The sequence below is a fragment of the Klebsiella sp. CTHL.F3a genome, from assembly GCF_019890895.1.
Classification (GTDB): domain Bacteria; phylum Pseudomonadota; class Gammaproteobacteria; order Enterobacterales; family Enterobacteriaceae; genus Klebsiella; species Klebsiella grimontii.
Window position 1 is genome coordinate 4,701,011 of record NZ_CP082360.1, and the last position, 922,746, is coordinate 5,623,756.

A 922,746-nucleotide genomic window follows, 5' to 3' on the forward strand; every position below is an offset into this window, starting at 1 on the left:
GCCAGCAGAATTCGCGAGGTGCCGATTCTGTCGCCCAGTTTCCCCAGACGGGGCGCCGAAATCAGCGCCGACACGCCCGGCACGGCGGCGATCATCCCCGCGAGAAAGGCGATATTATTGCTATCCGGCGCCATCGACTTGATAAACAGGGCCAGAATCGGGCCGATTGATCCGTTGCAAAGCTGAATCACCAGGGTGGTGAAAAACAGGCTGATCACCAGCCCCGGATAGGGCAGCGAGGCAAACACCGCCTTACCGCTCAGCCGCTCCGCCTTGCTGACCTGCGGACGGGCGCCCTCTTTAATCAGAAATAGCGTCACCAGGAAGCTTACGGTCAGCAAAATCGCGGTGATGATAAATACGGCGCGCAAACCGACGTGATCGGCCAGGAAACCGCCGAGCAGCGGCCCGCCAATCACGCCGCTGATCTGCGCCGTCGATAGCGTGCTCAGCGCCCAGCCGCTACGCTCGCGCGGAACCTGAGACGCCACCAGCGCCATGGCGTTGGGAATATAGCCGGAAGTCAGTCCCATCACCGCGCGCAGGATAAACAGCTGCCAGACGTTGGTGGCGAACGCCTGGAGTAAAATGGCGATGGCCATGCCCAGCGAGGCGCGCAGCAGCATCAGCTTGCGCCCTTTGCGGTCGGCGAGGCTCCCCCACATCGGCGAGACAATCGCCGACACCAGAAAAGTGACGCTAAAGGTCAGCCCCGACCACATGGATAACGCTTCATGCGAGGTCACGCCCAGTTGGGAAACGTACAGCGGCAAAAAGGGGAGAATTTGGCTGATAGCCAGTCCGGTAAAAAAACAGCCAAACCAGACGGAGATAAGATTAACCTTCCAGGATTCCATAACTACGCGTATTCATTAGTTTTTCGACAATTATTATCTAGCTTAGCAATTTCCCTCATCCGACGTACTACCAGAGGTGCGCTGGCAGAGAGTTTGGTGTTTTATGACATGTGATTTTGTTATGACGAACAATTTCGTGGTGAAAAGCGCGTAAGACAGCGAGATATGCTCAGAAACAGAATCCCTGGCCGCGCATGCCGAGGTGAAAATGGTTGGCGTGAGCCGCGTTGTAGTCCGGCCCTAAAGCGTTACCGTAATAGCCGCAGCCGCCGGTCAGTAACGCCTGCAGCCAGGGGTGATACTGCGCATCGGGCCACCCTTTCAGCACGCTGATGCGGCGGCCATCGGCCAAACGAAAGCCGCTAATATCCAGCGCCTCCGCGGTAGCGTGTTCGCTGCGCCGCGCGTTCTGGCGATGGTAAATATTGCGGCAGGCATAGCTGCCAAAATGGTCAACCTGGCGGAGTTCCTGCCCCAGCATCCGGTGGGTCAGCGGTTTCGCCTGCTGTTGTAGATACAGCGCGCTGCTCAACGCCAGCGGGCAGCTGGCGAGGAAGCTGCTGCTGAGCTTTACCGCGCCAAAATCGCGTACCCGAACCACGTTTTGCAGCGGGCACTCTCCCCCGCTATCGGCCACCGGCTGGCTGGTGATGAGATTTCGCTGATTCGCTTCTTTCAGCAGGCCGGCGCACTGCGCGGGGGTCAGTCGCCGCAGCTTATAGTGGGTGATGAACCCCGGCGGATCCTCCAGGCGCAGCGGCGCCAGCGGGTTATAGTGCGCCGGAAGAAAACGATAGCCGTAATATCCGGCCGCCAGCAGCGCCAACAGAACGATAAGCCCTTTTCCTTTCACGCGCTGCCTCCCAATGCTTTACCCGGTGAATATTATGGCAGCCAGGCGGCTGTTTCACATGCTATGTTATGCCCTTTGATGTAATCATGATGGAAGTTGAAATGGCTAAGATGAGGGTTGGGATCGTTTTCGGCGGTAAGTCGGCAGAACATGAAGTATCGCTACAGTCAGCGAAAAATATCGTGGAAGCGATCGATAAAACGCGCTTCGACGTCGTTTTACTGGGGATTGATAAGCAGGGGCAATGGCATATCAACGACGCCAGCAACTATCTGCTCAATCCGCAGGACCCCGCCCATATTGCCCTGCGCCCGTCCGATATTACGCTGGCGCAAATTCCCGGACGCGAAGCGCAGCAGCTGATTAACGCCGATAGCGGCCAGCCGCTGGCGGCCATTGACGTGATCTTCCCAATTGTTCACGGCACCCTTGGGGAAGATGGTTCTCTGCAGGGCATGCTGCGGATGGCCAACCTGCCCTTCGTCGGTTCCGACGTCCTCGGCTCAGCCGCCTGCATGGACAAAGACGTCACCAAACGTCTGCTGCGCGATGCCGGGCTGTCGATTGCGCCTTTTATTACCCTGACCCGCGCCAACCGTCATCAGGTGAGTTTTGCCGACGTGCAGGCGAAGCTAGGCCTGCCGCTATTTGTTAAACCGGCGAACCAGGGTTCCTCGGTAGGCGTCAGCAAGGTCAACAACGAAGAGCAGTATCAGCAGGCGGTCGCACTGGCCTTCGAATTTGACCATAAAGTGGTGGTTGAGCAGGGGATTAAAGGGCGCGAGATCGAGTGTGCGGTGCTGGGCAATGATAATCCGCAGGCCAGCACCTGTGGCGAAATCGTCCTCAACAGCGAATTTTACGCCTACGATACCAAGTACATTGACGATCAGGGGGCGAAGGTGGTGGTTCCAGCGGCCATTGACAGCGAAGTCAACGATAAAATTCGCCAGATCGCCGTTCGCGCCTATCAGACCCTCGGCTGCAGCGGCATGGCGCGCGTCGATGTCTTCCTGACCGCCGATAACGACGTGGTGATTAATGAAATCAACACCCTGCCGGGCTTCACCAATATTAGTATGTATCCGAAGCTGTGGCAGGCCAGCGGTCTGGACTACACCAGCCTGATTAGCCGCTTGATTGAACTGGCGCTGGAGCGTCACGCCGCCGATCGCGCGCTGAAAACATCGATGAATTAATCCCGGTAACGGGTTCACCGTCGTCTGCCGGCGGTAGCCCGGGTAAGGCGTTTACGCCGCGATCCGGGGAGTGTGCGGGGTTGATGTATCAGCTCGCCACACTCCCCGGCTCGCGCTGCGCTTAGCCGGGCTACGGGTTCACCAGGGCCTGCGGTCGGGTAGCCCGGACAGGCGCGCCAGCGCCGCCGCCGGGAAAGCACATCTCACGCGGCCTCTCTCACTTTACACTTCCTCTGCCGGGCGGCGGCGAATAATAAACCCGGCGATCCAGAAGCTAATCACCCACGTCACCAGCCCAACCGCGTAAGAACGCCAGCCTTCGGTTTCATAGCCGAGCAGCCCGACCACGCCATTCATAATAAAAATTAACCCCAGCGCAACCGCGTAGTAGTGCCAATCGCGGCGAATTTTTTCAGTGAGCTTCATAACCACTCCGACAACAAAAAAAGCATCTTCGCATAGCCGCCACCACGGGTCTGTAGCTGCGTTGAGAATTGTCGCACATTGCGATATCGGTCTAAATTTCACAAATTTGTAGCAAACTCACAACCCGATGAAATCAGGAATATTCCTGGACGGAAATTACCAGCAATCTGATACTGAGATATCTCCTTCGTTGCCAGAATAAACCTCTATGTAGCCGTGGAAAAAACGGCAGGCAGGTGAAGTATGGAGGTCAATATGGCAGAGTTCACCTTTGCAAAGACCGTCAACGGCGGCAAAAAGAGGGGCTCTATCACCAGCAGCAACATCGCTTACGCTCTGTTTGTGCTGTTTTGCTTCTGGGCCGGTGCGCAAATGCTGAGTATGCTGATCCACGCGCCGGGAGTGTTTGAGCATCTGATTCAAATGCAGGACAGCAGCCGCCCGCGGGTCGAGATTAGCCTGACGGTCGGTACCCTGTTCGGGCTAATTCCCTTTCTGGCAGGCTGCGTATTAATTGGTATACCAGGGCTGATTTTCCGCTGGCGCAGCCGCCGCTAACGGCGCGCCATACAGCTGGCCCGCCGGTCATCAACGCGTTTAGCAAACCAGGCGGTCGTCAGATTACGGGTGATTTTCGGGCTCTCAAGCTGAATGCCCGGCAGCACTTCCCGCGGTAGCGTTTTACCGGCTTTTTTATCGGCAATACGAAACACCTGCTTATAAAGATCGCTCTCTTCAAACGCCAGGGTATCGCCCTTCTTTAACTGACGATGGATATCGTCATCGCTCATCGCCAGCTGCGAGGATAACCGGCGCACCGCCAGTTCGGTGGTTCCGGCCTCGTCGCTATCGTAGCGAATCAAATCGCCATCCAGCGCCAGCTTCACGCCCGTCGCTTTAGCGACGGCGTTCTGGAACGCGGCGTTGCGGCTGGCGTACCATCCGGCGTTGAAATCAGCAAAACGGTACAGCGGCACGCTGTAGTTCGCCGGATAGTTCAACAGATGGTAAGTGCCAAACCACAGGCCGCCGCGCAGGCTGAACACCTCCTGGCGCACGGTACCGTCGATTTTCCACGGATAGCCGTCGGTATGCTGCTCGGCGAAGGCGATGCTGACCTGCATCGGGCCGCCGGTATGCACCGGGTTCAGAGAGCCGAATAGCTTCTGCCCCATCGGCACCATACCGATAAAATCATCGAAAATCGCGCTCAGCTGCTTTTCGGTTTTCACGCTATCGAGGCGTTCGCTATAGCTTTTGCCGTTGGGCGATTTGATTTTCAGCGCGGTATGCACCAGAAAAACCGGGATGTGCATTTTCTCCGCCCGGCGGTCTATCTCCTGCCAGGCGATTTTATTCAGCCCCGGCACCGCCGGGTCGGCCTGATAGTTGGACTCCTGCTGCGCCACCGCCAGCACCGAACAGACGTTCTCTTCCGTCGGCGCCAGCTTCTGGCTGGCAAACGTTTTGGCGATGGCCTGCGCCCAGGCCTCGCGATCTTTCACGCTGGCGGGCATTTTCTGCCGCACCACCGCGGCAACATCAATCGCCTTTTCCCCCTTTTTCAACTCCGGCTCCGGCTTGCTGGAACAGGCGCTGAGAACCATCCCGGCCACTAGCGTCAGGGTGAGCGAAACGAAACGAGATGATGCTACGGCCATATTTCTTCCTTGCGATGGTTAACTTAATGTTTGGGTCACTTCCAGCAGCTCTTTGCCATCCAGTTCGCGTTCAAAGCTGCGCAGACGTTTATAGATGGACATCAGCTCAACCAGCGTAGTCCAGGAGCTAATCAGATACTGGAACGAACCGCGTACCTGGCCAAAGACGTTGGTTATCTGGGTCATCAGGCCCAGCGTAATCGTACCGGCAACAATCGACGGAAACAGCAGGAACAAACCGAAAACGTTATCCACCTGCAGATAAAGAATACGGGCGATATTGAAATACATGTAGTGGAAATAGAGGCGGAAATAGTTGCGGCGCACGGCGCCAAAGAGCTCACGCACCGTCGGCGGCGTCGCGCGGTTGGCGTCATCCTCGCCGTACACCAGCTCTTTACGATAGGCGGCCTCGACGCGCTGGTTTTTAAACTCCAGCCCGGGCAGCTTGATCCCCACCACCGCCAGCAGGCCGGTGCCCATTAACGACCAGACGATAGCGGCAATCACCAGACCGTAAGGCAGGTGGCCGACAATCGGTAAATCCGGGACGTGCGCGGAGAGCGTCACCAGCACCGGCAGGAAGGCGATAAGCGTCATCACCGCGTTAAGGAAGCTGACGCCCATGCTCTCCAGGGTGGAAGCAAAGCGCATAGTATCTTCCTGCACACGCTGCGCGGCGCCTTCGATATGGCGCAGATGCTGCCAGTGCGCCATATAGTGTTCGTTCATGGCGGTACGCCAGCGGAAAACGTAGTGACTGACGAAGAAGTTGTTCATCACCCCGATAATCACCGCGATAAGCGCGATACCGAGAAAGATGCCAATCTCCTGATAAAACTGGTTAATGCTGACCTTATGTGGCGTCGCCAGCGCGGCCTGAATAAGATCGTAGAACGGGGCGTACCAGGCGTTGATCGCCACCCCGACCTCCACCAGAAACCAGGTGACAAAAATAATCAGCGAGGTACCGAGGATCGACCAGTATTGCCAACGGTGGGGGCTGTAGATAAACCAAAAAAGGGCGAAAACGCCCACGCAGAATATGTAGAACGCGTAGAACACCAGGTAATTGAGCGACCAAAAGCGCGCCGCGCTAATCGCCACATCCTGGGATGCGCCGGTGACCCGCAGCAGCCAGTCGCCGCCGCCCGCCTGCCAAAAGATCACCGCCAGCAGCGACCAGATAAAGGCAGAAATAAAAAACGGCCCCGGTTTGGGGAAAAAGGATTTAAACATCATGCTCTCCTGCTAACTTCTTTCTCGTTTTGCTGTGCTGTGTACCACAAAAACGCCCGCCGCAAAGTCGTCGCAGCGAAGCAAAGTGGGCGGATGATGAGACCGGATATCAGCGGCTTAGTTCGCCGACCATCCGTTCAGAATTGTTTCTGTCGATTTCACCTGTAAAGGATTGCCCGGAACGGTCAGCGTACGCCACACCTCGTTGTAGTGAGCGATCAGGGTGACGGCCTGCGCCGCCGGGCGGTTGGCGGTAGTATGGGCATCTTCAGCGACGGTAATCGCATAGCCCCGGCTGGCGCCGTTTTTGATGGTGGTATCTACGCAGTAGTCGGTGGCGCAGCCGCAAATGACAAATTGCGTGATGTGATGCTCGCGCAGCACCGCTTCCAGGCGGGTGCGGTAAAAGGCATCGCAGGCGGTCTTGGTCACAAACAGTGCGCCAGCGGGTTGATGCAGTTCGGGCAGCAACGCAAAACCTTCGCTCCCCTCCTCCAGACCACCCTCTTCGCAGTGCTGGATGAAGATAACGGTATCCGCGGCATCTATCAGGCGGTTAATTTGCGCCGCGCAGCGCTCGCGCTCAATACGCGGCGTCGCGAAAACGCCGTTTTGCATATCCACTACCATCACTACCCGTTTCGCCGCCATCGTCTCTTGCCACCCATCTTAAGCCAAAACGATCATCATACGCGCCCGCAGGCGAAAGCCGCTATCCGAAAGCTTAAAAAAGGTTTTTTTACGCCAGGTTACGTTTTTCCGCACAGAATGCCGTTATTAGCGCTTTGCTCGGCGGCGCTTCGTAGTATAAATACGCTCTATATTTTTCTTCACCATGATGGATGCCCCCGTTGAAACGTAGTCTGCTCATTTTTGCTGCGCTGTGCGCGGCGTCGTTGACATCGGCCCAGGCCGCGCAGCCGAGCGTCGACCCGGAATTCGCTGCGGATGTTGTCGACCGTTACGCTAACCATATCTACTACGGCAGCGGCGCGATCGGTATGGCGCTGGTGGTTATCGATGGTAACCAGCGCGTATTCCGCAGCTTCGGCGAAACGCGCCCGGGCAATAATGAGCACCCGCAGCTCGATTCAGTGATTCGCATCGCCTCCCTGAGCAAGCTGATGACCAGCGAAATGTTGGTCAAACTTCTCGACCAGGGCGTGGTGAAGCTCAACGATCCGCTGAGCAAATACGCCCCGCCGGGCGCGCGAGTGCCGACATACCAGGGAGCACCCATCACGCTGGTGAATCTGGCGACGCACACCAGCGCCCTGCCGCGCGAACAGCCCGGCGGCGCGGCGCATCGTCCGGTGTTCGTCTGGCCGACGCGCCAGCAGCGCTGGAACTGGCTCTCCACGGCAACGTTAAAAACCGCGCCGGGTTCGCAGGCCGCCTATTCCAATCTGGCGTTCGATTTACTGGCCGATGCGCTCTCTACCGCCGCAGGCAAGCCCTGGCCGCAGCTGTTTGAAGAGCAGATCACCCGCCCGCTGGGGATGAAAGACACCACCTTTACGCCTTCTCCCGATCAGTGCCGGCGCCTGATGATCCCGGAGAAAGGGGCCAGCCCGTGCAACAATACCCTGGCGGCCATCGGCAGCGGCGGCGTTTACTCCACGCCTGGCGATATGATGCGCTGGATGCAGCAGTTCCTCTCTTCCGATTTCTTCACCCGCGGGCAGCAGGCGGACCGGATGCAGACGCTGATTTATCAACGCAGCCAGCTAACGAAGGTTATCGGGATGGACGTGCCGGGCAAAGCCGATGCGCTGGGCCTCGGCTGGGTCTACATGAAGCCGAAGAACGGCCAGCCGGGCATTATTCAGAAAACCGGCGGCGGCGGCGGTTTTATCACCTACATGGCGATGAACCCGCAGGCTAACGTCGGCGCCTTCGTGGTGGTGACCCGCTCTTCATTGACGCGTTTCAACAACATGAGCGATGGGATCAACGAGCTGGTCAGCGAATTAAGCGGCGACCGTCCCGGGATTGAAACCGCCAGCCAGTAGCCTTGTGGGATGTTTTGCCGACGATAGATAAGGATCGTTTTGGCGAAACATCCCGCCGCCAATTGAGGTAAACTCGCTTTTCTCATTTCACAAAATCAGGCAAACCATGACAGATTTAATTACTCGCCCACGCCGCCTGCGCAAGTCCGCTTCGCTACGCGCCATGTTTGAAGAGACAACACTGAGTTTGAACGACCTGGTGTTGCCGATCTTTGTTGAAGAAGAAATCGACGATTACAAAGCCATCGAAGCCATGCCCGGCGTGATGCGTATTCCGGAAAGACACCTGGCGCGCGAAATCGAGCGCATTGCCAACGCCGGTATCCGTTCGGTGATGACCTTCGGGATTTCCCATCATACCGATGCCGTTGGCAGCGATACCTGGAATGAAAACGGCCTGGTGGCGCGCATGTCCCGTATCTGTAAAGAGACGGTGCCGGAGATGATCGTGATGTCCGACACCTGCTTCTGCGAATACACCTCCCACGGCCACTGCGGCGTGCTGTGCGACCACGGCGTCGATAACGATTTAACCCTTGCCAACCTCGGTAAGCAGGCGGTGGTCGCCGCTGCCGCTGGCGCGGATTTTATCGCCCCTTCCGCGGCGATGGACGGCCAGGTGCAGGCCATTCGCCAGGCGCTGGACGCCGCCGGATTTACCGATACGGCGATTATGTCTTACTCCACCAAGTTCGCTTCATCGTTCTACGGCCCTTTCCGCGAAGCCGCGGGTACCGCGCTGAAAGGCGATCGTAAAACCTATCAGATGAGCCCGATGAACCGCCGCGAAGCGATTCGCGAATCGCTGCTGGACGAAGCACAGGGCGCCGATTGCCTGATGGTCAAACCGGCCGGTCCGTATCTCGATATCCTGCGCGATCTGCGCGAGCGCACCGACCTGCCGCTCGGCGCGTACCAGGTGAGCGGTGAATACGCGATGATTAAATTCGCCGCCCAGGCCGGCGCTATTGATGAAGAGAAAGTGGTGCTGGAAAGCCTCGGCGCGATCAAACGCGCCGGCGCGGATCTGATCTTCAGCTACTTCGCTCTCGATCTGGCCGAAAAGAAAATCCTGCGTTAATTCGGCTCTTACCGTTCCCCGGTCGCGGCTGACGCCTTACCGGGGCTACAAACCTGCTCCGGTAGCCCGGGTAAGGCGCTAGCCGCAACCCGGGGAATTCCTCTGCTGCAAAAAGTTGCGAGACTCTTTCCACCATTATCTTTGGATTCTTGCCAGACTGTTACCCCGACTCTACCCTGCCGCTTAAGAAGCTATCTTTTGCAAAGGAGCGCGCCGTGGTCGCCTACCGTCGTTATTACCTGAAGGGTGGAACCTGGTTTTTTACCGTTAATTTGCGAAACCGAAAAAGCGGACTTCTGACCGAGCACATCGGAGCTTTACGTCACGCCATCCTCACCATCAAACGGCGAAAACCCTTTTACATTGATGCATGGGTTATCCTTCCTGAACATCTTCATTGCATCTGGACATTACCCGGAGACGATAGCGATTTCTCCGCCAGATGGCGGGACATAAAAGGTTGCTTTAGCAAAGCATTAAAACAAGAAAATGTCTGGCAACCGCGTTTCTGGGAACATGCAATCCGCGATGAAGAAGACTACTGCCGGCATATCGATTACACCTACATTAATCCTGTAAAACACGGTTGGGTACGACAGGTTTGTGATTGGCCTTTTTCAACCTTTCACCGGGATGTACGGCGCGGGTTATATCCCGATAATTGGGGTGGCGAAGTTCACGATTTTTTGTGCGGCGAACGCCAGTGACCCCCGGTCGCGCTACGCTTACCGGGGCTACGGGTTCACCACCGTATGTGGGCCGGTAGCCCGGGTAAGGCGCTAGCCGCAACCCGGGGAAATAAGCTCCCGCCAATCCCAAATCTTCACTCAACTGTAATCTGAGCGACATCTGCGCCTTCTACTGTCTGGGCAGGACGGAGGAGGTGCCGCTATGTTTAGTCTCGACAATGTTATCGATGACCTGTGGCCTCAGGCAAAGCCAGCCCCCTGGCAGAAAAAGGTGCTGAAAAAGCTCCTGCATGAGGAAGAGTTTCAGCAGTTTGCCGCGCGTCATCATCACCTGAAAGGACTGGATACGGTCGAACAGGTGCTCGAACATCTTAATATCCGCTGTGCTATCCCGGCGCACGATCTCGAACAAATCCCCGAATATGGCCCGCTGGTCATTATCGCCAACCACCCCACCGGTACGCTTGACGGCCTGGCCCTGCTCTACGCGGTGTCCCGCGTGCGCCGCGACGTTAAAGTGGTCACCAACCGCATGCTGACCCACCTTGAACCGCTGAGCTCGCTGTTTATTCCGGTCGATAATATCAATGGCCGAACCGCCAAAGCGGCGCTGCAGCAGATGGACCAGCAGTTGCAAAACGGCGGCGTGCTGATTTTCTTCCCGGCGGGTGAAGTTTCACGCCTCACCCGGCGCGGCATTCGCGATAAAAAATGGCACTCTGGGTTTATTAAGCTGGCGGCGAAATATCGCGCCCCGCTGCTGCCGGCGTGGATCCGCGCGCGCAACAGCGCGCTGTTTTACGCCAGCACGCTGATTTCCGATAGCCTGCCGCTGCTGCTGCTGATGCAACAAATGTTTCGTCGCCGCAACGGCAGCCTGCCGGTTAATTTCGGCCAACAAATTGCCTGGTCAAGCTGGTTCGATCCCCAGCGCTCTACGCGCGAGCTGACCGAGCGCTGCTATCACCATCTGGAACTGCTTGGAAAAGGCATGCCGGGCGTATTTACAAGCGAAAGCGCTATCGCCCGTCCCGAAGACCGCGCCCTGCTCAAGCGCGAACTGGGTCGGGCGGAAACCCTGGGGCGCACGGCGGATGGCAAAGTGATTTATCTCTGGCAGCGCCGCGACCAGGAAGATGCGCCGATACTGCGCGAACTGGGTCGCCTGCGGGAAATCGCCTTTCGCGCGGTGGGGGAAGGCAGCGGCAAACGACGCGACGTTGACGGCTATGACGACGACTATCTGCATCTGATTCTGTGGGATGAGGAAGATCTTGAGATCGTCGGCGCTTACCGTTTTATGCCAACCGCAATGCAGCTGGCAAAGCGCGGACTGACAGGTATCTACAGCTATAGCCTGTTTCATTACGACGCGCGGATGGACGATATTCTGCAACACGGCATTGAGCTGGGGCGCAGCTTTATCCAGCCGCGCTACTGGGGCCGCCGCGGGCTGGACTACCTGTGGTCCGGCATCGGCGCGTATCTGGCGCGCTATCCGCACTATCGCTATCTGTTCGGCCCGGTGTCGATTTCCGGCGGGCTGCCGCCGTCGGCGCGCGATCTGCTGGTCGCGTTCTATCGACTGTGGTTCCCGGCGACGCATCCGCTGGCGGAGTCGCGCCGCCCTTATCCGGCCTCGCTGCCCGATGTGCTGGCGCAGTTTGGCGGAGAAGATTACAACGACGACCTGGCGCGGCTGAAGTCTCTGCTCGGCAACCTCGGCTGCGCGATCCCGCCGCTGTATAAGCAGTATTCGGAAGTCTGCGAGCCGGGCGGCGTACAGTTTATCGATTTTGGCAGCGACCCGGATTTCAACAACTGCGTGGATGGGCTAGTGTTGGTGGACTTGACCTATCTGAAGGCCAACCGCTATCAGCGCTATATTGGGGTACATCTGGACGCGCAAAAATCGGCATAAAAGCCTTTTCCCGGCTTGCGGCGCATTGCGTCTTAGCCGGGCTACGGGTTTACAGCTTTCTGCGGACCGGTAGCCCGGACAAGGCGCGTTAAGCGCCGCCTCCGGGAAGCCACGTGCAATACCGCTTCCTATGTTCTCCACGGCGCGCGGCCGGGCTACAAGCATTACCCCGCCCGGTAATAGGGTTTATCCCCGAGAATCGTCGCCCGGTGCATAATGCGCCGCTGCGGCAGGTAATCGGCGTTGGCGTAGTGCTGGGTGACGCGGTTATCCCAAATCGCCACATCGTTCGGCTGCCAGCGCCAGCGTACCTGGAAGTCCGGTTTGGTGACGTGGGCAAACAGGAAGCTCAGCAGCGCCTCGCTCTCTTTCTCCGTCACGTCGACGATGCGGGTCGTAAAGCCCTCATTGACAAACAGCGCCTGCTTCCCGGTCACCGGATGGGTGCGCACCACCGGATGCAGCAGCGGTGGATTTTTCGCCACCGCCTCTAGCCAGCGCTGATGCTCCTCTTCGTTTTTGCGATACTTATACTCCTGAAACGATTTGCGAAAATCATGCTCCGCGCGCAGGCCGCTTAACAGCTGGCGCAAGGGCGCGGAGAGCGCCTCATACGCGGCAATGCCGCTGGTCCACAGGGTATCGCCGCCGGTTGAAGGCAGCTCTTTTGCCGCGAGTATCGCCCCGGCGGGCGGCGTTTCAATAAAGGTAACATCGGTGTGCCAGTTATCGTTATCCGGCGGGTTATCGTCGTGGGTATCGAGCACGATAATCTCATCCACGCCGGGCGCGTGCGGATAGACCGGATGAATATGCAGGTCGCCAAAGCGCAGGGCGAGATCGCGCTGCTGCTCGGGAGTGATGTTCTGCTCGCGCAGGAACACCACCTGATGGCGCAGCACCGCGTGATACAGCTGTTCAAACTGGTTGTCGCTCAGCGGGCGGGTGATGTCGACGCCGGATACCTGCGCGCCAATATACGGCCCCAGCGGGGTGATACTTAAACGTTCGCTCATTGTACTTCTCCATGCCAGGGGGTCAGGCGACGCTGCAGCGCGCGCAGCCCCAGTTCCAGTAAAAAGGCGATGATGGCAATCACCGCGATGCCGGCCAGCACCACGTCGGTGGCGAGGAATTCACCGGCGGACTGCACCATAAAACCTAACCCGCGGGTAGCGGCAATCAGCTCCGCGGCCACCAGCGTCGACCAGCCCACGCCAAGCCCGATGCGCAGTCCGGTGAGGATCTCCGGCAGCGCGCCGGGCAGGATCACCAGCCACAGTACCTGCGCTTTACTGGCGCCTAAAGCTTGCGCGGCGCGAATACGCACCTGCTGGGCGCTCTTCACGCCCGCCAGCGCCGACATCGCCACCGGCGCGAATATCGCCAGGTAGATCAGCAGGATCTTGGAGGTCTCGCCGATACCGAACCAGATCACCATCAGCGGTAAATAGGCCAGCGGCGGCACCGGGCGATAAAGCTCGATCAGCGGGTCGAGGATCCCGCGTACCGTGGGGCTCAGCCCCATGGCGATCCCTACCGGTACGCCGAGCAGCACCGCTGCCAGCAGCGCGATAACGATACGCGTCAGGCTCGCCGCCAGATGCTGCCAGAGGGTGGCGTCCATAAAGCCCTGCGGACCGGCAATAGCGATCAGTTTCTGCAATACCTGTCCCGGCGGCGGCAGAAACAGCGGGCTAATCAGCTGCAGGGCGGCAACGGCCCACCAGATAGCCAGCAGTACCGCCAGGGTCGCCACGCTCAGACTGAGCTGACGCGAGAGCGGCCAGCGCCACTTCAGTCCCCGCTGACGCGGTTTGTCATTAATGACCACGCTCATGAGAAAGCCTCCCGTTGTTCAAACACCCGGCTGAGGACGTATTCACGCTGTTCGATAAACCGCGGGTCCGATTTAATGCTGCGGCAGGATTCCCCGGCGACGAAGCGGCGGCCAAAATCGAGCGGCAGCCGTTCGAGCACGCGCCCCGGCCCCGGCGAGAGCAGTACCAGTTCGGTGGCCATAAACACCGCCTCTTCGATATCGTGGGTGATCAGCAGTACCTTCTTACCGGTCTCATGCCACAGGCTAAGCAACAGGGTTTGCATCTGCTCGCGGGTAAAGGCATCCAGCGCGCCAAAGGGCTCGTCGAGCAGCAGCACCTGCGGATTTGCCGCCAGCGCGCGGGCAATGCCTACCCGCTGACGCTGGCCGCCGGAGAGCTGCCAGATAAAGCGTTTCTCCGCCCCTTCAAGGCCCACTTTTTTCAGCATCCGCGCGGCGGTGGCCCGGCGCTGCGTTTTGTCGACCCCGGCCAGCTGCAGCCCGAGCGCGACGTTATCCTGCACGTTGCGCCACGGCAGCAGCCCTTCATGCTGAAACACCACGCCGCGATCGGCGCCCGGCCCTTCAACCCGCCGGCCTTCGAGGGTGATGCTGCCGTGCTGATAAGGCACGAATCCGGCAATCAGGTTCAGCAGCGTGGTTTTACCGCAGCCGGAGGGCCCCAGGACCACCAGCAGTTCGCCGCTGTCCAGCGTCAGGTTGATATCCGCCAGCGCCGGTTTACCGCCGTAATCGGCGGAAAGATGCGAGATTTGCAGCATCATGACCTCCTTTTACTTCACAAAACGGTCGGTGACATACTGGCTGTAGTCGCTGCCGGCGGCGGGCACTTTGCCCTGCTCTTTAAGGAACTTCGCGGTATCGATGATGGCTTTATTCACCGGCCCGTTCAGCTCCTGCGCCTGCTGGGCGGCGGTCAGGTAGGTATTGCCTTTCACCAGCCCCGGCACGTCGGCTTCCGGTACGCCGCTTAAGCGCGCCAGCTTGCTGATGTTTTCCGGCTGCTTCAGCCATTCGTCCGGGTTAGCGATATAGGGCTGCTGCGCGTCAATGGCGCTTTTAGCGAAGGCTTTGACGATGTCAGGATGCTTTTCGGCAAAGTCTTTGCGTACTACCCACACATCCAGCGTCGGCGCGCCCCACTCGCCCACCTGCGACGAGTCGGTGAGAACCGTGCCATCTTTTTCCAGCGCGTTAACCGCTGGCGCCCAGACGTAGGCGCCGTCAATGTCACCGCGCTGCCAGGCGGCGATAATCGCCGGCGGCTGCAGGTTAAGGATCTGCACCTGGCCCGGTTTAATCCCCCAGTGCTTCAGCGCCGACAGCAGGCTGTAGTGGGTGGTGGAGATAAAAGGAACGGCGATGCGTTTGCCGATCAGGTCCTGCGGTTTGGTGATGCTCTTCTTCACCACCAGCGCTTCGGAGTTACCGAGCTTTGAGGCCAGCAAGAACACTTCAATCGGCACCTGCTGGGTGGCGGCGACCGCCAGCGGGCTGGAACCGAGGTTGCCGATCTGGACGTCGCCGGAAGCCAGCGCCCGCACGATGCTCGCGCCGCTGTCAAACTTGCGCCAGTCGACGGTCGCCCCGCTGGCTTTAGCGAAGGTGTTGTCCGCCTGGGCGACTTTCGCCGGCTCAGCGGAGGTCTGATACGCCACGGTAACGTTGACCGCCTGGGCCTGAAATGCCGCCAGCGCCAGCGCGGCAATGAGTGTGATACGCGATGATAGTGCCATAGTGTCTGCTTCCCATAGTTGTTATGGGTGCAGTATTTCCGGCGCGATGCGTTTGATGAAGTAATTAAAAATTCTTGCTAAGAACAAAGCGTTTTTAGAAAAAAATCGGCAATGCTTATACACAAAATCATTCATGCTGCATCGAGGCGGCAAGGTTGTTCGTCCCCGGGAGCTGACATAAGTCAGTGACCGGGGCGGGCAAACGAAGCCAACAAAGAGGCAGCTTGAAGGATGAAGTGTATTGCGATTTTGTTACATTCATTGCATAACTGCGCCTGATTGATTGCCAGCGCAGCGGCGGCAGGCATCATAGAACCATGATGCGCTAAGAGAGAAGAAACATGATTCGAGTGGTGCTGGTCGATGACCATGTGGTGGTGCGTTCAGGCTTCGCGCAGTTACTCAGCCTCGAAGAAGATCTCGAGGTGGCTGGCCAGTTCAGCAGCGCGGCGCAAGCCTGGCCGGCATTATTGCGCGACGACGTCGACGTGGCGGTCATGGATATCGCCATGCCGGATGAGAACGGCCTGAGCCTGCTGAAGCGCCTGCGCGCGCAAAAGCCGCAATTCCGCGCCATTATTCTCAGTATTTACGACACCCCCACCTTCGTACAGAGCGCGCTTGATGCCGGCGCCAGCGGCTATCTGACCAAACGCTGCGGCCCGGAAGAGTTGGTCCAGGCGGTGCGTTCCGTCGGTATGGGCGGACACTACCTGTGCGCCGATGCGCTGCGGGCGCTGCGTGGCGGAGAACAACCGGCGCAGGTGCTGGAAGTGCTGACCCCGCGTGAACGCGAAGTGTTTGATTTGCTGGTTAAAGGCGACAGCGTCAAGGAGATCGCCTTTAAGCTCGAGCTCAGCCACAAGACGGTACACGTCCATCGTGCCAACGTGCTGGGAAAACTGCAGTGTCACAGCACCATTGATCTGGTCCATTTCGCCCTCGACCACCAGCTGCTGGCGGGTCATTAATGTCGCGCAGCCTTCGTCACGGGGTGATTTCGCTGTTCATCGTGCTGGCCTGGGGAAGCGGCTGGCTAATGCTGTGGACGCTCGGGTTTTACCTGACCCAGAACGGCCAGCAGGCGGCGCTGTTCCTGCCGCACGGCGTCTATCTGGCGCTGCTGATCCTGCTTTCTCGCCGCTACTGGCCCGCGCTGGCGCTGCCTCCGGTGCTGATGCTGCTCTGGCTGCACGGCGAACAGCTGCTGAACGGCTATCTTCTGCTGGCCGCGCCGTTGATCGGCCTGCTTCCCGCCGGCATCGCCCAACAGTTCTGGCACCGCTTTCCCCTTTACTGGCAGCGGCTGACGCTGCTGCTGGCGACGGTTACCGCCAGCGCATTGCTCAACACCGCCCTGCTGTCGCCGTTTGTGAAAAGCCCGGCGATGATGCTCGGCCTGGCCTCGTTTACCGGCGGGGTGCTGCTGACGCCGTTTGTCTATCTGATCTTTGAATTCCTGCGCCAGCAGCACCGCTACCATCTGCTGGGGCTGGATACCAACAATCCGCCGCTGCGCACCTCGCTGATCATCTGGTGCAGCCTGTTCTTTATCATCGGTATCGGCACACAAATGGTGCTGTCGCCGGAAATCGAGCGCCTGCTGCTGATTGTGGTATTTCTGCCTAACGTGGTGATGGCGTGGAAGTTCGGCTGGCAGGGCGGCGTCCTCTCCGGCCTGCTGGGCAGCATGATGATTACTATCGCCCGCCAGGTTGGCGTTGGATTCAGCAATCTGGTGGAGCTGGAGATTTTTCTGGCCACCCAGGCGCTGCTCGGCATCGGGCTGGGCATTGCCATCAGCCGCCAGCAGCACCTGGCGCAAAACCTGCACCACTACCGCCAGCGGCTGGAAGCGGAGCTGGCGGCGCGGCGGGCGCTGGCCGAAAAGCTGATCCATACCGAAGAGGATACGCGCAAAAACCTGGCGCGCGAGCTACACGACGAAATCGGCCAGAACATCACCGCCATTCAGATCCAGTCGCAGCTGGTGAAGCGGGCGCGCGATCCGGCGCAAACCCAGGCCGCCGCCAGTCAGATTAACGATCTCGCCCGACGCATCCACCACTCCACCCGCCAGCTGCTGCGCCAGCTACGCCCTCCGGCCCTCGATGAGCTGTCGTTTAAAGAGGCGCTGCACCATCTGCTCAATGAGTTTGCCTTTGCCGAGCGCGGTATCCGCTGCCGCTTTGACTACCGGCTCACCGCCACGCCGGAGAGCGAAACGGTGCGCTTCACCCTCTATCGGCTGCTTCAGGAGCTGCTTAACAACGTCTGTAAGCACGCCGACGCCAGCGAGGTCGCCATTGCCCTGTTTCAGCAGGGCGCGCTGCTGCGCCTGGAGGTAAAAGACAACGGCATCGGCCTTCGCGCCGACCAAATGGCCGGCTTCGGCATTCAGGGCATGCGCGAACGGGTCAGCGCCCTCGGCGGAGAACTGACGCTGGAGTCGCAGCGCGGCACACGCGTAATTGTTAACTTGCCCACAAATTTGCAACAAACAGCCGGCTAACCAGGAAAAAGTCTTAGTCACTCCGGACTTTCTCTCATCCTCTTTCGATTTCACTTTCATATAGTCAGCAAAACGGAGACGGCTATGCACGCACGCTCAGCAACCGACATTAATCACCATTACCGAACGCTGCGTCCGCAGCTGCTGATGTACATGGTCATCGGGTATGCGGCGTTTTACCTGACGCGCAAAAGCGTCAACTACGTTCTGCCGGCGCTGCAAACGGATCTGGGGCTGGATAAAGGCGATATCGGCCTTCTGGGGTCGCTGTTTTATCTGACCTACGGCCTGTCAAAGTTTGCCGCCGGACTGTGGCACGACAGCCACGGACAGCGCTGGTTTATGGGCGCGGGCCTGTTCGCCACCGGTCTGCTGAACGTGGTGTTCGCCTTCGGCGAGTCGCTGACGCTGCTGCTGGCGGTCTGGACGCTGAACGGATTTTTTCAGGGCTGGGGCTGGCCTCCCTGCGCCCGCCTGCTAACCCACTGGTACTCGCGCAACGAACGCGGTTTCTGGTGGGGCTGCTGGAATATGTCGATCAATATCGGCGGAGCGATTATCCCGCTGATTAGCGCCTTTGCCGCCCACTGGTGGGGCTGGCAGGCGGCGATGCTGGCACCGGGGATGATCAGCATGGCATCAGGCATCTGGTTAACGCTACAGCTGAAAGGAACGCCCCGCGAAGAGGGATTGCCGTCGGTGGGCGCCTGGCGTAACGACCCGCTGGAGCTACGCCAGGAGCGGCAAAGCCCGCCGATGGGGCTGTGGCAAATGCTGCGCACCACGATGCTGAAGAATCCGATGATCTGGCTGCTGGGCGTCTCTTATGTGCTGGTCTACCTGATCCGCATCGCGCTCAACGACTGGGGCAACATCTGGCTGACGGAGAGCCACGGCGTCAATCTGCTCAGCGCCAACGCCACGGTGATGCTGTTTGAAGCGGGCGGTCTGCTCGGGGCGCTGTTCGCCGGATGGGGCTCGGATCTGCTGTTCAGCGGCCAGCGGGCGCCGATGATTTTACTGTTCACGCTGGGGCTGATGGTCTCCGTCGCCGCGCTCTGGCTGGCGCCGGTGCACCACTACGCGCTGCTGGCGGTTTGTTTCTTTACGGTGGGCTTCTTCGTTTTCGGCCCGCAAATGCTGATTGGCCTCGCGGCAGTGGAGTGCGGACACAAAGCGGCGGCGGGCTCCATCAGCGGATTTCTCGGCCTGTTCGCCTATCTGGGGGCAGCGCTGGCGGGCTGGCCTCTGTCGCTGGTCATTGAACGCTACGGCTGGTCGGGGATGTTCAGTTTACTCTCCGTCGCCGCGGTACTGATGGGTTTATTACTGATGCCGCTGCTGATGGCGAGCATTACTACCTCTGCTGCTCAAAGGATAAAATAATGAAAAAAACGCTGGTCACAACCCTGATTGCTTCCGGCATTGCGCTGGCGACGTTAAGCGGCGCGGCGCACGCCAAAGGTCGTCTGGTGGTCTATTGCAGCGCCACCAACGAAATGTGTGAGGCGGAAACCAAAGCCTTCGGCGAAAAATACGACGTAAAAACCTCGTTTATTCGCAATGGCTCCGGCAGCACGCTGGCGAAGGTTGACGCCGAGAAGAAAAACCCGCAGGCGGATGTCTGGTACGGCGGCACGCTCGATCCGCAGTCCCAGGCCGGCGAAATGGGCCTGCTGCAGCCCTATAAATCGCCGAATCTTACGCAGGTCATGGAGCAGTTCCGCGATCCGGCGAAGCTGAAAGGCAACTACTCCTCGGCGGTATACGTCGGCATTCTCGGCTTCGGCGTTAACACCCAGCGCCTGAAAGAGAAAAACCTGCCGGTGCCGAAATGCTGGAAGGATCTAACCAAACCGGAATACAAAGGCGAAATCCAGATCGCCGACCCGCAGAGCTCCGGTACCGCCTACACCGCGCTGGCGACCTTCGCCCAGCTGTGGGGGGACGATCAGGCTTTCGATTATCTTAAACAGCTCAACGCTAACGTCTCCCAGTACACGAAATCCGGGATCGCCCCGGCGCGCAACGCCGCCCGCGGCGAAACGGCCATCGGCATCGGCTTCCTGCACGACTATTCGCTGGAAAAAGAACAGGGCGCGCCGCTGGAGCTGATCTCGCCGTGCGAAGGCACCGGCTACGAAATTGGCGGCGTGAGCATTCTGAAGGGCGCGCGCAACCTCGACAACGCCAAGCTGTTCGTCGACTGGGTGCTGTCGAAAGAGGCCCAGGAGCTGGCGTGGAAGAAAGGTAAGTCTTATCAGATCCTGACCAACACCACCGCCGAAACCTCGCCGAACTCGCTGAAGCTCGACGACCTGAAGCTTATCAACTACGACATGGATAAATACGGCTCAACGGACGTGCGTAAAGCGCTCATCAATAAATGGGTTAGCGAAGTGAAGATGGGTAAATAAGCCCACATTTTGCGGTTAATGCCCGGTGGCGCTCACGCTTACCGGGCCTACATACAATACCGGAAAACTTATGTCACACACACTTGCACTCCATCCCGTGAAAAAGCGGGATGCGATATTCCTTTGGGTTTTATTCGGCTGGCTGGCGTTCGCCCTGCTGCCGAGCTGGAGCCTGGATTACGGTCTGCTGGAGTCCACGCGCGATGAAATTCTCGCGGCCTACGGCTGGTCACAGTTCAATATCAGCTGGCTGTGGTATCTGCTGCCGAGCCTGCTACTGATTCGTCCATGGCAGGAAGCCAGACGAGAACAGCGCAGCCGCCACTATCTTGATGCCGGCTGGGCATTTTTATGTATGGCGTTTATTGTCGTCAGCGCCACCGTGGAAGGCCGCGGGTTAGGCTACGCCACCATCGTGCTGTTTGTCGCGCTGGGGGCCATCATGACCCTGGCGCTCACCCGCCTGGAATGGCTGGGCGGCGACCGCTTTGTGATTGGTTCGCTGGTCACCATCGTGGCGTTAATCGGCGTCTTTATCGTCTGGCCGAGCATCGCCATTTTTATCCCGATGTTCACCAACGACGCCGGCGAGTTTGCCCCGCTGGCGTTTATGGCCGTGCTGTCGCAGGCGCATATTGTCCAGGTGATCCTCAACTCCATCGCCCTGTCGATTGCGGTAGGCATCGGCTGCACTTTCTTTGGTCTGGTGCTGGCGATTTACACCACCCGCATCGCGAAGCGCAGCGCGATTATCGGCCGCATTTTCTCGATTCTGCCAATCGTCACCCCGCCCTTTGTCGTCGGCCTCGGCGTTACCCTGATGATGGGCCGTTCCGGCTACGTCACCGAACTGATGGTCGACTGGTTCGGCTTAACCAACACCAACTGGCTGTACGGATTTACCGGCATCTGGCTGGCGCAGGTGCTGGCGTTCACCCCGATGGCGTTTATGATCCTCGACGGCGCGATTAAGACCATTCATCCGTCGCTGGAGGAGGCGTCGTACACCCTGCGCGCCAGCCGCTGGCAGACCTTCAATGGCGTCTTCGTCCCGCTGCTGAAACCAGCGCTGGCGAACGCGTTTTTAATCGTCATCGTTCAGTCGCTGGCCGACTTCAGCAACCCGCTGGTGCTTGGCGGCAACTTCGACGTGCTGGCGACGCAAATCTACTTCTATATCACCGGTTCGCAGCTCGATTATCAGGCCGCCAGTACCCTCGGCGCATTCCTGCTGCTGTTCTCGCTGCTGGTGTTCTGCATTCAGTATATGTGGATCGGCAAGCGCTCTTACGTCACGGTTTCCGGCAAGTCCTATCGCGGCGACGTGCAGCCGCTGCCGGTGACCCTGGTGTGGAGCGTGATCGCCATTCTGGCGGTGTGGATCGCCTTTAACGCCCTGCTCTACGGCAGCATTTTCTACGGCAGCTTTACCGTTAACTGGGGCGTGGACTACACCCTGACGCTGGATAACTTCATCAAGCTGTTCGGCCAGGGGATGAGCGACGGTGCGTGGCCTTCGCTGCTTGATACCCTGCTGTATGCCGGGATCGCCGCGCCGATCACCGCCGCCTTCGGCCTGCTGATCGCCTGGATCGTGGTGCGTCAGCAGTTTAAAGGCAAAAAGACCATCGAGTTCACCACCATGCTGTGCTTCGCGGTGCCGGGCACCGTGGCGGGCGTCTCCTATATTCTCGCCTTTAACAGCGCGCCGGTGTACCTCACCGGAACGGCGGCGATAGTGATTATCTCGATGGTGATGCGTAACGTGCCGGTGGGCATTCGGGCAGGCATTGCCGGTTTAGGCCAGATCGACAAATCGCTCGACGAAGCCTCGCTCAGCCTGCGCGCGGGTTCTCTGCGCACCATCACGCACATTCTGCTACCGCTGCTGCGCCCGGCGATCCTCTCGGCGCTGATCTACAGCTTTGTGCGCGCCATTACCACCGTCAGCGCCATTGTGTTCCTCGTGACGCCGGACACCCGCGTCGCTACCGCCTATATCCTCAACCGGGTGGAAGACGGCGAATACGGCGTGGCGATCGCCTACGGATCGATTCTGATCGTAGTGATGCTGGCGATTATTTTCCTCTTTGACTGGCTGATCGGGGAAGCGCGTATCTCCCGTTCAAAAGCCAAAAACCAGGCGTAATGGAGCGCTCTATGAGTCAGAAAAATTTTGTTGAGCTGCGCAACGTCACCAAGCGATTCGGCAGCAACATGGTTATCGACAATATCAATCTCACCATCCCACAGGGGCAAATGGTGACGCTGCTCGGCCCTTCCGGCTGCGGCAAGACCACCATCCTGCGCCTGGTCGCCGGGCTGGAAAAACCGAGCGAAGGGCAGATTTACATCGACGGTGAAGACGTCACCCATCGCTCCATTCAGCAGCGCGATATCTGTATGGTGTTTCAGTCATATGCCCTGTTCCCGCATATGTCGCTGGGAGACAACGTCGGCTACGGTCTGAAAATGCTCGGCGTGCCGCGCGGCGACGTCAAAGCACGGGTGAAAGAGGCGCTGGCGATGGTCGATCTGGAAGGATTCGAAGACCGCTATGTCGATCAGATCTCCGGCGGCCAGCAGCAGCGCGTAGCGCTGGCGCGCGCCCTGATCCTCAAGCCGAAGGTGCTGCTGTTTGATGAGCCGTTAAGTAACCTCGACGCCAACCTGCGGCGCAGCATGCGCGACAAGATCCGCGAACTGCAAAAGCAGTTTGATATTACCTCGCTGTACGTGACCCACGATCAAAGCGAAGCCTTTGCGGTTTCCGATACCGTGCTGGTGATGAATAAGGGGCATATCATGCAGATCGGCTCGCCGCAGGATCTTTATCGCCAACCCGCGTCGCGCTTTATGGCGAGCTTTATGGGCGACGCCAACCTGTTCCCGGCCGCCTTCAGCGAGGGTTTCGTCGATATTTATGGCTATCGGCTGCCGAGGCCGCCGCATTTTGCCGCCCACGGCGAGGGCAGCGTCGGCGTCCGCCCGGAGGCGATCACCCTGAGCGATCGCGGCGAGGAGAGCCAGCGCTGCACGATCCGCCACGTGGCCTATATGGGGCCGCAGTATGAGGTGACGGTAGAGTGGCACGGGCAGGAGATCTTATTGCAGGTTAACGCCACCCGTCTGCAGCCGGACGTCGGCGAGCACTATTATCTCGAAATCCATCCGTACGGGATGTTTGTGTTAGCGGATGCTGGGTGATTGATGCCGGGTAGCGCTTACGCTTACGCTTACCCGGCCTACGGTTCGTGCACGTTGTAGGCCGGGTAAGGCATCAGCCGCTACCCGGCGCAAACTCAACGCCGTGCGTTCAGTTCGGCAATATCCTTCGGCGTCGTGCGGCAGCAGCCGCCAATCAGTTTCGCCCCCGCCGCCAGCCACTGGGGTAAATATCCCGCCAGCGTTTCACAGGCTTCGCCGTGGTGATGCCAGGTCTTGGACTCCGGATCATAGTGCTCCCCGGAATTAGGATAAACCACCAGCGGCAGCGTCGTCAGGCTATGCAGATGCGCCAGCGCGGCGGTGGTGCTCTCCAGCGCGATACAGTTAATCCCCAGCGCCACCACCTGCGGATAGTTTGCCAGCACCCCAATCACTTCCCGCAGCGGCGTGCCGTCGCTGAGATGCTGCGCATCGCGCAGGGTAAACGAGAACCATGCCCGCGCGCGCGGATAGGCGGTCAGCAGCTCTGCCAGCGCCTTAATCTCGGCGAAGTTGGGCAAGGTTTCACAGGCCAGCAGATCGGCCCCGGCGTCGAGCAGCGCTTCAACGCGCGGACGATGAAATGCCTGAAATTCTTCATGGCTGCGGAGATAATCGCCGCGATACTCCGAGCCGTCCGCCAGGTAGGCGCCGTACGGCCCGACCGAACCGGCAACCAGCAGCGCGCCCGCCTGCGGGTTTTCCGCCAGATACGCCTCCCGCGCCTTACGGGCAAGCTCGACGCTTTTGCCGATCAGCGCTTTCGACTGCGCTTCATCCAGCCCGCGGGCGGCAAAGCCCGCCGGCGTCGCCTGATAGCTGGCGGTGATCGCCACCTGCGCGCCGGCGCGGAAATAGTCGAGATGAACTTCGCGGATAAGCTCCGGATTGTCGACCAGTACTTTCGCCGACCACAGGCTGTCGGCAAGATTACAGCCGCGCCCTTCCAGCTCTGTCGCCATCGCGCCGTCCAGCAGGATAAAGGGCCTTGCGTCAAGGAGGGCGGTTAACGGATTATTCTGCGACATGTTGAGGCTCCTGGGTGAGTTTCCGTGAACGAGTCAGATAATACGCACCATAACACAGGGCCACGAACGGGATCCCGCACCACAGCGCAATCCTCTGACTCGGGTCAAACGCCAGACCCACGCAGGCCACCAGACAAAGCACAAATCCCAGCGCCGGCACTAGCGGATACCACGGCGCGCGGTAGTGCAGTTCGCTTAGCGCCTTCCCCTGCTGCAGATGGCGGCGGCGGAACATAAAGTGCGAGGCGCAGATGCTCAGCCATACCGCCACGACCGCAAAGCCGGAAATCGCCGACAGCGCGACAAATACCGTATCCGGGGCCACGACGCTGGAGAACAGCGCCAGCACGCCGCCGAGCATGCTCACCGAAATCGCCGTCAGCGGCACGCCGTTTTTGGTCAATTTGGTAAAACAGGCCGGCAGCGTGTTTTCATTGGAGAGCGACCACAGCATCCGCCCGGAGGCGTAGAGGCCGGAGTTGGCCGCTGACAGAATCGCCGTCAGGATCACAAAGTTAAAGATATCCGCCGCGTAGGGGATCCCCACCTTTTCGAACACCAGCACAAACGGGCTTTTCTCTACCCCCGCCTGCTGCATCGGGATCAGCGCCGCCAGCACGAAGACGGTGCCGATAAAAAAGATAATCAGCCGGGCGATGGTGGTGCGAATGGCCACCGGAATCACTTTATGCGGATTTTCCGTTTCCCCGGCCGCAATGCCGATAAGCTCGGTGCCGGAGAAGGCGAAGTTGACCGCCACCATGGTCATCAGGATCGGCAGACCGCCGTGCGGGAACCAGCCTTCGGCGGTGATATTGCGCAGCCCCGGCGCCGGCGAGCCATCCTGCATCGGAATAATGCCGAAGATCGCCGCCCCGCCGAGAATAATAAAAGCAATAATGGTGATCACTTTCACCAGCGAGAACCAGAATTCACCTTCGGCAAAGAAGCGGGTAGAGATAACGTTGAGGGCGAAAATAACCGCGCAGAACACCACGCACCAGACCCATACCGGCACCTGCGGAAACCAGTACTGCATGCAGAACCCGGCAGCGGTGAAGCTGGAGCCAAGCGCCACGGTCCAGGTCAGCCAGTAAAGCCAGGCGACGGTATATCCCGTCGCCGGGCCAAGATAGCGCGCGGCGTAGACGTGAAACGCCCCGGTTTCCGGCATCGCCACCGAGAGTTCGCCCAGACACTGCATCACCAGCCAGACCACCAGCGCGCCAATCAGATAGGCCAGCAGCGTACCCGCCGCTCCGGTGGTGGAGATGATATAGCCGGTATTAAAGAATAACCCTGTGCCAATAACGCCACCCAGCGACAGCATGATCAGGTGGCGGGTCTTCATGGTGCGCTTAAGCTGCCCACCTTGTTGTTGTGTTGTTTGCATTTGACCTCATGGGCGTATAGACATCTAAACATCCAGATAAGAGATTCCTTATACCCCGCCTATCGCCAAATTGCAAAGCCGCCGGGCCTGTCATCTATGCATTCGCCCAAATCATCATCGCCACTTATGGGCAGAATAACGACAAAAGAGAAACCGTGATCGCTGCACTCATTAAATCAAAACATTGGTGCTAATTTTACAAAACAATAAACCAAAAAAAAGGATAATGCCATGATACCCCGCGCTTTGCCTCTGTGGGCCGCCGCTGCCGCCGTCGGCCTTCTACCGCTGCACGCCGCTCAGGCCGCGAGTTCCGTGAAGTTTCCCGATAAAGTCTGTGATATCACCCACTACGGCGCAGAGGGCCACCGGCTGCAAATCGCGCTCAACACCGATGCCATTCAAAAAGCGATTGACGACTGCGCCGCCGCCGGAGGGGGAACGGTGCGGGTGCCGAAAGGTAATTTCCTGACCAACCCGCTGTTTCTGAAAAATAATATTCAGCTTAAGCTGGAGAAAGACGCCACCCTGGTGGCCTCAACCGAAGAGGGCGCCTATCGCGGCGATGATAAAACCCGATACGCCGAAGCGGAGAACGGCTGGCTGCCGTTTATCAGCATCGCCGACGCGCAAAACGTGGCTATCGTCGGTGAAGGCACTATCGACGGCCAGGGCGCGGTGTGGTGGGAGCGCTGGCGGGAAAATATCCGCGCTACCGGCAAGAAAGGCGGAACCGACCGGCCGCGGCTGATTTATATCACCCGCGCCAGCAACGTGCTTATCGACGGCGTGACCCTCACCCATTCACCCAGCTTCCACGTCGTCACCCGCTACGCGCACGATGTCGATATCAACGGCACGCGTATTCTTTCGCCGTGGCATGCGCCAAACACCGACGCCATCGACCCTATCGATAGCCAGAATATCCGTATTACCAACAACTATATCGACTGTAACGACGACCATATTGCCATCAAGGCGGAAAAAGCCGACCCGCGCTTCCCGGACGGCGTGGTGGATAACATCTATATCGCCAACAACACTCTGAAGCAGGGGCGCGGGATCTCCATCGGCAGCGAGAGCGCAGGCGGCGTGAATAACGTGCTGGTGGAAAACAATACCTTCGAAGGTTCGATGTACGGCATTCGGATTAAAAGCCCGCGCGGCAAAGGCGGCGAGGTAAAAAATATCGTCTACCGCAACACCAGAATGCATAACGTTGAGGTGCCGCTGGTGTTCTCCGCCTATTACAAAGCCGCGCCGATTGTGCAGGCCGAGGTCGATAAGCTGCTGCAGGCGGGCGGCTTTACCCTCGGCGAGCAGATCTATCCGCCGGACAGCGACCCGAAACAGCCGTTCGATAAATACAAGACTCCGCACTTCAACAATATCACCGTTGAGAATTTAACCTCTACCGGCGACAGCAAAGCGGCGGCCTATATTATTGGTACCCCGGAAGCGCCGCTCAGCGGTTTCCATTTTAGCAACGTCAATATTGAAGCCGACCGCGGCCTGCGCATTCGCAACGCCGAGCTGGAGAGTAAAGGACTTAACCTGCAGGTGAAAGCAGGCCCGGTAATTCAAAAAGACGCTGGCGCCATCGTGCACCAGTAACGCCACATTTGCGGGCAGCTGCACCACGGTGACTCTCCCGCCGGGCGCGGTCTGCCCCTTTTTGATCCTCATTGGCTTAGAGCCTATCCCAACAGGCGTAATCGTTGCAGACAGTTTGGACACGGGCAGCGCGCAAGAACCAAAGCGTACACGTAGTACGTGAGGATGATTCGCTACGCTCCCCCTTCGGGCCGCCCTGAAGGGCGTTCAACACTCTGTGAGTATTGTCTGAGCACTGCCCATGGCCAAACTGGCAAATAAGATAGCCCTAATGGGATAGGTTCTTAAACCGCCGCGTTTATCGGTGGTATGCCCTGGCATTCTCTTTGCAACCCTCCCGATATCTTTATCTGGCGAGGCAACGAACATGACAGAGCAAACCACAACGCTAAAAAGAACGCTCGGCAGTTTCCGCTTATGGGGGATCGCCGTTGGGCTGGTTATTTCCGGAGAGTATTTTGGCTGGAGCTACGGCTGGTCCCAGGCCGGGACGCTGGGCTTTATGATCGTCGCGCTGGCCATCGCTGCGATGTACTGCGCCTTTATTTTTAGCTTTACCGAGCTGACCACCGCCATTCCGCATGCGGGCGGTCCATTTGCCTACGCCTACCGCGCCTTTGGCCCGACCGGCGGGTTTATCGCCGGCTTCGCGACCCTGATTGAATTCGTCTTCGCCCCGCCCGCCATCGCCATGGCCATCGGCGCCTACCTTAACGTGCAGTTTCCGGCGCTCGACCCCAAATGGGTGGCCTGCGGCGCCTACATCATCTTTATGACGCTGAATATTCTCGGCGTGGGCATTGCCGCCACCTTTGAGCTGGTGGTGACGTTATTAGCGATTTTCGAACTGCTGGTGTTTATGGGCGTTGTCGCGCCGGGTTTCTCCTGGAGCCACTTTACCGCTAACGGCTGGGCGGGCGCGGAGAGCTTCAGCGGCCTGGCGCTGCCGGGCATGTTTGCCGCCATCCCGTTTGCTATCTGGTTTTTTCTGGCGATTGAAGGCGCATCGATGGCCGCCGAAGAGGCTAAAGATCCGCAGCGCACCATTCCCCGGGCGCTGGGCGGCGGCATCCTGACTCTGACCGTGCTGGCGATCGGCGTGATGATCTTTGCTGGCGGCGTGGGCGACTGGCGAACCCTGGCCAATATTAACGATCCGCTGCCGCAGGCGATGAAAATGGTGGTCGGCAACAGCAGCGGCTGGCTGCATATGCTGGTGTGGCTGGGGCTCTTCGGCCTGGTGGCCTCGTTCCACGGGATTATCATGGGCTACTCGCGGCAGATTTACTCGCTGGCGCGCGCGGGCTATCTCCCCGCCAGCCTGGCGACGCTGAACCGCCGCACCCGCACGCCGCATCTGGCGATCCTCGCCGGGGGCGTGGTGGGCATCGCCGCCATTTTCTCCGATTCGCTGATCACCATTAGCGGGATGCCGCTGACCGCCTGTATCGTCACGATGTCGGTATTTGGCGCTATTGTTATGTATATCACCTCGATGGCGGCGCTGTTTAAACTGCGCCGCAGCGAGCCGAAGCTGATTCGACCGTTCCGCGCGCCGCTCTATCCGTGGGCGCCGGCCTTCGCCCTGGCCATGGCGGTACTCTGCCTGGTGGCGATGGTCTGGTACAACACGCTGCTGGCGCTGATTTTCGCCGCCATGATGCTCGGCGGCTACCTGTGGTTTCGCAAGACCGCAGCGGCCCGCCAGCGCGCGGCGGTGGATCCGCAGCTGCGTACGGTCTCCTGAGGAGGCGACACATGTATAAAACCACGCTATCGGGCCAGGTATGGCGCTTTGATAGTCTGAAAACCTTGATGGCGAAGGCCTCCCCAGCGCGTTCCGGCGACGCGCTGGCGGGCGTTATCGCCGGCTCCGCCGAAGAGCGGATGGCGGCCAAAATGGCGCTGGCGGAGGTTCCGCTCACCGAGATTCTCGATAATCCGCTGATTCCCTACGAGCAGGATGAGGTGACTCGCCTGATCCTCGATACCCACGACAGTCGGGGCTTCGCGGCGATTCGCCATCTGACGGTCGGCGATTTTCGCGACTGGCTGCTCGATGACGCCACCGATGAGGCAGCGCTGCGCGAGGTCGCAAGGGCTATCACCCCGGAGATGGCAGCTGCGGTCAGCAAGCTGATGCGTAACCAGGATCTGATCCTCGCCGCCAGCAAATGCCGGGTGGTGACCCGTTTTCGCAACACTATCGGCCTGCCGGGGCGCCTGAGCGTGCGCCTGCAGCCCAATCACCCGACCGATGATATGAAAGGCATCGCCGCCAGCATGCTCGACGGCCTGCTGTACGGCGCCGGGGACGCGGTGATCGGCATTAACCCGGCCAGCGACAGCCTGCCGGTGCTGGCGCAGCTAAACCATATGCTTGACGATATTATTCAGCGCTTCGCCATCCCCACTCAGTCGTGCATTTTGACCCACGTCACCAACACCCTGCAGCTGATTGAGCGCGGCGCGCCGGTGGATCTGGTGTTCCAGTCGGTGGCTGGTACCGAAGCCGCCAACAGCGGTTTCGGCATTAATCTGGCGCTGCTGCAGGAAGCGCGGGAAGCGGCGCTTAGCCTGAACCGCGGCACGCTGGGCAACAACGTAATGTATTTTGAAACCGGCCAGGGCAGCTGCCTTTCCGCCAACGCCCATCACGGCGTTGATCAGCAGACCTGCGAAGCCCGGGCCTACGCCGTCGCCCGCCATTTTGAGCCGCTGCTGGTCAATACGGTGGTGGGCTTTATCGGCCCGGAGTATCTGTACGATGGTAAGCAGATTATCCGCGCCGGGCTGGAAGATCACTTCTGCGGCAAGCTGATGGGGCTGCCCATCGGCTGCGACGTTTGCTACACCAATCACGCCGAAGCGGATCAGGACGATATGGATACCCTGCTGACGCTGCTCTGCGCGGCCGGGCTGACCTTTTTGATCGGCGTTCCGGGGGCTGACGATATTATGCTCAACTACCAAAGCACCTCGTTCCACGATGCCCTTTACGCCCGCCGACTGCTGGGCTTGCAGCATGCGCCTGAGTTCGCCGACTGGCTGACGAAGATGCAGATTATTGACCGCCACGGCGCGCTGCGTCTGACCGATGCCCGCCATCCGCTGCTTTCCGTCCTGCCGCAAGGAGAACCGGTATGAATCCTCCCGACGCCTGGAACCCGCTGCGTGAATTTACCGATGCGCGGATTGCGCTGGGGCGCAGCGGCGCCAGCCTGCCGACCCGCGAAGTGCTGAATTTCGGCCTCGCCCACGCCCGGGCGCGCGATGCGATTCACCAGCCTTTCGCCAGCGACCAGTTAGTCCAGCCGCTGGCGGAACTGGGGCTGTCGACGCTGACCGTGCGCAGCGCCGCCAGCGATCGCCATGTCTATCTGAATCGCCCGGATCTTGGGCGACAGCTGAACGAAGAGAGCCGCGCCGACCTCGCCACCAGCGGCGCGCGCCCCGCCGACCTGCTGCTGGTGATTGGCGACGGGCTGTCGTCGTACGCCGTGCAGCGCCAGGCGGTACCGCTGATTCGCGCCCTGCTGCCCTATCTGAAAACCCTCGGCCTGAGCCTGGCCCCGGTGGTGCTGGCGCACCAGTCGCGGGTCGCGCTGGGCGATGATATAGGCGAAACGCTGAAGGCCAGAGCGGTGGCGATATTGATTGGCGAACGGCCCGGGCTCTCCTCGCCGGACAGCCTCGGGGTGTATTTAACCTGGCAGCCGCATCGCCAGCGGCTGGAGTCGGAGCGCAACTGTATTTCTAATATCCGTCCGGAAGGGCTGAGCTTTGATGCCGCCGCTTTTAAGCTGGCCTGGCTACTGGAGCAGGCCTTTTTGCGGCGGCTTACCGGAGTGCGCCTGAAAGATGAAAGCGATAATCCGGCGCTGCATGGAAAAATAAAACCGTTGAGCCAGTTAAAATAATAAGTCACGCGAACAGCAGAATAGATTTTTAATATTATCGAGCGCACCTGGATATTATATTCGGGCGCGCGCTGAAATTGCGGATTTTCCAGGCCGGGTAAGGCGTCAGCCGCCACCTGGCAAAATGCGCTCACCGTACTAAAAACAGTATTTTCATCAGCCTTATGCCCTTTCCTGCAGGTAATAAGAATATTGCATGAGTAAAAACGAAACGGACGTTGTAAGGTAATTCTGCGCATTAAATATATCTCGTTATCTATTCAACATAACAGCCAATAATTCGCCGGATATCCTGGTGAATTATGTCTCAATGTTATGCAGTCATTGATGGTTAAAGATAAATAATCGACCGACGGTGAGGTAGCAATGAACAAGTTTTCCGGGAAAGCGTCTTTAATGGCCACGCTGGTTGCCGCGTGGGTCGGTGCCAGCAGCGCGCAGGCGGCTGAAATTAAAATCGGCGTGGTATTGCCACTGAGCGGCGCGCTGAGCGGCTACGGTCAGCCGTCGCAAAAAGGACTGGATATTATCCAGAGCATTACGCCGACGTTAAAAAACGGCGACACCGTGAAGCTTATCGTGATTGACGATAAGAGCGACAAGGTCGAAGCCGCTAACGCCATGCAGCGCCTGGTCTCCAGCGATAAAGTCGACGCGGTGATCGGCGAAGTCACCTCCTCCAATACCCTGGCGATGACCAAAATCGCCGACGACAGCAAAACGCCGCTGGTCTCCTCAACCGCCACCAACGACCGCGTCACCCGCAACCATCCTTACGTCAGCCGGGTCTGCTTCTCCGACAGCTTCCAGGGCGTGGTCGGCGCTAACCTCGCGTCGCGCGATCTGAAGGCCAAAACCGCCGCCATCGTCTTCGACAGCAGCAACGACTACTCCGTCGGTCTGGCGAAGGCCTTCCGCACGCAGTTCCTGAAAAATGGCGGCACCATACCTATCGAAGTTCAGGCCCCCGGCGGCAGCAAAGACTTTAAGGCCCAGCTGGCCAGCGTGAAGGCGAAGAACGTCGACATGATTTATATGCCGATTTACTACACCGAAGGGGCGCTCATCGCCGTACAGGCTAAACAGCTGGGGCTGAGCAAACCGGTGGTCGGCGGCGACGGACTGGCGGCGGATCAGGTCTTTTTTGACGTCGGTAAAGACGCGGTCAACGGCTATATGACCACCGACTACTACTCACCTAACGCCAAAGAGCAAACGCCAGCGGGCGAGGTGTTTATTAAAGCCTGGGAAGCCAAATACCAGCAGCCGACCCACACCTGGGGCGCGATGGCGGCGGACGCCTATAACGTCATTATCAACGCCATGAACCAGTGCAGCGACCCGCACGACCGGGTTTGCGTTAACGAAAAAATTCGCGCCACTAAGGACTTCCAGGGCGTAACCGGCACGCTGACGTTACAAAACGGCGACGCTATCCGCAGCGCGGTCATCAACGAAGTGAAGGATGGCAAGCTGGCGTTTCGTACCGTGGTTAATCCTTAACCCCGTCATACTTCAAGTTGCATGTGCGCTGGCTGTGTTACTCGGCTCATCCATGAGCCTCGCCCCTACGGGGCCAGCGCAAGCACTGTTCAAAACGGTTAACCGTTTTGTCCTGCAACTCGAATTATTTAGGGAAAATAAGAGAGATATCAGATGGATGGTGCCATTTTTCTCCAGCAAGTGGTCAATGGAATGAGCCTTGGGGGCATGTACGCCCTGATTGCCATCGGTTATACGATGGTTTATGGGGTGCTGCGCCTGATCAACTTCGCCCATGCGGACGTGATGATGGTCGGGGCGTTTACCACCCTGTTTTTGTTTTCTTCCATTGGGCTACCCTTCGGGGTAGCCGTTTTCCTGACCCTCGCGCTGTGCGGCCTGTTCGGGATGCTGATCGACCGGGTGGCCTATCGCCCGCTGCGCCAGGCCTCCAAAATCTCAATGCTGATCACCGCCATCGGCGTCAGCTTTTTCCTCGAAAACCTGTTCAACGTGCTGTTTGGCGGCAGCTCGCGTTTCTTTTCCGCACCGGACTTTTTCAACAACACCCGCGCCTTTGGCGACGTGATTATCACCAACGTGGCGTGGATCGTGCCGCTGATCACCGTCCTGCTGCTGCTGGCGATCCTCTGGCTGCTGTACCGTACCCGCTACGGGATGGCGATACGCGCGGTGGCCTTCGACGTCAATACCGTGCGCCTGATGGGCATCGACGCCAACCGCATTATCTCGTTGGTGTTCGCCCTCGGCAGCAGCCTCGCGGCGCTGGGCGGGGTTTTCTACTCCATCAGCTACCCCACCATCGATCCGCTGATGGGGGTGCTGATTGGCCTTAAGGCGTTCGCCGCCGCAGTACTCGGCGGGATCGGCAGCGTCACCGGCGCGGTGCTCGGCGGCTTTATTCTCGGCTTTACCGAAGTGGTGGCGGTCGCCCTCTTTCCCGAGCTGGGCGGCTACAAAGACGCCTTTGCCTTTATGTTCTTGATTCTGGTCCTCTTGTTCCGCCCGGTTGGCATTATGGGCGATGAACGTCTGGAAAGGAGCCGTTTCTGATGCTCAACGCTACGACTACCGCCGGGGCGCAGCTGCGCAACCTGGTCATTATTGTTCTCTGCATCGCGCTGCTGGCCGGGATCAACGTCGTCTTCAACGACTACATTATTCGCGTCATCAGCACCATTTTTGTCTTTATGATCCTCGCGGTCAGCTACAACCTGATCAACGGCGTGACCGGGCAGCTGTCGCTGGAGCCCAACGGCTTTGTGGCGGTCGGCGCTTACGTCACCGCCCTGCTGATCCTCTCCAGCGACAGTAAGCTGGATATGTTTGAGATGGCCGCGCCCAGCCCGTGGATCCTCGTGCTGCACGCCGGTTTCCTGCCCGCCTTGCTGATCAGCGGCCTGTGCGCGGCAGCGCTGGCGGTGTGCCTGGCCCTGCCGGTCTTCCGCGTGCGCGGCGACTACCTGGCGATTGTGACCCTCGGCTTCGGCTTTATCATTAAAATCCTCGCTATCAACAACCCGCAGATCACCAACGGCGCGATTGGCCTCAACGACATCCCGCAACAGCCGCATCTGCTGTTCTGGTGCGGGCTGTTCGCCCTGCTGGCGACCGGGATGATTCTGCAGCTGGTGTGGTCGAAGTACGGGCGAATGATGAAAGCGGTGCGCGACGACGAAGACGCAGCCATCGCCATGGGGGTGAACACGTTTCGCATTAAAACCTGCGCCTTCGCCACCAGCGCCTTCTTCGAAGGGATCGGCGGCGGCCTGCTGGCCTCGCTGTTGACCACCATTTCGCCGGGCCTGTTCGACTTTATGCTCACCTTCCAGCTGCTGATTATTATCGTGCTCGGCGGCCTGGGCAGCACCACCGGCGCGTTGCTCGGTACCGTGCTGGTGGTCGGCAGCGGCGAGTGGCTGCGCTTTCTCGACCAGCCGCTCCAGTTCTTCGGTCACGATCTCGGCGCGTATCCGGGCCTGCGGATGGTGGTGTTCTCGCTGCTGCTGCTGATCATCATGCTGTTCGCTCGCGAAGGTCTGCTGGGCAAAAAAGAGATTTGGCAAGTGGGAAAAAGAGGTCGCGGCTATGGCGCAAAATAAGGTCATTTTAGAGGTACAGGACGTGACCATGCAGTTCGGCGGCCTGCGGGCCATCGACAGCGTCAGTTTCCACGTCGACGAGGCGGAAATTTTTGGTCTGATTGGCCCGAACGGCGCGGGTAAAACCACCATGTTTAACGTGATTACCGCCAACTATAAACCGACCAGCGGCAGCGTGACCCTGGCGGGAAAATCGCTAAAAGGGCTGAAGCCGAACCGGGTGGTCAACGCCGGGATCGCCCGCACCTTTCAGAACATCCGCCTGTTTAACTCAATGACGGTATTAGAAAACGTGATGGTCGGCCTCGACAGCGCCAGCCGCTACTCGTTGCTGGAAGCAGCGCTGCATATTGGCCGCTATTTTCCCGCCGAGCGGGCGGCAAAGGCCAAAGCGATGGCGATTCTGGACGACATCGGTATCGCCCATTTCGCCGACGTGCAGGCCACCAACCTCAGCTACGGCAACCAACGTAAGGTGGAGATCGCCCGCGCGCTGGCGACGTCGCCAAAATTACTGCTGCTCGACGAACCCGCCGCCGGAATGAACCCGAAAGAAACGGAAGATCTGGCGGATCTGATCTTCCGTATGCGTGACGACTACCAGCTCAGCGTGCTGTTGATTGAGCACGACATGCCGTTCGTCAACAAGCTGTGCGAGCGGGTGATGGTGCTGGAGTACGGCAAACCGCTGTTTAGCGGCCTGATGTCCGAAGCCATTCAGGATCCGGACGTCATTTCCGCCTACCTGGGGGACGTTCGTTATGCTTAGCGCGCGCGAGTTAAAAGTATTTTACGGCGTGATTCAGGGGCTGAAAGGGGTGGATATTGATATTCACGACCGGGAGATCGTGACCTTAATCGGCAGCAACGGCGCGGGAAAAACCTCCACTCTCAACGGGATCGTCAACCTGGTGCGCTCTACCGGGCGGGTCAATTTTCTCAACGAGGATATTTCCCGCAGCCAGACGCACCAGATTGTGCGTAAGGGGTTGGCGCTGGTGCCCGAGGGGCGACGCATCTTCACCAATCTGACCATCGAAGAAAACCTGCGCATGGGGGCCTACAACAATCTCGTCGGCTTTCCCCGCCTGCGCGATCGCATGTACAGTCTGTTTCCCCGGCTGAAAGAACGGCGTACCCAGATGGCGGGGACCATGAGCGGCGGCGAGCAGCAGATGCTGGCCATCGCCAGAGCGTTGATGAGCGAGCCGGTACTGCTGATGCTCGATGAACCAAGCCTCGGGCTGGCGCCGAAAATTGTCGGTGAGCTGTTCGCGACGATTAAGCAGCTGCGGGAGGAGAATATTACCGTGCTGCTGGTGGAGCAAAACGCCACAGCGGCGTTGACCATCGCCGATCGCGCCTATGTGCTGGAAAATGGGAAGATTATGCTCTCTGGTCCGGCGGCGGAGGTGCTGGCGAATCCGGAGATTAAGCGGATGTATCTTGGAGGATAAAGCTGTTCAGGGCTGCGGCATCGCTTCCTGCGTCGCCGCAACCGCAAACAGCCTCGCGCTACACAAAGCACACCTCGTTCCAGTAGGCTTCACGCGTCCTGCGCCGCTCAGTATGTTTTATCATGGCGAAAAGCTGTTATTATAAGCAAAAATTGATGACAATTTATTGTTTATGAGGGATTAAAATGAGTGTCAAATATTATATTCGACATGCTTTTTAGGGGTATTTGATATTATGTGCGTTTGCTTTTAATGGTTGGCTGGATTACACATGGAATAAGCTGACGGTACGACAACTTACTATCGTGAGCTTAAAGGTGATTAGTGCAGTGTTTTATCCTTTTTCATATTATGTTGTGGTAAATTTTTGTGTAAGAGTCATCCCCAACTTCTGGAAAAAATAGTATTGTGATGAGGGTGCTCTGAAATTCTTTCAGGTAATAATACCTATGATGTGTTTTCTATTTGCTATCCTATTAGCTCCTTTCGCACTATTAATGAAAGAAAAACAAAAGACCAAGTAATAATGAACGCTGCTGTTCGTATTGCTGGTAACTGTCATAGATTCTTCAGCCATAAGTCTCTCCATAGTTCGTAAAAGAGATGAATCAGCTCGATGAGCTGACTCAAGTCTACGGAGTATGTGATTTGCCAAAGGGAAAGTTGTGGAGAAGGAAATATTATCACAGTGAATGTATGCCCATTGGTTATTTAAAAATCGAGATAATCACTTATTAATCAATAAAATGCTAATACGTACACAATAATTATTGACTTTGTAAAATGATCATCATAACATCAAAAAAACTGTATATACATACAGTTGTTTTGATGTTATTTCTGTTTCACAAATTTAAAAGGATATAAATTATGGCTTGGACGGGATTTGGTGGTAGTTGGTCGAATGGTGTACACAATGGTGGTGACGACGGTGGTGGAAGTGGTGGCGGTCTTAGAGCACCGTCAGCCGCAGATATTGCATCTCAATTCAATAGTTATGGTGGTACACAGATTTCAGCTTCGCAGGTATCAAACATTCAAAGCGACGGTGATGGGGGATATACAGCAAATATCCAAGGACAGACTAGTACCGTATCATCCGGGAACGGTAACCACACCTCAAATAAAGTTGGAGGGTTTTCAGGCGTCCCCAATAACTCGTCAAGTGCAGGTGGTGGCAACGGTAACGGTGGTGGAAACCCTGGTTCCTCAAATTCATCAAACGGTGCAAATATGGCTTGGGGTGGGGCTGTTGAAATTGATCTCGGTAATGGGATGATTGCCACTATTATCGGAACTCATCCCCTCAATCCAGGAATTTGTGGCGTGCCATGGGCAGATGAGAAGGATGCTAAGTCTGTCAAAGAAGGTAATAAATATAAATCAGCTAAGTTTAAGGCTGATGTGAAAAAGTGGAAGGTGGGGAATTACAAAAACGGTTCATTAGCTAGTCCTTCAATCTATGTAGGGAATTCATTTAAAGATGAAACTCACTATATGGTTAACTTTGGTACAGAGAAATATCTCGTAATACACAAGCATAAAAACGATATCCTATCTTACATATATAGTGATGGCACAGTTGGAAGCCGAATTGGTGAAATGGGTGACCAAGCGCTAGCTGTTGCTAAACTTTATCTTGTAAATGAGAAACAAAAGGACTTGCTTACTCAGGCATCAGAAATAATTTCAGATGCTGGTGAGAAGTTGAGTAAGAAATTAAATGCGCAATATAATAAAATTGCTAAAGAAATTGCCACTAATATTAAAAACTTTGACGGCAAAAAAGTCCGTAGTTATAAGGATGCCGTTGCTTCCTTAACTAAGATTCAGGCCAACCCTAATATGAAGCTTAGTCAGGCTGATAAAAAAGCTCTTTCTAACGCGCTGAAGAGTATGGATAAAGCAGTCCTTGCCTCTCAGTTTAAAGGTTTGGGTGTGGCTTTTAGTGTTGCAGATAAAGCGCTGAAAGCAGCTAAAGTCATAAAGTATACTGACGAAGGTTTAACTACAGGGAACTGGAAACCTCTTGCGCTTGAGCTTGAGGCTATGATTCTTAGCGGTGTAGCGGCTTCTGTAGCTCTTGGTATTGTCACTTCAATACTTGCTAGTGCAGCGGTCCAAATGATTGCCATTCCTGCTGTTGCAATTACGGCATTGACCTTCATTGCTATTATTGCTATAGCATTTGCGGCATCCTTCATTGATGCAAAAAAAGTTGATGAGATTAATACATCAATAGCAGGATTTTTTAAAAAATAATTTGTTAAGTATATAAAGTTAAAGCGGGGTTACTCCCGCTTTTTAAATACAGGCAAGGCTTTAAGTGGGTAGCAATAGAAAATAAATAGCCATATGAAAAAATAGTTAGCCAGATATATACCCATATAATAAGTCATTAGTAGGTATTCATTCTGGGCAATCAATCGAAGAGATTTGCGACTGCTGGTAGATAAGTCAGTGGTTCCTATGTACAGCAATGCATAAATGCTAATTGTAAAAATAATTAATACAGGGAAAAGTTTTAACCATCTTTTTATGTCAAGGTTAATGGACTTAATATTGAACTTGTTCCAGCAAAATAAATACATGAGAACTACAAAACATGGAGCAATCTTTGTGTACGCTGATGCAATAGTACTTATCTGAAGGTGCTGGTCTGAAAAAGTTCTGGCGTGCCCATCCGCATACGCGAAAAGATTCAATATCATTGGTGAATCTGGCGCACTGAAATATATTGAAAACATTATAAGTATAGGTGCTAATCCTACACAAAACGATATGAGACTATATTTAAATAATCCTTTCCCTTCCATTCCCTATCCTCTAAACGCTAATGTTTAATTAAATATCTTAACGTAATTTCTACGATATTTCAGTCGAAAGTTAATTGTTATCAAACAAATCACAAACTTCATAGACTCCCCTCAGGTCTCATTCTATTCCCAAGGGGGATTCATGGCTGATTGATCTTGTTTCTACGTTGCCAAGTTCAATTCCATAGAGACTGGCGACCGGTAATATTGCCTCCATAATGCGTTGGGTATCCTGCTGCCCGGCTTCTCCGCCAGATCCAGATAAAGAAGCCAGCCAGCCCGTTATGCGTTGCCACAGCGCCACTTTCATTTTTCTCCTCCGTCGGGAAGCATTTTTGCCTGGGTCTATTTCAACCACAGTTGACGACGGACGGGAAATATCAATTCCGGATTTGTAATTCTGTGGGATGCATATTGCGGCCTTTCCCGGATTGCGACGCAAACGTCTTATCCGGGCTACACGACCCCAGACGACTGAGGCCCCGTAGCCCAACCAAGCGCAGCGCAGGCTGGGAAGGACCCGCAGCGTTTGCCGGAGCCTGATTTGTAATTCTGTGCGCAAGGTTTCCGTTCACTCTCAATCCGCAGAAAATGCCTCACCGTTACCCGTGAACGGGTAAACAATATCCACAATTTTGTTAAGTTCTTTTTCGTTATAGATAAGAACTTTTTCTTCTTTGCCGCCGACGGGCGATTTGTGGGAGCGTGATAAACACAAAACAAAACAGGGATTCAGGGGAATAACCATGCGCATTGCAAAAACAAAAATCGCGCTGGCGCTGGGCATGCTGGTGCTCGCCGCGCAGGCTCAGGCCGATCAATTAGCCGATATCAAAGCCGCCGGCGTGGTCAAAGTCGCCACCTTCGACGCTAACCCGCCGTTCGGCTCGGTAGACCCGAAAACGCATAAAATCGTCGGCTACGACGTGGACTTCGCCGAAGCGCTGGCGAAATCTCTCGGCGTTAAGCTGGAGCTGGTCGCCACCAACCCGGCCAACCGTATTCCGCTGCTGCAGTCCGGTAAGGCCGACCTGATCGTCGCCGATATCACCATCACCCCGGAGCGCGCCCAGGTGATTGATTTCTCAACGCCTTACTTCGTGACCGGCCAGCAGTTCCTCGTCCCGGCGAAGTCCCCGGATAAGCTTGATGATTACAGCAAAGCGCGCATCGGCGCGGTAAAAGGCACCACCGGCGAACAGGCGCTGCATCAGCGTTTCCCGCAATCGCGCGTACTCTCCTATGACGACATTCCGCTGGCGCTGACCGCCCTGCGCAACGGCAACGTGCAGGCCATTACTCAGGACAGCACCATCCTCGCTGGACTGCTGGCGGAAGCGCCGGACAAGGCCAACTTCAAAATCATCCCCGATCTGCTGAGCAAAGAAGAGATTGGCGTCGGCGTGAAGAAAGGCGAACCGGCCCTGCTGAAAGCGGTAAATGACGAGCTGGTTAAGCTGGAAAAATCCGGTGAAGCGGCAAAAATTTACGACGTCTGGTTTGGCCCGAGCACCAAAACCCCGCAGCCGCGCGCCTTTACTATCGAAGCTAAATAAGCAGAAAAAAGATTATGTTATCGGCTCTATTTTCACGCTCCGCGGCATCGTCCGCGGATTTTTCGCATCTGCAGCGCGCCAGCATTGAGTTCCGCGATGTCGCCAAAAGCTACGGCGATCATCGGGTGCTGAACGGCGTAAATTTACAGGTTGAACCCGGCGAAGTGGTGGCGATCCTCGGTCCTTCGGGATCGGGCAAATCAACCCTGATCCGCCTGATCAACCAGCTGGAGTCCCTCAGCGGCGGCGAGATTTTGATCGACGGCAAACCGACGCGCCAGCTTACCGGCAGCGCCCTGCGCCAACTGCGCAGCCGGGTCGGCTTCGTCTTTCAGCAGTTTAATCTCTACGCCCACCTGACGGCGCAGGAGAATATCACCCTCGCGCTGGAACGCGTCCACGGCTGGGGCAAAAGCGCCGCCCGCGAGCGCTCGCTGGCGCTGCTCAGCCAGGTTGGCCTCGCGGATAAAGCCGGGCAGATGCCGGCCCAGCTCTCCGGCGGCCAGCAGCAGCGGGTGGCAATCGCCCGCGCCCTCGCCTCCTCGCCGCAGATTATTCTATTTGATGAACCTACGTCGGCGCTGGACCCGGAGATGATCGGCGAAGTGCTGCAGGTGATGAAAACCCTGGCCCACAGCGGGATCACCATGGTGGTAGTGACCCACGAAATGCAGTTCGCCCGCGAAATTGCCGATCGGGTGGTGTTTATCGACGGCGGCGATATTCTCGAAGTCGCGCCGCCGGCCGAGTTTTTCGCCCGACCGCAGCACGCCCGCACCCGCCGTTTCCTGCAGAAGGTGCTCGACCCGCTGCACCAGGAGAGTGAGGCGTGATCCCGCATCTTGACTGGCATGGCGTGCTGAGCGGACAGCCGCTGCAATGGATAATCTCCGGCTTTCTCACCACCGTCTGGGTCAGCGTCGCCGGGATGATTCTGGCGACCGTGCTGGCTATCCTGCTGCTGGCGCTGCGTCTCGGGGGCGGCCGGCCCGGACGCTGGCTGGTGGCGGCCTGGGTATCGCTGTTCCGCAATACGCCGCTGCTGGTGCAACTGCTGTTCTGGTATTTTGCCGCCTGGAATCTGCTGCCGCTGGGGGCGCGCGATTTTATTAACGACGACCACAGCTGGTCGATTCTGCCGGGCAACGTCTGGTGGCTAACGCCGGAGTTTCTCTGCTCCATGTGGGGGCTTGGGGTCTTTACTTCGGCGTTTCTGATCGAAGAGATCGCTTCCGGGCTGCGCGCCGTTAGCCACGGTCAGCGGGAAGCGGCGCTGTCGCAGGGGTTTACCCCCTGGCAGGAGTTGCGCCACATTCTGCTGCCGCAGGGGCTGGCAAACGCCTGGCAGCCGATTATCGGCCAGTATTTGAATCTGATGAAGCTCTCTTCGCTGGCGAGCGGCATCGGCTTTGCCGAACTCACCTATCAGGTGCGGCAAATTGAGAGTTACAACGCGCATGCGCTGGAGGCCTTTGCCATCGGCACCGCGCTGTATCTGGCGCTTGGCGTGGTGATGGGCGTGGCGCTGACGCGTCTCGGCCCGGGAAAAAATCAGCAAAGGAGAGCCGGGTATGAACGCTAATCTGGCGGTGATTGTCGATAACCTCGACTATCTGCTGTGGGGACGACTGGCGGACGGTATTCCCGGCGGCGTGGTGTTAACGCTGCTGATGGCTATCGGCGCCGCCGCGCTGGCGCTGCCCGGCGGGGTGCTGTTGGCGGGTATCGCCTGGCGCTACGGCGGCATCGTGCGGCGATTATTATTTCTGTGGGCGGAGATTATTCGCGGCATCCCGCTGATTTTCGTGATTTTCTGGCTGTGGTATCTGCTGCCCATGCTCACCGGCAGCGATCTACCGGGCGCTGTCACCGTCACGGTGGCGCTGGCGTGGTTTACCGCCGCGTCGGTGATGCACTCGGTGCTGGCGGGCCTGCAATCGCTGCCCCGCGGGCAGTACGAAGCGGCGCTGACCCAGGGTTTTGCCCCCGGACAGACGCTGCGCCTGATTTTGCTGCCGCAGGCTCTGCGCAACGTTCAGCCGTCGCTGGTTGGGATATTTATCGGCCTGCTCAAAGACACCTCGCTGGCGTTTATCGTCAACGTGCCTGAACTGACCACCGTCGCCGGACAGGTGAATAACCGGGTGCAGATTTACCCGCTGGCGATATTTGTCTTTACCGGCGCGGTTTATTATTTGCTGTGCTGCGGCCTGAGCCTGCTGGCGAATCGCCGGTATGCCGGGCGCGCGGCTTAGCGACGAAGTGCGAAAAAAGCTGCCCGGTTACTTCACCGGGCAGTCTTTGGTCATTTTAATAAATTTATCGTTATAGATGATGTAGTGGTTCCCCGGTTGGCGCAGCGTGGCCTGGCGGACAACGTCCCCCGGCCGTAAATACCATGCGTCTCCTTCCTCTTCCGTCGTATCACAGCCGGGCTTAATCAGCAGCTTAAACCAGGTATTCCCGGTATTGCTGACGGTACCCGCCGCACGATCGTAGGCCCATTTAAACTGTACCTGGCGCGGGCGTACTACCAGGATTGTGTCCACTACCACCACTGGATCCATACTCACTTCCGTCCCGCTTTGATTACGCATCACGTAATTGCGGGTGGGTATTTCACGAAAGGAGACCCGGTAATAGCGCTCACGGTTATCTTTCGGGCCGTGGTAGTAAAACTTAAAATATTCGCTCTCCCCCGCCTGAAGGGTCAGCTGGCGCGGGGCAAACAGCAGCTCGCCGTCCGCCGGACGGGAGCGCACCTCTTTGCCGCCGGGACGGTCAATAGCGACAATAGAGACCCGATACAAGCGGGCGCTTTTATTGTTATTAATGACCCGTTTAGACGCGAAATTATCTTCCGCCGCCAGCGAGAAAGTTAAATTACCGACCGAGATGGCCTGTGCCGCGGTCGCCAATCCGAGCGACAGCAGACAGATAAGCATCCGCAGCAAATTAGTTAATGTTACGCCACGTCGCCTGAACATGAATTTCTCCTGAAGCACTCACTTCACCAAACCAGCCGTTATCTTCCACCGTGCGCAACGATATCGGGTTATCCATCGGAATGGAAAACTTCACCGTCGTTTTGTCCATCTGTCCCACGTCGCCGGAAATATCCGTCCACGGCGTGGTTAACCACAGGGCATCGGTCATATCGCGCCAGGTATCATCACATCCGGCGTCATACGTTTTGATAGCCCCTGTCTGGGTGGTAAACGCCAGCGTCGCCGGGAACGGCACTCTCGACGTACCGTCCGGTGAAGTGAAAATACAGTATGAACGTCCGCCGATCGCCTGCGTTGGCCCGGTCACTTTAATGAGCACTTCATCGGCGGCGGTTTTGCCGCTGGTGGTGACAATATAGCCAAAGTCCAGCGACGGCTCGCCGGTGCCCACGTAGCCCTCGCGCGTCGGCGTTGCGATATACTCATCGGAAATAATGCTGATGCTGAAGTCGCGCGGTTTAATAATCAGCGTGTTGGACGTGGAAAACTCATACCAGCCTGACTCCGGCGAGGTGGTGTTATAGAAACGGAAATTAAACAGGTCTTTGGTATTCACATCGCTAATGCCCAGCGTGACCATCTGCTTAAAGAAGTTACTGGAGAAAAATACATAAACCGAGTCAGATGATTTCATCTCATTAAACGTGTAGTACTGAGAGATGCCGCTCACCGGTTTCCATGAATTCCCATTCAGGCTGAACTGCATATCGTAGCTTCCGACCGCGGAGGCCAGCGCCGAGTTGCTGATCGCCGGAAAAATATGAATTGAGGTATTACTCAGGCCATTATGCTGCAAATTGTAGTTCACCATTTTGCAGCTCAGACCGGAACGGGGGCCAATCGTCTGCGTACGGCAGTCGGCGTTGCCTTCGCCCAGCGTCGGAACCCCGTCGCTGTTGATAAACACTTCCGCCAGCGCATGGGTGTTAATCAGCTTCAGGTTTGCCGCTTTGGTATGGGTGACTTTACGTACATACCAGCTACCTGAAGCCTGATCTTTGCAACGCGCGCCGCTGGTAGCGTCATAGTTAACAGAAGTTTGACAGGAGTTAATGGTCATTGAGAAGCTGCTGCCCACCGACATCTGCTGCAGATACTGGTAGAAAGCATCGGACATCATGCCATGCATCCACTTTTGCCCGCCGCTGGTCACCGTAGCGCCATAGAAACCGCTGGCGTCGGTAGTTTGCGGCTGAATCAGGCTGGTGGCCATATCGCAGCCCGCATACCAGTTGATACAGCGCAGCCCCTGTAACGGATGAGATGTGGGGGAGTTATCAAACCACATATCAAACTTCCAGTTGGCAATCAGACCGGTATTATAGCCGTTATCGATGTATCCCAGACTCTGCTGATAAATAGTGCCCGAGCCGTTATATTTCAGCCCCGTCCAGCGGTTGGCCCCGGTCATTCGCGGGTCCAGCGCCCCACCGGGGGTGACGAAGAAGTTATCATCCGAGTTGTTTTCGACAAACACAAACTGCATGGCCGCCGCATCCGGCCAGGTGGTTTTGGTGACCGCTGCGTTGACCCGCGTCACGCTCAGCGCTGCCGTTAACATCACTAAACATGCCAGCCATTTAGCTTTCATTACCTTCTCCTGTCTGCTGCGTGCGGGCATAAGTGGAGAGGCCGCTACAGACCACATCGCCCACCCACACCGCGCCGCGCGCCTGGCTCAGCTCCAGCGCCACTTCGCAGCTCTGGTTTTTACCGTAACTGAAATCGATGGTGGGATATTTTTTATCCACGTCCATCACAAACTCACCGTTCTCATCGGTGCGGGTACGACCGATATGGTTATTAATGCGCGCGTTGGCCAGCAGCGTGCCGTCTTCCGCGCGGATACGCCCGGAGACCGTCACCATCTGCTTCACTTCCGGCTCAATCACCGCCACGTTGCCCGGATAAAGGGTCAGCTGGCTCTTACGCCCGGTCACGATGTCGTAGCTGTCGAGCGAGTTTTTACTGTTCTGCAGCTCCACTTCATATCGGCTGTACGGCGACAGCGGCAGGTAATTACGGTTGCCGGAGAGCTGAACAATACGGCCGTTCACCTTAGCGCTCAGCTTGCCGTCATCCTCAAGGCCGGTTTTGAAAATCACCCCGGCGTTGCCGTCGGTGCGGCCGCTGGCGGCGATATTTTTCCCCTGCCAGCCCACGCTGCCGTTGGCGGTCAGGTTGGTGTTCACATAGCCATCCACGCCGCTGTTCACATTCAGCGTGCCGGTGGAGTAGCGGGTATCAAATTGAGCATACGCGCCGCCGCTGAGGGTTTTATCATCACCTGTGTCGCCGGAAATCGCCCGCGAAACGTTGGCGCCGATGGTACGGATGGTGCCTTCATCAAACTGTTTACGCGCCGACAGGTTGGCCATGGTGTAGCCATTCTGGTGCGTCATCCCGGCGCTGAACCAGTTGCCGAGCGGCAACGAGAAATCGAGCGCAATATATTTCCCGGTGCTGGCGCTGCTGTCGCCGTTATTAAAGCGCTGTAGGCCCGCGCGCAGGCCCAGCGATCCCCATGAGCCGGTGTAAAGCGTCTGGTAGTAATCCGCCGTGTAGTAGTGGCTGTCATAGCGGCGGTCGTCGTTATAGCTGATGCTGAAGGTACCCAGCTTTGACCAGAGTGAATTGAGGTTCAGCGTGCCGCCGATAGCCCGGTTGTCGGCATTACTGCGCCGTATCCGGTCGCCAATCTGCGTTTTTTCCTGGTTGACCCACACCGAACTAAAGCCGCCGGGCAGCGTGGCGCTGATACTGCCGATGCTGCTCCAGGAGCTGTCGCTGGCCAGCATATTCTGCAGGTTCACGTTAATGGACTCGGTGATCGGCAGGGTCAGGCGCGTCTCGGCGACGGCGTTGTTATCGTAACCGTAGCCGGTCGCCGCCCAGCTTAAGGTGCTGAGCGACCCGGAGGCCGATGCGCCCGCCAGCCAGCTGTCTTTTGCCGGCAGCGTCTTTTTACCGCTTTCGGACCAGCGGTCCATATGGAAGCTACCGCCCCAGAACTGCCAGGCCAGCGGCGCGCCGGCGCCGCGTCCGCGGCTGAACAATTTATTGACCCGCTGGGTACGCTTGCTGACCACCCGGCCGTTCACAATCACTTCAACATCGACATCATAAATCCCATAAGGCAGGCCGCGGGTGTCCACTTCGTGGTTACCCATGGCAAAGTTCTGCACGCTCATCAGGCGCCCGTCGCGGGTCAGATGGACCTCCCCGGCGGCGGGTAAAAAGGCGACCACCGGCGTGGCCGACTGGCTGTTATCAAATACCGTCGAACTGGCCTGGTTGCCCCAGGAAGCGCCGTAAATTTTCCCTGCCGAAACGGCGGTCATTGGGCCAAGGGACTGTAGATTCCAGGTATCCAGCATCCCGCCCGCAAAACGGTGACCGGCAAAGTCGCGCTCATACATCGCTTTATAGACTTCGCTGTCCTGATTACCGGAGCCAATACCGTACAGCGAGCCGTCGAGCACCACGTGGTGCTCGCGCAGCGCGGTGACGTTGTTCAACGACAGATAGCTGGAGGTATTATTGCCGCCGTTACGCATCTGGTTGTTATAGACCCCGAGGTTATAGTTCATCGTGCTGCTGAGGGTATTGACGCTGGACTGACCGATATCTTCGCTGCGCGAGCGGAGTACCGTACCCAGCGCTTCTTTTTTCACCACCAGCTGCAGCAGTAGCTGGCGCAGGCTGAGCTGTAGCTGCGCATCATCTGTGAGGCTAATGTTGAGTTCTTTGCTGAAAGCTTCATTGGCCAGCGCGGTGAGCTGTTTGCGGGTCTGATCGCTGACGGTGGCGTTATTATCGTTTTCTTCCAGCTGAATTTGCCGTACGCGCAACACGCCGTTATCCAGCCAGATAAAGGCATTGCCGATCCGCTGATCGTCCTGGGTGCCGGTGCTGCCTTCAAGGTGAATAAACAGAGGAATGCTCATTCCGTCCTGCAGCGCCTGGCTGAAGGCCTGGGGGATAATCACGCCGCCGATTTGCTGTACTTTGTCGGAGGCGGCAGTGACGCTAAATGGAACCAGCAAAATGACCATGCCGGAGGCAAAGAGTGTTTTTAATCCTGGAGCGATCCCTGGTTGAGCCATGATGTTGATCCGTCATAAGAAATGTCTATTTCACGGGAACAAACTGCTCGCCCTGCCAGAGCGCAACCCGTCCTTTTTTGTCCGCAACGTTCACGCGCGTGAAGCGACGCTCTTTACCCGGCATCAGGAAGTAATTTTCCTTGCACTCTTTACCGTCAGCCGGCTTCAGACACGGGCCGTAGGCAAGAATGCGCAACGTCGCATTACCGGTATTGACCAGCGTGCCGTTGGCGTACTGATAGCGAAAGTTTGCTTTCCTTGGCGCCACCACCAGGATAGTGCCGATGCGTGCCGAGGCGGTGGCGACCGCGCTGCGGGTCGAGCCATTGCGCTGGGCATCGCTGAGCGCCTGATCGAACCAGACGATGCGGTAATAGCGCTCTTTATCATCCGCCGGGCCTTTGTAGAAAAAGCGGATCACGTCGCTGGCCTTCGCGGGCAGCAGCAGACTAGCCGGGGTCAGTAAAATCTCGTCCTGCTTATCCATCGGGATCACCTTACCGCCATCCAGCGGCGAAGAGAGGCGTTCCATATGGATGTTGATTAAGCGACCGCTGTCGGTCGTGTTCTTGATCTCTTTACTCAGCGTGCTGCTTTCGCTGTTCATAAATGAAGAGATATCGCCCACATCCAGCGCCAGGGCTGGCGTCATTGTGCTGAGCAACAGGCTGATGGCCAGAATGTGTTTTTTCATATGAATTCAGTCCGTGAAATAAGGCAGGGGGACGTTCCCCCTGCCTTGTGCTACGAGAGGATCAGCTGGTCCAGGTCGCGTCGAACTGTACGCTGACGTCACCGCTCCAGATACCTTCCGGCAGGGCGCTGTAGTCAGTGACAGCCGTAGAACCATTGGTGGTGCCGCTGATGATGGAGAACGTGAAACCGTCCTGCGCGGTGGTGCGGCCAGCGGTGTTATAGCCGTTAGACAGCGCGCTGAGGTTGCCGCCCAGGGTGCCCGCAGCGGTGTCGATCATGGTGGTGTCAGCCGTTTTTTCGACCGCAACGCCGTTGTAGTCAACGCCCACGCTCAGGGTTGAACCAGAGGTATCCAACTGAGTCAGAGTGTTCGTGATCAGACGAGAAGTCAGTTTGAATGAGGTCGCGGTGGTGTCACCTTCGATAGCCACATCAAACAGGCCTTTCTGTGAGTTAAAGCCTTTAATCCCTTCGGCATACTGGAAAGCCAGGCTGCCCAGCGGAGTCACCACCAGCTTGCTGGTAGTGTCTTTTTTGGCGGTTGCGGACCAGGTAGCGACTGCCTGAGCAGTAACGTCAGCTGCCTGAGCGACACCCATACCGGCAAACGCGGTTACCAGAGCAATTGCAAGAACCTTTTTTTTCATAGCTTTTTCATCCTGAGTTTATTAAGGGACCTGATGTCCCACGTCTGTGTGCATTTCCCGCCATAATTCAGGCCGCATAATATTTATTGCGGCACAAATTATTTTGGGGTTACGACCTGGTGCACAATTTTAAAAATTACGTCCATTACTAATTACAGCGCGAGCTTATATATCTTTGAATACAGTTTTGCCTCGGCATTTCGCCGATGGGTATAAACCGTTTTCACACTACAATTTTCAATTTTGGCGATAGATTTTGGATGCATTCCCTGCGCCGTCATACGAATTATCTGCATTTCCCTGTTGGTAATTTTGTCTTTCTTTATATCTTTGCGTAGAAAACGACCATTAATAACGTATGCCAGCTCCTGACGAATATCTTTCGCTAAGTCGACATAAACCACGCCACGAATAGAGCCATTGTAATACCAATAATTGGCCAACGCTTCCGAGCGCCTTGCGGCAATTAATACGATCTGTTTTCCTTTCATTTCAGCCAGCCACTCATTATCGCGGCGGATAAAATAGTTCAGCGAACTGGCGCTAAGATTAATAAATACAAATTCCCGGCGTACCTTTTCAAGTGACAGGTAAATTAAGTTATCGATATCAATAATTAGCTCAGCGAGTCCTTTAAGAAAATAACTGTCATGCGCTGGCCAGATGCACTGATCCAAAGAATATTTATAATCCATATAAAGTTAAACCCCATAGTCCTGGAAATCTTGAACGTATCACAACACTGCTGATAGCCCAGGCCTGCAAAGTCTAAGTCAGCAAATTCCCTCTTTAATATATCTAACCTAAAACTCAAAATAGTATTGCTTGAGACAAAGAACGCTAAATGACTTGCTTGTTTCTTGTGTTATCAAATTTAGGATTTTTCTCCATGTGTGTCAATAAGTGCTCAGAGTGCTAATTACCGAACAGGTCAATTTAAGCCAAAACAATAAAAATAAGAATATTGAGTTAAACACAAAAAGCATTTATTTTCATATGGTTATTAGCATTGCGTACGGGGATTCTTAAGTGAATATTATATGTTCCAGGATCTTAGCCATTACTGGTTAAGACTATTCTTAACGAGGGTTTCATTCGGAAATGCAAAAAAGTCGAACAAATTCAAAAAATAAGAACATAATGCCAATAATCAACACAAGATCAGTGGTTAATTCCATTAACTAGCGTAAATAATGAAATTACACTCCGCACAAAAGGCCTGGTCGCCGACTAAAAATTTATCGAGGCCAATCGTAATCAAGCACGAAAAGATTAACTATTCGGTTAAACCGACTCAGCAAGAAGCCTGGCACGAACATCCTGAATGATGCCTTTGCGCCCGAGGCGGTAAATTTCCCCTGCAAATATCGCATACACCGCATTATATTTATCAGAGGAAATACGTATCATTATTAATCTCATTGCCAAAGCGTATTAAAGGTAGCAGACCCTGACCGGATTCCCGCTTGTGGATACAAAAGTGTGACCGCTGTCGGGCTTTTTCGCCACCCGCTACCTCAATTCTTGCGTCCGTTCACTATTTGTTCGTCTTACTGTCATCCGACAGTCATATAAAACACCATTAATAGTGCCCAGTTGACTGACGAACCTGGACGCATTTATGAACAGTTCTCTGGCTGCGGTTGCAGAAACCGATTTTCAACCGTTTACGCCCCCCTATACCGACCGGCAGCGCAAGGTCCTGAGCGTACGTAACCTGAGCAAATCCTGGAACGCGCAGCAAACCGTTCTGGATAGCATCAGTTTCGATCTTCATGCGGGCGAACTGGTTGGCGTGATTGGCCGTTCCGGCGCCGGTAAATCGACGCTTCTGCACCTGCTGAACGGCACCCATAGCGCCAGCGGCGGCGAGATCCTGAGCTTCCCGGAAGTGGGGACGCCGCAGGACGTATCAAAGCTGTCAGGCCGCGCGTTAAACGCCTGGCGCAGCCAGTGCGGCATGATCTTTCAGGATTTCTGCCTGGTCCCGCGCCTCGACGTTTTGACCAACGTGCTGCTGGGGCGCCTGAGCCAGACCTCAACCCTGAAATCCTTATTCAAAGTCTTCCCCGACGCCGACCGCGCCCGCGCGATCTCTCTGCTGGAGTGGATGAATATGCTGCCGCAAGCGCTACAGCGGGCGGAAAACCTCTCCGGCGGCCAGATGCAGCGCGTGGCCATTTGCCGGGCATTAATGCAAAACCCCGGTATTTTACTGGCCGATGAACCAGTCGCGTCTCTTGACCCGAAAAATACGCAGCGAATTATGAATGTCCTGCGCGAAATTAGCGAACAGGGCATCAGCGTGATGGTAAACCTGCATTCGGTGGAGCTGGTGCGTGAATATTGCACGCGGGTTATCGGCGTGGCCAAGGGCAAGATTATTTTTGACGACCATCCCGCGCAGCTGAATCAGGAAATTCTGCACCAGCTGTACGGCGATGAAATTAGCCAATTGCATTAAATTTCACTCACACGGGCAAAATAATGAAAAAGTACATCACTGGCGCAGTTCGTTTATCCGCAGCGGTTGCAGGCATTATGATGGCGTGGCAGGCAGGCGCTGCTGAACAGCCGAAGGAATTAAATCTGGGCATCCTTGGCGGCCAAAACGCAACGCAGCAAATTGGTGATAACCAGTGCGTTAAACAGTTCCTCGATAAAGAACTGAACGTCGATACGAAGTTGCGTAACTCTTCCGACTACTCCGGTGTAATTCAGGGATTGCTGGGCGGAAAAGTTGACGTCGTATTAAGCATGTCGCCGTCATCATACGCTTCGGTTTATATTAACAATCCTAAGGCCGTCGATATTGTCGGGATTGCCGTAGATGATAAAGACCAGTCCCGCGGCTATCACTCGGTGGTGATTGTCAAAGCCGACAGTCCGTATAAAAAGTTAGAAGATCTGAAGGGCAAAGCCTTTGGCTTCGCCGACCCGGACTCCACTTCCGGCTTTTTAATTCCGAACCACGCTTTTAAACAGCAGTTCGGCGGCACCTCGGATAACAAATACAATAACTTCTTCTCCAGCGTGACCTTCTCCGGCGGCCACGAGCAGGATATTCTGGGGGTGCTGAACGGCCAGTTTGCCGGCGCGGTGACCTGGACCTCCATGGTCGGCGACTATAACAGCGGCTACAGCGTCGGCGCCTTTAACCGCCTGATTCGCATGGATCACCCGGATTTGATGAAGCAAATTCGCATTATCTGGCAATCGCCGCTGATCCCGAACGGTCCGATCCTCGTCAGCAATGCCCTGCCGGCGGACTTTAAGGCCAAAGTCGTTACCGCGATTAAAAAGCTCGATACTGACGATCACGCCTGCTTTATCAAGGCGATGGGCGGTACTCAGCACATCGGCCCGGGAAGCGTGGCTGATTTTCAGCAGATCATCGATATGAAACGCGAACTGGTTAGCGCGCGTTAATCCCGCCCCTGACGCCGTCGCCCGCTGGCTATCGCGGGCAGCGGCGACTCGTTGAAGACACCACGACGCATGAATAACACCCATACCGAATTCGAACGCTATTACCAGCAGGTCCGCTCGCGGCAAAAGCGCGATACCTTGAGCGGATCCCTGCTGCTGTTGGCGCTCTATTTTGCCGCCGGCAGCATGGCCGAGTTTAATCTCTTTACTATCTGGCACTCGCTGCCCAACTTTTTCGATTACATGTTTGAGACGCTGCCGACGCTGCGCATCGCCGACCTGTTTGCCGATTCGCATACCAAAGGTTCGCTGGCTTACTGGGGCTATCGTCTGCCGATACAGCTGCCGCTGATCTGGGAGACGCTGCAGCTGGCGCTGGCGTCCACGCTGGTGGCGGTGGCGATAGCCACCCTGCTGGGGTTCGTTGCCGCCAGCAACGCCTGGTCCCCTGCCCCGCTGCGGGTTGCCGTCCGCGTGCTGGTGGCTTTTCTGCGCACCATGCCGGAGCTGGCGTGGGCGGTCATTTTCGTGATGGCTTTTGGTATCGGGGCGATACCGGGCTTTCTGGCATTGATGCTGCACACTATCGGCAGCCTGACCAAGCTGTTCTATGAAGCGGTGGAGAGCGCCCAGGATAAACCGGTGCGCGGTCTGGCCGCCTGCGGCACGTCGCATCTGCAGCGTATTCGCTTCGCCCTGTGGCCGCAGGTGAAACCCATTTTTCTCTCCTACGGCTTTATGCGGCTCGAAATTAACTTCCGCTCTTCGACGATCCTCGGGCTGGTAGGCGCGGGCGGCATCGGCCAGGAGCTGATGACCAACATCAAACTGGATCGTTACGATCAGGTCAGCATCACGCTGCTGCTGATTATTATCGTGGTATCGCTGCTGGATATGCTGTCCGGCCGCCTGCGGCAGTGGGTTCTGGAGGGGAAAAAATGAGTCAGTGGCAAAAACAACCGGATATCGCCGCCAGCCGCCGCCAGCATCGGCATTTATATCAGGCCCAGGGGCGCTATCTGCGCTATGTCGGCCTGCTGGCGCTGGCCAGCGTGCTCTATTATGTCTGGTTCTTTATGCAGTTCGGCATCAGCGGCGGGCAGCTCGCCGCCGGGCTGCAGCAGATGGGTCGCTACCTACTGCGGATGTTCGTCTGGCACGACTTTTTCAACTGGCCGTTTCGCTATTACTTCACGCAAATCGCCATTACCCTGGCGATTGTTTTCGCCGGGACGCTTACCGCGACGGTTATCGCCCTACTGCTCTCTTTTCTCGCGGCGCGCAACATTATGCGCGGCGTTGTTCCGGGGATCATCGCCCTGCTGATGCGCCGGTTGTTCGACGTGCTGCGCGGCATCGATATGGCTATCTGGGGGCTGATTTTCGTCCGCGCCGTAGGGCTCGGGCCGCTGGCCGGGGTGCTGGCGATTATCATGCAGGATACCGGGCTGCTGGGCCGTCTGTATGCCGAGGGGCATGAGGCGGTTGACCGTTCACCGGGACGCGGCCTGACGGCGGTGGGGGCGAACGGTTTGCAGAAGCATCGCTTCAGCATTTTTACCCAGTCTTTTCCGACATTTCTGGCGCTCAGCCTGTATCAGATTGAATCGAATACCCGTTCCGCGGCCGTACTCGGTTTTGTCGGCGCGGGGGGCATCGGCCTGATTTATGCGGAAAATATGCGCTTGTGGAACTGGGACGTGGTGATGTTTATTACCCTGCTGCTGGTGGCGGTGGTGATGGCGATGGATACGCTGTCCGCCTGGCTGCGCCGCCGCTATATCGGCGGCAGCGCGGTGCCGCTGTTTAAAGCTGATTAGTTTTTTCCCGGAAACGGTACTGCGCACTTGTCCGGGCTACCCAACCGGCACGAAAAAGTAGCCCGGGTAAGGCGTTTACGCCGCCGCCCGGGGGAAAATCACAGCCGCCACGTCAGCACCGGCCACCGGTGCTGCGCGTTCGCCGCCGCCAGCTGCGGGCACGGATTGACCAGCCGTACGCGATCGGCATGCAGGCACAGCGGCAGGTCGTTGATTGAATCGGTGTAGAAGGTTATCTCGCCCGAATAGTCGGGATGGGCTGCCAGCCACTGCTGAAGGCGCACGACTTTCCCCTGCTGATAGCTCGGCGTACCGGCAATCACGCCGCTATAGCCACCGTCGGACATTACGACGTCAATTCCCAGCGCCTGCTCGATGCCCAGCTCCGCCGCAACCGCCTGTACCAGCAGGCTGACCGACGCCGAGATCACCAGCATCTGCTCGCCCTTCGCCTGTAAAGTCCGAATCAAATCCCACGCCTGCGGATATACGCGCGGCATAACCTCTTCGCGTACGCAGCGCGCCAGCAGCGCGTCTACGTCCTGCTTTGGTACGCCAATCAGCGGTGCCTGAATCAGGGCGACATAATCGGCGATATTCATTTCGCCGCGGTCGTAGTCCTCCATCAGTCGCGCTTCCCGCGCCAGGTAATCAAGATCGTTTACCCAGCCCTCACGCACCATAAAGCGGCTCCACAGCGTACTGCTGTCTCCCTTAATTAGCGTATTATCCAGATCGAAAATGGTCAGCGTTTTACCCATCGTTTATTTTCCCTTATCGGCCACGGCGTCTCGCGAGAGCATGCGCAAGAAAAATGACAGCAGAATGACCCGGGCGAAATACCTGGGTCATTGGCTATGCGGCGCTAACTTTCGGCGCGCGAAACACCAGCATAATTCCGCCAAGGATCGCCGCCATACCGACGACCGCCGCCCAGGGGAGTCGGTTCCCCAGCATCAGATAGTCCAGCAGCGCGGTAATCACCGGCACCAGATAAAACAGACTGGTGACGTTAACGATATTCCCGGCGCTCAGCAAACGATAGAGCAGCAGCTGAGCCACGACCGAAATCAGCAGGCCAAGGAACAGCACCGGGATGATAAAGCCTGCGCTAAAGTGAACATAAAAACCGCTCACCGGCGCCATAAATAAGCACAAAAGCAGGCTAACCAGATACTGTAGCGGCAGAACGTCAACCGGCGCCTGGCGGCTACGCTTTTGCAAAATGGCGCCAAAGGTCATCAGCAGCAGCGCGGCAAGGGCAAAAATAATGCCGCTGACCGCCATCTGCGAAGCCGCCAGGCTCCGCCATACCAGCAGAACCAGCCCCGCCAGCGCCAGCAGCAGGCCCAGCAGCCGAATGCCCTGCAGCCGCCGCTCAACGACGCAGAGGGTGAGAATCGGCTGAATGCCCATGATGGTGGCAATCAGCCCCGGCGTCACGCCGTGGGCCATCGCTTCAAAGTAGCAGACGGAATAGCCGCCAATCAGCATCAGTCCGCTGATGATGACCTGCAATCGCGTCCCGCGCGCCGGTAGCCAGCGTTTGCGCAAAATAGCGAGCGGCAGCAGCGCCAGCAGGGCTATCAGAAAACGGAAAACCAGCAGCGCCATCGGCGATGCGTTGTCCAGCCCCCAGCGGGTAAAAATCGCGGCGCTGCCCCACAGCAGGACAAAGGTTGCCGTTGTCGCCTGCGAGGCGAGCAAAGCGTATCGAGAATGCATAAATGTGTTCCAGATCCTGAATGTGTTGCGGTCGGTACGCGTTATCAACGAGTACCATAAAGTTCGGAGGTCAGACCCCGGTTACCACGGATTCAGGAGGCGGAGGGCAGGCGCAGGAATACAGGCGACGACGCGATGATACCATCCGGCCCGCCGATAAATCAGCGCAGGAGAGGAAATGTCCAGAGATGGCGCTATGCGTCACGGGGGTCACCTGTTAGTTAACGTGCATAAACATTAGCATGGTTAACGAAAAATTTACAAGACAGCGCGTGACTCGGGGAATGCGCCGGGATTCACGCATCAGTGCGGGTTTTCCCGGGTCGCGCTACGCTTACCCGGGCTACGCCTCCACGGCATTGTGCTGAGCGGTCGCCCGGGCAGATACGCGGCGAGGTAGCTTCCCTCCTCATCCCCACAAGCTCATGACCAGCAGCACCGCTATCAGCAATAGCGGATAAATTCGCACATGCCAGCGATCCGGTAAACGCGCCAGCCAGCGGGAGGCGATTTTTAATCCCAGCCAGCTTCCCGCCACCAGCTGCGCCGCCGCCGACAGCCAGATATTGCCGACAAACCCAGCCGGCAGCGCCACCGGCGACAGCCACGCCATCAACAGCCAGGTGGGCGTCGCCGTTGCCGCCAGCGGCAGGGTCAGGACGTTGGCCATCGCTGCGGCTTCAGACATCAGCACGCCGCGACGGCGCATTAAAGGAACCGTCATCACGCTTCCTCCGACGCCGAGAAAAGAGGCGATCAGGCCAATGACGCCCCCTACCGTCAGCTCATGGGGCGCCGTCGGCACCACCCGGCTGGACGGCGGAGTCATAAATCCGGCGCGAAAGTAGCAATCGATAATGGTCGCCAGTAGGTAGATAACGAACAGCCAGCGGATCCACTCCCCGTTCACCTGAAGCGCCAGCATCGCGCCCGCCGTTCCGCCCACGGCAATGCCGGTAAGCATCGCCCATAAGCGGCGCCAGCGGAGGATACCGGTACGCGCGTGCCGCCAGGTCGCCAGCAGCGCGGAACAGAGCATAACCAGCGCCGAGGTGGCGACGGCGATCTGCATCGCCTGTTGCCCGACGGCGCTTTGCGCTCCCCACCCGTTGGTCGCCAGTAAATAGAGCAGCGGGACAGTAACGAAACCGCCGCCGAAGCCAAAGAGCCAGGTCGTGATGCCGGAAAGTATGCCGCACAGAAAAAGCCAGTCGCTCATTGGAAAGCCTCCACAAAAGGAGGTAACGATATAGAATAAGGCGATGGCCGGCTTACGCTTTAAAGCCAATCTATTACGAATTTCAGCCAGGGCTACACTTATGCGCAACGTTGCGATTGATGACGTCGACCATCTTCCTCGCCCGGTACTGGCGCTGGGCAGCGACTATCCGCCCAACACCCTTCTGGAGCGGCATAGCCACCGCCGGGCGCAGTTTCTGTACGCCATGAACGGATTAATGAAGGTCGAAACGGACGACGGCCAGTGGCTGGTACCGCCGTTCAGCGGGGTCTGGATCCCGGCGACGAAACCGCATCGCGTCTGGATGCCCGGCGTCAGCACCCACAGCCTGTATATTGACGCGCGGGACGCCCCGCGGGAAAACGAGCGCTGCGAAGTCTTACAGGTTTCTCCGCTGGCCCATCAGCTGCTGCTGGCCGCCTGTCGGCTACCGCTGCTGTATGAAGAGAGCGGGCGCGATGCCGCTCTGATTACGCTGCTGCTCCATGAACTGCGCGCCGCCGCGCCGCTGCCGATGTTTACGCCGCTTCCGCAGAACAGCCGCCTCGCGGCGTTATGCGGCGATTTTCAGCGCCAGCCGAGTATCCGCAGTACGCCGCAGCAGTGGGCGCAAAAGCTGAGTAAGAGCGTACGCACGTTTAATCGTCTGTTTCGTCGCGAGACCGGGATGGCGTTTTGCGACTGGCGCCAGCTGGCCTGCCTGATGTACGCCATGACGGCGCTGCGTGAGGGGAATTCGGTTACCGAAGTTGCGCTAAGTCTGGGCTATGAGTATCCGGCTGCCTTTACCGCGATGTTCCGCAAAGCGATGGGCTATTCGCCGCTGGCGTTTATCCGTCAGATAAACGGCGGACCGGCACACGCCAGTCCGCCGTAGTCGCGGATTACCCGGCTGCGCGATTCAGCCAGTCAAACAGCGTGTCCACCGAGAGCTGCGCAGGCGCACGCGATGCCGGCTGTCCCGGTTTAATCAGCAGCAGCGTCGGCAGACCGCGCACGCCGAGGTCGCTCGCCAGCGCCTGATGCCGATCGGCATCCAGATAACGCGTATCCAGTTGAGCAATTCGCGAGCTGAGTTTCTCATGCGCCAGCAGCTGCCAGAGCTTGCGGCAGTGCACGCAGCGTTCCGCGCCAACGAACAGCAGCACCGGCCGTTCACTCTCCAGCTCGCTCGCCGCGCTTATCGGCGTGAACGCGCTTTCCGCGACGCGGAACAGCTTCGGACTGCGGCGCAGGGTATCGTTATCAGTTGCCACGCACAGCGCATCGGCACTTTTACTGTACGGCTTCACGCCTGCCACCCGCACCACGCTCTGCGCCGGACCGGCCCCCGCCGCCCCAGGCTGGCGCAGGGTACGCACATCCACCGCCGCAATCGGCGTCTCCTGCGGCTGCGCCAGCTGCGGGATCCAGCCATAGGGAATGCGGTAGGCGCGATAGACCATATTGTTGTTCAGGGTCTTGCCCCAGAACGGCGAAATATATTCCCAGACAATTTCGTGGTCGCGGGTCACTTCGAAAATGCGCCCGTTCGATCCTTCGTTAATCAGGGTATTGCCGTTTTCCAGGCGCTGCATATTGCTGATATAGGGGCTGTAAAAGCGGTACGAATCGGTCGGCTGCGGCAGATCTGCTTCATAGGGCGAGTAGCGCCATTCGATATCGAGGGTCAGCGGATTGATCTCCAGGATCCGGGAGTAATCGCGCCAGGCGTTTTTCACGCCGTCCGCCGATGCCGGATTCGGCGCGCCGTATCCGGCCCAGCCGCCGTTATCGAAAATCAGGATATTACCCGCGCCCGGTAGCCCCTGCGGGATCATATGCGCATGGTGCTGGCCGATGATCCAGCCGATGTGCTTCAGCTCCGGCTTGCTGTAGTCCGGGCCCAGCTGCCAGACGATCTTGCCGCTCTGTTTGTCGATAATGGCGATAATGTTGGATTCGCGGGCGTCCCAGATAATATTGTCGGGGTGAAAACGCGCATCGCCGGCGTCATACCACTTATTCGGCCCCAGCGCCGACATCGAATTGATATGCATCCAGTCGCCCATACCGCCGCCGCTGGCGCGCATATTCGGGTTGTTGTACAGCGCGGTACGCGCCGCGTCGTCGAAACCCAGCTCGTGGAAATGGTCGCTGCAGCGCCACTCCCACACCACGTTGCCCTGCCAGTCAACTTCAATAATGGTGTCGTCCAGCAGCAGCTTGTCGGAAATCGCTTCATTAACCAGATTGGTGTGGGCGAGGATCAGGGTATTGCCGCCATCCACCTGCGGCTCCAGCCCCGGCGCGTAGTAGCCCACCGGGTTACCCGCGCGCTGATAGTCGTGATGCGCGCGCGCCATCCAGCGCGTTTCATTACCCGGATCGCTCACCTGCTCGTAGCGATCGAATTTCCAGGTGACGTTGCCTTCCCAGTCCACCTGGATCAGGTCGAGCATATCTTGCATACCGTAGCGCGGGTCGCGCTCGCCGCTGTGGCCGAGGATCGCGCCGCCGGGCAGGATTTTATTGGGAAACCCGTGCAGTTCAGGCCATTCGCGCACCACGCGGCCGTTCATATCCACCAGCACCGCGCCGTGTTCGGTGGCCTGGAAAAGGGTGTAGCCGCTCCAGGCGCGCGACGGATCGTAGAGGGTGGCGCCGGTCGGGTAGACGGAAGGATATCCCATATATTGCTCCTTAAATAAAAGAATCAGGCAGAGGTAATCAGGTTGCGAATCTGGCGGCAGGCGGCGCTAAACGAAGCATCATCGCGCTGGCGCGGATGGGGCAGCGCCAGGCTCACCACTTCCCGTATCCGCCCCGGACGCGGCGAGAGCACAACGACCCGGTCGGCCAGAGCGACGGCCTCTTCCACATCGTGCGTCACCAGCAGCGTGGTGGTTCCCGCGCGCTGGTGGATCTGTAAAAGTTCCTGCTGCAGAGTGTGACGCGTCAGGGCATCCAGCGCGCCGAAAGGCTCATCGAGCATCAGGATCTGCGGACGGGCCACCAGGCCGCGGGCAATGGCCACCCGCTGGGCCATCCCGCCGGAGAGCTGCGCGGGCAACGCGTTGGCGAATTCGCTGAGCTGCACGCGTTCCAGCATTTCCAGCGCCCGCTGGCGCTTCGCCGCCCGGCTGAGCTTTTCATCCGCCAGGCCGAGCATCACGTTGTCGAGCACGTTAAGCCACGGAAACAGGCGCGGCTCCTGAAATACGATGCCGCGCTCTTTGCCCACGCCGGTGACCCGCTCGCCGTTAATGCGAATTTCGCCCTGGGTCGCTGACTCAAGGCCTACCAGCATCCGCAGCAGCGTCGATTTGCCGCAGCCGCTGCTGCCCACCAGCGCCACCAGTTCACCGGCGGCGATATCCAGGCTGAAATTCTGTAGCGCCGTCACCTGTTGCCAGGATTTACGCACGTGACGAAAAGAGACCAGAGTCGAAGAGGTCATAGCTGCTCCTGTTGACGCCAGCGGGTGGCGCGCATTTCCAGTAAACGTCCGGCTTTATCCAGCGCCGCGCCGGTAATACCGACCAGCACCATGCCGCAAAGAATGGTGGGCATATCCAGCAGCTGCTGGGCATTGATCATCAGACTGCCGATGCCGACGCCGGAGGACATGAAATATTCCGCGCCGATATTGCCAAGCCAGGCGTAAATCAGCGCCAGCCGCAGACCGGCGAAGATCCCCGGCGCCGCGCCGGGAAGAATGACCCTGCGCAGGCGCGCTACTTCACCTAACCGCAGCACTCTGGCAACCTCATCGAGCTGCGGGTTGCGCTGCAGCACGGCCTGCAGGGTGCTGAAGAACATCGGAAAGAACGACGCCAGCGCGATAAAAACGATTTTGCCGCCGTTATCGTTGCCCACCCACGCGGTCAGCAGCGGCAGCCAGGCAAACAGGGCGATATGACGCAGCACGTTGAGCGTAGGCGTGAAAATTTGCCCGGCGCGCGGGCGCAGCGCCAGCAGCAGTCCGCAGAGCAGGCCCCCCGCAATCCCCAGCGCGCCGCCGACAAAGGCTCGCCCGAGGCTTGCCAGCATCGCCGCGGTCAGCTCCCCGCTCAGGGCGCCCTGCATAAAACGCGCCGCCACCGCCAGCGGCGAAGAGAACAGCGCGCCATCGATCCAGCCCCACGAGCTTGCCAGCTGCCACAGCGCCAGCAGGACCAACGGCAGCTGCAGCGCCCGCCAGCTGGCCTGCGGTTTCCACGCCAGGCGTCCGGCGGCTGGCTGCGGCCAGAACACCAGCCGGGCACAGGCGCGGTTCGCCGCCCACTCCATCAGCATGCCGCTCAGGCCAACCACCGCAATGGTGACGAAGACGATATCCAGCTGAAACAGCTGGCGGCCCCAGACCATCAGGTAGCCAATGCCTTCCGAAGAAGCCAGCAGTTCAACGACGATAAGCGATACCCAAGCCTGGGACAGCGCCAGACGCAGGCCGGTAAACCAGCCCGGCAGGCTTGCCGGGATCACCAGCCAGCGCAGCCGCTGCCAGCGGGAAAAGTTCATCACCCTTGCGGCTTCGCTCAGGGTCAGCGGCACGCCGGCCACCGCCTGCTGCGTATTAATGGTCATCGGCACCACGGTGGTTTTGACGATAACCGCCAGCTTGAGGCCGTTATCAATGCCGAACAGCACCATAAACAGCGGGATCCAGCCGAGCGTCGGGATTTGCGCCAGGGCGTAGAACAGCGGCTCCACGCGCTGCGCGGCGGCCGGGACCAGGCCGAACAGCGCGCCAAGCAGCGTGCCGGCAGTGGCCCCCAACAGCAGGCCAAGCGCCAGATGCTGAAGGCTGAATCCCCACTGCGCCAGCAGGTCGCCGCTCAGCAGCGATAGCGCGGTATCGGCAACCACCGACGGCGCGGGCAAAATTTGCTCCGGCATCCATCCTTCGCGAGCGGCGACGTACCACAGCAGCAGCAGCAACGCTGGCAGCAGCCACGGCCAGCCGTTAAGCCTGAAGCCTGGCCTGGCTGGGGCATCGGTTCTTAAGATCATCTGCGACATATCGGTCCACTTTTCGGCAAGTTATGTCGCTATCAAAACGTGACTTCCCCTTCGACGCCATTGCGTAAGGCGAATAATCCCGATGCATCGAATGCATTTCAGCCTGCCGGCCGCGCGGCGTCTGATTTAGCTTTTTTTCACCCATGCTTGGCGAATAAAAGCATTTAACACGCGACCCGTGGGCTCTTTAGGGTGAGAAAAAACTCAAGGGAGCAATACGTTATGATGAAAGCATTTTTTAGCCGCACCTTGCTGGCGCTGGCGGCGGTTATCGGCCTGGCGGCAAGCGTCCAGGCCGAAGCGCTACGCACCATTCGCATCGGCGTGCCGGACCAGAGCGCAGGCAGTAAACCCTTTATTGAGGGTCCGGTCGGCATGGCGTTTATCCGCCATCAGCTGGAAGAAACGTTTAAACCGCAGGGCGTAGAAGTGCAGTGGCAGTTTTTCAAAGGCGCTGGCCCGGCGGTAAATGAAGCGTTAGCCAACCGCCAGCTGGATTTTGTCTACCTCGGCGATCTGGCGGCGATTATCGGTAAAGCCAACGGACTGCCGACGCGCCTGCTGCTGGGCAGCCGCGGCTCGGAATCTTACCTTGCGGTGACCAAAGCCTCGGGGATTAAAACGCTGGCCGATCTGCAAGGCAAACGGGTGGCGGTATATCGCGGCACGGCGGACCAGCTGGCCTTTGACCGCGCGCTGCAAACCGTCGGCCTCAATGAGCGTAGCCTGCAGGTAATCAACCTCGACTGGAACGCCGGCAAAGCGGCGCTGGCGGCCGGTCGCGTCGATGCGGTGTGGGGCGGCGTTTCGCTGCTGGCGCTGCGCGGCGATAAGATTGATGTGGTCGTCAAAAGCGGCGATTCCGGCCGTCAGAACACGACTCAGGCGGGATTCCTCGGCACGCAGACGTTTATTGACGCCTGGCCGCAGGCGACCCAGCAGATGATTAACGTACTGGTGAAGAACGCCGCGGAAATCAGCGACCCGGCTAATCGCGACGCCTGGTCCGCCGAGATGGCGCAGCAAAGCCAGATCCCGCAGGCGCTGTTTCTCGAAGAGCTGCAGCCGCAGGATCTGAACTTTACCACCTCGCCGCGTATCGACCCGTTCCTGACCGACAGCTTTAGCCGTAGCGTCGAACAGGCGAAATCGGGACGCCTGATCCGCAGCGCTTTTGACGTCAGCCAGTGGGTGGACGGCCAGTTTGTCGAGCAGGCGCTGAAATCCCTGCGGCTGGAAAATCGCTGGCCGCAGTATGATGCCAAAGGCCTGGCGAAAAACGCCGGTTAACCGCTCTCCTCCTGCGCCAGCAGCTGCAGCTGATGCTGACGATCGGTATGAAGAATAATCTCAATTAGCTTCTCCACCAGCGGCGGCTGCGCCGCGTGAACCGGAGAGATAATGGCAAACCGGGTCTGCATCAGCCGCCACTCCTCAGGCAGATCGCTGAGCTCCAGCTTAACCAGCCGATGGCTGTGCTGGCACAGCGCGAAGCCGTCCTCGCTGGCGAAGCTAATCGCGTTGGTCTGCGCGAGGGTGGCAAGCAGCGCGTAGATATGGTCACACTGAATCGCCGGGGTAAAATCCTGCTGCTGGCTAAGGGTCGCCAGCACCTTGCGCACGCCCGGCGGCAAATAGGGCGCCGCAAAGGGGTAGCGCAGCATCGCCTGAATAGAGACCGGCCCCTGTTTGGCCAGCGGATGGTCGGCATGGCAGACGAAAAAGCAGCGCTGCGGGCTGAGCGGCTGCACGCGCAGCTGCGGGTCGAGCTCGGCCTGCCAGCTGTCGGCGACCACAAAAGGGTAAAGCTGGGAGTTCAGCGCCTGATGCAGCGCCAGCCAGTTATCGATTTGAAAGCGCACCCTCGCCTGCGGTAAAAGGCGATGAAACCCGCCGACGGCGGCCGGAATCAGCCTCGCGGCAGGGGCCGGGCCGCAGCCAAAAGCGACCTCGCCGTTTTGCGCATCGTCCGCTTCGCGCAGCTGGCTGCTGAGCTCCACGTTCAGCTCCTGAAAGCGGCGGGCGTAGGGCAGCAGCTTTTGCCCGTGCAGGGTGAGCGTCGGTAGCTTACTCTGACGATCGAATAACGGATGGCCGACGCTCTGCTCCAGCGCCTGAATGCTGCGGCTGAAGGCCGACTGCGACAGGCACACCGCCTCCGCCGCGCGATTAAAACTGCCGTATTCAACTAGCGCCACAAAGTTGCGCAGTTGGCGAAAATCCAGATGCATTGGCCGCCCCACTCTCTCTTTTTGGCTACAAAAGTACTGGAGCGCAGCCAGGCGGCGCAATGGCGGAATGATGAGGATTTTTCACCCAGCACGGAAGCAGAAGGAACGTCCAGCATCCGTATATTTGTGAAATATTGTTTCAAGGAGAAAAAAATTATTAATATGGCGGATTCGGTTTTGCCATAAATAATCAGCGTTAATTCTCACGCAGCGAACCGGCCTATATTATTTACGTAAGGTTTCGTAAATTTTGCGTTTGGTCATTCTGAGGCCGTAGCGAATCGGCTATAAAATATCACGGCCCGTTTTCAGTGACGAAAAACAATGATATGAAGCCCAGACTCTCTCACGCGCTATTATTTGTTCCTTTTTTGCTTTTGGCAGGATGTTCATCCTCATCGAAACCGCATAAAACCGCCGCCCAGAGTAGCCACTCGACCATTGACGGAGGTTCTGACGATCTGATCCCGGTGATCGCCGCGCTGCACGATCAGATGCATACCTGGGAGGGAACGCCCTACGAATGGGGCGGGACGGAGCAAAGCGGCGTCGACTGCTCCGGGTTTGTCTGGCGTACGCTCAAAGATCGCTTTAACCTGCCGATGGAGCGCATCACCACTCGCGAACTGCTGCACATGGGTGAGCGCGTGAGTCCGCGCCAGCTACGGCCGGGGGATTTGGTTTTCTTCCGAATTAAAGGCGGCATGCACGTCGGCTTCTATGATACCGACCGTAATTTCCTTCACGCTTCCACCAGCCAGGGCGTGATGCGCTCTTCGCTGGATAATCCGTACTGGCAATCGGTATTCTACCAGGCGCGCCGTCTGCCGAAGGAATATAACGCGCAGATCACGATGAATAACGATAATCTGCACCTGGCGAAAAACCGTTAATCACAAATAGTAAAGCCGCCCTGTTACCACGGCGGCTTTATTGTCGATCAGTCTTAGAACTGGTAGGTCATACCGACAGCGACGATATCGTCATCGTTGATCCCGAGCTTATTATCGCTCTTCAGCTGGTTGATTTTATAATCAACAAAGGCGTTCATGTTTTTGTTGAAGTAATAGGTCACGCCAACATCAATGTAGTTGACCAGGTCTTCGCTTCCCACGCCCTCAATATCCTTGCCTTTTGACAACACGTAGCCCAGGGACGGACGCAGGCCGAAGTCGAACTGGTACTGCGCCACGGCTTCAAAGTTCTGCGCTTTATTGGCAAAACCGCCGCTGATTGGCGTCATTTTGCGGGTTTCGGAGTACATGGTCGCCAGGTAGATATTATTGGCGTCATATTTCAGGCCGGTCGCCCAGGCTTCCGCTTTTTTACCCGTACCGCGGGCCAGCAGGTTCTGATCGTTCGTACGATCGGAGCTGGTGTAGGCCGCGCTGACGGCAAAATCGCTGCCGCCGAAGTCATAGCTTAACGCGGTGCCAAAGCCGTCGCCGTTCTGTTTTTTGGCTTCACGGCCTTCGTTTTTGCCCTGGTACTGCAGGGTCAGATCCAGGCCATCCACCACGCCGAAGAAGTCGGTATTGCGGTAGGTTGCCAGGCCGCTGGCGCGTTTGGTCATAAAGTTATCGGTCTGCGCGGAAGAGTCGCCGCCGAATTCCGGGAACATATCGGTCCAGGCTTCGACGTCGTACAGCGCGCCGAGGTTACGGCCGTAGTCAAATGAACCGTAGTTTTTAACTTTCACCCCGGCGAACGCCAGGCGCGTTTTCTGCGAAGAGTCGCTTTCGGTTTTGTTGCCGGAGAACTCTGATTCCCAGCGGCCGTAGCCGGTCAGATCGTCGTTAATCTGCGTTTCGCCTTTGATGCCGAAACGAACGTAGGTCTGGTCGCCATCTTTGCTGTCATAGTCGCTCATATAGTGCATCGCTTTGACTTTGCCGTAGATGTCCAGTTTATTGCCGTTTTTATTATAAACTTCTGCCGCCTGGGTAGCCGAAGAAGCAATAAGACCCATCATCATTAATGCCAGTGAGCTCTTTTTCATTATCTAGTCCTGGTGATTTATTTATACGCGCTAATCAATTCCGGGCGGAAGCCCTGTCAAAAACTGCAGGTTTTTTAACGCTCTAATATTAAAAATTTATGACAATATGGAACTTTTGATAAAAAAGCGTATTTAATTATTTCCGTCATGAATGTGTCACGTTTCCCCGCCAGAATGCCCGATCCGCGCAATGAAGTGGTTCGTCCACCACGCCAGGTGTTGGCAAGCGGGCTGACTCCTGTTACAACATCAATTCGATATCGAAACTCCTTTTTGAACGGCAGAGAATCATGAGTGATAGCCAGACGCTGGTGGTAAAACTGGGCACCAGTGTTTTAACGGGCGGATCCCGCCGCCTGAACCGCGCCCATATCGTTGAATTAGTGCGCCAGTGCGCACAGCTGCACGCGATGGGCCACCGAATTGTGATAGTGACCTCCGGGGCGATCGCCGCCGGACGTGAACACCTCGGCTACCCGGAATTGCCCGCGACCATCGCGTCCAAACAGCTGCTGGCGGCGGTTGGCCAGAGCCGTCTTATCCAGCTGTGGGAACAGCTGTTTTCTATTTATGGCATTCACGTCGGCCAGATGCTGCTGACCCGCGCCGATATGGAAGACCGCGAGCGTTTCCTTAATGCCCGCGATACCCTGCGCGCGCTGCTGGATAACAACATCGTGCCGGTAATTAATGAAAATGACGCCGTGGCCACCGCCGAGATTAAAGTCGGCGATAACGATAATCTTTCGGCGCTGGCGGCGATTCTCGCGGGCGCCGATAAACTGCTGCTGCTGACCGATCAGCAGGGCCTGTTCACCGCCGACCCGCGCAACAACCCGCAGGCCGAGCTGATTAAAGACGTGTACGGTATCGATGACGCCCTGCGCGCGATCGCGGGCGACAGCGTATCGGGTTTAGGTACCGGCGGTATGGGCACCAAGCTGCAGGCCGCCGATGTCGCCTGCCGCGCGGGCATCGACACGATCATCGCCGCCGGTAGCCGTCCGGGCGTGATTGGCGACGTGATGGAGGGGGTTTCCGTTGGCACCCGCTTCCACGCCCAGGAGTCGCCGTTGGAAAACCGCAAGCGCTGGATTTTCGGCGCGCCGCCGGCGGGAGAAATTACCGTGGACGCCGGTGCGACCCAGGCCATTCTCGAACGCGGCAGCTCCCTGCTGCCGAAAGGGATTAAAACCATCACCGGCAACTTCTCGCGCGGCGAAGTGATCCGCATTCGCAGCCTTGAAGGCCGCGATATCGCCCACGGCGTCAGCCGTTATAACAGCGATGCGCTGCGCCGCATCGCCGGGCAGCACTCGCAGCAGATCGATGCCATTCTGGGCTATGAATACGGCCCGGTCGCCGTCCACCGTGACGACATGATTATCCGTTAAGGAGCTGAAAATGCTGGAAAAAATGGGCATTGCTGCCAAAGCGGCCTCGTATAAACTCGCGCAGCTTTCCAGCCGCGAAAAGAACCAGGTGCTGGAAAAGATTGCCGACTATCTTGAAGCGCAGACCGACGCGATTCTGCGGGCTAACGCTGAGGATCTGGCGGAAGCGCGCGCCAACGGTTTGAGCGAAGCGCTGCTCGATCGCCTGGCGCTCAATCCGGCTCGCCTGACCGGGATTGCTAACGATGTTCGTCAGGTCTGCAGCCTGGCTGATCCGGTCGGTCAGGTGATCGACGGCGGCCTGCTGGACAGCGGCCTGCGTATCGAGCGTCGCCGCGTGCCGCTGGGCGTAGTGGGCGTGATTTACGAAGCCCGTCCAAACGTGACCGTCGACGTCGCCTCTTTGTGCCTGAAAACCGGCAACGCGGCGATTCTGCGCGGCGGCAAAGAGACCTGGCGCACCAACGCCGCCACGGTGAAAGTGATTCAGCAGGCGCTGCAAGAGTTCGGCTTACCGGCGGCCACCGTGCAGGCGATTGAGAGTCCGGATCGCGCGCTGGTCGGCGAGATGCTGAAGATGGATAAGTATATCGATATGCTAATCCCGCGCGGCGGCGCAGGTTTGCACAAGCTATGCCGCGAGCAGTCGACGATCCCGGTGATCACCGGCGGTATCGGCGTTTGCCATATTTATATCGACCACTCCGCTGACGTTGCCGAAGCGCTGAAAGTGATCGTTAACGCCAAAGTGCAGCGCCCGAGCGCCTGTAATTCGGTCGAAACGCTGCTGGTACATCAGGATATCGCCGAACGCTTCCTGCCCGCGCTGAGCAAGCAGATGGCGGAAAGCGGCGTCAGCCTGCACGCCGATGCGGCCTCCCTGCCCGCGCTGCAAAACGGCCCGGCCAGCGTAGAGCCGGTGAAAGCGGAGCAGTATGACAACGAGTACCTGTCGCTGGATCTGAACGTGAAGGTGGTGGCCGATCAGGATGAAGCGGTAGCGCATATTCGCGAGCACGGCACCCAGCATTCCGACGCCATCCTGACGCGTACCCTGGGCAACGCGAACCGCTTTATCAACGAGGTGGACTCCTCGGCGGTGTACGTCAACGCTTCTACCCGCTTTACCGACGGCGGTCAGTTCGGCCTCGGCGCGGAAGTGGCGGTCAGCACCCAGAAGCTGCACGCGCGCGGCCCGATGGGGCTGGAAGCCCTGACGACCTATAAGTGGATTGGTTTCGGCGACGATACCATTCGTGCTTAATGCTCATTGGGTGATGCAAAAGTAGCCGTTTGATTCGCAAGGGCATTGACGCATCACCCACTTAGTTTTAACCTTCTATCCCGTGCTTACGCTCGTCAGCACGTCTTGCAGGGCCGATATAGCTCAGTTGGTAGAGCAGCGCATTCGTAATGCGAAGGTCGTAGGTTCGACTCCTATTATCGGCACTCTCTAATAAATCAATAACTTAGGTTAAAATACCCAAGAAATTGTATCTTCTAAAATCACATCCAAACGCCTGTGTGTTGTACTGGCTTTGGTATCGTACAACATATGGGCAGGTAGTTACCAGGCTCAACCCTGTACAGATTTTCCTTTGAAGCCAGAAGACGCCGCCAGCGTCTCTAATCCTCATACCAAAACCCTTAGCAAAGTTCCGCGTGACCCTGGCCTGCCAGCACATCGCCGGCGGCGTATGCCTGACGCAGACCGCGGAACGAGTCGGCTATCAATCCCAAGCCGCGTTTAATCGCGCATTTCAACGCATCACAGGAGTCCCCCCGGCCGTTACAGCCAACAGTGCCGGGACAACGCCACCGTTCAGCAATTTCACGGCCAGAATTATCAGCAGATGAACGAAATCGTTTAGCTCACCCCTGCCGCAGCATGGCTGATTGCGATCGGCCATGCTTCATGCCGTGCCCTGCTGTGCGAGCGGAGATGACGCCGACAAACCGCCTGCGCTGAAATATCGATTATCACGGCACTCATAATACTGTTATCCATAAAAACCACTATATTGTATATTTCGTTCCGTTTTAAATCGTCTACGATAAAAAAGATATAGTCAAAAAAGAAGTAGTATCTATGCATCACCAGGTTCAACTCTCCGACAGCATAATATCCAATAGCCAGGCATTGGTGAATTTCGCCATACAGTACATTTATCAAAATATAAATAATAACATTTCAGTTTATGATATCTCTGAATATCTGCAGGTTTCCCGGCAATATGTGCATCGCATTTTTAAAAAACAAACCGGAGTGACTGTCAACAAATTCATCAGCAATAAAAAAATTGAATATGCAATAATGGATATCATCCTCGGGATTGAGGATACCGACTCGGCCTACCTTAAATATAATTTCAAAAGTAAACATGCGTTTGTCGACCAGATCCAGCACTATATCCACACCACGCCTGCCTTGTATAGCCTACCAGCGCTCGCAGCGTATAAAAAATAAATCACTGCGCGCGCTGGTAGCCTCAATATCACTGCCTCCCTGATGCCCCCCCGTGGGGCGCTCAGCAATTAGCAAAACAATCACTAACGTATAACGGTAAAATGACTCAGGACGAATAATTATTAATTAGAACCAGCGGTTATAACAACTGTTATATCGATTAACAAACTAACTGTTCATGTTGGTTAAGGATCTGCTGTGATGTAATCCACTGGTATTTTTGGGTGAATTAACCTGCACATATTTGAGAACACTATAATGAGCAATGATAAATTTTCAGATAATGAACGATTAAAACAGCAGAGCCAACTTCTGCGCGGCACGATTAAAGAAGATCTGCATAACGAATTAACCGGCGGATTTCTCGGCGATAACTTTCAGCTGATCCGCTTTCACGGCATGTACCAGCAGGACGATCGCGATATTCGCCAGGAAAGAACGGCGCAAATGCTAGAACCCCTGCATACGGTGATGCTGCGGGTGCGTTTACCTGGCGGGATCATCAGCCCGCAGCAGTGGCTGGGGATCGACGAGTTTGCGTCGCAGCATACGCTTTACGGCAGCATCCGCATCACCAACCGCCAGGCGCTGCAGCTGCACGGCGTGCTAAAGCGTAATATCAAGCCGGTTCATCGGCTATTGCATCAGTTGGGTCTCGATTCGCGGGCGACGGCGGGCGACGTCAACCGTAACGTACTGTGTACTTCAAATCCGGTGGAGTCCGGGCTTCATCATCAGGCTTACGAGTGGGCTAAAAAGATATCGGAGCATCTGTTGCCGAAAACAAACGCCTATGCCGAAGTTTGGCTGGACGGTGAAAAGATCGCGCAGCCGGAAGAAGAGACCATTCTGGGCAACAGCTATCTGCCGCGCAAATTCAAAACCGCGGTGGTCATTCCACCGCAAAACGACGTCGATTTGCACGCCAACGATCTTAACTTTATCGCTATCGGCGAGAATGGACAGCTGACGGGCTTCAATGTGCTTGTAGGCGGCGGCCTGGCGATGACCCACGGCGACCAGAGCACCTATCCGCGCCTGGCGACAGAGCTGGGGTATATTCCTTTGAACGCTACGCTGGCGGTTGCCACCGCCGTTGTCGCCACCCAAAGAGACCGTGGAAACCGCGCAAATCGACGCAACGCTAAAACTAAATATACTATCGATCGACTCGGCATTGAGGTATTTAAAGCGGAAGTCGAGCTGCGAGCAGGCATGGCATTCCAACCGCTGCGGCCTTACGCTTTCAGCAGTCGCGGCGATCGTATCGGCTGGGTAGAAGGGATCGACGGTAAGCACCATCTCACCCTGTTTATCCCCAGCGGCAGGTTGATTGATAAGCCCGGCAAGCCTCTCAAGTCGGGCCTGGCCGCCATCGCCGCCGTCCACGACGGTGACTTTCGCTTAACCCCCAATCAAAATATCATTATCGCCGGCGTCAGCGAGCGCAACCGAGCTCAGATTGACGCACTGGCACAGCGCTATTCCCTGATTGATGACACGGTATCGCCGCAGCGAAAAAGCGCGATGGCCTGCGTCTCCTATCCCACCTGTCCGCTGGCAATGGCCGAGGCCGAACGCGTGCTGCCGGACATAGTCGATCGCCTTGACGCTATCTTAATGCGTAACGGGATTGCCGATCGGGACGTGATATTTCGCGTCACCGGCTGCCCGAACGGCTGCGGCCGGGCGATGCTGGCCGAAATCGGCCTCGTCGGCCGCGCCGTGGGCCGCTATGACGTATACCTCGGCGGCAACCGCGAGGGAACGCGTATTCCTCGCCTCTATAAAGAGAACCAGCCACTTGAAGAGATTATCCGCGACCTTGACGCGTTGCTGAGCGCCTGGGCGCAGGCGGCTAACCATGATGTGGCGTTCGGCGACTTTGCGGTACAGACGGGGATTATTCGCCCGGTACTGAACTCCAGCATCGACTTTTATCTGCAGGACTAAGATGGCCAGGCCGTTGGCGATTATTCAAATGGGCGATCCGCCGGCGATAATCCGCGAGGAGGCTGGCGAGCAAAGCCAATGGTTCGTTCAGGCGCTCGCCTTATCCCGCGGGGAGTACCGGGTTATTCACCCGGATCGCCAGGAGCCCCTGCCCGCTATCGACACAATCTGCGGCGCCATCATCAGCGGCTCCTGGGCGATGGTCACCGACCGGTTAGCGTGGAGCGAGGAGACTGCGCAATGGATACGACGCGCCCACGCCCTGAACCTGCCACTACTGGGCGTGTGCTATGGCCACCTGCTAATTTCCCACGCGCTGGGAGGCCTGGTTGCGGATAACCCGCTGGGGAGCGAACACGGGCTTCAGCTGATCCAGATCGCCGAAAACAGTACGGCCCCGCTGCTAACGACATTTCCCGGTCGCTTCGCGGCCTGGCTTTCTCACCGGCAAACCGTGCTACGGCCGCCGGATGGTGCCAGCGTGATGGCTTTTTCCGCCCGTGACGCCTGCCAGATTCTGCGCTATAGCGACACGGCGTATTCGGTGCAGTTCCACCCGGAATTTACCTGGGATATTATGGCCGCTTGCCTCAAACAGCGCGGAGAAGAGTTGGAAATGGCCGAGATGCCCGGCGAACCAGTCTGGCCACAAGAGCTGCTCAGGCGCTTCTATTATCTCTGGTGCAAGGATAATGCCCCCCGCTTATGCCAGTCATAATCGTGAGAAAGCTGTTTAATCGCTACATCAGGCGCAGGGTCGCCTTCCTCCCCTACCAGTATTCGCTGATAGCCCGGCAACCAGGAAAAAATATTGAATAGCAGGTCTCTGCCTGGTTGTCTTCAGTCAGACCTGTCATTCGCATGGCCGTTTTCCGGTCCATACAATTTTGCAATATATTTCGAAAAATCAGCATAATATATTACCTAATCATCCACCTAATGCGAAACAATACATTCATCCAGAACGTCAGATTTATCGTTTTATTCGCAGCACAGGCGGCCAGTAATTTATACAGCGAGCGTCACTAGACTGGATGGAAGTGCAACTCAGCAGCCTCTTCTATTATTCATCCGCGTTCGATGGGATATCACACAAAAAATTCAGCTGGACCAGCATGGGCTGATTAACTATGAAAGTAAAAATTGCAACGCCAACGGGCAGAGTGTCCTGGAGCATGTCTGCCGTTGAATAAGTAATGGCGCATTCAGGCATCAATGCACCGGTGCAACCGTCAAGCTTCTGGCAAATAGCTTTGGTGACGGAATTCCCGGACCATTCCGTGTGATACTATTCACAGTACCTAATTAGTTGAGTTTTTATGCAGACTTGATGAGGTGAATTGCATGTATGATTTTGATTCAACTAGCTTGCTGGTTGGACATGGAATGAGCGTGGATCTTCGCGTCGTAAGTCATAAAGTCGAATGTGCAGCAAGGCATTACTAATATCGCGGTATGTTAATCAATGTGTAGCAGACCAGTTCTACAGTGAAGAGCATAACAATTTTAACACCGCGATATCAATGACTTACCACACTCACCTTCCCAATAGATAAATTCAGCCATCAATACTAAATTGAATATTTACTTAGCTTACTGATATGTATCCCTAACCAGGTAAGCTCGTCGTTTGGAATAAATATAGCGTAATTATTTTTTATATAATCACGAATTGCTTCTGCAACAACCATAGCTCTTGGATGGAAGCGAATTAATTCATTATAGAAATCATCAGTTTCTTCTAATTCAATGTTATTACTTAAGACTCTTTCAGCGAAGTACCTTAAATGTGTAATAAATCTGGCGTAGTGAATTGAATTGATATCAATGTTTTTATTAAGTTTATAGCGAACAATTTCGGCAACTCTATTCACTAATTCAACTTGCTTATGCGCATTAGTCTCATCACATTGGGAACTTGCATTAATAATGTGAAAAGCAATATGTACAGCCTCATCTTCAGGAAGATTTACAGAAAATTTAGCAGATACCATATCTCTTGCTAACTCACCTATATTATATTCTTTCTGATAATACCTTTTTATCTCCCAAGTGAGTTTATTCGCAATGTTAACATTTGCCTTACAGCGTTCAACCGCGAAATGCAAGTGCTCTGCCAATGTAAATAGCAACACTGTATTAAGCTTTTCATTGTAATGCGCTTGAGCTAACTTGACTATTTCATGCGTAATTTCAAAAAAAACTGCGGGAATTGTGTCAGTCAAGGACAAGTAATGCTGCGCTTTAAGCGTATTTAAAGGGATAAATACCTGTTCAACATTTTTCAAGTCGACCATTGTGCCCGGCTTGGAATTAAAACCAATGCCTTTGCCAAAAAGTATAATCTCTTTTCCATCATTAACAGCAAGCAGCATACTGTTATTTAAGGACTTTTTAATTTTCATCACAATTCCCGCGATAACAAATGATTAACCTAAATCAGTTCCGTTGGTCGCAATGACCTTACGATACCAGTAGAAGGAATCTTTGCGTAATCTATTCAATGAACCATGCCCCTCGTCATCTTGATCTACATATATAAAACCATAGCGTTTGGTCATTTGCGATGTTCCAGCACTGATGATATCAATCGTGCCCCAACTTGTATATCCTATCAAATCAACACCTTCTTTAACAGCTTCAATCATCTGTTCGAAATGCGCACGAAAATAATTAATGCGGTAATCGTCATGAATTTTCCCATCAACTACTGTATCTTTCGCACCGAATCCATTTTCAACAATAAATAACGGAATTTGGTATCGATCATAGAGTTCCAGCAACGATATTTTGAGCCCAACGGGATCTATTTGCCAACCCCATTCAGATGCAGGCAAATGTGGGTTTTTTACACCCATGATAGTATTTCCTGCAGTGCGTTCTGCATCGGGCTGGACTGATTCAGTAATGGACATATAATAGCTGAATGAAAGGAAGTCTACAGTATAGCGTCGTAGCGTATCCAAATCATCCGGCTGCATTTTTATCTTTATGTTACGTAATTCGAGATCCCGCTTAATTAGCGGTGGATATTCTCCCTTAATTTGAACATCCGAATAAAAATAATTTTCTAAATTCTTTTTGAGAGTAGCCTCTACGTCATCAGGATGACAAGTCAGAGGATAGGTAGTTAACTTGGTAAGCATGCATCCCACCTGGCTACCAGGTATTTTTTCGTGGCAGTCCTTTGTTGCTAACGCCGAAGCAACAAACTGATGATGCAATGCCTGATAAATATCCTGTGTACTTTCTCCTGGTAAGCTTTTTTCTTCACGAACACCTGCAGTCGTAAAGGGGTGCCGATGAATGCTATCAATTTCATTGAATGTTAACCAGTAACGGACCAGATTCTTGTAACGGTCAAAGCACACATTTGAATAGCGCAGAAACGCATCAACAACATTTCGGTGGACCCAGCCATTATATTTCTCACTCAATACTAATGGCATTTCATAGTGTGATAGCGTAACGAGTGGTTCGATGCCAAGTCTGCGCATCTCAGTGAACATATTTTCATAAAACTGTAAACCACTTTCATTTGGTTGATCATCTTCACCTGTAGGGAAGATTCTTGACCAGGCTATTGATACCCTGAGTACTTTTATCCCCATTTCGGCAAAAAGAGATAAATCCTCTTTATAGCGATGATAAAAATCGATACCTCTGCGTTTAGGATAATTTTTATCGTTCTCACCTTTAAGCGCATCGCTAACGTTTTCATCAGATACGGACATATGGCCGGCATAATCGCTTGTGCTCAAATGAGCCTTATAGGCGACTGCATCTGCAACAGAAGGGCCTTTTCCGTCAACGTTCCATGCTCCCTCTGCCTGATTCGCTGCAATGGCCGCACCCCATAAAAAATTCTCGGGAAGAATAGATTTTGACATAATGATTAAGCCTCTTTTAATGAAAGAATATTTAACTGATGTGTTGCTTCGGTTTGCTCGGTTGACGATTTCATCTTAAAACGTTCGCTATTTGTAACAACCATTACTACGACTGGGTCGTAACCCGATTTAATGATTTTATCAATATCAAATTCGATTAATAGCTCACCAGCCTTAACCCGTTGGCCATCGGTAATTTGCGGGTGAAAGCCTGCTCCGTTCATTTGTATTGTATCAATTCCGATATGAAAGATGACCTCAACTCCATGGTCAGTTATCATGCTTGCTGCATGGCCACTTTCGAACACATGCTCTATAACGCCATCGGCAGGTGCATATAGAGCTCCGACAGATGGAATGATAGCGATACCATCGCCCATGATTTTTGCAGAAAATACATCGTCGTTTACATCCGTTAACGGGATGATTTTCCCTTCAACCGGACTGGTGAAGAAAAATTCATTCACTGATTTTGAAGTAGCGATGGCCGCTGGATCCTCAAAACTAGATTTTTCCTCATCAGAGGGCAGAGTCGCCGTCTTTTCTTTCCAAAAGAATAATGTTGATAAAAACGCCATGCTGAAAGAAATCAGAGCACCTATGATTGCATACATCAAGCTAGTTGGATTATCCGGGGAAGCAAATATTGAGATGCTGGCAAGGCTCGGAGCTACTATTGCGTAAGCTGAGACCATCGTAAATCCCATGAAAGCCCCACCGATCATTGCACCTATCATCACCGAAATAAGCACAGGCCTATGGAGTAAAGTAATACCATACAGTGCAGGTTCAGTAATACCAAAGAGGGCTGAGATTCCGGAGGAAAGTGCAGTACCTTTAAACATTTTATTTTTACTTTTAAGAGAAACCGCAAAGCAGGCTCCTGCTTCAGCTATATTGTGTGCCAGGGAAGCTGGATTATATAAAGATTCTTTACCGGTTTGGCCCATCGACATTATGGCATAAGGAAGAAAAGGTTTATGCATTCCTGCAGCCACAATAAATGGTAACCCGCCAGCCAGTAATCCTGTGGCGATGAACCCAAATTTTCCATGCATCCAAAGAATCAGTTGGGTTAATAAAGAGCCCATTTCAAAACCTAAAGGCCCAAGGATAAGTAGTGTTACAGGAACTGTTGTGACCAGCGATAACATTGGTGATAAAAAACCGCGTAACGCATTAGGTGTGTAACGATTAAAAAGAGATTCAGTTTGTGCATAGAAAATCACACAAAGTATTGCCGGAAATACCTGTGCCGCATAGGAGACATTCGTAATATCAAACGTCATTAACGTTGCCCCTTGTTTTGCCAATGTAGTAAACGTGGGCAACAACAAGACTGACACAGCTGTTAATGCGACTAACGAATTCACTTTAAGCTTATTCGCAGTAGTGATTGCTATAAGCAAGGGTAAAAAATAGATCGGTGCGGTTCCAATGCAATCCAAGATTTTATAAGTAGAACTGTCCTTCGTAAGCCATCCGGCCATGTCCATGATGATCAGAAGAGATTTCAGCACACCACCACCTGCAATAGCAGGAATGAGCGGCTGGAAAATACTGATAACAAAATCAATCAGCCAGGCACTCCACTTTTTTTTGATAACAGGTTTCTGTTTCTCGGCAGAGTTATTACCCATCAATGATTTAATAGCATCAAACACTTTTACAACGTCTTTGCCAATGACAATCTGACACTGCACATTTGTCACGACCCCCATTATCCCAGGCATTTTTTTGAGTTCAGATACCTCCACTTTAGAGTTATCATACAAGCTTAGTCGTAATCTGGTTGAGCAATGTTCGAGGTGTTCGATGTTTCCTACTCCACCGACTAATTCAAGAATTGTACGCCCAGTATTTAGATGATCCATAAGTTGCCCCATGAGCAAAAAAAAAGACCCGAAACTCTTGCCCCGAAAAAGGGGGGAGAGTTTCAGGTCTTGCCTGCATTACCAGTGACACGCCTGTACTACATATCTATTGACAGTATACTCTATACATAGTTACAGACAACAAATTTAAACCATGTTTTATGAAAATGTGACAGCTATAACATAATGCCCCTTGTAGATACTTACTGCATAAAAATGCCGGCAGTTGCACTCCCTTCGTTTAATAACATTTAGTAAGAACAACTTGATTATCTATACCCTAAAAAAACGACAACTCATTACTTAATTGATTTTATGATGATAATTTAGTTTTCAACATAGTTACCACCACACCTCAGCCTGAGCGCCAATCGAAAATTGGTCTTTCTTATTATCATTGAATTTAAAATTGGAGAGTTCAGTCTGATTTGCTCTGATGTAAGTTGTATAGAAACGAATTTCCGGCCTTGAGGTTAAGATTGACGTATCAATTTTGAGTGCATGATATAACGTTGTTTTGTAACCGGACTCACTAAATGTTTGTCCTTGTGATTTGTTGTCTTGTCTAAACCATCCAAGCTCAACACCGCTTTGATTGAATTTATCCCAGATATAAGCAGGTCGTATGACACTTCGGTAGCTTTGAAAATCAGTATGGGCGCCGGTATCATAGCTGAATATATCATGGCCATTTGAATAAACCAGAGCGTGTGCCATTATAGTGTCCTCGGAGGGATAAAACTCTCCTTGGGAAATAATTCTGAATGCCTTTCCATTCGTGTGATTCCCATAATAATAGTCACCATTTCCATATGTTGGATTTGCTCCTGAAATTTTTGCAAATGAACTGGCAATAGAATTATCGGCAACCTGTAGTGTTAATTCTCCATACCCACCAGTTTTAAATTTCTGCCTTAAAATCGCAGCCGCCAGCCATGCATCTTTTACTTGATAATACTGACCATCAGACTCTCCTGACTTAACAACGTCTGATTTATTCGCCATATTATAGCGACCATTGAGTTCCAGTGTTGCCTTATCCCATAATGGAATTTCGCGATAACGAATATCCAGAGCGTTAGTATTGAGTTGTAGTGAATTTCCTGATGTTTTGTAATCAAGCGCGCGTGCGTTCAGATCCTGGCGCACAACAGCAACGTTGAATTTTCCTGGGCCAATTTTCCAGTTTTCTATACCGAGCCCTGCGCCACTTTCAGTTCTGATACTTTTCCAGTCAAGCATCTGTATCTCATATTTAGGCAGATAGTGCTTACCTACCCAGAAATCGGCTTCTGGAGCAAAACTCAGGAAACCCTTAGTTGTGAGATAGATATCAGAAAACTGTAAGTTACTCTCTGAATTTTTATCAAACACAGCATTGCTGTATTGCTCACCGACATTACCATCCAGCATAACAACTGCGTGTGCGGTTTTTCCATCCAAATCATAGACTTTTTGTTTTAGTTGTAAATCAAACCAGGATGTATATTCATTGCCAAACCTGCCAAGTGAACCAATCGCATACTCCTTTGGAGAACCATGGTTTGCAGTTCCCCAACCGGACCGGAAGTAACCATTATAAGAAAAACCAATATCATTTTTTACAAAGTTACTTATATCTTTCAACGTCAAATCATTACTCACCGCATCTTTTTGTATGGTCTTTTTTTCGGAGGTAGTAATGTCTACATTTTTGACTAATACCTGATTCTCTGCATACATTGGTTTAGTAAACCCAGTATCATTGAGCTTGTATTTTTTTAACTCAGCCCTGGTATCATATAGTTCTTTGGTATTTTCTTGCAATTTTTTTTCAAGTATAGCAATGCGTTCTTCCATTGTTAGGCTTTGAGCATGTGAGTTGCTGCATATTACGGATATAAAAATAAACAAAACTCTTTTTTTCATTATAAAACCCTCTTTAGTTACACTCGCGCATAAACTAAATACTTTGTTTAGAGATGTTTTAAGTGCTCATAGATATTAGTGGCACCAGGTACCTATTTATATCGCTTTGGTTTAAAAAGCAAAATGTCTTCATCAGAATTTTGATATAGTGTATAGCTATAAAAGATTAAGTCCTTTTTCACCGGCGCACTGAAATTTATTTTATGAACACATAATTTTCTCCTCTCAAAATAAAACATATTCCCCCCACCCCGACATATCTCAGCAATTTTTAAAACTAACGAGCAGACGTTCCCTGCTCAATAATTAATTGAGAGACCAATGAAATGTATAATGAAGATTAAACTTTTATTTTCGTTTCATGAATAAAGCCCAAAAAAACCAAAAAAAAAGACCCGAGGACATTTTCGAATCTAAATGAATTCGAAAGTGCACTCAGGTCTTGCCTGCTCTTGCAGTTACACGCCTGTACATCAATTCACACATTAATACATATTTAATATGAATTTGACAACGGGAAATTTTGAGTCGTTTGAAAATTGTGATCTACTTAACAATTGCTCGCTTTCCCTCTAGCATTCATCCATCACAGATAGCTTATTTTCACCTTCTATTTTAAGGGGAGGCCGGTCCTATTGACCTCCCAGGGATAGATGACTACCTCAGAGAAACCTTCTAGATTATGTTCTTAAATCATAATACAACCAATATTTTCCTGGATTCAGTCCCAACAAATAATAAAAAGCCCCATCATTCTGTTTATAGGTTGAATCAGCTTGCCTTACATATAAACAACTGTTTCTTTTATTTGTGTAGTGCATTAACATCACTCCAATTAAACTCTATTTCCCCAACATCTATCACTCCATACTGAAACGACGCCCTTAAAATTCAAAAAATAAGAATACCTTGTTTTATCATAATTTTCGCAAGTAAATATTGTCTGGTATAATGGACCGCTATTAGAACCAGTATGGATTTATATTTAGACAGAATCGTCTGCCGGGGTGGGGTCAGTCCAATCCTCATCATTCGGGTCGATATTTTCAGGGCCGCCGGAACGTCGTCTGGCGACCTCTTCTGTAGTGCGTCACGGTCAAACTGCAGCCTGCGGTTCCGCAGGTTTCTGCGTATCAGGACGTATTTTGAACCAGATGGCATACATGGCGGGCAGGAACACCAGCGTGATAATGGTGCCGCCAAAGGTCCCGCCAATCAGCGTGTAGGCCAGCGTCCCCCAGAACACCGAGTGCGTCAGCGGGATAAACGCCAGTATGGCCGCCATCGCCGTCAACAATACCGGCCGGGCACGCTGCACCGTCGCCTCTACCACCGCATGGAAGGGCGCCAGCCCCTCCTGCTCGTTGTGATGGATCTGGCCTATCAGGATCAGGGTGTTGCGCATCAGAATGCCGGACAGCGCAATCAGCCCGACGAGGGTATTGATGCCAAAAGGCTGATTGAAGAGCAGCAGCGTTGGCACCACCCCAATCAGCCCCAGCGGCGCGGTCAGGAAGACCATCACCATCGCCGCCATCGACCGCACCTGGAGGATGATAATCAACAGCGTCATGGCAATCATGATAGGGAACAGCGGCACCATCGCTTTGGTGGCTTTCCCGGACTCTTCAATCGAACCCGCCTGCTCGATGCGGTATCCGGCCGGCAGCGTATCGATGACCGGCTGCAGCGCCTTCGTGATGGCGGCAGAAACATCCGGCGGCTGCAGATTTTCGGCTATATCTCCCCTGACAGTTATGGTCGGAATACGATCGCGACGGCGCATAACCGGCTCTTCCATTTGCACCTCAACCTCCCCAATCTGAGACAGCGGAATGCGCTGCCCGGCAGCCCCCACCAGGGTAAAGCCGGCTATTTTTGCCGGGTCAAGCCGGATATCCCCCGCCGCGCGTCCCATGACCTGTACCGAACGGATATCTTCCCGTACTGAGGTGATTGGAATGCCTGAAAGCAGAAACTGAAGCTGCTGCGCGGCCGCATTCGAGGTCAGCCCCACCGCCTGCAGGCGATCCTGATTGAGCGTGAAGTGCAGCGCCGGTACCCGCGGCCCCCAGTCGGTGTTGACGGTTCTCATCATCGGACTGGCCTGCATCACTTTTTCCACCTTATCTGCGATTTCGCGCAGCGTGGTAGGATCAGGCCCCATGACGCGATAAGCCACCGGATAGGGTGAATACGGGCCAAACACCAACTGGGTCACGCGCACGCGCGCCTCGGGCGTCAGTCCACCGGCCACCGCTTCACGCAATCTGAACTTAAGCGCCTCGCGGGCTTCCGGGTTGTCCGTCAGCACGACTATTTTCGCAAATGACGGGTCAGGCAGCTCGGGGGCCATGGCCAGAAAGAAACGCGGCGCCCCCTGCCCGATGTAGGAGGTGACGATTTTTGCCTCTTTCTGTTTTCTCAGCCAGGCTTCGATTTTCGCCGCGATGGCATTGGTCTGCTCAATAGCGGTGCCATAGGGCATCTGCACTTCAACCAGTACCTCAGGACGGTCGGAGGTGGGGAAAAATTGTTTTTTCACCAGCCCTAAGCCGAGTATCGCAACCGTAAAGACGGCTATCACAGTACCCGCCACGATCCACTTGCGCGCGATAACCCAGCCCAGCAATCGGCGAAAACGATTGTAATGACGGGTGTTGTAAATCGCTGCGTGTCCCCCCTCTACCTTTTTGATATCGGGCAGCATCTTCACGCCCAGATAAGGCGTGAACACCACCGCGACAATCCAGGAGGCAATAAGGGCGATACCGACGATCCAGAACATATTGCTGGTATATTCGCCGGCGGTGGACTGGGCAAAACCGTTAGGCATGAAACCAACGGCGGTGACCAGCGTACCGGCGAGCATCGGGGCGGCGGTGTGGCTCCAGGCATAGGCGGAGGCTTTTATGCGGTCGTAGCCCTCTTCCATTTTCACCACCATCATTTCGATGGCGATGATGGCATCATCGACCAGCAGCCCGAGCGCCAGGATCAGCGAGCCCAGGGTGATACGGTCAAAGTTTTTGCCGGAAGCCTCCATCACAACGAAGACAACCGCCAGCGTTAACGGTACGGCAGCGGCGACCACGACGCCCACGCGCCACCCCATGCTGACGAAACAGACCACCATCACCACCAGCAGCGCGACAAAGAACTTGATCATAAACTCGTCAACGGCGGAGCTGATGTTGACCGATTGGTCGGTGACCTTGGTCAGAGTCATGCCGAGCGGCATACCCGCATTAATTTTGGCGGTTTCCGCATCCAGCGCCTTCCCCAGATCCAGTCCGTTCCAGCCGTCCCGCATCACGATGCCCAACAGCAGCGCCGTTTCCCCCTGATTGCGGATCAGGAAGGTCGCCGGATCTTCGTAGCCCCGCTCAACGGTCGCCACGTCCGATAGCTGCAGTGTCCGGCCCTGAACAACAATGGGGGTTTCGCGGATTTTCTCCAGTTTGTCAAAAGCGCCATCCAGGCGGATAAAGACCTGCGGTCCTTTGGTGTCAATCGAGCCAGCGGGCGTCAGTACGTTCTGGCTGTTGAGGGCGGAGAAAATATCCTGAGGGGAAACGCCCAGCGTGGCCAGCCGGTCATGCGAGAACGAAACAAAGATGCGTTCGGCCTGTTCACCGATAATATTGACCTTCTTCACCCCCGGCACGTGCAGAAGACGCTGACGCAGCGATTCCGCATCGCGAACCAGTAGCCGCTGCGGCTCTCCTTTCGCCTTCAGCGCAAAGAGCGCGAAGGTGACGTCGGAGAATTCGTCATTGAACATCGGTCCGATAACGCCTGCCGGCAGGTTTTTGGCCTCATCGCCGAGCTTCTTGCGCGCCTGATAGAACTCTTCCTGCACCTGTGAAGGCGGCGTGCTGTCTTGCAGTGAAAGCATGGTATAAGCCAGACCGGGTCGGGTGTAGGTTTCACTACGGTCATACCACTTGAGCTCCTGCATTCGCTTTTCAAGCGGTTCAGCAACCTGATCCTGCATCTCCTGCGCGGTAGCGCCCGGCCAGGCAGAAATAATCGTCATCTGCTTGACGGTAAACGGCGGGTCTTCCGCGCGCCCCAGTTCGAAAAATGACAGAACCCCGGCCACGGTAATCAGAATAATGAGGAACAGGGTGATGGAACGCTCGCGAACAGCCAGCGCTGAAAGATTGAATTTGCCGTCGCTCATGGCCGACTCCCGGCGACGCGGGCATCGTTCTGTACAGCCATGCGAACAGCCTCGCCGTCATGCAGCAGATGCGCCCCGAGGGCGACCACCTTCTCGCCAGGCTGGAGGTTACCGGATACCTGCGCCACATCATCACTCAATCCCAGCACCTGAACGGACCGCCACGACACTTTGGCTGGCTGACCTGAAATCTGCCAGACGCCCGGCCCTTTACCCGGATCGTAGAGCGAGGCTAATGGTACCTGCATCACCTGGTTCGGTAATTTACCGTCTGCAATGTGCAGCGTTACGGTGGATCCCAGCGGCGCATTCGCCAGCGCCCCTTCAAGCACATATCTCGCCTCGAAGGTGCGGGTTACCGGATCGGCCGCATCGGAAAGGAGACGCAGTTTCGCCGGGACCGTCTGTTTACCGGTGCCGTACAACATGGCCTCGGCCTCGCTTGCAGGAGCCGGACGTAACGTCTCGGGTAACTGCACGCTGGCCTCACGCTGGCCCGCTCTGGCCAGACGAACCACCGGCTGACCAGCGCTAACCACCTGACCGGGTTCAGCCAGAGTCTCCATGACCACGCCGTCTGCGTCGGCCAGCAGCACCGCGTAGCCCGTCGCGTTTTGCGCCACATTCGCCTGGGCCTGAGCCGCATTGAGTTCAGCTTTGGCCGTATCGGCGGCCGCTTTTATCTGGTCGTAGGCCGATACCGACACCGCCCCTGTCGAGACCAGACCGCGGTAACGCACCTCATCCGCCGCAGCTTGTTTTGCTCGGGCCCGTGCGGCCGCGACCGCCTGTTGCTGAGCCTGTGCCTGCAGGCCGAGGTCCGCGGGATCCAGACGCATCATCGGCTGGCCGCGCTTGACGTTCTGGCCGGTATCGACCAGACGTTCAAGAATTTTGCCCTGCACTCTGAAACCGAGATCGCTTTGAACCCGGGCGACAACAACGCCGGTAAATGCGCGGGAGGCATCCATCGCACTCACTACGGTCGCAGACCTGACCAGAGGAGGCTGAGTGCGGGGATCGTCTGTGCCGGAAACGTCACCGCAGGCCGCGAGGGCAAACGGAAGCAGGCAAACGGCAAAAGAGGCGGATTTGAGCCTGAGCATGGAGTTCCTTAATCATTTTGACAGGACAGTTGAATCATACTCTTTCATGTGACCAATTAAGTCAATGGTCACATTCAGGTTGCAAAACTTTTGAGTATTAATGAGGACAGCAGTATGGCCGCAGTGGGTGCGGTATCGAGGTTAAATTGCAGCTGTAAAGGGCAAATATAAGACTGCATGACCAGACAGATGGCATCCGCAGTCTCATCCAGCGGGGTTTTGCGTTCAAACTCCCCTGCCTGCCAGCCTTCCTGAATGACGTGCTGTATCAGCTGACGCAGCTGCTGCTGATAGACGGCGGCGGAAGGTCAGCGCTCCCGGGAGGCAACGGCAGCAATGTCATAAAGCTTGCAATCGTGAAAGAACAGATCGTTTCCGGCTTCGATCAGCGCGTTTAATAAACGCCTCAGCTTCTCGGAGGCGGTAGGCGCATCGGCAATCGCGTCATAGACGACCACAGAGATTTTCGCCAGCCTGTTAGCACAAATGGCTTCTCCAATCGCCTGTTTTGAATCGAAGAATTTTTATATAGGTTTTTGAAAAACCAATCGCTTTCGCCAGATCTGACACGGTGGTCTTCTCGTAGCCGAAATACCCGAAGTGCTCCGTAGCGGCTTCCACAATCCGATCGCGGACGCAATGATCCGACGGCCCCCGCGAGGAGTATGCATTTGTGAATTTTGTCATTTTTCCAGCTTAGCCCAGAAGGCCTCGATTGAAAACTTGTGACCTACTTGTAATATAGTCACAAAGAAATGTTGACTCAAGGCACATCATGTTTCTCCTGGGTAGGCTTGTCCTGGCCGTAACGGCCGGCTTACTGGCGGGCTGTGCCGTCGGGCCGGATTATCATCGTCCCGATGTACCGCTTTTAAAGCAATATCATTCTCAGCCTGCCGTCCAGCAAAGAAGTGCCTCGTGGATGGCCCAGGCCCACGCCGGACTTGGGGCGGCCGACCTGCTTCGCCGGAGACCGGATATTATCGTGGCGGAGCGTCATCTCGCCGCCTTTCATGCGCGTACCGGGAGTAGGGATGAAAAGAATAGGCGTTCTGGGCGTTGATGCGTTAAGCGAAAAACTGATCGCAGGATTCTTTCAGGCGGAAACGGGCGCCCAGGTGTTTCTGTCCCCGGCAAACAGCGAACGAGCTCAAAGGCTGGCAAGAGAATTTCCCTGCTGGACTCTGGACAATCACCAGGCCGTCCTTGATGAAGCGGATGAAAAAATTCAGCGCCTGTTTGCCTCGCCAGGCCCGCTCTTAGTGGCGGCCGACGAATCGAATTTTGATTCACCAACCGGAGGCCCTGCCTGAGCGGTGATTTCTATTTGGTTTTTCAATCACTCTGACCAGCACGGAAATAATCACTCCCTGAAAACGGCTCATCTGCCCCCTCGAATAAACGTGACAATTTTCGCCATGTTTTAGAGATAATTACCGGCCTGCTCCCCAACCTATCGCAGGCCGGATTGGCGTGATTCACCGAATCAAAAAAGCCAGCCCCGCGGCGAAGAGAATAGAAAGCAGCACCGATGCCAGGCCAGGCAGTAGAAAAGGATGATCGATAATATGTCGGCCCAGTTTGGTGGAGCCGGTATCGTCCAGCTCTACCGCTGCCAGTAACGTCGGGTAATTTGGCAAAATAAAAAGAGAAGCCGTAGCCGGAAAGCAGGCGACCAGGATACCGGGAGCAACGCCCATACTCAGCGCGGCAGGGAATAAAATTTTTGTTGAAGCCGCCTGCGAATACAAGAAACATGACGCGGCCATAATCATGAGCGCCAACATAATGGGCGAATCCAATAAGTGTGACGAGACCGCGCTTTGCAGCCACTGTTGATTGCTGTCCATAAAGGTGGAACCCAGCCAGGCGACGCCAAGGATACAGATGCAGGAGGTCATCCCGGTTTTAAACACCGAGCCGGACGGGACTTTGTGTACGTTAACCCGGCAGCACACCACAATCAGCAGCGCAACGCCCATCATTACCCCAACCCGCGCCTGCCCGCTGCTCATGACCGGATGGGCAATCAGCCCTAACTTTGGACTGGTGACAATCGCATAGGCCAGAACCGCAACCAGCCCAACGATAAAGATCAGCACCGAACGGCCGGCGTAGGGCGGGATAGCCCGCTCAGTCCGTGCCTTAACCTGCACCGGATTGTCATTGAGCCGATCCTGCTGGCGGATTCTGTCCCAGAACAGGTAAAAAACGGAGGTAACCAGCAGCGCAAGAAAGGTGGACGGTATTGATACCGCGATGAGCTCAATATAGCCCCAGCCGTCATGCCCTTTTTCCAGTATCCCCGAGAAAAAAATCACCGCAGCGGAAATGGGCGACGCCACAATTCCCAGCAAAGACGCGCTGACGGAGAGAGCAAGCGCGCGGGTGGGTTTTATATTGTTCTCTTTCGCCACGCCGACAATAACCGGCATACAGGCAAAGGAGACCTGCCCGGTGCTGGCCATCATAGTTAATAGCCAGGTGGAAAGCGGCGCGGTGATGACTAACAGTCGCGGATAGCGGCGCAGCAGCCGCTCGGTGAGGTCAACAAGATATTCTATACCGCCGGCCTCCTGCATGGCGGCAATCGCCACGATCACCACCATGATAAACACGATAACCAGCATCGGCATATCGCCCGGCGTCGCGCCGAGCGCGCTGAGCACAATCACGCCAGCGCCGCCGGCAAACCCTACGCCGATCCCCCCAACCCGCATGCCGATGTACAGAAACAGCAGCACCACCAGAAACTGGACCAATATCATATATTGCCTCCACGGCTCCCTGTCCGGCATTAACCCTTCGCAAGATGACATGGCCGCCGGGCAAACGCGCGCTCACCATATCTTTGGATGTCACCTGCCGGTGAACGACAATTTATCGCGATACAGCGGCGTCGCTGCACACGGTGTGAATCAGACATCCGATCTGCTCAATCTCAACTTCCACCCTGTCCCCGGGCTGCATAAAGAGCGGCGGCGTACGTTTTTTTCCGATACCGCCGGGGGTGCCGGTCAGGATCACGTCTCCCGGAGAGAGCGCGCTGAAGGTGCTGATATAGGCAATAAGCCCGGCGATTGAATGCAACATGCTGCCCGTATTATCCTGCTGCACCGTCTGACCATTGAGACGGGTGGTAATATTCAGATTTTGCGGGTCGGGGATATCATCCGCCGTCACCAGCCAGGGGCCGAAGCCGCCCGTTGCAGGCCAGTTTTTCCCGCCGGTAAAGCAGGCATGCTGCCAGTCGCGCACGGAGCCATCCATATAGCAGCTGTAGCCGGCAACATACTGCAGCGCCTCCTGCTCTGGGATATTGCGCCCTCCACGGCCGATCACCAGCGCCATTTCGCCTTCATAGTCAAACTCATTGCTGCATTCCGGCTTGAGGAGCGGCGCCAGATGCCCGGTCTGCGAATCCGCAAAGCGGATGAATAGCACAGGATTCGCGAGCTTCTCGTTCCCCGCAACGTTTTTATCGCGATAATTCACCCCAGCGCAGATGATTTTTTTCGGTTCAGTAATGACCGGCAGGAAAGCAATCTCGTTGAAGGAATAATGCGTTTTTTTCGCGGACGGCGGCAGAGCATCAAGCAGATGAAGGTGGGGCAAAAATTCAAGCAGGCTGCCATATTGAGGGAACAGCGCCTGCAGATCGATGACGCCATCGGCGGTCGCCAGACCATATTTATTTTTATCATTAACGCGAAAGCTTAATAGTTTCATAAATCACCTTGGGAATAGACAGAGGTGAAAGCCCCGACGTGATGATGAAGAGAAGGAAATGATACCGGGGCGAAGTAACCGATTATCCGCAATACAGTAAGGCCTATTTCTGCATTGCGGATTCACAACTGACTCAGAATGAATTAACGAACGCGGCCCAACTCAGCGGCGCGCATGGCGTCGTGGATCTCTTTTTCAGCCCCATTTTCGAGCGGCAGCAGCGGAGAGCGAACGGTGGCATGTTCAAGGATCCCTCGCGCAACCAACGCATGCTTAAGGGCCACGGTGCCTTCCATGTGAGAACCGCGGTGGTAGACGCTTTTGGTCACCGGCAGCAGACGATCGTGCAGCTGACGCGCTTTAACGTAATCGCCCGCTTTACCCGCCTTAATCATTTCAATTAACGGCTCAGGCGCGATATTACCGTAGCCGACCAGGAAGCCATCCACATCAAACGCGGTATGCAGCAGGTATTCATCGTGGCAGCTTAAGATTTGCAGATCAGGACGTTCGCGACGGATCACCGGAATCTCAGTATCCCAGCGGCGCATATTACGTACGCCATTTTTCATGGCAAATACGCCCGGCTGCGCGGAGATATCCAGCAGGGTCTTCAGGTTGTAGGTGGCTTTAGTGACATCCGGATACTGGAAAAGAATCAGCGGCAGGCCGCTTTCTTCATACACCACGCGGTAGCGATCCTGGGGGGCGCCATCCTGATAGCCAAAACGCAGCCAACCGTGAGAAGGATAGAGCAAACCTGCGGATGCCCCGGCGGCAACGGCGCGCTTCGCCTCCAGCGCAGCCACTTCGGTCCCTTCCCCGGTGATACCGGCAATGATAGGAAGCTTATCATCTACCGACTTCACAAATGCGCGGATCACATTCGCCTGCTCTTCCTGGGTCAGAAAAGTCCCTTCCCCCGCGTGTCCCAGAACCACCAGACCTTTCACGCCGTCGATGCTGCCGAGCCAGTTACCAAGGCGCTGAATGGCATCATAGTCTACGCGTCCATCGCGAGTGAATGGTGTAACCGGAGCCGGAGTCAAACCTCTCAGATCGATGTTAATCATAAATATCCCCTTGATGAGTAAGCATTTGTTTACGGTTAAGCGATTATTTGAAACAGAAGTGAAATCGTTTCTGCAATCGTTTTCACGTGATTGACATTGAACCTCAAAAATAAAACCGTCAACGCCACGTTGGTTAAAAATGCAACGCAGATCACAAACTAAACAGCAATCTGCATCCGGGATGAGATCCGTTATACAAAATTCAACCCTCCCCGCTTTCTCCAGGAAAGCCGGGAAGGATCGCTGGCGGATTATTTACGTGGAGACGAGGTAGACTTACGGGGAATAAGGGAAGGCGTGGTAATCCGCATATTATTATTTATCTCTGGATTCAATAACATATCAACCGCATTGCTGGCGATATGCTCCAGCGGCGTTCTGACCGAAGTCAGCGCCACGGGCAGTCTGCTCACCAGCGGAATATCGTTGTATCCCACCAGCGAGAGATCTTCGCCAATCACCAGGCCCTGCTGGTGCGCGGCCGCGAGGACGCCAATCGCCAGTTCGTCATTGACGGCAAACAGCGCGCTTGGGCGGTGAGGCTGGCTGAGAATTTTCATTCCCTGCTGCTCTCCCGAGGCGATGTTAAAATCTGAATGACAGCACCAGTCCGCTTCGATCCGGAGCCCGGCTTCCTGCATTGCCCGCTCAAAGCCCTTACGCCGGTTGCGCGCGTTGGAGGCAAAATCAGGGCCGCCAATCAGGCCAATATCGCGGTGACCTAAATCAATCAGGTGCCGGGTTGCCAGATAGCCGCCAAGCTCATCGTCGCCCACCGATGAGGGGCTAAAACCGTCGGTACGCAGCGCCAGTACGTGGGGAACGTCTCGTTCACGCAAGGCTTGCGGCAACGGATCGTCCAGCCGGCAGGTGGACATGATCAGCCCATCCACGCGGCGATCCAGCAGCGACTCAACGGCGTTTTTCTCCTGCTCCTTGCTATCACCGCAGGTCGCTACAATCGCGAAATAACCCCGTCTGGCTGCGGCCCTGGCTATCTCTTCGAAAAGCATGGCGGTGACGGCATCGGTTAGCCTGGGAACCAGGACGCCAAGCGTCCCGGTATCGCCGCGCCGCAGGCTGGAAGCAACATAGTCCCGACGGTAGCCCAGCTCTCGGGCAACCTGGCGAATTTTATCTGCCGAGGCGCTGCGCGAGGTGGGTAATCTTTCATCGAGTACCCGTGAAACGGTCGAGACGCTAACGCCCGCGGCGCGAGCAACATCCCGCATTGTCGCCAGCTTTTTTTCCGGCAAATCGTTCAGTTCACTTTCTTGATCCATCTGCTGCTCCAACTCATCAATGCGGGTAAAAATCCGTGTTGCCCGTTCAACGGATACCATCGTGCAAACCGTGGGGTTAAAGGATCTTACGTCAAACCTCGCCCGGACAAAAGGAATGGTGCTTCACTTTGCCGGGTTCATTCGGCTGGTCGTTAATTCACATTTCTTATCCATTTTGCTTTGCATTCGCCGCTTCGCCTTTTTGCGCGTGAGTTTTTTCAGATTGTGAACTGCTCGACATTTATACAACAGGCGTAATTGACTTAGCGACGAATCCAGCAAAGGATTAGCTGCAAGTGAAATCGATTGCAGTAACGTTATCATAAACACATCAGGACAGCATTATATGCAGCACGTCGATGAATAAGGGTTCGTTGCCCTGTTGTTATTCAGAATTTTACGTGTATGCCCCAGACAACGTTTAACAGGGTAATACTATGTCAACTCAGGCCATTGCTTCAGATTACGCCGTTGCCAGCGGAACGGCGTCAACCCCGGACGCGCTGCTGGCAAGACTGGAACGTCTGCCCATCACCCGGCGGCTGAAGGCGATCCGCGTTATCGTCGGCTTATCGACGTTTTTCGATGCCTATACCATTATTGCAATCGCATTTGCTCTCCCCCAGCTTACTCAGGAGTGGGGTCTCACGCCGACGTTTGTCGGTCTTATTATTGCGGCCAGCTACGTGGGTCAGCTGTGCGGCGCCCTATTTTTCGGCTCGCTGGCGGAAAAAATAGGCCGTATCGGCGTATTGCGTATCACCATCATCATGTTCGTCCTGATGGATGCGGCGTGCCTTTTTGCCTGGAACGGCTGGTCAATTCTTGTTATTCGCTTTTTACAGGGGGTGGGTATCGGTGCGGAAGTTCCCGTTGCCAGCGCCTATATCAATGAATTTGTCGGAGCAAAGAAGCGCGGGCGTTTCTTTTTGTTGTATGAGGTGATTTTCCCTATCGGCATGATGTTTGCCGGTCTGGTCGGGTATTTTCTTGTGCCTATCTATGGATGGAAGGTCATGTTTTTAATTGGCTTAGTTCCCTCAGCGCTGACCGTTCCACTGCGCTGGCTGATGCCTGAATCACCGCGCTGGCTGGCTTCAAAAGGTCGGCTGAAGGAAGCGGACAACGTCGTATCGACGCTGGAATCTGAAGTCATCAGGCGTGGAATGACGTTGCCCGAACCTGAAATAAAAGCCCCCGCGGTGCAAAAAGCGGCTCCGGAAGGGGTTAAGGCCCTCTTCGGCGGTATTTATAAATCCCGCACCTTTATGCTGTGGGGGCTGTGGCTGACGGTTTACAGCGTCAACAATGGAATGATCACCTGGTTCCCGACTCTGTACAAAACCTGGTTTAATCTCTCCCTCGATACCAGTCTGGCCTACGGCTGGATCACCTCCTCCTGCGGCGTCGTCGCTTCGGTGATCTGCGCCTTGCTGATCGACCGCGTCGGGCGCAAGCGCTGGTACACATGGGCCTTTTTACTGGCCGTCGTTCCGCTGATTACGCTCTCCGTTCTGGGCGCGAAATCCGCCGTTGAAATTCTGATTCTGGGCAGCCTGACCTACGCCATTCTGCAGACCATCGCTTTCTCGCTTTATCTGTACGCGGCTGAGCTTTATCCCACCCGGCTGCGCGCTATTGGCACCGCGTACTCCAGCGCATGGCTCCGCGCGGGGTCATCCATTGGCCCATTAATGGTCGGGTTTATCGTCAGCGGCTTCGGGATCCGTTTTGTGTTTGTCACGTTCGCGGTCATCGCACTGATTGGCGGCTTGATTACGTGGATTTTTGCCATTGAAACCAAAGGGAAATCATTAGAAGAGCTGTCGCCATAGACGGCCTGTGGCTCCGGCAATCGCGGAGCCACCTCTGACAGGAGGCCAGCTAGTCGGCTGAATCAGCTGCGCCTTATCGGGAACACTTCATAGACCTGGCTCATCAACGGGCGGTGAAAAACATGAACACACTCATTAAAAGCGGCACGATGCTGCTGGCATTTCTCTACCCTTTACTGGCTCTGGCCAACGATACACTTTTTTCTCCCACCGCAAAAAACATGACTGGAGAATGGGGAGGCGTGCGGACGGATCTGCGCCGTCATGGTTATGATTTTACGCTGGAATATAGCGCAATGACGGCCACGAATGTTTCCGGCGGTTACGATCGCGATAAAACCCTGCGCTACAGCGACCAGTATATTCTCGGCATAGATATGGATCTGGAAAAGATTTTAGGTATTCGCGACGGTGAATTTAAAGCGTCGGTGAATAATCGTAACGGGCGAGATCTGACTCAGGATCGCCTTCAGGATCCGCGCGCGCCGGTAATAGGTTCCGGTGTTCAGAGTAACTATGGCCGGGGTCAAACATGGCACGCAACGCAGTTTTGGTTCAAAAAAACCGGGTGGGAGAAGAAGCTGGATATCAAGGTGGGCCTGATGCCACCAGGAGAGGATTTTGATAACAACGGCTGCTTTTTTCAAAACCTGTCGCTGTGCGGTTCTTTAGCCGGACACGGCAGCGGCGTCTGGTATAACACCCCTATAGGCCAGTGGGGTGGCCGCATCAAATACAGCCCTACCCCAGCCCTTTACGTCCAGGCCGGGGCGTTTCAGTACAATCCTAACTACGCCACCCGCCACGGAAGTTTCGAGCTCGATGGAACCGGGCATCTGGGGTACATGTACCTTTTTGAACTGGGATACTCACCCACCCTCGGCGCGGCAAAACTCCCCGGCATCTGGAAACTCGGGGGATGGTACAACACGGCGGAGGCCAACGATGTGCTGGATGATGACAATGGCGACCCCTATGTTATCACGCACCAGGCCGCCCGGCGACACGACGGCCGCTACGGAGGTTATCTCTATATCGTCCAGCAGCTGACCTACTCGAGCAGCCAGCGCCAACGTGGCCTTAGCCTTTTCGGGCATCTGGCAATGAATGATAAAGATACGGCGACAATGGACTATCAGATGCAGGCAGGCGCCATTTATAAAGGCCCTTTCGCCAGTCGTCCGCAGGACTTTATCAGCTTCGGCGTCAGTAAAATGCACGCCAATGACAGAGTCGCCCGTCGGGCTCAGCTCCTGAACCAGATGCGGGGGATCGATGATTATGATAACCCACTGTATGTTCCGGTTCGCAAAGCCGAGTACGCCGCAGAGCTGCATTATAGCTTTCGCGCGACGCCCTGGCTGACCGTGCGCCCTAACCTGCAGCTGCTGGCCCACCCGGGAGGAAGCGAGGAGATTAATAACGCGTGGGTGATCGGCAATCAGGTGACCGTTAAATTCTGATAAAACAGGCGGCCGCCGTCAGGACTAATCAGAATAAGCAACAATGGCGAACAATCAAAATATGGGCTTACTTTATCAATTTTAAGCGCCGGGTATTGGGTCCAGACCCGACGGGATGGCCAAATAAATGCGGAGTGTGGTGAGAAATCATCGCACTCCTTTTTCTCTGGATGCAAATTGAGTCAGACATCAGATTTCTGCTGAGTATCGAAAGACGAAGTTAAACGTATTCCTGACTTTTTAAATCACATGGGATAGTAGCGAAAAATTAGGCTGTTTTAAGCTTCATGATGATTTTCCCGAATAACCAAGCTGATATCTTGCAAATCATGGCAGGATAAATCAAGCAAAGGCATCTCGCGCGGCGCTGCGCATCGACTGCTTATCAGGAGCTACCGCCTACCCGTATATATCAATAGCGGGCCAGCTCAACTAAACAGTGACTAAACAGTGGAATCCTCATTTCCATTTTGTAACACACCTCGGCAAATTAGCGATACCCGCCACAAAATTCACATATCACTCCCAATGATATAGCAAGCATCTTGCATTTGCAGAATGAGTCCGTTAGCGTCTGTAACGTTACACTAAAACGTTACAGAAGAAAGAAACACCCCTTTTTCGTTAAACCTACTGGCTGATTTAGCCATGCCAGAGAGCCTTATCGCGACCCCTACACTGTGAGAAAGGATAATCATGATGAAAACAAAACTGCTTCGTTCCGCCAGACTTTTTCTGGCATTCGCTTGCCTCGGTACCGCACTCATAGCTGGTAGTGCGCTGACCGCTTCAGCACAGGCCGCCATCAATTTTCGTGTGTACTCTTCTTTGCCGGCTGATGATTCTTCCGCACACTATATTTGGTTCAACCGTTTTCAGGAAAATATCAATAAAAACGAGAGGTTAAAAGGCCAGATTAAGCTCAATTACTTCGCAAACGCGATGCTGGGCAAAGAGGCTGATGCCACTCAGCAGGTGCGAATCGGCGCCATTAACATGATGATTTCAGGCACTTCAATCTGGGCGACGCTGGTACCCGAAATTGGCGTTCTTGATTTAGGGTACCTGTTTAAAGATTACGCTCAGGTCGGAAAAGCGCTGGATGGCAAAGTCGGCGAAAAGCTTTCCAGCCTGATGATGGATAAAGCAAACGTTATGGTACTGGGCTATGGCTATAACCTCGGCGCACGTAACGTGTATACCAAAAAGGTGATTGAAAAACCGGCGGATTTAAAAAACCTGAAAATCCGCGTGCTGCCGGTTCCCAACTTTATCGCCACGCTAAATCACATGGGTGCCGTTGCCATTCCCATGCCGGGCGGGGAAGTCTATTCCAGCCTCCAAATGGGCGTTATCGACGGAGTGGAACACGATGCCCCAACCATCTACGCCAGCAAATACTATGAAATTATCAAAAACGGTACACTGACTCGCCACAGCTATAACCCGCTGATGATTGCCATGAACAAGAAAAGCTTCGAGCAAATTCCGCAACTCTTACGCGCAGACGTGCTGGCCGCGGCAAAAGAAGCCACCGAGTACGAACGTCAGCAGGCCAGTCAAAAAGAGCTTGAGGCGATTAAAAACCTCGAAGCCAAAGGAGTGACCTTCCGGGAAACCGATCGCGCTTACTTCGCTCAGGCCGTACAACCTGTCTGGAAGGCATTCCTTGATAAATATCCTGATTTAAAACCGATGATGGAAGAGTTCAGCGCTACGGCGTCGAGCGCTAAACCTTGAACCGGGAATCGTCGGTCCGCTCGGTTCAGTCGGGCCGTCGGCGTAGCCATAAACCATGTGAGGAGTTCATCATGGCTGAGATCTCTCTGAAAACAAAGGATGAAAATACTTTGTTGACGCTATTGGGGCAGCTAAGCAAAGGCCTAACCAGCTTAACCTCGTGGGCCGGAGCGCTGGTGTTATTTATCAACGTTCTGGTGGTATTTGCTTCCGTTATCTGGCGTTATGCGCTGCATTCGCCCATTCATTGGGCGGAAGAGGTGGCGCGCGCGCTGATGATAGCGCTGGTCTTTTTTGGTGTCGCCACCTCAACCGGCAGAGGAGGACATATTGGCGTCGATCTTTTCCTGCGCTTTCTACCTGATGCCATTCGACCGTATGTCGTGCATGCCAGTCGCTGGATCCTGTTCCTGGTCTCCGTCGGCCTGGTCATCTCCAGCTACGATCTCGTCCAGGCTGCACGGCTACAAACCACCGAAACGGGCTTACCGCAAACCATCTATGTGATCCCGGTCCTGATCGGCTCCGTGGTGATGATGGTGGCTGCGCTGGAACATGCCCTACGCGAACGTGCGAAGATCGTTCTGCTCAGCGGTGCGGGGATCCTGGCGCTGGCGGCACTGGGTTATCTGAAACTCTCGCTGATGGCCGATCCAGCCAGCGCGGCTGCCGGACTCATGCTGATTTGCTTTGTCATGGGCATCCTGGCCGGTGTGCCCATTGCCTTCACGCTCGGCATGTCGGCAATGGTATTTTTTATCTGCGACCCTTCCCTGCCGTTTGTTTTCTTTTCTCAACAGGTCGCGGCTGGGGTTGATCACTTTGTCCTGCTGGCAATTCCCTTCTTCTTACTTGCCGGTGCGGCGATGGAAATCAACGGCATGTCAACGCGTCTGGTGGAACTTATTGTGCGTGGCATGGGACGATTTCGTGGCGGCCTGAATATGACAACCGTACTGTCGATGGCCTTCTTTTCCGGCATCTCGGGTTCAAAGCTGGCGGATGTGGCGGCAGTGGGCGGCGTGTTAATGCCCGCGGTGCGCCGGGCGAAACAAGATGGTGAAGAGGCCGCCGGGGTCTTTGCTGCATCTGCGGTAATGGCAGAAACCATTCCACCCTGTGTGAACCTGATTGTAATGGGGTTCGTCGCCAATATCTCTATCGGCGCGCTGTTTATCGCCGGTCTGGTGCCGGCAGCCTGCCTGTTGGTGCTGTTAATGGTGGCCGCCAACCGCTTTGGCGGGAAAATCAACGTCAGCGAAGCGTACCCGGTATTGCGCCCGCGCACCCAGCTTTATCTCGGCGCCGCCGTCGGTCTGGTTATGATCTTCATGATTGGCCGTGGAGTGATGATGGGGATTGCCACATCAACTGAAATCTCAGCTTTTGCCGTCATCTACGCCATTGTAGTGGGCCGACTGGCGTTTCGTGAGCTGACGCTGAAAGCGACGATAAAAATGTTTGTTGATATTGCAGCGATGTCGGGTGTCTTACTGTTCATCGTAGCCTGCGCTACCAGCTTGTCCTATGCCCTGACGATACAAATGATCCCCCAGCAGATCGCTGAACTGCTGGTCGGAATTGGTATGGAGCAAGGTGCCTGGCTGTTCCTGATATTAACCATTGTGATTCTGATTATCTTTGGCGCAGTTCTCGAAGGCGCCCCAGCGCTGATTATCTTCGCTCCCATCCTGGTGCCTATTGCCATTCAGCTTGGTTTTAATCCCTTGCACTTTGGCATCGTGATGATCATGGCGATGGGTTTTGGCTTGTTTTCCCCGCCTATCGGCCTGGGGTTATATACCACCTGCGCTATTTGCGGCGTGGAGATGAAACACGTGATTAAACCCATGGCGAAATATCTGGCGGTGGTTTTTGTCGGCATCATTATTGTCGCCATGGCCCCTCCTTTAACCACCTGGTTGCCAGGGCTCGCCGGCTATTAATTATTAGATCCTGCTATTTGCCACGCTCAGATGGCAGGGATATCCATGCAAATAAAACGCTAACACCATGCCAGATAATAAATCTGGCACCGTCTAACGCTGTATAACGGGAGTATACAATGGGAATATTAACGGGTAAGAAAGCCTTTATTACCGGTGCCGAACAAGGTATTGGCAAAGAGAGTGCGAGAAAACTGATCGAGGCCGGATGTGATATTTATATACATTATTTCAGTGGTGAAGAGGGCCCACAGGAATTAATCGCTTTAGCCAAACAAAAGGGTTCTCTCGCGGCCTACGGTTTCGCTGATTTAACCAATGAGGAAGATGCCGCACGCTGCGTGGCGAATGCGGCGGAATTTTTGGGAGGCATTGATATTCTGGTCAATAACGTCGGCGGTATTATTGCCCGCAAATGGCTGGGAGAGATTGAACCGCATTTCTGGCGTACAGTTATCGATGTGAATATGACAACGATGATGAACGTCACTCAACAGGCGCTGCCCTGGCTGAAAGCGGCCCCTGAGGGCGCAAGTATCGTTAACCTGGCTTCCCTGGCCGGACGTTCTGGCGGACATGCCGGCTCTCTGGTTTATTCTACTACCAAGGGTGCCGTACTGACATGGACACGCTCGCTGGCCGCGGAATTAGGTGAATATGGCATACGCGTTAATGCCGTTGCGCCAGGGTTAATTCTGGGAACGCGTTTTCATAACCAACATACGACCCAGGCCTCAGCCGATCGGACAATTCAGGAGATCCCTCTGGGACGGGCGGGCACGCCGGAAGACGTGGCAAGAGTCATTTGCTTCCTCGCGTCCGAATATGGTGGTTTTGTTTCCGGCGCGACCATCGATATCAATGGCGGGGTTTATCGGGCTTAAAAATATGGCGGGTATGCATACCCGCCAGCGTTTAAAAGGTAGGGTATATGATCAAGGCAGATATTATTCATCCTGATTTATTACAGGCACTGGCACAATGCGGGCATAAGGCGAACATTTTAATCGCTGACGCTAACTACTCTTTTTTAACCAATACCTCCGCGCAGGCACGTATTATATGGCTTAATTTTTCACCGGGACTGATTGGTAGCGTGATTATTCTCGAGAAAATCCTCCAGTATATAAATGTTGAAAAAGCTACGTTGATGAATAGCCCGGCGGATTTCGATAATACTATCGAGCGTGAGTATCGGAGCCTGCTAGCAGCAACTATCGAATTTGAACATGTTGAGCGCAACGCATTTTATTTACAGGCGAAAACGTCGGACACGATCCTGGTCATCGCTTCCGGTGAAACGCGCCGCTTCGCCAATATTCTGCTGACTGTCGCCCCAACGCTGGTATGAAATAAAGAGAAGAACAGGCTGTTCTTCTCTTGTCGTACTAACCTCAGGTATCTGCACTACGCACAGATTGTCGGGAAACCAGCGATGGAGGGAATAAAAACTCGGCAGGCGGGATAGATGCGTTATCTATCCGCATAATCAATCGGTCTACCATCACCTCTGCCATCGTTTTCAGCGGCGGCATGATAGAAGTGAGCCCTGGGAAAATCAGCCCGGAAAGTGAGATGTTATCGATGCCTACAATAGATATTTGCTGGGGTATATTGATTCCCGCCTGGTGCAGGCCGGTCATCAGTCCGATACCGAGCGCATCGTTAATCGCCACGATACCATCCGGGAGGTTGGACTGCTGGCTGATTTTTAACGCCAGCGCGCGCCCCAGTTCTGTCATTTCTGTGTCGCCATAGGCCGCCATCGCCTGTCCTTCCACGATCATCCCATCGCGGTATAACCCCTGCTCTTTTACCGCGCAAAGAAACCCTTCTATTTTGTGTGCGCGGCTCGGCGTCATTCCGGCCACGGTGGCAAACGCCAGACGACGACACCCCTGCGCGATAAGATGTTCTGCGGCCATTCGCCCTGCAGCAATATTGTCCATTGAGATGCTATCGAGGGAAAAATTACCCGTCTGTGCCCGCGCAGGCATACGGCCATCATAGTTCACCATCACCATGCCCTGCTCTACCGCGCGAGCAAAATGCGGTTTTTCGATATCGCATGCGGCGACGATAATCCCCCGAACGCCATGGGAGAACATATCATCCAGAAAGGCTTCTTCTTCTTCGATTTGCCGATAGGTATTACCAATCAGTACTCGATAGTGCCGCTCTTTCGCTGCCAGGTCCACTTCACGCGCCAGCGCCGCGAAACTCGGATTGACTATCGATGGCACCAGTAAACCAATCATTTTGGCCTGGCCGGTCTTTAACTGTTGCGCCACGCGATTCGGAAAGTAGTTCAGCGTCTGCATGCTCTGCTGGATGCGAGTCAGCGTTTCAGCCCGCATTTGATCGGTACGACCGTTCAGCACATTGGATACGGTGCTCACGGATACGCCTGCGTGTTTTGCGACATCACGAATATTCGCCATACCTCTCCTTTACGGCAATGAATGAATGGCATCAGGCATAACGGTCAACGCTGCCATCTTATTATAAATTATGCACTACAACGGTTTAGTGTAACGTTACAGACGATGCTGTCAATGCTATTGCCTGGACGGGAGAAAAATTCTGTTATACCAGGCCATATGCTCTTCAAACTTGCTTACAGGCGGATCGTCGATGGGCGAGTCCGCCATCATTCCGCACGAAGTTCATTCGCTTTTTGCAGAGCTTACGGATGACTCATCCCTTCACGCCATGAGTCGCTTTGATTATCACTTTTGGGGCAATTTTCTTCGTACAGACATTGTTTATTAAAGAACATCCGCAACATTAAGCGCGATACCCCGGCATAGCCTTCCTGCTATGCCGGGTATTTCAACTACCGCTTGATTAACGCAAACACGCCCCAGCCAAAGTATTCACGCGTATAAGTCGCATGGCGTTTTGGCGCCATCGTCAGCTCCGCCCTGACTTCTGACGCAAAGTCATCATCGGGGTTTTCCTCTAACCAACGGCGCATGGTGAGCCATTTCGCCGCTTCGTAGCGGTCCCAACCTTCCTGGTCCGCCAGTACCATTTCGACGAGGTCATAGCCAAGCGCATCGTAAGAGGAGACCAGATCGGCAAGCGTCAGAAAGTCGGCGAGCGAAGAGGCGCCACAGGCCTGTGCTATCTCTTCCGTTGCCGGTACCTGCCGCCAGTACGGTTCGCCGATCAGCAGCATACCGCCGGGCTTGAGGCTTTTGCTCAGCAGCGCGATAGTCCCGGCGACGCCGCCGCCGATCCAGGTCGCGCCCACGCAGGCGGCGATGTCGCATTTTTCCTCAGCCACATAACCGGCGGCGTCCTGGTGAATAAACATCACGCGGTCAGCAACGCCGAGCTCTTCTGCCCGCAGCTTAGCCTGCTGGCTGAACAGCGCGCTCATGTCGACGCCGATGCCGCGAATGCCGTGATCGCGCGCCCAGGTACAGAGCATCTCCCCCGATCCGCTGCCGAGGTCGAGTATGCGGGTTCCGGCCTTCATCCGCAGCACGCGGCCAAGGGCGGCATATTTTTCCGGCGTAAACGGGTTATGGATGCGGTGAGCGCTTTCACTAATGGTGAAAATACGTGGGATATCCAATGGTTGAATTCCTTTTATGGGTGTTGCGGAAAGAGAACCGGGAACGTTTTTTTCGGCCAGCAGCGCGTACAGCTTACCGGCAAAGGTTTCGCTGACCGGCCATTCCGCCTCATCCGGACGGGTAATGGTGGTCAAACCCGCCGTACGCAGCAGATCGAGATAAGCATCATCACGCCATGCGGTCATCTGACTACCGAAACGCGTCACCTTGCCGCTCTCTTCAATCGCCATGAACAGCGTGGAGCTGGTTTGCTCCGCCGGATCCCAGGCGTGCTCGGTCAGAAGCAGGTGCGGAATATCCAGAAACAGCCCCTGCGGACAGCGCTGCCAGCCGGGCTCGGCCATTCCCTGACGTTTAACTTCCGCATAGGTATGAACCTCGATGAGCAGCTTTCCCCACGGAACCAGCCACTGCGCGCAGCGGTTGACCAGCGAGCGAGCCTCAGCTGCGCTGAACACGTTCAGTTCACCGAAGGTCATCATGATGAAATCAAACTGTGTTTCCGGCGCGTAGTCGCGAACGTCCTGCTGGTGATAGACAATATCAAGCCCGGCCGCCTGCGCCTGCTGCCGGGCCCAGGCGATCGACGCCGGTGAAAAATCCACGCCCGTACAGCAGAAGCCGCGCTCGGCCAGCAGGCGCGTGTAAAGACCCGGCCCGCAGCCGAGGTCGAGAATGCGGGCGCCGGCGGGCAGCTGTCCGGCAATCCACGCCACCTGTTGTTCGATAATCGCCTGCCTGCGGCTGGCCCAGTCGTGCTCCTGCGACAGATGGTTCTCCAGCATACGCTGGCTAAACGCCGGTTCATCCCAGGGGATTTTGCGCTCCTGGGATGACAACGTGATATGCCTGGAACCTGTAATAATCGTGCCAATAGTCATCATCATCTCCTTATTGATTACTCGCGCCAGTGCTCGGGTTTCATTAACGCCCGGGCGCACTGTATCTGGCCCGTTCGCCCCAGCGGCTGAGACGAAAGCCGCTGTAGCATCCAGCAGGCTTTATGCGCCTCGGGAATCGAATAAGGCGCCGGATAGCCTTTATCTCCCGCGCATGGCTCAAACCCGTGCCTGGGGTAGTAAGTGGCGTGGCCCAGAACAAATACCGTCTGGCTTCCCATGGCTTTCAACTGCTCAATGCCGTGCCGGATAAGCGCTCCGCCAACGCCCGCGCCCTGGTATTCCGGCACCACCGCCAGGGGAGCAAGGATGTGCATCATCGGCGAGTCCGGCTCCCCTTTGAACATCGCCCGGGTGAATAAAATATGCCCAACCGCCTTTCCGTTATGCCTGGCCAGCAGCGATAACGTCGGGCTGGCACTCTCATCGTTGAGCAAAGAGGCCACCAGCCTGGCCTCTTTGCTGTAGCCGAAAGCCCGGGTTTCGACATTGAGAATGTCATCGGTATCGCCTTCAGAGGCGACATGAAAAGTGAAGCTGTGGTTTGTCATCAGAGGCTCCTTAGCGATTGTCCAGCTGTGCGCGGACGTTGTTCAGCCCGGTGGTATTGATGCGGTAGGGCTGTCCGTTGACGGACTTAATCAGCTTTTTGGTTTTGAGTTTTTTGAAAACGGCGAGCGTGCAGTCGCTGAGCAAGAGCCCTTCGCGGCTGTAGCATTCAACGGAGGTGACGCGGCCTGATGTATCGCGAACGTGCGCGATCCGGCCACCTTTAGCGAGAACGTGTAAGGTACGTTGTTCCTGACGGGATAGATTCATACTGAAGAAACCTGTTAATCATCATGCGTAAAAACGAGCCAACACCCGCAGGTGTTCGCGTAAGGTTTAAGCGCAGCGATAACCAGTCCGGCCTGAAAAGGTCGGGAAGCTGATTATCTGATGATGACATTCTCCAGCATCAAAGCCTCGGTGAGAGTTGAAAAGGTATTTACCAGCGAAATAATAACACGCAGTTTTTATATGGAAATCGTTATAGTCAAAAAGTGTGATCTGCAGCGAGCCCATACGCTTCCTGGCACTTATGGTCGACATGTTGACGCCATTGGTTAACCATTTATACCGGCATGACGCGCGGGACCCTATACCTTTCTGAGCTTCAGCAGGATCTATAGGCGCTACTCAACGGGTCTGAAATGACGTCGGGCCCTTCACCTATGCCATTAGCGAATCTCCATCACACTTTGGTTTACCAATTTACCTTACATGGTTGACTTGTTCGACCAATTGGAGGAACTTATACGCCATATCGTCTGGTTTCTCCTCCGTTACGATGGTTGACCGGAACCGACGCTCCCATCAAAGCAGCGGCCTGAAGCAGGTCAACAACGTGAAGAGGTTAAGCATGGAACAGACATGGCGCTGGTATGGCCCTAACGATCCGGTCACTTTAGCTGACGTCCGTCAGGCAGGCGCGACCGGGGTGGTTACCGCCCTGCACCATATTCCGAACGGCGAAGTGTGGACGGTTGACGAGATCCTCAAGCGTAAAGCCATCGTGGAAGAAGCCGGCCTGGTATGGTCGGTGGTCGAAAGCGTACCGATTCACGAAGAGATCAAAACCCATACCGGCAACTACGCGCAGTGGATCGCTAACTATCAGCAGAGCCTGCGCAATCTGGCCCAGTGTGGTATTCGCACCGTGTGCTACAACTTTATGCCGGTCCTCGACTGGACCCGTACCGACCTTGAGTACGTCCTGCCGGATGGCTCCAAAGCCCTGCGCTTCGATCAGATTGAATTCGCCGCCTTTGAGCTGCATATCCTCAAGCGTCCGGGCGCGGAAGCGGACTACACCGCCGAAGAAGTCGCCCAGGCGAATCAGCGTTTCGCCGCCATGAGCGATGAAGATAAAGCGCGCCTGACCCGCAACATCATCGCCGGTCTGCCGGGTGCGGAAGAGGGTTATACCCTCGACCAGTTCCGCCAGCACCTTGCGACCTATAAAGATATCGATAAAGCCGCGTTGCGCGAGAATTTCGCCGTCTTCCTGAAGGCGATTATCCCCGTTGCCGAAGAGGTTGGCGTACGTATGGCGGTACACCCGGACGATCCGCCGCGCCCGATTCTCGGCCTGCCGCGCATCGTCTCGACCATTGAAGATATGCAGTGGATGGTTGATACGGTGAACAGCATGGCGAACGGCTTTACCATGTGCACCGGCTCCTACGGGGTCCGCGCCGACAACGATCTGGTTGATATGATTAAGCAGTTTGGCCCGCGCATTTACTTCACCCACCTGCGATCTACGCTGCGCGAAGAGAACCCGAAAACCTTCCACGAAGCCGCGCATCTGCATGGCGACGTGGACATGTATGAAGTGGTGAAGGCGATTGTTGAAGAAGAGCACCGCCGTAAAGCGGAAGGCAAAGCGGATCTTATCCCGATGCGTCCTGACCACGGCCACCAGATGCTCGACGACCTGAAAAAGAAAACCAACCCCGGCTATTCCGCGATTGGGCGCCTGAAAGGGCTGGCTGAGGTCCGCGGCGTTGAGCTGGCGATTCAGCGCGCTTTTTTTAGCCGCTAATTCCTGACTGGTGGGGCCGACAGCGCCCCGCCTTTATCCCTTCGGTCGCCTGTTGCGGCCCATCCTGGAGTTTGCTATGACTGCCACCCTTGCCGACAGCAACCTGCCGGTTACACGCCCTGCGTGGGATCGTTCTCGCCTGGAATCCCGCATCGTACACCTGGGCTGCGGCGCGTTTCACCGCGCGCATCAAGCGCTTTACACCCATCATCTGCTGGAAACCAGCGACAGCGACTGGGGCATCTGCGAAGTCAACTTGATGCCGGGCAACGACCGTGTCCTGATTGAGAATCTGAAAAATCAGCATCTGCTTTATACCGTGGCGGAGAAAGGCGCTGACAGCACCGCGCTGAAAATTATCGGCTCGATGAAAGAGGCGCTGCATCCGGAAATCGACGGCTGCGAGGGCATACTGCGTGCCATGACGCGCCCGCACACGGCTATCGTCTCCCTGACGGTAACGGAAAAAGGTTACTGCACCGATGCGGCCAGCGGCCAGCTCGATCTCAACAACCCGCTGATTCAACACGACCTCGCCCATCCGGCGACGCCGAAATCCGCCATAGGCTATATCGTCGAAGCGCTGCGCCTGCGCCGCGAGCAGGGGCTTGCGGCCTTTACGGTGATGTCCTGCGATAACGTCCGCGAGAATGGCCACGTGGCGAAAGTGGCGGTGCTTGGCCTGGCCCAGGCGCGCGACCCGCAGCTGGCGGCGTGGATTGAAGCCCATGCCACCTTTCCGTGCACCATGGTTGACCGCATCGTGCCCGCAGCGACGCCCGAAACCCTACAGGAGATTGCCGACCAGCTTGGCGTCTACGATCCGTGCGCTATCGCCTGCGAACCGTTCCGCCAGTGGGTGATTGAAGATAGTTTCGTCAACGGCCGCCCGGAGTGGGACAAAGTCGGCGCCCAGTTCGTTGAAGACGTGGTGCCGTTTGAAATGATGAAGCTACGGATGCTCAACGGCAGCCACTCTTTCCTTGCCTATCTTGGCTACCTCGGCGGCTATGAAACCATTGCCGAGACCATGACCAACCCGGCATACCGCGAAGCGGCTTTCGCCCTGATGATGCAGGAGCAGGCTCCGACGCTGTCGATGCCGGAAGGCACCGATCTTCAGGCCTACGCCACGCTGCTGATTGCCCGTTTCAGCAACCCGTCTCTGCGCCATCGTACCTGGCAGATCGCCATGGACGGTAGCCAGAAGCTGCCGCAGCGCCTGCTTGACCCAATCCGTCTGCATCTGCAAAACGGCAGCAGCTGGCGTCACCTGGCGCTCGGCGTGGCGGGCTGGATGCGCTACACCCAAGCGATCGACGAACAGGGGCAGCCGATTGATGTCGTCGACCCGCTGCTGGCGGATATCCAATCGATCAACCAGCGTTATCAGGGCGCGGAACGCGTCGCGGCGCTGCTGGCGCTAAGCGGAATTTTTGCCCACGATCTGCCGGACAACAGCGATTTCGTGGCGGCGGTGGCGCAGGCGTACCAGCAGCTGTGCGAACGCGGCGCCCGCGCGTGCGTGGCGACGCTCGGCGCCGGCCTGTAATCACCTCTCCCTGTCACGGGTCAACTGAACAACAGCGTGGTTGACCCGTTTTCCCTCTCTCAGCGCAGAGAGATGCCAACCCGGCGGCCAGATGCTATAGTCAGCCACCGGGCTATCGCATCTCACAACATAACATCATGAAATCACAAACTTCTCAGCACAGACCCTACCAGGAAGTCGGCGCGTTGATCCGCGATCTGATCGTCAAGACGCCCTATCGCCCCGGCGATCGCTTACCGCCGGAGCGCGAGATCGCCGAGATGCTGGACGTCACCCGTACCGTAGTTCGTGAAGCGCTGATCATGCTGGAAATTAAAGGGCTGATCGAAGTACGCCGCGGCGCCGGGATCTACGTGCTCGATAACGCCGCCGGAGAAGGCGCGGCGGAGAGCGCGGACATGAACCACTGCAATGACGCCGGTCCGTTTGAACTGCTGCAGGCCCGCCAGCTGCTGGAAAGCAATATCGCCGAGTTTGCCGCCCTGCAGGCGACCCGGGAAGATATCATCAAAATGCGCCAGGCCTTACAGCTGGAAGAGCGCGAACTGGCCAGCAGCGCGCCGGGCGGCTCCGAAAGCGGCGATATGCAGTTTCACCTCGCCATCGCCGAAGCGACTCATAACAGTATGCTGGTAGAGCTGTTCCGCCAGTCATGGCAGTGGCGGGAGAATAATCCCATGTGGATCCAGCTGCACCGCCATCTCGGCGATACTCACTACCGCCAGGAGTGGCTGGTGGATCATAAACGGATCCTCGCCGCCTTAATCAAAAAAGACGCCCGGGCGGCCAAGCTCGCCATGTGGCAACATCTGGAAAACGTTAAACGGCGCCTGCTGGAGTTCTCCAACGTCGACGATATTTACTTCGACGGCTATCTGTTTGACTCCTGGCCGCTGGACAACGCGGACGCCTGACCTCTTCTACAAGCGCGCGGACATCGCCCATCCACGCGCCCCTTGCCGCGACGCCGCAATCATTGATAATGATTCTCATTTTATTGTCGCTCTGCCCGCGTAATGGTAAAGTTACCCTATCTGATGACGCCCCCTCTCCGGTGCCGACAACCGCATGAACAAGACAACGACGCACAACGAACCCGCCCGCCGGGCGCCGAGAAAAACGTTCTCCGTCAGCGAGTTTATGGCGTTTGGTGAACGATACGGTATCGACTACCGCTTCCCGCTGCTGCGGCAAACGCCGGAGCCCTCGTACGCCAGCCCTGTGCTGCGGGGAGAAGTGGAAGAGATGACGCTGCCCTGCGGAATGTGCGTCACCCATTCTGATGTTCACGTGTTGCAGCCCTATGAGACCACCTCCCGCCACAGCAGCCCGCTCTATATGCTGGTGGTGCTGGAAGGCTGTGTCGCCCTGACCCTCAACGGGGAGCAGCACCTCGTCCGTTCCGGGATGGCGTTCACTTCGCGTCTTAGCGAACAGCAGACGATGCGCGCCCGCCACGATGCCGACAGTCGACTACGTACGCTCTCCCTCGGACTCTACCCGGACGGCGCGTGGCGCGACGGCCTGCTCGATTCATTGATGCGCGAATGGGAAAGATGCCAGACGCCAACGCTGATCTGGCAGATACCGGGTTTTCTGCTGAGCGGGCTAGAGTACGCGCAGCAGAGTTCGCCTGGCCGCGTTTCCCGCCAGCTGATGCTGGAGGGGCTGATTCTTCAGCTGTTTGGTCACGGGCTGAGCGTATGCCAGGACGAAAGCACGAAGCATATCGCCCCGGCGGGCGGCGAACGGCAGCGGCTGGAAAGGGTTCGCCGCCTGCTGGAGCAGGCGCCGGAAAACGACTACACCCTGAACGAGCTGGCCCAGCGGGCGGCGATGAGCTCCAGCAGCTTACGCAGTAAGTTTCGCCAGGCATACGGCTGCTCGGTCTTCGACTACCTGCGCGACTGCCGCCTGGCACGGGCAAGAGGCTATCTGCTTGAGGGCTATAGCGTACAGCAGGCGGCCTGGATGTCGGGCTATCAGCACGCCACCAACTTCTCGACCGCTTTTCGTCGGCGCTACGGCATCTCGCCCTGCGATGTGCAAAAGGCGGGCTAATCCATTTTTCCTCTTTTTGCGAAAAATAGTCAGCGGCTTTGGCAGCGCGCATACGTATCCTGGCATTGCGCATAGTTATAGAGAGCATCAAAAAGGTAATAATTCTTATTAACAATTAGAAATGCCTTTGGAGATGTTCATGTTTGCGAAAACTCGCCTGGCGCTACTGGTAGGATGGGTGACCGGCGGCGTCGCTTTCCCGCTGCTGGCCCAGGAAACAACTAAGAATGAAACCATCGTGGTCACTTCGCAGATGCAGAGCGGCGCGACCAAAATTGCCACACCGGATATTGAGACGCCGCAGTCGGTGTCGATTATCACGCGCGAGCAGTTTGAAGAACAGGGCGCAATCAGCGTCCGCCAGGCCGTGAGCTATACCCCCGGGGTTTACAGCAACCAGATTGGCGCCTCCAACCGCTTTGACTATATCGTCCTGCGCGGCTTCTCCGACGGCAGCCTGGATAACGTCTATCTTGACGGCCTGAAAATGATGGGCGATACCAACTCCCATAGCTCGCTGGTGGTCGATCCGTGGTTCCTCGAAAATATCGAAGTGGTGCGCGGCCCGGCCTCAGTGCTGTACGGCCGCTCTTCGCCCGGCGGCATCGTCGCCCTCACCTCGCGTAAACCTTCATTCGATCCCGGCGGTGAAATCAAGCTGTTTGCCGGGAATAACAACCAGCGCGGGGCGGCGTTTGACGTCACCGGGGCGCTGGACGATAACGATCGCGTGGCGGCGCGCTTAAGCGGCATGACCCGCTATGCGGACTCACAGTTTGATACCTTAAAAGAGCAGCGCTATGCGATTATGCCCAGCCTGACCTGGCGCATCACCGACCAGACGCGGCTTGATTTAATGGCCTATTTGCATCGCGACCCGGAAGGCGGCAGCCACTCTGGCCTCCCTTATGAAGGCACCGTGGTACCGCACTACGGTAAAAAAATCGCTAACACCTTCTTTGAGGGCGAAGATGATTACGATAAGTATGACCGCCGCGAAAACATGGTCGGCTACAACTTCGAGCATATGTTTGATAACGGCTGGTCGGTGCGGCAGAAGCTGCGCTACCTGCACACCAAAGTCGAGCTGAATCAGGTCTATGCCGCGGGCTGGCTGAACGAAAGCGAGCTGAACCGCGGCTATTCTGGCTCGGACGAAAAGATGAACGCCATCACCCTTGATAACCAGCTCGACGGCAGCGTCGATACCTGGGCCGTCAACCATCGCCTGTTACTGGGGATCGACTATCAGGACCGCAGTAACAACACCACAGGCTACTATGGCGCATTCCCGGCCATCGACGCCTTTAATCCGGTCTATGGCGCGAAGCCGGATTACATCACCATGTACAGCCGCGAGAAGCACAAGCTACGCCAGACCGGCTACTATCTGCAGGATCAGATGTCCTGGGAGCGCTGGCGCTTCACCCTCGGCGGGCGCTACGACCAGGTCAGCGTGTCGAATATCGATAAGCTCAATCAAACGCGCAGCGATCTGGATAAGAACAACTTCAGCACCCGCGCCGCGCTGCTGTATTTGTTCGATAACGGGTTTGCCCCGTACATCAGCTACTCCACCGCCTTTACGCCCACCAGCTTCGCCGACGAAAACGGCAACGTGCTGGATCCGATGAAAGGCAAGCAGTGGGAAGCCGGGCTGAAGTATGAGCCGGAAGGAATGAATAGCCAGTTCAGCGCCTCGGTATTCCGCATCAATCAGACCAATATCGCCACCAAAGAAGAGCCGACCGATCCGTATCGTTCGATTGGTGAAATTGAGTCGAAAGGGGTGGAGCTGGAAGCGATTAGCCAGCTAACAGACAGCTTCCGCCTGCAGGCCGCCTATACCTACACCGACATTCGCTATAAGAAAAGCAGCCCTGAAGAGCAAGGCAAGCGTGCCGTTTACGCGCCGCGCAATCAGGCCAGCGCCTGGCTGAGCTATGATGTGAAAAGCGGCCCGCTGGATGGTCTGACGCTGGGTTCCGGTATGCGCTACGTCAATGGCATTACCAGCGACCGCCTGAATACGCACACTCTACCGTCCTATACGCTGGTGGATATGGCGATTGGCTATGACCTGTCGAAGGTGGGAATTAAAGGCCTCAGCGCCCAGCTGAACGTCAATAACCTGACCGACAAGAGCTACATTGCCGCCTGTAACTCGCTCTCCTACTGCTACTTTGGCGCGGAGCGCAGCATCGTCGGCAGCGTCTCCTGGAAGTTCTGATAACGTTAAAAGCCCGGAGTTTTTGGCTCCGGGCAGCCGGTTAATCTTCCGCTTTATGGGCCCACGCGGGCATGGCGGTTAAATAACGCATCGCCCGCTTGCGTGATTCCACGGGCCCGACCTTCTGCCAGGAATCGAGGAACTCAGCCAGGCCGGAGACGGCATCTTCCCATGACTTAAGCTTCCCCTCGCTATCGCAGCACCAGGCGCAATAATCGTCGCTTGCGCTTTTCGCACCTTCGGCGGACATCGGCATTCCACAGGCCTGACAAAACCTTTCTTGCTGTGACATAGAGCGCTCCTTTCTTGCCAGTTGAGCATAAAAAATACCGCATTTTTTGCACAATAACGTACCGCCAGTTCAAATAACCGTAAATTAATGATGGTTATTGCAGCCGTAGAACCCCCGGCTTCCTGAACGCGTTCGACTACACTAAGCAGGGACAGATGTTTGACGCCGCTGGGTCTGCCGGGAGTATCAATCGATGGCAGCCCCCGCCGAGCCGGACGCATTCACTGCTAAAACAGATTAAGACAGGACGCAACCATGCAACTTAACGACCCTACCCTTTTTCGCCAGCAGGCAATGATTAATGGACGTTGGCGCGACGCCAGCAGCAAAGAGACCCTTGTGGTCACGAACCCCGCCAACGGCCAGCAGCTGGGCAGCGTGCCCAAAATGGGCGCCGGGGAAACCCATGAGGCTATCGATGCCGCCGCCCGCGCGCTGCCCGCATGGCGCGCCCTTACCGCCAAAGAACGCTCCAGCATCCTGCGCCGCTGGTTTGAGCTGATGATGGAACATCAGGACGATTTGGCGCGCCTGATGACGCTGGAACAGGGAAAACCGCTGGCGGAAGCAAAAGGTGAAATCAGCTACGCCGCCTCCTTTATCGAGTGGTTCGCGGAAGAGGGCAAACGCATCTACGGCGACACCATTCCCGGCCATCAGGCTGATAAGCGGCTGCTGGTGATTAAGCAGCCGATCGGCGTGACCGCCGCTATCACCCCGTGGAATTTCCCCTCGGCGATGATCACCCGCAAGGCGGGCCCGGCGCTGGCCGCTGGCTGCACGATGGTGCTCAAGCCCGCCAGCCAGACCCCGTTCTCCGCGCTGGCGCTGGCGGAGCTCGCCAACCGCGCCGGGATCCCCGAAGGGGTATTTAACGTCGTTACCGGTTCGGCCAGCGAGGTCGGCGGTGAGCTCACCGGCAACCCGTTAGTGCGCAAACTCTCCTTTACCGGCTCGACGGAAATTGGCCGCCAGCTGATGGAACAGTGCGCGAAAGATATCAAGAAGGTCTCGCTGGAGCTCGGCGGCAACGCGCCGTTTATCGTTTTTGACGACGCCGATCTGGATAAGGCCGTCGAAGGCGCGTTGGCCTCCAAGTTTCGTAATGCCGGACAGACCTGCGTCTGCGCCAATCGCCTGTACGTCCAGGATGGCGTTTACGATCGCTTCGCCGAAAAGCTTCAGCAGGCGGTCAGTAAGCTGCAAATTGGCGATGGTCTACAGCCGAATGTCACTATCGGGCCGCTGATTGACGAGAAAGCGATCGCTAAAGTGCAGGAGCATATCGCCGATGCGCTGGGCAAAGGCGCGCGGGTAGTAACCGGCGGGAAAGTCCATGAGCTGGGCGGTAATTTCTTTCAGCCAACGATTCTGGTGGATGTCCCCGGCGACGCCAAAGTGGCGAAAGAAGAGACCTTTGGCCCCCTCGCCCCGCTATTCCGCTTTAAAGATGAAGCGGATGTTATTGCTCAGGCCAACGACACCGAATTCGGCCTCGCGGCCTATTTCTACGCCCGCGATCTGAGCCGCGTTTTTCGCGTCGGCGAGGCGCTGGAGTACGGCATTATCGGGATTAACACCGGCCTTATCTCTACCGAGGTCGCCCCGTTCGGCGGCGTGAAATCTTCCGGTCTCGGCCGCGAAGGTTCGAAGTATGGCATTGAGGATTACTTAGAAATCAAATATATGTGTATTGGTCTTTAGCCGATAAACGCGCCAGTCTCCGCTGGCGCGGATTTTTTAACGCTCGAGTACGGATCGGCAAGGAAATGTTGCCATGACGGCCGTTAGTTTGCCACCCGGGTCTCCCCCTATTTAACCGTAACCGCCCTTCTTTATGCTTAAGATCATGATAAAAGTATTATTGCCCGGAAGGAAAAGTTATCTCCCCTCTGTCCGGGGCATGTTCGACATAAGATTAATCGTAGGCTACAATAATCAACGCCAAGCTAAAGCTTAATTTTTGAATAGATTCATAGACATAAATTCAGCTCTAGAGAAGGACAGGACATCATTTTATTGACTATAAAACGAGCAAAAAGATGACGGATAGCACCATTAAAATTTACAACGCCCGCTATAGTAAGCTGATGAAGCTACTGGATTTTTTTGCCGTCAACCTGTTCATTTTCGCTTATTTAAAATACTTTTTCGTCGAACCCTCAACGGCCTCTCTGTTCCTGGGAATCATATATTCGCTGATTTTTATCCGGGCTAATGAACACTTTCAGTTATATTCCGGTCAGTTCAAGGGACAATATTTAAAAAAATTAACTAAATTGTTTTTCAGCGTCAGTATAAGCGGCTTGTTATCATTTTTATTATTCGTAAGCGCCGAACTATTGTTGAACAATCACGCCAGCACAAACGCGGTGCGATTAGCCGAAATTATTGTGCTGTGTTCGATGGCCATATTTATTAGTATGTTTCTTATTCGCGTTATCACCAGCCGCTATTTTTTCAAATCCAGACTCAAAGTAGCTATTTTAGGCATAACGCCAGCCGGGCTGGCCATCGAGCAGGCGCTGTTTAAGGAGTATACCCACGACGGGATTGATATTACCTTCTTTGAGGATCGCGCCGTTCAGCGCGACAGTCGCCTGCTAAGCATTGAGAAAAAAGGCAACTCACTAGACCTGCTGGCGCTGGCGAAAGCCGGAGAAATCGATGAAGTCTATATTGCCCTGCCGATGGTCGCCCAGCAGCGTATTCGCCAGTTCTTGAATGAATTTTCCGACACCACCGTGGACGTATTCCTGGTGCCGGACCTCTTTTCCTACAGCTCACATATTTCTCAGTTGCGGATGTTCGGCAATATTCAGACAATCAGCATTTTTACATCGCCTTTCGAAGGTGAAGGCGCGGTACTCAAGCGTATCGAAGATATCGTGCTTGGCGCTTTTTTTACCCTGGTCAGCCTGCCGGTCATGCTGGCGGTGGCGATCGGCATTAAGCTAACTTCGCCGGGCCCGGTGCTGTTTAAACAAAACCGTTACGGCCTGAACGGTAAACAGATCCCCGTCTGGAAGTTCAGAACCATGCGCGTGATGGAAAACAGCGCGGTAGTGACCCAGGCGACGCGTAACGATCCGCGCATTACCCGCTTCGGCGCCTTTTTACGAAAAACCTCGCTTGATGAACTGCCGCAGTTTTTTAACGTGCTGCAGGGAACCATGTCGATTGTGGGTCCACGCCCTCACGCGGTCGCGCATAATGAGCAGTATCGCGTGCTGGTGGAAAATTACATGATCCGCCATAAAGTGAAGCCCGGCATTACCGGGCTGGCGCAAATACACGGTTTTCGCGGCGAAACCGACACGATTGATAAAATGGAAAAACGCATTCAGTACGATCTGGAATATATTCAGTCGTGGTCGCTGCTGCTGGACATCAAGATTGTGTTTTTAACGTTTTTCCGCGGATTTGTGGGGAAGAATGCGTTCTGAACTCACTTTTCTCGCAGGTTTGCTGGCGATGCCTTACGCATGGGCTGGCCTGCAGGCAAAACCCCATACCGGTGTGGCTGGCATCGATTTCGAGAGCCAGGTGGGTTATGACGTCGGTTACAATGACAACGTGACCTGGCAACGCTACGGCGGGAATGAAATCGGCTCAGCTTATCAAGGTGTTAAGCCGATTTTTAAAGCCATCGGCGAGCGCTACGAGGACCGCTATTTACTGATGTACTCCGGCGATTACCGCCGCTACGCCAGCGATAGCGCAGATAACCGCGACAACCATTTTTTTATGTTTAACGGCAAGTGGCGCTTCGGCAGCATGCACGGGCTGTCGTTGGATCTTGATGAAACGTTCGGCCATGAAGAGCGCGGCCGCGATACCACCGAGGGTTTTCTCCCCGAGCAGTTTAAAGAATTTGGCATTAATCAGCCTATCGCCACGCGCTTCTTTAACAGCGAATTGCGCTATAGCTACGGCGCCCCGGAAGGGCGCGGCAAAGCAGAAGTTGCGCTAATGCATAAGCAGCTGCGCTTTCGCAATCTCGACAGCATTGAGGACGCCAGCGCCGACTTTCATTACTACATGCACGATCAGGAGTGGCATGAAAACAGCCTGGTCGCCGAACTTTTTGATCAAAAAGCCAAAACGCTGCGCTATCGCTACAGTTTTATTACCAACCAGCGTCGCTATGAGCTCAACCCGTTAAAAGACAGTAATGAATATTATCTGCTGGTCGGCATGAAAAATCGCCTTTCCGGCAAGACCGAGATCAACGGCAACGTCGCCTGGCTATATAAAGATTTCATCCATAACCCCGACTCACAGGGGTTCAACGGCCTGAACTGGGATATTAACGCCGACTGGAAACCGCTTGAACAGATAAAGCTCAACTTACACAGTTCACAACGAATAAAAGATCCCACCGACTCCGGCGGCTATATTCTGGTATCAAATTTCGGTGTGGGATATGAGCACCATTGGCTGGTCGACAGATTCTCCACTCTGGTTGATTACTCTTATATTACAGAGGATTACAAACACCAGACCAACGGACGCAAAGATCAATCAAATCTCGTGTCGCTCACCCTCAACTACGACTACCGTCCATCCGTTAATTTTCAGCTGAAGCTGCAATGGAACACGATGCATTCTAATAAAGAAAAAGATGCCTTTTATATTGGCCCGGATTATGACCATGAGGTCGAGCGCACGCTGGGCTACAACGACTCGGCCGTTATTTTTATGACGCAGGTACAAATATGATCCTTAACTATGGAAAACGGGTGATAGTTTCTCTTCTGGCGCTATGGCTGGCGGGCTGTTCAGCGCCGCCGCAGACGATCCGAACGCCGCCGGATGCCGTTTATCATCTGGACCAGGGGGATGAGATCAATATCGCGGTTTCCGGCGAGCAGGATCTCACTATGCGCGTAAAAATCGATAATAGCGGCAGCGTTGATTATCCTTATATAGGCTCCCTGATGCTGAAAGGAAAAACGCCGGAACAGGTCGGCAACGAAATTGCCGATAAGCTGCGCGGTAACTATCTACAGGCGCCCATGGTGACCGTGAGCATTGCCGAATACCGTAAAATTTATCTGTTAGGCGAAGTCAAAAAACCGGACGGTTACGCCTGGGAACCGGGCTTAACCGCTGAAAAAGCCATTGCGCTGGCCGGTGGATTTACCGATCGCGCCGATCGCCATGACATCCGCATTCGTCAGTTTCGCAGCGGTAAACTGCTGGAAAACGTCGCCGCCGACTCCTCCGTACAGGCTGGAGATACCATCATCATTGGCATGAGTTTCTTCTGATATGGCTATTTCATTAGTTGAAAATGGAAAAAAGAAAGAAGGCTTTATCGACTTCACGCCTTACTTCAACAAAATTAAGCACAAGCTGATCTGGTGCCTGGTGGTGGTCGTGGTGGCGGCAGCGGCGTCGTGGATCCTGACGCGCTTTATGTCATCCAGCTATACCGCAACCGCGACGGTGCTGTTTAAAGCGCAGTCGCAGGACGTCACTCCCCTGCCGCGGCTGGAAAACTACGATTCCACCCGCAGCGATTACTATGAAACCAAATACGCGCTGATGGGCTCCCGCGTGGTACTGGAAGCCGCGGTAAAAGCGCTAAAGCTGGATCAGGACCCGGAATTTAACGGCGGGGATAAGCTTGATGAGGCCGCGCGCGTCAATAATGCCGTGCGCGCCCTGCAAAAAAACCTGACCATCTCCGGCGTGCGCACCACGCAGCTGGTTTCCGTTTCGATGGAGGCAAAATCGCCGCAAAAAGCCGCCGATATCGCCAACGGCGTGGCGCAGGCGTTTATCGATTACAGCCTGGCGCAGAAGCAGAAAATCCTGCTCCAGGCCCAGGGCTGGAACGAAAAAATGATGGACGATCTGCGCAATAAGCTCGATCGCCAGAAAGCCGACATCGATGATTTTCTTAAAAAGAATGGCCTGCTGACCTTCCGCAGCATGGATGGCTACGAGACCGAGCAGTTGGGCATCGTGATTAACCATCTTGCCGACGCCACCCAGCGCCGTCTGAAAGCGCAAACGGTATGGGACAAAGTGCGCCGTCAGCAGGGGAAACCGCCGGAAGCGATCATCTCACTGCCGGAAATTTCCGGCCATCCGCAGATTCAGGATTTGCGCATCGCGCTAATCCAGACCCGGCGTAACCTATCGGAAGCGGCGAAACACTATGGCCCTAAGCATCCGAAATATCTTCAGGCTCAGGCCCAACTGCAGGCCGTGAACGGGCAGATAGGCCAGGTGTTGGGGGAACTGCTTAACGGCTTACGCCAGCAGTATCAGATTGCGCTGGACGATGAGCAGCACTATCAGAAGATGCTCGACGACCAGAAAGCCGGCTTTCAGGCGCTGGGCGCCAAGCGCGACAAATACAACACCATGATGACCGCGCTGAACAAAACTGAAGAGCTGTATAAATCGCTGTATCAGCGGGCGAATGAGCAGAAGCTCTCCGAGAGCTTTTCGGTTCCTGATGAAGTGATCTACGATGCCGCCGTGCCGCCAAATCTTCCCTCTAAACCGCAGCGCGGTCTGCTTATCGTGATGGCTACCCTGATGGCGCTCGCACTGTACATCATGTACTTGATAGTCAGCACCGCGCTCGATAAAACGGTGAACAGCATCAGCGAACTCAAAGCCAAAACGGGCCTTGATGGCAGCGGTGAGTTTCCGCTATTACCTCAGGTGAACAGCGCGCAGCTGACGTTCCAGAACCTGCTGTATGCCGATATGCTCCACAGCCTGCGCCTGGCGCTGCTCGGCCAGAATAATCATAGCGGGACGATACTGGTGACCTCGGCACAGGCCCATGCCGGCAGCAGCCTGATTGCCGAAATGCTGGCGTGGTCCGCCGCTAAGTCAGGCAAAACCTTACTCATCGATATAGATTATCTCGCAAGCGCAGGGCTCTCCGCGCGCTATCCTCAGCATAAAACAGGGTTCAGCGCGTGTCTTGATGACCGCTGCGCCACGTCGCAGGCGGTCGTCTCTCTGGCCGACAATCTTGATTTTATGCCGCGCGGCGAACTGAACGACTCGACGCTGCTGCTGTTCACCTCGCAACGGCTCCCGGCGCTGCTGACCACGCTGCGGCAGACCTACGATTATCTGATCATTGATGCGCCATCGCTCGGGCTGGCCCAGGACGCCCTGCTGCTGGCGCCGCACGTCGATATCAGCCTGCTGGTGGTCAACGCTGGCGAGCAGGCGTCGCGCATCCGCGATGCGCAAAATCGTCTGCAAGCCGCCGCGCCAACCCCTGTCGCCACCATGCTTAACCGGGTGCAAGAAGAGAACCTGGAGACGCAGGAGGGCAAACGCCTGCCCGAGCGCGGCATGGGCGAACTGATTTCACCGAAGTAGCGATTATGAACTTAATTAAGAGTATTTCTTCAATCGCCAGCTCCTCGGTCCTCTCGCAGGCGATCGGCGCCTTCTCTGTATGGCTGATTTCCCATCGCTACGGCATGGCGGAAGTCGGGCACTACGCGATGATCTACAGCAACGTGCTGATTGGCGCTCAGGTTTGCACTTTTGCGTCGCAGCTGCTGATCCCGCGCCAGGAAGAGCATGAACTGGGGCAGAACGTGGTATTTTGCCTGCTGCAAAGCCTGCTCCTGGCGCTCCCCTGGGCAGTGGTCACGGGACTGATGTTCCATCTCAATATTGTGTTTCTCTATCTACTCACCTTCGGCTATGCACTGGTTTTGATCGCCGAGAACCTCTCGCTGCGCGGCGGTAACTATCCGTTCCTCACCTTTCAGCGCATCGCCGTATCGCTGGTGGTGGCAATAGCCCTGCTGGCGATGCCGAATACCACGCTGTTCTATATTGCCTGGATGGTGGGCATTTTGCTGCTGCTCAGCCTCTGCCTGCTGCGCTTGTTTCGCTTCAGCACCCTGACACCGGCACACTTTTCACCGCGGGCAAACGGTCTTTTCGCGCGCCAGCACTGGCAGCATCTCAGCCGCGTCGGTAGTGCGGAAGTGCTGGCGATGGCCAGCAACAATCTGCCGACAATGTTGATTAACGTCTGGTTTTCACCGCTGGTCGCGGGTTATTTCTCGGTGGTGAGCCGCTTCTGCTTATCACCGGTGATGATTGTCGGTAACGCGGTGCGCAATTCCATCTTTTCAAAATGGTCGATGGATTTTCGTAACAACACCTTTAACTATGCGGAATACAAAAAAATTCGCCTGCTGCTGATGGCCGCGGCGCTGATCTGTATCCTTGGGATCTGGATTTTCTATCCACTGGTCATGCGCCTGGGTTTCAGCCAGGAGTGGCTCAATTCGATCCCGACCTCACGCTATATGCTGCCTTATCTGTTCGCCGCCCTGGCCGTCAGTCCGCTGACCGTTATCGAGCTTATCTTTGGTTCTAAACGCTATTTTTTACGCATTCAGATAGAGCAGTTGCTGATCATTATCGTCGCTTTTATCGCTCTACCTGAATTGGGCCAAAGCTATGAAATTGCCCTGCTGACTTTCTCTGTTCTTACCAGCATTCGCTATCTGTTCATTCTGTTGAAAATGAATAAGCGGGCGCTGCAGCTCTCCCGGCAGGAGCAGAAAATATGCAGCTAAACACCGGTCGCTATCTGGAAATATTCGCGCTGACGACCATCGTCTTCTGTGGCACGGTGCAGTATTTCACCGGCGTTGTCGCCGTATTATGGCTTCCGTTTTTCATGGTGCTGGTCATGGTGGTTTTGTTGATGATGCAAAGCCGGCAGCAGCCTTTGGCGCTCAGCGCGCGCGAGAAGGTGGTGCTAGCGCTGTATCTGACCTTTATTATCCTCAGCCTCTGCGCCACCGTTTTACAATCCGGTATCGTCACCGCCATCGTCGGTTTTAAAAACGAACTGGCCTTGTCGCTGGTGATGTTTTGCATGCTGCTTGGTATGTTTCGCGAGTCGCAGCTGCATCGCCTGACTCAGCTTTTTTACTGGCTGTTCTACGTCCAGTTTCCGCTGGCTATCTATCAGGTGCTGGTGGTGGTGCCAAAACGCGTCGCCCTGCGCGGTGAGGATGAAAAATGGGATTCGGTGGTCGGCACGTTTGGCGGCGACCCGATGGGCGGCGGCAATACCGCGGCCATGGGGATGTTCTGCCTGCTGATTATGCTGTTGAAGGTGTCCGAATTTAAGCACGGTATTTGCTCGTTCAAGTCGATGGCGGCGCATATCGTGCTGGCCTTTTTCCTCTGCGTGGTCGGCGAGGTAAAATTCGTGATTCTGCTGTCGCCGTTCTTACTGGCGCTGCTGTGGATCATGCCCGCTTACGTCAGCGGCATCAGCAAAGTCACCCTGCGCTCGTTGATGATAATCGCCGCCGGAATGGTGGTGTTAATTTTTGCCGCTATCACCATTCTCGCCTCCAACTACTCGTCGGCCTTCGGCGGGGATCCGACCAAAAGCGCGCTCTCGGTATTTATCGATTCCCTCGGTTATATTTTTGATACTAACTACATTATGGAAAGCGGCGAGCTCGGCCGGTTTACTACTATTTTCTTCTGGCTTAAGCATAACGAACTTTTTGGCCCCGGCGGAATGCTATTTGGCTACGGCCTGAACGCGACCAACAGCGGCAGTACGGTCTCTCCAGGCTATATCGGCGCCTGGTATCATCTGATACTCGACTCCACCGCGCTAAGCATGATGCTGTGGGAAGTGGGTATTATCGGCGTGATCTTATTTATCGCCATGATTGCTTCTATTCTTATCGGCATGCGGCCCAAAGAGACCTTTTCCCGCTACGATCTTAAACATGAAGATTTACAGCTGCTCAGCTCCGCGCCTGCGTTTTACGTCTTTGCCATCGGCTGTTTACTCAGCCTTCCCTACAGTCAGATCCTGATGATCATTCCCATGCTACAGTTTTTATTATGGCTGGCCCTCGGGGCGCTCATTGTCATTCATCGTTCCGTTCGTCTGAACTCCGGTACCCAATATGAATAAAACGCCATCAATTACCGTCAGCATTAAAACCCTCAACGAAGCGCAGGGGATTGAAAAAACGATCGACAGCGTCCGCAAGCAATTGCAGCCTTATCCGCATCAAATTATCGTCGCCGATAGCCTCTCCACCGACAATACACGGGAGCTGGCCATCGCCAAAGATGCGATGGTGGTCTGCCTTGATAATGCGAAAGATCGCTGCTGCGGCGTAGGCCACCAGCTGGGCTGGTTATTCAGCGAAGGGGACTATCTGCTGCTGCTGGACGGCGATATGGAGCTGGAGCCAGGTTTTCTCGACACCGCCGTCGCCTTTCTCGAAGAACATCCCGAATACGCTGGCGTGGCGGGCAGCGTCGAGATGGATGATGCCGCTAACTATGAGTTTAAATCGCGCAAGCAGCGCCTGCATCTTATTTACCCGCAGGGGGATACCGACCACCTTGGCGGCGGCGGACTCTATCGCCGCTCGGCAATCGAGAAAATTGGCTATCTGACTAACCTTAATCTCCATGGCTATGAAGAAGCCGAATTGGGGATCCGCTTGCAGGCCGCGGGCTATAAACTCCACCGCCTCGCTGCGCCCTATTTTAGCCATGCTTCCTATACCATGCCGACATTTAAAATGTTGACCTATCGCTGGAAGAACGGTTTTTTATGGGCGCCCGGTGAGCTATTACGCAACTGCTGGGGGAAAAAGCATTTCCCTGCCGCGCTTAAGATTGTTCGCAACGAATTGATATTCACGCTGTATATCCTGGTATTGATTATTTGCCTGCTGTCGTTAAATCCCGGTTTGATTATTATCGCCCTGCTTCCACTGCTGGCGTTTATCGCCCTGAAGGCGATTAAAAATAAGTCGCTGCGGGACGGTGTACAGAGCGTTATCAACTTATCGTTATTTTCCGCAGGTATGGTGCGAGGCCTCATGAACTCCGTTCGCGATCCGATGAAACAACCCGCCGTGACCGTCTCCAACCCAAAACATATCCAGACAGAACATGAAAATATTATTCGTTAACAAATTCTTTTTTATTAAGGGCGGAGCGGAAACCGTATTTTTCCAGGAGCGAGACGCCATGCTGCAAGCGGGCTATCAGGTTGTCGACTTCAGCATGCAGCATGCAGAAAATAAACCCTCGCCCTGGGAAAGCTTCTTCGTACACAATGTGGACTACCATCAAAACCACGGGCTGACAGGCAAGCTAAAAGCGGGTATCGACTTTATCTACAATGCGGAGGCCTGCAACAAGCTCAATACGTTGCTGCTGGCGCAACGCCCGGATATTGTGCACTTTCATAATATTTACCACCAGCTGACGCCGGCGCTAATCGGCGTCGCCAAACGCTTTGGCTGTAAAACGGTGTTGACTGCGCACGATTATAAAATCGTTTGTCCATCGTACACCATGCTGCGCGATGGCCACGTCTGCGATGACTGTCTTACCGGTTCGGTGAGCAACGCCTTCCGCCATCGTTGCCAGCAGGGCGACACCTTTAAAAGCCTGCTGCTGTCGCTTGAGGCCTACTGGCAAAAGTTCGCGCAAAATTATGCCATGCTCGATTGCATCATCGCTCCCAGCGAATTTATGCGTCAGACGCTGCTGCGTAAATTACCCCGGTCGCGGATCGAGACGATCGTCAACGGTATTGATGCCAGCGCCACGATCCCGGGCGATACGGCGGGGGATTATTTCCTCTATATCGGCCGCTTGAGCCGTGAGAAAGGCGTCGCTACCCTGGCGCTGGCGCAGCAAAAAATGCAGCAGCCCATGCCGCTGAAAATCGTCGGCGATGGCCCTCTCGGCAACGACCTGCGCGCCCGCTTTAGCGGTCCGGAATTTCTCGGCTATATGCGCCACGGAGAAGCGCTCAACGCGTTGATTCGCGGCGCGCGGGCGGTGATCGTCCCTTCCGAATATTATGAAAACTGCTCGATGTCGGTACTGGAGGCGATGGCGTTCGGTCGCCCCGTCGTCGGCGGCAATATCGGCGGCATTCCTGAGCAAATCCGCGATGGCATTGATGGTTATCTGGTGGAACCCGGGGATGCCGACGCGCTGGCGCGCATCATGGATAACCTGGCAGCCAATCCGCAGCAGGCGCGGGAAATGGGCATCAACGCGCGCCAGCGTTTAGAGGATAAATACGATCTCGCCCGGCATATGCAGGTTCTGCAGGAACTCTATCAGCAGCTCGTGGGGGAAGCGAAATGAAGCTCAAAGTGACGGTGCTTGGCACCCGCGGTATTCCGAATGTACAGGGCGGCGTTGAGACCCATTGCCAGAATCTCTATCCGGAAATCTATCAACAGAATCATGCCGATATCTGCGTCATTGCCCGCTCACCGTACGTTGACTACCGCCGTAGCGAATATAAAGGCGTGCGGTTAAAAAGCCTGTGGGCGCCTAAAAGCCGCAAGTTCGAAGCCATTATTCACTCAACGCTGGCCGCCTTCAGCACCCTGTTTGACGGCTCAAATGTGGTTCACGTTCATGCGGTCGGCCCTGGACTGGTGGTCCCGCTGCTGCGCCTGCTCGGCAAGCGCGTCGTTTTTACCCACCACGGCCCGGACTACGATCGCCAGAAGTGGGGCAAAATGGCGAAAGAGATGCTGCGTCTTGGTGAGAAATGGGCGGTGAAATATGCCAATGAGGTTATTGTTATCTCGGAAGTGATTAATACGCTCATTAAGACCAAACACGGCCGTACCAACGCTAACGTGATCTATAACGGCGTGCGCCAACCGCCGCTTCCCGCCGAAGAGACGCGACAGGCCACGCTGAATCAGTATTCGCTGAAAGCCGGGCAATACATTGTCGCCGTCGCCCGTTTTGTCGAAGAAAAAGGGCTGCACGATCTGCTTGCCGCCTACAAAGCCTCGAACTGTTCGCTGCCGCTGGTGCTGATTGGCGATGCCGACCATCCTGATGAGTACAGCGAGCGGCTGAAGAAGCAGGCTGCCGCTACCCCGGGAACGATCATGACCGGTTTTATTAGCGGCGATCCGCTGCATACCCTGTTCTCACAGGCCGGGCTTTTTGTTCTACCGTCTTACCATGAAGGGCTGCCTATTGCCCTGCTGGAGGCCATGTCCTGGTCCTTACCGGTTATCGTCAGCGATATCCCCGCCAACCTGGAGATCGACCTGCCTGCGGAAGTTTATTTTCCGACGGGCAATGTCGCCGCGCTGGCGCAAAAGCTCCAGTCCTGGCGCGGTGATGAAGCCGCGGATTACAGCCAGTTAATGGCCAAATACCGCTGGCCGGACATTGCAGCGAAAACGTCTCAGGTCTATCAGCGATTAACGAATAAGAGTCAACCGTGACAAAATCAACATCCGACCTGGTCATCGAGCGTTTTTATTCCGCGCTTGATCCGGAAACAGAAGCCTCGTTAACGCCGGAGCAAAAGCGCGGTATTGAACAGGCGCTGGTGAGAGCGAGCCTGGCTTCCCGCCATCGCATCGATTTTCGCCACAGTTTTCCTTTTCTGCATCGCCGCTATTTCGTGGTCTTTTTATGCGGTCGCGATCTGCGCAAAATCCCGCGGGAAAGTACGCTGCTCGGGCGTCTATTTTCCACTCTGGCGATTACGTTTGCCGTGCTGTTCGCGATTCTTGCGGTGCTACTGGCGCTCTATATGCTGAAATCCGCGCTGGGAATCGATGTGTTTAAGAACTTCCACGTCGGTATCTGGACATGGTTTGTGAACCTCCACGACAAAGTGAATTAACGATGAGCTCTTTTTCACCGCGCCGCGCCGCGCTCTTTTTGGCGCTACTGCTGGCCGGAATCATTCCGTCTGCAGCGGTACTGGCTGAACGCACGATTATCACCCCACCGGCCTTTACCGGTCTGTTAACAAACCCAGGGATCGGCGTGGCCAGTTTCCACGATGGTTATGGCCAGAAACCCTCTCTGCAAGAGTATCCGGACACCGGGTTTGAATACGATCGCTTTTACTGGAGCGATCTGGAGCCCGAGGAAGGCGTCTATAATTTTGCGCCGATCGATCATGCCTTCAGCGTTGCCGCCCAGCATCAGCCGGCGATGAACGTCGGATTGCGTTTTATGGCGCTCGATGAACCGCAATCGGGCTCGAAAATCCCCGCCTGGCTTATTGAAAAAGGCATTCAGGGACAATGGGTCGAAAACGGTAAAACCTTTGTGCCGGACCTCAGCGATCCAACCTTTATCGCCTATGCGCAAAAACTGCTGAATGCCCTCGGCGCGCATTATGACGGTAATCCGGAGCTCGCATTTGTCGATATCGGTATGGTGGGTTCGTGGGGAGAATGGCACAACTCCAATTTCCCTGACGTGGCGCCATTGCGCGAGAAATACACCTCTGAGCAGCTCAATCGCTACGTTGATATGCACTTCAGCAGTTTCCCTAAAACGCCCAAAATCATGTTGATCAGCGGCGGCGACTCGCTGGCCTGGGCCAGCCAAAAAGGCGCCGGATGGCGCGCGGATTGCTGGGGAGACTGGCATAACTTTTCCACATCCTGGAGCCACATGCGCGATGACTATCCTCAACGTCTGGCCGCCGCGCAGGCGGCGTGGGGCGGATTTAATGACGGCTGGCAGCACGCCCCCGTGAGCCTCGAGATTTGCGGCTATATGGCAGAGTGGGAAAGCGTGCAGCATTACACTCGTCAAGAGGTCCAGGCAAGCTTCGACTGGGCATTAGCGCAACACGCCAGTACCCTGAATCTGAAATCGCGGCCGGTGCCGGCGGCGTATCGCGATATCGTTGATAATGCGTTACTACGCATCGGCTATCGCTACCGGGTGAGCCAGCTGGAATTTGATACGCCCGTACGTAGCGGCATGCCGCTTACGCTGAATGTCACCTGGCGTAACGACGGCGTCGCCCCGGCCTATCTCCCCTGGCTTGTGCAATGGCGGATAGTCAATGCGGCGGGCGATACCATTACGCAAATCAAAACGGCGGATGACGTTCGCCAGTGGTTGCCTGGAGCTCATCAAAGCCGCGCTACGCTAGCGCTGCCTACTGGGCTCCCTGACGGTCAATATCGCCTGCAAACGGCCCTGACCAATCAGCAGGGGCAACCGCGTATTCAACTCGCTAACGAAGGTCAAACCGGTGATGGATGGTATTCACTGGCTTCGTTTAACCTTAAGGAATAACCATGTTTGAGGCTATCAGACAGGTCGGCCGGGAGATCAAATCCTGCGGCGGCATCAAAGCGAAAATCGCGGTTCTGCTTTATCGTCTGGCGACGCTCTATCGCAGCCGTAATCCTCTGTGGAAGATCTGCGGGATCCCCTTCGTTATTCTCAATATCGTGATTAACGAGTGTTTATTTTGCATTGAGCTGCCGTGGCGAGCGCGCATTGGCTATGGGCTGAAGCTGTATCATCCGCACTGCATCGTGATAAACCGGGGAACGGTCATTGGCCAGAACTGCACCCTGCGCCAGGGCGTCACCATTGGCAGCGTGACCGATAGTCAGGGCCGGGAAGGCGCTAGCCCGCGAATTGGCGATAACGTGGAATTTGGCGCCCACGCCGTGGTGATTGGCGCGGTCACGCTAGGGGACAATGTCAAAGTCGGCGCGGGCACGGTGGTGACCAAAGATCTGGCCGCAGGCATGATTGCCGTCGGTCAGCCATACCGGGTACTAAACGGCGATTAGCGTAGGTTTGTCTGGGGACAAAACCCACGCTGATAGAAAAGCGGGTTTTAAAGCGGGATGGCAAAAATGGCCAGAACTTAGGCCCTCAGCTTAACCGGCTCGCTAAAATCATCGGCGGGCTCCAGCTTAAGGTTAAACGTTGCCAATAGTGCTTCGGCTCGTTGGTGAAAATCGCGTAGCGTCTTTTCGAGCTTTTCAGTGACTTCAGGATCGTCAATCGCGACCGGACGCCAGTCGCCTTCTTTATCGAACAATCCAAACTGATAGCTATAGGTGAAGCGCGAAGCCTGCGCTTCCATCTCCATCCACCATCCCCAGAACTCGCGTTTTTCAGGCGCTGGTTTTACGTTGACGCAAACTGCCAGGCAATCGAAAAAGAAGCGGTTGTCTTCACATTGCTCCTCACGGATGTAAGGGCCAAGCGCCGTGAATTTCTTAATCAGCTTACTCTTCAGGTGTCCACTCGGTAACGTCATTGCGATCTCCTTTAGTGATGCTATGACGTTACCAAATCAATAGAATTTAGCAATATATTAACTAAATCTATGGCTAATCCAGCGGGCGATCTGCCGCAGAGCGTGATCGAAATTACGGTAGACCGGATTGAACGGGATCTCCAACAGCTTGCCGTCGGAGGAGGATGAAGTGATTAAACGCGACTCCTCTTCCGGACTGAACGGATCGTCCTTCCAGAAACCGGAGAGCATCGGCGTAGGGCAGCGACGCCCCAGCAGGCCCTGAACCTTGAGGGAATAGCGGTTAAGCTCAACCCGCAGCGCGTCGTCGGAAGCGTCATGCATCCCCAGCCGCGAAGCCAGAACATCAAGATACATCTCCGGCACCCGCCCCTGATGCAGCGGGTCTACCAACAGGCCGTGTACCACCGGCCCCAGGCAGGCCACCGCCTTCAGGCGCTGGGACTCAAGATAGCCCAGCCGGACGGCGATGTTCGCGCCGAAGCGGAAGCCAAAGGCGGCCACGCGGGTATGATCGACCCAGGGCACATTAGCCAGATGCTGCAGCACATACTGGTGCAGCAGACTGGTATCCTGGGTCAGCTTGCATTTTGAGGAAAAACCGATGGAAGGCATATCCACGGTCAGCATAGCGATACCCAACGGCGCAAAATAGTTTTCATACAGGTTGTAATAATCGGTCTGTAGCGCGTCAAGCCCGCCGCACATCAGCACCGTCGGGAACGGCCCATCGCCTGGCGGCATATGCAGGAAACCGGTGATCGGCGCAGCGCCAGGGATGGAGAACTCCAGCTCTCGCAGCTTGCCGGGCAAGCGCTGGGCGGCTTCTTCATAAGCCCGGTAAGCCAGCACCTGCGCCTGTTCCGCCAGCTCATCGCCCTTGATGTGCGGATAGGCAGCAATGCTGTAAAGGTTTGCCGCATGGAGCCAGTGACGACCGCTTACCAGAAGATTCTCTTCCTGACCGGCCTTCTGCTGCCAGTCCATCGCCTGTTTGGCCCATTCAAAGATCCAGTTGCCGCCGCGATAGCCGACGACCGTATCGTAAAGCTCTGGATCGGTTCGCTCGGCATCGCTCATGACGATGCGCGCCTGCACGTCGAGGATTTCCTGCGGCGTCACGCCACGCCAGATCCACATCAGACGGTTAATCAATCGATACCAGTGATCAACGTGATTACCGCTGAGCGCAGACTGGATCGGTTGCTGCGCTCCGGTATTAAACCGACGCACCAGCGTGGAGGTTTCCGGATGTTTGAATCGGGGTTTAAACAGCGTTTCGCTAAGGTTAGCCTGGGACATGTGCAGCCTCCATCATGTTGCCACTGAAGCTATTGTAACCTGCGCAAGGGTAAAAAAAACCACGCCCGGCAAAACCGGGCGTGGTAATTAGCATTTATGCGGGAAATTAACGGCCTGCGATAGGCGGTACGAACACCACGCCCATATCCCACGGCTGTTCAATCCAGGTATCCTGGGGAATATCAACGACATAATCATCAACCAGTGGGCGACCTGCCGGTTTTGCGAAGATAGTGACAAAATGTGCTTTCGGATACATTTCGCGGATGGCTACGGCGGTACCGCCGGTGTCGACGAGGTCATCGATCACGATAAAGCCTTCGCCATCGCCTTCCGCACGTTTCAGCACGGTCAGTTCACGCTGATTATCGTGGTCATAGCTTGAGATGCAAACGGTATCAACATGACGAATACCCAGTTCACGCGCCAGTAGTGCTCCCGGTACCAGACCGCCGCGGCTAACGGCAATAATGCCTTTCCACTGTTCAACCGGCAGCAGGCGAGTTGCCAGCTTGCGGGCGTGAATCTGCAACATGTCCCAGGTGACGACGTATTTTTCGCTCATGTGAAGTGTCCCAGCCTGTGTAATACGGCTTAAATAATGTTCGAGGGGGAAAATGGTTGCGCGAGATTATAGAGATCTGACGCGCTAAAAACCAGCGTTAAGCGGCCACCGCGACTCTTTTTACGTGGTTTACACTACCAGAGTACACGGAAAGTGGTATTCTCAACCCCATCGCGCAAGCCCGGGCTTGTAGTGTATTTGATTGCTAACCCCTCGATCTGCAAACGACTTTTGCAGGTGATTGTAAGGAGACTTATCGTGTCTGAACTGTCTCAATTATCCCCTCAGCCGCTGTGGGATATTTTTGCCAAAATCTGCTCTATTCCTCACCCCTCCTATCACGAAGAACAGCTCGCTGAGCACATTATGGGCTGGGCAAAAGAAAAAGGCTTACACGCGGAACGCGACCAGGTTGGCAACATTCTGATTCGTAAAGGCGCGACTGCCGGTATGGAAAACCGTAAACCGGTGGTGCTGCAGGCGCACCTTGATATGGTGCCGCAGAAAAACAACGATACCGTTCACGACTTCGCTAAGGACCCGATTCAGCCGTACATCGACGGCGAGTGGGTCAAAGCGCGCGGCACCACCCTGGGCGCCGACAACGGTATCGGCATGGCTTCCGCGCTGGCGGTGCTGGCTGACGATAACGTCGTTCACGGCCCGCTGGAAGTGCTACTGACCATGACGGAAGAAGCCGGTATGGACGGCGCGTTTGGCCTGCAGGCCAACTGGCTGCAGGCGGACATCCTGATCAACACCGACTCCGAAGAAGAAGGTGAGATTTACATGGGCTGCGCCGGTGGGATCGACTTCACCTCTGACCTCGCGCTGACCCGTGAAACCGTTCCGGCCGGTTTCCAGAGCTTTAAGTTGACCCTTAAAGGACTCAAAGGCGGCCACTCCGGCGGCGAGATCCACGTCGGTTTAGGTAATGCCAACAAGCTGCTGGCACGCTTCCTCGCAGGCCATGCTGAAGAGCTGGATCTGCGCCTGGTCGATTTCAACGGCGGCACCCTGCGCAACGCTATCCCCCGTGAGGCGTTCGCCACAGTCGCCGTGGCCGCGAACAAAGCGGATACGTTGAAAGCGCTGGCTAATGAGTACCAGGCGATCCTGAAAAACGAGCTGGCGGCCAAAGAGAAAAATCTAACAGTACTGCTGGAATCGGCTGCGAACGACCAGCCTGCGCTAACGTCCCAATCTCGTGATACCTTTGTACGCCTGCTTAACGCCACGCCGAACGGCGTCATCCGCAACTCTGATGTGGCAAAAGGCGTGGTAGAAACCTCGCTGAACGTCGGTGTGGTGACCATGACCAGCGATAACGTGCAGATTCACTGCCTGATTCGCTCCCTGATCGACAGCGGTAAAGATTATGTCGTCAGCATGCTGGATTCTCTGGGCAAGCTGGCCGGCGCGAAAACCGAAGCGAAAGGCGCCTATCCAGGCTGGCAGCCGGACGCCAGCTCGCCGGTGATGCATCTGGTGCGTGAAACCTATCAGCGTCTGTTCAACAAGACGCCGAACATCCAGATTATCCACGCGGGCCTGGAGTGCGGTCTGTTCAAAAAACCGTATCCGGACCTGGACATGGTTTCTATCGGGCCAACCATTACCGGCCCCCACTCCCCGGACGAGCAGGTTCACATTGAAAGCGTTGGCCAGTACTGGACGCTGCTGACCGAGCTGCTGAAATCCATTCCGGCGAAGTAAGACAGCACAGGCCCACTCCCCAGAGAGTGGGCCTTTTCTTTATAACGACTCGCTCATTAACGCCCGCTAAACGTCCGCAGCGGATTACCGCGTTCAATTTGATGATGGAACATTCGCCGTTCAGACTTCAACACCGCGCCGTCACTCTGCCGCTGCTGTTCCAGATTCCACGCAATCAGCAGGCGCGCCAGCCTTTTATTGGCATGCTGACTCCGTTCCGACTGCACCTTGACGCTAATCCCGCTTGCCAGGTGCGTGGCGCGTACCGCTGAGTCGGTCTTATTGACGTGCTGCCCGCCGGGTCCGGAAGCGCGCAGCGTTTCAAAGCGGATCTCTTCGGACTGCTTTTGTTCATCGCAAGAAAAACGCCCTACGCCGACATACCAGTTTTTACGTCCGTGATGCGGCCTGAATGGGCTGGGAAAAATCCATTGCAGCGTGCCGCACCAGCGTTCACTTAAGGCAAACGCATTGTCGCCATCAAGAGAAAGCAGAGCGGAGCGGAGCGTGCCAGAATACCGACCTGGCTCGCTTTCCAGCAGAGTAATGGAAACCCTCTGCTCTGCAGCTTCTTTTATGAGTCGATCCAACGAGAGTTTCACCGCCAGGCAGCACTCATCCGGCCCCTGAGCGGAAGAGAGTTGTAATAACATCATGCCCCTTTCCCTCCGCTGGTTTTGAGCGTCAGCAGCGGACGCAGGCGGGCGATCGGTTCAACCAGTCCGGCCTGCACCAGACAGTTAAATACGCTTTCCACAGATTTGTACGCCTGCGGCGCCTCCTCGTAGATCAGCTGACGATCGCGACAGATCACCCGGCTTCCCAGTTCAGTACGGGCCAGCTGTGCCGCACTGTATTTACCAGATAAGCGCCCTTTGCAATCAGTACGCATCCATTTACGCCCGGCGCCGTGAGCGAGCGAATTCAGCGTTTCTTCGCTGACCACGGGGTGAACCAGCCAGCTGTGGTCGCCGCGAGAGCCCGGAATAATCACCAGGCCGCGGTCGTCCGGCGTCGCCCCTTTGCGATGCAGCCAACCCTGCCGTCCGTTAACAGAACGGGCCTCGACAAAGTTATGCGCGACGTCCAGCACATTCTGTCCGTCAGCTCGTACCTGTTGCAGAATGCGGGTAGCGATCAGCTGCCGATTCACGCGGGCAAAAGCCAGCGCATCTTGATGTTCCGCCAGGTAATCCTGAGCCGCAGCACTGTCTTCCGCCAGACCATCGTGAGAAAAAGCCGTGATATGGCGTTGCAGGATAGACTGTCCCAGGCCGCGCGACCCGCTGTGCACCAGCAGCAGCAGATGCTGAGCATCCAGACCGGCCTGCTGAAGACGCTGGCGATCGATGACCCGATCCACCTGCTGCAGTTCAGCGAAGTGGTTACCGCCGCCAATAGAGCCCAGCGCGCTGCGCCAGGGATGGGTTAGCAGATTCTCCGCCAGATGTTCATCCAGCCAGCGTTCTTCCGCTGCGTCATCCATGGCTGACAGCTTCTTCTCAAACCTATCCGCATTATATTTTCGCGCGAGGATATCCGTTTGCCATAGCGCCATGCCGCAGCCGATATCGTTACCCACCAGTGCCGGGTAGAGATGACCGAGCGAAAAGAAGGCCGCGCCGATTGGGTAGCCGCGCCCGGGATGTAAATCAGGCATCCCTACCACGCGCTGCATGTGAGGTAACTTTGCCGTCGTGTGTAATTGCTGGATCGCTAAATCTTCGATCCACAGATCGTCTGAACTAATATAAGAAATACCTTCAGACGTATAATGAACATTATTGCCCATATACCAATCCATATAAAAAATAAATAAAGGATGTGGCAGACGTTACCAGGGCAAAAAGAGAGTTATTCCTGGGAAGGCCTGCAAAGTATGTTCTGGAAATCTGTATTCATGGTGAACCTCCTTTGCAGTCAATAAATAAGTGAAAGTGCGCGTATAGTAATCAGGCGTTATATCTATTGCAAGCCGATTTGCCGCCGCATCAAATAATTAAGAAATCGTTCACCGCGCGCCGTCACTTCCTGTGGCTGAATAACCGTGAAGCCGTGACGCGCAAAAAAGGGCTTTGCCGTAATACTGGCCTCTACCGTGTAAACGCGCTCAGGAAGCTGCCTCAATAGCGTATTGAGCAGCGCGCTGGCGACGCCCTGGCGGCTATGGTCGGGAGAGACAAACAGTAAATCGATATAGTCATCCACGGCGGTAATAAACCCGACCGGCGAGGCATCATTTATTGCCACCAGTACGCATGATGCCGCTAGTTTTTGCCGCCAGTGGGCTTCATCAACCTGAGCCCAGGCGGCAATCTGCCGGGGAGAATAATCGGCGCTGGCCGTCTCTTTAATCGCCCGTAAAAAAATCACGCATAGCGCGGCAAAATCATGCTCTTCATACGGTCTTATTTTCAGCATTGTTATAACCCCAGAACCAATTGTCGCTCCAGTTGCGGATCGAGCAGCGTCACGTGCAGCCCCACCAGCCTGACTCCCCGACCTCCGCGCCGCTCGTTCCAGGCTTTATGGGCAGTGGTGATCAAATCATCTTTATTCAATCGGGGCCAGACATGCTCCTGGGTGGTGAGCTGGAAATCATTAAACTTGAGCTTGACCCCCTGCCGGGCGATCAGCAAATCCGGTTTAACCTTCGCCAGGCGCCGTTCCAGCTCCGGATAGAGGTTCTCAATAATCGACTCACACTCCGCCCATTCATGGATATCCTCTATCAGGGTTCGCTCAACGCCCACCGATTTGCGCTGGCGCTCGCTGCTGATTTCTCGTTCATCAATCCCCTGGCTGCGCTCCCATAGTATCCGCCCGAATTTACCAAAGCGTTTGAGCAACATTGCCAGATCGCTGTTTTGTACATCTTCACAGGTCCTCAGCCCCATGCTTTCCAGCTTCGCGGCGGAAACCTTGCCGACGCCCGGGATCTTCGCTAGCGGCAACGTTTTGACAAACTCCGCGACCTGATGCGGCGCAATCACAAACTGGCCGTTGGGTTTATTCAGGTCCGAGGCGATTTTTGCGAGAAATTTTACCGGCGCAATGCCTGCGGAGGCGGTCAAATTTAGCTCACGATGGATGGTCTCGCGGATCTCCTGCGCCATCAGCGTCGCTGACCCCTGACAATGAACGCTGTCGCTAACGTCGAGATATGCTTCGTCCAGCGATAAAGGCTCGATTAGCGAGGTATAGCGGGAAAAAATCTCCCGGATATGGTTCGACGCCTCTTTATATGCATCAAAGCGGCCGGGAAGCAGCGTCAGGTGAGGACAAAGCTTGAGCGCTGTGGCGGTGGGCATGGCGCTACGCACGCCGAATTTACGCGCCGGATAGTTGGCCGTACTGATCACACCGCGCTGCACCCGGCTACCGCCAATGGCGATAGGGATGTCGCGCAGTGCCGGGTTGTCCCGCATCTCCACCGCCGCGAAGAAGCAGTCCATATCAACGTGGATGATCTTACGCATAGCCAAACCTTAGACTGTACATGCGTACAGTATAGCAAAAGTCGGCGAAATTTAATCTTTTTAAAACCCTCGCCATAAAAAACATGCTACAACATAAAAATGCAACAAATATGATTTATTTTTCATATAGTTACATTAATGAATAAGGTGAATGCAATCATGAAATCAATACTTACTGCGCTTGGTTTGCTTATTGCCAGCAGCGCCTGCGCTGCGCCGCAGCTCATTGCTCATCGGGGAGGCACCGGCGATGCGCCGGAAAACACCCTTCCTGCGATAAAACTGGCGCTGGAGAATAAGGCCGAGGCGATTTGGATAACGGTACAATTAAGCCAGGATGGCGTTCCGGTCTTATATCGCCCAAGCGATTTATCCGCCCTGACTGACCATACCGGGAAGATCTCAAGCTTTAGCGCTGCCGAACTGGCCCGCATGGACGCGGGATGGAAATGGGGCGGTGAAACTCACCCCTGGCGCGGTAAAAATGCAACCATTCCAACGCTGCAATCAGTGCTGGAGCAATGGCCACAGACCTTCTTTTACATCGATATTAAATCGCCTGATGCCGACCCGGCAATTATGGCTTCGCGTCTTAGTGAAGTATTGCAAACGACCCATAGCCTCTCGCGCGTGCGGGTTTATTCCACCGAAGACCGCTATATCGCGGCGCTACCAGAATCTATTCCCCATTTCGTCAGCCGGGGCGAAACGCGAACGAAACTGGCTAATATTTCCCTTAGCCACCAGTGCCAGCCAACCACACAGCCGGGCGATGACTACTGGTACGGTCTGGAGCTGAAACGCAAGGTAGAAATCGTGGAGAAGTTCACCCTCGGCGAAGGCGTGTCGCCTGCAACCCTCACCTGGGATAAAGAAGCAATGGACTGTTTCCGCTCTCAGGGCAAAGCCCATGTTGTCTTCTTCGGCATTAATAGTGCCGATGATTTTCGTAAGGCAAGCGAACTGGGCGCCGATGGCGTGATGGTAGACTCGCCGGCGAAAGCGAAAACCTGGTAAATCGTAAATGGCCGCGATAAGGCGGCCTGCTGTTTAAATGATGCGATCCCGTTTGCGCTGCGCTTCGCGAGCCATGCGTTTTTTACGCGCATCGCAGGGCTCAGGACAGTCGCAGACCTTTTCCATACCCAGCGATGAGATCCCGCCGCAGCTGCCCTGAAGCGTTTTGCGCTTGACCAGATAACCAAGCGACATTCCCAGGATAACCAGCGCGAAAATCACGAAGGTCGCGACAAATACTGTCAGCATCATCAGCCTCCAAAGTCGTCCAGCATGATGTTTTCATCCTCAACGCCGAGATCTTTAAGCATTTTGATGACCGCGGCGTTCATCACCGGCGGACCGCACATGTAAAACTCACAATCTTCCGGCGCCGGGTGATCGCGCAGATAGTTTTCATACAGGACGTTATGAATAAAGCCAGTATGGCCGGTCCAGTTATCTTCCGGCTGCGGATCGGAGAGCGCCACGTGGAAGGTGAAGTTCGGGTTTTCCCGCGCAAGCTGTTCAAACTCATCATCATAGAACATTTCTCGCAGAGACCGCGCACCGTACCAGAAGCTGATTTTACGTGTACTGTGTAGCCGCTTAAGCTGGTCGAAAATATGCGAGCGCATCGGTGCCATCCCTGCCCCGCCGCCGATAAACACCATCTCCGCCTGCGTTTCTTTGGCAAAGAACTCCCCAAACGGCCCGGAGATCGTCACTTTATCACCAGGCTTCAGCGACCAGATATACGAGGACATAATCCCCGGCGGCGCATCAGGCACCTGCGGCGGCGGCGTGGCAATACGCACGTTGAGCATGATGATGCCCTTCTCTTCCGGATAGTTAGCCATGGAGTAGGCGCGCAACGTTGGTTCTTTCACGTCGGAGACATAGCGGAAAAGGTTAAATTTATCCCAGTCGCCGCGATACTCGTCCGGAACGTCAAAGTCGGCATAGGCAACCTTGTGTGAGGGGCATTCGATCTGAATATATCCACCGGCGCGGAACGGAACCGCGTCACCGTCCGGCACGCGCAGCTTCAGCTCCTTGATAAAAGTGGCTTTGTTATCATTCGAGATAACTTCACACTCCCACTTCTTAACGCCAAAAATCTCCTCCGGCAGCTCAATTTTCATGTTCTGCTTCACCGCGACCTGGCAGGCCAGACGGCAGCCCTCTCTCGCCTCACGCTTGGTGATATGAGAGAGTTCGGTAGGCAGAATATCACCGCCGCCCTCTTTCACCGTCACCCGGCACTGGCCACAGGAGCCGCCGCCGCCGCAGGCCGACGAAACGAAGATTCCGTTGCTGGAGAGCGTATTCAGCAGCTTGTCACCGGCCGGAGTACGAATTTGTTTATCCGCTTCGTTATTGATTTCAATGACCACGTCGCCCGCATTCACTAATTTCGAACGCGCGACAAGTATCAGCCCCGATAGCACCAGGACGATCAGCGTGAACATCACTACGCCAAGAATTATTTCCATACTTTCCGCCCTTATAGCTGCACACCGGAGAATGACATAAAGCCCAGCGCCATCAGACCCGTGGTAATAAAGGTGATCCCTAACCCGCGCAGACCCGCGGGCACGTTTGCGTATTTCATTTTTTCACGGATACCCGCCAACGCCACAATTGCCAGCAGCCAGCCGATGCCGGAACCTAAGCCGTAAACGATCGACTCGCTTAAGTTATAGTCACGCTGCACCATGAAGGAGACACCGCCAAAAATCGCACAGTTGACGGCAATGAGCGGCAGGAAGATCCCCAGCGCGTTATAGAGCGTCGGGAAGTACTTATCGAGGATCATCTCCAGGATCTGAACCAGCGCGGCAATAACGCCAATGAAGGTAATAAAGTTCAGAAAGCTCAGATCAACGCCTTCCACCAGCGCGCCGTCGCGCAGCACCAGGTTATACACCAGGTTATTGATCGGCACCGCCAGCCCAAGTACGACCGTTACCGCAACGCCGAGTCCGAAAGCGGTCGAGACCTTTTTCGATACCGCGAGGAAAGTACACATCCCAAGAAAGAAGGCCAGCGCCATATTTTCAACAAATACGGCGCGGACAAAAAGGCTAATATAATGAGCCATAATCGGTTACTCCTTTTCCTGTTGTTCAGGCTTCCAGCTGCGCACCGCCCAAATCAACAAACCGATAATGAAGAACGCACTGGGCGCCAGAAGAAACAGACCATTTGGCTGGTACCAGCCGCCGTTCTGCACCGTTTCCAGCACGGTAATACCGAATAGCTTACCACTGCCGATCAGCTCTCTCAGGAAACCGACAATGATTAGGATCGCCCCGTATCCCAGACCGTTGCCAATACCGTCCATAAAGCTCGCCAACGGCGGCGACTTCATGGCATAGGCTTCGGCGCGCCCCATCACGATACAGTTAGTGATGATCAAACCGACAAAAACCGAAAGCTGTTTCGAAATCTCATAGGCAAACGCGCGTAGCACCTGATCGACGACGATAACCAACGAAGCGATAATCGCCATCTGTACAATGATGCGCACGCTATTCGGAATGTGGTGGCGAATCATGGAGATAAACATGCTGGAGAATGCCGTAACCAGCGTCACCGCGATGGTCATTACAAAAGCGGTCTCCAGCTTGGTGGTCACCGCCAGCGCGGAGCAGACGCCCAGAACCTGCAGAGTGATAGGGTTATTAGCGATAAGCGGCCCCACCAGCACGCGCTTCATTTCTTTCATGTCGCCCAAATCAGCCATTATTCAGCTCCCCTTCTCGCACCTTTTGCAGGAATGGGCCAAAGCCGAGTTTGCCCATCCAGAAATCAAAGCTATGTTGCACGCCGTTTGACGTCAGCGTTGCACCCGACAGGCCATCAACGGCGTGCAGGTCGCCAGGACGCGCGCCGCCTTTGACGATTCTCAGCGCAGGCATCCCTTTATCATCAAGCACTTGTTTACCAACGAACTGCTGGCGCCAGTTGGGGTTTTCAATTTCCCCGCCCAGCCCCGGCGTCTCACCATGTTCGTAATAGGTGATCCCTTTGACCGTGCGGCCATCGGTTTCCAGCGCAACAAAAGCGTACATCACCGACCACAGGCCGTTACCGTAAATCGGCAGTACGACTTCCTGAATCTGCTGCTTTTCATCGCGCACCAGGTAAATTTCGGCAATATTACTGCGGCGTTTGATACCGGCAGGATCCTGACTCGCCTCCAGCTGTAAGCTCTGCTGAGGGTCTTTCAGGGCCTGGGCTTGATTAAACTTGCCCGGATCTTTATCCAGCAGCTCACCGCTGGCTAAATCGACTAAACGCGGAGAGATATGGGCCTTAAAAATGTCAGCCACTTCATCTGCGCTCATTCCCTGCTTCATCAGACCGGCAACCGCCAGGATATTGCGCTGTTTATCGAGAGCGCGCTGCTCCTGCTGGCGCGATTTTAGCCCCACGGCAGAACCGGCGACCACAATTGAGCAGACCAGACAAAGCACCAGCACCACCAGCAGCGTTTTGCCGATGCTATCGTTACTTTTATTCTCAGCCACGCGATTTCCTCCGCTTAATATTGGCCCGCACCACCAGGTAATCAAACAGCGGCGCGAAGAGGTTGGCGAAGAGGATCGCCAGCATCATCCCTTCCGGATAGGCCGGGTTGACCACGCGAATCAGGACGCACATCACACCGATCAGCAGGCCGTAGCTCCATTTACCTTTATCCGTAAACGACGCGGACACCGGGTCCGTCGCCATAAACATCATGCCGAAGGCAAAACCGCCGAGCACCAGATGCCAGTACCACGGCATGGCAAACATCGGGTTGGTATCAGAGCCTATAAAGTTAAACAGCGTCGCGGTGGCCACCATACCGATGAAAACCCCTGCGACAATGCGCCACGAGGCCACGCGACCAAAAATGATGATGGCGCCGCCGATGAGAATCATTAGCGTCGAGACTTCGCCAATCGACCCCGGTATATTGCCGAGGAAGGCGTCCATCCAGCTTACCGGCTGACCGGTAGAGACGTTAACCAGCGATTCACCGCCGCCGCTTGCCCACTGAGATAACGGCGTCGCGCCGGAGAAACCATCCGCCGCAGTCCACACCAGGTCGCCGGAAATTTGCGCCGGCCAGGCAAAGAATAAAAACGCGCGCCCCGCCAGCGCCGGGTTGAGAAAGTTACGCCCGGTTCCGCCAAAAATCTCCTTGGCCATGACGACGCCAAAGGTGATCCCGAACGCGGCCTGCCATAGTGGCAGCGATGGAGGCACAATCAGCGCGAACAGAATTGACGTCACGAAGAAGCCTTCGTTTATTTCGTGCTTGCGCACGATAGCAAACAAGACTTCCCAGAACCCGCCGACAAGAAACACGGTGATGTAGATAGGCAGGAAAAATACCGCCCCCAGGGTCATCATACTGAGCCAACCGGCGTCAGCGGTGAAGTTCACCCCCAACCACTGCGCGATGCTGTAGTGCCAGTTCCCGGCGATAACCTGCTGCAGTTGCTCGGCACCGTATAATTTATGCAGTGCCGGAATAGTCTGTAGGCCAACGTTATACATACCCCAAAACATCGCTGGGAAAACGGCAAACCACACCAGAATCATCATCCGCTTGAGATCGATGGCGTCTCTGACGTGCGCCGCGCCGCGCGTGACCTGCCCGGGGGTGTAGAACAGCGTCGCCGTCGCTTCAAACAGCGGATAGTATTTTTCCAGCTTGCCGCCGTGCGTAAAGTGCGGCTCAATTTTGTCAAACAGTTTCTTTAAGCCCATCACTTATCCTTCCTGCTCTATCTGGGTTAACACGCTGCGCAATGCCGGGCCATATTCGTACTTGCCAGGACATACGTAGGTGCAAAGCGCCAGGTCTTCTTCATCCAGTTCCAGGCAGCCCAGTGCCTGCGCGCTGTCAGTATCCCCCGCCAGCAAATCACGCAGCAGCATGGTGGGCAGAATATCCAGCGGCATCACTCGCTCATAGTTGCCAATCGGCACCATCGCCCGCTCACCGCCGTTGGTATTCGTCGAGAAATTAAATAGCTTACGCTTCATGAAATGGCCGAGCGTGGTGCGGGTAATGGAAAATTTATCTTTCCCGGGCATTACCCAGCCGAACAGCTCTTTCTCACGCCCCTCTTTTACGACGCTTATCTGTAAATGAAAGCGGCCAAGAAAAGCATGGGGCCCTTGAGCATGCGTTCCGCTGAGGACTGAACCAGAAATAACGCGGTTTTCATCATCCAGAAGTTCATCTGCCAGCAGTTCATCAAGGCTGGCGCCAGAGCAGGTCTTTAATAAACGAGGCTCTTTCACCTGCGGGCCGCCGAGCGCAACGATGCGTTCGCTAGACAACTCCCCTTCAAGGAACAATTTGCCAACGGCGATAACGTCCTGATAGTTAAGATGCCAGACCTGTTTTTTCAGGCTAACCGGCTCGAGAAAATGGATGTGGGTCCCGACCAGCCCGGCCGGATGCGGCCCGGCAAACTGGTTGAAGGTCACCTGGCCTACGGGATGCCCGCCAAGCTTGCCACCGCTGGCCTGGCAGACGTGGACCTTACCGTCGGTCAACCGCGTCAACAGGGTTAAGCCCGCGTCAAAAGCCTCGCGCTGGGCCAGAATGATTGGCTGAGGGTCTGCCGCCAGTGGATTTGTATCTATGGCGGTGACAAATATGGCCGCTGGAACGCTGGCTGGCGCGGGTATTTTGCTGAAAGGGCGGGTGCGAAACGCCGTCCACATCCCTGACTCCATCAGTTGCTGCTGCACGGCCTCGCGCGTCAACGCGGCAAGATCGGCTAATTCATAGCGGGGAAAATGAACGGCATCATCGCCATCTACGTCAATAACGACCGATTGCAGTACCCGCCGTTCGCCGCGATGAATGGCGCTGATGGTTCCACTCGCAGGGGCAGTAAATCGCACGCCAGAATTTCTTTTATCTTCAAACAGAAGTTGACCTTTTTGTACCCGGTCTCCTTCACGCACCGCCATCGAAGGGCGCATACCGATGTACTCTTCACCCAACAGCGCAACGCGCTTGACCGCAGTCTTCGAAGAAATCTGCTGTGATGGCATGCCAGCTATGGGCAAATTCAGCCCTTTCGTGATTTTAATCATATCGTTAGCAGGTATCCGTTACGTAAACCCCGGCATCAGACCGAGGCCAGCATAATTAATGGAAAATAAGAGGAAGAAAGGAACATCGTAGTCCTGATAATTCACAAGACGGGAGAGAAGCATCCTTTCTTACCCTGAGTATTTAGCGGAGCAAGTGTAACATTTCGTGAGCAGCGCCTGTAGACAAACTGCCATTAAGTCGTTCTAAAATGCGAGCTATTACGCAAAGTTCTGACTGCGCTTTACCTGAATATTCGCTATAACGGAAAACTAAAACGTAAACGTGGCACATCGTGCTTGCGAAAAAATGCCGTGATGCTAATGTGAGCGCTCTAAAACCAGAAAACTCTGATTTCGGGTCTCTCTTGCCGTCCTGGCAATGTGGTTATTTGTTTTATCAAGGAACAAGTAGTATGCGCAAAATCGCATTATTTATTGCGATGCTTCTGTTGCCGTGCGTTTCATTCGCAGGGCTACTTAGCAGTAACAGCTCGACAACACCGATGAGCAAAGAGTACAAACAGCAGCTCATGGGTTCGCCGGTCTACATTGAGATCTTCAAAGAAGAGCGCATGCTCGATCTTTACGTCAAGATGGGCGAAACATACCAGCTTCTCGACAGCTATCGGATCTGTAACTACTCCGGCGGGCTCGGTCCAAAGCAGCGCCAGGGCGATTTCAAGAGCCCCGAAGGTTTCTATAACGTTTCCCGCAATCAGCTAAAACCCGACAGCCGTTTCTACAAAGCGATCAATATCGGTTTCCCGAACGCTTACGATCGCGCGCATGGATATGAAGGGAAGTATCTGATGATTCACGGTGCCTGCGTATCCGTTGGCTGTTACGCCATGACCGATACCGGTATTGATGAAATCTTCCAGTTCGTCACCGGCGCGTTAGTCTTCGGCCAACCCAACGTTCAGGTGAGTATTTATCCTTTCCGCATGACCGATGCCAACATGGCGCGTCACAAATATTCCTACTTCGCGGATTTCTGGCAGCAGCTTAAACCCGGGTACGACTACTTCCGGCAGACGCATAAGCCGCCGGTGGTTTCGGTAGCCGATGGCCGCTACGTGGTGAGCAAACCGCTCAGCCACGAAGTTGTGCAGCCGCAGCTCGCGTCAAACTACTCGGTCCCCGAGGCAAAATAACGCCCACTCGCCTGGCATAATTTTATTCCAGGTTTCGTTGCCGGTCAGCGGCTGAGTGGCGATAACGGAGACCACATCATTCGGTGTGGTCTCGCGTTGAAAATCAATTTCTACATCCTGATCCAGCAGCGTCGCTACGCCAAACGGCGCCCGTCGCGTAATCCAGTATAAATTCGTCGAGCAGAACGCCATCACGTAGCGTCCATCGGAGAGCAGCATGTTAAATACGCCTTTTTCACGCAGCTCTCCGGCAAGCGTGGCGATAAAGCTGAATACCTCCACCATATCGCCCGGCATTTCCGGATAGCGCTCGGTGATGCTGTGCAGCAGCCAGCAAAACGCTTTTTCGCTATCGGTTTCCCCAATGGGATGCAGGTTGCCCGTCACGAGATTCTCATACCCTTCCAGTTGACCATTATGGGCATAAGTCCAGTTGCGTCCCCATAGCTCCCGGGTAAAGGGGTGAGTATTTTCCAGCGCAACGATACCCCGGTTGGCCTGGCGAATATGGGCAATGACCGAGCAGGACTTGATAGGATATTCTTGCACCAGCTTGGCTATGGGCGACTGAAAGCTAGGCTGCGGATCTTTAAATGTGCGACAGCCCTTACCTTCATAAAAAGTAATGCCCCAGCCGTCTTTATGCGGCCCGGTTCCGCCACCGCGCTGCACCAGCCCGGTAAAGCTGAAACAAATATCAGTTGGCACATTCGCGCTCATCCCGAGCAGTTCGCACATAGATCACCTCATACAACTTACTGAAACATAAAAGGCGTTATTGGTGCAGTCAGTTTGGACACGGCCAGCGCGCAGAAACCGGAGCGTACTTCATGTACGTGAGGATGATTCGCTACGCTCCCCCTTCGGCCCGCCCTGAAGGGCGTTCAAAACTCGGTGAGTTTTGTCTGAGCACTGCCCGGGTTCAAAATGGCTAACAAACTAGCCTTTTAAGCTTTAACCATCTCTTTTTCGATCAACATAATCAGAATATGAATCACTTTAATATGAATTTCCTGAATGCGGTCGGCGTAGCCAAAATGCGGTACGCGAATTTCGACATCCGCCGATCCCGCCATTTTACCGCCATCTTTTCCGGTCAGAGTAATCACTTTCATCCCCTGAGCGCGAGCGGCTTCGATCGCTTTGATTACGTTACCGGAGTTACCCGAAGTGGAGATCCCCAGTAATACGTCGCCTGCACGACCCACTGATTCTACGTAGCGAGAGAAAACATATTCATATCCGAAATCATTGCTGACGCAAGAGAGATGGCTCACGTCTGAAATCGCAATTGCCGGATAGCCTGGGCGGTTTTCACGATAGCGCCCGGTCAGTTCTTCCGCAAAATGCATCGCATCGCAGTGCGAACCGCCGTTACCGCAGGAAAGGACTTTGCCGCCAGCTTTAAAGCTATCCGCCAGCAGCACCGCAGCACGCTGAATCGCGTGAATGTTGGCTTCGTCCTGCAGAAAGTTAGCCAGCGTTTCAGCGGCTTCATTCAGTTCGTTACGAATAAGATCCTGGTACATGAGGATAATCCTTCAGTATTTGTGGGATAACCCAGGCAGTTTACCGGATAGCCGACGCAGCGAGAAGCAGCACGCGATGCAATCCCCTGTGCTTTTGATTTTATGTGCCGCATTTCCGTACAACAATGTGAGCAAGGTTGTAATTATTTTGTAAACACATTGCTAAAACAAATTACATCCACTACAACCATATCATCACAAGTGGTCAGACCTCCTACAAGACAGGGAGCATTTCTCTATGATGATTTTGAGTATTGTTGCAACCGTTGCTTTACTCGGTGCGCTCTTCTATCACCGAATCAATCTGCTGCTCAGCAGCGCAATTTTACTTGTCTGGACCGCCGCGCTCGGCGCTGCGGGGCTGTGGAATATCTGGCTGCTCATTCCGCTGGCGATCGTTTTACTGCCGTTCAACCTTGCGCCGATGCGTAAATCCATGATTTCAGTCCCGGCCTTCCGCGCTTTCCGTAAGGTCATGCCGCCGATGTCGCGCACCGAGAAAGAAGCGATTGACGCTGGCACAACCTGGTGGGAAGGCGATCTGTTTCGTGGCAACCCCGACTGGCAGAAACTGCACAACTATCCGCAGCCGCGCCTCACCGCTGAAGAACAAGCCTTTATTGACGGTCCGGTCGAAGAAGCCTGCCGTATGGCGAACGACTTCGAAATTACCCACGAGATGGCCGATCTGCCGCCGGAGCTGTGGGCCTATCTGAAAGAGCATCGCTTCTTCGCGATGATCATTAAGAAAGAGTACGGCGGACTGGAATTCTCCGCTTACGCGCAGGCTCGCGTCCTGCAAAAGCTGTCGGGCGTCTCCGGGATCCTGGCGATTACCGTCGGCGTACCGAACTCATTAGGCCCGGGCGAGCTGCTGCAGCATTACGGCACAGAAGAACAGAAAAACCACTATTTGCCGCGCCTGGCTCGCGGTCAGGAGATTCCTTGCTTCGCACTGACCAGCCCGGAAGCGGGTTCAGATGCCGGCGCCATTCCGGATACCGGCGTCGTCTGCATGGGCGAATGGCAGGGCCAGCAGGTGCTGGGAATGCGCCTGACCTGGAACAAACGCTACATCACCCTTGCGCCTATCGCCACCGTGCTGGGACTGGCGTTTAAACTCTCCGATCCAGATCGCCTGCTGGGTGGAGAAGAGGAACTGGGCATCACCTGCGCGCTCATCCCCACCAGTACCCCCGGTGTTGAAATTGGGCGTCGGCATTTCCCGCTGAACGTTCCGTTCCAGAACGGCCCGACCCAGGGGAAAGATATTTTCGTTCCTATCGATTACATTATTGGCGGCCCGTCGATGGCCGGCCAGGGCTGGCGGATGCTGGTTGAGTGTTTATCCGTGGGACGCGGCATCACCCTGCCATCAAACGCCACCGGCGGCCTGAAATCCGTCGCCATGGCTACCGGCGCCTATGCACACATTCGCCGTCAGTTCAAAATCTCTATCGGTAAAATGGAAGGGATCGAAGAACCGCTGGCGCGTATCGCAGGCAACGCCTACGTAATGGATGCCGCCGCCTCGCTGATTACCTACGGCATCATGCTTGGCGAAAAACCAGCGGTACTGTCGGCAATTGTGAAGTACCACTGTACTCACCGTGGTCAGCGCTCCATTATTGACGCAATGGATATTACCGGTGGTAAGGGCATTATGCTCGGCACCGGAAACTTCCTGGCGCGGGCCTATCAGGGCGCGCCGATCGCCATCACCGTTGAAGGGGCGAATATCCTGACCCGCAGCATGATGATCTTCGGTCAGGGAGCGATTCGCTGTCATCCGTACGTGCTGGATGAAATGGCGGCCGCGCAGAATAACGACGTTAATGCTTTCGATAAGCTGCTGTTTAAACACATCGGGCATGTGGGCAGCAATAAGGTACGCAGTTTCTGGCTGGGCCTGACCCGCGGTCTCACCAGCAGCACGCCGACTCGCGATGCCACTCGTCGTTACTATCAGCACATGAATCGCCTGAGCGCCAACCTGGCTCTGTTGTCCGATGTCTCAATGGCGGTACTGGGTGGTAGCCTGAAGCGTCGTGAAAGAATTTCTGCACGTCTGGGCGATGTACTGAGCCAGCTCTACCTGGCGTCGGCGGTCCTGAAACGCTATGACGATGAGGGGCGTAACGAAGCGGACTTACCACTGGTTCACTGGGGCGTGCAGGATGCGCTGTATCAGGCCGAACAGGCGATTGACGATCTGCTGGTCAACTTCCCGAATCGTCTGGTCGCCGGGGCGCTCCGCGTGGCTATCTTCCCGACCGGGCGTCACTACCTGGCGCCTTCAGACAAGCTGGATCATAAGGTAGCGAAAATCCTGCAGGTTCCGAGCGCGACGCGTTCCCGTATCGGCCGCGGTCAGTATCTGACGCCGAGCGAGCATAACCCGGTCGGCCTGCTGGAAGAGGCGCTGCTTGATGTTATGGCAGCAGACCCTATCCACCAGCGACTGTGCAAAGAACTGGGCAAGAATTTGTCGTTTACGCGTCTTGATGAACTGGCCGGTAATGCGCTGGCAAAAGGGTTAATCAATCAGGAAGAGGCGGACATCCTGGTCCGTGCGGAAACCAGCCGACTGCGCAGCATAAACGTCGACGATTTTGCCCCGGATGAACTGGCGACCCGCCCGGTAAAGCTGCCGGAGAAAGTGCGCAAGATCGAAGCGGCTTAAAAACGAAAAAATAAACACATCACGATCGAGGCGGGGATTTCCCCGCCTCTCTTTTTTCTGACAATTCAGCGGAAGGTATTTCCAGGGCTGTCATTCTTTTACAAAATATTCCCTGAGCCGTCCGTCGGCTGATATGGTGTTAAAGTCATTATAATTCCTCTCATCATACTGGAGTTCACCACCGTGCCCGGACTGAAAATTACCCTTTTACAACAACCGCTGGTGTGGATGGATGGTCCCGCCAACCTGCGCCATTTCGATCGTCAACTGGAAGGGATAACCGGGCGTGACCTCATTGTTTTACCCGAAATGTTTACCACCGGCTTCGCGATGGAGGCAGCAAAACAGTCGCTATCGCAAGAGGAAGTGGTTACCTGGATGGAAGCTAAAGCCGCGCAAACCAACGCGCTGATTGCCGGTAGCGCCGCGCTACAAACGGACCGCGGTCCGGTTAACCGTTTTTTGCTAGTTGAGCCCAACGGTCAAATCCATTTCTATGATAAACGACACCTGTTTCGCATGGCGGATGAACATCATCATTACGAGGCGGGTAACGAACGGGTTATTTTTGAATGGCGCGGCTGGAGAATTCTGCCGCTGGTGTGCTACGACCTGCGTTTCCCGGTGTGGTCACGCAACCATAACGACTACGATTTAGCGCTGTACGTTGCCAACTGGCCCGCCCCACGCTCAATGCACTGGCAGTCGCTGCTTGTCGCCAGGGCTATCGAAAATCAGGCTTATGTAGCCGGGTGCAATCGCGTCGGCACCGATGGCAACGGGCACCATTATCGGGGCGATAGCCGGATAATTACCCCGCAGGGCGAGATTATCGCCACGGCTGAGCCGCATCAGGCGACTCGCCTGGATGCTGAGCTTTCGCTGACGTCGCTAAAAGAGTATCGCGAGAAGTTTCCGGCCTGGCAGGACGCGGACCCCTTCACGCTCAACTAAGGCAAGCAAACCCGGGGAGCCAGGGCTCCCTTTCTTATGCCGCAAACGCGCGTTGGGCCCCGGCAGTAAAGCCAAATAAAGTTTACCTGTCACCCATCAATGCGGTTTGCGCAAGGCATGCAGGCTGCGCCGTGAGTCCGGCATATTGTCGAGGGGATGGAAGCGTGTCTGAAGGCCTGGCTCAGGAAACGGCACGGGCCAGAACGACGAAAGCCTGAATCATTGCTGATTCAGGCTTCCTGAATAGTGGCGGAACGGACGGGACTCGAACCCGCGACCCCCTGCGTGACAGGCAGGTATTCTAACCGACTGAACTACCGCTCCACTTACTGTTCCCTTGGGAACGAGGCGAATATTACGGATTCCCCTCTACCCCGTCAACGCTTTTTCTTCATTTTTGAATCGCTTGCTGCAAAAATCGCCCATCAGGCTATTTTTAGCGCGTTTACGGGCAAATCAGGCACGCCACAGGCAGCTTCCGCCTTTCTTTTGCACCAGATCGAGCCGCGATTCATGGTTCATCAGCTCTTCATCGGAGGCATAAACCACCCGTAATTTGCTGGCGGCGCGAACAACGCGTTGAATGCCCATTTCTCCGGCCTGCTGCTGACCTTCCCCTTCCATTGAGAAAGCCATCGTCGTCTGGCCGCCGGTCATCATCAAATAGACGTCGGCAAGAATCTGGGCATCGAGCAACGCGCCATGCAGCGTTCGCTTGCTGTTGTCTATTTCATAACGTGAACAGAGGGCATCAAGGCTGTTACGCTTGCCCGGGAACATTTTACGCGCCAGGGCCAGGCTGTCGGTCACCTTACAGAAGGTATCCGTCTTCGGAATTCCGCGATTCAGCTTCGCAAATTCATAATCCATAAAGCCGATATCAAACGATGCGTTATGGATGACCAGCTCCGCCCCGCGGATATAGTCGATGAACTCATCGACCACATCGCCAAACGCGGGCTTATCCATCAGGAATTCGTCCGCAATACCATGAACGCCAAACGCTTCAGGATCCACCAGCCGGTCCGGCTTTAAATAAACGTGGAAGTTGTTTCCGGTCAGGCGGCGGTTGATCACCTCCACCGCACCGATTTCAATTATCTTGTGCCCTTCATAGTGCGCACCAATCTGATTCATACCGGTGGTTTCGGTATCGAGAACGATCTGTCGCGTAATTGCAGTGCTCATAGCGGTCATTTATGTCAGACTTACCGTTTTACGTATCGATTTCAATTACAGGAAGTCTACCAGAGATGCTCAAACAGGTAGAAATTTTCACCGATGGTTCTTGCCTGGGAAATCCAGGCCCCGGCGGCTACGGTGCGATTTTACGCTATCGCGGGAAAGAAAAAACTTTTAGCGAAGGCTTTAACCTTACGACGAACAACCGCATGGAGATGATGGCCGCCATCGTCGCCCTGGAAGCGCTGAAAGAACATTGTGAAGTCATCCTCAGTACCGACAGCCAGTACGTGCGTCAGGGGATTACGCAGTGGATCCACAACTGGAAAAAACGCGGCTGGAAGACGGCGGACAAGAAACCGGTAAAAAATGTCGATCTCTGGCAGCGCCTGGACGCCGCGCTGGGTCAACACAAGATCAAATGGGAATGGGTTAAAGGCCACGCCGGGCATCCGGAAAACGAACGCTGCGACGAACTGGCGCGCGCGGCGGCATCTAACCCAACCCGGGACGACATCGGTTATCAGGCGGAAAGCTAATTCTGCCCCTTGCGCCACTGACGCGTGGCGCCTACCGCCTGCGGTATCCGTTTTTTTGCTTTGCCCGATTTCATCGGGTTTAGCGTCAACGGGATAGTGCGTTTACGGGCAATAATCAGCTGCAGACATCCCAACGCCGGGAGATGCGTACTGAGCATTTTCCCCCCGTGGCGCGACCAGGGAAGGACCTGATAGCCGCCATAGTGCATAACTTCAAAATTAAGCACCCCCAGCCAGTCCATCTGACGCGTTAAGGTGAACATGCGGCTGTTATAGGGGGGCTTATTGCGTAACACTGGCATCAGCTTACGTAACCCCATCAGGCTCATGGGATTAAAACTGGTTAAAATTATCCAGCCATCGTCGATCAGCACTCTATCCGCTTCCCGTAGCAGTCGATGCGGATCGCTGCACCACGGTAAGGTATGCGCCAGCAGGCAGGCATCAACCGACTTCTCGGCAAAAGGCAAATGCAGCGGATCGGCCTTTACCTGCACAGGATTTCCTTGTAAAGAGACATTCACCTGATGGGAAATCGCGCAGGATTCGGTATTGATTTCCGCGCTCAGATTGCCAATCTTAAGTAAATGAAAGCCATATAATTTAGCGAGCCAGGGCTTCATCTGCCGTTCCAGCGATTCGCGGTAGTATTCGCCCCACGGCATGCTGGACCAGTGCTCTGGCGCTGTAACTGTTTGAGGTATCCTTGCCGGCTTCATCGCAACCTTCCGCTACGCATTAGAGGTAATTTATGAATCTTATCAGTATTCCCGCATTTCAGGACAACTACATCTGGGTTCTTAGTGAAGATAGCGGGCGTTGCCTGATAGTCGACCCGGGCGAAGCCGCTCCAGTGCTCGCCGCCATTGAACAAAACCGCTGGCAGCCGGAAGCTATCCTGTTGACGCATCATCACCACGACCACGTTGGCGGCGTAAAACAACTGCGGGAAAAATTTCCGGCTATAGCGGTTTACGGACCGGCAGAAACCCAGGATAAAGGTACAACCCGCATCGTCAAGGACGGAGAAAGCATCTCTGTTTTGGGCCGTGAATTTTCTATTTTTGCCACGCCAGGTCACACTTTAGGACACATCTGTTTCTTCAGCGCACCTTATCTATTTTGTGGCGATACAATGTTTTCCGGCGGCTGCGGTAGACTGTTCGAAGGGACTGCAGAGCAGATGTATCAATCATTTAAGAAGATTAACGCCCTCCCTGATGAAACATTAATATGTTGCGCGCATGAGTACACTTTAGCAAATATGAAGTTTGCAATGAGCATCCTTCCCCATGATAGGGATATAAATGATTACTATCACAAAGTTAATGAGTTACGTGCAAAAAACCAAAAAACACTCCCCGTAATTCTGAAAAATGAGCGGCGTATAAATTTATTTCTGCGCACAGATGATGCTGATTTAATTAAAGAAATTAGCAAAGAAACAAATTTGCAACACTCTGCTCAGCGATTTGCATGGTTAAGGTCAAAGAAAGACGACTTCTGATATTTAATTCTTGTCTTCAGCCGACTTCACCGTTATCCTTGCTCGTCTTTTAAGCAACTATTGACACACACATGAAGGCACGAGCGATTTTACTCGCCTCTGTCCTGCTGGTGGGGTGCCAGGCGTCTAAGAACGATGGCACCGTACAACAGCACGCACAGAGCCTTTCTGCAGCGAGTCAAGGGGAAGCAAGCAAGTTCACAAGTCGAGCGCGCTGGTTAGATGATGGAACCTTCTACGCGCAAGACCAGGATCTGTGGACTTCGATAGGCGACGAGCTAAAGATGGGAATTCCGGAAAACGTCCGGATTCGCGAACAAAAACAGAAGTACTTAAGAAATAAGAGCTATCTCCACGATGTAACTTTACGTGCAGAGCCGTATATGTACTGGATAGCCGGGCAAGTTAAGAAACGTAACATGCCAATGGAGCTGGTATTACTACCCATAGTGGAGAGCGCTTTTGACCCGCACGCAACGTCTGGCGCCAATGCCGCAGGCATTTGGCAGATCATTCCGAGCACCGGGCGCAATTATGGTTTGAAACAGACCCGCAGTTACGATGCGCGTCGTGATATCGTTGCCTCAACCACGGCAGCGTTAAACATGATGCAACGTCTGAACAAAATGTTCGACGGCGACTGGTTGTTAACTGTCGCAGCATATAACAGTGGCGAAGGCCGGGTAATGAAGGCTATCAAAGCGAACAAATCACGGGGTAAACCCACCGATTTCTGGTCGCTGTCATTACCGCAGGAAACCAAAATATACGTACCAAAAATGCTGGCCCTGAGCGATATACTCAAGAACAGCAAGCGGTATGGCGTAAGGCTGCCGACGGCAGACGAAAGCCGTGCCCTGGCGCGTGTACGCCTCGACAGTCCGGTTGAGATTTCACAGTTGGCGGATATGGCAGGAATGCCCGTCAGCAAGTTGAAAACGTTCAATGCCGGCGTGAAGGGGTCGACTCTGGGTGCAAACGGCCCCAATTACGTACTGGTACCGCAGAAGCATGCAGCGCAGCTGCGTGAATCTTTGGCCTCAGGTGATATTGCCGCCGTGCAGCCGACGCTGCTGGCTGACAACAAGCCGTTGACCAGCCGCAGCTACCAGGTGCGCTCCGGTGACACCATCTCCGGCATTGCATCGCGTCTCGGCGTATCAACGAAAGATCTGCAGCAGTGGAACGGTATTCGCGGTTCTAACCTGAAGGTCGGTCAGAATCTGGTGATTGGCGCAGGCAGCAGCGCGGAACGTCTGGCGAACAATAGCGATAGCATTACCTATCGCGTACGTAAAGGCGACTCTCTGTCGAGCATTGCGAAACGTCATGGCGTGAACATCCGCGATGTGATGCGCTGGAACAGCGATACCGGCAACCTGAAACCTGGCGATCAGCTGACGCTGTTTGTGAAAAACAGCGACAGACCAGAATCCTGATGATTCAGCAGGCATTAAAAAAGGCACCCATGCGGTGCCTTTTGTTTTATCTCTGCGTTAGATGGCCTTATGGGCCTCAAACATAATCGTATCGCTGGTGAAAGAACCATCCTGCTGCAAGGCAAAATAGGCTTTGACCTCCGCCGATGCGCTCTCCTGGTATAAACGAATCGCTTCCGTCAGCGCCGCTGGCGTCCGCATCCGCGCGACCCAGGAGCTGAACTCCAGAGGCAGGCGATCGGTCAGCAGATGATTTATCACCAAACCGGCCTCACTCGCCATTGTCAGCCATTCGCCGCTGGAGTAGTTGCGAACATGGGAGGTATCGCGCAGCGCCTCAACCGTCTGCAGCCAGACGTCGCGAACAGGGTGACCGGGAGACATCACATCCATAATAATCATCACTCCGCCCGGTTTCAGCACCCGCTTCACTTCACGCAATGCCTGGCCAACATCATGCCAATGATGCGCAGAATAACGGCTGATCGCGACATCAAAGCTGGCATCAGCGAAAGGCAAAGATTCGGCATAGCCCTGCTGCGTGGCAATATTAGTAAAACCTTTATCCCTTGCGGCCTGAGCCACCACCTCCAGCATCTGGCTGGATAAATCATATGCCGTTACCTGGGCAACCTGCCCTGCCGCCGCAAAGCTGGCGTGTCCGGCACCGCATCCCATATCCAGCACGTGGGCCTGAGGGAAGTCCGCCAGCCGTTCGGCCAGTCGCTGCAGATCGCGCCCTGAAGCGTGTACGGCACTGCTCAGGTAGGCGCTGGCCTGTGAGCCAAACTGTTTTTCAACGTTGTCATGATGAGAGCGTGTTGTCATTGCATTGTCCTTCGGTTTTTTTTGAGTAATAAAGGCAGCACCATGCATACGCAGGCCTGCCCCATGGCAGGCCTGATGTACCTTAATTAATCAGGCTTGCCGGGACTGAATTCGACTAGTAGAGGGTTGTGATCGGAGGCGCGGGTCACCAGCACGGAAGCATCGTGCACGCTTAACCCCCGATAAAACACAAAATCAAGCGGACGACCAAAAGTGCGGCGGCGCTGATCGTCAGAGAAGCGGACTTCGCGCAGCGACATTTCACGCGCAAAGCGATACAAAGCGTTCATTCGCGGACGGCTCCAGGCGTTAAAGTCACCCGCCATTATCACCGGCCCGCTGTGATGGGCGATCTGGTCGCCAATCGGCAGCAACTGTTTGCTGTAGACATCAACGCCAAGACTAAAATTGACCGCGTGGATATTCACCACCATCAGCAGACGGGAATCCGGTAACGGGTAAACGGTGACCAACGCTGACTTTGCCAGCCGCAGGATAGGCTCTCGTTCGCGCAGAGGGCAGCAGTAAATGGGATGCGCGGAAGCTAACGTCATGACCCCGGAAGGATGTTGCGGGAGCACCAGAGCAGGAACCTGGTCCGCGGCCAGATAGTTGGACGTGGCGAATTTCACTAACTCAGGCGTGGTTTGCGCTTCCTGCAATAACACCAGGTGAGCATCTTTACCGAAATTATTAAGCACGGATTTCCACTCGGCGCGCTGTTGTTTGAAGATGTTCCACACCAGAACGCGGATTTTCTCATCCGAGCTTAACGGTACCCCGGCCGGAAATGCCGGAGTCATACCAGCAAACGACCCCGGAGGTAAGATTCTCTCCGCGGGTTGTCCGGCGACATAGCGCATGGCATAGGTATTCTTTCGCAATTTAGGCATCAAACCTCGATAACAGGAAACCAGCCCGACTGCAGCTGGTTCTTCTGTTATAGGGATTTTTGTATACACTTTCAATGCAATTTGCCAGAAACCTTTATCCTTCTACGGAAAGAGCCTTAGCACGGCGCCGAGGCCTATCGAGCCGCCCGCTGAGAACCACCAGTAACAGCGCGACCAGAACAATCAGCGCGCCAATCCACGGCGTCTGAGTCAGACCATAATGCTCTACCGTCTGACCGCCAATCACCGATCCTAAGGCAATCCCAATATTGAAGGCGGCAATATTCAGGCCAGAAGCAACGTCAACCGCGCCAGGGGTATACTGCTCCGCTTTCTGCACCACGTACACCTGCAGGCCCGGAACGTTACCAAAAGCAAAGATGCCCATCACCAATACCGTCGCCAGCGCCGCATACTGCAAACTGGCCGTAAATTGAAAGATCAGAAGTAAAGCAACTAACGCGGCAAAAATCAGCTTCAGCGCAGGCACGGCGCCGTGTTTATCCGCCAGCTTTCCGCCCCATACGTTGCCCACCGCCACAGAAACACCGTAACCCAGGAGGATCCAGCTAACGGCCGCCGGGCTAAATCCGGCAAGATCCTGCATCATCGGCGCCAGGAAGGTAAAAGCGGTAAATACGCCGCCATATCCCAAAGCAGTAATGGCGTAGATAATCAGTAAACGAGGATGGGTCAGAACCTGCAGCTGGGCGCGCAATCCCGCGCTGATGCGTCCAGGAATGTTATTCGGCACCAGAATAAGGCTGCTCATTAACGCGATGACGCCAAGGATCGACACGGCGAGGAACGTCTCACGCCAGCCAAAGTGTTGGCCGATAAAGGTACCTAAAGGCACGCCGGTCACTAGCGCAACGGTCAGACCGCCAAACATAATCGCAATCGCCGAAGCCGCTTTCTCTTTCGGTACCAGGCTGGTCGCAATTGTCGAGCCGATCGAAAAGAATACCCCATGCGCCAGCCCCGTCAGCAGGCGCGCCAGAACCAAAGTTTCATAACCTGGCGCCTGCCAGGCCAGCAGGTTACCGGCGGTAAACAGCGCCATTAACGCCAGCAGCAGTTGCTTACGCGGCATCCGCCCGGTCAGCGCGGTGAGCACCGGGGCGCCGATCGCCACGCCAAGTGCATAGATAGAAACCAGCAGCCCCGCAGAGGGAAGCGAAATAGCAAGTTGTTCTGCAATGGTGGGCACCAGGCCCACGATGACAAATTCGGTCGTGCCAATAGCAAAGGCACCGATAGTTAAGGCAAGTAGCGCCAGCGGCATAATGTACTCCGTATCAACATGATTAAGATGACACGTAGTATGAAGAGGTGTTTTAATAACAAAAATAGCCAAAGTATCAATAGAATTTTGCCACAGGTGCAATAATGAGAGCTACCTCAGAAGAAATCGCCATTTTTGTCGCCGTGGTTGAGAGCGGCAGCTTTAGTCGCGCAGCCGAACAACTAGGTCAGGCTAATTCCGCCGTCAGCCGGGCGGTGAAAAAGCTCGAATCAAAGCTCGGCGTGAGCCTGCTTAATCGTACGACCCGTCAGCTAAGCCTGACCGAAGAGGGGGAGCGTTATTTCCGTCGCATGCAGGTTGTGCTTCAGGAAATGGCCGCAGCCGAGAATGAGCTTCTGGAGAGCCGCACGACGCCAAGAGGCCTGTTACGTGTTGATGCCGCAACGCCGGTGATCCTGCATTTCCTGATGCCTTTGATAAGACCTTTTCGCGAGCGCTACCCGGAGATGAACCTTACGCTGGTCTCGTCAGAAACCTTTATCAATCTGATCGAGCGGAAAGTCGATGTCGCGATCCGCGCCGGCACGCTGACCGACTCCAGCCTGCGCGCCAGGCCATTGTTTAATAGCTACCGCAAAATTATTGCTTCACCGGACTATCTTGCTCGCCATGGAACGCCGCAAAGCGTCGCTGAGCTAAAACATCATCAGTGTCTGGGCTTTAGCGAACCCGTTTCATTGAATACATGGCCAATCTCCTGCTGCGATGGTCAGCTGCTTGAAATCGAAAGCGAGATATCTTCCAATAGCGGAGAAACGCTTAAGCAGCTATGCCTGGCCGGTAACGGAATCGCCTGTCTGTCGGACTATATGGTGGATAAGGAGCTTGCTGAAGGGGCGTTTGTCGAGCTGCTGGCTGACAAACGGTTGCCGATTGAAATGCCGTTTAGTGCGGTTTACTACAGCGACAGGGCCGTAAGCACGCGGATCAGAGCCTTTATCGACTTTCTTAGCGAACATGTAAAACAGCTCCCGAAGGAGCTGTAACAGGGTTGTAGAGTAACGATGGGGATTAAATTAGTCCCATTCAGGCGCCAGACCGTCCGGACTAACCAGACGATCGTTGCAGTCCAGCGCGGCGATCGTCTGGCGATCGTCTTCATCCAGCTGCAGATCCTGAGCTTTAAGATTGCTTGCCAGGTTTTCGCGCTTAGTCGAAGATGGGATTACCGCATAACCTTCGCCCATTGCCCAGGCCAGGATAACCTGTGCCGACGTAGCATCGTATTTTGCCGCGATACGTGCGATCGCTTCATCTTTCAGCGCCTTACCGTAGGCCAGCGTCATATAAGAGGTGATGTGGATGCCGTGTTCACGTGCCCAATCAACCACTTTACGGTTCTGCAGATACGGGGAAAGTTCAATCTGGTTGGTCGCGATGTTCTCCGCGCCAACGGCAGCAATTGCGCGCTCCATCAGCGGAATTGTGAAGTTAGAGATACCAATCTGCCGGGTTAGCCCCTGTTTTTTCGCTTCCAGCACCGCGGCCATAAACTCTTCAACCGCAACGGCATCGTTTGGCGACGGCCAGTGGATTAACGTCAGGTCGACATAGTCAGTACGCAGCTTCTGCAGACTCTCTTTCAGGCTGGCGATCAGCTTCTCTTTGTTGAGATTCTCAATCCAGATCTTGGTGGTGATGAACAGTTCATCGCGCGCAACGCCGCTTTCTGCAATCGCCTGGCCCACAGCAGCTTCATTATCATAGATTTGCGCGGTATCAATGGTGCGATAGCCCAGTTCAAGCGCCGTTTTTACAGATGCAATAACCACGTCATCTTTCAGACGGAAGGTCCCAAGACCAAATGCAGGGATTGTCATGACTTTCCTCTTTATTCATTCATATCAGTTAACGAGAACAATTATGACCAACGAGAAGATTGAGAAAAAGAGTGCTAAATGCAGAGGATATTTGCTAAAAAAGCAATAATTAAACGACAGATAAAGAAAAAGCCCTGAGCAAATGCTCAGGGCTTTTAATAAGTGGCGGAACGGACGGGACTCGAACCCGCGACCCCCTGCGTGACAGGCAGGTATTCTAACCGACTGAACTACCGCTCCACCGAATACTTCTGTAACCACCGGATTAATGCACCGGCTTACTACTTAATTTGATGCCTGGCAGTTCCCTACTCTCACATGGGGAGACCCCACACTACCATCGGCGCTACGGCGTTTCACTTCTGAGTTCGGCATGGGGTCAGGTGGGACCACCGCGCTATCGCCGCCAGGCAAATTCTTTGTGCTCAGTACGCAATTCTTTATCGCATCTGCCGCGTTGCCCGCGCTCGCAAACTCAGTCACATACTTCTGTATGCTCCTTCCTTTCCTTCGCTTGTCGCCTTGCTGCTGCGCAAATTATTGCGTACTCAACTCTGAATCAATGCTGAAATTGTTGTCTTCTCAAATCCGCCAAAACATCTTCGGCGTTGTAAGGTTAAGCCTCACGGTTCATTAGTACCGGTTAGCTCAACGCATCGCTGCGCTTACACACCCGGCCTATCAACGTCGTCGTCTTCAACGTTCCTTCAGGACCCTTAAAGGGTCAGGGAGAACTCATCTCGGGGCAAGTTTCGTACTTAGATGCTTTCAGCACTTATCTCTTCCGCATTTAGCTACCGGGCAATGCCATTGGCATGACAACCCGAACACCAGTGATGCGTCCACTCCGGTCCTCTCGTACTAGGAGCAGCCCCCCTCAATTCTCCAGCGCCCACGGCAGATAGGGACCGAACTGTCTCACGACGTTCTAAACCCAGCTCGCGTACCACTTTAAATGGCGAACAGCCATACCCTTGGGACCTACTTCAGCCCCAGGATGTGATGAGCCGACATCGAGGTGCCAAACACCGCCGTCGATATGAACTCTTGGGCGGTATCAGCCTGTTATCCCCGGAGTACCTTTTATCCGTTGAGCGATGGCCCTTCCATTCAGAACCACCGGATCACTATGACCTGCTTTCGCACCTGCTCGCGCCGTCACGCTCGCAGTCAAGCCAGCTTATGCCATTGCACTAACCTCCTGATGTCCGACCAGGATTAGCTGACCTTCGTGCTCCTCCGTTACTCTTTAGGAGGAGACCGCCCCAGTCAAACTACCCACCAGACACTGTCCGCAACCCCGATTAGGGGCCCACGTTAGAACACCAGCCATTAAAGGGTGGTATTTCAAGGATGGCTCCACGCAGACTGGCGTCCACGCTTCAAAGCCTCCCACCTATCCTACACATCAAGGACCAGTGTTCAGTGTCAAGCTATAGTAAAGGTTCACGGGGTCTTTCCGTCTTGCCGCGGGTACACTGCATCTTCACAGCGAGTTCAATTTCACTGAGTCTCGGGTGGAGACAGCCTGGCCATCATTACGCCATTCGTGCAGGTCGGAACTTACCCGACAAGGAATTTCGCTACCTTAGGACCGTTATAGTTACGGCCGCCGTTTACCGGGGCTTCGATCAAGAGCTTCTCCTTACGGATAACCCCATCAATTAACCTTCCGGCACCGGGCAGGCGTCACACCGTATACGTCCACTTTCGTGTTTGCACAGTGCTGTGTTTTTAATAAACAGTTGCAGCCAGCTGGTATCTTCGACTGATTTCAGCTCCATGGGTAAACCACTTCACCTACATATCAGCGTGCCTTCTCCCGAAGTTACGGCACCATTTTGCCTAGTTCCTTCACCCGAGTTCTCTCAAGCGCCTTGGTATTCTCTACCTGACCACCTGTGTCGGTTTGGGGTACGATTTGATGTTACCTGATGCTTAGAGGCTTTTCCTGGAAGCAGGGCATTTGTCACTTCAGCACCGTAGTGCCTCGTCATCACGCCTCAGTGTTAAAGTGAACCGGATTTACCTGGAACACACACCTACACGCTTAAACCGGGACAACCGTCGCCCGGCCAACATAGCCTTCTCCGTCCCCCCTTCGCAGTAACACCAAGTACAGGAATATTAACCTGTTTCCCATCGACTACGCCTTTCGGCCTCGCCTTAGGGGTCGACTCACCCTGCCCCGATTAACGTTGGACAGGAACCCTTGGTCTTCCGGCGTGCGGGTTTTTCACCCGCATTATCGTTACTTATGTCAGCATTCGCACTTCTGATACCTCCAGCAACCTTCACAGGCCACCTTCAACGGCTTACAGAACGCTCCCCTACCCAACAACACATAGTGTCGCTGCCGCAGCTTCGGTGCATGGTTTAGCCCCGTTACATCTTCCGCGCAGGCCGACTCGACCAGTGAGCTATTACGCTTTCTTTAAATGATGGCTGCTTCTAAGCCAACATCCTGGCTGTCTGGGCCTTCCCACATCGTTTCCCACTTAACCATGACTTTGGGACCTTAGCTGGCGGTCTGGGTTGTTTCCCTCTTCACGACGGACGTTAGCACCCGCCGTGTGTCTCCCGTGATAACATTCTTCGGTATTCGTAGTTTGCATCGGGTTGGTAAGTCGGGATGACCCCCTAGCCGAAACAGTGCTCTACCCCCGAAGATGAATTCACGAGGCGCTACCTAAATAGCTTTCGGGGAGAACCAGCTATCTCCCGGTTTGATTGGCCTTTCACCCCCAGCCACAAGTCATCCGCTAATTTTTCAACATTAGTCGGTTCGGTCCTCCAGTTAGTGTTACCCAACCTTCAACCTGCCCATGGCTAGATCACCGGGTTTCGGGTCTATACCCTGCAACTTAACGCCCAGTTAAGACTCGGTTTCCCTGCGGCTCCCCTATACGGTTAACCTTGCTACAGAATATAAGTCGCTGACCCATTATACAAAAGGTACGCAGTCACCCAACAAGTGGGCTCCTACTGCTTGTACGTACACGGTTTCAGGTTCTTTTTCACTCCCCTCGCCGGGGTTCTTTTCGCCTTTCCCTCACGGTACTGGTTCACTATCGGTCAGTCAGGAGTATTTAGCCTTGGAGGATGGTCCCCCCATATTCAGACAGGATACCACGTGTCCCGCCCTACTCTTCGAGTTCACAGCCTGTGTGTTTTAGTGTACGGGAGTATCACCCTGTACCCTGCGACTTTCCAGACGCTTCCACTAACACACAAGCTGATTCAGACTCCGGGCTGCTCCCCGTTCGCTCGCCGCTACTGGGGGAATCTCGGTTGATTTCTTTTCCTCGGGGTACTTAGATGTTTCAGTTCCCCCGGTTCGCCTCGTTTGACTATGTATTCATCAAACGATAGTGCAACGAATTGCACTGGGTTTCCCCATTCGGACATCGCCGGCTGTAACGGTTCATATCACCTTACCGACGCTTTTCGCAGATTAGCACGTCCTTCATCGCCTCTGACTGCCAGGGCATCCACCGTGTACGCTTAGTCGCTTAACCTCACAACCCGAAGATGTTTCGTAAAACATCATCGTGTCGCGAAAATTTGAGAGACTCGAACACACATAACATGTGTGTCGTTTCAATTTTCAGCTTGATCCAGATTTTTAAAGAGCAAAACTTCGCAGTGAACCTTTTCAGGTACACTCTGAAGTTTTCTTGTGGTGTGCAGTAAAGATGGTGGAGCTATGCGGGATCGAACCGCAGACCTCCTGCGTGCAAAGCAGGCGCTCTCCCAGCTGAGCTATAGCCCCATCGTAGTTAAATCTCATCAACCTTAATTCCTGTTGAGGCAAGGCGGGGTGACACGAAGCATACTTAAAGTATGTGAGTGTCGCCGCAACGCAGCATCAGCAGAAATTTGGTAGGCCTGAGTGGACTTGAACCACCGACCTCACCCTTATCAGGGGTGCGCTCTAACCACCTGAGCTACAAGCCTGCAGAGATTTTCTTACTGCTTATTTTTCATCAGACAATCTGTGTGGACACTACAAAGGCAGGTTCTTTAAGGTAAGGAGGTGATCCAACCGCAGGTTCCCCTACGGTTACCTTGTTACGACTTCACCCCAGTCATGAATCACAAAGTGGTAAGCGCCCTCCCGAAGGTTAAGCTACCTACTTCTTTTGCAACCCACTCCCATGGTGTGACGGGCGGTGTGTACAAGGCCCGGGAACGTATTCACCGTGGCATTCTGATCCACGATTACTAGCGATTCCGACTTCATGGAGTCGAGTTGCAGACTCCAATCCGGACTACGACATACTTTATGAGGTCCGCTTGCTCTCGCGAGGTCGCTTCTCTTTGTATATGCCATTGTAGCACGTGTGTAGCCCTACTCGTAAGGGCCATGATGACTTGACGTCATCCCCACCTTCCTCCAGTTTATCACTGGCAGTCTCCTTTGAGTTCCCGACCGAATCGCTGGCAACAAAGGATAAGGGTTGCGCTCGTTGCGGGACTTAACCCAACATTTCACAACACGAGCTGACGACAGCCATGCAGCACCTGTCTCAGAGTTCCCGAAGGCACCAAAGCATCTCTGCTAAGTTCTCTGGATGTCAAGAGTAGGTAAGGTTCTTCGCGTTGCATCGAATTAAACCACATGCTCCACCGCTTGTGCGGGCCCCCGTCAATTCATTTGAGTTTTAACCTTGCGGCCGTACTCCCCAGGCGGTCGACTTAACGCGTTAGCTCCGGAAGCCACTCCTCAAGGGAACAACCTCCAAGTCGACATCGTTTACAGCGTGGACTACCAGGGTATCTAATCCTGTTTGCTCCCCACGCTTTCGCACCTGAGCGTCAGTCTTTGTCCAGGGGGCCGCCTTCGCCACCGGTATTCCTCCAGATCTCTACGCATTTCACCGCTACACCTGGAATTCTACCCCCCTCTACAAGACTCCAGCCTGCCAGTTTCGAATGCAGTTCCCAGGTTGAGCCCGGGGATTTCACATCCGACTTGACAGACCGCCTGCGTGCGCTTTACGCCCAGTAATTCCGATTAACGCTTGCACCCTCCGTATTACCGCGGCTGCTGGCACGGAGTTAGCCGGTGCTTCTTCTGCGGGTAACGTCAATCGACAAGGTTATTAACCTTATCGCCTTCCTCCCCGCTGAAAGTACTTTACAACCCGAAGGCCTTCTTCATACACGCGGCATGGCTGCATCAGGCTTGCGCCCATTGTGCAATATTCCCCACTGCTGCCTCCCGTAGGAGTCTGGACCGTGTCTCAGTTCCAGTGTGGCTGGTCATCCTCTCAGACCAGCTAGGGATCGTCGCCTAGGTGAGCCGTTACCCCACCTACTAGCTAATCCCATCTGGGCACATCTGATGGCAAGAGGCCCGAAGGTCCCCCTCTTTGGTCTTGCGACGTTATGCGGTATTAGCTACCGTTTCCAGTAGTTATCCCCCTCCATCAGGCAGTTTCCCAGACATTACTCACCCGTCCGCCACTCGTCACCCGAGAGCAAGCTCTCTGTGCTACCGTTCGACTTGCATGTGTTAGGCCTGCCGCCAGCGTTCAATCTGAGCCATGATCAAACTCTTCAATTTAAGTTTGATGCTCGTAGAATTAAACTTCGTAATGAATTACGTGTTCACTCTTTGAGACTTGGTATTCATTTTTCGTCCGAGGACGTTAAGAATCCATGTCACTTTGAGTGCCCACACAGATTGTCTGATAAATTGTTAAAGAGCAGTGCAACGCGGCTTTCGCTCACCGTTGCGAGGTGGCGTATATTACGCTTTCCTCTTTCAGAGTCAACCCGTTATTTCAGGATTTTTTCTCTTCAACCGACCGGGCTGTTTGTGTGAAGTGATTCACATCTGCCGTGTCAGTGGGAGCGCATTATAGGGAGTTATTCGGCGCTGACAAGCGGTAAAATACAATTTTATTTCAACCGCTCATCTTTTATACATAACGCTTATTTTCGCTGCTTTTTGATAGCATCCGGCAGGTCCGCCAGGCTATTAAGCACCCAATCCGCGGCGCTTTCCGCTTCAGGAGTGACTGGCTTGCCGGTACGCACTAATACTTTCATGCCGACATTGGCAGCCAAAGCTGCCTGCATATCTTCGACTTTATCGCCGACCATATAGGAAGCAGCCATATCAATATGCAGATAGTCACGCGCCGAGATCAGCATACCCGGGTGGGGCTTACGGCAGTCGCAGGTCTGGCGAAACTCTTCGACGGTTCCCTGCGGGTGGTGCGGACAATAATAGATGCCATCCAGGTCAACGCCGCGATCGGCCAGCGACCAGTCCATCCACTCGGTCAGCGTTTCAAACTGCTCTTCAGTAAACTTACCGCGGGCGATGCCGGACTGGTTGGTCACCACCACCAGCGCGTAGCCCATCTCCTTTAATTGACGCATTGCGTCAATAACGCCATCGATAAATTCAAAGTTGTCGATTTCATGGACGTAGCCGTGATCGACATTAATCGTGCCATCACGGTCAAGAAAAATTGCGGGTACTGATATTGCCACCGGTCTGCTCCTGATAAAGGCTAATGCGCGTAGTATCGCATGTTTCCCGACGCAAGAAAGTGCTCATTATACAGAGTCAGATTGATTTAGACGTCTGGATGCCTTAACATCCATTTCATTGACAGGCATCGCCTGGACACGGCAGAAGAAAATGCCACGGCAAACGGCTAAACGATAATAAATAACTGATGATTAAACTTTCGAAGATTACCAAAGTGTTCCAGCAGGGAAATCGCAGCATACAGGCGCTGAACGATGTCAGCCTGCATGTTCCCGCCGGGCAAATTTATGGCGTCATCGGCGCTTCGGGCGCGGGTAAAAGTACGTTAATCCGCTGCGTTAACCTGCTTGAACGTCCAACTCAGGGCAGCGTACAGGTGGGCGGTCAGGAGCTAACGGCGCTGTCCGAAAAAGAGTTGACGCGCGCGCGTCGACAGATCGGCATGATATTCCAGCACTTTAACCTGCTAGCCTCCCGTACCGTATTCGGTAATGTGGCATTGCCGCTTGAGCTCGACAATACTCCGAAGGAAGAAATTAAACGCCGGGTTACCGAGCTTCTCGATCTCGTCGGCCTGGGGGATAAGCACGATAGCTATCCGGCAAACCTCTCCGGCGGTCAAAAACAGCGCGTCGCCATCGCCCGTGCGCTGGCAAGCAATCCAAAAGTCCTGCTCTGCGACGAAGCCACCAGCGCTCTGGATCCGGCTACCACGCGTTCGATTCTGGAACTGCTGAAAGATATCAACCGTCGTCTGGGCCTGACGATTTTGCTGATTACCCACGAAATGGATGTTGTCAAACGGATCTGTGATTGCGTTGCCGTGATCAGCAACGGTCAATTGATTGAACAGGATACGGTGAGCGAGGTCTTTTCTCATCCCAAAACTCCATTGGCGCAACAGTTTATACAGTCAACGCTGCACCTGGATATCCCGGATGATTATCAGGCGCGTCTGAAGTCTGAGGCTCTTCCCGATAGCGTACCCATGCTGCGCATGGAGTTCACGGGCCACTCCGTTGATGCCCCGCTGCTTTCTGAAACTGCCCGTCGCTTTAATGTAAACAACAACATTATTAGCGCGCAGATGGATTACGCGGGTGGCGTGAAGTTCGGCATTATGCTGACCGAGATGCACGGCACGCAGGAAGATACCCAGGCCGCGATCGCCTGGCTACAGGAACACCATGTAAAAGTAGAGGTACTGGGGTATGTCTGAACCAATGATTTGGCTGCTGGTTCGCGGCGTATGGGAAACGCTGGCCATGACTTTCGTCTCCGGCTTCTTCGGTTTTGTTCTCGGCCTGCCGGTCGGGGTTCTGCTCTACGTCACCCGACCGGGGCAAATTGCCGCTAATGCAAAACTCTACCGCACGCTTTCGGCGGTGGTGAATATTTTCCGCTCGATTCCTTTTATTATCTTGCTGGTCTGGATGATCCCCTTTACCCGCGTCATCGTAGGGACATCCATCGGCCTGCAGGCGGCAATTGTTCCGCTAACGGTCGGCGCAGCGCCTTTTATCGCCCGAATGGTTGAAAACGCCCTGCTGGAGATCCCCACCGGCCTTATCGAAGCATCCCGCGCCATGGGCGCAACGCCGATGCAGATTGTGCGTAAGGTCCTGCTGCCGGAAGCGCTGCCGGGTCTGGTGAACGCGGCGACCATTACCCTCATTACGCTGGTCGGCTATTCCGCGATGGGCGGCGCGGTGGGTGCCGGTGGTCTCGGGCAGATTGGCTATCAGTACGGTTATATCGGCTACAATGCAACGGTAATGAATACCGTACTGGTGCTGCTGGTTATTCTGGTGTACTTAATTCAATTCTCTGGCGATCGTATCGTCCGGGCTGTGACTCACAAATAACATTACACACAATACAGAATCTTACAGGAAGGAAATAACATGGCCTTTAATTTCAAAACCTTTGCGGCAGTCGGCGCGTTAATCGGTTCTCTGGCTCTGGTGGGTTGCGGTCAGGACGAAAAAGATCCTAACCATATTAAAGTCGGCGTTATCGTCGGTGCGGAGCAGCAGGTTGCGGAAGTCGCGCAGAAAGTAGCAAAAGAAAAATACGGCCTTGATGTCGAACTGGTAACCTTCAACGACTACGTTCTGCCGAACGAAGCGCTGAGCAAAGGCGATATCGACGTTAACGCCTTCCAGCATAAACCGTATCTTGACCAGCAAATCAAAGACCGCGGCTACAAGCTGGTTTCCGTAGGTAACTCTTTTGTTTACCCGATTGCGGGTTATTCGAAAAAAATCAAATCGCTGGACGAACTGCAGCCGGGCTCCCAGGTCGCGATTCCTAACGATCCCACCAACCTTGGCCGCTCTCTGCTGCTGCTGCAGCAGGTTGGCCTGATCAAACTGAAAGAAGGCGTTGGTCTGCTGCCAACCTCTCTGGATATTATTGAAAACCCGAAAAACCTGAAAATTGTTGAGCTGGAAGCCCCGCAGCTGCCGCGCTCTCTGGATGATGCGCAAATCGCTCTGGCGGTTATCAATACCACCTATGCCAGCCAGATTGGCTTAACGCCGGCAAAAGACGGTATTTTCGTGGAAGGTAAAGAGTCTCCGTACGTGAACCTGATTGTCGCTCGCGAAGACAATAAAGATGCGGAAAATGTTAAGAAATTTGTTCAAGCTTACCAGAGTGACGAAGTTTACGAAGCGGCTAACAAAATCTTTAACGGCGGTGCAGTGAAAGGCTGGTAATCTTTTCTCAGCGTAATATCATTCAGGACGGGCTTTATGCCCGTCTTGTCATTTATGCAAGCACCTGATTCAATAGCGCCCTGTTTTATTATTTATTGAGGAAATACTATGCGTGCTTTACCGGTCTGTTTGTTAGCACTCATGTTAAGCGGTTGTTCTATGCTAAGCAGATCTCCCGTCGAGCCTGTACAAAGCACCGTAACCCCGCCTGCCAAATCGGAACCGGCAAAACCGAAAGCGACGCGTCCGGCCCCGGTAAGAATCTATACCGATGCAACAGAATTGGTGGGTAAACCTTTCCGCGAACTCGGCGAAGTCACCGGTGAATCCTGCCAGGCCTCGAATCAAGACTCTCCACCCAATATCCCGACGGCCCGCAAGCGTATGCAGATTAACGCTGCAAAAATGAAAGCCAATGCCGTGCTGCTGCACCGCTGCGAAGTCACCAGCGGAACTCCGGGCTGCTACCGCCAGGCCGTCTGCCTTGGTTCAGCGCTTAACGTTACGGCGCAATGAGTGATTTTCAGTTTGCGCAGATAGGCGTTATTCGCTCGCCCTATAAAGAAAAATTTGCCGTTCCCCGCCAGCCTGGGCTGGTTAAAAACGGCGGCGGCGAATTACATCTTCTGCCTCCTTATAACCAGGCCGAGGCCGTACGCGGCCTGGAAAACTTCAGCCATCTGTGGGTCCTGTTTGTGTTTCATCAGACCATGGAAGGCGGCTGGCGCCCGACCGTACGCCCTCCCCGCCTCGGCGGCAACGCGCGGATGGGTGTTTTCGCCACCCGCTCTACCTTTCGTCCTAATCCAATCGGTATGTCGCTGGTCGAGCTAAAGGGTATTCACTGCCAGAAAGAGCGCGTCGTTCTTGAGTTAGGCAGTCTTGACCTGGTGGACGGTACGCCGGTAGTCGACATCAAACCTTACCTGCCCTTTGCCGAAGCGCTGCCGGAAGCCAGCGCGAGCTACGCTCAGCAGGCGCCGCAGGCAGAAGTGGCGGTAAGCTTCACGCCGGAAACCGAAGCCCAGCTTTTCGCTCTGGAAAACCGCTATCCCCGCCTTAAGGCGTTTATTAGCGAAGTTCTGGCACAAGATCCGCGGCCGGCATATCGTAAAGAAGAAAACCCGGGAAAGACCTATGCCGTCTGGCTGCTGGATTTTAACGTGCGCTGGCGGGTGATTTCGTCCGGTTTTGAAGTCTTTTCTCTCGAACCACGCTAATTTTATTTTCCTCTCTTTTGGCATCTTTGCCACACTGGTAAACTAAACCACTTTTTTGTGTCAGGCTGGCTTCCAGCCTGTATCGATCGTCCAAATGGAACCGTAACAACATGCGTACTAGCCAATACCTGCTCTCCACTCTGAAGGAGACACCTGCCGACGCCGAGGTTATCAGCCATCAGCTGATGCTGCGCGCCGGGATGATCCGCAAGCTGGCCTCCGGGTTATATACCTGGCTGCCGACCGGCGTGCGCGTCCTGAAAAAAGTCGAGAACATCGTGCGTGAAGAGATGAACAACGCCGGTGCAATCGAGGTGTTAATGCCGGTAGTTCAGCCCTCTGAGCTGTGGCAAGAGAGTGGTCGTTGGGAACAGTACGGCCCGGAACTGCTGCGTATTGCTGACCGTGGCGAACGTCCATTCGTGCTCGGCCCGACTCATGAAGAAGTGATCACCGACCTGATTCGTAACGAGCTGAGCTCCTACAAACAGCTGCCGCTGAACTTCTATCAGATTCAGACCAAATTCCGTGACGAAGTGCGCCCGCGTTTCGGCGTGATGCGTTCCCGTGAATTCCTGATGAAAGATGCTTACTCTTTCCATACCTCTCAGGAATCTCTGCAGGAAACCTACGATGCGATGTACGCCGCGTACAGCAAAATTTTCAGCCGTATGGGCCTGGATTTCCGCGCGGTACAGGCTGACACTGGTTCTATCGGCGGTAGTGCATCCCACGAATTCCAGGTGCTGGCGCAGAGCGGCGAAGATGACGTGATCTTCTCTGACTCTTCCGACTACGCAGCCAACATCGAGTTCGCCGAAGCCGTTGCGCCGAAAGAGCCGCGCGCTGCCGCTACTCAGGAAATGACCCTGGTCGATACGCCGAACGCCAAAACCATCGCCGAGCTGGTTGAGCAGTTCAATCTGCCGATTGAGAAAACGGTGAAAACCCTGCTGGTAAAAGCGGTAGAAGACAGCAAGTCTCCGCTGATTGCCCTGCTGGTTCGCGGTGATCATGAGTTGAATGAAGTGAAAGCGGAAAAACTGCCGCAGGTCGCCAGCCCGCTGACCTTCGCCACCGAAGAAGAGATCCGCGCGCTGGTGCAGGCGGGTCCCGGTTCTCTGGGCCCGGTTAACATGCCGATTCCGGTGATTATTGACCGTACCGTTGCCGCAATGAGCGATTTTGCCGCAGGCGCGAACATCGATGGTAAACACTACTTCGGCATCAACTGGGATCGCGATGTCGCGACCCCTGAAGTGGCTGATATCCGTAACGTGGTAGCGGGCGACCCGAGCCCGGACGGCAAAGGCACGCTGCTGATTAAACGCGGTATCGAAGTGGGCCACATCTTCCAGCTGGGTACCAAATACTCTGAAGCGATGAAAGCCTCCGTCCAGGGTGAAGATGGCCGTAACCAGATCCTGACGATGGGTTGCTACGGTATCGGGGTGACTCGCGTGGTGGCGGCAGCCATTGAGCAGAACTTTGACGATCGCGGGATCCTGTGGCCGGAAGCTATCGCCCCGTTCCAGGTTGCGATTCTGCCGATGAACATGCATAAATCCTACCGCGTACAAGAGCTGGCCGAGAAGCTGTATGCTGAGCTAACCGCGTTGGGTATCGACGTGCTGATGGACGACCGTAAAGAGCGTCCGGGCGTAATGTTCGCCGATATGGAGCTTATCGGTATTCCGCACACCATCGTGCTGGGCGACCGTAACCTCGACAACGACGATATCGAATATAAATATCGTCGCAGCGGCGAGAAGCAGTTGATTAAAACCGGTGATATCGTGAATTACCTGGTACAACAAATTAAAGCTTAACGCCAAAAGAGGCTCTGGTTTCAGAGCCTCTTTTTTACAAGGATTGTAATCATGGCTAAACGACGGGCAAATCATGTCCTGCTTTTTCCCGCATTGTTCTTACTTTCGGCCTGCACGCTAGACGTCAGCCGATCCACGCCTTCCGCTTCCGCTATTAAGCCACCATCGCAGCAATGGGCGGTTAAATTTCAGCGCCAGAGCTCAGTGGCTAATACCACGCTGGCTGAAATTAACGCACAAGACCTGCTCCCCGGCGATCTCCTTTTCTCTTCCAGCATTGGCGTGACGTCCCTGGGGATTCGTGCATTTAGCACATCCTCCGTTAGCCATGTCGCTATCTATATCGGTGATAACCAGGTTGCGGAGGCAACTGGCGCCGGGGTGCAGATTGTTTCTCTTCAGCAAGCGATGCAGCACAGCGATAAGCTGTTTGCCCTAAGAGCGCCTGACCTCACGCCGCAACAGGCCGCAGGCATTAAACATTTCGCCTATAAAAACAGAAACAGCGGCTATAACTATCGCGGCATCATTGAATTTGTACCCTTTATGGTAACCAAACAGCTCTGCTCCCTGAATCCCTTCTCGAAAGACTTCCGCCAGCAGTGCGTGAATGGTCTGGCCAAAGCTCAGCTTAGCGATGCCGTTTCCGGGGACAAAAAAATGTGGTTTTGTTCTGAGTTTGTCAGCGATGCCTTCGCGAAGGCCGGACACCCGCTGACCCTGGCTCAACCGGGCTGGATTAGCCCATCAGACCTGCTTCATATGCGTGAGGGGGACGTGGCAAACTTTACGCCCGAAACACAATTGCAGTATATCGGGCATCTTAAATTGGGAATTTATATCAAGACAAGCCGTCTCGTAGGACTCAATTAACTAACGAGAATTGCAGTCTTCTTTTTGATAAAACTTGCCCGGTGAATCCACCGCCAGAACTTTAATCGGTGCTCCCGAATCCGGGTTCGCTTCCAGCGTAAAGTGCCCCTCGACCACCAGCAGCACCGGGCGAGTATCCGTTCCGCGCGCTGCGGCATAATCACGCTCGAGCTGCGCGTTATTCGTAACTGCCACTCGCTTGCCGGTTGCGCAATCGGTAAAGGTCGCGGCATCAGCCATATAGAAGTACATGCCGCGCATCGCCATCGGCGTGATGGGCAGGCTGGCTTTGACGGACTCCAGCGTATAGTTCAGCGTTGACTCGATGGGATTACCGTCGCGATCGAGCATTTCCAGCTTGTCGCCTTTCGCCCGATAGTAAGATTTCTCGCCTTTGCTGTCGGTCAGCACCAGCTTATCGGCCGTGCGCGCCCAGGTACCGTATGAAGCAAAAGAGGAGGGCTCGCGCCTGACGCCCTGATATCGCTCATTCATCACCCAGGTGCCGTCTTTCTCAAGAAAGAGTGAGGTTTCGATACCTTCGCAGTCGGCGCACGGCAGCACGCCGCGCCAGCTCTGCTGCATCGGCTTTAGCTCTTCCATCGGTGTCGGTTGTAGCGTGTCCATCTCCGCACGATGGTTGCAGCCGAATAAGGCAAAAAGCGAACAGGCCGCCACCACTGAAAACACGATTTTCTTCACTGTAAATTCCTTATCATCCATTCCACCGGTTCGCCATACCCTTAATGGCGAACTTTTCCACGCAGCGCTTTAACTGAAGATTTTTGCGCCTTTGAGGCAAGCCGGCGCTCTTTCGACGCTCTGGTCGGTCGCGTCTCCCGACGACTTTTCTGTACTGCGGTTAATTCTTGTATTAAGGCAACCAGGCGCGCAATCGCCGCTTCACGATTCATCTCCTGGCTGCGATATTCTTGAGCCTTAATGATAACCACACCATCGGCAGAAATTAAGTGATGGCTGGAAGTCAGCAGGCGTTCCTTATAAAACTCAGGCAGGCTCGATGCTTTAATATCAAAACGTAAATGAATAGCCGTCGATGCTTTATTAACGTGCTGGCCGCCCGCCCCCTGCGCGCGTATCCCGGAAAGTGAAACCTCATCATCCGCAATCGTCACGCTGCGGCTAATCGTAATCATGAGGATGTTTGCCAGGCCGTTAAATGAATTTCCAGATTATTCTTAGCGTCAGATAACCAAATTCCGCCGTCCTGAATAGTCGCCTGTAGCGACATCGTCCGATCGGCAAAAGCACTGAGCTGCGCCAGCTGAGTATCATCTAAATACCATACGGTCAACTTTGAAAACTGTGCCATTTTACTTTTATTCTGCTGCCACCAGATTTCTGCCGCCCGACTATTATAGGCAAACAGCGCGACCTCTTGCGCTCGCGAGCAGGCTTTTTTAATCCGCCGCTCGTCCGGCAGCCCCAGTTCTATCCATAGATCAACGCCCAGATGATCGTTTAGCAGCCAGAGTTCAGCTTCATCATCAGAAGACAAGCCGCGGGTAAACTGCAGACGTTCGTCGGCGTATTTAATCCACGCCAGCAGGCGCAGCATCATACGCTCCTGGGTTTCTGACGGATGCTGCGCAAGGGTCAAACTGACATCCAGAAACTGGTTGCGGTCCAGGTCGGCCACGTTCACCGTCGCTTTATAAATCGTCGCTTTCAGCGCCATGAGGAAACTCCTGATAAAAATGGCGTACATTGTAGCGAAACTGGCGGCAAAAGGCTGTCAGCAATCGCAGGATCCCATTTCATCCTGCTGATATTGCTTAAATGACTATGGTATAGTCACCTTGCTAAACAGAGTTTATCTTCGTAGGCTTAAACTTACATCCCACGGTTAAGTCAGAACGCTGACAGGAGGGCATGTGGACAAATATTGTGAGTTAATACGCAAGCGGTATGCGGAAATAGCCAGCGGGGACCTTGGGTATATACCGGATGCGCTAGGTTGCGTGTTGAAAGTATTGAATGAGGTTGCGGCGGATCAGGCCCTTGCTGAGTCAGTCAGGGAAAAGGCCGCATATGCGGCGGCAAACTTACTGGTGAGCGATTATGTCAATGAATGATACTTATCAACCCATCAATTGCGATGATTATGACAACCTCGAACTTGCCTGTCAGCACCATCTGGTCCTGGCGCTGGAGCTCAAAGATGGCGAACAGCTGCAAGCGAAGGCCAACGATCTTATCTCGCGCAAAAATATCGAGTATCTGGTCGTGGAGCTCGCCGGCGACGTTCGCGAGGTACGCCTGGATAAAATCGCCAGCTTCAGCCATCCGGAAATCGGTACGGTAGTGGTCAGCGAGTCCTGAAGCAAAACGGGTGGCTTAGCCGCCCGTTTTCATCCATAACAACTGCACGCCTTCACCTTCCTGAACTTTCCCATCGACGGTAATAAACAGACCATCGGCTGCGGCGATTAGCGTTTCGCCGTAAAACAGCAGCGGCGTGGTATCGCGCCGCCAGGGAGCCACGTTCAGCTCCTGCCAGATTTTCTTCAGCTTGCGGCCACCGTGGCGACCGACGATATGAAGATGACCGCTGGCGCGAAAGCGAATAGTTACCGCTTCATCCTGGCGCGGGCTGCGTAACGGGCCGCAGGGCAGGAGCCTCAGTTCACCGAGGCCGTCGGGTAACGGCAGCGGCTTAGCGATATCGGGCCACGCCAGTACCGTCTCGCTCTGGCCGGGGAGATATTTCACCCAGTACAGCCGCTGCTGGAAGCGACGGACGGTAAATTGACCAAGACGCAGACAGGGAAACGCGTCCTCGCGCGCCATCGCCACTTCACGCCAGATACGCTCAGGCACCTCGCGCGAAGGCATTGGCGCATTGAGTCCAGCCAGCCAACGGCGCAGCAGCGCGGCCCGACGCGGCGCGCTCATGGCCGTCAACGGTTCGATAGCCAACGCGCCATCCTCAGTCACCAGCGTTGCCAGCTCCGCTGCCAGCATTTCATCCAGCAGCCGTTCCTGTTCGCCACACAGGCTGGCGCTGCGCGCCACGGCCTCGGCAAAGTGCGGCCAGCGGGCGTTAAGCAGCGGAACAATCCGCAGGCGGAGAAAATTGCGATCGTAGGCATCGTCCTGGTTACTTTCGTCTTCAATCCAACTGAGCTGATGGGCTATCGCCCACCGGTGCAGAGAGTCGCGACTTTCGTTAAGCAACGGACGCAGCAGTTTCGTTCCGGCAAAATCGGACTCGCCGGCCATTGCCGAGAGCCCGGTGGGACCGCTCCCCCGCTTAAGCGCCAGCAGGAAGGTTTCACACTGGTCGTCAAGATGCTGCGCGGTCACCAGCGCTTCGCCGGGCAGCAGCGCCGAACGGAAAGCCTGATAGCGCGCCTGACGCGCATGGGCCTCAATCCCCAGCCCCTCATCGGCGAGGACTACCCGTTCAACCAAAAGCGGCACCTGCCACTGCTGACATATTTTCCGGCAGTGCGCCACCCAATCGTCAGCGTTCGCGCTGAGTCCGTGGTGAATATGCATCGCCCGCAGCTGAACGGTGGGATCCTGTTCGCGCCAGCGAACCAGGCGATATAAGAGCACGCTCGAATCCAGGCCGCCGCTAAAGGCCACCAAAAACTGGCGATGCGGACGGAGCGTTTGCGCGATATTTGGGATCATCATCATGAGAGCACTAACTGAGGAAAGCGTGTCCGGCACGTTACCCGGCAGAACACGCTCTGACAAGAATTACTGCTGATAAATCTCCAGCGGTAGACCGTCCGGATCGTTAAAAAAGGTGAACCGCTTACCGGTGAAGGGGTCGATACGAACGCCTTCACAAGTTACGCCGTGCGCCTCAAGATGGATAACGGCGGCATCAACATCGTCGACGCTAAATGCCAGATGGCGTAACCCGCAGGCTTCGGGGCGGCTCGGGCGCGCAGGGGGAAACGGGAAAGAAAACAGTTCAATAACATATTCGCCATTCAGCGCCAGATCGCCCTTCCATGAATCACGCTCTGCGCGGTAAAACTCGCCCTGCAGGGTGAACCCCAGAATGTCGCAGTAGAACGCTTTACTCTTTGCATAATCCGTCGCAATGATGGCGATATGATGAACCCGTTTTAAACCCAGCATGCTCAAACTCCTCCCGTTGAAGCCAACAACGTTACTCGTTCAGTTCGTTATTGCGCAAGCGCTTAGTCATTTTTTAAGACTCGAACCCAGTACACGCCATCTTCATCGCGTTTCGCGCCGTGGATATCGGTTTCGAAGCCCGGATAGTGGCGGCCGATAGAGCACAGCATTAACAGAAAATCGAGCACCGCCCGGCTCTCCTCGACGATCATCTCGCCGGGCATCAGCAGCGGCACGCCCGGCGGGTACGGTAAGATCATATTCGCTGAAATACGCCCGACCAGATTCTCCAGTTCGATGGTTTCCACTTCGCCTTTAATCTGCCGCTGCCAGGCCTGATGTGGCGTCATTTTCATCTCCGGCAGAACGTCAAAGGCGCTCAGCATCAGCTGCGAGAGCTGGTGCTGGCGAATCAGGCGATGGATACCCTGCGCCAGATCCTGAATGCGCATGTTGCGGTAAAAATCCGGATCTTCGGCATACAGATCCGGCAGCATATTTTTCACCCGTAAATTGAGATCGTAAGCGCGTTTGAATTCGGTTAACCCGCGCAGCAGACCCATCGCTCGGGTTTTATCAATGCCGATACTGAAAAGGAACAGCAGATTGTAGGGCCCGGTTTTCTCAACCACCACACCGCGCTCATCCAGAAACTTCGCCACCAGCGCGGCCGGAATGCCTTCGCTATCCATGTTGCCCTGTTCGTCCATACCGGGGGTCAGAATGGTCACTTTCACCGGATCGAGGAACATATGGTCGTCATCGGCATCCTGAAAGCCATGCCACGGTTCACCCGGCGATACCGGCCAGCACTGCGCTTCCCCCACCTCTTCCGGCTGCCAGATATCAAAGAACCAGCCGTCAGACTCTTCGCGTAACCGCTGCACCTCTTTACGAAAATCCAGCGCCCGTTCAATCGAACGCTGAATCAGCCGCCTGCCGGAATTGCCGCGCAGCATCGCGGCAGCCGTTTCGATGGAGGCAACGATCGGGTAGCTGGGGGACGTCGAGGTGTGCATCATAAAGGCTTCATTGAAGGTATCTTCATCATAGCTGCCTTTAATATGAATCAGCGAAGCCTGGGATAGCGCGGCCAGCATTTTATGCGTCGACTGCGTTTCAAAGATCACTTTCCCCGGAACGCGATCGCCGCTCATCCCGCTTTTGCCCTGATAGATCGGATGAAAATGGGTATAGGGCACCCATGCGGAATCAAAGTGGATTGACGGCACGTCGAGAGTCTCTTTTATCCAGGTGGTGTTATACAGCAGCCCGTCATAGGTAGAGTTAGTGATCACCGCATGCACAGGCCACCCGGCGCCGCCTGTCGCATTCACCTTTTGCTGAATACTGTCGCGGGTAAATTCGCGCTTGGGTATACCGCCGAGGATCCCCAGCGCATTGCGCGTCGGTTTTAGCCACAGCGGCACCACATCGCTCATCATCAGTAAATGGGCCAGCGATTTATGGCAGTTGCGATCGATAAGCAGGGTGCTGCCCGCCGGGGCGGAATACATCCCGACAATCTTATTCGACGTCGAGGTCCCGTTGGTTACCATATAGCTCTGTTCGGCGCCGAATGCGCGGGCAATATACTCTTCAGCTTCCAGATGCGGGCCGCTATGATCGAGCAACGACCCCAGTTCCGTCACGGATATAGAGACGTCGGCCTTTAAGGTATTCCCGCCAAAGAAATCGTAAAACAGACAGCCCACCGGGCTTTTTTGATAAGCCGAGCCGCCCATATGCCCGGGGGTACAGAAGGTATATTTTCCCTCCTGCACATAGTTGAACAAGGCTTTGGTAAACGGCGGGGTAATATTATCGAGGTATTCGCGGGTGTATTGACCGATGCGGGTAGCGATCTCTTCCGCCAGCCCCAGCGCGTATTCAAAGAACCATAGCGTCATGCGCAGGTCCTGACTGCTGACGTCCATCGTCGAATGGGCGTTGATAAATGCGTAAAGCGGCAGGTATTCGTTTAAGCGATTAATATCACTGCACAGGTCAACGCTGTATTCATCCCAGTCGAAAATAACTCCACAGATCCGCGGATTATGCTCGATAAATTGCAAAAGATCGGCGCTATTTTGCGGCCAGATGGTCTGGAAGCCTTGCCGTTGCAGGGCGGCTTCCAGTTCTTTGATCGGTTCGTCTTTATAATAGACGCCGTGGGGCCCCATGATCGCAATGATATTCACGCTTTCCTCCTGGAATTTACCTAAGGAAAGCATAATAGCACCCCGCCAGCGCTAAGCACTGGCGGATTTATCTCTATTAAAGCGCTTTCCAGGCATCGCCCCAGGTAATACCTACTCCAGGCTCGTAGTACGTCGGCGCTACGTTGCACCATGCGCCTTCAGGCAGCGGTTTACACTGATAAAGCGCACCGTGGTTGTTGACGATATCGCCCGCATTCCAGGTTTGGGTGCTGCTCCAGGAAGGATAGCTGATGGTGTCGCTGTCTTTGCCATCCGTCGTTTCATCCGCAGAAGCGGCTTTGGCCTTCACGTTCAGGGTATAGGTGGTCGTACTGGACAACGTACCGTCGCTGACCGTCAGGCTAACAACATATTGCGCGTCCCGATCGGTTGTCGGCGCGGTAAAGGTAATCACGGCTTTATCCTGCCCGCCGAGAGTCTGGCCGTCCTGCGACATCCAGGTGTAGATAAGCTTGTCGCCGTTCGCATCGGTAGAACTCTCCGCACTCAGGGAAACCGTGGCCCCCGCTTCGATAGCGCCGATCGGACCCGTGATACGGGCAACCGGCGCCACGTTTGTTTCCTGCGCAGGAGTATTATCCTCGGGCGCAGGCGGAGTGGTGTCGCCCTGGCCGCTGTCATCGATGATGTTGACATTGAAGTGGCTTTGGACGCATTTGGCATAATCGCCTTCTTTAAAGGCGGTATACGGCGTCTGGTAACCCACCAGCTGACAGGCGTTGGTCTTACCGTCGGCGGTGTCGGCGCTCCATCCCCAGTCCTCTTCCCAGTAAATCGGCAATGCGCCCGCGCCGCCTTCATCGAACTGCTTCATATTTTTGCAGCCGAGAACTTCATCACCGGCAATCGGCACTTTCAGGTAGTTTGCGAACTCTTTGTAGTAGGCGATACGGTTCAGAGACTGCGCGTTCTCTTCCGCCCCGCCGCACTCAACGCCACCGTTGATGATCTGAATGGTGACCCCAAAGCCTTCCACCAGGCCATTCGCTTTATCATGATCGTTTGGCACCCAGGTTCCATCGATGACGTGCAGCATAGAGGGCTTCGGCGGCTGCGGGTAAACGAAAAAGAAGACCGCGCTCGCCAGGTTCATCCAGGTATCCGCCACCCGCTCTGGTTTATCCAGCAGAGGACGAACGTCGCCATCGTACATCGCATCGGAGAACGGACCATAATTGTAGTTATAGGAGAGCTGTTTCGCGCCGCGACCAAAATAGCTCAGGTAGTCGCCGTCTTTATCTTTGCCGCAAGGCCAGGTCTGGCCCTGCCAGATATCCGGGTTACATTCCCCGTTGTAGCCGCCTTTCTGACCTTCAACCCAACCCACTTCACGCAGATACACCAGCGCCTGACGCCACTCGGGAATATCGCGCCAGCTTTCATGGCCGCCGGTTTCCTGAGCAAAGTGGGCAAACATGGTTGCCAGAGATTTACGGCAGATGGCATCGCTGTCGCGTCCGTCGGTATAGGTCCCGCAAACCGCGGGAAATTTACCAATAGCTTTCAGAAAGTTAGAGTAGGTATATTCTGCAGCGCGCATCGGAAACAGATATTCCCAGTCCTGTTCGGACAGGATGCTTTCCACACGCTTAACGTTGGTCGGGTTGGTCGCCAGACCCGGCTCGATTTTTTCAACCGCGCTGTTAGACAGCGTTTGAATCGATGATTTTACCGACGCCATGAGCGGAAAGTCGGTTAAGGCTTTTTCTTTCGCGGTCAGATCGCTCGCCTTAAGAGTTATCGCTTCCGTTGCGCCAAGCAGCGGCGCGGATTGTGCGGCCCCCAGGCTTAACATGATCCCTGCGGCCACGGCGCTTAACGCGACGGTTTTATGCAATGCCATAGTATTTCTCCTTTATCCTTGTTAACTGACTGCCGGTTCGCAATACCTGGCAGTTGCTGCAGTTTCAGGGGAGACCGGCATCATCCGCTAATCACATTAGCTCTTGTCCATCTCATCTAATCTCAGTCAACAACACATAAAAAAAGGGCCGGAAAATCCGGCCCTTAGAGAAAAAATGAGATCGATAATCAGGCGTAGCCGTAGCTCATCAAACGCTGGTAGCGACGGTTCAGCAGCTCTTCCTCACTCAGAATGTCGAGGTCAGCCAGATCAGCCAGCAGTTGCGCTTTCAGAGAGGCGGCCATCACTTCCGGATTACGATGCGCGCCGCCCAGCGGCTCAGGAATGATGGAGTCAATCAGCTTCAGCTCTTTCAAACGCGGGGCAACAATGCCCATCGCCTCGGCGGCCAGCGGCGCTTTGTCGGCGCTTTTCCATAGAATGGACGCGCAGCCTTCCGGGGAGATAACGGAATAAGTGCTGTACTGCAGCATATTCACTTTATCGCCCACACCGATTGCCAGCGCGCCGCCGGAGCCGCCTTCACCGATAACGGTACAGATAACCGGTACGCTCAGGCGCGACATTTCACGCAGGTTGCGCGCAATCGCTTCAGACTGACCGCGCTCTTCCGCGCCAACGCCCGGATAAGCGCCCGGGGTGTCGATGAAGGTGATAATCGGCATTTTAAAGCGCTCGGCCATCTCCATCAGGCGCAGCGCCTTACGATAGCCTTCCGGCGCCGGCATACCGAAGTTGCGGCGAATTTTCTCTTTGGTTTCGCGCCCTTTCTGGTGGCCGATAATCATCACCGGACGTCCGTCCAGACGCGCAATCCCGCCAACGATCGCTTTATCGTCAGCGTAGGCGCGGTCACCGGCCAGTTCGTCGAATTCGTCGAAAGCCAGGCGGACATAATCCAGGGTGTATGGGCGACGTGGATGGCGAGCCAGTTGCGCAACCTGCCATGCACCAAGATCGGCGAAGATCTTGCGCGTCAGCTCTACGCTTTTTTCACGCAGGCGATGCACTTCTTCATCGATGTTAATATCCAGTTTCTCATCCTGGCGGCTTACCGCTGTCAGAGAATCGATTTTCGCTTCCAGCTCTGCAATCGGCTGTTCAAAATCAAGGAAATTCAGACTCATAGTATTCCTGTATTAGTCAAACTCCAGTTCCACCTGCTCCGAGCCGATAAGGCCACGCAGATCGTTAAGTAAACGATCGCTCGGAGAGACGCGCCATGTTGCGCCAAAACGCAACCGCGCGCGTGCATCCGCCCTCTGATAATAGAGGTGTACTGGAATAGTTCCCGAACGGTGGGGTTCCAGAGACTGACGGAGTCGGTTTAAAAGCTGGTCATCAATTTGCCTGTCCGTCAGCGAGATAGCAAGCCCGCGAGCATATTTTTCCCGGGCTTCGTCAATATCCATGACTTCACGAGCGGTCATTTTAAGCCCCCCGCTGAAGTCATCAAAGCTGACCTGTCCGCTGACGATAAGTATGCGGTCTTTTTCCAGCAATTGCTGGTATTTATCCAGGGCGTCGGTGAACAACATCACCTCCAGACGCCCGGAACGGTCATCCAGCGTACAGATGCCGATACGATTGCCGCGCTTGGTGACCATGACCCGCGCGGCAATAACGAGCCCGGCCGCCGTGGTCACTTTACCACGATCGGTCGGATGCATGTCTTTGAGTCGCACGCCGCCAACGTAGCGCTCGATCTCTTTCAAATACTGGTTAATCGGGTGCCCGGTCAGATACAGCCCCAGGGTCTCCCTTTCTCCATCTAGCACCACCTGTTCCGGCCACGGCTGGCAGCTGGCGTATGACTGTTCGATTTGCTCCGGCTCTTCCGCCAGTACGCCGAACATGTCCGCCTGACCGATAGCTTCGGCTTTGGCGTGCTGATCGGCGGCTTTTAGCGCATCGCCCAGTGAATTCATTAACGCCGCGCGATGCGGCCCGAGGCGGTCGAAAGCCCCGGACATAATCAGTTTTTCCAGCACCCGGCGGTTGAGCTTTTTAATATCCGTACGCGCGCAGAGATCAAACAGTTCGCGGAAATAGCCGCCCTGATTACGGGCTTCAATAATCGCTTCAATAGGGCCTTCGCCGACGCCTTTAATCGCACCGATACCATAAACGATTTCGCCATCGTCGTTAACGTGGAAATGATACAGGCCGGAGTTAATATCCGGCGGCAGGATTTTCAGCCCCATCCGCCAGCACTCATCCACCAGGCCGACGACTTTCTCGGTGTTATCCATATCCGCGGTCATCACCGCCGCCATAAATTCAGCCGGATAGTGCGCCTTTAGCCACAGCGTCTGATAGGACACTAAAGCATAAGCGGCGGAGTGCGATTTGTTAAATCCATATCCGGCGAATTTCTCCACCAGGTCAAAGATCTTGATCGCCAGTTCACCGTCTACACCGCGCTTCCTCGCCCCTTCTTCAAAGGTGCCGCGCTGCTTAGCCATCTCCTCCGGCTTTTTCTTACCCATCGCACGACGCAGCATATCCGCGCCGCCAAGGGTATAGCCGGAAAGCTCCTGGGCAATCTGCATGACCTGTTCCTGGTACAGGATGATGCCATAAGTTGGCTCGAGTACCGGTTTCAGGCATTCGTGCTGCCACTGCACGTCCGGGTACGATATTTCTTCGCGACCGTGCTTACGGTCGATAAAGTTATCCACCATCCCCGACTGCAGCGGCCCCGGACGGAACAGAGCCACCAGAGCGATCATATCTTCGAAGCAGTCGGGCTGCAGACGCTTGATCAGATCCTTCATACCGCGCGATTCAAGCTGGAAAACGGCGGTGGTTTCCGAACGCTGCAGCATGTCGAAGCTTTTTTTATCGTCGAGCGGGATCGCGGCGATATCCAGCGGCCCCTCGCCGTTCTTCTCGCGGCGGGCGTTGATCATCTCCAGCGCCCAGTTAATGATGGTGAGCGTACGCAGGCCGAGGAAGTCAAACTTCACCAGCCCGGCATATTCAACGTCGTTTTTATCAAACTGGGTAACCGGATGCTGGCCCGCTTCATCACAATAAAGCGGGGCAAAATCGGTAATTTTGGTTGGCGCGATCACCACCCCACCCGCATGTTTACCGGCGTTACGGGTGACCCCTTCGAGCTTACGCGCCATGTCGATCAGCGCTTTAACCTCTTCATCCGCCTCGTAAATTTCCGGCAGCTGCGGCTCGGCTTCAAACGCTTTCGCCAGCGTCATACCCGGGTCAGGCGGCACCAGCTTGGAAATGCGGTCCACAAAACCGTACGGATGGCCCAGCACGCGGCCAACGTCGCGGATAACCGCTTTCGCCGCCATGGTACCGAAGGTAATAATCTGCGATACCGCATCGCGACCGTACATGTCCGCGACGTGTTCAATCACCTGGTCGCGCTTCTCCATACAGAAGTCAACGTCGAAGTCGGGCATGGAGACACGTTCCGGGTTAAGGAAACGTTCGAACAGCAGGTCGAACTCCAGCGGATCGAGGTCGGTAATTTTCAACGCATAGGCGACCAGCGAACCGGCGCCGGAACCACGTCCCGGCCCTACCGGCACGCCGTTATCCTTCGACCACTGGATAAACTCCATAACGATCAGGAAGTAGCCAGGGAACCCCATCTGGTTAATCACCTGCAGCTCAATGTCCAGGCGTTCATCATATTCAGGACGGCGTTTAGCCCGCTCATCCGGATCGGGAAACAGGAATTCCAGGCGCTCTTCCAGGCCTTCTTTGGATTTCTTGACCAGATAATCTTCGGTGGTCATATCCCCGGTCGGGAACTGCGGCAGGAAGTACTCGCCAAGGCGCACGGTCACGTTACAGCGTTTGGCGATCTCCACGGTGTTTTGCAGCGCTTCGGGAATATCGGAAAAGAGCTCGCACATCTCCTCTTCGCTGCGCATATACTGCTGCGACGAGTAGTTACGCGGACGCTTAGGATCGTCGAGGGTGAAGCCATCATGGATAGCCACGCGGATTTCATGGGCGTCGAAGTCGCCCGGCTCAAGGAAGCGAACATCGTTGGTCGCCACCACCGGTAAGCCCCGGGTTTCCGCTAGTTCTACCGCAGCATGCAGATAGGGCTCTTCATCCTGACGGCCGGTGCGAATCAGCTCAAGAAAATAGCAGTCAGGGAAATGTTGTTCGTAAAAATCAACGCACTGATCCACCAGCGCCATGTTGCCGCGCAGCAGGCTACGGCCCACGTCGCCCATGCGCCCACCGGAGAGCAAAATCAGCCCTTCTTTTAATTCGATCAGCCAGTCGCGATCGATAATCGGGCCCGCCGCACCGTAGCCGCGCTGATAAGCTTTGGAGATCAGCAGCGTCAGATTCTGATAGCCAACGTTGTTCGTCGCCAGTACCGTCAGCTGGCTCAGTTCATCGCCAAGCAGCTCGCTCTGGACGTGAAAATCTGCCCCGACAATGGGTTTAATTCCGGCGCCGTGCCCCGCTCCGTAGAACTTCACCAGCCCGCAGAGGTTGGTAAAATCAGTGATCGCCAGCGCAGGCATGCCGAGCGCGGCCGCCTTTTTTACCAACGGTCCGGTTTTCGCCAGGCCATCGATCATGGAATAGTCGCTGTGCACCCGCAGGTGTACGAAACGTGGTTCAGCCATCTTCAGATTCCGCGTTACTTAATTGCTTGCGTGTCGGTTCAGGACGCCAGGCCCAGCGCGCGCTTCACCGGGCCAAAGCTGCGCCGGTATTGCTCGATTAAGCCATGTTCCAGCAGCTTTTGCAGATGAAAAGCGGTGGGATAACCTTTATGTTGCGCAAAACCGTACTGCGGGAACTCCCGGTCCAGTACGGCCATTTCAGCATCCCGCGTCACTTTAGCCAGAATAGACGCGGCGCTGATTTCCGCCACTCGGCTGTCGCCTTTAACGACCGCCAGTGAAGGCACTGGTAGCGGCGGACAGCGGTTACCATCAATAAGAACAAACTCAGGGGAAATGCTCAAGCCCGCAACGGCGCGCTGCATGGCCAGCATGGTCGCATGTAGAATATTCAGCTCATCGATTTCATGCGGCTCCGCACGACCGAGGCTCCAGCACAGCGCTTTTTCTTTGATCTCATCAAATAGCGCAAGGCGCCGCTTCTCGCTGAGCTTTTTCGAGTCGGCAAGACCCAAAATCGGTTTTGCCGGATCGAGAATAACTGCGGCAGTCACCACCGCGCCGACCAGCGGACCGCGCCCGACTTCATCGACTCCCGCAACCAGATGGGTATGCGGGTAAACGAACTCCATCATTTTGCTAACTCCAGTACTGCATCCGCCGCCTGCTCATCAGCGTTGCAGCGGATCTGCTGATGCAGCGCGCGAAAGGTTTCATGCATATCGTGGCTGGTTTTACCGTCGGCCAGCAGCGGCTTCAGCGCCTCGGCCAGCGCCTGCGGCCGGCATTCATCCTGCAGCAGTTCTTTAACCAGTTCACGCCCGGCCAGTAAATTCGGCAGCGATACGTAGTCGGTTTTAACCAGCCGTTTCGCCAGCCAGAAGGTAAACGGCTTCATCCGATAGCCGACGACCATCGGACACTTAGCCAGCATACATTCCAGCGCAGCCGTTCCGGAGGCCAGCAGCGCAGCATCGCTGGCGATCATCGCATCGCGCGCCCGCCCATCCAGCAGATGTACGGCAAGATCCGGCGCAGTTTCCGCTTTGATACGCTCGAACTGTTCCCGCCGCTTCGCGTTGACCAGAGGGACAACCACTTCGAGATCGGGGTAAGAGTCTCGCAGGATCTGCGCCGTTTTCAGGAAATCGGCGCTGAGCATCTCAACTTCCGCCCCGCGGCTTCCCGGCAGTAGCGCCAGGCAGTGCACGTTACGATCGATTCCCAGACGGTCGCGCGCCGCGCCTTTGTCCGGATCCAGCGGCATCGCATCCGCCATCGTGTGGCCGATAAACCGGCAGGGAACGTTAAATTTGTCATAAAACGCTTTTTCGAAAGGCAGGAATGCCAGTACCAGATCGGTGGATCTGCCAATTTTGAAAACGCGTTTTTGCCGCCATGCCCATACCGACGGGCTGACGTAATGAATAGTTTTGATACCCTGCTTCTTCAGATTACCTTCGAGGGTAATGTTGAAGTCAGGCGCATCAATGCCGACGAACACGTCCGGCTTGAGCTCGGTCAATCGACGGGTGAGATCGGCGCGAATATGCAGCAGCCGACGCAGGCGACCAAGCACTTCCACAATGCCCATCACCGCCAGCTCTTCCATCTCATACCAGGCCTCGCAGCCTTCCGCCTGCATCAACGGCCCGGCAACGCCGACAAAGCGGGCATCAGGGATGCGAGCTTTGAGCGCGCGGATAAGACCGGCGCCAAGAATATCGCCGGAAGTTTCTCCGGCGACCAGGGCAATAGTCAGGGGACGCGATTCAGCCATTAACGAATCAGGCCGCGGGTGGAGCGGGCAAAAAAGTCGGTAAATGTCTGCACTTCAGGGTACTGCGCCGCCAGCTCGGCGATCTCAGCTTTCGCTTCGTCCAGCGTTTTACCGCTGCGGTACAGCAGCTTGTACGCGTTACGAATTGCTGTGATCGCCTCACGGCTGAAGCCGCGGCGTTTCAGCCCTTCTATGTTGACGCCAAACGGCGTTGCGTGGTTGCCCTGAGCAATCACGAACGGCGGAACGTCCTGCGCAACGCCGGAGCAGCCGCCAACCATCACGTGCGCGCCAATAATGCAGAACTGATGCACTGCGGTCATGCCGCCGATGATAACAAAATCATCCAGCGAAACGTGGCCCGCGAGGGTCGCGTTATTCGCCAGAATACAACGGTCGCCCAGCGTACAATCGTGCGCCACGTGGGCGTTGATCATCAGCAGGTTATCGCTGCCCACCTTCGTTAATCCACCGCCCTGTACTGTGCCACGATGAATGGTGACGCTTTCGCGGATGCGGTTGCGATCGCCAATTTCCACGCGGGTCGGTTCGCCAGCATATTTCAGATCCTGGTTAACTTCACCAATGGAAGCAAACTGATATATCTCGTTATCGCGGCCAATTTTGGTATGCCCGTTAATAACAACGTGAGACTTCAGTACGGTACCTTCGCCGATTTCGACGTTAGCGCCAACAATACAAAACGGGCCAATGTGGACGTTAGCGCCAATAACGGCGCCTTCTTCTACAATGGCGGAAGGATGAATAAAGGCGGTTTTATCAATCACGTATCAGGCCTCCCGGCTACGGGCACACATCATCGTTGCTTCGCAAACCACTTTTCCGTCAACCGTCGCAACGCCTTTGAAACGAGTCAGGCCACGGCGGGTTTTCTCAAAAGTGACTTCCATAATCATCTGGTCGCCTGGCACGACCGGACGTTTGAAACGCGCTTCGTCAATCCCGGCAAAATAATACAGCTCGCCCGGTTCCAGTTTTCCAACGCTTTTGAATGCCAGAATACCGGTGGCCTGAGCCATGGCTTCGAGAATCAGTACGCCCGGTAAAATCGGCTTACCAGGGAAGTGTCCCTGGAAAAACGGCTCATTTACAGAAACATTTTTAACTGCGCGTAGAAAACGACCTTCTTCAAAATCCAGCACGCGATCGACCAGCAGGAACGGGTAACGGTGAGGCAGAAGTTCCAGAATCTCTTCAATGTGCAGAGTATGAGTGTCAGTAGTCAAAATACTCTTCCTGTCAAATATCCTAAAAGGCAATAATAACACGGCCTGCGGCAATCTCATGAATGCAACAGGCCGAAAATTTAATGTGGCTGGATGAAGCACTAATCTTGCTGATTAACCTTGCGCTCAATGGCTTTGAGACGCTTGCTCATATCATCAATATTCAGTACCAGCGCAGCGGTCTTACGCCAGACCTTATTCGGCTGCAGCGGGATACCTGAAGAGTAAACCCCTGGCTCGGTGATAGGACGCATAACCATCCCCATCCCCGTGACGGTGACTTTATCGCAGATTTCCATGTGACCGTTGATCACGCTTGCTCCGCCAATCATGCAATAGCGCCCAATTTTCAGGCTGCCCGCCATGATCACGCCGCCAGCAACCGCGGTGTTGTCTCCAATCACTACGTTGTGCGCGATTTGACACTGGTTATCAATAATGACGCCATTACCGATGACGGTGTCGTCCAGCGCCCCGCGGTCAATGGTCGTACAAGCGCCAATCTCTACACGATCGCCGATGATCACGCGACCCAACTGCGGGATCTTCACCCAGTTGCCGCGATCGTTCGCATAGCCGAAGCCATCCGCGCCAATCACCGTGCTGGACTGGATCAGGCAATTCTCGCCGATCTCAATGTTGTGGTAAACGGTGACATTGGCCCATAAACGCGAGCCAGCACCTATTTTCGTATTTTTCCCAACGAAGCAACCTGCGCCGATGACCACGTTATCACCAAGGATCGCGCCGGATTCGATAACGGCATTCGGGCCAATGGCGACGTGATTACCCAGCTTAGCCGTGGCATCGATGACCGCGCTGGGCGCGATATCCTGGGCCGGCTGCGGCGTGGTATCAAGAATCTGGGCCATGCGCGCGTAGGTCAGGTAGGGATTACGCACTACCAGCGCGGCGCGATGAGCAAAAGGCAAATCATCCTGCGTCATCACGACGGCAGATGCCTGGCAAGCGGCCAGGTGTTCACGGTACTTAGGATTTACCATGAAAGTAATATCGCCCGCTTGCGCGGACTGCATGGACGCAACGCCGGTGATGACGATATCGCCATCACCGTGTAATTCTGCATCCAACTGCTGGGCTAAATCAGCCAGTCGAATTGAAGGCATTACTTATTTAACCTGTTTCAGCACATCAGCGGTGATGTCTTTTACATCGCTGCTGTTGTATGCGACGGCATTAGAGTCAACAACCAGATCGATGCTCTGATCTTTAGCCACGCTCTGCACGGCGCTCTGAATACGAGTCACCAGCTTGCCGCGCTCTTCATTAGAACGACGTGCGCGATCCTGTTCGAAAGACTGTGCTTTCTGGGAGAAAGTCTGGCGCTGAGCCATTACATCTTTTTCCAGTTTGGTACGGTCAGAGCCCGCTTTCATGGACTGCAGACGCTGCATTTTAGACTGCAGGTCGCCTTCCATACGCTGCAGCTCGCTCGCGCGGCCTTTAAACTCGTTTTCCAGCGTGTTAGAAACGCCTGTTTTCTGGGCAACCTGTTGGAACAGGCTGTTCATGTTAACCATTGCAATTTTATCTGCCGCCTGAGCGGTAGTAACCATTGCTAAACCCAGACCTGCAGCTAATAACCACTTTTTCACAATTAACTCCTTACCATCCCATGAGTACCCAGGGGTACCGTTATTTGCGTGGCCAGGCGATAACCTCAGTTATCGCCAATAGTCAGCGCTATACTGCAACTGCACTTACATTCCATTGTAGCCAACATCATTACCAGGTTTTACCGATGTTAAACTGGAACTGTTCGGCTTTGTCTCCATCGTACTTTTTAAACGGCTGAGCGTAGGAGAATACCAACGGCCCTAACGGCGACATCCACTGTACTGCGATACCCGCAGACATACGGATATTGCTTGGATCGCTGTAGTCCGGGTAACCGCCATATGCGGCTGAATCCCAGTGAGTATCCCACACGGTACCCATATCCCAGAAGACGGAGGTACGTACCGAGTTCGCATATTTATCGCTAATAAACGGCGTTGGGGTGATCAGCTCAAGGCTGGCAACCGCCATGGCGTTACCGCCCACCGCATCATCAGACTTACACGGCGCGGACTCGCTGCTCTTACATTCGTTATCGTAGCTGCTGTCGTCGTCATGACGACTGCTGGCTGGGAAATAAACCGCTTTCGGACCGATAGTATTGGACTGGAAGCCACGCACGGTGCTTGAACCACCGGCATAGAAGTTCTCATAGAACGGCATCTCTTTACCGCCCAGACCATCGCCATATCCAAAGCGGGTACGACCCAACATGACCCATTTGTGATCGTCATCGATCGGTACATAGGTCGCGGTATCGAGCGTCGCTTTGTAGTATTCGTTATCCGATCCCGGAATCGTCACTTTACCATTCAGGTTGACGCGTGAACCTTCGGTCGGGAAGAAGCCACGGTCGAGCTTGTTATACGTCCAGCCGTAGTTGAAGGTGAAGTCGTCAGCGCTGAACGAGTTTCTGTCGTTCGTGTTGTCCGGATACTGACCCATCGAATTCAGATAACGCCACATGGATACCTGAGGCTGCATATTGGACAGCTTGTTATGCACATAGCCCAGACCTGCGCGCAGCGTATTGTATTCGTTAACCGGGAAGCCCAGCGTGATGTCTGTACCATAGCTTTTGTTGGTATAGTCAGACAGGTCCGCATCGTTAGCATCGAAGTCGTTATAGAACACACGACCGCCGAGGCTGACGCCATCCACGGTAAAGTACGGGTTCGTCACCGACAGTTCAGTATAGGTCTGATAATCGTTTTTGGTGCCGTTAATCCCAACGGAATAGCCGGTACCGAGCCAGTTATCCTGCTGAACGCCGGCCTGGAAGCTGACGCCGCTTTCCGTACCGTAACCGACGCCGAAGTTAAAGCTACCGGTATTACGTTCTTTAACCTTATAGACCACGTCAACCTGATCCGGGCTGCCCGGCACGCGCTGCGTATCGGTATCAACCGTTTCAAAGTAGCCTAAACGGTTCAGACGATCTTTACCCTGGTCGACCAGGTCGCTACCCAGCCAGGCGCCTTCCATCTGACGCATTTCGCGACGCAGAACGGCATCTTTCGAGGTATCGTTGCCTTCGAAGCGAATTTTACGCACGTAGTAACGGTTGCCCGCATCGACGTTCACGTGCAGCTTCACGGTCTTATCGGTATCGCTGATTTCCGGCTGGGACTGAACGCGCGGATAGGCATAGCCGTAGCGACCGAGGAGTTTTTTAATGTCATTCTCCATTTTGGTCACTTTGGTGCCGTTATACAGCTCGCCCGGCTCGACTTTGGTCAGCGCTTCGATTTCTGCCGAATGCCCCGCCAGGTCGCCCGTCACCTGCACACCGGAAAGCTTGTACTGATCGCCTTCGGTAATGTTGATGGTGATGTAGATGCCTTTCTTGTCCGGCGTCAGACTCACCTGCGTGGAGTCAATGTTGAAACGAGCATAGCCGCGATCCAGATAGTAGCTGCGCAGCGTTTCAAGGTCCCCTGCAAGCTTCTGTTTCTGATACTTACGATCGCCCACCACGTTCCACCATGGAACTTCATCGCGCAGCTGGAAGGTCGAAATCAGTTCATCGGTGCTAAATGCATGGTTGCCGACGATATTGATCTGCTGGATTTTCGCCGAGACGCCTTCCTGGAAGACCAGCTTCAGGTCGACACGGTTACGCGGCAGCGGCGTCACGACAGCTTTAACGCTGGCGCTGTACTTACCGACACTGTAATAGAAATCCTCCAGCCCCTTTTCGATATCAGCAAGCGTGGTGCGATCGAGGGATTCCCCTACGCGTACGCCGGATGCCTCAAGGTTTTGCTTGAGCATGTCATCTTTCACCGACTTGTTACCGGAGAAAGTGATGCTGGCAATCGTTGGACGCTCTTTCACCTGCACCAGCAGGGTATCACCATCGCGCAGGACGCGAACGTCCTCAAAGTTGCCGGTGGCAAACAGAGCACGGATGGTGTTACTGATATCATCATCGGTTACGGTATCGCCAGGACGCACTGGCATACTGAGGAGGGCCGCACCAACAGCGACACGCTGAAGGCCTTCGAAATGAATGTCCTTCACCACGAACCCGTCAGCACCGTATACGGTTGCGCTGCTAAACAGCAGCGACGCTATGAGCAACTTTTTCATCGCCATCGTTATTATGCGTTCTTCCTAACAAACTCTCTTACAACCGAGAGAAATCATTGAAAAGTGCAAGCCCCATTAACAGCACCAGCAATATTGAGCCAATGCGATAACTAAAGTCTTGAACTCGCTCGGATACCGGTCCGCCTTTCAGCTTTTCAATCGCCAAAAACAGCAGATGTCCCCCGTCAAGAACGGGAAGCGGGAACAGGTTGATTATTCCAAGGTTCACGCTGATCAGCGCAAGAAACATCAGATAATAAATCAGCCCAAATTCCGCTGACATCCCAGCCCCCTGGGCGATAGAAATCGGCCCGCTGAGGTTGTTCAGTTTGACATCACCGGTTATCAATTTGCCCAGCATCCTGACCGTTAACGACATCAGCTGCCAGGTTTTATCCGTGGCTTCAGCGATGGCGGCAAACGGCCCGTACTGACGCACTGTCTTATATTCATCAGGCAGCGGGATGACCTTAGGTACGACCCCTGCAAACCCCTCAGCTTTGCCTTTGGTAGACTTCGTGTCCGGCGTCAAGTTCACCGACAAGGGGCTACCCTGCCGCTCGATGTCCAGAACTAATGCCCTACCCGGATTATCGCGCACCAGATTAACAAACGTCATCCACTGCGTTAACGGTTGACCATCGACTTTAACGATCCTGTCGCCCGCTTGCAAACCCGCCTTCTGCGCCGCCGAGCCAGATTGTACTTCAGCCAGGACGGTATCAATCTGCGCGCTGCGAGGCTGAATGCCCAACGAGGTAACCGGATCTTGTTTATCCGGCTCGAACGCCCAGTGCTGCAGATCGAGGATTTTATCCTGGCGTTGATTGGTCCCGAAAGGGGCGACGGTAACTATTGTTTGCCGATCGCCTATCTTCGCCACCAGCGCCATCCGTACTGCATCCCAATCAGGCGTTTCGATGCCATCTATCGCTTTAAGTTCCGTTCCTTTTGCAATTTGTGCTTGCGCGGCGATCGAGTTGGGCGTTATGTCGCCAACGACCGGACGAATGCCTGGGACACCTATAATGAAGACCAGCCAGTAGGCAAAAATGGCAAAAAGGAAGTTCGCGATGGGCCCTGCGGCGATAACGGCGGCGCGCTGACCAACAGTTTTGTTGTTAAACGCGGCGTGGCGCATCTCTGGCGCCACGGGCTCAACGCGTTCGTCGAGCATTTTGACATAACCGCCCAACGGGATAAGGGCGATAATAAACTCCGTTCCCTGCTTATCAAAACGGCGCCAAAGCGCTTTACCAAAGCCGATAGAGAAACGCTCAACGCGGATACCACAGCGGCGAGCAACCCAGAAATGGCCAAATTCATGGACGGTGATCAGCACGCCCAGCGCAATAATAAAAGCAGCCAAATTCCAGAGAACGCTCAGCATAAAACCTTCCGTCAAATCGTCCTGAAAACCAACAAGAGTAGGCAAGCAAATACGGGCACCGCAGCGGTCAGGCTATCGATACGATCGAGAATACCGCCGTGTCCGGGGATCAGATTTCCGCTATCTTTAATGCCAGCTTCGCGTTTAAACATGCTCTCGGTCAGGTCGCCAAGTACCGAGGCCAGGGCCGCGACAATGGAACATACCAGCAGCACCATCGGCGTGACATCCAGATGAGCCCACCAGCCGTAAGCCCATGAGATAACCGCTGCCGTTAACAGACCGCCAAAAAAACCCTGCCAGGTTTTGCCCGGAGAAACCTTCGGCGCCAGCTTATGCTTACCGAACATTTTACCGAACATGTAAGCGCCGGAATCCGCGCCCCAGACCAGAATCATCACGTACAGCAACCACAGCGCGCCACTATAATGATCATCGGCGTAATGCCAGGCCCGAAGCGCCAGCATGCCCCAAAAAAACGGCACAATGGTCAGGACACCAAAAATCAGACGTAGCGTTTTTGAATTGCGCCAGAAAGCCGCTGAAGTGGGGTAAGTCAGCACCAAAAGCAGCGCGACGACCCACCAGCCAAATGATGCCCATAGCGCCCCCTCAACCAGCGGTTGATGAACGTCATAATGATATTCCGGCATCAGGAATAGCATCAGCGCCAGCAGCAGACCGCAAAGCACTGACAGCCAGACTCTCTGCGCCGTTGAAGTGAAGCCGCTAAATTGCCCCCACTCCCACGCGGCGAGCATGCAGACGACTAGCGTAACGATGGCAAAACCCGCGGGCGGCAGCAAAAAAAGCGCCGCTATCACCACGGGGATTAAGACGAAAGCAGAAATCAGGCGATACTTCAGCAAAAGTGACCCCCATCAGGCATTGTTGCCGCCCGGTTCAGTGCCGCCGAAGCGACGCTCACGATTAACAAAGGCATGGAGTGCACCTTCAAAGTCCTGTTCAGCGAAATCGGGCCAAAGAACATCCGTAAAGTAAAGTTCGGCATAGGCAATTTGCCAAATCAAAAAATTACTAATGCGATGCTCTCCCCCGGTCCTAATAACTAAATCTACGGGAGCAAGTTCATGCATACAGACCTGCTGGCTCAGCATCTCTTCTGTAATTTGCTCGGGCTGTAGCAACCCGTCTTGTACCTGTTTGGCCAGATGACGTACGCCCTGAACGATGTCCCAGCGGCCGCCGTAGTTCGCAGCAATGTTCAGGGTCAAACCGGTGTTGTTCTCCGTCAGCGCCTCGGCTTTGCGAATACGCTCCTGGAGACGCGCGTTGAAGCGCGTGGTCTCGCCGATGATACGCAGGCGCACATTATGTCGGTGCAGACTTTTCACTTCGCTATCCAGCGCCCAGACAAATAGCTCCATCAGCGCACTGACTTCCTGCGCCGGGCGATTCCAGTTTTCACTGCTGAACGCGTATAACGTCAACGCTTCAATACCATTATTCGCCGCGAAAGAAACGGCGCGACGAACAGATTTTGCGCCGGCTTTATGGCCAAAGGCGCGGATCTTTCCTTGCCGTTTTGCCCAACGCCCGTTGCCATCCATAATAATGGCCACATGACGGCACCCATGCGCAGGCAACATTTCGCTGACAGTTTGATTAGCAGACAACATAACGCGTTTTAAGTCCATAATAAGGATTAGCTAAGCTACTAAACACGGGCCACCGGTCAGCGCTGGATACGCATTTTTATCCGGTACCGGAGCTACGGCCAATCGCAGAGAACAACCAAAAGCTTTACGCAAAAAAGCCGTGTCTTGCCACGGCCACCGTAATCTTTCACAACAAAATGCAACGATCGGATGGCGCAGACTATATCACTGAAGCACAGCGCCCACAAATATCACAACGAGTATCAGAATTTGCGCCGCGCGGCCAGGAGCTGACCTGCGCTTACCCGGGCCATAGCATCAATAGCCAGCACTTCATCAATACTTTGCGGCTCATTTAACGCCTGTTGATCCAGCACCGCCTGATTTATCGCCGCAATATCGGTAAAGCGAATATCACCGTTCAGAAACGCTGCGACCGACACTTCATTTGCCGCATTCAGCGTCGTGGTCGCCGCCTGACCGACATCAAAAGCCTCCATGGCCAGCTTCAGGCACGGGTAACGGCCGTAATCCGGCGCCGAGAAGCTCAGATTGCTCAACTGACAGAAATCCAGCGGTTTCACGCCAGAATTAAGGCGTTTTGGCCAGCCCATCGTGTGGGCAATCGGCGTACGCATATCCGGCTCGCCGAGCTGCGCCAGGACGCTACCATCCTGATAACGCACCATCGAATGAATCACCGATTGCGGATGGATCAGAACTTCCATTTGCTCCGCCGAGGCGTTAAACAGCCACCGGGCTTCGATATACTCCAGCCCCTTATTCATCATGGTGGCCGAATCGACAGATATTTTGCGCCCCATCGACCAGTTTGGATGCTTACAGGCCCGGTCGGGAGTCATCGCCGCCAGCTCAGAAATCGCCGTTTCCCGGAAGGGGCCGCCAGAGCCGGTGAGGAGGATCGACGCCACGCCGTTTTGGGTTAAATCAGCGTATCCCAGATTATGTTGAATTGTTTCCGGCATACTCTGAAAAATCGCATTATGCTCGCTATCAACCGGTAACAATCGTGCGCCGGACTGCTGCACGGCCTCCATAAACAGACGACCGCAGGTCACCAGCGACTCTTTGTTCGCCAGCAGCACCGTTTTACCCGCGCGGATGGCTGCAAGCGTCGGCACCAGGCCCGCTGCGCCGACAATCGCCGCCATCACCTGCTCAACCTCGTCCAGCGCCGCCACCTCAGCCGCCGCCTGCTGGCCGCTCATGACTTCCGTACGGCTACCCTGCTCGCGCAGTTTTGCCCGCAGCAGCTCCGCGCTGTGCGCATCGTCCATTACCGCGTAACGAGGGGAAAATTCCAGACATTGTTCAACCATACGGTCGACATTTTTCCCGGCGACCAGCGCGGTGATAGAAAAGCTATCAGGATTATGGCGCACCACATCCAGCGTGCTGCAGCCAATAGAACCGGTCGAACCAAGAATGGTTAATTGCTTCATGAGGCGTCCAGAAAAATGAAGACAGGATAAAAAGCAAAACGCCGCCAGCAAACCCTTATGCATCAATCATCGGATAATAGAGCGGAGGCGCCGAGCCTTTGACTTGGCGCCAAAGGCTACAAGGCCAGCCGTCTAAACGCAATCCCGAAAATTGAGCGTACGGTCTCCTGTACGGCGTTTCAGATTTTACGCAGGGCAATGCTCAGACCTGCGTGTCGGCAGAGAATCAGAACTGCATCAGTTCCGCTTCTTTATCCGCCAGCGCCGCATCAACTTTCTTGATAGCAGCGTCAGTCATTTTCTGCACATCTTCCTGAGAGCGGCGATCGTCATCTTCGCTGATCTCTTTCTCTTTCAGAAGCGCTTTGACTTTATCGTTGGCATCGCGACGAACGTTACGCACGGCAACGCGCGCTTGTTCAGCTTCGCCACGCACGATTTTGGTCAGATCTTTACGACGCTCTTCGGTCAGCGGCGGCAGCGGAACGCGGATATCGCTACCCGCAGAGCTTGGGTTCAGACCGAGGTCGGAAGCCATAATCGCTTTTTCAACGGCCGGGCTCATGGAGCGATCGAAGACGTTGATCTTCAGGGTGCGGGAGTCTTCTACCGTTACGCTAGCCAGCTGACGCAGCGGGGTCGGCGTGCCGTAGTATTCCACGATAATGCCATCCAGCAGGCTGGGAGAAGCACGACCCGTGCGTATTTTGCTGATTTGGGTTTTGAACGCTTCGACGCATTTGTCCATGCGTACTTCAGCATCTTTTCTGATATCGCTAATCACGTTACGAATCCTTGAAAACTTGTCTCAGACAGACCAGACGGTCGCCCACTGCAAAAGTGAGCTAAGTATAGTCATGTTTATGCTCAGCGTCTTTCAGGCTACGGGTCAGCCGCAGCATTCCGTCCACAGAACATGTTGAAAACCATCGGGTCAAAAACCCGAAAAAGTAAGGCCGAATATTACCCGTATTTGACGCTGACGGGAATTACTCAGTAATTAATGTGCCTTCTTTTTCACCCATCACCACGCGGCGCAGCGCGCCAGGCTTATTCATATTGAATACGCGAATAGGCAGTTTGTGGTCACGCGCCAGGGTAAAGGCCGCAAGATCCATCACTTTCAGCTCTTTATCCAGTACTTCGCTGTAGGTCAGCTGATCGTACATGGTTGCGGAAGGATCTTTGGCCGGATCGGCGGTAAATACACCGTCGACTTTGGTTGCTTTCAGTACCACATCGGCTTCAATTTCAATGCCGCGCAGGCAGGCAGCGGAATCGGTGGTAAAGAATGGGTTACCGGTACCCGCGGAAAGAATCACCACGCGGTTGTTACGCAGCAGGCTGATAGCTTCCGCCCAGCTGTAGTTATCGCACACGCCATTCAGCGGAATCGCTGACATCAGGCGGGCGTTCACATAGGCGCGATGAAGTGCATCACGCATTGCAAGGCCGTTCATGACCGTTGCCAGCATGCCCATGTGGTCGCCCACAACGCGGTTCATACCCGCTTTCGCCAGACCAGCTCCACGGAACAGGTTACCGCCACCAATCACTACGCCAACCTGAATACCCAGCTCAACCAGTTCTTTGATTTCCTGAGCCATGCGGTCAAGTATGCTCGCATCAATACCGAAGCCTTCTGAACCTTGCAGAGCTTCGCCACTTAACTTAAGCAGAATACGTTTGTAGACGGGTTTTGCATTGGTAGCCATGTTTCTTTCCTGAGACTGTCAACGAATGAGATGAGTTAATTCTGGCGACATTGTACGTCGCTTTTCAGCGTACCCACTATAGCGGTTGGCTGAATTTACACATTAAGCGCAAAAAGAAGCCGCCCTCAGGCGGCTCCTTTTGAAAATTAAGACTGCTTGGACATCGCAGCAACTTCTGCTGCAAAGTCAGTCTCAACTTTCTCAATGCCTTCGCCCACTTCAAAGCGGATGAAGCCAGTCACGTCAGCGTTGTGCTCTTTCAGCAGCTGAGCAACAGATTTGCTCGGGTCCATAACGAACGGCTGGCCGGTCAGAGAAACTTCGCCGGTGAATTTCTTCATGCGGCCTTCAACCATTTTCTCTGCGATTTCTTTCGGCTTGCCAGACTGCATGGCGATGTCCAGCTGAACCTGGTACTCTTTTTCTACCACTTCAGCGGAAACGTCTTCCGGCTTAACGAATTCAGGCTTGCTTGCAGCGATGTGCATAGCCAGCTGTTTAACCAGCTCTTCGCTCGCGCCTTTAGCAGCAACCAGAACGCCGATACGCGCGCCATGCTGGTAAGAACCCAGAACTTCGCCTTCCAGAGAAGAAACGCGACGGATGTTGATGTTCTCACCGATTTTAGCAACCAGCGCAACGCGTTCTTCTTCGAACTGTGCTTTCAGAACTTCAACGTCAGTGATTTTGCCAGCAACAGCTGCGTCCAGAACTTTGTTAGCAAATGCCTGGAAACCACCATCTTTAGCAACGAAGTCAGTCTGGCAGTTAACTTCCAGAATGATGCCGTAGGTGCCATCGATTTTAGTAATGATCACGCCGTCAGCAGCAACGTTGCCTGCTTTTTTCGCTGCTTTAATAGCACCGGATTTACGCATGTTTTCGATTGCCAGCTCGATGTCGCCGTTCGCTTCAGTCAGCGCTTTTTTGCAATCCATCATGCCTGCGCCAGTACGCTCGCGCAGCTCTTTTACCAGGGATGCGGTAATTTCAGCCATTCTTTATTCCTCGGGAGATGTGATCTGCCCGGTTCCAGGAACCAGACAGATTTGAAAGTGAAAAAGGGGCCGCTAAGAGGCCCCTATTTATACACGGTACTAAATAAGGGTATGCCTTATTATTCAGCTTCTACGAAGCTTTCTTCCGCCTGAGAAGCCAGATCCTGAGAACGGCCTTCACGAACGGTAGCAGCAACAGCGCTCAGGTACAGGCTAACTGCACGGATTGCGTCGTCGTTACCCGGGATAACGAAGTCAACGCCGTCCGGATCGGAGTTAGTATCAACGATAGCAAATACCGGAATACCCAGGTTGTTTGCTTCTTTGATTGCGATGTGCTCGTGGTCAGCGTCGATAACGAACAGCGCGTCCGGCAGGCCGCCCATGTCTTTGATACCGCCCAGGCTGTTTTCCAGCTTGTCCAGCTCACGAGTGCGCATCAGCGCTTCTTTCTTGGTCAGCTTGTCGAAAGTACCGTCCTGGGACTGAGTTTCCAGGTCTTTCAGACGTTTGATAGACTGACGAACGGTTTTCCAGTTAGTCAGCATACCGCCCAGCCAGCGATGGTTCACGAAGAACTGGTCGCAGCTGTTAGCAGCGTCTTTTACCGCTTCGCTTGCAGCGCGCTTAGTACCAACGAAAAGGATTTTGCCTTTGCGAGAAGAGATCTTGTTCAGTTCAGCCAGAGCTTCGTTGAACATCGGTACAGTTTTCTCAAGGTTGATGATGTGAACTTTGTTACGCGCGCCGAAGATGAAAGGCTTCATTTTCGGGTTCCAGTAACGGGTCTGGTGACCAAAGTGAACACCAGCCTTGAGCATGTCGCGCATGGAAACAGTTGCCATGTTTAAAACCTCTATAGATAAAAGTTGGGGTTATGCCTCCACGTATCCCATATTACCGACCCCAAAGGGCACCCCGGAATATGTGTCGATACGTGTGTGTTGTTACACAAAGTGAGATTTGTCGCTTCAGTCCATCTTGTGTATCTGAGAATGGAACAGAAGTCCGGCGCGCTTTATACCACAAAACAGGATCGGAAACCAACTGTTGTTGACGTAGCGTGCTGCTAATGATTCTCAATTTGGCAGCAGGACGCCCGGACTGTTAACATTGTTCAGACATAATCTATTATTGTCGAAAAAATCGACACTGCTGGACACAATCCATGGCTATTTCTATCAAGACATCTGAAGACATCGAAAAAATGCGCGTTGCCGGCCGCCTGGCCGCCGAAGTGCTGGAAATGATCGAACCCTACGTAAAACCGGGCGTCAGCACCGGCGAACTGGACCGCATCTGCAACGATTATATCGTTAACGAACAAAAAGCCGTATCCGCCTGCCTGGGCTACCACGGCTTCCCGAAATCCGTCTGCATCTCTATTAATGAAGTGGTGTGCCACGGGATCCCGGACGACGGCAAATTGCTGAAAGATGGCGATATAGTCAACATCGACGTCACCGTCATTAAAGATGATTTCCACGGCGATACCTCGAAGATGTTTATCGTCGGTAAACCGACCATTCTCGGCGAGCGCCTGTGCCGCATCACCCAGGAAAGCCTCTATCTGGCCCTCAAAATGGTCAAACCGGGGATTAATCTGCGCGCTATCGGCGCCGCTATTCAAAAATACGTTGAAGCCGAAGGTTTCTCCGTGGTACGCGAGTACTGCGGCCACGGTATCGGCCGCGGTTTCCATGAAGAACCGCAGGTGCTGCATTACGACTCTCCGGAAACCAACGTGGTGCTCAAACCCGGTATGACCTTTACCATTGAGCCAATGGTCAACGCGGGTAAAAAAGAGATCCGTAGCATGAAAGACGGCTGGACGGTAAAAACTAAAGACCGGAGCTTGTCTGCGCAGTATGAGCATACTATTGTAGTGACAGATAACGGCTGCGAAATACTGACGTTACGCCAGGATGACACTATCCCGGCGATAATCTCGCACAACGAATGATGAAAAGCCGGCGCCAGCCGGCTTTTTTATGACGGGCATCCTGTGGGTCGCCGCAAGCGACGTTAATAATCGCTCCCGGCGATTTTTTATGACGGGCGTCCTGCCCGTCACCCTGTGGGCCGCCGCAAGCGACGTTAAAAATCGCTCCCGGCGATTTTTTATGGGCGATAGTTCTTTCTTATGGTGGCGCAATGAGCAACTCTCTATCTAATACTGTCCCCCTTGATCTGTCCGCTCAGCCAGAAAATCCGGGCGAGTGGCCAAAAAGTGATTTCAATTGCGCGACGATTAAAGCGCTTATCGACGTTTTTCAGCGCTGGCTGGGCGAGGCTTTTGATAGCGGTATTGCCGCGGAAAGATTGATTGAAGCACGTACAGAATTTATCGATCAGCTGCTCCAGCGGCTGTGGGTCGAGTACGGTTTCGGTTCAATTAACGACATCGCGCTGGTCGCCGTCGGCGGCTACGGCCGCGGTGAACTGCACCCGCTTTCTGATATCGATCTGCTTATTTTGAGCCGCAAAAAGCTCCCCGATGAACAGGCGCAAAAGGTCGGCGAGCTGCTGACGCTGCTGTGGGATATCAAACTCGAAGTCGGCCACAGCGTGCGCACCCTCGAAGAGTGCCTGCTGGAGGGACTGTCGGACCTCAGCGTCGCCACCAACCTGATTGAATCGCGTCTGCTTATTGGCGACGTCGCGCTGTTCCTTGAACTACAAAAACACATATTCAGCGACGGCTTCTGGCCATCGGAAAAGTTCTTTGCGGCAAAAGTTGAAGAGCAGAATGTACGCCATCAGCGCTATCACGGGACCAGCTATAACCTGGAGCCAGACGTGAAAAGCAGCCCGGGCGGCCTGCGCGATATCCACACCCTACAGTGGATCGCGCGACGCCATTTCGGCGCCACCTCGCTTGATGAAATGGTCGGCTTCGGCTTCCTGACCGAAGCCGAACGCAACGAGCTTAATGAATGCCTGCATCAGCTCTGGCGCATTCGCTTTGCGCTACATCTTGAGCTCAACCGCTACGATAATCGCCTGCTGTTCGACAGGCAGTTCAGCGTCGCCCGCCGTCTGCGCTATGAAGGCGAAAGCAACCAGCCGATTGAGCATATGATGAAGGATTTCTTCCGCGTCACCCGCCGGGTGAGCGAGCTGAATCAAATGCTGATCCAGCTGTTCGAAGAAGCGATTCTCGCGCTCACCGAGGATGAGAAGCCGCGGCCGATTGATGATGATTTTCAACTGCGCGGCACGCTTATCGATCTGCGCGATGACACGCTGTTTATCCGTGAACCGCAGGCCATTCTGCGCATGTTCTATACGATGGTGCGCAACAGCAGCATCACCGGCATTTACTCCACCACGCTTCGCCATCTGCGCCACGCCCGCCGTCATCTGACGCAGCCGCTTTGCTACATTCCGGAAGCGCGGACCCTGTTCCTCAGTATGCTGCGCCATCAGGGCGCGGTAAGCCGCGGGCTGCTGCCAATGCACCGCCATAGCGTGCTGTGGGCCTATATGCCGCAATGGTCGCATATTGTCGGCCAGATGCAGTTCGATCTGTTTCACGCCTATACCGTTGATGAACACACCATCCGCGTGCTGCTGAAGCTCGAGAGCTTCGCCAAAGAAGAGACCCGTAGCCGCCATCCGCTGTGCGTGGAACTGTGGCCACGCCTGACGCATCCGGAGCTGATCCTTATCGCCGCCCTCTTCCACGATATCGCCAAAGGGCGCGGCGGCGACCATTCGATTCTCGGCGCGCAGGACGTGCTGAAATTCGCCGAGCTTCACGGTCTTAACTCGCGCGAAACCCAGCTGGTCGCCTGGCTGGTGCGCCATCATCTGCTGATGTCGGTCACCGCCCAGCGTCGCGATATTCAGGATCCGGAAGTGATTAAGCAGTTCGCCGAAGAGGTGCAAACGGAAAATCGTCTGCACTATCTGGTCTGCCTGACCGTCGCCGATATCTGCGCCACCAACGAAAACCTGTGGAACAGCTGGAAGCAGAGCCTGCTGCGCGAGCTCTATTTCGCCACCGAAAAACAGCTGCGCCGGGGGATGCAAAACACGCCGGATATGCGCGAGCGGGTGCGTCACCATCAGCTACAGGCGCTGGCCCTGCTGCGGATGGAAAATATCAATGAACAGGCGCTGCACCAAATCTGGAACCGCTGCCGCGCCAACTACTTTGTGCGCCATACGCCAAACCAGCTCGCATGGCATGCGCGCAATCTGCTGCGGCACGATCTCAGCAAGCCGATGATCCTGCTCAGTTCCCACGCCACGCGCGGCGGCACCGAGATTTTTATCTGGAGCCCGGACCGCCCTTACCTCTTTGCTGCCGTTTGCGGCGAACTGGATCGCCGTAATCTTAGCGTTCACGATGCGCAGATCTTCACCACCCGAGACGGCATGGCGATGGATACCTTTATCGTTCTTGAGCCGGACGGCAGCCCGCTTTCCGCCGACAGGCACGAAATGATCCGCGTGGGCCTGGAGCAGACCATCAGCCAGCGCAGCTGGCAGCCGCCGGCGCCCCGTCGTCAGGCGGCGAAGCTGAGGCATTTTTCCGTGCCGACAGAGGTGAATTTCCTGCCGACGCATACCGACCGGAAATCCTTTCTTGAGCTGATTGCTCTCGATCAGCCGGGTCTGTTAGCGCGCGTCGGCCAGGTGTTTGCCGACCTCGGCATTTCGCTCCACGGGGCGCGAATTACGACAATTGGTGAGCGAGTAGAAGATTTATTTATAATCGCCACGGCAGACCGGCGCGCCCTTAATAATGAGCTACAGCAAGAAGTGCAACAACGGTTGACAGAGGCCCTCAATCCAAACGATAAAGGGTAACGTATTTTTTTTAAGTAAATGGAAAGAGTAAACAATGCAGCAATTACAGAACGTTATTGAGTCCGCTTTTGAGCGTCGCGCCGACATCACCCCGGCAAACGTGGATACCGTGACCCGCGAAGCGGTTAACCAGGTGATTTCTCTGCTTGATTCCGGCGCGCTGCGTGTCGCTGAAAAAGTTGACGGCCAGTGGGTCACCCATCAGTGGCTGAAGAAAGCGGTTCTGCTCTCTTTCCGTATTAACGATAACCAGGTTATCGATGGTGCGGAAAGCCGCTACTTCGATAAAGTCCCAATGAAGTTCGCGGATTATGATGAAGCGCGTTTCCAGAAAGAAGGGTTCCGCGTCGTTCCGCCAGCAGCCGTTCGTCAGGGGGCGTTTATCGCTCGCAATACGGTTCTGATGCCGTCCTATGTGAACATCGGCGCCTACGTTGACGAAGGTTCCATGGTGGATACCTGGGCGACCGTCGGTTCCTGCGCGCAGATCGGCAAAAACGTCCACTTGTCCGGCGGCGTCGGTATCGGTGGCGTACTGGAGCCGCTGCAGGCTAACCCGACCATTATCGAAGATAACTGCTTTATCGGCGCGCGTTCCGAAGTCGTTGAGGGCGTTATCGTCGAAGAGGGTTCCGTTATCTCTATGGGCGTGTACCTCGGCCAGAGCACCAAAATCTACGACCGCGAAACCGGTGAAGTGTTCTATGGCCGTGTTCCGGCAGGCTCCGTCGTCGTCTCCGGCAACCTGCCGTCAAAAGATGGCAAGTATAGCCTGTACTGCGCGGTCATCGTCAAAAAAGTCGATGCCAAAACCCGCGGCAAAGTTGGAATCAACGAACTTCTGCGTACCATCGACTAAGCAGTATGAAAAGCGGGAGGCATCCCGCTTTTTTTATATATTAAGCTGGCGAAGATAGATTTTTTCGTTAATTATTCAAAGATTACGATGATATCAAAGGTACCGTTATGTACGATAATCTGAAAAGTCTTGGTATTACCAATCCTGATGAAATCGATCGCTATAGCCTGCGGCAGGAAGCCAACAACGACATTCTGAAAATCTACTTTCAGAAGGATAAAGGCGAGTTCTTCGCTAAGAGCGTCAAATTCAAATATCCGCGTCAGCGCAAAACCGTGGTCGCCGACGGCGTGGGCCAGGGATATAAAGAAGTCCAGGAAATTAGCCCTAACCTACGCTATATCATCGACGAATTGGATCAAATCTGTCAGCGCGATCGTACCGAAATCGATCTGAAACGTAAGATCCTTGACGATCTGCGTCACCTGGAAAGCGTGGTGACCAATAAGATCAGCGAAATCGAATCCGATCTGGAAAAACTGACCCGCAATAAATAAGTTGAGCCCTGTTCCCGGCGTTAATCCTCCTGGCCGGGAACGGTATTCTATCTCTGCTCATCGAGCTGCAGCGCAATATACAGCAGCAGACGATCGTCAAAATTGCCTAAATCCAGCCCCGTCAGCTCAGAAATGCGGTTCAAACGGTATTCCAGCGTATTGCGGTGAATAAACAGCGCCTTTGAGGTCGCCAGCGGCTGCACGTTGTGACGAAACCATGCCTGTAAGGTGCGGCGCAGCAGACCGTTGTTATCCATCGCCTTCAGGCGAACCAGCGGGCGCGCCAGTTCATTGGCCTGCCAGCCGCCGCGCAGGCTATCAAGCAGCACCGGCAGCATCAAATCCTGGTAGAAATAGCTGCGGCTCTCCGGCATCCGCTGCTTGCCGACCATCATCGTGGTCCTGGCGGTGCGGTATGAACGGGCGATACTGCCCGGCCCGGTAAAAAAGTTTCCCAACGCCACGCGAAAACGCAGCTGACCATTCTCTTTCATCCGGCTGATCAGCTGCTCGACCCGTTTGCAATGATCTTCCGCATCCCAGCGGCCAAAGGCATTCAGCGCGGGTTTCAGCACCACCATTTCCGTCAGCGAGACAATGGCCACCAGATTATTACGGTCCGGCGTGGTCAACGCGGTCTGGAGCTGCTGCAGCTCCGCCATCGCGCTATCTACGCCCAACTGGCCGCTATCTACTTCTATCATCGCCACCACGCGAGGCTGATTGAGATCGATCCCCAGACGCTGGGCCCACTCGGTCAGCGCCGGGGTGTTCTCTTCCGCCTGAATCAGGTTCATAACCAGCTCTTCGCGCAGACGGCTATCCTGGGCCAGAAGATGCATCAACCGCGATTGTTCCAGCATCATCTCGGCGGTCATACAAACCAGTTCACCGTATTTACGCAGCGATTCCGGTTCGCCGGTCAGGCCGATGACGCCGACGATCTCCCCTTCCAGACGCAGCGGCAGGTTGATCCCCTGGCGCACGCCGTGCAGATGTCGGGCAACAGCATCATCAATATCGACAACGCGGCCCTGAGAAAGTACTAATAGCGCGCCTTCGTGCAATTCACCAATTCGCTCGCGGTCTCCGCTGCCGATAATGCGCCCGCGGGCATCCATTACGTTAATATTGGTATCAATGATGCGCATCGTACGCGCCACGATATCCTGCGCCATTTTGGTATCAAGATGCCAGCCAGCCATGTAACCCTCCCGTGAGCAGGCGACCAGCATAAAAGAGTTGGCAACACGCCGCATTGTGCATTCGCACAAAGGCGGGACAAGATGTATGGAGTTGTGGAAGATGTCACAGAACGAAAAGGGAAGCTCCGGAAGAAATAAAAAGCCCCTTCTCTCCGCAAGGAGAAAAGGGGCTTTGCGAACCGTCAGAAATTACTGCATCAGCAGATAAATCGACGTATCGCCGCGCTGGATATTGAGGGCCAGAACCGACGGTTTGGCATCAAAGATTTTGCGCAGGTCGGCGATATTTTTCACCGGCTGCTGGTTAGCGCCAACGATAATATCGCCTTTCTTCAGGCCAATCTGCGCCGCCGGCGTTCCCGCTTTCACATTGCTCACCACGACGCCTTTGTCCTGGCCTTTGTTGCTCATTTCAGCACCTTCAATACCGTTGAAGATAGTGCTTGAATCAACCTGATTCTGGTTGCTTTGCTGTAGCTCAACGGTCACCGTCACCGGCTTACCGTCACGCAGCAGGCCAAGCTCGACTTTGCTGCCGATCGGCATGGTGCCCACCTGGGCACGCAGCGCGGCAAAGCTGCTGATCGACTTACCGTTCAGAGTCGTAATCACGTCACCGGCTTTAATCCCCGCTTTCGCGGCCGCCGAGTTCGGCATCACCTGGCTGACGAAGGCGCCGCGCTGAGCGTCGACTTTCATCGCTTTCGCCAGTTCGGAATTCAGCTCGGTCCCCATGATGCCCAGCTCACCGCGTTTAACCTGGCCAAATTTGACCATCTGATCGGTCAGGTTTTTCACCATGTTGCTCGGAATAGCGAAACCGATACCAATGTTGCCGCCGTCCGGCGCCAGAATCGCGGTGTTGATACCGATCAGCTCGCCGTTGAGGTTAACCAGCGCGCCGCCGGAGTTACCGCGGTTAATCGCCGCATCGGTCTGGATAAAGTTTTCATAATTTTCAACGTTCAGGCCGCTACGACCTAATGCGGAGACGATCCCCGAAGTGACGGTTTCGCCCAGACCAAACGGGTTACCGATCGCTACGGTATAATCGCCGACGCGCAGGGCGTCAGAGTCCGCCAGCTTAATCGCGCTCAGGTTTTTCGGATCCTGAATTTGAATCAGCGCAATATCAGAACGCGGATCTTTACCCACCACTTTCGCGTCGAACTTACGTCCATCGCTCAGCTGAACTTTGATCGTGGTGGCGTTATCCACCACGTGGTTGTTGGTGACGACATAGCCTTTAGCGGCATCGATGATCACCCCGGAACCGAGGGCCATAAATTTCTGCTGCTGGCCGCCATCGCTACCCGGCGCGCCGCCCTGCCCGCCGCCCTGACAGAACGGAGAGCTTTGGAACGGAGAACCATCCTGACAGAACGGCGAATTATCGCCAAAGAACTGCTGGAAGTTACGCGGCATCCGCGGCGTATTAACGGTGGTGCTCCCCTCAACGTTAATGCTCACGACCGACGGCATCACTTTTTCCAGCATCGGGGCCAGGCTTGGCATTTGCTGCGCATTAGTCGCCGAAGAAGCTGTTTCCGCCGCGCTCGCAGAGAGAGGGGACAACGCCAGACCTAAACTCAGAGCCAGGGCACTCATTGCTAACGTGGTTTTTTTCATATGTTTCAATCTCGATTTCAGATAACGAATAGTTGCTGTGTTGGTGACTATCAGAGTCATTTTATAGCGCGAAGTTCCGGAATGAAGTTTGGGTAAAAGTAAAAATTTATTGTCCGTCTTTACAAAACTCACCCTTATTCTACGGCCATCAATCGTCGATATTCATCCCATGCATACAAGTCGGTCATGCCGCTGATATAGTCCTGAATGAGACGACAGCGATAATAATATTCCAGCACCGGGAATTCCGGATTATTGCGCGAAATTTTATTTACCGCCTCTACGTAGGCCAACCGATGACGAGTCGAAAGCTTCTGGAAAAGACGTGATGCAATCGGTAAACTTCTCACCCGCTCTTTTTCCACCAGCAGACTAAACTCATCCAGCGATAATTTTAGCAACGGCTGATAAATATCGAGTAAACCGCTAATAACACGATAGCCCTGAAGTTCCAGCTGTTCGACGTCAGGATGGCTAAACACATGTTTTACCGCAACATTTTTATAAAGTTCAAGCAATTGACTGCAATCGCTGTCATCCTCCAGCAGCGCATGATTAAAATCGCCGCTAAAAATCTTCGGCAGATTATCAATAAACCGACGCGCCGCGTAGGGTACCAGCCTATTGAGCGTATTTACCCGTAAATACATAAAAAATTGATCTTCGGTACTCCGGCTAAGAGAATTCGCACGCGATTTCTCCCAGGCGTTTTCGACAACTTGATTAAACAAGGAATCTTTTTCGTGAACGCCCCAGGCTTCATAGAGATGCTGATAAAGCTGCTCTACGCTGAAGATGCGTTTTTCTACCGCATCTTCAAGGTCGGCGACGCAATATGAGATGTCATCCGCAGCTTCCATAATCCACGTTAATGGGAAGCGATTGTAAGGGGCCAGATCAAGTTCTTTACGCAACCTCGCAACATAGCCCTCTTCGGCTAAATAATAACCGGGTTTTTTCATTAAATAATTGTGGCTGGCCGGCGGTTCCCCGCGCCACCATGCCGGACGCGTATATTTTAGAATACAGCCCACCTGCGCCCAGGTCAGATTCATTCGCATCAGCGTATGCACTAAGCGAATGCCCTGGGCATTGCCTTCAAACCAGCATAAATCCTGGCGAACCTTACGCCGCAGCTCATTCAGCTGGCTATCGCCTTCCTGCAGGCGCAGCGCCGCGACCCCGCAGCGATCGTCGGTTAACGGCTGGCTGGCCGCATCGCCGGGGAAAAGCCGCTGGCTGAACCAATCGTTAATGGCCGCCTCGCCAAAATGGCCAAAAGGCGGATTGCCGATATCGTGCATCAGGCAGGCCATTTCAACGATGCTTTCGAACGGCCCGGTGAGCTCATCCAGCCCGTAGCTCTCCAGCAGCTTCTGTTCTTTCAGGCGGCTCAGCACCTCTTTAGCGATATAGCGGCCAACCTGTTGAACCTCCAGGGAGTGGGTCAGACGGGTTCGCACCGCGGCGTTGCGCTCCAGCGGGAAAACCTGGGTTTTCTGCTGCAACCGGCGGATCGCCGGAGAGTTGATGATGCGCCCACGATCGCTTTCGAAAATTCGCAGGATTTCACGCTCCGTCTCAACGCCCTGCGGTGAACGATAGCGGCGACGCCAGTTAATCTTGTTGCGAAAATCGATCTTAGCCATGATCTCCCCCGAGCGAGCAATAACGTTTCCTTCTAAGCGCATGATAGACTATGCCGCTAAAACCCACACATCGCGAGTAAATCTATGAAAATCGGTATTATTGGCGCAATGGAAGAAGAAGTTACCCTTCTGCGCGACAAAATCGACAACCGCCAGACCCTCACTATCGGCGGCAGCGAAATCTACACCGGCCAGCTTCAGGGTATTGACGTCGCTCTGTTGAAATCGGGTATTGGCAAAGTGGCCGCCGCCATGGGCGCGACCCTGCTGATGGAGCACTGCAAGCCGGATGTGATTATTAACACCGGTTCCGCGGGCGGTCTGGCATCAACCCTGAAGGTCGGCGATATCGTCGTCTCCGACGAAACGCGCTATCACGACGCGGACGTCACCGCGTTTGGCTATGAGTATGGCCAGCTGCCGGGCTGCCCTGCCGGTTTCAAAGCCGATGATAAGCTGATTGCCGCCGCGGAGACCTGCATCAAGGCGCTGAACCTGAATGCGGTACGCGGACTGATCGTCAGCGGCGACGCCTTCATCAACGGTTCTATTGGCCTCGCAAAAATCCGCCACAACTTCCCGCAGGCCGTCGCGGTAGAAATGGAAGCCACAGCCATCGCGCACGTCTGCCACAACTATGGTGTACCGTTTGTTGTCGTTCGCGCGATCTCTGACGTTGCCGACCAGCAGTCGCATCTGAGCTTCGACGAGTTTCTCGCCGTTGCCGCGAAGCAATCCACCCTGATGGTGGAAAACCTGGTGCAGCGCCTGGCCCGTGGCTAAGTCGCTCAACGCGGCGCTTGCCGTCCTGTTGCTGCTCGCCCCGGCGTGGCTTTTCGCCGCGCCGCGGGTGATTACGCTCTCTCCTGCCAATACTGAACTGGCGTTTGCCGCCGGCATTACGCCGGTTGGCGTCAGCAGCTATTCCGATTATCCCCCCGAAGCCGCAAAAATAGAGCAGGTTTCCAGCTGGCAAGGGATGAATCTGGAACGCATCGTCGCCCTCAAGCCCGACATGGTGCTGGCGTGGCGCGGCGGCAACGCTGAACGTCAGGTGAATCAGCTAAGCTCGCTCGGGATAAAAGTCATCTGGGTCGAAACGGCGACCATTGAAGACATTATCGCAACGCTTCGCCAACTGGCGCAGTGGAGCCCGCAGCCGGAAAAGGCGCGGCAGGCGGCGCAGAAAATGCAGGACGAGTACCAGACCTTAAAAGCCCGCTATGCGAGCGGGCCGAAAAAACGCGTTTTTTTACAGTTCGGCGCCAGCCCGCTCTTTACCACCAGCAAAGGATCGATTCAGGATCAGGTTCTGACCCTGTGCGGTGGAGAAAACATTTTTGCCGCCAGCCGGGTTCCCTGGCCGCAGGTGAGCCGTGAACAGGTACTGGCAAGGCAGCCTCAGGCCATTGTCATCGCCGGCGACGCCAGTCAACTTCCCGCCGTTGAGCGCTATTGGCAGAATCAGCTAAAAATTTCGTTTATTGCGCTACATGGCGACTGGTTTGAACGCGCGAGCCCACGTATTATCCTCGCCGCAAAACAACTCTGTACTGCGCTCGAGCAGATAAAATAACCACCTGCTAACCCAGGTGCTCAGAACCTATCCCACCAGGCGCAATTGTTGCAGCCAGTTTGGAGGACAGCGCGGAGCAACCGCAGCGTACACGCAGTACGTGAGGTTCGTAAGCGCTGACCAGGGTCAAACTGGCAAATGAAATAACCTGATGGGATAGACAATAAGTGGGAACTGACGATGCTTGTCTATTGGCTGGATATTATTGGCACCGCCGTGTTTGCCATCTCCGGCGTCCTGCTGGCTGGAAAGCTGCGCATGGACCCTTTCGGCGTGCTGGTATTAGGCGTGGTTACCGCGGTGGGCGGCGGGACCATTCGCGATATGGCCCTTGCTAACGGCCCGGTATTTTGGGTTAAAGATCCTACCGATCTGGTGGTGGCGATGGTTACCAGCATGTTCACTATCCTGCTGGTGCGCCAGCCGCGCCGGTTACCTAAATGGGTACTGCCAGTGCTGGACGCCGTTGGTCTGGCGGTGTTTGTCGGTATCGGCGTCAACAAAGCCTTTATTGCCCATAGCGGGCCCCTGGTGGCCGTCTGTATGGGCGTCGTCACCGGCGTCGGCGGGGGGATCATCCGCGATGTGCTGGCGCGCGAAATCCCGATGATACTGCGTACGGAAATCTACGCGACGGCCTGCATCGTTGGTGGCATCGTGCATGCGACGGCGTACTACACTTTTCAGGTTCCGTTAGAAAACGCGGCGATGATAGGTATGGTGGTCACGCTGGTCATCAGGCTGGCGGCAATCCGCTGGCATCTGAAGCTGCCAACTTTTGCGCTTGATGAGAATGGGCGGTAAGAAAAGCAAAACGGTAACCTTAACGTTACCGTTTTTAGCGTTGGCTCCCTCTCTCTGCGGGAGAGTTCAGGGGAGGCCGCGCTATCTTTAGACGCTGAACGAGGAGCCGCAGCCGCAGGTGCTTTTCGCATTCGGGTTGGTCACGATAAAACGTGAACCTTCCAGACCTTCGGTATAATCGACGGCGCCGCCGACCAGATACTGCAGGCTCATTGGGTCAACCACCAGGCCGACGCCCTGCTTCTCAATAGTCATATCGCCTTCGTTAACCTGATCGTCGAAGGTAAAACCGTACTGGAAACCGCTGCAGCCACCGCCGGTGATATATACGCGCAGTTTCAGGTTGGGATTGTCTTCATCAGCAATCAGGTCTTTTACTTTAATCGCTGCGGCTTCGGTAAACTCCAGCGGCAACGCTACGTCATCACTCATTTTATGCTCCCATTGATACTTCTGACCGGTTAAAGAATAACCCGACCTTTTGAGCCATTATCCAATACCCGAGTAAATCGTTCAAGTATTCTCCCCGCCGACCGGCTGCGCCTTGGCTTCCTGCTCCGCCTTTTGTTTTGCCAGGGTGCGCTGCAGGATTGTCGAGTATAAAGGCTTACCGCCGAGGAATTGTGCCAATAGTGTTGCGCCGAGACAGGTAATAATCATTGGCAAAATGAGCTGATAGTTATCGGTCATCTCCAGCACCAGAACGATGCCGGTCAACGGCGCGCGGACCGAGGCGGCGAGCAGCGCGCCCATCCCGGCGATGGCAAAGGTTCCTGCATCCAGATGATAGGCCGGAAACAGCGGCGTCGCCGCCATGCCAAACGCCGTCCCCAGCAGCGTCCCCAGCGCCAGCATCGGCGCAAAGATACCGCCGGGCGCGCCGGAAGAGAAGCAGAGCAGCGTGGTGATCACCCGCGCGATAAAAATAAACAGGAGCAGGCCAACGGAAAAATTGCCCGCCGCGGCGATAGGGATCAGGTTAAACCCGCCGCCGGACGCCGTTGGCTGAATCAGCCCCAGCACGCCGCAGCTGCCACCGATCAGGCCGCCAATCAGCACCCACTTTTTGATATTGCCGCCGTGGATCCGCTGGAACATATCCTGGGTACGCAGCACCAGCGTATTAAACAGTGGGCCAATGCAGCCAAAAATCATCCCGAGGATCAAATACAACCACAGGGTGTTGACCGGCGCATTGCTGAGCTTACCGACCTCAATAACCGCTTTATCGCCGTTGAAGATACGGAAAACAATGGTGGCCATAATCACGCCGGTAAACACGGCTTTAATAGAGATCAGATTGTAGCGAAACTGCGGGCGCATCTCCTCAATGATAAACAGGATCCCGGCGAGCGGCGCGTTAAAGGCAGCGGAGAGCCCCGCCGCGGCGCCGGTCGCCAGCAGCGTATGGCGCGCTTCCGGACTGCGCATGCGGAACACGTCCACCACCATGCGCCCCAGATTGCCCCCGAGCTGGACCATCGGCCCTTCGCGTCCCAGCACCATTCCCGCGCCCAGCGTACCCATCCCGCCGATAAACTTCACCGGCAGCACGCGCCACCAGCGGACGGGACGCAGCTCTTCCAGCGCGCCTTCAATTTCCGGTATCCCGGAGCCGCCCGCTTCCGGCGCAAAACGCCGCACGAGGAAATAGCCCACCATCGCCAGCAAAGCGGAGAGAATAAAGGCCAGCGGCCACACCAGAAACCAGTGGTCAGCCACTTCTACCAGCGCGCCAATACGCAGGTTCTGCACCCAGTTGACGCTTTTCTCAAACGCGACGCCTACCAGCCCCGCCAGCGTTCCGACAACAGCGGCCATTAATAACACCGCCAGCGGCGTCTTATCACGCTGAATCAACCGACGCACGGCATCGCTGCGGCGAACGCGTACGAACTGATGTGCTGAAGAAGAGGGATTTTCTGCTTTCATGCCATTATCAATGATGAGTAATACAAATAGAAAGAAAGGCATTCTAGCCAACCGGACAAGCGCCGTCGTCAAAAAAATGCGCTGCGAGCCCATTGTTTCAATTGGGCAAAACTTTCATACCTAAATAATTCGAGTTGCAGGAAGGCGGCAAAAGAGTGAATCCCGATGAGCTTACTCTGGTAAGTGATTCGGGTGAACGAGCGCAGCCAACACACCTGCAACTTGAAGTATGACGGGTATATAACCTTCCTGGAATAACTTAGAATAACCGACAAAACATTTTTCACGAACCAGGACCCAGGCAATGAGCAAATCTGAAAATCTGTATAACGCTGCGCGTGAACTTATTCCCGGCGGCGTGAACTCTCCGGTACGTGCCTTTACCGGCGTCGGCGGTACGCCGCTGTTTATCGAGCGCGCCGACGGCGCTTACCTTTACGACGTTGATGGTAAAGCGTATATCGATTATGTCGGTTCCTGGGGCCCAATGGTGCTGGGTCACAACCACCCGGCCATCCGCAACGCGGTCATTGAAGCCGCCGAACGCGGTTTAAGCTTTGGCGCGCCAACCGAGATGGAAGTCAAAATGGCGGCGCTGGTTACCGAACTGGTCCCGACCATGGATATGGTCCGCATGGTGAACTCCGGTACCGAAGCGACCATGAGCGCCATTCGCCTGGCCCGTGGCTTCACCGGCCGTGACAAAATCATTAAGTTCGAAGGCTGCTACCACGGCCACGCCGACTGCCTGCTGGTGAAGGCCGGCTCAGGCGCGCTGACGCTCGGCCAACCGAATTCGCCGGGCGTGCCGGCGGACTTCGCTAAACACACCCTGACCTGCACCTATAACGATCTGTCCTCGGTTCGTGCCGCGTTCGAGCAGTACCCGCAGGATATCGCCTGCATCATCGTTGAGCCGGTGGCCGGTAATATGAACTGCATCCCGCCGCTGCCGGAGTTTCTGCCAGGCCTGCGCGCGCTGTGCGACGAATTCGGCGCGCTGCTGATTATCGATGAAGTGATGACCGGCTTCCGCGTGGCGCTGGCCGGCGCGCAGGATTACTACGGCGTGGTGCCGGATCTAACCTGCCTTGGCAAAATCATCGGCGGCGGTATGCCAGTAGGCGCATTCGGCGGCCGTCGGGAAGTGATGGATGCCCTCGCGCCGACCGGCCCGGTTTATCAGGCAGGCACCCTCTCCGGCAACCCCATCGCGATGGCGGCAGGTTTCGCCTGCTTAAGCGAAGTGGCGCAGCCCGGTGTGCACGAGACGCTAACCGAACTGACCAACCAGCTGGCTCAGGGTCTGCTGGACGCCGCTCGCGATGCCGGTATTCCGCTGGTGGTGAATAATGTTGGCGGCATGTTCGGCATTTTCTTTACCGACGCGCCAACCGTGACCAGCTACCAGGACGTGGTCAAATGCGACGTAGAGCGTTTCAAACGCTTCTTCCACCTGATGCTGGAAGAGGGCGTCTATCTGGCGCCGTCGGCGTTTGAAGCTGGATTTATGTCCATCGCCCACAGCGAAGAAGATATCGACAACACCGTTGCCGCCGCGCGTAACGCCTTCGCGAAGCTGTAACTCTGATTGCCGGGGCTGCTCAGCCCCGGCAATGCCTCTCCGAAGTGCTGTACTCTTTGAAAATCAATAAGCGGCTTATAACATCGCGACACCCGCCGGGCATCGCGATGCGGAAAAGCTACCGGCTCTGTTTTCTTAATAGATAGATAAAGTACGGCGCACCAATAAAAGTCGACAACAAGCCCGCCGGGATCTGGTACGGGAACAGCATCATTCGGCCGCACCAGTCGGCGAATACCAGCAGCACTCCGCCAATCAGGCCAGAGATCACCATATGCGGTATCGTACGCCGGAAGCCCATCATACGCGCAATATGCGGCGCCATTAGCCCCACGAAACTGAGCGGACCAATCGTCAGCGTCGCGGTCGCGGTCAAACATGCCGCCAGCAGCAGTAGCCCAATGCGTGACGGCGTCAGCGCCATACCGACCGCCCTCGCCGCCTCGCCGCCCAGCGGCAGAATCGTCAGCCAGCGGCGGCAAAGCGGGGCCAGCGCCAGCAGGATCAGCATCATCACGCCGCTGCGCACCACCAGCTCCGGCGTCGCACTGTAGGTGGAGCCGGAAATCCATGTCAGGATCTGCGCCATTCGCGGATCGCCGCTGGCCTGCAGCATCATCAGCAGCATGGTAAACGCGGTGCTCAGCGCCATCCCCGCCAGCAGCATACGGTGCGGCGAAAATCCGCCGCGCCCGGCGGCAATCAGAATGACCAGCAGCGTCGCCGCCGCACCGAGGCTACCGGCGGGCAGCAGCCAGCCAAAGGCATTTCCCGGCACCAAGAACAGCATCAGCACCACGCCGAACGCCGCGCCCGAGCTGATGCCGAGCACTTCCGGACTGGCCATTGGATTTCCGGTTAAGCGTTGGATAATGCAGCCCGCTACCGCCAGCATCACGCCAGCGAACAGCGCCGCCAGAATGCGCGGCCAGCGCCAGGGCATCAGCTGATCCAGTAACGTACCGCTGGCCCAGTGCCAGCCCTGCGCATCGCGGCCGAAAGCCAGCGACGCGACGATGGCCAGCAGCAGAATAGCCAGCCCGCCCAGCGCGAACCACAGCACATGTTGGCGTTCAGCCAGCACTTTATCGCCACCGTTCATCACCGGCGCGCTAATGCTGCGCAGGCGCGGCAGCAGCCATAACAGCAGCGGCGCGCCAATCAGCGCGGTCACCGAACCGGTGGAGACCTCCATCCACACCCGGGCCAGCCACAGGATGAGCTGATCGGAGAGCCACAGCAGCAGCGCGCCAATCAGGGCCGCCAGCAGCAGGCGCGATAGCAGTCGGCGAGCGCCCAGCATCTTCGCCAGCAGCGGCGCGAACAGACCGATAAAACCAATAATCCCCACCGCATTCACCAACAGGGCGCTGATGATAATCGCCAGGGTCAACGCCCCCAGCCGCGCCAGCGAGAGCGCCAGACCGAGGTTGCGCGCCACGCCGTCGTCCAGCCCCATCAGGGTCAGCGGACGCAGCAGCAGGAGGGTTAGCATCGCTCCGCCCAGCAGCTGCGGCCACAGCCGCTGCACCACGCTCCAGTCGGTCTGCGTCAGGGTGCCGGTACTCCACAGGAACATACTTTGCAGCTGGTCATGATGGAAGATCGCCATCAGTTGATTAAGCGCGCCGCAGTAGAGACTCACCACCAATCCTGCCAGAATCAACGTCACCGGCGAGAGGCGTTTGCCCCACGAAACGCCAAATACCAGCGCGCCGACAATGCATGCTCCGGCCAGCGCGGCAAACTGCGACGCCAGCACGCCAGGGATTGCCCACAGCGTGGTCACCGTCATGCCTAACTGCGCCCCGGTCGCCACGCCGAGCGTCGTCGGCTCCGCCAGCGGGTTACGCAGCACCTGCTGGAACAGCACGCCCACCAGCCCCAGCCCGGCGCCGACCAGCAGCGATATCGCCAGCCGCGGCAGCAGGCTGTAGTGGAACAGCATCTGGGCAATATTATCGATATTCGGCTGCCACAGCGCCTGTCCCCACTCGCTTCGCGGCAGCGCCACGTTGAGGTTGAACAGCGTTAGCGCCGAAGCCACGCTAAGGAGAATTAAGAGCAGTAATGCCGCCAAAGGCGAAATTCGCGATCTCACGCCGGGCCTCCCTGAGCATCGGCCAGCACGCGGGCAAAATGCATCGCCGATAGCGTCGCGCCATAGAACCATACCGCCGGGACGCGCTGAAAACGCCCTTCGCGAATGAACGGCATCGCCCGCCACAGCGGCGTCGCCATAAGCTGCGCCATCTCTCGCGCATTGCCGTGGTCGAAGCAGATAACGTCAGCGTCTTTATATGCCGCCAGCCGGTCAATACCCACAGTGACGCTACCCCAGAAGGTGGTTTCCCCCTGCCAGGCATTGTTGATGGCAAAACGGTCGAGCACTTCCTGGAACAGGCTGTTATGCGCAAAAACCAGCACGTGCCGGGTATCAAGCAGAGTGATCATCAGCAGCGGACGAGCGCCGCGCCGGGCAAAGCGCGGACGCAGACTCTCCATCAGCGCGTCAAACTCAGCCAGATGACGTTTCGCTTGCTGCTGCTTACCGATCAGTTCAGCCATTTCGCTCAGCGACTGCTGAGCCATCGTCAGCGGGCGCTTACCGTCGCTGAAGGTAAATCCTCGCCCGGGCGCAATACGCGCCAGCTTTTCCGCCGAAGGTCCATACCCCGCCGACCAGACCAGAAACGATGGCTTCATCTGGGTCAGCAGCTCCAGATTGGGCTCTGTGCGCAGCCCGACGTCAATCACCGAGTCAGGTAGCGCCGGTTCATTGACCCACAGCCGGTAGTTAGGGATATCGGCAACGCCGTAGGGCGTGACGCCCAGCGCCAACAGCAGCTCTACCGGCAGCCATTCGAGCGCGACAATACGCTGCGGATCCACTTCCGCCGCCCGCGCGCCGCGCATCTGCCATAGCAGGGGCGACAGCGCCATCGCGGTCAGCAGGCGCCGCCGCGTGATGAATGTGAGGTTTTCCATCAATAGACAAAACTTACCGGCGCTGCGCCAGCCGGATGCGGCAGGATCCCCATCGGGATGCCGTAAATTTGTTCCAGGGTTTCGCTGCGCATCAGCGCCTCGGGCGTTCCCTGAGCGATCATCTCACCGCCGCGCAGCGCAACCAGATAGTCACAGTAGCGCGCAGCCATATTGATATCATGCAGTACGGCGATCACCGTCAGCCCGCGCTGCTGGCTGAGGCGATGAACCAGCGCCAGCACATCCACCTGATGGGCGATATCCAGCGCCGAGGTCGGTTCATCAAGCAGCAGGCAGCGGCTATCCTGGGCCACCAGCATGGCAATCCACGCGCGCTGGCGTTCACCGCCGGAGAGGCTGTCCACCAGCCGGTGGGCCAGCGGTTTTAGCCCGACCAGCGCTATCGCCTCTTCCACTTTCTCCCGATCCGCCGTGCCAAAACGCCCCAGCGCCCCGTGCCACGGGTAGCGGCCGATCGCCACCAGCTCACGCACCGTCATGCCTTCCGCCGGCGGCAGCTGCTGCGGCAGATAGGCGACTTTGCGGGCAAACGCTTTGCTGCCCCAGCTGTCGAGCGGCTGGCCGTCGAGCAAAATATCCCCGTCCGACGGCGGCTGATGGCGGCCAAGCATTTTCAGCAGCGTTGATTTACCGGAGCCGTTATGGCCAATCAGGCCGGTGACTTTTCCCGCCGGGAAGGTTAACGACAGAGGATGCAGCAGCGTTCGGCCGGGCACGCGGAAGGTCACGCGGTCCAGTGAAAACGTCGTATCGGAGTGCGGAATGTTTTCCTGCATAACGGAACCTGGTCAGAGGCGCGGCGAACCGCGCCCGTTAAGTGGTTAGAAACGGAAAGTCGCGGTCGCCACAACCTGGCGCTCAGCGCCCCAGAAGCAGCCATAAGTATTAAAGCAGCTTGCCACATACTCTCGGTCAAACAAGTTGTTCACGTGAAGCGCCACGTTAGAACCCGCCATACCCACGCGGGCCAGGTCATAACGGACTAATGCATCAACAACCGTGTAGCTACCCACCTTAAAGGAGTTCGCTGGATCACCATAGCTGGAGCCAGTGAAACGTGCGCCAGTACCCAATGTCAGTCCAGACAGAGGACCGTTAAATAAGGTGTAGTCCCCCCACAGGGATGCCATATGTTTTGGCACCTGTGCCGGCGTGTTACCTTTGTAGGAGGTATCCGTAGTGTATTGCGCATCGGTATAGGTATAAGAACCGACAACGTTGACACTAGCTGAAAGCGCAGCTTTGGCTTCAATCTCCACGCCGCGCGAACGAATTTCACCACCTTCAACCGAGAAAAGCGAACCTGCAGGATCGGCCATCAGGTTATTGGTTTTGGTCAACTGATAGAGGGCACCGGTAATCACGATAGGACGATCGTTGGGTACGTATTTCACACCAGCTTCGTACTGTTTACCTTTAGACGGAGCAAAAACATTACCGCTTGCGCCGGTCTGCGAGGCTGGCTCAAACGATTCGCTATAACTGAAATAAGGCGTTATACCGTTATCGAACAGGTAGTTAACACCACCGCGCCAGGTAAATTGTTTATCATTTCTGGAGCTCTGCGTAGCGGAAACACGGTTCAACGAATCCTGCTTCGCCCAGTCGTAACGGCCACCCAGAGTAACCAGCACTTTATCCCACTGCGCCTGGTCCTGTACGTAAAGACCCGTCTGTTTCTGTTTATTCAGCACTTGATAAGCACCTGATGGCCCTGGGTGCGAACCAAAATCAAAATCGCTGCGATCGAGATTATAGATATCGGATGGCGTCACTGAACCCGCATAGCCAAACCAGGAATCGATATCGTTACGCATCCGCATGAAATCGACGCCAGTCAGCAGAACGTGATCTACTGAACCGGTTGCGAACTTGCTTTGCAATTGGGTATCGACAGAGAAATTCTGTAATTTTTCATTATCAATAACGTACTGCCGGGTCAGCGTATGGCCCCATTGTGACTGAGGAACACTGGCGCAAGGGCTGGTGGTTGGGTTGCTCGAATAAAGTGGGTCAGAACACATGCCATAGCCGTAGACACTGTTCTGCGAAACTTTATTTTGCGCGTAACGCAGGTTCTGGCGCACCGTAAAGGTATCGTTGAATTCGTGGTCAAAGCTATAGCCAACCATTTTCTCATTACGTGAGTAAGTATTGTTGTTGGCGCCTTCGTTGAAGTCGGTTGGGAGACGATTACCGTTCGGTAGCGGTGACACCGTTCCCTCTTTCGGCAACCACCCGTAGTAACCAGTCTCCGGCTCATTCTGAAAGTAGGAGAGAAACGTAAAGTTAGTTTTGTCATCCGGGCGCCAGCTAAAAGCGGGTGCAATCGCGTAACGTTGCTCCTCAGCGCCCTTCTGCTGTGCATTAGCGGAGCGCGCCAGACCAGTCAGGCGATAAGAATAAACGCCGTCCTCGTCAATCGCATCGCTGAAGTCAAAACCGGTCTGCCATAGATTATCGGTGCCCATTTTAAACTGGACTTCTTTTAGCGGCTCCGTTGTAGGACGTTTGCTGACCATATTCAGCAAACCACCCGGACTGCTCTTTCCGTAAAGTACGGAAATCGGACCGCGCATGACTTCCGCACGCTCCAGCATATAGGGATCAATCACCGCATCATTATAGAAGTTACCCTGCATTTTCAGGCCATTCAGAAAGTTATTCTGGCTTTGGCCATCAGCAGCGAAACCGCGGATGATCAGATAGTCATAAGTATTAGAGGCACCACGCGTTCCCACGGCAACACCAGGCGTATAGCTCAGTGCTTCTTTAACGGACTTCGGTTGATGTAGCGCCATCTCCTCAGCGGTCACCACGGAAATAGACTGTGGCACCTTTTGTATAGGCGTATCCGTTTTGGTTCCGGTGGCCGATTGTCGCGCCGCGATGGTCGCTGCCGGTCCCCAGGCGCTCTCCTGCGGGGCCGGAGCGGCAGTAACGGTAATGGTTTCTTCTTTCGGTTCAACTGCCGCCTGTGCATAAACAGACATGCCGCTAACCGCCGTGGCTACTACAGCTGCGAGTTTACGCAGCGAGTGATTTGGCTGAGCAGTTTTAAGACGCGCCATGGGTATATCTCTAATAGAAGTGAATGATAACGTAAACGAGAATTATTATTATAACGGCTGACATAATAGGCGAAACGATCGCGGCAAGGCAAGAAATATGCCCCTGACGAAATATCAAAGGATGAATAAATAACCAGACGGTAAGTGTGGAGTTAAGCGGGTGTTAATTAATTTATCGATATAAAAAGGCCCCCTAATACTGAGGTATTAGGGGGCCTTTATTTCAGCATCCATTTAAGCGACGAAACGTCGGCTTGAAGGATGAAGCGGATCGTTAATTACTGCCGAACATATCCTTAATCCAGCCCGCGACGCCATCGCTCTTCTCCTGCTTCGGCGGTTGCTGCTGCTGGTTTTGCTGCGGCTGCTGCTGCCCGGACTGATTAAACGGGTTATTCGCCTGTTGCTGTTCAAGCTGCTGCTGTTGGATCTGTTCGCCCTGGCGGCACAGCGCGTCCGGCGTGGTCGTCCATACCGGCAGCGAACGCATGCCGCCGCTGCAGACAAAGTTACCGCTGCCATCGACCCCCATATCCACCACATCTTCCGGCGGCGTCAGCACCAGCGGGGTCGGGGTCTGGTTTGCCAGATAGCGTTGATAAATCGACATCGCGCCGCTGGCGCCGTACAGCTTGGTCGGCTGGTTATTATCGCGACCCACCCAGGTAATGGTCACCTGACCGCCGTCAATACCGGCAAACCAGGTATCAACGTTGTTGTTGGTGGTCCCGGTTTTACCCGCCAGATGCAGACCCGGATACTTCGCGCCCAGCTGGCGACCGGTACCGCGCTGCACAACCTGCTGCATGGTCCATAGCGTCATGTAAGCCGCCTGGGCCGGCACCGCGCGCTCCGCCTGCGGATAGCTCTGATAGAGCACGGTGCCATCTTCGGCGATAACGGACCGCAGCGCTGACAGCGGCGCGCGGTTGCCCCCGCTGGCGATGGTCTGGAACGCCTGCGCCACTTCAATCGGCGTCAGGTTCAACGCCCCCAGCAGCATCGACGGAACCGCGTTCAGCTGATTCTTCGGCGCGCCCAGTTTAGTCCAGGTATCGACCACCGCCGGCAAGCCCAGCGCCATCCCGAGGTTCACCGTCGGCACGTTCATTGAACGCGTTAGCGCGTCGACCAGCATCACTTTACCGCTATCGCTGTAGCGACGGTCGTCGTTCTGCGGCGACCATGTCTGGCCGTTAGACAGACGAATCGAGATTGGCGCATCGGCAATCCAGGTATTGAGACGATACTGGTTCGGCTGGCTCAGCGCGGTCAGATAGGTCGCCGGTTTTGCCAGTGAACCAATCGAACGGCGCGCCTGCATTGCGCGGTTATAGCCGGCAAACTGCGGCTCCGCCCCGCCGACCATTGCCCGCACCTCGCCGGTGAAGCGGTCGACAACCACCATCGCGGTTTCCAGATCCGGCAGCTTACGCTGTTTCTTCAGCGCCGGAATACCTTCCGTCGCCGCCTTTTCCGCCGCATCCTGCGCGACTGAGTCGAAGGTGGTGAAGATCTTCACGCCAGAGAGATCTTTCACTTTGTCGCCCAGTTTCGCCTGCAGCTCCTGGCGCACCATCTGCATAAACGCCGGCTGCGGAGAGATAACCCCGCCGCGCGGCTGTACGCCCAGCGGACGCGCGCTCAGCATGTCATACAGCTCCTGATCGATAACCTGCTGCTGCTGCAGCAGACGCAGCACAAGGTTGCGTCGCTCCAGCGCCAGTTTCGGGTTACGCCATGGGTTGTAGACCGACGCGCCTTTTACCATCCCCACCAGCAGCGCCTGCTGATCGAGGCTCAGCTCTTCCACCGGACGGCCAAAGTAATAGAGGCTCGCCAGCGGGAAGCCGCGGATCTCGTTATCGCCGCTCTGACCGAGGTACACTTCGTTCATATACAGCTCAAGGATACGATCCTTGCTGTAGCGGGCATCAACGATCAGCGCCATATAGGCTTCGTTAGCCTTACGCCAGTAAGAACGTTCGCTGGAGAGGAACAGGTTCTTCACCAGCTGCTGGGTCAGCGTACTCGCCCCCTGCACCGTACGCCCGGCGGTCAGGTTCGCCAGCACCGCGCGGCCAATCGAGTAGAGACTGATGCCGTCGTGTTCGTAGAAATGGCGGTCTTCCGTCGCCAGCAGGGTATCGACCAGCAGATCCGGGAAGCCGTTGCGCTTAACAAACAGACGCTGTTCGCCGTTGGCCGATTGCAGCATGGTGATCAGGCGCGGATCGAGACGGAAGAAACCGAACTGGCGGTTATTATCCATATTCTCGATGGTGTCCAGGCGATCGCCGTTGAAGGTCAGACGCGCGCGCACCTGCCCTTCTTTACTGTCCGGGAAATCGAACGGACGGCGAATCATCTCGATGCTGTTGGCCTGTACCGTATATTCGCCCGGGCGCGTCATCGCGCTCACCTGGCGATACTGCGTGGCGTTAAGCAGGCGCACCATTTCGTTTTTGCTGATCTGCATATCCGGCTCAAGGTTGACCATCCGGCCATAGACCGCGGCGGGCAGATCCCAGACTTTACCATCAATGCGGCTACGGATTTTCTGATCGAGGTAGACGCCATAGGCGGCAATCAACACCGCGCAGACAACCCCAATCTTAATCAGCAGCCATAGCCAGGCGCGTTTACGACGAGGGGGTTTACCGCCTTTGCCTTTTCCTTTCCGCGGCATCGGTTTTTCATCCTCATAGTCATCATCGTAATCGTCATCGTAGTCCTCTTCCCGAACCCGACGACGAGTTACCTTTTGTTTTGCCGGGCGCGAGGGTCTCCCCTTCCGTCCGATCGGCTCGCGGTCATCTCCCGCCATGCTTTTTCTCCGCAACTTACAGGCGTAAAGGCCTGATTCTCAATGTTTCCCCGATTGGGGGAAAGAAGAAATCTCTCAAATTGACGCCCGACCGTTTTGGCTTTCAGGCGACCATTTATGAACTGCGCGACGCGTTATCATGTCGCTCGCATGATTTTCACTTTAAAAATTCACCATACAAATCACATTGTTACCGGCTTCATCGACAGAATAGTTCGGGACACGGTACTTGTTGTCCAGGCGATACAGGATAGCACTAAACCGCGACATTCTTAACCAGCATTTTACATGCTCATCAGGTAACAAAAGGGAAATTATTATGTTTTTTAACAACATAAACATGTCCGTCCGTATCCTTCTACATGCCGCCAAAAGAAAGCGGAACGGCAACGCCGGAAAATAGTATTTCCGCCAGCAAAAAGGAATAACGCAGATGAAAGAAAAGGAATTTAAAAGCGCACAATGATAAAAACGAGAGCCGCTTAACATTTATACCCGTCATACTTCAAGTTGCTTATATGTTGGCTACGCTCATTCCCCCAGTCACATAGTTATCTATGCTCCTGGGGACTCACTCCCTTGCCGCCTTTAAGCAACACGAATTATTTAGGGTATATAATTTGGCAGATTTTCTGATGACTACGGATAAATATTTGTTAAACTGTCAGCCAATTAATTTTTCCGATTAATATATTATGCGCAACTTTATTCTATTTCCGCTGATGGCGGTCGTCCTGCTCTCAGGTTGTCAGCAAAATCGCCCGACAACCCTCAGTCCTGCCGTGAGCGGTCAGGCCCAGCTAGAGCAGCTTGCCTCCGTCGCTGCCGGGGCGCGCTATCTGAAGAATAAGTGCAACCGCAGCGATCTTCCCGCCGATGAAGCGATTAACCGTGCGGCAATAAACGTGGGTAAAAAGCGCGGATGGGCGAATATTGACGCTAATCTTTTAAGCCAACGCAGCACGCAGCTATATCAACAACTCCAGCAGGACAGTACCCCGGAAGCGACAAAATGCAGCCAGTTTAATCGCCAGCTGGCGCCCTTTATTGATAGCCTGCGCGGCAATAAATAGCGCTTATTTTAATTCCGCTCGCGCAATTTTTATTCCGCCTGCGGACTCTCCTCAATCTTCCCACCCGGCCAGTCATCCAGCGCCGCGAGGGTAAATGTTTTACCGTTGAAGCTAAATACGGTGAGATCCTGCTGAATCTGCTCAATAACCAGGTTTGCCAGCGGCGAATCGCCCTCCCTCCAGGATTGTCCGTTTAATACAATGCTGCGTTTCTCCGCCAGCGAGGCGTAGACGTGCGCGCTGTAGCGCAGAGGCGGCAGGTTATCTTCATCTATCGCTATTTCCGGTTCAGCCTCAATTTCGGGCTCGGCGTTAACCGGCGCCACGGCAGCTTTGACCGCAGGTTGATTCAGCGGAACTAACGCCGCATGGGCTACCGGCGGCCTCATCGACTGCGGCTCGGGCTTGTTCCGCCACTGCTCGCCGCCGAACCATCCGAGCGCAATCAGCAGCGCGGCGTACAGCGGTACGGTCACGTAGGGGATCTGCACCATTCTTCCCACCGCCGCCGGGGGCTCAGACTGCGGGTACGGCTCTTGCGGGCGAATAAGCACGGGTTTCTCCTTAATCAAGACACACCATCCCGGCCCGGGGTTTTGGCCCCGCGGGCCGGGAGGTTATGGTTTTACTTACTGCTTACCGGCAGCCCGGCGCCCTGGCCATCGCCCTGCGGCAGCTCCAGCACCGCAACGGACCAGGCCGGCAGGGTGACGGTGCCGTCAGCGGCAATCTGCACGCCGTTTGCCAGCGAGTTTTCGCCCGCCGCCTGCTGGATCGCGCTCAGCTGCAGCGTTTCACCGGCAAACTCATTCAGCGTGCGGCTTTCCGGCGCGGCGTTAATCGCCACTACCAGGCCGTCAAGGCGGCTATCCAGGCTGGCGCCCGCTTTCATCCCGTCATCCACGGTCATCACCAGCAGACCGGCCTGCTGGTCTGAACCGGTATTACGGAAATCAACGCGCTTCATTACCGCGCTGCCGTCGCCTAAGGTGAACAACGGCGAGGATTTCCGCAGCTCGGTCAGTTCCTGGTAGAACGCGGTCATCTGCTTCAGCTCCGCTTCGCCCGGAGTGGCAACCATCTCTTTGACGCGAGTAATTACGTCATAGTTGCTGCCGTCATCGCTGATGCGCGGCATGCCAACGTTGTAGTTATTATCCTGCAGGGAATAATCTACGCGGTTGAACCAGTCACCGGAATCGTAGGAGTCGCGGGTAAAGGATTTCGAACGCAGCAGTTCCGAGCCCTGCTGATCGAACGCGATCCCCTGCCCCAGCATCACCGTCGCCAACGAAACGGCCTGCATGCGAACGCGGGTCGCCAGGTCGGCTTCCTGGGACGCTTTATAGCTAATCATGTCCCACAGCGTCTGGTTGTCGTGCTTCGAAACATAGTTGACGACTTCCGTCGGGTCTGCGGCGTAGCCGCCAGGCGCGCCGTTATAGTCAATTTCGCTGCCTTTCTTCGCCGCGCCGTCTTTGTCGATCATCACAAAATCAGCGAGGTTACCGGCCATCCCCAGACGGGTCAGATCGGCCAGATGGCGGACCTGGTCATCACTCAGGCTGGCGAGTTCGTTTGGCAACACGCCCGCGCCGCTGCCGACGCCCTGGTTCTGACGCAGCGCATCGCCGGAATCGAACGGGCCGCCGCCGCGCACGGAATCGCGCAGGCGATCGGAGAACGTGCCGATGCCGGTACCTTTCAGGTTAATCTGCGAGGCGATTTCAAAACGATCGCTCTGGTTAGAGTCCCAGCCTTCGCCGAAGAAGTAGATATCCGGGTTCAGGGCCTTAATGCGCTCCCACGCTGACAGAATTTGCGCTTTCGGGTGATAGCCCATCAGATCGAAGCGGAAACCATCGATTTTGTAGTCCGTGGTCCACACCGCCAGCGAGTCGGCGATCAGCTTGGCAAACATCCGATGCTCCGGCGCGGAGTCGGAACAGCAGGTGGCGGATTCGACGCTGCCGGTGGTTTCATTCAGACGCTGATAGTACCAGGGCACGATCTTATCCAGCACCGACGTGCGGTCGGTCGGGCCCGCGGCGTTGGTGTGGTTGTAGACCACGTCCATAATGACGTTCATCCCCAGATCCTGCTTGATCGCCTGAATCATGGTGCGGAACTCTTTAATGCGCGCCGTGCCTTCCGGATCGGTCGCGTAGGATCCTTCAGGAACCGTATAGTGGAACGGATCGTAGCCCCAGTTATAGGAGTCGGTCTGCGCCACCAGCGTATTCAGCGCCTGCACCTGCGGATTATCCTGGCTATCGCTCTGCTTAAGCTGATTCAGTACCTCTTCCACCGTGGAGCCGCTGTCGCAGTATCCGGCGAACTCGCTGCTTTTCACCGCGCTGTTCACTTCGCACAGGCGGCTGAACGGTTGCTGAATATCGGCGACTTTGTCGCTGAACTCGTTCACCGTCGCCAGATCGAAGACCGGTAGCAGCTCAACGTGCGTGACGCCTGAAGCGGAGAGCTTCTTCAGATGCTGCACCAGATTGCTGTCGCCGGCGGTCAGCGCAAGGTATTTTCCGCGCAGTTCGGCCGGAACGGTCTGGTCCCACGCAGAGAGATCGCGAATATGCGATTCATGGATCGTCATCTTCGCTAAATCCGCTTTCGTCTTCTGGGCATGCGGCATCGTCAGGCTGTCCCAGCCGTCAGGCTTCAGCGCGCTGTCGTTGAGATCGACAACCTGGCTGTACTCCGAGTTGGTCGACAGGCTATGCGCATACGGGTCGGTGACTTCGTACTGTTCAACCTTGCGCGACTGCGGGTGATAAACCGTCATCGCATAGCGGTAGAACGCGCCTTTCAGATCGCTACCGCCCTGCCATGACCACGCGCCGGAAGCGCTGTCGCGGGTCATCGGATGGCTGCCAATCACTTTTTTGTCCGCGCTGTAGACCACCACATCCACCTGCTGAGCGGTCGGCGCCCAGACGCGGAAGGTGACGCCGCCGTCGGTCAACTGCGCGCCGTAGCTCAGCGCTTCCGCCGCTTCGGCATAGGTGTCATCCAGGACGCCCGCCGTCTGCACCTGTGTGGCGGAAATCAGGATCCCGTCCTCTGCGGCGGCAATGGCGACCGTTTCGCCCTGCAGCAGCTCGTCAACGTTCGCATTGTCCGGCAGCTTAAAAGCCGCATAACTGGAAAGGTGCGGGAAGCGCATGCTGACCTGCTGGCTGACGGTAGTCGGCGTCAGTTTCAGGTAACGGTCGGTAAATTTGCCTTCGCCATCCGCCGCCACTTTACTGCTGTGGCTGTAGTAGAGGCGCACGATGGGCTTGTCCTGTCCGCCCGGCCACAGCAGCGTATTTTTATCGACCCAGTGGGCTTCGGCCAGCGCGACGCCAAAAGCGGCGCGGAAAGCGTCGGCGCGGGAGTCATAGACCGCGCTGTTACCGGCGATCACCGAAACCGTACGATCGGTGAAGTCGCCAAACGACACCCGCAGGTCGCTATCGATCAGCTTATCAGTGCCGTCGCGGACAATGACGTTGATACAGCCGCTCTCTTTGTTGAGCGGAATCACCCAGTACGGGCCATATTTATCGCTGCCGCTCGGCGTGGTGCTGACGTCATTCCAGTCCGCTACCGGCGCGCTCAGCGCGTCGCAGGTTTCGTTGTTCCATAAGTAGAGGTTTTTGCTGCTGTAGTCCGCCGCGCTACTGCTGGTGATGCCGGCAATATCCACCAGGTGGATGACCGCCTGGTTTTCTACTGCCGTGACCGCTTCGCCGGGCACCGCAACGTCAGGTAAACGTACAACGACATCCTGATTACCAGGGGTGTCGGGATTTCCAGAGGAAGAAGAAGAGGATCCGTTATCGCAGCCGCTAAGTAAAACCAGCGATCCCAGAACCAGGGCATTACGGGTATATCTGAGCATTCGATAGTCCCTTTAATACCCGTCATACTTCAAGTTACATATGCGTTGGCTGCCTCGCTCACCCCAGTCACGTACTTAAGTACGCTCCTGGGGACTCACTGCGTTGCCGCCTTCCTGCAACTCGAATTATTTAGGGTATATGCTGATTAATTATATGAAGTGTTCTATGAACGAAATTATTCAGAGTGCATTACAGCACCATGAAAAATGACGAGCATATCTTTAAAGCGTCGATAATTAGATATTCTTGCTCTCTTAGGTTCAATCATCCATTCACTCATCCTCCGGGGGCGTAGGCGGCCGGAGGAGTAAAAATAAAAAGGGAATGACGACCGCAATAGCCAAACTCTTTATGATTCACCGCGACCTACGCAGATTCCCGCAATAAGCACGCTCAAAAATAAAAAATGCCCCACCCATATCGGTAGGGCGGTACCTTTTGTTGAGGGAAATAGAATGAGCAAAGGAATAAAAATGCATAATTCCGTGATGAGATTAACAATACCAAATAAAAAAATAATAAAATATGCGCCTCATATTGTGACCTCCATCATATTATTTTTTATCTGCCAGCAGCTCGCGCAATTAACCTGGAAAATAATTATCCCGGTAAACTTTACGGATAACGTATTGAGCTCTGCCGATATGACGGCACCCGCAGCCCCTACCCCGGAAACGGCGCTGCCGCGCTTTACGCTGTTTGGCCTTGCGGAGAAAACCCCCGCCTCCGCGCCCGGCGGCAACCTCGACCAGGCGCCCGTTTCGGCGCTCAAACTTCGCGTTACCGGACTGCTTGCCAGCACCGACCCGTCCCGCGCCATCGCCATAATGATGAAAGAAAATCAACAGGTTAGCCTCGTGATTGGCGATAATACGCCGGGCGGAGAGGCGAAAATTGTCGCTATTTTCCCTGACCGCCTGATTGTTAATTACCGCGGCAGAAACGAGGCTATCCCGCTGTTTAACGACCCGCCCGCTGCCAGCAAAAATAGCGCCGCGCCGCCAGCCCGCCACTTGGCGCAGGAGCTCCGCGCGCAGCCGCAAAATATTCTTCATTACCTTAATATTTCGCCAGTCATGGTTAATGACAAGCTCAGCGGATATCGCCTGAACCCGGGCAAAGACCCAGCGCTATTTCGCCAGGCGGGTCTCCGGGAAAACGATCTGGCGATAGCCCTCAACGGTCTGGATTTACGCGATAAAGAGCAGGCTCGCCAGGTATTAGACCAGTTGCCGGAATTAACTGAAATAACCCTTACCGTTGAACGCGACGGCCAGAAAAACGATATTTATCTAGCCCTGAGGGATGAATAATTGATCATCGCCAACGTTATCCGCTCATTTTCCCTGACGCTGCTGATATTCGCCGCACTGTTATTCAGGCCAGCCGCGGCGGAAGAGTTTTCCGCGAGCTTCAAGGGCACCGACATTCAGGAATTTATCAATACGGTGAGTAAAAACCTGAATAAAACGGTCATTATCGATCCCAGCGTGCGCGGCACCATTACCGTACGCAGCTACGACATGCTTAATGAAGAGCAATATTATCAATTCTTCCTCAGCGTGCTCGATGTCTACGGCTTCGCGGTGATTAATATGAATAACGGCGTCCTGAAAGTGATGCGTTCGAAGGACGCGAAAACCGCCGCGGTGCCGGTGGCGAGCGACGCTGCGCCGGGTATTGGCGATGAGGTCGTCACCCGCGTGGTGCCCCTGACCAACGTCGCCGCCCGCGATCTGGCGCCCCTGCTGCGCCAGCTTAACGACAACGCTGGCGCAGGCAGCGTGGTGCACTATGAACCCTCCAACGTCCTGCTGATGACCGGCCGCGCGGCGGTCATCAAACGGCTGCTAACCATCGTCGAACGCGTCGATAACGCCGGAGACCGAAGCGTAGTAACCGTTCCCCTCGCCTGGGCCTCCGCCGCCGATGTGGTCAAGCTGGTGACCGAACTCAACAAGGACACCAGCAAATCAGCGCTGCCCGGCTCGATGGTCGCCAACGTGGTGGCCGATGAACGCACCAACGCGGTACTGGTCAGCGGCGAGCCGAACTCCCGCCAGCGAATCATCGCCATGATTAAGCAGCTCGATCGCCAGCAGGCGACGCAGGGCAATACTAAAGTGATCTACCTGAAATACGCCAAAGCCTCCGACCTGGTCGAAGTGCTGACCGGCATCAGCAGCACGATGCAGAGCGAAAAGCAGGCCGCGAAGCCGGTGGCGGCGCTGGATAAAAATATCATTATCAAAGCGCATGGCCAGACTAACGCCCTGATCGTCACCGCCGCCCCGGACGTGATGAACGACCTTGAACGGGTAATCGCCCAGCTTGATATCCGCCGCCCGCAGGTGCTGGTCGAAGCGATTATCGCCGAAGTGCAGGACGCTGACGGTCTGAACCTCGGCATCCAGTGGGCCAATAAAAATGCCGGAATGACCCAGTTCACCAATAGCGGCCTGCCGATATCCACCGCCATCGCCGGGGCCAACCAGTACAACAAAGACGGCACCGTCAGCAGCTCGCTGGCCAGCGCCTTAAGCTCCTTCAACGGCATTGCCGCCGGCTTCTACCAGGGCAACTGGGCGATGCTATTAACCGCCCTCTCCAGCAGCACCAAGAACGACATTCTCGCCACGCCGAGCATCGTTACCCTCGACAACATGGAAGCCACCTTTAACGTCGGCCAGGAGGTCCCGGTACTCACCGGCTCGCAAACCACCTCCGGCGATAACATCTTCAATACCGTCGAGCGTAAAACCGTCGGCATCAAGCTGAAAGTGAAGCCGCAAATCAACGAAGGCGATTCAGTTCTGCTGGAGATTGAACAGGAGGTCTCCAGCGTGGCGGACGCCGCCTCCAGCACCAGTTCGGATCTCGGCGCGACCTTCAATACCCGCACGGTCAATAACGCAGTGCTGGTCGGCAGCGGCGAGACGGTGGTCGTCGGCGGCCTGCTGGATAAAAGCGTCTCCGACACCGCCGACAAGGTACCGCTGCTCGGCGATATTCCGGTCATTGGCGCGCTGTTCCGTTCCACCAGTAAAAAGGTCTCCAAGCGCAACCTGATGCTGTTTATCCGCCCGACGGTGATCCGCGACCGCGACGAGTACCGTCAGGCCTCATCCGGGCAGTACACCGCCTTTAATGACGCCCAGAGCAAACAGCGCGGCAAAGAGAACAATGACGCGATGCTGAATCAGGATCTGCTGGAGATCTACCCGCGCCAGGATACCGCCGCGTTCCGCCAGGTCAGCGCCGCTATCGACGCGTTCAATCTGGGAGGCAATCTATGACCCCCGCCGCTGAACGACGCCCGCTGCTCCCCTTCGGCTACGCCCGCGCGCACAACGTGATGCTCCTCAGCAACGGCGAAAGCTGCGAGGTTTTCTGCCTCGCCGCTACCGCGCCGCAGGCGCTGCTGGAAGTCCGCCGGGTCGCCGCGATGCCGTTTCGCCTCGAGCGGCTGGAAGAAGAGGCGTTCGAAAAGCTGCTGGTGCTGAGCTATCAGCGTGACTCCGCCGAGGCCCGACGCATGATGGCGGATATCGGCAACGAGCTGGACTTATACACCCTTGCCGAAGAGCTGCCGGACACCGACGACCTACTGGACAGCGAAGACGACGCGCCGATTATTCGCCTGATTAACGCCATGCTTACCGAGGCCATCAAAGAGAAAGCCTCGGATATTCATATCGAAACCTATGAGCGCCACCTGCAAATTCGCTTTCGCGTCGACGGCGTCCTGCGCGAAATCCTGCGCCCCCAGCGCCGCCTCGCCGCGCTGCTGATCTCGCGCATTAAGGTGATGGCGAGCCTGGATATCGCCGAAAAGCGCATTCCTCAGGATGGGCGCATGGCGCTGCGCATTGGCGGACGCGCCGTCGACGTGCGCGTCTCCACCCTGCCGTCGAGCTACGGCGAGCGCGTGGTGCTGCGTCTGCTCGATAAAAATAGCGTCAATCTCGACCTGTTGACCCTCGGGATGACTCCCGCCCTGCTGAAGCAGGTAGATGGGCTGATCGCCCGCCCGCACGGCATCGTGCTGGTGACCGGGCCGACCGGTTCGGGAAAAAGCACCACCCTCTACGCCGCGTTGAGCCGCCTCGACGCGCGGGAACGCAACATCATGACCATTGAAGACCCCATCGAATATGAGCTGGAGGGCATCGGTCAGACCCAGGTTAACGCGAAAGTCGATATGACCTTTGCCCGCGGGCTGCGCGCTATTTTGCGCCAGGACCCTGACGTGGTGCTGGTGGGCGAAATCCGCGATGGCGAGACGGCGCAAATCGCCGTACAGGCCTCGTTAACCGGCCATCTGGTGCTCTCGACGCTGCACACCAACAGCGCGCTGGGGGCCATCTCGCGCCTGCAGGACATGGGCGTGGAGCCTTTTCTGCTCTCCACCTCGCTGCTGGCGGTGATGTCGCAGCGGCTGGTGCGCCGACTCTGCCCGCACTGCCGCCAGCAGGAACCGGCAAACGCCGACGCCGCCCGCCAGATGGAGATCGCCCCCGGCACGGCGCTCTGGCAGCCCCGGGGCTGCGCCGAGTGCGGTTTTACCGGCTATCGCGGACGCACCGGCATCCACGAACTGCTGTTGGTGGACGATCGCGTACGCATGGCTATCCACCGCGGCGAAAATGAGGTGACGCTGATCCAACAGCTAGGGGCGGATTATATGACCCTACGCCGCGCCGGGCGGGAAAAGGCGCTGGCCGGGATCACCAGTTGGCAAGAGGTGCTAAGGGTCACCGAGCAGCCGATCGCGGAGGCTTCCTGAAATGACGCTGTTTCGTTACCAGGCCCTTGACGAACAGGGCAAACCCCGGCGCGGCGTCCAGCAGGCGGACTCCGCCCGCCACGCGCGCCAGCTATTGCGAGAAAAGGGCTGGCTGGCGCTTGACATCGACCCGGCAGCCGGCGGCGGCAGGCCATTGCGCTTTATCCGCCGCACCGGCGCCCGCGATCTCGCCCTCGTCACCCGCCAGTTGGCGACGCTGGTCGCCGCCGCCATCCCGCTGGAAAAAGCGCTCGACGCGGTGGCCCAGCAGAGTGAAAAACCGCAGTTGAAAACGCTGATCGCCGGCGTACGCGGCAAAGTGCTGGAAGGCCATTCGCTGGCGGAAGCGATGCGCGGCTACCCGAATTGCTTCGACGCGCTCTACTGCGCGATGGTCGCCGCCGGAGAAGCTTCAGGCCACCTCGACGGCGTGCTGAACCGGCTGGCGGACTACACTGAGCAGCGCCAGCAGCTTCGCGCCCGCCTGCTGCAGGCGATGATTTACCCCATCGTGCTGACCCTGGTGGCGGTCAGCGTGATTGTGATTCTGCTTTCAACGGTGGTGCCGAAGGTTGTCGATCAGTTTATCCACCTTAAGCAGGCGCTGCCGTTTTCCACCCGCCTGCTGATGGCGATGAGCGATATGCTGCGCGCCGCCGGGCCGTGGCTGCTGCTGGCCGCCATGCTCATCGCTCTGCTGCTGCGCTACCTGCTGCGGCAGCCGACAAAGCGACTGGCCTGGCACCGGCTGCTGCTGCGCCTGCCGCTGATTGGCCGGGTCGCGCGCAGCGTTAACAGCGCCCGCTACGCCCGCACCCTGAGCATTCTCAACGCCAGCGCCGTTCCGCTGCTGCTGGCGATGCGCATCAGCGCGGAAGTGTTAAGCAACGCCTGGGCGAAGCGCCAGCTGGAAGCCGCCAGCGACGCGGTGCGCGAAGGCGTCAGCCTCCATCGCGCGCTCGAAATGACCCAGCTTTTCCCACCGATGATGCGCTACATGGTCGCCAGCGGCGAACGGAGCGGCGAGCTCAACGGCATGCTGGAGCGCGCGGCGGATAACCAGGACCGGGAGCTGAGCGCGCAAATTCAGTTGGCCCTCAGTCTGTTTGAACCTCTGCTGGTAGTGGCAATGGCCGGCATGGTGCTGTTTATCGTCCTCGCCATCCTGCAGCCGATACTGCAGCTCAATACTTTGATGAGTATGTAATTGTTCTAATGGAGAAAAATATGCAACGACAGCGCGGATTCACCTTACTGGAAATCATGGTGGTGATTGTTATCCTCGGCGTGCTCGCCAGCCTCGTGGTGCCCAACCTGATGGGCAACAAGGAAAAGGCCGACCGGCAAAAAGTGGTCAGCGATCTTGTGGCGCTCGAGGGCGCGCTGGACATGTATAAACTGGACAACAGCCGCTATCCCACCACCGAGCAGGGGCTGCAGGCGCTGGTCAGCGCGCCATCCGCCGAGCCGCACGCGCGCAACTATCCCGAAGGCGGCTATATTCGCCGTCTGCCGCAGGATCCCTGGGGCAGCGATTACCAGCTACTGAGCCCCGGCCAGCACGGACAGGTGGATATTTTCAGCCTTGGGCCGGACGGCGTGCCGGAGAGCAATGACGATATCGGCAACTGGACGATCGGGAAGAAATAGTGCGACAGCGCGGCTTTACGTTGCTGGAGATGATGCTCATTTTGCTGCTGATGGGGGTCAGCGCGGGCATGGTGCTGCTGGCCTTCCCCGCCTCGCGCGACGATAGCGCGGCGCAGACGCTGGCGCGCTTTGAAGCGCAGCTGCACTTTGTCCAGCAGCGAGGGCTGCAAACCGGCCAGTTCTTTGGCGTCTCGGTGCACCCAGACCGCTGGCAGTTTCTGGTTCTGGAGGCCCGCGATGGCGCCGATCCGGCACCCGCCGACGACGGCTGGAGCGGCTATCGCTGGCTGCCGCTGCGCGCCGGACGCGTCGCCACTTCGGGCAGAAGCGCCGGGGGCAAGCTGAACCTCGCCTTTCCGCAGGGCGATGCCTGGACGCCGGGCGACAATCCCGATGTGCTGATCTTTCCCGGCGGGGAGATGACGCCGTTCCGGCTGACCATCGGCGAGGCGCCAGGTATCGCGTATAACGCCCGCGGCAAAAGCCTGCCCGCAGCGCAGGAGGCGCAATGAAAAAGCAGTCCGGTATGACGCTGATTGAAGTCATGGTCGCCCTGGTCGTCTTCGCTCTCGCCGGGCTGGCGGTGATGCAGGCCACGCTCCAGCAAACCCGCCAGTTGGGACGCATGGAGGAGAAAACCCTCGCTAGCTGGCTGGCGGACAATCAGCTGGTACAGCTCCGGTTGGAAAACCGCTGGCCAGCGCTGAGCTGGTCGGAAACCACGGTGCAGGCGGCAGGCGTCAGCTGGCATATTCGCTGGCAGGGGGTGGAGACCGACCTGCCTCAGCTGCGGGCTCTGGACGTCGAGGTCCGCCACGCCAAAAGCGATAAGACCGCGATCTCTTCGCTGCGCACCTACGTGACGTCGCCATGATCCGGCGCTCAAGCGGCTTTACCCTCGTCGAAATGCTGCTGGCGCTGGCCATTCTCGCCGCGCTCAGCGTCGCCGCGGTCACGGTGCTGCAAAACGTGATGCGCGCCGATACGCTCACCCGCGATAAGGGCGGGCGCATGCAGGCGTTACAGCAAACGTTCAGCCAGATGGCGGCGGACTTTAGCCAAATCATTCCCCGCCGCAGCCGCGACAGCGCGAGCCTGTTTTTTGCCGGGCGCTTTCAGCTCGGCAGCGACGACTGGGCGATCGCCTTTAGCCGCAACGGCTGGCCCAATCCTTTGGGGATCCTGCCGCGTTCGGAAATTCAGAACGTCAGCTACCGCCTGCGCGACAGCCAACTGGAACGTCTGAGCTACGAGCAGCAGGACCCGCTGCCCGGTAGTCTGCCAACGGTGACCGTTATGCTGCGCAACGTGCAGGCTTTTCGCCTGCGCTTTTACGCCAGCGGCCGCTGGCAGGATGAATGGTTGCAGACGCAGACGCTGCCGCAGGGGCTGGAAGTCACCCTGACGCTGGAGCCGTACGGCGAGATCCGCCGACTGTTTCTGCTTACGCCGGGAGGCAGTCGATGAACAACCGCCAGCGCGGCGTCGCCCTGCTTATGGTGCTGCTGATCCTCGCCCTGATGATGGTGCTGGCGAGCGCCATGACCGAGCGCAGCGCGCGGATGTACCAGCAAACCGCCACCACCCTCGATAACCTGCAGGCCAAATGGTACGCGCTGGGGGCGGAAACCCTCGCGGCGGCTCTGCTGCAACGCGACGCGATCGACTCGCCGAACCAGACCCATCTGGCGCAGAACTGGGCCCAGCAGGGACGCCGCTTTACGGTCAATGACGGCGAGATCTACGCCACAATGACCGACGCTCAGGCCTGCTTCAACCTCAACGCCATTAACCAGCGTGGCGACGACGAAAGCGACGAAATACCTTACCCCGCACAGATCTTTACCCGACTCCTGGAGAACCTCGGCAGCGAGCCGCTGCGCGCCTTACAGCTGACCGCCGCCCTGCGCGACTGGGTCGATGACGATCGCCAGGCGCTGCTGAACGGCGCGGAAGACGAAGTCTATATGGCGCAATCCCCCGGCTATCTGACCGGCAATCAGCCGCTGCAGGACGTCAGCGAGTTGCGTCTGCTGGCCGGGATGGACGCCGCGCTCTATCAGCGCCTGTTGCCATTTGTCTGCGCCCTTCCGGAGGATGCGCTGCAGGTGAACGTCAATACCCTGCAGCCCGCTCAGGCCGCGCTGCTGGCGGCGATCTTCCCCGCTGAACTCACCGTCTCTGAAGCCCGGCAGCTGCTGCAGGCTCGCGCGGCTACCGGCTGGAGCAGCGTCGCCGCCTTCCTGTCGCAACCGACATTACAAAAAATCGATACCGCCGCCGCACGTCCGTGGCTGGCGGTGCGCAGCGAGCGTTTTATCGCCACCTTTAGCGTGGTGATGGGCAGCGCCCGCTATCAGCAACGCAGCCTCTTGCAAAAGCAGGGGCGTACCTTCGGCGTCGTCCAACGGCGCTACGGAATCTATTGGGTAGCCGATGAATAACCACCATACCTCTTCCGCCGCCGTGCTGATTGTTCGCCTCAATCCTGATGCCGTGACGGCGATATGGCGGCTTGCCGCGCCGGGCGACGCGGCGCAGGCCGGAGAGTGGCATCCTGACGCTGACGATCGGACGCTCAGCCTGCTGGCGCAGCGCCATCCGGCTTGGGTACTGGTGCCCGCCAGCGACTGCGCATTTCATCGCGTCACTCTGCCCGCCGGGGCGCGCAGAAGACCACAGCAGGCGCTGGGGTTTTTACTCGAAGAACAGCTGGCGACGGAGGTTGAGGAGAGCCACTTTGCCCTGCTCCACCAGCACAAAACCGACTGCGCCGTGGCGGTGGTCGGGCGGGAAAAGATGCGCGCCTGGCAGGCCTGGTGCGAGGGGCTCGGACTGAACGTGCTGGCCCTGACGCCGGATGTCCTTACCCTACCGCACAGTCCCACCGCCTGGAGCGCCGTACGCTGCGGCGAGCAATGGCTGTTTCGCTGTGATTCGTGGGGCGGAATGGCGGTGGAAACCGTATGGCTCGACCCGTTGCTGACCCACTGGCAAGACCTCGCGCCCATCGCCTGCTACTCGCCGCCGCCGGATATCGCCGCGCCGTGGCAGCCTCTCCCGGCGCAGGATCTGCTGGCGCTGGCGGCGGCCAATCCCGATGCGCGCAGAATCTGCTTACGCCAGGGCGATTTTGCTGCTAAACGCCGCCGGCAGCTGACGCCACGACGCTGGCGCCCGGCAATCGCCGGGGCGCTGGCGCTACTGCTGCTGTGGAGCGGTAATCGCCTCCACGATCATCTCATGCTGGGACAGCAGGCCGACGCCGCCGTGCAGGCCAGCCGTGATTTTTACCGCCAGTGGTTCAAAACGGAAAAGAACGTCGTCAACCCGCGCCAGCAAATGCAGCAGCATCTGCGAGAGATGAAAAACGCGGGCGCCCGGCCAGCGCTTATCTCGCGGCTCGGCGCGCTGCAGCAAATCATCGACGACACGCCGGGCATCCGCCTGCGGACGCTGAGCTTTGATGCCGCGCGCAACGCGCTGCAGCTGGAGATATCCGCCGTTTCCTCGCAGGCCATGGAGCAGTTCAGCCAGCGGGCGCGGGCGGGGTTTCGCGTGCAGACCGGCGAGATGAAGCCGCGCGCCGACGGTATTGAAGGGCGCCTGACGCTGGAGGGGGACGATGCATAACCTGCTCACCTTATGGCAACAGCGTACGCGCCGCGAACGGTATCTGCTGCTGGGGATGGTCGTAGCGCTGCTCATCGGCCTGGTCTATTACACGTTATGGCAGCCGTGGCAAAACCGCGAAGCGCAGTGGCGGCAAACGCTGGCCAGGGAGCAGGCCAGCCTGCAGTGGATGCGCCAGCAGACGCCCCTTCTCCGTCAGCTTAACCAGCGGAAACCTTCTGCCGCGCTGGAAGAACCCTCGACGGTGATTATGCGCGAAGCCGCCCGTCACGGCATCGCTATCGTTCGCCTGCAGCCGCAGGGCTCCCGCCTGAGCCTTACCGTACAGCCCGCCGATTTCCAGGCGCTGATGGCATGGCTGGACGCGCTGGGTCAGACGGGGATGACCACCGCCACCCTGGCGGTGACCGCCGTGGCGCAGCAGCCCGGTTGGGTGACGATTAATACGCTAGTGCTGGAGCGCAGCGATGAAAAATAGACTCACTATCGGCCTGCTGCTGGCGGCGATCTATCTCTTCTGGCTGCTGTTCAGCGCGCCGGCGCGTCTGCTGACTCTGGCGCTACCGGAAGGCGCGCGGCTCGTCGAACCAACAGGCACCCTGTGGAAGGGAGAAGCCCTTCAGGCCAGCTGGCGCGGCGTTGAATTAGCCTATTTACGCTGGGAATTTGGCTTCTCGTCCTGGCTTCCCGGCTGGCATATCCGTTTTAACGATCCCTCCGGTCTGCGCGGCCAGGTCTGGCTGCACGGTCTGAACGAATTCGTGGTGCGCGAGGGCCGACTCGAAGCTCCGGCCCGTTTAATCAGCCAGCGGTTAGCATCCGGCATACCGCTGGAGGCCCGCGGTCAGGTTGTGCTGACGCTGCCCGAGGCCCGCTTTAACGCCGGCGGTTGCCGACAGATGACCGCCAGCACCGTGCAGTGGCGGGACGCGGCGCTCAGCTCCCCCGCCGGGTCGCTCGAACTGGCCCAGGTCAACGGCAAATTAAGCTGTACCCCGGCGGGCGCCCTGGCTGTCGCCCTGACCCAGGACTCCCATCAGCTCAGCCTCACCGGACAGGGCGTTCTAACGCCCGACGGGCGCTATACGTTTAACGGTACGCTACAACCTCGTCAGGCGGCTCCGGCACTGCTGACGCTGCTGCTCGCGCAAAACGGCCGTAAAGATGAGCAGGGACGTATACCGTGGCGGTGGCAAGGAGAGTGGCTATCCGAGGAGAAAAAATAATGTTCGAAAACATCGCGTTATTACCCGAGTTCGCCGCGCAATACCCGTCAATCTGGGGCGGCTTTTTATTCCTGTCCGGACTGGCGTTCGGCAGCTTTTTTAACGTCGTTATCCATCGTTTACCGCTGATGATGGCGCACGCAGAGGGAATCAATCTCTGTTTTCCCGCGTCGTTCTGTCCGCAGTGCCGTGAGCCCATCGCCTGGCGGGACAATATCCCGCTGCTGAGCTTCCTGTTTCTTAAGGGACGTTCGCGCTGCTGCGGGGAACCCATCTCGCCTCGTTATCCTCTGATGGAGCTGGCGACCGGCGCGCTGTTTATGCTGGTCGGATACCTGATACCTCCGGGCATACCGCTGCTGGGCGGCTTGCTTCTGCTGTCGGTTCTACTGATTCTTGCTACCATCGACGCGCAAACGCAGCTGCTGCCGGACGGGTTGACGCTACCGCTGCTGTGGGCCGGTCTGCTGTTCAATCTTTCCGATACCTTCGCGCCGCTGGCGGAGGCGGTCATTGGCGCGATGGCCGGGTATTTGTCGCTGTGGTCGGTGTACTGGGTGTTCCGTCTGCTGACCGGTAAAGAGGCGCTGGGCTACGGCGATTTCAAGCTGCTGGCGGCGCTCGGCGCGTGGCTCGGCTGGCAGGCGCTGCCGCAGACGCTGCTGCTGGCTTCCGCCAGCGGCCTGGTCTGGACGCTGCTGCAGCGCCTGATAACCCGGCAGTCGCTCCAGCAGCCTTTGGCCTTCGGGCCCTGGCTGGCGCTGGCGGGCGGCGGCATCTTTTTGTGGAGCCAGGTATAAAATATCCCCTGCTCGCGCTGCGCTTAGCAGGGCTACGGGCGGTGCTGGTCCGGTAGCCCGGGTAAGGCGCTTACGCCGCAACCCGGAAACTCTCCGGTTACGAATACTTTTTGGTGCGCCGGGTCGGGGCGGTATTGGCCGGATCGTCCGGCCAGACATGCTTCGGATAGCGCCCTTTCATCTCTTTTTGCACTTCGCGGTAGCTCCCCTGCCAGAATGCGCCTAAATCGCGGGTGATCTGCAGCGGGCGCTGCGCCGGCGACAGCAGCTCCAGCACCAGCGGCACCCGCCCCTGAGCGATGGTCGGGGTCGTCGCCTCGCCAAACATCTCCTGCATCCGCACCGCCAGCGCCGGAGGATTATCATCGTGATAACGAATCGCGATGCGGCTACCGGTCGGCACCGTATAGTGCGTGGGCAGTTCGCTGTCCAGCTTCTGGCGCAGCGGCCACGGCAGCCAGTTTTGCAGCGCCTGACGCACGTCCAGCGCCTTCAGCGCGCGCAGCGAATGGACGCCCGCCATCTGCGGCAGCAGCCACTGTTCAAGCGAGGCCAGCAGCGATGCCTCATCAACGGCCGGCCATGCCTCCTCCGGCAGCCACTGCGCCGCGCAGTGCAGTCGCAAACGCAGCTGCTCCGCTTCCGGCGTCCAGTTAAGCACGCTCAGCCCCTTCTCGCGGATCCCGTTGAGCATCGCCTGATGCAACTCCTCTTCCGACGGCTTCGCCAGCGGCTGGGTCTTAATCACCAGGCGTCCGATACAGGTGCGCCGCCAGGCCTTCAGCGTGCCTAACGCCTCATCCCACTCGACGATATCGGAGCGCTGGGCCAGCGCCGGACACCGCTCAATCAGCGCGTGAATATCGACCGGCAGCGCCAGCAGGATCCGGGCGTCCGGCGATGCGCTCCCTTGCAGCAGCAGTGGCGCAATCAACCATTCGTGGCGGCTCAGCGCATCGTCGGCGTCGAGCATCGCCCCCATCCCGTTAGCCAGTTGGTAGCGCCCCTCCTGGCCGCGGCGATGGGCGATACGGTCGGCAAAAGCGGAGGCCAGCAGCGCCGCGATTCTGTCGGCGTCGGGCTGACCGCCGCGCACCGTCAGCCTTTTCATCAGCTGCTGCGCCCGCTGCTGCCAGTTGCCCTGCTGACGGGCAAACGCCGCGCTAAGATCGCTATGGCCGCCGCGCGGCGGCTCTTCAAGGATCGCCGCCAGTTTAGCCGCCGTGGCGGCGCTATCGGCATCCTCCGCCGCGGTCAGCATCGCCGCCAGGCGCGGTTCGTTACCCAACGCCGCCATTTTGCGCCCGTGCGCCGACAGCCGCTCGCCTTCCAGCGCAGAAAGGTCGGTGAGCAGACGTCGGGCCGCAGCCAGATTGTTCGCAGGCGGCAAATCCAGCCAGCTAAGCTGGGCCGGGTCCTGGCATCCCCACTGCAACAGCTCCAGCAGCAGCGAAGACAGATCGCTCTGCAGGATTTCCGGGTCGCTCTGCGCCGCAGCGCGCTCGGCCTGCTCTTTAGCGAGTAGATGCAGGCAGATCCCCGGTTCCAGACGCCCGGCGCGTCCGGCGCGCTGGGTCATCGAGGCCTGGCTGATCCGCTGCGTGACCAGGCGAGTGAGCCCGGTGCGGGCGTCAAAGCGGGCGACGCGCTCCTGGGCGCTATCCACCACCAGACGAATCCCCTCAATGGTCAGACTGGTTTCGGCGATATTGGTCGCCAGCACCACCTTGCGCATCCCGGCAGGCGCAGGCAGTATCGCCTTGCGCTGCTCGTTCAGCGGTAGCGCGCCGTACAGGGGGCAAAGGATCACATCGCTCGCCACCCGCTCCGCCAGCCGCTCCTGTACCCGTTGGATCTCTCCGACGCCGGGCAGAAATAGCAGCATTGAACCGTTCTCGCTACGCAACAGTTCCGCAGCGGCAATCGCCACCCCTTCGTCAAACCGTTGATGGGCCGGCAGCGGCAGAAAACGCCGCTCAACCGGAAACGCGCGCCCTTCGGAAACGATAACCGGCGCCTCCGGCAGCAGACGCTGCAGGCGCTCATTATCGAGCGTCGCCGACATAATCAGCAGCTTGAGATCGTCGCGCAGCCCCTGCTGTACGTCGAGCAGCAGCGCCAGCGCCAGATCCGCCTGCAGGCTGCGCTCGTGAAACTCATCGAGGATCGCCAGCCCCACGCCGCTCAGCTCCGGATCGCGCTGGATCATCCGCGTCAAAATGCCTTCCGTCACCACTTCGAGGCGCGTGTTCGGCCCGACGCAGGTCTCCGCGCGCATGCGGTAGCCCACGGTCTCGCCGGGCTTCTCCCCCAGCAGTTCTGCCAGCCGCTGCGCCACGTTACGCGCCGCCAGCCGCCGCGGCTCCAGCAGGATAATGCGCCCGCTAATTTCACCCTGCGCGAGGATTTGCAGCGGCAGCCAGGTGGATTTCCCGGCGCCGGTTGGCGCATTAAGCAGAACCTGCGGCGCATGCCGCAGGGCAGAAAGAAGTTCAGGGAGGACGGCGGCAACCGGCAATGAGGACACGAAGCGCTCCGGAGGTTAACATTTGCGGGCAAGCATTGTAGCATCCCGGTAATTCATTACCGAGTCTCTATCATGTCCGAGCCGAAAAGGCTGTTTTTCGCCCTTGAACTTCCCGCAGAAGTTCAGCAGCAGATCGTTCACTGGCGCGCCGCCAGCTTTCCCGAAGATGCGGGTCGACCGGTGACGGCGGCAAACCTCCATCTGACGCTGGCGTTTCTTGGCGAAGTGAGCGCGGATAAACAGCGGGCGCTATCAGCAATGGCCGAACGAATTCGCCAGCCGGGCTTTACCCTGACCCTTGACGATGCCGGGCAGTGGCTGCGTTCGCGAGTGGTATGGCTGGGCACTCGTCAGCCGCCGCGCGGGGTTCTGCAATTAGCGAATATGCTGCGCGCCCAGGCCGCCCGCAGCGGCTGCTATCAGAGCCCGCAGCCGTTTCATCCGCATGTCACCCTGCTGCGCGACTCGCGCCACGCGGTGCCTATTCCGCCGCCCGGATTTCGCTGGGCGTTTGCGGTCAACGAATTTGTGCTCTACGAATCCAGCTTTAGCCGCGGCCGTACCCGCTACAAGGCGCTGGAACGTTACCCTTTCGACAAGGAAAGCTGATGCTATTTACTCCCCCGCTACGGTCCGCCACCCTCATTAAACGTTACAAACGGTTTCTCGCGGATGTGGTCACCCCCGACGGTCGCGAGCTGACCCTGCACTGCCCCAATACCGGCGCCATGACCGGCTGCGCCGCGCCGGGCGATACCGTCTGGTATTCGACTTCAGATAATCCTAAACGCAAATATGCCCACACGTGGGAAATAACCGAAACCGTAGAAGGCGCGACAATTTGTGTTAATACTCTACGTGCTAACACGTTGGCGAAAGAGGCGATTCTGGCAGGAAATATTCCCGAGCTTTTGGGCTATAACACGCTGAAAAGCGAAGTGAAGTATGGTGATGAAAGCAGCCGCATTGATATTCTGTTACAAGCAGATGACCAACAAAACTGCTATATTGAAGTGAAATCGGTTACGTTGGCGGAAAAGGAATACGGTTACTTCCCCGATGCGGTTACCGAACGCGGCCAGAAGCACCTGCGGGAGCTGATGAGCGTGGCGGCGGCGGGCGATCGGGCGGTGATTTTGTTCGCCGTGCTGCACTCGGCGATCGACCGTTTCTCTCCCGCGCATCATATTGATGCCAGATACGCACAGCTATTGATTGAGGCGCAAAACAAGGGGGTGGAAATTCTCGCGTACAAGGCGGAACTTTCTACTGAGATGATGACTCTGAATAAGCCGATTACCGTGGTGTTAACCCCCGGTAAATAAACGGCTAAATAGTATTCGGGTCGCGAGCGCAAATACGCTTTTCCTCACAGGGTTGTCAAGTGTAACGTTTAGATAATTGCTATCCGGAAAAGCATCTGCTATTTATAGCGGCCTGATTTTTCCCCCAACACGGGGATCGATAGTGCGTGTTAAGGAGAAGCAACATGCAAGAAGGGCAAAACCGTAAAACATCGTCCCTGAGTATTCTCTCCATCGCTGGGGTGGAGCCGTACCAAGTGAAGCCGGGCGAAGAGTATATGAACGAAGCCCAGCTGGCGCACTTCAAGCGCATTCTTGAAGCGTGGCGTAATCAACTTAGGGATGAAGTGGATCGCACCGTAACGCATATGCAGGATGAAGCTGCTAACTTCCCGGATCCGGTAGACCGTGCCGCTCAGGAAGAAGAGTTCAGCCTGGAGCTGCGTAACCGCGACCGCGAACGTAAACTGATCAAAAAGATCGAGAAAACGCTGAAAAAAGTCGAAGACGAAGATTTCGGTTTCTGTGAATCCTGTGGCGTCGAGATTGGTATCCGTCGTCTGGAAGCGCGTCCGACCGCCGACCTGTGCATTGATTGCAAAACGCTGGCGGAAATTCGCGAAAAACAGATGGCAGGCTAATTCACTTCGCTGGCACATCTCTGGCGGGAGCTTTCTCCCGCCCTGATGTTTTAGTCATATCATGAAAGATTCACACTACATCGGGCGCTTTGCCCCCTCACCTTCCGGCGAACTCCACTTCGGTTCATTGATTGCCGCGCTTGGCAGCTATCTGCAGGCTCGGGCGCAGAACGGTATCTGGCGCGTGCGCATTGAAGATATCGATCCGCCGCGAGAAGTCCCAGGCGCCGCGGACACCATTCTTCGTCAATTAGAACACTACGGCCTGCACTGGGACGGAGAGGTACTCTGGCAGTCAAAACGCCACGAAGCTTATCGCGAGCGCCTCGCCTGGCTGCGCGAGCAGGGCCTCTGCTACTACTGCACCTGCACCCGCGCGCGTACCCACGCTATTGGCGGTATTTACGACGGCCACTGCCGGGATTTACGCCTCGGCGCGGAAAACGCCGCTCTGCGCCTGCGGCAAACGCGTCCTGTCCTTGAATTTTACGATCGGCTGCGCGGTACGCTCGTCGCCAATGAGCCGCTGGCGCGGGAAGATTTTATTATCCACCGTCGCGATGGGCTGTTCGCCTATAATCTGGCGGTGGTGGTGGACGATCATTTTCAGGGCGTCAGCGAAATCGTCCGCGGCGCCGATCTTATCGAGCCGACGGTGCGGCAAATTTCGCTCTATCAGCATTTTGGCTGGCAGGCGCCGGACTATATCCATTTGCCGCTGGCCCTCAACGCGCAGGGCAATAAACTGTCGAAGCAAAACCACGCTCCGGCGCTGCCTGAAGGCGATCCGCGCCCGGAAATTGTGCGGGCGTTAACGTTTCTTAATCAGGATGTCATTCAGGAATGGCAGACGCTCTGTATTGAGGATTTACTCAAGTACGCGATAGCGAACTGGCGGCCGGAGCAAATCCAGCATTCTCAAATGCGTTCCGCTGAGCTATGATTAGCCGCTATTTTTTTGTCCTGAAGTCTGTCTGACACTACGAGGTGTACCATTTTTACCCGAGTCGCTAATTTTTGCCGTAAGGTGCTAAGCCGTGAAGAGCGCGAGGCAGAAGCCGCCGTCGAACAATTACATATGACGGTTATCCCGCGCGAGCAGCATGCAATTTCCCGCAAAGATATCAGTGAAAATGCCCTCAAGGTCATGTACAGACTCAATAAGGCGGGCTACGAATCGTGGCTGGTCGGCGGCGGCGTACGCGATCTGCTGCTGGGCAAAAAACCTAAAGATTTTGACGTCACCACCAACGCGACTCCGGAACAGGTCCGTAAGCTGTTCCGCAACTGCCGTCTGGTAGGCCGCCGCTTCCGCCTGGCGCACGTGATGTTCGGACCGGAAATTATCGAAGTCGCCACCTTTCGCGGCCATCATGAAGGCCACACTACCGATCGCATCACCTCCCAGCGCGGCCAGAACGGCATGCTGCTGCGCGACAACATCTTCGGTTCGATTGAAGAAGATGCCCAGCGCCGCGACTTTACCATCAACAGCCTCTACTACAGCGTGGCGGATTTCACCGTCCGCGACTACGTCGGTGGCATGAAAGATCTGCAGGATGGCGTCGTCCGCCTGATCGGCGATCCGGAAACCCGCTATCGCGAAGATCCGGTGCGCATGCTGCGCGCGGTGCGTTTTGCGGCGAAGCTCAGTATGAGCATCAGTGAAGAGACCGCCGAGCCGATCCCGCGCCTGGCGACGCTGCTGCACGATGTGCCGCCGGCGCGTCTGTTTGAAGAAGTCCTGAAGCTGCTGCAGGCCGGCGACGGTTATGAAACCTATATCCTGCTGCGCGAATATAATCTGTTCCAGCCGCTGTTCCCGACCATTACCCGCTACTTCACCGAGCGCGGCGATAGTCCAATGGAGCGCATCATCAGCCAGGTGCTAAAGAATACCGATACCCGCATTCGCAACGATATGCGCGTTAACCCGGCGTTCCTGTTCGCGGTAATGTTCTGGTACCCGCTGCTGGAAACGGCGCAGAAAATCGCTCAGGAGAGCGGGCTGGCCTACTACGATGCCTTCGCGTTGGCGATGAACGACGTGCTGGACGAGGCCTGCCGTACGCTGGCCATCCCGAAACGTATTACCACTCTGGTGCGCGATATCTGGCAGCTTCAGCTGCGGATGTCCCGCCGTCAGGGTAAACGCGCGTGGAAGCTAATGGAGCATCCAAAATTCCGCGCCGCCTACGATCTGCTGGAGCTGCGCGCCGGCGCCGAAAACAGCAGCGAGCTGCAGCGTCTGACCAAATGGTGGGGCGAGTTCCAGGTCGCCGCGCCGCCGGATCAGAAAGATATGCTGGATGATTTAGGCGACGATCCGGCCCCGCGCCGCCGCCACCGTCGTCCGCGCAAACGCGCGCCGCGCCGCGAAGGTAGCGCATGACGCTCGTCTATATCGCGATTGGCAGCAATCTGGCCTCTCCGCTGGAGCAGGTCAACGCTGCCGTTAACGCGCTGGCGGACATACCCGAAAGCCGGGTAATAAGGGTTTCCTCTTTCTACCGCACGCCGCCCCTGGGGCCGCAGGATCAACCTGACTACCTCAACGCCGCCGTCGCGCTGGAAACCGCGCTGGCCGCAGAAGAGCTGCTCAACCACACCCAGCGTATTGAACTGCATCAGGGCCGCACGCGTAAAGCCGAACGCTGGGGACCGCGCACGCTGGACCTCGACATCATGCTGTTCGGCGATGAAGTGATTACTAGCCCGCGCCTGACCGTACCGCACTACGATATGAAAAACCGCGGTTTTATGCTGTGGCCGCTGTTTGAAATCGCCCCCGACCTGCGTTTCCCCGACGGTCCGGCATTACCGGCTGTTCTGGCAAATCTCGGCGCGGAAAAACCCGCTCTCTGGTAATAACCCTTCGTTTTTAACAATTACGGCGATCGTGGTAATCGGTTGCCTAAAACCATTGCCCCCCTGAATGCTGCTGTTAGAATGCCGGTTAATATGACTTTCATCATCAGGAAACGTTATGAAACCGACCACAATCGCCCTGCTGCAGAAATGTAAACAGGAGAAGAAACGCTTCGCCACTATCACCGCCTACGACTACAGCTTTGCAAAGCTGTTCGCCGATGAGGGTATTAACGTGATGCTGGTCGGCGATTCGCTGGGCATGACGGTGCAGGGCCACGATTCCACCCTGCCGGTGACCGTTGAAGACATCGCCTATCACACGCGTGCGGTACGCCGCGGCGCGCCGAACTGTTTGCTGCTCGCTGACCTGCCGTTTATGGCTTACGCCACGCCGGAACAAACCTTTGAGAACGCCGCCATCGTCATGCGCGCGGGAGCCAACATGGTCAAAATCGAGGGCGGTGCCTGGCTGGCGGATACCGTGAAAATGCTTGCCGAGCGTGCGGTACCGGTGTGCGGGCACCTCGGTCTGACCCCGCAGTCGGTGAACGTCTTCGGCGGGTATAAAATTCAGGGCCGCGGCGATGCCGGGCAAGTTCTGCTGGATGATGCGCTGGCGCTGGAAGCGGCGGGCGCGCAGCTGCTGGTGCTGGAGTGCGTACCGGTTGAGCTGGCGAAACGCGTCACCGAGGCGTTAACCATCCCGGTGATTGGTATCGGCGCGGGCAACGTTACTGACGGACAAATCCTCGTCATGCATGACGCTTTCGGTATTACCGGCGGCCATATTCCAAAATTCGCCAAAAATTTCCTGAGCACAGCGGGCGACATGCGCGCCGCGGTACGGCAATATGTTGCCGAAGTGGAGTCCGGCGTCTATCCGGGCGAAGAACACAGTTTCCATTAAGGAGTGTTGTTGTGCTGATTATTGAAACCCTGCCGCTGCTGCGCCAGCATATCCGCCGTTTACGCCAGGAGGGCAAGCGCATTGCGCTGGTTCCCACCATGGGCAACCTGCACGATGGCCATATGAAGCTGGTTGATACCGCCAAAGCCAGCGCAGATGTGGTGGTGGCCAGTATCTTCGTCAACCCAATGCAGTTTGACCGCGCTGAGGATCTGGCGCGCTATCCGCGCACCCTGCAGGACGATTGCGAAAAGCTGAACAAACGGAAGGTCGATTTGGTCTTCGCGCCTGCCGCGGCGGAAATCTACCCGCAGGGTACCGAAAGCCAGACCTACGTCGATGTCCCGGGGCTGTCGACGATGCTTGAGGGCGCCAGCCGTCCAGGCCACTTCCGCGGCGTTTCCACTATCGTTAGCAAACTGTTCAACCTGATCCAACCGGACGTCGCCTGCTTCGGCGAAAAAGACTTCCAGCAGCTGGCGCTGATCCGCAAAATGGTCGCGGATATGGGCTACGACATCGAGATTATCGGCGTACCGATTATGCGCGCGAAAGATGGGCTGGCGCTGAGTTCGCGCAACGGATATCTCAGCGCAGAGCAGCGCAAAATCGCTCCAGGGCTATATAAGGTGATGAATCGCGCGGCGGAGAAACTGGCGGCCGGCGAGCGCAACCTTGATGAGTTGATCGCGATTGCCGGGCAGGAGCTGAACGAACAAGGCTTCCGCGCCGATGATATCCAGATCCGCGACGCCGATACGCTGCTCGATTTGACCGAAAGCAGCCAGCGCGCGGTGATCCTGATGGCGGCGTGGCTCGGCGAAGCGCGTTTGATCGACAACCAGATAGTGGCGCTCACTCGGTAGACACGGGTTAAAAATCGGGCAATACTGCCAGGAATTTCCTCAAGGCGGACGTCACGCCCGCTTTGTTATCGTTAAGCTTTAAAGGTAGACGTTATGATTCGTAATATGCTGCAGGGCAAACTCCACCGCGTTAAAGTCACGCAGGCCGACCTGCACTATGAAGGCTCCTGCGCTATTGATCAGGATTTCCTGGATGCGTCCGGCATCCTGGAAAACGAGGCTATTCATATCTGGAACGTGACCAACGGTAATCGTTTCTCCACCTACGCTATCGCCGCGGAGCGCGGTTCGCGAATTATCTCCGTTAACGGCGCGGCGGCGCATTGTGCCAGCGTCGGTGATATTCTGATTATCGCCAGCTTCGTTATGATGCCTGACGAAGAAGCCCGCGCCTGGCAGCCGAAAGTGGCCTATTTTGAAGGCGAGAATGAAATGAAGCGCCAGGCAAAAGCCATTCCGGTACAGGTTGCCTGATCTACCCCTGCGGCTGGTTGCTTATCAGCCGCGACATGGTTTCCAGCGAATCCGTTCTTAATATATACAGCCTCTTCAATAAGAACGGATTATCCCCCGGTTTTACCTTTCCTCTTACCGTCGTCACTGCCAGATGAAAACCAGCGTCATTCGCCGCCTGAACCGCCGTGGCGTTATAGCTGCCAAACGGGTAAGAGAGATACTGTACGTGCGGATTAAACTGCGCCAGCGCCCGCCGCGAATGCTCAAAATCAAACAGAATATTGTGATAGCTGCGGCTGAGTAGAATTGGATGACGTTCGGCATCAACCCGATGCAGAAAATGGGTATGCGACTGCACGTCAAAAACGTCCTGAATCTGTTTTAGCTCGGAAACACTCATAAACTGCAGCGATTTTGGCGCCCATTTCTGCGGATGGCGCTTAATGCGCGACGAGATAATAAAAGCCGTAGCGTGAAAGCCATACTGCTTGAGAATCGGGTAGGCATAGCGGTTGACCGACTTCAGCCCGTCGTCAAAGGTGATCACCACCGAGCGCGCCGGAAGGTTCACTTTATTACGCAGATAGCCCTCAAGCTGATACATACTCAGCGTGGTATAGCCCTGGTCGCGTAGCCAGGTCATCTGATTGCTGAAGGCGCGAACGGAAGTCGTTGTTGAGGTATGGCGAAAGCGGGTATTTTCTTCATCACGAAGAATATGGTGATAGGTAAGGATGGGGATGCCGTTATCTTCCTGGGCATCAAGGCTGCTCACCCACGCCAGCCGGTTGCCGATGCGAATCTGAAACCAGGTTTGATTCAACCGATCTTTGAGCTTGCTGATAATCGGGTAACGCAAATTACTCGCCAGGGTGCCAAATGGCGCGCTGCCAACGGCGGGGGCATCATATACTGGCGTATCTTTCCAGGTCATGAGGTTTTGGTTGCTCAGGGATTTATGCAGATCGCCCAGGCTGTCCTCAACTCGCTGCTTACCCTGTACCGGCTCCAGGTGGCCTTTATCAATAAAGCCGGTCGCAAAGCCAAAATTAAACTCATAGTAATCCGCCGCCGTCGGTACTACCGCCAGTATTTGTCCTGCACGTACGTTGCCGACGCTCACTACCTGATTGCCCACCTGCGCCCAGATATCGGCATCTTCGGTCGTCTGCATATAACGTGCCGGGACACCCTGCTGGCTTAACAGACTGGCGGAGGCGCCGAGCGTCGTGAACAGGAGGAGTAAAGCAAGAATTCGGGCAAACATGCGCATCGAACCGGTAGACAAGAACTGCCGTCATTGTAACAAAAGCATCATCAATACCAATGCTTAATTCCCGTACGGCTCATGCAGTAGTCGAAAAGGCGGATTTTTTTGCTGTTGATGCCAGAGGCTGCTCACCGCCGGGCCTCCAGCGCTGACAATGGCGTGTCGGAAAGCTTCGCTGCTCAGGTTCTGGCGCAGCAAATACATACTTTCCAGTAATGAATAGTCGATCCCGGAAATCACTTCACAGTGGGTGTGCTTATGGCTCATCAGCGCCGCCACGCGATAAGGCGCCGCGCCGGTTTTATCGGTCAGAAAAATAACCCCTTCTCCGCCATCCGTCTCGTGCAGCGCGTCGCACATCATGCGGCTCAGCATATTGCTGCTGAGATTACGCCAGTAGTTAACCGCCCGACACTGCGTCAGCGGCCCAAACTTTTTCTCCAGACGATCCAGCATCTCCTGCGCCAGTTCGTCATGACAGGTAATCACCCAACCTAACATCGCCTACCTCCTTAGCAGGCAAACAATTTAGCAAGGGAAGCGATAAATATCGGTGATGGCAATCAAAATTGTTTGCTGGCGCTTCGCTTAACTGCGCAGCGAAGCGCCATGAACGGCTAAATTAGCTGCGCAGCCCGCGCCCGCGCTGGATCAGATACCAACACAAAATATAAAATGCGACGATAAACACCACCAGCACGCCGAAGGTGGTGGCCAGCGGAACATCGTTAATCCCGAGGAAGCCGTAGCGGAAGCCGCTGATCATATAGACAATCGGGTTCAGATGCGACAGGCCTTGCCAGAACGGCGGCAGCAGGGTCAGCGAATAAAAAACCCCGCCGAGGTAGGTCAGCGGCGTCAGCACGAAGGTCGGAATGAGGCTGATATCATCAAAGGTTTTGGCAAACACCGCGTTCAGCAGACCGGCCAGTGAAAATAACACGGCGGTCAGCACCAGGGTCAGGGCGACAAATACCCACGAGTGAACCTGGAACGGTACGAAAAACAGCGAAATCGCCGTCACCAGAATCCCGACGCACAGACCGCGGGCAACGCCGCCGCCCACATAGCCGGCGATCACCACATGGGTGGGGACCGGCGCGACCAGCAGTTCTTCAATATTGCGCTGAAATTTCGCGCTGAAGAATGATGAAGCGACGTTGGCGTAAGCGTTGGTGATCACCGCCATCATAATCAGCCCCGGCACGATAAACTGCATATAGGTAAAACCGTGCATTTCACCGATGCGCGAGCCAATCAGGTTACCGAAAATGACAAAGTAAAGGGTCATCGTTATGACCGGCGGCACCAGCGTCTGGATCCAGATACGCATAAAGCGATGGATCTCTTTGGTCCAGATGCTTTTCAGCGCGACCCAATAAAGCTGCATCATGCCGATTCTCCTTTCCGATCGTGTACCAGCGTGACAAACAGCTCTTCCAGACGGTTAGCTTTGTTACGCATACTTAATACCTGTATTCCCTGCGCGCTCAATTGCGTAAATACGCTGTTAATCCCCTGCTCGCGCAGCACCTCAACCTCCAGCGTCGACGTATCAACCAGACGATACTGATAGCCTTCCAGTACCGGTAACGGGCTTTTGGGAGCCAGATCGAGAATAAAGGTTTCTGATTTCAGCTTGGAAAGCAACGCCTTCATCGACGTGTTTTCCACCAGCTCGCCGTTCTGAATAATACCGATATTGCGACACAGCATTTCGGCTTCTTCCAGATAGTGGGTCGTCAGGATGATCGTGGTGCCTTTATCATTCAGATCTTTCAGGAATCCCCACATCGAACGACGCAGCTCAATATCCACTCCCGCCGTTGGCTCATCGAGAATCAGCAGCTTCGGTTCATGCATCAACGCACGGGCAATCATCAGGCGGCGCTTCATGCCGCCGGAGAGCATCCGCGCGCGTTCGTTGCGCTTTTCCCAAAGATCGAGCTGTTTGAGGTACTTTTCGCTACGGGCGATGGCTTCTTTGCGCTCAACGCCGTAGTAGCCCGCCTGGTGAATGACAATCTGCTGTACGGTTTCAAAGGGGTTAAAGTTGAACTCCTGCGGCACCAGGCCGAGCTGGCGTTTGGCGTTAACCACATCCTTTTGCAGGTCATAGCCAAACACGTTGACCTCACCGGAGGTTTTGTTCACCAGCGAACTGATAATGCCGATAGTGGTGGATTTTCCCGCGCCGTTCGGCCCCAGGAGCGCGTAAAAATCGCCCGCTTCTACCTGAAGATCGATTCCGCGCAGCGCCTGAACCCCGCCGGGGTAGGTTTTTTTGAGCTGTTTTAGTTCCAGAGCAATGGTCATTAAATGTCTCTTCTCGTGTCGTGACACGCGATGGGTTGTTTTAAAAAATGTGAGGTTAACCTATATTAGCGCAACGCACTTACTTGGTTACAGGCCCGTAAACATCCATGAACGATATAGATACACTCATCAGCAACAATGCACTATGGTCAAAAATGCTGGTGGAGGAAGACCCCGGTTTCTTTGAGAAACTGGCACAGGCGCAAAAGCCGCGCTTTCTGTGGATTGGATGTTCCGATAGCCGCGTTCCCGCTGAACGTTTGACCGGCCTGGAACCTGGCGAGCTGTTTGTACACCGTAACGTCGCCAACCTGGTGATTCATACCGATCTGAACTGTCTTTCCGTGGTGCAATACGCGGTCGACGTACTGGAAGTCGAACACATCATTATCTGTGGCCACTACGGCTGCGGCGGCGTGCAGGCGGCGATTGAAAATACCGAGCTAGGCCTTATCGACAACTGGCTGCTGCATATTCGCGATATCTGGTTTAAGCACAGCTCGCTGCTGGGAGAAATGCCCGAAGAGCGCCGCCTTGATACGCTGTGTGAATTGAATGTGATGGAGCAGGTTTACAACCTTGGCCATTCAACGATTATGCAGTCGGCGTGGAAGCGTGGACAGAAAGTGACGATTCACGGCTGGGCCTACGGTATTCACGACGGCATGTTACGCGATCTGGACGTGACCGCCGTCAGCCGCGAAACGCTGGAACAGCGCTATCGCCATGGAATTTCCAACCTTAAAAGCAAGCACGTCAATCACAAGTAATTCACGCGCCCCTCTTAATATCCCGGATAAGCCGGGATAGAAACTCCGCGTTACTCGTCCAGCAGCGTCACTTTGCCGATATATGGCAGGTGGCGATAGCGCTGAGCATAGTCGATGCCGTATCCCACCACGAACTCGTCCGGGATCGCAAAACCAACAAACTCAACCGGCACCTTCACTTCGCGGCGGCTTGGCTTATCGAGCAGTGTACAAATCGCCAGCGATTTCGGTTCACGCAGGCTGAGGATTTCGCGTACTTTTGACAGCGTGTTGCCAGAGTCGATGATGTCTTCCACGATCAGCACATCTTTACCGCGGATATCCTCATCCAGGTCTTTGAGGATTTTGACGTCACGGGTGGTAGACATGCCGCTACCGTAGCTGGAGGCGGTCATAAAATCGACTTCATGCGGTACCTGAACTTCACGGCACAGGTCGGCCATAAACATAAACGAGCCACGCAACAGCCCCACCAGCACCATTTCGCTGCCGCTATCTTTGTAGTGCTCGTTGATTTGGCGACCGAGCTCAGCAATACGGGCTTTGATCTCGGTTTCCGGGATCATCACTTCTACAGTATGTTTCATAAAACTAACCATTTGATTCTTAATGTAAATCATCAACTCCGCTGCGATTGCACCGACGTTGACCGGCAAGCCACGCAGTATACCAGCAAAAAGAAATATACGATGCAGTGATTAATAAAGCCCATTTTGTGATTCCGATCACACTTGTTAAATCCTATAATTAATTGCAGTTAAAAAATTAACAAACAAACGAGTGTCCTTCTATGGCAGAAACAAAATCTCAACAATCACGGTTACTCGTGACGCTGACGGCTCTTTTTGCAGCGTTCTGTGGCCTATATCTTTTAGCAGGCGGGGCCTGGCTGGTCGCTCTTGGCGGCTCATGGTACTACCCTGTCGCAGGTCTGGTGATGCTGGCCGTCACCGTCATGCTGTTTCGCGGTAAGCGTTCTGCGCTTTGGCTATACGCCGCACTGCTGCTCGCCACCATGATCTGGGGCGTATGGGAAGTTGGCTTCGACTTCTGGGCGCTGACTCCGCGTAGCGACATCCTGGTCTTCTTCGGCATCTGGCTTATTCTACCGTTTGTCTGGCGCCGCCTGCCGATTCCCTCCTCTGGCGCCGTTGCCGGGCTGGTTGTCGCCCTGCTGATTAGCGGCGGCATCCTGACCTGGGCTGGCTTCAACGACCCGCAGGAAGTTAACGGTACGCTGAGCGCTGATGCAACGCCAGCAGCGCCAATTTCCGAGGTGGCCGATGGCGACTGGTCGGCGTATGGCCGCAACCAGGAAGGCCAGCGCTACTCGCCGCTGAAGCAGATTAACGCCGATAACGTGAAGAACCTGAAAGAGGCATGGGTATTCCGTACGGGCGATCTCAAGCAACCTAACGATCCGGGTGAAATCACCAATGAAGTCACGCCGATTAAAGTTGGCGACACGCTCTATCTGTGTACCGCCCACCAGCGCCTGTTCGCGCTTGATGCGGCCACCGGTAAAGAAAAGTGGCATTTCGATCCGCAGCTCAACGCGGACCCGTCTTTCCAGCATGTGACCTGCCGCGGCGTTTCATATCATGAAGCCAAAGCAGATAACGCGCCGGCGGAAGTGGTTGCCGACTGCCCGCGCCGCATTATTCTTCCGGTCAACGATGGCCGCCTGTTCGCCATCAATGCCGAAACCGGTAAGCTGTGTGAGTCCTTCGCCAATAAAGGCATTCTCAACCTGCAAACCAATATGCCTGTCACCACGCCGGGCATGTATGAACCCACTTCACCGCCGATTATTACCGATAAGACAATCGTCATCGCCGGCGCCGTGACCGATAACTTCTCCACCCGCGAGCCGTCAGGCGTTATTCGCGGCTTTGATGTGAACACCGGTAAACTGCTGTGGGCCTTTGATCCGGGCGCGAAAGATCCCAACGCAATTCCTGATGATGAACATCATTTCACTCTGAATTCACCAAACTCCTGGGCACCAGCGGCCTATGACGCGAAGCTGGATCTGGTCTACCTGCCTATGGGCGTGACCACCCCGGATATCTGGGGCGGCAACCGTACGCCTGAACAAGAGCGCTATGCCAGCTCCATCGTGGCGCTAAACGCCACGACCGGTAAACTGGCGTGGAGCTACCAGACCGTTCATCACGATCTGTGGGATATGGATATGCCGTCTCAGCCGACGCTGGCGGACATTGACGTGAACGGCAAAACCGTGCCGGTGATTTACGCTCCGGCAAAAACCGGTAATATTTTTGTCCTCGATCGCCGTAACGGCGAGCTGGTCGTCCCGGCGCCGGAAAAACCGGTTCCGCAAGGGGCGGCGAAAGGTGACTACGTCGCGAAAACCCAGCCGTTCTCCGACCTGAGCTTCCGACCGAAGAAAGACCTGACCGGCGCGGATATGTGGGGCGCCACCATGTTCGACCAGCTGGTGTGCCGCGTTATCTTCCATCAGCTGCGCTATGAAGGGATTTTCACCCCACCGTCAGAACAAGGTACGCTGGTCTTCCCGGGTAACCTGGGGATGTTCGAATGGGGCGGTATCTCCGTCGATCCGAACCGCCAGGTGGCGATTGCTAACCCAATGGCGCTGCCGTTTGTATCAAAACTGATCCCTCGCGGACCGGGTAATCCGATGGAGCAGCCAAAAGACGCCAAAGGTTCCGGTACCGAAGCCGGTATTCAGCCGCAGTACGGCGTCCCTTACGGCGTCACGCTCAACCCGTTCCTGTCACCGTTTGGTCTGCCCTGCAAACAGCCAGCATGGGGCTATATCTCCGCGCTGGATCTGAAAACCAACGAAGTGGTGTGGAAAAAACGTATCGGTACGCCGCAGGATAGCCTGCCGTTCCCGATGCCGGTTAAGCTCCCGTTCACCATGGGTATGCCGATGCTGGGCGGCCCAATTTCGACGGCCGGCAATGTGCTGTTTATCGGCGCGACCGCGGATAACTACCTGCGCGCTTACAATATGAGCAACGGCGAGAAGTTATGGCAGGCACGTCTGCCGGCAGGCGGTCAGGCGACGCCGATGACCTATGAAGTGAATGGCAAGCAGTACGTTGTCATCTCTGCGGGCGGTCACGGTTCATTTGGCACGAAGATGGGCGACTATATCGTCGCTTATGCTTTACCGGACGACGCGAAGTAAACAAAGAAGGCCCGGTTTCCGGGCCTTCTCTCTATGGCACATCTCTCTCTTTTCGAGCGAAGCGAGCCCGCTTAGACGGCCTACACCGTAAATCCAAGCATCATCCCCGTATCTTCATGCTCCAGCAGATGGCAGTGCGCCATATAGGCATGCTCTTTCGGCGCATCGTGGTCAAATTTCACCAGCACTTCACTCACATCGCCTTCCACCCTGACGGTATCTTTCCAGCCGCTCCGGTGGGGTGCCGGCGCTTTACCGTTTTCGGACAAAATACGGAACTGAGTACCGTGAATATGGAAAGGATGCAGCATCATGTCGCCTTTGCCGGAAATCACCCACCGCTCATATTGCCCTTTCGCCGCCGCAAACAGGGGAACATTCATATCAAAGGCTTTACCGTTGATCCGGTTTGCATTATGGAAATCAAAACTTTGATGACCGTGCTTCATCTGCGCCATGCCGCCATGATTCATGTTTCCGTGATTCATATTCCCCATATCGCCATGATTCATCATCATGCCATGGTCCATACCGGACATCGCCTGGTCGCCATATTTTTGCATCAGCGCCTGCATGCCCATCATATCGAGCATCGGATCCATAGAGAGCTGCAGAGTACGTTGAGTAAGCCCCTGAAGAGAGGGCAGCGCTGGCATAGCGGCCAGAACATCCGGCAGCTTACCCGAAGCCTGGATAGTCAGTGGCTGCACGCGTAACACCGGCTGCGGCCGATCAAACGGAGCAACCGCCATCCCCATCTGGTTAACCGGGAGTGTAATTACATCAAAGGGTTTTCCGTCAGTGGTATCCACCAGCACTTCGAAACGCTCCCCCATCAACACCGGCAGCTCGTTGACTTTCACCGGCTCAGCCAGCAGACCACCATCGCTTGCCACCACATACATGGGCCGCTTATCGCTGGTGGCGAAATTCAAAGAACGCGCATTACAACCGTTAAGCAGACGCAACCTTAGCCAGCCGCGAGGCGCGGCATGTTCCGGGTAGAGTGCCCCGTTAGTCATCAGCGTATCGCCAAACCAGCCAACGGCTGCGCTCATAATATCGAGCTGATAATCAATCTCTCCCGCTGAGGTGAACTTTTTATCCTGCACAATCACCGGAACATCATCAATTCCCCACTGCTTTGGCAAGAGCAGCTTTTCGCTTTCCGCATCAGAAATCAATACCAGCCCCGCCAGCCCCATCGCGACCTGCCTGCCAGTTTTGCCATGTTGATGAGGATGGAACCAACAGGTCGCCGCCCGCTGCGTTGGGGTAAAGCTCACCGTGCGGGAGCCTCCGGCGGCAATCACGCCCTGGGGACCGCCGTCAACGGCGCCAGGAACCTCGAGACCGTGCCAGTGTACGGTGGTCTCCTCCGCCAGCCGGTTATGAATATCGATGGTTGCCTGCTCACCCTGCTTAAGCTGTAGGGCCGGGCCCAGCAGATTACCGTTATAGCCCCAGGTGGTCGCAAGATGAGAGCCGAACTGCGTTTTTCCGGCCTGGATGATTAACGAGATGCGATTGCGCGCGTCGGCGGTAAGTAGCTCCGGTACAGGCAAAGATGGACGACTGGCGGCGAAAACCGAGCGGCTCCATAGCGGCAATGCGCTGGCTACGCTGACCGCAGCGGTTAGTTTAAGAAACTCACGACGTTGCATTTTCACATCCTTTTTATTCTGCTGGTGAATAATTGAGCTTAAACCCTCCCCTAACAGGAAGGTCAAGCAGAAGAGTAAGAATAAAGCTCGGCGCAGTGTAACGAAGTATGCTAACGTTGTTTGTCCGTGATTCAATGGTAGAAAAAATGAAGACGCTTTTCAGAACAATAGTGCTTGGCAGCCTGCTCACTCTCTCCGCCAATAGCTATGCATTAAGCGAGTCCGAAGCGGAGGATATGGCTGATTTAACGGCAGTATTCGTCTTCCTGAAGAACGACTGCGGTTATCAAAATCTGCCTAACACACAGATTCGCCGCGCCCTGGTCTTTTTTGCTCAGCAGAACCAGTGGGATTTAAGCAATTACGACAGCTTCAATATGAAAGCGCTGGGTGAAGATAGCTACCGGGACCTCAGCGGAATCAAAATCCCCACCACCAAAAAATGTAAAGCGCTGGCGCGTGACTCACTAAGCCTGCTTGCTTACGTGAAATAATCCCCCTGATTTCAACAAATCGGTAGCCGTGAGAATACGGCTATGATGCGCCGTAATAATAGTGGTTCAATTAACTGCGCGCTTTAATTTATATCTCAATTCATAGAATTCAATGATAATTCAAACTTAATTCATTAAGCACTTGATTCATTAATAAAACAAATATAAAAAATAGATTTCCAAAAACAAAACTCTAATATTGCAATCTTCTTTTTTGCACACTATTATCGCCCGATAACACTCCTTTTTTATCAATGGAATGAAACCTTGAACATATCCTTATTTACACGCATAGCGCCTGTGGCTGTCATTTTATTAGTCGGCTGTAATTCAATACAGTCCAGGCAATCCGCCAGATTAATGAAACCATTATCTGATACGACATTAAGCCAACAACAAACGGAACAGCAGAGAGTCGCCGATGAGCAAGCGCGTCTGGACTCCTGCCGCAAGGCTCTTGAATCTCTGAAAGAAGTGAATCCAAAGCAGGCAGACAAACTCGGTAATGAGTTCACCGCCCTCCTGAGTGCTGCAACCCAATATAATTCTGTTCGCAGTAAAGTGGCTGAACCGACAAAACAGGGGATCGATTCGATGTACCAGTTCAAATCAATCAAGCTATGCGCTGATATTGAAAAGGCACTGATAGATAGTCTTGTTAAACGCGGTGAAAATGTTCAGCTATGAACGGAAAAATAGCTAAAAACTTCAATTCGGTATCGCTGGCAGCAGTGTTTGTGCTGGCGCTATCGCCGAACGCCTATGCGGAAAAAGATGCGCTGATAAGCGTCACAGCGAGTTCAAGCAGTGACGCTTCAGGCCCTGCATTTTTAAATTACGCTAAAGAGCAGCAGGCGCAAGAAAGTCGCGAGCCAGTAAAGCCCGTTGAGGAAAAAAACAATAATACAAAAACCACCAATAAAAAAAGCGTTCAGAATACTAATGATATTTCCCGTCAGGCTGCAATAATTTCTCAAAAAGATAAACTTATCCGCCAGCTTCGACAGCAGCTGGAAGCTAAACCCGCAACGATTAATGCCGCAGCAGATAGCCAAAAAGAGCTGACGGATAAAATTCAGCTGCTTGAGAAAAAATTAGCAACTGCTGTAGCCGAAAAACAACGATTAATAGAAAAAGAGCTAACGACCGCAGCTGAAATAAAACAGGAGGTGGGCCAACGTAATGCCTCCGAAGATAAAATTCTGCAGCAAGAAAAAAAGCTGGTATTAGTAGAATCCGCAAAACAAAAAGTTGAGCTGCAGCTGACTGAGGCAACCGCTGAAAAGCAGACGCTGATAAAGAAACTCGCCGCAGCGGAAGCGGAAAAGCAAGATACGGCCTCTAAGCTCACGGCTGCGGCATCAGACAAACAAGCGCTCATGAGCAAGCTCGCTGCTGCTGAGTTATCTCAACAGCAAGTGCTCGCAAAATTCACTGCGGCTGACGCCGTCAGGCAGACGCTACAAACGAAGCTAGAGGCGTCTGAAACAGATCATAAAGCCGTGATAGCGAAGCTCGCCGCCTATGAAACAGAACAAAAGGATTTAACGGCAAAACTGGCGGCTGCGGGGGTAGAAAAACAGGCGCTCACCGCTAAACTCGATTCCTTTATCATCAGCAAGCAGCAGTCATCCCTTCAGGCGGATGCCGCCGATAAAGACAAAGCCCTACTGCAGGCCAGCGCAGATGAAATTGCCCGGCTAAAGACCATGCTTGCTGATGCCGAAGCTAAAAAACCAGCGGCTATCGACCTTGCCAAAGAGTCCCTGCAGCAGGCTTACGCTATCGGCGTATCGATGGGTGATGAAGTGTTACAGCTCTTATCCACCCGGGATTCCCAGGGTGTAAAAATGAGCAAAGATACCGTACTGCAGGGTATCCAGGATTCTTTTTCCGGAAATATCGCCCTTGATGAGAAAGCGCGCAATAAAGCTTTGTTCGATGTGTCTAAAGAAGTCTTTCAGAACCTGAAGAAGATCGAACAGCAAACGCTTAGCGAAGGAAAGAAATATCAGCAAAAGTTCGCGAAGCAAAAAGGGGTGGTATTGAAAGATGGCGTTTACAGCCGCATAGATTATGCCGGTAAGGGCAAGATTCTCGATAGCGATATCGTTACCGTCACCATCAAAGAAACGCTTATCGACGGAACAGTCATTAACGATATGGAAGCGGAGGGTAAAGTGTGGTCTCAATCCCTGAAATCTTATCCTCCCCTGTTCCTTGGCCCCATAAAACGGCTGGGAAATCACGGGGCTGTTACGGTCGTGATCCCTCCCGAACTGGCCTACGGCAGCAAGGGCAAGCCGCCTAAAATCCCGCCGGGAGCGACCATGGTATATTCGCTCAGAATCGTTGACGCCACAGCAGCAGAACCGCAGGCTAAAAAACCCTGATCCTTGCGCCTTCCGCCGGGGGAGGCGTTCCCAATTTTCTTATCACGCCTCATTTGCTGAAATATCCGCCGTGCATCATCTTCTATAGTTGGCTATGATGTTGCGCTCATTTTAATGGGTGTAACAGATGTTAACAAAGGAGGATCTGCCCGTGGCCGATAGCAATCTGTGGCATGAAACGCTGCACGACCATTTTGGTCAGTATTTCAGCGTTGATAACGTTCTGTATCATGAGAAAACCGATCACCAGGATTTAATCATTTTCGAAAATGCGGCGTTTGGTCGCGTGATGGCGCTGGACGGGGTGGTACAAACCACCGAGCGTGATGAGTTTGTCTACCATGAAATGATGACCCATGTTCCGCTAATGGCCCACGGTCAGGCGAAACATGTGTTAATTATCGGCGGCGGCGATGGTGCCATGCTGCGCGAAGTCTCTCGCCACGGTAATGTCGAAAGCATCACCATGGTAGAAATTGACGCTGGCGTGGTTTCGTTCTGTCGTCAATATCTGCCTAATCATAACGCTGGCGCGTACGACGACCCACGTTTTACGTTGGTCATTGACGATGGCGTCAATTTTGTTAACCAAACGGCGCAAACGTTTGACGTCATTATCTCCGATTGCACCGATCCTATCGGTCCCGGCGAGAGCCTGTTCACTTCCGCATTTTATGAAGGCTGTAAACGCTGCCTCAATCCTGGTGGGATTTTCGTCGCTCAGAACGGCGTCAGCTTCCTGCAGCAGGATGAGGCCGTCGATAGCCATCGTAAACTCAGTCACTACTTTAGCGATGTGAGCTTCTATCAGGCGGCGATTCCAACCTATTACGGCGGCATCATGACCTTCGCATGGGCCACGGACAACGAAGCCCTTCGCCACCTTTCCAGCGAAATCATCCAGGCCCGCTTTCATAAATCGAACCTGAAGTGCCGTTATTACAATCCGGCAATTCACGCGGCGGCATTTGCTTTACCGCAATATTTACTGGATGCGCTATCCACTGTTAAGTAAGGGGGTGATCTAAATTGAAAAAATTGAAGCTGCACGGCTTTAACAATCTGACCAAAAGCCTGAGTTTTTGCATCTATGATATCTGCTACGCGAAAACGGCAGAGGAGCGCGATGGCTACATCGCCTATATTGACGAGCTCTATAACGCCAACCGCCTGACAGAAATTTTGTCCGAGACCTGTTCAATTATCGGCGCTAATATTCTCAACATTGCGCGTCAGGATTATGAGCCACAAGGGGCCAGCGTGACGATCCTGGTCAGCGAAGAGCCTATCGATCCGCAGCTTATCGATCAGACAGAACACCCGGGCCCGCTACCGGAAACCGTTGTGGCGCATCTCGATAAAAGCCATATCTGCGTTCATACCTATCCTGAAAGCCATCCTGAAGGCGGGCTGTGCACCTTCCGCGCCGATATTGAAGTCTCAACCTGCGGGGTCATTTCACCGCTGAAAGCCCTGAATTATCTGATTCACCAGCTAGAATCCGATATTGTCACCATTGATTATCGCGTTCGCGGTTTTACCCGTGATGTGAACGGCATGAAGCACTTCATCGATCATGAAATTAACTCCATTCAGAACTTCATGTCCGAGGATATTAAGTCTTTGTATGACATGGTGGACGTGAACGTTTACCAGGAGAATATTTTCCATACCAAGATGCTGCTTAAGGAATTCGACCTCAAGCACTACATGTTTCACACCAGGCCGGAAGATTTAACCGAAGAAGAGCGCAGGGTCATCACCGACCGGCTGTGGAAAGAGATGCGTGAAATTTACTACGCAAGAAATATACCGGCGGTGTAACGCCCGGCGGAGCACGGAGGCTCCGCCAGACTTAGCGCTGCTGCATAAACTCACGATAGGCGGCAACGACCTGTAAAAAATCTTCAATACCGCACAGCGAGAGGCTTTCTTCGTCGTAGTAGCTCATTCCTTCTTCTATCTCATCGCCAGAAAAATCCAGCTGATTGGCGCGGATCATCACTTCTTCCCCATCCAGCCATAATGTGTATTCATGACCGGCACGCTGCCAGGAACGTTCGCTACCTTTGACGGTGCGCGCGGCCTGCTCAACTTCATCAAGCAGGGTAAGGTTATCTTTAACCTCTTCGTTGAACCAGTGGCCGATAGCCTCATGATCCATCGACATTCGCACCTTGACCACTCCGGTAATATCGCGCAGAAATTCGTAATCCATAGTCTTTTCCTCTGCAAGGGCAGTGCGTCACCGCTGCACTGTACCCATAGCGTCATTATCGCAGCAGTAAGGGAGAAAAAAAGCGTCGCGGACGGAGGGATTGGAAATAAAAATGCCCGGTGATGCAATGTTCACCGGGCATTGAAGGGATTATGTACAACGCTGACTTATTGCGTTATACCGCGGTCTGGAAAATCACCCCATCAGCCTTCTCAGTATACTGACCCAGCTGGTCGAAGTTCAGATAGCGGTAGGTATCCGCCGCAGTTTTATCCACCTGAGCAACGTAGGTCTGGTACTCTTCCGGCGTCGGCAGCTTACCAATAAGCGCGGCGACTGCCGCCAGCTCCGCAGAGGCCAGGAAGACGTTAGCGCCGGTACCTAAACGGTTCGGGAAGTTACGGGTTGAGGTAGAAACCACCGTCGCACCGTCAGCAACACGAGCCTGGTTACCCATGCACAGGGAGCAGCCAGGGATTTCAATACGCGCGCCGCTCTTACCAAACACGCTGTAGTAACCCTCTTCAGTCAGCTGCGCGGCATCCATGCGGGTTGGCGGCGCCACCCACAGACGGGTCGGCAGCTGGCCTTTGTGGTTGTCCAGCAGCTTACCAGCCGCGCGGAAGTGGCCGATGTTGGTCATGCAGGAACCGATAAACACTTCATCGATCTTCTCACCCTGCACGTCGGACAGCAGACGCGCATCGTCCGGATCGTTCGGCGCGCAGAGGATTGGCTCTTTGATATCGGCCAGATCGATATCGATCACCGCCGCATATTCTGCATCCGCATCGCCTTCCAGCAGCTGCGGATCCGCCAACCATTTTTCCATGCCCTGAACGCGACGTTCCAGCGTACGGCGGTCGCCGTAACCTTCCGCGATCATCCACTTCAGCAGGACGATGTTGGAGGTCAGATACTCAACGATCGGCTCTTTGTTCAGCTTGATCGTGCAGCCTGCAGCCGAGCGCTCTGCGGAGGCATCGGTCAATTCAAACGCCTGCTCAACTTTCAGATCCGGCAGACCTTCGATCTCCAGAATGCGGCCAGAGAAGATGTTTTTCTTACCTTTCTTCTCAACGGTCAGCAGGCCCTGTTTGATCGCATACAGCGGGATGGCGTGCACCAGATCGCGCAGGGTGATGCCTGGCTGCATTTTGCCTTTAAAGCGCACCAGCACCGACTCCGGCATATCCAGCGGCATGACGCCGGTCGCGGCGGCAAACGCCACCAGGCCAGAACCTGCCGGGAAAGAGATGCCAATAGGGAAACGGGTATGCGAATCACCACCGGTACCGACGGTATCCGGCAGCAGCATACGGTTCAGCCAGGAGTGGATAACACCATCGCCAGGACGCAGCGATACGCCGCCGCGGTTCATAATAAAGTCCGGTAGCGTGTGGTGCGTGGTGACGTCCACCGGCTTAGGATAAGCGGCGGTATGGCAGAAGGACTGCATCACGAGGTCGGAAGAGAAGCCCAGGCACGCCAGGTCTTTCAGCTCGTCACGGGTCATCGGACCGGTGGTGTCCTGAGAGCCTACGGAGGTCATCTTCGGTTCGCAATAAGCGCCCGGACGAACTCCGGCCACGCCGCAGGCGCGACCCACCATTTTCTGCGCCAGAGAGTATCCGCGGCTACTTTCCGCCACGTCTTTCGCCTGACGGAATACGTCGCTGTGCGGCAGGCCAAGCGCTTCACGCGCTTTGGTGGTCAGGCCACGACCGATGATTAGCGGGATACGGCCACCGGCGCGCACTTCGTCGATCAGTACGTCGGTTTTCAGCTCGAAGGTCGCGAGCAGTTCGCCGGTTTCGTGGTTACGTACTTCACCTTTAAAGGGATAAACGTCGATCACGTCGCCCATGTTCAGGTTGTTTACGTCCACTTCAATCGGCAGCGCGCCGGCATCTTCCATGGTATTAAAGAAGATAGGCGCAATTTTGCCGCCGAGAACCAGACCGCCGCCGCGTTTGTTCGGCACGTTCGGAATATCGTCGCCCATAAACCACAGCACCGAGTTGGTGGCGGATTTACGCGATGAACCGGTACCCACGACGTCGCCGACGTACGCCAGCGGGAAACCTTTTTGCTGCAGTGCTTCAATTTGTTTAATCGGGCCGACGGCGCCAGGCTGATCCGGGTCGATGCCTTCACGGGCGTTTTTCAGCATTGCCAGCGCGTGCAGCGGAATGTCCGGGCGGGACCAGGCGTCAGGGGCCGGAGACAGGTCATCGGTGTTGGTTTCGCCGGTGACTTTAAAAACGGTCACGGTGATTTTGTCAGCCAACTGAGGACGGCTCAGGAACCACTCAGCATCAGCCCAGGATTGCATCACCTGTTTGGCATATTCATTGCCCGCTTTGGCTTTCTCTTCTACATCGTAGAAGTTGTCGAACATCAGCAAAGTGTGGGACAGCGCTTTCGCGGCAATCGGCGCCAGTTTTGCGTCGTCCAGCGCGTCAATCAGGGGATGAATGTTGTAACCGCCCTGCATGGTGCCCAGCAGTTCGACAGCTTTTTCACGGGTAACCAGTGGAGAAGTTGCTTCGCCTTTGGCGATCGCGGCAAGGAATCCGGCTTTAACATAGGCGGCTTCGTCGACGCCCGGCGGTACGCGGTTAATTAACAGGTCTAACAGGAATTCTTCTTCACCCGCTGGCGGGTTTTTCAGCAGTTCTACCAGCGCGGCCATTTGGGTTGCATCTAAGGGTTTCGGTACAATCCCCTCGGCGGCACGCTCAGCTACGTGCTTACGGTATTCTTCTAGCACGACGGTTCTCCTCGCTCTCATTGTAAAATGCGGTAGGCGATTCTCTTCACGCTCCTGTGAGACAGCAGTTTGTAGGGTAAATGCCCGATACCGCGTCGGCAGCATAGCAGGATTTTGGCGGGGTGTTAATCTGTTTACAAAAAAGCAACATTAAAAATTAGCTGAATCGTTAAGGGCAGAATATTGCAGGTTTTCTGTCAATTTAGCGGTATATAAAATTAATTCTGTTACACATAATTGTCCAAAAACCCAACTAAAATCAAAAACGCAAATTCGCGCTCTTTATACTCAGGCAATCCCCCGCTTTTCGACAATACTCTGTCAAAACGGGCCAATCTATGTGCCGGGAGTCCTTATGACGCTGCCTTTCAAACCCCATCTGCTCGCGCTGCTCTGTAGCGCCGGGCTATTAGCCGCCGCGGGTACGCTCTACGTCAAAAGCCGGGAGCCGCAAACGGTTCCCGAGCCCCCCGCCGTTGCGCAGACGGCGCAGGCAACCACCGCCGCTCAGCCGGTTACCGCAACCTATACCCCCGCGCAGATAGACCAGTGGGTCGCGCCAATCGCGCTCTATCCGGACAACCTGTTGTCACAGGTGCTGATGGCTGCGACCTATCCGAGTAACGTCGTTCAGGCGGTGCAGTGGTCGCAGGATAATCCTGCAATGAAGGGGGATGCGGCGGTACAAGCGGTGGCAAGCCAGCCCTGGGATCCCAGCGTAAAATCGCTGGTCGCCTTCCCTTCCCTGCTCGCGTTAATGGGAGAAAATGCGCCGTGGGTAGAAAACCTGGGTAACGCATTTCTCGCCCAGCCGCAGGACGTCATGGATTCAGTGCAGCGCTTACGCGCCATCGCCCAGCAGACCGGAACGCTGAAATCCACGCCGCAGCAGAAAGTCATCACCGCCACAAACGCTGCGGTCCCGGCAACGTCGACGACCAGTACCTCCCGCAGCAGCAGCGCCGTGACATCCTCCGCCCCCGCCCAGGTGATTAAAATCGAATCCACCGATCCGAACGTGGTGTACGTGCCGGCCTATAACCCTTCTGTTGTTTACGGCGCCTGGCCTAACACGGCCTACCCGCCGGTCTACCTGCCGCCGCCCCCGGGTGAACAGTTCACCAATAGCTTCGTCAAAGGTTTTGGCTATAGCCTCGGCGTCGCCACCACCTACGCCCTGTTCAGCAGCATCGACTGGGATGATGACGATCACCATCATGACGATGACGATTACCACCACGATGATGATCATCACGGCGGCTACTCGCACAACGGCGATAATATCAATATCAACGTCAATAATTTCAACCATATTACCGGGCAGAATCTGCCGGGAAATCACGTTAACTGGCAACATAATCCGGCCTATCGCGGCAATATTCCGTACCCGAACAACAACATTGCGCAGCATTACCATCAGACCAATGTTCCCGGCGGGCTTAGCACTACCCAACATCAACCCGTCGATCGTAACGCGCAGCGTCAGGCAGCCATGACTCAGCTACAGCAGCATACCGGGCCTGCGGCTACGGCGGATAACTCGCTTGCTCGCGCGCCGTCCCGAGATGCCCAGCGCCAGGCCGCATCGCAGCAGCTGCATCAGGTAACCCAGCGCAATAACTATCGCGGCTATGACGCCACGCCGGCGGTGACACATAACGCCGTACAACAGCAGCATCGGGAAGCGGTAAAATCGCAAATTCAGCATCCAACAGCGCAGCAGCAACAGCGCCGTGAACAGGTCCGGGCCGCAACGCCCGAACAACGTCAGCAGAAGTTGAATAACCTGCACGCCAATGCCCTGAGCGGTAACGATATCCGTTCGCCTTCCTGGCAGTCGCAGCAGGAGCGTGGCCTGCAGAGCCGTCATATCTCAGGTTTAAGCAGCGAGCAGCGCAGCGCGGCCAGAGAACATCTTTCGGAACATCATGAACTGCGCCGCCGCTGAGGATAATCAGATGAAAAAATTATTAACAATGACTCTGCTGGCCCTGACCCTGGCACCCGCTATATCGTTGGCTCAACAGCAGTTTACCTCTCCGGAACTGGCCGCCAGCGCGCTGGTCGAGGCGATCGGCAAGCATGATGAATCAGCGCTCAACGGGCTGCTCGGCGATAGCTGGCAGCAGTTTTTACCGCCGGATGGCATTGCCCCTGACGCCGTCGATCGCTTTCAACGTGACTGGAAAGTGAGCCATCGTATCGTTCAGCAACAGGATAGCGCCTGGCTGGAGGTGGGTCAGGAAGCATGGCGGCTACCGATCCCCATAATTCAGGATAAGAGCGGCTGGCGTTTTGACATGGCCGCTGCTGAAGATGAGATCCTGACTCGCGCCATTGGCCGCAATGAGCTGTCAGCCATTCAGGCAATGCATGCTTACGTTGATGCCCAGCAAGATTTCTATCGGTTAAACCACACCTGGGCGCAGAAGATTATCAGCAGTGATGGCAAGAAAGATGGCCTCTACTGGCCAACCGCTCCCGGTGAAGCGCCCAGCCCGTTAGGACCGGCATTTAGTCCCATAGAACCCGGCGAGGGCTATCACGGCTACCGTTTCCGCATAATTAAAGACGGCGAGAATCAGGGGGTCGCCCTGCTGGCATGGCCGGTTGAATGGGGAAAAACCGGTATCATGAGCTTTATGGTTGACCAAAATGATGAGGTTTTTCAGGCTAATTTAGGTGATGAAACGCAGAGCAAGGCGCTGGCGATTTCTCAATTTTCGCCTGATTCCGGCTGGCAGGCCATCCATCAATAGTAAAATGCCCGGCGCGCGATGGCGCTGCCGGGCAATATCACTACATTGGCTTAGCCCTGATGGGGCATCAGAGACGGGTAGCCGGCAAAAGCCGGTTTAGTGCTGGTCAACGCCGCTTCATCAGCGCTGATGCTACCGGAGTTCGCCGCCCATACGCCTTCGCTGGTCTTCGTTATTTGCTGATGTTGCCTATTCAAATCCTGGCCCATAGCGGCAATATGGGTGCTTTCGGTACCGCCGCTGTTATCAGCCCAGGGAATCGCGGCATCCGCCGCGTAGGCCATACCAGAGGCCAACGTTGCCGCCAGCAGAGTGGTGGTTAAAAGCCTTTTCATCGCATACCTCACGCATAGTTAACTACCTATAAGTTTATATAGTTATTATTTTTTGAGAATTAATAAGGTATGCACTTTTATTAATGGCGACACAGTTCTAAACATCAACTATAAAAAAAGCGGCTCACTGAGCCGCTTTTTGATTTTGCCTGAAAGAAAAACTTACTTTTTCTTCGCTTTCGCGTTCGGCAGGTCGGTGATGCTACCTTCGAAGACTTCTGCCGCCAGGCCAACGGACTCGTGCAGAGTCGGGTGAGCGTGGATGGTCAGCGCGATATCTTCAGCGTCACAGCCCATTTCGATCGCCAGACCGATTTCGCCCAGCAGCTCGCCGCCGTTGGTGCCAACAATCGCTCCGCCGATAACGCGGTGAGATTCTTTGTCGAAAATCAGTTTGGTCATACCGTCAGCGCAGTCGGAAGCGATAGCACGGCCAGAAGCAGCCCACGGGAAGGTGGCGGTTTCGTAGCTGATGCCTTTCTCTTTCGCTTCTTTCTCCGTCAGGCCAACCCATGCAACTTCCGGCTCGGTATAGGCGATGGACGGGATAACTTTCGGGTCGAAGTAGTGCTTCATGCCGGCGATAACTTCGGCTGCAACGTGGCCTTCGTGAACGCCTTTGTGCGCCAGCATCGGCTGACCGACGATATCGCCGATAGCAAAGATGTGCGGCACGTTGGTACGCAGTTGTTTGTCAACGCGGATAAAACCACGCTCGTCAACTTCAACGCCTGCTTTACCAGCATCAAGGTTTTTACCGTTCGGCACGCGACCGATAGCCACCAGCACGGCGTCATAGCGCTGCGCTTCAGCCGGGGCTTTTTTGCCTTCCATGGAAACGTAGATACCGTCTTCTTTCGCTTCAACGGCGGTCACTTTGGTTTCCAGCATCAGGTTAAATTTCTTACTGATGCGCTTGGTGAAGACTTTCACCACGTCTTTATCTGCTGCCGGGATAACCTGGTCGAACATTTCAACCACGTCAATCTCTGAACCCAGCGCATGGTATACGGTACCCATTTCCAGACCGATGATCCCGCCGCCCATAACCAGCAGGCGTTTTGGTACGGTTTTCAGCTCCAGCGCATCGGTGGAGTCCCATACGCGCGGATCTTCATGCGGAATGAACGGCAGTTCGATCGGACGGGAGCCCGCCGCGATGATAGCGTTGTCGAAGTTGATCACGGTTTTGCCGTTTTCGCCTTCCACTTCCAGGGTGTTAGCGCCGGTAAATTTACCCAGACCGTTAACCACCTTCACTTTACGCCCTTTGGCCATGCCAGCCAGACCACCGGTCAGCTGAGTGATGACTTTTTCTTTCCAGGTGCGAATCTTGTCAATGTCGGTTTTCGGCTCACCGAAAACGATGCCGTGTTCGGCCAGCGCTTTCGCTTCTTCGATAACTTTAGCAACGTGCAGCAGTGCTTTAGAAGGGATACAGCCGACGTTCAGGCAAACACCGCCGAGGGTGCTGTAACGTTCTACGATGACGGTTTCCAGACCTAAATCAGCGCAACGGAAGGCAGCAGAATAACCTGCGGGGCCTGCCCCAAGTACCACGACCTGAGTTTTGATTTCAGTACTCATCATGACCTCTGTTATTTGTATCCGGCGGGTCTGACGCTATTGTTTTTACGCCCATGTCCACCGGGACGTTCTATCCGCAAGCATTTTACAAAATTGTTAACAATTTTGAAACAACAAACGGCAAACGATTTTGTCCTTTATTGCTGGTAACTTCAAAACGCAGAAGAGATTACCAGAAAAAAGCCGGCCGTCAGGCCGGCTTTTTGCTTACATCACCAGGCGGCGAATGTCGCTCAGCATATTGTTGATGATGGTGATAAAGCGCGCACCATCAGCACCGTCGATCACGCGGTGGTCGAAGGACAGAGAGATCGGCATCATCAGACGCGGCACGAACTCTTTGCCATTCCATACTGGCTCCATCGCGGACTTGGACACGCCGAGGATAGCCACTTCCGGCGCGTTCACAATCGGTGCGAAGTGGGTGGTACCCAGGCCGCCGATGCTGGAGATAGTGAAGCAACCACCCTGCATTTCGCCAGCGGTCAGCTTACCATCACGCGCTTTCTTGGAAATCACGGTCAGTTCACGAGACAGCTCGGTAATGCTCTTCTTGTTCACGTCTTTAAAGACCGGAACAACCAGACCATTCGGGGTATCAACCGCCACGCCGATATTGATGTATTTCTTCAGCGTCAGACGCTGTGCATCTTCAGACAGGGAGCTGTTGAAGCGCGGCATCTGCTCAAGCGCCGCGGCAACGGCTTTCATGATGAAGACCACCGGAGTGAATTTCACGTCCAGCTTACGCTTCTCAGCTTCGGCGTTCTGCTGTTTACGGAACGCTTCCAGATCGGTGATATCGGTTTTGTCGAAGTGCGTAACGTGCGGGATCATCACCCAGTTACGGCTCAGGTTAGCGCCAGAGATCTTCTGGATGCGGCCCAGTTCAACTTCTTCCACTTCACCAAACTTGCTGAAGTCCACTTTCGGCCACGGCAGCATGCCCGGGATACCGCCACCGGTAGCAGCAGGCGCGGCTTCAGCGCGTTTAACCGCTTCTTTCACGTAGGCCTGAACGTCTTCGCGCAGGATACGGCCTTTACGACCGGAACCTTTCACTTTCGCCAGGTTGACGCCGAACTCGCGCGCCAGACGACGAATCAGCGGCGTTGCGTGAACGTAAGCGTCGTTTTCAGCGAACTCAGATTTGCCTTCCGCTTTTGCAGCAGGAGCCGCAGCAGGTTTAGACGCCTGAGCCGGTGCAGCAGCAGGTGCCGGAGCAGCCGCGGCAGCCGGAGCTGCGGCAGGCGCAGCGCCTTCCACTTCGAAGACCATAATCAGGGAGCCAGTGGAGACTTTGTCGCCGGTGCTGATTTTGATCTCTTTCACAGTACCCGCGAATGGCGCAGGCACTTCCATGGAAGCTTTGTCGCCTTCAACGGTGATCAGTGACTGTTCAGCGGCGATTTTATCGCCCACTTTCACCATCACTTCAGTCACTTCAACTTCATCGCCGCCGATATCCGGTACGTGAACTTCTTTAGCGCCTGAAGCTGCCGGTGCAGCAGCAGCAGCCGGAGCAGCTTCCGCTTTTGCCGGCGCCGCGGCAGGCGCAGCGCCTGCCACTTCAAAGATCATGATCAGGGATCCAGTGGACACTTTGTCACCGGTGTTGATCTTGATCTCTTTCACGGTGCCGGCGAACGGCGCCGGAACTTCCATAGAAGCCTTGTCGCCTTCTACGGTGATCAGGGATTGTTCAGCGGCGATGGTGTCGCCCACTTTCACCATGATTTCCGTGACTTCAACTTCATCACTGCCGATATCCGGTACGTGAACTTCTTTCGCGCTGGCGGCTGCCGGTGCTGCGGCGGCCGGAGCGGCTTCTTTCTTCTCTTCCTGCGCAGGTGCAGCGGCTGCTGCACCATCGGCGGAATCGAAAATCATGATCAGTTTACCGGTCTCGGTTTTGTCGCCGACAGAGACTTTGATCTCTTTAACGACGCCAGCCTGCGGAGACGGGACTTCCATAGAGGCTTTGTCGCCTTCTACGGTGATCAGCGACTGTTCAGCTTCAACTTTGTCGCCCACTTTGACCAGAATCTCGGTGATTTCAACTTCATCAGCCCCGATGTCCGGTACTTTGATTTCGATAGCCATTATTCTTTTACCTCTTACGCCAGACGCGGGTTAACTTTATCTGCATCGATGTTGAATTTAGTGATGGCTTCCGCAACCACTTTCTTATCGATTTCGCCACGTTTAGCCAGTTCGCCCAGCGCTGCTACCACCACGTAGGAAGCGTCAACTTCGAAGTGGTGACGCAGGTTTTCACGGCTGTCAGAGCGACCGAAGCCGTCGGTACCCAGTACGCGGTAATCATCGGCCGGTACGTAAGTACGAACCTGCTCAGCGAACAGTTTCATATAGTCAGTCGATGCGACTGCCGGAGCATCATTCATCACCTGAGCGATGTACGGAACGCGCGGCGTTTCCAGCGGATGCAGCATGTTCCAGCGTTCACAATCCTGGCCATCGCGCGCCAGTTCGGTGAAGGAGGTGACGCTATAAACGTCAGAACCTACGCCGTAGTCGTTGGCCAGGATCTGCGCTGCTTCACGAACGTGACGCAGGATAGAACCGGAGCCCAGCAGCTGAACTTTACCTTTGCTACCTTCAACGGTTTCGAGTTTGTAGATACCTTTACGGATACCTTCCTCGGCACCTGCTGGCATGGCCGGCATGTGGTAGTTTTCGTTCAGCGTGGTGATGTAGTAGTAAACGTTCTCTTGTTTCTCACCGTACATACGCTCCAGACCATCGTGCATGATGACCGCAACTTCGTATGCATAAGACGGATCGTAAGAGATACAGTTCGGGATAGTCAGAGACTGAATATGGCTGTGGCCATCTTCGTGCTGCAGACCTTCGCCGTTCAGCGTCGTACGACCGGAAGTACCACCGATCAGGAAGCCGCGAGCCTGCTGGTCACCAGCCTGCCAGCACAGATCGCCGATACGCTGGAACCCGAACATAGAGTAGTAGATGTAGAACGGGATCATCGGCAGGTTGTTGGTGCTGTAGGAGGTCGCAGCAGCCAGCCAGGATGCGCCAGCACCCAGTTCGTTGATACCTTCCTGCAGAATCTGGCCTTTCTCGTCTTCTTTGTAGTATGCAACCTGCTCACGGTCCTGCGGGGTGTACTGCTGGCCGTTCGGGCTGTAGATACCAATCTGACGGAACAGACCTTCCATACCAAAGGTACGCGCTTCATCGGCGATGATCGGCACGAGGCGGTCTTTGATGGATTTGTTCTTCAGCATCACGTTCAGGGCACGAACGAACGCGATAGTGGTAGAGATCTCTTTATTCTGCTCTTCCAGCAGCGGCCCGAAATCTTCCAGAGTCGGCAGCTCCAGCTTCTCATCGAAGTTCGGCTGACGGCTCGGCAGATAGCCGTGCAGTTTCTGACGCTGGGCGTGCAGATAGGTGTGCTCTTCGGAACCTTCCGGGAAGGTCACGTACGGCAGTTTTTCGATATCCGCATCGGCAACCGGCACATTGAAACGATCGCGGACGTAGCGAACGCCGTCCATGTTCATCTTCTTAACCTGGTGGGCGATGTTTTTACCTTCAGCAGTGTCACCCATGCCGTAACCTTTAATGGTATGGGCGAGAATGACGGTAGCTTTGCCTTTGGTTTCCTGCGCTTTTTTCAGTGCAGCATAGACTTTCTTCGGATCGTGGCCGCCGCGGTTCAGGGCCCAGATCTGCTCGTCAGTCCAGTCGGCGACCAGCGCTGCGGTTTCCGGATATTTACCGAAGAAGTGCTCACGCACGTAGGCGCCGTCTTTGGATTTGAAGGTCTGGTAGTCACCGTCAACGGTCTCTTCCATCAGCTGGATCAGTTTACCGCTGGTATCTTTACGCAGCAGCTCATCCCAGCGACCGCCCCAGATAACCTTAATGACGTTCCAGCCAGCACCACCGAAGATGCCTTCCAGTTCGTTAATGATCTTGCCATTACCGGTAACCGGGCCGTCAAGACGCTGCAGGTTACAGTTGATAACGAAGACCAGGTTGTCCAGCTTCTCACGAGTCGCGATGGTGATCGCGCCTTTGGATTCCGGCTCGTCCATCTCACCGTCGCCCAGGAAGGCGTAAACGGTTTGTTTGGAGGTATCTTTCAGACCACGGTGTTCCAGATATTTCAGGAACTTAGCCTGATAAATCGCGCCGATTGGGCCCAGGCCCATAGAAACGGTCGGGAACTGCCAGAATTCCGGCATCAGTTTCGGGTGCGGGTAAGAGGACAGACCTTTACCGTGAACTTCCTGACGGAAGTTGTTCATCTGCTCTTCAGTCAGACGACCTTCCAGGAAAGCACGCGCGTAGACGCCCGGAGAGATGTGGCCCTGGAAGTAAACCAGGTCGCCGCCGTCCTGCTCGTTGCGTGCGCGGAAGAAGTGGTTAAAGCACACTTCGTAGAAGGTTGCGGAAGACTGGAAGGAAGCCATGTGGCCGCCCAGTTCGAGATCTTTTTTCGATGCGCGCAGAACGGTCATAATCGCGTTCCAGCGGATCGCAGAACGGATACGACGTTCCAGATCCAGATTCCCCGGGTATTCCGGCTCATCTTCAACGGCAATAGTGTTTACGTAACCGCCGGTCGATGCGCCAGCAGCCACTTTCACCCCGCCTTTGCGGGCTTCAGAAAGGAGTTGGTCAATAAGATACTGAGCGCGCTCAACACCTTCTTCACGGATGACCGATTCGATCGCCTGTAGCCAGTCGCGAGTTTCGATCGGATCCACGTCATTTGGTAAACGTTCTGACATGGGGGGTATTCCTTATCTATCTAATCGTTGATTAATCTGGAACCTGTCCCATTGCGCTCTTTGTTCTTCATACTTCTGGCTGTCTCTTTGTTGGCTTCGCTTCCTCATCCCAGTCACATAGTTCACTATGCTCCCGGGGATTCGCGCGCTTGCCGCCGCGATACACCCAAAATTATTTTGAACAACTAAAAGTGCAATAAGACAGGTTCTGCGTTTAGTTGCCGCGCTCTAAAAATGGCGCTTAAGAACCGGAGTTCTCATCTTTTCGTTGCTGTAAACGACGCAGTGAGCGTTCACGACGGCTCTGCTCACGGCTACGATCCAGCAAAATTTCCTCAATGAACGCCAGGTGACGATGCGACGCTTCACGCGCCTGCTCCGGTTCCCCGGCGATTATCGCCTCAAAAATGCGAGTACGATGATTGCTGACCTGCGGGAGCATCTCCCGACGGGCGTACAACAATTCAAAATTCTGGCGAACGTTCTGGGCCAGCATCGGCTCCATACAGCGTAGTAGATGGAGCAACACCACATTGTGCGCCGCTTCGGTGACGGCAATTTGATACTGGACGACGGCATCGGATTCGGCGTCAAGATCGCCGGACTGCTGAGCCCGCTCAATGGCCTGATGCAACTCGCGAATACGTTCGCGATCTTCATCGTTGCTGCGCAGCGCCGCGTAATAAGCCGCGATGCCTTCAAGCGCGTGACGGGTTTCCAGCAGATCGAATTGGGATTCAGGGTGGTCGGACAGTAGCTCTACCAGCGGGTCGCTGAAGCTCTGCCACAGGCGGCTTTGCACAAACGTTCCGCCCCCCTGGCGACGAAGCAACAAGCCCTTAGCTTCGAGGCGTTGAATAGCCTCACGGAGCGAGGGACGGGAAACGTCGAACTGTTTTGCCAGTTCACGTTCTGGCGGGAGTTTTTCACCGGGGCGCAACGTCCCCTCAAGGATTAAAAACTCCAGCTGCTGCTCTATCACATCGGATAGTTTTGGTTGGCGGATCTTGCTGTAGGCCATATTCCCTGTCTCTGCCATTAGCCCGGAGTCAATTGGTCTTACCAATTCATAGTTCGTATCGCTAAAGTAACAAAGTATTCACCTTCTGTCCATACAGGTTTTGATTGAAATCATTAAACCCGGCACGTTTTAACAACCTTACAGAAATAACATTTCAAAAATGTAACCTTGCACAAATGTTGTGTTTACTCACAAAGAGGTAGCGTTAACGTAATAGAAACGAAAAATTACGCTATCTGAACCGATTCAACTCACCAATTGGTGAATATTAATTCAATGAAAGCGAATAAGTAGCAAATAATAGACAGGTGCGGAATATTGAGGTGTGATTTACAAATGGTTTCTTTTTGCTCGCATCGTCATCATCCCTTCATAAAGCAGGTGCATTCAGCGGCGCTTATCACTATTCTCCATGATACGAAAGGCCTTTTCATGAATTCCCCCTCCGCCTTGCGTAAAGAAATAAGTACATCAACGGAATTTGATAATTACACAAACACAACAATATGTGCGTTGCATCATTCGGGGCAGAACGGAGCGCAGGCTCAGTGAAATTTCGCTGACTATGCTATCAGGCAGGGACGGACAGCGAAGAAGTCACCTGAAGGATGACGCGGACAAACATAATAACCATAACCACACACGAGGTTTCATGATGGAAGGTCAACAGCATGGCGATCGGCTTAAGCGCGGCCTTAAAAACCGCCATATTCAGCTTATTGCGCTGGGAGGCGCTATCGGTACCGGTTTGTTTCTCGGTAGCGCATCCGTCATCCAAAACGCGGGTCCCGGTATCATTCTGGGCTACGCAATTGCCGGTTTTATTGCCTTCCTGATTATGCGTCAGCTGGGCGAGATGGTCGTTGAAGAACCGGTGGCCGGTTCATTTAGTCATTTTGCCTACAAATACTGGGGCGGCTTTGCAGGTTTCGCTTCCGGCTGGAACTACTGGGTGCTTTACGTGCTGGTCGCGATGGCTGAGCTGACCGCGGTCGGGAAATACGTCCAGTTCTGGTGGCCGGAAATTCCCACCTGGGTTTCTGCGGCCATTTTCTTTATCGCCATCAACGCGATCAACCTGACTAACGTCAAAGTGTTTGGCGAGATGGAGTTCTGGTTCGCGATCATCAAAGTCGTCGCCGTCGTGGCGATGATCCTGTTCGGCGGCTGGCTGCTGTTTAGCGGCAACGGCGGCCCGCAGGCCACCGTACGCAACCTGTGGGAGCAAGGCGGATTCCTGCCGCACGGCTTCACCGGGCTGGTGATGATGATGGCGATTATTATGTTCTCGTTCGGCGGTCTGGAGCTGGTGGGTATTACCGCCGCAGAAGCGGATAACCCGGAGCAAAGCATTCCAAAAGCCACTAACCAGGTTATCTACCGTATTCTGATTTTCTATGTGGGCTCGCTGGCCGTTCTGCTCTCTCTGCTGCCGTGGAGCCGCGTGACCGCCGATACCAGTCCGTTTGTCCTGATTTTCCATGAGCTGGGCGATACCTTTGTCGCTAACGCCCTGAATATCGTGGTCCTGACCGCGGCGCTGTCGGTGTATAACAGCTGCGTTTACTGCAACAGCCGGATGCTGTTCGGCCTGGCCCAGCAGGGTAACGCGCCAAAAGCGCTAATGAGCGTTGATAAACGCGGCGTACCGGTTAACACTATCCTCGTCTCCGCTGTGGTCACCGCGCTGTGCGTCCTGATAAACTACTTCGCGCCGGAATCCGCGTTTGGTCTGCTGATGGCGCTGGTAGTTTCCGCCCTGGTGATCAACTGGGCGATGATCAGCCTGGCGCACATCAAATTCCGTCGCGCTAAGCAGCAGCAGGGCGTGGTTACCCGCTTCCCGGCGCTGCTGTATCCGCTGGGTAACTGGATTTGCCTGCTGTTCATGGCGGGAGTACTGGTGATCATGCTGATGACCCCTGGCATGGCGATTTCTGTCTACCTTATCCCGGTGTGGATTGCCGTTCTCGGCGTCGGCTACCTGTTTAAACAGAAAACCGCCAGCGCCATTAAAGCGTAATCCTGCATCTCTACAACCTGTGTCCGCCCGCCGTTGGCGGACACAGTGCATTGTTACCTGCTTCACATTTTATCCCTGACAACCGATTTATCCATATCGTTAACCCTATCCTGCAACGCATTAGTCCATTACCCGGCTAATAATTCTCTCCATACCGCCACGGGGAGATCGCTGCGATGAATGGCAATAAGCTTTCAGTTAAAGAAAAAATAGGCTACGGGATGGGTGACGCCGGATGCAACATCATATTCGGCGCCATCATGTTGTTTGTTAACTATTTTTATACGGATATTTTTGGTCTCGCGCCGGCGCTGGTAGGCGTATTGCTGCTCTCCGTACGCGTTATTGATGCAGTTACCGATCCGATTATGGGGGCTATGGCCGACCGTACCCGCAGTAAATACGGGCGCTTTCGTCCATGGCTGCTGTGGATTGCTTTCCCGTATGCGCTGTTCAGCGTGCTGATGTTTACCACGCCGGAGTGGACGTACAATAGCAAGGTTATCTATGCTTTCGTCACCTACTTCCTGCTCTCGCTGACCTATACCGCGATTAACATCCCCTACTGCTCATTAGGTAGCGTGATTACGAATGACCCGCAGGAACGCGTGGCCTGCCAGTCCTATCGCTTCGTGATGGTCGGTATTGCCACACTCCTGCTCTCCCTTACGCTACTGCCGATGGCGGACTGGTTCGGTGGTGAGGATAAAGCCAAAGGCTACCAGATGGCGATGACCGTGCTGGCGTTTATCGGTATGTGCATGTTCCTTTTCTGCTTTGCCACCGTCCGTGAACGCGTAAAACCCGCTGTCCAGACCAACGACGAGCTGAAAAAAGATCTAAAAGACGTCTGGAAAAACGACCAGTGGGTTCGCATCCTGCTGTTAACGCTTTGCAACGTCTGTCCGGGCTTTATTCGCATGGCCGCCACCATGTACTACGTCACCTGGGTTATGCAACAAAGCACCCACTTCGCGACGCTGTTTATCAGCCTTGGCGTGGTCGGGATGATGATCGGTAGTATGCTGGCAAAAGTTCTGACCGACCGCTGGTGTAAACTGCAGGTGTTTTTCTGGACCAATATCGTACTGGCCGTTTTCTCCTGCGCGTTCTATTTCTTCGACCCGCACGCCACCATGATGATCATGGCGCTCTACTTCCTGCTGAATGTTCTGCATCAGATCCCCTCACCGCTGCACTGGTCGCTAATGGCCGACGTTGACGACTACGGTGAATGGAAGACCGGCAAACGCATCACCGGCATCAGCTTCTCCGGCAACCTGTTCTTCCTGAAGGTCGGTCTGGCTATCGCCGGGGCGATGGTTGGCTTTCTCCTCTCCTGGTACGGTTACGATGCCGGCGCGAAACAGCAAAGCGCATCCGCGATTAACGGTATCGTACTGCTATTCAGCGTTATCCCCGGCGTCGGCTATCTGATTACCGCGGGAGTGGTGCGTATGCTGAAGGTTAACCGTGAATTTATGAGGCAAATTCAGTCTGACCTCGAGAAGCGCCGGGTCAACTATAGCGAGCTCAATGACTATCAGGAACTGAAAACCGGCGAACATGTAAGGAAAGCGTAATGAAAAACTGGCCAAACCCATTTATTGAACAACGCGCGGACCCGTATATTCTGCGCCATCAGGATAGCTACTACTTTATTGCTTCGGTGCCGGAGTACGACCGTCTGGAAATCCGCCGCTCCGCAACTCTTGAAGGCCTGCGCGACGTGCAGCCGGTGGTCGTCTGGCGTAAACCGGACAGCGGCCCGATGAGTCAGCTCATATGGGCGCCGGAGCTGCATGAGATTGACGAAAAATGGTACATCTACTTTGCGGCGACCCACACGCACGACCTGGATGAACTGGGGATGTTCCAGCACCGTATGTTTGCGCTTGAATGCGCGGACAGCGATCCGTTAACCGGTAAATGGCAGGTAAAAGGCCAGGTAAAAACGCCGTTTGACACCTTTGCCCTGGATGCCACCACTTTCCGTCATCAGGGCAAACAGTGGTACCTGTGGGCGCAAAAAGACCCTGACATTAAAGGCAACACCAACCTCTATCTGGCTGAGCTGGAAAACCCGTGGACGCTAAAAGGCAAGCCGGTGATGTTGAGCAAACCCGAGTTCGACTGGGAGTGTCGCGGTTTCATGGTGAACGAAGGCCCGGCGGTGCTTTTCCACGGCGACAAGCTGTTCGTTAGCTATTCCGCCAGCGCTACCGATGAAAACTACTGCATGGGCTTACTGTGGATAGACATTAACGCCGACCCGCTCCGGCCAGAAAACTGGCATAAAGCGCCGCAGCCGGTATTCCGCACCAGCTATGAGAATCGTCAGTATGGGCCCGGGCACAATAGCTTTACGCAGACGCCGGAAAGAGAAGATGTGCTGGTGTACCACGCGCGTAACTACACCGAAATAGAAGGCGACCCGCTGTACGATCCAAATCGTCATACGCGCCTGAAGCTCATTCGCTGGCAAGAAAACGGGATGCCTGATTTCGGCATCCCGGCAGCAGACACGTATTAAAAGTCCTGCCTGCCCGCCAACGGGCAGGCGCTTAAATCAGCGTACCGTAAATGGTCAGCAGCGCCATAATCACCACGACCACCAACGAGGTTTTCTTCGCCATGGAGACCGCCGCCTTCGGCGTAGCCACTTTATCCACGTGCGGCTCACGCGCCAGCGAATACTGCGCCAGACGCGTCAATACCTGATACTGAGAAGAGTGGCGGTCGCCCAGCGAGGCAAACCACGCCGGTAAGGCTTTTTCACCGTGTCCAACCAAAGCGTACACCACGCCGACCAGGCGTACCGGAACCCAGTCAACCACGTGCAGAATGCCGTCGATACCCGACTGTAAGCGATGGCGCGGCGTCTGATAACGCGCCAGCCACGTTTGCCAGGCCCGCAGCGTACAGTAGGCGATCAGGGTTAACGGCCCCCACGGCCCGCCGACCACAAACCAGAACAGCGGAGCAAGATAATAGCGGTAGTTAATCCACAGCAGCGCATTTTGCAGCTCGCTCAGATACTCACGCTGGTCGCAGCCGGGTGGTACGCCGTGGATCAGGGTAAGTTCGCTGGCCATGGCGTCGCAGGCGCGGCTATCATCGCGCGCCGCGGCCTTCAGGTAGGCGTGATAGTGCAAGCGGACTTTACCTGCGCCTATGCACAGCAGGCCAAGCAGGATCCAGAACACCAGCAGCGGAACGTTAAACAGTTGCCCCTGCAGCAGGCGCTGAATAATAAACACAACCGCCGCAGCCGCTACCGTCATCAGTATGGTTGTCAGCAGGGAATAATGCTTTATCCGGCGAAACAGCACTTCCAGCCGATGATCGAGCTGCCAGTGCTCGCCCAGCTTAAACAAGCGCTCGGCAATGAGGACTAACAGCGTAGTAAACAACGTCATGGCATCTCCTTATTCTGACGACGGGGTTAACAGAGCGCGAAACTTTACCCAGTCAAAAGCCGGGCCGGGATCCGTTTTACGCACTGGCGCAATATCGCTATGGCCGGTGATATTGTCAGCTATCGCCGGATAGAGCGGGATAAGCTGACGGGTAACGGCTGCCAGCTGCTGATACTGCGCGTCGGTATAAGCCAGCTCGTCGGTCCCTTCCAGCTCAATGCCTATCGAAAAATCGTTGCAGCGCTCGCGCCCGTGATAGCTTGAAACACCCGCGTGCCACGCGCGCTTGTCGAAAGGCACATACTGCACGATTTCGCCATCGCGGCGAATCAGACAATGCGCCGAAACGCGAAGATGGGCAATCTCGGCAAAGAAAGGATGGGCATGGGGATCGAGCGTACCGCTGAACAGGGCATCAATCCACGGGCCGCCAAATTCGCCGGGCGGTAGGCTTATATTGTGCACCACCAGCAAAGAGGGAGTTTCATTATCCGGACGGCTATCTTGATGCGGCGAAGGTACCCGACGCGCCTCGACCAGCCATCCCCCGTTCAACTGCATGTTGAGTCTCCTTTTACTAGCTTATGCATGGCGGCACCGCGCCCAACGAATCCCCTGCATCATACGCCCTCTCGCTCAGCGGACTAACGCCAAAAGCTAAACGCTGAAACCGCCGGCAAAATGAAGCGGATGTGGTACAAAAACGTTGTTCAGGTTAGCATGTTTCCCACTTCTGAATCTTATCTATCTGGAGCTTTATCATGACGCCTCGTCGCTACAATCCCGACCGCCGCCGTGACGCGCTGCTGGAGCGTATTAATCTTGATATTACCGATGCCGTCGCTCAATCCCTGCGGGAAGATTTAGGCGGCGAAGTGGATGCGAATAACGACATTAGCGCACAATTATTGCCTCAGGACGCGCACTCGCATGCGGTCGTGATCACCCGCGAAGATGGCGTATTTTGTGGTAAACGCTGGGTAGAAGAAGTCTTTATTCAGCTTGCGGGCGATGACGTTAACTTCACCTGGCATGTTGCCGATGGCGATGCAGTAAAAGCAAACCAGCCGTTGTTCGAGCTGGAAGGCCCTTCGCGTATTCTGCTCACCGGCGAGCGCACCGCACTCAATTTCGTGCAAACGTTGTCCGGGGTAGCGAGTGAAGTCCGCCGCTACGTTGATCTGCTGGTGGGTACCAAAACTCAGCTGCTCGATACGCGCAAAACGCTGCCGGGTCTGCGCACGGCGCTGAAGTACGCGGTCTTATGCGGCGGTGGGGCCAACCATCGTCTGGGCCTCTCCGATGCCTTTCTGATTAAAGAGAATCATATTATCGCTTCCGGCTCGGTACGGCAGGCGGTTGAAAAAGCGTTCTGGCTTCATCCTGATGTGCCGGTAGAAGTGGAAGTCGAAACTCTTGAAGAACTGGACGAAGCGCTAAAAGCCGGCGCCGACATCATTATGCTCGACAACTTCACTACCGACCTGATGCGCGAAGCGGTCAAACTTACCCAGGGTCAGGCGGCGCTGGAAGTCTCCGGCAACGTCACATTCGATACCATTCGTGAATTTGCCGAAACCGGCGTCGACTACATATCCGTTGGCGCGTTGACGAAACACGTGCGCGCCCTCGACCTCTCTATGCGTTTCCGTTGATTGCCTTGCCCCGGTTTTCACTTTATGCCGGGGCTCACTTTTGCGAACTGACTCGCATGCCAATAATCCCTCCATGCAAGCGGCCCAAAAAGCCTGGAACCCTGCTTCCTTAGGCGAAATCTGCGGATCGTATCGCTGAAAAAATCCCGGCAAAGTGCTCCTGAAGATAACAAGGAGCAACTTATGGACAAACAACGTGGTTTTACCCTCATCGAACTCATGGTGGTCATCGGGATCATCGCCATTCTCAGCGCAATCGGCATTCCGGCGTATCAGAATTACCTGCGAAAAGCGGCGCTTACCGACATGCTACAAACCTTCGTCCCTTTCCGTACCGCCATTGAGCTATGCGCGCTGGAGCACGGCGGATTAACCCCCTGCGATGGCGGCAGCAACGGGATCCCCTCCCCCGCAACCACCCGCTACGTCTCCGCTATGACCGTAGCGACGGGCGTTGTCACGCTCACCGGCCAGGAAAGCCTCAATGGCCTGAGCGTCACCATGACGCCGTCCTGGGATAACGCTAACGGTATCACCGGCTGGCAGCGCGTTTGCAATATTACTGGCGATAGCGCACTTAAGCAGGCCTGTGAAGATGTGTTCCGTTTTAACTGAGAGGGCAGCAATGAAAACTGAACAATTGATCCCACTGTGCCAGCGCTACAAGGCATTGCTGCTCGATAGCGATGAAAACACCATTGCCATCGCCGTAGTCGATGCCCCTGCGCCGGAACTCATGGAAGCCCTGCGCTTCGCGACTCAGAAAAGGATTGATATCGAATGCTGGAACCAGGACCGGATGGACAAACGGCTGCAGACGCCGGGAATATCAACACTCACCCCACCTGTTGAAGCGTCGGCCAGCATCGTTGAACAGGTAAATAACCTTCTCGAACAAGCCCTGCGCCAGCGCGCATCCGATATTCATATCGAACCAGGCGACGATCGCCTGAGAATTCGCCTGCGGGTAGACGGCGTCCTCCATTCTCTTGCTCCGCTCGCCGCGGAACTCGCCGCCCCCATCACCGCCCGACTTAAGGTGCTCGGCAATCTGGATATCGCCGAACACCGGGTGCCGCAGGACGGTCAGTTCACCCTCACGCTCTCCGATCGCCCGGTCTCGTTTCGGATCGCCACGCTTCCCTGCCGCGGAGGGGAGAAAATCGTTCTGCGTTTACTACATCAGGTCGAACAAGCGCTGGACCTGGAGGCGCTGGGGCTCTCCGCCCAGCAGCTTGCCGCCTTCCGTTCGGCGCTAAACCAACCCCAGGGCCTGATGCTGGTCACTGGTCCGACGGGGAGTGGGAAAACCGTCACTTTATACAGCGCGCTGCAGGCGCGGAACCGCGACGAAGTCAATATATGCAGCGTTGAAGATCCGCTGGAGATCCCCATTGTGGGGATGAATCAGACGCAGATTAACCCCCGGGCGGGTTTAACCTTTCACAGCGTACTGCGCGCCCTGCTCCGTCAGGATCCCGATATCGTAATGGTGGGAGAAATACGCGATGCGGAAACCGCTGAAATTGCGATAAAAGCAGCGCAGACCGGGCACCTGGTGCTCTCAACGCTGCACACCAATTCAACCAGTGAAACGCTGGTTCGTCTGCAGCAGATGGGCGTTGCGCGCTGGATGATCTCATCCGCGCTTTCGCTGGTGGTTGCTCAACGTCTGGTACGCAAGCTGTGCCCCCACTGCCGGCGGGAAACCGGCAGTTCGGCTGATGTTCCGCACAGCCTGTGGCCGCGGGCGCTTCCTCGCTGGCAGGCTCCGGGCTGTCAGCACTGCTATCACGGCTACTACGGTCGCCTGGCGCTCTTTGAGCTGCTACCCGTCAATACCGCGTTACGGCAGGCGATAACTCAGGGTCTTAGCGCCGGGGAGATCGAGTCCCTGGCACGGGAATCCGGAATGATGACGCTATTTGAGAGCGGTTGCCTGGCCGTCGAACATGGGATGACCAGTCTGGAAGAAGTGGTACGCGTGTTGGGGATACCGCATGGCGACTAAACGACTGTGGCGCTGGCGCGGTATCACTCTCCAGGGCGCTCCCTGCCAGGGAACGCTCTGGCAGGATAATCGCCCCGAGGCATTGCAGGCTCTACAGCGACAACGAATTATCCCGCTGACGCTGCGCTGCTGTAGCGTGCAAAACGCCCTCTGGCATCCGCGCTACAGCGGTGAAATCATCCGCCAGTTGGCGGCCCTTCTTCAGGCCGGCCTCCCGCTGGCTGAGGGGTTGGAACTGCTGGCGCAGCAGCAGCCCAATGCGCAATGGCAAGCGTTGCTGCAAACCCTGGCAGCAGATCTAGCGCAGGGCATTTCGCTTTCAGGCTCCCTGGAAAAATGGCCTGAAGCGTTCCCCCCGTTATATCTGGCCATGATCCGCACCGGTGAGCTTACCGGTAAACTGGAGCTATGCTGCGCCGAGCTGGCCCAGCAGCAGCGAGAACAGCTGCTTCTCACCGAGAAAGTGAAAAAAGCGCTGCGCTACCCGCTGATTATTTTGACTCTGGCGCTGCTGGTGGTCATGGGAATGCTGTGCTTCGTCTTACCGGAGTTTGCCGCTATATATCAAACTTTCAACACCCCGCTGCCGTGGTTGACCCGCGCGGTAATGAGCGTCGGCGAGGGGCTAACTCGCTTTTGGCCATTACTCGCGGCGCTGGTAATTTTACCTGCGATACTCAACCGGCTGATTTGCCAGCGGCCAGGCTGGCTACTGTATCGTCAGAAGCTGCTCCATACGCTGCCGGTGTTTGGCAAACTGCTATGTGGCCAGCGGCTTAGCCAGATTTTTACCGTACTCGCATTGACGCAAAGCGCCGGTATCAGCTTTCTGCAAGGGCTGCAAAGCGTAGAGGAAACGCTGAATTGTCCGCTGTGGCGACAGAGACTCCGCCAGGTTTGCCGGCAAATTACCCACGGCGATCCCATCTGGCAGGCGCTCGCCAACAGCGGAGGATTTACGCCGCTGTGTCTACAGCTGATTCGTACCGGTGAAGCTTCGGGTTCGCTGGATACTATGCTGGCCAATCTGGCTCGTCACCATAGCGAGCAGACGCATCAGCAGGCAGATAATCTGGCCACCTTACTGGAGCCGATGATGCTGGTTGTAACAGGAACGATTGTCGGCGTGCTGGTGGTGGCGATGTATTTACCCATTTTTCATCTGGGCGACGCCATTAGCGGAATGGGGGGATAACGCTGGCGCAAACGCGCCAGCGAGCGGCATTACAGACTGTTGAACACGCGGTTCTCTTGTTCCTGTACGCGAATAAAAGTCGTACGTTTAGTCAGTTCTTTCAGGCGTGAAGCACCAACGTAGGTGCATGCGGAGCGCAGGCCGCCAAGAATATCGCGCGCGGTGTTTTCAACCGGGCCGCGCAGCGGCAGCTTAACGGTTTTGCCTTCCGCCGCACGGTACTGGGCTACGCCGCCAACGTGACGGGTCATCGCCGACTCGGAGCTCATGCCGTAGAACAGCATGAATTTTTCACCGTTCTCTTCAACTACGGTACCGCCGCTCTCTTCGTGCCCGGCCAGCATACCGCCAAGCATCACAAAATCTGCGCCGCCGCCGAATGCTTTAGCCACATCCCCGGGCATAGTACATCCGCCGTCGCTGATAATCTGCCCGCCCAGGCCGTGCGCCGCGTCGGCACATTCAATCACGGCGGAAAGTTGCGGATAGCCGACACCGGTTTTCACGCGGGTTGTACATACGGAACCCGGGCCGATGCCAACCTTCACGATATCGGCGCCCGAAAGAACCAGCTCTTCACACATTTCGCCGGTAACAACGTTACCTGCAATGATGGTTTTCTGCGGCCAGGCTTCGCGCGCTTTCGCGACAAACTGCACGAAGTGCTCGGAATAGCCATTCGCCACGTCAATGCATACGAAGCTAAGCTGCGGGTTCTGGATCAGAATCTGTTTGGTTTTTTCGAAATCCGCGTCGGAGGTCCCAGTAGAGACCATGACGTGCTGCACGACATCTGCCGATACGCTCTGAACAAACGCCTGCCACTGTTCAACGCTGTAATGCTTATGTACCGCAGTCAGAACGCCGAACGAAGCCAGAGCTTTAGCCATAGCAAACGTGCCAACGGTGTCCATATTAGCAGCAATAATCGGCACGCCAGTCCAGGCCAGGCCAGAGTGTTTGAAAGTGAATTCACGTTCCAGCTGTACGTCAGAACGGCTTTTGAGGGTAGAACGTTTCGGGCGGATAAGAACGTCTTTAAAACCAAGCTTCAAATCTTCTTCAATACGCATGTGCGAATTCCTGGGGTTAATTGCATTATTGTGAGAGCACAACTCCAGTGACGCTATCATACGCACGAATCATGGCCGCGCAAGACTGCGATTTTCACTTTATTTACGCTACAATCGTATAAATTTACCTGGTGAATAGCCAAAAGCGAATTTGCGATATCCCATCGCTGGCGTATCATTTTTAACCATTTGATTTGCATGCACAAAAAAACCAGAATAGGTGGTGACAGCGCTTTATTGGTTGATATCAGACCGATAAACCAACTGTCGCAGTGGCGTCGTCGCGTCGTAAATAACGGCGCTATTATTGAAAAATGTGCATGTAGTCAGTTTCAGGATTGAGGTGTATGGCATACACGGTAGCGTTAACAGGCGGCATCGGCAGTGGTAAAAGTACTGTAGCCGATGCATTCTCACACCTCGGGGTTAACGTTATTGATGCTGACATAATCGCGCGCCAGGTAGTAGAGCCCGGCACTCCGGGGCTAAGCGCGATTGTTCAACGCTTCGGTCCGCAGATACTCAATGAAGATGGCACCCTCAACCGTCGTGCTCTGCGTGAGCAAATTTTCGCTCATGCAGAGGATAAGAGCTGGCTAAACGCGCTGCTGCATCCACAAATTCAGCAGGAAACGCGTCGCCAGATGCAGCTTGCCACCTCATCTTATATTCTCTGGGTTGTACCTTTATTGGTCGAAAACCGTTTGTCCGCTAAAGCCGATCGCGTCCTTGTTGTTGATGTACCTAAAGAGACGCAGATAGAGCGCACGATGCTTCGCGATCGGGTCAGCCGACAACATGCGGAACATATTCTTGCCGCTCAGGCCACGCGCGAGCAGCGCCTTGCCGTTGCGGATGATGTTATTGAAAATATGGGTTCACCTGGTGCCATCGCATCAGCTGTCGCCCGCCTGCATGCAAAGTATCAACAGCTGGCAACGCAGGCCGCCTCACAGGAAAAACCGTAATGTCTACCCCTGTTCTATTTGAACATCCGCTTAATGAAAAAATGCGTACCTGGCTGCGTATTGAGTTTTTGCTCCAGCAGCTGGCCGTACATCCCGCCATTACCAGCCATGCTGATGCGCTGCATTTTTTCCGCAATATCGGCGACCTTTTAGATGTTTTTGAACGCGGTGAAGTGCGTACCGATCTGATGAAAGAGCTGGATCGCCAGCAGAGGAAGCTGCAATCCTGGGCGGAAGTCCCTGGGGTTGATCAGGATCGTATCAACGAACTCCGTCAGCAGCTGAAGCAATCAGGCAGTACGTTAATGTCGGCGCCACGTATCGGCCAGTACCTGCGAGAGGATCGCCTGATCGCCCTGGTACGCCAACGCCTGAGCATCCCGGGCGGCTGCTGTAGCTTCGATCTTCCGACGCTGCACATCTGGCTGCATATGCCGCAGGAATACCGTGATGAGCAGGTCGGTAAGTGGCTGGCCAGCCTGGAACCGTTGACGCAATCGCTGATGCTCATTCTCGATCTCATCCGTAACTCGGCCCCCTTCCGTAAGCAGACCAGCCTGAACGGTTTTTATCAGGACAACGGCGAAGATGCCGATCTGCTGCGTCTGCGTTTGGATCTTGCCAGCCAGCTCTACCCCCAAATATCAGGCCACAAGAGCCGCTTTGCCATCCGCTTTATGCCGCTGGACAGCGAACATGGCATCGTGCCGGAGCGTTTTGATTTTGAACTGGCCTGCTGTTAAGGAGTCATTATGTCCGAAGAGATAACCGTCAACTGCCCAACCTGCGGCAAAATTGTGGTCTGGAATGAGCAGAGCCCGTATCGCCCGTTCTGCTCCAAGCGCTGTCAGCTTATCGATTTAGGCGAATGGGCAGCGGAAGAGAAACGTATCCCGAGCAGTAGCGATCTATCAGATAGCGACGGCTGGAGCGAAGAAAAAGAGTAACGGATTTCGGGCGGGCATGTGCAGGCCCGCCCTGATTTGCCGGATGCAGACGCACCCTACCCGATCTGAGAACATTGAATTAACTTCGTAATGACGGGTTCGTTTGCCGGCGGAAAATCCTCTGCAACAAGCACGCTCTGCGCAATCCAGCGACCCGGTTGCCCTTCTTTACCCCACGGCTCGCCATCCCAGCTTTCCACCAGCCAGAACCACAGCGTGATATGACGATCGGGAAACTGATACTCCAGCTTATCAAACAGACGGGAAGCACGTACCGTAATGCCGACCTCTTCCTGCAATTCGCGAACTAAGGCCTGCTCTGACGACTCTCCTGCTTCGATTTTTCCACCAGGGAATTCAAGTTTATTCGCCATATGCGCGTCGGCAGCGCGCTGCGTTATAAAAATTTCCCCTTGCGAATTACGGATAATACCCACTGAAATTTGCAGCGTTTTCATTGTCTTTGTTCCATAAAAAAGGCGCAGATATCTGCGCCCTGGTATTCAAGATTGTAAAAGCTTAGCTCAGGCGACCGTGGCACTGCTTATATTTTTTGCCGGAGCCGCACGGACACGGATCGTTACGACCCACTTTACGCTCGCCAGTTTGTTCAGCCAACGCCTCCGCGGCAGCGGTATCATCGTCCTGGTGGCTCAACTGCTGCATCTGCGCCAGACGCTCAGCTTCTTCACGACGCTGCTGCTCCATCGCTTCCACCTCTTCCGGCATCCGCACCTGAACCTTACTCAGCGTACTGATCACTTCATACTTCAGGGATTCCAGCATTGAAGCGAACATGGAGAAAGATTCACGCTTATATTCTTGCTTCGGATCTTTTTGCGCATAGCCGCGCAGATGGATGCCCTGACGCAGATAGTCCATCGCCGCCAGGTGCTCTTTCCACAGGGAGTCCAGCGTTTGCAGCATGACGCCTTTTTCAAAGTGACGCATCATCTCAGCGCCAACCACTTCTTCCTTACGCTGATAGGTTTCAATGGCGCTCTGCAGAATGCGCTCACGCAGCGTTTCTTCATGAAGCTCCGGCTCTTTATCCAGCCACTCTTTGAGCGGAAGATCGAGGTCGAAATCATTTTTCAGACGCTCCTGCAGGCCTTCAATATCCCACATCTCTTCCAGCGACTGCGGAGGAATATGGGCATCGATGGTCGCTTTAAATACGTCTTCACGAATGCTATTAATCGTCTCGCTCACGTCGGTCACGTCGAGCAGCTCATTACGCTGGGTGTAAATAGCGCGACGCTGGTCGTTGGCCACATCGTCATATTCCAGCAGCTGCTTACGGATATCGAAGTTGCGGCTCTCGACTTTACGCTGCGCGTTGGCAATCGCTTTGGTCACCCACGGATGTTCGATAGCCTCACCCGGCTTCATACCCAGTTTACGCATCATGCCGGACACGCGGTCAGACGCGAAGATACGCATCAGGGCATCTTCCATCGACAGATAGAAACGGGAAGAACCGGCGTCCCCCTGACGGCCTGAACGACCGCGGAGCTGGTTATCAATACGGCGAGATTCATGGCGTTCGGTACCGATGATATGCAGACCGCCCGCAGCCAGTACCGCATCGTGACGAACCTGCCAGTCGGCTTTGATCTGCGCAATCTGTTCCGGAGTCGGGTCTTCCAGCTGGGCGACCTCGGCCTGCCAGCTACCGCCGAGCATAATGTCGGTACCACGGCCGGCCATGTTGGTCGCAATGGTCACCGCAGATGGATAGCCCGCCTGAGCGACGATATCCGCTTCACTGGCGTGGAATTTCGCGTTCAGCACGTTGTGCTTGATACCCGCCTTCGTCAATTCATTAGAGACCACTTCTGATTTTTCGATAGAAATGGTCCCCACCAGCACCGGTTGGCCCGCGGCGGTACGCTGCTTGATATCTTCGATAATGGCCTGGATTTTTTCCGCTTCAGTCATATAAACCAGGTCCGCCATGTCTTTACGAATCATCGGGCGGTTGGTCGGGACCACAACGGTATCCAGCTTGTAGATCGAACTAAATTCAAACGCTTCGGTATCGGCAGTACCGGTCATCCCCGCCAGCTTCTCGTACAGGCGGAAATAGTTCTGGAAGGTAATTGAAGCCAGCGTCTGGTTTTCGTTTTGAATATCAACGCCTTCTTTTGCTTCAACGGCCTGGTGCAGACCATCGGACCAGCGACGCCCCTGCATCGTACGACCGGTATGTTCGTCGACGATAATCACTTCGCCATCTTTAACGATGTAATCAACATCGCGGGTGAACAGCACGTGCGCGCGCAGCGCGGCAGTCACATGGTGCATCAGCATGATATTAGTCGGTGAGTACAGCGACTCGCCTTCTTCCATAATACCTTCATTTACCAGCAGCTCTTCAATCAGCACCAGACCCCGTTCGGTCAGGTTTACCTGACGCGCTTTCTCATCGACGGAGAAGTGTCCTTCGCCGGTAAAGGTCTCAGAGTCTTCTTTATCCTGACGTACCAGGTGCGGAATGATCTTGTTCACTTTCTTATACATTTCCGAGCTGTCTTCAGCCGGGCCGGAAATAATAAGCGGAGTACGCGCTTCATCGATCAGAATGGAGTCGACTTCATCCACCAGCGCATAGTGCAGTTTGCGCTGCACGCGCTCTTCAGGACTGAAGGCCATATTGTCGCGCAGATAGTCAAAGCCGTATTCGTTGTTGGTACCGTAAGTAATATCGGCTGCGTAGGCTTCACGCTTGGCCGGCGCAGGCAGGCCGGACATGTTAATGCCAACGGTCATACCCAGGAATTCAAACAGCGGGCGGTTGTTCTCGGCATCACGCTGCGCCAGATAGTCGTTAACGGTCACCACGTGAACACCTTTACCGGTCAGCGCATTCAGATAGGCAGGCAGCGTTGCGGTCAGCGTTTTACCTTCACCGGTACGCATTTCTGCAATACAGCGGTCGTTGAGAACCATGCCGCCGAGCAGCTGAACGTCAAAGTGACGCATACCGAAGACACGCTTACTGGCTTCACGCACGACGGCAAAGGCTTCCGGGATCAGACTCTCCAGGGCTTCACCTTTTTCCAGGCGAGCGCGGAACTCAGCAGTTTTCCCTTTCAGTTCGTCGTCGGACAGTTTTTCCATGGACGGTTCCATGGCGTTGATCACGTTGACGGCTTTGCGCATACGACGCAGCGTACGGTCGTTACGGCTACCGAATACTTTCGTTAATAATTTGATTAGCATAATAAAATCTCAAACGCCCCGCGGTGCGGAGTCAAAAAATAGAATGGTCCGTTTTTGGTTTAGCTGAGGCGTTGAGGCCCGGCGCGAATGCCGGTAACCTGGCTAATCCAGGTACAGACGCGAAACGCGCGGTGGGAAAAAGAGGGGGTGTATGCCGCCAGGTGAACAATGGCAGGAGGAGTACTATCCTGCGTCAACAGCGCGCTAAGCGTGTCGAGAAGAGCCAGATGCTGCGCCTGAAGCGGTGAAGACTCTTCCGCTACCGGCAGCGCCTGCGGCGCCATCGCAAAAGAGAGATGGCGAATAACCGTACGAATGGCGTGCTGATGCCAGTAATCAACGGTGAAATTGGGTCGACGGCTAGAAGCTTCCAGCAGCGCAAGCTGGGAAAAATTGACTTTCGCAGGATGATGATTGCTGGACGTCGTTTTTGCGGGCGACGCGGTCTCATGCTCATGACCATTGCTAAGCGCAGGCAGGCCAAGGCTAGCCGCGACCATCCCCAACAGGAGATGCGGCCAGAAATACCGTCTGCCAAACTGTCGCCAGCGCGTCAGCAATCCACTCAATTACGTTACCTTTTGTTGGTAGCAACCCTAAGAAATATTTTGCGTTCAAATACTAACATTAATACGTCGTCACGGCAGCAGGAATGAAGTCTCAGGCGGGGTAAAAACGTTTAAAAAAGGAACGAACGCGTAAAAAATGCAGTTAAAAATCAAAGCAGGGCGCAGCGGGAATATAAAAAAGAAAACGACTGGCTCCCTGGCCGGAGAGAGTACCAGGTTACCAGTCGAATTTACTATCGGGTCTGACTTATGCCAGAACCAGCGTTGGAGCGCGGAACGCCAGCGGCATTTCTGCGTCGTCCTCGAAGGTCACATACTCCCAGGCTTCCTGTTTTGCCAGAACAGCCTGCAGCAATTTGTTATTCAGCGCGTGACCGGATTTGTACGCCGTAAATGCACCGATAATATTGTGACCACACATAAAGAGGTCGCCAATGGCATCCAGCATTTTGTGACGGACAAACTCATCTTCAAAGCGCAGACCGTCTTCGTTCAGTACGCGATAATCGTCAACAACGATGGCACAATCGAAGCTGCCGCCCAGGCACAGGCCGCGGGACTGCAGATATTCGATATCACGCATGAAACCGAAGGTACGCGCGCGGCTAATCTGGCGCATAAACGCATCAGCCGAGAAGTTCATTGCGTAGCGCTGGCTACTGGAATCAATCGCCGGATGGTTAAAATCAATGGTGAAGTCCAGTGAAAAACCATTGTACGGTTTGAATTCAGCCCATTTATCGCCATCTTCAACGCGAACCGTCTCTTTAATACGCACAAATTTCTTAGCGCAGTTCAGTTCATCGATGCCGGCATCCAGCAACAGATAAACGAACGGAGCCGCACTACCGTCCATAATCGGAACTTCCGGCGCATCGACTTCAATAATAATGTTGTCGATACCCAAGCCAGCCAATGCAGCATTGAGGTGCTCGACCGTCGATATCCGCACGTCATGCTCGTTGACCAGGCAAGTACAGAGCATGGTATCACGCACAGATTTGGCATCAGCCGGAAAATCAACCGGTGGATTCAAGTCGGTGCGACGATAGATGACCCCGGTATTTGCCGGCGCAGGGCGTAACGTCAGGGTGACTTTCTTGCCGGTATGCAAACCGACGCCAGTCGCCTGAACGATACGTTTAAGAGTCCTTTGTTTGATCATCGTATAATCTCGCCAAGTTACCTATCCAACCGAAGTGTACTACACATTCGGCAGGCCAGTTTAGCACAAAGAGCGCAGATGCCCAACTTCCAGCCAATTCTTAATCGGCTTGCTTACGCAGGAAGGCTGGGATATCCAGATAATCCGGCTCTTTCGCCGCCTGCGGCGTATTGTCGTTGACCACTTTTGCGGCCGGTTTCTGCTCTTGAGTCAATGGAGACATACCGTGCTGCTGGTAACGATCCATCACTGGCTGCTGCACCTGTTTGTTAGTCACCAGAGTAATTTCTGGACGTTTGTCCATACCGATACCGGTGGCAACAACGGTTACGCGCAGTTCGTCGTTCATATCCGGGTCCAGAGAAGTACCGATAACCACGGTGGCGTTATCCGAAGCAAATGCGCGGATAGTATTACCCACAGTCTCGAACTCATCCAGACGCAGGTCGAAGCCCGCGGTGATGTTGACCAGAACGCCACGCGCACCGGACAGATCGATATCTTCCAGCAGCGGAGAAGAAATCGCCATTTCAGCCGCTTCTTCCGCACGGTCTTCACCGCTCGCCACGCCGGAACCCATCATGGCGTAGCCCATTTCAGACATCACGGTACGCACGTCCGCAAAGTCGACGTTCATCAGGCCAGGTCGGGTGATCAGTTCAGCGATACCCTGCACTGCGCCTTTCAGCACGTCGTTTGCAGCGCCGAAGGCGTCGAGCAGAGAAATGCCGCGACCCAGTACTTTCAGCAGTTTGTCGTTCGGGATGGTGATCAGCGAGTCAACGTGCTTGGATAGCTCGGTGATACCCTGCTCAGCGAACGCCATACGTTTCTTGCCTTCAAAATTGAAAGGCTTAGTCACGACGGCAACGGTCAGGATACCTAAATCTTTTGCGACTTCAGCAACCACTGGCGCAGCACCGGTTCCGGTACCGCCGCCCATGCCGGCTGCGATAAACACCATGTCGGCGCCGTCAAGAGCGGCACGCAGCGCTTCACGGTCTTCATCCGCTGCGTTACGGCCGACTTCCGGGTTTGCGCCTGCGCCCAGACCTTTAGTAATACCGCTACCGATCTGGATAGTCTGGCCAACAGCCGTTTTGCGCAGAGCCTGCGCGTCGGTGTTCACCGCGAAAAACTCAACACCCTCAATGCGCTCGCGCACCATGTGCTCAACGGCGTTACCGCCGCCGCCGCCGACGCCGATGACTTTAATCACCGCGTCGTTGGTCAGTTCCATAGGTTCAAACATAATTTCTCTCTCCGTTGTGCCTGTCGCCTGAGATCGCTAATTTTCTGCGTTCTCTTAAAAAATTAAAACTCTTTTCGCAACCAACTGTTGAGTCGTTTGATCCACGACCCGACCGTTACGCGTTTTTCCACTTCTGCTTCACCACTGAGATGAGATTCCTTCCCGTAGTGCAGCAGCCCAACCGCCGTCGAGTAATACGGCTCCTGGGCATAATCCGTTAATCCGGTAATGTTCAGCGGCGCGCCAATCCTCACCTGCGTATGGAATACGCGCTGCGCGCAGGCGGCAAGTCCTTCAATTTGCGCCGCGCCGCCGGTTAATACAATGCCTGCCGCCAGGTGGTGCTTCACACCTTGCTGACGCAGCTGTTCCTGCAGTTGCAGAATCTCTTCATTAACCAGGTTGAGCAATTCGGTATAACGTGGCTCAATCACCTCTGCCAGCGTCTGACGCTGCAGGCTGCGAGGTGGACGCCCACCCACGCTGGGTACTTCTACATTTTCGTCTTTACCAACGATGGAGCCCAGCGCACAGCCGTGACGCACTTTAATGGCTTCCGCGTCGCTCGGCGGCGTACCGAAAGCGTAGGCAATATCGCTGGTCACCACGTTGCCCGCGTACGGGATCACTTTGGTATGACGCAGCGCGCCGCCGGTATATACCGCTATATCCATTGTACCACCGCCGATGTCCACCACGCAGACACCCAGTTCACGTTCGTCTTCCGTTAATACGGAATAGCTGGCGGCTAAACCGGCGAAAATGAGCTGGTCAACTTTCAGACCGCAACGTTCCACCGCTTTGACAATATTTTTCGCCATATCGTTATGGCAGGTAATCAAATGCACTTTCGCCTGCATACGTACGCCAGACAATCCGACGGGGTTTTTGATCCCCTCCTGGTAATCGATAGCGTACTCCTGCGGGATAACGTGCAGAACGCGATGTTCGTCGCGCACGCGAACCGATTTCGCAGTATGTACCACGTTTTCAACGTCGTCCTGCGTCACTTCTTCTTCTGAAATCGGCACCATGCCGATTTCATTTTGACAGCTGATATGTTTGCCTGAAAGCGCCAGATAGACTGACGAGATCTGGCAATCCGCCATCAGTTCGGCCTGGTCAATGGCGCGCTGTACGCATTTCACCACGGATTCCAGGTCGTTCACTCCGCCTTTATCCATACCACGCGATGGGCAACTGCCCACGCCAATGATATTAATCATACCGTCGGGCAGAACTTCCCCTACTAAAGCGGCAACCTTAGCGGTGCCAATCTCCAGTCCAACTACCAGTTTTCTGTCCGTCGCCTTGATCATTGTTGTTCTGCCTGTGCCTGATTCTGTTGTTGTTGAGCTTCCTCTACGGGAGCCGGTACCCAACCGACTGCCGCTCCCGAGTCATAACGCAAATCAACGTAGCTTATCCGTTTGCCGTCGGTCTGCGCCTGCTGCTGAAGAACCGGGTAGAGTTCCATAAAGCGCTGAAGCCGTTTCATGGTGTCACCCCGGCCAAGGTTGAGCTTAATATCGTTATTCAGCGTCAACTGCCAGGAACGACGCGCGGTCATTGCCGCCACTTTCAACGTGAACTTATCCTTTGCCAGCACCTGCCCCATGTCGCGATAGCCCTGAAGAACTTCGTTCTCGCTGCCTTCCGGGCCGTACAACATCGGTAAATTCTGTTTACTGGTGCGATCTGACGGCACGCTGAAAGAATTTCCGTCCACGTCTACCATATGCTGATCATTCCAGCGCGCAATCGGCACATATTCAACCAGATGAATCTTCAATTCGTCCGGCCACTGCTTTCTGACGCTCGCCTGCTTAATCCAGGGCAGACGTTCAATCTGGCTTTGAATTATATTGACGTCCTGCGTCATAAAGGTGCCCGGCGACCCTAATGCCAGAATCGCCTGACGGATATCATCGTTGCGCGTGTAGTGACGCTCACCGGTGACCACCATCTTTGACAGCGGTAATCGCTGTGCATCTTCCATCCAGCCCAGAACCATCCATCCGCTGACCAGCACGGTACAGAGCACCGCCAGCAGGAAGAAAATACCTGCCAGACGAGAGCCATTACTTCGACGCGAAGAAGTTTCTTCTTCCTCTTCGTGGTTCCGCGTATTCAGCGCAGCCTGCGACATATCACCCCGCCAGGTCCAGAATTCGTACAACAAGCTGCGAGAAGCTCATCCCGGCCTGACGCGCCGCCATTGGCACCAGGCTATGGCTGGTCATGCCAGGAGAGGTGTTTGCTTCCAGCAGATAAAACTGGCCATCGCTGTCCAGCATCACATCAATTCGTCCCCAGCCGTAACAGCCAAGAGTATCCCAGGCTTTTTGCACCAGAGCCTGAATTTCTGACTCGCGCGCGGGATCTTCAAAACCTGGGCAGAAATATTGCGTTTCATCAGAGAGATACTTTGCTTCATAATCATAGAAGGTTCCAGCCGCCTGGATACGTATTGACGGTAAAATTTCTTCTCCGACGATAGCGACGGTAAATTCCGGCCCACTGAGCCATTTTTCGATTAGAACTTCGTCATCGTGCTGAAAAGCCAGCGTCAATGCATCTTGCAATGCGCAACTTTCGCTGACTTTAGACATACCGACACTTGAGCCTTCCCGACTCGGTTTAATAATCAACGGCAGTCCGAGGGCGGCGATTTGCTGTTCTAACTCAGCAGAAAGTCCTGCGCTGAACTGTTTACGCGTGAGCGCAACCCATGGCGCAACTGGCAGCCCAGCCCCCTGCCACAGCAATTTGCTGCGCAGTTTATCCATTGAGATAGCCGAAGCCATTACGCCACTGCCGGTATAGGGCAGGTGAATCAGCTCCAGCAGCCCCTGCAATGTTCCATCTTCACCGCCACGACCATGCAGGGCAATAAACGCTTTCTGAAACCCCATATTTTTCAATTGGGTAATATCCACGTCGCGCGGGTCTACCGGGTGTGCATCGACCCCGGCTTCACGCAGGCCAGCGAGCACCGCCGAACCTGAATTGAGAGAGACTTCACGTTCAGCGGAGGTTCCGCCAAAGAGGACCGCGATTTTATCAGCCATGGCGCTCCTCCTGCGATTTTTGCGGCTGCAATTTGATTTCCGCCAGGTGACGGGCGATTTTACCGATATTTCCCGCCCCCTGAACCAGCACCAGATCGTTGCCGGTCAACACTGAAGCCAGCATCTCTGCCGCCTGCGCCGGGTCGGAAACCAGAATTGGGTCAACTTTACCGCGACCGCGGATCGTACGGCACAGCGAGCGGCTGTCGGCGCCAGGAATAGCGGCTTCCCCCGCGGAATAAACGTCCAGCATCAGCAGCGCGTCAACCTGGGTCAGTACGTTGGCGAAATCATCGTACAGATCGCGCGTACGGGTAAAACGGTGTGGCTGAAACAGCATCACCAGGTTTTTATCCGGCCAGCCCGCCCGCGCTGCTTTAATGGTGGCATCCACTTCCGTAGGATGATGACCATAATCATCGATTAGCATCGCGGTGCCGCTTTTACCGTTAACCTCAGCTAACGGGTATTCGCCAAGGAAATCAAAGCGACGGCCGGTGCCCTGGAAGCTTTCCAGTGCGCGCAGGATAGCAGCATCATCAATGCCCTCTTCCGTCGCAACGGCCACCGCCGCCGCCGCGTTCAGCGCATTGTGGCGACCCGGAGCGTTCAGTGTCACCTGAATGACTTCTTTATCCTGGCGAACCAGACGGAAATGGCCCTGAGCGCCGAGCTGGCGATAATCTTCAACGCGAACATCGGCATCATCGCTAAATCCGTAAGTGGTTATCTGGCGACCAACGCGCGGCAACAGTTCACGGATAACAGGATCGTCCACGCACATCACTGCACGACCATAGAACGGCAGATTGTGCAGGAAGTTAATAAACGTCTGTTTCAGGTTTTCGAAGTCGCCATGGTAGGTATCCATATGATCGGCTTCGATATTGGTCACGATAGCAACCATCGGCTGTAAATGCAGGAACGAAGCGTCGCTTTCATCCGCTTCGGCAATCAGGTAGCGGCTGTGGCCAAGACGGGCGTGGACGCCAGCGGCTTTCACCAGACCGCCGTTAACGAAGGTTGGATCAAGTCCCGCTTCAGCATAAATGCTCGATACCATCGCCGTAGTCGTGGTTTTTCCGTGCGTGCCGGCAATGGCAATGCCGTGACGAAAACGCATCAGCTCCGCCAGCATCTCGGCGCGACGAATAACCGGAATACGTGCTTCGTGGGCAGCGACAATCTCCGGGTTATCCGCAGAAATTGCGCTGGAAACGACGACAACGCTCGCATCGCGCACGTTCTCAGGGCGATGGTTGAAATAAATCGTAGCGCCAAGCTGAGCCAGCTGCTGAGTCACCGGATTCGGCGCCAGGTCGGAGCCGCTAATCTGATAACCTTCGTTGGCCAGAACTTCGGCAATACCGCCCATGCCGGCACCGCCAATGCCAACAAAGTGAATGTGCCGGACGCGACGCATCTCGGGCACTATGGAACGCAGTTTTGCCAGATCTTGTGTATTCATTCTTTACGCCATCAACTTCTTTATTCGGACGGTGATTATCACCGCGATTAGCGCGCCAGTGCTGCGGCGCTCACTTCTTCAGCTACCCGTTCGGTCGCATCCGGAATCGAGGCTCTACGCGCTCGCTCCGCCATATCCAGCAGCGTGACGCGATCCCAACTTGCCAGGGTCTGCGCGACGGCCTCCACGGTGAACTGCGGCTGCTCAAGGATCTTCGCTGCCCCGGCCTTCTCCAGCGGCAGCGCATTCCAGTACTGCTGACGATCTTTGTGCTGAAAAGGCACAAACAGCGCCGGTAAACCAGCGGCGGCAATTTCGCTCACCGTCAGCGCACCGGAACGACACACAACAACATCGGCCCAGGCATATGCCGCCGCCATGTCGTCGATAAATTCGGTAACTTTATGCTGCGGCTGCCCGGCATCGGAGTAGGCCTGCTGCACGGTTTCCTGACCGCCTTTACCGCTCTGGTGCCAGATGGTGACAGAAACACCGAGCTTCGCCGCCACCTGCGGCATCGTCTGATTGAGCACGCGCGCGCCCTGCGAACCGCCCACGACCAATACGCGAATCGGTCCCTGACGTCCGACCAAGCGCTGCTCCGGCAGCGGCAGCGCCAGCACATCGGTGCGAACCGGGTTGCCCACAACATCGGCATGCGGGAAAGCGCCGGGGAACGCCTGCATCACTTTTTTAGCGATTTTCGCCAGCCATTTATTCGTCAGGCCGGCAATCCCGTTCTGCTCATGCAGAACAACGGGGATCCCCAGCGACCATGCCGCCAGACCGCCGGGGCCGGAAACGTATCCGCCCATACCCAGAACCACGTCCGGCTGAAAACGCCGCATAATCGCCCGCGCCTGACGCCAGGCGTTGAAAATGCGCACCGGCGCCAGCAGTTGCGCCTTAAGGCCCTTGCCGCGCAGGCCGGAAATCTGAATGAAATCAATTTCAATGCCGTTCTTCGGCACTAAATCCGCTTCCATACGATCCGCGGTGCCCAGCCAGCGAACCTGCCAGCCCTGGTCCATTAAATGGTGCGCAACCGCCAGTCCCGGGAACACATGTCCGCCGGTACCGCCCGCCATCACCATTAACCGCTTTTCCTGACCGCTCATCGAACACCCCGTGTAAACGCCTGGGCTTTTTCCAGGCGCGTTTCATAATCAATTCGTAACAGCAACATGATGGCCGTCGACATAATCAGCAAGCTCGATCCGCCGTAGCTGATCAGCGGCAGCGTCAGGCCTTTAGTTGGCAGCATACCCGCCGCCGCGCCGACGTTTACTAACGCCTGAAAGCTAAACCAAATCCCAATGGCGCAGGCCAGAAATCCGGAGAAACGATGGTCAATCTCCAGCGCCTTACGGCCAATGGACATGGCGCGAAAAGCGACGAAGAATACCATTAAAAGAGCGAGTACCACACCGATATAACCGAGCTCTTCGCCGATAATGGCGAAGATGAAATCGGTATGCGCCTCCGGCAAATACTCCAGTTTCTGCACCGAATTGCCCAGGCCTTGCCCCCACATTTCGCCGCGACCAAAGGCCATCAGCGACTGGGTCAACTGATAGCCGCTGCCAAACGGATCTTCCCACGGGTTCCAGAAAGAGGTTACGCGGCGAATACGATACGGCTCGGCGAGAATCAGCAGTACGACCGCCGAGATCCCCATACCGATAATGGCGATGAACTGCCACAGCTTGGCCCCTGCCAGAAACAGCATGGCCAGGGTGGTCACAAACAGCACGACGACGGTCCCGAGGTCAGGCTGCGCCAGCAGTAAAATCGCCAGTACGAAAATCACGCCCATCGGCTTCAGGAAGCCGCGCAGGTTGTTACGCACTTCGTCGCCTTTACGCACCAGGTAGTTGGCGATGTAGCAGAACAGCGACAGCTTGGTGAACTCCGCAGGCTGGATACGCAGCGGTCCCAGCGCAATCCAGCGCGATGCGCCGTTGACCGAGCTGCCAACCACCAGAACGATCAGCAGCATGACGATAGAGGCGATCAGCATCGCGGTACTATGGCGTTGCCAGAACTCCATCGGCAGGCGCAGTGTCACCATCGCCAGCCCGAGAGCCAGCAGGATGTATAAACCATCGCGTTTGGCAAACAGAAACGGGTCGTTAGCCAGACGCTGACCTACCGGCATCGACGCCGAGGTCACCATAATGAAGCCGATCGCGGCCAGGCCAAAGGTCAGCCACAGCAGCATCCGGTCATACATCACCAGGCTATCGGTATCTTTTTGCCGCGAGCCCATCACCCAGCCTTTCAGCGCGGCGAACAGCCATGCGAAAATAAACATTCCCGGCAGACGCGGCAGTCTCAGCCGTGGCATTTTCAGGCGCGGGAGTGATAAACGCATCAACCTAACTCCTTCGCCAGGCGAGCAAATACGTCGCCGCGTTGTTCAAAGTTTTTAAACTGATCGAGGCTGGCGCACGCCGGGGATAGCAGAACCATATCGCCCGGGACAACCTGCGGCGCAATCTGGCGCATCGCCTGCTCCATGGTTTCCGTTTGCACAGCGACATCCGGGCGAAGGGCGGCCAGCTGCGCGCCGTCGCGGCCAAAGCAGTACAGGCGGACGTTGTCGCCGGTCAGGTAACGGCTTAACGGCGTGAAATCAGCCGATTTACCATCGCCGCCCAGCAGCAGATACAGCGTTCCGTCAAGGTGCAGCCCATTGAGCGCCGCTTCGGTACTACCGACATTCGTCGCTTTAGAATCATTGATCCAGCGCACGCCGTTGTGCTCCAGCACCTGCTGGAAACGATGGGCCAGGCCGGTAAATGTAGTCAGCGCTTTCAAGCTGCTGGCGCGCGGCAAACTAGCGGCATCAGCCAGGGCCAACGCAGCCAGGGCGTTACTGTAGTTGTGCTGGCCGCTAATCTTCATCTCTTTGACGTTGAGCACTTTCTCGCCTTTGACGCGCAGCCAGGTTTCCCCTTGCTGACGATTCAGGTGATAGTCGCCAACGTCCACGCCGAAGCTAATGCAACGATCGTCAGCACCGCGTACCGGCATGGTTAACGCATCGTCGGCGTTGACGATACAGGCCCGCGCATTTTCGTAAACTCGCAGTTTGGCGGCGCGGTACTGCTGAAGCCCCAGCGGGTAGCGGTCCATATGATCTTCGGTGACGTTAAGGATCGTCGCCGCTACCGCTCGCAGGCTCGAAGTGGTTTCCAGCTGGAAGCTGGAAAGCTCAAGAACATAAAGTTCGCGCTCAGGATCCAGCAGCATCAGCGCCGGCAGACCAATATTGCCGCCTACGCCGACGTTCAGACCCGCCGCCTTCGCCATTTCCCCTACCAGCGAAGTTACGGTGCTTTTACCGTTAGACCCGGTGATAGCTATAATCGGCGCCTGCGCCTCGCGGCAGAAAAGTTCGATATCGCCGACAATTTCTACGCCTGCATCCGCCGCCGCGCTCAGGGAAGGATGCGCCAGCGCGATGCCCGGGCTGGCGACAATCAGGTCAGCCGTCAACAGCCAATCTTCGTTCAGACCGCCGACATAGCGCTCAACGGCTTCCGGCAGTTTATCCAGTCCCGCAGGCGCAACGCGGGTATCCATCACCCGCGGCGTCACGCCGCGAGCCATGAAAAAGTCCACGCATGACAGGCCGGTCATACCCAGCCCAATAATGACGACTTTTTTACCCTGATAATCTGCCATGATTAACGTACCTTCAGCGTCGCCAGGCCTATCAGCACCAGCATCAGCGAAATAATCCAGAAGCGCACGATCACGCGCGGTTCCGGCCAGCCTTTCAGTTCATAGTGATGGTGGATCGGCGCCATGCGGAAGATGCGCTGACCGCGCAGCTTGAAGGAGCCGACCTGCAGAATCACCGAGAGCGTTTCCACTACGAATACGCCGCCCATAATCACCAGCAGAAACTCCTGGCGCAGCAGCACGGCGATAATACCCAGCGCGCCGCCGAGCGCCAGAGAACCCACATCGCCCATAAAGACCTGCGCCGGATAGGTGTTAAACCACAAGAAGCCCAGCCCCGCACCGACAATCGCCGTACAGACGATCACCAGTTCACCAGCGTGACGCAAATAAGGGATATGCAGGTAGTTGGCGAAATTCATGTTACCCGTCGCCCACGCGACCAGCGCGAATCCGGCGGCAACAAATACGGTCGGCATAATCGCCAGCCCATCGAGGCCGTCGGTCAGGTTGACCGCATTCCCGGTTCCGACGATGACAAAGTAGGCCAGCAGGACGTAGAACAGGCCCAGCTGCGGCATGACGTCTTTGAAGAACGGCACTACCAGCTGAGTCGCTGGCGTATCTTTACCCGCCATGTACAGCGCAAAGGCAACGCCCAGCGCAATCACCGACATCCAGAAGTATTTCCAGCGGGCAATCAGCCCCTTGGTGTCTTTACGTACTACCTTACGGTAGTCGTCAACAAAACCGATGATGCCGTAGCCGACCAGAACCGTCAGCACACACCAGACGTAGGGGTTGGAAGGATAGGCCCATAGTAGAACGGAGACAACAATGGCAGTCAGGATCATAATCCCGCCCATCGTTGGCGTACCGCGCTTGCTAAAGTGAGATTCCGGGCCATCATTACGTACAACCTGGCCAAAAGAGAGTTTTTGCAGACGGGCAATCATGCGCGGGCCCATCCACAAAGAGATGAACAGCGCGGTCAGCAGGCTGACAATGGCGCGAAACGTCAGGTAAGAAAAGACGTTAAAGCCTGAGTAATATTTGACCAAATGTTCGGCCAGCCATACTAACATGTTCCGTTCTCCTGTAATGCGCGTACTACCACTTCCATGGCGGCACTACGTGAACCCTTCACTAAAATGGTCATAATTTTATGTTCTGACAGCAGCGCTTGCAGCCGCGTTACCAGCAACGCTTTATCGTTAAAGTGTTCACCGACGCCGCTGGCGCCGCTAATCTCCGCGCTCAAGGAACCTACGCTCAATACGCGATCGAGCCCGGCCGCTTTTGCCGCTTCGCCCACCTGACGATGGCACGCCTGGCTTTCCGCACCAAGTTCAGCCATATCGCCAACAACCAGCACCCGGTAGCCCGGCATCTCAGATAGCACCTGTACCGCGGCGGTCAGCGAGCCGACGTTGGCGTTATAGGAGTCATCCAGCAGGAGCTGGCTATCGGTGAGTTGAATCGGGAATAAACGCCCCGGCACCGCTTTCAGATCTTTCAGCCCCGCTTTAATTGCCTCATGCGTCGCGCCTACCGCCATAGAGAGCGCCGCTGCGGCCAGCGCGTTGGCGATGTTATGGCGCCCCGGCAGCGGCAGCAGCACATCAACGCTGCCGGTTGGGGTTCGCAGAGTAAATTCGGTCCCGTGCGAAGTCACATGAACGTTAGTTGCCGTGAAGTCGCTATTGGCGGCATTCGGCGAGAAGCGCCAGGTTTTACGCTCGCCAATGACGTTTTGCCAGTTCAGCCAGTCATTATTGTCGGCATTCATAATTGCGATGCCGTTGAGCGGCAGACCGGTGTAAATTTCGCCCTTCGCTTTCGCTACGCCTTCCAGGGAACCAAAACCCTCCAGGTGCGCGGCGGCCAGGTTATTCACTAACGCGGCGTCGGGACGGGTCAGGCTAACGGTCCAGGCAATTTCCCCCTGGTGATTAGCGCCTAACTCGATGACCGCGTAGTCATGCTCTTTGGTGAGACGCAGCAGCGTCATCGGCACGCCGATATCGTTGTTCAGGTTGCCAGCGGTATACAGCGTATTACCACACTGGCTCAGAATCGCGGCGGTCATCTCTTTGACCGAGGTTTTTCCAGAAGAGCCCGTCAGCGCGACCACCCGCGCCGACACCTGCTGACGCACCCACGCGGCCAGTTCGCCAAACGCCAGACGCGTATCCTTTACTACCACCTGCGGCAAATCGCAGGCCAGTCGATGGCTGACCAACAATGCGCCCGCGCCGGCAGCCTTAGCCTGTTCGGCAAAGTCATGAGCGTCAAAGCGCTCGCCTTTTAGCGCCACAAACAGGCAGCCTGCCGTGACCTTACGGGTGTCAGTGGTGACGTCTTCGATCGCCACATCGCTGCCGTGCAGCTCGCCGCGCGTGATGTCGGCCAGCTGGCTGAGAGTCAAGCGAATCATGCTACCGCCCCCAGCAGACGCGCCACGGTGACGCGATCGGAGTAATCGAGTCGGCGATTGCCGACAATTTGATAATCCTCGTGGCCTTTACCCGCCACCAGAACGACATCGTTTTCTTTCGCCTGCATCACCGCGTTGGTCACCGCCTCCGCGCGCCCTTCCACCGCTTTGGCATGGCCCGCATCAAGCATACCGGCCAGGATATCGTTGATAATCGCCCGCGGCTCTTCGGTACGCGGGTTGTCATCGGTGACAACCACGATATCGGCAAACTCTTCGGCGATAGCGCCCATCAGCGGACGCTTGCCTTTGTCGCGGTCTCCACCGCAGCCGAACACGCACCACAGTTTACCGTTGCAGTGCAGACGCGCCGCCTGCAGCGCTTTTTCCAGCGCGTCGGGCGTGTGAGCATAATCAACCACGACGGTCGGTTTACCCGGCGCGCTGAACACTTCCATACGCCCGCAAACCGGCTGCAGGCGCACGGCGGTTTTAAGCAGTTCGGCCAGCGGATAGCCCAGCGCCAGCAGAGTGGCTAACGCCAGCAGCAGATTGCTGACGTTAAAGGCGCCCATCAGGCGGCTTTCGATCTCGCCGTTCCCCCAGCTGGAGGCAAACTGAATGGTGGCGCCGCTGTCGTGATAGTTCACGGCGGTTGCTTTCAGCCAACGCCCCCGGCAGTTCGGATTAATATGGTCTTCCATTGATACGGCAACCGCATCCGGCAGCTTCGCCAGCCAGCGGCGACCAACCTCATCGTCCGCGTTGACGATCGCCTGTCCGCAATGGTGGGTTGAGTAGAGCAGCCATTTCGCCGCTTCGTAATGCTCCATATCACCATGGTAATCAAGGTGATCGCGGCTCAGGTTGGTGAAGACTGACGCGGCAAACTGCAGCGCGGCGACGCGGTGCTGTACCAGGCCGTGAGAGGAAACTTCCATCGCGGCGAACGTCGCCCCCTGCCCTACCAGGCCAGAGAGTACGTGTTGAACATCAACCGCCGAACCGGTGGTGTTTTCCGTGGGGATAACTTTCTCCAGCAGGCCATTGCCTACGGTTCCCATTACCGCGCTAGTTTCCCCCAGCAGCTGCGCCCATTGCGCCAGCAGCTGGGTGGTGGTGGTCTTGCCGTTAGTCCCGGTGACGCCAACCAGGCGCAGTTGCTCCGAAGGCTGATGGTAAAAACGTCCGGCCAGCGCGGATAAGCGCTCGTTGAGTTGGCTCAGATAGATAACCGGCACACCGTGCATTTCACGGATTTCACCGTCATGAGCCTCATCTTTGGCCTCAGCAATAATGGCAGCAACACCTTGCGCTATCGCCTGCGGGATATAACGACGCCCGTCCGCCTGATGACCTAAAACCGCGACAAAAAGATCGCCTGAAGCAGCCACCCGGCTGTCCAGCGTCATTTCTCGCAGAATTCGCTCCGGCGCATTTGGCACCCACGGAGCGAGAAGGTCGCGCAAATTACGATCTGCCACCTGTTCCCTCGCCTTGATTAATCACTAATTCACTTTTTTCAGCCGTTGCCAGCGCATCCGGTTCAATGTTCATGGTACGCAGTACGCCGCCCATGATGGCACCGAAGACCGGCGCGGAAACGGCGCCGCCGTAGTATTTACCTGCCTGCGGATCGTTGATCACCACCACCAGCGCGAAGCGTGGATGGCTGGCGGGCGCAACGCCTGCGGTGTAAGCAATATATTTGTTGATGTAGCGACCATCAGGCCCTACTTTCTTCGCCGTACCGGTTTTAATGGCGATGCGATAGCCTTTGATCGCCGCCTTCACGCCGCCGCCGCCGGGCAGCGCCACGCTTTCCATCATATGAACAACGGTACGAACGAGTGATTCCGGGAAGACGCGCTCGCCCGGAACCGGTGGATCAACTTTGGTAATCGACAGCGGGCGATAGATGCCGTAGCTGCCGATCGTTGCGTAGACTCGCGCTAACTGTAACGGGGTTACCATTAGCCCATAGCCGAAAGAAAAGGTGGCCCTCTCTATGTCAGACCACCGTTGTTTTTGAGGGTATAAGCCACTGCGTTCTCCGACCAACCCCAAATTGGTCGCTTTTCCAAGTCCAAAACGTGAGTAAGTGTCTACTAACGCTGAGGACGGCATCGCTAACGCCAGCTTGGAAACACCGACGTTACTCGACTTCTGTAGCACCCCGGTCAGGGTCAATTCGCTATAGCGCGCCACGTCTTTGATTTCGTGGCCGTTAATTCGATAGGGAATGGTGTTCAGTACGGTATTTTCGTTAACAATACCGCGCTGAAGCGCCGTCATCACCACCATCGGCTTCACCGTTGAACCCGGTTCAAACACGTCGGTAATGGCGCGGTTACGCATAGTATCTTTGGAGGTGCCCGCGAAATTGTTCGGGTTGTAGGATGGGCTATTGGCCATCGCCAGTACTTCGCCGGTGTTGACGTCAACCAGAACCGCAGTGCCGGACTCCGCTTTGTTAAACGCCACCGCATTATTAAGCTCGCGATACACCAGCGCCTGCAGGCGCTCATCAATGCTCAGCGCCAGGTTATGCGCGGCCTGGCTATCGGTAGATGAGATATCTTCGATGACACGCCCATAGCGGTCTTTACGCACGATACGCTCGCCGGGCTGGCCGGTGAGCCACTTATCGAAGCTCTTCTCAACCCCCTCAATCCCCTGGCTATCGACGTTAGTGAAGCCAATGAGGTGAGCAGTTACTTCGCCCGACGGATAATAGCGGCGGGACTCTTCCCGCAGATGAATCCCCGGCAGCTTAAGTTTGCGGATATAATCGGCCATATCAGGATTCACCTGACGCGCCAGATAGATAAAGCGCATCCGCGGATTGGTATTGATGCGCGATGCCAGCTGATCCAGCGGCATATTCAGCGCATCGGCCAGGGCCTTCCAGCGGTTGTCGAGCGTCACGCCGCCGGCTTCATGCAGCTCTTTCGGGTCAGCCCAGATGGCTTTTACCGGCACGCTCACCGCCAGCGGGCGGCCGGAACGATCGGTTATCATGCCGCGCGCGGTGGAGACCTCCTGCACGCGCAGAGAACGCATATCGCCCTGACGTACCAGCATGTCCGGACTAATCACCTGTAGCCAGGCCACGCGACCCAGCAGGAAGCCCAGCGCCAGCAGAATACAGCCGCACAGCAACGCAAAACGCCAACTGATAAAGTTGGCCTGTTCTTCCTGACGTTTTGCTTTTGGCGTTTTCGGCGCTGCTTTCATGCGTCGCAATAATCCTTATTTCTGTACAACGATATTTTCTTGTGATGGATCGACGTGCTGCATCTGCAGCTTCTCGGTCGCGATCCGCTCAACCCGACTGTGATCGCCGAGAGCGTTCTCTTCGAGGATCAGGTTGCGCCATTCAATATCCAGCGCGTCGCGTTCCAGCACCAGCTGTTCACGCTGCGCGGTTAACAGGCGAGTATGGTGCGCCGTTGTCACCACCGTAATCGCCGTGATAATGATGCAAATGAACAGGCAGAGTGGCAGCTTCCCAAACCGCAGAAGGTCGTCTCCGATCACGCCAGGCAAAGCATGGCGCTCGTTGCTTCCTATCGACCCTTTCACCTTGCTTAGGGCTTCTGTCACTCTGCCGATCATGCGTTCGTCCTCTCTGCAATACGCAGAACTGAACTACGGGCACGAGGATTTTCAGCTACCTCTTTTTCGCCCGGCATCAACTTGCCTAATGCTCTTAACTCACGACCGCCCAGTTTTTTAAGCTGCTCTTCGGTCATCGGTAAGCCGGCTGGAACCTGCGGACCGCGGCTTTGCTCGCGCATAAAGCGCTTCACAATACGGTCTTCCAGCGAGTGGAAACTGATGATTGAGAGCCGCCCGCCTGGGGCCAGCACGCTGAGCGAGCTTTTTAGCGCCTGCTCTATCTCCTCCAGTTCACTGTTCACCCAAATGCGCACCGCCTGGAAGGTACGGGTCGCGGGATGTTTGAATTTGTCTTTCACCGGCGTCGCCGCCGCAACGACTTCCGCCAGCTCTTTGGTGCGCGTCATCGGTTCGATGCGGTTGCGTTCGACGATGGCGCGGGCGATGCGTTTACCAAAGCGCTCTTCGCCAAAGGTTTTAATGACCCAGGCGATGTCCGCCTCGTCGGCGGTTTGTAGCCATTCAGCGGCAGATTGACCGCGCGTCGGATCCATACGCATATCCAGCGGGCCATCGCGCATGAACGAAAAACCACGTTCAGCGTCATCCAGCTGCGGCGAGGAGACGCCAAGATCGAGCAAAATACCGTCGATCTTACCGGTTAAATTGCGCTCGCCAACATAGTCGGCCAGCTGAGAAAAAGGACCATGAACGATGGAAAAGCGGGGATCATCGATAGTTTTCGCGACGGCGATAGCCTGCGGATCGCGATCGATCGCCAGCAGACGTCCCTCCGCTCCCAGTTGGGAGAGAATCAGGCGCGAGTGGCCGCCGCGACCAAAGGTACCATCAATGTAGATACCATTTGGACGAATATTCAGGCCGTTAACGGCTTCATCCAGCAGTACCGTAGTGTGTTTATAATTTTCCATCATTTTACAAAGACAAATCCTGCAGGCGCTCCGACAGTTCCCCGGAAGCGGACTGCTCAGCGTCGATATCTTCCTTGACCCGTTGATACCAGGTCGTTTCATCCCACAGCTCAAACTTATTGAACTGCCCGACCAGCATCACTTCTTTTGTCAGCCCGGCATGTTGCCGCAGCACCGGCGCTATTAATAGCCGCCCGGCGCTATCCATCTGACATTCGCTGGCATGTCCCAAAAGCAAACGCTGTACGCGCCGCTCGGTGGGGTTCATGCTCGATAAACGCGACAATTTTTGCTCGATGATTTCCCATTCAGGCAAAGGGTAAAGCAGCAGGCACGGGTGATGGATGTCAATGGTGCACACCAATTGACCGGAAGCGTCCTCGATCAGCCCATCGCGGTAGCGCGTCGGTACGGCCAGACGGCCTTTGCTGTCGAGATTGACTAACGTTGCCCCACGGAACATGCCAGCCTCACCCCTTTTCGCCACTTTACCCCACAAATTCCCACAAGAAGGAGTTTACGGAGCGGAGGAAAAGCTTGTCAAGCCAGCACGAATGCCAACAGAGCTCAAAAACCCATTATTTACAGCCGATATTTGCCCTGAGGAAAAATCAACCAACAAACGAGGCAAATTAACGTTATGAATATCGGTAAGAAAACAACCAACAAACTTGTAACAGTTAAAGCAGCAAAATATCTTCGCGGGGAAAATATAAAGTGTCAGTTTGCGACGCGAGCGGCATTTTAGGTCATTCTGATGACCGTTAACAGTACCAGTTTTCGCAGGAGAGGCTCTCTTACTGCGGGGTATAGCGCTTATGGCACTCATAATAGTGAGGAAACGGGCGTTAATTCAGTAACTCACCCGCCGAATGTAACAAAATAATACAAATAAATACGCTAATCCTTTTATCGGTTAATTAAACCACTAAATAAATGGCGCTAAGAATAGAATTAAAAGAGATGTCAGGAAGATTAAGGATTTGTCTGAAAGATGCTTAACCCTGCAATTTTTACGTCATTTATCCAGATTATCGCCAGACGTGTCTCCGTCTGGCGAATTTCCTACGAATAATCCTGGTATTGCGCTCAGCGACGGTTCAGGCTGCCGCGACGATAAAGATTGCGCCGAATACGGCTTAACCCCGGTTTCGGCTTCCGCGGTTCATCAAGGCTGGCGAGCACAATCTCCAGCACGCGTTCCGCAACGTCGCGATGACGCTGAGCAACGGCTAAAACGGGGCACTGGAGAAAATCCAGCAGTTCATTATCGCCAAAAGTGGCAATAGCCAGTTCCGAAGGCAACTTCCCTTCCCTGCGTAGCGTCACGTCCATCACACCCTGCAGCAGCGGAAACGAAGTCGTGAACAGCGCCTGAGGCATCGGATGGGTTTCCAGCCACTTTTCAAATAGCTGCGCCGCGGCTTCGCGCTCGTAGCTGTTAGCGTAGAGGAAATGCACCTCTCGCGGATCGTCCTTCCACGCCGTACGGAACCCCTGCTCACGCAGGAAGCTCACCGAAAGTTCCGGCAGGGCGCCAAGGTAAAGCACCGTTTCAGCGGGGAATTTACGTAACTCCGCGCCGAGCATTTCAGCATCGTCCTGATCGGCGCCGACGACGCTGGTGAAGTGCTCACGATCGAGCGCGCGGTCAAGAGCAACAATCGGGAACGGATCGTTAGCCCAGCGCTGATAGAACGGATGCTCAGGAGGTAATGAGGTGGAAACGATAATCGCATCGACCTGACGCTGCAGCAGATGCTCTATACAACGCATTTCGTTATCCGGTTGATCTTCGGAACAGGCGATCAGCAGTTGGTAGCCGCGCTGGCGGGCCTGACGCTCCAGGTAATTAGCGATGCGCGTATAGCTGGTGTTTTCCAGGTCCGGGATAACCAGACCAATGGACCGCGTACGTCCTGCACGCAAGCCTGCAGCAACCGCATTCGGGTGATAGTTGTGCTCACGAACGACCGCCATCACCTTTTCAACAGTTTTATCGCTGACGCGATACTGCTTCGCTTTACCATTAATCACATAGCTAGCGGTAGTTCGCGAGACACCGGCCAGCCGGGCGATTTCATCCAGTTTCACAATTGCCCCTTGGGTAATAAGTACAGAACATAACCATTCTTCAGGTATGGATTCGTTTTTATAACATCTAAGCGCAGAAAAGTAAGTGCAGCAACCGCTTTAGTCTACAGTTCCCACCGATTTCGCAAAAAAATAGCCCGACAGGGGGTGTCGGGCTATTTTTACGTCAGTTTGCGCTGCTCAGCGCATGATTTTGTCGCCGCGCGACAATCCGACAACGCCGGAGCGGGCAACCTCAACAATACGGGCCACATCGCGCAGCGACGCTAAAAACGCATCCAGCTTGTCGCTAGTTCCCGCCAATTGAACGGTATAGATAGACGGCGTGACGTCGATAATTTGCCCGCGGAAGATTTCCGTATTGCGCTTTACCTCATCGCGCCCATAGCCGCTGGCCTGGACCTTCACCAGCATAATCTCGCGCTCTACGTGCGCGCCTTGCCCGAGTTCGTTAACGCGCAGCACGTCCACCAGCTTGTGCAGCTGCTTTTCTATCTGCTCAATCGCTTTCTCATCGCCAACGGTCTGAATCGTCATTCTGGATAACGTCGGATCGTCCGTCGGCGCTACCGTCAGGCTTTCAATATTATAACCGCGCTGTGAAAAGAGGCCGATCACGCGGGATAAAGCGCCCGATTCGTTCTCCAGTAATACTGATAATATCCGGCGCATAATCAGGTCCTCTCCGTTTTGCTCAGCCACATCTCGTCCATACCGCCGCCACGAATCTGCATGGGGTATACATGCTCACTGCCGTCAACCGTGACATCGACAAAAACCAGTCGATTGTTACGCACCTGCTCCAGCGCCTCGGCTAGCTTCGCTTCCAGCTCCTGCGGGTCGCTAATACGAATTCCCACATGGCCGTAGGCTTCCGCTACGCGAGCAAAATCGGGCAATGACTCCATATAGGACTGCGAATGACGGCCAGAATAGAGCATATCCTGCCACTGCTTCACCATCCCGAGATAGCGGTTATTAAGGTTCAGCACCAGTACCGGCAGCTCGTACTGCAGCGCGGTAGAAAGCTCCTGAATATTCATCTGGATACTGCCGTCGCCGGTCACGCAAATCACCGTTTCTTCCGGCAGCGCCATCTTCACGCCCAGCGCGGCAGGAAGACCAAATCCCATGGTCCCCAGACCACCAGAGTTAATCCAACGCCGCGGTTTGTCGAAAGGATAATAAAGCGCCGCGAACATCTGATGCTGACCAACATCTGACGTCACGTACGCATCGCCGTGAGTCAGCCGCCAGATGGTTTCAATTACCGCCTGCGGTTTAATCTTGCCGCTTTGCGTGTCGTATTGCAGGCAGTGACGCGCGCGCCACTGTTCAATCTGCTGCCACCAGTCACGGATTTCATCCAGCGGCTGCTGGGTCTCCTCGTGTTCGAGCAGCTCCAGCATCTGTTCCAGCACCAGGCGGGCGTCGCCAACGATAGGCACGTCGGCAGGCACCGTCTTAGATATTGAAGTGGGATCGATATCGATATGCAGTACCGTCGCGTTCGGACAGTACCTGGCCAGATTATTCGTCGTACGATCGTCGAAGCGCACGCCAACGGCGAAAATCACGTCGGAATTGTGCATGGTCATGTTGGCTTCATAAGTGCCATGCATGCCCAGCATCCCCAGCGCCTGCTGGTGCGATGCCGGAAAGGCGCCGAGCCCCATCAGCGAAGACGCCACCGGCAGCTTCAGCTTCTCAACCAGTGTATACAGCTGCGGTTCACATTGGGCGTTAATCGCCCCGCCGCCGACATAAACCACCGGTTTTTTTGCCGAAACCAGCGTCTGTAACGCGCGTTTAATTTGCCCTTTATGGCCCGACGTTGTCGGGTTATACGAGCGCATGCTAACCGTATCCGGCCAAACGTACGGCAGCTTTTTGGCCGGATTGAGGATATCTTTCGGTAAATCGACGACAACCGGGCCGGGACGCCCGCTGGCCGCCAGCCAAAAGGCTTTTTTCAGCACGCCAGGAATATCTTCGGTTTGCTTAACCAGGAAGCTGTGTTTGACCACCGGTCGGGAGATACCCACCATGTCGCATTCCTGGAACGCATCGTAGCCGATTAAGGAGGTCGCGACCTGACCGGAAAGAATCACCAACGGAATGGAATCCATATAAGCCGTCGCAATACCGGTTATCGCGTTAGTCGCCCCCGGACCGGAGGTGACCAGCACCACTCCAACTTCGCCGGTTGCGCGGGCAAGGCCATCCGCCATGTGAACGGCAGCTTGCTCATGGCGGACCAGAACGTGATCGATACCGCCCAGGGTGTGTAACGCATCATAAATATCGAGGACAGCGCCCCCGGGATAACCGAATACCTGCTTGACGCCCTGATCGACCAGCGACTGGACGACCATCTCGGCTCCTGACAACATCTCCATGGTTTGCCTCCCGGCTTATTGTTTTTAACGACAGCGGAATCCGATTTCCGCGCGCTCGCACAAGACGAAGCGCAATGGCTTCGTAGTGAGGTGAATAGACTGCATGGCGTTACCATAACTGCTCGCTAACGGGCAGGCAATTGGCGACCGTCGGCACATAAGAGGCATTAAAAGGATAAAAGAAAGGTTCGCAGGTAAAACACGGTGAAAAACTTCGGAGATAAGAAAATATGATAGTCAATACTCGGGGAAAATAACCAACTACAGCAAATCATCCATTTTTTAACGGACAGCGCCGGGAGCGGACAATCGCAAACAGAATAAAATTCTATGTTTAGTGATTTTTGTCACACAAAGCAGGAGCCGAAGCCCCCGTTTGTATTGCGACCGTTTATCGCTGGCAGATATTGACCAGCAATTCTTCCATCCACTGATGGCCTTTATCGCGGCCTGCCGCTTCATGCCAGGAAAGATAGCAGGTACGGCTATTCACTTTCAGCGGCAAAGGTAATATTTGCAAATCCAGCTTATCGGCAAACTCGCTGGCTAACCAGCGTGGCGCGATAGCAACCATGTTGGTCTGGGAAACCACATTTAATACGCTAACCATCGCGTTCCCCTGATAAGCAATACGCGATTGTTTATCCGCAGTGTCATACCATGGCTGGCTAAATGAAGCGTATCGATCGAGAGCGACAACCGCGTGCTCCTCCTGATAAATATCATTTTCCATCATTGGGCCAGAAATACGCGGATGTTTCCGGCTCGCCACCAGCACCATTTCATCTTTAAATAAAGGCACGCAGGCAAACTCAGGGCGACGAAACTCTTCATAGCCAATAACGAATTCAATTTCCTGATAACGTAATTGATGTTCCGTGTTTTGATTCAATGCCGATTTAAAGACCAAATGAATGTTGGGCGCAATCTCACCAACTTTATTGAAAATAACCGAAGTCAATGCGTTATCCAGCGGGCTGCAAACGCATAAATTAAACACCCGCTCGCTGCTAAGCGGCTCAAAGCCCGAGCCCGGCAATTCGTTCTGCACTAATTGCAATGCCTGCCGCACAGAACCAAAAAGCTGATAAGCACGTGCCGTTGGCTGGATGCCGCGTCCATAACGAACAAACAGCTCATCATTAAACATCACTTTCAGTCTTGATACGGCATTGCTGACCGCCGGCTGCGACATTCCCAGGGAATGTGCCGCACGAGTGATATTTTGTTCCTGCATGACCGCATCGAATACGGTTAGCAGATTGAGGTCGACCATCCGCAGCTGAGGTTTGGTGTTTTCTACCTCAGAGGTTGGTTTATATTCAGTATCTTCTTTTAACATATTTAACTCCACTGTCACGCTAAATTCCCTTTGCCAAAGTGCAGTAATTAATTCTGAAATATCATTTATCATGCATATGACATTTGCAAAAGAGCAAAGATGAATTTTAGGAATATATCAAGGTTATGAGTGGCGACGAAAAATCTGCAGCCGAACGGACCCGCAACCCCCTAAATATATTGTTTACTTGATAAAACCAAGTGTACCCATAAATATTAAAAATAAACAATAACAGCAGCGATTAATTATAATTTAAGCACTATTACAATATCGATTTAAGCTGCCCTTAACATTCACATTTCATTATCATTGATAATTCCCCCTTACAAACTTGGACGCATTCAGCAAACAAATAATCCCAGCCATTTCATTAAGATATGATTCCAGCCAAGCGCCCTATCCTTGTGGCTTTCAGCGAAAATAAAAATTATCAAATGGTGAAATTATCTCAACATGCCGCGGCACCCTAAAAAAGATCATCGGTAAAAAAGCGCGATTGTCAGCACAATTAGCTAATTCATCTCTCAGGTAAAAAGGCCTTTTCTTCACCCAAGGGTTGACATCAAACCCCATATCCAGTAACTCTAAAAGCATAACGATTTCATCTGGAGCATGACGCAATGATTCGCAGCATTCGCTTTCTCAGCCTACTACTACTAAACGCATCCATTTTGCGCGGTAGGCTGTTGGGCGACGTTCATCGTTAAGTCATCTTCCAGCAAGACTATAAAACCCGCGCCAATGCGCGGGTTTTTTTATGCTCGCAAGCAAGGCGCCCGGACAGAGAACAAGGATCTAAACCATGAGCCAGCAAGTCATTATTTTCGATACGACCTTACGCGACGGTGAACAAGCGTTACAAGCCAGCCTGAGCGTGAAAGAAAAACTGCAGATTGCTATGGCCCTTGAGCGGATGGGCGTTGACGTGATGGAAGTTGGTTTTCCTGTCTCATCCCCTGGCGACTTTGAGTCCGTACAAACCATTGCGCGCACAATCAAAAACAGCCGCGTTTGCGCGCTGGCCCGCTGCGTAGAAAAAGATATCGACGTCGCGGCGGAATCATTAAAAGTCGCAGAGGCGTTCCGTATTCACACCTTTATTGCCACCTCTCCGATGCATATCGCGACCAAGCTGCGCAGTAACCTGGACGAGGTTATCGAACGGGCGATCTATATGGTGAAACGCGCACGTAACTACACTGACGATGTCGAGTTTTCCTGTGAAGACGCTGGCCGTACGCCGATCGCCGATCTGGCTCGCGTCGTTGAAGCCGCCATTAATGCAGGCGCAACGACCATCAATATTCCGGATACCGTTGGCTACACCATGCCTTTCGAATTCGCCAACATTATCACCGGTCTGTACGAACACGTCCCCAATATCGACAAAGCCATTATCTCCGTCCATACCCATGACGACCTGGGTATCGCGGTCGGTAACGCCCTCGCAGCGGTCCACGCAGGCGCTCGTCAGGTGGAAGGTGCGATGAACGGTATCGGCGAACGCGCCGGTAACTGCTCGCTGGAAGAGGTGATCATGGCCATCAAAGTGCGCAAAGACATTATGAATGTGCACACCCGCATTAATCACCAGGAAATCTGGCGTACCAGCCAGACCGTGAGCCAGATCTGCAATATGCCGATCCCTGCCAACAAAGCTATCGTCGGAACCGGCGCTTTTGCCCACTCTTCCGGTATTCACCAGGACGGCGTGCTGAAGAATCGCGAAAACTACGAAATCATGACGCCGGAATCTATCGGGCTGAACCAGGTACAGCTGAACCTGACTTCCCGCTCCGGTCGCGCTGCGGTGAAACATCGTATGGAAGAGATGGGCTATAAAGAAACCGACTACAACATGGACCATTTGTATGATGCGTTCCTGAAGCTGGCGGATAAGAAGGGCCAGGTGTTTGACTATGACCTGGAGGCGTTAGCTTTCATTAACAAACAGCAGGAAGAACCGGAGCATTTCCGCCTCGATTACTTCAGCGTGCAGTCCGGTTCCAGCGATATAGCAACCGCGTCCGTGAAGCTGGCCTGCGGCGATGAGACAAAGTCTGAGGCCGCCAACGGTAACGGACCGGTGGACGCCATTTATCAAGCCATTAACCGCATCACCGGCTATGAGATTGAGCTGGTTAAATATGACCTGAATGCTAAAGGCCAGGGTAAAGACGCGCTGGGTCAGGTTGACATCGTGGCTAATTACAACGGCCGCCGTTTCCACGGCGTTGGTCTGGCGACGGATATCGTGGAATCGTCCGCGAAAGCCATGGTTCACGTCCTGAACAACATCTGGCGCGCCGCTGAAGTCGAAAAAGAGTTGCAACGCAAAGCTCAGAATAAAGAGAACAATAAGGAAACCGTGTAATGTCGAAGAATTACCATATTGCTGTTTTACCAGGTGATGGTATTGGCCCGGAAGTGATGAACCAGGCGATGAAAGTACTGGAAGCCGTTCGCCACCGTTTTGATATGAGCATTACCACCAGCCAGCATGACGTGGGCGGTATCGCCATTGACCGTCAGGGCACCCCGCTGCCGCAGACTACCGTCGAAGGCTGCGAGCAGGCCGACGCGATTCTGTTCGGCTCCGTTGGCGGGCCGAAATGGGAGCATCTGCCGCCCGCGGAACAGCCGGAGCGCGGAGCGCTGCTGCCTCTGCGTAAGCACTTCAAATTATTCAGCAACCTGCGTCCGGCTAAGCTGTACCAGGGTCTGGAAGAATTCTGTCCACTGCGCGCCGATATCGCCGCCAACGGCTTTGATATTTTATGCGTCCGCGAGCTGACGGGCGGCATCTACTTCGGCCAGCCGAAAGGCCGCGAAGGCAGCGGCCAGCACGAGAAAGCGTTTGATACCGAGGTGTATCATCGCTTTGAGATTGAGCGTATCGCCCATATCGCCTTCGAGTCCGCCCGCAAGCGTCGCCACAAAGTGACCTCAATTGATAAAGCAAACGTGCTGCAGTCTTCTATTCTGTGGCGTGAAATCGTCAGCGAAATCAGCAAACAGTATCCTGACGTTGAGCTGTCGCATATGTATATCGACAACGCCACCATGCAGCTGATTAAAGATCCGTCCCAGTTCGACGTTCTGCTGTGTTCCAACCTTTTCGGCGACATTCTGTCTGACGAATGCGCCATGATCACCGGTTCAATGGGGATGCTGCCGTCCGCCAGCCTCAACGAGCAGGGCTTCGGCTTATATGAGCCCGCGGGCGGCTCCGCGCCGGACATCGCCGGTAAGAACATCGCTAACCCGATCGCGCAGATCCTCTCGCTGGCGCTGCTGCTGCGCTACAGCCTGGATGCCGATAGCGCGGCAACAGCGATTGAAAATGCGATCAACCGTGCCTTAGAAGAAGGCGTGCGTACCGGCGATTTAGCGCGCGGCGCGGCGGCGGTCAGTACCGATGAAATGGGCGATATCATTGCCCGCTATGTCGCTGAAGGGGTGTAATCATGGCGAAGACGTTATACGAAAAGTTGTTTGATGCTCACGTAGTTTATGAAGCGCAAAACGAAACCCCGCTGCTGTACATTGACCGTCATCTGGTTCACGAAGTGACCTCGCCGCAGGCGTTTGACGGCCTGCGCGCGCATAAACGCCCGGTGCGTCAGCCGGGTAAAACCTTCGCCACGATGGATCACAACGTTTCGACGCAGACGAAAGACATCAATGCGTCCGGCGAGATGGCGCGTATCCAGATGCAGGAGTTAATTAAAAACTGCAAAGAGTTCGGCGTTGAGCTGTATGACCTGAACCACCCTTTCCAGGGGATCGTCCACGTGATGGGGCCGGAACAGGGCGTCACCCTGCCGGGTATGACCATCGTCTGCGGGGACTCCCACACGGCAACCCATGGCGCATTCGGCGCGCTGGCCTTCGGTATAGGCACCTCTGAAGTCGAGCACGTTCTGGCGACACAGACCCTGAAGCAGGGTCGCGCTAAAACCATGAAGATCGAAGTCAAAGGCAAAGCCGCGCCGGGTATCACTGCCAAAGATATCGTCCTGGCGATTATCGGTAAAACCGGCAGCGCTGGCGGGACCGGTCACGTCGTGGAGTTCTGCGGTGAAGCCATTCGCGATTTAAGCATGGAAGGCCGTATGACCCTGTGTAATATGGCTATCGAAATGGGGGCTAAAGCGGGCCTGGTGGCGCCGGACCAGACCACATTTGATTACGTCAAAGGCCGTCTGCACGCGCCGAAAGGCGAAGATTTTGCCGACGCCGTCGCTTACTGGAAAACCCTGACCACCGACGATGGCGCGACGTTTGACAGCGTTGTCACCCTGCAGGCGGAAGAGATTGCCCCGCAGGTCACCTGGGGCACTAACCCAGGCCAGGTGATCTCCGTTACCGACATCATTCCGGATCCGGCCTCATTCTCCGACCCGGTAGAACGCGCGAGCGCCGAGAAAGCGCTGGCCTATATGGGGCTGAAATCTGGCGTGCCGTTAACCGAAGTCGCCATTGATAAAGTCTTTATCGGTTCCTGCACCAACTCACGTATCGAAGACTTACGCGCGGCGGCCGAGATCGCTAAAGGCCGCAAAGTCGCGCCGGGCGTTCAGGCGCTGGTCGTACCGGGTTCCGGTCCGGTGAAAGCGCAGGCTGAAGCAGAAGGCCTGGATAAAATCTTTATTGAAGCCGGTTTTGAGTGGCGTTTACCCGGCTGCTCCATGTGCCTGGCGATGAACAACGACCGTCTTAATCCGGGCGAGCGCTGCGCCTCCACCAGCAATCGTAACTTTGAAGGCCGTCAGGGCCGCGGCGGACGCACTCACCTGGTTAGTCCGGCAATGGCAGCCGCGGCGGCCGTGACCGGTCATTTCGCCGATATCCGTAGCTTGAAATAAGGAAACCATCATGGCAGAGAAATTTACCCAACATACCGGCCTGGTGGTTCCGCTGGACGCCGCGAACGTCGATACCGATGCAATCATTCCAAAGCAGTTTCTGCAGAAAGTTACGCGTACCGGTTTTGGCGCCCATCTGTTTAACGACTGGCGCTTCCTGGACGATAAAGGCGAACAGCCTAATCCGGAATTCGTGCTGAACTTCCCGGAGTATAAAGGCGCCTCTATCCTGCTGGCGCGGGAAAACTTCGGCTGCGGCTCTTCGCGCGAGCACGCGCCGTGGGCGCTGACCGATAACGGCTTTAAAGTCGTTATCGCCCCCAGCTTCGCCGATATCTTCTACGGCAACAGCTTTAACAATCAGCTGCTGCCGGTCACGCTGAGCGAAGCGCAGGTCGATGAGCTGTTTAATCTGGTCCACTCTCGGCCCGGCATTAAATTTGAAGTCGATCTGGAAGCCGGGGTGGTCAAAGCTGGCGATAAATCCTACAGCTTTAAAATTGACGCTTTCCGCCGTCACTGCATGCTTAACGGCCTGGACAGCATCGGCCTGACTCTGCAGCACGAAGAAGCTATTTCAGCCTATGAGCAAAAACTACCGGCCTTTATGAATTAAGGCGAACCGCAGCTAATAACCCAGCCCGAACTTCGCTTCGGGCTTTTTTTCATCGGGCAAAAATGAGATCTGGCGCACATATATCATTTTTGGTCGCCCTGTCAGAACAAATTTTTATCCGTAAAAAATATAAATCATTATCAATTGGGCATCTATTCAATCATTCCCCCACTCTTTTTGTGTCATTCCACAAGTACAAGTAAAAAATCGATTGAAATATTTAAGATAAAACCATGAATATGTAAATTGATTGTTAATCCCATAGAATCCCGCTATAGCTCCGCGCAAAAAAAAGCATTATTTTTCTATTAAACGCCTCGTTATCTTTCCCCACAGAGAAATATTAACTTTGGACAGGCCAGAATCGCCGTATCGCGGCCATCGGGCATCCAGTGGAGAGAGCATATGAGCCACTATCCCCATCTTTTTTCCCCGTTGACCATTAACGGGATGACAATAAAAAACCGCATCATCATGCCGCCAATGGGGACCAACCTGGCGAGTCTGAACGGTGAAGTCACCCAGGAACAGATTGACTACTATGAGCTACGGGCGCGGGGCGGCACAGGACTCATCACTATCGAGAATATTTGTATCGATTTTCCTTTCGCCTCTAACGGCACAACGCAGCTGCGTATCGATAACGATCAATATATTCCGCGCCTGTTCAAATTAACCGAAACCTTACATAAACACGGCGCCTGCGTCAGTATTCAATTAAACCACGCTGGCGCGTCGGCCTATGCGTATCGCCTGAACGGTGAAATGCCGCTTTCTTCTTCAAGCACCCCATCCAAAAAGAACGGTAATATTCCCCGCCCGATGACGCACGACGAGATTTATCATGCCGTCGATAAATTTGGTGATGCCGCGGAACGCGTACGCCGCGCGGGATTCGACTGCGTGGAAATTCACGCCGGCCACTCTTATTTAATTAGCCAGTTTTTATCACCGCTGTTTAATAAGCGCACCGATGAATTTGGCGGTAGCGTAGAGAATCGCGCCAGAGTATTAACCTTAATCGTCGATAAGGTACGCGCCTGCGTAGGTCCGCGTTTCCCGGTCAGCCTGCGTATTAGCGCCGATGATTTCCTGGAGGGCGGGAATACGCTCGAAGATTCACTGCGGATCCTCGAACTGTGCCAGGAAAAAGTGGATATTATCAACGTCTCCGCGGCGCAAAACGACAACCTGAATTTCCAGATTGACCAGATGTCTCTGGAAGATGGCTGGAAGCGCTACCTCTCCCGCGCGGTACGTGACAAGTTCCACAAACCCACGGTGATTGCCGGCAACATCCGTACCCCGAAAGTCGCAGAAGATATTATCGCCAGCGGCGATGCCGACCTGATTGCCATCGGTCGCGGACTGATCGCCGAGCCGGAGTGGGTGCAAAAAGTTCAGAGCGGTAACGAACGTTTGATGCGGAAATGCATCTCCTGCAACATTGGCTGCGCGGATCACCGCATTGCCCGCTCGCGCCCTCTGCGCTGTTCGATCAACCCGGACATCATCCACGGCGACGCTTACAAACAGCAGCGCGTGATCCGTGATACCAACGTTGTGGTTATCGGCGCGGGTACGGCGGGAATGGAAGCCGCCTGCACCGCAGCTGAAGTCGGCTGCCATACCTGGCTGCTGGAAGAGAAACACAGCATCGGCGGGCTGGCCAGCGAGATCTCCCTGCTGCCGGAGAAAAAGCGTATCGCTGATTTTCCGCAGTTTATGAAAAACCGTATCGCCTCCCTCGATAACCTGATGCTTCAGGTCGGCAAGCGCGCCACCGTGGCGTCCGTTTCCGCTTTGCGCCCGAATTTAATCGTCAACGCCACCGGCTCAGTTCCCCTGCTGCCGCCGATTGAAGGGCTGCGCGAGAACATCGATGTCGAAGGCGGCAACGTCTTCTCCATTACCAACATGATTCATCATCTGGACCAGTTTGCCGATGCCACGGGTAAACGCATCGCCGTCGTCGGCGCGGGCGCCGTGGGTCTGGACGTTATTGAATACTTCTCCGCGCGCGGTGCCAGCGCCGTGCTTATCGAGATGCAGGACGCGCCGGGACGCGACCTGGACATCATTACTAAAAATGCCATGTTGACCATGCTCGATGAACATCACGTGGAACAGCACATGCGTACGCAGCTGGTTGCCGTCACCCCAACGCATTTCACCGTTAAAAATGCGGATGGCGCCTTCAACATTCCTTTTGATTACGGCTTCGTCTGTCTGGGAATGCGCGCCAACACCGCCGGTCTCAATGAGATTGAGCAATGGGCCAGAGCCAATAACGTAAAAATAATGAACATCGGCGACAGCCTGATGGCCCGGCGAATTATTGATGGCGTGCGCGAAGGGCGCAACGTGCTGGATACCCTCGAAGATATGGGGGCTCTCGGCAACCGCGAATCGACAAAAATTCCATTTCTAACATATTGAGGATTTTATCATGGCAGAACGTATTACCGGACATACCGAGCTGATTGGCCTGATTGCGACCCCGATTCGTCACAGCATGTCGCCAACCATGCATAACGAAGCTTTTGCTCATCTGGGGCTGGACTATGTTTACCTGGCGTTCGAAGTCGGTAACGAAGAGCTGAAAGACGTGGTACAGGGCTTTCGCGCGTTAAAACTGCGCGGCTGTAACGTCTCGATGCCGAACAAAACGGAGATTTGCCAGTATCTGGACAAACTCTCTCCGGCTGCAGAGCTGGTTGGCGCGGTGAATACCGTGGTGAACGACAATGGCGTACTGACCGGCCATATCACCGATGGCACCGGATATATGCGCGCTCTTAAAGAAGCGGGCATCGACATTATCGGCAAAAAAATGACCGTGCTGGGCGCCGGCGGAGCAGCAACCGCGCTCTGCGTCCAGGCCGCGCTGGACGGCGTCAAAGAGATCTCCATCTTCAACCGCAAAGATAAGTTCTTCGCCAACGCAGAACAGACCGTCGCTAAAATCCGTAACAATACCAACTGCGCGATCCACCTGTTTGATCTGGACGATCATGACAAACTGCGCGCCGAGATCGACAGCAGCGTCATTCTTACTAATGCGACCGGTGTTGGCATGAAACCGTTTGAAGGCCAGATGCTGCTGCCTGACGACAGCTTCCTGCGCCCGGACCTGATCGTATCTGACGTGGTCTATAACCCGCGCAAAACCTATCTGCTGGAAGTGGCCGAGAAAAAAGGCTGCCGCACCATCAACGGTCTGGGGATGATGCTCTGGCAAGGCGCGCGCGCTTTTGAAATCTGGACAGGCAAAGAAATGCCGGTTGAACACATCAAAAGTATCCTGTTCTAAGGATGGGCGCGATGAAAAATCCATATGTCCCAACGGCAGCTGGGCTCTATCTTAACTACCTGATCCATGGCATGGGGGTATTATTAATTACCCTCAATATGGCGAATTTACAGACGCAATGGGGAACCGACGCTGCCGGCGTCTCCATCGTCATTTCGTCGCTCGGGATCGGTAAGCTCGCCACGATCGTCACAGGATTCCTGTCCGACCGTTTTGGCCGTAAACCTTTTATCTATCTCGGCATCGCCAGCTATCTGGTGTTTTTCCTCGGTATTTTACTGACGAAAAACATTTATATGGCCTACTTCTTCGGCATTATGGCCGGTCTGGCAAACAGCTTCCTCGATTCCGGAACCTATCCGGCGTTGATGGAGTCTTTCCCTAACTCCGCCAGCCGGGCAAATGTGCTGATCAAAGCCTTCGTCTCTGCCGGACAGTTCCTGCTGCCGTTCATTATCAGCCTGCTGATTTGGGCGAATATGTGGTACGGATGGTCGTTTATTATTGCCGCGGCATTGATGCTCCTGAGCGCTATCTACCTGATAAAAATGCCGTTCCCGGACCATCGGGCGAAAAAAGAGAGCGCAGAAAAATCGTCGGCCGCCGCCGCTGCCCCACAGGCGGACTCCAGCAAACTGGATATGGTTATCTTTACCCTGTACGGCTATATCGGTATGGCGACGTTTTATCTGGTCAGCCAGTGGCTAGCGCAGTACGGCGAGTTCGTTGCCGGTATCCCGCATGAGTCAGCCATTAAACTGCTGAGCGTCTATACTGCGGGTTCCCTGACGTGCGTATTCGTCACCGCCGCCTTTGTTAAAGAGGTATTTAGTTCAGCCGTCGCCATGATCGTCTACACCTTCCTGTCGATGATTTCATTGCTGATCGTTTGCCTGTTCCCGACGCCAATGGTAGTTACCGGCTTCGCCTTTATCATCGGTTTCTCCGCCGCCGGCGGCGTACTGCAGATAGGCGCGACCATTATGGCCATGAGCTTCCCGAACGGGAAAGGCAAAGCCACCGGGATCTTTTATACCGCAGGCAGTCTGGCCAGCTTTACGATCCCGTTGATCACCGCAAAACTGTCGAAGATGGGTATCGCCAGCATTATGTGGTTTGATCTTCTGATCGCTATCGTCGGCTTTGTGATCGCCCTGTACATCGGTTATCGTCAGCTTCAGGTTCGCGCCGCTGCAAGAACATCCCATGTTGCAGCAACCGCCTGATGGTCAATGACAAAAAGAATAATGGATACCAACATGACTCAAGCAATAACAGTAAAAAACATCACCTTCCAGGAAGGGGAAACCTTAATCTGCGTACCGCTGATCGGCAAAACGCTTGCCGAACTGCAGACTAACGCACGCGAGCTGGCTACCGCCGGAGCCGATATTATCGAATGGCGCGTCGATCACTTCACCCAGGTCAGAGAAACTGAGCAGGTTCTGCTGGCGCTGGGCGAAATTCGCCAGTTGCTGAAAGAGATGCCTCTGCTGTTTACCTTCCGCAGCAAAAAAGAGGGGGGCGAAACGGAAATCAGCGATGAAGCCTACTTTGAGCTAAATCGCCGGGCGGCCGTTAGCGGTCTGACCGACGTGATTGATATCGAGCTGTTCAACGACGAAGCGCAAATTCGCTCGCTGGTGAGCGATGCCCACGCTGCGGGCGTCAAAGTTATCATGAGCAATCATGATTTCCATAAAACGCCGGCTCAGGAAGATATCATCTACCGCCTGCGCCGCATGCAGGATCTTGGCGCCGATCTGCCGAAGATCGCGGTCATGCCGCAGTCGCCGCAGGATGTCCTGACCCTGCTCTCGGCAACCCTGACGATGAAAGAGAAGTACGCGACTCGGCCGTTAATCACCATGTCGATGGGTAAATCCGGCGGCGTGAGCCGGGTAACCGGCCGTTTGTTCGGTTCAGCAATGACCTTCGGTACCGTCGGCCAGGCTTCTGCGCCAGGGCAAATCGCCATTACCCAACTGCGTGAACTGATGGATATTCTTTCCTGATAAAACATCGCCCGGGGGTCACCCTCCGGGCGATGTTGCTAGCGGATTTTTTGGCTGTCATTAATAATGACATCTTTAAATGACTGAATAGCGGGAGAAAGTACCCGTTCTTTCATCGTTGCCAGGTAGATATAACGTGGTGGAATCGCATTTTTGATCGTCATGATATGCACGTTGTAATACGAGAGTGCGGAAATTCGCGGCATAATCGCAATCCCATAATCAATACTGACCAGCCCCGCCATCGCCGTATCCTCATCAACGTAGCAGGCAATATCCGGGACCAGCTTTTGCTGCATAAACACGTTATCAATAAAAGGGCGAAGACCGCTATTTTCCGAAAAATAGATATAGGGATAGTGGATTGTCTCCACCAGGTCGACTTCATTTTCATAGAGTCTGGCCAGAGGATGATCTTTCGCCGTCACCACCACTAATTCTTGCTGAATAATAGGAATAAAATCGATATCCGGTTCATCTGCAATATAAGAACAAATAGCCAGATCGCTTTTCCCGGCCTTGAGTTCCTGCAGAAGCGTTAACGACGTACCCTGCGTAAAGGAAAATGTCACATTGTGACGAGATGGTGAAAGTGAATACTTATTAATTAACTGCGGAACAACATACTCCCCCATGGTATAAATAAACGCAATGCGTATATTCTCTTTGTTCTCTGCGCTATTTTTTTGCAACGTCATGCGGCCATTTTCTAACGAGGCCAGCGCATCTTCCACGTAGGGAAGAAATCGCTTACCGTTCTGCGTAATCTTGATATTGCGCCCTTGCCTGGCGAATAGCGCCACGCCCAGCTCTTTCTCCAGTTCAGATATGGCATGGCTCAGCGAGGGTTGAGTGATAAAAAGGCTGGAGGCTGCTTCAGTGTAGTGCTCGGTTTCTGCCAGCCGCTTAAAATAATAAAGTTGCTTTAGGTTCATTATTTTTGCTCGTATAATATAAGAATAAAACTAATGACCTAATATACCATACAAGCCATCTATGATGAGCCAAAAGGGAGAAATACCGGAGTTATATCAAATATTGTTTACGTAGCAAAGCGTGACTTCTCATCGATAGAGTCAATGCTTAATTAGAATATTTCTGCATGCATAAATACATGCAAAAATATTTTAAACTTTAAAGGAAATTACTATGAGGACGATCGATGCTCAGGGACGGCCGATTTTGCCGTCGGCCACGCAGAAGCGAACTAAAACGCGAATTGTAATTTTAATGTTACTATCGATAGGGACGATGATAAATTATCTCGATCGTACTATTTTAGGTATTGTTGCTCCCAAGTTAACAAGCGAAATACATATTGACCCAGCGATGATGGGGATCGTTTTTTCTGCTTTCGCCTGGACCTACGCGCTGGCACAAATTCCTGGCGGGATGTTTTTAGATCGCTTTGGTAATAAACTGACCTACGCGCTTTCTATTTTCTTCTGGTCAACCTTTACCTTATTACAAAGCTTTTCTGTCGGGCTAAAGTCTCTGCTGCTGCTGCGTTTAGGCTTAGGTATCAGCGAAGCCCCCTGCTTCCCGGTTAATAGCCGAGTCGTCAGTAAATGGTTTCCCCAGATGAACGCGCCCGCGCGACGGCAACTTACACCGTCGGTGAATATATTGGTCTGGCCGCATTCTCCCCGCTACTTTTTTTAATTCTTGAACATCATGGCTGGCGAACGTTGTTTATTCTGACCGGCGGACTGGGCATCGCGTTTACTTTTGTATGGTGGAGGTTTTATCACGAACCGCATCAATCAACAACGGCAAATAAAGCAGAACTGGAGTATATCGGCGTAGAAAATACGGCTGCCGCCAATGAAAACATCCCTTTCAACTGGCCTGATGCGAAACGTTTACTGTGCTGCCGACAAATCATTGGCGCTAGCCTTGGGCAATTTGCCGGTAACACCACGCTGGTATTCTTCCTGACATGGTTCCCGACTTATCTGGCCAACGAGCGCCACTTACCGTGGCTGCACGTGGGTTTCTTCGCCTCCTGGCCGTTCCTGGCCGCCGCTATCGGGATATTTTTCGGCGGCTGGACATCCGATAGAATATTAAAGAAAACCCGTTCGGTTAATATTAGCAGGAAGCTGCCGATTATTTCAGGGCTGCTACTTTCGAGCAGCATCATCCTTGCAAACTGGGTCGACAGCAATACCGCAGTGATTATTATTATGTCGATCGCATTTTTTGGTCAGGGGATGGTTGGCCTGGGCTGGACGCTTATCTCTGATATCGCCCCAAAAAATATGGCCGGGCTTACCGGTGGCATTTTTAACTTCTGTGCGAATATGGCATCAATTATTGCCCCTTTAATTATAGGGGTCATCATATCCATGACCGGTAATTTTTTCTACGCGCTGATTTATATCGGTTTAACCGCGCTGGTTGGCGTTATCGCTTATATTTTTATTATCGGCGATATAAAAAGAATTGAATTGAAATAACCGCCCCAGACATTGCCCCGGCAGGATACCGGGGCAATGAAAACGCTTAGATATCTTTCACCCTGCTGGTCATAAACAGCGTCACCAGAGAAATCGCAGCAATCGTCCAGTAGACGCTGGCGTGCCCATAGCTTTGCGACAGCGCCCCCTGAATGACCCCGGCCAGAATGACTCCGGTGGAAATACTGTTGGTAAACAGCGTCGTCGCGGCCCCCGCCCTTCCTGGCATCAGATCCTGAAACCACAGCATGCCAATCCCGGCCACAATGCCGATAAAGACGGCATTAAACAGCTGTAAAATCAGCAGCGCAACGCGGTCGTGAAACAGAATCAGACCAATATAAAACAGCACGCCCGCCGCAACCGCCGTCACCATCATATTGCGTTTGCCCCAGCGCTTAACGTAGTAGCCCGCCAGAATCATCGCCGGGATCTCCAGCCCGGCTGCGGTGCCCATCAGGATCCCAGCAAGGCTGTCGGGAAGACCAAGATCGCTGCTGATCCATAAAGGCATATCAATGATATACATGGTATTGCAGGTCCACATCAGCGTGGAAGCGATAAACAGCATCCGTACGTTTTTATCGTGCCACCCTCCGGCCTGCACCAACACTTCGGCCCCTTCCGAGGGTTGTTCAACGCGGGCGACCGACGGTAGCTTAAAAGCGATCAGCACCAGGCTAATAACAAAGATCCCGGCGGCAATGGAGAACATGGTGGTGAAGCCATAATTCAGCGCCAGCATAAACGCCAGCGGTGGGCCAATGACCCACGCCAGCGAGAGCTGCGCGCGCATTATCGAACTGAACATCACCACTTCGCGCGCCGAGCTATCGGCATATTCCCGCGCCAGAGCGAAGAGTTGCGGCATCGCGGCATTCGCCACGGAGGCCAGCATAACCCCGCAGGTAATCAGCGTCAGATAGTGGCGATTGAACGCAAACAGCAGCGCGTTTCCTACCGCCATCAGGCAGCAAAACATTATCAGCCGTCGACGATCGCCCCGACTATCGGAGCGTTTAGCCAGCGCCAGGCTGACCAGAATCCCGGCAATGGCGTTAACGGTATAGAACAGCCCCACCCAGAAAGGCTGCGCACCGACTTCGCGGCTAAGAAATAAGCTGAGCGTCGGCGCCTGCAGCGCGCCTGCGATCCCCATCATGAAAGCGACAAGCATAAAAGCGGCGTAAACGCCGTTAAGCCGACGCCCCATCGTCATTAACCACAGCATGAAATATCCTTAAACACGCGAAGAAGAAAACGAAAAAAGCCAGCAGAAGTTTTCTGCTGGCGGGTGATTCTATACTCTATGGATTTCGAGTTGCGGGCAGGCGGCCAGAACGTAAGTCCCTGGGAACATAGATAACTATGTGACCTGGGCGAGCGGGCGCAGCCAACGCACCTGCAGCTTGAAAGACGACGAGTATAACACCAATACTCAGTCACACATGATGTCTGCAAGTCAATGTTCAGAGGTCTGCGACGTAACTCCCCACTGCATCAGTTCACCGAGAATTTCCTGCTGTCTTCCTGCCATCAGGCGGGCCAGCCAGGACGCATCCTGCGTCGCAGAAAAGTAGCGTTGGTAGAACTGTTTTGCAGTTGACCTCATCATATCCACCTCCTCGCTTCATCGACGTTGATTATTGCCTTAATATAGGGAGTAATAAATTGCTGAGTTTTTATCAGGAGTTCCCCTTTTATGTCTTCCGGTCGTTTACAACAGCAGTTCATCCGCCTGTGGCAGTGCTGCGACGGCAAGTCGCAGGAGACCACGCTCAACGATCTGGCCACTATGCTGAGCTGCTCGCGCCGCCATATGCGAACCTTACTGAACATGATGGAGGAGCGCGGTTGGCTAACCTGGGCGGCGGAAGCCGGACGCGGCAAACGTTCCCAGCTCTCATTTCTCTATACCGGCCTCGCGCTGCAGCAGCAGCGAGCGGAAGACCTGCTGGAACAGGACAGAATCGATCAGCTGGTGCAGTTGGTTGGCGATAAAGCCGCCGTCCGACAAATGCTGGTTTCCCATTTGGGCCGCAGCTTTCGTCAGGGACGGCATATTCTGCGCGTGCTCTACTATCGGCCGATGAAAAATTTGCTGCCCGGCAGCGCGCTGCGCCGCTCGGAAACCCACATCGCCCGGCAGATTTTTAGCGCTCTCACTCGGGTAAATGAGGAAAATGGGGAACTGGAGGCCGATATTGCTCACCATTGGCAGCAGATCACCCCGACCCACTGGCGCTTTTTCCTGCGTCCGGGGATTCATTTTCATCATGGACGCGAACTGGAGATGGAGGATGTCATCACCTCCCTGCAGCGCAGCAACGCCCTGCCGCTGTTCTCACATATCGAGCGCATCGACTCCCCTACTGCCTGGACCCTCGATATTCATCTCGCCCAACCTGACCGCTGGTTGCCGTGGTTGTTAAGCCAGGTTCCGGCCATGATCCTGCCGCACGAGTGGCAGTCGATGGATAATTTCTCCAGCATCCCCGTCGGCACCGGGCCCTACTCGGTGGTGCGCAATAACCAGAATCAGCTCAAAATTCACGCCTTTGACGACTATTTCGGCTACCGGGCGCTAATCGATGAAGTGAACGTCTGGGTCCTGCCGGAAATCAGCGAAGAGCCCAACGGCGGGTTAACGTTACAGGGCACCACGCAAAGCGAGAAAGCGGTAGAAAGCCGTCTGGAAGAAGGTTGTTATTACCTGCTGTTCGATGCCCGCAGCCCGCTCGGCGCCAACGCGGCGGTACGCCAGTGGCTGAGTTATCTGTTCCAGCCCGCCAGCCTGCTCTACCACGCCGGCGAGCACTATCAGGGTAACTGGTTCCCGGCCTATGGCCTGCTGCCCCGCTGGCATCACGCGCGCAGCCACGCCTGCGAAAAACCGCCGGGCCTGGAAACGGTCAGGCTGACCTACTACCAGGACCACGTCGAACATCGCGTGATCGGCGGAATCATGGCGACGTTGCTGGCCGAGCATCAGGTTAAGCTGGAAATTCAGGAACTGGAATACCAGGAGTGGCACCGCGGTGAAGCGGTCAGCGACGTGTGGCTCAACAGCGCCAACTTTACCCTGCCGATCGATTTTTCCCTGTTTGCCTGGCTGTATGAAGTCCCGCTGATTCGCAACTGTATTCCCATCGACTGGGAGGAGGACGCAAGCCTCTGGCGTGCGGGAGAGCTTAACCCCGCCACCTGGAGCCAGAAGCTGCTGGCCAATCAAACCGTAGTGCCGCTCATTCACCACTGGCTGATGATCCAGGGACAGCGCAGCATGCGCGGCGTACGCATGAACACGCTCGGCTGGTTTGACTTTAAATCCGCGTGGTTCGCGCCGCCGGAGCCGTAATACTTTCAGTCCGCAGACAAAATCATTACACTAACTGCCGTTCTCAACGGGGTGCTAATAAACATACGCAATCTCATTCAAGTTGCCTCAAGGCGCGGTTAGCGCAGAAGCAACCCGAAGATAAAGCGTATGGGCTGAGAAAATACCCGTCGAACCTGATCCGGATAACGCCGGCGAAGGGATTTGAGGCCCACTCAAAATCCTTTGCCCCCCCTTTTTCTGAGGTGCAAAGTGTTGAAAAAATTACTCCCGCTGTTGGCGCTGGTCGCCGCGCCCGTTTTTGCCAAACCGCTGCTCACCGTTTATACCTACGACTCGTTCTCCGCCGACTGGGGCCCCGGCCCGGCGGTTAAAAAAGCCTTTGAAGCCGACTGCGGCTGCGAACTGAAGTTCGTGGCGCTGGAAGACGGCGTCTCGCTGCTCAATCGTCTGCGCATGGAAGGCAAAAACAGCAAAGCCGACGTGGTGCTTGGGCTGGATAACAACCTGCTGGAAGCCGCCTCGCAGAGCAACCTGTTCGCCAAAAGCGGCGTACCGGCCAGCGCGGTCAGCGTGCCCGGCGGCTGGGATAACGACACCTTCGTCCCGTTCGATTACGGCTACTTCGCTTTTGTTTACGATAAAAACAAGCTGAAAAATCCGCCGAAAAGCCTGAAAGAGCTGGTTGAGGGCGAGCAGAAATGGCGGGTGATTTATGAAGATCCGCGCACCAGCACGCCGGGACTGGGGCTGCTGCTGTGGATGCAAAAAGTTTACGGCGATAAAGCGCCGGAGGCCTGGCAGAAGCTGGCGGCGAAAACCGTCACCGTCACCAAAGGCTGGAGCGAAGCCTACGGCTTGTTCCTGAAAGGCGAGAGCGATTTGGTGCTGAGCTATACCACCTCCCCGGCTTATCACATTATTGCAGAGAAGAAAGAGAACTACGCCGCGGCAAACTTTGCTGAAGGCCACTACCTGCAGGTCGAGGTTGCCGCCCGCACTGCAGCCAGCAAACAGCCGGAGCTGGCGGAAAAATTCCTCAAATTTATGGTTTCCCCTGGCTTCCAGAACGCGATCCCGACCGGCAACTGGATGTATCCGGTCACTCAGGTTGCGCTTCCAGCAGGCTTTGACGCGCTGATGAAACCACAAACGACCCTCGAATTTACCCCGCAGCAGGTGGCTACCGAACGCCAGAACTGGATCAGCGCATGGCAACGCGCCGTCAGCCGCTAGCTTTCGGCTGGCTACTGCCGGGAGTCACGGCGGCCATCATTCTGGTCGTCGTGGCGCTGGCCGCCTTTCTGGCGCTGTGGTTCAGCGCGCCGGAAGCGGCCTGGGGCGTGCTGATCAGCGATAGCTATCTCTGGCACGTCGTACGTTTCTCTTTCTGGCAGGCCTTTCTTTCGGCGCTTTTTTCGGTGCTGCCGGCGATATTTCTCGCCCGCGCCCTCTACCGGCGTCGATTCCCCGGGCGAACGCTGCTGCTGCGCCTTTGCGCAATGACCTTAATTCTGCCGGTGCTGGTGGCGGTCTTCGGCATCCTTAGCGTCTACGGCCGTCAGGGCTGGCTGGCCGAATTATTTAACGCTTTCGGCTGGCAGTGGTCGTTCTCGCCTTACGGGCTACAGGGGATCCTGCTGGCGCACGTATTCTTTAATATGCCCATGGCCACGCGCCTGCTGCTGCAAACGCTGGAAAATATCCCCGGCGAGCAGCGGCAAATCGCCGCCCAGCTCGGCATGCGCGGCTACGTTTTCTTCCGTCTGGTCGAGTGGCCGTGGCTGCGCAGGCAAATTGCTCCGGTCGCGGCGCTGATCTTTATGCTCTGTTTCGCCAGCTTTGCAACCGTGCTGTCGCTGGGCGGCGGCCCACGGGCAACCACCATCGAACTGGCGATTTACCAGGCCCTTAATTTCGACTACGACCCGGGCCGCGCGGCGATGCTGGCGCTGATCCAGATGATCTGCTGCCTTGGGCTGGTGCTGCTTAGCCAACGGCTGAGCAAAGCCCTCGCCATCGGGGCCAGTCATATTCGCGGCTGGCGCGATCCCGACGACCGGCGGTACAGCCGGTTGTGTGACATGGCGTTGATTGGCGCAGCGCTTTTGCTGCTGCTGCCGCCGCTGCTGGCGGTGATACTTGACGGTCTGAATAGCAATCTGTTTCGCGTGCTGCATCAGCCCGCGCTGTGGCAGGCGCTGGGGACATCGCTGCGCATCGCGGTTGCCGCCGGGCTCTTGAGCGTTATCCTGACCATGATGCTGCTGTGGAGCAGCCGCGAGCTTCGCGCCCGCCGTCGCCCTCTGGCCGGGCAGGCGCTTGAGCTGAGCGGGATGCTGATCCTCGCTATGCCGGGCATCGTGCTGGCCACCGGCTTCTTCCTGCTGCTCAATAACAGTGTGGGCCTGCCCGAGTCCGCCGACGGTATCGTGATTTTCACCAACGCGCTGATGGCGATCCCCTACGCGCTGAAGGTGCTGGAGAACCCGATGCGCGATATCGCCGCCCGCTACGGCACCCTCTGCCAGTCGCTGGGGATGCACGGATTTACCCGTCTCAGGGTGGTTGAGCTTCGCGCGTTAAAGCGCCCGCTGGCCCAGGCGCTGGCCTTCGCCTGCGTGCTGTCGATTGGCGACTTCGGCGTGGTGGCGCTGTTTGGTAACGAAGATTTTCGTACCCTGCCATTCTACCTGTATCAGCAGATCGGTTCTTATCGTAGCCAGGACGGCGCCGTAACCGCCCTCCTGCTCCTGCTGCTGTGCTTTTTACTCTTTAGCGTGATTGAAAAACTTCCGGGGCGCGATGCTAAAACTGAATGATGTGACCTGGCTTTACCAGCATCTGCCGATGCGCTTTACGCTTTCCGTCGAACGCGGAGAACGCATCGCGGTGCTTGGCCCCAGCGGGGCCGGGAAAAGCACGCTGCTGAACCTGATTGCCGGTTTTTTGCCTCCCGCCAGCGGCAGTATCGACATCGACGGCCAGCCTCATACCCACACGCCGCCCGCGCGTCGTCCGGTATCGATGCTGTTTCAGGAAAATAACCTGTTTAACCACCTCACAATCCGCCAGAACATTGCTCTGGGAATGCATCCGGGGCTTAAGCTGAACCCGGAACAAACCGCCCATTTGCGGGTCATCGCCGGACAGATGGGGATCGACGCGATGCTAGAACGGCTGCCGGGCGAGCTTTCCGGCGGCCAGCGTCAGCGCGCGGCGCTAGCGCGCTGTCTGGTACGCAAGCAGCCGGTGCTGCTGCTGGATGAACCTTTCTCGGCGCTCGATCCCGCGCTGAGGCAGGAGATGCTGGCGCTGGTTGCCGACGTCTGCCAGCAGCAGCGGCTGACGCTATTAATGGTATCGCACAGCGTGGAAGATGCGGCGCGCATCGCGCCGCGGTCGGTGGTTGTGGCTGAGGGACGAATCGCCTGGGATGGCGACACCGCCTCGCTGCTCAGCGGCAACAGCAGCGCCTCGACGCTGCTGGGAATTAGCGCAAAATAACCTTCTGTAGGATCTCAAGATAGACTGGCATCAGTGGGTGGCGGAAGGTGAAAACCAGCGTGGCCCCGGCGGCGCACACCGTAAGCGGAGCAAGCCACAGCAGACGCGAACGCGGCAGAAAGCGGGTTAACCGATCGGCGGAATTTTTGGCGCTGCGCCACAGCCGCCAGCACAGCCACGCCGCCAGCCACGCCAGCAGCGCCGCGCCCAGCAACAGCCACTTAAAGCTGGCGCTATTCTCATCGGACGGAATATCAATGGCCGCCCCGGCGAGGATCCCCGGTAAGAAGTAGAGCGGTGGCCACAGCAGGCAGCCAATGATATTTGGCGGGATGAATTTCGCGACCGGCAGATCGAGCATTCCGGCGACCATCGGCACCAGCGGGCGCGTCGGCCCGACAAATCGGCCAATCAGAATGGTCAACATGCTGTGCTGGTGCAGCGCATGCTCGGTTTTATCCAGCAGCGCTTTATTTTTCTTTAAAAAAGACCAGCGGTGTAGCGGCTTTTTGAAGCGCCAGCCCAGCCAGAACGAAATCCAGTCACCGAGCAGACAGCCGATAATCCCCGCCAGCCACGCCTGCCAGAAGTTAACCTCGCCGCTGCCGATCAGCGCCCCCAATCCGGCCATCATCACCGTTCCCGGTAAGATAAGCCCCACCAGCGCCAACGACTCCAGGAAGGCAACCAGCAGAACGGCTATCAGGGAATAGACCGTGGATTGAGTAATAAAGTGTTCCAGCAATGCTTGCATAATGTACCCGGTTTAAAAACGAAGCACGGATTCTCCGGAGCCGTAAATACTTCGTCAAGCCATCATTTGTTTGTATAGTTTACTGGCTGTGTTAATAATCCGGGCCATCATTTCACTTTCTTTACTTTTTATTCACACCCGGCGCGAAACTCGCTCGGGCTGGCGCCGGTACATTTCTTAAATACGCGCGAAAAGTAGAGCTGATCCTCGAAACCGACGTTACGGCCAACGGTGGCGATCGGCATCCGCGTGGTGCTCAGCAGCAGCTTGGCCTGGCTAATGCGCTGATCCTCCCGCCACCCCAGCACGCTGATCCCCAGTTGCTGGCGGAACAGATGCGACAGGCGCGACGGCGACAGGCACACGTGCTGGGCGACGCTGGCGATATCAAAATGACTGTCCGCCAGATGGTCGCTGATATACTGGCAGGCATCGCGCACCCGATTATCCAGCGGCGGATGCAGCGATTCGTTGATGGCCTCCATGCGCCTGAGCAGCAGTTGCTCCATGAGATTGATCGCTAGCAGTTCAGAGTAACGCCCGGCCCCCTGCCCAGCTTCCACAATCTGCCCGAACAGTTCGCCAAAGCGCGTCTGCCACTGCTCATCGGGACGAAAAAAACCGGTCTGGGCGAAAATAGTCGGCCAGTTTAGCCATTCATGCCAGTAGGCGCGCGGCCGGAAATAGACCCACTGGTGATACCACTCGCGAGCATCGGGGTGACGGCCATAATGGTGAATCTCTCCCGGTGGAAATAGCAGCATGTCGCCGGGCCGACAGATAAACTGCTCCCCGTGGTTATTGATCACCCCTTCGCCACGAATCGTCAGGTTCAGGATATAGCCTTTCATCCCCAGCGGACGGTCAATAAAGAAATCCAGATACCCATCGGCGTCAATCGGCGTCAGGCCCGTCACCAGATGGGCGTTAAAAGAGTAACCCGGCAACAAAGGATCGTTTTGCGTTTCGGCCATAAACTCTGCTCTCCTGGAGACATTGAGGACACCAATTGTCCATACCTTGCATTTTATCCTCTGGCTGACAGCGCGTGCTGCGACGCGGGTTATAAATTGAATTAAAACCCGCCACCTCTCGGCTAAAACTGAGCGCAGCGCACAATTCAGGCGCTTTTAGCGCATAACTGAAGTGTCTATAAAGACGACAGGAAAGTCCACATTGAATATTTGCACGGCGTCACACTTTGCGACGTCACAGCAATATAGTCCATAAGATTAGCGAATACAGCCTGACGGTTTTCAGCCCAGATATCTACTGTTTCACCATGAATGATTTTTAGCATGGAGTAACAGCATGGCAATTGCGATTGGCCTCGATTTTGGCAGTGATTCAGTACGCGCCCTGGCGGTAGAGTGCGCAACGGGCGAAGAGCTCGCCGCAAGCGTCGAGTGGTATCCGCGCTGGCAGGAGGGGCTGTTTTGTGATGGCCCGAACAACCAGTTCCGCCATCATCCGCGCGACTATATTGAATCGATGGAAGCCGCGCTGAAAAGCGTCCTTGCCTCACTGAGCGCTGAACAGCGCGCTGCCGTGGTGGGTATCGGCGTGGATAGCACCGGCTCAACTCCCGCGCCCATTGACGCCGACGGCAACGTCCTGGCGCTACGCGACGAATTCGCCAGCAACCCCAACGCCATGTTCGTCCTGTGGAAAGACCACACCTCGGTGGAAGAAGCGGAGGAGATTACCCGCCTGTGCCACCAGCCGGGTAAAGAAGACTACTCCCGCTATATCGGCGGTATCTACTCCAGTGAATGGTTCTGGGCCAAAATCCTCCACGTTACCCGCCACGATAGCGCCATCGCCGAGGCCGCCGCGTCGTGGATTGAGCTATGCGATTGGGTACCCGCGCTGCTTTCCGGGACCACCCGCCCGCAGGATATTCGTCGCGGCCGCTGCAGCGCCGGGCATAAATCGCTGTGGCACGAAAGCTGGGGCGGCCTGCCGCCAGCCGGTTTCTTCGATGAACTCGACCCGATTATCAACCAAAACCTGGCCTACCCGATGTTCAGCGATACCTGGACTGCGGATGTCCCGGTGGGCACCCTGACCGCCGAGTGGGCCGCGCGCCTGGGCCTGCCGCAAACCGTCGCCATCTCCGGCGGCGCTTTCGACTGCCATATGGGCGCCGTCGGCGCCGGTGCACAGCCAAACGCGCTGGTCAAAGTGATCGGCACCTCCACCTGCGACATTCTGATCGCCGATAAACAGAGCGTCGGCGAGCGTACGGTGAAGGGTATTTGCGGCCAGGTCGACGGTAGCGTTGTGCCTGACTTTATCGGTATGGAAGCGGGGCAATCCGCTTTTGGCGACATCTACGCCTGGTTTGGCCGCATCCTCGGCTGGCCACTGGAGCAGCTGGCGCAAGCGCATCCGGAACTCAAAGAGCAGATCAAAGCCAGCCAGAAACAGCTGCTGCCTGCCCTGACCGACGCCTGGGCGAAAAATCCGTCTCTTGACCATCTGCCGGTCGTGCTGGACTGGTTTAACGGCCGCCGTACGCCGAATGCCAACCAGCGTCTAAAAGGGGTCATTACCGATCTCAATCTCGCCACCGACGCCCCGGCGCTGTTCGGCGGGCTGATTGCCGCCACCGCCTTCGGCGCCCGCGCCATTATGGAGTGCTTCACCGACCAGGGTATCCCGGTCAATAACGTGATGGCGCTCGGCGGCATCGCGCGGAAAAACCCGGTGATCATGCAGGCCTGTTGCGATGTGCTAAATCGCCCGCTGCAAATCGTCGCCTCCGATCAGTGCTGCGCGCTGGGCGCGGCTATCTTCGCCGCCGTCGCTGCGGGCGTATACCGCGATATACCCGCCGCGCAGGAAAACATGGCCAGCCAGGTGGAAAGTACCCTGCAGCCCCGTCCGGCCCAGGCGCAACGCTTCGAACAACTCTACCAGCGCTACCAGCAATGGTCGCTCAGCGCGGAACAACGTTATCTCCCTTCGACTGCAAAGGCGGAAACCGCGCCGCAATCGCAGGCAGCTCTCACCCATTAAGGATATAAAAATGACTATTTTTAATAATTATGAAGTGTGGTTCGTCATCGGTAGCCAGCATCTGTATGGCCCTGAAGCGCTACGTCAGGTTACGAAGCACGCAGAACATGTGGTGAGCAGCCTGAATGCGGAAGCCAAGCTGCCGTGCAAACTGGTGCTGAAACCGCTGGGTACAACCCCGGATGAGATTACCCATATCTGCCGCGACGCCAATTACGATGACAAGTGCGCCGGGATGGTGGTGTGGCTGCATACTTTCTCGCCCGCGAAAATGTGGATTAACGGCCTCACGATCCTGAATAAACCGCTGATGCAGTTCCATACCCAGTTCAACGCGGCCCTGCCGTGGGACAGCATCGATATGGACTTTATGAACCTGAACCAGACCGCGCACGGCGGCCGCGAGTTTGGCTTCATCGGCGCCCGAATGCGTCAGCAGCACAGCGTGGTGACCGGCCACTGGCAGGATAAAGAAGCGCATCAGCGCATCGGCGCGTGGATGCGTCAGGCGGTCTCTAAACAGGATACCCGTCACCTGAAAGTCTGCCGCTTCGGCGATAACATGCGCGAAGTGGCGGTTACCGACGGGGATAAAGTCGCCGCGCAGATCAAGTTTGGCTTCTCGGTTAACACCTGGGCGGTGGGCGATCTGGTGCAGGTCGTCAATGCGGTCACCGACGGCGAAATCAGCGCGCTGATTGATGAGTATGAAAGCAGCTATCGTCTGACGCCCGCGGTACAAATCCACGGCGATAAACGGCAGAACCTTCTCGACGCCGCGCGCATTGAGCTGGGGATGAAGCGCTTCCTGGAACAAGGCGGCTTCCACGCGTTTACCACCACCTTTGAAGATTTACACGGCCTGAAACAACTTCCGGGTCTCGCCGTGCAGCGTCTGATGCAGCAGGGCTACGGCTTTGCGGGCGAGGGCGACTGGAAAACCGCCGCTCTGCTTCGCATCATGAAGGTGATGGCAACTGGTCTGCAGGGCGGCACCTCCTTTATGGAGGATTACACCTATCACTTCGAGAAAGGCAACGATCTGGCTCTGGGCTCGCATATGCTGGAAGTCTGCCCGACCATCGCCACCGCGGAGAAACCGATTCTCGACGTCCAGCCTCTGGGCATCGGTGGTAAAGCCGATCCGGCGCGCATCATCTTTAACACCCATACCGGCCCGGCGATCGTTGCCAGCCTGATCGATCTCGGCGATCGCTATCGTCTGCTGGTGAACACCATTGAGACGGTGAAAACCCCGCACGAGCTGCCGAAGCTGCCGGTCGCCAACGCCCTGTGGAAAGCGCATCCGGATCTGCGCACCGCGTCTGAAGCGTGGATCATCGCCGGCGGCGCGCACCACACTGTCTTCAGCCATGCGCTAACCCTCGACGATATGCGCCAGTTTGCTGAGCTGCAGGATATTGAGCTGACCGTGATTGATAACGAAACCCGTCTGCCCTCCTTCAAGGACGCGCTGCGCTGGAACGAAGTGTATTACGGTTCAAAACGCTAAGAGGCCGTTCCCTCACCCTCTCTCTTGGGGTGAGGGGAACTGACTCGCCAGCAATTCGGAGCACAGTATGTTAGAAGATCTCAAACGCCAGGTTCTCGAAGCCAACCTGGCCCTGCCAAAGCATAATCTGGTCACCCTCACCTGGGGCAACGTCAGCGCCGTCGACCGTGAACGGGGCGTGCTGGTGATTAAACCCTCCGGCGTCGACTACAGCGTAATGAGCGCCGAAGATATGGTGGTGGTCAGCCTGGAGACCGGCGAAGTGGTTGAAGGCGAGAAAAAACCCTCGTCGGATACGCCAACCCACCGTTTGCTGTATCAGGCATTCCCGACGCTGGGCGGCATTGTTCATACTCACTCGCGTCACGCCACCATCTGGGCGCAGGCCGGACAGTCGATTCCCGCCACCGGCACCACCCATGCCGACTACTTCTACGGCGCGGTCCCCTGTACCCGTCTGATGACCGACGAGGAGATCAACGGCGAGTACGAATGGGAAACCGGCGCGGTGATCGTCGAAACCTTCCGTGAAAAAGGGATCGATCCAGCGCAAATGCCCGGCGTGCTGGTGCACTCGCATGGCCCGTTTGCCTGGGGGAAAAACGCCGAAGATGCGGTGCATAACGCTATCGTTCTGGAAGAGATCGCCTATATGGGTATCTTTTGCCGCCAGCTGGCACCGCAGCTGCCGGAGATGCAGCAAACGCTGCTGGATAAACACTATCTGCGCAAGCACGGCGCGAAAGCCTATTACGGACAGTAAACCTCCACAGTAGTCCCGGCTCGCTCTACGCTTAGCCGGGCTACCCTCTGCGGACGAGTAGCCCGGATAAGGCGTTTACGCCGCAATCCGGGAAACAGCGCGCAACACAACCTCCGGCCTATACCTGTATAAAACCCCAGCATCATTTCGTGAACCAGGCTATAATCAGGCCTGGTTTTGACTCATGAGAGCACGGCGTGACGCAGCCACGAGCAGGTTTTTTACTCACCCGTCACTGGCGGGATACCCCACAGGGCACCGAACTGACTTTCTGGCTGGCGACTGATGACGGCCCGCTTGAGGTCACGCTGCCGCCGCAGGAATCCGTGGCGTTCATTGCCGAATCTCAGCGTCCGCAAGTTGAACGCCTGCTGCAGGGCGAAAACGGCCATCGCCTTGCTGCGCTCAATCTGCAAGATTTTCATCGCCAGCCGGTATTTGGCCTCTACTGCCGCGCTCACCGCCAGCTGATGCGGCTGGAAAAAAAGCTGCGCGAAAACGGCATCACGGTATATGAAGGCGACATTCGCCCGCCGGAGCGCTATCTGATGGAGCGCTTTATTACCGCCCCGGTGTGGGTGGAAGGCGAGGCGCGCGGCCAGCGGCTGGTTAACGCGCGAATGAAGCCCAACCCCCACTACCGTCCGCCGCTGAAATGGGTGTCGCTGGACATCGAAACCAGCCGCCACGGCGAACTCTACTGCATTGGTCTTGAAGGCTGCGGCCAGCGGGTCGTCTATATGCTCGGGCCGGAGCCCGCCTCGCTGCCAGCCGTCAACTTCACGCTGGAGTACGTCGCCAGCCGCCCGCTGCTGCTGGAAAAGCTTAACGCCTGGTTTGCCGCTCACGACCCGGACGTGCTGATCGGCTGGAACGTGGTGCAGTTCGATTTACGCGTTCTGCAAAAGCACGCCGAGCGCTATCGTATCCCGCTGATGCTCGGGCGCGGCAACAGCGAACTGGAGTGGCGCGAGCACGGTTTTAAAAATGGCGTCTTCTTTGCTCAGGCCAACGGCCGACTGATTATCGATGGCATCGAGGCGCTGAAATCCGCGTTCTGGAACTTCTCCTCTTTTGCCCTGGAATCGGTGGCCCGCGAACTGCTCGGTGAGGGCAAAGCCATTGATAACCCTTGGGATCGGATGGATGAAATCGATCGCCGTTTTCACCAGGATAAACCGGCGCTGGCGACATACAACCTGCAGGACTGCGAGCTGGTTACGCGCATCTTCCATAAAACCGAGATCATGCCTTTTTTACTGGAGCGCGCGACGGTCAACGGCCTGCCTGCTGATCGCCACGGCGGTTCGGTCGCCGCCTTCAGCCATCTCTATTTCCCGCGCATGCACCGGCTCGGCTACGTTGCGCCGAACCTTGGCGCAGTACCGCCGCAGGCCAGTCCCGGCGGCTACGTGATGGACTCGCGCCCCGGCCTCTACGACTCGGTGCTGGTGCTGGACTACAAAAGCCTGTATCCGTCGATTATCCGCACCTTCCTGATTGATCCCGTGGGGCTGGTTGAAGGGCTGGCGCATCCCGATGACGCTCATAGCACCGAAGGCTTTCTCGGCGCGCGCTTTTCGCGAGAAAAACACTGCCTGCCGGGCATTGTCGGGCAGATCTGGCACGGTCGCGACGAGGCCAAGCAGCATAAAAACAAGCCGCTGTCGCAGGCGCTGAAGATCATTATGAACGCCTTCTACGGCGTACTCGGCACCAGCGCCTGCCGCTTTTTCGATCCCCGTCTGGCCTCCTCCATCACCATGCGCGGCCACGCGATTATGCGCCAGACCAAAGCGCTGATTGAATCCCAGGGCTACGACGTTATCTACGGCGATACCGACTCCACGTTCGTGTGGCTCAAGCGGGCCCACAGCGAAGAGGAAGCCAACGGTATCGGCCGCTCGCTGGTGGACTTCGTCAACGCATGGTGGGCGGCGGAGCTCAGCAAAGAGGGACTTGTCAGCACACTGGAGCTGGAGTTCGAAACCCACTTCTGCCGCTTTCTCATGCCCACCATTCGCGGCGCGGACACCGGCAGTAAAAAGCGCTACGCCGGGATGATTCAGGAAGGCGGCGAGCAGCGAATGGTGTTTAAAGGGCTGGAGACGGTACGTACCGACTGGACGCCGCTGGCCCAGCAGTTTCAGCAGGAGCTTTATCTGCGCATTTTTCGTCATCAGCCCTATCAAGATTACGTACGCGAAACCATCGATAAGCTGATGAACGGCGAGCTTGACGATCGTCTGATTTACCGTAAGCGCCTGCGTCGTCCGCTGGCGGAGTATCAGCGCAACGTGCCGCCGCACGTGCGCGCGGCCAGGCTCGCTGATGAGCAAAACGTCAGGTTAGGCAGGCCGCAACAGTACCAGCAGCGCGGCAGCATTAAATATGTCTGGACCACCGGCGGGCCGGAGCCGGTGGACTATCAGCAATCACCGCTGGATTATGAACACTACCTTTCTAAGCAATTAGAGCCTGTCGCCGAAGGAATACTTCCCTTTGTCGACGACGATTTTGCTACAATAGTGACGGGGCAACTGGGGCTATTTTGATTTTTCCTCACCCATTCCGCTGGCGCAAAAGCCGTAAAATGAAGGGTGAGGAGGACGTGACGAACGTTCCGCCATCCAGTAATATAGCGCCCTTTCCATTCCTGGACCCAATTTTGACGTATCTCCGATTCTCCATGGAGATGATCAACTATTGCCTGCAATCAAAGAACTAAAGAGCCGAACATATATGCCTTTTACACTTGGTCAACGCTGGATTAGCGACACAGAGAGCGAACTGGGATTAGGGACGGTCGTTGCGCTGGACGCGCGCATGGTGACTCTGCTTTTCCCCGCCATCGGCGAAAACCGTCTGTACGCACGCAACGACTCCCCGATCACCCGCGTGATGTTCAACCCGGGCGATACCATCACCAGCCATGAAGGCTGGCAGCTCCAGGTTGACGAAGTTAATGAAGAGAACGGTCTGCTGGCCTACACCGGTACCCGCCTCGATACCCAGGAAGCCAACGTCACCCTGCGTGAAGTGCTGCTCGACAGCAAACTGGTCTTCAGCAAACCGCAGGACCGTCTGTTCGCCGGGCAGATCGACCGTATGGACCGTTTCGCCCTGCGCTATCGTGCGCGTAAATTTCAGAGCGAACAGTACCGTATGCCGTGGAGCGGCCTGCGCGGCCAGCGCACCAGCCTGATCCCGCATCAGCTGAATATCGCTCACGACGTTGGCCGCCGCCACGCGCCGCGCGTCCTGCTGGCGGACGAAGTGGGTTTAGGTAAAACCATTGAAGCCGGGATGATCCTGCATCAGCAGCTGCTCTCCGGCGCTGCCGAACGCGTTCTGATCGTCGTTCCGGAAACCCTGCAGCACCAGTGGCTGGTGGAAATGCTGCGCCGCTTTAACCTGCGCTTTTCGCTGTTTGACGATGAGCGCTACGCCGAAGCGCAGCACGACGCCATTAACCCGTTCGAAACCGAACAGCTGGTTATCTGCTCGCTGGACTTCGTGCGCCGCAGCAAGCAGCGCCTGGAGCACCTGTGCGATGCCGAATGGGACCTGATGGTCGTCGATGAAGCGCACCATCTGGTGTGGAGTGAAGACGCGCCAAGCCGCGAATATCAGGCCATTGAGCAGTTGGCCGAGCGCGTGCCGGGCATTCTGCTGCTCACCGCGACGCCGGAACAGCTGGGGATGGAGAGCCACTTCGCCCGCCTGCGCCTGCTCGACCCTAACCGTTTCCACGATTTCGCTCAGTTTGTTGAAGAGCAGCAGAACTACCGTCCGGTCGCCGACGCCGTGGCCCTGCTGCTGGCCGGGAATAAACTGAACGACGCCGAGCTGAACGCGCTGAGCGATCTGATCGGCGAACAAGATATCGAACCGCTATTGCAGGCCGCCAACAGCGATCGCGATGATGCCCAGGCTGCTCGTCAGGAGCTGGTGTCGATGCTAATGGACCGCCACGGCACCAGCCGCGTGCTGTTCCGCAACACGCGTAACGGCGTCAAAGGTTTCCCGAAACGCGAGCTGCATACAATTCGTCTGCCGCTGCCGACCCAGTACCAGACAGCTATCAAGGTTTCCGGGATTATGGGTGCCCGTAAAACTGCCGAAGAGCGCGCCCGCGATATGCTCTATCCGGAGCAGATTTATCAAGAGTTTGAAGGCGATACCGGCACCTGGTGGAACTTCGACCCGCGCGTTGAGTGGCTGATGGGCCATCTCACCAGCCACCGTTCGCAGAAAGTGCTGGTGATCTGCGCCAAGGCAGCTACTGCGCTGCAGCTGGAGCAGGTCCTGCGCGAACGCGAAGGCATCCGTGCGGCGGTGTTCCACGAAGGGATGTCGATTATTGAACGTGACCGCGCTGCAGCCTGGTTTGCCGAAGAAGATACCGGCGCTCAGGTGCTGCTGTGTTCTGAAATCGGCTCAGAAGGCCGTAACTTCCAGTTCGCCAGTAACCTGGTGATGTTCGATCTGCCGTTCAACCCGGATCTGCTGGAACAGCGTATCGGCCGTCTTGACCGTATCGGCCAGGCTCACGATATTCAGATCCACGTTCCCTATCTGGAAAGAACCGCCCAGTCGGTGCTGGTGCGCTGGTATCACGAAGGTCTGGACGCTTTCGAGCACACCTGCCCGACCGGCCGTACCGTCTACGACAGCGTGCATAACGAACTGATTAACTATCTCGCCGCCCCGGAAAATACCGACGGCTTCGACGAGCTGATCAAAGTTTGCCGCCAGCAGCATGACGCGCTGAAAGCGCAGCTGGAGCAGGGCCGCGACCGCCTGCTGGAGATCCACTCCAACGGCGGTGAAAAAGCCCAGCAGCTTGCGGAAAGCATTGAAGAGCAGGATGACGACACCAGCCTGATCGCTTTCTCCATGAACCTGTTTGATATCGTCGGCATCAACCAGGACGATCGCGGTGAGAATCTGATTGTCCTGACCCCCTCCGACCATATGCTGGTCCCGGATTTCCCGGGTCTGCCGGAAGATGGCTGCACCATTACTTTTGAGCGTGATGTTGCCCTGTCCCGCGAAGACGCACAGTTCATCACCTGGGAGCATCCGCTGATTATCAACGGTCTGGATCTGATCCTTTCCGGCGATACCGGAAGCAGCACCATTTCGCTGCTGAAGAACAAAGCGCTGCCGGTCGGCACTCTGCTGCTGGAGCTGATTTACGTCGTTGAAGCGCAGGCGCCGAAGCATCTGCAGCTCAACCGCTTCCTGCCGCCGACGCCGGTACGCATGCTGCTTGACAAAAACGGCAACAACCTCGCCGGTCAGGTGGAGTTCGAAAGCTTTAACCGTCAGCTGAGCGCGGTTAATCGCCACACAGGCAGTAAGTTGGTTAATGCCGTCCAGCAGGACGTCCACGCGATTTTACAGCAGGGTGAAGGCCAGGTCGCCAAAGCGGCCCAGGCGCTGATCGACGCCGCGCGTAAAGAAGCCGACGACAAGCTGACGGCCGAGCTGTCGCGCCTGGAAGCGCTGCGCGCCGTGAACCCGAACATCCGCGATGATGAACTGGCGGCTATCGAGAGCAATCGTCAGCAGGTGATGGACGCGCTGGCTCAGGCAGGCTGGCGTCTTGATGCGCTGCGCTTAATCGTCGTCACCCACCAGTAACGGAACGCGAATATGGCGATGGAAAACTACAATCCGCCGCAGGATCCCTGGCTGGTTATTCTTTACCAGGATGAGCACATTATGGTGGTCAACAAGCCTAGCGGCCTGTTGTCCGTGCCGGGCCGGCTTGAGGAGCACAAAGACAGCGTGATGGCGCGCGTTCAGCGCGACTTCCCGCAGGCCGAATCGGTGCACCGGCTGGATATGGCGACCAGCGGCGTGATTGTGGTGGCCCTGACCAAAGCGGCAGAGCGCGAGCTAAAGCGGCAGTTCCGCGAACGCGAGCCGAAAAAACAGTATGTCGCCCGCGTCTGGGGGCATCCGGAAAAAGCGGAAGGTCTGGTGGATTTACCGCTGATTTGCGACTGGCCGAACCGGCCAAAGCAGAAGGTGTGTTACGAAACCGGCAAAGCGGCGCAAACCGAGTATGAAGTGCTGGAGTTCGCGGCGGACAACACCGCCCGCGTGCGCCTGAAGCCGATTACCGGGCGTTCGCATCAGCTGCGCGTACATATGCTGGCGCTGGGCCATCCGATTCTCGGCGACCGCTTTTATGCGTCGCCGGAAGCGCTGGCGATGGCGCCGCGTCTGCTGCTGCACGCCGAAACGCTGACCATCACCCATCCCGCTTTCGGTAATTCGATGACCTTCCGCGCGCCGATCGACTTCTGACCGTTTATCTCTGTCCCGGGTCGTGCCGCCAGCGGCTCACCCGGGCTACTCCTCGCTCATCAATGCCGCGAAAAACGGGCGTCAGTCGCGGGCAAACCACGCATCAATCATCTGCTCAACGCGGGCCACAACCTGCCCGGTGTCATGACGGCGGCTGCGCGCGCAGGCGTGCGCGGGCTCGTCGCACAGCAGGCAGCGGCGCTGGTTCTCCCCCATTGACTGACGGCCCACCAGACCATTTTTCGGGCAAATCACGTCAATATCCCACAGGCGGCCCAGCGGATGAGTATGCTCAAGATCGGTACAGAAGGCTTTGATTTCACTGGCGGCGTGATCGACGCACCACAGCGCTTCCGGCCCGGTCGGCAGCCACAGCACCTGGCGATCCAGCGTCTGCCAGCGGTGTTTCCACAGCATCTGATCGCAGGCCTGCAGCGCCACGCCCATCATATTACGGTAGCGAATGCTGTCTTTCACCGCGCCCGGCGTCACCAGGGTCAGCGAAATCACCGGCCGCTGATAATGGGCTAACCAGTCGGCCTGGCGCGCGGCGCGCTGCTCTTTCGCCGCCAGCAGCGCTTCCATGCTTACGCCCTCACGGGCGAGAGTATCCACTGACATTTGTTTTTCTCCTCACTTAATAAAAGGCAGCGGACAGGCTGCCGTCGCAGTCGCGAATAATGGCGCTGATTGTATCGCTAAACGATCCCTGTTTTGGAGACGGGGCGCAGATATTTTCTGCGCCATTTAGCACGAAAAAGCAGACTTAGCGGTTATAAAAAAGTTAAATCAGGCCAAAAAATGACTGAGGAACAGCAGACCCAGCGAAACATTAATCGCGCCGCCGATCCGGGTTGCGATCTGGGCGAACGGCATCAGGTTCATGCGGTTGCCGGATGTCAGAATCGCCACATCGCCGGTACCGCCCTGGCCGCTCTGGCAGCAGGAGACAATCGCCACGTCAATCGGGTGCATGCCAATCTTTTTGCCGACCAGGAAACCGGTCGCCACCAGCGCCGATACGGTGCTGATAATCACCAGCAAATTGGTAAGGGTAAAGGCGTTGACCAGCTCCTGCCATGGCGTGATCGCCACGCCGACGGCAAACAGAATCGGATAGGTCACCGCCGTGCGGAAGAACTTATACACCATCTGCGAGCCCTCCTGCAGGCGCGGAGAGACGCCGTTTACCAACTTCAGCAGCACCGCGAGGAACAGCATGCCCACCGGCGCGGGCAGGCCGATGGTCTTCTGGCCAAGCATACCCAACATATAGAGCAGCACCGCCAATAGCGCGCCGGAGGCCAGCGTCGTCACCTCCATTTTGCCCTCGGCGGGCGTTTCGCGGTGCGTCTCGTTGCGGCGGTTAGGCATCAGTTGCCCCTCGCCGGTCAAATGCGGGAAACGCTTGCCCAGTTGGTTTAAACAGCCGGCGATCACAATCGCCGTCAGGCTGCCCAGCATCACCATCGGCAGCACGCGCCCGAGCGCAACGCCCTGATCCATATGCATCAGCGCGGCGTAGCCAATCGACAGCGGAATCGCCCCCTCGCCGACGCCGCCGGCCATGATCGGCAGGACGATAAAGAAGAACACCTGAAACGGCTCCAGCCCCAGGGCGGTACCGACGCCGACGCCGACCACCATGCCGACGATTTCGCCGCACAGCATCGGGAAGAAAATCCGCAGAAAACCCTGAATCAGCGTGGTGCGGTTCATGCTCATAATGCTGCCGACGATAATGCAGCAGATATAAAGGTAAAGAATGTTGGTCGACTTATAGAATTTGGTGGTCGACTCCACCACCACCTCCGGCAGCAGGCCGTAATGCACCAGCGCAGAAGGGATGAAGGTCGCGCAGATGGCCGCCGCGCCGAGCTTGCCGAGTACCGGCAGGCGTTTACCGAATTCGCCGCAGGCAAAGCCGAAAAAGGCCAGCGTCGCCACCATCACGACGATATCGCTCGGCAGCTTGCCGCCCAGACAGTCCAGCGCGATCAGGCCACCGGCCAGCAGAAAGAGCGGCAGCGGGATAATAACGACTTTCCAGTTATCGAGGATATGCCACCAGCGCTGCTTAAGCGCGGGTTTCGGCGTATTAATAGGGTCGATGGTTGCAGAGAATGCATTGTCTGTGGTGCTCATAATTAAGCCCTCTGGTTATTATTACTTTTCAGGTTAGAGGGCCACGCGCGGAGTTAATGTGAGGATCGGCAGATTAAAAAAGAAGTTTTAATGGTCACTATGGTTTTTATGGTTTCTATTATTATTGTGAAACCGCTCTGATTTATTACCGTGGTTTTTAAGGTTTTTAAATCCAGCGCCTGATTAACCTTGATAAATTCCCCGCCAGCGGATAATTGTGGTTGCCGGACACTCTTGTGACGTTCACCGGTTTCCCTCAGCCACGATGCCGGCAGCGAAAAAAAGATACGCTGCCGTATCCCTGATACTGTGCATTATACTTATGAAGGTTTCATTTCAGTTTAAGCTGTTCATTTCGCTGGTCGCTTTTTTCTCAGTGCTGTTTGCGCTGCTGGGCGTGTATTACTATTTCGACGCCAGCCATCAGCTTTATCAGGAAATGAGCGCCCGCGCGAAAATACAGGCAGAAGAAATCGCGCTGATGCCGGATTTACGTCAGCAGGTGGCGCGTGAAGACGCGCTGGCGATAAAGCCTTTTATGCAAAATATCGCCGCCCACAGCGACGCCAGTTTTATCGTCATTGGCGATAAGCGGGGCGTGCATCTGTTTCACTCTGTCCATCCGGAGTGGGTCGGCACGCGGCTGGTTGGCGGCGATAACCAGTCGGTACTTGAGGGGAAAAGCACGACCACCATCCGCAAAGGGGGACTCGGTATTTCTCTGCGCAGCAAAGCGCCCATTTTCGATGACGCGGGTCGGGTCGTTGGCATTGTCTCCGTCGGCTACCTCACCAGCTATCTCGACAGCATCACGCTGGCAAAAGTCATCAATATCTTCATCGCCGCGGTGCTGCTACTTATCGCGCTGTTTACCTTTTCCTGGTACTTCACCCGCAGCATTAAGAAACAAATCTTCTCGCTGGAGCCGCGGGAAATCGGCCTGCTGGTGCGTCAGCAAAAAGCGATGATGGAGTCGATATACGAAGGGGTGATTGTGATTGACCATCACCGGCGTATCGAAGTGATAAACCACGCCGCCCGCAGCCTGCTCGGACTGAGCCAGCCCGCGCACCAGCTGCGCGGTAAGTCGATCGATAGCGTCATTACCCCGCAGCCGTTTTTCGCCGGCGGAGAGATGTTCGAAAGCGATACCCACGACGAGCTGTGCCGTTTTAATCAGCTGACGGTACTCGCCAGCCGGGTGCGAATCATGCTGGAGAATTCGCTCCAGGGCTGGGTGATCACCTTCCGCGACCGCGATGAAATCAACTCCCTGAGCGCCCAGCTCAGCCAGGTAAAACGCTACGTTGATAATCTGCGCATCATGCGCCATGAACAGCTCAACCGGATGACGACCCTCTCCGGCCTGCTGCATATGGGCCACTATGATGAGGCAATTCGCTATATTCAGGCGCAGTCGGAGCATGCCCAGGAGCTGCTGGACTTTATCTCCTCGCACTTTAATTCGCCGACCCTGTGCGGCCTGCTGCTGGGTAAAGCCGCCCGCGCGCGGGAAAAAGGAGTTGAGCTGAGCTTTGACCCGGCCTGCCGCATCGACCGCCCGCTGCCATCATTGATAGAGTCCGAGCTTATCTCTATCATCGGTAATCTGCTGGATAACGCCATTGAGGCCACCCAGCGCGCCGAACTGCCGCACGAACCGGTAGAGATCCTGATTCAGCTCAACGCCAGGGAATTAATGATTGAAGTCGCCGATCGCGGCGTCGGTATTCGCCCGGAGATCCGCGAGCATATCTTTGAACGCGGCGTCACCACCAAAACCCGGGGCGATCACGGTATTGGACTGTATCTTATTGAGCGCTATGTCACCCAGGCTGGCGGTACGATTGAAGTGGCCGACAACGCGCCGCGCGGGGCGATTTTCACGCTGTTTATTCCCGCCAGCGGGCCAGCCCATCCGCAAGAAGAGACGCACTATGCATCATGACCTGGTCGATGTCCTGATCGTTGAAGATGAAAGCGAACTGGCGCGGCTGCACGCCGAGCTTATCCAGAAACACCCGCGTATGCGACTGGCGGGCACGGCGGCTTCTCTCGCCCAGGCGCGGCAGATACTCAATGCCAGGCCGCCGCAGCTGGTGCTGCTGGATAACTACCTGCCGGACGGCAAAGGGGTCACCCTGATGAACGATCCTACCATGGCCCACGCTAGCTGCTCGGTGATCTTTATCACCGCCGCCAGCGATATGGAAACCTGTAGCCAGGCGATCCGCAACGGCGCCTTCGACTACATTCTCAAACCGGTGTCGTGGAAACGCCTGAGCCAGTCCCTTGAACGGTTCGTGCAGTTCTACGACCAGCAGCGCGAATGGAAGATTGTCGACCAGCAGAACGTGGATTCGCTGTATCAGTTGCAGGCTAAAAACTACCGAGCCGATAGCGGCAGTAAAGGTATTGAAGAAAAAACGCTGGCGCTGGTGCAGAGTCTGTTTACCGGCGAAGAAGCGCGCTGCTTTTCGGTAGATGACGTGGTGAGCGAGGCTGGATTGAGCAAAACCACGGCCCGGCGCTATCTGGAGCACTGCGTGGAAATCGGCTTTCTGCAGGTGGAAATGCTGTACGGCAAGATAGGCCATCCGCGGCGCATGTACCGCCGCGCCGCCAGCGCATCGTGACGCCTCTCCCGCCCGGGAGAGGCCGGTCGTTCAGAAGCCGCGCTGCTCTTTAACCAGCTCCCAGGCTTTCTGGATCTCCTGCGCTTTCTGCTTAGCCATCTCCATCATTTCCGGCGGTAACCCTTTCGCCACCAGCTTATCCGGATGGTGTTCGCTCATCAGCTTACGATAGGCGCGCTTGACGGTAGCGGCATCGTCGGTCGTTTTAACCCCCAGCACATTGCAGGCATCTTCCAGGGTTGGCCCGCGCTGCGCCTGCTGCCAGCCAGCGTTGCCGCCGCGCTGCCCGTATGAATGCTGCTGCGAACCACCGCCAAACTGCGCCCCGCCCTGCATCATGCGCAGGAACTGCTCGAACTGAGCCCGGGAGATACCCAGTTCATCGGCAATGACAAACAGCACATCACGTTCGTTGGGATGCAGTTCACCGTCGGCGAAAGCCGCCTGCAACTGAATTTCCAGAAACATCCGAATTAAATCAAAACGCCCAAAACAGACGCTGCGCAGCTGACGCATTTTCTCACGCAGCGGATAATCATCTGATTTCCCTACCCGAAACGCGTGCTGCGCCGCGGTACGCGCTTCGCCATGCAGATTCATGCGATCCATCAGCAAATTGGCGACATGAATATCGGCTTCAGTGACGCGTCCTTTCGATTTGGTCAGATGCCCCATCACTTCAAAAGTGGTGGAGAAGAACAGCGACTGGCGCTCCTGCTGGTTGGCGAAGACATTCAGCCGGCGACTGCGCGCGCGGTCAAACATATGCCCGACTAAGAACCCCAGCACCACGCCCCAGAAGCCGCCCCCCATCATCAACGCAACCGCAACGCCAATTATTTTACCCAAATACTGCATAGACTCCCCAATCTCTCTGCCGCCAGTTAAGCTATATCTGACCGCACGTTACAAAGCGTTTACGCCTCGGTCAATTGTGGGACATAGCCTATAATTTGCTTTATCATACTCGTCATTCTACACGGTGCCTAACGCTCGGGAAGTAAACGGGCAGGATTAACACTAGCGCGATTTAGACGAGTACGTTAGGCTCTGACCGTTTGCAAGCCGCTGCCACACGATGACGGAACAACAAATACAACGTATGAAAAAACGTATTCCCAGCCTCCTGGCCACCATGATTGCCAGCGCCTTGTATAGCCAACAGGGCCTCGCTGCCGATCTCGCCACGCAGTGTATGCTTGGCGTACCAAGCTACAATCGTCCTCTGGTTGAAGGGAAACCCAACGACCTGCCGGTGACGATCGATGCCGATCATGCGAAAGGCAACTATCCTGATAACGCCGTATTTACCGGCAACGTTGATATCAATCAGGGGAACAGCCGACTGCAGGCCGATGAAGTTCAGCTTCACCAGCAGCAGGCCGCCGGTCAGCCGCAGCCGGTGCGTACAGTTGATGCCCTCGGCAACGTTCACTATGACGACAATCAGGTGATCCTCAAAGGGCCGAAAGCCTGGTCGAACCTGAACACCAAAGATACCAACGTCTGGCAGGGCGATTACCAAATGGTTGGCCGTCAGGGACGCGGTACCGCTGACCTGATGAAACAGCGCGGCGAAAACCGCTACACCATTTTAGAAAACGGCAGCTTCACCTCGTGTCTGCCCGGCTCTGACACCTGGAGCGTGGTCGGCAGTGAAGTTATCCACGACCGCGAAGAACAGGTCGCTGAGATCTGGAACGCCCGCTTCAAGCTCGGTTCCGTGCCGATTTTTTACAGCCCTTACCTGCAGCTGCCGGTGGGTGACAAGCGTCGTTCGGGCTTCCTGATCCCCAACGCCAAATACAGCACCAAAAACGGCGCGGAGTTCTATCTTCCTTACTACTGGAACATCGCCCCGAACTTCGACGCCACGCTGACGCCGCACTATATGAGCAAGCGCGGCGGCGTCATGTGGGAGAACGAATTCCGCTATCTGACCAAAGCAGGAACCGGTTTAATCGAGTTCGATTACCTGCCTTCGGATAAAATCTACCAGGACGATCACTCAGGCGACTCCAATAGCCGCCGTTGGCTGTTCTACTGGAACCATTCCGGCGTCGTAGACCAGGTATGGCGCTTCAACGCCGATTACACCAAAGTCAGCGATCCGGACTACTTTAACGACTTCAGCTCGAAATACGGTTCCAGTACCGATGGCTACGCCACGCAGAAACTCAGCGCCGGCTACGCTAATCAGAACTTTGACGCCACCGTATCGACCAAGCAGTTCCAGGTCTTTGACCGCGACTCAAGCAATGCCTATTCCGCCGAGCCGCAGCTGGACGTGAACTATTACCAGAACGATGTCGGCCCGTTTGATACCCATCTTTATGGCCAGGCGGTGCATTTTGTTAACTCGAACAGCAGAATGCCGGAAGCGACGCGCGTTCACTTCGAGCCAACCATCAACCTGCCGCTGTCTAACGGTTGGGGAAGCATCAATACTGAGGCCAAACTGCTGGCAACCCATTACCAGCAAAGCAACCTTGACGACTACAACGCGGCCAACGGTACCGATTATAAAGACTCCGTTAACCGCGTGATGCCGCAGTTTAAAGTCGATGGCAAAATGGTTTTCGAGCGTGATATGCAGGAGAACTATACCCAGACGCTTGAACCGCGGATGCAGTATCTGTATATCCCTTATCGCGACCAAAGCAAGATCGGCAGCTACGACTCAACGCTGCTGCAATCGGACTACAGCGGCCTGTTCCGCGACCGCACCTACAGCGGTCTCGATCGTATAGCTTCCGCCAATCAGGTCTCCACCGGCGTCACATCTCGCGTTTATGATGCCGCCGCCGTTGAACGTTTTAATATTTCCGTTGGTCAAATCTACTATTTCACCGAGGCACGTACCGGTGACGACAACATCAACTGGGAGAACAACGACACGCGAGGTTCACTGGTATGGGCTGGCGATACTTACTGGCGCATCACCGACGACTGGGGTTTACGCGGGGGAATTCAGTACGATACGCGTCTGGATAACGTCGCTACCGGCAGCGGAACCGTGGAATACCGTCGCGACGAAAACCGTTTAGTACAACTTAACTATCGTTATGCGAGCCCGGAATACATTCAGGCGACCCTGCCGTCTTATTCCACCGCTAAGCAGTACAAAGATGGTATCTCGCAGGTGGGGATGACCGCCAGCTGGCCAATCGTCGATCGTTGGGCAGTCGTCGGCGCGTATTACTACGACACGAATACCAGAAAGTCAGCGAACCAGATGTTAGGGGTTCAGTATAGCTCCTGCTGCTACGCTATCCGCGTCGGCTATGAACGTAAGATCAACGGCTGGGATAACAGCAGCAGCGAAAGCAAATACGACAACACTTTCGGCTTTAACATTGAGCTGCGCGGCCTGAGCTCCAATTACGGTCTCGGCACCCAGCAGATGCTGCGTTCGAACATTTTACCGTACCAGAGCTCCCTGTGATGTGGCTGGTTTAAAACGTAATCCGCAATTGCGGTTAATTGAAATGGAAAAAGTATGAAGAACTGGAAAACGCTGCTTCTCGGTATCGCCATGATCGCGAATACCAGTTTCGCTGCCCCACAGGTTGTCGATAAAGTAGCGGCTGTCGTCAATAATGGCGTTGTTCTGGAAAGCGACGTCGATGGCTTGATGCAATCGGTAAAACTTAACGCCGGCCAGGCCGGGCAGCAGCTGCCGGATGACGCCACCCTGCGTCATCAGATCCTTGAACGTCTAATCATGGACCAGATTGTCCTGCAAATGGGCCAGAAAATGGGCGTGAAGATCTCTGACGATCAGCTCGACCAGGCGATCGCCAACATTGCAAAACAGAACAACATGACCATGGATCAGATGCGTAGCCGTCTGGCCTATGACGGCATTAACTACAACACCTACCGTAATCAGATTCGTAAAGAGATGATTATTTCGGAAGTGCGTAACAATGAAGTTCGTCGTCGCATCACCGTTCTGCCGCAGGAAGTTGAAACTCTGGCAAAACAGATCGGCGATCAGAACGACGCCAGTACCGAACTGAACCTCAGCCACATCCTGATCCCGCTGCCGGAAAACCCGACTTCTGAGCAGGTTGCTGAAGCTCAGGACCAGGCAAACTCCGTGGTTGAGCAGGCGCGCAGCGGTGCGAACTTCGGCAAGCTGGCTATCACCTACTCTGCTGACCAGCAGGCGCTGAAAGGCGGCCAGATGGGCTGGGGCCGGATTCAGGAGCTGCCGGGCATCTTCGCCCAGGCGCTGAGCACCGCGAAAAAAGGCGATATCGTCGGCCCAATACGCTCCGGCGTTGGCTTCCATATCCTGAAAATTAACGATATGCGCGGCGGCAGCCAGAATATCTCCGTGACCGAAGTTCACGCCCGCCACATCCTGCTGAAACCGTCGCCGATCATGAACGACGATCAGGCTCGGGCGAAGCTGGAGCAGATCGCGGCTGACATCAAGAGCGGGAAAACCACGTTTGCCAAAGCGGCGAAAGAGTTCTCTGAAGATCCGGGCTCTGCCAACCAGGGCGGCGATTTAGGTTGGGCGACGCCGGATATCTTCGATCCGGCTTTCCGCGACGCCATTCTGCGCCTCAATAAAGGCCAGACCAGCGCTCCGGTTCACTCCTCCTTCGGCTGGCACCTGATTGAGCTGCTGGATACCCGCAACGTCGACAGAACCGACGCCGCGCAGAAAGATCGCGCTTATCGCATGCTGATGAACCGTAAGTTCTCTGAGGAAGCGGCGACCTGGATGCAGGAACAGCGCGCCAGCGCCTACGTGAAGGTTCTGAGCAACTAATCGCATTAGCCTCATACACAACATCACTCAGGGTGTATCGAGGCGGCTGAGCAAATCGCCCCGGTCTCTGACGGGGGCGACGAAGCGCAGCCAGTAAGAGACCGCCTGAAGGATGAAGTGTATGAATCGAGTTGTTATCACTCCCGGTGAACCCGCCGGGATTGGCCCCGACCTCGTTGTGCAGCTTGCGCAGCGCGACTGGCCGGTAGAGCTGGTGATCTGCGCCGATGGCGCTCTGTTATCCGACCGGGCGAAGCTGCTCGGTCTTCCTTTAGCGCTTCTGCCTTACGACCCCTCCGCCCCCGCTACGCCGCAGCGCGCAGGCACCCTGACGCTTCTCCACGTCGCGCTCAACGCACCGGTTGAACCGGGCGTGCTCAACGTCAGCAACGGCAGCTACGTAGTGGACACGCTGGCCCGCGCCTGCGATGGTTGCCTGAACGGCGAGTTCGCCGCGCTGATTACCGGTCCGGTGCACAAGGGCATTATTAACGATGCGGGGATCGCATTTACCGGTCATACCGAGTTCTTTGAAGAGCGCTCGCAGGCCAGTAAAGTGGTGATGATGCTGGCGACGGAAGCGCTGCGCGTGGCGCTGGTGACCACTCACCTGCCGCTAAAAGCGATAAGCGATGCGATTACCCCTGAGCTGCTGCGGGAAATCATCACTATCCTGGATCACGATCTGCGCACCAAATTTGGCATCAGCAACCCGCACGTGCTGGTTTGCGGCCTGAACCCGCACGCCGGCGAAGGCGGCCATATGGGGACGGAAGAGATCGATACCATCATTCCGGTGCTCGAAGAGATGCGCGCGAAGGGCATGAATCTCAGCGGCCCGCTGCCGGCGGATACCCTGTTTCAGCCGAAATATCTCGACCATGCCGATGCCGTGCTCGCGATGTATCACGATCAGGGCCTGCCCGTGCTAAAATACCAGGGCTTTGGCCGCGGCGTGAATATTACGCTCGGTTTACCATTTATTCGCACTTCCGTTGACCACGGCACCGCGCTTGAACTTGCGGGCCAGGGGAAAGCGGAAGTCGGCAGTTTTATCACGGCGCTTAATCTCGCCATTAAAATGATTGTTAATACTCAATGAATAATCGAGTCCATCAGGGCCACTTAGCCCGTAAACGCTTCGGGCAAAACTTTCTCAACGATCAATTTGTGATCGACAGCATTGTCTCGGCCATCAATCCACAAAAAGGCCAGGCGATTGTTGAAATCGGCCCCGGCCTCGCCGCGCTGACCGAACCGGTTGGCGAACGCCTCGACCAGCTCACCGTTATCGAGCTGGACCGCGACCTGGCCGCTCGTCTGCAAACACATCCGTTCCTCGGACCTAAGCTGACGATTTATCAGCAGGATGCGATGACCATGAACTTTGGTGAGCTGTCGCAGAGCATGGGCCAGCCGCTGCGCGTCTTCGGCAACCTGCCGTACAATATCTCGACCCCGCTGATGTTCCATCTGTTCAGCTATACTGATGCCATTGCCGATATGCACTTTATGCTGCAAAAAGAGGTCGTCAATCGCCTGGTTGCCGGGCCGAACAGTAAGGCGTATGGTCGGTTAAGCGTAATGGCGCAGTACTACTGCCAGATCATCCCGGTACTTGAAGTGCCGCCGAGCGCCTTTACGCCGCCGCCTAAAGTCGATTCCGCCGTAGTGCGTCTGGTGCCTTACCGCACGCTGCCGCATCCGGTGAAAGAAGTACGCGTACTGAGCCGTATCACGACAGAAGCGTTTAACCAGCGTCGGAAAACGATCCGCAACAGCCTCGGCAACCTGTTCAGCGTTGAGGTTCTGACCGAACTGGGTATCGACCCGGCGAAGCGCGCAGAGAATATTTCCGTGGCGCAGTACTGTCAGCTAGCTAACTGGTTATCTGAGAACGCGCCCACCAAGGAGAGCTAACCATGATTAATTCGCCCCGAGTATGTGTGCAGGTACAAAGCGTCTATATCGAATCGCAATCTTCTCCGGAAGAAGAGCGTTACGTCTTTGCTTATACCGTCACCATTCGCAATCTGGGGCGAACTCAGGTTCAGCTTCTTGGCCGCTACTGGCTTATCACCAACGGCCACGGTCGCGAGACCGAAGTCCAGGGTGAAGGGGTTGTCGGCGAGCAGCCGCATATTCCCGCTGGCGGTGAGTATCAATATACCAGCGGCGCGGTCATTGAAACGCCGCTGGGCACCATGCAGGGACATTATGAGATGATCGATGTGAACGGCGCGCCGTTCTCCATTGAAGTCCCTGTTTTCCGTCTCGCAGTACCAACCCTCATCCATTAAAACAATGTCTACATACCTTATTGGCGACGTTCACGGTTGCTACGATGAACTGATCGCATTATTAGAGCAGGTGGAGTTTAACCCTGAGGTTGATACGCTGTGGCTCACGGGCGACCTGGTCGCGCGCGGCCCCGGTTCTCTGGAAGTGCTGCGTTTCGTGAAACAGCTTGGCGATAGCGTTCGCATCGTCCTGGGCAATCATGACCTGCACCTGCTGGCGGTCTTTGCGGGCATTAGCCGCAATAAACCCAAAGATCGGCTGAAATCGCTACTCGAGGCACCGGATGCCGACGATCTGCTCAACTGGCTGCGTCGTCAGCCAATGATGCAAATCGATGAAGAGAAAAAGCTGGTCATGGCCCATGCCGGGATCACCCCGCAATGGGATCTGGAAACCGCCAAACAGTGCGCCCGCGATGTGGAAGCCGTGCTCGCCAGCGACTCCTATCCGTTCTTCCTCGACGCGATGTACGGCGATATGCCGAACAACTGGAGTAACGAGCTCAGCGGCCTGGCGCGTCTGCGCTTTATCTCCAACGCCTTTACCCGCATGCGCTACTGCTTCCCGAACGGGCAGTTGGATATGTACGCCAAAGAGGCGCCGGAAAACGCCCCCGCGCCGCTCAAGCCGTGGTTTGCCATTCCCGGACCGGTGGCCAACGAGTACAGTATTGCCTTCGGTCATTGGGCTTCACTGGAAGGAAAAGGCACGCCGGAAGGTATTTACGCGCTGGATACCGGCTGCTGCTGGGGCGGCGATCTGACCTGCCTGCGCTGGGAAGATAAGACATATTTTACGCAGCCATCAAACCGGCAGGTAAATCTTGATGGGGATGAGGCAATCGCCTCCTGAAGATAGTCCCCCGGTGGGCTAAGCCACCGGGGAAAGCTTTAGCGGCGCTCCAGAATCTCGAAGCAGTAGCTATGGGAATTCTGCGCATCGGCATCGTGGAACTCGCTGAATACCGACTCCCACTCGTCCGGGTCGTAATCCGGGAAATGAGTATCGCCCTCCACTTCCGCATCAATATGCGTCAGATAGAGCTTGTGTGCTTTCGGCAGGAACTGCTCATACACGCGACCGCCGCCGATCACCATCATCTCTTCCACGTCGCCGCAGGCGGCAATAGCTTCATCGACCGATTTGACCCACTCCACGCGCTCGTCGGTGCCGGGCTGGCTGCTAATCACGATATTTTTACGTCCCGGTAACGGACGACCGATGGATTCCCAGGTAAGACGTCCCATCACTACCGGTTTGTTTAAGGTATTGCGCTTAAACCAGGCGAGATCGGCAGGCAGGTTCCATGGCATGGCGTTTTCCATACCAATGACGCGATCTACCGCTAACGCCGCAATCAGACTGATCATTAAATAATTCCCGAATGCAAAAAATTGTCGCCACTATACGGAAAGCGTAATACTTCGTCGACTGGGCAAAGGGTAAAGAATCAGAAAATTTTAAGTTTTGCTGGCGAGCCCACGTAAGCCCCGTGAGCCGCCAGAACAGGATTTAAATTGAAAACAAAATGTTACTTGTAAAGCTAACGTAACACCCTGAATTTACCCTATACCGAGGGCTTATTCTCCGGTTCATCAGCGATGTCGCCGGTATGCCGTCCCTCTTCCGTCCCCTGCCAGCCGTGACGCTGAACCAGCGATAAATGATTGCGGTCCTCGTTAATAATGCCAGTCAGCATATCGCTGGTACGTTTGAACACCGCCACCCGCGAAGCCGCATCGTTTTCCGCCATCGCCACCATCTCTTCAACCATTTGCAGGTTGAAACGGCGGAACAGGTCGGCGCGTTCCCGGGCCTCATAGGCGCCGAGGCCCAGCGCCTCCAGCGTCATACGCCCGGACTTCAGCGCAGCTTCAAAGGTTTCGCGCTCCGGCGCTTCGACTCCGGCCTGGCGCAGCTTAATATAATGATCGACATCGCGGGCGCGGGAGATGATCTGCAGATGTGGGAAATGCTCTTTTGCCAGCTCCGCCAGCTGCAGGTTCGTCTGCGGATCGTCGATGGCGTTAATCAGCACTTCCGCTTTTTCCGCCCCCGCCGATTCCAGCAGGTCAACCCGCGTCGCATCGCCGTAGAACACCTTCATATCAAACTTACGCAGGGTATCGACATGGTCAGGATCGTGATCGAGGATCACCATCTTCACGCCGCTGGAGAGCAGCACGCGGCCGGCAATCTGCCCGTAACGACCGAAGCCGGCGATAATCACCCGCGGCTGCTCTTCATCAATTTCATCGGCTTCGCGCTCCTGGCCGCTGGCGGATTTCTCCAGACGGGTCAGCAACACCAGCAAGATTGGCGTGGCAGCCATCGATAGCGCCACCGCCAGGGTCAACGCCTTCGCCCATTCGCCGTCCAGGACATCGGCCATCTGCGCCGCGCCGAAGACCACAAAGGCGAATTCACTCCCCTGCCCCAGCAGCACCGCAAACCAGCGGCGCTGGGCGCGAGGTACGCCTAACGGCCTGGCGATCAGCCACAGCATCAGGGACTTAATCACCAGGAATCCCACCAGCAAAATCAGGATCCGCAGCGGATGAGTGACCAGGGTACCGAAGTCGATAGACATGCCGACGCCGATAAAAAACAGCCCCAGCAGCAGCCCCTTAAACGGTTCAATATCGCTCTCCAGGGCGTGGCGGTACTCCGAGCTCGCCAGCAGCACCCCGGCGAGGAAGGCCCCCATCGCCATCGACAGCCCGACCTCTTCCAGCAGCAGTCCGAAGCCAAATACCAGGAACAGGGCCACGGCGCTGAAGACTTCGCGCAGCCCGGAGCGCGCGACAAAACGCAGCATAGGCCGGGTCAGATAACGTCCGAGCGCCACCACCAGCGCCAGCGCGCCCGCTACTTTCAGCGCCGAGAGCGCAAACGCGCCCAAGGTCGTCGAGCCGCCGCTTGCCGCCAGCAGCGGGATCATCGCCACCAGAGGAATGGCCGCGATATCCTGAAACAGCAGCACCGCGAAAGCGCTGCGGCCCAGTTGCGTAACCGTCAGGTTACGTTCGTTCATCGCCTGCATGGCGATCGCCGTTGAGGAGAGCGCCAGGGTCATACCAATCAGCTCGGCAACCTGCCAGCGCAGACCAAGCGACATGCAGAACAGGCCGATCAGCACGCCGCAGACGACCATCTGCAGCGCCCCGCCGCCGAACACCGAGGCGCGCAGTTTCCACAGTCGTTGGGGATCCAACTCCAGGCCGATGACAAAAAGCATCAGCACCACGCCGATTTCGGCAAAGTGCAGAATCGACTCGGCGTCGGTGACCAGCCGCAGCCCCCACGGGCCAATAATACAGCCAGCAATTAAATAGCCGAGTACCGACCCCAGTCCAAGACGTACGGCAATCGGCACAATTAGCGCAGCGGATCCTAAATAGATCAGCGCCTGTATCAGCGTATGGCTATCCATGGTTGTGCGCCTCCTGCCATTCGATTAAGCGTTGACGATAGCGGCGCGCCTGCGCCTGAAGGGTTTCATCATCGCAGATAAAAGTGCAATGCATCGCGAACGGCGGCAGCCATTTCATGCCGCAATACAGCGCGGTGGCCTGCAGCGGCTGCGCCAGCACGTCGAAACCGGGGAAGGAACCGATATCAAAGTGGCTTTCGCCGCCGCCGGTGGTGACCGCCCACATTAGCGATTTACCGTGCAGCGCGATACCGTTGTGCCCGTATGCCCAGCCGTGCGCCAGTACCTTATCCAGCCACAGCTTCAGCAACGGCGGTACGCTGTACCACTGCATCGGATGCTGCCAGATAACCAGATCGGCTCGGGCCAGCGCGGCCTGCTCGGCGGCGATATCGATATTGAAATCGGGATAAAGTTGATAGAGGGAGCGTATCTCTACGCCGTCAAGCGTTCCTGCCTGTTCAAGCATCCGCTTATTCGCATGCGAGTGCTGCGGATAAGGGTGCGCATAAATTATGAGAATCATTGATTAGCCTGCGTTAGTTCTTGTTGTAATCAGCAAGAGTGTAGACAGTTAATCGAATCGCTTACAATGATAAGTGTGATTTAAATCTCATTCAGGATGAGGGGCTGTCAGATGTGCGCAAAGGTGAGGCCAGATATGACCCCGCCGCACGGGGCCATGGAGAACGCTTAGTTATCCAGTTCATCCATCGATTTAACCTGATCGCGATTGATCTGCTCGGTGCGGCCAGTCTCGGCATTTTTGTAGGACACAAGCCCGGTATCATCGTCCACCTGCGGCTTGCCATCGGTCACAATGGTTTTGCCGTCGGTCGTTTTTAGCGACTGATTGGATGAGCAGCCAGCGACGGTAAAAAGCGCGGCAGCGGCGAAAACAGCAGCAGTGAGGGGTTTATATTGCATCGTGTTTCTCTCCCGTTATTAAGAGCCTATCCCATTAGGACTATTTCACTTGCCATTTTGGACCTGGGCAGTGCTCGAAATCCTCACGTACTACGTGTACGCTCCGGTTTCTCCGCGCTGTCCGTATCCAAACTGGCTGCGCCAATAACGCCTACTGGGATAGGCTCTAAGTCATATTAATTATCACCCTAACCACTTTAGGCTAGCTGACTGAACCGAGGGAGAAAACCAGAACTCTCCGAAGTGGCCTGTTAGCGCCAGGCCCTCTATTTTTGATCGGCGTTCAGCGCCGCGGGGAGCGTCACTTTATTCCGCCCGGGCTTAGCGCCACGCAAAAAAAAAAGCGCCTCCGGCGTTGGCCACCGGAGGCGCTATTAGTGGCAGATGAGATTACTTTTTAATCTGCGCGTGCATTTCTTGTACCGATGTCACCTTCTCCATCGCGTTGGCGTTCAGCGCCATTGCGGTGGCGAAACCGCCGTTCAGCGTGGTGTCATAGTGCACTTTGTACTGCAGCGCACTGCGGCGAATCAGCTTGGAGTCTTCAATCGCCTGACGACCTGCGGTGGTGTTGATGATATAGGTATATTCGCCATTCTTAATACGGTCCTGAATGTGCGGACGACCTTCATGCACCTTGTTCACCAGACGCGGGTTGATGCCGGCTTCGCCCAGCACAATCGCGGTACCGTGAGTGGCATCCAGCTCAAAACCGAACTTCAGCAGTTTTGCCGCCAGATCCACCACGCGCTCTTTGTCGCCTTCACGAACGGAGAGCAACGCGCGCCCCTGTTTCTTCATCGTGGAGTTGCTGCCCAGCTGCGCCTTGGCGAAGGCTTCCGCAAAGGTACGTCCCACGCCCATCACTTCACCGGTCGAGCGCATTTCTGGCCCTAACAGCGGGTCAACGCCCGGGAATTTGTTGAACGGCAGCACCACCTCTTTCACCGAGTAGTACGGCGGAATGATTTCTTTGGTCACGCCTTGCTGCGCCAACGTTTTCCCGGCCATCACGCGCGCCGCGACTTTCGCCAGCGGTACGCCGGTGGCTTTCGAGACAAACGGGACGGTACGCGCCGCGCGCGGGTTGACTTCAATCAGGTAGACTTCGTTGTTTTTGACCGCAAACTGCACGTTCATCAGGCCGCGAACCTGCAGCTCAAAGGCCAGCTTCTGCACCTGCTCGCGCATCACATCCTGAATTTCCTGACTCAGGGTGTAGGCCGGCAGTGAACACGCGGAGTCGCCGGAGTGCACGCCCGCCTGCTCGATATGCTCCATGATGCCGCCAATCAGCACCATTTCGCCGTCGCAGATCGCATCAACGTCAACTTCAACCGCATCGTCAAGGAAACGGTCCAGCAGTACCGGCGCATCGTTAGAGACGCTGACCGCGGTCTGGAAGTAACGGCGCAGGTCGATCTCGTCATAGACGATCTCCATCGCGCGACCGCCGAGAACGTAGGACGGGCGCACCACCAGCGGGTAGCCAATCTCTTTCGCTTTTTCGACAGCCATTTCGATCGCGGTCACAGTGGCGTTCGCCGGCTGCTTCAGCTTCAGGCGGTCAACCGCATGCTGGAAGCGCTCACGGTCTTCCGCACGGTCAATCGCATCCGGGCTGGTACCGATAACCGGCACGCCAGCCGCTTCCAGCGCGCGCGCCAGCTTCAGCGGAGTCTGACCGCCGTACTGTACGATAACGCCTTTCGGCTTCTCGATACGCACGATTTCCAGTACATCTTCCAGCGTCACCGGTTCGAAGTAGAGACGGTCGGAGGTGTCGTAGTCGGTGGAGACGGTTTCCGGGTTACAGTTGACCATAATGGTCTCATAGCCGTCTTCGCGCAGCGCCAGGGAGGCGTGTACGCAGCAGTAGTCAAACTCGATACCCTGACCAATACGGTTCGGGCCGCCGCCGAGTACCATGATTTTATCGCGGTCAACGGACGGGTTCGCTTCGCACTCGTCTTCATAGGTGGAGTACATGTAGGCGGTGTCGGTGGCGAATTCCGCCGCGCAGGTATCCACACGCTTGTAGACCGGGTGCAGGTCGTACTGGTCGCGCAGCTTGCGGATTTCCGCTTCGCGCACGCCCGCCAGCTTCGCCAGACGCGCATCGGCAAAGCCTTTGCGCTTAAGCTGACGCAGGAAGTCGGCGTCGAGGCCGGTAATACCGACTTCGGCCACTTTCTCTTCCAGACGCACCAGCTCTTCAATCTGCACCAGGAACCAGCGGTCGATATTGGTCAGGTTGAAAACGCCGTCGACGGACAGGCCGGCGCGGAAGGCATCGGCGATGTACCAGATACGCTCAGCGCCCGCGTCTTTCAGCTCGCGGCGAATCTTGGTCAGCGCTTCCGGGTCGTCAAGGCTCACCTTCGGATCGAAACCGGTGGCGCCCACTTCCAGGCCACGCAGCGCTTTTTGCAGGGACTCCTGCTGCGTGCGGCCAATCGCCATCACTTCACCGACAGATTTCATCTGGGTGGTCAGGCGATCGTTAGCGCCAACGAATTTTTCGAAGTTGAAGCGCGGGATTTTAGTCACGACGTAGTCGATGGACGGCTCAAACGACGCCGGGGTACGGCCGCCGGTGATATCGTTCATCAGCTCATCAAGGGTGTAACCTACCGCCAGCTTCGCCGCGACCTTGGCAATCGGGAAGCCGGTGGCTTTCGAGGCCAGCGCCGAGGAGCGGGATACGCGCGGGTTCATTTCGATAACGATCAGGCGACCGTCTTTCGGGTTCACCGAGAACTGAACGTTGGAACCGCCGGTCTCAACGCCGATTTCACGCAGTACCGCCATTGAGGCGTTACGCATGATTTGGTATTCTTTATCGGTCAGGGTCTGCGCCGGCGCAACGGTGATGGAGTCACCGGTATGGATGCCCATGGCGTCAAAGTTTTCGATAGAGCAGACGATGATACAGTTGTCGTTTTTATCACGCACCACTTCCATCTCGTACTCTTTCCAGCCAATCAGCGACTCATCAATCAGCAGTTCATTGGTTGGGGAGAGATCCAGCCCGCGCTCGCAAATCTCTTCGAACTCTTCGCGGTTATAGGCGATACCACCGCCGGTGCCGCCCATGGTAAAAGAGGGACGGATGATACATGGGAAACCAACGTCAGCGGCAACCGCCAGCGCTTCTTCCATAGTATGCGCGATACCGGAACGCGCGGTGTCGAGGCCGATTTTCTTCATCGCCACGTCGAAACGGCGGCGGTCTTCGGCTTTATCAATCGCATCGGCGGTCGCGCCAATCATGGTCACGCCGAATTCTTCAAGCACGCCCTGACGCTCCAGCTCCAGCGCGCAGTTCAGCGCCGTCTGGCCGCCCATGGTCGGCAGAACCGCATCCGGACGCTCTTTCTCAATAATCTTGCGCACCACTTCCCAGTGAATCGGCTCGATGTAGGTGGCATCGGCCATTTCCGGGTCGGTCATGATGGTAGCCGGGTTAGAGTTTACCAGAATGACGCGGTAACCCTCTTCGCGCAGCGCTTTACACGCCTGGGCGCCGGAGTAGTCAAACTCACACGCCTGACCGATAACAATCGGGCCCGCGCCCAGAATCAGGATGCTTTTTATATCTGTACGTTTTGGCATGGCTCTCTTAACTCCTGATTATTTCGCGGACTGACGGTACTGCTCAATTAATTCGATAAAATGGTCGAACAGCGGTGCGGCATCGTGCGGGCCAGGGCTCGCTTCCGGGTGCCCCTGGAAGCTGAACGCCGGTTTGTCGGTACGGTGAATGCCCTGCAGGGTGCCGTCGAACAGCGACTTGTGGGTCACGCGCAGGTTAGCGGGCATCGACGCTTCATCCACCGCAAAACCGTGGTTCTGCGCGGTGATCATCACCACGTTGTTATCCATATCTTTTACCGGATGGTTGCCGCCGTGGTGGCCGAACTTCATCTTCACGGTCTTTGCACCGCTCGCCAGCGCCAGCAGCTGATGGCCGAGGCAGATGCCGAATACTGGAATGTCGGTTTCCAGGAACTTCGTAATCGCGTCGATAGCGTAATCACAAGGCGCCGGGTCGCCAGGGCCGTTGGACAGGAAAATACCGTCCGGATTCATCTTCAGCACCTCTTCGGCGGAGGTCTGCGCCGGAACCACCGTCAGGCGGCAGCCACGATCGACCAGCATGCGCAGAATGTTGCGCTTGGCGCCGAAATCGTAGGCCACCACGTGGAACGGCAGCTCGCTTTCCGCTTTGGCTTCCGGCAGGTCTCCCGCCAGCGTCCAGCTCCCCTGCGTCCAGCTGTAGGTTTCTGCGGTCGTAACTTCCTTCGCCAGATCCATACCGTTGAGGCCCGGGAACGCTTTCGCTTTTTCCAGCGCCAGCTGCGCGTCCGGGCTGTCGCCGGCGATGATGCAGCCGTTCTGCGCGCCTTTTTCACGCAGCAGACGGGTCAGCTTACGCGTATCAATATCGGCAATCGCCACGATGTTATGGCGCTTCAGATAAGAAGAGAGGTCTTCGGTATTGCGGAAGTTGCTGGCAATCAGCGGCAGATCGCGAATGACCAGACCCTGAGCATGTACCTGAGAAGACTCTTCATCGGCGGCATTGGTGCCGACGTTGCCGATATGGGGATAGGTTAGAGTGACGATTTGGCGGGAATAGGAAGGATCAGTGAGGATTTCTTGATAACCGGTCATTGAAGTATTGAAAACGACTTCCCCAACCGCCGTGCCGGTAGCCCCTATGGCCCGACCGTGAAACTGGGTTCCGTCTTCCAGAACCAATAGCGCTGACTTAATCAAAACACCCTCCATAGAATATCCACTCACTTTATTTGCATATTAATTCATAATGTAGATCTGAATCAATGCAAATCTGTTGCCCGCAGAATTTTGGCAAACGGCGGCATTCTGGAGAGATGGCCGGTAAAAGTCAACTTAAAGCGGATATTTTTAATCTTGTTTCAGGCGACTATTCAGCAATATCGGTCTTAATGGGCAAAAAGATCAACTAACTAGACTGGGAAAACGCTTGCGGAAGAGAATGATTGTAGAATCTTAGCGCAGGGATTGAAAAAGTAGACCAGACGGTCAAAATTCACAATAAAACAACAAAAAAAACATAGATAACGTACTATTTTGAACGCTTAACGATGAAAATCATCTAAACAACCAAAAATAAAAAAGGGCAATAAAGCATTGCCCCTTGCAATCAATTACTTATTGAATGCAATAACCACATCACGATGGGTAATAATCATTATAAAGAGTTCAGTTCAAGCACATCTCGCATATCAAAAAGGCCGTTTTTCTTACCTTTTAACCATAAAGCAGAGCGTACGGCGCCATTCGCAAATGTCATCCGGCTGGAGGCCTTGTGACTGATTTCAATGCGTTCACCGATATCCGCAAACATCGCCGTGTGCTCGCCGACGATATCCCCGGCGCGGACGGTCGCAAAACCGATAGTGCCGGGAACACGTTCGCCGGTGTAGCCTTCGCGACTGTAGACCGCACACGCTTTCAGATCTTTATCCAGCGCACCGGCAATCGCTTCTCCCATCGCCAGCGCCGTACCCGATGGCGCATCCACTTTGTGGCGATGATGCGCTTCGATAATCTCAATATCGGTATAGTTGCCCATCACCTTCGCCGCCTTCTCCAGCAGCTTGAGCATCACGTTGACCCCAACGCTGAAGTTGGCGGCAAAGACGATGGCGATCTCCTGCGAAGCCTCGCGAATGGCCTGTTTGCCGGCGTCGTCAAACCCGGTGGTGCCGATAACCATTCCTTTACCGTGTTGACGGCAAAAGGCGAGATGGTTCAGCGTGCCTTCCGGGCGGGTAAAGTCGATGAAAACGTCGAAATCGTCTTTTACCGCCTCAAGGCTGCTTTGCACCACAACCCCCGCCTTGCCTACGCCCGCCAGCTCGCCCGCATCGCTGCCGAGCAGCGACGAACCTTCGCGTTCCAGCGCCGCGCCAAGCGCCGCGCCGTCCATCTGCTGTACCGCCTGAATTAACTGGCGTCCCATCCGGCCGCCCGCGCCCGCGATGGCCACGCGGATTTGTGCATCATGCATAGCTATTCTCTTTTGTTAACACTACGTAAATTGTTTTCAGAGTAACCAGCCCATCGATGGGCCGCTACTCAAAAACACCAATAATTAGAAATTTATGACAAACTGCCGCCGATATCAGTAAAAACTATAAGATTGTGCCGTGAATTTGCCGTTGAGTAGTGAGGAGAAAGGAGCAAGCGCGGTCCGCAACCCCGGATCGGCCCTCTGCTGGCCAATCCGGGTGAACCGTCGAGATAAAAGCGAGCGATTAGTGCAGGAACAGCTCCCCGGCCGGGAAACCGGACAGGAACGAGGTGACCGCCAGCAGGTCGGCGCTGCCGCCGGGGCTAAGGTGGCGGACAATCAGTTCATCATCCAGCTGGCGGAGCGCTTCCAGGCCGCCGTCAGTCAGCACACCACCTTCCCACAGTAGCCTTTGCGCCTGCTGCTGAACAAAATTCAGCCCTTCAAGCCCGCCACGCGACACCAGGTTGGTGTCGTCATTCCAGGCCATCAGGTGCAGCAAGGTCTGCAATAACGCCAGATTGGTATCGCCGGTCTCCGCCATAACGCGATTGAATACCGGCATCGCCTGGGTGCGCACGGTGCGAAAGCCGCTTTCCGCTTCGCCCCGTGCGCCGGATAGCCCGTAGCGCAGGAAATGCCCCTCGCCTTTACTCACCTTCTTTCCTTCGGGAGAGGAGAGCTCTCGCCCGACCAGGCCCCGGCAGAAGCGGGCCACCTGATCGCAAACCCGATGCTGCTCAACTGGCTCCCCTCTGGCCACCAGCCTTCCCGCCGCCGCGCTGAGTAGGCCAAAAGCGAAGATCGCACCGCGATGGGTATTCACCCCGCCGGTGGCAGCCAGCATATCCGTCTCGCAGGCCATGCCCACCGGACGCAGCATCGTCAGCACCTGTTCCGGCATGATATTGGCCGTGTCGTGGCCCATAATGAAAAACTTCTCCATCCATGGGGCGACAACCGCCGTGCTGGCCTCAAAGGAGGCGAGATCCATATCCCGATGCGCGCCGGCGTTACGAATATCCACCAGCCCGGGCTTCGGCGTCAGGCGAACTTCGGTCAACAGCGCCCGTTCTACGCGAGAAACCATCTCCTCCGCCGCCACCGTTTGACGGCTCAACGGGCGTTGCTGGCTCATTATCACTTCGCTCATGCCTTCCTCCTCGGTGCGTTAGCTGGCGTTTTTAACCTGATGAATCACATCAATTACCGAACCGTCGCGATAGCGCACGACGGCCACGACGCGGTCGGTAAATTCGATAGGCTCAGGTTTACCGGTTAACAGCTCGGCGCGCTGCTGCAGCTCTTCGATGGTCATCAATGGGATACCGGCATTGCGTAGGGTATCAATCAGATCCTGACGAGCCGGGTTAACAGCGATACCGTGATCGGTTACCAGCACATCTACGCTGGCGCCCGGCGTCACGCGCGTCAGCACTTTCTCTACCACGCACGGAATGCGTCCGCGCACCAGCGGTGCGGTGATAATGGTTAAATCAGCGCCTGCCGCCGTATCGCTGTGGCCGCCGGATGCCCCGCGCAGAACGCCGTTAGAACCAGTCATCACGTTAACGTTGAATCCGGTATCGATTTCCAGGGCGCTCAGCATCACCACATTCAGGCGTTCGCAAGCGATACCTTTAGAGCTTGGGTTGGCATATTGGTTAGCAGAAATTTCAATATGGTTGGGGTTATTCGCCAGCGAACGCGCGGCATCTCCGTCGAAGGACTGAGTATCCAGCAGCGCTTTAATCAGGCCCTTTTCATGCAGATCGACCATCGTGCCGGTGATCCCACCCAGACCAAAGCTGGCGGTGATCTCATTGCGACGCATTTTATCTTCGAGGAATCGAGTCACCGCCAGCGACGCGCCGCCGGTGCCGGTTTGCAAAGAGAATCCATCTTTGAAGTAGCCTGAGTGTTCGATCACTTTGGCTGCCTGGCGCGCGATCAGCAGCTCACGCGGATTACTGGTCAACCGGATCGCCCCGGCGGTAATTTTTGCCGGATCGCCAACTTCATCGACCTGAACGATCAGATCAACCTGATCCTGGGCAATGCTCGCCGGGTAATTCGGATAATCAACCCACTCTTCGGTTAGTAGCACCACGCATTTTGCGGCTTCTGCATCGACTTTGGCGTAACCCAGCGAGCCGCAGCGGGATTTACCGCTAAAGCCGTTGGCATTGCCATATTCATCGCAACAGGGCACGCCAAGAAATGCCACATCAATGGTCAGCTCGCCAGTTTGTACTAAATGCGCGCGGCCGCCGTGGGAGTGGATTTGTACCGGGTTTTCCATCAGACCAGCGGAAATCTCTTCTCCCAGTTTACCGCGCAGGCCGGAGGTGTAAATCTGGCGGACCACGCCATTTTTAATATGCTCAATCAGCGGCCAGTGGGCATCGATCAACGAACTTGAGGCCAGCGTCAGATCGCGAAAACCCATTTCAGCCAGCTTCGCCATCACCATATTGATCACTTTGTCGCCGCCGCGAAAGGCGTGGTGAAAGGAGATGGTCATGCCGTTTTGCAGGCCCGAACGGCGAATCGCCTCCTCCAGCGAGGCGCAGATTTTACGTTGGCGCTTTTCGCTTTCACTGGCCAGCCACGGGCTTTTCGCCGTCACACCCGCATAGGGCGCTAATCCTTCCGGCATCACGTACTGCTGATTAAGCATTGCTACGGTTTCTTTCATTATTTGCTCCTTAATCACGAATGCCGGAAGCCGACAGCGCCACGACTTTGCGCGCATGGTCGATAATCGGTCCATCTATCATCTTACCGTTCAGCGATACCACGCCCAGACCGCGCTGTTCCGCCTCTTCCGCCGCCGCGATAACGTCCCGCGCATGCTCAACGTCTTTCAGCGTTGGGGCATAGACCTGATGCAGCAGTTCGATCTGGCGCGGGTTGACCAGCGATTTGCCGTTAAAGCCAAGATTTTTCGCCAGGTTCGCTTCCGCGAGGAACCCCTCTTCATTGTTAATATCCGACCACACCACGTCGTAAGCCGCGATCCCGGCGACTCGCGCCGCGTGCAGCACCGCGCAGCGGGCGTAAAACAGCTCGGTGCCGTCGCCGCGGCAGGTGCCCATATCCATGACGTAATCGAAAGCCGCCAGCGCGATCGCCGACAGGCGCGGGCTGGCGCGAGCAATCTCAACGGCGTTCACCACGCCCAGCGCCGACTCAATCGCCGCCATTAGCTTAGTGCTCCCTACTTCCCGTCCGCACTCGCGTTCAATCCGCTCGACGTGCGCTTCCAGTTCGTGGATATCTTCTTTGCTGTCGGTTTTCGGCAGGCGCACCATGTCCACGCCCGCGCGCACTACCGCTTCAAGATCGGCGAGACCAAACGGCGTATTGAGCGGGTTAATACGCACCACGGTTTCCACATCCCGATAGAGCGGATGCTGTAGCGCGTGATGCACCAGCAGGCGGGCGGTATCTTTTTCACGGAGCGAGACGGCATCTTCGAGGTCAAACATCACCGCGTCAGCGCCGTACACAAACGAGGTGCTTAACATCGCGGCGTTGGCGCCGGGGATAAACAGCATACTGCGACGAGGTTTCATATCTGGCTCCATTGCGGTTGAGATTGTTGCGCCGCGCGCAGCGCCGCGGCCTGAACGCGAGCCTTCAGCACGCATTCGAGCGCGCCTTTATCATCGACGACGACGTTCGCCCGGGTAACGCCAAGCTGCGTCAGCGTCTCTCTGACCACCCGTTCAATCGCCGCGCCAAACTGCTGCTTCACAATGCTGTCGATCTCAAGCTGAATGCCTGGCTCATTAGCCGGCCCGATCCTGACCATCACATCGCTGGATTCCAGCGTGCCGGCCAGGGCGTCAATCTTCATTTCCATAGAAGCTGATCCTTAGTTATGGAGGTAAATCAGGCGGTTTGATGTTCGCTTTCCGCCAGATGCATTAGAAAAGAGAGAGTTCCCGGCGGTACCAGCGGCGCAATCGCCGACCACTGGCGCTGCTGATATAGCCTGCGCACCCGAGAGGCGGAAATCGGCCCGCCCTCTTTCTCAACCCGCGCCAGCTCAACCACCTGAATGGCCGGCGCGTCGCCGGGCGCTTCCAGCAGTTGGCGCATACGCAGGTTGTACTGGCGGGTTAATTCGCACAGCGGTTCGCTGCCGACAAAGCGGTGGGTTACGCCCAGCGCCGGGGCTAAACGTTCACGGAAGAGTTGTAGATCGATCTGACAGTGACAATCGTCAACCACGCCCTGATCTTTAAGGAAGTAGCCCGGAAACGTGGCCCGGGAGATCAGGTAGGCCGATCCGGGATGCAGGGTCACATTGGCGATCCCGGCGATCCCCTGTTCAATCAGCGCCACGCGATCGCGATAGCTGAAAAACGAAGCATCTTCCTTCACCACGAACAGGTGCAGCCAGTCACACTGGCGAGCGGCTTGCTCCACCAGCCAACGATGCCCCAGGGTAAAGGGATTGGCGTTCATCACGATGGCGCCGATTTTCTCCCCGGGCTGGCGATACATCGTCAGCTGGCGGCAATAGCGCGACAGACGCTCGCGGCTATTCTCCATTAATACAGCCTGATCCCCCGCGCGGGCGATAGGCCAGAATCCGGCACAGGAAAATAGCGCCGCATTGTAGGGTTTGGTGAACAAAAACAGCTCGCTACGGCCCAGTTCATACGCCTGGGTCATCAATTCAGTCAGCAGCTTCAGACTGAGCCCCTCCCCCTGGAGCGAAGGATCGACGGCAATACATTTGAGCACGCAGCCGGCAATCGCGCCGCAGCCGACAATCCGCCGCTGGTATTCGGCAACAATCACGATTTCGCAGTCCACCTCCAGCGAAAGCTGATGCTGGTGAAGAAAGAGGTCAATCGCCTCTCGCCGCCGGGGATCTTTTTGCAACGCGACGCGTTTTAATATCAGATTCATTTTTCTGCGCTTCATTAACCAAAACGAGCTGTATTTCGCCATCGTTCGCATAGCGGTTCTTTTATTTAAATCACACTTTTCCCCGAACCTTAATTGGCTTTATGGTTTTTATGTTGTTAATTAATTCAGAAGAATAAAAACAATTAAATTAATTAAAAACACGGCCAATAAGTGAAGATAATCACATATCATCCTGAGGTACATTTATTATTATGCCGCCGTCCTATTATTGCTTTTTCTAACGGCATTAATACACAAAATCATTCAAGTTGCATCGAGGCGGTAACTGAATGAATCCCAGGAGCTTACGCATAGTAAGTGACTGGGGTGAGTGAAGGCTGCCAACAAAGAGGCAGCTTGAAGGATGATGTGTATATTCCTTTTTTTAACAGGGTGACGTCATATGACTAATATGAGCCAGGCTCCATCTGCAGAGAAAAAAGGCGTTAGCGATATTCTGGGGTTTAAAATCTTCGGCATGCCGCTACCGCTTTACGCCTTTGCGTTAATCACTTTACTACTTTCACACTTTTATAATGCCCTGCCGACCGACATTGTCGGCGGCTTCGCCATCATGTTTATTATTGGCGCCGTTTTTGGAGAAATTGGCAAACGCCTGCCGATCTTCAATAAATATATCGGCGGCGCGCCGGTGATGATCTTCCTCGTGGCCGCCTATTTCGTTTATGCAGGCATTTTCACCCAGAAAGAAATTGATGCAATCACTAATGTGATGGATAAAAGTAACTTTCTGAACTTATTCATCGCAGTATTGATTACTGGTGCAATCCTCTCGGTTAACCGTAAGCTGCTGCTGAAATCTCTGCTGGGTTATATTCCGACCATTTTAATGGGGATCCTCGGCGCATCCATCTTCGGGATTCTCATCGGCTTGTGCTTCGGTATCTCCATCGACCGCATTATGATGCTGTACGTCCTGCCGATTATGGGTGGCGGCAACGGCGCGGGCGCGGTGCCGCTATCTGAAATTTATCACTCCGTCACCGGCCGTTCGCGTGAAGAGTACTACTCCACCGCGATTGCTATCCTGACCATCGCCAACATCTTTGCCATCGTGTTTGCCGCGCTGCTCGATATTATCGGTAAAAAGCACACCTGGCTGAGCGGCGAAGGCGAGCTGGTGCGCAAGGCCTCTTTCAAAGTAGAAGATGATGAAAAAGCGGGCCAGATTACCCATCGCGAAACGGCCGTCGGCCTGGTGCTCGCCACAACCTGCTTCCTGCTGGCCTACGTTATCGCCAAGAAAATTCTGCCAAGCATTGGCGGCGTATCTATCCACTATTTCGCCTGGATGGTGCTGATCGTCGCGGCGCTGAACGCTTCCGGCCTCTGCTCGCCTGAGATTAAAGCTGGCGCTAAACGCCTGTCTGACTTCTTCTCTAAGCAACTGCTGTGGGTACTGATGGTCGGCGTCGGCGTGTGCTACACCGACCTGCAGGAAATTATCGACGCGATTACCTTTGCGAACGTCATCATCGCGGCGGTGATCGTCGTGGGCGCGGTCATCGGCGCGGCCATCGGCGGCTGGATGATTGGCTTCTTCCCGATTGAATCCGCGATCACCGCCGGTCTGTGCATGGCTAACCGCGGCGGCTCGGGCGACCTGGAAGTACTCTCTGCCTGTAACCGTATGAATCTTATCTCTTATGCGCAAATCTCCTCCCGTCTGGGCGGCGGTATTGTGCTGGTCATTGCCAGCATCGTGTTCGGCATGATGATGTAACCAACACGCACGATGGCGATGTTTGAGCGTCAACCACAGCGGTGCTATTTAGGGTCCAGAGCCGGGGGCGGCTTCGGGAAATCCACCCTACTCCTTAGCCGGAAGCACCGGTTGGTTAGCCTTCAGGCACGCCATCGTGCCCTTACTTTTGGATCTTTTCATGAGTGATGCAGTTCTGCTGGGTGAAGGCTTCACCCTGATGTGCCTCGGCATGGGCTTTGTGCTGGCGTTTCTGTTCCTGCTGATTTTCGCCATCCGCAGCATGTCCGCCGCCGTCAACCGCTTCTTCCCGGAACCGGCTCCCGCGCTGAAGGCCACACCTGCCGCCGCGCCCGCTGACGACTTCGCCCGCTTAAAGCCGGTAATTGTCGCCGCTATTCACCACCATCGCCGCCTTAACCCTTAATTCACGGAGGAATCCATGACCGTTGCCATTACCGATGTCGTCCTGCGCGACGCCCACCAGTCCCTTTTTGCCACCCGCCTGCGCCTCGACGATATGCTCCCCGTCGCCGCGCGGCTCGACGACGTGGGCTACGGCTCCCTCGAATGCTGGGGCGGCGCCACCTTCGACGCCTGCATCCGCTTCCTCGGCGAAGACCCCTGGGTCCGCCTGCGCGAACTGAAAAAGGCCATGCCGAAGACCCCGCTGCAGATGCTGCTCCGCGGCCAGAATCTGCTCGGCTACCGCCACTACGCCGATGACGTGGTGCAGCGCTTCGTTGAGCGCGCCGTCAAAAACGGCATGGACGTGTTCCGCGTCTTCGACGCCATGAACGACCCGCGCAATATGCAGGCCGCCCTGCAGGCGGTGCGCAGCCACGGCGCGCACGCCCAGGGCACGCTCTCCTACACCACCAGTCCGGCTCACACCCTGCAGACCTGGCTCGACCTGACCGAACAGCTGCTGGAAACCGGCGTCGATTCCATTGCGATTAAAGACATGTCGGGCATTCTCACCCCGATGGCCGCCTTTGAGCTGGTGAGTGAAATCAAAAAACGTTATGACGTGAAGCTGCACCTGCACTGTCATGCCACCACCGGGATGGCGGAGATGGCCCTGCTGAAGGCCATCGAGGCCGGCGTCGACGGCGTCGATACCGCCATCTCGTCCATGAGCGCCACCTACGGCCACCCGGCCACCGAGGCGCTGGTGGCGACGCTGGCCGGAACGGAACATGACACCGGGCTGGATATCCTGAAGCTGGAGAGCATCGCCGCGTACTTCCGCGAAGTGCGCAGAAAATACCACGCCTTCGAAGGCCAGCTGAAGGGCACCGACAGCCGTATCCTCGTGGCCCAGGTGCCGGGCGGCATGCTCACCAACCTCGAAGGCCAGCTGAAGCAGCAGAACGCCGCCCACCGTCTGGATGAGGTGCTGGCGGAAATCCCCCGCGTGCGCGAAGACCTCGGCTTTATCCCGCTGGTCACCCCCACCTCGCAGATTGTCGGCACCCAGGCGGTGCTTAACGTCCTCACCGGGGAGCGCTACAAAACCATTGCGAAGGAGACCGCCGGCATTCTGAAGGGCGAGTACGGCCACACCCCGGTGCCGGTCAACGCGGCATTACAGGCCCGCGTGCTGGACGGCGCCGAAGCCATCACCTGCCGCCCGGCGGACCTGCTGAAGCCGGAGCTGGCGGAGCTGGAAGCCGACGTGAAGCGCCAGGCGCAGGAGAAGGGCATCACGCTTGCGGAGAACGCCATCGACGACGTGCTCACCGTGGCGCTGTTCCCGCAGGTCGGCCTGAAGTTCCTTGAGAACCGCCATAACCCGGCGGCCTTTGAGCCGCTGCCACAGGCGGAAGAGGCAAAACCTGCCGCCGCTCCGGTGAAAGCCGCCGCTTCCGGCGTCTACACCGTGGAAGTGGAAGGGAAAGCCTTTGTGGTGAAGGTCAGCGACGGCGGCGATATCAGCCCGCTGACAGCGGCCGCTCCGGCGGCGCCTTCCGCCCCGGCTCAGGCTGCCGCCCCGGCAGGCGCCGGTACGCCGGTGACCGCGCCGCTGGCGGGCACTATCTGGAAGGTGCTGGCCACCGAGGGCCAGAGCGTGGCCGAGGGCGACGTACTGCTGATTCTGGAGGCCATGAAGATGGAAACCGAAATCCGCGCCGCGCAGGCCGGGACCGTGCGCGGTATCGCGGTGAAATCCGGGGACGCGGTCGCGGTGGGCGACACCCTGCTGGCCCTGGCGTAAGGAAGAGGAACGGAAATGGAAAGTCTGAACGCCCTGATTCAGGGCATGGGGCTGATGCACCTCGGCGGCGGCCAGGCCGTCATGCTGCTGGTGAGCCTGCTGCTGCTGTGGCTGGCCATCGCGAAGAAGTTCGAGCCGCTGCTGCTGCTGCCGATTGGCTTCGGCGGGCTGCTGTCGAATATTCCCGAGGCCGGGCTGGCGCTGACCGCCCTGGAGAGCCTGCTGGCCCATCACGACGCCGGGCAGCTGGCGGTGATTGCGGCGAAGCTTAACTGTACGCCGGACGTTCATGCCATCAAGGAGGCACTGGCCCTGGCGCTGCCGTCGGTGCAGGGGCAGATGGAAGACCTCGCCGTGGATATGGGCTACTCCGCCGGGGTGCTGGCGATTTTTTATAAGGTCGCCATCGGCTCGGGCATCGCCCCGCTGGTGATATTTATGGGCGTCGGGGCGATGACCGACTTCGGCCCGCTGCTGGCCAACCCGAGGACCCTGCTGCTGGGGGCGGCGGCACAGTTCGGCATCTTCGCCACGGTGCTCGGGGCGCTGACGCTGAACTACTTCGGGATTATCAGCTTCACCCTGCCGCAGGCGGCGGCCATCGGCATCATCGGCGGCGCGGACGGGCCGACGGCGATTTACCTCTCCGGGAAACTGGCGCCGGAGCTGCTGGGCGCCATCGCGGTGGCGGCGTACTCGTATATGGCGCTGGTGCCGTTAATCCAGCCGCCGATTATGAAGGCGCTGACCAGCGAGAAGGAGCGGAAAATCCGCATGGTGCAGCTGCGCACAGTGAGTAAGCGGGAGAAGATTCTGTTCCCGGCGGTACTGCTGCTGCTGGTGGCGCTGCTGCTGCCGGACGCGGCGCCGCTGCTGGGGATGTTCTGCTTCGGCAACCTGATGCGCGAGAGCGGGGTGGTGGAGCGCCTGAGCGACACGGTGCAGAACGGGCTGATAAATATCGTGACGATATTCCTCGGGTTATCGGTAGGGGCGAAGCTGGTGGCGGACAAGTTCCTGCAGCCGCAGACGCTGGGGATACTGGTGCTGGGGGTGATTGCGTTCTGCGTGGGGACGGCGGCGGGCGTGCTGATGGCGAAGCTGCTGAACCTGTGCAGTAAGCACAAAATCAACCCGCTGATTGGCTCGGCGGGCGTGTCGGCGGTACCGATGGCGGCGCGGGTGTCGAACAAAGTGGGGCTGGAGTCGGATGCGCAGAACTTCCTGCTGATGCACGCGATGGGCCCGAACGTGGCGGGAGTGATTGGCTCGGCGATTGCCGCCGGGGTGATGCTCAAGTACGTGCTGGCGATGTAAACCGTTACCTTTCCCGGATTATGGCTGACGCCTTATCCGGGCTACAAATGCACCGCCGTCTGCGGATAGAGAGCCCGGACAGGCGCTACGCGCCGCCTCCGGGAAATATCCCAGGCGGCGCCAAAGCCCAAACCGGAGGTACGTAAAACGTCGTATTCCGACTAAACGTGTTCTGAAATCAGTAAATTTGTGGGCCAATTCCGCGCCGTCGGCCGCTAAAAAAGAGAAAATAACCTTTTGATATCAATTCGCCCAATGTTTGCCCGAAAAATCACGCACTGGTTTGCCCGACGTTCGTTTCAGAACCGCATCTTCCTGTTGATCCTGTTTACCTCGACAATCGTGATGCTGGCGATGTCATGGTATCTCACCAGCATTACCGAGGAGCGCCTGCATTACCAGGTCGGACAGCGCGCGCTGATTCAGGCGATGCAGATCTCCGCTATGCCCGAACTGGTTGACGCGGTGGAGAAACATGATCTACCGCGCATTAAAGCACTTATCGACCCGATGCGTTCGTTTTCCGACGCTACCTATATCACCGTCGGCGACGCGAAAGGCCGGCGCCTGTATCACGTGAATCCAGAGGAGATCGGTAAATCGATGGAAGGCGGAGACAGCGACGAGGCGCTATATAACGCTAAAAGCTACGTGTCGGTGCGTAAAGGATCGCTCGGTTCTTCACTACGCGGCAAGTCGCCGATCCAGGACAGCACCGGGAAGGTGATCGGTATTGTATCGGTGGGCTACACCATCGAACAGTTAGAAAACTGGCTGAGTCTGCAAATCGGATCGCTGATGATCCCGATGGCGATCATGCTGCTTCTGCTGCTCTACTGCGCCCGGCGCTTCTCGCTCCACATTAAAAAACAGATGCTGAATATGGAACCCCAGCAGCTCTCACAGCTGCTTATCCAGCAGAGCGTCCTGTTTGAATCGGTCTTTGAGGGGCTGATAGCTATTGACTCCCACTACCGAATTACCGCCATCAATCAAACCGCAAGGAGGCTATTAAACCTGAGCCAGCCGGAAACCATTCTGATTGGCAAAAGCATCAGCAGCGTGATCTCTCAGGAGACATTCTTCTATGACGCGCCGCAGACCAATAAAAAAGACGAAATCGTCACCTTTAACCAGATTAAAGTGATCGCCAGCCGCATGGCCGTCACGCTCAATAGCGAGCCTCAGGGCTGGGTCATTAGCTTTCGCAGTAAAGACGATATCAACACCCTGAGCCTGCAGCTCAGCCAGGTTCAGCAGTACGCGGATAATCTGCGGGCCGTGCAGCACGAGCATCGCAATCTGATCTCCACCATAGCCGGGCTGCTGTTTTTAAAACGCTATGACAACGCGCTGGATCTTATTCAGCAGCAATCTGAAAGCCACCAGAAGGTGCTCGATTTTATTGCCCGTAATTTTAAAGTGAATCACCTTGCCGGGCTGCTGATCGGCAAGTATTACCGCGCCAAAGAGCTCGGAATAGAGCTGGTATTCGATCCCGCCTGCCACGTTGAGAGCTTACCCTCGTCGCTTTCGCATAATGAGTGGATCTCGATCGTCGGTAATTTGCTGGACAATGCCTACAACGCCACCTTGCGCCAGCCGACAGGTTCAAGGCAGATCGAATGCCTGATCAACAGCGAGGGCGACGAAGCGATTGTCGAGATCGCCGACCAGGGCTGTGGAATTGACGAATCGCTGCGCGATCGTATTTTTGAACGCGGCGTCACCAGCAGCGGCAGCGGCGATCACGGCATTGGACTCTGGCTGGTTCGCAGTTACGTTGAGCAGGCCGGCGGTAATATCGTCGTCGATAACAACATTCCTTTTGGCACCATTTTTACCCTTTATATCCCCCTGACCAGAGATGAACATCATGGATAGCATTACAACTCTCATCGTTGAAGACGAACCTATGCTGGCGGAAATCCTGGTGGATACGATCAAGCAATTTCCCCAGTTCGAAGTCATTGGTATTGCCGATAAACTGGAAAGCGCGAAAAAGCTGCTTCGCCTCTATCAGCCCCAGCTCACTCTGCTGGATAACTTCTTGCCCGATGGTAAAGGGCTCGATTTGATCCGCCACGCCGTCAACACGCATTATCAAGGGCGCATCATTTTCATCACTGCCGATAACCATATGGATACCATCAGCGAAGCCCTGCGGATGGGCGTTTTTGATTACCTGATTAAACCGGTTCATTATCAGCGATTACAGCATACCCTTGAGCGTTTTGCCCGCTATCGCAGCTCTCTGCGCTCGAGCGAACAGGCAAGCCAAACCCATGTTGACGCCCTGTTCAACATCCAGGCAAAAGAGCATACGGAAGCCGCAGGCTCTCCGCTGCGCGGTATTGATGAGAGCACCTTTAACCGGGTATTACAGCTTTTCGCCGACCCGGAAACGGTCCATACCGCAGACACGCTCGCCCGTATTCTCGGCAGCAGTAAAACCACCGCCCGCCGATACCTTGAGCAGGGGGTTAAAAACGATTTTCTTGAAGCTGAAATCAGCTATGGCAAAGTCGGCAGACCGGAGCGGATTTATCACGGTAAACATCCTGCGCATATTTAAGTCCCAGGAGATGCCCTGTTCATCGCGCATCTCCTTTCATGCGCTTATTCCACGGTGTAGCTGACAATAATTTGGCCTTTTTTCATCTTCACCTGGTTAATGACGATTTTCCCCAGCTCGGACAGGCTGGCAACGTGCGTACCGCCGCAAGGATAGCTCTGCATATCGCCGAACCCAACCTGGCGCAGGCCATCGGCAAAAGCGACCTGAAGCGGTAAATTTTCTGCCTGCCAGGCGGCGACTTTTTCCAGCAGTGCGCTGGCTTCGGGCAGCCCACCGTTAGCCCCCACGGCAAAAATGATACGGCTTTCTCCCGGCCAGTGATGTCCTTTCATCGGCTGCCAGCCTGACTGCTCGCCGGCCTGGGCAAGCACGTGCCCGGCGGAGTGCAGGCGCGCGTGAAGCCGCCGGCTTTCGGCATCGATACGGATCGTGACCTCGCCTGGCGGCAGCGGCTGTGAAACGATATGCGCTACGCTATCGCCGCGCGAAACCACGCCTTCGACCGCCAGATCGGCAATCCAGCCGCGATCCGCCGGCTGCCCGCCACCCTGCGGGTGAAACAGCGTGCGGTCCAACTCAATGGCATAGCGGCCATCGGCTTCGCTCAGGCAGTTGACGACTCGCGCCAGGCATTCAGTGGCGTCGCTGGTGTAATAAAGGCGTTCAGTCATGGTTGTCCTCCTCTCTGTCAGGACAGTATATTGATATTACTGGTGGCGATAATCCCGCCTGACATCAATGCAATTTTGCTCTGGAAGCACGAATGAATCTGAGCCTACTGCCCGACCTCGCCCTCTTTGTGCAGATTGTCGAACAGGGCAGCTTTTCCGCCGTCGCGCGCCAGGCGGGCGCGACGCCTTCAGCTATCAGCCGCAGCGTTTCGCGCCTTGAACAGGAGATGGGCTGCAAGCTGCTGCACCGTACAACGCGCAAGCTACGCCTCAGCGAGCCCGGTAAGACGGTGTATGAACATGCGCTGGAGATGCTGGAGTCGGCGCGTCTGGCTATCGATTCCGCCAGCAGTACCCAGGCGGTGGCGCAGGGCAAGCTCACGCTAAGCGTGCCGAAAGCCGTGGGCCGGTTTGCCATTCACCCGCTCATGCTGGAATTTTTTACCCGCTATCCACAGGTCGACGTCTGTCTGCGGCTCGAGGATCGGGTTCTCGATTTTATTGATGACGGTATTGACCTGGCGCTGCGTATCACCCCTACTCCCTCACCGGGGCTACACGGTAAGCCTTTGATGACCATCAGCCACGTCATCTGCGCGACGCCCGGCTACCTGGAGCAATATGGAAAGCCGCGAACGCCGCAGGACCTGCGCGATCATAGCTGTATCAGCCTTGGCGAAACGCCCGCCGATGCGCGCTGGAAGTTCCGCCGAGGGGGGAAAACGGAGACGATCCAGACCCACGGCCGCTACGCCGCCAACCACACCGCCGTACGCCTCGATGCCGTGAAGCAGAATCTGGGGATCGGTAGCCTGCCGCTGTTTACCGCCCGTGAGGCGCTGGCGCGCGGCGAGATTGTGCAGGTTTTACCGGAGTGGGAGTTTATCAGCAGCTATTCCGGCCAGCTGTGGCTACTGTGGTCGGGCAATAAGCATATGCCCGCCAGAATGCGGGCGATGATTGATTATCTTAGCGAGAAGATGCAGCCGGCTTCAGGCAGCACAGCCATAGTGCGACGATCAAAAACCATGGAATAATAAGGCACAGGGCGAACCACCATCCTGAACGACCGATATCGTGCATCCTGCGGCAGCCAACGGCCAGCAGCGGGACAATCATCAGCAGTAACAGAATACCGCTGAGCGGCACAGCGAAAAAAATGAACACGCCGTACTCAGAGTTATGCTGCACCGCCAAAAACCAGGTCGCCAGCGGCAAGGCAAGAATCAACAGGTTGATGAGCAAAAAAGACCAAAACTCCTGCCTGCTGGCCACTCCGCTAAAATCGAGGCCCTGTTTCCATCCGTTAAAATACGCTTGTCCATTCGTCATTTTTCTCTCCCTGTTCATAGCCCAATCCAGTATTGGCTGCGTACCGGAGAGATTACGCCAGAATAACCCATCGTGCGATAGCGTAAAGCAGCAAGAATTTTGAACGTGAGTTATTTTATCTCGACTATAAATAAAACGGGGATGATATATCATCCCCGCTCATTCATCTTGACGATGAATATCATTTAATGTTGGTGGGTTGTTAAGTGTAATTTATTATAATTAATTAAGCTCCCCGCTTTAATAATCTCCCGCTCTGATGCGGTTAATCCCTCCATATAAAGCGAGATCTCTTTGACGGGATGCTGAGGGCTAATCACGAAGGCGGTAATCTGGCTCAGATCGCTTTCCAAAGCTGACTTGATTCCCGGGATATAGATAAAGTCGCCCACTTCAAACTCCGGCAGCGCCTCCATCTGCAGCGGCAGCATCCCCCAGTTGATAACGTTTGAACGATAGCGCTTGGTCGCATACTGCTGGGCAATATTCGCCAGGCCGCCAAGGACTCGCTGGCAGCTGGCAGCCTGCTCGCGCGCGGAGCCATCGCCGGGTTTAACCGCATACACCATACTGCCTATCTCCGTCTGCTCGAGGGTGACATTTTCCTGTCCCGGCAGTTGCCGGATCCGAGAAAAAACCGCCTCAAGCTCCGGCTCCAGACGGCAAGGGTTGTCGCCTGTCATCCGCAGTGTTTCCAGAGCGGCAATCTTCTTACTGCGGCCAACGTAGCCCGGATCGCGTCGTGAAAGGGTAAACTCGGCCAGCCCTAAAGGATTGGAGCGGAATGATGAGGTTTCTCCGGATGGAATTAGTTCATCGGTGGTGGTCACCGGATCCATTATCTTTGAGGTCACGTTTAACAGAATATTTTCCGTTAGCGCACTCATCTCCGGCCAGTCTTTAATATTCGGACCATAAATCAGCGATTGTTGCGTCGCCCCCTTAATAAAGCCTTGATAAACGCGATTTTTATAAGGCGAAGCATCAAATTCATACTGCGGAATGTTTTCCCAGCAATCGAGTTCGCAAGCCGATGTCAGCACGCCCCCATTGGCTGCCGTCGCCGCAATGGAGCGGGCATCCATCAGCGCGACAGCCGACATTTGCCCATTCCCCGGTTTTGATCCTTCCCGGTTTGGAAAATTACGCGTCGTGTGGCGAATGCTTAATCCGTTATGCATGGGCGTATCGCCTGCGCCAAAACAGGGTCCACAAAATGCGGTGCGCATAATCGCGCCGGCGCTCAACAGCGCGCTGGTCATGCCTTTTTTAGTCAGGTCCATCAATACCGGTTGGGAGGAGGGATATATCGACAGAGAGAAAGCGTTGTCACCACAGGAGTGGTTTTTTAAGGCATGCGCCGCTTCGACCACGTTAACATAGTTTCCGCCGGCGCAACCGGCGATGATCCCTTGCTGAATCCGCAGCTTACCATTTTCGATTTTATCCCGCAGGGTGAGCGCTGCGCGTCCTTGGGAAATTTTATCGGCCGCCGTTTCGACCTCATGCAAAATATCCTGCAAATTGTCATTAAGCGTATCAATTTCGTAGACGTTGGCGGGATGAAAGGGCAAGGCGATCATCGGCTTGATACTACTTAAGTCCACCTCTATGCAGCCATCATAGTATGCCATCTCTTTCGCTGAGAGCGGACAATAGTCCTGCTCCCTGCCATGAATACGTAAGTAGTGTTTGGTCTCTTCATCGGTTTGCCAGATAGACGATAGACACGTGGTCTCTGTTGTCATCACATCCACGCTATTTCTGAAGTCGGTAGACATCGTCGCCACGCCCGGGCCAACAAATTCCATAATTTTATTTTTCACGTAACCGCGCTCGAACACCGCGCCAATTATCGCCAGGGCAATATCCTGAGGGCCAACGCCGGGCGAAGGTTTACCCGTCAGATACACCGCAACCACCTCTGGATAATCAATATCCCAGGTCTCACCCAGCAGCTGTTTAACTAACTCTCCGCCCCCCTCGCCAACCGCCATCGTTCCCAGCGCGCCATACCGGGTATGGCTGTCTGAGCCCAGTATCATTTTCCCGCCGCCGGCCATCATCTCACGCATATATTGATGAATAACGGAAATATGGGGCGGGACATAAATGCCGCCATATTTTTGCGCTGATGACAAACCAAATATATGGTCATCGCTATTGATCGTGCCGCCGACTGCGCAAAGCGAGTTATGACAATTCGTTAAAACATATGGTAATGGAAAACGCTCCATTCCTGATGCCTTAGCGGTCTGGATGATGCCCACAAAAGTAATATCGTGGGAAGCCATCGAATCAAACTTAATTTTTAACTTACGATCATTCCCTGACGTATTATGTGCGGAGAGAATCGACCACGAGATCGTTCTCTTGCGCGCCTCCTCCTTCTCCTCTACCGCGGCTGAGTGATTATCAGCACAAATAATACCATGCTGATGCGAGATATAGACTCCATGGTCATATAATTTAATCATGACATATATCCTTAGATGTAGAAAAAATCACGCCTGAACGATTAGCCCTACTTATTTTAAAAAATCGCTGACCGCAATTAATAAAATGGAAAGAAAATGGGCAGCAAGATAAAGCTCACAATTACCGATATCAACATAAGCGGCAAGCCAACTTTTACATAGTCGACAAACTTATATCCGCCGGCGGAAAAAATCATCATATTGGCAGGCGTTCCCACTGGCGTCGCATAAGCGCATGAACAGCCGATAACAATCGCCATTAACACCGCCCGAGGATCGGCGCCCATCGAATGGGCAATAGACAGGCCAATCGGCATTAATAAAGCCGCCGTTGCCGTATTCGACATAAAATTGGTTAAAATACAGGAGATGATTAATACGGCGCTTAAAAGTAAGAAAGGCGAGGCCTGGTCCCCGAGCAAATCTATTATTGAGCGCGCCATGATCGCCCCAGCACCGGTGGTTTCCAGCGCCTTTGCTAGTGCCAGAGTGCCGCCGAACAGGAAAATCGTTTGCGAGTCGATGGCCTGGTAGGCCTGTTTTTCAGTAATCACCCGGGTAATAACCAACGATAAAGCACCAATCGAACCAATAATCGCAATCGGTATACCAATGCTCTTTTCGAAGATCATGCCCAATACCGTCGCGATCAATACCGCCAGCGCAATCACCTGCTTGTACGTCGGGCAATCGACCGTCCTGATGCTTTCAACGCCGTGCTTCTGGAGCGTATTTTTGTCGGGTAATATCCGGTAGCCGATAGTCACAAAATAGAGAATACCGCAGGCTAACATGGGAATACCTAACTTAGCATATTCAAAAAAGCTAAAACTTTGGCCAACCTGTTCCAGCGCCGATTGCGCGATCAGGTTGCCGGGTGAACCGATCAGCGAAAGATTTCCGCCCAACGCAGAGGCACACGCCAGTGGCATAAGCAGTCGAGAGCGGGCGTACCCTGATTTTATCGCTGCGCCTATCACCACAGGAATTAAAACCGCCGCCGTGCCGGTATTGGACAATACTCCGGAAAGGATCCCACAGACTAACATAATGATGACAATGAGCTGCTTTTCGCTCCGCGCATAACGCGTCACAATACCGCCAATCTTATCCGTTACGCCGGTTTCAAATAAGGCTCCGCCAACCACAAACATTGCCACAAACAAAATGACATTTTGATTAATAAAACCGGAAAATGCCGTTTGCACATCAAAAACGCCGGTAACAACCAAGGTAATACAAACAATCATGGCCGTTACAGCCAAAGGGATTTTTTCCCACACAAACATTACTACAGAAAAAACCAATAGCGACAATGTAATCGTAACTGGAGACATAAATATATCACACCTCACCTTATCAAAGGCCATATAATCATATTTAAAATCAGGTAACTTCACCCACACTTAAACGCTCAAATAAAACAACAGAAAAGCTCCATGCCGCTCTGAATAATAAATCTTGCCCATGGGCATCCTGCGATGCCCAGGTAATCCATCATTTTCTCAAGAATAGTTTAAATTACCTTCCAGGCGATTAATATTTCCCACCACCATACCCCTAGCGTGATTTGCAGGAGGAAAGTAAGTAACGCTAATATTCCACCGATAATCCACCATGATTTAATATCATTATAGCCAACGCCAAAAATAACTGGCCCTGCAGCCCCGCCGTAGTGGGTTACCATGCCACCATAAGAGTTGCTGAAGAGTAAGGCCAGCGCGGTTAGCATGACCGGCGCGCCAGAAACATTCGCCAGCATGGCAAAGACCGGTACCATGGCGACAATATAAGCGCTACCCGACGCAAAGAAGTAACGAACTAAAATGCTTAAGGCAACAATAACGATGAAAGCAACATTACCATGACCGTTAAATGAAATATTATTTTTTAATAATTCAGCCAGCCATAAGAAAAAGCCAACTTTAGAGAGCAGGGAACTTAAACCAATAATACCACCGTACCATATGAGCGTATTCCACCCCCCCTTATTCTTAATCACGTCATCCCAGGTCACGATTTTCAATACCAGCATCAGCGCCATTACACAGATTGCAACAGTAGACTCATTGACCCCCAGGGCGCTGCTGAATACCCAACCGCCGAGCGCAAGAACAAAGAGGCAAGACAGCATCTTTTCCCGCACCGTCATGGGCCCCAAAGCGTCTATGCCTGTCTGAGCGATCTTTTTATTATCAACTCGCTTTAATTCTGGCGGATATAGCTTGTAGGTAATCAGCGGCGTCAGCAGCAACATAATGATGCCAGGTAGTCCAGCGGCCAGCGCCCATCCTCCCCAGCTCAATTTTATGTGGCAAATATCTTCGATCATTTTCAGCGCAAGGATATTCCCGGCCATAGCGGTGAAGAACATGTAGCTGGTCGTTTTAGTGACCATATAGATGTTCAGCATGAGGTAATGGCCCACGCGCTTCGCGCTCCTCTCCGGCTCTGACCCTAAGGCGACGGCGACACTATTGATTATGGGTAAGACGATGCCGCCGGCACGGGCCGTATTCGACGGCGTGGCGGGCGCCAGAATCAGGTCAAGAAAAGCGGTAACATAGCCCAGGCCCAACGTCGTACTACCAATTTTGCCGATCAGAATATACGCAATTCTTTTACCCAATCCGGTAATGACAAATGCCGCGCTCAGAGTAAATGCAGAAAACACCAACCAGGTGGTACCTGATGAATATCCGCTTAACACGCTGGCCGCTTTTATCGAACCGTCGCCTAAATTTCCCACGACCACCATTGATGCGGCTACCGCGATCAGGAGGACCACGGGCTCAGCAAAGGGTTTAATGACTAACCCGACGATCGCTGCCAGATAGATACCGGATAATACCCAGGCAAGTTTTGATAACCCTTCTGGCGCTGGGAATAAACTGATGAGTAACGGTATTGCTATTATAACAAGCAGCTTCCATAATTTATTCTTTTGCATTTCCATTCTTTCCCTGTAATCAATATTTAAGGATGCTGGTGAAACGTATTCACATCACTCCCCTCCCCGATTCCGGGTATTTTTATAGATACTAAGAGAGTGGGTATTTATTCGGGAATGTAAACCGTTCCTGAAAGGATCTTCCGCGCGGTGCGAATAACCGATGCGCGGATATTTTCTGGGCGTTCAGCAGTCTGACTTAAGTCGACTTCAATACCGCCGCTGGGATGTTCGACTTTAATGATTCCGTCGCCTGATAGATTCGTCAGTTCATTAGCAATGGTTTCCGGAATAATACATGCGCTTGCCAGACCGATAGCACCGGTAATCGCCAGCGATTTATGGCAATTATGCGGCATAAAATAGCGTACGTTTATACTTCCGCCACTTAGCGCAGGAGAAATCAGAACCGGTTTAGGGATAACCATATTAGTTACATCCCCAAACCCCATCGCCTTGCCAGCCTGGATACGAATAGATTCAAGCGATTTTAATAACGCGCTATCCCGATCTAATTCACTTGCAGATTCATATCCGGTTTTGCCCAGACTCTGAGCCGGGATCACCACCATGGGCATCGCCATATCAATACAGGTCACTCGCACATTATCGAATACGTCCATGCGATTACCTGTCGGAAAAAGGCGTCCGGATTTTGCCCCCGCCGCATTCAAAAAAGTCAATGCCACCGGCGCAGCGCGGCCCGGAACGCCATCGATTTGGCTATCCCCTTCATAGATAACCTTTCCTTCAGGTGTTTGAACGTCAGCATCAATAAAAGTATTGGTGTTCACGTTTCTTATACGCACTCGCGTAACCGGAGACGCCGCCTCAACTAACCCATGCTCAATCGCAAAGCCGCCTACCGCACACAGCATATTGCCGCAGTTTGGCGTCGTATCCACCCGCCGTTCATTGACGATGACCTGAACAAACAGATAATCGATATCCGCTTCTTCGCTAAGCGAGTGACTGATAATCGCCACCTTACTGGTTTGTGGGCTCCCTCCGCCAATGCCGTCAATTTCCAGCTCATGACCCGAGCCCATGATCGCTAATAAGCAGTCATCACGTTGCTGAATATCCTTGGGTAAATCATCTGCTAATAAAAAGGCACCTTTCGATGTCCCGCCACGCATTAATACACAGGGAATGCTCTTCATAGCATGTTCCTTATTCGCTAAGAAATAGAAGAATGGTGTAAAACGGCTTCGTGAATTTAATTGGTTTTATGTTTTTTAAGATTTTTATTTACTTAATTAACGGCCAAAACAATCACCTCAGGCATTTTACAAATTCATTCTACTTGCAAGAATTTCACCGGTTGATAAAATTTTGCCATAAGAGTTATTCCTGCTGAGCATTAATTAAAAAATACTCCCGCTTAATAATGACTTGTCATCTACTTAGAGAAACGCTTATTAAACCCTACGGAGCAATAATGAAAAATGAACTATCCGGTATGAAAGCCTTTGTCACGGTTGCGGAGCTTGGCTCATTTAGTAAAGCAGCCGAGCAGCTCAATCTCACGCAACCCGCGCTGACCAAAAAAATAAAAAAAATAGAGGGTAATCTGAACATTGCGCTGTTCGAACGAACCACGCGAAAAATTGCGCTTACTCAGGCCGGAAAAATGCTTCTCCCAAAGGCCAAAGCGTTGATTGCCAGCCTTGATGCGGCAATATTTAACCTCAACGATTTAACGTCTCAAATACATGATACGGTGACGCTATCTTGCATTCCGACCGCCGTATTTTACTTTTTACCGCGTGCTATCGTGCAATTTAATCAAAGCTATCCCAACATCAAAGTACGAATTTATGAACAAGGTATAGAAACGTGCATGAACTCAGTACGCAAAGGCGATGTTGATTTTGGAATAAATATGAACTTCATCACATATCCAGACATCGATTTTATCCCTCTGGTGAATGAACCCTTCGTTCTGGCGTGTCGGCAAGACCATCCGCTGGCGGGGAGACAATTAGTCGAGTGGCGTGAACTGGTGAGCCAAACCTTAATCGGCGTCAGGAAATCAAGCGGCAACAGACAGTTAATCGAGAAATGCCTGGCGGATAAGCCCTGGCGACTGGATTGGTTTTATGAAGTCCGACACTTGTCGACCTCGCTCGGTCTTGTCGAAGCCGGGCTGGGCGTCTCAGCGCTCCCCTGTCTGGCGATGCCCCATAGCGGCAACAGCACCGTCGTGAGCGTTCCGCTTGTCGAGCCGGTGATCCGGCGCACGCTTGGTATGATCCGCGTAAAGAACCGGCCCCTTTCCGCGGCGGCAGAACGATTAGCGTCGCTACTACTGCTGATGTGGACCGATGAAGCGGGCACGTTATGGCGCAACGTCGTCGACCCCATTCAAAACACCTGAGCACCATGCCCGGCCGCTTTATTACCGGGCTAGGGCGCCAACGCAATCACCTCGGCCGCCCAGCGCTGAAATCCTTCGACATCCAGCCCCAGCGCCACCTGCGCATTTGCCGGTTGGCCAAGTTTACCTTCGATATCCACCACCGTGGTGCCTGAAGTCCATGTACCCTGGGTTTCTACCGCCACGAAGCACGGTGCAAGGGTAAAAAGCTGCGGGCGAACCAGCCACGCAATCGCGCACAGGTCGTGCATACGCAGACCGCTGCTCATGCTGCCGCTACGGTAGTGGCTAAACAGCGCGTGCAGCATTTTCCCGGTCTGATTCAACGTCGGCAGAGTGGCGAGATAATCCGGCGCCAGCATCGCCTGATTAGTGACGTCCAGCCCGCACATGACGATATCCAACCCGCTGTTGAACACTTTAGCCGCCGCTTCCGGGTCGATGGCGATGTTAAATTCCGCGTTCGGCGTAAAATTGCCGCGCCCGGCGGAGCCGCCCATGATCACCAGGCGACGGATATTAAAGCGGCATTCTGGGTACTGGGTCAGCAGTAGCGCAATATTGGTTAGCGGGCCGATCGCCACCAGGGTCATCGGCTCCGGGGCGTGCATCAGCGCGTCGCGGATCGCCTGAAACGCCGGTTTCGCCAGCGGCTGGCGGTGATGTTCAACGAAATCGTAGCCTTCCATCCCGGACTCGCCGTGCACCGAGGCGGCGTCGCGCAGAGGGCGAACCAGCGGCATCGACGCGCCCTGGGCCAGGGGAACATCGGCGTTCCAGAAATGCAGAAGCTGAAGGGCGTTGCGGGTCGTTTTCTCCACCGACACGTTGCCCGCTACCGTGGTCATCAGCTGCAGATCAAGCTCGGGGGCGAATAGCGCGGCGGCAATCGCCGCGGCATCATCAATGCCGGGATCGGTATCCAGAATGATAGGTAAGCGCATCGTTTCTCCATAAAAAATGCCAGACGTTAAGTCTGGCATCTTCTCATACTGCAGCTGAAAAGAACTTACTCTACTTCACGGACATCTACGCGCAGCTCTTTCGGCACCTCGAAAACAATGTTCTCTTCGCGGCCTTCCAGCGGCACCGCATCGCCACCGCCCAGCTCCTGCAAACGCGAAATCACATTCTGTACCAGGATATCCGGCGCCGATGCGCCCGCGGTCACGCCGACGCAGCCCGCTTCTTTCACCCAGGCTTCCTGGATATCGGTCGCGTCGTCAATCAGATAGGCCGCTTTTCCCATCCGCTGGGCCAGCTCGGCAAGGCGGTTAGAGTTCGAGGAGTTCTTCGACCCCACCACCAGCACCACATCGGCCTGCCCGGCCAGCGCGCGGACGGCTTCCTGACGGTTAGTCGTGGCGTAGCAGATATCATCTTTACGCGGCCCGACGATTTTCGGGAAACGCTCGCGCAGAGCGTCAATCACGTCGGAGGTATCGTCGACGGAGAGCGTCGTCTGGGTCATAAACGACAGTTTAGCGTCGTTTTTCACGTCCAGCGTCCAGACATCGTCCGGCGATTCCACCAGGTACATTCCCCCCAGCGGGTTGCTGTACTGGCCCATGGTGCCTTCGACTTCCGGGTGACCAGCGTGGCCAATCAAAATGGATTCTTCGCCGCGACGGCTGGCGCGGGCGACTTCCATATGCACTTTGGTGACCAGAGGACAGGTGGCGTCAAACACCGTCAGATCGCGGCTTTTCGCCTCGTTGCGAACGGCCTGAGAGACGCCGTGGGCGGAGAAGATCAGGATTGCGCCGTCCGGCACTTCGCTAATCTGCTCGATAAAAATCGCACCGCGTTGACGCAGGCTGTCGACAACATAACGGTTGTGCACGACTTCATGACGCACGTAGATCGGCGCGCCGTATAGCGTCAGCGCGTTTTCAACAATGCTGATAGCGCGGTCAACGCCTGCGCAGAAGCCGCGCGGGTTAGCCAACAGAATCTGCATCTTACCCCTCCAGCGCCGGATCGATCTCCAGCACGTCAACATCAAAATGAACGGTACGCCCAGCCAGCGGGTGGTTGAAATCAACGGTGATCGAATCGCCGTTCACTTCGCGGATCACGCCGGGCATTTCGCTGCCATCCATTGCGGTAAAGAGCATAATCGCGCCGACTTCCGGCTCGCCCGCGTCGATAAATTCCCGGCGCGAGAAGTATTGGATCAGGTCCGGGCTCGGTACGCCAAATGCAGCGTCCGGCTCCAGCGAAAAGGTGGTTTTATCCCCTTCTTTCAGCCCCAGCAGATGCTGTTCCAGGCCTTCAGAAAGCGAGGTATCGCCCAGGCGAAAGAGCGCGGGTTTACCGTTATTGCGGGTTGACTCTGCGGTGGAGCCGTCGTCGAGCTTTAAGGTGAAGTGCACCAGCACCGCACTGTTGCTCTGTACTGATTTAGACATGCAGGTTGCTCACTTGTTTTACCCGGCGGCGGTGGCGCCGCCGGGCGAGTTTTGTTACGCCTGTTTCTTCGCTGCCGCGTTCGGTAAGAAGCCTTCCAGCACGATCAGCGCCGCGCCGATACAGATAGCGGTATCGGCGAGGTTGAAGGTGGCGAAGTGCCAGTTCCCGACGTAGAAATCGATCATATCGACGACAAAACCATGCCACAGCCTGTCGAATAAATTCCCCAGCGCGCCGCCAATAATCAGCGCATAGGCAATGTTATTCAGCTTCTGCGTCGCCTTAGAACGATACATCAGCACCGCGAGGATCACGCAGATACCGATAGCGATACCGGCGAAGAACCAGCGCTGCCAGCCGCCGCTGTCGGCAAGGAAGCTAAAAGCCGCGCCATAGTTGCGCGCATAGTGCAGATTAAGCGATGGGAACAGCGATACCGTATCCCCCAGAGCAAAGTTCTGGAGGATCAGGAATTTACTGCCTAAATCGATAATCAGCACGGCTACGACGACCCACAGCCAGCGTAGCCCCGTTGAACAAATCGGTTTACTCATCAGGCAAACTTACGTTTTTCGCCGTCACCGGCGATGTTGCTGACACAGCGTCCGCAGATATCCGCGTGTTCCGCCACCTTGCCGATATCCGTGGTGTAATGCCAGCAGCGCGGGCACTTGTCACCTTCGGCTTTGCTCAGCACGACTTTCAGGCCTTTCAGCAGCTCACTCTGCCAGGCGTCGGCCGGAGCCTGCGCATAATCGGCAACTTTCGCCCCTGAGGTCAACAGGACAAATCGTAATTCATCGCCCAGCGCGTTCAGCTTCGCCGCCAGATCGGCATCGGCGTAGAGCGTCACAGCCGCCTCCAGTGAGCCGCCAACCTGCTTATCCGTACGCGCCTGCTCAATGACCTTATTGACTTCGCCACGCACCTTCAGCAGCGCGTCCCAGAAGCCGTCGTTCATCGCTTCGTCCGCGTCCAGGCCAAACAGGCCGGTATACCATTCGCCGGTAAAGACGTATTTCTCGCGGTCGCCCGGCAGGTAACCCCAGATTTCGTCAGCGGTAAAAGACATGATCGGCGCCATCCAGCGCACCAGCGCTTCGGCAATATGGTACAGCGCGGTCTGGCAGCTACGACGCGCGATGCTGTCCGCCTTGGTGGTGTACTGGCGATCTTTAATGATATCGAGCCAGAACGAACCCATTTCGATGGAGCAGAAGCGCATCAGGCGCTGCACCACTTCGTGGAAATCGTAAGATTCGTAGGCTTTGACGATATCGTCCTGCGCTGCTTGCGCACAGCCTACGGCCCAGCGGTCCAGCACGACCATCTCTTCCGGTTTCACCATGTCTTTTGCCGGGTCGAAGCCGTTGAGGTTCGCCAGCAGGAAGCGCGCGGTGTTACGGATACGACGATAGCTGTCGGCGGCGCGTTTGAGGATCTCGTCGGAGACGGCCATCTCGCCGGTGTAGTCGGTGGAAGCCACCCACAGGCGCAGAATATCCGCCCCCAGCTTGTTCATCACGTCCTGCGGAGAAACGGTGTTGCCGATGGATTTGGACATCTTGCGGCCCTGACCATCAACGGTAAAGCCGTGGGTCAGTACCTGGCGATAAGGCGCTTTGCCCTTCATCGCGGTAGAGATCATCAGGGATGACATGAACCAGCCGCGGTGCTGGTCGGAACCTTCCAGATACATATCGGCGGCGTGACCGGTAAATTCCGGACGCACGTCAACAACGGAGGAGTGGGTCGACCCGGAGTCAAACCACACGTCCAGCGTATCCGGCACCTTCTCGTAGCTATCCGCGTCGGCGCCGAGGATATCGCGGGAATCGAGATCCCACCACGCCTGAATGCCGTCGACTTCTACGCGTTTAGCGACTTCTTCCATCAGCTCCAGCGTACGCGGGTGCAGCTCTTGCGTCTCTTTATGCACGAACAGCGACATCGGTACGCCCCAGGTGCGCTGACGGGAGATACACCAGTCAGGACGGTTGGCGACCATCGATTCGATACGCGCCTGGCCCCAGTCCGGGATCCACTGCACGCCTTTGATTTCGGAAAGCGACTGCGCGCGCAGGCCTTTTTGATCCATGCTCACGAACCACTGCGGCGTGGCGCGGAAGATGATTGGCGTTTTGTGGCGCCAGCAGCACGGGTAGCTGTGCTGCATTTTTTCAACGTGCAGCAGCGCGCCTTTTTCTGACAACAGCGCAACGACAACCTCGTTGGCTTTGAAGACGTTTACGCCGTCCAGCGTCGGGTAAGTTCCCGGCAGATAGGCGCCGTCCGGGCCAACCGGGTTAGCGACTTCCAGACCATATTTTTGACCGATGACATAGTCATCCGGGCCGTGGCCTGGCGCGGTATGTACCGCACCGGTACCCGCGTCCAGCGTGACGTGATCGCCCAGGATCGCCGGGACGTCGAAATCGAGGAACGGATGCTTAAAGCGCATCAGCTCCAGCTCGGCACCGTTCACCACCGCCAGGATGGTGTAATCAGCAATGCCGGCGCGCTTCATCACGCTTTCGACCAGGTCTTTCGCCAGGATCAGCGCCTGACCGTCAACCTGCACCAGCGCATAGTCAAACGCCGGGGAGAGGGAGATGGCGCGGTTCGCCGGCAGGGTCCACGGGGTGGTGGTCCAGATAACCAGAGAAACCGGGCCGTTGACGTCCGCCACACCGAATTTTGCCAGCACCGCCGCTTTATCGGTCGCGTGGAACGCCACGTCGATGGACGGGGAGGTTTTGTCGTAATACTCAACTTCCGCTTCCGCCAGCGCTGAGCGGCAGTCTACACACCAGTGCACCGGCTTAGCGCCTTTGTGCAGGTGGCCGTTGCCGATGATTTTACCCAGCGCGCGGATGATGTTGGCTTCGGTTTTGAAATCCATGGTCAGGTACGGGTGCGACCAGTCGCCGAGCACGCCCAGACGGATAAAGTCTTTACGCTGTCCATCAACCTGGGTGGCGGCGTATTCGCGGCACTTGGCGCGGAACTCGGCAGCGGTGAATTTCTCGCCCGGCTTGCCGTACTCCTGCTCCACTTTCAGCTCGATCGGCAGACCATGACAGTCCCAGCCCGGTACGTACGGAGAGTCATAGCCCGCCAGCCCTTTGGACTTAACGATAATGTCTTTCAGAATCTTGTTAACCGAGTGACCAATATGAATGCTGCCATTCGCATAAGGAGGGCCATCATGCAGAATGAAGGTTTTTTTGCCTTTTTTGGCTGCACGAATGATGCCGTACAGGTCATCATCGGTCCAACGCGCCAGCATTCCCGGTTCACGCTTGGCGAGGTCGCCGCGCATCGGGAACCCTGTTTCCGGCAAATTCAGGGTCGATTTATAGTCACTCATCAGATTCTCGGTTCCGTATTTCGGTTTGATAAACACCGTCAGGGTTATGCCTGTCCGGTTAGCCCAAAGAAGTCGCGGGCCGTTAACTCATCACGTGCGATTTGCGTTTTTAGTTCATCAAGCGACGCAAATCGCTGCTCGTTACGTATTTTTTTACGCAGTATTACATCTATATGGCGACCGTAGAGGTCCATTACAACATCCAGGAGATGAACTTCCAGCTGCTGACGCACGCCGGATACCGTTGGACGAGTACCAATGTTGGCGACCCCCATAAACGGTTTGTCGCCAAGCCCTGTCACTTCTACCGCATAGACCCCTTTTACCGGGGAAACCTGACGGCGCAGCGGTAAATTCGCCGTCGGGAAGCCTATTGTGCGCCCGAGCTCATCGCCGTGCACTACGCGCCCGGAGATGGTAAACGGATGCCCCAGCAGCGTCTCCGCGAGGGGCAGATCGTCGTCAGCCAGCGCCTGGCGCACCGCCGTGCTGCTGATGCGCACACCGCCTTCACAGAAGGTTTGGGTGCTGGTGACGTCAAAGCCATACTCCACGCCGGCTTTTTGTAATAACAAAAAATCCCCCTGGCGACCCGCGCCAAAGCGGAAATCATCGCCAACGGCGAGGAACTGGACACCCAGTTGGCGGACCAGCAGTTCGCTGATAAAGTCCTGGGCGGTCAATGCGGCAAAGCGCCGATCGAAGCGCACGCACAGGACGTAATCGACGCCGCTTTCGGCCAGATAGTTCAGCTTCTCACGCAGGCGCGTTAATCGCGCCGGCGCTTTATCGGCGGCAAAAAGCTCAAGCGGCTGCGGTTCAAAAATCATCACCACCACCGGTAAGCCACGCTGGCGGCCTTCTGCGCGCAAACGCTGCAATAATGCCTGGTGCCCGCGATGCACGCCGTCAAAATTTCCAATGGTCAGCACGCACCCGTGCGGGGCCTGACTGAGATTATGTATGCCGCGTATCAGCTTCATGTCTGGCTCAAAACAGTGAAAATCGTCCGAGTATACCTTGTACAACTGGCGACGTTAACCAGCGATTGCACCTCTTCACTGAAAGATCCCGGTAATTCATTCACTCAGCGCGAGATTGCGGGAAAATCTCTCCGGCGTCGTCGATTTTTATGGTCGAAAGGCTGTATTCGCCAGCAACAAGCTGGTAGAATCTTGCGCCATCACTACGTAATGAAGCGTTGTTAGTTTGAACGACGCTTATTTGCACAAATCCATTGACAAAAGAAGGCTAAACGGGCATTCTCCTCGGCCTTTGAATTGTCCATATAGAACACATTTGGGAGTTGGACCTTGGCTAATATCAAATCAGCTAAGAAGCGCGCCGTTCAGTCTGAAAAGGCCCGCAAGCACAACGCTAGCCGTCGCTCTATGATGCGTACTTTCATCAAGAAAGTATACGCAGCTATCGAAGCTGGCGACAAAGCTACTGCACTGAAAGCATTTAACGAAATGCAACCAATCGTGGACCGTCAGGCTGCTAAAGGTCTGATCCACAAAAACAAAGCTGCGCGTCATAAAGCAAACCTGACCGCTCAGATCAACAAACTGGCTTAATCGCCCGCGCGTTGTCGCTTTGAAAAAAACCCGCGAAAGCGGGTTTTTTTATGTCTGCCATTTATTACGCTGGAGCCTGAACCCGGCCTCGGCATTTTCCTCATGCAGCCCTATGACTGAGGCGGCGTAAAAAGCGCCGAATAGTCACGGTTACAAATCCGCTGCACCGCCGGATGCTGGATCATTCGTTCCGCAAAGATGGCGTGATACTCCTCCATAACGTTGTCCATGCGCCCGATCTCAACTATCGATTCATCGCTATAAAAATCATGCGCATACAGCGTCGGCGCAACGAATATCGCATTGTGCGCCGCGCCGAAGGCCTTCATCAACGCCGCATCGTCGAACTCGCCCAGAATTTCCACCTGTAGCCCCTGCGAATTAAACCAGTTGAGCAGCTTGCGCCCTAGCATGGAACGACGGCCGGGGATCAGCAGCCGACGTTCTTCCAGACAGCCAGGGAACGGTCTTTCCGGCGGCGGATTCATGCACCAGAAGCTCACGCTACACTCGCCAATTTTTACCGAAAATAACCCTTCCTGCTGGGTGGAATCGATGGGACAGTCGGAGATGATCATATCGAGCTTATGCTGGCTTAGCTGCTCAAGCAGCATTTCATGGGTCGACTCGAAACAGCGTAAATGGATCTGTTCGTTATCGACGACGGCGGCATCCAGTACGCCGCTAACCAACCGTTTCGACAGCGCGTCCGCGACGCCAACGTCAAACAGCAGATTCGACTCTTTACGATAGTTAACGATATCGAGCATTTCCTGGCTTAGCGTAAACATGCGATCCGCATAGCGGAATACCAGTTCACCTAATTCGCTAGGCTCCAGCCCTCTTCCTTTGCGCTTAAACAATTTCCCTTGCAGGCGTTCTTCCAGGGCCTTAATTTGCCCAGTAATGGTCTGCGGCGTCAGGAACAGCGCTTCAGCGGCACCGACAACGGAGCCTTCTTTGTAGACGTGCCAGAAGTAGTACAGGTGATTGTAGTTGATGTGCGACATGCTTCTCTCCCTGATAATGTCAGGAGAGCCGTAGCCGGCTCCCCGTGAGATGTTAAGCCGCGTAGCCCGAATCCGTTACGCGCTTACGCAATATGATGTATCCCGTGACGGCCGATAGTATAGATCCAATCAGGATGCCAAGCTTGGCCCAGTTGATCAATCCGGGGTCGACGCTGCCGAAGGCCAGGGTGGCAATAAAAATCGACATTGTGAAGCCAATCCCACACAGGATGCCCACCGCCATAATTTGCCTACAGGTGGTCCCTTCGGGTAACGAGGCCCATTTCAGCTTCAGCGCCAGCCAGCAGAATACGCTAATACCCAACGGCTTACCGATAAACAGCCCGGCAATGATACCCAACGGCAGCAGTGAGGTCAGCCCTTCTACCGTGACCCCTTGCAAAGAAACGCCCGCGTTAGCGAAGGCGAACAGCGGCAGGATCAGGAATGCCACCCACGGATGCAGCACGTGCTCAAGCTGCTTCGCCGGCGATTTACCGTTCTGCTCTTTTAGCGGGATCATAAAACCGACAATAACCCCAGCCAGCGTGGCGTGCACCCCCGACTTAAGAACCGCGGTCCAGAGTATGGCGCCCACCAGGATATAGATCCCGGTACGCCGTACGCCGCACAGATTTAATGCCGTCAGCACAACAATGGCTCCAGCGGCGACAACCAATGACACGACAGAAAGGTCGTGTGTATAGAACAACGCAATAATAATAATTGCGCCCAGATCGTCAATAATGGCCAGCGCCATCAGGAAAATCTTCAGCGCAGCGGGAACCCTATTCCCCAGCAACGCCAGTACGCCCAGCGCGAAGGCAATATCGGTGGCTGCCGGAATCGCCCACCCTTCTCTGGCAATCGAATCCTGGCCGTTAAACGCCAGGTAGACCAGTGCCGGAACCACCATTCCGCCCAACGCCGCGACGACCGGAAATACCGCCTGGCGACGGCTGGCTAATGCTCCCTGATTCATTTCACGCTTCACTTCAAGGCCGATAAGCAGGAAAAATACCGCCATCAGCGCGTCGTTAATCCACAACAGCATGTTCTTGTTGATCTCAAGCGCGCCGACCTTCAGCTGAACCGGCGTCTCAAGAAAAGCGTGATACCAACCGCTAGTCAGGCCGACGTTGGCCATTAGCATAGCCAGCGCCGCGGCGATGATAAGAATGATGCCTCCGGAGGCATCACTAGTAAAAAAACGATGCAGATGTTTCACTTTTTATAATCTCTTTATGGGTAATACTTCGTAATTACTATCCTACTTCGCCAGAATCATCGTTAAAATTAGATTATACATGATAAATAGATCGGTTTTTACGAATCCAAAAAAAACCCGAGACATATCGGGCCTACCTGCTGTCATCGCGTCCTGGAAAAACTTAATTATGGATAGAGTTCCATTTTGTACACCCGGAAACTAATAAAGACCCCGGAAAATCCGGGGTCTGCTGATATTGACGTTAAAGAGATTAATACGCGCCGAGGTCGGTCCAGGTCTTACCCGCGCCGCAGTTCAGATCCGGCTGATTGCCCTGGGACCACCAGTTCACCTGGTAGTTGTGGCCTTTCCAGCTCACGATCTCGAAAGTGCCCCAGTTTGCGCCATAGACGGTATTCGCATCCCACAGCGGGTACGGCGTCGTGGAGTCATCAGGTTCCGGGGTTGGCTCAGGAGTCGGTTCCGGGGTCGGCTCAGGAGTCGGTTCCGGGGTCGGTTCCGGAGTCGGCTCAGGAGTCGGTTCCGGGGTCGGTTCCGGAGTCGGCTCAGGAGTCGGTTCCGGATCAACGCTGCTTGCCGCAGGTACGACCGTCAGTACAAAGCGCTGCTGAGTGGACGGCTCATTGTGAACGTCACGGACAAACAGGGTGAACTGGAAGTCGGTGGCTACTGTCACTACAGGCGTCACAAACTCAATCACTTGTGCCGTTTTATCAGCGACGTCAATCGCTACCGGTACGCCCCAGCTGAAGCTCAGCGCATCATGGTCTTCATCCGTGGAGCCTGCGCCTGACAGCTGCACGCGGGAGCCGCCAACAACGAGCAGTTCAATCGCTGCTTTTGGCGCATGGTTGACCTTATCGCTATCGTCATCGTTATCAGCCGGATCGACGTTGATACCTTCAAAGTAGAACGGCTCCATATCGATGACTTCTTTACTCATCTGGTAACCCAGACCTTCACGCGCCGCATTTACTAGCACGCCGTTATCCTGGTCGATAGTCCAGGTAAACAGGCCGCCCAACCCCCGTTTCGCTGCATATTCTCCTTTAGCTTTCACGGTACGCGGCGTATCCAGCGACATGAACAGTTTTGACTGCGGGTTATAGAGATAATCAGCATTCGCGACTTTATCGGTATAGACGTTGAAGCCGTTGCGTCCTTTCTGATTTTCCAGATCCAGATAGTTATAAATGGTGTCGTACCATTCGGTGCAACCGGATTCAAACGAGCCGGTAGTGGTACCTTCGCCTGGTTTGTAGGTGCCTTTCAGCGGAGAGAAGCTCTCAATCTCGACGTTACGGCCGTTGCGGGTATAGCCAGCGTAGCCTACGTTGATGCGGTCAGCCGGGAAGCCTTCGCCGATCAGATAATCAACAACCGTTTCAACGCTCCACCCGCCCGCGGTCAGCGGAGAGAGGTTGGTGTGATGAGTCAGCGTTTCCGCCCATGGGGTGCCGAAGAAGTCATAGGTCATCACATTGATGCCATATAGACCAGCTTCCAGCAGCGCTTTCACGTTGGAATAACCCAGCGTCTGAACGACGGCGGAGCTGGCGATAGAAATTTTAACGTCGCTGCGGCCAGCTGCATCCAGCTGTTTTTTCAGCTCTTTGATAAGCAGCGCATAGTTATCGCCATCTTCCGGACCGAATGGGTTGTTATTGCCCGCATTGTTCGGGTATTCCCAGTCAATATCCACTTCGCTGAACATCGGGAACTGTTTGAACAGTTTTACCACCCCAGCAGCAAACGTTTTACGCGCCGCATCGGTTTTCGCCATTTCATGGAAAGCGTTACTCATGGACCAGCCGCCGATGCTCATAGACAGCGCCAGCGTATGCCCCAGTTGTTTTGCTTTCGCCTGCAGATCGCGCAAACCGCCTAAAATACCGTGAGTAGTTTGTTCGGTGACGGTCATTGGGTCGACATCCCAGCCGCTGGTAGACTGGTTGCAGTTCACATAAGACTGGAAATCGCCCCACGGATCGAGGAAAGTCGGCTCATGAGTGGTTTTACCGGTCTGCGCCGCCGCGGTTTCGATGGTGTATTGCTTCTCACCTTTATCACCAACAATACCAATAAAGCCAAAAATAATTTTGTCGTAAGCCAGCGGATCAACGCTCGCCAGGTCGTAACCCCGACCGCGGTTATTCGGGGTGTCCTGTCCCTGGAGGCGACCATCATATTGTGACCAGTCTGTATAGTAACCAAACACTTTCGGTTTAGCGGCTTCGGCTTTATAGACGTTATATACCGGTTGCGCCACGCGGGCAGACGTATAGCTATACTTGCTGTCTTCAGTAGCAGGATAAAAACTATCTGCTGCATTACTGGTTTCAGTCAGAGCATCACCCTTAATTAATTTGCTGGTAGCCATGATATATTCCTTTTCAATGTAAATAAATTAGCAGTTCGTTCTGCGAGACAGATAATCCATTTTCATCGATGGCATAGCTAATCACTAAACCTCACATGAGAAATTGATTTTTAAATTATGCCTACCTGGTAACAATCACTCACATCAAAATAAACATATCGCGCATTAGGTTAAAAAAACATGAATATCTTAAACATACCATTTTTTCTTAAAGAATATTAAAAAGGCAGTTAAATAGAATTTAAAAATGCTTAAAAGCTGTGATGCAACCAATAAAGCTGCAAGGAAAAAGACGAATATTAAAAATGAAATATGGAATAAGAAAAAACTGATTATTAATATTCTAACCGCTCTCGCACACTCGGATAAAAGGACATGATTGTGAAAACATACATCATCAATGACGATTGCATTTTCAATGAACGGAAATATGAATTAAGAAATGTCTCTAACTCATTAGTCATCAGAATGACCGCAATGCGTGCCAGATGTTTAAGCTTCATTATTGAACATGCACAGGAGGAGGTAATAGGCAGACAGGAACTGACTACGGCGCTGTGGGGAAGCCGGGGAAATTATGTTAATGATGCCAACCTGACGCAGATCCTCTATCTCATTCGCAAAGACCTCAAAACTTTCGGTATCAATGATCTGTTGATTACCATCCCTCGCAAGGGCATCCAGGTTAACGATCAAATCTCCATTGCAGCGGCAGATTCAGAGACCAGCACAAAACCAGCATTGACCATCATGCTCTTTTGCAAAAAAATCCTGGCCCTCTTGTTCCCTCGCGGACAAAAACGCCCCTTTTTCTGACTTATTAAGGAGATACAGATGAACCCTATTCTTGACGGCATTCTCAACCTCGAGGGTGACTACGTTAATCATCCAAAAGACCTTGGCGGGGAAACCCACTGGGGGATCACTGAAGCGGCCGCCCGCGCAAACGATTACGTAGGCGATATGAAAGAGCTAACGCGAGTTGAGGCGTATGGCATTCTTGAAAATATGTACTGGATCAAACCCGGATTTGAGAAAATTTCCCGGATCTCATGGGCCGTGTCGTTTGAATTATGCGATGCCGCGGTAAATATCGGCCCGCATTTTCCCTGCACCTGGCTACAGCGCTGGCTGAACGCATTAAACCGAGAACAGCGTTTTTATCAGGATATTAAAGCCGATGGGATTATTGGGAAAAGGACCCTGGAGATGCTGAGCACTTTCCTCGATATACGAGGCAAAGAGGGTGAAGAGGTTCTGCTGAAGGCCCTTAACTGTAGCCAGGGCGCTTATTATCTCAGTATTACGGAGAGCCGACCTGCAAATGAAGAGTTTATCTATGGCTGGCTAAAAAATCGAGTTACATAACTTCGTCCTACTGGCAGCTAACAAAACGTTGCAGCCACCAGTAAACGAACAAGGCTCATATGAGCCTTGTTCATTTGTACGATATTATTTAAATAAATCATTACTATTTAATATCTGCCGGACTTTTGTCCCCACGATTTTTAATATAGGTACAGCGAATACCCCTCCGATACCGGAAAAAAGTAAAATCATATTAAGGCTTAAGCCTTTTTCAATGGCGACAGCGCTAACCAGAAAGCTGGTAAAACAGGAAATAACAATTTGCGCCAGGCAACTGATAATACCTTTGTGCAAATGGTTGGCTTTACGGGCATTTGATTTCATCAAATAGCTGACGAAACCACCCCATGCACCGGTTGCGATGACGGTAAAAAGAATTTCCATTTCAAGCAGCATCGCCTTCGGCGTTTCAATCTGAGCGGGAACTGACATATACGACTCCTTATGATTATGACACACTCTGAATCTACCTCTGTTTAAACAAAGTACAGAATCAAAAATAATCATTAAGCGTCCTTTGACGGCCACTACTGCCCTTTTCAACGGCGAAATGCCGAGAGCGTATGCAGCATTGTCACCACTTCTTCAATATTCTGACTCTTACGATTCTTTTTATGCCAGTAAGCATAGATATTAATGGGTTTAAACGTCATCTCGCCAGGCGGTTGGATAATATTAATATTATAATTGCGGTTATTTTTATAAAATATTGCAAGCTTAACTGGCATTAACGCTATCAGCGAGGTGCGCTCCACAATACTGATGATACCGGTGATCGAATCACTCTTATACCCTTTCAGCCTGTGGCCCTGATAAGCGATCTCGCTGTCATATAAGTTTTCGTCATTAATCATCATTGGGGAGAATAAGCTGGTTTGATAGACGGCATGACGGGAAGAAAAAAAATTATGCAAGGATAGCTGTGACAGTTCGCTCAACAAACTATCTTCACTACAGATACAACAAAAATCTTTAAAGCTATCAATAAAGCGACTCTCAAACGCCTCATTGTTGATCGCTTCAGTACTTATCGCGAGATCGCAATCGCCGGAGATGAGTAAGCTTTTCATCTCCTCATTATCTCTGTTTCGGTTAGAAAAATGCCCGAACAGATAGCGATCGAATACTTTTTCATCGTAAAGCTGTGAAAGATAATAGTTTTCGGTAATGTCACCGCCAAGAATAGTGATTCGGTTCTCCTCCTGATGCTTACGCTCTGGGGTTAATGCCATCCTGACGAGGTCGATGACCTGACGAAAACTCTGGTGCACTTCCAGCGCTTTCACCGTCGGGATCAGCCCGTTTTTGCCCCTGACAAAAAGTTCCTCATTATAAAAAAGCTGCAGTCTGGTTAGCGCAATGGAAACAGCCGCCGGTGTTACGGATAATCTTTTTGATGCTTTTGTCACATTTCCTGCCGATATAACGGCATCCAGTACTTTCACCAGATTATAATCAAAATCTTTTTTAAGATTTCTTGCGTTCACGTGCCACCACCCTGGAATAAATAAATACAATATAAATAATTATTTAAGCCATGCATATCATATTCATTCAAAATGTACATTATTAGTATCAAAAAAAATCATATGTAAAAATGATATTTTTGCGCACTGCACTGCTCATTTTTCATACATCTTTAGATGGGTATTTATGCAGGCACAATAAAATTAACTATGTTTCAGACAAATAATATTACCATAATAAACAAATAATAATATTATTACCGCAAAGGTGAATATTTATTACAGAGGAGACACTTTTTTATTGCCAATGCGCAAGATATAAAAAAACCCGAAATAAATTTCGGGTTTTTTTATATAAAGTGATGATTAACGCGTCAAATCATCGAAAAATTTCTTCACACCATCGAAGAAACTTTTGGAGCGTGGACTATTCTTCTCACCCGTCGGCCCACCAAAGCTTTCCTGAAGATCTTTCAGCAGCTGCTTTTGTTTATCGTTAAGACCAACCGGTGTTTCGACGACCACGCGGCACAGCAGATCGCCCTGCGCACCACCGCGCACGGACTTCACGCCTTTGCCACGCATCCGGAACAGCTTCCCTGTCTGCGTCTCGCCAGGCACCTTAAGGTTCACACGACCGTCCAGCGTCGGGACCTCAATCTCGCCGCCAAGGGCGGCCATAGTAAAGTTAATCGGTACTTCACAGTACAGGTTGTTGCCTTCACGCTCGAAAATGGCGTGCTGCTTAACCTGAACCTGAACATACAGATCGCCTGCTGGCGCGCCATGCTCGCCGGCTTCACCTTCTCCAGCCAGACGAATACGGTCACCGGTATCGACGCCCGCCGGAATCTTAACCGACAGCGTTTTGGTTTTCTCTACGCGACCATGACCATGACATTTATTACATGGATCTTTGATCAGCGTACCGCGCCCCTGACAATGCGGACAGGTCTGCTGCACGGCGAAGAAGCCCTGGCGCATCTGTACCTGACCCGCACCGTGGCAGGTAGGACAAGTCTGCGGCTGACTCCCCGCTTTGGCGCCGCTGCCGTGACAAACGTCGCACTCTTCGAGCGTTGGGATACGGATCTCTTTGGTGACTCCGCGAACCGCCTCTTCTAAGGTCAGTTCCATGTTGTAGCGCAGGTCTGCCCCGCGCGCTGCGCGCTGGCGACCACGACCGCCGCCAAAGATATCGCCGAAAACATCGCCAAAGATATCGCTGAAATCCGCGCCGCCGCCAAAACCGCCGCCGCCGCCCATGCCGCCTTGCTCAAATGCGGCGTGGCCGTACTGATCGTAGGCGGCGCGCTTCTGGGCATCGGTCAGGACTTCATACGCTTCTTTGATTTCTTTGAATTTAGCTTCAGCCTCTTTATCACCCTGGTTACGGTCCGGGTGATACTTCATGGCCAGGCGCTTATACGCCTTTTTGATTTCACGCTCTTCCGCCGATCTGGAAACGCCTAAAATCTCGTAATAGTCTTGCTTTGCCATTGGTGTTTTTCAGCCCCTTAACATGCGTGCACGGGCGGAGAGGAAACCTCTTCGCCCGTGCCAGTGTTTTACCCGTTCAAAGGGCGATTATTTTTTGTCTTTCACTTCTTCGAACTCAGCGTCAACAACATCGTCGTCCTTCGCGTTGCTCTCGGAAGCGTCAGCGCCGCCAGCCTGCTGCTGGGCGTGTTGCTGCTGCGCGATTTCCATTAGCTTCTGGGAAGCCTGAGCCAGCGCCTGCATTTTCGCTTCAATATCGGCTTTATCTTCACCTTTCAGCGAAGTTTCCAGCGCGGTCAACGCAGACTCGATAGCGGTTTTATCGTCAGCCGGCAGTTTGTCGCCTGCTTCTTCAACCTGCTTACGCGTGCTGTGCAGCAGGTGGTCACCCTGGTTGCGGGTCTGCACCAGTTCTTCGAACTTACGGTCAGCTTCTGCGTTCGCTTCAGCATCGCGAACCATTTTCTGAATCTCTTCTTCATTCAGACCAGAAGACGCTTTGATGGTGATCTTCTGTTCTTTACCGCTGTTTTTGTCTTTCGCGGAAACGTGCAGGATACCGTCAGCATCGATATCGAAGGTCACTTCGATCTGCGGCATACCGCGCGGTGCCGGGTTGATACCATCCAGGTTAAACTGACCCAGTGATTTGTTATCAGAGGCGCGTTTACGCTCACCCTGAATAACATGGATGGTTACCGCGGACTGGTTGTCTTCGGCGGTAGAGAACACCTGGCTGTGCTTGGTCGGGATCGTGGTGTTCTTATTGATCAACGCAGTCATCACGCCGCCCATGGTTTCGATACCCAGAGACAGTGGGGTAACGTCCAGCAGCAGTACGTCTTTCACTTCGCCGGTCAGAACACCGCCCTGTACGGCTGCGCCAATAGCAACGGCTTCGTCCGGGTTAACGTCTTTACGCGGTTCTTTACCGAAGAACTCAGCGACTTTTTTCTGCACCATAGGCATACGAGTCTGACCACCGACCAGGATAACGTCCTGGATATCGGATACGGACAGGCCAGCATCCTGCAGAGCAACTTTCAGCGGCTCGATAGAACGGTTAACCAGATCTTCAACCAGGCTTTCCAGTTTCGCACGGGTCACTTTGATGTTCATGTGCTTCGGACCGGTGGCATCTGCGGTGATATACGGCAGATTGACGTCGGTCTGCTGAGCGGAAGAGAGTTCAATCTTCGCTTTCTCAGCGGCTTCTTTCAGGCGCTGCATAGCCAGCGGGTCGTTACGCAGGTCAATGCCCTGATCTTTCTTAAACTCGTCAACGAGGTAGTTGATCAGACGAGTATCGAAGTCTTCACCGCCCAGGTGGGTATCACCGTTGGTCGCCAGAACTTCAAAGGTTTTTTCGCCGTCAACTTCGTCGATTTCGATAATGGAGATATCGAAGGTACCACCACCGAGGTCGTATACCGCGATGGTGCGGTTGCCGACTTCTTTATCCAGACCGTAAGCCAGCGCGGCGGCGGTCGGTTCGTTGATGATACGTTTGACTTCCAGACCTGCGATACGGCCGGCGTCTTTAGTAGCCTGACGCTGAGCATCGTTAAAATAAGCAGGTACGGTGATAACCGCTTCAGTTACCGGCTCACCCAGGTAATCTTCAGCCGTTTTCTTCATTTTCTTCAGCACTTCAGCAGAGATCTGCGGCGGTGCGGTTTTGGTGCCCTTCACATCAAGCCATGCGTCGCCATTGTCTGCGGCAACGATTTTGTACGGCATGATAGAAACGTCACGCTGGACTTCTTCGTCCTGGAAGCGGCGGCCAATCAGGCGTTTAATCGCAAACAGGGTGTTTTGCGGGTTTGTCACTGCCTGACGTTTAGCCGGCTGACCAACCAGAGTTTCACCATCCTGGGTATAGGCAATGATAGAAGGCGTGGTGCGATCGCCTTCGGCGTTCTCCAGCACGCGTGCAGTAGTGCCATCCATAATCGCTACACAAGAGTTGGTAGTACCCAGGTCGATACCAATAATTTTACCCATCTAAACGTCTCCACTAAAAATTCAGTCAACATGTGGTTGTGAACCTGTAATAAGGGCGAAACGTGCGGTTTCAACTGCCCAGACATCATTTTTTTTCAGGTTCATTCACTGCGGTTGACTACAAGATGGGGTCACCCGCCACTTCATCAAGGGGCAAGACAAAAAATTTTTTGTCTTGCCCCTGCCGTCGCGGGGGGGCTGGGCATCAGAAGAAGGCCGAAAAGCGGGTTTAAAAACGCACAACACATAATAAATAATAATAATTAAATTAAAACCCATTCATATAATAATTGACATAATCCGCAATGATTACGAGCTAAAGACAATAAAGTTCTGGTGATAAAATATTTTCCACTGATAACAGAACAAAATAATAAGGAAATCCTCATGAAATCACTCATTCATATACCAGTAGGATTATTGTTTAGCGCTGCGTTAATAACATCCGCATCCGCTAACGATCATAAAATCTTAGGCGTTGTCGCCATGCCGCGAAATGAGACTAACGATCTCACCCTGAAGCTGCCGGTTTGCCGGGTGATTAAGCGTATCCAGCTCACCGCCGATCGCGGCGATATCCAGCTTTCCGGCGCGACGCTGTACTTTAAAGCCAGCAATAGCGCCAGTCAGAACATCAGCGTGCCGTCAACCATCCAAGAAGGGGCAACCACCGACTGGATTAACATTAATAGCGATAACGATAACAAGCGCTGCGTTAAAAAAATCGCTTTTTCCGGCCACACCATTAACTCTTCTGACATGGCTTCGCTAAAAATCATTGGCGACGATTAATATCACTGTTCACATTATCTGAGATTTATGAAAATTAATTATCTGGATGATGAAGACCTCTCTTTTCTTCATCGCTGCAGCGAAGAGCATCTGGAAACATTCACCCGAATTCTGACCCACAATGAGAATGGTAAGCCGCGCCTTTCAAGCTCGCTATTGCGTAATGAAAATTTTCAGGCGATGGCCGGGCACCCTGAACGCTATCGTCGCAACTGGCAGCTTATTGCCGGCGAGCTCCAGCACTTTGGCGGCGACAGCATCGCCAACACGCTGCGTCGTCACGGAAAGTTCTACCGGGAAATTTTGCTGGACGTCTGCAAGAGGCTAAAAATCAAAGTAGAGAAACAGATGTCTACGCCGGAAATCGAGCAGCATCTTCTGGAGCACTTTCTGGAACATAGCTGGAAGAAGATGGACGATCGGCAGAAGGCTGACTTTTTCATTGCCGTTGAGTGTCGGGTCAACGAGCATAAAGAGATACTTCCCTATCTGCTACAGACGAATAAGCTGGCGCAGGGCGTCTCCCATCTTCTCGAAGCCCGTCTGACGAAGATCCTCCGCACCCACGCTGCCGTTAGCGTAATCGGCCACGGTTTGGTGCGCGGTGCCGGACTTGGCGGCCCTCTCGGCGCCGCGTTTAATGGCGTCAAAGCCGTGAGCGGCAGCGCTTATCGCGTAACCATTCCGGCCGTACTGCATATTGCCTGTTTGAGGCAAATGACCAGACTTCATCAGGTGAAAAATGAAATTGGTGAAAAATACCCCGCCAGATCATAGACAGTAACGCAGCGCCTAATTATTATGCCGCGCCCCGCCGCTGAGTGGCGGGGAATGCTTCCCTTTCTAATCATTATTTTGAGGAATTATGGGCAACACTAAGTTGGCTAATCCGGCACCGCTGGGCCTTATGGGCTTCGGCATGACCACTATTCTGCTTAACCTGGCAAATAGCGGCCTGTTCGCGTTTGATGTAGCTATCCTGGCGATGGGCATTTTTTACGGCGGCATTGCGCAGATTTTTGCCGGCCTGTTGGAATTTAAAAAAGGCAACACTTTTGGTTTAACCGCATTCACGTCTTACGGCGCTTTTTGGCTGACGCTGGTTGCCATTCTTTTGATGCCGAAAATGGGGCTTGCAGAAGCGCCTAACGCGCATTTCCTTGGAATGTACCTAGGATTGTGGGGCGTTTTTACCTTGTTTATGTTCTTTGGCACCCTGAAAGCCGCGCGTATGCTGCAGTTTGTATTTCTCAGTCTGACCGTGCTGTTCGCGCTGCTGGCGATTGGCCACCTGGCTGATAACGAAGGCATTGTGAAGATTGCAGGCTGGGTCGGTCTGGTCTGCGGCGGCAGCGCCATCTATCTGGCGATGGGTGAAGTGCTGAACGAGCAGTTTGGCCGCACCGTTCTGCCAATTGGCGAAAAGCATTAATTAACTTCGCCGCCCGTCCGCGAGCGGCGAAGTAAGCCCTATCGATTTACGGCAGGCGCTGCAGTTCAGCTTTCGGCGCAGCGACCTGCTCATCCAGTCCCTGGCGTAGCCAAATCCCCAGCCCCAACCCCATAAACGACAGCGCCAGCACGTACCACGCGGGCGCCATCGGCGAAACGCCCATCAGCATGGTCACCGCAATCGGCGTCAGGCCGCCAAAGATGGCGTAAGAGACGTTATAAGAGAATGAAATACCGGTAAAACGGACTTCAGCCGGGAACGCGCGTACCATCACATACGGAACCGCCCCTACCACGCCGACGCACAGGCCCACCGTACCGTAGAGCAGAAACAGACGCTGCGGGCTAGCGCCGGAAAGATGGTAGAAAGCCCAGCTTGCCGCCGCGAGGAATAAGCTGCCGACAATAAACGTGCGGCTGGCGCCAAAACGGTCGGCGGCCAGGCCTGCCAGCAGGCAGCCAATGCACAGCATGATGGTGGCTATGCTGTTCGCCTGCAGGGTAATGGCGGGGGCAAAGCCGTAGTGTTTTTGCAGCCAGACCGGCGACATCAGGATCACCACCACCACGCCAGCGGATAACAGCCAGGTTAGCAGCATTGAGACCGCCACCGCTTTCTGATGCTTCAGCGCGACGGCCTTAACCGGCAGCTCCTGCGCTAACGCCTTGCGCTGCTGCATTTCGAGGAAAACAGGCGTCTCCTGGAGCCAACGGCGCAGATACATGGCAACGAGCCCAAACGCGCCGCCCAGCAGGAATGGAATACGCCAGCCGCCATCATGGATACCCTGCGGCGTCAGGTTGGTATTAATCAGCGTCGCCACCACCGATCCCAGCAGGATCCCAACCGTCAGGCCGGCGGTCAGCGTCCCGCAGGCGATACCGATTCTTTTTTCCGGCACATGCTCAGCCACAAAAACCCAGGCGCCGGGGACTTCACCGCCAATCGCCGCCCCCTGAAGAATACGCATAAATAGCAGCAAAAGCGGCGCCACGATGCCCACCGACGCGTAGGTGGGCAGCAGGCCAATCGCCAACGTAGGCAGCGCCATCAGTAAAATGCTCAAGGTAAACATTTTCTTACGCCCGACCAGATCGCCAAAGTGGGCCATAATGATGCCGCCAAGAGGACGCGCTAAATAGCCCGCCGCAAATATGCCGAAGGTCTGCACCTGGCGCAGCCACTCCGGGATATCCGCCGGGAAAAATAGCTCGCCGACAACGGCGGCGAAGAAGACAAAGATGATGAAATCATAAAACTCCAGCGCGCCGCCAAGGGCGGCCAGCGTCAGTGTTTTATAATCCTGTCGGTTCAGAGGTCGGGTATAGTGTGGCATAACGGGCAATCATCCAGAGGTATGAAGATGTTCTACGCAATGTGTAAAGTTAAAAACACTATATCGTAAATAAAACAACACACCACTGGAGATGCAGGTTATATCAGGAATGTGGGAAATTCAGGATAATGTTTCACTCCTGGCGCTTTTAGGGCGAAAAGCTGCTACTACATCGCAGATCGTTTCGACATAGGGCCCCTCAAGCAACTGTACACAATACGGTACACTTGCAAATACCCCGTGCACCAGCACGTTGCCTTCCGCATCTTTCACGCCTTCCAGCGTTTCCTCGATAGCTTTTGGCTGCCCGGGCAGATTAAGGATTAGCGCCTGCTTGCGGATGACGCCAACCTGACGAGAAAGAATGGCCGTTGGTACGAAGTGAAGGCTAACCTGGCGCATTTGCTCGCCAAAGCCGGGCATAACCCGATCGGCAATCGCCAACGTCGCATCTGGAGTGACGTCACGACGGGCCGGGCCCGTGCCGCCGGTAGTCAACACCAAATGGCAGCCCATTTCATCAACCAGTTCGCACAGCGTTTGCTCAATAATAACCTGTTCATCCGGGATCAAGCGGGTCTGCAATTCGAAAGGCGTGGAGAGCGCACGGGCCAGCCACGCTTCAAGCGCGGGGATGCCTTTATCCTGATAGACGCCGCTGGAGGCGCGATCGGAAATGGAAACTAAGCCGATTCGTAAGGTGTTCATGATTATTCCGTTCAAACAGTATTAATAAACAGAATAATACACCGAGGGGAGCAAGGCAGACAGTTTAATGTGGCCGACGGGCGTCGGCCACATGCGGAATTACAGCAGATCGCCGATCATTTTTTCCAGTTTTTCCTGGTCGATCGCAAACTTGCGGATACCTTCCGCCAGTTTGTCTACCGCCATCGGATCCTGGTTGTGCTGCCACAGGAACTCGGATTCGGTGATACGAGCCGGACGCGCTTTAACTTCGCCGCTAAAGGCCAGTTTACGCTCGATAGCGCCTTCGCTTTCCGCCAGCTCTTTCAGCAGGGCCGGAGCGATAGTCAGGCGGTCACAGCCAGCCAGCTCCAGGATCTCGCCGAGGTTACGGAAGCTTGCGCCCATAACCACCGTCTCGTAGCCGTGCTGTTTGTAGTATTCGTAGATTTCGCTTACCGAAACCACGCCCGGATCTTCTGCCGGCGCGTACTCTTTCTTATCGGTATTGGCTTTGTACCAGTCGAGGATACGGCCAACGAACGGAGAAATCAGGAATACGCCCGCTTCGGCGCAGGCACGTGCCTGAGCGAAGGAGAACAGCAGCGTCAGGTTGCAGTTGATGCCTTCTTTTTCCAGCTGCTCAGCGGCGCGGATGCCCTGCCAGGTCGAAGCCAGTTTGATCAGAATGCGATCGTTGCCGATGCCGGCATCGTTGTACAGCTTGATAAGGCGCTTAGCTTTGGCGATAGATGCCTCGGTGTCATAGGACAGGCGAGCATCGACTTCGGTGGAAATACGGCCAGGGATCAGCTTAAGGATTTCAAGACCAATGTTCACCGCCAGCTTATCGGAAGCATCGATAATCTGCTGCGCGCGGTCGCTGCTCTGGCCGCGAGCCCAGGCAACAGCGTCATCGATCAGCTTACGGTACTCAGGGATCTGAGCCGCGCCGAGAATCAAAGAAGGGTTAGTCGTGGCGTCCTGAGGCTGATACAGCTTCATTGCCGCGATATCTCCGGTATCAGCTACGACAGTGGTGTACTGACGCAGAGAGGTCAATTTATCCGTCATGATAGTGTTTCTCTTAAACAGCAGTTAAGGGGATGTAACCGGTCTGCCAAGATGATAACACGCTGCCGGGGCAGCGCAACCGCCTACAATGCATGAGCGCAGAGTGTGATAAACTGGGCCAATTAATTACCTGAACACTAAAGGATTGTCACTGGATTGGTAGCGCTTACACTTGCGCACCGATATGGGCAAGAGGATGCTTGATGCCTGATTTTCTGTCGTTTATCAATGAAATACTCTGGGGCTCGGTAATGATTTATCTGTTACTGGGCGCCGGCGTCTGGTTTACCTGGCGAACAAAATTCATTCAGTTCCGTTATATCCGCCAGTTCAGCAAAAGTCTGAAAAAGAGCCTTCAGCCGCAGCCCGGCGGCTTAACGTCTTTTCAGGCGCTGTGTATGAGCCTGGCGGCGCGCGTGGGCAGCGGCAATATGGCAGGCGTTGCGCTGGCCATTGCCGCAGGCGGCCCCGGCGCCGTATTTTGGATGTGGATCTCGGCGCTGCTCGGTATGGCCAGCAGCTTCGCCGAATGCTCTCTCGCCCAGCTTTATAAAGAGCGCGACTCCCGCGGGCAGTTTCGCGGCGGCCCCGCCTGGTATATGGCCCGGGGACTAGGTATGCGCTGGATGGGCGTGCTGTTTTCCATTTTTCTACTGCTGGCCTACGGGGTCATCTTTAATACCGTACAGGCCAACTCCGTTGCCCATGCCATGGCGTATGCGTTTCATTTACCTGAGGCGATTACCGGCGGCGTCCTGGCGGTTCTGACCCTGCTGATCATCATTCGCGGTATTCGCGGCGTAGCGCGAATGATGCAGTGGCTCGTGCCAGTGATGGCCCTGCTATGGGTGGCGACCAGTCTGGTCATTGGTCTGTGGCATATCACCTCCCTGCCAACGATTTTTGAAACTATCTTCCGCTGCGCTTTCGGCTGGCAAGAGGCCGCTGCGGGCGCAGTCGGCTATACCATCAGCCAGGCGCTAACCAGCGGCTTTCAGCGCGGGATGTTTTCCAATGAAGCGGGGATGGGGTCAACGCCTAATTCCGCCGCCGCCGCTGCCTCCTGGCCCCCTCACCCAGCGGCGCAGGGGATCGTACAGATGATTGGCGTTTTCATTGACACCATCGTGATCTGTACCGCCAGCGCCGTGATCATCATGCTGGCGCCGCGAGACGGCAATGCAGAAGCGGTGAACGGCATTCAGGCTATTCAGCACTCGATGAACAACCTCATCGGCGACTGGGGTTCCAGCTTTGTCGCTATCATGGTGCTACTGTTTGCCTTCAGCTCGATCGTCGCAAACTATATCTATGCCGAAAATAATCTCATTTTTCTCCGCATGGATAGTGACCGTAATATCTGGCTGCTGCGTCTGCTTACGCTGTGCATGGTTGCTACCGGTGCGATGATCGGCCTACCGGTGGTGTGGCAGATGGCGGATACCATCATGGCGTTGATGGCGATAACCAACCTGACGGCTATCCTGCTGCTCTCACCAACGGTGCGCATTATTGCCAGCGATTATCTGCGGCAGCGGAAGCTGGGCCAGCGGCCGGAATTTGACGTCACACGCTACCCTGAGATTCATCAGCAGCTGGTACCGGGAACATGGGACAACCTGCCGCGCGAATAGCGCGGCAATCGCAGCTATCGATCCTCTCATGACGTTTTTTTGCTAAAGTCGTCAAAAATTTCCCGCAAGGACTGGATATGCTCATACTGATTTCACCTGCAAAAACGCTCGATTATCAAAGCCCGCTGGCAACGACGCGTTATACCCAACCTGAACTGCTGGAACACTCTCAGGAGCTTATCGGCATTGCCCGCCAGCTGTCGGCGCCACAGATTGGCAAACTGATGGGCATCAGCGACAAGCTGGCTGACCTGAACGCGACCCGTTTTCACGACTGGCAGCCAGACTTCACCCCGGACAACGCCCGCCAGGCGATTCTGGCGTTTAAGGGGGATGTCTATACCGGCCTGCAGGCAGAAACCTTTAGCGAGGCTGATTTCGATTTCGCCCAGCAGCATCTGCGAATGCTTTCCGGGCTGTATGGCGTTCTGCGCCCGCTGGATCTGATGCAACCTTACCGCCTGGAAATGGGGATTAAGCTTGAGAACGCGAAAGGCAAAGATCTGTATCACTATTGGGGAGACGTGATTACCGATAAGCTGAATCAGGCTCTGAAAGCCCAGGGCGACGATATTGTAGTAAATCTGGCCTCTGATGAGTACTTCAGGTCGGTAAAACCCAAACGGCTAGAGGGCCAGTTGATTAAGCCGGTATTCCTCGATGAAAAAAACGGCAAGTTTAAAGTGATCAGCTTCTACGCTAAAAAAGCGCGCGGCTTGATGAGTCGTTACATCATTGAGAATCGCTTAACGAAGCCGGAGCAGCTGACCCGCTTTGATAGCGAAGGTTATTTCTTTGACGCCGACGCGTCGGGCAAAGGGGAGTTGGTCTTTAAACGCCACGAGCAGTAAAAGAAAACTCCCCTGCCGCGGATAACGCAGCAGGGGAGCGTGAGTTCGGATTTAACCCATCATCAGCTTACGCAGCGCGGCAAAATCGGCCGGCAGGTTATGCGACAGCAGCGGCAGGTCTGCGCGATCGGCCAGCTCTTTTGGCAGCGGCAGCGTCTCTTGCAGAATCTCTTCCACGCTCTCTTTAAATTTTGCCGGATGCGCCGTGCCGAGGAACAGGCCGTACTCGCCCGGCTGCAGCTGGTCGCGCAGCGCGCGATAGGCAATTGCCGCATGCGGTTCTGAGGTATAGCCGATGGCCTTCAGCTCACGCATGGTCTCTTTGGTGGTTTCATCATCCACTGCCGCGTAGCCCAGCTCATTCAGACGCCAGATTTTACGACGGAATAGCTCTTCCACGCGCGGCCAGTTGTTCGGCTGGCTGACGTCCATGGCGTTGGACAGCGTGGCCTGAGTCGCTTTCGGCGACCAGTTACCGTCCTGCAGGAAGCGCGGCACGGTGTCATTGGCGTTAGTCGCCGCGATAAAGCGTTTGATTGGCAGACCCAGGGATTTGGCCAGCAGACCGGCAGTAAGATCGCCAAAGTTACCGCTGGGTACAGAGATAACCAGCTGATTACGGGCTTCCTGAGGCAACTGAGCAACGGCTTCAAAATAGTAACAAATCTGCGCCAGCAGACGGCTGATATTGATTGAGTTAGCCGAGTTCAGACCCAGAGCAGCCTTCAGCTCTTCATCATCAAAGGCCTGCTTAACCAGCGCCTGGCAGGCATCAAAATCACCGTCGATTGCCACAGTTTCAATGTTGCCACCGAGGGTACAGAACAGCTTTTCCTGCAGCGGGCTGATTTTGCCGCGCGGATAGAGAATGACCACTTTGACGTTTGGCAGGCCATAAAACGCGTGCGCAACCGCCGCGCCGGTGTCGCCGGAGGTGGCCGTCAGAATAGTGACCGGTTTGTCGCCGGCGATATGGGTCAGCATCTGCGCCATAAAGCGGCCGCCGAAGTCCTTAAACGCCAGAGTCGGGCCGTGGAACAGCTCGAGGCAGCCGACATCATCCTGCACTTTGCTGACCGGCGCCGGGAAGGTGAACGCGTTGCCGATGCGTTCTTGCAGAACATCATGCGGGATCTCGTCGCCGATAAATGCCGACAGGATTTTCGCGCTACGCGACACGAAGTCCTGCTGCAGCATTTCGTCGATTTCACTCAGGCTGAATTCCGGCAGATCGTGCGGAAAGAACAGCCCCTGATGCTTGCCAAGCCCCTGAGTGACGGCCTGCGCAAAGCTGACCTGTTCGTTATGATCTTTTAAGTTATAGAGTTTCATTGGTTATCCCACTACTCGAGCGCCCGCCGTGTCCAGCCGGCAAATATGAACGAAGCCTTCCTGATTTTGCAGATAGTGCGTAGCCAGCCAGTCGGCGACGCGCTGCGCGGTTTCCGGTTTATCGCATAATGCGAACAAGGTTGGACCGGAACCGGAAATGCCGCATGCCTGCGCGCCAATTTCCATTGCTGCCTGACGCGCTTCGCTGAAGCCCGGCAGTAGTTTGGTACGATATGGTTCGGCAATCACGTCTTTCATCAATTTCGCCGCCAGCTGAGGCTGGCGGGAATAGCAGGCGTGAATAAAGCCCGCCAGATGACGACCGTGGGCAATACAGTCCTGACGGCGATACTGCGCCGGCAGAATTGCCCGCGCTTCCGCCGTTGAGACCTTAATCCCCGGATAGGCCAGCACCCACAGCCACTCGTCGAAGGCCGGAATCTGCTGACTGATGATGCCGTTTTCCTCAAGCATCAATTGTATCCCGCCCAGATAGCACGGCGCGACGTTATCGTAATGGATACTGCCGGAAATCCGCCCTTCCATCTCCCCCATCAGCGCCAGCATCCGGCTCTCATTGAGCGGCTTGCCGCAAAATTCATTCATCGCCACCAGCGCGGCGACCACGGAACAGGCGCTGGAGCCCAGCCCGGAACCGATCGGCATGTTTTTTTCCAGCGTCATCGCCACCGGAACCTTTTTGCCAATCTCCTGGCAAAAACGCTCCCAGCATTGATAGACGATGTTTTCCTGTGGCGCCGTCGGCAGTTTGCTGGCGAACCGACCCACGTTTTGCAGGCTGAAGCTCGTCGCCGCCTCAACCGAGACGTTGTCCCCTAGCAGAGTGCCATCAACCGGCGTGACCGCCGCGCCCAGCACGTCAAAGCCGACGCTCATATTGGCACTGGAAGCCGGGGCATATACTTTGACCATCTTAAACTCCTAACTTCCATGACAGGGTACGCAGCAGGTCGGCGAATACGCCAGCCGCCGTCACATCGTTCCCCGCGCCATAACCGCGCAGCACCAGCGGCAGCGGCTGGTAATAGTGGCTGTAGAACGCCAGCGCATTCTCGCCGTTTTTCACTTTAAACAGCGGATCGTTGCCATCAACCGCGGCGATTTTAACGCGACAGGTGCCATCCTCTTCGATATTACCGACATAGCGCAAGACCTTACCTTCATCGCGCGCTTTGGCGACCCGCGAGGCAAACTCATCATCCAGAGAAGGCAACCGCGCCATAAAGCTGTCAACATCGCCGCTGGCATCAAACTCCGCCGGCAGCACCGGTTCCACGATAATGTCAGACAGTTCAAGCTCACGCCCGGTTTCACGCGCGAGGATCAGCAACTTACGCGCGACATCAACGCCAGAAAGATCGTCGCGCGGATCCGGTTCGGTATAGCCCATCTCACGCGCCAGCCTGGTCGCCTCAGAAAAGCTCACGTCCTCATCAAGTTTGCCGAAGATAAACGACAGCGAGCCAGACAGAATACCGGAAAAGTGCAGCAGCTCATCGCCCGCGTTCAGCAAATTTTGCAGGTTTTCGATAACCGGCAGCCCCGCGCCGACGTTGGTGTCGTATAAAAACTTACGCCGTGAGCTGCTTGCGGCGTGGCGCAGCTGATGATAGTAATCCAGCGATGAGGTATTGGCCTTTTTGTTCGGCGTGACCACGTGGAACCCTTCGCGCAGGAAATCGGCGTACTGATCGGCCACGGCCTGGCTGGAGGTACAGTCGACAATCACCGGATTCAACAGATGGTACTCTTTCACCAGACGAATGAGTCGGCCCAGATTGAACGACTCTTTGGCTTCCGCCAGCTCGTCGCGCCAGTGTTCAAGGTTCAGGCCGTGTACGTTAGTCAGCAAGGCGCGAGAGTTGGCCACGCCGCAAACGCGCAGGTCGATATGCTTACTCTTCAGCCAGCTCTGCTGGCGTTTGATCTGTTCGATCAACGCACCGCCGACGCCGCCGATGCCAATGACAAACACTTCAATAACCTGATCGGTATTGAACAGCATCTGGTGAGTCACGCGCACGCCGGTGGTGGCGTCATCGTTGCTGACGACAACGGAGATAGAGCGCTCGGAAGAGCCCTGAGCAATAGCGACAATGTTGATATTGGCGCGGGCCAGCGCAGCGAAGAACTTCGCAGAAATTCCGCGCAGCGTGCGCATACCGTCACCAACAACGGATATAATCGCCAGGCGCTCCATTATCGACAGTGGCTCAAGCAGCCCCTCCTTCAGCTCCAGATAAAATTCATCTTCCATCACCCGCTTCGCCCGAACGCAATCGCTCTGCGGCACGCAGAAGCTGATGCTGTATTCAGAAGAGGACTGGGTAATAAGAACAACGGAGATTCCCGCGCGGGACATGGTGGCGAACACGCGCGCCGCCATGCCAACCATGCCCTTCATCCCCGGACCGGAGACGTTGAACATCGCCATATTATTGAGGTTGGAGATCCCCTTCACCGGCAGATCGTCTTCATCGCTGCTGGCGCCGATAAGCGTACCCGGCGCCTGCGGATTGCCGGTGTTTTTGATTAAACAGGGGATCTGGAACTGGGCGATAGGGGCAATAGTACGCGGGTGCAAAACTTTAGCGCCGAAGTAGGAGAGCTCCATCGCTTCCTGATAGGACATCGACTTCAGCAAACGCGCATCCGGAACCTGACGCGGGTCGCAGGTATAAACACCGTCAACGTCGGTCCAGATCTCGCAGCAGTCGGCGCGCAGGCAGGCGGCCAGCACTGCTGCTGAGTAGTCAGAACCGTTACGCCCCAGCACCACCAGCTCACCTTTTTCGTTACCCGCGGTGAAGCCCGCCATCAGCACCATATGGTCAGCCGGGATCTGGCTGGCGGCAATACGCCGAGTCGACTCGGCGATATCAACGGTGGATTCGAGGTAATGGCCAACGGCAAGCAGTTTTTCAACCGGGTTGATCACCGTGACGTCATGACCGCGCGCTTCCAGCAAGCCTGCCATAATGGCGATAGAGAGCTTTTCTCCCCGGCAAATAAGGGACGCATTAACGCTATCCGGGCACTGCCCAAGCAGACTAATGCCGTGCAGGACGTGTTTGATTTGCGCGAATTCCTGCTCAACAAAAGCTTTCAGCGGCGCAAGCGGAAAGCCCGGTTGTGCATCGGCGAGACCTTGCAGAAGTTCGGTGAAAATGCGTTCGGCATCGGCGATATTGGTCAGCGCATCCTGCCCGCCAATGGTTTTTTCGATCATCGCAACCAGATGGTTAGTGATCTTCGCCGGGGCAGATAGTACGGTCGCTACCTGCCCCTGCCTGGCATTACTCTCCAGAATATCGGCAACACGCAGAAAACGTTCTGCATTTGCCACTGATGTACCGCCGAACTTCAACACACGCATGGTTATGACCCCTTGATTTTTTATCGAAAAAAAAGCCCGCACTGTTCAGGTGCGGGCTTTTTTCTGTGTTTCCTGTACGCGTCAGCCCGCACCGTTACCTGTGGTAATAGTGGTGGTGATAATCGTGGTGATCATGCCGATGCGATTCATGGATGTTGTGTACTCTGTAATTTTTATCTGTCTGTGTCCTGTGCCTATATTGGTTAAAGTATCTGTCGACTTAAGTCAACGAATTTCTACTTTTGGCCCATTTTTTCACACCTGGCCAATACGCCATGGCCGCCTGATAATTCATCCGCATTTGCGCATCAGGAGGCCAATAATTAGCACATAAGACCATATGAAAATGGTATGACAGAACTTTAACCTGGAAGGTTTTTTTCAATATCGTGCAGTAAACGATGCAGCATGGCAGTATCCCGCTGCTGCAAAAGACCCATTCGCTGTTGGAGCCAGTCGGTCAGTTTTATATCGTCACCCACGCCGAGGCGCTCGAGCAGATCGCGAGTGCGAAGGCGTAGCGCCTGCAGCTGATTGTCATCCACGCTAGCGGATGTTGGCGGGGTATTCTGCAACAACGAGGTCAGCTGATAACAATAGACCATCACCGACTGCCCCAGATTGAGCGAGGGATAGTCAGCCACCATCTGCACGCCGCTCAGCACATCGGCAAGGGCCAGCTCTTCGTTGGTTAACCCGGAATCTTCCCGGCCAAACACCAGCGCGGCATGATGCATCCATTGCGCTTTTTCTTCCAGCAGCGGCAAGAGCTGCTGCGGCGTCGCGTAGTAGTGAAAACGCGCCCGGCTACGGGCGGTAGTGGCGACGGTAAAATCGACATCGTGCAGCGCCTGCTCAAGCGTGGCATAAGTTTTAACATTGTCGAGGATCTCGCCAGAACCGTGCGCGACCCAGCGCGCCGCAGGCTGCAAATGAGCATCGCTATCGACGATACGCATATCGCTAAACCCCATGGTTTTCATCGCTCTGGCTGCCGCGCCCACGTTTTCTGCCCGCGCCGGGGAGACTAATACAATTGATAAACGCATTTGGTTTCTCTTTTACTTTTTAGGCGGCGGGAATGACGATTTTTCCCTTCATATTACGCGCCGTGAATTTACAAATTTGCAACAAAAATCACTAAATTTGAGCTTTATCACCCATAAAAAAAACTAAACTATTCCCAAGGCACCGTGTCACAGAGTATGTTAACAGAACAGCTTTATCCGTATGTTTGGCAATGAAATTTATGTCCGAATACGTTTTTAGGCTTTGGATTCATCACGTTTATTATTTTCTTAGCGTAACTAATTGCGCATGATATGAATTGTGACGATGAATCCCGTTTAGATGCAATGATTTCACAAGACTGTTAACGTGCTACAATTGAACTTGATATATGTCAACGAAGCGTAGTTTTATTGGGTGTCATGCCTCACTTAGCCTGTTATGTTGCTGTTAAAATGGTTAGGATGACAGCCGTTTTTGACACCGTCGGGTCCAGAGGGAAAGTACCCACGACCAAGCTAATGATGTTGTTGACGTTGATGGAAAGTGCATCAAGAACGCAATTACGTACTTTAGTCATGTTACGCCGGGCATGTTAATTTGCGACATGCACCAGGCAGGTCAGGGACTTTGGTACTTCCTGTTTCGATTTAGTTGGCAATTTAGGTAGCAAACATGCAGACCCCGCACATTCTTATCGTTGAAGACGAGTTGGTAACACGCAACACGTTAAAAAGTATTTTCGAAGCAGAAGGTTATGATGTATTCGAAGCGACCGATGGCGCGGAAATGCATCAGATCCTGTCTGAAAATGATATCAACCTGGTGATCATGGATATCAACCTGCCAGGCAAAAATGGTCTCCTGTTAGCACGCGAGCTGCGTGAGCAGGCGGACGTCGCGCTGATGTTCCTCACCGGCCGCGATAACGAAGTGGATAAAATCCTTGGCCTCGAAATCGGTGCCGATGATTATATCACTAAACCTTTCAACCCACGTGAACTGACGATTCGCGCGCGCAACCTGCTCTCCCGTACCATGAACCTTGGTACCGTGAGCGAAGAACGCCGTAGCGTAGAAAGCTATAAGTTCAACGGTTGGGAGCTGGATATCAATAGCCGTTCGCTGGTTAGCCCTAATGGTGAGCAGTACAAGCTGCCGCGCAGTGAATTCCGCGCCATGCTGCACTTCTGCGAAAATCCGGGCAAAATCCAGTCGCGTGCGGAACTGCTGAAGAAAATGACCGGCCGTGAGCTGAAGCCGCACGACCGCACCGTGGACGTAACCATCCGTCGCATTCGTAAGCATTTTGAATCCACTCCGGATACCCCGGAAATTATCGCCACCATCCATGGCGAGGGGTACCGCTTCTGTGGAGATCTGCAGGAATAACACCGTTTTTCTTGCTGTCATAACGTAAAAACGGCGCAATTCGCGCCGTTTTTTTTTATTTCCAGATCCTCAGCTTATCGCCATCATCACCGTCTTCGGGCAGTCTCTCTTTTGGCTTCGGGAGAGATAGCGTGTACCAGTCAACGCGACGCGTCAGGAACATCAGCGCGCTGAGCGCCAGCAGTAGTACTCCCGTCCCCAATAGCAGCGCGCTATCTTCTGAACGCAATAGCATCCACATAACGCCATCCAGCAGCAGTAATGCGCAGACAAAAAGAAAGCTGCTACGCCATCCCTTCAGCACCGCGTGCAGATAAACCCCATTGATCAGCGCCCCTATCAGGCTGGCAACGATCCAGGACGGCGTAAAGCCAATATGCTCGGACAGGGCCAGTAATATCAGATAGAACATCACCAGTGACAAACCCACCAGCAGATACTGCATCGGGTGTAAACGGCACTGAGTTAGGCTCTCAAAAACGAAAAACGCCATAAACGTAAGTGAGATTAATAGAATGGCATACTTTGTCGCCCTATCGGTCAGCTGGTACCGATCGGCTGGCGTCGTAACGTTAACGTTGAAAGCGGGCAGTTGACGCCACTCAATCTCGCGATCGTCCATAAAAAACCGGGCCATATTGTTCGCAAACCAGCTACTCTGCCAGCGGGCGCTATAACCTGATGGGGAAACCTCACGACTAACCGGGAGAAAATCGCCCAGGAAACCAGGATGCGCCCAGTTACTGGTCAGCTGTAATTGGCTATTGCGTCCGAGCGGCGCGACTGAGAAGCTTCCGGTTCCGTTCAGATTGAGTGTGAATTCAACATCCAGCGTTTTTTGTTGGGGAGTTAACAGCGGCATTGGCATATGAATTCCCTCTCCGCTGCCGCTGATACCGATTCCGGGTTCCACCGGCAGCGCCTCTCCATTAATTTTCGGGGCAATAATGGTGCCAATCCCGCGTGCATCGCTAACGCCGACCACCATAATCGGTTTACCTAACGTAATATTATCTTTTCTGAGTTCAGCCAGACGGGAAACATCAAATTGCGCCTTAATACCCAGATCGTTGTGCCAGATTTGGCCTTCATAAATCCCTATTTTTCTGGATTCAACGTTCTGTTTTCCGGCTATCGCCAGGGACTCAGGTAACCAGTAATGCAGCCAGTGACGTTGATATGTCACCTCTTTTTTATCCTCAATGCGGGTCAATACCTCGGTCACGGGAATGGCGATCAGCGGCCCGACCAATTTCTGCGATCCGCTGGTACTGCTCTCCAGAGCCTCAATGACTTCGCTGCGATAATCCGCGCGTTCAACGATCAGTTGCCGGACGATCATCAGCGGGATCGATAACAGTAAAATACACCCCAGCAGGGTGCTCATTTTCCAGAATAGTGGTGATTTCAACATAGCCCTCTCCTTAGTGATGCGCTTACCTTAAAGGGGCTATGTGGGGAGAATTTGAAGCTATGTGAAGTGAGCGTGAAGTCTCAGCAAAGCGCACACGCCGCCTTCCGGGCGATTAACCAGCTCGATATCGCCCTGATGCAGGCGCGCAACTTCACGAACAAACGCCAGCCCCAGGCCGCTGCTTTTTTGGCCATTATCACGAGGCAGAGAATAGAAACGCTCGAAAACACGCCCCAGCGCGTAGTCGGGAATACCGCTTCCCGTATCGCATACGGTTAATCGCACGCCGCCATCACATTCTTCCGCGCCAAGGACAATCACCCCTTCGGCAGGAGTGAAATCAATAGCATTATCAAGTAGATTGCCCAATGCCTGCGCCAGGAGCTCACCATCACCCTCTACCGTCAGGGGCGTTTCCTGCCAGCGTAGTGTGAGGTTTTTCGCCACCAGCGCGATGTCGCGCTCCTCGGCCAGACGACGAAAAAGCGCAGCGACGGAGACGGGACGCTGGGCGATCTCCAGCCGATTCTCCAGCCGGGCCTGCTGAAGTAAATTTTCCACCAGCGACTGCATTCGCGCATTCTGCGCCAGGATATTGCGGGTAAAACGCGCGGCGACCTCAGGCGGAGGCGCCTCCCGGAGAATTTCTGCCGCGCCGCGAATCGCCGCTAGCGGGCTCTTTAGTTCATGGGTCAGCGCATAAACGTAGTTCTCAATTGCGTTCTTACCTTCAAGTTTAAGGCGCATACTTTCCAGCGCCTGCGCCAGCTTGCGCAGTTCGCTGCTGCCCGTGTCCGGCAACGGAAGCGGACGGTCAGCGGTCACGGAGTCGGCGTAGCGAACCAGCTTGCCGATGGAAAAGTTAATCCACCATACCATCGCAACGCCGATCAGTAGCGCGATCCCCAGCAGCGCCCCTCCGGCCCACAGAATACGCCGCTCGCTGCGTTTGATGACCGGCGCCATGGCCAGATTGGGTTTTCCGACGCTGAGCACGCCAATGATTCGACCATTATCCATCACCGGCGCGGCAATATACATCACCGAGCTACTATCATCGTCTGGATCGCTGCGCGTGCTGCGCGCCCCGTATTGTCCGCGTAAAGTGAGCCAGACATCGTTCCAGCGCGAATAGTCTTGCCCCAGCGCATTGCCCGCGGAATCAAATACCACCTTGCCCTGCGCATCGGTCATATAGACGTGATATTCGTTGCGAACTTTATTAATGCCGGCAATGTTGGCATTGATCGGCTGGCGATGCAGCGTTTGAAAAGCCTGGGCCAGGCGCCCATGCTGGGGATTGGCGGAAAGTAAATCCTCACGGGCCAGCCCGGCAAGCAGGGTCGCCGTATCAATCAGCGTCCCTTCCGTTGCGCGCCGAACACCGGGTTTAATCTCCTGAACGAAGATAGAAAGCACAAACCAGGCAGCAATCGCCACTATCAAAAAGTAGCCCATCAGCAGCCGCATACCGATGCGCATCAGAAGCCTCCAAGGCTGTATCCCATACCGCGGTGCGTATTGATCGGAGAGAGATCGGGATTCACTTCTCGCAGCTTAGCGCGCAGCGTTTTGATATGGGTATCAACGGTACGGTCGAAGCTCTCGTTCGCGTCGCCCCATACTTGCTCCAGCAGCAGCTGGCGGGAAAAAATGCGCCCAGGAGAATGAAGTAGCGTTTTTAATAATAAAAACTCATAGCGGGTCAGATTCAGACCCTGGCCGCACCACGTGACCTGAGCCGCGGCGTCATTCAATGTGAACTCCCCCACGCGTAAAAGCGGTGAAGGGGCGGCGAATTTCTGCAGCCGCCGCAGGACAGTGCGAACCCTGGCGCAAACTTCACGGGGAGAAAATGGCTTGGCGATATAATCATCAGCGCCGATTTCCAGGCCGAGCAGCTTATCCACCTCTTCGCTGCGGGCCGTCAGGAACAGCACCGGCAGCGCAGGATAGCGGGCCAGCAGTCGGCGACATAGCTCAAACCCGCTGATATCAGGCAGGCCGACGTCAAGAATCGCGAGGTCGGGTTGGTGATGATGCGCCGCGTCCAGCGCAGGGAGTCCGCGCTCGAACGCCGTAACGATAAATCCTTCTTGTTGCAGCATGTAGACGAGCGTATCCGCGATACTCATCTCATCTTCCACCAACCAGATCCGCGGTTGTTGCATCGGCGTTCCCTGTTATTTATTCCATGGCATAATCGGCACGGCGCTAAGCGCATTTTTCGGCGAGCCATCGACGATTTTATCCGAATAGGTCAAATAGATCAGCGCATTGCGTTTGGCATCGTAAAAACGCACGACCTGCAGCTTTTTAAATACCAGCGAGGTGCGTTTCTGGAACACCACATCGCCCTGAGTTTTACCGTTTTTGATTTTATCCGTCAGCTCAATCGGCCCCACCTGCTGACAGGAAATTGCGGCATCGGAGGTATCCTCCGCCAGTCCTAACCCGCCTTTAATTCCTCCGGTTTTCGCCCGGCTGATGTAGCACGTGACGTTCTGGACATCCGGGTCGTCAAAGGCCTCGACGACGATTTTATGATCCGGCCCAAGGAACTTAAATACGGTATCCACAGAGCCGATTTGTTCCGCCTGCGCCACCTGGCAGCCCGCCAGCAAAAGCATTCCTGCCACTAACTTCTTGTATTTCATATTGTTACCATTCTTAAAAATTTAGCTGAGTGATTATCACATATTAAGAAGAAAAGTTTTATAGATCACAGCTTTACAAAATTACCACCAGAACTTCTGGAATAATCGCATTTAAAAGCAAAAAAAACACTGAATGCTAAAACATCAAAAAATGCTATTATCCGCTACCTTTAGTATCAGGCACCTGAGTTTAAGGATGGGGATATTTTATGGATCAAGCAGGGATTATTCGCGATCTCCTTAGCTGGCTGGAAGGTCACCTGGATCAGCCTCTCTCACTGGACAATGTGGCAGCGAAGGCGGGCTATTCCAAGTGGCATCTGCAAAGAATGTTCAAGGACGTGACCGGCCATGCTATCGGTGCCTATATTCGCGCCCGTCGCTTATCTAAGTCGGCGGTTGCCCTACGCCTGACCGCGCGTCCGATTCTTGATATTGCGCTACAGTATCGCTTTGACTCGCAGCAGACTTTTACTCGCGCCTTTAAAAAGCAGTTTTCGTTGACGCCAGCCCTCTACCGACGCTCTCCAGACTGGAGCTCCTACGGTATGCGCCCTCCGCTGCGTCTGGGCGAGTTCACCATGCCGCACTATGAATTCGTCACGCTGAATACCACTCAGCTGGTCGGCGTCACCCAGAGCTACACCTGTAAGCTCGAGGAGATCTCCGATTTCCGTAATCAGATGCGCGTCCAGTTCTGGCGTGAATTCCTCGCCAATACGCCATCGATTCCCCCGACGCTATACGGTCTGCATGAGCCGCGTCCTAGCCTCGATAAAGACGATGAGCAGGAGGTGTTTTACACCACCGCGCTGACGCCGGAGCTGGCAAACGGCCACCTGCATAACGCCCATCCGGTGATACTGGAAGGCGGCGAATACGTGATGTTTACCTACGAAGGATTGGGCACCGGGTTGCAGGAGTTTATTCTGACGGTTTACGGCACCTGCATGCCGATGCTTAACCTCACCCGTCGTAAGGGCCTGGATATCGAACGTTTCTTCCCGGAAGATGAAAGCCGGAATCAGGAACCGCCTATTCAGCTGCGCTGCGAATACCTGATCCCGATTCGTCGTTAACGCTGTAGCTCATCCATCGCGGGGGCATCGAGATGCGACACATCCCCCGCGGTTTCCACCACCCATCCCGACGCCAGCCAGGGACTTTGCTGGTAGTCAACGCGGGAAATAGAGCAGTTGCGTAGACGCAGGCGACGCTCCGCGTAAGCGGGCAGACCAAGAATCGTACTCACCAGACATCCCAGCGCCATCCCGTGGCTCACCAGCAGCGGTCGGCTACCCGCGGGCAATTCCAGACAAGACATCAGCGCCGCGTGCATACGCTCGCTCAGCTCCTGCATTGACTCCCCCTGCGGGATACGCCCGTCGGGCGTGCCGTTAACCAGCTGTCGACGCCAACCCTCCTCTTCTTCGCTCAGCGAGTCGATATGGCGCTTTTCAAGCACGCCCATATCCAGCTCACGCAAGCGCGAATCGGCCACGACGCTGCATCCGCAGGCTTCAGCGATGATTTCTGCGGTACGGCGCGTCCGGCCTAAATCGCTGGCGATAATATGCGTAATCCCCAACGTTCTGGCGCGCTCGCCCACCTGCCAGGCCTGACGCTCACCGTGGGCGGTAAGCGGGCTGTCGGACTGGCCCTGAATACGTCGCTCGGCGTTCCACTGCGTTTCACCGTGGCGAACAAGGTATACCTGTAACATGCTTTATTATCCGTTCTGAGCTCTTAACCCTCGAGCTACAAGCATAGCCGCCTGCAGCAAGAATGATTTGGAGTATACTGCGATGATGTTTAGTAATTCTGAGTTGTTTTGATTATGCACCATGTTGTCTCAGCTACCACTAATCCCGCCAAAATTCAGGCAATTCTGCAGGCTTTTAACGAGATCTTCGGCGAAGGATCCTGCCACATTGAGTCCATCTCCGTCGAGAGCGGCGTGCCGGAACAGCCTTTTGGCAGCGACGAAACGCGCGCTGGCGCACGAAATCGCGTGGCTAACGCGCGTCGCGCACGGCCAAACGCGGACTTCTGGGTCGCCATTGAAGCCGGAATCGACGAAGGCAGCACCTTTAGCTGGGTGACGATCGACGACGGCAACCTGCGCGGCGAAGCGCGCTCGGCGACCCTGCCGCTACCGCGGGTCATTCTTGAAAAAGTCCAGGCAGGAGAAGCCCTGGGGCCGGTGATGTCTCAGCATACCGGCATCGATGAAATTGGCCGCAAAGAGGGCGCTATCGGCGTATTCACGGCCGGAAAACTGACGCGCAGCAGCGTTTATCATCAGGCCGTCGTGCTGGCGCTAAGCCCGTTCCATAACGCTATTTACCGCTAGCGTTAATCAACGCCTGTTCCAGCCACAGACGCAGCTCCGCCGGGGCCGATTTGAGGCTGTTCGAACCGCGGGTAATGGTGGCGATCCCGGCGCCGAGTTCGTTTTTCAGCTCGCGCTGGCTCATCTCGCCGCGCAGCAACTCTTCAATGATGCGCACCCGCGTGCCGAGCGCCTCGCGCTCGTCGGGCGTCAGCATGAGCTGTAAAAGCGGCAGATGGAGGTCGTCGGCGTACGCTTGCTGCAGGAGGGCGACAAAACGCAGCCACTCCTGATGACGCTGTTCGGCCACGGCCGCTGAATAGGGGGATTGTTGGGTCATGTTACGCCACCTGTCGAATGTACTCACTAACGAGTACAAAGCATAACATACTTCTGTCCGGACTCTACGGGTTTCGGGCAACATCGCGAAATACGATGTTGCCCGAAGGAGGCTGTATTAATAACGCAGCTTCCATTCCGCATCGCTCAGCAGCGTGTCTTTTTGGCCCATAAAATAGCGATAGTAGGCATCATAGGACAGAACGTTTTTCACATAGCCGCGCGTTTCAGAGAACGGAATGCTCTCGATAAACGCCACCGCGTCAATGCGTCCGCCGCTGTTGCCCCGCCAGGTGCGCACTCGCCCAGGACCAGCGTTATAGGCCGCAGAGGCGAAGATTCGGTTATTGCCAAACTGCTGATAAACATATTGCAGATAGCTGGTACCAATGTTGATGTTCATTTCCGGATCCAGCAGCTGCGATGGACCGTTATAGCCGGGAATATTGAACATGCTCACCGTATGCGTTGCCGTACCCGGCATAATCTGCATCAGACCGCGGGCGCCAACCGGTGAACCGGCTTTCGGATTCCAGGCGCTCTCCTGACGCGCGATGGCCATCGCGTAGCTTTGCGGAATATCTTTACCGCTGATATAGCGGGTAAAAAGGTCGTTATAGGCCAACGGGAAACGCTCTTCCAGCTGATCCCATAGTTTTCCGGCGATGGTGGCCTGGACGCTCAGATCCCACCAGTCCTGATTAAACGCGTAACGAGCCAGCTGCGCCTGCTGATCTTTGGTTTTGCTGGTGACCAGATTTGCCCACTCGCTGCGGGCGGTATTATCCATATTCCAGTACATCAGCTCGCGGACCCGCGCCATTTCCGGCCCCGAGGTCAACGCCGGATCGAGGTTCGCCGGCGCTTTGTCGATGCGGAAAGTGTACTCCTCGCCCAGGCGCTGGGCAGCGACCATCGGATAGAAGCCGCGCTGCTGCATCAACGAACGGAGAATATCTTTCGCTTCGTCATCGCGTCCGCGCTCCAGCAGCAGATCGGCCTGCCAATAGCGCCATTCGTCCTTCTCTTTCGCCTCCATCGGCAAACGCGCCAGCCAGGTGTTCAGGCCACGCCGATCCCCAAGACCCAGCGCCATACGTACCCTGCGCTCCACCAGCGAGGTGGATTGCGAACGCATAATGGCGTCGTCGCGCCAGATAGCCTGCTCTTCGGTCACGTCGCTGCCCATCAGGCGCCAGGCGACGATATCCCGCAGCTCCTGAATCTGATCTTCATTGAGCTGCTGCGCCTGCGCTAATGAGGGGATCATCAGGCGCGCGTTTTCCACATCCTGCCGGGCAACGCTGGCAAACGCGACTGCCGCCATCTGGCGGGTGAAATCCGTCGCACCGGTTGTGCGGGCGAAGGTCATCACGCTATTGGGATCGTTAGCCAACGCGATGACCGCCGTCGAAATGGTTTGATAATCGGCAGGCATCTGCTGGGCCAGGACCCGTACCAGACTGGTATTTCCCGCTTTCATCGCCAGGCGAATGCGTTCAAGGTAGGCCAGCGGATCCTGCTGGCCGGAGGCGCGCCAGGCGCCAAATAGCTGGTCACAGGCGTTTGGCTGGCTTTTGCCGCTCAGCCACAGCGCTTTCGCCCCGTCCCAGGCCTCCTGAGCCTGGCCGACGTTCCACTTCGCATAGTAGTAATTGCACTGCGCCTCGGTGCCGGTCGGCTTATCCGGGCTGAAGGCCAGCAGGCCGCGCCAGTCGCTGCGGCGCGCCAGTTCGTTGACGAACCGTGATTTCAGCGAACGCGCGGGAGGCAGCGTAGGGTTGGCGGCGATAAAATTGGTCACCACCAGCGCCGGTTGGTTCATCAGATCATCGGTAATCTGCCGGTACTGGAGATAAGGATAGAGCGGATAGGTCGTTAGCGTGGGCATCAGCTGATTGACGACATCCATTTGTCGACTGTCCCACGCCTGTTTAACTTGAGCATAGCGGCTGCGCTGTTCATCCAGTGAATCCGCATGCGCCAGTTGGCTTAACGTCAGCAGACTTACGCCGGCGGCCAGAAGACGCCACGTCACAGTTTTGGCTTTTTCCACAAGCTCTTCCTCTATTCAGATACACCACAACAGCATCATGCCGCGGGCAAAAATTTCAGGTATTACGTAGATATGCTAATCAGACAACGCGAATCGCGCCACGTCCCGGACATTTTTTTACGCTTTTGTGAATCCCATCGCCTCGCTGGGATTAAAGCGCGAAAAAGGCTACACTTCGCCTTTGAAAACTATTCACTACCCTACTCAAAATCATTCTGGCTGCATCAAGCTAGCCTGAGGGATGAAGAGTATATAAAAGAGGCGAAGTCCAACGTGGCTCAATTCGTTTATACCATGCATCGTGTCGGCAAAGTGGTTCCGCCGAAACGTCATATTCTGAAAAATATCTCCCTGAGCTTTTTCCCGGGCGCAAAAATCGGCGTTCTCGGCCTGAACGGCGCCGGTAAGTCGACCCTGCTGCGTATTATGGCCGGCATCGATACCGATATCGAAGGCGAAGCGCGTCCGCAGCCAGGTCTGAAAATCGGCTATCTGCCACAGGAGCCGCAGCTCAATCCGGAGCAGACCGTACGTGAGTCGGTTGAAGAAGCGGTGGCCGAAGTGGTCAATGCGCTGAAAGGCCTGGACGAGGTGTACGCCAAATACGCGGAGCCGGATGCCGACTTTGATAAGCTCGCCGCTCAGCAGGGCAAGTTCGAAGAGATTATCCAGGCGCACGATGGCCATAACCTGAACGTCCAGCTTGAGCGCGCGGCGGATGCCCTGCGTCTGCCGGACTGGGACGCGAAAATCGCCAATCTGTCCGGTGGTGAGCGCCGCCGCGTCGCGCTGTGCCGCCTGCTGCTGGAAAAGCCAGACATGCTGCTGCTCGACGAACCAACCAACCACCTGGACGCAGAGTCCGTGGCCTGGCTGGAACGCTTCCTGCACGACTTCGAAGGCACCGTGGTGGCGATCACCCACGACCGTTACTTCCTCGATAACGTCGCCGGCTGGATCCTTGAGCTGGACCGCGGCGAAGGTATTCCGTGGGAAGGTAACTACTCCTCCTGGCTGGAGCAGAAAGATCAGCGTCTGGCGCAGGAAGCATCTCAGGAAGCGGCGCGCCGTAAGTCAATCGAGAAAGAGCTGGAGTGGGTCCGTCAGGGCGCGAAAGGCCGTCAGTCTAAGGGCAAAGCCCGTCTGGCGCGCTTTGAAGAGCTTAACAACGTCGAGTACCAGAAGCGTAACGAGACCAACGAACTGTTTATTCCACCAGGCGCACGTCTGGGAGATAAAGTGGTTGAAGTTAGCAACCTGCGTAAGTCCTACGGCGACCGCCTGCTGATTGACGACCTGAGCTTCTCGGTACCGAAAGGCGCTATCGTCGGCATCATCGGTCCTAACGGCGCGGGTAAATCGACCCTGTTCCGCATGATGTCCGGTCAGGAACAGCCTGATGCCGGTTCAATCACCCTGGGTGAAACCGTCAAGCTGGCCTCCGTCGATCAGTTCCGCGACGCCATGGACAACAGCAAAACCGTATGGGAAGAAGTTTCCGGCGGGCTGGATATCATGAAGATTGGCAACACCGAGATGCCAAGCCGCGCCTACGTGGGCCGCTTTAACTTCAAAGGCGTTGACCAGGGCAAGCGCGTTGGCGAGCTGTCCGGCGGTGAGCGCGGCCGTCTGCATCTGGCGAAGCTGCTGCAGGTGGGCGGTAACGTCCTGCTGCTCGATGAACCGACCAACGACCTGGATATCGAAACCCTGCGCGCGCTGGAAAACGCCCTGCTGGAGTTCCCGGGCTGCGCGATGGTCATCTCGCACGACCGTTGGTTCCTCGACCGCATCGCGACCCATATTCTGGACTACCAGGATGAAGGTAAGGTGGAGTTCTTCGAAGGTAACTTTACCGAATACGAAGAGTACAAGAAACGCACCCTCGGCGCCGATGCGCTGGAGCCGAAGCGTATCAAGTACAAACGTATCGCGAAATAAAAGCAAAAGGGCAACGCAGGTTGCCCTTTTTGGTGGTTGCTCTTCACCCTGTGGGTGACGCAGAGGAGCTTAGCTATCCCTGCTCGCCCATCATCTCTTTTACCAGCTCAACGCAGCGCAGGAAGCGGGCATCGTAATCGGCCTCTTTCACATGCACAAAATCTATCTCATTCTCTTTGAGCAACGACACCAGCATCGTCTGAAACTCCTTGCGGTCTACCGAGCTGCCAAGACTACGTAAACCGTCGGCCACCCACGGCGTGTTGTTTTCCAGCAGGATGACCAGGTCAAAACGATATTCGTCGATCAGCGCCTGAACAAAGGGATGTTCCCGCCCCTCGTACTTGAGACAGAACGCCTGGGTGCTGACAAAGTCCGTGTCGATGAACGCCACCTTGTTGGCATATTTCACCGCGAAATCAATATATTGCGCGTGACCGAGGGCAATTTTGTCATAGTCGGAGTATTGCAGCGCCATCTCATCGCCGCCGAGGTGCGAAAAGACGTAGTCGCGGCCATATTCCCAGGCGCTGGTAGTATTAAAGATATTGGATAGCTTATTCACCAGCGTCGACTTACCGCTCGACTCACCGCCGAGGATCGCCACCGTGCGCACGAAAAACGGCTTCACTTCGGTAGGAATATATTCCCAGTAGCGGAACGGGTTTTCACGAATCTGTCCGCCGCTGATGTTCATAAAGGTGCGTTTAGGATCGATCAGAACGGTTTCAATACCCAGATGCTCCAAATACTGCGGCGCATCGCCCTCTTCCGAGGTGTAGATCCAGTTAGGCTCGATGCCCTTCTCGCTCATAAAGGCGCGGATCCCGCGGCTCCAGACGTCCCAGCCGTGCGGATAGGGTTCCATTCCCTCTTCATTGAAGGCGTGGATGCGGATGTTCTTCTGGTATTTGAAGGTTTGCAGCAGCCAGCGCAGGCGGTCAGGTACGGTCGGCTGCTGCGACATCGCGCTCTTTTCAAACAGCTCACGGTCACGGGGATCGTCGTAGCCCATAATGATATGCAGCTCATCGACCTGGCTACAGGCGCGCTGAATCAAGTAGATGTGTCCGGTATGCAGCGGGTAAAACTTACCAAATACCACGCCAACGCTTTTTTGCCGACGCGGAAACTCCAGCCCGAGAAACCGGTGCAGCGCTTCCAGCTTCTGCGCGCTGGGGCTTTTAATTTTCGCGTTCAGCAGCTGGCTCAGATAGCCTTTTGTCATCCCGCTGGCGTCAGCTACCTGCTGTAGCGTACAACCCTTCTGCTTAATGGCGCTTTTTAAATAGTCAAATGACGACATAGCGAGTCTCCTTTTCACTTATTATAAGTCGTCAAAGACGCTAAGTGCGTCCGCAAGCTTTTTCACGCCAAAGATTTGCATCCCTTCCGGCGCTTTTTTCGGCACATTCGCTGCTGGAACAATCGCCCGACGAAAGCCATGCTTAGCCGCTTCAGAGATACGCTCCTGGCCGCTCGGCACCGGGCGAATTTCGCCTGCGAGACCCACTTCGCCGAAAACCACCAGGTCCTGGGGCAGCGGACGGTCGCGCAGGCTGGAAACCATCGCCAGCAGCAGCGCCAGATCGGCGCTGGTTTCGGTGACCTTCACCCCACCAACCACGTTGACGAAGACGTCCTGGTCGGCCATCTGCAGACCGCCGTGACGATGCAGAACCGCCAGCAGGATCGCCAGACGGTTCTGCTCCAGCCCCACCGCCACGCGGCGCGGGTTGGACATCATCGAGTGATCGACCAGCGCCTGGATCTCCACCAGCAGCGGTCGCGTGCCTTCCCAGACCACCATCACCGAACTACCGGAAGTCACTTCGTCCCCGCGGCTCAAAAAGATGGCCGAGGGGTTGCTCACTTCGCGTAGACCCTGCTCGGTCATGGCGAATACGCCCAGCTCGTTGACCGCGCCGAAGCGGTTTTTATGGCTGCGCAGGGTGCGGAAACGAGAGTCGGCGTCGCCGTCGAGCAGCACGGAGCAGTCGATACAATGCTCCAGCACTTTCGGCCCGGCCAGCGAGCCGTCTTTGGTAACGTGGCCGACCATGACGATAGCCACGCCGCGCGTCTTGGCAAAGCGCGTTAAATAGGCCGCCGTTTCGCGCACCTGGGCCACACTGCCCGGCGACGACTGCACGTCGGCCATATGCATTACCTGGATGGAGTCGATAACCATCAGCTGCGGCTTTTCTTCATCGGCAATCTGGCAAATCTGCTCAATGCTGGTTTCTGACAGCATATTCAGATTGGCCGTCGGCAGGCCTAAACGGTGAGCGCGCATCGCCACCTGCTGAAGCGACTCTTCCCCGGTGACGTAGAGCGTTTTCATGCCTTCGGCGAGCTTACACAGGGTTTGCAGCAGCAGCGTCGACTTACCCGCGCCGGGATTGCCGCCGATCAGAATCGCGCTCCCCGGCACCACGCCGCCGCCGAGCACGCGGTCAAACTCTTTAAATCCGGTAGAAAAACGCGGCAGTGCTTCCAGGCTGATATCGGAGAGCTTCTGCACTTTCGACACGCCGGCATTACCGGCATACCCTGACAAGCGTTCGTTTCTTGCCACCTGCGGCGAAGCGGCAATGCGCATCTCGGTTATGGTATTCCAGGCATGACAGGCGCTGCACTGCCCCTGCCAGCGCGGATAATCCGCACCGCATTCATTACAGACAAATGCGCGTTTTGGAGCTTTCGCCACGTTAACCTCTTACTTTTGATTCATGCTGCCGGAGAGAATACAGAATACCCCCATCAGGTCAGCGTGGCGGATTGTCACTTCCGCCAGTTCATTAACTTTTGGCTTAGCATGATAGGCAATGCCGAGCCCTGCCGCTTTAATCATCGGCAGATCGTTTGCGCCATCGCCAATGGCGACGGTTTGCGCCGGCGGGATCTCATACTTTTCCGCCAGTTTACGCAGCGTATTGGCTTTATATTTCGCATCGACAATATCGCCGATGACGTTGCCGGTCAGCTTACCGTCCCTGATCTCCAGTTCGTTGGCGAACACCGCGTCGAGATGCAGCTTGTCGCGCAGATATTCGGCAAAGAAGGTGAAGCCGCCGGAGGCGATCGCCACCTTCCAGCCAAGCGTTTCCAACTTCAGCACCAACTGGGTCAACCCCGGCATCAGCGGTAGCGTTTCGCGCACCTGCAGCAGAATGCTGGCATCGGCATCTTTCAGGGTCGCCACGCGCTGGCGCAGGCTGGCGGTGAAATCAAGTTCGCCGCGCATCGCGCGCTCGGTCACTTCCGAGACCAGCTCGCCGGTCCCGGCCAGTTTGGCGATTTCATCGATACACTCAATTTGAATCGCCGTCGAGTCCATATCCATGACCAGTAAGCCCGGCGTACGTAAATGCGGGATTTTGCCCAGCGGCGCCACGTCAAACCCGGCCTCATGGGCCAGACGGGTGGCACGAAGCGTAAGGGAGCCCGCCAGCCGCATCACCTGGTAGTCGTCAACCGCCCAGGAGGCGACGATAACCAGCGCCGCGCCCAGCTCGCGCTGCCACTCGGTCAGACGATGCTTGTTAATGCCGCGACCATACAGCAGCCAACCGCTGCGTCCGGCATGATAGTCCAACGGCATGACCTCATCACCGCTCAGGGAAAGCGGCAATCCAGGCCACAGGGAAACATCTTCAGGCAGGTCGCACCAGGTCAAACTGTTTGGCATCACGGCTCCACATAACTTCATTCAGGCGAGGAAAATAACGCATGAGGCTACCTTGTAACCAGCGCTTCTGGCAACATTAAGCTGCAAATTTTCAAAGGTGGAATATGGTACGCGCAAAACTTAAATTCCGACTGCATCGCGCGGTAATTGTTCTGATCTGTCTCGCACTCCTCGTCGCCCTGATGCAGGGGGCCTCCTGGTTCAGCCAGAACAGTCAGAAGCAGCGCAATCCGCAGCTGGAAGAACTGGCACGCACGCTCGCCCAGCAGGTCACGCTAAACCTGGCGCCGCTGTTGCGTAGCGAAACGCCTGATGAAAAGCGGATTAGCCAGCTGCTGGAACAGCTTACCCACAAAAGTCGCATCCTCGACGCCGGCGTTTATGACGAACAGGGCGACCTGGTGGCGCGTTCCGGCGAAAGCGTCGAGGTACGCGATCGGCTGGCGCTGGACGGTAAAAAAGCGGGCGGTTACTTCAACCAGCAAATCGTCGAGCCTATCCAGGGTAAAAACGGCCCGCTCGGCTACCTGCGCCTGACGCTGGATACCCATACCTTAGCCACCGAAGCGCAGCAGGTCGATAATACCACCAATATCCTGCGTCTGATGCTGCTGCTATCGTTGGCCATCGGCGTCGTCCTGACGCGCACCCTGCTGCAGGGGAAACGTACCCGCTGGCAGCAATCGCCTTTCCTGCTCACCGCCAATAAGCCGGTGCAGGATGAAGATAAAGATGAATCAGAATAAGGAAATCACTATGTCTACGCTGCGCCTGCTGCTCTCTGACTCTTACGACCCCTGGTTCAACCTGGCGGTTGAGGAGTCTATTTTTCGCCAGATGCCCGCCACTCAGCGGGTGCTGTTCCTGTGGCGCAATGCCTATACGGTGGTCATTGGCCGGGCGCAAAACCCGTGGAAAGAGTGCAATACCCGACGCATGGAAGAAGATAACGTGCGCCTGGCGCGTCGCAGCAGCGGCGGCGGCGCGGTATTCCACGATCTGGGCAATACCTGCTTTACCTTTATGGCTGGCAAACCGGAGTACGATAAAACCGTTTCCACGAATATCGTCCTGTCGGCGCTGAATGCGCTGGGCGTCACGGCGGAAGCCTCGGGCCGTAACGATCTGGTGGTCAAAACCGCCGACGGCGAGCGCAAGGTCTCCGGTTCCGCCTATCGCGAAACGATGGATCGCGGCTTTCACCACGGTACGCTGCTGCTGAACGCCGATTTAAGCCGCCTGGCCAACTACCTCAATCCCGATAAGAAGAAGCTGCAGGCCAAAGGCATTACCTCCGTGCGCGGACGGGTAGCCAATCTGGTCGAGCTGCTGCCGGGCATTACCCATCAGCAGGTTTGCGAGGCGATTCAGGAGGCGTTCTTCGCCCATTACGGCGAGCGCGTAGAGGCCGAAGTTATCTCTCCGGAGAAAATGCCGGACCTGCCGAATTTTCCCGCAACCTTTGCACGACAGAGCAGTTGGGAGTGGAACTTTGGCCAGGCGCCCGCCTTTAGCCATCTGCTGGATGAACGTTTTACCTGGGGCGGCGTAGAGCTCCATTTCGATGTTGAAAAAGGCCATATCACGCGCACGCAGATTTTTACCGACAGCCTCAACCCGGCGCCGCTGGAGGCGCTGGCTACCAGATTGCAGGGTTGCCTCTACCGCGCGGATATACTGCAACAGGAGTGCGAGGCGTTATTGGCGGATTTCCCGGAGCAGGAGAAAGCGCTACGGGAGCTGTCGGCATGGATTGCCGGCGCGGTGCGCTAGCGCGGTCAGAGCCTCTCATCCCGGCCCTCTCCCATAGGGAGAGGGAGGAAGAGATGATTACTCTTTATCGCCCAGCAGAACGGATTCCAGCGCGATTTTAATCATGTCGTTGAAGGTCGTCTGACGTTCAGCGGAGCTGGTCTGCTCGTGGGTACGGATGTGGTCGGAGACCGTGCAGATGGTCAACGCTTTAGCGCCAAATTCCGCCGCGACGCCGTAGATCCCGGCCGCTTCCATTTCCACGCCCAGGATGCCGTATTTTTCCATCACGTCGAACATTTCACCGCCGTCCGGCGCATAGAACAGGTCAGCGGAAAAAATGTTGCCCACGCGAGCGTCAACGCCCAGCGCTTTTGCCGCGTCAACCGCGTTACGCACCATGCCAAAGTCGGCAATCGCCGCAAAGTCGTGGTCCTTAAAACGCATACGGTTAACTTTAGAGTCGGTGCAGGCACCCATGCCGATAACCACGTCGCGCAGCTTAACGTCCATACGCACCGCGCCGCAGGAGCCTACGCGAATGATTTTTTTTACGCCGAAGTCGGTGATCAGCTCTTTTGCGTAAATGGAGCAGGACGGGATCCCCATACCGTGACCCATAACGGAAATTTTGCGGCCTTTATAGGTACCGGTGAAGCCCAGCATACCGCGCACGTTGTTCACTTCACGAACATCTTCAAGGAACGTTTCTGCAATGTGCTTCGCGCGCAGCGGGTCGCCCGGCATCAGCACAACGTCAGCGAAATCGCCCATTTCTGCATTAATGTGTGGAGTAGCCATCGTTAAATCCTTCTGAATGTTGTTGCCTGCTGGCGGCAGCGCCTTATCAGGCCTACAAAAAAGGCCCGGGGAGCGTCGCTCACCGGGCAAATAATCACAGCATGTTTTTGCCGTATTCCATCGCAGAGGTACCGAAGTACGTCGCCAGGGTCTGGCCAATATCAGCGAAGGTTTCACGGTGCCCCAGCGAGCCCGGCTTCACTTTCGGGCCATAGATCAGCACCGGAATGTGTTCACGAGTATGGTCGGTACCGGTCCAGGTCGGGTCGCAGCCGTGGTCGGCGGTCAGGATCAGAATGTCATCTTCCCCGACCAGCGCCATCAGCTCCGGCAGACGGCGATCGAACAGCTCCAGCCCTGCGGCATAGCCTGCAACGTCGCGGCGGTGGCCCCAGGAAGAGTCGAAGTCTACGAAGTTGGTGAAGACGATGGTTTCGTCCCCCGCTTCTTTCATCTCTTTGATGGTGGCGTCAAACAGCGCATCCAGGCCCGTCGCTTTCACTTTTTTAGTGATACCGCAGTTGGCGTAGATATCGGCGATTTTACCCACCGATACAACCTGGCCCTTTTTCTCGTCGACCAGCTTCTGCAGTACCGTCGGCGCCGGCGGCTCAACGGCCAAATCGTGGCGGTTACCGGTGCGCTGGAAGTTGCCGGCTTTGTCTCCGATAAACGGACGCGCGATCACGCGACCAATGTTGTAGCCGCCTTCGGTCAGCTCTTCACGCGCGATTTCACACAGCTCGTACAGCTTATCGAGACCATAGGTCTCTTCATGGCAGGCAATCTGGAATACCGAGTCAGCGGAGGTATAGAAAATCGGCTTGCCGGTTTTCATATGCTCTTCGCCCAGCTGGTCGAGGATAACGGTACCGGAAGAGTGACAGTTGCCGAGGTAGCCCGGCAGGTTGGCGCGCTTAACCAGTTTATCCAGAAGCTCCTGCGGGAAGCTGTTTTCATGCTCGGGGAAATAGCCCCAGTCAAAGAGAACCGGTACGCCGGCGATTTCCCAGTGGCCTGACGGGGTGTCTTTACCTGAAGAGAGCTCATGCGCCCATGCGTAAGCGCCGATAACGTCCGCGTTGCCGTCCATACCGGCGGCAATTTTACCGGTAGAACCCTCATGGGCTTTAACCAGCCCCAGACGGGTCAGATTCGGTAGATTGAGCGGGCCTTTGCGGCCGTTGTCAGCCTCGCCTTTGGCGCAGGCTTCTGCAATATGGCCCATGGTGTCTGAACCGACGTCGCCAAAGCGATCGGCGTCTTCAGTCGCACCGATGCCGAATGAGTCCAGCACCATAATAAATGCACGTTTCATATTATTCTCCGTACCTTTTGCGCTGCAAAAAAGCGATCAGATCAGTATATAACTATTCGGTGATACGACGATAGACCGTCGGCGTCATTTCAGGCGCTTTATCGTCAAGTTTAATGGCCGCTTTCACGGCTTTGGCCGCTTCCTGCCAGCTGTTTTCGTCTTTAGCATGGATAACCGCCAGCGGCTGCTGTGCGTCGATACGCGCGCCGAGGCGAACCATATCGGTGAAACCGACGCTGTAATCAATCAGATCCGATGCCTGACGGCGACCGCCGCCCATTGACACCACCGCCATGCCCAGCGCGCGGGTGTCCATTTCGGCGACAAACCCTTCGCCTTCGGCATAGACCGCTTTGCTCAGCATCGCGGACGGTAGATACTTATCGTAGTTTTCCACGAAGTCGTTCGGCCCTTTTTGCGCCGCCACCATCCGGCCGAAGACTTCTGCGGCTTTACCGTTATCCAGCACCGCCTGTAGCTTCGCCCGCGCGTCGGCGTCGTTCTCCGCCAGCTTGCCGGAAATCAGCATCTCGACGCATAGCGCCATCGTCACCTCAAGCAGCCTCGGATTGCGGTACTCGCCGGTGAGGAACTGCACGGCTTCACGCACTTCCACCGCATTACCGGCGCTGGAAGCCAGCACCTGATTCATATCGGTTAACAGCGCGGTCGTTCGCACGCCGGCGCCGTTGGATACCCCGACGATAGCTTCAGCCAGCGCGGCGGAAAGTTCATAAGTAGGCATAAAGGCGCCGCTGCCGACTTTGACATCCATCACCAGCGCGTCCAGGCCTTCCGCCAGCTTCTTGGCGAGAATCGAGGCGGTAATCAGCGGGATAGAGTCCACCGTCGCGGTGATATCGCGCGTGGCGTAAAAACGTTTGTCAGCCGGTGCCAGAGAGCTGGTCTGCCCGATAATCGCGACACCGACATCTTTAATGATTTCGCGGAAGCGGCTATCGTCCGGGAAAATATCGAACCCCGGAATCGCCTCCAGCTTATCGAGCGTACCGCCGGTGTGCCCGAGGCCGCGCCCGGAGATCATCGGCACATAGCCGCCGCAGGCCGCAACCATCGGCCCCAGCATCAGCGAGGTCACATCGCCTACGCCGCCGGTGGAGTGTTTATCGACGATGGGGCCATTAAGGTTAAGATGCTTCCAGTTCAGAACGGTTCCTGAATCCCGCATCGCCATGGTCAGCGAAACGCGTTCCGGCATAGACATATCGTGGAAAAAAATGGTCATCGCCAGCGCGGCGATCTGCCCTTCTGAGATGCTGTTATCGCGGATACCGTTGATGAAAAAGCGAATTTCTTCATCGCTCAGCGCATGACCATCACGTTTTTTACGAATAATTTCTTGTGCGAGAAACAAGATAACCTCCCGGGGAAAGAGTCAAAGACCAACCGCAGGCCGGACAGCATCCGGCCTTGAGGTCGGCAAATTACGTTTTAGTAGCTGCTGGCGCTCTTACCATCGCCGTGACCCAGCGCTTTCAGCAGGCTTGCCAGCAGGCTGGAGGCGCCAAAACGGTAGTGGCGAGAGTCGGCCCAGTCGGCACCGAACAGCTCATCAGCAATCGCGAGGAATTTTTGCGCGTCTTCTGCGCTACGCACGCCGCCTGCTGGCTTGAAGCCGACGCTCTGCTGAACGCCCATATCGCGGATGACCTCCAGCATGATGCGCGCGCTTTCCGGGGTCGCGTTCACCGGAACTTTACCGGTAGAGGTTTTGATGAAGTCGGCGCCGGCTTTGATGGCGATTTCAGACGCTTTACGAATCAGCGCTTCTTCTTTCAATTCGCCGGTTTCGATAATCACTTTCAGCAGCACGTTTGCTGCCGCGCAGGCTTCTTTACAGGCTTTCACCAGGTCAAAACCGACCTGTTCATTGCCCGCAATTAGCGCACGGTAAGGGAACACGACGTCAACTTCGTCAGCGCCGTAAGCGATCGCCGCGCGGGTTTCCGCCAGCGCGATATCAATATCATCGTTACCGTGCGGGAAGTTGGTCACCGTCGCGATACGAATATCCGGGGTACCTTGCTCGTTCAGCGTTTTACGCGCGATCGGGATAAAGCGCGGGTAGATGCATACTGCAGCAGTATTCCCTACCGGTGTTTTGGCCTGGTGACACAGCGCGATCACTTTTTCATTGGTGTCGTCATCATTCAGGGTGGTCAGGTCCATCAGTTTCAACGCGCGCAGGCTGCTTGCCGTTAAATCAGTCATTTCATACTCCGACGGCGTAGTGCCGTTTTAAAGTTTGTTCACCTTGCGAGTCTGTTACTATTGTAACATTCCCTCGCCGCTACACTTCGATACACATCACAGTTAATGAAAACTAATTACTAATTTGCATTACTGCATAGTGATACAAATCACATAACAAAGCCTAATCCGTGCTCTTCCAATGCCAGACTCTCTTTAAGCATAATCAGGAATCGCCACTCCGAATCAATGTTATTATTATAACACCATCAGGCAACAAGCCACGATACCGACACGGGCATTTTGTGCGAAAAAAGGCCATAAAGATCATTACATTTTGATAAATAAAGAATTATATAATGATAGGATTTTAACATTCTGAAGTGAGAACCCCACGACGGCAATGCCGCGGGGTTCTTAGCGTGCAAGAGGGCGTTACAGCGCGAGGAATACGCCCGCTATCGTGGCGCTCATCAGGTTAGACAGCGTCCCCGCCGCCACGGCCCGCATACCCAACTGGGCAATTTCCTGACGGCGATTAGGCGCCATGCCGCCCAGTCCGCCAATCAGGATCGCAATGGATGACAGATTGGCAAAACCGCACAGGGCAAACGAGATGATGGCCTTGGTGTGAGTTGAAATCACCTGCAAACCGGCGGCAGCGACCTCGGCGTCGGCTTTCAGGTATTCACCGAAATTCATATAGGCCACAAACTCGTTGATAATCAGCTTCTGGCCGATAAACGAGCCGGCAACGGTGGCTTCATTCCACGGCACGCCAATCACCCACGCCAGCGGCGAGAAGACCCAGCCGAGGATCATTTGCAGCGACAGGTCCGGATGGTTAAACCAGCCGCCCACGCCGGAGAGAATACCGTTAACCAGGGCAATCAGCGCGATAAACGCCAGCAGCATCGCCCCGACGTTCAGCGCCAGCTGCATCCCGGAAGCCGCGCCAGATGCAGCGGCATCCAACACGTTCGCCGGTGCCTGCGGATCGGCGTCATTTTTATCCATCGCCGGGTTGTCCCGGGGCTGCTCGGTTTCCGGCACGATAATCTTCGCAAACAGCAGGCCGCCCGGGGCCGCCATAAACGAAGCGGCAATCAGGTATTCCAGCGGTACGCCCATCTGCGCGTAACCGGCCAGAACGGAGCCCGCAACCGAGGCCAGGCCCCCGCACATCACCGCAAAGAGCTCGGAACGGGTCATGGTGGCGATATATGGACGCACCACCAGCGGCGCTTCGGTCTGGCCAACAAAGATGTTCGCCGTGGCAGAGAGCGATTCCGTGCGCGAGGTTTTCAGTACCGCCCGCAGCGCCCCGCCGAGAATGCGGATAACAAATTGCATGATGCCGAGGTAATAAAGCACGGCGATCAGCGACGAGAAGAAGACAATGACTGGCAGGACGCGCAGGGCAAAAACAAACCCGCCACCGCCGAAGACTTCAAACATCTTGTCGGAAACTAGCCCACCAAAGATAAAGCCGATCCCTTCATTGCCGTAAGCAATCACGTTAGCAACGCCATTCGACATGGCCAGCAGCGCCGTGCGCCCGGCCGGCACGTAGAGAATTAACGCGCCGATCCCCACCTGGATAATCCAGGCACCGAGGACGGTACGCAGGTTGATGGCTTTTCGATTACTGGAGAGGAGCACAGCGATGGCTAACAACACCACCATGCCGATAAGTCCCATGATAATTTGCATACAGAGTCCCTGTGTATTGAGAGTTCAGCCTAAAACCCCGCGATTATAACGGCATGAAACCATCATGCTCATTTCAGCTCACACATTTTAAGCAAAACAATGAGATAAAAAGGCAGGAATGAGACACAGGTCACTCAACAAAGCGTTATGGGAGCGCAAAAATCGCCTTTGTATTATCAATCAGGGTATTAGCTATCTCTTCCGCGGGCTCCGGGCGTAGCTCACATAAGGTGGAGAAGACGCGAGCCGCCCGTTCTGGCCTGTTCGGCTGCCCCTGAAAACCGTTCAATGGCATATCCGGCGCATCGGTCTCCAGCAGCAGCGCCGAAAGCGGCAGCTGCGCCATCACAGCGCGGGTCTTACTGGCGCGCGGATAGGTAATTGTGCCACCAACGCCAATCTTGTAGCCCAGTTGCACAAACCGCTCCGCCTGCTGAAGGCTACCGGCAAAACCGTGCACTACGCCGGTTCGCGGTAAAGCGTGCTTTTTCAGCAGCATCGCCAGCTTGTCGTGAGTGCGTCTGGAGTGGAGGATCGCCGGCAAATCGTAGCGTTTCGCCAGCCGCATCTGCGCCTCAAATACAGAAACCTGACGCTCAAACTGCGGATCTTCGCGATAGAGATCGAGACCGATTTCCCCAACCGCGACCAGCTTAGCATCGCGTTTCGCCAGGCAGGCTTCAAGCCGTTCAAGACTCTCTGCGCTATGCCGTTCAATCGCTATAGGGTGGAGGCCTAAGGCGGCGTAGAGCTCATCATATTTCCCCGCCAGCGCTAACACGCGGGCAAAGTTATCCGCTTCTGTCGCAGGTACCACGATCTGCGTCACGCCAGCCTCCGCCGCCCGGGCAATGCTGGCGCTTTCGTCGCCGGTGAAAGGGGGAAAATCGAAATGGCAGTGAGTATCAATAAATCGTAGGGTCACGCCAGGTCCTCATTTTCAAAGCTGGCATCATTGGCCTGCACCGCCGCGATGACCGGCGCCTGAGGGATCTCATTGGCCACCGGCGCTGGCGGAATAACGACCGTTTTCGGTACCGCAATACGCGGCGCGTGGCGCAGCAGCGGCGGTCTGTCGGCCAGCAGTTTACCGACGGTAGCGAGAAAGTAGCGCCCGCACTGGCGCCCGGTCTTGTAGTCCTCCAGCAACGCCGGAAGACGGCTGCCTAACGCCATACTCTTCAACGGCTTCTGCGGATAAATTTCCAGAATTCTCAGCTTACCCGGCGGTTTTTCAATGAACTCTTGCGTGGAGCGATAGGTAGTTTCGTGATGCTGCACCAGATTCACAAACGGCTGCAGACTACTTTCGCCAAGCCAGCGCTCCATCCGTTTAAACCACTGCGGGGTGTAGTACATCTGGGACGGAACGGTACGGATCACCACGATGGTTTGCGCCCCTCGACGGGCTGCCTCCTGGACGGGGATCGCATCGCTGACGCCGCCGTCAAGATAGCTCACGCCATCCAGCAGCACGCCGCTGCGGTAAAAACCGGGAATGGCGCTGGAGGCGCGAATCAGGTCAAGCCAGGTCTGCTGAGTGGGGGAAAAGTAGTTTGGCGTGTAATCATCGCCGCGACAGGCGCACATCCAGAACTCTTTGCCTTGGGCAAAACAATCTTCAGCATAGGCCATCGCCAGCGGCATCTTTTTCGAGGTGGTGTCGACCAGCCAGTCAAGATCGATAAGATTTCCGCCGCGCACAAAACGCATCGGGTCGAAAAACTCGCGGGCGGTGGTGTAGCGGGTGATCACTTTGCGGGCATAGCCGGGCTGGTTGCACAGATAGGCCGAGAGATTTTGCGCCCCGGCAGAGGTACCGAACATCATGTCGAACGGGTTGAATCCCGCGCGCATAAATTCGTCCAGCACCCCGGCGGTAAAAATCCCTCTCTGCCCCCCGCCTTCGCACACCAGTGCGAGCCTGCCCGGCTGGAAGGGTTTAACAGATAACGGCGTAATGTTGCCCAACGTAACGGGAATTCGCTGCCCCACCCTGCTTTCCTGTCTGGCTTATTATAAAAACAAAGGTAACGCAATTTTTAACGCCCTGAAACTGAGAAAGCCAGTCACATTGACTGGCTTTATGTAAGACGGTATTTCACGCGTTAACGTCTAGGGACGCCGACGGCCGGTAAACAGGCTGACCAGGAACAGGATAATACCGACAACGAAGACAATTTTCGCAGCCCAGGCAGCGGTACCCGCCAGGCCACCAAAGCCCAGAGCGGCGGCAATTAACGCGATCACCAGAAAAATAATGCCCCATCTAAACATACGTCTCTCCTTACCATAGTTAATGACGGTCGATTTTCTGCGCACTCAGGCCGCGCATACACAACCCTGTGGTGCTACACATCCTGCGGAAAGACCGCAGAATAAATTTTTTAGTGAATAGATTTATTTGACGCTAAGGTCATTCTTCACGCTTTTGACGCCGGAAACGGCTTTCGCAATACCTTCCGCCCGCTCCGACTGCTTACTGGACTCGACCGTACCGGATAAATGTACAACGCCATCGGTGGTCTCAACCTTCACGTTACGCGACGGAACGATATCGTCAGCCAGCAATTTCGCTTTGATCTCGCTGGTCACCGCCGTGTCGCCGGCATAGCCCTTCAGCGAAGCAGATTTTTCGTTCTGTACGCTAAGCTTGTCGTTAACGGAGGTCACGCCTTCAACCGCTTTCGCAACGCTAAGCGCCTGCTTATGCTGCTCTGAACTGTCAACCGTACCGCTTAAGGTGACGACTTTATTTTCAGTTTTCACAGAGATATCGGTGCTGCGAATATCTTTATGATCGATCAGCGCCGCTTTCACCCTGGCGGTGATGGTGCTGTCGTCCATAAAATTCCCGACTTTGTTCATCGAATTATCAACGGCTTGCCCGGCATTGCTTGCTGCGGATTTCGCGCTGTCTACGGTCGAGTTTTCCGCATACGCCGAAGCGCTGATTATTGCTGAGCCCAGGAAGAGGGCCAGGAGTGTCTTGCCGCTCTTAAGTCTTGTCATCGTTGTTCCTCGTTATATCTAAGCAGGTAAAGCAAAATAAGTAGACTATTAAGCCAGGATTCCAAAAATTACTTATTAAATGTAGTAGATACGCAGAAGAGTGCGGCATGATCGGGTAAAAAAGCGCGCAAAACGGTAAGAATTAAGAACTTTCCAGAAAGGGCAAACCGAGGGGAAAATGACGTGGAGCGCGGCGAAAACCGCGCTCCGGAGAGGATTAGTGCTCGCGGGTTTTACGGAACTGGACGTCAGGGTACCGTTCCTGCGTCAGGTTCAGGTTAACCATGGTCGGGGCGATATAAGTCAGGTTATCGCCACCATCCAGCGCCAGCTGAATTTCGTTCTTACGCTTAAACTCTTCGAATTTCTTCGCGTCGCTACATTCCACCCAGCGTGCGGTCGCGACGTTGACGGACTCGTAAATCGCCTCAACGTTGTATTCGCTCTTCAGGCGAGCAACAACCACATCAAACTGCAGCACACCCACCGCGCCAACGATCAGATCGTTATTGGCGATCGGACGGAACACCTGCACCGCCCCCTCTTCAGAGAGCTGAACCAGCCCTTTCAGCAGCTGTTTCTGCTTGAGCGGATCTTTCAGGCGAATGCGGCGGAACAGTTCCGGGGCGAAGTTCGGGATACCGGTGAACTTCATCATTTCACCCTGGGTGAAGGTATCGCCAATCTGAATGGTGCCGTGGTTATGCAGACCCAGGATATCGCCCGGATACGCTTCTTCCACGTGCGAACGGTCGCCGGCCATAAAGGTCAGCGCGTCGGAGATCACCACGTCCTTGCCGATACGCACCTGGCGCATCTTCATGCCTTTCTCGTATTTACCGGAAACCACGCGCATAAAGGCCACGCGGTCGCGGTGTTTCGGGTCCATGTTGGCCTGAATTTTAAACACGAAGCCGGTGAACTTATCTTCCGAGGCTTCCACCGTGCGGGTGTCGGTTTTACGCGGCATCGGCGCAGGCGCCCACTCCACTAAACCGTCCAGCATATGGTCAACGCCAAAGTTGCCCAGCGCGGTACCGAAGAATACCGGCGTAATTTCGCCCGCCAGGAACAGCTCTTTATCGAATTCGTTAGACGCGCCCTGCACCAGCTCCAGCTCATCGCGCAGCTGCTGCGCCAGATCTTCACCCACCGCGGCATCAAGCTCCGGGTTATCCAACCCTTTCACAATGCGTACTTCCTGGATGGTGTGGCCTTTACCGGTCTGATACAGGTAGGTTTCATCTTTATAAAGATGGTAAACGCCCTTGAACAGTTTGCCGCAGCCAATCGGCCAGGTGATCGGCGCGCAGCCGATTTTCAGCTCGTTTTCCACTTCATCCAGCAGCTCCATCGGGTCACGGATGTCGCGGTCAAGTTTGTTCATAAAAGTCAGGATCGGCGTATCGCGCAGACGGGTGACTTCCATCAGCTTACGGGTACGATCCTCGACGCCTTTCGCGGCATCGATAACCATCAGGCAGCAGTCAACCGCCGTCAGGGTACGGTAGGTATCTTCGGAGAAGTCTTCGTGCCCCGGGGTATCCAGCAGGTTAACCAGGCAGTCGTGATAGGGGAACTGCATCACGGACGTGGTGATGGAGATACCGCGCTGCTTTTCCATCTCCATCCAGTCAGATTTCGCATGCTGGCTGGAGCCGCGACCTTTTACCGTACCGGCAGTCTGAATAGCCTGTCCGAATAACAGAACCTTCTCAGTAATGGTCGTTTTACCGGCATCCGGGTGAGAAATAATGGCAAAAGTGCGGCGCTTAGCCACCTCCTGCAAATAAGGAGACAACGTCATAATTCAATCTTCTTAGTAAACGCGGCAACGCGCCGCGCATGTTGAATACGAAAAAATTGCGGCTATTTTACCCATCAATGGGGGGGAGGCAATCAGTGTTTACACAGGAGTTGCTCCAGTTCGCTTAAAGAGGTGACCGTCCAGTCCGGGCGGAGGTCCGCGGGCAGCTCGCGCTGATGGGGGTTGAACCAGCAGGTCGCCAGGCCAGCATTTACGCCACCGCGAATATCAGACTCAGCGGTATCGCCAACCATCAGCACCCGCGAACGATCGGGGTTGCCCGCCTGCGCCAGCGCATAGTCAAAAATACGCGCATCCGGCTTAGCCACCCCAACCTCTTCGGAGATAATCAACAAATCAAAGTGATCGCGTAAACCTGTACGTTCAAGACGCGTCTGCTGTAGCGAGGTAAAACCGTTGGTGATAATACCCATTTTCACCTTCCCCTGCAGCGAATCGAGCAGCGATACGGCCCCCGGCAGCGGCGAACAGATCTCCGCCATCGCGTTCATAAATGCGGCGTTCAGCTCGCCGGGAGGGACGTTCAGGCGCTCCGCCCAACCGTCAAAGCGCTGATGCTGCAGCTGAAGCGAAGTAATGGCGCCGTTTTGATAATCCACCCACAGCGGCTTATTCACGGCCTGGTAGTCCTGAAAATCCTCTGCGGAGAACGTCACGCTATAGTCGAGAAACATCCGCTGTAGGCCGCTAAATGAGTCAAACGTAAATAACGTTTCATCGGCATCAAAGAAAATCCAGTCCCACTTCATCGTATCACCTTGTCTTACATACTGATTGGCAGTGCCATAATGATTGCGTCCTCACGTCCGTCGACCGTGGGGTAATAGTTGCGGCGAATCGTCGCCTCGTTAAAGCCTAAGCTTTCATAGAGCGCGATGGCGGCGACGTTAGACGCGCGCACCTCCAGCCACAGCGTGACGACGCCGCGTTTTTCGACCTCATCAATCACCTGTTCCAGCAGTTCCCTGCCCAGACCACGACGCTGAAAGGCGGGGTCGACGGCAATATTGAACAGCGTCGCCTCGTCGAGGATGATTTGCGTAATGGCAAAAGCCGCCATCACGCCGTCCACGGACAGTTGAAGATTCAGATAGCGCTCGCCCTGATTACTGGCAAACGTCTGTTCGCTCCACGGAAAAGCGTGGGCGCGCGTTTCAATTTGCCAGGCGCGGGGCAAATCAGCCGGGTTGAGGGTAGAAATCGTGTTCATGTGCGCAAATCTGTTGCCAGAGCGCCATGCGAGCAGGCGTGCTGGTCTGAAGTTCATCGAAAGCAGGCGTGGCGATCTGTGCGCCCGCCAGCGGTAGCGCCGCGTCGGTGCCCAGCCGCCAGCTATTACAGCGTGCGTCCTGAGGCAGCATCGCAACGCGCTCAGGGGTCAGCTGCATCACCTGCCCCGGCGTCAGGGCCAGCGCGCGCAGAATATCGCTGATAAGCGGTTCGCTCAGCGATGGCGGTTCTTCCGCTACCATCACCAGGCGAATGTGTCCAGGAAGCGAGATAGCGATTTCACCCTGTAACGCCCCAGGACGACGCAGCGACCACTGGGTAATGCCCAGCTGCTGTAATTGCCAGTCTCGTCGGGATGTCATAGCGAAACACTCCTGTTAATCAAGCGCGCAATATAGCAAATCCGTCGTATCTGCGCCAACAAACTACGCGGCGCTCGAAGCGCGTCCCACCGCCAACAAAGAGGCAGCCTGAAAGATAACGTGTATAATCGGCGCCAGTCTCAATGAAGGAGTGTTTCATGTCCGCTTTTACCCCGGCAAGTGAAGTCTTGCTGCGCCACAGTGATGATTTCGAGTCCGCCCGCGTTCTGTTTGCCGGTGACCTGCAGGATGACCTGCCCGCACGTCTGGACACGGCTGCCAGCCGCGCCCATACCCAGCAGTTCCACCACTGGCAGGTACTGAGCCGCCAGATGGGCGAAAATGCCCGCTATAGCCTGGTCGCAGAGGCTGGCGATGTCGCCGATTGCGATACGCTGATCTACTACTGGCCAAAGAATAAACCGGAAGCGCAGTTTCAGCTGATGAACCTGCTTTCGCTGCTGCCGACCGGTGTTGATATTTTCGTGGTTGGCGAGAACCGCAGCGGCGTACGCAGCGCCGAGCAGATGCTGGCGGAGTATGCGCCGCTGAGCAAAATCGACAGCGCGCGCCGCTGTGGGCTGTATCACGGTCGTCTGGAGAAACAGCCCGCGTTCGATCCCGAACAGTACTGGGGCGAGTATCCGCTGGAAAATTTGACGATTAAAACGCTTCCCGGCGTCTTCAGCCGCGACGGGCTGGATATTGGTAGCCAGCTGCTGCTTTCCACGCTCACCCCGCATACCAAAGGTAAAGTTCTGGACGTCGGCTGCGGCGCTGGCGTGCTGGCAACCGTACTGGCCAGCCACTCGCCTAAAGTTCGCTTAACGTTATGCGACGTCAGCGCGCCGGCAGTAGAAGCCAGCCGCGCTACGCTCGCCGCTAACGGCATCGAAGGGGAAGTGTTCGCCAGCAACGTCTTCTCTGAAGTGAACGGCCGCTTCGACATGATTATCTCCAACCCGCCTTTCCACGATGGTCTGCAGACCAGCCTGGAGGCCGCGCAAACCCTGATCCGCGGCGCAGTTCGTCATCTCAACAGCGGCGGAGAGCTACGCATTGTCGCCAACGCCTTCCTGCCCTATCCCAACGTGCTGGATGAGATCTTCGGCTTCCATGAAGTGATTGCCCAAACGGGCCGCTTTAAGGTCTACCGAACGGTGATGACCCGTCAGGCGAAGAAATAACCCCATTTTTCGGCGCCAGCAGCCGCTGGTCGCCGATGTTTCCCCTACCTGACCGCCCATTTTTGCAACAATCAATCCAACTGATACAATTAACTATTGACGAATAGCTGAAAACCACTAGAATGCGCCTCCGTGGTAACGATACTTTCATAGTGTCGATGGTATGCGAAGGTGGCGGAATTGGTAGACGCGCTAGCTTCAGGTGTTAGTGTCCTTACGGACGTGGGGGTTCAAGTCCCCCCCCTCGCACCATAATCCACATTGATATTGCTCGCACTGGGCGAAGGTGGCGGAATTGGTAGACGCGCTAGCTTCAGGTGTTAGTGTCCTTACGGACGTGGGGGTTCAAGTCCCCCCCCTCGCACCAACGAGGCGATATCAAAAATTAAGAATACTGTGCGAAGGTGGCGGAATTGGTAGACGCGCTAGCTTCAGGTGTTAGTGTCCTTACGGACGTGGGGGTTCAAGTCCCCCCCCTCGCACCAATATTCTTAACTCCTTCTGTTTTATCCCATCAGCTTTATATTCATTACAATCAGCATCATTCCACTGACTAACGCCACGCATGACGGCAGCAAAACAAAATGTCGTAGCTGACGGTGCCAAATCATGATCGCTGACATGAGCATTCCCAGCGCCACCAATGCGCGCCAGGCATCGACCGACAAATCGGCAAACCCGAGTGCGGCAATCAGTACGCCAGGGATCACCGCGCCCCATCCACTCCCTAAAGTTCGCTGCAACATGTTTTTGCCTCTAATAGCGATAATGATAACCAATATCATATGATAACTTTTATCATTTGTCATGTCAGGGAAACGGGAAGTCTTTATTCTTTACGTTTGCGGTAATGACATACATTCATGAAGGTGATAAATTAAGCAAAAGAAATTATATATTAAATAATCTGATTATTTCGTAAAAACCTTATTTTGCACACTGTTTTTTATTATTCACTTCAAACTAATATCACATTGAATTTTAACGATTAATAATGACAACTCCGACATGACTGCACAATCCTGGCGCTCCCATTACGAACAGAAATATCAGTATTCCTTACGGCTATTTTTACTGCTTAATTTAGTTTCATCCGTCTTATCCCTTGTCAGCCCGCTCTTTACCGTCATCACTTTTACATTACCCTGTTTTCTGATAGTTGCCTGCAGCACGGTCCTGCTGCTATGGCACTGTAAATTCTCTCAGCACAAAATAAATATTCCGATTATTTCTCTGATATTTGGCCTGCTTTGGGCATGGCACGTTGCGCTAAAAGCATTGATGATGGGTCCGCCGCATTTTAACTACCTGGTAATCGCCTTATTAAGCGTGTTATTTATTGGCACTATTGCTTTTTCCAGCAATATCATTGGCTTTACTTTGCACTCTTTACCAACCTACTTTACCTGCCTGATTCTGGGCGGCGGAGAACAGTGGTTGCGCATGTCCTGGTGCTTCTTGTTGCCTATTGCGGGCATCACCCTGCAAAGCTTAATTCAGAAACGCAGCGATATATTCACCCAGGGACTTATGGATAAGCTGCTGGAGGAACGTAATACCCTTAACGATCTCAGTATGTTGGATCCGCTTACCGGTTTGTATAACCGTCGGGGTTTGCAAAATCGTCTCGACACCGTCCTCTCTCTGGACAGCGCCGGACATTACGTCCTGCTGCTGGATATTGACCATTTTAAAGCCTACAACGACCACTATGGGCATATGATGGGCGACCAGGCATTGATTCAGGTTTCCGCCGCCATTCGTAACGCTGTGCGCTCACGCGATATCGTAGCCCGCTTTGGCGGCGAAGAGTTCATGGTGCTGTTGACCAGCAGCAGCGCAGAAAATGCTCTTCAGGCCGCAGAGCGGATTCGTCAGCGGGTCTATGATCTGAAAATCCCGCATATGTTTAACGAAAGCGTCGCGACCAATGTGACTATCAGTGTCGGTATGACGCCGCTGGTGGATGCTGATATTGACAGCGCCCTGAAACGGGCGGATAACGCGCTCTACGAAGCCAAAAATATGGGAAGAAACGTCATTCTCGCCAGCTAATCCTTTACCGCGCGGCAGAAGTCGCCGCGCGGACAAATCGCTTGCCAAGCCGGGACCACGGCATTAGTATCAGAAATCATTATCATTTAGATTTGTATCTGGCACTCGATGGCTTACCGTTCACTCGCATTCAACACTGAGATCATCTGGCGGGCACCGCTCCCTTCGGCTGACCGTGAACTGGCAAATTCAATACGCGACAAAATTACCGTGTTACGCCCCCATCTGCTGGATTTTCTCCGTCTGAATGAAGAAGCCCCTCCCCATGCGCTAACCCTGGCTGAATGGTCACAACCCTCGACGCTGAGTTCGTTCATCGCAACCTGGTCCGACCATATTTATCGTCACCAGCCCAGTCAACCCCGTGAGCAAAAACCGCTGCTGTCCCTCTGGGCGCAATGGTACATCGGTTTACTGGTGCCCCCTTTAATGTTGGCGCTGTTGAGCGAAGATCGCGCCATTAGCCTGGCACCGGAACATGTGCGCGTCGAGTTTCATGAGTCAGGCCGCGCCGCCTGTTTCTGGATAGATATTCATTCAGCAGGTACTTCCCCGACAGAGCCCGCGCAGTCCCGGATAGAAAAGCTGGTCATCACGGCTTTACAACCCGTCGTGCAGGCGCTTGAAGCCACCGGCGATATTAATGGCAAGCTTATCTGGAACAATACTGGCTACCTGATTAACTGGTATCTGGGAGAAATGAAAACGTTGCTGGGAGATGAAAAAGTGGCCGCTCTACGCCAGCACTGCTTCTTCGAAAAACAGCTATCCAACGGCGAAGATAACCCGCTGTGGCGAACCGTGGTTTTACGTGAAGGGCAGCTGGTGCGCCGCACCTGCTGCCAGCGCTATCGCCTGCCGGATGTGCAGCAGTGCGGGGACTGCACGCTGAAATGATCTTTTGATAACGTCAACGGGCGGCTATTTCAGCCGCCCGTTTGCTTTTATGCCGTCTGCTGGCTCTCTTCCGCGATGCGCTGCGCCTCTTCGGCCTCTTGCGCTAACAGCTGTTTCTCATAAACCTTGAAGAACGGGAAGTAGATAATCGCGGAAACGCACGCGAGGACAACCACCAGAATCGCCGCCCGAAAATCCCAACCCAGCGCCCATGCGCCGCCAATCGGTGCCGGGGCGGTCCACGGCACAACCGAAATCACCCGGCCAATGAGATCCATCTTCATGGCGGCCCAGGCCAGCACGGCATTGACCATCGGCGCCAGCAGGAAGGGAATAAAGAACACCGGGTTCATCACGATAGGCGTGCCAAAAATGACCGGCTCGTTGATGTTAAACAGGCTTGGCACCACGCTCAGGCGGCCAATTGACCGCAGATGCGCGGAGCGGCTACGCAGATAGCAGAACACAAGCCCCATCGTCGCTCCAGAACCGCCAATCACAATAAAGAATGTCCAGAACGCTTCCATAAAGATATGCGGCAGTGGAGCACCCTGCGCCAGAGCCTGTTGGTTCATGCCGAGGTTAGTGAGCCAGAACATCTGCAGCATGCCAGAAACAATAGCCGCACCGTGGATACCCGCAAACCACAGCAGGTGGCCCACCAGGACCGCCAGTAAAATTGCGGGCAGCGAGTCGGCTGCGGAAACCAGCGGTTTAAAGATAGCCATAATGGCCTGAGGGATCAGCATATCAAAATGATGCTGAATAAGCAGGCTCAGGGGATACAGCGTCAGGACGACAACCAGAACCGGGATCAGCAGGTCAAACGAGTTTTTGATCATCGGCGGCACCTGATCCGGCAGGCGAATACCAATATTATGCGCTTTCAGGAAACGCATCATTTCAACGCAATAGACCGCCACAAGAATCGCCGTAAATATCCCGGTTCCTCCCAGGCTATCTACCGGCAGGTTGCCGTTCGTTTTTGGCGCCGCCACCAGCAGGAAGGCCATAATCGACAGCATGGCGCACATAAAGGGGTCGAGCTGATTGATTTTTTCGTAATGCTTACCGAGGTTATAGGCGATCGCGGCGCAAATATAGATCGACATAATACCCATCGTCATATCGAACGGCGTCAGAATTCGCCCTTCAAACTCTTTTGCCAGATCCAGCCAGGCGCGGGCAAATCCCCATGTGGTATCCGGTGAAAACGGCGGATAAGCGAATACCAATAGAAAAGAGCCGACAATCATAAACGGCATGGCGGAGATAAAACCGTCGCGGATAGCCATCACGTGGCGCTGAGACGAGATGCGCCCGGCGACAGGGCTGATGTAATTTTCTACGAAGCGAAATATCAGATTAAATGCAGCATGGTTAGCAGACATAGCAGCCCTCCTGACAGGCTAGATGAACAGGCCCAACAACGATTATCTTGCCGCTGTGATGAATCCGCTTCTGCGAGTGAGCGACCAGATTTGATAGCCCGCAGGCTTTAGTGCTCAGGTACGTTCGATTCATCTTCGGCTCTTTTGTTATAGGTGACGCAGGGAAGTTACCTTGTCAGTATTCATGTCTCTATGAATAACCGCAACCGGTTACAGTAACCGGTTGCGGCGAATGTGAAGGAGATCCAGAAATTAGAAAGAATCTTGATTATCAACGAGAGATATTTACACTTTGCGAAGCTTGTGACAGATTTTTAACAAGCCTTAATCAGGAGATTCCAATGAGTCTGCAGTCCGTGCGGCAGTTTTTTGCTGACCACGCCCCCGATATCGAAATCATCGAACTTACTCAGAGCACGGCCACGGTAGCATTAGCCGCAGCGGCGCATAACGTTGAACCCGGGCAAATAGCCAAGACCCTGTCTTTAAAAATAAAAGACAGGGTTGTGCTCGTTGTCGCAAAAGGCGATGCGCGCCTGGATAATAAAAAACTAAAGGAAGCCTTCGGCGCCAAAGCGCGCATGCTCAGCAGCGATGAGGTCATTACGCTAACGGGACACCCTATTGGCGGCGTCTGCCCCTTTGGCCTGGAAGTTCCGCTGGCGGTGTACTGCGATATTTCACTGAGGCAGTACCCGGAAGTGCTGCCAGCAGCAGGATCAATTCATAGCGCCATTCGCATTTCACCCGAGCGGATGGCGCAGTTGACTGATGCTAAGTGGATTGACGTTTGTCTTTAATAGATCGTTGGCACTACTGAGCAAGGCGCATAACTCTGGCATCGTCATTATTCGCCGACAGGCGCATTAAAATGTCTGCCGCGCTCAGTAGTCCCATATCAGAACTGACGCCAAGCTTGGTCATGGCATTGAACTTATGGGCCCGAATCGTTTTAATATTTCTTTCCAGCTGTGTCGCTATTTCAGGTAAAGAGTAGCCATAAGACATATATCGTAGGATGGTATGCTCCGTTGGGCTCAAAATTTGGCCAGAAATGCTCTGCTTTTGACATACCGAGCCCTCATTGGTCTGATAGCTATGATCGAGAAGCTGAAGCAAATATTCCTGCAGCTGGATCCGACAGGCAGATTTATTCAGAATGCCGTGTAAGCGGGAGGGCGTCAGATGGCTAACCAAACGCATTTCCGCTTCATCATTCGCTAAGACAATTCTTTGCATTTCTGGGCAATAACGCGCGATCTCATGGAGAAAGAGCAAGCTTTCAAGACGGGACCTGCGATTACCTGAAAGTGAAAAAATAATCGCAGAAAAATCTTTAGACTGAAACTCTCGTTTTAATGCTTTAGTATCTTGAAAGAATTGAATACGATAATTCTTACCACTTTCATTAATTAAGATGTGGCGAAGAGCTACTTCCGTCATCGCACATTTCTCTACGATAGCGATATATCGTGTTGTGAAGTCTTTTTCCATTCCGTTTGATCTCCATAGGCTGAATAAATATTCAGCTCCTTCATTCCCTGTGCACTATTAATCCAGGCATACATCTCTGCATTACTACGTAGAGATAAGCGGCGCATAGCACTATTTTTCTGCGCACTTATGGTTTTATTGCTCTTCTTCAATAAAGCAGCAATTTGATTAATTCCCCATCCTTTTGCAAGAAGCCTCAATACTTTACGCTCGGAAAGAGTCAAAATGACCATTTTTTGCTGTTCTTCACCGATGCGTTCGACTTCAGGGGAGAACAACGTCTGGCTAATACGTTCGGCGGCAAGACCACCAGCGCGAACTACTTCGATAAGGCGTTTTACCGGTTCGCTGTCTGAAATTAACGTACTTTCAGGACGCATTAATAATTGAACGGCTAACGGAAAACAGGTGTTTCCTACCATAAAGACCCAGTGTATATCCCTGTATTGGGTCATTAAAGAGTAGTAGTGTTCACAAATGTTTCTAGGATGCTCTATTTCACCGGACAAGTCAGCGATAACCAGCACTGCGCGACGCAATTGCAGCAGGGTTAGCTCATCCTGAGAACGACAAAAATTCAATTCATAATCAGGGAGATGCTCCCCCACGATGGCCTTCAAACCGGACTGCATCACCGGTATTCTGCTGATAATAATGCCGAACTTACCCTGTCCTGGTAACATAAACCCTCCGCTTCCTGTCGAAGACTCACCGCCGGCGCAAAAACAATCGGATGAATAATTTAATAACCATCATAATTATTTTGCCAAAATGAATCTTTATCGTCCCTGGCGGGTACGCTATATCGTACCCTAAAACCAACTTATATTGTGAGGAGTAACATATTGCTGTTATCCATGCCAATGATTAACATTAACACAGGTGGTTGTCATCAATAAATTAGAAATGGTTAACATCGTCGTTAGATACGCTAACTTAAGATAAATTAAATAAAGATTTCTTTATTTAATTTTTTTCCTAAATGCTTTTGGGGATTCGCCGCTATAGCGACGAAAGAAACGAGAAAAATAGGCAGCATCATTAAACCCCAAGTAATCAGAAAGTTGCGCAATAGTCATGCTGGTATACAACAGGTTGCGACGCGCCTCAAGCATCACCCTTTGATGTAAAACTCCCAGCGCGCTGCAGCCATAAAATTCATGACACAAATAATTTAAATGGGTCGCGGACACACCCACCCGCCTGGCATATTCGGCTAAGGGCAGATGTTCGCGATAATGGCTTTCAATGAGACGAGAGAAATGGCGCATCACGCTACGCTTGCGTTCCGCTTTGTCCTCCGCTATCGGCTGTGGGCGATATTGCCGATTCAGCCAGACCAGCAGCGCTCCCAGCAGCGAATGCAGCATCATTTCACGCGCATCATACTCCTCACGGTACTCTTCTCGCAAAGCGGTAAACAGCGCCCGAATATGGCCCCGAGAGGCTTTTACCGGCACACACTGTGGCTGGCCGAGGAGATCCAACTGGCGGCCAAACTGATTCTCAACCCTCCTGAGCAGGGGTAATGCCAGGGATAAAACGTATCCTTCCGTGCCCGGCGAAAATCGAAATCCATGAATACAAAGCGCCGGAACAACCTGAATACAGGATTCCACCATCACGGTCGTTGTTCCTTCGATTTCAATTTCCGCCCGCCCTTTATGCAGGTACAACAGCTGCACCAGCTCAGCATGCTGATGCACGCGGATATGCCATTCATAAAGATGGCTGCGCTGGAGTATCGACTCACAGTGCAGAAGTTCGGGCGTTGGCCAGCCCTGCTCTTCGCCATACAGTTTGAAAACGGGAATGGTGCTCACTGCCTGCATCACGCCTCCGGATATTTTTGGTGTTACGCCACGCGCTCCATCGGCAGACCAACATAGTTTTCAGCGATAGTGGTTAAGCCGGCGCGTGATTGCAGATAATAACGACGATCCGCCGCCTGCATTTTTCTATCGAACTCGCTTTGCTGCGGAAAATCATGCAGCAGACGCGTCATAAACCAGCTGAAACGCTCCCCCTTCCACACCCGATCCAACGCCAAACGCGAGTAGCTGGCTAAGAGGTCAACGCGGCCATGGTGATAATACTCGCGCAGGATCCGCCATAAATAGTTCACGTCGGACGCTGCGAGATTCAACCCTTTTGCCCCGGTTGGCGGTACGATATGCGCCGCATCTCCCACCAGAAATAGCTTCCCGTACTGCATCGGCTCCACCACATAGCTGCGCAGCGGCGCGATGCTCTTCTCCAGTGAGTGACCCGTCACTAACTTGCCGGATAACTCATCAGGGAGACGCCGTTTAAGTTCATTCCAAAAGCGCTCATCAGACCAGGCCTCCACCTTTTCGCTAAGCGGTACCTGCAGATAATAGCGACTTCTGGTTAGTGAGCGCTGACTACACAGCACAAACCCGCGTTCGTGGTGAGCGTAAATAAGCTCCGGATTTACCGGCGGCGTGTCGGCCAGCAGTCCCAGCCAGCCAAACGGCCAGACGCTCTCGTACTCTTTCAGAACCCCTGCCGGAATACTCTGCCGGGACACGCCGTGAAAGCCGTCGCAACCGGCGATAAAGTCGCACTCCAGGAGGAGGTTTTCTCCGTTACAGGTAAAAGAGACCGATGGTCTATCGCTTTTGGCATCATTAATTGTGACGTCGCTAACCCCATAAATCGTCGGGGCGCCACATTCCGCCCGCGCCGCCATTAAATCCCGCGTCACCTCAGTCTGGCCGTATACCATCACGCTTTTGCCTTCCGTCAACTCCGTCAGCGCAACCGGTACGCGCTTGCCTTCAAACAGAAACTCGACCCCATGATGGATCAGGCCTTCAGCATCCATTCGCCGGGCCGCCCCGGCTTCGCGCAGCAGCTCTACCGTTCCGCTTTCCAGAATGCCCGCACGGATCCTCCCCAGCACATACTCGGGCGTCTGTCGCTCAAGTATCACCGTCTGAATCCCGGCGTTATGTAAGAGCTGCCCCAACAGGAGTCCGGACGGACCCGCGCCGATAATCGCCACTTGTGTTTTCATAGGATCGCCTCAGCAAGGTTAATTATTTGTTTGTTTTTTGTTTATTAAAAGTTTGAATTTGCATTTTTGATAAGTCTGCCGGGAAAAAGAAGGGAGAAAATGGCGCAAAAATTGTACTTTTCACCAATCTTGCGGAAGTGTGGCTGAGTTCAAATTTTCACAGAGCCCGCAGAGCGGGTGTTTTTTTACACATTGTTTGATCCTGACCGCTCAGAGAAAGCACGACTTCAGGTAAAAGTATCGCCAGACACTACGGCATCGGGCATCACGGACAGCAGGTATTTATGCAAGCAGATCGGGCAACCCAGCGCGCAATCACGCGCTTGTGCATTCAATGTGGTCTTTTCTTATTACAGCATGGCGCGGAAAGCGCGCTGGTTGAGGAGCTTTCAACTCGTCTGGGCCTGGCGTTGGGGATGGATAGCGTTGAAAGCGCCATCTCTTCCAATGCGATTGTGCTCACAACCATCAAAGATGGCGAATGCCTGACTTCAACGCGAAAAAACACCGATCGCGGCATCAACATGCACGTCGTCACGGAAGTTCAGCATATTGTGATTATGGCAGAGCATAAACTGCTGGATTATAAGGATGTCGAAAAACGATTCGCGCAAATTAAACCGCTGCGCTACCCACGCTGGCTACTGGTGTTAATGGTCGGCCTCTCCTGCGCCTGCTTTTGCAAACTTAACAACGGCGGCTGGGATGGCGCGCTGGTCACCTTCTGCGCCAGTACGATAGCCATGTATATTCGTCAGGTACTCACCCATCGCTCTATGCATCCGCAAATCAATTTCTGCCTCACCGCCTTCGTCGCAACGACCATCTCCGGACTGATGCTGCGCCTGCCCGCTTTCGCCAGCACGCCGACGATAGCGATGGCCGCCAGCGTACTGCTGCTGGTACCCGGCTTTCCGCTGATCAACGCCGTTGCCGACATGTTTAAAGGGCATATCAATACCGGCCTGGCGCGCTGGGCCATTGCCAGTCTGCTCACGCTCGCCACCTGTATTGGCGTGGTGATGGCGATGACGATGTGGGGGCTACGCGGATGGGCATAATTATGTATCTCTACGCGCTGGCGCAGGATATGGCTCTGGCAGCCATCCCCGCCGTTGGGTTCGCCATGGTATTCAACGTCCCACAGCGAGCGCTGCGCTGGTGCGCGCTGCTGGGGGCTATCGGCCACGGCTCGCGCATGGTCATGATGACGGCAGGTTTTAATATCGAGTGGGCAACGTTCATGGCCGCCCTGCTGGTTGGCAGCATTGGGATCCAGTGGTCCCGTTGGTATCTGGCGCACCCGAAGATTTTCACCGTAGCGGCGGTGATCCCGATGTTCCCCGGTATCTCTGCCTATACCGCGATGATTTCAGCGGTCAAAATCAGCCATTTCGGCTACTCGGAAGAGATGATGATTATGCTGCTGAGTAACTTTCTCAAGGCTTCATCCATCGTTGGCGCATTATCGATCGGTCTTTCTATCCCGGGGCTTTGGCTGTATCGCAAGCGTCCGCGCGTTTAATTCACCGCGCCGCCGGGTTACCTGCGGCGCTCCTTCCTGAGCGACCTCTATGCTACTATGTGTGCAGCTACCCCTCTCCTTTTAGTTGTTCAGAGTTGAGATTGATTTATGTCTTCACGAATATTAACTACCGATTTTAGCGGTCTGGATGACTTCATGCAGGATCACGCAGCGGTACTGGCAAAATCGGCCAGCGGCGCCGTCGCCGTATTTACCAACAATGCCCCCGCCTTCTATGCGCTGACGCCGGAGCGTCTGGCGCAGCTGCTGGAGCTGGAAGCCAAACTGGCGCGCCCCAATAGCGATATCGCCCTCGACGCGCAGTTTTTTGACGAGCCGACGGCGGTTCCCGTTGCAGTACCGATGGGCAAATTCCCGATGTACGCTGACTGGCAGCCGGATGCCGATTTTCAGCGTCTGGCTGCGCTGTGGGGCATCGCCCTAAGCCAGCCCGTTACGCCGGAAGAGCTGGCCGCATTTGTCGCCTACTGGCAGGCGGAAGGTAAAGTCTTTCATCATGTCCAGTGGCAGCAGAAGCTAGCACGCAGCGTACAGATTGGCCGGGCCAGCAACGGCGGCCAGCCGCGGCGTGACGTCAACGCGATTAGCGAACCCGAAAATCATATTCCACGAGGATTCCGCGGATGAGCATGAAAAATGTCGGCGATTTAATGAAGCGCCTGCAAAAGATGATGCCAGCCCATGTCGAACCCGCGTTTAAGACAGGTGAGGAGCTGCTGGCATGGCAAAAAGAACAGGGCAAGCTGCGGTCTGAAGCGCTGGAACGCGAAAACCGCGCCATGAAAATGCAGCGTACCTTTAACCGTTCCGGTATCCGACCGCTGCACCAGAACTGCTCGCTGGATAACTACCGGGTTGAGTGTGAAGGCCAGATGATTGCGCTTTCCCGAGCGCGCCAGTACGTCGAGGAGTTCGACGGCAATATCGCCAGCTTTATCTTTTCCGGCAAACCGGGCACCGGAAAAAACCACCTCGCCGCCGCTATCTGCAACGAACTGCTGCTGCGGGGCAAGTCGGTGTTGATTATTACCGTCGCCGATATCATGTCAGCGATGAAAGATACCTTCGGCAACCGGGAAACCAGCGAAGAGCAGCTTCTCACCGACCTGAGCAAAGTCGACCTGCTGGTGATTGACGAAATCGGGATGCAAACGGAATCACGCTACGAAAAGGTTATCATTAACCAGATCGTCGATCGTCGCTCTTCGTCAAAACGTCCCACCGGTATGCTGACTAACAGCACCATGGACGAGATGAACAAGCTTCTTGGCGAGCGCGTCATGGACCGCATGCGGCTGGGCAATAGCCTGTGGGTCAACTTCAACTGGGACAGCTACCGCGATCGCGTGACCGGCAAAGAGTATTAAGATATTTCTGAACACTGCCGGCGTTATAATCAGGACATTGTTCAGTCACGGCGAAGAGTATGTCTATGAAATCTGTAAAAACGTTATTCCGCACGGCGATGGTGGCCAGCGCTTTATTGACCTTCGGCGCTCACGCCACCTCCTGGCAGGACTCTCTCTCCAGCGCTGCGAACCAGCTCAGCAGCCAGAGCGGTAGCCAGCAAAGCGGCGGCATGTCCCTCTCTTCGCTGACCGGTTTGCTCAACGGCGGCAGTCAGTCGTTGACTTCCAGCAGCATGAATAATGCCGCCGGGATTATGTCTTATTGCGCGAAACAGAAACTGACGTCGGTAACCAATACCGAAAACATTAAAAACCAGGTTCTGGATAAGCTGGGTCTCAGCGCGCCGGAAAAACAAAAAGAAGATACCAATTATCTTGATGGCCTTCAGGGCTTGCTGAGTAGCAAAGACGGTCAGCAGCTGAATCTGAATAGCCTCGGCAGTAGCCCGCTGGCAGAAAAAGTGAAAACCAAAGCCTGCGACCTGGTATTAAAACAGGGCGTTAGCTTCCTCTCCTGATCCTGGCCGCATAATGCCGCGTTTGGCGCTTTACCCTGGCCAGCGCGGCCGCAACCTCTGTTTTTTAACATCTCTCCTTCTGAACCCCTGGCAGACAAGATGTGAAGCGGGTCAAAAATGGCGATTTCTAAACCAATTCTGAACCACAGCACAAATTCATGACGATACAATTGCGGCAATATTGCGCTGCAATTACAGTGTAGCGTGGAAAAAGATCTATCTGGCCAGCCGACAGCTGGCGTGAATGAGGATGAGCTGTGTCAGAGTTGTTATCCATCGCCCTGTTTGTTGCTTCGGTGATGATTTATGCGTTAAAAGCCGGTCGTAATACCTGGTGGTTCGCCGCCACGCTCACGGTGCTGGGCCTGTTCGTTATTCTGAATATTACCCTCTACGCCAGCAATTACTTCACCGGCGACGGTATCAATGACGCGGTACTTTATACGTTGACCAACAGCCTGACGGGCGCTGGCGTGGGCAAATATATTCTGCCGGGCGTTGGGCTGGTCGTGGCGCTGGTCGCGGTATTTGGCGCACTCGGCTGGATACTGCGCCGCCGCCGGCATCATCCTCATCACTTTGGTTACAGCCTGGTGGCGCTGGTCCTGGCGCTGGCGTCCGTGGACGCCAGTCCGGCCTTCCGCCAGATTAGCGAGTTGGTCAAATCCCAGTCCCGCGATGGCGATCCTGACTTTGTGGCTTACTACAAAGAACCGTCAAAAAGCATCGCGGACCCGAAACTGAACCTGGTGTACATCTACGGCGAAAGCCTTGAGCGCACTTATTTTGATAACGACGCCTTCCCGAACCTGACCCCGGAGCTCGGCAAGCTAAAAAGCGAGGGCCTGGATTTCAGCAACACCGCCCAGCTCCCCGGTACTGACTACACGATTGCCGGAATGGTCGCTTCCCAGTGCGGGATACCGCTGTTTGCGCCGTTTGAAGGCAACGCATCGGCTTCGGTTTCCAGTTTTTTCCCGCAGAATATCTGCCTCGGCGATATCCTGAAAAACTCGGGTTATGAGAACTACTTCGTACAGGGCGCTAACCTGCGCTTTGCCGGAAAAGACGTTTTCCTGAAATCGCACGGCTTCGATCATCTGTACGGCGCGGAAGAGCTAAAAACCACGGTCGCCAACCCAACCTACCGAAACGATTGGGGCTTCTACGATGATACGGTGCTTGATGAAACCTGGAAAAAATTCGAAGCGCTTTCACAATCGGGAAAACGCTTCTCGCTGTTTGCGCTGACGGTCGACACCCATCATCCGGATGGTTTTATTTCCCGTACCTGCCAGCGCAAAAGCTACGATATGGACGGTAAAAAGAACCTCTCTTTCAGCGCCGTTTCCTGTAGTCAGGAGCATATCGCGGCGTTAATTGAGAAGATTAAAGCGTCGCCGTGGTTCAAAAATACGGTCATTGTGGTCTCATCCGATCACCTGGCGATGAAAAACACCGCCTGGGAGTATCTGAATAAACAGGATCGCAGCAACCTGTTTTTCATTCTGCGCGGCGATAAGCCCCAGCAGGATACGCTGGCCGTTAAACGTAATACTATGGACAACGGCGCGACGGTGCTGGATATTCTCGGCGGCGATAACTTTATTGGTCTTGGCCGCAGCAGTCTATCCGGGGAGTCGCTTTCAAGCGTTTTCCTCAATATGAAAGAGAAGGTGCTGGCGTGGAAGCCGGATATCATCCGCCTGTGGAATTTCCCCAAAGAGATGAAGAATTTCACCGTTGATTCGCAGAAGAATATGATCTCCTTCTCCGGCAGCCATTTCCGCCTGCCGCTGCTGCTGCGCATCTCCGATAAGCGCGTTGAGCCGCTGCCGGAGAGCGAATACTCCGCGCCGCTGCGCTTCCAGCTAGCCGACTTCGCGCCACGCGATAACTTCGTCTGGGTCGACCGCTGCTACAAAATGGGTCAGCTATGGTCGCCGGAGCTGGCGCTCTCCACCGACTGGTGCGTATCCCAGGGTCAACTGGGCGGCGAACAGCAGGTCCAGCGCGTTGACAAAGCCCAGTGGCAGGGTAAAACCGCCTTTAAAGATACCCTTATTGATATGGAACGTTATAAGGGCAACGTCGATACTCTGAAGATTGTCGATAACGATATTCGCTATAAAGCCGACAGCTTCCTGTTCAACGTGGCCGGCGCGCCGGAAGAGGTGAAGCAATTCAGCGGCATATCTCGCCCGGAATCATGGGGGCGCTGGTCGAACGCGCAGCTCGGCAGTGAAGTGAAAATTGAATATAAAGAGCCGCTGCCGGAGAAATTCGACCTGGTGATTACCGCCAAAGCCTACGGGCCAAACGCCAATAAACCGATTCCGGTACGCGTGGGCAACAGCGAACAAACGCTAACGCTGGCCAATGATGTCACCACCACGACCCTGCATTTCGATAATCCGTCGCGCAGCAACACGTTGACGATTGCGCCGCCGGACCCGCAGTCCACGAACGAGGGTAATATTCTCGGCCATTCCCCGCGCCAACTGGGCATCGGCATGGTTGAAATCAAAGTGGTGAAAAGCGAAGGTTAAGTCATCGCGCCCGGCGACTTTTTGCGCCGGGCCATGGTTGTGGAGGCCGGGTATTAACAATGCAGCGGCTTGAGTTCATCCGCCGAAAGTCCGGTAATTCGCTGGACCGTTTCCTTATCCAAACCGTTCTGCAGCATACTGCCGGCAATGCGCAGCGCTTCCCGTCGGCTCCCTTCCTGCAGCCCTTCCTGCAGCCCTTCCTGGAGCCCTTCTTGCCGGCCCTCTAACCGCCCTTCCTGTCTTCCCTCTTGCCGCCCTTCCTGCTTGAGCTTTTGAGCGATGGACATTAATCTCTCCTCATATTGTGGCAGACGGCGGGCCAACCGGCGGAGAAACACGCCTGGATCGGCGGAATTGCCGTACTGCAGCATATAATGAAACAGCACTCTCAACTGCCTGCGGTTAGTGTATCCCAGCATCACGAGGGTCGCCAACGACTCCGTAATCCCGCTGAGATCGCGCTGACGAATATGCTTTTGCATCAGCTCCAGCAAAGCGACCCGCCGATGCTGAACGATTTCATCATCCGGCATCACCGTTACGTCAACCAGCGGAAACGGGCAGGCATACAGCTTCTTCGCCATCTGCGGGTCGGCAAATTCATCCAGCCAGTTCAGGGAAAAGGGATAGGGACTGGCCGCACCATGATAAAAAAGCATCGGCACGACCAGCGGCAGCGCTTTATGCCCAGCGTCGAGATGCCGCTGCATCGCGGCAATCGCATAGCGCATCAGGCGAAAAGCCATATGGTTATCCGGCGAGCTCTGGTGTTCTATGACCACATAAACATACCCCGGGCCGGAGCGGGTTTGTACTGACCACAGCACGTCCGAATATCAGGCGCGCAAATCCTCATCAATAAAGCTCGCTGGCTCCAGCCGCAGCGTCGCAAAATCACACCGCTGGCGGATCGCCTGGGGAAGGTAGAGCGTGAGGAAATCATGCGCCGTCTCCGGGTGGCGAAGAAATCGTTTGAATACCGCATCGTGCGGCGTCGACGTCATCCGTTTTTTCATGGCCGTCCGCTTGCCTGAAAGTGAAGGAAAGCCGGACTCTACCACCGCTTTTTACCCGGTTGGTTTTGGCGATGATTTTCTGGGAAGCGCCTCGGAGAATAGCGCGGCGGCCAGCCAGGCTGGCCGCCGCAAGCAAGGCTTAGTAATCAAACTGACGGTAATAACGGCGAATATTGAGATCGTGCCCGGTGTGATGTTCAAAATGGGCCGCCAGCCTGTCCACCAGCAGGGTGGAAACCACGCACGGCGCCATAATCCAGCGGAAAGCATCATCGATGCCGTTCAGCGGGTAGTCGCGCGGGTCAATCACCACCAGATGGTCGGTGATCTTCTCAGCGAAGCGTTCAACGCGCTCATCCAGCCCCCGGCATTTACCCTCGCCTTTGACCAGAAACAGCGGAACCTCTTTCTCCAGCAACTCCAGCGTGCCGTGGAAAAACTCGGCGGAACTCACCGACTTGGTCCGCTTCCACTGCATCTCTTCAAGAATACACATCGAGAACAGATAGACCTCGCCCCACATTTCCGCGCCGCCAATCCACATCATATAGTCGCAGCCATGATATTGAGCGGCGATTTTATCCGCCTGCGGATCGAACCGGCGTTTGGCCTGCAGGAGATTTTCCGGCAGCAGTTCCAGCTGGCTGGCAAAACGATCGTAATCGGCAAAGTCGCCGTGACGATAAATAACACGGAAGAATAACCAGTACAGCAGCATATATTCATATTCCACGCCGTTTTTGTGGCACATCGGAATATGCCAGCTCGCCGCCTCAGCTAATGGCGAATCAGCGTTACGGGTAATGGCCACCACGCGAATCCCCTGCGCTTTGCACCATTCGGCAATGGCGACCGACTCTTTGGTATCGCCGGACTTGGATAACGTCACCACCACCGCATCTTTATTTAATTTTTTGTGCCCACGATGAATTAATTCCGCCGCCTGCTCAAGGTAAACAGGTACGCTGGTTAATTCTTTTGCAAACTCATTTATTGCCATCATCGGCGCCAAAGAACCGCCTACCGAGGCGAAAAATAACGCGCTACAGCCGCTGTGATAAATATCGTCGGCGACGGCTTCTGCCTGCTGACGCGCAGCGATGATCTCGCGAGCACTGGTCAGGTACTCGTCCTGATTAAAACCCAACATAGTTATTCTCCTGAATAATCAGATTTTACTTTTTAATACGCGGTCAAAATCGTCAAAAATACGTTTTGCCAGATCGATCCCTTTTAGTCGGGCGGTATGCCATGCCAGCATCTGGACCGGAACGATTAGCAGCAGCGGCGCCAGGTGATGGTCACACGGACAGTTCAGCGCCAGCGCCTGCTCATCCTCTTTATCGCTGAGCGTCAGCGTAAAGGCCCGGGCAATGGACGGCGCCATATAGTCCCGCAGCGCCCGGGTACGCGCATCCGGCGCATCTTCAATAAACAGCATCACGTGACGGGCGTTCGCCTCCAGATAGGGGCCGTGCATATAGGCCTCAAGTTCAAATCCACTAGAAGGGACCCGCACCGTCTCGGTAAATTTGGTTTCGAACTCCTTCGCCACGCCAACCAGCGCGCCATAGCCGATGGCGATAAATCGTTCGCCGCCCCGCAGCGCTTCGCCGTGCCTGTCGATAAAGCGCGAGGTGCGGGCGATAACATCCGGGATAGCCGCCGCCAGCCGCTGCAGCTCGTCAAGATAGCGCTGCTCCTCGGCCTCGCTGACTCTTCCCTGGACACGGGCAATCATCAGCGCCATCAGCAGCAAATTCAGTACCGTCGCGCTAAATCCGCGGGTGACAAACCCTACGCTCTCAATACCGGTATTGATATCCAGTACCCCGTCGCAATCGCGGGCTATCGGGCTTTGCGGGTCGGAGGTCAAGGCAAAAACCGGCAGATTCGCCGCCTGGACCTTGCGCATCGCCTCCAGCGTCGAGGCGCTTTTTCCGCTCTGCGAAATCGCCACCACCAGATCGGTATGCGGATCGACAGCCTCGTAATGCGTAAAGTTATACGGCTCTTTAATTTCAACCAACACGCCGAAGCGCTGTTCAAAGAAATAGCGCGCGCACAGTGCGGCGTTTAGCGACGATCCGGTCGCCAGCAGCAAAATACGGCGTACCGGATGCTGGCGGGCGAAATCCTCAATCGCCGCCAGCTTTTGCCGATAGTCGCGCAGGATCTGCGCCAGACAGGCCGGCTCTTCGCTGATATACGTCATCATTGTTGGTACCATTTTCGACTCCCGTTAAAACAAGCCAATCCACGAACCCAGAATGCCCACCAGCGCCATCCCGCCAATAATAGAAAGCGGTTTGACCTTACGCCCCAGCAGCCAGTAAACGATGCCAAAGCTCAGCAACGGCAGCATGCAGGGCAGAATGTCGTTGATAATGTCCTGTACCTGGGTTTTCGCCTCCCCGGCACCGAAAGAGACAGGGATAGTGATATCAATCATTGAGGCGGTCATCGCGCCCACCACCATCAGGCCGATAATCGACGCCCCGTAGGTCAGGCTCTCCATCATTCCGCTCTTCTGGATCCGCTGCAGCACCCCGGTGCCCAGCACGTAGCCCCAGCGGGTAAAGAACCAGCGCACCAGAATATGCGGTACGTTAAACACCAGCAGAAACAGAATGGGTCCGAGAATGTTGCCCTTTAGCGCAAGGCTGGTGCCGATGCCGGTGGCGATCAGCCGCAGCGTCCCCCAGAAAAAGGAGTCCCCCAACCCGGCCAGCGGCCCCATCAGCGACGCTTTAACGTTATCAATCGCGTTGGCGTCCATGTTTTTCTGCTGGCTATTTTTCTCCTCCATCGCCGTGGTGATCCCCAGCAGCAATGTGACGATATGCGGCGTGGTATTGAAGAACACCAGATGTCGTTTCAACGCTCCGGCCAGCTCCTCTTTGCGCGGATAGAGCTTTTTCAGCACCGGAATCAGCGCGTAAACAAAGGCGAGATTCATCTGCCGCTCATAGTTCCACGAGAACTCCATCTGGAAGGAGCGCCAGAACACTCGGCGTAAATCGCGCGGCGTAATACGGGTCTCTTCTTGCTCCTGCGGGCGCAGGGTCTCTTCAGAAATCATCTTCGTCGTCATCGCTGACTCCTTGTTCTGTCGTCGTACGAGGTGAGCTCAACGCGGTGACGTTAACCATGACCACCGCCACGATTGCGCCAAGAATGGCGATGCCGGTCACCGGGATTTTCAGGTAGGCCATCAGCACGAAGCCGAGGAAAAAGTACGGCGCGACTTTCTTGTTAATCAGCAGCCTGGCGAGCATCGCGAAGCCGAGAGCCGGAATGATGCCGGTAGCGACGCTGAGCCCGTGTTTGATAAATTCCGGGATGGTATCGAGCAGGGATTTCACCGCGTTGCTGCCGACCAGGAATGAAACGGTCACCACCGTGGCCAGCATCAGCGACAGCCCGAAGCCGGCAATCAGATGCATCCGCTCAATGCCCCGCGTATCCGCCCGTTCCGCGTAGCCGTCAGCCTTCTGGCTGAGCATCGGGATAAACATCCCCAGATAAACGTTTTTCAGGATTAGCGTCAGGGTGGCGATAGGCAGGCCAAGCAGCAGCGCCGTTTCCGTTCCCGCGCCGGAGGTAATGGCGAACGCCACCCCGAGAATGCCGCCGGTTACCACGTCAGGCGGTATCGACGCGCCGACGGAGAAAGATCCAATAAACGCCAGCTCGAGCGTTGCCCCCATGATGACGCCGGTCTGCACATCCCCCAGCACCAGTCCGGTCAGCAGCCCGGTGACGATAGGCCGCGAAATCAGCGACGTCCCTAATGCATATTCCGATTGCGCGATAAACGCCACCAGACCCAGTAAGAGAGCCTCTACCATAATCTGTCCTCCGGAATTAAACGCATTCCGCAAAAAGCTGTTTGCGATCGTTAGGGACCTGGCGGATCTCAACCTCGACGCCTTTCCCGACCAGTTGCTGCAGTTGCTCTATTTCTTCCGGGAGTAAATTAATCGCCTTAGAGATATTTTTGCTGCCCTCTTTAGCCTTAATCCCACCGAGATTAATACTTTTTATTTCCGCGACGGCGCTGGCAATACGCCAGGCGTCATTCACCGACTCCACAACGATAAAGAGATTATATTTATTCGTAACGCCGCTTTTTATCGCTTCTATAGCGTCGTCAATATTTTTAATCACCAGTTTTACCGAAGGCGGCTTGGCGAGCTTAATCGTGGTTTTCCGCAGCTCATCAGTGGGGACATTATCGTTGGCAATTAAAATGCAATCGGCCCCGACATACTGGGTCCAGGAAAAAGCGACCTGGCCGTGGAGTAATCGATGGTCTACCCTTAATAGCGTAATCATGGTGTTCCCTCATTTCAGAAGTCTTTATCAACGGTCATCGCACTGGCAATCGTCTGATTGCAGTACTGGATGCTCTCTTTGGCGCTTATTAATGCTTCAGAAATTAATTTCTCGGTATTTTCTTCCCCTGCGGAAATAAGCAAATCAATAATCAGCGGCAAGTTTAAACCGGACAATAAATGAAAATTAGGACGCGATAAAAAACGCACAAATTCATTATTGACGCTACCGGCGAAAATATCCGTAATGACTATCAGCTCATCCTCAGCGGGAAAACGCGCCAGCAGCGTCTCCACCTGCTGCGTTAGATCGGCCTCCTCTTCGATATAGGCGCAGAGGGTATGAATATCCGGTTGCTTGCCGAGGATCAGCTCCACGGAGTTCAGCAGACCGTTAGCAAAGGTGCCATGGCTGGCAAAAATATAGTGTCGTTTCATCCTTACCTCGAAAGCGCATTCCACTGCTTTCTTAATTGCAACCGGCGTGCCAGAAACAGTGGCGCGCCGGTTAGCGCAAGGACCAACGGATGAAGGGAATTAAAACTCTTGATCTTCCTGAATAAATTCCGTTTCCCGAGTCAGGATATCGTGAATGTAATACAGCTCTACGGCGGGGATTTTGACACTATATCCGCTCTCAATGACACTAAAGGCCTCGCGGAGAATAACCAGCTCGCTCTCCGGACACTGCCTTCCGGAATAATGGGATGGCGACGCGTTGCGGATCAGTCGCTCAATCAGACAGCTGATATGCACGTACAGCGCCACCTTGCGATCGTTGGGCACGTCGCAGCCGGCCAGATGCTCATAGCGCAGTAAAAACTGCTCGACCTGATTGATGACCTTTGCGGTATCGAGGATTGTCACCGACTCGATCACCCGGCGCAGCGAGAAATTTTTCAGGAGCAGGTTATTGATTTCGCTGACCTGTTCAGAGGTGGCCAGCTCGCCGAAAATACGCATCAGCGGGCGGCTGCCCTGGCCGGAAATCAGCGAATCCAGCGAGATCCACGGCAGATCGGCAAGGTGCGGGTCGAGTGTACCGACGATCGCTAACACCTCGTAGCGGCTGAGCATCGGCTCCCGCCGCGCGGGATCGGCGAGCGTTTCCACATCGCAGGCCACAATATCGATGCCGAGCGCTTCGGGAATACTGGCTTTTAACAGCGCCGACAGATTCGCCGCCGCCCCCAGGCCGGTGGCGCAGGTCGTGAGAATCGCCCGCGGTTTGTCCGCCTGCGGATAATAGAGCTGATGCTCAACCGCGAGATCATCGCCAATCTCACGGACAATATCCTCCAGCATATCGCCCTGCAAAATCCGCTCTCCGACGTACATCGCCATCCCGGTCGAGACGTTATTAATAATCGCCACCGGCGTGGTCAGACGGCGGTTAAAGTGGCTGTGAATAGCGTTCAGCGATCCCATATCGACCAGGATGATCAGCCCGGAAGCCAGCGAGTGGCTCTCGATATAGGCCATCACCTGGTCGGCGATAGCCTCCGGCGTCACGTCGAGCGGCATATCGAATGACTCAAACAGCTGGCTTTTCAGCAACCGGTTCGCCACGTTGGCGATGCTGCTGGCGGTGGCGTAACCGTGGGCGAGAACGATCGCCCGGGTGACCTTCTGCTGGCTGATGGCGCCGTTTTTCTGTAACCACAGCACCAGCAACAGCAGGTCAATGCGTCGGGGTTCAATATCCAGCTTCAGCGCCAGCGCGGCGAGGATCTCTTCACAAAAGCGATACAGCAGCGGAAACTTTTGCGCCAGGAAATCCTCCAGTTGGCGGCTTTTCTCGTTGCTCATGGTGGAGTGCGCCTGGCGAGAACGATGTATCAGGTAGTGGCTGAGGGCGTAAATACAGTTGCCGTTAAACTGGATATTGAAGCGCTTTTCAAGGCGATAAAACTCTTCCCGCGCCTGATGGGTCAGCAGCAGTAGCAGATGCGAACTGCTGGCATCGTGATTATCGAAAATAAGCCGATCGAAGAGAGTTTCAATCTCTTCGCCCATTTTTTTTTGCGCCTCTTCCCAAACCGTTTTTTTACTCAATACCGCTTCATATAGCGCCAGAACGCGGCACTGAATATCGTAGATCAGCCCCTGAAGCGGATCGCGCGCGCGCAGCAGCCAAACCAGACTGGTCTGCGGTTCGATAAGCAGCGGCTCCTGCTGGCCCATCGGTTCGCTGAGCGCTGGCGTCGCGGCTATGATATTTTCCGGCAGATCGTGCAGCGTGACGTTAAGCCTCTCTCTGCCCGGGCACCTCGCCCAGGCCGACGCAACGGCGTACTTCACCACATTCTTCAGCTCACCGACGTTACCCCGATAAACATAGTGCGTCAGCACCTGTAGCAGCCGGGGCGTCAGCTGCAGCCGGGCGGCCAACGTGCGCGCCTCCTGCCAGAAAAACTGCAGCGTTAACGCTTCTTTTTCGTGGCGGCTGCGGTTTTGTAAATCAGGCAGGCTAACGAGGATCGGAATACGGCGAATAAAGGTGGTCAGAAAAGTGCTGTGAATATCTTCGGTGGTGGCAAACACCAGCCGCAGAGAAATCGGCATCCCCTGCGCCGTTTCCCCCACCCGATAGATCTCCTTGCGATCCAGCCAGGTGAAGAGCTTCTCCTGGCCCTGCGCATCCAGACGATGGACTTCATCGAGAAACAGCACGCCGCCGTTTGCCGCCTCAAACGCCCCGGCTTTATCCCCCTGCGCGCCGGTAAACGCGCCTTTAACGTAGCCAAACAGGTTGGCGGCCAACAGCTCCGGGTTACTGGCGTACTGGGCGCAGTTGAAGCTGACAAAGGGCGCATCGGGCGCCAGCAGTCCCTGGGCGATAGCAAACTCGTGCATCAACTCCGCCATATAGCTCTTGCCGGTACCGCTGTCGCCGGTGATCAGCAGCGGTAGCCCGCCGTTAGGATAAAACAGCGCGGTTTTCATCTGTTCGATAGGCTTGCGCAGGCTGCCGTCATGGCCGGTCAGCAATGAGAAATGATCCGCCTGCTCCGGCTGTCGGTCGCTCTCCGCCAGCAGCTCCGCCATGCTGGCGTACTCGCTGCGGGAAAGGGGAAAAAACTGCTGGCAAAAGGCGGCCTTATGCAGGAAATAGACCGGACGGGTATTGATCTTCACCAGCACATCCTGGGCCACCAGCTGATTCAGATAGTGGCTGGCGGTGTTTCTTTGCATGGCAAAACGCCGGGCAAGGTAGCCGGCGGTGAAGACCTCGCTCAGGTTATCCGGATCAAAAAAATCGGTCTGATTTTGCAGAAAAGCCAACAGTTCCGTTTTACGCATCGCATCCCCCTCTTCGCCTGTCAGGGGCTTATGATGCGGGAAATCCGCCAGGCGTTGGCGCTTAATTCATTTTTTGCGGTTCAGAGCACAAAAAAAACGACGCCCAAATCCGCGGGCGCCGCACAACAAACCGGCTATAACCGTATCAGGGCCTCCCGCATCCCCTCGCTCAAAATCACTTCCAGATACCGCGTGACCTGTTCGGCAAGTCCGGGAATCCCCGTCAGATCCTCGCCCCAATGCGCTTTATCCTGCAAAATCTCCGTCACCAGCTCACCCAGCGGGCGGCCCTGGGCCACCTGCGCCCACCCTTCGGCAAAACGAGTTAACCAGACGTCATCATCCTGTAACGGATACGCTTGCCCGTCACGCTGGCCGCGGTAGAAGGCGATAAGCGCCGCCAGGGCAAAGGTTAAGCGCGGCGGAATGACGCCATGCTGGCGGATATTCGTCAGCAGCTGCGGCAGGATCCGGGTGCGAAACTTGGTCATCCCGTTCAGGGCGATGGAGAGCAGCTGATGGCGGATAAACGGGTTGAGAAAGCGTCCGGTAACGGCATCAGCAAACTGGCGTAGCTCATCGGCGGGCAAATCCAGCGCCGGGATAATCTCCTCGCCGATGGTCTGCTGCACATAATGGCGAATGGCTTCGTCGCGCATCGCTTCGCCGACGGTATCCACGCCGCACAGCCACGCCACCGGGACCAACGCGGTGTGCGCGCCGTTAAGAATGGCGACTTTGCGCTCTTTGTAGGGCCGGATATCCTCTACGATATGAATATTAAGCGGGCAGCGGTCAAGCCGTAGCTTTTCCGCCAGCGCCCGCGGTCCCTGGATAACAAACAGCCAGAAATATTCGGCGGTATCGAGGAAAGCATCATGGTAGCCCAGCTCCGCCTCCAGCTTTTCTGCTTCATCATGCGGGTAGCCGGTAACGATGCGGTCAACCAGCGTTGAACAAAACGTATTGGCCGTTTCAACCCAGTTGTGAAAAGCCGCGGGCAATCGCCACTCTTCGGCGTAGCGCAGCACCAGCGCCTTCAGCGCCTCGCCGTTATAATCAATTAGCTCACACGGGATAATCGTCCAGCCCTTATCCGCTGCGCCGTTGAAATGGCGGAACCGTTCGAGCAGCAGTTGGGCCAGCTTCGCCGGGAAGCTAACCGGCGGCTTATCGTCAGGCCGGTCTCCGGCGTGATAGCTGATGCCCGCTTCGGTGGTATTTGAAAATACGAATGCAATATCCGGGTTACGGGCCAGCGCCAGATAGCCGGCAAAATCCTGCCAGGGGTTAATTTCATTGTTTACGGAGCGAATAATTCGCGCCTCGCTCACCGCCTCCCCGTGTTCGTCCAGTCCGCGGCTCACCGTGGTGTAGAGTCCGTCCTGGGTATTGAGCGACGGTGGAAACTCGGTGTTGATCGGACGAACGATGGTGACTCCCGCCGCCAGATCGGTTTTCTCATTCAACAGATCCAGCTGCCAGTCGATAAACGCCCGCAGAAAGTTGCCCTCGCCGAACTGAATCGCGCGCGTCGGGTACTGCGGCCCGGGAAAATCTTGTCTGTTTAACGATTTCATGAGCTTACCTGCTAAAAATGAATGACGCCTTTGATCAGCTGGCGATTATTAATCACTTCGCTTTCGTAAATGTCCGCCAGCGACCTGAAATCGTAACGGTGGGTCAGCATCATCCTGGCGGTGATTTCCCCCTCGGCCATCAGCCGCCCGACTTTGGCAAAATCCTCTTCCGTCGCATTGCGGCTGCCCATCATGGTGGTCTCTTTCTTATGAAATTCTGGATCTGAGAACTGCAGTTCACCTTTAAACAGGCCAACGAATATGATGCTGCCGCCGTGGCGAATTAAATTCACCGTGTTGTTCATCGCATGCTGATTCCCGGTGGCGTCGATCACTTTTTGCGCCAGAGAACCGCCGAAGGCGGCGCACAGCTGTTCGATAAACTGCGGGTCGGAAGGATCGAGGGTGCTCAGACCGAGATGCTGCGCCACATGTTCGCGCCGTGCCGGACTGGTGTCCGCCACCACCACCTGCGCCCCGTCGGCTTTGGCGATAGCCGCCGCCCCAAGGCCGATGGGGCCCGCGCCAACTACCAACACCTGCTCTCCCGCCCGGATAGCGGCGCGACGCACCGCGTGGGCGCTGATGGCAAAAGGCTCAATTAGCGCTGCGGCTTCAGGATCGACGTCATCCACCACCAGCAGATTTTTAACCGGAACGCTGAGGTACTCGCTAAACCCGCCGTCCCGATGCACGCCGATAACCGAAATCTTCTCGCAGCAGTTTGTCCGGCCGCTCAGGCAGGCCGGACACTGGCGGCAGGCGACGTAAGGAATGACGGCAACCTGCTGGCCGCTTTTCAGATTAAGAATATTTTTACCAAGACCGATTATCTCGCCGCATATTTCATGACCAAGAACGCGCGGATAGCTAAAAAAAGGTTGATTGCCGCCCCATGCGTGAATATCGGTGCCACAAATCCCCACCGTTTTTATTTTAATGAGAACCTCATCGTCCCCGGGAATAGGAATCTGGCGTTTTTCCCAGTGAAATCTTTTGGGTTCCTGGCACACTAGTGTATTCATCGACGTCATAATAATTGCCTCCGTATTTGTTGGCTTAGATATCGATGAAAAACAGAATTGAGGTTAAAGTCATTGCGAAAACTGTGAAAGCTCGCGCACAAAAATGTTTTAAATCTGGTTTTAATAACGAAATAACAGGAGAACCATGATGAGCCGTTCACAAAACCTTCGTCACAACGTCATTAACCAGGTCATTAACGATATGGCGCGCGGCTTTCTTCCCTCGCCGCTGCCCTCTCAAAGCGCGCTGGCGGAGATGTACAACATCAGCCGCACCACCGTGCGCCACATCCTCAGCCACTTATGCGAGCGCGGCGTGCTGCATCAGGTCAAGCAGGATTACCAGATCCTCCGCCAGCCGGAGGTGCAGGACGGCTTCGATGGTTCCAGCGCCTCGCTGGCCGAACAGAATCGTCTCTTCGAACAGGCGTTTTTCACCATGATCAACCAGCGCCAGCTGCGCGCCGGGGAGATGTTCTCCGAGCTACAGCTGGCGCGTGCTGCCGGCGTCAGTCCGGTGGTGGTCAGAGAATTTTTGTTGAAATTCAGCCGCTACAACCTGATTGAAAGCGAAAAGCGCGGCCAGTGGAACATGAAGAAGTTTGAGCAATCCTGGGCGGAGCAGCTGTTCGAACTGCGGGAAATGCTGGAAACCCACGCGCTCCAGCACTTCCTCAACCTGCCGGATAACGACGCCCGCTGGCTGCAGGCCAGAACCCTGCTTGAGCGCCATCGCGCCCTGCGGGACAGCATCGGCGACAGCTTTCGTATGTTTTCGCAGCTCGATCGCGACTTTCATACGCTGCTGCTGTCCGCTGCGGAAAATATATTTTTTAATCAATCACTTGAAATTATTTCCGTGATCTTCCACTTTCACTATCAGTGGGATGAAAGCGACCTTAAACAGCGCAATATCATCGCCATTGATGAACATATGACCATCCTCAGCGCGCTCATCTGCCGCAGCGATCTGGATGCCAACCTGGCGCTGCGTAACCACCTGAACTCGGCGAAGCAGTCGATGATTAACTCGCTCAAACAGAGCGAATCCCTGGCTCATTAAGTACCGATTAAAAACAGAAAATGATTATCAGCAGCACAAATCTCAAAACATAAACTAATGCCGTAAAAAAGGTTATTTATGCTGAAAACAAGTCGACTTACTTTACTGTGAAATAGGTGGGTGGTGTTTAAACCATTCGGTGTCACTTGTCGTTCAAATAGAATAACCAGGAGTCAGGCGTGGAACAACGAAATATCACTATCGACCCGCAGACAACCTTTAAAAAAGGGAAAGCGGAGACGATTTCAGTTCCGTTAGATAATACGTTAACGCGTAGTACTCGCATTAAAAAAATTCAGACAACGGCAATGATCCTGTTATTTCTGGCGGCGGTGATTAACTACCTCGACAGAAGTTCATTGTCCGTCGCGAACTTAACGATTCGCGAAGAGTTGGGGCTGAGCGCCACCGAAATCGGGGCGCTGCTGTCCGTTTTCTCGCTGGCCTACGGCATCGCCCAGCTCCCCTGCGGGCCGCTGCTGGACCGTAAAGGTCCGCGCATCATGCTGGGGCTGGGCATGTTTTTCTGGTCGCTGTTTCAGGCGGTCTCCGGAATGGTGCACAGCTTTACCCAGTTCGTTCTGGTGCGTATCGGCATGGGGATCGGCGAAGCGCCGATGAACCCCTGCGGCGTCAAGGTGATCAACGACTGGTTTAATATTAAAGAGCGCGGCCGCCCGATGGGTTTCTTCAACGCCGCGTCGACTATTGGCGTCGCCATCAGCCCGCCGATCCTGGCCGCCATGATGCTGATGATGGGCTGGCGCGGGATGTTTATCACCATCGGCTTGCTGGGGATCTTCGTCGCTATCGGCTGGTATATGCTCTATCGCAACCGGGAGGATATCGCTCTCACCGCCGACGAGCAGGCCTACCTTAACGCCGGGAGCGTCAACGTTCGCCGCGACCCGCTAAGCTTTGCCGAATGGCGCAGCCTGTTTAAAAACAAAACCATGTGGGGAATGATGCTGGGCTTCAGCGGCATCAACTATACCGCATGGCTGTATCTGGCCTGGCTGCCGGGCTACCTGCAAACGGCATATAGCCTTGATCTGAAAAGTACCGGTTTTATGGCCGCCATTCCTTTCCTGTTCGGCGCCGCCGGTATGCTCATCAACGGCTACGTCACGGACTGGCTGGTTAAAGGCGGCATGGCGCCGATCAAAAGCCGTAAAATTTGCATTATTGCCGGGATGTTCTGCTCCGCCGCATTTACGCTTATCGTGCCGCAGGCCACTACCTCAATCGCCGCGGTGCTGTTAATCGGTATGGCGCTGTTCTGCATCCACTTTGCCGGCACCTCCTGCTGGGGATTGATTCACGTCGCGGTGGCCTCAAGGATGACTGCGTCCGTCGGCAGCATCCAGAACTTCGCCAGCTTTATCTGCGCCTCCTTCGCGCCGCTGGTGACCGGGTTTATCGTCGATACCACCCATTCATTCCAGCTGGCGCTGATTATCTGCGGCTGCGTGACCGCCCTCGGCGCGCTGGCCTATATTTTCCTGGTCCGACAGCCGATTAGCGACCCGCGTAACGGCTGAATCTTAACGCCCTGCTGGCGGCAGGGCGCTCAAGGTCGCGCTCATCTCATACTGTTTTAATGCCATGGGCGTATAGCCGGCGGCGTGAAACAGCGGCGTAAAGCGCTCCGGGATAGTCACCGACGTACCGAGGCCGGGAAACCGACGGGCGAGCGCCATCAGCATTTCCTGTCCCAGTCCGCGCCCGCGGGCGGCGGGATCGACCCATAAAAACTGCAGCTGCGGCCTGCTGGTTAAGGTCGCCAGCACGGCGAAAGCCTGCTGATGAAGGCTCAACGCCCGGCACGGGAGGGTGCTGAAGGTGAGCGGGTCCATCAGCCACGGCAGCTGACCGTTAATCTCGGCGCCGGCCCTGCGCGTCAGCGCCAGCACGTCATACTCCTGCAATATGGATGACTCCTCGCTCGCGGCCTGCGCGCTCAGATAGCCGCACAGCCCGTGCCGCACCTCGAAGCCCAGCGATTGATACAGCGCCACCGCGGCATGGTTATCGCGGATAACCTCCAGCCACATCCGCCGTACGCCCTGCTCGCGCAGCACGTGGATAAGCGGCGTCATCAGCCGGCGGCCAACGCCCTTTCCGCGATACGCAGGCCGCACTGCGAACGCCGCCAGTCGGGCTTCATCGCCGCGTCGGGCGACGACCGCTATCGCGGCGGGGACATCACCCTCCAGCCAGACGCGAGAATCCAGCAGGCTCAGCCCTTCGGCGCTAAAACGCTGGACAAAAACCTCCACCGACAGCGTGACGGGAACGAGGTAATCTTCGAAACAGTCGCTGAGGATCGTTGTCAGTTGCTCAATGCTGAACTGAGTGGCGGGAACGGCGGTAAGCTCCATACATTTCTCCCGGAGGCTGCTATGCTGAGGTGATGAAAACTAACACTATAACCGCCGCCGCGACGTTACGCCTGACTGAGGAGAACGATATTCCCCTCCTGCCCGCGATTGAGCGCTCGGCGGCCCAGGCTTTCCGCCAGATCCCGGCGCTGGCCTGGCTGGCGGAAAGCGATGTGATAAGCCCCGAGCGCCACCGGCTGTTTCTCGAAACGGACCACAGCCTGCTGGCCGTGGCCGATGACCAACCGATCGGCTTCGTGCTGACCGAACCGCTGGACGATGCGCTGTTTATCGTTGAGATCGCCGTCCATCAGGCGTGGCAGGGGCGAGGCGTTGGCCGCATGATGCTGGAGCAGGTAATAAAGTCAGCCCGCCAGGCGGCGTATCCGGCGGTCACGCTCACCACCTTCCGCGACGTGCCGTGGAACGCGCCATTCTACACGCGCCTCGGATTTTCAATGCTGAACGAGCTAAGGCTACCGGCAGGGCTGGCGGCGAAAAGAGATCTGGAGACGGAACACGGGCTGGCGCCGGAAACGCGCTGCGCCATGCGCTTAGCGCTGTAGCCTTCGGCGCTGCTTTCAGCGCCTGAATATGGTACAAAGTATCATTCCAAATTAACCCGTTGATACCCGTATGTCCTGGTCAATCGATATCATTTCCTGCATTACCGATCGCTTTGTTGAACTGACGGCGACCGAAAAGCGCATCGCGCAGTTTATTCTCGATGATGTCGCGGCGGCGGCGGAGCTGCCCATCGCCGAGATGGCGCGTCTGACCCATACCAGCCAGGCCTCGGTCACCCGCTTTGCCCGGGCGCTGGGCTGCAAAGACGTCCGCGAGCTGAAGATGAAGCTCGCGCAATCCCTCGCGGTCGGGCAGCGATTTATCCTCGATGTGCCGGACCTTGAAGGCGTACAGGGGATCTACGAGTCGATCATCGGCGTGCTGGAGACCAACCGGCGGGCGCTGGATCTTGAGGCGCTGAAACGCGCGGTCGGCTGGCTGAGCGACGCGCGGCAGATTCTGGCCCTCGGCATGGGCGGCGGCTCCACCATCTGCGCTCAGGAAATCCAGTATCGCCTGTTTCGCCTCGGCCTGCCGGTGGTCAGTCAGAACGACGGTCTGCTGGTGCGCATGATGAGCTCGGCGGTCACGCCAAAGGATGTGGTTATCGTGCTGTCCTTAGGCGGCTATACCCAGGAAATCATTGAAAGCGCGGCGATTGCCAGCCAGTACGGCGCGAAGGTGATTGCGATTACCCCTGCCGGGACGCCGCTGGCGGAGCAGGCAGATCTGGTTCTGCCGCTGCTGGTGCGCGAAAACGACTATATCTTCAAGCCCAGCACTTCGCGCTATGCGATGCTGGCGATGGTTGACGTGCTGGCCACCGAACTGGCGATGGCCAACAAGACCCAGGCAAAAGGCAGACTACGCCGCATTAAGCTGGCGCTCGACAGCCACCGCGGCGGCGTTGACCGCCAGCCGCTGGGCGATTAAGCGCAGCGGGCGGCGGCGATAAACCTCTCCGCCTGCTGACGGGTACGCTCCACGGCCTGCCCGGCGCGATAAAGATCGCTTCCCAGACCAGCGCCAGCGCATCCCGCTCGCACCCAGCTCGCCAGATTCTCCGGCGTCACGCCGCCGACCGCCAGCACCGGTACCTCCGGCGGCAGTACTGCTTTCAGCGCCCGAATGTAGTCCGGGCCGAATGCGGAAGACGGGAAAATTTTCAGCCACTGCGCACCGGCGTCCAGCGCGCTAAACGCCTCGGTCGCCGTGGCGCATCCGGCGCAGACCCGCATTCCGCGCGCCACCGCCCGGCGAATCACCTCCGGCTGAGTATTCGGCGTCACGATAAGCTTCGCCCCGGCGTCGGCCAGAAAATCGACCTGTTCAACCTTAAGCACCGTTCCCGCGCCAATCACCGCTTGTTCGCCAAAACGTGCGACCATCTGCGGAATGCTCTGCCGCCAGTCCGGTGAATTAAGCGGGATTTCAATATAGCGGAAGCCCTCGCCCACCAGCGTCGCAATATGCTCCGCCGCCTCAGCGGGGCGGATACCGCGTAAAATCGCCACCAGTTTAATCTTGTCCATGCATTATCCTCGCCATGCCGTTCAGCAATGCCTCATCGCCGCTGCAGCTGTTAACCGTCATTCCACGCGCTATCATCGCCCGGCGATAGCGAGCGTTCAGCGCCGGGTCGCCAACCAGCGTGACGGCGGAGGTACGGTAACGCTGGCCCATGACGGCCACCTCCGCGCCAATCAGCAGACCGGAGAGATAGTCGCTGACCGAGGTCGCCGCCAGCGCCCCGAGTACCCTGGCCGCCCTTGCGACAAAAAGTTCGCTCACCAACGACGGCTGCGCCAGCCCTTTTTCCAGCCCTCGCTCAAACGCCGCCTCGTCCGTCTGCTGGGCCGGTAGCCCTTTGCCGAGCAGCGACTGCGCCATCAGCAGATGATGCAGTTCTCCGGTCATCGCCGTGGCAAAATGGCGCACCGCGCCGTCCTCCACCTGCACCCATTTACAGTGGGTGCCCGGCAGCACGTAACACTCCGCCGGCGCCAGCTGCCAGGCCCCCAGCAGCTGCGTCTCTTCGCCGCGCATCACGTTGTAATCCCCGGCCTGATCCATCTTGAGGCCGGGAATAATCCACACGCCTTCCGCCACGGCGCAAAGCTGCTGCCCCGGCGCGTCAATCGCCGCCGGGCAGGCAAGATAGGGCACCGATTGCCAGCCCGCATCGCTGCCGATCATCCCGGCCATCAGCACCGGCAGCGTCGCCGCGCCGCGCCAGGGCGCCAAATGCTCCTCGAATACGTCGGCGGGCGCCCGCCCGTTCAGGCGGGTGATGCCCAGCGGCAGCTGCTTCGTTTCGATGCACTGAGCGTTGCGAATCAGCCAGCCACGCAGCTGGGTGGACCCCCAGTCGACGGCAATATAGTCCCTCATTGCGCGTCTCCTGAGGCCGGCACCACCGTCGTTTTCGCCGGCGCCGCCTGCCCTTCCCGCTCCTGGGTAATCATCTCCAGCGCTTGCTGACGGCTGATTTTGCTGGCAGGCGTCATTAACGTGACAAAAACAGCGGAAACGAAGCTGCCGACGACGGACGGTATACACGGGTTGCCCCAGTAAGCCAGCCAGTCGGCCTTAATCAGAACCACAATAGAGACCAGCATGCCGCTCAGCAGCGCCGTTAACGCGCCCTGCCAGTTAAAGCGCAGCCAGAAGCGGCCCAGAATCGAACAGACGAACAGCCCGGACATCAGCATGGAGATCATTTTGGTGATATAGCTGATGATATCGTTCGAGGTCAGGGCGAAAATCATCGCCAGGCCAATCACGAACGCCAGCATCCAGCGGGAGAGGGTTATCGCCCTGTTCTCCGGCGGCATCTTGCCGGTAACGAGGGTATAGACATCGCGCATCATGATGGCCACGGCGGCTATCGCATCGGAGCTGGCCGAAGACATGGTGGCGGAAAGTCCGGCAATCAGCACCACCAGCCCCAGCGTCGCCGGCAGGAAACTGGTGGCGAACAGGAAGGCGTAATTGCTGTTCTCCAGATGGGGGTTCATCGTCCATGCCGCCATGCCGATAATCGCCGGCAGTACCGAGAAAAACAGATACAACACGCCGGTATAGACAAACGAGCGGCGTACCGAAGAGACATCTTTCCCCGAGTAGATACGCTGACGATAGGAAGGGGTCGCCAATACGCCGACGCCGATGACCATGGCCAGCGATAGCGCCGGTATCACCCCGAGCTTGTCAACGGCAAACAGGCTCATCGCCTTAGGATCCATCGCCTGAACAATGGCATCCCATCCCCCCACATGAACCACGGCCAGAATCGCCATCAGGATAAAACCGAAAAACAGAATTAATGCCTGAATGGTATCCGTCCACACCACCGCAGAATACCCGCCAATAATCACGTAAATCGCAAACGCCAGAGCGATAATAATTTTTGCCAGCGTCAGATTTATTCCTGTGGCCCAGGATAAATACATGCTGCCGCCGAGAATATGGGCCCCCAGCCAGCCAATCGAGGCAATAAATATCATTATACCGACGATATTTTTAATTAAATGGCTGCCGCCGGTATAATATGAGAGCTCTTCGCTCATGGTCATAAAACGGAGTTTACGCACCGGCGCGAAAAGCCAGGCCACCAGCAGAATACCGATGGCCCCGCCCACGCCGTACAGCATACCGGCCCAGCCGTTGCTGTAGCCGAAGCCTACGGCGCCCATGCTTGAACCGGTTCCCACCATGGTCGCCACGGTGGAACCCAGCGTCAGAAACAGCGGTAAGGAACGGCCGCCGAGTAAAAAATCTTCACCGCTTTTTTGATTACGCGACACGTACCAGCCAAGCCAAATCATGGCCAACGCGTAAATAATAAAGCCGACTAAAAAGACATGACTATTCATGATTCACATCCTGCCAGTTGAGTATGTAAAAGGTAAAAGGCTACGGAGCGCTGAATGAATTCAGCGCTCAAAATCCTGTTTATATTTCTGATGAATAAATTTTTATACGCGAGCCGCGTTATAACAGGTCACATCCACTTCGACTTTACAATCCACCACCAGGTCCGCTACGCAGCAGATACGGGCAGGCGGGTTGTCGCCAAAAAACTCGCGGAACACTTTGTTGAAAGACTGAAAATAGCGTGAATCGGTGAGGATCACTTTAACATGCACCACGTCGGCCAGGCTGTAGCCCGCTTCGCTCATGATATCCACGCAGTTCTGAATCGCCAGGCGCGACTGGTCGACAATCCCGCCTTCCACCACTTCACCGTCCTTCATCGGCGTCTGGCCGGATACATACAGCCAGCCCCCCGCCTCCACCGCGCGCGCGAACGGCAGATGCTGCCCGCCAGTCCCGGTACCGCCTTCCACGCCATAACGTTTAATACTCATCTTTCACTCCTCAGTTCATTTGGCGACGCAGGAAACGCCCCGCGCGCCCGATAATCTTTTTATCGCTGCCGTAGCTCATCACGCCGTTGACCATCACCGCCTCAATACCGTCCGCCGGTTGTTTCGGGTCGGAGAAGCTGGCGACATCGCGCACCGTCTGCGGATCGAACAGCACCAGATCGGCGAAGTAGCCCACTTTCACCAGCCCGCGATCCGCCAGCTGGAAACGCGCCGCCGACAGCCCGGTCATTTTGTGAATAGCGGTGGTCAGCGGAAACAGCCGTTCATCGCGGCTGTAGTGGCCCAGGACCCGCGGGAAAGCGCCCCACAGCCGCGGGTGCGGCATCGGATCGTTCGGCAGACCATCGGAGCCAATCATGGTCACCGGATAACTAAGTACCCGCCGTACGTCCTGCTCATCCATGTTGTAGTAAATGGCCCCGGCGGGCATCAGCCGCGCCGCCGCCTCATGCAGGCTAACCTGCCAGCCGTCGGCAATTTGCTGCAGGGTTTTCCCGGCCTGTTCCGGTTGCGCTTCCGACCAGGTGATGACGATGTCGAACTCATCGGTCACCTGCTTCATATCCAGCGTCGATGAGCTGGCAGAGTACGGGTAGCAGTCGCAGGCGATCTCCTGGCGCTGGCGCATCTCATCGAAGAAAGCCAGCGTCTCCTTCGTGCGACCCCAGTTTTTCGCGCCGGCGCACTTATGGTGCGATACCACCACCGGTACGTTACCGTGGCGGCCAATGCGGAACGCCTCGTCGAGCGCCTCGAGAATCGGTTCGAACTCCGAACGCAGGTGGGTGGTATAAATTCCCCCCTCTGTCGCCAGCTCCTCGGCCAGCGCCATCACCTCTTCGGTAGTGGATTGAAACGCGCTGGCGTAGGCCAGCCCGCTGCTCAGGCCAAGCGCCCCCTGGCGCAGCGCGTCGCGCAATTGCACCCGCATCCCGGCAATCTCGGTTTCCGTCGCAGGACGAAATAGATCGTCCATATGGTTATTACGCAGCGCGGTATGGCCAATCAGCGTGCCAACGTTTAATGAAGGCTTCGCCGCCTCCACCGCGTGGGCGTAAGCGTCCACGGTGGGATAAATAAAGTGCTCCTGCTCGCCCAGCAGATTCATCGGGTCAGGCACACCGTCGCGCAGGGTCGCCGTCGCCGCGCTGATCCCGCAGTTGCCGACAATCACCGTTGTCACCCCCTGGCTCAGCTTCGGCAAATACGCCGGCATACGGATGACGTTAATATCGTCATGGGTATGCACATCGATAAATCCGGGCGCCAGCACGCGCCCCTGCCCGTCAATCACCTGCTCCGCCGGCAGGTTTAGCGCCGGGGCCATATCCACAATCCGATCGCCCTTCACCGCCACGTCGCCGCGAAACTGCGGTCCGCCGCTGCCGTCAATGACCGTGACGTTTTTGAAAAGCCAATTAACTTTCATCGCAATTACTCCCTCTCAACTCTGTCGACAAGTTAACCATTTACAAGGCGGAAAAACAGTGGAAAACTACGCAAAAACCAGATCAAATTATGATACTTTTATTCATTAACGATAAAAACAAACAATAATATTATTATTTTTCAATAAATTAGAATTGATACCTAACTTAATCCGATCATAAACCCTAAAAGGATAGTGTTATGAAATACCATTCCGATACGCTTATTCCGCATAAAGCCGCCGTGATGTCCGAACCGGCAAATCTGCTGGCGGAAGATATTTGCCTGCCCGCCGCGTTGCTGAAAAAAACGGCGCTGGAAAATAACATCGCCTGGATGCAACGCTATGCCGACGCGCGCGGCGTCTCGCTGGCGCCGCACGGCAAAACGACGATGACGCCGTGGATTTTTCAGGCGCAGCAGCGGGCGGGGGCATGGGGGATCGGCGTAGGCAGCGCCTGGCAGGCCGGCGCGGCGATGGCCAGCGGCGTTGAGCGCGTGTTAATGGTTAATCAGTTGGTCGGTAGGGCGAATATGCAGGCGGTTTCGCGGCTGAAGGCGCATTACCGGGCAGCGGATTTTATCTGCTGCATCGATAGCCTCGCCAACGCCCACGCGCTGTCGGCCTTTTTCAGCGAACGGCAACAAACGCTGGACGTGCTGATTGAGCTGGGCGTGGCCGGCGGGCGCTGCGGCTGCCGCAGCGTGGAGGATGCGCTGGCCCTGGCGCAGGCCGTCGCGGACCTTCCGGGGCTGAAGCTGCGCGGGCTAGAGCTGTATGAAGGGGTGCTGCACGGCGACGATCCGCAGCCGCAGGTGGAGGCTCTGCTGCGCCAGGCCGCCGATTTGGCCTGTCGGATGGCGCCGCTGGTGGAGGGCGAGTTTGTCCTTACCGGCGCGGGCACCGTCTGGTATGACGTGGTGTGCAATATCTGGCTGGCGGCGAAGAAACCGGCGCAGTGTCGAATCGTTATCCGCCCCGGCTGCTATATCACCCACGATCGGGGGATCTACGATGCCGCACAGAAAGCGCTGGTGGCGCGCGATCCGATCGCCTGCGATCTGGGCGGCGATTTAACCTCGGCGCTGGAGCTGATGGCGATGGTCCAGTCGGTGCCGGAAGCGGATCGCGCGGTGGTCAACTTCGGTAAACGCGACTGCGCCTTCGACGCCGGGCTGCCGCAGCCGATCGCCAGGTATCGCCACGGTGAGCAGCTGTCCGCGCAGGGGATCGAAAGCGTCGGGATCATGGATCAGCACTGCATGCTGCGCCTTGAACCGGGCAGCGACGTGCAGGTCGGCGATATTCTGGTGTTCGGCACCTCGCACCCGTGCCTGACGTTTGATAAATGGAAAACCCTGCTGCTGGTGGATGAGCAGTATAACGTGCTGGAAGAGCTCGATACCTTGTTCTGAAGGACGCTTTCTCCCGGAGGCGGCGCGCTGCGCCTGTCCGGGCTACCAGACTGTGAACCCGTAGCCCGGACAGGTGCGCCAGCACCGCCTCCGGGATGTTTTTCGCGCGGACAACGCATTACGCCTCTTCCTCTCCCTGCGCTCCATTCCCCAGGGCGATAAACTCCTCCAGCAGCGCGGTAAGCTGGCGCATTTTTTCGACGGTAAACTCGGCTTCTATCTGGCGATAGGCTTCTTCGACCTGGGCCTGGGCGCTTTCATACAGCTTTAGGCCCGCCGGGGTCAGCGAAACGTAGAGCTTGCGCTGATCGTTAACCGGCTTTAAGCGCAGCACCAGGCCGTCGCGTTCCATACGGGTCAGGATGCCGGTCAGGCTCGGGCGTAAAATACAGGCGCGAAAGGCCAGGTCGTGAAAATCCATCGACGGATTTTCGGCGAGGATCCGCACGATACGCCACTGCTGCTCGGTCAGATTGTGGCGTTTAACGATGGGCCGAAAGTGGGCCATCGCCGCTTCCCGCGCCTGCAGCAGCGCGATAGTTAACGAATCATGCATCACATACCTCTGAATGAAATCTCTCATCTGTTAATAAGTTAATAATTAGCCTTAATTGCCGCAGAAGGCAACCGGTTTCTGCCAGTGAAAAGTACCAGATGGTACAACTAAATTTCATTACCAATTGATTTAAAACGGATAAATTAAAAACCTGTAAATATATTGTTAATCCGATCACAAAACATTCACTTCTGTTTGCCAAACCTTCCCGCAAAGCATAAAAGATGATCATTAACATATTAATGAAATTTGTTATTCCCAAATCTGTAGCAGAGGAGTGGTCAATGAAAGGCACCATCTTCGCCGTGGCGCTTAACCACCGCAGCCAGCTCGACGCCTGGCGCGAAGCGTTCCAACAGGCTCCCTATAAAACCCCGCCGAAGACCGCGGTCTGGTTTATCAAACCGCGCAACACCGTGATCGGCGACGGCGAGAGTATCCCCTATCCGGACGGTGAAACCGTGCAGAGCGGCGCTACCGTCGCCCTGATCGTCGGGAAAACCGCGCGTAAAGTCGCCGCGGAAGAAGCCGCCAATTATATTGCCGGATACGCGCTGGCCAACGACGTCAGCCTGCCGGAAGAGAGCTTCTATCGTCCGGCCATCAAAGCCAAATGCCGCGACGGATTCTGCCCGCTGGGCGCCCTCGCGCCGCTCAGCAACGTCGATAACCTGACCATCATCACCGAAATCAACGGTCGCGAAGCGGACAGCTGGAATACCGCCGATCTTCAGCGCTCCGCCGCCGAGTTGCTGAGCGCCCTGAGCGAATTCGCCACCCTCAATCCCGGCGATGCGATTCTGATCGGTACGCCCCACACCCGCGTTACGCTGCGCCCCGGCGATCGCGTACGCCTTCTCGCCGAGGGTTTCCCGGCGCTGGAAAACCCGGTGGTTGCTGAAGGAGAGCTGGCATGAAACAGGCACGTATTGAGTGGCAGGGACAGCGGTACGATGTCCAGGTTAATGAACGCGGTCAGGTCAAGCTCGCTAACGGCAGTCTGCTTCAGGAAGGCGAGTTTCGCTGGCTGCCGCCCGCCGACGGCACCCTGTTCGCACTGGGACTGAACTACGCCGATCACGCCAGCGAGCTGGCGTTTACGCCGCCAACGGAGCCGCTGGTATTTATCAAAGCGCCCAACACCTTTATCGGCCACCGCCAGGATTCGGTGCGCCCGGATAACGTCGAGTACATGCATTACGAGGCGGAACTGGTGGTGGTGATCGGCAAAACCGCGCGTAAGGTCGCCGAAGCCGACGCCATGGCGTACGTAGCTGGCTACACCGTCTGCAACGACTACGCCATCCGCGACTACCTGGAAAACTACTATCGCCCCAACCTGCGGGTCAAAAGCCGCGACACTCTGACGCCGCTCGGCCCGTGGATCGTCAGTAAAGAGGCGATCCCGGATCCGCATAACCTGGCGCTGTGCACCTGGGTCAACGGCGAACTGCGCCAACAGGGCACCACCGCCGATCTGATCTTCAGCATTCCGTTCCTGATCGCTTACCTCAGCGAATTTATGACCCTGCAGCCGGGCGACATGATCGCCACCGGCACGCCTAAAGGGCTATCGGACGTAGTGCCGGGCGATGAAGTGATCGTCGAAGTGGAGGGCGTCGGCCGCCTGGTCAACCGCATCATCAGCCAGCAGGAATATGAGGAGAAGCTGTCATGAAAAAAATTAACCATTGGATCAACGGCAAAAACGTCGCCGCCGCGGAGTATTTCCATACCACCAACCCGGCGACCGGCGAAGTGCTGGCGGAAGTCGCCTCCGGCGGCGCCGACGAGGTGAATCAGGCGGTGGTCGCGGCGAAAGAGGCGTTTCCGAAATGGGCCAATCTGCCGATGAAAGAGCGCGCGCGCCTGATGCGTCGGCTGGGGGATCTGATCGACCAGAACGTCCCGGAGATCGCCGCCATGGAGACCGCCGATACCGGCCTGCCGATCCACCAGACCAAAAACGTGCTGATCCCGCGCGCCTCGCACAACTTCGAATTCTTCGCCGAGGTTTGCCAGCAGATGAACGGCAAGACCTACCCGGTTGACGACAAGATGCTCAACTACACCCTCGTGCAGCCGGTCGGCGTTTGCGCGCTGGTGTCGCCGTGGAACGTGCCGTTTATGACCGCCACCTGGAAGGTAGCGCCATGCCTCGCGCTAGGCAATACCGCGGTGCTGAAGATGTCCGAGCTGTCGCCGTTAACCGCCGACCGCCTGGGCGAGCTGGCGCTGGAAGCCGGGATCCCGCCTGGCGTGCTCAACGTGGTGCAGGGCTATGGCGCCACCGCTGGCGATGCGCTAGTCCGCCACCATGACGTGCGCGCGGTATCGTTTACCGGCGGTACCGCCACCGGCCGCAACATCATGAAAAACGCCGGCCTGAAAAAGTACTCCATGGAGCTGGGCGGCAAATCGCCGGTGCTGATTTTCGAAGACGCCGATATTGAGCGCGCCCTGGACGCCGCGCTGTTCACCATTTTCTCAATCAACGGCGAACGCTGCACAGCCGGTTCGCGTATTTTCATTCAGCAGAGCATCTACCCCGAGTTCGTTAAACGCTTCGCCGAGCGGGCGAACCGCCTGCGCGTCGGCGACCCGACCGACCCGAACACCCAGGTGGGCGCGCTGATTAGCCAGCAGCACTGGGAGAAAGTTTCCGGCTATATCCGCCTCGGCATTGAAGAAGGGGCGACCCTGCTGGCCGGCGGCGCGGATAAACCGACCGATCTGCCCGCCCATCTGAGAAACGGCAACTTCCTGCGGCCAACGGTGCTGGCGGACGTCGATAACCGCATGCGCGTAGCGCAGGAAGAGATTTTTGGCCCGGTAGCCTGCCTGTTGCCGTTTAAAGACGAGGCGGAAGGTCTGCGCCTGGCCAACGATGTGGAGTATGGCCTCGCCTCTTATATCTGGACCCAGGACGTCAGCAAGGTGCTGCGTCTGGCGCGCGGCATCGAAGCCGGAATGGTGTTCGTCAACACCCAGAACGTCCGCGACCTGCGTCAGCCTTTCGGCGGCGTGAAGGCCTCCGGCACCGGCCGCGAAGGCGGCGAATATAGCTTTGAAGTGTTCGCTGAAATGAAAAACGTCTGCATCTCGATGGGCGACCATCCGATCCCAAAATGGGGAGTCTGATATGGGAAAGTTAGCGTTAGCAGCAAAAATCACTCACGTGCCGTCGATGTATCTTTCTGAGCTGCCGGGTAAAAACCACGGCTGCCGCCAGGGAGCCATCGATGGGCATAAAGAAATCGGCAAGCGGTGCCGCGAACTGGGCGTGGATACCATCATCGTCTTTGATACCCACTGGCTGGTCAACAGCGCCTACCACATCAACTGCGCTGACCATTTCCAGGGCGTCTATACCAGCAACGAGTTGCCGCATTTTATTCGCGACATGACCTACGACTACGACGGTAATCCGGCGCTCGGCCACCTGATCGCCGACGAAGCGGTCAAGCTCGGCGTCCGCGCTAAAGCGCACAACATTCCGAGCCTGAAGCTGGAGTACGGCACCCTGGTGCCCATGCGCTATATGAACAGCGATAAGCATTTCAAAGTGGTCTCTATCTCGGCGTTCTGTACCGTTCATGATTTTGCCGACAGCCGCAGGCTGGGCGAAGCCATTCTTAAGGCTATCGAGAAATATGACGGCACCGTGGCGGTCTTTGCCAGCGGCTCGCTGTCGCACCGTTTTATCGACGACCAGCGCGCCGAAGAGGGGATGAACAGCTATACCCGCGAGTTCGATCACCAGATGGACGAACGGGTCGTGAAGCTGTGGCGCGAAGGCAAATTCAAAGAGTTCTGCACCATGCTGCCGGAGTACGCCGACTACTGCTACGGCGAAGGCAATATGCACGACACGGTGATGCTGCTGGGCCTGCTGGGCTGGGATAAATACGACGGCAAAGTGGAATTTATCACCGAGCTGTTCGCCAGCTCCGGCACCGGTCAGGTCAACGCCGTCTTCCCGCTGCCGGAAACGGCTTAAGGAGAGCGCAGAATGCCGCATTTTATCGCTGAATGTACCGACAACATCCGCGAGCAGGCTGATTTATCAGGTCTGTTCAGCAAAGTGAACGACGCGCTGGCGGCGACCGGCATCTTTCCCATCGGCGGCATTCGCAGCCGCGCCATCTGGCTGGATACCTGGCAGATGGCCGACGGCCAGCACGATTACGCCTTTGTGCATATGACGCTAAAGATTGGCGCTGGGCGCAGCCTGGAGAGCCGCCAGGACGTGGGCGATATGCTGTTCACGCTGATCAAAGCCCATTTCGCCGCGCTGATGAAGAGCCGCTACCTGGCGCTGTCGTTTGAGCTCGATGAACTGCACCCGACGCTGAACTACAAGCAGAACAACGTGCACGCCTTGTTTACATAGCGTGCGCCCGGCCAGTCCCCTCTCCTCTTTAGGGAGAGGGAGAAAACAAGCACTGCCACAAACCACAGGCCGGGTAAGACGCGCCAGCGTCGCCCCCCGGCGCAGCAGCACCGAATGACGTAACAGGAAGCGACTATGCTCGATAAACATACCCATACCCTGATCGCCCAGCGGCTAAACCAGGCGGAAAAACAGCGCGAACAGATCCGCGCCATCTCGCTGGATCACCCGACGATCACCATCGAAGACGCCTACGCCGTACAGCGCGAATGGGTAAATATGAAAATCGCCGAAGGCCGCGTGCTGAAAGGGCATAAAATCGGCCTGACCTCAAAAGCGATGCAGGCCAGCTCGCAGATAAGCGAACCGGACTACGGCGCGCTGCTGGACGATATGTTTTTCCATGACGGCGGCGACATCCCCACCGACCGCTTTATCGTCCCGCGTATCGAAGTGGAGTTGGCCTTCGTGCTGGCCAAACCGTTACGTGGCCCCAACTGCACCCTGTTCGACGTCTATAACGCCACCGACTACGTGATCCCGGCGCTGGAGCTGATTGACGCCCGCTGCCACAACATCGACCCGGAAACCCAGCGTCCGCGTAAAGTCTTCGACACCATCTCCGATAACGCCGCCAACGCCGGAGTGATCCTCGGCGGTCGCCCGATTAAACCCGACGAGCTGGATCTACGCTGGATCGCCGCCCTGCTCTATCGCAACGGCGTGATTGAAGAGACCGGCGTCGCCGCAGGGGTACTGAATCACCCGGCCAACGGCGTAGCCTGGCTGGCGAACAAGCTGGCGCCGTACGACGTCCAGCTGGAGGCCGGGCAGATTATTCTCGGCGGCTCCTTTACGCGCCCGGTACCGGCGCGCAAGGGCGACACCTTCCACGTCGACTACGGCAACATGGGCGCGATCAGCTGCCGGTTTGTCTAGGAGAAACATGATGAATAACGCCTTTAAAGACGCCTTAAAAGCGGGTCGTCCGCAGATTGGCCTGTGGCTGGGGCTGACCAGCAGCTACAGCGCCGAGCTGCTGGCCGGGGCCGGATTCGACTGGCTGCTGATCGACGGCGAGCATGCGCCAAACAGCGTGCAGACGATACTGACCCAGCTGCAGGCGATCGCTCCTTACCCCAGCCAGCCGGTGGTACGCCCCTCGTGGAACGACCCGGTGCAGATTAAACAGCTGCTGGATATCGGCGCGCAAACCCTGCTGGTACCCATGGTGCAGAACGCCGACGAAGCGCGGCTGGCGGTGAAAGCCACCCGCTATCCGCCCGCGGGTATTCGCGGCGTCGGCAGCGCGCTGGCCCGCGCCTCGCGCTGGAACCGTGTCCCGGATTATCTCCATCAGGCCAACGACGCGATGTGCGTGCTGGTGCAGATCGAAACTCGCGAAGCGCTCAACAATCTGCCGCAGATCCTCGATGTCGAGGGCGTGGACGGCGTGTTTATCGGCCCGGCGGATCTGAGCGCCGATATGGGCTTCAGCGGCAACCCGCAGCATCCGGAAGTGCAGGCCGCCATTGAGCGCGCCATCGGGCAAATTCGCGCGGCGGGCAAAGCGCCGGGGATCCTGATGGCCAGCGAACCGCTGGCGAAGCGCTACCTGCAGCTCGGCGCGCTGTTCGTCGCCGTCGGCGTCGATACCACCCTGCTGGCCCGCGGCGCGGAAGCGCTGGCGGCCCGATTTGGCGCGGAAAAAACCGCCGAGGGTTCGTCAGGCGTCTATTAACGCCAGGTGGCGCAGCGCCACCCGGCAACCCGCAGTACCCTACAAAATTCCCATTAGAGGAAAATGATAATGAGCGATACATCATCTGCCATCCCGGAAAAGTTCGATCCGGCTAATCAGCACAAACAGCTGACGGCGCAGCAGCAGTCGGTTATCAACAAGCTCTTTCGTCGCCTGATCGTGTTTTTGTTCGTGCTGTTTATCTTTTCGTTTTTAGATCGCATCAATATCGGCTTTGCCGGGCTGACCATGGGGCAGGATCTGGGCCTTAACGCCACCATGTTCGGCCTTGCCACTACCCTTTTTTACGCGACCTACGTGATTTTCGGCATTCCCAGCAACGTGATGCTCAGCATCGTCGGCGCACGACGCTGGATCGCCACCATCATGGTGCTGTGGGGCATCGCCTCCACCGCCACCATGTTCGCGACCGGGCCGAATAGCCTCTATATCCTGCGCATGCTGGTGGGGATCACCGAGGCCGGTTTCCTGCCCGGTATTCTGCTCTATCTGACCTACTGGTTCCCGGCCTTTTTCCGCGCCCGCGCCAACGCGCTGTTTATGATCGCGATGCCGGTGACCACCGCGCTGGGGTCGATTGTTTCAGGCTATATCTTGTCGATGGACGGCCTGTTGAATCTGCACGGCTGGCAGTGGCTGTTCCTGCTGGAAGGCTTCCCGTCGGTGCTGCTCGGAATTATGGTCTGGTTCTGGCTGGACGATTCGCCGTCGAAGGCCAAATGGCTGACCGCAGAAGATAAAAAATGCCTGCAGGAGATGATGGACAACGACCGCCTGACGCTGGTCCAGCCGGAAGGGGCGATCAGCCATCACGCCATGCAGCAGCGCAGCCTGTGGCGGGAAGTGTTCACGCCGATCGTGCTGATGTACACCCTGGCCTATTTTTGCCTGACCAATACGCTCAGCGCGATCAGCATCTGGACGCCGCAGATCCTCAAAAGCTTTAACGAAAGCAGCAGCAATATCACCATCGGCCTGCTGGCGGCGATCCCGCAGATTTGTACCATTCTCGGGATGATCTACTGGAGCCGCCACTCCGATAAACACCAGGAGCGTAAGCACCACACCGCCCTGCCGTTCCTGTTCGCCGCGGCGGGCTGGCTGCTGGCGTCGGCCACCGATCACAACCTGATCCAGCTGCTCGGGATCGTGATGGCCTCCACCGGATCGTTTAGCGCGATGGCCATTTTCTGGACCACGCCGGATCAGTCGATCAGCCTGCGCGCCAGAGCGATCGGCATCGCGGTGATCAATGCGACCGGCAATATCGGATCGGCGCTCAGCCCCTTTATGATTGGCTGGCTGAAGGATGTTACCGGCAGCTTCAGCAGCGGTCTGTGGTTCGTCGCCGCCCTGCTGGTCATCGGCGCGGTAATTATCTGGGCGATTCCGATGAAAGGATCGCGTCCGCGCGCGACGCCGTAGGGAGCCGCTATGTGCCAGAGCCCTGTTACCAATATCGATATGAATAAAGAGTACGATGAGAGTCTGGGGACGGAAGAGGTGCATTATCAATCCTTTGCCCGGATGGCGGAGTTCTTTGGCCGTGATATGCAGGCGCACCGCCACGACCAGTATTTTCAGATGCACTTTCTCGATACCGGGCAGATTGAGCTACAGCTCGACGATCATCGCTACTCGGTGCAGGCGCCGCTGTTTGTCCTGACGCCGCCCTCGGTGCCGCACGCTTTTATCACCGAGTCCGATAGCGATGGTCACGTGCTGACGGTGCGCGAGGATCTGGTCTGGCCGCTGCTGGAGGTGCTCTATCCCGGCACGCGGGAGGCCTTCGGCCTGCCGGGCATCTGCCTGTCGCTGGCCGATAAGCCCGATGAGCTGGCTGCGCTGGCGCACTACTGGCGGCTGATTGAACGGGAATCGACCTCGCAGCTGCCGGGGCGGGAACACACCCTGACGCTGCTGGCGCAGGCGGTATTCACCCTGCTACTGCGCAACGCGAAGCTTGACGATCATGCGGCCAGCGGGATACGCGGCGAGCTCAAGCTGTTCCAGCGTTTTAACCAGTTGATCGATAGCCACTACCACCAGCACTGGACGGTACCAGATTACGCCTGCGAGCTGCATCTGACCGAATCCCGGTTAACCGATATTTGCCGCCGCTTCGCTAACCGACCGCCCAAGCGGCTGATTTTCGACAGGCAGTTGCGCGAGGCCAGGCGATTACTGCTCTTCTCCGACAGTACGATCGGTGAAATAGCCTGGCAGCTGGGCTTTAAAGATCCGGCCTATTTCGCCCGCTTTTTTAACCGCCTGACGGGCTGTTCGCCGAGCGCGTTCAGAATGCAAAAAGTACCGGTGTCTTAGGATCGTTCCCTGGACGGCACGGCGAGTCGGCAGCCGTCTGAAAGGCGGTAGCCCGGGCAAGGCGCGCCAGGCGCCACCCCCGGGAGCAGAGCGCAGAGTCGCTGAATTTCCCGGAGACGAGGCCGCGCATCTGTCCGGGGTACAAATTCAAAACCCGCCCCGGCTTGTTGTCGGTTCACCGGGGAGCCAGGCAGGAAAATAGAAAAACCAACCCCGATCACATAACCCAACCCCGCCTGAAAAGTACCGACCGTTGACCTAAAAGTCTCTTCACGAAAGGCGCGTTAACCGCTTCAATTGAACAACAAAAACAAAACATAAATTTAACATCACATTCCGATTAATACTGAAGAGGTCACCTATGAAACCTGAAAATTTCCGTGCAGACGCTAAACGCCCGTTAACCAGTGAAGAGTACCTGAAGAGCCTGCAGGACGGCCGCGAAATCTATATCTACGGTGAACGCGTTAAAGACGTGACCAGCCACCCGGCGTTCCGCAACGCCGCTGCCTCCGTCGCCCAGATGTACGATGCGCTGCATAAACCCGAGCTGCAGGATACCCTGTGCTGGGGCACCGATACCGGCAGCGGCGGCTATACCCACAAGTTCTTCCGCGTCGCGAAAAGCGCCGACGATCTGCGCCAGCAGCGCGACGCCATCGCTGAATGGTCGCGCCTGAGCTACGGCTGGATGGGCCGCACCCCCGACTACAAAGCCGCCTTCGGCTGCGCGCTCGGCGCCAACCCGGCGTTTTACGGCCAGTTTGAACAGAACGCCCGTAACTGGTACACCCGCATCCAGGAAACCGGCCTGTACTTTAACCACGCCATCGTCAACCCGCCGATCGATCGCCATAAGCCGGCGGACGAAGTGAAAGATGTTTATATCAAGCTGGAAAAAGAGACCGACGCCGGGATCATCGTCAGCGGCGCGAAAGTGGTCGCCACCAACTCGGCGCTGACCCACTACAACATGATCGGCTTCGGCTCGGCACAGGTGATGGGCGAGAACCCGGACTTCGCGCTGATGTTCGTCGCGCCGATGGATGCCGAAGGCGTTAAGCTTATCTCCCGCGCCTCCTATGAACTGGTCGCCGGAGCAACCGGATCGCCGTACGACTATCCGCTCTCCAGCCGCTTCGACGAAAACGATGCGATCCTGGTGATGGATAATGTACTGATCCCATGGGAAAACGTGCTGATTTATCGCGATTTCGATCGCTGCCGTCGCTGGACGATGGAAGGCGGTTTCGCCCGCATGTATCCGCTCCAGGCCTGCGTACGTCTGGCCGTGAAGCTCGATTTCATCACCGCCCTGCTGAAGCGCTCGCTGGAGTGCACCGGCACCCTGGAGTTCCGCGGCGTACAGGCGGATCTCGGCGAAGTGGTAGCCTGGCGCAATATGTTCTGGGCGTTGAGCGACTCGATGTGCGCCGAAGCGACGCCGTGGGTTAACGGTGCGTATCTGCCGGATCACGCCGCGCTGCAAACCTATCGCGTGATGGCGCCGATGGCCTACGCCAAAATCAAAAACATTATTGAACGCAACGTCACCAGCGGCCTGATCTATCTGCCGTCCAGCGCCCGCGATCTCAACAACCCGCAGATCAACGAATATCTGGCGAAATACGTGCGCGGATCGAACGGCATGGATCACGTCGAGCGTATCAAGATCCTCAAACTGATGTGGGATGCGATCGGCAGCGAGTTTGGTGGTCGCCACGAACTGTACGAAATCAACTACTCAGGTAGCCAGGATGAAATTCGCCTGCAGTGCCTGCGTCAGGCGCAGAGCTCCGGCAACATGGACAAAATGATGGCGATGGTGGATCGCTGCCTGTCCGAGTACGACCAGAACGGCTGGACGGTGCCGCATCTGCACAACAATACCGATATCAACATGCTGGATAAGCTGCTGAAATAACGGCAGCGGGAGGTCACAATGCAATTAGATGAACAACGTCTGCGTTTTCGCGATGCCATGGCCAGCCTGTCGGCCGCCGTTAACGTCATCACCACCGAAGGCGAGGCGGGCCGCTGCGGAATCACCGCCACCGCGGTCTGTTCGGTGACCGATACGCCGCCGTCGGTGATGGTTTGTATCAACGCCAACAGCGCGATGAACCCGGTATTTCAGGGCAACGGCAAGCTATGCATCAACGTGCTGAACCACGAGCAAGAGGAGATGGCGCGCCACTTCGCCGGCATGACCGGGATGACGATGGACGACCGTTTCGGCCTCAGCTGCTGGCAAAAAGGCGAGCTCGGCCAGCCGGTGCTAAAAGGCTCACTGGCGAGTCTCGAAGGCGAGATTAGCCAGGTGCAAACCATTGGTACCCACCTGGTATATCTGGCGGAGATCCGCAATATTACCCTGAGCCCGCAAGGGCACGGCCTGGTTTACTTTAAACGCCGTTTCCACCCGGTGATGATGGAAATGGAAGTCGCGGTGTAATGGCTTCGCCTGCCTCTCCCCGGATAACGGGGAGGGGCAAAACAGATTCGCGTTAGCGTTCCTGCTGTGCAAACTGTGTCAGCGCTGCACCGCCTGCGCCATCGCATTGGCTTCCACATTCACCTTACCCGTCGCGCTGTCCGAGGCGTCAACAGGCCGAAGATGATCCAGTGGATCAAGGCATTTCCGGGGGCACTCAACGATACTGGCGATCTGCCAGTGATCAAGCGAGGCAAGGGACATTTTGGGTAAGGCTGATAGCGCGATCCCGGCGCGGTGGCCGGGATCTTTCTACGGTTAAAGAAAGTTTGGATCTATCCGACCTTCTGCTTTAAGGATTTCAATAAAACGCCTGTAAGTTTCTGGATCTCCCTCAACCAAGTCATCTAATATTTTTTCCGCTATGAGGGGCTTAAAAAAGATACCGTCTTCAAAAAAAATAAAGTCACCAGACATTGTAGGATCAGTGATTTCCACTTTATCTGCATTAAATACAGACAAGCCATAATCTTTGACTAGGCCATAAAAATATGTTTTCCCTTTTATCCAGTAAATAGCGTAGACATCTATTAGTGTTCCATCATTTTCTTTTATTTTCATTTAACAACGTACTTAATAGAATCAATCACCTTAGCTGGGTCACTGACATTTCTCTGCGGTGTGGTAATTTTCATATCATAAGCCTTAACAGTAAATGAATTATATTGATAATGTATTGTTATTGTTGAGCCATCAGATAATTTTTGCTTCGCTTCCATCTTCTGGAACCCCGCAGATGTTGGGAAGCGGGGAGCTTTGTTCATTCCCTTAAGTGGTTCTCCAGCAGAAGCCGGATTTGTCCGAACCTGATTCCACACGATTTTTTCATTCAGATCGCGCGGGAACGGGTTCTGTATTCCCTTAGCTGTCGTTATATATTCAGCATTCTTGATTAACTGCTGCTGTTCTCTTGTCAGACGCGATACTGGGCTGCTTGATGATGACCCGCCACCGACCAGCTCCATAATCATGCCAACCAGTGCACCTTTAGTATTATTGTACTGGTGCAGTTCCGTATTATTTGCTACCGGTTCAAGCTCGGATATTGAGTAAGCCACTAACTGCTGACATTGCGCATTACAGCCCGGTGACGCTTGCAGCACTTTCAGATTCGCAAGTTCCGCTTTCTGGTCGTTAACCGAAATCCCTGTTGCTAGCGCCTTGGACTGACCCCGCCCCGGTAGACGATCCTGCCCTATAGTTGGACTGACCCCGCCCCGGTAGACGATCCTGCCCTATAGTTTGAGCATAGGAGGAGCGTATGGGCACACCACGATTTACACCTGAATTTAAGGAAGAAGCCGTCCGTCAGATAACGGAACGCGGTTATTCCGTCGCCGAAGTTTCTGACCGGCTGGGCGTTTCAGCACACAGTCTCTATAAGTGGTTACGGGCTATTAAACCCGATAACAGCGAGCAGCATGCCCGTGATTTACTGGAAGCGAAAAGCGAGATCCTGAAGCTCAGGGCCCAACTGAAGCGCACTGAGGAAGAACGGGACATACTGAAAAAGGCCGCGCGGTACTTTGCAAGGGAGCCCGACTGAAGTACCGCTTTATCAATGAGCACCGCTCTGTATGGGGTGTCATGACGATGTGTCGGGTGTTGTGCGTTGCCCGGGCCGGGTTTTATGCGTGGCTGCATAACCCGGTCTCCGCGCGGGATAAAGATAACCAGCGTCTGCTGACGCTTATCCGTGACTCCTATTCACTGAGCGGAGGCGTATACGGTTACCGCCGGGTTCATGGCGACCTGAACGAAATCGGGGAAATCTGCGGTAAAAACCGGGTGGGCCGCATTATGCAACTGAACCGGATTAAAGCCGTGCGCGGCTATAAAGCTCCGCGTCGTATCGCTGGCCGACCTTCAGTGGTTGCGCCTAATCGTGTGCAGCGGCAGTTTACCGTTGTCCGGGCCAATCAGGTCTGGGTCACCGATATTACTTATATCCGCACCTGGCAGGGCTGGCTGTATCTGGCGGTGGTTATCGATCTCTTCGCCCGTAATGTGGTCGGTTGGTCGATGAAACCCACTCTCTCACGCGAACTGGCGCTCGACGCGCTGATGATGGCCGTGTGGCGTCGAAAACCGGACGGCGAGGTTATCGTACATAGCGATCAGGGCAGCCAGTACGGTAGTGACGACTGGCAGCGCTTCTGCCGGGCCAATAACCTGGCGCCGAGCATGAGCAGGCGTGGCAACTGCTGGGATAATGCGGTGGCCGAATCGTTCTTCAGTTCGCTGAAAAAAGAACGGATCAGAAAACGCATATATAAAACCAGGGATCTGGCCCGGGCGGATATCTTCGATTACATTGAAGTGTTCTACAACCGGACCCGGCGTCACAGCCACCTCGGCGGCGTCAGTCCGGAGGCCTTTGAACAGGCCTCGTCGTGAGGACAGGAAATGTCTACTGTTGTGGGGTCAGTCCAACCTGCCTTTCTTGCGACCTCGGCTCTATGATGACCATTGATAATGATCATTTTGCCGTTTACAATAGCGACATCAACGGGCTTATCAACTTTATAGCCATTTGCTTTCATATCCTTTGCAATGCGTTTTACCTGAGAACCTGACATTTCATTACTATTCTGTCGGCTTATTAATGAGCCAGGATTAACATTCTTAGTAACTACTTGTGTTGTTGATGCTTTAGCTCCTTTCGTTCCACTCATAGCTAATGGGAGAGTTGCCGCCATCGCCGTTGCGAATTCCTCCCTGATTCCCATCGCCTCAAAGCGTTTTTTCCAGCCCTCGCTCGCCATGATGCCACCGGCTTCCTGACTCAGCGTATAAACTGGTGCCATCGCATACCTGAAATCATTCGGCAGCGTACCATCAGCAGCCATGCGCCTGATTGTGGCATCAAACACTTCCCACTGCTCAACCAAATAACCATACTTCTGTTGACATTGCTGAGGGTTGATTGAACACAGAGTTGCTATTTCTTGCTGCTGCTCTATGTTGAGGTTGATCATATCCCTGACAACGTTCTCGCAGCTGGCTGCCCTCGCAGTTTCTGGCTCTTTGCGCAAAACCATCAAGCTGATTCACACTCAGCGCATTATTCTCCACAACAACTATTAAAATCCTTTAACTTCAAAATGGCGAAGCAGAGCAAGTCCTATTCCCATTATCCCCCCTCCACCGGCCCCTACTTTCAGATAGTGCCATGCTGATGCCAGTTCAAAGTTAAAATTGCCAAGCATTACGTATTCAACGATAAGTAAAAAAATATATGCAATTTCAGCTAAAAGTATCCCTGCCAAAATTGAAAATAAAGCGAAAAGGATATTGATCATTTTTCATCTCCATTACTACCTGGAGATGAAATTTTCTCGATTCCTTTACCTGTTATTTCAGAGAAAATAGAACCGCCTAAGTCACCAAAAGAACTGGGTACCTTACTTGGTTTCATTTCTTTTGAAAGGCCATAATCTCCTTTCACTTCAGTAAACTGTCTCAGATCAGCATTAAACTTCGGATCCCAACCACCTTTCCACCAGTTTGCTCCAGCATTAACGCCCCATGAGAGCCCTTTACCAATACCATAGCCAATGCCCGAACCGACACCATTGATAAGTGCACCAGACAGTGGATCTTTATTGTCAATCCAGTTCCCCAGCGCGCCACCTGCCGCATTCCATCCAACAGTACCCACCAGACCATTTCCCATGCTGATAACGTTTACCCATCCAGCAATAGCCGCATTTGCCGGATCTATCGTACCATCCGCCAGATAACTGATGCCTGCATTCGCACCGGCTCCAAGACCCCACATAGCCTGAGCTCCGCCCGGTAACAGGGCAACACTACCTGTAGCCAGCGCCAACCCTATGGCATCTCGTTCATTCATTGCTTTCTGACATGCAGCCCCACTCGGATTGTCTGAACAGCTCGCCATATCGACGCCGTGCTGGCGTATCCATGCAGCCTGAGCATATTCACTACCGCCGAGTAAATTATTCTCAACCGCGTTCTTCCCGGCCTGCGCCCCCGCCACTGCATCCCCGCTGCAGCCTCCGCTAAGCCCCCCCATCAGTCCCGCCGCCAGCGTACTCAGCGCGCTTATCGTCGACTTCTGCTCATCCGACAGCTCTTCTGTCTTAACATCCGGATAATATTCCGCCGCTATCCAGCGGCCCAGCAGCTCGCCGCTCACCGCGCCTGCCGCCCCCGCCAGCGCGCTGTTATTTCCCGATGCCGCCGCTATCGCTCCCCACACCGCGTGCGCCATCGCATTGGCTTCCACATTCACCTTACCCGTCGCGCTGTCCGTCGTCTGGCTGTGAATGATTTCCGCCACATACGGACTCACTGCACCGCTCGCCGCTTGCGCCAGGTTGCCGCCCGCCAGACCCTGCATCGCCGACGTTACCGCCTGCGCCACCTTCTGGTAATTTCCACCCGTATCGGCGGTTCACTGATAACTAAGAGCGAATGTAAGCATTTGGGTAAAACCGACGACTGAAAACACTACCGTCTGTATTTCATAAGAACCTGGGTCAAGTTATAACTGACTAAAACCCCTTTACTTTAATAAGTTTAGATAAAATGATCCCACAACCCAATACCCCACCTCCAATCCCACCAATTTTCAAACCCTTTAATATTTCAGAACATTCTGTCTCAATGTATCCATAAGCCAAATATTTAATAAACAGTAAAAAAAATATGATACTTCAGCTATTATAACTCCGGAAAACATAGAAACAGCTATGATAAAGAAAGCAAAAAACAATGACTTCATCATTTCCCGCCATTAGAGTATTTATCTTCAATAATTTTTTTCATTTCAGTTCCTGTCATCTCTGATGTAATAGATGAACCCATATTACTAGTAGAGGTTGGTATTCTACTTGGTAACATTTCCTTAGATAAACCAAGTTGACCTTTGATTTCAGCGTATTTGAGCCAGTTGTGATCAAACTTGGGATCCCAGCCTCCTGTTATCCACTTTCCCGCTGAATTTACAGAGGGCTTCAAGATATACTTACCAACCCCATATCCTAATCCCGAGCCAACACTACTTGTTATAGCCCCAACTATGGGGTCATCTCCTTTAATATAACTTGATGTCGCTCCACCTGCCGTATTCCATCCCACAGTTCCTAACCAACCAGTTTTTGAGGTTGCTGCTCCAACCCAAGTCGCTATCAACGCATCTGTGTAATTCACTTCACGAGTCGTGGCATATTGTATTGCAGTATTGGCTCCGCCACCGATGGCAGCTGTTATCAGAGCCCCCTTTGGCAATATACCTAACCCAACAGTACCTGGCAGATGGGCTGATACTACTGCATTCCCTTTTGCCACATCTTCTGCAAGTTTTCCTTTACAGTCTGTATCGCAGTCTGGCGTCTGGCTGAACCAGAACCCGAGGTTTGTTCCAGCACTCGCTCCGAAAGCATTATTCTCCACAACAATATCATTACAGCTGAAAGCTAAGAGTGCCTGTCACGTCACTTGTATCTACCTTTTTTTGAATGCTGATAATAAATCCACCAACAACCAGTAGCTATTAATGACCCTGTGAAACATGCAGCTTTGGTATACTTCCCTAAATCACTCCAAGCCAGCTCAAATGGGATGTGGTACATCAATAAGAGATAACCTCTAATGAGAACATATAAAAGTAAAAACAATACGATCATTGCTACATTGCAAGCAAAAAACAGATAGAAAAAAATGAAGAAAAAAGATTTTGTATTCATTTTTGGTTTCCTTTTTTGAATTTCGCATCTGCTTTACCTGCTTGATCATTGAGGATTTCTGTCGCCGCGCTACCCGAGGCATTACCTGCCATACCTGGCACTGGATTAATCGGCAGCGGTTTGGATATCCCCATTCCAACATCTGTCCAGATCCAGTCTTTCCATGGTTTCATTGGATTAAGGACTTTATCAAATGGCAATTCAACCAGTTTACCTGCACCATAACCCAGCCCGGAAGCAGCCCCGCTGATCAATCCACCTTTCAGAGGATCATCACCTTTGAGATAACTTGATGCGGCACCACTACCAGCATTAACCGCCATCGTTCCCCACAGCCCGGTTCCTGCTGTGAATGCACCGGTCCAGTATCCCAGAATAACGTCATTTGGATTTACTTCACCGTTAATCAGCAAGCCCACTCCAGCATTAGCTCCAGCACCTATCAAGCTGGTTGTTGCTGCTGCTCCCGGTAATAATGGCCATGCCATTGCACTACCTATTGCGGCTACTGCCGTTTCGCATGACACCGGCGTTCCACCACTGCACGCTTCCCTGATTTGCTCCTGCTGCTCTTTTGTCCATGACTCAACTGTTCTCGGCTTGTTGGCCTCTATAGCTGCCAGCACATGCGCCAGAGAGTTATTCTCAACCGCATTCTTCCCGGCCTGCGCCCCCGCCACCGCATCCCCGCTGCTGCATCCGCTCAGCCCCCCCATCAGTCCCGCCGCCAGCGTACTCAGCGCGCTTATCGTCGACTTCTGCTCATCCGACAGCTCTTCTGTCTTAACATCCGGATAATATTCCGCCGCTATCCAGCGGCCCAGCAGCTCGCCGCTCACCGCGCCTGCCGCCCCCGCCAGCGCGCTGTTATTTCCCGATGCCGCCGCTATCGCTCCCCACACCGCGTGCGCCATCGCATTGGCTTCCACATTCACCTTACCCGTCGCGCTGTCCGTCGTCTGGCTGTGAATGATTTCCGCCACATACGGACTCACTGCACCGCTCGCCGCCTGCGCCAGGTTGCCCCCCGCCAGACCCTGCATCGCCGCCGTTACCGCCTGCGCCACCTTCTGGTACTTTCCGCCCGTATCGTAGTCCGCCGTCGCCGTCCGGCTCACCTGCGCGCTGATTTGCTCCTCGCTCGGGCTGGCATTCCCTCCCGCTACCAGCTTCTCCCGCGCCGCTGCCCGCGCAGCCGGGTCGCCCTGCGCCGCCTGCGCGTTCAGCTTGCCCTGCGTCACCAGCACATCACTCACCTGGCGCCCGATTTCACCTATCTTCTGCGCTACCGCCAGCCGGTTCTGCTCTTTCTCCTTATCAAATATCGGACTCAGCGTCTGGTTCGCATGCGCCGCATCCCGGCTTAACTCCGTCACGTCCTGCTGCTGACTCGTGCCGTCGCGAATTACAATACTGCCCTCGCTCACCGCCGCCCGCGTCAGCGAACTGTCGCTGCCGCTGCCGTTCGCCCCCATCAGCAGACCACTGGCCGCATTCCCCAGGAACTGCCCCGCCACGCTACCGCTCGTGCTCGCCCCCGCGCTCTGCTGCTCCACGCTATACTCGGCAGAGTTTTTAATATCCCGGAAACCCAGCGTCCCGGTATCCAGCCGGTTCAGCTCCGCCGCCGCCGTGCTCGCCAGCACGCTGCCATTCAGCTGCGTATGCCCGCCCACCTTCACATCAAAACCGCCCTCGCCGGCAAAAATCCCCGTCTGCGCCTCCACCGACGCCCAGGTGCTGTGCATTTTGCTCTGGCTCAGGTTGAGAGAACCCGAACCGCCGCCCATGCTGCCGCTCGCCCCCACGCTGCCGCTACGCTGCTTCGAATCGTAGTTATCGCTGTCCTGCTCGCTGCTCAGCGTCAGGTTACGCCCGACGTCCATTGTCACCTGATGGCCGCTCACCTGCGCCCCGGTCAGCGTCGTATCGCGACCGCTGACGATAGTCATCCGCTCACCGGCGCTGAGGGTCGTTTCGTTATGGGTCAGGCTGTTGCCCCTCTCGTGGCCCTTCGCGGTGTTGGCGCTGGCGCTGACCGTCAGCCCATTCGCGCCCTGACCGAAGTTAATACCGACGCCAAACGAACTCCCATGGCTCTCATTTTTACCGCTCAGGGTGCTGGCGTTCTCCGCAGAGAATAAATTCACATCGCGCGCGGCATTGAGTAACGCGCTGCCGCCGGCCTGCAGATGGCTGCCCTCAACGTTGATATCCGTCTCAGTGGCGATAATGCTGAGATTGGTGCCGGCCATCAGGCTACTGCCGCGGCTGGTGTTCTGCGTTTGTCGCTGAGTGGATTTCGATGACTGGCTACCCCAGGAAAGGTTGACCCCTATCATGCTCTCCGGACTGGAATCCGCAGTCTGCATCTGCGATGCCTGATACGCCTGTACGCCCGATAATGCCGACTGCAGCCCGCTCAGCGCGGCGAGACGACCATTGCTCTCGGTGCTGGCCTGGTTGGCGCTGGAAACCGCGGTATTAATGGCGCTGCCCACCATCCCGGATAACGCCAGCGTCAGGCCGCTGGTTTTCTGCTCCACGGTATGGGTCTGGGTGCTCTGGTGTTCCGCTGCCAGAATATTCACGGTTTTACCGGTCAACGCCATATTGTTGCCGGCCACCAGGTCAGATCCCTGAACCGTCAACACATTACCGGCGCTCAGGCTAAGGTTGCCCTGTGAGCTTCCGACGGTACTGGCGGCGCTACTCAGCGTTGTCGTCGCGTCGGTGGCTTTCAGCGACGAACTGCCGACGCTGAAGCCAACACCGCCGGTGCCGGAAAAGCCGCTATGTTTCTCTTTACGTAGATGGTTTTCCTGGCGACTCTCCTCGGCGGTGGCGATGGTCAGGTTACGCCCCGCCACAAGGTTGACCTCCTGGGTACCGGCAACACCGCTGCCGGATACCAGCAGGTCGCGCCCGGCCTGCATCACAATACTGTCACCGCTAAAATTGCTGCCGATGGCGTTCTGCGCCCACACTTCATCGTGAGTGGTGAGCGAGCGGCGAGCCAGCAGGCCGCTGCTGCTTTGATGGCTGTTTTCCATCAGATGCCATGAGGACTCGCCGCTGCTGAGGTTAATGTCATTGCCGGCGGCAACCGTCAGGCTGCTGGTTGCCGTCACGCTGGCGGCGCGGGCATTCATATCGTGGCCGGCGGACAGCGCCACCGCGCCGCCGTTAATTTGCGTGCCGATATCGCTACGCTGGGTCAAAGAACGATCGTTGCCTTTCCCCCAATTTCCGCTTTCGCTGTGGGTGGTAGCGAGCGTCTGCAGGTTGAGATCGTTGCCGGCGATAATCTGCGTCTGGCTGCCCGCCGCGCTGTTACTCACCATGCTTGCCGTCAGATTAATGTTATGTAACGCCTGCAGCCCCAGCTGGCCGTTTTCATTCTGGACATAAATCCCCGCAGGCCGATCGAGGCTGACATTACCTGGGCCGCCGCCGAGGGTGCTGGCGCTGTTGATATCACGCCCGGCTTGCGCGTTCAGGCTATCGCCGCCCTGCAGCGTTCCGCCAATATTGTTGATATCAGTGCGCGCGTTTAGCGTAAGCTGGTTGCCGCCGATATAGCCGCTGTTATGAATGTTTTCCGCGGTTAGCTGCGTCACGCCGCGGCTGTGGATGTGCCCGCTGTTGGTCACATCACGGCTCACACTGAACGCCACGTTTTCACCGCCGAGCAACGCGCCGCTGCCATCAAGATCGCCCGCTTTAAGCCGCGCATAAACCTGCGGCACCAGCACCTGTTGCACAGAGCCATCCGTTAGCGTGACCTCTCTGGCGACCAGCCAGACCATATCGCTGGTCAGCAGCGCCATCTGCGCTGGCGTCAGCGCTACCCCGACCGTCAGGTTGTACTGTTTGGCGAAGGCGACGCCCGCGTCCATCAGCGCCCGGTACTGCTCTTCATCGTTACTGTAGCCCTGCAGGTAGCGCCCGCCGCTCAGTTTAACGATCTGCTCACGCACCAGCCGCTGTTCGTAATAGCCGTCGCCAAGCCGCTTCATCGCCTGATCAACGCCCAGCTGATTTTGCATGTAGTCGCTGGCGAGCCACGCTTTACCGTTGGTAAAACGCGGATCGGTTTCCACCAGATAGCCCGCAGTAGCCTGCGGATCGATCTGATACAGGCTGCTGACAGGAAGACGGGTATCCGGCGTGACGACGCGAATAACCGTTCCGTCAGCGTTAACCGGCGTCACTTCCACCAATCGTCCGGCGGGTAGTTCACCTGTTTCATCGGCGCGATCGCGCGGGGTAATCACACCGCTATGGCCATCAATTGGGGTATTGCCCTGCCACTTCATGGTTTGCAGATCGATAGTCTGAACCGTTGGCGTCGGTTCATATTCGCTGCTTTTTTTCCCCTGGCTGGTTTTGGTGCCGCCAAACGGGCGGCTGGTCTTTTTTTCATACCAACGAGTCTGGGTGCCGACGTCGGTGGTCACCCGTTTACCGGTCGTGGCGACATTGTTTAGTTCGCCAATCACGCCACCAAGCGCTCCTCCGGCGATAATCTGGCTGTCGTAGTTATTCAGCTTATCGCTGTTGATGATGAGCCGGCCGCCGGAGAGGATTTTGCTGGGATCGCTTTCCACCACCTGCGTTTCCACAACGGTACGCTGGTACTGATATTCATAGAACTCATCGCCGCGGCTACCGTCCGGCATGATGGCGTCGTGAACGCCGTATTTGTTTTTATAGCTGGTATCGACCAGCGACCAGTCGAAGCGCTGTACCGATCCTTTCAGCGCCGCTTCATGGCGCCATGACTGCTCGACCATCACATCTTTCGTCACCAGATGGTCGTTGTAGTTATTGATTTGTTGGATATCGAGCGCCATATCACCAGCGGACTCAAGCGTTGCGCTGTGGTTATTAAAGACTCCCGCCCGGCCGCTGAGCGAACCGTCTTCGGCAAGTTGGCCGCCAATGGCGAGCGTACCGTCGCTGAAGATCAGCGCGTGATCCTGGTTATTGAGCGTGCCGACGCCCATTGCCAGCGATGCTCGTGCAGCAATCGTCGCCGCCACGCCGTTCTCCGCGGCGTTAATCAGCGTTGCCGCCTGCAGCGCGACGGCGTCGCCGTACAGGCGCCCGCTACCGATATTGGTTAACGTTGTGGCGACAATATGGGTTAAACCACCGTCAATCAGCCCCCGATTGACTAACTCGCCATTAACCGTCGAATGGTTCTCGCCAGCGCTGATTTCACCTTCCTGACGGTTATCCAGCTTCGCCGCATAGAGATTGAGCGCCTGGCCAACGCTGATAACCCCCTGATTAATCAGCGCCAATCCGGAGAGATTCCACTGCAGGTTGCCGTTGGCGATGATCATCCCGGCGTGATGAAACGCCTGACGCAACGTTAGTGACATATCGCCTTGAGAGAGCACCTCGCCATCGCCGCTGAGGGAATCGGCATCGAGAATAAGTTTGCTCGCGGCCAGTAGCGTCCCGCCCGTATTAGCCAGCGCCAGGTTGACGCCTGCTATATCCAGAGCGGCGGCGGAGACGATCTGCCCCTGCCGGTTATCCAGCCCCCGATTGTGGATGGTGATGTTCAGGTTACCGCCGGACTGCAGTTCTCCCTGACGGTTATCAACAGCGGCGCTGTGAATACGCAGGACATCAACGGCGGTAATTGTGCCCTGCTGATTATCCAGTAAACCGCTCGTCTTCAGGTTGACGCTGCCCCGCTGCGCCGAGCCAACCTGCCCGTGACGATTGTTAAGATTTTCAGCCTGTAGCCGGATGTCGCCGCTGGCGATGATATTCCCCTGCGAGTTATCCACCCCATGGCGCGCAGTGAGCTGAACGTCGCCCTGCGCCGCGCTGATTTTTCCGCCATGGTTGGTCAAATTGTCGGCGTCAAGCTTGATATTGCCATTTGCGGCAAGAACGCCTTCGCGGTTATCCAGCCCCCCTTCAGCGCTCATGGCCAGGTCGCCCTGCGCCGCAATCAATTGCCCCTGCTGGTTCCGAAGGCTTGCTACTTGTAGAGAAAGGCTACCGCCAGCAACGATATTCCCTTGTGAATTTTCCAGCTCATGACGCGTAGTGAGCTGGGCATTGCCTTGCGTCGTACTGATTTTACCGCTGCGATTATTAATGTTATCGGAGTACAAAACGATATTGCCGTTAGCGGCAATAGTGCCTTGGCCGTTGTCCAGCACGCCATCGCTGGTAATAGACATGCCGCCGCTGCCGGTATGCAACAGCGTTCCGTTTTGATTGAGCAACTGGCTGGTGCTGAGCGTCAATGCATGGCTGTTGCTGGCAATCTCTCCGCCGTGGTTATCCAATCCCGCGCGAAAATCAAGGCGTAGATCGTCCTCGCCCGTGTGCTGGATTACGCCCTGCTGGTTATCCAGCGCCATTGCTTTCAGCTCAAGCTGGCTGGCCGTCAACAGGCCACTGTGGTTTTTGAGTTTACCGCTGGCGGCCAACTGGAGTTTTTCGCTGGCCGCCACCACCGCATCTCGGGTTGTGATATCGCCGGACGCGGCGCTGACCACGATCCGCGCCCCCGAGGTTCGACTGTTATCAAGATCCACCGCCCTGCCCTGCGCCGTCAGCGTCCCTGCCGCCATATTGCGGCCATTCAGCGCCAGCGAAGTCTGGCTATTCAGCGTCAGCGCGCCGCTGCTGGCGGAAGAACCATCGCTATTTAATCCGGCGGCGAGCGTGCTGTTTTGCACGCTACGCAAAGCGTTGGCGGCAATCCGCGTATCACCTTGCGCGGCGATAATGCCGTCATTGGTTAGCGTCGCGCTGGCCGTCACCAGGCTATCTTTTCCGGCGTACAGCTGGCCCTGGTTGTGAAGATCGCCCTTAACGGACAGTTGCAGATTCTGCGCGGACTGAATCATGCCGCTGTTGCTGAGCGCGCCATCAGCGCTGATTGCTACGTCCCCCGTCGCCGCGCCGATATTGCCGGCATTGTGAACGCCTACGCCGCGCTCGGTACCGACAAGACGAATTTTATGGGCGTACATCCCGCCCAGCGCGCTGACGTCTATCGCCACCGCTGGCGCCGCACTGCCGTCGGTTGATTTTGCCGTCGTCCGACTGTGCGCCGCATCGATCTGATTACGCCCTGCTGTGACCTTTAGCTCCTGCGCCCAAACCCCGGCGTTGATTTTCACCGCGCGGGCGAGCAGGTCGGTGCTGTCTACCGAGCTCGCATCAAGCCCGCCGCCCTGTACGATAATTTCGCCGCGATTGACATCGTAACCGCTAATCTGCCCGTTGCTGTACTGCACCTGACCTGTCGTCAGCGTCGCGCGGCTGGCATTGATAAACCCGCAGCCGTCGCAGCTAATTCCGCCAGGGTTAGCGATCACCACCTGCGCTTTCTGCCCGGCAACCTCGATATAGCCATTCAGCCGGCTCGGATCACGGGTATTCACCTCGTTGAGGATCACTCTGGCTTCCCCCTTCGCCAGATTCGGGTTACCGGCGACCATCCCGGCCAGTTGGGTTGAAGTGCTGGCGTGGCTGTTATTCAGCACCACGCCGCGCCCATCGACGTCAAACTGGCTGTAGACGTTGCGCGAAACGCCTGCGCCGCTCGGTGTCTGAATATTGACCTGCGGCGTGCCATTGGCGCTATTGACGATCTGCGGTTGCTGGCCGCCAGGCGCAGGGTTATCGGCGACAATCGCTGCCTGAACCGGGGTGAGACAGGAAAACGCGAGCAGAAAGCCAAAGGCCAGCGGCGCCAGGGTGGACGTCAGCGTCGACCCGGTTCGCGCGTCGGCGCCGGATTGCGGCGACACGCCCGCCCGATGAGAGTGGGTCGTTTCCGCCACTACCATCAGCATCCCGCGAGCCTTATTAAATACGATTCGATAAAAGCGTTTATTCATTGCCGTTACTCGTCATCCGTTGTCCACCGCGGCGCGGAAAATCATCCCTGTGCGCAGCACGCGCCGCCGGACGGCGCGTGAGTAAAAGTCAGTAGCTCCAGCTGACGCTGAAACCAAAAGTTGCCGGTTCGGTTTTAAAACCATCGGGTTTGTCTAAAGGGATACCGGCGAACAGGTCGTAGCTGGCGCGTAGGTACTGGCCGCGCAGCCCTGCCACGCCTCCGGCGAGGTGTTTGCCCACCAGCGTTTCACTGCCTGCGCCGCCGACTTCGCCGTAATCCGCTCCCAGATAAAACTCCTGCCCCGGTAACGGGGTCGACCAGGCGATATCGTTACGTACGTACCAGCCGTGGCTGGCGGTCAGGGTGCGCTCGCCGTCAAAGCCGCGAACCGTCCAGCGGTTGCCGATGGAAAACATATCCGGCGAAGTCAGCGCCGTGCTGCTCATCTGCCGCTGATAGCGACTGGTAAAGCGAAAACGTTGCCCGCCCAAGGCAAAAGGCAAATTGAGCTGAGCATTAAATTGCAGGATCTTGCTGAGGGCGGTTGCTTCCCCCCACTGCTCTTCCGGCGCGGGTTGAGCGCCGAACCAGCGGGTACCGCGCTGGTAGCTCACTCCGCCATCGAGAGTGGCGTTGCCAAGGTAATGGCGATGCTGCAGACCAAGCTTCCAGGCCGCCGTTTGCCGCCGCTGGACGGCAATCTCGGTGTCGTTAATAAAGTTCTGCTGCTCGCGGGCTAACACATCGGCGCTAAGAGTGGTCTTCTGACTACCGCTACGGTGCAGTACGCGGCTAAGCTGGAAATCAACGTTCTTGCTTTTACCGCTGTACTGGTAATCGCCGTTAGCCCCCGCCACGGTTTGCACGTAATCGTACTGGCTGGCGGTTAACAGGAACTGCCAGTAGCCCAGCGGGACCGAATAGTGGCCGGTCAGGTTCTTCGAGGATTTACCGCCGTTGCCATCGAGGTTATGTGAACCGGAAAGGTAAAAAAGATCGCTTAAGGCTAGCGGGTTATCCAGTGACAGCGTCAGGTTCCCCTGATAACGGCCGGTGGCATTAGAGCCGGAATCATCGAGCGAGGCGTCGACGCGCCAGAAGCGCTCCTGTTGGCGGTTAATGACAATATCGCTTTGCCCCGGCATCTCGCCCGGAACAATTTCCATGCTGGCCTGTACCGTCGGCAGGCGCTGCAGATTTTCCAGCCCCTGTTCAATATCGCGCAAATCCAACAGTTTCCCATCAGTCGCCGGAAATGCGCTCGCCAGCCACAGATAATCATCGCTCTGCGCCGTAAGCCTGGCTTCACGGATATATCCCGGCATCACTACCAGGCGTAAAACACCGCTTTTTAAGTCCTGCTGCGGAGCAAGGATCCGGCTGGTGATATAACCGCGGTCGATTAATATATTTTGCAATTGGGCCATCAGTAGATTTATTCCCTTTCCTCCCAGACAACGCCCAATCACTTTATTTTTCTGGCGCTGGAGCGGAAGCCAATGCGGTAAGGCTTCGGCGCCCTGCAAAATAACCTGAGAAATAGCAAAGCAAGGTTGTTCTACGGGAAATAGCCCATTATCGACATTTATTCCTTCCGCGGATAAATGAATATCCGGTGACGGCGGCGCGATCTGACTTTCCAGGGCATGCTGGCGCTGCTGCTGGTTGATGAACTGCTGCTCACGTACGGTATCCGCAGGCGCGGCGTACCCCCACACTGGCAGCGCAGAGATAATAAAAACCTTATGAATTAAACTCCATTTATTCATTATTTTTTAAGCTAGGGCTATCCATGTCGATGACAAGCATTCAATAATGGCAATTAAATACATGCGAACGCACACAAATATCAACTCATATTAATAAGGCAATCACCGCAATAATAATTCAACGGCGAATTCATCAATTGCGGGATATTTTTATTGGATCGGTGAATATATTTCAGTAATAAAGGTGAAATGTGAATTCATTACGAAATGAGAATAATGAGTTTGAATTGATATAATCTGCCGCTGGTATGACTCGTGCCACACCACAAACCCCTGTGATCTCAATCACATATTTTCCTCCTGCTCACTTCATAGCCAACCGCTTACCCCGGCTAGCGACCGCTTAACCCCGCATATAACCACTCACCGATTTACCCAACTTTACGCACACGGCGTTCTGGCAAGATCGGAGCCAGCATAGCTAATCAATACCTCCACCAACCCAAACACAAAACCAGACGGCTTCGGCCAATTATTAATCTAATTAACGCCAGGTTTTACTATGGATACCAAAAAACTACTCAAGCACATACCTTGGGTGATTCTCGGAATCATCGGGGCATTTTGCCTCTCAGTCGTCGCTCTGCGCCGCGGTGAGCACGTCAGTGCGCTGTGGATCGTGGTGGCGTCGGTTTCCGTCTACCTCGTCGCCTACCGTTATTACAGCCTGTACATCGCGCAAAAGGTGATGAAGCTCGACCCTACGCGCTCTACGCCAGCGGTCATAAACAACGATGGCCTGAACTACGTCCCGACCAACCGCTACGTGCTGTTCGGCCACCACTTTGCCGCTATCGCTGGCGCCGGTCCGCTGGTAGGGCCGGTGCTCGCCGCGCAGATGGGCTACCTGCCGGGTACCCTGTGGCTGCTGGCGGGCGTCGTGCTGGCCGGGGCGGTGCAGGACTTTATGGTGCTGTTTATCTCCTCGCGGCGTAACGGCGCCTCGCTGGGAGAAATGATCAAGCAGGAGATGGGTCCGGTGCCGGGTTCCATCGCGCTGTTCGGCTGCTTCCTGATAATGATCATCATCCTCGCAGTGCTGGCGTTAATCGTGGTGAAAGCGCTGGCGGAAAGCCCGTGGGGCGTATTCACCGTCTGCTCGACCGTGCCGATTGCCCTGTTTATGGGTATCTATATGCGCTTCCTGCGCCCTGGCCGCGTGGGTGAAGTTTCAGTTATCGGTATCGTGCTGCTGGTGGCATCCATCTGGTTCGGCGGCATCATTGCCCACGACCCGTACTGGGGCCCGGCGCTGACCTTTAAAGACACCACCATTACCTTTACCCTGATTGGCTACGCGTTCATCTCCGCGCTGCTGCCGGTATGGCTGATTCTGGCGCCGCGCGATTATCTGGCCACCTTCCTGAAAATCGGCGTGATCGTCGGCCTGGCGCTGGGGATCGTTATCCTCAACCCGGACCTGAAAATGCCGGCAGTGACCCAGTACATTGATGGTACCGGCCCGCTGTGGAAAGGCGCCCTGTTCCCGTTCCTGTTTATCACCATCGCCTGCGGCGCGGTCTCTGGCTTCCACGCCCTGATCGCCTCTGGTACGACGCCGAAGCTACTGGCCAACGAAACCGATGCCCGTTTTATCGGCTACGGCGCGATGCTGATGGAATCTTTCGTCGCTATCATGGCGCTGGTTGCGGCATCGATTATCGAACCGGGCCTCTACTTTGCCATGAACACCCCACCGGCTGGCCTCGGCATTACCATGCCGAACCTGCACGAAATGGGCGGTGAAAACGCCGCGCTGATTGCCGCGCAGTTGAGGGATGTCACCGCGCACGCGGCGGCGACCGTTAGCTCCTGGGGCTTTGTGATCTCTCCTGAGCAAATCCTGCAAACCGCGAAAGATATCGGCGAACCGTCGGTACTGAACCGCGCGGGCGGCGCGCCGACGCTGGCCGTGGGTATCGCTCACGTATTCCACAAAATCATCCCGATGGCGGATATGGGCTTCTGGTACCACTTCGGTATTCTGTTTGAAGCGCTGTTTATCCTCACCGCGCTGGATGCCGGTACCCGTGCAGGCCGCTTTATGCTGCAGGATCTGCTGGGCAACTTCGTGCCGTTCCTCAAGAAAACCGACTCGCTGGTGGCCGGTGTTATCGGTACCGCGGGCTGCGTCGGCCTGTGGGGCTACCTGCTGTATCAGGGTGTGGTCGACCCGCTGGGCGGCGTGAAGAGCCTGTGGCCGCTGTTCGGCATCTCTAACCAGATGCTGGCCGCCGTGGCGCTGGTGCTCAGCACCGTGGTGCTGGTCAAAATGCAGCGCACCAAATATATCTGGGTCACCGTGATCCCGGCCGCTTGGCTGCTACTGTGCACCACCTGGGCGCTAGGTCTGAAACTGTTCAGCACCAACCCGCAGATGGAAGGCTTCTTCTTCATGGCGCAGCAGTACAAAGAGAAGATCGCTTCCGGCGGCGAACTGACCGCGCAGCAGATTGCCAACATGAACCATATCGTGGTGAACAACTACACCAACGCGGGTCTGAGCATTCTGTTCCTGGTGGTGGTTTACAGCATCATTTTCTACGGCATCAAAACCTGGCTCAACGTGCGCAACAATAAAGTGCGTACCGACAAGGAGACCCCGTACGTGCCGGTACCGGAAGGCGGCGTGAAGACCTCTTCCCATCACTAAACCTTAATGCCGGATAGCGCTACGCTTATCCGGTCTACACAAACGAATGTTTGTAGGCCGGATAAGGCGCTAGCCGCCATCCGGCTTTATTCGTTCTCTGGGACTCACAATGTTTGGTAACTTAGGTCAGGCAAAAAAATACCTCGGTCAGGCAGCGAAAATGCTGATCGGCATTCCGGATTACGATAATTACGTCGAGCATATGCAGACTAACCATCCGGACCAGCCGTACATGACCTACGACGAATTCTTTCGCGAACGCCAGCAGGCCCGCTACGGCGGCGACGGCAAAGGCGGCGTACGCTGCTGCTAATGGAGGCAAACATGGCACCGATTGCAGTTACCCTGTTAACCGGTTTTCTTGGCGCCGGTAAAACCACCCTGCTGCGCCATATCCTGAACGAACGGCACGGCTTTAAAATTGCCGTTATTGAAAACGAATTTGGCGAAGTCGCCATCGATAACCAGCTTATCGGCGATCGCGCCACGCAGATTAAAACTCTGACCAACGGCTGTATCTGCTGTACCCGCTCCAACGAGCTGGAAGACGCCCTGCTCGATCTGCTCGACAGCCTCGATCGCGGAGACATCGCGTTTGACCGGCTGGTGATCGAATGCACCGGCATGGCCGACCCCGGCCCGATCATCCAGACCTTTTTCTCTCACGATGTGCTGTGTGAACGCTACCTGCTGGATGGGGTGATTGCGCTGGTTGACGCGGTTCATGCCGACCAGCAGATGAATCAGTTCACCATCGCCCAGTCGCAGGTGGGCTATGCCGATCGCATCCTGCTCAGCAAAACTGACGTGGCGGGCGACAGCGACAAGCTCCGCGAACGGCTGATACGAATTAACGCCCGCGCGCCGATTTACAACGTCACCCACGGCGATATCGACCTGAACCTGCTGTTTAACACCAGCGGCTTTATGCTGGAAGAGAACGTGGTCAGCAGCAAACCGCGCTTCCACTTTATGGCCGATAAGCAGAACGACGTGTCGTCTATCGTAGTGGAGCTGGATTATCCGGTGGATATCAGTGAGGTGTCGCGGGTGATGGAAAACCTGCTGCTCACCTTTGCAGAACAGCTGATGCGCTATAAAGGGATGCTGTGGATCGATGGCGAGCCCAACCGCCTGCTGTTCCAGGGCGTTCAACGGCTATACAGCGCCGACTGGGATCGGCCGTGGGGCGATGAGCGGCCGCACAGCACTCTGGTATTTATTGGAATACAGCTTCCGGAAGATGAGATTCGCACCACATTTGCGAGCCTTCGCAAGTAGCCACGCAGCTTATCCCCCTCTTCGGGAGGGGGAGTGCGCGAATGAAATGTAAAATTCTGTTCTTATATGTAACAACAGAAATGTTTTTGGAAATAATTAGAAAGGCAATTATTGCGTCAACAACCGATTTTTCTCGCCCGTTCAGCGAATATTTAGCCAAAAGATTCAACTCACGCTCAACGGCTAAAGATTAGCCATTGACTCCGCAGTAAAAACAACTAACAAACAACACAAATAAATATATCTAATAACAAAATTAGCATAAAACAGTCATCGCTAGCTGATTTGCAGTCATAAAAATCGATTGTTAAGGTGCCCTCCGCGTAATGTAATGATGAGGCATAAAACATGAAAAAGATGAATATCCTTCTTCTCTCGGCGTTGACTGCCGTCTCGGGATCCGCGCTCGCGATGGGCGGCACCGTTGAGCAGGGCAAGAACTTCACCAACCTGAATCTGGAAATGGGGAAATCCTCCTCTGGCCTGTATGTGGAAAGCAACTGGCTCAAAAATACCGATGACGGTACCCAGACAGGCGGCGTCGGCGCGGGTTATAACCTGGAACTCGGCCCGGTGATGTTCAACGCCGGCGCGAAAGCCATCTACCTCGGCCCAAAAAAAGGCGATAACGGCGTAGCCTTTCCCATTGGCGGCGGCGTCAATGTGGCCCTGACCGACAGCATTCATCTCTATGGTGAGGGCTACGCCGCACCGGAGGGCCTGAACAACAGCGTCAAAAACTACGTTGAAGCCAACGGCGGCGTAAGCTGGACGCCCATCACCCCGGTGACGCTGAAAGTGGGCTATCGTCATGTCAGCGTCGACGGCAAAGATGGCCGCCCGGGCCACACGCTGATTGACGGCGCCTATGTCGGCGGTGGGGTTACCTTCTGATGAACAGCCGCTTCGCCGCGCTTTGCGTTTTGAGCTTCACCATGCTGCTGTCAGGCTGCGTCCAGTACAAATGGGTGAAGCCGGGCGTCAGCGATACGGAGATGAATAAAAAGCTCACGGAATGCGAAGCGCAGGCGCTGATCGATCTCCCCCCGGATAACGTCGTTACCGGTTCAAGCTCGGAAAAAACGGACAAAAAGAACAAGAAAAAGGATATTTCCACCAGCTATACGGTTGAGGATGCCAATGAGGGGCGCAGAGATACGCTCGTCGACAGCTGCATGTTTAAGAGCGGCTGGGATAAGATTGAAGTTCAGTGAATACAAAAAAACCTGCCGGATGGCAGGTTTTTGTCTTTCACGCCGTTATTTATGCACGACCACCAGCTTCTGATTCACAAACTCTTTAATCCCGAGATCGGAAAGCTCGCGGCCAAACCCGGAACGCTTAACGCCGCCAAACGGCAGCTCCGGCGCGGTATCGGTTAGCCAGTTGATATAGACCATCCCGGTTTCAATCCGCGAGGCCATGCGTTTCGCTCTTTCGATATCCTGGCTGAATACGGCTCCGCCAAGGCCATAGTGCGAATCGTTAGCCAGCTTCACCACCTCATCGTCATCTTTCACCACGTAGATTTGCGCAACCGGGCCGAAGAACTCTTCGAAGTAGGCCGGGTTATCGCGGGTAATACCGGTGAGTATGGTGGGCTCGAAAAAGCTGCCCTCACGCTGCACGGGTTTACCGCCCAGGTGCAGCTTCGCGCCGTTTTTCACCGCGTCACTCACCTGCCTGGTCAGTGTGTCCAGCGCATCTTTTGAGGAGAGCGGCCCCAGCGTCGTGCTCTCATCCAGCGGATCGCCGATTTTCACCTGACGGAAGGCCTCGGTAAACTGGTTCAGGAACGAGTCGGCAATTTTTTCATGCAGGATAAAGCGCTTCGCCGCGGTGCACACCTGGCCTGCGTTGTTGAGCCGCGCCTGCACGCCGATCTTCACCGCCTTCGCCAGATCGGCATCGTCCAGGACCACAAAGACATCGTTTCCGCCCAGTTCAAGCGTCGCTTTCTTGATGTGTTTAGCCGCCTGCGCCGCCACCACGCCACCGGCTTTTTCCGACCCGGTCAGGGCCGCACCCTGTACGCGATCGTCGGCGATAATCTTCGCCACCTGATCCTGAGAAATAAACAGGTTAGTCCACGCCCCTTCCGGCGCGCCGGCTTCACGTACCAGGTGGGCGAAGGTTTCCGCACAGTGCGGGACGATGCTGGCATGTTTAGCGATAACCGGGTTCCCCGCCGCCAGGTTCGGCGCCAGTACGCGCATAAGCTGGTAATAAGGGAAGTTCCACGGTTCTACAGCCATCAACACGCCGATAGGATGGTGTTCAACCCAGGCTTCGCCCAAATCTGACGGATACTTCACCGGCGCCAAAAACTGTTTGGCGTTGTCGGCATAGTAACGAGCAATTTGCGCGCACAGCTTCACTTCACCGCGGCTTTGCTCAATCAGTTTGCCCATCTCCTGGCTGGCGATTTTAGCCAACTCTTCAACCCGGCTGTCGATCAAGTCCGCCAGTTTATGCAGTACCGGCAGGCGCTGGTCAATATCCCCTTTCGCCCACGGCGAATGATAAAGCGCATCCGCCTTCTGCAGAGCCGCTTCTACGTCCGCGTCACTGTGTGCCGGAAACTCTTTAATAAGCTGGTTATTGGCAGGATTCACCGTCTGATAAGCCATATCGTATGTCTCCTTGTTATCGCTGTTAACGCAGTCATAAATACCGCACAGGATATTAAGGGTAGTCGAGATAGCTGAGGATGCGGCCAAACTCAGAGAGATACAGAATTTTCCAGAAATGAAACAGATCGCCCTATCGGCATATATCGCTCAGAAATAAAAACTTAATATCAATGAGTTAGTGAATAACGGCCCGAATGTCCGCCTCAGACAAACCGGTAATTCTCAGCACCGTTTCCAGGGCCATACCTTCGGCGAGCATCGTTTGAGCAATACGCAGCGCTTCGGCCCGCTGCCCCTCCTAAACGCCCTCAAGTCGACCTTCCCGCTTCCCCTGCCTGCGCCCCACTTCGCGGATAAATTTCCCCAACCGAAGCGCTTTGCCCGAGTGAATCAGGTAATTAAACAGCGTGTTAGCTGCCTGTCATTAGCGTATCCGCTAAGCAAAATGGCCGTCAGAGGTTCCATAAAACCCAGCCAATCGCGCTGATAAATATATTTTGCATCAGCTCCAGTCAGGCGACTCTTCGATGTTGGACAATTTCGTCATCAGGCACAGCGATAATATCCACCAGCGGAAACGGCATGGTATAAACAGCTATCCCTCTCAGCTAAGGAGCCCATCGTGAGCCATACGCGCGATATTCAGCAAACCTTCTGGCGCGACGAACAGCTGCCCTGGCTGGAGCTGCGCAGTACCTGGAACAGCCGCCAGGCCTATAAACGTCACCGCCATCCGCAGCTCTCCGTGGGGGCGATTATCGAGGGGGAAACGCGCTGTATCTGCAACGGGCAGGAGTATCTGCTGCGGCCGGGCGATCTGATTACTATCCCCGCCCAGGCCCCCCACAGCTGCAATCCGCGCGACGGCCAGCCGCGCAGCTACCATATGCTCTATCTCGAGCTAAGCTGGTGCCGGCGACAGCTGGCCAACGATATGCATCAAGAGCGGTTAATAGCCTCCCAGCCGGTAATACGCGATGCCGAACTCTTTGCCCGGTATTTGCAAATCGTGGAATTGATGAGCCAGCAGAACACCGCCACGTTACCCGAAAGCGTCGCCCGATTGCTGCGCGGCCTGCCGCTGCGCCCGCTCGCGCCTGCAGCGCTAAGCCAAACCAGCGCGCGTTTGTTCAGTCGTCTGGCAACCAATCTGCAGGCGCCGCCGACGCTGGATAGCCTCGCCGATGAGTTTTCGCTGCGTAAAGAGACGCTGATCCGCGCCTTCAAGCAGGATACCGGCCTGACGCCCGCCAGCTTTATCAATATCGCGCGGATTGAATTCGCCAAAACGCGTCTGCGCGCCGGGGATAATATCGCCGATGTGGGCTACCAGGCCGGGTTTGCCGACCAGAGCCACTTTCATAAAACCTTTGTCAGCTATACCGCCGCCACGCCGCGCCAGTATGCGCAATCTCGATCAATAACAGACAATAATTAGCGTTCGCGCTGGCGTAGGGTGACCTCAGGTTATTACTGAGGTTGCTATGGACATACTCGCTACGCTCTTTCCCTCCGCCTTCCCCGCGCTGGCGCTCTCCCATTTTGTCGCCCTGCTGAGCCCCGGACCCGATTTTTTTCTGCTGGTGGGCTACGCCATCCGCTATCGCCTGCGCGGCAGCGTTGGCCTGTGTCTCGGCATCGCCGCCGGAAACGGCCTGTATATTCTTCTGGCGATTATCGGCTGGGGGATCCTGCGCCAGGCGCCGCTGCTGTTTACGGCGATTGAGCTGCTGGGCGCGGCGTATTTGCTGTGGATTGGCAGCCTGCTGCTCAGAAGCCGCCCGGCCACGCTGGCGCTGCACGGCGCCTCGGCTTCGCGCCCGCCGCTGGTGAAGCAGCTTTTTCTCGGGCTGGGTTCTTCGCTGCTCAATCCGAAAAACGCGCTGTTCTACCTCGCGCTGATGACCTCCCTGCTGGGACCGAACGTCACGCTGGTGCAGCAGGCCGTCAGCGGGGCCTGGATGACCAGCGTGGTGTTGATATGGGATCTGTTGCTGGTCACGCTGATTGCGCTACCGTCGGTGCAGCGCCGCCTTTCCGCCGTCGTCTGGCGAGTCGAGCGCACGGCCGGCGGCGTATTGATGGCTTTTGGTTGTTGGATTGTGTGGCAGTTTTTGCACGAGTTCGCCGTCAGGCTATATGCTTAAGCTTATGGAAAAACTCGCTGAACTGAAACGCGCCAAGCTGCTGGCGCTCTCGCTGCTGCTGATTGCAGCCGCCATTTTTATCACTACCCTCGTGCTGCCGCCAACGCCATGGGTCGGTGCGCTAAAGGCTATTTCCGAAGCGGCAATGGTCGGCGCGCTGGCGGACTGGTTTGCGGTAGTCGCGCTGTTTCGCCGTATTCCGCTGCCGTTCGTTTCGCGACATACGGCGATTATTCCGCGTAATAAGGATCGGATTGCCGATAATCTCGGCTATTTCGTGCAGGAAAAATTTCTTGATACGCCGTCGCTGGTGGCGCTGATCCGCCGCTATGAACCGGCGCTGATGCTCGGTAACTGGTTCAGCCAGCCGGAAAACGCGCGGCGGGTCGGCCAGCATCTGCTGCAAGTGATGAGCGGGTTTCTCGAGCTCACCGACGACGCGCGCATTCAGCGGCTGCTGCGTCGGGCGGTGCATAAAGCGATTGATAAGGTCGATTTAACCCAAACCAGCGCTATGATGCTGGAGGGGCTGACGCGCGACAACCGTCACCAGAAGCTGCTCGATTCGCTGATTAGCCAGCTGATCGCCCTGCTCCAGCGTGACAGTTCGCGGGCGTTTATTGCCCGCGGAATCGTACACTGGCTGGAGACCGAGCATCCGCTAAAAGCCAGGCTGCTGCCTACCGAATGGCTTGGCGAGCACAGCGCTGAAATGGTTACCGATGCGGTTAACACGCTGCTCGACGAAGTGAGTCAGGATCGCGCCCATCAGATCCGCCAGGCCTTCGATCGCGCGGCGCTGAAGCTGATCGACAACCTGAAGTCCGATCCGCTAATGGCGGAAAAAGCGGACAATATCAAAGCCTATCTGAAAAACGATGAGACCTTTAACCGCTATCTGGGCGAGGTATGGGCCGATCTGCGCGGCTGGGTTAAAAACGATGTTAATAGCGACGATTCACGCATTAAGCAGCGCATTGCCGAAGCCGGGCAGTGGTTTGGCGAAACGCTGCTCCACGATGAGGCGCTGCGAGAATCGCTGAACGAACACCTTGAGCAGGCGGCGCACCGGGTGGCCCCGGAGTTTGCCACCTTCCTGACGCGCCATATCAGCGATACGGTCAAAAGCTGGGACTCCCGCGATATGTCCCGACAAATCGAGCTGAACATTGGTAAGGACCTGCAGTTTATCCGCATCAACGGCACGCTGGTTGGCGGCACTATCGGTCTGCTGCTGTGGCTTTTTTCACAAATCCCGGCGCTGCTGCATTTACATATTTAATTCAACTGTTTGTTTTTAAAGTATTCCTTACACCAATATATATTAACCACTAAAAGAACATGGATATTTAGGTTGACCCTAAATTTATTGCAGTGTGAAGTGCTGAAATAGTGCGCGCATAAACGGCTATTTATGGCGTAGAGACTCAACAAGGAGCCCACCGATGTTGCAATGGATGACCCGCTTTTTTGCCCGCCATTCCGCCACCCTGTTCTTCCCGGCAGCGCTGATCCTCTATGACTTTGCCGCCTATCTGACCACCGATCTTATCCAGCCGGGTATTATCCACGTGGTCCGCGACTTTGACGCCGACGTGGCGCTGGCGCCCGCCTCCGTTAGCCTGTATATGGCCGGCGGCATGGCGCTACAGTGGCTGCTCGGGCCGCTCTCCGATCGTATCGGCCGCCGCCCGGTGCTGCTCACCGGCGCGCTGATCTTTACCCTGGCCTGCTTCGCGACCCTGTTCACCACCTCAATGGAGCAGTTCCTCGCCGCGCGCTTTGTTCAGGGCACCAGCATCTGTTTTATCGCCACGGTCGGCTACGTCACCGTGCAGGAGGCGTTCGGCCAGACAAAAGCCATTAAGCTGATGGCGATTATTACCTCGATCGTGCTGATCGCGCCAATAATTGGCCCGCTCTCCGGCGCGGCGCTGATGCACTTCGTGCACTGGAAAGCGCTGTTCGGGATTATTGCCGTTATGGGGTTTATCGCCTGGCTGGGGCTGCTGCTGAATATGCCGGAGACCGTCCGGCGCGGCGACGTCCCCTTCAGCGCCAGCGGCGTGCTGCGCGATTTCCGCGATGTTTTCCGCAACCGCGTTTTTCTGTTCGGCGCCGCCACGCTCTCGCTCAGCTATATTCCACTGATGAGCTGGGTTGCGGTCTCGCCGGTTATCCTGATTGACGACGGCGGGCTGACTACCGCCGAGTTCGCCTGGACCCAGGTACCGGTCTTCAGCGCGGTGATTATTGCCAACCTGTCGGTGGCGCGCTGGGTAAAAGATCCCACCCGCCCGCGCTTTATCTGGCGCGCGGTGCCCATCCAGATGACCGGGCTGGCGATCCTGATCCTCGGCAACCTGCTGTGGCCGCACGTCTGGCTGTGGTCGGTGCTCGGCACCTGCTTCTATGCTTTCGGCATCGGGCTGATCTTCCCAACGCTGTTCCGCTTTACCCTGTTTTCAAACGATCTGCCAAAAGGCACGGTTTCCGCGTCGCTGAACATCGTGATCCTCAGCGTCAGCGCGCTCTCTATCGAAGCGGCGCGCTGGCTGTGGTTTAACGGCGGCAGGCTGCCTTTTCATCTGCTGGGGGTGGCGGCGGGGATCGCGGCCGCGTGCTGTCTGGCGGGTTTATTAAGCCGGATACGCCAGCAGCCGGAAGCGGCGCTGGCTCAGGAGTAGCGAAAGGCGCTACTCCACGGTCCAGGCTTCACTAAAGCTTTCGTCGGCGAACAGCTCCGTCAGGCCGCTGATCTGTTTCAGGCGCAGCACCTCATCCGCATCCATACCGAGCTCTTCGCCGATGCGCCGGTCGTCCCACCCCTGGCGATGTAAATCGCGGACGATGTCGGACATCGCCGCGATCTGATGTTTGCCCCTGGCGCGATTATGGCGAATGGTGGCGGCGATACGCTCTTTCTGCCCCTCCCGCTCGGCATTGATGAGCGTCACCGGAAGATACCCATGCAGGCGGCGGCTCAGCTCCGGGCGACTCTTACCAATCAGATGGCGATGAAAGCCGTCGACAACCAGGTGGCGTCGCTGCTGGCGGGCTACCACTACCGGTTGGGTAAAACCATCCAGTTCGATAGAGCGCTCCAGCAGCTTTTTTTCCACCGTCGCCATCACGTTCGGGTTGTAGTCATTCGCCTCAACCGTGTTGGCTTCGACCCACAGCACGCAGTCTACCGGCTCGCGGCAGAAAGGACTGTGCTGGTGGATCAGGCTCTTCAGCTCGTTAATCGCTTTGATTTTCAGGTCAATATCGTCAAACGACTCGAGATACTCAATCACTGTCTTAGCCACATCCGGTGACATCAAAGCGTCCTCCACTCTTTACGTTTGTTACTCACCAGCCGACAGTAACGCTCATAGTGCTTAGGCTGCGTCGGGCTGAACGACAGCATCCGGCACCAGAAATCGTTTTTCAGCAGCGTCTTGCAGATGCGACGCCATGAGGGAATATCGCGATAGCCGAGATCTTTTTCCTGCTCATCGGGGATATCGTCAGGGAAACCGCGGGTCTGGTACCAGTGCAGATAAATAGCGATTTTATTGCGGTAATGCTCGGCGGTTTTTTCCGGCATGCTGTCGAGCAGAAAGAGCGCATACTCACGCCAGCTAAAATGCGCCGGTTTGCGGATTTTGGTCTTCAGCGCAAAATAGTCGCCGCTGGCGTTGGCGTAAATCGCGCCGCTGTGCGCGCCGCAGACCCGACGGCACATCCGCTCCCAGGTCTCCGGCTCAAGAATGTGATAAAGCCACAGCCCGCGCCGCTGCTCGGGGCCGAAGGGCTCGCAGACGCGCATATTTTTCAGCGGTACGCCGGCGCGGTGCATCAGGTCATAGAGCGGGTTGTAGGGGAGCCGCGACTTGTGATTAAAGATCCAGATGTCGCGGGTCCGCCAGTCATAGAGGGGATAGCAGGTGTAGCTGAACCCTTCCGGCGAGGCGGTGGTCCATGGCTTATCGTCCTCAAAGCGCAGTTTGGTCGGCGAAGTGAGCGCCATGTAGCGATGTAGCGACTCGTCGGTGCGGATACCGATCAGCGAAGCGAGGCTTCTCCCGGCAGCCAGCCAGTGCGAAAAGGCCGGAACAAAGGCTTCAAACGTCATTTCCGGCTGATAAAAAGGGAAAAAATCGATATCGGTGATGGCGTCATCCGGCGGTTGCCTTACCCATTCAACACCGGCCCGCCAGGCGACCCATTCCGGCTCATGCTGCGATACGCCGCTCACCGTGGTCATCGGCAGCGCCACCCAGTAGAAGCGGCTCACCACGTCCTGATAGCGCTCTTTCATATTTTGCACGTGCTGGATAGTTAATAAATACTGCGCTTCCCAGTCCACGAACAATACCGCAAACTTTTTCCCTTTTTTACGCGCAACGGCCGCCGCCAGATGAAATAATACCGTTGAGTCTTTGCCACCCGAAAAAGATAAACAGACCTGCTCGAAAGTATCAAATACCCAATCCAGGCGCATCAGAGCAGCGTCAAAAACATTCATATCCAGTTTTACGCGTTTCATCCTTCACCCCTGATAAATGAATCGCCGTCAGAATGTACTTATAGAAAAATCCCGTAAGCCAGATAACCTGAAATCAGGTTCATAGATTATTCATCCAGATACCGACATGCTGAAAAAAGGCGAGCGCAACTAAATGTTATTCACATCATAAAAATCATAATATCTCATTTAAATTCATAAAGTTATGATAATATCTCTTATAGTCTCCATTACACAGGGAATACCGTGACCTCTGTCACAATTATCTCCTGAACTATTTATTCATTCTCCTTCACTGCGACCAAAAACATCACGCTATAACCCCACGGGAGCGTCGCTATCGGATATAATCAGCGGCCCTGATTCACCGTAACAATATTGATTAAGGAACGCCATGAGCGATATCGATCTCAGCCCGCCGCAACGCGATCTGCTGCGCGAGAAGCTGTGTAAATACTGCGAAGAGAATTTTGAGCTGGAGCTGGAGCAATTTGACGCGGAATTCTTTGTCGACTTTATTGCGAAAGAGCTGGGTCCAATGTTTTATAACGCCGGGATTGATGCGGCCATCGCCACCCACCTTGCGTGGAGCGATCGGATTCAGGAAGAGATGGACCTGAAAAAAGTCTATTAGCGGGAGATCAATAAATCCATGCAATAAACAGGGGTATAATGCGACCTCTTTCATCATCTCCCGTGTACGGGGAAGGAAAACCATGTCGCTTATCACCGATCTACCCGCCATCTTTGACCACTTCTCCGCAGCCCGCCAGCAGGGTTTCCTCACGGTCATGGAGCTTAAAGAGCAAAACATACCGCTGGTTGGCACCTACTGCACCTTTATGCCGCAGGAAATTCCGCTGGCCGCCGGCGCAGTGGTGGTGTCGCTGTGCTCCACCTCCGACGAGACGATTGAAGAGGCGGAAAAGGATCTGCCGCGCAACCTCTGTCCGCTGATAAAAAGCAGCTACGGCTTTGGCAAGACCGACAAATGCCCCTACTTCTACTTTTCCGACCTCGTGGTGGGCGAAACCACCTGCGACGGCAAAAAGAAAATGTACGAATACATGGCCGAATTCAAAGCCGTACACGTGATGCAGTTGCCGAACAGCGCCAGCGATGATGCCTCGCGAGCGTTATGGAAAGCGGAAATTTTGCGCCTGCAGAAGGCAGTGGAAGATCGCTTTGGTACGCCGATCACCGAAGCCGCCCTGCGCGAGGCGATTATCCTCAAGAACCGCGAACGGCGGGCGCTGGCGAACTTTTATCGCGTCGGGCAGCTCAACCCGCCCGCGCTCAGCGGCAGCGATATTTTAAAAGTGGTCTACGGCGCGACCTTCCGCTTCGATAAAGCGGCGCTGATCGATGAGCTCAACGACATGGCGGATCGGGTACGCCTGCAGTGGCAAGAGGGCAAACGGCTGGCGGCGCGGCCGCGTATTCTGATCACCGGTTGCCCGATCGGCGGCGCGGCGGAAAAAGTGGTGAAGGCCATTGAGGACAACGGCGGCTGGGTGGTCGGTTTTGAAAACTGCACCGGCGCGAAAGCCACCGAGCGCTGCGTGGAGGAGACGGGCGACGTTTACGACGCCCTGACCGATAAATATCTCGCCATCGGCTGCTCCTGCATCTCGCCGAACGACCAGCGACTCTCCCTGCTTAGCCAGATGGTGGATGAATATCAGGCGGACGGCGTGGTAGACGTCATTCTGCAGGCCTGCCATACCTACGCGGTGGAGTCGCTGGCGATAAAACGCCACGTGCGCCAGCAGCACGACATCCCCTATATCGCCATTGAGACCGACTATTCAACGGCGGATATCGGCCAGCTCAGCACCCGCGTGGCGGCCTTTATTGAGATGCTTTAGGAGCGCACGTGACCGTTACCGTAGGGATTGATTCCGGATCCACCGCTACCAAAGGCATCCTGCTTGAAGACGGCGTGATTCAGCGCCGCTTTCTCTGCCCGACGCCGTTTCGCCCCGCCGACGCCATCGTTGAGACGTGGGAAACGCTCCGCGCTGGCCTGAGCGAACGCCCCTTTTTAACCTTAACCGGCTACGGACGCCAGCTGGTGGATTTCGCCGATAAGCAGGTCACCGAGATCTCGTGCCACGGGCTCGGCGCGCGGCTGCTGGCCCCGCAGACCCGGACGGTCATCGACATCGGCGGCCAGGACAGCAAGGTTATCCAGCTGGACGAGGCGGGTAATCTCACCGATTTTCTGATGAATGATAAATGCGCGGCGGGCACCGGGCGCTTTCTGGAAGTGATCTCGCGTACGCTGGGGGCCAGCGTCGAACAGCTCGACAGCATCACCGAAGGCGTTGAGCCCCATGCGATTACCAGCATGTGTACGGTATTCGCCGAATCCGAGGTCATCAGCCTGCGTTCGGCCGGGGTGCCGCCGGAGGCGATCCTCGCCGGGGTGATCAACGCCATGGCCCGACGCAGCGCCAATTTTATCGGTCGTCTTTCGGCACAGGGGCCGCTGCTGTTTACCGGCGGCGTCAGCCACTGCGCCGCCTTCGCGCGGAGGCTGCAGGGGCACGTGGGTATGGCGGTGCAGACGCATCCCGACGCGCAGTTTGCCGGGGCGATCGGCGCAGCGCTGATCGGCTTACGTCAGAGGAGCCGCCGGTGACGGAATATCTGTTTTTATTTCACTCAACGGTGGGGGTAGTGCGGATGCGCAAAGCCCTGCAGGCGGCGGGGGCGTCCTTCCGGGTGAAGGACATTCCGCGCCAGCTGCGCGGCGGCTGCGGGCTGTGCATTTATCTGAGCTGTGCGCCGGGCGAAGAACAGAAGTGGATTCTCCCCGGCCAAACGGCAGCCCTGTTTCGCGTCGCCGGGGATGATTATCAGCTGCTGGCTCAGTTTCCGCCGCAGGCGTAACCCAGGCGCGAATCATCGCCCGGCGGCGTACAGCGAGCACAATATCCGGGTTTGTTCCCTCAGCCCAGCAACTGGCGAATGCAGGATTTAAACACCCGCACGCCATCCGCCAGCGCGGCGCGGTCGAAGCGCATCTCCGGATGATGTAGCCCCGGGAGCAGGTCGCAGCCCAGACCCCAGAACCCGCCTTTCACCTGTGGACGCAGGCGCAGGTAGTGGAAAAAGTCCTCGCTGCCCGGCGTACTCTTCGCCGCCGTTAAGCCGGCTTCGCCAAACGTTTCGCGAATCGCCTGGCTGACGATAGCCGTAGCCTGTTCGTCGATAATCGCGGCGGGCATCTCCTTGACGATCTGGATATCGACGGTGGCGCCGTAAGCCGCCGCGCTGCTCTCTATCGCCCGCACCACCCGCTCTTTCAACGTCGCCATGCCGTCATTTTCCGCGCTGCGCAGATCCCAGCACACGTGCGCTTTCGCCGGCACCGAGTTGGTCACTCCCGCATCGCACAGAAAGCGCGTCGCTTTAGCGCTCCAGGTCAGGGAAGGCGCCAGATGAATCCCGTTTACCGCCTGCACCGCGTGCGACGCTGCATCCAGCGCGTTAACGCCCAGATGAGGCCGGGCGGCATGCGCGGCCTTGCCGTGGAAATCGACCATCACCGTCGCCGAGGCGGAGTAGTACATCGCCGGGACCGCCTTGCCCTTCGGACACTCCTCCAGCGGCCTGAGGTGGAAGCCGAACAGCATCTCTACGTCGTCCAGCACGCCCGCTTCCGTCAGCGCGATCGCCCCGGTGCCCAGCTCTTCAGCGGGCTGAAAGAGTATTTTCAGCTTCCCGCGCTTCACCAGCCCTTCGGCGAGGATCTCTTCCGCGGCGGTCAACACCACCGAAGAGTGACCGTCATGACCACAGGTATGGCGAGCCTCTAAGCGGCCATCGATGATATGGCCCAGCGCATCCATATCCGCCCGCAGCGCCACGACCGGCCCCGGCTTACCGCTATCCAGCAGCGCAACAATGCCGGTGGTGCCGCCGACGTTGCGTTGAACCTGAAACCCCGCGGCTTCTAATGCATCGCCGATGTATGCCGACGTTTTGTGCTCCTCAAAGCCCAGTTCAGGGATTTGGTGCAGATAATTGAAATGCTCTAAAGTTCGCGACACGTCTTACTCCTTGCCTTCTATTATGCAATCACGCGCATGACCAGCATGGCGATGACGGCATTGATAATGCTCACCGCCATCAGCAGCGGCCAATATTTTTTCGGGACATCCGCCACGCCGAGCAGGCGCCCCATGTACTGAAGCTGCGAACCCATGAGGAAAATCGCCGGGATCAGAATCGTGATATCCGCCACGTTGAGGGTGCCTTTGCTCAACAGGCTCACCGCCACGCCGGTTCCCGCAGAGGCGGAAAGCCAGGAGGTCAGCAATACGGTAATGGCTTCGCCCGGCAGGCCAAACAGGCCCATCAGCGGCGCGCAGACGTGGCCGATGATCTGCATCACGCCGAGCAAATTGAGCATTTCAGCGATCACGTAGGCCATTAATACATTCGGCATCAGATTGTTGATGGCGATATTAAATCCTTTGCGCGCACCGATAACGAAAATATCGAACGGGTTACTGCCGACTTTTGCCGAATTATTCATTTTCAAAATCCCTTCTATAAGCGGTATTCAGAACCAGACGCGTGATTGCCGCGCCGACAAATTTCAGCACAAACATTAAAAGCAGCGGAATAATGATAGGAATGGTTAATGAAGCGAACAGCGCTGAGCCAATCGAGAAGTAGTTATTAATCAGACCGGCGCCGGAATATTGCCAGGCGCCCATAATAACCAGATCCTTACGATTTATTTTGTCGCTGTCATACAGCTCTTTGGTCAGCGCCGCGCCGGCATCGGTACTCTGTAAATCGGTAATCAGCGCCAGGCCGGTATAACCCGGGATCCCAAGCAGCGGGCGAAGCAGCGGGGTCAGCAGCTTATGCGCCGCGCGGATCGCCCCGTAGTGGGTAAATATCTCCAGCAGCCCCAGCGCCAGCATCACCGTCGGCACCAGCGACAGGGCAAACAGGAAGCCGGCCTTGGCGCTGATGCCGCCGCTACCGATAAAGGTGTTGGTTTCCGGCGTTTTCATGGTGCCGAACGCGCCGCCGAGGGTGGTAAAGTCAAACGCCCCCAGCCAGGCCATGCCTTCAACCTTAAACAATAATCCGGAGAAAACTAACAATACGATGATCAGTGAAATCCAGGCGCCGGGCCCGACTTTCCACTCATTTGCCGTTTCGTCGGAGGAACATTCCAACGTTTTATTTTCACTCATACCCTGTCCTCTCACATAATGAAATGTTAGTGCGATTGTTTGCAATTTGAAATTATGTCAATTTATTGTTATTCGAATTTATTATTTTCACTGATAGGCTTTTCCATATTCCCTTACTCAGCATCATCACCATTTCTTATTCTTCACCTTCCCGAGCATTGCCACCTTAATAGCACGCCGGAAATAAGCGATGAGAATTTTCCTCCCTGTCAGTTTTTGTCCGAATTACGATTATCTATAACTTGCCGGGATGATAAATACCTGTGAAAGGGTGTTATTGTTGACTACAGGTCAACAAAGGAGCGAGAAACGATGTTGCATGAGAGGCCAATGAGCTATCTGTATGAAGTCGGGATTCAGGGAGGCATTCGCCGGGCCGCCGATATGCTGGGCATCAACCCGTCAGTCATCAGCCGCCAGATAGCGCAGCTGGAACGGGCGCTGGAGCTGCCGCTGCTGGAACGGCAGGGGCGAAACGTGGTGCTCACCGAAGCAGGACGCCTGCTGGCGGAGGACTACTTCGAAAGCCGCCAACGCCGGGAAAAGCTGGAAAGTCACCTGAAGGATTTACGCCATATGCGCGGCGGGACAATTTCAGTGAGGATTGGCGGCGGGCTGGTCACCACCTTTATTGAATCGGTGATGAGCACCTTTGCGCAGTCCTGGCCTAACGTATTCGTGGATATTATTGTCGGCAGCATGCAGGAGATGCTCAACGATATCGCCAGCGGCGAAGCGGATATGGCGGTCGCCTTTGGCCCCATCGGCAACCCGGAGCTTAAACGCCACAGCTTCCAGTGGGGCCCTATCTGCGCCGTGGTCTCGCCACAGCCCCCCATCGCTGCCCTGCCCGCCGTCACCATCGATGAGCTTACGCAATATCGCCTGATCGCGCTCACCGACAGCTTTGGCCTGCAGCGTCATATGAACGCCATGTTCAAAACCGCTGGACGGCAGTTTCATCCGGCCTATCGCTGCAACCTCTTTTCCACCGCCATGAGCCTGAGCCAGGCGGGATTGGGGATCTCTTTTATGACCGCATACGCCGCCCGGGAAGCGATCGCCCACGGTATTCTGACCGCAGTCCCCATCGACCATCCTATCGCCAGCAGCGCCCAGTGCCACCTGCTACGCAACTCCGACCGCCGCTTTTCCCCGGCGGCGCATCATATGTGGCGGCTGCTGCACAACGCTTTTCGCGACGCGCAGCGGGCGCTGGCGGCCTGAGCTTATTCGGTCACCACAAACCGCGTTGGCGCAAAACAGTTCAGCAGCCGATGCATAAGGAAGACCATGGTCAGCGTGACGATCAGCGCCACGGTGACGGAAGTGATGCGGTACAGATCGCTGAACACCAGGTCCTGGTCCGGATGCAGGTTCTGACCGAACATGATGCCGATGGTGGTGATGCTGGCGAAGCCAACGCCAGCCCCCACTTTCTCCATCACGTGCAGACGGGCGCTAAACGCCAGGCCGAGACCAATCAGCGGCATCATCAGCAACATATGGTTGCTGAAGTCGTAGATAATCAGCTGCACCACCAGAATATAAAGGCAGGCCAGCACTACCCCCACCACACGCCAGATCGAGCTGATCACCGCGCCGCGATAGTGCATCGGGAACAGAATTAAAATCCCCGCCATCAGCGCCGACAGCGAGTCGCTCAGATCGCAGACCTGAAAGATCACAAAGATCATTGTCGCCACGCTGCCGGAGAGCAGCGATTCGTGGCGAATACGGGCGGCGTCTTTTTCAATGCGCGGCGGCGGCTTGCGCGGTTCAACGTCCGGGATGAAGTAGTTGAGCAATGCGCTCAGCGCTACCGCCATCACGCAGGCCTCCATATTGGAGAACATCAGGGTGTGCCAGTTACTGGTGGGATAGCTCATAAAGTTGAGCATCGTGCTTTGACACACCACGCCCATCGATCCCAGCAAAAACAGCGGCCCCTGGCTCATAAAGCGAAAGCGCATCACGTACAGGCCAAACACCACCAGCGTCATGATCACCGGCCACTGCGACAGATAGCCGACGATCAGCACCATTTCGACGCAGTTTACCGCCGCGCTGAACACAAACTGCCGCGCCACGTGGCGGTTAAATACCGGCACCAGCGACAGCAGCATCAGCGGATAAACCACGAAAAAGACGCCGTACTGTACGTCGTAGAAGGTCGAAATGCTCAGTGCGATAGTGCCGGCCACGGCGATACGCAGCGTCTGGCGAAAATCGTTGGCCGTATAGACGATGTTGCCGTGCGGGGTGAAAACCCGCGCCAGGGTATTAATAGACATAGTGCAGCAGACTCACCAGATGGATCTGCGCGCCGGCAAAGGTGCGGGCAAACGGGCCATCGCTGTTATAAAGCTGTACCGTCGCGCGGGCGCCGGTGGGCAGCGGCTTATCCAGCGGCTCGTCCAGGGCAACGTGAATACGCATGCGCTGCGCGTCGCGCACCCAGCGGGTAGACTGCTCCGGCTGCGACAGCTGGCCATTGACCTCTTCCTGGCCGGCCAGAATACCGGCATCGCTGCTGGTGACGTGCGCCGGGAAGACTTTCCCCGGCAGCGCATCAAACACCACCGCGGCATCGGTATTGACGCCGGTGTGGCGCAGGCTCTTTTCACGGAAATCGGCGACGATATCGGTCTGATTGCTCACCAGCGCCAGCAGCGGCGTGGCGGCGGTGGCGTACAGACCGGGGTTAAGCTGCAGGTTGCTCACCATGCCGTCAGTCTCCGCGCGGACCTTCGTCCAGCCGAGGTTAAGCTGCGCTTCTTCCAGCGCGTTGCGGTACTTCTGCAGCGTGACGTTGCGCTCATCGTCGCGCTCGCCGCGCTGGATCAGCAGATTCTGGATACTGGCGTTGAGCGCGCTGACCGACTGCTCGCTGGTCTGCCAGGTGGTACGCACTTTATCCAGATCCGACTGAGAGACGTTCTGCATGGTGCTCAGGCGCTGGTAGCGATCGAAGGTCACCTTATCGTTGCGCGCGGTGTACTGGGCGGTGCGCAGGTTGGCGCGGGCAGAGGCGATCTGCGCGTCCAGCTGCTGGTTGCTGAGTTTCGCCTGTTCAAGGGCGATCTGCGCCGCTTCCACTTTATTGATAAACGGCGTCGGATCCAGTTCATAGAGCAGGTCGCCCTTCTTCACCTGGCTGTTGTTGTGCACATAGACATGGGAGACATAGCCGGAGACGCGCGACGAGACCGGCGTGACCACGCGCATCACGGTGGAGTCCGGCGTGAGCGGGATCCAGATATCGGCAACGATAAACCAGGCGAATATGGCCAGGAAGGCGGCAATACTCACCCTTACCCAGCGGGCAAATTTCTGTTCAGGGGTCATCATAGTGTTTTAGATCTTGTTATCTTCTTCGCGGATAGTCCGCAGATTGCAGGCGATTTGATTTAACGTGGCGCTAAAGGCGGCGAGCTGCGCTTCAGGGAGGGTTTCGGTGACGCGCTGTTGATAGGTCTCAATCACGCGGTTCAGCTTCTCCAGAATAGCGCGGCCTTCCGCCGTCAGCGTCAGCAGGCGTATGCGTTTGTCATAAGGCGATGTAGAACGCAGCAGATAGCCCTGCTTTTCCAGCTGCGTGAGGGTGCGCATCAGCGGCGGCAGCTCAATGCCCTGCACCTCCGCCAGCTCGCTGACCGAGACGTTATCCCCCAGCTGATGCAGCTGCATCAGCACCGTCCAGCTTGACTGGGTCAGGCCGGTGTCGGTAATGGCAGAATCAATAATCGCGCGCCACTGGCGCACCACCATCGCCATGCGCATGCCCATCGGGCGGCGGGCAAACAGGTCGTCTTCGGTCATCTTTTTTCCTCACATAACGCTAAGGAAAATAATACTTATCACGATAAGTATCAAGAAACGAAGAGTGGATAAGCATGAATTGATAAATTCTATGAATGTATTATCCCCGGTCGCGCTTGCGCTTACCGGGGCTACAGAACTGCGCGGTTTGGTAGCCTCCCGGACAGGCGCTTCAAGCGCCGCCTCCGGGGAAATGCCAGGGAAAAAATCGCACTTTTTAATTGATCTGATCCCGACGCAGCCCGACATCTTTTAGCTGTTCGTCGCTCATACGCTGCAATGTCCTGCGCGTTTGTTCACGAAGCCACCATTTTTTGATTATCCGCGCCAGAAATACGAAGCCGATAAACGGCTGTCTTGCCCGATTCTCGTGAAATTCCATCCTCTACCTCCTCACCTTGCCAGAGGCTTTATCTTCACGGATCCGGGGCTAAACAATACAGATTCACAAAATACTTTTCTTTAACATACAGATTCGCTAAAACGTACAGCAGACCTCATTTTTACCGCCAATCTGTACTGGTTTATTGATCTGTATGGCGACGATCAAGGATACAGCATGACCCGCTATCAACATCTGGCCAGCCTGCTGGCAGAACGCATCGAACAGGGGCTGTATCGCCCCGGCGAAAAGCTGCCGTCGGTACGCAGCCTGAGCCAGGAACACGGTGTCAGCATCAGCACCGTTCAGCAGGCCTACCAGATGCTGGAACAGCAGCAGCTGATCGTGCCGCAGCCGCGATCCGGCTATTTCGTGGCCCCGCGTAAAGCCCAGCCGCCGGTACCGCCGATGTCGCGTCCGGTCCAGCGCCCCGTCGAGATCACCCAGTGGGATCAGGTGCTGACCATGCTCGACGCCCGCCACGACAAATCGATTATCCCCTTCGGCGGCGGCTCGCCGGACGTCACTCAGCCAAGCCTGAAGCCTATCTGGCGCGAGCTGAGCCGGGCAATTCAGCACAACCTTAGCGAAGTGCTGAACTACGACGAGCTGGCCGGGCGTCGCGAGCTGCGCGAACAGATCGCCCGCCTGATGCTCGACGGCGGATCGGTGGTCACCGCCAACGACCTGGTGCTCACCAGCGGCTGCCACAGCGCGCTGTCGCTGGCGCTGCTGTCGGTGTGCCAGCCCGGCGATATCGTCGCCGTCGAATCCCCTTGCTACTACGGCACCATGCAGATGCTGCGCGGATTAGGGCTAAAAACCATCGAGATCCCCACCGATCCGGAAACCGGGATCAGCATCGAGGCGTTAGAGCTGGCGCTCGATCAATGGCCGATCAAAGGGGTGATCCTGGTCCCCAACTGCAATAATCCGCTGGGGTTTATCATGCCGGATGCCCGCAAGCGGGCGGCGCTATGCCTCGCCCAGCGCCACGATATCGTTATCTTTGAGGATGATATCTACGGCGAACTGGCGACCGAATACCCGCGCCCGCGCACCATCCATTCCTGGGATATCGACGGACGGGTGATGCTCTGCAGTTCGTTTACCAAAACCATCGCTCCCGGCCTGCGCATCGGCTGGATTGCCCCCGGCCGTTATTACGATCGTCTGCTGCAGATGAAATATGCCGCCAGCGGCACCAACGTCCCCTCCACCCAACTGGCGGCCTGTAACTTTATTCGCGAAGGCCACTATCACCGCCACGTGCGGCGGATGCGGCAGATCTACCAGCGTAATATGGAGATCTACACCTGCTGGCTGCGGGAGTTTTTCCCCTGCGGGATCTGCGTTACCCGCCCGAAAGGCGGCTTTATGCTGTGGGTCGAGCTGCCGGAGCAGGTGGATATGGTCTGCGTCGCGAAGCAGCTGTGTCGCCTGAAGATACAGGTCGCGCCGGGATCGCTGTTTTCAGCATCCGGGAAATACCGCAACTGCTTAAGGATCAACTGCGCCCTGCCGCCGATCGAGAAGCATAAAGAGGTGATGGTGCAGCTGGGGGAAGCGGTGAAAGTGGCGATGGAGTGAGTCTGCGTTAATCGGGACTACCGGTTCCCCATCGTCTGCGGGCCGGTAGCCCGGACAAGGCGCGTCAAGCGCCGCCTCCGGGATTTCTCTTCTCCCTACACCTAAGACCTTATAATGCGCTCATATCACCGCATATATAAATAATCCTACTGCCGCACGCAGCAGCGTAATATGCTGGATAATAACCCCAGGGCAGTAAACAATTAGCGAATGACCACTAAAGCCAAAATAACAAAAAGTTTTTTGCTAAATAACCAGCATATAAGAAAACCCCACCAATATAGCTAACCGCATGATTCACCAGCAAATATATACCATTTATTTTTGAAAAAACTGACCTGATTGCCTTCCCATAATAATCCCGATACATTCACTCATTCCCTATACGGGAAACTCTAAATATAAAAATCACAACAATATAACCGGGATGAATGTCATGAAAATAACCAAAGACCGAGTGGTTTACGCCATGTCGCGCGAAAACACTCCTGTCGCTACCGTCAGCAGCGGCAGTGAAGTGCTGTTCGAAACCTGCGACTGCTTCTCCGACCAAATCACCTCCGCCGATGCCGTGTTCAACGAGCTGGACTGGCAGCGTATTAACCCGGCGACCGGGCCGGTGTACGTCGAGGGCGCCGAGCCGGGCGATGCGCTCAAGGTGACCATCAAACGCATTACCCTGAGCAGCAATCAGGCGGTGATGGTCACCGCACCGCAGCTGGGGGTGATTGGCGACGAGCTCGATGCCCCGAAGGTCACCATCGTGCCCATTGAAAACGACCATGCCATACTGCCCGGCAACGTGCGCGTGCCGCTTAATCCGATGGTCGGCGTGATCGGCGTCGCGCCTGCCGGGGAAGCCATCTCCTGCGGCACGCCGGATAGCCACGGCGGCAATATGGACTGCAAAATGATCACCGCCGGCAGCACCCTGTGGCTGCCGGTCAACGTCCCCGGCGCGCTGTTCGGGCTGGGCGATTTACACGCCGCGATGGGCGATGGCGAAGTTTCGGTTTGCGGTCTGGAAATTCCCGGCGAAGTGCTGGTCGAACTGACGGTGGTCAAAAACCGCAAGCTGCCGCTGCCGATGCTCGAAAACAGCGAGACCCTGTTTACCCTCGCCTCGGCGCTGACCCTCGATGATGCCGCCGCCATGGCTACCCGCAATATGGCGCATTTTATCGCCGACAATACTTCCCTGACGCTGGCGGACGCCATCAGCATCCTGAGCATTGCCGGCGACCTGCAAATCTGTCAGGTAGTCGACCCGCTGAAAACCTGCCGCTATGCCTTACCGAAATCAGTGGCTGAACAGCTCTCCTTGCGAATTGAAGGGGAGCAGGCATGAGCGTTGAACAATTTGGCTATAAGCAGGAGCTGCACCGGGCGCTGACTTTCCGCGACCTGCTGGTCTACGGCATGATTTTTATGGTGCCCATCGCGCCGTTTGGCGTCTTTGGCTACGTCTGGGACGGCGCGCAGGGCATGGTGGCGCTGGCCTATCTTATCGGTATGGTGGCGATGTTCTTTACCGCCATGAGCTACTGGTCGATGTCGCGCGCGTTTCCGGTTTCCGGCTCGGTATATGCCTATGCCCAGCGCGGTATTCATCCGATTGTCGGCTTTTTTGCCGGCTGGCTGATCCTGCTGGATTATATTCTGGTGCCGTCGCTGCTCTATATCGTCAGCGCGGCGGCGCTGGCGCCCATGCTGCCGGGCGTGCCGGGCTGGATGTGGATTGTCGGCTTTATCGCGATTAACAGCCTGATTAACCTGCGCGGCATTACCTTTACCGCGCGCGCCAATAATACGATTCTGATCGCGGAGATCGTGGTGCTATCCGTGTTCGTCGTGCTGGGGCTGATTGCGCTCTACTCCGGCGCCGGAGCGGGCCATCTGACCCTCGACCCGCTCTATAACGCCGATAAGTTCAGCCTGCCGCTGGTGATGGGCGCAGTCTCCATCGCCGTGCTCTCGTTCCTCGGCTTCGACGGGATCTCCACGCTGTCAGAGGAAACGAAAGGCGGCGTAGATACCGTGGGTAAGGCGTCGCTGGGCGCGCTGATGCTGGTTGGTTCGCTGTTTATCCTGCAAACGTGGATTGCCGCCGATCTGGCGCAGGGCATGACGTTCAGCAGCCTCGATACCGCCTTCTACGATACCGCGAATCTGGCGGGCGGCGGCTGGCTGAAGTATGTCACCATGTGGTCGACGGTGATCTCCTGGGGGATAGCCAACGCCCTGGTGGCGCAGGCTGCCGTGTCGCGCATTCTGTTTGCGATGGCGCGCGACAAGCAGCTGCCGCAGCTGCTGGCGAAAGTGCACCCGCGGCTGAAAACGCCTTACGTTAGCACCCTGTTTGTGGCGCTGATTTCGCTGGCTTCCGGCCTGTGGTTCTACGGCGATATCGATAACCTCAGCCGTCTGGTGAACTTCGGCGCGCTGATGGGCTTCCTGGTGCTGCATATCGCCGTGATAAACCATTACATCATTCGCCAGAAATCGCGCAATCTGGTGGTACACCTGCTGTTCCCGGTGGTGGGCCTGTGCATTATCGGCTTTGTTATTTATGAAATGGACGCGCAGGCCAAGGTGCTGGGGCTAAGCTGGCTGGCGGTTGGCGTGGTCTATTACCTGCTGATGCGCCTGGTGCTCAAGCGCAATGTGGAACTGAAGCTGGAAGGCTAGCGCGATTTATCTCCCCGGCTCGCGCTACGCTTAGCCGGGCTACCCGATTGCACGGGCCGGTAGCCCGGACAAGGCGCGTCAAGCGCCGCCTCCGGGAACAGCGCGCAATACAGCCTCCACTTTTCCCCGGCTCGCGCTACGCTTAGCCGGGCTACCCGATCGCACGGGCCGGTAGCCCGGACAAGGCGCGTCAAGCGCCGCCTCCGGGGAAACAACGCGCAATACAGCCTCCACTTTTCCCCGGCTCGCGCTGCGCTTAGCCGGGCTACAGGTTCCCAGCCGTCTGCGGGCCGGTAGCCCGGACAAGGCGCGTCAAGCGCCGCCTCCGGGGAAACAACGCGCAATACAGCCTCCACTTTTCCCCGACTCGCGCTACGCTTAGCCGGGCTACAGGTTCCCGGCCGTCGGTTCGTCCTCGCCAAAAAACACCATACCTTTATAGGGCTTCACCCGGCACGCCGCCAGGCGCTGGGCGAGGCTGCCGACGTGCAGCTCCAGCTTGTGGCCGTCCGGGTCGAGAAAATAGTGCGATGCGCCTTCGCTTTTGTTGGTTTTCCAAACCGGAACGCCAGCCGCATTCAGGCGCCCGGCAAAAAGCGCGAAATCCTCTTCTGCAATGCTGAACGCGTAGTGGGTGTAGTCGCTCTCCTCCGGCGAAATGACGCGCCGCTGCGGGTCCAGCGACAGGCACAGCCAGAGGTCGCCGCAGGAAAAATATGCGCCGTTATCCCAGCGGGCGCGCAGCGTCATCCCCGGAAGCTGCTGATAAAACGCCACGCTCGGCGCCAGCTGGCTGACCGCCAGGGTCAGATGGTTTAATCCGCTTAACATGGCTTTTCCTCTAATGACGTTACGATTTGCTGGCGCAGCCACCGATGCGCCGGATCGCGGTGCCAGCGCTCGTGCCACAGCATCAGCATCTCAAACCCGGCGACCGCCAGCGGCGGTTCAACCACCGTCAGCCCCTCAGCTCCGCGCACCAGCCGCTCCGGCAGCACCGCCACCAGCTCGCTATTACGCAGCGTCTCCAGCATAAAGAGGAAATGTGGCACAGAAAGGACAACCCGCCGCGCCAGCCCGAGATTCGTCAGCGCGCTATCGGTCGCGGCGCTGAATCCTCCGCCGTCCGGCGAGACAATCACCTGCTCCAGCTCGCAGAACTGCGCCAGGCTTAACGCCGACCGCAACGCCGGGTGCCCCGCTCTACCCGCCAGCACGTAGCGCTCGCGGAACAGCAAACGCTGATGCAGCCCGGGCGGCGCGCCGTCGCGCGTGTGAAAAAACAGATCGACCTCATCACGATCCGCCTGCTGAACCAGCCGCGCGGGCTGTAGCTCAAACAGCGCCAGGCGGCTGGCTGGAGAGGCGATGCGCAGGGTATTGAGTACCGGCAGCAAAATCGCCGACGCCATATAGTCCGTCGCCGCCACCCGCCAGGTCTGCGCCGCCGTGGCCGGGTCGAAAGGCTGAACCGGCGCTACCGCCAGCTCCAGCGCCAGCAGCGCATCTCGCAGCGGCCCGCGCAGTTCATCAGCGCGGGCGGTGGGCTGCATTCCGCGCGGCCCCGGTAGCAGCAGCGGGTCGGCGAAAATCTCCCGTAGTCTTGCCAACTGCACGCTGACCGACGGCTGCGACAGGTTGAGGCGCTGCGCCGCGCGGGTGACGTTATTTTCGCTGAGCAGGACGTTCAGCGTGCGCAGCAAATTGAGATCCAGCCCCTGGAGATTAATCATTACTATACCTGTCATTGAAGCAATTCATTTCTACTATAGCGTCGTCGACTCTACTCTGCAGCTCTCCATTGCTCAGAGGTGATTTCAATGAAAATATTACTGGTTTACGCCCATCCCGAACCGCGTTCGCTTAACGGCGCGCTGAAAGATTTTGCCGTGCAGCATCTGCAAAACGCCGGTCATGACGTGCAGGTGTCCGATCTCTACGCCATGCGCTGGAAGGCGGGATTTGATTCCGACGACAGCAGCGCCCCGCCGGTCGGTGAAAGCTGGCGGGCAACGCGGGATTCGCAGTACGCCTTCGCTAACGGCACGCAAAGCGCGGATATCATGGGCGAACAGGAGAAGCTGCTGTGGGCCGATACGGTGATTTTTCAGTTCCCGCTGTGGTGGTTTTCGCTGCCCGCCATCATGAAGGGCTGGATTGACCGGGTCTACGCTTACGGGTTTGCCTACGGCGTCGGCGAGCACAGCGAAACCCACTGGGGCGATCGCTACGGCGAAGGCACGTTCGCGGGGAAACGGGCGATGCTGATCGTTACCGCCGGCGGATGGGCGGAGCACTACGCGCCGCGCGGAATTAACGGGTCTATCGACGATATCCTGTTCCCTATTCAGCACGGGATGCTGTTCTATCCCGGCTTTGACGTCCTGCCGCCGGTGGTGTTCTACCGCACCGACAAACTCGATGCACAGCGCTTCGCCGCGCTGCGCGAGGCGCTGGCCCGGCGACTGGATACCCTCTCTGAAACGCCGCCCATTCCCTTCCGTCGTCAGAACTACGGCGACTATCTGATCCCCTCTCTGAACCTGCGCCCGGAGCTGGCGCCGGGCGAAAACGGCCTCGCTATCCACGTGAAGCCGATGTGAATCTCGGTGGGTGATATTCGCGGCCCGGCGAATATCACCACAATTCATAAGGTGAACTGTGAGCCTCCACGCAATAACGGCATCGCGCCCCGCTACGCCCCTTCGCATATTGATAGCGATCAAGAATAATCATACCGTCTGGTCGGTATGATTCGGGCCATGAATATGGAAGCCCAACATCGTAAAAAAGATCCCGTCCGCCTGTATAAGCAGCTGCTGGAGTCCGCGGCCACCATCGCCGGCCGGGACGGCATCGCCTCTCTGTCGCTGAACGCCGTCGCGCGCGAAGCGGGCGTCAGCAAAGGCGGCTTACTGCACCATTTCCCCAACAAGCAGGCGCTGATTTTCGCTCTCTTTGCCCGCCTGCTGGCGATTATGGAAGAGGCGATTTCAGAGCTTATGGCCGCGGATAACATCTCTTATGGCCGCTTTACCCGCGCCTATCTGCGCTATCTGTCGGCGCCGGAACTCACGGATACCCAGGAGAGCCGCCAGCTGATGGTGCTGTCGCTGGCCATGCCGGATGAACCGGTGCTGCGAAAATGCTGGCGCGACTGGATGCTCGACCATCTGGCGCAAGGCGATGAACTGGACAATAGCCATACCGGCACGCTGGTGCGCTATGCGGCGGACGGCATCTGGCTATCGGAATTAACCGAGGGGCGCACCATGAGCCCCGGGCACCGGCAGTCGCTGGTCAGCGATCTGACGAAGATGACGCTTCCTGCGTGAAGCATGTTGAGGCCACGATGCGCTATAACATCCATGGCCGTCTGATTTATGATGCAATGGACGGCACGCTAACGTTACCAGGAAGCGATGAGGCGGACAGCCAGCTGTCGATCACCGCCAACGCGCTGCTGTGGTTCTTCCTGCGCCACACCGAGGTGGTCAGCCGCGATGAGGTGCTTAAAAAAGTCTGGGATGACAACGGGTTAACCTCATCCAACAGCAATCTCAATCAGTACCTGAGCATGCTGCGCAAAACCTTTCGCCACTACGATATCGACAACATTATCGTCACCGTGTCGCGCGGACTGCTGCAGCTCAATCCGGATCTCACCATTGAGAGGCTCGACGCCAGCCCGGAGCTGGAACCGCTGTTAACGGCGGAAGTTGAGCAAGACGAAACCGCCGCCCCGGAAGCGCAGAAGGCCGTTCCCAGCCGCCACGCGCGCGGCACCTGCTGGTATCTCGCCGGCGGCTGCCTGCTCACCATCGCCCTGCTGCTGGTGGTATGCAGTTTTCTCGGCGGCAACACCTCGCACCCCATCACCCTGACGCAAATGCGCCACAGCCAGTGCGAGCTGCTGGCCAGCGATGAGATGCTGCGCTCCGTTGCCGGAACCGCCTATGGCAAGAATTTTGATGCCGTGCGCCAGCGCCTGAAGCTGGAGTGCAAGCCCGGCGAACGCTTCGTCTTCTTCTATGGCGACCGGCTGGAAACCAACGGCCTGGGCCGGGTATTCCTCGCCCACTGCGCGATGCATGAAGATAACCCGTTCAGCTACTGCGATAACTATTTTTACTATTCATGGAAGCCGCAATGAGACTCGCCCCGCGCCCCTTTTTCGCCCTCTCCAGCCTGGTGTTTATTGCCGCCGCCGGGTTCTGCGCCTGGAAGCTGCTGCCGGTCGAAAACGGCGGGGTGATGAGCTGCTCGACCAAAGCGATTATGCGCTTTGAGAACATGGAGAAAGAGAACGTCAACGGCAATATCCATTTCAACTTTGCCGCCAACGGAAAAGGGTCGATGGTCGTCGAAGGCTATACCGATTCCGCCGCCGGTTGGCTCTATCTCCAGCGCTACGTCAAGTTTAGCTACACCAGCAAACGCATCTCCACCACCGAGCGCCACTATCGCATCAGCAAGTGGGAATCCAGCGCCTCGTCCATCGATGAGTCGCCGGACGTGATCTTCGACTACTTTATGCGTGAGATGTCCGATAGCCACGACGGCCTGTTCCTGAACGCGCAGAAGCTCAATGAGAAAGCCATTCTTCTCAGCTCTATCAACTCACCGCTCTATGTCTGCACGCTGAAGTCCGGCAGCAAGCTTGATTAAGCTCACACCCGCTTTTCCTTCATCGCTCTCGCTTTAGTAAAACCGCACGTTTTGTATTTAGCCTGCCGAATAAAACACGATCCTCTCCACACTTCATACATCGTCAAATTACCCCCGATCTGCAATAAATTAGCAACTTGTTAACATCAGTTCGCCTCCGGCTAAATGGTGAAAAAAACGCCGCAATCGTCACTCAATCCGCCCGGCCACCACAGCATAAACGCATAAATCGCCCGCTTATAAAATCTAATTAATAGAGCAAAAAACTAAAAATTCACCTTGTGCAGATTTAAATTTCACTTCATTCGCCATTCCCTATAGTGAACCCCGAACGCCGCTTCCGCGTCCTGACGTCGTTACGCGGACGGTTTTCCCGAATCACAAAACCTGTTCTGAAGGAGAAACCATGGGTGATGCATTAGGGCTTATCGAAACCAAAGGTCTGGTGGCCTGCATTGAAGCAGCGGATGCGATGTGTAAAGCCGCCAACGTCGAGCTGATTAGCTATGAAAACATCGGCTCGGGGCTGGTGACCGTCATGGTGAAGGGCGACGTCGGCGCGGTGAAAGCGGCGGTCGATTCCGGCGTCGAGTCCGCGCAGCGCATCGGTGAAGTGGTGACCTCGCTGGTTATCGCTCGTCCGCATAACGACATCAACAAAATCGTCATTAAACACAAGGCCTGATGGCCAGGAGAACGCAAATGGGTGATGCATTAGGTCTGATTGAAACCAAAGGTCTGGTGGCTTGTATCGAAGCGGCAGATGCGATGTGTAAAGCCGCCAACGTTGAACTGATTGGCTATGAAAACGTCGGTTCCGGCCTCGTCACCGCGATGGTGAAAGGCGACGTCGGCGCGGTGAAAGCGGCGGTGGATTCCGGCGTCGAATCCGCGCAGCGCATCGGTGAAGTGGTGACTTCGCTGGTTATCGCCCGCCCGCATAACGACATCAACAAAATCGTCTCGCATTACAAAATCATGGATTAACCGGAGAAAAACCTGATGAAAGAAGCGCTTGGTCTGATCGAAACCAAAGGTCTGGTGGCCTGTATCGAAGCCGCGGATGCGATGTGTAAAGCCGCCAACGTGGAGCTGATTGGCTATGAAAACGTCGGCTCCGGCCTCGTTACCGCGATGGTGAAAGGCGACGTCGGCGCGGTGAATGCCGCGGTGGATTCCGGCGTGGAAGCGGCAAAACGCATCGGCGAAGTCGTCACCTCTCGCGTCATCGCGCGTCCGCATAACGACATCGAAAAAATCGCGGCACAGCACAAAGCATGACCTGACAGGGCGCGCCCCGTCTCCACTCTTTTAGTCTGATGAAGGATAGACTCATGATTGAACTGGATAACGATTTGCAGTCCCGGCAGAACGCCCGGGAGCTGGTGCGCAATGCCAAAAAGGCGCAGGCGATTCTGGCCACCTTTTCGCAGCAGCAAATCGACGCCATCGTGAAGAACGTGGCCCAGGAAGCGGCGCATCATGCCGAAGCGCTGGCGAAAATGGCCGCGGAAGAAACCGGTTTTGGCAACTGGCAGGACAAAGTGCTGAAGAACCGCTTCGCCTCGCTGCGCGTCTACGACGCCATCAAAGATATGAAGACCGTCGGCATCATTCATGACGATCCGCAACAAAAAGTGATGGACGTGGGCGTGCCGCTGGGGGTGATTTGTGCGCTGGTGCCGTCGACCAACCCGACCTCCACCGTCATCTACAAAACGCTGATTGCGCTGAAGGCCGGCAACGCGATTATCTTCTCCCCGCATCCCGGCGCCCGCCAGTGCAGCTGGAAAGCGATTGAAATCGTGAAGCGCGCGGCGGAAGCGGCAGGGGCGCCTGCCGGTAGCGTCGACGCCATTAGCCAACTGACCCTCGAAGCCACCTCAGAACTGATGCACAGCAAAGACGTGTCGCTGATCCTGGCGACCGGCGGCGAAGGCATGGTGCGCGCCGCCTACGCGTCCGGCACGCCGACCATCAGCGGCGGCCCGGGTAACGGCCCGGCGTTTATCGAACGCAGCGCCGATATTCCCCACGCGGTGAAAGATATCATCACCAGTAAAACCTTCGATAACGGCGTGATCTGCGCCTCCGAGCAGTCGATTATCGTCGAACGCTGTATCTACGACGAAGTCCACCGCGAACTGGAAGCCCAGGGCGCGTACTTCATGAACGAAAGCGAAGCGGCGAAAATGGCAGCCCTGCTCCTGCGCCCCAACGGCACCATCAACCCCAAAGTGGTGGGTAAAACCGCGCTCTATCTGAGCCAGATGGCCGGCTTCTGCGTCCCTGCCAGCACCCGGGTGCTGATTGCCGCGCAGACCACGGTATCGCATTCCAACCCCTACTCGCGGGAAAAACTGTGCCCGGTACTCGGCCTGTACGTTGAAGAGGACTGGAAAGCCGCCTGCCACCGCGTCGTGGAGCTGCTGACCAACGAAGGCCTCGGCCACACGCTGGTGATCCACACCCGCAACCAGGATGTCATCCGCCAGTTCTGCCTCGAAAAACCGGTTAACCGCATTCTGATTAACACCCCGGCGGCGCTGGGCGGTATCGGCGCGACCACCAACATCACCCCGGCCCTGACCCTCGGCTGCGGCGCGGTCGGCGGCGGCTCCAGCTCGGATAACGTCGGGCCGATGAACCTGCTCAACATCCGCAAAGTGGGCTACGGCGTTCGCTCCATCGATGAGCTGCGCGCGCCGGGCAGCCGCCCGGAACCGCAGCCGACCATCGTCAGCCCGGCAGCCAGCCCAAACCGCAGCATCTTTGACGATGAACGTTTTAACGCCCCGGCTGCCGCCACCGCAACCCATCCGGCCAGCGCCGACGATCGCTTTGCGTCTGCCGCCACCGTCGGCGCGGACAGCGAGATTAATGAGCAAAACGTGGAACGCGTCATCCGCCAGGTGCTGGAACGCCTTGGTAAGTAACACATTGATATAAGGCGATAAAAACAATGATTCTCGCAAAGGTAGTCGGACATGTCGTCGCCACGCAGAAGTGCGATGAGCTACGGGGCAGCAACCTGCTGCTGATCGTCAAATTAGATGATGACCAGCAGCCGATGAAAGACCAGACCTGGGTTGCCGTTGATAGCGTCGGCGCCGGTATGCACGACATCGTGCTGGCCGAAGAGTATCTGGCGCTCAACAAAGAGCGCTACAAGGCCATGTCGGTGGTCGCCATTGTCGAGAACGTGTTTCGGGACGCTTAAGGAGTCAATAACCCAATGAGTGAATTTTTGCTGAAACCCCGGATTCGCTTTGGTCAGGATGCGCTTGCCATCCTGAACGAGCTGCCCGCCCGCAACGTACTGCTGGTCACTGACCAGGCGATGGTTAAGTTTGGCCTCGCCGATCGCGTCACGCAGATCCTCAATGCGCGCGGCATCGCTTTCCAGGTCTGGGACGACGTGGTGGCCGACCCGGATATCGCCACCGTAGTGCGCGGTATGAAGCGGATGGATAACAGCTATCCGGATCTGGTTATCGCGCTGGGCGGCGGTTCGGTGATTGATGCAGCCAAAGCGGTTATTTTCGCCCTGGCGCAAACCCGTCCGGACGCTCACCGCGAGCCGCCCTGCTTTGTGGCGATCCCCACCACCAGCGGCACCGGCTCTGAGGTCACCGCCTTTTCGGTGGTAAAAGCCCACGCCGAGAAGCTGGTGCTGGTGGACCCGTCGCTGCTGCCGGATATCGCCATTCTTGACCCGGCGCTGGTGGCCTCGGTGCCGCCGGCGATCACCGCCGATACCGGGATGGACGTGCTGTGTCACGCGCTGGAAGCCTATGTCTCCCTCGCCGCCAGCGACTTTTCCGATGCGCTGGCGGAGAAAGTAGTGCAGCAGGTATTTCGCTTTCTGCCGACCTGCTGGCGCAACGGTGGCGATCTGCTGGCGCGAGAAAAGATGCACAACGCCTCCTGTATGGCGGGCATGGCGTTCACCAACGCGTCGCTGGGCATCACCCACAGCCTTGCCCACGCGCTCGGCGGCGTGTTTCGCGTCCCCCACGGTCGCGCCAACGCCCTGCTGATGGCGGATGTGGTGGCCTGGAACGCCGATTATCACGGGCAGTGCGATACCGATGCCGCCCGCAAATACGCCCGATTAGCCCATCTGCTGGATCTGCCTGCGGCCACTACCCGCCAGGGCGTCGCCAGTCTGTTGGTCGCCATTCAGGCGCTAAAAGACGAAATGAGCATGCCGGCCGGCATCCGCGATACCGGCATCCTTGTAGACGCGTTTGAACAGCGGCTGGCGGAGATGGTCGGCCAGGCGCTACGCGACAGCTGTACCCCGACGAACCCACGCGCGCCGGACGCTCACGCACTAACCGAACTCTATCGCCGGGCATGGACCGGCAACGCCGTTCAGGGCCACTGATAACAAGATTTGGAGAACCTTACCCATGGCACACTACAGCTTAACGCCGCGCGTCAAAGTGTTGGCAGAACGTTTACTCTCACAAAAAAGCACCCTGTGCACCGAACACGCCACCACGCTGAACGCCCTTGATGGCGATATCGCCGGGGTTCCCGCCGCCGTCAAACCGGCGCGCCGTTTCTATGAACTGATGCGCCAGCTGCCGCTGTGCATCAGCGCCGACGAACTGATCGTCGGCAACCAGACCCGCAAACCGCACGGGGCGATTTTCCACGACGAGAGCGCCGTCCGTCGCCCGTCCGCGTTCCAGTTCCTCAACCTGAATAGCGACCTCGACTCCCCGGATTACAAGCTGGTGATCGAAAAAGGCGTACTGGCGATAAAACATCAGTTGGAAGAGAAAACCCGCGCGCTGGGCAGCGCCGTCAGCCGCAGCGGCATGGACGAAGTCAACGGCTGCCGCGCGGCCATCTACGCCTGCGATGCCCTGATGGCGCTGGCGCAAAACCTGGCCAGCAGCGCCGAACAGCTGGCCGCCGCGGAAACCAATGCTTACCGCCGGGCGGAATTGCTGGACAGCGCCGCCATTCTGCACCACGTTCCGGCACATCCGGCGCGCAGCTTCAAAGAGGCGTGCCAGGCCTTTTATCTGTTCCAGCTGGCGCTCCAGCTCGATAACGGCAGCTACGCCGTCAACCCGGAAGGCGCCGACAAAGCCCTGCTGCCATACTACCAGCACGATATCAACAGCGGCGCGCTCTCCCCGCAGCAGGCATATGAAATCGTCGAATCCCTGTGGTTCAAGCTGGCGGAACTGTGCGAAGTGCGCGCCGCCTGCGCGATCGACGGTTATCCGATGTTCGACGCCCTTCTGCACGGCGCAAGCCTTGAGAACGCGCGCATCAACGAACTCTCCGACATGTTCCTCAGCGCGCAGCACAACCTGAGCGCCCTGCATCTGCCGGTGCGTCTGTTCAAGGGCGTCCAGCACGTTTCCGCCGCCCCGTTTGCCGCCGCCGGCGAAACGCCGGCAGCAGAAGGGCTGACCCCGCGCATGCAGCGCCTGCGTAACCACTACCTGACCGTGCGCCCGAGCGTCTCTATCTACCGCGCGCTGGCCTTTACCGAAGTGGTCAAAGCCAACCCCGGCATGCCGACGATTCTGCTGCGCGCCAAAGCCTTCCGCCACGCCTGCGAAACCGCGCCGATTCTGATTCAGGACGATGAGCTGATCGTCGGTCATCCATGCGGCAAGCCGCGCGCGGGCGCCTTCTCGCCGGATATCGCCTGGCGCTGGGTGCGCGACGAACTCGATACCATGAGCACCCGTCCGCAGGATCCGTTTGAGATCAGCGAAGAAGATAAGAAAACCATTCGCGAAGAGATCGTGCCGTTCTGGGAAGGCCGCTCGCTGGACGAAATCTGCGAAGCCCAGTACCGCGAAGCCGGCGTATGGGCGTTCAGCGGCGAAACCTTCGTCAGCGACCTCTCCTACCACCAGATCAACGGCGGCGGCGACACCTGCCCGGGCTACGACGTACTGCTATTTACCAAAGGGATGAACGGCATTAAAGCCGACGCCGAGGCGCACCTTGCCAGCCTGAGCATGGAAAACCCGGAAGATATCGACCGCATCTACTACTACAAAGCAGCGATTGAAACCTGCGAAGGGGTGATTAACTACGCGCACCGCATCGCCGCCCGCGCCCGCGAACTGGCAGCGATTGAGCAGGACGCCCAGCGCCGCGCCGAGCTGCTGACCATCGCCGAGGTGAACCAGAACGTGCCGGCTAATCCGCCGAAAACCCTGCAGGAAGCGCTGCAAAGCATCTGGACCGTGGAGTCGCTGTTTGAAATCGAAGAGAACCAGACCGGGCTATCGCTGGGCCGCGTAGACCAGTACTGCTACCCGATGTTTGAAGCCGATATCCGCGAAGGCCGCCTGACACACGACACCGCGCTGGAGCTGCTACAGGCGTTTATCATCAAATGCGCCGAGCTGATGTGGATGTCCAGCGAGCTGGGAGCGAAATATTTCGCTGGCTATCAGCCATTTATCAACCTGACCGTCGGCGGTCAGAAGCGCTCCGGCGGCGATGCCTGTAACGACCTGACCTACCTGATCATGGACGCCGTGCGCTTCGTGAAGGTTTACCAGCCGTCGCTGGCCTGTCGTATTCACAACCAGTCGCCGCAGAAGTATATGGAAAAAATCGTCGACGTCGTCAAAGCGGGGATGGGCTTCCCGGCCTGCCACTTCGACGACTCCCATATCAAGATGATGCTGCGAAAAGGCTTCGATTTCGAAGATGCCCGCGATTACTGCCTGATGGGCTGCGTCGAACCGCAGAAATCCGGCCGCATCTATCAGTGGACCTCCACCGGCTACACCCAGTGGCCCATCGCCATTGAGTTCGTTTTAAACCGCGGTCGGATGGTGCTGTTTGACAGCTATCAGGGGCTGGATACCGGCGACCTGCGCGACCTGCGCACTTTCGAAGAATTCGACGCGGCGGTAAAACAGCAGATTGCCCATATCGTGCGCCTGTCGGCGATCGGCACCGTCATCAGCCAGCGCGTGCACCGCGACGTGGCGCCGAAGCCGCTGATGTCGCTGCTGGTGGAAGGCTGCATGGAAAAAGGCAAAGACGTTGCCGCCGGCGGCGCGATGATCAACCACGGCCCGGGGCTGATCTTCTCCGGTCTGGCGACCTACGTCGACTCCATGGCGGCGATTCGTAAGCTGGTGTTTGAAGATAAGAAATACACCCTCGAGCAGGTACGCGATGCGCTGCTGGCGAACTTCGAAGGCTTTGAAGGCCTGCGCCGCGACTGCCTCAACGCGCCGAAATACGGCAACGATGATAACTACGTCGATCGGTATGCGCTGGATATCACCGAGTGGACCGAGCGCGAGTGCCGTAAGTACAAGATGCTCTACTCCACCCTGAGCCACGGCACCCTGTCCATCTCCAACAACACGCCGATCGGCGAGCTGACCAACGCCACGCCGAACGGTCGCCTGGCGTGGATGCCGCTCTCCGACGGCATCAGCCCGACTCAGGGCGCGGATAAGCAGGGCCCGACGGCGATCATCAAGTCGGTGAGCAAGATGAACGTTGAAACCATGAACATCGGTATGGTGCACAACTTCAAGTTCCTCAAAGGGCTGCTGGATACCCCGGAAGGTCGTCACGGCCTGATTACCCTGCTGCGCACCGCGTCGATTCTCGGCAACGGCCAAATGCAGTTCAGCTATGTCGATAACGACGTGCTGAAAAAAGCCCAGCAGGAGCCGGAAAAATATCGCGACCTGATCGTCCGCGTCGCGGGCTACAGCGCCTACTTCGTTGAGCTGTGTAAAGAAGTTCAGGACGAGATCATCAGCCGTACGGTCATCGAGAAGTTCTGATAAAGACACGGACGTTTTTGGACACGGATGTCCCGATCGTTTTTCTGGAGGTATGTGTGAGCGCAAAACAAGAATTAACCGGGCGAATATTCAATATTCAGAAATATTCGATCTATGACGGCGATGGGATCCGCACGCTGGTTTTTTTCAAAGGCTGCAATATTCGCTGCCCGTGGTGCGCTAACCCGGAAGGGCTGAATAGCCAGTTTCAGGTGATGTTCTCACAGGATAAATGCATTAACTGCGGCGACTGCGTCAACGTCTGCCCGGCGGGAATTCATTATCGGGCGGAAGAAAACGGCGAAATGAAGCATTTCGTCAACCGCAACAAAGACTGTATCGGCTGCCGCAAGTGCGAAGAGATCTGCACCCAAAACGCGCTGGATATTATGGGTAAAGATGTCACCGTCAGCGAGCTGATGGAGATCATCATGCAGGACTACGACTTTTATATCTCCTCCGGCGGCGGCGTCACCATCGGCGGCGGTGAAATGAGCCTGCAGACCGACTTTGCCGTCGCGCTATTTAGCGAATGCAAAAAGATGATGCTCAATACCGCCGTGGAAACGCAGGGCACCACGCCGCTGGCCAATTATCAAAAGCTGGCGCCGGTGACCGACACCTTCTTATTCGATATTAAGCAAATTAACAGCGAGCACCATAAAGCGTTATTTGGCATCGGTAACGAAGGCATTCGCCGCAACCTGGAGTGGCTGGTGGATTCCGGCGCTAACGTCATTATCCGCATGCCGCTGGTTCGCGGCTATAACGACTCGTTCGATGCCATTACCGGGGCCATTGATTATGTACAAAAGCTGGCGAAGCGCGGAAATATCCGCCGCATCGATATGCTGCCGTACCACCAGCTCGGGCGCAAAAAATATGAACGCCTCGATATGCCCTATCCCATTACCCAGGACCCAACGTATTCCGCCGAGGAGTTAGACCGGCTGGAAACGTTCTTCACGCAGTTTGATTTTGATATTCGCTTAGTCCGCCATTAACAGGAGCCGACAATGAAAAGTTTAGGCGTAATTGAAACGCGAGGGTTAGTTGCCGCCGTTCAGGCCGTGGATGCCGCCTGTAAAAGCGCAGGCGTGTCCTGCATTGGCTACCGCAAAGTCGGTTCGGGGCTAGTGAGCGTCTGCTTTGAAGGGGAGATCAGCGCGATTCACACCGCTATCGAACGCGGCGTGGCCGTCGCCGCGCTCATCGACCCGCAGGTGAAATCCCTGACGATCGCCCGTCCGGAGCGCAGCGTCGTCGACGCTCTCAGCACTCTAAAAGGCCGTCCGCCGCGCGCGGAAGCTGCCGCGCCGCTTGAGGCTGAAGCCGTCGCGCCCGCAGCTGTGGAAACAAGGGAACCCACTGAACCCGCCGCTGTGCCTGCGCCGACGGAAGATAAAAACGCGGCGATGAGGAAAGGGAAGAAGGCATGATCGACACCCTGCTCCATGAAAAAATCGCCGCCCGCCTGAGCCACGTTGCTCCGGCTATCCCGGTCGGCATCTCTAACCGCCACGTCCATCTGGCGCAGCAGGACGTCGAAGCGCTGTTTGGCAAGGGCTACGTCCTGACGCCGTTTAAGCCGCTGCGCCAGCCGGGGCAGTTCGCGGCCCAGGAGTGCGTCACCGTGGTCGGTCCAAAGGGCTCGCTCACCCAGGTGCGCGTCCTCGGCCCAACCCGCCCGGTATCGCAGCTGGAAATCTCCCGCGCCGACTGCTTTACCCTCGGCATCAAAGCGCCGGTTCGCGAATCCGGCCAGTTGGAGAACGCGGGCAGCGCGCTGCTGATCGGCCCGGCAGGCCACGTTGAGCTGCGATCTCAGGTGATCTGCGCCTGGCGGCATATCCATATGTCGCCGCAGGACGCCCGCCAGCTGAACGTCGCCAACGGCCAGAAGGTTAGCGTCCGCAGCGACGGCGAACGCCAGTTGACCTTCGATGAAGTGGTGGTGCGGGTGCGCGAAGACTTCGCGCTGGAGTTTCATATTGATACCGAAGAGGCCAACGCCGCCGGCTTGAAAAACGGCGCGCAGGTCACGCTCATCGGCTAAAGGAGGCTCGCCATGACCGACCAACAGATGGAAGACCTGGTTGAACGCATTATCCAGCGTCTGCGGCCGCCGGTACTGGTGATGGTGACCGCCACGGCGGGCTACCGGCACGCTATTCGCCAGCGGCTGGCCGGCTGCGGCGAGAGCCTGCACCTGGCGCTGGATAGCGGGATTGGCGACGGCGAGCAGTGGCGGGCTATTGGTAAAACGCTGGCGGCGGCCGACTGGCAACAGGAGCTGCCTTCTGCCTCGTATAAGGCGCTGTTGCTGCCGTTTCTCGACTACCCGCTGGCGGCGGATCTGCTGAAGGGTTCCCTGCACAGTCCCGTTGCCCGCCGCGTGCACGATGCCCTGCTGAGCGGCCTGCCGGTACTGGCGCTGCGCTATCACTGCGATCCCGCCAGCGAGCTTAATCAGCTGCGTGGAGCGCAGCCTGATACCGCTTACGCCGGGCATATGCAGGCCACGCTGGCCCGCCTGGCCGAATGCGGCATCGCGCTGTGCACCATGAACGAATTGCTGGAGAAGCTGGCGTCGGGTCGCGAAGCGGCGGCGCCGTCGGCGAGCAGCCCGCGGCGTTATCTCACTGTCACAGACGTGGTGAATAATCCGGCGCTGGCCTGTGCTCCTGAAGCGCAGTTGACCGATGCCGCTATCGATTTTTTAAAAAACAGAAAAAAAGAACCTTACCTTAAATAGTAAACCCGGAGTTTAACTTATGTCTTCAAAAACAAAGTGTTGGCTATGGATGCTGCTGGTTATCGTTTCCGAAACCTCAGCCACCTCCACCCTCAAAATGTTCGGCAGCAGTGAAGGGATGACCAAAATGCTGCTGCTCGGGCTACTGGTGCTGCTGTACTGCACCTGCTACTACTCGCTGTCCCGCGCGGTGAAGGATATTCCCGTCGGTCTGGCCTACGCCACCTGGTCCGGTACCGGCATCCTCGTGGTGTCAACCCTGGGAATGGCGTTTTACGGCCAGCACCCGGACACCGCCGCCATTATCGGTATGGCGGTTATCGCCAGCGGGATCGTGATCATGAACCTGTTTTCCAAAATGGGTAGCGAAGAGAGCGAGGAAGCGCCCGCGCAACCAGTCGCTGCATCTCTGGACAAAAAAGTCGCCAACTAACAAAAAAAGGAATTACCTATGTTTAACCTCGGATTTTTATGGCTGGCGCTGTCTATCGGCTCCGAAATCACCGGCACATCGATGATCAAAAAGACCAACGGCTTCAGCAAGCTGGCGCCGTCGGTGCTGGTGGTCTGCGCCTACGGCCTGTGCTACTTCGCCCTCACCCGCGCGATGAGCACTATTCCGGTCGGCGTCGCCTACTCGCTGTGGTGCGGTTTTGGCATCGTCGGCGTCACGATTTGCTCAATGATCCTTTATAAGCAAAAACCGGATATCCCGGCCATTCTCGCCATGGTGCTGATCATCTCCGGCGGCATCATTATGAACGTCTTCTCCAGCATGTAAGTCCCGCCTGCGCCTTCATTGATTGCGGTGAAGGCGCTAATAACCTCACTCAATAAGCCGTTATTGGCGTAATAAAAAAACAAAAAACCATCGCCTGCTAATCAATAACGCTAAAAAGACGACGAGCGTCAAATTTTTATACTCCGCTTATCGATAAATAATTTTTTGTGATTTTAATCGTGGTTATTTTCTCATTTTACCTTATTTTTATGGCATCCCTTCACCCACAGAGGACGATGTCATGACGCAAAAATCGATTTATCGCCTCATTGCCCAGGGCGGCCTGGACGACTGGTATAATTTAGATCACCGCATCTCCAACGACTTCCCTCGTTAATTCTCCGCTGCTGTTCATTCCCTAAAAAATTAATTCAGCACTGCGTTTAGTCGCTATTTGTTGCGTCTGTTATTTGTCGCCAAATAGCCAAACGCGGCACAGCATTCCCATGGAGAAAATAAATGAAACGTATTCCTGAGCCGTTCCGCATTAAAATGGTCGAAAACATTCGTATGACTACCTTTGACGATCGCGTCAAAGCGCTGGAAGAGGCGGGCTATAACCCGTTTTTGCTCAACAGCCAGGACGTGTATATCGACCTGCTGACCGACTCCGGCACCGGCGCGATGAGCGACCATCAGTGGGCCGGGCTGATGATGGGCGACGAAGCCTACGCCGGGTCGCGTAACTATCAGCATCTGTGCGAAAAGGTCAAAGAGATTATCGGCTATCCGTATACCATTCCCACCCATCAGGGGCGCGGCGCGGAGCAAATTCTGTTCCCGAGCCTGATTGCTCGCCGCAAGTCGGCGCATCCGGTGTTTATTTCCAACTTCCACTTCGATACCACCGCCGCGCACGTGGAGCTCAACGGCGCGAAAGCCATTAACGTGGTGACGCCGAAAGCCTTCGACACTACCTCGTGGTACGACTGGAAAGGCAACTTTGATATTGATTTGCTCAAAGCGACCATCGCCGAACACGGCGCGGAAAACGTGGCGGCGATTATTACCACCGTCACCTGTAACAGCTCCGGCGGCCAACCGGTATCGCTGGCGAATATGCGCGAGGTGTATCAGATTGCCCGCCAGAATAATATTCCGGTGGTGATCGACTCCGCCCGCTTCTGCGAAAACGCCTGGTTTATTAAACAGCGCGAAGAGGGCTACGCCGATAAATCGGTGAAAGAGATTATTCTTGAGATGTACCAGTACGGCGATATGCTGACCATGTCCGCCAAGAAAGACCCGATGGTGAATATCGGCGGACTCTGCTGCTTCCGCGATGACGAAGATCTCTTCAACGAAGTGCGCATCCGCTGCGTGCCGATGGAGGGCTTTGTCACCTACGGCGGCCTGGCGGGGCGCGATATGGAGGCGTTGGCTATCGGCCTGGAAGAAGGGACCAACGAGGATTACCTCGCTTATCGCATCAATCAGGTGGAATACCTCGGCGAACGCCTGCGCGAAGGCGGCATTCCGATTCAGTATCCGACCGGCGGCCATGCGGTGTTCGTCGATGCTAAGCTGCTGCTGCCGCATATCCCACCGGAGCAGTTCCCGGCGCACGCGCTAAACAACGAACTGTATCTGGAAGCGGGCATCCGCAGCGTGGAAATCGGCTCCCTGCTGCTGGGACGCGACCCGCAAACGGGCAAACAGAAGGCGTCGCCGATGGAGCTGCTGCGCCTGACCATTCCGCGCCGGGTTTATACCAACGATCATATGGACTATATCGCTGATGCGCTGATCGCCGTTAAGGCGCGCGCCGCCACGATTAAGGGTCTGACCTTTACCTATGAGCCGCCGGTACTGCGCCACTTTGTCGCCAGACTGAAACCGGTGAAATAAATAACGTCCTGGCGCTCTCGCAACGGGAGCGCCATTAATTTAAATCCATCTCTTTAAGCTCAATCATTCGGGTTGCGCCGGGTAGCCGTTTGCCCGCAGCCGTTATCTGTACCCTAAATAATTCGAGTTGCAGAAAGGCGGCAAGAGAGGGACAAATTCGTCGGGAACGAATTTGACCAGCCGAAGGCTGGCCTCCGGTGAGGGGCAGGAGCCTCTCATTAATCCCCAGGAGCTTACTGAGGTAAGTGACTGGGGTGAGTGAACGCAGCCAACACATCTGCAACTTGAAGTATGACGGGTATAATAATTATAGCCACGTGAGGAATGCACCTTATGGCTACACTATCAGTCTCAAAAGCGGTCTCAACAAATACGCCATCGCTGATTGGCGGAGCGATGATTATCGGCGGCACGATTATTGGCGCCGGCATGTTTTCTTTACCGGTGGTGATGTCCGGTGCCTGGTTTTTCTGGTCGCTGTTGGCGCTCATTTTTACCTGGTTTTGCATGCTGCATTCCGGGTTAATGATCCTCGAAGCCAATCTCAATTATCATATTGGCGCCAGCTTCGACACGATTACCAAGGATTTACTCGGAAACGGCTGGAATATTATTAACGGCCTGACCGTCGCCTTTGTTTTATATATCCTGACCTACGCCTATATTTCCGCCAGCGGTTCTGTTATTCAGCATACTTTTGCGCAGATGAACCTCGCGGTTCCCGCACGCCTGGGCGGACTGGCGTTCGCGCTGGTGGTCGCCTTTATCGTCTGGCTGAGTACGAAAGCGGTAAGCCGGATGACGACTATCGTGCTGGGCGCCAAAATCCTTACCTTCTTTATGACCTTCGGCGGCCTGATGTGGCACGTGGAGCCCGCGATTCTGTTTAACCGCGCGGAGGTCAATGCGTCCTATCTGCCCTACGTGCTGATGACACTGCCGTTCTGCCTGGCCTCCTTTGGCTATCACGGCAACGTCCCCAGCCTGATGAAGTATTACGGTAAAGATCCGCTAATCATTCGTCGCTGCCTGCTGCTTGGCACGCTGATGGCGCTGGTGCTGTATATCATCTGGCTGGTCGGCACCATGGGTAATATCCCGCGCCCGGCGTTTATTGCTATCGCCGAAAAAGGCGGCAATATCGACGTGCTGGTACAGACCTTAAGCGGCCTGCTGAACAGTTCGACCCTGGACTTACTGCTGACGGTCTTTTCCAACTTCGCCGTCGCCAGCTCGTTCCTGGGCGTCACGCTCGGCCTGTTTGATTATCTGGCGGATCTGTTTAAGTTTGACGATAGCCGGCTGGGGCGGTTTAAAACCGCGCTGGTGACCTTTCTGCCGCCGATCGCCGGCGGGCTGCTGTGGCCTAACGGTTTTATCTACGCCATTGGTTTCGCCGGTCTCGCCGCCACCGTCTGGGCCGCTATCGTCCCCGCCCTGCTGGCGCGCGCCTCGCGCAGGCGTTTCGGCAGCCCGAACTATCGGGTCTGGGGCGGCAATGCCATGATTATCCTGATTTTGTGCTTCGGCGGCGCCAACGCAATAATTCATATTTTATCCAGCTTTAACCTGCTGCCGGTTTATCGCTGAATGAAAAAGGGCTTTTACTGCCGCGGCTTTTCGTGGCAGGATAAAAAGATGAACAGAAACGTTGTCATCTCTCACCTCCGCCGTTGGTGGCTGCCTGCATAACAGGCGGCAAGATTTGACGTTTCCTCTATTCAAAGCCGCCGGAAGGCGGCTTTGTTGTTTCTGAGTGTCGCCCTTCGGCCTGATAGCATCCTAAGGAGTCACTCATGAACACCAGCCAAACGATCCTGACCGGCGACCGTCCTACCGGCCAGCTGCACCTCGGCCACTACGTCGGTTCCCTGCGCCAGCGCGTGCTGCTCCAGCACGACCACCAGCAGTTTATCCTCGTCGCGGATCTCCAGGGTCTGACCGACAACGGCAGCAACCCGCAAAAAATCAGCAGCAATATCCTTGAGGTGATGGCTGATTATCTCGCCGTCGGCATCGATCCGCAGAAGACCACCATTTGCCTGCAATCCGCCCTGCCGGCGCTGGCCGAACTCAGCGCGCTGTATATGAATATTGTCACCGTCGCCCGGGTTGAACGTAATCCGACGGTAAAAAATGAAATCGCCCAGAAGGGGTTTTCCCGCTCGCTGCCGGTGGGATTTTTAGCCTATCCCATTAGCCAGGCCGCCGATATCACCGCCTTTAAGGCCGAACTGGTGCCGGTCGGCGACGATCAGCTACCGATGATTGAACAAACCAATGAGATCGTGCACAAAATGAATAGCCTGACCACGACGCCGATCTTACAGCACTGCAAAGCGCTGCTCAGCGACGTCAGCCGCCTGCCGGGCATCGATGGCAATGCCAAAATGTCGAAATCGCTGGGGAACACCCTCACCCTTTCGGCCAGTGAAGAGGAGATCCATCGTGCGGTCAGCGCCATGTATACCGACCCGAATCACCTACGGGTCGCCGACCCGGGTCAGGTAGAAGGCAACGTGGTCTTCACTTATCTCGACGCCTTTCATGCTGATAAGGCTTTCGTTGCCGATATGAAAGCCCACTATCGGCGCGGAGGACTGGGAGACAGGCAGTGTAAAAACGCGCTGGAGACCTGCTTACAGGAGCTGCTGGCGCCAATACGCGAACGCCGGGCGACCTATATTCAGGATAAAGGCATGCTGCTGACGCTGCTGCGCCGGGGAAGCGAGCGAGCGCACGAACTGACACAACGGACGCTGCATGAAGTGAAGCGTGGCCTGGGGCTGCCGGTGCTGTTTTGAGGCGCAGAGATCTCGCCGCATTGAAATCCGCTGCCACATCTCTCCCGGGGGCGGCGCTTGGCGCGCCTTGCCCGGGCTACATGTTCACAGCCGTCTGCGATCCGGTATCCCGGACAGGCGCAGCGCGCCGCCTCCGGGATGGGCCGACAGCTTAATTTCCGTCGCTTTCATGCATCTTCACGCAGTTGCGCCCATCGCGCTTGGCGACGTACAGCGCGCTGTCGGCATCGCGCAGCAGCAGATTGTAATCCGGATGACCGGTGTGGACGGCGTAGCCGATGCTGGCGGTAATCGAAATCTCATTGTCAGCGCCAACGCTAAACGCCAGTTGGCTGATTTTTTTACGCAGCCGTTCAAGGATCGTAAAGGCTTCCGCGGCGCCGGTCTCCACCAGCACCAGCAGAAACTCCTCGCCGCCGTAGCGGAAGATATAATCGCTGGAACGAATGTTATCGCTGAGCAACTCCGCAACATGCTTGATGGCCCGATCACCGACCATATGACCCCAGCTATCATTGATCTCTTTAAAGTGGTCGATATCGATAATCGCCACCGTCATCGGCAGCTCATACTCCATCGCCAGCGTCACTTCATGCTTGAGGACAACCGGCAGATAGCGACGGTTCAGCAGGCTGGTCAGCGAATCCTTACCGCTTTGCATCTGCGACAGGCTGCTAAAGAGTACCCCCAGCTGGCTGCCGATCTGCTGGCAATGGATATGAATCCCCTGCAGCAGAGCCTGCGTATTTTTATACTCAGAACCGTCAGAGGAGGATTTCCAGGCGGATAACAGCGCATCCACCTTGCTAATTAAATCGGCGATCTCCTCCATTTGCGGATTTTTGTTAAAATAACGCACGCATTTATGGCGGAACCACAGACCAAATTCCGAATCAGATAATAACGCGCCGTTAATATCTGTCTTATTATCGCTAACGATATTAAAAATAGCGGTATTTTCCCAACCGGAGAGCGAGGCCTGCTGCTTGCCATATTCCAGCGGAACGTTATCCATCAGGCTATACAGGCGGTAGGCTTCTTCATTTTTTGTCGCCCGATAGTGCGACAAAGTATAGGCATGACACATCATCTCTACCGCCATGTTAATGGCCATGATGGCGTAGTAGATGGCGGCGACGCTGGTTTCGCGATCGAGGTGACTATCGCGGATATTTTCAATCAGCCCGGCTTTTAGCTGGCGCGCGCCGCGAAGCACGGCCTCTGCCGGGATACCGATACGCGAATGGATGCTGCCGATCAGGTACTGCCGCTCCGCCAGCGCCTGCAAATTCTCTTTCTCACACATCAGGATATCTTTCACCCACCCGGCCAGCGAGCTACTGAGCCGCTCCTGGACTAAATCATAGGTAAGATGCCTGGCGATATCCGGGTCCTGAAAAATAAAGTCATAGAAACGGGTCGCTAACGCCTCCGCCTGCTGCCCGGCGATATTTTTAAGTACCGCCTTCACCTCCGGCGTCAGGCTGTCGTACAGCGGCAACCATTCCTTAAAAATAATTGAGATATATTTTTGGCTTTCATCTTTCATTGAATAAAGCGCTCGCCTGGCGTGAGTGTATTTTCAGGGCCGGAGATCATACAACAGTTCTCCTGGAGCAACCAGATTAAAAATGCGCCAGTTCCCTACCAATAATATCCTCAGGTTATTAGCGTTGTGCGATAGCTTATAAGTATGATGATTTAATGAAGCACTATGAGATTGTACGAGCGAGTGCCCGAAGCATTAAACCCAAATAGTATTATGGGTAATATTGGCATATCGGTTCGCGGCTGTTTTTATGTTAACCCTGCGACAAGTCCATGTTTTCCATATGGACATAATTAGTGCGGGTGTTAGTATTGCATTGACGGTAGCAATAAATATGCGTGTTTCATTTAAGGCGAGGATTGCTGATGATGACCACATTAATCGCACCTCTTTCCGACCGGTTCGCCGCGCAGCAGGATTCACGCGCCGGTTGGCCTTGCCCCCCCATTCCTCCCTTTCCTGAAGAGACGATACTTCGCCACGCGGAGGAGAAGCGCGCACCACTCAGCCTATGGAACAAAGCGAGTCGCATATGGACAAAATCAAACGACGTTGGGTTGGATACGTTATTGGTTTACTGGTGGTGATTGCCGCAGCGGCATGGTGGATGCTGCGCCCGCCGGGAATTCCGGCGGGCTTTGCCAGCAGTAACGGCAGAATTGAAGCTACGGAAGTCGATATCGCCACCAAAACCGCCGGGCGTATCGAGACGATACTGGTCAAGGAGGGGCAGTTTGTTCACCAGGGTGACGTTCTGGCCCGCATGGATACCCGCGTGCTCAACGAACAACGGCTGGAAGCCGCCGCGCAAATCAAGGAAGCAGAGAGCGCGATTGCCGCCGCGAAAGCCCTGCTCGACCAGCGCCAAAGCGAAATGCGCGCTACAGAAGCGGTAGTGAAGCAGCGGCAGGCGGAGCTGAACTCCTCGGCTAAACGACACGTCCGCTCCAGCACGCTCTCGCAGCGCGGCGCGGTCTCCGCGCAGCAGCTGGATGACGACCAGGCGGCGGCAGAAAGCGCCAGAGCGGCGCTGGAATCCGCCAAAGCGCAGGTCTCTGCCGCCAGGGCCGCAATTGAGGCGGCGCGAACCAGCATCATTCAGGCGCAAACCCGGGTCGAGGCCGCCCAGGCGACCGAACGGCGGATTATCGCCGATATCGACGATAGCGAGCTGAAAGCCCCGCGCGATGGCCGCATTCAGTACCGCGTCGCCGAACCGGGAGAGGTGCTGGCGGCGGGCGGCCGGGTGCTGAATATGGTCGACTTATCCGATGTCTATATGACCTTCTTCCTGCCTACCGAGCAGGCAGGTCTGCTGGCGCTGGGCAGCGAAGCGCGAATTATCCTTGATGCCGCGCCGAATCTGGTGATCCCCGCCAATATCAGTTTTGTCGCCAGCGTGGCGCAGTTTACGCCTAAAACGGTGGAAACCAGCGACGAAAGGCTGAAACTGATGTTCCGCGTGAAAGCCCGCATTCCGCCGGCGCTGCTGGCGGAGCATCTGGAGTATGTGAAGACCGGCCTGCCCGGGATAGCCTGGGTTCGTCTGGATAACCAGCTGGCGTGGCCTGAAGCGCTGACGGTGAGGCTACCGCAATGAAAACCGTCGCCCGCCTGGAAAACGTTAGCCAGCGTTTTGGCGCAACCGTCGCGCTGAAGGACATTACGCTGAGCATTCCCGCCCGCCGTATGGTAGGGCTGATCGGGCCCGATGGCGTGGGCAAGTCCAGCCTGCTCTCGCTGATTTCCGGCGCGCGCGTGATTGAGCGCGGTAACGTCATGGTGCTCGGCGGCGATATGAGCGATGTGCGCCATCGCCAGGATGTCTGCCCGAAAATCGCCTGGATGCCCCAGGGGCTGGGGAAGAACCTCTACCACACTCTGTCGGTCTATGAAAACGTCGATTTCTTCGCCCGTCTGTTCGGCCATGATAAAGCCGAACGCGACATCCGCATCAATGAGCTGCTCCAGAGTACCGGCCTGGCGCCGTTTCGCGATCGTCCGGCAGGAAAACTCTCCGGGGGGATGAAACAAAAGCTCGGCCTGTGCTGCGCGCTTATTCACGACCCGCAGCTGCTGATACTCGATGAACCCACCACCGGCGTCGATCCCCTCTCGCGGGCGCAGTTTTGGGATCTGATCGACAACATCCGCCAGCGTCAGCCGGAGATGAGCGTCCTGGTCGCCACCGCTTACATGGAGGAGGCGGAGCGCTTTGACTGGCTGGTAGCCATGAACGCGGGGGAAGTTCTGGCGACCGGCAGCGCCGATGAGCTTAAAGCGCACACGGCGAGTCAGACGCTGGAGCAGGCATTTATCGCCCTGCTACCCGAAGCTCAGCGCCTGGCGCATAAAGAGGTGATCATCCCGCCGCGCCAGGCCGATGAAAGCGAAATTGCGATTGAAGCGCGCGGGCTCACCATGCGCTTCGGTAATTTTGTCGCCGTTGACCACGTGAACTTTCGTATCGCCCGCGGCGAGATTTTCGGCTTCCTCGGCTCTAACGGCTGCGGCAAATCAACGACCATGAAAATGCTGACCGGGTTGCTACCGGCCAGCGAAGGCGAGGCGTGGCTGTTTGGCCAACCGGTCGACCCCAGGGACATCGAAACCCGCCGCCGCGTCGGCTATATGTCGCAGGCCTTTTCCCTCTATAGCGAACTGACCGTGCGGCAAAACCTCGAACTGCATGCCCGCCTGTTCCATATACCGGATGCGGAGATCCCCGGACGGATCGCCGAAATGAGCCAGCGCTTTATGCTGGAAGAGGTTGAGGACACCCTGCCCGCTTCGCTGCCGCTAGGTATCCGCCAGCGGCTCTCGCTGGCGGTCGCGGTGATCCACCGCCCGGAAATGTTAATCCTTGATGAACCCACCTCCGGCGTCGATCCGGTGGCCCGGGATATGTTCTGGCAGCTAATGGTCGATATAGCCCGTCAGGACCGGGTGACGATTTTTATCTCCACCCATTTTATGAATGAAGCGGAGCGTTGCGATCGCATTTCGCTGATGCATGCCGGAAAAGTGCTGGCCAGCGATACGCCGCAGGCGCTGGTCGAACAGCGCGGATCGGCCAACCTTGAAGAGGCGTTTATTGCCTGGCTACAGGAAGCAGCGGATACCGCCCAGCCGCCTGATGCGCAGGCTGCACCGGTTCCCGCGATAGAACACAAAGCCGAAAGCGTGGCGCCGCGCCAGGGGTTTAGCCTGCAGCGCCTGTTTAGCTACAGTCGCCGCGAAGCGCTTGAGCTGCGCCGCGATCCGGTGCGATCGACCCTGGCCCTGCTCGGCACCGTGATCCTGATGTTTATCATGGGCTACGGGATCAGTATGGACGTCGAAGATCTGCGGTTTGCGGTGCTCGACCGCGACCAGACCGTCAGCAGCCAGGCCTGGTCGCAAAATATCGCCGGTTCGCGCTACTTCATCGAACAACCGCCGCTGCAAAGCTATAGCGAACTGGACAGAAGAATGCGTAACGGCGAGCTGGCGGTGGCTATCGAAATTCCGCCTAATTTTGGCCGTGATATCGCCAGGGGAACGCCGGTGCAAATTGGCGTATGGGTGGACGGCGCGATGCCGAACCGCGCGGAAACGGTGCGCGGCTACGTGCAGGCCATGCATCTGGCCTGGCTGCAGGAGATGGCCGGTCGCCAGGCCAGCCCCAATCGCGATACATCACTGATTTCCATCGAGACCCGCTACCGCTATAACCCGGATGTGAAGAGCCTGCCGGCAATCGTCCCGGCGGTAATTCCGCTGCTGTTGATGATGATCCCGGCGATGCTCAGCGCGCTTAGCGTGGTCCGCGAGAAAGAGCTCGGCTCAATTATCAATTTGTACGTGACGCCAACCACCCGCAGCGAATTTCTGCTGGGTAAACAGGTGCCGTATATCGTGCTGGGGATGTTCAACTTCTTCCTGCTCTGCGCGCTGTCGGTCTTTGTTTTTGGCGTACCGCACAAAGGGAGTTTTCTGACGCTCACCCTCGCCGCGCTGCTCTACGTCACTATCGCCACCGGGCTTGGCCTGCTGATCTCCACCTTTATGAAAAGCCAGATTGCGGCGATTTTCGGCACCGCGATCATTACGCTTATCCCGGCGACGCAGTTCTCGGGAATGATCGATCCCGTTGCCTCGCTGGAAGGGCCCGGCCGCTGGATTGGCCAGATTTATCCAACCAGCCACTTTCTGACCATCGCGCGCGGAACGTTCTCCAAAGCGCTGAATCTGACGGATTTGTGGGGATCCTTTATTCCGCTGCTTATCGCAGTTCCGCTGGTGCTGGGCCTGAGCGTGTGGCTGTTGAAAAAACAGGAGGGATAATGCGCGGATTACGCAATATTTATAATTTGGGGATGAAAGAGCTACGCAGCCTGCTGGGCGATAAAGCGATGCTGACGTTAATTGTCTTTGCTTTTACCGTCTCGGTGTACTCCTCCGCGACCGTCATGCCGGGTTCGCTGCATCTGGCGCCCATCGCTATTGCCGACATGGATAAGTCGCAGCTCTCATCGCGCATTATCAATGGGTTTTACCGGCCCTGGTTTTTGCCGCCGGCGCTGATCACCGCTGATGAGATGGATGCCGGGCTGGATGCGGGACGCTATACTTTCGCCATCAATATTCCGCCGGGTTTCCAGCACGACGTTCTGGCCGGACGCCAGCCCGAGCTGCAGGTTAACGTCGACGCGACGCGAATGAGCCAGGCGTTTACCGGCAATAGCTATATCCAGAATATCGTCACCGGCGAGGTGAACAGCTTTGTCGCCCGCTACCGGGACAACGGCACGCTGCCGGTTGAGCTGGCCGTCAGAATGCGTTTTAACCCGAACCTGGAACAGGAGCGTTTTGGCGCCGTCATGGCAATTATCAATAATATCACCATGCTGGCGATCGTGCTGACCGGTTCGGCGCTGATACGTGAGCGGGAACATGGCACCATAGAGCACCTGCTGGTTATGCCGGTCACGCCGTTTGAGATCATGATGGCGAAGATATGGTCAATGGGGCTGGTGGTGCTGGTGGTTTCCGGACTCTCCCTGATCTTGATGGTTCAGGGTGTATTGCAAGTACCGATAGAGGGCTCGATACCGCTCTTTATGCTTGGGGTGGCCCTGAGCCTGTTTGCCACCACCTCGATCGGCATTTTTATGGGTACGGTGGCGCGTTCCATGCCGCAGCTGGGGCTGCTGATGATTCTGGTGCTGTTGCCGCTGCAGATGCTTTCCGGCGGCTCGACGCCACGGGAAAGTATGCCGCAGGCTGTACAGGATATTATGCTCACCATGCCGACAACCCACTTTGTCAGTCTGGCGCAGGCCATTCTTTATCGCGGCGCGGATTTCTCGATCGTCTGGCCGCAGTTTCTGACGCTGCTGGCTATCGGTGGGGTGTTTTTTACTGTCGCGCTACTGCGTTTTCGTAAAACGATCGGTGAGATGGCCTGAGTCAATGCCGGTGCCGCTCCCTGTGGTCGCAGCATCGGCGTTATTTATTTCGATTCATAAAGCGCCGCAGAGCCCAGGTGAACCCCATCGCCATGCTGAACAGGATAAACAGCAGCAGCACCCAGCTGACGGAAATTCTCAGTAGCGCGCTTAGCGTCATAAGTGGCTGAAGATAGACGGTAAAGGAGTGTTCGGTAGGCTTTCCGAGCAGAACCATCAGCCCATCTGTTAACCAGACAAGCGCCCGACATACCAGCCAGATGATCGCCGGCCAGCAGAGCAAGACCAGAAAGGTAAAACGCTCCCGGATATAATTTATTGGTTGGCGCAGAGGAGGCCAGTTAATCAGAAATTTCATTTATATTCTCATATTGCCAGCCGGTAACATGCACTATTCGTCAAAAGACGTTACCGGGTTAGCTTCCATACAGGCAATGCACCCTATGTTTGTAGCAAATTTGAATTAACTTAAACCAGATCGAGTTAACAAAGTGTTAAGGACACTAAGTCATTTCGCAGAAAAAGTCCAGCTGTTATGCCTGCTTCCCGGCATGATAAGGGGGTTTCGTATCTATTTGTTAACCTGATTACATTAGAGTAACTTAAGAATTAGACCGGAAATATTCTTAATATAATTCACATTAAATATTAAGAGACGAGTTTATATATATTTTTATTTTCATATAAAACATACATCCTAAGAAACACCTCCTTCATAAGGTTATTTTATTGAGAAAATAAATCCTTTGCAGGTTATTTCTCAATAAAAAAACAGGCTTAAAAGGGCACTATTTTCTCCTTCACCGCAGCTGATAATCATTTCCTCTAACGACTCGCCTCAATATTCAGCGTTCTTGTTCCAAGTCCAGATCAGACAGGAAAACCTCTTCAATTTCATTGCGATATAAATCAATATTGTTTTAATACGGCGGATACCTCATCACAATAGCCGTTCGGCTGACACGTTCAGTAATGTTAGGTATTGCTGTATCAGCTGCTGAAACGGCCGAACTCATCCTATAAGGTAAACTAAAGGAACAGCCCGCTGCGTCACTTTCATGCGTTAGCGACGCTTTAACCGGAGGGAGGGCGTATGACAGGCTTCAGGCTGGAAAACATGAATGCTGTCGGTAACGTGATACAACTCTGGCGTTAGTTCTCAGGCCATAAAAACGCAAAAAGCCCATCCGTCAGGATGGGCTCTTCACCTGTTTGATGCCTGGCAGTTCCCTACTCTCACATGGGGAGACCCCACACTACCATCGGCGCTACGGCGTTTCACTTCTGAGTTCGGCATGGGGTCAGGTGGGACCACCGCGCTATCGCCGCCAGGCAAATTCTTTGTGCTCAGTACGCAATTCTTTATCGCATCTGCCGCGTTGCCCGCGCTCGCAAACTCAGTCACATACTTCTGTATGCTCCTTCCTTTCCTTCGCTTGTCGCCTTGCTGCTGCGCAAATTATTGCGTACTCAACTCTGAATCAATGCTGAAATTGTTGTCTTCTCAAATCCGCCAAAACATCTTCGGCGTTGTAAGGTTAAGCCTCACGGTTCATTAGTACCGGTTAGCTCAACGCATCGCTGCGCTTACACACCCGGCCTATCAACGTCGTCGTCTTCAACGTTCCTTCAGGACCCTTAAAGGGTCAGGGAGAACTCATCTCGGGGCAAGTTTCGTACTTAGATGCTTTCAGCACTTATCTCTTCCGCATTTAGCTACCGGGCAATGCCATTGGCATGACAACCCGAACACCAGTGATGCGTCCACTCCGGTCCTCTCGTACTAGGAGCAGCCCCCCTCAATTCTCCAGCGCCCACGGCAGATAGGGACCGAACTGTCTCACGACGTTCTAAACCCAGCTCGCGTACCACTTTAAATGGCGAACAGCCATACCCTTGGGACCTACTTCAGCCCCAGGATGTGATGAGCCGACATCGAGGTGCCAAACACCGCCGTCGATATGAACTCTTGGGCGGTATCAGCCTGTTATCCCCGGAGTACCTTTTATCCGTTGAGCGATGGCCCTTCCATTCAGAACCACCGGATCACTATGACCTGCTTTCGCACCTGCTCGCGCCGTCACGCTCGCAGTCAAGCCAGCTTATGCCATTGCACTAACCTCCTGATGTCCGACCAGGATTAGCTGACCTTCGTGCTCCTCCGTTACTCTTTAGGAGGAGACCGCCCCAGTCAAACTACCCACCAGACACTGTCCGCAACCCCGATTAGGGGCCCACGTTAGAACACCAGCCATTAAAGGGTGGTATTTCAAGGATGGCTCCACGCAGACTGGCGTCCACGCTTCAAAGCCTCCCACCTATCCTACACATCAAGGACCAGTGTTCAGTGTCAAGCTATAGTAAAGGTTCACGGGGTCTTTCCGTCTTGCCGCGGGTACACTGCATCTTCACAGCGAGTTCAATTTCACTGAGTCTCGGGTGGAGACAGCCTGGCCATCATTACGCCATTCGTGCAGGTCGGAACTTACCCGACAAGGAATTTCGCTACCTTAGGACCGTTATAGTTACGGCCGCCGTTTACCGGGGCTTCGATCAAGAGCTTCTCCTTACGGATAACCCCATCAATTAACCTTCCGGCACCGGGCAGGCGTCACACCGTATACGTCCACTTTCGTGTTTGCACAGTGCTGTGTTTTTAATAAACAGTTGCAGCCAGCTGGTATCTTCGACTGATTTCAGCTCCATGGGTAAACCACTTCACCTACATATCAGCGTGCCTTCTCCCGAAGTTACGGCACCATTTTGCCTAGTTCCTTCACCCGAGTTCTCTCAAGCGCCTTGGTATTCTCTACCTGACCACCTGTGTCGGTTTGGGGTACGATTTGATGTTACCTGATGCTTAGAGGCTTTTCCTGGAAGCAGGGCATTTGTCACTTCAGCACCGTAGTGCCTCGTCATCACGCCTCAGTGTTAAAGTGAACCGGATTTACCTGGAACACACACCTACACGCTTAAACCGGGACAACCGTCGCCCGGCCAACATAGCCTTCTCCGTCCCCCCTTCGCAGTAACACCAAGTACAGGAATATTAACCTGTTTCCCATCGACTACGCCTTTCGGCCTCGCCTTAGGGGTCGACTCACCCTGCCCCGATTAACGTTGGACAGGAACCCTTGGTCTTCCGGCGTGCGGGTTTTTCACCCGCATTATCGTTACTTATGTCAGCATTCGCACTTCTGATACCTCCAGCAACCTTCACAGGCCACCTTCAACGGCTTACAGAACGCTCCCCTACCCAACAACACATAGTGTCGCTGCCGCAGCTTCGGTGCATGGTTTAGCCCCGTTACATCTTCCGCGCAGGCCGACTCGACCAGTGAGCTATTACGCTTTCTTTAAATGATGGCTGCTTCTAAGCCAACATCCTGGCTGTCTGGGCCTTCCCACATCGTTTCCCACTTAACCATGACTTTGGGACCTTAGCTGGCGGTCTGGGTTGTTTCCCTCTTCACGACGGACGTTAGCACCCGCCGTGTGTCTCCCGTGATAACATTCTTCGGTATTCGTAGTTTGCATCGGGTTGGTAAGTCGGGATGACCCCCTAGCCGAAACAGTGCTCTACCCCCGAAGATGAATTCACGAGGCGCTACCTAAATAGCTTTCGGGGAGAACCAGCTATCTCCCGGTTTGATTGGCCTTTCACCCCCAGCCACAAGTCATCCGCTAATTTTTCAACATTAGTCGGTTCGGTCCTCCAGTTAGTGTTACCCAACCTTCAACCTGCCCATGGCTAGATCACCGGGTTTCGGGTCTATACCCTGCAACTTAACGCCCAGTTAAGACTCGGTTTCCCTGCGGCTCCCCTATACGGTTAACCTTGCTACAGAATATAAGTCGCTGACCCATTATACAAAAGGTACGCAGTCACCCAACAAGTGGGCTCCTACTGCTTGTACGTACACGGTTTCAGGTTCTTTTTCACTCCCCTCGCCGGGGTTCTTTTCGCCTTTCCCTCACGGTACTGGTTCACTATCGGTCAGTCAGGAGTATTTAGCCTTGGAGGATGGTCCCCCCATATTCAGACAGGATACCACGTGTCCCGCCCTACTCTTCGAGTTCACAGCCTGTGTGTTTTAGTGTACGGGAGTATCACCCTGTACCCTGCGACTTTCCAGACGCTTCCACTAACACACAAGCTGATTCAGACTCCGGGCTGCTCCCCGTTCGCTCGCCGCTACTGGGGGAATCTCGGTTGATTTCTTTTCCTCGGGGTACTTAGATGTTTCAGTTCCCCCGGTTCGCCTCGTTTGACTATGTATTCATCAAACGATAGTGCAACGAATTGCACTGGGTTTCCCCATTCGGACATCGCCGGCTGTAACGGTTCATATCACCTTACCGACGCTTTTCGCAGATTAGCACGTCCTTCATCGCCTCTGACTGCCAGGGCATCCACCGTGTACGCTTAGTCGCTTAACCTCACAACCCGAAGATGTTTCGTAAAACATCATCGTGTCGCGAAAATTTGAGAGACTCGAACACACATAACATGTGTGTCGTTTCAATTTTCAGCTTGATCCAGATTTTTAAAGAGCAAATATCTCAAACGTCACCCGAAGATGAGTTTTGAGATATCGGTTGGTTGTGCCTTTCACTCACAGCCAGCAAGTGGCGTCCCCTAGGGGATTCGAACCCCTGTTGCCGCCGTGAAAGGGCGGAGTCCTAACCGCTAGACGAAGGGGACACGAGGTGTCACGACTTCGCAGCCGTCTTGCTTCTTTACATCTATCAGACAATCTGTGTGAGCACTACAAAGGCAGGTTCTTTAAGGTAAGGAGGTGATCCAACCGCAGGTTCCCCTACGGTTACCTTGTTACGACTTCACCCCAGTCATGAATCACAAAGTGGTAAGCGCCCTCCCGAAGGTTAAGCTACCTACTTCTTTTGCAACCCACTCCCATGGTGTGACGGGCGGTGTGTACAAGGCCCGGGAACGTATTCACCGTGGCATTCTGATCCACGATTACTAGCGATTCCGACTTCATGGAGTCGAGTTGCAGACTCCAATCCGGACTACGACATACTTTATGAGGTCCGCTTGCTCTCGCGAGGTCGCTTCTCTTTGTATATGCCATTGTAGCACGTGTGTAGCCCTACTCGTAAGGGCCATGATGACTTGACGTCATCCCCACCTTCCTCCAGTTTATCACTGGCAGTCTCCTTTGAGTTCCCGACCGAATCGCTGGCAACAAAGGATAAGGGTTGCGCTCGTTGCGGGACTTAACCCAACATTTCACAACACGAGCTGACGACAGCCATGCAGCACCTGTCTCAGAGTTCCCGAAGGCACCAAAGCATCTCTGCTAAGTTCTCTGGATGTCAAGAGTAGGTAAGGTTCTTCGCGTTGCATCGAATTAAACCACATGCTCCACCGCTTGTGCGGGCCCCCGTCAATTCATTTGAGTTTTAACCTTGCGGCCGTACTCCCCAGGCGGTCGACTTAACGCGTTAGCTCCGGAAGCCACTCCTCAAGGGAACAACCTCCAAGTCGACATCGTTTACAGCGTGGACTACCAGGGTATCTAATCCTGTTTGCTCCCCACGCTTTCGCACCTGAGCGTCAGTCTTTGTCCAGGGGGCCGCCTTCGCCACCGGTATTCCTCCAGATCTCTACGCATTTCACCGCTACACCTGGAATTCTACCCCCCTCTACAAGACTCCAGCCTGCCAGTTTCGAATGCAGTTCCCAGGTTGAGCCCGGGGATTTCACATCCGACTTGACAGACCGCCTGCGTGCGCTTTACGCCCAGTAATTCCGATTAACGCTTGCACCCTCCGTATTACCGCGGCTGCTGGCACGGAGTTAGCCGGTGCTTCTTCTGCGGGTAACGTCAATCGACAAGGTTATTAACCTTATCGCCTTCCTCCCCGCTGAAAGTACTTTACAACCCGAAGGCCTTCTTCATACACGCGGCATGGCTGCATCAGGCTTGCGCCCATTGTGCAATATTCCCCACTGCTGCCTCCCGTAGGAGTCTGGACCGTGTCTCAGTTCCAGTGTGGCTGGTCATCCTCTCAGACCAGCTAGGGATCGTCGCCTAGGTGAGCCGTTACCCCACCTACTAGCTAATCCCATCTGGGCACATCTGATGGCAAGAGGCCCGAAGGTCCCCCTCTTTGGTCTTGCGACGTTATGCGGTATTAGCTACCGTTTCCAGTAGTTATCCCCCTCCATCAGGCAGTTTCCCAGACATTACTCACCCGTCCGCCACTCGTCACCCGAGAGCAAGCTCTCTGTGCTACCGTTCGACTTGCATGTGTTAGGCCTGCCGCCAGCGTTCAATCTGAGCCATGATCAAACTCTTCAATTTAAGTTTGATGCTCGTGAATTAAACTTCGTAATGAATTACGTATGTTCACTCAGAGACTTGGTATTCATTTTTCGTCCGAGGACGTTAAGAATCCATGTCACTTTGAGTGCCCACACAGATTGTCTGATAAATTGTTAAAGAGCAGTGCAACGCGGCTTTCGCTCACCGTTGCGAGGTGGCGTATATTACGCTTTCCTCTTTCAGAGTCAACCCGTTATTTCAGGATTTTTTCTCTTCAACCGACCGGGTTGTTTGTGAAGTGATTCACATCTGCCGTGTCAGTGGGAGCGCATTATAGGGAGCTGCCGGGATATAGCAACCCTTAAAATACAAAAAACTTATCAAACGCTCATAATTTAAACTTCCCACGCCCCATCCACGCCAGAAAAAATGAGGAAAAGCCAGACGCCACGCGGGCTGTAGCGAATTCAGGCAAAAGCGACATTTTGCAAAAATCAACGTTATCCGCTTTACGTTTCCCCCTCTCTTACCGCGTCGTGACTTCAGATGATGAATTAAGCACCAGCCTTGACCCATGACAAAGCGGCTTGAGGGTGCCTATTTCTATAATCAGGCCCGTTTCTTCTTATTGGTATGAACCTATGGCTTATCAACTCAACATTAACTGGCCCGAGTTTTTAGAAAAGTACTGGCAAAAGCAGCCAGTCGTATTAAAGAAGGCTTTCGCGAATTTCGTCGATCCGATTACGCCGGATGAGCTGGCCGGGCTGGCCATGGAACCGGAAGTCGATAGTCGACTGGTGAGCCTCAAGAACGGTCAATGGCAGGCCAGCAACGGGCCGTTTGAACATTTTGATGGCCTGGGCGAAACCGGCTGGTCGCTACTGGCTCAGGCGGTAAACCACTGGCATATGCCCGCAGCTGAACTGGTGCGCCCCTTCCGCGTGCTGCCGGACTGGCGTTTGGACGATCTGATGATCTCCTTTTCCGTACCGGGCGGCGGCGTGGGCCCGCATATCGACCAGTACGACGTCTTTATTATTCAGGGCATGGGCAGCCGCCGCTGGCGCGTGGGCGATAAGCTACCGATGCGTCAGTTCTGCCCGCATCCCGCGCTGCTGCACGTCGACCCGTTCCCGCCCATTATTGATGAGGATCTGGAACCTGGCGACATCCTCTATATTCCACCGGGATTCCCGCATGACGGGATCACTCACGAAACGGCGCTGAATTACTCCGTCGGCTTCCGCGGGCCAAACGGCCGCGATTTGATCAGCAGCTTTGCCGATTACGCGCTGGAAAACGATCTCGGCGGCGAGCACTACAGCGATCCGGATTTAACCTGTCGCGAACACCCGGGACGGGTAGAAGAGTACGAACTGGAACGCCTGCGCGGCATGATGATCGAGATGATTAGCCAGCCAGAAGATTTCCGCCGCTGGTTTGGGCGCTTTGCCACCACGCCGCGCCACGAGCTGGATATTGCGCCCGCTGAACCGCCTTTTGAAGAAGAGGAGATTGTCGACGCGCTGATGGGCGGTGAAATGCTGACCCGCCTGAGCGGCCTGCGCGTACTGCACATCGGCGACAGCTTCTTTGTGAATAGCGAACAGCTGGAGCCAACCGACCCCGCGGCTCTGGATGCGCTGTGCCGCTATACCCTGCTGGGTAAAGAGGAGCTAGGCGAGGCAGCGCTGCGCAATCCGGCGTTTATCGCCGATCTGACCCGTTTGATTAACCAGGGCTACTGGTTCTTCGACGAATAGCACTTCATCATCGGTTCATATAAAGAAGGCGCGGAGCCCGCGCCTTCTTCTTTACTATCGCTACAGCATCATTTACCGAGCAGCGCCTCAAACTGCGGCTGGTAGTGCGGCGCGTTCCATGAACCATCAAACAGGGTGTAAGTAATATATCCTTTGTTGAGCCAGCCCGAGTCATTATCCCCTTCCGCCGGTTTCATCGCCTCCGGATTCATCGTCTGTTTGGCGGTCCCGTCCGCCAGAAGTTCATAACCAATCTGCGGCACAGGAAATTGTTCATTCTCAATATAATGAACGCCCTTAATTTCAGCCGACGCTAGCGGCGGATAGTTAATGCTCAACCCGACCCCCTTCGGCATAATCGGGCTTCCCGGTTTATGCGCGGCGTTAAGTTTATCCACCAGCGAGACGACATAATCCACCGAATCAGGCCAGTACTTATGCGTGCTCGGCCATTTGTTCTTCATCTCTTCTTCCGTGAATCGGTAGCCAATGCTGGCGGCAATCGCCGGGAAACCGTAGCGTACGGCGCGGGCCGCGGCGCTCACGGTGCCGGAGTTAACCTGCGCCATACCGGTATTGGGGCCATCGTTAACACCCGAAATCACCAGATCCGGCGGCGCGTCTTTCAGGACGCCCCACAGGCCAAAATCCAGCGCATCGGCGGGGGTTCCGGGGAAGCAATAGCGTTTGTCAGCGGCTTTTTTGACATCAAAAACTTTACCCGTCTTAAAAGTAATTGCCGATCCGATACCGCTCTGATTCGTTGCCGGTGCCACCATCCAGACGTCATACCCTTTGGCCGCCAGTTTTTCCTGTAGCGAAGTGGTCCCCACCGACTGGCAGCCATCATCGTTAACCAGCAGTATTTTCAGCGGTTTTTCAGCAGCCTGTACGCCAGCGGCAGATAACGCCAGAATGGCGGCAGTCAGGATTTTCGTTCTCATCATCACTCCTTGTTGGGTAGCAGAGGTATTTCTTAGGCGCAAAAAAAAACCTAAGACTCCTGCCGCACGCCTCATTGGCGGACAGGAGTCTTAGGTTTTGCCTGTGGTCAGTAACAATCCCAGAGTGTTGCGAAAATAACGCCAGAGCGTAAAAGAGTCCAGCCCAGACATCATTATTCTGTGATGGAGATCAATCCTCTAAAATTATTCAAGCCGAAAACCGCCAATTAATCTGAAAATTAAACTTAAGATACAACTCAATCAGCAAAATTACCTCCATGAAGACGATCACATTTATTGACATTAATAATAAATAGAGGGTGTCTTTTTTCATAATTAGTGCTAACGTCGCCCATGTTGGATTGTTACTGTTTAGAACAGGCGAAACCTACGTCATAGACGTTCGAGCGAACATAACCTTATTTATGCTTCGCGTCGAATATCTGACGTAGGTTTTTTTTTGCTTATAAAAAGACCATTCAGGTGGAGCGTTATATGAAGAAGTGGCTAATAGCATTAATGATGGCGGCAGGTGCGGCAACCTGCTCTGCGGCGGAAGTTAAAAACGATGACGGCGTGAATATCTATTTCGCCCGTCACGGTAAAACGCTGCTGAATACGTTTGACCGGGTGCAGGGTTGGGCGGACTCACCGCTTACCGAAGACGGCATTCGCGTCGCTCGTTATCTCGGCGAGGGGCTTAAAGGTATTCCGTTTGATAGCTTCTATTCCAGCGATGCCGGACGTCAGCGTGAAACCATGCAGGTGATCCTTAAGCAAGCCGGAGTAAGTAATTACAAACTTACCGAGTTAAGCGGCCTGCGAGAAGCCTTCTTCGGCGGTTTTGAAGGCGGCTATAACAAAGATATGGCCGACGCCGGCGCCAGACAGCTGGGGCTTAAAGACGGCGCTGCGCTGTTCAGCCAAATGAAAGCGGGCACCCTGGCCGTTGATACCAACCAGAACGCGCTGGCAGCGGCCGATCCCAAGGGCATGGCGGAAAACTATCAGCAGGTAAAAACCCGCACCCAGGCAGCGCTGCACACTATCGTTGAAAACGCGCAGGCCCGGGGCGATAAAAACGTGCTGGCGATTTCATCCGGTACCGCAATGCAGATCATGATCTCCGATTTAACCGACGATAACGCGAAAAACAAGCCGCTTGCCAATGCCGCGGTGGTGAAAATTGTTTATAAAGACGGCAAATATACCGTTCCAGAAATTGGCACCATGAAATATGTTGAAGCCGGAAAACAGGCTCTCGATAAAAAATAATACCCACGCTTAATTATTTATTACGGCAGACTTCAGGCGAAAACACCTCGCCTGGATCGCTGCGTCCCTACTCTGGGGTTTATTATGAAAATCAATACTACAACAGTCGCCATTATGCTGCTGGCTATTCCCGCCAGCGCCTGGTCAGCTTCGACCACTAACAGCCTGAAGGAGCGCGATAATATCGATACCGTGCTCGACGATCCATTATTTAGCCAGTCCCATATGAATTTGTCGTTTAAAAACTACTGGAAATATCTTAAGGAAGAAGAGACCGAGCCAAAGAAAGTCCATAATGCCTGGGGTCAGGGCGTCGCCGTCGATTATCAGTCCGGCTATTTTGCCGATATTATTGGCTTTGATGCCACTTACTACGGAGCGGTAAAGCTCGGCGCCAGCGATTATTTTAACTCCCGCGGCGTGCTTTATAACAACGGCAGCGGGAATAAAAAGAGCAACGCTGAAGGCTTTTCCAAATTTGGTCAACGCAACGTCAAGCTGCAGTATCGCCTGGCGGACACTCATCTGAACGCCCGCTGGGGCTGGCAGACGATGAAAAACTTTGGCGTCATCTCCAACTCGACCCGCCTCTCCCCGACCACCTATTTGGGCTGGACCGGCGCGGTGAACTACGGCCCCTTCACGCTGCGCGGCGCGTACATCGAAAGCGCGATGGATCGTAACTCGCCGGATAAGAAACGCTTCCAGACCAACAGCGGACAGTACATTAACCATATCGCCAGCGGCGATATTCTGTGGCAAAGCGAGCACCTGAACATGCAGTACGGCTATGGTGAAAGCGATAACTATCTGCGCCGCCATATTCTGTTTACCAATATTAAGCCGATAAAAGCGCTGAACATCGGTACTCAGGTCTACGCCACTCACGCGCTGGACGAGTATAAAGCGATGCCGGCGAATAAGCGTGACTTTGACGACGACGCCTGGCACATCGCCATGGATGTGAAGTGGCAGGCGGACAACTGGAGCACCAAGTGGGGTCTGGGCTATACCGATGCGAACAAGGCCAATGAAGTGGGCTTCTACCCGCGCCATATGAGTAAAAACTCGCGCGGGACCTTTATCTCAATGGCCTATGCCGGCAACGACTATATGCGCGACGGTGAACTGGTTCTCTCCAATATGTCGGACTATAACCTGACGCCGGAGCTGGCTATCGGTCTGGCCGGCAACATCGCCCAGTTTAACTACCGCGGCAACCACGTCCGTACGGGGGAAATTAACGCCTTCAGCCGCTGGGTGCCGACGCACCCAAGGCTGAAAAATCTCACCGTCTGGGCGATGTTCGGGCCGGGCTGGTCCTATAAGATGAATGGTAAAACGCCGGTGCTCACCGACGGCCATTACAGCCGGGCCAACTCGCTCTCTTCGGAAGTGATTATCGAATATAAATTTAACCTGTTCTGATTCGCCCGCCCCGCCGGTCATGGCGGGGCAACCCTTCCCGGCTACTTCTTCACCTCATTAAGCTCATCGTTATAGCTTTCCCGCGTCACGCAGACGCACAGGATGGTAATCAGCGCCATGCAGGCGAGAAACAGCGAGATGGGCCACGATGCGCCGCCGGACCACACCAGCAGCAAGGTACCGATCATCGGCGTTAAGCCGCCGACGATATTCGCCAGCTGGAAGCCGAGCGACACGCCGGTATAGCGCACGCTGGTGTCAAAAAGCTCCGAAAAGAAGGCCGGCTGAACGCTGAACATCATGCCCAGCCCCACGGAATAGCAGAAGGTGGTGGCGAACATAAACATCTTCACCGAGCCGGAGTCGATCATCCAGAACAGCGGGAAAGCAAAGATCAGCGTGATGGCGGCGCCGGCCAGATAGACCGGTCGGCGGCCAATTTTATCGGAAAGCCAGCCGAAGAACGGAAAGGTAAAAATGCCGACAAAGCTGGCCAGCAGCAGCCCGTTCAGCGCCGTTTCGCGGGTAAAGTTGAGTTCCCTTGTCACATAGGACATAAAGAACGCCACCGTCAGCCAGCCCAGAACAATCTCCCCCATGCGCATGCCCATCGCCAGGAACACCGCCTTACGGTGATGCTTGAGTACGGTGAGAATGGGAAACTTCTGCTCCGCCGCTTTCGGCGCGTTCTGCTGCTGTTTCTGATTCTCCTGGAACACCGGCGTCTCTTCGATCCTTGAGCGGATAAACATCCCGACGAACAGCAGCGCGATACTTAACAGGAAAGGCACGCGCCAGCCCCAGGACATCAGGTCATCCTCCGGCAGCATCACCACCAGCGCAAAAACGCCGGTGGCGATAAACAGGCCAAGCACGTTGCCCAACTGAACAAAGGTGCCGAAAAAGCCCCGGCGATGGCGCGGCGCATACTCGGTGATCAGCGTCGTCGCCCCGCCCCATTCGCCGCCGATGGCAAAGCCCTGGCAGAGGCGCAAAAAGATAAGTATCAACGGCGCGGCGTTGCCTATGGTGCCGTAGCTGGGGATTAAGCCTATGAAAAACGTCGAAATACCCATAATCATCAGCGACAGAACCAGCGATTTCTTGCGGCCGATCTTATCGCCATAGTGACCAAATACGATGGCCCCGATGGGCCGGCTGACGAAGGTAATCGACAGCGTCAGGAAGGATACCAGCAGCGCCATCAGCGGCGAGAGGTTAGGAAAAAACAGCGATGGAAACACCAGCGCGGCGGCGGTGCCGTAGATAAAAAAGTCATAGAACTCAATCGTTGTGCCAGAAAGACCGGAGCCCAGCACGGTGAGCAGCTTTCTTCTTTCATGGGTTTGTTGCGATGTTTGTTCGTCTTTTGCAGGGGTCATGGCGGGCAAGGTAAGCATAGTCATCATTAAATCCTCTGTCCTGAATCATTATTGTTAAGTCGGGCAGCGCCTGGTTAACAGCGGTGGCGAGGGAAAATCGCCGGCAAGCTAACTCGAATTAGCTAATTATAACAAGATACGGAGATTCACAACGTAAATGCTAAAAGAGTGTGACCAGGATCGGTTATATTTTGACACCGTCACCAGCGCCGCGAGGCAAATCGCTCAAAATAAAGCGTAAATAATTTATTAAATTCAATCAATTAAATATTAAACGCTGATTTACCGTCCCCGCTGCGCTTCCCGCCCGCTTTTCTGCCCGCCTTGATGCCGCCTCAGCAAGCGTTGCTGAACACCAGACCTGCCGTTTAAAATAAAGAGTTAAATATTAATAAGTTAATAATTGCACATTGATAGCCATCACAAATCCCCGGTAAAGAGTTTGTTCCTGTCTTTTTTTTGTCCTAATTTGCTAATTCGAGTTAGCCAAAGAAATTAGCCAAAAATAAAACGATTGATGCTGTGCTTACCCCGGCGCAGCACGCTCAACGATAACTAAGCGACCTATCCCCTACAGGAGAAATTCACATGTTGAATTTAACGTTACCCGCGGAAGCCGAACTTATTACCCCGCAGCCAGGCGAAGTGTTGATGGTGACCAATGCGGATCTCCGCGAACCGGCTAACGTCACCTGCTGGCCCACGCAGAAGCTGTTTGAACAGCGTCTGGAAACGGCGCTGGAAACATTAGGCTATCGCCTGCGCCGCGCCCATCCGGTCAACGAGCAGCGCGGCCACGGGTTTATCAGTAGCCAGAAAGAGGGTAGCGAGCTGTTCGCCGGGATCGATCCGGATGCGCCGATTATTGTCCTGCTTACCGCCTGGCAATACTCCCATCACCTTGCGCCTTCGCTGGTACATCATCGCGGCCCTATTTTGCTGCTCGCCAATTTTGACGGTACCTGGCCGGGCCTCGTCGGCATGCTCTGTATGGCAGGCTGCCTCACCAGCCTGGAGCGCAACTACTCGCGGCTGTGGTCGGAAACCTTCGCCGACGAGGCGTTTATTCGCGGCTTAGACACCTGGCTGCGCGACGGCCATCTCAGCCATAAGCTCGGCTATCTGCATCCGGTCGCGCCCAGCGCGCCGCTGCTGGCCAGCGAAGCCGGACAGATTGGCGTGAAGGTTGGGCAGTCGATCCTCAAACACAAGGCCATTGTCGGCCTGTTCGATACCTTCTGTATGGGGATGATCAACGGCGTGTTCCCGCAAAAAGCGATGATCGACGTAGGGATGCCGGTGGAGTCGCTGTCGCAATCGGCGCTGCTGGTTGAGATGAACAAGGTGCCGACCGCCCTGCGCGAAGCCTGTCTCGACTGGTATGAGACCCGCGGCATGCGCTTCCTGTTCGGCACCGACGGGGCGAAGGATCTGACCCGGGAGCAGGTGCTGGAACAGTGCGCGATGATGATCGCCATGGCGCGCTTCGTGAAGCGCTTCGGCCTGACGGCGGTGGGCGTGCAGTATCAGCAGGGGCTCAAAGACAGCTGCGCCGCCTCGGATTTTGCCGAAGGCGCCATCGGCAACGCGGAGCGTTTCCCGATCCCGGATGAGAACGGCGAGATCGTCTGTCCGGACGCGCCGATCCCCTGCATCAACGAAGTAGACATGGGTAGCGCCATCCCGCAGGTGATGCTGGCGAAGCTGCTCGGCGCGCTGGGGATGGCGAGCGAAACCACCCTTCACGATATCCGCTGGGGTAGCGAATACAACGGCACGTTCTACTGGGATCTGGAGATCTCCGGCGCGGTGCCGTTCGCCCATCTGAAGGGCGGGATCGCCGGGGCCACCGGCTATCGCCAGCCGGCGATGTTCTTCCCCTATGGCGGCTCGACCATCGCCGGTCAGGGCAAAGCCGGACGCTTTATCTGGGCGCGCGCGCACTACGAAGGCACTCAGGTGATCCTGCATATCGGCACCGGCACCGCCGTCGAACTGCCGCATGACGAATTCGAACGCCGCCGCCGGGCGACCAACTACGAGTGGCCATTACTCAACGCCGTTCTCGACGGGGTTTCGCGCGACGATTTGATGGCGGGCCACCAGAGCAACCATCTCAGTCTGGCTTATGTAGAAGAGGAGGTATTATCCGAAGTGCTGAACGCCTTTATTGCTCAGGCGCTGACGCAAAATATGAAAGTCTTTATCGCAGGCGATGCGCATTTATTAATGAAATAACAACTGATTCGCTTATGTAATTTTTACGTTGTTAGCGATCCTGGCAAACATCCGCTTCATTCGTCTCTTTATCACCCATAAAGAGCGGATTAACGCGCATCTGTCCGGGCGGGCCCTCCGCCTGCCCGGATAAGAGAGGATTATATGTATCAGCAGCAACATATTGAATTTATTATCCAGAAGGCAAAGAAACGGCTCGACCAGCAGGAGGCCCCCGGCTGCACCAAAGCGGGATGGCTGATGATCACCGCATTATTAATTGAGTCATGGGATATTTATTCCATGGCGTTTATTTTATTCGCCCTGAAAGATATTTATGAGCCCAGCAGCTGGCTGCTTGGTTTTACCGCCGCTGGCACCCAGCTTGGCGCGGTGGTCGGCGCGCTGCTCGGCGGCTGGCTGACCGATAAGCTCGGACGGCGTAAAATTTTCCTCTGGTCGATGATCCTGTTCGCGATCTTCGCCGTTCTTCAGGGCCTGGCGCCCAATATGTACTGGCTGGCGATTATTCGCTGCCTCGCCGGGATCCCGGTGGGCGCGGACGTGGCTAACGGCTTTACCTACATCATGGAGGTGATGCCGAAGGGCAAGCGCGAAGTGATGGCTAACCGCTGGCAGTTTATGTTCGCGCTGGGGATTATCGCCGCCATTCTGCTGGTCACCACGCTGGTGGCGCTTGATGTTCACCCGGATATGATCTGGCGCATCGTGCTGGCGGTCCCGGCGATCCCGGCCTGCCTGCTGCTGTTTATGCGTCGGGAGCTGCCGGAGACGCCGGCGTGGTTCGTCGAACGCGGCCGCTTTATCGAAGCGAAACAAGCCTCCCGTGACTATTACGGCGAACAGGATGGCCGTCTGCTGGACGACATTCTGCCCAACGAAAATGTCACCATCGCCGACCCGACGCTCAAAGAGACGCTGCACGATCTGTTCCGCCGTCCGTTTACCCGCCGCACCACCCTGTTCGGCTGGTTCTCCTGCGCCGTACAGTCGTTTGAAAACTACGCCTTCTCCTTCTTCCTGCCGCTGATCCTCGTGACCATCGGGATTTCCGGACAGATCCAGAATAACCTCGCCCTGCTGGCGGTGAACTGTATCGCCGCGCTCTCGGCGTTTGTCGGCCCGCTGCTGTTGCCGAAGCTCGGGCATAAGGGGCTGAGCAAATACGGCTTCCTGCTGGTCACCATCGGCATCTCAATTTCGGCGTGGGGCGTCTACAGCAGCAGCTTTGGTTTTATCATTTTTGGCGCGGCGCTGATGCTGTGGGGCCACTACTGGGATTCCGAAAGCGGCATGACGGTGATCTCGCTGGTGGCAAAACCGCGCTATCGCGGCGTGGCCTCCGGCATCGGCTACACCATCGTCAAGGTCACCGCCTTCGTCACCACCCTGGTCTTCCCGGCCCTGTTTGAAGCGGTCGGCGTACCGGTCGCCTCAATGATTATCGCGATCGCGCCGTTCTGCGCCTTCCTCGCCTCTATCTTCCTGCTGCCGGAAGTCTTCGGCCATGCGGTGGGCGACGAGAACGATCGAGAACATGACGCCAGCCCGGCAATCGCCCTGGAGGGGCATGAATCCCCGGCCTCCAAACATTAACCGCCCGGGCCGCAGGGGCGGCCCCCGCTGAACCCATAAAGGAAGGAATCACATGAACAGCACAAAAATGCCCGTAATTGAAAATATCGAACTGATGACCGCCCGCGTTCCGCTGCCGGAAGGCCCGTGGGGGGATCAGATTCACCACGTCACCGATATCGAAGTGGCGATTGTTGACGTCTACGGTTCTAACGGCCACGTCGGCACCGGCTTTAGCCACACTTCCGGCTGGTGCGGGAAAACCATCTCCGCGCTGATTGCCGAGATTATCCCGGACGTTATTGGCCAGCCGCTCTCCCCACGCGGCCTGTGGCATCGCTCGTATAAACACGTACACGACGTCGGCGGCGCGGGCGTCACCACCCATGCCCTGGCGGCGCTGGATATTGCCTACTGGGATCTGTTAGGTAAAACCCTCAATGCGCCGATTATCGACATTCTTGGCCGCGTGCGCGATCGCGTTCCGCTGTACGGCAGCGGCATCAACCTGCATCTGTCCATTGAGGAAGTGATTGACCAGGTCAAACGCTGGAAAAGCACCGGCTACCTGGCGGCGAAAGTGAAAGTGGGCAAACCGACGCTGGAAGAGGACGTAGAGCGGCTGCGTAAGATTCAGGAGGCGGTGCCGGGCTTCCCGCTGGCGGTGGACGCCAACCAGGGCTGGAACTTCCCGCAGGCGCTGCGCGCATTCAAGCTGTTCGAGCCGCTTAACCTGCTGTGGATTGAGGAGCCGCTGCCCTCCGACGATATCGCCGGCCACCTGCGGCTGCGCGAACGCAGCGCCACGCCTATCGCGCTGGGAGAAAACGTCTATAACTTAAACCAGTTTACGCAGTACATCGAGAGCGGCAGCGCGGATTATATCCAGGCGGATCTCGGCCGCGTCGGCGGGATCACCGGCTATCTGGATATCGCCGCCGTCGCCCGCGCGCACAACCTGCCAATGACGCCGCATTTTGTCATGGAGCTCAGCGCCAGCCTGCTGGCAACGGTGCCGAATATCTCATACGCCGAGATGACCGACGGCGGGCGCTGGAAAGATCTGCGCATCATCGCCGAAGCGGGCGAAGAGGTGGACGGCTACTACGTACCGAGCGAACGGCCGGGCCACGGCATTATTCTCGATCGTGATTACCTCGCAACCCACAAAATCTAACCACGCAGTGAGGGGAAAGGACAATGGAAGACTCGTTATTCTCGGTTAAAGACAAGGTCATCATTGTGACCGGCGGCCTGGGACAGCTGGGGGCGCAGTACGTGAAGACATTACACGACCGCGGCGCGAAGGTGGCGGCACTGGCCACCCGCGTCGATGCCGCCCGCGTCGACCGCGTGCTGGGGGCGATTAAGGACTCCGATCGCCTGCTGTGCGCGGAAGTGAATATTACCGATAAAGCCAGCATTAACCGGGTGCTGGATAGCATTGAAGCGAAGTGGGGCGTGCCGGATGGCCTGGTCAACAATGCAGGCGTCGACACCCAGCCCAGCGCGCCGCCGGAAGTCTCCGGCCCGTTTGAGGAGTTCCCGGAAGAGGTGTTCCGCGAGGTGGTGGAAGTGAACCTGGTCGGCACCTTCCTGATGACCCAGCAGGTCGGCAAGCGCATGAAACAGGCCGGCAAAGGCGGCTCGATCATCAACGTCGGTTCGATCTACGGCGTGGTCTCCCCTGTGCAGGATATCTATAGCTACAAAAAAGAGGACACCGGCATTCCGTTCGTCAAACCGGTGGCCTATTCGGCGGCAAAGTCCGGGCTGTATAACTTTACCCGCTACTGCGCCACCTACTGGGGGCGCGACGGCATTCGCGTCAATACTCTGACCCTCTCCGGCGTCGAGCGCAGCGATCAGGACCCGCGCTTCCAGAAAAACTACACCAACCGTATCCCCATCGGGCGGATGGCGAAAGCCCACGAGTACAACGGCGCGGTGGTGTTTTTGCTCTCCGACGCCTCGGTCTATATGACCGGTTCCAACGTGGTGGTGGATGGAGGCTGGACCGCATGGTAAGCGATAAATGGCAGGTTTTTCGCGGCATTATCTCCGCCGTGGTGACGCCGATGCATGCCGATGAGTCGGTGAACTACGCGGCGCTGGACGCGCTCGCCCGGGCCCAGCTGGCGCGCGGGGTTGAGGGCTTTTACTGCTGCGGCTCCTCCGGGGAGGGGCCGTTGCTGCGTTTCGATGAGCGCCGGCAGGTACTGGCAACGCTGGTGCAGTCGGCGGGCGGTCGCGTGCCGGTGATCGCCCACGTCGGGACGCCGCGCACCCGGGATGCCGTCGAGCTGGCGAAGCACGCCGAGCAGGACGGTGCCAGCGCGGTGTCGCTGGTGCCGCCCTACTACTACAAATATAGCCGCGAGGAGATTATCGCCTACTACCGTCGAGTGCTGGACGCCATTTCGATTCCGGTGATTTTGTATAACATTCCGCAGTTTACCGGCGTCGAGCTGGACGCCCAGAGCGCCGACGCGCTGCTCGGCGATGAGCAGGTTCTGGGGGTGAAGCATACTTCGCATAACCTCTATTCGCTGGAACGGATGATCGCCCGCTACCCGGAGAAAGTCTTTTTTAACGGTTTCGATGAGATCTTCCTTTCCAGCCTCGCGGCGGGCGCGACGGCTACGGTTGGCACCACGGTTAACCTACAGCCGGAGTTGTTTCTCGCCCTGCGCAGCGCTTTTCAGCAGGGCGACATTGCCCGGGCGCAGCGCCTGCAGCAGCAGATCAACGAGGTGGTGGAGCAGCTGGTCGCGCGCGGCGTGTTCCAGTCGGCGAAGTATCTTGCCGCGAAAGAGACCGTCGAGACCGGCCCCACCCGCGAGCCGTTTGTGGCGCTGACGGCGGCGCAGAAAGGCGAGCTGGATGACCTCTATCTGCGCTTACGGAGGTATATCGCCGATGCCGGACAATGACGTGTTCTGTCCCCAGGTCCGTCTGAACGATAGCGTCGTGTGCCAGCAGGTCGCGCGGTTTTTACAGGAGACGGAAAGCAATGCGCGAACCCGGGGGCTGGCGGTGGCGGTTGTCGGGCCGGAGGGCGAGCTCATCGCCTTTGGCGCGCACGCTCGCTGCCCGCCGCTACCGCGCCAGCTGGCGCAGCGCAAGGCCTGGAGCGCCCTGCGCTTTCGCCGTCCGACGGCAACGCTGGCGCAAGAGGTCAGCGCCGGCGCCCTGCAGCTGGCGGTATTTAACGACCCGCAGCTGCTGGCGATGCCGGGCGGCGAGCCGGTGATCGTCGACGGGCTGGCCATTGGCGGCGTCGGGATCAGCGGCCTGCCGCCGGAGCTGGACGCCGGGCTGGCGGCGCGGTTTGTTCAGCGATTGACTTGATGAGGGATCGTTAAGGGTTCCCGGATTGCGGCGCCCGCGCCTTATCCGGGCTACCAGCGCGCGCAGGATGCGGTATTTGTAGCCCCTGCCAGCATAGCGCAGCCGGGGATTGACGTGTTCACACAAGCCGTGTCATTTACTGGCTCCGCTGCTTCTCCACCGACAGCGGACGATGAATCAGGGTCATCGGCACGGTGATCTTCACATCGGCATTTTCCCCCTGCAGCTTCTGCTGCATCAGATGAAACGCGTGCTGCGCCCAGGCGTCCTCATCCTGGCGCATCGACCATACCGCGTTCGGCAGAAATCCCAGCATTTGATGTTCATCGAAGGTGCCGATGGGAATATCCCACGGAATAAAGCCGTAGGTTTCCCGCAGCGCGCTCAGCGTTCCTTCCAGAATAGGCAGAGAGGAGGCGATAAACGCCTTCGGCGGCTCGCGATGCTGACGGAGAAAATCGAGCATCAGCTGTTTGCCCTCTTCCTGACGGTTATGGCTGGCGGACAATATCCACTCCTTCCCCGCGGGCAGTTCGCTCAGGTAGCCCTGTAGACGACGCTGGATAGACGGCTGCTGGGTATCCCCGGCGATAAAAAAAATCGGCGAGACGTCCACCGCCTGGGTCATCGCCTGCACCAGCTTTTTGCTGCCGTTGTAGTTATCGCTCACCACCAGCGACACGTCGCTCTCGCCAAAATCGCGGTCGAGCAGCACCAGCGGCCGCTTGCGCGCTACCTTCTGGTGATGCAGCTGCGTTTCCCGGGTAGAGGGCACCACGAAGAGCCCGTCAACGTTGCGCGCCAGCAGTCCTTCAACCAGACTGTTTTCATGCTCGCTGTCGCTATAGGTGCAGGCAATCATTAGCTGATACCCCGCCTGACGGCAGCAGGCTTCGAGCTTTTCCGCCAGGGTGGAGAAAAACAGGTTGGATAAACGCGGGATCACCAGCCCTAAGGTCTCGGTTTTATTGAGCTTCAGGCTGCGGGCGATATGGTTAACGACCAGCCCATTCTCGGCGATGTAATCATTAATACGCTGCTGCGTTTTGGCGCTGATGCGATACTGCTCAGCTTTGCCACCCAGCACCAGGCGCACGGTGGTAATCGAGATTTCCAGCGCCCTGGCGACTTGCTCAACGGTTTTGGCCATAAACTCATTTTCCATAACGAACAGAACGGCTTAATCATAAACTAATTCGAGTTAGCAATACATTAGCCGCGCTGTTATTTTGAACAAGGCGTCATTTTTCTGACGCCACTGGCGCTGTCGATCGCGATCCCGCTACGCGGACGATCGTTAAGATCCTCCCTGTCCTCTCTGTCGGCGTGTGTGCCGGGAGAGATTCTGGCCGCGCTATTTCACTTTGCCGGTTTAACCTCGGTCACCCAGGTGGGGAGATCCCATGTCCCGCCGAGGCGAAGATAGCGGCACATCCCGGTGGTCGCTTCACGGCTTTTGCGGAACGTTGTGCCATCCCAGAGCCAGCTCGCCGTCCCCCAGCAATCGCCAAGCCCTCGCCCTTTCTGACTCATAAAAATCTCGCCGTCACCATACTCAGAACCGGAAACCGTAATAAGCGTTGGATTACTCTCAAGTTTGCTATCCACAACCCAATAGCCGTATCCCTCGTTATAGGCCGCCCGCCAGCACAAGGCCGAAATCAGGGAATGGGCGTTATCCAGCGGCGTCAGGCTAATGGTTTCAGCCTCCTCCCCCTCCTCTGGCTGGAGGCGATCGCACCAATCATCGTTATTTAGCGTGGCCAGAAGCTTCGGCTTGAGCACCGCCAGCTCAGGCGCGGTTAACGCTCTCTCCTGCGCCTTCTCAGGCATGACCCGGTGAATGACCGGGGCAGGAATCGCCGCCCGGACGCTGCTTTCCGGCCTGTCGCCTTTTTTGGTCAACGCGCCCGGCGTGCCGATTCGCCCCTGAACATCGTCCATTTTCAGCAGTACCGCGTAAGCACCTTCGCCGGAAAGCTCAAACGGCGCCTCCCCGCCTGTAAATTCGACCTTCCCGCTGCCTTTGATGGCGTTAACGATCGCCCGGGCCTGTTTCTCCGACAGCGGCCAGCTCTCTTTTACGGGCTTCACATCGCCTGCCGGCTGGCCGTTGATCCACAGCGTCAGCTTGCCCGGCAGAACGTCGCTGTCGGTCACCTCCGCCAGCATCAGCTCTCCCGAGAGGGCGGTACCCGCTCCGGCCTTGCGGGTCAGCAGCACCGAACCTCCGCTTCCTTCTTCAGCGCTGTATCCCGCCGCCCGGCAGGTCAGCGTGTTATCGCATACCACTTCCCAGTCTTTGTGGCTGAATGACACGCCTGTTTTCGCCAGCGCGGGGAGACTAAGTACGGCCAGTGCCAGCACGCCTCTCCAGAGTTCCTTTTTCATACTTTCTCTCCTTAATCGGTCATCCGTATAGTCTGAGTAATCCCCTGCTCAGAGAGAAGCGTTTTCCCCTGCCGCGATATTTTTTCAGACAACGACATGGATGCAGTACGGCTTTACGCGTCGTCAGGCATATTCCCGCCCGTTCAGCCCGGCTGAAAATAGCGGGCTGAGAGTCTGATTACCTCATTCAACATCATTTCCGGGATCACAAAATAACATCCGCCGTGATGTTAAATCATCTTGTGATATTCCGCGCAGCTGCGACCGGCTAACTCTTTTTACGCTCTCACTTCATCTTTGCGATTCATAGCTGAATTCCGCTCTGGTTATTCAGGGGGTTCTTTTATGCATCGGTTCATCTTTTCTTTGACGTCATAAATAATATGAAGCTATCCCGAGTATTCAGCGTACTGCCGTCGCTATTTTTTGCCGTCGCGTGCGCTGCCGCATCATCCGGCGTGGATCATTGTGAAGTGGGCTGCCCGACCGGCGGAAGCGCGCAGACGCTGGTTCGCGAAGCCTATACGCTCAATAACAACAGCCACCGCAAATTCGCTAATTGGGTGGCGTATAAAATCACCAAAGCCAGCCTGGCCAGCGGGCGTTCGCGCAGCTGGAAGCGCGATCCGGATTTACCCGCTGCGGATACCCTTGCCCCCGCGGCATATAAAGGGGCCAGCGCAGCATTGGCGGTCGATCGCGGGCATCAGGCGCCGCTCGCCGGACTGGGTGCCAGCGCAGACTGGCAGGCGTTAAACTATCTTTCCAATATCACCCCGCAGGCCTCCGACCTGAATCAGGGGGCGTGGGCGCGGCTGGAGGATAAGGAGCGCGCCCTCGCCGAGCGCCGCGACGTGGCGGCGGTGTGGTCCGTTACCGGGCCGCTGTTCGAACGGCATATCGCCACCCTGCCCGCCGCGCCCGAGGTGGAGCTTCCCAGCGGCTACTGGAAGATTATTTTTATCGGCTCCAGTCCGGATAAAGGCGAATACGCGGCGTTTTTGCTGGATCAGGCGACGCCCAAAAGCGCCAGTTTTTGTGATTATCAAGTGACGGTGGAGGAGATTGAGCGGCGGACTCATCCGGCGCTCTCGTTCTGGTCCGCCCTGCCGGCAGGTATCGCCCGCCGCCTGAAGTTCCGGAAGGGGATGCTGGCAAAAGAGATGGGGTGCCCGTAATTAGGTATGGGCATCCTGTTACGCGTATTATCTCGCTTTTATTTTTTGAATCTGCTTTGCGGTTATTTCAGCAATATCAGGAAAAACATTTTGCACAGGCGCTAATTAATGGCATCACGCATTCTGTTAATTCTTAATTCGCAGTTAAAGGCGTTTATTATGTCCGATTAAAGTCTGGACTTTATTTTTATTACTGGTTAGGTTTACAGGTGTTATTTAGCGCGGTGCGAATGTGTTGGCGCACACCCGCACCGCTGATCACAATTACTATTTACCAGGAATAGCAACCATGACTAATGCTGATTGTATTGTAGATTCGTTTGATCCAGAAGTGTCGCCGAAAAATAAGCGTCAGTTGACGGTGAGTTATGTGAGACGTTTGCCAGATCGTCGTCTTGTTCCGGCGCTGATCATGAAGGGCGAGTGGCTGGCGGCGGCAGGGTTTTCGACCGGCACCCGGGTGGAGGTGCGGGTGATGGATGGCTGTATTGTGCTGACGGCGATTGAGCCGGAACCGGAGCTGGAAGCCGCGATGCGCAGGGTGGAGAAGCTGTCGGCCAGGAAGCAGAAGCAGGTCAGAGAGTTTATCGGGGTGATTGGGGGACGGGGTTGAGGGGTCAGGATTGCGGTGACAGACAGGATTTTAATGTCATGCTCTATATCGCCACTCCGGACCTGTACTTATCCATCAAATCCGTACAATGTTCCTTTTAGATAACGGATAAGCACCTGTTAATACGACTGAATGAGGAAACCATCATGGAGACTTACCTTTTACATCGCGGCAGGCTTATCGACCATATCCAGCTTGTGGTAAATGATTTCGAGGCCAGCAAAGCGTTTTATACAGCCGTGCTGGCGGTCCTTGAGATCCCTGTTGTGAATACCTACGACGATTATTTTTGGGCTGATGAGCTTGTTGTTTCATCCATTAATAGCCCCGGTTCCGCAGGTAAGCCGACAGGACGCCATCATCTGGCTTTCCAGGCCAGGGATCGTGAGACGGTGGATGCTTTTTACCAGGCGGCGCTGGCACACGGCGGCTGTGATAACGGCGCACCCGGTGAGCGAACTTATCACCCGGGGTACTACGCGGCCTTTGTACTCGATCCCGATGGTAACAATATCGAAGCGGTTTACCATGGCGAGGGGGAACGCAGTGCGGCATCGGTGGAGATTGGCTTCAGTCTTTAAGTATAACGGCCTCCGGGCAGGGGCAGTATTGGGCGGTTGGCATTAAGTCAGACCAGGAGCCAGCCCAGGAATTAGCCATATCGAAGCCCTCATAATAATGAGGGCTTCATAAGATAAGTTCAGTATTGTAAATTTACCTTTAACTACACTGGCTAAGGAATAAGCATGTTAAAATCATATATTGTCCCTATCAACATGAAAAATAATAATTATTATAAAGAAATAAAGAAAACCTTGGATACAATAATCATGTCTTTGCTTGGAGTTGTAGTATACTCTGCTATATCTTTAGATGTGAATTTAAACTACCCTCCTGATTGGATAGTTAGTTTACTCTATGTTTTCTTTATACTGTTTATAGTTAGAGTAACGTTTGCGTCATCACCAACCATTATATTTATCAAGCCTTCAAACTGTAAATTTAAAAAATGCTTAGCTAAAATATTTAGCTATATTACAACGTTACTGATAGGTGTGACTTGCTCAGCATTATATACTGCCATCAACTCTACGCCAGAAAAGATCATAAAAACATCTATAATCTTCCTTCTGTGTTATTGCCTGACTACAATTTCTTTATGTTTTTTTGGTTACTTTTCTATAAATCAAATTATAAAAAAGAAATAAACAGAACAAACTACAATATAAGGAATTAAATAAATGAATCCTGTAAACGAAATAGATATTGCAAAGCTGGTTTTGCTACCCGCGGTTTTATATGTGGCTAAAAAGATCATCGACTGGGCGGGAAAAGTGATGTCCAGCCCGCCAGCAAAGCGAAAAATTCGCTTCGAAAAGGTACCTATTGAAACGAAAATAGAGGTGCTGAATAAAATCGCTGAGATAGCGAACGCTGAAATACCCGACACTAAACTCTCGAGGACGCATCAGACGGTACAAATGAAATTTTTGTATGAGCAGATCGGGATAACGCTTCCTGTCTGGCACGCCCATCAGCTGATCGCGTTTATCGCTGATAAAAATATCGGCTCATATGATGTACGATTGATGAGTTTCCTTAAAAACCCATCCTTATATCGTTGTGAAGAAAATCATTTTTCTGTAGATGCTAAAAAAATAAAAAATTTTCACATCGTTAGCGGGGTTTTCTGGCTATTTTCAATCGTCATTTTTGCTTGCGCCTGGTGGACGACAATACAATCGTTACTGGCCAGCGGGGGCGTAAATTCAGCTATCGCATTTTCACTGTTTTACTTTATTTCCGCTATTGTGGTCACTGGCTTTATCTTGAGCCAGGTTGGAGAAACCTGGCAAAGCGCCAGGTTCGCCAGGCTGTTTGAAAGGTGGTGTGAGGATGAAGCGGGGATGGAAAGTGGGGAGGGTCCTGCGTTAACAGATCGAACTCAGCAATAGCGGGCACCTCAGTAGACCGGCACGGTTTTCCGGGAGGAGAGCAATCACTAAAGCCCTATAGCTGGCGGCGGTTAAGCCAGAACCGGAACTGGAAGCTGCAATGCGTAGGGTGGAGCAGCTGTCGGCCAGGAAACAGGTCAGAAAATTTATCGGGGTGATTTCGGGGAAATGCGTAATAAACCTATATTCAGTAGAATATGAATGGGCGCTTAAACTGCGCCCGACAATAATTTTAGCCCATGCATGGAAGAATATAATTTTGCACTAGTATTAATGCAACAAATAATATTACCATAAAGCCGTAAAATGCAGTTTTTGGAGCAATTAGATTAACCAGCCTTGCAAAAGAAACAATCAACAACACCATTAAGATGGTTATTATCAATACTGGTATAGATATACACCACATCACTAAATATTGTACTAACATAAAAACTATAAGAATAGCACAAAATATAAACGCCTGACTCCAAACACTAGTCGGCAGTTCTATATAAACCCCCATAGAATTTAACAGCTTAAATAAAGAGTCTAAGGGGCACCACAATATAGAAATACCAGTTTGTTTCTCAAGAAAGGCTAGAAAAAATGGAAAGATCGGCATGAGCCACCAAAACCATGTATTTTCCAATAACATTTTACGATGTTGCAGACACCAAGAAATTGAACTCCAGCCGATTAACCCAATAATAAAACCAGCAGAACACATAAGAAAGTATGGCTCGGACTGCGATGCAACATAAGGTGTCAAAAATAACATTAAAAATGCTAAAAAACTTAAAAAACCGTACATTAAACCAAGCTTGTAAACGCCTTCACGGATACGAGTATCCTTGAGCTTATCGTTAATTCCGCCATAACCGTTTTCCACAATAAGAAGAAAAGCATCAAATTTTGGGTTTTGACGTATTGCATTACCCAGAAAATATACCCCAACGAGAATTTGCAGTATCGTTATTGTAGCCTTCAACATCCATATCTCCTATAATATCCACGATTATAAATTTTTTCGCTTAAAAGAAATAGTTCTGTTACAAACCCAATACTCTTAATAACATTATGAGTAAACCAATCTCATCCATAACTAGATACGATTATCTATAATTAATTTTTTACAAAATACTATTATCAATCAGCACGTAAAATTAAGCCCAGGATCAATTCTTTCTTTTCTAAGCTTACCTTATTCCATTCAACAACTAACTTCGCCAGCGCATCATCTTCGGTGTAAAAATAAGCCACAGGAACATCAAGCACAGCCGCAAGCTGTTGCACAATCCGAATACTCGCCTGATGGACACCTTTTTCATATCGGTTGATACGAGTACTTGCAACAAATTCATCGATACCAGCCAGGATTCCAAGCTGCTTTTGGGATAAACCTTTATTAACGCGGAGCTCTTTGAGCCGCCGACTGAAAATCACATTTTGGGTGTTTGAGTCATTCATAACTACGATAATCGTAGTTATCACAATCATTTGATACTACGAAAAACGTAGTATTAAGTAATTTGTTTGTTGCACACTCTTTTACGCAAAAGTTCGATCCCTCTTCCATAACTACGAAAAACGTAGCAAAAAACCTAAAAATTGAGCTACGAATAACGTAGCATTCATGCTTATAAACCGACTTCCAACATGGAGATCTGTAACAACATTGCGAAAAAGGGTTTGTAGTGATAGAAATCAACTGGCTAAGCAAGGAGTTACGTCAAAAGAAACGTATCCTCAGCATCAGTTACGAAGTTGTGTACCGGTTTGTGCTCTAAAACCGAAACTTAGATTTATTCAAGGAATGGTTTTACGTAAAATATCACGTAAACGCGTAGGCAAGATTACAGGGAATCTAACATGGCGAACTTTGACGCTGATTATTGCTACTCTTTTCCCGCCGTACGTGGGATTCAGGCTGGTAGGCCTTTCTATATTGCCACCTGCCCAATGCGTATCATACCCAAGATTTTTAGTTTTGATGAGACTGACGTCCCGCCTGAACTACGGGCACAGAGAACCTTAAACAAATCTCGAATTCCAGAAATGGTTCGGTATCTCTTGGAAAATCCTAAAGATTATGTTTTTTCCGCCTTAACAGCTTCAATTGCTGTCGATGTGCAATTCGACGAATACTCTGGTTCAAACAACCTTGGTACCTTACGTGTCCCTATGGACGCTCAAATCCTGATAAATGATGGCCAACATCGTCGTAAAGCAATAGAAGATGCCCTTGCCGAACGACCAGAACTGGGGCAGGACAACATCCCCGTTCTATTCTTCGTTGACGAAGGGCTACAACGTAGTCAACAAATGTTTGCCGATTTGAACAAATACGCAATTCGTCCCAGCCCCTCTCTTTCGGCGCTGTACGATCATCGTGATGTGAGTTCAAATCTTGCTCGTTACCTGGCAATGTCTATTGAACCTTTCGTAGGACTTACAGAACTTGAGAAGTCGAGCATCAGCGCGCTCTCAAACAAACTCTTTACATTAAGTAGCATCAAACAAGCAACACGTGCCCTACTTGGTAAAGATCCCAAATTAGGAAATATTGAAGAAAATACAAATATCGCTTCGGTTTATTGGCAGACCCTTTATAGCGTTATGCCTGACTGGCAGTTGGCTGCGAAAAAAGAAGTTTCACCAGCGCAGTTAAGGCAGGATTACGTCCACGCCCATGGTATAGGTCTACAGGCGCTTGGATTGCTCGGTCGAGCCTTACTGCAAGAAAAGCCTGAAGATTGGCAAGACAGGATAATAGAACTAAAAACTTTCGATTGGCGGAAAAGCAATCCAGAAATGGTAAAACGCGCTATGCAACATGGAAAGCTGAGTAAAACCAGTGTTGCCATCCAACTAACCTGTAATGCATTAAAAAATGCATTATCACTCCCCCTCACTCCTGAAGAACAGGAGCTTGAAGCTCAAATGGTTGTCTCATGAGTAAATTAGTTCAGGCCTACGATTTGGCCGAATACGAAGATTTTATTAATCAGGAGCAGTTCGCTGGACGCCCTCTGGCCGAATATGTTGCTGAGGTTCAAAGAATTTATTGTGCGGATAAGCGTCCGTGGGTAATTGGCTATAGCGGCGGGAAAGATTCTTCCGCCGTGATCACGCTGGTGTATCTGGCCCTGCTTGGCCTGCCCCCGGAAATGCGCAGCAAAGATGTTTTTCTGGTGTCATCCGATACGCTGGTGGAAACACCTGTGGTGGTAGATTTAATTAAGAAAACTATGTTGCAGATTGAGGCAGGCGCAAAGCGTAATGGCCTGCCGATCACTCAACATGCGGTAACGCCTAAAACTAATGAAACATTCTGGGTCAATTTACTGGGGAAAGGTTATCCGGCCCCAACCCGTAGTTTTCGCTGGTGTACCGAGCGTATGAAAATCAATCCGGTAAGCGACTTTATTAAAGATAAGGTCAGCCAGTTTGATGAAGTGATTGTTGTCCTCGGCTCACGTAGTAGCGAAAGTGCCTCCCGTGCGCAAGTCATCGCCAAGCACAAAATTGATGGCTCACGCCTAGCCCGGCATACCACTCTGGCAAATGCGTTTATCTATACCCCTATTGATACCTGGGATGTAGAAGACGTCTGGAAACTGCTGCGCGGCGCGTTCCGCTATGCTCCTGAAGATATCGACGAATGGGAAAGCCCGTGGGGTGGAAACAACCGTCCTCTGTGGACGCTGTATATGGACTCTTCCGCACAGGGTGAGTGTCCCCTGGTGATCGACGAAAGTACTCCCTCTTGCGGGAACTCTCGTTTTGGCTGCTGGACCTGTACCGTAGTCACCAAAGATAAAGCGATGGAAAGCCTGATCAAAAATGGCGAAGAGTGGATGTCGCCATTGCTGAAATATCGTGATTTGCTGGCGTTTACCACCGATCCGGTGAATAAAGACACCTATCGCAACTATAAACGCCGCACCGGTAAGGTGAGTTATCAGTACGCTAAAGACGGCGAAGATCGCAGTGCAGAGCGTAAGCATGTTCCTGGCCCCTACTGGCTCAAATACCGCCAGCAGTGGTTAAAAGATTTACTGGAAATTGAGCGTGATTTAAACGCTCAGGGCCACACGATAACGTTAATTACCCAGCCGGAGCTGCACGCTATCCGCCAGGAGTGGTTGAAAGATCCTAACGAGCCTGACTGGTACGATACATTGCCGGGGATTTACCGCGAGGTATATCAGCAGGATCTGAATTGGGTGGTTGATGATCAATCGAGATTTGATGCCAGCGATGCTGATTTGCTGGTGCAGATAACGCAAGGGTTTGACGTAGTACCTGAAATGGTGATGAAACTGATTGAGCTGGAAACCTCGATGGAAGGGTTAAGTCGTCGTCAGGGGATTTTTGACAAGCTCGGCACAATTTTGAAGCAGGACTGGGGTAGCCTGGAAGAGATCCAGCAGCAACAGGCAACGCTGCAAAAACGCAACGATCGGGATATTCATCAGGACGAGGTGGATAAGCTAGAAGGTGAACTCCAGACTTTACAGCGCAGAATTATCAATGCGGGCGAATCGTCTGTGCTTATCGATGAGGAAAATGAACGTGCTCATTAAGCAACTGGTATTACATAATTTTCGCGTATTTTGCGGTACACACACCATCGATCTGGCTCCCAGAAAGCGCCCACATGAAGTAAACCCTCGCCCGATTGTGCTATTTGGTGGTTTAAATGGTGCAGGGAAAACATCTATTTTGTCGGCAATTCGACTGGCACTGTATGGGCGTTTAGCGTTTGGCCCGGCAATGCAGCAGCAGGAGTATGTTGAACAACTCGGTGCGCTGGTGCACAACGGAACGTACGCCACAGAGCGCCCAGAAGAGGCCGCAGTAGAACTGACCTTTACCTACAACCAAAACGGCCATGAGACTGAATTCACCGTCACGCGAAGCTGGAAGAAAGGAAAGAAAGATCGTCTCTCTTTGCAACAGGATGGACAACCGCGTAGTGAACTCAGTTATGACCAGTGCCAAGGTTTTTTGAATGAATTAATTCCTCACGGTGTCGCCGATCTTTTCTTTTTTGATGGAGAGAAGATTGCAGAGTTGGCGGAAGATGAATCTGGCAATATTCTGCGTACAGCGGTGCGTCGTTTGTTAGGACTGGATCTGATCGCCAGACTGCAAAATGACCTGATGATTTTTGTCAAACGCCAGCAAACCGCGCAGTTGGCTGGCTCCCAGCAACAGCAGGTTGAAGCGCTTGAAGCAAAGATTAAAACGCTTGCCGGTCAGGCAGAAAAATTGCTGGAAGAGGCAGATTTCGTCAACTCGCGGATTGAATTTTTATCCCAGGACATTATTCGCCATGAGGGATTGTTAAATGCGCAGGGCGGCGCATTTGCCCAGACCAAAGCACAGGAAAAACAGAAAGTTGAAACGCTGTTAAAAGAAAAAGAGCGTCTGGAAAAAGCGTTACGACAGGAATGCGATGGATCGTTGCCCTATGCGTTAGCGCCTAATACGTTGTCGCGGTTGCTGGAAAAAATTGCCAATGAAGCACAGATCAAGCAGGCGAAAATTTTTGAGGCGGAGTTAAATCAATTTTTAACTCAACTCAGAAATGATATCGCGTTCCGTTCTAGCAGTGAGAGTAGTACCAGAGCCATTGCTACCGAAGCGATTACCAATAATTTGGACGCATATATGGCAGCCAAACCAAAAGGTGATTTGCTGTTTGATATTTCTGAACGTGAAGCCGGTATGCTCCAGCAGTCCATTGAGCAGGACAGCAAAAAAGCATGGCAGCGTTTTGATATGTACCGCCATCAATTAGCGGATATTGAACAACAACTGGAGCAAGCCGCTGCTAATATTGCTCGCGCCCCGGAAGACGAGCAGTTAATGGATCTCTTTGCAGCATTACGCGATCTCGATCATAAGCGTGAAAAACAGCGGCAAAAATACCGCTCTCTTCTGGAAGAGGCTAAACGGACGAAACAGCAGCAACTGGACTGTGTTCGTCAGGTACAGAAAGCACACGACATCATCCGTAGCCAACATGGTTTGAGCAGCGCATTTAAAAATGCACAGGAGACCATTAACCTTCTCGATTATTACAGCGATGTACTAACGCAGGCGCGAGTGAAAAAATTATCTGCTAACTTTGAAATTGCCTACCACAAGCTGGCTCGTAAAGAGGATTTACAGCTTAATGCGCACATAAATCCACAGACATTTGATGTTGAACTGGTGGATGAAAAGGGGTCGGTGATTAATCGTAAGCTGCTTTCTGCGGGTGAAAAGCAGATTTATGCAATTGCTATTCTTGAAGCGCTGGCAAAAACCTCCGGGCGTGATTTCCCGGTGATTATTGATACGCCGTTAGGACGTCTGGATTCTCAGCATCGGGATAAGTTGATTAATCATTATTTCCCGGAGGCCAGCCATCAGGTTGTGCTGCTATCCACCGATACTGAAGTGGACGAGCGCTATTTCGTCGATCGACTGCGTGATGATATTTCTCATGCTTATGAGATAGTGTTTAATGCACATACCAAATCATCTGCACTAAAACCCGGTTATTTCTGGGAACTAACCAAGGAGGCAATCTGATGCTCCCAAATCGAATGATGCTTAGTCGTCAGACTGAAGACCAGCTTAAAAAACTAAAAGGATATACTGGGATAACACCCAATGTCACGGCTAGACTGGCATTCTTCCGCTCTGTGGAGAGTGAGTATCGCTTTTCCCCAGAGCAGGATAATAAAAAACTGGATGGCTCTCTAGTATTAGATAAAATCACGTGGCTAGGTGAGACTCTTCAGGCAACTGAGCTGATTCTAAAAATGCTCTATCCTCAAATGGATCAGAAAATGTTTAATAAAGCTTGGGCTGCACATGTTGAAGATGGCATAGCTTCGCTTAGAAATCATAAGAATCTTATAGGGTTGATTTTTTCTCTTTGAGAATCATTCACCAATCATATCTAATTGTAAACTGAGTAAATTATGACTTTATCTTACGAACAATTGAAAACCCTAGCAGAGATAATCACTGAAAAAAGCCTTATCGATTATATTGTGCCAGCAGGTAATTTGCTAATATCTTTATTTTTAGTTATATTAAGTTGTTATATATTTATCAAGACTCCAAAACAAACAGCGAAAAGTAAAATACACGAAAAGGAGGTGGATTTGTTATACAAAGCATTTGAGAATTTCTGTAACTTCTCTGATGCCGTGGGCCTTTACATCTCCCATAAAAAAATAAAATATAGTAGACTTAGTGATCCATCAAGTAAACCTTTAGAAAAAAACTTCTATAAAACCGAGGCTGTCTCATCAGAAAAAGCCCATCTGTCATTTTCTGAACAAAAAATGGCTTCAAATATTTTGCGATCAATAGGTTCTAATAAAGCCAACAATTTAATTGATAATTATAAAAACGAATTTGTAAAATTAAGGACTTTAGTTATTAATTTTGAGGAAAGCACTGGCCCCCATCAAATTCATGCTTATAAAATCCTTTTAGAGTCAATAGAAAAAATTGATGATGAAGTTGATAGGCTCACAAATTTAATACTGGATGAAATAAATACTTCTAAAAACATTATTATTGGAAAGATTTAAGTCTTTTGGATTAAAATAAACCAAGATCATATCAAATAAAATAACTAATCACGCCCCAAAAAAAAATAAGTATAACAAGGTTGCGTGATTTAGTTTAACTTCCAAGATTGATATCATTCAACATTTATCATAAGGGGTCTATCTCCATGAAAGATGGATAATACTTATAATTAGCCTGAAAATCATTGACATCTTTTTCTGCAAAAATACGAAAATCCACATCGAAATTTTCCCCTTTTGGCATTTTTTCCATTAAATATCTGACCTCTTTGCTCGTGAGGTTGGGGACATTTATTTCGTAAGAGTCTTCAGTCGAACTATAAAAATATAAACTATTCAACTTACATGAGGAAAATAATTCACTTTCATTTTGCTTAGTTATCATTATACCAAGTGTCGACATAGGGGCACCATCAGAATAATCAAAAAAGCATATTTGATGAGCAATAAGTTTTTCCGCTATATCCAAATCAATATTCCTATTCGTTAGGATTTTATCAAGTTGAGATAGAATACATTCTCTGAGGAATTTTGAGTATTTTTTCCTATCAGACCACCCTCTTTCATCAAAGCCTACAGGGATAAACTCACTACCAATTGCCGATTCGAATTTTCTACGGTAATGGCCTGAATCTAGGTCTGGATATTCTTTTTTTAAATCATTTAATTTATACGACTCAGAATTATAGCTAAGGAAGATAACCGTACCAGATGGACATTGTTCCGTTACTGTAGCCAAATCACTAAGCATTGTATTATCAAATAGATAGTCATAATCTAACCAGAGAATTAGTTTTCTAGATAAATTTAATGTTGGTAAAACCTCATTAGAGTGACCAAATTTAACATCTATACATTCAAAAGGCTTATTAAATCTGTATCTTCTTCTATTATTTACATCGCCTTCAATACTAATCATATCATCAATACCAAGATATTTATGCATAATGATAAAATCGGTAAAGTACTTTGAACCAAAGCCTATATATTGATAATCAGAAAAAATACCAAAGGGAGACAAACGTAATAATACATCCCTTATCATTTTTCTTTCAATATTTTTCGCTGGCCTTATGCGATAATCGATTTTTCTTCCAGTATTAGCCATTTTTACACTCGTAACTCATATAGTAATTGAATGTCTCTTCACCAACTTCTTTATTTGTCGAAACATTTAGCGATAGTTTCGCTTTTTCAATATCAGAAGCTAATACGGTATATTGAATTGTCGCCACTTCTGGCATATCTTTTCTTTCAGCTGCAGGAGGTCTTTCAAAAACATCTGACGCTTCGATAACATTTAATTGAACATGAGTTGCATGCCCAATTGATTCATTTAAGGGTTTAGAATCAAGCAATCCATTTTTAAACTGCATATCTTCTTTCGCACGTTCACGCAAAAAAGAAATAATGGGTCTCATTGCTATTTTCATATAATTCAATGCAACTCTATAGATCGAGTTATCTCTATCTACTCCAGTTTTTGTAGTTGTCCAAGGTAATTTACTTGAATCCTCACAATTAAACTCGACGACCCCTCTAAAAAAAGCATAATCAGGATGGTACTTAGGTATACCATCAAGTTGCCAACCAGTTATTCGGTTTTGGTTCGCACTTTCAACTAAACGGCCATTACAGACTATATACCATCCACCAGCCTCCAATTTTCTTTCAGATATCCCTGCTGTTATTTTTACAGAGACATTGTCAATATTAAATTCCTTACTGTAAACACCTAACTCCTCGGAATGTAGTAAAGTTAAGTGATAATTTGATACCTTTTCATCATTAATATATACATTTAGACCTGAGTTTATACTCATGAAATGAGCAGATGATATTTCTTGGCTTAATGAATTGATAAAGGTTTGCAAACTAAGTTGTTCAGAAATATCAGGGTAAATGTCAGATACAATTATCTTCGTTTCGCCATCATTGACCTCAATTGCATCATTAAATTCGATGTTAAATGTCCAATCTTTATCATCTACTTTCCATTTATCAACATCTATATCTATAGAAAATGCTTCACCTTTCTTTTTAGAGTATACCTTGAATTTTTTTCCTAATTTAAACAAGGTACGTTTCATCCCCACGCCAAATTGACCTACCGAATTTGGCGTGGCTGGATTATTTTTTGGACGACCGAATCTGAACGCGTAATTCTGTGCAGAATATATATCCATTCCACCACAGTTATCATGAATAACAAAGTTACCATCTTTATAATATATTTTTATCCAAGCGTTCTCAATGTTATTTTCTCGCGCCGCATCAACGCTATTATCTATCAAGTCCAATAAGGACCTGTCTAACGCGATATCTCTTGTAAGCATATCGATGAAAAATTCTTTTGTTGGACTAGCATCAATTGTTTTAGTCATGAAAACCCTCTTCGATACAAAATTTAAATATTTACTTAAAGCTCCCAAAACGCCTTATCTCGCATTTTTCTTACCTTTTTATCTCCATCAATGTATAAACTAAAATGCTTCTCAAGCTGCCGAATCTGCCCCATCAAAGACTCCTGCTCACCTTTATCATCAACGTTAAATACCGCCTTGATATCCGCGTTCCTTATCTCAGAAACACGATGGATTACCCAAGTTAAAATATAGGAGGCATAATTATTTTCCCCAGTCTTAAAGTGAGTGATCTCCTGAGTTGACAGGATCGCACCAACGCCATACTCACGGCCTTCTTTAAGGATCTTACGGAGGCTGGAAAAATCCTGACGCATAAAGTTATCGGCTTCGTCCACCAGAATCATTTTAGTAAGCTGACGATAATCCCCCCGCACCACCGGTTTACCGCGTTTTTGCATCTGTGCGTAAAACAGATCCAGCGTGAGCGCGACCACCAGATTTTGCACTTCTGGGGGGTAGCCAGCCAGCTCAATTACGGTGACACCCTCAATCAATTCGTACAAGCTGGTCATCTTCTCCGGGATGGTCTCGAATATCTTGTAACGCGCAAGTTTAGAAAGTGCTGCGTAAAGCGAATCTTCTTCAACCTTTTCCTGATCAAGGAAGCGCTGCCATACATCTTCAATTGTCGGCGCAGTCCTTGACCATGTTGTCGGATCTTCCGGCGAAACACCTGCAGCTTCGTAGCATTCTAAGATTAGATTTTCTAATTTTAGCTGCTGCTTATGGCCCAACCCATAGGCTTTTGCCATCGTTTCCGATAACCCACCAGCGGTATGGATTGGTAGCATTGGCGTGTCACCAAACAGAGACAAGGGGTTGTAAGGCAGCTTAAATAATTTGTACTTTTTGGCCCCTGTAGCATCAAGAAAAGCCTCATCCACATAGTCTGATTTGTAGTCGAAGATCAGCAAACCAATAGGTTTGCCATCAACGTTACAGGACTGATTACGCATCAACTGTGTGACCAACGATTTAGTAAACTGGGTTTTACCGGTGCCCATCGTTCCAATAATGCCGGTATTGGTATTCATGAACTTCGCGGTGTTGGTTGGCTCCCAATGTAACGGGCTCTGACGCGCAGCATCATGACCAAACAGGATCCGTAATGGAGTATCGCTTTTATCAGAAGTCGCCACCGGTACAGCAGGCTGTAACGACTCCGGTTCAGAAATGGACTGTGCAGTAGCCGGCGTTGTGACTTCTAACACAACTTCGGGTTGTGACGGAGTGGCATCACACTCTGGCTTAAGCCGGTATTTTTCCGGCACCCGATAACGTTCCGCCAGCGGTGGTTCATTCCCCTGCGCAGCAATTAGCGAAGGCAGCAGTGAATAAGGGATTTCAATCTGTAAGATATTCTCCGGTGTCTCTTTATAAGAGAGATCGAAGCAGGTTGCGCTATCCACATGCGCAACGACGAAACCGTCCGCATAGTCGGCCAACTCACCTAACTGATAGTCGCCCGTTAACCACCATTCGCGTCGTTCCAGCAAGGGAGCCAGTTTGTCGCTGTCCAGCACACCATACAGGCGCAGTTTCTCCACCTGCATCAGCACCTGACGGATAAAGAGCGCCCGGTACAGTTGTGATGCTAGTGTTTGTGGTTCCAGAATATCCTGCTGTAAATAACGTTTCAGCTCACGAGCCTGCTGACCTGCATAGCTATAGTCAGGCCGCGCCCCGGTTTTAACTTCCAGCGGTAACAGATAGAGGCGGTTTTCTTTGAAACCAACAAAGAGCACATCATCAGAGATCGCACCTTTACGATAACCCTGTAAATTTCTCGATAAATCACTCTCTTTCATTTTCAGTCCGACATTGCCGGACACGCGGATCATTTCGGCCACCGATAACGGAATCCAACAAATATCGGACTGGTGCAGCATGGATTGCACAAATTTGTACGCACCTATAATGCCGTGCTTCTCTTTACGCTCTCTTTCACTGGAACGCAGCATTTTCAGCAGCCATTCGCCGTTAAAAGCATTAAACTCAGCCAGCAAATGCTGACTATCAACAGCAGGTTGCCCTGACTGGTTTCCGGTCTGGAGCAACCGTAGGAACAAATCAACCTGCTTCGTGACGGTGACGGCATCGTAGCCTGCGCAACTGGTGTACTGGTCAGAATAGTGGATAAGCACCACATCTTTCTGACTGGTGAAAAAGTCGAGTGTGACTTTTGGATCAATGATGGTGGTCCAGAGCGCGCTATTGTAGGAGTAATTGAGCAGCTGTTTAAAATTGCCGCTCACAGCCAGGCCGATCCCTTGTCCATGATACTGGCTGTTGCTTTGACGTGCAGGTTGCCACAGGCAGCCGATTAGTCGGGCAAGACGCAGGGCGCAGTAGGACTCAGTATCCACATCACGCAGTCCAAACGCGGTAAAGTAAGCATCCCCCTGCGTTTCGGCACCTTCCCCAGCGATCAACCCATGACACAATACCCCACTGGACGCATCTTCAATGCGGATCTGGCGGCAATCCACAGGTGCTGTATTGGTGAAAAATGCCAGATGTGCATAGGCCAGCTTGTCGCTTTCTGACGGCAGGACAAACTTGCTGAACGTTAACCGGCTACGCAGCAGGTCAATCAGCATATCGGCTTCCGCCCGCCATACGCCGCTGTTCAGATCGAGATCGTTTTTAAGCTGCTCATAGCTACCACTTTCGGCAAAGTGATCGAACATATTGGGTAGCAAACGTTCATCGTAGCAGTTCACATGCACCGAAATAGCGTGCTCTTTTTCTTGCTTAAAATATTCTACTAATCCCAGAAACAGTTCTTTGGCGTTCCCTTGATTAATGGCATTGATAATCAACGAACTGTTTTCAGCGCTCTGGAACAATCGAGCGTAAGCGTCCGTGAACTCATTGAGTTTGTCTTTTACAAGACGTTTAACGTAGTCATGGCTGACCTGCCGCTGAGGAACCGCATCAATCCAGAAGCGGTTTTCCTCCACCGGCTGTAGTTGCGCGTATTCATGCTCACTGTGGTAAACAAACGGCATTAACCCGGAGACCATCAAGCGATCGAGAGTGATCGGCGGTAGTGTGGCAAATGAAGCCGAATCGTGCTGTTCCGACTCCGCAACGATAGCGTCTGCCAGTTGTAGATGGTAGGCCAGCACTAACGGGTGCAGTGGTGAGAGACGCTCATGGCCATCATTGCGGCAGATCCCCAGATGGAGAAGACGTTTCTCATGCGCTGTCAGCGCTCTGCTCAGGCCGATTTGCTGGAGTGACTGCTCAAACGTAGTAACAATGTAGCTGACCAGTGCGCGATATTCCGCTGACCACGACACCAGACTCGGCAGGGTGTTACGACGATGATAGTAGGCAAATAGCTGCTCATAGGCGTTATGGAGATCGGGGTAGCTGGCAAGAAGTTCATCCAGAGCAAACTCGCTATCGTCACTTCCCGTACCCAGCAAACGTCGCTCAATTAATAAGGCTTCCAGTATCAACAATTGCTGGCGTACACCGACAACCTTATGTTCAGTATTATCGAGTATGATGCGCCCTTTTAGTCGGTTCCAGGTTGCATTGCCCTCTTCTTTGAACAACCTATTGAAACGACTTTGGTCAAAAAGCAACGGCAGCGTTAGCCCTTCTTCTGCTCCCGGTCCCTCGATGTTAAACGACAGACGGGAATCACCAGAAACGAGCGCAAACTGAACCAGGTCACTTTGATTTGCCAGCGTCTCAAAATTCACCTGAGCATAATGCTGGCAGTCAATGTCTTCGCTCTCATCATCCAACGAACAGGTCAGGTTGCCAGACTCGGCAATACGCAGCGTGTTATCTTCCAGTTGCAGGGTTATTTGATCTTTACCGGGCTCAATGCGGTAGCAGTGCTGAATATCGTTTAGCCAGAATTGCCCCTGCTCAACCAACAACAGACGAAATTTATATTCTTCGGCTGAATTATTGCGGTTGGTCAGTTCGAGACTAAAGAAGCAGGGATGCCCATCAAAAGGCACCGACGCCATAATGCGGGAAGTCTTGCCGCCTGCCCGGCTGGTGCGCCAGAAAGGTGTGTTCTTTAACTGACGATTATGGGCAATCTTTATCTGGTTATCCTGAAGATCATTACCCTGAAAACTGAACTCCAGCTCAGCCATTGATTGTCCTGGCTGCACCTGCACCAGCACGCTGATGTCACGTTTGCCTGCCTTACTGGCGCTTTTCGTCCGTAGCCAAACCTCGCCGTTTTCGACGGAGACGTTCTCCAGCACCAGTTTTTGTTCGCTGTTCTGCTCTTTCTCTTTCCTGTAGTCAGAGAAATCGAGCTCACGCCAGTCGCCTTTATCGTAAAAATGCTCCTGAATGAATTTTGTACTAAATTCAGGCAGTACATTCTCCAGCTGTCCGCTGTAGCGTTCAACGCTGTCTTCTATCTGGCGATATAATTTCCGGTTTTCATTCAGCCGAGTGCGTAGCTGTTTCTGGCTATAGTTCAGTAGTTCATCATCTTTAAACAGATGAAGCTCAGAGAAATCCAGATTGCCATCATCCAGCAAGCGATACAGCGACGAGAAACCAAATACGGTCGCGCCTTCATCCAGTACCGTTGCCAGTTGATCCTCCAGCAAACAGCGGGACAATTCTGATTGGTTACTATCGGTGGTAATGAGCTTTTCCAGTTGATGGCTGAAAGTTTCCGGATACCAAATAGCATCCGGCGCCGCCACGTCTTTCGTGCTGTTAATCAGGGTGTCGAGCATACTGTTGTGAATAATCAACAGCGCTGTTTGGGCAAAAACGCCGCTGCGCCCTGCAACTTCATCGCGCAAATGAGAAATATAGTTTTCTGTGAATGCTGGAGCCTCAGCACCGTGCAGTACAGGAATAAGCTGAACACCATTGCAGGGGAGGCAATCAATATATTGCCCTGGCGCAATCTCCAACTGATTGCCGTCCGCCAGAGAGACGAATGCTTCCCAGAGTTTTAAGGCATTATCGGGATCGGGAGATTTGAACTGGTAGCGCTCGCCTGGCTGAATGATGCCACCTACCCATTCAATAAAGGTTTCTGCCAGATAGGTTTCATACTGTTTTACGGACATACACGGCGTCTCCACTATCACTCATTCGCTCTACATTTCCCATGCGTTCATAAAACGCCACCAGCGTTTGCGCCGACTGGTTATCCAGATAAAAGCCGCGCTGTTCAAAACCACGCAGCAGTTCATGTAGGCGGAGTTTGTCTTTTTTGCCCACAGTGAGATTGGTCAGTAACAGAAGACGATCCTGATTCAGCACCAGCACTTTCCCTGCCCGACCACGGACCTGAATGAAGTCAGTGCAAATCTGGTTTTCCAACTCGTTAACGTATTTACGATTGACCGTGGCGCGGTCAGTTTTTTTACCCTGAAACTGCTCTGTGGCAACGGATAAGAGCTGTTTGAAGGCATTTTCCAGGTTTGTTGCGCGTTCACGAGCTGGAAGATCTCGTTCTTCCTTACTAATAAATTTTTGTATGTAATCATTAAGCTCATCTAACACTTGATTTGGGGTGCCCGAATAACTCAAACAATCCTGGTATACCTGCCAGAGAGGACGTTTTTTCGCCCCTTTTACCTGCAACACCTCCAGCGCGGAAAGTATCGGGAACAGTTTTTCGCACTGGCTGGCGAACAGCTTATAGCCATAACGTTTCACCTTTTCCCGTTCGGAGCTGGCTTTTTCGCTATCAAGAATAAAAAACAGTGATTTGCTTTGTGGTTCGCCGTCCTGCCAGTTGTCCAGATTGAGCGCCAGTTGAGCGCACCAGCTAAAGGCGTACAAACGTAGGGTGTTGGTCAATTCTTGTAAAAGATATTGTGGGTGCTCCGCCAAAAACGCCAGATCGGACTGAAAACACGTGACCATATACGGAAGATAGGGTTGCTCTTCGGCAAAAGGTCCTTTCCCCAGCAATTTTATTTTTTCATTGAGCTTATTCAGCATTTGCTGCTCAATGAAGTTCAGTCTGTCCTGTATGGGGTAACGAAGGCTAAAATCGCCCATCAAATTGGCAAACAGCGTACCAAGACGTTTATCTGCCGTAGAACCCGCACTTATTTTTTCGCCCACAAACTGAGCGTGAAACAGTAAAAAAAGAGGGGATACACGGAAAATATCCTGACTGGAAAAATACATTCGTTCCAGCACCGACCAGAATGCAGGCTCATCAAGCAGCTCCTGCATATGTGTTTTACAATCTTCACGGAATTGGTCAGGATCATAGGCTTCAATTTTACGTTTCAGGGCGTAGCTAAGAGCCAGTCCGGTGACGAATTGCCAGCTAATATCGTTGTTTTTGTTGCGTACAGGCAGGTAACTATCCAGTTGATTGTTACCCACTTTTAACTCGGTTGCGATAGGATACATTCTGCTACCCCTCCATACCGCTAATAGTGATCATATCGTCATCCGCCTTTGCACGATAAACCCGTTGTCTGCCATCATAAAATTTGATTTCGCTGCTGGATTTGGCCTGCTCCGCGATCAACTCAACAATTTCATCCAGCAACACGATGGCATTTTTATCGTATTTATTCGGACGATAGCCATTATTCAGCTTGTCCAATAGTTCAAACAAATTCAGTCCGATATGGATATGCGGCAGTGGATTTTGCCCCACTTTTAAATAGACATCGAAGCCGGTTGAATGAGCGGTATGCTTATTTCGGATAGCGTCCCAATCAGGCTTAACCTCTACCGGTGCGGTTATTTTGACTCCACCAAATTCACCCAAAAAGAATTCTTCTTTTTGCATACTTAATTCAGGCGCTTTGCGGTTAGCGTAGCGCTGGATACCCGCGATAAGCTCAAAAGCATAAAAGCGATTCAGTGATCTTTTTTGCTCCGGATCTGCTGTGTAATTCCTATGCAAGTGCCAAATTTCTGAGTAACGTTCAAACAGCGATTCGTTAAAGAACGCGGAAAATCTCCGATGATAATCATTACCCAATGATTCGTGCTGCAACAGCCAGAAAAGCCGGATCAACGAGGTTGCGTCACCAGGCTTAACGCACTGGCGATCAAATTTGATGTGTAACGACTCAAGTGCGGATAAAAAATCATCGAGTTCAGCGTCAACCAGTCCCAGTTCATAGCGCAAAACAAACTGATCAAGTTCATAGGTGTGCAATCTGGCGGGATCAAAATCGGAAACTTTTTTAATCAGATCATTTTCTGCACCAGTAAAGAGGTTATCAAATAAGTAGCCAGGCCCCATCAACAGATGATGCAGAAAGTCCAGCAGCGTTCGGGTCGTTACAAACTGGTCTTTAATTAATCGCGCTTTAAAAAGCTGCGTAATTAATACATTCTGCACACCAGGTATGCAAAGCAATTTAAAGTTTGCGACCTCTTTTAGATCCGGATTAACTGACTCATCGCGCCGAAAGATAAACTGAAATAAATTATTATCATCATCACGAGTTAAGTTATCTAATAAGGCTTTAATAAATGATGAATAGTTTTTATTTTCGTTAAACTGGAATTTAGGGTAGTGTTCAAAATCAAAAAAAGAACAATTCCCCTTACGATAAGGACGGCTTGCATCCTGCTGCGCTGATAAAAATGAGTCAATTGCAGACCGGATCGCCTGGTGGCATTCAGCACCTTCTCTGGCAAAATTGGCTAGCATCCCTGTGTTGATGCCAATGAGCAACGGAGATGATTGTTGGTGATGATTAGCAAATAAATCATTCAAAGCATCGATAGCTGATTGTCGAGGGGCAAAGCTATGCGTGGCATCCAGGTGGAAACTAAATCGCCGCTGATAACGCGGATCTGACTGACAGCGGGTTAAAATTTCGGACTTTCCGTCCCCGCTACTACCGCACAAAAAAATGATTTCACCGGGTTTAGCAATATCCAGATAGCGTTGTAATTCAGTTTCAATCTCTTGTTTAACAAAGAGTTGTTCCTTTAACTGATCGAACTCATCCTTCTGACGGTGTGTTACGGTGGTTACGGAAAACGAAGATGACTTCGCAAGTACACCTAACGCTTTACGTAATGTGATCGCGCTCATAACATCATGTTCTCTAAAAGAAAGAATATCCTTATTCTATACAAGCTAACAGTTGAGCACCATATGCCTTTATTTCCAGGTATGTTTAACGGTTGTATAATCGATTTAAATAATACATCGGGATCTAAACAACCATTATCGAACCCGCATATATACTCAGTTCTATACTCACAAGCGACTTGATGTGGGTGGACTCAGATTGACTGCTGTAGAAAGGAAAATCGCGGAAAGCCTTGTGTGGTGCGGGTTTTAGGCACAAAAAAAGACGTCGATTGACGTCTAATTATATACTTTTGGTGCCGAAGGCCGGACTCGAACCGGCACGTATTTCTACGGTTGATTTTGAATCAACTGCGTCTACCGATTTCGCCACTCCGGCACGGAAAGGATACGGAAAACGTTCTGGATTATACCTGTCATACGCTGCCATGCAAGCAACGTTGCATTCACCTGCCACCAAGTGATGAATTTTTCATCGGCTCAGTGTGTTAGCCTCTTCAGGGTACATTTTTCCCTCCTCTATAACCCCCCTTTCCCCCCTCCTTCTGCCAGGCGTCCCCTCGCCCCATGCTCTACACTTCCTTCTTAACTACGCCAAACCCAAGGAAACTGTCATGAGCACTATTAAAAGTTACGCCGCCAAAGAAGCGGGCGCCGATCTGTCGCTGTGGGAGTACGATGCCGGCGACCTTAAGCCGGAAGATGTCGAAGTGCAGGTGGAGTACTGCGGGATCTGCCACTCCGACCTGTCGATGATCGACAACGAATGGGGCATGTCGAGCTATCCGCTGGTGGCCGGTCACGAGGTGATTGGCCGGGTGGCGGCGCTGGGCAGCGCGGCGCAGGATAAGGGGCTGAAGGTTGGCCAGAAGGTCGGCATTGGCTGGACGGCGCGCAGCTGCGGCCACTGCGACGCCTGTATCAGCGGCAACCACGTGAACTGTCTGGAAGGCTCGGTGCCCACCATCATCAACCGCGGCGGCTTCGCCGATAAGCTACGCGCCGACTGGCAATGGGTGATCCCGCTGCCGGAAAACGTCGATCTCGAATCTGCCGGGCCGATGCTCTGCGGCGGCATCACGGTCTTCAAACCGCTGCTGATGCATCACGTCACGGCTAACAGCCGCGTCGGCGTCATCGGCATTGGCGGCCTCGGCCATATCGCCATCAAGCTGCTGCACGCGATGGGCGCGGAAGTCACCGCCTTTAGCTCCAATCCGGCGAAAGAGCAGGAAGTGCTGACAATGGGCGCCGATCGCGTGGTGAACAGCCGCGATCCCGAAGCCTTAAAGGCGCAGGCCGGCCAGTTCGACCTGATTATCAACACCGTCGCCGTCGACCTCGACTGGCAGCCGTACTTTGAAGCGCTGGCGTACGGCGGCAACTTCCACACCGTCGGGGCGGTGATGAAGCCGTTCCCGGTCCCCGCTTTTACCCTGATTGGCGGCGACCGCAGCATCTCCGGTTCGGCCACCGGCAACCCGTCCGAGCTGCGCAAGCTGATGAAATTTGCCGGACGCAGCAAAGTCGCGCCGACCACCGAGTTGTTCCCGATGTCGCAGATCAACGAGGCGCTGAAGCACGTTCGCGAGGGCAAGGCCCGCTACCGCGTGGTGCTGAAAGCCGACTTCTGATCGTTCCTCGTCATGCTTCAGGCCGCAGCCGCGCGGCCTGAACGCCACTGACCGGGGTGATGCCGGGCGGCCCGTCTGCCCGGCGCTTGTTTCCCTGGTCATTAAACCGTCATCTCCCCGCCATACGTTTGCAGTCAATCCTTCTCACAATCCGGGCTTCTACAAACGCCTGAATGAGACGTCCGCCACCATGAGAAAAACCTGGCTCCCCTGGCTGATACTGTCGCCTTCCCTGCTGTTTTTATTACTGTTTACCTGGTTCCCGCTCGGGCGATCGGTCTATGACAGCCTGTTCGATACCCGCATGGTCAGCGACGGCGGCCAGTATGTCGGGCTGGAGAACTTTAGTCGTCTGTTCGCCGACAGCGTCTTCTGGCAGTCGCTGGTGAATAACCTGCTTTATATCCTGCTGACGGTGGTACCGGGCGTGACCCTCGCCCTGCTGCTGGCGGTCGCCCTGACCGAGAATCACCGCGTCAACCGCTGGCTGCGCACCGCCTTCTTCTTCCCGATGATTATCCCGATGGTCAGCGCCGCCGCGCTGTGGCTGTTTATCTTTATGCCCGGCCTTGGCCTGCTCGACCACTATCTGGCGAAGCTGTTCGGACCGATGAACAACAACTGGCTGGGGCGCAGCAATAGCGCGCTGCTGGCGCTGGCGCTGATTGGCGTGTGGAAGTTCGCCGGTTACTACATGCTGTTTTTCCTCGCCGGGCTGCAAAGTATTCCGGCCTCCACGCGCGAAGCGGCGATCATGGAAGGCGCCACCCGCACGCAGGTGTTCTTTAAGGTCACGCTGCCGCTGCTGCGCCCGACCCTGAGCTTTGTGATAACCACGGCGCTGATCTACTCTATCACCCAGATCGACCACGTGGCGGTGATGACCCGCGGCGGGCCGGATAACGCCACAACCGTGCTGCTCTACTACATCCAGAACCTCGCCTGGGACACCCATGATTTAGGAAAAGCTTCCGCCGCCACCTTCCTGACGCTGGCCGGGCTGTTTGCCTTCTCGCTGATTAACCTCAAACTGCTGGAGAAAGGAGCGCACTATGAGCGCTGAAATCTCGCCGCTGGCGCTGCGATCGCACAGCGCATCGCGCCCACTCTGGCTGCGCCTGCGCCGCTCGCAGCCCTTTACGCTCACGGTATTAATGTGCTGCCTGGCGCTGCTGTGGATGAGTCCGTTTTTATGGATGCTGGCGACCTCGTTCAGCGCCACGACCTTCGGCGAGGATATGGCCTCGCTGCTGCCCCGTATGCCGCTGACGCTGGATAACTTCCGTGATGCCTGGGCCAGCGCCGACTGGCTGAGCCTCTACGCCAACACCCTTATCTTCACCTTCGGCACCTTCTTCGTGCAGCTGTTGACCATCACCACCGCCGGCTACGTCTTCGCCTGCCACGAGTTTCGCGGCAAGAAGACGCTGTTCCTGATGTTCCTCGTCCAGCTGATGATCATGCCGGTGGTGATGATGGTGCCGAACATGCTGACCCTGAAAACCTTCGGCCTGCTCAACACCCTCACCGGGGTAATGATGCCCTACTTCACCTCGGCGTTCGGCGTGTTCCTGATGCGTCAGGCGTTTCTGTCCATCCCCAAAGAGCTGGAAGAGGCGGCGCTGATGGAGGGCTGTCGCTGGTGGCAGGTGCTGTTCCGCGTGCTGCTGCCGATGTCCTGGCCGTCGGTGCTGGCCTTCGCCACCGTCAGCATTACCTACCACTGGAACGAGTATCTGTGGCCGCTGATGATGCTGAACGACCCGGACAAACAGGTGCTGACCGTGGGACTGGTCTCGTTCGCCATGGGCGCCGAATCCGGCGGCCAGTGGGGCATCATTGGCGCCGGCACGCTGATGGTCTGCCTGCCGCTGATGCTGGCCTTCATCCTCTTCCAGAAACAGTTCCTGCGAAGCTTCGGCTTCTCCGGGATCAAATAAGGAGCTCTTCATGCTGTTAGCGCAAATTTCCGATACCCATTTCCGCAGCCGCGGCCAGAAGCTGTACGGCTTTATTGACGTCAACGCCGCCAATGCCGACGTCGTCTCCCAGCTGAATGCCCTGCAGGAGCGTCCGGACGCGGTGGTGGTGAGCGGCGATATCGTCAACTGCGGCCGCCCGGAAGAGTATGAGGTCGCCCGCCAGATCCTCGGCAGCCTGAACTATCCGCTGTATCTCATTCCCGGCAACCACGACGATAAAGCGCTGTTTCTGGAATACCTGCATCCGCTGTGCCCGCAGCTCGGCCGCGACGCGCAAAACATGCACTACGCGGTAGACGATTTTGCCACTCGCCTGCTTTTTATCGACTCCAGCCGGGCGGGTACGTCGAAAGGCTGGCTGACCGAGGAAACCATCAAGTGGCTTGAGGCTCAACTGTTTGATGGCGGCGATAAACCGGCGACGGTGTTTATGCATCATCCGCCGCTGCCGCTGGGCAACGCGCAGATGGACCCTATCGCCTGCGAAAACGGCCATCGTCTGCTGGCGCTGATTGAACGTTTCCCGTCGCTGACGCGCATTTTCTGCGGCCATAACCACAGCCTGACCATGACCCAGTATCGCCAGGCCATCATCTCCACCATCCCGGGAACCGTCCACCAGGTGCCCTACTTTCATGAAGATACCCGACCGTACTACGACCTCTCTCCGGCGTCGTGCCTGATGCATCGCCAGGTCGACGAGCAGTGGGTGAGCTATCAGCACTCTCTGACCCACTACGCCGGCCCCTGGATGTACGACGAAAATATCAGCTGCCCAACGGAAGATTGCTAAACGCCATGCTTAGTCTGCAAAACATCAGTAAACAGTTTGACGGTAAACCTGCTCTCAGCGCCCTGTCGCTGGATATTCGCGAAGGGGAATTCGTGGTGCTGGTGGGCCCGTCCGGCTGCGGTAAAAGCACCCTGCTGCGCCTGCTCGCCGGGCTGGAGCCGGTCAGCGAGGGGGAGATCTGGCTGCACGATGAGAACATCACCGACATGTCGCCCAGAGAGCGTAATTTCGCGATGATCTTCCAGAACTATGCGCTGTTTCCGCACCTGTCGGTGCGCGACAACATCACCTTCGGCATGAAGGTACGCAAGGAAGAAAAAAGCGGTTGGCAGCCGCGAGTAGATAAAGTCGCGCAGATGCTGCAGCTGGAGGCGCTGCTCGATCGCAAACCGGCGAAGCTCTCCGGCGGCCAGCGGCAGCGGGTGGCGATGGCGCGGGCGATTGTGCGCAATCCGCGCCTGTTCCTGATGGATGAGCCGCTCTCCAACCTCGACGCCCGCCTGCGTAGCGAAGTGCGCGACAGCATTATGGACCTCCACCAGCAGCTCAGAACCAGCACCGTCTACGTCACCCATGACCAGACGGAAGCGATGTCGATGGCCGACCGCATCGTGGTGATGAACGGCGGCCACGTACAGCAGGTCGGGCGACCGGAGTATCTGTACGCCAACCCGGCCAATCTGTTCGTGGCAGGTTTTATCGGTTCGCCAGCGATGAATCTGCTATCGCTCCCCTGCGTTGACGGCAACGTTCAGCTTGGCGAACAACGCCATCCGCTACCGCCGCGCCACCGCAGCCAGACCCGTGTCTGGCTGGGCATTCGCCCGGAACATATTACCGACCGCGTGGAGCAAGGCCATCTACGCCTGCCGGGCACCGTCCTGCAACGAGAACTGATGGGAGCCGATTATCTACTCCACGTCAGCACCCCCATCGGCACCTTACGCTTTAGCCGTCGCCATCGCGGCGCGGTGCCGGAGAAAGGCGATTCGCTGATCCTCGGCTTTTCACCTGCCGATGTGCATCTTTTTCATGCTGAGAAACAGCATAATTTACTGATGGAGACAGACCATGTTTAAACCTATCACCGCTCTCGCGGTTGGGCTCAGCCTTGCCCTGAGCGGCGCGGCGCTGGCGAAAGAGAAGATCGACTTCATGTTTCCGGCGCCGGTGGACGGCAAGCTGACCATGGAGATGACCCGCGTCATTAAGCAATTCAACGAGTCGCAGCAGGATGTCGAAGTGCGCGGGATCTTTACCGGCAACTACGACACCACCAAGATCAAAGCCGAATCAGCGCAGAAAGCCGGGCAGCCGCCCGCGCTGGTGATTATGTCCGCCAACTTCACCACCGATCTGGCGCTGAAGGATGAGATCCTGCCGATGGACGAGCTGTTCCAGTATGGCGATCAAAAAGCGGGGGATTTTCTGGTGAAGGCGTTCTGGCCCGCAATGCATAAAAACGCCCAGGTGATGGGCACCACCTATGCGATCCCGTTCCATAACTCGACGCCGATCCTTTACTACAACAAAACGATGTTCGATCGGGCCGGGATCAAGCAGCCGCCGCAAACCTGGGCCGAGCTGCTGGCGGACGCCAGAAAGCTGACCGACGAAAGCAAAGGCCAGTGGGGGATCATGCTGCCGTCGACCAACGATGATTACGGCGGCTGGATCTTCTCGGCGCTGGTGCGCGCCAACGGCGGGAAATACTTTAACGAGGACTATCCCGGCGAAGTCTATTACAACACGCCAACCACCATCGGCGCCCTGCGCTTCTGGCAGAACCTGGTCTATAAAGACAAAGTCATGCCTTCCGGCGTGCTGAATTCGAAACAGATTGGCGCCAGCTTCTTCTCCGGCAAAGTTGGAATGGCGATGCTGAGCACCGGAGCACTGGGCTTTATGCGCGAGAACAGCAAAGATTTTGAGCTGGGCGTGGCGATGCTGCCGGCCAAAGAGCAGCGGGCGGTACCGATCGGCGGCGCCAGCCTGGTGAGCTTCAAGGGCATCAACGACGCCCAGAAAAAAGCGGCGTACCAGTTCCTGACATATCTGGTGAGCCCGCAGGTCAACGGCGCCTGGAGCCGCTTTACCGGCTACTTCTCCCCGCGTAAGGCCGCCTACGATACGCCGGAAATGAAGGCGTATCTGCAGCAGGATCCGCGCGCGGCTATCGCCCTCGAACAGCTGAAGTATGCCCATCCGTGGTACTCCACCTGGGAGACCGTTGCCGTGCGTAAAGCGATGGAAAACCAGCTGGCCGCGGTGGTCAACGATGCCAACGTTACCCCGGAAGCCGCGGTGCAGGCGGCGCAGAAGGAAGCCGATGCGCTGATGAAGCCCTACGTCGATAAGACCGCGCTGGCGGAAGTGAAGTAAAACTTTTCCCTCTCCCTGCACCTCTCCCAAAAGGAGAGGGAAACGCGTACAGCGTCGCTTATTCGCCACCAGGCAATGTCACGACAGAGGAAAAAAAGCAGGCCATACGACGTATGGCCTGAAAATAAAACAACGATTAGATTCCTGCCGTCTCGCGGATATATTTGCGCGCTTTTACGGCGTATTCGAATGGGTTGGCCAGTGCCGGATCCTGCTCGGCCTCAACCACCATCCAGCCTTTATAGCCATGTTCGTCCAGCAGTTTAAACACCGGACGGAAATCAATGACGCCGTCTCCCGGCACGGTGAAGGTCCCCTTCTTCACGCCGTCAAGGAAGGAGAGCCCTTCGCGACGCACCTGCTCGATCACCGGCGGACGCACGTCTTTCAGGTGCACGTGATTAATACGCGGCAGATATTTTTTCAGAATCGCCAGCATCGGCTCTTCGCCGCCTTCGGAATACCAGGCGTGCCCGGTGTCGTAGAGCAGGAAGACTTTGTCATCCACCAGCGACATAAACTTGTCGATCTCTGCCGTCGTCTGGATACCGGTACCCATATGGTGGTGCAGACAGACCTGCATGCCCTTTTCCGCCGCCAGGCGACCGAGGGTGTTGTAGCCTTCCGCCACCCGCTGCCACTCTTCTTCGCTAAAGCACGGTTTCTCATTCTCCAGGATGGGCTTTTCCAGCCCCTGGATGCTGCCGCTCTGCTCGGAACAGCCGATCACTTTTGCGCCCATAGCATGCAGGAAATTCATGTGGTTAACGAATTCATCAATGGTCTTTTCCCGCTGGCCGTTAGCAAAAAAGGTGCTGAACCAGGCGTTGCAAATATGAATGCCGCGGATATCCAGCATCGGCTTGAGAACCGCCGGATCGCGTGGATATTTGCTGCCGACTTCGCTGCCGGTAAAGCCCGCCAGCGCCATTTCGCTGACGATTTGCTGGAAAGTATTTTCGCTGCCCAGCTCCGGCATATCGTCGTTAGTCCAGCCAATCGGGGCGATAGCCAGTTTTACGTTATCTTTGTTCATAGTAGGGGCTCCTGCCGCTGCGCCTTACCGGCGCAGCAATTCACGTTCGATGAGTTCACGGGTTTCCACTGCCTGGTATTTCATTTTTTCCGGGTAACCGAACAGCGAGGTGGCCACAATAGGCTCACCGCCGACCTTGAAGGTCTGCTCGGCAAATTTCATATCGCGCAGAGTGCGGAACAGCGCGTCGAAATCAACATCCCCTTCCCCGACGCCCACGTGCTGGTGAACGACGGCATCTACGCCCGGCGGGTTAACGATATAGCGGCAATGTTTTGTATGGTTGCGGGTATCCGCGATCAGCACATGGGAGAGATCGCTCCCCGCGTAGCGCAGCATCTTCTCAACATCACCCACGCCTTTGTCATAGAAGAAGGTGTGCGGGACGCTGTAAACGTACTTAACGTTATCGCTGCGGAACGACTTCACAATATCGACGGTTTCGTTGTTCTCTTCGCAGAAGTCCCACGGATGTGCCTGAATTTCAACGCGGATGCCTTCGCGCTCAAAAATCGGCAGCAGCTCTTCCATGGAGCGATAGAACATCTCATCGCAAATCTCCGGCTGGTTAGGATCGCCGGAAAACTCGGTGTTGATCACCTGTACACCCATTTCAACTGCGATTTCGATCAGCCGTTTCCAGTTTTTCACTGCCGCCTGACGGCGCAGCTCATCCGGACCGGACCAGCGGTAGACGCAGATAAACGAAGAGAGCTCCACGCCGGTATCGCGCAGCGCCTGCTTGTACTCAGCCATAATTTCCCGGCTGGCCCGCGGGTGCTTGTAGAACGGGTTGATCTGCGGGTGCGGCGATTGCTCAATGTACTTGTAGCCCCACTCCGCCACCTGATGGACCATTCGGGTTACCCCGAGGTCTTTAATGACATCAACGTCAAAAGCAATTTTCATCGTCGTTACCTGTGCAAAGAAGTTCCGTCAGCAAAGCGGGATTAGCGTTTGTAGAATGCCGGGCATTCCGGCAGCGTCACCTCAACCGGCTCGCTGGTTTCCTGGGCTTTGATACAGGCGTCGGCAGCAACGGACGCCGCATAGCCATCCCACGCCGATGGGCCGTGCAGCTGGCCGGCCTGAACATCATTGATAAAGGCCTGCAGCTCAACGTCATACGCTTTGATAAAGCGATCCTTCCAGTCGGTCAGGATAGCGGTCGACAGATTAGCGGCTTTGCGCATCTGCACGGCCGACGGCTCAGGCAGGCGGGCAATCCCGGTTTCCCCTACCACTTCACACTGGATGTCGTAGCCGTACTGGCAGTTCACGAAGACTTCCACGTCGATCAGTGTGCCTTTTTTGGTTTCAAACGACACGATCTGCGGGTCTTTCAGGCGCGCGTGGGTGTGGGACGTGGAGCGCGGGAAGCGCACCTGCACGGAAACATAGTCGTCATTCAGCAGCCAGCGCAGCACATCCAGTTCGTGAATCAGGGTGTTAGTGATCGCCATGTTGGTGATGTAATCCTCGCCCACCGACTGGTTGCGGTGCGCGCAGCGCAGCATCAGCGGCGCGCCGATGTCGCCGTCATCGATCACTTTTTTCAGCGCCAGATAGCCTTCGTCGTAAGGGCGCATAAATCCAACCTGCACCAGGCGGCGACCAGCTTTCATTTCCGCATCAACGATGCGGCGGCAGCCTTCCGCGCTCATCGCCAGCGGCTTCTCGCAGAACACCGGCTTCCCGGCGGCGATAGCGGCCAGGGTGTACTCTTCGTGGGTGGGGTCCCATGAGGTGACCAGAATGGCATCGACATCGCTGGCTTTAATCACGTCATGACCGTCGGCATAAACTTCGGCATGCACGCCCGGCAGCGCTACCGCGGCGCGGGCGTTCTCTTCGTTGATGTCCGAAACCGCAACGACCGTGGCTCCCTGCAGTACCTGAGTGCAACGACGGATATGCTCTTTACCGATAGCGCCGGCACCGATGACACCTAATTTGAGTGACATAGTTGGTTTTCTCCCGAGATTTGTAGGGTTCAGGGTTTATGTTCTGTTTAGTAATCCCGCGCCTGAGCGCGTTTTTCATTGATCATTTGCGCCACCTTGCGGATCCGCTCGGAGAGCGCAGACTGCGCGACGCCGACGTTCCACCAGCTGCCGTATTTGTGCACCATGGTTTTCGGCAGCACTTTAATGTCTATCAGGGTACTGACGGTTTCGCGGCGCGCGGCGTCCAGCGCGTGGCGCAGTTCTTCTAGCGTCGTGACGCGCCAGGTTTTGCAGCCGTAGCCGGCAGCGACGGTGGCGAAATCTACCGGCACCAGGCCGCCCTGCAGCTGGCCCGATTCGGCGCAGCGGAAGCGGAACTCGGTGCCGAAGCTGTCCATACCGTGCTCCATCTGCAGGTTGTTAATGCAACCGTTGGCCATGTTGTCGAGCAGCACGATGTTGATCTTCGCGCGCTCCTGCAGGGAGGTGACCAGCTCGGAGTGCAGCATCATGAACGAGCCGTCGCCGACCAGCGAATAGACCTCGCTTTGCGGTTGGGCTAACTTCACGCCCAGCGCGGCGCTGACTTCATACCCCATGCAGGAGTAGCCGTATTCCACGTGATAGGTGTTGGTGGCCCGGTTGCGCCAGACGCGCTGCAGGTCTCCCGGCAGGCTACCCGCCGCCGCCACAATTACCGCATCCGCCGGCAGCGTTTCGTTGAGTACGCCGAGAACGCTGCTTTGCGTCAGGGTGGAGTCGGTTATCTGGCGAAATTCGCGATACACCGATTCCCGATCCAGGTGGTCGTCTATTTCCGGGACGAAAGCGGTTTCCTGCCACACCGCCTGGTAAACGCGCTGGGTCTCTTTCAGCTGGCGGCTCTGTACGCTTTCAATCTGCTCTCCCCAGCCAGCCTGCCAGGATTCGCCGGACAGGGCGCCGTCCAGAGCGGTGAGGGCTTCGCGAGCATCCGCCAGCATCGGGATGCCATCCAGCTTCCAGGCGTCGAAGTTGCTGACGTTGATATTGAGGAAGCGCACGCCCGGGTGCTGGAAAATCCATTTTGATGAGGTGGTGAAATCGCTGAAACGCGTGCCAAGACCGATGACTAAGTCCGCCTCTTTCGCCAGCAGGTTCGCCGCCAGGCAGCCGGTTTCGCCGACGCCGCCTACGTTATAAGGATGCGAAGAGACAACGCTGCCTTTACCCGCCTGGGTTTCGGCAAACGGCACGCCGTAGCGCTCGGCAAAACGGGTCAACGCCTCGCCTGCGCCGGAGTATTTCACCCCGCCGCCGCAAACGATCAGCGGCTTACGGCTGGCTTTAATCGCCGCCACGGCATCCGCCAGCTGCGCGGCGCTGGCCGGACGGCGATCAAGGCGGTGTACCCGGCGGGTAAAGAAGGATTCCGGATAATCCCAGGCTTCACCCTGGACATCCTGCGGCAGACAGAGCGTGACCGCACCGGTTTCCGCCGGGTCAGTCAACACGCGCATGGCGTTGATGCAGGCGCTCATCAGCTGTTCCGGACGGGTGATGCGATCCCAATATTTACTCACCGCGCGAAACGCGTCGTTAGTGGTAATGCTGAGATCGTGGCTCTGTTCGATTTGCTGCAGCACCGGATCAGGCTGGCGGGTCGCAAACACATCGCCCGGCAGCAGCAGCAGCGGGATGCGGTTGGCGGTCGCGGTCGCGGCGGCGGTAATCATATTCGCTGCGCCGGGGCCAATGGAGGAAGTACAGGCAATAATCTGACGACGCAAAGACTGTCTGGCAAAACCGGTGGCGACATGCGCCATCCCTTGCTCGTTACGCCCCTGATAGACCCGCATTTCACCGCTATCTTGTTCAAGGGCCTGGCCCATTCCCAGCACGTTGCCGTGGCCAAAGATAGCAAAGATGCCTTTGACGAACTTATGCTCTTCACCATCGACTTCCAGGTACTGGTTATCCAGGAACTTCACCAGCGCCTGCGCCATTGTCAGTCTCAGTTTGCCCATGTTGCCCAATCCTTATTGTCAGTATTTGCGTGTGGGTTAGCGTTTTGCCCTGCGCAGCGATACAAGCGATGAGTCAGGGTAACCGTTAACGCCACTGGAATACTTCTGGATTATAGGCAAACATTTTTTTCATTAAATAGAAATACAGAAGAAATATTTCATTTTGCGAGAGGGATCAAACTCTCTATGCATTTCACCCGTTTCATTCGCATCCTGTATACGGGATAACGCGCAAATTACGCGGCCCACCTCTTAATATCCCCTTAAAAATCATAGGTAAAGACCACATCCAAACGGGCTCCAGTTCAACTTTCAGCCGCAGCCCAGGATCCGAGGCAGAATGAGGCTCAGCGCGGCATAGTGGTATATCCCTCACATTTTTGGTTTTTTAATTTCGATCTAGTTTGCAAATGAAATATTTATTTCTCAAACTAAGGGTAACCAATAACCCTCAGGCTGTTTTCGGAGACGCTGTCGGCATTCCGACTCTTCCGTACAGCAGAAATGCAAAAGGAAACCCTAGCTATGAATGCAGCAGTAAAGCGACTCGACGTCATCTGTATTGGCCGGGTGGCAGTCGATCTCTATGCCCAGCAGATTGGCGCGAGGCTGGAAGATGTCGCCAGTTTTTCTAAATACCTGGGTGGCTCTTCCGGCAACGTCGCCTTCGGCACCGCCATTCAGGGATTAAAATCGGCAATGCTCGCTCGCGTGGGCGATGAGCATAATGGCCGTTTTCTACGCGAAACTCTGAGCCGCGCCGGCGTCGATACCGAATATCTGATCACCGATAAGCAGCGCCTGACAGCGTTAGTGATGCTGGGGATTAAAGATCAGGAGACGTTTCCGCTGATTTTTTACCGCGATAACTGCGCCGATATGGCCCTTTCGCCAGAAGATATTAAGGAAGAGTACATCGCCTCTTCCCGGGCACTGGCGGTAACCGGCACCCACCTTTCGCACGCCAACACGCGCGAAGCGGTGCTGAAGGCGCTGGAGTACGCCCGCCGCCACGGCCTGCGTACCGCGCTGGATATCGACTATCGTCCGGTGCTTTGGGGGTTAACGTCTTTAGGCGACGGTGAAACGCGTTTCATTGAATCCGGCCAGGTAACCAGCCAGCTGCAGGAGGTCCTGCATCTGTTCGATTTGGTGGTGGGGACTGAAGAGGAGTTTCATATTGCCGGCGGCAGCACCGATACCCTGACCGCGCTGAAAAACGTGCGTAACGCCACAAAAGCGACGCTGGTTTGCAAGCGCGGTCCGATGGGCTGCGTGGTGCTGGAAGGCGCCATTCCCGACAGCTGGGATAGCGTGCCGCTGCAGCAGGGCGTACGTGTAGACGTGCTTAACGTCCTGGGCGCGGGCGATGCCTTTATGTCCGGCCTGTTGCGCGGCTGGCTTAACGATGAAGGCTGGGAGCAGGCCTGTCGCTACGCTAACGCCTGCGGCGCGCTGGTGGTTTCACGCCACGGCTGCGCGCCCGCGATGCCGACCAAAGCCGAGCTTGACGACTATCTGTCGCGGGCAGAATCGGTGCCGCGTCCGGATATCGACGCTCGCCTCAACCATCTCCATCGCGTCACCAGCCGCCGCCAGGCGTGGCCGGAGCTGTGCATTTTCGCCTTTGACCACCGTAAGCAGCTGGCAGACCTGGCGCTGGAAACCGGGCGTGATGAATCCTGTATTCCGCAGCTGAAGCTGCTGCTGCTGGCTGCCGCGGAAGCCGCTGCAGATGAAGCCGGTCTTGACGGTCGCAGCGGCATCCTCGCCGATGGCACCTACGGCCAGCGTTCGCTCAATGCCATCACCGGCAAGGGTTGGTGGATTGGTCGGCCGATTGAAATGCCGAGCTCACGCCCGCTGCGCCTGGAACATGGCAACATCGGTTCCCAGCTGATCGACTGGCCGCTGGAACACGTGGTGAAATGCCTGGTCTTCTATCATCCGGCCGATCCCGCCGAGCTGCGCGCCGAACAGGATGCGCTGCTGCTAGAGGTCTGGCAGGCGTGCAACAAGTCCGGGCATGAACTGCTGCTGGAAATCATCCTGCCGGAAAACGGCCCGGATAAAGATGAACGCCACTACCACGACATGCTGGAGCATTTCTATCAGCTGGGCATCCAGCCGGACTGGTGGAAGCTGCCGCCGCTGTCGAGCGCGGAATGGGAAAGGATCGGCAAACTGATCGCGCGCGAAGATAGCTGGTGCCGCGGGATCTTAATCCTCGGCCTCGACGCTCCTTCGGACCGACTGCGCGCCGGTTTTGCTGAAGCGGCGAAGCATCCGATGATCAAAGGTTTTGCCGTCGGGCGCACCATTTTTGGCCAACCTTCACGGCGCTGGATGCAGGGAGAGCTCAGCGACGAGGCGCTGATTAACGAAGTGAAACGCAACTACCTCACGCTCATCGGCTACTGGCGAGAAGCCCGCGGCTGATTCAGCCCAGGCCCGCATCCTCTTCAGAAGATGCGGGCTTTTTTCTGGATCTTCGTGAAATGAATCGCGTATTTCATCGTAGTAAATGAAAAATTCGCTTCATTTGATACACTGGAAATTATATTCCTTTCATTTTCTCAGAGCGCAATCTATGGCCAATAATCCGACCCAACTTACCATCTTGCAGGATGAAATCAGGCGTCGCTACGACACGTTAAGCAAACGCCTGAAACAGGTAGCCCGCTATATTCTCGATAACAGCAATAGCGTGGCTTTCGACACCGTGGCCTCTATCGCGCAACAAGCTGACGTCCCCCCTTCCACGCTTATCCGCTTCGCTAACGCCTTTGGTTTTAGCGGCTTCAACGAAATGAAGCAGATGTTCAAGCAGCACCTGATGGAAGAGACGGCTAACTATACCGAGCGCGCGCGTCTGTTCCGCCAGACCACCACGGATGACGCAACCCCGCCGGAAACGCCGACCGAAATCCTGAATATGTTCACCATGGTCAATACCCAGGCGCTGCAGCAGCTGGCGATGCAGACCTCTGGCGACGATCTGCAGCGCGCGGTCGCGCTGCTGGCGGAAGCGGAGAATATCTACGTTATTGGCCTGCGCCGTTCCTTTAGCGTCGCCTCCTATCTGACCTACGCCCTGCGCCATCTGGACCGTAAAGCGTTCCTGATTGACGGTCTGGGCGGCATGTTTACCGAGCAGCTCAGCCTGGTCGGGCCGAAAGATGTCGTGGTGGCGGTGAGCTTCTCTCCGTATGCGCGGGAAGTGGTTGAACTGGTGGAGCTCGGCGCGCAACGTAAAGCACGACAGATAGCGATTACCGACAGCCAGGTCAGCCCGCTGGCGGCCTTCAGCGACGTCTGCTTCGTGGTGCGCGAGGCGCAGGTTGATGGTTTCCGTTCACAGGTGGCCTCGCTGTGCCTGGCCCAGACTCTGGCGGTCTCGCTGGCGCTGAACAGCAGCAAGGATGCAGAAACGAAGCAGCTGGCTTAAATTTTTCATGACTCCCGGATGGCGACGTAAACGTCTTATCCGGGCTACTAGTCCGCAGACGACGGTAAACCCGTAGCCCGGCTCAGCGCAGCGCGAGCCGGGGGTGCAGCTGGCTTAAGCTTTTCATTATTCCCGGATGGCGACGTAAACGTCTTATCCGGGCTACTTGTCCGCAGACGACGGTAAACCCGTAGCCCGGCTGAGCGCAGCGCGAGCCGGGGGTGCAGCTGGCTTAATTTTTCATGACTCCCGGATGGCGACGTAAACGTCTTATCCGGGCTACTAGTCCGCAGACGACGGTAAACCCGTAGCCCGGCTAAGCGCAGCGCGAGCCGGGGATGTGGCAGGATTGCGACGACGATCTTATTCGGGTTACAGGATCAAAAAGGCCGGCTAGCAACGCTAACCGGCCTTTTTATCCTCAACCGACGTTAATCGTGGCGAGGATAATCAGGGCTATTGATCCACGCGTGATCCTCTTCCCAGGTAAACATCCATTTGCGATCCGGGCCGGCCATCACGTTCAGATAGTAACTGTCATATCCGGCAATCGCCGCCACCGGATGGTAGCCGCGCGGCACCATGACCACATCGTGGTTGTAGGGAGCCATGCAGGCATCGAGGCTGCGGTCATCGGTGTAGACGCGCTGGAAGGCAAAACCCTGCGGCGGATCGAAACGGTGATAGTAGGTCTCTTCCAGCTGGGTTTCCTGGCCCGGCAGCGCCGTATCGTGCTTATGCGACGGCCATGAGCTGGTCGCCCCTTCCTCGGTGTAAACCTCCACCACCAGCAGGCAGTCCGCCTGCACGTTGTCCGGAAGAATATTGTGCACCAGGCGCTGGTTGCGCCCCTTACCGCGATGCTCTACGCCAACGTCCTGCGGGGAGATAACCCGTGCAGGGAAGGTTCCTTTACCCGGCGCGCTGCATACGGCCAGCTCGAGGTCTGAATCCGCCGTCACTTCGACTTTATCCTGCGGCGGCACATAGACTGACCAGGGCGGCGTACGCTCAAATGGCGACATACGCTGGCCAAGGTTGGGGAAATCCGCCCGAGTGGTTTTTACCGAAGCCAGCCCGGCGACCAGCACCAGGCACAGTTCGCGATCGCCGCTTTCCAGGGTGACGGTTTGCCCTTTCTTTAACATCCAGACGTCAAAACCAATGTACTTCCACCCCGCGCTCTGCGGGGTGATGTGCTGAATCTGCCCTTCTTTTTTTGCTTTAGCCAGTAAAGACATGGCGCTCTCCTTCGCCGATTAGCCTAACGTCGGCATACTGAATTCAGATACGGTTTGCTGACCCTGCGGCCAGCGGACGGTGGCGGTTTTCATACGTGTATAGAAGCGCACACCATCCGGGCCATGTACGTTCAGGGCACCGAATACGGAGCGTTTCCAGCCGCCAAAGCTATGGAAGGCCATGGGAACGGGTACCGGTACGTTGACCCCAACCATTCCGGCCTGGACATCATGTACAAATTCACGCGCGGTGTGGCCGTTGCTGGTAAAGACGGCGCTACCGTTGCCGAACTCATGGCTGTTCACCAGCTCCAGCGCGCTGTGGTAATCCGCCACGCGGACAATACCCAGCACCGGACCAAAAATCTCTTCGCGCCAGATAGTCATCTCCGGCGTAACGTTGTCGAACAGCGTTCCGCCGATGTAGTAGCCCTCTTCAAACCCGGGAACCTGCGGCTTACGGCCGTCAACCACCAGCGTCGCCCCCTCGCTGATCCCTTTATCAATATATCCCAGCACTTTTTTCTGATGGGTATCGGAAACGACCGGCCCCATTTCGTTCTCTTCTTTTCCGCGCATACAGCCCGGCCCAACCTTCAGGGATTCCACCAGTGGCTTCAGGCGCGCAATCAGTTTATCCGCCGTTTCATCGCCGACGGCGACCACTACCGGCAGCGCCATGCAGCGCTCGCCCGCCGAGCCGAACGCGCCGCCCATAATGGCGTTCACGGTGGCATCCAGATCGGCATCCGGCATCACAATCGCGTGGTTTTTCGCCGCGCCAAACGCCTGTACTCGCTTGCCATAAGCGCTGGCGGTTTTATAAATATGCTCCGCCACGCCGGACGAACCTACAAAGCTTACCGCCGCGATACGCGGGTCCCGGTAGAGCTGCTCAGCGTCTTCATTGCTGCAGTGCACCACGTTAAAGACGCCATCCGGCAGCCCCGCTTCTTTCAGCAATTCCGCCAGACGCACCGCGGCGGTCGGCGCCAGCGCTGGTGGCTTCAGGACAAAGCTGTTGCCGCAGGCCAGCGCTAGCGGGAACATCCACATCGGTACCATCGCCGGGAAGTTGAACGGTGTAATGCCCGCCACCACGCCCAGCGGCTGCATCAGAGAATAGCTGTCAACGCCGGTACCGACATCCGATGAGAACTCCCCTTTGATCAGATGCGGAATGCCGCAGGCAAACTCGACGACTTCCATGCCGCGCGTCAGCTCACCCATCGCGTCGGAAAACACTTTACCGTGCTCGCTGACGATAATCCCCGCCAGCTCTTCAGCGTGCTGTTCCAGTAACATTTTAAAATTGAACATCACGCGCGCGCGGCGCAGCGGCGTGGTGCGCGACCAGCTCTCAAAAGCATCACGCGCCACCTGAATGGCGTCAGAGACTTCCTGCGCGGTCGATAACGTGACTTCGCGGACCACTTTGCCCGTCGCGGGGTCGAATACCGGCATTGTGTTGTTGCTGCCGCTGGTAACGGTTTTCCCGCCAATAAAGTTTCCTGTGATAGTCATGCTCTCGCCTCATCTGTATGGGGTATCGGGGGCCAACGCAGTACGGCCCATTGCTGGATCTGCTGTGCTATAACCGTAGTAAAATGAAATTAATATTTCAATATTGATAGCTAATGAAATTCAATTTTGGTGACGATGGTCGCAATTTATTGTAAGGAAACGCCGCCTTGCGCGCTAAAGCCCGACAAAAAGAGATTAGACGTAGCGCCTTCTGGAACCGGCAGCAATGAAGGCACAACAGAAAAATATTTTGCGAGTCGGCTCAAAAAATCGCCATTTCATACATTGCTAATTTTGGAATAAATGTTTTGACTATGAGGCATTCGAACGAATTCGATCCCTACGTTTCTGGAGAGTCAAAATGGCTATTGCATCGCAACGCTTCTGCATCAACCGCAAGATCGCCCCGTCATTCAGCATTGAGGCCTTTTTCCGGCTGGTGAACAGCCTCGGGCTGAACAAAGTCGAGCTACGTAACGACCTCCCCAGCGGAAAAGTAACCGACGACCTGAGCCACCAGCAGGTTCGCGAGCTGGCTGACCGCTACCATATTGAGATCCTCACGATCAACGCGGTCTACCCTTTCAACTGCCGCACCGCAGAGGTTCGTAGCCTGACGGAGTCATTGTTAAAAGAAGCCAAAGCCGTTGGCGCCAAATCGCTGGTGCTGTGCCCGCTGAACGATGGTACCGAGGTTCCGGCGAGCGAAACCCTTAACGCCCTGCGTGACCTGGCGCCGTTATTCGCCTTCTACGGCATTCAGGGACTGGTGGAACCGCTCGGTTTCCCGCAGAGCTCGCTGCGCTCCTCGGCGCAGGCGCAAACGCTGATCCACGACGCGCGGGTGCCGTTTAAGCTGCTGATCGATACCTTCCATCATCATCTTTATCCGCAGGCGGAGCAGGAGTTTAACCAGGTGGATATCGGCGAAATCGGTCTGGTCCATCTTTCCGGCGTAGAGGATACCCGCCCACGCGAAGCCCTTACCGACAATGAGCGCATCATGCTGAGCGCAAAAGACCAGCTGCACAGCTGCGAGCAGGTCAAAAACCTGGAGGCGCGCGGTTATCAGGGCGTGTATGCGTTCGAGCCCTTCGCGCCGGAGCTGGCAAACTGGAGCGAAGACGATATCCGCCGCGAAATTGAGCAGAGCATCGCGTTAATTCAGCGCCACTGCGCCTGAAGCGAATAAGCGAAGGCGCGCGTGATTTCCCTGCTTTTGTCATCAAGTTGCCTATACTCGCAGCAGGATAAATGGAGAAATCGATCATGAGCGCACCTCTGCTAATTGCCCGCACGCTGGATAAACAGCTGCATTTACTGCCCGCTATGGCCAACCGCCACGGCTTAATTACCGGCGCCACGGGGACCGGTAAAACCGTCACCCTGCAAAAGCTGGCGGAGTCGTTCTCGGAGATCGGCGTTCCGGTATTTATGGCCGATGTGAAAGGCGACCTCACCGGTATCGCCGAGTCGGGCCAAAGTTCGGAAAAGCTGCAGGCGCGGCTGGAGAAAATTGGCGCAACGGACTGGCAGCCGCACGCCAATCCGGTGGTGCTATGGGATATTTTCGGCGAAAAAGGCCACCCGGTGCGCGCCACGGTTTCCGATCTCGGGCCCCTGCTGCTGGCTCGCCTGCTCAACCTCAATGAGGTTCAGTCCGGGGTGCTGAATATCATTTTCCGTATCGCCGACGATCGCGGGCTGCTGCTGCTCGACTTTAAAGACCTGCGCGCCATTACCCAATACATTGGCGACAACGCCAAAGCGTTTCAGAACCAGTACGGCAATATCAGCAGCGCCTCCGTAGGGGCGATTCAGCGCGGGTTACTCACCCTTGAGCAGCAGGGGGCGGAGCACTTTTTCGGCGAACCTATGCTCGATATTCAGGACTGGATGCGCGTCGACGCTGAGGGTAAAGGGGTGATTAATATCCTGAGCGCCGAGAAGCTCTACCAGATGCCGAAGCTGTACGCCGCCAGCCTGCTATGGATGCTCTCCGAGCTTTACGAACGGCTGCCGGAAGCCGGCGACCAGGAGAAGCCAAAGCTGGTCTTTTTCTTTGATGAAGCGCATCTGCTGTTTAACGATGCACCGCAGGTGCTGCTGGATAAAATCGAGCAGGTCATTCGTCTGATTCGTTCTAAAGCCGTCGGGGTCTATTTTGTTTCACAAAACCCGTCGGACATTCCCGATGCGGTTCTCGGCCAACTGGGTAATCGCGTGCAGCACGCCCTGCGCGCCTTCACGCCGAAAGACCAAAAAGCGGTAAAAACTGCCGCGCAGACCATGCGCGCGAATCCGGCGTTCAGTACCGAACAGGCGATTCAGGAGCTGGGCACCGGCGAAGCGCTGATCTCCTTTCTTGATGAGAAAGGCAGCCCTTCGATAGTGGAACGCGCGATGGTTATCGCCCCCTGCTCGCGTATGGGGCCGGTCACCGATGACGAACGCAACGGGCTACTTAACCACTCGCCGCTGTACGGAAAATATGAAGAAGAGATCGACCGTGAATCGGCCTTTGAAATGCTGCAACAGGGCGTTCAGAGCACAACGGAGCAGCAGCAGTCACCGCCCGCAAAAGGCCAGCAAAACGGCGATGACGACGGCCTGCTGGGCGGATTAAAAGACATTCTGTTCGGCACCACCGGTCCGCGCGGCGGCAAACGCGACGGTATCATACAAACGGCAGCCAGGAGCGCGGTGCGTCAGGTCACCAATCAGATAGTCAGGGGAATGCTGGGAAGCTTGCTTGGCGGGCGGAAACGCTAAAAAAACGCCCCCTTTCTGAATTCAGGAAGGGGGCGCGTGACGTCAGGATTTACGCATCATCAGCCAGAGGCTCAGCAAGAAGAAGCTGGCGCTCGGCAACAGCGCACCGATAATCGGCGGGATGCCGTACACCAGGGTGAGCGGGCCGAAAATCTGGTCCAGCACGTAGAAGATGAAGCCGAAGCTGATCCCGGTCACCACTCTGACGCCCATCGGCACGCTACGTAGCGGGCCAAAGATAAACGACAGCGCCATCAGCATCATCACCGCCACCGACAGCGGCTGGAAGATTTTGCTCCACATATTGAGCTGATAGCGGCCCGGATCCTGACCGCTGGACTTCAGATAGGTAACATAGTTGTGCAGGCCGCTGATAGACAGCGCGTCGGGGTCCAGCGCCACCACGCCGAGCTTGTCCGGCGTCAGGTTGGTCTTCCAGGTCCCGCTGACCGTCTGCGTTCCGGTGACCTGTTTCGGGTCAGTCAGGTTGGATTCATCCACCTGCGACAGCCGCCAGAGCTTATTCTCGGTGTCAAACTTTGCCGAAGCGGCATAGCGAACGGACTGCAGGCGGCGCTGGTCGTTAAAGGCGTAGATGCTCACTCCGCCCAGCTCATCGCTGCCTTTTACCCGCTCGATATACACAAAGTTATGGCCGTCTTTCGCCCACAGCCCCTGCTGCGTGGAAAGCAGCGATCCGCCGTACATCTGCTGAGCACGATAGTTACGCGCCATCTGCTCGCCCTGCGGGGCAACCCACTCGCCCATCGCCATGGTCAGCAGCACCAGCGGAATCGCGGTTTTCATCACCGACAGCGCCACCTGCAGACGGGTAAAGCCGGAAGCCTGCATCACCACCAGTTCGCTGCGCTGCGCCAGCATCCCCAGCCCCAGCAGCGCGCCGAGCAGCGCCGCCATCGGGAAGAAGATTTGGATATCTTTCGGCACGCTGAGAATCGTGTAGATTCCTGCCCCCAGCGCATCATAGTTGCCCTGCCCGGCCTTTTTCAGCTGGTCGACAAACTTGATAATGCCCGAGAGGGAAACCAGCATGAACAGGGTCATCATGATGGTATTGAAAATCGTCTTACCGATATAACGGTCAAGTACCCCAAACGCCTGCATCACGCCGCTCCTTTGTTAAAACGGGCACGGAAGCGGCGCATCGGCACCGTATCCCACAGGTTCAACAGCACGGCCAACGCGAAATAGAGCAGGTTTACCGCCCACATCCAGATCATCGGATCCATTTTGCCTTTACCGCCGCTCGATTTAATCGACGTTTGCAGCAGGAAGAACACCAGATAGAGCAGCATCGCCGGCAGCATCGACAGCACGCGGCCCTGGCGCGGGTTTACCACGCTAAGCGGCACCACCATCAGCGCCATGATGAATACCGTCGCGACCAGCGTGAAGCGCCAGTGCAGCTCCGCCCGGGCGCGATCGGTATCGGTACGCCACAGGGTACGCATATCCATCTGCTCGGTATCGTTCGGATCGGATGCCACCGCCTGATGGCCGACTATCGCCTGATAGTTTTTGAAGTCAGTAATGCGGAAGTCGCGCAGCATCGCGGTGCCTTCAAAGCGGGTGCCCTGATTCATGGTCACCACCTGCGAGCCGTCTTTACGCAGCGAGAGCTCGCCGGTATCCGCGACAACCACCGACGGGCGTGCGTTGCCTCGCGGCCGCAGCTGAGCAAGGAAAACATCGCTGAAGCGGTTGCCGTTGACGTTCTCAATAAACAGCACCGCGCTGCCATCGCTGGCCTGCTGGAACTGGCCCTGAGCCAGCGCCGCCATGCCGGGGTTCGCTTTCGCTTCCGCCAGCACTTCATCCTGGTGACGAGAAGACCAGGGCCCGGCCCACATCACGTTGACCGCCGCGACGATGCCCGTAAAGAGCGCCAGGATCATGGCGGCTTTCACCAGCACGGCCTTGCTCAGGCCGCAGGCGTGCATCACCGTGATTTCGCTTTCGGTATACAGTTTACCCAGCGTCATCAGCAGCCCGAGGAATAAACTCAGGGGCAGAATAAGCTGCGCCATTTCAGGTACGCCCAGCCCTAGCAGCGAGAGCACCAGATTTGTCGGGATATCGCCATCAACAGCGGCGCCGAGGATCCTGACCAGTTTCTGACAAAAGAAAATGAGCAGCAGGATGAATAGGATCGCCAACTGGCTTTTCAGCGTCTCACGAACCAGATATCTTATGATTATCACTATAAATACGCCCGTAAAAACCCGTTTTATTGCAGGAAAATTGCTTGTTTCATGGCTTAAACGTCATTTATTCTCTTTGGTCGTCGAAAACATCGCTAAGATTAAATGACTCGCTGGTTCTGCGTATCAGGATCTTTTCTGACGAACCAAGGCCGTAATAACGTTAAGATTAACACGAAGTCACCACAACAGCGGACATGAGTTACGAAAGCTTTCAATTTCTATACTCTATGGATTTCGAGTTGCAGGCAGGCGGCAAGACTGTGAAGCCCCGGAGCTTACATCAGGTAAGTGACAGGGGTGAGCAGGCGCAGCCAACGCATCTGCAACTTGAAAGACGACGAGTATATCTGTAGCCACCACTGTTGTCTTTAAGATTCAGGAGCATAGTGCATGGAGTTCAGTGTAAAAAGCGGTAGCCCGGAGAAGCAGCGGAGCGCCTGTATCGTGGTCGGCGTCTTTGAACCACGGCGCCTCTCCCCCATCGCCGAACAGCTTGATAAAATTAGCGACGGTTATATCAGCGCCCTGCTGCGTCGCGGCGAGCTAGAAGGCAAACCTGGCCAGACTTTATTGCTGCACCATGTGCCGAATATTCTGTCGGAGCGCATTCTGCTTATTGGCTGTGGTAAAGAGCGCGAGCTGGATGAACGTCAGTACAAGCAGGTCATTCAGAAAACTATCAATACGCTGAATGATACCGGTTCAATGGAGGCCGTCTGCTTCCTGACCGAGCTGCACGTCAAAGGCCGCAATAACTACTGGAAAGTGCGTCAGGCGGTCGAGACCGCTAAAGAAACGCTGTACAGCTTTGACCAGTTGAAAACCAACAAAAGCGAGCCGCGCCGCCCGCTGCGTAAAATGGTTTTCAACGTCCCGACCCGTCGCGAGCTGACCAGCGGCGAACGCGCCATTCAGCACGGTCTGGCGATTGCTGCCGGCATCAAAGCGGCGAAAGATCTCGGCAATATGCCGCCAAACATCTGTAATGCCGCCTATCTGGCCTCTCAGGCGCGCCAGCTGGCCGATACCTACAGTAAGAACGTCATTACCCGCGTTATCGGCGAACAGCAGATGAAAGAGCTGGGAATGAACTCTTATCTGGCGGTCGGCAACGGTTCGCAGAACGAATCGCTGATGTCGGTTATCGAATACAAAGGCAACCCGGCGGAGGATGCGCGTCCTATCGTGCTGGTCGGTAAAGGCCTGACCTTTGACTCCGGCGGCATCTCCATCAAGCCTGCCGAAGGCATGGACGAGATGAAATACGATATGTGCGGCGCGGCGGCAGTGTACGGCGTGATGCGCATGGTGGCAGAACTTCAGCTGCCACTGAACGTTGTCGGCGTGCTTGCTGGATGTGAAAACATGCCGGGTGGTCGCGCCTACCGCCCAGGCGACGTGTTGACCACGATGTCCGGGCAAACGGTTGAAGTGCTGAACACCGATGCCGAAGGGCGCCTGGTGCTGTGCGATGTGCTGACCTACGTCGAGCGCTTCGAGCCGGAGACGGTAATCGACGTGGCGACGCTGACCGGCGCCTGCGTGATAGCGCTGGGCCATCACATCACCGGCCTGATGTCGAACCACAATCCGCTGGCCCACGAGCTGATCGGCGCCTCCGAACTGGCAGGCGATCGCGCATGGCGTCTGCCGCTTGCCGACGAGTTCCAGGAACAGCTGGAATCTAACTTCGCCGATATGGCGAACATCGGCGGCCGTCCCGGCGGAGCGATTACCGCGGGCTGCTTCCTGGCGCGCTTCACCCGTAAGTACAACTGGGCGCACCTGGATATCGCCGGTACCGCGTGGCGTTCCGGTAAAGCCAAAGGCGCGACCGGTCGTCCGGTGGCGATGCTGTCGCAGTTCCTGCTCAACCGCGCTGGGTTTACCGGCGAAGAGTGATGCAACGTGCCGGGTGGACCCGGCCTACTAACGACAGTACACCGTAGGCCGGGTCCGCCCGGCTTAAGCATTTAAAGTCATCACAAGAAGCCCCATATATGAAAAACGCAACGTTCTACCTTCTGGACAACGACACGCAACAAGACGGTCTGAGCGCCGTTGAACAACTGGTGTGTGACATTGCCGCAGAACGTTGGCGCAGCGGCAAGCGAGTGCTCATCGCCTGCGAAGATGAGCAACAGGCCATTCGTCTGGACGAGGCGCTGTGGGCACGGCCAGCGGAAAGTTTTGTTCCGCATAATCTGGCGGGAGAAGGTCCGCGCGGCGGCGCGCCGGTGGAGATCGCCTGGCCGCAAAAACGCAACAGCAGCCCGCGGGATATTCTGATTAGCCTGCGGCTAAATTTTGCAGATTTTGCCACCGCTTTCACAGAAGTGATAGACTTCGTCCCTTATGAAGATTCTTTGAAACAACTGGCGCGCGAACGCTATAAAGCGTACCGCATGGCTGGTTTCAACCTGAACACGGCAACCTGGAAATAATGGAAAAGACATACAACCCCCAAGATATCGAACAGCCGCTTTACGAGCACTGGGAAAAGCAGGGCTATTTCAAGCCTAACGGCGATGAAAGCAAAGAGTCCTTCTGCATCATGATCCCGCCGCCGAACGTCACCGGCAGTTTGCATATGGGTCATGCCTTCCAGCAAACCATCATGGATACCATGATTCGCTACCAGCGCATGCAGGGTAAAAACACTCTGTGGCAGGCCGGTACCGACCACGCGGGTATCGCTACCCAGATGGTGGTTGAGCGTAAGATTGCCGCCGAAGAAGGTAAAACCCGCCACGACTACGGTCGCGACGCCTTTATCGATAAAATCTGGCAGTGGAAAGCGGAGTCCGGCGGCACCATTACCCGCCAGATGCGCCGCCTGGGCAACTCCGTGGACTGGGAGCGCGAGCGCTTCACCATGGACGAAGGCCTGTCCAACGCCGTCAAAGAAGTCTTTGTCCGCCTGTACAAAGAAGATCTGATCTACCGCGGCAAGCGCCTGGTCAACTGGGACCCGAAACTGCGCACCGCTATCTCCGATCTGGAAGTGGAAAACCGCGAGTCTAAAGGCTCGATGTGGCATATCCGCTATCCTCTGGCCGACGGCGCGAAAACCGCTGACGGTAAAGATTATCTGGTCGTCGCCACCACCCGTCCGGAGACCGTGCTGGGCGATACCGGCGTGGCCGTTAACCCGGAAGATCCGCGCTATAAAGACCTTATCGGCAAATTCGTGATCCTGCCGCTGGTTGACCGCCGCATTCCGATTGTAGGCGACGAACACGCCGATATGGAAAAAGGCACCGGCTGCGTGAAGATCACCCCAGCGCACGATTTTAACGACTATGAAGTGGGCAAGCGTCATGCCCTGCCGATGATCAATATCCTGACCTTTGACGGCGACATCCGCGAAACCGCGGAAGTTTATGACACCAAAGGCAACGAGTCTGACGTTTACTCAAACGCTATCCCGGCGGAGTTCCAGAAGCTGGAGCGCTTTGCCGCGCGTAAAGCGGTAGTTGCCGCTATCGACGCGCTGGGCCTGCTGGAAGAGATTAAACCGCACGACCTGACCGTTCCGTACGGCGACCGCGGCGGCGTGGTGATCGAACCGATGCTGACCGACCAGTGGTACGTCCGCGCCGACGTGCTGGCTAAACCCGCTGTTGAAGCGGTTGAGAACGGCGACATCCAGTTCGTGCCGAAGCAGTACGAAAACATGTACTTCTCCTGGATGCGCGACATTCAGGACTGGTGTATCTCCCGCCAGCTGTGGTGGGGTCACCGCATCCCGGCATGGTACGACAACGACGGCAACGTCTACGTTGGCCGCACCGAAGACGAAGTGCGTCAGGAAAATAACCTGGGCGCCGGCGTGGCGCTGCGCCAGGACGAAGACGTTCTCGATACCTGGTTCTCCTCCGCGCTGTGGACCTTCTCCACCCTCGGCTGGCCGGAAAACACCGATGCCCTGCGCCAGTTCCATCCGACCAGCGTGATGGTTTCCGGCTTCGACATCATCTTCTTCTGGATTGCGCGCATGATCATGATGACCATGCACTTCATCAAAGATGAAAACGGCAAGCCGCAGGTGCCGTTTAAAACCGTCTATATGACCGGCCTGATCCGCGATGACGAAGGCCAGAAGATGTCCAAATCGAAGGGCAACGTTATCGACCCGCTGGATATGGTCGACGGCATTTCCCTGCCGGAGCTGCTGGAAAAACGCACCGGTAACATGATGCAGCCGCAGCTGGCGGAAAAAATCGCCAAACGCACCGAGAAACAGTTCCCGAACGGCATTGAGCCGCACGGTACCGACGCCCTGCGCTTTACCCTGGCGGCGTTGGCCTCGACCGGCCGCGATATCAACTGGGATATGAAGCGTCTGGAAGGTTATCGTAACTTCTGCAACAAGCTGTGGAACGCCAGCCGCTTTGTGCTGATGAACACCGAAGATCAGGATTGCGGCTTTAACGGCGGTGAAATGACCCTGTCGCTGGCGGACCGCTGGATCCTGGCGGAATTCAACCAGACCGTCAAAGCCTACCGCGAGGCGCTGGACGGCTTCCGCTTCGATATCGCCGCGGGCATTCTGTATGAGTTCACCTGGAACCAGTTCTGCGACTGGTATCTGGAGCTGACCAAGCCGGTGATGACCGGCGGTTCCGAGTCTGAGCTGCGCGGCACCCGCCACACGCTGGTGACCGTTCTGGAAGGTCTGCTGCGCCTGGCGCACCCGATTATCCCGTTCATCACCGAGACCATCTGGCAGCGCGTGAAGGTGATTTGCGGTATTACTGCCGATACCATCATGCTGCAGCCGTTCCCGCAGTACGATGCGTCTCAGGTTGACGAAGCGGCGCTGGCCGATACCGAATGGCTGAAGCAGGCGATCGTCGCCGTGCGTAACATCCGTGCGGAAATGAACATCGCCCCAGGTAAGCCGCTGGAGCTGCTGCTGCGCGGTTGCAGCGAAGCCGCGATGCGTCGCGTGAACGACAACCGTAGCTTCCTGCTGAACCTGGCGCGTCTGGAAAGCATCACCGTGCTGCCCGCCGATGATAAAGGTCCGGTTTCCGTGACCAAAATTATCGACGGCGCCGAGCTGCTGATCCCGATGGCCGGCCTCATCAATAAAGAAGATGAACTGGCGCGCCTCGCGAAAGAGGTGACAAAAATCGAAGGTGAGATTGGCCGCATCGAGAGCAAACTCTCCAACGAAGGCTTTGTGGCACGCGCGCCGGAAGCGGTGATCGCCAAAGAGCGTGAGAAGCTGGAAGGTTACGCGGAAGCGAAAGCGAAGCTGATTGAGCAGCAGGCGGTTATCGCCGCGCTGTAATTCACTCGCCCCTTATCCCATCCGGGTAAGGGGCGTTTTCTGTGAAAGATCCTCGCTTGCACTCTCCCCTCCCGCAGTGTTATTAACAACATCATCCGTCATCATTTTGCAACGAGTCTTCACATGAATACGAGCGCAACCCTACCGCTAACCCTGCGCCGCATCACGGCTAATGATAATCAGGCGATAGCCAACGTTATCCGCCAGGTTTCCGCCGAATATGGCCTGACCGCCGATAAAGGCTATACGGTCGCCGATCCGAATCTGGATCAGCTCTATGAGCTTTATAGCCAACCGGGTTCCGCCTATTGGGTCGTTGAGCAGAATGGTGAAGTGGTCGGCGGCGGCGGCGTGGCGCCGCTCTCCTGCAGCGAGCCCGATATCTGCGAACTACAAAAAATGTATTTTATGACCTCCGCGCGTGGTCGGGGACTGGCGAAAAAGCTGGCGCTGATGGCCATGGATTACGCCCGTGAACAGGGTTTCAAACGCTGCTATCTCGAAACCACCGCCTTCCTTAAAGAAGCGGTCGGTTTATATGAGCATCTCGGCTTCGAGCATATCGACGGGCCGCTGGGCTGCACCGGCCACGTTGACTGCGAGGTCACGATGCTGAAAGTGCTGTAGCGCCCGCAAAACGACGACGTTAATTAATCGAAAAAATGCATGGTTTTCATGCAAAAAGAGCGTTATTCACCGCACGTTTTCGCTAATACACTCTTCGAGCATTGGATCTTTTCGCCTGCTACTGCGGCAGGCTTTGCTCAGGATAGAACATCATGAAAAAACTCCCCCTCCTGCTCACCGGCGGCCTGATGCTTGCCGGCATGGCTTCCTGCGTTAACGCCGGCGAACTTGCTGGCAATACCGAAGGCGCTCAGGTCATTCGCGTGGAAAAAAACCGGGGCCGTATCGATGCGCTCAACGATATCGTTTATAGCCAGGTAAAAAGCACCGTCGCCGTTCGTCAGCTGCATATGTCTTTACTGGTACCGCGTAACGGCGATCTGAAACCGGCAATCATCTATTTCCCCGGCGGCGGTTTCACCAGCGCGGCCTGGAATAAGTTTATCGAGATGCGTATGGCGCTGGCGACGGCGGGATTCGTCGTCGCGGCGGCGGAATACCGTACGGTTCCCGACACCTTCCCGGCCCCGGTTATCGATGGTAAAGCCGCCGTTCGCTATCTCCGCGAACATGCCGCGGAATACGGTATAGACCCGTCACGTATTGGCGTGCTGGGGGATTCCGCAGGCGGCTATATGGCGCAGATGCTGGCGCTCACCAACGGCGACAAAACGTTCGATCGTGGCGATAACCTGGCGCAATCCTCGGACGTGCAGGCCGCCGCCACGCTGTACGGTATTTCAAACCTGTTGAATATCGGCGAAGGTTTTCCGCAGGCGATTCAAAAAGTACACCAGTCGCCGGCGGTCACTGAAGCGCTGCTGGTACACGGTAGCGCTTTTCGCGACTGGCCGGGAGCGACCATTGACAGCGATCCGCAAAAAGCCCTGGCGGCCAGCCCGATGGGCCATATCAGCGGTAAAAAGCCGCCGTTTTTAATTATGCACGGCAGCGCCGATACCCTGGTTTCACCGGTACAAAGTCAACAGCTCTATCGCGCGCTGAAGAAGGAGGGCAACCCGGCTGATTACGTGTTGCTGGCGGGTGCGGAGCACGGCGATGACAGCTGGTATCAGAAGCCGGTTATTGAACGGGTAGTGAACTGGTTTAAAGCGACCCTCGGCGCGCCAAAAGCCGCCGCGACAGCAGAGAAAGACAAAAACGCCAATCTGTAATAGATCGTCAGGCCGCTGCGGCGAAGCGGCGGCCTGGCACTCAGACCGGCACGCCGCTGTGAAAACGAAACTCCGCTTCAGGCGCGTTAATTAACGCCGCTTCCGCCTCGCCAAGCTGGCGCACGCGTTCGCTGATATTTTCCGCGGAAATCCTCTGCGCTAAGTCCAGATAGTCCTGATAGTGGCGCGCTTCGGAACGCAGCAGCGACAGATAAAACTTCTGCAGATCGTCATCCAGCCATGGCGCCAGCGCGGCAAAACGCTCGCAGGAACGGGCTTCAATGTAGGCGCCGCAAATCAGTTTATCGATCAGCATCACCGGTTCGTGAGAACGCACTTCCCGGCGCAGCCCGCGGGCATAGTTGCTGGCGGTGATTTTGACGTACGGGATTTCGCGGGAAAGCATGATTTCCCTCACCTGCCAGAAGTGATGCAGCTCCTCTTTGATCAGCAAAATCATGCTGTCGAGCAGCTGACGTCCCCAGGGATCGTCGGTCTGCGGCATGGCGCTTTTGTTTATCTGCTTATGTAGCGCGACGAAATCCGGCTCCGGGCCCCAGCGGTAGGTGAAGTCCTCGTAGGGCTTCAGGCAGGCCAGCAGCTCATCGGCGCCTTCTTTATCCGCAACGTATCGACGCACCAGCAGCATGGCGTTTTGCGCCGCTTTCAGCTCGCACACCATATGGTCGGTCAATAGCAGTGGAAGATTTTCCGGTTTACGGGCTTCATCAATCCACGCCTGAGGAGTTGGGCAATGCAGAAAGCTTAAAATCGGGGCGAGTATTTGCGGGTAATCCATTGAAATTCCTTGCTATACGGCGGCATAACGCACCGCCGTATACCTCTGCTACCTAGTGGCGAACGCCGTCGTCGTCTTCATCAACGAGATCTTCGTCGTCGTCACCTTCTTCGTCTTCCCCGTTAGGATCTTCGTAGTAGGTGCCCCAGCCGTCGTATTCAACGTCGTATTTTTCCGCCAGCGTCATCAGCTGCTCAACCTGGGCATCGATCAGCTCGGCATTCAGCGCGGATTCGCTGAGGATATCGCAGCAAATCACGGTATCGCCCTCTTCCACTTCCAGCTCTTCTGGCTCAGTCACTTCATAGCCCAGCTTGAAAGCTTCTACCGCCACTTTCTCCAGCGTTTCGAAATCATCGGCGGAGAGATGGTGCTCAATGGTGTACAGCGCGTCCGGATCGCTGCCGTCTTCGAGCAACTCTTCAATAATCAGACGCGTTTCTTCACGCTGTTCTTCCAGTAATTCCGGGTTGGCCATGGCTCGTTCCTCATAATGTGTCGCAGATGCTTCTATTGTCACATACCGCCGTGATTGCCTCCACCTTCTAAGAGAAAGATTTATGACACGGGGTTGCAAATGAATATTCATACATATAAAGTGAATTTTAATTCAACAAATGGTCTAAGCCATGTGAGGGAACCATGTCCGCGTTATATCAGAAGCATTTTTTAAAGTTGCTTGATTTTACTCCTGCAGAAATTACCGCCCTGCTTGAACTGGCGGCCAGGCTCAAAGCTGATAAGAAAAACAATATCGAAATTCAGCATCTCACCGGCAAAAACATCGCGCTCATCTTCGAAAAAGACTCTACTCGTACCCGATGCTCTTTCGAAGTTGCCGCATTTGACCAGGGCGCTCGCGTCACCTATCTCGGACCAAGCGGCAGCCAGATTGGCCACAAAGAGTCGATTAAAGACACCGCCCGCGTGCTGGGACGCATGTACGACGGTATTCAATATCGCGGTCATGGCCAGGAAGTGGTGGAAACCCTTGCCGAATATGCCGGCGTTCCGGTATGGAACGGCCTGACCAATGAATTCCACCCTACCCAGCTGCTAGCGGACCTTCTGACCATGCAGGAGCACCTGCCGGGCAAAGCCTTTAACCAGATGACCCTGGTCTACGCCGGCGACGCGCGGAATAATATGGGCAACTCCATGCTCGAAGCCGCCGCGCTAACCGGCCTGGATCTGCGCCTGGTCGCGCCAACGGCCTGCTGGCCGGAAGAGAAGCTGGTCGAGCAGTGCCGGGCGCTGGCGCAGAAAAACGGCGGCAATATTACGCTGACCGAAGATATCGCCGCGGGCGTGAAGGGCGCGGACTTTATCTATACCGACGTCTGGGTATCAATGGGCGAAGCTAAAGAGAAGTGGGCGGAGCGTATCGCGCTGCTGCGCGGGTATCAGGTGAATAGCGAGATGATGGCGCTGACCGGCAATCCGCAGGTGAAATTCCTCCACTGCCTGCCCGCGTTCCACGACGACCAGACCACGCTCGGCAAACAGATGGCGGCGGAGTACGGCCTGCACGGCGGTATGGAAGTCACCGACGAGGTATTTGAATCCGCGGCGAGCGTCGTTTTCGACCAGGCGGAAAACCGCATGCATACTATCAAAGCGGTGATGGTGGCGACGCTGGGTAAGTAAGCGTTCTCGCGATATTTCCCCGGATTGCGCTGCGCTTATCCGGGCTACCCGCCCCCAAACCGCACTGCTCTGTAGTCCGGGCAAGGCGCCAGCCGCAGCCCGTGGGCTTTCCCGGAGGTGGCGCTTGACGCGCCTGTCCGGGCTACCGGACCGCAACAACCATAGCCCTGACGAGCAGCCCGGGGTATTTTTTACGCCATCAGCATCTTCACAACCGCTTTGCGCACCTTCGCCGGCGTGCCGACGGCGCACAGCGGCTTATGTACTTCGCCGGGATAGAACACTACAAAATCGCCTTCGCTGAGGATAACGGTTTTTTCCTGCGCCCCCTCCACCAGGAAAGCGATGTCTTTATCAGCCAGCCAATCGGTATCCGGCGCACCGGCGGGAAGAACGCTAAAGGTCATGCTCTCCTGGCCTTTGAGTACAATCTGGATGTCGAGGTAGCGGGCGTGATACTCGGCGCGGCGGTCGGCCATCGGCTCGGTGGTATCTTCGGAAATGAGATAAAACAGGTTGTTGCCGTCAATATCATGTTTACCCAGCGGCGTCGCGTCGGTGACGTGGGCCTTAACGTGTTCGATAGCCTCGCGTAGAGACGCCGGCAGCCAGCTCTGCAGATGGTGAATGTTCCCAACGATCATAATAACCCCTAATTATAAAACAGCTTTTCATTTTCCGTTTTATACCCCCCTTCGCACTGCCATACCACCTCTTTTTCAGGGTTTTTTGCGTTACCGCACTCTTCTCCAGGCAAACGTTTACCTTTTGTGGATTAATCGCTTGATCCGAAATATGAGCTGCGTATAATGCCACCCGTTTTGCCGGGAGGAATTATGGTTCAGTGTGTACGACATCGCGTCTTACCGCGTCTGAAAACAGGCGCTGGCCTGCCGTTTTTTCTTTCCGTTGCATCCGTATTCGTAAAGCCCCTTATTTAAGGGGCTTTTTTTTTGCCCAGGCGTCAGGAGATAAACATGGCTAATCCGCTGTATCAAAAACATATCATTTCTATAAACGATCTCAGCCGCGAAGACCTTGAACTGGTACTGGCAACCGCAGCAAAGCTCAAAGCCCATCCACAGCCTGAGCTGCTGAAGCATAAAGTGATTGCCAGCTGCTTTTTTGAAGCGTCGACCCGCACCCGCCTGTCGTTTGAAACCTCGATGCATCGCCTGGGCGCCAGCGTGGTCGGTTTCTCGGACAGCAGCAACACCTCGCTGGGCAAGAAAGGCGAAACCCTGGCCGATACCATCTCGGTCATCAGCACCTATGTCGATGCCATCGTCATGCGCCACCCGCAGGAAGGCGCGGCGCGTCTGGCGACCGAATTCTCCGGCGGTATTCCGGTACTCAACGCCGGCGACGGCGCGAACCAGCATCCGACGCAGACCCTGCTGGATCTGTTCACCATTCAGGAGACCCAGGGCCGTCTGGAAAATCTTAACGTGGCGATGGTCGGCGACCTGAAATACGGCCGCACCGTTCACTCCCTGACCCAGGCGCTGGCGAAATTTAACGGCAACCGCTTCTACTTTATCGCGCCGGACGCGCTGGCCATGCCGCAGTACATCCTCGACATGCTCGACGAAAAAGGCATTGCCTGGAGCCTGCATAGCGCCATTGAAGAGGTGATGGAAGAGGTGGACATTCTGTATATGACCCGGGTACAGAAAGAGCGCCTCGACCCATCGGAATATGCCAACGTGAAGGCGCAGTTTGTCCTGCGCGCCGCCGATCTGGAAGGCGCCCGCGCCAATATGAAGGTGCTGCATCCGCTGCCGCGCATTGATGAAATCACCACCGATGTCGATAAAACGCCGCACGCCTGGTACTTCCAGCAGGCAGGCAACGGCATCTTCGCGCGCCAGGCCTTACTGGCACTGGTACTGAATAGCGATCTGGCACTGTAAGGGGAAAAAGAGATGACACACGACAATAAATTACAGGTAGAAGCCATCAAACGTGGCACCGTTATCGACCATATCCCGGCGCAGGTCGGCTTTAAGCTGCTGACCCTGTTCAAACTGACCGAAACGGATCAGCGCATCACCATCGGCCTGAACCTGCCGTCAGGCGAAATGGGCCGCAAAGATTTAATCAAAATCGAAAACACCTTCCTGACCGACGAGCAGGTCAACCAGCTCTCCCTGTACGCGCCGCAGGCTACGGTGAACCGCATTGATGATTATGAAGTGGTCGGTAAATCCCGCCCGCATCTACCGGACCGCATTAACAACGTACTGGTTTGCCCCAACAGCAACTGTATCAGCCACGCCGAGCCGGTGTCCTCCAGCTTTGCGGTGAAGAAACGTGAAAACGATATCGCGCTGAAGTGCAAATATTGTGAAAAAGAATTTTCACATCATGTCGTTCTGGCAAACTAAATGCTTCGGTAGCAGACCCAGCAATGGGTCTGCTAATAAAACGATACGTTAAATAATCCGCGCAAAGTCAACTCACAGACCGTTTGCAAGATAATCAATATCTCTCACTATACCATCATTTATTATCCAGGTGTCTGACGGTTATATATAATGATTATTGATATTGCTCATTAAATATCACCCGTATTGCTCTCGTTTTTTTCTCTTCATACACTCCAGAACGCTTTCCATTATTTATTAATTAATCACTGGATGAATTATGAAACTGAAGAAAATATCGCTCTATACGGCAACATTATTATTTACCTCCTCAGCATTGGCTCATGGCTATGTGGAATCTCCGCCAAGTCGGGCCTACCAATGTAATACAGGGAAAAACACGGACTGCGGTCCGGTGCAGTGGGAACCGCAAAGCGTTGAGCAAGCAAGCGGTTTTCCTGAAGGCCCGATGCCGCCTGACGGGCAACTGGCCAGCGCGGGTAAAACCAACTTCTCGCAGCTGGATAGCCAGAGCCCGACCCGCTGGTCGAAAACCAGGATAAAGAGCGGTAAAAATAATTTTGTCTGGCACCATTCTGCGCCCCACAGAACCGCTAACTGGCGTTATTACATTACCAAACAAAACTGGGTTCAAAATAAGCCGCTGACGCGCAGCGATTTTGAAAGCAAGCCCTTTTGTCAAATCGCCGGTAACGGCGTAGCGCCGGCAATACAGGTCACCCATTCCTGTAATGTCCCCGAGCGTACCGGCTATCAGGTTATTTATGCCGTGTGGGAAATTGCCGATACGGCAAATAGTTTCTATCAGGCCATTGATGTCGATTTTGGCAGCACCAGCGATGACAGCGCAGACGAATCACTCTGGACAACGCAGCTGTCAGGCCAGCTGACTGGGAAGGATCTCCATGCTGGTGATAAAGTCGTTGCCCATTTCTTTAACGCGAGCGGCGAAGTTTATTCGTTACAAACGGAATTAACGATCGCCAGCGATGCGCAGGGGCAAAACAGCCGATGGTCTTACGATCTGGCGGAAGCCATTAATACCGCGCACGAAGGCAAGCTGCGCGCCGGGGTAAAGGAGGGCGATGGCAATATTAACCCGATCCATGGCGTTAACCAGGTCTATGTGCCGCAAGACAGCGCGGTACAAAGCGTCACGCTGACCTATGCCGAATCGCAGTCAGACGATAGCGCGAAAGAATCTCTGAGCATTACCAACGTCAGCGCAACCAAAATCGAAAACGGGAAAGCGACGGTGACCTTTAACGCCACGGCCAACGGTAAAATGCACCTTACCGCCGCCGTCAGCAATCATGCGGGCACGGAGAAAGGGAGCATTCAGCAAACGGTAGATAATCGCACCCTGACGTTAACTATTCCTCTAAGTCACGTTCAGGCTGGCCATCATATGCTGCGCTACAATGCCAGCAATGAGCAAGGCGCCATCATCGGCCAGGGGGTCATTAACCTGATGCTGGAAGAGAGTGCGCAACCGACGCCAGCGCCTGCGGGCAAGTATGACTACACCTTTCCGGAGCAGCTGAAAAGCTATACGGCAGGCACCCGGGTTTTACAGCCTAAAGACGGCAAAGTGTACCAATGTCGCCCACTCCCCTACAGCGGCTACTGCGTGCAGTGGAGCCAACACGCCAACCAGTACGAACCGGGCGTCGGGTCAGCCTGGACGGCGGCATGGACTGAAGTCACCCGCTAATTTCGTTCTGCAGATTCATGCCTTAAGCGGATAGCGCCCTGCGTTATCCGCTGCTCTGCTTCGCAAAATGCGGCCTGTATAATGATAAAGCAGTCAGCACTCTTTATAATGGCCAACGCCAGTCAGATTACCTTTAAATATTTCAGGAGAACTCATGTCTAAAACTATCGCGACGGAAAATGCACCCGCAGCCATCGGCCCGTACGTTCAGGGTGTTGATCTGGGTAATATGATCATCACTTCCGGGCAGATCCCGGTAGACCCGAAAACCGGCAGCGTGCCGGAAGATGTCGCCGCTCAGGCACGTCAGTCGCTGGAAAACGTGAAAGCTATCGTAGAAGCCGCGGGCCTGAAAGTTGGCGATATCATTAAAACCACCGTTTTCGTGAAAGATCTGAACGATTTCGCCACCGTTAACGCCGCCTATGAAGCCTTCTTCACCGAGCACAACGCCACCTTCCCGGCGCGCTCCTGCGTAGAAGTGGCGCGTCTGCCGAAAGACGTGAAAATTGAGATTGAAGCGATCGCCATTCGTCGCTAATCGTAGACAGTATGAACAAAGGCAGCCCGTGGCTGCCTTTGTTGTTTCTGCACGTAAAGCGCCTCGCTCACTGCCAGCCGTAGCGACGGCTGTAGAAGCCTTTGACCATCTGCGTCAGCGTCATATAGCCCGCAAGGATCGCAATCAGCCACGGGAAGTAGCTGAGCGGCAACGCCTGAAGCTGCAGGTAGCCCGCCAGCGGCGAGAACGGCAGCGCAATTCCCACCACCATCACCAGCAGCGTCATCACGATCAGCGGCCAGGCCGCGCGGCTCTGGATAAACGGGATCCGCCGCGTACGGATCATATGCACAATCAGCGTCTGCGACAGCAGGCCAACCACGAACCAGCCGGACTGGAACAGGGTCTGATGTTCCGGCGTGTTGGCGTGGAATACCCACCACATCAGGCAGAACGTCAGAATATCGAATATGGAACTGATCGGCCCAAAGAAGACCATAAAGCGGCCGAGATCCGCCGGGTTCCAGCGCTGCGGTTTACGAATCTGCTCATCGTCCACGTTATCAAACGGGATCGCGACCTGGGATACGTCGTACAGCAGGTTCTGGATCAGCAGATGCAGCGGCAGCATCGGCAGGAACGGCAGGAAGGCGCTGGCCACCAGCACGCTAAAAACGTTACCGAAATTGGAGCTGGCGGTCATTTTGATGTACTTGAGCATATTGGCGAAGGTCCGGCGGCCTTCAATAACCCCCTCCTCCAGCACCATCAGGCTCTTCTCCAGCAGGATGATATCCGCCGCCTCGCGGGCGATATCCACCGCGCCGTCGACGGAAATACCGATATCCGCCGCGCGCAGCGCCGGGGCGTCGTTAATGCCGTCGCCCATAAAACCCACCACGTGTCCTTCGCGTTTCAGTAGGGTCACGATACGCTCTTTGTGCAGCGGCGCCAGGCGAGCAAACAGGGTGGTACGTTTTGCCAGTTCGGCCAACTCATCATCGTTCAGCGCTTCAACCTGGCTGCCGATAACCACGTCCCCCGCATCCAGCCCCACTTCGTGGCAGACTTTGGCCGCCACCAGCTCACTGTCGCCAGTGAGGATTTTGACCGTAATGCCGCTGGCCTTCAGCGCCTTGAGCGCCGGGGCGGTAGTCTCTTTCGGCGGGTCAAGGAAGGCGATATAACCTTCGAGGATCAGATCTGACTCATCCGCGCGCTGGTAGTCGCCTTCGCGTGCGGGCAGGTACTTCGTCGCCACCGCCACCACGCGCAATCCCTGGCGGTTGAGGGTGTCGGTGACGCGACGGATGCGCCGTAGCATGGTCTCGTCCAGCGGTACGATGTCGCCGTTATAGCGCACTTGGGTCGAGACGTTGAGGATCTCCTGCAAAGCGCCTTTGCAGATCAGCTGGTGAACGTTGTCCTGCTCCTGCACCACCACCGACATACGGCGACGCTCAAAATCGAACGGGATCTCATCCACTTTTTGCCAGCGTTCCGCCAGCCCGCGCGCTGACTCCAGCTCTACGCCCTCCAGCACCGCGGTATCGAGCAGATTCTTCAGCCCGGTCTGATAGTGGCTATTCAGCCAGGCGGTATGCAGCACCCGTTCGCTCACTTTGCCGGAGACATCGGTGTGATTCTCCAGCACGATTTTATCCTGCGTCAGGGTACCGGTTTTATCGGTGCACAGAATGTCCATCGCGCCAAAGTTCTGTATCGCGTCGAGGTGCTTGACGATCACTTTCTGTTTCGACAGCTTCACCGCCCCGCGCGCCAGGGTCGAGGTGACGATCATCGGCAGCATTTCCGGGGTCAGACCCACCGCGACGGAGAGCGCGAACAGCGCCGCCTCCCACCAGTCGCCTTTGGTGTAGCCGTTAATCAGCAGCACGATCGGCGTCATCACCAGCATAAAGCGGATCAACAGCATGCTGACCCGGCTGATGCCTTTCTGAAAGGCGTTCGGCTCGCTTTCCTGCTCGCTGACGCGACCGGCCAGCTGGCCAAACCAGGTGCCGCCGCCGGTGGCGAAAACGATGGCCTGCGCCGATCCGCTCACTACGTTGGTACCCATAAAGCACAGGGTGTCGCACTCCAGCGGGTTCGTCTGTAGCGGGTCGCGGGTGCGGGTCACCTTTTCGACCGGCAGCGATTCCCCGGTCAGCGAGGCCTGGGCGACAAACAGGTCGCGCGCCTGAATGACGCGCAGATCTGCCGGAATCATGTCCCCCGCCGATAGCTTAACGATATCTCCCGGCACCAGCTGGTCGATGGGCAGCTCGCACCAGCGGCTTTCACCCTGCTCATTCACCACCCGCAGGACCGTCGCGGTGTTGCTGACCATCGCCTTCAGGGCGTCCGCGGCTTTGGTCGAGCGGGCTTCCTGGATAAAGTTCAGCAGCGTGGAGATCCCCACCATCAGGGCGATAACCGCCGCGGCAAACAGATCCTCCGTCGAGTAGGAGACGATACCCAGAACGGTCAGCAGCAGATTGAAAGGATTGCGGTAACAGCTCCACAGATGCACCCACCACGGCGACGGCTTCTGCGCCGGGATCTGGTTTTCGCCATACTGCGCGATTTTCTGCGCCACTTCGCCTTCGTTTAGCCCTTCTGGATGACTGGCGAAAGCGCGCCAGATTTCATTCTCATCCATTGCCGCCACGTTCAGGCACTGCTTGCCGAGAGAATCCGGGATCGGCGCGCTCGCCAAATTGCGAGCATCGGGTAGCGGATCGCGTTGCACTAAACGATGCGGTAAATGGCGGCCAAGCTGGGCAAACAGCTGGCGGGTAAAATTTTTCAACATAAACAGTCCCTCCGCGCTCGCGCGAGCGAACGCAGCGCAACCGACAGGCGCGAGTAAACCTTACCTGTCAGGCATATTATTTTTATGGCAGGGACATCAAGGACGTCGCTGCTTTACGCTTCCGGTAAAGCAACGCTAAGCGGGATTACCGGAAAAAAAGATGGCTCCATCGAGGATCGGGAGTGGGTTCGGGGTCCATAAAATCTCCGGTAAATGAATACAAACGGCGCGAATTATATCGTCACCGATACTCTATTTGTGGCTATTATGGCGATGATACCCCCGGGTAGCTAAACCAGACGTAAACCAGACTTTGCTCATTGTGGTTTCCTTGAGTAGCATTAGGCTCACTTTAATCGGACCACAACGAGAACCCTGCATGCAAAACCGGCTGACCATCAAAGATATCGCGCGCTTAAGCGGCGTCGGGAAATCGACGGTATCCCGCGTGCTTAATAACGAAAGCGGCGTTAGCGAACGCACCCGCGAACGGGTCGAAGCGGTGATGCAACAGCATGGATTTTCGCCTTCGCGCTCCGCCAGGGCGATGCGTGGTCAAAGCGACAAAGTCGTGGCGATTATCGTCACCCGCCTGGATTCACTCTCAGAAAATCTTGCCGTGCAAACCATGCTTCCGGCTTTTTACGAACAGGGCTACGATCCGATTATGATGGAGAGCCAATTCTCTCCGGCGCTGGTCGAGGAGCATCTCGGCATGCTCGCCCGGCGCAATATCGATGGCGTGGTGCTGTTTGGTTTTACCGGCATTCATGAAGAGATGCTCACCCCGTGGCGGGAGACGCTGGTGCTGCTGGCCCGCGACGCGCCCGGAATCGCCTCCGTCTGCTATGACGATGAAGGGTCGATCAGGATGCTGATGCAGCGCCTTTACGAGCGTGGACATCGCCACATCAGCTTCCTCGGCGTGCCGCATAGCGACGTGACCACCGGGCAGCGCCGCCACCAGGCCTACCTCGATTTCTGTCAGAAAAAACGCCTCACTCCCCTCGCCGCGCTGCCGGGTCTGGGCATGAAACAGGGCTACGAAAGCGTCGCTGAGGTGCTGTCGGCAGAGACCAGCGCGCTGGTCTGCGCAACCGATACTCTCGCGCTGGGGGCCAGCAAGTATCTCCAGCAACAGGGAATCGATCGTCTCCAGCTTGCCAGCGTTGGCAGCACGCCGCTGATGAAGTTTCTCCACCCGGAGATCCTGACGGTCGATCCCGGCTATGCCGAATCCGGACGCCAGGCGGCACAGCAGCTGATCGAGCAGATCGCCGGCAACCGTGAGCCCCGTCAAATCGTGATTCCCGCCGTACTGAATTAACCCCGCAGGAACGATTTATGTGATCTTCACTGCGTTTCGGGAACGTTCCCATTTTGCAATTTAAGCGGAGCGAGTAGGATCCGTCTCAAGTTAAATGCAACCTCTCCCCTCGGTCATGAGGCCTCATCATGAGTAAAGTGAATCAGCAGGACATCGATAAACTTATCGAACTGGTGGGCGGGCGCGACAATATCGCCACCGTCAGCCACTGTATTACCCGTTTGCGCTTTGTGCTGAATAATCCGGCCATCGCCAAACCGAAAGACATTGAACAGCTACGCATGGTGAAGGGCTGCTTTACCAACGCCGGACAGTTCCAGGTGGTGATCGGCACCGAGGTTGGCGACTACTATAAAGCGCTTCTGGCGACTACCGGCCAGGCCAGCGCCGACAAAGAGCAGGCCAAAAAAGCCGCGCGGCAGAATATGAAATGGCATGAACAGCTCATTTCACACTTCGCGGAGATCTTCTTCCCGCTGCTGCCTGCGCTGATCAGCGGCGGCCTGATCTTAGGCTTCCGCAACGTGATCGGCGATCTGCCGATGAGCAACGGCCAGACGCTGGCGCAAATGCACCCGTCGCTGAAAACTATTTATGACTTCCTGTGGCTGATTGGCGAGGCGATCTTCTTCTACCTGCCGGTGGGTATCTGCTGGTCCGCGGTCAAGAAAATGGGCGGCACGCCGATCCTCGGCATCGTGCTGGGCGTCACGCTGGTCTCTCCGCAGCTGATGAACGCCTACCTGCTGGGCCAGCAGGTGCCGGAAGTCTGGAACTTTGGTCTGTTCACCATTGAGAAGGTCGGCTACCAGGCGCAGGTTATCCCGGCCCTGCTGGCGGGACTGGCGCTCGGCTTTATCGAAACGCGGCTGAAACGCATCGTGCCTGACTATCTCTATCTGGTGATCGTACCAGTCTGTTCGCTGATTCTGGCAGTCTTCCTCGCGCACGCTTTTATCGGCCCGTTTGGCCGCATGATTGGCGACGGCGTGGCCTGGGCCGTGCGTCATCTGCTAACCGGCAGCTTCGCGCCGATTGGCGCCGCGCTGTTCGGCTTCCTGTACGCGCCGCTGGTGATCACCGGGGTTCATCAGACCACGCTCGCCATCGATATGCAGATGATACAGAGCATGGGCGGGACGCCGGTATGGCCGCTGATTGCGCTGTCCAACATTGCCCAGGCGTCGGCGGTCGTGGGAATCATCATCGCCAGCCGTAAACAGAACGAACGTGAAATCTCCGTTCCGGCCGCCATTTCCGCCTACCTCGGCGTCACGGAACCGGCCATGTACGGTATCAACCTGAAGTACCGCTTCCCGATGCTGTGCGCGATGGTCGGTTCCGGTCTTGCCGGGCTGCTGTGCGGCCTGAACGGCGTGATGGCCAACGGTATCGGCGTCGGCGGCCTGCCGGGCATCCTCTCTATCCAGCCAACCTACTGGCAGGTTTACGCGCTGGCGATGGCCATCGCCGTAGTGGTACCGATTGTCCTGACGACGGTCGTTTACCAGCGCAAATTCCGCCAGGGCACCTTACAGATTGTCTGACTTCTTATTTTCGGGGCGCCCAGGCGCCCCCTTGCTGTAGCAGGAACGTGATATGAATACCCTTCCCCTCTGGTGGCAAAACGGCGTTATTTATCAAATCTATCCGAAGAGTTTCCAGGACACCACCGGTACCGGAACCGGCGATCTGCGCGGCGTCACCTCCCGCCTCGACTATCTGCAAAAGCTCGGCGTGGACGCCATCTGGCTGACGCCGTTCTACGTCTCGCCACAGGTGGATAATGGTTACGACGTCGCCAACTATACCGCTATCGACCCAACCTACGGCACGCTGGACGATTTCGACGAACTGGTCACTCAGGCGCACGATCGCGGGATCCGCATCGTGCTGGATATGGTGCTGAACCACACTTCGACCGAACACGCGTGGTTCCGCGAAGCGCTCAATAAAGAGAGTCCGTATCGCCAGTTCTATATTTGGCGCGACGGCGAACCCACCACGCCGCCCAACAACTGGCGCTCAAAATTTGGCGGTAACGCCTGGCAGTGGCACGCCGAAAGCGAGCAGTACTATCTGCATCTGTTCGCCATTGAGCAGGCGGACCTGAACTGGGAAAACCCGGCGGTACGCGCGGAGCTGAAAAAAGTGTGCGAGTTCTGGGCCGATCGCGGCGTCGACGGCCTGCGCCTCGATGTGGTCAATTTGATCTCCAAAGACCAGACCTTTCCGTCCGATACGGATGGCGACGGCCGCCGCTTCTATACCGACGGTCCGCGAGCGCACGAATTTTTGCAGGAGATGAGCCGCGATGTCTTCACCCCGCGCAACCTGATGACGGTCGGCGAAATGTCCTCCACCACGCTTGAGCATTGCCAGAAGTACGCGGCGCTCGACGGCGGTGAGCTATCGATGACCTTTAACTTCCACCATCTGAAGGTGGACTATCCCGGCGGCGAGAAGTGGACGCTGGCGCGCCCGGATTTTGTGGCCTTGAAAGCGCTGTTCAGGCACTGGCAGCAGGGGATGCACAATCGCGCGTGGAACGCGCTGTTCTGGTGTAACCACGACCAGCCGCGCATCGTCTCCCGCTTCGGCGACGAGGGTGAATACCGCGTCCCGGCGGCGAAAATGCTGGCGATGGTGCTCCACGGTATGCAGGGCACGCCCTATATCTATCAGGGCGAAGAGATCGGCATGACGAATCCGCACTTTACGCGCATTACCGATTATCGCGACGTTGAGAGCCACAACATGTTCATCGAACGCGCGGCGCAGGGCCAGGATCCGGATGAACTTCTGGCGATTCTGGCCAGTAAATCGCGCGATAACAGCCGTACGCCAATGCAGTGGAACAGCGCCGATAACGGCGGTTTTAGCGCAGGCGAGCCGTGGATTGCGCTGTGCGATAACTATCGCGAGATCAACGCCGAAGCGGCGCTGGCGGACCCGGAATCGGTGTTTTATACCTATCAGCAGCTGATTGCGTTGCGCAAGAGCGCGCCAGTGCTGACCTGGGGCGACTATCAGGACCTGCTGCCGGAACATCCGTCCCTGTGGTGCTATCGCCGTCAGTGGCAAGGGCAAACGCTGGTGGTCGTGGCGAACCTGAGCCGCGAGTTCCAGCGCTGGCAGCCGGAAGCGATGAGCGGCGAATGGGGGATGCTGATGAGCAACTACGCGGAAGCGGCAAACCGTCCTGCCGATATGACCCTACGTCCGTTTGAAGCGGTATGGTGGCTGCAGGAGTAACCCCTCCCCGGCTTGCGCTGAGAGTCCCGGGTCGCGCTGCGCTTACCCGGGCTACAGGTTCACCATCGTCTGCGAGCCAGTAGCCCGGACAGGCGCGTCAAGCGCCGCCTCCGGGAATATGCTTTAAATACGATCGGCCGCAGACAGCGTCGCGCTGGCTTCCGGCTGCGCTGACGCCTGCTCTTCTTTTGCCTTCAGGCGATCCCATGCCCGGAAGAACGGATAGTAGATCACCAGCGAGATCGCCAGGTTCACCACCTGCAGCACCGCACCGGAAACGTGCCCTCCGGTCGCCAGATAGCCACTCATAAAAATAGGCGTGGTAAACGGCAGCGCAATCCCCGCCGGCTTCATCACCAGCCCGGTGGCCATCGCGGTATACGAGACAATCACCAACAGGACTGGCGTCAAAATAAACGGCAGGAAGAAGTACGGGTTCATCACCAGCGGAATGCCGAATACCATCGGCTCGCTGATATTGAACAGCGCCCCCGGCGCGGCAATTTTCCCTAGCTGTTTCATCTGCTGGCTACGGCTGCGCAGCAGCATAAAAATCACCAGCCCCAGCAGCGCCCCGGTACCGCCGGGCGCAATCCACAGGTCATAAAACTGCTGGGTGATGATATGCGGGATCGGCAGCCCATTCTGAAACGCTTCCAGGTTCTCCGACATATTCGACAGCCAGACCGGGCGAATAAACACCAGCACAATGGTGTCGCCGTGCAGCCCCAGGGTCCACAGGATGCCAATCAGGATCACTGAGATAATCATCCCCGGCAGCGAACCGCCGACGTGCGACATCGGAATACCAATCAGCGTGGTGATCATGCTATTGATATCACCGAACGGCGAGGCTTCGACGATCAGGCGCAGCGCCAGCACCACGGCCAGCACGCAGAAGCCGGGGATCAGGGCGAGAAAAGATTTCGCCACCGCGGGCGGTACGCCATCTGGCATGCGGATCACCAGATTACGGCTGGCCACCAGGCGGTAGATCTCCGTGGAAAGCAGCGAAATCACAATCGCCACAAACAGTCCCTGGCTGCCAATCATCCCTACCGGCAGCACGCCTTTGACGATTTGCGCCGCCGAGCCATCTGCCGGTGTAAAAAGCGTCACCTGCGGGATCGTCATCACAAACGCCACCAGCGACATCGCCCCGGCGCTGAGCGGGTCCAGGGTGCGATATTTTTCCGCCAGCCGGTAGGCAATGCCGAAGGCCGAAAGCAGCGCCATGATGTCATAGGTCGCTTTGACCGGGTACAGCATTTTGTCGCGCCAGGCATCGCCAAATACGCTGGCCATCATCTCACCGTAGCCTGGAATCGGCAGGTAGGCGAATATCAGGAAAAACGAACCAATCAGCATAAACGGCATATTGAGAATAATGCCGTCGCGTACCGACAGGACATGCTTCTGACCGCCGATTTTCAGCGCGGCGGGCATGACATAGCGTTCAATAAATGAAGTACGAGACATAGTGGTATCCCCGAAGGCGGAAAAGTTTAGTTAAACTGTGTTAACCAGGGGCGGTTGATGGTTAACACCTCATCAAGCAGCGCCCGGGCATCGGTCACATTCCCAACCAGCGGGTTACTTACCAGCGCCAGCAGCGCGCTATCCCGGCAGCCGTGAACCGCGGCCTCAATCGTCAAGCGCTCGAAGGCTTTCACCTGTTGCGTCAGTCCGTTCATGATCGGCGACAGCGCGCCAAAGGCCAGCGGTCGTGCGCCCTGCGCGTCAATAATGCTGTTAATTTCCACCACCGCATCATCATCGAAGCCGTGGATCGCGCCGTTGTTGCGGGTGTTGACGACCATCTCTTTGCCAAGATTGTTGTAAATGGCGTTAATCAGCTCCACCGCCACTTCGGAGTAGTAGGCCCCACCGCGAAAGCTCAGCTGTTCGGGCTTTTCATCCAGCTCAGGCCGGGCATAAATATCAAACAGCTCCTGTTCCACCTTCATCACCTGTTCCGCGCGGGTGCCTTTGGTTTTCGCCGCCTCAATCTCTTCCGCCAGCATGGCTGGCGTCAGCCAGAAATAGCGGTGATAGGGACAGGGAATCGCCTTCAGGGCCCGCAGAAACTCCGCCGGCCACGGCAACGATTTAATATTGTTCATCGACAGTGATTGACCGTCGCACAGCATGTCGAGAACCTTACCGGTGACATCCTCCCGCCCCTGCATCACCTTGTGTACCCAGACCATATGATTTAACCCGGCGAAGCTCAGCCTGACCTCCTCTGCCTTTGCCTCCAGCATGCCGGCGATCATATGCTGCATGTTGATGGGCACGTTGCACAGGCCGATGATTTTAGCGCTGCTGTAGCGGCTCACCGCCTCCGTCACGATCCCCGCTGGATTGGTAAAGTTGAGGATGAAGGCGTCGGGTGCCAGCGCCTCAACTTTGCGCGCGACCTGCAAGATCACCGGAATGGTGCGCAGCGCCTTAGCAAAGCCGCCGATGCCGGTGGTTTCCTGGCCCAGGAGGTTATATTTCAGCCCCAAACGCTCATCCGCCGCCCGCGCCGCCAGCTGCCCAACCCGCAGCTGGGTCAGGACGAATTTAGCGCCGCGAATGGCCTCATCCAGGCTGAAATGCACGCTAACCTTAACCTGTTCGAGACCATGGCGCTTTAGCATACGCTGGGCCAGCCCGGCGATAATCACCACTTTCTCGCGCCCGGCTTCGACATCGACCAGCGCCAGTTCCGTGACCGGAATCTGCTGATGGCGAAGGATAATGCCTTCGATAAGTTCCGGCGTATAGCTGCTGCCGCCGCCGATGACGGCAATTTTCAATGTTTGCATAGTGGCCTCATTTTTGGCGTACAGATCCCCGCGCAAGGCCGCAGCGGCTTTGCGAAATGAACGCGTTGATGGGAAAGCGTTAGTGGTTCAGCAGAGCGAGCGCTTTATCAAGGACGGCGGCCCCGCGCATCATGCCGTAATCTGCCATATCGATTACCGCAACGGCTTTCCCGTGCGGGGCAGCAAGCTCGGTCAATCGGGCCGCTTCGTACTTCACCTGCGGCCCCAGTAAAATCACGTCGGCATTTGGCAACTCGCGTTCAAACTCGGCGACGGGCACGGCATAAATTTCCAGCGCCAGCGCGCGCTGCTGCGCCTCGGTTTTCATTTTGTTAACCAGCATGCTGGTGGACATTCCGGCGGCGCAGCACAGGACGATACGTGGCATAATTCCTCCCAATGGGTTTTGCTTGAGCGAGTGCTAAATAAGCACCATCGACTATAGGGCGAGGTGCGGATATCGGTGAAGGCTATATGAAAATTTTTTTCACGTACGTGATCGAGGCGTTATTTTTCGCCTCTTTACCCCGGCATAAAAGCGAAACCGGTCATAATCTCAGGCATTGCGGGTGATTAAGTGGTATAAAAAGCCATCATTATTTGAAAAATATTTTCAATCAGGCGGTGGCGGAAAAAGAGGCTGAAAGCATGGATATCGTAGGGCAGTTACAGGAAGGCATGACGCGCTTTAGCGCTCAGGAATCAAGAGTCGCGGCATTTATTCTGCAGAATTTAAGCTTTACCGCCAGCGCTTCGATTGATGAACTGGCTGTGCGCGCTGGCGTGAGCGCAGCCACAATTACCCGCTTTGCCCGCTCCGTCGGCTGCGAGGATATTCGTGATTTGCGCAAGCAGCTGGCGCAGGCCTGCGAACGTCGCACCAGTTGGCTAAACGAGGAGAGCGCCGCGCTGCCGGCCGCGTGGCGCGACAAGTTAAGCCTGATTAGCGCAAATCTGGAGCAGCAGCTGGTCAGCACGCCCGAATCGACGCTGCAAAAGCTACGCACGCGCCTACAAAATGCCCGCGCCGTGCACTGTTTCGCCCTCGGCGCGCAGGATATCGCGCTGGCGACGCTGCTTCAGCACCAGTTGCTCTCCATCGGTATCGTGATTAATCTCTGCCAGGACAGCGCCCTGATGCGGATGGTAGCCAGTACCCTCAGCGACGATCATCTCCTGCTGGTGCTGGCAACCGGCGAGGCCGACGCGATTTTGCAGGGCGCTACCTTGCTGGCCCGGGTACAGGAAGCGACGATTTTCGCTCTCACTCCGGCCAACCACGCGTTGAGCAATATGGCCTCCGCGCTGTTGCCTCTGCCTGAGAATGCGCAGGCCGCGCGTTACGCCCTGCTGCTGCTGGTCGACCTGCTTAACGACGCGCTGCTCGCCTGACGTTATCCCTTTCAGGCCTGAATTTACTGCGTTCAGGCCCCATTTCTGCTTATTTTATAAGCTGATAAATTTACATTAAGCGCAAGTGCCCATCATTCCTGCTCTCCTCTTTTTACTTTGTTCTGCATCAATAAAATTGCAAACATCTTTGATGCAAAGCACTACATATAGAACTTAAAATGCGTCCCGGCCCCACATATTGTATTAATAGTCTATTATGTCACCACGCCCATCGTACTCAGGCGGTGATGGGATGTGGATAAAAAGGGCCGGGATCGGAGGGAAACGGCGGCAGCTATAGCGCCTCGTGACTTCGATTGACCTTCCGCCTCTGTGGATAACCTGTTCTGTAAAAATTATGGAGTGATCATGACACCGCATGTGATGAAACGCGATGGCTGTAAAGTGCCGTTCAAGTCAGAGCGCATAAATGAAGCAATTCTACGTGCAGCTAAAGCAGCGGGAGTCGATGACGCAGACTATTGCGCCACCGTCGCAGAAGTCGTTAGCCAGCAAATGCAGGGCCGCGCCCAGGTGGATATCAGCGAGATCCAGACCGCGGTTGAGAACCAACTGATGTCCGGTCCGTACAAGCAGCTGGCGCGCGCCTACATTGAATATCGCCACGACCGCGATAGCCAACGTGAAAAGCGCGGTCGTCTGAACCAGGAAATTCGCGGCCTGGTTGAGCAGACCAACTCGGCGTTACTCAACGAGAACGCCAACAAAGACAGCAAAGTCATCCCTACCCAGCGCGATCTGCTGGCAGGTATCGTCGCCAAGCACTACGCGCGCCAGCACCTGCTGCCGCATGACGTGGTGATGGCCCACGAGCGCGGCGTGATCCACTATCACGATCTCGACTACTCTCCGTTCTTCCCGATGTTCAACTGTATGCTGATCGATCTTAAAGGCATGCTGACCCAGGGATTTAAAATGGGCAACGCCGAGATTGAGCCGCCGAAGTCAATCTCTACCGCTACCGCGGTGACGGCGCAGATTATCGCTCAGGTCGCCAGCCATATTTATGGCGGTACGACCATCAACCGCATCGATGAAGTACTGGCGCCGTTTGTTACCGAAAGCTTCAATAAGCACCGTAAAATTGCCGAAGAGTGGCACATCCCCGATGCCGAAGGCTACGCCCGTTCCCGCACCGAGAAAGAGTGCTACGACGCCTTCCAGTCGCTGGAATATGAAGTGAACACCCTGCATACCGCCAACGGTCAGACGCCGTTCGTGACCTTCGGTTTTGGCCTTGGCACCAGTTGGGAATCGCGCCTGATTCAGCAGTCCATTCTGCGCAACCGCATCGCGGGCCTCGGTAAAAATCGCAAAACGGCGGTGTTCCCGAAGCTGGTCTTCGCCATTCGCGACGGCCTGAACCACAAGTTCGGCGATGCGAACTACGACATTAAACAGCTGGCGCTGGAGTGCGCGAGCAAGCGTATGTACCCGGACATCCTCAACTACGATCAGGTAGTGAAGGTGACCGGCTCGTTCAAAACGCCGATGGGCTGCCGCAGCTTTCTCGGCGTGTGGGAAAACGAGGACGGCGAACAGGTGCACGATGGCCGCAATAACCTCGGCGTTATCAGCCTCAACCTGCCGCGCATCGCGCTGGAAGCGAAGGGCGACGAAACAGAGTTCTGGAAACTGCTCGACGAACGCCTGCAGCTGGCGCGTAAAGCGCTAATGACCCGCATCGCCCGCCTGGAAGGGGTGAAGGCTCGCGTGGCGCCGATTCTGTATATGGAAGGGGCCTGCGGCGTGCGTCTGAAAGCGGACGACGACGTTTCAGAGATTTTCAAAAACGGCCGCGCGTCGATTTCGCTGGGCTATATTGGCATCCATGAAACCATCAACGCGCTGTTCGGCAACAAGCATATGTACGATAGCGCAGCGCTGCGTGAGAAAGGCGTCGCCATCGTTCAGCGCCTGCGCGAAGCGGTAGATCAGTGGAAAGACGAGACGGGCTATGGATTTAGCCTGTACAGCACGCCTAGCGAAAACCTCTGCGACCGCTTCTGCCGTCTCGATACCGCTGAGTTCGGCGTCATTGAAGGCGTGACCGATAAAGGGTATTACACCAACAGCTTCCACCTTGACGTGGAGAAGAAGGTGAACCCTTACGACAAAATCGATTTTGAAGCGCCTTATCCGCCGCTGGCTAACGGGGGCTTTATTTGCTACGGCGAGTACCCGAATATTCAGCACAACCTGAGAGCGCTGGAAGACGTCTGGGATTACAGCTATCAGCACGTACCCTATTACGGAACCAATACGCCCATCGATGAGTGCTATGAGTGCGGATTTACCGGCGAGTTCGAGTGCACCAGCAAAGGCTTCACCTGTCCGAAATGCGGCAACCACGATGCTTCTCGCGTATCGGTAACCCGCCGCGTGTGCGGCTATCTCGGGAGCCCGGACGCGCGTCCGTTCAACGCCGGCAAGCAGGAAGAAGTGAAGCGCCGCGTGAAGCATCTGGGTAACGGGCAGATCGGTTAATTCCGGGTGGTTTAGCCCCTCCCCTAATCCTCTCCCCTACCGGGAGAGGGGACCGGCCCCGTAGCCGTTTGGCCATTCCCGGATCGCGGCGCAAAGCGCCTTATCCGGGCTACAACCGCGTATGCGGCTTTTCGTAGCCCGGCCGAGCGCAGCGACGCCGGGAGCCGTTCCCTTTACAAATGCAAAGCCCCTCCGTTTTCGCAAAGCAATTAGCGTCAGAGCAAGGCGGCAAACGAGGGAATCCCCGGGAGCGTACATTAAGTACGTGACTGGGGTGAGCGAGCGCAGCCAACGCGGCTATGGCGTTAATTGAGAAGCGAAAAAATGAATTACCATCAGTACTACCCGGTAGATATTGTTAACGGTCCGGGCACCCGCTGCACCCTGTTTGTCTCCGGCTGCGTTCACGAATGCCCCGGCTGCTACAACAAAAGCACCTGGCGGCTAAATTCCGGCATGCCGTTTACCCCCGAGATGGCCGACCGCATCATTGCCGACCTCAACGACACGCGCGTTAAGCGCCAGGGGATCACCCTCTCCGGCGGCGACCCGCTGCATCCGCAGAACGTCCCGGAGATCCTTAAGCTGGTGCAGCGCGTTCGCGCCGAGTGCCCCGGTAAAGACATCTGGGTATGGACCGGCTACACGCTTTCCGAACTTAACGATGCGCAGATGCAGGTGGTGGATCTCATCAACGTGCTGGTTGATGGCAAATTTGTGCAGGATCTCAAAGACCCGGCGCTAATCTGGCGCGGCAGCAGCAACCAGGTGGTGCATCACCTGAGATAGCCTCCCGCTACAGCCGTTTATTGACTTTCCGGTAGACGGCTAATTTGTCTCGTTTCCCACAGCAATCGCATAAACCATCACCCCCTCATCCCGAACCTGATATACCAGACGGTATTCCGAAGCGCGCACGGCTCGAACTCTGACAGCGCCTCTCAAAACCGGCTGACGCACTCCATCGCCACCGCTTTAAACTCATCAAAGCTGCGGGTGACGGCGAGGCGGGCCATAGCGCGTTCGCGCAGGAAGGTAACGAAAATATCGTAGATCGCCATCGCTTCTTCATACTCGCTTTTGCTGATGGCAAGCAGGAAGATGATATGCGCGGTTTCATCGCCCCAGGCGATGCCGTGCGGCGCAATCACGGTATAAACCACGGTCTTTTTCGCCAGCAGGCCGAGGGCGTGGGGCAGCGCGATGCCGTCGCCGAGCATGGTGCTGACGATAGCCTCACGCTCCACCACCGAATCATGAAACTCCGCGCCGACAAACCCCTCCCGCTGCAGCTGCTGGCACAGCGTGGCAAACAGCGTCTGCCGATCCATCGGGGCATCAATTACCTGAAAGTGAGTCTCATCAAAATACTTATTCAGCATCCAGGGACGCGTGCGGTCCACCAGCACAAGCTTGCCGATTTGGTCGAGCTGATAGTCGGTAGGAAACGGCGCAATGGTCACCACCGGCTTATCTTTCTCGCTGATGCGCACGGTGGAGATGACAAAATCTTCCGCGATCTCTTGCCGCTGTTCATATTCGCGCTGCGAGAGGGTGGCGGCAATTTCCAGCTGCGGATACTTTCGCTGAAGAATAGCTTCAATCATCCGCACCATCGCGTTGCTGGTATCGCACACCAGCAACACCTGCGGCTGACGCTGGTAGCCGATATTGTAATGGCGCTCCAGCCCGACGCCGATATGCAGCACCAGAAAGCCAATCTCATTTTCGCTGATGGCGTAGGGGGTATATTTTCCCCAGCTGGATACCGCCGCCAGGGTCATGTCCCACGCCATCGGATAGTGCTGCTTGATGTTATCGAGCAGTGGATTAGGGATCATTATCTGGTAGCGCACGCGGGTGATCATGGTCTTAATATGGGTCAGTAAATCCGCATGCAGCTGGGCGTCGTCCAGCAGATTGTAGTTATATTGCTGATTGATATAGCGCAGGATGTAGTTCACCAGCGCTTCGTCGTCGTCGGCGCTGATGGTGCCCGGATCGACGTCCTGCACCTGGCGGGCGGCAAGATGGACGCACAGCCACTCCTCTTCCGCCGCAGCAAGCGGTTTACCCGCCAGCTGTTGCAGGGTATTCGCCAGCTCGCGGGCGGCGTCGCGCACGTTCTGCGCCACATCCTCGGCGCTAAAGTCGGCAAGCGGATACCCTTCACTCACGCGGCGCACGGCAACCGCGCCGTACAGGCAGACAAAGCGTTCTCCCGCGTCAGTCAGGCGCACGTGATGACGGGTCAACGTCTCCTGCAGCACGCCTGCCAGCAGCGCCGGTACGCTGGCGTCAAACGCCTCTTCGCCGATAAGCGGGTTCAGCGGCCCTTGCTGGCTCAGCTCCCACAGCAGATCGGTCAGGCAGGCGCGAATGGAGACCTCGCTGCCGAACAGCTTCATACCGTGGCGCGGACGCGTCTCGAGGGTGAGTTGATAACGCTGAAAACGTTCGCGTACGTCGACCATGTCGCCCTGTAAGGTGGCGCGGCTGACGAACCACGCATCGGCCAGATCCTCCAGCTTGATAGAAAACGCGGAGGTTAAAAAGCGCACCAGCAAAAAGTGGCTGCGATCCGCCGCGGTTCGCGGGATGTGCTGCGCTTTCGGCGCGCTCTCTTCCAGCGTCTGATAGCGCGACGGATCGTGAATCACCAGTTGATAACCGCTGCCGCGAGTAAGGGTGAACTGCGCGCCGTAGTGCAGCAGCAGCGCGTTCAGCGCGGTGATGTCCGCGCGCACCGTGCGAGTAGAAACCGACAGCCGCTGCGCCAGCTCCTCCTGCGGCAGCGTTTCGTTTTGCAACAGAGTAAACAGCTGCGCTAAACGTTGATTGGGAAATCGCATGTCAGTTCCTTTTTCTTACGGCTCAGGGTTGAGCGGATATCACCATCTGCGACGGGGCGCCGACCGGAGTGTAGTCCGGGGAGAACGTCAACCTGCCATCCTTCGGCGCGACGCGGAAACGGGTAATGTTGTCGCTACGCTGGTTCATGACGTACAGCCACTGCCCCTGACTGTCCAGGGTCAGCGTGCGCGGGTAGTCGCCGCGGGTCCAGATATCTTCCTGGTGGCTCAGGCTGCCGTCGGCCAGCACCGTAAAGTGGGCGATGCTGTTATGCAGCCGGTTGGCGACGTACAGCTGCTTGCCGTCGCGGCTCAGGACCAGGCCGGCGGCAAAGCTGGTGCCCTTATATTCTTTAGGCAGCGTCGAGACCGTTTTCCCCTCGCGCAGAAGGCCGGTTTGCTTATCAAGATGATAGAAGGTAAGCGTCGATGCCTCTTCGTTAATCAGCCATAGTCCGTCGCCCTGCGGCGTAAAAACAAAGTGGCGCGGCCCGGCGCCGGGAGATGAGGCGTCAATAAATGGCGGATCGTTCGGCGTCAGCTTGCCGCTGGCGTTATCCAGCCGGTACTGATAGATCCGGTCCAGCCCCAGATCGGTGGAATAAACGAACTTACCGCTGGGATCGGCGGCAATCATATGGGCGTGCGGGCCGTTATGATCGCTAATGGCAAAACTGCCTTCGACGGCCGCCGCCGGGCGTTCCGCGCCAGCAGGGCCTTGATCCTGATGTATATCCACCGCTTCACCCAGGTTACCCTCTTCGTTCACCGGGAGCACCGCGATACTACCGCTGACATAGTTTGCCACCAGCAGATGGCGGCCATCGGGGGTCAGGGAGAGATAAACCGGACCGGCGCCGCCGGAAGCGACCTGATTGAGCTCGCTCAGTTCGCCGTTGCTGCCGATGCGCCATGCCTGAACCACCCCCTTGTCCACTTCGCTGGCGGCGTACAAGGTTTTGCCGTCCGCCGAGACGGTGAGCTGGGCAAGATTAGGCAGCTTAGCAACCAGCGCTTTATCTCGCAGCGCTCCGGTCTGGCTATCGATGGTAAAGCGGTACAGTCCTTCACCATTGGGGTTATAGGTGCCGACCCAGGCGTATTGGGTTTGCGCAGCGGCGCTGGCGGCGAGTAGAGAGAGTGAAGCAACAAGCAGATGACGAGCGGTTGGCATGGTGGCTCCTTGATGGTTCGCTGAGGGTTCCCCTCACCCTAACCCTTTCCCCAGAGGGGCGAGGGAACAGTTCGGTATTCTCCCGCCCGATCGGCGCAAAAGGCACCGTCTGGTTATCTCCCTCTCCCTTTGGTAGAGGACCGGGGTGAGGGCAACGGCGCTATTTGACTAACTGTTTGGTGATCGAAAGCAGCTGACGCACATCCGCCGGGCGGGTGTTACCGCTGGCTTTATCAATAATCGAACTGTAGATATGCGGGATAATTTTACTCACGCCGGCATCCAGCGCGATCTGCAGGATCTCGCCATAATTTTCCAGATCGATCCCGCCGGTCGGCTCCAGCCAGAAATCATAACGGGCGCAGGCCTCGGCCACCGCGATAAACTCGTCGCGATGCTTCAGCCCACCCATCGGGAAATATTTAATCGAACTGCCGCCCATATCTTTCAACAGCGCAATCGCGGTTTCCAGCGGTACGATGCCGTCCGGCGCGCCGCTGCTAAGCGGACCGGTGGAGATCTTCACCATGCCCGGCGTACCGGTTGGCGACACCAGACCGTTGACCACGGTTTCGTCCTGCCCCAGCAGCGCGCGGCTGGTCGCCACGCCGGTAAATACCTGATTAACGTGCTGCGGCTGCACCTGGCGCGAAATTTCGCTGACCATCGCCGACTGGTTCGGGTCGCCGGCACCCAGTCCCACGGAGAGCGCGTTATCGATCCGCAGCGCGTATTCCCGCATATCGGCCACCGCGCTGGCGACGTCCGGGTAATTTTTGGAGAGCACGCCCACCAGTACATGACCTTCCGCCGCCTCATAAATCTCGCTGGCGTTATCTTTGCTCCCCGCCAGCACGTTCAGGCAGACGCGGTCACGATAAAAATTAGGGGTCAGTTTCATGCGTTTTTCTCCTTGTTCAAAACTTCTGCGATGCGACGGGAGACAATCTCCAGCTGCTGCGCGTTCACGCTGCGGACATCGGCTTCAATAATGCCTTCATTAGCTTTATAGCCACGGAAGTAGATGGCGTATTCGCCCTGCTTCAGCGCATTGACCAGATCGCCGGTATTGACGCCGGTCACCGCTTCATCAAACTTAATCTCTGCCCGCGCGATATCGCGGCCGGCGCTGTCCCAGACCACGCGCGCCGTCACGCCATTAAGCGTATTAAGCTGCTGAATAAACGGCGTCATCTTGGCCACCATCTGCTCACCGCTCTCTTTGCTCGCCGTCAGGTAATGTTCGATGGCGCAGGTCAGGCCGAGAATCCCCTCTTTGCCCACCTTCATCGCCCGACCAATGCCGTTCGACTGGCGTTTGACCCACTCAACGTATTGGGTTTTGCCAATCACCAGCCCGCTGGTCGGCCCTTCGATCGCCTTCGCGCCGCTATAAATCACCAGATCGGCGCCGGCACGATAGTAGGCCTGGAGATCTTCCTCCGCCGCCGCGTCGACAATCAGCGGCAGATTATGGCGCTGCGCCACCTCGGCCGATTGCGCCACGTTGAGCATGCTTTTCTGCACGCAGTGATGGGATTTGATATACAGAATGGCCGCGGTGCGTGGGGTAATCGCCGCCGCCAGCTGCCCGGCGGAACATTCGTTGGCGTAACCCGCTTCCACCAGCCTGCCGCCGCCCAGCGCCACCATGGTGCCCACCGGCGCGCCAAAGTTGACGTTATGACCCTTAGGCAGCACGATTTCGTTGTTTTCGATCGGCGTCACGTGCAGGTTTTCCAGTAGCCAGTCGCTGTCTTTTACCAGCACCGCCGCCACCGACTGGGCAATGCCCGCCGAGGCGCAGGAGACGACGGTCGCTCCTTCCACGTCCAGCAGCTTCGCAATATACGCGCCGGTTTTGTTGACCAGATCTTTCATCTCGAAATACTGGTTCATGCCCGCCATCGCGGCCTCCACCACTTCCGGCCGCGGCGTGGAGACGCCGAGAATGGTCATACGGCCGGAGGTATTAATAACCTGTTTTAAATCATATTTCTCAAAAATCGAAGGCATTTTCCGCGCTCCCTTGTTCGGTCATATAGCCCTTGCCCGCGCGAACGGCGGCAAGCGGCTGCAGAATCGTGTCGGTCTGAAGGCTCTCTTTTTCCGCATCCACCAGCACCGTCGGCGTCTGCGCGAGGGTAAACAACGTAAGATCGGCGTCGTAGCCCACCTCCAACCGCCCTTTATGAGAAAGACGCAGGCCGTCTGCGGCGTGAGCGGTCACGCAGTCGATGACCTGCGGCAGCGACATCCCGATGGCGAGGAATTTCGACATCACCAGCGCCAGCGAGCGCACCGGGCCGTCGATACGGTTGCGGCAGTAGATATCGGAGCTGATGGTGTGCGGCAGAATGCCCATAGCAATCGCCCGCCGCGCCACTTCAAAGCTGAAGCTGGCGGTACCGTGGCCGATATCAAGGCGCACGCCGCGCTGTAGCGCGCGGGAAATCGAGCTTTTCAGTTCGCCGGACGGCGTCAGAATACGATTGGGTTTACCGTTGTAGCAGTGGGTAATGATGTCACCGGAGGTCAGCAGGTCGGCGATTTCATCCAGGTCGGGCGGATTGTTGCCAATATGCACCATCAGCGGCAAGCCGCCGTTTTCCTGCTGCATCGCCTTCGCGCGCGCCAGCGGCGTAATGCCGTTTTCGCCCACCACGCTGCTGCTCATGCGCGCCTTCAGGCCAACGATAAAGTTCGGATAGCGGTTGACCGCCTGCTTCACCACATCCGCGTCGATATTCGCCATATTGGCCAGTTCATTCTGGGCAATCAGCCCGACGCGGGAGATATTAAGCAGGGCATAAACCTCAGTCGCGGCTTGGCGGGTCAACTGGTAGAAATCATCCACGTCGTCCGCACCGGTGCTGCCCGCGTCAATCACGGTGGTCACGCCGGTAGCAATCCCCACGCTGTCCGGCTCATCATGGTAAATCGGCGAGTTCGGATAGCAGTGAACATGGGAGTCAATCCAGCCCGCGCTGACATAACAGCTGCCGTCCAGCGCAATAGTTTTGCGCGCAGGGGCGCTAATCTCGCCAAGCGCCGCGATTTTACCGTCCCGGATGGCGATATCGGTCAGGGTATCGTCGACGAGGCGCGCACGGCGCAGGAGTAAATCAAACATATCTCTCTCCTGTTAACGCGGGCGCCGATGCGCCCGCAGAACTTAACTAATCGCCACCGGGAAGATTGACCCAAGCAGCATCGCGCCAAGGATCGCGCCGCCGGTGATCGGCTTCTGCCAGATGTAGAACAGCAGCGCGCCCGCCAGGGAGCCGATGCCGATAGGAATAGAAGCGGCCATGGCACTGAGAATAATCAACGGCCCGAGGAAGCGGCCGGAGGCGTTACCGGCCCCCATCATGACGTCCGCGCCGTAGGTGGAGTCGCTCTGGTTGATGGTGAATTTACGCGCCAGGATGATGATGTAGCCAATGGCGAGGCCAAGCACCAGACCGGTGGCCAGAGAGGCGGCAAAGTTGGCGACCGGGAAAACAAAGCCCGCGCCGAGCAGCAGCGCCGGAACGCCCAGGCCGACGCCGGTCTGAATCGCCCCGCCGATATCCAGAATCCCCACCAGCGAGCCTTCGATAATACGCGCGAACAGGAAGCTGGCGCCGAACGCCGCTACCGCGCCGTAGGCCCCGGTATCGATTCCCGCTTTCAGCATCGCCACGAAAGCGACTTCGTTAAACGCGCCGATACCGTAGAGGTAGTACATATGCGTCCCGGCAAAGACGCCGGAGGAGAGCAGGCCAACAAAGATCGGGAACGACCAGTCGGCATACCAAAAACCTTTATTTTGTTCCATGAGAGGCTCCTGTTATTTACCGCTGAGCGAGTTGTGGATCAGTTCCAGCCAGTTCGGCACGGTCAGATGGAAGGATTCAATCATCTTCATATCGAAACCGCGGAAGAAGCCGCTCAGGACGAACAGCGCGACAATGGCCACCATCATCACTTTAGTGACGCGGTGCCAGCCGCTCTCTTCTACGCCTTTACCAATCAGGATACCCAGCACCAGGCCCGGTACGGCGTTACCCATAATCAGCTGCGCCGCGCCGCCGAAAATCGTCGCCCAGAAGCCCGATTTTTTACCGGCATCAATCGCCGCCAGCCAGAAGATAACCGGCATCACCGTGTTCACCAGCAGGTTCGCCGCCGGAACCAGGACTTTGACCGCCGTCACCTGCAGCGCCTCCGGTACTGAAGAAGCGGTCAGGTTGAGGAAAGCGACCACGATCATGCCGATAATGCCGCAGGCGATGGCCATCTTTTTCGGATCGTGCAGCGTCTCGCCAACGTTGCGGTTTTTGATCATCAGGGCCGCCGCCCCCCAGTTGGGGATGATGCGGTGGTCAACGTCCTGAGTGAAGGAGCCTGCCGCGACGGAAGAGGCCCAGGCGTTGAAGAAGAAGCCCAGGCCAAAAGAGAAGTGGGAAGCCGGATCGCCTTCACATGAATTCAGCTCGCCCAACGTACGAAACGCCCCCATCCCCTGCGTGGTGGGCGCATGAAACATGCGTGCCGCTCCGGCGCCAACGCCGACGCCAACCAGGCCGCCAATGATGAGCGATTTTATTAAAATTATCAGGAACATAGTCTGACCCTTTGGTGAAAATCAGGTTTGCGCGACGAAATCCACTTTATCGAGATTAATGGCGGTCACGTTGACGGTGACCTTCAGCTCCACGCTGTAGCTCCGTCGCTCGCGGCGCAGAAAGAAGAATAAAAACGCCTCTTTTCGTACCGCTTCACGCGCATGAACAACCTCCACATCCTGTGGTTCAATACGCAGTAGAATGTGCGGCGACGTTTTCATCACCGCCGCCTGAACATGGTTCAGCGCATCAGCGAAAGCGCGCGCTTTGCTCTCGCCTTTGCCGGCAACGCTCACCGTGGTGGTGAATTGCTCTTTCATACTCACGCGCCGTACTTCTTCTTCCAGGCCTCAACCAGGCGTTCGCCCAACTCTTCTTTATCCATAAAGCCGAAGCCCAGAACGTTGTAGCCTTCGTTGATCGCGGTGACGCCTTCATCAACGGAACGCATACCATATTTTGCTTTGTAGCCGTGCTTATTCTGCGCGGTGATCGCCCCTGCGCCGCCGCTGCCGCAGAAAGAGATACCGAAGGTGGCGTTTTCGGCTTTCATCATGTCGCCCAGCTTCATATCCGCGGCGACGCCCGGGACGACAACGGCGCGAGCGCCGGCTTTTTCCGCACCTGCGGCAACTTTTTGTCCTTTACCCAGGCGATCGCCAATAACAACAGTGATTTGTTCCATTTGAGTGCTCCTTACAGGTTATCTTTCGCGACTTCGAAGTGGACAGACAGCAGCCAGGCTTCTTCATCTGGCAGATTGCCGAACTGTGCGACCACTTCGCGGGCCAGCATCATTGAATCTTCCGAGATCTCTTCGAACAGGCTGGCATCCACTTCCGGCAGCGGCTCGCCGCTGATTGAGCGATGGGCCATCGCCCGAACGTGGGAAGTCAGCATTTGCTCCTGCACGTCGTTGGGGACGATGTTGCGGCGGCTTAATAGCGCGAAAACCTGCTGCAGCATCTTGTTGGCCAGCTGTTCGGTTAGCGTGGCCTGCTCCTCTGGGACGTGTGTTACCGCTCCGTTATTCACTTGAATTACCCCGTTGATGTCTCTGGGGATAACACTAATGCCGGGAAGGATGAGTTTGTAGCGAGTTGTTTTCCACTTCGAAGTGGAAAGAACGGCGGCAGGCGTGATTCATTTCACATAACCATAAGGAATGTGTTCACTTAGTCAAATTCACGTGATGAACATCACAAAAACGCCAGCGATTCTGAAGCGAAACCCGCTGAGTAGAAAAGAGAAAAATGTGATGAAGGTGGTTTTTATGTCAGCTTACCTACCTGCAAAGGCCTGCGGAACGGTTTGGGGTTTGGGGTTTGGGAGTATTTTTCATTTCTCCATGCCGGGCGAGGCGTCAGCCGCCGCCCGGCAGAAATACCTAACATCTAAAAACGATTAACGATACTTCTTGTGATAGGCGTTGCGGGTGGTTTTGAACTCTTCCGCGGCGGCCTGGGCCTCTTTAACTTTACCTTCGTCGGCCAGCTTCAGCGCGCCGTCGATCTGGCCGATCAGCACATCAAAACCGTGACGATAGTCTTTCATTTCGGCACTGTCCGCCGCTTTACCTTCCAGCTTCGGCGGCGTCTCTTTCTGGGCATCCACCGCCGCCGTACGCATCTTATTCAGCGCCGCTTTCAGCTCGCCGGCGTCGGAGGTTTTCTGCACCACTTGCAGGTTCTCGGCAAGGGTATCCATGTCTTCGCCCAGATCGGCGAAGGCCGATGCCGAACCAAGCGCAAAAGCCGATACGGCCAGCATCGCTAACAGTTTTTTACGCATTGCTCACTTCCTTTTTTATTATTTAGCACACAGGTTTATTGCCCGGCGATTTTCATCTCCGGCAGCAGCACGGAACCGCACTGAATGTTGCTGCGCGTTTCGATATCGTCGCCGATGGTCACGATATTACGCCACATATCTTTCAGATTTCCTGCAATGGTTATCTCACTGACTGGATACTGAATTTCGCCATTCTCTACCCAAAAGCCGGATGCGCCGCGTGAGTAGTCGCCGGTGACGCCGCTTACACCCTGCCCCATCAGTTCCGTTACGACAAGACCGGTTCCCATCTCTTTAAGCAACTTTGCAAAACTGAGGCCGCGGCCGTTGATCCGCCAATTGTGAATGCCGCCCGCGTGGCCGGTGCTCTTCAGCCCCAGCTTGCGCGCCGAGTAGTTGGTCAGTAGCCATTGGGTCAGCACGCCATCTTTAATGATATCGCGGCGTTCCGTACGGACGCCTTCGCTATCGAACGGGGTTGAAGCCAGCCCTTTCAGCAGGTGCGGATGCTCTTCAATGGTCAGCCACTCCGGCAGGATCTGGCTACCCAGCGCATCAAGCAGGAAGGTAGATTTACGGTAAACCGACCCGCCGGCGATCGCTCCGACCAGATGCCCGAACAGGCCGGTAGCGACTTCGTTGGCGAAAATCACCGGCGCTTTCATCGTCGATAGCTTACGCGGAGCCAGGCGCGACAGGGTACGGCGGGCACACTCCTCGCCAACCCACTCCGGCGATTGCAGATCGTCTATCGCCCGCCCGATGGTATAAGCGTAATCTCGCTCCATATCACCATTCTCTTCGGCAATCACGCAGCTCGATAGCGAATGGCGGGTCGAACAGTAGCTCTGCAGCATACCGTGGCTGTTGCCGAATACTTTAATGCCGTAGTGGCTGTTAAAGCTGCCGCCTTCAGTATTGCTGATGCGCTTATCGGCTTTCAGAGCCGCCTGCTCAGCGCGGGAGGCCAGCTCAATGGCTTCGTCCGGCGACACTTCCGCAGGATGGAACAGATCAAGATCCGGGGCCTCAAAGGCCAGCAGCTCTTTATCCGCCACGCCCGCGCACGGGTCCGGCGAGGTGTAGCGGGCAATATCCAGCGCCGCCTGCACCGTGCGGGCGATAGCCTGCGGGCTAAGATCGGTCGAAGACGCGCTGCCTTTACGGTTTTGGTGATAAACGGTGATGCCCAGGGCACCATCGCTATTGAATTCTACGTTCTCCACTTCGCCGTAGCGGGTGCTAACGCCGATACCGGTAGTTTTGCTGACGGAGACTTCCGCGCCGTCGGATTTGCCTGCCGCCAGTTCCAGCGCCGTGGTCACGGCCTCTTCCAGCGTCTTACGCTGTTGTGCAACTTGAGAGATGACTTTCATCGCTAATGCCATAATGTAAGAAGGAGTTAACTGAAGTCTAACAGAGAACCGTTTTTCAGTGCGCGCCTTAACTGGTAACATTAGTCTCTTTTTTAAGGAGCCTGAGATGACAAAGCAGCCCGAAGACTGGCTCGACGACGTCCCTGGTGATGACGTCGAAGATGAAGACGATGAAATTATCTGGGTCAGTAAAAGTGAAATTAAGCGCGACGCCGAAGAACTGAAGCGTCTTGGCGCGGAAATGGTCGAGCTGGGTAAAAACGCGCTTGATAAAATCCCGCTGGATACCGACCTGCGCGACGCGATTGAACTCGCCCAGCGTATCAAGAAAGAAGGCCGCCGCCGCCAAATGCAGCTGATTGGTAAAATGCTGCGCAGCCGCGACGTCGAGCCGATTCGTCAGGCGCTGGACAAGCTCAAGAACCGCCACAACCAGCAGGTTGCGCTGTTCCATAAGCTTGAGCAGATCCGCGATCGTCTGATTGATAATGGTGATGAGGCCGTTGCTGAAGTGCTGAACCTGTGGCCTGACGCCGATCGTCAGCAGCTGCGTTCGCTGATCCGCAACGCCAAAAAAGAGAAAGAAGGCAACAAGCCGCCGAAGTCCGCGCGTCTTATCTTCCAGTACCTGCGTGAACTGGCCGAAAGCGAAGGCTAATTCTGAACGACTCCCCCGGATACGGCCCTAGCCCGATCCGGGCGACCCACCTCCTCTTACAGATCACTTGATCGATAGCCAGTCGTCGTTACCGTGGCTTAAAATCGGTTTTAATTTTTCATTTTAATTCCATTCTGCGTTTAAATTTAACTTTTATTTCACAAAAAAACCGTTCCATTCTAGCCTGCCTGGACACCCCACCTTTTCGGCAATGCTGCCAGAATAATACTAATACATTGATTTTATTAAATTAAAAAACAGAATCCCGCCTTTAAAACGCTGACTTTATCAGCAGTTTGTTTATCTTTGATCCATCTCTCAAAACGGTCTCGTTATTTCATACATTATTATAATGAAAAAATAATTTCATTAAGTCACGAGAAACGAAACGGTGCGAGCGTGTATTTTGGCCAGTCAGTTCTGTTAATTAAAACCGAGCGTCTGCAGGCTTTCTTCAGGAGAAAGTCGACCAAATCTTCCGCGCCACCGCAGGTGAATCGCCGGTAATCATCAGGAATTCACTATTCACGAGAGTGGCTGACCCGGCGCTAAGCCGTTTGCCGCCGGTCAGAGCCAGATTTTTAGAGAGTCGACAGCTATCATCATGGAGAAAAATATGACTACTGTACCAAGACTGAAATATTTCGTTGATGGTCAATGGCGCGTATCGCAGACCGAACGCTATATGGACGTCTATAACCCAAGTACCGGGGAAGTGATGGCTCAGGCCCCCTGCTGCACCGAGCAAGAAGTGCTGGATGCCGTTGCCGCGGCGCGCAAAGCCTTTCCGGCATGGTCAGATACGCCAGCCATTAAACGCTCGCAAATTATGTTCCGCGTTCGCGAATTATTAATCCAGCATCAGGACCGCTTAACCGAGCTGGTGGCAAAAGAAAACGGTAAAGCCTGGGGCGACGCCCAGGGCGATGTCTTAAAAGCGAAAGAAGGCACCGAGCTTGCCTGCTCGATTCCCACTCTCATGGCCGGTGAAAACCTGATGGACGCCTCTGCCGGGATCGACACCAACCTTTACCGTGAGCCAATTGGCGTGTTCGCCGGTATTGTGCCGTTTAACTTCCCGGCGATGATCCCGATGGGATGGATGGCGCCATTATGCGTCGCTTCCGGTAATACCATGGTGATAAAAGCGGCCAGTATGACGCCGATGACCTGTATGGAAATCACCAAGCTCTACCAGGAAGCAGGCGTGCCGGATGGGGTTATCAACGTGGTGACCTGCTCACGTAACGAAGCCGATATCTTGCTAACCCATCCGGACGTCAACGGCGTCTCCTTCGTCGGCTCTACCTCCGTGGGCCTGCACGTTTACTCCAAAGCCGCCGCTCATGGCAAACGCGTCCAGGCGCTGTGCGAAGCGAAAAACCATGCCCTGGTGCTGGCCGATGCGCCGATTAACCGCACCGCAGCGGGGATTATCAACGCCGCGTTTGGCTGCGCGGGCGAACGCTGTATGGCGTTGCCGGTCGTCGTGGTGCAGGAAGAGATCGCCGATAAGCTGATTGCCGCCGTCGTCGAAAAAGCCAAACAGCTGAAAATCGGCCCCGGCTATCTGCGCGATACCGATATGGGTCCGGTGATTTCTAAAGACCATAAACGGTCGGTGGTCGACTGGATTAATAAAGGCATTGAGGAGGGGGCGAAGCTGGTGCTCGATGGTCGCGATATTAAGGTTCCGGGCCAGGAAAACGGCTTTTACGTCGGGCCGACCATACTGGATCGCGTAACCGAAGAGATGAGCGTCGGAACACAGGAAATTTTCGGGCCGGTGCTGTGCTTTAAGCGGGTGAAAACCTTCGAAGAAGGTCTGCAATTAATGAACAATAACCCGTTTGCCAACGGCTCGGTTATTTTCACCCAAAGCGGCTATTACGCCCGTGAATTCCAGAAACGCACGCACGGCGGTATGGTCGGTATCAACGTCGGTATCCCGGTACCGGTCGGCGTATTCCCGTTCTCTGGCCATAAGCAGTCCTTCTTCGGTGATCTGCACTGCCTGGGCAAAGACGGCGTACGTTTCTACACCGAATCAAAATGCGTGACCTCGCGCTGGTTTGATGAAGAGGAAGCGAAACGCGAAAAAGTCGACTCCTGGGACGGTACGATTTAATCGCAGCTTATTTCTCCAATTAATTCGAGTTGCCGCCATCGCCTCCCCCTGGAAATATGGCGGATTTAAAAGAAACAGCTCCCTCCAGATATTGCTCCGGCAATATCTGGAGCATTAATTCGATTTTTTTACTCTGCACGTGTCGCTGAATCGTAAATGACGAATGCACACTAAAAAAATCCTTAATATTAAATGGAGTTTCCTATGACCCAGGCCTTCTCAATTCCTCGTAGTATTATTTATGGCGAAAACGCCTTAGAACATCTTTCCACGCTAAGCGGTAAAAAAGCCGCATTAGTCACCGGCGGAAGTTCAATGAAGCGTTTTGGCTTTCTGGATAAAGCCGTCAGCGAACTTAATAAAGCGGGGATGGAATGCATTATTATCGATAATGTGGAACCCAACCCATCCATTAAAACCGTCTGGCGCGGCGCAAAAGCGATGCTGGCCTTTGAACCAGACTGGATAGTGGCGATTGGCGGCGGCTCTGCGCTTGATGCCGCCAAAGTCATGTGGTGTTTTTACGAGCATCCGCAACTGAAGTTTGAAGATATTCTCCCAGTCGGCTCCATGCCAGCGCTGCGCAATAAAGCCCGGTTTGTGGCGATTCCTTCCACCAGCGGCAGCGCCTCTGAGATCACCGCGTTCTCGGTGATCACCGATACGGCAAATCATATCAAGCACCCGATTGTTGCCGCCGATCTGGTGCCGGATATCGCTATTCTCGACCCGACAATTCCGGCAAAAATGCCGCCGCACGTAACCGTTCACACCGGTATGGACGTTCTGACCCATGCGATTGAAGCCTATGTGTCCACCGCGGCCAACTCCTTTACCGATCCCTATGCGGTAGAAGCGATTCGGCTGGTGTTTAAGTATCTGGAAACCGCCTGGCGCTCACCTGATGATATAAACGCCCGCATGCATATGCATAACGCCTCTGCGCTGGCGGGAATCGCCTTCACGAATGCTTCGCTGGGATTAGTCCACGCGATGGCGCATAAAATTGGCGGCGAGTTTGGTATTACCCACGGGCTGGCGAACGCGATTATGTTGCCTTATATCATTCGATATAACGCGAAGTTCACCAAAAAATATCGTCAGCTGGAAGCGGCTTTAGACATCAATAACCTAAGTGAAGCGATCAACGCGCTGAATCAACGTCTGGGCGTGCCGAAAACCCTAAGCCAGTGCGATGAAGTTGAAATCAATGAAGTGACCTTTGTGAATGTTCTCGACAGAATGAGCCGCCATGCCGTCGACGATCCATGCACCTTAACTAACCCTAACTATCCGTCTGTTCAGGATGTCAAAGGGCTCTATACCCAGGCATTCTACGGCGCTTAATCGCCTCCCCACTGTTTTTTTTAAACGCTAAAGCAGCGTCAACCAGGGCCGCATGGATAACTAAAACCCGGCGGCCTTATCGGTTCTACAGACGTCATCATAGCCATGGCCAGTAATAGCTGAATCGTTAAAGCTTTCTTCGTTTTAAATCACAAATTTTTAGCAACTATTTTTATAATTACCTAAAAAACGCGATTTAAATCTCATTTAAAAATATAAAAATGGCCATTTTCTCACCAGGTGAGACACTTCACATTTTAATAATCCACTTGCAACTAAATTCCCTCCATCAGCAACACAATCGATTCAGCAAAAGGAATGAAAAATGAAAAAAACATTAGCTTTAACCGCAATCGCTATGCTTGTTTCTGGGCCAGTAGTAGCAAAAACGTGGGTGCTGACAAGTGCTGAAAGCGGCATGGATAAAGGAAACTGGCAGATAACAAGCGATCAGCTGAAGATTAAAGATCATAATTTCAGCATTGAGCAAAAAGTCCTTCACGGCGGTAAACAAGAAGGCAGCAAAATCCTCGTCATCCACAGCAAAGACGGCCTGACAATTACCCTGAGCCCGACACGCGGCATGAACCTGCTAAAAATCGAAGGGTTTGGTTCGCGGATGGGCTGGGACTCGCCGGTTAAAGAGGTCGTCAACCCGGCGTTCATAAACCTCGAAAGCCGCAACGGGCTGGGGTGGCTGGAAGGCTTCAATGAGATGATGGTGCGCTGCGGCTATGAATGGACCGGCCATCCGGTAACCGCAGACGGTCAGATTTATACCCTGCACGGCAAAGTTGGCAACACGCCGGCTTCACAGGTGGAAGTGGAAGTCGCTGACGCCGCGCCGTATGAAATTCGCGTTCGCGGACTGGTGAAGGAGAGCACGTTTAAGAAAGCGGATCTGCAGACCATGACCGAGTTGCGCTATGTACCCGGCAGCAACAGCTTCAGCCTGCACGATGTCTTAACCAACCATGCCGACTATCCGCATGACTATCAAATTATCTATCACAGCAACTTTGGCCAGCCGATCCTCGAAGAGGGGGCCCGCTTCCTGGCGCCGATCTCAAGCATCAGCCCGTTCAATGACTACGCCAAGGCCGGCCTAAAAACCTGGCAAACCTACGCCGGTCCAACCAAAGGTTTCGATGAAATGGTGTTTAATATGCAGCCGCTGGCGGATGAAAATCATCAAACCCTGGCCGCCGTGGTCAACAAAGCCGGCGATAAAGGGGCATCGATTCAGTTTGATACCCGCCAGTTGCCGGTACTGACGCTGTGGAAAAACACCGATACCGAGAAACAGGGCTACGTAACCGGTATTGAGCCGGGCACCAGCTACGCCTATCCGGTGACCATCGAGCGCGAGCAAAAACGCGTTAAGCAACTTCAGCCTGGGGCAAGCACCCAGTTTGATCTGACCTATACGCTGCTGCACAGCAGCGAGCAGGTTGCCGACGTGGAGAAGAAAATCGCGGCTATTCAGGGCGATACCAAAGTAACGGAAAACGAAACACCTATCGCGAAGGAGTAGCGCTGTTTACAGGAGGCGGCGCTGCGCACCTGTCCGGACTACCGGACCGCAGACGGCAGTAAACCTGTAGCCCCGGTAAGGCGTCAGCCGCCACCGGGGAATGGTTCAGAGTCCAGGATGGATATACTTTCCTGCAGGCGGCGCTTGGCGCGCCTTATACGGGTTACAAAACCTTGGCCGCACCAGCCCGATCCATGACCACCAAACGCAAATCCTGTGCAAAACGCTGGTACTGCACTTCATTAATCGGCTGCGGGTAGCTCAACACGATCAATTCATGATCGGCGATCCCCTGATGATAGCTCGGGTGACGATGCGTCCAGGGATTCGCGCAAAACCCCATGGTTTCATAAAAGCGCAGGCGCTTATGGGCAATCTCGCTGGTCAGCGGATCGATTTCCAGGATGGTCAGCGGCGCCCGCTGAAGTATTTCAGCTAACAACTGCTTGCCGTAGCCGCGCGATCGTAACCTGTCGTCAACGGCCAGATGCTCAATGTAGACATAGTCGATAAACCGCCAGCCGCCGCTCAGGCCAATAAACAGGCCATCATCGAACCAGGCTTCGAGTTCATAATGCGGATTATCAAGCGCCTGCTGTTTAGCCCCGGCTTCACGCTGTTCATGCCACGGGAAGGCCCTGCCGTACAGCGCGTCAAGCGCGGGAAAATGCGCGGAATCGGTAGAGGTCACTCTTTGTGAAATCAACATGAACCGTCCTGGTCACAAAAACCATCCGCCCTCGCGCGGAGGGCGGATAAACGAGGAGAATAGCTTACTCGACCGCCTCGGCTTTTTTCGCCAGCTTATCGAGCAGCTTCTGATGAATGCCGCCAAACCCGCCGTTGCTCATCACCAGAATGTGGTCGCCCGGATGCGCGGTTTTAACAATCATATCCACCAGCGCATCGACATCGGCGCTCCAGTGCGCGGGCTGTACGCAAGCGTCAGCCACTTCAGCAACCTGCCACGGAATATGCTGCGGCTGCAGCAGGAAGACTTCGTCCGCTCGGCCAAGGGACGGCGCCAGGTCGTCTTTGCAGATACCCATTTTCATGGTGTTGGAACGAGGTTCAAGCACGGCAAGAATACGCGCGGTACCGCCAACCTTGCCGCGTAGTGCCTGCAGGGTCGCCAGAATCGCCGTCGGGTGGTGGGCAAAATCGTCGTACACGGTCACGCCGTTGGCTTCGCCGCGCAGCTCCAGACGCCGGCGGGCGTTGATAAAGCTGCCCAGCACGTTAGCCGCATCGGCAGGCTGCACGCCGACATGACGGGCGGCGGCAATGGCCATCAGACCATTATGCATATTATGTTCGCCAACCAGCGCCCACTTCACCTCACCGACTTTCTCGCCGTCCAGCCACACTTCCCATGAGGAAGCATCTGTGGTGAGCTTTTTCGCCTGCCAGTGGCCCTGTTCGCCGACCAGCTCCTGTTCGCTCCAGCAGCCCATCGCCATCGTCTGTTTCAGATTGATGTCGTTCTCCGGCAGGATAATCTTGCCTTTGCCCGGCACAATGCGCACCAGATGATGGAACTGTTTCTGGATCGCTTTCAGATCGTCAAAGATGTCCGCGTGGTCAAACTCAAGGTTATTGAGAATCAACGTGCGCGGGCAGTAGTGAACGAACTTAGAGCGCTTATCGAAGAAAGCGCAGTCGTATTCATCGGCTTCAATCACGAAGAACGGGCTATCGCCGAGGCGCGCGGAAACATCGAAGTTGCCCGGAACGCCGCCGATAACAAAGCCCGGCTTGTAGCCGCAGGCTTCGAGGATCCAGGTCGCCATGCCGGCGGTGGTGGTTTTCCCGTGCGTACCGGCAACCGCCAGCACCCAGCGATCGCGCAGAACGAAGTCGTGCAGCCACTGCGGACCGGACATGTAAGGGATATTATTTTCCAGCACCGCTTCCACGCACGGGTTACCACGCGTCATCGCGTTACCGATAATCACCAGATCCGGCTGCGGATCCAACTGACTGGCATCATATCCTTGAATTAACTCAATTCCCTGGTTTTCCAACAGGGTACTCATTGGCGGATAGACGTTCGCATCCGACCCCGTTACCTCATGACCGAGGGAACGCGCCAGCATCGCCAGCCCCCCCATAAACGTGCCACAGATTCCTAAAATATGAATGCGCATTCGTCACTTCCTTCTCTTATCTGAAGCACAGTTTACCGGGATGTTGGGGGTGAAAGAAATGCATTTAAGGCGAATCCGTATTTTGCTGGCGCGATTCACCTGTGCGAACTTTTTTTATTCTTTGTTAAGATTGTTATGTTCGTTTTACTTCACATAAACATGCAGGGAACGGGTTATGAAAACGTTAGGTGAATTTATTGTCGAAAAGCAGCACGAGTTCTCTCACGCAACCGGCGAGCTTACTGCTTTGTTGTCGGCGATAAAGTTAGGCGCCAAGATCATCCACCGCGATATCAACAAGGCCGGTCTGGTCGATATCCTGGGTGCCAGCGGTGCTGAAAACGTTCAGGGCGAGGTTCAGCAAAAACTCGACCTGTTTGCCAATGAAAAGTTGAAAGCCGCACTGCGAGCACGCGATATTGTTGCCGGGATCGCCTCTGAAGAAGAAGATGAAATTGTCGTCTTTGAAGGATGTGAACACGCCAAATACGTGGTGCTGATGGACCCGCTGGATGGATCTTCTAACATCGACGTTAACGTCTCCGTTGGAACGATTTTCTCTATCTATCGCCGCGTCACGCCGGTGGGAACCCCCGTTACTGAAGAAGATTTCCTGCAACCGGGCAACCGACAGGTCGCCGCGGGCTATGTGGTTTACGGCTCCTCGACGATGCTGGTTTATACCACCGGCTGCGGCGTCCACGCCTTTACCTACGACCCGTCCCTTGGCGTCTTCTGCTTGTGCCAGGAGCGCATGCGCTTCCCGGAAAAGGGCAACACCTACTCGATTAACGAAGGTAACTACATCAAGTTCCCGATGGGTGTGAAGAAGTACATCAAGCATTGCCAGGAAGAAGATAGAGAGACCCAGCGCCCGTACACCTCGCGCTACATCGGCTCCCTGGTGGCGGATTTCCACCGCAACCTGCTAAAAGGCGGCATCTATCTCTACCCGAGCACCGCCAGCCACCCGGACGGTAAACTGCGCCTGCTGTACGAATGCAACCCGATGGCGTTCCTCGCGGAACAGGCGGGCGGTAAGGCCAGCGATGGTAAAGAGCGTATTCTGGATATCATTCCGGAAAGCCTGCACCAGCGCCGTTCTTTCTTCGTCGGCAATAACCATATGGTTGAAGACGTCGAGAACTTTATTAAAGAGTTCCCGGACGCATAAAGCGCCTCTTCCCCTCCCGCCGTACGGGAGGGGAAATTCTCCAATCAGTGTCCCACCCTTGTCACCGGCGAGCTCTGCCGATTCTCCCACAGCACCGTCAGGCCGCGCTGCAGCGCAATAAAGATAAACAGCAGGATACCGATGGCGATCTTGGTCCACCATGAACTGAGGGTACCGTCGAAGTTGATATAGGTTTGAATCAGCCCCTGAATCCCTACGCCAAATAGCGTGCCGAGCACCGTCCCTACCCCACCGCTTAACAGCGTGCCGCCGATAACCACTGAAGCAATCGCGTCCAGCTCGACGCCGACGCCCGCCAGCGCATAGCCCGCCTGGGTATAAATAGAGAAGACGATCCCCGCCAGCGTCGCCAGTCCGGTGGAGAGCATATAGATGCGGATCGTCGTGCTCCGCGTGGAGATCCCCATCAGGTTCGCCGACGTCGCGTTGCCGCCGATGGCATAAACCTGATTGCCGAAGCGGGTGCGGTGGGCCATAAAAATTCCGCCGATCACCACCAGCAGCATCAGCAGCCCCATCGCGCTCAGACGCCCGCCGCCGGGGATGGTCCATGCCAGTCCTGACAGCGCGTCATATACCGGGTGATTAATGGGAATCGACTCTTCCGAAACCAGGTAGCTGACGCCGCGCAGGAAAAACATCCCGGCGAGGGTGATGATAAACGCCGGGATCTTCAGCGCATCAATAAGCAGGCCCATAAACGCGCCAAAGGCGCAGCCCATCACCAGTACCAGCGGAAACGCCACCAGTGGCGAGATCCCCCAGAAACCAATCGCTTTAGCGAGAAAGACCCCGGTAAAGGCGATCACCGACCCGACCGACAGATCGATCCCGCCGGAGAGGATCACGAAGGTCATACCGACGGCGATAATCCCGAGAAAAGCATTGTCGGTCAGGATATTACAGATCACCCGCGTCGAGGCAAAGCCGGGAAACTGGGTCAGGCAGTAAAGGTACCCCAGCACAAATACCGCGAGGGTGATCATTAACGGTAAATTACGTTTTATCATGGCCGCGCATCCCCTTCAGTATGCTGATAAAGCGCGGCGACTGGACGATCAGTACGCACAGCACCACCACCGCTTTAACTACCTGATTAAGCTCCGGCGGGAAGCCTGACAGCAGGATCCCGGTATTCATACCCTGGATAATCAGCGCCCCGACGACCGAGAGCAGCAGGTTGAAGCGCCCGCCCATCAGCGAGCCGCCGCCGATAACCACCGCCAGGATGGCGTCCAGCTCCAGCCACAGCCCGGCGTTATTGGCATCCGCGCCGCGAATATCCGCCGCAACGATAATCCCGGCGATTGCCGCGCAAACGCCGCTAAGTACGTAGGCTAACATCACGACGACGCGGGTATTTACGCCGGCGTTTTTCGCCGCGCGAATGTTAATCCCCACCGCTTCGATAAACATTCCCAGCGCGGTTTTGCGAGTAAACAGCCAGAACAGTGCCAGCGTGACGATGGCGATAATCACCGGCGTCGGGAACAGCAGCAGCGAACCGCTGCCCAGCCACGCCAGATGCGGTGAGTCAAAGGTCACGATCTGCCCGGAGGTGATCAGCTGCGCCACTCCGCGCCCGGCGACCATCAGGATCAGCGTGGCGACGAACGGCTGGATCTTCAGCACCGCCACCAGGATCCCGTTCCACAGACCGGCCAGCGCGCCGGCCGCCAGCGAAGCCAGCAGCACAATCGGCAGGCTGTGCCCTGCCACGGTCATCGACGCTGCCGTTGCGCCGGCAATCGCCATCACCGCCCCGACGGAGAGGTCAATCCCGCCGGTGGCGATAACCAGCGTCATGCCAATCGCCAGCAGCGCCACCGGGGCGGCGCGGTTTAAAATGTCTATCGGGCTGCCGAACAGCCGCCCGTCCTGGAGCACGACCTGATAAAAATGCGGCGCGACCAGGCTGTCAACGACCAGCACCAGCAGCAGCGCAATAATTTGCGGCATCCCTTTTGGCCAGTTAAAGCGCCGTTTCGGCTGGCCGCTTTTCGGAACAGATTGAGGCATCATCGGTTACTCCTTATGCCGCAATAGCGTTCATGATCGCCGGTACGGAGAGCTCGCTCAGCGACAGCTCCGCCACCTGCTGGCGATCGCGCATGATAATCACCCGATCGGCGTAACCCACCAGCTCTTCCAGCTCAGAAGAGATGACCAGCAGCGCCAGGCCATCGGCACACAGAGTTTCTATCAGGCGAATGATTTCGGCGTGGGCGCCAACGTCAATACCGCGAGTCGGTTCATCGAGGATCAGGAACTGCGGCTTCGTCAGCAGCCAGCGGGAGAGCAGCACCTTCTGCTGATTACCGCCGGAGAGAAATTCGATCGGCTGTTCAGCGCTGGGGGTACGAATACCGAGCTGACGAATAAAACGTTCGGCAATCTCATTTTGTTCGCGGCGACTAATCGGCCGCAGCCAGCCGCGCTGCGCCTGTAGCGCGAGAACGATATTTTCCCGCACCGAGGCGGCGGCGATAATGCCGTCGGTTTTACGATCTTCCGGACAGAAGCCAATCCCGAGGCACGATGCCTGATGCGGCGAGCGCAGGGTTTGCGGCTTGCCTTTGATCCACGCTTTGCCGCTGTCGGCGGGTTTAATGCCGAAAATGACTTCCGCGGTTTCCGTGCGTCCGGAGCCTAGCAGACCCGCCAGGCCGACGATCTCACCGGGACGGACCTGCAGACTAAACGGTGCGATGGTGCCTTTTTTGCCAAAATCTTCGAAGGCGGCCACCGGTTTATCACTCAGCAGGGTGCGGCCCGCGCGCTGCAGGGCGTTATGCTCCAGCTCGCGGCCCAGCATCATTTTCACCAATTCAATTTGCGGTAGCTCGCGGGTTTCCCGACAGCCGACAAAACCGCCGTTACGCAGAACGGTGATGCGGTCGCTGACGGCGTAAACCTGGTCGAGGAAGTGGGTGACGAAAATCAGGCTGACGCCGCTATCGCGCAGCTGGCGCATCAGGGTGAAGAGCATTTCCACCTCCTGGGTATCCAGGCTGGCGGTCGGTTCATCAAGAATTAACACTTTTGCTGACAGGTCAATTGCCCGGCAGATCGCGACAATCTGCTGCATGGCGACCGAAAAGCGGTTCAGCGGTTCACGGACATCGAGAGAAAAACCGTAGGACGCCATCAGCGCGGTGGCGCGTTTTTCCATCTCTTTGCGCTGCAGGAGGCCAAAGCGCCGGGGCTCGCGGCCAATAAACAGATTATCCGCCACCGACATGTTAGGCAGCAGGTTTACTTCCTGATAGACGGTGCCGATCCCCAGCTGCTGGGCGTGGGCGGTGTTTTTTGGCGAGATCTCCCGGCCTTCCAGCCATATTGCCCCGCGGTCAGCGTGGTAGACGCCGGTAAGCGCTTTAATTAGGGTGGACTTACCCGCGCCGTTTTCGCCTAACAGAGCCATGATTTCGCCCCGGCGCAGGCTGAAATTAACGTTATCCAGCGCCTTCACGCCGGGGAAAAATTTGCTTAGCCCTTCAGTTCGAAGGATTTCCTGATGTTGTTCGCCGTTCATGCTCTCCCCTCACCTTAACCCGCTCCCCGACCGGGAGAGGGTGTTCAGCCGCGCCTTAGCGACCGGGAAAATCCCGGAGGCGGCGCCGCGCGCCTGTCCGGGCTACTCAATCCGCAGACGGCGATGAACCTGTCGCCCGGTGCGCATAGCGTCACCGGGAGCGTGCCTGTTTTTCGCTACTCAATAGCCCATATTTTTCTTCTTCTCTAACTCTTCTTTCGCCGTATCCGGCAGGTAGAGGGTCGATTTGGTGATGGTGACTTTTTCAGGCAGGGTTCCGTCTTTTTTGTATTTCTCCAGCGCATCGAACGCCGGGCCGGCCATATTCGGCGTCAGCTCGACGCTGGCGTTAGCCTCGCCGGCCATCATCGCTTTATAGATATCCGGCACGCCGTCGATAGAGCCGGTGAGGATATCTTTGCCCGGCTTCAGCCCGGCCTCTTTAATCGCCTGAATCGCGCCAATCACCATGTCGTCGTTATGGGCGTAAACCATGCAGATGTTCTTGCCGTTGTTCTCCGCTTTGATAAAGCTCTCCATCACTTCTTTACCCTTACTGCGGGTAAAGTCGCCGGACTGGGAGCGGATAATCTTGATATTGGAGGCTTTAGAAATGGCTTCAGCAAAGCCTTTCTTGCGGTCAATCGCCACGCTGGCCCCTACGGTGCCCTGCAGTTCAACAACGTTACACGGCTTGCCGTCGACGGTTTTCACCAGCCACTCACCGATCAGTTGGCCTTCCAGCACGTTGTTCGCGGTGACGGTGGTCATATAGAGATCTTTGTCTTTGACATCAATAGAGCGGTCGAGCAGGAATACCGGGATTTTGGCTTCTTTCGCTTCCTTCAGTACCGGCTCCCAGCCGGTCGCCACTACCGGAGCGATGAAGATGGCATCGACGCCCTGAGCGATGAAGGAGCGTACGGCTTTAATCTGGTTTTCCTGTTTTTGTTGGGCGTCGGCAATCTTCAGCGTAATGCCGCGCTTCGCGGCCTCTTCCTTCGCGACGTTGGTTTCGGCCGCACGCCAGCCGGATTCAGAACCGACCTGCGAAAAACCTACGGTAAGAGGGGCAGCCATGACCATAGACGACATAGCTGCGGAAACTGCTGTGACAAGAAGTAAGCGCTTCCACATAAGAGGATCCTCGTAGGGTTATTGTTGGTTAAAGCCTCACCTGCGGACAAACTATAGACAATCGGAGATGTAACTGAATGCGTTACATCACACTTCAAAAAAGTTAATTAGATGTTAATCAGCACCCATCTCATCAGCGGAGAGCCGATGAGGCTTCGCGAGCCGTGCGAGCTTCACCGTTTATGACGAAATTTTTCACACTTTGAGATATCAAGCATATGCAATGAAAACGGTTACATAATTTTATTCAGTATGCGGCTATGTTTATGGATTTTCAGGCTGTATGACGGGGAAAATTTCAGACTCCCCCCACCCGTTCTGGAGAAAAAGAAGCGAAGACATTCGATGCGAGTTGGCTATAATACCGGGCACTTGTTTGCCATACATTTTAAAGGAAACAGACATGAGCTTACTCAACGTACCTGCGGGCAAAGATCTGCCGGAAGACATCTACGTCGTGATCGAGATCCCGGCGAACGCAGATCCTATCAAATACGAAGTCGACAAAGAGAGCGGTGCACTGTTCGTTGACCGTTTCATGTCCACGGCAATGTTCTATCCGTGCAACTACGGCTACATCAACCACACTCTCTCCCTGGACGGCGACCCGGTTGACGTACTGGTCCCGACCCCGTATCCGCTGGAGCCAGGTTCAGTTATCCGCTGCCGTCCGGTTGGCGTACTGAAAATGACCGACGAATCCGGTGAAGATGCGAAGCTGGTTGCGGTACCGCACACCAAACTGAGCAAAGAGTACGATCACATCAAAGATGTGAGCGACCTGCCGGAACTGTTGAAAGCGCAGATCACCCACTTCTTCGAGCACTATAAAGACCTCGAAGCGGGCAAATGGGTTAAGGTTGACGGCTGGGACAACGCTGAAGCGGCGAAAGCTGAAATCGTAGCTTCCTTCGAGCGCGCGAAGAAGTAATTCTTCCGCACTCAGGTTAGCGAAAACACCGCCTCCGGGCGGTGTTTTTATTTTGCATATTGAGCCATTTCCCGGTTAGCGACTAATGCGCCTTAGCCGGGCGACAACACCCAACTTCACAAAAAACAACGCCACCTGAGGGTGGCGTTATCGTTATTAATACTGGTCTTTATCCAACCAGTTGCCGCTTTCTATCAGCGTGAAGCCCTCAACGGGGCGCTGATAGACATACATCCAGGCGCTACCGTAAGGCGTCTGGATCAGGTGACGAGCATACTCGCCGCCTTTGGTACGCAGCGCATCCAATTCAGCCAGCGTCGATGCGTCAATACGATAGACTTCACCATGTACCGTGCCATCGCCGGGCACCGCGCCTGGATAGTGGCCCAGGCTGTACAGTTGATAATCATTGACACTATGATCGCCCAGCCACTGAGCGTTGGTCATCCAGTGGCTGTTGCCTTGTTTGCGTCGTAAACTGCCGTAAACAAATATTCGCATTGCTAAAACTCAAACTGATAGAGCAAATCGAGAGCCTGGTCTACACCAGACACGGCTTCCATATATAGCTTAGGCATCAGGCGATAACGTAACGTCAATGTCGCCAGGGAATCAAAGATCCCTACCCCATATTTTACCTGCAGACCGGGCAGCACATAGCCGCTGACCACCACCTGGGAGGAGTCGCCCACTCCCTCGGTATCCAGCGCCAGATTGCTTACGCCAAACGTCTCGCCGATTTTACCCACAACCTGACCACTTTGTGCAACCCCCATACCAATAAGCATGGAGGTCATTGCCGCACTATCGCTCTGTCCGCTGCCTAAACCCTGCCCGCGGAGCAGGTAAGAGAGCGCTTCCTGCTGCGACATCGCCGGATCGGAGAAAATCTCCGCTTTCGGCTGATCGGCCGAGCCGGTGACGCGAACGCCGGCGATAACGTCGTCCTCGGTGGCGTCCGGATTACGAATGGCTTCGATATTCAGCAGCGGCTGATCCGGAGGACCGGAGAACAGCAGCTCGCCTTTACGCACGATCAGATCCTGCCCGTAGGCATGGAAGCGCCCCTCCGGGATGTTGATCTGCCCGTTGAGCCCCAGCCCCTGTTTGTCCTGAGCGACTTTCAAATCACCGGTCAAACGCGCTTTCAGACCGAAGGCATCCAGACGAACGTTGTTGCCTACGTGAATAGTCAGGTTGCTGTTGATAGGGATACCGGCGCTCTGCTGCTTAATCGGCTGCAGATTTTTATCCAGCATCACTTCGTCAGATGAGACCCCAACGGCGCTTTCCGGCACTTCGTTGACCACGATACGCGCCCAGGGCACATCAACGCTGCCATCCAGGTTAAACAGGCTTGGCGTGGCGGTAAACACCACGTCCGGCGAGACATCCAGGCGCACCATCGGCGGCACGGTTATCCGCACCCGGCTGCCCTTCGCCGCAATCTGCGCGCGCCAGTTATCAATCTGCGTCCAGTCGGCGTTGCCGCTGAGCGCGATGTGGCCCTGGCTGGTATTCACCGTTCCCTGTAGGGTCGAGCGGGTACCGGTGAAATTCATCGCCAGCTGGCTCGGCTGCATATCGAACGGCATAAAGTTACCGTCAATATCAACGCCATTCAGCTGCATTTGACCGAACAGCTGCGGACTCTGAAGGTTGCCACCAAGCGTCAGGCGTGCATTCAGTCTCCCTTCCGCCTTTTCGCCGCGCGAGAAGATTGGGTTAATCATCGCCAGCGAGAAGTTGTTGATATTGACGTTACCGCCCAGATTACGTCGGCCCTGCGGATCGGTGACCTGCACCTGCCCGTCCAACTGGCCATTGTTGGTCAGACGAATTAGCCAGCCCAACTGGGCGCGATTATTATGCAGATCGGCGGTGAGGTTGAGAGTATCGAAAGCCACCGGCAACGGCGCGTCGTTGACCGTCTGCGTCACCTTCACGTTACGCCCGCTCAGGGTGACCTTACCCTGCGGCAGCCCCTCTTTGGTAGTGTCCCAACTCACATCGGCATTACCGCTAAACACGCCGCTGGCCTGGGTCGCTTCCGGCATAAAGGGCTTCAGCATCGCGAGATCGAAACGGTTGAGGTTCACCACCGCGCGCCCGCTTGCCCCGGCGTCGATGGTCTGCGGTACGCACAGCTCGGCGTTCGGGTTAGTCCAGCAGTGCGGCCCGATGCTGATTTTCTGTTCGAGGTTACGATAATCCAGCGCGATATCGCGCGTCAGCGCAACCGGCCCCACCGGGGTCTGGAAACGGGTATTGCTCAGCGAGCCTTTCCAGCGCTCCGCTTTGCGGTCAAAGCTCCCCGCCAGCGACAGCTGCCCGGAGACCGGATCGCCCTGCACCCGCAGCTGCAGGTCGTGCTGCTTCTCGTTGCCCTTGGCATTGAGCTGCACCAGACTGATATTGACGCCCGGCTGGCTAATGCGGTCCACGCGTACGTCAAGATTACCGCCAATCTGGTCGGTGGATTTCACATCGCCCTTCACGTTCACCTGAGCCACCGACAGCTCCTGCCAGCGCAGCGCCCGGGCGGTAATATCCGCCAGCAGCTGCGGCGCGTCGACGGTGCCGCGAACCTTCACCAGCCCCTTCGCTGTGCCGCCCAGGCCCGGCAGGGCGTTGTCGAGATGCGGCGCGTCAATGGTGGCGTCAAGGTTAAGGTCTTTGACCCCCAGCTCGCCTTTCACATCAGCGCTGTTGGGGCCTAACGCCAGATGCAGACCGGGGATTTTCCACTGCATATAGCTGTTGCCCTGCAGCGAACCGCTCACATCGACTTTATTTTGCTTCACGTTACCGGTGATTTTCAGCTCCGGCACCGACATCTGCCAGCTGCCGCCGTACAGGCTGCCCTGAGTCTTAATCAGGCCGTTGAGCTTCGACGGCCAGTCCGGGACCTCTTTAGCGGTATTGATACCGTCAAGCGTCAGTTCGCCGCGCCAGCTGATCGCCTGCTGCCAGTCGAGCAGCGCCTTCAGTTCGGTTTTCCCTTCGAGGGCGGCGACGGTCAGCTTATCAAGATTGACCTGCTGCTCGTTGCCCTTGGCGTTGAGGTTAATCTTCGCCGGCGGCAGCGACTGCCCTTTGACCGCGGTGCTGAAGGCCAGGGTGTAGTCGGTCATTTTGCCGTTAAATTTCAGCAGGAGATCGTCAGCCTGATACGCTTTCTCGCCGGTGAACGGCCAGTAGAGCTGCTTACTTTTAATCTCCATATCCAACGGTAGCCCCGCCTCCGCCAGCTGCGCTTCGGCGCGCAGGGTCATCGCCACGGGACCGTTTAAATCCACGCCGAGCGTAAGCTTTTTACGCACTTCACCGCCCACTTTCAGCTGCACTTTCTCGCCCTTGAGGGGATCAATATTCAGCTTACTGTTGAGGGTAATATCGACCGGCCAGTTATCCTGCAGCTGGGCGTTGCCGGAAGCCGTGACTTTGCCCTGGTCGGAGTCCACATCCAGCGCGTCCAGCTTCATCTGTCCATCAATACTGCTGACTTTAAGCAGCAGATTATAGATGGTGATATCGGTGTCGCCGGTGAGACGCAGCTGCTCGCCGCGGAACGCCTGAATATTGAGATTCAACGGCAGATGGACGTCGGTCATCTCCGGCAGCACCGGCTTCGAGAACAGATCTTTCATCGTCTCGCCGAGCGGCTTTTCTTCCGGCTGCGGATTGTCAATTTTCGGCTCGACCACCTGCTCCTGGGCCACCTTCGCCACCTTCGGCAGCGCGATGAGCAACCCCTGCAGGGAGGTCGGCGTCAGGGTCAGGTTTTTCTCCTGCCAGTTCAGACCGCTGGTAAAGTCGCGCAGCGAGACGGCGGTATCGTCAATTTTTACGTTGACGTTATGCAGCGCCACCCGGCTCAGCGTGATGGGATAAGGTGTGGAGAGATTCAGCGGGCCGCTATCTTCTTCTTCAACCGGCGCCGCCGCCGGCATCTTGCTGGTATCGATCGCCACATAGATATCGCGCAGAGAAAGATCGTTGACGCACAGGCTGCTGTCCCACAGGCAGCGCAGCTTGACGCCGAGGTGGAACTGACCAGCGGTGACCGCCACGCCCGGCTGCTCAAAGCGCACGTTCTCCAGCGTCAAATCGCGCCAGCCGCCGGTCGCTTTGCCAATCTCCAGCCCCGGAACCCAGCGGTCGGCAGCTTTGATCACCAGATGCAGGCCGGTGGTGGTCCCCACCAGGAATCCTACCGTCCCCAGCAGCAGCACAAGAAAAATCAGTACGCCGAGGCTTATCTTCTTCCATAAACTCATAATTCAGGCCCCAGACCGATATAAAACTGTAAACCGTGCTCTTCTTTGTCGCCGATCGGTCTGGCGATATCCAGCTTGATTGGTCCGACCGGAGACTGCCAGCGTACGCCGAGGCCGGCGCCGGTTTTAAAGTCGCTCTCGCGGATATCGCTCACCGCTTCGCCGCTATCGACGAACACCGCGCCCCACCATTTGCCGCTCACGTTGTACTGATACTCCAGCGAACCGGTAGCCAGCTTCGAGGCCCCCATCAGCTTGCCGTCGTCATCTTTTGGCGAGATAGATTTGTATTTATACCCGCGAATGCTGCGGTCGCCACCGGCGAAGAAACGCAGATCCGGCGGGACCTTGCTGAAGTTATCGGCCTCAATCCAGCCGAGATTGCCGCGTACTACGAAGCGGTGGCGGTCATACAGGGTGCGGATCCAGACGTCCTGCGCCTGCATCACGATAAAGTTGATGTCCGAGCCCCACATGGTATTGGAGTAGTCCACCGAATAGCGCTGCGAATCACCCCAGGTCGGCATCAGGCCGCCGCGCGAACGTGTGCGGTTCACCGACACGCCGGGGTAGATCAGCATGGTGGTGTTAGTGACGTTGGCCTGGGTAAAGTGGTCGAGGCTCCAGCGCAGGTTCAGCGCGCGCTGCCAGCCGCTCGACATCTCCCAAAAACGTGATACCCCGAGAGTCGTAGAGTCAGCTTTGGTATCGTTAAGGTCGGTACGCTTAAAGCCGCCCTGCATCAGGTAGTACTGCTCCAGCGGACTTTTTAACAGCGGCACCTTATAGCTGAAATCAAGCTGCTGTTCCGGGGCGGAAAGGCTGAGGCTAGAGGTCAGGCTGTGGCCGTAGGAGTTCATCCACGGCTTTCTCCAGGTGCCTTTGACGCGCGGCCCGACGTCGGTTGAGTAGCCGACCCCGGTTTCAACGGTATTCTCTTTACGCGGAGAGACCACGCCCTGCAAAGGCAGAACTTTGGTCTGGCGGGATTTTTCAAACTGCGGCGCCACCACGACGGAGCTAAACCAGCCGGTTGCCGCCAGGCGGCGGTTCAGTTCAGCGAGATCCTGCGAAGTGTAGTAGTCGCCCTGCTTAAACGGCACCAGGTTTTGCAGATATTCGTCGCGAATTTGCGAGCCTTCAAAAGTGACCGGGCCAAAGCGGTAGCGCTCGCCGCTGTTGTAGTCGATATCCCAGAAGGCCTGATGTCGGTCGAGAGAGACGCCGAGCTGGCTTTTATTAAACTCGCTATCAAAATAGCCTTTACGTAGCGCAACGCGGGTCAGGGAGCTTTTGAAGCCATCATAGTCGCCGTGGTTTAGCACGGTGCCGATCGCCGGGCGCGTTTTCAACAAATCCAGATAGTCGCGATCGGTTCGGGCGCCGCCGCGTAAAATCACTTCAGTGCCGCCAATACGCACCGGTTCGCCGGGCGTAACTTTGGCGATCAGGACCTGGCGGCCCCTCGCCGGCGGCGGACGTAAATCAAAATCGATCGTCGGTTCGTAGTAGCCGAGCGCTTTCAGGCCTTCGCGGATAGCATCATCAACGCGCGCGCGAAAGCGCCGGTCCGGCGTGACTTCATCGCTCTGGATCGTAGATAGTTGGGCGCGGACGTTTTTTTCCAGTTCCCCGGATAGCCCCTCAACCTGCAAACGCACGCTCGCTGCGCTGGCGACCCCGCTGACCAGCAAAAGGCTGGTGATACATAACTGGCGGATTTGTAGCACGTTTTCTCCTGAATATCCTTGTTTCCCCCCGAAGGAAACGAAAGCGCCGCTCCACGGCTTAACAAAACCCTAACAATCAAGGGTTGAAAAATAGACGTTATCCCAAATAATTCTTATGTTTAAATCTAGACGTATTAAGCGCGTTTATTGTGTTAAAAGACGCGCTTGGTTACAACCTTAACCACATTTTCTGTTTTGAGAGGCCCACCGTGAGTCTATTTGATAAAACGCATCTTGTCGCCCAAGCGGACGCGCTGCCGGGACGCAACACGCCGATGCCGGTGGCTACGCTCCACGCCGTCAATGGTCACTCGATGACCAACGTTCCCGCAGGAATGGAAATCGCCCTGTTCGCCATGGGCTGCTTCTGGGGCGTCGAACGCCTGTTCTGGCAGCTGCCCGGCGTCTACAGTACCGCCGCCGGCTACACCGGCGGCTATACGCCAAACCCGACCTACCGCGAAGTGTGCAGCGGCGAGACCGGTCACGCCGAAGCGGTGCGCGTGGTCTACGATCCGCAGGTTATCAGCTATGAGCAGCTGCTCCAGGTGTTCTGGGAAAACCACGACCCGGCGCAGGGTATGCAGCAGGGTAACGATCGCGGTACCCAGTATCGTTCCGCGATTTATCCGCTGACGCCGGAGCAGAGCGAGGCGGCACAGGCCAGCCTGGCGCGTTTCCAGGCGGCAATGAAGGAAGCTAACGACTCGCGCACTATCACTACCGAGATCGCGACGGCGAAACCGTTCTACTATGCGGAAGACGATCATCAGCAGTATCTGCATAAAAACCCGTACGGATACTGCGGTATCGGCGGAATCGGCGTTTGTTTGCCGCCGCAGGCCTGATGCCGCCGCGTGGTTCCCGCAGGCCGCCGGATTGAATAATTTACGCTCTGGCGGCTTTACAGTACCTTACGCTATACTACGCCGTGCTATCGCCGGTCCAGGGCCTTCGGACCGGCTTTTTGTGAATTCCACTTAGCGTTATCCACTTCCCTTCCGAGGATCTGATCTCAACGGTCAGATAAGATATGTTAAACAGTATTTTAGTAATACTCTGTCTGATAGCCGTCAGTGCGTTCTTTTCGATATCGGAAATCTCGCTGGCCGCATCACGTAAAATCAAACTCAAGCTGCTGGCCGATGATGGCAACATCAACGCTCAACGCGTGCTGAAGATGCAGGAAAACCCCGGTATGTTCTTTACCGTGGTGCAAATCGGCCTAAACGCGGTGGCGATTCTCGGCGGTATCGTCGGCGACGCTGCGTTTTCACCGGCTTTCTACGGCCTGCTAAACCGCTATCTGTCGCCGGAGCTCTCCGAGCAGCTGAGCTTTATTATTTCCTTTACCCTGGTCACCAGCCTGTTCATTCTGTTTGCTGACCTGACTCCGAAACGCATCGGTATGATCGCGCCTGAAGCCGTCGCTTTACGCATCATCAACCCGATGCGCTTCTGCTTGTTTATCTTCCGCCCGCTGGTGTGGTTGTTTAACGGCATGGCCAACAACATCTTCCGCCTGTTCAAAATTCCGATGGTGCGTAAAGACGACATTACCTCTGATGATATCTACGCCGTGGTGGAAGCCGGCGCGCTGGCCGGGGTGCTGCGTAAGCAGGAGCATGAGCTGATTGAAAACGTGTTCGAGCTGGAATCGCGCACCGTGCCTTCATCTATGACCTCGCGTGAAAACGTCATCTGGTTCGATCTTCATGAAGATGAGCAGAGCCTGAAGAATAAGGTCGCGGAGCATCCACACTCCAAATTCCTGGTGTGTAACGAAGATATCGACCACATCATCGGCTACGTTGACTCTAAAGACCTGCTGAACCGCGTGCTGGCGAACCAGAGCCTGGTACTGACCGGCGGCGTGCAGATCCGTAATACCCTGATTGTCCCGGACACCCTGACGCTCTCTGAAGCGCTGGAAAGCTTTAAAACCGCCGGTGAAGACTTCGCCGTGATCATGAACGAGTATGCGCTGGTGGTTGGGATTATCACCCTGAACGACGTGATGACCACCCTGATGGGCGACCTCGTCGGCCAGGGTCTGGAAGAGCAGATCGTCGCGCGCGATGAAAACTCCTGGCTCATCGACGGCGGGACGCCGATTGACGACGTGATGCGGGTGCTGGATATCGATGATTTCCCGCAGTCTGGCAATTACGAGACCATTGGCGGCTTTATGATGTTTATGCTGCGTAAAATTCCCAAGCGGACCGATGCGGTGAAATTCTCCGGCTATAAGTTCGAAGTGGTGGATATCGATAACTACCGTATCGATCAGCTGCTGGTGACCCGTATCGACAATAAGCCGACGGTGCTGGTGCCCAAGCTGCCGGACGCGGCGAATAGCGATAAAGAGTCGGCGTAAAGCGTTTGACGAACCGACAAGGCGGATGAAAATCCGCCTTTTTTATTGCCCGAATGTGAGGCGGCTCACGCCCCTCGGGCGATAGCAGATTTTTACTGCTCCATAGCGAAACGTTCATGACTCCCCTCTGCACAAAAAGGTAACTTTGCTCGCGACTACACGATCATATTCCTGAATAAAGGAAGCGAGGGTTACCATGATAGAATCAAATAAAAACTACTATATAAGCTGTCTGTTCTTCCTGTTCTTCTTTATTGGCTGGGGATGCTGCTATCCTTATTTATCATTGTGGTTAACGGAAACCATCGGTATTAATTATACTGATGTCGGTCTGGTTTATTCCTTTACTGCGGTTATTGCCGTTTGCGTTCAGCCGCTATTCGGTTTTATATCCGACAGGCTGGTTTATCGTAAAAACCTGATGTGGATGCTGGCCATCATTATTACCCTTTTTGCCCCCTACTGGATCTACGTCTTTGCGCCATTATTAAAAGTTAACGTTTTTCTCGGGGCGCTGGCCGGCGGCATTTATATTGGCATGGCCTACGGCGCAGGCTGCGGTATTTGCGAAGCTTACATTGATAAAGTCAGCCGCGCTTCCGGCTTTGAGTTTGGTCGCGCAAGAATGTTTGGCGGCATTGGCGCGGCTATCGGCACCTTCGCGGCAGGCAAGCTCTACGGGATCGACCAGAACATGATTTTCTGGCTGGCCAGTTGCGCAGGCTTATGCCTGCTGGTCATTGTCTGGAAAATGCAGATCAGCGCGCATAAACAAGGCGCGATGCAGAGTCGTAAAGCCTCTCCGGTCACCCTGAGCGACGCCACCTCGCTGCTGAAAATGAAGAAATTCTGGTTCTTCGCGATCTACACGATCGGTGTCGGCGCGGTATATGAAACCTACGACCAGCAGTTCGCCATCTATTACAGCCACTTCTTTGAGAGCAAAGCGCGCGGCGCGGAAGTGTTCGGCTATTTAACCACAGGTCAGATTTTCCTTGATGCGGTGGTGATGTTCTTCGCCCCATGGTTCGTGAATAAAATCGGCCCAAAAAATGCTCTGCTGTACTGCGGAATGATTATGAGTCTGCGCATTATCGGCTCGGCCTGGGCTATTGGCCCGGTGTCCATTAGCCTGATTAAACTGCTGCACGGTTTTGAAAGTTCGGTATTACTCGTTGCCGCGCTGAAATATATCACCGCCAACTTCAACCCGCTGCTATCAGCCACGGTTTATTTAATCGGCTTCCAGTTTTCGAAAAGCTTTAGCTCTATTTTCCTTTCTACTGGCATCGGTCATATGTACCAGAGCATGGGCTTTACCAGCAGCTATATCGTGCTCGGCGGTATCGCCCTGTGCTTTACGCTGATTTCATTTATTACGCTGGATAAAGCGCGCGCTTTTGCCCCGCAGCCGGCGCCCGCGCATTAATTTAAGGAGGTAACCTGTATGTCTGATTTATTTTATGGCGTGGCCTATTACGATGAATATATGCCGGAAGAGCGGCTGGCAAAAGATATCGCCTTAATGCAGGAAACGGGCATTAACGTGGTGCGCATTGCCGAATCGACCTGGAGTACGCTCGAGCCCCGGGAGGGTGAATATAACTTCTATCATATCGACCGGGTGCTGAATGCCATGCATGAGGCGGGGATCGCGGTGATTATCGGTACGCCGACCTACGCCGTCCCGGCCTGGCTGGCGGCTAAACATCCGGACATACTGGTCACCACGGTCGATGGCCAGCAAAAATATGGCCCGCGCCAGATTATGGATATCGTCAACCCGACCTTTCGCCGCTATGCCGAAAAGATTATCCGTACGCTAATGACGCACGTGCAGCACCATCCGGCGATTATTGGCTGGCAGCTGGATAACGAAACCAAGCATTACGATAATATCGGCCGCTATATGCAAGAGGGTTTTGTGCGCAGCCTGCGGGAAAAATACCCCGATCTCGACCGGTTGAATAACGATTTTGGTCTGGACTACTGGAGCAACCGTATTGATAGCTGGCAGGATTTTCCGCCGGTCGAGAATACCATTAACGCCAGCCTCGCCTGCGCGTTCTCTCGCTACCAGCGCCAGCAGGTGACGGAGTATCTCGCCTGGCAGGCGGAGATCGTGCGCGAATATGCCCAGCCGCATCAGTTCGTCACCCACAACTTCGATTTTGAATGGCGCGGCTACTCCTACGGCGTGCAGCCGCGAGTCGACCATTTTGCGGCGGCGCAGGCGCTGGATATTGCCGGTGTCGATATCTATCACCCGGGCCAGAAGCACCTGACCGGGCGGGAAATCGCGTTTGGCGGCGCCATTACGCGCTCGCTCAAGCAGGGTAAGAATTACTTCGTGCTGGAAACCCAGGCGCAGGGCTTTGCCCAATGGACTCCTTATCCGGGCCAGCTGCGCCTGCAGGCCTTTAGCCACGTGGCCTCGGGGGCGGCGATGGTCTCTTACTGGCATTGGCATTCGATTCATAACGCGTTCGAAACTTACTGGAAAGGGCTGTTAAGCCATGACTTTTCACGCAACGCGACCTGGCAGGAGGCCACCACTATCGGGGCTGACTTCGCCCGCCTGTCGCCGCAGCTGGCGGAGCTGAAGGCAGAAAACGACGTCGCGCTGCTGATCAGCAATGAGGCGATGGACGCCCTTAACCAGTTCCGCCCCGGTGACGCGCAGGGCAATATTTATAACGATATTTTCCGCCGCTTCCACGATGCGCTGTACGACCACAATATCAGCCTCGATATTATCCACGACGTTAACGAGGAAACCTCGCGCTATCGCGTGCTGATCGTACCCGGACTCTACGCCGCGGATGATGGCCTGCTTACGCGCATTAACCGCTATATTGAACAGGGCGGCAGAGCGCTGATCGGCTTTAAATCGGGCTTTAGCGATGAAAACGTAAAGGTGCGCAGCGGCGCGCAGCCGGGAGTTTTGTGCGAAAGCTGCGGCGTGAGCTACAGCCAGTTCACCCTGCCGGAAGAGACGACGGTAAGCGCGTGCAGCTCGGACATTGATTGCAGCAAAGATAACCAGGCCGAGCTGTGGATGGAGCTGCTGACGCCGGACGCCGGTACCCGTACGCTACTGCGCTATCAGCATCCGGCATGGGGCGACTATGCCGCCGCCACCGAGGCGGATTACGGCCAGGGCCGGGCGATTTACGTTGGCTTCCTGCCGCAAAAAACGCTGATTAGCCAACTGTTCGACCGGCTGACAGTGGGTCTGGAGCTGCGTTCACGCACCTCGGCCTACCGCTATCCGCTGGTGGTCAAAAAGATGCGCAACCGCGACGGTAATAGCATCCACTTCCTGTTTAACTACTCCGGCGATCCGCTGGCGTTTATCAGCGAGACATCGGGCAACGCGCTGCTGAGCGGGGAAAAAGTTCACTGCGGCCAGCCGTTGCGTCTCAGGGCATGGGAATTTAGTATCATCGAAAGTTAAGCGAGCGGCGCCGCTCGGGCGGGGGAAACGATGCAACTGGATATCAATGAGCTACTGAACTTCTCGCCATTGATGAAGACCTTTACCTTCAACGCCTGGGTCGTCGCCGGCTTTACTCCCATCACCCGCGGCTCAAAGCTGGACTACTACATTAACCGCCCGCAGGGAATGAAAGGTTACATCATCAATCTGACCCTGCGCGGCCAGGCGCGCGCGAAAGCGGGCGACGGCTCTCTTCTGTTTCGTGAAAACGATCTGCTGCTCTTCCCGCCCGGCGTTCCCCACCATTATGGACGGGACGAACACAGCGACTACTGGGATCACCTATGGATCTACTTTATCCCCCGGCCCTACTGGATAGACTGGCTAAAATGGGATCAAACGACCCACGGCATTGGTAAAACCACGGTCAACGATCCTGAGCAGTTGCAAAGCCTGCGCGATCTGTTCTATGAGGTCATCCGCCATCACTCCGCTTCCGCCCCGCTGTCGGAGGCGCTGGCGATGAACGCGCTGGAGCGCCTGATCCTGAGCTGCTTTCAGCGACAGCCGATCAGCAACCGCCACGCCCACGATCCGCGGATTAACGCCGTATGCGACTATCTTAACGAACATATTGCCCAAGAGATTAAGATTGAGAACCTGGCGGCGATGGTTTTTATCTCCCCCTCCCGGCTGGCGCATCTGTTCAAAAATGAACTGGGGCAAACGGTTTACGCCTGGCGCGAGGCGCAGCGCATTAACCGCGCAAAGTGGCTGATCCAAACCACGTCGCTGCCGCTTAACAAAATCGCCCTGTCGGTAGGTTATGGAGACCCGGTCTATTTCACGCGCATTTTCCGCAAGCATAACGGCATTCCGCCGGGCGAGTACCGCAAACGCTATGCGCAAATGAAGGGATAGGTCCAGAAACATCAACGGCTCCCGTTGGGAGCCGCCTTTTTACCGTGTAGCCATACCACTTTTCAGATTATGCCATCTCTGTTTGCAGACGGATAACCTGACGATTGACTTCGGACATCACCGACAAATGCAGCTTGTCCTTCACCTTCGGGATAAGGATTTTGCCCTTATCAAACTCAAAAGCGCCAACGTCCTTGATATACAAACGTCCACGGAACAGGATCTTCACGTACTTCGCTACTTGTAGCGGATTGTAGCGTTGGAAAATTTTCATTGTTGTCTCCTGCCAGGGTTACGCTCCTGTGGTGCCACAGTTAGCCCACGTACCGGAAGCGCAAATTTTAGTGCCCTGAAACTATAGTCCAGAATCTGAGTGATACCCAGTATGTATAAGTTTATTTACCTTATGATGACAATAATTCAGAGTTTTCGTTTCAGGCATCCGATGAAGGTAGTATAAGTCGCCGATTTTGGACGAATTTGTGCGTTAACACGCAAACTGGCACCATCATTGCGGGTAATGCCCATAAATCGCATTTATGATTAAAGCAGACCAAGTGGTCGGATCACCTGCACAAATAATAAAAGGAAACACCATGACCCTACATAGATTACTGGCCGTTTCATGTCTCCTGTTCCCGCTGATGGCGTCGGCGCATAACTTTGTCGATGGTCAGCGCGTTGCGCCGGTCGGCGTCGCGGATCGGGGGGAGCTGGTACTGAACAACGATAAGTTTAGCTATAAAAGCTGGAATAGCGCGCAGCTGGTGGGGAAAGTGCGCGTCGTGCAACATATTGCCGGGCGCTCGTCGGCAAAAGAAAAAAACGCGACCCTGATTGAAGCGATTAAAAGTGCGAAGCTGCCGCACGATCGCTATCAAACCACCACTATCGTCAATACCGATGACGCTATCCCGGGTTCAGGCATGTTTGTCCGCAGCAGTATTGAGAGCAACAAGCAGCTTTACCCCTGGTCGCAGTTTATCGTCGACAGCAACGGTGTGGTCCGCAAAGCGTGGCAGCTTAATGAGGAGAGTTCAGCCATCGTGGTTCTGGATAAAGACGGCCGCGTACAGTGGGCTAAAGACGGCGCGCTTAGTCAGGAAGAGGTGCAGCAGGTGGTGGCCCTGCTGCACAAGCTACTCAATAAATAGAGACCCGGAAGCCGGGGTTGAGGAACGATTCACGCGGCGTGTAATCAAGGGTACGCCCCTGCCAGTCGTGAACGTGCGCCCCGGCGGCGCTGGCCACCGCATGACCGGCCGCGGTATCCCAGGTGGAGGTCGGCCCGAAGCGCGGATAAAGCTGGGCCTGCCCTTCGGCGACCAGACAGAACTTCAGCGACGAACCGATTGAGGTGGTCTGGTGTTCGCCAAGCTGCTCCAGATACTCCTGCAGCTCCGGGTCATTGCCGTGGGATCGGCTAATCACCACCAGCGGCGGACGCGCATCGCGGACTTGAATCTGCTTGCGAACGCCGCACTCCTCTTTCCATGCTTTGCCCTTTTCCGCGCTGTACATCACCTTCATCACCGGCGCGTAGACTACGCCAAGGATCGGCTTCCCGTTCTCAATCAAGGCGATATTGACCGTGAACTCGCCGTTGCGCTTGATAAACTCTTTGGTGCCGTCCAGCGGGTCCACCAGCCAGTAGCGCTGCCAGTGCTGGCGCACCTCCCAGGCCGGCGGGTCCTCTTCCGACAGAACCGGAATATCGGGCGTCAGCGCCAGCAGGCCGCTGATAATCACCTTGTGCGCCGCAATATCCGCGGCCGTGACCGGAGAATCGTCCTTCTTGCTGGCAACGTCCATCGGCTGTTTTCCATCGTAAACTTCCATGATGGCATCGCCCGCGTTCCGTGCAAGCTGACATACTTGTTCTAACATTCTCCACCTCGTCTGGTTACAGTGGCGTTAACTCGTTGTTTTATTTATATCGCATCATTGTGAGTTCCGCTATCTGTGATAACGATGCCGGTTTCATTGATCCCTTTTCTGGCATGATTCACATTTCTGTAAGCAACAGAATGTAAATACATTTTCTTCTGTGCTATTGCTCATAAAAAAGGACGCCACTGATGATTAAGTTTAGCGCAACGCTGCTGGCCACGCTGATCGCCGCCAGCGTAAATGCGGCGACGGTCGATTTGCGGATCATGGAAACCACCGATCTGCACAGTAATATGATGGACTTTGACTATTACAAAGACAGCGCCACGGAAAAATTTGGCCTGGTGCGCACCGCAACCCTGATTGAGAAATCACGCCAGGAAGCCAAAAACAGCGTGCTGGTCGATAACGGCGACGTCATTCAGGGCAGCCCGCTGGGCGACTATATGGCGGCGAAGGGGCTGAAAGAGGGCGATGTTCACCCGGTCTATAAGGCAATGAATACCCTGGACTATACGGTGGGCAACCTCGGTAACCACGAGTTTAACTACGGACTCGACTTCCTGCACAAAGCGCTGGCCGGCGCGAAATTCCCCTACGTAAACGCCAATATCATCGATGCTAAAACCGGCAAACCGATGTTTACGCCTTATCTGATTCAGGATACCCAGGTACAGGATAGCGACGGCAAAACGCAGACGCTGCGCATTGGCTATATCGGCTTCGTACCGCCGCAGATTATGACCTGGGATAAAGCCAATCTCAGCGGCAAAGTCACCGTCAACGACATTACCGCAACCGCGCGCAAGTTTGTCCCGGAAATGCGTGAAAAAGGCGCGGATGTGGTGGTGGTCATTGCCCACTCCGGCCTCTCCGCCGACCCGTATCAGGCGATGGCGGAGAACTCCGTTTACTATTTAAGCCAGGTGCCCGGCGTCGATGCCATTATGTTCGGCCACGCGCATGCCGTCTTCCCGAGCAAAGATTTTGCCGGTATTAAAGGCGCAGATATCGCGAAAGGTACGCTGAACGGCGTACCGGCGGTGATGCCGGGCATGTGGGGCGATCATCTTGGGGTGGTCGATCTGGTTCTGAACAACGACAGCGGCAAATGGCAGGTCAGCGCAGCGAAAGCCGAAGCGCGCCCGATCTACGATGCGGCGGCGAAGAAATCGCTGGCGGCAGAAGACAGCAATATGGTGGCGGTATTAAAAGCCGACCATGACGCCACCCGCGAGTTTGTCGGCAAACCGATCGGTAAATCCTCGGACAATATGTACAGCTACCTGGCGCTGGTGCAGGATGACCCGACCGTACAGGTGGTCAACATGGCCCAGAAAGCCTATGTGGAGCACTATATTCAGGGCGACCCGGATTTGGCGAAGCTGCCGGTACTCTCCGCCGCCGCGCCGTTTAAAGTCGGCGGACGGAAAAACGATCCGGCCAGCTTTGTGGAAGTGGAAAAAGGTCAGCTCACCTTCCGCAACGCCGCCGATCTCTACCTGTATCCCAACACCCTGGTGGTGATGAAAGTGAGTGGTAAAGAGGTGAAAGAGTGGCTGGAGTGTTCCGCCGGGCAGTTCAATCAGATTGACCCCGCCAGCAGCAAGCCGCAGTCGCTGATTAACTGGGACAGCTTCCGCACCTACAACTTCGACGTGATTGACGGCGTGAACTACCAGATCGATATCACCCAGCCGGCGCGCTATGACGGCGAATGTCAGCCCGTTAATCCGCAGGCCGAGCGAATTAAAAACCTGACCTTTAACGGCAAGCCAATCGATCAGAACGCCACTTTCCTCGTCGCGACCAATAACTACCGCGCTTACGGCGGTAAATTCCAGGGCACCGGCGAGGATCATATCGCGTTCGCCTCGCCGGATGAAAACCGCTCGGTGCTGGCGGCGTGGATTGGCGCGGAGTCGAAGAAAAACGGCGAGATCCATCCGGCGGCGGATAACAACTGGCGACTGGCGCCGATCCATAGCAGCGTACCGCTGGATATTCGCTTTGAAACCTCACCGGGCGATAAGGCCGCGGCGTTTATCAAAGAGAAAGCGCAATACCCGATGCGCCAGGTCGCAACCGACGATATCGGTTTTGCCATTTATCAGCTGGATTTGAGTCAGTAATTGCCCGTTCCCCGGTTGCGCTACGCCTACCGGGGCTACCCAGGCATCACCCTCATGCTACCTGTTCGTGGTTCGCCAGAACCGCGGGCAGGTTCAGCTCAATCCAGTCCGCCAGCGCCGCCACCTTCTCGCTTACCTGCTCACCGAGCGGAGTCAGACTATATTCAACGTGCGGCGGTACCACCGGGTACGACACGCGGTTAAGAAAGCCATCCTGCTCCAGCGCCTGCAACGACTGGGCCAGCATCTTTTCGCTGACGCCGCCGATCTTACGCCGCAGATCGCTAAACCGATGGGTGCCATCGCGCAGGGACACCAAAATCAGTACGCCCCAGCGGCTGGTCACGTGCTTGAGCACTTCCCGCGAGGGGCACTGTTCGGCAAACAGGTTGCCGTTGCGTAGCTGCTCGCTTAGCGTCAGATTCGCCATATTCACACTTACCTTTTTGTACGTACTTACTAAAAGTTAGTTAAGGTGTTAGCTTACCACAACTGCCAATGAACACGAAGGAGAAGACTTATGATCGCCATTACCGGCGCCACTGGCCAGCTTGGCCAGCACGTCCTGGAAAATCTGTTAACTACCGTCCCCGCAGGCCAGGTTGTGGCTATCGTGCGCAACCCGGCGAAGGCCGAATCGCTGAGTCAACAGGGCGTGGTGGTTCGTCAGGCCGACTACAGCGATGAAGCCGCGTTGACCGCCGCCCTGCAGGGCGTAGACAAACTGCTGCTGATCTCGTCCAGCGAAGTCGGCCAGCGTGCCGTCCAGCACCGTAACGTAATTAACGCGGCGAAAGCCGCCGGCGTAAAATTTATCGCCTACACCAGCCTGCTGCACGCCGATACCTCCCCGCTGGGGCTGGCCGATGAGCATATCGCCACCGAGAAAATGCTCGCCGACTCCGGCATTGCGTATGCTCTGCTGCGCAACGGCTGGTACACCGAAAACTATCTCGCCAGCGCGCCGCCGTCGATTGAGCACGGCGTGTTTATCGGCGCGGCCGGTAACGGCAAAATCGCCTCCGCGACCCGCGCAGACTACGCCGCCGCCGCCGCTCGCGTTATCGCCGAAGAGGGCCACGCCGGAAAAGTGTATGAACTGGCGGGCGATGAGGCGTGGACGCTGAGCGAACTGGCCGCTGAGCTGAGCAAACAAAGCGGTAAAAACGTGGTGTATCAAAACCTCAGCGAAGCCGACTTCGCCGCCGCGCTGAAGGGCGTCGGGCTACCTGCCGGTCTGGCGGATATGCTGGCGGATTCTGATACCGGCGCGTCCAAAGGCGGTCTGTTCGACGATAGCTGCACCCTGAGTAAGCTCATCGGTCGCCCAACCACGACGCTGGCAGAGAGCGTCAAAGGCATTCTGTAACTGTTACATAGTGGTTAATTTTTGTAGCATCCCGGCGGACCATCCTCAATAATAAAAGGATGTCCATCGGGAGTTATCGCATGCAAGGCGTACCAGAACAGTTCAGTGATGAAAGAGACAGCGCGCGCTTTCGCCATCTGGCGCAGCTGCCCGGCGTTGAGCTGTACCATGCCCATATCTCCCGCTACGCCTTTGAACCGCACACCCATGAAGCCTTTGGTATCGGCGCGATCGAGCTCGGCGCCGAGCGTTTTCGCTATCGCGGCAGCCAGCACGTGGCTTCGGTTAACTCGATCGTCACCATGAACCCCGATGAGCTGCACACCGGCGAGGCAGAGACCGCCGACGGCTGGCGCTATCGAATGATTTATCTCGACCCGGATACGCTGGAAGAGGTGACCGGCGAACGCCACTGGTGGTTCAGCGAGGTGGTTCGCCAGGATCCGCTGCGCTCCCGGCAAATCGGCAATCTTATCTATGGCCTGTGGCATACCGACGATCCGCTGGCGCAGCAGGGCCTGCTGCTGGATCTCATCGATACCTTCCGTCCGTTTGCCCATCACGCCGCTGCGCTGCCCGAGGCCCGCCACCGCTTCGAGCGGGTACGCGACTATCTGCACGACAATTATATGCGTACGGTCACCCTCGATGAGCTGGCGCAGGTGGCGGCGCTCAGCCCATACCATTTTCAACGCCAGTTCAAAGCGCACTTTCACGTCACGCCGCACCAGATGCTGATGGCGATTCGCCTGTGGCGCGCCAAAGCGTTTCTTACCCACGGCATGCCCGCCGCCGACGTTGCTCTCGCCGCCGGGCTGACCGACCAGTCGCACCTGACGCGCGCCTTCACTCGCCGCTACGGCATTACGCCGGTGCGTTATCAAAAGCAGGTTCTCCCGCGCTAATGCGCAACCTCATACAATATTCCCACTTTTGCCTCGCCTACACTGTCGCCAACGAAAAGAGTAATGGAAGGCGTGATGATTAGTGGTGTGCTGTACGCCCTGCTGGCAGGGCTGATGTGGGGATTGATATTCGTGGGTCCTTTACTGGTGCCGGAATACCCGGCTGTTTTACAGTCGATGGGGCGCTATCTGGCGCTGGGGCTGATCGCTCTGCCGCTGGCCTGGCTGGGCCGCGCGCGGCTGCGCCAGCTCACCGGGAAAGACTGGTGGACAGCGCTGGGGCTGACCATGATGGGCAACTTAATCTATTACGTCTGCCTGGCCAGCGCCATTCAGCGTACCGGCGCGCCGGTATCGACCATGATTATCGGCACCCTGCCGGTCGTGCTGCCGGTTTTCGCTAACCTGCTCTATAGCCAGCGCGACGGCAAGCTGCCGTGGCGACGCCTGTTCCCGGCGCTGGTCTGTATCGCCCTCGGCCTGGCGTGCGTCAATATCGCCGAGCTGCATCAGGGCTTACCTGATTTCAGCCCGTGGCGCTACGGTTCCGGTATCGCGCTGGCACTGATCTCGGTGGTGTGCTGGGCCTGGTACGCGCTGCGCAATGCCCGCTGGCTGCGGGAAAATCCGGATAAGCCACCGATGATGTGGGCCACCGCGCAGGCGCTGGTGACCCTGCCGGTATCCCTGGCCGGATACCTTATCGCCTGCGGGTGGCTGCACGGCCAGCACGCGGACTTTCCGCTCCCCTTCGGCCCGCGCCCGGCGGTATTTGTCACCCTGATGCTGGCAATCGCCATTTTCTGCTCATGGGTCGGCGCGTGGTGCTGGAACGTTGCCAGCCAGCGCCTGCCAACGGTGATCCTCGGGCCGCTGATCGTCTTCGAAACCCTTGCCGGACTGCTGTATACCTTTATTCTGCGCCAGAGCCTGCCCCCGTTTCTCACCTTCAGCGGTATCCTGCTGCTGGTGCTCGGCGTGGTGTCCGCCGTGCGTGCCCGCCCGGAAAAGCCCGCGCTGCAGGAGCTGGTCAGCGAGAAAAAATAGCCTGGTATCCTAAAAGGGTATTCCCAGGAACATAAGATGCATTTAAAATACAACTTATATTCTTGATGACGAGGTAACTGCTATGGCTTTCCGTGACCAACCTTTAGGCGAGCTGGCGCTGACGATTCCGCGCGCCTCCGCGCTGTTCCGTCAATACGATATGGACTACTGCTGCGGCGGCAAACAGACGCTGGAGCGCGCGGCGTCGCGCAAAGAGCTGGACGTCGCGGTGATTGAAGCCGAGCTGGCCAAACTGGCGGAAGAGCCGGTAGAGCGCGACTGGCGGGCTGCGCCCTATGCGGACATCATCGATCACATTATCGTTCGCTATCACGACCGGCATCGCGAGCAGTTGCCGGAGCTGATTTTACAGGCCACTAAAGTCGAGCGCGTTCACGCCGACAAGCCCAACGTTCCGAAAGGTTTAACCAAGTACCTGACCATGCTGCACCAGGAGCTTTCCAGCCATATGATGAAAGAGGAGCAGATTCTGTTCCCGATGATCAAACAGGGCATGGGAACGCAGGCCGGCGGCCCTATCAGCGTGATGGAAAGCGAACATGATGACGCGGGCGAGCTGCTGGAGGTGATTAAGCACATCACGCAGAACGTGACGCCACCGGCGGAAGCCTGCACTACCTGGAAAGCGATGTACAACGGCATCAACGAGCTGATTGATGACCTGATGGAGCACATCAGCCTTGAAAATAACGTCCTGTTCCCGCGCGCCCTCGCCGGAAAGTAAATAAAAAGGCGCCCGCAGGCGCCCTCGACATTGTCAGTCTTATTGGCCACCCCGGGTGGCCTTTTTTATGACGGACCGTTGCAAGCAACGTTAAAAACCGCTGCCGAAGATTTTTTATTTCGCCAGGCGCTTCTTGCCGGCAAACAGCCAGCCCGCGCCGAGCAGCACAAACCACAGCGGGGTCACCATCAGCGCTTCGCGGGTATCGGCTTCCAGCGTCAGCAGGACCAGCACAAAGACGAAGAATGCCATGCACACCCAGCACATCAGTTTGCCCAGCGGCATCTTATATTTGGACTGCTCATGCAGCTGCGGACGCTTTCTGCGATAGGCCAGATACGAGCACAGGATAATCGTCCAGACGAACATAAACAGGATCGCCGACACCGTGGTAATCATGGTAAACGCCGCGATCACGCTTGGATTGACCATCAGCATCACCACGCCGCCCAGCAGACACATACAGGAGAAGGTCAGGCCTTTCGCCGGTACCGCGCGCTTCGACAGCTTGGCGAACATTTTCGGCGCCTGTCCGTCCTGCGCCAGACCGAACAGCATACGGCTGGTGGAGAACACGCCGCTGTTAGCGGAAGAGGCCGCCGAGGTCAGCACCACGAAGTTGATCAGGCTTGCCGCCGCCGGCAGCCCGACCAGCACAAACAGTTCAACGAACGGGCTCTTTGACGGCACGACGGAGCTCCACGGCGTCACTGACATAATCACGATCAGCGCAAAGACGTAGAACATAATGATACGGATTGGAATTGAGTTAATCGCCCGCGGCAGGGATTTCTCAGGATCTTTCGTTTCCGCCGCCGTGGTTCCCACCAGTTCGATGCCCACAAAGGCGAAGACCGCTATCTGGAAGCCGGCAAAGAATCCGCTGATGCCTTTCGGGAACCAGCCGCCGTCATTCCACAGATGGGCGAAAGAAGCTTCTACCCCGGTCGGTGACTGGAAGTGCATCATCACCATCACCAGGCCGACGACGATCAGCGCCACGATAGCGACGATTTTGATCATCGCAAACCAGAACTCCATCTCGCCGAACATCTTCACGGTGGCGAGGTTAAGGCCCAGCAGCAGCAGGATGACCGCCAGCGAGGCGACCCAGTCGGAGAGTCCCGGGAACCAGAACTGCGCGTAGGCGGTGATCGCCACCACGTCCGCCATCCCGGTTACTACCCAGCAGAACCAGTAGGTCCAGCCGGTAAAATAGCCTGCCCAAGGGCCCAGCAGGTCGGCGGCAAAATCGCTGAACGACTTGTATTCGAGATTCGACAGCAGCAGTTCGCCCATGGCGCGCATGACGAAAAACAGCATAAAGCCGATGATCATATAAACAAAAATAATTGACGGCCCGGCAAGGCTGATGGTTTTGCCTGAGCCCATAAACAGCCCGGTGCCGATCGCACCACCGATAGCAATAAGCTGAATATGCCGGTTAGTGAGATTTCGCCGCAGCGATTGTTCAGTCGGAGCCTGTTCGTCGGCAGCGACTTTTACCTGATCTACCATGTGATTTTTTCCTGTTGTACCTGTCTGTGTTGTTCGGGCTCTGCTGGCCCTTCATTCGTCTTAACCCTGGAACGAGGGTTTATCGATATTAGGTAAGAATCGGAGGGATGAATACTATGATTTAGATATAATGTTAATTTTATGTTTAAAGTGAGTGTTATATCACTCAGGTTACGCGAAACAGCTCACAAAAATACACCCATTAAGCAGATATGCAATATAAAGCTCCGAAAAACGCTCAACTTAAGGGTTTTACACTATTTAAAGCGGCCTCCTCCCCCGTACGGGAGAGGAAGCACCTGCTGTTTAGATAATATCCAGCAGTTCAACTTCAAAAATCAGGGTACTGAACGGAGGAATGGATGCGCCCGCGCCGCGCTCGCCGTAGGCCAGGCTGTGCGGAATGGTCAGTTCCCATTTGGAACCCACTGGCATCAGGGTCAGCGCTTCAATCCAGCCGCCGATTACGCCTGTCACCGGGAACTCAGCCGGTTCGCCGCGTGCGACGGAGCTATCGAAGACGGTACCATCGATCAGTTTGCCGGTGTAGTGGACGCGAACGCGGTCAGTACGCGCCGGGATCGGGCCTTCGCCCTGGGTCAGAACGCGGAACTGCAGACCAGATTCGGTGCTGTTCACGCCTTCGCGCTCGCGGTTCTCTTCCAGGTATTTCTCGCCATCCGCGGCCATTTCCTGGAAACGCTCGCGACGCACGGCGTCAGCGCGTTCGTGGATTTCACGCAGCGCGCGGTGAACGGCTTCCACCGGCACCTGCGGCTGTTTACCTTCCAGCGCGTCAGCAATACCGGCGACCAACGCTTCCGGCAGCAGCCCCTGCAGGCCAGATTCGCTCAGCTGTTGTCCAACCTGCAAGCCGATACCGTAACTTGCCTGTGCTTCGATCGTGTCAAAAGTTGGGGTTGCCATCTTTGTTCCTTTTTTCGTGGGAGCTCTCATGCTCTCTGGCTTCCAAAATGCAAAAGACGATGAGCAGAGAAAAGAGGTGGGAAGCATATCAGCCATAGCACGACGGGTAAAACTTTGTCGCCTGGATGATGACAAATCTAAGGGAAACAGAAACAATAGAGAGATAAGGTTAACCTCACGAAACATTGCTTTGTCTCGTCCTTCAGGAAGTTAGCCATTTATACCCGTCATACTTTAAGTTGCAGGAGCGTTGGCTTCGCCAGCGCGCCCCAGTCACATAGTTATCTATGCTCCTGGGAACTTACTGGCTTGCCGCGTTACTCGGCCTGCGGCCCCGCCCCTACGGGGCCAGCGCAAGCGCTGTTCAAGGCAAACCTTGTCCTGCGACTTAAATTATTTAGGGTATATACTTTATTTACAGGATAAAAATATGCGGAGCAGGAGGAAAGCCATGCCCGGGCGCTTTGAACTGACATCTACCCTGGCGAAGATCTGGCACGCCCCGGATCATTTTCGCCTCATGGATCCGCTACCGCCGATGCACCGCCGGGGCATCATTGCCGGAGCGCTACTGGTGATTATCGGCGTTCTGCTCCCTTCCGAGGATAACAGCAGCGAGGTTCAGGCCAGCCGCGAGGCGAACATCAACCTGCAATCCCAGTCACAGCCCTCTTCCGGCAATCAGGCTGTCCCGCTGCCGCCCATCACCAATACGCCGCCCGTGAACGATGCCGATCAGGTGGCGCCGGTCGCGCCGGAGCCGATTCAGGATGAGCAGCCGGACCAGCCGCAGCAGCAGACCGCTTCCCAGCCTTATCAGGAGCCGCAGTCGACTCCCGGCATTGAGCAGCAGTGGCGGACCTACCGCATTGAATCCGGCAAAACCCTCGCACAGCTGTTCCGCGACCACAACCTGCCGCCGACCGACGTTTACGCCATGGCCCAGGTGGAAGGCGCAGGAAAACCGCTAAGCTCACTGCAAACCGGGCAGACGGTACAGATCCGTCAGAACGCCAATGGCGTAGTCACCGGGCTGACTATCGATACCGGCGGCGGGCAGCAGGTGCTATTTACCCGCCAGTCGAACGGTAGTTTTATTCGCGTCCGATAAGGTCTCACGGCCGGGTAACTGACCCGGCCTGCGGTGAAGCTTTGCCGGGCTTATTCACCCACCAGATCCCGGCGCACACCAGCGCCAGCGCAACCGCATATTTCAGCTCGAGAATATTCTCGCCGAGGAAGATGGCCGACAGCACGGTACCGGCTACCGGAACCACAAAGTTGAACGGCGCGATCGTACTCACCCGGTTATGCTTGAGCAGCACGCTCCATAAAGCAAAAGCAATGGAAGAAAGCAGCGTCAAATAAGCCAGAACCAGCGCAGCAGCAGCGCTGTGAACCTCAAGGGTGCCGCCGGTCAGATAGCCGCCGCCGACCAGTACCAGGCCGCCAAACGCCAGCTGCCAGCCGGTCATCACCGTCGGGTCAACCGTCTGCGAAATGCGCTTACCGTACAGCGTCGCCGCCGACAGGATAAACGCCGCCAGCACTACAAAGCCGTCGCCCTGCCAGATAAAGCTAAAATCGCTCAATGAATGATTAACGTTCACCAGCATCACGCCGGCAAAGCCGACAATACAGCCGATGGCTTTGTTGTAGCTCAGCCTGTCATTCTGATAGATAAAGTGCGCCAGCAGAACGCTGAAGAAGGTACCTGTGGCGTTCATAATTGATCCCTTCACGCCGGTGGTAAACGCGAGGCCAACGTAGAAGAAAACGTACTGGATAGACGTTTGCGTGATGCCCAGTATCGCCAGCTGGCCGCACTGACGGGGATTTAAGCGAGCGATTGGCTTACGCTGCGCCAGCGCGAAGAGCAGCAGCAGCGCGCCGGCAAACAGGAAGCGATAGCCAGCAAAGACGATTTTAGACGGCACATCATCAGTGGCAATCTGAAACAGTTCATAGCCGCTTTTAATCGCCGGGTAGGAGCTTCCCCACAGCAGACAGCAGAGGGTTGCGCAGGCATAAGCCACTTTCTTGCGGGAAAAAATCGAGGGTGCGTCCATTCACTTCACCAGAAATAAAATAGTGTTTTATTTTATTATCCAGAAAGTTGCTAAGAATAGCCACCATACCAGGAAAAGATTCGACAAATACAGAAAAGCAAAACGCCGGCACAAGGCCGGCGTCTCGACGTGAGTTGAGTAATTAATTACTCAGCTACAACGTTAACAACCAGTTTAGCGAAAACTTCGCTGTGAACCTGGAAGTCCACTTCGTGCTCACCGGTGGTGCGCAGAACGCCGTTCGGCAGACGAACTTCGCTCTTAGCAACGGCAACGCCAGCTGCAGTTACAGCGTCAGCGATGTCGCGAGTACCGATGGAACCGAACAGTTTACCTTCGTCGCCAGATTTAGACGCGATGGTAACGGTGCCCAGTGCGTTGATTGCTTCAGCACGTGCGTTAGCAGCGCTCAGAACTTCTGCCAGTTTGGCTTCCAGTTCAGCACGGCGTGCTTCGAAGAATTCAACGTTTTTCTTGGTAGCAGGAACAGCTTTACCCTGTGGTACCAGGAAGTTACGAGCATAGCCCGCTTTAACGTTAACCTGATCACCCAGGCTACCCAGGTTTGCTACTTTATCAAGCAGAATAACTTGCATTACCTTATCCTCTCAAAGTCGTATTAATGGACCGTGACCGATTACTGATGACGATCAGTGTACGGCAGCAGGGACAGGTAGCGAGCGCGTTTGATTGCGCGTGCCAGCTGACGCTGATATTTTGCACGGGTACCGGTGATACGGCTCGGGACAATCTTACCGCTTTCGGTGATGTAGTTTTTCAGCGTAGCGATATCTTTATAGTCGATCTCTTGAACGCCTTCCGCGGTGAAACGGCAGAACTTGCGACGACGGAAATAACGTGCCATATGGCTAGTCTCCAGAATCTATCAATTCAATCTGCTCGGCATGCAGAACCATTTTGCTCAAGCCGTTCTTTGCCTTGTGGCAAGAGATGAACCCTCGAACGATTACTGCGCTACCGACCGTTATACTGTGAGTAATGGCCTGGTTCTCGTGTCCGCTGATTATCACGGGCATTTGGCACCATGCCTGCCGGTGAAAACCGGCTTCCTCCTGCACTGAACGATGCTCAAGCACGAACTGGCAGTGTGGAATTCCTGACGGGCTGACCTTACGAAGTGGAGTCCTGCATACTATGCCGGACAGCTCCAGACGATTGGTCATCAGGATTACTCTTCAGAATCCCCAGCTTCAGAATCATCTGCGGTTTCGTTGGCGAAATCTTCGCGACGCTCGCGGCGCTCGTCTTTCGCTTTAACCATCGGAGATGCTTCGGTAACAGCGTGCTTAGTACGCATTACCATGCTGCGGATAACGGCGTCGTTGAAGCGGAAGTTAGTTTCCAGCTCATCGATCGCTTCCTGCGGCGCTTCAACGTTCAGCAGAACGTAGTGAGCTTTGTGCAGTTTGTTGATCGGATAAGCCAGCTGACGGCGGCCCCAGTCTTCCAGACGGTGGATCGTACCTTCTGCTGCAGTGATTGCACCAGTGTAACGTTCGATCATGCCCGGAACCTGTTCGCTCTGGTCAGGATGGACCATAAAAACGATTTCGTAATGACGCATCGAATTGCTCCTTACGGATTATTCAGCCTCCTGTCTGGGTCAGCCGCGGCCCATGGAGGCAAGGAACGTGTTAAAGGGCGGCTGAAAAATTGACGCGTCATAATACGGGCGAGCGGGGTTTAAGACAAGTGAATTGTGCAAATAATTCGCACTAAGCGCGAAGTGGCCTTAAGCCAGTGATTTAAAATTAATCAACGGCGGAAGCGACAATTTTTTGAACAACTGCATCAGAAATGGTCGCGATACGCCAGCGAGGCAGCGATTACACTTAGATCAGAAGCAATCCATACCCCAGGGAAGCGGGTTAACGTCAGGATTGTCATAAGGAGCGTAGATGATGAAATACATCCTCATAACCGTAATGGCAGTGCTTTTATTGAGCGCCAACGCGCTGGCTGCTATTAAAATCGATGCCCGCCAGGCCCGCAACATGGACGATGTGCAGAGCCTCGGCGTTATCTATATTAACCACAACATCGCCACCGAGCAGGAAGCCGACCAGGCGCTTAGTCAGCAGAGCGATGCTCAGGGAGCGAAGTATTTCCAGCCGATCCTCATCCATGAACCGGGAAGCGACGGTCCGATTCACGCCAGTGCCGCCATTTACCGCTAGTTTTCCCGGATCGTTGGCTTCTTCCCGTTGCAGGGGGAAGCCAACGATGGCATTGCCCGGCGGGCATATCCGCACAATAGCGCCTTAATGCAATTGAGAATTATTTTTTCTCGTGACTTATCAGCGCCAGCGTAACCTGATTTAATCACTTTTTAACCGCATGATTTTCCGGAGTGCTTCATGGTTCCGCGTTTTGCCACGCTAAGCCGTATCCCAAAAGGAGTTTGGGTTCTTGGCGGTGTTAGCCTGCTGATGGATGTTTCCTCGGAAATGATCCACAGCCTGCTCCCTTTATTTATGGCCACTACGTTGGGGGCCAGCGTCATTATTATCGGCATTATCGAAGGCGTTGCCGAAGCTACCGCGCTGATGCTGAAGGTTTTCTCTGGCGTCTTCAGCGATTATGTCGGCAAACGCAAAGGCCTTGCGCTGCTCGGCTATGGCCTGGGTGCGCTGAGCAAGCCTCTTTTCGCCATCGCGCCCACCTCAGGCGTGGTGTTTAGCGCGCGAATGATCGACCGCGTGGGCAAAGGAATACGCGGCGCGCCGAGGGATGCGCTGGTCGCCGACGTCACCCCGCCGGAAATCCGCGGCGCCGCCTACGGGCTGCGCCAGGCGCTGGACACTATCGGCGCTTTTCTGGGGCCGCTGCTTGCCGTCGCGCTGATGTTTCTCTGGGATAACGACTTCCAGTCTATTTTCTGGATCGCGGTCATTCCTGCCGCGTTCTCCATCGCTTTATTAGGCTTTGGGCTAAAAGAGCCAAAAACGCCGGTCACCCGGAAACGAACCAATCCCCTGCGCAGCGAGAACCTAAAAAAGCTTTCAGCCGCCTACTGGTGGGTTGTGGTTATCGGCTCGATATTTACTCTCGCCCGCTTCAGCGAAGCGTTTCTGGTGCTGCGTGCCCAGCAGATGGCGATCCCGCTGTTCGCGATTCCGCTGGTGATGGTCGCGATGAATCTGGTGTACAGCCTGACGGCTTATCCGTTCGGTAAACTATCGGACAGCATGAGCCACAGCAAAATGCTGCAGTGGGGTCTGCTGGTGCTGATCGCCGCCGATATCGTGCTGGCGCTGAGCAGCCACTGGAGCACGCTTCTGGCCGGCGTCGCGCTGTGGGGTATTCATATGGGCATGACGCAGGGTCTACTGGCGGCGATGGTGGCGCAAACCGCCCCGCCGGAGCTGCGCGGAACGGCGTTCGGGATGTTCAACCTGGTGAGCGGCGTTGCGCTGCTGCTGGCCAGCGCAGGTGCGGGGGGGCTGTGGGAGGTATTCGGTGCTGCCTCGACGTTTTACGCCGGAGCGGTAATCTGCGTGCTGACGCTTATTGGTATGCGCTGTATGCCATCGGCTTATCAGCAAAACTAAAATGGCTCCGGAGCAGACCGGTTGATTCATCATAAAGATGAATGCTCCGGAGCACGTGTTTCACTTTTGCCCGTAATAGGCATTTGGCCCATGCTTGCGCATAAAGTGCTTGTCCATCAGCCAGCTATCGATGGGCTTCAGCTGCGGATTGATCCCGCGAGCAATCCACGCCATCCGCGCCACCTCTTCCATCACCACCGCGTTATGCACCGCATCGTGCGCATCTTTGCCCCAGGCAAAAGGCCCGTGCTGATAAACCACGATGCCCGGCGTATGCAGCGGCTCAACGTCTCCCAGCGTTTCGATAATCACGTGGCCGGTGTTCAGCTCATAAGCCTCCGCCACTTCCTGCGCGCTTAACGCCCGGGAGCAGGGAATATCGCCAAAGAAGTAGTCCGCGTGGGTCGTCCCCAGCGCGGGAATAGCCAGGCCCGCCTGCGCCCAGGCCGTCGCGTGCGTTGAGTGGGTATGCACCACGCCGCCGAGGCTCGGATAGCGACGATATAGCGCCAGGTGCGTGGCGGTATCGGAAGAAGGGCGATAGCGCCCTTCCACCACCTTACCCTCGAGATCGACTACCACCATATCATCCGCTTTCATGATCTCGTAGGCGACGCCGCTGGGCTTAATCGCTACCAGCCCGCGTTCGCGGTCAATGGCGCTGACGTTACCCCAGGTAAAAGTGACCAGTCCGTAACGCGGCAAATCCATATTGGCGTCAAAGACCTGCTGTTTTAACGTGTGCATTATGCCGCCTCCACCAGACCGGCGCGGGCCATCCGCGCCCTCACCCAATCGCGTGCTTTCGCAACTTCAGCGGCCGGATCGTCGGTCGTTTCGCTCCACATTTCAATCAGATACGGGCCGCAGTAGCCCGTCTGCTTGAGCGTTTCGAAACAACGTTCAAAATCGACGACGCCTTCACCGAACGGCACGTTTTTAAACACGCCGGGCTTCGTATCTTTGACGTGCACCGCCACGATATGACCCATTCCGGCCTGAAGCTCCATCTGCACGTCGTTATCCCAGGCGGACAGGTTGCCGATATCCGGATAGAGCTGGAACCACGGATTATTCAGGTAGTGGGCATAGCCCAGCGCCTTGCTGATCGAGTTCATCAGCGGGTAGTCCATGATTTCCATCGCCAGCGTCACCTGCGCGCGGCTCGCCATTTCGACGCTCTCTTTTAGCCCGTCGCGGAAACGACGGCGCGTCTCGTTATTGGCTTCCTGGTAGTACACGTCGTAACCCGCCAGTTGGATAACGCGAATCCCCACATCCTGCGCCAGCCGAATCGCTTTGCGCATAATCTCCAGGCCCTGCGCACGAACCGCGTCGTCTTCACTACCGAGCGGAAAGCGGCGATGGGCGCTCAGGCACATAGAGGGTACCCGCACCCCGGTTTCAGCAATCGCGTTGACCAGCGCAAGGCGCTGCTCCCGGCTCCAGTCTAGTCGCGCCAGACGGGCGTCCGTTTCATCTACCGACATTTCGACGAAATCAAAGCCGAGTTCTTTCGCCAGCCGCAGGCGTTCTTGCCAGCACTCCCCCGCGGGGAGCGCTTTTTCATAGATACCGAGCGGAATTTGTTTTGACAGCATGACCGCTCCTTAGCCCCACAGCTGGGCGATAGAACGTTTAAACTGCCGGGCGGCCTCTACCGGAGAGGCAGCGTCGCGAATGCTGCGACCGGCGATAAAGACGTGAATGGGAATACCTTTAAACAGCGGTAAATCTTCCAGCGCCAGGCCGCCGGTGACGGTGACTTTAAAGCCCATTTCAGACAAGCGTTTGATCGCGCTGATATCCGCCTCGCCCCACGCCACGCCGGCCGCCTGGGCATCGCGGCTACGGTGATAGACCACCTGCTGAATACCCGCTTCGCGCCACTCCTGCGCCTGCTCCCAGGTCCAGTAGCCGGTCAGTTCGATCTGAACATCGCCGTTGAACTCTTTCGCGACATCCAGCGCGCCTTTGGTGGTGTTGATGTCCGCGCAGCAGATCACGGTGACCCAATCGGCGTTGGCTTCAAAGCACATGCGGGAGAGAATTTTACCGGCATCGGCGATTTTGGCGTCCGCCAGCACGATTTTATTGGGATAGAGCGCCTTCAGGTCGCGAACGGCGCGTACGCCTTCAGCCACACAAAGAATGGTGCCGACTTCAATAATGTCCACTTCATCGGCTATCAGGCGCGTCGTTTCATACGCGGAAGACATGGATTGGTTATCAAGCGCAACCTGCAACATAGGTAATGACATTGTAGTGTTCCTTTTAAACGGCCGCCGCCGTGGCGTTATCAATTAATTCCAGCACTTCCTGCGCGGTGCGGCAGGCGCGTAAACGGTCAAAGTTGGCTTCATCTTCAAACAGATTAACGATTTGCATGATGCCGACTTCCTGATGGGTATTGGCATCCACGGCCGCCATGGTGATCAGAATATCGACCGGGTCGTTATCCTCGTGATTAAAAACCAGCGGCGTTTTCAGCGTGACCAGCGCAAAGCCGGTTTTCTTAACCCCCTCTTCTGGTCGGCCATGCGGCATCGCCAGACCGGGAGCAATCACAAAATAGGGGCCATGCTGGGCTACGCCATCCAGAATGGCCTGGTAGTAGCGCGGCTCAACGACATCCGCCTTTACCAGTAAATCAACGCTCAGCTTGACGGCTTCCTGCCAGGTGCTGGCGTCGGCTTGTAAAAGGATGGAGTTGTTATCCACCAGCGAGTCACGTAATTTCATTTAGCCTCCTTACTTCACATCCTGCGGAAAGTGCGCTTTGATCACTTCCAGCAGTTTTGGGCCGAAATCCGCAGGCGATAGCATGTTGCGCACCCCAACCACATACTTGTTGCCGGAGACGCTAATCTCACCGGCGATATGGGTGGAGGCGATGATGATATCCGCGCCGTTTAGTTCACTTTTGTATTCACCCACCGCGCAGCTGTTTACCGTGTGATCGATATTTGACTGGGTCAAAAACTGGTCCACCTTCATCTTCATGATCATGGAACTTCCTTGCCCGTTGCCACATACAGCCAAAATACGTACGGTCATAGTCAAAACTCCTTATTGAGCAGAAGCATCTGCCAGTTGTTTTTCCGCGTCCTCTTCAGCACGCAGCGTGCGCCCTGCGAAGAACATATAAGCCAGTGCGATAATGATGATGACGGCTATAAACGCGATACCGATGGAGGCGAAGCCCTGCATCATCGGCGGCGCCAGAATTGACCAGTCCGCCATGCCCATCCAGGCGCTCATGCCGGTCAGCTTCACCGCCCAGACGCAGCCAAAGATTTCGATCATCCCCATCACCAGACAAATCTTGAGCGCCGCGCGCCAGCCGCCAAAATGGTTAGCAAACACGCCGATGGTGGCGTTAGAGAAGAACATCGGGATAAAACCCGGAATAATCAGAATGGAAGAGCCGAAGCCGACCAGAATACCGACGGCGATCAGCTGGCCGATGGTGCCCCACATAAAGCCCCAGACGACGGCGTTTGGCGCAAAGCTATAAATCGCGGCGCAGTCAATCGCCAGCACGGCGCCGGGAATCAGGCGCTGGGAGATACCGTTGAACGCTTCCGAAAGTTCGGCGACGAACATGCGCACGCCCTGGGTGATAATGAAAATCGCGACGGCGAACGAGAAGCCGGTTTGCAGGATATAGATTGTCCAGTGGGTTTTACCCGCCATCGCCTGTACGGTGTCGATGCCGAAGGAGAGCAAAATCGCGCCGAAGAAAATGGTCATCACGATAGCCGTGGAGACAATGTTGTCGTGAAAGATGTTCAGCCAGCCAGGCAGCTTGAGATCCTCAACGCTCTCCTCTTTTTTACCCAGATACGGGGCGATCTTGTAAGCAATCCATGAAGCGAACTGCTGCTGGTGTCCGATGGAGAAGCCGCAGCCGTCGGTCACTTCCTGCGTCGGCTTATACATCATATTTGAGGTAATGCCCCAATAGAGTGACACCAGCACCGCCGTGCAGATAATCGTCGTCCACATCGTGTAGCCGAAGATATAAAAAGAGACGGCAATCAGCCCCGCCTGCTGGAACATGATGTGCCCGGTAAGCATGATGGTACGAATACCGGTAATACGCCGCAGCAGGACATAACAAATATTCAGCGCCAGGGCTAACAGCACGGCATAGCCCACCCAGCTGTAAGCATCGCCCATCCTCTCAATGGTCGCCATCATGGAGGCATAGGTATCAGAGATAGCGCCGTTGATGCCGTAAACTTCAGACATTTTCGCCACCACCGGTTTAAACGTGCTGGTCAGAATGCCGGAGCCGGCCTGCAGCAGCATAAAACCGATAATGGTTTTAATTGTCCCTTTAACGATAACGCTGGCGCTTTTGCGCAGCAGGATATAGCCCAGGCAGGTCACAATACCCAGCAGCAGCGGGGCGTTGGTCATAACCTGGTTAAAGAACACGGTAAAGATGTGGTAGAGAATCTCCATAACACACTCCAGAAAGTGGACGCTCTGAACGCACGCTACGCCCAGGTTGGTTGTTGCGATCACTCTAATAATCAAAAATAATCACAACAAGATTATATTTGATTAAATGTGACGCACGCCGCAAATAATCATACAATCCATCATGGTATTAATTCTCATTTTCAGAAATTGGAAAATAATATATTAAAATCAATAAAATAAGATAAACCACATATCATAAAGTATACATTCATCTCTTTTTAACTCCCACAACTACTCTCATGAAGGGCAAAATTCAGGATTGCAATCCTGAACAAACGATGCCAGTATTCGTCAAAACAAATCACATCGTGATTACTTTTGATAATATGTGAGGGAAAAATAAATGAGTAAAGTGCAAACCATCACCCGCGAATCATGGATCCTGAACACTTTTCCGGAATGGGGTAGCTGGCTGAATGAAGAAATTGAACAAGAGCAGGTTGCGCCGGGCACCTTCGCGATGTGGTGGTTGGGTTGTACGGGCATCTGGCTGAAATCCGAAGGCGGGGCCAATATCTGCGTCGATTTCTGGTGCGGTACCGGCAAGCAAAGCCACGGGAATCCGCTGATGAAAACCGGCCACCAGATGCAGCGTATGGCCGGCGTGAAGAAGCTCCAGCCCAACCTGCGCACCACCCCGTTTGTTCTCGATCCGTTCGCTATTCGCCAGATCGACGCCGTACTGTCCACCCACGATCATAACGATCACATTGATGTGAACGTGGCCGCCGCGGTTATGCAAAACTGCGCCGATGACGTGCCGTTTATCGGTCCGCAAACCTGCGTCGATCTGTGGATTGGCTGGGGCGTACCGAAAGAGCGCTGCATCGTGATGAAGCCGGGCGATGTGGTCAAAATAAAAGACGTCGAAATTCACGCGCTCGACGCTTTTGACCGTACGGCTCTGATTACCTTGCCCGCGGATCAGAAAGCGGCAGGCGTACTGCCGGACGGAATGGATCAGCGCGCGGTGAACTACCTGTTCAAAACGCCGGGCGGCAACCTTTACCATAGCGGCGATTCTCACTACTCCAACTACTACGCGAAGCACGGTAACGAACACCAGATAGACGTGGCTCTCGGTTCCTATGGCGAGAACCCGCGCGGTATCACCGACAAAATGACCAGCGCCGATATCCTGCGCATGGCCGAGTCTCTGAATGCCAAAGTGGTGATCCCGTTTCATCACGATATCTGGTCAAACTTCCAGGCCGATCCGCAGGAAATCCGCGTTCTGTGGGAGATGAAAAAAGACCGCCTGAAGTATGGCTTTAAGCCTTTTATCTGGCAGGTGGGTGGGAAATTCACCTGGCCGCTGGATAAAGACAGCTTTGAATACCACTATCCGCGCGGATTCGACGATTGCTTCACCATGGAACCGGACCTGCCCTTTAAGTCTTTCCTGTAAGGCTTCTCCGGCGGGACCGCCCGCCGGAAATTATCCCCGTCAGCATTAGTATTTTCACCTGATTTCAAATATCATCTTTGCTTATCACTTTTAATCGGATTTGCTCATGACGGAAGCGCAAAGACATCAAATTTTACTGGATTTGCTGGCACAAACGGGATTTGTCACCGTGGAGCAGGTGATTTCCCGGCTGGGAATTTCTCCGGCGACGGCACGACGCGATATCAACAAACTCGATGAAAGCGGCAAGCTGAAAAAGGTCCGCAACGGCGCGGAAGCCATCAGCGAGCAGCGCCCGCGCTGGTCACCAATGAATATTCACCAGGCGCAAAACCACGATGAGAAGGTGCGGATTGCACGCGCGGCTTCGCAGCTGGTGAACCCGGGCGAAAGCATCGTCATAAATTGCGGCTCTACCGCATTCCTGCTTGGGCAAGAACTGTGCGGTAAACCGGTGCAGATCATCACCAACTATTTGCCGCTGGCCAACTACCTGATCGATCAGGAACACGACAGCGTCATTATTATGGGCGGGCAGTATAACCGCAGCCACTCCATCACGCTGAGCCCTCAGGGCAGCGAAAACAGCCTGTACGCCGGGCACTGGATGTTTACCAGCGGCAAAGGGTTGACCGCCGAAGGGTTGTACAAAACCGATATGCTGACGGCGATGGCGGAGCAAAAAATGCTTAACGTTGTCGGCAAACTCGCGGTTCTGGTCGACAGCAGCAAAGTAGGCGAACGCGCCGGAATGCTCTTTAGCCAGGCCGGGCAAATCGACCTGGTTATTACCGGTAAACAGGCCGATGAGGCGATCCTCAAGCAGCTTGAAGATCAGGGCGTTCAGGTGATTCGCGTTTAAAGGTGACGTTGAAAAAATGCCACCGTCGCGGCTAACGCTTCCGGCGTAATGCGGTGACGGACGCCTTTCTGCCAAATGCAGGTTAAGTTGTCGGCCAGTGCGTTTTGCTGCAGCGCCTGCTGTAGGCGGAAGGTCTCCCCCGGCGGCACCACATCATCCTCATCGCCGTGCCAGAGCAGCAGCGGTCGGCTGGCGAGGGTCGCCAGCTGCTGGCTGACGTCCCACTCAGCCAGCTGCCCTGCCTCCCACGAAGGAGAAGGAAAAAGCGTCTGCGAGAGCGTACTGAAATAGCCTGACCCCATCAGGCAGGCGACGCTTTTCAGCTCCGGGTGGTGGGTCATAATCCCTAAGGCCGTCATTCCGCCCATCGATGCGCCGGCCACCGCCAGCCTGTCGTCAGCAAGCCATCCCCGCTCCCGAATCGCCTCCTGTAGCGCCGGAAATTCAATAAAATTGTTCATCAGAATCGGCCAGAAGCGCTGCATCCGCCCCTGTTCGTCTCCCCGGTAGCGCGCGCCGTGTTCCGCTGCATCGGGCATAATCACCCGAAAGCCCGCCTCTGCAAGCGCAACGGCAAAATAGCTGTAAACCAGCTTAGAAGAGGTAAAACCATGGTAAAAGACAATGCAAGGCAGCGCCGTATCCGCGGCACCCTGCGGGTACGCATGGAGAATCTCCCCACCCGCAAGGTTACGCATTTCTAGTGCAATCATTTACCGTCTCCTTTCTCTCAAGTGATGTTATGTTATTACTCAAGTCACTCGCTCGCACATGATTCATAATCTTGAGAACCAGATTACGCTTTCACGATATTTTCATTCGAAAATCGCGTACGGGATAACAATTTGGGAACATTCCCCGGAAATGACATTCAGGCTACCACTACACTATGACTAACAGGAAACGAGATATGGTTATGCGTAGGTTTGCACCGTGGTTAATGGCAATCGCTTTAACCGGCTGTAGCGCCCTACAAGGGACGCCAAAGGCGCCGCCGCCAGCAACCGACCATCCACAAGAGATCCAGCGTAACCAGACGGCGGGTCTGCAGAAGATGGGGACGGTGAGCGTATTAATGTACGGCTCGCCGATGGATGTAGAGGCTGCGCTGAAGCTCAAAGCAGAGGCGGCTAAAGCTGATTACTACGTCATCATAATGATTGATGACACCATGGTTCCGGGCCAGTGGTATTCGCAGGCAATTTTGTACCGTAAATAGCGGTCAACCTTTAAGCCAGCTTTACACTGTTTTGCATCCATTCACGTTCTCCTGTGCATAATAACGTTCAGCCAGCTGTAACCTGGCAGAACGTTAGCAACGGACTGCCCTCAGGACTATGTGAAATGGAGCTGACGATGAAACGAACTTTTACCCTACCCAGCCTGATGTTGACCACCGTCACGGCCAATACTTCCGCGCAGTCAGCGGAATTTGCCAGCGCTGACTGCGTAACGGGCCTGAACGAAATTGGCCTGATTTGCGTTAACAACATCTCCGGCAGCCAGCAGGATGTTGAGCACGCCATCGCCGTGCAGGCCGACGAACAGGGCGCGTCCTGGTATCGCATTGTCCAGATGTACGAGGAGCAGCAGCCGGATAACTGGCGGGTACAGGCCATTCTCTATGCCTGAGGCGCCAGGCGTCCGCGTCCCGTTGCCCGTAACAGCAAGTCATCCAGCGTCTGCTCATCCAGCCGCATGCCGCCGCGCGTGTCGAGCATCATACGACACCAGGCCTCTGCCAACGGCGGTGAAGCGAAGCGTAATACCTGCGCGCCAACGCCAAGCAGATAAACCAGCCGGGTAATCTCCCGTCCCTGTTCTTCGTGAGGGCGCCGTAGCCACTGCTGCAGCTGCCGCCACGCCCGATCGAAATGACGATTTTGCCCTTTCACTTCCGCGCACTCCGCCGCCAGAAGCTCAAGCGCCGCCGGCTGCTTGATCAGAACACGCATCACGTCCAGGCACATAATATTCCCTGAACCTTCCCAGATACTGTTTACCGGCATTTCACGATACAAACGCGGCAGTTCACTTTCTTCACAGTAGCCGGAGCCGCCCAGCACCTCCATCGCCTCGGCGACGAAGGCGATACCGGATTTGCAGATAGCAAATTTCGCCGCGGGCGTGAACAACCTTGCCCATAGCGCTTCCTGCACATCATTGCGCCTGTCCCAGGCCCTCGCCAGGCGGAACAGAAAGACGGTTTGCCCTTCCAGCCGCAGCGCCATCTGCCCCAGAACCTGACGCATCATCGGCTGATCGACCAGATTTTTACCAAATGCCTGACGCTGCAGAGCATGGTATAGCGCTACCGAATAGGCCCGGCGCATCAGCGCATGGCTACCCAGCGCACAGTCAAAACGGGTCAGACCGCCCATTTTGAGAATTTGCCGGACGCCATCACCCTCTTCCCCGACCAGCCAGCCGCAGGCATTGAAAAACTCGGCTTCGCTGCTGGCATTCGCGCGGTTGCCCAATTTATCTTTCAGCCTTTCCAGATGTACGCCGTTACGCTGGCCATCCGGCAACAGGCGCGGAACAAAAAAGCAGGAGAGGCCCGCCGGCGCCTGAGCCAGCACCAGATGAGCATCGCTCTGCGGTACGGAGAAAAACCATTTATGCCCAATCAGATGATAAAAGCCTTCGGCTGTCTTCTCCGCACGGGTCGTATTGCTCAGGACATCAGATCCCCCCTGCTTTTCCGTCATCCCCATGCCGATAAGCAGCCCGCGTTTCTGATTTCCCGGTACCAAATGCGGATCGTAGCGATCGCTTAATAGCGGTGATAACCAGTCGCTAAAGGGCCTGGGTAAGGAACGCTGCAGCAATGGAATAGCGGCAAAGGTCATGGTGGTGGGACACAGGGTTCCCGCTTCTACCTGCGCATGCAGCATAAAGCGGGCAGCGCGGGCAACGAAAGAACCTCCGCGAGCATCCTCCTGCCAGGCGAGGTTATGTACCCGGTTAGCGCATAGTCCCTGCATCAGGAGATGCCAGGCGGGATGGAAACGCACATCGTCAAGCCGCGATCCCGTGGCGTCATAGCGCAGCAGTTCCGGCGGGTTGCTGTTGGCCAGGCGCCCCAGCTCCAGAGATTCGGCCGTCCCCAGCTGTTGACCAATGCTCGCCAGCAGATCGCCATCCCAGCCCGCGCCTTCGCGGACGACGGCTTCACGCAGGGCGGTATCGGACAAGAATAAGTTGCTGTTGCACAGCGGCGAGGGTTGGTTAAATACGGTATGAGTTTGCCAGTGCATTATGTTTCCCTCCTTCAATGGCTCTATTCATAAGTATGGACAACGGCGCACTTTCCGTCAGAGAACTCTGTTATAAAGTTCTCTCACAATCAGAAAGGGAATTTCATGATTCATTTAATTATTGAAGCTCGAGAAAATGCGCCGAGCTATATTCCGCTTATCCACCGCCATCTTCCTCATCTCGCGATGAGCGCTATCAAGCAGAACCTGAACGCTTACGGTTACGTCACCTCATTTGATGAAAACAAAATCTGCGATGACATTCTGGAAGAGCAGAACCCCATTGGAAATTTTCTGAATCTCGTCAAAGTATTAAAGCATCGAGGCGCGCAGCTTAAATTCATTAAGCAAACGGGAGATGAACCGGGAGAGGAATTACCCTTGAGCCAGGTCCTGGACTATGTTGAAAAAGGTCTCGACATTGCCCGTCGGATAGAGCGAGAGGATGAACAGGACTGATGAAGATAAGCCATTCCGGAGAATGGCTTATTCAGAAAGAAGAGATTAGCTGCGCTGGCGTACCGCTTCAAACAGGCAAATACCGGTGGCGACCGATACGTTCAGCGACGACACACTACCGGCCATCGGGATGCTGATTAACTCGTCGCAGTGCTCCCGGGTCAGGCGGCGCATGCCTTCACCTTCCGCTCCCATGACCAGCGCCAGCGATCCGGTCATTTTGCTCTGGAACAGCGTATGATCGGCCTCACCGGCAGTACCGACGATCCAGACGTTCTCTTCCTGCAGCAAACGCATGGTACGCGCCAGGTTGGTGACGCGGATCAGCGGGACGTTTTCCGCCGCACCGCAGGCCACTTTTTTCGCCGTGGCATTCAGCTGCGCAGAACGGTCTTTGGGGACAATCACCGCATGCACGCCAGCGGCGTCAGCGCTACGTAAACAGGCGCCGAGGTTGTGCGGATCGGTCACGCCGTCAAGGATCAAAAAGAACGGCTGATCGAGAGAGGCGATCAGATCCGGCAGATCGTTCTCCTGATACTGACGTCCGGGCTTCACGCGGGCAATAATTCCCTGATGAACGGCGCCTTCGCTTTTCTCATCCAGAAACTGGCGGCTGGCGACCTGAATCACCACACCCTGCGCTTCCAGAGCATGGATCAGCGGCATAAGGCGCTTATCCTCGCGGCCTTTCAGAATAAAGACTTCCTGGAAACGCTCAGGAGCACGCTCCAGCAGCGCCTGCACCGCGTGGATGCCGTAAATCATTTCACTCATTTATCTACTCGTTTAGGTTCTGTTTTCAGTCCCTTCACCCCGGTCCCATTACGATTCCGGGAGTCGCCGGGGTAAAGGGATATCATTACTCAGCTATTTTCTTTTTCGCCGCGCGCTTGGCCTTGGTCGCTGCGGCGATCTTCTGGGTTTTCTCCGACGGCTTCTTCGCTTTCTTCTCGCCTTTTGGCTGAGCGGACTTTGCCTGAGGCTGACCTTTCTGTTTGCGGAATGCGCTATCCGGCTCGAAGTTTACCTGCTTGCCCGCCTGACGGCGACGTCCGGAAGATTTACCTGCGCCACCTTTCTTCGCTTTTTCTCGCTCGGTCTTACCGACGTTGCGCGGCGCGCGCTCGCTGGAGATAAGCGAGAAGTCAATTTTACGCTCGTCCATGTTGACCGCTTCAACGCGCACTTCCACGCGATCGCCCAGTCGATAGGTCTGGCCGCCGGATTCACCAATCAGACGCTGCCCGACCTGATCGAAGCGGTAGTAGTCGTTATCGAGAGAAGAGACGTGCACCAGGCCATCAATAAACAGCTCATCCAGACGGACGAAGAAACCAAAGCCGGTCACGCTGGCAATCACGCCCTTAAAGACGTTACCCACCTGATCCAACATGAAGTCACACTTCAGCCAGTCCGAAACATCGCGCGTCGCTTCATCAGCACGACGCTCGGTCATCGAACAGTGCGCTCCCAGCTGCAGCATCTCGTCCATGCTGTAGTGCCAGCCGCCGGTCTCGGTGCTATTGCCTTTATGTCCCTGCTCTTTCGCCAGTAAATACTTGATCGCGCGATGCAGCGAAAGGTCAGGATAGCGGCGAATCGGCGAGGTGAAGTGGGCATAGGATTGCAGCGCCAGACCAAAGTGGCCACGGTTTTCCGGGTCGTATATTGCCTGTTTCATCGACCGCAGCAGCATGGTTTGCAGCATCTCTGCATCCGGACGATCGGCGATAGAGGTCAGTAATTCCGCATAGTCGCGCGGCTCCGGCTTGTTGCCGCCAGGCAGTTCAAGCCCTAGCTCCGCGAGCACCGAACGGAATGCGGTAATCGCTTCCGTACTCGGTTTGTCATGGATACGGAACAGCGCCGGTTCCTCGGCCTTCTCAACGAAGCGCGCAGCGGAGATGTTCGCCAGGATCATGCACTCTTCAATCAGCTTGTGCGCGTCGTTACGCTGAGTCTGCTCAATACGTTCAATGCGGCGTTCAGCATTAAAGATGAATTTAGCTTCTTCACTCTCAAATGAGATACCGCCGCGCTCTTCACGCGCGCCGTCCAGCACTTTGTAGAGGTTATGCAGCTCTTCAATATGCTTAACCAGCGGCGCGTACTGCTCGCGCAGATCCTGGTCGCCCTGCAGCATATGCCAGACTTTGGTATAGGTCAGACGGGCATGGGAGCTCATCACCGCTTCGTAGAATTTGAAGCCGGTCAGACGCCCCTTGGCCGAAATCGTCATTTCACAAACCATACAGAGCCTGTCGACCTGAGGATTCAGTGAACACAGGCCGTTAGAGAGCACTTCAGGCAGCATCGGAACCACCTGAGACGGGAAGTAGACCGACGTGCCGCGGCTACGCGCCTCGCCATCCAGCGGCGTACCCGGGCGCACGTAGTAGCTCACATCGGCGATCGCCACCCACAGACGCCAGCCACCGCCGCGTTTCTTCTCGCAGTACACGGCATCATCAAAGTCACGGGCGTCTTCGCCATCAATGGTGACCAGCGGCAGGCTGCGTAAATCAACGCGCCCTTTTTTCGCCTCTTCAGGTACCTGTTCTTTCAGGCCGGCAACCTGTTTCTCGACCGCTGGCGGCCAGACGTAGGGAATTTCATGGGTGCGCAGGGCCATATCGACCGCCATACCGGTACCCATATTGTCGCCAAGTACCTCAACGATCTTGCCGACCGCTTTGGTGCGGCGGGTTGGACGCTGGGTCAGCTCAACCACCACGACAAATCCCATCCGCGCGCCCATGATCTGTTCCGGGGGGATCAGGATATCGAAGCTCAAGCGGCTGTCATCCGGCACCACGAAGCCAACGCCCGCATCGGTAAAGTAGCGGCCCACAATCTGACCCGTTTTGGGCACCAGTACGCGGACAATACGCGCTTCCCGACGGCCTTTACGGTCGGCGCCCAGCGGCTGCGCCAGCACCTGATCGCCGTGAATGCAGGTTTTCATCTGCTCGGACGACAGATACAGGTCATCTTTACGGCCTTCAACGCGCAGGAAGCCATAACCATCACGATGACCGATAACGGTCCCTTTCAGCAGATCAAGACGTTCCGGCAGCGCATAGCACTGACGACGTGTAAAGACCAGTTGACCATCGCGTTCCATTGCACGCAATCTGCGGCGCAATGCTTCTTGTTGTTCTTCGCCTTCAATATTCAGCTCTATTGCCAGCTCATCTCGGCTAGCCGGTTTTTCGCGTTTTGCTAAATGATCGAGGATAAATTCCCGGCTCGGGATTGGATTAGCGTATTTTTCAGATTCGCGGTCCAGGAAAGGATCTTGTGACATGTCGGTTCCTCCGTTGTCATCTCCAGTGAAGTTTACGTCACTCCACCAGTAATAATTTATAAAGCGGTTGATTCTTTTCAACCAAATCGGCCAGCGTGTAGTTATCCAGTTCCTTGAGAAAACTTTGCGCGGCTTCAGCAAGCGCCTGTTTAAGACGACAGGCGGGCGTAATATGGCAAAATTCGCTGCTGCAGTTGACCAACGAGAGCGGCTCAAGATCGCGAACAACATCCCCCACGCGAATCATATTTGCCGGTTTCCCCAGACGAATGCCCCCATTTTTTCCCCGTACCGCGGTCACGTACCCCACGCGACTTAGCTGATTGATTATTTTAACCATATGATTACGGGAAACGCCGTAAACCTCCGTCACTTCGGAGATGCTGGTCATTCTTCCATCCGGTAGCGACGCCATATAAATCAGCGCGCGTAATCCGTAATCAGTGAAACTCGTTAACTGCACAATCAACCTCAGGGAAAAGAAAAACAGAGTGCGTCGGTAGACGTAATTACTATTGATGATAAACCAGCCAGCGCTCAGGCCGCTAATTTATTTAAATGGGGCGGGCGAACAGCAAAAACAAGAGGCGCCTTAACGGCGCCCCTGGAGATAATTACGCGTCGAACGGATCGCGCAAAATCATCGTCTCGGTACGGTCAGGACCGGTAGAGATAATATCAACCGGTACACCGGTCAGCTCTTCAATGCGTGCGATGTAGTTCAGCGCTGCCTGCGGCAGGCCGCTGCGCTCTTTCACACCAAAGGTGGTTTCAGACCAGCCCGGCATGGTTTCATAAATCGGCTCGATGCCTTCCCAGTTGTCAGCAGCCAGCGGAGTGGTTGTCACTTCGCGGCCATCCGGCATACGGTAGGCAACGCAGATTTTAACTTCTTTCAGGCCGTCCAGGACGTCCAGCTTAGTCAGGCAGAAACCCGACAGGGAGTTAATCTGCACCGCGCGGCGTACCGCCACGGCATCCAGCCAACCGGTACGACGACGACGGCCGGTGGTGGCGCCAAACTCGTTACCCTGCTTGCACAGGAACTCGCCGGTTTCATCAAACAGCTCAGTCGGGAACGGACCTGCGCCTACGCGAGTGGAGTAGGCTTTAATGATACCCAGCACGTAGTCTACATAACGCGGACCCAGACCGGAGCCGGTCGCAACGCCACCGGCGGTGGTGTTGGAGGAGGTCACGTACGGGTAGGTGCCGTGGTCGATATCCAGCAGCGTACCCTGCGCGCCTTCAAACATGACGAAATCGCCACGCTTACGCGCCTGGTCGAGCAGATCGGAAACGTCAACAACCATCGCGGTCAGGATGTCGGCAATCGCCATCACGTCATCCAGAACTTTCTGGTAATCAACCGCTTCGGCTTTATAGAAATTCACCAACTGGAAGTTGTGATATTCCATCACTTCTTTCAGTTTCTCAGCGAAGGTGGCTTTATCAAACAGATCGCCAACGCGCAGACCGCGGCGAGCCACTTTATCTTCGTAAGCCGGGCCGATACCGCGACCGGTCGTACCGATAGCTTTCGCGCCACGCGCTTTTTCACGGGCGACATCCAGCGCGACGTGATATTCGAGGATAAGCGGGCAAGCTTCAGAAAGCAGCAGACGCTCGCGAACAGGGATACCACGGTCTTCCAGACCTTTCATCTCTTTCATCAGCGCAGCCGGAGACAGTACAACACCGTTACCGATGATGCTGGTGACATTCTCGCGAAGAATACCTGATGGAATGAGATGGAGGACGGTTTTTTCACCGTTGATTACGAGAGTATGGCCGGCGTTGTGACCACCCTGGTAGCGCACAACATATTTAGCCCGTTCAGTCAGGAGATCGACGATCTTCCCTTTACCTTCGTCACCCCATTGGGTGCCCAGTACGACGACGTTGTTACCCATTTTTCAAAATCACCGTTTGCTTAAAAATGGATTCTACCATCGCTTTTTCAGAGTTACAGCACTTTTTGCACTCGAAAGACGGGAAATTAGTCTACTTTACGCTCAGCCAATCGTTTTCCTCAACATGTAGTAGATGACGATGCCAGCAACCACAAGACCACCGCCAAACCGGCGTAATAAATTATCCGGTAATTGACTCATCGTGGCGACCATTCGACGCCAGGCTCGCGGGTAAAGCAGCGGCCCGAGTCCTTCGAGTACTAAAACCAGCGCAAGCGCCAGCCAGATTGTTGAGTTCATTATTTACCCTTATTTATACGCCGCCCGATACAGCACCCGATGCTAGTCAATGCTGTGTTTATCCTCATTTCACATTGTCAGTTATTTCATCATCATTATGAACTAATTTTATGAAACAAAATCCATAACCCATTGTATTGAAGGTTTTTTTTAAATTGCAAGTATGCATAGCGTATCAAGATTCGATACGAGCATAAGATAATCAGGAGGATTATTATGAGAGAATTAACCGCAACTGAAATCAACGCTGTAAGCGGCGCGGGCTGGCTGCAAGATAGGCTGGCTTCACTGGGTGGTAAGACAGGCTCTGCAGTATGGTCACTCGGCAGTACTCTGAGCGTTGACTTACCTATCCTTGGCACAATCAATCTGTCGACCATCGCGCCAGGGCTTGGAGAAACTATCGGTAGTACGATAGGTTCAACAATCGGCGGTGTGATTGAAAGCACGCTAGCAAGCGTACCGTTATTCGGTGGGCTGATAAATAAATTGCTTGGCAACTAATTTAGCTCAGTTGTAAAAAAGGCGCCTTACAAGGCGCCTTTTCACTTATTCCATCTACGAACGCTTATTAGCGAGCCGCCGCCGTAGGTGATTTCATATAGCGGAAGAAATCGCTGTCCGGGCTGAGAACCATCACATCCTGATTGCTCTGGAAGCTGTTCTCGTACGCACGCAGGCTACGGATAAAGGCATAGAAGCCCGGATCCTGACTGAATGCGTCAGCAAACAATTTCGCCGACTCAGCGTCGCCTTCACCGCGCAGGATACGTCCCTGACGCTCGGCTTCCGCCAGCGTTTTGGTCACTTCATAATCCGCGGTCGCGCGCAGTTTTTCAGCTTCTTCCTGCCCTTGCGAACGATGGCGACGGGCAACCGCTTCACGCTCGGCGCGCATACGGTTGTAGATCGCTTCAGACACTTCAGCCGGCAGGTTGATCTGTTTGATTCGCACGTCGACGACTTCAATACCCAGCGCCGCCATACTGTTCGGGTTGATCACCTGAACCTTACCGTTGGTTTCTGCTTCAATACGCTCTGCCGCTTTGGCAATCGCGTCATCGGCAGCCGGCGTGCTGACTTCATCTTCCGTGCCCGCAGAGCCTGAGTTCAGGGCATCGCGCACTTCCAGGGTCAGACGACCGCGGGAGTCGGTCACGATGTCTTTCACATCGAGACGGCCAATTTCAGAACGCAGACGGTCAGAGAATTTACGTTTCAGCAGCACCTCGGCCTGGGAGATATCACCGCCGCCGGTTGCCAGGTAGTAACGGCTAAAGTCGCTGATGCGCCACTTGATGTAGGAGTCAACGATCAGGTCTTTCTTCTCTTTGGTGACGAAGCGGTCAGCCTGATTGTCCATCGTCTGGATACGCGCATCGAGCATCTTCACAGACTCAATAAACGGAATCTTGAAGTGCAGTCCTGGCGCGTACACCAGAGGTTTGTTTTCATCGTCGCGCAGAACTTTACCAAAACGCAGCGTGATCCCGCGCTCGCCCTCTTTAACAACAAAGATGGACATGTAGAGCACCACCAGCACGATGACAATTATCGCGATAACAGATTTACGCATCGTTATTCCCCCTGACGCTGGTAGTCGTTACGCTGCGCGTTGGCGCGGCGTTGGTCCATAATGGTGCCTCCCGTAGAGGTAGAAGCGTTGCTGGCGCTGTTTGAGCTGGATGCAGGCGGCAGACGCAGCAGATCGCTTGCGCCACTGCTATCGCTCTTTGCCGCCGGCGCGCCGGCGCCTTTAAGCATCTGATCCAGAGGCAGAACCATCAGGTTGCTCCCCTTATCGTTAACCAGCACTTTGCGCGTATGGCTCAGCACTTTTTCCATGGTTTCGATATATAGACGCTCGCGGGTAATTTCCGGAGCCGCTTTATACTCAGGCAGGATTTTCGCAAAGCGAGCCACTTCACCCTGAGCTTCAAGAACGGTCTGGGTCTTGTATGCGCGAGCTTCTTCCAGAATACGCTGCGCCTGACCGTTAGCCCGCGGCTGAACTTCGTTGGTGTAAGCTTCCGCTTCACGAATGTACTGCTGTTCGTTTTCACGTGCGGCAATCGCATCATCAAACGCGGCTTTTACTTCTTCCGGCGGACGAGCCGTCTGGAAGTTGACGTCCAGCAGGGTAATCCCCATGTTGTACGGACGAATGGTCTCTTCCAGCTCACGCTGAGTATCGCTACGAATGACGGTACGTCCTTCAGTCAGGATACGGTCCATGGTGTATTTACCGATCACGCCGCGCAGGGCGCTGTCGGTAGCCTGACGCAGGCTGTCGTCCGCGCTGGTGACGCTGAACAGATAGCGTTCCGGATCGGTCACGCGGTACTGCACGTTCATCTCAACGCGCACGACGTTTTCGTCAGACGTCAGCATGACGCCGGAAGCCGCCAGTTCACGGACCGACTCAACGTTAACCGCCTGAACGCTATCAATGAAGGTCGGTTTCCAGTTAAGGCCAGGCTCAACCAGATGGCTAAATTTACCAAAGCGAGTGACGACGCCACGTTCAGCTTCTTTAATGGTATAAAAACCGCTGGCTGCCCAGATAATAACCGCAGCGGCGGCAACGATGCCGACGATACGCCCGCCCATTGGCCCACGAGGTCCCTGAGAGCCGCTACCGCCGCCCAGTCCACCTTTTCCGCCACCCAGGCCGCCAAGTTTTTTGCTTAGCTTACGGAAGATATCATCCAGATCGGGAGGTCCCTGATCGCGACCGCCTTTATTGCCATTTCCCCCAGAGTTGCCGCCTTGGTTATTGCTGCTTCCCCACGGGTCGCGGTCCTGTCCGTTATTACCGGGCTGATTCCACGCCATGTATATGCTCCATATTTGTTTTTGATATCCCCACAGGGGTTAATATCTTCAGGCAAGCTGCAAGGTCAAATCACGTATTCAACCAGCGCTGGCTCTTGTTTACAGAGGCGACGCCAGTCAACGATCGGCATGCGCACCTGCAGACCAACGCTACCGTCATCCTCCATCCACTCTTTCTCTATCGCCTGAAGCTGATAGAACCGGCTTCTCAACCGGCCTTCCTGCGGCGGCAGGCGCAGCGTGTGCTGCGCCACTTCACCAGAAAGCCGTTCCGTCAAAGCCTGAAAAAGCAGCGGTACACCAACCCCGGTCTGGGCGGAAAGCCAGACCCGAATCGGTTTATTTTCTTCATCCCGATCGATACGCGGCTCAAAATCATCCAGCATGTCGATTTTATTCATAACCAGCAGCGTCGGGATCTCATCGGCCTCGATTTCCGCGAGCACCGTATTTACCGCGTCAATGTTTTCCTGCACGCGCACATCGGCCGCATCAATGATATGCAGCAGCAGCGTCGCCTGGCGCGTCTCCTGGAGCGTCGCTTTAAACGCGGCCACCAGGTCGTGCGGCAGGTGGCGGATAAAACCTACGGTATCCGCCAGTACGGTTTCGCCAACATCAGGGACATCAATGCGGCGCAGCGTTGGATCCAGAGTAGCGAACAGCTGGTTCGCAGCATAGACCTCGGCTTCAGTTATCTGGTTGAACAACGTGGATTTACCGGCGTTGGTATAACCGACCAGCGACACGGTTGGAATATCGGCTTTAGCGCGTGACCGCCGTCCCTGCTCGCGCTGTTTTTCAACTTTTTCCAGCCGCGCCAGGATCTGCATAATGCGGTTACGCAGCAAACGGCGGTCAGTTTCGAGCTGGGTTTCACCCGGGCCGCGCAAACCAATCCCGCCTTTCTGTCTTTCAAGGTGGGTCCAGCCGCGAACGAGGCGAGTCGCCATGTGGCGCAGCTGCGCCAGCTCGACCTGTAGTTTCCCTTCGTGGGTACGCGCTCGCTGGGCAAAAATATCTAAAATCAGGCCGGTACGATCGATAACCCGACATTCGCATAAGCGCTCCAGGTTTCGTTCCTGTGCCGGACTCAGGGCATGATCGAAGAGCACGACCGATGCTCCGGTCGCTTTTACGGCTTCCGCAATTTCGACAGCTTTACCTTCACCAACAAAATACTTCGGGTGCGGTGCTTTACGGCTACCGGTAATCACCTGCATTGCTTCGACACCGGCGGAAGAGGCCAGAGTTTCAAACTCCTGGAGATCTTCCATATCTTTGTCTTGCGAAAAATAGATGTGTACCAGTACCGCCTGCTCACCGGCATCATAACGGTCAAACAAGCGTAAACCCCTTATAAAATACCAGCGGGGAACGCAGAAAACCTGGCTCCCCGACGTGGAAAAACAGCATCGGCCTTATTCGGCGTCTTCGCTGTCTTGCTGCGGCGCAGAAGAACCCTGCGCACCACCACCGTGGTGATAGTTGTTTGTACCGCCACCAGCATTGTTGCTGTGGTGTGACACCGGGCGAGACGGGACAACAGTAGAAATTGCGTGCTTATAGACCATCTGGCTGACCGTGTTTTTCAACAGGATCACGAACTGATCGAAAGACTCAATTTGCCCTTGCAGCTTAATACCATTCACCAAATAAATAGAAACCGGAACACGTTCCCGACGCAAAGCGTTCAGGAACGGATCTTGTAAAGATTGCCCCTTAGCCATTCTCTCTTTTCCTTATATGTATGCTTGTTTTGTACTCAGAACCTTACGATTCTTAAAAAAATTACGCACGATACCTGTTCAATTGTACACGTTCAGTCCAGGCTAGCACCAACAACCTGTAATACTTTGTTGAACGCTTGTTCAGGTTGTTCACTGTCTAACCAGTGAATACCTTCCCAACCGCGCAGCCAGGTAACCTGACGTTTAGCCAACTGTCTCGTGGCGCAAACACCTCGATAAACCATTTCATCATACGGGATCTCGCCATTTAGGTACGACCACATCTGGCGATATCCGACACAACGAATGGAAGGCATATCCGTATGCAAATCTCCCCGGGCAAAAAGCGCCCGCACTTCTGCTTCAAAACCTGAAGCCAACATCTGATGAAAACGCTGTTCTATGCGCTGATGGAGCAGTTCACGGCTCGCCGGGGCGATGGCGAACTGGTGCACCTTATACGGCAGAGCATCACCTGACGTTTGCGTCAGCTCCGTTAAAGTTTTACCCGAAATGAAAAAAACTTCCAGTGCTCGGGAAAGTCTTTGCGGATCATTTGGATGAATACGCGCGGCGGCAACCGGATCAATTTCCTGTAGCTGCTGGTGCAACGCGTTCCATCCTTGCTCTGCGGCCTGTTGCTCGATCCTGGCCCTGACCTCAGGGTCAGCCGAGGGTAGAGGCGACAACCCTTCCAACAACGCCTTGAAATACAACATCGTTCCGCCAACCAGTAGCGGAATACGCCCCGCGGCAACAATATCAGCCATCTCAGCCAGCGCATCACGACGAAAATCCGCTGCGGAATAAGCCTCAGCCGGATCAAGAATATCCAGCAGCCGATGCGGCGCAGCGCTTAGCTCCGCGGCATCCGGCTTGGCCGTGCCGATGTCCATTCCTCGATAAATGAGGGCTGAATCAACGCTAATCAACTCTACTGGCAAAACTTTACGTAAGGCGATCGCCAATGCGGTTTTACCAGAGGCCGTCGGGCCCATTAAAAATATTGCCTTAGGCAGGCTTGCCTCGGTTACATCACTCATCTTTCAGGGCATTCATCGCCGAATGTAAATCAACAGGTTGTAACAGACCACCCGGCGGCGCTTTAACCAGCTGCGGACATAAGCGCTCAATATCCGCCAGGACGGCAATCGCCTGCGCCATATTCCACTGCGCATGCTCGCTCGCCAGGTTACGCGCCATCCACTGGGCAATATTGCCGACGTCGACGGTTTTTTGCTGCGCCAGGTAGCCTATCAGTTCAGGAATCAAGATTTGTAAATTTTGTTGTCTTAAGGGTAAAGGCACTGCGCGGATCGTCACGTGGTGCACATCGGACTGGAGTTCAATCCCGACCTCTGCCAGCGCAGACTGCGCCTGCTTGAGCGCGTCTTTTTCCTCTTCGGACACTTTTATCCGCAGCGGGATAAGCAACGGTTGGGCGCAAACCGCCTCTGCGCCCGGCGTCAGCTGTGCCTGGCGCAGCCAGCGCTCAGCGACCGGCAGGGCCAGCAGCGCTAACTTACCGTCGCGCTCCAGCAGCGCGCAGTCGCTATCGATAATCGTCAGCACGCGGCCAAAGCTTTGGCTATGACCTGACAGGCCTTCCGCCGTCGGTGTGGGAGATTTGGGTTTGCGCTCCGCGACAGGAGTATCCAGCAGTTGGCGGTAGAGCGCACCCTGCTGTTTTTGATAGCCTGGCTGCGCATGCGGCCAGCCGGCTCCACCAGTTGAAGATGGCCCCGACGAACCGCTGGCGTTAAAGCGCGGCGCGGCGGGCTCATCACGATACCGGGGAGCCGCGTTTTCACGCGCGACCGCCGGCTGGGCAAAATGATTGCCGCCTGCCGCAATGCGGTTTTCCGGCACCTGCCGCGGTGCGGACTCATCGCCCTCTTCCGCCAACGGTACATCCAGCTGCTGCTGCAGGACGCTCAGCACGCCCTGATAGATAAAATCGTGCACCAGGCGCGACTGATGAAAACGCACTTCATGTTTGGCCGGGTGAACGTTCACATCCACCTGATGCGGATCTATCTTCAGGTACAGCACAAAAGCAGGCTGCTGATCGGCCCCCAGTTTATCTTCACAAGCCTGACGGATCGCGTGATTAATCAGGCGATCGCGCATCATCCGCCCATTGACGTAGCAATATTGAATCTCCGCCAGCGTCGGATTGGTATGCAGAGGATCGGCCACCCAGCCGCTGAGGGTAAGATCGCCATGCTGCCACTCAATTGCCAGGGCATGTTCGAGAAAGGGTATACCGCAGATCGCGCCCAGACGCCGCTCACGCTGGCCGTCCTGCGATACCGCCCGGTACTGACGCACGACTTTACCATTGTGGCTGAGGTTGATAGTGACGTCGAAACGCGCCAGCGCGATGCGCCGGACGATTTCGTCAATATGGCCAAATTCGGTTTTCTCGGTGCGCATAAACTTGCGCCGGGCGGGGGTGTTATAAAACAGGTCCAGCACTTCAAGCGTTGTCCCCACCGGGTGCGCCGCTGGCTTCACGGTGACCGCCTGATCGCGCCCTTCGGCATAGGCCTGCCAGGCCTCCTGCTGATCCTCGGTACGCGAGGTCAAGGTCAGGCGAGCCACTGAGCTAATACTGGCCAGAGCTTCGCCGCGAAAGCCGAGGCTAATGATCGCCTCAAGGTCGTCCAGCGAAGCAATTTTACTGGTGGCGTGACGGGCCAGCGCTAGCGCCAGCTCGTCTTTTTTAATGCCGCAGCCGTTATCGCGAATGCGGATTAACTTCGCCCCGCCGCGCTCAATATCAATGTCGATGCGCGTCGCCCCGGCATCGAGGCTATTTTCCACCAGCTCTTTGACCACCGAAGCCGGTCGTTCCACCACTTCACCTGCGGCAATCTGGTTGGCGAGCTGCGGCGGTAGAACCTGAATCGGCATGGCCGTCTCCTTAATTTAACAACGTCCCATCAGACGAACCTGCGCTGGCGGTCTGCGCGGCTGCTCCGCGCGGCGCGGATTGCAGAGGATGCTGCATAAAGTAGTTACGCAGACCGTTATAAATCGCCTCTGCGACCTGTTGCTGATAGGCATCGCTGCCCAACAGCCGCTCCTCGCCTGTATTACTAATAAAACCTGTTTCGACAAGGATCGACGGGATATCCGGCGAGCGCAGTACACCCAGGCTGGCATGCTCGGGGCGGCGCTTATGTAAATCGCCGATCCGCTGCAGTTGGCTCAGCACATTGGTCGCCACATCATACCCGACGCGCTGGGAATGGCCGAACTGTAAATCCAGCACCGCCTGGCTCAGGTAAGGGTCAGACTGGCTGTTGGCCAGTACATCGCCCGCGCCGCCCAGCAGCTCGGACTGCTTCTCATGCTGTTCGAGCCAGCCGGCCATCTCGCTGTTCGCGCGGCGGTTGGAAAGCACCCAAACCGAGGCTCCGGTGGCATCGCGATTCGGCGCGGCGTCGGCGTGAATTGAGACAAGGAAATTGGCGTTTTGCTTACGCGCGACGTCAGATCTTCCCATGACTGAAATAAAGTAATCGCCGTCGCGCGTCAGCACCGGCCTGAACTGAGGGTCGGCATTCAATAGCGCGCGGAGCTTACGCGCAATGGCAATAGTCACATTCTTCTCTTTCGTGCCATTCGGGCCAATAGCGCCCGGATCCTGGCCGCCGTGACCGGCATCAATGGCGATAATCACTTTATCATCGGAGGACACGGGACGCGCAGCGCGACGCGTTACGCTACTCGTGCTGGTCACCGCAGTAAGTCGGTCGTTATCGGCTTTAAACGGGTTACGTGCGGGTTCGCTCGGACGCACGGGCTGCGCCACGGGCCTTTCCGCCTGTCTAACCACCACCGGCTGCGGCGGTGGCGGAGGCGGCTCGTCGGCGTTAATCGTAAACACCACGGTGTAGTTAGAGCCGTTCTGCTGTTTCACCGCGCGGGTTTTGCCATCGGCAGTTAAATCCACCAACAAGCGCAGCGACTGCGTATCCTGCGGCGTCCCGGAACGAATGCTTTTTACCAGATTATTGCCGCTAAACTGCAGCGGTAGCCCCTGGAGTACGCCGGTCTGTTTGATATCCAGCGCCACGATGCGTTTGCCCTGGGGGCTAAACGAATATTCAGGCTCGCCGATAAAACTAATGGTAATACGGGCCTGCCGATCTCCATTTGAGACCTGGATATCGGATAAACTTGCCGCAGTAGCCTGAATGCTAAACAGCATCAGTGCGGCAGCCAGCCAACTGGTTATGCGATACATCATCCCGTCGTCCTTCAGGCTAATTAGCCAAACGCGCCAATAAAGACTTACCCAATGAGGAGACCGCGGTTACGCGCGCCTCACGCCCTTGTGCCTGATACTCAAGGTGAATTTCAACATCCGGGTCCGGCAGTACTCCCGTGCCCTGCTGCGGCCATTCCACCAGGCAGATAGCATCGTCAGTAAAATAATCGCGGATCCCCATAAACTCGAGTTCCTCAGGATCCGCCAGGCGATACAGATCGAAGTGATAGACCATCAAATTATCGAGACTGTAAGGCTCGACGAGGGTGTAGGTTGGGCTTTTAACGTTGCCACGGTGACCGAGAGCCTGAAGGAAACCGCGGCTAAAGGTGGTCTTACCCGCCCCTAAATCGCCATACAAATAGATGACCGTCGCGCCAGTGCATGCCTGCGCGACGCGGTTGCCAAGGCTTAAAGTCGCCTGCTCATCGGGTAAAGGAATCACTCGGTTAATCATGGTCTACGTCAATCACATCCGGGTTAACAACACGCCTGAGCGTGGAAAAAAGATCGGTCGCCAGCATTCCGCGGGTGCCATGTCTCGCCGCCAGCCGATCGGCAGCTTCGCCATGAGCAACGCATCCGGCGCAGGCAGCATCATACGGCGTCAGGCGCTGGCCTAACAACGCGGCGATAATACCGGTCAGCACATCGCCCATCCCGCCGCTGGCCATCCCAGCGTTACCGGCGTCGATAATAGCCATTTCGCCCGTTTCGCTCGCCACGATCGTTCCTGCACCTTTTAGCACCACAACGCCACCATAACGTTTTACCAGACGTTGTGCAGAATGTAAGCGATCGCTTTCAATTTCTGCCACACTCACGTTCAGCAGACGGGCGGCTTCGCCGGGATGCGGCGTCAGCACGCGATTGTGACGTTTATCGGGATTGATTGCCAGCAGGTTCAGCGCATCCGCATCCCAGACCATCGGTTTGCGAAAATTCTCCGCCTGGCGCAGCGCATTCTTACCCCACTCGCTCTGACCAAGACCCGGCCCAATCGCGACGACATCCGCCCATTGCAGGCTTTCCTCAAGCGCGCGGGATGTCAGTTCATGGACCATCAGCTCCGGCCTGGCGGTCAGAACGGGGGCGATATTATCCTTATGAGTCAGGACGCGCACCAGCCCTGCGCCCGCACGCAGCGCCGCTTCCCCGCTCATCCGAATGGCTCCCGCCGTACCCGGTTCGCCGCCAATAATCACCAGCTTACCGTGGTCGCCTTTGTGCGAGGTTGGGCGTCGTGGCGGCAGCCAGTCGGAAAGCTGCGAGGCATCGAATCGACTGATTGCCGTCGTCTGGCCTGCCAGCCAGCGGTCAAGCCCTAAAGCGTGATGATGCAGGCGGCCCACGACATCGCGAGCTTTGCCGGTCAGCAGCCCCGGCTTAAGCGCAATAAACGTGATGGTATGAGCGGCATGGATAACCGCGCCTGGCGTCGTACCTGTCTGCGCGTTCAGACCTGAGGGGATATCGAGCGCGACAACCGGCACCGGATAAGCGTTAGCATGCGCGATAAGCTCAGCGACGTTTTCCCGGGGCGCGCTCTGTAGCCCGGTACCGAGCAGACCGTCAATAATCAATGTGATATCTTCAGGCCAGACGATGTTCGCGGCGTGAATCGACCCGCCGGCATTGAGCCACTCTTCACGCGCCAGGCTGGCCTCTTCCGGCAGCGGCTTCTCGCTCTCCAGCGCCAGCAGCGTGACCTGAATCCCGCGCGCCTGCGCCAGGCGCGCCACCACGTAGCCGTCTCCGCCGTTATTACCGTGGCCGCAAAGAATCAGCCAGTGCTGGCTTCCTGGATACTGTTCGCAGGCAAGTTCAAAAGCCGCTTCGCCCGCACGGCGCATCAGCTCATATAACGTCAGCCCAAGGGCATCCGCCGCCTCTTTTTCCGCCCGCCGTAGCGCCTCCGCCGGCCAGATGATATGTGGTATACTGTCGGTGTTTTTCGTCATCGTATGGTCCATCATGTCACAGCCCCTCGATCTCAATCATTTAGCGCAGCAAATCAAACAGTGGGGCACAGAGCTGGGGTTCCAGCAGGTCGGTATTACCGATACCGATCTCAGCGCCAGCGAACCTAAACTGCAGGCGTGGCTGGATAAACAATACCACGGCGAAATGGAGTGGATGGCGCGCCATGGCATGATGCGCGCGCGCCCTCATGAACTCCAGCCAGGTACCTTACGCGTGATTAGCGTGCGGATGAACTATCTGCCTGCTAATGCCGCTTTCGCCCGCACCCTGAAAGATCCCGCGCGGGGTTACGTTAGCCGTTACGCCCTCGGACGGGACTATCATAAGCTGTTACGTCATCGCCTGAAAAAATTAGGTGAGATGATTCAGGCGCAGTGTGCTTCGCTCAATTTTAGACCTTTTGTCGATTCCGCGCCGATTCTTGAACGCCCTTTAGCCGAAAAAGCAGGGCTGGGATGGACAGGTAAGCACTCACTCATCCTCAGCCGCGATGCCGGCTCGTTCTTTTTCCTCGGCGAGCTACTGATCGACCTCCCTCTCCCCATCGACCAACCCGTCGAGGAAGAGTGCGGGCGCTGCGTGGCCTGCATGACTATCTGCCCAACCGGCGCCATCGTCGAGCCCTATACCGTCGATGCCCGACGCTGTATCTCCTATCTGACGATTGAACTGGAAGGCGCCATCCCGGAAGAGTTCCGCCCGCTGATCGGTAACCGCATCTACGGCTGCGATGATTGCCAGCTGATTTGCCCGTGGAACCGCTTCGCGCAGCTGACTGATGAAGACGATTTCAGCCCGCGCAAAGCGTTGCATGCCCCAGAGCTACTGGAGCTTTTCACCTGGAGCGAGTCATATTTTCTAAAAGTGACGGAGGGATCGGCTATTCGCCGTATTGGCCATCTGCGCTGGCTACGTAATATTGCCGTCGCGCTGGGCAATGCGCCCTGGGATGAAGCCAACCTCAAGGCGCTGGAGAGCCGCCGGGGTGAGCACCCACTTCTCGATGAACACATCGAGTGGGCGATGACGCAGCAAATGGCAAAACGAAATGCCAATGTGGTTGAGGTGCAATTGCCCAAGAAGCTACGGCTGGTCAGGGTGGTTGAAAAAGGGCTACCGCGCGACGCCTGATTCATTCACAGGGTGTGAATAAAAATAAAAACACATTGCGTTTCAACGGGCAGACGTTCGTCAAGTGATCGGATTAACACTTTGAAATGAAATTTAACCCTTACGTTTCAGGCACATATAAGAATACTATTTACATAGTGAAGTGTTTTCCTGAGAAAAGACGAAAGACTAACCTGTGGATAACTCTGTTCACAGTATTTTCAGGACATCGCGAAAAGCATCCATGACGCGTAGTTGCGCTGTGGATAAACTGAATATGAGAAGAAATTTGGAGCGGGAAACGAGACTCGAACTCGCGACCCCGACCTTGGCAAGGTCGTGCTCTACCAACTGAGCTATTCCCGCTTGGGTGTGGTAACTTTCAAATTTTGGAGCGGGAAACGAGACTCGAACTCGCGACCCCGACCTTGGCAAGGTCGTGCTCTACCAACTGAGCTATTCCCGCTTAATCTTTGTCTTTCAAGTCGCTTCTGCGTTAGCTGCTTTATCGCAACTCGAAATCCTGTGATTAGGATGGTACTTTCAAATTTTGGAGCGGGAAACGAGACTCGAACTCGCGACCCCGACCTTGGCAAGGTCGTGCTCTACCAACTGAGCTATTCCCGCATACTTCTGGCCATATTTCTATGGCGTCGTGATTTGCATTTCTGCTTCGTCACGGGAGGCGCATTATACGAGAATTCGATTTACCTGCAACCCCCCTGAGCGCAATTTTTTTCGTTTTTGGTTTAAGTGACCACTTTATCACCACACACCGGCCTGAATTGTCTAAATAACCAGCAAATGCGGCAAAATCACTTTTTCCGGGCCCGCTAAAGGCGCAAAATCGCTCAAGTTTATAGGCGGATATCGCCCGCTGACGGTCAACAACGATGACAACCAGGGAAATAAAATGAAAAAAGCGCTTACCGTCCTGCTGCTGGCCACGCTTGCCACAGGAACAGCATCGGCAACAACGCTACATTTTGGGACAACGACGGCCAATCCGCCGTATGAAACCGTCAATGGTAAAAATCTGCCCACGGGTTTTGATATCGACCTGGCCAACGCGCTGTGCAAGCAGATGCAGGTCGAGTGCAAATTCACTCCCCAGGGGTTCGATACCCTCATCCCGGCGCTGCGCTTTAAGAAATTCGACGCCGTGATTGCCGGTATCGAAGTGATTCCAATGCGAGAAAAGCAGGTTGCGTTCAGCCATCCCTATCGTCAGGCGCTGTCCGGCGTAGTTGTCACAGCGAAAGACGCCGCCCACACCTTTGCCGATCTGAAGGATAAAAAAATCGGCGTCGTAAAAGGCACCCTTCATCAGCGCTATCTGCGGGACAAACAAAAAGCCGTGCATGCGGTGCCTTACGACAGCGACGAAAGCGCTCTGAGCGCGCTGAAAGAAGGCGTCATTAGCGGCGTGATGGGCGATCAGGAGACGTTAACGAAATGGCTCCAGGATAACCCCGACTACGCCATGATGGACGAACGCGCCACGGATCCCGGCTACTACGGTAAGCAGTACGCCATTGCGGTACGTAAAGACGATCCTGAGCTGCTGAATAACATTAATGCCGCTCTGGAAGTCGTAAAAGCCTCACCGGAGTTTCAGGCCATGGAACAGAAGTGGTTTAAATAGGCAGGGGAATGTCCGGGGCGTTCTTGGCCCCGGCACGGGCGTTAAAGCTTAATAAAGTGTTCGCGATAGTAGGCCAGTTCCGCGACCGATTCGCGAATATCGTCCATCGCCTGGTGCGTACCTTGTTTCTTAAAGCCGTCGAGAATTTCCGGCTTCCAGCGACGAGCCAGCTCTTTCAGCGTACTGACGTCCAGGTAACGGTAATGGAAATATGCTTCCAGCTCCGGCATATATTTAAACAGGAAGCGACGATCCTGGCCGATGCTATTGCCGCAGATTGGCGACTTACCTGCCGGTACCCACTTTTTGAGGAATTCGATAGTCGCCAGTTCGGCTTCACGATCGCCCTGGGTACTCGCCTTCACCCGTTCCACCAGCCCGCTGCCGGTATGGGTACGCACGTTCCACTCGTCCATCAGCGCCAGCTGCGCGTCTGACTGGTGTACCGCAATCGTCGGCCCTTCCGCCAGAATGTTCAGATTCGCGTCGGTCACCAGGGTGGCGATTTCGATGATGCGATCGCGCTCCGGATCCAGCCCCGTCATTTCAAGATCGATCCAAATCAGGTTGTTTTCATCTGCACTCATGTTATTTTCCACCCTTCTTACGTCACTATATTCATCTAAAATAGCGTGTATCATAGAGGTTTTGCCCGTACAGGGCGACCAGGAGCCAGTTCGATTGAGTAAAAATAAACTCTCCAAAGGCCAACAGCGCCGCGTGAAGGCCAACCACCAGCGCCGCCTGAAAACGACTTCGGAGAAGGCCGATTTTGACGACAACCTGTTCGGTGAAAAATCTGAAGGGACAGTCATTAGCCGCTTTGGCATGCATGCCGATGTCGAATCCGCCGACGGTAGCGTCCACCGTTGCAACATACGCCGCACTATCCGTTCGCTGGTCACCGGCGATCGCGTGGTCTGGCGGCCTGGCAAAAGCGAAGCTGACGGCGTCAACGTTAAGGGCATCGTCGAGGCCGTCCATGAACGAACTTCCGTACTGACGCGTCCGGATTTCTATGACGGCGTCAAACCCATCGCCGCCAATATCAATCAGATTGTCATTGTTTCCGCGATTTTGCCTGAGCTTTCTCCGAATATTATCGACCGCTATCTCGTGGCCTGCGAAGCGCTAAACGTCGAGCCGTTGATCGTACTTAACAAGATCGATCTGCTGGATCAGGAGAGCATGGCCTTCGTCAACGAGCAAATGGATATTTATCGCCATATTGGTTACCGCGTACTGATGGTCTCCAGCCGCACGCAGGATGGCCTGAAGCCGCTTGAAGAGGCGCTCACCGATCGTATCAGTATCTTTGCCGGGCAGTCAGGGGTAGGCAAATCCAGCCTGCTGAACGCGCTGCTGGGCCTGCATGATGACCAAATCCTCACCAATGACGTTTCGGACGTCTCAGGACTGGGGCAGCACACCACCACGGCCGCGCGCCTGTACCACTTCCCGCACGGCGGCGATGTGATTGATTCGCCGGGCGTACGCGAGTTTGGTTTGTGGCATCTCGACGCGGAACAAATCACCCACGGCTTTGTCGAATTCCATGATTATTTAGGCCGGTGCAAATACCGCGACTGCAAGCACGACAATGACCCGGGCTGCGCCATTCGCGAAGCGGTTGAGAAGGGTGAAATCGCCGAAAGCCGGTTTGAAAACTACCATCGCATTCTGGAAAGCATGGCGCAGGTACAGGTAAAAACGCGTAAAAGCTTTTCATCAACCGATGACTGACATTTAAGCTGAGCATCGTTAGAATCGTCCCCCTTTTTTCAGGCTCCGCTGCTCCGCGGGGCCAGGAACGACAAATAATGGCCTGGAGGCTACCTTGTTAAACGATCTTAAACTTTCACTGCAATACATTCTGCCTAAACTGTGGCTCACCCGCCTCGCAGGCTGGGGTGCACGCAAACGAGCAGGCTGGCTGACAAAACTGGTCATCGATCTGTTCGTGAAATATTACAAGGTCGATATGAAAGAGGCGCAAAAGCCTGATACCGCCAGCTACCGTACCTTTAACGACTTCTTCGTTCGTCCGCTGCGCGACGACGTGCGTCCGTTAAATACCGACCCGAGCGTGCTGGTGATGCCCGCCGACGGCGTCATCAGCCAACTGGGCGCCATTGAAGACGACAAAATTTTGCAGGCTAAGGGCCATAACTACAGCCTGGAAGCGCTGCTGGCCGGTAACTACCAGATGGCGGACCTGTTCCGTAACGGCAGCTTCGTCACCACCTATCTTTCGCCGCGCGATTACCACCGCGTGCATATGCCATGCAACGGTATTCTGCGCGAAATGATCTACGTGCCGGGGGATCTGTTCTCCGTAAACCACCTGACCGCACAAAACGTGCCGAATCTTTTTGCTCGCAACGAGCGCGTCATCTGCCTGTTCGATACTGAGTTTGGTCCTATGGTGCAAATCCTCGTCGGTGCCACCATCGTCGGCAGCATCGAAACCGTGTGGTCCGGTACCGTCACGCCGCCGCGCGAAGGCATCATTAAGCGCTGGACCTGGCCTGCTGGTGATAGCGAAGGCTCTGTCGCCCTGCTGAAAGGCCAGGAAATGGGCCGCTTTAAACTGGGCTCCACGGTGATCAACCTATTTTCGCCAGGCAAGGTGACGCTGATTGAGCAGTTACACAGCCTGTCGGTCACTAAAATAGGCCAGCCGCTGGCAACCGCGCCTGAAGCCGTAGCGCCGGCCGAGCCCGCGCCGCTGGCAGAAGAAGAAGTCCGCGCGGAACACGCCGCCAGTCCGCTGGTTGACGATAAACAAGACAAAGGTTAATTCCTGAAAGAAAAGGTCACGCCGTGCGCCTGATATACACTTTCCTGCTGGCCTGGTGCCTCAGTTTTGGGGCGTACGCAGCGACAGCCCCGGATGCTAAACAGATAGCTCAGGAACTGGAACAGGCGAAGGCGGCGAAGCCCGCCCAGCCTGAGACCGTCGAAGTCCTGCAATCTGCCCTCAACGCCCTTGAGGAGCGTAATGCTTCCCTTGAGCGCGTCCGTCAGTACCAGGACGTTATCGATAACTTCCCCAAACTGTCGCAAAACCTGCGCGCGCAGCTCAATAATCTGAGCGATGAGCCGCGCCAGGTCTCCACTACTCTCTCCTCCGATGCGCTGAACCAGGAGATTCTCCAGGTCAGCAGCCAGCTGCTGGAAGCCAGCCGTAAAGCTCAGCAGGAGCAGGATCGCGCCCGCGATATCGCCGATTCGCTTAACCAGCTGCCGCAGCAGCAGAGCGATGCCCGCCGCCAACTGAACGAGGTTGAGCGCCGGGTTGGCGCACAAAACAGCAATACGCCGCTGGCGCAGGCGCAGAATCTTGGCCTGCAGGCGGAGTCCGCGCGGCTGAAAGCGCTGGTCGATGAGCTGGATCTGGCCCAGCTCTCCGCCAATAACCGCCAGGAACTTTCGCGGTTGCGCTCCGAGCTGGCGCAGAAAGAGAGCGAACAGCTCGACGCCTGGCTACAAGCGCTGCGTAATCAGCTAAACAACCAACGGCAGCGCGAGGCGGAGAAAGCGCTGGAAAGCACCGAACTACTGGCGGAAAACAGCGAAAACCTGCCGCCGGATATCGTGGCGCAGTTTAAAGTTAACCGCGAGCTGTCGCAGGCGCTCAACCAGCAGGCGCAGCGCATGGATCTGATCGCCTCGCAGCAGCGCCAGGCGACCAATCAAACTCTCCAGGTGCGTCAGGCGCTAAACACCCTGCGCGAGCAGTCTCAGTGGCTGGGTTCTTCCAATCTGCTTGGCGAAGCCCTGCGCGCGCAGGTTGCGCGGCTGCCGGAAATCCCGCGACCGCAGCAGTTGGATACCGAAATGGCTCAGCTGCGCGTGCAGCGCCTGCGCTATGAAGATCAGCTCGGCAAGCAGCCTCAGCTAAGACAAATTCGTCAGGCGGATGGGGAGCCGCTCACCAGCGAGCAGAACCGTATTCTGCAGGCTCAGATGCGTACGCAGACTGAGTTGCTCAACTCCCTGCTACGCGGCGGCGATACGCTTATGCTCGAACTGACCAAGCTGAAAGTCGCCAACGGCCAGCTTGAAGATGCGCTTAAAGAGATCAACGAAGCGACCCACCGCTATCTGTTCTGGACCTCCGACGTCAGCCCAATCGGCTTCTCATGGCCGCTGGAGATCGTTCAGGACCTACGCCGTCTGATCTCGCTCGATACCATGAGCCAGCTCGGCAAAGCCAGCATGATGATGCTGACCAGCAAAGAGACCCTGCTGCCGCTCTTCGTCGCGCTCATTCTGGTGGGGTTCAGTATTAGCTCACGACGCCATTTCACCAGCTTCCTTGAGCGCTCCAGCGCGCGCGTCGGTAAGGTGACGCAGGATCACTTCTGGCTCACGCTGCGCACGGTGTTCTGGTCAATACTGGTGGCCTCGCCGCTGCCGGTACTGTGGATGACGCTGGGCTATGGCCTGCAGGCCGCCTGGCCTTTCCCGCTGGCGGTCGCCATTGGCGATAGCGTTACCGCTACGGTGCCGCTGCTGTGGGTGGTGATGATTTGCGCTACATTCGCCCGCCCAAACGGCCTGTTCATCGCCCACTTCGGCTGGCCGCGTAGCCGCGTCAGCAAAGCGATGCGCTACTACCTGATGAGCATCGGGCTGATCGTGCCGCTGATTATGGCGCTGATTACCTTCGATAACCTCAACGATCGCGAATTCTCCGCCTCGCTGGGCCGCCTCTGCTTTATGCTGATTTGCGGCGCGCTGGCGATGGTGACCCTGAGCCTGAAACGCGCCGGCATCCCGCTGTATCTCGACAAAGAAGGCAGCGGCGACAATATGCTGAACCGGCTGCTGTGGAATATGCTGCTCGGCGCGCCGCTGGTGGCGATGCTGGCGGCGGCGATCGGCTATCTCGCCACGGCGCAGGCGCTGCTCGCCAGGCTCGAAACCTCGGTCGCCATCTGGTTCCTGCTGCTGGTGGTCTATCACATCATTCGCCGCTGGATGTTGATCCAGCGCCGCCGCCTGGCGTTCGATCGCGCCAAGCATCGACGGGCGGAGATCCTCGCCCAGCGCGCGCGTGGTGAAGAAGAGGCTCAGCATACCAGCAGCCCGGAAGGTTCAATGGAAGCCGAGGTCAGCGAGGTCGATCTGGATGCCATCAGTACCCAGTCGTTACGTCTGGTGCGCTCCCTGCTGATGCTGATTGCGCTAGTGTCGGTTATCGTGCTGTGGTCAGAAATCCACTCCGCGTTTGGCTTCCTGGAGAATATCTCGCTGTGGGACGTCACCTCTACGGTGCAGGGCGTTGAGAGCCTGGAGCCGATTACCCTCGGCGCGGTGCTGATTGCCATCCTGGTGTTGATTATTACCACCCAACTGGTGCGCAACCTGCCCGCGCTGCTGGAACTGGCGATCCTCCAGCATCTGGAACTGACGCCGGGCACCGGCTACGCCATCACCACCATCACTAAATATCTGCTGATGCTGATTGGCGGTCTGGTCGGCTTCTCGATGATTGGCATCGAGTGGGCCAAGCTGCAGTGGCTCATTGCCGCCCTCGGCGTCGGTCTCGGTTTTGGTCTGCAGGAGATCTTCGCCAACTTTATCTCCGGCCTGATTATTCTGTTTGAGAAACCAATACGGATTGGCGATACGGTCACTATTCGCGATCTCACCGGCAGCGTGACGCGTATTAATACCCGCGCCACGACCATCAGCGACTGGGACCGTAAAGAGATTATCGTGCCGAACAAGGCGTTCATCACCGAACAGTTCATCAACTGGTCGTTGTCGGATTCCGTGACCCGCGTAGTGTTGACGGTGCCTGCGCCGGTGGATGCCAATACCGAAGAGGTTGCGCAGATCCTGTTAAATGCCGCGCACCGCTGTTCGTTAGTTATCGATACCCCGGCGCCGGAAGCGTTCCTCGTTGACCTGCAGCAGGGGATCCAGATTTTCGAGCTGCGTATCTACGCCGCCGAAATGGGTCACCGTATGCCGCTGCGCCACGAGATGCATCAGCTGATTCTGGCCGGATTCCGCGAGCACGGGATCGATATGCCGTTCCCGCCGTTCCAGATGCGTCTGGAGAGCATTGATGGCAGAAAAAGCAGCAGAGCGCTGACTTCGGCAGGGAAAACCAGCCGCGCCCCCGGCAGTCTGTAAGAACGGCCTTGCCTGAACGCAGGCAAGGCCAGAACGGTCGCACGACCGGACAATCAACCATACCGCCGTACATCGGCGGTCATCTCCGTCAATATCCGGCAGGAAAGCGGAAAGGAAGATCAGGCACGGTCGACGGTAAACGAAATGACCTCACCGATGCTTTCAGCCCCCAGGGCCAGCATCACAACGCGGTCAACGCCCAGCGCTACGCCGGAACAATCCGGCAGCCCGGCTTCCAGAGCGGCCAGCAGATGACGATCGATTGGCTGCTGCGGCAGGCCGCGAGCAGCACGCTTGCGGTTATCCTGCTCAAAACGCTGCTGCTGTTCGCGCGCGTCGGTCAGCTCATGAAAACCGTTCGCCAGCTCAATGCCTTTGTAATAGACCTCGAAGCGCTCCGCCACGCGGTGATCTTCGGTGCTAATTTGCGCCAGCGACGCCTGGCTTGCCGGGAAGTGATAAATAAACGTTGGCCGATCTTTACCGATGTGCGGCTCGACGCCCATGGCGAAGAGTAGCTGAAGCAGCGTATCCCGGTCCTCTTCCGTATCGGCGATATTGCTCAGATCCAGCTTCGCCGCCGCTTCGCGCAGCTGGGTTTTATCCGCCGACAGCGGGTCGATTTCCAGATGACGCTGAAAGGCTTGCTGGTAAGAGAGGCTTTCGGCCGGCTGGCAGTCGAGCACCTGCTGGAGCAGATCGTCGACTTCATTAATCAGGCGGTACATGTCGTAGCATGGACGATACCACTCCAGCATGGTGAATTCCGGATTATGGTGACGCCCCATCTCTTCATTGCGGAAGCTACGGCATAGCTGAAACACCGGGCCGCAGCCGGCCGCCAGCAGGCGTTTCATGTGATACTCCGGGCTGGTCATCAGGTACAGGTTCAGCCCCTGAGAGTGGCCAGGACCAACGAAACGCGTCTCAAACGGGACCATATGAATATCCGTCACCGTCGCCTGACTCATGCAGGGCGTCTCCACCTCCAGCACGCCGCGGTCGGTAAAGAAACGGCGAATTTCCGCCATCACCGCTGCACGTTTTAACAGATTTGGAATGGATGCGCTCGGCTGCCAGGTTGCCGTTTCGCTCATGGTACTTTCTCCGATTTGAAACAAGGGCACGAAGTCTACTCGTAACTGGCAGATGAAACAAATTTTGTGCGAATACGTAAACGCGTTACATACACTTAATTTGTTGATAACCCAAAAACATAAAGCAAGCAGATAAACAACCGCACAGAACGATAAAAAAATCGAACACGTCAATTTTCCCTTATGACCCTACGGCTATACTCCTTACCTATAAAGGAGCAGTGATACGTTTTCGCCAGCCCGGCGGCGAAATAAACAAAAACTGGAGGAATGTCGTGCAAACTTTTCAAGCCGATCTTGCCGTAATAGGCGCAGGCGGAGCAGGTCTTCGCGCCGCAATAGCCGCCGCGCAAGCTAATCCAAATGCTAAAATCGCTCTAATTTCAAAAGTCTATCCTATGCGCAGCCATACTGTTGCTGCTGAAGGGGGTTCCGCTGCCGTCGCGCAGGATCATGATAGCTTCGAGTACCATTTCCACGACACCGTTGCAGGAGGCGACTGGCTGTGCGAACAGGACGTCGTTGACTACTTCGTTCATCACTGCCCGACGGAAATGACCCAGCTCGAACATTGGGGATGCCCGTGGAGTCGCCGCCCGGACGGCAGCGTCAACGTCCGGCGATTCGGCGGTATGAAGATCGAACGAACCTGGTTCGCTGCCGATAAAACCGGCTTTCATATGCTGCACACCCTTTTTCAGACCTCGCTTCAATTCCCGCAAATCCAGCGCTTCGATGAACATTTCGTTCTGGATATTCTGGTGGATGATGGCCAGGCTCGCGGTCTGGTCGCGATGAATATGATGGAAGGTACGCTGGTGCAGATCCGCGCCAACGCGGTCATTCTGGCGACCGGCGGCGCAGGACGCGTGTATCGCTACAATACCAACGGCGGTATCGTCACCGGTGACGGTATGGGTATGGCGCTCAGCCACGGCGTACCGCTGCGCGATATGGAGTTCGTGCAATATCACCCCACCGGTCTGCCGGGTTCCGGCATTCTGATGACGGAAGGCTGCCGCGGCGAAGGCGGAATTCTGGTCAACAAGAATGGCTACCGCTATCTGCAGGATTACGGCATGGGTCCGGAAACCCCGTTGGGCGAACCGAAAAATAAATATATGGAGCTGGGTCCGCGCGATAAAGTCTCCCAGGCTTTCTGGCACGAATGGCGTAAGGGCAACACGATCCCTACCCCGCGAGGCGATGTGGTCTATCTCGATCTGCGCCATTTGGGCGAGAAAAAGCTGCTTGAACGTCTGCCGTTTATCTGCGAACTCTCGAAAGCCTACGTTGGCGTCGATCCGGTGAAAGATCCTATTCCGGTACGTCCGACCGCGCACTATACCATGGGCGGGATCGAAACCGACCAGCAGTGTGAAACCCGCATCAAAGGGCTGTTTGCCGTGGGCGAATGTTCTTCTGTCGGCCTGCATGGCGCCAACCGCCTTGGCTCCAACTCCCTGGCGGAGCTGGTGGTGTTTGGTCGTCTGGCCGGTGAGCAGGCCATGCAGCGCGCAACCGAAGCGGGCGAAGCCAATAGCGCTGCGCTGGACGCCCAGGTCGTCGATATCGAGAACCGCCTGAAAGAACTCGTTAATCAAGAAGGTAACGAGAACTGGGCGAAGATTCGTGACGAAATGGGGCTGTCAATGGAAGAAGGCTGCGGCATCTACCGTACGCCGGAGCTTATGCAGAAAACGGTTGATAAGCTGGCCGAGCTGCAGGAGCGCTTCAAGCGCGTGCGTATCACCGACACCTCGAGCGTGTTCAATACCGACCTGCTGTACACCATCGAACTGGGTCATGGCCTGAACGTCGCCGAATGTATGGCGCACTCCGCCCTCGCGCGTAAAGAGTCCCGCGGCGCGCATCAGCGTCTGGACGAAGGCTGCACCGAGCGTGACGACGTCAACTTCCTCAAGCATACCCTCGCCTTCCGCGATGCCGACGGTAATACCAGCCTGGAGTACAGTGATGTGAAAATCACCACTCTGCCGCCGGCAAAACGCGTGTACGGTGCGGAAGCGGAAGCAGCCGAGAAGAAGGAGACGACGAATGGCTGAGATGAAAAATATGAAAGTCGAAGTGGTGCGCTACAACCCGGAAGTGGACATTGCACCGCACAGCGCTTTCTATGAAGTTCCCTACGATGAGCAAACCTCTCTGCTTGATGCTCTGGGCTATATCAAAGACAACCTCGCGCCGGACCTCAGCTACCGCTGGTCCTGCCGTATGGCGATTTGCGGTTCCTGCGGCATGATGGTGAACAAGGTGCCAAAGCTGGCCTGTAAAACCTTCCTGCGTGAATACACCAAAGGCATTAAAGTCGAGGCGCTGGCTAACTTCCCGATTGAGCGCGATCTGGTGGTCGATATGACTCACTTTATTGAAAGCCTGGAAGCCATTAAGCCGTACATCATTGGCAACCCACGCACGCCCGATCAGGGGCCTAACACGCAGACGCCGGCGCAAATGGCCAAGTACCACCAGTTCTCTGGCTGCATCAACTGCGGCCTGTGCTATGCGGCCTGTCCGCAGTTTGGTCTTAATCCGGAGTTTATCGGTCCGGCGGCGATCACCCTCGCCCATCGCTACAACGAAGACAGCCGCGATCGCGGTAAAAAGGAACGTATGGCGCAGCTTAACGGCCAGAATGGCGTCTGGACATGTACTTTCGTGGGCTACTGCTCCGAAGTCTGCCCGAAACACGTCGACCCGGCGGCCGCGATCCAGCAGGGCAAGGTAGAAAGCTCGAAAGACTTTCTTATCGCCACCCTGAAACCACGCTAAGGAGTGCTGTATGACGACTAAACGCAAACCCTACGTGCGGCCGATGCCGTCCACCTGGTGGAAAAAGCTGCCGTTTTATCGCTTCTATATGCTGCGTGAAGGAACGGCGGTACCCACGGTCTGGTTCAGCATCGTGCTGATTTACGGGCTGTTCGCACTGAAGCATGGCGCGGAGAGCTGGGCGGGCTATGTCGGTTTCCTGCAAAACCCGATTGTCGTGATCCTAAACCTGATCACGCTTGCAGCCGCGCTACTGCATACCAAAACCTGGTTTGAGCTGGCGCCGAAAGCCGCCAATATTATCCTTAAAGGCGAGAAAATGGGACCTGAGCCAATTATTAAAGGGCTTTGGGTCGTCACTGCGGTCGTCACCGTGGTGATCCTGTTTGTCGCGCTGTTCTGGTAAGGAGGCTGGAATGATTAATCCCAACCCAAAACGTTCTGATGAGCCGGTATTCTGGGGGCTGTTTGGCGCTGGCGGCATGTGGGGAGCGATTATCGCCCCCGTCATTGTGCTGCTGGTAGGTATTATGCTGCCGCTTGGCCTCGCGCCTGCCGACGCCTTCAGCTATGAACGCGTGCTGGCTTTTGCCCATAGCTTTATTGGCCGTGCATTCATTTTCCTGATGATTGTTCTGCCTCTATGGTGCGGGCTTCACCGTATTCACCATGCAATGCACGATTTAAAAATTCACGTACCCAACGGTAAATGGGTCTTCTACGGCCTTGCGGCGATTCTGACCATCGTCACACTGGTCGGCATATTGTTCATCTAAACGAATAGCCGTACGCGGCTTTTACCTCAGCCGCAATAAGCCCGGTAGCATTCTGTTACCGGGCTCGCTTCTCAAGAAAATTCTGCCACATTTTTCCTGCCTGGCTCTACACTTAGCTTAAAACTGGCAAGGAAAAAATTATGCGTCTGCTACCCGTTCTTGCGGTTGTTGCCGCTTCATTTCTGCTTGTAGCCTGTAGTACTCCGGTGCCGCCTCCTGGCGTAACCGTGGTTAGCCCCTTCGACGCTCAACGCTATCTTGGCACCTGGTATGAGATTGCCCGCTTCGATCACCGTTTTGAAAGCGGCTTAGAAAAGGTCACCGCAACGTATAGCCTGCGCGATGATGGCGGACTGAACGTGGTAAATAAAGGCTACAACCCAGACCGGGGTATGTGGCAAAAAACCGATGGCGTCGCCTACTTTACCGGAGAGCCCACGCGAGCCGCGCTGAAAGTCTCGTTTTTCGGCCCCTTCTATGGCAGCTATAACGTGATGGCGCTGGATAAGGATTATCGCTACGCGCTGGTTTGTGGACCCGATCGCGACTATCTCTGGCTACTGGCGCGCACGCCGAAAATCCCGCCGGAAGTGAAGCAGCAGATGCTGGATATCGCTACCCGGCAAGGATTCGACGTGAGCAAACTGCTATGGGTCAATCAGCAGTATTAATGCGCGCTCATTTTCAGGCCAATGATGCCAATCACAATACACGCCAGGCTGGCAATGCGCATCGGGCTGGCGGATTCACCCAGCAGGATAATACCCGTCACGGCTGCGCCGACCGCGCCGATTCCGGTCCAAACGGCGTAAGCCGTCCCTACGGGCAACGTTTTCATCGCCCATGACAACAGCGCCATGCTGATGACCATAGCGGCAATCGTTATCACGCTTGGCACCAGACGGCTAAAACCGTGGGTATATTTCAGACCGACTGCCCAGACAACTTCCAGCAGACCAGCGATAAACAGAACTAACCAGGACATATGGCTCCTTTAATGGGGCCGTCCCCAGATGTGAAACGCTTACAGGTCGTCCCGTAAGGTAGATGATATTCCGCAGGAATTATACACGACGTGGGTAAGGTGAGGAAGAACGGTACGACCAGCGGCCGTACCGCCATGGTCTATTGCTGAGCTTTGGTCGCGGCGCCCGAAATCGCGCTGCCGCCTTCTGAAATATCCTGACCAACACCGCGCGTGGTGTTACATGCAGTCAGTACAGAGGAAAGAGCCAAAACCGTAAAGAACGCTGCAATCGCTTTTTTTACCATAATGTCATCCTTATTAACCAGTTTTAGTTATCGTGCTCTATAAGCATAGACAAACTGCTCCAGGATGAGGGAAACGCGGCGATTTTTAAGAGAAAAAGAAATTACGCGAGCGAATAGGATTGCGCGTGGGGAGTGTGAATAAGAATTCCCTGATGAAATAAGATTAACTGACGGCGTGAGAAATAGCATGACCCAGGCTCTGGATATCCTCGCCAACGCCACGAGCCGTGTTGCACCCGGTAAGCAGCGACCCGCCCAGAACTAACAGTAGCAAAAGTTTCAGCGTAGCGTTCATCTTCCTTGCCTGCAGTTTCGACATTATAGAGGGCGCAGCATTGCGGCTGCGCCAACCATCTCATCGTCCAGATTACTTCACGCGGGATACGTATTCGCCAGAGCGGGTATCCACTTTGATGACTTCGCCAATCTGTACGAACAGAGGAACTTTAACTACTGCGCCAGTGGATAGCGTTGCAGGTTTGCCGCCAGTACCGGCAGTATCGCCCTTCAGGCCAGGATCGGTTTCAACGATTTCCAGCTCAACAAAGTTTGGTGGGGTGACGGAAATTGGCTGACCGTTCCACAGGGTCACGATGCATTCAGCCTGATCCAGCAGCCATTTCGCGTTATCGCCAACGGCTTTAGCGTCAGCAGCCAGCTGTTCGAAAGTAGAGTTATTCATAAAGTGCCAGAACTCACCGTCGTTATACAGGTAAGTCAGGTTCATATCGACAACGTCCGCGCCTTCAGCAGAATCAGTAGACTTAAAAGTTTTCTCAACGCGAGTACCGGTCAGCAGGCGGCGCAGCTTAACGCGTGCAAAAGCCTGGCCTTTGCCGGGTTTAACGAATTCACTGGCTTCAACTGCATAAGGTTCGCCGTCCATCATGATTTTAAGACCGGCACGAAAATCGTTGCTATAGTAAGTCGCCATAAGGCCCTCTGAAATTTTGTTAATTGGTAGCTAAGCCACAAAATGGCGCATATTGTAACCCTAAATACCCCATCCAGAGAAGATTGGTTAACGCAACTTGCCGATGTTGTGACCAGTCCTGATGAACTGCTGCATCTTTTAAATGTAGACGCTGATGCGAATCTATTGGCAGGGCGCGATGCTAAGCGCCTGTTCGCATTGCGTGTTCCACGAGCGTTTATTGCCCGTATGGAACCAGGCAACCCTAATGATCCTCTTCTTCGTCAGGTACTTACCTCTCAGGAAGAGTTTACTAATGTTCCAGGATTCTCTACCGATCCGTTGGAAGAACAGCATAGCGTTGTGCCGGGCCTGCTGCATAAATACAGCAACCGCGCGTTGTTGCTGGTTAAAGGCGGCTGTGCGGTAAATTGTCGTTATTGTTTCCGTCGTCACTTCCCCTATGCTGAAAATCAGGGCAATAAACGTAACTGGCAGATGGCCCTCGAGTATATTGCGGCGCATCCCCGACTCGATGAGATCATCTTTTCCGGTGGCGATCCGCTCATGGCGAAGGATCATGAGCTCGACTGGCTCTTGACGCAGCTGGAAGCTATTCCGCACATCAAACGCCTACGTATCCACAGCCGGTTGCCCGTTGTGATTCCTGCGCGTATTACCGATACGCTGGTTGCCCGTATTTCTGCATCATCGCTACAGGTACTGCTGGTAAACCATGTTAACCACGCTAACGAGATTGATGCGGCATTTCGTTCGTCCATGAAAAAGCTGCGTATGGCTGGCGTAACCTTATTGAACCAAAGCGTGCTGCTGCGCGGCGTAAACGATAACGCGCATACGCTTGCCGATTTGAGCAATGCGCTCTTCGACGCTGGCGTCATGCCCTACTATCTCCACGTTCTGGACAAAGTGCAGGGGGCGGCCCATTTTATGGTCAGTGACGAAGAGGCCAGAACCATCATGCGCGAACTGCTCACCCTGATATCCGGCTATTTAGTACCAAAACTTGCACGGGAAATCGGCGGAGAACCAAGTAAGACTCCCCTGGACTTAGGATTAAAGCAGCGATAACCAATCCGTCTGCCGGGCACTGCCTGGCAGACTACCTACTTGCCATTACTCACTGTGTATAAATACTAACGACTTATAATTTTCGTAAAACGAGTATTCTCCAGAAGAAAGTAAAAGCAAATATAAAAGTAAGCTGTAACTTCATTCATTAATAGTTACAAAAAAAGAGAAAGAATGTTTGCTGCGGTCATCGCCAATAACAAGGGTAAGATCCACCCAGGTAATTTGAATTCTGTTGCTTTATTGCCACTGAAACTTTTTGGGGCGTCATCCTGAATGGCTAAATTATGAATCACATTTTTCTCAACCGGGGGCGAGGATGTGCTCGCGGTGCTCTGTACATTTTCAGGCTGTTTTTCCTCCGTTCGGAAGAATGAGGCAATATGTGAACCAGCCGCAAGAACAAACCCCCTCTGCCTTACAGTAACAATAATATCCTGCGACAACCCTGCTTTTACTAACGACTTTCTTAGTAAGGAAATGTTTTGATAGAAAGTATTCTGGGAAACGACAACACCTCTGGTTTTCCATACTATATCCAGAAACTCTTCTCTGGATATAATCTTCCCATTGCTTTCCAGTAAAAGTTGAAGACAGCGTGCAGTTGGCGCATTCAGGGTCACGCTATCCCCATTTTCCCCTACGGGCTGCAACTCATTCATATTTACATTAAATATAACTTCATTATTAATGATATATTCATTGAATATCATAATTCCAACCCCCCTTCACCATTCCATATGAAATAAAGATGAATTAAATTCAAATTCACCTTTAGCAAACACAGTACATCCCTTTAAGCCTGCCAGATTAGATAATTTTACGGATAAGCTCCCGCTCTTCCCAGAGCAAAGATAATATTATCATGATATTTGAACCAAAGGGAAGACTGATTTACAACTATACGTTCCAGACACGCTCATTATTATCCACGAAATCTCTTTATGAATTTGCAACCTTCAATAAACGAGGTTTAAATTCAAGCAGAATTCACATGCATTTTGTCTACCCTACACTTAGATTTGTTCCCGCTCCGGTACAGTACGCTTTATGTATACTAGCTATACGCAATAGCGGCGGCAGGAGTAAGAAAACGATAGAGCTCAGGCATAGATACGGGATGTTAGTTATTACCAATATCATTAATTAACAACCGGGCCGAGTATCTATTCAGGACTTTAGTATCTATAAATGGATTAAATAAATGAAAAAAACAATCGTAGCTGTAATGGTCGCTGCTTCTGCAGTTCTGAGCGCTCAGGCTTTCGCGGCAGGGAACAGTTCTCAACTAACAATTCTGGGCAACGTCACTGATACCGGTGAGTCCTGTAACGTTACTCCATCAGCGCAGATCCAGGGAGGTTCTTTAACTCTGGATGATGTTAAAGCCTCTATCCTGGAAGGCCAGGCCGTAAACTCGCCGTATATGTCTCTTGCAAAAGATATTGAATACAAAATTGAAGATTGCCAGAAAGGCGCAACCGATTACACTGGTAACCTCAACGTGACCGTAACCGGCGACTATATCAGCGGCCAGGATAACGTGCTGACTAACACCGCTGTAAACCCAGCAACCAACGCAGCAGTGACTGTTGTTAACACCGATGGTTCTCGCGTGAGCTTCACAGGCACAACACCTAAAGTTGTCGCTTATACTGCGGGTACCCCATCTTACCTGCGCTACAAAGCAGCATATGTTAAAACCGCTGCCGGCGTTACCGATGGCGCAGTTAAAGGTGTAGCTACCTTTACCATCACCTACTAATACTCAATAGGGCCTGCCTCAGGCAAGCCCTATTTTTATTCAGGGAATGAATTATGTTGAAGTCATTATTAAAGATAGTGGCAGTTTTTTCGTTTTCAGTAAGTTTTGCCGCCTATAGCGGTGTAGTTGTGGACTCCACACGGCATCTTTATAAAGAGGGGGCGCGTGAAATTAACGCCAACCTGGAAAACAAAGATAATATTCCGTATTTAATAAAGTCATGGGTTGAGCCTCGCGAAGGCAGCCAAATGTCTTTTTTTATGGTAACCCCTCCTCTTTTTCGTCTGGAAGCAAAACAGAAAAATACTGTGCGTATATTTCCTAATGCAAACATAACTAACGCGCCTAAAGATAGGGAAACTGTTTATTATTTCAACGTAATGTCAATCCCACCGACCAGTGACGCAGACACGGATAAAAACAAAATCCAACTGGCTGTGCGTCATAGAATGCGTCTTATCTATCGCCCAAAATCCTTACAGGATCTTTCGATTAACCAAGAAGCAAAAAAATTAGAATGGCGCAGAAGTGGTAATAAAATCACGCTAAAAAACACGACACCATTTTTTATCTATTTTAAATCAATCAAAATCAATAACACAGAAGTGAGTAGTTCCATTAACAATATAGATGCTTTCGCTACCAAAGAATTTACATTGCCAGCGGGTGTAAATGGCTCAGAAATAGTATGGAAAGTCGCAACTGACAACGGAGGCATGGGTTCTGCCTACTCGTCATCAATTTAATTTTTTTGTTCTTTTTTGACCGACCAGGGTGAAAAGTATGTCTATTTTAATAAAAAAAAGGGATGGTGTTCTTTCTGGTGTGTCCCACCCATTTTTCGTTCTTGTTCCTGCGTTAGCCCTCGGTTTTTGTAACAATGCCCTGGCGCGTGATTTTTTTGATCCTGATTTTATTAAATCAGTGGGGCAAAGCGACCCTTCCTCAATACCGGACTTATCGCTGTACGCAACGAAAGATGCTCAGGCACCGGGTGAGTATCGTATTGATGTAGTTTTAAACAACAACCTGCAGGAAACCACTGATATTCAATTTGTCGAAAAAAAAGATCCGACTACTGGTGCTCTGAAACTAGTTCCCTGCCTGAGTATCGCTAAATTAACCAGCTATGGTTTACGCTCAGAAGCGTTCCCTCACTTAAAAGAAGATACTAACGGGTGCGCTGATGTCAGTGGGATACCTAACTTCACGACAGATTTTAACTTCAATACTCAGCAACTGCTGATATCCATACCACAGGCTGCATTATCAACTATTGCTCAAGGGTTTGTCCCGCCTGAAGAATTTGATGATGGAATTAACGCACTGCTGACCAATTACCAATTCAGCTCAGGGAAGGATTATGAGGCGAATAATGAATACTACAACCTCAACTTACAATCTGGCCTAAACATTGGACCATGGCGTCTACGTAATCTCAGCACATGGAATAAATCGGCTGGTATCCAGAGCGATTGGGATTCAGTATATCTTTATGCTCAACGGAGTATTATCCCCCTAAAAAGCACGCTGGTAATGGGAGAAAGCAGTTCACTATCAAGTATTTTTGATAGCGTGCCGTTTACCGGTATTCAGCTTGCTACTGATACTGATATGATTCCAGAAAGCCTGCGCGGCTTCGCCCCTATCGTGCGTGGTATTGCCAGAACTAACGCCCGCGTAGTTATCAAACAGAACGGCTACCAGATCTATCAAGCCTTTGTTGCACCTGGTGCCTTTGAAATTACCGACCTCTACTCAACCGGCGGTAACGGTGATCTCTATGTCACTGTCGAAGAAGCCGATGGCTCCCGACAAAACTTCGTTGTTCCTTACGCCTCTCTGCCGCTGATGCTCAGAGAAGGCCAGGTGGAATACGAAATCACCAGCGGTAAATATCGTCCCTATGATGGCGATGTTGACGAAAAACCATTTACCCAAGCGACCATCAGCTACGGCGTATTAAGCAATACGACTTTTTACACCGGCCTGCAGGCTGCATCGAGTTATCAGGCGCTGGCTTTAGGTGTCGGGCAAAATCTGGGTGATATCGGTGCAGTTTCAGCCGACGTCGCCGAAGCCTGGTCGAAAAAGAAAGATATGGATAAAACGACGGGTCAGTCCTGGCGTATCCGCTATGGTAAAAATATTCTTGAAACCGGCACGAATATCACCGTCGCAGGCTACCGCTACTCCACCTCTGGGTTCAATACGCTTACTGATGTAATGAACACTTATAATAATCGCTACGGTAGTTATACTTCTCGTTCTTTACGAAACAGAACCAATATTACCGTAAATCAAAGTCTGGGTTCAGGGCTCGGAAGTCTGTCCGTCTCCGGTATATTTGAAGACTACTGGGATAGCAATCGCCGTAACAACTCATTCAATATTGGCTATAATGGTGGGTTCCGTCGCTTTAACTATTATGCAGGCTATAGCTACAGTCGCTATTCCTGGGGCGATAGCGGCTCGAATCGTACCGTCGAAGACGACCACGTCGTTTCATTTAACATCACAGTGCCATTAGGTGACTGGATACCCAATACCTACGCAACCTATAACGTCACTAATAGCAGCCCAGGATCTACCGACCAGTACGTTTCTCTCAGCGGTGTAGCGCTGGAAAATCATAATCTGGACTGGAACGTACAGCAGGGTTATAGCAATCGGGAAGATGCCAGCGGTGGGGTATATAGCAACTATCGTGGTTCAATGGGTTCCATTAACGGTGGTTACAGCTATAGCAAACATAGCCAGCTCATTAACTATGGTATGAGCGGTGGAGTCCTGCTCCACGCTGACGGGATTACTCTGGGTCAGGAAATGTCTGAAACAGCGGTGTTAGTTAAAGCCCCGGGGTTAGATAATGTTCGACTGGAAAATGATGTCAGTATTACAACAGATTATCGTGGTTACGCAATTATCCCATACGTTACACCATACCATCGAACCAGTGTGACTTTAGATAACACCACCCTGAGTGACAATATGGAATTACCGAATACCACGCAGAAAGTGGTGCCCACTCGTGCCGCAATTGTACGGGCAAACTTTGAAGGCAATATTGGCCGTCGCGCTTTCCTGATATTGAAAAGAACGTCGGGTGACTATGTTCCTTATGGTGCGACGGTAACCTTAACCACGGATAAAAATGCTCAGGCCAGCATCGTATCCGACGGTGGCATGGTTTATATGTCCGGGCTGAAAGATAACGGTGAAATTTATGCCCGGTGGGGAACTAAAAGCGGCCAGCAGTGTAAGGCAACTTATAGCTTAGCTGCGACAACCGAAGGCATTGCGCAGGCCACTGCGGTTTGCCGTTAACAGGGATAGTAATACTATGAAAAGTCTTTTTTTTATTATTAGCTTACTCTGCATAAGCTCGCATGCAGTAGCTACCTGCACGTATGGTAAAACTGGTGGCGGTGCAATTAGCGTTAACTTCAGTGGCTCTGTAATCGCTGATTCAACATTACCTAATGGAAGCATATTAGCGTCAGCAAGGCGCGGAGGTGTTGATCCCAAAACATTTTCGTCATGTAGCGCTAGTGACGTTTTTGTTGTTAGAACCGTTCCTACAGTTAGTCCATCTAGCATTTCAAAAATTGGTGGCAAAGTCGTATATGAGACAGGTATCCCTGGTATTGGCTTTCAGATCTCCGATATTACGTTACCATCTGCAAACTATTTTTCACCAGCAAATATAGATCAGCCAGAAGCAGCCAATACTCATTATTTCTCTAACTCATCTGGCCAAGTCATGGTTTGGTTAGTTAAAACAGGCCCCATAACTAAAACGACGGGAAGAAAAACCTCTGTTTACTTTATGGCTGGCCCGCCAAATCAGACTAGTACTGGTTCGTCAAATGCAACTGAATTATTCAGAATCATTATTGACTTAACTAACATAAAATTCAAAGAAACCACATGTGAAATTTCCCCCCGAAACGGAAATATAGTAAGACTATCAAACATTGATATTTCAGAGCTGAACTCAGTGTCAGTTGGAAGTGCCGTTGGAAAAGCAAAAAGCATCACACTTGATATTAGCTGCCCAGACTCCGAAGTTAACAAGAAATATATTTACTGGTTTAGCCCTATATCTATAGCATCAACTAGCACCGATGGATTATTACTAAATTCATTATCAGATGGTGCTCAAAATGTAGGCATAATTTTAAAAAAAGGAAGCTCTGCGATAAAATTTAACAATCTGGAAGCCTATCCCTTCACCAGCTCGAAGAGTCAAGATATAACGTTAACGGCTGATTACTATAAAATCGCCAAAAATGTTTCAACAGGAACTACTGGGGAGATCAAAACAGACCTAGAGATTGTCCTTCAGGAAGAATAACCTTAACCTACATGAAGATAAATGTCATACCGTCAAGCCTAAGCCAGGCTGGCGGCATATTGACCATATGAAATATAACTTATTTCGGAGTTTCAATGATAGTTAAGAGAGTAATTATATAAATCCATAAAAATTGATACATGAACAACTAAAAATTCATCATTTAATCATGACAAATGGCATTGAAAAATAAAAAGCGCATACTAAAATCATCGTCGAAATGTCACATAACGCATTAGTGACCTTTCGCAGACTAAATGTAACAAAATATGTTAACCTACTTATTATTAACATATTGTTATCGTAGAATAATCTTAGTATAAAAGGGAATATGTAATGAAACAATTGACTGTATTCGAAATGGAAACTATCTCCGGTGGATATTCTTGGGACTTCTCTTCTATCAGCTCAGCTATCACAAGTGTAGTAAGTAACGGTGCTGAAGCAGTAGCCTCTGCCATAATTTCTGGTGCAGCACATGCGATGATAGGTTCGACTATTGGGGGATCACAGGGTGGTGACGGCGGTGGTCTACTTGGTATTGGTGCTATCGGGCAAGCTGTTGGAATGGTTTGGGGTCTGGCTGTTGGTGCTATTGGTGGTGCAGTTTACGGCGCTATGGGTGGCTGGGAATTTGCCAGCAAGGAAGCTCAAGCAGCTATGAATGGTCTCTATAACGGCACCCTTGCTCCTTGGGCTTAAAATTCAACAATCGAATATATTATAGTATCATGAATAGATAATATTCTTTATATTCATTGAATTAAAGGTCTGGATATCCAGACCTTTTTTACTAGAAGCAGAGTAAAATTGGTAAAATATGCTAAAAAATATCTATCGCAAGGAAGCGATTGAGTACAAAAAAACGCACTGGAAAGGGAAAGCTCTATTGTTGGCAGGAATTCCTGCATGGCTTATAACCTTACTGGCATTCATTTTCCTTATTGCCCTGGTACTTTCGCTTATATATTGCACCTTTACCCAGCGTATTGATGTACGTGGTGAAGTTATTACCCTTCCCCACTCCGTTAACGTTTTCGCTCCCCAGCAGGGTTTTGTTGTTAACCAGCATGTAAAAGTGGGTGATATAGTTAAAAAAGGTCAATCACTCTATGAACTGGATATTTCACGCAATACAGTGAATGGCAATGTCAGCACTGCACAGATTGAAGTCATCAATGAGAAAATCGCTAATGCCCAGGATATCATCAGCAAACTTTCACATAATAAGTCTGAAACGCTAAGCGCCCTGGATAAACAAATAAAAACCACTAGTGACTCACTGGTAGAAACCAATCGTATGCTGGTAAACACTCAGGCAGGCTTAAAAAAGATGCATAATAACTTAGCCAGCTATGATAAATATCTGAAAGACGGGATGATTACTAAAGATCAGTATAACTATCAGCATTCATTATATTTCCAACAGCAAAGTGCTTACCAGTCTCTGGTGAGCCAAAAGATGCAACTCGAGTCTCAGCTCACACAAACAAATAGTGATAAAGTCACTAAAGCGGCAGATTTTGACAATCAGATATCGAGCCAGCATAACCAAATTAATGACTATAAAAACCAGCTAGTGGAATCAAATGCCAATAGCAATATAATTATTAAAGCCACTACCGACGGAAAAATAGAGTCTTTAGCCGTTACCAAAGGTCAGATGGTGGAAAACGGCAGCAGCCTTGCTCAGATTAAGCCCACCGGCAATGTTGAGTATTATCTCATCCTCTGGTTACCCAATAACACCATCCCCTACGTGAAACCCGGGGACACCATTAATATTCGCTATGATGCTTTCCCTGCCGATAAATTTGGCCAATTTCCAGGTAAGGTTTTTTCTATTTCCTCGGTCCCGGCGTCACGTCAGGAAATGGCAGAATATACCAATGTAAGTAACGGCACTAATCAGCAGGAATTAGCGCTCTATAAAGCAATTATAAAAATAAAGGACAAGACCTTTAGCTACAATGGAAAAACGCTCACGCTCTCTAACGGCCTGAAGGCTCAGGCGGTAGTTTTCCTTGAAGAACGCCCGCTTTACATGTGGATGTTTACTCCTTTCTATAAGATGACGCAAAGCGTGAGTGGCCCGATCGATGAATAAAGAACTATTTAAAACCATTACCGATAAGCTTAATTTTTCATTCCGCCATAAAACGCCGGTTATTTTACAGTCAGAGGCTGCCGAATGCGGCATCGCCTGCCTGGCAATGGTATGCGGCTTTTACGGTCTCAATATCGATCTGTTTAACTTCCGCCATCGCTACGGCAGCCCCTCTCAGGGCGTCACGCTGATGTCATTAAGTAAAACGGCGGAACATGCCGGGCTAAAAAGCCGGGCACTTTCTCTCGACCTCGATGAAATAAAGCAGCTAAAGCTCCCCTGCATTATCCACTGGGGTATGAACCACTACGTTGTACTGACTAAAGCACGTAAAAGTAGCTTTATCGTTCATGACCCGGCGCTGGGAAAAAGAGTTATTGGTATCCAGGAGATGTCGAATAACTTTACCGGCGTTGCCCTGGAGCTATGGCCAGATCAAAACTTCCAGCAGGAGCAGGCAAAGTCTCGCCTGCGCCTGCTGGATCTGATGCGCAACATTGTTGGCCTCAAATCCGTCCTGCTGAAGATCTTTGCCTTTTCGGTTGTCGTTGAAGCCATCGGTTTGTTATTACCTATCGGTACGCAGCTGGTAACCGACCATGTCATCATGGCCCACGACCAGAGCCTGCTTTCTGTCATATGTATTGGCCTGGTGTTTTTTACGCTCTTTCGCACCTTTATCAGTATGCTGAGAGCATGGACCTCATTAACGTTAAACACCTTAACCAACATTCAGTGGAAGACAACGCTGTTCGATCATCTGACGAGCCTACCATTATCCTTTTTTGAGAAGCGCCATTTAGGCGATATTCAGTCTCGCTTCTCATCACTGGATACCATTCGCTCGACGTTTACCAATAGCATTGTTACCGGCATTATCGACTCAATCATGACGATTGGCCTGCTGGTTATGTTAACCCTGTACGGCGGCTGGCTGGTCTGGGTCGTGGTAGGCTTTACGTTATGCTACGCCATCATGCGTTTTGCCACCTACAGCTTCTATCGTCGCGTTGCCGAAGAGCAGGTTATCAAGGGCGCGCGCTCCAGCTCGCACTTCATGGAGTCGCTGTATGGCATTTCAACCATTAAAGCGCTCAACTTAAAAGAGCGTCGTTCGCAGCACTGGTTAAATATCAATATCGATGCCTGTAATGCCGGCATCAAACAGACTCGTTTCGATATGATGTTTGGCGGTATTAATACTTTTATTACCTCTATCGATCAAGTCGCCGTACTCTGGCTGGGTGCTATTATGGTTATTGATAACAATATGACCCTCGGTATGTTTATGGCTTTTAACGCCTATCGCGGGCAATTCTCGCAGCGAGCATCAAGCTTGATCGACCTGGTCATGCAACTGCGCATGCTGTCGTTACATAATGAGCGTCTTTCAGAGATCGTCTTCAGCGAGCCAGAAAAAGAGCTGCCTTCGCGACGCGTTTTTGCTGAAAATACGGGCGTTAAGCTGGAAGTGAAAAATCTCAGCTATCAGTACGATCCGTTCTCACAGCCTATTTTTTCTAATTTAAATATTACCGTTGAACCAGGTGAGTCAATAGCTCTGGTGGGCCCTTCCGGGGTCGGTAAAACCACCCTACTGAAAGTCATGTGCGGCCTGTTAGCCCCCACCAGCGGCGACGTGATAGCGGATAATCTCGATATTCAAAAAATTGGCCTTAACAACTTCCGCCATGGAACGGCCTGCGTTCTTCAGGAGGACCGTCTTTTCTCTGGCTCACTTATCGATAATATCAGCGGTTTTGAAGATAACGCCGATATGGATTTCATCATCGAATGTGCGCGCAGGTGTAATATTCATGACGAAATTATGAAAATGCCTATGGGTTACGAAACCATTGTCGGTGAGCTTGGTTTAGGCATCTCTGGCGGGCAAAAACAGCGAATCTTAATCGCCCGTGCGCTCTACCGCAAACCCAGCATTCTGTTTATGGATGAAGCCACCAGCCATCTCGACCTGAAAAATGAATCGGCCATTAACCAGTCTATCTCTGGTTTAAGCATTACCCGAATCATTGTTGCCCATCGACCATCCACCATTGCCTCAGCCGATCGCATCATTGATATGTCACAGCTCCATATGCAGGCACCAGCGTAACCACCAGGAAAAGGAGATCCGTATGCAAGGAACATTTATTGGTTTTAATACTGCATCTATTAAATATGAGGACAAATTTTTGGCTTTGATGCTCAAAGTCAAACAGAGTAATCAACTCTGTCAGTCTTATTATCTTCAGGCGCCGATTCTTGCGGATCTCCTGTTAGTTCTGCAGCACAGAATGGCCATCGTCCTGCAGCGCTTAAATGCTGAAGGCGAAAGTTATAAGAATGAACTGGTGGCCTTTAATGAACGCCTTATAGAAAATACACCGACGATCGATATTCCGGAAGTACAGCAGCCCAATCCGGAAAAGCGTATCATGTCGATAACGTTAAAACCCGGCCACACCTGGTCAACGCTCATACTGGTGCTGCAAAATGAACAAATTGCTACGTTGCGCATTGATGATATGCAAGTTGAAGCGCTGCTGGTGGGCATTCAGCAGTCGCTTAAACACACTGGTGATAGCGATCTAATTAATTATTTAACTTCCTCGCTGGAAGGCCTGATGCTATACGCGGTGGATTTAAAGAATACCAGCAGCGTTGATTATCAGCAGTATCTTCAGGATGAATGGAAGCTCAATCTGTTTTCCCATTATCTCGGCGTGTTGTACTGTTGTGACACGGATGAAGGCCGAAAAATCATCTCCGGCGCAGTGATTAAAACCAACGCCGCTCATCCATCAGAGCAGGAAAATATCGTTGTAATGCGCTTAATTGAGAGAAGCCCAAAGCTGAAAGAAGTGCATACCCAGCGCCAGCCCAGCCAGATTTTTAGCCAAATAATTCCTTCTCAGCCAGGAAAAATGATGACGCTGGAGGAGTGCCTACGTCCTTTGCATGCGTTCTACCAGCAAACTCAGGCGCAAATCAGCAAGCAATAAAAGAGATCAAGCGGGTGCCTCAATTTATGCAAGAGAGGCACCTGTTAACTCAATTCGGGCACTTATAAACCTGGCCGTTCATTTGGCTATCGGTCGGCACAAAGCTCGACAGCAGATTCTGCGTCGGGCTGCTGACGCCGTAAATCACGTTGCCGCCCATTTCTGCCGCATGGTTACGCAGAGCATTTGCCGCGCCGCGCATAGAGCCGCCTTCATCACCATTCTGCCCGGACAGCCAGTTGCTCTGCGTTCCGGTCGCGGTCCCTAACAGCTGGCATTCAGAACCCGGCTTATCTTCAACAAAGCGTACGTTCTGGCCGCCAGAGGTCAATTCGTTGCTGGAGCTGCAACCTGCTAACAACAATGCTGCGCCGACAATCCCTGCTAAATATTTTACCTGCATGTTATTCCCCACGATCAATGAGCTGGACGCACTGGCCCGGATGTACAACCTTATACTAAAAAGACGACAAAAAGAAAAACCCCCGAGCATTTCTGCCCGAGGGTTCTTTATTTAAGGGGTATAGCGCACGATTACATCATGCCGCCCATACCACCCATGCCACCCATACCGCCAGCAGCACCTAAATCAGGCGCATCGCTTTTCGGCAGGTCGGTGACCATGCACTCGGTGGTAATCATCAGACCAGCAACGGATGCTGCGTACTGCAGAGCAGAACGAGTCACTTTAGTTGGGTCCAGGATACCGAAGTCGATCATGTTGCCGTATTCTTCAGTTGCTGCGTTGTAACCGTAGTTACCTTCACCGGCTTTTACGTTGTTAGCAACAACAGATGGCTCTTCACCAGCGTTGGATACGATCTGACGCAGCGGAGCCTCCATTGCGCGCAGCGCAACTTTGATACCGACGTTCTGATCTTCGTTCTGAGCAGTCAGGCCAGCCAGTTTAGCGGCAACGCGAACCAGCGCTACGCCACCACCGGCAACTACGCCTTCTTCAACCGCGGCACGAGTTGCGTGCAGGGCATCGTCAACGCGTGCTTTTTTCTCTTTCATTTCAACTTCTGTCGCTGCGCCAACTTTGATTACCGCGACGCCGCCAGCCAGTTTAGCTACGCGCTCCTGCAGTTTTTCACGGTCATAGTCAGAAGTTGCTTCTTCAATCTGCTTACGGATCTGAGCAACGCGGCCCTGAATCGCAGCTTCTTCACCCACGCCATCAATGATGGTGGTGGTGTCTTTGTTGATAACAACGCGTTTCGCCTGACCCAGGTCTTCCAGAGTCGCTTTTTCCAGCTCCATACCGATCTCTTCAGAGATAACGGTACCGCCGGTCAGGGTTGCGATATCCTGCAGCATAGCTTTACGACGGTCGCCGAAGCCCGGAGCTTTAACCGCAGCCACTTTAACGATGCCGCGCATGGTGTTCACCACCAGGGTCGCCAGCGCTTCGCCTTCTACGTCTTCAGCGATGATAACCAGCGGTTTGCCAGCTTTCGCTACGGCTTCCAGAACCGGCAGCATTTCGCGGATGTTGGAGATTTTTTTGTCAGCCAGCAGGATGAACGGGCTTTCCAGCTCAACAGCACCGGTTTCCGGCTTGTTGATGAAGTACGGAGACAGGTAGCCGCGGTCAAACTGCATACCTTCAACCACGTCCAGTTCGTCTTCCAGACCGGTACCGTCTTCTACGGTGATCACGCCTTCTTTACCAACTTTATCCATCGCTTCAGCGATCAATTTACCTACGGTTTCGTCGGAGTTAGCGGAGATAGTACCAACCTGAGCAATGGCTTTAGAATCAGAGCACGGTACGGACAGCGTTTTCAGTTCTTCAACAGCGGCTACGACAGCTTTGTCGATACCACGTTTCAGATCCATCGGATTCATACCCGCAGCAACGGCTTTCAGGCCTTCAGCGATGATAGCCTGAGCCAGTACGGTTGCGGTAGTGGTACCGTCGCCTGCAGCGTCGTTCGCTTTAGAGGCAACTTCTTTTACCATCTGCGCGCCCATATTTTCGAACTTGTCTTCCAGCTCGATTTCACGCGCTACGGACACGCCGTCTTTAGTGATGGTCGGCGCCCCGAAGGATTTGTCCAGAACCACGTTACGGCCTTTCGGGCCCAGGGTGACTTTAACTGCGTCTGCCAGTACGTTTACGCCGCGCAGCATTTTCACACGAGCGTCGTTACCGAATTTTACGTCTTTAGCTGCCATTTTATCTTTCCCTTAAATTCGTATGTTCAGTGTCGTTCGCGGATTACGCTTCAACAATTGCCAGAATGTCGCTCTCGGACATGATCAACACTTCTTCATTGTCGATCTTCTCGGATTTTACGCCGTAGCCATCGTTGAAAATGACGATGTCACCAACTTTAACGTCCAGAGGCTGCACGGTTCCGTTTTCCAGGATGCGGCCCTTACCGACAGCGATGATTTCGCCACGAGTTGATTTTGCTGCCGCAGAACCGGTCAGAACGATGCCGCCAGCAGACTTCGTTTCAACTTCTTTACGTTTGACGATCACACGATCATGTAACGGACGAATACTCATTTTGATAGCTCTCCTTTGAGAAAGTCATTATCAGTTATGGATGACGCCGGTCCGCACACGGTTTTCCGGCTAGTGCCCTGAGAGATGGGGATGGGGTTTTCCCGCTTCAAGGGGAAAAACAAAAAAAAATTTGTCCACGTGCTCAGACGCACACTAATTTGCTGTCCTCACCTGACGTCATAAGCAAAAGCGATTGTGATACCATCCCTTTTTTGCCGGGCGCAAGGTTGAATCATGAGTGGTTTAAAACAGGAGTTGGGGCTTGCTCAAGGAGTGGGGCTACTTTCCACATCATTACTGGGAACCGGCGTTTTCGCCGTTCCGGCACTGGCGGCATTAGTCGCCGGCGATAACAGCCTCTGGGCCTGGCCGGCGCTGATTTTACTGGTGTTTCCCATCGCTATCGTCTTCGCCACGCTGGGCCGCCACTTTCCCAGTGCAGGCGGCGTAGCGCATTTTGTGCATATGGCTTTTGGCCCGCGCCTGGCGCGCGTCACCGGCTGGCTCTTTTTATCGGTGATCCCGGTCGGGTTACCCGCCGCCCTGCATATCGCCACCGGCTTTGGTCAGGCGCTCTTTGGCTGGCACGATAGCCAGCTGCTGCTGGCCGAGCTGGGAACGTTGGCGATTATCTGGTGGGTCGGTTCCCGCGGGGCCAGCTCCAGCGCCAATCTACAAACGCTGGTTGCCGTGCTGATTGTCGCCCTGATTGTCGCCATTTGGTGGCGCGGGGGGATAAACCCAGCGCAGATCCCCTTCCCGGCGCCTTCTGATATCGACAGTTCGCAGCTTTTTTCTGCCCTTTCGGTGATGTTCTGGTGTTTTGTCGGTCTTGAGGCCTTCGCGCACCTGGCCTCTGAATTTAAGCAGCCGGAACGCGATTTCCCCCGCGCGCTGATGATCGGCTTATTACTGGCGGGTTCAGTCTATTGGGCCTGTACGGTACTGGTTCTGCATTTTCACGCCTTTAGCGAAGAGATGGCCGCCGCCGCGTCGCTGCCCAATATCGTGGTGCGCCTGTTTGGCGTGCAGGCGCTGTGGATTGCCTGCGTTATCGGCTATCTCGCCTGCTTCGCCAGCCTCAATATCTATATTCAGAGTTTTGCTCGCCTGGTCTGGTCGCAGGCGCAGTACAAGCCCGAGAGCTATCTGGCCCGGCTGTCGCCGCGACAGATTCCGCGCAACGCGCTGAATGCGGTGCTCGGCTGCTGCGTCATTAGCGCGTTAGGCATTTATGCACTCAATATCAATCTTGATGCGCTGATCGTATACGCCAACGGCATTTTTATTATGATCTATCTGCTGTGCATGCTGGCGGGCTGCCGTTTGCTTGAGGGACGTTATCGCCTGTTAGCGGCGTTTGGCAGCCTGCTGTGCCTGCTGCTGCTGGCAATGGTGGGCTGGAAGAGCCTTTACGCGTTTATCATGCTGGCGGTACTGTGGTTGTTTTTACCGAAGCGCAGGCTGGCGTAGAGGGGTTCCGGGCCGGAGTAACCGGCCTGGACAATGCAGGTTAGTCGCGGCGATCGTCTTTATGATCGAGACGATCGCGTTCGTCGTCTTTACGCTGGTATTCGCCTTCAAAGGTATCGCCGCCGCCCGTTCCGGCACTAAACCCGCCGCCCGGCATCCGGCTAAAACGCAGATGCGGCATCAGTTTTAAGGTCAGATGCTTCTGTACCGGAGGTAGCAGCAGCAGCAGTCCCAGGAAATCGGTAAAGAACCCCGGCAGCAGTAACAGCAGACCGGCGATAATCAGCGACACGCTTTTGATCATCTCAGCGGCCGGGCTCTCCCCCGCCGCCATCTTCTGCTGCATCAGCACAAGGTTTTTAAAGCCCTGGTTTTTTACCAGCGATATCCCCACCACCGAGCTGAAGATCACCAGAATCAGCGTCAGCAAGACGCCAAGCACATGGGCGACCTGGATAAAGATCGAGATTTCAATGTAAACGTATAAAAAAACGGCAATTAATGGAATCCAACGCACCGGCGTCTCCTTCATAAACAGACGCCCGCATCGGCGCCCGTAGTCATTGATGTGCTATTCGCATCAGAAAGATGTTGGGCCAAAACGTCACTTTTCAATCGTAAAAAAAGCTTATTTTTTTCAAGATTAGAAAACCGGTGACTCATTTCACAGATTAATAATTCTTATAAGATTCACTACATAATAAGTGATCAGGGCGGCTGATATTCGCTATCATCAGCATATGATCGTGGGCACCGGGCCGATTAAGGAAATAATCTGCGGCCAGAAAATGCGCTAGATCCGATAAATTCTGCGTATTTGGTGAATTCATAGGCAGCTTGAAAGAGAAGGTTCACATGTTAAACAACATTCGTATCGAAGAAGATCTGTTGGGCACCAGGGAAGTTCCAGCTGACGCTTACTACGGCGTCCATACTCTGAGAGCGATTGAAAACTTCTACATCAGCAACAACAAAATCAGCGATATCCCTGAATTTGTCCGCGGAATGGTAATGGTGAAGAAGGCCGCTGCGCAGGCTAACAAAGAGCTGCAAACTATCCCAAAAAGCGTTGCCAATGCCATTATCGCCGCCTGCGATGAGGTCCTGAATAATGGCAAATGCATGGACCAGTTCCCGGTCGATGTGTTCCAGGGTGGCGCGGGCACTTCCGTTAACATGAACACCAACGAAGTACTGGCCAACATCGGCCTTGAGCTGATGGGCCACCAGAAAGGCGAATATCAGTACCTCAACCCTAACGACCACGTTAACAAATGCCAGTCCACCAACGATGCGTACCCGACCGGTTTCCGCATCGCGGTCTACGCGTCCATCCTCAAGTTGATCGATGCGATTAACCAGCTGGGCGAAGGCTTCCAGCAGAAGGCGGTTGAGTTCCAGGACATTCTGAAAATGGGCCGGACTCAGCTACAGGATGCGGTGCCGATGACCCTCGGCCAGGAGTTCCACGCGTTTAATGTTCTGCTTAACGAAGAGACCAAATGCATTCTGCGCACTGCGGAGCTGCTGCTGGAAGTGAACCTTGGCGCGACCGCTATCGGCACCCGCTTGAACACCCCGGATGGTTATCAGCAGTTAGCGGTACAAAAACTGGCGGAAGTCAGCAACCTGCCGGTCGTACCCGCGGAAGATCTGATCGAAGCGACCTCCGACTGCGGCGCCTACGTAATGGTCCACAGTTCCCTGAAGCGTCTGGCGGTAAAACTGTCCAAAATCTGTAACGACCTGCGCCTGCTCTCTTCCGGCCCGCGCGCTGGCCTGAACGAAATCAATCTGCCTGAACTACAGGCGGGATCCTCCATCATGCCAGCTAAGGTAAACCCGGTAGTCCCGGAAGTCGTCAACCAGGTATGCTTCAAAGTGATCGGCAACGACACCACCGTCACCATGGCTTCCGAGGCAGGCCAACTGCAGCTGAACGTGATGGAACCGGTGATTGGCCAGGCGATGTTTGAATCTATCCATATTCTGACCAACGCCTGCTACAACCTGCTGGAAAAATGCGTCAGCGGCATCACCGCCAACAAAGCGGTATGTGAAAGCTACGTCTATAACTCGATTGGTATTGTCACCTACCTCAACCCGTATATCGGCCACCACAATGGCGATATCGTCGGCAAGATTTGCGCCGAAACGGGCAAGAGCGTCAGGGACGTGGTGCTTGAACGCGGGCTACTGACCGCAGCGGAGCTGGATGACATCTTCTCTGCGCAGAACCTGATGCACCCGGCCTATAAAGCGAAGCGTTATACTGATGAAAGCGAACAATAGATCTTCAGAGTAGACTTACCACAGGCATGTCAGCGATGACATGCCTTTTTTGTTCTTATTGATTTACTAAATCACAACAACCCAATATCAACTTGTTAATAAAACAAGGAAGGAAAATATGTTTGGTGCAGAACTCGTTATTGTCCTGCTGGCTATTTATCTGGGAGCCAGACTGGGGGGCATCGGCATCGGTTTCGCCGGTGGCCTGGGTGTCCTCGTCCTGACTCTCGTTTTTCAAATTAAACCCGGCGCGATCCCCTTCGACGTTATTGAAATCATTATGGCGGTTATCGCCGCTATCGCCGCCATGCAGGTCGCCGGAGGGATGGACTATCTGGTCAGCCTCGCCGAACGTATGCTCCGGCGTCACCCCAAATACATCACCTTTCTAGCCCCGCTGGTCACCTGGTTTATGACCGTACTTGCCGGAACCGGGCATACCGCATTCTCGACCCTACCGGTGATCACCGAAGTGGCAAAAGAACAGGGCATCCGCCCCTCGCGTCCTCTCTCCATCGCGGTGGTCGCTTCGCAGATTGCGATTACCGCCTCGCCGATTTCGGCAGCGGTGGTCTTTTTTGCCGGCATTCTTGAGCCGCTGGGCGTCAGCTACCTGACCCTGCTGGCGATCTGTATTCCGGTAACCCTGATTGCCGTCATGCTTACCGCCATCGTCTGTAACTTCCTCGGTTGCGAGCTGAAAGACGATCCGATTTATCAGGAGCGACTGGCAAAAGGGGAAGTCAAACTGCGCGGCAGCCAGGTTTTTGAACTGAAGCCGCACGCCAGACGCTCGGTATTACTGTTTCTGATTGGTATCGTCGCGGTGATGTTCTACGCCACCGCCATTAGCGATACCGTAGGCCTGATCCAGAACCCGGTCCTGCCGCGTAACGAAGCGATCGTCGTATTTATGCTGACTATCGCAACGCTGATAAGCATTACCTGTAAAATCGACACCGGTGAAGTTCTCAACGCCAGCACCTTTAAATCCGGCATGAGCGCCTGCGTCTGCGTTCTCGGCGTCGCCTGGCTGGGGGATACGTTCGTCAAAGCCCATATCAGCGATATCCAGACCGTGGCGGGCGACCTGCTGCACAACTACCCGTGGCTGCTGGCGGTGGTGTTGTTCTTCGCTGCGACCCTGCTATATTCCCAGGCCGCGACCACTAAGGCGCTGATGCCCGCAGCGCTGATGCTGGGCGTGAGCCCGCTGACCGCCATCGCTTCATTTGCCGCCGTCTCCGCCCTTTTCGTTCTGCCGACCTACCCAACGCTGCTGGCGGCGGTCGAAATGGATGACACCGGCTCAACCCGCATCGGCAAATATGTCTTTAACCATGCCTTCCTGATCCCCGGCGTCATCGCCATTACGCTATGCGTGATCCTCGGGTTTATTTTCGGCGGTATCATGCTGTAAATCTCTTCAAATTCGGGCCAGATCCTGGCCCGTTTCGTTAATCCTCCCCACCTTGCGTGCTATAGTGCCTCTTTTCGCTGATACGAGGTTCACGATGACTACGCCTGATGCTGTTGTTGTACTCTGTACCGCGCCGGATGAAGCGACCGCCCAGGACCTGGCGGCCAAAGCGCTGGCGGAAAAACTCGCCGCCTGCGCCACTCTCCTCCCGGGAGCGACATCGCTCTACTATTGGGAAGGAAAACTGGAGCAGGAGTATGAAGTGCAAATGCTGCTGAAAACCGACCTTGCCCATCAGCAGGCGCTACTGGACTGCCTGAAGTCTCATCACCCGTATCAAACCCCTGAACTTCTGGTTCTGCCCGTTATTCACGGAGACAACGATTACCTCTCATGGCTCAACGCATCATTACGCTGATCCTGCTGCTTTGCAGCACTTCGGCCATTGCCGGCCTGTTCGACGCCCCTGGCCGTTCGAACTTTGTTCCTGCTGACCAGGCTTTTGCCTTCGATTTTCAGCAGAATCAACACGATCTTAATCTGACCTGGCAAATCAAAGATGGTTACTATCTTTACCGTAAACAGATAAAGCTGACGTCCGCCGATGCGGCGTTTACCGCCCCCTCGCTGCCTGCAGGCGAGTGGCATGAGGACGAGTTTTACGGTAAAAGCGAAATTTACCGCCAGCGCCTGACCGTGCCGGTCACGCTGACTCACGCCGCCGCCGGCGCGACTCTTACCGTGACTTATCAGGGATGCGCGGATGCCGGTTTCTGCTATCCGCCGGAAACCAAAATCGTGCCGCTCGGCAATGCGCTGGCGCGCTCCGACAGCGGCGCTACGGCCGAACAACCAAAGCTCAACCCGCCTCTGCCGCTGGAAACGCGCCCGGCGCTGCCGGTAGAGTCGCCATCTGCTCTTCCTCCCTTAGTCCAGGATAACAAAGGCTCAGATCTCCCTTTTAGCGCGCTGTGGGCGCTATTAATTGGTATCGGCATCGCGTTTACCCCCTGCGTTCTGCCGATGTATCCACTCATTTCCGGTATCGTGCTGGGCGGCCAGCAACGTCTCTCCACCGCCCGCGCGCTGCTGCTGGCCTTTATCTACGTTCAGGGTATGGCCTTAACCTACACCGCGCTGGGGCTGGTTGTTGCCGCTGCGGGCTTGCAGTTCCAGGCGGCGCTGCAGCACCCTTATGTGCTGATCGGCCTGTCGGTGGTGTTTATCCTGCTGGCGCTGTCGATGTTTGGTCTGTTTACGCTCCAGCTGCCTTCGTCGCTGCAAACGCGTCTGACGCTGATGAGCAACAAACGTCAGGGCGGTTCACCCGGCGGCGTATTCGCCATGGGGGCGATCGCCGGATTAATCTGCTCGCCCTGCACCACCGCGCCGCTGAGCGCCATTCTGCTCTATATCGCCCAGAGCGGTAATCTGTGGCTGGGCGGCGGTACCCTGTATCTCTATGCGCTCGGTATGGGGCTGCCGCTGATCCTGGTGACCGTATTCGGTAACCGTCTGCTGCCGAAAAGCGGCCCATGGATGGCCCACGTCAAAACCGCCTTTGGCTTTGTGATCCTCGCGCTGCCGGTCTTTTTACTGGAGCGTATCGTGGGCGAACCGTGGGGCCTGCGGCTGTGGTCGCTGCTGGGCGTCGCCTTTTTTAGCTGGGCGTTTATTACCTCGCTGGGCGGCACGCGCCCCTGGCTGCGTATCGTGCAAATAGCAATGTTCGGCGCTGCGTTGGTCAGCGCCCGTCCGCTGCAGGACTGGGCTTTCGATGCGCCGCTCGCCCAACGGCAGGCCCATCTCCAGTTTACCCGTATCCATAGCGTCGATGAGCTCAATCAGGCGCTGGCGCAGGCGAAAGGTAAACCGGTGATGCTCGACCTGTACGCCGACTGGTGCGTGGCCTGCAAGGAGTTCGAGAAATACACCTTCACCTCACCTGAGGTTCAACAGGCCCTGAAAGAGACCGTTCTGCTGCAGGTTGATGTCACCAAAAATAGCGCGCGGGACGCGGCGCTGCTGAAGCATCTCCAGGTGCTCGGCTTGCCCACCATTCTGTTCTTCAATGAACAGGGCGAGGAGCTGCCCGCGCAGCGAGTCACCGGATTTATGGATGCCGCGGCATTCAGCGCCCATTTGCGCGATCGACAACCGTGAGCGACACTGTAGGAGGAAAAATGGAGGAAAAGACCGTGCAACGTGAAGATGTCCTGGGTGAAGCCATCCAAATCCTCGAAATCGAGGGTATCGCTAACACCACGCTGGAAATGGTCGCCGAGCGCGTGGCTTACCCGCTCAATGACCTCAAACGTTTCTGGCCTGACCAGGAAGCGCTGCTGTACGACGCGCTTCGCTATCTCAGCCATCAGGTCGATGCCTGGCGCCGCCAGCTTTTACTGGACGAGTCGCTAAGCGCAGAGCAGAAGCTGCTGGCCCGCTACGCCGCACTGACCACCTGCGTAAGCAACCATCGTTATCCCGGCTGCCTGTTTATTGCCGCCTGTACTTTTTATCCGGACCCTCAGCATCCAATCCATCAGCTGGCCGAACAGCAAAAGCAGGCTTCACTGGCCTATACCCACGAACTGCTTAGCCAGCTGGAAGTTGACGATCCGGCAATGGTCGCGAAGCAGATGGAGCTGATCATCGAAGGCTGCCTGAGCCGGCTGCTGATCAAACGCAGTCAGACGGACGTCGATACCGCGCGTCGCCTGGCTGAAGACATTTTACGTTTTGCCCAGTGCCGTATGGGCGGCGCCCTGACCTGATTCCGATATCTTAACTGATTCATCGCGCATATAATTCCCCTTCATCGATATGCTGACAGGGTTTGATATGCGCTCTCTTCTTTGGCTTGCCACCATGGGGCTGTGTTCGACGCCGCTCCTGGCAGCCTCTCCGCAAGGCTTTTCTTTCGCGCATAAAGACTGGGAGCTCGCCTGCGACAACACCGGTACCTGTAGGGCCGCCGGCTATGGCGCCACCATGGGCGAAGTCAGCGTTCTGCTGACCCGCAATGCGGGCGCGGCGCAGCACGTCATCGCTGTCGCGACCTTCGCGCAAACCGAACGCGATATTCCTCCCGACGCCGCGGTAAACCTGTTTATTGACGATCGGGATCACGGTCCACTTGACGTCGCCGACGAGAGCCACTTTCGCTTCGATGATACCCAGACGGCGGCCCTGATTCAGGCCCTTGAGCACAACGGAAAAATTGAGCTGGCGCTTAACGGCGAGCGTAAGACGCTTTCCGACGCAGGCAGCAGCGCCGTATTTTTGAAGATGGATGAGTTCCAGCGGCGCCTGGGCACTGCCGATGCGCTGTTACGCCAGGGCGACGCCGGTGATGACAATATTTTATCGGCAGCGCCCGCGCCGGAAATCATCGCCGCGCCGGTGGTTCACGATGCCGCTACCGCGCCGCTGCCGGCAAAGCAGCGGCAGAAACTCCTTCCCCAGCTTGTCCCGCTCCTGAACAGTCATTGTGACGACTGGCAAAACGCGGATATCCCGGCGTCTGAGCGCCAGCTCACCGCAATCCCGCTGGACAAAAACCACACGCTGATTCAGGCCCTGTGCTGGCGCGCGGCCTATAACGACGGCTATGCAATGTGGGTTGTGGACAAAGGGTTCATGACCCCGCCTCAGTTGGTCACTACTGACGCCTCCAGCTATGCCGATGGCGTACTCACCTTTTTCAATAAAGGCCGCGGTATCGCCGACTGCATCAGCGGCGAAGAGCGCGTCTGGGACGGCAAAACGTTTGTCCAGAGCCTAAAGTACACCACCGGTGACTGCCGGGAAATCGCTCCCGGCGGCGCGTGGATGCTGCCCACCTTTGTGAGCCAGGTTATCCCAAAGCAGCAGAAAGATGCCGATAACAACGCGCTGAAAGCGTTATACAACGCGGTGTTAAAAGAGCAGAAGGTCAATCCTGAACTGGATCTGAATAAGATCGCCGAGCAGTTTCCTCTCAGCGGCAACGTCAGCCATTTTACGCTAACCTACGCGGACGACTCTCTGGTCTCGACGACGAAACCTTCCGCCGATATCAGCGATGATGAGTGGCAGACGTTTCTCCAGTCCGATATCAGCGCCGACTCCGAAAACGGCAAAGTCAGCTTTACCCTGGTCGACCTCGACGGAGACGGTAAGCGTGATTTAATCATCGACAGCTACGTCGGCGGTACCGGACTCTTTAGCTATACCGGAATATTAAAACGCAGCGACGATGCTTTTGCTGCGGTCAACAGCGATGATAGCGGCAACGGCGATGATTTTGACGCAGGCGTTCCCGGCGCGCTCTACTCTCTCAACGGCCGCGGCGCCAACCAGTGGAGCCATTGGGTACGCATTAATGGCCAGGTTTATGCGCTCTGGTACAACGGCCAGTTTGGCGAAGATAATCTCTATCTCTTGCGCCCGTTTGGTCCCTCAGGCAGTACGCCGGCAGTGACGATCCGCTACCGCTACACCCTTAACGACATTCGCTCGCCGGAAAAAGACCAGCCCCTGACGCCCGCGCTGAATGAGCGGGAAAAATCAGACCTGCTGAAGTCACTGGAAGTGATGCAGAGCAGCCTGCTCAAGGATAAGCCGCAGAGCGACAATGACGCGCCGATTTGCCCTATTCCTCCGGGCACGTCGTCCGATGACGCGGAAAACTACTACAGCGGCGTACCGTCGAACTATATCTATGAAACCGTGGCGTATATCCCGGTTTGGCTGAACGATAAATGTTTTATCGGCACCATCTTTAGCCACCACGGCGCCTATCGCCACGGCGTCGACGCGGAAATCACGCTCAGCTCGCCGCGTGATGATGAAGATATCGTTGGCGACTACACGATCTCCGGATTGCGCCGCGCTATCTCGGTGACCAGCGGCTGGAAAATCCGCGAAGGCGACAACGGTATGATGTAATTTTCAGCAAAAAAGCGCCTTTGGGCGCAGAATTGCCGCAAAGTTAAGCAACCGATAGATAAAACGAGAAATTTGATTGACGGGGCGTACGGATTACGGTTTAATGCGCCCCGTTGCCCGGATAGCTCAGTCGGTAGAGCAGGGGATTGAAAATCCCCGTGTCCTTGGTTCGATTCCGAGTCCGGGCACCACTATTTAAAGAACCCAGCCTATGGCTGGGTTTTTGCTTTTCTACGACCGGACTCTCCATCGAACTACGTTCGATTATTCGCCGCACAGCGGCTCACCCCTTCGGGGCCAGCGCGACAAGCGCGCTGTTCAACGCCTGCGGCGTTAGTCCGAGTCCGGGCACCACTTATTCAGAGAACCCGCCTAAAAGCAGCCTAATCGCGGAATAAGCAGACGTTGGTATTCGGGGGGAGTTGAGTACGTCGGACAATTAAACTTCATTAAAACTATTTTTTGCGGAGCTCTTTCGAGCTCCGCGGACGCTGCTATTTCAACAGGGATTTAACTTTCCTGCCTACCCGACGAACCAGACTTCTGCCTCTGTTTGCCCCCTGAACATGAATCGCTTCATAAAGAGCATTAAAGCGATCGTGGGCCCAGCCGTCCCTTTGCTGAGAAATCAGACCATCAATCTTATTATTTAAAAGCTGTAGTTCATTACTGACTGAGTGGCCGCCATTGATGCTGCGCAGTCGGCTCACTTCATTCTCCAGCTCATGAATTTTTTCGAGGTAAGCAGGAATCAACCCCATCGCATAGTTATATTTCACATTTTCATCCATAAATGGACGGAAACTGCGATAGTTGTTTTTGCTCTTATTTCCGCTTAACAACATTCCGGAGTTTGCTACTCTGTACCAAAATAGCGGCTCAGGAACGATTTGCAGTTTATAACCATTTAAAGATACTTTTGCAAAAAACTCCCAATCTTCATGACCTAAACCGTAATCTTCAGTAAAGCCACCGATGTGGTCGAAAGCTTCTTTCCTGATCAGGGCATTAGCATCGCCAAAGCAGTTACTAAAGCTGGCAATATTTAAATCAGGTCCTAACGGAAGCCAGCAGTGCGTCATTTTACGGAATGGCGAAGGGAACTCCTCACCAAAAATGAGATCGCTTGGAGTGGTTAACACATCGGCACCGGAGTTTAAAGCTGCCGTGACAAATGTCTCAACCTCAAAAGGTTTAGCGACATTATCATCATCCATAAACATCAGATATTCACCGGAAGCATGTCGCGCAGCCAAATTTCGTGCTGCACCGAGGTAGTTATTAGAACTGCGGATGATTTTCCAACCTCGGGCGTTAAAGTCGTTCTCGATTAGATTCAAATAACGATGAGATTCTTCTTTTGTGCTTCCATCATCAACTAAAATAACTTCAATATTTTGGTACGTTTGCGTTTTTATTGAGGCCAGCGCCTGCTGGAGCAGATGGTGACGATCGAAATGAGTAATACATACGCTCACTAACGGGCGATTGGATTCATCAATTTTCTTGAAGACACAGTTATCTTTTCTTTCAATCGCGGCAAACCACGCTGCCTGGATATTTTCTTGTGAGTCAACCAGTCCGGGTTTGATGTTTATATTTTTTAAGCGATAGTGAATTTTACCGTATAAATCAACCGGCGTTGGGGTAAACAAAACTTCGGCATGATGCTCCTGCGGAATAAGCTCTGGAATCCCTCCGACGTTTGAGGCGAGGAAGTTAACGTTATTAATCAAGCATTCATAAACGGTATACGGAGAGTTTTCAACGAGCGATGGGATGATGACTAATACATTTTTTCTTTTTATATATTCGTTCGCATTGGTACGGTCATAATCGCTGATGATATTGACTGCCAGACCCAGATTTTTGGTCTGATTCATGATATAGGTAAATGAATCAATTTTACCCAGCGTGACGTTTTTCCCGAGGAAAGTTACACCAGAGATCGTTTCTTTATCTTCGTCAGAGAGTTTTCTTAATGCGCGCAGGAAGATATCGAGCCCTTTACGGGTTTCAAGGCGGCCGAAAAATACAAGCTCAACGCCTGAGGCGGTTTTTTCATTGGTTTTAACGACAACGTCACTTCTCTTTTCAAACCCTTGAAATGGCTCGCAATTTAAAATAACGTGGCGTTCTTCAGGAACATTCCAGTGTTTACTCAACATCCAGTCAATTAAATACTGAGAAGGACTAACGACTTCATCAGCCATCTCAACAACCATTTTTTCCATATAATAGAGTTCAAGGTGATTCTGATCATATGGGAGCTGGTAGTTACCTTCATCAGCCCATAACGTTGAGCTATGGGTATTGACAATGAATTTGGTATGTTCAAAATCAGTGCCATTCTTTTTACTTAATAAAGCGTAATAAAGATCTGCCTGCCATTCACAAGAAATAATCGTGTCATAGACATTATTTTCTTTCAGCCAGAGCAAAATTGAGTAACTTTTTCTTCTAAAATAGGGGGCGTCGATATTAATTTCTTTAACCAGCCCGGTACTCAGCAGATTAATACCAAAGGTGCTATAAATACGTGACCAATCGCTAAAAGTTGATGCAGATGACTCCGAATAGTCACCACATGTATACAATACATCGACATCATACCCCTTTTTTGCCAAAGTAGTGGCAAGGGCAGTGAAAGCAGTACCAATGCCGCCGTTACGGACAGGCCCCTCTATGTCCGGCGTCATTATAAGAACTTTTTTCATTGTGATCTTTCCTTAGTAACCTAGACTTTTCTATAATAATGAGTGAGTTGAAGTAATATTAAGATAGCAATCAATAGCTTCTGTTAAACAGGATAAAAAATGACCAGTGCAGAGTTAAAATTTGATTTATTTCTAAAATCCTATCATCCATCTCATCGATTTGTCTATAAGGCAAACCCCGGTAACGCGGGTGATGGCGTGATTGCATCGGCAACGTACGATTTTTTCGAACGAAATGCGCTTACTTATGTTCCTTACAGGGCCGATGAGCACTACAGCCCCGATACCGATATTTTAATTTTTGGCGGCGGAGGAAACCTCATCGAAGGGTTATATGCTGAAGGCCGTGATTTTATCCAAAATAATATTCATAAATTTCACAAAGCAATCATTATGCCTTCGACAATCAGAGGGTACAGCGATTTATTCACCAGCAACATCGATAAGTTAGTGGTATTTTGCCGTGAAAATACCACTTTCGATTATATTAGATCTCTTAACTACGAGGCAAACAAAAACGTATTCATTGCTGATGACATGGCGTTTTATCTCGATCTTAGCAAATATTTGTCCCTTAAACCTGCCTATAAACAACAGGCAAATTGTTTCAGAACAGATTCAGAATCGCTGACAGGAGATTATAAAGAAAACAATCATGATATTTCGCTCACATGGAATGGCGACTATTGGGACAATGAATTTCTGGCACGAAATTCTACCCGCTGCATGATTAACTTTCTTGAAGAGTATAAAGTCGTTAATACCGACAGACTGCATGTAGCAATTTTAGCTTCTCTGCTCGGGAAAGAAGTCAACTTCTACCCTAACTCGTACTATAAAAATGAAGCCGTTTATAATTACTCACTGTTGAATCATTACCCAAAAACGTGCTTTATCACTACCAGCTAAAAAATGCAGCGTATATTAATACGCTGCTAAAAAGTCACATAACCTTTACAGCATTATCAATTATTGCCTGCCAGCCTTCACGTGAGTATTCATTTGCTCGACTATAGTCGGCGAATCTATCAATGGCCCCAACAAAGAGATTATCCGTTAATTTCGTTATCTCACCTGGCTTTGAATTTCCCGCATCGCTATTAACATAGAGTATTTTACTGTTGCCGTGCTTCTTGAACTCGTTTGCTAAAGCCAGTACAACATCATCAAGGTTATTGCCATTGTTTTTTACGACAAAAATTTTATTCTCATCAGCAAGGCTGTTCTTAAATTTATTTATCAAGTAATTAATCTTATCCATTTCCCTTGTATAAATAAGATCATTTTCCTCTTGGGTATAACGCTAGACCCAGCCATCATCTTTATTATCGCTATACATTTCAGTATGAAAACAAATATCATGCCGTTGATCAAGCACCATATCCTGCCAGGAGGGCGTCAGATTTTCATAACATACAAATCAGCAAAATCAGATTCGATTAACTTTAGAAGTGCATGATAGTTTTTTATTAAAGTCCAACGAAATAAGCTGCCTTCATCATAACCTGACTCTCTTAGAAAGAAAGCAAACTCACAATTATCACCGAGACTTTCGAAACGCTGTAAATTATTTATCATTGTTTTCCAGAGGGGGAATGGAAGGATTATACAATAAGGCATCTCTCGCTAACACCAAAATGTCGGCAGATCCAGTCTGATCAGGGCCACATAACTCGATGAATACACGGCATATCAGCATTAGGTGCCCTCGCAGGATTAGCACCCATTCTGTCCCGACATGGCGAACATAAGCCATTGATAATATATTTTTTCAGGCCGGGCTCGGATAAAGACGCCCGGCGGAAACCCCGGCTCGGGAGCGAAACGAACCTCAGGCAAACATCTTTCTTCCCAGCTGGCGCCCCGCCTCCAGATGCGCCTCCGCCGTTTTCAGGTCCGGCAACAGCAGCATCTGCGAACTGGCTACCGTAGCCCCGCAGTAATCAAAAATGCCGTGGACAATTTGCGCATTAAAAGCATCGGTAAACCCGTGCTTGTCATACGTTTGTCGACTCGCTGCGCCTAATGCCACCAGATGTACCCGCAGGCGCCCCAGCTTCTTCACGACGTTGCCGTCGGCGGTCTCCTCATACGCCCAGCCGTTTGAAAACACGCGGTCAATCCAGCCTTTCAGCAGCCCCGGCATCGACCACCAGTAAATGGGAAACACCAGCACCAGCGCATCGGCGTTATCGATTCTGGCCTGTTCAGCGGTCGTATCGGACGGCGTAGCGCCGGTTTGCAGAAAGGCGGCAATATCCGGTTCGGCAAAAACCGGGCTAAAGCCTTCCTGGGTTAAATCGGCAATTTCAGCGCTGTGATGCGAACCGGATTCGGCAACCCCCTGCGCAATCGCCGTCGCAACGCTGTGAGTCAGAGAAGTATTAAGAGGATGAGAAACCACGATTAATGCATGCATGACGGATACTCCAGTTGCTATACAACGATATTGGACGTAGTCTTATATACTAACAGTAACCTACCAATAGTAAGTTACCTTTGGTATATAAGCATGTCAACGGGAGAATGCTTCTATGTCTGAACCACTCGTACGGCAGCGTTTAACCCGAGAAGAGCGGCACAAACAGCTGATTGATGTTGCCTGGAAGATTATTCGCCAAGAAGGGACCGATGCCCTGACGCTGGGTTACCTGGCGACGCAGGCGGGGGTCACTAAACCGGTGGTATACGATCATTTTGACAGCCGTTCGGGACTTTTCGCGACGCTGTATACGGAATACGACCAGCGCCAGACGGCGCGAATGGATGAAATTCTGCGCAATACCCAACCTGACGCGGATAAACTGGCCGCGGCGATCGCCAACGCCTATATCGAGTGCGTGCTGCTTCAGGGGCGCGAGATGCCGAGCGTCATGGCCGCGCTGGCCGGGACGCCTGAGCTGGAGAAGATCAAACAAGAGTGCATCGCCACCTTTACCGGAAAATGCCGGGACTATTTTTCTCCGCTTTGTGAGAGCGAGAATCTCAGCGAGGCGGCCATTCTCGCCATGCTCGGCTCCGCCGACGGATTATCGGCCGCGGTCGTGAACGGCGTCATCACCGAGCAGCAGGCTAAAGATGAGCTCTTTCAGGTTATTATGTCGATGCTGCAACGCTGCTGTCATCGCTAAATCGCGCCCGCCATCCGGCGGACGCGTGGATTATCAGCCGCCCGCTTTCTTGATCGCCGCATCCAGCGAGGCTTTATCCGCTAGCCCCGGGAACACGGTGATCGTCGCTTCCGTGGCGCCGGTAGTCGGCATCACGATAACTCCCGGCGTCCCACTCAGACCAATTTCCTGCGCCAGCTGATTGGTGCTTTCCAGTGCCGGCTCAACGTCCGCCGCTTTCCCGGCATCGAAATTCACTTTCTTCGCCTGCTGCTGGATGTCGGCAGACGTCAGCTTGCCTTCGTTATGCCCGGTGGAATAGATCCCGTTATGGTAGGTGAGATAAGCCTCTGCGCCCTTCTGCTGATAAATCTGCAGGCCGGTTTTCGCCGCCTCAAGCGAGGTTTCCCAGCGGCTGCCAAAAATCGGCCACTCTTTAAATGCAAAGCGGGTCTGCGGGTTCTCTTTAATCACCTGTTCCATTACCGGCGCCAGACGACTGCAGTAAACACACTGATAATCGAAGAATTCAATGACCGTAACTTTGCCCTCTTTCGGACCGTAGGTTGGCGTATTTTTATCCTGGGTCAGCGCAGCCGCATTCTTCAGTACCGCCTGGGTCGCGGCGCTGGCCTGCTGCTGTTGTTGAATTTGCTGTAGCTTCTGGCTAGCCTGCAGCAGCACTTCCGGGTGCGCGACTAAGTAATCCGCGGCGATTTTGCCAATACGGGCCTCTTGTTCAGGCGTAAAAGTCGGCGCATCAGCAGCGGTCGCCATAAGCGGAAACAGGGTAGCGCTAATAAAGGCAAATGTGAGTAAATTCTTATGGCCGGGCATGTAGTTAGTCCTTGCGATAGGTGAACGGCAGATGTATTTCTGCGAACAAAATATCATCCTTTGCCTGCGAATCATTGCCGGACCATGCAATGATTGGTAACGATATTTTTCAATAACTCGCTGCGCGCGGTCTCTCTGGAAGGTGGTCAGGGTGCCCGAACGAGAGTACGCTTCGCCCCTGCGTTTTTCTGTAGGTTTTCTTTTGTGGTTCGATGAGTTGGGTATGAATGAGTTTTTTAGTCAGTGGGACGTGGCGGTTATTCTGCTGCAAATTATTGCTATCGATCTGTTATTGGGCGGCGACAACGCGGTGGTGATTGCGATGGCCTGCCGTAAACTACCACCTCAGCAGCGTACCAAAGCGATTATCATCGGTACCGTCGGCGCAATAGCGGCACGCGTGCTGCTTTTAGCCATCGCGATCTATTTACTCTCATTGCCGTGGCTTAAAGTGGTCGGCGCGCTGATGCTACTGTGGATTGGCATCAAGCTGGTGACCAATCAGGAAGAAGAGAGCGACGTCAGTAGTTCCAGCAGCCTGTGGCGTACCGCAGTCACCATTACCGTTGCCGACGTCATTATGTCGCTGGATAACGTACTGGCGGTTGCCGCCGCCGGGAAAGGCCATCTGCTGCTGGTCGCGCTGGGCGTATTAATCAGCATTCCAATTATCGTCCTCGGCAGCAAACTGGTGCTGGCAATCCTTAACCGCTTCCCGTCCGTGGTGATGCTGGGTGGTGCGCTCATCGGCTGGATAGCCGGTTCAATGATGGTGACCGATGTGACCATCATTCATCTGTTCCCCAACGCACCCGCCGCTCTCCCACTGATGGGCGGAACCATTGGCGCAGCGCTGGTGCTACTCGAAGGGCTACGCAGAAACCGCAGGCGCTCCAGCGAATAGCTGGCGTTCACAATTGGCCGCCGTCAATCCCGACGGCGTCAAGTTTGCGCCACTTTTCCGCCCAATCCGTCTTCATTTGCCCTACGCTTAATAGAGACACCTGATCCAGGGATCTGTAACCGTAATATTGCGCATAAATGAGATAACGCCATGGAATTAAAGGATTATTATGCCATTTTAGGGGTTCAGCCAACGGACGATCTGAAAACCATTAAGACCGCCTATCGCCGTCTGGCACGTAAATATCACCCCGATGTCAGCAAAGAAAACGATGCCGAAGCCAAATTCAAAGATCTCGCCGAAGCCTGGGAAGTGCTTAAAGATGACCAGCGCCGCGCCGAATACGACCAGCTCTGGCAGCACCGCAACGATCCGCAGTTTGGCCGGCAGCAGCATTCTCACGAGCAGAGCTATAGCCAGCAGGACTTCGACGACATCTTCTCCACTATGTTTGGCCAGCAGGCGCACCATAGCCGCCGCCAGCACGGCGTCCGCGGCCATGACCTGGAGATAGAAGTCGCGGTATTCCTTGAAGAGACCCTGGCGGAGCAGACGCGCACTATCAGCTATAAGCTGCCGGTTTATAACGTCTTCGGCATGGTCGAAAGCGAAACGCCGAAAACCCTGAACGTGAAAATTCCCGCGGGCGTCGTCGACGGCCAGCGCATCCGTCTGAAAGGCCAGGGCACTCCCGGTGAAAATGGCGGCCCCAACGGCGATCTGTGGCTGGTGATCCATATCGCACCGCATCCGCTGTTTGATGTCGTCGGCCATAACCTTGAAATCGTCCTGCCGCTGGCACCGTGGGAAGCCGCATTGGGCGCTAAAGTTACCATCCCGACGCTGAAAGAGAGCATCCTGTTGACCATTCCGCCGGGCAGCCAGGCCGGTCAGCGGTTGCGCGTGAAGGGCAAAGGGCTGACCAGCAAAACCACCACCGGCGACCTGTATGCGGTGATTAAAATCGTCATGCCGCCAAAACCAGATGAGAAGAGCCGCGCGCTCTGGCAACAGCTGGCGGATGCGCAATCCAGCTTCGAGCCGCGTAAGACATGGGGGAAAGCCTGATGGCTAAGATAACAGTGACGTTCACGATTACCGAGTTTTGTCTCCACACCGGCCTTTCCGAAGAGGAGCTTGACGAGATTGTCGGCCTTGGCATGATTGAGCCCCGCCAGCCGCAGCGGGAAAGCTGGCTGTTTGACGATAGTGCAGTGACCATAGTGCACCGCGCCGTACGCCTGCGCAAAGAGCTGGAGCTAGACTGGCCGGGTATCGCTGTCGCCTTAACGCTGCTGGACGAGAACGCGCGCCTGAGCCGTGAAAATCAAATCCTGCAGCAGCGGCTGGCGCGCTTTCTGACGCATAGCTAAGCCCTCGCCGCCGCAACGCCCGGTGGCGGCTAATACCTTACCGGGCATACGCATTTCGCGAACGACATCACGTCCGTAGTCAGTCAGGACATAAAAAATGCCGCCGGGGGAAGCCCGCGGCGGCATGCGTTACCAGCAAAACGATTTAGTCGTTGATGCGCGGATGCTGCTGCACCAGACGAGAACGTTTTTCCTGCAGGTCGGCGATTTCCTGATCGATATCTTCGATTTTATGTTCGATGTTATCGTAGTGCTCGCCGAGAATTTCTTTCGCTTCCTGAATATCCGAAGCCGCTGGCGTCGCCCCTTTCAGCGGACGGTTAGCGGTCTCTTTCATCGACAGGCCGGTAATCAGACCAATCAATGCCACCACCATCAGATAGTAAGCCGGCATCATCAGGTTCTGCGTGCTTTCCACCAGCCACGCCGCCAGCGTCGGCGTCAGACCGGCAATCAGCACCGAGATGTTAAAGGCACTGGCCAGGGCGCTAAAGCGGATGTGGGTCGGGAACATCGCCGGCAGCGACGAGGCCATCACCCCGATAAAGCAGTTCAGCACTACCGCCAACACCAGCAGACCGGCGAAAATCAGGCCGAGAACGTTACTGTTAATCATGATAAAGGCCGGAATCGACAGCGCGAACAGCGCCACGCTACCAATCAGAATAAACGGGCGACGGCCAAAACGGTCGCTGAGCATACCGATAACCGGCTGAACGAACAGCATCCCGACCATGATGGCGATGATGATCAGCACCCCGTGGTCTTCTGAATAGTGCAGGTTATGCGATAGGTAGCTCGGCATATAGGTCAGCAACATGTAGTAGGTCACGTTGGTGGAAATCACCAGACCGATACAGGTCAGCAGGCTACGCCAGTGTTTGGTCGCAATCTCTTTAAACGAGACTTTCGGTCCTTCCTGCAGGCCTTCACGATCGCCCTGCTCCATTTTATCAACGTGCTGCTGGAACGCTGGCGTCTCTTCCAGCGCATGGCGCAGATAAAGACCAATAATCCCTAACGGCAGTGCCAGGAAGAACGGAATACGCCAGCCCCAGTCGAGGAAGTTCTCTTCACCCACCACGCTGGAAATCAGTACCACCACGCCCGCGCCCATCACAAAACCGGCTATCGAACCGAAGTCCAGCCAGCTACCCATAAAGCCGCGTTTCCGGTCAGGGGAGTATTCCGCAACAAAGATCGATGCGCCGGTGTATTCTCCGCCCACCGAGAAGCCCTGCGCCATTTTACACAGCAGCAGCAGTATTGGCGCCCAGATACCAATCGTGGCATACGACGGAATAAGACCGATACAGAATGTACTTATCGACATGATGACAATGGTTATCGCCAGAATCTTTTGTCGACCGTATTTATCGCCCAGCATCCCGAAGAACAGGCCGCCTAATGGACGAATTAAGAAGGGAACCGAGAAGGTACCGAGGGCGGCGATCATCTGCACGCTGGGGTTAGCATCGGGGAAAAAGACTTTACCCAGGGCATACGCAACAAAACCATAAACCCCAAAATCGAACCATTCCATCGCGTTACCCAGCGATGCTGCGGTAATCGCTTTCTTCAGTTTGCTGTCATCAATGATGGTCACATCCCGAAGCGTGATGGGTTTTACTTTTTTCCTTTTAAGCATAGTTATCCTCTTTTGCTCTCGCCTTGAGCGCACGAATCTCCGCCGAATGACAAAGTCATTCGCGTCATGCGTTGGGAGCGGCGAATTGCTGTGCTCCACATTTCAAGCGTAGCAGGTTTGCCTGCACTGTCTGCTGACAGTCCGTACAACCGAACCTGTTGACGCCTGCTCTGGCCATAATCAAATAAGCGGTGCCGCTAATAAGTGTAGTGAATTTGCGTTCTCGCTTTTTTACCCTAACAGCGTTTAAATTTGGGATCAACTTCACAAAAATTTACCTACCCTTAAACAGAGTCATCCCAAACCAATAAGTTCAATGAATATTGGAACTTAGCGATATATTTCCGGAAATAACTGGCGGTTTTTAAGGAAATAATCCCGCCAATCCTCACAATATAAATTCTCTTACTCCGCTGCGAAGCCGCATAAAAAAGGCCCGACAAAAGTGCGGGATTGCGCTATAATCAGCATCACTTTCGGCTATCAGCCGCCATTTAAAGGACCAACGTCCTGTTTTACCCAGTAATCGCGAGGAACGTCATGCAACTGCCACACTGCCCAAAATGCCATTCTGAATACACTTATGAAGACAACGGCATGTTTGTTTGCCCGGAATGCGCCCACGAATGGAACAATGCCGAGCCTGCGGACGATAACGACGCGCTGATTGTCAAAGACGCCAACGGCAATTTACTGGCCGACGGCGATAGCGTCACCGTGGTAAAAGATCTGAAGGTTAAAGGCAGCTCTTCGATGCTAAAAATTGGTACTAAAGTTAAAAATATCCGCCTGGTAGAAGGCGATCATAATATTGACTGTAAAATTGATGGTTTTGGACCGATGAAGCTAAAATCCGAATTTGTTAAAAAGAACTGATTTTATTCCCCCGGCGCCCATCGCCGGGGGGAAAAGATTTTTCCGCGCCCTGATCAGCCTTCCCTCATTCGCACTCGCCTTACCCGAGCCTGGCATCCGTCGCTGCCGCCTGGCTTAATTCTGCAATCCCCTTCTACGCTTAATGGAATATTCGTTACCTGAGGTAATGGTTATGCCCTTAAGTCCCTATATCGCTTTTAGCGGCAACTGCGCTGCCGCCATCGCCTTCTACCAGCAGGCGCTGGGCGCTGAGCTGATCCACAAAATCACCTGGGGTGAAATGCCGCAGAATACCCAGGACGCCGAAGATGGCTGCCCTTCTGGCCAACATCTGGCTGCTGACGGTATCGCACACGCCAGCCTGCGCATCGCGGACAGCATCCTGATGCTCAGCGACAGCCCCTCCAGCAAAATGGAGCGCTACGCCGGATTTACCATCGTGCTCGACCCAAAAGACGTGATCGAGGGTAAACGCTGGTTTGACGGCCTCGCCGACGGCGGCCAGATAGAGATGGCCTGGCAGGAAACGTTCTGGGCGCACGGCTTCGGTAAAGTCATCGACCGCTTTGGCGTCCCGTGGATGGTCAACGTGGTGAAAGAGCCTCAAGAGCCTTAACGCTTACCTTCCTCCCCTCACCCTCCGGTAGAGAGCCAGGGTGAGGGCATCCGTGCGTTCATTCCCCCTCTCCCTGTCATCCCATCGGCATTAACTCTTCATCCCCCGGTCATCATGAGTTAACCGAAATGTAACAAAAAACCGTCAGGATCGGCCCACGCTCAGAGGGAAACTCCTTCATGTCTATAGTGAGGTTCGATTGACATGTACTTATCCAGACATCCGACCAGTTACCCGACACGATATCAGGAAATTGCCGCCAAACTTGAGCAAGAGCTTCGCCATCACTACCGCTGCGGCGACTATCTTCCCGCCGAGCAGCAGCTGGCAACCCGCTTTGAAGTTAACCGCCATACCCTGCGCCGGGCCATCGATCAGCTCGTCGAACGCGGCTGGGTCCAGCGCCGCCAGGGCGTCGGCGTGCTGGTTCTGATGCGCCCGATAGATTATCCACTCAATGCTCAGGCCCGCTTTAGCCAGAATCTTCTCGAACAGGGTAGCCATCCGACCAGCGAGAAGTTGCTGTCGGTATTACGCCCGGCCAGTAGCCACGTTGCTGAGGCGTTTGCCATTAATGAAGGCGATAACGTCATCCACCTGCGCACCCTGCGCCGCGTTAACGGCGTCGCGCTGTGCCTGATAGACCACTACTTTACCGACCTGCGACTGTGGCCGGTTCTGCAAACCTTTACCCACGGCTCTCTCCATGACCTGCTGCGCGACCGGCTTGATATCGAACTGACCCGCGTACGCACCAAAATCAGCGCCCGCCGCGCGCAGGCCAAAGAGAGCAACATTCTCGGCATTCCCAACATGGCGCCGCTGCTGTGCGTGCGCACCCTGAATCATCGCCAGGACGAGCAGAACGCGACGGAGTACTCCGTCAGCCTGACCCGCGCCGACATGATTGAATTCACCATGGAGCACTGAATGCACTTTGATACCGCTACCCGCCAGCGCTGGATGTCCGTGCTGGCCCACAGTGAACCACAAGAACTGGCGGCACGGATGCAGACCCTGCAGCTCGCGCCGCAGTATGAGCTGATTCGCGCCCCGGAAACCGGACTGGTTCAGCTGCAGGCGCGTATGGGCGGCATCGGCGACCGATTCTTTGCCGGAGACGCCACCTTAACCCGCGCCGCCATTCGCCTGGCCGACGGAACGCTCGGCTATAGCTGGATTTTGGGCCGCGACCGCCCGCACGCTGAACGCTGCGCGGCTATCGATGCCCTGATGCAGTCGCCACACCATTTTCACACCCTGATGGAAACCCTGATAACCCCGCTGGAAGAACAACGTAGCGCGCGCATTGAAGCCCGACGCGCCGAAGTCAACGCCAGCCGGGTCGACTTCTTTACTCTGGTTCGCGGAGATAACGCATGACACTACAACCCGCCTTTACCCTGGCTGTGCAAGATGCTCAGCACAGTTTCCGCCGCCTGCTGAAGGCGATGAGCGAGCCGGGAGTGATTGTCTCCCTGCAACAGCTTCAGCACGGCTGGCAGCCGCTGAACGTCGCCTCTACCAGCCTGTTGCTGACGCTGGTGGATCACGAGACGCCGGTCTGGCTGGCTCCGGGGCTGCATAACGATCTCGTCGGCCAGAATCTGCGCTTTCATACCGGCGCGCCGCTGGTTGAGCAGCCGCAGCAGGCGATCTTCGCCGTCGCCAGTGACACCATCAGCGCCGAGCAGTTGAACGTGCTTTCCGCCGGAACCGTCGTCGCCCCTGAAACCGGCGTCACGCTGGTGGTCCAGCTTGCTAGCCTGAGCGGCGGCCGGATGCTGCGGCTGACCGGCGCGGGGATCGCCGAAGAGCGGATGATCGCCCCGCAGCTGCCGGAATGCATTATTGAAGAATTGACCGAGCGCCCGCATCCGTTCCCGCTGGGCATCGATCTGATCCTCACCTGCGGTGAACGCCTGCTGGCTATCCCGCGCACTACCCATGTCGAGGTCTGCTAATGTACGTAGCCGTCAAAGGCGGCGAGAAGGCGATCGTCGCCGCTCACGCCCTACAGGAACAGAAACGCCGAGGCGATGGACGGCTTCCTGAAATCAGCGTTGACCAGATTAGCCAGCAGCTTAATCTGGCGGTGGACCGGGTAATGACCGAAGGCGGTATCGCCGACCGGGAACTGGCGGCGCTGGCGCTTAAGCAGGCCAGCGGTGATAGCGTTGAAGCGATTTTTCTGCTGCGCGCTTACCGTACCACGCTGCAAAGGCTGGCGGTCAGCGAGCCCGTCGACACCGCCGGTATGCGCCTTGAGCGCCGTATTTCGGCGGTCTATAAAGATATTCCCGGCGGCCAGCTGCTCGGCCCAACCTACGATTACAGCCACCGCCTGCTCGATTTTACCCTGCTGGCCAACGGCGAAACCCCGCCGCTGGCGACCGATAGCGCGCCGCAGGAAGCCGCGCCGCACGTTTTTAATCTGCTGGTTCAGCAAGAACTGGCGAAAGCCGAACGAGATACCGACGCGCAGCCCGACGATATCACCCGCCATCCGCCGGTCTATCCCTGCTCGCGCTCTTCGCGCCTGCAGCAGCTGGCGCGCGGCGACGAGGGTTACCTGCTGGCGCTGGCCTACTCCACCCAGCGCGGCTACGGGCGCAACCACCCGTTTGCCGGTGAAATTCGCAGCGGCTACGTCGCGGTGGAGATCGCTCCCGAAGAGCTGGGATTCACCGTCAATATCGGTGAACTGCTGATGACCGAATGCGAAATGGTTAACGGCTTTGTCGCCCCTGAGGATGAACCGCCGCACTTTACCCGCGGCTACGGCCTGACGTTCGGCATGAGCGAGCGTAAAGCGATGGCGATGGCGCTGGTGGACCGTGCGCTCCAGGCGCCGGAGTACGGCGAAGAGCTAGCGGGCCCCGCTCAGGACGAAGAGTTTGTGCTGGCCCATGCCGATAACGTCGAGGCGGCCGGTTTCGTTTCACACCTTAAACTTCCCCACTATGTCGATTTCCAGGCCGAACTGGCGCTGCTTAAACGCCTGCAACGGGAGAATCAACGTGGCTAACGCATTGACCGGCTACAACTTTGCTTATCTTGACGAGCAAACCAAACGCATGATCCGCCGCGCCATCCTGAAAGCGGTAGCCATCCCTGGCTACCAGGTGCCCTTCGGCGGTCGCGAGATGCCGATGCCTTACGGCTGGGGCACCGGCGGTATCCAGCTTACCGCCAGCGTCATCGGCGAAAATGACGTGCTGAAGGTGATTGACCAGGGCGCCGACGACACCACCAACGCGGTGTCGATTCGCCAGTTTTTCCAACGCGTCACCGGCGTCGCGACCACCGAACGCACCGAAGACGCGACGCTGATCCAGACCCGCCACCGGATCCCGGAAACGCCGCTGACCGAAGATCAGATCCTGATCTTCCAGGTGCCGATCCCAGAGCCGCTGCGCTTTATTGAACCGCGAGAAACCGAAACCCGCACCATGCACGCGCTGGAGGAGTACGGCGTGATGCAGGTGAAGCTGTACGAAGATATCGCCCGCTTCGGCCATATCGCCACCACCTACGCCTATCCGGTGAAGGTCAACGGCCGCTACGTGATGGACCCGTCGCCGATTCCGAAATTCGATAACCCGAAGATGCATATGATGCCCGCACTTCAGCTGTTCGGCGCCGGACGCGAAAAACGCATCTACGCGGTACCGCCGTATACCCCAGTTGAGAGCCTCGATTTCGACGATCATCCGTTTACCGTTCAGGAATGGGATGAACCCTGCGCCATCTGCGGATCTCGCCATAGCTATCTTGATGAAGTGGTGCTCGACGACAGCGGCAAAAGGATGTTTGTTTGTTCAGATACCGATTATTGCCGCCAGCAGAGCGAGGAGCAGGAAAAATGAGTCATCCGTTACTGGCGGTCAATAATCTGACCCACCTCTACGCGCCAGGCAAAGGCTTCAGCGACGTGTCGTTTGAGCTGTGGCCGGGAGAAGTGCTGGGTATCGTCGGCGAGTCCGGCTCCGGGAAAACCACCCTGCTACAGGCGCTTTCCGCCCGCCTGACGCCGCAACAGGGCGACGTGCGCTATCAGAACCGTTCGCTGTACGCGATGAGCGAAGCGGATCGCCGCCGCCTGCTGCGCACCGAATGGGGCGTGGTACATCAGCATCCGATGGACGGCCTGCGCCGTCAGGTGTCGGCTGGGGGGAATATCGGCGAGCGCCTGATGGCCACCGGGGCCCGCCACTACGGCAATATTCGCGCGACCGCCGAAAGGTGGTTGCAGGAGGTGGAGATCCCGCCTTCGCGCATTGACGACCTGCCCACCACCTTTTCCGGCGGTATGCAGCAGCGTCTACAAATCGCCCGCAATCTGGTGACCCAGCCGAAGCTGGTGTTTATGGATGAACCCACCGGCGGGCTGGACGTGTCGGTGCAGGCGCGCCTGCTCGATCTGCTGCGCGGCCTGGTGGTGGAGCTGAACCTGGCGGTGGTGATTGTGACCCACGACCTCGGCGTTGCCCGCCTGCTGGCTAACCGTCTGCTGGTGATGAAGCAGGGTCAGGTAGTGGAAAGCGGCTTAACCGACCGGGTGCTCGACGATCCCCATCACCCCTACACCCAACTGCTGGTGTCGTCGGTATTGCAGAACTGAGCGTATGTCCACTCCCTGGTGGCGCTTCGTGAGTTAATGCATCAGGTAGCCCGGATAAGGCGTTTACGCCGCGATCCGGGGAAATTCAGGCACGATGAGGCTAAAAATGAACGCCATCCGCGTTGAAAATATTCATAAAACCTTTGTTCTGCACCAGCAGCACGGCGCGCGTCTGCCGGTCCTCGCCAACGCCTCGCTGACCGTGAATGCCGGCGAATGCGTGGTGCTGCACGGCCACTCCGGCAGCGGCAAATCGACCCTGCTGCGCTCGCTGTACGCCAACTATCTCCCCGATAGCGGCCACATTCATATTCGCCACGGCGACGAATGGGTCGACCTGGTTACCGCAACGCCGCGCAAAGTGCTGGAAGTGCGCAAAACCACTATCGGCTGGGTTAGTCAGTTTCTACGGGTGATCCCGCGTATCTCCGCCCTCGACGTGGTGATGCAACCGCTGCTCGAACTGGGCGCCCCGCGCGAAGAGAGTGCCGCGAAAGCCGCCCGCCTGCTGACGCGCCTGAACGTCCCCGAACGCCTGTGGCACCTCGCCCCCTCAACCTTTTCCGGCGGTGAACAGCAGCGGGTTAACATCGCCCGCGGCTTCGCGGTCGACTACCCGATTTTGCTTCTCGACGAACCCACCGCCTCGCTGGACGCTAATAACAGCGCCGCGGTGGTGGCGTTGATTCTCGAAGCTAAAGCCCGCGGCGCGGCGATCGTCGGTATTTTCCACGACGAGGCCACACGCAACCAGGTCGCCGACCGTCTGCACCCGATGGGGATTTCAGCATGATTATTAATAACGTAAAGCTGGTCCTCGAAGACGAGGTGGTTAACGGTTCGCTGGAAGTCCAGGACGGCAGAATTTCGGCCTTTGCCGAAAGCCAGAGCCGACTGGCGGAGGCCATCGATGGAGAGGGCTGCTGGCTGCTGCCGGGGCTTATCGAGCTGCATACCGACAACCTGGACAAGTTTTTCACCCCGCGACCGAAAGTGGACTGGCCCGCCCACTCGGCGATGAGCAGCCACGACGCGCTGATGGTCGCCAGCGGCATCACCACCGTGCTGGATGCCGTGGCTATTGGCGATGTGCGCGACGGCGGCGATCGCCTGGAAAATCTCGAAAAAATGATCAACGCCGTGGAAGAGACGCAGAAGCGCGGCCTCAACCGCGCTGAGCATCGGCTGCATCTTCGCTGCGAACTGCCGCATCACACCACCCTGCCGCTGTTTGAGAAGCTGGTTGGCCGCGAGCCGGTGAGCATGGTCTCCCTGATGGATCACTCCCCTGGCCAGCGCCAGTATGCCGACCGCAGCAAATACCGCGACTATTATCAGGGCAAATATCACCTGACCAACGAAGAGATGGACAAATTCGAAGAGGAACAGATGGCGCTGGCGGCGGCCTGGTCTCAGCCTAACCGGCAGCGCATCGCCGCCATCTGTCGCGAGCGAAATATCGCGCTGGCCAGCCACGATGACGCCACCTGCGAACATGTGCTCGAATCGCGCCAGCTTGGCAGCGTCATCGCCGAATTTCCCACCACGATCGCCGCAGCCCAGGCGTCGCGCCAGCACGGGATGAACGTTCTGATGGGCGCGCCGAATATCGTACGCGGCGGCTCGCACTCGGGGAATGTCGCCGCCCACCATCTGGCGGCCAGCGGCCTGCTGGACATTCTCTCCTCCGACTATTATCCCGCCAGCCTGCTGGATGCCGCTTTTCGCATCGCCGACGACGAGGGCAACGCCTTTACCCTCGCGCAGGCCATTCGTCTGGTGAGCAAAAACCCGGCCCAGGCGCTGGGGCTGCACGACCGCGGGGAGATTGCCGAAGGTAAGCGGGCGGACCTGGTGCTGGCGCGCCGTCACGGCGAGCATATCCATATTGACCACGTCTGGCGGCAAGGCAAGAGGGTCTTCTGATGACAGGGAAACTGATTTGGCTGGTCGGTCCGTCCGGCTCCGGCAAAGACAGCCTGCTGGCGGCGCTGCGCCAGCGAGAACATCCCCAGCTGCTGGTGGCGCACCGCTACATTACCCGCCCGCACAACGCGGGCTGTGAAAACCATATCGCCCTCAGCGAGCATGAGTTTTTTACCCGCGCCGAGCAGCATCTGTTTGCCCTTAGCTGGCACGCTAACAATAATTACTATGGCATCGGTATCGAGATTGACCTGTGGCTGCACGCCGGGTTTAACGTGGTCGCTAACGGCTCCCGCGCCCACCTGGCGCAGGCGCAGACGCGCTATGCCGACGCCCTACTGCCCATCTGTTTGCAGGTCTCGCCGGAGGTGCTGCGACAGCGCCTGGAGCAGCGCGGAAGGGAGAACGAGACGGAAATCGCCCAGCGGCTGGAGCGCGCGGCGCGCTATACGCCGAGCGCATGTTTGACCCTGAATAACGATGGCCGCCTGAGCCAGTCGGTGGATGCGCTGGTCTCGCTGATTCGCGTTCACGGCAACCGACACGAGCAGCAAATTGCCTGAGACGAGGAAAAATATGAGCCTGACGATCCGCTTGACCGGCACCGGCGGCGCGCAGCTGGTGCCGGTTTTCGGCTGCGCCTGCCGCGCCTGCCGCCGCGCCCGCGCCAACGACGCGCATCGCCGTCGCCCCTGTAGCGCGGCGGTGAAGTTCAACAACGCGGTGACGCTGCTCGATGCCGGGCTGCCGGATCTGCTCGAGCGGTGGCCCGCCGGCAGCTTTCAGCAGTTTCTGCTCACCCATTATCATATGGATCACGTGCAGGGCCTGTTCCCCCTGCGCTGGGGCGTAGGCGAAGCGATTGCGGTTTACGGCCCGCCCGATGAACAGGGCTGCGATGACCTGTTCAGGCATCCGGGCCTGCTTGATTTCAGCCATACCGTTGAGCCATTCGTGATGTTTGAACTTCAGGGATTGCGCGTTACGCCGCTGCCGCTGAATCACTCAAAGCTCACTTTCGGCTACCTGCTGGAATCGGCCCATAGCCGGGTCGCCTGGCTGTCCGACACCGCAGCCCTGCCGGAAAAAACCCTCAAGTTCCTGCTTAACAACCGACCGCAGCTTATCATCATCGACTGCAGCCACGAGCCGCGCCCGCAGCCCCCACGCAATCACTGCGATCTCAACACCGTGCGAGCTATTAACGAGGTCATCGGCTGCCCGCGGGTGATCCTTACCCATATCAGCCACCAGTTCGATGCATGGATGATGGAAAATTCTCTGCCTGCGGGATTTGAAGCGGGATTTGACGGCATGGAGATTGTGCTGGATTAACCAAACTTCATCGTCTCTTCACTTAACCTCACTATCTTCCCTGCGGACTTAACTATCTGAAGGGAATCCTGTGACCACAACACGACGAGTTCTACATCATGCCGGCTGGTTTGCCGGCTTTGGGCCGTTTATACCGCTGCCGATACTTCTTTTTTTCCCTAAGGGAAGCTCGTTTTTCAGCATCTTCAGGCATCTTCCGGAGATCGTATCTCTTACCTGGATTGTCGGCTTTCTGCCCGCATTGTTAACCGGTATTTTTATGGCCGTTCTGTCTGGTAACGTTTATCGCCACTGGTTTTGGCGTTTATTAACAGGGGGAATCGCGGCCGTTGTGATAACGGCCATCTGCTGCGGCACAATCGGCGCCTTTATGCCGATGTTTTTCTATTTAATCCCGCTGTTACTTCTCTCGGCGCTGCTGTCCGGCATGATTATGGGGCTGATAATTCCCCGACTTCCGCCGCGGGTCGCGCCGCATCAATAATCATCATCCAGCCTGCGCTGGTCGCTTTCCAACTGACGGCGGTCCCGGTCCAGCTGGCGCTGACGCTCATCAAGTTCGCGGCGACGATCTTCCAGCTGTCGCCGTTGATCGTCATACTGCCGCTGGCGATCGGCGTTTTGCTGACGGCTGCCCTGATAGCGCCCATCATCATAATCCTCATCATCGGAACGGTTGCCGTTGGGTTGATAAGCGTCATTAATGGCCTGCTGAATATTGCCGATCGCATCGTCAATAATATCAGCGTGCGCCAGCTGGCTGGCGAAGGAAAGAGCGCAGAAAAGCAAAGTAGTAGAGTAACGTTTCATAAAGCCAGTCTCATCAGGGGGCTGGCTCTACGTTAATCAAGGGCTATCGCGGCGAGTAGCGGAGGAATCTCAAATCCGCTGCTGTTCAATCGCGCCGATGGCGTCCACCCGCCCCTGATGGCGTCCGCCCTCGAATTCGGCGCTCAGCCAGGCATCAACGATCATTTTCGCCAGTTCAAGGCCGATCACCCTGGCGCCAAAGGCCAGAACGTTGGTGTCATTATGCTGGCGTGATAGCTGAGCCGAGTAGGGCTCGCTGCAAACCACCGCGCGAATCCCGGGGTGCTTATTGGCGGCAATGGAGATGCCGACGCCGGTGCCGCAGATCAGAATCCCGCCGTCAACTTCGCCGGCGGCAACCGCCTGCGCGACGGCGCTGGCATAGCGCGGATAATCGGTACGTTCCGTTGACCATGCGCCTTTATCCACCACCTCCATTCCGCGCTGACGCAGATGCAACACAATATCGTCTTTCAGGATAAACCCAACATGATCGCAGCCAATTGCAATCCTTTTCATACCTAGCCTCGCCTGTTAGTCACTTTACGAAAATGCTTTATGTTGTGATTTAAACGGCATTTATCGGCCAAATAAGCGTCAAAAACACCGCAGCCAGGGCCTGTTCTACACGCTGTAATTTCACAAATCAAGCGTCATCGTTCTTTCCTCTCAAATTGCCACCCCATTAAAATCAACAGGGAAAACAACATAATTCATTGATAATTAAAAAATAATAAATAATTCAACGAAAAACCAACCTCCCTTAAACTTCACAACGGACATTACTTTATAAAAATATAAAATTTGTGAAGTTGATAGTATCTTTTCTGTTTTGCCTGTGGTGATATAGTGACGTCTTCATTTTATGGACAATGAGAAAGCGATGAATCAGTCAGAATCCAGTTCGCTCCCCAACGGTATCGGCCTTGCCCCCTGGCTTCGCATGAAGCAGGAAGGGATGACCGAAAATGAAAGCCGCATCGTCGAATGGTTGCTTACCCCCGGCAATCTGAGCGATGCGCCGGCCATTAAGGACGTCGCAGAGGCGCTGTCGGTGTCAGAGGCCATGATCGTTAAGGTCTCTAAACTGCTCGGTTTTAGCGGTTTTCGTAATCTGCGCAGCGCGCTGGAAGCCTATTTTTCGCAGTCTGAGCAGGTCCTGCCGACTGAGCTCTCTTTTGATGAAGCGCCGCAGGATGTGGTGAATAAGGTGTTCAACATCACCCTGCGCACCATTATGGAAGGCCAGTCGATCGTGAACGTCGACGAAATTCATCGCGCGGCGCGCTTTTTCGCCCAGGCCAACCAGCGCGACCTGTACGGCGCGGGCGGTTCAAACGCCATCTGCGCGGACGTGCAGCATAAGTTTTTACGCATCGGCGTGCGCTGCCAGGCCTACCCGGACGCACATATCATGATGATGTCCGCCTCGCTGCTGAAGGAAGGCGATGTGGTACTGGTGGTCTCGCACTCCGGGCGCACCAGCGATATCAAATCAGCGGTGGAGCTGGCGAAAAAGAATGGCGCAAAAATTATTTGTATCACCCATAGCTATCATTCACCGATTGCCAAATTAGCTGATTTTATTATTTGTTCGCCAGCACCAGAGACGCCTTTATTAGGCCGTAACGCCTCAGCGCGTATATTACAACTCACGTTATTAGATGCGTTTTTTGTTTCCGTTGCCCAGCTGAATATTGAACAAGCGAATTTAAATATGCGAAAAACCGGCGCGATTGTTAATTTCTTTTCACCCGGCGCGCTTAAATAAAAAAACCGATCCCACGTTGGTGGGATCAATATAACTGTATCCTACACTGAGAATACTGCCATGAATAAATATCTGAAACTTTTCAGCGGCACGCTCATGGGCGTAATGTTATCCACCAGCGCCTTTGCCGCCGCCGATTATGCTGTGGTTTTAAAAACTTTATCCAATCCGTTTTGGGTGGATATGAAAAAAGGGATTGAAGACGAAGCCAAAACGCTGGGCGTAAGCGTCGATATTTTTGCTTCTCCTTCTGAAGGGGATTTTCAGTCGCAGCTGCAGCTGTTTGAAGACCTGAGCAACAAAAACTACAAAGGTATCGCCTTTGCGCCGCTCTCCTCGGTAAACCTGGTGATGCCGGTGGCCAAAGCCTGGAAAAAAGGCATCTATCTGGTCAACCTCGATGAAAAAATCGATATGGATAACCTGAAGAAAGCCGGCGGCAACGTTGAAGGTTTTGTCACCACCGATAACGTGGCTGTCGGGGCAAAAGGCGCGGAGTTTATTATCGACAAGCTGGGTGCGGAAGGCGGCGAAGTGGCGATTATCGAAGGTAAAGCCGGTAACGCCTCCGGTGAAGCTCGCCGCAATGGCGCCACCGAGGCCTTCAAAAAAGCGAGCCAGATCAAGCTAGTGGCCAGCCAGCCCGCCGACTGGGACCGTATTAAAGCGCTGGACGTCGCCACGAACGTGCTGCAGCGTAACCCGAACGTTAAAGCGATTTACTGCGCCAACGACACCATGGCGATGGGCGTCGCCCAGGCCGTCGCCAACGCCGGCAAAACCGGCAAGGTGCTGGTGGTCGGTACCGACGGTATTCCGGAAGCGCGCAAAATGGTCGAAGCCGGACAGATGACCGCCACTATCGCGCAGAACCCGGCAGATATTGGCGCGACGGGCCTGAAGCTGATGGTCGATGCCGAGAAGAGCGGCAAGGTGATCCCGCTGGATAAAGCCCCTCAGTTTACGCTGGTGGATTCCATTCTGGTGACGAAATAGGTCTGCCCCCCCTCTTCCTTTGGGAGAGGGGCATTCATGCAGAGGTAATGAAGGAAATTTTCTATGCTCACGCCATATATTTCAATGGCGGGGATCGGCAAATCCTTTGGCCCGGTTCACGCATTAAAATCGGTTGATTTAACTATTTACCCGCACGAAATACATGCGTTATTAGGGGAAAATGGTGCCGGTAAATCAACGCTGATGAAAGTATTGTCGGGAATCCATGAACCGACCAAAGGCACCATTACCATTAATAACGTGAACTACGACAAGCTGGACCATAAATTAGCGGCCCAGCTCGGCATCGGCATTATTTATCAGGAGCTCAGCGTCATTGATGAATTAACGGTGCTGGAGAATTTATATATTGGCCGCCATCTGACGAAAAAAGTCTGCGGCGTCAACGTGATCGACTGGAAAGAAATGCGCGTGCGGGCGGCGATGATGCTGCTGCGCGTCGGGCTGAAGATCGACTTAGACGAAAAGGTGGCCAATCTCTCCATCAGCCACAAGCAGATGCTGGAAATCGCCAAAACGCTGATGCTCGACGCCAAAGTGCTGATCATGGATGAACCGACCTCCTCACTGACCAATAAAGAGGTGGACTATCTGTTCCTGATCATGAACCAGCTGCGTAAAGAGGGCACCGCCATTGTCTATATCTCGCACAAGCTAGCGGAAATACGCCGCATCTGCGACCGCTATACGGTGATGAAAGACGGCAGCAGCGTCTGCAGCGGAATGGTCAGCGAAGTGAATAACGACGACATCGTACGCCTGATGGTCGGCCGCGAGCTGCAAAACCGCTTTAACGCCATGAAAGAGAGCACCGGCAATATCGTCCGCGAGACGGTATTCGAAGTGAAAAACGTCACCAGCCATGACAAGAAAAAGGTACGCGATATCTCGTTCAGCGTGAATCGCGGCGAAATTCTCGGCTTCGCCGGGCTGGTCGGCTCCGGGCGCACGGAGCTCATGGACTGCCTGTTTGGGGTTGATAAGCGTAGCGGCGGTGAAATTTATCTCAACGGCAAAGCGATCTCCCCCCGCTCGCCGCTGGACGCCTTAAAAAAAGGGATGGGCTACATCACCGAAAGCCGCCGGGAAAACGGCTTTTTCCCCAATTTTTCCATCGCTCAGAACATGGCGGTCAGCCAGAGCCTGAAGCGTGGCGGCTACAAAGGGGCCATGGGGCTGTTCCGCGAAGGCGACGAACGCAAAACGGCGGAAGAGCAGCGCAAACTGCTGGCGCTGAAGTGCCATTCGGTCGATCAGAACATCACCGAGCTTTCCGGCGGCAACCAGCAGAAGGTGCTGATTTCCAAATGGCTGTGCTGCAGCCCCGAAGTGATCATTTTTGACGAGCCGACGCGCGGTATCGACGTCGGTGCGAAAGCCGAAATTTATAAAGTGATGCGCCAGCTGGCCGATGACGGAAAAGTCATCCTGATGGTGTCATCCGAACTACCTGAAATTATCGCCGTCTGCGACCGCATTGCCGTGTTCTGCGAAGGGCGACTGACGCAAATCCTGACCAATCGCGACGACTTGAGCGAAGAGGAGATTATGGCATGGGCACTACCACAAGAGTGAAAGGCGATATGGACGAGAAAAAACCGTTTAACTTCGCGCTGTTCTGGGATAAATACGGCACCTTTTTTATCCTCGCCATTATTGTCGCCATCTTCGGCACCCTATCGTCAGAGTACTTCCTGACGACCAACAACATTACACAGATCTTCGTCCAAAGTTCGGTCACCGTCCTGATCGGCATGGGCGAATTCTTCGCGATCCTCGTCGCCGGGATCGATCTGTCGGTAGGGGCGATCCTCGCGCTCTCCGGGATGGTCACCGCTAAGTTAATGCTGGCGGGCGTCGATCCGTTCCTCGCGGCGCTGATTGGCGGCGTGCTGGTCGGCGGCGCGCTGGGCGCCATCAACGGCTGTCTGGTCAACTGGACCGGCCTGCACCCGTTCATTATTACCCTCGGCACCAACGCTATCTTTCGCGGTATCACCCTGGTGATTTCCGATGCCAACTCGGTATACGGCTTCTCGTTTGATTTCGTTAACTTCTTCGCCGCCACGCCGCTGGGTATACCGGTTCCGGTGATTTTCTCGCTGATTGTGGCGGTGATCCTCTGGTTCCTGACCACCCGCATGCGCGTGGGCCGCAACATCTACGCGCTGGGCGGCAACAAGAACTCCGCTTTCTACTCCGGTATCGACGTCAAATTCCACATGCTGCTGGTGTTCATTATTTCCGGCGTTTGCGCCGGGCTGGCGGGCGTGGTCTCCACCGCGCGTCTCGGCGCGGCGGAACCGCTGGCGGGGATGGGCTTTGAAACCTACGCCATCGCCAGCGCCATCATCGGCGGCACCAGCTTCTTCGGCGGTAAAGGACGCATCTTCTCGGTGGTCATCGGCGGCCTGATTATCGGCACCATCAATAACGGACTGAACATTCTGCAAGTACAAACCTACTACCAGCTGGTGGTAATGGGCGGGTTAATCATCGCGGCTGTCGCCCTCGACCGTCTTATCAGTAAGTAAGGAATTTATAATGAAAATTGCTCCCTCTTTAATGTGTATGGATCTGCTGAAATTCAAAGAACAGATCGAGTTTATCGACCAGCACGCAGACTATTTCCACATCGACATTATGGACGGTCATTTTGTACCGAACCTGACCCTGTCGCCGTTTTTCGTCGGCCAGGTGAAAAAGCTGGCCAGCAAGCCGCTGGACTGCCACCTGATGGTCACCCGCCCGCAGGACTACATTAGCCAACTGGCGCAGGCAGGGGCGGATTTTATCACCCTGCATCCGGAAACGATTAACGGCCAGGCCTTCCGCCTGATCGAAGAGATCCGCCGCCACGGCATGAAGGTCGGGCTGATCCTCAACCCGGAAACCCCGGTCGAAGCCATGAAGTACTACATCCATAAAGCCGACAAAATCACGGTGATGACCGTCGATCCGGGCTTCGCCGGGCAGCCGTTTATCCCGGAGATGCTGGAAAAAATCGCCGAACTGAAAGCCTGGCGCGAGCGCGAGGGGCTGAGCTACGAGATCGAAATCGACGGTTCCTGCAATAAAGCCACCTATCAAAAGCTGATGGCGGCGGGCGCGGACGTGTTTATCGTCGGCACCTCAGGCCTCTTTAACCATGCTGATAAGATTGAAGACGCGTGGCAGATCATGGCAGAGCAGATCCTGGCGGCGAAACACGAGGTACTGCCTCATGCAAAAACAGCGTAACGTCGTCGCGGGCGTGGATATGGGCGCGACCCATATCCGCCTTTGCCTGCAAACCGCGCAGGGCGAAGCGCTGCACTGCGAAAAGCGGCGCACCGCTGATGTAATTAGCGCCGACGGCCTGGTCAATGGCATTAAAAACCTGTTGCAGCAGCAGCTGACCCTGCACGACGCCCATTGCTGCGGGCTGGTGATGGGGTTCCCGGCGCTGGTGGCAAAAGACAAGCGGACGATTATCTCCACGCCTAATCTGCCTCTCGCCGCCGACGACCTCTATAATCTGGCCGACCGGCTGGAAGCGGCGCTATGCTGCCCGGTGGAGTTTTCCCGCGATGTGAATCTGCAGCTCTCTTTTGATGTGCAGGAGAATGGCCTGCAGGAGCAGGAGGTACTAGCGGCCTATCTCGGCACCGGCATGGGCTTCGCGGTCTGGCTCAACGGCGGGCCGTGGACCGGCGCGCACGGCGTGGCGGGCGAGCTGGGGCATATTCCGCAGGGCGATGACGCCCTCACCTGCGCCTGCGGCAACCCCGCCTGTCTGGAAACCGTTTGCTCCGGCATTGCGCTCAAGCGCTGGTATGAACAGCAACCTCGAGCGTACGAACTGGGCGAGCTGTTCGTCCACGCTGCGCGGGAGCCGTTTGTCCAGACGTTGCTAAACCACGCCGCTCGCGCCATCGCCACCAGCATCAACCTGTTCGATCCCGATGCGGTGATCCTCGGCGGCGGGGTGATGGATATGCCCGCCTTCCCGCGCGACACCTTAATCGCGATGGTCAAAACCTACGTTCGCCGTCCGCTGCCGTATCAGGCCGTTCGCTTTATCGCCGCCTCCTCTTCAGCGTTTAACGGCGCCCAGGGCGCGGCGGCGCTGGCGAGAAGCCGGTATTTAAACTAGCCCAGCAATACCTGTAAGCGCGCTGCCCCGCGATCTTCTCCGGGGGCGGTGCTGCGCGCCTGTCCGGGCTGCCCGACCCGCGTCACATCCTCTCGCGTCGACACGTCAAAACTGACGATAGGCTGTTTTTCGTCAGCATTTCGCCCAAAAAAACAACGTATCATCAGTCAATACCCACAATGAAAACATGGCATAGAAGATGCATAGTGACGGCGCGATAGCGCGTATGCGCCAATTGATTAACTGGAGCAAGACCGATGAAAAAAGTCGTCACGGTTTGCCCGTATTGCGCATCAGGTTGCAAAATCAACCTGGTGGTCGATAACGGCAAAATCGTTCGGGCGGAGGCGGCACAGGGGAAAACCAACCAGGGAACCCTGTGTCTGAAAGGCTATTATGGCTGGGACTTCATTAACGATACCCAGATCCTTACCCCGCGCCTGAAAACCCCGATGATCCGTCGCCAGCGCGGCGGCAAGCTGGAATCCGTCTCCTGGGATGAGGCGCTCGATTACGTCGCCACTCGCCTTAGCGCCATTAAAGAGAAGTATGGCCCGGACGCGATTCAGACTACCGGTTCGTCCCGCGGAACGGGTAACGAAACCAACTATGTGATGCAAAAATTCGCGCGCGCCGTTATTGGTACCAATAACGTCGACTGCTGCGCTCGCGTCTGACACGGCCCATCGGTTGCAGGTCTGCACCAATCGGTCGGTAACGGCGCTATGAGTAATGCCATCACCGAGATCGACAACACCGATCTCGTGTTTATCTTCGGGTATAACCCGGCAGATTCACACCCTATTGTGGCGAATCACGTGATTAACGCCAAACGCAATGGGGCGAAAATCATCGTCTGCGATCCGCGTAAAATCGAAACCGCGCGCATCGCCGATATGCACATTGCGCTGAAAAACGGCTCGAACATCGCGCTGCTCAACGCCATCGGGCATGTCATTATCGAAGAGGATCTTTACGATAAATCCTTCGTCGCCAGCCGTTCCGAGGGCTTCGAAGAGTATCGCAAAATCGTCGAAGGCTATACGCCGGAGTCGGTGGAAGCGATTACCGGCGTCAGCGCCCAGGAAATCCGCGCCTGCGCCCGGATGTACGCCAGCGCGAAATCCGCCGCTATCCTGTGGGGCATGGGCGTGACCCAGTTCTACCAGGGCGTGGAGACCGTACGTTCGTTGACCAGCCTGGCGATCCTCACCGGCAACCTCGGCAAGCCGAGCGTCGGCGTCAATCCGGTGCGCGGCCAGAACAACGTTCAGGGCGCCTGTGATATGGGCGCGCTGCCGGATACCTATCCGGGCTATCAGTACGTTAAGTTCCCGGAAAACCGCGAGAAGTTCGCCAAAGCCTGGGGCGTCGACAGCCTGCCGGCGCACACCGGCTACCGCATCAGCGAGCTGCCGCACCGCGCGGCGCATGGCGAAGTACGGGCGGCGTACATCATGGGGGAAGATCCGCTGCAGACCGATGCCGAGCTGTCCGCCGTGCGTAAGGCTTTCGACGATCTGGAACTGGTTATCGTCCAGGATATTTTCATGACCAAAACCGCCTCAGCGGCCGACGTTATCCTGCCTTCCACTTCATGGGGCGAGCACGAAGGCGTTTATACCGCAGCGGACCGCGGCTTCCAGCGCTTCTTTAAAGCGGTAGAGCCGAAGTGGGACCTGAAAACCGACTGGCAGATCATCAGCGAAATCGCCACCCGGATGGGTTATAAGATGCACTACAACAACACCCAGGAAATCTGGGACGAGTTGCGTCATCTGTGCCCGGATTTCTATGGTGCCACCTACGAGAAAATGGGCGAGCTGGGCTACGTCATGTGGCCGTGCCGCGATGAGTCCGACGCTGACCAGGGGACCTCTTATCTGTTTAAAGAGAAGTTCGATACCCCGAACGGTCTGGCGCAGTTCTTCACCTGCGACTGGGTCGCGCCGATTGACAAGCTCACCGACGAGTATCCGATGGTGCTGTCGACGGTGCGTGAAGTCGGCCACTACTCGTGCCGTTCGATGACCGGCAACTGTGCGGCGCTGGCCGCGTTAGCGGATGAACCGGGCTATGCGCAGATCAATACCGCCGATGCCGAACGTCTGGGCATTGAGGATGAGGCGCTGGTGTGGGTGAATTCGCGTAAAGGGCGCATCATCACCCGCGCGCAGGTTAGCGATCGTCCGAACAAAGGGGCGGTCTATATGACCTACCAGTGGTGGATTGGCGCCTGTAACGAGCTGGTTTCCGAGAACCTGAGCCCGATAACCAAAACGCCGGAGTACAAGTACTGCGCCGTCAACGTTGAGCCGATTGCCGACCAACGGGCCGCCGAGCAGTACGTGATTGACGAGTACAACAAGCTGAAAACCCGCCTGCGCGAAAGCGCAATGGGCTAATCAGGCCGCCTCCCCGGAGGCGGTGCTTCACACCTGCCCGGGCTACACAATCCGTAGCCCGGGTAAGGCGTTTACGCCGCAACCCAGGAAACAGATCGCTCGATTATTCGGGTAAAGCATGAGTCTCCCCCACTCGTTCCCGTCGTTTTCTTCTCCTTCACCTGCCTTTATACTGCTCACTATGTCCTCTACCGATAATAAAAAATGAAATACCTCTCTTTACTGCTGGTGATAGCAAGCGTCGCCGCAGGTGCCATGGAACCCGGCAGCCAGTACAAAGCGCAGGCCGAAGCGGGCGAGCCGCGCGCTCAGTATTACCTGGCGGATACCTACGTTAGCTTCGGCGATTTTCCGCAGGCCGAATACTGGGCGCAAAAAGCCGCGGACAACGGCGACGGCGATGCCCTGGCGCTGCTGGCCCAGCTCAAAATCCGCAATCCGCAGCAGGCCGACTATCTCCAGGCGAAAGCGCTGGCTGAAAAATCGGTGAAAACCGGCAGCAGGGCGGGAGAAATTGTCCTCGCCCGGGTGCTGGTGAATCAGCAGGCCGGTACGCCGAACTATTCGCACGCCATCTCCCTGTTACAGCATGCCGCACAGGATCCGGAGAGCGACTCCGCCGTCGACGCCCAGATGCTGCTGGGGCTCATCTACGCCAGCGGCGTTCATCCGCCGGAGGATGACGTAAAAGCGACGCAGTATTTCAAAGAGAGCTCCGCCCTCTCCCGCACCGGCTACGCCGAGTACTGGGCCGGGATGCTTTTCCAGCAGGGAGAAAAAGGCTTTATCGAACCAAACAAGCAAAAAGCGCTGCACTGGCTCAACGTGAGCTGTCAGGAGGGGTTTGATACCGGCTGTGAAGAGTTCGACAGGATCAGTAAAAGATAAGAAAAAGCCCGGAGCGATGTCACCGGGCTTTCTGTTTTATTGCGCCGTTTTATCAAATTTACCCAGCACTTCACGCTCGTACGCCAGCGCTTTTTTGCGGTCAAATTTGTGTTCCCATTTGGCGATAACCAGCACCGCCAGCGCGTTACCCACTACGTTCAGCGCGGTACGCGCCATATCGAGGATACGGTCAACGCCGGCGATAAAGGCCAGACCTTCCAGCGGAATACCCACGCTGCCCAGCGTCGCCAGCAGCACCACGAAGGAGACGCCCGGCACGCCGGCAATCCCTTTCGACGTCACCATCAGCGTCAGCACGAGGGTAATTTCCTGCCAGATGGAGAGGTCGATACCGTACAACTGGGCAATAAAGATCGCCGCAATGCTCTGATACAGCGTTGAGCCATCGAGGTTAAACGAGTAGCCGGTAGGCACCACGAAGCTGGTGATCGACGCCGGCGCGCCATAGGCTTCCATCTTCTCAATAATACGCGGCAGCACGCTCTCGGAGCTGGCGGTAGAGTAAGCCAGAATCAGCTCATCCTTCAGAATGCGAATCAGAGTCCAGATGCTCAGCCCGCAAACCCGCGCCACGATGCCTAATACCACCAGCGCGAAGAACAGGATCGCGAAGTAAACCAGAATCACCAGCTTCGCCAGCGGCCACAGCGAGGCGAAGCCGAAGGTCGCCACGGTCACCGAGATCAGCGCGAACACGCCAACCGGAGCATAACGCATCACCATATGCGTCACTTTGAACATGGTTTCAGAGATAGAGCGGAACACCGTAACCAGCGGTTCGCGGTGGGTAGCGGGCAGCGAGGAGAGGCCGAGACCAAACAGCACCGAGAAGAAGATAATCGGCAGCATGTCGCCTTTCGCCATCGAGGCCACGATATTGGTCGGCACCAGCGAGAGGATGGTGCCCATCAGGCCATGCGCGTGGCTCTGCACTTCCGCCGTGGTGTTTTGATACTTCGAAATATCCACCGCCGCCAGCTGCGACATATCGATCCCGCTCCCCGGCTGGAAGACGTTCGCCAGGGTGATCCCCAGCACGATAGCCACCGTGGTGATCACTTCAAAATAGATAATGGTTTTCGCGCCGATACGGCCCAACTGCTTCGCGTCGCCCACGCCCGCAATACCGACCACCAGGGTCGAAATAACGATCGGTACGACGATCATTTTAATCAGATGGATAAAGATATCGCCCGCCGGGGTCAGCAGATTCGAGATCAGCCAATCACGGCTTTCGGCGTGGTAATGCAGGTAACTGCCCAGAAGTATGCCCAGCACCAGCGCCAGCAAAATTTGCCAGGCCAGGCTGACTTTTGTTTTTTTCTTCACTACAGACTTCCTCGATGAAAGGCACCATTCCAGGAGGTAATGGCGCCCACTGAAAGGGGTATGAATTGTGTTGCGTTGCTTTATAGGGTTATTTAACGCGCAATATCAGTATCATTTGCACGGCATGCTGCGCAAGTCTTTAAGAACAGCGGTTTACTCTGATTTTATGCATAAACCCGCTAATATTCCCACCTTATATTGCATAAGTATTTGTTATAAAAAATATTTAATATATTCAACTTCTATTAATCCATTTCTGAAATTATTTCACATAAAAGTTTCATTTGATTGCTTTTCATTCAATTTATTTATTGCGTGATCTGCCCCCCAAATAGCAAACAAAGCCACCAAAGCCCCTACTATTAACGTTTATTTGACATATATTTAACAACCTACAGGAGAAAAAAAGCCATGAGCCAAATACATAAACACCCTATTCCCGCTACTATTGCGGAACGTTGCCTGATTAACCCGGAACAGTACCAGGCGCAGTATCAACAGTCCGTCACCGACCCTGATGCCTTCTGGGGCGAACAGGGCAAAATCCTTGACTGGATGAAACCCTACACGCGCGTGAAAAATACCTCATTCGCGCCAGGCAATATTTCGATTAAATGGTACGAAGACGGCACGCTGAACCTCGCCGCTAACTGCCTCGATCGCCATCTGGCGGAGCGCGGCGACCAGACGGCCATCATCTGGGAGGGCGATGACGCCAGCCAGAGCAAAAACATCACTTATCGCGAGCTACACCGCGATGTCTGCCGCTTCGCCAACGTCCTGCTCGATCTCGGCATCAAAAAGGGCGATGTGGTCGCTATCTATATGCCGATGGTGCCGGAAGCGGCGGTGGCCATGCTGGCCTGTGCCCGCATCGGCGCTATCCATTCGGTGATTTTCGGTGGCTTCTCGCCGGAAGCGGTCGCCGGACGAATCATCGATTCAAACTCCCGTCTGGTGATCACCGCTGATGAAGGATTGCGCGCCGGTCGCGCGATCCCCCTTAAGAAGAACGTCGATGACGCGTTGAAGAATCCGAACGTCAAAAGTATCGAAAACGTGGTGGTGCTCAAGCGTACCGGCGGCAAAATCGACTGGCAGGAGGGGCGCGACCAGTGGTGGAGCGATCTGATTGAGAAAGCCAGCGCGGAACACCAGCCTGAAGAGATGAACGCCGAAGATCCGCTGTTCATCCTTTATACCTCCGGTTCCACCGGTAAGCCAAAAGGCGTGCTGCACACCACCGGCGGCTACCTGGTCTATGCGGCTTCGACCTTTAAATACGTGTTCGACTATCATCCGGGCGACATCTACTGGTGCACCGCCGACGTCGGCTGGGTCACCGGCCACAGCTACCTGCTGTACGGCCCGCTGGCCTGCGGCGCAACGACGCTGATGTTCGAAGGCGTACCGAACTGGCCGACCCCGGCGCGCATGTGCCAGGTGGTGGATAAGCATCAGGTCAACATTCTCTATACCGCTCCTACGGCGATCCGCGCGCTGATGGCGGAAGGCGATAAGGCCATCGAAGGCACCGACCGCTCTTCCCTGCGCATACTCGGCTCCGTCGGCGAACCGATTAACCCGGAAGCCTGGGAGTGGTACTGGAAGAAAATCGGCAACGAGAAGTGCCCTGTGATGGACACCTGGTGGCAGACCGAAACTGGCGGCTTTATGATCACCCCGCTGCCCGGCGCCATCGAGCTGAAGGCCGGCTCCGCCACGCGTCCCTTCTTCGGTGTCCAGCCGGTACTGGTCGATAACGAAGGCACACCGCTGGAAGGCGCGACCGAGGGCAACCTGGCGATCGCCGACTCCTGGCCGGGCCAGGCGCGCACGCTGTTTGGCGACCACGAACGCTTCGAACAGACCTACTTCTCCACCTTTAAAAATATGTACTTCAGCGGCGACGGCGCGCGCCGTGACGAAGATGGCTACTACTGGATCACCGGCCGCGTCGATGACGTGCTGAACGTTTCCGGCCACCGTCTGGGGACCGCTGAAATTGAATCGGCGCTGGTGTCGCATCCGAAAATCGCCGAAGCGGCGGTGGTCGGCATTCCGCATAATATTAAGGGCCAGGCCATCTACGCCTACGTGACCCTCAACCATGGCGAGGAACCAACGCCGGAGCTCTACGCCGAGGTACGCAACTGGGTTCGTAAAGAGATTGGTCCGCTGGCGACGCCGGACGTGCTGCACTGGACCGATTCCTTGCCGAAAACCCGTTCGGGCAAAATCATGCGCCGTATTCTGCGCAAAATTGCCGCGGGCGATACCAGTAACCTCGGCGATACCTCAACGCTTGCCGATCCGGGCGTGGTGGAGAAACTGCTCGAAGAGAAGCAGGCCATCACGATGCCATCGTAAACCAACCGATCCCCTACACCCTCTCCTCTTCGGGGGAGAGGATATAAATACATACTCCCGAAGGATTTCAGGTAGCAGGAAAGCGGTAAACAGGCGGATTCCCGACAGTTAACTGCCGGGCGGATGAGTGTTGCCGACGACCGGCGCGTGAATGACAAAAGGGAACCTCTGGAGACGCTACGATGAACGATCAGATTTGTCAGCGGATAGAAAATAGTGCGCATTTTAAGGAACTTGTTGCAGCCCGGCAAAGGTTTGCCGCCATCCTGTCACTGATTATGCTGGTGATTTATGTGGGCTTTATTCTGCTTATCGCCTTCGCCCCCGGCTGGCTGGGCACGCCGCTGCATGCGGGCACCAGCGTCACCCGGGGTATTCCGATTGGTATCGGCGTGATCGTTATCTCTTTCGTATTAACCGGAATATACGTCTGGCGGGCAAATGGTGAATTTGATCGGCTGACGAAGAGCATTCTCAGCGAGGTTAAAGCATCATGAAGAAAGTCCTGACGGCGCTCGCCGCCACGCTCCCTTTTACCGCCAATGCCGCGGATGCTATTACCGGCGCGGTACAGCGCCAGCCGACTAACTGGCAGGCGATTATCATGTTCCTGATATTCGTCGCCCTGACGCTCTATATCACCTGGTGGGCGTCAAAACGCGTACGTTCGCGCAGCGATTACTACACCGCGGGCGGCAATATCACCGGTTTCCAGAACGGGCTGGCGATTGCCGGCGACTTTATGTCTGCGGCCTCGTTCCTCGGCATTTCCGCGCTGGTTTACACCTCCGGCTACGATGGGTTGATCTACTCGCTCGGCTTCCTCGTCGGCTGGCCGATTATTTTATTCCTGATCGCCGAACGCCTGCGTAACCTCGGGCGCTATACGTTTGCCGACGTGGCGTCCTATCGTCTTAAACAGGGGCCGATTCGCACCCTCTCCGCCTGCGGTTCGCTAGTGGTAGTGGCGCTCTATCTGATCGCCCAGATGGTCGGCGCAGGTAAGCTTATCCAACTGCTGTTTGGCCTCAACTACCACATTGCGGTCGTCCTGGTCGGCGTGCTGATGGTGCTTTACGTCCTCTTCGGCGGCATGCTCGCCACTACCTGGGTGCAGATTATCAAAGCGGTCCTGCTGCTGTTCGGCGCCAGCTTTATGGCCTTTATGGTGATGAAGCACGTCGGCTTCAGCTTCAATAATCTGTTCACCGAAGCGATGGCGGTCCACCCGAAAGGCGCGGCGATTATGAGCCCAGGCGGGCTGGTGAAAGACCCGATATCAGCGCTATCGCTCGGTCTCGGGCTGATGTTCGGTACTGCGGGCCTGCCGCATATTCTGATGCGTTTCTTCACCGTGAGCGACGCCAAAGAAGCGCGTAAGAGCGTGTTTTACGCCACCGGCTTTATGGGCTACTTCTATATTCTGACCTTTATCATCGGTTTCGGCGCCATCATGCTGGTGGGGGCGAATCCGGCGTTCAAAGATGCGGCCGGGCAGCTTATCGGCGGCAACAACATGGCAGCGGTGCATCTGGCGGACGCGGTCGGCGGCAATCTGTTCCTCGGCTTTATCTCGGCCGTCGCCTTCGCTACCATTCTGGCGGTGGTGGCCGGTTTGACGCTGGCGGGCGCTTCGGCGGTCTCTCACGACCTGTACGCGAACGTGTTCCGTAAAGGCGCGACCGAACGTCAGGAACTGAAGGTGTCGAAGATTACCGTGCTGATCCTTGGCGTAGTGGCGATTCTACTTGGCATCCTGTTCGAGAATCAGAACATCGCCTTTATGGTCGGTCTCGCATTCTCCATCGCCGCCAGCTGTAACTTCCCGATTATCCTGCTGTCGATGTACTGGTCGAAGCTGACCACCCGCGGGGCGATGATTGGCGGCTGGCTGGGTCTGCTGACCGCGGTGATTCTGATGATCCTCGGCCCGACTATCTGGGTACAGATCCTCGGCCACGAAAAGGCGGTATTCCCATATGAATATCCGGCGCTGTTCTCTATCGCCATTGCCTTTGTCGGTATCTGGTTCTTCTCCGCCACCGATAGCTCAGAAGAAGGATTGCGCGAGCGCGAGCGGTTCCGCGCCCAGTTTATCCGTTCGCAGACCGGGATTGGTATCGAGAAAGGTCAGGCGCATTAGCCCCTCTCTTTCCCCGGCCTGCCGGCCGGGGAACATCTTATTGATACGTAAACGTTATCGTTCCGCTCGCGTTCGCGATGCCTGGCGTCACTTTAGAGCCAGTTTTGTAATAGTTCGCCGTAAACGTCAATGCATTGGATGCCGCCGCCCCGCCGGGGTTATCGGGATCGGTGAATATCGTATAGCTGGCATCCGCGCCGGGATTAGTTACCGTTGTTCTGTTGTAAGGATAGACCCGGTAGTTGGTGTTCAGGGATAACGGAACGCCGCGGGTATTCAACTGAACCCCGACGCCGGTCGCCACGTTATCCCCTGTCGTGAGCGCCATCACGCTATGATCCGGGCTATCGCCTGTCGTTTCAGTCGCGTTAACAGCCATCGTGACTCTTGTACCGGGTTCACAGGACAAGATCAGCGTTTGTTCGGCATAACCCGCCTTGCTTGAAAGATCGAATACGTTGGTACTGATTGAGCCCATCGTAAAATTCAGGGCCCCCGTACTGGCCGTGCACCCCATCGGGGTCAGCTGGATTTTTGTCGAACCGGTGACGTGCAGTTGAGAAATAACCATCGTGCCTTGATCGTCTTTCACTGAAACAGTGGCAATAGGATCGGCTAGCGTCAACGTGCTATTACTCGCAATAGCACCGCCCGTTGCGACAAGCTGTATTTGGTAGGTAGGCGCATAGTTAGTGCTTGCCTGAGTATCCCAGGCTCCATTTGGTTTTCCAATATACAGGTCTGCATCGCCGATATAGTGCACATTGTAGTCAGAGTTAAAATCGTTTGAGTCACCGTCATATTCACCAGTAATATTTAACCAGACTTTCACTCTGATACCGATTCCCTGCACCGAGGTCGAGTAGATATTATCGCCAACTAACGTTCCGGCATTTCCCGAACTCCATTCAAATTTTGAATATATCGACCCCACACAGTTTGTAAAAGATGTTGTGGAATGAGTAAGCTGCCCTGAATCATAAAGAATGGTACCTGCAGAGTAACTACCGGCATTGACCAGGACCTGCGCAGGTAAATTAGTCAACGATATATCCCCCTGGTTTGTGCCAGTTTGGCATGCCCAGCTGTAAGCCGGTAACAAACAGGTCAGCAATAATAAAATAAACGTCTTCATACCTCTCCCTCGCGTGAATAGTTCACCTATAGGCCACATTAAAAGTGACCGTATAAGCGACATTTCCCGCCGTTATTTTTCCATTCGGCGTATACATCCTTGCGTTCATATTAAAAACGTGTTCAGAACCCTCAATGAAAGCATAGGTATAGCTGTCGTTTGGCCCCAGGGCCTTTTGATCCCCCGCGCTTAACAGCTGAAGGCCGACGTCCTTGGCGCCATAAATGTTCTCACTCTCATAAATATCGGTATAGGTACTGTTAAATGAGGTACCGCTAAACGTTAGCGTTACGGAAGCCGTTCCAAGAGAGCAATTATCAAAGGCAATGGCAACGATCTTCGCAGCGCTACTCGCACCTGGTTTTCCGCTCAGACTTTGATAGGACACTGTTCCCAGATCGATAGTACTGGAGGGCTTTATCGACACCTCGCATACGGGCTCTTCAATCTTACCGGTGACATTGAAATTAACAGTACTATTCGCATCATAGGCCCAGACGGGACTTGCGAAAATGGATACAAACCCAATGCTAATAATGAATAACAAGCGTGATTTCATTAATGGCCGGCAATTATTTCCTTCCATCGCTTCCATCCTGATTTTATGAATTAAAGCCATCATCCTGATATTCATCATTGGCAATCCGCTGCATAAAAAACGATATCATCCACTGACTGATTAGAGGACAAATCATAATTGAGATAACACTGGCTATTTTTCGTATCACCCCATTTCACAAATAGCCGGCCTTTTTTGGGTAACCCGGTCAAATAGGCTTGCCCGGCATCGCCCACAATTGAACTACGGCGCTCTTTATCATTCAGATTTTCATCATCTAGCGTCACCACAGCGCCAAAAGGCACCGCTTTGTTTTTGTAGCTTATGGTGATCATGGCCTTATAGCCGATCCAGGTATCGTATTTGACTTTAACAACCGCATTACGCGTCGGTACGACTGTTTTGACAATATTATCAATTTCCGCACCAGAGACCTGCTGCTCATCAAGAGAGAGATTGTTTTCATGGTAAGGTCGTACAAAAGGCACAACGGCGTATCCGAAAGCATCGGTCGTAATATTCGTCTGCCCGCGCACTGCCACATCGCTAACGCCAGGCGCTTCGACCAGCGCCACGCTCTCACCCAGATAGCGAGAAAGGGTTACCCCGCCGGAATGGGCAACCATCCCACCGCGCAACGAGTAGTTGTAGTGCGAGCTATAGCTGTCATATCCGTATCCGGCGGCGACTTCGCCTCGTGAACCCTGATAGTTCAGATTGACATTTCCCGAGGTGCCTTTGTCGCTGGCGTTGTAGCCTTCCTGCACGTTCCAGCTCAGGGAACGGTCCGCAAAAGCAGAACCGCTCAGCCCCAGATTATGGGTCGTGTCGCCCGTCCGGCTGCTGTTCAGGTTGTAGTTAGCCGATATATCCGCGCCAAAAGGCATGCTCACCGTAAGCGAAATCATATTATCACTGGTCGGAGAGCTATCGCTGTTCTGGCTTGCGCTCTGCACATTTCGGCTATAGGAGTAGTTAATGAAATAGGAAACGCGGCCCAGAGTATTGCTATAGCTCACCCCCAGCGACTCCATATGTGAATTATCCCAATAAGATTCACTGACCAGCGAGAGGGAGAGAGAACCGAACCCGGAGAAAATCTGGGAAGCCGAAGCATCAAAACGATCTTTAGTCCGCCCCGTTGATGAACAGCACCCGCTATGAGCATTCGCACTATCAATGAAGTTCTGCAGAGAATAATAGCCATGGGTCGAATAACGATATCCGGCAACGGAGAAGTTGGTACCCGTCTGCGGAATATCTTTACTAAAGCGCACGCGATAAGATTGCCCTTCGCTGGATGACGTTCGATCCGCAGCGGGATTGTCTTTGATATCCGCCCAGGACTGAGATGCATCCAGAGAGAGCGCGCCGATAGTGCCGAGGTTAAGTCCGGCGCCCAGCAGAACATTACTGTATTTGTCTTCAAGCTGCTGAAAACCGCTATATAGCGTGACGTTACTTGATGCCCCCCAGGCAAGGTTATATTGCAGGAAGTTGTATTCCTTTCCACCGGAGCTCCCCGAGCGGGTTTTACCGCCGCTAAGAGCGTAATCTACCTGGCCCTCGCGCTGCAAAATCGCCAGCGAAGCGAAAGGCACCACAAAGCTCTGTTCACTGCCATCGGACTCTTTCACCGTCACATACAGATCGCCCGCGCTGCCGGTTGGATAAAGATCGTTTATCTCAAACGCGCCGGGAGAGACCGTGGTTTTATAGATGCTGTATCCATTCTGATAAACCGTCACGTCGGCGGTCGAGCGGGCGATGCCTTTAATGACCGGCGCAAAGCCATTTATACTGTCCGGCAGCATCTCTTTATCTGAATTCAGCTGTAGCCCGGTGAAGCTAATGCTGTCGAACACGCTTGATGAAGTATAGGTTTGACCCACGATCAGCTGGCCTTTCAGGGCGTGTATGTCTCGCGCAATATAGCTGTAGACCGAGTCCCACTGGTTGCCGTTATCATCATGGTTAAGAGTGCTGTAATTACGTAAGCGCCACGGCCCAATGTTTAAGCCTGGCTGCAGGCTAACAAACTGGCTCGACGTCGCTTCCCCGCCGTGCCGCGGGTCGGTTTTTTGCCCGGAGAGATTATAGTTAAGCAGCCCCGCGGTAATGCCCTGCTGCCATCGGTTTTCAGGAACATATCCCCGCGGGTGATGCATCACCGCGACCTGAGGCACGTTAAAATCAACGCGCTGTTGCGAAAGTAATACCGTGGTTCCCCATCCGGGGATCGCGGATAGCCTGGCGCAGCTGGAGCCCGCGACCGCGAGCTCGGGGTAATTTTCCGTTTTAATTGACCACTCTTTCAGATGCGCGACGCTGATACAAGGTGAAGAATCGTCATGATTTTCATCCTGTTGCTTGAAACTGACCGATTCGGAAGCGACAAATTCGTTGTTAATATAAACATCAAGGTTATATTCGCCAGGAGGTACGGTTTCCTGGGAGATATAGCTTAAGTCGACCGACGTTGTACCCGTTTCATTGACCTCCAGCAGGTGAGGATTGAAATATTCACCGGCGAGAGTAGATAGCGGAACTGTGGCAAAGCAGGAAATAATGGCAACGTAGCCACTCTTCAACAGGAATGTAAAATTCTGCCCAACGTTATTGAATGATGGCGGTGTATTTTGGTCCCGGCATTCCATAATCATTGATCACGCTCCATGTGATTTTCTTTTTCCCTGGTGAAGATGTATTTGCAAGCGGTATTTTTATTGTTGAGAACGGAGCTACAAACCATGCTTCAGGGACTGACCTACCATTAACTGTTATTTCTGAAAAATTCATATATAGCGGCGAGGCGTTTTTTACTTTAATTTCTCGGCCTTCAGTAGACCACTGCAGCTTTTCGGCAAAATTTTCCGGAATGGCATTTTTTAATGCCGCCGGGCGAAAAATAAGTTTAATCCGCGAGTTAATGGCAAACTGCACCATATTTTTGTCCGGCGCGCTATCCATAGCGGGAATGCCTTTAATATTTAGCCAAAACATTGACTCTCGCTCCTCGGGCAGCGGTTTACCTGAGCGAAGAATGCGCACAAACCCTTTTTCTCCCGCCTTCAGGCGAAATAGCGGAGGGGTTGTAATAAAGGAATCTTTTGCCGGTGATGCTTCATCCACAACAGCGATCCACGACTGGACAATATTTGTAACGTTATCCTTATTTTGCACAGATACCGTCGCCGCCTTTTGCGTACCGTCGAATATCACTCGCGTCCCGCCAACCACCACACTGGCCTGCGCGACGGATATGCAGGAAAAAAAACACATCAAATAAGCTAATTTATTCATGGTAGAGTCCAGTGAGGGAAAGCTCAAGGCTTTCCCTATGTCTATTTATATAATGCTTAATTAATAATAGGTGACATTATAAGTTACTGTTGTCTGCACCGGCCCTTTTGTTGGATCAGCGGCACCCGACTTAGCCATTTTAACGATAAACGGAATGGTAGCCTCGCCAGAAGAAATATCGACATCTGAACCTTCAGTATTGTTCTTCTGTACGACCCCGGCATTATCAAAAATAGCTATTGCGACATTAGCGGCTGGAGACACTGGAGCCTGGTTTTTAAAATAATCGCTATTAAATGCATCTGCTTCACCACCAAAAGTAATTCTGGCTTTTGTCAGAGCCCCCTCTTCACCGGTAGGGCAATTGCTCAAAGTGAAAGAGAAGTTCTTGGCCGCGCTATAGGTATTATCTTTTAAATCTGCTACCGAAACAGTGCCCATTTCAATGGCGTTAGCGCCATTGTTGATATTGGCTGTACAAGTGGTATCTGAGACCGTACCGGTAAAAGTAATTGTATTCGCTGCTTGTGCCATGGTCACCAGAGAGCAGCCAGCAGATAAGGTTAATATTTTGGCAAGTGTTTTGGCTTTTAATTTCATTGGTATTCCCCTGTATATTAAGATTAACAATCAATCCATCAATTGTTTTATGGCATTTATTAGAGATTGAAATTAAATATCAACTTAAGATTTAAGCTGACTTGCTGCATGGGGAGTGAGTTGCCTGTATTTAATTATATTAGATCATAAATACAAGAGCTTTAATTCCACATGAATCCATTCAATAATAAAAGCTCACGTAACTAAGGTAACTAAAATCGAGATTATTCTCAACCACAGTTTATGAATTATCTTAATTAAGAAGTCACGTTATATAAAACACTAAAGCATACACATGAAAAATATTTAAATGAAATCATAGCATTAAAAACAAAACATATTCATACAACCCATCATTTATCATATTTATATTCATCTTGATAATTAAAAACACTAAAATCAGAAATAATTTCTTACAATTAAGCGCAAATAAATAAGGACATACTCTAAGACATTCGTTCCATTATTCTTAGAATCCTGATAGTTAATGCCTACTCATATATATAAAATGACTAATCATATGAATATTAAGAGAAGTTAGATATATACTTCCGCACTAATAAAAAAACGCATTGTGTAAAAAGCAATATTTAGAACATCACCCAACGCACCAGCGGCGCGGCCAGCACCATCACCACCCCGGATAGCATCATTACCAGGCTGGCGACCACGCCCTCCTGCGGGCCAAGCTCGTAGGATCGTGCGGTACCGGCGCCGTGCGATGCGGCGCCAAACCCGGCCCCCTTTGCCATTCCTTCGCGAATAGAAAGGCGCAGAAACAGTACATCGCCCACCGCCATACCGAATACCCCGGTCACCACCACAAACAGGGCGACTAAGTCTGGCTGACCGCCCAGCGGTTTGGCTGCCGCCAGCGCAAAGGGCGTGGTCACCGAGCGTACCGCCAGGCTGCGCTGGATCTCATCAGGTAAAGTCAGTAATCGCGCCAGCCACACCGAGCTGGTCACTGCGACAACCGACGCGGTAGTGACGCCGGCAGTCAGCGACATCCAGTGGCGCTTAATGATCGCCAGGTTGTCATACACCGGCACGGCAAAAGCGATCGTCGCCGGACCCAGCAGCCACAGTAGCCAGTGGGTCTCCCCCATATAGCGTTGATAGGAGATATGGCCAACCACCAGAATCATGACCAACAGAATCGGGGTAAATACCAGCGGCATCAGCGGAAGTTTATGGAAGCGACGGTAAAGCCGCTTGTTGGCAAAATAGAGTCCCAGCGTGACCAGAAGGCACAGAACGCTTAGCTGAAAATCACTCATGTTTCATCCTGCTGACTTCATAGTGATACACTTTATCAACCACCCACGCCGTTGCGCCCAGTACCATGGTGGTACTCAGGCCAATGACCAGAAAGATGCGCCAGCCATCGACCATTAGCAGCTGCGCGTAGTTGACGACCGCCACCACCGCCGGCACGAAAAATAGCAGCATCTCTGCCAGCAGCCAGCGGGCGCCGGCCCGTACCCAGTTTAGGGGGATAATGCGGCAAACAATCAGCGCCAGCAGCAGCAGCATGCCAACCAGATTCGCCGGAAGCGGCAGGTGCAGCCAGTTGACTAAATATTCAGAGCAGACGAACAGTCCGGCGTAAATCAGTACCTGAACCGGTACCTGAAGACGTTGCATGACGAAGGGCGTCACGCGTGCTGGCGCGAAGGCCATGAGCGGTATTCCTGAAAAAGAAGACAGGCGTGCAGTATAGAGAGCCGCCCGGCCCGGCAGAAATGAATTAAAATCATCGCAGGTATAGTCTCAGGGAATAATCATGGATATCCGAACGCTGCGTTATTTTGTCGAAGTGGTTCGCCAGCAAAGCTTTACCCGCGCGGCGGAGAAACTGTTCGTCACGCAGCCCACCATCAGCAAAATGCTTAAAAATCTGGAAGATGAGCTGAACTGTACGCTGCTGATCCGCGACGGGCGCAAGCTGCTGCTGACCGATACCGGACGCGTGGTTTTCGAGCGCGGGCAGGCCATTCTTGGCGAATTTCATCAACTGGAGTCGGAGCTGAGCGATATTAATCATCTGCACAAAGGCGTACTGCGCCTCGGGATCCCGCCGATGGTCGGCATGCTGATGGCCGAGCCGATTAGCCGCTTCCGCCAGCGCTATGCGGGCATTGAGCTGAAAATCGCCGAGTTTGGCGGGTTGACCGTGCAGCAGGCGGTTAGCAACGGCGAACTGGATCTGGCCATGACGGCGCTTCCCGTTGATGAGGCCAGCGGCCTGACGACGCTATCTCTGTTCAGCCATCCGCTCTGCGTACTGACGCCGAGAACGGCGCAGTGGGAGAGCATCGCGTCATTATCGCCGCAGGCGCTCGCAGCGTATCCGCTGGTAATTTACAACGAGGATTTCGCCCTCAGCCAGCAGCTGATGCGGCTTTTTGCTCAGCATGAGGTTAAGCCGCGCATCGCCGTACGCAGCGGACAGTGGGATTTTCTGGCCGCCATGGTGCAGGCAGGAATTGGCGTCGCGATTTTGCCGGAACCGATTTGCCAGCGTCTCGACCCACAGAGCTTTTGCTGGATCCCCTTGCAGAGCGACCTGCGCTGGGAGCTGGGGATGATTTGGCGGGAAGGGGTGTATATGTCGCACAGCGCGCGAGCGTGGCTGGCGTGCAGTAAGGCGTTCTGGCTGAAGTAAGTCCCCGGGTCGCGGCGTAAACGCCTGACCCGGGGAACAACCGCGTTACTGGTCTTCGATAAGCAGCGCTTCCAGCAGGTCGAGGTCATGCAGCAGCTTCTGCAGCGTCTCGTTACTAATCTGCCGGGTGGCGCGCAGGTGGTACAGCTCACCGCGTTCTGAGCGCAGCGCCGCCAGACGGAACCGCCGTTCGAGGCTCTCTTCCAGCATTGAGGTCTCAACATCGTTGCGCCCATCGACGCGACGACGCAGGTTACCGATGACCCGCGAACTGACCTCGGTCAGCAGCTGATTATCGATATTCTCTTTGGTATCCGCAGCCAGGCGCTCCTCCATTTTCTGAATCGCGACAATCGCCACATCCGCGGTTGCCGCCCGCGCCAGACGCTCCTCTTTGCGCTGCTGGACATGATCGCTCGACTCGATATGCCGCAGCAGAATCGGCAGCACAATCACGCCGACGAACAGCGAGAACAGAATTACCCCTGCGGCCAGGAACACCAGCTCATAGCGCGCCGGGAAGACGTTGCCGTCCGGCAGCAGTAGAGGAATCGACAGTACGCCGGCAAGGGTAATCGCCCCGCGGACACCAGCGACGGAGGAGATCAGCAGCTCGCGCGTGGTCCAGGAGCCAAACTCCATCGGTTTCTTTTTCAGGAAACGCTGGCTGAGTTTGCGCATCGTCCACAGCCAGCCAAAACGCACCAGCATCAGGGCGGCATAAATCAGGATGATATCGGTAAACAGCATCCAGGTTTCGACGTTGGGATCCGCTTCCGCGGCCACCAGAGAAGTGGAGAGAATATCCGGTAGCTGCAGGCCCAACAGCAGGAAGACCATGCCGTTAAACACAAACTCCAGCATCGCCCAGGTGCTGTTGGCGCGCAGGCGCATCGCCAGCGGCGCGCTGCGCATCACCCCGGAACGCGTGATAGTCATCCCCGCCGCGACCGCCGCCAGGATCCCGGAAAAGCCGATATGCTCGGCGATCAGGTAAGAAGCGAATGGCAGCAGGAACAGCAGCACAATTTGCGTTGCCGGTTCATCGCCGCCCCAGCGGCTGAGGAAGCGCATCGAGCGCCCGTACAGCCAGCTGACCACGAAGCCCGCGAGAATACCGCCGACCGCCACCTTGAAAAACTCCACCGTCGCGCCGCCTACGGTAAAGACCATGGTGCCCATCGCCACCGCAACGGCAAACTTCAGGGAGACCAGGCCGGAGGCATCGTTCATCAGCGCCTCGCCCTGCAAAATCCCCATAATTTTTTTCGGGATGCGCCCTTCGCCAACAATCCCGGATAGCGCCACGGCATCCGTTGGCGACAGGACCGCCGCCAGAGCAAAAGCCGGAATCAGTGGAATACCCGGAACGATCCAGTAGATGAGGTAGCCAATACCAACCACCGTCACCACCACCAGCGCTAGCGCCAGACCAAAAATTTCTCGCCCATGCTCAATGAATTCGCGAGTCGGCGTCTTCCAGCCGTCGGCAAAAAGCAGCGGCGGAATGAACAGAACCAGAAAGAGTTCAGGGTCGAATTCAACGTGCAGTCCGAAAGTAGGCCAGGCCAACAGCGCGCCGATGCCGATTTGGATTAAGGGGAGTGGAACCTGAAAGGGCAGTACGCGTGTAACCACCCCGGAGAGAGAGACCACGAGGGTCATGATGAGTATGGTAAAAAATATTTCCATGTGTTCCCTGTTTGCTGCGTTTCTTTTTTTACATCTGAGGCGTCATGTCTCGGCATAATACGCTACTCAGATTAACGCAAAAGGAAACAGGATGTGGCTTAAAAATTAAGCGGGCGGCCAAAGCCGCCCGTTGTTAGCAGAAAAAGTTAAATCGCCCAACCGCCGGCATAGAAGATAACCAGCGCCGCGGCGATGATCACCGTACCCAGGTTAAGCTTACGCCATTCACCAGACACCAGACGTCCAATCACCAGCGTCGCAAAGCCGATCATGATACCGGTCACGATGTTGCAGGTCAGCACGATAAAGACCGCGGTAATCAGGCCCGCCATCGCGTCGACGAAGTCGTTGAAATCGATTTTCGCCACGTTGCTCAGCATCAGCAGGCCGACGTACATCAGCGCCGGAGCGGTGGCATATGCCGGAACCAGATAGGAGAGCGGCGAGAGGAACAGGATCAGCAGGAACAGCACGCCGACGGTCACTGCCGTCAGGCCGGTTTTACCACCCGCCGCCGTACCGGCAGCCGATTCGATATACACCGCCGCCGGCGCCGCGCCCACCAGGCCGGAGAAAACGCTGCTCAGGGAGTCGGTGGTCAGCGCTTTGCCGCCGTTAATAATCTGCCCGTCTTTATCCAGCAGGTTCGCCTGACCGGCCACCGCGCGAATGGTACCGGTGGCGTCAAACACCGCGGTCATCACCAGCGCAAGCACGCTTGGCAACACGACCGGATTCAGCGCCCCCACGATATCCAGACTACCGATCAGCGAGTTGCCTTTATCGTCGCTCAGCGACGGCATGGCGAAAATCCCGGAGAAGTGGACGTTAGGATCGAAAATCAGGCCGATAATCGAGACGCCGATAATCGTCAGCAGGATACCGCCCGGCACTTTCAGTTTTTCAAGGCCGATAATCACCGCCAGCCCGACCAGCGACATAATCACCGGGAAGCTGTCAAAATGCCCCAGCGCCACCGGCAGACCATCCAGCGGGTTTTTGATCACCAGGCCTACGCCATTGGCGGCAATCAGCAGCAGGAACAGGCCGATACCAATCCCGGTGCCGTGCGCCACGCCCTGCGGCAGGTTACGCAGGATCCAGCTACGAATACCGGTTGCGGAAATCACCGTAAACAACACGCCCATAAGAAAGACCGCGCCCAGCGCGACCGGAATGCTGATCTGCTGACCCAGCACCAGGCTGAAGGCGGTAAACGCGGTCAGCGAGATGGCGCAGCCAATCGCCAGCGGCAGGTTCGCCCACAGGCCCATCACCAGAGAGCCGACGCCGGCAACCAGGCAGGTGGAGACAAATACCGCTGCCGGCGGGAAACCCGCTTTACCGAGCATACCTGGCACCACGATGACGGAATAGACCATCGCCAGAAAGGTGGTAAGACCGGCAACGATTTCCTGACGCACGGTGCTGCCGCGAGCAGAAATTTTAAACCAGGCGTCTAATGAACCGCCGTTACGCGCAGAAGGCGTAGACATAGAAAACTTCCCCTGAGAATTTTTATCGTTCGTCTGGATGCGTGGTGGACCATCCACTGCCAGTTAAACGCGATCTCCTTGTGCTACATCGCAGCGCCAGGGGCTGTGAAAAGCAAACGTTTAACTCCGCGCATCCAATACGGTGTGAAGAATGACTTTGCTCCCCCCTGTCAGCAGAGGAAATGATGAGCAAAATAAAAAGGCAAACGATTATCCAGCCTTTAGACGGGCCTTTTCAACTGAAGTTTGTCGTATTTCGCTAAATTTCGCTTATGACGTTCAGGAAATAACCAGCCGATGCGCAAACGTTATCGTCCATGCGCAATCCGGTAACATTTTTGTATTGCGCTGATAGCAATTTTCGCCGGTCATCGGCTTTAGTAATAGTTTACTCGCCGGGTAAGGTAAATGGTCCCCCGCGCGCAATCGCCTTCTGCCAGGCCGGACGCTGCTCTACGCGCTGAACCCACTGCGTCAGATGCGGTAAATCATCCACGCCGCCGCGCGCCAGCAGCGCCATCGCCGGAAAGCTCATCTGAATATCGGCCATACTTAAATCCGCGCCGGCAAACCAGCGCTGGCGGGAAAGATGCGCCTCAATAAAACGGGCATGGGTTTCCACCTGGCGGTTAAGCCACGCCTTTTGCACCCCTTTGCCCAACGCATTGCCCAGCGTGCGCATGCCAAACGGCACTGGGGGTTTACCCAGGCTGGCAAATACCAGCTTCATCAGCAGCAGGGGCATTAGCGAACCCTCGGCGTAGTGCAGCCAAAAACGATATTGCAGCTTATCTTCCACCGACTCAGGCTTTAAGCGCCGGGCGCTATCATAGGTTTCCTGTAAATACTCCAGGATGGCGCCGGATTCCGCCAAAATATGGCCGTTATCCTCTACAACTGGTGATTTGCCCAGCGGATGAACGCTTTTTAATTCCGCCGGGGCGAGCATATTCTTTCCCCGCTGATAAGAGACAACCTGATAAGGCAGCTGCAGCTCTTCCAGCGCCCATAATACGCGCTGCGATCGTGACTGATTGAGATGATGTACCGTTAACATGGGCCTCTCCCGCTGTTTGTTCAAATTAACTATAGGAACAGGCGGCGAATGACGGGAATTTTTCGGCAAACGGAAGAGGCAAATTCAGAGAAAAAAGCCACACTTAAAGTGTCGGCGCAAACCGGAACCTCCATCAAAGATTGCGCAATACTGAGGTGAGCCGACGTCGGGGGAAACCCTCCTGCGTACCAGCGGGATAGTGCGAAAGACCAAGACCGGAAAACAACTAAAGCGCCCTGTTGTGGCGCTTTAGTTGTTTTAGTCATCTTCCAGCAATCGCGCGCCGGTCCCCTCTTCACCCAGCTTATCGCCGGGGTTACGTAACGGGCAATCGCGGCGCGACAGACAGCCGCAGCCAATGCAACCATCGAGCTGATCGCGCAGCGCGGTCAGGGTATGGATGCGTCGGTCTAGCTCTTCCCGCCACTGGGACGACAGCATCTTCCACTCTTTGGCGCTGAGGTTATGCCCTTCCGGCAGCACGCCGAACGCGTCGCCGATGGTTGCCAGCGGAATACCAATACGTTGCGCAATCTTAATGATCGCCACCGCGCGCAGGACGTCGCGCCGGTAGCGCCGCTGATTACCCGCGTTGCGCTGGCTGTGGATCAGCCCTTTGCTTTCATAAAAGTGCAGCGCGGAGACGGCCACGCCGGTTCGTTTTGCCACTTCGCCGGGCGTCAGCAGCATTTTGATGCGGGGTGATTTCTTTTCCATAAAGCGCTTTACCTCAAGTTAACTTGAGGAATTATACTCGCCCGCAGACAAAACGACGAATCGAGAATTGAGAGAGGCCGCTTTATGTCCCATCAGGATATTATCCAAACGCTTATTGAATGGATTGATGAACATATCGATCAACCACTTAACATTGATATAGTCGCCAGAAAATCGGGATACTCGAAATGGTATCTGCAGCGGATGTTCCGCGCCGTGATGCATCAAACGCTGGGAGATTACATTCGCCAGCGCCGCCTACTGCTCGCCGCGGAAGCGCTAAGAACCACCCAGCGTCCTATTTTTGATATCGCGATGGATCTCGGCTACGTGTCGCAGCAGACTTTCTCGCGGGTGTTCCGCCGCGAATTTGACCGTACGCCTACCGCCTATCGCCATCAAATTTCGGCCTGATAAGGCTGCTGATAAGGGCAGAGGCTGATGCGGTCATTCGCCAGCCACTGCATGAACTCCTGCGGTGGCATCGCTTTCGCAAAGTGCCATCCCTGGCAGTATTGCACGCCGCGCTTTTGGAGCCATGCGACCTGCCCTGCCGTTTCGACGCCTTCAGCCACGATTTTTAAGCGCAGGCTGTTCGCCATCTGGATAATATGCTCAGCAATCATGTGGCTGGTGCTGTTGCTCGTCAGCATGTCGACAAAAGATTTATCAATCTTGAGGACATCGACGTTGAGCGCATGGAGGTTGTTCAGGTTGGAGTACCCGGTACCGAAATCATCAATGGCGATTTCATATCCCGCCTCGCGGAACGCCTGAATCACCGGCGTCGTTTTCGCCACGTCGATAAACCCGCGTTCGGTCACTTCAATTTTAATTTGTTCCGCCTTGACCGCGTAGCGGCGGAGCTTCTCGTTGATGTTCTCAATCAGGCGAGCGGAATGGAAATCGGAAGCGGAAAGGTTAATCGCTACGTACAGATGCGGCTGCCGTGCCAGAAACTCGCCAAGATCGGCAAAAACCTCTTCTATCACATAATCGGTGACCTGCGCGATCATCCCTTCGTTTTCCGCCAGTGGAATAAACTCCGCCGGGCTCATCACCGGGCCATCAAAGCCCGGCCAGCGCAATAATGCTTCGGTGCCGACGCAGCGGTTATTTTTAATATCGATAACCGGCTGATAGTGCAGGCACAGCTGGCGCCGGCTCAACGCCCGCTGCAGCATCTTGCGCGGAGAGTGGTACTGCTGCCGGGTGCGCGACCACACCAGTAAAAGCAATACGCTGCAAATCAGCCCCAGCGGTAACGTCAACGTGACCTGGTTATAAAAATTCTGAAAATAGCTGACGCGCGAGGTCGACATAATAACGGCTATCGGGCGAACGCTGGAATGAGCGATGGTATAAACGCGACCATCCTGATGAAATAAAGCCTCTTCAGCACGAATCAGACGATGCAGCTCAGCGGGATCGGCATTCTTGCTGACGGAAAAAAACTGCCGGGTTTTAGTGTCGAAAACGCCCCAGGCGAGGTTGCGGTCGCTGGTTATCAACGCGCTATATGAAAGCGGATTCACCACCACCACATAGTTACCGCGCTGCATATAGTTCATCGCGTAGTCTGGGTAGAAAGGCGTTTCGCGGTAGTAGTAAATCGCGATATCCGGCTTTTTGGTATAGGTTGCGGCCGGAATCCGCCACCCCGTCGGGCGGCGTACCGAGGTGGAGCAGAAAAAATGGGTGCCGTTGGCGTAGATTAAATCGTCGATATAGAGCAGACCGCGAACAATCCCGAGCAGATATTGCTGATGTTGCGGTGAACATATCTCTCCCTGATACAAACGGGCTTTATCCCGCGCTTCGTCGGCCTCATGAATCACTAACTCCGTTTTTTGCAACGCCAGCCGAGAAAACAACCGCAGCTGATCGCCGGTTTCCGCTTTGGCGCGTATCTGCGCAAACCACAACGCCAGCAGCACCGGTAGCAGAATGACTAACACGATGCCAAATATTCTCAACGCCTTACGTGGCGCGCTATGATTCATTTCCGCTTCTTATCCATGCGATACGCCTTAATCAAGGTGAGCTGCCCCGACGACTCTGCTTACTGTGATATGAATTAGGGCATCTCAGCAACACATGCTTTGACGTAAAAACCTCATGACGATGAATTATGAATAATACTGGCTTATAGAAGTCTGGAGAAACATTCTCAACAGAATGAGATTAGCTCCACTATGTTATTCGGTTTATCCGTATAATTAGCCGGAATAAGTAATAAAATCCGTAGAACATAAACCTATATAAAAAAGAAAAGTCGCCGGGAATCACTTATAATCGGCCTTCACGCTGAAAGAACAATCCTCCTCCTCGCCATTAACCACATCATTAGAATGGTTATAAGGCGCAATAAAAGACCTTTTTTAGGCTGGTCAATAAAAGAACAAGTGTGATATAGTTCACATTAGTTAATGAAACAAAAACGTTGTTTCATTACATTCTTGTTTGCCTGAAGATGACCAGAAGACCGTACCATCGTCAGTCTCACCCGGTTGTCAAAGGCTGCCAAATTTCGTTGAGGATAGGTTGATGGCTTCCATTACTACCAGTGTCGTACTTTTGCGCTGGCCGCTCGTGAGCGCAGTGCTGATGTTTCTGGCCAGCTCGTTAAACATTCAGCTACGTAAAAGCGATTATGCCGGTTTAGCGGTGATTTGTAGCTGTATGGGCCTGGCTGCGGCCTGCTGGTTCGCCACCGGTCTGTTAGGTATCACGCTGCTGGACGTGGCGAAAATCTGGGGTAATATCAAGGACGTGATGATTGAAGTCATGAGTCAGACCCCGCCGGAATGGCCGATGATGATGACCTGATGTCCGCCCGCCCTGGCCGGGCGCCGGTGCACCTGACCGGGCAGTCACTCCCTGGCCTGGACAGGTGCGCAGCAATTTCCCCCTCTGCGACAGCATAAATATATCACCGGCATAAACCGCAGCCATGGCAACATAGCCGCCAGGTTTTAGCGCATCCGCTGACCGACGTCGCGCCGTCCGGAAGCCTGCTCTGGCGCTCCGCGAGAAAAATCGTTCGGGCAGCGCTTTATCGCGCAGTGCGCCTGGTAAGCACAGGACGCCGCCGCCGTGGCGGTAGACTGGTAGGGACAGGAGGGCCGCTCACGTAATTTATCCCATTGCGTCTCGTCGTATCGCGTAACGTTATAAACCCTTATCGCGTGATACTGCTCGTTAATTAACACGCCAGACGAATAGAGCTTCATCGACTCTCCCGGCAGCAACAAAATGTCAGCTTCATACCAAAGAATAAATTTTAAAAAACGCAGGCTGGAAATCGAAGAGAAAGCCACGCCGGAATACGGGCACACAAGCGTATTATGAATAGTCCATTTCATTTTTTATCCTTGCAGGCATTGCTGATAAATGACTCTATATATTGATAGCATCCATCATTGCTACCCGCAAGGTTGTCGCCGAATAATTTGATATTAGACAATTCTCAACATTACTGATACTCAATAAGGCTTACCATGAATATGGCGATCTAATAATGAATGATTAGCCATAATAGCCAAAAACAATGCGCGCAGGCCTATACATAAATTAAAACATACTGACAATAAATTACAGGCCATCAGAATCGATAGCCTGTAGTGTTATTTTTGCATTATGCAGAAAGAGACTGAACGACTCGAAAAATAATCACCTGGGGGATTACCAGGTTTTACCGATATTAAACTGAAACTGCTCGGCTTTATCCCCATCGTATTTTTTAAACGGCTCGGCCCAGGAGAATACCAGCGGGCCTGGCGGCGACATCCACTGCACTGCAATCCCGGCGGACATCCGGATATGCGACGGATCGCCATAGTCTGGGATCCCGGCCGCCAGCGTCTGGCCGGTATTTTGCCAGGAGGTGCTCCATACCGTACCGGCATCGAGGAACAGCGACGTCCGCAAGCTGTCGGCGTATTTGTCATTCACAAACGGCGTCGGCACAATAAACTCGCTGTTCAGCACCGCCATCGCGTTACCGCCAACCGCATCGGATGATGAGTCCAGCGGACAGGCGCTGTAGCTGCTTTCAGAACCATTACAACGATAATAAGCTGCTTTTGGGCCAATCGTATTCGACGAAAAACCGCGAACCGACGACGATCCGCCGGCATAAAAATTATCATAAAACGGTACCGATTTGCCGTTTAGCCCATCGGCATAGCCCGCGCGCAGGTGCTCCATCCATACCCAGCTTTTGCTCTCGGTCAGCGGCATATATTGGGTGGTATCGAAAGTGACTTTGTAATAGCTGTTATCTCAACCGGGCACGGTGACTTTGGCGGTCAGGCTGCTTTTATTCCCCGCGCGCGGGAAGAAGCCGCGATCGAGGTTGCTATAGCTCCAGCCAACGCTGGCAAAATAGTCATTGGCGCTATAGGTGGCGCCGCCGCGGTAACCACCATCGTTTCATCATCATTTCCCGCAGCCGTTTCAGATTTCTTCATATCGTCTGGCGTGCTGCCATCAGCGGCCTGAACCGGCAGCGTCCCTCCCCAGATGACCATCGGGATCAGCACGGCCAGCGAGTAGTATGAATCGTGTTTCATGGAATATGCCCTGTTTTTCTTTTTAGCTGTCGGGGCGCGTCTTCTTCATCAGCCAGATAAACAACGGCAATGACTTTCATGCAAGCGCAGTATCTCTGCTTTTGGCGTAGCCGGGCCCTCCAGCTTAAATAGCGGAACAGCAATAAATAATGATCGGCCAAAATAGATTTTTTACTTTGGCAAAAATGAAGAAATAAACGCACCGTGCTATTCTTTGATAGCATTTGCCCAACAGCAGTAATAGGAGTATTGTGCCACACAACGTTATTAGAAATGAGATGTATTATCAAGTAGATAACTATGCATCACACCAATAAATTTAAATAATCCAATAAAAACAAAAAGATGAAATAATTATTTGCGCTTATTTCTTATTAGCACTTTAAATAATTAAAATATATCCACACCAAAAAACACAATCTGATCATATTATCTCCATAATTACTGACATCTATTTCTTTATTACTCCACTATAAATACTGAGCCTGTTAATTAATAAAATAGCTGATTAACCGACCGACATTCTCGATCGCCGGGGATGCTAACGGCGTGGAATTGACTAAAATAAGAAAATCCCCCTGCGGAGCACCGCACCATGAACACTTCATCGTTCTATCGATACCTTGTCGGTGGGCTCGCATGCCTTGCCGCCCTGCCATGCTTCACCTCCGTTTACGCCGCCACTGAGAACAAACTGTCAGAGCCAGAAGAACGCGAGGCTCTGGAGGTCAACGTTGACGATATGCTACAACCATGGAAGGGAGATTTACCCGGCATGCTCGACCGGCGAACTATTCGCGTATTAACCACCTTCAGCAAAACCTTTTTCTTTATTAACAAAGGCACTCAGCGCGGCGCCACGCACGATATTTTTATGGAGTTTGAGCGTAGCCTTAACCAAAGCCTGGCGAAGGAGAAAAAGCTCAAACATCGTCATCTTAAGGTCCGTATCATCTTTGTGCCGGTTGCCCGCGACCAGCTCATCAGCGCGCTTAACGCTGGTAAGGGGGATATTATCGCCGCCAACCTGACGATTACCCCCGCTCGCCAGCAGGAGATGACCTTTACCGCGCCGATATACTCTCACGTTCAGGAGCTGCTCCTTTCCGGCCCGGGTTCCCCCAAAGTGGACAATCTGCAGCAGCTTTCCGGTAAAACGGTCTTTGTGCGTACCTCATCGAGCTATTACGAAAGCCTGGTCGCGCTCAACGCGCGCTTTGCCCAGCAATCGCTCCCCCCCATCACCATCACACCGGCGCCCGAAGCGCTAGAGGATGAAGATCTGATAGAGATGCTTAGCGCGGGCCTGATCCCCTTGACCGTCGTCGACCGCCACAAGGCTCTGTTCTGGAAACAGGTCTTCCCCAGGATTCAGGTTCATCAGAACATCATTCTGCGCAACGAAGGCAATATCGGCTGGGCGGTACGCAACAACAGCCCGCAGCTGCTGGCCTTGCTTAATGAATTCATCAACAAGAATCGTCAGGGCAGCAAGCTGGGTAATACGATTCTGCTGCGCTACCTGAAGGATGCCCGATACGTTAAAAACGCGGCAGCACAAAAAGAGCGGCGTAAATTTCTGACCATGGTGGAGATCTTCCGCAAATATGGCGATCGATACGACGTTGACTGGCTGCTGATGGCGGCGCAGGGCTATCAGGAGTCGCGGCTAAATCAGTCGGTTCGTAGCCACGTCGGCGCAATTGGCGTTATGCAGGTGATGCCGGGCACCGGCAGGGAGCTGAACGTCGGCGATATTAAGCAGCTCGATCCCAATATTCATGCTGGGGTGAAATATATGCGCTGGATGATAGACCGCTACTATGGCGATGAACCGATGACCCAGCTTGATAAGGCGCTGTTCTCATTCGCTTCTTATAATGCGGGCCCCGCGCGCATCGCCCGACTGCGGGCGGATACCAAAAAGCGCGGTTTTGACCCAAACATCTGGTTTGGCAACGTGGAATATCTGGCCGCCGAGAAGATCGGTTCCGAGACCGTAAGCTATGTCAGCAATATCTATAAATATTACATCGCTTACCGGCTGATTGTGGATGAAATGGCGCGCAAGCAGCTGGCGACAGCTGCCGCCAAAAATCCGGCCTTGCCGCCCGCGACAGCGACGCCAGCCGTACCAGCCGCTGCGGCCACGCCCGCTTCGCAGTGAAATAGCGCTGATAACCTGCGTTTTAAAATAGAAAAAGCCCCGGTCAGGGGCTTTTTCGGAACTGACTTCACAACGTCTAATCGCGATTAGAACGGGATATCGTCGTCAAAGTCCATCGGCGGCTCATTGGAAGGGGCTGCCGGAGCCTGCTGCTGCGGACGAGACTGCGCACCGCCGCTGAACTGGTTTCCGCCCTGCGGCTGCTGAGGCTGACCCCAACCGCCCTGCTGCTGACCGCCGCCCGCCGGGGCGCCCGCGCCCTGCTGACGACCGCCGAGCATTTGCATCGTGCCGCCAACGTTAACCACAACTTCAGTGGTGTATTTTTCCTGACCGGATTGATCAGTCCATTTACGCGTACGCAGCTGGCCTTCAATGTAGACCTGAGAACCTTTACGCAGATACTCGCCGGCCACTTCCGCCAGTTTGCCGAACAGCACAACGCGGTGCCATTCGGTCTGCTCTTTCATCTCACCGGTCGCTTTATCACGCCAGGATTCGGAAGTAGCCAGCGTAATGTTGGCAACTGCGCCACCACTCGGCATGTAGCGTACTTCCGGGTCCTGGCCCAGATTACCGACGAGAATCACCTTGTTTACGCCTCTGCTGGCCATGTTTGTGTCTCCTGAATGCGTTTCTTAATAGTGTAAACGCGCGAGTGTACCATTTCCAGGTGCTATGTTGATAGCTGGGAAGTAGGTTCCAGATAACTCTCGCGGTGCGACATTTTTACACATCCCACCGGAAAATGCATTCCAATACTGTATATTCAAACAGGTTAAATTGTGTCATAATTAGCCGTTTCTGCCGTTTGTCCTTCTAACAAACCAGGCAATCCGCGTATCTACCGGGAAAGGTGAATGGATAAGATCGAAGTTCGGGGCGCCCGCACCCATAATCTCAAAAATATCAACCTCGTCATCCCGCGCGACAAACTCATTGTCGTCACCGGGCTTTCGGGTTCAGGCAAATCCTCACTGGCTTTCGACACGTTGTATGCCGAAGGGCAGCGTCGCTACGTTGAGTCGCTCTCCGCCTACGCGCGGCAGTTCCTGTCGCTGATGGAGAAGCCCGACGTCGACCATATTGAAGGGCTGTCGCCGGCGATTTCCATTGAACAGAAATCAACGTCCCACAACCCCCGTTCAACGGTAGGCACCATTACCGAAATTCACGACTACCTGCGTCTGCTGTACGCACGCGTCGGCGAGCCGCGCTGCCCGGATCACGACGTCCCGCTGGCGGCGCAAACCGTGAGCCAGATGGTCGATAACGTGCTCTCCCAGCCAGAAGGACAGCGCCTGATGCTGCTGGCGCCGATCATTAAAGAGCGCAAAGGCGAGCATAACAAAACCCTGGAAAATCTCGCCGGGCAGGGCTACATCCGCGCGAGGATCGACGGCGAGGTCTGCGATCTCTCCGATCCGCCAAAGCTGGAACTGCAGAAGAAACACACTATTGAAGTGGTGATTGACCGCTTTAAGGTACGCGACGATCTCAGCACGCGCCTGGCCGAGTCTTTTGAAACCGCGCTGGAGCTGTCGGGCGGCACCGCTATCGTCGCCAATATGGACGATCCGAAAGCCGAAGAGCTGTTGTTTTCCGCCAACTTCGCCTGCCCGATTTGCGGCTACAGCATGCGCGAACTGGAACCGCGCCTGTTCTCCTTCAACAACCCGGCTGGCGCTTGCCCGACCTGCGATGGTCTCGGCGTACAGCAGTATTTCGATCCGGAACGCGTCATTCAGAACCCAGAGCTGTCGCTGGCGGGCGGGGCGATTCGCGGCTGGGATCGGCGCAATTTTTACTACTTCCAGATGCTGAAGTCGCTGGCGGAACACTATGAATTCGATGTTGAAGCCCCCTGGGGCACGCTGAATAGCAGCGTACAAAAAGTGGTCCTGTATGGCTCAGGCAAAGAGAATATTGAATTCAAATATATGAACGATCGCGGCGACACCTCGGTGCGCCGCCATCCGTTCGAAGGTGTGCTGCATAATATGGAGCGCCGTTATAAAGAGACGGAATCCAGCGCGGTACGTGAAGAGTTAGCGAAATTCATCAGCAACCGTCCCTGCACCAGCTGTGAAGGGACCCGCCTGAAGCGTGAAGCGCGGCACGTTTTCGTGGAAAATACCCCGCTGCCGACCATCTCGGACATGAGCATCGGCCACGCGATGGACTTCTTCAACAACCTGAAGCTCTCCGGCCAGCGTGCGCAAATCGCTGAAAAAGTCCTGAAAGAGATTGGCGATCGCCTGAAGTTCCTCGTTAACGTCGGTCTGAACTACCTGACGCTCTCCCGTTCGGCGGAAACCCTCTCAGGCGGCGAAGCGCAGCGTATCCGCCTCGCCAGCCAGATCGGCGCGGGCCTGGTGGGCGTGATGTACGTACTGGATGAGCCCTCTATCGGCCTGCATCAGCGCGATAACGAACGCCTACTGGGCACCCTGATCCATCTGCGAAATCTCGGCAATACCGTGATCGTCGTTGAGCACGATGAAGACGCTATTCGCGCCGCCGACCACGTTATCGATATCGGCCCGGGTGCCGGGGTACACGGTGGTAAGGTCGTGGCTGAAGGCAAGCTGGAAGATATTATGGCGGTACCGGAATCGCTGACCGGCCAGTTCATGAGCGGCAAGCGTAAAATCGAAGTACCGAAACAGCGCGTGCCCGCCAATCCGGAGAAAGTGCTGAAGTTGTCCGGCGCGCGCGGAAACAACCTGAAAGACGTGACGCTGACGCTGCCGGTGGGCCTCTTCACCTGCATTACCGGCGTTTCCGGGTCGGGTAAATCCACGCTGATCAACGACACGCTGTTTCCGATTGCTCAGCGTCAGCTCAACGGCGCCACCATCGCCGAGCCGGCGCCGTACCGCGACGTGCAGGGGCTGGAACATTTCGACAAAGTCATTGATATCGACCAGAGCCCCATCGGCCGTACGCCGCGTTCTAACCCGGCCACCTACACCGGCGTCTTTACGCCAGTCCGTGAACTGTTTGCCGGCGTACCTGAATCACGTTCGCGCGGTTACACGCCGGGCCGCTTCAGTTTTAACGTGCGCGGCGGTCGCTGTGAAGCGTGTCAGGGCGACGGCGTGATCAAAGTCGAGATGCACTTCCTGCCGGATATCTACGTGCCGTGCGACCAGTGCAAAGGCAAGCGCTATAACCGCGAAACGCTGGAGATTAAGTACAAAGGCAAAACGATTCATGAAGTGCTGGATATGACCATCGAAGAAGCGCGTGAGTTCTTCGATGCGGTACCGGCGCTGGCGCGTAAGCTGCAAACGCTGATGGACGTCGGCCTGACCTATATTCGTCTGGGTCAGTCAGCGACCACCCTCTCCGGCGGCGAGGCCCAGCGTGTCAAGCTGGCGCGCGAGCTGTCCAAACGCGGTACCGGGCAAACGCTGTATATCCTTGATGAACCGACTACCGGCCTGCACTTTGCCGATATTCAACAGTTGCTGGAAGTTCTGCATCAGCTCCGCGACCAGGGCAATACCATTGTGGTGATTGAGCACAACCTGGACGTCATCAAGACGGCTGACTGGATCGTTGACCTTGGGCCGGAAGGCGGAAGCGGCGGCGGAGAGATCCTCGTTTCCGGTACGCCGGAAACGGTCGCCGAGTGCGAGGCCTCCTATACGGCTCGCTTCCTCAAGCCCATGTTGAAGTAATCTCATCTGCCTCTTTCCGTCCCGGGAAGAGGCACCATTTCCTCTCATTTTTTCCCACTGATATTTTGTGATTTGCAGCCGCACGGCATCTGTCATCAGATAGCACCACAGCCATAAATTGCAGGATGGATCATGTATTTACAGCCCGGAGTTTATCGCCTGGCCCTCGCCGCAGCGTTGTTTTTGATAGCCGCCTGCAGCTGGGTAGACGGCTACAGCAGCACGGCTCATCAGCAACTGCTGATGCTGGAACAGCTTCATCTGCAGTTCATCAGCGATGCGGCCGCCGCGCCGGTCAACCGACAATTACTCAGGCAAGAGGATCGCCAGATTCGTCAGCAATTTAGCCTGGCGTTAAGCGATAGCGATGCGCTACGGCAGAATAATCTGCTCGTGCTGGAGAAAAATTATCAGCGGCTGTACCGGCACGTAGCCAGCCAGGATACTGCGCTAACGCCCTTCGAGGCCGGGATTCTGACGCAACAAACGGAAAATCTTTACCAGCAGGCCATCAGCGGCGAACAGCGGCGTTCAGGAAGGTGAGCATGTCCACCATAGAAGAGTTAAGTACCCAGTTAACCGACTCCGGCGTGAATGCGGCAGAGTGGTTACAGCTTATGCACGCGATCGTTCATGATGACGACAGCGACATTCGCGACGCCGGAACGCTTATGCTCCAGGCATTACAGGAGAAAGCGCGCGGCTGGTTAACCCATGACGACCTGGTTCTGCTTCTACAAGGGCAGCGCGATATTGCCCGCATTCGCGCCAATAACGCGCATATCGCCATGCAGAGGCATCTTCAGTCCACGCTGCTTCGTCTGCTTGATATGACGCTACTGGCGCTGCTGGGTTGAATATCGCTTTATGACAACAGCTTACGCTTGTTTTCAGTAAGAGAATCAAGCGCCTGCTGATATGACGCATCCACCAGATAGTAAATTTGTGAATCAGGCAGGGAGCCGTCAAGAAACACCGTGCTCCAGTGGGCTTTATTAAGATGTTTGCTGGGTCGCACATCGCGATGCTGCTGCCTCAGCAGCTCTGCAAGCTCGGGGCTGGTTTTTAACGATACCGCAGGCCGGTTGTCCTCTACCTCTTTTATCATCGCAAACAGTACGTCAGCCGCTTTGATTTGCGTCGCTTTCCAGTCGCTATGTACGCTTTGTTCCGCGCCCGGCTTGGCCATGCAGTACTGCAATAAATCCGAAATTGTCATTTTTATTCCCCCATCAGCGTCGCGATGATATGGCGCGATCCGCCATGAATACGATGCTCCCCGAGCCAGATCCCCTGCCAGGTCCCTAACCTGACGCGCCCATCCCGAACGGGCAGCATCAGCGATACGCCCAGCATCGATGACTTAATGTGCGAGGGCATATCATCAGGACCTTCATAATCGTGTTCATACGGCGCGTTATCCGGTACGGCAGTAAGAAAATGCTGCTCCATATCGTAACGGACGGTCGGATCGCAGTTTTCATTAAGCGTCAGGGAAGCAGATGTATGCTGGAGCAGCATATGCAGCAGGCCCGTTTTCACCCGCGATAGTTCGCGGATTTGACCGAGAATTTCATCAGTGACCAGATGGAAGCCCCTTGATTTTGGGCCTAACGTCAGGGTTTGCTGATGCCACATAGGCGACTCCTTCTACTAATGAACCTTCCTAAGTGTGCAGCAATAAGCGAAAAGGTAAAACCTTTGGTACGCTATTTTGCACAAAAAAACGGCAGCGCGCTGGCTGCCGTTTTAGCAATTCATAATTAAGCCGTCGTCAGCTTAATATTCTGAATTCACAATCACCTCTTCACCCTGAGCGCCTGCCATTGGCAGCGGCTTATAGGAAGAGTTGGATGCCCGCAAGATGCGGATACCGCGGGCGCCAACCTCACGGGCGGCAGAAATATCGTTATCTGAATCGCCGTAGAAGACTTTAATGCCCTTCTCCTGCAGCCACTGCGTTTTGGTGTTCTGACCAGGCTTATCGCCGGCAAAAATAACCGGGTTCATGTTCGCTGCCGGGATGAGAAAATCGTCCTGCAGAGTTTTTGATACCGTTTCGGTTTTGGTCTGGCTGCGTCCGGTGACAAAATAGATGCTATCGCCGCGCTTCACGTGCATCGCAATCAACTGGCGCGCCACCTCTTTCGGCATGCTGAATTCATCCCAGCCGTTGTTCATTTTTTCCCAGAACTCCGGATTTTTCAGGTAATCATCGCTGCCGGGGGAATAGGTTTTCTGCCCGCGCCAGAAGCCCGGACTGGAGAACAGGACGGTATCATCAATATCAAAGCCGACGGCCATCGGCTGGCGTCCCAGCAGGCTATTTTCAATCTGAGCCACGGAAACCCAATGGATCGGCGCCTGTTCGGCGAGTTTCGCCATATTGGTGCCCGTCCACAGCGGCTGCGGCGTGGAGGCGCGAGCAACGACGGAGCTATTTAGCGTGAACAGTAAGCAGATGGCCCCAAAGGCCAGGGTGATCTTGCGCATATTTTTCCCTAAATAATCGAATCGTTATAGTTTTCAATAATGTGTACGCTTATTAATGCACCCAGACCTTACCCCCCGCTGAGGCGGATAGGAAGGTTTTTCTGCTCAGATGTCATATAAAAAGAGAATGATCACACTTCAGGAAGGGAATGACCCTCACCAAAATGTTGGCGAGGGCAAAAGCGGTCTGTAAGGATTTATATTACCGCGGCAAAGGCCTGGGCCACGCGCTGAACGTTGCGTGAATTCAGTCCCGCGACGCACATGCGTCCGCTGGCAATCAGGTAGACGCCAAACTCATCGCGCAGGCGGTCGACCTGGGCCGGGCTGAACCCGGTATAGCTAAACATTCCGCGCTGCTTCAGAAGATAGTCAAAATTACCGCCCGGCACCGTATCTTTAAGCACATTAACCAGCTCCTGACGCATGGCCAGAATACGGGTACGCATCCCTTCCACTTCCGCCAACCATGAGGCTTTCAGCTCGCTGTCGCTCAGCACCGCCGCAACAACCTGTGCGCCAAAGTTCGGTGGGCTGGAGTAGTTGCGACGTACGGTCGCTTTTAATTGCCCCAGCACGCGAATCGCGGTTTCAGCGTCCTCACAGACGATTGACAGCCCGCCAACGCGCTCACCGTACAGGGAGAAGATTTTTGAGAACGAGTTGCTGACCAGCATTGGCATGCCGGCGTTCGCAATGGCGCGGATTGCGTAAGCATCCTCTTCCATTCCTGCGCCAAAGCCCTGATAGGCGATATCGAGGAAAGGAATCAAATTACGCGCTTTCAGTACCTCAACCACCCGATCCCACTGGGCGTTGCTGAGATCGGCTCCCGTTGGGTTATGGCAGCACGGATGCAGCAGCACAATATCTCGCTCCGCTAGCGAATTGAGTTTTTCCAGGAACGCCGCGAAACGTACGCCATTGGTCTTCTCATCAAACCAAGGGTAAGTACTTACTTCGAATCCTGCCCCTTCAAATATTGCGATGTGGTTTTCCCATGTCGGGTCGCTCACCCAAACACGCGACTCCGGGAAGTAGCGTTTCAGAAAATCAGCGCCCACCTTCAGGGCGCCGGAACCGCCCAGCGTTTGAATGGAGGCCACGCGATTTTGCGCCAGCACCTGATGATCGGCACCGAACAGCAGCGGCGCGATAGCGTGACGATAGGTGTTCAGCCCTTCCATCGGTAAATAGACTGAGGCGCCATGCGGCTGGGCATTGAGGCGCGCCTCAGCTGCGGCAACCGACTGCAGCTGCGGAATAATGCCGTCTTCGTTGTAATAAAGACCGATGCTGAGATTTACTTTGTCACTACGCGGATCGTCTTTGAAACGCTCCATCAGGGAGAGAATGGGGTCGCCAGCGTAGGCGTCAACTTTCTGAAACACGGGATGTTTCTCCAGGTTTACATGGGCTCGTCATAACACAATAAACCGGATGTGAAAGAAGGTCGAGAGGATGTTGGCGGATGGCTGGGTTTGCCAGCCATCCCGGATGGCGGCTTAAAACGCCTTATCCTGGCTACCGACCCGCAGCCGGTAGCGAATACGTAGCCCCCGGTAAGCCGTCAGCCGCCACCGGGGGAAAGAGCGCGGGCTGAAATCAATCCACGTACTTCATTGATACCCGTGAAGTCAGGCGGGTAATAAGTTCGTAAGCACTTACTTTTGTGATTTCTGCAATACGCTCGACGGGCAGGCCTTCGCCCCACAGCACCACCGGGTCGCCCGATTTATCCTGCGCTTCGGGCCCGAGATCGACGCAAATCATATCCATCGCCACGCGACCCACAATCGGCACTTCGCGGCCGTTGACCAGCACCGGGGTCCCGGACGGCGCAGCGCGCGGATAGCCGTCACCGTAGCCCATCGCCACCACCCCTAAACGCGTATCACGCTCGCTGATCCAGGTTCCGCCGTAGCCCACCGGCTCCCCGGCTTTATGCTCGCGGACCGCAATCAGGCTCGAGGTCAGAGACATCACCGGCTGGCAGCCAAAGTCCGCGCCGGTAGAGCTACCGTCGAGCGGCGACACGCCGTAGAGAATGATCCCCGGACGCGCCCAGTCGAAATGCGACTGGGGCCACAGCAATATACCGCCGGATGCGGCGATAGAGCGCAGTCCCGGTTTCCCTTCCGTGAAGGTGGTAAAGATATCCAGCTGACGTTCGGTCGCGCCGCACTCAGGCTCATCCGCACGGGCAAAATGGCTGACCACGTTGACCGGCTGGCGGACGTTTTTACACTGGCTAAGACGCTGATAAAACGCTTCGGCCTGCTCAGGCAGAACGCCTAATCGATGCATTCCGGTATCCAGCTTCATCCATACGGTGACCGGCTCGGGTAAATCCGCTTCCTCCAGCGCCGCCAGCTGTTCCGGGCTGTGTACCGCCGTGTGCAGGCGCTGGGCGGAAATCACCACCAGGTCGGCAGCCTCAAAGAACCCCTCCAGCAGCAGAATCGGCTGGCCGATACCGCCCGCGCGCAGGCGCAGAGCTTCTTCAAGACGGGCGACGCCAAAAGCATCGGCGTCAGGGAGCGTTCGCGCGGTCTCAAGAAGACCGTGTCCGTAGGCGTTCGCTTTCACCACCGCAACCAGTTTGCTGGCGGGCGCCAGTTCACGCAGACGTTGCAGGTTGTGTCGCAGAGCGCGGCGGTTAATGACTACAGTTGCCGCTTGCATTTGAATTCCTTAATAAAAGAATCTCCTAAATCCTTCGTGTTGCAGGAAGGCGACAAGCCTGAGAATCCCCGGAAGCTTAGTAAACTAAGTGACCGGGGTGAACAGGCGTAGTCAACGCATCTGCGGCATGAAGGATGACGGAGATTTATTCGTCGTCGTATTGTGGCCCAGCATAATTATCAAAACGCGACCACTGGCCGTTAAACGTCAGGCGCACCGTCCCGATAGGGCCGTTACGCTGTTTACCAATAATAATTTCGGCGATGCCTTTTAAATCACTGTTCTCGTGATAAACCTCGTCACGGTAGATAAACATGATTAAGTCGGCGTCCTGCTCAATGGATCCGGATTCACGCAGGTCGGAGTTCACCGGGCGCTTGTCCGCACGCTGTTCCAGCGAGCGGTTAAGCTGCGACAGCGCCACCACCGGCACCTGTAGCTCCTTCGCCAGCGCCTTGAGCGAGCGCGAAATTTCGGCGATTTCCAGCGTACGGTTATCGGAGAGCGACGGCACGCGCATCAGCTGCAGGTAGTCGATCATGATAAGTCCGATCCCCCCGTGCTCGCGGGCAATACGCCGCGCGCGGGAGCGCACTTCCGTCGGCGTCAGGCCGGAGGAGTCATCAATATAAATATTGCGCTTTTCCAGCAGGATCCCCATGGTGCCGGAAATGCGCGCCCAGTCTTCGTCATCCAGTTGGCCGGTTCGAATGCGGGTCTGGTCAACGCGCGACAGTGAGGCCAGAGAACGCATCATAATCTGCTCCGAGGGCATCTCGAGACTGAAGATGAGTACCGGTTTATCCTGCAGCATCGCCGCGTTTTCCACGAGGTTCATCGCAAAGGTCGTTTTACCCATAGACGGACGCGCAGCAACGATAATCAGGTCCGACGGCTGAAGACCGGCGGTCTTTTTGTTGAGATCGTCATAGCCGGTATTTACCCCAGTGACGCCGTCATGCGGCTGCTGGAACAGCTGCTCAATACGCGCCACGGTGGCGTCGAGCACGTCGGCGATATTCTTCGGCCCTTCGTCTTTATTCGCGCGGCTTTCGGCGATTTTAAAGACTCGGGATTCGGCGAGGTCGAGCAGATCTTCGCTGGTGCGGCCCTGGGGGTCAAAGCCGGCTTCGGCGATTTCATTCGCCACAGAGATCATTTCGCGTACGACCGCGCGTTCGCGAACGATATCGGCATAGGCGCTAATATTCGCCGCGCTTGGCGTATTTTTCGATAATTCGGCCAGATAGGCGAAGCCGCCGACGCTGTCCAACTGACCCTGACGCTCCAGCGATTCCGCGAGCGTAATCAGGTCAATCGGGCTTCCCGACTCCTGCAGACGCGCCATTTCGGTGAAAATATGGCGATGCGGACGGGTATAAAAATCTTCCGAAACAACGCGCTCGGCAACATCGTCCCAACGTTCGTTATCCAGCATTAAACCGCCCAACACCGACTGTTCCGCTTCAATCGAGTGCGGCGGGACCTTCAACCCATCAAGCTGATAATCACGCTCGCGGGGTTCAGTCTGTGGTTTGTTGAAGGGTTTATTTCCTGCCATAGTGAATGGAGTTACCGAGATAGTGAATGGGTCGAAAGATTACCACATTTCTGGAGGAAGCATGGCAACACGAATTGAATTTCACCAGCACGGAGGGCCTGAAGTTCTGCAAGCGGTAGAGTTCATGCCGAAAGATCCCGCAGAGCACGAAATTCAGGTAGAGAATAAGGCCATCGGCATCAACTACATTGATACCTATATCCGCAGCGGCCTCTACCCACCACCATCATTGCCGAGCGGTCTGGGCACCGAAGCCGCTGGCGTGGTGAGCAAAGTTGGCAGCGGCGTGAAACATATTAAAGCCGGCGATCGGGTGGTCTACGCACAATCGGCGCTGGGAGCCTATAGCACTGTCCACAATGTCCCCGCCGATAAGGCCGCTATTTTGCCGGACGCGATCTCTTTCGAGCAGGCGGCGGCCTCATTCCTGAAAGGGCTCACGGTCTATTACCTGCTGCGGAAAACCTACGAGATCAAAGCGGGCGAGCCGTTCCTGTTTCATGCAGCGGCCGGCGGCGTCGGGCTCATCGCCTGCCAGTGGGCCAAAGCGCTGGGCGCGAAGCTAATCGGTACCGTCGGCAGCGCGCAAAAAGCTGAACGCGCTAAACAGGCCGGCGCCTGGCAGATCATTAACTATCGCGAAGAGAATATCGTCGAGCGCCTGAAAGAGATCACCGACGGTAAGAAAGTCCACGTGGTGTATGATTCAGTCGGTAAAGATACCTGGGAAGCCTCACTTGACTGCCTGCAGCGTCGGGGGCTGATGGTGAGCTTTGGCAATTCTTCCGGCCCGGTGACCGGCGTCAACCTCGGGATCCTCAATCAAAAGGGTTCGCTGTACGTCACCCGCCCTTCTCTGCAGGGCTATATCACCACGCGTGACGAGCTGACGGAAGCCAGCAACGAGCTGTTCTCGCTGATCGCCAGCGGCGTGATAAAAGTGGATGTCGCGGAGAGTCAAAAATATGCGTTAACCGACGCCATGCGCGCGCATGAGGTGCTGGAAAGCCGGGCGACGCAGGGTTCAAGTTTGCTCTTGCCATAGTTATGGCTTTTCCCTAAATAATTCGGGCTACAGGAAGATGGTAAGTGAATGAATCCCCAGGAGCTTACAACAGTAAGTGATTGGGGTGAATGCAAGCAACCAACGCCCCTGTAGCCTGAAGTATGACGGGAAAAGAAGAAAAGTTTAGGGCTTCCACATGGGAAGCCCTTACTTTTTTTTGTTCGGCTGTATGTAGGGTACAGCGCGATGAATTCGTTAACCCGCTAATAGTGACAGATTTAATAAGCAAAGCCTACGCTGTTTTATGCAAAAATCTTCAGGTTGTGACATACCGCTCAATACCTTAGTAACGCCAGCGGTTATTACCGCGATAGCGGTTCGCGGCTGGCGATTTTATCGCCCGAATCAGCCAAACCACGATAACGGCCAGCAGCAGCCACGGCAGCAGTTTAATCATTAATGCAAACAGACCGCCGACAAACATCAGCGCGGTCGCGACCACAATCGCGGCAATTATGCCCAGCAGCGACACGCCGGTGACCAACAGCATGACAAAAAAGCCAATAACAAATAAGAGTTCCAGCATCGTCTTTCCCCTAAAGAAATTTATCTACCTTGCCGGATATTACAAAAATCGTGCCAAATATAAGTTATTGAATAAAAACAAAAACGCCCAACACGAGACGTGCAGGGCGTGGTGAATTTGACCAGGTTTTAGCGAAAAACTAACGCTTATCGGCAACCAGCTTCAGCGCCTGTTCCAACACGTTGATATCCGCCCCGGCTTTATGCGCATTTTCGCTCAGATAGCGACGCCACTGGCGCGCGCCAGGTATCCCCTGAAACAGCCCCAGCATATGACGCGTCACATGTCCGAGATAAGTCCCGTTGCTAAGCTCGCGCTCGATGTAGGGATACATCGCCCGGACCACGGAGACCGGATCGGCATCGACGCCTTCCACGCCGAAAATCTCCCGATCCACCGAGGCCAGAATACCCGGATTCTGATAAGCTTCGCGGCCGACCATCACGCCGTCCATATGCGCAAGATGCAGCTTTGCCTCTTCCAGCGACTTAATGCCGCCGTTAATCGCCATGGTCAGATGCGGGAAATCACGTTTAAGCTGGTAGACGCGCGGATAATCCAGCGGCGGGATCTCGCGGTTTTCCTTTGGACTCAGACCTGAAAGCCAGGCTTTGCGCGCGTGGATGATAAACATCTCGCATTCGCCTTTCCCGGATACCGTTTCGATAAAATCACACAGAAACGCGTAGCTGTCCTGGTCATCAATGCCGATACGGGTTTTTACCGTGACCGGGATCGACACGACGTCGCGCATCGCTTTAATGCAGTCGGCAACCAGCTGCGCGTTCCCCATCAGGCAAGCGCCAAACATACCGTTCTGCACGCGATCTGACGGGCAGCCGACGTTGAGGTTAATTTCATCGTAGCCGCGCGCCTGCGCCAGCTTCGCGCAGTGCGCCAGCGCAGCCGGATCGCTGCCGCCGAGCTGCAGGGCGACCGGATGTTCTTCTTCGCTGTAGGCCAGATAATCGCCCTTGCCGTGAATAATCGCACCGGTGGTCACCATTTCGGTATACAGCAGCGTATGGCGCGACAGCTGACGCAGAAAATAACGGCAGTGTCTATCGGTCCAGTCGAGCATCGGCGCGATGGAAAAACGGTGAGCGGCGAAAGCAGTAGGCGTTGATTCTGACATCATGGCGAATAAATAAGCATCCGGGTAAAAAGGGGCGCTACTATAGCATAAAGATAAACCACTGACGCATAGCGTCAGCGCTCACCTTTTTTATCCCGCAATAAACGCTATATTTTCCGCGGCTTCCCGTCGTGAGGGCCAAAAAACTGCGGCGGATGGTCAACCCAGCGATCCTGACGCGTGGCGGCATAGCCTGGGTTCAGCGGGTAGTAGATGCGATTGAATTTCTTGTTTGCCTCGCCAACGACTAACAGCCGCACCTCCTGCTCGGTGTTATTGAGGAAGGTATGGCAAATGCCGGTTCCAGCAGGAAAACCGACGCTATCCCCCGGCTCCAACTTCCAGAGGTAGCCGTTAATCCACACCTCAGGATAGCCGTCCAGCACGTAGATGAACTCTTCTTCATCGCTTTCCGCATGCGGGTAGGAGGTACGACGCCCGGGCGGCAGACGTTCATGGTGGATCCCCAGACGATTCAGTCGCAGGCCGCGCGCCAGCGGCGCGCCGATGGAGAAAAGCTCAGTACTGTCGGGATAGGTGGAATCATCCGCACCTTCCAGTTCACGCCAGTGTCGTATGCAATCAGGTCGTTTCATCGTTTTCTCCCGAAAATGAGATGCTTCAGGTATAGCATAAGGCGGCAAGATAGCGCGCCCCGAGAGCGCATGACCGGGGCGACCAACGCACATGTCACATGAAGTGTGACGGCTATATCCCGCCGGGTCTCGGCGTTTTACCGGTATCGTGATAAAGTAACAGTTTCAGATTCACGCAACCAGAGGACGCTCATGGATAAGACCACTTCGCAACAAATGTTAGCGCATGCTGAAAAGCTGTGCGCGCAGCGTGGCGTGCGCCTGACCCCGCAGCGCCTCGAAGTATTGCGTTTGATGAGCCTACAGCAAGGGGCAATCAGCGCCTACGATCTGCTCGATCTCCTTCGTGATAAAGAACCTCAGGCGAAACCGCCAACGGTATACCGGGCGCTGGAGTTTTTACTGGAGCAAGGGTTCGTACATAAGGTGGAATCCACCAATAGCTACGTACTGTGTCACCTTTTCGATCAGCCTACCCACAGCTCGGCGATGTTTATCTGCGACCGCTGCGGTGGCGTCAAAGAAGAGTGTGCGGAAGGCGTCGAAGATATTATGCATACGCTGGCGGCAAGAATGGGATTCGCCCTGCGCCACAACGTCATTGAGGCTCACGGCCTGTGCGCCGCCTGCGTCGAGGTTGAGTCCTGCAGTACGCCGGGCCATTGCCACCACGACCATACCATTCAGATCAAAAAGAAAGCCCGCTGAGGCGGTAGCCGCAGCGGGAATCAAGGGTAGCGGCACCTCCATGTACCGTTCGTGCAGGCAATAACAGTGGGTTAAAACACGGCGTTTTCGCTACCAGCGATAGTCGTTTTTAGTTTCCCAGTCGGTCACTTCTTTCTCTGCCTGGTCTTTGGCGTAACCGTAACGTTCCTGAATTCTGCCCACCAGCTGGTCGCGTTTGCCTTCAATGACGGTCATGTCATCGTCGGTCAGCTTGCCCCATTTTTCTTTCGCTTTACCTTTGAACTGTTTCCAGTTACCGCCGATTTCGTCTTTATTCATCATGCATTCCTCATCGTTCGGTGATCGTTCGGTGAATGAACAGCCCGCTGTGTGCCGGACATGACTTAACTATAGATGAGTATTCTGAGTAAGATTTATTATTCGGAATCTTTAACCATCAGATGAACCAAATGCATTACGAAAACCAGGTTCCGCGCAGCCAGTGGCGCCGCCAGATAACCGCCAGGGAAGCGCCGCGCAGGGCGAGAAATATCGTCAGCGCCAGCCACAGCCCGTGGTTACCGAGCGCCGGTACGGTAAACAGCGTCAGGGCAAACCCTGCTGCTGCGACCGCCATGCTGTTGCGCATCTCCGCGCCGCGCGTCGCGCCGATAAACATGCCGTCCAGCAGGTAACACCAGACGCCGATGACCGGCAGGATCATCTGCCAGACCAGATAGCGGTCGGCCAACTGCTGCAGCGAAGGCAGCGAGGTCAGCAACGCGATAATCTGTTCACCGGCAAGGCCGTAAATCAGCGCAAACCCCAGCGCCACCATCCCCGACTGGCGGCAGGCCGCATGCCAGACCGCAAGCAGCTGGCTGTCGTCGCGCGCGCCGTAGGCCTGCCCGGAGTGCGCCTCAACGGCATAGGCAAAACCGTCCAGCGCATAGGCGGTAAAGGTCAGCATCGTCATGAGGACCGCATTGACCGCGACGACATCGGCGCCGAGGCGGGCGCCAAATACCGTCACCGCCCCGAAGCAGAGCTGTAGCAGCAGCGAGCGCAGCATGATGTCGCGATTCAGCGCCAGCAGGCGGCGTATATCGCCGCGCCAGGCATTTTTCAGCATCGACAGGGAAACGCCGCGCAGCGCCAGCACGCGTCTCGCCATCAGCAGACCAATAAAGAAAGTGACGTATTCTGCGGTGACCGTCGCCAGTGCAGCCCCCTGCACGTTCATATGCAGGCCCATCACCAGCCATAAATCGAGCACAATGTTGAGGACGTTGCCGACCACCAGCAGGATCACCGGCGCTCTGGCGTACTGCACGCCCAGCAGCCAGCCCAGCAGGACCAGGTTCGCCAGCGAGGCCGGCGCGCTTAGCCAGCGGATCTCAAGGAAACGCCTGGCCTGTTCAAGCACGGCTTCGCTGCCGCCCACAATGTGCAGCGCCAGGTTTATCAACGGGATCCTGAAAAGCACAATCGCCAGCCCGGCGGCCAGCGCCAGGCCCAGCGGCTGCACCAGCGCGCGCGCCAGCCGCTGCGGATCCCTGGCACCAAACGCCTGTGCCGTTAGCCCGGTGGTACTCATGCGCAGGAAAAGGAGCAGCATAAAGAGGAAGCTGGTCGCCGTTGCGCCAACCGCCACGCCGCCCAGATAAACCGGGCTGTCGAGATGGCCAATAACGGCGGTATCCACCAGCCCGAGCAGCGGAACGGTGATATTGGAGAAGATCATGGGCAGCGCTAAGCGCCACAGGGCTTTGTCGGCGGCGTTAAAAAGCATGGAGAAAGCGCCTAAATGAGGAAAAACGACGCAGCATCATGCTTCAGATGATGATGCCGCGAGATGAAGAGATTATTGCCAGTTGCCGTTGCGGATAACGCCGACGGCCAGGCCTTCAATAGTAAAACTTTGTTCGCGAAGGTCGACCACAATCGGCGAGAATTCGCTGTTTTCCGGCAGCAGTTCCACGACGTTACCCTGTTTTTTCAGACGCTTCACGGTCACTTCTTCGTCGATGCGCGCCACAACCACCTGGCCATTGCGCACATCCTGCGTTTTATGGACGGCCAGCAGGTCGCCATCAAGAATACCGATGTCTTTCATCGACATACCGCTAACGCGCAGCAGAAAATCAGCATTCGGCTTAAACATAGCCGGATCGACCTGATAGTGACCTTCGATATGCTGCTGCGCCAGTAGCGGCTCACCTGCCGCGACGCGGCCAATAAGCGGCAGACCGGTTTCTTCTTCCGTCAGCAGACGAATTCCGCGGGAGGCGCCGGAAACGATCTCGATTGCGCCTTTACGCGCCAGCGCTTTCAGGTGCTCTTCCGCCGCGTTTGGGGAGCGAAACCCCAAGCGCTGAGCAATCTCCGCACGCGTCGGCGGCATGCCCGTCTGGCTGATATGATCCCGAATGAGATCAAACACCTCTTGCTGCCTGGTCGTTAACGCTTTCATTCCGCCCCCTGGGTGTATATACAGTTATGCTGTGAGTATATACAGCTAACGGTGATTTTGGAACCACATTTCACACAAAAATCAGGAGTTTCTTTCCGTTTTGCGAGCAGCTACGACAAGACTTAGCGGTAGTTCGCCCACAGCAGCGTTCCCCATGCGATCAGCGCGATGATAATCGCCAGCAGAACTGCCGCCGATCCCATATCTTTCGCTCGCCCCGAAAGCTCATGATGTTCGGGACCGATACGGTCAACCACCGCCTCAATCGCGCTATTGATAATTTCAACTATCATCACTAGCAGGACCGAGCTAATGAGCAGCACCCGCGTGATAGCATCGACGTCCAACCAGCAGGCGATCGCCACGGCAATGACGGCCGCGATGCCTTCCTGACGAAATGCGGCCTCATTGACCCACGCCGCACGGAATCCTTTCCAGGAATACCCGGCAGCTTTAATAATTCGGGTTAACCCAGTGGTATTATTGGCCATCAAACAAACCTTTTTATGTAAATGACGTCAATGAGTGTACGCGTTTGCCGCGTTACAACGGAAATTTTGCGCACTTTCTGTTATTCTTGCGGCGCATTTGCATGATTAACCAGAGGCTTCACATCGTCTATGTCTGGCTGGCAACGAATTTACTATAAATTACTGAATTTACCATTAAGGGCGCTGGTAAAAAGCAAGTCGATTCCGGCGCAACCTGCGCAGGAATTAGGCCTGGATACCTCGCGTCCTATTATGTACGTCCTGCCCTACAATTCGAAGGCGGACCTGCTGACGCTGCGCGCGCAATGTCTGGAACATGAGTTACCGGACCCGCTGGAGCCGCTCGAGATCGACGGCGCCCTGCTTCCGCGCTACGTATTTATCCACGGCGGGCCGCGCGTGTTCACCTATTACACGCCGAAAGAAGAGTCTATCAAGCTCTTTCACGACTATCTGGATTTGCACCGCAATCATCCCGATCTTGACGTGCAGATGGTGCCGGTTTCGGTGATGTTCGGTCGCGCGCCGGGGCGTGAAAAAGGCGAGGTTAACCCGCCGCTGCGTATGCTCAACGGCATTCAAAAATTCTTCGCCGTTCTGTGGCTGGGCCGCGATAGCTTCGTCCGTTTCTCGCCTTCGGTCTCGCTGCGTAAGATGGCGGACGAACACGGTACCGATAAAACCATCGCCCAGAAGCTGGCCCGCGTGGCGCGCATGCACTTCGCCCGTCAGCGTCTGGCGGCGGTCGGCCCGCGCCTCCCCGCGCGCCAGGATCTGTTTAATAAACTGCTGGCGTCGAAAGCCATTGCCCGTGCGGTAGAAGACGAAGCGCGCAGCAAGAAGATTTCTCATGAAAAGGCGCAGCAAAACGCTATCGCTCTGATGGAAGAGATCGCGGCAAACTTCTCCTACGAGATGATTCGCCTGACAGACCGCGTGCTGGGCTTTACCTGGAACCGGTTGTATCAGGGCATCAACGTCCATAACGCCGAGCGTGTCCGTCAGCTGGCGCACGAAGGCCACGAGATAGTCTACGTCCCATGCCACCGCAGCCATATGGACTATCTGCTGCTCTCTTACGTCATTTATCATCAGGGCCTGGTGCCGCCGCATATCGCTGCCGGCATCAACCTGAACTTCTGGCCCGCCGGGCCGATCTTCCGTCGCGGCGGCGCGTTCTTTATTCGTCGCACGTTCAAGGGCAATAAGCTCTACTCAACCGTATTTCGCGAATATCTTGGCGAGCTGTTCAGCCGCGGCTATTCGGTGGAGTACTTCGTGGAGGGCGGGCGTTCACGTACTGGTCGTCTGCTGGATCCGAAAACCGGCACTCTGTCGATGACCATCCAGGCAATGCTGCGCGGCGGTAATCGCCCTATCACCCTGGTGCCGATTTACATCGGCTACGAGCACGTGATGGAGGTCGGCACCTACGCCAAAGAGCTGCGCGGCGCGACAAAAGAGAAAGAGAGTCTGCCGCAGATGCTGCGCGGCTTGAGCAAGCTGCGCAATCTCGGCCAAGGCTACGTTAACTTCGGCGAACCGCTGCCGCTGATGACCTATCTGAACCAGCATGTGCCGGACTGGCGCGAGTCTATCGACCCTATCGAAGCGGTCCGTCCTTCCTGGCTGACGCCGACGGTGAATAACATCGCCTCGGATCTGATGGTACGCATCAACAATGCCGGCGCGGCTAACGCCATGAACCTGTGCTGTACCGCGCTGCTGGCATCGCGTCAACGCTCACTGACCCGCGAGCAGCTCACCGAGCAGCTGGAGTGCTATCTCGCCCTGCTGCGCAACGTGCCATATTCAGCGGATGCGACCACGCCTGCGGCCTCAGCCAGCGAGCTGATTGACCACGCGCTGCAGATGAACAAGTTCGAAGTCGAGAAAGACACCATTGGCGATATCATCATTCTGCCGCGCGAGCAGGCCGTTCTGATGACCTACTACCGCAACAACATCGCCCATATGCTGGTGATGCCGTCGCTGTTAGCCGCCATCGTCACTCAGCATCGTCGCATTACCCGCGCCGAAATTCTGCGTCACGTTGAGATGTTCTATCCGTTCCTGAAGGCCGAGCTATTCCTGCGTTGGGAAAAAGCGGAGCTGGCGGGCGTCGTCGATGCGCTGATCGCCGAGATGCAGCGTCAGGGTCTGATCGCCCTGAACAACGATGAGGTGAGCGTTAATCCGTCTCACGCCCGTTCTCTGCAGCTGCTGGCCGCAGGCGCGCGCGAAACGCTGCAGCGCTACGCCATTACCTTCTGGCTGCTGAGCGCTAACCCGTCAATCAACCGCAGTTCGCTGGAGAAAGAGAGCCGCACCGTGGCGCAGCGCCTGTCCGTTCTGCACGGCATCAACGCGCCGGAGTTCTTCGATAAGGCGGTGTTCAGCACGCTGGTGCTGACCCTGCGTGACGAAGGCTATATCAGCGATACCGGGGACGCCGAGCCGGAAGAGACGTTGAAGATCTACCGCATGCTGGCGGATCTGATTACTTCGGATGTGCGGTTAACGATTGAAAGCGTTACCCAGGATGAAGCGTAACGTTTAAAGAGATGTCCCGGCTTGCGCCGGGCTACCGGCCCATGCGGTTTTGTAGCCCGGCTAAGGCGTTTATGCCGCAAGCCGGGAAGAACTACTGCATATATCCCATCGCCAGACCAAGAAACAGCACCAGCCCAACGTAGTTATTGTTCATAAACGCCTTAAAGCAGGCATCGCGTTCGCGTTTAAATATTAGCTTCTGCTGCCAGGCGAACATCGCCGCGGCGATAAACAACGACCAGTAATACTCCCAGCCCAGCCCGCTCAGCCAGCCTACCGCCGCCATCAGGGCCAGCACCGCCACCTGTAAAATGCCGATGATTAAGCGATCGTTGTCGCCAAAGAGAATCGCCGTCGATTTAATACCGATTTTGACGTCATCATCACGATCGACCATCGCATACTGGGTATCGTAGGCCACCGCCCACAGGATATTGGCGAGGAACATCAGCCAGCAGCTCAGCGGCAGCGATTCGCTGACCGCCGAAAAGGCCATCGGGATCGACCAGCCGAACGCCGCACCCAGTACTACCTGAGGCAGGTGGGTATAGCGCTTCATAAACGGATATACCCATGCCAGCGCCAGCGCCGCTACCGACAGCAAAATGGTCATGGTGTTCAGGGTCAACACCAGCAGGAACGAAAGCAGCACCAGCACGACAAACAGCGTCCGCGCCTCCTTTTCGCTCACGTCGCCGCTCGGCAACGGGCGGTGGGCCGTCCGTTTGACGTGGCCGTCAAACTTGCGATCGGCATAATCGTTGACCACGCAGCCTGCGGCGCGCATCAGCCAGACGCCGGCGACGAAAACGGCGAGGATCCATAGCGGCGGTATCCCCGGCGTCGCCACCCACAGCGCCCACAGCGTCGGCCACAGCAGCAGCAGCGCGCCAATCGGTTTGTCAGTACGCATCAGGCGGTGAAACGCCAGCAGCTTGTTCTGCGTCAGACTCCACTCCATTTCATTTTCCTCTTAATACAACGGCGATGCAGGCAAAAACAGTTCCGTCAGCAGCAGCGGTTTGCCGCTCAACCGGAGACGGGAACGACGTCCCCACAGCTCTGCATGACGACCAATTTCAATAAAATCGCGGGTTAGCGTCGATGACGTGAAGAGATAGCGGCCCAACGGCGTTTGCCCCAGCTGTTGCAGCGCCAGTTCGGGGCCGCTCAGCGTTGATTCGGGCACTATCGTGCGCCCGGCCAGCCAGGGTTCACCGTTGGCGCAAAGAATGATTTCCCGCAGCCAGTAGCGGGGTTCGCTCGGTAACAGGGGCGCCTCACCGGCCAGCGCGTCGCGTCCAACAAAACCTTCGTTAACCATGATGACGCTGACTTTCTTCCCCTGCTGCTCAAAGCGTTTGGTCATTGAGTCTTCCAGCAATAACCAGTCGCGCAGATGCGCATCCAGCGGGGGCATAGCGGCAAAATAATGCAGCGCACGCAGTTGCGTAAGCGCAGGATGTGGCATGCCTGAATCTCCGGTACATAACGTGAAGGTATTGTATCGCAGAATGGGGCATCGGGGGCGGGCAAACGTCAATATACGATCATCCGCGCAACAGCCGTGCAACAGAGGCTGCGGCGCGCTAAAAAAAAGTGCGCCCTGACGGACGCACCTAAAGGCTGTGCCTAAACATCAGCATTGCGGGGAGACGGTCACCCCTTGCCTTTTACACTGCTGATAAAGGTGGAACGAGCAGATTTCGAGCCAAGACGTTCAGCTTCGTTCATCAATTTCAGGGCTTTATCGATATCGCCTTTCGCAACCGCCTGCTTAATGCCGTTGTTGAAATAGGTTTCGGTGTCATCAAGCATCGGTTCGCTTTTCGCCGCCGGAGCCGGGGCCGGCGCGACAACCGGCGCGCTATAGGCAGGAGCAGCGGTATTACCGACGGTAACGGGCCCCGGACCTGACGAACCAAACAACGGGCCAACCAGCACGCTGGAGCCGGTAGAGGTTTTCACCTTCAGGCTAATGGTGCCGTCTGTAACGTGTTTCGCGATGGGATCCGGAATATCCGGCACCGCATTGCCGGTACCTTTGGCGTAAGCCTTCGCCGGATCGATTAATTTAGTGGTCTGCTGCAAATCCTGCGGCGTGGTAAAAACCAGCACATAAATTTTCTGCTGTCCCAGCGCCGGAGTCAGGCGCATTACGCCTTCCAGACGATCTGAACTCATCACTCCCGGTTCAAGATAAGTGAAGTAGCTGCTGGGGAAAAACGCGGATGGCGTCATATTTTGGTCAAGAATCAGCACGTTCGGCGCATATACCGCAGTTTGTTTTTCCACTTCGCTGGTTAACGTAATATTGAGCTCGCCAATATTCGCCGGAACGCTGTATGCGGCGACCGGGCCGCTGATACCGGGGACACTGAGCGTCTGTCCGGCCACGGCGAGCTTTGTCGTCTGCGTTTTGGATTGATCGACCGGAGTCCAGGTCAACTGCTGCAACGCGGAGGCCGGAATCGACGGCGCGGCAGAGGTGTTCTGCGGCACGAAATTAACATCAGCAAAACTGACTGCGGGTACGCAGGCCATCAGGCCGACGGACAGGCAGAGGGCAACGAGACTTTTCTTCATTTTCATTGTTATCACCTCAATTCCGATGGCCGAGCGGTAGCCAGGCAATAGCGCGCTGGGCCTAAGATAGAGGGGCTTGCGCCCCTCTTTTAGTTACGAACGGTCAGGCTCGATTACCACCAGATTTCCATCTGGGCACCGAAGGTCCACTCGTCGCTATCGCCACGGCTAAAGGTTTTAGCGCTGGTGTCGTTGTACGCTACGCCGCTATCGTTATAGCCCCATTTCTCATCCCATTTAGCGTACGTTGCGAATACGCGGATTGCCGGACGGGACCAGATGCTGTCACCAGCCTGCCACTGCTGTGCCAGAGTCACTTTATACTGGCTGTTACGATCGCTGGTGCGTTGAGATTTGACGTTGTCGTAGCCGATTTCCATCAGGGTGCTCATGATAGGCGTCCACTTGTACATTGGACGAACGCCGACGGTCCACCACTGGGTACCATTGTTGTTGTCGCGGTCGATATCCTGGTACATACCGACGTACATCAGATCCCAGCTATCGCCCAGAGAGATCGCACCGTGGTCCAACACGCGCCACATAGATCCATCGTTATTAATGCTGCCACCCTGCGGAACGCCTTTACCGCTGGAGGTCATAGAGTCAGTTGCATACTGCAGAACAAATTTGTTAAAGCCTTTCAGCATGCTCTGAGTATGCTCAGCGGTGAGCATCCACCCGTCTTTGGAAGCGCCCGGCTGCAGTGAGTAATCATCAGGGATGTTAGTGTGGCCGTAGTCAACGCCCAGTTCCAGCGTGCCGCCCGGGTTAGTTTCCAGACCGGCTAAACGCACGTCGAATACATCGTTCGGCACGATATTGTCATAGACGCGATTACCGAACTTGTCGCGATCGGCGAAGGTGCCAGAGCCGCCGGATTCAGAAGAACGCGTTGCTGCCAGAGAGAGTTTACCGAAGCCCAGATCGATGTTTTCAATACCCGCACCAGGACCAGAAATATCCCAGTAGTAGAAGTCGATCATATGAACGTCATGACGCTGGTAGAAGCGCTTACCGGCCCAGATGGTGGAACCTGGCAACCATTCGATCAGGTTTTTACCCTGCACGTTAGCTTCACGGAATGCCGGACTGGTGGATTCCCAGTCGTTCTGCTGTGACACAGAGTAGGCGACGTTGGTATCGAAGTAGAAGCTCTTATCACCTTCTTTCCATACTTCCTGGCCCAGCTTCAGTTCCGCATAGGTTTCACATTCGTTACCCAGACGGTATTTACTTTGAGCGCCGGTTGCCTGGAAGCACTGTTGCTCACCGCCGCTGCCGGTCCAGCCGATACCAGAACGGGCATAACCGTGGAAATCAACGGCCAGCGCCTGAGCAGACATAACGCCTGCCGCAACGGCGACCGCCAGTGGAAGTTTGCGCAGAGTAATCATCATTCTATCTCCTGAGATCATTGCTTTTCTTTGAACACTTCACCCTTCGGGCTGCCTCTTTGTTGGCTGCGCTCACTCACCCTGGTCACGTACTTTTGTACGCTCCCAGGGATTCATTCCCTTGCCGCCTCGATGCAGCGCGAATGGTTTTGTGTTTTTTTTTAGTTAGAAGCCCTACACGCCCGGCTCTTTATGCAGCCGACGACAAGCGGTGCCATCCTCACGGAATAAATGGCAGCGCTCCGGCGGCAAACCGATGGCGAATGTGGCTCCCTCTTCTACCAGCACCACGTCGTTCTGGCGGTAAACCAGGTTTTGACGGATGGATGGGATCTGGATATGAATTTGCGTTTCGTGGCCGAGCTGTTCGACCACCTGAACTTCACCTTCAAGGGTGACGTCGGCGATATCGCTGGGCAGCAGATGTTCCGGGCGAATACCTAAAGACATATTGGCGCCGACCTGAACGCGGGCGCTGTCCACCGGCAGCCAGACCTGCTGACGGTTCGGTAGCTCCACCTGCACCTGCTCAATGGCGGTAGCGGTGACTTTGACCGGCAGGAAGTTCATCTTCGGCGAGCCGATAAAGCCCGCGACGAAGCGATCCGCCGGGTAGTGATAGAGTTCGAGAGGCTTGCCGACCTGCGCGACGCGACCGGCGTCCAGCACCACAATCTTGTCGGCGAGGGTCATCGCTTCGACCTGGTCGTGGGTCACGTAAATCATTGTGCGGCCAAGACGCTTATGCAGACGGGAAATCTCAATACGCATCTGTACGCGCAGCGCGGCATCGAGGTTAGAGAGCGGTTCATCCAGCAGGAAAACGCGCGGTTCAGCCACCAGGGTACGACCAATCGCCACGCGCTGGCGCTGACCGCCGGAAAGCGCTTTCGGTTTACGCTCCAGCAGGTGAGCCAGCTGCAGCACTTCCGCCACCTGAGTCACGCGTTGGTTAATCAGCTCTTTTTTGGCGCCGGCCAGCTTCAGGCCAAAAGACATGTTTTCCGCGACGGAAAGATGGGGGTAAAGTGCATAAGACTGAAACACCATCCCGATACCGCGCTCGGCGGGCGGAACATCATTCATTCGGGTATCGCCAATCAGCAGATCGCCGCTGGTCACCGTTTCCAGCCCGGCAATCATACGCAGCAGGGTGGATTTGCCGCAGCCTGATGGCCCAACAAACACGACGAACTCCCCATCCTGGATCTCGAGATTGATATCTTTTGATACCACCACGTCACCCCAGGCTTTCGTTACATTTCGCAGCTGTACGCTCGCCATGCCCTTCTCCCTTCGTTACAACCTGTCACTTAACGACACATTCAAGATGGGCTGACTATGCGGCATTCATTAGTCTGGTAAATCCTCCACCCCCCGGCTTTTTCATGGGGGAGGAGACGGGAGGATGAGAGATGACGTCTCGCCGCTGGGGGGGGGCGGGCCGATACCCATTTCGTGATGCAGCCTGCAAAATTGGCCTCCTTTTTATGTGCTCCAGGACTCATAACCGGCATTTCTGCTATGGAGATCACACAATCGGGGGATGGGGCGTAGACATGGGGAGGATGGAAAGAGGTTGTTAAAAAAGGAAACTCATCACCGTTAAGCCACTCAAGTGTATCCACGAGCACATCACCAAATAGGACGGGTATATGAAAATCAAAACTGGCGCTCGCATCCTCGCGCTGTCTGCATTGACCACGATGATGTTTTCCGCCTCTGCCCTCGCAAAAATCGAAGAAGGTAAGCTGGTTATCTGGATTAACGGCGACAAAGGCTACAACGGCCTCGCTGAAGTGGGTAAAAAGTTTGAAAAAGACACCGGCATTAAAGTATCCGTAGAACATCCGGATAAGCTGGAGGAGAAATTCCCGCAGGTTGCCGCGACCGGCGACGGCCCTGACATCATTTTCTGGGCCCACGACCGTTTTGGCGGCTACGCCCAGTCCGGCCTGTTGGCGGAAATCACCCCGGACAAAGCTTTCCAGGACAAACTCTATCCGTTCACCTGGGACGCGGTTCGCTATAACGGCAAGCTGATTGCCTACCCGGTTGCCGTCGAAGCGCTGTCGCTGATCTATAACAAAGACCTGGTGCCAAATCCGCCGAAAACCTGGGAAGAGATCCCGGCGCTGGATAAAGAACTGAAGGCGAAAGGTAAGAGCGCGCTGATGTTCAACCTGCAAGAACCGTACTTCACCTGGCCGCTGATTGCCGCCGACGGCGGTTATGCGTTCAAGTTTGAAAACGGCAAGTACGACGTGAAAGACGTAGGCGTGGATAGCGCTGGCGCGAAAGCAGGCCTGACCTTCCTGGTCGACCTTATTAAGAACAAGCATATGAACGCCGACACCGACTACTCCATCGCGGAAGCGGCATTCAACAAAGGCGAAACCGCGATGACCATCAACGGTCCGTGGGCGTGGTCTAACATCGATAAGAGCAAGGTTAACTACGGCGTTACCCTGCTGCCGACCTTCAAAGGCAACCCGTCTAAACCGTTCGTTGGCGTACTGAGCGCCGGTATTAACGCCGCCAGCCCGAACAAAGAACTGGCGAAAGAGTTCCTCGAAAACTACCTGATGACCGATCAGGGCCTGGATGAAGTGAACAAGGACAAACCGCTGGGCGCGGTCGCGCTGAAATCCTTCCAGGAAAAACTGGAAAAAGATCCGCGTATCGCCGCCACCATGGCTAACGCCAAGAATGGTGAAATCATGCCGAATATTCCGCAGATGTCCGCCTTCTGGTATGCCGTTCGTACCGCAGTGATCAACGCCGCTAGCGGTCGCCAGACCGTTGAAGAGGCGCTGAAAGACGCACAGGCTCGTATCACCAAGTAATACGGTTTCCCTTATTTCTTAGGGAATAAGGTTTGTTGAATACGTTGTTACACGAAATCATTCGCGCTACATCGAGGCGGCAAGGATGCAAATCCCCAGGCGCTTACATTAGTAAGTGACTGGGGTACGCATCCGCAGCCAACAAAGAGGTAGCGCGAAGGATAAAGTGTAAAGAGGATGATCCCCATGGATGTCGTGAAAAAGAAACACTGGTGGCAAAGCCCGCAGCTCACATGGTCTGTGATCGGCTTGCTGTGCCTGCTGGTGGGTTACCTTGTTGTTTTGATGTACGCCCAGGGGGAGTACCTGTTTGCCATCATGACGCTGATTTTGAGCTCGGTTGGCCTGTATATTTTTTCCAATCGCAAAGCCTACGCCTGGCGCTATGTGTATCCGGGTCTCGCCGGGATGGGGCTGTTCGTCCTGTTCCCGCTGATCTGCACGATCGCAATCGCTTTTACCAACTACAGCAGCACTAACCAGTTGACCTTCGAACGCGCCCAACAGGTGCTGATGGACCGCTCCTTCCAGGCGGGTAAATCCTACAACTTCGCGCTTTATCCGGCGGGAGATGAATGGAAGCTGGCGCTGACCGACGGCGAAAGCGGCAAAAACTATCTTTCCGACGCCTTTAAATTCGGCGGCGAGCAGAAGCTGGCCTTAAAAGAGGCTGACGCCCTGCCGGAAGGCGAGCGCGCCACGCTGCGCGTGATTACGCAAAACCGTACCGCCCTGAACCAGCTGACCGCCGTGCTGCCGGATGAAAGCAAAGTCATCATGAGCTCCCTGCGCCAGTTCTCCGGTACTCAACCGCTGTACGCGCTGGCCAATGACGGTACGCTGACCAACAACCAGAGCGGCGTGAAATATCGTCCGAACGCCGAGGTCGGTTTCTATCAGGCGATCAACGCCGACGGTAGCTGGGGCAGCGAAAAGCTCAGCCCGGGCTACACCGTAACCATCGGCTGGGATAACTTCACCCGCGTGTTCCAGGATGAAGGGATCCAGAAACCGTTCTTCGCGATTTTCGTCTGGACGGTGGTGTTCTCCGTTCTGACCGTGATTCTCACCGTTGCGGTCGGCATGGTGCTCGCCTGTCTCGTCCAGTGGGAAGCCCTGAAGGGCAAAGCGATTTACCGCGTACTGCTGATTCTGCCTTACGCCGTACCGTCGTTTATCTCGATTCTGATTTTCAAAGGGTTGTTCAACCAGAGCTTTGGTGAGATCAATATGATGCTCAGCGCGCTGTTCGGCATCAAGCCGGCCTGGTTCAGCGACCCAACCACCGCGCGTACCATGATTATCATCGTCAACACCTGGCTGGGCTATCCGTACATGATGATCCTGTGCATGGGCCTGCTGAAAGCGATTCCTGACGATTTATATGAAGCCTCGGCAATGGATGGCGCTACGCCGTTCCAGAACTTCTTCAAAATTACGCTGCCGCTGCTGATCAAGCCGCTGACGCCGCTGATGATCGCCAGCTTCGCCTTTAACTTTAACAACTTCGTGCTGATTCAGCTGTTGACCAACGGCGGGCCGGACCGGCTCGGCACCACCACGCCGGCGGGCTACACCGACCTGCTGGTGAGCTATACCTACCGTATCGCCTTTGAAGGCGGCGGCGGTCAGGACTTCGGCCTCGCGGCGGCTATCGCCACGCTGATCTTCCTGCTGGTAGGCGCGCTGGCGATTGTTAACCTGAAAGCCACACGTATGAAGTTTGATTAAGGGAGATAACGATTATGGCTATGGTTCAACCCAAATCTCAGAAGCTGCGCCTGTTCACGACGCATCTCCTGCTGCTGATTTTTATCGCGGCGATTATGTTCCCGCTGCTGATGGTTATCGCTATCTCTCTGCGCGAAGGTAACTTCGCCACCGGTAGCCTGATCCCTGAAAGTATCTCCTGGGAGCACTGGCGGCTGGCGTTAGGTTTCAGCGTCGAACACGCTGACGGTCGCGTCACGCCGCCGCCCTTCCCGGTGCTGCTGTGGCTGTGGAACTCCATCAAGGTGGCCGGCATTACCGCTATTGGCATTGTCGCGCTCTCTACCACCTGCGCTTACGCTTTTGCCCGCATGCGCTTCCCAGGTAAAGCAACGCTGCTGAAAGGGATGCTGATTTTCCAGATGTTCCCCGCAGTGCTGTCGCTGGTCGCGCTGTATGCCCTGTTTGACCGTCTTGGCCAGTACGTGCCGTTCGTCGGCCTGAATACCCACGGCGGCGTCATCTTTGCCTATATGGGCGGTATCGCGCTGCACGTCTGGACGATTAAAGGTTACTTCGAAACCATCGACGGCTCGCTGGAAGAAGCGGCGGCGCTGGACGGCGCCACCCCATGGCAGGCTTTCCGCCTGGTGCTGCTCCCGCTGTCAGTGCCGATTCTGGCGGTGGTGTTTATTCTGTCGTTCATCGCTGCGATTACCGAAGTACCGGTGGCCTCCCTGCTGCTGCGCGATGTGAACAGCTATACCCTGGCGGTCGGAATGCAGCAGTATCTCAACCCGCAGAACTATCTGTGGGGCGACTTTGCCGCCGCGGCGGTGCTCTCCGCCATCCCGATTACCGTAGTGTTCCTGCTGGCCCAGCGCTGGTTGGTCAACGGCCTGACGGCTGGCGGAGTGAAAGGTTAATTTTTTTGTAACACCCGCCCCAAATTTCAGATGAGGGCCGGCGGTTTAGCGGCAATACACGTCCCCAACCGGGTATTGCCGCCGCCGCCCTCAGCTGAAAAAGTAAGGCAAATGCCACTGCTATCCTCAACTGGACCCTACATAAATTTAATTTGTGACTGTTGGTCAGCGGCCCTGGAGGCCGCTTTTTTTTATTCGCGTTTCAGGCGGTTGGAGTTACACAGCCAGAGCGTAATCACCAAAATCAGGATCGCCGCGGAGTAAATCAGTACCGCCATAGGCGACTCATGATCGATAATGATCAGGCGGACGATGGCGGTAATGCCGATATAGACAAAGTAGCGCAGCGGGAAGTGAAATCCCGACTCAAAGTACTTCACTATCAGCGCGATAAATTCGAAATAGAGGAAGTAGACCACCAGCCCTTCCACCAGCTTGTACTTACTGACAGGTTCAGGGGTGAACAGGACGTGCGCCAGATGCAACGTCTCTTTCCCGAGAAAAACGATCAGTATGACTCCCAGACACAATAGCCCGAGATTCAAAACGGTTTGCATGGCGGTTGCAATAAAACTCACCAACGGACGATAAACCGGCGGCATAGGTACACCTCATCATCATGATTTCCTGTGACCTGTATAACGCAAAAATGTGATCCAGATCTACATTTATGAGTCCCTTCTTGTGACTACAGCGCTCTCGCCTATCCGACGAAATACGTAAAAAAAGAAATTTTTACTTTCGGCGAGGCTGTGAGGCAGTTAACTAAATCCCTTTTTATGTTCAAAAAACAGAATATAAATACCTATCAAATCAGCTAATTAACCATAATAAGATCACAATTTTACAATATTTTAATAAGCGAATATTTTTCTCTTTCAGGCATAAATAACGGGGGTATTAGAGTAAGTTTTTTCTTAAGAATTGACATAGCATATTCGCAGATTAATAAGCCCTCGTTAGCGGATAGATATAAAATATGACTACTGAACACGCATCTCTATTTATAAACTGGCTGAAAAAAGAAGTTGCCCCGGCATTAGGCTGTACAGAGCCTGTCGCTATTTCTTTTACCGCGGCTTACGCCGCGAAACATTTGGATACTGCTTGTCAAAGTATTAGCGGTTTTATTTCCGCAAATCTGTATAAGAATGCAATGGGCGTAACTATTCCCGGAACATCCGTCAGTGGCGTGGCGCTTGCGGCCGCAATTGGCGCATTTGGCGGCGACGCTGATAAGGGATTAAAAACACTGGAGGGGATTAGCGAACGGCATGTTGAACTAGCCCAAAAATTAATCGCCGATGGTCAGGTCAATATTAGCGTGCAAGACACCCCTGATTTTATTCATCTGGATCTGACGCTGACGGGCGGCGAAAAGAGCTGCCGCGTGGTGGTCAAGGGCACGCATACCAATATCGTTGAGCTGTATATTAATGGCGAAGCGCAGGTGCTGGCGGACAAACAGAGTACGGTAACGCAGCAGGAAACATTAGCAACCTTTTCGCTTGCCGAGGCCTTTGATTTTATTAGCGAGGTCGAATTCGCCGACATCGCATTTATTCTCGAAGCCGCCCGGCTCAATTCGGCGCTGGCGGAGGAAGGTAAAAGCAAAAAATACGGTTTGAACATCAACGGCACCTTCTCTGATGCGGTAAAAAATGGCCTGCTCAGCAACGACCTGCTGAGTAAAGTCATCATCAATACCGTCGCCGCATCCGACGCGCGAATGGGCGGAGCCCCCGTCGTCGCGATGTCAAACTTTGGTTCCGGTAACCAGGGTATCGCCGCCACCATGCCGGTAGTGACGGTCGCGGAGCATCTTAACGCCGATGAAGAGACCCTCGCGCGGGCGCTGGCGCTCTCCCACCTGACCGCCATATCGATCCATTCCCGCTATACGCGTCTGTCCGCGCTATGCGCAGCGTCCACGGCAGCGATGGGCGCCGCGGCAGGTATGGCGTGGTTATTTACCCGTGACCTGCAAACAATTAATACCGCTATTATTAATATGATCAGCGATATTACCGGCATGATTTGCGATGGCGCCTCTAATAGCTGCGCAATGAAAGTATCGTCCGTGGTTTCCAGCGCCTTTAAGGCCGTACTGATGGCGATGCAAAATAGCTGCGCAGGCTCTAATGACGGCATTGTTTGCGCTGATGTAGAGCAGACCATTAATAATCTCTGCCGTCTGGTGATTAAGCCCATGGCCTACACCGATAAAGAAATCATCAACATTATGGTAGCAAAGTAATCATTAATTCGCGTTTTAATGTACCTTACACAAATAATTAATCTCCTGAACACAACAGGTATTGCTTATGAACAAAAAAGTTATTCTACGGGGTATGAGCGCCATACTTCCCTTGTGCATCGGCGACTTTCCGTTTTCATTTATTGTCGGCGCGCTAAGCGTTAGCGCCGGGATGAGTATCTGGCAAAGTACGGCATGGTCGACGATTGTCATCGCCGGTTCGGCACAAATGCTGGCGTTAAATATGCTAAAAACCGGAGCGAGCCTTGGGGTGATTATATTCACCACGATGATAATTAATCTTCGCCATGTGCTTTATAGCGCCTCTATTTCCAGTACGGTACGCGAAGCCTCCTTCTTTAAAAAATGCTTTATGGCATATGCCCTGACCGATGAAGTGTACGCCACGACGGTGAAAGAGATGGAGGAGAATAAAAAAGATAAATATCTTTTCTATTTTTCAGCAATGCTGACGTTTTGGTTCGCCTGGGTACTGGCCGATTTCCTTGGCGCTCTGGTTGGCGCGTCTTTTCCGCACATTGAAAAATATGGTCTGGACTTCGCGATGGTCGCCGCATTTATCGCCATCGTGGTCCCGCAAATCAAAAGCCAGGCCTGTACCGTCGCCGCCGTTGTTGCTGCCGTATCCGGGGTACTTTTGGTCGTACTGCCCTACTCGTTAGGTATCGTCGTCGCGTCCGTACTGGGCGTAATGGCGGGCCTGAGCGTCGATCTCGCCGAAGAGCGTAAACAGGCGCAGGCCGCTGACAAACTCTCTCTCGAAGGAGCGCTGGAAAATGAGTAATAGCTTTTTTATCGCCCTGACGCTGGGCATGGCCGCCGTGACCTTTCTTATTCGCTTCTCGTTCATTGGCCTCGCCGGGAAGATTCAGATGTCGAGCCGGGTCAGCAAAACGCTGCGTTTTGTGCCGGTGACCGTGCTGCCGGCCATCATCACGATTCAGATCCTGAGCGTAAATTCCAGCATGGAGTTCGATTTGAAAAACCCGAAGGTGATCGCCGCGATTATCTGCACGCTCGCCAGCTTCCGCCTGGGCCTGGTATGGGTCGTCGTCAGCGGCGTCGGTTCACTCGTTTTGCTCAACTATTTCATGTAACCACCTATCAGAAGGAATCAACAGAATGATAATTACCACTGCCGCTGCGCCTGCCGCCATTGGTCCGTATGTTCAGGGGGTAAACCTGGGTACCATGACGATGACCTCGGGGCAGCTCCCGGTCAATCCGCAAGACGGCACCATGCCTGACGACATCGCTCAGCAGACGCGACAGTCGCTGGATAACGTTAAGGCTATCGTTGAAGCGGCGGGTTTGCAGGTGAAAAACATCGTTAAGACGATGGTCTTCGTCAAGGATCTGAATGACTTCGCCACCATCAACGCGGTTTATGAAGCGTTCTTCGCCGAACACAACGCGGACTTTCCAGCCCGCTCTTGCGTTGAAGTCGCCAGACTGCCTAAAGATGCGGGCATTGAGATCGAAGCCATCGCCGTCGCCTAATCCCCCTGCCGGAGGTCCTCCTCCGGCAACGTCTTACCCCCCACTTTTGAGGTTTACCCGCAGCGAAGTTTACGGGCAAAATATCGCCACTTCTTTGCGAGGAACGCAGAATGCTAAAGATTCGTATTGGACGTCCGGAAGATGCGGCTTTACTCAACGAAATGGCCAACGTCAGTTACCGCCACCACTTTACCCATCTCTGGCACAACGCCGAGGAAATGGAGCACTACCTGCAGCAAGAGTATTCCATGGCCGCGTTGGCGCCCAGCCTGGCCGATCCGCAGTGCTGCTGGTTGATTGCGGAAGCCGCGCGCCCTGTCGGCTTTGCTAAATACGCCTGTGGTCAGAATATTGATCCCGGGGGTCCATCCGGCGCGCTGCTACATAAGCTCTATCTACTGCCTGACGCCACCGGGCATCGTTACGGCGAGCAGATTTTCCGCGCCGTCGAGACGCGAGCGAAAGAGACGGGTGAAAGCTGGCTATGGCTGGAAGTGCTCGCCGCGAATACCCGCGCCCGCCGTTTTTATGAACGCCAGGGGATGCAGCACGTGAAGGATGTGGCATTTCATTCTGCAACCCAGCAAAGCACACTCCATATTCTGGCTAAACCAATCTGAGAGGCAGCATGCATACCCTTCGTGAAACCGCCATTCGCAACGTCGCCAGCGGCGAAAACGTGGTGATTTACCAACCCGCCAACCTCTACGACTGCACGCTTGGCGATAACGTCTTCGTCGGGCCATTTGTGGAGATTCAGGGTCATACCCGCATCGGCAACGACAGCAAAATTCAGTCCCACACCTTTATCTGCGAGTACGTGACCATCGGCGAGCGCTGCTTTATCGGCCACGGCGTGATGTTCGCCAACGATATGTTCCGCGAAGGCAAACCCAACGCCGACCGCGAGAGCTGGGGAAGAATTGTGATTGGCAACGATGTGTCTATCGGCAGCGGCGCAACCATTCTGGCGGTCAGCATCTGCGATGGGGTCGTGATCGGCGCGGGCAGCGTGGTGACAAAATCCATTACTGAGAAAGGCGTGTGGGCCGGGAACCCGGCAAAGCTGCTGCGCCGGCTATAACAAAAATGCCGACCACATGGGCCGGCATTGCGAACGTTTTAGCGATTATGCGCGCCAGGATTTATAGCGGTTAATCAGACCGTTAGTGGAGCTGTCGTGGCTGCTCACTTCGGAACCATCTTTCAGCTCCGGCAGGATGCGGTTAGCCAGCTGTTTGCCCAGCTCAACGCCCCACTGATCGAAGGTGAAGATGTTCATAATCACGCCCTGGGTGAAGATTTTGTGCTCATACAGGGCAATCAGCGCGCCCAGGCTGAACGGCGTAATTTCACGCAGCAGGATGGAGTTGGTTGGGCGGTTGCCTTCAAACACTTTGAACGGCACAACGTGTTCCAGGGTCGCCGGATCTTTACCCTGATCGCGATATTCCTGCTCGACCACTTCGCGGGATTTACCAAACGCCAGCGCTTCGGTCTGCGCAAAGAAGTTAGACAGCAGCTTCGGATGGTGGTCGGACAGCGGGTTGTGGGTAATCGCCGGGGCGATAAAGTCGCAAGGCACCATTTTGGTCCCCTGGTGAATCAGCTGGTAGAACGCGTGCTGACCGTTGGTGCCCGGCTCGCCCCAGATGATTGGGCCAGTCTGGTAATCCACGGCGTTGCCGTTACGGTCAACGTATTTACCGTTGGATTCCATGTTGCCCTGCTGGAAGTAGGCTGCAAAGCGGTGCATATACTGGTCGTACGGCAGAATCGCTTCGGTTTCAGCGCCGAAGAAGTTGTTGTACCAGATACCAATCAGCGCCAGCAGCACCGGCAGGTTTTTCTCAGGCGCGGTCGTGGAGAAGTGTTTGTCCATCGCATGCGCGCCGGAGAGCAGTTCAACAAAATTGTCGAAGCCCACGGACAGGATGATGGACAGGCCGATGGCTGACCACAGAGAGTAACGGCCGCCAACCCAGTCCCAGAACTCAAACATATTAGCGGTATCAATACCGAACTCGCCCACCGCTTTACCATTGGTGGAGAGCGCGGCGAAGTGTTTCGCTACGTGTTTCTCATCGCCGGCGGTCGCCAGGAACCAGTCGCGCGCGCTGTGAGCGTTGGTCATCGTTTCCTGAGTGGTAAAGGTTTTCGACGCCACCAGGAACAGCGTGGTTTCCGGGTTCACCGTTTTCAGCACTTCGGCGATGTGGGTCCCATCGACGTTGGAAACAAAGTGCATATTCAGGTGATTTTTATACGGGCGCAGCGCTTCGGTCACCATGAACGGGCCGAGGTCGGAGCCGCCGATACCGATGTTGACGACGTCGGTAATCGCTTTACCGGTGTAGCCTTTCCAGCTGCCGGAGATAATGGCTTCGGAGAAGGTTTTCATCTTCTCAAGCACGGCGTTCACTTCCGGCATCACGTCTTTGCCATCAACCAGAATCGGAGTATTGCTGCGGTTACGCAGCGCAACGTGCAGCACCGCGCGATCTTCCGTACGGTTAATCTTCTCGCCGGAGAACATGGATTTAATGGCGTCTGCCAGGAAGGTCTCTTTGGCCAGGTCCTGCAGTTTTGCCAGCGTCTCTTCGGTGATGCGGTTTTTGGAAAAATCCACCAGCATCAGATCGTCGAACGTGGCGGAGAATTTAGAGAAACGATCGCTATCCTTCGCGAACAGATCCGCGATGGTAACGTCTTTCATTTCATCAAAGTGTTTCTGTAATGCCTGCCAGGCAGAGGTCTGCGTTGGGTTGATGTTTTTCATTAGCAATACTCTTCTGATTTGAGAATTGTGACTGCGGTCGATTGTAGCGCCGGTGACGAAAAATTGTGATGATTTTTATGTTATGCCGATGATACGCGTCAGAAATTGGGCCGATTTGGCGCAAAATGCCCCTGATAGTATAGACATCATAAGGCTTTTTTCTGTCAGCGACCCGCGCATGAAAAATCCGCATAACCCTGACGTTGACATACTTCGCCTGAAGCCTTTATATAACGGCAGTACCTACGTATACGTAGATATGTATGGATCGCGCATTTCACGCTACAGCGAAAGGGTATTGTAGGGGGGTATAATGTCCCGCGTCCCCCAGGCAAAGTGAAAGACGTCGGTAATTGCCAGAAGAGGTGCGTTGCCCAGGTAACCGTATTGGAGGAGCCAGTCCGGGGAAAATACGTGAGGGGGAGCAACGCCGAGGTGAATAAGCGTCTGGTTACGCTCATCACCGGCCACAGGGGCTGAATCCCCTGGGTTGTCACCAGAAACGTTCGCAGTCGGGCGTTTCATACTCGCCATCTGATGCACAGCATCGGCAAGCGGGTCTACAAGGTGGAGCACTTCTGGGTGACATCGTAGTTTGTTTATCGCTCTGCGCCCACCCTGTTTTTCGCTCTTCCCTTGTGCCATGGCTGAATAATTTGGCCTGGCTTATTAAGACATTTTATTGCAATCCGGCTGCGTCCAGCCCCGCCAGGATTGGTTTTCTGGAATCGTTTTAATAAGTCAGGCCCCCTGACACGAGGTTGTTATGACAGATTTAGTTGTAGCCAAATTCGGCGGCACCAGCGTTGCCGATTTTGATGCCATGAACCGCAGCGTAGACGTCGCGCTGCTGGATGCCAATACCCGCGTGGTGGTGCTTTCCGCCTCAGCGGGCGTGACCAACCTGCTGGTCGCATTAGCGGAAGGGCTGGAACCCGGCGAACGTTTCGCGAAGCTCGATGCCATGCGTCAAATCCAGTTCAATATTCTGGAGCGTCTGCGCTATCCCAACGTTATTCGCGATGAAATTGAGCGCCTGCTGGAAAATATCACCACCCTGGCGGAAGCCGCCTCCCTGGCCAGCTCAACCGCGTTAACCGACGAGCTGGTCAGCCACGGCGAACTGATGTCTACCCTGCTGTTTGTCGAGATCCTGCGCGAGCGCGGTATCGCCGCCCAGTGGTTCGATGTACGCAAAATTATGCGCACCAACGACCGCTTTGGCCGTGCGGAACCGGATATCGCCGCCTTATCTGAATTAACCCAGCAGCAGCTGACCCCGCGCCTTGCGGAAGGGCTGGTGATCACCCAGGGCTTTATCGGCAGCGAAGCCAAAGGCCGTACCACCACCCTGGGCCGCGGCGGCAGCGACTATACCGCCGCGCTGCTCGGCGAAGCGCTAAACGCCACCCGCGTCGATATCTGGACCGATGTTCCGGGTATCTATACCACCGACCCGCGCGTCGCCCCGGCGGCCAAACGCATTGACGTTATCGCTTTTGAAGAAGCGGCGGAAATGGCGACCTTTGGCGCGAAGGTCCTGCATCCGGCCACCCTGCTCCCCGCCGTGCGCAGCGATATTCCGGTATTCGTCGGCTCCAGCAAAGAGCCGAAAGCCGGCGGCACGCTGGTGTGCAAAAACACCGAAAACCCGCCGCTGTTCCGCGCGCTGGCGCTGCGCCGCAAGCAGACGCTGCTAACCCTGCACAGCCTGAATATGCTGCATTCACGCGGTTTTCTGGCCGAGGTATTCAGTATTCTGGCGCGTCACAGTATCTCCGTCGATCTGATCACCACTTCGGAAGTGAGCGTGGCGCTGACCATGGATACCACCGGTTCGACGTCGGCTGGCGATACCCTGCTCACCCAGGGGTTGCTGACCGAACTTTCCTCTCTGTGCCGCGTTGAGGTCGAGCAGGATCTGGCGCTGGTCGCCATCATTGGTAATGAGCTGTCGAAGGCGTGCGGCGTCGGTAAAGAGGTGTTTGGCGTACTGGACCCGTTTAATATTCGTATGATTTGCTACGGCGCATCCAGCCATAACCTGTGCTTCCTGGTACCGGGAGCGGATGCCGAAAAAGTGGTGCAGAAGCTGCATCATAATCTGTTCGAGTAATAGCGAATAAAATGGCCCGCCATTTCTGCCGGGCCATTTTTAGTTTCCCATCACCGTGGTGATCAGCAATCTGTCCAACTCCCTGACATCACCGCTCCGGCTCTCCGGCAGCGCTGGCGGGATTGCGCCCCTGAGCAGCTCGGACTGAATAAACGCGTGCAGCAGCGGTCGACGCGGGCCGTTTTCCGCCTCTCCCGCACGCTGTTTACGCTCCAGCAGCTCGTCTATTTCCGCACGTAGACCCGTTTCCAGCTCGCTTCCCGCCAGCAGTTCATCAAAGCGCATCGGCGGCACGCCTTTTCCCGCCTCAACCCAGCGGACGGCCAGCAGCGGGCGCAATACGTAAAAGTACTTTTTCAGCCGCACCTGTTCGCCTTGCAGATAGCCGCGAAAATTTTTCCTGGCCATCGAGTAGTAATGCCAGCGGGCGCGAACCGGAGAAAACCAATGCGGGATGAGTTTTTTAAGCGCCTGAACCGTCGCATCATCCTGCCGATACACCACCGGTGAATCCAGCCATTCGATCAGCGTCGGGTTCGCCCCTTTCAACAGACCCAGCGCTTTGCGCCACTCCCAGCCGCAGACGTCCAGCTCATCGTCGATGGGCAGCTCGATAACATCGCGCTGCGCGTCCACCCGCAGATACCACTCCAGCGAATGAACGTAGAGAAACCGCACATCATAATCGCTGTCCGGCGAAGCAAAGCCCCAGCCCCGGCTGCCGGACTCGCAGGCGTAGAGCACCCTGACGCCGTAGCGCCGCTCCACGTCGTTTAACTGCCGCTGCACCTTATGGCGCATGGCGGCGTTCACACCGTGATACGTCATTTTCATTATCCTTTTAGATTCACCAGGCCATGCAGCACCTGGTCCAGACCGCCAAAGACCGAGATTTTATCGATACGCTCCGCCACTCTTTCCAGCGTTTCCAGCTCTTTTAAACGCAACGCCACCGGATTGTTTTCCATCACCTTCGCAGTGTTGAGCAACGAGCGCGTCGCCGCGGTCTCTTCACGCCGGCGGATCACGTTCGCCTGCGCCGATTTCTCCGCCTCCACCAGCTGCGACAAAATGGCTTTCATGTCGCCGGGCAGCACAATATCCTTCACGCCCAGCGACGCGACGTCGATACCAAATGCCGCCATGCGCTCGGTGACCTGCGCGCTTACCACCTCATCAATGATTTTCTTATCTTCCAGCAGCGCATCCAGCGTTCGTGTTCCGACGGCTTCACGCAGCGCAAACTGCAGCTCGCGATACAGATGGTCCAGCGGCTTCGTCAGCTGTCCAAAAGCCTGCAGCACATCGCTGTAGCGCCAGTTCGCCGCCAGATTTAAACGCAGGTTCACTTTATCTTTGGTCAGAATCTCCTGGCCGCCAACCTCCAGCACCTGCAGGCGGGTATCGACCACTTCCGCTTCCACCAGGTGATTGACCTTCCAGTACGCGCTCAGGCCAGGCTGCAGCAGCGATTGTGTCTCGCCGTCGATTTTCAGCACCCCGACGTGCCACGCCGGCACCGATACGGTGAGGATCGCTTCGCGGCCTTTTACCGCCCCGTGACGTCGCGGCTGCAGCACCGCATTCATGATGTCAGCCGGAACCGCAACCTGCCGGGTATCGATACGTAGCAGCCGCATCTCGTCACCGGCGGACCAGTACAGCCGGCGCGTCGAAGGCGGTAAAATTTCCTGCAGCACACCGTTGGCATACAGCGCCCCGGTTTCGATATCCGTCAAATCCGCCGCCAGGCAGTAGCGTTCAACCCATTCAGGCTGAAAGCGCCGTAAATACTCCGCCAGCGCTTCCGGCACCTCGCTGCCGTCCCGGTTTACGATCAGCACGTCAGGAACGTTGAACCACGGCAGGCGGTGCTCGCCCGCTTCCAGAACCTGATAGTAGTCGCCCTGGCGGGATAAAAGGCCAAGCTGACCTTTACGTACCGTAATTTTTTTCGTCATTTTTTATTCCTTAACAATTAATCAGGCGCGGGTGCAGGGGCGAAGCCGCAGGGGAACTCCCTTTTACCTGCGGCACGGCGCCTTTACCGGCGGCCTGCTTTGGGGAGTGCCGACTGCGCACAACCCCGGTGTATTTTTATGATTAACAACCAGTTTTCATTGGAGATGAAATCGGGAATCGAACCCATTGGTGGTCATCGGCTGACGGAACGCGCCCGAAAAACGGTCTGTACCGTTCCTGGCGTGCCGGCGGGGTTTAACCCCCTGCGTCTTCAGCGTCGTGACGAAAGGACTATTGCCAGATGCGTGCCAAAAACAACAATGGCGAAAGTTGTTTTTTAAAAAATTGATTAATAAGGTTTTTATTTTCAAAGCACACCGTAGCGCTTGCTCCCGCCGACAGGTTTTTTTATCTTTAAATATCAACAATTATCTTTTGGGATAAACATGAAAAAGCGGCGAGTGGTGATTGGCGTCCTCGGAACGGTACTGGATAAACGCGGCAAGCGAGCGAACCGTTTTAAAAAATGGCGGCCCACCGTGGGGCTATGCCAGCAGGCCGATTTTCCTGTCGACAGGCTGGAGCTTCTCCACCAGCCGCGTGATGAAAATATGGCGCAAAAGCTGATTGACGATATCGCACAGCTTTCGCCGCATACCGAAGTCCATCCGCATACGGTTGAAATCAACGATCCCTGGGATTTTGAAGAGGTCTACGCGGCGTTTCTCGACTTCGCCAACCGCTATCGCTTTGATACCGAAAACGAAGAGTATCTGGTGCATATCACCACCGGGACCCACGTGGCGCAGATCTGCTGGTTCCTGCTGACCGAAGCGCGCTACCTTCCCGCCAGCCTGCTGCAGACCAGCCCTGCGCCGAAAGGCGCAGCGGATGAAGCCGTCGCCGCCGGTATTTACTCGGTGATCGATCTGGACTTAAGCCGCTATGCTGCGCTCACCAGCCGCTTTCAGCGCGAGCAGCAGCAGTCCGTCTCCTTCCTGAAGGCAGGTATCGAGACGCGGAACGCGACGTTCAACGCACTTATCGATCGTATTGAGCGCGTGGCGATCCGATCGACCGATCCGATCCTGCTTACCGGCCCAACGGGCGCCGGTAAATCCGTCCTCGCCAAACGTATTTTTCAGCTTCGTCAGTCGCGGCATCGGGTGGCGGGAAAATTCACGGCGGTGAACTGCGCCACGCTGCGCGGCGATAACGCCATGTCCACGCTGTTTGGTCATGTCAAAGGCGCGTTTACCGGCGCGGTGACGCCTCGCGCCGGGCTATTACGCGAAGCCGACGGCGGCGTACTGTTTCTCGATGAAATAGCCGAGCTGGGGCTGGATGAGCAGGCCATGCTGCTGAAGGCCATCGAAGAAAAAACCTTTTTCCCGTTTGGTTCGGATAAAGAGGTGCACAGCGACTTCCAGCTGATCGCCGGCACGCATCGCGATATGCAGCAGTGGGTGGCGGAGGGGCGCTTTCGCGAAGATCTTTATGCGCGCATCAATATGTGGCGCTTTGCCCTCCCCGGCCTGGCGCAGCGGCGGGAAGATATTGCGCCGAACGTGGAGTATGAATTACGGCGACTGGCCAACGAGCGGCAGACGCAGATCCGCTTCGATAAAGACGCCCGCGAACGCTATCTGGCTTTTGCCTGTTCGCCGCAGGCGCAATGGCGCGGCAATTTTCGCGAGCTCAGCTCGTCCGTGGCGCGCATGGCGACCCTGGCCGAGCAGGGGCGCATTACGCTAGCCGTTGCGGAAGAGGAGATAATGCTGCTGAAAGAGAGCTGGCAGCTCACGACATCTTCTCCTGATATTGCGCTGGAAATCGATCTGTTCGATCGCCGCCAGCTGGAAACGGTGCTGGAGGTCTGCCAACGCAGCGCTTCGCTCTCCGAAGCCGGACGCGAGCTGTTCGCCGTCTCCCGGCAAAAAAAGGCCAACCCTAACGATGCCGACCGCTTGCGCAAATATTTAGCGCGCTTCGGACTCAGCTGGGAGCTTATCCGCAGCGGAACATGAGCATAATTTGTTTGAATAATATGTCTTAGCACGATAAACAATAGCGATGGCCGGGCTCGATCCCGGCCGGTCTATAACAAGCAAACACAACTTACGTGCAAGGAAAACAACATGCTCGCCACGCTTACGCGGCTGTTCCCATTATGGGCGCTGCTGCTCTCGGTTATCGCCTATTACACGCCATCCACTTTTACCCCCGTTGGCCCGTGGGTCCCGACGCTGCTGATGCTGATTATGTTCGGCATGGGCGTGCATCTGAAAGTCGACGATTTTAAGCGCGTGCTTTCCCGCCCCGCGCCGGTCGCCGCCGGCATTTTTCTCCACTACCTGGTGATGCCGCTCGCCGCCTGGCTGCTGGCGCTGATTTTTCACATGCCGCCCGAGCTCTCCGCCGGGATGGTGCTGGTCGGCAGCGTCGCCAGCGGTACGGCATCCAACGTGATGATCTTTCTGGCAAAAGGCGACGTCGCGCTCTCAGTCACCATCTCATCGGTTTCCACGCTGGTTGGGGTGGTCGCCACCCCGCTGCTGACGCGTCTGTACGTGGATGCGCATATTCAGGTGGACGTGATGGGGATGCTGCTCAGCATTCTGCAAATCGTGGTGATCCCGATTGCGCTGGGGCTGGTAGTGCACCATCTGCTGCCGAAAGTGGTGAAGGCGGTGGAGCCGTTCCTGCCGGCCTTTTCGATGGTCTGCATTCTGGCGATTATCTGCGCCGTGGTGGCCGGTTCCGCATCGCATATCGCTTCCGTAGGCTTTGTGGTGATTATCGCCGTCATCCTGCATAACACCATCGGCCTGCTCGGCGGCTACTGGGGCGGACGGCTGTTTGGCTTTGACGAATCCACCTGCCGCACGCTGGCGATCGAGGTGGGAATGCAGAACTCTGGCCTTGCCGCCGCGCTGGGGAAAATCTACTTTGGCCCGCTGGCCGCGCTGCCCGGCGCGCTGTTCTCGGTCTGGCACAACCTGTCCGGCTCGCTGCTGGCCGGTTACTGGTCAGGGAAGCCTATTGTTGATAAATCGCGTAAAACGGTAAAAGAGCGCGAATAACCCGTAATTTTCCCGGCTTGCGCTGCGCTTAGCCGGGCTACGGTCCGTGCAGCTTGCGGGTTTTGTCGCCGGACAGGCGCGCAGCGCCGCCTCCGGGATTTTCTGCGAGGCACAACAATTTACCGTGAGACGTCAGCCCCAATACCGTACACTGAAACCACAGGCTAATTGAGGGCACCACTATGGCACTCCCCCGCATCACGCAAAAAGAGATGACCGAGCGCGAACAGCGCGAACTGAAAACCCTGCTCGACCGCGCGCGCATCGCCCATGGCCGTCCGCTGACTAACGCGGAAGCCAATAGCGTGAAAAAAGAGTACATCGATAAGCTGATGCTTCAGCGGGAAACCGAGGCAAAAAAAGCTCGCCAGCTGAAGAAAAAGCAGGCGTATAAACCGGATGCAGAGGCCTCGTTTTCCTGGTCGGCAAATACCCCGACGCGCGGCAGACGTTAACGCCCTTTCTTCTTGCGCCCCGGCGCGGTAAAGCGTTTGCCGTTTGACGCCGGGCGGGAGGACTTGTCGCTGGTTTTTTCAATCGCCACCACCGGGCGCTTGATGCCGGCCGTTTTCGGCTTCGCTTTTGCCTTCGGTTTCGCTTCTGAAGACGAGTTTTCAATCAGTTTGAAAAGATCGATCAGCTCATCGTCGGTCAGATCGCGCCACTCTCCCAGCGGGATCCCCGTCAGGCTGACGTTCATGATCCGCGTCCGCTCAAGCTTCGTCACTTCATAGCCAAAGTGTTCGCACATCCGGCGGATCTGGCGATTCAGCCCCTGTACCAGGGTAATGCGGAACACAAACGGCGCTTCTTTTTTCACTTTGCACTTCTTCGTCACCGTGCCGAGAATCGGTACGCCCGCCCCCATGCCGCGGATAAACTCATCGGTCACCGGCTTATCAACGGTGACCATATACTCTTTTTCGTGATCGTTACCGGCGCGCAGGATTTTATTCACCAGATCGCCATGGTTGGTCAGAAAGATCAGCCCCTGGGAGTCTTTATCCAGGCGACCGATGGGGAAAACGCGTTTACTGTGGTTAACGAAATCCACGATGTTATCGCGCTCGCCGTCTTCGGTGGTGCTGACGATGCCAACCGGTTTATTCAGCGCAATCAGGACCAGATCGTCCGCTTCGCGCGGCTCAATCAACCGGCCATTGACCTTTACCACGTCGCCAGCTTTAACCTGGTCGCCGATGGTGGCGCGCTTGCCGTTGATAAAAACGTTGCCTTGTTCGATAAAGCGATCGGCTTCACGACGCGAGCAAATTCCGCTTTCGCTGATGTATTTATTAAGTCGGGTTGATGAGTCGGGCAGCATAAAATCTCCTGTAAAAGCGAAATATACCCTACCTTACGGGCGATAAAAAAGAATCGCGCTCTCGTCGCCTGACACTAAGTGTGATCTGCTCCGCCTTTCAACACAAAAGTGTGCCCATGAAAGCCCGGCAACTTTGCCCGGCGAAACAAAGCAGAATCAGGCTCTTATCACGTCCAGCACAAAGGTGCCATAAACCACCGGTAAGCAACGCAAATGTGCAACAGAAATGGTCGGAACATCTTCATGAAATAGAGGAAAATTTCTTTGAAGCGGGTCGCTGATGGGGTTATATCAGATCATGACAGCAACTCTCCCATTTGCACAAATGTGCAGGAGCCGACAGTGACGATGGAAAACAGCGACGATATTCGTCTGATCGTGAAAATCGCCCAGCTCTACTATGAGCAGGATATGACCCAGGCGCAGATTGCCCGCGAGCTGGGGATATACCGCACCACTATCAGCCGTATGCTGAAGCGCGGCCGCGAGCAGGGCATCGTCACTATCGCCATCAACTACGACTACAACGAAAATCTGTGGCTTGAGCAGCAGCTAAAACAAAAATTCGGTCTCAAAGAGGCGGTAGTGGCGGCCTGCAACTCACTGCTGGAGGAGGATCAGCTCAATCTAATCGGCCTGCATGGCGCGCAATTGGTCGACAGGCTGCTAGAGCCGGGCGATATCGTCGGCTTCTCCTGGGGTCGGGCGGTGCGCGCGCTGGTGGAGAATCTGCCACAGGCCAGCCAGTCCCGTCAGGTTATCTGCGTGCCGATTATCGGCGGCCCCTCCGGCAAGCTGGAGAGCCGCTACCACGTGAATACGCTGACCTACGGCGCCGCGGCGAAGCTGAAAGCGGAATCGCATCTCGCCGATTTTCCGGCACTGCTGGATAACACATTAATTCGCAACGGTATTATGCAGTCCCGGCATTTTAAAACGATTGCCTCCTACTGGGATAACCTGGACGTCGCGCTGGTGGGCATTGGTTCTCCGGCGATCCGCGACGGCGCCAACTGGCATGCATTTTACGGCAGTGAAGAGAGCGACGATCTCAACGCTCGCCAGGTCGCCGGCGATATCTGTTCGCGTTTTTACAACATTGATGGCGCGCTGGTCGAAACCGCCATGAGCGAAAAAACGCTCTCTATCGAGATGGCGAAACTCAAGCAGGCGCGCTACTCGGTGGGTATCGCCATGGGCGAGGAGAAATACGCCGGGATTCTTGGCGCCTTAAACGGTCATTACATTAATTGTCTGGTGACGAATCGAGAAACCGCTGAGTCATTACTGAAGTAAATGTCAAGAATATGATTTCACGCAGCGCTGCTGCGGGGGATCCCTTTATCTAAAGAAACAGGAGTCGATAATGAATACATGGTTAAATTTAAAAGACAAAATAATTATCGTGACCGGCGGCGCATCAGGAATCGGCCTGGCGATTGTCGATGAGTTATTAGCCCAGGGCGCCAACGTGCAGATGAGCGATATTCACGGCGGCGACAAACATCAGAATCGCGATAATTATAATTTCTGGCCAACCGATATTTCCAGCGCCAGCGAAGTGAATAAAACCGTCGAGAGTATTATTCAGCGCTTTGGCCGCATTGATGGTTTAGTCAATAACGCCGGCGTCAATTTCCCGCGTTTATTAGTGGATGAGAAAGCGCCGTCCGGTCGCTATGAATTAAATGAAGCGGCATTCGAAAAAATGGTCAATATCAACCAGAAAGGCGTTTTCCTGATGTCGCAGGCGGTGGCGCGCCAGATGGTGAAACAGCGCAGCGGCGTGATTGTTAACGTCTCGTCGGAAAGCGGTCTCGAAGGCTCTGAAGGCCAGAGCTGCTACGCCGCGACCAAGGCCGCGCTGAACAGCTTTACCCGCTCCTGGTCGAAAGAGCTGGGCAAACACGGTATTCGCGTTGTAGGCGTCGCGCCGGGTATTCTGGAAAAAACCGGGCTGCGTACCCCGGAATATGAAGAGGCGCTGGCCTGGACCCGCAATATCACTGTAGAACAGCTGCGCGAAGGCTATAGCAAAAATGCGATCCCTGTTGGTCGCTCCGGCCGTCTCAGTGAAGTTGCTGATTTTGTTTGCTATCTGCTCTCAGAGCGCGCCAGCTACATTACCGGAGTAACCACTAACATTGCGGGCGGCAAAACGCGCGGCTAAGGGGGAAACATGGTTAACGTCATCTTCTGCGCTCACGGTCAGCTGGCCTGCGCCATGCTCGACTCGGTGCGCATGGTTTACGGCGATGTCCACGTCAGCGCCGTGGCGTTTGTACCGGGGGAAAACGCGGGCGATATCGCCGATAAGCTTGAAAAGTTGGTAAGTACTCACAAAGAGGAGGAGTGGCTCATCGCCGTCGATCTACAGTGCGGCAGCCCGTGGAACGCCGCCGCCGGCCTGGCGATGCGCAACCCGCAGCTTCGGGTCATCAGCGGCCTGTCGCTACCGCTGGCTCTGGAGCTGGTCGATAACCAGCAAACGATGAATGCAGAAGCACTGTGCCAACATCTTGAGACTATCGCCAGCCAGTGCTGCGTCACCTGGCGACAGCCGGAAACCGTTGAGGAGGATTTCTGATGAACATTACGCTCGCACGCATTGATGACCGCCTGATTCACGGCCAGGTCACCACCGTTTGGTCAAAAGTGGCCAACGCCCAGCGTATCATTATCTGTAATGACGACGTGTATAACGACGACGTTCGCCGCACGCTGCTTCGCCAGGCCGCGCCGCCGGGCATGAAGGTCAATGTGGTGAATATCGAGAAAGCCGTCGCCGTTTATCACAACCCGCAATATCAGGACGAAACGGTTTTTTATTTATTCACTAATCCGCAGGACGTATTAACCATGGTGCAGCAGGGCGTCAAAATAGCCACCCTGAATATTGGCGGCATGGCCTGGCGACCGGGTAAAAAACAGTTAACCAAAGCGGTCTCATTAGACGCAGCGGATATTAATGCCTTTCAGCAGTTAGATAAGCTGGGCGTTAAGCTTGATTTACGCGTCGTAGCCTCGGATCCGTCGGTTAATATTCTCGAAAAAATAGCAGAGCAGTCCGTTACAGAATAATAAAACGCGCCTTTTATTACACACTGTCATTCTGGATGCATCGCGGCGACAAATGAGCGAGTCACCAGCAGTATAGCTAACTATGTGACTGGGGCGAGAGAATGCAGTCAACAAAGAGGCAGCCTGAAGAACATCGTGTAAATGCCGTAAAAGGCAGGGATTTCTATACCCTCAAGGTGACAAATTATGGAAATAAGTACCCTACAAATCATCGCCATATTTATTTTTTCCTGTATTGCCGGGATGGGCAGCGTGCTGGATGAATTCCAGACTCACCGCCCATTAATCGCCTGTACCGTGATTGGCTTAATTCTCGGTGATTTAAAAACCGGGATTATGCTCGGCGGGACGCTGGAGCTGATCGCGCTCGGCTGGATGAACGTCGGCGCGGCGCAGTCCCCGGATTCAGCGTTAGCCAGCATTATCTCCGCCATCCTGGTGATCGTGGGCCAGCAAAGCATCGCTACCGGAATAGCGATTGCGCTGCCGGTCGCCGCGGCGGGTCAGGTGCTCACCGTGTTCGCCCGCACCATTACCGTGGTGTTCCAGCACGCGGCGGATAAGGCAGCAGAAGAAGCGCGCTTCGGGACAATCGATCTGCTGCACGTATCGGCGTTGGGTGTACAGGCGCTGCGCGTTGCTATCCCCGCGCTGGTGGTTTCGCTGTTCGTCAGCGCGGATATGGTCAGCAATATGCTCAACGCCATCCCGGAATTCGTCACCCGCGGTCTGCAAATCGCCGGCGGTTTTATCGTGGTGGTCGGCTACGCCATGGTGCTACGCATGATGGGCGTGAAGTATCTGATGCCCTTCTTCTTCCTCGGCTTCCTCGCAGGGGGATATCTCGACTTTAGCCTGCTGGCCTTCGGCGGCGTGGGGGTCATCATCGCGCTGATTTATATCCAGCTTAATCCGCAGTGGCGTAAACCTGAAGCGCAGGCAGCCGCCACCTCTTCCACTGCCCTTGACCAGCTTGACGACTGAAGGAGCCCAACATGGAACAGAGAAAAATTACCCAAGGCGACCTGGTGAGCATGTTTCTGCGCTCCAACCTGCAGCAGGCGTCATTCAACTTCGAACGTATTCACGGGCTTGGCTTCTGCTACGACATGATCCCGGCCATCAAGCGCCTCTACCCGCTGAAGGAGGATCAGGTCGCCGCGCTGAAGCGCCATCTGGTGTTCTTTAACACCACCCCGGCGGTGTGCGGGCCGGTGATTGGCGTGACCGCCGCGATGGAGGAAGCGCGGGCTAACGGCGCCGCTATTGACGATGGCGCCATCAACGGGATCAAAGTGGGTCTGATGGGGCCGCTGGCCGGCGTGGGCGACCCGCTGGTATGGGGCACGCTGCGGCCAATTACCGCCGCCCTCGGCGCCTCGCTGGCGCTCTCCGGGAATATTCTTGGCCCCCTGCTATTCTTCTTCATTTTCAACGCAGTACGTCTGGCGATGAAGTGGTACGGGCTGCAGCTTGGCTTCCGTAAAGGGGTCAATATCGTCAGCGATATGGGCGGCAACCTGCTGCAAAAGCTGACCGAAGGCGCCTCCATTCTTGGCCTGTTTGTGATGGGCGTGTTGGTCACCAAGTGGACCACTATCAACGTACCGCTGGTGGTCTCGCAAACGCCGGGCGCCGATGGCTCGACCGTCACCATGACCGTACAGAACATCCTCGATCAGCTCTGCCCCGGGCTGCTGGCTTTGGGCCTGACGCTGCTGATGGTGCGTCTGCTTAATAAGAAAGTGAACCCAGTATGGCTGATTTTCGCCCTCTTCGGTTTGGGGATTATCGGTAACGCGCTGGGCTTCCTGTCCTGATTATTCCGCCCCGGCGATGCCGGGGCTACTTCAACAAGTTAGCCCCAACAGATTGCGCAGTACGGCAAAGCGGCAACCGAACGTATCCCTGGGAGCGTAGATTCACTGCGTGACCAGGGCGTGAAGAAAGCCAACACAGCCGTAATGCGAAAGATGAAGGGGATGAGGTGGTAAATATGCAAACAACAGCCCTGCGCCTGTACGGCAAACGCGACCTGCGCCTGGAAACCTTCGAACTACCGGCGATGCAGGATGATGAAATCCTCGCCCGGGTGGTCACCGACAGCCTGTGCCTCTCCTCATGGAAAGAGGCGAATCAGGGTGAGGACCACAAAAAGGTGCCGGACGATGTGGCGACCAACCCGATTATCATCGGCCATGAGTTTTGCGGGGAAATTATCGCCGTCGGTAAAAAGTGGCAGCACAAGTTTCACGCTGGTCAACGCTATGTTATTCAGGCCAACCTGCAGTTGCCGGATCGCCCGGACTGCCCCGGCTATTCCTTCCCGTGGATCGGTGGCGAAGCCACCCACGTGGTGATCCCCAACGAGGTGATGGAACAGGATTGTTTGCTTTCCTGGGAAGGCGATACCTGGTTTGAAGGTTCGCTGGTGGAGCCGCTCTCCTGCGTGATCGGCGCGTTCAATGCCAACTACCATTTGCAGGAAGGCAGCTATAACCATGTGATGGGCATTCGCCCGCAGGGGCGCACGCTGATCCTCGGCGGCACCGGCCCGATGGGCCTGCTGGCTATCGACTACGCGCTGCATGGCCCGATCAATCCGGCGCTGCTGGTGGTCACCGACACCAATAAGCCAAAGCTCAGCTATGCGCGCCAGCACTATCCCTCCGAGCCGCAAACGCTGATCCACTATCTTGATGGGCGTGACGCCAGCCGCGAAACGCTGATGGCGCTCTCCGGCGGCCACGGTTTTGACGATATCTTCGTCTTCGTCCCTAACGAACAGCTCATCACTCTGGCATCCTCGCTGCTGGCCGCAGACGGCTGCCTGAACTTCTTCGCCGGTCCGCAGGATAAGCAGTTCAGCGCGCCGATCAATTTTTACGATGTGCATTACGCATTTACCCACTACGTCGGCACCTCCGGCGGTAATACCGACGATATGCGCGCCGCCGTAGCGCTGATGCAGGCGAAAAAAGTCCAGACCGCGAAGGTGGTGACCCATATTCTGGGGCTGAACGCGGCGGGCGAGACGACCCTGGATTTACCGGCGGTGGGAGGCGGTAAAAAGCTGGTCTATACCGGGAAAAATATCCCGCTGACGCCGCTGGGAGAAATCAGCGATCCGCAGCTGGCGGCGATTATGGAGCGCCATCACGGTATCTGGTCAAAAGAGGCGGAGGTGTATCTGCTGGCCCACGCGGAGGATATTGTTCATGATTAATCGTGATACGCAGCTGTGCATGTCGTTGGCCGGTCGTCCGGGCAACTTCGGCACCCGCTTTCACAACTATCTGTATGAAAAGCTGGGGCTGAACTATATCTATAAAGCGTTTACGACCCAGGATATTGCCGCGGCGGTAAACGGCGTGCGCGCATTAGGCGTTCGCGGCTGCGCGGTCTCGATGCCGTTTAAAGAGAGCTGCATACCGTTTCTCGACGCTCTTGACCCTTCGGCAAAGGTGATTGATTCGGTCAATACCATCGTCAACGACGACGGCAGGCTGACCGGGCTGAATACCGACTATATCGCGGTAAAAAGCCTGATTGACAGCCATCGGCTCGACGCCTCTGCCAAAGTGATGATCCAGGGCAGCGGCGGAATGGGCAAAGCGGTCATCGCCGCCTTCCGCGATGCCGGTTTCCGCGATGTGATTATCGCCGCCCGCCATCGCGAGCGCGGCCTGGCGCTGGCGAAGCAGTACGGTTTCCAGTGGCAGCCCAAGCCAGAGGGAATCGCAGCGGATATTCTGGTTAACGTCACGCCGCTCGGCATGGCGGGCGGTACGGAAAGCGAAACCCTGGCCTTTAGCCAGACAATGGTGGAACGGGCCGCCGTGATATTTGACGTGGTCGCGCTACCGCCGGAAACCCCGCTCATCAAGCTGGCGCAGAGGCTGGACAAGCACGTTATCAGCGGCGCGGAGGTGATTGCCCTGCAGGCGGTGGAGCAATTTGCGCTCTACACCGGCGTGCGCCCGGACGCGGCGCTGGTCGCTGAAGCCGCGGCCTTTGCCAGAGGATAAGGGCAAAACGGAGAGCGCCAGGGAGGGCGCCCTAATAACCGTTGATCAGGAAGTCGATTGCATCGCGCAGCGCAGCCCTGTCCGCCGTCAAATCAGCGACGCGCTTGCCCAGTTCTTTTTGCGGCAAACCCGCCATCATATGCGTCATCACAATATAAGTTTGACCGGCAATCGTAATCACGGGACAAATTTTGGTCGGGGGCTGGGTATCGGGTAGTTGGTTTTGTTCTATCACAGGGGCAACCAGGATATGCTTCAGGACATTCGCGACCGGATGCTGCAGGTTGATTAAATAAGGGAAAACCTTTTTACCGCTTCCCGTATTCTCATAAGCGCAATATTGTTCCATCAGAACGGCCTTTGAAAATCACTAAACGAACCGTTTTCTTCTACCCATTGGTTAATCGTATCGATCGATTTCTTATTGTCTCGTAACCACTCTTCACGTTTGTGCTCACGAAGTTTTTCAAGCAAAGCTTCCGTTAAAACCGCCGAAATGTTGATTTTAAGTTTACGCGCCTCTTCCAGGATTTCAGGCGAAAGCGAGACATTGACTGATTTTTTAACGTTCGACGTAGTGCGCATGATAGCCCCCATGATAATGCGCATGACATGCCTCAGATTAGCGTAATAAACGAGCATTTTCTATTCCTTTGCCTGTGAATCATCAACGTAAAACTAAGCAGTTCCCGCTAACCTGTCACGCCCGGTAGAGTCAGTCTGCGAGGCGCTTTCCAGTTTAATTCAGAGAATCCCAGCGCCAGAAATCGCCGTTCCGCTATGTTCAGCGCGTCTCAGCGTGAGCCACGTCAGCAAGCGGTAAGATATCCTGTGATAACATCCCTGCCCGAATAATCATCTGGCCAAATGGAGAAATGATGGAACTGCTGCTATTAAGTAACTCAACGCTACCGGGCAAAGCCTGGCTGGAACATGCGCTGCCGACCATTGCCGGGCAGCTAAACGGCCGCCGTTCTGCGGTATTTATTCCTTTCGCCGGGGTAACGCAAACCTGGGACGATTACACCGCGAAAACCGCCGCCGTCTTCAGTCCAATGGGCGTCACGGTTACCGGTATTCACAGCGTCGCGGATCCGGTGTCGGCGATTGCGAATGCGGAGATAGTTATCGTCGGCGGCGGCAACACCTTTCAGTTGCTGAAAGAGTGCCGCGAACGCGGCCTGCTGGCGCCGATAGTAGATGTGGTGAAGCGCGGGGCGCTGTATATCGGCTGGAGCGCGGGCGCTAACCTGGCCTGTCCGACGATTCGCACCACTAACGATATGCCGATTGTCGACCCTAACGGTTTTACTGCGCTGGGGTTGTTCCCGCTGCAAATTAACCCGCACTTCACCAACGCACTGCCGGAAGGCCATAAAGGCGAGACCCGCGAACAGCGGATCCGCGAGCTGCTGGTGGTTGCGCCAGAGCTGACGATTATCGGCCTGCCGGAAGGCAACTGGATTCAGGTGACGCAGGGCCACGCCACTCTCGGCGGCCCGAATCCGACGCTGGTGTTCAGAGCCGGAGAAGAAGCAGTGACCCTGAACGCCGGCCATCGTTTCTGACCCCTGCTTGCTCTTGTCCCGGAGGAGGCGCGTTGCGCCTTTCCGGGCTACCGTTCCGCAGACGGCGGAGAACTCGTAGCCCGGGCAAGGCGCTCTGCGCCGCCCCCGGGAGCAAAGCGCAGAGTGGCATAATATCCCGGAGGCGATGCTGCGCATCTGTCCGGGCTACCATCCCGCAGACGGTGGAGAACTCGTAGCCCGGGCAAGGCGCTCTGCGCCGCCCCCGGGAGCAAAGCGCAGAGTGGCATAATTCCCCGGAGGCGATGCTGCGCATCTGTCCGAGCTACCGGCCGCAGACGGCGGTAATCCTGTAGCCCGGTTAAGCACAGCGCGAGCCAGGGATGTCAGGCGGCTCATCAGCGCTTAATAATCATCGCGCTCATCGTCCTCATCCGGCTGCTCCATCACGCTATAGGCTACCGAGCAGAACAACGAGTTAAGACGCTTCATATCGCCAAGCAGCGCCAGGTGCAGCGTACTGGTTTCAATGCTCTGCACGTTTTGCTGATGCAGGCGGTCAACGTGCGCGTGCGAGTAACGACGGTTCATAATGCGAAAACGATGTTTGCTGCGGCGCAGGCGGCGGGCGCTCGGCACGTCGCCGGAGAAGAAGACCGACATCGCCAGCTGCAGATTGCTGAGCAGCTGGTCGTAGAGTGCGTCCAGCTCTTTCAGCCCCTCCATAGAGAACGCGCGGCGCGCGGCCAGCGATTTATCGGCGATTTCGCTGCCCATTCTTTCGACGATATCCGAAGCCTGCTCGAGGTTGAGCGCCATTTCGATAATTTCCGCCCAGCGGCGGGACTCCTCATCCGCCAGCTCCTCTTTCGGCATCCGCGCCAGATAGAGCTTAATGGCGGTGTAAAGCACGTTGATATCATCCGCCATCCGCCGCAGCTCTTTCTCTTCACGCGGCTCACCGTGCATTACTTTACGCAGGCTTTCCAGCATCTGCTCCATGGCATCGCCAATACGCAGCGTTTCGCGGGCGGCATTGGCCAGCGCCAGCGCGGGCGTATCCAGCGCCGAAGTATCCAGATGCTTCGGCTTCAGACGCGCATCCAGCTCGGGCTCATCGCGAATCAGACGCTTACAGAGGTTCGCCATCGGCCCGGCAAACGGCACCATGGCGATACAGCGGATCAGGTTGTAGAAGACGTGGAAATAGATGACCAGCTCGGATTTTTGCAGCGGGAGTTCATCCATGACGTTTGCCAACAGATGTACAAACGGCAGGATAATCAGGCTGCCCACCAGCTTAAACAGCAGGCTGCCGAGCGCAACGCGGCGCGCGGCGGCATTGGCGCCGCTGTTATTTAGCATGGCCAACAGCCCGGAGCCGAGGTTAGCGCCGATCACCAGGCACAGCGCCACCGGAAACGAAATCACGCCGGTGGCGGTTAACGTCGCGGTCAGCAGCACCGCCGCCAGACTTGAATAGCTGATGATGGCGAACACCGCGCCGATCAGCGCATCCAGCATAATATCGCCGGTCAAAGAGGCGAAAATCACCTGTACGCCGTTGGCCTGGGTGATGGGATGCACCGCCTGCACGATCAGCTCCAGCGCCAGCAGAATCAAGCCCAGACCAATCCCCACGCGCCCGAGCTGGCCCGCGCGCGTTTGCTTGCGCCCGAGGAAGAAAATCACGCCGATAAAAATCAGCAGCGGCGAGAGCCACGACAGGTCGAAGGTCAGCACCCTCGCCATCAGCGCGGTACCGACGTCAGCGCCCAGCACCATCACCAGCGCGGGGGCCAGCGCCACCAGATCCTGGGCGACAAAAGAAGTCACCAGCATAGTGGTGGCATTGCTGCTCTGGACCAGCGCGGTAACGCCGATCCCCGCGCAGAAAGCGAGCGGTTTTTTCTCCACGCTGCTGCTGAGCACGCTGCGCAGGCGAGCGCCGTAGACACGCATCACGCCGGTACGGACGATATGGGTGCCCCACACCAGTAGAGCGACGGCGGACAACAGGTGTAGCAGAGTTAACACGGAATCAGCTTCTCCTTATATTTATTTGTTCCAGAAACTCATCAACCGTTACAGGCCGGATAGCGCTTTGCTTATCCGACGGCAACGATCGCAAGTTCCCTTCAGTATAAGGGTTTACGCACAATAAAGAGACAGGGCGCTCATTGAGCGCCCTGTTAGTTGTAAGAAAAGATAACGGTTTGGTGGATCAGTCGGCATCGTAACCGAGGTTCGGCGCCAGCCAGCGCTCCACCTCCGCCACGCTCATCCCCTTACGCAACGCATAGTCTTCCACCTGGTCGCGCTGAATTTGCGCCACCGCGAAGTACTTGCTGTCAGGATGGCTGAAGTACCAGCCGGAAACCGACGCGCCGGGCCACATGGCAAAGGACTCCGTCAGCTTCATGCCGGTGTGCTTTTCCACCTCCAGCAGCTCCCAGATCGTCGCCTTTTCGGTATGTTCCGGGCAGGCCGGATAGCCCGGCGCCGGGCGAATTCCCTGATAGTTCTCGCGGATCAGCTCTTCGTTACTGAGGTTCTCGTTCGCCGCATAGCCCCAATAGACCTTGCGCACCCGCTCATGCAGATATTCGGCAAAGGCTTCCGCCAGACGGTCGGCAATCGCCTTCACCATAATCTTGTTGTAATCATCGTGCTGCGCTTCGTAGGCGTCGGCCAGCGCGTCTTCCTCAAGGCCGCCCGTCACCGCAAAGGCGCCGATATAATCCGCTTTTCCTGACAGTTTCGGCGCGACAAAGTCCGCCAGGCAGTAGTTGGCAAAACCGACTTTCTCGGTCTGCTGGCGCAAATGATGCCCCACGGTCAGCACGTGCGTGCGGGTTTCATCGCGATAGATTTCGACGTCGTCGCCGACGCGGTTAGCCGGGAACAGCCCCACCACGCCGCGCGGGTTCAGTGTCTTCCCGGCGCTGAGCTTATCCAGCAGTTCATTGGCGTCTTTGAACAGGCGCTGCGCCTCTTCGCCGACCACTTCATCTTCCAGAATGCGCGGATATTTCCCGGCCAGCGACCAGGTCATAAAGAACGGCGTCCAGTCGATATAGTTACGCAGGGTTTCGATACTGGCTTCCACTTCCTGTACGCCCAGACGATGGGCCACTGGCGGCGTATAGCTTTCCCAGTCAAAGGCCAGATCGTTATCGCGCGCGGCTTCCAGCGTGACCGGCGGGGTACGCGGCTTTTTACGTCCGTGCTGAATACGTACCGTTTCGTACTCTTTGCGGGTACGGGCGACAAAATCATCACGCTGGGTCGCGGACAGCAGCGCAGCGACCACGCCGACGGTGCGCGAGGCGTTCTGCACGTAAACCGTCGGGCCGCTGTAGTTCTGCTCGATTTTCACCGCCGTATGCGCTTTCGAGGTGGTGGCGCCGCCGATCAGCAGCGGAATAGTAAAGCCCTGACGCTCCATCTCCTTCGCCACGTTGACCATCTCATCCAGCGACGGCGTTATCAGCCCGGAGAGGCCAATCAGGTCGGCGTTAACCTCGCGGGCGGTTTTCAGGATTTTATCCGCAGGCACCATCACGCCAAGGTCGACAATTTCGTAGTTATTACACTGCAGCACCACGCCGACAATATTCTTGCCGATGTCGTGCACGTCGCCTTTCACGGTGGCAATGACCATCTTGCCGTTGCTGGAACCTTTCTCTTTGCTGGCTTCGATATAGGGTTCGAGATAGGCCACCGCCTGCTTCATGACGCGGGCGGATTTCACCACCTGCGGCAGGAACATTTTCCCCTCGCCGAACAGGTCGCCGACCACGTTCATGCCGTCCATCAGCGGGCCTTCGATAACCTCAATCGGCCGCGCGGCCTGCTGGCGGGCTTCTTCGGTATCGAGCTCGATAAATTCGGTAATGCCTTTAACCAGCGAGTATTCGAGGCGTTTTTTGACGTCCCAGCTGCGCCACTCCGCCTGCTGAGCATTGGCGGTATCGTCGGTTTTGCTGCCGCGATATTTTTCCGCCAAATCGAGCAGGCGTTCGGTGCCGTCATCGCGGCGGTTCAGAATCACATCTTCAACCGCGTCACGCAGCTCGGCGGGAAGGTCGTCGTAAATCGCCAGCTGGCCAGCGTTGACGATGCCCATATCCATGCCGTTGCGGATGGCGTAGTAGAGGAATACCGCGTGAATCGCCTCGCGCACCGGGTCGTTGCCGCGAAAGGAGAACGACACGTTAGACACGCCGCCGGAAATGAGCGCGTGCGGCAGTTCGCGTTTGATATCTTCGCAGGCGCCGATAAAGTCCTGGGCGTAGTTGTTGTGCTCTTCAATCCCGGTCGCCACGGCGAAAATATTCGGGTCAAAGATGATATCTTCCGGCGGGAAGCCCACCTCTTTGGTGAGAATGTTGTACGCCCGGCGGCAAATTTCAATTTTCCGCTCGCGGGTATCGGCCTGGCCCACTTCATCAAAGGCCATCACCACGACGGCGGCCCCGTAGCGGCGCACCTTTTTCGCATGCTGGATAAACGGCTCAACGCCCTCTTTCATCGAGATGGAGTTAACGATGCCTTTACCCTGAATACACTTCAGGCCTTTTTCGATAACTTCCCATTTGGAGGAGTCAATCATAATCGGCACGCGGGCGATATCCGGCTCACCGGCGATCAGGTTGAGGAAGCGCGTCATCGCCGCTTCGGCGTCGAGCATTCCCTCATCCATATTGATATCGATAATCTGCGCGCCGCTTTCGACTTGCTGGCGTGCCACATCCAGCGCTTCGTTATATTTTTCTTCTTTAATCAGGCGCTTGAATTTCGCCGAGCCGGTGACGTTGGTGCGTTCGCCGACGTTCACAAACAGGCTGTCATCGCCGATATTCAGCGGCTCAAGGCCGGAAAGACGGCAGGCGACGGGGATTTCCGGCAGCTGGCGCGGCGGCAGGCCGGCCACCGCGCGGCTCATGGCGGCGATATGTTCCGGCGTGGTGCCGCAGCAGCCGCCGACAATATTCAGGAATCCGGCTTCAGCCCATTCGCGAATTTGCGCCGCCATCGTGTCGGCGTCGAGGTCGTATTCGCCAAAGGCGTTCGGCAAACCGGCATTCGGGTGGGCGGTAACGTAGCATTCGGCGATACGCGACAGCTCCTGCACGTACTGGCGCAGCTCATCCGGCCCGAGTGCGCAGTTGAGGCCGAACGTCAGCGCATCGGCGTGGCGCAGCGAGTTATAGAAAGCTTCGGTGGTCTGGCCGGACAGCGTGCGCCCGGAGGCGTCGGTGATGGTGCCGGAGATCATAATCGGCAGATCGACCCCCAGCGCTTCGAACTCCTCTTTAACCGCAAAGATCGCCGCTTTAGCGTTGAGGGTATCGAACACCGTCTCAATCAGAATCAGATCCGCCCCGCCTTCAACCAGCGCTTTGGTGGATTCACGATAGGCTTCCACTAGCCCGTCAAAGGTGATGTTGCGGTAGGCCGGGTCGTTGACGTCGGGAGAAATAGACGCGGTGCGGTTAGTCGGGCCGAGGACCCCTGCGACGTAGCGCGGTTTTTCCGGCGTGCGGGCGGTCCAGGCATCGGCGCTGGCGCGGGCCAGTTTCGCCGCCGTAAAGTTGATCTCCGCCGACAGGGATTCCATCTGGTAATCCGCCATCGCGATGGTCGTCGAATTAAAGGTGTTGGTTTCAATGATATCCGCCCCGGCCTCGAAATAGGCATCGTGGATAGCGGTTATCACTTCCGGCTTGCTGAGAACCAGCAGGTCGTTGTTGCCCTTCAGGTCGCACGGCCAGTCGGCAAAGCGTGCGCCGCGAAAGTCCTGCTCACTCAGACGATAGCTCTGGATCATGGTGCCCATGCCCCCATCCAGAACCAAAATACGTGCTTTTAACTGCTGATGCAGTTGCTCAACTTTGCTGCTCACACTCGCTCCCGACAACGTTCAACCAGACCGAAAAACTCAACAGACCATACTGGCACAAACCGAAGGGGTGGAAAAGAGAACAGCGGGCAAGATGAGACATGTTCAGCTTCACTCATCCGATCAGTCGGGTAGTGATTGCATTATCGCCAAATAAAACGAAAATCATTTCCACGATACAGAAAAAAGGAGTCCGCGATGGCGACCCCCGCTCCCGCAAAACGCGGCAGAAAACCTGCCTCTCCCGCCGCCGCTCCGGCTGGCGGACAAGTTCAGTCCCTGACTCGCGGACTGAAACTGCTCGAATGGATTGCTGAATCCCACGGTAGCGTGGCGCTGACCGAACTGGCCCAGCAGGCCGGTTTGCCTAACTCCACGACGCACCGCCTGCTGACGACCATGCAGCAGTTGGGTTTTGTTCGTCAGGTCGGTGAGCTGGGACACTGGTCGGTAGGCGCGCATGCTTTCGTCGTCGGCAGCAGCTTCCTGCAAAGCCGTAACCTGTTGGCGATCGTCCATCCGATTTTGCGTCAGCTGATGGAAGACTCCGGCGAAACGGTTAACCTCGCGGTGCTTGACCAGGGCGACCACCAGGCGATTATTATCGATCAGGTGCAGTGTACCCAACTGATGCGTATGTCGGCGCCGATTGGCGGTAAGCTGCCGATGCACGCTTCCGGCGCCGGAAAGGCTTTTCTGTCGCAGCTAAGCGAAGAGCAGGTTACCGGCCTGCTGCACCGAAAAGGTCTGCACGCCTATACCCACGCCACTCTGGTGTCGCCGGTGCATCTGAAAGAAGATCTGGCCCAGACGCGTAAGCGTGGCTACTCGTTTGATGACGAGGAACACGCGCTTGGCCTGCGCTGCGTGGCGTCGTGCATTTATGATGAACATCGTGAGCCGTTCGCCGCTATCTCAATCTCCGGACCCATTTCCCGCATTACCGATGACCGCGTGACCGAGTTCGGCGCGATGGTGATCAAGGCGGCGAAAGAAGTCACGCTGGCCTACGGCGGAGTACGCTAAATGAGCGATCTGAAATCCTACTGGCAGGATAAATACCCTTCAGCTTTTTGCTGGTCTTTCGGCGACTCCGCGGCGCTGGCCGACGAGCTGGCGGCACTGGTCGTCGCGGGGAAAAAGCGCGGTACCTGCGGCTCGCTTGTCAGCTATCAGCAGGAGCAGCCACCCGTGACGCCAGGGGCATATCACATTGTACTGGACGGCAAAGGGAAAGCCGTCTGCGTGATACGCACCCTGACGCTCAGGCTCATCCGTTTTAACGAAATGAGCCCGGAGCTCGCCGCGCTGGAAGGCGAAGGCGATTTGAGCCTCGCCTACTGGCAATCGGCGCATCAGGCCTTCTTTGAACGAGAGGGCACCTGGGCTCCGGATATGGAGCTGGTATACGAAGAATTTGCCGTTATCGAAGCGGCCTGAGCCAGGCCGCCTGTTACCCCGCCTGCTGCAGATTGCCGTAACGCACGCAAAAGCGCTGACGGCGGCGATAGGCGTAGACATCCTCCACGTGGCCGTTGCGGATGCGCGTTTGCAGCTCCCGCCAGTAGTCGGCGCGCAGCAGGTCCGAATGCATCTCTTCAAATAGCGGCCCGATGCGCGGATCGGCGCACAGCCAGTGGCGAAACTCTTCCGGGAAAACATCGCCCGGCGAGACGCTATACCAGGGCTCGCTGGCGAGTTCATCTTCCGGGTAGCGCGCCGGCGGGATCTCACGGAAGTTCACTTCCGTCATATAGCAAATTTCATCATAATCGTAGAACACCACCCGGCCGTGACGCGTGACGCCAAAGTTTTTAAATAGCATATCGCCGGGGAAAATATTGGCGGCGGCCAGCTGTCGAATGGCGTTCCCGTACTCCTCCACCGCATCGCGCAGCGCCTGACCGTCGACCTGCTCCAGCCAGATATTGAGCGGCACCATCCGCCGCTCGATATAAAGATGGCTGATGGCGATTCGATCGCCGAGATCGGTAATTTTCGCTCCGGCCTCGGTTTGCAGCAGGGTCATCAATTCGGGCGCAATTTGCCGTTTCTCCAGCACGAAGTTCTCAAACTCCTGGGTATCGGCCATCCGTCCCACGCGGTCGTGCTCTTTGACCAGCTGATAGCAGGCGCGCACGTGGGCGGCTGTCATCTCTTTCTGCGGCGCGAAGCGGTCCTTGATGATCTTAAATACCCGGTCAAATCCCGGCAAAGTAAACACCAGCATCACCATGCCGCGAATCCCCGGCGCTTCAATAAATTGCTCATCACTTTGGGAAATGTAGTGCAGGTATTCCCGATAGCTCTCGGTTTTCGCATGCTTCTGGCAGCCAATTGCCATATACAGTTCGGCGGTGGTTTTACCCGGGAGAATCTCACGCAGCCACTCAACCAGCGCGCCGGGCAGCGGCGCGTAAACCATAAAATAGGAGCGGGCGAAGCCAAAAACGATGCTGGCTTCGGCGTGCGTTGTCAGACAGGCATCGACAAACAGTTCACCTTCATCAGAACGATGGATAGGGAGAAGAAAAGGCAGCGTCGCTATTGGCGTGACGAGTTTACCCACCAGCCAGGCCGCCTTATTGCGATAAAACAGTTCGTTCGCCACCTGCAGATGTGAGCGGGAAAGTAGCTCGCTGCCAAGCGCTTCCTGCAGGCAAGCGGTGATATATCCGATATCGCGCGCGCTGTTTTGCCACGGCAGGCGGAGAGGAAGATCGGATAACACTTTGCGTAATAACGTGTCCCAGCCCCGGTTAGGGAAGAAATCTTTAGCCAGCGGCCGCGGGATGGAACGTAAGCGCCGCTCCGGCTGCGAGCTGAAAATAAAAAGCCGCTCGGGAGTCAGCGAGCGGTGGTCAAACAACCGGCAATAGACGGAATTAAAAAAGCTCTCCGCAATTTCGAAGCGAGGGTAATCCGGCAGCAGGCGGGTATAGTGCTCTTTCACCCGCAGCAAAAAATCGGTATCGGTATTTTTACCATCAGTAATGCAGCGCAGCTGTTCGACGACCAGGCCGACATGGTGATCGTAAAGGTGAATACGCTGCTTCATCGCCTGCTGGACGGTATGCCAGTCAGCCTGTTCAAAGCGCTGCTGGGCGCCGGAAGTCACTTCAAGAAAACGACCATACTGGGCGTCAAAACCCTGCAAAATAGTTTGAGCAATCAATAGTTCCAGGCCACGCGTCATCGCTTCCCCCTCACCCATCCCTCTCCCCCGGAGAGAGGGAGAGGGGGAAATTATCAGAACTGATCTTCTTCTGTAGAGCCGGTTAACGCCGTGACTGACGAGGCTCCGCCCTGGATAATGGTGGTCACCTTATCGAAGTAGCCGGTGCCCACTTCCTGCTGATGAGAGACAAAGGTGTAGCCATCTTTAGCCGCCGCGAACTCCGGCTGCTGGACTTTCTCAACATAATGCTTCATGCCCTCGCCCTGGGCGTAAGCGTGCGCCAGATCAAACATGTTGAACCACATACTGTGGATACCCGCCAGGGTGATGAACTGATACTTGTAACCCATATCCGACAGCTGCTGCTGGAAGCTGGCGATGGTTTTATCATCCAGCTTTTTCTGCCAGTTAAACGACGGCGAGCAGTTGTAGGCCAGCAGTTTACCCGGATATTTCGCGTGAATCGCATCGGCAAAGCGCTTCGCCAGCTCAAGGTCCGGGGTGGAAGTTTCACACCACACCAGGTCGGCATAGGGCGCGTAGGCCAGCCCGCGGCTGATCGCCTGTTCGATACCGGCATGGGTGCGGAAGAAACCTTCGCTGGTACGGTCTCCGGTGATGAACTGACGATCGTAAGGATCGCAGTCTGAGGTAATTAAATCCGCCGCATCGGCGTCAGTACGGGCAATCACCAGGGTTGGCACGCCCATCACATCCGCCGCCAGGCGCGCGGCAACCAGTTTCTGAATCGCCTCTTGCGTGGGGACCAGCACTTTGCCACCCATATGGCCGCACTTCTTCACCGATGCCAGCTGGTCTTCGAAGTGTACGGCCGCTGCACCGGCCTCAATCATCGATTTCATCAGCTCAAACGCATTAAGCACGCCGCCAAATCCCGCTTCCGCGTCGGCGACGATCGGCAGGAAATAATCGGTATAACGCGGATCGTTCGGCTCAATGCCCGCAGACCACTGGATCTGATCTGCGCGGCGGAAGGTGTTGTTGATCCGATCGACAACCGCCGGTACCGAGTTTGCCGGATAGAGCGATTGATCCGGATACATGCTGGAGGCCAGGTTGGCATCCGCCGCGACCTGCCAGCCGGAAAGATAAATCGCTTCAATGCCCGCTTTCGCCTGCTGCAGCGCCTGCCCGCCGGTCAGCGCGCCCAGGCTGTTGACGTAGCCTTTTTTCGCTTCGCCGTGCAGTAGTCGCCACATCTTTGCCGCGCCCAGTTGCGCCAGCGTACACTCCGGGTTGACCGAGCCGCGTAGCTTCACCACGTCCTCGGCGCTGTATGGGCGGGTAATCCCTTCCCAGCGCGGTTTCGTCCACTCTTTGTTTAATTCTTCGATTTGTTGGGTACGAGTCTTCATGTGCAGATGCTCCATATTGTTGTGTGGTGAATTAGGCCAGAAGGCGATAGCCAGGCAGGGTTAAGAAATCGATCAGCTCGTCGGAGGTGGTGATCTGTTCCATCAGACGAGCGGCTTCATCAAAACGCCCGCTGCTGTAGCGGTGCTCGCCCAGTTCGTCCTGAATCACCCGCATCTCTTCGGCCAGCCACTGGCGGAACAGCGCTTTGGTAACAGGTGTGCCGTTACTGAGGGTTTTCTCATGATGGATCCACTGCCAAATCGAGGTACGGGAGATTTCGGCCGTTGCCGCATCTTCCATCAGGCCATAGATCGGTACGCAGCCGTTGCCGGAGATCCACGCTTCGATGTACTGCACCGCCACGCGAATATTGGCGCGCATGCCCTCTTCGGTCCGTTCGCCTTCACAGGGGGCCAGCAGTTGTTCAGCAGTGATCGGCGCGTCGTCTTCGCGGGTAACGGATAGCTGATTTTTGTTCTCGCCCAGTACGCCGTTAAAAACGGCCATCGCGGTATCAGCCAGCCCGGGATGCGCGATCCAGGTACCATCATGGCCGTTATTTGCCTCCAGCGATTTGTCTGCTTTTACCTTGTTCAGCACCTGGTTGTTTCGCTCGGCATCTTTGCTCGGAATAAAGGCCGCCATGCCGCCCATCGCAAACGCGCCGCGCTTGTGGCAGGTCCTAATCAGCAATCGCGAGTAGGCGCTGAGGAAAGGTTTGTCCATCGTCACCACCTGACGATCCGGCAAAACGCGGTCAGGGTGGTTCTTCAGCGTTTTGATATAGCTGAAGATGTAGTCCCAGCGCCCGCAGTTCAGGCCAACAATATGGTCGCGCAGGGCGTGCAGAATTTCGTCCATCTGGAATACGGCGGGCAGCGTTTCAATCAGCAACGTGGCTTTAACGGTGCCGCGCGGCAGCTCAAAACGGTCTTCCGTAAAGCTAAAGACTTCACTCCACCACGCCGCTTCCTGCCAGGCCTGAGTCTTCGGCAGATAGAAATAGGGCCCGCTACCTTTTTCCAGTAACGCTTTGTAGTTGTGGAAGAAATAGAGTGCGAAGTCGAACAGGCTGCCGGGAATGGCTTCACCGCGCCAGGTCACATGTTTTTCCGGCAGGTGCAGACCGCGAACGCGGCAGATCAGTAGCGCCGGGTTCGGCTTGAGCTGATAAATCTTGCCGGCTTCATTGGTGTAGCTGATGGTGCCGTTAACCGCATCACGCAGGTTAATTTGTCCATCAATGACTTTGTTCCATTCGGGCGCCAGCGAGTCTTCGAAATCCGCCATAAAGACTTTCACATTCGCATTGAGCGCATTGATCACCATCTTGCGCTCAACCGGTCCGGTGATTTCCACCCGCCGATCCTGCAAATCCTCCGGAATACCGCGGATCTTCCATTCACTATTACGAATGGAAGCAGTTTCCGAAATAAAATCAGGTAGTTTTCCGTCGTCAATTGCCTGCTGCTGCTGGATACGCGCCGCCAGGAGTTTGTTGCGTTCTGGCGTAAAGCGGCTCACCAGCTCGGTCAGAAACTCCACTGCCTCAGGCGTTAAGATTTGCTTCTCCTGGTCGCCATATGGCTGGCTAAAAGCCAGTTCGTCAGTAATTGTCGCCTGCTGCGTCATGTGCTGCTCCTCTTGGTTGATCCAGTTGGCGCGAACGTAAGATCGTTGTGTAGTTTTCGTTCAGCACAATTAAGACTACGCATTTATTTTTCAAAATCAAAAACAATTTCCATTTTTAATTTAATTCTTAATTAACCTATTGATAACAATATAAATAAAGTTTAATTACAATATGAGCCGCGTTTCGGAAATAAAAAAGGCACCCGAAGGTGCCAGAGGCAAAATGCTGAAACGCTTTAGGATCGCGTTGTGTAGGACATTAATCCAGAGTCGGATTCATATGGCGTAGATCGTATGGTGTAATCTGGTAGACGTAATAATTCAGCCAGTTGATAAACAGCAGATTGCCATGACTTCGCCAGGTGGCACGCGGTTTGTTCTGCGGATCGTTTTGCGGGAAATAATTGTGCGGAACCTGTGGATCGAGGCCCGCTTCTACATCGCGGAAAAATTCGCTGGCCAGAGTATTGGCGTCATATTCCGGGTGACCGGTCACGAAGGCGATGCGCTTATCTTTGCTGGCGAACAGGTAGGCGTCCCCTTCTTCCGTCTCCGCCAGAATCTCAAGATCGGTATAGTCGCGAATCAGCGCCGCCGGGAAATCGGCATAGCGCGAGTGCGGGGCCAAAAAGCTATCGTCAAAGCCGCGGGTTAATAAGGCATGAGGTTGCAGGATATGGTGTTCATATACGCCGGAAATTTTTTCAGAGCGGGTCTGTTTAGGAATACCGTAGAGAATATTAAGGGCAGCCTGTACCGCCCAACAGACAAACAGCGTGGAGGTGACATGATCTTTTGCCCACTCCAGTACCTGCTTGATCTGCGGCCAATAGGCAACGTCATTAAACTCAACCAGCCCTAAAGGCGCGCCGGTCACAATCAGGCCATCAAAGTTCTGATCGCAAATATCTTCAAAGTTGCAGTAAAAGTTGTTCAGGTGTTCCGCCGGGGTATTACGCGATTCGCGGGCATCGATGCGCAGCAGCTGGATATCAAGCTGTAGGGGAGAGTTGGAAAGTAGTCGCAGAAACTGATTCTCAGTCTCGATTTTCTTCGGCATCAGATTAAGGATGAGCACCTTCAGCGGGCGGATTTCCTGAGTCGTCGCGCGAGTAGTCGTCATCACAAAGACGTTTTCATTACGCAAGAAATTGACGGCCGGTAGCTCGTCCTGCACCCGAATTGGCATAACTTTATTACCTCATAGCATACGTATAAACGTTTAGACATCCAGACAGCTGAAGATACCCAGGAATAAGGTGAATGTCGAGCCTGCAGGTGCAGGGTGAGAAAATTTCACGGATATTTTTACGTTAGAATATAAGAACAAATAAAAGGAGCAATTATGGTTATTAGTATCCGCCGTTCACGGCATGATGAAGGGGAAAAACTGGTTGCGATCTGGCGTCGCTCGGTTGATGCCACTCACGATTTCCTGTCAAAAGAGTATAGAGTGGAACTCGAAACGCTGGTGAGTTCATTTCTACCCGAAGCGCCGCTGTGGGTGGCGGTAACGGAGAAAGATGAGCCTATCGCCTTTATGCTTCTTACGGGTGAACATATGGATGCGCTATTCGTTGATCCTATGGTCCGCGGCTGCGGCGTCGGTAAGTTACTGATTGAACACGCGCTAACGCTGGCGCCAAAGTTGACGACCAACGTTAATGAGCAGAATGAGCAAGCGGTCGGATTTTATCAGAAGATGGGCTTTAAGGTGACGGGGCGTTCAGAGACGGACGATCTCGGTAAACCTTACCCGTTATTGAATCTGGTACACGAATAAGATACGGAGCCGGATAAGAATAAACTTCTATCCGGTAGTTCTCAGGCCATAAAAACGCAAAAAGCCCATCCGTCAGGATGGGCTCTTCACGTGTTTGATGCCTGGCAGTTCCCTACTCTCACATGGGGAGACCCCACACTACCATCGGCGCTACGGCGTTTCACTTCTGAGTTCGGCATGGGGTCAGGTGGGACCACCGCGCTATCGCCGCCAGGCAAATTCTTTGTGCTCAGTACGCAATTCTTTATCGCATCTGCCGCGTTGCCCGCGCTCGCAAACTCAGTCACATACTTCTGTATGCTCCTTCCTTTCCTTCGCTTGTCGCCTTGCTGCTGCGCAAATTATTGCGTACTCAACTCTGAATCAATGCTGAAATTGTTGTCTTCTCAAATCCGCCAAAACATCTTCGGCGTTGTAAGGTTAAGCCTCACGGTTCATTAGTACCGGTTAGCTCAACGCATCGCTGCGCTTACACACCCGGCCTATCAACGTCGTCGTCTTCAACGTTCCTTCAGGACCCTTAAAGGGTCAGGGAGAACTCATCTCGGGGCAAGTTTCGTACTTAGATGCTTTCAGCACTTATCTCTTCCGCATTTAGCTACCGGGCAATGCCATTGGCATGACAACCCGAACACCAGTGATGCGTCCACTCCGGTCCTCTCGTACTAGGAGCAGCCCCCCTCAATTCTCCAGCGCCCACGGCAGATAGGGACCGAACTGTCTCACGACGTTCTAAACCCAGCTCGCGTACCACTTTAAATGGCGAACAGCCATACCCTTGGGACCTACTTCAGCCCCAGGATGTGATGAGCCGACATCGAGGTGCCAAACACCGCCGTCGATATGAACTCTTGGGCGGTATCAGCCTGTTATCCCCGGAGTACCTTTTATCCGTTGAGCGATGGCCCTTCCATTCAGAACCACCGGATCACTATGACCTGCTTTCGCACCTGCTCGCGCCGTCACGCTCGCAGTCAAGCCAGCTTATGCCATTGCACTAACCTCCTGATGTCCGACCAGGATTAGCTGACCTTCGTGCTCCTCCGTTACTCTTTAGGAGGAGACCGCCCCAGTCAAACTACCCACCAGACACTGTCCGCAACCCCGATTAGGGGCCCACGTTAGAACACCAGCCATTAAAGGGTGGTATTTCAAGGATGGCTCCACGCAGACTGGCGTCCACGCTTCAAAGCCTCCCACCTATCCTACACATCAAGGACCAGTGTTCAGTGTCAAGCTATAGTAAAGGTTCACGGGGTCTTTCCGTCTTGCCGCGGGTACACTGCATCTTCACAGCGAGTTCAATTTCACTGAGTCTCGGGTGGAGACAGCCTGGCCATCATTACGCCATTCGTGCAGGTCGGAACTTACCCGACAAGGAATTTCGCTACCTTAGGACCGTTATAGTTACGGCCGCCGTTTACCGGGGCTTCGATCAAGAGCTTCTCCTTACGGATAACCCCATCAATTAACCTTCCGGCACCGGGCAGGCGTCACACCGTATACGTCCACTTTCGTGTTTGCACAGTGCTGTGTTTTTAATAAACAGTTGCAGCCAGCTGGTATCTTCGACTGATTTCAGCTCCATGGGTAAACCACTTCACCTACATATCAGCGTGCCTTCTCCCGAAGTTACGGCACCATTTTGCCTAGTTCCTTCACCCGAGTTCTCTCAAGCGCCTTGGTATTCTCTACCTGACCACCTGTGTCGGTTTGGGGTACGATTTGATGTTACCTGATGCTTAGAGGCTTTTCCTGGAAGCAGGGCATTTGTCACTTCAGCACCGTAGTGCCTCGTCATCACGCCTCAGTGTTAAAGTGAACCGGATTTACCTGGAACACACACCTACACGCTTAAACCGGGACAACCGTCGCCCGGCCAACATAGCCTTCTCCGTCCCCCCTTCGCAGTAACACCAAGTACAGGAATATTAACCTGTTTCCCATCGACTACGCCTTTCGGCCTCGCCTTAGGGGTCGACTCACCCTGCCCCGATTAACGTTGGACAGGAACCCTTGGTCTTCCGGCGTGCGGGTTTTTCACCCGCATTATCGTTACTTATGTCAGCATTCGCACTTCTGATACCTCCAGCAACCTTCACAGGCCACCTTCAACGGCTTACAGAACGCTCCCCTACCCAACAACACATAGTGTCGCTGCCGCAGCTTCGGTGCATGGTTTAGCCCCGTTACATCTTCCGCGCAGGCCGACTCGACCAGTGAGCTATTACGCTTTCTTTAAATGATGGCTGCTTCTAAGCCAACATCCTGGCTGTCTGGGCCTTCCCACATCGTTTCCCACTTAACCATGACTTTGGGACCTTAGCTGGCGGTCTGGGTTGTTTCCCTCTTCACGACGGACGTTAGCACCCGCCGT

819 protein-coding genes, 14 tRNA genes, 8 rRNA genes, 8 pseudogenes, 2 riboswitches and 1 other annotated feature (2 of these 852 only partly in view) are annotated in these 922,746 nt (G+C 55.2%); of the genes and pseudogenes, 422 read left to right on the forward strand and 427 right to left on the reverse strand.

The features are described from left to right. Positions 1–857 carry the 5' portion of a multidrug efflux MFS transporter gene (locus K7H21_RS22120; RefSeq protein ID WP_004129587.1) on the reverse strand. It extends 343 nt beyond the left edge of the window, so only the first 857 of its 1,200 coding nucleotides appear in the window; it begins with the start codon at positions 855–857; its stop codon lies off the left edge, out of view. 169 nt (positions 858–1,026) lie between these two features. Further along, positions 1,027–1,710: an extensin-like domain-containing protein gene (locus tag K7H21_RS22125; protein WP_223035368.1), complete on the reverse strand. Its 684-nt coding sequence runs from the start codon at positions 1,708–1,710 to the stop codon at positions 1,027–1,029. A 101-nt stretch (positions 1,711–1,811) separates the two neighbouring features. Between K7H21_RS22125 and ddlA the strand changes: the two genes are divergently transcribed. Further along, positions 1,812–2,909 (forward strand): D-alanine--D-alanine ligase, encoded by a 1,098-nt coding sequence (gene ddlA / locus K7H21_RS22130; RefSeq protein WP_087828328.1) that lies wholly within the window; start codon positions 1,812–1,814, stop codon positions 2,907–2,909. Between the two features lie 222 nt (positions 2,910–3,131). Here ddlA and K7H21_RS22135 read toward each other — a convergent pair whose 3' ends face one another. Beyond that, positions 3,132–3,335 (reverse strand): DUF2754 family protein, encoded by a 204-nt coding sequence (locus K7H21_RS22135; RefSeq protein WP_004129579.1) that lies wholly within the window; start codon positions 3,333–3,335, stop codon positions 3,132–3,134. A gap of 255 nt (positions 3,336–3,590) precedes the next feature. Between K7H21_RS22135 and K7H21_RS22140 the strand changes: the two genes are divergently transcribed. Then, a complete protein-coding gene (locus tag K7H21_RS22140; RefSeq protein WP_004129576.1) occupies positions 3,591–3,893 on the forward strand; it encodes a DUF2755 family protein in 303 nt (100 codons plus the stop codon). Here the strand turns inward: K7H21_RS22140 and K7H21_RS22145 are convergent. The 3 genes from K7H21_RS22145 to K7H21_RS22155 all read right to left on the reverse strand — a co-directional run bounded on the left by K7H21_RS22145 (position 3,890) and on the right by K7H21_RS22155 (position 6,865). Continuing rightward, on the reverse strand, positions 3,890–4,996 hold the full coding sequence (locus tag K7H21_RS22145; RefSeq protein WP_004129573.1) for a DUF1615 domain-containing protein: 1,107 nt from the start codon (positions 4,994–4,996) through the stop codon (positions 3,890–3,892). The genes K7H21_RS22140 and K7H21_RS22145 overlap by 4 nt on opposite strands. An 18-nt stretch (positions 4,997–5,014) precedes the next feature. Beyond that, positions 5,015–6,235, reverse strand: coding sequence for a peptide antibiotic transporter SbmA (sbmA, locus tag K7H21_RS22150; protein WP_004129571.1), 1,221 nt, complete (start codon positions 6,233–6,235; stop codon positions 5,015–5,017). A gap of 117 nt (positions 6,236–6,352) precedes the next feature. Beyond that, positions 6,353–6,865, reverse strand: coding sequence for a cysteine hydrolase family protein (locus tag K7H21_RS22155; protein ID WP_162626048.1), 513 nt, complete (start codon positions 6,863–6,865; stop codon positions 6,353–6,355). Between the two features lie 221 nt (positions 6,866–7,086). Between K7H21_RS22155 and ampH the strand changes: the two genes are divergently transcribed. The 4 genes from ampH to olsF all read left to right on the forward strand — a co-directional run bounded on the left by ampH (position 7,087) and on the right by olsF (position 11,938). After that, a complete protein-coding gene (gene ampH / locus K7H21_RS22160) occupies positions 7,087–8,247 on the forward strand; it encodes a D-alanyl-D-alanine-carboxypeptidase/endopeptidase AmpH (RefSeq protein WP_032742055.1) in 1,161 nt (386 codons plus the stop codon). Positions 8,248–8,353: 106 nt separating this feature from the next. Next, complete coding sequence (hemB, locus tag K7H21_RS22165; RefSeq protein ID WP_004129564.1) at positions 8,354–9,328, forward strand: porphobilinogen synthase; 975 nt, start codon at positions 8,354–8,356, stop codon at positions 9,326–9,328. Positions 9,329–9,543: 215 nt separating this feature from the next. Then, a complete protein-coding gene (locus tag K7H21_RS22170; protein ID WP_087828305.1) occupies positions 9,544–10,035 on the forward strand; it encodes an REP-associated tyrosine transposase in 492 nt (163 codons plus the stop codon). 184 nt (positions 10,036–10,219) lie between these two features. Beyond that, the gene (olsF, locus tag K7H21_RS22175) at positions 10,220–11,938 is read left to right on the forward strand and encodes a bifunctional ornithine lipid synthase OlsF (protein WP_049112617.1); all 1,719 of its coding nucleotides are present in this window, start codon (positions 10,220–10,222) and stop codon (positions 11,936–11,938) included. A 164-nt stretch (positions 11,939–12,102) separates the two neighbouring features. On the opposite strand, the gene tauD is transcribed toward olsF, so the two are convergent. From tauD to tauA, 4 genes are read right to left on the reverse strand one after another with little or no spacing between them, the layout of a single operon-like run. Further along, entirely contained in the window at positions 12,103–12,954 is an 852-nt protein-coding gene (gene tauD / locus K7H21_RS22180) for a taurine dioxygenase (RefSeq protein WP_112165864.1), read from the reverse strand. Further along, positions 12,951–13,778: a taurine ABC transporter permease TauC gene (gene tauC, locus K7H21_RS22185; RefSeq protein WP_004129553.1), complete on the reverse strand. Its 828-nt coding sequence runs from the start codon at positions 13,776–13,778 to the stop codon at positions 12,951–12,953. Before tauC ends, tauD begins: the two co-directional genes overlap by 4 nt. Further along, positions 13,775–14,542 carry a taurine ABC transporter ATP-binding subunit gene (gene tauB / locus K7H21_RS22190; protein WP_004129544.1) on the reverse strand — a complete coding sequence of 256 codons (768 nt, stop codon included), beginning with the start codon at positions 14,540–14,542 and terminating at the stop codon, positions 13,775–13,777. The genes tauC and tauB overlap by 4 nt, the downstream gene beginning before the upstream one ends. Before the next feature lie 12 nt (positions 14,543–14,554). Further along, complete coding sequence (gene tauA / locus K7H21_RS22195) at positions 14,555–15,517, reverse strand: taurine ABC transporter substrate-binding protein (protein ID WP_004099349.1); 963 nt, start codon at positions 15,515–15,517, stop codon at positions 14,555–14,557. Between the two features lie 341 nt (positions 15,518–15,858). Between tauA and K7H21_RS22200 the strand changes: the two genes are divergently transcribed. The 6 genes from K7H21_RS22200 to fbpC all read left to right on the forward strand — a co-directional run bounded on the left by K7H21_RS22200 (position 15,859) and on the right by fbpC (position 23,653). Continuing rightward, on the forward strand, positions 15,859–16,488 hold the full coding sequence (locus K7H21_RS22200) for a response regulator transcription factor (RefSeq protein ID WP_004129541.1): 630 nt from the start codon (positions 15,859–15,861) through the stop codon (positions 16,486–16,488). Next, positions 16,488–18,029 carry an MASE1 domain-containing sensor histidine kinase gene (locus K7H21_RS22205; RefSeq protein WP_004129537.1) on the forward strand — a complete coding sequence of 514 codons (1,542 nt, stop codon included), beginning with the start codon at positions 16,488–16,490 and terminating at the stop codon, positions 18,027–18,029. Before K7H21_RS22200 ends, K7H21_RS22205 begins: the two co-directional genes overlap by 1 nt. Positions 18,030–18,113: 84 nt before the next feature. Next, a complete protein-coding gene (uhpC, locus tag K7H21_RS22210; protein WP_004129536.1) occupies positions 18,114–19,415 on the forward strand; it encodes an MFS transporter family glucose-6-phosphate receptor UhpC in 1,302 nt (433 codons plus the stop codon). Further along, positions 19,415–20,446 carry an ABC transporter substrate-binding protein gene (locus K7H21_RS22215; protein ID WP_004133724.1) on the forward strand — a complete coding sequence of 344 codons (1,032 nt, stop codon included), beginning with the start codon at positions 19,415–19,417 and terminating at the stop codon, positions 20,444–20,446. Before uhpC ends, K7H21_RS22215 begins: the two co-directional genes overlap by 1 nt. A 70-nt stretch (positions 20,447–20,516) precedes the next feature. Next, a complete protein-coding gene (locus K7H21_RS22220) occupies positions 20,517–22,595 on the forward strand; it encodes an ABC transporter permease (RefSeq protein ID WP_004129518.1) in 2,079 nt (692 codons plus the stop codon). Positions 22,596–22,606: 11 nt separating this feature from the next. Next, the gene (fbpC, locus tag K7H21_RS22225; RefSeq protein ID WP_049112661.1) at positions 22,607–23,653 is read left to right on the forward strand and encodes a ferric ABC transporter ATP-binding protein; all 1,047 of its coding nucleotides are present in this window, start codon (positions 22,607–22,609) and stop codon (positions 23,651–23,653) included. A gap of 95 nt (positions 23,654–23,748) precedes the next feature. Here the strand turns inward: fbpC and mmuM are convergent, their stop codons facing one another. Together mmuM and mmuP are read right to left on the reverse strand one after the other, a co-directional pair. Continuing rightward, positions 23,749–24,681, reverse strand: coding sequence for a homocysteine S-methyltransferase (mmuM, locus tag K7H21_RS22230; protein WP_139529567.1), 933 nt, complete (start codon positions 24,679–24,681; stop codon positions 23,749–23,751). Continuing rightward, a complete protein-coding gene (gene mmuP, locus K7H21_RS22235; protein ID WP_004129511.1) occupies positions 24,668–26,074 on the reverse strand; it encodes an S-methylmethionine permease in 1,407 nt (468 codons plus the stop codon). The genes mmuM and mmuP overlap by 14 nt, the downstream gene beginning before the upstream one ends. Before the next feature lie 231 nt (positions 26,075–26,305). Between mmuP and K7H21_RS22240 the strand changes: the two genes are divergently transcribed. From K7H21_RS22240 to eutC, 4 genes are all read left to right on the forward strand, one after another. Continuing rightward, entirely contained in the window at positions 26,306–27,688 is a 1,383-nt protein-coding gene (locus tag K7H21_RS22240; RefSeq protein ID WP_142481802.1) for a glycoside hydrolase family 28 protein, read from the forward strand. Between the two features lie 367 nt (positions 27,689–28,055). Continuing rightward, the gene (eat, locus tag K7H21_RS22245) at positions 28,056–29,435 is read left to right on the forward strand and encodes an ethanolamine permease (RefSeq protein WP_004129501.1); all 1,380 of its coding nucleotides are present in this window, start codon (positions 28,056–28,058) and stop codon (positions 29,433–29,435) included. A gap of 11 nt (positions 29,436–29,446) precedes the next feature. Beyond that, positions 29,447–30,835 (forward strand): ethanolamine ammonia-lyase subunit EutB, encoded by a 1,389-nt coding sequence (locus K7H21_RS22250; protein WP_087828302.1) that lies wholly within the window; start codon positions 29,447–29,449, stop codon positions 30,833–30,835. Continuing rightward, entirely contained in the window at positions 30,832–31,608 is a 777-nt protein-coding gene (gene eutC / locus K7H21_RS22255) for an ethanolamine ammonia-lyase subunit EutC (RefSeq protein ID WP_004129497.1), read from the forward strand. The genes K7H21_RS22250 and eutC overlap by 4 nt, the downstream gene beginning before the upstream one ends. 260 nt (positions 31,609–31,868) lie before the next feature. Here the strand turns inward: eutC and K7H21_RS22260 are convergent, their stop codons facing one another. Then, positions 31,869–32,012, reverse strand: coding sequence for a hypothetical protein (locus tag K7H21_RS22260; protein WP_162626045.1), 144 nt, complete (start codon positions 32,010–32,012; stop codon positions 31,869–31,871). Here K7H21_RS22260 and K7H21_RS22265 point away from each other — a divergent pair. From K7H21_RS22265 to K7H21_RS22290, 6 genes are all read left to right on the forward strand, one after another. Beyond that, positions 32,005–33,111 (forward strand): ABC transporter substrate-binding protein, encoded by a 1,107-nt coding sequence (locus K7H21_RS22265; RefSeq protein WP_024359092.1) that lies wholly within the window; start codon positions 32,005–32,007, stop codon positions 33,109–33,111. The genes K7H21_RS22260 and K7H21_RS22265 overlap by 8 nt on opposite strands. A gap of 153 nt (positions 33,112–33,264) precedes the next feature. After that, positions 33,265–34,164: a branched-chain amino acid ABC transporter permease gene (locus tag K7H21_RS22270; protein ID WP_004129493.1), complete on the forward strand. Its 900-nt coding sequence runs from the start codon at positions 33,265–33,267 to the stop codon at positions 34,162–34,164. Continuing rightward, complete coding sequence (locus K7H21_RS22275; RefSeq protein WP_004129491.1) at positions 34,164–35,213, forward strand: branched-chain amino acid ABC transporter permease; 1,050 nt, start codon at positions 34,164–34,166, stop codon at positions 35,211–35,213. Before K7H21_RS22270 ends, K7H21_RS22275 begins: the two co-directional genes overlap by 1 nt. Continuing rightward, positions 35,200–35,982 (forward strand): ABC transporter ATP-binding protein, encoded by a 783-nt coding sequence (locus K7H21_RS22280; protein ID WP_004129487.1) that lies wholly within the window; start codon positions 35,200–35,202, stop codon positions 35,980–35,982. Before K7H21_RS22275 ends, K7H21_RS22280 begins: the two co-directional genes overlap by 14 nt. After that, positions 35,975–36,670 (forward strand): ABC transporter ATP-binding protein, encoded by a 696-nt coding sequence (locus K7H21_RS22285; protein ID WP_223035369.1) that lies wholly within the window; start codon positions 35,975–35,977, stop codon positions 36,668–36,670. Before K7H21_RS22280 ends, K7H21_RS22285 begins: the two co-directional genes overlap by 8 nt. 870 nt (positions 36,671–37,540) lie before the next feature. Beyond that, positions 37,541–38,932, forward strand: coding sequence for a colicin-like pore-forming protein (locus K7H21_RS22290; protein ID WP_223035370.1), 1,392 nt, complete (start codon positions 37,541–37,543; stop codon positions 38,930–38,932). 29 nt (positions 38,933–38,961) lie between these two features. On the opposite strand, the gene cui is transcribed toward K7H21_RS22290, so the two are convergent. Both cui and K7H21_RS22300 read right to left on the reverse strand, forming a co-directional pair. Then, entirely contained in the window at positions 38,962–39,486 is a 525-nt protein-coding gene (gene cui / locus K7H21_RS29415; RefSeq protein WP_223035371.1) for a colicin immunity protein Cui, read from the reverse strand. Between the two features lie 118 nt (positions 39,487–39,604). Further along, complete coding sequence (locus tag K7H21_RS22300; RefSeq protein WP_223035372.1) at positions 39,605–39,796, reverse strand: hypothetical protein; 192 nt, start codon at positions 39,794–39,796, stop codon at positions 39,605–39,607. 436 nt (positions 39,797–40,232) lie between these two features. On the opposite strand from K7H21_RS22300, the gene K7H21_RS22305 reads away from it, so the two are divergent. Genes K7H21_RS22305 through K7H21_RS22320 form a run of 4 tightly spaced genes read left to right on the forward strand, consistent with a single transcriptional unit; the run spans position 40,233 to position 43,297 of the window. Then, positions 40,233–41,042 (forward strand): ABC transporter substrate-binding protein, encoded by an 810-nt coding sequence (locus tag K7H21_RS22305; protein WP_004099328.1) that lies wholly within the window; start codon positions 40,233–40,235, stop codon positions 41,040–41,042. 14 nt (positions 41,043–41,056) lie between these two features. Further along, positions 41,057–41,875, forward strand: a complete 819-nt coding sequence (locus K7H21_RS22310) for an amino acid ABC transporter ATP-binding protein (RefSeq protein ID WP_004133749.1) — start codon at positions 41,057–41,059, stop codon at positions 41,873–41,875. Next, positions 41,872–42,624, forward strand: a complete 753-nt coding sequence (locus K7H21_RS22315) for an amino acid ABC transporter permease (RefSeq protein WP_004129476.1) — start codon at positions 41,872–41,874, stop codon at positions 42,622–42,624. Before K7H21_RS22310 ends, K7H21_RS22315 begins: the two co-directional genes overlap by 4 nt. After that, the gene (locus tag K7H21_RS22320) at positions 42,614–43,297 is read left to right on the forward strand and encodes an amino acid ABC transporter permease (RefSeq protein ID WP_004129475.1); all 684 of its coding nucleotides are present in this window, start codon (positions 42,614–42,616) and stop codon (positions 43,295–43,297) included. Before K7H21_RS22315 ends, K7H21_RS22320 begins: the two co-directional genes overlap by 11 nt. A 27-nt stretch (positions 43,298–43,324) precedes the next feature. Here K7H21_RS22320 and K7H21_RS22325 read toward each other — a convergent pair whose 3' ends face one another. From K7H21_RS22325 to ecpR, 6 genes are all read right to left on the reverse strand, one after another. After that, complete coding sequence (locus K7H21_RS22325) at positions 43,325–44,029, reverse strand: fimbria/pilus periplasmic chaperone (RefSeq protein ID WP_004129473.1); 705 nt, start codon at positions 44,027–44,029, stop codon at positions 43,325–43,327. Continuing rightward, entirely contained in the window at positions 43,998–45,611 is a 1,614-nt protein-coding gene (gene ecpD, locus K7H21_RS22330; protein WP_228751082.1) for a fimbrial adhesin EcpD, read from the reverse strand. The genes K7H21_RS22325 and ecpD overlap by 32 nt, the downstream gene beginning before the upstream one ends. A gap of 19 nt (positions 45,612–45,630) precedes the next feature. Next, the gene (locus tag K7H21_RS22335) at positions 45,631–48,156 is read right to left on the reverse strand and encodes a fimbrial biogenesis outer membrane usher protein (RefSeq protein WP_004129463.1); all 2,526 of its coding nucleotides are present in this window, start codon (positions 48,154–48,156) and stop codon (positions 45,631–45,633) included. Between the two features lie 25 nt (positions 48,157–48,181). Then, a complete protein-coding gene (locus K7H21_RS22340; protein ID WP_004133761.1) occupies positions 48,182–48,850 on the reverse strand; it encodes an EcpB family pilus assembly chaperone in 669 nt (222 codons plus the stop codon). A 61-nt stretch (positions 48,851–48,911) separates the two neighbouring features. Then, positions 48,912–49,499, reverse strand: a complete 588-nt coding sequence (gene ecpA, locus K7H21_RS22345; protein ID WP_004129459.1) for a common pilus major fimbrillin subunit EcpA — start codon at positions 49,497–49,499, stop codon at positions 48,912–48,914. Positions 49,500–49,651: 152 nt separating this feature from the next. Next, on the reverse strand, positions 49,652–50,194 hold the full coding sequence (ecpR, locus tag K7H21_RS22350; protein ID WP_004129457.1) for an ECP biosynthesis operon DNA-binding transcriptional regulator EcpR: 543 nt from the start codon (positions 50,192–50,194) through the stop codon (positions 49,652–49,654). A gap of 926 nt (positions 50,195–51,120) precedes the next feature. Here ecpR and phnC point away from each other — a divergent pair. From phnC to phnE (K7H21_RS22370), 4 genes are all read left to right on the forward strand, one after another. Next, a complete protein-coding gene (phnC, locus tag K7H21_RS22355; protein ID WP_004129455.1) occupies positions 51,121–51,963 on the forward strand; it encodes a phosphonate ABC transporter ATP-binding protein in 843 nt (280 codons plus the stop codon). A 23-nt stretch (positions 51,964–51,986) separates the two neighbouring features. Then, positions 51,987–52,928: a phosphonate ABC transporter substrate-binding protein gene (phnD, locus tag K7H21_RS22360; RefSeq protein ID WP_029669800.1), complete on the forward strand. Its 942-nt coding sequence runs from the start codon at positions 51,987–51,989 to the stop codon at positions 52,926–52,928. A gap of 69 nt (positions 52,929–52,997) precedes the next feature. After that, positions 52,998–53,870, forward strand: a complete 873-nt coding sequence (gene phnE, locus K7H21_RS22365; protein ID WP_223035373.1) for a phosphonate ABC transporter, permease protein PhnE — start codon at positions 52,998–53,000, stop codon at positions 53,868–53,870. Next, the gene (gene phnE / locus K7H21_RS22370) at positions 53,867–54,748 is read left to right on the forward strand and encodes a phosphonate ABC transporter, permease protein PhnE (protein WP_087828299.1); all 882 of its coding nucleotides are present in this window, start codon (positions 53,867–53,869) and stop codon (positions 54,746–54,748) included. The genes phnE (K7H21_RS22365) and phnE (K7H21_RS22370) overlap by 4 nt, the downstream gene beginning before the upstream one ends. 98 nt (positions 54,749–54,846) lie before the next feature. On the opposite strand, the gene K7H21_RS22375 is transcribed toward phnE (K7H21_RS22370), so the two are convergent. The 3 genes from K7H21_RS22375 to K7H21_RS22385 form a co-directional block, all read right to left on the reverse strand. Continuing rightward, positions 54,847–55,509 carry an HAD family hydrolase gene (locus K7H21_RS22375; protein WP_087828298.1) on the reverse strand — a complete coding sequence of 221 codons (663 nt, stop codon included), beginning with the start codon at positions 55,507–55,509 and terminating at the stop codon, positions 54,847–54,849. 94 nt (positions 55,510–55,603) lie between these two features. After that, complete coding sequence (locus tag K7H21_RS22380) at positions 55,604–56,473, reverse strand: DMT family transporter (RefSeq protein WP_123828424.1); 870 nt, start codon at positions 56,471–56,473, stop codon at positions 55,604–55,606. 409 nt (positions 56,474–56,882) lie between these two features. Further along, entirely contained in the window at positions 56,883–57,692 is an 810-nt protein-coding gene (locus tag K7H21_RS22385; RefSeq protein WP_223035374.1) for a sulfite exporter TauE/SafE family protein, read from the reverse strand. A gap of 100 nt (positions 57,693–57,792) precedes the next feature. Between K7H21_RS22385 and K7H21_RS22390 the strand changes: the two genes are divergently transcribed. Next, positions 57,793–58,590 carry an AraC family transcriptional regulator gene (locus tag K7H21_RS22390; RefSeq protein ID WP_223035375.1) on the forward strand — a complete coding sequence of 266 codons (798 nt, stop codon included), beginning with the start codon at positions 57,793–57,795 and terminating at the stop codon, positions 58,588–58,590. Between the two features lie 7 nt (positions 58,591–58,597). Here the strand turns inward: K7H21_RS22390 and K7H21_RS22395 are convergent, their stop codons facing one another. From K7H21_RS22395 to K7H21_RS22405, 3 genes are read right to left on the reverse strand one after another with little or no spacing between them, the layout of a single operon-like run. Beyond that, positions 58,598–60,385: an aryl-sulfate sulfotransferase gene (locus K7H21_RS22395; protein WP_123828426.1), complete on the reverse strand. Its 1,788-nt coding sequence runs from the start codon at positions 60,383–60,385 to the stop codon at positions 58,598–58,600. 23 nt (positions 60,386–60,408) lie between these two features. Then, positions 60,409–61,152 (reverse strand): ABC transporter ATP-binding protein, encoded by a 744-nt coding sequence (locus K7H21_RS22400; RefSeq protein WP_004129433.1) that lies wholly within the window; start codon positions 61,150–61,152, stop codon positions 60,409–60,411. Then, positions 61,149–62,717, reverse strand: coding sequence for an ABC transporter permease (locus K7H21_RS22405; RefSeq protein ID WP_004129431.1), 1,569 nt, complete (start codon positions 62,715–62,717; stop codon positions 61,149–61,151). The genes K7H21_RS22400 and K7H21_RS22405 overlap by 4 nt, the downstream gene beginning before the upstream one ends. A 222-nt stretch (positions 62,718–62,939) precedes the next feature. Between K7H21_RS22405 and K7H21_RS22410 the strand changes: the two genes are divergently transcribed. Further along, positions 62,940–64,007, forward strand: coding sequence for an ABC transporter substrate-binding protein (locus tag K7H21_RS22410; protein WP_004129429.1), 1,068 nt, complete (start codon positions 62,940–62,942; stop codon positions 64,005–64,007). On the opposite strand, the gene K7H21_RS22415 is transcribed toward K7H21_RS22410, so the two are convergent. Then, positions 64,004–64,948: a LysR family transcriptional regulator gene (locus K7H21_RS22415; RefSeq protein WP_004129427.1), complete on the reverse strand. Its 945-nt coding sequence runs from the start codon at positions 64,946–64,948 to the stop codon at positions 64,004–64,006. The genes K7H21_RS22410 and K7H21_RS22415 overlap by 4 nt on opposite strands. A 329-nt stretch (positions 64,949–65,277) precedes the next feature. On the opposite strand from K7H21_RS22415, the gene K7H21_RS22420 reads away from it, so the two are divergent. Next, entirely contained in the window at positions 65,278–65,841 is a 564-nt protein-coding gene (locus K7H21_RS22420; protein ID WP_004099299.1) for a C40 family peptidase, read from the forward strand. 53 nt (positions 65,842–65,894) lie between these two features. On the opposite strand, the gene phoE is transcribed toward K7H21_RS22420, so the two are convergent. Further along, positions 65,895–66,947, reverse strand: a complete 1,053-nt coding sequence (gene phoE / locus K7H21_RS22425; protein WP_223035376.1) for a phosphoporin PhoE — start codon at positions 66,945–66,947, stop codon at positions 65,895–65,897. A gap of 290 nt (positions 66,948–67,237) precedes the next feature. Here phoE and proB point away from each other — a divergent pair, with 290 nt between their 5' ends. From proB to K7H21_RS22460, 7 genes are all read left to right on the forward strand, one after another. Continuing rightward, positions 67,238–68,341: a glutamate 5-kinase gene (proB, locus tag K7H21_RS22430; protein ID WP_004099297.1), complete on the forward strand. Its 1,104-nt coding sequence runs from the start codon at positions 67,238–67,240 to the stop codon at positions 68,339–68,341. A gap of 10 nt (positions 68,342–68,351) precedes the next feature. Beyond that, positions 68,352–69,605, forward strand: a complete 1,254-nt coding sequence (gene proA / locus K7H21_RS22435) for a glutamate-5-semialdehyde dehydrogenase (RefSeq protein ID WP_223035377.1) — start codon at positions 68,352–68,354, stop codon at positions 69,603–69,605. A gap of 112 nt (positions 69,606–69,717) precedes the next feature. Then, positions 69,718–69,790 (forward strand) — tRNA-Thr (locus K7H21_RS22440). A gap of 213 nt (positions 69,791–70,003) precedes the next feature. Further along, positions 70,004–70,198, forward strand: a complete 195-nt coding sequence (locus tag K7H21_RS22445) for a helix-turn-helix domain-containing protein (protein WP_224326421.1) — start codon at positions 70,004–70,006, stop codon at positions 70,196–70,198. 232 nt (positions 70,199–70,430) lie between these two features. Next, on the forward strand, positions 70,431–70,808 hold the full coding sequence (locus tag K7H21_RS22450) for a helix-turn-helix domain-containing protein (protein WP_004129346.1): 378 nt from the start codon (positions 70,431–70,433) through the stop codon (positions 70,806–70,808). Between the two features lie 258 nt (positions 70,809–71,066). Then, positions 71,067–72,761, forward strand: coding sequence for an assimilatory sulfite reductase (NADPH) hemoprotein subunit (cysI, locus tag K7H21_RS22455; protein ID WP_004129345.1), 1,695 nt, complete (start codon positions 71,067–71,069; stop codon positions 72,759–72,761). 1 nt (position 72,762) lies between these two features. Then, positions 72,763–73,479 carry a glutamine amidotransferase gene (locus K7H21_RS22460; RefSeq protein WP_128349302.1) on the forward strand — a complete coding sequence of 239 codons (717 nt, stop codon included), beginning with the start codon at positions 72,763–72,765 and terminating at the stop codon, positions 73,477–73,479. Positions 73,480–74,332: 853 nt separating this feature from the next. On the opposite strand, the gene K7H21_RS22465 is transcribed toward K7H21_RS22460, so the two are convergent. From K7H21_RS22465 to K7H21_RS22495, 7 genes and pseudogenes are all read right to left on the reverse strand, one after another. After that, positions 74,333–75,166, reverse strand: coding sequence for a PRD domain-containing protein (locus K7H21_RS22465; protein WP_004129338.1), 834 nt, complete (start codon positions 75,164–75,166; stop codon positions 74,333–74,335). A gap of 24 nt (positions 75,167–75,190) precedes the next feature. Next, the gene (locus K7H21_RS22470) at positions 75,191–76,651 is read right to left on the reverse strand and encodes a glycoside hydrolase family 1 protein (protein ID WP_004129335.1); all 1,461 of its coding nucleotides are present in this window, start codon (positions 76,649–76,651) and stop codon (positions 75,191–75,193) included. 5 nt (positions 76,652–76,656) lie between these two features. After that, positions 76,657–78,525 (reverse strand): beta-glucoside-specific PTS transporter subunit IIABC, encoded by a 1,869-nt coding sequence (locus K7H21_RS22475; RefSeq protein ID WP_223035378.1) that lies wholly within the window; start codon positions 78,523–78,525, stop codon positions 76,657–76,659. A gap of 342 nt (positions 78,526–78,867) precedes the next feature. Beyond that, positions 78,868–80,433, reverse strand: a complete 1,566-nt coding sequence (locus tag K7H21_RS22480; RefSeq protein WP_139529279.1) for a carbohydrate porin — start codon at positions 80,431–80,433, stop codon at positions 78,868–78,870. Positions 80,434–81,529: 1,096 nt separating this feature from the next. After that, positions 81,530–84,619 (reverse strand): efflux RND transporter permease subunit, encoded by a 3,090-nt coding sequence (locus K7H21_RS22485; RefSeq protein WP_223035379.1) that lies wholly within the window; start codon positions 84,617–84,619, stop codon positions 81,530–81,532. Beyond that, a complete protein-coding gene (locus tag K7H21_RS22490; RefSeq protein ID WP_142481795.1) occupies positions 84,616–85,725 on the reverse strand; it encodes an efflux RND transporter periplasmic adaptor subunit in 1,110 nt (369 codons plus the stop codon). Before K7H21_RS22490 ends, K7H21_RS22485 begins: the two co-directional genes overlap by 4 nt. 74 nt (positions 85,726–85,799) lie before the next feature. Then, positions 85,800–86,412: pseudogene (locus K7H21_RS22495) on the reverse strand (TetR/AcrR family transcriptional regulator). Between the two features lie 347 nt (positions 86,413–86,759). On the opposite strand from K7H21_RS22495, the gene K7H21_RS22500 reads away from it, so the two are divergent. Then, positions 86,760–87,038 carry a hypothetical protein gene (locus tag K7H21_RS22500; RefSeq protein ID WP_223035380.1) on the forward strand — a complete coding sequence of 93 codons (279 nt, stop codon included), beginning with the start codon at positions 86,760–86,762 and terminating at the stop codon, positions 87,036–87,038. 165 nt (positions 87,039–87,203) lie between these two features. Here K7H21_RS22500 and K7H21_RS22505 read toward each other — a convergent pair whose 3' ends face one another. From K7H21_RS22505 to K7H21_RS22520, 4 genes are all read right to left on the reverse strand, one after another. Next, on the reverse strand, positions 87,204–88,493 hold the full coding sequence (locus K7H21_RS22505; RefSeq protein WP_223035381.1) for an anaerobic C4-dicarboxylate transporter family protein: 1,290 nt from the start codon (positions 88,491–88,493) through the stop codon (positions 87,204–87,206). A 112-nt stretch (positions 88,494–88,605) separates the two neighbouring features. Further along, entirely contained in the window at positions 88,606–89,454 is an 849-nt protein-coding gene (locus tag K7H21_RS22510; protein WP_154902340.1) for a fumarylacetoacetate hydrolase family protein, read from the reverse strand. Positions 89,455–89,597: 143 nt separating this feature from the next. Then, positions 89,598–90,527 carry a dihydrodipicolinate synthase family protein gene (locus K7H21_RS22515; protein WP_004129307.1) on the reverse strand — a complete coding sequence of 310 codons (930 nt, stop codon included), beginning with the start codon at positions 90,525–90,527 and terminating at the stop codon, positions 89,598–89,600. Between the two features lie 251 nt (positions 90,528–90,778). Continuing rightward, positions 90,779–91,810, reverse strand: coding sequence for a LacI family DNA-binding transcriptional regulator (locus K7H21_RS22520; RefSeq protein WP_004129304.1), 1,032 nt, complete (start codon positions 91,808–91,810; stop codon positions 90,779–90,781). Between the two features lie 437 nt (positions 91,811–92,247). Here K7H21_RS22520 and K7H21_RS22525 point away from each other — a divergent pair, with 437 nt between their 5' ends. The 6 genes from K7H21_RS22525 (at position 92,248) to K7H21_RS22550 (ending at position 100,145) form a co-directional block, all read left to right on the forward strand. Then, entirely contained in the window at positions 92,248–93,645 is a 1,398-nt protein-coding gene (locus tag K7H21_RS22525) for an MFS transporter (protein ID WP_223035382.1), read from the forward strand. Positions 93,646–93,767: 122 nt separating this feature from the next. Continuing rightward, complete coding sequence (locus K7H21_RS22530; RefSeq protein WP_223035383.1) at positions 93,768–95,108, forward strand: carbohydrate porin; 1,341 nt, start codon at positions 93,768–93,770, stop codon at positions 95,106–95,108. Positions 95,109–95,804: 696 nt separating this feature from the next. Beyond that, a complete protein-coding gene (locus tag K7H21_RS22535; RefSeq protein WP_142481792.1) occupies positions 95,805–96,848 on the forward strand; it encodes a TRAP transporter substrate-binding protein in 1,044 nt (347 codons plus the stop codon). Positions 96,849–96,919: 71 nt separating this feature from the next. After that, complete coding sequence (locus K7H21_RS22540) at positions 96,920–98,794, forward strand: TRAP transporter large permease (protein ID WP_049115074.1); 1,875 nt, start codon at positions 96,920–96,922, stop codon at positions 98,792–98,794. Between the two features lie 119 nt (positions 98,795–98,913). Further along, a complete protein-coding gene (locus K7H21_RS22545) occupies positions 98,914–99,678 on the forward strand; it encodes an SDR family NAD(P)-dependent oxidoreductase (RefSeq protein ID WP_154902344.1) in 765 nt (254 codons plus the stop codon). Positions 99,679–99,725: 47 nt separating this feature from the next. Beyond that, complete coding sequence (locus tag K7H21_RS22550) at positions 99,726–100,145, forward strand: RbsD/FucU family protein (protein WP_049115076.1); 420 nt, start codon at positions 99,726–99,728, stop codon at positions 100,143–100,145. A gap of 43 nt (positions 100,146–100,188) precedes the next feature. Here the strand turns inward: K7H21_RS22550 and K7H21_RS22555 are convergent, their stop codons facing one another. From K7H21_RS22555 to K7H21_RS22570, 5 genes and pseudogenes are all read right to left on the reverse strand, one after another. Then, positions 100,189–101,235 (reverse strand): LacI family DNA-binding transcriptional regulator, encoded by a 1,047-nt coding sequence (locus K7H21_RS22555; protein ID WP_004129248.1) that lies wholly within the window; start codon positions 101,233–101,235, stop codon positions 100,189–100,191. 395 nt (positions 101,236–101,630) lie between these two features. Then, positions 101,631–102,377, reverse strand: coding sequence for an SAM-dependent methyltransferase (locus K7H21_RS29085; RefSeq protein ID WP_117085590.1), 747 nt, complete (start codon positions 102,375–102,377; stop codon positions 101,631–101,633). Positions 102,378–102,785: 408 nt separating this feature from the next. After that, positions 102,786–103,265 (reverse strand): annotated as a pseudogene (locus K7H21_RS29090) (class I SAM-dependent methyltransferase); the annotation flags it as partial. Positions 103,266–103,276: 11 nt separating this feature from the next. Further along, on the reverse strand, positions 103,277–103,828 hold the full coding sequence (locus K7H21_RS22565; protein ID WP_004129242.1) for a GNAT family N-acetyltransferase: 552 nt from the start codon (positions 103,826–103,828) through the stop codon (positions 103,277–103,279). A gap of 10 nt (positions 103,829–103,838) precedes the next feature. Beyond that, the gene (locus K7H21_RS22570; RefSeq protein ID WP_004129235.1) at positions 103,839–104,096 is read right to left on the reverse strand and encodes a YjhX family toxin; all 258 of its coding nucleotides are present in this window, start codon (positions 104,094–104,096) and stop codon (positions 103,839–103,841) included. Positions 104,097–104,679: 583 nt separating this feature from the next. Here K7H21_RS22570 and uxuA point away from each other — a divergent pair. The 5 genes from uxuA to foxA all read left to right on the forward strand — a co-directional run bounded on the left by uxuA (position 104,680) and on the right by foxA (position 111,707). Next, positions 104,680–105,864, forward strand: a complete 1,185-nt coding sequence (uxuA, locus tag K7H21_RS22575; RefSeq protein ID WP_049115080.1) for a mannonate dehydratase — start codon at positions 104,680–104,682, stop codon at positions 105,862–105,864. A 76-nt stretch (positions 105,865–105,940) separates the two neighbouring features. Continuing rightward, a complete protein-coding gene (locus tag K7H21_RS22580) occupies positions 105,941–107,416 on the forward strand; it encodes a fructuronate reductase (protein WP_112165899.1) in 1,476 nt (491 codons plus the stop codon). A 137-nt stretch (positions 107,417–107,553) separates the two neighbouring features. After that, positions 107,554–108,330 carry a Uxu operon transcriptional regulator gene (gene uxuR, locus K7H21_RS22585; RefSeq protein WP_172879943.1) on the forward strand — a complete coding sequence of 259 codons (777 nt, stop codon included), beginning with the start codon at positions 107,554–107,556 and terminating at the stop codon, positions 108,328–108,330. A 154-nt stretch (positions 108,331–108,484) separates the two neighbouring features. Beyond that, positions 108,485–109,477 carry a helix-turn-helix transcriptional regulator gene (locus K7H21_RS22590; RefSeq protein ID WP_087828271.1) on the forward strand — a complete coding sequence of 331 codons (993 nt, stop codon included), beginning with the start codon at positions 108,485–108,487 and terminating at the stop codon, positions 109,475–109,477. A 121-nt stretch (positions 109,478–109,598) separates the two neighbouring features. Then, complete coding sequence (gene foxA, locus K7H21_RS22595; RefSeq protein WP_087828270.1) at positions 109,599–111,707, forward strand: ferrioxamine B receptor FoxA; 2,109 nt, start codon at positions 109,599–109,601, stop codon at positions 111,705–111,707. A gap of 40 nt (positions 111,708–111,747) precedes the next feature. Here foxA and K7H21_RS22600 read toward each other — a convergent pair whose 3' ends face one another. Then, on the reverse strand, positions 111,748–111,957 hold the full coding sequence (locus K7H21_RS22600; protein WP_232391403.1) for a hypothetical protein: 210 nt from the start codon (positions 111,955–111,957) through the stop codon (positions 111,748–111,750). Between the two features lie 297 nt (positions 111,958–112,254). Here K7H21_RS22600 and gabD point away from each other — a divergent pair, with 297 nt between their 5' ends. From gabD to K7H21_RS22665, 13 genes are all read left to right on the forward strand, one after another. Further along, positions 112,255–113,703: an NADP-dependent succinate-semialdehyde dehydrogenase gene (gene gabD, locus K7H21_RS22605; RefSeq protein ID WP_004129222.1), complete on the forward strand. Its 1,449-nt coding sequence runs from the start codon at positions 112,255–112,257 to the stop codon at positions 113,701–113,703. A gap of 338 nt (positions 113,704–114,041) precedes the next feature. Continuing rightward, on the forward strand, positions 114,042–115,445 hold the full coding sequence (locus K7H21_RS22610) for an undecaprenyl-phosphate glucose phosphotransferase (RefSeq protein ID WP_223035384.1): 1,404 nt from the start codon (positions 114,042–114,044) through the stop codon (positions 115,443–115,445). Beyond that, complete coding sequence (locus K7H21_RS22615) at positions 115,435–116,721, forward strand: outer membrane beta-barrel protein (protein WP_223035385.1); 1,287 nt, start codon at positions 115,435–115,437, stop codon at positions 116,719–116,721. The genes K7H21_RS22610 and K7H21_RS22615 overlap by 11 nt, the downstream gene beginning before the upstream one ends. Next, positions 116,718–117,272 (forward strand): polysaccharide biosynthesis/export family protein, encoded by a 555-nt coding sequence (locus K7H21_RS22620; protein WP_177952599.1) that lies wholly within the window; start codon positions 116,718–116,720, stop codon positions 117,270–117,272. Before K7H21_RS22615 ends, K7H21_RS22620 begins: the two co-directional genes overlap by 4 nt. Before the next feature lies 1 nt (position 117,273). Further along, a complete protein-coding gene (locus K7H21_RS22625; protein WP_223035386.1) occupies positions 117,274–119,361 on the forward strand; it encodes a GumC family protein in 2,088 nt (695 codons plus the stop codon). A gap of 5 nt (positions 119,362–119,366) precedes the next feature. After that, on the forward strand, positions 119,367–120,584 hold the full coding sequence (locus K7H21_RS22630; RefSeq protein ID WP_004129214.1) for a polysaccharide biosynthesis protein: 1,218 nt from the start codon (positions 119,367–119,369) through the stop codon (positions 120,582–120,584). Beyond that, the gene (locus K7H21_RS22635) at positions 120,575–121,957 is read left to right on the forward strand and encodes a hypothetical protein (protein ID WP_004129213.1); all 1,383 of its coding nucleotides are present in this window, start codon (positions 120,575–120,577) and stop codon (positions 121,955–121,957) included. Before K7H21_RS22630 ends, K7H21_RS22635 begins: the two co-directional genes overlap by 10 nt. Beyond that, positions 121,950–122,975, forward strand: coding sequence for a glycosyltransferase family 2 protein (locus K7H21_RS22640; RefSeq protein WP_004129212.1), 1,026 nt, complete (start codon positions 121,950–121,952; stop codon positions 122,973–122,975). The genes K7H21_RS22635 and K7H21_RS22640 overlap by 8 nt, the downstream gene beginning before the upstream one ends. Beyond that, positions 122,956–124,170 (forward strand): glycosyltransferase family 4 protein, encoded by a 1,215-nt coding sequence (locus K7H21_RS22645; RefSeq protein WP_032742045.1) that lies wholly within the window; start codon positions 122,956–122,958, stop codon positions 124,168–124,170. The genes K7H21_RS22640 and K7H21_RS22645 overlap by 20 nt, the downstream gene beginning before the upstream one ends. Then, positions 124,167–125,282, forward strand: coding sequence for a glycosyltransferase family 4 protein (locus tag K7H21_RS22650; RefSeq protein ID WP_004129209.1), 1,116 nt, complete (start codon positions 124,167–124,169; stop codon positions 125,280–125,282). The genes K7H21_RS22645 and K7H21_RS22650 overlap by 4 nt, the downstream gene beginning before the upstream one ends. After that, the gene (locus K7H21_RS22655) at positions 125,279–125,689 is read left to right on the forward strand and encodes a hypothetical protein (RefSeq protein ID WP_004129207.1); all 411 of its coding nucleotides are present in this window, start codon (positions 125,279–125,281) and stop codon (positions 125,687–125,689) included. The genes K7H21_RS22650 and K7H21_RS22655 overlap by 4 nt, the downstream gene beginning before the upstream one ends. Before the next feature lie 2 nt (positions 125,690–125,691). Then, complete coding sequence (locus tag K7H21_RS22660; protein WP_223035387.1) at positions 125,692–127,110, forward strand: DUF4832 domain-containing protein; 1,419 nt, start codon at positions 125,692–125,694, stop codon at positions 127,108–127,110. A 2-nt stretch (positions 127,111–127,112) separates the two neighbouring features. Next, positions 127,113–127,619 (forward strand): serine acetyltransferase, encoded by a 507-nt coding sequence (locus K7H21_RS22665; protein ID WP_087828264.1) that lies wholly within the window; start codon positions 127,113–127,115, stop codon positions 127,617–127,619. 77 nt (positions 127,620–127,696) lie between these two features. Here the strand turns inward: K7H21_RS22665 and crl are convergent, their stop codons facing one another. The 3 genes from crl to gpt all read right to left on the reverse strand — a co-directional run bounded on the left by crl (position 127,697) and on the right by gpt (position 129,962). After that, positions 127,697–128,095, reverse strand: coding sequence for a sigma factor-binding protein Crl (crl, locus tag K7H21_RS22670; protein ID WP_004099188.1), 399 nt, complete (start codon positions 128,093–128,095; stop codon positions 127,697–127,699). 57 nt (positions 128,096–128,152) lie between these two features. After that, positions 128,153–129,397, reverse strand: coding sequence for an esterase FrsA (gene frsA, locus K7H21_RS22675; protein WP_004129202.1), 1,245 nt, complete (start codon positions 129,395–129,397; stop codon positions 128,153–128,155). Between the two features lie 106 nt (positions 129,398–129,503). Beyond that, entirely contained in the window at positions 129,504–129,962 is a 459-nt protein-coding gene (gene gpt, locus K7H21_RS22680) for a xanthine phosphoribosyltransferase (RefSeq protein WP_004129200.1), read from the reverse strand. A gap of 258 nt (positions 129,963–130,220) precedes the next feature. On the opposite strand from gpt, the gene pepD reads away from it, so the two are divergent. After that, positions 130,221–131,678, forward strand: coding sequence for a cytosol nonspecific dipeptidase (gene pepD / locus K7H21_RS22685; RefSeq protein WP_004129198.1), 1,458 nt, complete (start codon positions 130,221–130,223; stop codon positions 131,676–131,678). A 56-nt stretch (positions 131,679–131,734) separates the two neighbouring features. Here the strand turns inward: pepD and prfH are convergent, their stop codons facing one another. The 4 genes from prfH to dinB all read right to left on the reverse strand — a co-directional run bounded on the left by prfH (position 131,735) and on the right by dinB (position 135,157). Further along, a complete protein-coding gene (gene prfH / locus K7H21_RS22690; RefSeq protein WP_087828262.1) occupies positions 131,735–132,334 on the reverse strand; it encodes a peptide chain release factor H in 600 nt (199 codons plus the stop codon). Beyond that, positions 132,331–133,470, reverse strand: a complete 1,140-nt coding sequence (locus K7H21_RS22695; RefSeq protein WP_004129194.1) for an RNA ligase RtcB family protein — start codon at positions 133,468–133,470, stop codon at positions 132,331–132,333. The genes prfH and K7H21_RS22695 overlap by 4 nt, the downstream gene beginning before the upstream one ends. A 173-nt stretch (positions 133,471–133,643) precedes the next feature. Further along, entirely contained in the window at positions 133,644–134,096 is a 453-nt protein-coding gene (locus tag K7H21_RS22700) for a GNAT family N-acetyltransferase (protein ID WP_406601391.1), read from the reverse strand. Between the two features lie 5 nt (positions 134,097–134,101). After that, a complete protein-coding gene (gene dinB / locus K7H21_RS22705; RefSeq protein ID WP_004129190.1) occupies positions 134,102–135,157 on the reverse strand; it encodes a DNA polymerase IV in 1,056 nt (351 codons plus the stop codon). Between the two features lie 159 nt (positions 135,158–135,316). On the opposite strand from dinB, the gene K7H21_RS22710 reads away from it, so the two are divergent. Continuing rightward, positions 135,317–136,174 carry a glycerophosphodiester phosphodiesterase family protein gene (locus tag K7H21_RS22710; RefSeq protein WP_004129188.1) on the forward strand — a complete coding sequence of 286 codons (858 nt, stop codon included), beginning with the start codon at positions 135,317–135,319 and terminating at the stop codon, positions 136,172–136,174. Positions 136,175–136,207: 33 nt separating this feature from the next. On the opposite strand, the gene nqrM is transcribed toward K7H21_RS22710, so the two are convergent. From nqrM to K7H21_RS22745, 7 genes are read right to left on the reverse strand one after another with little or no spacing between them, the layout of a single operon-like run. After that, a complete protein-coding gene (gene nqrM / locus K7H21_RS22715) occupies positions 136,208–136,423 on the reverse strand; it encodes a (Na+)-NQR maturation NqrM (RefSeq protein WP_049114465.1) in 216 nt (71 codons plus the stop codon). A gap of 2 nt (positions 136,424–136,425) precedes the next feature. Next, a complete protein-coding gene (gene nqrF, locus K7H21_RS22720) occupies positions 136,426–137,649 on the reverse strand; it encodes an NADH:ubiquinone reductase (Na(+)-transporting) subunit F (protein WP_004129183.1) in 1,224 nt (407 codons plus the stop codon). 11 nt (positions 137,650–137,660) lie between these two features. Continuing rightward, entirely contained in the window at positions 137,661–138,257 is a 597-nt protein-coding gene (nqrE, locus tag K7H21_RS22725) for an NADH:ubiquinone reductase (Na(+)-transporting) subunit E (RefSeq protein WP_004129181.1), read from the reverse strand. A gap of 6 nt (positions 138,258–138,263) precedes the next feature. Beyond that, the gene (locus K7H21_RS22730; RefSeq protein ID WP_004099162.1) at positions 138,264–138,902 is read right to left on the reverse strand and encodes an NADH:ubiquinone reductase (Na(+)-transporting) subunit D; all 639 of its coding nucleotides are present in this window, start codon (positions 138,900–138,902) and stop codon (positions 138,264–138,266) included. Beyond that, on the reverse strand, positions 138,895–139,689 hold the full coding sequence (locus K7H21_RS22735; RefSeq protein WP_004129178.1) for a Na(+)-translocating NADH-quinone reductase subunit C: 795 nt from the start codon (positions 139,687–139,689) through the stop codon (positions 138,895–138,897). The genes K7H21_RS22730 and K7H21_RS22735 overlap by 8 nt, the downstream gene beginning before the upstream one ends. Then, complete coding sequence (locus tag K7H21_RS22740; protein ID WP_004129175.1) at positions 139,682–140,920, reverse strand: NADH:ubiquinone reductase (Na(+)-transporting) subunit B; 1,239 nt, start codon at positions 140,918–140,920, stop codon at positions 139,682–139,684. Before K7H21_RS22740 ends, K7H21_RS22735 begins: the two co-directional genes overlap by 8 nt. Before the next feature lie 3 nt (positions 140,921–140,923). Then, complete coding sequence (locus K7H21_RS22745; protein WP_223035388.1) at positions 140,924–142,267, reverse strand: Na(+)-translocating NADH-quinone reductase subunit A; 1,344 nt, start codon at positions 142,265–142,267, stop codon at positions 140,924–140,926. Between the two features lie 413 nt (positions 142,268–142,680). On the opposite strand from K7H21_RS22745, the gene dpaA reads away from it, so the two are divergent. Continuing rightward, a complete protein-coding gene (dpaA, locus tag K7H21_RS22750; protein ID WP_004129169.1) occupies positions 142,681–143,421 on the forward strand; it encodes a peptidoglycan meso-diaminopimelic acid protein amidase in 741 nt (246 codons plus the stop codon). Here the strand turns inward: dpaA and K7H21_RS22755 are convergent. Continuing rightward, positions 143,392–144,159 (reverse strand): class II glutamine amidotransferase, encoded by a 768-nt coding sequence (locus tag K7H21_RS22755; RefSeq protein WP_004129167.1) that lies wholly within the window; start codon positions 144,157–144,159, stop codon positions 143,392–143,394. The genes dpaA and K7H21_RS22755 overlap by 30 nt on opposite strands. 209 nt (positions 144,160–144,368) lie before the next feature. Next, the gene (gene lpcA, locus K7H21_RS22760) at positions 144,369–144,950 is read right to left on the reverse strand and encodes a D-sedoheptulose 7-phosphate isomerase (protein ID WP_004099149.1); all 582 of its coding nucleotides are present in this window, start codon (positions 144,948–144,950) and stop codon (positions 144,369–144,371) included. A gap of 238 nt (positions 144,951–145,188) precedes the next feature. Here lpcA and fadE point away from each other — a divergent pair, with 238 nt between their 5' ends. Together fadE and K7H21_RS22770 are read left to right on the forward strand one after the other, a co-directional pair. Next, entirely contained in the window at positions 145,189–147,633 is a 2,445-nt protein-coding gene (fadE, locus tag K7H21_RS22765) for an acyl-CoA dehydrogenase FadE (RefSeq protein WP_004129165.1), read from the forward strand. A 183-nt stretch (positions 147,634–147,816) separates the two neighbouring features. After that, complete coding sequence (locus K7H21_RS22770; RefSeq protein ID WP_087828258.1) at positions 147,817–148,587, forward strand: amidohydrolase; 771 nt, start codon at positions 147,817–147,819, stop codon at positions 148,585–148,587. 247 nt (positions 148,588–148,834) lie between these two features. On the opposite strand, the gene K7H21_RS22775 is transcribed toward K7H21_RS22770, so the two are convergent. Further along, positions 148,835–148,911, reverse strand: a tRNA-Asp gene (locus K7H21_RS22775). A 132-nt stretch (positions 148,912–149,043) separates the two neighbouring features. Continuing rightward, entirely contained in the window at positions 149,044–149,775 is a 732-nt protein-coding gene (gene dnaQ / locus K7H21_RS22780) for a DNA polymerase III subunit epsilon (RefSeq protein WP_004133854.1), read from the reverse strand. A gap of 65 nt (positions 149,776–149,840) precedes the next feature. On the opposite strand from dnaQ, the gene rnhA reads away from it, so the two are divergent. Continuing rightward, positions 149,841–150,308: a ribonuclease HI gene (gene rnhA, locus K7H21_RS22785; protein WP_004129160.1), complete on the forward strand. Its 468-nt coding sequence runs from the start codon at positions 149,841–149,843 to the stop codon at positions 150,306–150,308. On the opposite strand, the gene K7H21_RS22790 is transcribed toward rnhA, so the two are convergent. Further along, the gene (locus K7H21_RS22790; protein WP_142473614.1) at positions 150,305–151,027 is read right to left on the reverse strand and encodes a class I SAM-dependent methyltransferase; all 723 of its coding nucleotides are present in this window, start codon (positions 151,025–151,027) and stop codon (positions 150,305–150,307) included. The genes rnhA and K7H21_RS22790 overlap by 4 nt on opposite strands. 32 nt (positions 151,028–151,059) lie before the next feature. On the opposite strand from K7H21_RS22790, the gene gloB reads away from it, so the two are divergent. Beyond that, positions 151,060–151,815, forward strand: a complete 756-nt coding sequence (gene gloB / locus K7H21_RS22795) for a hydroxyacylglutathione hydrolase (RefSeq protein WP_004129157.1) — start codon at positions 151,060–151,062, stop codon at positions 151,813–151,815. 71 nt (positions 151,816–151,886) lie between these two features. After that, the gene (mltD, locus tag K7H21_RS22800; RefSeq protein WP_004129156.1) at positions 151,887–153,254 is read left to right on the forward strand and encodes a murein transglycosylase D; all 1,368 of its coding nucleotides are present in this window, start codon (positions 151,887–151,889) and stop codon (positions 153,252–153,254) included. Between the two features lie 57 nt (positions 153,255–153,311). Here the strand turns inward: mltD and K7H21_RS22805 are convergent, their stop codons facing one another. The 3 genes from K7H21_RS22805 to K7H21_RS22815 all read right to left on the reverse strand — a co-directional run bounded on the left by K7H21_RS22805 (position 153,312) and on the right by K7H21_RS22815 (position 156,260). Next, entirely contained in the window at positions 153,312–154,082 is a 771-nt protein-coding gene (locus K7H21_RS22805) for a class I SAM-dependent methyltransferase (protein WP_004129155.1), read from the reverse strand. A gap of 86 nt (positions 154,083–154,168) precedes the next feature. After that, positions 154,169–154,966 carry an endonuclease/exonuclease/phosphatase family protein gene (locus tag K7H21_RS22810; RefSeq protein ID WP_024359141.1) on the reverse strand — a complete coding sequence of 266 codons (798 nt, stop codon included), beginning with the start codon at positions 154,964–154,966 and terminating at the stop codon, positions 154,169–154,171. Between the two features lie 103 nt (positions 154,967–155,069). Further along, the gene (locus tag K7H21_RS22815) at positions 155,070–156,260 is read right to left on the reverse strand and encodes an MFS transporter (RefSeq protein ID WP_004129154.1); all 1,191 of its coding nucleotides are present in this window, start codon (positions 156,258–156,260) and stop codon (positions 155,070–155,072) included. Between the two features lie 104 nt (positions 156,261–156,364). Between K7H21_RS22815 and yafC the strand changes: the two genes are divergently transcribed. Next, a complete protein-coding gene (gene yafC, locus K7H21_RS22820) occupies positions 156,365–157,267 on the forward strand; it encodes a DNA-binding transcriptional regulator YafC (RefSeq protein WP_004129153.1) in 903 nt (300 codons plus the stop codon). 30 nt (positions 157,268–157,297) lie between these two features. Here yafC and dkgB read toward each other — a convergent pair whose 3' ends face one another. The 8 genes from dkgB to gmhB form a co-directional block, all read right to left on the reverse strand. Next, positions 157,298–158,101 carry a 2,5-didehydrogluconate reductase DkgB gene (dkgB, locus tag K7H21_RS22825; protein WP_142446309.1) on the reverse strand — a complete coding sequence of 268 codons (804 nt, stop codon included), beginning with the start codon at positions 158,099–158,101 and terminating at the stop codon, positions 157,298–157,300. A gap of 163 nt (positions 158,102–158,264) precedes the next feature. Next, positions 158,265–158,341, reverse strand: a tRNA-Asp gene (locus K7H21_RS22830). A gap of 55 nt (positions 158,342–158,396) precedes the next feature. Next, positions 158,397–158,512: ribosomal RNA gene (gene rrf / locus K7H21_RS22835) — 5S ribosomal RNA — on the reverse strand. A 201-nt stretch (positions 158,513–158,713) separates the two neighbouring features. Further along, a 23S ribosomal RNA gene (locus K7H21_RS22840) occupies positions 158,714–161,619 on the reverse strand. Positions 161,620–161,797: 178 nt separating this feature from the next. Then, a tRNA-Ala gene (locus tag K7H21_RS22845) sits at positions 161,798–161,873 on the reverse strand. Between the two features lie 108 nt (positions 161,874–161,981). After that, a tRNA-Ile gene (locus K7H21_RS22850) sits at positions 161,982–162,058 on the reverse strand. Positions 162,059–162,130: 72 nt separating this feature from the next. Next, a 16S ribosomal RNA gene (locus tag K7H21_RS22855) occupies positions 162,131–163,670 on the reverse strand. Together the 16S, 23S and 5S rRNA genes with 3 tRNA genes alongside form the textbook arrangement of a ribosomal RNA operon. Before the next feature lie 371 nt (positions 163,671–164,041). Further along, on the reverse strand, positions 164,042–164,608 hold the full coding sequence (gene gmhB / locus K7H21_RS22860) for a D-glycero-beta-D-manno-heptose 1,7-bisphosphate 7-phosphatase (RefSeq protein WP_004129150.1): 567 nt from the start codon (positions 164,606–164,608) through the stop codon (positions 164,042–164,044). 188 nt (positions 164,609–164,796) lie between these two features. Between gmhB and metN the strand changes: the two genes are divergently transcribed. The 7 genes from metN to K7H21_RS22895 all read left to right on the forward strand — a co-directional run bounded on the left by metN (position 164,797) and on the right by K7H21_RS22895 (position 171,251). Next, on the forward strand, positions 164,797–165,828 hold the full coding sequence (gene metN / locus K7H21_RS22865; RefSeq protein ID WP_004129149.1) for a methionine ABC transporter ATP-binding protein MetN: 1,032 nt from the start codon (positions 164,797–164,799) through the stop codon (positions 165,826–165,828). Beyond that, positions 165,821–166,474 carry a methionine ABC transporter permease MetI gene (locus tag K7H21_RS22870; RefSeq protein WP_004129148.1) on the forward strand — a complete coding sequence of 218 codons (654 nt, stop codon included), beginning with the start codon at positions 165,821–165,823 and terminating at the stop codon, positions 166,472–166,474. Before metN ends, K7H21_RS22870 begins: the two co-directional genes overlap by 8 nt. A 39-nt stretch (positions 166,475–166,513) precedes the next feature. Continuing rightward, positions 166,514–167,329 (forward strand): methionine ABC transporter substrate-binding lipoprotein MetQ, encoded by an 816-nt coding sequence (metQ, locus tag K7H21_RS22875; protein WP_004098791.1) that lies wholly within the window; start codon positions 166,514–166,516, stop codon positions 167,327–167,329. Positions 167,330–167,437: 108 nt separating this feature from the next. Next, complete coding sequence (rcsF, locus tag K7H21_RS22880) at positions 167,438–167,845, forward strand: Rcs stress response system protein RcsF (protein WP_004098790.1); 408 nt, start codon at positions 167,438–167,440, stop codon at positions 167,843–167,845. Beyond that, positions 167,842–168,549 (forward strand): tRNA (N6-threonylcarbamoyladenosine(37)-N6)-methyltransferase TrmO, encoded by a 708-nt coding sequence (tsaA, locus tag K7H21_RS22885; RefSeq protein WP_004129147.1) that lies wholly within the window; start codon positions 167,842–167,844, stop codon positions 168,547–168,549. The genes rcsF and tsaA overlap by 4 nt, the downstream gene beginning before the upstream one ends. 110 nt (positions 168,550–168,659) lie before the next feature. Beyond that, positions 168,660–170,378 (forward strand): proline--tRNA ligase, encoded by a 1,719-nt coding sequence (proS, locus tag K7H21_RS22890; protein ID WP_004129145.1) that lies wholly within the window; start codon positions 168,660–168,662, stop codon positions 170,376–170,378. A 51-nt stretch (positions 170,379–170,429) separates the two neighbouring features. Beyond that, a complete protein-coding gene (locus tag K7H21_RS22895; protein ID WP_004129142.1) occupies positions 170,430–171,251 on the forward strand; it encodes a YaeF family permuted papain-like enzyme in 822 nt (273 codons plus the stop codon). On the opposite strand, the gene nlpE is transcribed toward K7H21_RS22895, so the two are convergent. From nlpE to K7H21_RS22910, 3 genes are read right to left on the reverse strand one after another with little or no spacing between them, the layout of a single operon-like run. Beyond that, positions 171,252–171,953, reverse strand: coding sequence for an envelope stress response activation lipoprotein NlpE (gene nlpE, locus K7H21_RS22900; protein WP_004129140.1), 702 nt, complete (start codon positions 171,951–171,953; stop codon positions 171,252–171,254). Positions 171,954–171,994: 41 nt separating this feature from the next. Beyond that, a complete protein-coding gene (arfB, locus tag K7H21_RS22905) occupies positions 171,995–172,408 on the reverse strand; it encodes an alternative ribosome rescue aminoacyl-tRNA hydrolase ArfB (RefSeq protein WP_004129138.1) in 414 nt (137 codons plus the stop codon). Then, a complete protein-coding gene (locus K7H21_RS22910) occupies positions 172,405–172,950 on the reverse strand; it encodes a YaeQ family protein (RefSeq protein WP_049114295.1) in 546 nt (181 codons plus the stop codon). The genes arfB and K7H21_RS22910 overlap by 4 nt, the downstream gene beginning before the upstream one ends. Before the next feature lie 196 nt (positions 172,951–173,146). Here K7H21_RS22910 and K7H21_RS22915 point away from each other — a divergent pair, with 196 nt between their 5' ends. Both K7H21_RS22915 and rof read left to right on the forward strand, forming a co-directional pair. Continuing rightward, positions 173,147–173,347 (forward strand): YaeP family protein, encoded by a 201-nt coding sequence (locus tag K7H21_RS22915; RefSeq protein WP_004098778.1) that lies wholly within the window; start codon positions 173,147–173,149, stop codon positions 173,345–173,347. Further along, the gene (gene rof / locus K7H21_RS22920; RefSeq protein ID WP_004129134.1) at positions 173,334–173,594 is read left to right on the forward strand and encodes a Rho-binding antiterminator; all 261 of its coding nucleotides are present in this window, start codon (positions 173,334–173,336) and stop codon (positions 173,592–173,594) included. Before K7H21_RS22915 ends, rof begins: the two co-directional genes overlap by 14 nt. Before the next feature lie 15 nt (positions 173,595–173,609). Here the strand turns inward: rof and tilS are convergent, their stop codons facing one another. The 21 genes from tilS to rpsB form a co-directional block, all read right to left on the reverse strand. Next, the gene (tilS, locus tag K7H21_RS22925) at positions 173,610–174,911 is read right to left on the reverse strand and encodes a tRNA lysidine(34) synthetase TilS (protein ID WP_223035910.1); all 1,302 of its coding nucleotides are present in this window, start codon (positions 174,909–174,911) and stop codon (positions 173,610–173,612) included. A gap of 69 nt (positions 174,912–174,980) precedes the next feature. Continuing rightward, positions 174,981–175,370, reverse strand: a complete 390-nt coding sequence (locus K7H21_RS22930; protein ID WP_223035389.1) for a VOC family protein — start codon at positions 175,368–175,370, stop codon at positions 174,981–174,983. Between the two features lie 62 nt (positions 175,371–175,432). Next, on the reverse strand, positions 175,433–177,571 hold the full coding sequence (locus K7H21_RS22935; RefSeq protein WP_049123085.1) for a lysine decarboxylase LdcC: 2,139 nt from the start codon (positions 177,569–177,571) through the stop codon (positions 175,433–175,435). Between the two features lie 76 nt (positions 177,572–177,647). Then, positions 177,648–179,435, reverse strand: coding sequence for a chitinase (locus tag K7H21_RS22940; RefSeq protein WP_004129125.1), 1,788 nt, complete (start codon positions 179,433–179,435; stop codon positions 177,648–177,650). Positions 179,436–179,623: 188 nt separating this feature from the next. Continuing rightward, the gene (gene accA / locus K7H21_RS22945; RefSeq protein ID WP_004129124.1) at positions 179,624–180,583 is read right to left on the reverse strand and encodes an acetyl-CoA carboxylase carboxyl transferase subunit alpha; all 960 of its coding nucleotides are present in this window, start codon (positions 180,581–180,583) and stop codon (positions 179,624–179,626) included. A 12-nt stretch (positions 180,584–180,595) separates the two neighbouring features. Further along, positions 180,596–184,078 carry a DNA polymerase III subunit alpha gene (dnaE, locus tag K7H21_RS22950; protein WP_004129123.1) on the reverse strand — a complete coding sequence of 1,161 codons (3,483 nt, stop codon included), beginning with the start codon at positions 184,076–184,078 and terminating at the stop codon, positions 180,596–180,598. Between the two features lie 38 nt (positions 184,079–184,116). Further along, positions 184,117–184,713, reverse strand: a complete 597-nt coding sequence (gene rnhB / locus K7H21_RS22955) for a ribonuclease HII (protein ID WP_223035390.1) — start codon at positions 184,711–184,713, stop codon at positions 184,117–184,119. Further along, complete coding sequence (lpxB, locus tag K7H21_RS22960; RefSeq protein ID WP_004129121.1) at positions 184,710–185,858, reverse strand: lipid-A-disaccharide synthase; 1,149 nt, start codon at positions 185,856–185,858, stop codon at positions 184,710–184,712. The genes rnhB and lpxB overlap by 4 nt, the downstream gene beginning before the upstream one ends. Beyond that, entirely contained in the window at positions 185,858–186,646 is a 789-nt protein-coding gene (gene lpxA / locus K7H21_RS22965) for an acyl-ACP--UDP-N-acetylglucosamine O-acyltransferase (RefSeq protein WP_004129120.1), read from the reverse strand. Before lpxA ends, lpxB begins: the two co-directional genes overlap by 1 nt. A gap of 3 nt (positions 186,647–186,649) precedes the next feature. Further along, complete coding sequence (fabZ, locus tag K7H21_RS22970; RefSeq protein WP_004098761.1) at positions 186,650–187,105, reverse strand: 3-hydroxyacyl-ACP dehydratase FabZ; 456 nt, start codon at positions 187,103–187,105, stop codon at positions 186,650–186,652. A 101-nt stretch (positions 187,106–187,206) separates the two neighbouring features. Beyond that, a complete protein-coding gene (gene lpxD / locus K7H21_RS22975; RefSeq protein ID WP_004129118.1) occupies positions 187,207–188,232 on the reverse strand; it encodes a UDP-3-O-(3-hydroxymyristoyl)glucosamine N-acyltransferase in 1,026 nt (341 codons plus the stop codon). A 3-nt stretch (positions 188,233–188,235) separates the two neighbouring features. Beyond that, positions 188,236–188,721, reverse strand: a complete 486-nt coding sequence (gene skp, locus K7H21_RS22980; RefSeq protein WP_004129116.1) for a molecular chaperone Skp — start codon at positions 188,719–188,721, stop codon at positions 188,236–188,238. A 130-nt stretch (positions 188,722–188,851) separates the two neighbouring features. Beyond that, positions 188,852–191,281, reverse strand: a complete 2,430-nt coding sequence (gene bamA / locus K7H21_RS22985) for an outer membrane protein assembly factor BamA (RefSeq protein WP_004129114.1) — start codon at positions 191,279–191,281, stop codon at positions 188,852–188,854. A gap of 31 nt (positions 191,282–191,312) precedes the next feature. Further along, complete coding sequence (rseP, locus tag K7H21_RS22990; RefSeq protein ID WP_004129112.1) at positions 191,313–192,665, reverse strand: sigma E protease regulator RseP; 1,353 nt, start codon at positions 192,663–192,665, stop codon at positions 191,313–191,315. Between the two features lie 11 nt (positions 192,666–192,676). Further along, entirely contained in the window at positions 192,677–193,534 is an 858-nt protein-coding gene (gene cdsA / locus K7H21_RS22995; RefSeq protein WP_004129110.1) for a phosphatidate cytidylyltransferase, read from the reverse strand. A gap of 12 nt (positions 193,535–193,546) precedes the next feature. After that, positions 193,547–194,305 (reverse strand): (2E,6E)-farnesyl-diphosphate-specific ditrans,polycis-undecaprenyl-diphosphate synthase, encoded by a 759-nt coding sequence (ispU, locus tag K7H21_RS23000; protein ID WP_004129109.1) that lies wholly within the window; start codon positions 194,303–194,305, stop codon positions 193,547–193,549. A 242-nt stretch (positions 194,306–194,547) separates the two neighbouring features. Further along, positions 194,548–195,747 (reverse strand): 1-deoxy-D-xylulose-5-phosphate reductoisomerase, encoded by a 1,200-nt coding sequence (ispC, locus tag K7H21_RS23005; protein WP_004129108.1) that lies wholly within the window; start codon positions 195,745–195,747, stop codon positions 194,548–194,550. Positions 195,748–195,973: 226 nt separating this feature from the next. Beyond that, positions 195,974–196,531 carry a ribosome recycling factor gene (gene frr, locus K7H21_RS23010; protein ID WP_004098748.1) on the reverse strand — a complete coding sequence of 186 codons (558 nt, stop codon included), beginning with the start codon at positions 196,529–196,531 and terminating at the stop codon, positions 195,974–195,976. A 205-nt stretch (positions 196,532–196,736) separates the two neighbouring features. Next, the gene (gene pyrH / locus K7H21_RS23015) at positions 196,737–197,462 is read right to left on the reverse strand and encodes a UMP kinase (RefSeq protein ID WP_004098747.1); all 726 of its coding nucleotides are present in this window, start codon (positions 197,460–197,462) and stop codon (positions 196,737–196,739) included. Positions 197,463–197,608: 146 nt separating this feature from the next. Continuing rightward, on the reverse strand, positions 197,609–198,460 hold the full coding sequence (gene tsf, locus K7H21_RS23020; protein WP_004098746.1) for a translation elongation factor Ts: 852 nt from the start codon (positions 198,458–198,460) through the stop codon (positions 197,609–197,611). Between the two features lie 119 nt (positions 198,461–198,579). Next, positions 198,580–199,305, reverse strand: coding sequence for a 30S ribosomal protein S2 (rpsB, locus tag K7H21_RS23025; RefSeq protein ID WP_003856207.1), 726 nt, complete (start codon positions 199,303–199,305; stop codon positions 198,580–198,582). Between the two features lie 323 nt (positions 199,306–199,628). Here rpsB and map point away from each other — a divergent pair, with 323 nt between their 5' ends. The 4 genes from map (at position 199,629) to K7H21_RS23045 (ending at position 204,634) form a co-directional block, all read left to right on the forward strand. Then, entirely contained in the window at positions 199,629–200,423 is a 795-nt protein-coding gene (gene map, locus K7H21_RS23030; protein ID WP_004129107.1) for a type I methionyl aminopeptidase, read from the forward strand. Positions 200,424–200,614: 191 nt separating this feature from the next. Further along, entirely contained in the window at positions 200,615–203,278 is a 2,664-nt protein-coding gene (gene glnD, locus K7H21_RS23035; protein WP_049114434.1) for a bifunctional uridylyltransferase/uridylyl-removing protein GlnD, read from the forward strand. Between the two features lie 34 nt (positions 203,279–203,312). Further along, positions 203,313–204,137, forward strand: coding sequence for a 2,3,4,5-tetrahydropyridine-2,6-dicarboxylate N-succinyltransferase (gene dapD / locus K7H21_RS23040; protein ID WP_004129103.1), 825 nt, complete (start codon positions 203,313–203,315; stop codon positions 204,135–204,137). A gap of 107 nt (positions 204,138–204,244) precedes the next feature. Beyond that, the gene (locus K7H21_RS23045) at positions 204,245–204,634 is read left to right on the forward strand and encodes a DUF3461 family protein (protein ID WP_004098742.1); all 390 of its coding nucleotides are present in this window, start codon (positions 204,245–204,247) and stop codon (positions 204,632–204,634) included. Positions 204,635–204,681: 47 nt separating this feature from the next. On the opposite strand, the gene cdaR is transcribed toward K7H21_RS23045, so the two are convergent. The 3 genes from cdaR to dgt all read right to left on the reverse strand — a co-directional run bounded on the left by cdaR (position 204,682) and on the right by dgt (position 209,117). After that, complete coding sequence (gene cdaR / locus K7H21_RS23050; RefSeq protein ID WP_004098741.1) at positions 204,682–205,839, reverse strand: DNA-binding transcriptional regulator CdaR; 1,158 nt, start codon at positions 205,837–205,839, stop codon at positions 204,682–204,684. 189 nt (positions 205,840–206,028) lie between these two features. Continuing rightward, positions 206,029–207,468: a serine endoprotease DegP gene (gene degP, locus K7H21_RS23055; RefSeq protein WP_004098740.1), complete on the reverse strand. Its 1,440-nt coding sequence runs from the start codon at positions 207,466–207,468 to the stop codon at positions 206,029–206,031. Positions 207,469–207,602: 134 nt separating this feature from the next. Next, the gene (gene dgt, locus K7H21_RS23060) at positions 207,603–209,117 is read right to left on the reverse strand and encodes a dGTPase (RefSeq protein WP_142446315.1); all 1,515 of its coding nucleotides are present in this window, start codon (positions 209,115–209,117) and stop codon (positions 207,603–207,605) included. An 84-nt stretch (positions 209,118–209,201) separates the two neighbouring features. Here dgt and mtnN point away from each other — a divergent pair, with 84 nt between their 5' ends. The 3 genes from mtnN to K7H21_RS23075 all read left to right on the forward strand — a co-directional run bounded on the left by mtnN (position 209,202) and on the right by K7H21_RS23075 (position 211,497). Further along, complete coding sequence (mtnN, locus tag K7H21_RS23065; RefSeq protein ID WP_004129100.1) at positions 209,202–209,900, forward strand: 5'-methylthioadenosine/S-adenosylhomocysteine nucleosidase; 699 nt, start codon at positions 209,202–209,204, stop codon at positions 209,898–209,900. Continuing rightward, positions 209,893–210,693, forward strand: a complete 801-nt coding sequence (gene btuF, locus K7H21_RS23070) for a vitamin B12 ABC transporter substrate-binding protein BtuF (protein WP_004129097.1) — start codon at positions 209,893–209,895, stop codon at positions 210,691–210,693. The genes mtnN and btuF overlap by 8 nt, the downstream gene beginning before the upstream one ends. A 180-nt stretch (positions 210,694–210,873) precedes the next feature. Beyond that, the gene (locus K7H21_RS23075) at positions 210,874–211,497 is read left to right on the forward strand and encodes a TRIC cation channel family protein (protein WP_004129095.1); all 624 of its coding nucleotides are present in this window, start codon (positions 210,874–210,876) and stop codon (positions 211,495–211,497) included. 87 nt (positions 211,498–211,584) lie between these two features. On the opposite strand, the gene erpA is transcribed toward K7H21_RS23075, so the two are convergent. Next, entirely contained in the window at positions 211,585–211,929 is a 345-nt protein-coding gene (gene erpA, locus K7H21_RS23080; RefSeq protein WP_004098733.1) for an iron-sulfur cluster insertion protein ErpA, read from the reverse strand. 81 nt (positions 211,930–212,010) lie between these two features. After that, the gene (clcA, locus tag K7H21_RS23085) at positions 212,011–213,429 is read right to left on the reverse strand and encodes a H(+)/Cl(-) exchange transporter ClcA (protein WP_032742254.1); all 1,419 of its coding nucleotides are present in this window, start codon (positions 213,427–213,429) and stop codon (positions 212,011–212,013) included. A 304-nt stretch (positions 213,430–213,733) separates the two neighbouring features. Between clcA and hemL the strand changes: the two genes are divergently transcribed. Next, positions 213,734–215,014 (forward strand): glutamate-1-semialdehyde 2,1-aminomutase, encoded by a 1,281-nt coding sequence (gene hemL, locus K7H21_RS23090; RefSeq protein WP_049113687.1) that lies wholly within the window; start codon positions 213,734–213,736, stop codon positions 215,012–215,014. A gap of 118 nt (positions 215,015–215,132) precedes the next feature. Here hemL and fhuB read toward each other — a convergent pair whose 3' ends face one another. The 5 genes from fhuB to mrcB all read right to left on the reverse strand — a co-directional run bounded on the left by fhuB (position 215,133) and on the right by mrcB (position 223,921). Beyond that, positions 215,133–217,115: a Fe(3+)-hydroxamate ABC transporter permease FhuB gene (gene fhuB / locus K7H21_RS23095; protein WP_004129092.1), complete on the reverse strand. Its 1,983-nt coding sequence runs from the start codon at positions 217,113–217,115 to the stop codon at positions 215,133–215,135. Next, positions 217,112–218,002 (reverse strand): Fe(3+)-hydroxamate ABC transporter substrate-binding protein FhuD, encoded by an 891-nt coding sequence (gene fhuD / locus K7H21_RS23100; protein WP_223035391.1) that lies wholly within the window; start codon positions 218,000–218,002, stop codon positions 217,112–217,114. The genes fhuB and fhuD overlap by 4 nt, the downstream gene beginning before the upstream one ends. Next, positions 218,002–218,799, reverse strand: coding sequence for a Fe3+-hydroxamate ABC transporter ATP-binding protein FhuC (gene fhuC, locus K7H21_RS23105; protein WP_196564773.1), 798 nt, complete (start codon positions 218,797–218,799; stop codon positions 218,002–218,004). The genes fhuD and fhuC overlap by 1 nt, the downstream gene beginning before the upstream one ends. Before the next feature lie 45 nt (positions 218,800–218,844). Next, the gene (gene fhuA / locus K7H21_RS23110) at positions 218,845–221,094 is read right to left on the reverse strand and encodes a ferrichrome porin FhuA (protein ID WP_004129088.1); all 2,250 of its coding nucleotides are present in this window, start codon (positions 221,092–221,094) and stop codon (positions 218,845–218,847) included. Positions 221,095–221,368: 274 nt separating this feature from the next. Continuing rightward, positions 221,369–223,921 carry a bifunctional glycosyl transferase/transpeptidase gene (gene mrcB / locus K7H21_RS23115; protein WP_004129087.1) on the reverse strand — a complete coding sequence of 851 codons (2,553 nt, stop codon included), beginning with the start codon at positions 223,919–223,921 and terminating at the stop codon, positions 221,369–221,371. A 695-nt stretch (positions 223,922–224,616) separates the two neighbouring features. On the opposite strand from mrcB, the gene pulS reads away from it, so the two are divergent. Next, positions 224,617–224,994: a GspS family T2SS pilot lipoprotein variant PulS gene (gene pulS / locus K7H21_RS23120; RefSeq protein ID WP_004129085.1), complete on the forward strand. Its 378-nt coding sequence runs from the start codon at positions 224,617–224,619 to the stop codon at positions 224,992–224,994. Between the two features lie 29 nt (positions 224,995–225,023). Here the strand turns inward: pulS and gspB are convergent, their stop codons facing one another. Both gspB and pulA read right to left on the reverse strand, forming a co-directional pair. Beyond that, the gene (gene gspB, locus K7H21_RS23125) at positions 225,024–225,548 is read right to left on the reverse strand and encodes a type II secretion system assembly factor GspB (RefSeq protein ID WP_049114208.1); all 525 of its coding nucleotides are present in this window, start codon (positions 225,546–225,548) and stop codon (positions 225,024–225,026) included. Positions 225,549–225,619: 71 nt separating this feature from the next. Continuing rightward, positions 225,620–228,892, reverse strand: a complete 3,273-nt coding sequence (gene pulA, locus K7H21_RS23130) for a pullulanase-type alpha-1,6-glucosidase (protein WP_223035392.1) — start codon at positions 228,890–228,892, stop codon at positions 225,620–225,622. Between the two features lie 474 nt (positions 228,893–229,366). Here pulA and gspC point away from each other — a divergent pair, with 474 nt between their 5' ends. From gspC to K7H21_RS23195, 13 genes are read left to right on the forward strand one after another with little or no spacing between them, the layout of a single operon-like run. After that, complete coding sequence (gene gspC, locus K7H21_RS23135; RefSeq protein WP_223035393.1) at positions 229,367–230,206, forward strand: type II secretion system protein GspC; 840 nt, start codon at positions 229,367–229,369, stop codon at positions 230,204–230,206. Further along, positions 230,207–232,189, forward strand: a complete 1,983-nt coding sequence (gene pulD / locus K7H21_RS23140; RefSeq protein WP_223035394.1) for a GspD family T2SS secretin variant PulD — start codon at positions 230,207–230,209, stop codon at positions 232,187–232,189. It begins immediately after the preceding gene. Continuing rightward, positions 232,186–233,679, forward strand: coding sequence for a type II secretion system ATPase GspE (gene gspE, locus K7H21_RS23145; RefSeq protein WP_004129080.1), 1,494 nt, complete (start codon positions 232,186–232,188; stop codon positions 233,677–233,679). Before pulD ends, gspE (K7H21_RS23145) begins: the two co-directional genes overlap by 4 nt. A gap of 1 nt (position 233,680) precedes the next feature. Beyond that, positions 233,681–234,886 (forward strand): type II secretion system inner membrane protein GspF, encoded by a 1,206-nt coding sequence (gspF, locus tag K7H21_RS23150; protein ID WP_142446007.1) that lies wholly within the window; start codon positions 233,681–233,683, stop codon positions 234,884–234,886. A 20-nt stretch (positions 234,887–234,906) separates the two neighbouring features. After that, positions 234,907–235,329, forward strand: coding sequence for a type II secretion system major pseudopilin GspG (gene gspG, locus K7H21_RS23155; protein ID WP_004098709.1), 423 nt, complete (start codon positions 234,907–234,909; stop codon positions 235,327–235,329). Then, positions 235,329–235,841 carry a type II secretion system minor pseudopilin GspH gene (gene gspH / locus K7H21_RS23160; protein WP_213223450.1) on the forward strand — a complete coding sequence of 171 codons (513 nt, stop codon included), beginning with the start codon at positions 235,329–235,331 and terminating at the stop codon, positions 235,839–235,841. Before gspG ends, gspH begins: the two co-directional genes overlap by 1 nt. Continuing rightward, positions 235,838–236,203 carry a type II secretion system minor pseudopilin GspI gene (gene gspI, locus K7H21_RS23165; RefSeq protein ID WP_049115511.1) on the forward strand — a complete coding sequence of 122 codons (366 nt, stop codon included), beginning with the start codon at positions 235,838–235,840 and terminating at the stop codon, positions 236,201–236,203. Before gspH ends, gspI begins: the two co-directional genes overlap by 4 nt. Then, the gene (gspJ, locus tag K7H21_RS23170) at positions 236,200–236,796 is read left to right on the forward strand and encodes a type II secretion system minor pseudopilin GspJ (RefSeq protein ID WP_087828442.1); all 597 of its coding nucleotides are present in this window, start codon (positions 236,200–236,202) and stop codon (positions 236,794–236,796) included. Before gspI ends, gspJ begins: the two co-directional genes overlap by 4 nt. Beyond that, positions 236,793–237,773: a type II secretion system minor pseudopilin GspK gene (gspK, locus tag K7H21_RS23175; RefSeq protein WP_087828443.1), complete on the forward strand. Its 981-nt coding sequence runs from the start codon at positions 236,793–236,795 to the stop codon at positions 237,771–237,773. Before gspJ ends, gspK begins: the two co-directional genes overlap by 4 nt. Next, positions 237,766–238,962: a type II secretion system protein GspL gene (gene gspL / locus K7H21_RS23180; RefSeq protein WP_142468516.1), complete on the forward strand. Its 1,197-nt coding sequence runs from the start codon at positions 237,766–237,768 to the stop codon at positions 238,960–238,962. Before gspK ends, gspL begins: the two co-directional genes overlap by 8 nt. Next, positions 238,955–239,440 (forward strand): type II secretion system protein GspM, encoded by a 486-nt coding sequence (gene gspM / locus K7H21_RS23185; protein WP_087828445.1) that lies wholly within the window; start codon positions 238,955–238,957, stop codon positions 239,438–239,440. Before gspL ends, gspM begins: the two co-directional genes overlap by 8 nt. Further along, positions 239,430–240,188 (forward strand): type II secretion system protein N, encoded by a 759-nt coding sequence (locus K7H21_RS23190; protein WP_049114765.1) that lies wholly within the window; start codon positions 239,430–239,432, stop codon positions 240,186–240,188. Before gspM ends, K7H21_RS23190 begins: the two co-directional genes overlap by 11 nt. Next, the gene (locus K7H21_RS23195; RefSeq protein WP_142468517.1) at positions 240,188–240,988 is read left to right on the forward strand and encodes a prepilin peptidase; all 801 of its coding nucleotides are present in this window, start codon (positions 240,188–240,190) and stop codon (positions 240,986–240,988) included. The genes K7H21_RS23190 and K7H21_RS23195 overlap by 1 nt, the downstream gene beginning before the upstream one ends. Before the next feature lie 97 nt (positions 240,989–241,085). Here the strand turns inward: K7H21_RS23195 and hrpB are convergent, their stop codons facing one another. Continuing rightward, complete coding sequence (hrpB, locus tag K7H21_RS23200; RefSeq protein ID WP_223035395.1) at positions 241,086–243,515, reverse strand: ATP-dependent helicase HrpB; 2,430 nt, start codon at positions 243,513–243,515, stop codon at positions 241,086–241,088. 72 nt (positions 243,516–243,587) lie between these two features. On the opposite strand from hrpB, the gene thpR reads away from it, so the two are divergent. The 9 genes from thpR to panD all read left to right on the forward strand — a co-directional run bounded on the left by thpR (position 243,588) and on the right by panD (position 250,578). Beyond that, complete coding sequence (thpR, locus tag K7H21_RS23205; RefSeq protein ID WP_223035396.1) at positions 243,588–244,124, forward strand: RNA 2',3'-cyclic phosphodiesterase; 537 nt, start codon at positions 243,588–243,590, stop codon at positions 244,122–244,124. After that, complete coding sequence (sfsA, locus tag K7H21_RS23210) at positions 244,124–244,840, forward strand: DNA/RNA nuclease SfsA (protein ID WP_004129055.1); 717 nt, start codon at positions 244,124–244,126, stop codon at positions 244,838–244,840. Before thpR ends, sfsA begins: the two co-directional genes overlap by 1 nt. Before the next feature lie 164 nt (positions 244,841–245,004). Next, the gene (gene dksA, locus K7H21_RS23215) at positions 245,005–245,460 is read left to right on the forward strand and encodes an RNA polymerase-binding protein DksA (protein ID WP_004098689.1); all 456 of its coding nucleotides are present in this window, start codon (positions 245,005–245,007) and stop codon (positions 245,458–245,460) included. A 61-nt stretch (positions 245,461–245,521) separates the two neighbouring features. Continuing rightward, positions 245,522–246,403, forward strand: coding sequence for a tRNA glutamyl-Q(34) synthetase GluQRS (gene gluQRS, locus K7H21_RS23220; protein WP_004129053.1), 882 nt, complete (start codon positions 245,522–245,524; stop codon positions 246,401–246,403). 51 nt (positions 246,404–246,454) lie between these two features. Further along, positions 246,455–247,852 carry a polynucleotide adenylyltransferase PcnB gene (pcnB, locus tag K7H21_RS23225; protein ID WP_071830632.1) on the forward strand — a complete coding sequence of 466 codons (1,398 nt, stop codon included), beginning with the start codon at positions 246,455–246,457 and terminating at the stop codon, positions 247,850–247,852. Further along, entirely contained in the window at positions 247,849–248,328 is a 480-nt protein-coding gene (folK, locus tag K7H21_RS23230; RefSeq protein WP_004129049.1) for a 2-amino-4-hydroxy-6-hydroxymethyldihydropteridine diphosphokinase, read from the forward strand. Before pcnB ends, folK begins: the two co-directional genes overlap by 4 nt. A gap of 118 nt (positions 248,329–248,446) precedes the next feature. Then, positions 248,447–249,238, forward strand: a complete 792-nt coding sequence (panB, locus tag K7H21_RS23235; protein WP_004098680.1) for a 3-methyl-2-oxobutanoate hydroxymethyltransferase — start codon at positions 248,447–248,449, stop codon at positions 249,236–249,238. Between the two features lie 11 nt (positions 249,239–249,249). Next, on the forward strand, positions 249,250–250,104 hold the full coding sequence (gene panC, locus K7H21_RS23240; protein ID WP_004129047.1) for a pantoate--beta-alanine ligase: 855 nt from the start codon (positions 249,250–249,252) through the stop codon (positions 250,102–250,104). Positions 250,105–250,197: 93 nt separating this feature from the next. Next, positions 250,198–250,578 carry an aspartate 1-decarboxylase gene (gene panD / locus K7H21_RS23245; protein ID WP_004129045.1) on the forward strand — a complete coding sequence of 127 codons (381 nt, stop codon included), beginning with the start codon at positions 250,198–250,200 and terminating at the stop codon, positions 250,576–250,578. Between the two features lies 1 nt (position 250,579). Here panD and K7H21_RS23250 read toward each other — a convergent pair whose 3' ends face one another. The 4 genes from K7H21_RS23250 to K7H21_RS23265 all read right to left on the reverse strand — a co-directional run bounded on the left by K7H21_RS23250 (position 250,580) and on the right by K7H21_RS23265 (position 254,146). Then, positions 250,580–251,833 carry a polysaccharide deacetylase family protein gene (locus K7H21_RS23250; RefSeq protein ID WP_142474194.1) on the reverse strand — a complete coding sequence of 418 codons (1,254 nt, stop codon included), beginning with the start codon at positions 251,831–251,833 and terminating at the stop codon, positions 250,580–250,582. A 57-nt stretch (positions 251,834–251,890) separates the two neighbouring features. After that, on the reverse strand, positions 251,891–252,331 hold the full coding sequence (locus K7H21_RS23255) for a PTS sugar transporter subunit IIA (protein WP_049114769.1): 441 nt from the start codon (positions 252,329–252,331) through the stop codon (positions 251,891–251,893). 121 nt (positions 252,332–252,452) lie between these two features. Then, positions 252,453–253,223: an ABC transporter permease gene (locus K7H21_RS23260; protein WP_004129040.1), complete on the reverse strand. Its 771-nt coding sequence runs from the start codon at positions 253,221–253,223 to the stop codon at positions 252,453–252,455. Continuing rightward, a complete protein-coding gene (locus tag K7H21_RS23265) occupies positions 253,220–254,146 on the reverse strand; it encodes an ABC transporter ATP-binding protein (protein ID WP_004872112.1) in 927 nt (308 codons plus the stop codon). Before K7H21_RS23265 ends, K7H21_RS23260 begins: the two co-directional genes overlap by 4 nt. Positions 254,147–254,253: 107 nt before the next feature. Between K7H21_RS23265 and can the strand changes: the two genes are divergently transcribed. Then, positions 254,254–254,916 carry a carbonate dehydratase gene (can, locus tag K7H21_RS23270; protein WP_004129036.1) on the forward strand — a complete coding sequence of 221 codons (663 nt, stop codon included), beginning with the start codon at positions 254,254–254,256 and terminating at the stop codon, positions 254,914–254,916. Between the two features lie 50 nt (positions 254,917–254,966). On the opposite strand, the gene hpt is transcribed toward can, so the two are convergent. Then, positions 254,967–255,503 (reverse strand): hypoxanthine phosphoribosyltransferase, encoded by a 537-nt coding sequence (gene hpt, locus K7H21_RS23275; RefSeq protein WP_014227950.1) that lies wholly within the window; start codon positions 255,501–255,503, stop codon positions 254,967–254,969. Positions 255,504–255,706: 203 nt separating this feature from the next. Between hpt and K7H21_RS23280 the strand changes: the two genes are divergently transcribed. Further along, positions 255,707–258,097, forward strand: coding sequence for a glucose/quinate/shikimate family membrane-bound PQQ-dependent dehydrogenase (locus tag K7H21_RS23280; protein WP_004129034.1), 2,391 nt, complete (start codon positions 255,707–255,709; stop codon positions 258,095–258,097). An 80-nt stretch (positions 258,098–258,177) separates the two neighbouring features. Here the strand turns inward: K7H21_RS23280 and cueO are convergent, their stop codons facing one another. After that, positions 258,178–259,761: a multicopper oxidase CueO gene (gene cueO / locus K7H21_RS23285; protein ID WP_049114770.1), complete on the reverse strand. Its 1,584-nt coding sequence runs from the start codon at positions 259,759–259,761 to the stop codon at positions 258,178–258,180. 146 nt (positions 259,762–259,907) lie between these two features. Here cueO and K7H21_RS23290 point away from each other — a divergent pair, with 146 nt between their 5' ends. The 5 genes from K7H21_RS23290 to speD all read left to right on the forward strand — a co-directional run bounded on the left by K7H21_RS23290 (position 259,908) and on the right by speD (position 264,472). Continuing rightward, the gene (locus K7H21_RS23290) at positions 259,908–260,255 is read left to right on the forward strand and encodes a YacC family pilotin-like protein (protein WP_004872121.1); all 348 of its coding nucleotides are present in this window, start codon (positions 259,908–259,910) and stop codon (positions 260,253–260,255) included. 267 nt (positions 260,256–260,522) lie between these two features. Then, positions 260,523–260,942 carry a hypothetical protein gene (locus K7H21_RS23295; protein ID WP_032742041.1) on the forward strand — a complete coding sequence of 140 codons (420 nt, stop codon included), beginning with the start codon at positions 260,523–260,525 and terminating at the stop codon, positions 260,940–260,942. Beyond that, on the forward strand, positions 260,939–262,648 hold the full coding sequence (locus K7H21_RS23300; protein WP_223035397.1) for an FKBP-type peptidyl-prolyl cis-trans isomerase N-terminal domain-containing protein: 1,710 nt from the start codon (positions 260,939–260,941) through the stop codon (positions 262,646–262,648). Before K7H21_RS23295 ends, K7H21_RS23300 begins: the two co-directional genes overlap by 4 nt. 151 nt (positions 262,649–262,799) lie before the next feature. Next, positions 262,800–263,663: a polyamine aminopropyltransferase gene (gene speE, locus K7H21_RS23305; RefSeq protein WP_223035398.1), complete on the forward strand. Its 864-nt coding sequence runs from the start codon at positions 262,800–262,802 to the stop codon at positions 263,661–263,663. Between the two features lie 14 nt (positions 263,664–263,677). Next, positions 263,678–264,472 carry an adenosylmethionine decarboxylase gene (gene speD / locus K7H21_RS23310; protein ID WP_004108061.1) on the forward strand — a complete coding sequence of 265 codons (795 nt, stop codon included), beginning with the start codon at positions 263,678–263,680 and terminating at the stop codon, positions 264,470–264,472. A gap of 31 nt (positions 264,473–264,503) precedes the next feature. Here speD and yacL read toward each other — a convergent pair whose 3' ends face one another. After that, positions 264,504–264,866 carry a protein YacL gene (gene yacL, locus K7H21_RS23315; RefSeq protein ID WP_004129024.1) on the reverse strand — a complete coding sequence of 121 codons (363 nt, stop codon included), beginning with the start codon at positions 264,864–264,866 and terminating at the stop codon, positions 264,504–264,506. 175 nt (positions 264,867–265,041) lie between these two features. After that, the gene (acnB, locus tag K7H21_RS23320) at positions 265,042–267,639 is read right to left on the reverse strand and encodes a bifunctional aconitate hydratase 2/2-methylisocitrate dehydratase (RefSeq protein ID WP_004129020.1); all 2,598 of its coding nucleotides are present in this window, start codon (positions 267,637–267,639) and stop codon (positions 265,042–265,044) included. A gap of 355 nt (positions 267,640–267,994) precedes the next feature. Between acnB and K7H21_RS23325 the strand changes: the two genes are divergently transcribed. After that, a complete protein-coding gene (locus tag K7H21_RS23325) occupies positions 267,995–269,587 on the forward strand; it encodes a DUF3300 domain-containing protein (RefSeq protein ID WP_112166684.1) in 1,593 nt (530 codons plus the stop codon). A 10-nt stretch (positions 269,588–269,597) separates the two neighbouring features. Further along, on the forward strand, positions 269,598–270,398 hold the full coding sequence (locus tag K7H21_RS23330; RefSeq protein ID WP_004129015.1) for a DUF2950 family protein: 801 nt from the start codon (positions 269,598–269,600) through the stop codon (positions 270,396–270,398). A gap of 50 nt (positions 270,399–270,448) precedes the next feature. Here K7H21_RS23330 and K7H21_RS23335 read toward each other — a convergent pair whose 3' ends face one another. The 5 genes from K7H21_RS23335 to pdhR form a co-directional block, all read right to left on the reverse strand. Then, positions 270,449–270,733, reverse strand: a complete 285-nt coding sequence (locus K7H21_RS23335) for a hypothetical protein (protein ID WP_004129013.1) — start codon at positions 270,731–270,733, stop codon at positions 270,449–270,451. Positions 270,734–270,895: 162 nt separating this feature from the next. Continuing rightward, on the reverse strand, positions 270,896–272,320 hold the full coding sequence (gene lpdA, locus K7H21_RS23340) for a dihydrolipoyl dehydrogenase (RefSeq protein WP_004098637.1): 1,425 nt from the start codon (positions 272,318–272,320) through the stop codon (positions 270,896–270,898). A 207-nt stretch (positions 272,321–272,527) separates the two neighbouring features. Further along, positions 272,528–274,423: a pyruvate dehydrogenase complex dihydrolipoyllysine-residue acetyltransferase gene (aceF, locus tag K7H21_RS23345; protein ID WP_223035399.1), complete on the reverse strand. Its 1,896-nt coding sequence runs from the start codon at positions 274,421–274,423 to the stop codon at positions 272,528–272,530. 14 nt (positions 274,424–274,437) lie between these two features. Next, entirely contained in the window at positions 274,438–277,101 is a 2,664-nt protein-coding gene (gene aceE, locus K7H21_RS23350; protein ID WP_004129009.1) for a pyruvate dehydrogenase (acetyl-transferring), homodimeric type, read from the reverse strand. Between the two features lie 241 nt (positions 277,102–277,342). Then, complete coding sequence (pdhR, locus tag K7H21_RS23355) at positions 277,343–278,122, reverse strand: pyruvate dehydrogenase complex transcriptional repressor PdhR (protein WP_004098632.1); 780 nt, start codon at positions 278,120–278,122, stop codon at positions 277,343–277,345. A gap of 652 nt (positions 278,123–278,774) precedes the next feature. On the opposite strand from pdhR, the gene aroP reads away from it, so the two are divergent. The 3 genes from aroP (at position 278,775) to K7H21_RS23370 (ending at position 282,678) form a co-directional block, all read left to right on the forward strand. Beyond that, positions 278,775–280,145: an aromatic amino acid transporter AroP gene (gene aroP, locus K7H21_RS23360; RefSeq protein WP_087828456.1), complete on the forward strand. Its 1,371-nt coding sequence runs from the start codon at positions 278,775–278,777 to the stop codon at positions 280,143–280,145. A gap of 176 nt (positions 280,146–280,321) precedes the next feature. Further along, the gene (locus K7H21_RS23365; protein ID WP_142445999.1) at positions 280,322–281,728 is read left to right on the forward strand and encodes a glycoside-pentoside-hexuronide (GPH):cation symporter; all 1,407 of its coding nucleotides are present in this window, start codon (positions 280,322–280,324) and stop codon (positions 281,726–281,728) included. Continuing rightward, positions 281,728–282,678, forward strand: coding sequence for a glycoside hydrolase family 43 protein (locus K7H21_RS23370; protein ID WP_087828458.1), 951 nt, complete (start codon positions 281,728–281,730; stop codon positions 282,676–282,678). Before K7H21_RS23365 ends, K7H21_RS23370 begins: the two co-directional genes overlap by 1 nt. A gap of 31 nt (positions 282,679–282,709) precedes the next feature. On the opposite strand, the gene ampE is transcribed toward K7H21_RS23370, so the two are convergent. Together ampE and ampD are read right to left on the reverse strand one after the other, a co-directional pair. Next, the gene (gene ampE, locus K7H21_RS23375; RefSeq protein ID WP_004128989.1) at positions 282,710–283,564 is read right to left on the reverse strand and encodes a beta-lactamase regulator AmpE; all 855 of its coding nucleotides are present in this window, start codon (positions 283,562–283,564) and stop codon (positions 282,710–282,712) included. Positions 283,565–283,573: 9 nt separating this feature from the next. Further along, a complete protein-coding gene (gene ampD / locus K7H21_RS23380; RefSeq protein ID WP_004128986.1) occupies positions 283,574–284,125 on the reverse strand; it encodes a 1,6-anhydro-N-acetylmuramyl-L-alanine amidase AmpD in 552 nt (183 codons plus the stop codon). Positions 284,126–284,325: 200 nt separating this feature from the next. Between ampD and nadC the strand changes: the two genes are divergently transcribed. From nadC to hofC, 4 genes are all read left to right on the forward strand, one after another. Beyond that, positions 284,326–285,219 carry a carboxylating nicotinate-nucleotide diphosphorylase gene (gene nadC, locus K7H21_RS23385; protein ID WP_004128984.1) on the forward strand — a complete coding sequence of 298 codons (894 nt, stop codon included), beginning with the start codon at positions 284,326–284,328 and terminating at the stop codon, positions 285,217–285,219. Between the two features lie 183 nt (positions 285,220–285,402). Then, positions 285,403–285,834, forward strand: a complete 432-nt coding sequence (gene ppdD / locus K7H21_RS23390) for a prepilin peptidase-dependent pilin (protein ID WP_004128982.1) — start codon at positions 285,403–285,405, stop codon at positions 285,832–285,834. A gap of 10 nt (positions 285,835–285,844) precedes the next feature. Further along, complete coding sequence (gene gspE, locus K7H21_RS23395; RefSeq protein WP_142469502.1) at positions 285,845–287,230, forward strand: type II secretion system protein GspE; 1,386 nt, start codon at positions 285,845–285,847, stop codon at positions 287,228–287,230. Beyond that, the gene (gene hofC / locus K7H21_RS23400) at positions 287,220–288,425 is read left to right on the forward strand and encodes a protein transport protein HofC (RefSeq protein ID WP_049113901.1); all 1,206 of its coding nucleotides are present in this window, start codon (positions 287,220–287,222) and stop codon (positions 288,423–288,425) included. The genes gspE (K7H21_RS23395) and hofC overlap by 11 nt, the downstream gene beginning before the upstream one ends. A 29-nt stretch (positions 288,426–288,454) precedes the next feature. On the opposite strand, the gene K7H21_RS23405 is transcribed toward hofC, so the two are convergent. Beyond that, positions 288,455–289,498: a GMP reductase gene (locus K7H21_RS23405; RefSeq protein ID WP_004128976.1), complete on the reverse strand. Its 1,044-nt coding sequence runs from the start codon at positions 289,496–289,498 to the stop codon at positions 288,455–288,457. Positions 289,499–289,845: 347 nt separating this feature from the next. Between K7H21_RS23405 and coaE the strand changes: the two genes are divergently transcribed. Genes coaE through yacG form a run of 3 tightly spaced genes read left to right on the forward strand, consistent with a single transcriptional unit; the run spans position 289,846 to position 291,413 of the window. Next, positions 289,846–290,466, forward strand: coding sequence for a dephospho-CoA kinase (coaE, locus tag K7H21_RS23410; protein ID WP_004128974.1), 621 nt, complete (start codon positions 289,846–289,848; stop codon positions 290,464–290,466). Continuing rightward, the gene (zapD, locus tag K7H21_RS23415; protein ID WP_004128972.1) at positions 290,466–291,209 is read left to right on the forward strand and encodes a cell division protein ZapD; all 744 of its coding nucleotides are present in this window, start codon (positions 290,466–290,468) and stop codon (positions 291,207–291,209) included. The genes coaE and zapD overlap by 1 nt, the downstream gene beginning before the upstream one ends. Before the next feature lie 9 nt (positions 291,210–291,218). After that, entirely contained in the window at positions 291,219–291,413 is a 195-nt protein-coding gene (gene yacG / locus K7H21_RS23420) for a DNA gyrase inhibitor YacG (RefSeq protein WP_004128970.1), read from the forward strand. 56 nt (positions 291,414–291,469) lie between these two features. On the opposite strand, the gene mutT is transcribed toward yacG, so the two are convergent. The 23 genes from mutT to leuO all read right to left on the reverse strand — a co-directional run bounded on the left by mutT (position 291,470) and on the right by leuO (position 318,696). Then, positions 291,470–291,871, reverse strand: a complete 402-nt coding sequence (gene mutT, locus K7H21_RS23425) for an 8-oxo-dGTP diphosphatase MutT (RefSeq protein ID WP_004128968.1) — start codon at positions 291,869–291,871, stop codon at positions 291,470–291,472. Positions 291,872–291,932: 61 nt separating this feature from the next. Beyond that, positions 291,933–294,638, reverse strand: a complete 2,706-nt coding sequence (gene secA, locus K7H21_RS23430) for a preprotein translocase subunit SecA (protein ID WP_049123295.1) — start codon at positions 294,636–294,638, stop codon at positions 291,933–291,935. 59 nt (positions 294,639–294,697) lie between these two features. Beyond that, positions 294,698–295,207 (reverse strand): secA translation cis-regulator SecM, encoded by a 510-nt coding sequence (gene secM / locus K7H21_RS23435; protein WP_004128963.1) that lies wholly within the window; start codon positions 295,205–295,207, stop codon positions 294,698–294,700. Positions 295,208–295,454: 247 nt separating this feature from the next. Next, complete coding sequence (lpxC, locus tag K7H21_RS23440; RefSeq protein WP_004098599.1) at positions 295,455–296,372, reverse strand: UDP-3-O-acyl-N-acetylglucosamine deacetylase; 918 nt, start codon at positions 296,370–296,372, stop codon at positions 295,455–295,457. Between the two features lie 100 nt (positions 296,373–296,472). Beyond that, positions 296,473–297,624, reverse strand: coding sequence for a cell division protein FtsZ (ftsZ, locus tag K7H21_RS23445; RefSeq protein ID WP_004098597.1), 1,152 nt, complete (start codon positions 297,622–297,624; stop codon positions 296,473–296,475). A 62-nt stretch (positions 297,625–297,686) separates the two neighbouring features. Beyond that, positions 297,687–298,943 (reverse strand): cell division protein FtsA, encoded by a 1,257-nt coding sequence (gene ftsA / locus K7H21_RS23450; protein ID WP_004098594.1) that lies wholly within the window; start codon positions 298,941–298,943, stop codon positions 297,687–297,689. After that, entirely contained in the window at positions 298,940–299,773 is an 834-nt protein-coding gene (gene ftsQ, locus K7H21_RS23455) for a cell division protein FtsQ (protein WP_004128960.1), read from the reverse strand. The genes ftsA and ftsQ overlap by 4 nt, the downstream gene beginning before the upstream one ends. Position 299,774: 1 nt before the next feature. Then, positions 299,775–300,695 (reverse strand): D-alanine--D-alanine ligase, encoded by a 921-nt coding sequence (locus tag K7H21_RS23460; protein ID WP_004128959.1) that lies wholly within the window; start codon positions 300,693–300,695, stop codon positions 299,775–299,777. Next, positions 300,688–302,163: a UDP-N-acetylmuramate--L-alanine ligase gene (gene murC / locus K7H21_RS23465; protein ID WP_004128955.1), complete on the reverse strand. Its 1,476-nt coding sequence runs from the start codon at positions 302,161–302,163 to the stop codon at positions 300,688–300,690. Before murC ends, K7H21_RS23460 begins: the two co-directional genes overlap by 8 nt. A 47-nt stretch (positions 302,164–302,210) precedes the next feature. Beyond that, on the reverse strand, positions 302,211–303,281 hold the full coding sequence (murG, locus tag K7H21_RS23470; protein ID WP_032742037.1) for an undecaprenyldiphospho-muramoylpentapeptide beta-N-acetylglucosaminyltransferase: 1,071 nt from the start codon (positions 303,279–303,281) through the stop codon (positions 302,211–302,213). Beyond that, complete coding sequence (gene ftsW / locus K7H21_RS23475; RefSeq protein WP_004128950.1) at positions 303,278–304,537, reverse strand: cell division protein FtsW; 1,260 nt, start codon at positions 304,535–304,537, stop codon at positions 303,278–303,280. Before ftsW ends, murG begins: the two co-directional genes overlap by 4 nt. Further along, positions 304,537–305,853, reverse strand: a complete 1,317-nt coding sequence (murD, locus tag K7H21_RS23480; protein WP_004128946.1) for a UDP-N-acetylmuramoyl-L-alanine--D-glutamate ligase — start codon at positions 305,851–305,853, stop codon at positions 304,537–304,539. Before murD ends, ftsW begins: the two co-directional genes overlap by 1 nt. A gap of 2 nt (positions 305,854–305,855) precedes the next feature. Beyond that, on the reverse strand, positions 305,856–306,938 hold the full coding sequence (mraY, locus tag K7H21_RS23485; RefSeq protein WP_004098585.1) for a phospho-N-acetylmuramoyl-pentapeptide-transferase: 1,083 nt from the start codon (positions 306,936–306,938) through the stop codon (positions 305,856–305,858). Continuing rightward, positions 306,932–308,290: a UDP-N-acetylmuramoyl-tripeptide--D-alanyl-D-alanine ligase gene (gene murF / locus K7H21_RS23490; RefSeq protein ID WP_123828469.1), complete on the reverse strand. Its 1,359-nt coding sequence runs from the start codon at positions 308,288–308,290 to the stop codon at positions 306,932–306,934. The genes mraY and murF overlap by 7 nt, the downstream gene beginning before the upstream one ends. Then, on the reverse strand, positions 308,287–309,774 hold the full coding sequence (murE, locus tag K7H21_RS23495) for a UDP-N-acetylmuramoyl-L-alanyl-D-glutamate--2,6-diaminopimelate ligase (protein ID WP_004128941.1): 1,488 nt from the start codon (positions 309,772–309,774) through the stop codon (positions 308,287–308,289). Before murE ends, murF begins: the two co-directional genes overlap by 4 nt. Further along, positions 309,761–311,527, reverse strand: a complete 1,767-nt coding sequence (locus K7H21_RS23500) for a peptidoglycan glycosyltransferase FtsI (protein ID WP_004098582.1) — start codon at positions 311,525–311,527, stop codon at positions 309,761–309,763. The genes murE and K7H21_RS23500 overlap by 14 nt, the downstream gene beginning before the upstream one ends. A 15-nt stretch (positions 311,528–311,542) precedes the next feature. After that, the gene (gene ftsL, locus K7H21_RS23505) at positions 311,543–311,908 is read right to left on the reverse strand and encodes a cell division protein FtsL (protein WP_002888550.1); all 366 of its coding nucleotides are present in this window, start codon (positions 311,906–311,908) and stop codon (positions 311,543–311,545) included. Beyond that, positions 311,905–312,846, reverse strand: a complete 942-nt coding sequence (gene rsmH, locus K7H21_RS23510; protein ID WP_004128935.1) for a 16S rRNA (cytosine(1402)-N(4))-methyltransferase RsmH — start codon at positions 312,844–312,846, stop codon at positions 311,905–311,907. The genes ftsL and rsmH overlap by 4 nt, the downstream gene beginning before the upstream one ends. A gap of 1 nt (position 312,847) precedes the next feature. Further along, on the reverse strand, positions 312,848–313,306 hold the full coding sequence (mraZ, locus tag K7H21_RS23515; protein WP_004108122.1) for a division/cell wall cluster transcriptional repressor MraZ: 459 nt from the start codon (positions 313,304–313,306) through the stop codon (positions 312,848–312,850). A 626-nt stretch (positions 313,307–313,932) separates the two neighbouring features. Beyond that, on the reverse strand, positions 313,933–314,937 hold the full coding sequence (gene cra, locus K7H21_RS23520; protein ID WP_004098577.1) for a catabolite repressor/activator: 1,005 nt from the start codon (positions 314,935–314,937) through the stop codon (positions 313,933–313,935). A 180-nt stretch (positions 314,938–315,117) separates the two neighbouring features. Beyond that, the gene (gene ilvN / locus K7H21_RS23525; protein ID WP_004098573.1) at positions 315,118–315,609 is read right to left on the reverse strand and encodes an acetolactate synthase small subunit; all 492 of its coding nucleotides are present in this window, start codon (positions 315,607–315,609) and stop codon (positions 315,118–315,120) included. A 2-nt stretch (positions 315,610–315,611) separates the two neighbouring features. Then, on the reverse strand, positions 315,612–317,336 hold the full coding sequence (ilvI, locus tag K7H21_RS23530; protein ID WP_004128929.1) for an acetolactate synthase 3 large subunit: 1,725 nt from the start codon (positions 317,334–317,336) through the stop codon (positions 315,612–315,614). 391 nt (positions 317,337–317,727) lie between these two features. Continuing rightward, positions 317,728–318,696: a transcriptional regulator LeuO gene (gene leuO, locus K7H21_RS23535; protein WP_087828464.1), complete on the reverse strand. Its 969-nt coding sequence runs from the start codon at positions 318,694–318,696 to the stop codon at positions 317,728–317,730. A gap of 602 nt (positions 318,697–319,298) precedes the next feature. On the opposite strand from leuO, the gene leuL reads away from it, so the two are divergent. The 9 genes from leuL (at position 319,299) to aroD (ending at position 329,490) form a co-directional block, all read left to right on the forward strand. Then, positions 319,299–319,385 carry a leu operon leader peptide gene (gene leuL, locus K7H21_RS29420; protein ID WP_009654551.1) on the forward strand — a complete coding sequence of 29 codons (87 nt, stop codon included), beginning with the start codon at positions 319,299–319,301 and terminating at the stop codon, positions 319,383–319,385. A 95-nt stretch (positions 319,386–319,480) separates the two neighbouring features. Further along, a complete protein-coding gene (gene leuA, locus K7H21_RS23545; protein ID WP_049114385.1) occupies positions 319,481–321,052 on the forward strand; it encodes a 2-isopropylmalate synthase in 1,572 nt (523 codons plus the stop codon). Beyond that, complete coding sequence (leuB, locus tag K7H21_RS23550; RefSeq protein ID WP_049114386.1) at positions 321,052–322,143, forward strand: 3-isopropylmalate dehydrogenase; 1,092 nt, start codon at positions 321,052–321,054, stop codon at positions 322,141–322,143. Before leuA ends, leuB begins: the two co-directional genes overlap by 1 nt. Positions 322,144–322,145: 2 nt before the next feature. Continuing rightward, positions 322,146–323,546, forward strand: coding sequence for a 3-isopropylmalate dehydratase large subunit (gene leuC / locus K7H21_RS23555; RefSeq protein WP_004128917.1), 1,401 nt, complete (start codon positions 322,146–322,148; stop codon positions 323,544–323,546). 10 nt (positions 323,547–323,556) lie between these two features. Then, on the forward strand, positions 323,557–324,162 hold the full coding sequence (leuD, locus tag K7H21_RS23560) for a 3-isopropylmalate dehydratase small subunit (protein WP_223035400.1): 606 nt from the start codon (positions 323,557–323,559) through the stop codon (positions 324,160–324,162). Positions 324,163–324,567: 405 nt separating this feature from the next. After that, positions 324,568–326,601, forward strand: a complete 2,034-nt coding sequence (locus K7H21_RS23565; protein ID WP_004128911.1) for an oxidoreductase — start codon at positions 324,568–324,570, stop codon at positions 326,599–326,601. A 10-nt stretch (positions 326,602–326,611) separates the two neighbouring features. Continuing rightward, positions 326,612–327,475 carry a shikimate dehydrogenase gene (locus tag K7H21_RS23570; protein WP_004128908.1) on the forward strand — a complete coding sequence of 288 codons (864 nt, stop codon included), beginning with the start codon at positions 326,612–326,614 and terminating at the stop codon, positions 327,473–327,475. Between the two features lie 11 nt (positions 327,476–327,486). Further along, positions 327,487–328,701, forward strand: coding sequence for an MFS transporter (locus tag K7H21_RS23575; protein WP_139529291.1), 1,215 nt, complete (start codon positions 327,487–327,489; stop codon positions 328,699–328,701). A gap of 33 nt (positions 328,702–328,734) precedes the next feature. Beyond that, on the forward strand, positions 328,735–329,490 hold the full coding sequence (aroD, locus tag K7H21_RS23580) for a type I 3-dehydroquinate dehydratase (RefSeq protein ID WP_004128889.1): 756 nt from the start codon (positions 328,735–328,737) through the stop codon (positions 329,488–329,490). A 38-nt stretch (positions 329,491–329,528) separates the two neighbouring features. Here the strand turns inward: aroD and K7H21_RS23585 are convergent, their stop codons facing one another. Continuing rightward, a complete protein-coding gene (locus tag K7H21_RS23585) occupies positions 329,529–330,425 on the reverse strand; it encodes a LysR family transcriptional regulator (RefSeq protein WP_004128887.1) in 897 nt (298 codons plus the stop codon). Between the two features lie 214 nt (positions 330,426–330,639). Here K7H21_RS23585 and K7H21_RS23590 point away from each other — a divergent pair. Continuing rightward, positions 330,640–331,949: pseudogene (locus K7H21_RS23590) on the forward strand (MFS transporter). Positions 331,950–331,995: 46 nt separating this feature from the next. Here K7H21_RS23590 and K7H21_RS23595 read toward each other — a convergent pair. Together K7H21_RS23595 and sgrT are read right to left on the reverse strand one after the other, a co-directional pair. Further along, positions 331,996–333,180 (reverse strand): sugar efflux transporter, encoded by a 1,185-nt coding sequence (locus K7H21_RS23595; protein WP_049123176.1) that lies wholly within the window; start codon positions 333,178–333,180, stop codon positions 331,996–331,998. A gap of 231 nt (positions 333,181–333,411) precedes the next feature. Continuing rightward, positions 333,412–333,564 carry a glucose uptake inhibitor SgrT gene (gene sgrT, locus K7H21_RS23600; protein ID WP_004128878.1) on the reverse strand — a complete coding sequence of 51 codons (153 nt, stop codon included), beginning with the start codon at positions 333,562–333,564 and terminating at the stop codon, positions 333,412–333,414. 87 nt (positions 333,565–333,651) lie between these two features. Between sgrT and sgrR the strand changes: the two genes are divergently transcribed. From sgrR to thiQ, 4 genes are all read left to right on the forward strand, one after another. Next, positions 333,652–335,307 carry an HTH-type transcriptional regulator SgrR gene (gene sgrR / locus K7H21_RS23605; RefSeq protein ID WP_049113167.1) on the forward strand — a complete coding sequence of 552 codons (1,656 nt, stop codon included), beginning with the start codon at positions 333,652–333,654 and terminating at the stop codon, positions 335,305–335,307. 37 nt (positions 335,308–335,344) lie between these two features. Beyond that, positions 335,345–335,507: riboswitch (TPP riboswitch) on the forward strand. Between the two features lie 31 nt (positions 335,508–335,538). After that, the gene (gene thiB, locus K7H21_RS23610) at positions 335,539–336,522 is read left to right on the forward strand and encodes a thiamine ABC transporter substrate binding subunit (RefSeq protein ID WP_049113168.1); all 984 of its coding nucleotides are present in this window, start codon (positions 335,539–335,541) and stop codon (positions 336,520–336,522) included. After that, complete coding sequence (gene thiP / locus K7H21_RS23615) at positions 336,498–338,108, forward strand: thiamine/thiamine pyrophosphate ABC transporter permease ThiP (RefSeq protein ID WP_004128869.1); 1,611 nt, start codon at positions 336,498–336,500, stop codon at positions 338,106–338,108. Before thiB ends, thiP begins: the two co-directional genes overlap by 25 nt. Continuing rightward, positions 338,092–338,793, forward strand: a complete 702-nt coding sequence (thiQ, locus tag K7H21_RS23620; protein WP_004128866.1) for a thiamine ABC transporter ATP-binding protein ThiQ — start codon at positions 338,092–338,094, stop codon at positions 338,791–338,793. The genes thiP and thiQ overlap by 17 nt, the downstream gene beginning before the upstream one ends. Here thiQ and K7H21_RS23625 read toward each other — a convergent pair. Together K7H21_RS23625 and araC (K7H21_RS23630) are read right to left on the reverse strand one after the other, a co-directional pair. Then, positions 338,780–339,547, reverse strand: a complete 768-nt coding sequence (locus K7H21_RS23625; protein WP_004128864.1) for a DedA family protein — start codon at positions 339,545–339,547, stop codon at positions 338,780–338,782. The two genes, thiQ and K7H21_RS23625, sit on opposite strands and share 14 nt — an antisense overlap. A gap of 128 nt (positions 339,548–339,675) precedes the next feature. Beyond that, positions 339,676–340,521 (reverse strand): arabinose operon transcriptional regulator AraC, encoded by an 846-nt coding sequence (araC, locus tag K7H21_RS23630; RefSeq protein WP_004128863.1) that lies wholly within the window; start codon positions 340,519–340,521, stop codon positions 339,676–339,678. 337 nt (positions 340,522–340,858) lie between these two features. Between araC (K7H21_RS23630) and araB the strand changes: the two genes are divergently transcribed. The 6 genes from araB (at position 340,859) to rluA (ending at position 351,165) form a co-directional block, all read left to right on the forward strand. Next, the gene (gene araB / locus K7H21_RS23635) at positions 340,859–342,568 is read left to right on the forward strand and encodes a ribulokinase (RefSeq protein ID WP_004128862.1); all 1,710 of its coding nucleotides are present in this window, start codon (positions 340,859–340,861) and stop codon (positions 342,566–342,568) included. 10 nt (positions 342,569–342,578) lie between these two features. Continuing rightward, positions 342,579–344,081: an L-arabinose isomerase gene (gene araA / locus K7H21_RS23640; protein ID WP_223035401.1), complete on the forward strand. Its 1,503-nt coding sequence runs from the start codon at positions 342,579–342,581 to the stop codon at positions 344,079–344,081. A gap of 67 nt (positions 344,082–344,148) precedes the next feature. After that, positions 344,149–344,844, forward strand: a complete 696-nt coding sequence (gene araD / locus K7H21_RS23645; RefSeq protein WP_004128860.1) for an L-ribulose-5-phosphate 4-epimerase — start codon at positions 344,149–344,151, stop codon at positions 344,842–344,844. A gap of 197 nt (positions 344,845–345,041) precedes the next feature. Further along, complete coding sequence (polB, locus tag K7H21_RS23650) at positions 345,042–347,399, forward strand: DNA polymerase II (protein WP_004128859.1); 2,358 nt, start codon at positions 345,042–345,044, stop codon at positions 347,397–347,399. A gap of 187 nt (positions 347,400–347,586) precedes the next feature. After that, a complete protein-coding gene (gene rapA / locus K7H21_RS23655) occupies positions 347,587–350,493 on the forward strand; it encodes an RNA polymerase-associated protein RapA (RefSeq protein ID WP_142469498.1) in 2,907 nt (968 codons plus the stop codon). 12 nt (positions 350,494–350,505) lie between these two features. Beyond that, complete coding sequence (rluA, locus tag K7H21_RS23660) at positions 350,506–351,165, forward strand: bifunctional tRNA pseudouridine(32) synthase/23S rRNA pseudouridine(746) synthase RluA (RefSeq protein ID WP_004128846.1); 660 nt, start codon at positions 350,506–350,508, stop codon at positions 351,163–351,165. Between the two features lie 81 nt (positions 351,166–351,246). Here the strand turns inward: rluA and citX are convergent, their stop codons facing one another. Together citX and K7H21_RS23670 are read right to left on the reverse strand one after the other, a co-directional pair. Further along, positions 351,247–351,786, reverse strand: coding sequence for a citrate lyase holo-[acyl-carrier protein] synthase (gene citX, locus K7H21_RS23665; protein ID WP_004098536.1), 540 nt, complete (start codon positions 351,784–351,786; stop codon positions 351,247–351,249). 168 nt (positions 351,787–351,954) lie between these two features. Beyond that, positions 351,955–353,310, reverse strand: coding sequence for a 2-hydroxycarboxylate transporter family protein (locus K7H21_RS23670; protein ID WP_223035402.1), 1,356 nt, complete (start codon positions 353,308–353,310; stop codon positions 351,955–351,957). Positions 353,311–353,632: 322 nt separating this feature from the next. Between K7H21_RS23670 and K7H21_RS23675 the strand changes: the two genes are divergently transcribed. Continuing rightward, the gene (locus K7H21_RS23675; RefSeq protein ID WP_004128840.1) at positions 353,633–355,258 is read left to right on the forward strand and encodes an ATP-binding protein; all 1,626 of its coding nucleotides are present in this window, start codon (positions 353,633–353,635) and stop codon (positions 355,256–355,258) included. Next, on the forward strand, positions 355,248–355,946 hold the full coding sequence (locus tag K7H21_RS23680) for a response regulator (RefSeq protein ID WP_004128839.1): 699 nt from the start codon (positions 355,248–355,250) through the stop codon (positions 355,944–355,946). The genes K7H21_RS23675 and K7H21_RS23680 overlap by 11 nt, the downstream gene beginning before the upstream one ends. 30 nt (positions 355,947–355,976) lie before the next feature. On the opposite strand, the gene djlA is transcribed toward K7H21_RS23680, so the two are convergent. Next, on the reverse strand, positions 355,977–356,804 hold the full coding sequence (gene djlA / locus K7H21_RS23685; protein WP_049112713.1) for a co-chaperone DjlA: 828 nt from the start codon (positions 356,802–356,804) through the stop codon (positions 355,977–355,979). 244 nt (positions 356,805–357,048) lie between these two features. Here djlA and lptD point away from each other — a divergent pair, with 244 nt between their 5' ends. The 6 genes from lptD to apaH all read left to right on the forward strand — a co-directional run bounded on the left by lptD (position 357,049) and on the right by apaH (position 363,885). Further along, the gene (gene lptD / locus K7H21_RS23690) at positions 357,049–359,391 is read left to right on the forward strand and encodes an LPS assembly protein LptD (RefSeq protein ID WP_032742034.1); all 2,343 of its coding nucleotides are present in this window, start codon (positions 357,049–357,051) and stop codon (positions 359,389–359,391) included. A gap of 54 nt (positions 359,392–359,445) precedes the next feature. Then, a complete protein-coding gene (gene surA / locus K7H21_RS23695) occupies positions 359,446–360,732 on the forward strand; it encodes a peptidylprolyl isomerase SurA (protein WP_004128832.1) in 1,287 nt (428 codons plus the stop codon). A gap of 121 nt (positions 360,733–360,853) precedes the next feature. After that, positions 360,854–361,834, forward strand: a complete 981-nt coding sequence (pdxA, locus tag K7H21_RS23700; protein ID WP_087828470.1) for a 4-hydroxythreonine-4-phosphate dehydrogenase PdxA — start codon at positions 360,854–360,856, stop codon at positions 361,832–361,834. After that, positions 361,831–362,652, forward strand: coding sequence for a 16S rRNA (adenine(1518)-N(6)/adenine(1519)-N(6))-dimethyltransferase RsmA (rsmA, locus tag K7H21_RS23705; RefSeq protein ID WP_004098527.1), 822 nt, complete (start codon positions 361,831–361,833; stop codon positions 362,650–362,652). Before pdxA ends, rsmA begins: the two co-directional genes overlap by 4 nt. A gap of 2 nt (positions 362,653–362,654) precedes the next feature. Then, a complete protein-coding gene (gene apaG / locus K7H21_RS23710; RefSeq protein ID WP_004128828.1) occupies positions 362,655–363,032 on the forward strand; it encodes a Co2+/Mg2+ efflux protein ApaG in 378 nt (125 codons plus the stop codon). 4 nt (positions 363,033–363,036) lie between these two features. Next, positions 363,037–363,885, forward strand: coding sequence for a bis(5'-nucleosyl)-tetraphosphatase (symmetrical) ApaH (apaH, locus tag K7H21_RS23715; protein WP_004128827.1), 849 nt, complete (start codon positions 363,037–363,039; stop codon positions 363,883–363,885). A 38-nt stretch (positions 363,886–363,923) separates the two neighbouring features. Here the strand turns inward: apaH and folA are convergent, their stop codons facing one another. The 12 genes from folA to citC form a co-directional block, all read right to left on the reverse strand. Beyond that, entirely contained in the window at positions 363,924–364,403 is a 480-nt protein-coding gene (gene folA, locus K7H21_RS23720; RefSeq protein ID WP_004128826.1) for a type 3 dihydrofolate reductase, read from the reverse strand. Between the two features lie 197 nt (positions 364,404–364,600). Then, positions 364,601–366,466: a glutathione-regulated potassium-efflux system protein KefC gene (gene kefC / locus K7H21_RS23725; protein ID WP_004128825.1), complete on the reverse strand. Its 1,866-nt coding sequence runs from the start codon at positions 366,464–366,466 to the stop codon at positions 364,601–364,603. Then, a complete protein-coding gene (kefF, locus tag K7H21_RS23730; RefSeq protein ID WP_004128823.1) occupies positions 366,459–366,992 on the reverse strand; it encodes a glutathione-regulated potassium-efflux system oxidoreductase KefF in 534 nt (177 codons plus the stop codon). The genes kefC and kefF overlap by 8 nt, the downstream gene beginning before the upstream one ends. A gap of 167 nt (positions 366,993–367,159) precedes the next feature. Then, positions 367,160–367,393 (reverse strand): YgdI/YgdR family lipoprotein, encoded by a 234-nt coding sequence (locus K7H21_RS23735; protein ID WP_004098521.1) that lies wholly within the window; start codon positions 367,391–367,393, stop codon positions 367,160–367,162. A 390-nt stretch (positions 367,394–367,783) separates the two neighbouring features. Next, positions 367,784–371,008: a carbamoyl-phosphate synthase large subunit gene (gene carB / locus K7H21_RS23740; protein ID WP_004098519.1), complete on the reverse strand. Its 3,225-nt coding sequence runs from the start codon at positions 371,006–371,008 to the stop codon at positions 367,784–367,786. Positions 371,009–371,026: 18 nt separating this feature from the next. Continuing rightward, entirely contained in the window at positions 371,027–372,175 is a 1,149-nt protein-coding gene (carA, locus tag K7H21_RS23745; protein WP_004128821.1) for a glutamine-hydrolyzing carbamoyl-phosphate synthase small subunit, read from the reverse strand. A gap of 457 nt (positions 372,176–372,632) precedes the next feature. Then, positions 372,633–373,454: a 4-hydroxy-tetrahydrodipicolinate reductase gene (dapB, locus tag K7H21_RS23750; RefSeq protein WP_004128819.1), complete on the reverse strand. Its 822-nt coding sequence runs from the start codon at positions 373,452–373,454 to the stop codon at positions 372,633–372,635. Between the two features lie 247 nt (positions 373,455–373,701). After that, positions 373,702–374,595: a triphosphoribosyl-dephospho-CoA synthase CitG gene (citG, locus tag K7H21_RS23755; RefSeq protein ID WP_369894326.1), complete on the reverse strand. Its 894-nt coding sequence runs from the start codon at positions 374,593–374,595 to the stop codon at positions 373,702–373,704. 33 nt (positions 374,596–374,628) lie between these two features. After that, complete coding sequence (citF, locus tag K7H21_RS23760) at positions 374,629–376,155, reverse strand: citrate lyase subunit alpha (protein ID WP_112166654.1); 1,527 nt, start codon at positions 376,153–376,155, stop codon at positions 374,629–374,631. Between the two features lie 10 nt (positions 376,156–376,165). Then, a complete protein-coding gene (citE, locus tag K7H21_RS23765) occupies positions 376,166–377,035 on the reverse strand; it encodes a citrate (pro-3S)-lyase subunit beta (RefSeq protein ID WP_004128813.1) in 870 nt (289 codons plus the stop codon). Beyond that, the gene (citD, locus tag K7H21_RS23770; protein ID WP_004128811.1) at positions 377,032–377,325 is read right to left on the reverse strand and encodes a citrate lyase acyl carrier protein; all 294 of its coding nucleotides are present in this window, start codon (positions 377,323–377,325) and stop codon (positions 377,032–377,034) included. The genes citE and citD overlap by 4 nt, the downstream gene beginning before the upstream one ends. A gap of 29 nt (positions 377,326–377,354) precedes the next feature. Beyond that, the gene (citC, locus tag K7H21_RS23775; RefSeq protein ID WP_032742031.1) at positions 377,355–378,383 is read right to left on the reverse strand and encodes a [citrate (pro-3S)-lyase] ligase; all 1,029 of its coding nucleotides are present in this window, start codon (positions 378,381–378,383) and stop codon (positions 377,355–377,357) included. Positions 378,384–378,786: 403 nt separating this feature from the next. Between citC and citS the strand changes: the two genes are divergently transcribed. The 6 genes from citS to citB all read left to right on the forward strand — a co-directional run bounded on the left by citS (position 378,787) and on the right by citB (position 386,216). Further along, the gene (gene citS / locus K7H21_RS23780) at positions 378,787–380,127 is read left to right on the forward strand and encodes a citrate/sodium symporter CitS (RefSeq protein WP_004128807.1); all 1,341 of its coding nucleotides are present in this window, start codon (positions 378,787–378,789) and stop codon (positions 380,125–380,127) included. A 160-nt stretch (positions 380,128–380,287) separates the two neighbouring features. Then, on the forward strand, positions 380,288–380,533 hold the full coding sequence (locus tag K7H21_RS23785) for an oxaloacetate decarboxylase subunit gamma (protein ID WP_223035403.1): 246 nt from the start codon (positions 380,288–380,290) through the stop codon (positions 380,531–380,533). A gap of 15 nt (positions 380,534–380,548) precedes the next feature. Beyond that, positions 380,549–382,324 (forward strand): sodium-extruding oxaloacetate decarboxylase subunit alpha, encoded by a 1,776-nt coding sequence (gene oadA, locus K7H21_RS23790; RefSeq protein WP_004125768.1) that lies wholly within the window; start codon positions 380,549–380,551, stop codon positions 382,322–382,324. 15 nt (positions 382,325–382,339) lie between these two features. Continuing rightward, positions 382,340–383,641 carry an oxaloacetate decarboxylase subunit beta gene (locus tag K7H21_RS23795; RefSeq protein WP_004125763.1) on the forward strand — a complete coding sequence of 434 codons (1,302 nt, stop codon included), beginning with the start codon at positions 382,340–382,342 and terminating at the stop codon, positions 383,639–383,641. Positions 383,642–383,896: 255 nt separating this feature from the next. After that, entirely contained in the window at positions 383,897–385,525 is a 1,629-nt protein-coding gene (gene citA / locus K7H21_RS23800; protein WP_004128802.1) for a citrate sensor histidine kinase CitA, read from the forward strand. Further along, on the forward strand, positions 385,518–386,216 hold the full coding sequence (gene citB / locus K7H21_RS23805) for a citrate response regulator transcription factor CitB (RefSeq protein ID WP_004128800.1): 699 nt from the start codon (positions 385,518–385,520) through the stop codon (positions 386,214–386,216). The genes citA and citB overlap by 8 nt, the downstream gene beginning before the upstream one ends. A 44-nt stretch (positions 386,217–386,260) precedes the next feature. Here the strand turns inward: citB and K7H21_RS23810 are convergent, their stop codons facing one another. Continuing rightward, a complete protein-coding gene (locus K7H21_RS23810; protein ID WP_004128797.1) occupies positions 386,261–386,890 on the reverse strand; it encodes an alanyl-tRNA editing protein in 630 nt (209 codons plus the stop codon). A 92-nt stretch (positions 386,891–386,982) separates the two neighbouring features. Here K7H21_RS23810 and K7H21_RS23815 point away from each other — a divergent pair, with 92 nt between their 5' ends. Then, positions 386,983–387,927, forward strand: coding sequence for a LysR family transcriptional regulator (locus K7H21_RS23815; RefSeq protein ID WP_049123170.1), 945 nt, complete (start codon positions 386,983–386,985; stop codon positions 387,925–387,927). Here K7H21_RS23815 and K7H21_RS23820 read toward each other — a convergent pair. The 5 genes from K7H21_RS23820 to K7H21_RS23840 form a co-directional block, all read right to left on the reverse strand. Next, a complete protein-coding gene (locus tag K7H21_RS23820) occupies positions 387,860–388,222 on the reverse strand; it encodes a DUF805 domain-containing protein (protein ID WP_004128793.1) in 363 nt (120 codons plus the stop codon). The genes K7H21_RS23815 and K7H21_RS23820 overlap by 68 nt on opposite strands. A 185-nt stretch (positions 388,223–388,407) precedes the next feature. Continuing rightward, positions 388,408–390,699, reverse strand: a complete 2,292-nt coding sequence (locus K7H21_RS23825; protein ID WP_004128791.1) for a hydratase — start codon at positions 390,697–390,699, stop codon at positions 388,408–388,410. Positions 390,700–390,776: 77 nt separating this feature from the next. After that, positions 390,777–392,069: an SLC13 family permease gene (locus K7H21_RS23830; RefSeq protein WP_370516963.1), complete on the reverse strand. Its 1,293-nt coding sequence runs from the start codon at positions 392,067–392,069 to the stop codon at positions 390,777–390,779. Positions 392,070–392,215: 146 nt separating this feature from the next. Continuing rightward, the gene (locus tag K7H21_RS23835) at positions 392,216–393,649 is read right to left on the reverse strand and encodes an anion permease (RefSeq protein ID WP_032742245.1); all 1,434 of its coding nucleotides are present in this window, start codon (positions 393,647–393,649) and stop codon (positions 392,216–392,218) included. 107 nt (positions 393,650–393,756) lie between these two features. After that, positions 393,757–394,812: a 4-oxalomesaconate tautomerase gene (locus tag K7H21_RS23840; protein ID WP_223035404.1), complete on the reverse strand. Its 1,056-nt coding sequence runs from the start codon at positions 394,810–394,812 to the stop codon at positions 393,757–393,759. 278 nt (positions 394,813–395,090) lie between these two features. Between K7H21_RS23840 and K7H21_RS23845 the strand changes: the two genes are divergently transcribed. Beyond that, positions 395,091–396,029, forward strand: coding sequence for a LysR family transcriptional regulator (locus K7H21_RS23845; protein ID WP_004128780.1), 939 nt, complete (start codon positions 395,091–395,093; stop codon positions 396,027–396,029). 29 nt (positions 396,030–396,058) lie between these two features. Here K7H21_RS23845 and rihC read toward each other — a convergent pair whose 3' ends face one another. The 6 genes from rihC to ribF form a co-directional block, all read right to left on the reverse strand. Further along, on the reverse strand, positions 396,059–396,973 hold the full coding sequence (gene rihC, locus K7H21_RS23850) for a ribonucleoside hydrolase RihC (RefSeq protein ID WP_004098488.1): 915 nt from the start codon (positions 396,971–396,973) through the stop codon (positions 396,059–396,061). A 65-nt stretch (positions 396,974–397,038) separates the two neighbouring features. Continuing rightward, a complete protein-coding gene (gene ispH, locus K7H21_RS23855; RefSeq protein ID WP_004128779.1) occupies positions 397,039–397,989 on the reverse strand; it encodes a 4-hydroxy-3-methylbut-2-enyl diphosphate reductase in 951 nt (316 codons plus the stop codon). 1 nt (position 397,990) lies between these two features. Continuing rightward, positions 397,991–398,440: an FKBP-type peptidyl-prolyl cis-trans isomerase gene (fkpB, locus tag K7H21_RS23860; RefSeq protein ID WP_004128778.1), complete on the reverse strand. Its 450-nt coding sequence runs from the start codon at positions 398,438–398,440 to the stop codon at positions 397,991–397,993. 54 nt (positions 398,441–398,494) lie between these two features. Continuing rightward, a complete protein-coding gene (gene lspA / locus K7H21_RS23865; RefSeq protein ID WP_004098485.1) occupies positions 398,495–398,995 on the reverse strand; it encodes a signal peptidase II in 501 nt (166 codons plus the stop codon). Then, positions 398,995–401,811, reverse strand: a complete 2,817-nt coding sequence (ileS, locus tag K7H21_RS23870; RefSeq protein ID WP_004128777.1) for an isoleucine--tRNA ligase — start codon at positions 401,809–401,811, stop codon at positions 398,995–398,997. The genes lspA and ileS overlap by 1 nt, the downstream gene beginning before the upstream one ends. A 44-nt stretch (positions 401,812–401,855) precedes the next feature. Continuing rightward, positions 401,856–402,794 (reverse strand): bifunctional riboflavin kinase/FAD synthetase, encoded by a 939-nt coding sequence (gene ribF, locus K7H21_RS23875; protein ID WP_004128776.1) that lies wholly within the window; start codon positions 402,792–402,794, stop codon positions 401,856–401,858. Between the two features lie 330 nt (positions 402,795–403,124). On the opposite strand from ribF, the gene rpsT reads away from it, so the two are divergent. Next, complete coding sequence (rpsT, locus tag K7H21_RS23880) at positions 403,125–403,388, forward strand: 30S ribosomal protein S20 (protein WP_003018940.1); 264 nt, start codon at positions 403,125–403,127, stop codon at positions 403,386–403,388. Between the two features lie 110 nt (positions 403,389–403,498). Here rpsT and nhaR read toward each other — a convergent pair whose 3' ends face one another. The 3 genes from nhaR to K7H21_RS23895 all read right to left on the reverse strand — a co-directional run bounded on the left by nhaR (position 403,499) and on the right by K7H21_RS23895 (position 408,009). After that, on the reverse strand, positions 403,499–404,398 hold the full coding sequence (gene nhaR / locus K7H21_RS23885) for a transcriptional activator NhaR (RefSeq protein WP_049115939.1): 900 nt from the start codon (positions 404,396–404,398) through the stop codon (positions 403,499–403,501). A gap of 52 nt (positions 404,399–404,450) precedes the next feature. Then, a complete protein-coding gene (nhaA, locus tag K7H21_RS23890; protein WP_004128772.1) occupies positions 404,451–405,626 on the reverse strand; it encodes a Na+/H+ antiporter NhaA in 1,176 nt (391 codons plus the stop codon). A 253-nt stretch (positions 405,627–405,879) separates the two neighbouring features. Further along, positions 405,880–408,009, reverse strand: a complete 2,130-nt coding sequence (locus K7H21_RS23895) for a glycoside hydrolase family 18 protein (RefSeq protein WP_223035405.1) — start codon at positions 408,007–408,009, stop codon at positions 405,880–405,882. 381 nt (positions 408,010–408,390) lie between these two features. On the opposite strand from K7H21_RS23895, the gene K7H21_RS23900 reads away from it, so the two are divergent. Continuing rightward, positions 408,391–408,825, forward strand: a complete 435-nt coding sequence (locus K7H21_RS23900; RefSeq protein WP_032742243.1) for a winged helix-turn-helix domain-containing protein — start codon at positions 408,391–408,393, stop codon at positions 408,823–408,825. Between the two features lie 18 nt (positions 408,826–408,843). Next, entirely contained in the window at positions 408,844–409,377 is a 534-nt protein-coding gene (locus K7H21_RS23905; RefSeq protein WP_049115936.1) for a glycoside hydrolase family 108 protein, read from the forward strand. Between the two features lie 84 nt (positions 409,378–409,461). Here K7H21_RS23905 and K7H21_RS23910 read toward each other — a convergent pair whose 3' ends face one another. The 4 genes from K7H21_RS23910 to dnaK form a co-directional block, all read right to left on the reverse strand. Then, positions 409,462–409,809: a phage holin family protein gene (locus tag K7H21_RS23910; RefSeq protein ID WP_004128764.1), complete on the reverse strand. Its 348-nt coding sequence runs from the start codon at positions 409,807–409,809 to the stop codon at positions 409,462–409,464. Between the two features lie 107 nt (positions 409,810–409,916). Continuing rightward, the gene (locus tag K7H21_RS23915; protein ID WP_004128762.1) at positions 409,917–410,864 is read right to left on the reverse strand and encodes a LysR family transcriptional regulator; all 948 of its coding nucleotides are present in this window, start codon (positions 410,862–410,864) and stop codon (positions 409,917–409,919) included. Between the two features lie 345 nt (positions 410,865–411,209). Further along, complete coding sequence (gene dnaJ / locus K7H21_RS23920) at positions 411,210–412,343, reverse strand: molecular chaperone DnaJ (protein WP_004128760.1); 1,134 nt, start codon at positions 412,341–412,343, stop codon at positions 411,210–411,212. A gap of 87 nt (positions 412,344–412,430) precedes the next feature. After that, the gene (gene dnaK / locus K7H21_RS23925; protein ID WP_004128758.1) at positions 412,431–414,347 is read right to left on the reverse strand and encodes a molecular chaperone DnaK; all 1,917 of its coding nucleotides are present in this window, start codon (positions 414,345–414,347) and stop codon (positions 412,431–412,433) included. Between the two features lie 387 nt (positions 414,348–414,734). On the opposite strand from dnaK, the gene K7H21_RS23930 reads away from it, so the two are divergent. The 3 genes from K7H21_RS23930 (at position 414,735) to satP (ending at position 416,571) form a co-directional block, all read left to right on the forward strand. Then, entirely contained in the window at positions 414,735–415,139 is a 405-nt protein-coding gene (locus tag K7H21_RS23930; protein WP_004128755.1) for a DUF2541 family protein, read from the forward strand. 27 nt (positions 415,140–415,166) lie between these two features. Beyond that, positions 415,167–415,916, forward strand: a complete 750-nt coding sequence (gene msyB / locus K7H21_RS23935; protein WP_049115934.1) for an acidic protein MsyB — start codon at positions 415,167–415,169, stop codon at positions 415,914–415,916. An 88-nt stretch (positions 415,917–416,004) separates the two neighbouring features. Beyond that, on the forward strand, positions 416,005–416,571 hold the full coding sequence (gene satP, locus K7H21_RS23940; protein WP_004128752.1) for an acetate uptake transporter: 567 nt from the start codon (positions 416,005–416,007) through the stop codon (positions 416,569–416,571). A 46-nt stretch (positions 416,572–416,617) separates the two neighbouring features. Here satP and K7H21_RS23945 read toward each other — a convergent pair whose 3' ends face one another. The 3 genes from K7H21_RS23945 to tal form a co-directional block, all read right to left on the reverse strand. Continuing rightward, positions 416,618–417,928, reverse strand: coding sequence for an MFS transporter (locus tag K7H21_RS23945; RefSeq protein WP_223035406.1), 1,311 nt, complete (start codon positions 417,926–417,928; stop codon positions 416,618–416,620). A gap of 120 nt (positions 417,929–418,048) precedes the next feature. Beyond that, the gene (gene mog / locus K7H21_RS23950; RefSeq protein ID WP_223035407.1) at positions 418,049–418,636 is read right to left on the reverse strand and encodes a molybdopterin adenylyltransferase; all 588 of its coding nucleotides are present in this window, start codon (positions 418,634–418,636) and stop codon (positions 418,049–418,051) included. A gap of 99 nt (positions 418,637–418,735) precedes the next feature. After that, complete coding sequence (gene tal / locus K7H21_RS23955; protein WP_004098458.1) at positions 418,736–419,689, reverse strand: transaldolase; 954 nt, start codon at positions 419,687–419,689, stop codon at positions 418,736–418,738. Positions 419,690–419,892: 203 nt separating this feature from the next. Between tal and K7H21_RS23960 the strand changes: the two genes are divergently transcribed. Both K7H21_RS23960 and yaaA read left to right on the forward strand, forming a co-directional pair. Then, positions 419,893–421,323, forward strand: a complete 1,431-nt coding sequence (locus K7H21_RS23960; RefSeq protein ID WP_004128745.1) for an alanine/glycine:cation symporter family protein — start codon at positions 419,893–419,895, stop codon at positions 421,321–421,323. Positions 421,324–421,400: 77 nt separating this feature from the next. Continuing rightward, positions 421,401–422,174, forward strand: coding sequence for a peroxide stress protein YaaA (gene yaaA / locus K7H21_RS23965; RefSeq protein ID WP_004128743.1), 774 nt, complete (start codon positions 421,401–421,403; stop codon positions 422,172–422,174). Between the two features lie 51 nt (positions 422,175–422,225). Here yaaA and thrC read toward each other — a convergent pair whose 3' ends face one another. From thrC to yjjY, 6 genes are all read right to left on the reverse strand, one after another. Beyond that, positions 422,226–423,506, reverse strand: coding sequence for a threonine synthase (gene thrC / locus K7H21_RS23970; RefSeq protein WP_004128741.1), 1,281 nt, complete (start codon positions 423,504–423,506; stop codon positions 422,226–422,228). Between the two features lie 3 nt (positions 423,507–423,509). Then, a complete protein-coding gene (thrB, locus tag K7H21_RS23975; protein WP_004128739.1) occupies positions 423,510–424,439 on the reverse strand; it encodes a homoserine kinase in 930 nt (309 codons plus the stop codon). A 1-nt stretch (position 424,440) separates the two neighbouring features. Then, positions 424,441–426,903, reverse strand: coding sequence for a bifunctional aspartate kinase/homoserine dehydrogenase I (gene thrA / locus K7H21_RS23980; protein ID WP_223035408.1), 2,463 nt, complete (start codon positions 426,901–426,903; stop codon positions 424,441–424,443). 25 nt (positions 426,904–426,928) lie between these two features. Further along, positions 426,929–427,046 (reverse strand) — a sequence feature (Thr leader region). Further along, a complete protein-coding gene (gene thrL / locus K7H21_RS23985) occupies positions 426,985–427,053 on the reverse strand; it encodes a thr operon leader peptide (protein WP_004222578.1) in 69 nt (22 codons plus the stop codon). It overlaps the preceding feature by 62 nt. A 212-nt stretch (positions 427,054–427,265) precedes the next feature. Continuing rightward, the gene (locus K7H21_RS23990) at positions 427,266–427,952 is read right to left on the reverse strand and encodes a tRNA/rRNA methyltransferase (RefSeq protein WP_049115930.1); all 687 of its coding nucleotides are present in this window, start codon (positions 427,950–427,952) and stop codon (positions 427,266–427,268) included. Between the two features lie 398 nt (positions 427,953–428,350). Continuing rightward, entirely contained in the window at positions 428,351–428,491 is a 141-nt protein-coding gene (gene yjjY / locus K7H21_RS23995) for a YjjY family protein (RefSeq protein ID WP_001541509.1), read from the reverse strand. 95 nt (positions 428,492–428,586) lie between these two features. Here yjjY and arcA point away from each other — a divergent pair, with 95 nt between their 5' ends. Beyond that, positions 428,587–429,303: a two-component system response regulator ArcA gene (gene arcA, locus K7H21_RS24000; RefSeq protein ID WP_002887843.1), complete on the forward strand. Its 717-nt coding sequence runs from the start codon at positions 428,587–428,589 to the stop codon at positions 429,301–429,303. 55 nt (positions 429,304–429,358) lie between these two features. Here the strand turns inward: arcA and creD are convergent, their stop codons facing one another. From creD to creA, 4 genes are read right to left on the reverse strand one after another with little or no spacing between them, the layout of a single operon-like run. Next, positions 429,359–430,717 carry a cell envelope integrity protein CreD gene (gene creD, locus K7H21_RS24005; RefSeq protein ID WP_177447636.1) on the reverse strand — a complete coding sequence of 453 codons (1,359 nt, stop codon included), beginning with the start codon at positions 430,715–430,717 and terminating at the stop codon, positions 429,359–429,361. A gap of 57 nt (positions 430,718–430,774) precedes the next feature. Further along, a complete protein-coding gene (gene creC / locus K7H21_RS24010; protein WP_123828481.1) occupies positions 430,775–432,199 on the reverse strand; it encodes a two-component system sensor histidine kinase CreC in 1,425 nt (474 codons plus the stop codon). After that, positions 432,199–432,888 (reverse strand): two-component system response regulator CreB, encoded by a 690-nt coding sequence (gene creB, locus K7H21_RS24015; protein ID WP_004128730.1) that lies wholly within the window; start codon positions 432,886–432,888, stop codon positions 432,199–432,201. The genes creC and creB overlap by 1 nt, the downstream gene beginning before the upstream one ends. 12 nt (positions 432,889–432,900) lie before the next feature. Then, on the reverse strand, positions 432,901–433,374 hold the full coding sequence (gene creA, locus K7H21_RS24020; RefSeq protein WP_004128728.1) for a protein CreA: 474 nt from the start codon (positions 433,372–433,374) through the stop codon (positions 432,901–432,903). A 209-nt stretch (positions 433,375–433,583) separates the two neighbouring features. Here creA and robA point away from each other — a divergent pair, with 209 nt between their 5' ends. After that, complete coding sequence (gene robA, locus K7H21_RS24025; RefSeq protein ID WP_004128726.1) at positions 433,584–434,453, forward strand: MDR efflux pump AcrAB transcriptional activator RobA; 870 nt, start codon at positions 433,584–433,586, stop codon at positions 434,451–434,453. On the opposite strand, the gene gpmB is transcribed toward robA, so the two are convergent. Next, a complete protein-coding gene (gpmB, locus tag K7H21_RS24030) occupies positions 434,450–435,097 on the reverse strand; it encodes a 2,3-diphosphoglycerate-dependent phosphoglycerate mutase GpmB (protein WP_223035409.1) in 648 nt (215 codons plus the stop codon). The two genes, robA and gpmB, sit on opposite strands and share 4 nt — an antisense overlap. Before the next feature lie 114 nt (positions 435,098–435,211). On the opposite strand from gpmB, the gene yjjX reads away from it, so the two are divergent. Then, positions 435,212–435,727 (forward strand): inosine/xanthosine triphosphatase, encoded by a 516-nt coding sequence (gene yjjX, locus K7H21_RS24035; RefSeq protein ID WP_142471692.1) that lies wholly within the window; start codon positions 435,212–435,214, stop codon positions 435,725–435,727. Here the strand turns inward: yjjX and trpR are convergent. Continuing rightward, on the reverse strand, positions 435,714–436,046 hold the full coding sequence (gene trpR / locus K7H21_RS24040; RefSeq protein WP_004128720.1) for a trp operon repressor: 333 nt from the start codon (positions 436,044–436,046) through the stop codon (positions 435,714–435,716). The genes yjjX and trpR overlap by 14 nt on opposite strands. Positions 436,047–436,163: 117 nt before the next feature. Continuing rightward, positions 436,164–438,101, reverse strand: a complete 1,938-nt coding sequence (gene sltY, locus K7H21_RS24045) for a murein transglycosylase (protein WP_004128718.1) — start codon at positions 438,099–438,101, stop codon at positions 436,164–436,166. Positions 438,102–438,374: 273 nt separating this feature from the next. Here sltY and ettA point away from each other — a divergent pair, with 273 nt between their 5' ends. Beyond that, positions 438,375–440,042, forward strand: a complete 1,668-nt coding sequence (ettA, locus tag K7H21_RS24050; protein ID WP_014227837.1) for an energy-dependent translational throttle protein EttA — start codon at positions 438,375–438,377, stop codon at positions 440,040–440,042. A 73-nt stretch (positions 440,043–440,115) separates the two neighbouring features. On the opposite strand, the gene nadR is transcribed toward ettA, so the two are convergent. From nadR to serB, 3 genes are read right to left on the reverse strand one after another with little or no spacing between them, the layout of a single operon-like run. Continuing rightward, positions 440,116–441,348, reverse strand: coding sequence for a multifunctional transcriptional regulator/nicotinamide-nucleotide adenylyltransferase/ribosylnicotinamide kinase NadR (gene nadR / locus K7H21_RS24055; protein WP_004128716.1), 1,233 nt, complete (start codon positions 441,346–441,348; stop codon positions 440,116–440,118). A 21-nt stretch (positions 441,349–441,369) separates the two neighbouring features. After that, complete coding sequence (gene radA / locus K7H21_RS24060; protein WP_004128714.1) at positions 441,370–442,752, reverse strand: DNA repair protein RadA; 1,383 nt, start codon at positions 442,750–442,752, stop codon at positions 441,370–441,372. 9 nt (positions 442,753–442,761) lie between these two features. Beyond that, entirely contained in the window at positions 442,762–443,733 is a 972-nt protein-coding gene (gene serB / locus K7H21_RS24065; protein ID WP_004128712.1) for a phosphoserine phosphatase, read from the reverse strand. A 104-nt stretch (positions 443,734–443,837) separates the two neighbouring features. Between serB and K7H21_RS24070 the strand changes: the two genes are divergently transcribed. Then, positions 443,838–444,479: a YtjB family periplasmic protein gene (locus K7H21_RS24070; RefSeq protein ID WP_004128710.1), complete on the forward strand. Its 642-nt coding sequence runs from the start codon at positions 443,838–443,840 to the stop codon at positions 444,477–444,479. Positions 444,480–444,489: 10 nt separating this feature from the next. Further along, entirely contained in the window at positions 444,490–445,506 is a 1,017-nt protein-coding gene (gene lplA / locus K7H21_RS24075) for a lipoate--protein ligase LplA (RefSeq protein WP_223035911.1), read from the forward strand. 57 nt (positions 445,507–445,563) lie between these two features. On the opposite strand, the gene deoD is transcribed toward lplA, so the two are convergent. The 13 genes from deoD to K7H21_RS24140 all read right to left on the reverse strand — a co-directional run bounded on the left by deoD (position 445,564) and on the right by K7H21_RS24140 (position 457,960). After that, complete coding sequence (gene deoD / locus K7H21_RS24080) at positions 445,564–446,286, reverse strand: purine-nucleoside phosphorylase (RefSeq protein WP_004098401.1); 723 nt, start codon at positions 446,284–446,286, stop codon at positions 445,564–445,566. Between the two features lie 94 nt (positions 446,287–446,380). Then, complete coding sequence (gene deoB / locus K7H21_RS24085) at positions 446,381–447,604, reverse strand: phosphopentomutase (RefSeq protein ID WP_004128706.1); 1,224 nt, start codon at positions 447,602–447,604, stop codon at positions 446,381–446,383. A 52-nt stretch (positions 447,605–447,656) separates the two neighbouring features. Beyond that, positions 447,657–448,979, reverse strand: a complete 1,323-nt coding sequence (deoA, locus tag K7H21_RS24090; RefSeq protein ID WP_142446340.1) for a thymidine phosphorylase — start codon at positions 448,977–448,979, stop codon at positions 447,657–447,659. Positions 448,980–449,056: 77 nt separating this feature from the next. Beyond that, positions 449,057–449,836, reverse strand: a complete 780-nt coding sequence (gene deoC / locus K7H21_RS24095) for a deoxyribose-phosphate aldolase (RefSeq protein WP_004128701.1) — start codon at positions 449,834–449,836, stop codon at positions 449,057–449,059. Positions 449,837–450,250: 414 nt separating this feature from the next. Further along, entirely contained in the window at positions 450,251–451,528 is a 1,278-nt protein-coding gene (locus K7H21_RS24100) for a NupC/NupG family nucleoside CNT transporter (protein ID WP_014837350.1), read from the reverse strand. A gap of 145 nt (positions 451,529–451,673) precedes the next feature. Next, positions 451,674–452,453 (reverse strand): metal-dependent hydrolase, encoded by a 780-nt coding sequence (locus tag K7H21_RS24105; RefSeq protein ID WP_223035410.1) that lies wholly within the window; start codon positions 452,451–452,453, stop codon positions 451,674–451,676. After that, complete coding sequence (locus K7H21_RS24110; protein ID WP_004128693.1) at positions 452,450–453,523, reverse strand: patatin-like phospholipase family protein; 1,074 nt, start codon at positions 453,521–453,523, stop codon at positions 452,450–452,452. The genes K7H21_RS24105 and K7H21_RS24110 overlap by 4 nt, the downstream gene beginning before the upstream one ends. A gap of 120 nt (positions 453,524–453,643) precedes the next feature. Further along, positions 453,644–453,805 carry a DUF1328 domain-containing protein gene (locus K7H21_RS24115; protein ID WP_003856556.1) on the reverse strand — a complete coding sequence of 54 codons (162 nt, stop codon included), beginning with the start codon at positions 453,803–453,805 and terminating at the stop codon, positions 453,644–453,646. Positions 453,806–453,928: 123 nt separating this feature from the next. Further along, positions 453,929–454,540, reverse strand: coding sequence for a molecular chaperone OsmY (gene osmY, locus K7H21_RS24120; protein WP_004128691.1), 612 nt, complete (start codon positions 454,538–454,540; stop codon positions 453,929–453,931). 217 nt (positions 454,541–454,757) lie between these two features. Continuing rightward, positions 454,758–456,347: a peptide chain release factor 3 gene (gene prfC, locus K7H21_RS24125; protein ID WP_004128689.1), complete on the reverse strand. Its 1,590-nt coding sequence runs from the start codon at positions 456,345–456,347 to the stop codon at positions 454,758–454,760. 92 nt (positions 456,348–456,439) lie between these two features. Then, the gene (yjjG, locus tag K7H21_RS24130; protein ID WP_004128688.1) at positions 456,440–457,117 is read right to left on the reverse strand and encodes a pyrimidine 5'-nucleotidase; all 678 of its coding nucleotides are present in this window, start codon (positions 457,115–457,117) and stop codon (positions 456,440–456,442) included. Positions 457,118–457,131: 14 nt separating this feature from the next. After that, positions 457,132–457,578 carry a ribosomal protein S18-alanine N-acetyltransferase gene (rimI, locus tag K7H21_RS24135; RefSeq protein WP_004128686.1) on the reverse strand — a complete coding sequence of 149 codons (447 nt, stop codon included), beginning with the start codon at positions 457,576–457,578 and terminating at the stop codon, positions 457,132–457,134. After that, the gene (locus K7H21_RS24140) at positions 457,547–457,960 is read right to left on the reverse strand and encodes a DNA polymerase III subunit psi (protein WP_004128684.1); all 414 of its coding nucleotides are present in this window, start codon (positions 457,958–457,960) and stop codon (positions 457,547–457,549) included. The genes rimI and K7H21_RS24140 overlap by 32 nt, the downstream gene beginning before the upstream one ends. A gap of 158 nt (positions 457,961–458,118) precedes the next feature. On the opposite strand from K7H21_RS24140, the gene rsmC reads away from it, so the two are divergent. From rsmC to K7H21_RS24160, 4 genes are all read left to right on the forward strand, one after another. Beyond that, complete coding sequence (rsmC, locus tag K7H21_RS24145) at positions 458,119–459,147, forward strand: 16S rRNA (guanine(1207)-N(2))-methyltransferase RsmC (protein WP_049114002.1); 1,029 nt, start codon at positions 458,119–458,121, stop codon at positions 459,145–459,147. A 165-nt stretch (positions 459,148–459,312) separates the two neighbouring features. Then, a tRNA-Leu gene (locus K7H21_RS24150) sits at positions 459,313–459,399 on the forward strand. Positions 459,400–459,427: 28 nt separating this feature from the next. Next, positions 459,428–459,514: transfer RNA gene (locus tag K7H21_RS24155), tRNA-Leu, on the forward strand. Positions 459,515–459,545: 31 nt separating this feature from the next. After that, a tRNA-Leu gene (locus K7H21_RS24160) sits at positions 459,546–459,632 on the forward strand. A gap of 21 nt (positions 459,633–459,653) precedes the next feature. On the opposite strand, the gene K7H21_RS24165 is transcribed toward K7H21_RS24160, so the two are convergent. After that, positions 459,654–459,893, reverse strand: coding sequence for a DUF1435 domain-containing protein (locus tag K7H21_RS24165; RefSeq protein WP_004128679.1), 240 nt, complete (start codon positions 459,891–459,893; stop codon positions 459,654–459,656). A gap of 104 nt (positions 459,894–459,997) precedes the next feature. On the opposite strand from K7H21_RS24165, the pseudogene K7H21_RS29425 reads away from it, so the two are divergent. From K7H21_RS29425 to fhuF, 3 genes and pseudogenes are all read left to right on the forward strand, one after another. Beyond that, positions 459,998–460,063 (forward strand): annotated as a pseudogene (locus K7H21_RS29425) (hypothetical protein); the annotation flags it as partial. A gap of 92 nt (positions 460,064–460,155) precedes the next feature. After that, positions 460,156–461,202, forward strand: coding sequence for a GGDEF domain-containing protein (locus tag K7H21_RS24170; RefSeq protein WP_223035411.1), 1,047 nt, complete (start codon positions 460,156–460,158; stop codon positions 461,200–461,202). A 108-nt stretch (positions 461,203–461,310) separates the two neighbouring features. Beyond that, the gene (gene fhuF / locus K7H21_RS24175) at positions 461,311–462,099 is read left to right on the forward strand and encodes a siderophore-iron reductase FhuF (RefSeq protein ID WP_004128675.1); all 789 of its coding nucleotides are present in this window, start codon (positions 461,311–461,313) and stop codon (positions 462,097–462,099) included. A gap of 47 nt (positions 462,100–462,146) precedes the next feature. Here the strand turns inward: fhuF and K7H21_RS24180 are convergent, their stop codons facing one another. Continuing rightward, positions 462,147–463,490 (reverse strand): PTS sugar transporter subunit IIC, encoded by a 1,344-nt coding sequence (locus tag K7H21_RS24180; protein ID WP_142445038.1) that lies wholly within the window; start codon positions 463,488–463,490, stop codon positions 462,147–462,149. Between the two features lie 341 nt (positions 463,491–463,831). Here K7H21_RS24180 and K7H21_RS24185 point away from each other — a divergent pair, with 341 nt between their 5' ends. Further along, the gene (locus tag K7H21_RS24185; RefSeq protein WP_223035412.1) at positions 463,832–464,290 is read left to right on the forward strand and encodes a YbaK/EbsC family protein; all 459 of its coding nucleotides are present in this window, start codon (positions 463,832–463,834) and stop codon (positions 464,288–464,290) included. 13 nt (positions 464,291–464,303) lie between these two features. On the opposite strand, the gene bglJ is transcribed toward K7H21_RS24185, so the two are convergent. From bglJ to pobA, 4 genes are all read right to left on the reverse strand, one after another. Continuing rightward, a complete protein-coding gene (bglJ, locus tag K7H21_RS24190) occupies positions 464,304–464,984 on the reverse strand; it encodes a DNA-binding transcriptional activator BglJ (RefSeq protein ID WP_004128669.1) in 681 nt (226 codons plus the stop codon). Next, positions 464,945–465,667, reverse strand: coding sequence for a helix-turn-helix transcriptional regulator (locus K7H21_RS24195; RefSeq protein WP_087828597.1), 723 nt, complete (start codon positions 465,665–465,667; stop codon positions 464,945–464,947). The genes bglJ and K7H21_RS24195 overlap by 40 nt, the downstream gene beginning before the upstream one ends. A gap of 279 nt (positions 465,668–465,946) precedes the next feature. Then, entirely contained in the window at positions 465,947–466,816 is an 870-nt protein-coding gene (locus K7H21_RS24200; protein ID WP_004128665.1) for a helix-turn-helix domain-containing protein, read from the reverse strand. A 23-nt stretch (positions 466,817–466,839) separates the two neighbouring features. Further along, positions 466,840–468,024: a 4-hydroxybenzoate 3-monooxygenase gene (gene pobA / locus K7H21_RS24205; protein ID WP_004128662.1), complete on the reverse strand. Its 1,185-nt coding sequence runs from the start codon at positions 468,022–468,024 to the stop codon at positions 466,840–466,842. A 284-nt stretch (positions 468,025–468,308) separates the two neighbouring features. On the opposite strand from pobA, the gene K7H21_RS24210 reads away from it, so the two are divergent. The 6 genes from K7H21_RS24210 to opgB all read left to right on the forward strand — a co-directional run bounded on the left by K7H21_RS24210 (position 468,309) and on the right by opgB (position 474,046). Beyond that, entirely contained in the window at positions 468,309–469,085 is a 777-nt protein-coding gene (locus K7H21_RS24210; protein ID WP_004128660.1) for a threonine/serine exporter family protein, read from the forward strand. Then, complete coding sequence (locus tag K7H21_RS24215; RefSeq protein ID WP_004134228.1) at positions 469,076–469,549, forward strand: threonine/serine exporter; 474 nt, start codon at positions 469,076–469,078, stop codon at positions 469,547–469,549. The genes K7H21_RS24210 and K7H21_RS24215 overlap by 10 nt, the downstream gene beginning before the upstream one ends. 108 nt (positions 469,550–469,657) lie before the next feature. Beyond that, complete coding sequence (gene dnaT, locus K7H21_RS24220; protein ID WP_142445036.1) at positions 469,658–470,197, forward strand: primosomal protein DnaT; 540 nt, start codon at positions 469,658–469,660, stop codon at positions 470,195–470,197. 2 nt (positions 470,198–470,199) lie between these two features. Beyond that, the gene (gene dnaC, locus K7H21_RS24225; RefSeq protein WP_014227813.1) at positions 470,200–470,937 is read left to right on the forward strand and encodes a DNA replication protein DnaC; all 738 of its coding nucleotides are present in this window, start codon (positions 470,200–470,202) and stop codon (positions 470,935–470,937) included. Between the two features lie 65 nt (positions 470,938–471,002). Next, entirely contained in the window at positions 471,003–471,497 is a 495-nt protein-coding gene (locus K7H21_RS24230; protein WP_004128652.1) for a YjjA family protein, read from the forward strand. Between the two features lie 257 nt (positions 471,498–471,754). Beyond that, positions 471,755–474,046 (forward strand): phosphatidylglycerol--membrane-oligosaccharide glycerophosphotransferase, encoded by a 2,292-nt coding sequence (gene opgB, locus K7H21_RS24235; RefSeq protein ID WP_223035413.1) that lies wholly within the window; start codon positions 471,755–471,757, stop codon positions 474,044–474,046. 53 nt (positions 474,047–474,099) lie between these two features. On the opposite strand, the pseudogene K7H21_RS24240 reads toward opgB, so the two are convergent. From K7H21_RS24240 to K7H21_RS24285, 10 genes and pseudogenes are all read right to left on the reverse strand, one after another. Continuing rightward, positions 474,100–475,062 (reverse strand): annotated as a pseudogene (locus tag K7H21_RS24240) (Rpn family recombination-promoting nuclease/putative transposase). Between the two features lie 139 nt (positions 475,063–475,201). Next, on the reverse strand, positions 475,202–476,212 hold the full coding sequence (locus K7H21_RS24245) for an SIS domain-containing protein (RefSeq protein WP_004128647.1): 1,011 nt from the start codon (positions 476,210–476,212) through the stop codon (positions 475,202–475,204). Between the two features lie 18 nt (positions 476,213–476,230). After that, positions 476,231–477,292 (reverse strand): SIS domain-containing protein, encoded by a 1,062-nt coding sequence (locus K7H21_RS24250; RefSeq protein ID WP_004128644.1) that lies wholly within the window; start codon positions 477,290–477,292, stop codon positions 476,231–476,233. Between the two features lie 12 nt (positions 477,293–477,304). After that, a complete protein-coding gene (locus K7H21_RS24255; protein WP_004128642.1) occupies positions 477,305–478,156 on the reverse strand; it encodes a PTS system mannose/fructose/sorbose family transporter subunit IID in 852 nt (283 codons plus the stop codon). Continuing rightward, positions 478,134–478,913, reverse strand: a complete 780-nt coding sequence (locus K7H21_RS24260) for a PTS mannose/fructose/sorbose/N-acetylgalactosamine transporter subunit IIC (protein WP_004108505.1) — start codon at positions 478,911–478,913, stop codon at positions 478,134–478,136. The genes K7H21_RS24255 and K7H21_RS24260 overlap by 23 nt, the downstream gene beginning before the upstream one ends. 16 nt (positions 478,914–478,929) lie before the next feature. Then, positions 478,930–479,400, reverse strand: a complete 471-nt coding sequence (locus tag K7H21_RS24265) for a PTS sugar transporter subunit IIB (RefSeq protein WP_223035414.1) — start codon at positions 479,398–479,400, stop codon at positions 478,930–478,932. 14 nt (positions 479,401–479,414) lie between these two features. After that, on the reverse strand, positions 479,415–479,837 hold the full coding sequence (locus K7H21_RS24270; protein ID WP_223035415.1) for a PTS sugar transporter subunit IIA: 423 nt from the start codon (positions 479,835–479,837) through the stop codon (positions 479,415–479,417). Positions 479,838–479,936: 99 nt separating this feature from the next. Further along, a complete protein-coding gene (locus K7H21_RS24275) occupies positions 479,937–482,702 on the reverse strand; it encodes a sigma 54-interacting transcriptional regulator (protein ID WP_223035416.1) in 2,766 nt (921 codons plus the stop codon). Positions 482,703–482,836: 134 nt separating this feature from the next. After that, positions 482,837–484,282 carry a tagaturonate reductase gene (locus tag K7H21_RS24280; RefSeq protein ID WP_223035417.1) on the reverse strand — a complete coding sequence of 482 codons (1,446 nt, stop codon included), beginning with the start codon at positions 484,280–484,282 and terminating at the stop codon, positions 482,837–482,839. A gap of 11 nt (positions 484,283–484,293) precedes the next feature. Continuing rightward, positions 484,294–485,316, reverse strand: a complete 1,023-nt coding sequence (locus K7H21_RS24285; RefSeq protein WP_004128635.1) for a zinc-binding alcohol dehydrogenase family protein — start codon at positions 485,314–485,316, stop codon at positions 484,294–484,296. A gap of 139 nt (positions 485,317–485,455) precedes the next feature. Here K7H21_RS24285 and K7H21_RS24290 point away from each other — a divergent pair, with 139 nt between their 5' ends. Further along, positions 485,456–486,370 (forward strand): GntR family transcriptional regulator, encoded by a 915-nt coding sequence (locus tag K7H21_RS24290; RefSeq protein ID WP_004128634.1) that lies wholly within the window; start codon positions 485,456–485,458, stop codon positions 486,368–486,370. 179 nt (positions 486,371–486,549) lie between these two features. Further along, positions 486,550–487,911 carry an MFS transporter gene (locus tag K7H21_RS24295; protein ID WP_004128633.1) on the forward strand — a complete coding sequence of 454 codons (1,362 nt, stop codon included), beginning with the start codon at positions 486,550–486,552 and terminating at the stop codon, positions 487,909–487,911. A 3-nt stretch (positions 487,912–487,914) separates the two neighbouring features. Here the strand turns inward: K7H21_RS24295 and K7H21_RS24300 are convergent, their stop codons facing one another. After that, a complete protein-coding gene (locus K7H21_RS24300) occupies positions 487,915–488,751 on the reverse strand; it encodes a GNAT family N-acetyltransferase (RefSeq protein ID WP_223035418.1) in 837 nt (278 codons plus the stop codon). A gap of 32 nt (positions 488,752–488,783) precedes the next feature. Between K7H21_RS24300 and K7H21_RS24305 the strand changes: the two genes are divergently transcribed. Both K7H21_RS24305 and K7H21_RS24310 read left to right on the forward strand, forming a co-directional pair. Next, positions 488,784–489,317 (forward strand): GNAT family N-acetyltransferase, encoded by a 534-nt coding sequence (locus K7H21_RS24305; RefSeq protein ID WP_004128631.1) that lies wholly within the window; start codon positions 488,784–488,786, stop codon positions 489,315–489,317. Between the two features lie 70 nt (positions 489,318–489,387). Next, on the forward strand, positions 489,388–490,251 hold the full coding sequence (locus tag K7H21_RS24310) for a MurR/RpiR family transcriptional regulator (protein WP_004128630.1): 864 nt from the start codon (positions 489,388–489,390) through the stop codon (positions 490,249–490,251). On the opposite strand, the gene K7H21_RS24315 is transcribed toward K7H21_RS24310, so the two are convergent. The 5 genes from K7H21_RS24315 to K7H21_RS24335 all read right to left on the reverse strand — a co-directional run bounded on the left by K7H21_RS24315 (position 490,248) and on the right by K7H21_RS24335 (position 495,138). Continuing rightward, on the reverse strand, positions 490,248–490,850 hold the full coding sequence (locus K7H21_RS24315) for a 2-dehydro-3-deoxy-6-phosphogalactonate aldolase (protein WP_004128629.1): 603 nt from the start codon (positions 490,848–490,850) through the stop codon (positions 490,248–490,250). The genes K7H21_RS24310 and K7H21_RS24315 overlap by 4 nt on opposite strands. Beyond that, the gene (locus K7H21_RS24320; RefSeq protein ID WP_004128628.1) at positions 490,837–491,709 is read right to left on the reverse strand and encodes a 2-dehydro-3-deoxygalactonokinase; all 873 of its coding nucleotides are present in this window, start codon (positions 491,707–491,709) and stop codon (positions 490,837–490,839) included. Before K7H21_RS24320 ends, K7H21_RS24315 begins: the two co-directional genes overlap by 14 nt. Continuing rightward, positions 491,706–493,193 (reverse strand): sodium:solute symporter family protein, encoded by a 1,488-nt coding sequence (locus K7H21_RS24325; RefSeq protein ID WP_087828588.1) that lies wholly within the window; start codon positions 493,191–493,193, stop codon positions 491,706–491,708. Before K7H21_RS24325 ends, K7H21_RS24320 begins: the two co-directional genes overlap by 4 nt. 102 nt (positions 493,194–493,295) lie before the next feature. After that, positions 493,296–493,688: a RidA family protein gene (locus K7H21_RS24330; RefSeq protein WP_049114121.1), complete on the reverse strand. Its 393-nt coding sequence runs from the start codon at positions 493,686–493,688 to the stop codon at positions 493,296–493,298. Positions 493,689–493,698: 10 nt separating this feature from the next. After that, positions 493,699–495,138: an N-acyl-D-amino-acid deacylase family protein gene (locus K7H21_RS24335; RefSeq protein ID WP_142467923.1), complete on the reverse strand. Its 1,440-nt coding sequence runs from the start codon at positions 495,136–495,138 to the stop codon at positions 493,699–493,701. A 200-nt stretch (positions 495,139–495,338) separates the two neighbouring features. On the opposite strand from K7H21_RS24335, the gene K7H21_RS24340 reads away from it, so the two are divergent. Next, a complete protein-coding gene (locus K7H21_RS24340) occupies positions 495,339–496,553 on the forward strand; it encodes an amino acid deaminase (RefSeq protein ID WP_004128623.1) in 1,215 nt (404 codons plus the stop codon). 118 nt (positions 496,554–496,671) lie between these two features. Here K7H21_RS24340 and hpaR read toward each other — a convergent pair whose 3' ends face one another. Beyond that, a complete protein-coding gene (gene hpaR, locus K7H21_RS24345) occupies positions 496,672–497,109 on the reverse strand; it encodes a homoprotocatechuate degradation operon regulator HpaR (RefSeq protein ID WP_004128621.1) in 438 nt (145 codons plus the stop codon). A gap of 153 nt (positions 497,110–497,262) precedes the next feature. Between hpaR and K7H21_RS29430 the strand changes: the two are divergent. The 12 genes and pseudogenes from K7H21_RS29430 to K7H21_RS24400 all read left to right on the forward strand — a co-directional run. Continuing rightward, positions 497,263–497,337 (forward strand): annotated as a pseudogene (locus tag K7H21_RS29430) (hypothetical protein); the annotation flags it as partial. A 56-nt stretch (positions 497,338–497,393) separates the two neighbouring features. Next, positions 497,394–498,026, forward strand: a complete 633-nt coding sequence (locus K7H21_RS24350) for a fumarylacetoacetate hydrolase family protein (protein ID WP_004128618.1) — start codon at positions 497,394–497,396, stop codon at positions 498,024–498,026. Continuing rightward, the gene (locus tag K7H21_RS24355; RefSeq protein ID WP_142445032.1) at positions 498,023–498,787 is read left to right on the forward strand and encodes a fumarylacetoacetate hydrolase family protein; all 765 of its coding nucleotides are present in this window, start codon (positions 498,023–498,025) and stop codon (positions 498,785–498,787) included. Before K7H21_RS24350 ends, K7H21_RS24355 begins: the two co-directional genes overlap by 4 nt. Beyond that, a complete protein-coding gene (gene hpaE, locus K7H21_RS24360; RefSeq protein WP_223035419.1) occupies positions 498,784–500,250 on the forward strand; it encodes a 5-carboxymethyl-2-hydroxymuconate semialdehyde dehydrogenase in 1,467 nt (488 codons plus the stop codon). The genes K7H21_RS24355 and hpaE overlap by 4 nt, the downstream gene beginning before the upstream one ends. Position 500,251: 1 nt before the next feature. Then, entirely contained in the window at positions 500,252–501,109 is an 858-nt protein-coding gene (gene hpaD / locus K7H21_RS24365) for a 3,4-dihydroxyphenylacetate 2,3-dioxygenase (protein ID WP_004128612.1), read from the forward strand. 12 nt (positions 501,110–501,121) lie between these two features. Next, entirely contained in the window at positions 501,122–501,502 is a 381-nt protein-coding gene (locus tag K7H21_RS24370) for a 5-carboxymethyl-2-hydroxymuconate Delta-isomerase (protein ID WP_087828583.1), read from the forward strand. A 135-nt stretch (positions 501,503–501,637) separates the two neighbouring features. Continuing rightward, entirely contained in the window at positions 501,638–502,441 is an 804-nt protein-coding gene (hpaH, locus tag K7H21_RS24375) for a 2-oxo-hept-4-ene-1,7-dioate hydratase (RefSeq protein WP_049115400.1), read from the forward strand. Between the two features lie 10 nt (positions 502,442–502,451). Continuing rightward, positions 502,452–503,243 (forward strand): 4-hydroxy-2-oxoheptanedioate aldolase, encoded by a 792-nt coding sequence (gene hpaI, locus K7H21_RS24380; RefSeq protein WP_004128608.1) that lies wholly within the window; start codon positions 502,452–502,454, stop codon positions 503,241–503,243. A 69-nt stretch (positions 503,244–503,312) separates the two neighbouring features. Further along, the gene (gene hpaX, locus K7H21_RS24385; RefSeq protein WP_049123204.1) at positions 503,313–504,689 is read left to right on the forward strand and encodes a 4-hydroxyphenylacetate permease; all 1,377 of its coding nucleotides are present in this window, start codon (positions 503,313–503,315) and stop codon (positions 504,687–504,689) included. Positions 504,690–504,698: 9 nt separating this feature from the next. Next, entirely contained in the window at positions 504,699–505,589 is an 891-nt protein-coding gene (gene hpaA / locus K7H21_RS24390; RefSeq protein ID WP_049123205.1) for a 4-hydroxyphenylacetate catabolism regulatory protein HpaA, read from the forward strand. 361 nt (positions 505,590–505,950) lie between these two features. Then, the gene (hpaB, locus tag K7H21_RS24395; protein WP_223035420.1) at positions 505,951–507,513 is read left to right on the forward strand and encodes a 4-hydroxyphenylacetate 3-monooxygenase, oxygenase component; all 1,563 of its coding nucleotides are present in this window, start codon (positions 505,951–505,953) and stop codon (positions 507,511–507,513) included. Positions 507,514–507,531: 18 nt separating this feature from the next. After that, positions 507,532–508,044 (forward strand): 4-hydroxyphenylacetate 3-monooxygenase reductase subunit, encoded by a 513-nt coding sequence (locus K7H21_RS24400; protein ID WP_049112551.1) that lies wholly within the window; start codon positions 507,532–507,534, stop codon positions 508,042–508,044. A 78-nt stretch (positions 508,045–508,122) separates the two neighbouring features. Here the strand turns inward: K7H21_RS24400 and K7H21_RS24405 are convergent, their stop codons facing one another. The 3 genes from K7H21_RS24405 to K7H21_RS29095 are packed head-to-tail and all read right to left on the reverse strand — an operon-like array spanning position 508,123 to position 509,186. Then, entirely contained in the window at positions 508,123–508,287 is a 165-nt protein-coding gene (locus tag K7H21_RS24405; RefSeq protein ID WP_185910491.1) for a hypothetical protein, read from the reverse strand. 54 nt (positions 508,288–508,341) lie between these two features. Continuing rightward, complete coding sequence (locus K7H21_RS24410; protein WP_142445031.1) at positions 508,342–508,644, reverse strand: hypothetical protein; 303 nt, start codon at positions 508,642–508,644, stop codon at positions 508,342–508,344. Continuing rightward, positions 508,641–509,186 carry a hypothetical protein gene (locus K7H21_RS29095; RefSeq protein ID WP_228299424.1) on the reverse strand — a complete coding sequence of 182 codons (546 nt, stop codon included), beginning with the start codon at positions 509,184–509,186 and terminating at the stop codon, positions 508,641–508,643. Before K7H21_RS29095 ends, K7H21_RS24410 begins: the two co-directional genes overlap by 4 nt. Before the next feature lie 158 nt (positions 509,187–509,344). Here K7H21_RS29095 and K7H21_RS24420 point away from each other — a divergent pair. Next, positions 509,345–510,480 (forward strand): IS3 family transposase gene (locus tag K7H21_RS24420; protein WP_208431119.1). Its coding sequence is split into 2 segments (ribosomal slippage): positions 509,345–509,591 and positions 509,591–510,480, totalling 1,137 coding nucleotides; the frame shifts between segments, so codons are not numbered across the junction. On the opposite strand, the gene K7H21_RS24425 is transcribed toward K7H21_RS24420, so the two are convergent. From K7H21_RS24425 to K7H21_RS24450, 6 genes are all read right to left on the reverse strand, one after another. Then, on the reverse strand, positions 510,426–511,061 hold the full coding sequence (locus K7H21_RS24425) for a ParB/RepB/Spo0J family partition protein (protein ID WP_223035421.1): 636 nt from the start codon (positions 511,059–511,061) through the stop codon (positions 510,426–510,428). The genes K7H21_RS24420 and K7H21_RS24425 overlap by 55 nt on opposite strands. A 105-nt stretch (positions 511,062–511,166) precedes the next feature. Then, positions 511,167–511,385, reverse strand: coding sequence for a hypothetical protein (locus K7H21_RS24430; RefSeq protein ID WP_004128582.1), 219 nt, complete (start codon positions 511,383–511,385; stop codon positions 511,167–511,169). Further along, positions 511,382–512,473, reverse strand: coding sequence for a VENN motif pre-toxin domain-containing protein (locus K7H21_RS24435; protein WP_462442479.1), 1,092 nt, complete (start codon positions 512,471–512,473; stop codon positions 511,382–511,384). Before K7H21_RS24435 ends, K7H21_RS24430 begins: the two co-directional genes overlap by 4 nt. Positions 512,474–512,832: 359 nt before the next feature. Next, entirely contained in the window at positions 512,833–513,504 is a 672-nt protein-coding gene (locus K7H21_RS24440) for a hypothetical protein (protein WP_227507311.1), read from the reverse strand. A gap of 289 nt (positions 513,505–513,793) precedes the next feature. After that, on the reverse strand, positions 513,794–521,680 hold the full coding sequence (locus K7H21_RS24445; protein WP_223035422.1) for a two-partner secretion domain-containing protein: 7,887 nt from the start codon (positions 521,678–521,680) through the stop codon (positions 513,794–513,796). An 88-nt stretch (positions 521,681–521,768) separates the two neighbouring features. Next, positions 521,769–523,451 carry a ShlB/FhaC/HecB family hemolysin secretion/activation protein gene (locus K7H21_RS24450; protein ID WP_223035423.1) on the reverse strand — a complete coding sequence of 561 codons (1,683 nt, stop codon included), beginning with the start codon at positions 523,449–523,451 and terminating at the stop codon, positions 521,769–521,771. Positions 523,452–523,953: 502 nt separating this feature from the next. Between K7H21_RS24450 and K7H21_RS24455 the strand changes: the two genes are divergently transcribed. The 5 genes from K7H21_RS24455 to K7H21_RS24475 all read left to right on the forward strand — a co-directional run bounded on the left by K7H21_RS24455 (position 523,954) and on the right by K7H21_RS24475 (position 528,599). Next, positions 523,954–526,104: a carbon starvation CstA family protein gene (locus K7H21_RS24455; RefSeq protein ID WP_223035424.1), complete on the forward strand. Its 2,151-nt coding sequence runs from the start codon at positions 523,954–523,956 to the stop codon at positions 526,102–526,104. Positions 526,105–526,213: 109 nt separating this feature from the next. Next, positions 526,214–526,417, forward strand: coding sequence for a YbdD/YjiX family protein (locus K7H21_RS24460; RefSeq protein ID WP_004108577.1), 204 nt, complete (start codon positions 526,214–526,216; stop codon positions 526,415–526,417). A gap of 11 nt (positions 526,418–526,428) precedes the next feature. Then, the gene (yjiA, locus tag K7H21_RS24465; RefSeq protein ID WP_223035425.1) at positions 526,429–527,385 is read left to right on the forward strand and encodes a GTPase; all 957 of its coding nucleotides are present in this window, start codon (positions 526,429–526,431) and stop codon (positions 527,383–527,385) included. 348 nt (positions 527,386–527,733) lie between these two features. Continuing rightward, positions 527,734–528,279 carry a YfaZ family outer membrane protein gene (locus tag K7H21_RS24470; protein WP_087828874.1) on the forward strand — a complete coding sequence of 182 codons (546 nt, stop codon included), beginning with the start codon at positions 527,734–527,736 and terminating at the stop codon, positions 528,277–528,279. Next, positions 528,279–528,599, forward strand: coding sequence for a hypothetical protein (locus K7H21_RS24475; RefSeq protein WP_004128569.1), 321 nt, complete (start codon positions 528,279–528,281; stop codon positions 528,597–528,599). Before K7H21_RS24470 ends, K7H21_RS24475 begins: the two co-directional genes overlap by 1 nt. 45 nt (positions 528,600–528,644) lie before the next feature. On the opposite strand, the gene K7H21_RS24480 is transcribed toward K7H21_RS24475, so the two are convergent. After that, the gene (locus tag K7H21_RS24480; RefSeq protein ID WP_004128567.1) at positions 528,645–530,015 is read right to left on the reverse strand and encodes an NAD-dependent succinate-semialdehyde dehydrogenase; all 1,371 of its coding nucleotides are present in this window, start codon (positions 530,013–530,015) and stop codon (positions 528,645–528,647) included. 518 nt (positions 530,016–530,533) lie between these two features. Beyond that, positions 530,534–530,611, reverse strand: a pseudogene (locus tag K7H21_RS29435) (hypothetical protein); the annotation flags it as partial. A gap of 29 nt (positions 530,612–530,640) precedes the next feature. Between K7H21_RS29435 and K7H21_RS24485 the strand changes: the two are divergent. From K7H21_RS24485 to mdtM, 4 genes are all read left to right on the forward strand, one after another. Then, positions 530,641–531,456, forward strand: a complete 816-nt coding sequence (locus tag K7H21_RS24485; protein ID WP_049113054.1) for an AraC family transcriptional regulator — start codon at positions 530,641–530,643, stop codon at positions 531,454–531,456. A 46-nt stretch (positions 531,457–531,502) separates the two neighbouring features. Then, a complete protein-coding gene (locus K7H21_RS24490; protein WP_004128563.1) occupies positions 531,503–532,165 on the forward strand; it encodes a LysE family translocator in 663 nt (220 codons plus the stop codon). Further along, complete coding sequence (locus K7H21_RS24495; RefSeq protein ID WP_004128562.1) at positions 532,158–533,447, forward strand: DUF445 domain-containing protein; 1,290 nt, start codon at positions 532,158–532,160, stop codon at positions 533,445–533,447. Before K7H21_RS24490 ends, K7H21_RS24495 begins: the two co-directional genes overlap by 8 nt. A 163-nt stretch (positions 533,448–533,610) precedes the next feature. Continuing rightward, the gene (mdtM, locus tag K7H21_RS24500; protein WP_170101018.1) at positions 533,611–534,852 is read left to right on the forward strand and encodes a multidrug efflux MFS transporter MdtM; all 1,242 of its coding nucleotides are present in this window, start codon (positions 533,611–533,613) and stop codon (positions 534,850–534,852) included. A gap of 9 nt (positions 534,853–534,861) precedes the next feature. Here the strand turns inward: mdtM and K7H21_RS24505 are convergent, their stop codons facing one another. Together K7H21_RS24505 and K7H21_RS24510 are read right to left on the reverse strand one after the other, a co-directional pair. After that, positions 534,862–535,488, reverse strand: coding sequence for an IbrB-like domain-containing protein (locus K7H21_RS24505; protein WP_004128557.1), 627 nt, complete (start codon positions 535,486–535,488; stop codon positions 534,862–534,864). Next, positions 535,488–536,699, reverse strand: a complete 1,212-nt coding sequence (locus tag K7H21_RS24510; protein WP_004128554.1) for a phosphoadenosine phosphosulfate reductase — start codon at positions 536,697–536,699, stop codon at positions 535,488–535,490. Before K7H21_RS24510 ends, K7H21_RS24505 begins: the two co-directional genes overlap by 1 nt. A gap of 373 nt (positions 536,700–537,072) precedes the next feature. Here K7H21_RS24510 and K7H21_RS24515 point away from each other — a divergent pair, with 373 nt between their 5' ends. The 4 genes from K7H21_RS24515 (at position 537,073) to K7H21_RS24530 (ending at position 539,573) form a co-directional block, all read left to right on the forward strand. Next, positions 537,073–537,312 (forward strand): DUF2164 domain-containing protein, encoded by a 240-nt coding sequence (locus K7H21_RS24515; RefSeq protein ID WP_004128551.1) that lies wholly within the window; start codon positions 537,073–537,075, stop codon positions 537,310–537,312. Positions 537,313–537,394: 82 nt separating this feature from the next. Beyond that, on the forward strand, positions 537,395–538,546 hold the full coding sequence (locus tag K7H21_RS24520; protein WP_004128548.1) for a double-cubane-cluster-containing anaerobic reductase: 1,152 nt from the start codon (positions 537,395–537,397) through the stop codon (positions 538,544–538,546). Positions 538,547–538,554: 8 nt separating this feature from the next. Continuing rightward, positions 538,555–539,322 (forward strand): putative 2-hydroxyacyl-CoA dehydratase activator YjiL, encoded by a 768-nt coding sequence (gene yjiL, locus K7H21_RS24525; RefSeq protein WP_223035426.1) that lies wholly within the window; start codon positions 538,555–538,557, stop codon positions 539,320–539,322. After that, positions 539,319–539,573, forward strand: a complete 255-nt coding sequence (locus K7H21_RS24530; protein WP_004128543.1) for a putative Se/S carrier protein — start codon at positions 539,319–539,321, stop codon at positions 539,571–539,573. The genes yjiL and K7H21_RS24530 overlap by 4 nt, the downstream gene beginning before the upstream one ends. A gap of 59 nt (positions 539,574–539,632) precedes the next feature. Here the strand turns inward: K7H21_RS24530 and K7H21_RS24535 are convergent, their stop codons facing one another. The 3 genes from K7H21_RS24535 to K7H21_RS24545 are packed head-to-tail and all read right to left on the reverse strand — an operon-like array spanning position 539,633 to position 541,900. Further along, positions 539,633–540,736, reverse strand: coding sequence for a M20 peptidase aminoacylase family protein (locus K7H21_RS24535; protein WP_087828878.1), 1,104 nt, complete (start codon positions 540,734–540,736; stop codon positions 539,633–539,635). Between the two features lie 20 nt (positions 540,737–540,756). Then, positions 540,757–541,224 (reverse strand): YjiG family protein, encoded by a 468-nt coding sequence (locus tag K7H21_RS24540; RefSeq protein WP_004128539.1) that lies wholly within the window; start codon positions 541,222–541,224, stop codon positions 540,757–540,759. Then, a complete protein-coding gene (locus tag K7H21_RS24545) occupies positions 541,217–541,900 on the reverse strand; it encodes a nucleoside recognition domain-containing protein (RefSeq protein ID WP_004128538.1) in 684 nt (227 codons plus the stop codon). Before K7H21_RS24545 ends, K7H21_RS24540 begins: the two co-directional genes overlap by 8 nt. 312 nt (positions 541,901–542,212) lie before the next feature. Between K7H21_RS24545 and K7H21_RS24550 the strand changes: the two genes are divergently transcribed. Beyond that, the gene (locus K7H21_RS24550; protein ID WP_223035427.1) at positions 542,213–543,127 is read left to right on the forward strand and encodes a LysR family transcriptional regulator; all 915 of its coding nucleotides are present in this window, start codon (positions 542,213–542,215) and stop codon (positions 543,125–543,127) included. Between the two features lie 2 nt (positions 543,128–543,129). Here K7H21_RS24550 and K7H21_RS24555 read toward each other — a convergent pair whose 3' ends face one another. The 4 genes from K7H21_RS24555 to K7H21_RS24570 form a co-directional block, all read right to left on the reverse strand. Beyond that, positions 543,130–544,194 carry a DUF2955 domain-containing protein gene (locus K7H21_RS24555; RefSeq protein WP_004128535.1) on the reverse strand — a complete coding sequence of 355 codons (1,065 nt, stop codon included), beginning with the start codon at positions 544,192–544,194 and terminating at the stop codon, positions 543,130–543,132. Continuing rightward, positions 544,184–545,251, reverse strand: a complete 1,068-nt coding sequence (locus tag K7H21_RS24560; protein WP_049113042.1) for an HlyD family secretion protein — start codon at positions 545,249–545,251, stop codon at positions 544,184–544,186. The genes K7H21_RS24555 and K7H21_RS24560 overlap by 11 nt, the downstream gene beginning before the upstream one ends. Before the next feature lie 6 nt (positions 545,252–545,257). Next, positions 545,258–545,722, reverse strand: coding sequence for a MarR family winged helix-turn-helix transcriptional regulator (locus tag K7H21_RS24565; protein WP_004128530.1), 465 nt, complete (start codon positions 545,720–545,722; stop codon positions 545,258–545,260). Positions 545,723–545,939: 217 nt separating this feature from the next. Next, positions 545,940–546,104, reverse strand: a complete 165-nt coding sequence (locus K7H21_RS24570) for a DUF1127 domain-containing protein (protein WP_004098259.1) — start codon at positions 546,102–546,104, stop codon at positions 545,940–545,942. Positions 546,105–546,281: 177 nt separating this feature from the next. On the opposite strand from K7H21_RS24570, the gene K7H21_RS24575 reads away from it, so the two are divergent. The 3 genes from K7H21_RS24575 to K7H21_RS24585 all read left to right on the forward strand — a co-directional run bounded on the left by K7H21_RS24575 (position 546,282) and on the right by K7H21_RS24585 (position 550,382). Beyond that, a complete protein-coding gene (locus K7H21_RS24575; protein WP_087828879.1) occupies positions 546,282–547,694 on the forward strand; it encodes an aminotransferase-like domain-containing protein in 1,413 nt (470 codons plus the stop codon). Positions 547,695–548,130: 436 nt separating this feature from the next. Then, entirely contained in the window at positions 548,131–549,042 is a 912-nt protein-coding gene (locus K7H21_RS24580; RefSeq protein WP_004128509.1) for an acetamidase/formamidase family protein, read from the forward strand. Continuing rightward, entirely contained in the window at positions 549,039–550,382 is a 1,344-nt protein-coding gene (locus K7H21_RS24585; RefSeq protein WP_142445093.1) for an APC family permease, read from the forward strand. Before K7H21_RS24580 ends, K7H21_RS24585 begins: the two co-directional genes overlap by 4 nt. A 387-nt stretch (positions 550,383–550,769) precedes the next feature. On the opposite strand, the gene K7H21_RS24590 is transcribed toward K7H21_RS24585, so the two are convergent. Continuing rightward, positions 550,770–551,213, reverse strand: coding sequence for a FosA family fosfomycin resistance glutathione transferase (locus tag K7H21_RS24590; RefSeq protein WP_223035428.1), 444 nt, complete (start codon positions 551,211–551,213; stop codon positions 550,770–550,772). Next, positions 551,207–552,115, reverse strand: a complete 909-nt coding sequence (locus tag K7H21_RS24595) for a LysR family transcriptional regulator (protein WP_004128500.1) — start codon at positions 552,113–552,115, stop codon at positions 551,207–551,209. Before K7H21_RS24595 ends, K7H21_RS24590 begins: the two co-directional genes overlap by 7 nt. Positions 552,116–552,202: 87 nt before the next feature. Between K7H21_RS24595 and K7H21_RS24600 the strand changes: the two genes are divergently transcribed. The 21 genes from K7H21_RS24600 (at position 552,203) to trpS (ending at position 571,040) form a co-directional block, all read left to right on the forward strand. After that, the gene (locus K7H21_RS24600; RefSeq protein ID WP_223035429.1) at positions 552,203–552,985 is read left to right on the forward strand and encodes an NAD(P)H-dependent oxidoreductase; all 783 of its coding nucleotides are present in this window, start codon (positions 552,203–552,205) and stop codon (positions 552,983–552,985) included. A gap of 147 nt (positions 552,986–553,132) precedes the next feature. Then, positions 553,133–553,717: a TetR/AcrR family transcriptional regulator gene (locus tag K7H21_RS24605; RefSeq protein WP_049114454.1), complete on the forward strand. Its 585-nt coding sequence runs from the start codon at positions 553,133–553,135 to the stop codon at positions 553,715–553,717. 17 nt (positions 553,718–553,734) lie between these two features. Further along, a complete protein-coding gene (locus K7H21_RS24610; RefSeq protein ID WP_123828506.1) occupies positions 553,735–554,535 on the forward strand; it encodes a winged helix-turn-helix domain-containing protein in 801 nt (266 codons plus the stop codon). Continuing rightward, the gene (locus K7H21_RS24615; RefSeq protein ID WP_004098240.1) at positions 554,532–555,050 is read left to right on the forward strand and encodes a FidL-like protein; all 519 of its coding nucleotides are present in this window, start codon (positions 554,532–554,534) and stop codon (positions 555,048–555,050) included. The genes K7H21_RS24610 and K7H21_RS24615 overlap by 4 nt, the downstream gene beginning before the upstream one ends. A 406-nt stretch (positions 555,051–555,456) precedes the next feature. Further along, positions 555,457–555,735: a BMC domain-containing protein gene (locus K7H21_RS24620; protein ID WP_004098239.1), complete on the forward strand. Its 279-nt coding sequence runs from the start codon at positions 555,457–555,459 to the stop codon at positions 555,733–555,735. Positions 555,736–555,752: 17 nt separating this feature from the next. After that, positions 555,753–556,037 carry a BMC domain-containing protein gene (locus tag K7H21_RS24625; RefSeq protein WP_004098238.1) on the forward strand — a complete coding sequence of 95 codons (285 nt, stop codon included), beginning with the start codon at positions 555,753–555,755 and terminating at the stop codon, positions 556,035–556,037. 15 nt (positions 556,038–556,052) lie between these two features. Beyond that, the gene (locus tag K7H21_RS24630) at positions 556,053–556,331 is read left to right on the forward strand and encodes a BMC domain-containing protein (protein ID WP_002442217.1); all 279 of its coding nucleotides are present in this window, start codon (positions 556,053–556,055) and stop codon (positions 556,329–556,331) included. Between the two features lie 53 nt (positions 556,332–556,384). Then, complete coding sequence (locus K7H21_RS24635; RefSeq protein WP_223035430.1) at positions 556,385–557,986, forward strand: acetaldehyde dehydrogenase (acetylating); 1,602 nt, start codon at positions 556,385–556,387, stop codon at positions 557,984–557,986. A gap of 26 nt (positions 557,987–558,012) precedes the next feature. After that, positions 558,013–558,270, forward strand: coding sequence for a EutN/CcmL family microcompartment protein (locus tag K7H21_RS24640; RefSeq protein ID WP_004098229.1), 258 nt, complete (start codon positions 558,013–558,015; stop codon positions 558,268–558,270). 15 nt (positions 558,271–558,285) lie between these two features. Beyond that, a complete protein-coding gene (locus K7H21_RS24645) occupies positions 558,286–559,440 on the forward strand; it encodes a 1-propanol dehydrogenase PduQ (protein ID WP_223035431.1) in 1,155 nt (384 codons plus the stop codon). A gap of 25 nt (positions 559,441–559,465) precedes the next feature. Then, positions 559,466–562,852 carry a choline trimethylamine-lyase gene (gene cutC, locus K7H21_RS24650; protein ID WP_223035432.1) on the forward strand — a complete coding sequence of 1,129 codons (3,387 nt, stop codon included), beginning with the start codon at positions 559,466–559,468 and terminating at the stop codon, positions 562,850–562,852. Positions 562,853–562,908: 56 nt separating this feature from the next. Continuing rightward, on the forward strand, positions 562,909–563,856 hold the full coding sequence (cutD, locus tag K7H21_RS24655) for a choline TMA-lyase-activating enzyme (RefSeq protein WP_004128480.1): 948 nt from the start codon (positions 562,909–562,911) through the stop codon (positions 563,854–563,856). Positions 563,857–563,868: 12 nt separating this feature from the next. Further along, the gene (locus K7H21_RS24660) at positions 563,869–564,291 is read left to right on the forward strand and encodes a BMC domain-containing protein (protein ID WP_223035433.1); all 423 of its coding nucleotides are present in this window, start codon (positions 563,869–563,871) and stop codon (positions 564,289–564,291) included. Further along, entirely contained in the window at positions 564,288–564,908 is a 621-nt protein-coding gene (locus K7H21_RS24665) for a phosphate propanoyltransferase (protein WP_014837302.1), read from the forward strand. Before K7H21_RS24660 ends, K7H21_RS24665 begins: the two co-directional genes overlap by 4 nt. Positions 564,909–564,920: 12 nt before the next feature. Then, on the forward strand, positions 564,921–565,607 hold the full coding sequence (locus K7H21_RS24670; RefSeq protein ID WP_223035434.1) for a hypothetical protein: 687 nt from the start codon (positions 564,921–564,923) through the stop codon (positions 565,605–565,607). A 19-nt stretch (positions 565,608–565,626) separates the two neighbouring features. After that, positions 565,627–566,040: a DMT family transporter gene (locus K7H21_RS24675; RefSeq protein ID WP_004128458.1), complete on the forward strand. Its 414-nt coding sequence runs from the start codon at positions 565,627–565,629 to the stop codon at positions 566,038–566,040. Between the two features lie 18 nt (positions 566,041–566,058). Further along, complete coding sequence (locus K7H21_RS24680; protein WP_004108688.1) at positions 566,059–566,388, forward strand: DMT family transporter; 330 nt, start codon at positions 566,059–566,061, stop codon at positions 566,386–566,388. Positions 566,389–566,629: 241 nt separating this feature from the next. After that, on the forward strand, positions 566,630–566,725 hold the full coding sequence (gene tnaC / locus K7H21_RS24685) for a tryptophanase leader peptide (RefSeq protein ID WP_004098218.1): 96 nt from the start codon (positions 566,630–566,632) through the stop codon (positions 566,723–566,725). 122 nt (positions 566,726–566,847) lie between these two features. Then, entirely contained in the window at positions 566,848–568,236 is a 1,389-nt protein-coding gene (gene tnaA, locus K7H21_RS24690) for a tryptophanase (RefSeq protein ID WP_004128455.1), read from the forward strand. Between the two features lie 333 nt (positions 568,237–568,569). Then, a complete protein-coding gene (gene mtr, locus K7H21_RS24695) occupies positions 568,570–569,826 on the forward strand; it encodes a tryptophan permease (RefSeq protein WP_004098211.1) in 1,257 nt (418 codons plus the stop codon). Positions 569,827–570,032: 206 nt separating this feature from the next. Then, on the forward strand, positions 570,033–571,040 hold the full coding sequence (trpS, locus tag K7H21_RS24700; protein ID WP_004128443.1) for a tryptophan--tRNA ligase: 1,008 nt from the start codon (positions 570,033–570,035) through the stop codon (positions 571,038–571,040). A 151-nt stretch (positions 571,041–571,191) separates the two neighbouring features. Here the strand turns inward: trpS and K7H21_RS24705 are convergent, their stop codons facing one another. Next, on the reverse strand, positions 571,192–572,589 hold the full coding sequence (locus K7H21_RS24705) for a GGDEF domain-containing protein (RefSeq protein WP_004128440.1): 1,398 nt from the start codon (positions 572,587–572,589) through the stop codon (positions 571,192–571,194). 532 nt (positions 572,590–573,121) lie between these two features. On the opposite strand from K7H21_RS24705, the gene K7H21_RS24710 reads away from it, so the two are divergent. Genes K7H21_RS24710 through K7H21_RS24720 form a run of 3 tightly spaced genes read left to right on the forward strand, consistent with a single transcriptional unit; the run spans position 573,122 to position 578,039 of the window. Next, positions 573,122–574,189, forward strand: coding sequence for an HlyD family secretion protein (locus K7H21_RS24710; protein WP_223035435.1), 1,068 nt, complete (start codon positions 573,122–573,124; stop codon positions 574,187–574,189). Next, complete coding sequence (rbbA, locus tag K7H21_RS24715; protein ID WP_223035436.1) at positions 574,186–576,915, forward strand: ribosome-associated ATPase/putative transporter RbbA; 2,730 nt, start codon at positions 574,186–574,188, stop codon at positions 576,913–576,915. Before K7H21_RS24710 ends, rbbA begins: the two co-directional genes overlap by 4 nt. Further along, entirely contained in the window at positions 576,915–578,039 is a 1,125-nt protein-coding gene (locus tag K7H21_RS24720; RefSeq protein WP_142445101.1) for an ABC transporter permease, read from the forward strand. The genes rbbA and K7H21_RS24720 overlap by 1 nt, the downstream gene beginning before the upstream one ends. 40 nt (positions 578,040–578,079) lie before the next feature. On the opposite strand, the gene K7H21_RS24725 is transcribed toward K7H21_RS24720, so the two are convergent. From K7H21_RS24725 to K7H21_RS24745, 5 genes are all read right to left on the reverse strand, one after another. Continuing rightward, positions 578,080–578,397, reverse strand: a complete 318-nt coding sequence (locus tag K7H21_RS24725) for a hypothetical protein (RefSeq protein WP_004128418.1) — start codon at positions 578,395–578,397, stop codon at positions 578,080–578,082. Between the two features lie 859 nt (positions 578,398–579,256). Continuing rightward, positions 579,257–579,372 (reverse strand): 5S ribosomal RNA (rrf, locus tag K7H21_RS24730). A 201-nt stretch (positions 579,373–579,573) separates the two neighbouring features. Continuing rightward, positions 579,574–582,479: ribosomal RNA gene (locus K7H21_RS24735) — 23S ribosomal RNA — on the reverse strand. A gap of 190 nt (positions 582,480–582,669) precedes the next feature. Beyond that, a tRNA-Glu gene (locus K7H21_RS24740) sits at positions 582,670–582,744 on the reverse strand. 87 nt (positions 582,745–582,831) lie between these two features. Further along, positions 582,832–584,371, reverse strand: a 16S ribosomal RNA gene (locus tag K7H21_RS24745). A 602-nt stretch (positions 584,372–584,973) separates the two neighbouring features. On the opposite strand from K7H21_RS24745, the gene K7H21_RS24750 reads away from it, so the two are divergent. Further along, positions 584,974–586,098, forward strand: a complete 1,125-nt coding sequence (locus K7H21_RS24750) for a ribosomal protein uL16 3-hydroxylase (protein WP_004128415.1) — start codon at positions 584,974–584,976, stop codon at positions 586,096–586,098. 68 nt (positions 586,099–586,166) lie between these two features. Here the strand turns inward: K7H21_RS24750 and surE are convergent, their stop codons facing one another. Then, a complete protein-coding gene (surE, locus tag K7H21_RS24755; protein WP_223035912.1) occupies positions 586,167–587,042 on the reverse strand; it encodes a 5'/3'-nucleotidase SurE in 876 nt (291 codons plus the stop codon). Positions 587,043–587,537: 495 nt separating this feature from the next. Between surE and K7H21_RS24760 the strand changes: the two genes are divergently transcribed. Both K7H21_RS24760 and K7H21_RS24765 read left to right on the forward strand, forming a co-directional pair. Next, positions 587,538–588,317: a histidine phosphatase family protein gene (locus tag K7H21_RS24760; RefSeq protein WP_004128409.1), complete on the forward strand. Its 780-nt coding sequence runs from the start codon at positions 587,538–587,540 to the stop codon at positions 588,315–588,317. Between the two features lie 84 nt (positions 588,318–588,401). Further along, on the forward strand, positions 588,402–589,745 hold the full coding sequence (locus tag K7H21_RS24765) for an OprD family outer membrane porin (RefSeq protein ID WP_049113967.1): 1,344 nt from the start codon (positions 588,402–588,404) through the stop codon (positions 589,743–589,745). Positions 589,746–589,786: 41 nt separating this feature from the next. Here K7H21_RS24765 and K7H21_RS24770 read toward each other — a convergent pair whose 3' ends face one another. Next, positions 589,787–591,154, reverse strand: coding sequence for an MFS transporter (locus tag K7H21_RS24770; RefSeq protein WP_462442480.1), 1,368 nt, complete (start codon positions 591,152–591,154; stop codon positions 589,787–589,789). A 561-nt stretch (positions 591,155–591,715) separates the two neighbouring features. Between K7H21_RS24770 and K7H21_RS24775 the strand changes: the two genes are divergently transcribed. The 6 genes from K7H21_RS24775 (at position 591,716) to K7H21_RS24800 (ending at position 598,291) form a co-directional block, all read left to right on the forward strand. Beyond that, positions 591,716–593,365: a signal transduction protein gene (locus K7H21_RS24775; protein ID WP_142983848.1), complete on the forward strand. Its 1,650-nt coding sequence runs from the start codon at positions 591,716–591,718 to the stop codon at positions 593,363–593,365. 144 nt (positions 593,366–593,509) lie between these two features. Next, positions 593,510–594,961, forward strand: a complete 1,452-nt coding sequence (locus K7H21_RS24780) for an MFS transporter (protein WP_004117633.1) — start codon at positions 593,510–593,512, stop codon at positions 594,959–594,961. A gap of 52 nt (positions 594,962–595,013) precedes the next feature. Next, positions 595,014–596,117, forward strand: coding sequence for a mandelate racemase/muconate lactonizing enzyme family protein (locus K7H21_RS24785; RefSeq protein WP_004108723.1), 1,104 nt, complete (start codon positions 595,014–595,016; stop codon positions 596,115–596,117). A 23-nt stretch (positions 596,118–596,140) separates the two neighbouring features. Beyond that, positions 596,141–596,968 (forward strand): SDR family oxidoreductase, encoded by an 828-nt coding sequence (locus tag K7H21_RS24790; RefSeq protein ID WP_004128395.1) that lies wholly within the window; start codon positions 596,141–596,143, stop codon positions 596,966–596,968. Beyond that, entirely contained in the window at positions 596,962–597,873 is a 912-nt protein-coding gene (locus tag K7H21_RS24795) for a dihydrodipicolinate synthase family protein (RefSeq protein WP_004128393.1), read from the forward strand. The genes K7H21_RS24790 and K7H21_RS24795 overlap by 7 nt, the downstream gene beginning before the upstream one ends. Then, on the forward strand, positions 597,860–598,291 hold the full coding sequence (locus K7H21_RS24800; RefSeq protein WP_049113959.1) for a GlcG/HbpS family heme-binding protein: 432 nt from the start codon (positions 597,860–597,862) through the stop codon (positions 598,289–598,291). The genes K7H21_RS24795 and K7H21_RS24800 overlap by 14 nt, the downstream gene beginning before the upstream one ends. Before the next feature lie 136 nt (positions 598,292–598,427). Here the strand turns inward: K7H21_RS24800 and K7H21_RS24805 are convergent, their stop codons facing one another. Then, on the reverse strand, positions 598,428–599,441 hold the full coding sequence (locus tag K7H21_RS24805; protein WP_016808138.1) for a LacI family DNA-binding transcriptional regulator: 1,014 nt from the start codon (positions 599,439–599,441) through the stop codon (positions 598,428–598,430). A 209-nt stretch (positions 599,442–599,650) separates the two neighbouring features. Continuing rightward, positions 599,651–600,682 carry a DUF1176 domain-containing protein gene (locus tag K7H21_RS24810; protein WP_223035437.1) on the reverse strand — a complete coding sequence of 344 codons (1,032 nt, stop codon included), beginning with the start codon at positions 600,680–600,682 and terminating at the stop codon, positions 599,651–599,653. 473 nt (positions 600,683–601,155) lie between these two features. Here K7H21_RS24810 and K7H21_RS24815 point away from each other — a divergent pair, with 473 nt between their 5' ends. From K7H21_RS24815 to K7H21_RS24835, 5 genes are all read left to right on the forward strand, one after another. Beyond that, positions 601,156–601,860: a DNA/RNA non-specific endonuclease gene (locus K7H21_RS24815; protein ID WP_134897227.1), complete on the forward strand. Its 705-nt coding sequence runs from the start codon at positions 601,156–601,158 to the stop codon at positions 601,858–601,860. Positions 601,861–602,149: 289 nt separating this feature from the next. After that, positions 602,150–602,473, forward strand: coding sequence for an endoribonuclease SymE (gene symE / locus K7H21_RS24820; RefSeq protein WP_016808135.1), 324 nt, complete (start codon positions 602,150–602,152; stop codon positions 602,471–602,473). Positions 602,474–602,619: 146 nt separating this feature from the next. Continuing rightward, a complete protein-coding gene (locus K7H21_RS24825) occupies positions 602,620–603,054 on the forward strand; it encodes a VOC family protein (protein ID WP_112166641.1) in 435 nt (144 codons plus the stop codon). A 165-nt stretch (positions 603,055–603,219) separates the two neighbouring features. Continuing rightward, positions 603,220–603,681 carry a hypothetical protein gene (locus tag K7H21_RS24830; protein WP_049113955.1) on the forward strand — a complete coding sequence of 154 codons (462 nt, stop codon included), beginning with the start codon at positions 603,220–603,222 and terminating at the stop codon, positions 603,679–603,681. Positions 603,682–603,714: 33 nt separating this feature from the next. Beyond that, positions 603,715–604,428 (forward strand): hypothetical protein, encoded by a 714-nt coding sequence (locus K7H21_RS24835; protein ID WP_223035438.1) that lies wholly within the window; start codon positions 603,715–603,717, stop codon positions 604,426–604,428. Between the two features lie 232 nt (positions 604,429–604,660). On the opposite strand, the gene K7H21_RS24840 is transcribed toward K7H21_RS24835, so the two are convergent. Then, entirely contained in the window at positions 604,661–605,401 is a 741-nt protein-coding gene (locus K7H21_RS24840; RefSeq protein WP_142469196.1) for a hypothetical protein, read from the reverse strand. 155 nt (positions 605,402–605,556) lie between these two features. After that, the gene (locus K7H21_RS24845) at positions 605,557–605,877 is read right to left on the reverse strand and encodes a helix-turn-helix domain-containing protein (RefSeq protein ID WP_142469197.1); all 321 of its coding nucleotides are present in this window, start codon (positions 605,875–605,877) and stop codon (positions 605,557–605,559) included. Between the two features lie 402 nt (positions 605,878–606,279). On the opposite strand from K7H21_RS24845, the gene dndB reads away from it, so the two are divergent. From dndB to K7H21_RS24870, 5 genes are read left to right on the forward strand one after another with little or no spacing between them, the layout of a single operon-like run. Next, positions 606,280–607,365 carry a DNA sulfur modification protein DndB gene (gene dndB / locus K7H21_RS24850; RefSeq protein WP_115240039.1) on the forward strand — a complete coding sequence of 362 codons (1,086 nt, stop codon included), beginning with the start codon at positions 606,280–606,282 and terminating at the stop codon, positions 607,363–607,365. Continuing rightward, complete coding sequence (gene dndC, locus K7H21_RS24855) at positions 607,362–608,996, forward strand: DNA phosphorothioation system sulfurtransferase DndC (RefSeq protein WP_223035439.1); 1,635 nt, start codon at positions 607,362–607,364, stop codon at positions 608,994–608,996. The genes dndB and dndC overlap by 4 nt, the downstream gene beginning before the upstream one ends. Next, on the forward strand, positions 608,986–610,995 hold the full coding sequence (dndD, locus tag K7H21_RS24860; protein WP_223035914.1) for a DNA sulfur modification protein DndD: 2,010 nt from the start codon (positions 608,986–608,988) through the stop codon (positions 610,993–610,995). The genes dndC and dndD overlap by 11 nt, the downstream gene beginning before the upstream one ends. Continuing rightward, positions 610,995–611,348, forward strand: a complete 354-nt coding sequence (gene dndE / locus K7H21_RS24865; protein ID WP_223035440.1) for a DNA sulfur modification protein DndE — start codon at positions 610,995–610,997, stop codon at positions 611,346–611,348. The genes dndD and dndE overlap by 1 nt, the downstream gene beginning before the upstream one ends. 42 nt (positions 611,349–611,390) lie before the next feature. Beyond that, positions 611,391–612,011: a hypothetical protein gene (locus K7H21_RS24870; RefSeq protein ID WP_223035441.1), complete on the forward strand. Its 621-nt coding sequence runs from the start codon at positions 611,391–611,393 to the stop codon at positions 612,009–612,011. Between the two features lie 127 nt (positions 612,012–612,138). Here K7H21_RS24870 and K7H21_RS24875 read toward each other — a convergent pair whose 3' ends face one another. From K7H21_RS24875 to K7H21_RS24900, 6 genes are all read right to left on the reverse strand, one after another. Beyond that, positions 612,139–613,119, reverse strand: coding sequence for an O-methyltransferase (locus K7H21_RS24875; RefSeq protein ID WP_223035442.1), 981 nt, complete (start codon positions 613,117–613,119; stop codon positions 612,139–612,141). Beyond that, positions 613,112–614,395, reverse strand: coding sequence for an ATP-binding protein (locus K7H21_RS24880; protein WP_223035443.1), 1,284 nt, complete (start codon positions 614,393–614,395; stop codon positions 613,112–613,114). The genes K7H21_RS24875 and K7H21_RS24880 overlap by 8 nt, the downstream gene beginning before the upstream one ends. A gap of 35 nt (positions 614,396–614,430) precedes the next feature. Continuing rightward, positions 614,431–619,506 (reverse strand): DNA phosphorothioation-dependent restriction protein DptH, encoded by a 5,076-nt coding sequence (dptH, locus tag K7H21_RS24885; protein ID WP_223035444.1) that lies wholly within the window; start codon positions 619,504–619,506, stop codon positions 614,431–614,433. After that, the gene (gene dptG / locus K7H21_RS24890; RefSeq protein WP_142469199.1) at positions 619,487–620,812 is read right to left on the reverse strand and encodes a DNA phosphorothioation-dependent restriction protein DptG; all 1,326 of its coding nucleotides are present in this window, start codon (positions 620,810–620,812) and stop codon (positions 619,487–619,489) included. Before dptG ends, dptH begins: the two co-directional genes overlap by 20 nt. 4 nt (positions 620,813–620,816) lie before the next feature. Beyond that, positions 620,817–622,466 (reverse strand): DNA phosphorothioation-dependent restriction protein DptF, encoded by a 1,650-nt coding sequence (dptF, locus tag K7H21_RS24895; protein WP_142471632.1) that lies wholly within the window; start codon positions 622,464–622,466, stop codon positions 620,817–620,819. A gap of 294 nt (positions 622,467–622,760) precedes the next feature. After that, positions 622,761–622,845, reverse strand: a tRNA-Leu gene (locus K7H21_RS24900). A 235-nt stretch (positions 622,846–623,080) separates the two neighbouring features. Here K7H21_RS24900 and ahr point away from each other — a divergent pair. The 6 genes from ahr to K7H21_RS24930 all read left to right on the forward strand — a co-directional run bounded on the left by ahr (position 623,081) and on the right by K7H21_RS24930 (position 629,257). Further along, the gene (gene ahr, locus K7H21_RS24905) at positions 623,081–624,100 is read left to right on the forward strand and encodes an NADPH-dependent aldehyde reductase Ahr (RefSeq protein WP_142445953.1); all 1,020 of its coding nucleotides are present in this window, start codon (positions 623,081–623,083) and stop codon (positions 624,098–624,100) included. A gap of 190 nt (positions 624,101–624,290) precedes the next feature. After that, entirely contained in the window at positions 624,291–625,163 is an 873-nt protein-coding gene (locus tag K7H21_RS24910) for a carbohydrate ABC transporter permease (RefSeq protein WP_004128303.1), read from the forward strand. After that, positions 625,153–626,040: a carbohydrate ABC transporter permease gene (locus tag K7H21_RS24915; protein ID WP_032694864.1), complete on the forward strand. Its 888-nt coding sequence runs from the start codon at positions 625,153–625,155 to the stop codon at positions 626,038–626,040. Before K7H21_RS24910 ends, K7H21_RS24915 begins: the two co-directional genes overlap by 11 nt. A 10-nt stretch (positions 626,041–626,050) precedes the next feature. Continuing rightward, positions 626,051–626,875, forward strand: coding sequence for a phosphodiesterase (locus K7H21_RS24920; RefSeq protein WP_049112873.1), 825 nt, complete (start codon positions 626,051–626,053; stop codon positions 626,873–626,875). A gap of 5 nt (positions 626,876–626,880) precedes the next feature. Continuing rightward, a complete protein-coding gene (locus K7H21_RS24925; protein WP_182094659.1) occupies positions 626,881–627,954 on the forward strand; it encodes an ABC transporter ATP-binding protein in 1,074 nt (357 codons plus the stop codon). Then, positions 627,947–629,257 carry an ABC transporter substrate-binding protein gene (locus K7H21_RS24930; protein ID WP_223035445.1) on the forward strand — a complete coding sequence of 437 codons (1,311 nt, stop codon included), beginning with the start codon at positions 627,947–627,949 and terminating at the stop codon, positions 629,255–629,257. Before K7H21_RS24925 ends, K7H21_RS24930 begins: the two co-directional genes overlap by 8 nt. Positions 629,258–629,393: 136 nt before the next feature. Here K7H21_RS24930 and iolE read toward each other — a convergent pair whose 3' ends face one another. Genes iolE through iolD form a run of 4 tightly spaced genes read right to left on the reverse strand, consistent with a single transcriptional unit; the run spans position 629,394 to position 634,245 of the window. Further along, complete coding sequence (gene iolE / locus K7H21_RS24935) at positions 629,394–630,293, reverse strand: myo-inosose-2 dehydratase (RefSeq protein ID WP_087829745.1); 900 nt, start codon at positions 630,291–630,293, stop codon at positions 629,394–629,396. Positions 630,294–630,317: 24 nt separating this feature from the next. After that, entirely contained in the window at positions 630,318–631,202 is an 885-nt protein-coding gene (locus K7H21_RS24940; RefSeq protein WP_004098146.1) for a sugar phosphate isomerase/epimerase family protein, read from the reverse strand. Positions 631,203–631,243: 41 nt separating this feature from the next. Next, positions 631,244–632,257, reverse strand: coding sequence for a bifunctional inositol 2-dehydrogenase/D-chiro-inositol 1-dehydrogenase (gene iolG, locus K7H21_RS24945; protein WP_004098145.1), 1,014 nt, complete (start codon positions 632,255–632,257; stop codon positions 631,244–631,246). A 47-nt stretch (positions 632,258–632,304) separates the two neighbouring features. Beyond that, positions 632,305–634,245, reverse strand: coding sequence for a 3D-(3,5/4)-trihydroxycyclohexane-1,2-dione acylhydrolase (decyclizing) (gene iolD, locus K7H21_RS24950; RefSeq protein ID WP_009652310.1), 1,941 nt, complete (start codon positions 634,243–634,245; stop codon positions 632,305–632,307). Positions 634,246–634,770: 525 nt separating this feature from the next. Between iolD and K7H21_RS24955 the strand changes: the two genes are divergently transcribed. Together K7H21_RS24955 and K7H21_RS24960 are read left to right on the forward strand one after the other, a co-directional pair. Further along, a complete protein-coding gene (locus K7H21_RS24955; RefSeq protein ID WP_004128291.1) occupies positions 634,771–636,684 on the forward strand; it encodes a bifunctional 5-dehydro-2-deoxygluconokinase/5-dehydro-2-deoxyphosphogluconate aldolase in 1,914 nt (637 codons plus the stop codon). A 151-nt stretch (positions 636,685–636,835) separates the two neighbouring features. Next, a complete protein-coding gene (locus tag K7H21_RS24960; RefSeq protein WP_004098142.1) occupies positions 636,836–637,693 on the forward strand; it encodes a MurR/RpiR family transcriptional regulator in 858 nt (285 codons plus the stop codon). A gap of 431 nt (positions 637,694–638,124) precedes the next feature. Here the strand turns inward: K7H21_RS24960 and iolB are convergent, their stop codons facing one another. Together iolB and K7H21_RS24970 are read right to left on the reverse strand one after the other, a co-directional pair. Further along, complete coding sequence (gene iolB, locus K7H21_RS24965) at positions 638,125–638,934, reverse strand: 5-deoxy-glucuronate isomerase (protein WP_004128289.1); 810 nt, start codon at positions 638,932–638,934, stop codon at positions 638,125–638,127. A gap of 18 nt (positions 638,935–638,952) precedes the next feature. Then, the gene (locus K7H21_RS24970; RefSeq protein ID WP_049114575.1) at positions 638,953–640,458 is read right to left on the reverse strand and encodes a CoA-acylating methylmalonate-semialdehyde dehydrogenase; all 1,506 of its coding nucleotides are present in this window, start codon (positions 640,456–640,458) and stop codon (positions 638,953–638,955) included. 361 nt (positions 640,459–640,819) lie between these two features. On the opposite strand from K7H21_RS24970, the gene K7H21_RS24975 reads away from it, so the two are divergent. After that, the gene (locus K7H21_RS24975; RefSeq protein WP_004128287.1) at positions 640,820–641,641 is read left to right on the forward strand and encodes a TIM barrel protein; all 822 of its coding nucleotides are present in this window, start codon (positions 640,820–640,822) and stop codon (positions 641,639–641,641) included. Between the two features lie 86 nt (positions 641,642–641,727). Continuing rightward, positions 641,728–643,230, forward strand: a complete 1,503-nt coding sequence (locus K7H21_RS24980) for a helicase HerA-like C-terminal domain-containing protein (RefSeq protein WP_223035446.1) — start codon at positions 641,728–641,730, stop codon at positions 643,228–643,230. A gap of 42 nt (positions 643,231–643,272) precedes the next feature. On the opposite strand, the gene lptG is transcribed toward K7H21_RS24980, so the two are convergent. Beyond that, positions 643,273–644,355, reverse strand: a complete 1,083-nt coding sequence (lptG, locus tag K7H21_RS24985) for an LPS export ABC transporter permease LptG (RefSeq protein WP_004128285.1) — start codon at positions 644,353–644,355, stop codon at positions 643,273–643,275. After that, the gene (lptF, locus tag K7H21_RS24990; RefSeq protein WP_004128284.1) at positions 644,355–645,452 is read right to left on the reverse strand and encodes an LPS export ABC transporter permease LptF; all 1,098 of its coding nucleotides are present in this window, start codon (positions 645,450–645,452) and stop codon (positions 644,355–644,357) included. Before lptF ends, lptG begins: the two co-directional genes overlap by 1 nt. A 393-nt stretch (positions 645,453–645,845) precedes the next feature. On the opposite strand from lptF, the gene pepA reads away from it, so the two are divergent. The 5 genes from pepA to K7H21_RS25015 all read left to right on the forward strand — a co-directional run bounded on the left by pepA (position 645,846) and on the right by K7H21_RS25015 (position 652,556). Next, complete coding sequence (gene pepA / locus K7H21_RS24995; protein WP_004128283.1) at positions 645,846–647,357, forward strand: leucyl aminopeptidase; 1,512 nt, start codon at positions 645,846–645,848, stop codon at positions 647,355–647,357. A 98-nt stretch (positions 647,358–647,455) separates the two neighbouring features. Further along, positions 647,456–647,899, forward strand: a complete 444-nt coding sequence (gene holC / locus K7H21_RS25000) for a DNA polymerase III subunit chi (protein ID WP_004098129.1) — start codon at positions 647,456–647,458, stop codon at positions 647,897–647,899. Beyond that, positions 647,899–650,754 carry a valine--tRNA ligase gene (locus tag K7H21_RS25005; protein WP_004128282.1) on the forward strand — a complete coding sequence of 952 codons (2,856 nt, stop codon included), beginning with the start codon at positions 647,899–647,901 and terminating at the stop codon, positions 650,752–650,754. Before holC ends, K7H21_RS25005 begins: the two co-directional genes overlap by 1 nt. A gap of 123 nt (positions 650,755–650,877) precedes the next feature. Then, positions 650,878–651,381 carry a GNAT family N-acetyltransferase gene (locus tag K7H21_RS25010; RefSeq protein WP_004128281.1) on the forward strand — a complete coding sequence of 168 codons (504 nt, stop codon included), beginning with the start codon at positions 650,878–650,880 and terminating at the stop codon, positions 651,379–651,381. A gap of 152 nt (positions 651,382–651,533) precedes the next feature. Beyond that, the gene (locus tag K7H21_RS25015; protein WP_112166579.1) at positions 651,534–652,556 is read left to right on the forward strand and encodes an alpha/beta hydrolase; all 1,023 of its coding nucleotides are present in this window, start codon (positions 651,534–651,536) and stop codon (positions 652,554–652,556) included. A gap of 40 nt (positions 652,557–652,596) precedes the next feature. Here K7H21_RS25015 and miaE read toward each other — a convergent pair whose 3' ends face one another. Together miaE and rraB are read right to left on the reverse strand one after the other, a co-directional pair. Then, positions 652,597–653,355, reverse strand: a complete 759-nt coding sequence (gene miaE / locus K7H21_RS25020; protein WP_004128278.1) for a tRNA isopentenyl-2-thiomethyl-A-37 hydroxylase MiaE — start codon at positions 653,353–653,355, stop codon at positions 652,597–652,599. A 52-nt stretch (positions 653,356–653,407) separates the two neighbouring features. Then, positions 653,408–653,833: a ribonuclease E inhibitor RraB gene (rraB, locus tag K7H21_RS25025; protein WP_004098122.1), complete on the reverse strand. Its 426-nt coding sequence runs from the start codon at positions 653,831–653,833 to the stop codon at positions 653,408–653,410. A 99-nt stretch (positions 653,834–653,932) separates the two neighbouring features. On the opposite strand from rraB, the gene argL reads away from it, so the two are divergent. Together argL and argF are read left to right on the forward strand one after the other, a co-directional pair. After that, a complete protein-coding gene (argL, locus tag K7H21_RS29440) occupies positions 653,933–654,028 on the forward strand; it encodes a putative translational regulatory protein ArgL (RefSeq protein WP_371320544.1) in 96 nt (31 codons plus the stop codon). Next, positions 653,998–655,002, forward strand: coding sequence for an ornithine carbamoyltransferase (gene argF, locus K7H21_RS25030; protein WP_139529860.1), 1,005 nt, complete (start codon positions 653,998–654,000; stop codon positions 655,000–655,002). Before argL ends, argF begins: the two co-directional genes overlap by 31 nt. A 191-nt stretch (positions 655,003–655,193) precedes the next feature. On the opposite strand, the gene K7H21_RS25035 is transcribed toward argF, so the two are convergent. Then, the gene (locus K7H21_RS25035) at positions 655,194–655,646 is read right to left on the reverse strand and encodes a YhcH/YjgK/YiaL family protein (RefSeq protein WP_223035447.1); all 453 of its coding nucleotides are present in this window, start codon (positions 655,644–655,646) and stop codon (positions 655,194–655,196) included. Between the two features lie 192 nt (positions 655,647–655,838). Here K7H21_RS25035 and K7H21_RS25040 point away from each other — a divergent pair, with 192 nt between their 5' ends. From K7H21_RS25040 to ridA, 5 genes are all read left to right on the forward strand, one after another. Next, positions 655,839–655,943, forward strand: coding sequence for a pyrBI operon leader peptide (locus K7H21_RS25040; protein ID WP_009652331.1), 105 nt, complete (start codon positions 655,839–655,841; stop codon positions 655,941–655,943). Between the two features lie 36 nt (positions 655,944–655,979). Beyond that, positions 655,980–656,915 carry an aspartate carbamoyltransferase gene (pyrB, locus tag K7H21_RS25050; RefSeq protein ID WP_004098118.1) on the forward strand — a complete coding sequence of 312 codons (936 nt, stop codon included), beginning with the start codon at positions 655,980–655,982 and terminating at the stop codon, positions 656,913–656,915. Between the two features lie 12 nt (positions 656,916–656,927). Next, the gene (pyrI, locus tag K7H21_RS25055; RefSeq protein ID WP_004128261.1) at positions 656,928–657,389 is read left to right on the forward strand and encodes an aspartate carbamoyltransferase regulatory subunit; all 462 of its coding nucleotides are present in this window, start codon (positions 656,928–656,930) and stop codon (positions 657,387–657,389) included. Positions 657,390–657,648: 259 nt separating this feature from the next. Then, a complete protein-coding gene (gene gbpA / locus K7H21_RS25060; protein ID WP_223035448.1) occupies positions 657,649–659,103 on the forward strand; it encodes an N-acetylglucosamine-binding protein GbpA in 1,455 nt (484 codons plus the stop codon). A 154-nt stretch (positions 659,104–659,257) separates the two neighbouring features. Next, positions 659,258–659,644 carry a 2-iminobutanoate/2-iminopropanoate deaminase gene (ridA, locus tag K7H21_RS25065; RefSeq protein WP_004128256.1) on the forward strand — a complete coding sequence of 129 codons (387 nt, stop codon included), beginning with the start codon at positions 659,258–659,260 and terminating at the stop codon, positions 659,642–659,644. Positions 659,645–659,711: 67 nt separating this feature from the next. On the opposite strand, the gene mgtA is transcribed toward ridA, so the two are convergent. Together mgtA and mgtL are read right to left on the reverse strand one after the other, a co-directional pair. After that, on the reverse strand, positions 659,712–662,420 hold the full coding sequence (gene mgtA / locus K7H21_RS25070) for a magnesium-translocating P-type ATPase (RefSeq protein ID WP_004128253.1): 2,709 nt from the start codon (positions 662,418–662,420) through the stop codon (positions 659,712–659,714). A gap of 145 nt (positions 662,421–662,565) precedes the next feature. Further along, entirely contained in the window at positions 662,566–662,619 is a 54-nt protein-coding gene (gene mgtL / locus K7H21_RS29445; protein WP_219192905.1) for a mgtA regulatory leader peptide MgtL, read from the reverse strand. Between the two features lie 180 nt (positions 662,620–662,799). Between mgtL and treR the strand changes: the two genes are divergently transcribed. From treR to treC, 3 genes are all read left to right on the forward strand, one after another. Next, positions 662,800–663,747 (forward strand): trehalose operon repressor TreR, encoded by a 948-nt coding sequence (gene treR / locus K7H21_RS25080; RefSeq protein ID WP_004128250.1) that lies wholly within the window; start codon positions 662,800–662,802, stop codon positions 663,745–663,747. Between the two features lie 128 nt (positions 663,748–663,875). Then, the gene (gene treB / locus K7H21_RS25085; RefSeq protein WP_004128239.1) at positions 663,876–665,294 is read left to right on the forward strand and encodes a PTS trehalose transporter subunit IIBC; all 1,419 of its coding nucleotides are present in this window, start codon (positions 663,876–663,878) and stop codon (positions 665,292–665,294) included. A 52-nt stretch (positions 665,295–665,346) separates the two neighbouring features. Further along, on the forward strand, positions 665,347–667,002 hold the full coding sequence (gene treC / locus K7H21_RS25090; RefSeq protein WP_004128236.1) for an alpha,alpha-phosphotrehalase: 1,656 nt from the start codon (positions 665,347–665,349) through the stop codon (positions 667,000–667,002). A gap of 123 nt (positions 667,003–667,125) precedes the next feature. Here the strand turns inward: treC and celB are convergent, their stop codons facing one another. The 3 genes from celB to K7H21_RS25105 form a co-directional block, all read right to left on the reverse strand. Then, a complete protein-coding gene (celB, locus tag K7H21_RS25095; protein ID WP_004128234.1) occupies positions 667,126–668,481 on the reverse strand; it encodes a PTS cellobiose transporter subunit IIC in 1,356 nt (451 codons plus the stop codon). A 26-nt stretch (positions 668,482–668,507) separates the two neighbouring features. Beyond that, complete coding sequence (locus tag K7H21_RS25100; RefSeq protein WP_004128232.1) at positions 668,508–669,815, reverse strand: 6-phospho-beta-glucosidase; 1,308 nt, start codon at positions 669,813–669,815, stop codon at positions 668,508–668,510. Positions 669,816–669,894: 79 nt separating this feature from the next. After that, on the reverse strand, positions 669,895–670,158 hold the full coding sequence (locus tag K7H21_RS25105) for a PTS sugar transporter subunit IIB (RefSeq protein ID WP_232391401.1): 264 nt from the start codon (positions 670,156–670,158) through the stop codon (positions 669,895–669,897). Between the two features lie 305 nt (positions 670,159–670,463). Here K7H21_RS25105 and K7H21_RS25110 point away from each other — a divergent pair, with 305 nt between their 5' ends. From K7H21_RS25110 to nrdG, 3 genes are all read left to right on the forward strand, one after another. After that, entirely contained in the window at positions 670,464–671,207 is a 744-nt protein-coding gene (locus tag K7H21_RS25110; protein WP_049113515.1) for a MurR/RpiR family transcriptional regulator, read from the forward strand. A gap of 369 nt (positions 671,208–671,576) precedes the next feature. After that, positions 671,577–673,715 (forward strand): anaerobic ribonucleoside-triphosphate reductase, encoded by a 2,139-nt coding sequence (gene nrdD, locus K7H21_RS25115; protein ID WP_004128226.1) that lies wholly within the window; start codon positions 671,577–671,579, stop codon positions 673,713–673,715. Between the two features lie 324 nt (positions 673,716–674,039). Then, the gene (gene nrdG / locus K7H21_RS25120; protein ID WP_004128223.1) at positions 674,040–674,504 is read left to right on the forward strand and encodes an anaerobic ribonucleoside-triphosphate reductase-activating protein; all 465 of its coding nucleotides are present in this window, start codon (positions 674,040–674,042) and stop codon (positions 674,502–674,504) included. 152 nt (positions 674,505–674,656) lie between these two features. On the opposite strand, the gene K7H21_RS25125 is transcribed toward nrdG, so the two are convergent. The 10 genes from K7H21_RS25125 to K7H21_RS25170 all read right to left on the reverse strand — a co-directional run bounded on the left by K7H21_RS25125 (position 674,657) and on the right by K7H21_RS25170 (position 683,386). Next, positions 674,657–676,567: a BglG family transcription antiterminator gene (locus K7H21_RS25125; protein WP_004128221.1), complete on the reverse strand. Its 1,911-nt coding sequence runs from the start codon at positions 676,565–676,567 to the stop codon at positions 674,657–674,659. Between the two features lie 22 nt (positions 676,568–676,589). After that, the gene (locus tag K7H21_RS25130; protein ID WP_087829735.1) at positions 676,590–677,741 is read right to left on the reverse strand and encodes a lactonase family protein; all 1,152 of its coding nucleotides are present in this window, start codon (positions 677,739–677,741) and stop codon (positions 676,590–676,592) included. 160 nt (positions 677,742–677,901) lie between these two features. After that, positions 677,902–678,642, reverse strand: a complete 741-nt coding sequence (gene dagF / locus K7H21_RS25135; protein WP_049113511.1) for a 2-dehydro-3-deoxy-phosphogluconate aldolase — start codon at positions 678,640–678,642, stop codon at positions 677,902–677,904. Continuing rightward, positions 678,639–679,757 (reverse strand): DgaE family pyridoxal phosphate-dependent ammonia lyase, encoded by a 1,119-nt coding sequence (locus tag K7H21_RS25140; protein ID WP_170101170.1) that lies wholly within the window; start codon positions 679,755–679,757, stop codon positions 678,639–678,641. The genes dagF and K7H21_RS25140 overlap by 4 nt, the downstream gene beginning before the upstream one ends. Then, entirely contained in the window at positions 679,741–680,874 is a 1,134-nt protein-coding gene (locus K7H21_RS25145; RefSeq protein ID WP_123828539.1) for an amidohydrolase/deacetylase family metallohydrolase, read from the reverse strand. Before K7H21_RS25145 ends, K7H21_RS25140 begins: the two co-directional genes overlap by 17 nt. Positions 680,875–680,916: 42 nt before the next feature. After that, positions 680,917–681,561 (reverse strand): DUF4310 family protein, encoded by a 645-nt coding sequence (locus K7H21_RS25150; RefSeq protein ID WP_004128208.1) that lies wholly within the window; start codon positions 681,559–681,561, stop codon positions 680,917–680,919. Positions 681,562–681,573: 12 nt separating this feature from the next. Next, positions 681,574–682,350, reverse strand: a complete 777-nt coding sequence (locus tag K7H21_RS25155; RefSeq protein WP_004098075.1) for a DUF4311 domain-containing protein — start codon at positions 682,348–682,350, stop codon at positions 681,574–681,576. A gap of 21 nt (positions 682,351–682,371) precedes the next feature. Continuing rightward, on the reverse strand, positions 682,372–682,671 hold the full coding sequence (locus tag K7H21_RS25160) for a DUF4312 family protein (protein ID WP_112166565.1): 300 nt from the start codon (positions 682,669–682,671) through the stop codon (positions 682,372–682,374). Between the two features lie 2 nt (positions 682,672–682,673). Then, positions 682,674–683,036, reverse strand: a complete 363-nt coding sequence (locus K7H21_RS25165; protein WP_004098072.1) for an SFCGS family glycine-rich protein — start codon at positions 683,034–683,036, stop codon at positions 682,674–682,676. A gap of 11 nt (positions 683,037–683,047) precedes the next feature. Then, on the reverse strand, positions 683,048–683,386 hold the full coding sequence (locus tag K7H21_RS25170; RefSeq protein WP_004128203.1) for a PRD domain-containing protein: 339 nt from the start codon (positions 683,384–683,386) through the stop codon (positions 683,048–683,050). Positions 683,387–683,543: 157 nt separating this feature from the next. Between K7H21_RS25170 and K7H21_RS25175 the strand changes: the two genes are divergently transcribed. Further along, positions 683,544–683,759, forward strand: a complete 216-nt coding sequence (locus K7H21_RS25175; RefSeq protein ID WP_223035449.1) for a hypothetical protein — start codon at positions 683,544–683,546, stop codon at positions 683,757–683,759. Here the strand turns inward: K7H21_RS25175 and cybC are convergent. Further along, entirely contained in the window at positions 683,756–684,142 is a 387-nt protein-coding gene (cybC, locus tag K7H21_RS25180; protein ID WP_004128201.1) for a cytochrome b562, read from the reverse strand. The two genes, K7H21_RS25175 and cybC, sit on opposite strands and share 4 nt — an antisense overlap. A gap of 35 nt (positions 684,143–684,177) precedes the next feature. Continuing rightward, the gene (pmbA, locus tag K7H21_RS25185) at positions 684,178–685,530 is read right to left on the reverse strand and encodes a metalloprotease PmbA (RefSeq protein WP_004128199.1); all 1,353 of its coding nucleotides are present in this window, start codon (positions 685,528–685,530) and stop codon (positions 684,178–684,180) included. Positions 685,531–685,624: 94 nt separating this feature from the next. On the opposite strand from pmbA, the gene yjgA reads away from it, so the two are divergent. The 4 genes from yjgA (at position 685,625) to K7H21_RS25205 (ending at position 691,185) form a co-directional block, all read left to right on the forward strand. Further along, positions 685,625–686,176, forward strand: a complete 552-nt coding sequence (yjgA, locus tag K7H21_RS25190; protein WP_004128196.1) for a ribosome biogenesis factor YjgA — start codon at positions 685,625–685,627, stop codon at positions 686,174–686,176. 616 nt (positions 686,177–686,792) lie between these two features. Continuing rightward, complete coding sequence (locus K7H21_RS25195; RefSeq protein ID WP_004128193.1) at positions 686,793–688,304, forward strand: CoA-acylating methylmalonate-semialdehyde dehydrogenase; 1,512 nt, start codon at positions 686,793–686,795, stop codon at positions 688,302–688,304. Positions 688,305–688,508: 204 nt separating this feature from the next. After that, positions 688,509–689,651, forward strand: coding sequence for an iron-containing alcohol dehydrogenase (locus tag K7H21_RS25200; protein WP_004128190.1), 1,143 nt, complete (start codon positions 688,509–688,511; stop codon positions 689,649–689,651). A 325-nt stretch (positions 689,652–689,976) separates the two neighbouring features. Next, positions 689,977–691,185 carry an aldose 1-epimerase family protein gene (locus K7H21_RS25205; RefSeq protein ID WP_004128187.1) on the forward strand — a complete coding sequence of 403 codons (1,209 nt, stop codon included), beginning with the start codon at positions 689,977–689,979 and terminating at the stop codon, positions 691,183–691,185. Between the two features lie 163 nt (positions 691,186–691,348). On the opposite strand, the gene K7H21_RS25210 is transcribed toward K7H21_RS25205, so the two are convergent. Beyond that, on the reverse strand, positions 691,349–691,894 hold the full coding sequence (locus tag K7H21_RS25210) for a GNAT family N-acetyltransferase (protein ID WP_004128185.1): 546 nt from the start codon (positions 691,892–691,894) through the stop codon (positions 691,349–691,351). A 64-nt stretch (positions 691,895–691,958) separates the two neighbouring features. After that, on the reverse strand, positions 691,959–693,332 hold the full coding sequence (gene mpl / locus K7H21_RS25215; protein WP_223035450.1) for a UDP-N-acetylmuramate:L-alanyl-gamma-D-glutamyl-meso-diaminopimelate ligase: 1,374 nt from the start codon (positions 693,330–693,332) through the stop codon (positions 691,959–691,961). A gap of 175 nt (positions 693,333–693,507) precedes the next feature. On the opposite strand from mpl, the gene fbp reads away from it, so the two are divergent. Then, entirely contained in the window at positions 693,508–694,506 is a 999-nt protein-coding gene (fbp, locus tag K7H21_RS25220; protein ID WP_004128183.1) for a class 1 fructose-bisphosphatase, read from the forward strand. A 44-nt stretch (positions 694,507–694,550) separates the two neighbouring features. On the opposite strand, the gene yjfF is transcribed toward fbp, so the two are convergent. From yjfF to ytfQ, 4 genes are all read right to left on the reverse strand, one after another. Next, entirely contained in the window at positions 694,551–695,537 is a 987-nt protein-coding gene (gene yjfF, locus K7H21_RS25225) for a galactofuranose ABC transporter, permease protein YjfF (protein ID WP_004128182.1), read from the reverse strand. Continuing rightward, positions 695,524–696,549, reverse strand: a complete 1,026-nt coding sequence (gene ytfT / locus K7H21_RS25230) for a galactofuranose ABC transporter, ATP-binding protein YtfT (RefSeq protein WP_032742013.1) — start codon at positions 696,547–696,549, stop codon at positions 695,524–695,526. Before ytfT ends, yjfF begins: the two co-directional genes overlap by 14 nt. A 10-nt stretch (positions 696,550–696,559) precedes the next feature. Beyond that, positions 696,560–698,062: a galactofuranose ABC transporter, ATP-binding protein YtfR gene (ytfR, locus tag K7H21_RS25235; protein ID WP_004098046.1), complete on the reverse strand. Its 1,503-nt coding sequence runs from the start codon at positions 698,060–698,062 to the stop codon at positions 696,560–696,562. Positions 698,063–698,242: 180 nt separating this feature from the next. Continuing rightward, positions 698,243–699,199, reverse strand: coding sequence for a galactofuranose ABC transporter, galactofuranose-binding protein YtfQ (gene ytfQ / locus K7H21_RS25240; protein ID WP_004098043.1), 957 nt, complete (start codon positions 699,197–699,199; stop codon positions 698,243–698,245). Between the two features lie 403 nt (positions 699,200–699,602). On the opposite strand from ytfQ, the gene ppa reads away from it, so the two are divergent. Beyond that, positions 699,603–700,130, forward strand: a complete 528-nt coding sequence (gene ppa / locus K7H21_RS25245; RefSeq protein ID WP_038636623.1) for an inorganic diphosphatase — start codon at positions 699,603–699,605, stop codon at positions 700,128–700,130. 156 nt (positions 700,131–700,286) lie between these two features. On the opposite strand, the gene K7H21_RS25250 is transcribed toward ppa, so the two are convergent. From K7H21_RS25250 to tamA, 3 genes are read right to left on the reverse strand one after another with little or no spacing between them, the layout of a single operon-like run. Then, the gene (locus tag K7H21_RS25250) at positions 700,287–700,631 is read right to left on the reverse strand and encodes a gamma-glutamylcyclotransferase family protein (protein WP_004098039.1); all 345 of its coding nucleotides are present in this window, start codon (positions 700,629–700,631) and stop codon (positions 700,287–700,289) included. 2 nt (positions 700,632–700,633) lie between these two features. Beyond that, positions 700,634–704,410 (reverse strand): autotransporter assembly complex protein TamB, encoded by a 3,777-nt coding sequence (gene tamB, locus K7H21_RS25255; RefSeq protein ID WP_223035451.1) that lies wholly within the window; start codon positions 704,408–704,410, stop codon positions 700,634–700,636. Next, positions 704,407–706,140 (reverse strand): autotransporter assembly complex protein TamA, encoded by a 1,734-nt coding sequence (tamA, locus tag K7H21_RS25260; protein WP_004128178.1) that lies wholly within the window; start codon positions 706,138–706,140, stop codon positions 704,407–704,409. Before tamA ends, tamB begins: the two co-directional genes overlap by 4 nt. A gap of 209 nt (positions 706,141–706,349) precedes the next feature. Between tamA and msrA the strand changes: the two genes are divergently transcribed. From msrA to araC (K7H21_RS25285), 5 genes are all read left to right on the forward strand, one after another. After that, a complete protein-coding gene (gene msrA / locus K7H21_RS25265) occupies positions 706,350–706,988 on the forward strand; it encodes a peptide-methionine (S)-S-oxide reductase MsrA (RefSeq protein ID WP_004128176.1) in 639 nt (212 codons plus the stop codon). A 185-nt stretch (positions 706,989–707,173) separates the two neighbouring features. Next, positions 707,174–708,517 carry a polyamine export protein PaeA gene (paeA, locus tag K7H21_RS25270; protein ID WP_004128175.1) on the forward strand — a complete coding sequence of 448 codons (1,344 nt, stop codon included), beginning with the start codon at positions 707,174–707,176 and terminating at the stop codon, positions 708,515–708,517. A 196-nt stretch (positions 708,518–708,713) separates the two neighbouring features. Continuing rightward, positions 708,714–709,946 (forward strand): oligosaccharide MFS transporter, encoded by a 1,233-nt coding sequence (locus K7H21_RS25275; RefSeq protein WP_087829724.1) that lies wholly within the window; start codon positions 708,714–708,716, stop codon positions 709,944–709,946. Positions 709,947–709,964: 18 nt separating this feature from the next. Beyond that, a complete protein-coding gene (locus K7H21_RS25280) occupies positions 709,965–711,974 on the forward strand; it encodes a beta-galactosidase (RefSeq protein ID WP_049115765.1) in 2,010 nt (669 codons plus the stop codon). A 30-nt stretch (positions 711,975–712,004) separates the two neighbouring features. Then, complete coding sequence (gene araC / locus K7H21_RS25285; protein WP_004128168.1) at positions 712,005–712,877, forward strand: arabinose operon transcriptional regulator AraC; 873 nt, start codon at positions 712,005–712,007, stop codon at positions 712,875–712,877. A gap of 67 nt (positions 712,878–712,944) precedes the next feature. On the opposite strand, the gene K7H21_RS25290 is transcribed toward araC (K7H21_RS25285), so the two are convergent. After that, the gene (locus K7H21_RS25290) at positions 712,945–713,151 is read right to left on the reverse strand and encodes a DUF1107 domain-containing protein (RefSeq protein WP_004128166.1); all 207 of its coding nucleotides are present in this window, start codon (positions 713,149–713,151) and stop codon (positions 712,945–712,947) included. 322 nt (positions 713,152–713,473) lie between these two features. Between K7H21_RS25290 and K7H21_RS25295 the strand changes: the two genes are divergently transcribed. Then, positions 713,474–714,031, forward strand: a complete 558-nt coding sequence (locus K7H21_RS25295) for a YtfJ family protein (RefSeq protein WP_004128163.1) — start codon at positions 713,474–713,476, stop codon at positions 714,029–714,031. Here K7H21_RS25295 and cysQ read toward each other — a convergent pair. Next, positions 714,021–714,764: a 3'(2'),5'-bisphosphate nucleotidase CysQ gene (gene cysQ / locus K7H21_RS25300; RefSeq protein WP_004098019.1), complete on the reverse strand. Its 744-nt coding sequence runs from the start codon at positions 714,762–714,764 to the stop codon at positions 714,021–714,023. The two genes, K7H21_RS25295 and cysQ, sit on opposite strands and share 11 nt — an antisense overlap. Positions 714,765–714,955: 191 nt before the next feature. Here cysQ and K7H21_RS25305 point away from each other — a divergent pair, with 191 nt between their 5' ends. Beyond that, on the forward strand, positions 714,956–716,899 hold the full coding sequence (locus K7H21_RS25305; protein WP_004128158.1) for a bifunctional 2',3'-cyclic-nucleotide 2'-phosphodiesterase/3'-nucleotidase: 1,944 nt from the start codon (positions 714,956–714,958) through the stop codon (positions 716,897–716,899). 52 nt (positions 716,900–716,951) lie between these two features. Here K7H21_RS25305 and K7H21_RS25310 read toward each other — a convergent pair whose 3' ends face one another. Next, positions 716,952–717,329: a winged helix-turn-helix transcriptional regulator gene (locus K7H21_RS25310; protein WP_004098015.1), complete on the reverse strand. Its 378-nt coding sequence runs from the start codon at positions 717,327–717,329 to the stop codon at positions 716,952–716,954. Between the two features lie 90 nt (positions 717,330–717,419). Between K7H21_RS25310 and K7H21_RS25315 the strand changes: the two genes are divergently transcribed. The 4 genes from K7H21_RS25315 (at position 717,420) to ytfE (ending at position 720,965) form a co-directional block, all read left to right on the forward strand. After that, entirely contained in the window at positions 717,420–718,268 is an 849-nt protein-coding gene (locus K7H21_RS25315) for an SDR family oxidoreductase (protein WP_004128155.1), read from the forward strand. Positions 718,269–718,348: 80 nt separating this feature from the next. Then, a complete protein-coding gene (locus tag K7H21_RS25320) occupies positions 718,349–719,173 on the forward strand; it encodes an AraC family transcriptional regulator (RefSeq protein ID WP_004128154.1) in 825 nt (274 codons plus the stop codon). Between the two features lie 75 nt (positions 719,174–719,248). After that, positions 719,249–720,220 (forward strand): DMT family transporter, encoded by a 972-nt coding sequence (locus K7H21_RS25325; RefSeq protein ID WP_004128153.1) that lies wholly within the window; start codon positions 719,249–719,251, stop codon positions 720,218–720,220. Positions 720,221–720,302: 82 nt separating this feature from the next. Continuing rightward, positions 720,303–720,965, forward strand: a complete 663-nt coding sequence (ytfE, locus tag K7H21_RS25330) for an iron-sulfur cluster repair protein YtfE (RefSeq protein ID WP_064379970.1) — start codon at positions 720,303–720,305, stop codon at positions 720,963–720,965. Between the two features lie 114 nt (positions 720,966–721,079). Here the strand turns inward: ytfE and cycA are convergent, their stop codons facing one another. After that, positions 721,080–722,483 (reverse strand): D-serine/D-alanine/glycine transporter, encoded by a 1,404-nt coding sequence (cycA, locus tag K7H21_RS25335; RefSeq protein WP_004128150.1) that lies wholly within the window; start codon positions 722,481–722,483, stop codon positions 721,080–721,082. Between the two features lie 306 nt (positions 722,484–722,789). Continuing rightward, positions 722,790–723,410, reverse strand: a complete 621-nt coding sequence (fklB, locus tag K7H21_RS25340) for an FKBP-type peptidyl-prolyl cis-trans isomerase (RefSeq protein ID WP_004098007.1) — start codon at positions 723,408–723,410, stop codon at positions 722,790–722,792. Positions 723,411–723,861: 451 nt separating this feature from the next. On the opposite strand from fklB, the gene K7H21_RS25345 reads away from it, so the two are divergent. Further along, entirely contained in the window at positions 723,862–724,521 is a 660-nt protein-coding gene (locus tag K7H21_RS25345) for a LysM-like peptidoglycan-binding domain-containing protein (protein ID WP_123828546.1), read from the forward strand. A gap of 4 nt (positions 724,522–724,525) precedes the next feature. Here the strand turns inward: K7H21_RS25345 and K7H21_RS25350 are convergent, their stop codons facing one another. The 5 genes from K7H21_RS25350 to rpsF form a co-directional block, all read right to left on the reverse strand. Beyond that, the gene (locus tag K7H21_RS25350; protein ID WP_142447057.1) at positions 724,526–725,479 is read right to left on the reverse strand and encodes a DMT family transporter; all 954 of its coding nucleotides are present in this window, start codon (positions 725,477–725,479) and stop codon (positions 724,526–724,528) included. 146 nt (positions 725,480–725,625) lie between these two features. Continuing rightward, positions 725,626–726,075: a 50S ribosomal protein L9 gene (rplI, locus tag K7H21_RS25355; protein ID WP_004109068.1), complete on the reverse strand. Its 450-nt coding sequence runs from the start codon at positions 726,073–726,075 to the stop codon at positions 725,626–725,628. 41 nt (positions 726,076–726,116) lie between these two features. Continuing rightward, positions 726,117–726,344 carry a 30S ribosomal protein S18 gene (gene rpsR, locus K7H21_RS25360; RefSeq protein ID WP_000135199.1) on the reverse strand — a complete coding sequence of 76 codons (228 nt, stop codon included), beginning with the start codon at positions 726,342–726,344 and terminating at the stop codon, positions 726,117–726,119. 4 nt (positions 726,345–726,348) lie between these two features. Then, on the reverse strand, positions 726,349–726,663 hold the full coding sequence (priB, locus tag K7H21_RS25365; protein WP_004128142.1) for a primosomal replication protein N: 315 nt from the start codon (positions 726,661–726,663) through the stop codon (positions 726,349–726,351). A 5-nt stretch (positions 726,664–726,668) separates the two neighbouring features. Further along, on the reverse strand, positions 726,669–727,064 hold the full coding sequence (gene rpsF, locus K7H21_RS25370) for a 30S ribosomal protein S6 (protein ID WP_004098001.1): 396 nt from the start codon (positions 727,062–727,064) through the stop codon (positions 726,669–726,671). 337 nt (positions 727,065–727,401) lie between these two features. Between rpsF and K7H21_RS25375 the strand changes: the two genes are divergently transcribed. Continuing rightward, a complete protein-coding gene (locus K7H21_RS25375; protein WP_049115791.1) occupies positions 727,402–727,677 on the forward strand; it encodes a YdgH/BhsA/McbA family protein in 276 nt (91 codons plus the stop codon). 180 nt (positions 727,678–727,857) lie between these two features. Beyond that, a complete protein-coding gene (locus K7H21_RS25380) occupies positions 727,858–729,051 on the forward strand; it encodes an MFS transporter (protein WP_004128136.1) in 1,194 nt (397 codons plus the stop codon). A gap of 60 nt (positions 729,052–729,111) precedes the next feature. Here K7H21_RS25380 and K7H21_RS25385 read toward each other — a convergent pair whose 3' ends face one another. The 6 genes from K7H21_RS25385 to ulaA are packed head-to-tail and all read right to left on the reverse strand — an operon-like array spanning position 729,112 to position 733,521. After that, positions 729,112–729,798 (reverse strand): L-ribulose-5-phosphate 4-epimerase, encoded by a 687-nt coding sequence (locus tag K7H21_RS25385; protein WP_142445972.1) that lies wholly within the window; start codon positions 729,796–729,798, stop codon positions 729,112–729,114. Next, positions 729,798–730,652, reverse strand: coding sequence for an L-ribulose-5-phosphate 3-epimerase UlaE (gene ulaE, locus K7H21_RS25390; protein WP_049115772.1), 855 nt, complete (start codon positions 730,650–730,652; stop codon positions 729,798–729,800). The genes K7H21_RS25385 and ulaE overlap by 1 nt, the downstream gene beginning before the upstream one ends. A 9-nt stretch (positions 730,653–730,661) precedes the next feature. Further along, the gene (ulaD, locus tag K7H21_RS25395) at positions 730,662–731,312 is read right to left on the reverse strand and encodes a 3-keto-L-gulonate-6-phosphate decarboxylase UlaD (RefSeq protein WP_004128129.1); all 651 of its coding nucleotides are present in this window, start codon (positions 731,310–731,312) and stop codon (positions 730,662–730,664) included. A 13-nt stretch (positions 731,313–731,325) separates the two neighbouring features. Then, positions 731,326–731,793, reverse strand: a complete 468-nt coding sequence (ulaC, locus tag K7H21_RS25400) for a PTS ascorbate transporter subunit IIA (protein WP_004128126.1) — start codon at positions 731,791–731,793, stop codon at positions 731,326–731,328. A gap of 9 nt (positions 731,794–731,802) precedes the next feature. Next, on the reverse strand, positions 731,803–732,108 hold the full coding sequence (ulaB, locus tag K7H21_RS25405) for a PTS ascorbate transporter subunit IIB (RefSeq protein ID WP_004109091.1): 306 nt from the start codon (positions 732,106–732,108) through the stop codon (positions 731,803–731,805). Positions 732,109–732,120: 12 nt separating this feature from the next. Continuing rightward, positions 732,121–733,521, reverse strand: coding sequence for a PTS ascorbate transporter subunit IIC (gene ulaA / locus K7H21_RS25410; protein WP_004128123.1), 1,401 nt, complete (start codon positions 733,519–733,521; stop codon positions 732,121–732,123). A 364-nt stretch (positions 733,522–733,885) separates the two neighbouring features. On the opposite strand from ulaA, the gene ulaG reads away from it, so the two are divergent. Continuing rightward, positions 733,886–734,950: an L-ascorbate 6-phosphate lactonase gene (ulaG, locus tag K7H21_RS25415; RefSeq protein ID WP_004128112.1), complete on the forward strand. Its 1,065-nt coding sequence runs from the start codon at positions 733,886–733,888 to the stop codon at positions 734,948–734,950. A 106-nt stretch (positions 734,951–735,056) separates the two neighbouring features. Further along, on the forward strand, positions 735,057–735,812 hold the full coding sequence (gene ulaR / locus K7H21_RS25420; RefSeq protein ID WP_004128109.1) for an HTH-type transcriptional regulator UlaR: 756 nt from the start codon (positions 735,057–735,059) through the stop codon (positions 735,810–735,812). Here ulaR and yjfP read toward each other — a convergent pair. Next, positions 735,809–736,525, reverse strand: coding sequence for an esterase (yjfP, locus tag K7H21_RS25425; protein ID WP_004128106.1), 717 nt, complete (start codon positions 736,523–736,525; stop codon positions 735,809–735,811). The genes ulaR and yjfP overlap by 4 nt on opposite strands. A gap of 197 nt (positions 736,526–736,722) precedes the next feature. Between yjfP and bsmA the strand changes: the two genes are divergently transcribed. Both bsmA and yjfN read left to right on the forward strand, forming a co-directional pair. Further along, positions 736,723–737,031: a biofilm peroxide resistance protein BsmA gene (gene bsmA / locus K7H21_RS25430; protein ID WP_004128104.1), complete on the forward strand. Its 309-nt coding sequence runs from the start codon at positions 736,723–736,725 to the stop codon at positions 737,029–737,031. Between the two features lie 137 nt (positions 737,032–737,168). Then, positions 737,169–737,444, forward strand: a complete 276-nt coding sequence (yjfN, locus tag K7H21_RS25435; RefSeq protein ID WP_014227626.1) for a DUF1471 family protease activator YjfN — start codon at positions 737,169–737,171, stop codon at positions 737,442–737,444. Here yjfN and K7H21_RS25440 read toward each other — a convergent pair. Next, positions 737,435–739,072, reverse strand: a complete 1,638-nt coding sequence (locus K7H21_RS25440; protein ID WP_049115778.1) for an isovaleryl-CoA dehydrogenase — start codon at positions 739,070–739,072, stop codon at positions 737,435–737,437. The two genes, yjfN and K7H21_RS25440, sit on opposite strands and share 10 nt — an antisense overlap. A gap of 105 nt (positions 739,073–739,177) precedes the next feature. On the opposite strand from K7H21_RS25440, the gene K7H21_RS25445 reads away from it, so the two are divergent. Then, positions 739,178–739,531 (forward strand): hypothetical protein, encoded by a 354-nt coding sequence (locus K7H21_RS25445; protein WP_049115780.1) that lies wholly within the window; start codon positions 739,178–739,180, stop codon positions 739,529–739,531. A 45-nt stretch (positions 739,532–739,576) separates the two neighbouring features. On the opposite strand, the gene rlmB is transcribed toward K7H21_RS25445, so the two are convergent. From rlmB to K7H21_RS25470, 5 genes are all read right to left on the reverse strand, one after another. Beyond that, positions 739,577–740,308 carry a 23S rRNA (guanosine(2251)-2'-O)-methyltransferase RlmB gene (gene rlmB, locus K7H21_RS25450; protein ID WP_004109129.1) on the reverse strand — a complete coding sequence of 244 codons (732 nt, stop codon included), beginning with the start codon at positions 740,306–740,308 and terminating at the stop codon, positions 739,577–739,579. A gap of 85 nt (positions 740,309–740,393) precedes the next feature. Further along, the gene (rnr, locus tag K7H21_RS25455) at positions 740,394–742,841 is read right to left on the reverse strand and encodes a ribonuclease R (protein WP_049115782.1); all 2,448 of its coding nucleotides are present in this window, start codon (positions 742,839–742,841) and stop codon (positions 740,394–740,396) included. 37 nt (positions 742,842–742,878) lie between these two features. Continuing rightward, entirely contained in the window at positions 742,879–743,304 is a 426-nt protein-coding gene (nsrR, locus tag K7H21_RS25460) for a nitric oxide-sensing transcriptional repressor NsrR (RefSeq protein ID WP_004097980.1), read from the reverse strand. Positions 743,305–743,455: 151 nt separating this feature from the next. Then, on the reverse strand, positions 743,456–744,754 hold the full coding sequence (locus tag K7H21_RS25465) for an adenylosuccinate synthase (protein WP_004097979.1): 1,299 nt from the start codon (positions 744,752–744,754) through the stop codon (positions 743,456–743,458). 102 nt (positions 744,755–744,856) lie between these two features. Further along, on the reverse strand, positions 744,857–745,054 hold the full coding sequence (locus K7H21_RS25470; protein ID WP_004097978.1) for a DUF2065 domain-containing protein: 198 nt from the start codon (positions 745,052–745,054) through the stop codon (positions 744,857–744,859). A 216-nt stretch (positions 745,055–745,270) separates the two neighbouring features. Here K7H21_RS25470 and K7H21_RS25475 point away from each other — a divergent pair, with 216 nt between their 5' ends. After that, a complete protein-coding gene (locus tag K7H21_RS25475; RefSeq protein WP_223035452.1) occupies positions 745,271–745,558 on the forward strand; it encodes a hypothetical protein in 288 nt (95 codons plus the stop codon). A gap of 67 nt (positions 745,559–745,625) precedes the next feature. On the opposite strand, the gene hflC is transcribed toward K7H21_RS25475, so the two are convergent. The 9 genes from hflC to nnr all read right to left on the reverse strand — a co-directional run bounded on the left by hflC (position 745,626) and on the right by nnr (position 755,859). After that, entirely contained in the window at positions 745,626–746,630 is a 1,005-nt protein-coding gene (gene hflC / locus K7H21_RS25480) for a protease modulator HflC (protein WP_004128087.1), read from the reverse strand. A gap of 2 nt (positions 746,631–746,632) precedes the next feature. Next, positions 746,633–747,889: an FtsH protease activity modulator HflK gene (gene hflK, locus K7H21_RS25485; protein WP_004128085.1), complete on the reverse strand. Its 1,257-nt coding sequence runs from the start codon at positions 747,887–747,889 to the stop codon at positions 746,633–746,635. Between the two features lie 65 nt (positions 747,890–747,954). Next, complete coding sequence (gene hflX, locus K7H21_RS25490) at positions 747,955–749,235, reverse strand: ribosome rescue GTPase HflX (RefSeq protein WP_004128082.1); 1,281 nt, start codon at positions 749,233–749,235, stop codon at positions 747,955–747,957. Positions 749,236–749,310: 75 nt separating this feature from the next. Next, the gene (gene hfq, locus K7H21_RS25495) at positions 749,311–749,619 is read right to left on the reverse strand and encodes an RNA chaperone Hfq (protein ID WP_004097968.1); all 309 of its coding nucleotides are present in this window, start codon (positions 749,617–749,619) and stop codon (positions 749,311–749,313) included. Positions 749,620–749,711: 92 nt separating this feature from the next. Next, complete coding sequence (miaA, locus tag K7H21_RS25500) at positions 749,712–750,662, reverse strand: tRNA (adenosine(37)-N6)-dimethylallyltransferase MiaA (RefSeq protein WP_032695150.1); 951 nt, start codon at positions 750,660–750,662, stop codon at positions 749,712–749,714. Then, on the reverse strand, positions 750,655–752,535 hold the full coding sequence (mutL, locus tag K7H21_RS25505) for a DNA mismatch repair endonuclease MutL (RefSeq protein ID WP_223035453.1): 1,881 nt from the start codon (positions 752,533–752,535) through the stop codon (positions 750,655–750,657). The genes miaA and mutL overlap by 8 nt, the downstream gene beginning before the upstream one ends. 10 nt (positions 752,536–752,545) lie before the next feature. Further along, positions 752,546–753,877, reverse strand: coding sequence for an N-acetylmuramoyl-L-alanine amidase AmiB (gene amiB, locus K7H21_RS25510; RefSeq protein WP_223035454.1), 1,332 nt, complete (start codon positions 753,875–753,877; stop codon positions 752,546–752,548). Positions 753,878–753,893: 16 nt separating this feature from the next. Further along, positions 753,894–754,355 (reverse strand): tRNA (adenosine(37)-N6)-threonylcarbamoyltransferase complex ATPase subunit type 1 TsaE, encoded by a 462-nt coding sequence (tsaE, locus tag K7H21_RS25515; protein WP_004128070.1) that lies wholly within the window; start codon positions 754,353–754,355, stop codon positions 753,894–753,896. Beyond that, entirely contained in the window at positions 754,348–755,859 is a 1,512-nt protein-coding gene (nnr, locus tag K7H21_RS25520; protein WP_223035915.1) for a bifunctional ADP-dependent NAD(P)H-hydrate dehydratase/NAD(P)H-hydrate epimerase, read from the reverse strand. Before nnr ends, tsaE begins: the two co-directional genes overlap by 8 nt. A 13-nt stretch (positions 755,860–755,872) precedes the next feature. Between nnr and queG the strand changes: the two genes are divergently transcribed. After that, positions 755,873–757,012, forward strand: a complete 1,140-nt coding sequence (queG, locus tag K7H21_RS25525) for a tRNA epoxyqueuosine(34) reductase QueG (RefSeq protein WP_024360250.1) — start codon at positions 755,873–755,875, stop codon at positions 757,010–757,012. 269 nt (positions 757,013–757,281) lie between these two features. Here the strand turns inward: queG and K7H21_RS25530 are convergent. From K7H21_RS25530 to K7H21_RS25540, 3 genes are all read right to left on the reverse strand, one after another. Beyond that, positions 757,282–757,357 (reverse strand) — tRNA-Gly (locus K7H21_RS25530). A gap of 24 nt (positions 757,358–757,381) precedes the next feature. Next, positions 757,382–757,457: transfer RNA gene (locus tag K7H21_RS25535), tRNA-Gly, on the reverse strand. 85 nt (positions 757,458–757,542) lie between these two features. Continuing rightward, a tRNA-Gly gene (locus tag K7H21_RS25540) sits at positions 757,543–757,618 on the reverse strand. Between the two features lie 286 nt (positions 757,619–757,904). Here K7H21_RS25540 and K7H21_RS25545 point away from each other — a divergent pair. Then, positions 757,905–758,636: an arginine ABC transporter substrate-binding protein gene (locus K7H21_RS25545; protein ID WP_004128062.1), complete on the forward strand. Its 732-nt coding sequence runs from the start codon at positions 757,905–757,907 to the stop codon at positions 758,634–758,636. A gap of 41 nt (positions 758,637–758,677) precedes the next feature. Here the strand turns inward: K7H21_RS25545 and orn are convergent, their stop codons facing one another. Next, positions 758,678–759,223, reverse strand: a complete 546-nt coding sequence (gene orn / locus K7H21_RS25550; protein WP_004097954.1) for an oligoribonuclease — start codon at positions 759,221–759,223, stop codon at positions 758,678–758,680. A gap of 94 nt (positions 759,224–759,317) precedes the next feature. Between orn and rsgA the strand changes: the two genes are divergently transcribed. The 3 genes from rsgA to mscM all read left to right on the forward strand — a co-directional run bounded on the left by rsgA (position 759,318) and on the right by mscM (position 764,786). Then, positions 759,318–760,379 carry a small ribosomal subunit biogenesis GTPase RsgA gene (rsgA, locus tag K7H21_RS25555; RefSeq protein WP_004128058.1) on the forward strand — a complete coding sequence of 354 codons (1,062 nt, stop codon included), beginning with the start codon at positions 759,318–759,320 and terminating at the stop codon, positions 760,377–760,379. A 94-nt stretch (positions 760,380–760,473) separates the two neighbouring features. Beyond that, positions 760,474–761,436, forward strand: a complete 963-nt coding sequence (gene asd, locus K7H21_RS25560; protein WP_004128055.1) for an archaetidylserine decarboxylase — start codon at positions 760,474–760,476, stop codon at positions 761,434–761,436. Between the two features lie 23 nt (positions 761,437–761,459). Then, positions 761,460–764,786, forward strand: a complete 3,327-nt coding sequence (gene mscM, locus K7H21_RS25565) for a miniconductance mechanosensitive channel MscM (RefSeq protein WP_004128051.1) — start codon at positions 761,460–761,462, stop codon at positions 764,784–764,786. A 119-nt stretch (positions 764,787–764,905) separates the two neighbouring features. Here mscM and epmA read toward each other — a convergent pair whose 3' ends face one another. Then, positions 764,906–765,883: an elongation factor P--(R)-beta-lysine ligase gene (epmA, locus tag K7H21_RS25570; RefSeq protein ID WP_004128048.1), complete on the reverse strand. Its 978-nt coding sequence runs from the start codon at positions 765,881–765,883 to the stop codon at positions 764,906–764,908. A 275-nt stretch (positions 765,884–766,158) separates the two neighbouring features. Between epmA and frdA the strand changes: the two genes are divergently transcribed. The 5 genes from frdA (at position 766,159) to blc (ending at position 770,123) form a co-directional block, all read left to right on the forward strand. Next, positions 766,159–767,949: a fumarate reductase (quinol) flavoprotein subunit gene (frdA, locus tag K7H21_RS25575; protein ID WP_087829763.1), complete on the forward strand. Its 1,791-nt coding sequence runs from the start codon at positions 766,159–766,161 to the stop codon at positions 767,947–767,949. After that, the gene (locus K7H21_RS25580; RefSeq protein WP_004128039.1) at positions 767,942–768,676 is read left to right on the forward strand and encodes a succinate dehydrogenase/fumarate reductase iron-sulfur subunit; all 735 of its coding nucleotides are present in this window, start codon (positions 767,942–767,944) and stop codon (positions 768,674–768,676) included. Before frdA ends, K7H21_RS25580 begins: the two co-directional genes overlap by 8 nt. A gap of 10 nt (positions 768,677–768,686) precedes the next feature. Continuing rightward, positions 768,687–769,082: a fumarate reductase subunit FrdC gene (gene frdC, locus K7H21_RS25585; RefSeq protein ID WP_004128037.1), complete on the forward strand. Its 396-nt coding sequence runs from the start codon at positions 768,687–768,689 to the stop codon at positions 769,080–769,082. A 10-nt stretch (positions 769,083–769,092) separates the two neighbouring features. Then, complete coding sequence (gene frdD / locus K7H21_RS25590) at positions 769,093–769,452, forward strand: fumarate reductase subunit FrdD (RefSeq protein ID WP_004128035.1); 360 nt, start codon at positions 769,093–769,095, stop codon at positions 769,450–769,452. Between the two features lie 140 nt (positions 769,453–769,592). Next, positions 769,593–770,123, forward strand: coding sequence for an outer membrane lipoprotein Blc (gene blc, locus K7H21_RS25595; RefSeq protein WP_049112906.1), 531 nt, complete (start codon positions 769,593–769,595; stop codon positions 770,121–770,123). Here the strand turns inward: blc and sugE are convergent. The 4 genes from sugE to efp all read right to left on the reverse strand — a co-directional run bounded on the left by sugE (position 770,120) and on the right by efp (position 771,658). Then, the gene (gene sugE / locus K7H21_RS25600) at positions 770,120–770,437 is read right to left on the reverse strand and encodes a quaternary ammonium compound efflux SMR transporter SugE (protein WP_004128029.1); all 318 of its coding nucleotides are present in this window, start codon (positions 770,435–770,437) and stop codon (positions 770,120–770,122) included. The genes blc and sugE overlap by 4 nt on opposite strands. A gap of 140 nt (positions 770,438–770,577) precedes the next feature. Continuing rightward, positions 770,578–770,724 carry a lipoprotein toxin entericidin B gene (gene ecnB, locus K7H21_RS25605; RefSeq protein WP_004097935.1) on the reverse strand — a complete coding sequence of 49 codons (147 nt, stop codon included), beginning with the start codon at positions 770,722–770,724 and terminating at the stop codon, positions 770,578–770,580. 163 nt (positions 770,725–770,887) lie between these two features. Further along, positions 770,888–771,019, reverse strand: coding sequence for an entericidin A/B family lipoprotein (locus tag K7H21_RS25610; protein WP_004128026.1), 132 nt, complete (start codon positions 771,017–771,019; stop codon positions 770,888–770,890). 72 nt (positions 771,020–771,091) lie between these two features. Beyond that, the gene (efp, locus tag K7H21_RS25615) at positions 771,092–771,658 is read right to left on the reverse strand and encodes an elongation factor P (RefSeq protein WP_004097931.1); all 567 of its coding nucleotides are present in this window, start codon (positions 771,656–771,658) and stop codon (positions 771,092–771,094) included. A gap of 42 nt (positions 771,659–771,700) precedes the next feature. On the opposite strand from efp, the gene epmB reads away from it, so the two are divergent. Then, entirely contained in the window at positions 771,701–772,729 is a 1,029-nt protein-coding gene (epmB, locus tag K7H21_RS25620; RefSeq protein ID WP_049112910.1) for an EF-P beta-lysylation protein EpmB, read from the forward strand. Positions 772,730–772,884: 155 nt separating this feature from the next. On the opposite strand, the gene K7H21_RS25625 is transcribed toward epmB, so the two are convergent. Further along, on the reverse strand, positions 772,885–773,442 hold the full coding sequence (locus K7H21_RS25625) for a winged helix-turn-helix domain-containing protein (RefSeq protein ID WP_142445977.1): 558 nt from the start codon (positions 773,440–773,442) through the stop codon (positions 772,885–772,887). A gap of 491 nt (positions 773,443–773,933) precedes the next feature. Between K7H21_RS25625 and K7H21_RS25630 the strand changes: the two genes are divergently transcribed. The 8 genes from K7H21_RS25630 to yjeJ all read left to right on the forward strand — a co-directional run bounded on the left by K7H21_RS25630 (position 773,934) and on the right by yjeJ (position 783,963). Further along, positions 773,934–774,494 (forward strand): fimbrial protein, encoded by a 561-nt coding sequence (locus K7H21_RS25630; protein ID WP_139529769.1) that lies wholly within the window; start codon positions 773,934–773,936, stop codon positions 774,492–774,494. Between the two features lie 53 nt (positions 774,495–774,547). Further along, positions 774,548–775,240, forward strand: coding sequence for a fimbrial biogenesis chaperone (locus K7H21_RS25635; RefSeq protein WP_139529768.1), 693 nt, complete (start codon positions 774,548–774,550; stop codon positions 775,238–775,240). Between the two features lie 37 nt (positions 775,241–775,277). Then, entirely contained in the window at positions 775,278–777,821 is a 2,544-nt protein-coding gene (locus K7H21_RS25640) for a fimbria/pilus outer membrane usher protein (RefSeq protein ID WP_223035455.1), read from the forward strand. 16 nt (positions 777,822–777,837) lie between these two features. After that, on the forward strand, positions 777,838–778,851 hold the full coding sequence (locus K7H21_RS25645) for a fimbrial protein (RefSeq protein WP_142445980.1): 1,014 nt from the start codon (positions 777,838–777,840) through the stop codon (positions 778,849–778,851). Between the two features lie 336 nt (positions 778,852–779,187). Further along, positions 779,188–779,553 carry a hypothetical protein gene (locus K7H21_RS25650; RefSeq protein WP_032742011.1) on the forward strand — a complete coding sequence of 122 codons (366 nt, stop codon included), beginning with the start codon at positions 779,188–779,190 and terminating at the stop codon, positions 779,551–779,553. Between the two features lie 118 nt (positions 779,554–779,671). Next, positions 779,672–780,958 (forward strand): HlyD family secretion protein, encoded by a 1,287-nt coding sequence (locus tag K7H21_RS25655; RefSeq protein ID WP_049112915.1) that lies wholly within the window; start codon positions 779,672–779,674, stop codon positions 780,956–780,958. Next, positions 780,951–783,074, forward strand: a complete 2,124-nt coding sequence (locus K7H21_RS25660; protein WP_004128007.1) for a peptidase domain-containing ABC transporter — start codon at positions 780,951–780,953, stop codon at positions 783,072–783,074. The genes K7H21_RS25655 and K7H21_RS25660 overlap by 8 nt, the downstream gene beginning before the upstream one ends. 22 nt (positions 783,075–783,096) lie before the next feature. Continuing rightward, entirely contained in the window at positions 783,097–783,963 is an 867-nt protein-coding gene (gene yjeJ / locus K7H21_RS25665) for a YjeJ family protein (protein ID WP_004128005.1), read from the forward strand. 49 nt (positions 783,964–784,012) lie between these two features. On the opposite strand, the gene K7H21_RS25670 is transcribed toward yjeJ, so the two are convergent. The 3 genes from K7H21_RS25670 to K7H21_RS25680 form a co-directional block, all read right to left on the reverse strand. Further along, complete coding sequence (locus tag K7H21_RS25670; RefSeq protein WP_004097909.1) at positions 784,013–784,366, reverse strand: DUF4156 domain-containing protein; 354 nt, start codon at positions 784,364–784,366, stop codon at positions 784,013–784,015. 131 nt (positions 784,367–784,497) lie between these two features. Next, a complete protein-coding gene (gene groL / locus K7H21_RS25675) occupies positions 784,498–786,144 on the reverse strand; it encodes a chaperonin GroEL (RefSeq protein ID WP_004128001.1) in 1,647 nt (548 codons plus the stop codon). A 43-nt stretch (positions 786,145–786,187) separates the two neighbouring features. Beyond that, a complete protein-coding gene (locus K7H21_RS25680) occupies positions 786,188–786,481 on the reverse strand; it encodes a co-chaperone GroES (protein WP_003855929.1) in 294 nt (97 codons plus the stop codon). Positions 786,482–786,715: 234 nt separating this feature from the next. Between K7H21_RS25680 and yjeH the strand changes: the two genes are divergently transcribed. Continuing rightward, positions 786,716–787,954, forward strand: coding sequence for an L-methionine/branched-chain amino acid transporter (yjeH, locus tag K7H21_RS25685; protein WP_049112919.1), 1,239 nt, complete (start codon positions 786,716–786,718; stop codon positions 787,952–787,954). A gap of 40 nt (positions 787,955–787,994) precedes the next feature. Here yjeH and K7H21_RS25690 read toward each other — a convergent pair whose 3' ends face one another. After that, positions 787,995–788,471: an FxsA family protein gene (locus K7H21_RS25690; protein ID WP_004127994.1), complete on the reverse strand. Its 477-nt coding sequence runs from the start codon at positions 788,469–788,471 to the stop codon at positions 787,995–787,997. Positions 788,472–788,809: 338 nt separating this feature from the next. On the opposite strand from K7H21_RS25690, the gene aspA reads away from it, so the two are divergent. The 7 genes from aspA to K7H21_RS25725 all read left to right on the forward strand — a co-directional run bounded on the left by aspA (position 788,810) and on the right by K7H21_RS25725 (position 796,786). Beyond that, the gene (gene aspA / locus K7H21_RS25695; protein WP_004097898.1) at positions 788,810–790,246 is read left to right on the forward strand and encodes an aspartate ammonia-lyase; all 1,437 of its coding nucleotides are present in this window, start codon (positions 788,810–788,812) and stop codon (positions 790,244–790,246) included. 118 nt (positions 790,247–790,364) lie between these two features. Next, positions 790,365–791,666 carry an anaerobic C4-dicarboxylate transporter gene (locus tag K7H21_RS25700; RefSeq protein WP_004127992.1) on the forward strand — a complete coding sequence of 434 codons (1,302 nt, stop codon included), beginning with the start codon at positions 790,365–790,367 and terminating at the stop codon, positions 791,664–791,666. A 94-nt stretch (positions 791,667–791,760) separates the two neighbouring features. Further along, complete coding sequence (gene cutA, locus K7H21_RS25705) at positions 791,761–792,084, forward strand: divalent cation tolerance protein CutA (RefSeq protein ID WP_004109254.1); 324 nt, start codon at positions 791,761–791,763, stop codon at positions 792,082–792,084. Then, on the forward strand, positions 792,060–793,829 hold the full coding sequence (locus K7H21_RS25710; RefSeq protein ID WP_004127989.1) for a protein-disulfide reductase DsbD: 1,770 nt from the start codon (positions 792,060–792,062) through the stop codon (positions 793,827–793,829). Before cutA ends, K7H21_RS25710 begins: the two co-directional genes overlap by 25 nt. A 35-nt stretch (positions 793,830–793,864) precedes the next feature. Further along, entirely contained in the window at positions 793,865–794,440 is a 576-nt protein-coding gene (locus K7H21_RS25715; RefSeq protein WP_004871181.1) for a transcriptional regulator, read from the forward strand. Positions 794,441–794,507: 67 nt separating this feature from the next. Beyond that, positions 794,508–796,595 carry a DUF1176 domain-containing protein gene (locus K7H21_RS25720; RefSeq protein WP_004127983.1) on the forward strand — a complete coding sequence of 696 codons (2,088 nt, stop codon included), beginning with the start codon at positions 794,508–794,510 and terminating at the stop codon, positions 796,593–796,595. Positions 796,596–796,710: 115 nt separating this feature from the next. Next, positions 796,711–796,786 (forward strand) — tRNA-Phe (locus K7H21_RS25725). Positions 796,787–797,089: 303 nt separating this feature from the next. On the opposite strand, the gene K7H21_RS25730 is transcribed toward K7H21_RS25725, so the two are convergent. Continuing rightward, a complete protein-coding gene (locus K7H21_RS25730) occupies positions 797,090–799,312 on the reverse strand; it encodes a glycosyltransferase (RefSeq protein ID WP_142470379.1) in 2,223 nt (740 codons plus the stop codon). 99 nt (positions 799,313–799,411) lie between these two features. On the opposite strand from K7H21_RS25730, the gene K7H21_RS25735 reads away from it, so the two are divergent. After that, positions 799,412–800,221: a polysaccharide pyruvyl transferase family protein gene (locus tag K7H21_RS25735; RefSeq protein WP_004127977.1), complete on the forward strand. Its 810-nt coding sequence runs from the start codon at positions 799,412–799,414 to the stop codon at positions 800,219–800,221. Between the two features lie 34 nt (positions 800,222–800,255). Here K7H21_RS25735 and K7H21_RS25740 read toward each other — a convergent pair whose 3' ends face one another. Both K7H21_RS25740 and K7H21_RS25745 read right to left on the reverse strand, forming a co-directional pair. Then, positions 800,256–800,573 (reverse strand): hypothetical protein, encoded by a 318-nt coding sequence (locus K7H21_RS25740; protein ID WP_004127974.1) that lies wholly within the window; start codon positions 800,571–800,573, stop codon positions 800,256–800,258. A 570-nt stretch (positions 800,574–801,143) separates the two neighbouring features. Then, positions 801,144–801,731: an NAD(P)H-dependent oxidoreductase gene (locus tag K7H21_RS25745; protein WP_004127972.1), complete on the reverse strand. Its 588-nt coding sequence runs from the start codon at positions 801,729–801,731 to the stop codon at positions 801,144–801,146. A gap of 115 nt (positions 801,732–801,846) precedes the next feature. Between K7H21_RS25745 and K7H21_RS25750 the strand changes: the two genes are divergently transcribed. Continuing rightward, complete coding sequence (locus K7H21_RS25750) at positions 801,847–802,443, forward strand: TetR/AcrR family transcriptional regulator (RefSeq protein ID WP_172879907.1); 597 nt, start codon at positions 801,847–801,849, stop codon at positions 802,441–802,443. A gap of 33 nt (positions 802,444–802,476) precedes the next feature. On the opposite strand, the gene K7H21_RS25755 is transcribed toward K7H21_RS25750, so the two are convergent. Then, positions 802,477–803,259, reverse strand: coding sequence for a DsbA family protein (locus K7H21_RS25755; protein ID WP_004127967.1), 783 nt, complete (start codon positions 803,257–803,259; stop codon positions 802,477–802,479). A gap of 223 nt (positions 803,260–803,482) precedes the next feature. Between K7H21_RS25755 and K7H21_RS25760 the strand changes: the two genes are divergently transcribed. From K7H21_RS25760 to cbpM, 3 genes are all read left to right on the forward strand, one after another. Continuing rightward, on the forward strand, positions 803,483–804,163 hold the full coding sequence (locus tag K7H21_RS25760; RefSeq protein ID WP_004127964.1) for a TerC family protein: 681 nt from the start codon (positions 803,483–803,485) through the stop codon (positions 804,161–804,163). A gap of 150 nt (positions 804,164–804,313) precedes the next feature. Further along, the gene (gene cbpA, locus K7H21_RS25765; RefSeq protein WP_004127961.1) at positions 804,314–805,231 is read left to right on the forward strand and encodes a curved DNA-binding protein; all 918 of its coding nucleotides are present in this window, start codon (positions 804,314–804,316) and stop codon (positions 805,229–805,231) included. Next, the gene (gene cbpM / locus K7H21_RS25770) at positions 805,231–805,536 is read left to right on the forward strand and encodes a chaperone modulator CbpM (protein ID WP_004127958.1); all 306 of its coding nucleotides are present in this window, start codon (positions 805,231–805,233) and stop codon (positions 805,534–805,536) included. Before cbpA ends, cbpM begins: the two co-directional genes overlap by 1 nt. A 145-nt stretch (positions 805,537–805,681) precedes the next feature. Here the strand turns inward: cbpM and proP are convergent, their stop codons facing one another. Next, complete coding sequence (gene proP / locus K7H21_RS25775; protein WP_004127952.1) at positions 805,682–807,184, reverse strand: glycine betaine/L-proline transporter ProP; 1,503 nt, start codon at positions 807,182–807,184, stop codon at positions 805,682–805,684. Positions 807,185–807,724: 540 nt separating this feature from the next. Here proP and K7H21_RS25780 point away from each other — a divergent pair. The 13 genes from K7H21_RS25780 (at position 807,725) to K7H21_RS29105 (ending at position 817,045) form a co-directional block, all read left to right on the forward strand. Beyond that, positions 807,725–808,060, forward strand: a complete 336-nt coding sequence (locus tag K7H21_RS25780; protein WP_004127949.1) for a zinc ribbon domain-containing protein YjdM — start codon at positions 807,725–807,727, stop codon at positions 808,058–808,060. Between the two features lie 172 nt (positions 808,061–808,232). Then, positions 808,233–808,676, forward strand: a complete 444-nt coding sequence (gene yjdN, locus K7H21_RS25785) for a VOC family metalloprotein YjdN (protein ID WP_004127944.1) — start codon at positions 808,233–808,235, stop codon at positions 808,674–808,676. A 204-nt stretch (positions 808,677–808,880) separates the two neighbouring features. Beyond that, positions 808,881–809,606, forward strand: coding sequence for a phosphonate metabolism transcriptional regulator PhnF (gene phnF / locus K7H21_RS25790; RefSeq protein ID WP_049114407.1), 726 nt, complete (start codon positions 808,881–808,883; stop codon positions 809,604–809,606). Then, complete coding sequence (phnG, locus tag K7H21_RS25795) at positions 809,607–810,059, forward strand: phosphonate C-P lyase system protein PhnG (RefSeq protein WP_004097867.1); 453 nt, start codon at positions 809,607–809,609, stop codon at positions 810,057–810,059. Further along, the gene (gene phnH / locus K7H21_RS25800) at positions 810,056–810,640 is read left to right on the forward strand and encodes a phosphonate C-P lyase system protein PhnH (RefSeq protein WP_004127938.1); all 585 of its coding nucleotides are present in this window, start codon (positions 810,056–810,058) and stop codon (positions 810,638–810,640) included. The genes phnG and phnH overlap by 4 nt, the downstream gene beginning before the upstream one ends. Then, positions 810,640–811,704: a carbon-phosphorus lyase complex subunit gene (locus K7H21_RS25805; RefSeq protein WP_004127936.1), complete on the forward strand. Its 1,065-nt coding sequence runs from the start codon at positions 810,640–810,642 to the stop codon at positions 811,702–811,704. The genes phnH and K7H21_RS25805 overlap by 1 nt, the downstream gene beginning before the upstream one ends. Beyond that, positions 811,697–812,545: an alpha-D-ribose 1-methylphosphonate 5-phosphate C-P-lyase PhnJ gene (locus K7H21_RS25810; RefSeq protein ID WP_004127934.1), complete on the forward strand. Its 849-nt coding sequence runs from the start codon at positions 811,697–811,699 to the stop codon at positions 812,543–812,545. The genes K7H21_RS25805 and K7H21_RS25810 overlap by 8 nt, the downstream gene beginning before the upstream one ends. Next, positions 812,542–813,300, forward strand: coding sequence for a phosphonate C-P lyase system protein PhnK (gene phnK / locus K7H21_RS25815; RefSeq protein WP_004127931.1), 759 nt, complete (start codon positions 812,542–812,544; stop codon positions 813,298–813,300). Before K7H21_RS25810 ends, phnK begins: the two co-directional genes overlap by 4 nt. Before the next feature lie 106 nt (positions 813,301–813,406). Continuing rightward, on the forward strand, positions 813,407–814,093 hold the full coding sequence (gene phnL / locus K7H21_RS25820; protein WP_004127927.1) for a phosphonate C-P lyase system protein PhnL: 687 nt from the start codon (positions 813,407–813,409) through the stop codon (positions 814,091–814,093). Beyond that, a complete protein-coding gene (phnM, locus tag K7H21_RS25825; RefSeq protein WP_223035456.1) occupies positions 814,090–815,226 on the forward strand; it encodes an alpha-D-ribose 1-methylphosphonate 5-triphosphate diphosphatase in 1,137 nt (378 codons plus the stop codon). Before phnL ends, phnM begins: the two co-directional genes overlap by 4 nt. Next, positions 815,226–815,789: a ribose 1,5-bisphosphokinase gene (phnN, locus tag K7H21_RS25830; protein ID WP_004127921.1), complete on the forward strand. Its 564-nt coding sequence runs from the start codon at positions 815,226–815,228 to the stop codon at positions 815,787–815,789. The genes phnM and phnN overlap by 1 nt, the downstream gene beginning before the upstream one ends. 13 nt (positions 815,790–815,802) lie before the next feature. Beyond that, complete coding sequence (gene phnP / locus K7H21_RS25835; RefSeq protein ID WP_142447067.1) at positions 815,803–816,561, forward strand: phosphonate metabolism protein PhnP; 759 nt, start codon at positions 815,803–815,805, stop codon at positions 816,559–816,561. A 259-nt stretch (positions 816,562–816,820) separates the two neighbouring features. Then, a complete protein-coding gene (locus tag K7H21_RS29105) occupies positions 816,821–817,045 on the forward strand; it encodes a hemolysin XhlA family protein (protein ID WP_224326683.1) in 225 nt (74 codons plus the stop codon). Here the strand turns inward: K7H21_RS29105 and yjdP are convergent. Next, complete coding sequence (gene yjdP, locus K7H21_RS25845; protein ID WP_004127911.1) at positions 817,039–817,371, reverse strand: DDRRRQL repeat protein YjdP; 333 nt, start codon at positions 817,369–817,371, stop codon at positions 817,039–817,041. The two genes, K7H21_RS29105 and yjdP, sit on opposite strands and share 7 nt — an antisense overlap. Positions 817,372–817,440: 69 nt before the next feature. Further along, entirely contained in the window at positions 817,441–817,890 is a 450-nt protein-coding gene (gene rpiB, locus K7H21_RS25850) for a bifunctional allose-6-phosphate isomerase/ribose-5-phosphate isomerase RpiB (RefSeq protein ID WP_004137473.1), read from the reverse strand. A 364-nt stretch (positions 817,891–818,254) separates the two neighbouring features. Between rpiB and K7H21_RS25855 the strand changes: the two genes are divergently transcribed. From K7H21_RS25855 to alsK, 6 genes are all read left to right on the forward strand, one after another. Further along, positions 818,255–819,142, forward strand: coding sequence for a MurR/RpiR family transcriptional regulator (locus K7H21_RS25855; protein ID WP_004127904.1), 888 nt, complete (start codon positions 818,255–818,257; stop codon positions 819,140–819,142). A 60-nt stretch (positions 819,143–819,202) separates the two neighbouring features. Next, complete coding sequence (alsB, locus tag K7H21_RS25860; protein WP_004127900.1) at positions 819,203–820,138, forward strand: D-allose transporter substrate-binding protein; 936 nt, start codon at positions 819,203–819,205, stop codon at positions 820,136–820,138. Positions 820,139–820,201: 63 nt separating this feature from the next. After that, the gene (alsA, locus tag K7H21_RS25865; protein ID WP_004127889.1) at positions 820,202–821,734 is read left to right on the forward strand and encodes a D-allose ABC transporter ATP-binding protein AlsA; all 1,533 of its coding nucleotides are present in this window, start codon (positions 820,202–820,204) and stop codon (positions 821,732–821,734) included. Beyond that, on the forward strand, positions 821,713–822,693 hold the full coding sequence (gene alsC, locus K7H21_RS25870) for a D-allose ABC transporter permease (protein WP_004127887.1): 981 nt from the start codon (positions 821,713–821,715) through the stop codon (positions 822,691–822,693). Before alsA ends, alsC begins: the two co-directional genes overlap by 22 nt. Positions 822,694–822,703: 10 nt before the next feature. Beyond that, positions 822,704–823,399, forward strand: a complete 696-nt coding sequence (alsE, locus tag K7H21_RS25875) for a D-allulose 6-phosphate 3-epimerase (protein ID WP_004127884.1) — start codon at positions 822,704–822,706, stop codon at positions 823,397–823,399. Next, a complete protein-coding gene (gene alsK / locus K7H21_RS25880) occupies positions 823,383–824,294 on the forward strand; it encodes an allose kinase (RefSeq protein WP_004127881.1) in 912 nt (303 codons plus the stop codon). The genes alsE and alsK overlap by 17 nt, the downstream gene beginning before the upstream one ends. Here the strand turns inward: alsK and K7H21_RS25885 are convergent. Then, positions 824,291–824,458 carry a hypothetical protein gene (locus tag K7H21_RS25885; protein ID WP_157262004.1) on the reverse strand — a complete coding sequence of 56 codons (168 nt, stop codon included), beginning with the start codon at positions 824,456–824,458 and terminating at the stop codon, positions 824,291–824,293. The genes alsK and K7H21_RS25885 overlap by 4 nt on opposite strands. Positions 824,459–824,551: 93 nt before the next feature. Between K7H21_RS25885 and fdhF the strand changes: the two genes are divergently transcribed. Together fdhF and K7H21_RS25895 are read left to right on the forward strand one after the other, a co-directional pair. Continuing rightward, on the forward strand, positions 824,552–826,699 hold the full coding sequence (gene fdhF, locus K7H21_RS25890) for a formate dehydrogenase subunit alpha (RefSeq protein WP_077598887.1): 2,148 nt from the start codon (positions 824,552–824,554) through the stop codon (positions 826,697–826,699). 204 nt (positions 826,700–826,903) lie between these two features. Beyond that, a complete protein-coding gene (locus tag K7H21_RS25895) occupies positions 826,904–827,587 on the forward strand; it encodes a tetratricopeptide repeat protein (protein ID WP_223035457.1) in 684 nt (227 codons plus the stop codon). Between the two features lie 36 nt (positions 827,588–827,623). Here K7H21_RS25895 and gltP read toward each other — a convergent pair whose 3' ends face one another. Further along, the gene (gene gltP, locus K7H21_RS25900) at positions 827,624–828,937 is read right to left on the reverse strand and encodes a glutamate/aspartate:proton symporter GltP (protein ID WP_004109428.1); all 1,314 of its coding nucleotides are present in this window, start codon (positions 828,935–828,937) and stop codon (positions 827,624–827,626) included. 411 nt (positions 828,938–829,348) lie between these two features. On the opposite strand from gltP, the gene acs reads away from it, so the two are divergent. From acs to actP, 3 genes are all read left to right on the forward strand, one after another. Next, complete coding sequence (gene acs, locus K7H21_RS25905; protein WP_087829676.1) at positions 829,349–831,307, forward strand: acetate--CoA ligase; 1,959 nt, start codon at positions 829,349–829,351, stop codon at positions 831,305–831,307. Positions 831,308–831,489: 182 nt separating this feature from the next. After that, positions 831,490–831,804, forward strand: a complete 315-nt coding sequence (locus tag K7H21_RS25910) for a DUF485 domain-containing protein (RefSeq protein ID WP_004127871.1) — start codon at positions 831,490–831,492, stop codon at positions 831,802–831,804. Beyond that, positions 831,801–833,450, forward strand: coding sequence for a cation/acetate symporter ActP (gene actP, locus K7H21_RS25915; protein WP_004127868.1), 1,650 nt, complete (start codon positions 831,801–831,803; stop codon positions 833,448–833,450). The genes K7H21_RS25910 and actP overlap by 4 nt, the downstream gene beginning before the upstream one ends. A 37-nt stretch (positions 833,451–833,487) precedes the next feature. On the opposite strand, the gene K7H21_RS25920 is transcribed toward actP, so the two are convergent. From K7H21_RS25920 to K7H21_RS25950, 7 genes are all read right to left on the reverse strand, one after another. Next, positions 833,488–834,585, reverse strand: coding sequence for a type 1 fimbrial protein (locus K7H21_RS25920; RefSeq protein ID WP_223035458.1), 1,098 nt, complete (start codon positions 834,583–834,585; stop codon positions 833,488–833,490). A 22-nt stretch (positions 834,586–834,607) separates the two neighbouring features. Beyond that, positions 834,608–835,222: a fimbrial protein gene (locus K7H21_RS25925; RefSeq protein WP_223035459.1), complete on the reverse strand. Its 615-nt coding sequence runs from the start codon at positions 835,220–835,222 to the stop codon at positions 834,608–834,610. Beyond that, positions 835,219–837,807, reverse strand: coding sequence for a fimbria/pilus outer membrane usher protein (locus tag K7H21_RS25930; protein WP_223035460.1), 2,589 nt, complete (start codon positions 837,805–837,807; stop codon positions 835,219–835,221). Before K7H21_RS25930 ends, K7H21_RS25925 begins: the two co-directional genes overlap by 4 nt. Beyond that, positions 837,761–838,447 carry a fimbrial assembly chaperone gene (locus K7H21_RS25935; protein ID WP_223035461.1) on the reverse strand — a complete coding sequence of 229 codons (687 nt, stop codon included), beginning with the start codon at positions 838,445–838,447 and terminating at the stop codon, positions 837,761–837,763. Before K7H21_RS25935 ends, K7H21_RS25930 begins: the two co-directional genes overlap by 47 nt. 60 nt (positions 838,448–838,507) lie before the next feature. Then, positions 838,508–839,047, reverse strand: coding sequence for a fimbrial protein (locus tag K7H21_RS25940; RefSeq protein ID WP_223035462.1), 540 nt, complete (start codon positions 839,045–839,047; stop codon positions 838,508–838,510). Positions 839,048–839,637: 590 nt separating this feature from the next. After that, entirely contained in the window at positions 839,638–840,327 is a 690-nt protein-coding gene (locus tag K7H21_RS25945) for an LrgB family protein (protein ID WP_004127853.1), read from the reverse strand. Next, positions 840,320–840,730 carry a CidA/LrgA family protein gene (locus K7H21_RS25950; RefSeq protein WP_004127852.1) on the reverse strand — a complete coding sequence of 137 codons (411 nt, stop codon included), beginning with the start codon at positions 840,728–840,730 and terminating at the stop codon, positions 840,320–840,322. Before K7H21_RS25950 ends, K7H21_RS25945 begins: the two co-directional genes overlap by 8 nt. A gap of 103 nt (positions 840,731–840,833) precedes the next feature. On the opposite strand from K7H21_RS25950, the gene K7H21_RS25955 reads away from it, so the two are divergent. Further along, positions 840,834–841,715, forward strand: coding sequence for a LysR family transcriptional regulator (locus K7H21_RS25955; protein ID WP_087829668.1), 882 nt, complete (start codon positions 840,834–840,836; stop codon positions 841,713–841,715). 45 nt (positions 841,716–841,760) lie between these two features. Here the strand turns inward: K7H21_RS25955 and K7H21_RS25960 are convergent, their stop codons facing one another. The 4 genes from K7H21_RS25960 to soxR form a co-directional block, all read right to left on the reverse strand. After that, positions 841,761–843,407, reverse strand: coding sequence for a Na+/H+ antiporter (locus K7H21_RS25960; protein WP_004127849.1), 1,647 nt, complete (start codon positions 843,405–843,407; stop codon positions 841,761–841,763). Between the two features lie 146 nt (positions 843,408–843,553). Continuing rightward, complete coding sequence (locus tag K7H21_RS25965; RefSeq protein ID WP_004127847.1) at positions 843,554–844,903, reverse strand: NCS2 family permease; 1,350 nt, start codon at positions 844,901–844,903, stop codon at positions 843,554–843,556. 388 nt (positions 844,904–845,291) lie between these two features. Next, the gene (locus K7H21_RS25970; protein ID WP_004127844.1) at positions 845,292–845,960 is read right to left on the reverse strand and encodes a glutathione S-transferase family protein; all 669 of its coding nucleotides are present in this window, start codon (positions 845,958–845,960) and stop codon (positions 845,292–845,294) included. A gap of 258 nt (positions 845,961–846,218) precedes the next feature. Next, entirely contained in the window at positions 846,219–846,677 is a 459-nt protein-coding gene (soxR, locus tag K7H21_RS25975; protein ID WP_004097815.1) for a redox-sensitive transcriptional activator SoxR, read from the reverse strand. Between the two features lie 84 nt (positions 846,678–846,761). Here soxR and soxS point away from each other — a divergent pair, with 84 nt between their 5' ends. Continuing rightward, positions 846,762–847,091, forward strand: coding sequence for a superoxide response transcriptional regulator SoxS (gene soxS, locus K7H21_RS25980; RefSeq protein ID WP_004097813.1), 330 nt, complete (start codon positions 846,762–846,764; stop codon positions 847,089–847,091). On the opposite strand, the gene K7H21_RS25985 is transcribed toward soxS, so the two are convergent. Then, positions 847,076–848,680 carry an EAL domain-containing protein gene (locus K7H21_RS25985; protein ID WP_004127839.1) on the reverse strand — a complete coding sequence of 535 codons (1,605 nt, stop codon included), beginning with the start codon at positions 848,678–848,680 and terminating at the stop codon, positions 847,076–847,078. The two genes, soxS and K7H21_RS25985, sit on opposite strands and share 16 nt — an antisense overlap. 544 nt (positions 848,681–849,224) lie before the next feature. On the opposite strand from K7H21_RS25985, the gene K7H21_RS25990 reads away from it, so the two are divergent. Continuing rightward, positions 849,225–849,506 carry a YjcB family protein gene (locus K7H21_RS25990; RefSeq protein ID WP_004097808.1) on the forward strand — a complete coding sequence of 94 codons (282 nt, stop codon included), beginning with the start codon at positions 849,225–849,227 and terminating at the stop codon, positions 849,504–849,506. Between the two features lie 146 nt (positions 849,507–849,652). Here the strand turns inward: K7H21_RS25990 and iraM are convergent, their stop codons facing one another. The 3 genes and pseudogenes from iraM to K7H21_RS26005 form a co-directional block, all read right to left on the reverse strand. Further along, positions 849,653–850,042: an anti-adapter protein IraM gene (gene iraM, locus K7H21_RS25995; protein ID WP_049115948.1), complete on the reverse strand. Its 390-nt coding sequence runs from the start codon at positions 850,040–850,042 to the stop codon at positions 849,653–849,655. Positions 850,043–850,361: 319 nt separating this feature from the next. Then, positions 850,362–851,090, reverse strand: a pseudogene (locus K7H21_RS26000) (BamA/TamA family outer membrane protein); the annotation flags it as partial. Continuing rightward, positions 850,988–851,251, reverse strand: a complete 264-nt coding sequence (locus K7H21_RS26005) for a hypothetical protein (protein ID WP_223035917.1) — start codon at positions 851,249–851,251, stop codon at positions 850,988–850,990. The pseudogene K7H21_RS26000 and the gene K7H21_RS26005, both read right to left, overlap by 103 nt. A gap of 595 nt (positions 851,252–851,846) precedes the next feature. On the opposite strand from K7H21_RS26005, the gene K7H21_RS26010 reads away from it, so the two are divergent. After that, positions 851,847–853,418, forward strand: a complete 1,572-nt coding sequence (locus K7H21_RS26010) for an MltF family protein (RefSeq protein WP_223035463.1) — start codon at positions 851,847–851,849, stop codon at positions 853,416–853,418. 86 nt (positions 853,419–853,504) lie between these two features. On the opposite strand, the gene ssb1 is transcribed toward K7H21_RS26010, so the two are convergent. Beyond that, positions 853,505–854,032 carry a single-stranded DNA-binding protein SSB1 gene (gene ssb1, locus K7H21_RS26015; protein ID WP_004097799.1) on the reverse strand — a complete coding sequence of 176 codons (528 nt, stop codon included), beginning with the start codon at positions 854,030–854,032 and terminating at the stop codon, positions 853,505–853,507. Positions 854,033–854,278: 246 nt separating this feature from the next. Between ssb1 and uvrA the strand changes: the two genes are divergently transcribed. The 3 genes from uvrA (at position 854,279) to K7H21_RS26030 (ending at position 857,961) form a co-directional block, all read left to right on the forward strand. After that, complete coding sequence (gene uvrA / locus K7H21_RS26020) at positions 854,279–857,104, forward strand: excinuclease ABC subunit UvrA (protein WP_223035464.1); 2,826 nt, start codon at positions 854,279–854,281, stop codon at positions 857,102–857,104. A 132-nt stretch (positions 857,105–857,236) separates the two neighbouring features. Continuing rightward, entirely contained in the window at positions 857,237–857,647 is a 411-nt protein-coding gene (locus K7H21_RS26025) for a hypothetical protein (RefSeq protein ID WP_004127825.1), read from the forward strand. 2 nt (positions 857,648–857,649) lie between these two features. Further along, complete coding sequence (locus K7H21_RS26030) at positions 857,650–857,961, forward strand: hypothetical protein (RefSeq protein WP_049115955.1); 312 nt, start codon at positions 857,650–857,652, stop codon at positions 857,959–857,961. Between the two features lie 8 nt (positions 857,962–857,969). Here the strand turns inward: K7H21_RS26030 and K7H21_RS26035 are convergent, their stop codons facing one another. The 6 genes from K7H21_RS26035 to dnaB form a co-directional block, all read right to left on the reverse strand. Then, entirely contained in the window at positions 857,970–858,323 is a 354-nt protein-coding gene (locus tag K7H21_RS26035; protein ID WP_004127822.1) for an MmcQ/YjbR family DNA-binding protein, read from the reverse strand. A 2-nt stretch (positions 858,324–858,325) separates the two neighbouring features. Beyond that, positions 858,326–858,742 carry a secondary thiamine-phosphate synthase enzyme YjbQ gene (locus K7H21_RS26040; RefSeq protein WP_049115957.1) on the reverse strand — a complete coding sequence of 139 codons (417 nt, stop codon included), beginning with the start codon at positions 858,740–858,742 and terminating at the stop codon, positions 858,326–858,328. 141 nt (positions 858,743–858,883) lie between these two features. Next, positions 858,884–859,597, reverse strand: coding sequence for an acid phosphatase AphA (gene aphA / locus K7H21_RS26045; protein WP_004127818.1), 714 nt, complete (start codon positions 859,595–859,597; stop codon positions 858,884–858,886). Positions 859,598–859,794: 197 nt separating this feature from the next. After that, the gene (tyrB, locus tag K7H21_RS26050) at positions 859,795–860,988 is read right to left on the reverse strand and encodes an aromatic amino acid transaminase (RefSeq protein ID WP_004127815.1); all 1,194 of its coding nucleotides are present in this window, start codon (positions 860,986–860,988) and stop codon (positions 859,795–859,797) included. Between the two features lie 214 nt (positions 860,989–861,202). Further along, entirely contained in the window at positions 861,203–862,282 is a 1,080-nt protein-coding gene (gene alr, locus K7H21_RS26055) for an alanine racemase (protein ID WP_223035465.1), read from the reverse strand. A 145-nt stretch (positions 862,283–862,427) separates the two neighbouring features. Beyond that, complete coding sequence (gene dnaB / locus K7H21_RS26060; RefSeq protein WP_004097788.1) at positions 862,428–863,843, reverse strand: replicative DNA helicase; 1,416 nt, start codon at positions 863,841–863,843, stop codon at positions 862,428–862,430. Between the two features lie 61 nt (positions 863,844–863,904). Between dnaB and K7H21_RS26065 the strand changes: the two genes are divergently transcribed. Then, complete coding sequence (locus K7H21_RS26065; RefSeq protein WP_087829652.1) at positions 863,905–864,888, forward strand: quinone oxidoreductase; 984 nt, start codon at positions 863,905–863,907, stop codon at positions 864,886–864,888. A 304-nt stretch (positions 864,889–865,192) separates the two neighbouring features. Here K7H21_RS26065 and pspG read toward each other — a convergent pair whose 3' ends face one another. From pspG to K7H21_RS26080, 3 genes are all read right to left on the reverse strand, one after another. Then, entirely contained in the window at positions 865,193–865,435 is a 243-nt protein-coding gene (pspG, locus tag K7H21_RS26070) for an envelope stress response protein PspG (protein ID WP_004127810.1), read from the reverse strand. Positions 865,436–865,574: 139 nt separating this feature from the next. After that, positions 865,575–866,573 carry a tRNA dihydrouridine(20/20a) synthase DusA gene (gene dusA / locus K7H21_RS26075; protein ID WP_123828569.1) on the reverse strand — a complete coding sequence of 333 codons (999 nt, stop codon included), beginning with the start codon at positions 866,571–866,573 and terminating at the stop codon, positions 865,575–865,577. Positions 866,574–866,677: 104 nt separating this feature from the next. Then, complete coding sequence (locus K7H21_RS26080) at positions 866,678–867,166, reverse strand: cupin domain-containing protein (RefSeq protein WP_004127806.1); 489 nt, start codon at positions 867,164–867,166, stop codon at positions 866,678–866,680. A 192-nt stretch (positions 867,167–867,358) separates the two neighbouring features. On the opposite strand from K7H21_RS26080, the gene zur reads away from it, so the two are divergent. Then, positions 867,359–867,874 (forward strand): zinc uptake transcriptional repressor Zur, encoded by a 516-nt coding sequence (zur, locus tag K7H21_RS26085; RefSeq protein ID WP_004127803.1) that lies wholly within the window; start codon positions 867,359–867,361, stop codon positions 867,872–867,874. A gap of 90 nt (positions 867,875–867,964) precedes the next feature. On the opposite strand, the gene K7H21_RS26090 is transcribed toward zur, so the two are convergent. From K7H21_RS26090 to K7H21_RS26105, 4 genes are all read right to left on the reverse strand, one after another. After that, complete coding sequence (locus K7H21_RS26090; protein WP_004137568.1) at positions 867,965–868,174, reverse strand: CsbD family protein; 210 nt, start codon at positions 868,172–868,174, stop codon at positions 867,965–867,967. Between the two features lie 136 nt (positions 868,175–868,310). Beyond that, positions 868,311–869,627 (reverse strand): MATE family efflux transporter DinF, encoded by a 1,317-nt coding sequence (gene dinF / locus K7H21_RS26095; RefSeq protein WP_223035466.1) that lies wholly within the window; start codon positions 869,625–869,627, stop codon positions 868,311–868,313. Positions 869,628–869,699: 72 nt separating this feature from the next. After that, positions 869,700–870,308, reverse strand: coding sequence for a transcriptional repressor LexA (gene lexA / locus K7H21_RS26100; protein WP_004097774.1), 609 nt, complete (start codon positions 870,306–870,308; stop codon positions 869,700–869,702). Positions 870,309–870,430: 122 nt separating this feature from the next. Beyond that, positions 870,431–870,799 carry a diacylglycerol kinase gene (locus K7H21_RS26105; RefSeq protein WP_004127797.1) on the reverse strand — a complete coding sequence of 123 codons (369 nt, stop codon included), beginning with the start codon at positions 870,797–870,799 and terminating at the stop codon, positions 870,431–870,433. Positions 870,800–870,928: 129 nt separating this feature from the next. Between K7H21_RS26105 and plsB the strand changes: the two genes are divergently transcribed. After that, positions 870,929–873,352 (forward strand): glycerol-3-phosphate 1-O-acyltransferase PlsB, encoded by a 2,424-nt coding sequence (plsB, locus tag K7H21_RS26110; protein ID WP_004127795.1) that lies wholly within the window; start codon positions 870,929–870,931, stop codon positions 873,350–873,352. A 91-nt stretch (positions 873,353–873,443) separates the two neighbouring features. Here plsB and ubiA read toward each other — a convergent pair whose 3' ends face one another. The 5 genes from ubiA to malK form a co-directional block, all read right to left on the reverse strand. Beyond that, complete coding sequence (gene ubiA, locus K7H21_RS26115) at positions 873,444–874,313, reverse strand: 4-hydroxybenzoate octaprenyltransferase (protein WP_223035467.1); 870 nt, start codon at positions 874,311–874,313, stop codon at positions 873,444–873,446. Between the two features lie 12 nt (positions 874,314–874,325). Further along, complete coding sequence (gene ubiC, locus K7H21_RS26120) at positions 874,326–874,823, reverse strand: chorismate lyase (RefSeq protein WP_014227537.1); 498 nt, start codon at positions 874,821–874,823, stop codon at positions 874,326–874,328. Positions 874,824–875,011: 188 nt separating this feature from the next. Continuing rightward, positions 875,012–875,944, reverse strand: a complete 933-nt coding sequence (gene malM / locus K7H21_RS26125) for a maltose operon protein MalM (RefSeq protein WP_004097766.1) — start codon at positions 875,942–875,944, stop codon at positions 875,012–875,014. A 107-nt stretch (positions 875,945–876,051) separates the two neighbouring features. Beyond that, positions 876,052–877,338, reverse strand: a complete 1,287-nt coding sequence (locus tag K7H21_RS26130; RefSeq protein WP_087829649.1) for a maltoporin — start codon at positions 877,336–877,338, stop codon at positions 876,052–876,054. Positions 877,339–877,509: 171 nt separating this feature from the next. Next, positions 877,510–878,619 carry a maltose/maltodextrin ABC transporter ATP-binding protein MalK gene (gene malK / locus K7H21_RS26135; protein ID WP_004097762.1) on the reverse strand — a complete coding sequence of 370 codons (1,110 nt, stop codon included), beginning with the start codon at positions 878,617–878,619 and terminating at the stop codon, positions 877,510–877,512. Between the two features lie 371 nt (positions 878,620–878,990). Between malK and malE the strand changes: the two genes are divergently transcribed. From malE to malG, 3 genes are all read left to right on the forward strand, one after another. Beyond that, a complete protein-coding gene (gene malE, locus K7H21_RS26140; RefSeq protein WP_004127785.1) occupies positions 878,991–880,181 on the forward strand; it encodes a maltose/maltodextrin ABC transporter substrate-binding protein MalE in 1,191 nt (396 codons plus the stop codon). A 186-nt stretch (positions 880,182–880,367) separates the two neighbouring features. Beyond that, complete coding sequence (gene malF, locus K7H21_RS26145; protein WP_004109570.1) at positions 880,368–881,912, forward strand: maltose ABC transporter permease MalF; 1,545 nt, start codon at positions 880,368–880,370, stop codon at positions 881,910–881,912. A gap of 14 nt (positions 881,913–881,926) precedes the next feature. Further along, positions 881,927–882,817, forward strand: a complete 891-nt coding sequence (gene malG / locus K7H21_RS26150; RefSeq protein WP_004097756.1) for a maltose ABC transporter permease MalG — start codon at positions 881,927–881,929, stop codon at positions 882,815–882,817. Between the two features lie 191 nt (positions 882,818–883,008). Here malG and psiE read toward each other — a convergent pair whose 3' ends face one another. Beyond that, entirely contained in the window at positions 883,009–883,419 is a 411-nt protein-coding gene (gene psiE, locus K7H21_RS26155) for a phosphate-starvation-inducible protein PsiE (RefSeq protein ID WP_004097754.1), read from the reverse strand. Positions 883,420–883,796: 377 nt separating this feature from the next. Between psiE and K7H21_RS26160 the strand changes: the two genes are divergently transcribed. The 6 genes from K7H21_RS26160 to K7H21_RS26185 all read left to right on the forward strand — a co-directional run bounded on the left by K7H21_RS26160 (position 883,797) and on the right by K7H21_RS26185 (position 887,679). Beyond that, positions 883,797–885,074 carry an L-cysteine desulfidase family protein gene (locus tag K7H21_RS26160; protein ID WP_004127779.1) on the forward strand — a complete coding sequence of 426 codons (1,278 nt, stop codon included), beginning with the start codon at positions 883,797–883,799 and terminating at the stop codon, positions 885,072–885,074. Positions 885,075–885,141: 67 nt separating this feature from the next. Continuing rightward, positions 885,142–885,879 carry an AzlC family ABC transporter permease gene (locus tag K7H21_RS26165; RefSeq protein ID WP_004127776.1) on the forward strand — a complete coding sequence of 246 codons (738 nt, stop codon included), beginning with the start codon at positions 885,142–885,144 and terminating at the stop codon, positions 885,877–885,879. Further along, positions 885,872–886,192: an AzlD domain-containing protein gene (locus K7H21_RS26170; protein ID WP_004097748.1), complete on the forward strand. Its 321-nt coding sequence runs from the start codon at positions 885,872–885,874 to the stop codon at positions 886,190–886,192. Before K7H21_RS26165 ends, K7H21_RS26170 begins: the two co-directional genes overlap by 8 nt. Positions 886,193–886,217: 25 nt before the next feature. Further along, entirely contained in the window at positions 886,218–886,595 is a 378-nt protein-coding gene (locus tag K7H21_RS26175) for a Rid family detoxifying hydrolase (protein WP_117077261.1), read from the forward strand. A gap of 110 nt (positions 886,596–886,705) precedes the next feature. After that, positions 886,706–887,215, forward strand: a complete 510-nt coding sequence (locus K7H21_RS26180) for a GNAT family N-acetyltransferase (RefSeq protein WP_004127761.1) — start codon at positions 886,706–886,708, stop codon at positions 887,213–887,215. A gap of 8 nt (positions 887,216–887,223) precedes the next feature. Further along, complete coding sequence (locus tag K7H21_RS26185; protein WP_004097740.1) at positions 887,224–887,679, forward strand: acyltransferase; 456 nt, start codon at positions 887,224–887,226, stop codon at positions 887,677–887,679. 45 nt (positions 887,680–887,724) lie between these two features. On the opposite strand, the gene pgi is transcribed toward K7H21_RS26185, so the two are convergent. Next, positions 887,725–889,374 carry a glucose-6-phosphate isomerase gene (pgi, locus tag K7H21_RS26190; RefSeq protein ID WP_087829637.1) on the reverse strand — a complete coding sequence of 550 codons (1,650 nt, stop codon included), beginning with the start codon at positions 889,372–889,374 and terminating at the stop codon, positions 887,725–887,727. Positions 889,375–889,726: 352 nt separating this feature from the next. After that, positions 889,727–889,960, forward strand: a riboswitch (Lysine riboswitch). Between the two features lie 180 nt (positions 889,961–890,140). On the opposite strand from pgi, the gene lysC reads away from it, so the two are divergent. After that, a complete protein-coding gene (gene lysC / locus K7H21_RS26195) occupies positions 890,141–891,490 on the forward strand; it encodes a lysine-sensitive aspartokinase 3 (RefSeq protein ID WP_004127755.1) in 1,350 nt (449 codons plus the stop codon). A gap of 39 nt (positions 891,491–891,529) precedes the next feature. Here lysC and K7H21_RS26200 read toward each other — a convergent pair whose 3' ends face one another. Next, a complete protein-coding gene (locus K7H21_RS26200; RefSeq protein WP_223035468.1) occupies positions 891,530–892,318 on the reverse strand; it encodes a nucleotidyltransferase domain-containing protein in 789 nt (262 codons plus the stop codon). Positions 892,319–892,323: 5 nt separating this feature from the next. After that, the gene (locus K7H21_RS26205; RefSeq protein ID WP_049115445.1) at positions 892,324–893,451 is read right to left on the reverse strand and encodes a slipin family protein; all 1,128 of its coding nucleotides are present in this window, start codon (positions 893,449–893,451) and stop codon (positions 892,324–892,326) included. A gap of 138 nt (positions 893,452–893,589) precedes the next feature. Here K7H21_RS26205 and K7H21_RS26210 point away from each other — a divergent pair, with 138 nt between their 5' ends. The 4 genes from K7H21_RS26210 (at position 893,590) to K7H21_RS26225 (ending at position 896,990) form a co-directional block, all read left to right on the forward strand. Next, positions 893,590–893,793 (forward strand): hypothetical protein, encoded by a 204-nt coding sequence (locus K7H21_RS26210; RefSeq protein WP_075208534.1) that lies wholly within the window; start codon positions 893,590–893,592, stop codon positions 893,791–893,793. 105 nt (positions 893,794–893,898) lie between these two features. Next, positions 893,899–895,479 (forward strand): RNA repair transcriptional activator RtcR, encoded by a 1,581-nt coding sequence (rtcR, locus tag K7H21_RS26215; RefSeq protein WP_142468474.1) that lies wholly within the window; start codon positions 893,899–893,901, stop codon positions 895,477–895,479. Between the two features lie 111 nt (positions 895,480–895,590). Further along, the gene (panS, locus tag K7H21_RS26220) at positions 895,591–896,535 is read left to right on the forward strand and encodes a ketopantoate/pantoate/pantothenate transporter PanS (protein ID WP_004127747.1); all 945 of its coding nucleotides are present in this window, start codon (positions 895,591–895,593) and stop codon (positions 896,533–896,535) included. 182 nt (positions 896,536–896,717) lie between these two features. After that, complete coding sequence (locus K7H21_RS26225; protein WP_004127746.1) at positions 896,718–896,990, forward strand: YjbD family protein; 273 nt, start codon at positions 896,718–896,720, stop codon at positions 896,988–896,990. Here the strand turns inward: K7H21_RS26225 and rluF are convergent. Next, the gene (rluF, locus tag K7H21_RS26230; protein ID WP_123828576.1) at positions 896,987–897,859 is read right to left on the reverse strand and encodes a 23S rRNA pseudouridine(2604) synthase RluF; all 873 of its coding nucleotides are present in this window, start codon (positions 897,857–897,859) and stop codon (positions 896,987–896,989) included. The genes K7H21_RS26225 and rluF overlap by 4 nt on opposite strands. A 348-nt stretch (positions 897,860–898,207) precedes the next feature. Here rluF and K7H21_RS26235 point away from each other — a divergent pair, with 348 nt between their 5' ends. The 8 genes from K7H21_RS26235 (at position 898,208) to K7H21_RS26270 (ending at position 904,968) form a co-directional block, all read left to right on the forward strand. Next, the gene (locus K7H21_RS26235; protein ID WP_087829630.1) at positions 898,208–899,155 is read left to right on the forward strand and encodes a sugar-binding transcriptional regulator; all 948 of its coding nucleotides are present in this window, start codon (positions 898,208–898,210) and stop codon (positions 899,153–899,155) included. Positions 899,156–899,225: 70 nt separating this feature from the next. Next, on the forward strand, positions 899,226–900,029 hold the full coding sequence (locus K7H21_RS26240) for an SDR family oxidoreductase (RefSeq protein WP_004127739.1): 804 nt from the start codon (positions 899,226–899,228) through the stop codon (positions 900,027–900,029). Positions 900,030–900,038: 9 nt separating this feature from the next. Further along, positions 900,039–900,446: a mannose/fructose/sorbose PTS transporter subunit IIA gene (locus K7H21_RS26245; RefSeq protein ID WP_014227521.1), complete on the forward strand. Its 408-nt coding sequence runs from the start codon at positions 900,039–900,041 to the stop codon at positions 900,444–900,446. Then, positions 900,446–900,940 (forward strand): mannose/fructose/sorbose PTS transporter subunit IIB, encoded by a 495-nt coding sequence (locus K7H21_RS26250; protein ID WP_004127734.1) that lies wholly within the window; start codon positions 900,446–900,448, stop codon positions 900,938–900,940. Before K7H21_RS26245 ends, K7H21_RS26250 begins: the two co-directional genes overlap by 1 nt. A gap of 186 nt (positions 900,941–901,126) precedes the next feature. Then, positions 901,127–901,924: a PTS mannose/fructose/sorbose transporter subunit IIC gene (locus tag K7H21_RS26255; protein ID WP_087829627.1), complete on the forward strand. Its 798-nt coding sequence runs from the start codon at positions 901,127–901,129 to the stop codon at positions 901,922–901,924. 11 nt (positions 901,925–901,935) lie between these two features. After that, a complete protein-coding gene (locus tag K7H21_RS26260) occupies positions 901,936–902,760 on the forward strand; it encodes a PTS system mannose/fructose/sorbose family transporter subunit IID (RefSeq protein WP_004127729.1) in 825 nt (274 codons plus the stop codon). Between the two features lie 176 nt (positions 902,761–902,936). Beyond that, the gene (gene sorE / locus K7H21_RS26265; protein WP_004127726.1) at positions 902,937–904,166 is read left to right on the forward strand and encodes an L-sorbose 1-phosphate reductase; all 1,230 of its coding nucleotides are present in this window, start codon (positions 902,937–902,939) and stop codon (positions 904,164–904,166) included. Then, the gene (locus tag K7H21_RS26270) at positions 904,159–904,968 is read left to right on the forward strand and encodes a shikimate 5-dehydrogenase (RefSeq protein WP_123828579.1); all 810 of its coding nucleotides are present in this window, start codon (positions 904,159–904,161) and stop codon (positions 904,966–904,968) included. The genes sorE and K7H21_RS26270 overlap by 8 nt, the downstream gene beginning before the upstream one ends. A 31-nt stretch (positions 904,969–904,999) precedes the next feature. Here the strand turns inward: K7H21_RS26270 and K7H21_RS26275 are convergent, their stop codons facing one another. Continuing rightward, a complete protein-coding gene (locus K7H21_RS26275; RefSeq protein WP_014837118.1) occupies positions 905,000–905,317 on the reverse strand; it encodes a CcdB family protein in 318 nt (105 codons plus the stop codon). Beyond that, positions 905,317–905,610 carry a type II toxin-antitoxin system CcdA family antitoxin gene (locus K7H21_RS26280; RefSeq protein WP_004127718.1) on the reverse strand — a complete coding sequence of 98 codons (294 nt, stop codon included), beginning with the start codon at positions 905,608–905,610 and terminating at the stop codon, positions 905,317–905,319. Before K7H21_RS26280 ends, K7H21_RS26275 begins: the two co-directional genes overlap by 1 nt. Before the next feature lie 236 nt (positions 905,611–905,846). On the opposite strand from K7H21_RS26280, the gene pepE reads away from it, so the two are divergent. After that, positions 905,847–906,536 (forward strand): dipeptidase PepE, encoded by a 690-nt coding sequence (gene pepE / locus K7H21_RS26285; protein ID WP_049115450.1) that lies wholly within the window; start codon positions 905,847–905,849, stop codon positions 906,534–906,536. 363 nt (positions 906,537–906,899) lie between these two features. On the opposite strand, the gene K7H21_RS26290 is transcribed toward pepE, so the two are convergent. Then, entirely contained in the window at positions 906,900–908,531 is a 1,632-nt protein-coding gene (locus K7H21_RS26290) for a Na/Pi cotransporter family protein (RefSeq protein WP_004127714.1), read from the reverse strand. A gap of 187 nt (positions 908,532–908,718) precedes the next feature. Continuing rightward, the gene (metH, locus tag K7H21_RS26295) at positions 908,719–912,402 is read right to left on the reverse strand and encodes a methionine synthase (protein WP_142482026.1); all 3,684 of its coding nucleotides are present in this window, start codon (positions 912,400–912,402) and stop codon (positions 908,719–908,721) included. A gap of 195 nt (positions 912,403–912,597) precedes the next feature. On the opposite strand from metH, the gene iclR reads away from it, so the two are divergent. Then, positions 912,598–913,425, forward strand: a complete 828-nt coding sequence (gene iclR / locus K7H21_RS26300) for a glyoxylate bypass operon transcriptional repressor IclR (RefSeq protein ID WP_004127712.1) — start codon at positions 912,598–912,600, stop codon at positions 913,423–913,425. Positions 913,426–913,434: 9 nt separating this feature from the next. Beyond that, positions 913,435–913,839, forward strand: coding sequence for an ASCH domain-containing protein (locus K7H21_RS26305; RefSeq protein ID WP_087829759.1), 405 nt, complete (start codon positions 913,435–913,437; stop codon positions 913,837–913,839). A 13-nt stretch (positions 913,840–913,852) separates the two neighbouring features. Here the strand turns inward: K7H21_RS26305 and aceK are convergent, their stop codons facing one another. The 4 genes from aceK to metA form a co-directional block, all read right to left on the reverse strand. After that, complete coding sequence (gene aceK, locus K7H21_RS26310) at positions 913,853–915,595, reverse strand: bifunctional isocitrate dehydrogenase kinase/phosphatase (protein ID WP_032742235.1); 1,743 nt, start codon at positions 915,593–915,595, stop codon at positions 913,853–913,855. A gap of 53 nt (positions 915,596–915,648) precedes the next feature. Then, positions 915,649–916,953, reverse strand: coding sequence for an isocitrate lyase (aceA, locus tag K7H21_RS26315; protein ID WP_004127709.1), 1,305 nt, complete (start codon positions 916,951–916,953; stop codon positions 915,649–915,651). Between the two features lie 31 nt (positions 916,954–916,984). Next, complete coding sequence (aceB, locus tag K7H21_RS26320; RefSeq protein WP_004127708.1) at positions 916,985–918,586, reverse strand: malate synthase A; 1,602 nt, start codon at positions 918,584–918,586, stop codon at positions 916,985–916,987. 259 nt (positions 918,587–918,845) lie between these two features. After that, positions 918,846–919,775: a homoserine O-acetyltransferase MetA gene (gene metA, locus K7H21_RS26325; protein WP_004109666.1), complete on the reverse strand. Its 930-nt coding sequence runs from the start codon at positions 919,773–919,775 to the stop codon at positions 918,846–918,848. A 156-nt stretch (positions 919,776–919,931) separates the two neighbouring features. Between metA and K7H21_RS26330 the strand changes: the two genes are divergently transcribed. Then, the gene (locus K7H21_RS26330; protein WP_004127707.1) at positions 919,932–920,369 is read left to right on the forward strand and encodes an acetyltransferase; all 438 of its coding nucleotides are present in this window, start codon (positions 919,932–919,934) and stop codon (positions 920,367–920,369) included. A 99-nt stretch (positions 920,370–920,468) separates the two neighbouring features. Here the strand turns inward: K7H21_RS26330 and rrf (K7H21_RS26335) are convergent. Together rrf (K7H21_RS26335) and K7H21_RS26340 are read right to left on the reverse strand one after the other, a co-directional pair. Beyond that, a 5S ribosomal RNA gene (gene rrf / locus K7H21_RS26335) occupies positions 920,469–920,584 on the reverse strand. Between the two features lie 201 nt (positions 920,585–920,785). Then, positions 920,786–922,746 (reverse strand): 23S ribosomal RNA (locus tag K7H21_RS26340); it runs 945 nt beyond the window's last position.

Excerpts from the sequence above, each read along its gene's own strand:
- ddlA (WP_087828328.1), top strand. The coding sequence starts at position 1,812 with ATGGCTAAGATGAGGGTTGGGATCGTTTTCGGCGGTAAGTCGGCAGAA.
- K7H21_RS22135 (WP_004129579.1), bottom strand. The coding sequence starts at position 3,335 with ATGAAGCTCACTGAAAAAATTCGCCGCGATTGGCACTACTACGCGGTT.
- K7H21_RS22140 (WP_004129576.1), top strand. The coding sequence starts at position 3,591 with ATGGCAGAGTTCACCTTTGCAAAGACCGTCAACGGCGGCAAAAAGAGG.
- K7H21_RS22145 (WP_004129573.1), bottom strand. The coding sequence starts at position 4,996 with ATGGCCGTAGCATCATCTCGTTTCGTTTCGCTCACCCTGACGCTAGTG.
- sbmA (WP_004129571.1), bottom strand. The coding sequence starts at position 6,235 with ATGTTTAAATCCTTTTTCCCCAAACCGGGGCCGTTTTTTATTTCTGCC.
- K7H21_RS22155 (WP_162626048.1), bottom strand. The coding sequence starts at position 6,865 with ATGGTAGTGGATATGCAAAACGGCGTTTTCGCGACGCCGCGTATTGAG.
- hemB (WP_004129564.1), top strand. The coding sequence starts at position 8,354 with ATGACAGATTTAATTACTCGCCCACGCCGCCTGCGCAAGTCCGCTTCG.
- olsF (WP_049112617.1), top strand. The coding sequence starts at position 10,220 with ATGTTTAGTCTCGACAATGTTATCGATGACCTGTGGCCTCAGGCAAAG.
- tauD (WP_112165864.1), bottom strand. The coding sequence starts at position 12,954 with ATGAGCGAACGTTTAAGTATCACCCCGCTGGGGCCGTATATTGGCGCG.
- tauC (WP_004129553.1), bottom strand. The coding sequence starts at position 13,778 with ATGAGCGTGGTCATTAATGACAAACCGCGTCAGCGGGGACTGAAGTGG.
- tauB (WP_004129544.1), bottom strand. The coding sequence starts at position 14,542 with ATGCTGCAAATCTCGCATCTTTCCGCCGATTACGGCGGTAAACCGGCG.
- tauA (WP_004099349.1), bottom strand. The coding sequence starts at position 15,517 with ATGGCACTATCATCGCGTATCACACTCATTGCCGCGCTGGCGCTGGCG.
- K7H21_RS22200 (WP_004129541.1), top strand. The coding sequence starts at position 15,859 with ATGATTCGAGTGGTGCTGGTCGATGACCATGTGGTGGTGCGTTCAGGC.
- K7H21_RS22205 (WP_004129537.1), top strand. The coding sequence starts at position 16,488 with ATGTCGCGCAGCCTTCGTCACGGGGTGATTTCGCTGTTCATCGTGCTG.
- uhpC (WP_004129536.1), top strand. The coding sequence starts at position 18,114 with ATGCACGCACGCTCAGCAACCGACATTAATCACCATTACCGAACGCTG.
- K7H21_RS22215 (WP_004133724.1), top strand. The coding sequence starts at position 19,415 with ATGAAAAAAACGCTGGTCACAACCCTGATTGCTTCCGGCATTGCGCTG.
- K7H21_RS22220 (WP_004129518.1), top strand. The coding sequence starts at position 20,517 with ATGTCACACACACTTGCACTCCATCCCGTGAAAAAGCGGGATGCGATA.
- fbpC (WP_049112661.1), top strand. The coding sequence starts at position 22,607 with ATGAGTCAGAAAAATTTTGTTGAGCTGCGCAACGTCACCAAGCGATTC.
- mmuM (WP_139529567.1), bottom strand. The coding sequence starts at position 24,681 with ATGTCGCAGAATAATCCGTTAACCGCCCTCCTTGACGCAAGGCCCTTT.
- mmuP (WP_004129511.1), bottom strand. The coding sequence starts at position 26,074 with ATGCAAACAACACAACAACAAGGTGGGCAGCTTAAGCGCACCATGAAG.
- K7H21_RS22240 (WP_142481802.1), top strand. The coding sequence starts at position 26,306 with ATGATACCCCGCGCTTTGCCTCTGTGGGCCGCCGCTGCCGCCGTCGGC.
- eat (WP_004129501.1), top strand. The coding sequence starts at position 28,056 with ATGACAGAGCAAACCACAACGCTAAAAAGAACGCTCGGCAGTTTCCGC.
- K7H21_RS22250 (WP_087828302.1), top strand. The coding sequence starts at position 29,447 with ATGTATAAAACCACGCTATCGGGCCAGGTATGGCGCTTTGATAGTCTG.
- eutC (WP_004129497.1), top strand. The coding sequence starts at position 30,832 with ATGAATCCTCCCGACGCCTGGAACCCGCTGCGTGAATTTACCGATGCG.
- K7H21_RS22265 (WP_024359092.1), top strand. The coding sequence starts at position 32,005 with ATGGCCACGCTGGTTGCCGCGTGGGTCGGTGCCAGCAGCGCGCAGGCG.
- K7H21_RS22270 (WP_004129493.1), top strand. The coding sequence starts at position 33,265 with ATGGATGGTGCCATTTTTCTCCAGCAAGTGGTCAATGGAATGAGCCTT.
- K7H21_RS22275 (WP_004129491.1), top strand. The coding sequence starts at position 34,164 with ATGCTCAACGCTACGACTACCGCCGGGGCGCAGCTGCGCAACCTGGTC.
- K7H21_RS22280 (WP_004129487.1), top strand. The coding sequence starts at position 35,200 with ATGGCGCAAAATAAGGTCATTTTAGAGGTACAGGACGTGACCATGCAG.
- K7H21_RS22285 (WP_223035369.1), top strand. The coding sequence starts at position 35,975 with ATGCTTAGCGCGCGCGAGTTAAAAGTATTTTACGGCGTGATTCAGGGG.
- K7H21_RS22290 (WP_223035370.1), top strand. The coding sequence starts at position 37,541 with ATGGCTTGGACGGGATTTGGTGGTAGTTGGTCGAATGGTGTACACAAT.
- cui (WP_223035371.1), bottom strand. The coding sequence starts at position 39,486 with ATGGAAGGGAAAGGATTATTTAAATATAGTCTCATATCGTTTTGTGTA.
- K7H21_RS22300 (WP_223035372.1), bottom strand. The coding sequence starts at position 39,796 with ATGAAAGTGGCGCTGTGGCAACGCATAACGGGCTGGCTGGCTTCTTTA.
- K7H21_RS22305 (WP_004099328.1), top strand. The coding sequence starts at position 40,233 with ATGCGCATTGCAAAAACAAAAATCGCGCTGGCGCTGGGCATGCTGGTG.
- K7H21_RS22310 (WP_004133749.1), top strand. The coding sequence starts at position 41,057 with ATGTTATCGGCTCTATTTTCACGCTCCGCGGCATCGTCCGCGGATTTT.
- K7H21_RS22320 (WP_004129475.1), top strand. The coding sequence starts at position 42,614 with ATGAACGCTAATCTGGCGGTGATTGTCGATAACCTCGACTATCTGCTG.
- K7H21_RS22325 (WP_004129473.1), bottom strand. The coding sequence starts at position 44,029 with ATGTTCAGGCGACGTGGCGTAACATTAACTAATTTGCTGCGGATGCTT.
- ecpD (WP_228751082.1), bottom strand. The coding sequence starts at position 45,611 with ATGTTAACGGCAGCGCTGAGCGTGACGCGGGTCAACGCAGCGGTCACC.
- K7H21_RS22335 (WP_004129463.1), bottom strand. The coding sequence starts at position 48,156 with ATGGCTCAACCAGGGATCGCTCCAGGATTAAAAACACTCTTTGCCTCC.
- K7H21_RS22340 (WP_004133761.1), bottom strand. The coding sequence starts at position 48,850 with ATGAAAAAACACATTCTGGCCATCAGCCTGTTGCTCAGCACAATGACG.
- ecpA (WP_004129459.1), bottom strand. The coding sequence starts at position 49,499 with ATGAAAAAAAAGGTTCTTGCAATTGCTCTGGTAACCGCGTTTGCCGGT.
- ecpR (WP_004129457.1), bottom strand. The coding sequence starts at position 50,194 with ATGGATTATAAATATTCTTTGGATCAGTGCATCTGGCCAGCGCATGAC.
- phnC (WP_004129455.1), top strand. The coding sequence starts at position 51,121 with ATGAACAGTTCTCTGGCTGCGGTTGCAGAAACCGATTTTCAACCGTTT.
- phnD (WP_029669800.1), top strand. The coding sequence starts at position 51,987 with ATGAAAAAGTACATCACTGGCGCAGTTCGTTTATCCGCAGCGGTTGCA.
- phnE (WP_223035373.1), top strand. The coding sequence starts at position 52,998 with ATGAATAACACCCATACCGAATTCGAACGCTATTACCAGCAGGTCCGC.
- phnE (WP_087828299.1), top strand. The coding sequence starts at position 53,867 with ATGAGTCAGTGGCAAAAACAACCGGATATCGCCGCCAGCCGCCGCCAG.
- K7H21_RS22375 (WP_087828298.1), bottom strand. The coding sequence starts at position 55,509 with ATGGGTAAAACGCTGACCATTTTCGATCTGGATAATACGCTAATTAAG.
- K7H21_RS22380 (WP_123828424.1), bottom strand. The coding sequence starts at position 56,473 with ATGCATTCTCGATACGCTTTGCTCGCCTCGCAGGCGACAACGGCAACC.
- K7H21_RS22385 (WP_223035374.1), bottom strand. The coding sequence starts at position 57,692 with ATGAGCGACTGGCTTTTTCTGTGCGGCATACTTTCCGGCATCACGACC.
- K7H21_RS22390 (WP_223035375.1), top strand. The coding sequence starts at position 57,793 with ATGCGCAACGTTGCGATTGATGACGTCGACCATCTTCCTCGCCCGGTA.
- K7H21_RS22395 (WP_123828426.1), bottom strand. The coding sequence starts at position 60,385 with ATGGGATATCCTTCCGTCTACCCGACCGGCGCCACCCTCTACGATCCG.
- K7H21_RS22400 (WP_004129433.1), bottom strand. The coding sequence starts at position 61,152 with ATGACCTCTTCGACTCTGGTCTCTTTTCGTCACGTGCGTAAATCCTGG.
- K7H21_RS22405 (WP_004129431.1), bottom strand. The coding sequence starts at position 62,717 with ATGTCGCAGATGATCTTAAGAACCGATGCCCCAGCCAGGCCAGGCTTC.
- K7H21_RS22410 (WP_004129429.1), top strand. The coding sequence starts at position 62,940 with ATGATGAAAGCATTTTTTAGCCGCACCTTGCTGGCGCTGGCGGCGGTT.
- K7H21_RS22415 (WP_004129427.1), bottom strand. The coding sequence starts at position 64,948 with ATGCATCTGGATTTTCGCCAACTGCGCAACTTTGTGGCGCTAGTTGAA.
- K7H21_RS22420 (WP_004099299.1), top strand. The coding sequence starts at position 65,278 with ATGAAGCCCAGACTCTCTCACGCGCTATTATTTGTTCCTTTTTTGCTT.
- phoE (WP_223035376.1), bottom strand. The coding sequence starts at position 66,947 with ATGAAAAAGAGCTCACTGGCATTAATGATGATGGGTCTTATTGCTTCT.
- proB (WP_004099297.1), top strand. The coding sequence starts at position 67,238 with ATGAGTGATAGCCAGACGCTGGTGGTAAAACTGGGCACCAGTGTTTTA.
- proA (WP_223035377.1), top strand. The coding sequence starts at position 68,352 with ATGCTGGAAAAAATGGGCATTGCTGCCAAAGCGGCCTCGTATAAACTC.
- K7H21_RS22450 (WP_004129346.1), top strand. The coding sequence starts at position 70,431 with ATGCATCACCAGGTTCAACTCTCCGACAGCATAATATCCAATAGCCAG.
- cysI (WP_004129345.1), top strand. The coding sequence starts at position 71,067 with ATGAGCAATGATAAATTTTCAGATAATGAACGATTAAAACAGCAGAGC.
- K7H21_RS22460 (WP_128349302.1), top strand. The coding sequence starts at position 72,763 with ATGGCCAGGCCGTTGGCGATTATTCAAATGGGCGATCCGCCGGCGATA.
- K7H21_RS22465 (WP_004129338.1), bottom strand. The coding sequence starts at position 75,166 with ATGAAAATTAAAAAGTCCTTAAATAACAGTATGCTGCTTGCTGTTAAT.
- K7H21_RS22470 (WP_004129335.1), bottom strand. The coding sequence starts at position 76,651 with ATGTCAAAATCTATTCTTCCCGAGAATTTTTTATGGGGTGCGGCCATT.
- K7H21_RS22475 (WP_223035378.1), bottom strand. The coding sequence starts at position 78,525 with ATGGATCATCTAAATACTGGGCGTACAATTCTTGAATTAGTCGGTGGA.
- K7H21_RS22480 (WP_139529279.1), bottom strand. The coding sequence starts at position 80,433 with ATGAAAAAAAGAGTTTTGTTTATTTTTATATCCGTAATATGCAGCAAC.
- K7H21_RS22485 (WP_223035379.1), bottom strand. The coding sequence starts at position 84,619 with ATGAGCGACGGCAAATTCAATCTTTCAGCGCTGGCTGTTCGCGAGCGT.
- K7H21_RS22490 (WP_142481795.1), bottom strand. The coding sequence starts at position 85,725 with ATGCTCAGGCTCAAATCCGCCTCTTTTGCCGTTTGCCTGCTTCCGTTT.
- K7H21_RS22500 (WP_223035380.1), top strand. The coding sequence starts at position 86,760 with ATGAAAAGAATAGGCGTTCTGGGCGTTGATGCGTTAAGCGAAAAACTG.
- K7H21_RS22505 (WP_223035381.1), bottom strand. The coding sequence starts at position 88,493 with ATGATATTGGTCCAGTTTCTGGTGGTGCTGCTGTTTCTGTACATCGGC.
- K7H21_RS22510 (WP_154902340.1), bottom strand. The coding sequence starts at position 89,454 with ATGAAACTATTAAGCTTTCGCGTTAATGATAAAAATAAATATGGTCTG.
- K7H21_RS22515 (WP_004129307.1), bottom strand. The coding sequence starts at position 90,527 with ATGATTAACATCGATCTGAGAGGTTTGACTCCGGCTCCGGTTACACCA.
- K7H21_RS22520 (WP_004129304.1), bottom strand. The coding sequence starts at position 91,810 with ATGGATCAAGAAAGTGAACTGAACGATTTGCCGGAAAAAAAGCTGGCG.
- K7H21_RS22525 (WP_223035382.1), top strand. The coding sequence starts at position 92,248 with ATGTCAACTCAGGCCATTGCTTCAGATTACGCCGTTGCCAGCGGAACG.
- K7H21_RS22530 (WP_223035383.1), top strand. The coding sequence starts at position 93,768 with ATGAACACACTCATTAAAAGCGGCACGATGCTGCTGGCATTTCTCTAC.
- K7H21_RS22535 (WP_142481792.1), top strand. The coding sequence starts at position 95,805 with ATGATGAAAACAAAACTGCTTCGTTCCGCCAGACTTTTTCTGGCATTC.
- K7H21_RS22540 (WP_049115074.1), top strand. The coding sequence starts at position 96,920 with ATGGCTGAGATCTCTCTGAAAACAAAGGATGAAAATACTTTGTTGACG.
- K7H21_RS22545 (WP_154902344.1), top strand. The coding sequence starts at position 98,914 with ATGGGAATATTAACGGGTAAGAAAGCCTTTATTACCGGTGCCGAACAA.
- K7H21_RS22550 (WP_049115076.1), top strand. The coding sequence starts at position 99,726 with ATGATCAAGGCAGATATTATTCATCCTGATTTATTACAGGCACTGGCA.
- K7H21_RS22555 (WP_004129248.1), bottom strand. The coding sequence starts at position 101,235 with ATGGCGAATATTCGTGATGTCGCAAAACACGCAGGCGTATCCGTGAGC.
- K7H21_RS22565 (WP_004129242.1), bottom strand. The coding sequence starts at position 103,828 with ATGACAAACCACAGCTTCACTTTTCATGTCGCCTCTGAAGGCGATACC.
- K7H21_RS22570 (WP_004129235.1), bottom strand. The coding sequence starts at position 104,096 with ATGAATCTATCCCGTCAGGAACAACGTACCTTACACGTTCTCGCTAAA.
- uxuA (WP_049115080.1), top strand. The coding sequence starts at position 104,680 with ATGGAACAGACATGGCGCTGGTATGGCCCTAACGATCCGGTCACTTTA.
- K7H21_RS22580 (WP_112165899.1), top strand. The coding sequence starts at position 105,941 with ATGACTGCCACCCTTGCCGACAGCAACCTGCCGGTTACACGCCCTGCG.
- uxuR (WP_172879943.1), top strand. The coding sequence starts at position 107,554 with ATGAAATCACAAACTTCTCAGCACAGACCCTACCAGGAAGTCGGCGCG.
- K7H21_RS22590 (WP_087828271.1), top strand. The coding sequence starts at position 108,485 with ATGAACAAGACAACGACGCACAACGAACCCGCCCGCCGGGCGCCGAGA.
- foxA (WP_087828270.1), top strand. The coding sequence starts at position 109,599 with ATGCCTTTGGAGATGTTCATGTTTGCGAAAACTCGCCTGGCGCTACTG.
- K7H21_RS22600 (WP_232391403.1), bottom strand. The coding sequence starts at position 111,957 with ATGTCCGCCGAAGGTGCGAAAAGCGCAAGCGACGATTATTGCGCCTGG.
- gabD (WP_004129222.1), top strand. The coding sequence starts at position 112,255 with ATGCAACTTAACGACCCTACCCTTTTTCGCCAGCAGGCAATGATTAAT.
- K7H21_RS22610 (WP_223035384.1), top strand. The coding sequence starts at position 114,042 with ATGACGGATAGCACCATTAAAATTTACAACGCCCGCTATAGTAAGCTG.
- K7H21_RS22615 (WP_223035385.1), top strand. The coding sequence starts at position 115,435 with ATGCGTTCTGAACTCACTTTTCTCGCAGGTTTGCTGGCGATGCCTTAC.
- K7H21_RS22620 (WP_177952599.1), top strand. The coding sequence starts at position 116,718 with ATGATCCTTAACTATGGAAAACGGGTGATAGTTTCTCTTCTGGCGCTA.
- K7H21_RS22625 (WP_223035386.1), top strand. The coding sequence starts at position 117,274 with ATGGCTATTTCATTAGTTGAAAATGGAAAAAAGAAAGAAGGCTTTATC.
- K7H21_RS22630 (WP_004129214.1), top strand. The coding sequence starts at position 119,367 with ATGAACTTAATTAAGAGTATTTCTTCAATCGCCAGCTCCTCGGTCCTC.
- K7H21_RS22635 (WP_004129213.1), top strand. The coding sequence starts at position 120,575 with ATGCAGCTAAACACCGGTCGCTATCTGGAAATATTCGCGCTGACGACC.
- K7H21_RS22640 (WP_004129212.1), top strand. The coding sequence starts at position 121,950 with ATGAATAAAACGCCATCAATTACCGTCAGCATTAAAACCCTCAACGAA.
- K7H21_RS22645 (WP_032742045.1), top strand. The coding sequence starts at position 122,956 with ATGAAAATATTATTCGTTAACAAATTCTTTTTTATTAAGGGCGGAGCG.
- K7H21_RS22650 (WP_004129209.1), top strand. The coding sequence starts at position 124,167 with ATGAAGCTCAAAGTGACGGTGCTTGGCACCCGCGGTATTCCGAATGTA.
- K7H21_RS22660 (WP_223035387.1), top strand. The coding sequence starts at position 125,692 with ATGAGCTCTTTTTCACCGCGCCGCGCCGCGCTCTTTTTGGCGCTACTG.
- K7H21_RS22665 (WP_087828264.1), top strand. The coding sequence starts at position 127,113 with ATGTTTGAGGCTATCAGACAGGTCGGCCGGGAGATCAAATCCTGCGGC.
- crl (WP_004099188.1), bottom strand. The coding sequence starts at position 128,095 with ATGACGTTACCGAGTGGACACCTGAAGAGTAAGCTGATTAAGAAATTC.
- frsA (WP_004129202.1), bottom strand. The coding sequence starts at position 129,397 with ATGTCCCAGGCTAACCTTAGCGAAACGCTGTTTAAACCCCGATTCAAA.
- gpt (WP_004129200.1), bottom strand. The coding sequence starts at position 129,962 with ATGAGCGAAAAATACGTCGTCACCTGGGACATGTTGCAGATTCACGCC.
- prfH (WP_087828262.1), bottom strand. The coding sequence starts at position 132,334 with ATGATGTTATTACAACTCTCTTCCGCTCAGGGGCCGGATGAGTGCTGC.
- K7H21_RS22695 (WP_004129194.1), bottom strand. The coding sequence starts at position 133,470 with ATGGGCAATAATGTTCATTATACGTCTGAAGGTATTTCTTATATTAGT.
- dinB (WP_004129190.1), bottom strand. The coding sequence starts at position 135,157 with ATGCGTAAGATCATCCACGTTGATATGGACTGCTTCTTCGCGGCGGTG.
- K7H21_RS22710 (WP_004129188.1), top strand. The coding sequence starts at position 135,317 with ATGAAATCAATACTTACTGCGCTTGGTTTGCTTATTGCCAGCAGCGCC.
- nqrM (WP_049114465.1), bottom strand. The coding sequence starts at position 136,423 with ATGCTGACAGTATTTGTCGCGACCTTCGTGATTTTCGCGCTGGTTATC.
- nqrF (WP_004129183.1), bottom strand. The coding sequence starts at position 137,649 with ATGGAAATAATTCTTGGCGTAGTGATGTTCACGCTGATCGTCCTGGTG.
- nqrE (WP_004129181.1), bottom strand. The coding sequence starts at position 138,257 with ATGGCTCATTATATTAGCCTTTTTGTCCGCGCCGTATTTGTTGAAAAT.
- K7H21_RS22730 (WP_004099162.1), bottom strand. The coding sequence starts at position 138,902 with ATGGCTGATTTGGGCGACATGAAAGAAATGAAGCGCGTGCTGGTGGGG.
- K7H21_RS22740 (WP_004129175.1), bottom strand. The coding sequence starts at position 140,920 with ATGGGCTTAAAGAAACTGTTTGACAAAATTGAGCCGCACTTTACGCAC.
- K7H21_RS22745 (WP_223035388.1), bottom strand. The coding sequence starts at position 142,267 with ATGATTAAAATCACGAAAGGGCTGAATTTGCCCATAGCTGGCATGCCA.
- dpaA (WP_004129169.1), top strand. The coding sequence starts at position 142,681 with ATGCGCAAAATCGCATTATTTATTGCGATGCTTCTGTTGCCGTGCGTT.
- K7H21_RS22755 (WP_004129167.1), bottom strand. The coding sequence starts at position 144,159 with ATGTGCGAACTGCTCGGGATGAGCGCGAATGTGCCAACTGATATTTGT.
- lpcA (WP_004099149.1), bottom strand. The coding sequence starts at position 144,950 with ATGTACCAGGATCTTATTCGTAACGAACTGAATGAAGCCGCTGAAACG.
- fadE (WP_004129165.1), top strand. The coding sequence starts at position 145,189 with ATGATGATTTTGAGTATTGTTGCAACCGTTGCTTTACTCGGTGCGCTC.
- dnaQ (WP_004133854.1), bottom strand. The coding sequence starts at position 149,775 with ATGAGCACTGCAATTACGCGACAGATCGTTCTCGATACCGAAACCACC.
- rnhA (WP_004129160.1), top strand. The coding sequence starts at position 149,841 with ATGCTCAAACAGGTAGAAATTTTCACCGATGGTTCTTGCCTGGGAAAT.
- K7H21_RS22790 (WP_142473614.1), bottom strand. The coding sequence starts at position 151,027 with ATGAAGCCGGCAAGGATACCTCAAACAGTTACAGCGCCAGAGCACTGG.
- gloB (WP_004129157.1), top strand. The coding sequence starts at position 151,060 with ATGAATCTTATCAGTATTCCCGCATTTCAGGACAACTACATCTGGGTT.
- mltD (WP_004129156.1), top strand. The coding sequence starts at position 151,887 with ATGAAGGCACGAGCGATTTTACTCGCCTCTGTCCTGCTGGTGGGGTGC.
- K7H21_RS22805 (WP_004129155.1), bottom strand. The coding sequence starts at position 154,082 with ATGACAACACGCTCTCATCATGACAACGTTGAAAAACAGTTTGGCTCA.
- K7H21_RS22815 (WP_004129154.1), bottom strand. The coding sequence starts at position 156,260 with ATGCCGCTGGCGCTACTTGCCTTAACTATCGGTGCCTTTGCTATTGGC.
- yafC (WP_004129153.1), top strand. The coding sequence starts at position 156,365 with ATGAGAGCTACCTCAGAAGAAATCGCCATTTTTGTCGCCGTGGTTGAG.
- dkgB (WP_142446309.1), bottom strand. The coding sequence starts at position 158,101 with ATGACAATCCCTGCATTTGGTCTTGGGACCTTCCGTCTGAAAGATGAC.
- metN (WP_004129149.1), top strand. The coding sequence starts at position 164,797 with ATGATTAAACTTTCGAAGATTACCAAAGTGTTCCAGCAGGGAAATCGC.
- K7H21_RS22870 (WP_004129148.1), top strand. The coding sequence starts at position 165,821 with ATGTCTGAACCAATGATTTGGCTGCTGGTTCGCGGCGTATGGGAAACG.
- metQ (WP_004098791.1), top strand. The coding sequence starts at position 166,514 with ATGGCCTTTAATTTCAAAACCTTTGCGGCAGTCGGCGCGTTAATCGGT.
- rcsF (WP_004098790.1), top strand. The coding sequence starts at position 167,438 with ATGCGTGCTTTACCGGTCTGTTTGTTAGCACTCATGTTAAGCGGTTGT.
- tsaA (WP_004129147.1), top strand. The coding sequence starts at position 167,842 with ATGAGTGATTTTCAGTTTGCGCAGATAGGCGTTATTCGCTCGCCCTAT.
- proS (WP_004129145.1), top strand. The coding sequence starts at position 168,660 with ATGCGTACTAGCCAATACCTGCTCTCCACTCTGAAGGAGACACCTGCC.
- K7H21_RS22895 (WP_004129142.1), top strand. The coding sequence starts at position 170,430 with ATGGCTAAACGACGGGCAAATCATGTCCTGCTTTTTCCCGCATTGTTC.
- arfB (WP_004129138.1), bottom strand. The coding sequence starts at position 172,408 with ATGATTACGATTAGCCGCAGCGTGACGATTGCGGATGATGAGGTTTCA.
- K7H21_RS22910 (WP_049114295.1), bottom strand. The coding sequence starts at position 172,950 with ATGGCGCTGAAAGCGACGATTTATAAAGCGACGGTGAACGTGGCCGAC.
- rof (WP_004129134.1), top strand. The coding sequence starts at position 173,334 with ATGTCAATGAATGATACTTATCAACCCATCAATTGCGATGATTATGAC.
- tilS (WP_223035910.1), bottom strand. The coding sequence starts at position 174,911 with ATGATCCCAAATATCGCGCAAACGCTCCGTCCGCATCGCCAGTTTTTG.
- K7H21_RS22930 (WP_223035389.1), bottom strand. The coding sequence starts at position 175,370 with ATGCTGGGTTTAAAACGGGTTCATCATATCGCCATCATTGCGACGGAT.
- K7H21_RS22940 (WP_004129125.1), bottom strand. The coding sequence starts at position 179,435 with ATGGCATTGCATAAAACCGTCGCGTTAAGCGCCGTGGCCGCAGGGATC.
- accA (WP_004129124.1), bottom strand. The coding sequence starts at position 180,583 with ATGAGTCTGAATTTCCTTGATTTTGAACAGCCGATTGCAGAGCTGGAA.
- dnaE (WP_004129123.1), bottom strand. The coding sequence starts at position 184,078 with ATGGCTGAACCACGTTTCGTACACCTGCGGGTGCACAGCGACTATTCC.
- rnhB (WP_223035390.1), bottom strand. The coding sequence starts at position 184,713 with ATGATGGAGTTCGTTTACCCGCATACCCATCTGGTTGCGGGAGTCGAT.
- lpxB (WP_004129121.1), bottom strand. The coding sequence starts at position 185,858 with ATGGCTGAATCGCGTCCCCTGACTATTGCCCTGGTCGCCGGAGAAACT.
- lpxD (WP_004129118.1), bottom strand. The coding sequence starts at position 188,232 with ATGCCTTCAATTCGACTGGCTGATTTAGCCCAGCAGTTGGATGCAGAA.
- bamA (WP_004129114.1), bottom strand. The coding sequence starts at position 191,281 with ATGGCGATGAAAAAGTTGCTCATAGCGTCGCTGCTGTTTAGCAGCGCA.
- rseP (WP_004129112.1), bottom strand. The coding sequence starts at position 192,665 with ATGCTGAGCGTTCTCTGGAATTTGGCTGCTTTTATTATTGCGCTGGGC.
- ispU (WP_004129109.1), bottom strand. The coding sequence starts at position 194,305 with ATGTTGTCTGCTAATCAAACTGTCAGCGAAATGTTGCCTGCGCATGGG.
- ispC (WP_004129108.1), bottom strand. The coding sequence starts at position 195,747 with ATGAAGCAATTAACCATTCTTGGTTCGACCGGTTCTATTGGCTGCAGC.
- pyrH (WP_004098747.1), bottom strand. The coding sequence starts at position 197,462 with ATGGCTACCAATGCAAAACCCGTCTACAAACGTATTCTGCTTAAGTTA.
- tsf (WP_004098746.1), bottom strand. The coding sequence starts at position 198,460 with ATGGCTGAAATTACCGCATCCCTGGTAAAAGAGCTGCGCGAGCGTACT.
- rpsB (WP_003856207.1), bottom strand. The coding sequence starts at position 199,305 with ATGGCAACTGTTTCCATGCGCGACATGCTCAAGGCTGGTGTTCACTTT.
- map (WP_004129107.1), top strand. The coding sequence starts at position 199,629 with ATGGCTATTTCTATCAAGACATCTGAAGACATCGAAAAAATGCGCGTT.
- glnD (WP_049114434.1), top strand. The coding sequence starts at position 200,615 with ATGAGCAACTCTCTATCTAATACTGTCCCCCTTGATCTGTCCGCTCAG.
- dapD (WP_004129103.1), top strand. The coding sequence starts at position 203,313 with ATGCAGCAATTACAGAACGTTATTGAGTCCGCTTTTGAGCGTCGCGCC.
- K7H21_RS23045 (WP_004098742.1), top strand. The coding sequence starts at position 204,245 with ATGTACGATAATCTGAAAAGTCTTGGTATTACCAATCCTGATGAAATC.
- cdaR (WP_004098741.1), bottom strand. The coding sequence starts at position 205,839 with ATGGCTGGCTGGCATCTTGATACCAAAATGGCGCAGGATATCGTGGCG.
- degP (WP_004098740.1), bottom strand. The coding sequence starts at position 207,468 with ATGAAAAAAACCACGTTAGCAATGAGTGCCCTGGCTCTGAGTTTAGGT.
- dgt (WP_142446315.1), bottom strand. The coding sequence starts at position 209,117 with ATGGCTAAGATCGATTTTCGCAACAAGATTAACTGGCGTCGCCGCTAT.
- mtnN (WP_004129100.1), top strand. The coding sequence starts at position 209,202 with ATGAAAATCGGTATTATTGGCGCAATGGAAGAAGAAGTTACCCTTCTG.
- K7H21_RS23075 (WP_004129095.1), top strand. The coding sequence starts at position 210,874 with ATGCTTGTCTATTGGCTGGATATTATTGGCACCGCCGTGTTTGCCATC.
- erpA (WP_004098733.1), bottom strand. The coding sequence starts at position 211,929 with ATGAGTGATGACGTAGCGTTGCCGCTGGAGTTTACCGAAGCCGCAGCG.
- clcA (WP_032742254.1), bottom strand. The coding sequence starts at position 213,429 with ATGAAAGCAGAAAATCCCTCTTCTTCAGCACATCAGTTCGTACGCGTT.
- hemL (WP_049113687.1), top strand. The coding sequence starts at position 213,734 with ATGAGCAAATCTGAAAATCTGTATAACGCTGCGCGTGAACTTATTCCC.
- fhuD (WP_223035391.1), bottom strand. The coding sequence starts at position 218,002 with ATGGAAAACCTCACATTCATCACGCGGCGGCGCCTGCTGACCGCGATG.
- fhuC (WP_196564773.1), bottom strand. The coding sequence starts at position 218,799 with ATGCAGGAAAACATTCCGCACTCCGATACGACGTTTTCACTGGACCGC.
- fhuA (WP_004129088.1), bottom strand. The coding sequence starts at position 221,094 with ATGGCGCGTCTTAAAACTGCTCAGCCAAATCACTCGCTGCGTAAACTC.
- mrcB (WP_004129087.1), bottom strand. The coding sequence starts at position 223,921 with ATGGCGGGAGATGACCGCGAGCCGATCGGACGGAAGGGGAGACCCTCG.
- pulS (WP_004129085.1), top strand. The coding sequence starts at position 224,617 with ATGCGCAACTTTATTCTATTTCCGCTGATGGCGGTCGTCCTGCTCTCA.
- pulA (WP_223035392.1), bottom strand. The coding sequence starts at position 228,892 with ATGCTCAGATATACCCGTAATGCCCTGGTTCTGGGATCGCTGGTTTTA.
- gspC (WP_223035393.1), top strand. The coding sequence starts at position 229,367 with ATGCATAATTCCGTGATGAGATTAACAATACCAAATAAAAAAATAATA.
- gspE (WP_004129080.1), top strand. The coding sequence starts at position 232,186 with ATGACCCCCGCCGCTGAACGACGCCCGCTGCTCCCCTTCGGCTACGCC.
- gspF (WP_142446007.1), top strand. The coding sequence starts at position 233,681 with ATGACGCTGTTTCGTTACCAGGCCCTTGACGAACAGGGCAAACCCCGG.
- gspG (WP_004098709.1), top strand. The coding sequence starts at position 234,907 with ATGCAACGACAGCGCGGATTCACCTTACTGGAAATCATGGTGGTGATT.
- gspI (WP_049115511.1), top strand. The coding sequence starts at position 235,838 with ATGAAAAAGCAGTCCGGTATGACGCTGATTGAAGTCATGGTCGCCCTG.
- gspJ (WP_087828442.1), top strand. The coding sequence starts at position 236,200 with ATGATCCGGCGCTCAAGCGGCTTTACCCTCGTCGAAATGCTGCTGGCG.
- gspK (WP_087828443.1), top strand. The coding sequence starts at position 236,793 with ATGAACAACCGCCAGCGCGGCGTCGCCCTGCTTATGGTGCTGCTGATC.
- gspL (WP_142468516.1), top strand. The coding sequence starts at position 237,766 with ATGAATAACCACCATACCTCTTCCGCCGCCGTGCTGATTGTTCGCCTC.
- gspM (WP_087828445.1), top strand. The coding sequence starts at position 238,955 with ATGCATAACCTGCTCACCTTATGGCAACAGCGTACGCGCCGCGAACGG.
- K7H21_RS23190 (WP_049114765.1), top strand. The coding sequence starts at position 239,430 with ATGAAAAATAGACTCACTATCGGCCTGCTGCTGGCGGCGATCTATCTC.
- K7H21_RS23195 (WP_142468517.1), top strand. The coding sequence starts at position 240,188 with ATGTTCGAAAACATCGCGTTATTACCCGAGTTCGCCGCGCAATACCCG.
- thpR (WP_223035396.1), top strand. The coding sequence starts at position 243,588 with ATGTCCGAGCCGAAAAGGCTGTTTTTCGCCCTTGAACTTCCCGCAGAA.
- sfsA (WP_004129055.1), top strand. The coding sequence starts at position 244,124 with ATGCTATTTACTCCCCCGCTACGGTCCGCCACCCTCATTAAACGTTAC.
- dksA (WP_004098689.1), top strand. The coding sequence starts at position 245,005 with ATGCAAGAAGGGCAAAACCGTAAAACATCGTCCCTGAGTATTCTCTCC.
- gluQRS (WP_004129053.1), top strand. The coding sequence starts at position 245,522 with ATGAAAGATTCACACTACATCGGGCGCTTTGCCCCCTCACCTTCCGGC.
- folK (WP_004129049.1), top strand. The coding sequence starts at position 247,849 with ATGACGCTCGTCTATATCGCGATTGGCAGCAATCTGGCCTCTCCGCTG.
- panB (WP_004098680.1), top strand. The coding sequence starts at position 248,447 with ATGAAACCGACCACAATCGCCCTGCTGCAGAAATGTAAACAGGAGAAG.
- panD (WP_004129045.1), top strand. The coding sequence starts at position 250,198 with ATGATTCGTAATATGCTGCAGGGCAAACTCCACCGCGTTAAAGTCACG.
- K7H21_RS23250 (WP_142474194.1), bottom strand. The coding sequence starts at position 251,833 with ATGCGCATGTTTGCCCGAATTCTTGCTTTACTCCTCCTGTTCACGACG.
- K7H21_RS23255 (WP_049114769.1), bottom strand. The coding sequence starts at position 252,331 with ATGTTAGGTTGGGTGATTACCTGTCATGACGAACTGGCGCAGGAGATG.
- K7H21_RS23260 (WP_004129040.1), bottom strand. The coding sequence starts at position 253,223 with ATGATGCAGCTTTATTGGGTCGCGCTGAAAAGCATCTGGACCAAAGAG.
- K7H21_RS23265 (WP_004872112.1), bottom strand. The coding sequence starts at position 254,146 with ATGACCATTGCTCTGGAACTAAAACAGCTCAAAAAAACCTACCCCGGC.
- can (WP_004129036.1), top strand. The coding sequence starts at position 254,254 with ATGAACGATATAGATACACTCATCAGCAACAATGCACTATGGTCAAAA.
- hpt (WP_014227950.1), bottom strand. The coding sequence starts at position 255,503 with ATGAAACATACTGTAGAAGTGATGATCCCGGAAACCGAGATCAAAGCC.
- K7H21_RS23280 (WP_004129034.1), top strand. The coding sequence starts at position 255,707 with ATGGCAGAAACAAAATCTCAACAATCACGGTTACTCGTGACGCTGACG.
- cueO (WP_049114770.1), bottom strand. The coding sequence starts at position 259,761 with ATGCAACGTCGTGAGTTTCTTAAACTAACCGCTGCGGTCAGCGTAGCC.
- K7H21_RS23290 (WP_004872121.1), top strand. The coding sequence starts at position 259,908 with ATGAAGACGCTTTTCAGAACAATAGTGCTTGGCAGCCTGCTCACTCTC.
- K7H21_RS23300 (WP_223035397.1), top strand. The coding sequence starts at position 260,939 with ATGAACGGAAAAATAGCTAAAAACTTCAATTCGGTATCGCTGGCAGCA.
- yacL (WP_004129024.1), bottom strand. The coding sequence starts at position 264,866 with ATGGATTACGAATTTCTGCGCGATATTACCGGAGTGGTCAAGGTGCGA.
- K7H21_RS23325 (WP_112166684.1), top strand. The coding sequence starts at position 267,995 with ATGACGCTGCCTTTCAAACCCCATCTGCTCGCGCTGCTCTGTAGCGCC.
- K7H21_RS23330 (WP_004129015.1), top strand. The coding sequence starts at position 269,598 with ATGAAAAAATTATTAACAATGACTCTGCTGGCCCTGACCCTGGCACCC.
- K7H21_RS23335 (WP_004129013.1), bottom strand. The coding sequence starts at position 270,733 with ATGAAAAGGCTTTTAACCACCACTCTGCTGGCGGCAACGTTGGCCTCT.
- lpdA (WP_004098637.1), bottom strand. The coding sequence starts at position 272,320 with ATGAGTACTGAAATCAAAACTCAGGTCGTGGTACTTGGGGCAGGCCCC.
- aceF (WP_223035399.1), bottom strand. The coding sequence starts at position 274,423 with ATGGCTATCGAAATCAAAGTACCGGACATCGGGGCTGATGAAGTTGAA.
- aceE (WP_004129009.1), bottom strand. The coding sequence starts at position 277,101 with ATGTCAGAACGTTTACCAAATGACGTGGATCCGATCGAAACTCGCGAC.
- pdhR (WP_004098632.1), bottom strand. The coding sequence starts at position 278,122 with ATGGCCTACAGCAAGATCCGCCAACCAAAACTATCCGATGTGATAGAG.
- aroP (WP_087828456.1), top strand. The coding sequence starts at position 278,775 with ATGATGGAAGGTCAACAGCATGGCGATCGGCTTAAGCGCGGCCTTAAA.
- K7H21_RS23365 (WP_142445999.1), top strand. The coding sequence starts at position 280,322 with ATGAATGGCAATAAGCTTTCAGTTAAAGAAAAAATAGGCTACGGGATG.
- K7H21_RS23370 (WP_087828458.1), top strand. The coding sequence starts at position 281,728 with ATGAAAAACTGGCCAAACCCATTTATTGAACAACGCGCGGACCCGTAT.
- ampE (WP_004128989.1), bottom strand. The coding sequence starts at position 283,564 with ATGACGTTGTTTACTACGCTGTTAGTCCTCATTGCCGAGCGCTTGTTT.
- ampD (WP_004128986.1), bottom strand. The coding sequence starts at position 284,125 with ATGCAGTTGAACGGGGGATGGCTGGTCGAGGCGCGTCGGGTACCTTCG.
- nadC (WP_004128984.1), top strand. The coding sequence starts at position 284,326 with ATGACGCCTCGTCGCTACAATCCCGACCGCCGCCGTGACGCGCTGCTG.
- ppdD (WP_004128982.1), top strand. The coding sequence starts at position 285,403 with ATGGACAAACAACGTGGTTTTACCCTCATCGAACTCATGGTGGTCATC.
- gspE (WP_142469502.1), top strand. The coding sequence starts at position 285,845 with ATGAAAACTGAACAATTGATCCCACTGTGCCAGCGCTACAAGGCATTG.
- hofC (WP_049113901.1), top strand. The coding sequence starts at position 287,220 with ATGGCGACTAAACGACTGTGGCGCTGGCGCGGTATCACTCTCCAGGGC.
- K7H21_RS23405 (WP_004128976.1), bottom strand. The coding sequence starts at position 289,498 with ATGCGTATTGAAGAAGATTTGAAGCTTGGTTTTAAAGACGTTCTTATC.
- coaE (WP_004128974.1), top strand. The coding sequence starts at position 289,846 with ATGGCATACACGGTAGCGTTAACAGGCGGCATCGGCAGTGGTAAAAGT.
- zapD (WP_004128972.1), top strand. The coding sequence starts at position 290,466 with ATGTCTACCCCTGTTCTATTTGAACATCCGCTTAATGAAAAAATGCGT.
- yacG (WP_004128970.1), top strand. The coding sequence starts at position 291,219 with ATGTCCGAAGAGATAACCGTCAACTGCCCAACCTGCGGCAAAATTGTG.
- mutT (WP_004128968.1), bottom strand. The coding sequence starts at position 291,871 with ATGAAAACGCTGCAAATTTCAGTGGGTATTATCCGTAATTCGCAAGGG.
- secA (WP_049123295.1), bottom strand. The coding sequence starts at position 294,638 with ATGCTAATCAAATTATTAACGAAAGTATTCGGTAGCCGTAACGACCGT.
- lpxC (WP_004098599.1), bottom strand. The coding sequence starts at position 296,372 with ATGATCAAACAAAGGACTCTTAAACGTATCGTTCAGGCGACTGGCGTC.
- ftsZ (WP_004098597.1), bottom strand. The coding sequence starts at position 297,624 with ATGTTTGAACCTATGGAACTGACCAACGACGCGGTGATTAAAGTCATC.
- ftsA (WP_004098594.1), bottom strand. The coding sequence starts at position 298,943 with ATGATCAAGGCGACGGACAGAAAACTGGTAGTTGGACTGGAGATTGGC.
- ftsQ (WP_004128960.1), bottom strand. The coding sequence starts at position 299,773 with ATGTCGCAGGCTGCGCTGAATACGCGGAACCACGAAGAGGAAGAAGAA.
- K7H21_RS23460 (WP_004128959.1), bottom strand. The coding sequence starts at position 300,695 with ATGGCTGATAAAATCGCGGTCCTCTTTGGCGGAACCTCCGCTGAACGT.
- murC (WP_004128955.1), bottom strand. The coding sequence starts at position 302,163 with ATGAATACACAAGATCTGGCAAAACTGCGTTCCATAGTGCCCGAGATG.
- murG (WP_032742037.1), bottom strand. The coding sequence starts at position 303,281 with ATGAGCGGTCAGGAAAAGCGGTTAATGGTGATGGCGGGCGGTACCGGC.
- ftsW (WP_004128950.1), bottom strand. The coding sequence starts at position 304,537 with ATGCGTTTATCACTCCCGCGCCTGAAAATGCCACGGCTGAGACTGCCG.
- murD (WP_004128946.1), bottom strand. The coding sequence starts at position 305,853 with ATGGCAGATTATCAGGGTAAAAAAGTCGTCATTATTGGGCTGGGTATG.
- mraY (WP_004098585.1), bottom strand. The coding sequence starts at position 306,938 with ATGTTAGTATGGCTGGCCGAACATTTGGTCAAATATTACTCAGGCTTT.
- murF (WP_123828469.1), bottom strand. The coding sequence starts at position 308,290 with ATGATTCGCTTGACTCTCAGCCAGCTGGCCGACATCACGCGCGGCGAG.
- K7H21_RS23500 (WP_004098582.1), bottom strand. The coding sequence starts at position 311,527 with ATGAAAGCAGCGCCGAAAACGCCAAAAGCAAAACGTCAGGAAGAACAG.
- ftsL (WP_002888550.1), bottom strand. The coding sequence starts at position 311,908 with ATGATCGGCAGAGTGACAGAAGCCCTAAGCAAGGTGAAAGGGTCGATA.
- rsmH (WP_004128935.1), bottom strand. The coding sequence starts at position 312,846 with ATGATGGAAAATTATAAACACACTACGGTACTGCTGGATGAAGCCGTT.
- mraZ (WP_004108122.1), bottom strand. The coding sequence starts at position 313,306 with ATGTTCCGTGGGGCAACGTTAGTCAATCTCGACAGCAAAGGCCGTCTG.
- ilvN (WP_004098573.1), bottom strand. The coding sequence starts at position 315,609 with ATGCGCCGGATATTATCAGTATTACTGGAGAACGAATCGGGCGCTTTA.
- ilvI (WP_004128929.1), bottom strand. The coding sequence starts at position 317,336 with ATGGAGATGTTGTCAGGAGCCGAGATGGTCGTCCAGTCGCTGGTCGAT.
- leuL (WP_009654551.1), top strand. The coding sequence starts at position 319,299 with ATGATTCGCAGCATTCGCTTTCTCAGCCTACTACTACTAAACGCATCC.
- leuA (WP_049114385.1), top strand. The coding sequence starts at position 319,481 with ATGAGCCAGCAAGTCATTATTTTCGATACGACCTTACGCGACGGTGAA.
- leuB (WP_049114386.1), top strand. The coding sequence starts at position 321,052 with ATGTCGAAGAATTACCATATTGCTGTTTTACCAGGTGATGGTATTGGC.
- leuC (WP_004128917.1), top strand. The coding sequence starts at position 322,146 with ATGGCGAAGACGTTATACGAAAAGTTGTTTGATGCTCACGTAGTTTAT.
- leuD (WP_223035400.1), top strand. The coding sequence starts at position 323,557 with ATGGCAGAGAAATTTACCCAACATACCGGCCTGGTGGTTCCGCTGGAC.
- K7H21_RS23565 (WP_004128911.1), top strand. The coding sequence starts at position 324,568 with ATGAGCCACTATCCCCATCTTTTTTCCCCGTTGACCATTAACGGGATG.
- K7H21_RS23570 (WP_004128908.1), top strand. The coding sequence starts at position 326,612 with ATGGCAGAACGTATTACCGGACATACCGAGCTGATTGGCCTGATTGCG.
- K7H21_RS23575 (WP_139529291.1), top strand. The coding sequence starts at position 327,487 with ATGAAAAATCCATATGTCCCAACGGCAGCTGGGCTCTATCTTAACTAC.
- aroD (WP_004128889.1), top strand. The coding sequence starts at position 328,735 with ATGACTCAAGCAATAACAGTAAAAAACATCACCTTCCAGGAAGGGGAA.
- K7H21_RS23585 (WP_004128887.1), bottom strand. The coding sequence starts at position 330,425 with ATGAACCTAAAGCAACTTTATTATTTTAAGCGGCTGGCAGAAACCGAG.
- K7H21_RS23595 (WP_049123176.1), bottom strand. The coding sequence starts at position 333,180 with ATGCTGTGGTTAATGACGATGGGGCGTCGGCTTAACGGCGTTTACGCC.
- sgrT (WP_004128878.1), bottom strand. The coding sequence starts at position 333,564 with ATGATGAGGTCAACTGCAAAACAGTTCTACCAACGCTACTTTTCTGCG.
- sgrR (WP_049113167.1), top strand. The coding sequence starts at position 333,652 with ATGTCTTCCGGTCGTTTACAACAGCAGTTCATCCGCCTGTGGCAGTGC.
- thiP (WP_004128869.1), top strand. The coding sequence starts at position 336,498 with ATGGCAACGCGCCGTCAGCCGCTAGCTTTCGGCTGGCTACTGCCGGGA.
- thiQ (WP_004128866.1), top strand. The coding sequence starts at position 338,092 with ATGCTAAAACTGAATGATGTGACCTGGCTTTACCAGCATCTGCCGATG.
- K7H21_RS23625 (WP_004128864.1), bottom strand. The coding sequence starts at position 339,547 with ATGCAAGCATTGCTGGAACACTTTATTACTCAATCCACGGTCTATTCC.
- araC (WP_004128863.1), bottom strand. The coding sequence starts at position 340,521 with ATGGCCGAAACGCAAAACGATCCTTTGTTGCCGGGTTACTCTTTTAAC.
- araB (WP_004128862.1), top strand. The coding sequence starts at position 340,859 with ATGGCAATTGCGATTGGCCTCGATTTTGGCAGTGATTCAGTACGCGCC.
- araA (WP_223035401.1), top strand. The coding sequence starts at position 342,579 with ATGACTATTTTTAATAATTATGAAGTGTGGTTCGTCATCGGTAGCCAG.
- araD (WP_004128860.1), top strand. The coding sequence starts at position 344,149 with ATGTTAGAAGATCTCAAACGCCAGGTTCTCGAAGCCAACCTGGCCCTG.
- rapA (WP_142469498.1), top strand. The coding sequence starts at position 347,587 with ATGCCTTTTACACTTGGTCAACGCTGGATTAGCGACACAGAGAGCGAA.
- rluA (WP_004128846.1), top strand. The coding sequence starts at position 350,506 with ATGGCGATGGAAAACTACAATCCGCCGCAGGATCCCTGGCTGGTTATT.
- citX (WP_004098536.1), bottom strand. The coding sequence starts at position 351,786 with ATGTCAGTGGATACTCTCGCCCGTGAGGGCGTAAGCATGGAAGCGCTG.
- K7H21_RS23670 (WP_223035402.1), bottom strand. The coding sequence starts at position 353,310 with ATGAGCACCACAGACAATGCATTCTCTGCAACCATCGACCCTATTAAT.
- K7H21_RS23675 (WP_004128840.1), top strand. The coding sequence starts at position 353,633 with ATGAAGGTTTCATTTCAGTTTAAGCTGTTCATTTCGCTGGTCGCTTTT.
- K7H21_RS23680 (WP_004128839.1), top strand. The coding sequence starts at position 355,248 with ATGCATCATGACCTGGTCGATGTCCTGATCGTTGAAGATGAAAGCGAA.
- djlA (WP_049112713.1), bottom strand. The coding sequence starts at position 356,804 with ATGCAGTATTTGGGTAAAATAATTGGCGTTGCGGTTGCGTTGATGATG.
- lptD (WP_032742034.1), top strand. The coding sequence starts at position 357,049 with ATGAAAAAACGTATTCCCAGCCTCCTGGCCACCATGATTGCCAGCGCC.
- surA (WP_004128832.1), top strand. The coding sequence starts at position 359,446 with ATGAAGAACTGGAAAACGCTGCTTCTCGGTATCGCCATGATCGCGAAT.
- pdxA (WP_087828470.1), top strand. The coding sequence starts at position 360,854 with ATGAATCGAGTTGTTATCACTCCCGGTGAACCCGCCGGGATTGGCCCC.
- rsmA (WP_004098527.1), top strand. The coding sequence starts at position 361,831 with ATGAATAATCGAGTCCATCAGGGCCACTTAGCCCGTAAACGCTTCGGG.
- apaG (WP_004128828.1), top strand. The coding sequence starts at position 362,655 with ATGATTAATTCGCCCCGAGTATGTGTGCAGGTACAAAGCGTCTATATC.
- apaH (WP_004128827.1), top strand. The coding sequence starts at position 363,037 with ATGTCTACATACCTTATTGGCGACGTTCACGGTTGCTACGATGAACTG.
- folA (WP_004128826.1), bottom strand. The coding sequence starts at position 364,403 with ATGATCAGTCTGATTGCGGCGTTAGCGGTAGATCGCGTCATTGGTATG.
- kefC (WP_004128825.1), bottom strand. The coding sequence starts at position 366,466 with ATGGATAGCCATACGCTGATACAGGCGCTGATCTATTTAGGATCCGCT.
- kefF (WP_004128823.1), bottom strand. The coding sequence starts at position 366,992 with ATGATTCTCATAATTTATGCGCACCCTTATCCGCAGCACTCGCATGCG.
- K7H21_RS23735 (WP_004098521.1), bottom strand. The coding sequence starts at position 367,393 with ATGCAATATAAACCCCTCACTGCTGCTGTTTTCGCCGCTGCCGCGCTT.
- carB (WP_004098519.1), bottom strand. The coding sequence starts at position 371,008 with ATGCCAAAACGTACAGATATAAAAAGCATCCTGATTCTGGGCGCGGGC.
- dapB (WP_004128819.1), bottom strand. The coding sequence starts at position 373,454 with ATGCATGATGCACAAATCCGCGTGGCCATCGCGGGCGCGGGCGGCCGG.
- citG (WP_369894326.1), bottom strand. The coding sequence starts at position 374,595 with ATGAGCCAGCAACGCCCGTTGAGCCGTCAAACGGTGGCGGCGGAGGAG.
- citF (WP_112166654.1), bottom strand. The coding sequence starts at position 376,155 with ATGAAAGAAACCGTAGCAATGCTTAATCAGCAGTACGTGATGCCGGAA.
- citE (WP_004128813.1), bottom strand. The coding sequence starts at position 377,035 with ATGAAACCTCGTCGCAGTATGCTGTTTATCCCCGGCGCCAACGCCGCG.
- citD (WP_004128811.1), bottom strand. The coding sequence starts at position 377,325 with ATGGAAATGAAGATTGACGCCCTGGCCGGCACGCTGGAATCCAGCGAT.
- citC (WP_032742031.1), bottom strand. The coding sequence starts at position 378,383 with ATGAATCTGATATTAAAACGCGTCGCGTTGCAAAAAGATCCCCGGCGG.
- citS (WP_004128807.1), top strand. The coding sequence starts at position 378,787 with ATGACTAATATGAGCCAGGCTCCATCTGCAGAGAAAAAAGGCGTTAGC.
- K7H21_RS23785 (WP_223035403.1), top strand. The coding sequence starts at position 380,288 with ATGAGTGATGCAGTTCTGCTGGGTGAAGGCTTCACCCTGATGTGCCTC.
- oadA (WP_004125768.1), top strand. The coding sequence starts at position 380,549 with ATGACCGTTGCCATTACCGATGTCGTCCTGCGCGACGCCCACCAGTCC.
- K7H21_RS23795 (WP_004125763.1), top strand. The coding sequence starts at position 382,340 with ATGGAAAGTCTGAACGCCCTGATTCAGGGCATGGGGCTGATGCACCTC.
- citA (WP_004128802.1), top strand. The coding sequence starts at position 383,897 with ATGTTTGCCCGAAAAATCACGCACTGGTTTGCCCGACGTTCGTTTCAG.
- citB (WP_004128800.1), top strand. The coding sequence starts at position 385,518 with ATGGATAGCATTACAACTCTCATCGTTGAAGACGAACCTATGCTGGCG.
- K7H21_RS23810 (WP_004128797.1), bottom strand. The coding sequence starts at position 386,890 with ATGACTGAACGCCTTTATTACACCAGCGACGCCACTGAATGCCTGGCG.
- K7H21_RS23815 (WP_049123170.1), top strand. The coding sequence starts at position 386,983 with ATGAATCTGAGCCTACTGCCCGACCTCGCCCTCTTTGTGCAGATTGTC.
- K7H21_RS23820 (WP_004128793.1), bottom strand. The coding sequence starts at position 388,222 with ATGACGAATGGACAAGCGTATTTTAACGGATGGAAACAGGGCCTCGAT.
- K7H21_RS23825 (WP_004128791.1), bottom strand. The coding sequence starts at position 390,699 with ATGATTAAATTATATGACCATGGAGTCTATATCTCGCATCAGCATGGT.
- K7H21_RS23830 (WP_370516963.1), bottom strand. The coding sequence starts at position 392,069 with ATGGCCTTTGATAAGGTGAGGTGTGATATATTTATGTCTCCAGTTACG.
- K7H21_RS23835 (WP_032742245.1), bottom strand. The coding sequence starts at position 393,649 with ATGCAAAAGAATAAATTATGGAAGCTGCTTGTTATAATAGCAATACCG.
- K7H21_RS23840 (WP_223035404.1), bottom strand. The coding sequence starts at position 394,812 with ATGAAGAGCATTCCCTGTGTATTAATGCGTGGCGGGACATCGAAAGGT.
- K7H21_RS23845 (WP_004128780.1), top strand. The coding sequence starts at position 395,091 with ATGAAAAATGAACTATCCGGTATGAAAGCCTTTGTCACGGTTGCGGAG.
- rihC (WP_004098488.1), bottom strand. The coding sequence starts at position 396,973 with ATGCGCTTACCTATCATTCTGGATACCGATCCCGGCATTGATGATGCC.
- ispH (WP_004128779.1), bottom strand. The coding sequence starts at position 397,989 with ATGCAGATTCTGTTGGCTAACCCGCGCGGCTTCTGCGCAGGCGTTGAC.
- fkpB (WP_004128778.1), bottom strand. The coding sequence starts at position 398,440 with ATGTCTAAATCAGTACAGAGCAACAGTGCGGTGCTGGTGCACTTCACC.
- lspA (WP_004098485.1), bottom strand. The coding sequence starts at position 398,995 with ATGAGTAAACCGATTTGTTCAACGGGGCTACGCTGGCTGTGGGTCGTC.
- ileS (WP_004128777.1), bottom strand. The coding sequence starts at position 401,811 with ATGAGTGACTATAAATCGACCCTGAATTTGCCGGAAACAGGGTTCCCG.
- ribF (WP_004128776.1), bottom strand. The coding sequence starts at position 402,794 with ATGAAGCTGATACGCGGCATACATAATCTCAGTCAGGCCCCGCACGGG.
- nhaR (WP_049115939.1), bottom strand. The coding sequence starts at position 404,398 with ATGTCGCACATCAACTACAATCACCTGTACTACTTCTGGCACGTCTAC.
- K7H21_RS23895 (WP_223035405.1), bottom strand. The coding sequence starts at position 408,009 with ATGGCTACCAGCAAATTAATTAAGGGTGATGCTCTGACTGAAACCAGT.
- K7H21_RS23905 (WP_049115936.1), top strand. The coding sequence starts at position 408,844 with ATGAACCCTATTCTTGACGGCATTCTCAACCTCGAGGGTGACTACGTT.
- K7H21_RS23910 (WP_004128764.1), bottom strand. The coding sequence starts at position 409,809 with ATGTCAGTTCCCGCTCAGATTGAAACGCCGAAGGCGATGCTGCTTGAA.
- dnaJ (WP_004128760.1), bottom strand. The coding sequence starts at position 412,343 with ATGGCAAAGCAAGACTATTACGAGATTTTAGGCGTTTCCAGATCGGCG.
- dnaK (WP_004128758.1), bottom strand. The coding sequence starts at position 414,347 with ATGGGTAAAATTATTGGTATCGACCTGGGTACTACCAACTCTTGTGTA.
- K7H21_RS23930 (WP_004128755.1), top strand. The coding sequence starts at position 414,735 with ATGAAATCACTCATTCATATACCAGTAGGATTATTGTTTAGCGCTGCG.
- msyB (WP_049115934.1), top strand. The coding sequence starts at position 415,167 with ATGAAAATTAATTATCTGGATGATGAAGACCTCTCTTTTCTTCATCGC.
- satP (WP_004128752.1), top strand. The coding sequence starts at position 416,005 with ATGGGCAACACTAAGTTGGCTAATCCGGCACCGCTGGGCCTTATGGGC.
- K7H21_RS23945 (WP_223035406.1), bottom strand. The coding sequence starts at position 417,928 with ATGCCACACTATACCCGACCTCTGAACCGACAGGATTATAAAACACTG.
- mog (WP_223035407.1), bottom strand. The coding sequence starts at position 418,636 with ATGAACACCTTACGAATCGGCTTAGTTTCCATTTCCGATCGCGCCTCC.
- tal (WP_004098458.1), bottom strand. The coding sequence starts at position 419,689 with ATGACGGATAAATTGACCTCTCTGCGTCAGTACACCACTGTCGTAGCT.
- K7H21_RS23960 (WP_004128745.1), top strand. The coding sequence starts at position 419,893 with ATGCCTGATTTTCTGTCGTTTATCAATGAAATACTCTGGGGCTCGGTA.
- yaaA (WP_004128743.1), top strand. The coding sequence starts at position 421,401 with ATGCTCATACTGATTTCACCTGCAAAAACGCTCGATTATCAAAGCCCG.
- thrC (WP_004128741.1), bottom strand. The coding sequence starts at position 423,506 with ATGAAACTCTATAACTTAAAAGATCATAACGAACAGGTCAGCTTTGCG.
- thrB (WP_004128739.1), bottom strand. The coding sequence starts at position 424,439 with ATGGTCAAAGTATATGCCCCGGCTTCCAGTGCCAATATGAGCGTCGGC.
- thrA (WP_223035408.1), bottom strand. The coding sequence starts at position 426,903 with ATGCGTGTGTTGAAGTTCGGCGGTACATCAGTGGCAAATGCAGAACGT.
- K7H21_RS23990 (WP_049115930.1), bottom strand. The coding sequence starts at position 427,952 with ATGCGTTTATCAATTGTATTAGTCTCCCCGGCGCGGGCAGAAAACGTG.
- yjjY (WP_001541509.1), bottom strand. The coding sequence starts at position 428,491 with ATGACTAAAGTACGTAATTGCGTTCTTGATGCACTTTCCATCAACGTC.
- arcA (WP_002887843.1), top strand. The coding sequence starts at position 428,587 with ATGCAGACCCCGCACATTCTTATCGTTGAAGACGAGTTGGTAACACGC.
- creD (WP_177447636.1), bottom strand. The coding sequence starts at position 430,717 with ATGTTGAAATCACCACTATTCTGGAAAATGAGCACCCTGCTGGGGTGT.
- creC (WP_123828481.1), bottom strand. The coding sequence starts at position 432,199 with ATGCGCATCGGTATGCGGCTGCTGATGGGCTACTTTTTGATAGTGGCG.
- creB (WP_004128730.1), bottom strand. The coding sequence starts at position 432,888 with ATGCAACAACCGCGGATCTGGTTGGTGGAAGATGAGATGAGTATCGCG.
- creA (WP_004128728.1), bottom strand. The coding sequence starts at position 433,374 with ATGAAATACAAGAAGTTAGTGGCAGGAATGCTTTTGCTGGCGGGCTGC.
- robA (WP_004128726.1), top strand. The coding sequence starts at position 433,584 with ATGGATCAAGCAGGGATTATTCGCGATCTCCTTAGCTGGCTGGAAGGT.
- gpmB (WP_223035409.1), bottom strand. The coding sequence starts at position 435,097 with ATGTTACAGGTATACCTTGTTCGCCACGGTGAAACGCAGTGGAACGCC.
- yjjX (WP_142471692.1), top strand. The coding sequence starts at position 435,212 with ATGCACCATGTTGTCTCAGCTACCACTAATCCCGCCAAAATTCAGGCA.
- trpR (WP_004128720.1), bottom strand. The coding sequence starts at position 436,046 with ATGACCCAACAATCCCCCTATTCAGCGGCCGTGGCCGAACAGCGTCAT.
- nadR (WP_004128716.1), bottom strand. The coding sequence starts at position 441,348 with ATGTCGTCATTTGACTATTTAAAAAGCGCCATTAAGCAGAAGGGTTGT.
- serB (WP_004128712.1), bottom strand. The coding sequence starts at position 443,733 with ATGCCAAACAGTTTGACCTGGTGCGACCTGCCTGAAGATGTTTCCCTG.
- K7H21_RS24070 (WP_004128710.1), top strand. The coding sequence starts at position 443,838 with ATGGTACGCGCAAAACTTAAATTCCGACTGCATCGCGCGGTAATTGTT.
- lplA (WP_223035911.1), top strand. The coding sequence starts at position 444,490 with ATGTCTACGCTGCGCCTGCTGCTCTCTGACTCTTACGACCCCTGGTTC.
- deoD (WP_004098401.1), bottom strand. The coding sequence starts at position 446,286 with ATGGCTACTCCACACATTAATGCAGAAATGGGCGATTTCGCTGACGTT.
- deoB (WP_004128706.1), bottom strand. The coding sequence starts at position 447,604 with ATGAAACGTGCATTTATTATGGTGCTGGACTCATTCGGCATCGGTGCG.
- deoC (WP_004128701.1), bottom strand. The coding sequence starts at position 449,836 with ATGACTGATTTAACGGCAAGCAGCCTGCGCGCGTTGAAACTGATGGAC.
- K7H21_RS24100 (WP_014837350.1), bottom strand. The coding sequence starts at position 451,528 with ATGCAAATTATCATGGGACTTATCGGCATGGTGGTGTTGTTAGCCATC.
- K7H21_RS24115 (WP_003856556.1), bottom strand. The coding sequence starts at position 453,805 with ATGTTTAGATGGGGCATTATTTTTCTGGTGATCGCGTTAATTGCCGCC.
- osmY (WP_004128691.1), bottom strand. The coding sequence starts at position 454,540 with ATGACAAGACTTAAGAGCGGCAAGACACTCCTGGCCCTCTTCCTGGGC.
- prfC (WP_004128689.1), bottom strand. The coding sequence starts at position 456,347 with ATGACGTTGTCTCCTTATTTGCAGGAGGTGGCTAAGCGCCGCACTTTT.
- yjjG (WP_004128688.1), bottom strand. The coding sequence starts at position 457,117 with ATGAAGTGGGACTGGATTTTCTTTGATGCCGATGAAACGTTATTTACG.
- rimI (WP_004128686.1), bottom strand. The coding sequence starts at position 457,578 with ATGAACACGATTTCTACCCTCAACCCGGCTGATTTGCCCCGCGCCTGG.
- K7H21_RS24140 (WP_004128684.1), bottom strand. The coding sequence starts at position 457,960 with ATGACATCCCGACGAGACTGGCAATTACAGCAGCTGGGCATTACCCAG.
- rsmC (WP_049114002.1), top strand. The coding sequence starts at position 458,119 with ATGTCCGCTTTTACCCCGGCAAGTGAAGTCTTGCTGCGCCACAGTGAT.
- K7H21_RS24165 (WP_004128679.1), bottom strand. The coding sequence starts at position 459,893 with ATGTTGCAGCGAACTTTAGGGAGTGGATGGGGCGCGGTGATCCCTGGC.
- K7H21_RS24170 (WP_223035411.1), top strand. The coding sequence starts at position 460,156 with ATGACTGCACAATCCTGGCGCTCCCATTACGAACAGAAATATCAGTAT.
- fhuF (WP_004128675.1), top strand. The coding sequence starts at position 461,311 with ATGGCTTACCGTTCACTCGCATTCAACACTGAGATCATCTGGCGGGCA.
- K7H21_RS24180 (WP_142445038.1), bottom strand. The coding sequence starts at position 463,490 with ATGTCTGCTAACCATGCTGCATTTAATCTGATATTTCGCTTCGTAGAA.
- K7H21_RS24185 (WP_223035412.1), top strand. The coding sequence starts at position 463,832 with ATGAGTCTGCAGTCCGTGCGGCAGTTTTTTGCTGACCACGCCCCCGAT.
- bglJ (WP_004128669.1), bottom strand. The coding sequence starts at position 464,984 with ATGGAAAAAGACTTCACAACACGATATATCGCTATCGTAGAGAAATGT.
- K7H21_RS24195 (WP_087828597.1), bottom strand. The coding sequence starts at position 465,667 with ATGTTACCAGGACAGGGTAAGTTCGGCATTATTATCAGCAGAATACCG.
- K7H21_RS24200 (WP_004128665.1), bottom strand. The coding sequence starts at position 466,816 with ATGCAGGCAGTGAGCACCATTCCCGTTTTCAAACTGTATGGCGAAGAG.
- pobA (WP_004128662.1), bottom strand. The coding sequence starts at position 468,024 with ATGAAAACACAAGTGGCGATTATCGGCGCGGGTCCGTCCGGACTCCTG.
- K7H21_RS24210 (WP_004128660.1), top strand. The coding sequence starts at position 468,309 with ATGCAAGCAGATCGGGCAACCCAGCGCGCAATCACGCGCTTGTGCATT.
- K7H21_RS24215 (WP_004134228.1), top strand. The coding sequence starts at position 469,076 with ATGGGCATAATTATGTATCTCTACGCGCTGGCGCAGGATATGGCTCTG.
- dnaT (WP_142445036.1), top strand. The coding sequence starts at position 469,658 with ATGTCTTCACGAATATTAACTACCGATTTTAGCGGTCTGGATGACTTC.
- dnaC (WP_014227813.1), top strand. The coding sequence starts at position 470,200 with ATGAAAAATGTCGGCGATTTAATGAAGCGCCTGCAAAAGATGATGCCA.
- K7H21_RS24230 (WP_004128652.1), top strand. The coding sequence starts at position 471,003 with ATGAAATCTGTAAAAACGTTATTCCGCACGGCGATGGTGGCCAGCGCT.
- K7H21_RS24245 (WP_004128647.1), bottom strand. The coding sequence starts at position 476,212 with ATGTTGGGTTTTAATCAGGACGAGTACCTGACCAGTGCTCGCGAGATC.
- K7H21_RS24250 (WP_004128644.1), bottom strand. The coding sequence starts at position 477,292 with ATGGTACCAACAATGATGACGTATATCAGCGAAGAGCCGGCCTGTCTG.
- K7H21_RS24255 (WP_004128642.1), bottom strand. The coding sequence starts at position 478,156 with ATGACGACGAAGATGATTTCTGAAGAGACCCTGCGCCCGCAGGAGCAA.
- K7H21_RS24260 (WP_004108505.1), bottom strand. The coding sequence starts at position 478,913 with ATGGTAGAGGCTCTCTTACTGGGTCTGGTGGCGTTTATCGCGCAATCG.
- K7H21_RS24265 (WP_223035414.1), bottom strand. The coding sequence starts at position 479,400 with ATGATTACGCTATTAAGGGTAGACCATCGATTACTCCACGGCCAGGTC.
- K7H21_RS24270 (WP_223035415.1), bottom strand. The coding sequence starts at position 479,837 with ATGAAACGACACTATATTTTTGCCAGCCATGGCACCTTTGCTAACGGT.
- K7H21_RS24275 (WP_223035416.1), bottom strand. The coding sequence starts at position 482,702 with ATGCGTAAAACGGAACTGTTGGCTTTTCTGCAAAATCAGACCGATTTT.
- K7H21_RS24280 (WP_223035417.1), bottom strand. The coding sequence starts at position 484,282 with ATGAAATCGTTAAACAGACAAGATTTTCCCGGGCCGCAGTACCCGACG.
- K7H21_RS24285 (WP_004128635.1), bottom strand. The coding sequence starts at position 485,316 with ATGACGTCGATGAATACACTAGTGTGCCAGGAACCCAAAAGATTTCAC.
- K7H21_RS24290 (WP_004128634.1), top strand. The coding sequence starts at position 485,456 with ATGAGCCGTTCACAAAACCTTCGTCACAACGTCATTAACCAGGTCATT.
- K7H21_RS24300 (WP_223035418.1), bottom strand. The coding sequence starts at position 488,751 with ATGGAGCTTACCGCCGTTCCCGCCACTCAGTTCAGCATTGAGCAACTG.
- K7H21_RS24305 (WP_004128631.1), top strand. The coding sequence starts at position 488,784 with ATGAAAACTAACACTATAACCGCCGCCGCGACGTTACGCCTGACTGAG.
- K7H21_RS24310 (WP_004128630.1), top strand. The coding sequence starts at position 489,388 with ATGTCCTGGTCAATCGATATCATTTCCTGCATTACCGATCGCTTTGTT.
- K7H21_RS24315 (WP_004128629.1), bottom strand. The coding sequence starts at position 490,850 with ATGGACAAGATTAAACTGGTGGCGATTTTACGCGGTATCCGCCCCGCT.
- K7H21_RS24320 (WP_004128628.1), bottom strand. The coding sequence starts at position 491,709 with ATGAGGGACTATATTGCCGTCGACTGGGGGTCCACCCAGCTGCGTGGC.
- K7H21_RS24325 (WP_087828588.1), bottom strand. The coding sequence starts at position 493,193 with ATGAATAGTCATGTCTTTTTAGTCGGCTTTATTATTTACGCGTTGGCC.
- K7H21_RS24330 (WP_049114121.1), bottom strand. The coding sequence starts at position 493,688 with ATGAGTATTAAACGTTATGGCGTGGAAGGCGGTACCGGGACTGGCGGG.
- K7H21_RS24335 (WP_142467923.1), bottom strand. The coding sequence starts at position 495,138 with ATGAAAGTTAATTGGCTTTTCAAAAACGTCACGGTCATTGACGGCAGC.
- K7H21_RS24340 (WP_004128623.1), top strand. The coding sequence starts at position 495,339 with ATGAAATACCATTCCGATACGCTTATTCCGCATAAAGCCGCCGTGATG.
- hpaR (WP_004128621.1), bottom strand. The coding sequence starts at position 497,109 with ATGCATGATTCGTTAACTATCGCGCTGCTGCAGGCGCGGGAAGCGGCG.
- K7H21_RS24350 (WP_004128618.1), top strand. The coding sequence starts at position 497,394 with ATGAAAGGCACCATCTTCGCCGTGGCGCTTAACCACCGCAGCCAGCTC.
- K7H21_RS24355 (WP_142445032.1), top strand. The coding sequence starts at position 498,023 with ATGAAACAGGCACGTATTGAGTGGCAGGGACAGCGGTACGATGTCCAG.
- hpaE (WP_223035419.1), top strand. The coding sequence starts at position 498,784 with ATGAAAAAAATTAACCATTGGATCAACGGCAAAAACGTCGCCGCCGCG.
- hpaD (WP_004128612.1), top strand. The coding sequence starts at position 500,252 with ATGGGAAAGTTAGCGTTAGCAGCAAAAATCACTCACGTGCCGTCGATG.
- K7H21_RS24370 (WP_087828583.1), top strand. The coding sequence starts at position 501,122 with ATGCCGCATTTTATCGCTGAATGTACCGACAACATCCGCGAGCAGGCT.
- hpaH (WP_049115400.1), top strand. The coding sequence starts at position 501,638 with ATGCTCGATAAACATACCCATACCCTGATCGCCCAGCGGCTAAACCAG.
- hpaI (WP_004128608.1), top strand. The coding sequence starts at position 502,452 with ATGAATAACGCCTTTAAAGACGCCTTAAAAGCGGGTCGTCCGCAGATT.
- hpaX (WP_049123204.1), top strand. The coding sequence starts at position 503,313 with ATGAGCGATACATCATCTGCCATCCCGGAAAAGTTCGATCCGGCTAAT.
- hpaA (WP_049123205.1), top strand. The coding sequence starts at position 504,699 with ATGTGCCAGAGCCCTGTTACCAATATCGATATGAATAAAGAGTACGAT.
- hpaB (WP_223035420.1), top strand. The coding sequence starts at position 505,951 with ATGAAACCTGAAAATTTCCGTGCAGACGCTAAACGCCCGTTAACCAGT.
- K7H21_RS24400 (WP_049112551.1), top strand. The coding sequence starts at position 507,532 with ATGCAATTAGATGAACAACGTCTGCGTTTTCGCGATGCCATGGCCAGC.
- K7H21_RS24405 (WP_185910491.1), bottom strand. The coding sequence starts at position 508,287 with ATGTCCCTTGCCTCGCTTGATCACTGGCAGATCGCCAGTATCGTTGAG.
- K7H21_RS24410 (WP_142445031.1), bottom strand. The coding sequence starts at position 508,644 with ATGAAAATAAAAGAAAATGATGGAACACTAATAGATGTCTACGCTATT.
- K7H21_RS24425 (WP_223035421.1), bottom strand. The coding sequence starts at position 511,061 with ATGATCAACCTCAACATAGAGCAGCAGCAAGAAATAGCAACTCTGTGT.
- K7H21_RS24430 (WP_004128582.1), bottom strand. The coding sequence starts at position 511,385 with ATGATCAATATCCTTTTCGCTTTATTTTCAATTTTGGCAGGGATACTT.
- K7H21_RS24445 (WP_223035422.1), bottom strand. The coding sequence starts at position 521,680 with ATGAATAAACGCTTTTATCGAATCGTATTTAATAAGGCTCGCGGGATG.
- K7H21_RS24450 (WP_223035423.1), bottom strand. The coding sequence starts at position 523,451 with ATGAATAAATGGAGTTTAATTCATAAGGTTTTTATTATCTCTGCGCTG.
- K7H21_RS24455 (WP_223035424.1), top strand. The coding sequence starts at position 523,954 with ATGGATACCAAAAAACTACTCAAGCACATACCTTGGGTGATTCTCGGA.
- K7H21_RS24460 (WP_004108577.1), top strand. The coding sequence starts at position 526,214 with ATGTTTGGTAACTTAGGTCAGGCAAAAAAATACCTCGGTCAGGCAGCG.
- yjiA (WP_223035425.1), top strand. The coding sequence starts at position 526,429 with ATGGCACCGATTGCAGTTACCCTGTTAACCGGTTTTCTTGGCGCCGGT.
- K7H21_RS24470 (WP_087828874.1), top strand. The coding sequence starts at position 527,734 with ATGAAAAAGATGAATATCCTTCTTCTCTCGGCGTTGACTGCCGTCTCG.
- K7H21_RS24475 (WP_004128569.1), top strand. The coding sequence starts at position 528,279 with ATGAACAGCCGCTTCGCCGCGCTTTGCGTTTTGAGCTTCACCATGCTG.
- K7H21_RS24480 (WP_004128567.1), bottom strand. The coding sequence starts at position 530,015 with ATGGCTTATCAGACGGTGAATCCTGCCAATAACCAGCTTATTAAAGAG.
- K7H21_RS24490 (WP_004128563.1), top strand. The coding sequence starts at position 531,503 with ATGGACATACTCGCTACGCTCTTTCCCTCCGCCTTCCCCGCGCTGGCG.
- K7H21_RS24495 (WP_004128562.1), top strand. The coding sequence starts at position 532,158 with ATGCTTAAGCTTATGGAAAAACTCGCTGAACTGAAACGCGCCAAGCTG.
- mdtM (WP_170101018.1), top strand. The coding sequence starts at position 533,611 with ATGTTGCAATGGATGACCCGCTTTTTTGCCCGCCATTCCGCCACCCTG.
- K7H21_RS24505 (WP_004128557.1), bottom strand. The coding sequence starts at position 535,488 with ATGTCACCGGATGTGGCTAAGACAGTGATTGAGTATCTCGAGTCGTTT.
- K7H21_RS24510 (WP_004128554.1), bottom strand. The coding sequence starts at position 536,699 with ATGAAACGCGTAAAACTGGATATGAATGTTTTTGACGCTGCTCTGATG.
- K7H21_RS24515 (WP_004128551.1), top strand. The coding sequence starts at position 537,073 with ATGAGCGATATCGATCTCAGCCCGCCGCAACGCGATCTGCTGCGCGAG.
- K7H21_RS24520 (WP_004128548.1), top strand. The coding sequence starts at position 537,395 with ATGTCGCTTATCACCGATCTACCCGCCATCTTTGACCACTTCTCCGCA.
- K7H21_RS24540 (WP_004128539.1), bottom strand. The coding sequence starts at position 541,224 with ATGAATAATTCGGCAAAAGTCGGCAGTAACCCGTTCGATATTTTCGTT.
- K7H21_RS24545 (WP_004128538.1), bottom strand. The coding sequence starts at position 541,900 with ATGAGTGAAAATAAAACGTTGGAATGTTCCTCCGACGAAACGGCAAAT.
- K7H21_RS24550 (WP_223035427.1), top strand. The coding sequence starts at position 542,213 with ATGTTGCATGAGAGGCCAATGAGCTATCTGTATGAAGTCGGGATTCAG.
- K7H21_RS24555 (WP_004128535.1), bottom strand. The coding sequence starts at position 544,194 with ATGTCTATTAATACCCTGGCGCGGGTTTTCACCCCGCACGGCAACATC.
- K7H21_RS24560 (WP_049113042.1), bottom strand. The coding sequence starts at position 545,251 with ATGATGACCCCTGAACAGAAATTTGCCCGCTGGGTAAGGGTGAGTATT.
- K7H21_RS24565 (WP_004128530.1), bottom strand. The coding sequence starts at position 545,722 with ATGACCGAAGACGACCTGTTTGCCCGCCGCCCGATGGGCATGCGCATG.
- K7H21_RS24570 (WP_004098259.1), bottom strand. The coding sequence starts at position 546,104 with ATGGAATTTCACGAGAATCGGGCAAGACAGCCGTTTATCGGCTTCGTA.
- K7H21_RS24575 (WP_087828879.1), top strand. The coding sequence starts at position 546,282 with ATGACCCGCTATCAACATCTGGCCAGCCTGCTGGCAGAACGCATCGAA.
- K7H21_RS24580 (WP_004128509.1), top strand. The coding sequence starts at position 548,131 with ATGAAAATAACCAAAGACCGAGTGGTTTACGCCATGTCGCGCGAAAAC.
- K7H21_RS24585 (WP_142445093.1), top strand. The coding sequence starts at position 549,039 with ATGAGCGTTGAACAATTTGGCTATAAGCAGGAGCTGCACCGGGCGCTG.
- K7H21_RS24590 (WP_223035428.1), bottom strand. The coding sequence starts at position 551,213 with ATGTTAAGCGGATTAAACCATCTGACCCTGGCGGTCAGCCAGCTGGCG.
- K7H21_RS24595 (WP_004128500.1), bottom strand. The coding sequence starts at position 552,115 with ATGATTAATCTCCAGGGGCTGGATCTCAATTTGCTGCGCACGCTGAAC.
- K7H21_RS24600 (WP_223035429.1), top strand. The coding sequence starts at position 552,203 with ATGAAAATATTACTGGTTTACGCCCATCCCGAACCGCGTTCGCTTAAC.
- K7H21_RS24605 (WP_049114454.1), top strand. The coding sequence starts at position 553,133 with ATGATTCGGGCCATGAATATGGAAGCCCAACATCGTAAAAAAGATCCC.
- K7H21_RS24610 (WP_123828506.1), top strand. The coding sequence starts at position 553,735 with ATGCGCTATAACATCCATGGCCGTCTGATTTATGATGCAATGGACGGC.
- K7H21_RS24615 (WP_004098240.1), top strand. The coding sequence starts at position 554,532 with ATGAGACTCGCCCCGCGCCCCTTTTTCGCCCTCTCCAGCCTGGTGTTT.
- K7H21_RS24620 (WP_004098239.1), top strand. The coding sequence starts at position 555,457 with ATGGGTGATGCATTAGGGCTTATCGAAACCAAAGGTCTGGTGGCCTGC.
- K7H21_RS24625 (WP_004098238.1), top strand. The coding sequence starts at position 555,753 with ATGGGTGATGCATTAGGTCTGATTGAAACCAAAGGTCTGGTGGCTTGT.
- K7H21_RS24630 (WP_002442217.1), top strand. The coding sequence starts at position 556,053 with ATGAAAGAAGCGCTTGGTCTGATCGAAACCAAAGGTCTGGTGGCCTGT.
- K7H21_RS24635 (WP_223035430.1), top strand. The coding sequence starts at position 556,385 with ATGATTGAACTGGATAACGATTTGCAGTCCCGGCAGAACGCCCGGGAG.
- K7H21_RS24640 (WP_004098229.1), top strand. The coding sequence starts at position 558,013 with ATGATTCTCGCAAAGGTAGTCGGACATGTCGTCGCCACGCAGAAGTGC.
- K7H21_RS24645 (WP_223035431.1), top strand. The coding sequence starts at position 558,286 with ATGAGTGAATTTTTGCTGAAACCCCGGATTCGCTTTGGTCAGGATGCG.
- cutC (WP_223035432.1), top strand. The coding sequence starts at position 559,466 with ATGGCACACTACAGCTTAACGCCGCGCGTCAAAGTGTTGGCAGAACGT.
- K7H21_RS24660 (WP_223035433.1), top strand. The coding sequence starts at position 563,869 with ATGAAAAGTTTAGGCGTAATTGAAACGCGAGGGTTAGTTGCCGCCGTT.
- K7H21_RS24665 (WP_014837302.1), top strand. The coding sequence starts at position 564,288 with ATGATCGACACCCTGCTCCATGAAAAAATCGCCGCCCGCCTGAGCCAC.
- K7H21_RS24670 (WP_223035434.1), top strand. The coding sequence starts at position 564,921 with ATGACCGACCAACAGATGGAAGACCTGGTTGAACGCATTATCCAGCGT.
- K7H21_RS24675 (WP_004128458.1), top strand. The coding sequence starts at position 565,627 with ATGTCTTCAAAAACAAAGTGTTGGCTATGGATGCTGCTGGTTATCGTT.
- K7H21_RS24680 (WP_004108688.1), top strand. The coding sequence starts at position 566,059 with ATGTTTAACCTCGGATTTTTATGGCTGGCGCTGTCTATCGGCTCCGAA.
- tnaC (WP_004098218.1), top strand. The coding sequence starts at position 566,630 with ATGACGCAAAAATCGATTTATCGCCTCATTGCCCAGGGCGGCCTGGAC.
- tnaA (WP_004128455.1), top strand. The coding sequence starts at position 566,848 with ATGAAACGTATTCCTGAGCCGTTCCGCATTAAAATGGTCGAAAACATT.
- mtr (WP_004098211.1), top strand. The coding sequence starts at position 568,570 with ATGGCTACACTATCAGTCTCAAAAGCGGTCTCAACAAATACGCCATCG.
- trpS (WP_004128443.1), top strand. The coding sequence starts at position 570,033 with ATGAACACCAGCCAAACGATCCTGACCGGCGACCGTCCTACCGGCCAG.
- K7H21_RS24705 (WP_004128440.1), bottom strand. The coding sequence starts at position 572,589 with ATGAAAGATGAAAGCCAAAAATATATCTCAATTATTTTTAAGGAATGG.
- K7H21_RS24710 (WP_223035435.1), top strand. The coding sequence starts at position 573,122 with ATGGACAAAATCAAACGACGTTGGGTTGGATACGTTATTGGTTTACTG.
- rbbA (WP_223035436.1), top strand. The coding sequence starts at position 574,186 with ATGAAAACCGTCGCCCGCCTGGAAAACGTTAGCCAGCGTTTTGGCGCA.
- K7H21_RS24720 (WP_142445101.1), top strand. The coding sequence starts at position 576,915 with ATGCGCGGATTACGCAATATTTATAATTTGGGGATGAAAGAGCTACGC.
- K7H21_RS24725 (WP_004128418.1), bottom strand. The coding sequence starts at position 578,397 with ATGAAATTTCTGATTAACTGGCCTCCTCTGCGCCAACCAATAAATTAT.
- K7H21_RS24750 (WP_004128415.1), top strand. The coding sequence starts at position 584,974 with ATGGCTTATCAACTCAACATTAACTGGCCCGAGTTTTTAGAAAAGTAC.
- surE (WP_223035912.1), bottom strand. The coding sequence starts at position 587,042 with ATGAGAACGAAAATCCTGACTGCCGCCATTCTGGCGTTATCTGCCGCT.
- K7H21_RS24760 (WP_004128409.1), top strand. The coding sequence starts at position 587,538 with ATGAAGAAGTGGCTAATAGCATTAATGATGGCGGCAGGTGCGGCAACC.
- K7H21_RS24765 (WP_049113967.1), top strand. The coding sequence starts at position 588,402 with ATGAAAATCAATACTACAACAGTCGCCATTATGCTGCTGGCTATTCCC.
- K7H21_RS24770 (WP_462442480.1), bottom strand. The coding sequence starts at position 591,154 with ATGATGACTATGCTTACCTTGCCCGCCATGACCCCTGCAAAAGACGAA.
- K7H21_RS24775 (WP_142983848.1), top strand. The coding sequence starts at position 591,716 with ATGTTGAATTTAACGTTACCCGCGGAAGCCGAACTTATTACCCCGCAG.
- K7H21_RS24780 (WP_004117633.1), top strand. The coding sequence starts at position 593,510 with ATGTATCAGCAGCAACATATTGAATTTATTATCCAGAAGGCAAAGAAA.
- K7H21_RS24785 (WP_004108723.1), top strand. The coding sequence starts at position 595,014 with ATGAACAGCACAAAAATGCCCGTAATTGAAAATATCGAACTGATGACC.
- K7H21_RS24790 (WP_004128395.1), top strand. The coding sequence starts at position 596,141 with ATGGAAGACTCGTTATTCTCGGTTAAAGACAAGGTCATCATTGTGACC.
- K7H21_RS24795 (WP_004128393.1), top strand. The coding sequence starts at position 596,962 with ATGGTAAGCGATAAATGGCAGGTTTTTCGCGGCATTATCTCCGCCGTG.
- K7H21_RS24800 (WP_049113959.1), top strand. The coding sequence starts at position 597,860 with ATGCCGGACAATGACGTGTTCTGTCCCCAGGTCCGTCTGAACGATAGC.
- K7H21_RS24805 (WP_016808138.1), bottom strand. The coding sequence starts at position 599,441 with ATGGCCAAAACCGTTGAGCAAGTCGCCAGGGCGCTGGAAATCTCGATT.
- K7H21_RS24810 (WP_223035437.1), bottom strand. The coding sequence starts at position 600,682 with ATGAAAAAGGAACTCTGGAGAGGCGTGCTGGCACTGGCCGTACTTAGT.
- symE (WP_016808135.1), top strand. The coding sequence starts at position 602,150 with ATGACTAATGCTGATTGTATTGTAGATTCGTTTGATCCAGAAGTGTCG.
- K7H21_RS24825 (WP_112166641.1), top strand. The coding sequence starts at position 602,620 with ATGGAGACTTACCTTTTACATCGCGGCAGGCTTATCGACCATATCCAG.
- K7H21_RS24830 (WP_049113955.1), top strand. The coding sequence starts at position 603,220 with ATGTTAAAATCATATATTGTCCCTATCAACATGAAAAATAATAATTAT.
- K7H21_RS24835 (WP_223035438.1), top strand. The coding sequence starts at position 603,715 with ATGAATCCTGTAAACGAAATAGATATTGCAAAGCTGGTTTTGCTACCC.
- K7H21_RS24840 (WP_142469196.1), bottom strand. The coding sequence starts at position 605,401 with ATGTTGAAGGCTACAATAACGATACTGCAAATTCTCGTTGGGGTATAT.
- K7H21_RS24845 (WP_142469197.1), bottom strand. The coding sequence starts at position 605,877 with ATGAATGACTCAAACACCCAAAATGTGATTTTCAGTCGGCGGCTCAAA.
- dndB (WP_115240039.1), top strand. The coding sequence starts at position 606,280 with ATGGCGAACTTTGACGCTGATTATTGCTACTCTTTTCCCGCCGTACGT.
- dndC (WP_223035439.1), top strand. The coding sequence starts at position 607,362 with ATGAGTAAATTAGTTCAGGCCTACGATTTGGCCGAATACGAAGATTTT.
- dndE (WP_223035440.1), top strand. The coding sequence starts at position 610,995 with ATGCTCCCAAATCGAATGATGCTTAGTCGTCAGACTGAAGACCAGCTT.
- K7H21_RS24870 (WP_223035441.1), top strand. The coding sequence starts at position 611,391 with ATGACTTTATCTTACGAACAATTGAAAACCCTAGCAGAGATAATCACT.
- K7H21_RS24875 (WP_223035442.1), bottom strand. The coding sequence starts at position 613,119 with ATGGCTAATACTGGAAGAAAAATCGATTATCGCATAAGGCCAGCGAAA.
- K7H21_RS24880 (WP_223035443.1), bottom strand. The coding sequence starts at position 614,395 with ATGACTAAAACAATTGATGCTAGTCCAACAAAAGAATTTTTCATCGAT.
- dptH (WP_223035444.1), bottom strand. The coding sequence starts at position 619,506 with ATGTCCGTAAAACAGTATGAAACCTATCTGGCAGAAACCTTTATTGAA.
- dptG (WP_142469199.1), bottom strand. The coding sequence starts at position 620,812 with ATGTATCCTATCGCAACCGAGTTAAAAGTGGGTAACAATCAACTGGAT.
- dptF (WP_142471632.1), bottom strand. The coding sequence starts at position 622,466 with ATGAGCGCGATCACATTACGTAAAGCGTTAGGTGTACTTGCGAAGTCA.
- ahr (WP_142445953.1), top strand. The coding sequence starts at position 623,081 with ATGAGCACTATTAAAAGTTACGCCGCCAAAGAAGCGGGCGCCGATCTG.
- K7H21_RS24910 (WP_004128303.1), top strand. The coding sequence starts at position 624,291 with ATGAGAAAAACCTGGCTCCCCTGGCTGATACTGTCGCCTTCCCTGCTG.
- K7H21_RS24915 (WP_032694864.1), top strand. The coding sequence starts at position 625,153 with ATGAGCGCTGAAATCTCGCCGCTGGCGCTGCGATCGCACAGCGCATCG.
- K7H21_RS24920 (WP_049112873.1), top strand. The coding sequence starts at position 626,051 with ATGCTGTTAGCGCAAATTTCCGATACCCATTTCCGCAGCCGCGGCCAG.
- K7H21_RS24925 (WP_182094659.1), top strand. The coding sequence starts at position 626,881 with ATGCTTAGTCTGCAAAACATCAGTAAACAGTTTGACGGTAAACCTGCT.
- K7H21_RS24930 (WP_223035445.1), top strand. The coding sequence starts at position 627,947 with ATGTTTAAACCTATCACCGCTCTCGCGGTTGGGCTCAGCCTTGCCCTG.
- iolE (WP_087829745.1), bottom strand. The coding sequence starts at position 630,293 with ATGAACAAAGATAACGTAAAACTGGCTATCGCCCCGATTGGCTGGACT.
- K7H21_RS24940 (WP_004098146.1), bottom strand. The coding sequence starts at position 631,202 with ATGAAAATTGCTTTTGACGTTGATGTCATTAAAGACCTCGGGGTAACC.
- iolG (WP_004098145.1), bottom strand. The coding sequence starts at position 632,257 with ATGTCACTCAAATTAGGTGTCATCGGTGCCGGCGCTATCGGTAAAGAG.
- iolD (WP_009652310.1), bottom strand. The coding sequence starts at position 634,245 with ATGGGCAAACTGAGACTGACAATGGCGCAGGCGCTGGTGAAGTTCCTG.
- K7H21_RS24955 (WP_004128291.1), top strand. The coding sequence starts at position 634,771 with ATGAATGCAGCAGTAAAGCGACTCGACGTCATCTGTATTGGCCGGGTG.
- K7H21_RS24960 (WP_004098142.1), top strand. The coding sequence starts at position 636,836 with ATGGCCAATAATCCGACCCAACTTACCATCTTGCAGGATGAAATCAGG.
- iolB (WP_004128289.1), bottom strand. The coding sequence starts at position 638,934 with ATGTCTTTACTGGCTAAAGCAAAAAAAGAAGGGCAGATTCAGCACATC.
- K7H21_RS24970 (WP_049114575.1), bottom strand. The coding sequence starts at position 640,458 with ATGACTATCACAGGAAACTTTATTGGCGGGAAAACCGTTACCAGCGGC.
- K7H21_RS24975 (WP_004128287.1), top strand. The coding sequence starts at position 640,820 with ATGGCTATTGCATCGCAACGCTTCTGCATCAACCGCAAGATCGCCCCG.
- K7H21_RS24980 (WP_223035446.1), top strand. The coding sequence starts at position 641,728 with ATGAGCGCACCTCTGCTAATTGCCCGCACGCTGGATAAACAGCTGCAT.
- lptG (WP_004128285.1), bottom strand. The coding sequence starts at position 644,355 with ATGCAGGCGTTTGGGGTACTTGACCGTTATATCGGTAAGACGATTTTC.
- pepA (WP_004128283.1), top strand. The coding sequence starts at position 645,846 with ATGGAGTTCAGTGTAAAAAGCGGTAGCCCGGAGAAGCAGCGGAGCGCC.
- holC (WP_004098129.1), top strand. The coding sequence starts at position 647,456 with ATGAAAAACGCAACGTTCTACCTTCTGGACAACGACACGCAACAAGAC.
- K7H21_RS25005 (WP_004128282.1), top strand. The coding sequence starts at position 647,899 with ATGGAAAAGACATACAACCCCCAAGATATCGAACAGCCGCTTTACGAG.
- K7H21_RS25010 (WP_004128281.1), top strand. The coding sequence starts at position 650,878 with ATGAATACGAGCGCAACCCTACCGCTAACCCTGCGCCGCATCACGGCT.
- K7H21_RS25015 (WP_112166579.1), top strand. The coding sequence starts at position 651,534 with ATGAAAAAACTCCCCCTCCTGCTCACCGGCGGCCTGATGCTTGCCGGC.
- miaE (WP_004128278.1), bottom strand. The coding sequence starts at position 653,355 with ATGGATTACCCGCAAATACTCGCCCCGATTTTAAGCTTTCTGCATTGC.
- rraB (WP_004098122.1), bottom strand. The coding sequence starts at position 653,833 with ATGGCCAACCCGGAATTACTGGAAGAACAGCGTGAAGAAACGCGTCTG.
- argL (WP_371320544.1), top strand. The coding sequence starts at position 653,933 with ATGAATATTCATACATATAAAGTGAATTTTAATTCAACAAATGGTCTA.
- argF (WP_139529860.1), top strand. The coding sequence starts at position 653,998 with ATGTCCGCGTTATATCAGAAGCATTTTTTAAAGTTGCTTGATTTTACT.
- K7H21_RS25035 (WP_223035447.1), bottom strand. The coding sequence starts at position 655,646 with ATGATCGTTGGGAACATTCACCATCTGCAGAGCTGGCTGCCGGCGTCT.
- K7H21_RS25040 (WP_009652331.1), top strand. The coding sequence starts at position 655,839 with ATGGTTCAGTGTGTACGACATCGCGTCTTACCGCGTCTGAAAACAGGC.
- pyrB (WP_004098118.1), top strand. The coding sequence starts at position 655,980 with ATGGCTAATCCGCTGTATCAAAAACATATCATTTCTATAAACGATCTC.
- pyrI (WP_004128261.1), top strand. The coding sequence starts at position 656,928 with ATGACACACGACAATAAATTACAGGTAGAAGCCATCAAACGTGGCACC.
- gbpA (WP_223035448.1), top strand. The coding sequence starts at position 657,649 with ATGAAACTGAAGAAAATATCGCTCTATACGGCAACATTATTATTTACC.
- ridA (WP_004128256.1), top strand. The coding sequence starts at position 659,258 with ATGTCTAAAACTATCGCGACGGAAAATGCACCCGCAGCCATCGGCCCG.
- mgtA (WP_004128253.1), bottom strand. The coding sequence starts at position 662,420 with ATGTTGAAAAATTTTACCCGCCAGCTGTTTGCCCAGCTTGGCCGCCAT.
- treR (WP_004128250.1), top strand. The coding sequence starts at position 662,800 with ATGCAAAACCGGCTGACCATCAAAGATATCGCGCGCTTAAGCGGCGTC.
- treB (WP_004128239.1), top strand. The coding sequence starts at position 663,876 with ATGAGTAAAGTGAATCAGCAGGACATCGATAAACTTATCGAACTGGTG.
- treC (WP_004128236.1), top strand. The coding sequence starts at position 665,347 with ATGAATACCCTTCCCCTCTGGTGGCAAAACGGCGTTATTTATCAAATC.
- celB (WP_004128234.1), bottom strand. The coding sequence starts at position 668,481 with ATGTCTCGTACTTCATTTATTGAACGCTATGTCATGCCCGCCGCGCTG.
- K7H21_RS25100 (WP_004128232.1), bottom strand. The coding sequence starts at position 669,815 with ATGCAAACATTGAAAATTGCCGTCATCGGCGGCGGCAGCAGCTATACG.
- K7H21_RS25105 (WP_232391401.1), bottom strand. The coding sequence starts at position 670,158 with ATGCTGGTTAACAAAATGAAAACCGAGGCGCAGCAGCGCGCGCTGGCG.
- K7H21_RS25110 (WP_049113515.1), top strand. The coding sequence starts at position 670,464 with ATGGATATCGTAGGGCAGTTACAGGAAGGCATGACGCGCTTTAGCGCT.
- nrdD (WP_004128226.1), top strand. The coding sequence starts at position 671,577 with ATGACACCGCATGTGATGAAACGCGATGGCTGTAAAGTGCCGTTCAAG.
- nrdG (WP_004128223.1), top strand. The coding sequence starts at position 674,040 with ATGAATTACCATCAGTACTACCCGGTAGATATTGTTAACGGTCCGGGC.
- K7H21_RS25125 (WP_004128221.1), bottom strand. The coding sequence starts at position 676,567 with ATGCGATTTCCCAATCAACGTTTAGCGCAGCTGTTTACTCTGTTGCAA.
- K7H21_RS25130 (WP_087829735.1), bottom strand. The coding sequence starts at position 677,741 with ATGCCAACCGCTCGTCATCTGCTTGTTGCTTCACTCTCTCTACTCGCC.
- dagF (WP_049113511.1), bottom strand. The coding sequence starts at position 678,642 with ATGAAACTGACCCCTAATTTTTATCGTGACCGCGTCTGCCTGAACGTG.
- K7H21_RS25140 (WP_170101170.1), bottom strand. The coding sequence starts at position 679,757 with ATGCCTTCGATTTTTGAGAAATATGATTTAAAACAGGTTATTAATACC.
- K7H21_RS25145 (WP_123828539.1), bottom strand. The coding sequence starts at position 680,874 with ATGTTTGATTTACTCCTGCGCCGTGCGCGCCTCGTCGACGATACCCTG.
- K7H21_RS25150 (WP_004128208.1), bottom strand. The coding sequence starts at position 681,561 with ATGGAACAAAATAAAGGTTTTTGGTATGCCGACTGGTCGTTCCCGATC.
- K7H21_RS25155 (WP_004098075.1), bottom strand. The coding sequence starts at position 682,350 with ATGTTCCTGATAATTTTAATAAAATCGCTCATCATTGGCGGCCTGGTT.
- K7H21_RS25160 (WP_112166565.1), bottom strand. The coding sequence starts at position 682,671 with ATGAAAGAGCAATTCACCACCACGGTGAGCGTTGCCGGCAAAGGCGAG.
- K7H21_RS25165 (WP_004098072.1), bottom strand. The coding sequence starts at position 683,036 with ATGGAACAAATCACTGTTGTTATTGGCGATCGCCTGGGTAAAGGACAA.
- K7H21_RS25175 (WP_223035449.1), top strand. The coding sequence starts at position 683,544 with ATGAACATCACAAAAACGCCAGCGATTCTGAAGCGAAACCCGCTGAGT.
- cybC (WP_004128201.1), bottom strand. The coding sequence starts at position 684,142 with ATGCGTAAAAAACTGTTAGCGATGCTGGCCGTATCGGCTTTTGCGCTT.
- pmbA (WP_004128199.1), bottom strand. The coding sequence starts at position 685,530 with ATGGCATTAGCGATGAAAGTCATCTCTCAAGTTGCACAACAGCGTAAG.
- yjgA (WP_004128196.1), top strand. The coding sequence starts at position 685,625 with ATGACAAAGCAGCCCGAAGACTGGCTCGACGACGTCCCTGGTGATGAC.
- K7H21_RS25195 (WP_004128193.1), top strand. The coding sequence starts at position 686,793 with ATGACTACTGTACCAAGACTGAAATATTTCGTTGATGGTCAATGGCGC.
- K7H21_RS25200 (WP_004128190.1), top strand. The coding sequence starts at position 688,509 with ATGACCCAGGCCTTCTCAATTCCTCGTAGTATTATTTATGGCGAAAAC.
- K7H21_RS25205 (WP_004128187.1), top strand. The coding sequence starts at position 689,977 with ATGAAAAAAACATTAGCTTTAACCGCAATCGCTATGCTTGTTTCTGGG.
- K7H21_RS25210 (WP_004128185.1), bottom strand. The coding sequence starts at position 691,894 with ATGTTGATTTCACAAAGAGTGACCTCTACCGATTCCGCGCATTTTCCC.
- mpl (WP_223035450.1), bottom strand. The coding sequence starts at position 693,332 with ATGCGCATTCATATTTTAGGAATCTGTGGCACGTTTATGGGGGGGCTG.
- fbp (WP_004128183.1), top strand. The coding sequence starts at position 693,508 with ATGAAAACGTTAGGTGAATTTATTGTCGAAAAGCAGCACGAGTTCTCT.
- yjfF (WP_004128182.1), bottom strand. The coding sequence starts at position 695,537 with ATGATAAAACGTAATTTACCGTTAATGATCACCCTCGCGGTATTTGTG.
- ytfT (WP_032742013.1), bottom strand. The coding sequence starts at position 696,549 with ATGATGCCTCAATCTGTTCCGAAAAGCGGCCAGCCGAAACGGCGCTTT.
- ytfR (WP_004098046.1), bottom strand. The coding sequence starts at position 698,062 with ATGAACGGCGAACAACATCAGGAAATCCTTCGAACTGAAGGGCTAAGC.
- ytfQ (WP_004098043.1), bottom strand. The coding sequence starts at position 699,199 with ATGTGGAAGCGCTTACTTCTTGTCACAGCAGTTTCCGCAGCTATGTCG.
- ppa (WP_038636623.1), top strand. The coding sequence starts at position 699,603 with ATGAGCTTACTCAACGTACCTGCGGGCAAAGATCTGCCGGAAGACATC.
- K7H21_RS25250 (WP_004098039.1), bottom strand. The coding sequence starts at position 700,631 with ATGCGAATATTTGTTTACGGCAGTTTACGACGCAAACAAGGCAACAGC.
- tamB (WP_223035451.1), bottom strand. The coding sequence starts at position 704,410 with ATGAGTTTATGGAAGAAGATAAGCCTCGGCGTACTGATTTTTCTTGTG.
- paeA (WP_004128175.1), top strand. The coding sequence starts at position 707,174 with ATGTTAAACAGTATTTTAGTAATACTCTGTCTGATAGCCGTCAGTGCG.
- K7H21_RS25275 (WP_087829724.1), top strand. The coding sequence starts at position 708,714 with ATGATAGAATCAAATAAAAACTACTATATAAGCTGTCTGTTCTTCCTG.
- K7H21_RS25280 (WP_049115765.1), top strand. The coding sequence starts at position 709,965 with ATGTCTGATTTATTTTATGGCGTGGCCTATTACGATGAATATATGCCG.
- araC (WP_004128168.1), top strand. The coding sequence starts at position 712,005 with ATGCAACTGGATATCAATGAGCTACTGAACTTCTCGCCATTGATGAAG.
- K7H21_RS25290 (WP_004128166.1), bottom strand. The coding sequence starts at position 713,151 with ATGAAAATTTTCCAACGCTACAATCCGCTACAAGTAGCGAAGTACGTG.
- K7H21_RS25295 (WP_004128163.1), top strand. The coding sequence starts at position 713,474 with ATGACCCTACATAGATTACTGGCCGTTTCATGTCTCCTGTTCCCGCTG.
- cysQ (WP_004098019.1), bottom strand. The coding sequence starts at position 714,764 with ATGTTAGAACAAGTATGTCAGCTTGCACGGAACGCGGGCGATGCCATC.
- K7H21_RS25305 (WP_004128158.1), top strand. The coding sequence starts at position 714,956 with ATGATTAAGTTTAGCGCAACGCTGCTGGCCACGCTGATCGCCGCCAGC.
- K7H21_RS25310 (WP_004098015.1), bottom strand. The coding sequence starts at position 717,329 with ATGGCGAATCTGACGCTAAGCGAGCAGCTACGCAACGGCAACCTGTTT.
- K7H21_RS25315 (WP_004128155.1), top strand. The coding sequence starts at position 717,420 with ATGATCGCCATTACCGGCGCCACTGGCCAGCTTGGCCAGCACGTCCTG.
- K7H21_RS25320 (WP_004128154.1), top strand. The coding sequence starts at position 718,349 with ATGCAAGGCGTACCAGAACAGTTCAGTGATGAAAGAGACAGCGCGCGC.
- K7H21_RS25325 (WP_004128153.1), top strand. The coding sequence starts at position 719,249 with ATGATTAGTGGTGTGCTGTACGCCCTGCTGGCAGGGCTGATGTGGGGA.
- ytfE (WP_064379970.1), top strand. The coding sequence starts at position 720,303 with ATGGCTTTCCGTGACCAACCTTTAGGCGAGCTGGCGCTGACGATTCCG.
- cycA (WP_004128150.1), bottom strand. The coding sequence starts at position 722,483 with ATGGTAGATCAGGTAAAAGTCGCTGCCGACGAACAGGCTCCGACTGAA.
- fklB (WP_004098007.1), bottom strand. The coding sequence starts at position 723,410 with ATGGCAACCCCAACTTTTGACACGATCGAAGCACAGGCAAGTTACGGT.
- K7H21_RS25345 (WP_123828546.1), top strand. The coding sequence starts at position 723,862 with ATGCCCGGGCGCTTTGAACTGACATCTACCCTGGCGAAGATCTGGCAC.
- K7H21_RS25350 (WP_142447057.1), bottom strand. The coding sequence starts at position 725,479 with ATGGACGCACCCTCGATTTTTTCCCGCAAGAAAGTGGCTTATGCCTGC.
- rplI (WP_004109068.1), bottom strand. The coding sequence starts at position 726,075 with ATGCAAGTTATTCTGCTTGATAAAGTAGCAAACCTGGGTAGCCTGGGT.
- rpsR (WP_000135199.1), bottom strand. The coding sequence starts at position 726,344 with ATGGCACGTTATTTCCGTCGTCGCAAGTTCTGCCGTTTCACCGCGGAA.
- priB (WP_004128142.1), bottom strand. The coding sequence starts at position 726,663 with ATGACCAATCGTCTGGAGCTGTCCGGCATAGTATGCAGGACTCCACTT.
- rpsF (WP_004098001.1), bottom strand. The coding sequence starts at position 727,064 with ATGCGTCATTACGAAATCGTTTTTATGGTCCATCCTGACCAGAGCGAA.
- K7H21_RS25375 (WP_049115791.1), top strand. The coding sequence starts at position 727,402 with ATGAAATACATCCTCATAACCGTAATGGCAGTGCTTTTATTGAGCGCC.
- K7H21_RS25380 (WP_004128136.1), top strand. The coding sequence starts at position 727,858 with ATGGTTCCGCGTTTTGCCACGCTAAGCCGTATCCCAAAAGGAGTTTGG.
- K7H21_RS25385 (WP_142445972.1), bottom strand. The coding sequence starts at position 729,798 with ATGCACACGTTAAAACAGCAGGTCTTTGACGCCAATATGGATTTGCCG.
- ulaE (WP_049115772.1), bottom strand. The coding sequence starts at position 730,652 with ATGCTGTCAAAACAAATTCCGCTCGGTATCTATGAAAAAGCGCTCCCC.
- ulaD (WP_004128129.1), bottom strand. The coding sequence starts at position 731,312 with ATGTCATTACCTATGTTGCAGGTTGCGCTTGATAACCAATCCATGTCT.
- ulaC (WP_004128126.1), bottom strand. The coding sequence starts at position 731,793 with ATGAAATTACGTGACTCGCTGGTGGATAACAACTCCATCCTTTTACAA.
- ulaB (WP_004109091.1), bottom strand. The coding sequence starts at position 732,108 with ATGACCGTACGTATTTTGGCTGTATGTGGCAACGGGCAAGGAAGTTCC.
- ulaA (WP_004128123.1), bottom strand. The coding sequence starts at position 733,521 with ATGGAGATTCTCTACCACATCTTTACCGTGTTCTTTAACCAGGTTATG.
- ulaG (WP_004128112.1), top strand. The coding sequence starts at position 733,886 with ATGAGTAAAGTGCAAACCATCACCCGCGAATCATGGATCCTGAACACT.
- ulaR (WP_004128109.1), top strand. The coding sequence starts at position 735,057 with ATGACGGAAGCGCAAAGACATCAAATTTTACTGGATTTGCTGGCACAA.
- yjfP (WP_004128106.1), bottom strand. The coding sequence starts at position 736,525 with ATGATTGCACTAGAAATGCGTAACCTTGCGGGTGGGGAGATTCTCCAT.
- bsmA (WP_004128104.1), top strand. The coding sequence starts at position 736,723 with ATGGTTATGCGTAGGTTTGCACCGTGGTTAATGGCAATCGCTTTAACC.
- yjfN (WP_014227626.1), top strand. The coding sequence starts at position 737,169 with ATGAAACGAACTTTTACCCTACCCAGCCTGATGTTGACCACCGTCACG.
- K7H21_RS25440 (WP_049115778.1), bottom strand. The coding sequence starts at position 739,072 with ATGCACTGGCAAACTCATACCGTATTTAACCAACCCTCGCCGCTGTGC.
- K7H21_RS25445 (WP_049115780.1), top strand. The coding sequence starts at position 739,178 with ATGATTCATTTAATTATTGAAGCTCGAGAAAATGCGCCGAGCTATATT.
- rlmB (WP_004109129.1), bottom strand. The coding sequence starts at position 740,308 with ATGAGTGAAATGATTTACGGCATCCACGCGGTGCAGGCGCTGCTGGAG.
- rnr (WP_049115782.1), bottom strand. The coding sequence starts at position 742,841 with ATGTCACAAGATCCTTTCCTGGACCGCGAATCTGAAAAATACGCTAAT.
- K7H21_RS25465 (WP_004097979.1), bottom strand. The coding sequence starts at position 744,754 with ATGGGTAACAACGTCGTCGTACTGGGCACCCAATGGGGTGACGAAGGT.
- K7H21_RS25470 (WP_004097978.1), bottom strand. The coding sequence starts at position 745,054 with ATGAACTCAACAATCTGGCTGGCGCTTGCGCTGGTTTTAGTACTCGAA.
- K7H21_RS25475 (WP_223035452.1), top strand. The coding sequence starts at position 745,271 with ATGAGAGAATTAACCGCAACTGAAATCAACGCTGTAAGCGGCGCGGGC.
- hflC (WP_004128087.1), bottom strand. The coding sequence starts at position 746,630 with ATGCGTAAATCTGTTATCGCGATAATTGTCATCGTGCTGGTGGTGCTC.
- hflK (WP_004128085.1), bottom strand. The coding sequence starts at position 747,889 with ATGGCGTGGAATCAGCCCGGTAATAACGGACAGGACCGCGACCCGTGG.
- hfq (WP_004097968.1), bottom strand. The coding sequence starts at position 749,619 with ATGGCTAAGGGGCAATCTTTACAAGATCCGTTCCTGAACGCTTTGCGT.
- miaA (WP_032695150.1), bottom strand. The coding sequence starts at position 750,662 with ATGAGTGATGTAACCGAGGCAAGCCTGCCTAAGGCAATATTTTTAATG.
- mutL (WP_223035453.1), bottom strand. The coding sequence starts at position 752,535 with ATGCCGATTCAGGTTCTACCGCCGCAGCTCGCCAACCAGATTGCCGCA.
- amiB (WP_223035454.1), bottom strand. The coding sequence starts at position 753,877 with ATGATGTATCGCATAACCAGTTGGCTGGCTGCCGCACTGATGCTGTTT.
- tsaE (WP_004128070.1), bottom strand. The coding sequence starts at position 754,355 with ATGATTAACCGAGTGATTCCTTTACCCGATGAGCAGGCGACTTTAAGC.
- nnr (WP_223035915.1), bottom strand. The coding sequence starts at position 755,859 with ATGACGAAAAACACCGACAGTATACCACATATCATCTGGCCGGCGGAG.
- queG (WP_024360250.1), top strand. The coding sequence starts at position 755,873 with ATGTCACAGCCCCTCGATCTCAATCATTTAGCGCAGCAAATCAAACAG.
- K7H21_RS25545 (WP_004128062.1), top strand. The coding sequence starts at position 757,905 with ATGAAAAAAGCGCTTACCGTCCTGCTGCTGGCCACGCTTGCCACAGGA.
- orn (WP_004097954.1), bottom strand. The coding sequence starts at position 759,223 with ATGAGTGCAGATGAAAACAACCTGATTTGGATCGATCTTGAAATGACG.
- epmA (WP_004128048.1), bottom strand. The coding sequence starts at position 765,883 with ATGAGCGAAACGGCAACCTGGCAGCCGAGCGCATCCATTCCAAATCTG.
- K7H21_RS25580 (WP_004128039.1), top strand. The coding sequence starts at position 767,942 with ATGGCTGAGATGAAAAATATGAAAGTCGAAGTGGTGCGCTACAACCCG.
- frdC (WP_004128037.1), top strand. The coding sequence starts at position 768,687 with ATGACGACTAAACGCAAACCCTACGTGCGGCCGATGCCGTCCACCTGG.
- frdD (WP_004128035.1), top strand. The coding sequence starts at position 769,093 with ATGATTAATCCCAACCCAAAACGTTCTGATGAGCCGGTATTCTGGGGG.
- blc (WP_049112906.1), top strand. The coding sequence starts at position 769,593 with ATGCGTCTGCTACCCGTTCTTGCGGTTGTTGCCGCTTCATTTCTGCTT.
- sugE (WP_004128029.1), bottom strand. The coding sequence starts at position 770,437 with ATGTCCTGGTTAGTTCTGTTTATCGCTGGTCTGCTGGAAGTTGTCTGG.
- ecnB (WP_004097935.1), bottom strand. The coding sequence starts at position 770,724 with ATGGTAAAAAAAGCGATTGCAGCGTTCTTTACGGTTTTGGCTCTTTCC.
- K7H21_RS25610 (WP_004128026.1), bottom strand. The coding sequence starts at position 771,019 with ATGAACGCTACGCTGAAACTTTTGCTACTGTTAGTTCTGGGCGGGTCG.
- efp (WP_004097931.1), bottom strand. The coding sequence starts at position 771,658 with ATGGCGACTTACTATAGCAACGATTTTCGTGCCGGTCTTAAAATCATG.
- epmB (WP_049112910.1), top strand. The coding sequence starts at position 771,701 with ATGGCGCATATTGTAACCCTAAATACCCCATCCAGAGAAGATTGGTTA.
- K7H21_RS25625 (WP_142445977.1), bottom strand. The coding sequence starts at position 773,442 with ATGATATTCAATGAATATATCATTAATAATGAAGTTATATTTAATGTA.
- K7H21_RS25630 (WP_139529769.1), top strand. The coding sequence starts at position 773,934 with ATGAAAAAAACAATCGTAGCTGTAATGGTCGCTGCTTCTGCAGTTCTG.
- K7H21_RS25635 (WP_139529768.1), top strand. The coding sequence starts at position 774,548 with ATGTTGAAGTCATTATTAAAGATAGTGGCAGTTTTTTCGTTTTCAGTA.
- K7H21_RS25640 (WP_223035455.1), top strand. The coding sequence starts at position 775,278 with ATGTCTATTTTAATAAAAAAAAGGGATGGTGTTCTTTCTGGTGTGTCC.
- K7H21_RS25645 (WP_142445980.1), top strand. The coding sequence starts at position 777,838 with ATGAAAAGTCTTTTTTTTATTATTAGCTTACTCTGCATAAGCTCGCAT.
- K7H21_RS25650 (WP_032742011.1), top strand. The coding sequence starts at position 779,188 with ATGAAACAATTGACTGTATTCGAAATGGAAACTATCTCCGGTGGATAT.
- K7H21_RS25655 (WP_049112915.1), top strand. The coding sequence starts at position 779,672 with ATGCTAAAAAATATCTATCGCAAGGAAGCGATTGAGTACAAAAAAACG.
- K7H21_RS25660 (WP_004128007.1), top strand. The coding sequence starts at position 780,951 with ATGAATAAAGAACTATTTAAAACCATTACCGATAAGCTTAATTTTTCA.
- yjeJ (WP_004128005.1), top strand. The coding sequence starts at position 783,097 with ATGCAAGGAACATTTATTGGTTTTAATACTGCATCTATTAAATATGAG.
- K7H21_RS25670 (WP_004097909.1), bottom strand. The coding sequence starts at position 784,366 with ATGCAGGTAAAATATTTAGCAGGGATTGTCGGCGCAGCATTGTTGTTA.
- groL (WP_004128001.1), bottom strand. The coding sequence starts at position 786,144 with ATGGCAGCTAAAGACGTAAAATTCGGTAACGACGCTCGTGTGAAAATG.
- K7H21_RS25680 (WP_003855929.1), bottom strand. The coding sequence starts at position 786,481 with ATGAGTATTCGTCCGTTACATGATCGTGTGATCGTCAAACGTAAAGAA.
- yjeH (WP_049112919.1), top strand. The coding sequence starts at position 786,716 with ATGAGTGGTTTAAAACAGGAGTTGGGGCTTGCTCAAGGAGTGGGGCTA.
- aspA (WP_004097898.1), top strand. The coding sequence starts at position 788,810 with ATGTTAAACAACATTCGTATCGAAGAAGATCTGTTGGGCACCAGGGAA.
- K7H21_RS25700 (WP_004127992.1), top strand. The coding sequence starts at position 790,365 with ATGTTTGGTGCAGAACTCGTTATTGTCCTGCTGGCTATTTATCTGGGA.
- cutA (WP_004109254.1), top strand. The coding sequence starts at position 791,761 with ATGACTACGCCTGATGCTGTTGTTGTACTCTGTACCGCGCCGGATGAA.
- K7H21_RS25710 (WP_004127989.1), top strand. The coding sequence starts at position 792,060 with ATGGCTCAACGCATCATTACGCTGATCCTGCTGCTTTGCAGCACTTCG.
- K7H21_RS25720 (WP_004127983.1), top strand. The coding sequence starts at position 794,508 with ATGCGCTCTCTTCTTTGGCTTGCCACCATGGGGCTGTGTTCGACGCCG.
- K7H21_RS25730 (WP_142470379.1), bottom strand. The coding sequence starts at position 799,312 with ATGAAAAAAGTTCTTATAATGACGCCGGACATAGAGGGGCCTGTCCGT.
- K7H21_RS25735 (WP_004127977.1), top strand. The coding sequence starts at position 799,412 with ATGACCAGTGCAGAGTTAAAATTTGATTTATTTCTAAAATCCTATCAT.
- K7H21_RS25740 (WP_004127974.1), bottom strand. The coding sequence starts at position 800,573 with ATGGATAAGATTAATTACTTGATAAATAAATTTAAGAACAGCCTTGCT.
- K7H21_RS25745 (WP_004127972.1), bottom strand. The coding sequence starts at position 801,731 with ATGCATGCATTAATCGTGGTTTCTCATCCTCTTAATACTTCTCTGACT.
- K7H21_RS25750 (WP_172879907.1), top strand. The coding sequence starts at position 801,847 with ATGTCTGAACCACTCGTACGGCAGCGTTTAACCCGAGAAGAGCGGCAC.
- K7H21_RS25755 (WP_004127967.1), bottom strand. The coding sequence starts at position 803,259 with ATGCCCGGCCATAAGAATTTACTCACATTTGCCTTTATTAGCGCTACC.
- K7H21_RS25760 (WP_004127964.1), top strand. The coding sequence starts at position 803,483 with ATGAATGAGTTTTTTAGTCAGTGGGACGTGGCGGTTATTCTGCTGCAA.
- cbpA (WP_004127961.1), top strand. The coding sequence starts at position 804,314 with ATGGAATTAAAGGATTATTATGCCATTTTAGGGGTTCAGCCAACGGAC.
- cbpM (WP_004127958.1), top strand. The coding sequence starts at position 805,231 with ATGGCTAAGATAACAGTGACGTTCACGATTACCGAGTTTTGTCTCCAC.
- proP (WP_004127952.1), bottom strand. The coding sequence starts at position 807,184 with ATGCTTAAAAGGAAAAAAGTAAAACCCATCACGCTTCGGGATGTGACC.
- K7H21_RS25780 (WP_004127949.1), top strand. The coding sequence starts at position 807,725 with ATGCAACTGCCACACTGCCCAAAATGCCATTCTGAATACACTTATGAA.
- yjdN (WP_004127944.1), top strand. The coding sequence starts at position 808,233 with ATGCCCTTAAGTCCCTATATCGCTTTTAGCGGCAACTGCGCTGCCGCC.
- phnF (WP_049114407.1), top strand. The coding sequence starts at position 808,881 with ATGTACTTATCCAGACATCCGACCAGTTACCCGACACGATATCAGGAA.
- phnG (WP_004097867.1), top strand. The coding sequence starts at position 809,607 with ATGCACTTTGATACCGCTACCCGCCAGCGCTGGATGTCCGTGCTGGCC.
- phnH (WP_004127938.1), top strand. The coding sequence starts at position 810,056 with ATGACACTACAACCCGCCTTTACCCTGGCTGTGCAAGATGCTCAGCAC.
- K7H21_RS25805 (WP_004127936.1), top strand. The coding sequence starts at position 810,640 with ATGTACGTAGCCGTCAAAGGCGGCGAGAAGGCGATCGTCGCCGCTCAC.
- phnK (WP_004127931.1), top strand. The coding sequence starts at position 812,542 with ATGAGTCATCCGTTACTGGCGGTCAATAATCTGACCCACCTCTACGCG.
- phnL (WP_004127927.1), top strand. The coding sequence starts at position 813,407 with ATGAACGCCATCCGCGTTGAAAATATTCATAAAACCTTTGTTCTGCAC.
- phnM (WP_223035456.1), top strand. The coding sequence starts at position 814,090 with ATGATTATTAATAACGTAAAGCTGGTCCTCGAAGACGAGGTGGTTAAC.
- phnN (WP_004127921.1), top strand. The coding sequence starts at position 815,226 with ATGACAGGGAAACTGATTTGGCTGGTCGGTCCGTCCGGCTCCGGCAAA.
- phnP (WP_142447067.1), top strand. The coding sequence starts at position 815,803 with ATGAGCCTGACGATCCGCTTGACCGGCACCGGCGGCGCGCAGCTGGTG.
- K7H21_RS29105 (WP_224326683.1), top strand. The coding sequence starts at position 816,821 with ATGGCCGTTCTGTCTGGTAACGTTTATCGCCACTGGTTTTGGCGTTTA.
- yjdP (WP_004127911.1), bottom strand. The coding sequence starts at position 817,371 with ATGAAACGTTACTCTACTACTTTGCTTTTCTGCGCTCTTTCCTTCGCC.
- rpiB (WP_004137473.1), bottom strand. The coding sequence starts at position 817,890 with ATGAAAAGGATTGCAATTGGCTGCGATCATGTTGGGTTTATCCTGAAA.
- K7H21_RS25855 (WP_004127904.1), top strand. The coding sequence starts at position 818,255 with ATGAATCAGTCAGAATCCAGTTCGCTCCCCAACGGTATCGGCCTTGCC.
- alsB (WP_004127900.1), top strand. The coding sequence starts at position 819,203 with ATGAATAAATATCTGAAACTTTTCAGCGGCACGCTCATGGGCGTAATG.
- alsA (WP_004127889.1), top strand. The coding sequence starts at position 820,202 with ATGCTCACGCCATATATTTCAATGGCGGGGATCGGCAAATCCTTTGGC.
- alsC (WP_004127887.1), top strand. The coding sequence starts at position 821,713 with ATGGGCACTACCACAAGAGTGAAAGGCGATATGGACGAGAAAAAACCG.
- alsE (WP_004127884.1), top strand. The coding sequence starts at position 822,704 with ATGAAAATTGCTCCCTCTTTAATGTGTATGGATCTGCTGAAATTCAAA.
- alsK (WP_004127881.1), top strand. The coding sequence starts at position 823,383 with ATGCAAAAACAGCGTAACGTCGTCGCGGGCGTGGATATGGGCGCGACC.
- K7H21_RS25885 (WP_157262004.1), bottom strand. The coding sequence starts at position 824,458 with ATGATACGTTGTTTTTTTGGGCGAAATGCTGACGAAAAACAGCCTATC.
- K7H21_RS25895 (WP_223035457.1), top strand. The coding sequence starts at position 826,904 with ATGAAATACCTCTCTTTACTGCTGGTGATAGCAAGCGTCGCCGCAGGT.
- acs (WP_087829676.1), top strand. The coding sequence starts at position 829,349 with ATGAGCCAAATACATAAACACCCTATTCCCGCTACTATTGCGGAACGT.
- K7H21_RS25910 (WP_004127871.1), top strand. The coding sequence starts at position 831,490 with ATGAACGATCAGATTTGTCAGCGGATAGAAAATAGTGCGCATTTTAAG.
- actP (WP_004127868.1), top strand. The coding sequence starts at position 831,801 with ATGAAGAAAGTCCTGACGGCGCTCGCCGCCACGCTCCCTTTTACCGCC.
- K7H21_RS25920 (WP_223035458.1), bottom strand. The coding sequence starts at position 834,585 with ATGAAGACGTTTATTTTATTATTGCTGACCTGTTTGTTACCGGCTTAC.
- K7H21_RS25925 (WP_223035459.1), bottom strand. The coding sequence starts at position 835,222 with ATGATGAATATCAGGATGATGGCTTTAATTCATAAAATCAGGATGGAA.
- K7H21_RS25930 (WP_223035460.1), bottom strand. The coding sequence starts at position 837,807 with ATGATTATGGAATGCCGGGACCAAAATACACCGCCATCATTCAATAAC.
- K7H21_RS25935 (WP_223035461.1), bottom strand. The coding sequence starts at position 838,447 with ATGAATAAATTAGCTTATTTGATGTGTTTTTTTTCCTGCATATCCGTC.
- K7H21_RS25940 (WP_223035462.1), bottom strand. The coding sequence starts at position 839,047 with ATGAAATTAAAAGCCAAAACACTTGCCAAAATATTAACCTTATCTGCT.
- K7H21_RS25945 (WP_004127853.1), bottom strand. The coding sequence starts at position 840,327 with ATGAGTGATTTTCAGCTAAGCGTTCTGTGCCTTCTGGTCACGCTGGGA.
- K7H21_RS25950 (WP_004127852.1), bottom strand. The coding sequence starts at position 840,730 with ATGGCCTTCGCGCCAGCACGCGTGACGCCCTTCGTCATGCAACGTCTT.
- K7H21_RS25955 (WP_087829668.1), top strand. The coding sequence starts at position 840,834 with ATGGATATCCGAACGCTGCGTTATTTTGTCGAAGTGGTTCGCCAGCAA.
- K7H21_RS25960 (WP_004127849.1), bottom strand. The coding sequence starts at position 843,407 with ATGGAAATATTTTTTACCATACTCATCATGACCCTCGTGGTCTCTCTC.
- K7H21_RS25965 (WP_004127847.1), bottom strand. The coding sequence starts at position 844,903 with ATGTCTACGCCTTCTGCGCGTAACGGCGGTTCATTAGACGCCTGGTTT.
- K7H21_RS25970 (WP_004127844.1), bottom strand. The coding sequence starts at position 845,960 with ATGTTAACGGTACATCATCTCAATCAGTCACGATCGCAGCGCGTATTA.
- soxR (WP_004097815.1), bottom strand. The coding sequence starts at position 846,677 with ATGGAAAAGAAATCACCCCGCATCAAAATGCTGCTGACGCCCGGCGAA.
- soxS (WP_004097813.1), top strand. The coding sequence starts at position 846,762 with ATGTCCCATCAGGATATTATCCAAACGCTTATTGAATGGATTGATGAA.
- K7H21_RS25985 (WP_004127839.1), bottom strand. The coding sequence starts at position 848,680 with ATGAATCATAGCGCGCCACGTAAGGCGTTGAGAATATTTGGCATCGTG.
- K7H21_RS25990 (WP_004097808.1), top strand. The coding sequence starts at position 849,225 with ATGGCTTCCATTACTACCAGTGTCGTACTTTTGCGCTGGCCGCTCGTG.
- iraM (WP_049115948.1), bottom strand. The coding sequence starts at position 850,042 with ATGAAATGGACTATTCATAATACGCTTGTGTGCCCGTATTCCGGCGTG.
- K7H21_RS26005 (WP_223035917.1), bottom strand. The coding sequence starts at position 851,251 with ATGAAACACGATTCATACTACTCGCTGGCCGTGCTGATCCCGATGGTC.
- K7H21_RS26010 (WP_223035463.1), top strand. The coding sequence starts at position 851,847 with ATGAACACTTCATCGTTCTATCGATACCTTGTCGGTGGGCTCGCATGC.
- ssb1 (WP_004097799.1), bottom strand. The coding sequence starts at position 854,032 with ATGGCCAGCAGAGGCGTAAACAAGGTGATTCTCGTCGGTAATCTGGGC.
- uvrA (WP_223035464.1), top strand. The coding sequence starts at position 854,279 with ATGGATAAGATCGAAGTTCGGGGCGCCCGCACCCATAATCTCAAAAAT.
- K7H21_RS26025 (WP_004127825.1), top strand. The coding sequence starts at position 857,237 with ATGTATTTACAGCCCGGAGTTTATCGCCTGGCCCTCGCCGCAGCGTTG.
- K7H21_RS26030 (WP_049115955.1), top strand. The coding sequence starts at position 857,650 with ATGTCCACCATAGAAGAGTTAAGTACCCAGTTAACCGACTCCGGCGTG.
- K7H21_RS26035 (WP_004127822.1), bottom strand. The coding sequence starts at position 858,323 with ATGACAATTTCGGATTTATTGCAGTACTGCATGGCCAAGCCGGGCGCG.
- K7H21_RS26040 (WP_049115957.1), bottom strand. The coding sequence starts at position 858,742 with ATGTGGCATCAGCAAACCCTGACGTTAGGCCCAAAATCAAGGGGCTTC.
- aphA (WP_004127818.1), bottom strand. The coding sequence starts at position 859,597 with ATGCGCAAGATCACCCTGGCCTTTGGGGCCATCTGCTTACTGTTCACG.
- alr (WP_223035465.1), bottom strand. The coding sequence starts at position 862,282 with ATGCAAGCGGCAACTGTAGTCATTAACCGCCGCGCTCTGCGACACAAC.
- dnaB (WP_004097788.1), bottom strand. The coding sequence starts at position 863,843 with ATGGCAGGAAATAAACCCTTCAACAAACCACAGACTGAACCCCGCGAG.
- K7H21_RS26065 (WP_087829652.1), top strand. The coding sequence starts at position 863,905 with ATGGCAACACGAATTGAATTTCACCAGCACGGAGGGCCTGAAGTTCTG.
- pspG (WP_004127810.1), bottom strand. The coding sequence starts at position 865,435 with ATGCTGGAACTCTTATTTGTTATTGGCTTTTTTGTCATGCTGTTGGTC.
- dusA (WP_123828569.1), bottom strand. The coding sequence starts at position 866,573 with ATGATGTCAGAATCAACGCCTACTGCTTTCGCCGCTCACCGTTTTTCC.
- K7H21_RS26080 (WP_004127806.1), bottom strand. The coding sequence starts at position 867,166 with ATGAAACGACCTGATTGCATACGACACTGGCGTGAACTGGAAGGTGCG.
- zur (WP_004127803.1), top strand. The coding sequence starts at position 867,359 with ATGGATAAGACCACTTCGCAACAAATGTTAGCGCATGCTGAAAAGCTG.
- K7H21_RS26090 (WP_004137568.1), bottom strand. The coding sequence starts at position 868,174 with ATGAATAAAGACGAAATCGGCGGTAACTGGAAACAGTTCAAAGGTAAA.
- dinF (WP_223035466.1), bottom strand. The coding sequence starts at position 869,627 with ATGCTTTTTAACGCCGCCGACAAAGCCCTGTGGCGCTTAGCGCTGCCC.
- lexA (WP_004097774.1), bottom strand. The coding sequence starts at position 870,308 with ATGAAAGCGTTAACGACCAGGCAGCAAGAGGTGTTTGATCTCATTCGG.
- K7H21_RS26105 (WP_004127797.1), bottom strand. The coding sequence starts at position 870,799 with ATGGCCAATAATACCACTGGGTTAACCCGAATTATTAAAGCTGCCGGG.
- plsB (WP_004127795.1), top strand. The coding sequence starts at position 870,929 with ATGTCTGGCTGGCAACGAATTTACTATAAATTACTGAATTTACCATTA.
- ubiA (WP_223035467.1), bottom strand. The coding sequence starts at position 874,313 with ATGGAGTGGAGTCTGACGCAGAACAAGCTGCTGGCGTTTCACCGCCTG.
- ubiC (WP_014227537.1), bottom strand. The coding sequence starts at position 874,823 with ATGCCACATCCTGCGCTTACGCAACTGCGTGCGCTGCATTATTTTGCC.
- malM (WP_004097766.1), bottom strand. The coding sequence starts at position 875,944 with ATGAAAATGAAGAAAAGTCTCGTTGCCCTCTGCCTGTCCGTCGGCCTG.
- K7H21_RS26130 (WP_087829649.1), bottom strand. The coding sequence starts at position 877,338 with ATGATGATTACTCTGCGCAAACTTCCACTGGCGGTCGCCGTTGCGGCA.
- malK (WP_004097762.1), bottom strand. The coding sequence starts at position 878,619 with ATGGCGAGCGTACAGCTGCGAAATGTAACGAAAGCCTGGGGTGACGTG.
- malE (WP_004127785.1), top strand. The coding sequence starts at position 878,991 with ATGAAAATCAAAACTGGCGCTCGCATCCTCGCGCTGTCTGCATTGACC.
- malF (WP_004109570.1), top strand. The coding sequence starts at position 880,368 with ATGGATGTCGTGAAAAAGAAACACTGGTGGCAAAGCCCGCAGCTCACA.
- malG (WP_004097756.1), top strand. The coding sequence starts at position 881,927 with ATGGCTATGGTTCAACCCAAATCTCAGAAGCTGCGCCTGTTCACGACG.
- psiE (WP_004097754.1), bottom strand. The coding sequence starts at position 883,419 with ATGCCGCCGGTTTATCGTCCGTTGGTGAGTTTTATTGCAACCGCCATG.
- K7H21_RS26160 (WP_004127779.1), top strand. The coding sequence starts at position 883,797 with ATGACTACTGAACACGCATCTCTATTTATAAACTGGCTGAAAAAAGAA.
- K7H21_RS26165 (WP_004127776.1), top strand. The coding sequence starts at position 885,142 with ATGAACAAAAAAGTTATTCTACGGGGTATGAGCGCCATACTTCCCTTG.
- K7H21_RS26170 (WP_004097748.1), top strand. The coding sequence starts at position 885,872 with ATGAGTAATAGCTTTTTTATCGCCCTGACGCTGGGCATGGCCGCCGTG.
- K7H21_RS26175 (WP_117077261.1), top strand. The coding sequence starts at position 886,218 with ATGATAATTACCACTGCCGCTGCGCCTGCCGCCATTGGTCCGTATGTT.
- K7H21_RS26180 (WP_004127761.1), top strand. The coding sequence starts at position 886,706 with ATGCTAAAGATTCGTATTGGACGTCCGGAAGATGCGGCTTTACTCAAC.
- K7H21_RS26185 (WP_004097740.1), top strand. The coding sequence starts at position 887,224 with ATGCATACCCTTCGTGAAACCGCCATTCGCAACGTCGCCAGCGGCGAA.
- pgi (WP_087829637.1), bottom strand. The coding sequence starts at position 889,374 with ATGAAAAACATCAACCCAACGCAGACCTCTGCCTGGCAGGCATTACAG.
- lysC (WP_004127755.1), top strand. The coding sequence starts at position 890,141 with ATGACAGATTTAGTTGTAGCCAAATTCGGCGGCACCAGCGTTGCCGAT.
- K7H21_RS26200 (WP_223035468.1), bottom strand. The coding sequence starts at position 892,318 with ATGACGTATCACGGTGTGAACGCCGCCATGCGCCATAAGGTGCAGCGG.
- K7H21_RS26205 (WP_049115445.1), bottom strand. The coding sequence starts at position 893,451 with ATGACGAAAAAAATTACGGTACGTAAAGGTCAGCTTGGCCTTTTATCC.
- K7H21_RS26210 (WP_075208534.1), top strand. The coding sequence starts at position 893,590 with ATGATTAACAACCAGTTTTCATTGGAGATGAAATCGGGAATCGAACCC.
- rtcR (WP_142468474.1), top strand. The coding sequence starts at position 893,899 with ATGAAAAAGCGGCGAGTGGTGATTGGCGTCCTCGGAACGGTACTGGAT.
- panS (WP_004127747.1), top strand. The coding sequence starts at position 895,591 with ATGCTCGCCACGCTTACGCGGCTGTTCCCATTATGGGCGCTGCTGCTC.
- K7H21_RS26225 (WP_004127746.1), top strand. The coding sequence starts at position 896,718 with ATGGCACTCCCCCGCATCACGCAAAAAGAGATGACCGAGCGCGAACAG.
- rluF (WP_123828576.1), bottom strand. The coding sequence starts at position 897,859 with ATGCTGCCCGACTCATCAACCCGACTTAATAAATACATCAGCGAAAGC.
- K7H21_RS26235 (WP_087829630.1), top strand. The coding sequence starts at position 898,208 with ATGGAAAACAGCGACGATATTCGTCTGATCGTGAAAATCGCCCAGCTC.
- K7H21_RS26240 (WP_004127739.1), top strand. The coding sequence starts at position 899,226 with ATGAATACATGGTTAAATTTAAAAGACAAAATAATTATCGTGACCGGC.
- K7H21_RS26245 (WP_014227521.1), top strand. The coding sequence starts at position 900,039 with ATGGTTAACGTCATCTTCTGCGCTCACGGTCAGCTGGCCTGCGCCATG.
- K7H21_RS26250 (WP_004127734.1), top strand. The coding sequence starts at position 900,446 with ATGAACATTACGCTCGCACGCATTGATGACCGCCTGATTCACGGCCAG.
- K7H21_RS26255 (WP_087829627.1), top strand. The coding sequence starts at position 901,127 with ATGGAAATAAGTACCCTACAAATCATCGCCATATTTATTTTTTCCTGT.
- K7H21_RS26260 (WP_004127729.1), top strand. The coding sequence starts at position 901,936 with ATGGAACAGAGAAAAATTACCCAAGGCGACCTGGTGAGCATGTTTCTG.
- sorE (WP_004127726.1), top strand. The coding sequence starts at position 902,937 with ATGCAAACAACAGCCCTGCGCCTGTACGGCAAACGCGACCTGCGCCTG.
- K7H21_RS26270 (WP_123828579.1), top strand. The coding sequence starts at position 904,159 with ATGATTAATCGTGATACGCAGCTGTGCATGTCGTTGGCCGGTCGTCCG.
- K7H21_RS26275 (WP_014837118.1), bottom strand. The coding sequence starts at position 905,317 with ATGGAACAATATTGCGCTTATGAGAATACGGGAAGCGGTAAAAAGGTT.
- K7H21_RS26280 (WP_004127718.1), bottom strand. The coding sequence starts at position 905,610 with ATGCTCGTTTATTACGCTAATCTGAGGCATGTCATGCGCATTATCATG.
- pepE (WP_049115450.1), top strand. The coding sequence starts at position 905,847 with ATGGAACTGCTGCTATTAAGTAACTCAACGCTACCGGGCAAAGCCTGG.
- iclR (WP_004127712.1), top strand. The coding sequence starts at position 912,598 with ATGGCGACCCCCGCTCCCGCAAAACGCGGCAGAAAACCTGCCTCTCCC.
- aceK (WP_032742235.1), bottom strand. The coding sequence starts at position 915,595 with ATGACGCGTGGCCTGGAACTATTGATTGCTCAAACTATTTTGCAGGGT.
- aceA (WP_004127709.1), bottom strand. The coding sequence starts at position 916,953 with ATGAAGACTCGTACCCAACAAATCGAAGAATTAAACAAAGAGTGGACG.
- aceB (WP_004127708.1), bottom strand. The coding sequence starts at position 918,586 with ATGACGCAGCAGGCGACAATTACTGACGAACTGGCTTTTAGCCAGCCA.
- metA (WP_004109666.1), bottom strand. The coding sequence starts at position 919,775 with ATGCCAATTCGGGTGCAGGACGAGCTACCGGCCGTCAATTTCTTGCGT.
- K7H21_RS26330 (WP_004127707.1), top strand. The coding sequence starts at position 919,932 with ATGGTTATTAGTATCCGCCGTTCACGGCATGATGAAGGGGAAAAACTG.